This is a genomic window from Pseudomonas sp. TZ252 (genome assembly GCF_056110345.1).
On sequence record NZ_CM148566.1, the window covers coordinates 5,230,525 to 6,145,139 of the forward strand.

The following is a 914,615-nucleotide window of genomic DNA, read 5'->3' on the forward strand; positions in this document are numbered from 1 at the left end:
CGCACCGATGCCGCACCGTTCCGCGTGCTGGTCGACGGGCCGCCGGCGCTCCCCGCCGAAGCGCCGGCCAACGGGCGCCGGCCATGAGCGACGAAGCGCACGAGGGGCTGCGCAGCCCCTGGCTGCAGGCCGGACGCCTGGCGTTCCTCGCACTGTTCGGCGTAACCCTCCTGGCGGCGCTGGCCTGGGCGTTTTCCAACGTCCGCCAGATCGGCCCGGAGAACCGCGCCGTAGTGCTGCGCCTGGGCGCGCTGGAGCGCCTGGCCGGTCCCGGCCTGCTGCTGGCCTGGCCGCAGCCGCTGGAGCAGGTGGTGCTGCTGCCGTCCGCCGAACAGGTGATCGAACGCCGCGTCGAGGGCCTGCTGCGTTCCGAGCAGGCGCGTCGCGCCGATCTCGACGTCAGCCTGTCCAGCGACGCGCTGGCCGGCTCCGGCTACCTGCTGACCGGCGACGCCGGGGTGGTGCAACTGGACGTGCGGGTGTTCTACAAGGTCGACGACCCGTACGCCTACGTCCTCCAGGGCGCCCACGTGCTGCCGGCGCTGGACCGGCTGGTGGCGCGCAACGCCGTGCAGGTCTGCGCCGCGCGCGACCTGGACACCATCCTGGTGGCGCGCCCGGAGTTGCTCGGCAACGACAGCGCGGTCGCCGAGCGCCGCGAACGCCTGCGCGGCGACCTGGTGCAGGGCATCAACCACAGCCTGGCGGCGTTGGCCGCGGCCGGCAGCGGGCTGGGCATCCAGGTGGTGCGGGTCGACGTGCAGTCGAGCCTGCCGCGCAATGCGGTAAGCGCCTTCAACGCGGTGCTGACCGCCAGCCAACTGGCCGAGCAGAACGTCGCCAAGGCGCGCACCGAGGCGGAGAAACTCACCCAGGCCGCCACCGAGGGGGCCGACCGCACCCTGCAGCTCGCCCGCGCCGAGGCCGGCGAACGGCTGGCCCAGGCGCGCCGCGACACCGCCAGCATCGTTGGCCTGGCCCCGGCGCTGGGCGCGACCGATGCCGGCCTGCTCTGGCGCCTGTACCGCGAACGGGTGCCGGCGATCCTCGGCAAGGCCGGTTCGGTCGGCAGCGTCGATCCGCGCGACGATGGCCGCCTGATTCTGCAAGGTGGGCAGCCATGAGCCGCTGCCCGACGGTGCCCTTCGCGGGCTGTGAAACAATGGACGGACAAGCGAGCGTGAAACGGCTACCCTGCGTCGGCATCAACCTTCGGTACGCGCTTCCGCCAGCGGAACGCGGCGCCGAGTCGAACAACCAGGCGAACGGGACGGGCAATGACGGCAGGCGGTATTCCATTCACGGGCAACGGTGTGCGGCTATCACCCGGCAGGGCCCTGCTGTGCGGGCTGGCGCTGTTGCTGTGCGGCGGCGAGGCGCTGGCGCGGCAGTTGCCGAGCGACATGCTGGTGGGCTTCGTGGCCAGCGCGCAGTACCCGGTCATCACCCTGAAGAAGCCCAAGCAGAGCCTGCTGCGCAGCGTGCTCACCCTGGGGCTGGGGAAGAAGACCGTCAGCTATTCGGTGGCGCCATCGGTGCGCATCCGCACGGCGCAGAACCTGTTCATCGTCTATGGCCGCATGCCCCAGCTCAAGGGCAGTTTCGTCGGCCTGAAGAGCGACAACAACGGGCAGGTCAAGCAGATCTGGGAGCTCACCGAGAAGGAAGCCCTGGACTACGTACGCCGGCCGGACGCGCGCTTCCCGCAATAGCCGCCGCGGCTCGCCCCGGGAGGTGCGCATGAGCGAGCCGACCGCCCACGGCAGCCATGGCGGCTGCGCGCATCACCATCATCACCTGCCGTTCGGCGGCGGCCTGCTCAGCCGCGACGAGCAGCGCCGCGCCGCGCGCCAGCTGAGCCTGGCGATGCTCGCCCTCGGCCTGTTGCTGCTCGGCCTGGCCTGGCGCTGGCTGGCGGCGGACCAGGCCGGGGTCAGCCAGATCCTGCTCGGCGTCGCGTCGCTGCTGGTGGCGCTTCCGGTGGCCCGCTCGGCCTGGGACAGCCTGCGGCATCCGAGCCTGCACGGCGTCACCGACCAGTTGATCGCGCTGGCCATGCTCGGCGCCTGGGCCAGCGGCGACCTGCTGACCGCCGCGCTGCTGCCGATCATCATGATCTTCGGCCACGTGCTGGAGGAGCGCAGCGTGATCGGCTCCCAGGAGGCCATCGCCGCCCTCGGCGAGCTGACCCGCAGCCATGCCCGGCGGATCGAGGCCGACGGCAGCCTGAGTGAGGTGGACAACGCCAGCCTGCGGCCGGGCGACCAGGTGGAAGTGCGCGCCGGCGACCGGGTTCCGGCCGACGGGCGGGTCCTGCAGGGCCAGGCCAGTCTCGACACCGCGCCGATCACCGGCGAGTCGGTGCCGCTCGAGGTGGCGCCGGGGATGGAGGTCTACGGCGGCGCGATCAACCTCGACGGCCTGCTGCGCATCGAGATAACCCGTACCGGCGAGGCCTCGACCCTGGGCAAGGTGATCGGCCTGATGCAGCAGGCCGAGCGCGCCAAGCCGCCGATCACCCGCCTGCTGGAGCGCTACGCCGGGCAGTACATGTTGCTGGTGTTGCTGATCGCCGCGGTCACCTGGTTCGTCACCAACGATGCCCAGGCCATGCTCGCCGTGCTGGTCGCCGCCTGTCCCTGCGCCCTGGTGCTGTCCGCCCCGGCCACGGCTATCGCCGGGATCGCCGTGGCCGCCCGTCATGGCATCCTGATCCGCAGCTCGGCCTTCCTCGAGGAACTGGCGGACCTGACTTCGTTGGTGGTCGACAAGACCGGCACCCTGACCCATGGCAGCCTGCGCCTGCAGGCGCTGCGCCTGGCCGATGCCGCCGAGGAGGCGTCGGTGCTGCGCCTGGCCGCCAGCCTCGGTGCCGCCAGCAGCCATCCGGTGAGCCGAGCGCTGGCAGCCCTGGCGGCGCACGATGCCTATCATCCATTGAGCGATATCCGCGAACGCCAGGGGTTCGGCGTGGTCGCACGAACAGCGGCGGGCGAAGCCGCCCTCGGCCGGCCCGAACTGTTCCAGCAACTGGGCATCGACGCCAGCGAGGTGCCGGAGCATGAGGGACCGATCGCCGGAATCGCCCTGGACGGGCGCTTCCTCGGCTGGCTGCTGCTGGCCGACAGCGTACGCGCGGAGGCCGCCGAGGCCCTGGCCGATCTGCGCGAACTGGGTCTGGGCCGGCAACTGTTGCTGACCGGCGATCGCCGGGCGGTGGCCGACGCCGTGGCCAAGCAGGTGGGGATTCGCCAACTGGTGGCGCAGGCGTTGCCGGAGGACAAGTTGCGCCAGGTCGGCGCGGAGATCGGCAGCGGTTTCCGGCCGATGGTGGTCGGCGACGGCATCAACGATTCGCTGGCGCTGAAGGCCGGTGTGGTCGGGGTGGCAATGGGTGCCGGCGGCGCCGACATCGCCCTGGCCTCGGCGGATATCGTGCTGATCGGCAGCGACCTGCGCCGGCTCGGCACCTGCGTGCGGCTCAGCCGGCAATGCCGGCGGACCCTGCAGGTCAACGTGGCGATCGGCCTCGGCTGGACCCTGGCGATCGTCGCCGCGGCAGCCTTTGGCCTGCTCGGCGCGGCCGGGGCGATGGTCGCGGCGCTGCTGCACAACCTCAGCACCTTGCTGGTGCTGGGCAATGCCGGACGCCTGCTGCGTTTCGAGGAGCCCCTCGGGCAGCCCCGGCCGGCCGTGGAGGGACGCGAAGAGGAGGGTACACCGTGAGGCAGGCGCAAACGCGACGCAACGGCTGGCGCTGGCTGGCCCTGGCGGTCGGCACGCTGTCCGCGCTGAGCCTGGCCGAGGCGTCGATGGCGCGCTGGCCGGCGGGCTGGCAGGTCAGCGACCTGCCCGCCGCGCAGCCCGGCCAGGCCGGCGCCGGCCAGCGCCAGCGCGCGGTCAAGTTGCAGGCAGACGGCTCCCAGGTACTGGTGATGGAGGTAACGCGGATGCCCCTGCAGAGCGGGCAGGCAGTGAACCTGGAGAAAGTCCTCGGGCATATGCGCAAGCTGGTGCAGATCGAGTTCCTGCGCAACGGCCTGCAGACCGCCTGCACCTCGCCGCAACCGTCCACCACCGGCGGGCTGGCGGCGCTGGAGACCACCTGCACCATTCGCCAGCGCGGCGCCGTGGTGATGAAGCAGACCTTGCTCGCCGCGGCCGGCAAGACCTCGGCCTATTCGCTGTCCTATGCCGGCCTGGCCGAGGCCTACGACGCCAGCCAGGCAGAAATCCGTGCGGTGCGGGAAAGCCTGCGCTTCGAATGAGCGAAATCGGACGCGGTCGGGGCGGGGGCTGGAGTGTCGGCGGATAACGCCTGCGGCGCTATTCGCCCTGCGGAGGGTCGCATTGGGGTAGGGCGGATAACCGCTTGCGGTTATCCGCCTTGCGTCTGTCGCGGATCATTTCTTGCCGGTGTTCTGCAGGATCTGCAGGGCCTGGGTGGTGGCGGTGATGCAGCCCTTGGTGTCGCCGCTGGCCTGGTCCTGCCTGGCCTTGGCCTGGAGTTCCTTGACCTCGGTGACCCGCGCACCGGTGACCGAGGTCTTGCCGCGCACGGCGAGGATATCGTCCAGCTTCTGCAGGTTGGCGCCGCACAGGTCGGTGCTTTCGGCGGCTTGGGCGGTGCCGCCGAGCAGGGCGGCGGCGATGAGCAGGGTACGCACGATCATGGCAGTTCTCCTTTGTGGGCCGGGTGGCCGGACGGGGGAGAGACGACAGGCTCCTGGGAGTCTTCTCCGCATGCCCAGTATCTGACCGGAGCCTCGCGGGAATGGTTCGGTCGCTCAGCCGTTGCCCCAGGGCGGGATCGACAGCGCCTGCTGGAGATGCTGGATGAACGCCTTGACCTTCGGCGACATCGCCGCCGCCCGCGAATACATCGCGTAGATCACGTCGTCGAGTGGGCGCAGGCCGGGCGCGGCGTCCACCAGGCGGCCGTTCTTGAGGTCCTCGGCGACGATGAACAGCGGCAGCAACGCCAGTCCCTGCCCGCGCAGGGCGGCGTCGCGCATGGCCTGGCCGTTGTTGCTGCTGAAGCGTCCGCGTGGCGAGACGGCACGGGGCTTGGCGCCGGGGAACGCCGGTTCGAAGGTCCAGACCTGGCTCGGCGTGGCGTTGTTGTAGCCCAGGCACTCGTGCTGCATCAGTTGTTCGAGGGTGTCCAGCGTGCCGTGGCGTTCCGCGTAGTCGGGGCTGCAGCAGACCACCCGCTGGCTGTTGGCCAGCGGCCGGGCGATCAGCGAACTGTCGTCCAGGCGGGTAACGCGGATGCTCAGGTCGTAGCCTTCCTTCTCGAAGTCGGTGAGGCGGTCGTCCATCTGCAGGACGATCTCCAGGCGCGGGTGCTGGCTCATGAAGTCGGCGATGATCGGCGACAGCCAGAGGGTGCCGAAGCTCATCGGGGTGACGATGCGCAATTCGCCGCACAGGTCGTTCTCGCGCAGGGCGACGATCTCCGCGGCGTTGTTGAGTTCCTGCAGCGAGGCCTTGGCGGCCTTGTAGAAGAAATGCCCGGCCTCGGTCGGCTCGACGTTGCGCGTGGTGCGATAGAGCAGGCGGACGCCGAGGCGTCGTTCGAGATCGCTGACGCGCTTGCTGATCACCGACTTGGACAGGCTCATGCGCTCGGCCGCCGACGTCACGCTGTTGAGTTCGGCGACGTTGAGGAAGGCTTCGATATCGTCGAAGCGCAGGCTCATCGGTGGGCCCACGATACAGTGGCAATCGCTCGACGCATTCTCGGCTCCTCCTGGTCGTTTTCCTTGGGCTTTCTATCCGCTTGATTCGCAAGCTAAATCGATCCAGCCCTGAGCAAGCTTACCCAATCGAAAGGCGCCGCAGCGTTCGTTCTCAGCGAAAACGGTTTTCGCCTGGACGCGCTACCGGGAAGGCCGCCGGGGCTTTTACCCTGTAGTCGCGACTCGTCGCTCCGTGGCCGACCGCACCTGCCCGCCCCCGTAGGCGGCCACGGATTTCCTTGCGCCTTCTAGACTGGAAGCCAACCCGCCGCATCAACCCCGAACGAGAAACCAGCATGTCGAGTCGCTTCATCGCCGCCTGGTCCGCGGCCAACCGTTGCCTGGAGGTGCGGGGCCGGGCATGGAAGGGCTGAAACTCTACGCCCGCTTGCTCTGGCGGCCGCCGCGGGAAACCCTGCTGTTCGCCCTGCGCACCGTCGCCGCCGGGCTGCTGACCCTCTACCTGGCCTTCCTCTTCGACCTGGAGCAGCCGAAGTGGGCGCTGATGACCGTGGTCATCGTCAGCCAGCCGCTGGCCGGGATGGCTCTCAAGCGCAGCTTCGCCCAGGTCGTCGGTACCTTCGCCGGCGCCGTGGTGGCGGTGCTGATCATGGCGCTGTTCGCCCAGCAACCGTTGCCGTTCTTCGTCGCCCTGGGACTCTGGCTGGCGCTCTGCACCGCCGGCGGCACCTTGCTGCGCTACACCGATTCGCACGCCTTCGTGCTCAGCGGCTTCACCGCGGTGATCGTCGCCGTGCTGTCGATTCCCGATCCGGAAAACACCTTCATGCTCGCCGTGGTGCGGGTCACCGAGACCCTGCTGGGCGTCGCCTGCGTGGCCCTGGTCAGCCTGCTCAGCGCGCGTCCGCAGGCGGTGGCGAAGGGCTACTTCGCCCAGGTCGATGGCCTGATCCGCAGTACCGCGCGGCACGCCGCGGCGGTGATCCGCGGCGATGAGGGCGACGAGTCGTTCAACCAGCGGCAGATGCAACTGGTCGCCAGCATCACCGCGCTGGACGGCCTGCGCCGGCACCTCTATTTCGACGCGCCGAACCTGCGCCGCGCCGATGGCCTGGTGCAGTTGCTGGGCAACCTGCTGGTGCTGATGGCCTCGCGGCTGTTGCTGCTGCGCCAGCATCGCCTGCTGGTGCGGGCGCACTGGGTCGGGCCGTTGCCGGCGGATATCCAGGCGCTGCTGGATCGTGCGCTGCGGGTGCTGGACGCGCTGGCCGAGCAGGGGCGGGCGGTACCCTCCGAGGTGCTGGAGGAGTTCCAGGCGGTGCGCCAGGCCTTCGATGCCGCGGCGACGCGCGCGGAGTCCTACGACGAGGCGCTGAGCCCGGTGCTGCGCCCGCAGGTGGCGATCCTGCGCTGGGAATACGCGCGGCTGTTCCAGCGCCTGGGCGAAGTGCTCGAACTCAACGATGCGATCCAGTCCGGCCGCCAGGCCAGCAGTTTCTACCGCCATGGCCAGGCGCAGGCGCTGCACCTGGACTGGGCGCTGGCCTCGATGAACGCCGTGCGCGCTTTCGTCGCCTTGTCCTGCGCCGCCTGGCTGTGGATCACCAGCGCCTGGAACGGCGCCCTCAGCAGCCTGCTGCTGGTCGGCGTGATGTGCTCGCTGATGGCGACCTTCCCGCGTCCGCTGCTGGCGGCGCAGAACTTCCTGCGCGGGCTGCTGCTGGCGATCCTGATCTCGGCGGCGCTGCTGTTCGTGCTGTTGCCGGCATCCGCCGACTTCGAGTGGCTGGCGCTGTGGATGGCGTTGCTGCTGTACGTGGTCGCGGTCGGCCTGAGCAGCCCGCTGAGCGCCGGGATCGCCATGGGCATCGGCCTGGAGACCCTGCTGATGGTGGCGCCGCAGAATATCGCGGTCTACTACAGCAACGCTTCGCAGTGGTTCGAGTTCGTCGGCGGCTTCCTCGCCGCGGCGGTCCTCGCCGTGCTGGTGTTCGCCCTGGTCTATCCGTTCCGCGCCGACCCGCGCCTGCGCCGGCTGCTCTACCTGTCGCGCCAGGACGTCGCGGAAATGTCGCGCTGCGAGGCCAGCGAGGCGCAGCGCTTCGCCTTCGAGACGCGGATGATCGATCGCCTGGCGGTGATGGTCAGCCTGCTGCCGGCGAGCCAGGAGCCGGCTGCGGCGGAACGTTTCCAGTGCGCCCTAGGCTGCGTGGTGATGGGCGTGGCGTTGAACCGCCTGCGCGAGCCGCTGCATGACGCCGGGGTGGTGCCGCTGGAGTTGCAGCCGCTGCTGGGCGAGGCGCTGCGCGAGGTCGCCGCCTACATAGCCGGCGGCGCGGACGCCCCGCGGCAGGACCTCGCCCTGGCCGCCCTGCGGCGTTTCGGCCGGGGCCTGGAGGCCTTGCTGGCGCAGCCGTCGAAGGACCTCGGGGCGACGCGGCAGCGCTTCATCATGAATGTCGCGGTACTGATCCTGCAGCAGTCGCTGCAACGCTATCGGACGCTGCTGGAGGAGGACCGCGGCGCACCGGCGGTCGTCGAAGAACCAGAAGAGGAGGGCGGACATGCCCGCTGATGTCGAGGTCGGGGGCGCCTACCTGCCGCCGATCGCCCAGGCGCTGCTGCTGGCCTGGCTGATCCTGCTGCTGCTCAACCCGCTGTTGCGGCGCTTCGGCGTGTTGCAGCGGGTCTGGCACGAAGCGCTGTTCCAGGGCGCGTTGTACTGCGCGATCTGCGCCGGTCTGATCCTGTGGATGGGAGAGATGTCCCGATGAACCTGTTGCAAGGCAAATGGCCGCGCCTGGCCACCCTGCTGGCGGTGCTGGTGGCGGCGGCGCTGGTGTTCCTCGCCTGGGAACGCTACACCCGCACGCCGTGGACCCGTGACGCGCGGGTCCGCGCCGATGTGGTGACGCTGTCGGCGGACGTTTCCGGGCTGATCACCCGGTTGCCGCTGAGCGACAACCAGCCCGTGGAGAAGGGCGAGCTGCTGCTCAGCATCGATCCGGCGCGCTATGAACTGGCGGTGCTGCGCGCCGAGCGCGCGGTGAACGTGGCGCGGGCGGCGCTGGGCGAGTCGCGCGCGGCGATCGAGGCCAGCCAGGCCCAGTTGCGCCAGCGCCGCAGCGAGGCGCAACGGCGCTCGGCATTGCAGAAGCGCTCGATGCTATCGGTGGAAGAGAACGAAAAGGCCCAGACCGACGTCAGCCTGGCCCAGGCCGAGTTGCTGAGGAACCAGGCCAGCCTCGGCCTGGCCCAGGCCAACGTGGAGCTTGCCGAAGCCGCCTTGCAGCAGGCCCGTCTCGATCTCGAACGTACCCAGGTGCGCGCCCCGGTCAGCGGCTACGTGACCAACCTGCAGACCCGCGAGGGCGACTACGCCCACGCCGGGGTGCCATTGCTGGCGCTGGTGGACCGCGATTCGTTCTATGTCAGCGGATACTTCGAGGAGACCAAGTTGCCGGGCATCCGCGTCGGCAGCCGGGCGCGGGTGGAACTGATGAGCGGCGAGCGCTTCGACGGGCGCGTGCAGAGCATCGCCCATGCCATCACCGACCGGGAGAATGCCGAGGGCTCGCGCCTGCTGGCGAACATCAACCCGAGCTATACCTGGGTCAAGCTGGCCCAGCGAATTCCGGTGCGCATCGCCATCGATCCCGCCTATCGCCAGCGCAACACCTTGCGCGCCGGCGTGACCGCGACCATCCGGGTGCTGCCCGCGGAGGACACCGCGAAAGTCGATTCCGCGGCGCCCGGGACTGCCTTGCGGCCTTGAGTCAGGCCGAACCGGTCAGTCTGTGCCGGTCATGGCTCAGGGTTGTTCGCGGACGATTTCCGCCAGGTGCAGGATCAATCGCTCGTCAGCCTGGTTGCCGCTCTGCTGGCGGAATTGCCTGGCCTCCTCGCGGGCGCGCTGGAAGGCCGCATCGACGCTGGCCTGGCCATGGCTGTCGCGAATCCACAGGTAGAGGCCCATGACCAGGCTCTGCAGGGTGGCCAGGTCGCTGCTCTGGGCATTCAGCGCATCGATGAGTTGCTGTTTGGAAAACGCTTGCATGGTCGATCTCCGATCAATGGCGCCGCAAGGGCGCGGTTCGCCCCGGCGGTCGCCGGGGTGCGCGGAGCATGTGGAAAGTGCGGAGAGGCTGGCCAGCTTAGGCCAAGTCATTCAAATGATTAGGGAATTTTCTGACTTTCAGTGACCTTTCGACTGTTTTCGACGGCGGGCGATCGCTACGTTTTCATCGAACCGTCACCAAACCGTCATGAAGACACGCCTAGCATTCGCGGTATTTCGGCATGACGTGGAGAGCAGCGCATGGACTCCTATGGCGATACCTCGGGCCGCATCGGTCGCGACTGGCTCGATCGACACGACGAAGAGCTGGAGCAGGAACTGCTCGACGACGAGCTGAACCTGGACGAGCTGTTCGGTCCCGAGCAGGAGGATGCGCCCGGCGAATTGAGTCGGCGCCGCTATTTCCGCGAACTGTTCCGCCTGCAACGGGAACTGGTGAAACTGCAGAACTGGGTGGTGCACACCGGGCACAAGGTGGTGATTCTCTTCGAGGGACGCGACGCGGCGGGCAAGGGCGGCGTGATCAAGCGCATCACCCAGCGCCTCAACCCTCGGGTCTGCCGGGTCGCCGCGCTGCCCGCGCCGAACGACCGCGAGCAGACCCAGTGGTATTTCCAGCGCTACGTCTCGCACCTGCCGGCCGGTGGCGAGATCGTCCTGTTCGACCGCAGCTGGTACAACCGTGCCGGGGTCGAGCGGGTCATGGGTTTCTGCAACGACGAACAATACGAGGAATTCTTCCGCAGCGTGCCGGAGTTCGAAAAGATGCTGGCGCGCTCGGGCATCCAGTTGCTCAAGTACTGGTTCTCCATCTCCGACGCCGAGCAGCACCTGCGTTTCCTCAGCCGTATCCACGATCCGCTCAAGCAGTGGAAGCTCAGTCCGATGGACCTGGAGTCGCGGCGGCGCTGGGAGGCCTACACCAAGGCCAAGGAAACCATGCTCGAACGCACCCACATCCCCGAGGCGCCCTGGTGGGTGGTACAGGCCGACGACAAGAAGCGCGCGCGGCTGAACTGCATCCACCACCTGTTGCAGCAGATGCCCTACCGGGAAGTTCCGCAGCCGCCGGTACACCTGCCGGAGCGCCTGCGCCACGCCGATTACGTCAGGCATCCGACGCCCGGCGAGATCATCGTGCCGGAAGTCTATTGATGGCCGTTCGGCCGGACGCCGGGCTGGACGGGTAAATTCGCGGCGGGATGCGACGTTACTCAGGCAAGCCCCACGAGTAGCCGGCCATGCTTCCGTCTCCAGCCTCCAGCCTGTCGTTTCCGTCGCCCCTCGAGCGCCGCGAGGCCGATCCATATGCCCGCTGCGACAGGCAGCGGCCTGCGTGCAACGAGTCGCACGAACCGGCGCAGGAGTGTCCTGAACCTGTCGCGACCTGCGCATTCATCGAGGAGGAGCGCCGGCGTGGCGATCCCACGGGCTTGCTTTACGCCCTTGGGCCGCGGGAGCGGGGAGAGCCGGAGCGGGTGGCGGAGTGGTTGGCGGCGCTGGTCCACCATTTCTACCTGGACGGTCCCGTTGAGCCGCCGAGGCCAACGCTGGGAAAGGCGCGCTGCGAAACCGCGCCGGGCCTTTGCCGCTGCTGCGGCCAACCCTTCGATTTTCGCCACAAGCGCGCGGCGCTGTTGCTGCTGGGAACCCATTTCGCCGCCAGGGCCGAGGCGCAGGCGGCGTCGGTGCGCCGCTACCGGCGCTGAGGAATGCTCGCCGCCGTCAGCGGCGGGCGCTGAGATGGGTGACGTTGTCGCCCTGGCGCTCGGCGGTGACCTTGCGGCAGTGCACCAGGGCGTCGCGGATCATGAAGTTGACCAGGGTCGGCGAGACGCCCAGTTCCTTGGCGATGTCCTTCTGTGGCACGCCGTGCAGGCGGTACATCTCGAAGGCGTAGCGGGTGCGCTTGGGCAGCTCGGTGAGGGCATCCGCGATGTGTTCGAGGGTCGCGTAGTTGATGTGCGAGGTTTCCGGCGAGGCGCCCTGGATCACCACGTTCAGGCCTTCTTCCTCCGGCCCCGAGTATTTCTGTTCGAGCGCCTGCTTGCGGTAGTGATCGATGGCCAGGTTGCGGACGATCTGGAACAGGTAGCTGAGCTGTGCCTTGAACGACGAAGTGATCTGCGGCGCCGACTGGAGCCTGAAGAACGCATCCTGGACCACATCTTCGGCTCGCGAGCGGCAACCGGTAATGCGGGCGGCGATCTTCACCAGGATCGTACGGTTATCGACGAATGCCTGGAGGAGCGGGGTATCGCATCTGCGGGTAGACAGTTGTTCCGACATGGAAATCACCTTGCTGCGGAGGGGGCTGCAGAGCACTGGCGGTGGGGTAAGACCCACACATGGCGCAACAAATTATGTTGAATGATAATGATTGTCAATTACGAAGAAATAACCAATCTCACCTTTATTCGTGAATGGTCCGCATGCTGGCAAATAGCCGCTGCGAATGATGGAGGGGAGAAATTCTTCGGCGTTTCAGAAGGATGGCCGCGCCAATGTTGCAGTCATGCGTCGCAGACGAAATTTTTTTAATAATCTTTAGGAATCAGCTAGTTAGAAATCGGTATTGACCGCCTCGCCGCTCCTGCCGGCGTTCCGCGCAAGAACTGCGCTAAGGCGCTGCGACAACCGTTCCCGGCTGCTCCATGGCGTACATCGCTATCGCCGATGCGGCGATAGCGCCGGGCACAACCCATCAGAATGGATAGGGGTTGGCGTCCTTTCGCGCAATGCTCCGCGGTTGCCCGGAGATTGCGGTTACATGCGCTAATTATTTGCCGTTGTTATCCGTTCCCCTCTGTGACAGCGCGGGCAGGTGCCCGGCGCCCCGGCGTGCGCAGCAGGAGACGGAAATGCCGATCGATCATGGGAAAGCGCTCTGCCCCGGACGAGGGCCACGACAGCGGCGCAAGGAGGTCGGCAGGTGAGCCCGGCCGTTTCCCTGCAATTGTTCTGCCTGCCTTATTCGGGGGCCAGCGCCACGCTGTTCCGCCGCTGGCAGCCCAGCCTGCCGGGCTGGATCCGCTTGTTGCCCCTGGAATTGCCGGGGCGCGGCCTTCGCTTCGGCGAGGCCCTGCATACCGATGCCGCCAGCCTGGTCGCGCAATTGGCCGGCGAGCTGCACGGCACCCTCGATAGCGCTTCTCCCTACGCCTTCTTCGGCCACAGCCTGGGCGGGCTGCTGGCCTTCGAACTGGCCCATGCCATGCGTCGGCGCGGCCTCGAAGGGCCGCTGGCGCTATTCCTCTCCGGCGTATCCCCGCCCGCCGAAAACGATGTCAGCGGCTACCGGCGCGCCAAGGCCGACGCCGAACTGGTCGCCGCGTTGCGCGACTACCGGGGTACTCCGGAGGCCGTCCTCAACGATCCGTCGCTGATGCAGATGCTGTTGCCAGTGGTGCGAGCGGACTTTCTCGTCACCGGCAGCTACCGCTACCAGGCGCATGGGCCGCTGGAAGCGGCGCTGCACCTGTTCGGCGGACGCGAGGACAGCCTGCGCAGCGCCGAGTTGCTCGGCTGGCTGCATGAGGCCGGGGGCGACTTCACCCTCGACCTGCTCGACGGGCAGCACTTTTTCATCCGTGAACAGCAGGGGCAGTTGCTGCGCCTGCTGCGTCGCTACGCCGGCCAGCATCTGCTGCGCTGGCACAAGGACAAGGTCCGGGGAAGCATGCGCGCCGCCAGTTGAGGGGCGGCCGCGACGACTGTTTCCGGGACTCACTAGAACTCGATTGCAAGCCGAATTCAGGCAGGAAAACACATGATGGACGCCTTCGAACTTCCCACCACCCTGGTCCAGGCCCTGCGTCGCCGCGCTGTCCAGGAGCCCGAGCGCCTGGCGCTGCGCTTCCTCGCCGAGGACGATGGCGAAGGCGTGGTCCTCAGCTATCGCGATCTCGACCTGCGCGCGCGGAGCATCGCCGCGGCCCTGCAGGCCCATGCGCAGCTGGGCGATCGCGCGGTACTGCTGTTTCCCAGCGGCCCCGACTACGTCGCGGCGTTCTTCGGTTGCCTGTATGCCGGGGTCATCGCGGTGCCGGCCTACCCGCCGGAATCGGCGCGCCGCCATCACCAGGAACGCCTGTTGTCGATCATCGCCGACGCCGAGCCGCGCCTGGTCCTGACCACCGCTGACCTGCGCGAGCCATTGCTGCAGATGAACGCGCAACTGTCCGCCGCCAACGCCCCGCAACTGCTCTGCGTCGACCAGTTGGACCCGGCCGTTGCCGAGGCCTGGGACGAGCCGCAAGTGCGTCCCGAGCACATCGCCTTCCTCCAGTACACCTCCGGTTCAACCGCACTGCCCAAGGGCGTGCAGGTCAGCCATGGCAACCTGGTCGCCAACGAGGTGCTGATCCGCCGAGGCTTCGGCATCGGTGCCGACGACGTGATCGTCAGCTGGCTGCCGCTGTACCACGACATGGGCCTGATCGGCGGCCTGCTGCAACCGATCTTCAGCGGCGTACCCTGCGTGCTGATGTCGCCGCGCTACTTCCTCGAACGTCCGGTGCGCTGGCTGGAAGCCATCAGCCAGTACGGCGGCACCGTCAGCGGCGGTCCCGATTTCGCCTACCGGCTGTGCAGCGAGCGGGTCGCCGAGTCGGCCCTGCAGCGTCTCGACCTGAGCGGCTGGCGGGTAGCCTTCTCCGGTTCCGAGCCGATCCGCCAGGACAGCCTGGAACGCTTCGCCGAGAAATTCGCCGCCAGCCGCTTCGACGCGTCCAGTTTCTTCGCCTGCTACGGCCTCGCCGAGGCGACCCTGTTCGTCACCGGCGGCCAGCGCGGCCAGGGCATTCCCGCCCTGGCGGTGGATGGCGAGGCGCTGGCGCGCAACCGCATCGCCGAAGGCGAAGGCAGCGTGCTGATGTGCTGCGGCCGCAGCCAGCCGGAACACGCCGTGCTGATCGTCGACGCGGCGGGCGGCGAGGTCCTCGGCGACGACAACGTCGGCGAGATCTGGGCCGCCGGGCCGAGCATCGCCCACGGTTACTGGCGCAACCCGGAAGCTTCGGCGAAGACCTTCGTCGAGCGTGACGGGCGCACCTGGCTGCGCACCGGCGACCTCGGCTTCCTCCGCGACGGCGAACTGTTCGTCACCGGGCGCCTGAAGGACATGCTCATCGTCCGCGGCCACAACCTCTATCCGCAGGACATCGAACGCACCGTCGAGAGCGAGGTGCCGTCGGCGCGCAAGGGCAGGGTCGCGGCCTTCGCGGTCACGGTCGATGGCGAGGAAGGCATCGGCATCGCCGCCGAGATCGGTCGCGGCGTCCAGAAATCGGTGCCGGCCCAGGAGCTGATCGACTCGATCCGCCAGGCGGTGGCCGAGGCCTACCAGGAAGCGCCGAAGGTGGTGGCGCTGCTCAATCCCGGCGCCTTGCCGAAGACGTCCAGCGGCAAGCTGCAACGTTCCGCCTGCCGCCTGCGCCTGGAAGACGGCAGCCTGGACAGCTATGCGCTGTTTCCCGGCCTCCAGGCCGTGCAGGAGGCGCAGCCGCCGGCAGGCGACGACGAACTGCTGGCACGCATCGGCGAGATCTGGAAGGCCCGGCTGGGCGTGGCGCAGGTAGCGCCGCGCGATCACTTCTTCCTGCTTGGCGGCAATTCCATCGGCGCCGCCCAGGTGGTCGCCCAGGTGCGCGACAGTCTCGGCGTCGCCCTCGACCTGCGCCAACTGTTCGAGGCGCCGACCCTGCAGGCCTTCAGCGCCACGGTGGCCCGCCAACTGGCCGCCGGCCTGCCGGCCGAGGCACCGATGGCGCACCTGCCGCGCGGTGTCGACCTGCCGCAGTCGGCGGCGCAGCAGCGTCTCTGGCTGACCTGGCAGATCGATCCGCAGAGCGCCGCCTACAACATCCCCGGCGGCCTGCGCCTGCGCGGCGAGCTGGACGAAGCGGCGCTGCGCGCCAGCTTCCAGCGCCTGGTCGAACGCCACGAAGCGCTGCGCACGCGTTTCCTCGAGCGCGACGGCGCGGCCTTGCAGCGTATCGACGAGCGGGGCGAGTTCGCCTGGCAGTTCGTCGACCTCGCCGCGCTGGCCGAGCACGAACGCGCCGCGGCTGCCGCGCAGCGCCGCGAAGCCGAGGCGCAGCAGCCGTTCGACCTGGAAAAGGGGCCGCTGCTGCGGGTCAGCCTGGTGCGCCTGGACGAACAGGAGCACCAGCTCTGGGTCACCCTGCATCACATCGTCGCCGATGGTTGGTCGCTGAACCTGCTGCTCGACGAATTCTCGCGGCTCTACGCCGAAGCCTGCGGCGGCCAGCCGGCCGACCTGGCGCCGCTGGAACTGCACTACGCCGAGTTCGCTGCCTGGCAACGGCAGTGGCTGGACGCGGGCGAGGGCGCCCGCCAACTGGCCTACTGGCGGGAGCGCCTGGGCGACACGGCGCCGGTGCTGGAACTGGCCACCGACCATCCGCGCACGGCGCGCCAGGCGTCGCCCGCCGCGCGCTACAGCCTGCGGGTCGACGAAGCCCTGGCGCGGGCTATCCGCGAGGCCGCGCTGGACCATGAGGCGAGTGTCTTCATGTGGCTGCTGGCGGCGTTCCAGGCGCTGCTGCATCGCCACAGCGGGCAGGGCGAGATCCGCATCGGCGTGCCCAGCGCCAACCGCCAGCGCCTGGAGACCCAGGGGCTGGTCGGCTTCTTCATCAACACCCTGGTCCTGCGCGGCACGCCCCGGGCGCGCCAGCCGTTCGCCGCGTTGCTCGGCGAGGCTCGCGAGGCGACCCTCGGCGCCCAGGCCAACCAGGACCTGCCGTTCGACCAGGTGCTCGCGGCCTGCGGCCAGGGCGGCCAGTTGTTCCAGGTGCTGTTCAACCACCAGCAGCGCGACCTGTCGGCGTTGCGCCGGCTGCCCGGCCTGCTCGCCGACGAGCTGCCCTGGCACAGCCGCGAAGCCAAGTTCGACCTGCAACTGCAGAGCGAGGAGGACGCTCGCGGTCGCCTGACCCTGAATTTCGACTACGCCGCGGACCTCTTCGACGAGGCCAGCATCCGGCGTTTCGCCGCGCAATACCTGGAGCTGCTGCGCCAGGTCGCGGAAGACCCGCAGCGCTGCCTCGGCGATATCGCCCTGGTCGACGCCGAGCAGGCGGCGCGCCTCGCCGAATGGGGCAGCGCGCCCTGCGAGCCGGCGCGCGCCTGGCTGCCGGAGCTGCTGGAGCGGCAACTGGCGCAGTCCGCCGAACGCGTCGCCCTGGAGTGGGACGGCGGCAGCCTCGGCTACGCCGAACTGCACGCCCGGGCCAACCGCCTGGCCCACTACCTGCGCGACAAGGGCGTCGGCCCGGACGTGCGGGTAGCGATCTGCGCCGAGCGTTCGCCGCAACTGCTGGTCGGTATGCTGGCGATCGTCAAGGCGGGCGGCGCCTACGTGCCGCTGGACCCGGACTACCCCAGCGAACGCCTGGCCTACATGCTCGCCGACAGCGGCGTCGAGCTGCTGCTGACCCAGGCCCATCTGTTCGAGCGCCTGCCTGGCGCGGAGGGCGTCACGCCGATCTGCCTGGACAGCCTCAAACTCGACAACTGGCCGAGCCAGGCACCGGGCCTGCACCTGCACGGCGACAATCTCGCCTACGTCATCTACACCTCCGGCTCCACCGGCCAGCCGAAGGGCGTGGGCAACACCCACGCGGCGCTGGCCGAGCGCCTGCAGTGGATGCAGGCCACCTACGCCCTCGACGGCGACGACGTGCTGATGCAGAAGGCGCCGGTGAGCTTCGACGTGTCGGTGTGGGAGTGCTTCTGGCCGCTGGTCACTGGTTGCCGGCTGGTCCTCGCCGCCCCCGGCGAGCACCGCGATCCGGCGCGCCTGGTGGAACTGGTGCGGCAGTTCGGGGTGACCACGCTGCACTTCGTGCCGCCGCTGCTGCAACTGTTCATCGACGAACCCGGCGTCGCCGCCTGCGGCAGCCTGCGCCGCCTGTTCTCCGGCGGCGAGGCGCTTCCGGCGGAGCTGCGCAACCGCGTGTTGCAACGCCTGCCGGCGGTGGCCCTGCATAACCGCTACGGGCCGACCGAGACCGCCATCAACGTCACCCATTGGCAGTGCCGCGCGGAAGACGGCGAGCGTTCGCCGATCGGCCGGCCGCTGGGCAACGTGGTCTGCCGCGTGCTGGACGCCGAGTTCAACCTGCTGCCGGCCGGCGTCGCCGGCGAGTTGTGCATCGGCGGCCTGGGCCTGGCCCGTGGCTACCTGGGGCGCCCGGCGCTGAGCGCCGAGCGCTTCGTCGCCGATCCGTTCTCGGCCGACGGCGAGCGCCTGTACCGCACCGGCGACCGCGCGCGCTGGAACGCCGACGGGGTGCTGGAATACCTCGGCCGCCTCGACCAGCAGGTCAAGCTGCGTGGCTTCCGCATCGAGCCGGAGGAGATCCAGGCACGCCTGCTGGCGCAGCCGGGGGTGGCCCAGGCGGTGGTGGTGATCCGCGAAGGCGTGGCCGGCAGCCAGTTGGTCGGCTACTACACCGGCGCTGCCGGCGCCGAGGCGGAAGCCGAGCAGAACCAGCGCCTGCGCGCCGCGCTACAGGCCGAACTGCCGGAATACATGGTCCCGGCGCAGTTGATGCGCCTGGCGCAGATGCCCCTTGGCCCGAGCGGCAAGCTGGATACGCGGGCGCTGCCGGAGCCGGTCTGGCAGCAGCGCGAGCACGTCGAGCCGCGGACCGAGCTGCAACGGCGCATCGCCGCGATCTGGAGCGAAGTGCTCGGCCTGCCGCGGGTCGGCCTGCGCGACGATTTCTTCGAACTCGGCGGGCATTCCCTGCTGGCCACCCGCATCGTCTCGCGCACCCGCCAGGCCTGCGACGTCGAACTGCCGTTGCGCGCGCTGTTCGAGGCCAGCGAACTGGAGGCCTTCTGCGAACAGGTCCGCGCAGCCCAGGCTGCCGGACGTACCGACAGCCACGGCGCGATCCGCCGCATCGACCGCGAGCAGCCGGTGCCGCTGTCCTACTCGCAGCAGCGCATGTGGTTCCTCTGGCAACTGGAGCCGGACAGCCCGGCCTACAACGTCGGCGGCCTGGCGCGCCTGAGCGGGCCGCTGGACGTGGCGCGCTTCGAGGCCGCGCTACAGGCCCTGGTGCAGCGCCACGAGACCCTGCGCACCACGTTCCCCAGCGTCGACGGCGTGCCGGTACAGCGCGTACATAGCGATGGCGGCCTGCACATGGACTGGCAGGACTTCTCCGCGCTCGACCGCGACAGTCGCCAGCAGCACCTGCAGACCCTCGCCGACAGCGAGGCGCACCGGCCCTTCGACCTTGAGAGCGGGCCGTTGCTGCGGGTCTGCATGGTGAAGATGGCCGAGCGCGAGCACTACCTGGTGGTGACCCTGCACCACATCGTCACCGAAGGTTGGGCGATGGACATCTTCGCCCGCGAACTGGGCGCGCTCTACGAGGCCTTCCTCGACGACCGCGAATCGCCGCTGGAGCCGTTGCCGGTCCAGTACCTGGACTACAGCGTGTGGCAGCGCGAGTGGCTGGAGAGCGGCGAGCGCCAGCGCCAGCTCGACTACTGGAAGGCCCAGCTGGGCAACGAGCATCCGCTGCTCGAACTGCCGGGCGACCGGCCACGCCCGCCGGTGCAGAGCCACCAGGGCGACCTCTACCGCTTCGACCTGAGCCCCGAGCTGGCCGAGCGCGTGCGGCGCTTCAACGCCGCCCGCGGGCTGACCATGTTCATGACCATGACCGCCACCCTTGCGGCCTTGCTCTACCGCTACAGCGGCCAGCAGGACCTGCGTATCGGCGCGCCGGTGGCGAACCGCATCCGCCCGGAGAGCGAAGGGCTGATCGGCGCCTTCCTCAATACCCAGGTGCTGCGCTGCCGGCTCGACGGACAGATGAGCGTCGGCGAGCTGCTTGAGCAGGTGCGGCAGACCGTGATCGATGGCCAGTCGCACCAGGACCTGCCGTTCGACCACCTGGTGGAAGCCCTGCAACCGCCGCGCAGCGCCGCCTACAACCCGTTGTTCCAGGTGATGTGCAACGTCCAGCGCTGGGAGTTCCAGCAGACCCGGCAACTGGCCGGGATGACCGTCGAGTACATCGCCAACGATGCGCGGGCGACCAAGTTCGACCTCAACCTGGAGGTCACCGACCTCGACCAGCGCCTCGGCTGCTGCCTGACCTACAGCCGCGACCTGTTCGACGAACCGCGCATCGCGCGGATGGCCGGACACTGGCAGAACCTGCTGGAGGCGCTGCTGGGCGACCCGCAGCGGCGCATTGCCGAATTGCCGCTGTTCGCCGCCGAGGAGCGGAAGCAACTGCTGCTCGCCGGCACGGCCGGCGAGGCAGGGCTCCAGGACACCCTCCATGGCCTGTTCGCCGCCCGCGTGGCGGCCAGCCCCCAGGCCCCGGCGCTGACCTTCGCCGGGCAGACCCTGAGCTATGCCGAACTCGATGCCCGCTCCAACCGTCTGGCGCGCGTCCTGCGCAGTCACGGCGTCGGCCCGGAAGTGCGGGTCGGCCTGGCCCTGGAGCGTTCGCTGGAGATGGTCGTCGGCCTGCTGGCGATCCTCAAGGCCGGCGGCGCCTACGTGCCGCTGGACCCGGAATATCCGCTGGAGCGCCTGCAATACATGATCGAGGACAGCGGCGTACGCCTGCTGCTCAGCCACGCGGCGCTGTTCGAGGCCCTCGGCGAGCTGCCGGCAGGCGTGGCGCGCTGGTGCCTCGAGGAGGACGGCCCGGCGCTGGACGCCGAGGACCCCGCGCCGCTGGCAGCGCTGAGCGGGCCGCAGCACCAGGCCTACCTGATCTATACCTCCGGCTCCACCGGCAAGCCGAAGGGCGTGGCGGTCTCCCACGGCGAGATCGCCATGCACTGCGCCGCGGTGATCGAGCGCTTCGGCATGCGCGCCGAGGATTGCGAACTGCACTTCTATTCGATCAACTTCGACGCTGCCAGCGAGCGCCTGCTGGCCCCGTTGCTGTGCGGCGCCCGCGTGGTGCTGCGGGCCCAGGGCCAGTGGGGCGCGGAGGAAATCTGCGAGCTGATCCGTGCGGAGGGCGTGAGCATCCTCGGCTTCACCCCGAGCTACGGCAGCCAGCTCGCCCAGTGGCTGGAGAGCCAGGGCCGGCAGTTGCCGGTGCGCATGTGCATCACCGGCGGCGAAGCGCTGACCGGCGAGCACCTGCAACGGATTCGCCAGGCCTTCGCCCCGGCGTCGTTCTTCAATGCCTACGGACCGACCGAGACGGTGGTCATGCCGCTGGCCTGCCTGGCTCCCGAACGACTGGAGGAGGGTGCCGCCAGCGTGCCGATCGGCAGCGTGGTCGGCGCGCGGGTCGCCTACATCCTGGATGCCGACCTGGCCCTGGTGCCGCAGGGCGCGACCGGCGAACTCTACGTCGGCGGCGCCGGCCTGGCGCGCGGCTACCATGAGCGTCCGGCGCTCAGCGCCGAGCGCTTCGTGCCCGATCCCTTCGCTGCCGAGGGCGGCCGCCTGTACCGCACCGGCGACCTGGTGCGCCTGTGCGACAACGGCCAGGTGGAATATGTCGGCCGCATCGACCACCAGGTGAAGATCCGTGGCTTCCGCATCGAACTGGGCGAGATCGAGGCGCGCCTGCTGGAGCATCCGCAGGTTCGCGAAGCGCTGGTCCTGGCGCTCGACAGCCCGAGCGGCAAGCAGTTGGCCGGTTATGTCGCCAGCGCGGTGGCCGAGCAGGACGAGGACGCCCAGGCGGCGCTGCGCGAGGCGCTGAAAACGCATCTCAAGCAGCAATTGCCGGACTACATGGTGCCGGCCCACCTGCTGTTGCTCGCCAGCCTGCCGCTGACCGCCAACGGCAAGCTCGACCGCCGCGCGCTGCCGGCGCCCGACCCGGCGCTCAACCGGCAGGCCTACGAGGCCCCGCGCAGCGTGCTGGAGCAGCAACTGGCCGGGGTCTGGCGCGAGGTGCTGAACGTCGAGCGGGTAGGTCTCGGCGACAACTTCTTCGAACTGGGCGGCGATTCGATCCTGTCGATCCAGGTGGTCAGCCGCGCCCGCCAGCTCGGCATCCACTTCAGCCCCCGCGACCTGTTCCAGCACCAGACCGTGCAGAGCCTCGCCGCGGTGGCCCGGCACAGCCAGGCCAGCCAGGCCGAGCAGGGGCCGGTGCAGGGCGACAGCGCGCTGACGCCGATCCAGCACTGGTTCTTCGACCTGCCGCTGGCGCGCCGCGAACACTGGAACCAGTCGCTGCTGTTGCAGCCGCGGCAGGCCATTGACCTCGGTCTGCTGCGCAAGTCCCTGCAACGCCTGGTCGAACAGCATGATGCCCTGCGCCTGGCGTTCCGCCAGGTCGACGGCGAGTGGCTGGCGCAGCATCGTCCGCTGCGCGAACAGGAACTGCTCTGGCACGTTCCGGTGCAATCCTTCGACGAATGCGCCGAGCTGTTCGCCAAGGCCCAGCGCAGCCTCGACCTCGAACAGGGGCCGCTGCTGCGCGCGGTGCTGGTGGACGGCCCGGCCGGCGAGCAACGCTTGCTGTTGGCGATCCACCACCTGGTGGTGGACGGGGTGTCCTGGCGGGTGCTGCTGGAGGACCTGCAACAGGTCTACCGTCAGTTCGCCGAGGGCGCCGAACCGGCGCTGCCGGCCAAGACCAGCGCCTTCCGCGACTGGGCCGGACGCCTGCAGGCCTACGCCGGCAGCGAATCGCTGCGCGAGGAGCTGGGCTGGTGGCAAGCCCGGCTGGGTGGGCAGCCGGTCGAGTGGCTGTGCGACCGCCCGCAGGGCGACAACCGCGAGGCGCTGGCGGAAAGTGTCAGCCTGCGGCTCGATCCGCAACGTACCCGGCAATTGCTGCAACAGGCGCCGGCGGCCTACCGCACCCAGGTCAACGACCTGCTGCTGACCGCCCTCGCTCGCGTGCTCTGCCGCTGGAGCGGGCAGCCGTCGACGCTGGTGCAGTTGGAAGGGCATGGTCGCGAGGCGCTGTTCGACGATATCGACCTGACCCGCAGTGTCGGCTGGTTCACCAGCGCCTACCCGTTGCGCCTGACCCCGGCGCAGAGCCCGGGCGAGTCGATCAAGGCGATCAAGGAACAGCTCCGCGCGGTGCCGCACAAAGGCCTCGGCTACGGCGTGCTGCGCTACCTCGCCGATCCGGCGGTGCGCCAGGCGATGGCCGCGCTGCCGACGGCGCCGATCACCTTCAACTACCTCGGACAGTTCGACCAGAGCTTCGCCGACGCCCTGTTCCAGCCGCTGGACCAGCCCACCGGGCCGATCCACGACGAGCAGGCGCCGTTGCCCAACGAGCTGAGCGTCGATGGCCAGGTCTACGGCGGTGAGCTGGTGCTGCGCTGGACCTACAGCCGCGAGCGCTACGACGCGCAGACGGTGAACGAGCTGGCGCAGGCCTATCTCGCCGAACTGCAGGCGCTGATCGAGCATTGCCTGGAAGACGGCGCCGGCGGCCTGACCCCGTCCGACTTCCCGCTGGCGCAACTGAGCCAGGCGCAACTGGACGCCCTGGCGGTGCCGGCCGGCGAGATCGAGGACGTCTATCCGCTGACCCCGATGCAGGAAGGGTTGCTGTTGCACACCCTGCTGGAACCGGGCACCGGCATCTACTACATGCAGGACCGCTACCGGATCGACAGCCCGCTCGATCCCGAGCGCTTCGCCGCCGCCTGGCAGGCGGTGGTGGCCCGCCACGAGGCGCTGCGCGCGTCGTTCGTCTGGAATGCCGGCGAAACGATGCTGCAGGTGATCCACAAGCCCGGTCGCACCCGCATCGAGTTCCTCGACTGGAGCGAGCTGCCGGAGGACGGCCACGAGGAGCGCCTGCAAGCGCTGCACAAGCGCGAGCGCGAGGCCGGCTTCGACCTGCTCGAACAGCCGCCGTTCCACCTGCGCCTGATCCGCCTGGGCGAGGCGCGCTACTGGTTCATGATGAGCAACCACCACATCCTCATCGATGCCTGGTGCCGTGGCCTGCTGATGAACGACTTCTTCGAGATCTACGGCGCCCTCGGCGAAGGCCGCCCGGCGAACCTGCCGACGCCGCCGCGCTACCGCGACTACATCGCCTGGCTGCAACGCCAGGACCTGGAGCAATCGCGTCGCTGGTGGAGCGAGAGCCTGCGCGGCTTCGAGCGGCCGACCCTGGTACCCAGCGACCGCCCGTTCCTCCGCGAGCACGCCGGCGAAAGCGGCGGGATGATCGTCGGTGACCGCTACACGCGTCTGGACGCCGCCGACGGCGCGCGCCTGCGCGAACTGGCGCAGCGCTACCAGCTCACCGTCAACACCTTCGCCCAGGCCGCCTGGGCGCTGACCCTGCGCCGCTTCAGCGGCGAGCGCGACGTGCTGTTCGGCGTCACCGTGGCCGGGCGTCCGGTGGGCATGCCGGAAATGCAGCGCACCGTCGGCCTGTTCATCAACAGCATCCCATTGCGCGTGCAGATGCCGGCCGCCGGCCAGCGCTGCACGGTACGCGAATGGCTGAACCGGCTGTTCGAGCGCAACTTGGAGTTGCGCGAGCACGAGCACCTGCCCCTGGTGGCCATCCAGGAAAGCAGCGAGCTGCCCAAGGGCCAGCCGCTGTTCGACAGCCTGTTCGTGTTCGAGAACGCTCCGGTGGAAGTCTCGGTACTGGACCGCGCGCAGAGCCTGAACGCCAGTTCCGACTCCGGGCGTACCCACACCAACTTCCCGTTGACCGTGGTCTGCTATCCGGGCGATGACCTCGGCCTGCACCTGTCCTACGACCAGCGCTACTTCGAGGCGCCGACCGTCGAGCGCCTGCTCGGCGAGTTCAAGCGCCTGCTGCTGGCCCTGGCCGACGGTTTCCACGGCGAACTGGAGGCCTTGCCGCTGCTCGGCGAGGACGAGCGCGACTTCCTCCTCGACGGCTGCAACCGCAGCGCCCGCGACTACCCGCTGGAGCAAGGCTACGTGCGGCTGTTCGAGGCGCAGGTGGCAGCCCATCCGCAGCGCATCGCCGCCAGTTGCCTGGAACAGCGCTGGAGCTACGCCGAGCTGAACCGCCGGGCCAACCGCCTCGGCCACGCCCTGCGCGCCGCCGGCGTCGGCATCGACCAGCCGGTGGCACTGCTGGCCGAGCGCGGCCTCGACCTGCTCGGCATGATCGTCGGCAGCTTCAAGGCCGGTGCCGGCTACCTGCCGCTCGACCCCGGCCATCCGACCCAGCGCCTGACCCGGATCGTCGAGCTGAGCCGCACGCCGGTGCTGGTCTGCACCCAGGCCTGCCGCGAGCAGGCGCTGGCGCTGTTCGACGAACTCGGCTGCGTCGACCGGCCGCGCCTGCTGGTGTGGGACGAGATCCAGCAGGGCGAGGGCGCCGAGCACGATCCGCAGGTCTACAGCGGGCCGCAGAACCTCGCCTACGTGATCTACACCTCCGGCTCCACCGGACTGCCGAAGGGCGTGATGGTGGAGCAGGCGGGCATGCTCAACAACCAGTTGAGCAAGGTCCCGTACCTGGAACTGGACGAGAACGACGTGATCGCCCAGACCGCCTCGCAGAGCTTCGACATCTCGGTCTGGCAGTTCCTCGCCGCGCCGTTGTTCGGCGCCCGCGTGGCGATCGTGCCGAACGCCATCGCCCACGATCCGCAGGGCCTGCTGGCGCACGTCGGCGAACAGGGCATCACGGTGCTGGAAAGCGTGCCGTCGCTGATCCAGGGCATGCTCGCCGAAGAGCGCCAGGCCCTCGACGGCCTGCGCTGGATGCTGCCCACCGGCGAGGCGATGCCGCCGGAACTGGCGCGCCAGTGGCTCAAGCGCTACCCGCGGATCGGCCTGGTGAATGCCTACGGGCCGGCGGAATGCTCCGACGACGTGGCGTTCTTCCGCGTCGACCTGGCCTCCACCGAGAGCACCTACCTGCCGATCGGCAGTCCCACCGACAACAACCGCCTGTACCTGCTCGGCGCCGGCGCCGACGACGCCTTCGAACTGGTGCCGCTGGGCGCGGTGGGCGAGCTGTGCGTGGCCGGCACCGGCGTCGGTCGTGGCTACGTCGGCGATCCGCTGCGCACCGCCCAGGCCTTCGTCCCGCATCCGTTCGGCGCGCCGGGCGAGCGTCTGTACCGTACCGGCGACCTGGCGCGGCGGCGCGCCGACGGACTGCTGGAATATGTCGGGCGGATCGACCACCAGGTGAAGATCCGCGGCTTCCGCATCGAGCTGGGCGAGATCGAGGCACGCCTGCACGAACGCGCCGACGTCCGCGAGGCGGCGGTGGCGGTGCAGGAAGGGGCGAACGGCAAGTACCTGGTGGGCTACCTGGTTCCCGGCGAGACACCGCGTTCCAGCGCCGACTCGCCGGCCGGACTGATGGTGGAGCAGGGCGCCTGGTTCGAGCGGATCAAGCAGCAACTGCGCGCCGACCTGCCGGACTACATGGTGCCGCTGCACTGGCTGGTGCTGGACCGGATGCCGCTCAACGCCAACGGCAAGCTCGACCGCAAGGCGCTGCCGGCGTTGGACATCGGCCAGATGCAGAACCAGGCCTACCAGGCCCCGCGCAACGAACTGGAGGAAACCCTGGCACGGATCTGGGCCGAGGTGCTGAAGGTCGAGCGGGTCGGGGTGTGCGACAACTTCTTCGAACTCGGCGGGCATTCGCTGCTGGCCACCCAGATCGCCTCGCGGGTGCAGAAGGCCCTGCAACGCAACGTGCCGCTACGGGCGATGTTCGAATGCACCACGGTGGAAGAGCTGGCCAGCTACATCGAGTCCCTGGCCCCGAGCGAGATCAGCGAGCAGAAGGCCGAGCGCCTGAACGACCTGATGTCGAAGCTGGAAATGCTCTGAGGCACGCGCCCCGCCACAGGACGGATACCTGTGCGGGGCGCGTGGCGGAAAGGCATGAAAAAGGCCCGCCGAAGACGCCCGGGCGTCCTTGGCGGGCCTTTCTACAAATCCGCTCTAGGCAAACCAGCCCTCTGACCTTGAGGGAGAGGGGCGTTCGGAGCGGCGAACCCGCCCGCTAGGCGAGCGTAGCTCCTACAGGGGACGGTCCGGCCGGGAGTCGCGCAGCGTTCGCTTGCGCGGCTTCTCCTTGGTTTCACGACGCATCTTGCGAGGCTGACGGAGGCCCGTCAGGTCCTGGCTGCCCTGGTCATCCGTGTAGAGATCGTCCAGAAGGTTTCGCGTTATCTTCATGCCAGCGGTTTCGTGCTGTCCGTGGGAAAGGAGAGGCTAGGCCCGAGTCGTTGCTCTATTGTTAATGGATGGCGCCGCGCCGCTTAAGCTGGCAGATCTGACAGGCCCCGCCCAACACGACGCCAGAGCGGCGCCTAGAGCGGCCGCAACTTGCGCAACCAGCGTCGCCAACCCAGTTGCACCATGGGCTCGCCCTGGCGTTCGAGGAGGTCGGGCATCTCGCTGAAATTCACCCAGAGCTTGCCCTGCCAGTCGAGCATGTGCACCACCTGGCGCTCCCAGCGCAACTTGACGTAGCGCGGCATGCCGCTGTCGTCGGTGGCGCTGCGCAACTCCGGCACCACCTCGCCGCTGAGCCAGCGGCGCAATTCGCCGCCATCGCCGCGCTGCTGGTAGATCAGCGCGGCATACGCGCCGGACTCGCTGATCAGCCACTGCGCCTGGTCTTCGCCACGTTCGGAACGCAACGACTCCCGGCGCGCCTGGTCGTCGTCCAGGCGGGCGAGCATCTGTTCGGGCTGGCTGTGTTCGATGAGCCGGGCGAAGTCGTCGAGGACGAACCAGGCCTGGTCGTCGATCAGCAGCGCGCGCAGCAATCGCTGCTGTCGGAAGAAGTAGTGCGGGGCAAGCTGGGTATGGCCGTGCATAGGAGAAATCCTTCTCTGAGCTGTCCGCTGCCTGGCTTCTGCCGGCGCGGCAGGGAGACAGGCCGCTCGTGGGTGTTGGGCCAGCAGGCTGTGGCCTGCCGGGAACCGAAGTCGCCGGCGAAAAAAGCCTACTGACAGCGCCTGTAGGACGGCAATGGCTAAGCCTTGTACGAAGTCTCCGATGGCACAAGCCCGCTGAACAGCTAGGCCTATGAGGGTAGGCTCTTGTCCACTGTCTATATGGCGGTGAACTGCTCGCAGCCGAACCTGTTCCCTGAGCATTTCCTGGTTACCTGCGTGGCACTGGGCTGGCCCGGAAAACCTATAGCCATTTGGCGGAAAACAGGAGCGGCGGGTTTTTCCCTGCCAGAAAACCTCTTTTTTCGAGGTCTCGTAACTTGCTGATTTATAGGGGCGTAAGAAATCGTCCGAAAAAAGGGTCGGAAGCTTCGGGCAATTGGCGGCCGTTTCGCGAGGACCGGGACGGCGATCAAGCGTGCCGTTCGGGCGCGAAAGGTCCTGTGATGGGCGATGCCACAAAGCCCCCGGCCAGGCCGGGGGCGTCGCGCCGGGGAGCGGCGCTACAGGCTCGGGTGGCCCGCCTCGATTTCGGACAAGGCATCGCTGAGCAGCGACAGCAACGCACCGTTGATGTAGGCCAGGGTGCCGCCGGGCTCTTCTTTCTCATCGAGCAAACGGGTCATGGCCAGGATGTTGATTGCCGACCTCAGGCGCACTTTCGCGTTGTCGAACAAGTGCGTGGGGAGTGCATGGGTGTCCACGTACAGGGTGGCGCTACGCGGACACATGTCGGCCTGGGAGGTGGGTAGCAGCGGGACGAAGCGGGGGGACGATTCTGTTACCTCGGGGTTGGACGTATCATTCGGCTTAGCCATGGGTCAGCTCCTTTATAAGCTGGTTTGTGGTTAGCGGGTCGTAGGTGTTCCCGCACCTGCGGCCCGCGTCTTTTTTGCCCTCAGAAAATAGAGGGCAGTGCCGTTCGGTCCTGTCCCTGCGGGATGGATTTGCCGGCCCCTCCATCATCCTCCTACTGGGTTTTTATCCAATTCCCGGGCTTCTGAGAGAGCCTGCGGAAATGTCCGGGGGAGCTGTCCGGCGTTTCCAGGGCCTGTAGGGCGAATACCGCCACAGGCGGTATCCGCCGATACCCCGGATAAGCGGCGGATAACCGCGAGCGGTTATTCGCCCTACGGAGTTGGGACGCTGTCCGGCGTTTCCGGGGTGCGTAGGGCAATGAAATGGACTCCTCCCTCCTACGGCGTCAAGCGCCAGACTAATGGTGCAGCCACAAGTCCCGGAGGGGGAGTCAGCATGAACCTTAGTCGCATTGGTCTGGATCTGGCAAAACAAGTATTCCAGGTGCACGGCGTTGATCGTCACGAGCATGTGGTATGTCGTCGCCAACTCAAGCGGGCACAGGTGCGGGATTTCTTTCGCCAACTGCCGCCGTGCCTGGTGGCGATGGAGGCCTGCGGCAGTGCGCACTACTGGGCGCGCGAGTTGCGGGAGCTGGGCCACACGGTACGCCTGATCGCACCGCAGTTCGTCAAACCCTACGTCAAGGGTGACAAGCACGATGCACACGACGCCGAGGCGATCTGCGAAGCCGCCAGTCGTCCGAGCATGCGCTATGTCCCGGTGAAGAGCGCAGAGCAGCAGGCCGTGCAGTCGGTGCATCGGGTGCGCAGTCGTCTAGTGCGGGCCCGCACGGCGTTGTGCAATGAGGTGCGTGGCTTGCTGGGTGAGTTCGGGCTGATCGCGACGCGACGTGGGCGAGCGGCGACGATGGCCTTGCTCGAAACGGTCACGGCTACCGAACCGGCGCCCTTGCCGGCCCCGATGGGCGAGCTGTTGCGTGAATTGAAAGATGAATTGCAGACGCTGGAGGCGCGCATCGCTCGACTGGAGCGACAGATTCAGGCTCACGTACGTGGCGATGCCCGCATCCAGCGCCTGCTGGCGGTGGATGGCATCGGCCCGATCAGCGCCAGCGCCGTGGCGGCATCCGCCGGTGATGCACGGCAATTCCGCACGGGCCGCCAGTTTGCGGCCTGGCTGGGCCTGGTGCCACGGCAGCACTCCACGGGCGGGCAGCAGCGCTTGGGCAACATCAGCAAGCGCGGCGATACCTACTTGCGGACCTTGCTCATCCATGGCGCCCGTGCAGTCGTGCGCTGTTGCGCCAACAAGACCGATGCCCGCAGCCGCTGGCTGCAAGGTCTGCTGCAACGGCGTCCTGCCAATGTCGTCGCCGTTGCCCTGGCCAACAAGAATGCCCGGATCCTTTGGGCCTTACTCAGCCGGGAGACATGCTACCGGCCCGGTTGAGCGTTCCTGCCACACCGTAGTTGAAACATCCACCACGATTGCTCAGTGAATGACAATGATGACGAACCGGTCGAACCGGCCTGCATGAAACCTGGTTTATACGTGGGCTCCCTGCTGCAGTGAAGCAAAGCCGTTAGGGCGATCAGGTATGTAGGCGCGCATTTCATCAGGGCTCGGGAGTTGCAACACCACTCCATGAAGCCGGATATACGGATGCAGTCGTACACAGGTTTGAAATCAAGACAAACACTGGCAAACCGGGAGGAGTCCATATACGAATAACGCCATGGGCGTTATCCGCCGATGTCGCGGATAAGCGGCGGATAACCGCGAGCGGTTATTCGCCCTACGGAGTTGGGGTGCTGTTCGGCGTTTCCAGGGCCTGTAGGGCGAATACCGCCACAGGCGGTATCCGCCGACACCCCGGATAAGCGGCGGATAACCGCGAGCGGTTATTCGCCCTACGGAGCTGGGGAGGTGTCGGCGTTTCCAGGGCGTTATCCGCCGATTCAGAACGCCAGCAGGTAGCGCAGGGTCAGTTGGCTGCCTTCGCTGCGGTTGCGCGCGCCGCTTTCGGCGTAGAGGTTGGCGAACAGCGTTTGCCTGCCCTGGCTGTACATCACCCCCGGGCCTATGCCGAAGACCTGCTCGCGCGAGTCGGCCTGCCGGTGGTCGTCGATGCGGTCGGCGCTGATCTGTTTCAACTGGTAGCCGGCCAGGCCGATCCGCCAGTGCGGGTCCAGCGCGTAGGAGATCGAGAAGTTCGCGTGCAGCGCCTGTCCCGGCTGTACGTCGTTTGCGCCCAGGCGCGGCGAGGGGTCGTCGTTGCGGCTGATCCAGGCGTAGTGCAGGCGGCCGCTGAGTTCCAGGCGCTCGCCCAGTTCCCAGGTGAAGGCGTAGTGCGGGTTGAAGATCCAGGTGTTGCTGCCGGTGTTGATCGCGGCGTCCTTGTCGTAGTCGCCGGTGGGCAGGGAGAAGACGAAGTTCAGGCGCTGCCAGTAGGGGCGGCCGAACAGCGTAGCGGGCCCCCATTGCAGCATCAGCGGACTGACGATCAGGTCGCCCTGGCGGGTGCGCCGGCCGTCCGGGCCGCCGTCGATATCGAGGTCCAGGCGTACCAGCGGCAGCAGCACTTCGGCGCCGTAGTGGGCGCCGAGCAGGGTGTTCTGGCTGAGGTAGGCGAAGTGCGGCAACAGCGTGGTGCCACGAACCCGTTGCCGACCGGGAACCGAATGCCCGCCGGCGTCGCTGGCGTTGTTTGCCCGAACGTATTGCAGGGGCAGTTCGAAGAGCATGCCGGGACGGCTGACGCCGTCCATGAAGCTGGCGTTGCCGAGCGCCAGCGGCGGCAGCGCGACGGCGTCGGCGCGGGCCTCCAGGCAGAGTGCGGCGGAGAGGGCGCCGAAGGTGGGTAGCAGGGCTGCACGCATGAGGGGATTTCTCTTTTTCTGGTTCCGTGGGTTCAGAGCAACCTGATCGGGTAGTCGACCACCACCCGGTATTCGTCGGAGCTGGAGTTGCCGCGGGTGTTGCCGGGGGCGGTGTAGCCTTCGCCGGGGCGGTGGGTGGCCCAGCGCAGGGTCACGCTGAGGCCCTTGGCCGGGCCGGCGGGGAAGGCGTAGCGCAGCGACAGGTCGCGTTCCCAGTGCTGGGCGTTCTTGCCATTGGGGTTGTAGAGGTAGCCATAGCCCGCGCTGTCCGGGTCGACCCGGGTCAGGTCGGCCTGGCCACGGCCGTAGGCGGCGCCGAATTGCCAGTCCGGGGCGGCGAGGAAGGCCAGGCTGGCCTGGTACTGAATCTTCCACGAGCGCTCGCCGGGGCCGTTGAAGTCGGCGTACTGCATGGCGTTGCTTTCGTAGAGGAAGGTCCGGTCGTTCTGCGCGATGAAGTCGAACGGGGTGTCGCCATCGACCTTTTGCAGGCTGAGGCTCAGCGACTGGCCGCCGCCGGCCAGGGTCAGGCCGGCGTTGTAGAGGTCGTTGTCGATCCGGCCGAGCTGGCTGCGGCCCTGGTCGCGGGTCTTGTAGTAATGCAGCCAGGGCGTCAGGGTCAATTGGCTGGAAAGCCGCCACGGCTGGCTGAGGCCGAGGTAGTGCTGGTTCCAGATATCCTCCAGGCGGCCGCTGTAGAGCGTCGCCTGGCTGCCGCCGGGGGCGCTGTAGCTGGCGCCCAGCCAGGCGATGTGCGGGCTTTCGCGATCGGCGGCGATACCGCCCTTGGTGCCGTTGCCGTAGCCGCTGGTGAGATGACTGTGGCCGCTCTGGTTGCGCAGGCGGGTGGCTTCGACGAAGCCGGCGTCCAGTTCGAGCGCGCGGAAATGGTAGTTCTTCAGGGTCACGCCACGGTAGCTCTGCGGCACCATGCGACTGACGCCGCTGGCGATCACCGGGTTCTCCAGCAACTGGTCGCCGATCTTCAGCAGGCTGTCCAGGCCGCGCAGCTTGAGGGCCGCGCCGGCCGCCGAGAAGCTGTCGGCGGGGCGACCGGCGGAGTCCAGCGGCAGCACGCCGGCGCCGCCGCTGCCACCCCCGCCGTCCAGGCGCAGGCCGTAGAAGGCGTGTGCATCCAGGCCGATGCCTATCGGCGTGTCGGTATAGCCGGAGCGGAACGACAGCATCAGGCCCTGGGCCCATTCGCGCTGGTCGCGGCGGGACGGGGTGTCGTGGTTGTCGCGGGCGAAATAGTAGTTGCGGATGAAACCGTTCAGCGTCGAGCCTTCGACGAAGCCCGGCGGCACCTTCATTTCGGCTTTCTGCCGCTGGTTCAGGCCGGTGCTGATGTTGTCGCGATGGCCCAGGGAGTCGTCGGCGAGGGTCGAGCCCGGACCTATGGCAAGGGCAAGGCAGAGCGTAGCCCCGCGCTTCATGGAGGAATCAGGCATGGGTCCGGTCCGTAGTCGTTGCTGTCCACCAGGCTCCTGCTCGGCAAAAGAAGGGGCGTGCAGCCCCTTCCTTCCCATGGATCACTTGCGCTGCGAATCCAGTTGCTCGTGGTTGTTGACCACGGCCTGGGCCTTGGCGTAGCTCTCGATCAGCAGTTGGTAGTGCGGGAATACCGCGCTGTAGGCTTCGGCGAACTGCACGGCGTCGTCGCGGTTCCAGGTGCGCTGGATTTCCGAGCAGACCGCGGCGGTGTCCATCGGCACCACGCCGGCCTGGACCACCCGTGCCAGGGTGATTTCCTGGGCCATCTTGGAGTAGGTGCCGGAGGCGTCGATCACCGCGAACACCTGATAGCCGTCGTGTACCGCGGCGATGCTGGGGAAGGCCATGCACACGCTGGTGATGGTGCCGGCGATGATCAGTTGCTTCTTGCCGGTGGCCTTCACCGCGGCGACGAATTCCGGGTTGTCCCAGGCATTGATCTCACCCTTGCGCGCGACGTACTGGGCGTGCGGCGCGGCCTCGTGGATCTCCGGGATCAGCGGGCCGTTGGGGCCCTGCGGTACCGAGGCGGTGGTGATCACCGGGATCTTCGCCAGGGTGGCGACCTTGGCCAGGGTGGTGGCGTTGGCGCGCAGTTCGGTCATCGGCATGTCCTTGACCGTCTGGAACAGGCCGCTCTGGTGGTCGATCAGCAACATGGCGGCGTTGGCCGGATCGATCTTCGGGGTCTGGCCGTTGAAGTTGGCGGGAGCGCTCATTTCCATTTCCTCTTGCAGGGTGGTCGTCCGTGAATTTCGGGCAAAGCCCGGCCGGGCCCGCGCTTCCTGCGCGGGCCATGTCGTAGGGGGGCGGACTTCAGTGGGCGCGGATGAAGCGCCCGTTCTCGAAGTCCTCGATGGCCTGGTCGATTTCCTCGCGGCTGCTCATCACGAAGGGGCCATAGCCGATGATCGGCTCGTCCAGCGGCTCGCCGCTGAGCACCAGCAACTGCACGTCGTTGTTGGCTTCCAGTTCCAGCCGCGGGTCGTCGCGGTCGAGCAGGGCGACCTGGGCTTCGCGAACGATCTCGTCGCCGACCGCGAGGGTGCCGCGCAGGACCACCACGGCGCAGGTATGTCCCTTGGGCAGGTCGAGGGCGAGGTGCTTGCCGGCCTTCAGCTGCACGTCCCAGACCGCCAGCGGCGAGTGGGTCAGCGCCGGCCCCTGGTGGCGGCCGTAGCGTCCGGCGATCACCCGCAGTTCGCCGGCCCTGTCGGGCAGGCCGACGCGGGGAATGTCGGCATCCAGCAGGGTCTGGTAGCGCGGCGGGTTCATCTTGTCGCTGGAGGGCAGGTTGACCCATAGCTGGACCATTTCCAGCGTTCCACCTGTGCTACGGAAGCGTTCCGAGTGGTACTCCTCGTGGAGGATCCCGGAGGCCGCCGTCATCCACTGCACATCCCCCGGCCCTATGCGTCCGCCGGCGCCGGTGGAGTCGTGGTGCTCGACCTCGCCCTGGTAGACGATGGTCACCGTCTCGAAGCCGCGATGAGGATGCTGGCCTACGCCGCGGCGCTGCTGTGCGGGGGGGAAATCAGCAGGCCCGGCGTAGTCCAGCAAGAGGAACGGGCTGATATGCTGGCCCAGTGTGTTGTAGGAAAAGAGCGAACGAACGGGGAATCCGTCGCCCACCCAGTGGCGGTTGGCGTTGCCGTAGATTCCCAGGACCTTTTTCACGTCGGTGCTCCTCGATTGAGTCGATGGAGCGATACGCTAGTTCCCGGGAGTGGGAACCGGTAGTCCGCAAATCAAGTCTCAGAGTCTCGCAGGTGGAACGATGAGTGGTGAGCTGGTGTTCGATCTGAACGCGCTTTTCATCTATGCCAAGGTGGTCGAGCACGGTGGCTTCGCCCCCGCCGGGCGGGTGCTGGGGATTCCCAAGTCGACCATCAGCCGCAAGGTCGCGCAGCTCGAGGCGCGCCTGGGCGTACGCCTGGTGCAGCGCTCGACGCGGCAATTCCAGGTGACCGAGATCGGCCAGGCCTACTACCGTCATTGCGTGGCGATGACGGTGGAAGCGGAGGCTGCCGAGGACGTCATCGAACAGAACCGCTCGGAGCCGTGCGGAATGGTCCGCCTGACCTGCTCGACGCCGCTGCTGCACTTCGAACTGGCGCCGATGCTGGCGCGCTTCATGGCGCAGTATCCGAACGTCGAGCTGTACGTGAAGACCTTCAATCGCCGGGTCGACGTGATCGCCGAAGGCTACGACATCTCGCTGTCGCTGCGTTTCCCGCCGCTGGAGGACAGCGACCTGGTGATGAAGGTGCTGGCACGCAGCCCGCAGGTGCTGGTGGCCAGCCCGGAGCTGCTGGCCCGCTACCGCCCGCCGGAGCTGCCGGCCGACCTGTCGGCGATGCCCTACGTCGGCTGGGAGCGTTCGCGCCTGGACGGCAGCCTGCGGCTGGTCGGCGCGGATGGCAGCAGCGCGACCCTCAACCTGCGCCCGCAACTGCTCAGCGACGACCTCGGCACCTTGCGCCAGGCGGTGCTGGAGGGCGTCGGGATCGGCGGCCTGCCGCTCTGCGTGGTCAGTCGCGACCTGGCCGAGCGCCGGCTGGTGCGGGTGCTGCCGGAGTGGACGCCGGTGGAAGGCATGGTGGTGGCAATGTTCCCCTCGCGGCGCGGGCTGTTGCCTTCGGTCCGCGCGCTGATCGACTTTCTCGCCGCAGGCTTCGCCGACGCCGCGCAGCGCCAGTACCCGGAGCCGGGCTGAGGCTCAGCGACCGGCGCCCGGGCCGTAGAGTCGGAGCAGTTGCAGGGTCACGCCGTTGGACCAGCCGAAGCCGTCCTGCAGCGGGTACTCGCCACCGCCGCCGCCGCCCTGGTTGCCGCTGATGTCGTATTTCTCCACCAGCTTTCCTTCGCGGTCGTAGACCTGCTGCACCTGGGCGAGGAATCGCCGGCCGATGTCTTCCGCCAGGGCGTCCCGGCCGTAGGCGCGCAGGCCCTGTACGGCGACCCACTGCAAGGGTGCCCAGCCGTTCGGCTCGTCCCATTGCTGGCCGCTGGCACGGGTGGTGGTGGCCAGTCCGCCCGGGCGCAGCAGTTGGGCGGCGACGCTGTCGGCGGTACGACCGGCGCGTTCGGCGGAGGCCAGCCCGGTGAATAGCGGGAAGAGGCTGGCGGCGTTGATCCGCTCGATGGGCCGCCGGCGTTGCCAGTCGTAGTCGGCGTAGTAGCCCGCCGGGTGCCAGAGGTGATCTTCGATGGCCTGTCGTCGCTTCTCCGCGCGGGCGCCGTAGCCTTGCTCGCAGGCCTTCAGCGCGCTGCTGGCGCAGGCCTTGGCGATGGTTCGTTCGAGATGGTAGAGCAGGGCGTTGAGGTCCACCGGGACGATGGCGGTGGTGCGGATGCTGGCCAGTTCGCGGCCGTCGTCCAGCCAGCGGGAGGAGAAGTCCCAGCCGCTTTCCGCGCCGGCCCGCAGGTCGCGATAGACCTCGCCCGCGGGGCGCTGCGGGGCGCGCGCGGCGGTCGCCCGGTCCTCCAGGAAGGACTCCTGGCGCGGTGTGTCACGGTTGTCCCAGTAGCGGTTCAGCAGGCTGCCGTCGGCCAGTTTCACCACGTGCAGGCGCGCCTCGTTGGGGCGCAGCCCGGCGGAGCCTTCCATCCAGTAGGCGTATTCCTTCTGTAGCTGCGGCAGGTAGCGCCGGTAGGCGGCGTCGCCTTCGCGTCTTGCCTGGAGGTCCACCATGTAGGCGAAGAACGGCGGCTGCGAACGGCTCAGGTAGTAGCTGCGGTTACCGTTGGGAATGTGCCCGTAGGTATCGATCAGGTAGGCGAAGTTGTCGAGCATGTCGCGCACCCGCTGGTGCTGCCCGCTCTCCGCAAGGCCGAGCATGGTGAAGTAGGAGTCCCAGTAGTACACCTCGCGGAAGCGTCCGCCGGGGACCACGTAGGGTTTCGGCAGCGGCAGCAGGCTGCTGTGGGCCGGCACCTGCTCGTAGTGGCGGGTCAACGCCGGCCACAGGTCGCTGATGTGGCTGGCGAGATCGGCACCCGCTTCCGGCGGGGCGGTCTCGACGCTGCCGGACTCCTCGAAGTTGCGGCCGACGAAGGCGCGCAGGTCGAAGCCGGGCCGCTCCCTCTCGCGCAGGTAGTCGGCGCGGATCCGTGCAGGCTCGCGCAGCGGGAGCGCATCGACGAAGTGCTTCTGGTCGCTGAACAGCCGGCTTTCCTGCACCGCCTGGAACAGCTCGGGATAGGCTTCGTCGGGGGCGATCGCGCGTTCGCCGCTGGCGTCCTGCCAACCCCAGGACGCGGGCGGGGTAGGCGCCGGGCCCTGGCTGCAGGCCGCCAGCAGGAGCAGGACCCAGGCTGCGAGCATGGCGCGGGGCAGAGTGGTTCGATCAGGCATCGGCTGTCTCCTCTTCGGCAAACGCCGGGCGCGGATCGGTCGCCGGCGGGGTGCGCCTGGGGCGGCGCGGCAACCCGGCGGGAGGGCCGGGAAGGGCGCTACCCCTGTTTCGGTGAGTCGCGGCGCACGAAGTTCCATCGGAAGGATCGCCAGCGTACCTATCGCTTCCGACAGGTCCTTGCAGATGAACTCCAGCGCTTCGCGCAGGTCCGTCGCAGAAGGGGCGCGAGCCCCCCAGTCGCCGTTTCGCCGTGCCGTTCCCCGCTGCCCGCGCCTTGCGCAGGGCCTCGGCGGTTCGAATCTCCTGCCCGTTCCTTCACGTCGGGAAGCCTGCGTTTCCCGAGAGGAGTGTTTCGCAATGGCCACCGCACTACGCTTCAGACCGCTGGACGCCTTCTACAACGTCCTCAACCCGGTTCCCTTCGGTTTCTTCGTCGCCGCCCTGGTCTTCGACGCCACCTATTTCGCCACGGCGGAGGTGATGTGGGGCAAGAGCGCGGCCTGGCTGATCAGTCTCGGCCTGCTGTTCGCCATCCTGCCCTGCGTCGTCGACCTGTGCCGCGTATGGCTGCTGCGGCGCGCGGCAGTCGTCGCGGCGGCCAGGGTTTCCTCCTTGCTGAAGTTCGCCGGCATCGTCCTGGCCATCTTCAATGCCTTCGTGCACAGCCGCGACGCCTATGCGGTGATGCCGGCCGGGCTATGGCTGTCGATCGCGACGGTGCTGCTGCTGGCGCTGGGAGAGGCGCTCCTGGCGGTATCCGCGGAGGAGGTGGCGCATGGCTAGCCTCCACTCGCTGCGCCCCGTCGCGCTTGCCCTCGGCCTGGTCCTGGCCGGCTGCAACCAGGGGTCGCAGAACGATCCGCAGCAGCAGACCGGCGCCAATCCGGCGCTTCCGGAACCGAAGCACTTCCTTCTGCCGCCGATGAAGGTACCGGAAGGCGTGGGCTGGTCGGGAGAGGCCAAGCCGACGGTGGCCCAGGGCCTGAAGATCGAGAAGATCGCCGATGGCCTGCAACACCCTCGCCAGTTGCTGGTCTTGCCCAACGGCGATGTGCTGGTGGTGGAGGCCAACTCGCCCGGCACCGCGCCGGTGACCACGCCGAAGCAACTCATCGCGGGGATGGTCAAGGGGAAGTCCGGCAAGGCCGGCAAGGGCGGCAACCGCATCACCCTGCTGCGCCGAGCCGGCGCCGGAGGCCAGTGGCAGAAGTACGTGTTCCTGGAAGGGCTGGACTCGCCGTTCGGCGTGCAGCGGGTGGGGGATTACCTGTATGTCGCCAATACCGGGAACATCATGCGCTACCGCTACGTGCCGGGTGAAACCCGGGTCGCCGACCCGGGGATGGAGTTCACCGACCTGCCGGACACCATCAACCACCACTGGACCAAGGCGCTGCTCGCCAGTCCCGACGGGCGCAAGCTCTACGTGGGCGTCGGTTCGAACAGCAACATCACCGAGAACGGCGCGGCGATCGAATACCGTCGCGCGGCGATTCTCGAGGTGGACGTCGCCAGCCGCGGCAGCCGCATCTACGCCTCCGGCCTGCGCAACCCGACCGGCCTGCAGTGGGAACCGGTCTCCGGCAAGCTGTGGACCATCGTCAACGAGCGCGACGAGATCGGCAACGACCTGGTCCCGGACTACCTGACCTCGGTACGGGAGGGCGGCTTCTACGGCTGGCCCTACAGCTACTTCGGCCAGCACCTGGATTCGCGGGTGAAGCCGCAGCGTCCCGACCTGGTGGCGAAGGCCATCGTCCCCGACTACGCGCTGGGTTCCCACGTGGCCGCGCTGGGCCTGTTCTTCTACACCGGCAACGAGTTGCCCGAGCGCTATCGCAACGGCGCCTTCGTCAGCGAGCACGGCAGTTGGAACCGCTCGCCGGTCAGCGGCTTCCAGGTGGTCCATGTGCCGTTCGCCGACGGCAAGCCCGCCGGTGCGCCGCAGCCGGTGGTGACCGGGTTCGTCTCCGCGGACGAGAAGCAGTTGTTCGGCGCGCCGGTGGGGTTGGCGCAGGCGGCCGACGGCGCGTTGCTGATCGCCGACGACGTCGGCAATGCGATCTGGCGGGTGAGCGCCGCGGGCGCCGACTAGCGGCCCGCTCGACGGTGTCCGGGCCGGAGCTGGCGGTCTGGGCTCGGTGCTGCGGTCCGGCGCAGTAAATCCGTGCGTCCCTCCTGCGTCTCCTGTGCATCCGATCCGCGAATGCCGCCCCTGGCGGCCGGATCGCCGGTTGCCAGTGGAACACCACCACGCCTTGAGGGTTGAAGACATGCACGTCGCCACCAGCGTCATCGAAGACCAGCCGCTCCGCGCCACCCCGGCGGAGGGCGAAACGCTCTACGAGTTCTCCCAGTCGCCCTTGCTGGAACGGCAAAGCCGCCAGGAGTCCAACGCGCGCAGCTATCCGCGGCGGATTCCGCTGGCGCTGAAGAAGGCCAGGGGGCTGCTGGTGGAGGACGTCGAGGGGCGTACCTTCATCGATTGCCTGGCCGGCGCCGGCACCCTGGCGCTGGGGCACAACCATCCGGTGGTGATCGAGGCGATCCGCCAGGTTCTGGCCGACGAGCTGCCGCTGCACACCCTCGACCTGACCACCCCGGTGAAGGACCAGTTCGTCCAGGACCTGTTCGGCCTGCTGCCGCCGGCGCTGGCCGCCGAGGCGAAGATCCAGTTCTGCGGCCCGACCGGCACCGACGCGGTGGAAGCCGCGCTGAAACTGGTACGCACCGCCACCGGGCGCAGCACCATCCTGTCGTTCCAGGGCGGCTACCACGGCATGAGCCAGGGCGCGCTGGGGCTGATGGGCAATCTCGGACCGAAGAAGCCGCTGGGCGCGGTGCTCAGCACGGGCGTGCAGTTCCTGCCGTATCCCTACGATTACCGTTGCCCGTTCGGTCTCGGCGGCGAGGCGGGGGTCAAGGCGAACCTGCACTACCTGGAGAACCTGCTGAACGATCCGGAAGGCGGCGTGCAGTTGCCGGCGGCGGTGATCGTCGAGGTGGTCCAGGGCGAGGGCGGCGTGGTCCCGGCCGATCTCGACTGGCTGCGCGGCTTGCGGCGGATCACCGAGCAGGCCGGGGTGGCGCTGATCGTCGACGAGATCCAGAGCGGCTTCGCCCGTACCGGCAGGATGTTCGCCTTCGAGCACGCCGGCATCGTCCCCGACGTGGTGGTGCTGTCCAAGGCCATCGGCGGCAGCCTGCCGCTGGCGGTGGTGGTCTACCGCGAATGGCTGGACAAATGGCAGCCCGGCGCCCACGCCGGCACCTTCCGTGGCAACCAGATGGCCATGGCCGCCGGTTCGGCGGTGATGCGCTACCTGAAGGAACACGACCTGGCGGCCCACGCGGCGGCCATGGGCGAGCGCCTGGCCGAGCACCTGCGCATCCTCCAGCGCGACTATCCGCAACTGGGCGATATCCGCGGTCGGGGGCTGATGCTCGGGGTCGAGATCGTCGACCCGCAGGGCGAGGCGGATGCCCTCGGTCATCCGCCGACCGACGGCGCCCTGGCCTCGCGGGTCCAGCGCGAGTGCCTGAGGCGCGGCCTGATCCTCGAACTGGGCGGCCGCCACGGCAGCGTGGTGCGCTTCCTGCCGCCGCTGATCATCGGCGCCGAACAGATCGACGAGGTGGCCCGGCGTTTCGCCCGCGCCCTCGGCGCGGCGCTGGCCGGCTAATTTTCCCGCCGGGCTTTTCGTTATCCAACGCAAGGGCCGTGCTGCGCGCGGCCGTTCGATCCCATCAGGAGCAAGCAATGACTTCAGTGTTCGACCGTGACGACATCCAGTTCCAGGTAGTGGTCAACCATGAGGAGCAGTATTCCATCTGGCCGGAATACAAGGAGATTCCCCAGGGCTGGCGGGCGGCCGGCAAGAGCGGCCTGAAGAAGGACTGCCTGGCCTACATCGAGGAAGTCTGGACCGACATGCGCCCGCTGAGCCTGCGCCAGCACATGGACAAGGCGGCCGGCTGAGTGGGCGGTACGCCCGTACGGCTGTTCTGCCTGCCGTATTCCGGCGCCAGCGCCATGACCTACAGCCGCTGGCGGCGCAAGCTGCCGGCCTGGCTGGCGGTGCGTCCGGTGGAGTTGCCGGGGCGCGGGGCGCGGATGGCCGAGCCGTTGCAGACCGACCTGGCGAGCCTGGCGCAGCAACTGGCGCGCGAGCTGCACGACGAGGTCCGCCAGGGCCCCTACGCGATGCTCGGGCACAGCCTCGGCGCCTTGCTCGCCTGCGAGGTGCTGTATGCCTTGCGCGAGCTGGGTTGCCCGACGCCGCTGGGGTTCTTCGCCTGCGGCACCGCGGCGCCGTCGCGACGCGCCGAGTATGACCGCGGTTTCGCCGAACCGAAGAGCGACGCCGAGCTGATCGCCGACCTGCGCGACCTGCAAGGTACGCCGGAAGAGGTGCTGGGCAACCGCGAGCTGATGAGCCTGACCCTGCCGATCCTGCGCGCCGATTTCCTGCTCTGCGGCAGCTATCGTCACCAGCGGCGCCCGCCGCTGGCCTGTCCGATCCGAACGCTTGGCGGCAGGGAGGACAAGGCCAGCGAGGAACAGTTGCTGGCCTGGGCCGAGGAAACCCGCAGCGGTTTCGAACTGGAACTGTTCGACGGCGGGCACTTCTTCATCCATCAGCGCGAGGCCGAGGTGCTGGCGGTCGTCGAGCGCCAGGTCGAGGCCTGGCGCGCGGGGCAGGGCGCCGCGGCGTTGGCGGTGGAGTCGGCGGCGATCTGCTGATGCCCGCGAGGGCGCCATAGGCCCTGCGGCGGGTCCGATGTCGACGAAAAAAAGGCCGGGGAGCATCGCTCCCCGGCCTTTTTCGTTACGAGGCGCGGCTCAGCCTTGACCGGCCAGCAGCCCTTCGACTATCGCTTTCATGTCACTTTCCAGGCCGGCCACCGGGTCCGCCGCCTCGGTGTCCACCACTACCAGGCGTGCGCCGCTGGCGGCGATGGCATCGGCGAGGGGCTTGGGTGGCTGGCGATGGTGCAGGACCAGGGCGATATCCTCGCTCTTCAGCTCCTCGGCGAAAGCCTGGATATTGGTCTCGGTCCAGCCGTCGTCGGCCTGGATCTCCACGTCCAGCGGGTCCAGGTTGAGCCCGGCGAGCAGGTAGCCGAGGCGTTCGGAGAGGCTGATCACGCTGAGGTTGTCGGCCTTCGCCAGGCGAGTCTCGTTACTGGCGGTCGCTTCCAGCAATTGCTTCTTCAGCGTCGCCAGGTTGGCCTGGATGGTCGCTGCGGCGCCGGGCGCCAGGCGTTCCAGGTCGCTGGCAAGGACATCGGCCATGCGCCCCAGGTTGGTCGGGTTGAGCCAGGGGTAGGCATGCAGGTCGCTGCCGGGGCGCAGGGCGATGCCGGGCAGGGCGCCGTCCACCGGACGCGCGGCGTCGATCTCGACGATACGGATATTGCTACGGCGGGCCAGCGGGTAGAGCGGGTCGTCGCTCCAGATCGAGCGCAGGTCGATCACCGCGTCGGCCTGCCCGGCGGCCTTGGCCAGGCCGCCGGCGCCGCGCCCAGCAAAGAACGAGGCCTGGCGGCTGGCCGGCAGGTTGGCCGGGGCGACCCGTTGCAGTTTGACCTCGGTGTCCCGCAGCAGGCGTTCGGCGAGGGCGTGGGTGACCGGCAGGCTGGCCAGTACCGTGACTGGCGCGGACTGGGCCGCGGCCGGCGTCGCGGCGAGGGCCGGGAGCGGGCCGGCGAGTCCGGCGCAAGCCAGGGCCAGGGCGAGGCAATGGGGTTTCAGGTTCATCCGGGGGTTCCTTTCAGGTGCGGCAGGCAGCCGCGAGCGATGGCGGCGAGGCCGAAGGCCAGGCCGGCGACCAGGATGATCGCGGCGCCGGAGGGAATCGGCAGGTCGAACATGATCGGCAACAGGATACCGGCCAGCGTGCTGACGGTGGCGATCAGCACCGCCAGCCAGAAGAACCCTTTCAGCGACTGGCTGACCAGGCGCGCCGCCGCCGCCGGGATCACCAGCAGGGCTCCGACCAGGATCGCGCCGATCACTTTCACCGCGGCGACGGTGACCAGGGTCACCAGGGCCACGAACAGGTAGTCCAGGCTCTTCACCGCGACCCCGCGCACCGCCGCCAGTTGCGGGTTGAAGCTGGCCAGCATGATGCGGTTGTACAGCGGCAGGGCCAGGCACGGCACCAGCACGGCGACCGCCGCCAGCACCGCGAGGTCATGGCCGTTCACGGTCAGCACCGAGCCGAACAGCACGTTCTCGAGGATATGCACGTTGATCTTGCCCGCCAGCACCAGCAGCAGGCTGGCGCCGAGCGCCAGGGACACCGAGAGGAACACCCCGATCAGGGTGTCCGGGGCCAGGCCGGTGCGGTTGCGCAGGTAGTTGAGCAGGACGCCGAACAGCAGGCAGTAGCCGAACAGGCTGCCGTAGGGCCCGGTGTAGGGCTCGCCGAGGAGGATGCCGATGGCCACGCCGGTGAGCGCGGCGTGGCCGACCGCCTCGGAGAAGAAGGCGAAGCGCTTGACCACCACCAGGGTGCCGAGGCCGCCGAGCACCGGGCCGATCAGCAGGCCGGCGAGGAGCGCGTTGACGACGAAGCCGTAGGCCAGGGTCTCCGGCAGGTAGCCGGCGGCGGCCCAGGCCTGGACGGCCTGGCGCAGTTGTTCGTAGGCGTCGTTCATCGGCTGGCCTCCGCGTTCTTCCGGGGCTGGGTGGAGAACAGCGTGAGCAGGCGTTCCGGGGTCAGGCTGCTGGCCGCCGGACCGTCGAACAGCAGGTGGCGGTTGAGACCGCTGACCCGGTCGGCGAGGCGGCCGACGGCCTCCAGGTCGTGCTCGATCCAGAGCACGGTGACGCCGGCCTGGCGCCAGTCCAGCAGCAGCCGCTCGAAGACCTGGATGCCGCCCTCGTCGAGGGCCGACATCGGTTCGTCCAGCACCAGCAGTTGCGGCGGCGGTACCAGGCCCTGGGCCAGCAGCACGCGCTGGCGCTCGCCGCCGGAGAGGGCGCCCATGCGCCGACCGCGCTTGGCCAGCATGCCGACCCGTTCCAGGGCCGCGTCGATCGCCGGGCGCCGGCTGCGCGACAGGCCGAGGAAGGCCGGACGGCGCTGGCACATGGCGGCCATGAAATCGTCGACGGTGAGCGGCAGGCCGCGGTCGAACTCCAGCGCCTGCGGCACGTAGCCGATGCAGCCGGGCGCGCCGGGCCACTCCAGGCGCAGCTCGCCGCGATGCGGCATCTGCCCGAGCAGGGTCTTGACCAGCGAACTCTTGCCGCCGCCGTTCGGTCCGACCAGCGCGTGCACGCTGCCGGCCTCGACGCGCAGGCGCACGCCATCGAGGATGCGGCTGCCGCCGAGGCTCAGGTCGATCCCGGCGAAGTCGATGGCCGGCCCGCAAGGCGTGGCGCAAAGCCGTTCGGCCACGGTCATGCGCCGGACTCCTGGATGGCGCGGACCACGGTGTCGAGGTTGCGCGCCATTTCTTCCTCGTACTTGCCGGCGCTGTAGTCGCCATAGGAAATGTGCGACAGCGAATAGAGCTTCACCCCGGACTCGCGCTGGATGGTCTCGACGTAGGTGGAGGGGAAGTCGATCTCGGAGAAGATCACCTTCACGTCCAGCGCCTTGAGCTGGTCGATGGTCTTCTTCAACTGGCTCGGACTCGGCTCGATGCCGTGGGCCGGCTCGACCACGGCGGTGACTTCCAGGCCGAATTCGCGCAGCAGGTAGTCGTAGGCGCCGTGGATGGTGGCGACGCGGAAGTCGGCGGCCGGGGCCTTGTTCAGCCGCGCCAGGGCGTCGGCGCGCAGGGCCCGCAGGCGCTTGGCGTAGGCCCGGGCGTTGCGGGTGTAGGCCTTGGCGTTGGCCGGGTCGAGCTTGCCCAGTTCGCGGGCGATGGTGTTGACCTGGGTGATCGAGGCGCTGATGGACAGGAAGGTATGCGGGTTGACCACCTTGCCGGCGCCGCGCGCGGCCATGCCGGTGGCGGCCAGCAGCGGCACCTTGGCGTTCGCCTCGATCACCGGGATGCCGGGCTTTTCGCTGGAGGCGATCATGCGCTCGGCGAAATCGTCGTGGCCGACGCCGTTGAGCACCACCACGTCGAGCGTGCCGATGCGCTTGATGTCCTCGGCGCGCGGCTCGTAGGCATGCGGGTTGAAACCGGCGGGGATCAGCGGCACCACCTCGGCCTTGTCGCCGACGATGTTGCTCACGTAGCTGTAGTAGGGATGCAGGGTGATGCCGATGCGCAGGCGTTTGCCGTCTTCGGCCTGGGCCAGCGGGGCGAGCAGGGCCAGCAGCAGGGCGGCCAGCAGGGCACGGCCCGGGAGGAGGGCGGCGAGGCCGCGCGGACGGGATGAGCGACGGGAGAACAGCATGGAAAAACGCCTTCTGTGGAGTCGATGTGCGATCAATGACGGTGCTGACGGGTCACGCCGGCGTCGAAGCGGCTGACCACCTGGCGCCAGCCGGCGTCAGCCAGGGCGCGGGCGTCGCCCGGTACGGCGCCGGCAGCGGCCGCGGCGGGCTTCAGCCAGACTTCGGCGGGGCCGAGCAGCAGGAGGAACGAGCCGGCCACCCCGGGCTTGCCGCTGACGCCCAGGTAGCTCGGACGCCCGGCGGTTTCGCTGTAGCTCCAGCGGTGCTCGCCGCGGCTGCTCGCGGCGACGTCGGCGACGAAGGGCGGGAAGCCCTCGGCGGCCAGTTCGTCGACGGAGGGCGCGGCTTCGCCGTCGTCCAGGCGCGCCTGGATGTCTTCGGCGGCGACCTGCAGGTCGGCGTAGATGCCCTGTTCGGCGGCATTCAGGTCGAGCCGGGCGTCCACCTGGTGGGCGTCCAGGGCTTGCGCTTCATGGGACTGCTGGCGCAGCCCGACCACCGTGGCGGCGAGGGCCAGGATCAGCACACTGCCGAGCAGTACGTAGAGGGTCTCGTGGCCGGCGCCGGCCGGGCGGACGGTTTCGACGCTCATGGCGCGGCGATGTCGGCGTGGTCGATTTCCACCACGTGGCCGGGGCCGGCGTCGAACAGCACGTAGAACTCGCCGTCGGGACGCTTGAAGGTCAGGGTCGAGTCGGCGCCGAGCTTGCCGGGAACCAGGATCTGCTCGTCGTAGCCGATCACGTCGAGGGTTACGCCGGGGGCGCCGCTGCCGTCGGAGAAGCCGCCCTTGCAGCGGATCTCGCCGGCCTGCACTTCCTCGCATTCGCAGATCGGGTTGTGCGCCAGGGCCGCGCCGCTCAGGCCGAGCAACAGGGCGGCCAGGGGCAGGCGCCAGGGGCGGGTGTGGATGCTCATTGCTTACCTCGTTTGTTCAGCCAGGCCACGGTGGCGGGGGATGCCTCGGCCAGGGGAATGGAAGCCTGGTGCATGGAGCCGTCCCAACCTTCCATGGTGATCCACAGCTCGGCGTCGGGCCGGGTGCGCGGCGGGATCGGCACGCTGGTGCCCATGCGGTAGGGGCTGCCGAAGAAGATCACCCCGGCGGCACGCAGGCTGCGCGGCTTGCCGATGCGCAGGTAGGTCGCCTTGACCTGGGGAATGCAGGCCTGGCAGAGGGCGGCATTGAAGTCCTTCATGAAGCCGGCGGGGCCTTCGTCGTGCGGCGGTTCGATACGCATTTCCGCCAGGCGCAGGCTCCAGGGGCCGACCTGGATCTCGCCCGCCTCTCGTTCGCCGAGGCCGCTGGTGCCGCGGAACAGTGCGACGTCGGCGAAATAACGCGGCATGAAACCGAGCGGGATCAGGATCAGCAGAACATTCAGGTGGAAACGCCAGCGCAGCCAGAACTGGCGCAGCGGCGAAACGGGCTGGGCAACGGCGGCCTTGCTCATGGCTGTCCCTCCGCGGTCTGGTTGGCCATTACCGGCGCCGGCTTGGCCGGTTTCGGCTGGCGCGCCGGGCGCTTGCCGCGCTTGACCAGCGCGGCGGTGGCCTGTGCGGTGCGCTTGCTCCAGATCAGCAGGCCGCTGAGCACCATCATGCTCAGCAGCAGGCCGAAGACGAACCAGATCAGCTTGACCCAGATGCCGCCGAAATCGCCGGTGTGCAGGGGGCGCATGGATTCGGTGACGAACTCCAGCGGGGTGCGGTCGCCGAGCAGGCGCTTGGCTTCGATCTTGCCCGTATAGGGGTTGATCGCCGCCGATTGGTACATGAGGGGGTACCAGCCGCGGCCTTCCACGTAGATCGGGCTGTAGGCGTTGCCTGGCAGGGACACGCTTGCGGCGTCCAGGCTGGGAATGCCTTCGGTGGCGATCCGCACCGCTTCGTCGAGGCTGATCCGGGGCGCCGTGTGGCCGGTGGGTACTTCGTTGCGGGCGATGACCGGCGGTACGCCTTCGCTGGAAAGGGTGATGTGATTGTCGGCGAGAATCGCCTGGATCAGGAACCAGGTGCCCGTGATGGAAATGATGGCGATGAACCAGATCGACCAGATACCGCTCAGGCGATGGAAGTCGCCCCAGAAGATGCGGGCGCCCTGGCTGATGCGCAGGCGTGGCTTGAAGAACCCTTTCCAGAATCGTTTGTAGACCACCAGGCCGGTGACCAGCGAGGCCAGCATCGGCAGGCCGAGCAACGAAACCAGGTACCAGCCCCAACTGTAGCCATTGTTGAACGGAACCAGCCACCAGCCGTGCAAGGCACGGGTGAACTGGCGGAAATCGAAGTTCGGGCTCTTGCCCTGGATCGTTCCGGTATAGGGGTTGACGTAGAGGCTGGCGCGGGAGCCGTCCGGGTAGCTGACCCGGGCGCTGAGGGCAAAATGCTCTTCGTCGGGGAAGTTCAGCGATTCCACGCGGATCGCCGGTTGTGCCTGGTTTATCGCTTCCAGCAACTGGTCGTGGCTGAGGGGGCGGGCGTCGTCGCTGGGCTTGCCGGCACGGATTTCCGGATTGGCGAGCCAGACGATCTCCTGGCTGACCACTGCCAGGGTGCCGGTGACGCAGACGATCAGGACGAAGAACCAGATGGGCAGGGCCAGCCAGCTGTGGACGAGGAACCAGAGTCTGGAGCGGGACTTTTTCGACATGAGGCTAACGGTAGGCTTTGGGGACCACGCGTGCGGTCCATGGGTTGCAGGGCGCTGCTCGCGCTCTGTTCATCTCTATAGGACGTATGAGCCGGAGAGAACCTGAACCTGTATATGAAAGCAAATGTTTCGCAATCGTTTCCGCGTCTGGAGGAGCCGTTTGTGGCCGTTCAGGTCGATGCCTTGCCCTGGCGCCAGTAACCCATGAAGCTTGCAGTGCGGCGATCCAGACCCAACTCCCCGGTCCAATGGTGGCGAATAGCCATCACTGCTGCCGATTCACCGGCAACCCAGGCATAGAACTCTCCGTTCGTTGGCTTGGCCAGTTCCCAGAGTACCTGCCTGTCGATATCCACTTCGCTGACGCGCTGTGGCTTGCCGGCTTCCGGTAGAGTGGCCAGTTCGCTTGCTGCGCGGAGCATTTCCTGGCCGTGCTCGTGTTTCGCCACGTCGCGGGCCAGCCAGTTGAGTTGGGTTTCCGGCGCACACCGTAGGTCCAGTCGGTCCGATTCCCGGGGAATCTCGATGAAGGCCTGCACCGTCGGCCGCTGGTCGCGGTCGGCGAGTTCCTCGAGTATTCCTGCGATGGCTGGCAGGGCGGTTTCATCGCCAATCAGCAGGATATGGCGGATATCCTTCGGCGGACGCCATTCGTAGCCCCCAGGATCGCCGGAATACTCTCCATCTGGCGCCGACATTACCAGGCGCTCGCCGGGACGAGCGTGAGCGGCCCAGCGGGAGGCGGGACCGGTCTCACCATGCAGGACGAAGTCAATGTCCACTTCTCCGGCTTCGCGGCGCAGGGCGCGGATGGTATAGGTGCGCATGGGCGGGCGGCGGCGCGCCTCGAGGCTGCGCACCTGTCTGCGCCAGTCGCCCGTGGCTGGAAGTTGCGGCAGGCTGCCGTCAGCGGCGGGAAACAGCAGCTTTACTCGCTGATCGGGCGCCAGCGTGCGCACCCGAGCGATTTCCGGGCCGCCGAAGGTGAAACGAACCAGCGATGGGCTGAGGGGGCTCCGTCGCTTCAATACCAAGTCGAACAGACGATAGCTGGGGACCTTGGCTAGGCCGGCGCGAAGGGTCAGGTCGCGAAGGTTCCGTGCCAGTGTTTCGGCAAGGCTCATGGTGTTTTCCCTATGGTTGGGTTCTCGAAGTGGAACGCCTGCCGAACGGGAATATTTAGCCGGACGAGGCTTGGTGGTGCGCTAATTTTCCCTGCGGACCATCCGTTCAAGTTGAATCAGCGCCCCTCGTACGGATGATTAGAGATGAATGCCGAAATCGCCTTGAAACTCGCCCGCCGTTTCATCGAGCTGCCACAGGACAAGCGTCCCCTGTTTCTCGATGGCCTGCGCGAGGAAGGGGTGGAGTTTTCCCTGCTTCCCATTCCCGATGGCGTCGTCAGCGAGGATCGCGACGAGCTTTCCTATGCCCAGCGGCGCATGTGGTTCCTCTGGCAGCTCGACCCTCAGGGTGCGGCCTATAACCTGCCGATGGCGGTCCGCCTCAGCGGCCCGCTGGATCGTGCGGCTTTCGAGGCAGCCTTCGCCAGTCTGGTCCAGCGCCATGAAACGCTGCGCACCGTATTTCCCCAGCGTGCCGACGGCACCCCGCGCCAGGCTGCGCTGGAACGTCCGGTGCCGATTGACTTCGAGGACCTATCCCTCTTGCCTGAGGCCGAGCGGGAAACCTGCTTGCGCGAAACTGCCCAGGCCGAATCGCTGCGGCCTTTCGACTTGTGCGAGGGGCCGCTTCTGCGCGTGCGCCTGATCCGTCTGGGCGAGGAGCAGCATGTATTGCTGCTGACCCTGCATCATATCGTGTCCGACGGTTGGTCGATGAACGTGCTGATCGAGGAGTTCAGTCGTTTCTACAAGGCTTGCATGGATAACAGCGAAGCCGGACTTCCACCCCTCCCTATCCAGTATTCCGACTATGCGTTGTGGCAGCGCAGCTGGATGGAAGCGGGGGAGCAGGAACGGCAGCTTGCCTACTGGCGCGAGCGGCTTGGCGATCAGCACCCGCTTTTGGAGTTGCCCACCGATCATCCGCGTCCGGCACAGGCCAGCTACCGTGGAACGCGCTACGAATTCGAAATCGATCCGGCGCTGGTGCAAGCGCTGCGTGCCAGTGCCCGCAGCCAGGGGCTGACGTTGTTCATGCTGTTGCTTGGCGGGTTCAACATTCTTTTGCAGCGTTATAGCGGGCAGTCTGACCTGAGGGTCGGCGTGCCTATCGCCAACCGTAACCGCGCCGAAGTGGAGGGATTGATCGGCCTATTCGTCAATACCCAGGTTTTGCGCTCGGTGGTGGAAGGCCAGGCCACGGTCGCATCGTTGCTGGCTTCTCTGAAAGACAGCGTGCTCGGTGCCCAGGCTCATCAGGAGCTGCCTTTCGAGCGTCTGGTCGAGGCCTTCAAGATCGAGCGTAGCCTGAGCCACAGTCCGCTGTTCCAGGTGATGTACAACCATCAGCCTCAAGTAGCCGATATCGGCTCGCTGGATGACGTGGCCGGCCTGCGTTTCGCTCCTCTCGACTGGAAAAGCCGCACGACCCAGTTCGATCTGAGTCTGGATACCTACGAGAAGGGCGGGCGTTTGCATGCTGCGCTGACCTATGCCACCGATTTGTTCGAAGCCGAGACCATCGAGCGCATGGCGAGGCATTGGCAGAACCTGCTGCGGGCGATGCTCGTCGCTCCCGCTGCGCGCATCGATACGTTGCCGATGCTGGAGGCCGACGAACGTCGGCAGATGCTGGAGACCTGGAACGCCACGGCAGCGAACTATCCATTGGAAACCTGCGTCCATCGACTGTTCGAGCATCAGGTGCAGCGTTCACCGGAGGCGCCGGCGCTGGTGTTCGGTGAACAGCGCCTCAGTTATGGCGAGCTGAACCGCCGCGCCAATCGTCTGGCGCATGCCCTGATAGCGCGGGGTGTCGGGGCGGAATCGTTGATAGGCGTTGCGATGGAGCGCTCTGTGGAACTGGTGATCGCCCTGATGGGAATTCTCAAGGCCGGCGGCGCCTACGTGCCGTTGGATCCTGAGTATCCGCAGGAGCGTCTTTCCTACATGCTGGAGGACAGTGGTGTCCGGCTGTTGCTGACCCAGGCGCATCTGCTGGATGGCCTGCCGGTGTCGGCGGAGGTGCAGCCGCTGATGCTGGCGGCCGACAGCGAGTGGCTGGAGGGCTTCGATGCGTCCGATCCGGAGGTGGCCGTCACCGGAGAGAATCTCGCCTACGTGATCTACACCTCTGGCTCGACCGGACGACCCAAGGGCGCCGGCAACCGACATTCGGCGCTGACCAACCGGCTTTGCTGGATGCAGGATGCCTACCAACTGGATGGTAGCGATGCGGTAATGCAGAAGACGCCGTTCAGTTTCGACGTATCCGTATGGGAGTTCTTCTGGCCCCTCATGGTCGGCGCACGCCTGGTACTGGCTCAGCCAGGCGATCATCGCGATCCTTCACGGTTGATGGATCTGATCGGTCGGGAGAGCATCAGTACGTTGCACTTTGTGCCGTCCATGCTACAGGCCTTCCTGCAGGCGCCTGGGGTTTCCGCTTGCACCAGCCTCAAGCGGATTGTCTGTAGTGGCGAGGCTCTGCCGGTGGATGCGCAGCAAAGGGTGCTCGCCGAATTGCCTGGAGTACGCCTGTACAACCTCTACGGCCCGACCGAGGCGGCTATCGACGTGACCCATTGGGACTGTCGGGAGGAGGGGCGCGATACGGTTCCTATCGGACGTCCGATCGCCAATCTGCGTTGCTACGTTCTCGACGATGCCCTGGAGCCGGTGCCAGTGGGGGCGCTGGGTGAGCTGTACCTGGCTGGCGCCGGCCTTGCGCGGGGCTACCATCTTCGCCCCGCGTTGAGCGCCGAACGCTTCCTCGCCGATCCGTTCGCCACGGGCGAGCGCATGTATCGTACGGGAGACCTCGCACGTTATCGAGCGGATGGCGTCATCGAATATGCCGGACGTATCGATCATCAGGTCAAGCTGCGTGGATTGCGCATCGAGCTGGGTGAGATCGAGACGCGCCTGCTGGAGCACCACGCTGTTCGCGAGGCGGCTGTGCTGGTGGTGGATGGCAAGCAACTGGTCGGCTATGTGACGCTGGCTGCCGAGCCCGACGAATGGCGCGGGATGCTCTCTGCCCATCTGGCTGAGAGCCTGCCGGAATACATGGTGCCGATGCAGTGGGTCGCTCTGGAGCGCATGCCGCTGAGCCCCAACGGTAAATTGGATCGCAAGGCGCTGCCCAGGCCTGATGCGACCCTTGGGCAGGTGGTTTACAGCATGCCGCGCAGTCCGGCGGAACGCTGTCTGGCGGAAATCTGGGAAGCGCTGCTGGGCATCGAGCGGGTAGGGCTTGACGATAATTTCTTCGCCCTCGGTGGAGACTCGATCGTCTCTATCCAGATGGTCGGTCGGGCCCGTCAGGCCGGTTTCGGGTTGAGTCCGAGAGACCTGTTCCAACACCAGACCATCCGTGGGTTGGCGCAGGTGGCGGTGCCTTGCGACAGCGCGGTAATTCAGGCACCGGTAGGCGGGGAGGTGGCCTTGACACCAGTCCAGCACTGGTTCTTCGGGTTGGACATCCCGAATCGCAGGCACTGGAACCAATCGTTGCTTTTGAAGGCTCGCGAGTCTGTCGATGGCGAACGTCTGGAGCAGGCCTTGCTCGCTCTGATTCGCCAGCATGATGCCTTGCGCCTGCGCTTCCATGAGGAAGAAGGGTGCTGGCGGCAGGAATATTCCGGTGAGGTTGAAAGCCCGCTCTGGCGGCGCCAGGTCGCTTCGGTCGAAGAACTCTCCGCGTTGTGCGAGGAAGCCCAGCGTAGCCTCGATCTGAGCACCGGTCCTCTGCTGCGCGCTCTTCTGGTCGAGCTTCCCGAAGGTGAGCAGCGGCTCTTGCTGGTGATTCATCACCTGGTCGTGGACGGTGTGTCCTGGCGGATTCTGCTGGAAGACTTGCAGCAGTTCTACCAGAGCTCTGACTCGCCTGCGGTATTGCGCACACACTCCTACCAGGCCTGGAGCGCACATTTGCGTGAAGTGGCAGGGAAGCGGCATGACGAACTGGCGTTCTGGCAGACACACCTGGATGGCGCGCCAGCCGACCTGCCTTGCCAGAATCCTCATGCTCCTTTGGAGAACCGCCACGCCCGCAAGCTGGCCCTGACCCTCGATGCCGAGGCTACCCGACGTCTGCTCCAGGAGGCCCCGGCAGCCTATCGCACCCAGGTCATCGACTTGCTGCTGACCGCCCTGGCACGTGTGGTTTGTAACTGGAGCGGTCACGAAAGTCTGCTTTTGCAACTGGAGGGACACGGGCGCGAGGAATTGGGGGGCGAGCTGGATCTGAGCCGCACCGTTGGTTGGTTCACCAGTCTCTATCCGGTGCACCTGCATCCGGCTGTCGAGCCTGGCGCCGCGATCAAGAGCGTCAAGGAACAGCTGCGTTCGATTCCCGACCGAGGGATCGGCTATGGCCTGTTGCGCTACCTGGCAGACCCTGCTTGCGGTGAAGTTCTGGCTCGGTCGCCGCAACCACGCATAACCTTCAATTATCTCGGCCAGTTCGACCATCAGTTCGCCGACGAGGCCCTGTGGGTGCCAGCCGCGGAGCGTTCCGGCAGTGCACAGGACGAACGTGCGCCGCTTGCAAACTGGCTCTCTGTCGAAGGGCAGGTCTATCAGGGGCAACTCGGCCTGACTTGGACCTTCAGCCCCGATATGTTCTCCGACGAGACGGTGCAGGAGCTCGTCGACGCCTTCGCGGCCGATCTGAACGGATTGATCGAGCATTGTTGCGATCCTGCTTCCGGAGGAGTGACGCCGTCCGACTTCCCTCTTGCCGGATTGGATCAGGCGCAACTCGATGCGCTGTCCCTGCCTTATGGGGAAATCGAAGACATCTATCCACTGACTCCGATGCAGGAAGGTTTGCTGCTGCACACCCTGATGGAGCCGAACTCTGGCATCTATTTCATGCAGGATCGCTATGTCATCGACAGCGACATCGATATGCCGCGCTTCGAGGCAGCCTGGCGCGAGGTGGCCCGACGACACGATGCATTGCGCGCATCCTTCCATGTCGACGACTCCGGACAGATGCGGCAGATCATCCATCGCGAAGCGAAGCTCAAGGTGTTCTTCGACGATTGGAGCGGTCGTCCCGAAGAGGAGCACGAAGAGGCTCTCGCCGAGTTGTTGGCCGAAGATCGCCGGCGTGGCTTCGATCTCCTGAGGACGCCGCCGTTCTTCCTGCGGGTGATCCGCAGGGCTCCCGGACGCCACTGGTTCGTGCTGAGCAACCACCACATCCTGATCGATGCCTGGTGTCGTTCGCTGCTGTTGCAGGATTTCTTCCTTCTTTACAGTCGCAAACAGGTGTTGCCGCCGGCGCCGCGCTACCGCGATTTCATCGAGTGGCTGCAGACCCAGGGCGAACGTGCCGCGCTGGAGGCTTGGCGTAAGGAGCTGGAAGGCTTCGAGCAGCCGACTCCGTTACCGTTCGACCGACCAGTACACCGGCAGGGCGGGACCTCCATCATTGGCGACCGCTACGCTAACCTGGCGCCGGAACAAGGGCGTCGCTTGCGCGAACTGGCCCAACAGCATCATCTCACCGTCAATACCCTGGCCCAGGCGGCTTGGGCGCTCGTGCTGCGTCGCTACAGCGGCCTGCACGACGTACTGTTCGGTGTTACCGTCGCCGGGCGGCCGGTCAGTCGACCGGAAATGCAGAATACCGTCGGGCTGTTCATCAACAGTATCGCCCTGCGGGTCCGCCTGCCCGGTGGCGACTCGCGGCTGACGGTTCGCGAATGGCTGCAGGGCCTGTTCCAGCAGAATCTCGAGTTGCGTGAACACGAGCATCTGTCGCTGGTGCAGATCCAGGCGTGCAGCGCCCTGGAAAAGGGCCAGCGAATGTTCGACAGCCTGTTCGTCTACGAGAATGCTCCAGTGGAAAGCAAGCTGTTTTCCAGCGCCGAGGAGCTTCAGGCGCGCTCCGACACGGCGCGTACACACACCAACTATCCGTTGACCGTGGTGGTGTATCCGGGGGATGACCTGGGACTGCATCTATCGTACGACGAGCGCTACTTCGACGAGGAGACAGTCGACCGTCTGCTGACCGACTTCAAGCGCCTGCTACTGGCGATCGGTGATGGCTTCCACGACGCTTTCACCGAGCTGCCGCTGGTGCCGGAAGAAGAGTACGCAGCGCTGTTGCCCAGCCCCGCGGGGCGCCGCGCCTATCCTTTCGATGAAGGCTATGTACGTCTGTTCGAGGCGCAGGTGGATCGTCTGGGCGAGCGAGTAGCCGCGACCTGCCGCGACCGCGCCTGGTCCTACCGCCAGCTCGACGCAGAGGCCAACCGAGTTGCCTGGGGCCTGCTCGAGGCCGGTGTAGAACGCGATCGCGCGGTGGCCTTGCTGGCCGATCGTGGGTTGGAACTGATGGCGATGATGATCGGCACCTTCAAGGCGGGAGCAGCCTATCTGCCGCTCGATCCATCCTTGCCGCGGAGCCGGCTGGTAAATCTGCTGAAACTTGGAGGTGTGCCTGCCCTGGTCGTTGGCGAGGGCCACCAGGCCCTGGCTCGCGAGTTGCTCGAGGAATTGCCGGAGGAATCGCGGCCGGCGCTTCTCGACTGGGCCGCCCAGCAGGGGCAAGGCAAGTGCGAACAACGGCCAGGCATTGTCGCGCCGACCAATGGCCTTGCCTATGTGATCTATACCTCCGGCTCCACCGGCCATCCCAAGGGGGTGATGGTGGAACAGGCAGGCATGCTCAACAATCAGTTGAGCAAGGTGCCGTTGCTGGCTCTGGACGAGAACGACGTAATCGCCCAGACCGCTTCGCAGAGTTTCGATATCTCGGTCTGGCAGTTCCTCGCGGCACCGCTCTTCGGTGCGCAGGTGGACATCCTGCCGAACGATATTGCCCACGATCCGCTGGCACTCTCGCGGCGCGTCCGCGAGCGTGGCATCACTGTGCTGGAACTGGTGCCCTCGCTGATTCAGGAGGTGCTCGATGATCCCCAGGAAACCTTGCCTGGATTGCGCTGGATGCTCTCCACCGGCGAAGCCCTCTCCCCCGAATTGGCCCGCCGCTGGCTGACGCGTTATCCGCAGGTAGGGTTGATGAATGCCTATGGGCCGGCCGAATGCTCGGACGACGTCTCTTTCTTCCGGGTAGACACGCAAAGCACTGGCGGCACCTATCTGCCTATTGGCCAGGCCACCGACAACAACCACCTCCAGGTCCTGGACGACGATCTGCTACCGGTCCCGCTGGGCGGCATCGGTGAACTGTATGTCTCCGGCACCGGCGTAGGCCGTGGCTATCTTGCTGACCCCGGTCGTACCGCGCTCGCTTTCCTGCCCGACCCCTACGCTCAGGTACCCGGCAGTCGGATCTACCGGACCGGCGATCTGGCCTGTCGAGGCAAGGGTGATCAACTGGAATATGTCGGTCGTATCGACCATCAGGTGAAGGTGCGTGGTTTCCGCATCGAATTGGGTGAGATCGAGTCGAGGCTTCTCGAGTTGCCGATCGTCCGCGAAGCGGTTGTCCTGGCTCAGGATGGGCCGACCGGAAAATCCCTCGCTGCCTACCTGGTACCTGCGGAATCCGATACGCCATTGGTGGCCTTGCGCGACGAATGCCGGGCGGCCCTGAAAGGGCAACTGCCGGAATACATGCTGCCGAGCCTGTGGAGGTCTCTCGATAGCCTGCCCCTGAACCCGAACGGGAAAATCGATCGCAAGGCGTTACCTCCAATCGAGGACAGCCAGGATCAGTCCCATTTCGTCGCACCGCACGAAGGGCTGGAAAGGAGTCTCGCGGAAATCTGGGCCGAGGTGCTCAAGGTGGAGCGGGTCGGTCGCGACGACAACTTCTTCGAGCTCGGTGGCCATTCCCTGCTGGTGACTCAGGTGCTTTCCCGCATCCGTCGTCGGTTGGGTCTGGAGCTTCCTCTGGCAGCGCTGTTCGAACATGCCAATCTCGCCGATTTCGCCGCCTATGCGAAATCAGCAGGTGGCACTCTGCAAACGCCCCTGCGGCGCATGGATCGGGGGGCTGCATCTCCCGTGTCGTATGCCCAGCAACGCCAGTGGTTCCTCTGGCAACTGGAGCCCGACAGCGCGGCCTACCATATCCCTGCGGCCCTGCGCCTGTGTGGCGAACTGGATGTCGAGGCCTTGAAGCGCAGCTTCGCCGCATTGGTCGAGCGCCATGAAGGGCTGCGTACTACCTTCCGCCAGGAGGGCGGCGAGACACTGCAGGTGGTGCATGACCGCTTGCCGCTGGAGATCCGCGAGCAGAGCCTGGGGGTAGCGGACGAGGCCGCGCTCATGGCGCGGATCGAGGAAGAGGTGCGGGTGCCGTTCGACCTGGAACGTGGTCCGTTGCTACGGGTCCTGCTGCTGCGCCTGTCTGCCGAGGAACAGGTGCTGGTGGTGACCCTGCACCACATCGTCTCCGATGGTTGGTCGACGCCGATCATGGTGGAAGAGCTTCTGCAGTTCTACGCCGGCTACCGTGAAGGCCGCGCCGTGGAACTGGAGCCGTTGCCGATCCAGTACGCCGACTATGCCCTGTGGCAGCGCAGCTGGATGGAAGCCGGCGAGCGTGAGCGCCAACTGGCCTACTGGCGGCAGCAACTGGGCGGCGAGCAGCCGGTGCTGGAACTGCCGACCGACCGGCCGCGACCGAGCGTACAGAGTCCTGCCGGCGACAGCCTGCAGGTGGAGCTGGGCGAAGACCTGGGTCGCTCGCTGAAACAGCTGGCGCAGCAGCAGGGCGTGACCCTGTTCATGCTGTTGCTGGCCAGTTTCCAGACCTTGTTGCATCGCTACAGCGGGCAGCCGGAAATCCGCGTTGGGGTACCGATCGCCAACCGCACCCGGGTAGAGACCGAGCGCCTGATCGGCTTCTTCGTCAACACCCAGGTGTTGAAGGCCGACTTCGACCTGGAGACCCGTTTCGACGTCTTGTTGCAGCAGGTCAAACGTACCGCACTGGAAGCGCAGGCCCATCAGGACCTGCCGTTCGAGCAACTGGTGGAGGCGTTGCAGCCGCAGCGGAGCCTGAGCCACAGCCCATTGTTCCAGGTGATGTACAACCACCAGAACGCGGGTCAGGGCAAGGCTCTGGAGCTGCCGGGGCTGCGAGTGGAGGCGCTGGAGCGGGCGAGCGCGACGGCGCAGTTCGACCTGACCCTGGATACCTATGAAAGCGGTGACGCGCTGAGCGCGTCGCTGATCTACGCGACCAGCCTGTTCGAGCGATCGACGGTGGAGCGTCTGGCGGCACACTGGCGCAACCTGCTGGAGGCGATCTGTCGCGAGCCGGCGCGTCGTGTTGGCGAGTTGCCGCTATTGGATCGTTCCGAGCGGGACCTGCTACTGGCGCGCTGGGACCAGACCGGTGAGGACTATCCGAGCCGGCCGTTCGTCCACCAGTTGGTCGCGGAGCAGGCGCGTCGAGCGCCGGAGGCGATTGCGGTGCTGTTCGGCGAGCAGCGGCTGAGCTATGGCGAACTCGACAGCCAGGCCAACCGCCTGGCCCAGCGCCTGGTGGAACTGGGTGTGGGTCCGGAGGTGCGGGTGGCCATCGCCATGCGCCGTTCGGCGGAGATCATGGTGGCGTTCCTGGCCGTACTCAAGGCCGGCGGCGCCTACGTGCCGCTGGACATCGCCTATCCGGCCGAGCGCCTGCGCTACATGCTGGAGGATTGCGGCGCGGCGCTGGTGCTGACCCAGCGCGACGTGCTCGAGCGTCTGCCGTTGCCCGCCGGCTTGGCGAGCCTGGCGGTGGACGATCCGGGCGAATGGCAGGATCGTCCGGAGGGTGCGCCGGAGGTCGATCTGGCCGAGGAAAACCTGGCCTACGTGATCTACACCTCCGGTTCGACCGGCCTGCCCAAGGGCGTGGCGGTATCCCACGGACCGCTGGTGTCGCATATCCGTGCGACCGGCGAGCGCTACGAGACGAGCCCGGCGGACTGCGAGCTGCATTTCATGTCGTTCGCCTTCGACGGTGCCCATGAAGGCTGGATGCACCCGTTGATCAACGGAGCGCGGGTGCTGGTGCGCGACGACAGTATCTGGCTGCCGGAGGAGACCTATGCGCAGATGCATCGTCACGGTGTGACCATCGGGGTCTTTCCGCCGGTGTACCTGCAGCAACTGGCCGAGCATGCCGAGCGTGACGGCAACCCGCCGCCGGTGCGGGTGTACTGCTTCGGCGGTGACGCGGTGCCGCAGGCCAGCTACGAGCTGGCCTGGGAAAGCCTGCGCCCGGACTACCTGTTCAACGGCTATGGACCGACCGAGACGGTGGTCACGCCCTTGTTGTGGAAGGCGCGTCCGCAGGATCCGTGCGGTGCGGCTTACGCACCTATCGGTACCTTGCTGGGACGTCGCAGGGCCTATGTACTGGGCGCGGACCTGGACCTGCTGCCGCTGGGTCTGGCCGGTGAGCTCTACCTGGGTGGAGAAGGTGTGGCGCGGGGTTACCTGGACCGGCCGGCGCTGACGGCCGAGCGTTTCGTCCCGGATCCGTACGGCAACGGCGAGCGGGTCTATCGCAGCGGCGACCTGACCCGGGCACGTGCCGATGGGCTGGTGGACTACCTGGGGCGTGTCGACCACCAGGTGAAGATCCGGGGTTTCCGCATCGAGCTGGGTGAGATCGAAGCGCGCCTGCTGGAGCAGGAGTGCGTGCGCGAAGCGGTGGTGCTGGCCCGCGATGGCGCGAACGGCAAGCAACTGGTGGGCTACGTGGTGCCGCAGGATGTCGGTGCGCTGGAGGACGAGAAGCGCGGCGCCCTGCGTGAAGTGCTGAAGTCGGCGCTCAAGGCGAGCCTGCCGGAATACATGGTGCCGACCCAGTGGGTGTTCCTGGCGGCGTTGCCGCTGACGCCCAACGGCAAGCTGGACCGCAAGGCGCTACCGGCGCCGGACGCCAGCGACAGCCAGCAACAGTATGTGGCGCCGGTGACGGAGCTGGAGCGCACATTGGCAGCGATCTGGGCGGATGTGCTGAAGCTGGAGCGGGTCGGGATGGCCGACAACTTCTTCGAGCTCGGCGGGCATTCGTTGCTGGCGACTCAGGTCACGGCACGCATCCATGCCGAGCTGGACATGAATGCCCCCCTGGTCTTGCTGTTCCAGGCCGAGACTTTACAGGCCTATGCGACTTCGCTTGAAGGCTACAAACCTACCGACGCAGCGGACTTCGACGAGCTGCGGGAATTCATGAGCGAACTCGAGGCCGTCTGATATGAATCTCAACAACAATGCCGATCTTGCCCGACGTTTCGCCGGGCTGCCTTTGCCGCAGCGGGAATTGTTCTATCAACGGTTGTGCTCCAAGGGCATCAGCTTCCTGCAAATGCCCATTCCCCGCGTGTGCGAGCAGCCGGGCGCGCACTCGCTGTCGTATGCCCAGCAACGCCAGTGGTTCCTCTGGCAACTGGAGCCCGACAGCGCGGCCTACCATATCCCGGCGGCCCTGCGCCTGCGTGGCGAACTGGATGTCGAGGCCTTGAAGCGCAGCTTCGCCGCATTGGTCGAGCGCCATGAAGGGCTGCGTACTACCTTCCGCCAGGAGGGCGGCGAGACACTGCAGGTGGTGCATGACCGCTTGCCGCTGGAGATCCGCGAGCAGAGCCTGGGGGTAGCGGACGAGGCCGCGCTCATGGCGCGGATCGAGGAAGAGGTGCGGGTGCCGTTCGACCTGGAACGTGGTCCGTTGCTACGGGTCCTGCTGCTGCGCCTGTCCGCCGAAGAACAGGTGCTGGTGGTGACCCTGCACCACATCGTCTCCGATGGTTGGTCGACGCCGATCATGGTGGAAGAGCTTATGCAGTTCTACGCCGGCTACCGTGAAGGCCGCGCCGTGGAGCTGGAGCCGTTGCCGATCCAGTACGCCGACTATGCCCTGTGGCAGCGCAGCTGGATGGAAGCCGGCGAGCGTGAGCGCCAACTGGCCTACTGGCGGCAGCAGCTGGGCGGCGAGCAGCCGGTGCTGGAACTGCCGACCGACCGGCCGCGGCCGAGCGTACAGAGTCCTGCCGGCGACAGCCTGCAGGTGGAGCTGGGCGAAGACCTGGGTCGCTCGCTGAAACAGCTGGCGCAGCAGCAGGGCGTAACCCTGTTCATGCTGTTGCTGGCCAGTTTCCAGACCTTGTTGCATCGCTACAGCGGGCAGCCGGAAATCCGCGTTGGGGTACCGATCGCCAACCGCACCCGGGTAGAGACCGAGCGTCTGATCGGCTTCTTCGTCAATACCCAGGTGTTGAAGGCCGACTTCAACCTGGAGACCCGTTTCGACGTCTTGTTGCAGCAGGTCAAACGTACCGCACTGGAAGCGCAGGCCCATCAGGACCTGCCGTTCGAGCAACTGGTGGAGGCGTTGCAGCCGCAGCGGAGCCTGAGCCACAGCCCATTGTTCCAGGTGATGTACAACCACCAGAACGCGGGTCAGGGCAAGGCTCTGGAGCTGCCGGGGCTGCGGGTGGAGGCGTTGGAGCGGGCGAGCGCGACGGCGCAGTTCGACCTGACCCTGGATACCTATGAAAGCGGTGACGCGCTGAGCGCGTCGCTGATCTACGCGACCAGCCTGTTCGAGCGATCGACGGTGGAGCGTCTGGCGGCACACTGGCGCAACCTGCTGGAGGCGATCTGCCAGGACGCGAGTCAGCGTGTCGGCGAATTGCCGATGCTGGCTGAAGCGGAGTACGTCGAGCTTGTTCGCGGCTGCGAGTCCGCCCCTTGTGCCGAGCCTGCCTGCCTGCATCCCTTGGTCGAGGCGCAGGCGGCGCGGACCCCGGAGGCGACGGCGGTGGTGCATGGCGAGATCGAGCTGAGCTACCGGGAACTGAACCGCCGGGCCAACGTACTGGCGCACAGGCTGCGGGCCGAAGGCGTTGGTCCGGACGTACCGGTGGGTATCGCCATGCAGCGCAGCCCGGAGTTGGTCGTGGCGTTGCTGGCGGTGCTGAAAGCCGGTGGCGCCTACGTGCCGATGGATCCCGGTTATCCCGCCGAGCGCCTGGCCTTCCTGGCAGAGGACAGCGGGATTGGCCTGTTGCTGACACAGACGTTCCTGCAGGATGAACTGCCGTTCAACGCACAGCTGACGAACCTATGCCTGGACGACCCGAGCCTGTTCCAGAACGTCCCGGCGCAGTGGGACGGGAATCCGGAGCAGCGTGCCTGTCCGGAGCATCTGGCCTACGTCATCTATACCTCTGGTTCGACCGGGCGCCCGAAGGGCGTTGGCATCACCCATGGCGCGCTGGTCAATCACATGCGCTGGATGCAGGAGCGCTTCCAGTTGGCGGCGCACGAGCGGGTGTTGCAGCGGACCTCGAGTAGCTTCGACGCCTCGGTGTGGGAGTTCTGGCTGCCACTGATGTCCGGCGCTCGCTTGCACTTGGCGCCTGCGGAGCTGGGTACCTCGCTAGAGAGCTTGTGGGGGCTGGTCGAGGCACAACGGATCAATGTGCTGCAAATGCCGCCGTCGCTGTTGCAGGCGCTGCTGCCTTTCGCCGGCGACGACCAGTTGGACTCGCTGCGGCTGCTCTGCTGCGGTGGCGAAGCGCTGAGCGGCGCGCTGCTGGAACAACTGGGGCGCCGCTGGAACGGCGAGCTGGTCAACCTCTACGGGCCGACCGAAGCGACCATCGATGCCTGCTGCTTCTCGGCGCCGGTGAAGGAGGTGGGGGGGGGGATTCCCATTGGTGCACCGATCGCGGGAGTGCGCGCGCGCATCCTCGATGCGGCGGGTGGGGTCTGTCCGGTGGGTTGCCGAGGCGAACTGCTGATCGCCGGTGCCGGCCTGGCGCGCGGCTACCTGGGACGACCCGGGCTGACCGCGGAGCGCTTCGTGCCGGACCCGTACGGCGACGGCGAGCGGATCTACCGTACCGGCGACCTGGCGCGGTTGCGCAGAGACGGGCAGATCGACTATCTCGGTCGCCTGGACCACCAGGTGAAGATCCGGGGTTTCCGTATCGAACTGGGCGAGATCGAGGCGCGCCTGCTGGAGCAGGAGTGCGTGCGCGAAGCGGTGGTGCTGGCCGCCGACGGTGCGAGCGGCCAGCAGTTGCTGGGCTACGTGGTGCCGCAGGATGTCGGGGCACTGGAGGGCGAGAAGCGCGGAGCCTTGCGTGAAGCGCTGAAGTCGGCGCTCAAGGCGAGCCTGCCGGAATACATGGTGCCGACCCAGTGGGTGTTCCTGGCGGCGCTGCCGCTGCTGCCCAACGGCAAGCTGGACCGCAAGGCGCTGCCGGCGCCGGAAGCCGGCGACAGCCAGCAGGTCTACGCCGCACCGGAGACGGATCTGGAGCAGCAGCTGGCGGCGATCTGGGCGGAGGTACTGAAGCTGGAGCGGGTCGGGCTGACCGACAACTTCTTCGAGCTGGGCGGTCATTCGTTGCTGGCAACCCAGGTGCTGGTACGAGTTCGGGAACAACTCGGGCTCGAAATGGCGCTGAAGGAACTGTTCGAGTTTCCTGTCCTGACTGATCTGGCTCGCCAACTGGAAGGGCGCGGCAGCGTCAGTGCATCTCTCCAGGATGAATTGGCTAAATCCCTGGAGGCCCTTAAACGTCTTACTACGGAGGAAATAGATGCGCTGACGTCTTAAGGAGATATCCCGGTGCAAGAGCTGCTTAAGTCCGTAAGGTCACTCTCTCAGAAAGAACGCAAGGCCCTGGCGGCCTTGCTCAAGCGTCAAGGAGTGAACCTGTATGGAATAACCCCTGTACTCAAGCGCTCTCCGGAGGAGCCGTTGCAGCTGTCCTACGCCCAGCAACGGCAATGGTTCCTCTGGCAACTGGAACCGGGCAGCGCGGCCTACCACATTCCGGCGGTCCTGCGTCTGCATGGTGAACTCGACACCGAAGCCTTGAAACGTAGCTTCGCCGCACTGGTGGAGCGTCATGAGGTATTGCGCACCACCTTCCGCCAGGAAGGCGACGAGACACTGCAGGTCGTACATGACGACCTGCCTCTGGAGCTGCGCGAAGAGACCATGAGTGGGACGGATGAGTCCGCACTGTTGCTGCGGATCGAAGACGAAGTCCTGTTGCCGTTTGACCTGGAACGTGGTCCGTTGCTACGGGTCCTGCTGCTGCGCCTGTCCGCCGAAGAACAGGTGCTGGTGGTGACCCTGCACCACATCGTCTCCGATGGTTGGTCGACGCCGATCATGGTGGAAGAGCTTATGCAGTTCTACGCCGGCTACCGTGAAGGCCGCGCCGTGGAGCTGGAGCCGTTGCCGATCCAGTACGCCGACTATGCCCTGTGGCAGCGCAGCTGGATGGAAGCCGGCGAGCGTGAGCGCCAACTGGCCTACTGGCGGCAGCAGCTGGGCGGCGAGCAGCCGGTGCTGGAACTGCCGACCGACCGGCCGCGGCCGAGCGTACAGAGTCCTGCCGGCGACAGCCTGCAGGTGGAGCTGGGCGAAGACCTGGGTCGCTCGCTGAAACAGCTGGCGCAGCAGCAGGGCGTGACCCTGTTCATGCTGTTGCTGGCCAGTTTCCAGACCTTGTTGCATCGCTACAGCGGGCAGCCGGAAATCCGCGTTGGGGTACCGATCGCCAACCGCACCCGGGTAGAGACCGAGCGTCTGATCGGCTTCTTCGTCAATACCCAGGTGTTGAAGGCCGACTTCGACCTGGAGACTCGTTTCGACGCCTTGTTGCAGCAGGTCAAACGTACCGCACTGGAAGCGCAGGCCCATCAGGACCTGCCGTTCGAGCAACTGGTGGAGGCGTTGCAGCCGCAGCGGAGCCTGAGCCACAGCCCATTGTTCCAGGTGATGTACAACCACCAGAACGCGGGTCAGGGCAAGGCTCTGGAGCTGCCGGGGCTGCGAGTGGAGGCGCTGGAGCGGGCGAGCGCGACGGCGCAGTTCGACCTGACCCTGGATACCTATGAAAGCGGTGACGCGCTGAGCGCGTCGCTGATCTACGCGACCAGCCTGTTCGAGCGGTCGACGGTGGAGCGTCTGGCGGCACACTGGCGCAACCTGCTGGAGGCGATCTGCCAGGACGCGAGTCAGCGTGTCGGCGAATTGCCGATGCTGGCTGAAGCGGAGTACGTCGAGCTTGTTCGCGGCTGCGAGTCCGCCCCCTGTGCCGAGCCTGCCTGCCTGCATCCCTTGGTCGAGGCGCAGGCGGCGCGGACCCCGGAGGCGACGGCGGTGGTGCATGGCGAGATCGAGCTGAGCTACCGGGAACTGAACCGCCGGGCCAACGTACTGGCGCACAGGCTGCGGGCCGAAGGCGTTGGTCCGGACGTACCGGTGGGTATCGCCATGCAGCGCAGCCCGGAGTTGGTCGTGGCGTTGCTGGCGGTGCTGAAAGCCGGTGGCGCCTACGTGCCGATGGATCCCGGTTATCCCGCCGAGCGCCTGGCCTTCCTGGCAGAGGACAGCGGGATTGGCCTGTTGCTGACCCAGACGTTCCTGCAGGATGAACTGCCGTTCAACGCACAGCTGACGAACCTATGCCTGGACGACCCGAGCCTGTTCCAGAACGTCCCGGCGCAGTGGGACGGGAATCCGGAGCAGCGTGCCTGTCCGGAGCATCTGGCCTACGTCATCTATACCTCTGGTTCGACCGGGCGCCCGAAGGGCGTTGGCATCACCCATGGCGCGCTGGTCAATCACATGCGCTGGATGCAGGAGCGCTTCCAGTTGGCGGCGCACGAGCGGGTGTTGCAGCGGACCTCGAGTAGCTTCGACGCCTCGGTGTGGGAGTTCTGGCTGCCACTGATGTCCGGCGCTCGCCTGCACTTGGCGCCTGCGGAGCTGGGTACCTCGCTAGAGAGCTTGTGGGGGCTGGTCGAGGCACAACGGATCAATGTGCTGCAAATGCCGCCGTCGCTGTTGCAGGCGCTGCTGCCTTTCGCCGGCGACGACCAGTTGGACTCGCTGCGGCTGCTCTGCTGCGGTGGCGAAGCGCTGAGCGGCGCGCTGCTGGAACAACTGGGGCGCCGCTGGAACGGCGAGCTGGTCAACCTCTACGGGCCGACCGAAGCGACCATCGATGCCTGCTGCTTCTCGGCGCCGGTGAAGGAGGTGGGGGGGGGGATTCCCATTGGTGCACCGATCGCGGGGGTGCGCGCGCGCATCCTCGATGCGGCGGGTGGGGTCTGTCCGGTGGGTTGCCGAGGCGAACTGCTGATCGCCGGCGCCGGCCTGGCGCGTGGCTATCTGGGACGACCTGGGCTGACCGCGGAGCGCTTCGTGCCGGACCCGTACGGCGACGGCGAGCGGATCTACCGTACCGGCGACCTGGCGCGGTTGCGCAGAGACGGGCAGATCGACTATCTCGGTCGCCTGGACCACCAGGTGAAGATCCGGGGTTTCCGTATCGAACTGGGCGAGATCGAGGCGCGCCTGCTGGAGCAGGAGTGCGTGCGCGAAGCGGTGGTGCTGGCCGCCGACGGTGCGAGCGGCCAGCAGTTGCTGGGCTACGTGGTGCCGCAGGATGTCGGGGCGCTGGAGGACGAGAAGCGCGGCGCCCTGCGTGAAGTGCTGAAGTCGGCGCTCAAGGCGAGCCTGCCGGAATACATGGTGCCGACCCAGTGGGTGTTCCTGGCGGCGCTGCCGCTGCTGCCCAACGGCAAGCTGGACCGCAAGGCGCTGCCGGCGCCGGAAGCCGGCGACAGCCAGCAGGTCTACGCCGCACCGGAGACGGACCTGGAGCAGCAACTGGCGGCGATCTGGGCGGAGGTACTGAAGCTGGAGCGGGTCGGGCTGACCGACAACTTCTTCGAGCTGGGCGGAGACTCGATCATCTCCCTGCAGGTGGTGAGCCGAGCTCGCCAGGCGGGTATCCAGTTCACCCCCAAGGATCTGTTCCAGCACCAGACCGTGCAAGGCGTGGCTTCGGTCGCACGCTTCGCGCCGGCGTTAGCGGTCGACCAGGGCCCGGTCAGCGGATCGATGCCGCTGACTCCGGTGCAACGGCGCTTCTTCGCCGAGGCGATTCCCCAGCGCAATCACTGGAACCAGTCTCTGTTGCTGGCGCCGGCAGATTCTCTCGAGCCTGTTCTGTTGAGAGAAGCGTTACAGGCCGTCGTTTCCCGTCATGATGCCTTGCGATTGCGTTTCGACGGCGTGGACGAAGAGTGGCAGGCGGCGTTCGATCCTGCCGCGTGTGCGGAAGATGTGCTATGGGTGCGTCAGTTGGCTGACGGCGACCTTTCGGAGGTCGTCGAGGCGGCACAACGCAGCTTGGATCTGAAACATGGGCCTTTGCTGCGAGTGCTGCTGGCCGATTTGCCCGATGGCAGCCAGCGGCTCTTGCTGGTCGTTCATCACCTGGTGGTGGACGGCGTTTCCTGGCGAATCCTGCTGGAAGACCTGCAACAGGCCTATCAGAGCCTACAGGCTGGACAGGCGCCGAACTTGCCGGCGAAAACCAGTTCGTTCAAGGCTTGGGCCGATCGCCTGAAGGAGCATGCCAGCAGCGAAGCCGTCGAGCGTGAGCTTTGTTATTGGCGACAGGCGCTGGAGGGCGTGAGCACGGATCTGCCTTGCGAGCGTCCCGAAGGTGGCCGTCAGCAAAGGCATGTTGCCCACGCTGATACCCGGTTGCCGCGCGAGACGACCCGTCGCTTGCTGCAGGAGGCGCCAGCAGCCTACCGCACACAGGTCAACGACCTGCTGCTGACAGCGCTGGCACGGGTGGTTTGTCGCTGGAGCGGGCGGGCGGAGGTTCTGGTCCGCCTGGAGGGTCATGGGCGCGAGGACTTGTTCGAGGATATCGACCTGACCCGTACCGTTGGCTGGTTCACCAGCCTCTATCCAGTGCGCCTCAGCCCCCGGCAGAACCTGGCCGACTCGGTCAAGGCCATCAAGGAACAGCTGCGCGCAATTCCTTCCAGGGGGATCGGCTACGGCCTACTGCGCTACCTGGGAAGCGCCGAGGCCCGCAGAACGCTCGAAACGTTGCCGGAAGGCGAGATCGTCTTCAACTATCTAGGCCAGTTCGATGGCAGCTTCGATGAGCAACGCGGATTGTTCGCGCCGGCCCGGGAGGATGGTGGTGCGGTCATGGACGAGCAGGCGCCTCTGGGCGCATTGCTGAGCGTCGACGGGCGGGTCTACGACGGCGAGCTGAGCCTGGGCTGGACCTTCAGCCGGGAAGTGTTCGACGAGCAGACCATACAGGCGCTCGCGGATGAGTACGGACGGGAGCTCCAGACTCTTGTGGAACATTGCTGCCAGGAGCGCAATCGTGGCGTGACACCATCGGACTTTCCCTTGGCGAACCTCGACCAGGCCGGACTTGACGCTTTGCCAGTTCCGGCAGGCGAGATCGCCGACCTCTATCCGCTGTCGCCAATGCAGCAGGGGATGCTTTTCCACTCCCTGTACGAGCAGGGAGGAAGCGACTACGTCAACCAGATGCGAGTGGACGTGGAAGGACTGGACGTCGGGGCTTTCCACCAGGCCTGGTTGGCGACCGTCGCCAGTCACGAGGTGCTGCGGGCCAACATACTGACGGACCTGGAGCGGCCGCTGCAACTGATCCACAAGCAGGTGCGGCTGCCCTTCGAGGTTTTCGACTGGAGTGCGCGAGAGGACCTTGAGCAGGCGCTGGAGTCGTATGCGCAAGACGTGCGGCGCAAGGGGTTCGACCTGACCAGGGAGCCGTTGTTGCGGATCGCGGTTATTCGCGTGGGCGAAGGTCGACATCATCTGGTCTATACGAACCATCACATTCTGATGGACGGCTGGAGTGGCTCGCGCTTGCTCGGCGAGGTGCTGGAGCGGTATGCGGGTCGCTTGCCGGCGTCGCTGGCGGGTCGCTATCGCGACTATATCGCCTGGCTGCAACGTCAGGATCAGGATGCCGCCGGGCGTTTCTGGAAGGAGCAACTCGCCGAGCTCGATGCACCTACGCGGCTGATGCAGGCGCTTGCTGGTCAGGTCAAACCAGTGGCTGATGGTTACGGCGATCACTATCAACTGTTCGACGCGGAGCAGACCCGACGGCTGGATGCCTTTGCCCGCGCCCAACGAGTGACCCTGAACACCCTGGTGCAATCGGCCTGGCTGCTGCTTTTGCAACGCTATACCGGACAGGAAACGGTGTGCTTCGGCGCCACGGTGGCCGGCCGGCCGATGGAGCTATCCGGCATCGAGCAGCAGATCGGGTTGTTCATCAATACCCTGCCGGTCATTTGCCGTCCGCGCGCGGACCTGAGCGTGGGCGATTGGGTCGCCATGGTGCAAGAGCGCAACCTGGCCTTGCGTGAGTATGAGCACACGCCATTGTTCGAGGTGCAGCGTTGGGCCGGACAGGGTGGTGAGTCCTTGTTCGACAGTCTGCTGGTATTCGAGAACTACCCCGTATCGGAGGCCCTGGAACAAGGAGCTCCGGCAGGATTGCGCTTTGGTGAGGTGGTGAGTCGAGAACAGACCAACTACCCGCTGACCCTGGCCGTGAACATGGGCGAGACGCTGACCATCCACTATAGCTACGACCGTTTGCACCTGGATGCGGTCACCGTGGAACGGCTGGCAACCCATTGGCGTAATTTGCTGGAGGCGATCTGCCAGGACGCAAACCGGAGTCTTGGCGAGTTGCCGCTATTGGATCGTTCCGAGCGGGACCTGCTGCTGGCGCGCTGGGACCAGACCGGTGAGGACTATCCGAGCCGGCCGTTCGTCCACCAGTTGGTCGCGGAGCAGGCGCGTCGAGCGCCGGAGGCGATTGCGGTGCTGTTCGGCGAGCAGCGGCTGAGCTATGGCGAACTCGACAGCCAGGCCAACCGCCTGGCCCAGCGCCTGGTGGAGCTGGGCGTGGGGCCGGAGGTGCGGGTGGCCATCGCCATGCGCCGTTCGGCGGAGATCATGGTGGCATTCCTGGCCGTACTCAAGGCCGGCGGCGCCTACGTGCCGCTGGACATCGCCTATCCGGCCGAGCGCCTGCGCTACATGCTGGAGGATTGCGGCGCGGCGCTGGTGCTGACCCAGCGCGACGTGCTCGAGCGTCTGCCGTTGCCCGCCGGCCTGGCGAGCCTGGCGGTGGACGACCCGGGCGAATGGCAGGATCGTCCGGAGGGTGCGCCGGAGGTCGATCTGGCCGAGGAAAACCTGGCCTACGTGATCTACACCTCCGGTTCGACCGGCCTGCCCAAGGGCGTGGCGGTATCCCACGGACCGCTGGTGTCGCATATCCGTGCGACCGGCGAGCGCTACGAGACGAGCCCGGCGGACTGCGAGCTGCATTTCATGTCGTTCGCCTTCGACGGTGCCCATGAAGGCTGGATGCACCCGTTGATCAACGGAGCGCGGGTGCTGGTGCGCGACGACAGTATCTGGCTGCCGGAGGAGACCTATGCGCAGATGCATCGTCACGGTGTGACCATCGGGGTCTTTCCGCCGGTGTACCTGCAGCAACTGGCCGAGCATGCCGAGCGTGACGGCAACCCGCCGCCGGTGCGGGTGTACTGCTTCGGCGGTGACGCGGTGCCGCAGGCCAGCTACGAGCTGGCCTGGGAAAGCCTGCGCCCGGGCTACCTGTTCAACGGCTATGGACCGACCGAGACGGTGGTCACGCCCTTGTTGTGGAAGGCGTGTCCGCAGGATCCGTGCGGTGCGGCTTACGCACCTATCGGTACCTTGCTGGGACGTCGCAGGGCCTATGTACTGGGCGCGGACCTGGACCTGCTGCCGCTGGGTCTGGCCGGTGAGCTCTACCTGGGTGGAGAAGGTGTGGCGCGGGGTTACCTGGACCGGCCGGCGCTGACGGCCGAGCGTTTCGTCCCGGATCCGTACGGCAACGGCGAGCGGGTCTATCGCAGCGGCGACCTGACCCGGGCACGTGCCGATGGGCTGGTGGACTACCTGGGGCGTGTCGACCACCAGGTGAAGATCCGGGGTTTCCGCATCGAGCTGGGCGAGATCGAGGCGCGCCTGCTGGAGCAGGAGTGCGTGCGCGAAGCGGTGGTGCTGGCCCGCGATGGCGCGAGTGGCAAGCAACTGGTGGGCTACGTGGTGCCACAGGATGTCGGTGCGCTGGAGGACGAGAAGCGCGGCGCCCTGCGTGAAGTGCTGAAGTCGGCGCTCAAGGCGAGCCTGCCGGAATACATGGTGCCGACACAGTGGGTGTTCCTGGCGGCGCTGCCGCTGACGCCCAACGGCAAGCTGGACCGCAAGGCGCTACCGGCGCCGGACGCCAGTGACAGCCAGCAACAGTATGTGGCGCCGGCGACGGAGCTGGAGCGCACATTGGCAGCGATCTGGGCGGATGTGCTGAAGCTGGAGCGGGTCGGGATGGCCGACAACTTCTTCGAGCTCGGCGGGGATTCGATCATCTCGCTGCAACTGGTTAGCCGGGCTCGCCAGGCGGGAATCCGCTTTACTCCCAAGGATCTGTTCCAGTACCAGACGATACAGGGACTGGCAGGGGCTGTGCGGTTCGATACGGGGCAGCTTGTCGATCAGGGGCCTGTTCTCGGCTCGATGCCACTGATGCCGATCCAGCAACGTTTCTTCGAGGAGGATGTCCCCGAGCGCCATCACTGGAACCAGTCTTTGCTGCTGGAACCCAGCGAGGCGCTCGACCCTCAGGCGCTGCAGGGGGCCCTGGCGGCGCTGGTCGAACAGCATGATGCCCTGCGCTTGCGTTACATGCCTGGCGAAAGGGGCTGGCAGGCGGAGTTCCTGCCGCAGGAGGCGAGCGAAGAGTTGTTGTGGGAACGTACGCTGGATGCTACGGAAGAACTGGAGGAGGTGATCGAGGCCTGCCAGCGCAGCCTGGATTTGCGTCATGGCCCCCTGTTGCGGGCGTTGCTTGCGACCCTGCCGGACGGCAGCCAGCGACTGCTGCTGGTCGTACACCACTTGGTGGTGGATGGGGTGTCCTGGCGGATATTGCTGGAAGACCTGCAGCAGGCCTATCAGGCATTGGCGACCGGAGAGATGCCGCACCTGCCGGCGAAGACCAGTTCATTCAAGGCCTGGGCCGAGCGTGTGCAGGAACATGCCCGGGGGCCGGCACTCAAATCGGAGCTTGCCTACTGGCAGGCACAGCTTCAGGGCTTGTCGGATAACCTGCCCTGCGACAACCCCCATGGAAGACATCAGCTGAAGCATGCCGCCTACGTTGGCGGGCGGCTGGAGCGAGAGTGGACCCGCCGTCTGTTGCAGCAGGCTCCGGCGGCCTATCGCACGCAGATCAATGATCTGCTGTTGACGGCCCTGGCCAGGGTGGTCTGCCGCTGGAGCGGTGAGGCCGATGTGCTGGTGCGTCTCGAAGGACACGGTCGCGAAGATCTTTTCGAGGATATCGACCTGAGCCGTACCGTTGGCTGGTTCACCAGCCTCTATCCATTGCGGCTCAGTCCACGAATCGATCTGGTCGACTCGATCAAGACCATCAAGGAGCAGATACGGGCCGTGCCGAACAAGGGTATCGGCTATGGCCTGCTGCGCTATCTCGGCGACGATGAAGCTCGGACAACGCTCGGGTGCCTGCCGGAGGGCCAATTGGTCTTCAACTATCTAGGCCAGTTCGACGGCAGCTTCGACCAGGAGCAGGGGTTGTTCGTGCCCGCGCGGGAGGGAAGCGGTGCCGAGCGTAGCGACGAGGCAGTTCTCGACGGCCTGCTGGCACTGAGCGGGCAGGTCTATGACGGCGAATTGAGTCTGCAATGGACGTTCAGTCGGGAAGTGTTCGAAGAAGCCACCATCCAGCGGCTTGCGGACGAATACTTGTCAGAACTCCAGGCATTGGTTGCCCACTGTTGCGAAGAGCGGAATCGTGGGCTGACGCCTTCGGACTTTCCTCTGGCGGATATCGACCAGGCACGCCTGGATAGCCTGCCATTGCCCGTCGGCTCGATCGCCGACCTCTACCCGTTGTCTCCCATGCAGCAGGGTATGTTGTTCCACTCTTTGTACGAAGAGGGCGCTGGCGATTACATCAACCAGATGCAGGTGGAAGTGGAAGGGCTGGACGTCGCCCGCTTCCGCCTGGCCTGGGAAGCGACCCTGGAGGCGCACGATGTCCTGCGCAGCGGCTTCGTCTGGGAAGGAGAGCTGGGTCGGCCGTTGCAGGTGGTGCACAAAAGCGTTTCGCTTCCTTTTGCCGAGCACGACTGGCGCGGGCGCACCGACCTCGAGTCAGCCCTGGAGGACCTGGCAGACCAGGAGCGGCTGCGGACGTTCGATTTGCAACAGGCGCCGCTCCTGCGTTGGGTCTCGGTGCGAGTGGCCGACCATCGGCATCGCCTGATCTACACCAATCACCACATCCTGATGGATGGCTGGAGCGGCTCCCTGCTGCTCGGCGAAGTACTTGAACGCTACTCGGGGCGTCAGCCTGCTCCTCAGGCCGGCCGGTACCGCGACTACATCGCCTGGCTACAGCGACAGGACCGGGAAAGCGCCGAGCGCTACTGGAAAGAGCGGCTCGCCGAGCTCGATGCGCCAACTCGCCTGGCACAGGCTATACGTTGCGAACTGTTGCCAGCGAGCGGACATGGCCATTTCGTCCACGCCTTCGATCCGGTTTCCACCCAGCATTTCGAGGCATTTGCCCGCACCCAGCGGGTGACCTTGAACACCTTGGTGCAATCGGCCTGGCTGTTGCTGTTGCAGCGTTACACCGGGCAGGACACGGTGTGTTTCGGCGCCACGGTGGCGGGGCGACCGATGGAGTTGCCCGGCATCGAGCAACAGGTGGGATTGTTCATCAATACTCTGCCGGTGATCGCTAGCCCGAGGGCGGACCTGAGTGTTGTCGATTGGATCAGCCAGGTGCAGGACTGCAACCTGGGCCTGCGCGAGTATGAGCATACGCCACTGTACGAAGTGCAGCGCTGGGCCGGGCAGGGCGGCGAGGGATTGTTCGACAGCCTGCTGGTATTCGAGAACTATCCGGTATCGGAGGCACTGGAGCAGGGTGCCCCGTCGGGGCTGCGCTTCGGTGAGGTAGAGAACCGGGAGCAGACGAACTATCCGCTGACCTTGTCGGTCGGTCTGGGGGAGACCCTCCAGGTACAGTACAGCTACGATCGCCGTTATCTGGATTCCGAGACGGTAGAGCGGTTGGCGTCGCACTGGCGCAACTTGCTGGAGGCTATGTGCCGGGCGCCGGAAATCCGCCTTGGCGAACTGCGGATGTTGGACGAGGATGAACGGCAGCGTTACCTGGCGCTTGGCTGCGACATGGATGCGGAATATCCTCGCGGCCTTTGCCTGCATACGCTGTTCGAGGCGCAGGCAGGGCGCTTCGCGGACGCGCCTGCGGTGCTCTTCGACGGTGAGCTACTGACCTACGGTGAACTCAACCGACGCGCCAACCGCCTCGCGCACTACCTGCTCGCTGAGGGAGTGGGGACAGAGAGTCTGGTGGGAATCGCCATGGAGCGCGGGCCGGACATGCTTGTCGGCCTACTGGCGGTGCTCAAGGCAGGTGCCGCCTATGTGCCCCTGGATCCCGACTATCCTCGCGAGCGGCTTGCCTACATGCTGGAAGACAGCGGCGTACGGCTGGTACTGAGCCAGTCCTGGCTGTCCCCTGGGTTGCCCTTGGCGAAGGGCGTGGCCGCCCTCGACCTGGATCGGACTGGCTGGCTGGATGGTTATCCCTCGAATGACCCGCTGCGTCCCCTGGCTGCGGAAAACCTGGCCTATGTGATCTACACGTCAGGCTCGACCGGCAGGCCGAAAGGTGTCCAGATCGAACATCGTTCGCTGCTCAACTTCCTCGCCAGCATGGCGCGGGAGCCGGGGTGCACCTCTTCCGACCGGCTGCTGCAATTGACGTCCCTGTCCTTCGATATCGCTGGCCTGGAGCTATACCTGGGCCTGACCCGCGGTGCCTGTATCGTCATGCCTAAGGCTCAGCAGAGCAAGGATCCGCAGGCGCTGCTGGCCCTCATCGAAGAGGCTGAGGTCAGCATCATCCAGGCGACGCCGGCGACTTGGAGGATGCTGCTGGACGGCGCTCCGGAGCGCGCCGAGGTCCTGCGTGGCCGCAAGGCGCTCTGTGGTGGTGAGGCGCTGGGCGGAGGCCTGGCACGACGTCTGCTCGCGCACGTGGACTCCCTATGGAACGTCTACGGTCCCACCGAGACCACCATCTGGTCGTCCTGCCAGCGTGTGCTCGACAGCGAGGTCATCCATCTTGGCGGACCTATCGGCAACACCGCGCTACACGTCCTGGATGACGAACTCGAACCCATGCCGGCGGGGGGCGGCGGTGAACTGCTGATCGGCGGGGGCGGTCTGGCCAGGGGCTATTTCGCACGTCCCGCCCTGACAGCAGAACGCTTCGTGCCCAACCCGTTCGATGCACACGGCGGACGCCTCTACCGCACCGGAGATTTGGCCAGCCGCCGCTCCGATGGCGTTATCGACTATCTCGGCCGTGTCGACCATCAGGTGAAGATCCGCGGGTTCCGCATCGAACTGGGCGAGATCGAGGCGCGCCTGCAGGAGCAGGGCCTCGTGCGCGAGGCTGTGGTGCTGGCACAGGAGGGAGCCCATGGCGCGCAACTGGTTGGCTACGTAGTGCCCATCACGTCAGAACTGGCACCAGATTGGCGCGATGTGCTGAGGAATGCACTGAAGGGCTGCCTGCCGGAATACATGGTGCCTGCGCAATTGGTGGCGCTCGAACGGTTGCCGCTGACGCCCAACGGCAAGATCGACCGCAAGGCCTTGCCGAAGCCGGATGCCGGCGCACAGACGCAGGCATACGCGCCCCCGCAGACCGAAGCGGAAAAAGACCTGGCGCGGCTCTGGAGAGAGGTACTCGGTGTCGAGCGGGTCGGTTTGCACGACAACTTCTTCGAGCTTGGCGGCGATTCGATCCTGGCCGTCCAACTGGTGGGGAGAATCAGGCTGTGGCGTGCTCCGGGCTTGGAGATCAGCCTGCGCGACCTGATGCACAAGCCAACCATCGCCGCGTTGCTGGAGTCGCGGTCACATGCAGGGAGTCCGCTGGTGAGCTTGAACAGGGGGCTTGAGCAGGTGCCGCCGTTGTTCTGCATTCACGGAATCTTCGGCACGGCCTTCGACTACCTGCCGTTTGCGCGGCGGATGGAGGGACGACGCACGGTTATCGGTATCCAGTCGCCGTTGCTCTCCGGTTATCGCCCCGAAGGCCTGGCGATGCGGGAGCTGGCCAGGCAGTACGCCGGACTGATCAGGCAAAGACAACCTCAGGGTCCTTACAGCCTGATGGGCTGGTCGCTGGGCGCAGTCATCAGCCTCTTCGTGGCGCGGGAACTGGAGAAGCAGGGCGAGGAGGTCGTCTTCCTCGGCCTCGCGGATGCACCGCTGGTCGACGGCAGGGGAAGAAGCGATCAGGAGCTGGGCCAGGTCCTCGATGAGTTCTTGGAGATATTCCTGGGGACGCGCTCCCGGCTTCCGGCCGAGGCGTCGGTGGATGCCTCTGTCGTAGCCAGTCATATCCGTGCTCAGGTGGCGGAGAAACCTGTTCGCCATGGCCTCACGGCGGATGAGCTGATTGGTGTGTTCGAAACCGTGGCGACCTTGCGCAAGCTCTGCTGGGATGCCGCCGAACTCGCAGGGCTCGTTGCCGGGGTTCATTGCTGGTGGGTCGAAGGGCGCGAGGCGGAGGCGCGGCAGTTCCAGGCGCAGATGTCTTTCACCTTGGCGCGAGAAACCTTCTGCCAGGCCGAGCACGACACGATCATGCAGGACGAGCGCCTGTTGCAGGAGCTTGACGAGGCTAGCGAGCGGTCTTTGAAGCAACGTACGTAGCGCGTCGACAAACGAGGGCCGGGCCGGGTTTTACCTACAGGTAAACCCGGCCCGGGTATGTCCGGGGTAACGAAATACGACAGTTGAGTTTTTTTTCCGGTTTTTCCTGCTGAGACGTCTTTGTAATTGATAAGTATTCTTAAATATTTATCCATACGAAATATATGGAGAAAAACATGCCAACAGCACATGCGGTTTCCCCTCTGGCAAGGGCTTTAGGAAGTTTGGGGGCAAACAAGATGTCCAGGCTTGGCCTGGCCCTTCTGCTGGTGAGCGCCCAGGCGGTCGCGCAGGAGTACGAGTTCAACGTTCCCGCCCAGCGGCTCGACGCGGCGCTTCAGGCGCTTGGCCGCCAGGCGGGTCTGCAGGTGCTCTACAACCCGAGCGACCTGAGTGGTCTGCGTAGCCGCAGTGTCAGCGGCAAACTCGAATTGGAACAGGCGATCAGCCAACTGCTGGATGGGGCCAACGGTATCGGTTTCGAACTGCAGGGCAAAACCCTGATCCTACGCCTGCAGGACTCCTCTTCGGTGATATCCCTGGATTCAATGGTGGTCTCAGGCCTGGCGCTGAATCCCACTACTGAAAACAGCGGCTCCTATGCCTCGCCTGCGGTGTCGATCGGCAAGGGCAACAAGAGCATCAAGGAAATTCCCCAATCGGTGACGGTGGTCACCCAGAAGCGGATGCAGGACCAGAACATGTCCACCGTATCCGATGTCCTGGCCAACGCGCCGGGCGTTACCTCCATCCCGATGTTCGGTACCGGCGAGCAGTACTACTCTCGCGGTTTCTTCATCGAAAACTTCCAGTACGACGGTGTACCCCTGGAGCGCCAATCCTATGCCCGTGGTTCGGACTTCAGCGGGCAGACCGCGATCTTCGATCGGGTAGAGATTCTCCGGGGTGCGCAAGGTCTGCTGGAGGGCGGCGGCAATCCCTCGGGCTCGGTCAACTTCGTGCGCAAGCGACCGACGGCGGAGAACCAGGTCCGGCTGACTGCCAAGGCCGGCTCCTGGGATCACTATGGTACCCAGGCCGATATCTCCGGCCCGATCGACGAACAGGGAAGACTGCGAGGGCGCCTAGTTCTCGACTACGACACCAAGAACTCGTTTGTCGACCACGTAGGCGATGACCGCCAGACCATCTATGCCGCGCTCGATTACGATCTTACGGAAGCTACACGCCTCGGCTTCGGCTTCAGTCGCGAGCGGATCGACGCCAACATCGATGTCAACGGCTTGCCCAACTATACCGATGGTTCGATGCCGCATTTCAGTCGCTCGACTTTCCTCGGCGGCGACTGGTCCTACTGGGACAAGATCCAAGAGACCTTCTACTTCGATATTGCCCACCAGTTCAACGAAGACTGGTCGTTGAATGCCACGGTGGTCAATGCGCGCGAGAAGAACGACTACAAGTACCTGCTGATGGCCGGCAGCATCAATCCGGACAATACCAGTACGCTGCGGGGAGATGCCTACGTCTTCGACTTCTTTTCCGAGCACTGGGGCGGGGATGTCTATGTCAATGGTCGTACCAAGGTTGCCGATCGCCAGCTGAACCTTACATTCGGGGCGAACTATTCGGACCTGGACAGCAGCGATACCTTCGGCTGGAGGCAGCGCTACGTACCCAACTGGGATATCTTCAACTCGCCGGTCAATACCAACAAACCATCCGATGACGACATCTATTCCGTCAGGCGCAGCGACGATGGCTACGCTTCGATCCAGAAAGGCGTCTACGGCATGGGGCAATACTATCTGACCGACGACCTGTCCGTAGTGCTCGGGACTCGCATTTCGTCCTACCAGAAGGCTTATACCTCCAATGGGCCTTGGGGTTATTCGAAGGCGGTGGCCAAGGAGTCGGCGAAGGCCATTCCCTATGCCGGCATCATCTACGACCTCAATCCGGAGTGGAGTGCGTATGCCAGCTTCACCAAAATCTTCCTTCCGCAGTCGGTGCGTACCGCGAGCGGCAGCATCCTGGGACCGAAAAGCGGGAAAAGCGTCGAGACCGGTCTGAAAGGCATCCTCAACGATGGCCGCTTGAATGCCACCTTCGCGCTGTTCCGCATGGAACAGGACAACATCCCGATCCAGGACGCCAACCTGCCCGATGACGTTCAGGAAGCCAACTGCGGCGGTACCTGCTACCACGGCGGCGGCAAGGCTATCAGCCGCGGCTTCGAGACCGAGCTCAGCGGCGAGTTGTTCGACAACGTGCAGGTATATGCCGCCTACACCCTCAACCTGCTGCGTTACCAGGGCGAGGTGCCCAGCGAAGCGGATGACGTTGGCGCCAGCGTCAATACACCGAAGCACATATTCCGCTCCTGGGTCGACTACCGGTTGCCGGGCAATTGGTCGCGGGTATCCGTCGGCGGCGGCGTCAATGCACAGAGCCGGTCGGCCGGGTTCGGCTACTACGGACGGGAGCAGAGCGGCTTCGCGGTATGGAACAGTCGCCTGGCCTATCGCTTCACCGAAGAGCTGACCGGTGCGATGAACGTCAACAACATTTTCGACAGGCGCTACTTCAAGTCCGTCGACTATGGCCACAACTACTTCGGCGATCCGCGCAACGTGCTGTTCACGCTTACCTATAGTTACTGAACTGCTGACGGCTGGTCATCGGGCCTGCCGGAACGGGAAATGTACGAATGCCGGCCTTCGGGCCGGCTTTTTTCTATCCGTTCGGAATCCGGATGACGGCCAGCAGGGTTGTTGGCGATTCTCGTCGGCTGGTCCGTGACGAGCACGACGGTGCGTCATTGCCGGCAGTGCAGGCACAAAGATAGAGGCGCGCAGCTAATGTTGGGCGACTGGGCGGCGGCGATGTCTTCAGCACGCTTCGCAGTAGAAGAGAGGGAGTCGAGAGACGCAGAGACGGGCTGGCTGAGCGGGCGATACGACGTGTGGAAAGGCGGTTTGTCGGGGTGAGCTTCGCTGCTGCCTCACCGCGAGGCGGGAAGGGCGGACGGGACGCCATGGTGTCCCGTCAGGCTGATGTCTATCAGGCGGGGTGCAGCGCGGGTTCCACAATCTGGCCGGCGTGCATATGTACCAATTTGTCGGCGATGTCGAAGTAACGGTCGTCGTGGGATATGACGATGAGCGTGCGGCCCTGGCGTTTCAGTTCGGGCAGCAACTCGGTGTAGAACACGCGGCGGAATGCGGGGTCCTGGTCGGCCGCCCATTCGTCGAATACCAGCACTGGGCGGTCGTCCAGCCAGGCGTTGATCAGCGCTAGGCGTTTGCGTTGACCAGTGGAGAGGTCGGTGGTGGTGAAGCTGCCATTGCGGATACCCACCTTGTGTGCGATGTCTAGGCGCTCCAGGTATTTGTGGGCTTCCGCTGGCAATTCGGTGCGGCCGCGAAGCAATTCGTCGAACAGGTAGTAGTCGGTGAGGACGGTGGCGAACAATTGGCGGTAGTCGTCTCGTCGCGCGTCGTCCACAGTCTTGCCGTTCAGACGGATTTCGCCCTGCTGTGGGGTGTATAGACCCAGGAGCAGCTTGATCAACGTGGTTTTGCCGCAGCCGTTCTCCCCGACGACGAAGACGATTTCGCCCCGGCGAATGGTCAGGTCGAGAGGGCCGAGATGGAAAGACTGACCGCCTTCGGATTGTGGGTAGTCGTAGCGCACCTGGCGCAGTTCGATTCGCTCCAGGCTCATGTCCGCCGGAGCGGGAGTGCTTTCCAGAAGGTGTGGCTCGGAGGAGGAGAACTGTCCTGCCAGTTCGCCGATACGGCGTAGTGCGATCTTGGCGCGACTCAGGTTGGGAATGTTGATGACCAGTTGTTCCAGGGGAGCCTTCATGTACAGCATGACCAGCACGAATCCTCCCAACACGGTTCTTTCGGCAGCGGGCCAGAGTGCCAGGAAGGCGATCGCCATTCCGATCACCGCGAAGAACAGCATCGAGCCGAAGGTCTCGGCGCTTATGAATATGGCGGCGGAGCGTACGTTGGCCTTACAGATGTCTTCTGTCGTGCCATGGATCTGCCTCTCCAGCAAATCGATGCGGCGTTCGCGCTGTATGCGCAGTTCCTTGGCTCCGGCGGAAATGGCTTGGTAGTGCTTCTGCAGTTCGTCCTCGCCGTCGCGAGCTGCCTGTAGGCTATGCGTGCCGCGACGGTGGGCCAGATATTGGGCGCCACTACCGAGCACCACTGTCAGCACCGTGACCAGCAGGATCTGCCAGGATAGCAAGGCCAGGTAACTCAGGCAGCCGATGGTCACAGTGAAGGCGATGAGCATGGGCGATACGCTCAGAGCGAAGACGCTGAGTGCGCCGACGTCGTTGAGCAGTACCGGGATCAGGCGATGCGCACGATAGCGTTCCAGTTGTTCGATCGGCGCGGCGAGAATCCTGGCGGCCAAGTCTCGACGCAGGGTGGCGACCACGCGCTGGCCAACATAATTCGTCAGCAGTTTCGACAGGGTCGAGCAGACCAGGGTCATGACGCACAGGAGGGCGAAAAGCAGGGCCACGTGCAGGTTCGGGCCGCCTTCTGTATTCATTGCAGTGTTGATAGTGGCCAGCAGGGCCGTGACGCTGAGGCCGCCGGCGATTCCCAGCAGTACCGAAAGCAGGACGTGCGGCCAGAACGGCTTGAGGAGAGTCAGGGTTTCATGGGCAAGGCTTTCAGCTGTTCGGGTCATGGGGCCTTCTCGGATGCCTACGGAGAAATGGAGGTCGATGGGTAGTCGCGTCGTTGACCTCGTCTTGATCCAGTGAGACGAGAAGGAGGTCGTCCGATTTAGGCCGTGCAACTGTGGGGCGCATGCTGGAAAGGGCGTGCCATGCGCCGTGGGATACTTCTCCTAGCTGGAGGACGAAGTGGCGGGGGAAATGTTTAAGTTGCTCTGGCCCGTCCGGCAGTTGCCGATAAATTCGGCCGGGGGTCGTTCGTTGCTCTCATGGAGAGCATGCAACCGGGGCGCTCGAAGTCCCGGCGAGTGCCGCGTACACGATGTGTATTCCCATGCACGACGCCGATCCACTCCCAGGAATGAACCATATGAAGAAACGGAAACTCGCCTACATCTGGTCGCTGCGCAATGCTGCAGCGGACAAGGCCGGTCAGTATGTCCCCTACAAGGGCGAAGAGCGCTACATGAAGTCGGTGCTGGAGTCTCTCGTCGAGGGATTGAACCAGACGTCGCTGGGAGAGGCATACGAGTTGGTCGGCGTGATCTATGACGACGATGCGGGGTTGCCGCGCGACCAGGAAAAAATCAGGGACTACGGTTTCGCCTATCGTCCCGGGCAGCAATGGTTCTATCCGGCAGACCTGCAGGTGCAAGGCAAGACCCTGAACGACCTCTTGCTCAGCGTGCCTTCCACCTACCGTCGGTACCCACGGGGTACGCCCGAGCACGTGGCCGGCAAGAGCGATTTCGAGCGACGCTTGCATGACACCCTGGTGGAGCTGGGCGCCGATGTAGTGGTATTGGACGGGCTCCTGGTAATCCTCGATGAGCTGGTGCGCCCAGGCGCTCCGTTCGCACGACGGATCATGAATATCCATCCTGGCGTGACGCGCGAGGACTCGCCTTACGAGCGTCGTGGTGCCTATGCGACCCTGGATGCCCTCTATGGAGCGCGTGGCGAGAAGGTGGTGGATTGGTCGACCCTGGAAAAGGTCGCGGTCGAGCCGCTGTACTGGACCGGGGCATCCTTCCACTATGTGGACAATGGCATCGATTCCGGCGAGGTATTCCACGATGTGTTGAAGACCGAGATATCGCCCGAGGATACCATCCTCGAACTACGCTGGAACAACTTCAACAACAGTCTGTTCCCGGCGCTGCATGAGGGCCTGGCGCTGCTGGCGGAAAAAGGCTGACCGGGAGTTGCCGTAGCGTTGAGCGAAGGCCGGGAGCGAGAGCGTCCCGGCCTTTTCCATCAGAGTTCGCGGGCGACGCGAAAGCCGATCCAGTCTCCGCGGGTGTCGGGGTAGGCATTGTTGCGATTGCCCGAGCGCGAGAAGATCGGCGGCTCGCCCCAGTCGTTGCCGCGGATCTGCACCAGCTCGCACTTGTCCTCCATCCACGCGCTGCCGTCGCTCGGCGCGCCGTTGTAGTGGTCGTGCCAGCAATCGGCGACCCACTCGTAGACGTTGCCGTGCATGTCGTAGACGCCGAAGGCGTTGGGCGGGAAGCTGCCCACCGGCGAGGTGAAGTTGTAGCCATCGCTGGCGCCGTAGGTGTTGGCGTGCTTGGCGATGCTGTATTCCTTGCCTTCGTCGAACGGGAAGGGGAAGGGGCCGGCGCTGCCGGCGCGGGCGCCGTACTCGCGCTCGGCCTCGCTGAGCATGCGGTAGTGTTTGCCGGTCTTCTTTGACAGCCAGGCGGCGTAGTTCTTCACGTCGTTGTAGTCGACGCATACCGCCGGCTGGCGAGGGCCTTGCTGGTAGCGCGGCTTGCCGGCGATGCATTCGCGGCCGGGGCGGGTATCGCCGTCGGCCAGCTTGACGCCGGTGGCCTTCAGGTAGGCGTCCAGTTCGCCGGCGGTGACCTGGTAGCGGCTGATGGCGAACGGCTTGGCGAAGGTCACGTCGTGCAGCGGGCCCTCGTCGGGCTGGCGGCCGACCTCGTCGTCCGGGGTGCCCATGGTGAAGCTGCCGGCGGGCAGTACGACCATCTCCGGGCAGTCCTTGCAATCCTTGAACACCGTGCCGGGTTTCTTCGCTTCGTCGGCGAAGGCTGGGGCGGTGGCGACGATCAGTGCGGCCAGGGCCAGGGGCGGTAATGCGTGCATGGCGGTTCTCGTTGAGTGGCGAAAGGGGTCAGGCGAGTTGCGGGGCGAGGATTTCCAGCACCCGGTCGATCTCCGCCTCGTCGTTCAGCAGGCTCGGCGCCAGGCGCACCACCGGGCCGACATCGCGATCCACGGCGTCGCTGATTACCCGGTGCGCCATCAGGTGTTTGGCGACCGCCTCGCAATCGCGGCCTTCGACGCGGAAGAAGGTGAAGCCCGAAGACAGCTCGGGGCTGGTCGGCGTGACCAGGCGGACCTTGGGATGCTCGCCCAAGCGCTGCTTGAGGTAGGCGTTGAGCTGGTGGATACGCGCCTGGACCTCGGCCTTGCCCAACTGCAGGTGCAGCTCGAAGGCCGTGCCCAGGGCCAGGCGATGTTCGAAGGCGTGGTAGCCGCCAGGGGTCATCAGGGTGCCGAAGTTGTCGGCGCGGGAGAAGGTCGGGATGCTCGGCACCAGGTGCTCCTGGAGCTGTTCCGAGCGGGCGATGATGACCCCGGTGCCACGCGGGCCGAACAGCCACTTGTGGGTGCCGGCGATGAAGTAGTCGCAGTCGAAGTCGGCGAAGCTGACGTCTTCCACGCCGAAACCATGCACGCCGTCGACCACGTAGATGATCCGGTCCTGTTCGTCGCGCTTCTGGTTGAGTTCGCGCACCAGCTTGCCGATCTCGCGGATCGGCAGCTTCACGCCGCTGCCCGACTGCACCCAGGTCATGCCCAGCACCCGGGTCTGCGGGCGGATACGCGAAGCGATGCTGCCGAGTATTTCATCGGCGCTGACCTGGTGTGGATCCTTGAACAGGGGGAAGGTATGTACCTGGGTACCCATGCGTTTCTGTCGGTACTCCAGGGTGGTGTAGGTGGAGTAGTGCTCGTGGGAAGAGGTCAGGATCTCCTTGCCCGGCTGCACCAGCAGGCCGCCATAGATCGCCGCCAGGCCGTCGGTGGTGCTACCGGTGAGCGCCACCTGGCCCGGACTCACGCCGAAGTAGCGCCCCGCCCAGCTACGAGCACTGTCTTCGTGCTTCCAGATTTCCTCGCGATGCCAGTCGACGGTTTCGCCCGGGTTTTCATTGAAGCGCAGACGCAACCGGTCGATGGCCTGCTGTACCGGGCGCGGATGAGAGGCAAGCAGGAAGTTGGCGAAATGCAGGTACCGCGGATCGAGGTCGAAGAGCTGGCGCAGAGCCTGCCACTTGTCGCTGTTCGACTCGGTGGCTGCCTGGGGGAGTCGGGCCGAAGAAAGCAGTGGCAGGCCGGCGGCGATGATACCGGCCTGCTTGAGGAAGGTGCGACGGTCGGTCATGAAGAGATCCGTTACGGCTGGATGGGGGAGGAGATGGGCTTGGCGCGCTTCTGTACCTCGCCCCAGACGCGCAGGAAGTTACCTCCCCATAGCTTGGCGATGTCGGCGTCGGAGTAGCCGCGGATGATCAGCTCGGCGGTGACGTTGCGGTTCTCGCTGACATCCTTCCAGCCATCCAGCCCGCCGCCGTCGTTGAAGTCCGAGGCGATGCCGACATGGTCGATGCCTACCTTCTTCACCGTGTAGTCGATGGCGTCGACCAGTTCCTTGAGGCCTGCCTTTGGTTCTTCTTCGAGGATTCCATAAAGCGTGCTGGCGTATTCACCGAACTTCGACTCCGGCCAGATAGCGATGATCGGATCGCCCGGCATCAGGGCATAGTCCAGGCTTTCCAGGGGGGGCAGATCGAAGCGGATACGCAACGCATTGAGCTTTTCCAGGGTGGGTTTGCTGAGTGGGCGCAGATAGGCGGGGAAACCAACTACCTGGATTACACCGCCGCTGTCCTTGATCAGTTGCATCTGCCGGTCGCTGAGATTGTGTCTGATATCCACCAGGGCTCGTGGGGCCGAGTGTGACGCGACGATGGGCGCGCGACTGAGCGCGGCTACCTGTTCCAGCGCCTTGCCCGACATCTGCGAGACGTCGATGATCACACCCAGATCGTTGAGTCGTTGTACCGCCTGCTTGCCCAGCGGCGAAAGGCCGCCCAGCGGGTCCGGCGAGTCGTTGAAGAACGGCAGGGGGCGAGCTGCATCGGACCAACTGTTGTTGCCGACATAGTTGAAGCCGAACATTCGGACGCCTCGGGCTGCCCAGCGGTCCAGTTGGGAAAGGTCGTCGCCAAGCGGATAGGCATTGAGCATGCTCATGACTACGGCGAACTTGCCTTCCATGGCCAGCCGTCGGAAGTCTTCGGGCGAGTAGGCGATAGCGATCCGGTTGGGAAAATCGCGAACCATGCCGGTGAGGATCTTGTAGCGGGTTTCCTGCTGGTGGCGAGCCTCTTCGACGAACCCCAGGGTCGGTTTGTGGGGGGAATTGGGCCCGCTCCACATTTCTGGCCAGCCGAAGATCGCCAGGGCGGCGCCCGAAAGGCGGCCCCGGCCAGCCTTGATCAGATCAAGCTGGCCGGGGCCGTCTTTGTCCACTTCGTTGCCGGTCGTACCGAAATCCAGGGGAACGGTGATCTTGCTGTCGAAGGAGAGGATGCGGTCCTGCAATTCCTCTGCATGCTTCATGACTTTGCGTGGGTAGCTGGCGCTGCTCGGCCCGAAAGCTTTCCAGGCCAGCAGGCCTGCGCCGACGAGAGTAATGAAGAGGATCGGTAAGCCTAAGTAGAGGGCCTTGCTTGTACGTGGTCTGGTCATTGCCATCTCAGTCAGGGTCGAGATCGAGGAGCGCCGGCGGTTGCCTGTCGAAGCGGGCCCACCTGTCAGGGAGGAACGAGGCGGGAGAGGGAAAATTTAGCCATGGCCCCTCTCGACCATGGTGTCGAGGCTTGGTGGCGTGCCAGTAAATTTGCCGACGGACGGAACGTTCTAGCTGGATAAAGCGGGCTTCGCGGTTGACACAGGTAGGACGATGACGGTTTCTCGACGAGGTTTCATGGCCGGCTTGGCGCTGACCGGAGCGGCGGCGTTGCCGGTGGCTTACTACACCCGCCGTCACTTGGCCCGCGAAGAAGAGGAACCGCCCACGGCCGACGAGGCCGTGCTCGATCTGGCCGATACCGCGGGTATGCGCCTGGGTGGTCGCTTGCGTGGGGTGTGGGACCTGCGTCTGGTCGGTGCTGATGCTGGCTTGCCCGGCCTGCCGGCGGAAGGCTTGCAAATGGTGCTGGATGTCGCTCCCAAGGGGCGTGGCCTGATTGGCTATCTCGATACTCCTACACGACTGCTGTCGAGCGATGAGCCCAGGTTCCGTGTGAGCGGCGACCTCGTTGGAGCCAGTTCGGCGCGAATTCGCTGGCGCCTGGTCGACCAGGCTTCGGCGTCGATGGCGCCGACCCATGACTGCTCCGCAGTCTTTGATGAAGTCTGGGATAATTTCGCCAATGCCGGGGACGGCACGCTGAGCGGGCATATCTTGCGCCTGGATCGTTCTCCGGGGCTGCCGGAGGAAGATTTCCGCTTCGTAGCGGTCAAGCGACACTTTCCGCCAGCTCGCGAACGCATCGCTCTCAACGAGAAATTGCTGGGATGGTTAGTGTCGCCGCAGCACCGGTTGTTCCACCAGCTATGGCACGCCTCGCGGGACAAGTGGCATCAACTGTCGGAGAAGCAGCGCAATGCGTTGCGTGGGGTGGGCTGGCAGCCTGGCCCGCTGGACCGGGAGCGCGATGCGCGGGGGCCAAGAAAGGATCGCAACGCTTCTGGTATCGACTTCCTTTTCATGCATCGGCATATGCTGCATACCGCACGATCCATGCAAGACCTGCCATCCTGGAGGCGTTTGCCGCGCCCCGCGGTTCCGCTGGAATTCGATCGTCCCGGCTTCATCCGCTACTTCGACAATCCAGATGGTTTCTCCGTGCCGCCGGCCTGGGTAGCGGTCGGGGACGACGAATACAGCGAATGGCTGCGTGGGTTGAAAAGCGTAGAAGCGTACCATTCCAATTTCCTGGCCTGGGAGTCGCAGTACCAGGATCCGGAATATCTGGCGAAGTTGACCCTGGGACAGTTCGGCTCGGAGATGGAGCTGGGTATGCACGATTGGTTGCATATGCGCTGGGCGACCGTGACCCGCGACCCATCCAACGGGTCGCCGGTCATGGGCGACCGCGTCCCGTCGGATTTCTCGCCGCGCTGGTTCCGCCCGGAGAACGATTTCCTCGGCGATCCGTTCTCGTCCCATGTGAATCCCGTGTTCTGGTCCTTCCATGGCTGGATCGACGACCGTATCGAGGATTGGTACCGTGCCCACGAGCGTTTCCATCCCGGCGAAGTGCGGCGTCGAGAGGTGCAGGGTATTCCCTGGTTTGCGGCTGGGCGCTGGGTGGAGGTGGACGACCCTTGGCTCGGCCCGGCGACCCATGGTTGCGGCCTGTCGGATCTGCAGGCGAGCAGCAATTCGGTGGAGCTGGACGTGGAAACCATGAAGCTGGCGGTACGCATCATCTTCAGCGAAGAAGACCGGTTGAGCGGCTGGCTCAAGCGTGCGCCGCGGCGGCCCTGGTACGCGCGCAACCTGAAGCTGGCGCGCGACCAGCTCAGGCGCTGAGCGGCGAAAGAGCGAGTAAGGATGGAGGAGGCCCGCGCAACGCGGGCCTCAGTCTTTCCGCGCGAGACCCTGGCGGTCGCTCTGCCAGCCGCCGCCGAGGGCCTTGTACAGGCCGACCGAGGCCTGCAGGCGGGCCAGTCGCAGTTGCACGGCGGCATCCTGCGCCGCGTACAGCGTGCGTTGCGTTTCGAGGACCGTCAGCAGGGTTTCCGCGCCGGCCTGGTAGCGGCTGTCGGAGAGATCGAAGGCGCGCTGCGCCTGCTCCAGCTCCTGCTGCTGCCAGTGCAGCTGGCGGTCGAGGCCGTCGATGCTGTTCAGCGAGCGTTCGGTGTCGGCAAAGGCGGTGAGGATCGCCTTGCGGTAGGTTTCCAGCAGTTCTTCCTGGCGCGCCAGGCTGCGGTCGCGCTCGGCGCGCAGGCGGCCGTGGTTGAAGATCGGGGCGAGCAGGTTGGCGCCCAGGTTGTAATAGGGGTTGCGGAAAGTGTCGGCGGCGCGGTTGGCGCCGGACGACAGCGAGGCGCTCAGGGTCAGCTTGGGGAACAGCGCCGCGCGCGCCACCTGCACGTCGGCCTGGGCCGCGGCCAGTTGCGCTTCGGCGTTGGCGATATCGGGACGGCGGCTGAGCAGTTCGCTCGGCAGGCCCGCTCCGGTCTCCGGCCAGCGCAGGCTGTCGAAAGGCCGCTCGGCCACCTGTAGCGCCTGCACCGGCTCGCCGATCAGGGTGGCCAGGGTAATCAGCGCCTCATGGGCCTGCTGCTCGAGCAGCGGCAGCTGCTTGCGCTGGCTGGCGACCAGGCTGCTCTGTTGGGCGACCTCCAGGGCGGTGGCCGAGCCCGCGGCATGGCGGGTCTCCACCAGGCGCAGGACGTGCTCGGCGTTGTCCAGGTTGAGCCTGGCGATGCGCTGCTGTTCGCGCAGCGCCAATACCTGCAGGTAGCTGTTGGCGACGCCGGAGAGCAGGGTCAGCTCTACCGTGGCGCGGTCGTACTCGCTGGCCTTGAGGCTTTCCAGGGCGCTGCGGTAGGCAGCCCGGCGACCGCCCCAGAAGTCCACTTCGTAGCTGGCGCTGAGGCCGGCGGAGAAGGAGTCGACGGCATCGTTGTCGGAGGTCGCGTCGGTACCGCTGTAGCCCGAGTCGCGCAGGAGTTTCTGCCGGCTGGCGCCGAGCGTCGCATTCAGCTCCGGCAGCAACGGCGCGCCGGCGATCACCGCCGAGGCCTGGGCCTGGCGTACGCGGGCCACCGCCGCGCCGAGGTCCTGGCTGTTCAGCAGGGCGCGTTGCAGCAGGCTGTCCAGTTCCGGCGCGCCGAAGGCCTTCCACCACTGGCGGATGTCGCTGGCATCGCTGCGCCCGGCCGCCAGGTAGCGCCACTGGCTGGGCGCGGCCAGGCCGCTGTCGAGGGGCGCCGGCGTGCTGCCGCAGGCGCCGAGCAGCAGGCAGGCGGAAATCAGGGAGAGATTCTTCATGGACATATCCGTCATTGGCTGGCCAGGGCGGCCACCGGGTCCAGCTGGGCGGCCTTGCGCGCCGGCATGAAGCCGAACACCAGGCCGGTGACCAGCGCGCAACTGAAGGCGCCGACGATGGCCGACAGGGAAAAGGCCACCGCGACCTGGCCGAGCAGCAGCACGCCGCCGATGCACAGGGCCAGGGCGATCCCGGCCAGGCCGCCGACCACCGAGAGCATCGCCGCCTCGGTGAGGAACTGGCGGAGGATATCGCCCTGGCGGGCGCCGGTGGCCATGCGGATGCCGATCTCGCGGGTGCGTTCGCGCACGGTCATGAGCATGATGTTCATCACGCCGATCCCGCCCACCAGCAGGGAGATCGCGGCGATCGAGCCGAGCATCAGCGACAGGGTGTTCTGGGTCTTCGCCTCGGCCTGGATCATCGCCGCGTTGTTGGTCAGCTCGTAGTCGCGCTGGCCGCGGTGCAGGCGCAGCATCAACTGGTCGATGGCGCGTTCGGCCTGGTGCACGCGCTGGGCGTCGGCGGCGGCGATGATCACGTACTCGGGGTTGCGCGTGCCGAACAGGCGGATGCTGGCAGCGGAGTAGGGGATGGCGATGCGGTTGTCGGCATCCTTGTCGCCGGAGCTGGAGCCTTTCTCGGCGAGCACGCCGATGACCTGGAACGGCACGTTCTCGATGAGGATGTAGCGGCCGATCGGGTTGGCGCTGCCGAACAGCTTCTTGCGCACCTTGTAGCCGATCACCGCGACCGTGGTGGCGGCGTCTTCGTCGCGCTCGGTGAAGTAGCTGCCCTCGGCCACCGGCCAGTTGAGGATTTCCGGGAAGTCGGTGTTGTTGCCGCCGACGTAGGCGTGGTAGTCGATGTTGCCGTAGCGCACCACCAGCTCGCCGCCGTTCACCGGCATGACCTTCTTCACCTGGGGCAGGGTGGCGATGGCGGCGACGTCGTCGCTGCTGACGATGCCCATCGGCGCGCGCGGGTTCGGCGAGTAGCCGCTGAGATAGATGATGTTCGAGCCGAACGCGCCCATCTGCGCCATCACCTGGCGCTTGCTGCCCTCGCCGACGGCGAGCATGACCACCACCGAGGCGACGCCGATGATGATCCCGAGCAGGGTCAGCGCGGTGCGGAACCGATTGATCCACATCACCCGCCAGGCGGCGCGCACCGCCTCCAGCAGTTCGGCGCGCCAGGCCCCCGAAGGTTCGCTGCTGCCCTCGGCGAGGCGCTGGCTGAGATCGTCGGCCTGCAGGTGGCGCTCGACGCCGGCGCTCGGTTGCGCCGGGCGCTCGTCGTTGGCGCTGTCGCTGACGATCTCGCCGTCGCGCACCTCGATGATGCGCTTGGCGCGGGCGGCGACGTCGCGGTCGTGGGTGATCAGGATCACCACGTGGCCCTGGCTGGCCAGCTCGTCGAGCAGCGCCATGACTTCCGCGCCGCTGTGGCTGTCGAGGGCGCCGGTGGGTTCGTCGGCGAGGATGATATGGCCGCCGTTCATCAGCGCGCGGGCGATCGACACCCGCTGCTGCTGGCCGCCGGACAACTGGTGCGGACGGTTGGCGGTGCGCTCGGCCAGGCCCAGGCGTTCGAGCAGGGCCCGCGCTCGGGTGTGCCGCTCGCTCGCCGGGATGCCGGCGTAGATCGCCGGCATCTCGACGTTTTCCTGGGCCGAGGCGGAGGGGATCAGGTGATAGCCCTGGAACACGAAGCCGAATGCCTCGCGGCGCAGCCAGGCCTGCTCGTCGCTGTCCAGTTCGGCGACGTCGTGGCCGGCGAAGTGGTAGCTGCCGGAGCTGGGCCGGTCGAGGCAGCCGAGGATGTTCATCAGGGTCGACTTGCCGGAGCCGGAGGCGCCGACGATGGCGACGAACTCGCCGGCGTGGATCGACAGCGATACGCCCTTGAGTACCTCGACTTCCGGGGTGCCATTGCCGCCGTAGCGCTTGCGGATGTCGCGCAGTTCGATCAGGGGGACGGGGTGCGTGGCGTTTTCCATCAGCTGTCGCTGCCGTCGGGAGCGGCCATCAACAGGCGGTCGCCTTCCTCCAGGCCGGCAAGCACCTGTACCCGCAGGCGGTCGCTGATGCCGGTCCTGATCTGGCGGCTCTGCGGCTTGCCGTTGCTGCCGACCACCCAGGCGACCTGGCCGCCCTTGCCGTCGTCGTGGATGGCGGCGACCGGCGCGGTGAGGATGTTTTCCGCGGTGGCGGCGACGAAGAACACCTGGGCGGTCATTTCCGCCATCAGTTGGTGGTCGCCGTTGTCCACGTCGACCAGCACGGTATACAGCACCACCCGGCCGCTGCCGCTCTGCCCGCCGCTGCCGCTGGTGGGGCTGCCGCCGCCCTGGTTGCTCTGGTCCAGCGGCTTGGGTGGCACCGGGAGGATCTGCCGGACCTTGCCGGTCCAGCGCCGGCCTTCGCCGCTGAGGGTCGTGAAGTAGGCCGGCATGCCGGGCTTGACCCGGCCGATGTCGGCTTCCGAAACCTGGGCCCAGACGGTCATCGGCGACAATTTGGCGATCCTCAGGATCAACGGGGTCTGCTGCTGGGCATTGAGGGTCTGGCCTTCGCGCGCATCGACCGCCACCACCGTGCCGGACATCGGCGCGTAGATGCGGGTATAGCCGAGTTCGGCTTCGTCGCTGCGCAACGAGGCCTGGGCCTGGCGGATCTGCGCCTGGTACATCTCGATCCGCGCCTGGGTGGCGAGCATCTGCGCCTGGGCGCTCTGCACGTCCTCGGTACGCGTCGCGCCGCCGGCGGCCAGCCGCTGCTGGCGCTGGTACTGCTGGCGGGCGAGGGTGTACTGGGCACGTTGCTCGGCCAGCTGGGCCTTGAGCATCTCGATCGAATAGCGGCCGGCATCGACCTTGGCCTGCTGGGTGGAGGGGTCGATCTCGACCAGCAACTGGCCTTCCGTCACATCGTCCCCGGCCTCGACGTGCAACTTGCGGATCTGCCCGGAGGCCTGGGCGCCGACGTCGACGTAGCGCCGCGGTTGCAGGGTGCCGAGCGCCGAGACGCTGCTCTCGATGCTGCCGCGGCTGACGCTCACGGTGTCGAAGCTGTTGCTGCGGAACGGATAGGCCTGCCAGGCGGCCAGGGCGATCAGGGGGCTGAGGCAGACTGCGACGAGCAGTGCGCGACGAGTACTACGGGTTCGTCTCATTCGGGAATCCGGCCGGTGCGTGGAGAGACCGCCGCCGCTGGATCGGCAGGCTGGGCACTGCCAGATATACGAGGCCAGGGCGGCTAAATTTAACCTGGGTTCAGAGCTGGGCGTAACGGCTGCTGATGCGGATGCTGCCGTCCTCGCGATGTTCCAGGTCCACGGGCAGGACTTTCGGCAGGGCGTCGACCAGGCTGTGGATGTCGCGGGTGCTGTAGATCCCGCCAATGCGCAGTTTCGCAGCGCTCCTGTCGCCCAGGACCAGCGGAGCGTCGAGGTAGCGGTTGATCAGCGGCAGGGCCTTGGACAGGGGCAGGTCGTCGAGTACCAGGCGGCCCTCGCGCCAGGCTAGCGTCTGGCGGGTATCCACGGCTTCGACCAACGGTTGCAGCAGGCCCGGATAGTAGCTGGCCTGCATGCCGGGAGTCAGGCTGCTGTCGTTGCCCGAGCCTTCGCTGCGGACCTTCACCGAGCCCTCGGTGACGGTGACTACCACGTTGTCCTGGTACTTCCAGACGTTGAAGCGGGTGCCGGTGACGGTGATCGAGCCGTTGCCGGCCTTGACCACGAAGGGGTGCGCGCTGTCGTGGGTGACATGGAAGTAGGCCTCGCCCCTGTCCAGGGAAACCCGGCGGATGTCCTTGAAATTGGCGAAGCTCAGCTGCGTATTGAGGTCCAGTTCGACCTCGCTGCCGTCGGGAAGAACGGCATGCCTGACGTTGCCCTCGGCCTCGTAGCGCTGGTAGTTGGAAGGAATCCAGCCTTGCAGCCAGCCGAGGTAGCCGGCCGTCGGTAACATAAGCAGGGCGAGGGCGGCGGCGCGTGCCTGGCTCTTCCAGCCCCTGCGGCGACGGCCGAGCGGGCGGGTTGCGGCGTGGTTGCGAAGCTCGGGCGCCGGCGTTCGCGGCAGCAGTTCGCTGAGCGCCCAGATCTCCTCCATTTCTGCGTATTCGGCGGCGTGCCGGGGATCGGCTGCCAGCCAGCGCTGGAACTCGCCACGCTCTTCCTCGGAGAGGTCCTCGGCGTGCAGGCGCATGCACCAATGCGCGGCGTCCTGCACAAGGGTGTCGCTGTCGGCGGGAGAGGGTGTCTTCATCGAGGGTTCCAGTTATGCCTTCGGATTGCGCTGCGAGCGAAACAAGGCTTTAAAGCTTGATGAGAATTATTATAAATTTAATGATTTCATACTGCCAATGTCGCCGGCAGGCGATCCCGCCCTTGGAAGGACAGTGCCGTAGAGGCAGCGAGCAGGAGTCGTCTTGGAAAACCATTATCGGGAGCTGCTGCGATTCCTCAGTGCCAGGCTCGGGGATCGACACGCAGCGGCGGATGTCGCCCACGACGCGTATTTGCGCGTTCTGGAGCGCTCCAGTCAAGCGCAGATCGAGCATCCGAAGGCTTTTCTGTACCGGACGGCGCTCAACCTGGCGGTGGACGAGCACCGTCGCAGCCGGGTGCGCCGGGCGGAACCCCTGGAGGTCCTGGACGACGAGGAGGGCCTGGCCAGTCCCTCGCCGCAGACGGTGGTCGACCAGGGGCAGCGCCTGGACAACCTGCAGCGCGCGCTGGCCGAGTTGCCGGCCATCTGCCGCAGTTCCTTCCTGTTGCGCAAGCTGGACGGCCTGTCCCATTCGCAGATCGCCGAACATCTCAATATTTCCCGCAGCCTGGTGGAAAAGCACATCGTCAACGCGATGAAGCACTGTCGGGTGCGCATGCGCGAATGGGAAGCCGACTGATTTCGCTATTCGTGCTCGGCAACGCTTAAATTTCATTTCCCTGTCCTCGTTCCTAGTCAACAGATGGCCCTCCAGGGCTGCTCTCGACTTATCGCTCCCGCTTGAAAGGGGGCCAATCCAGAGGAACTGGAAATGACTCAGGCAACTGCAACCGCCGTGGTTCACGATCTCATCGGTGTCGGCTTCGGCCCTTCCAATATCGCCCTGGCGATTGCCCTCCAGGAACGGGCCCAGGCGCAGGGCGCCCTGGAAGTGCTGTTCCTGGACAAGCAGGGCGACTACCGCTGGCACGGCAACACCCTGGTGTCGCAGAGCGAGTTGCAGATCTCCTTCCTCAAGGACCTGGTGTCCCTGCGCAACCCCACCAGCCCGTATTCCTTCGTCAACTACCTGCACAAGCACGATCGTCTGGTCGACTTCATCAACCTGGGCACCTTCTATCCCTGCCGGATGGAGTTCAACGACTACCTGCGCTGGGTCGCCAGCCACTTCCAGGAGCAGAGCCGCTACGGCGAAGAGGTCCTGCGCATCGAGCCGATGCTGAGCGCCGGCCAGGTCGAGGCGCTGCGGGTGATCTCGCGCAACGCCGACGGCGAGGAGCTGGTGCGCACCACCCGCGCCCTGGTGGTCAGTCCCGGCGGCACCCCGCGTATCCCGCAGGTGTTCCGTGCGCTCAAGGGCGACGGCCGGGTGTTCCACCACAGCCAGTACCTGGAACACATGGCCAAGCAGCCCTGCAGCAGTGGCAAGCCGATGAAGATCGCCATTATCGGCGGCGGGCAGAGCGCGGCGGAGGCCTTCATCGACCTCAACGACAGCTACCCGTCGGTGCAGGCCGACATGATCCTGCGTGCCTCGGCGCTCAAGCCGGCGGACGATAGCCCGTTCGTCAACGAAGTGTTCGCGCCGAAGTTCACCGATCTCATCTACAGCCGCGAACATGCCGAACGCGAGCGTTTGCTGCGCGAATACCACAACACCAACTATTCGGTGGTGGATACCGACCTGATCGAGCGCATCTACGGCGTCTTCTACCGCCAGAAAGTCTCCGGCATCCCGCGCCACGCCTTCCGTTGCATGACCACCGTGGAGCGCGCGACCGCCACCGCCCAGGGCATCGAGCTGGCGTTGCGCGACGCCGGTAGCGGCGAGCTAAGCGTAGAGACCTACGACGCAGTGATCCTGGCCACCGGCTATGAGCGCCAGTTGCACCGCCAACTGCTCGAACCGCTGGCGGAGTACCTCGGCGACCACGAGATCGGCCGCGACTACCGCCTGCAGACCGACGAGCGCTGCAAGGTGGCGATCTACGCGCAGGGCTTCAGCCAGGCCAGCCATGGCCTCAGCGACACCCTGCTGTCGGTGCTGCCGGTACGTGCCGAGGAAATCTCCGGCTCCCTGTACCAGCACCTGAAGCCCGGCGCTCCGGCCCGCGCCCTGCACGAGCACGCCCTGGCCAGCTGATCGGCGCCACGCCGCCACGCCCTGTGTTGCCCGTTTCCCCGCCAGGGGATGCCCGGCACGCAGGGCGTTTTCGTTGCATGTCCCGGCCGTTCCGGCCACCACTTTGCAGAGAAACGACATCGATGGGGATGCGTACCGTACTGACCGGCCTGGCCGGCATGCTGTTGGGTTCGATGATGCCGGTCCAGGCCGATATGCCGCGGCCGACCGGGCTGGCCGCGGACATCCGCTGGACCGCCTATGGCGTGCCGCACATCCGGGCCAAGGATGAGCGCGGCCTGGGCTATGGCATCGGCTACGCCTACGCGCGCGACAACGCCTGCCTGCTGGCCGAGGAGATCGTCACCGCGCGCGGCGAGCGGGCGCGCTATTTCGGCAGCGAGGGCAAGTCGTCGGCCGAGCTGGACAACCTGCCGTCCGACATCTTCTACGCCTGGCTCAACCAGCCCGAGGCGCTGCAAGCCTTCTGGCAGGCGCAGACGCCCGCGGTACGCCAGTTGCTCGAAGGCTACGCCGCCGGTTTCAACCGCTTCCTCCGCGAGGCCGACGGCAAGACCACCAGTTGCCTTGGCCAGCCCTGGCTGCGGGCCATCGCGACCGATGACCTGCTGCGCCTGACCCGGCGCCTGCTGGTCGAAGGCGGGGTCGGCCAGTTCGCCGACGCGCTGGTGGCCGCCGCGCCGCCCGGAGCGGAGAAGGTCGCCTTGAGCGGCGAGCAGGCGTTCCAGGTCGCCGAGCAGCGGCGCCAGCGCTTCCGCCTGGAGCGCGGCAGCAACGCCATTGCCGTTGGCAGCGAACGTTCGGCGGACGGCAAGGGCATGCTCCTGGCCAACCCGCACTTCCCCTGGAACGGCGCGATGCGTTTCTACCAGATGCACCTGACCATTCCCGGCCGGCTCGACGTGATGGGGGCCTCGCTGCCCGGCCTGCCGGTGGTCAACATCGGCTTCAGCCGCCACCTGGCCTGGACCCACACGGTGGATACCTCCAGCCACTTCACCCTGTATCGCCTGGCGCTGGACCCGAAGGACCCGCGGCGCTACCTGGTCGACGGTCGTTCGCTGCCGCTGGAGGAGAAGTCCGTCGCGATCGAGGTGCGCGGCGCCGACGGCAAGCTGTCGCGCGTCGAGCACAAGGTCTACCAGTCGATCTACGGCCCGCTGGTGGTCTGGCCCGGCAAGCTGGACTGGAACCGCAGCGAGGCCTATGCGCTGCGTGACGCCAACCTGGAGAACACCCGGGTACTGCAACAGTGGTACTCGATCAACCAGGCCAGCGACGTCGCCGACCTGCGCCGGCGCGTCGAGGCGCTACAGGGGATCCCCTGGGTCAACACCCTGGCCGCGGACGAGCAGGGCAACGCCCTGTACATGAACCTGTCGGTGGTGCCCTACCTGAAGCCGGAACTGATTCCCGCCTGCGCCATTCCGCAACTGGTCGCCGAAGGCCTGCCGGCCCTCCAGGGGCAGGACAGCCGCTGTGCCTGGAGCCGCGACCCGGCCGCGGCCCAGGCTGGCATCACCCCGGCGGCGCAACTGCCGGTGCTGTTGCGCAGGGACTTCGTGCAGAACTCCAACGACAGCGCCTGGCTGACCAACCCGGCGAGCCCGCTGCAGGGCTTCTCGCCCCTGGTCAGCCAGGAGAAGCCCATCGGTCCGCGGGCGCGCTACGCCCTGAGCCGGCTACAGGGCAAGCAGCCGCTGGAGGCGAAGACGCTCGAGGAGATGGTCACCGCCAACCATGTCTTCAGCGCCGACCAGGTGCTGCCGGACCTGCTCCGCCTGTGCCGCGACAACCAGGGCGAGAATTCCCTTGCCCGTGCCTGCGCGGCCCTGGCGCAGTGGGACCGTGGCGCCAACCTCGACAGCGGCAGCGGCTTCGTCTACTTCCAGCGCTTCATGCAACGCTTCGCCGAACTCGACGGCGCGTGGAAGGAACCGTTCGATGCGCAACGTCCCCTGGATACGCCGCAAGGCATCGCCCTCGACCGGCCGCAGGTGGCGACCCAGGTGCGCCAGGCGCTGGCGGACGCGGCGGCGGAGGTGGAGAAGAGTGGGATTCCCGACGGCGCGCGCTGGGGCGACCTGCAAGTGAGTACCCGTGGCCAGGAACGCATCGCGATTCCCGGCGGCGATGGCCATTTCGGGGTCTACAACGCGATCCAGAGCGTCCGCAAGGGCGACCACCTGGAGGTGGTCGGCGGCACCAGCTACATCCAGCTGGTGACCTTCCCCGAGGAAGGGCCCAAGGCTCGCGGGTTGCTGGCTTTCTCCCAGTCCAGCGATCCGCGCTCGCCGCACTACCGCGACCAGACCGAGCTGTTTTCCCGCCAGCAATGGCAGACCTTGCCGTTCAGCGACAGGCAGATCGACGCCGACCCGCAACTGCAACGGCTAAGCATTCGCGAATGATAAGCAATGCCTATCAGATCTGATGGGAAAAAAACTGACGGTTTTTCCGCGCTCGTTCGTCTTTAACCATAGAGGCGGCCCACAGCCGCCCGGTTCCAGGGAACACGTGCAGGCAGCGAGCAGGGATGCTCGGCTTCGGCGGGGACCCGCTACCCACTCGTCCACGAAAGGAGCGTCACGATGACCCATTCGCCCGTCAAACAGATGTTGAAGGAGGCCGGCCTGAAGATGAGCCTGGCCCGGCTGAAAGTGATCGATGCGCTCTGGGAAGCCTCGGGGGAGCAGGGCCGGGTGCCGATCCGCACCCTGCACCGGCGTCTCTCCGAAACCGGTACGCCGCTGTCCCTGGTGAGCATCCGCCAGGTCCTCGGGCGCCTGGTGGAAAGCGGCCTGGTGACCCTCGACGAACAGGATGTCTACAGCCCCGGCAAGGCTTCCTGGGGCGGTGCCGCCGGTTCCGCGGCGCCCGAGCGCCGCGCCGCGGCCAACGAGCAGCGGCTCTGACGCGGTATCCCTGATCTCGGGCAGCGGGTAAAGTCTGCCCCATGCTCAATCCCGACGATTTCCGTTTTCCTTCCATCGAAGCGTTGCAGGCGTTCGAAGCGGCTGCCCGGCTGGGTACCTTCGAGCGCGCCGCCGAACTCCTGTCGATCACCGGCAGCGCCGCCAGCAAGCGGGTTTCCGGTCTCGAGGGGATGCTCGGGGTGAGCCTGTTGCAGCGCGACGGCCGCTCGCTGGCGCTGACCTCCCACGGCCGCGAGTACCTCGAACAGATCGCGCCGATCCTCGCCCAGCTCGCGGCGGTTCCGCTGCATCGTCGCCAGGTCCAGCGCCAGCAGCGGCTGACCCTGCGCACGCCGCCGACCTTCGCCCGGCAGATCCTGATTCCGCGCCTGGCGTCCTTCGCCGAGGCCTGTCCGGAAATCGAGCTGGAGATTCTCCTGTCGAGTCCTTCGGACGGCCAGGACCTGCCGCTGGCCGATGTCGAGGTGCGCGGCGACAGCCATGGCGTGGCGGCCGGCGAGCGGCTGCTGGAGGAGCGCGTGCTACCGATGGCCGCGCCGGGGCTGCTGCTCGGCCTGCCGCGGCCCTGGACGCCAGCCATGCTCGCCGGCCTGCCGTTGCTGCGCTCGCCGCTGGAGCCCTGGCAGCCGTGGTTCCGCGTGGCCGGGCTGGACTGGCCGGAGCCCTGCGCCGGGCCGCGCCTGCTCGATTTGGGCATGACCCTGGAAGCCGCCGCCAACGGCCAGGGCGTGGCCCTCGCGCGACCCTCGCTGGCGCGCGCCTGGCTTGCCGAGGGGCGGCTGGTGGTGCTGTTCCCGCTGCGTTCGGCGCCCACCCACCATTACCACCTGCGCAGCCACCAGGCCTCGCCGGCCAGTCAGCGTTTCGCCGCCTGGCTGGCGGCGATCTGCCGCGAGGCGGTGGCCCAGGGCAGGGAATTCCTTCCGGCGGCGGACGACTGAAACGGCGGAATTTCCTTCCGCCGATGCCGACAATTATTCCGCCTGCGGCGGTACGTCGCGCTCTACCATCCAGCCACCCCCGAAGGAGTGGACTGCATGAGCGTCATCACCGATATCGAAGACCTGCGCCGCCTGGCGCGCAAGCGCGTGCCGCGGATGTTCTACGACTACGCCGACTCCGGTTCCTGGAGCGAAGGCACCTACCGCGCCAACCAGGACGACTTCGCCGCGATCAAGCTGCGCCAGCGGGTCGCGCGGAATATCGAGAACCGCTCGCTGCGCACTCGCATGCTCGGCCAGGAGATGGCCATGCCGGTGGCCATCGCGCCCACCGGGCTGGCCGGCATGCAGCATGCCGACGGCGAGATCCTCGCCGCCCGCGCCGCCGCCGAGTTCGGCGTGCGCTACACCCTGTCGACTATGAGCATCTGTTCCCTGGAGGACATCGCCACGGAAGTCGGCCAGCCGTTCTGGTTCCAGCTCTACGTGATGCGCGACCGCGATTTCATCGAACGCCTGATCGACCGTGCCAAGGCCGCCGGCTGCGACGCGCTGGTGCTGACCCTCGACCTGCAGATCATCGGCCAGCGCCACAAGGACCTGAAGAACGGTCTCTCGGCGCCGCCGCGGCCGACCCTGGCCAACCTGCTGAACATCGCCACCAAGCCGCGCTGGGCGCTGGGCATGCTCGGCACCCGGCGTCGCGGTTTCGGCAACATCGTCGGTCACGTCAAGGGTGTCGACGACATGGGCTCGCTGTCCGAGTGGACCGCCCGCCAGTTCGACCCGCGGCTGAACTGGGGCGACGTCGAATGGATCAAGCGGCGCTGGGGCGGCAAGCTGGTACTCAAGGGCATTCTCGATGCCGAGGATGCGCGGTTGGCCGCCGACTCCGGCGCCGATGCGCTGGTCGTCAGCAACCATGGCGGACGCCAACTGGACGGCGCGCCCTCGACCATCAGCGCGCTGCCGGCGATCGTCGAGGCGGTGGGCGAGCGCATCGAGGTCTGGCTCGACAGCGGCATCCGTTCCGGGCAGGACGTGCTCAAGGCCATCGCCCTCGGTGCGCGCGGGACCATGATCGGCCGTCCCTATCTCTACGGGCTGGGCGCGCTGGGGCAGGCCGGAGTGACGCGGGCGCTGGAGATCATAGCCCGCGAGCTGGACCTGACCATGGCCTTCTGCGGCCATACCGACATCCGCGAGGTCGGCCGGGACATCCTGTTGCCGGGAAGCTATCCGCGATAGCCGCGAACAGCGAATGGAAGGGAAGGGAAGAGCGCAAGCCGCGCGGCTCGACGGCCGCGCGGCAAACAGGATCAGGCGGCGGAACTCCAGCGCAGGACGATGCTGCCGTCGCGCTGCGGGTCGAGCAGCCACTGGTTGGAACGGTCGAAGCTTTCCAGCAGGTGGGCCCAGTCGCCCTCGTCTTCGCCGGGCAATCGGGAAATGCAGGCCTGGCAGGCCTGTTGCGCGGCCGGGGCGTGGATGATGCGCTGGATGCGGGTGTTCAGCAGGTCATAGGCCGTGGGCAGGGCGGGGATCGATGCAGTGTGGTTCATGGGTGCCTCCGCTTGCTTTCTCGGTTATGGGTGGGTGGACAAAGGAACCCTCGGTTCCGGCGAGATACCTTTGTAGCGGAACTCGTGTGAAGAAAGTATTGCAACGTTGTCGCAGGGGCACGCCGCAGGGATGTACGGCTCTTGGCAACGGCTCTGGCGGTAGGCGACACTGCGTCGCGAGGAAAATCGTTGCGCATTGTTTCAATGCGCGGAAAGGCGTTTTTCCAGGGATGGGCTTTGACCGGCACCCAGTGCAAGGCAAGGTGACCGGTACTTCTCGACGGATACGACTGCATGGCGTTAGAACCTTCCGATGTTTTGCTCGAATCGGTGTTTTGTCAGCTGGATGCCGACACCCCGCGTTCCCTCCATGATCTCAAGGGCGACCCCAGGGCCAACCTGCTGGCGATCCGCCTGCTGTTCCGCCAGGGCCGCATCACCGGCGTGCTGCTGGACGACCCCAGCGGTGCCGAGGACCAGCATGGGCCGTTGATCTACCACGCCGAGCGCCTGCGCGTGCGGCGCGGCTAACGCCGTTTCCCCTGGCCGAGCCGCTCGCTTTCCGGCGAGCGGCGAGGAGCGGGCCACCGGGAATGCTGCCTCGCCCGGGCGATTCCCGCCCGGCTTGGGTGTCGTTGAATTCCATTCAACGATACGTTCAGTTCTGCCAGGTTATGCGCCGCAGTCCTCTCGCCAATAATCTCCCTTCAGTCCGATGAGAGACTCGCCGCGCCCATGGGGGGCGGCGCAGTCGCCGTGCGACTCCATAACCAGAAACCAGAAAAGGCGTGCACCGATGATTACCCTGAACCTCAATGGCAAGGATCATCAGCTCGATGTCACCGAGGATATGCCCTTGCTCTGGGCTATCCGCGACGTCGTCGGCTATACCGGGACCAAGTTCGGCTGCGGCATGGGCCTGTGCGGCTCCTGCACCATCCATATCGACGGCCAGGCCACCCGTTCCTGCATCACGCCGGTGAGCCTGGCGCAGGGCAGGAAGGTCACCACCATCGACCACCTGCACACCGACAAGGTCGGCGAAGTCGTCCAGCAGGCCTGGCTGGACATCGGCGTGGCGCAGTGCGGCTACTGCCAGGGCGGGCAGATCATGTCGGCCACGGCGTTGCTGAAGAGCAACCCCGCGCCCAGCGACGAGCAGATCGAGGCGGCCATGGCCGGCAACATCTGCCGCTGCGGCACCTACAACCGGATCAAGACGGCGATCCACAACGCCTCCGCCAAGTTGCAGGAGGCCAAGGCATGAAGCGCTCGTACCCCGACGATCTGGTCATCGGCAATCTCAGCCGCCGCGGTTTCCTCAAGGGCGTCGGCGCCACCGGCGTGCTGCTGGTGGCTGCCAACTGGGGCTGGCGCGACGCCCTGGCCGCCGAGAAGAAGGCCTTCGGCGCCGACGCCATGCCCCACGGCTGGGTGGACAACCCGAAGATCTACGTGAGCATCGACCGGGACGGCACGGTCGGCGTCGTCTGCAACCGCTCGGAAATGGGCCAGGGCGTGCGCACCAGCCTGGCGATGGTGGTGGCCGACGAGCTGGAGGCCGACTGGAGCCGGGTCAAGGTGATCCAGGCGCCCGGCGACGAAGCGCGCTACGGCAACCAGGACACGGATGGCTCGCGCAGCATGCGCCATTGGTTCGAACCCATGCGCCGCTGCGGTGCGGCGGCGCGACAGATGCTCGAACAGGCCGCGGCCAACCAGTGGAAGGTCCCGCTGGGCGAGTGCCGCGCCGAACAGAACAAGGTGCTGCATGCGCCCAGCGGCCGTTCGCTGTCCTTCGGCGAACTGGCCGAGGCCGCCGCGGGTCTCGAAGTGCCGGCGCGCGACAAGCTGCTGCTGAAGAAGCCCGAGCAGTTCCGCTACATCGGCAAGGACGTGGCGCGCGCCATCGACGGCGCCGATATCGTCAATGGCCGCGCCGGCTTCGGCTTCGACGCGCGCTTCGACGACATGCTCTACGCCGTGGTCGCCCGGCCGCCGGTCTACGGCGGCAAGCTCAAGCGCTACGACGCCGCCGCGGCGCTGAAGGTGCCGGGGGTGGTCAAGGTGATCGAGATCGAGGGCCGGCCGATCCCGTCCGAGTTCCAGCCGCTGGGCGGGGTCGCCGTGGTGGCGCAGAACACCTGGGCGGCGATCAAGGGGCGCGAGGCGCTGGTGGTCGAGTGGGACGCCGGGGTCAACGGCGGCTACGACTCGGTGGCCTACCGCAAGCAACTGGAAGAGGCAGCGCGCAAGCCGGGCAAGGTGGTGCGCGACAGCGGCGATGCCGCGGCGCTATTCGCCAAGGGCGGGGATATCGTCGAGGCCGAGTACTACCTGCCGCACCTGGCCCAGGCGCCGATGGAACCGCCGGTATCCACCGCCTGGTACAAGGACGGCGCCTGCGAGGTCTGGGCCCCGACCCAGGCGCCGCAAGTGACCCGCGAGCGCATCGCCGAGCGCCTGAAACTGCCGTTCGACAAGGTCACGGTCAACGTGACCCTGCTCGGCGGCGGTTTCGGCCGCAAGTCCAAGCCCGACTTCGTGCTGGAAGCGGCGATCCTGGCCAAGGCGTTCCCCGGTCGCCACCTGCGCGTGCAGTGGACCCGCGAGGACGACCTGCATTTCTCCTATTTCCACACGGTCTCGGTGGAGCGCCTGCAGGCCGTGCTTGGCGCCGACGGGCTGCCGCAGGCCTGGCTGCATCGCTCGGTGGCGCCGAGCATCACCGCACTGTTCGGCCCGGACAGCAAGCACCAGGGCGCCTTCGAACTGGGCATGGGCCTGACCAACCTGCCGTTCGCCATCCCCAACGTGCGCCTGGAGAACCCCGAGGCCCCGGCGCACACCCGGGTCGGCTGGTTCCGTTCGGTCTCCAACATCCCCCACGCCTTCGCCATCCAGAGCTTCGTCGGCGAACTGGCGGCGAAGGCCGGCCAGGACCCGAAGGACTACCTGCTCAAGCTGCTCGGCCCGGCGCGGCGGATCGACACCGCCGAACTCGGCGACAGCTGGAACTACGGCGAGTCGCCGGAGCGCTACCCGCTGGATGTCGGCCGCCTGCGCGGGGTGATCGAGGAGGCGGTGCGCCAGTCCGGCTGGGGCGGCGAGCTGCCCAGAGGCAGGGCGCGGGGAATCGCCGCGCACTACAGCTTCGTCACCTACGTGGCGGTGGTGATCGAGGTGGAGGTGAAGGACGACGGCGCGCTGCTGGTGCACAAGGCCACCATCGCCGCCGACTGCGGTCCGCAGATCAACCCCGAGCGCATCCGCTCGCAGCTCGAAGGCGCCTGCGTGATGGGCCTGGGCCTGGCGGCGCTGGGCGAGATCAGCTTCAAGGATGGCAAGGTCCAGCAGGACAATTTCCACCAGTACGAGCTGGCGCGCATGCCGCTGGCGCCCAAGGCGGTGTCGGTGCATCTGCTCAAGCCGGATGGCGACCTGCCGTTGGGCGGGGTCGGCGAGCCCGGCGTGCCGCCGATAGCGCCGGCGCTGTGCAACGCGATCTTCGCCGCCACCGGCAAGCGCATCCGCGAGTTGCCGATCCGCAATCAGTTGCAGGGGTGGCGGAAGGCCTAGGTCCTAGGTCCTGATCGTCGCCTGCGTGAGTTCGCGCGAGCGCAGGCGATGGATCAGGTTCTACGCGGAAGTCGTTGTCGAAGAAGAGTTTTCCGTGCCGCCGTCCCTCCCTGGCAGAGGCCTGTCGGCGGATAACGCGCGTGGCCTCGTTCGCCCTGCGCAGCGAAGGCGGCAAGCGGACGCCAGGGCGGACAACGGGTAGCGTTATGCGCCGCCTTGTCGTTTCAACTTAAAGTGAATTCTAGTATTTTATTTATCTTATTGATCAATAGGATAAATCGTTTATTAAAAGTATTTTATAAGAAGTGGGGGGCTTCCCAGCCGCTCCAGGCCGCCTGCTTGCCGTCGAAACCGGATTGGCAATTCTCCAGGATCGACGACCCCGCGTCGTCCGTGCGCGAGGCCGTCATGGCGGTTCAGTAGATCGGCAGGTCCGGTTCGGGCAGGGCGACGATGTCGTTCGCCGTCAGCCCCAGCAGGCTCATCAGCGCCGGGTCGCGCAACGGCGACTCGCCGCGTACCGGGCCGAAGATTTGCGCCATGTGCCTGCGCAGGCTGGCCACCCGTTGGCGATCGGCCATCCAGCGGGTGAAATCGTGCACGTCGACGTTCTTCAGCGACTCCAGTGGCGGCAGCCCAGGCGCTTCGCCGACGTCGGCGCGGGCGCGCCAGCCGCCGTAGCTGGACTGGAACTCGGCCGAGCCCAGGTAGGACAGCAGCAGCTTGGCCGTGGCCGGATGACGGGCGGCCTTGAAGATCGCCGCGCGCTGGTTCCAGACGATGAACGGCTCGTCGGTCGGGATGAAGTAGCCGGCCGGCGTATCGCTGTCGGTCGCATAGCCGGTCAGGTTGCCCAGCGAACCGATGGAGTCGGTGCCCACCGAGGCCGCCGGCGCCGCCGTGCCGCGCAGGAAGTTCGGCTTCTGCGCCGCCAGGGCGCGCAGGAAACCGCTGCCGTAGCGCCGTTCCAGCTTGTCGTAGACGTACAGCACCGCATCGTCGTCATGGGGATAGGTCAGCACCAGCTTGCCCTTGAAGGCCGGCTTCAGGTAATCGGCGAAGCGCGTCGGATAGCGCTCCGCTGGCAGCCGGACGGAAGCGTAGGTCGGCACGAAGGCGTTGTTGTAGGCCGTGACATAGGCGCCGTCGGGATCGGCGTAGCCTTTCTTCTGCCGGGCGAAGCCGACCGGCTTGTAGCGCAGCAGCACGTCGCGGGCCTTCCATTTGTCGAAATCGAAGGTGGTTTGCAGCATCGCCACGTCCGGCGTCAGGGTGCCGGCGGCGAGTTCCTGGTCGATGCGCAGGTCGTGGAACTTGGAGAGGTCCACCGTGACGTCCAGGGTCACGCCGGGAAAGCGGCTCTCGAAGGCCGTCTTCAACCAGTCCATCTGGTTCGGCGCGTCGCCGCCGGCCCAGAGCACCACCTTGCCGCCTTCGCCCCGTGCGCGGGCGTAGAGCGAAGCGAGCCTGTCGGTCTCGCCGGGAATGACCAGGGTCGCCCCCGCGGTTTCCGGCCCTAGAGCTGGCTTTCGTGGCAATTTTCCCGCCGTTTCGCTGGCGAACGAAGAAGATGCGAAGACCAGAACCCATGCCGCCATCAGCGGCTTCACCCTGTCGATCATGTGCCGTTCCTCTGCTGAAAACGAGCGTCGCCGCTCCCGGTGAGGCCGGCGCGCAGGCGCGCCCCTCATGGATGGGACTGGTCCGCCGCGACGGGCTTCAGCGCCGCGAGGAGACTTCGCGGAAAATCGCGGCAGACTTCTCGTTTCGGCATTCTCGGATGCTTGCGCGGGAACTCCGGGTACGGCCGCGTGGAACCTGCCTAGAAGCCGGCCTTCACCGCCAGCGCCGCGGCGGCCGTCCGCGTGTTCACTTCCAGGGCGCGCAGCAGCGAGGAAACGTGCACGCGCACGGTGAACGGCGAGATCGACAGCGCGCGGCCGATTTCCTTGTTCGACAGGCCATCGGCGATCAGCCGCAGTACCGCTTGCTGCCGTGGGGTCAGGGCGTCCAGGAGGGCGCGTTGCCGACTGCCGGCGCTCGACCCGCCGCGCAGGCGCACCACCGGTTCGCCGCTGCCGAGCGTCTGCAACGCCGTGCCGATCTCCCCGGCCCCCAGGGATTTGCCGAGGTAGCCGTCGGCGCCGGCGGCCAGCACCTCGTCCACCAGACGCGGGTCGTCGAGCATCGAGACGATGACGATTGCGCTGTGCCGATAGGCGCGACGCAAGCGCTCGATGGACTGGGAGGCGGCGAAGCCGGGAAGCAGCAGGTCGAGGACGAAGAGGGCGGGAGGTTCCGGCGAGACGCTCGAGGCCAGGCGCAGCACCTCGTCGAAGCTGCCCGCTTCGCTTACGGCGGCTTGCGGGAGGTAGCGGCGGACGACCCGTCTCAGGCCATCGCGGAACAGGGGATAGTCATCGGCGACGATGACCCGTGCGGGGAGGCTTCTTGTGCTAGGCATTGTCGTCCCGTCCTTGGGGGCGGCCAGGGTACGGCAACCCCTGCATCGACCGGCCGCGGGCCGGCCGGCGAGGGCGCTGCGGGCACCGTTCGATCCGCCGAAAATCCTTTTTCGTCGATCCCTGTCGCGGGGCTCCGCCCCGCATCACAGCGGAATTCTAGCGCCGCTGGCGACACGCATGTCGGGCATTCGTCAGAAAAACAGCAAGCCAGCCCCACGGCGAGCGCGATGGGCTGGTCTATCCTGCTACAACGCCATCGCGCTCGGGAGGACGGCATGGGCTGCCCGCAGGTCTGCGCCGGCGCCACCCTGCAATGCAGCTTCGGGGCGGCGCCGACGGTGCTCAACGTGTTGCCGCAGAACCGCACCCTGACCAGCGGGATGCCGGCGGCGAACATCATGGACCACATCCCGCTGCTGAACATTCCCACCTTCGGTCTCTGCCAGAGTCCGGCCAACCCCGTGGTGGCCGCCGCCACCGCCGCCGCCCTCGGCGTACTGACGCCGATGCCGTGCATTCCCGCCACCGCCAGCCCGTGGATCCCCGGCGGCCCGCCGACCCTGCTGCTGGGCGGGATGCCCGCGCTGGACGCCAATGGCACGCTGATCTGCACCTGGGGCGGGGTGATCAAGATCAGCGTGCCGGGACAGGTGCAGATGCTGATTCCCTGAGCGCCGCCTGGCCGATGCGCGCCTAGGGCTCCGCCAGCCTGGTCCACCACCAGCGCCAGCGCGCCATGGGCCTGCCCTCGCTGTCCAGTGGCCGGCCGTCATCGGCGAACGGCTGGGCGCCGTCCAGTAGCTGGCCGTTCAGGTAGCGTCCGTCGAAGGCCAGTTGGCCATTGCCATGGAAGCGTTGGTAGACCCCGTCGCGTACGCCGTCGCGGTAATGCTCGCGCTCGGCCACCTGGCCGTTGGCGAAATAGTTGAACGCTTCGCCGTGGAGCAGCCCGTTGCGGTAGTGCGCCTTGCGCTGCAACCAGCCTTCCGCGGCATGGAAACTCGCCGGCCCGTGCAGCTTGCCGTCGACGAAGGCGAGTTGCGCGGAGACCTTGCCGTTGGGATGGAACAGGGTGCTGGCGCCGTGCAACTGGCCCTGCCGGTAGCCGAGGCTGGCCTGCGGCCTGTCGTGCTCGTCGATGCGCAACGGGCCTTCCAGGCTGCCGTCGAGCAGGTTGCCGGCGAGATGGCTGTCGCCACGAACCAGGTCGAGCTTGCCGGATGCCGCCATGCGCTTCTCCTCAGTTGACCTTTACCAGGCCGCCCTTGATGGTCAGCATGCCGCCGCCGTCCACCGTCTGTTCGGCGCCGGCCTTGTTGGTCAGGCTGACGCCGGCATCGTTGGTCAGGCTGGTGCCGGCCTTGTTGGTGAGGGAGGTGCCGGCCTGGTTGGTCAGCGACGTCCCGGCCTTGCTGGTCAGCGAGGTGCCAGCCTGGGCGGCGAGGTCGGCGTCGCTCTTCAGGGTCAGGCTGCCGCCGCTCTGCAGGGCGAGGGTGCCGCTGACCTTGATGGTCAGGTTGCCGTCCACCGTCAGCTCGAAGTTGCCGCTGACCTTGTGGCTGTAGTTGCCGCCGGTGCTGTGGGTCTGGTCGGCGCCCACCGTCACCGTGCGCGTGTCCTTCACATCCAGGCTGTCGCTGCCGGTCTGGATGGTCACCGTGCGCTTGCCTTTCTCCAGGGTGACGGTCTCGTCGCCTTCCTTCACCGTGCGGGTGCGGGCGTTCTGCACCGTCAGGGTCTCGTCGTGGCCGATGCTGGCGGTGCTGTCGTTGAGCACGTTGACGTTGAGGTCCTTCTGCGCCTGGAGGAAGACTTCCTCGGCGTCCTTCTTGTCCTCGAAGCGCAGCTCGTTGAAACCGCCGCCGCCCTTCGACGAGTTGGTCTTGATCCCGGACTGCGTCTGGTTGTCCGGCAGCGCGTAGGGCAGGGCGTTGTCGCCGTTGTAGACGCAGCCGGTGACCAGCGGGCGGTCCGGGTCGCCGTCGATGAAGGTGACGATCACTTCCTGGCCGATGCGCGGCACGAACTGCATGCCGAAGCCCTTGCCGCTCCAGGGCAGCACCACGCGCACCCAGCAGGAGGAGGTCTCGTCGTTCTTGCCGTCGCGGTCCCAGGGGAACTGGATCTTGATCCGGCCGTACTGGTCGGTCCAGATCTCCTCACCGGCCTTGCCCACCACCAGGGCGGTCTGGGTGTGCATGCGCGGCTTGGGCGTGACCCGCGCGGGGCGGTAGGCGGTGGCCTTGGGGATCGCCTCGAAGCGGTTGCGGTAGTGCGCGTGACTGGCGTCATGGGTGACCGAGGTCAGCACCCAGTCGATATTCAGCGAATCGTCATCATGCCCGCTGAGGGTGAACCAGTGGCCGGGCACCAGCCAGCGGCAGTCGCTCTCGCCGATCAGGCGCGTCTCCTGGCTGCGCAGGCCGTCGATGCGTTGCTTGGTCAGGCTGTCGCCCTGGGCCTTGGCGGTGTAGCCGCCGGGGTGCTGGTAGACGCCGGCGGCGCCGGAAACCGCCTCGGCCTGGGAGTAAAGCGAGGTGCCCGGGGTGGTGAACTCGTAGTCGGTGGCGCTGTAGGTCCCGGATACCGCCTGGAGGCTGTACTGCGCCGAACGCACGCCCTGCAACTCGCGCACGCCGATTCCTTGGCCCAGGTAGGCCACTTGCGGGCCGTTGGGAATCGGCGGGAAGGCGTCGTTGCTGTCGGCCAGCACCAGGGTGTGCTTGCCGGCGGCATGGGTGAAGAACCAGAAGATGCCGTCTTCCTCCAGCAGCCGCGAGACGAAGGCGAGGTCGCTCTCGCCGTACTGCACGCAGTATTCGCGGGGCTGGTAGCTGCCGCTGAGTTGCAACTGGTAGTCGCTGAAGCCGTGCTGGTCGAAGACTTGGGTGACGATGTCGCTGGTGGCCAGGTTCTGGAACACCCGGTTGTTGCTGGCCAGCGTCAGCCACCAGAGCCAGGGGCGCAACAGCACCTGGTAGCGCTCGGCGCTGGCATCGCCGGGGAGTTGGCGGATCTCCGCGACCAGGCCGTCGAGCGGACGCTGGTCGGCGTCGTTGTGCAGGGTGGCGGTGAGATGGGTGGCGATTGCGCCGTCCAGGGCTAAGGGGCTGGCGCTGTAGCCCAGCAGTTCCCAACCGGGCAGTGCGTTCAGGCGTTCTTCCCCGGCCAGACGCTCCGGGAACAGGGCTGCCAGCGCCGAGGCGGTCAGGGAGAGGCTGGTATTGCTATCGGTGGGACGGGGCATCTGGGTCCCTCGTTTCTGTCGGGACAGCGGCGACGACTACATGTAACTGATGCGTTTGCCGATGGCCTTCCTGTTCTCTGGGTCGCTTCCGGGCACCTGCTGGCAGGCATAGCTCCACCATTCTTTGCGTAGGGCATTTTCCGATAATGGTGCTTCGTCCCAGGGGCCGAGGCCGACGCAGCGGTATTCGAACAGTACCGTGGAGTAGTGGTTGTCGTCGTAGCCGGGTTGTGCGCCTCGGCAACTGTAGTAGGCATGCAGCAGCTCATGAGCCAGGCCGATTGCCGGAGGACGTATCCGGTTCAGCGGGTTGGTCGCTGTGGGGTTCCATCTCACATGGGCGGAACAGCCAGCCGAAGGCGGCGAAACGTCCTTAAGGGCAACTATGGTCGCAAGCCGCGCATGGTTCTGCTGGGCATCGCTGAGGCGGTGGGGTAGCGGCTGTCCGGCAAGCCAGGCCGCCACTTCGTGGTTGGTGATGGCGATGTTGTGGGCGGAGATACCGAAATGTCCGCTGTAGCTCTGCTCATTGAAATAGCCTTCATTGCTGTCGCTCCAGCGGAAGTAGCGGTGGTCGAACAGCAGCATCCAGCGGTTGGCATACTGGCGGGCGCGCTCTAGATAGCCGTAAAGGCCACCACCGTTGCCCGGCACGCCGTCCAGGGCCCAATGCGGCGAACTGTTGATGACATAGGTCAGCCACTGGGTCTGCGCCTGCGGGGCGATGCCTGTCTGATTGAGCGCGATCTGGGTCTGGGGGCCGGGACCGGTTCCTACGATGATTTCTCTGGCGACCTGATTGAGCGCCATGGGCTGATTGGTGGACTGGACATTGTTGCCCAGCGACGAGGGGGTGATGTCGACGAAATTGTTCGTCGTGTAGAGGTTCCAGAGCAGCGATGCGCCCGTCGGCGTAGCGTTTATGTAGTTCAGCGCGCGATACACCTGTCCCTTGAAGGCGGAGGGATACGGGCTTTCCTCGTAGAAGCCGGTGGCTTCGTTGAGCACCTCCCAATCGCTGTCCTGGGTCAGCACGGCGATTCCGGGCGGGGTCGCATGATACAGGCCGTTCGTGGGGCGCCAGTATTCGATGGTTCGGGGCATGACGGCAGTCCTCGAAGGTGGGGCAGTTCGGCGGGAGTTCAGCGTCGGTAGAACACCAGCCCGGTGGGTGCGAAGAGGAAGATGGTGTTGTCGGGGGCGCCGTCGTAGCCGTCATCGCTGGAGACGACGATAGTATGTGGTCCGTTCTGGGCGAGCTGGCGGTAGCCGGCGCGGCAGCGCGTACAGGGTGCGACGCTCTGGCGCACGATGATGTTGCCAACGATGGCGTTGATGCGACCGACCAGGGCATCGTTGAACAGTGTGTTCTCGTAGCACACGGCGGAGCCGGCTTTCTGACCGACGAACTGGCTGGTGATGGTCAGAGACGCGCCACCGGGCACGTATTGGGCGATGTGGAAGGAAATACCGTCGGACACACCACCGCGCCTGGTCCTCGGGGCCTCGGTCAGACGTAGGGCGTCGGCAGCGTTCATCATGGCGGTCAGCGTCGCGCCGTTGGGCATTCCGGTCCTTCCACGTCGGTCGTGGTCGACGCCGGGACCGACCAGGGTCGGGATGTCTATGGCTTTTCCGGCTACCGTGTTTATTCCGCAAAGATCGTTCCAGTTCATGAATTCGTCCGCTGTTCTCTAGCCGATACGTTCTCCATCGGAAACGGGCGGATGCCGCGATGCCTCGGGACGCTCATTCGAGTACCCACTCCGCCAACTTCCCCGTCACCTGCGCCATCAGCACGTTCTCGATATCCCGCGCGCCCGCCGCGCTGCACTTGGCGAGCACGGCCTTGACGATGGCCGGGTCGAAGTCGAACTGTTTGCCGGTAGCGGCCTTGTAGCGTTCCCGCAGTTTTTCCAGCTTGGCCACGACGATGCCTTCCAGGGTGGCTTCCTCCAGCGGCCGGTAAGGCACCACGGTCATGCGCGCGAGGAACGCCGGGCGGAAGGTTTGCAGCAGGACTTTGCGCAGGCGCTCGTCGACGGCCGGGGTGGCGACCTGTTCGGCCGGGCTGTCCAGCAGCAGTTCGGCGCCGACGTTGCTGGTGGCGAGGATCACGGTGTTCCTGAAGTCCACCACCAGGCCGGTGCCGTCTTCCATCACGCCCTTGTCGAACACGTTGTAGAAGGCTTCCAGCACGTCCGGATGGGCTTTCTCGATCTCGTCCAGCAGCACCACCGAATAGGGCTTGCGGCGCACCGCTTCGGTGAGCACGCCACCGCTGCCGTAGCCGACGTAGCCGGGCGGGGCGCCCTTGAGCTGGCTGACGGTGTGGGCCTCCTGGTACTCGGAGAGGTTGATGCTGATCAGGTTGCGTTCGCCGCCGTAAAGGGCGTCGGCCAGGGCGTAGGCGGTCTCGGTCTTGCCCACGCCGGTGGGGCCGGGCAGGAGGAATACGCCGACCGGCTTGGCCGGGTCGCTGAGTCCGGCGCGATAGGCCTGGATGCGCTGGGCGATGGCGCCCAGGGCGGCCTCCTGGCCCATCACCCGCTGGCCCATGCGCTGGGCCAGGGAGCGGATGGCGTGGGCTTCGTCGGCGAGCATCTTGCCCACCGGGATGCCGGTCCAGCCGGCGATCACCGCGGCCACGGTACGCGAGTCCACCTGCTCGGGAACCAGCGGGTCGTCCTGGCGGATGGCTTCGAGGCCGGCCGCCAGGCGCGCCAGTTCGGCGGCCAGGTGGTCGATGCGACCGTCCAGTTCCTCGTCGGGCTTGGCCGCGTCGGCGCTTTCGCTGAGGGCCAGCAATTCGCGGCGGGTGTCGAGCAGTTCGCGCACCGCTTCGCGTTCCTCGTCCCAGCGGATCTCCAGCTCGCGGATGGTCCGGCGGTTATCGCCCGACTCGCTTTCCAGGGCGGTGATACGCGCGCTGTGGTCGAGGCCGGTGGCCTGTTCCCGGCGCAGCCGCTGCAATTCCTCTTCCAGCGCCTGCTCGCGATGGCGCAGGCTTTCCAGCGGCGGCGGCACGTCGTGCTGGCCGAGGGCGACCCGCGCGCAGGCGGTGTCGAGCACGCTGATCGCCTTGTCCGGCAACTGGCGGCCGGAGATGTAGCGATGCGACAGCTTCACCGCATCGACGATGGCCGCGTCCATGATCTGCACGCCGTGATGCAGTTCCAGCTTGCCGGCGACGCCGCGCAGCATCTCCACGGCGGTGGCCTCGTCCGGCTCCTCGACCTGGACCAGCTGGAAGCGCCGGGTCAGCGCCGGGTCCTTCTCGAAGTATTTCTTGTATTCCAGCCAGGTGGTGGCCGCCAGGGTGCGCAGTTCGCCGCGCGCCAGGGCCGGCTTGAGCAGGTTGGCGGCGTCGCTGCCGCCTTCCGCGCCGCCGGCGCCGATCAGCGTGTGCGCCTCGTCGATGAACAGGATGATCGGCTGCGCGCTGTTGCGCACGGCGTCGATCACCCCCTTGAGGCGCTGCTCGAACTCGCCCTTCATGCTGGCGCCGGCCTGCAACAGGCCGAGGTCGAGCACCCGCAGGATCACCTCCTGCAACGACGGCGGCACTTCGCCGGCGGCGATGCGCAGGGCCAGGCCCTCGACCACCGCGGTCTTGCCGACGCCCGGCGCGCCGACCAGGATCGGGTTGTTCTGCCGCCGGCGCAGGAGGATGTCGACGCACTGGCGGATTTCCCCGTCGCGCCCGACGATGGGGTCGATGCGCCCGGCGCGGGCCTCGGCGGTGAGGTCCTGGGTGTACTGGTCGAGCAGCGGGTCCGGGGCGCTTTCCGGCTTGTCGCCGCCTGCCGCCGGACGGTTCGGCGCGGGCGGCTGTTCGCGGGAGGCCTGGATCCACTCCAGCAGGTTGGCCTGCAAGGCCTCGTGGGGAATCCGCAGCAGCGACGACGCGCTGTTCAGCAACAGGGCGCGGCGCTCCTCGCGGTCGAGCAAGGCGAGCAGCAGCAGGCCGGAACGGATCTGCGCCTGGCCGAGCACGCTGGCGTGGACCACGGCGTCTTCGAGCAGGCCGATGGTGTGCGCGGACAGCGCCGGAGTGCGGGTATTGCCGGCCTTGAACAGCTCCAGCGACAGGTTGATCTCGGCGACCAGGGCGTCGCGCTCCAGGCCGAAGCGCGGCAGCAGGCAGGCGAAGTCGCCGCCGTCGATGTCCAGCAGCTCCAGCAGCAGGTGCTCGATCTCTACGTAATGATGGGTGCGTTGCAGGCAGCGTTGCGCGGCGCGCTCCAGGGCGCGGCGACAGTCCGGGTTGAGGCGGCCGATCAGGGCGGCGAGTTCCATTTCAGGCTACCTCCGGCTGCCGCAGGTCGAGATCGATGCGCTGCCGCTGGCCGTCTTCGACGCGCCGCAGGCCGGTGTTCCAGCTCAGCCTGGGCGGTGCACCGCGCTCCAGGCGCAGCGGCGCGCCGCCGCTCACCAGCAGGCTCAGGCGACAATCCAGGTCGGGGCCGAAGTACAGCGCGGCGAGGCTGGCCAACTGGCCATGGGCGTCGCCGTCGGGGAAGAAGCGGGCGGCTTCGCGGGCATCCAGCGGACCGAGACTGAGGGCGATGCCGGCGTGCTCGTCCCAGGTGCGCGTGCCGGCTATGGCGTCGCGACCCAGGCGCAGGTTGCGTCCGCCGCGTTGCAGCCGGCTGCGGCTGGCCGCGGGGATTTCCTTCCAGGCGCCCTGGTAGGCGTCCAGCCGTGCCTCCACGCCGAAATGCTGGCGCACCAGGCCGGCGAAGCCGGCCAGGGAGCGACGCCCGCCGGCGAACAGCGCGGTGCGTGCCAGTACCGCGCTGTCCGGCAGCGCCAGGCGCTCTTGCAGGGCTTTCGGCAACAGGCCGCTGAGGGCGCGTAGCTGCGCCTGCACCGGGGTCGCCGCCGGCACCGCGAAACCGAGCGCCACGCGATGCTTGCGCAGCACCCGGTAGAGCAGGCTGAGCAGGCGGTGCTGGAACAGGTCGAGGAACTCGGCGGGGGCATGGTCCTTCTGCCGGGCGCGTTGTTGCAGCCATTCCTGGTAGGCATAGGGCAACGGGCCGTCGGGTCCGCCGAGGCCGAACACCGGGGTGGACAGCACCGGTTGCTGCGGGTCGTCGAGCAGGCTTTCCACCTCGCTCGAGGCGAACAGCGGCAACAGCGGCCCGCGCAGGCGCAGGGCCTCCGCCCGCGGCGCGTTGCCGGTGCCCAGCGGCAACGCCTGGGGACGCTCGCGTTCGAGCAGCAGCAGCGCCTGCAACAGTTCGAAGCGCTGCGGCGTGCGGCGCAGCCGCTGACTCAGAGGGAGAGCGGCGAGCCGGCCTGGGGTTGCCATGTCTTCACCTCCTTGTCGGCTTCCACCAGGACCGTGCGCACGAAGCGGTTGGCGGTGGCATACAGCGAGAAGAACTGCGCCAGCACGGCGGAGAACAGCACGCCGCTGGCGCCGACGAAGTGTTGCGGATCGAGTCGCAGGCGGATTTCCAGGCCATTGCGCCAGCCGCGCCAGGCATCCTCGCCGACGTGCGCCACCACCCGCTGGCAGTCGAGTTGCCTCAGCCCTTCTATCTGCCGGCGGGCGCTGGCATCGTCGCGCAGGTTGTGCAGGGCGAGGATTTCCCGCAGGGCTTCGAGGGCGCGCGGGCCTTCCACCAGCGACAGGTGGTTGAGGGTCAGCTGCGAGACCAGTCTCCAGCGCGACTGGCCGTCCAGGCGCGGCTGGCTCTGCGCGCTGGGCGCGTTGCGCAGGCGTGCGGCGGCGACCGGCCCGGGCCGTTCGAAGCCCAGCGCGGTGCCGGCACCCAGGCGCTCGGCCAGATAGCGATTGGTGCATAGCAGCTCGGCGGTCAGGCTGAAGGCCGGGGCTTCGCGTAACGGGTCGAAGCCGGTATCCACCAGGCTCAGCAGCAGGTCGCTGCCCAGCCGGTTCGGGGTCAGCCCGGCGATGCGCCGGGCGTGCCAGTAGAGCGTGCCGAGGTGGCTGTCGTGGCGGCAGCCATAGTAGGCCGGGACTGGCTGCACGGTGCTCCCGGCCACCGAGCGCACGGCGCGGATGCTATGGATTTCCACGCTGTTCTCGCGGTGACTGTCGGCGACCAGGCGGTACTCGCTGCGGGTGCCGTCCGGGCGCAGCGGCTCCGAGGTCCGCGGAAAGAGGTTGATCGCCGGCGCGCAGCCGAGCTGGAAGTCTTCCGCCTGCAAATGCAGGCGTGCCGTCGGTGCGCGATCGAAGACCAGGTACAGGTAGAGCGTCTGTCCGTCGGCGAGCGCGCCGGACAGTGGCAGGTCGAAGAAGTGGAACTTGTCGGGGAAGGCGAAGTACTCGGCGAGCAGGCGCAGGCCCGGATGTCCGCCGTCTTCCTCCGGCAGCAGCGCCTCGTCGGCGGCGAAGCCGACGATCTCCGGCAGTCCGCGGAGCGCCGCCGGCGGCGTGCCGGGCGCCCCCGCCATGACCTGCACGGTATGCGCGGCGAGCAGGTCGTAGAGGATCGCGCAGCCCATCGGCGAAGCCGCCAGGTGGATGCGCAGGCGCTCGATCGACAGTTCGTCCCAGCGGTACTCGCCCAGGCAGCGCAGGCTCAGGCGCAACGCCGAGCGGGCGGCGCCGACTCCGGTCAGGGCTTGCGCCTCCTCGCCGCCGAGCAGGTTCGCCTCGTCGATCGCCAGCGGCCACAGGGTCGCCTCGGCGCTGCTGCGGAAATGCACGCTGTCGCCGCCACGGGTGGTGACGAACAGCGCGGTGTCGCGCGGCAGCCGGTAGCCCTCGGCGAGGCTGCCCTGGGTCGGGTCCGGTTCGAACTGGACGATCGCGCAGGACGGCAGCGGGCGCAGCGCCAGGGGGTAGAGCTGTTCGAGGAGGGCGTCGCTGAACTCTGCGTAGTCGTCGTCGAGGCGCCGTTGCAGGCGCGCGGTGAGCAGCGAGAAACCTTCCAGCAGACGCTCGACGTGCGGGTCGGGGCATTCGCCGGGAGCCAGTTGCAGGCGCCGGGCGACCTTCGGATAGCGCTCGGCGAAGGCGCCGCCGGCGTGCCGTAGCCAGGTCAGCTCGCGCTGGTAGTAGTCGAGCAGATCGGCATCAATCGAATCGCTCATGGCGCACCTCGAGGCCATCGCTGCCCTGTTCGATGACGAATAGCGCAGGCGTCAGGCGCGACCCGCTGCGCAGGCTGCCGCCGAGCTGGATACGCAGGCGCTGCGGATTGCCCGGGTCAGGTTCGACCTCGACCTCGGCCAGTTGCAGGCGCGGCTCGAAATGCTCGACCGCCGCCCGCACCTCGCGCGCCAGCTGGCGCCGGTCCTCGGCGCGCAGGCGTTGCACGGCGGTCCAGTCGGCGAGCCCGTAGGCGAGGATGCCGCTGCGCGCATTCGCCGGGCGCCGTGTGTTGAGCAGGCGCAGCAGCTCGCCGCGGACCGACTCGGCCAGCGCCCGGTCGTCGAACGCGGGACGTTCGTCGGCCTCGGCGCTGAGGCGCTCGAACAGCGGCGGCAGGGCTCCGGACATGTCGGCGCCCGGTCACTTGACCAGCTGGTTGGCGGCCAGGTCCCAGGTCGAGGCGGCCGTGCCTTCCTTGGTGCCGTCGTCCTTCTGCGCGGTCAGCTCCCACTTGATCTTGGTGAAGTTCAGCGACAGGGTCTCCACCGGCTTGCCGCCGGCGCCGCCGCTGACGCTGACGTTGGAGAGCACCACGTTGTTCAGGGTGTAGACGATGAAGGGCATGATCTGCCCGTTGCCCTCGGCGGCGTTGCGGCCGATGGTGATGGTCGCCTCGGCGATCGGCTTGCCGGCGCAGCAATACTCGTTGAGGGTCGGGGTCGAGGTGTCGATGAACTTGGTGAGGGTGAATTCGCCGACGTGGGGTTTGCCGGAGGTGCGCTCCGAGTTGCTGACGTCGTTGGTGACCTGCATCGCCACGTTGTGGCTGTAGGACATGATTTCGATCTTGTTTTCGTAGCCGACGAGCAGGCTGTCGCCTTTGATGTCGCTGCCGAAATCGAGAATGATCGCATCCATCGCATCTGACTCCTGGAGAGGGGCTGTCTGGAACGGGAAGGGCGCCCCGCCGGCGCTGCCGGCGGGGGCGGACTCACGCCGCTACCGGCGGCGGCAGGTTGGCGACCAGGCGGATCGACGCGCTGAGTTCCTCGAGCTGGAAGTGCGGCCGGAGGAACACCGTGGCGCGGTAGGCCCCCGGTTTGCCGGCCACCTCGCTGACATCCACCCGCGCCTCGCGCAGCGGGTACTGCGCCTTGATTTCCTGCGGTGCGTTGTCGTTGATCAGCACGTAGTCGGCGATCCAGTTGTTCAGGTAGGTCTGCACGTTGTCGCGGGTCATGAAGCTGCCGACCTTGTCGCGCATGATCACCTTCAGGTAGTGGGCGAAGCGCGATGCCGCCAGCACGTACGGCAGCATCGCCGACAGGCGCGCGTTGGCGTTGGCCTCGTTGGTGTTGTAGAGCCTGGCCTTGTTGGTGGTCTGGCCGCCGAAGAACACCGCCACGTCGCTGTTCTTCTTGTGGCACAGGGAAATGAAGCCGAGATCGTTGAGTTCCTTCTCGCGGCGGTCGGTGATCGCCACCTCGGTCGGGCACTTCAGCGACAGGTCGCCGGAGCTGGTGCGGAACGTGTGCGCCGGCAGGCCCTCGACCGCGCCGCCGCCTTCCGCGCCGCGGATCGCCGCGCACCAGCCGTACTTGGCGAAGGCCTCGGTGATGCGCTGCGCCAGGACCCAGGCGGCGTTGCCCCAGAGGTACTTGGAGTGGTCGGTGCCGTTGACGTCCTCGACATAGTTCATGCCTTCCACCGGTCGCGTCTCCGGGCCGTAGGGCAGGCGCAGGAGGAAGTTCGGCAGCACCAGGGACACGTAGCGCGAATCCTCGCTCTCGCGGAAGGCGCGCCACTTGATCAGCTCCAGGCTCTCGAAGATCTTGGTCAGGTCGCGCGGCACGGCCAGTTCGGTGAAGCTGTTCATGTCGAACAGGCGTGGGCTGGCGGCGGCGATGAATGGCGCGTGGGCAGCCGCGGCGACGTTCGACAGCTTCTCCAGCAGGCCGATGTCCTGCGGATGGCGGCCGAAGGTGAAGTCGCCGATCAGCAGGCTGAAGGGGTGTCCGCCGAAGGTGCCGTATTCCTCTTCGTAGATCTTCTTGAACAGTGCGCTCTGGTCGAACTCGACCGCCTTCTCCAGATCGTTCTGCAGTTCGTTCTTGCCGACGTTCAGCAGGCGCAGCTTGAGCCGCGCGCTGGTCTCGGTGTTGCTCACCAGTTGGTGCAGGCCGCGCCAGGAGGCTTCCAGCTTCTGCAACTCGGGGTGGTGGATGATCTGGTTGAGCTGGTCGCTGATCAGCGCATCGATCTGGCTGATGCGGTCGTTGATCATCGCCACGGTGTCCTTGTCGACGGCCATGCCCTCGTCGAGGACCTGGGTGGCGAATTCCGCGAGCATGTCGCGGGCATAGTCCTGCTGGCTGTCGTCGTGGGCCATGCGGCCCTTGGCGATGATCTCGTCGAGCAGGGACAGGGTCTGGGTCGAACTCTCGCCGGATTGTTCGGCGGCGGATGACTTGGGCATGGCGGCTTCTCCGGGAAGAGGGTCAGGCCGGCTGGTCGGCCGGGGGTTCGCTGTCGCCGGCCGGGGCCGCTTCGGCTTCCGGGCGGGCCGCTTTGATTTCCTGCAGGCCTTCGGTGTTGGCCACCACGTCCTGCAGCAACTGGTCGAGGTCGTCGTTGCCGTCGAGCTTGGTCAGCAGGTCGCGCAGGCGCTGGCGCGCTTCGAACAGGCGACGCAACGGGACCACCTGCTTCACCAGGTTGACCGGGTCGAAGTCCTCGATGTGGTTGAAGCGCAGCTCGACGTTCAGCTTGCTGTTGTCGCCGCTGATGGTGTTGTCGACCTGCAGGGTGGCGCGGGGAGAGATGGAGGAGAGGATCTCGTTGAAGTTGTCGCGGTCGATGTCGACGAAACGCCGTTCGACCAGCTTCGCCGGCGGGGTATCCGGCTTGCCGGAGAGGTCGGCGAGGATGCCGACCACCAGGGGCAGCTCCTTCTTCTCGATGGCGTTGCCGATCTCGACGTCGTAGGTGATCTGCACGCGCGGCGGGCGCACCCGGTCCAGCTTGTGCTGCGTACTCTCGGCCATGGCGGCTGACTCCGATGCAATGGTGGGGGAGCAATGCATCGGGGGGATGCCCTGATCATCGCAGTCCCTTGCTGGATCACAGGCATGACAGGGAAAACGGCGCAGAACCTGTCCTTGGCGATCCCTCTGGTCCGTCACTGGCGACGAACTACAAAAGACGCTAGAACAGGTCTATGGATTTGCAAAATAAAATTTTCGTTGGACTCCCATGAAGCACGGATGTTTCACCATATGTCGGAAACTCTCCCTGGCGCTGGCGATCCTGGCGCTGGCCGGCTGCTCGTATTTCTTCGCGCCGCGGGTCGAGTTGCAGCGGCTGACCCTGGATGTCGCCGCGCGCGCCAACGACGACTTGCCGATCGCCGTGGATTTCGTCGCGGTGAAGGATGCGGAGCTGTTCAAGGAACTGGCCGGACTGCCGGCCAGCCAGTGGTTCGCCAATCGCGAGCAGTACCGCCGCGACTACCGGCAGCAGTTCGCGGTATGGAGCCTGGAGCTGGTCCCGGGGCAGTTCATCGAGTCGGAGTCCTTCCCCTTGCGCGGCGACCGCGCAACTGGACTTTTGGTCTTCGCCGGCTATAACACACCCGGCGCGCACCGCTTGCGCCTCGACCAGCAGCAGCGCGTCTGGCTGCGTCTGGATACCCGGGAAATGCGACTGGTCAACGATCCCGCCACGCGTTAGCGGAGGGGCAGGCGAGCGACCGTCGTGCACGACAACGTAGGACGTCGAAGGGGAGTCGTATGAGTGTTCTGCCTGACGCGGTGTGCTGGCACGAAGGGATGCAACTGCTTCCCCAGCATTTCCAGTTGCAGGGATTGCGTGCCGAGGCGCTGGCGGCGCGCACCGGACAGGCCTGCAACCCTTGGTTCTGGGGAGTGACCGCCCTGGAACTGGACCCCTCGGCGTTGTGCGCCGGCCAAGTGCGGGTCCTGCACCTCGAAGCGATCCTGCCCGACGGCCTGCCGGTGAGCGTGCAGGCTGGTGTCGACGCGCCGCTGGAGTTCGATCTGGAGACAGCGCTGGCGGCCGCCGAAGGGCCGCTGCTGAACGTCCACCTGGCGGTCAGCCCGCTGTGGCGGGCGGGTCAGTTGCTGCCGCTGAAGGGCCGTCTGCAATCGCGGGTCGGCGCGCCGCTGCCGGACCTGGCCAGCGGCGAGCACCCCGAGCCGATCACCGTCTGGCGAGCGTCGCTGCGGCTGGTCGGCGACGACGGCAAGGCCGACTCCGTGTGCCTGCCGTTGCTGCGCGTGGCGAAGGAGGGCGGCGCCTACGTCAGCCTGCCCTACGTCCCGCCGACGCCACTGATCCTGCCGGAGTCGCCCCTGGGCAGACGCGTGCAGTCACTCTGCGCGCGGGCCCGGGAGAAGGCGCTGTTCCTCGGCGGGCGCCTGCGCCTGGCGCAGCAGGCGGGCAACCAGGACGACGCGGTGGAAATCCGTCGCCAGCTTGCCGCGCTCTGGACCCGCCTGCCGGAGGTCGAAGGCCTGCTGGCAAGTCGTGCGGCCTCGCCGCTGGCCCTGCACGGCAGCCTGCTGGGCCTGGCCGGTGCCTGGGCGGCGCTCGATCCGCTGGCCGGCGTGCCGGCCTTCGAAGCGCTCGACTTCCTCGACCTGCGGCGTGGCTACGAGCCGCTGCTGGACTGGTTGGAGCGCGCCATCGAGTCGATCCGCGCGGGCTACCGCTGCCTGCCGTTCGAGCAGGAGGAACAGGTATTTTCCGTGCGCCTGCCCGATCCGGCGCCGCGTCAGCGCCTGGTGGTCGGCCTGCGGATGCCCGCCGGCGCCGGCGAACAGGCGGCGGCTGACTGGCTGGAGCGCGCCATCGTCGCCTCCGACCCGCACCTGCCGTTGCTCGCCCGGCAACGCATGAGCGGGCTGCCGCGGCAGCCGATGAATCGCCAGGAACAGGTGGCCTACAGCGTTGGCGACGACACCCGTTTGTTCGTCGTGCAGGGTGCCGGCGACTGGTTCGATGCCGGCCAGCCGCTGCGCATCGTCGCGCCGGTCAGCGGGGTCGCCAGCAGTCCCTGGCAGATCGTGCTGTTCGTCGCCGACGGCAGCGACAACACCTAGACAGGAAGGAGCCGCCAATGCCCGAAGGGAGTGCAGGGCCTTTTTCCCAGGCGTACCAGGAGCAGCCGCTCAGCACGGCATTCCGCCAGGCCTGGCAGGAATGGCTGGAGGCCTGGGGCGCCCTCGACCGGGACGCCCAGGATGTGCCACGGATGGTCGAGCGCGCCCTCGAACTGTCCACCCGCATCACCCGGCGTCTGTGGCGCAGCGCCTTCGCCAGCGTCGGCGACGCGGCGGGCGTGCAGGTCAAGGCGATGGTCTATGCCTTCGTCGCCCTGGTCGACGAGACCCTGGTCTTCAGCGCCTGGCCGGGGCAGGGCGCCTGGCAGGACAAACCGCTGGAGTCGCATCTCTACGGCAGTCGCCAGGCGGGCGAATACCTGCCGCTGGCGATCAAGCGCCTGCTCGACGAACGCGCCCCGGCCAGTCGCGACCTGGCCAACGTCTACCTGCAATGCCTGATCCTCGGCTTCCGCGGTCGCCTGCGCGGGCCGCGCGGCGAGGCGCTGCACGAGAAGTGGCGGCAGGCGTTGTTCGCCTTCGCCTGGCAGCGCGAGGCGGACGCCGCCGACCTCGGCCGTCGCCTTGAGCAGCCCGCCGCTGCGCCGCCACGGCGTCTGCCGGTGCGCGCAGCGCTGCCGGACGGCTTCCGCCTGGGCCTGGCGGTGCTCGGGCTGGTGCTGTTGATGAGCGGTATCGGACACCTGTTCTGGCGCGACATCCAGCACGAAATGGCGGCGGTGACCCACCTGGCCGATGCGGAGCAGGCGCCATGAGCGGCGCGACGCTGTTCATGCTGGTTCTCCTCCTGGTGCTGCTGGCGCTGCTGCTGGGGGCGCTGGGCTGGTGGTGGCGAACCCGCGGTGGTACGGAGATCCGCAGCTTCTACGCGGCGGTCCGGCAGATGGAGCGCGAGCAGGGCTGGCAGGGCCGCTACGAAGCGCCCTGGCTGCTGATGCTCGGCAACGAGACCGAGGGCGAGCAGTTGTGCGCCACCTGGCGCCTGCTGCCGGTGGCGCGTCCGGCCTGGTTCGGCCGCTGGTGGTCGGACGGCGAGGGGGCGATCCTGCTGGTGCCCGAGTCGGTGTTCCTGCCCGACGAGGGCCTGCGCCGGCAAAGCGGCGCCTGGCTGCGCCTGTTGCGTCTGTTCCTGCGCCTGCGCGGCAGGCGCGCGCTGGACGGGGTGGTCTGGAACATTCCGCTGGCGCGGTTGCAGGATGGCGAGCAGGCGGCCAACCTCGGCCTCGCCGCGCGCCGTCGCTACGTGGAACTGACCCAGCGCCTTGGCCTGAGCCTGCCGGTTTACGTGGTGATCACTGGCCTGGAAGACCTGCCGGGTTTTCAGGAACTTCTCGCGGCGCTGCCCGAGGAGGCGCGCGAGCGCGCCCTCGGCTGGTCCTCGCCGTTCGCCGCCGAAGCGGCCTGGCAGTCGCGCTGGTGCGAGCAGGCGCTGGAGGAAATCACCGCCACCCTGACCGAGTCGATCGTCGAACTCGGTACCTTGCGCGGCCAGGTGGACAATGAGCTGTATTGCCTGCCGCCACGCCTGGAAAGCCTCCGCGGTTCGTTGCAGGCGCTGCTCGAACCGGTCTTCCAGGGCAACGCCAGGGGCGAGGCGCCGCGCTTTCGCGGTCTCTACCTGAGCGGCAGCGAGGCGGCGGGCGCGGCAGCCGACGAAGTCCTGCCGGCGGTCGACGCGCCGCGTCGGCGCAGCAGCTTCGCCAGCCAACTGTGGGCACGGCGGATCCTTGCCGAGGAAGGCCTGGCCCAGGCGGTGCCGCGCATCCTCCAGCTGCGTCAGCGCTGGCAGCGCGGGATCGGCCTCGCCGCGTTGTGCCTGTGCCTGCTCTGGGGCGGCCTGATGACCTGGGTCTGGCGCGACGCGCTGCGCGACGCCGGTGAACTGTCGCAACTGCTGCATGGCGCCAGTGAGCGCTACCAGCCGCTCGACGACGACACTCGGCGCGCCGCCCAGGTCCGGCAGAACGTCCAGGCCTGGTGGCAACTGGTGTCACAGGCGCCGCGCTGGCGCTTCACTTCGCTGGCGTTTCCCAGTTCCTGGTTTTCCTCCCTGGATGCACGTATCGACAACGCGTATCGCCGCGTTTCCGAGCGCCTGCTGGTGCGACCGCTGCGCAGCCTGCTGGAAGGCGAGGCGAGCGACCTGCGGGCGATCCGCAGCGATGGCCAACCCGGCCTGAAGGAGGGCGACGACCCCAGCCAGTGGAAGGACTACCTGGCGGCGAAGGACCTGGTCGCCCGCGCCATTACCCTGGAGCGCCACAATCGCTTGTTCGCCCAGGCCATCGACAACCGCAGGACGCCGCTCGACGACCTTCTGCAACTGAGTAACGATGCCTTGGGCAGCAGCTACAACGCCGGCAGCCTGGCGCGCCTGGCCTATTACAACCGCACGCTGTTCGCCGAGCGTCCGGCCGATCTCGCCGCCCTCGACCTGGGCCGGGTCGCCGCCACGGCGGCGGATAACTTCCATGACCTGATGGCACGCTGGCTGAACGCCTACTTCCTCACCGACAGCCTGGAACGCACCGGCAATGCCCTGACCCAGGAACTCGCGCAGCTCGGCCAGGAACGAGACGCCACGGCGGCCCAGTTGCTGGGGATCGGCGAATTGATCAACCACCTGCAGCAACAGGTCAACCGCATCAACCTGATCTGGGGCAATGGCGTCGGCCAGGATCTCGTCCCTGGCTACCAGAACCTGCTCAAGAGCGCCCAGCAAAGCAGCCTGCTGGGAGACCGCGTGGAGGAACTGCAGAACCTCACCGTGCAGTTGCAGCAGCAGTTTCGCAGCGAATGGATCGCGCCTCCGGAGGCTGCCGGCGACGGCCTGCTGGTGAAACAGGGGGCGACGCTCAAGCTGGCCGATGACCTGCTCGGTCTGAAACGCGCCATCGATGACCTGAAGACCAAGGACTTCGTCTCCGTGGCCCTGGCGGACAAGACACTGGCGGACCACTCCTTGCTGAGCATCGACGATATCGGCGTGACTCAGGCGTTGAGCTTCTTCAACGACTTCACCGGCTACTACGAGAGCACCCTGCCATCGCTCAACCCGCGCTATCGCTATTCGGTCCTGCACGCCGCCGCCAGCGCGGCGACCGAGGCCATGTGGCAAAGCCTCGGGCCGCGCAGTCGTAGCCTGGCCAGTCGCAATGCCTCGCGTTTCGACGTGCAGGTCAAGCAGGTCCAGGTGTTGCAGGCGGCGCTGCTGGAGTTGCAGGACCTGCAGGCCGGCGCGCGCCTGCTGCTCAGCCTCAACGCGCTGGCCGTGGCCGATATCGGCCAGGCCCTGCGCGACATCGACGAGCAGGCGGTGCTGCGCGAGCCGGTCGATTTCAGCCGCTGGTCGGGCGCGCCGAATTTCGGCCTGCAGATGTTCCGCGCCCAGGACAGTGCCGAGCTGAAGCAAAGCCTGAACAGCCAGTTCAATGCCATGGCGGCGGTCGCCGAACGCCACGCCCCGGCGCTGGAGTGGTTGCAGGCGCAGCAATCCAGCCTGGCCACCGCCGACTACAACGCGTTCGTGCGCTTCAGCGCGCTCAACGCCGAACTGCAGAAATTCAAGGCCGACAACCCGGCGAGCACCGCGGCGCAGTTGGCGAAGCTGGTGGGTAACGATTTCAACCAGATGGACATCGGCAGTTGCGCCGACATTCTCAACGGCGTGCTCCTACCGTCCAGCCGCAGCGACCTGGCGACGCGCCTGGTGGACCTGCGCCAGGGCGCGCTCGGGCGCTGCCAGTCGTTGCAACAGCAGCAGGCGGCGCAGGCCTGGAAGGACCTCGCCGACTACTTCAACCAGTACCTCGCCGGACGCTTCCCGTTCGCCTACAGCCTGGAAGCGGCCGATGCCGAGCCGGGGCGGGTGCGGCACCTGCTGCAACTGATGGAGACGCGCTTGCCGCAGGTGCGCGAAGGGCTGGCCCAGGTTCGCTCGCCGGACCTGCCGGCCGCCGAGGACTTCGTCCGCCGCCTGGAGCAGGCGCAGCGCTGGCTCGGCCCGCTGTTCGAGCGCGACAAGTCGGGCCTGCTCGGCGTCGCCCTGGACATCGACTGGCGCAGCGACCGCAGCCTGGAACGCGGCGCCGACCAGGTGATCGCCTGGAGCCTGTACTCGGGCGACCAGGAAAGCCGTTTCCCCGGCGCGCAGGACAAGGGCCTGACCTGGAATGTCGGCGATCCGCTGAAAATCATGCTGCGCTGGGCGAAGAACGGCTCGCAGCGTCCGGCAGACGACCCGCGCCAGGCCAGCCTGGCGGTGGCCGACCTCGAGGCCGGCTGGAGCTACCAGGGCTCCTGGGCGCTGTTGCGCATGATGCGCGCGCACTTCTCCCGGCAGCGCCCGCCGAACGTCGACTACACGGAGTTTCCGCTGGTCCTGCAACTGCCGGTGTATGCGCCTTACAACCCGGAAAACGAGGCGCGGATGTTCCTCCGCCTGTCGTTGATGAGCCTGGGCGGCAAGACCCCGCTGTCCATCCAGCCGCTGCCGGTGCGCGCGCCGCAATCGCCGTTCGCGACGCTGTTGCCGGCCACCGTCGCCAGCACCGGAGGTACCCCATGACCCTGCCTCTTTCCGGCAACGCCCTGTCCCTGGAAGTGCTGCTCGAACCGATCGACCCCGGACAGCCGTGCGGCCCCAGCCTGCGCTACGACCCGGACTACGACCGCCTGCGCGAGTTGCGCCGGGAGGACGACAGCAGCCTGCCGACCGGCGTCTGGCAAGCGGAGGCCAAGCGCGCCGACTGGGCCGCGGTGGAGCAGTTGGCCAGCGAACTGTTGCAGCGGCGCAGCAAGGACCTGATGCTCGCCGCCTGGCTCGGCGAGGCCTGGCTGCAACGCGGCGGGCTGGGCGGATTGCAGCGCGCGCTGGTGCTGCTGGCGGAACTCTGCGAGCGCTACCCCGAGGAGGTGCATCCGCAAGCCCAGGACGGCGACCAGTCGTGGCGGGTGCCGCCCATCGACTGGCTGTTGCGCCGCTATGCCGAGCTGCTGCACACGCGCCTGCCGCTGATGGGGCAGGGCGCGTTCGCCGAGATCACCCTCTATGCCTGGCAGAGGTTGCAGCGCCAGCAGGTCGCCAGCGGCGACAGCAAGAGCGCCAAGGCGGCGCTGGAAGCGGCGCAACTTCAGCAGAAGAAGCTAGACGAAGCGTTGCGCGCGGAGCCCCTGGTGCAATGGCAGCGCAAGCAGGCCAGCCTGCTCGCCTGCCAGCAGCAACTACTGCGCCTGGAACAGTGGTGCGACCGCTGCCTGGGCGAACTCGCCCCCAGTTGCCAGCCATTGCGCGAGGTCATCGCGCAATGGCTGGCCTTGCTCAAGGAGTTCATCGCCATGCACCCGCAAGCGCCGCTGTCCGAAGAACAGCCCCCGGTCGCGGAGGCGGATGCCAGCGAAGGCGACGCGGACGGCGAGGAAAGCGTCCCGGCGAGCGCGCCGAGCGGGCCGGCTGGCGCGCCGACCAGCCGCGAGGACGCCTACCGGCAATTGCTGCTGATCGCTGACTACCTGGCGCGCACCGAGCCGCACAGCCCGGTTCCCTACCTGATCAAGCGCGCGGTGGAGTGGGGCAACAAGCCGCTGAGCGAGTTGCTGGCGGAGCTGATCAATGCGGACTCGGAGGCGCGCCGAGTCTGGTCGCTGCTTGGCGTACTGCCCTAATGAGCGGGGTTATATTTTTTATTCGAATATATAAATACGAATTCAGAATTTTTTAATCTATGGGTTCCTGGGGCAAGATGGGCGCACATTCCCCGGCTCGGAACCCAGCATGTCCGTCATCACCCATCCCCACGCCCGCGAGCTGACCAAATCGGTGCGCGCCACCGTGCTGGTGTTCAACGACCCCCGTTCCCGCGAGCTGCTGGAGCGCATCGAGCGCCTGGCGCCCAGCGAGGCCAACGCGCTGGTCATCGGCGAGACCGGCACCGGCAAGGAGCTGGTGGCGCGCCATATCCACGCCCTCAGCGGACGCAACGGCGGCCCGTTCGTCGCGGTCAACTGCGGTGCTTTCGCCGAGAGCCTGGTGGAGAGCGAGCTGTTCGGTCACGAGAAGGGCGCCTTTACCGGTGCGTTGCAGAGCAAGGCCGGCTGGTTCGAGGCAGCCAACGGCGGCACCCTGTTCCTCGACGAGATCGGCGACCTGCCGCCGAGCATCCAGGTCAAGCTGCTGCGCGTGCTGCAGGAGCGCGAGGTGGTGCGGCTCGGTTCGCGCCGGCCGATCCCCATCGACGTGCGGCTGGTGGCGGCGACCAACGTCGACCTGGCCGACGCGGTGGTCGCCGGGCACTTCCGCGAGGACCTGTTCTACCGCCTGCACGTGGCGACCATCCAACTGCCGCCGTTGCGCGAGCGCCGCGGCGATATCCTGCCGCTGGCCGAGTACTTCATCGTCGAGCACTGCCGGCGCCTCGGCTACACCAGCGCGAGCCTGAGCCCGGAAGCCGAGCGCAAGCTGCTCGGGCATTCCTGGGCGGGCAATATCCGCGAGCTGGAGAACGCCATCCACCACGCGCTGCTGGTCTGCCGCAACCGCCTGATCCAGCCGGCCGACCTGCACCTCATCGACATGCGTGCGCGCCAGGAGCCGAGCGGCTTGCGCCGCGCTCCCGAAAGCGCCGCCGGCTCGGCGCTGGAGGCGGCGCTGCAGGCGCTGTTCGAGGAAAACCGCGAGGATCTCTACGAGCACATCGAGGAAACCGTGTTCCGCGCCGCCTATCGCTTCTGCCACGGCAACCAGTTGCAGACCGGACGCCTGCTGGGGATCAGCCGCAACATCGTGCGCGCCCGCCTGGAGAAGATCGGCGAGCTGGAAACCTCGCCACGACACAACGTGGTCTCGCTGGTGGGCAAGTGAGCGTGGCGCTTTACAGTCTTTCACAATTCCCCCACAAAACCGGCAAGAACCCGGACGGCGGCTGTTCTACAACGGAGCGGTGAATCTCGTTGGCCGGACCAGGGACGTCGCCATGCTTCGCTCCGCTCGCCTGTGTCGCTCGCTCTCGGTAGCCGCTTTCCCGGCCGCGCCGAGTCCGCCCGGTCCTCCAGTCACAGCAACCTTGGTTTCCCGACCCGGCGAAGAGGATCGCTGCATGCCGTACTGTTCGCCGGAACAACTCGCCGACCTCGGCCCGCTGCTGGATTGCGTGCGCCGCTGGCCGCGCATCCGCGAGCCGCGGCCGGGGGTGTTCTACCTGGGCGACCAGCCGTTCTGCCAGTTCCATTCGCGCAATGGCCAGCGCTGGGCCGACGTCAAGCGCCGCAAGGGACGCTTGCCGCCGTTCGTCCTGCCGCCGGGCGACCAGCATTCGGCGCGGGCATTCCAGATATTCCTGCTCCAGGCCTACAAGCTGAACTGTTGCCCGGGCAACAGTCGGACAGCAGCGCTGTTGCGTGGCTGACAGGCCGAGGCCGGAAACCCGCCGCAACTGCCCGGAAAGCGCACATTTCCCCGTTGGTACGGCCCTTGCTCCAGGGCACTGCACCTAGCGCAACAGTCCACAGGGAAATCCCATGACCAGCCCCTTCAAAGTCGTCGCCGTCTCCGGCGGCACCTATCGCCCGTCCCGCACCCTGGTGCTCACCCAGGCCCTGATCGCCGAGCTTGGCCAGTCGCTGCCGATCGACAGCCGGGTCATCGAGCTGACCGACATCGCCGCGCCGCTGGGCGCTACCCTGGCGCGCAACCAGGCGCCGGCGGAACTGCAGGCGGTGCTCGACGAGATCGAAAGCGCCGACCTGCTGCTGGTCGCCTCGCCGGTCTATCGTGGCTCCTATCCGGGCCTGCTCAAGCACCTGTTCGACCTGATCGACCTCAACGCCTTGGTCGACACCCCGGTGCTGCTCGCCGCCACTGGCGGCACCGAGCGCCACGCGCTGGTCCTCGACCACCAGTTGCGCCCGCTGTTCAGCTTCTTCCAGGCGATCACCCTGCCCATCGGGGTCTACGCCAGCGAGGCCGACTTCGACAACTACCGGATCGTCAGCGAGCCGCTGAAGGCGCGCATCCGCCTCGCCGCCGAGCGCGCCGCGCCGCTGTTCGGCGGACGCTCCGAACTGTTGAAGATCGCCTGAGGTGCGCCGATGAACGTGTTCTGGTTCCTCCCGACCCACGGCGATGGCCACTTCCTCGGCACCAGCCAGGGCGCGCGGCCGGTCTCGCTGCCTTACCTGAAGCAGGTGGCTCAGGCGGCCGACAGCCTCGGCTACCACGGCGTGCTGATCCCCACCGGACGCTCCTGCGAGGACTCCTGGGTGGTGGCCTCGGCGCTGGCGCCGCTGACCGAGCGCCTGCGCTACCTGGTGGCGATCCGTCCGGGAATCGTTTCGCCGACCGTCTCGGCGCGGATGGCGGCGACCCTCGACCGCCTGTCCGGCGGGCGCCTGCTGATCAACGTGGTCACCGGCGGCGATCCCGACGAGAACCGCGGCGACGGCATCCATCTCGGCCACGCCGAGCGCTACGAGGTCACCGACGAGTTCCTTCGGGTCTGGCGGCGCGTCCTGCAGGGCGAGGCGGTGGACTTCCACGGCAAGCACATCCACGTGGAGAACGCCAAGGCGCTCTATCCGCCGCTGCAACGGCCGTATCCGCCGCTGTACTTCGGCGGTTCCTCGGAGGCCGCCCACGAACTGGCCGGCGAACAGGTGGACGTCTACCTGACCTGGGGCGAGCCGTTGCCGGCGGTGGCGGCGAAAATCGCCGACGTGCGCCAGCGAGCGGCTCGCCATGGGCGTACGGTGAAGTTCGGCATCCGCCTGCATGTGATCGTCCGCGAAACCGCCGAAGAAGCCTGGCGCGCCGCGGACAGGCTGATCGAACACATCTCCGACGAAACCATCGCCGCCGCGCAGCAGTCCTTCGCCCGTTTCGACTCCGAAGGCCAGCGACGCATGGCCGCGCTGCACGGCGGCCGCCGCGATCGCCTGGAGATCCAGCCGAACCTCTGGGCCGGGGTCGGCCTGGTGCGCGGCGGCGCCGGCACCGCGCTGGTCGGCGATCCGCGGCAGGTGGCGGAGCGCATCGGGGAATACGCCGAGCTCGGCATCGACAGCTTCATCTTCTCCGGCTATCCGCACCTGGAAGAGGCCTACCGCTTCGCCGAACTGGTCTTCCCGCTGCTGCCCGAACCCTACGCCAGCCTGGCCGGCCGTGGGCTGACCAACCTGACCGGGCCGTTCGGCGAAATGATCGCCAACGACGTGCTGCCGGCTCGCGCCGGCGCTTGAGCGGCCGTGCCCCCGAGGAGAAACGCCCTGTGAATGCGAAGACCCGCCCCGAGGCGCAAACGCCGTTGCAGATTGCCCGGCGCCTGGCCGCCGATTTCGCCGAGAACGCCGCCGAGCGCGACGTCGCCGGCGGCACCCCGAAGGCCGAGCGCGACGCGTTGCGCCGCAGCGGCCTGTTGTCGCTGATCATCCCGCGCGAATACGGCGGCCTGGGGGCGAGCTGGAGCGAAACCCTGCAAACCGTGCGCGAACTGGCCCGGGTCGACAGCTCGATCGCCCACGTCTATGGCTTCCAGCACCTGATGCTGGCCACCGTGCGCCTGTTCTCGCGGCCCGAGCAATGGCAGCCGTGGTTCGAGCTGACCGCGCGCAACCGCTGGTTCTGGGGCAACGCGCTGAACCCGCTGGACAACCGTACCGTGGCCCGGCGCTTCGACGGCTGGCGCGAGTTCTCCGGGAAGAAGAGCTTCTGCTCCGGCGCCCGCGATTCGGAGATGCTCATCGCCTCGGCACTGGACGGCGAGGGCGGGGCGCTGCTGATTGCCGCCATTCCCACCGCGCGCAGCGGTATCAGCCTGGGCCAGGATTGGGACAACATGGGCCAGCGGCAGACCGACAGCGGCAGCGCGATCTTCGAGCGGGTGCGGGTGGAGGAGAGCGAGTTGCTGCTCGATCCCGGGCCGCTGAGCACGCCGTTCGCCTGCCTGCGGCCGCTGATCGCCCAGTTGATCTTCACCGAGGTGTTCCTCGGCATCGCCGAAGGCGCCTTCGAGGAGGCTCGCCAGTACACCCTGCGCGAAGCGCGACCGTGGTTCCGCTCCGAGGTCGCCGAGGCCAATGCCGACCCCTATGTGCTGGCGCGCTACGGCGAATTCTGGGTCGGCCTGGAAAGCACCCGGGCGCTGGTCGAGCGCGCCGCGCAGCGCCTCGACGCCGCCTGGTCCAAGGGCCCGGCGCTGGACGCCAGCGAGCGCGGCCAGTTGGCCCTGGCCATCGCCGCCGCCAAGGTCGCCGCGACGCGCAACGGCCTCGACCTGTGCAACCGCATGTTCGAAGTCACCGGCGCCCGCTCCACTCACGCCGCCCTGCGCCTGGACCGCTACTGGCGCAACCTGCGCACCCAGACCCTGCACGACCCGCTGGACTACAAGATCCGCGAGCTGGGCGACTGGGCGCTGAACCAGTCACCGCCGCAACCGACCTTCTACTCATGAACGCTTCTACCCATACTCCCGACCGGCTGCTGACGCTGCCACGTTCGCCGAACCTGGCGACCTCGATCCGCGCCACCGCCCAGGTCTTCGAGGATCCGAAGTCCCAGGCCCTGCTCGAACACCTGCGCCAGGTGGCGCCGAGCGAGGCCAGCGTGCTGGTGATCGGCGAGACCGGCACCGGCAAGGAACTGGTGGCGCGGCATATCCACAACCTCAGCGCGCGGCGCACCGGTCCGTTCGTGGCGGTCAACTGCGGGGCCTTCTCCGAGTCACTGGTGGAAGCCGAGCTGTTCGGCCACGAGAAGGGCGCCTTCACCGGCGCCCTGGCGGCCAAGGCCGGCTGGTTCGAGGAGGCCAACGGCGGCACCCTGTTCCTCGACGAGATCGGCGACCTGCCGATGCCGATCCAGGTCAAGTTGCTGCGCGTGTTGCAGGAGCGCGAGGTGGTGCGCCTGGGGTCGCGCAAGAGCATCCCCATCGACGTGCGCGTGCTGGCGGCGACCAACGTGCAACTGGAGAGGGCGATCAATGCCGGGCACTTCCGCGAGGACCTGTACTACCGGCTCAATGTCGTCAGTCTCGAACTGTCGCCGTTGCGCGAGCGACCCGGCGACATCCTGCCGCTGACCCGCCACTTCATCGCCGAATACAGCCGTCGCCTGGGCTACGGCCAGAGCCAGTTGAGCCCGGAGGCGGCGCAGAAGTTGCGTGCCTATTCCTGGCCGGGGAACATCCGCGAGCTGGAGAACGTCATCCACCATACCTTGCTGATCTGCCGCGACGGGCTGATCCGCGCGGATGACCTGCACCTGTCCAACCTGCGCCTGGAGCGTGGCGAGGAGCTGGCGCGCGGGGGCCCGGCGAGCGGCGCCGCCGAGCACTTGTTGCAGCAGGCTTTCCAGCGTCTGTTCGAAGAGCAGGGCGAGAACCTCCATGGGCGGGTCGAAGATGCCCTGCTGCGCGCGGCGTACCGTTTCTGCCACGGCAACCAGGTGCATACCGCCAACCTGCTGGGACTCAGCCGCAACGTCACGCGCACGCGGCTGATCGCCATCGGCGAACTGGTGGTGAACAAGCGCGGTGGCCAGCGGATCGATGGCGAGCGGGCGGTGCGGTTGTCGATCTGAGTTCAGGCGCTCGGGATCGCGGCGGGTAAGCGCAAGCGGTTATTCGGCCAACCTCCCGCGACTATCCGCCGTGCCGGCGCTGCGGCATTCGCCCAAACCCAGCCGGGCGCAGTAGACTCGGCGCTTTGCGGAGCGTCTGGCTCCGCGCTCTGCGCCAGGTGGAACTGCCCGATGCCCGATACCTCTCCCGATCTGCCGGCCATGTCGCCGCTCGCCGTCTATCGCCAGGCCGTGGAACAGCGCGGTTTCGCTCCCGACGAGGCGCAGCGGCGCGCCGCCGAGGCGCTGGAGCGTTGTTTCCAGGCCCTGCATGAAGCTCACCGCCACGGCGCGATCCAGGGCGTCTACCTGTGGGGACCGGTAGGACGCGGCAAGACCTGGCTGATGGATCACTTCTACCAGTGCCTGCGCGTGCCCGCGCGGCGCCAGCACTTCCACCACTTCATGCAATGGGTGCACCAGCGCCAGTTCGAACTGACCGGTACAGCCGACCCGTTGCGCGCCCTGGCCCGCGAGTTGGCGCGGGACGTGCGGGTGCTGTGCTTCGACGAGCTGTTCGTCAGCGATATCGGCGACGCCATCCTGCTCGGCAGCCTGCTGCGCATCATGTTCGAGGAGGGCGTGGTGCTGGTGGCCACTTCCAACCAGCCACCGGAGCAGTTGTACGCCGACGGTTTCAACCGCGAACGCTTCCTCCCGGCGATCGAGGCGATCCAGCGGCACATGGCGGTGGTCGCGGTGGATGGCGGCCAGGACCACCGCCTGCATCCCGGCCGGGCCGAGCAACGCTACTGGGTGGTGGAGGCGGGGCAGGCGAGCGGTTTCGCCGAACTCTTCGCGCGCCTGAGTGCCGGCGAAGCGGCATCCACGCAGCCCATCGAACTGGGGCACCGCCCGCTGGCGGTGCACCGGCACAGCGAATCGGTGCTCTGGTGCAGCTATGCGCAGCTCTGCGAGGCGCCGCTGTCGGCGCTGGACTTCATCGGCCTTTGCGACCGCTACCGGGCGATCCTGATGGACGACCTGCCGTGCCTGAGCGCCAGCCAGCGCGAAGGCCGCATAGCCCGTGGCACCGAGGACGGCGCGCAACTGGTGGAGGCGGGGGATCGCGAATTGCCGCAGTTGTCGGTGCACGACGACGGCGTGCGGCGCTTCATCGCCCTGGTGGACGAATGCTACGACCGCAAGGTGCCGCTCTACCTGGAGGCCAGGGTGCCGTTGGAGGCACTTTATACCGAGGGCTACCTGGCCTTCGCCTTCCGTCGCACCCTCAGCCGGCTGCGCGAGATGCAGCTGGCACGCTTCGGCAGCGACAGCGCCGGCTAGCGCCGCGCCGCCGAAGCGGGAACTGCGGATGGCCGCCCGCGCTCATCCGCCGGCCAGGCCGAGGCTCAGTAGCCGTGCCGGCGCAGCAGCGCGTCCATGTCTTGCGCCGCCGGGCGGCCCTGGAACTTCAGCAGTTCCGAGGTGCGGTTGGTGAAGAAACCGTCGACGCCGGCCGCGCCTAGGGCCTTGAAGTCTTCCGCCGAGTCCACCGAGTAGGCATGGATGAACAACCCGCGCGCGTGGGTCATGCGGTTCATCCAGGGTTTCACCAGGTCGGCGTAGCTCTGTTCGCCGCGTTCGCTGAGGGTCGCCGAGGGCCCGGTGCCCAGCGCGCCGTGGGCCTTGGCCCAGTCCAGCCAGGCGCCGAACTCGGCTTCGGACTTCACTTCCTGCCTGGCATAGAAGGCCGCCTTGTCGGTTTCCCCGGATTCCTTGAAGGTCACTGGCGAACGGGCTTCCAGGTAACCGTCGCCGAGCCACAGCAGGAGAATCTTCGGCACTTGCGGCATGCTTTCTTGCAGCAGTTCCAGGCTGCTCTTCTCGAAGGTCTGCAGGATCACCCGGCCATTGCCGTGGGCCACGTCGACATGCCCGGCGGCGGCGCGCTCGCGGGGTTGCAGCCAGCCGCGGCGTTCCAGCAGCTTGCGCAGGTCGTCTTCGATGCCGGGGAATTGCGCCGGTACCTTGGTCTCCAGGTACAGGCCCGGCTTGTTGGCGCCGCCCTCGGCGATGTCGAGCATCTCGTCGAGGGTGAGGATGCGCAGGCCGACGAAGCCGGGCCGGGCGCGCTCGGGGAAGGCGCGATTGAACCAGGAGCCGGCGTCCAGGCGCTTGAGTTCGGCGAGAGTGAAGCTGCTCACCGGGTCCTTGGCGCGCTCCGGGAAGACCTCGGCGACGTCGGTGGTGCGCTCCAGGGTGTCGTCGTGGAGGGCGACCAGCACGCCGTCGCGGCTGCGCTGCACGTCGGCTTCCAGGTAGTCGGCGCCGAGGTCGCGGGCCAGCAGGTAGGCCGCGGCGGTTTCCTCGGGGGCGTCGTACGAGGCGCCGCGGTGGCGATGACCGCCGGCCAGGGCACGCCGGCGGCGGCGCTGAGGGCCTTGCCGGACGGCTCCGCGGCCTGGGCGGCGAGCCCCGCCGTCAGGCCGAGGAGGCCCAGGGTCTTGAATGTTCCTTGCCAGAATCTTTGCCGCATGAGGCGCCTTTCCTTCTTTCTTTTTCACGGGATTGCCGACCAGTCTGGCGTCGCCGGATGACCGGAGGACGACAGATACAGGTCTGTCCGGCGCGGGGAAAGATGCGCTGTCGCGGCGACGCTGGTTCCTGTCGCCCTCGGCAAAGCGCCAGCCCTCCCAGGCCGGGAGGGCGGATTCTACAGGCGTTTGTTCAGCAGGCGGGCCAGGCGGTCGCCGCCGAACTGGATCAACGTGACCAGCAGCACAAGGACGATGATCACGGTGAGCATCACCTGGGTGTCGAAGCGCTGGTAGCCGTAGCGGTAGGCCAGGTCGCCCAGGCCGCCGGCACCGATCGCGCCGGCCATGGCCGAGGAATTGATCATGGTCACCAGGGTGATGGTGAAGCCGCCGACGATGCCCGGTCGCGCCTCCGGCAACAGTACGTTGCAGATGATGTGGCGGCGTTCGCAGCCCATCGCCTGGGCCGCCTCCACCAGGCCGTGGTCGACTTCGCGCAGGCTGACCTCGGCGATCCGCGCGAAGAACGGCGTGGCGGCGATGGTCAGCGGCACCACCGCGGCCCAGACTCCATAGCTGGTGCCGACGATCATCCGGGTAAAGGGAATCAGCGCCACCATCAGGATCAGGAAGGGTACCGAGCGCAGCACGTTGACCAGACCGCCCAGGATGCGATTGAGCAGGCGCGCCTCGAAGATCCCGCCCGGCCCGGTGGTGACCAGCACCAGGGCCAGCGGGATACCCACCAGCAGGACGATGGCGGAGGACGCGCCGATCATCAGCAGGGTATCGAGGAAACCTTGCCAGAGCCGTTCAAGCATGGGCGACATGGCCGAGCACCTCCACCTTGTCCGCCACCAGCGCGGCCTTGGCCAGCACGCCGGGAAGCTCGCCGGGCGGCGCGCCAACCTGTAGCAGCAGGCGCCCCAGGGCGCGGCCCTGGATACGCTCTATGCCGCCGTGGAGCAGGTCGACGCGCTGGCCGATGGCCCTGGCGATGGCCAGCAGGTCCGGCACCCGTCGGCTGGCGCCGGTGTACTGGAGATCGAGCAGCACCGGGTCGCCGGCGCCGGGAGCCTGGCGCAGGCGCGCCAGGAGGTCGGCCGGGAGGGCGGCGCGCAGGCTGCCGAGCAGGCTTCGGGTGACGGCATGGCGCGGATCGCCGAAGACTTCCCAGACTTCGCCCTGTTCGACGATGCGGCCGCATTCGAGGACCACCACGCGGTCGCAGATCTCGCGGATGACCGCCATCTCGTGGGTGATCAGGACGATGGTCAGGCCCAGCCGGCGGTTGATGTCGCGCAGCAGCGCGAGGATCGCCTGGGTGCTCTCCGGGTCCAGCGCCGAGGTGGCTTCGTCGCAGAGCAGTATCTGCGGCTGGTGCACCAGCGCGCGGGCGATGCCGACGCGCTGTTTCTGCCCGCCGGAGAGCTGCGCCGGATAGGCGTCGCGTTTTTCCTCCAGGCCGACCAGTTGCAGCAGCCCGGCGACCCGCTCCTCGATCCGTGCCCGGGGCACCCCGGCCACCCGCAGCGGCAGGGCGATGTTCTGCCGCACGGTCTTGGCCGACATCAGGTTGAACTGCTGGAAGATCATGCCGATGCGTCGGCGCAGGGCGACCAGGCGCTGGCCGTCGTAGCCGCCGATGTCTTCGTCGTCGATCAGCACCTGCCCCTCGCTGGGACGCTCCAGGCGATTGAGGGTGCGGATCAGCGAGGACTTTCCGGCGCCGCTGCGGCCGATGATGCCGAACACTTCGCCGCGGCGGATTTCCAGGTCGATCTCCCGCAGGGCCTGGACTCCACCGGGGTAGCGCTTGCCCAGGCCGTGGAGACGGATGTGCGGCGTGGAGGCGCGCGTGTCGGGCGCCGTCGGGAACGGTTCGAGGGGCAGCAGGCTCGGGGGAACGGTCATGGCCGTCACTCCCAGCCCGGCTGGTACAGCGTGCCATGGGCCTTGTCCAGCGCGGCGCGGACCACCGGTGAATGCTGGTAGATGTCGACGAAGCGCGCCAGGCGGCCATCGCGGTCCTGATAGTCGCCGCGGGTGACGAACTGGATCACGTATTCCCGGTTGTCGATCCCGTCGAACAGCAGTGCCCGGGTCGGGTCGATGGTCCCGGCCAGGCGCAGGTAGTGCGGGTAGCCCTGGGCCAGGTCGAAATCGTCGAGGGCGCGCGCCAGTTGCACCGCCTCCAGCTCGGTGATGCGGATGTCCTTCGGGTTGTCGACGATATCGTCGAGGGTCGCCTTGTAGCCGACGCCGTCCCTGAGCTTCAGCAGGCCGGCCTTCTGTAGCAGTTGCAGGCCGCGGCCGCCATTGATCGGGTCGTTGGCGATGGCCACGCTGGCGCCTTCCGGCAACTCTGCGAGGCTGGCGTAGCGCTTCGAATAGAGCCCGACGTTGTTGATGATCCCCGGCGCGAACGGCTTCAACTGGAAGCCGCCTTCGCGGTTGGCGTTTTCCAGGAAGGGCACGTGCTGGAAGTAGTTGGCGTCGATGTCGCCCTGGGCGAGGGTGATGTTGGGGGCGTTCCAGTCGCTGAACTCGACCAGTTCGACCTTCAGTCCCTGCTTGCCGGCTTCGCTCACGGCGACTTCCAGCGGCGGGGCGAAGGCGGCGGTGGTGCCGATCTTCAGCGGGGCGTCGGCGGCCTGGGCCGGGCCGCTGCCGAGGAGGACGGCCAGGCTCAGGGTTTTCAGGGTGTTCAGCATGGTGGGCTCCTGAACGAAAGGGAAAGTGGGGTCAGGCCTGGCGCTGGCGCGCGGCCGGGGGCTGGCGGAAGGCGGCGCCGGCGTGTTCCGCCTGCAGGCGCGCGCGGCCGCCGCCGAAGAGCTTCTCCCGCAGGGTGCCGGGTGCGTAGGCGGTCTTGTAGCTGCCGCGTGCCTGCAACTCGGGCACCACCAGGTCGATGAAGTCGGCGTAGCTCTCCGGCTCCACGGTGCGGGTCAGGTTGAAGCCGTCCAGGCCGGTATCGGCGATCCAGCCTTCGAGGTCGTCGGCGACCTGGCGCGGGTCGCCTACCAGGGTCACGTAGCGGCCGCCCAGGGCCAACTGGTCGAGGAGCTTGCGCACGGTGGAGTCGGTGCGCGCCACGGTGAGGTTCTTCACCACCGACTCGATGGCGTTGTTCTTCTCGTAGCGGATCGGCTCGTCGAGTCCGTAGCGCGACAGGTCGATGCCGCTGGAGCTGGCGAAGTGCGCCAGGCCGGCCTCGGGGCTGGCGTAGCGGCGGTACTCGGCATGCTTGTCGCGGGCCTCGGCCGCGGTGGCGGCGACGATCACGTTGATGCCCATGAAGATCCTGATGTCCTCGGCGCGACGGCCGGCGCCGACCACCGCCGCGCGGATGCGCTGCACCAACTGGCGGGTGGCCTCGCGGGTCTGTCCGGAGACAAACACGCATTCGGCGTGGCGCGCGGCGAAGGCCAGGCCACGCTCCGAGGAGCCGGCCTGGAACAGCACCGGGGTGCGCTGTGGAGAGGGCTCGGCGAGGTGGTAGCCCTCGACCTGGTAGAACTCGCCATGGTGGCGGATCTTGTGGATCTTCTCCGGCCGCGCGTAGACCCGTCGCTGGCGGTCGGCGAGCACCGCGTCGTCTTCCCAGCTGCCCTCCCAGAGCTTGTAGAGGACCTCCAGGTACTCGTCGGCGCGGTCGTAGCGGCGGTCGTGCTCGATCTGCGCGGACTGGCCCATGGCCTTGGCCGCGCTTTCCAGGTAGCCGGTGACGATGTTCCAGCCGATCCGCCCGTCGCTCAAATGGTCGAGGGTCGAGAGCCGCCGGGCGAACGGGTAGGGCGCCTCGTAGGTGAGGTTGGCGGTGACGCCGAAACCCAGGTGCTCGGTGACCCCGGCCATGGCCGAGACCAGCATCAGCGGGTCGTTCACCGGCAACTGGACGGCTTCGCGGGCGGTCACCTCGATGCCGCCCTGGTAGACGTCGTAGACGCCAAGGATATCGGCGATGAACAGGCCGTCGAACAGGCCGCGCTCCAGCAGCCGGGCCAGCTCGGTCCAGTGGCGCAGTTTGCGGTAGTCGCTGGAGCGGTCGCGTGGGTGGGTCCAGAGGCCGTGGTTGATATGGCCGACGCAATTCATGCTGAAGGCGTTTAGGAGAATCTGCTTCTTGCTCATGGCGGTCCCTTCGGCGTTCAGAGCGTGCCGCGGCGTGGCGGCAGGCGGCCGTTGAGGTAGTAGTCGCCGACCGCGTGGTACTTCCAGCGCACCGGGTCGTGCAGGGTGTGTACGCGGGCGTTGCGCCAGTGGCGGTCGAGACCGAGTTCGGCGAGACAGGCGCGGCTGCCGCCAAGCTCGATCAGCTTGCTGCCGGCCAGCAGGGCGACCTCGGTGGTCAGCGCGCGGGCTTCGGCGACGGCGATCGAGGCGGCCGCCACGCTTTCCGCGTCTGGCTCGGCGGTGGCCCGGTCGAGCACCCGCCCGGCACGCTCCAGCAGCGCTTCGGCGGCGTGCAGGCGGATCGCCAGGCGGCCGATCTCGTGGATGGTCAGTGGGTCGGCGCTGGCCTTGTCGACGCCGGAGTCGACCCAGGGCCGGGCGCGCTCGCGGACGAAACGCAGGGTGTCCTCGAAGGCGCCGCGGGCGATCCCGGCGTCGATCGCCGCGTGGAGGATCTGCGCCAGCGGGCCGACGGTGGTCGGGCGCTCGAAGGCGTCCTGGAACGAGACCACGTCCTCGGCGGCCACCGCTACCCGGTCGAACAGCGCCGAACCGCTGCCGGTGGTGCGTTGACCGAAGCCGGACCAGTCGTCGACGATTTCCAGCCCGGCGCTGTCGCGCGGGACGAAGGCCAGTTGCTGGCGGCCCTCGTCGTCCACCGCCAGGGTCGGCACCCGCTGCGCGTAGAGTGCGCCGGTGCAGTAGAACTTGCGCCCGTCCAGGCGGTAGCCGTCGCCGTCGGCGCGCAGGCGGGTACGGCGCTCGCTGGCGGTACGCGTGCCGATCTCGGCCAGGGCGTTGCCGAAACGCTCGCCGGCCAGGGCGGCGCCGAACAGGCGACCTTTCTGCGCCGGCGAGCCGTTCACCCGCAGCACTTCGAGGGCGTAGAAATGGTTCTGCGGAATCTGCCCCAGGGAACTGTCGGCGGCGCTGACGATCGCCACCACCTTCGCCAGGGTCACCCGCGAGACGCCGGCCCCGCCGTATTCGCGGGGCACCGCGATGCCCCACAGGCCGGAGCGGGAGAACAGTTCCAGTTCTTCCAGCGGCAGGCGCCGCTCGCGGTCGCGCTGGATGCTTTCGCGGGCGAACAGGGCGGCCAGCTCGCGGGCCGTTTCCAGGGCTTCGTCGTCGCTGCCGATGCGATGGGCAGCGGCCGTGGGATTGTCGCGCGTAGCGTGTGCGAGGCTCATCGGGCGCTCCTCAGATCCATGAGTGACGCGCCGGACGGGCGCCGTTCAGGTAGTAGTCGCCGACCGCGTGGACTTTCCAGCGCACCGGGTCGTGCAGGGTATGGGTGCGGGCGTTGCGCCAGTGCCGGTCGAGGTTGAACTCGGCGAGCGTGGCACGGCTGCCGGCCAGCTCGAAGAGCTTCTCGCTGGCGGCCAGGCTGATCTCGGTGCTCAGCACCTTGGCCTCGGCCACGGCGATCGAGGCGCGTGCCGCCGACTCGGCGTCCACCGGCCGCGCGGCCACTTCGTCGAGGACCTGGCCGGCCTTCTCCAGCAGGGCGTTGGCGGCGTGCAGCTCGATTTGCAGGCGGCCGACCTCGGCGATGCTGTAGAGCTCATCGCTGGCGCGTTCGACCTGGGCGTCGATCCAGGGCCGGCTGCGTTCGCGGACGAAAGCCTGGGCGTCGTCCAGCGCCGCCTGGGCGATGCCGGCGTCGATGGCGGCCTGGATCAGTTGCGAGACGGCGCCCTGGAGGCTCGGGATCTCGGCCAGCAGGCCGTTGTGGATCAGCATGTCGCCGGCTACCGGAACCTCGTCCAGCAGTACCGTGCCGCTGGCGGTGGTGCGCTGGCCGAAGCCGGACCAGTCGTCGACGATGCGCAGGCCGGGAGCGCCGCGCTCGACGAAGAGCATCACCGCGCGTTCTTCCTCGTCGATGGCCTTGACCGCCACCCAGTGGGCGAACAAGGCGCCGGTGGAGTAGAACTTCTCGCCGCTGACCCGGTAGCCGTCGCCGTCGCGACGGACCCGCGCCTTCAGCTCCAGGGTGTGGCGGGTATTGCGCTCCGGGCCGGCGTTGGCCAGCCGGCGGCCGTCGAGGATGCCACGGAACAGCTTGCGTTTCTGCGCCGGGCTGGCGACGTTGTCGATCACGCTGAGCAGGCCGAACTGGTTCTGCGGAATCTGTCCGAGGGCCGGGTCGGCGGCACAGATGACACGGAACACCTCGGCCAGGGTCACATGGGAAACCTGCGCGCCGCCATGGGCGCGGGGAATGCCGATGCCGCCCAGGCCGAGGCGGGTGAAGAGTTCCAGTTCCTGCCAGGGCAGGCGTCGTTCGCGGTCGCGTAGCGCCGCTTCGCGACGGGCCAGTCCGGCTACCTCGTGGGCGGCCTGCAACGCCTGGGCGTCGTTCTCGATGAGGCGTGCCGGGAGTAGCCGGGGCGCCTGGTCACGAAGATCCTTGGGTGCGGTTTCGTCGGTCATGGTTCAGCCTTGCAGCGTGGTGGTTCCGCCAGCGGCATCGGTGTGGCGCGGCTCGCGGGTTCGGTGGTGCGGGTGGAACGCCTGGAGGAGGGAGGGGAAACAGGCGGTAACGACATGCTCGCTGGGCACCTCTGGCAGTTCGGATAGGTGGCTGGCGCGATTGCCAAGCCTCTGCCGGGTCTGTTTGCACAAGCCGTGCCGTTTGCTAATCCATAGAAAAATCAAAGATTTGGAGGTTTTCTCCAACAGTTTCTGCTGGTCCGCGGGCGCTGCCTGTTGCTCCGCTGTTGCCAGGGCAACAGTTACCGGCGGATTACAGCCGGATGCCGCGCGCCGGCGCCGTGCTGCTAGGGTGATAGGGTTTCGCGCGCGGCGGCCTGGCGCGCGTCCACCCACTCGGATCGTCGAAGGAACTCCCATGCAGAGCGCTAACGCTTCAGAACTCACCACCGACATCGCCGTGATCGGCGGCGGCGCGGCCGGCATCGGCGTGATCGCCAGCCTGCTGAAACGTTCGCCGGGGTTGCGTATCAGCCTGATCGAGCCGGCGGACACCCACTACTACCAACCGGGCTGGACCCTGGTCGGTGGCGGCGCCTACGCACAGGGCGACACCGCGCGGCCGATGGCCGGGCTGGTCCCGCCCGGCGTGGAGTGGTTGCGCACCCGCGTCGAGCGGGTCGACCCCGAGGCGCGCCGACTGTTGCTGGAGGGCGGCGACAGCCTGGAATACCGCAACCTGATCGTCTGCCCCGGCCTGCGCCTGGCCTGGGAGCGCATCGAGGGCCTGGAGGAGACCCTGGGGCGCAACGGCGTCACCTCCAACTACCGCTACGACCTGGCGCCCTACACCTGGGAGCTGGTGCGCGGCCTGCGCGGCGGCAAGGCGCTGTTCACCCAGCCGGCGATGCCGATCAAGTGCGCCGGGGCGCCGCAGAAGGCCATGTACCTGTCCTGCGACCACTGGCTGCGGGAGGGCGTGCTGCAAGACATCGAGGTCGAGTTCGACCTGGCCGGCGCGGCGTTGTTCGGTGTCGCCGATTTCGTTCCGCCGCTGATGGAGTACGTGCGCAAGTATTCGGCCGAGCTGGCGTTCAATTCCAACCTGGTGAAGGTCGACGGCGCGGCGCGCAAGGCCTGGTTCGAGGTGAAGGACGCCGACGGCAACACCAATCTGGCGGAAAAGGACTTCGACCTGCTGCACGTGGTGCCGCCGCAGCTGCCGCCGACCTTCGTCGCCGCCAGCGGCCTGGGCGACGCGGCCGGCTGGTGCGAAGTCGACCCGGCGACCCTGCAACATGTCCGCCATGGCGAGATCTTCGCCCTCGGCGATGTCTGCGGCACCGCCAACGCGAAGACCGCGGCGGCGGCGCGCAAGCAGATCGTGGTGGTGGCCGAGAACCTTCTCGGCCTGCGCAGCGGCCGTGGCCTGCCGCTGCGCTACGACGGCTACGGCGGTTGTCCGCTGACCGTCGAGCGCGGCCGGGTGGTGCTGGCGGAGTTCGGCTATGCCGGCAAGCTGCTGCCGACCTTCCCGCTGGAGCCCACCGCGGCCAGCCGCTTCGCCTGGCTGCTCAAGCGCCACGTACTGCCCTGGGTGTACTGGAACGCCATGCTCAAGGGCCGGGAGTGGCTGGCGCGGCCGGGGCGCTAGACCGGGCGGCAGCCCTCGGCCTGACCCTCCGCACGGCCGGCCTCAAAGCTCGTGGGCGAACGGCAGGTCCGGCCCCACCCGCGAGCAGGTGACCGCCGCCGCGCGGATGGCGAAGGCGAGCATCGCGTCGATCGCTTCCCGCGACAGCGCGGCTAGCCCGGCCGGGCTGTCGGCGTCGAGGCGGCGGAGGTAGGCGAGGGTCGCCGCCTGGAAGGTATCGCCGGCGCCGACCGTATCACGCAGTGGCAGGGCGGTATCCGCCGGGCGACTCCAGCTGCCGTGGGTGCAGTGCACGCTGGCGCCGGCCCCGCCGTGGGTGACGAAGACCAGCCGGCAGCGCGGGTTCAGCCAGCCGCGGGCCACCTCGCCGGGGTCGCGGCCGGGGTAGAGCAGGGCCAGGTCTTCCTCGCTGGCCTTGATCAGGTGCGCATGACTGGCGAAGGCCTCGACCCGGCGCCGCCAGAGGTCGATGTCCGGCTGCGGGTCGAGGCGCACGTTGGGATCCAGGCTGACCAGGCGCCGGCCGCTCTCGCGCCGGACCAGCGCCAGCAGGGTGTCGGCCACCGGTGTCACCACCAGGGTATAGGAGCCGACGTGCAGCCCGCGTATCCGCCCATCCAGCGTCGGCAGGTGTTCCAGGCGCACCTGGCGGTCGGCGCAGCCGTCGCCGCGGAACTGGTATTGCGCCGAGCCGTTGGCGTCGAGGCCGACCATCGCCAGGGTGGTCGGGGCGTCGCTGGGCACCAGGAAGCCGCAGTCCACGCCTTCTTCTTCGAGCACCCGGCGCAGCCGCGTGCCCAGGTAGTCGCTGGACAGCCCGCCGAACAGCGCCGCCTCCACGCCCAGCCGGCGCAGGCCGACGGCGACGTTGAACGGCGAGCCGCCGGCGATCGCGGTGAAGCCCAGCTCGTTGCTGCGCGCAGCGCTTTCCAGGCTGAAGACATCGAAAAGGGCCTCGCCACACACCAGGTACATGCAGATCTCCAAAACGCCAGAAGAGGAAGGAAAGCGACCATTATCGCGGAGGCAGGTGCTCCAGGTAACGCCGGTAGGCCTGTTCGTAGGCCGCCTGTTGTCGCGCCTGGGGCTGGGTGCGGGTCGACTCGTCGAGCGCCACGCAGCGCCGGCACAGGGCTTCCAGGCTTTCACCGGCGCCGCTTTCGCGGCCCAGGCTCCAGGCCGCCTGGAGCGCCGCGCCAAGGGCGGCGGCCTCGGTCTGCCGCGGACAGACCAGCGGCAGGCCGAGCAGGTCGGCGAGCGTCCGCCGCCACAGCGGGTTCTTCGCCGCGCCGCCGACCAGGCGGATTTCCTCGCCCGGCAGGCCGCTGGCGCGCAGCAGGTCGAGGCCGTAGCGCAGGCCGAAGGCGGTGCCTTCGAGCACCGCCCGGCAAAGATTGGCGCGGCTCAGGTTGGCCGCGGTCATGCCATGCAGGCTGGCGCTGGCGTGCGGTAGCGCCGGAACCCGCTCGCCGTCGAAGAACGGCAGCATCAGCAGACCCTCGGCGCCGACCGGCGCCTGGGCGGCCAGCCGGGAGAATTCGTCGAGGTCGAGGTGCAGCAGGTCCTGTACCAGGCCGCAGGCGCCGGTGAGGTTCATCGTGCAGGCCAGCGGCAGCCAACCACCGGACGAGGCGCAGAAGGTCGCCAGCTCGCCGTGCGGACTGACCAGCGGCCGCTCGGCATAGGCGCTCAGGGTGCCGGAGGTGCCCAGGCTGGCGGTGAGCAGGCCGGGGCGGATGTTGCCGGTGCCGATGGCGGCGAGCATGTTGTCGCCGCCGCCGCCGGCGACCCGCGTGTGGGGAGCCAGGCCGAGGGCGGCGGCCGCTTCGGGGCGCAGGTTGCCGATGCAGGCGCCGGGCTCGATCAGCTCCGGCAGCGCCGCCGCCAGGCGTCCGCCCGGCTCGACCAGCTCCAGCACGTCGCTGGCCCAGGTGCGCCGGCGCACGTCGAAGTAGCCGCTGCCGGAGGCGTCGCCCGCTTCGCTGCAGACGCGGCCGGTGAGCCAGTGGTTGAGGTAGTCGTGGGGCAGGAGGATGTGCGCGACGCGGGCGAACAGCTCGGGAAAGCGGCGCCTGCTCCAGAGCAGCTTGGACAGCGTGTAGCCCGGCGCGAGCACCAGTCCCAGGCGTTCCAGCGAGCCGGCCGGGCCGCCGAGGGCTTCCAGCAGCTCGCGGTTCTCCGCCGCGCTCTCGGTGTCGCACCAGAGCTTGGCCGGGCGCAGCGCCCGGCCCTCGGCGTCGAGCAGGAGCAGCCCATGCTGCTGGGCGGAAACCGCCAGGGCGCGGACCTCGCGGCCGTCCACCGCGGCTTCTTCCAGGGCCATGCGTACCGCGCTGGCCATGGCTTCCAGCCAGTCCGCCGGGTCCTGCTCGCGGCGTCCGTCGCGGCCTTCCGGCGGCCGCTGCGCGGCGCTGCCCAGGCCCAGCGTGCGGCCGCTGCCGGCGTCGAGCAGCAGCGCCTTGCTGCCTTGGGTGCCGCAATCGATGCCGAGGAACAATCCGTGCATGCGGCCCTCCGGAGTCATTCGCCGAGTACCTGGCGCAGGGTTTCGCTGACGCCGTGTCGGCGCAGGCTGTCGTAGAGCCGCTCGAAGGCCTCGACGAAGGCCGCCGAGGCCGGGATCGCCGGGCCGAACACGGTCTCCACGCCGAGCAGGCGCCGGCCCAGGCCGTGGCGTTCGGCAACCAGCGCCTGGCATTCGGCGGCGCGCGGATCGGGAATCGGGTAGCGTTCGCCATGCTCGTCGACCCCGCCCAGGTACAGCGCCCAGGCCGCCACCACCAGGGCCACCCGTTCCAGCGGCCGGCCGGCGGCGATCAGCCGATTGGCGGTGGGGACGATGAACTTGGGAAACTTCGACGAGCCGTCCGAGCAGACCCGTTCCAGTTGGTCGGCGATGGCGCGGTTGGCGAAGCGCTCGACCAGGCTGTCCTTGTAGCGTTCCAGGTCGATCCCCGGTACCGGTGCCAGCAGCGGGGCCACGTCGCGGTCCATGAAGGCCCGCACGTAGCGGCGCAGCAGCGGGTCGCCGAGGGTCTCGTGGACGAAGCGGTAGCCGCGCAGGAAGCCCAGGTAGGTGAGCGCCAGGTGGCTGCCGTTGAGCAGGCCGATCTTCATCTCCTCGTAGGGCGTGACGTCGTCGGTGAACTGCACGCCGACCTTTTCCCAGGCCGGGCGCCCAGCGCTGAAACGATCTTCCAGCACCCATTGCACGAAGGGTTCGCAGACCACCGGCCAGGCGTCTTCCACGTCGTGCCGTTGGGCCAGTTGGCGGCGGTGGGCGGGGCTGGTCATCGGGGTGATGCGGTCGACCATGGCGTTGGGAAAGCTGACGTGCGTCGCGATCCAGCGCGCCAGCCCCGGGTCGAGCCGTTCGGCGAAGGCCAGCAGCGCCTTGCGCGCCACCTCGCCGTTATGCGGGAGGTTGTCGCAGGACATCACGGTGAACGCCGGCACGCCTGTGTCGCGGCGCCGCCGCAGAGCCTCGCAGAGAAAGCCGAAGACCCCGCGCGGGGTCCGCGGGTTGGCCAGGTCGTGGCGCACCAGCGGCAACTCGGCGAGGAACTCGCCGCTGCCATCGTCGATGCAGTAGCCGCCTTCGGTGATGGTCAGCGAGACGATGCGGATGGCCGGCTCGGCAAGTTTTTCCAGCAGCGCCTCGGCGCCGTCCTCGGCGAGCAGCATGCCGCTGATGGCGCCGATCACGCGGACCTCGGTGTCCGGTTGGTCGCCCAGCTCGTAGAGGGTGTAGAGGTAGTCCTGGGCGGCCAGGGCGTCGTGCATGGCGCGGTCGTCGCTGCGCAGGCCGGCGCCGCAGATCGCCCAGTCGAGGGCTTCGCCGCGGTTCATCAGGGCGTCGGTGTAGGCCGCCTGGTGCGCGCGGTGGAAGCCGCCGACGCCGATGTGGACGATGCCCTGGCGCAGTTGCGCGGGGTCGTAGGACGGGCGGGCGACAGCGGTCGCCAGCAGGGGGAGGTGCTGCCGGTTGAGTTTCATCGGTGGGTTCCCGCTGGCGGCTTCAGGCCGCCTGTTGCAGTCGTTTGTCGAGGGCCTGGCCGTTGCTGTCGAACAGGTGGCAGTGCTCCGGATCGAAGCCCAGCTCCAGGGGGGCGCCGTAGTCCGGTGCGAAATCGCCGCGCACGCGCAGGGTGAGCATTTCCCCCGAGTCGGCGCGGACATGGCAGAAGCTGTCGCTGCCCAGGCGCTCGCTGACGTCGGCGGCGACCCGCAGCAGGCCCTGGAAGGCATGGCCCGGGCGGGCGATGTTCAGGTGTTCCGGGCGGATGCCGAGGGTCACCGGGCTGCCGGTGGCCAGCTCGCCGGCGCATAGCGGCAGGCCGACGCGCGCGCCGCATTCGAGGGCGACCTCGCAGCGCTCGCCCTGGTTGCGGCTGAGATGGCCGCGCAGGAAGCCTATCTTCGGCGTGCCGAGGAAGCCGGCGACGAACAGGTTGGCCGGATGGTGGTAAAGCTCCAGCGGCGAGCCGACCTGCTCGACGCGCCCGCCGTTGAGCACCACGACCTTGTCCGCCAGGGTCATCGCCTCGACCTGGTCGTGGGTCACGTAGATCATGGTCGCCGCCAGTTCCTGGTGCAGCCGCGCCAGTTCCAGGCGCATCTGCACGCGCAGGGCTGCGTCGAGGTTGGACAGCGGTTCGTCGAAGAGGAATATCTTCGGGTTGCGCACGATCGCCCGGCCGATCGCCACCCTCTGCCGCTGGCCGCCGGAGAGCTGGCGCGGCTTGCGCTCCAGCAGCGCTTGCAGTTCGAGGATGCGTGCGGCGGCGTCGACCTTGGCGGCGACCTCGCGCTTGTCGACGCCGGCCAGGTCGAGGGCGAAGGAGAGGTTCCTGCGCACCGTCATGTGCGGGTACAGCGCGTAGGTCTGGAAGACCATCGCCAGGTCGCGTTTCGCCGGCGGGGTGTCGGTGATGTCCGTGCCGTCGAGGGCGATGCTGCCGCCGCTGGCCTCTTCGAGGCCGGCGATCAGGCGCAGCAGGGTCGACTTGCCGCAGCCGGAGGGGCCGACGAAGACTACGAACTCGCGGTCGCGGACGTCGAGGTCGATGCCCTTGATGATGGCCTGGCCGTCGAAGCCTTTCTGCAGGTTGCGGATCTTGAGATCAGCCATGGCGGAATACCTCCGTGGACGAAAGGATGGGGATGCGCTTCATTTCACGGCGCCGAAGGAAAGGCCGCGTACCAGCTGCTTCTGGCTGATCCAGCCGAAGACCAGGATCGGCGCGCAGGCGAGGGTGGAGACGGCCGAGAGCTTGGCCCAGAACAGTCCTTCGGGGCTGGAATAGGAGGCGACCAGGGCGGTCAGCGGGGCGGCGGCCGAGGAGGTCAGGTTGAGCGACCAGAAGGCCTCGTTCCAACACAGGATCAGCGACAGCAGCAGGGTCGAGGCGAGCCCGCCGCGGGCGATCGGCAGCAGTACGCGGACGATCTCCTGCCAGGTGCCGGCGCCGTCCAGGCGCGCTGCTTCGAGGATGTCCACGGGGATGTCCTTGAAGTAGGTGTACACCATCCAGACCACGATCGGCAGGTTGATCAGGGTGTAGACGATGATCAGCGCCAGCCGCGAATCGAGCAGGCCGAACTGCTTGGCCAGCAGGTAGATCGGCATCAGTACGCCGACCGGCGGAAGCATCTTGGTCGACAGCATCCAGAGCAGCGTGCGCTTGGTGTGGCGGGTCTCGAAGAAGGCCATGGAGTAGGCCGCCGGCACCGCGACGAGCATGCACAGGAGAGTCGCCGAGGAGGAGATCAGCAACGAGTTCCAGGCGTAGGCGAAGTAGTCGCTGCGCTCGTTGATGTGCAGGTAGTTCTCCAGGGTCGGCTGGAAGATGAACTGCGGCGGCGTGGCGAAGGCGTCGATCTCGCTCTTGAAGCTGGTCAGCAGCATCCAGAAGATCGGGAAGAACAGCAGCAGGGCGATGCCCCAGCAGAGCAGGCCGAGCAGGGCATTGCGCAGGCGGCGGGATTGCTTGAGTGTCAGCATGGCGGGTTCCTCAGCTGCGCTCGGTAAGGTTCTTGCCGATCATCCGCACCAGCACGATGGCGGCGATATTGGCGATCAGCACCGCGATCAGGCCCCCGGCCGAGGCCATGCCGACATCGAACTGCAGCAGCGCCTGGTTGTAGATCAGGTAGGCGAGGTTGGTCGATTCGTAGCCGGGGCCGCCGCTGGTGGTGGTGAAGATCTCGGCGAACACCGAGAGCAGGAAGATCGTCTCGATCATCAGCACCACCGCGATGGGCCGCGCCAGGTGCGGCAGGGTCAGGTGCCAGAAGATCGCCAGCGGACCGGCGCCGTCGAGGCGGGCAGCCTCCTTCTGCTCCTGGTCGAGGGACTGCATGGCGGTCATCAGGATCAGGATGGCGAAGGGCAGCCATTGCCAGGAGACGATGAGGATGATCGACAGCAGCGGATAGTGCGCCAGCCAATCCACCGGCTCGGCGCCGAACAGGCGCCAGACGGCGGCGAGGATGCCCGAGACCGGGTGGAAGATCAGGTTCTTCCAGAGCAGCGCGCTCACCGTCGGCATGATGAAGAACGGCGAGATCAGCAACACCCGCACCGCGCCGCGGCCGAAGAATTCGCCGGCCTCCAGCAGCGCGGCGATGAGCACGCCGAACGCCACGCTGATCGCCAGCACGCTGCCCACCAGCAGCAGGGTGTTCAGCGCGCCGGGCAGGAAGCCGGCGTCGGTGACGAAGAAGGTGAAGTTCTCCAGGCCGACGAAGGCATTCTCGCCGGGATACAGCAGGTTGTAGCGGATCAGCGAGAAATACAGGGTCATGCCCAGGGGCACGATCATCCACAACAGCAGCAGCGCCACCGAGGGGCTGACCAGGAGCCAGCCAGGGCCGCGCCGGCGGCGCTGGAGACGGCGGCGGGCGGGACGGGCCGGGAGCGGGGTATCGAGGGCCGAGGTGTTCATGGCGACTCCGTCTGGATCTTCAAGGACAAGCGCTCGAGCAGCGCCGCGCCGGGCGCGGCTGCGCCCGGCGGCGGACTACTTCGGATAGCCGGCGCGCTTCATCTCGCGGGCGGTGCTCTGCTGCGCGGCGGCGAGCGCCTGGTCGCTGCTCATCTGCCCGGTGAGGGCGGCGGAGAACAGCTTGCCGACCTGGGTGCCGATGGCCTGGAACTCGGGGATGGTGACCAACTGGATGCCGACATAGGGCACCGGCTTCAGCGTCGGATGGTTGGGATCGACGCGCTTCAGCGATTCCAGGGTGACCCGCGCGAACGGCGCGGCGGCCAGGTAGGCCTCGCTGTAGGTCGAGGCGCGGGTGCCGGGCGGCACGTTGGCCACGCCTTCCCTGTCTGCCACCAGCTTGCCGTACGCCTGCGAGGTGGCCCAGGTGGCGAAGGCCTTCGCCGCGTCCTTGGCGCGCGAGCTGGCGGGAATCGCCAGGGCCCAGGAATACAGCCAGGAGGCGCCCTTGTCGGTGACTTCCCGGGGGGCGAAGGCGAAGCCGGTGGCGTCGGCGACCTTGCTCTGGCTCTTGTCGGTGACGAACGAACCGGCGACGCTGGCGTCCACCCAGATCGCGCACTTGCCGCTGTTGAACAGCGCCAGGTTCTCGTTGAATCCGTTGCTGGAGGCGCCGGGCGGGCCGTACCGCTTGAGGGTGGAGACATAGAAGTCGAGAGCCTTCTTCCATTCGCCGCCGCTGAATTCGGGCTGCCATCGCTCGTCGAACCAGCGTGCGCCGAAGGCGTTGGCCAGGGTGCCGATCAACGCCATGTTCTCGCCCCAGCCGGCCTTGCCGCGCAGGCAGATGCCGTATTGGCCCTGGTCCGGGCGGTTGAGCCTGGCGGCGAATTCGCCGAGCTGGGTCCAGGTCGGTTGCTCGGGCATCCGCAGCCCGGCCTGCTGGAACAGGTCCTTGCGGTAGTAGGTGATCGAGGCTTCGGCGTAGAACGGCAGGGCGTACAGCGTGCCCTTGACGGAGAGACCGTCGCGCACCGAGGGCAACAGGTCGTCCAGGGCGTAGTCGGCGGGCAGCCCGCTCATCGGTTCCAGCCAGCCCTTGGCGCCCCAAAGCGCGGCTTCGTACATGCCGATGGTGAGCAGGTCGAACTGTCCGCCCTGGGTGGCGATGTCGGTGGTCAGGCGCTGGCGCAGGACGTTCTCTTCGAGCACCACCCATTTCAGCGCGATGTCCGGGTGGCTTTCCTCGAACACCTTGGACAGGCGTTGCATGCGGATCATGTCGTTGTTGTTGACCGTGGCGATGGTCAGGGTCTCGGCGCCCTGGGCCAGCAGGGGCAGGGCGAGGCAGGCGGCGGCCAGGCAGGCCTTGATCGAGTCGTTCATCGGTGAACTCCTCTTCCGGGCCGGCGGGCGGCGCGGAAGACATTATTGTTTTTGTGTCGCTCGCTGCCGATTACACAGGCGCGTCACGCAACCGACAAAGCCTCGACTGCACTTCGACCGATACTTTTTTGCACCGCCGGGGTGGGGCGCTGGAGGCTCAGAGCAGGTTCTGCTCGGTCAGCCGCTGGGTCACCAGGCGCCGGTAGCCGGTGGGCGTCATGCCCTTGAGCTGCTGGAAGCGCCGGTTGAAATTGGACAGGTTGCTGAAGCCCGACTCGAAGCACACCTCGGTCACCGGCAGCTCGCTGCGGGCCAGCAGCTCGCAGGACTTGCTGATGCGCAGGCGGTTGACGAACTCGACGAAGCCGCGCCCGGCGGCCTGCTTGAAGAAGCGCGAGAAGTAGGTGGGGGTCATGCCCAGGTGGGCGGCGACCTGCTCCTGGGTGAGGTCCTGGGCGTAGTGCTGGAAGATGTAGTCCACCGCCCGGTTGATCCGTTCGACGTTGTGCTCGTCGGCCAGTTGCGAGGAAGTGACGGTAGAGAGCAACTGGTAGTCCTCGCATTCGGCGAGCTGTTCCATGAGGATAAAAAAGTATCCCAGGCGGGTCATGCCGCCGCTGTCGGCGATGCGTTGCAACAGTCGCCGGCTTTCGCCGATCAGCGCCGGGTCGCGGAACTCGATGCCGTAGCGCGCCCGCGCCAGCAGCGGGGCCAGGCGGTTCAGCTCGGAGAATACGCCGCTGCCGTCCTCCAGCACCTCGTCGGTGAAGTTCACCAGCATGTCGCGCCGGGCCACCACCTCGTCGGGCTCAACCTGGCTGATCCAGTTGTGCGGCAGGTTGGGACCGGTGAGGAACAGGGTGTCGGGGGCGAAGTTGCCGATGTAGTCGCCGATGAATACCTTGCCGGAGCTGGCGACGATCAGGTGCAGCTCGTATTCCTTGTGGAAGTGCCAGCGCACCAGCGGGCTGGGGAAGCCGTGCTGGCGGTAGATCAGCGAATGGCCTTCGTGATCGTCCATCAGCTCGTAGGACGGATCGGTGACTTTGCTGGCTCTGGGCATGGGCGCGGGCCGACCGGGGGAACGAAGGCACATCCTAGCCCGAAGCGGCGGGGCTGTGCAGGGGACCACCCGCGAGCCTCGCTCCCCTGCGTGGCGCCGGGTGGCCGCAGGGGCGGGTAGCGGGCCGTGGCTCTATCCGCCGCCATCCGCTTCAACGCTGCGCCGTGTCCTGCGGCGTGGCGCCGGGAACCGCCAGGTTCACCGCCTTCTCCTCGCGCGGCGTACCTTCGGGCACCCAGTCGTAGGCCACCGGCAGCGCGCGGTAGACCCAGTTGCTCCGGGCGTCGCCGCGCGGCGCCTTGCCGAAGTAGGGGCTGACGTACTCCCAGACGATCTCGCCGCCGGGCGTTACCTGGAAGAAGCGTCCGTTCTGCCCTTCGTCGATCAGCGTATTGCCGTTGGGCAGGCGCCGCGCGCTGCTGATGAAGGCGCTGTAGAAGGCCCAGCCGGGCTGCTGCGAGTCCTCGGCAGTGTATTGCCAGACGATCTGCTTCTTCAGCGGGTCGATTTCCAGTACCCGCGAGCCGGAGACCAGCCCGCGCTGTACCGAGGGGTAACCGGCGTCACCCTGGTTGTCGAACACCAGCAGGTTGCCGGCGCCCGGCAGGCCCTCGGGAATGAGGTGGGCGTCGTGCTGGCCACTGATCTGGTCCACCGGGCGCGGCAGCTTACGGGCGCTCTTCGGGTCGATCGGCGGAAGGTTCGGGCCGAGGCGCCAGACCACCTTGCCGCTGGCCTTGTCGACGATCGCTATGAAGTTGGCGTTGCGTGAGTCGAGCAGCAGGTTGTCCGGGGCGAAGCGCCGGTCGCCGGCAGCGTGCCAGCGGTTCTCGCCGAGCGGGGCGAGGTTGTTGATGTGCAGGTAGTCGGGGTTCTCGCTGGCCCGTACCCGCTTCAACTGGTCGGCGGTGAATCCGAATTCGTCGAGATGCTCCGAAGCGGTCCAGCTCCAGGCCAGCTTGCCCTGCGGCGTGACCTCGTAGATCACGTCATCGATTACCCGGGGCACGGCGAAGCCCTTCACCGCGTGGACCTTGTTCGCCAGCAGCAGGGTGTTGCCGTTGGCCAGCCGGCGCTGGTCGTGGTGCTGATGGGCGGCGCCGCCCGGCGCCTGGTCACCCCAGCGCCAGACCTCCTTGCCATCCCAGTCCAGCTCGCCGAGGGCCTGGTTGGCCAGGCCGTTGCCGGGCGAGGCCAGCTTGTCCGGAGCGGCCAGGTCGGCCAGTTGCAGCAGCACATGGCCGCGCTTGCCGCCGTTCAGGGCCGGGTCGATCACGGCGGCGGGGAAGCCGGGGTAGTCCCAGCGCTTCACCTCGTTGCCGTTCATGTCGATCAGGTGGGTCTTGCGGTCTGCGCCGCTGAAGATCACGTACTGGTTGAAGGCCTTCTGCGGGTCGTAGCGGGTCACTCCGGTGGGGTAGACGCTGGGCGCGGCATGGGCGCCGGCGGCGAGCAGCGCGGCGCTGAGCAGGAGCATCGGGAATCTGGGCATGGCGGGTTCCTCGGCGATCGGTTCAGAAGTCGTAGCGGGCGGTCACGCCCAGGGTGCGCGGCGTGCCGAGCACGCCGGCGTAGCCGCCGTTGGCGGAATTCCAGAGGCTGGTGAAGTAGGTCTTGTCGAAAGCGTTCTTCAGCCACAGGGACAGGTCCCACTGGCCGTCCCCGTAGTCGCCGCGCAGGCCGGCGGAGGCGTTGACCAGGGCGTAGCTGGGGATCTGTCCGTATGCGGAATCGTCGATGGTGCCCACCGCCCTGGAGCGGAACGCGTAGCTGGCGGTGAGGTAGGGCTCCAGGCCATCGTCGAGCTTCCAGCGATACTCGCCATTGAGGTTGGCGATGTACTTCGAGGCACCGACCACCTGGTGCCCGCTGAGGTCGCAGGACGCCGGGGCGCCGGTCTGGAAGGCCACCTCGGGGGCGCACGGGGCGTTCTTGTAGGACAGGTAGCGAACGTCGTTGTAGGACGCATTGAAATTCAGGGTCAGGCCGCGGATCGGCAGGGCCGTCGCTTCGAACTCCAGGCCGCGCGAGCGCACATCGCCGGCATTGGTCAGGTACTGGGTGCGGTTGGCCTCGTCGTAGGCATTGGCCTGGTAGCCGTGGACCACGGTCCAGAACAGGTTGCCGTTGAGGATCAGGCGGTTGTCGAGGAGGGTGGTCTTCAACCCCAGCTCGGCATCGTTGGCGCGCTCGGTGCCAATCAGCAGCGAGTCGGCACCGGCGCTGGGAGCGCTGGCCACGGTCAGGTTGACGCCGCCGGATTTCTCGCCGTGGGACAGCGAGGCGTAGCCCAGAACCTGGTCGCTGAAGCGGTAGCTGAGGCTGAGCAGAGCGGACGGACTGACGCTGTGCAGGCCGATGTCGCCGCTGTCGTAGGCGCCGACCCTGCCGTTGCGCGCGGCCGCCGCCGCGCCGCTCACCGCGGCGCCGCCGAGCGGGGCGTAGCGTTCGACCCAGGCGGACTTTTCCTCGTAGGTGCCGCGCACGCCGGCGGTTAGGTCCAGGCGCTCGGTTAGGTGCCAGGTGCCCTGGGCGAACAGCGCGTAGCTGTCGGTGTCGATGTGCCCGCGACCGCGGGTGCTGACGTCGCTCAGGGCGCCGGCGGGGGTTCCGTTCCAGATGTCTGCCCTGGGCCCGTAGTCGGTGAAGGACTTGTTGTCGAGGTCCTGGCCGAAGTAGTAGGCGCCGAGCACGTAGTCGAAGAAGCCGCCGCTGGGCGAAGCCAGGCGGATTTCCTGCGACCACTGCTTGTCGCGCACCGAGACTCCGGCGTTATAGGCCGCCGGTACGTCCAGGCCGTCGTCGTTGCGCGGCGTGAAATCCCACCAGCGGTAGGCGCTGATGGAAGTGAGGGTGAAGTCGTTGGCCAGCTTCCAGTTGGCTTCCACCGAGGTTCCGCCCTGGAACACCGTGACCTGCTGGTCCGAGTCGAAGTTGACCTTGCGCCGATGGCCATCCACCAGCGTCGCGCCGGCCGCGGCGGCGCGCTGTTCGTAGCGGTTCACGCCGTTCACCGTGGGGCCGCTGCTGAACAGGGTAAGGACACCATTGTCGGAGTCTTCCTCGTTGTAGTCGCCGATCCAGCGCAGGCTGAAGTCGTCGTTCGGCTTGAACAGCAACTGCCCGCGGAAGCCCTGGCGTGCGCCGCCGTTGAGGGTGTTGCCGTCGTGGAGGTTCTTCACGTAGCCGTCGTCGCGGGTGCGGTAGGCCGACAGGCGCCCGGCGAGGGTCTCGCCGAGCGGTCCGGAAATCGTGCCCCTGGCCTGGAAGTAGCCGTCCTCGCCGCCGGATATCTCAACGCTGCGCTCCGGAGTGAAGCTCGGCGCACGGGTGCCGATGTTGATCACCCCGGCCGTGGTGTTCTTGCCGAACAGGGTGCCCTGCGGGCCGCGCAAGACCTCCAGCTGCTCGATGTCGAGAAGGTCGAACGAGGCCATGCCGGGGCGGCCGAGGTAGACGTTGTCGAGGTACAGCCCGACGCTGCCTTCCAGGCCGTCGCTGGCCGGGTTGTTGCCGAGGCCGCGGATCGACACGCTGGACTGGCGCGCGTGGACGTAGGCGACGTTGGTGCTCGGCACCAGTTGCTGCAGGTCCTGCACCCGGTAGATGCGCTGGCTCTCCAGGGTTTCGCCGCCGAGCACGCTCATCGCGGTGGGCACATCCTGGGAGTTTTCCACCCGTCGCCGCGAGGTCACCGTGACGGTCTGCAGGGTGGTGGCCGGCTGCGCCTGGCGCGCCTCTTCGGTGCCCGCGGGGGTGTCGTCGGCGCCGGCCAGTTGCGCCCCTCCGGCGCAGGCCAGGCAGATCGACAGGGGCAGCAGGCGACGGCGGAACGGTGCGCTGCGGGACGACGGGATGGAGCGGTACGCGGGTCGGCGATTCATGTGTGGGTCCTGGATGAAGGGGTGACTGCTAATTCCGTATGGTTATTTATTTATGTTTTATATTGCTTTTACGGAATAAGAGATTGCCTTTATAAAAAGCCCACGCCGTCCCCGGCAATTGCATTCGCCCGATATTTTCCATGTAGAAAATGCATATCGATCTCCGCCAGCTCCGCCACTTCATCGCCCTTCACGAGCACCGCAGCTTCGTCGCCGCGGCGCTGGCGGTTAACCTTTCGCAATCGGCCTTCAGCCGCAGCATCCAGGCGCTCGAACACAGCGCTGGCTGCCGCCTGGTGGACCGCGCTGCCAAGGACCTGCGTCCGACCAAGCAGGGCCTGATCGTCCTCGAACATGCGCGCCGGCTGGTCAGCGGCGCGCACAACCTGGCCAACGAGATCGCCCTGTTCAACGGCCTGGAGGCCGGCGAACTGCGCTTCGGCGCCGGACCGGCTCCCGCCACCTGGCTGGTGCCGCGTGCGGTGGGGCGCTTCAACGTGCGTTATCCGAAGGCGCGGGTGAGTTTCCAGGTCGAACACTGGCAGGCGCTGAACCGCCGCCTGCAGGCCGAGGAGTTCGAGTTCTTCGTCGCCGACACCCGGCATTTCGAGGCCGACCCGCAATACCGGACCTCGCGCCTGCGTCCCCGGCGCTGGCATTTCTGCTGCCGCGAGGGGCATCCGCTGGCCGCTCGCGAGAGCGTTTCCGCCGAGGAGCTGTTGAGCTTCCCGCTGGCGACCAACATCAGCCCGCCGAACATCCGCAAGGTGCTGGTGGACCTCAGCGGGCGTCCCGACTTCCGCCCGGCCATCGAGTGCGAGAACGGCCATAGCCTGCTCGGCGTGGTTCTCGCCTCGGATGCCATCGGCATCAGCAGCGGCCTCGGCGACCTGGCGCCGCCGGGACAGGGAGGCCTGCGTCCGCTGCGGGTGCGCGAGCTGCCCGACGACCTCGACGAACTGCATACCCGCTACGGCATCGTCAGCCGCGCCGGCTACAGCCTGTCGCCGCTGGCGGAGGCGATGATCGACGAACTGAAGCGGGTCGACGACGCCACCTGAATTGCGTCGCACGCATGCCAACTATGTTCCGAATGCGCTTGCCGCCGGACGCGGCGGACCGCGAAATGAAGCGTCGTTTCCTTTTCGCGAGCCGTCATGAGCCAGCCCAAGCCGATCCGCAACGTCCTCTACATCATGTGCGACCAACTGCGTCGCGATTACCTGTCCTGCTACGGCCATCCCTATCTGCACACGCCGAACATCGACCGCCTGGCCGCGGAGGGCGTGCGCTTCGCCCGTGCCTATACCCAGGGCACCATCTGCGGGCCGTCGCGGATGTCCTCGTACACCGGGCGCTACGTCAGCAGCCACCAGGTGGCCTGGAACGCGGTGCCGCTGCCGCTGGAGGAGCTGACCCTGGGCGACTACCTGCGCGCCGCGGGAGTCCGCACCGCGCTGGTCGGCAAGACACACGCCACGGCCAACCTGGAAGGCATGCGGCGGTTCGGCATCGATCCGGCCAGCGCGCGCGGCGCGGCCCTCGCCGAAGCCGGCTTCGAGCCCTACGACCGCAATGACGGGGTCTACCCGGATGACCCGGCCTTCGCCGACAAGCGCGAAAGCGCGCCCTACACCCACTACCTGCGGCGCCTCGGCTTCACCGGCGACAACCCCTGGCACGACTGGGCCAACTCCGCCGCCAGCGCCGACGGGGAAATCCTCAGCGGCTGGCGGATGCGCCATGCCGGATTGCCGACACGCTTGCCGGAGGCGCACAGCGAGACCGCCTATACCACCCGTCGCGCCATGGATTTCATCGACGAGCAGGGCGAGCGTCCCTGGTGCCTGCACCTGTCCTACATCAAGCCGCACTGGCCCTACATCGCGCCGGCGCCGTACCACGCGCTGTACCGCGCCGACCAGGTGCTCCCGGCGCTACGCGCGGCGCCCGGCGAAGAAAGCGACCACCCGGTGTACCGCGCCTTCCGCGAACATCGCGAGAGCCTCAATTTCTCCCGCGAAGACGTGCGCCGGCAGGTGATACCTACCTACATGGGGCTGATCCGCCAGGTCGACGACCAGCTCGGCCGGCTCTTCCAGCACATGCGCGCCAGCGGGCGCTGGGACGATACCCTGATCGTCTTCACCAGTGACCATGGCGATTTCCTCGGCGACCACGGCCTGGGCGAGAAGGAGTTCCTCCTCGAGTCGGCGGTGGGCGTGCCGTTGCTGATCCGCGATCCGCGCCCCGAGGCGGACGCCACCCGCGGCCGGGTGGAGGAGGCGCTGGTGCAGTCCATCGACGTACTGCCGAGCATCCTCGAAGCCTTCGCCGTCGAGCCCGCCAGCCATCGCATCGAGGGCCGTTCGCTGCTGCCCTTCGTCCATGGCGCGCCGCCGGCGGACTGGCGCCGCTACGCCATCGCCGAGTACGACTACGCCTTCCAGGCGCCGGTGCGGGAGCGCCTGGGCCGACCCATCGATGCCTGCCGCATGTACATGGTGCGCAGCGAGCGCTGGAAGTACATCGCCTACGACGGCTTCCGCGCCCAACTGTTCGACCTTGCCAGCGACCCCGGCGAATTGCGCGACCTCGGCGCCGACCCGGCGCATGCGGCGGTGCGCGAGGCCCATGCCGGGATGCTGTTCGACTGGCTGCGCGGGCTGAAGCGGCGGACTACCATCAGCAACGCGGAGATCGACCTGCGCGGCCAGGCGTTCCGCTACGGCGAGCCGGAAGGCGGGCGCCTGGTACCGATCGGTCTCTGGTGATCAGCGGCTGGCCTTGCGATAGGCCCCCGGCTGCTGCCCGGTGGCCTTGTGGAAGGCACGGGTGAAGGCGGCGGTGGACTGGTAGCCGACCGCCGCCGCGACCTCGGCGACGCTGGCGTCGGCGCGCAGCAGGGCGCAGGCGCGGTGCATGCGCAGGGCCAGCAGGACCTGCCCCGGCGACTGACCGCTGAGTTCGTTGAAGCGCTTGAAGAAGGCCGAGCGCGAGAGTCCGGTGCGTTCGGCCATCTGTTCCAGGCTCCAGGGCTGTTCGGGTGCCTCGATCAGCGCTTCCAGCAGGCCGGCGAACTGCGGCTGGCGTGCCAGTGCCACCAGGCCGCCGAGGGTCGGGTTGTCGAGCACCTGCTGGCGCAACACGTAGAGGAACAGCAGGTGGCTGAGGCGCTCCAGCAGAACCGGCGACGGCGCCGGCTGGCGGCGGCACTCGTCGACGATCAGGGCGAACAGGCGTCGCGCCGCGTCCAGCGCCGGATCGCCGGCGCGCAGGATCAGCCAGTCGGGCAGGGCGTCGACGATCAGCCCGGACAATCCCGAATGGAAGTGGAAGAACCCGCAGACCAGGCCGGCACCGTCCGCCGCGTTCCACTCCAGCGCCTGCATTTCGCCACGCGGCTGGCAGCGCGCGGCCTCGGCGGTGGCCTCGCTGGACAGGCGGAACTCGACGTCGCGCAGGAAGAACAGCGCGTCGCCGCTGTCCAGTCGCCAGCCCCGGGCGCTTCCGGCGACGTGCGCCCAGCAGTGTCCCTGCACCACCAGGTGGAAGCTGGCACGCGCCAGACCGTGGGTGGAGGCATGCCAGCCGCCGCAGTAGCGACCGACATGGAACAGGCTGGTGTCGACTTCGAGGCTGTCTAATAACCAATCGACAAGCGGGTTGGACGAATTCATCTAAGGGAAAGACTCAAGAGCAAGTGATAGCGACTTTAGAATATTGAATGGATTTCTTATTACCAAGAGACTTCTTCGACACCTCAACCACCGGAGTCGAAAGCATGTCACGCGTTCCCGTGCTCACCCTGGAAAACGCCCCCGAGGCGGCGCGTCCGTTCCTCCAGACCGCGCTAAACAACTCGGGTTATATCCCGAATCTGCTCGGCGTGCTGGCCAATGCGCCGGCCGCCCTGGAAACCTACCTCACCGTGTCCGGGCTGAACGCCAAGGCCAGCCTCGGCCTGCCCGAGCGGGAAGTGGTGCAACTGGTGGCGGCCACCACCCATGGCTGCGACTTCTGCGTTGCCGGGCACACCGCGGTGGCGCGCAACAAGGCGCGCCTGCCGGAGCCGGTGATCGAGGCCCTGCGCGCCCGCGGCGAACTGCCCGATGCCCGCTACGAAGCCCTGGCCGACTTCACCCGCGCGGTGATCGCCAGCCGCGGTGCGGTCACCGACGAGCAGTTCGAAGCCTTCCGCGCCGCCGGTTTCGACCAGGCCCAGGCCCTGGAAGTGATCCTCGGGGTGAGCCTGGCGACGCTCTGCAACTTCGCCAACGTGTTCGCCCGCACGCCGCTCAATGCCGAGCTGGAGCAATATCGCTGGACCAACCCGCAGGCCTGAGCCTGCGCTTGCCGGGCGGCATGCCGCGCCGGCGCAAGGAGTGACGACCATGCTTGACCCGACCCTGAGCGACTGGCTCGACCGCCAGGCCGACGCCCTCGACCGCGGCGACGCCGATCCCGCCGCGCTGCTGCCGCGCCTGGCCGCCGCCGGCGTGCTCGGCGTGGCGGTGGAGGAACGCCTCGGCGGCGCCGGCGGCACGCTCGCCGACGCGGTGGAGCGGGTGGCCGCAGTGGCGGCGCGCTCGCTGACCGCGGCGTTCGTCTTCTGGGGCCAGCGCGCCTTCATCGAGTACCTGTTGCAGAGTCCCAACCAGGAACTGCGCCAACGCCTGCTCGGCGACCTGCTGGCCGGCCGCCTGGCCGGCGCCACCGGGTTGTCCAACGCGATGAAGTTCCTTTCCGGGATCGAGGCGCTGCAGGTGGTGGCGCACGCGGAGGAGGCCGGCTGGCGCCTGGACGGTCGCCTGCCGTGGGTGACCAACCTGCGCAGCGGCGATTTCGTGGTGGCGGCGGCGATCGAACACGGGGAGGGCGGCAAGCCCTTCGTCCTGGCGATTCCCGAAGGCCTCGCCGGCTTGCAGCGCTCGGCGGACCTGCGCCTGCTCGGCCTGCAATGCAGCAACACCGCCGCCCTCGATCTGCGCGCGGTGGCGGTCGGGCGCGACTGGCTGTTGCACGACGACGCCCGGCAGTTCCTGCCACGGGTGCGCCCGGCCTTCCTCGGCCTGCAATGCGGCATGGCCATCGGCCTGGCGCGCCGCGCACTGGACGAAGTGCAGCGGCACCTGGGCGGCAGCCGTTCGCTCCTGGATGGCGAGCTGGCGGCACAGCGCGAAACCCTCGACGGACACGTGGCGGCGCTGCACGCCGGACTGGCCAGCGGCGAGTTCGCCAGCCAGCCGGCACGCCTGTTCCGCATCCGCATCGGGCTCGCCGAAGCCGCCGCCAATGCCGTGCAACTGGAGTTGCAGGCCAGCGGCGGCAAGGCCTACCTGAGCGAGCACGGCGCCGGTTTCGCCCGCCGCTGGCGCGAGTCGGCGTTCGTCCCGATCGTTACGCCGAGCCTGGTGCAACTGCGCGCCGAACTGCAACGCCAGGCCGAGGCCAAGGCATGAGCGAGGCGCTCCTCGACGCTCGCGGGATCGCCCTCGGCTATCCGCGCGGTGCCGGCTGGCAGGCGGTGCTCGGCGATTTCGAATTGCGCCTGGGCGCCGGCGAGGTGGTCTCGATCCTCGGTCCCAGCGGCGTCGGCAAGTCCAGCCTGCTGCGCGTGCTGGCCGGCCTGCAGGAGCCGGCCGCCGGCAGCGTGCGGGTACTCGGCGAGCCCCTGCGCGGACCGCATCCGGGCGTCGCGGTGGCGTTCCAGGACCCCAGCCTGCTGCCCTGGCTGAACCTGGAGAAGAACGTCGCCTTCGGCCTCGATTTCGCCCGCCAGCCGCACCTCGACGCGGCCACCCGCCAGGCCCGCGTCGACCAGGCGATCGCCGCGGTCGGCCTGGAGCACGCCCGTGCCCGCTACCCGGCGCAACTCTCCGGCGGCATGGCCCAGCGCACCGCGCTGGCCCGCTGCCTGGCGCGGCAGCCGAAAGTGCTGCTGCTCGACGAACCTTTCGGCGCGCTGGACGAAGTGACCCGCGCCGACATGCAGCAGCTGCTGCTGCGGGCGATCCACGAGCGCGGCACCGCCGTGGTCCTGATCACCCACGATATCGACGAGGCCCTGCTGCTCTCCGAACGCATCCTGCTACTGGGTGACAGCCCGGCGCGGACCCTCGGCGAGTGGCGCATCGACCTGCCGCAGCCACGCGCGGAGCTGGTCGAGGAACTGGGCGCGTTGCGCATCGAGATCCTGAAAACCCTACGGCGGGCGAGCCGCACCCATGCCCATCCCATCGCTCAGCCGGAGGCCTCCCATGTGCCTGGACGACCCGACCCATTCCCGACGTGACATCCTCAAGCTCGCCGCGCTGCTCAGCGCTGCCGGCGCGTTGCCGCTGCTGAGCAGCCTGCAGGCGCGTGCCGCCGCCGAACCCGACGCGCCGGTGCGCATCGGCTACCTGCCGATCACCGACGCCACGCCCTTGCTGGTGGCCCATGCCAACGGCCTGTTCGAGGCCGAGGGCATCCAGGCCGAACGGCCGGTGCTGTTGCGTAGCTGGGCGCAGGTGATCGAGGCGTTCATCTCCGGCCAGGTCAACGTCATCCACCTGCTGTCGCCGATGACCGTCTGGGCCCGCTACGGCAGCAAGGTGCCGGCCAAGGTGGTGGCCTGGAACCACGTCGGCGGCTCGGGGCTCACGGTGGCTCCGGAGATCGCCGACGTGCGCCAGCTCGGCGGCAAGAGCGTGGCGATCCCGTTCTGGTACTCGATCCACAACGTGGTGTTGCAGCAACTGCTGCGCGACAACGGCCTGCGCGCGGTGAGCCGTGCGGTGGGCGCGGCGCTGGCCGCCGACGAGGTCAACCTGGTGGTGCTGCCGCCTTCGGACATGCCACCGGCGCTGGCCAGCAAGCGCATCCACGGCTACATCGTCGCCGAGCCGTTCAACGCCCTGGCGGAGAACCTCAAGGTCGGCCGGGTACAGCGCTTCACCGGCGATGTCTGGCGCAACCACGCCTGCTGCGTGGTGTTCATGCACGAACACGACCTGGAGCGGCGGCCGCAGTGGTCGCAAAAGGTGGTCAACGCCATCGTCAAGGCCCAGCTATGGACTCGCGAGCACCGCGCCGAGGCCGCACAGTTGCTGTCCAAGGCCGGAGCCAACCGCTACACACCGCACGCACCGGAGGTCCTCGGCCGGGTGCTGGCGCCGGGCGCCGAGGAGCAGCAGGCCTATCTCGCCAGCGGCGCGATCCGCCACGCCGACTGGCAGGAGCGGCGCATCGACTTCCAGCCCTATCCCTATCCGAGCTATACCGAGGAACTGGTGCGGCGGCTGAAGGACACCCTGATCGAAGGCAATAATGCCTTCCTCGCCAGCCTCGATCCGCGCCAGGTGGCCAGTGACCTGGTGGACGACCGCTTCGTCCGCCAGGCCCTGGCAGAGGTCGGCGGGTTGCAGGCGTTCGGCCTCGCCGAGGGCTTCCAGCGCAGCGAGGAGATCAGCCCGTGAGGCAGACGCTGCGCCAGGGCGCGCTAGGCGTCGCCGGGCTGTTGACGCTGTTCGCCCTGTGGTGGCTCGGCGTGGCCCTGTTCGGCGCCGCCGACGGCCTTTCGGCACGCTTCTCGCCGCAGGCGACGTTGCTCAGCCTGGGTGAACTGCTGGAACGCCGCGAACTCTACGAGCACGTGCTGGTGAGCCTGAAACGGGTCCTGCTGGGCTTGTTCCTGGCGCTGCTGGTGGGAGTGCCGCTGGGGCTGCTGGTGGGCGCCTCGCGCAACCTGGAAGCGGCGACCACTCCGGCGTTCCAGTTCCTGCGGATGATCTCGCCGCTGTCGTGGATGCCCATCGCGGTGATGCTGATGGGCGTGGGCGACCAGCCGATCTATTTCCTGCTGGCCTTCGCCGCGCTCTGGCCGATCCTGCTGAATACCGCCGCCGGCGTGCGCCAGCTCGACCCGCGCTGGCTGCAACTGAGCCGCAGCCTCGCCGCCACGCCCTGGGAAACCCTGCGCCGGGTGATCCTGCCGGGCATCCTCGGCCATGTGCTGACCGGCGTGCGCCTGGCCATCGGCATCCTCTGGATCGTCCTGGTGCCCTGCGAGATGCTTGGCGTCAGCGCCGGGCTCGGCTACTACATCCTCGACACCCGCGACCGCCTGGCGTACTCCGAGCTGATGGCGATGGTGCTGCTGATCGGCCTGCTCGGCTACCTGCTCGACGCGGCGGCGCGCGGACTCTACCGGCGCTGGGCGCACGGGGCGCTCGGGTAGGACGAGGTACCGGTGCGCTGGCGGATAGCGCTGGGGCGCTATTCGCCCTACGGGTAATGGGGATGCTCGGGTAGGGCGAATAGCCGCTCGCGGCTATCCGCCGGGTGGGGTACCGGTGCGTTGGCGGATAGCGCCGGGGCGCTATTCGCCCTACGGGTAATGGGGATGCTCGGGTAGGGCGAATAGCCGCTCGCGGCTATCCGCCGGGCGGGGTGCCGGTGCGCTGGCGGATAGCGCCGGGGCGCTATTCGCCCTACGGGGTTCGGGGCTCGGGGCTCGGGTGGGGCGGGCGAATGTGTTGATCCACCAACACTTGCCCAGCAGTTGCGCCCGCACAGCGACAGGGGCTTGCCACCCAGGCCTTGTCCGGCGCGGCCCCGCGGCCCGGCACGGGCTGTGCACGGGGTGCCGGATGCACAGGCAAGCCAAGGAGTCCCCATGCCGCGCGAAATCCGTCTCAACGCCTTCGAAATGAACTGTGTCGGCCACCAGTCGCCCGGCCTCTGGGCGCATCCGCGCGACCGCTCCTCGCAGTACAAGGACCTGGAGTACTGGACCGACCTGGCGCGGTTGCTCGAACGCGGCCGTTTCGACGGACTGTTCATCGCCGACGTGCTGGGCATCTACGATGTGCTCGACGGCAATGGCGACGCGGCGATCCGCCAGGCCGCCCAGGTACCGGTGAACGACCCGCTGGCGCTGATCACGCCGATGGCCGCGGTGACTCGCCACCTGGGCTTCGGCCTGACCGCCTCGCTGTCCTTCGAGCATCCCTATCCCTTCGCCCGCCGACTCTCGACCCTGGACCACCTGACCAAGGGCCGGATCGGCTGGAACGTAGTGACCTCCTACCTGGAAAGCGGCGCGCGCAACCTCGGCCAGCAGGCCCAGCTCGACCACGACCGCCGCTACGACTATGCCGACGAATACCTACAGGTGCTCTACAAGCTCTTCGAAGGCAGTTGGGAGGACGGCGCGGTGCTCCGCGACCGTCGCCGAAGGATCTTCAGCGACCCGGGCAAGATTCACGAGATCCGCCATGTCGGCGAGCACTTCCAGGTACCCGGCATCCATCTCTGCGAACCGTCGCCGCAGCGCACGCCGGTGCTCTACCAGGCCGGCGCGTCGAGTCGTGGCAAGCGCTTCGCCGCCGAGCACGCCGAGTGCGTGTTCGTCGCCGCGCCATCGAAGACCGTGCTCAAGCAGGCGGTCGCCGACATCCGCCAGCGCGTCGCCGAGGCCGGCCGCGATCCGCGCAAGGTACTGGTGTTCAACCTGCAGACGGTGGTGCTGGGCGAAACCGACGCCAAGGCCAGGGCCAAGTTCGACGAATACCGCGCCTTCGTCAGCTACGAAGGGGCCCTGGCGCTGATCTCCGGCTGGACCGGGATCGACTTCGGCCAGTATCGGCCGGACCAGGTGCTGCGGCACATCCACACCAATGCGATCCAATCGGCGGTGGAAGCGTTTTCCAGCGCCGATCCGACGCGCACCTGGACGGTCCGCGAGCTGGCCGACTGGGTCGGTATCGGCGGCTTCGGCCCGCTGTTCGTCGGCAGCCCGGCGACCGTCGCCGACCTGTTGCAGGAGTGGGTGGAGGACACCGACGTGGATGGCTTCAACCTGGCCTATGCGCTGGCCCACGAAACCTTCAGCGACGTGGTCGAATTGCTGGTGCCGGAGTTGCAGAAGCGCGGGGTGTACAAGACCGAATATGCGCCGGGGACTCTGCGCGAGAAGTTGTTCGGCGACGGCCCGCGTCTGCCGGATTCCCATCCGGCGGCCGGCTATCGCGACCTGCGGGCGCTCTGGGAGAAGGAGGCCGGGCGCAACGCGCTGCCGGCCTGACCTGGGCGGACGGCGGATGACGCCAGTGGCGATATCCGCCCCAGGGCCCGGGACGGCTCCTAGAGCCAGGCGTGCCGCGGTGGCTTCACCCCATTCAACTGGTAGTTGCCGATGGCATGGTATTTCCAGCGCACCGGGTCATGCAGGGTGTGGGTGCGGGCGTTGCGCCAGTGGCGGTCGAGATTGAGTTCCTCCAGGGTCGAGCGCGTGCCGGCCAGTTCGAACAGCCGGTTGGCGGCGAGCAGGGCGGCTTCGGTGGTGAGCACCTTGGCCTCGGCCACCGCGATCGAGGCGGCGGCCACGCTCTCCTCGTCGGGGGCGGCGAGCGCCGCTTCGATGGCGTCGGCCGCCAGGTCGAGCACGGCTTCCGCGGCACGCACGCGGATGCGCAGGTCGCCGACCTGCTGGATGGTGTAGGGGTCTTCCCAGGCATGCTGCTGGTTGGCGTCTATCCATGGCCGCGCGTGGCGGCGCACCTGCTGCACGGTCTCGGCGAGGATGCCACGGGCGATGCCGGCGTCGATGGCGGCCTGGATGAACTGCGATACGGCGCCGGCGGCGGTGGGGCGGTCGAAGGCGCGGTGCACCGGGATGACGTGCTCGGCCGGCACCCGCACGTTGTCCAGGATGACGGTGCCGCTGGCGGTGGTGCGCTGGCCGAAGCCGGACCAGTCGTCGATCACCGTCAGCCCCGGCGCGTCGCGCGGGATGAACGCCAGGTGCGCGCGCTGCTCGGCGTCGAGGCCGACGGCCGGTACCCAGTGGGCGAGCAGGGCGCCGCTCGAATAGAACTTGCGGCCGTCGATGCGGAACCCGTCGCCATCCGCCAGCACTCGTGTCTGGAATTCGGCGACGGTACGGCTGTGGCGTTCGGAGAAGGCGTTGCCGAAGCGCACGCCGTCTAGCACCAGGCCGTAGAAGAAGCGTTTCTGCTCCTCGCTGCCGTCCAGGCGCAAATGGTCGAGCACCGCCAGGTGGTTCTGCGGCAACTGCGCCAGGGACGGGTCTACCGCGGCGATGGTCTTCAGTACTTCGGCCAGGGTCCGGTAGCCGACCTCGGCGCCGCCGTAGGCGCGCGGTACGCTGATGCCCCATAGGCCGCTCTGCGAGAAGGCTTCCAGTTCGGCCACCGGCAGCCGGCGCTGGCGGTCGCGCAGCGAGGCTTCCTCGGCGAACAGCCCGGCCAGTTCGCGGGCGACGCGGATCGCCTCGGCGTCGTCGGTGATGCGCCGGGCCGGGGTCCGTGGCAGCGGTTGCCGATAGGGATCGGCGGCGTTCTTTTCCAGTGCGCTCATGGCAACTCCTTGCGATGGGATGGGCGAGGTTCAGCGGGACGCCGTGGCCGGACCGCTGCCGATCTGCCAGACGTAGGGCGGCTCGCTGCCATTGATCTCCCAGTCGCCGACGATCCGTTGCTTGTAGATCAGGGGATTGTGCGAGGCGGCGGTGCGCGCATTGCGCCAGTGGCGGTCGAGCTGCTTGCCGCGGCCGACGGCGGAAGCGCCGCTGGCGTCGAACAGCTCGCTGGTGGCCTGCAACACCAGTTCGGCGACGATCGCCTGGGCCTTGGCCGATTCGATCTCGGCGGCGACATTGGCCTCCTTCTCCGCCTGCGGGTCGCCTACGAAGCGCGCCAGGTAGGCGCGCTGGGCCGCTTCGGCGGCGCGCAGGGTGGCCGCCTCGGCGGCGTAGACGCGCGCGGCGATGCGCCCGACCACCTGCTGCACCTGGGGATCCTGGCTGACTCGCGGGGCATTGCCGTGGCTGTAGATACGGGTCCGCCCGCGCACCTCGGCGGCGACGTCGCGCAAGGCGGCGCGGCCGGTGCCGGCCAGCACCGCGAGCAGGACCAACTGGTAGAACGCGGTCTGGTACTTGAAGCGGCTGGCGAAGTCGATGAGGTTCTCTTCCTCCACCTCGGCGTCCTCGAACAGCGACGTGCCGCTGCCGGTGGTGCGCTGGCCGAAGCCGTCCCAGTCGTCGCTCTGGCGCACGCCGGGCTGGTCGGTGCGGATCGCCGCGATCACGTCGGCGCCGGTGTCGTCGCGCTGGGCATACAGATCGATCCAGTCGGAGAAGAGGCTGCCGGTGCTGTAGTACTTGCTGCCGTTCACCACCCAGCGACCGTCGTCCTTGCGCGAGACGCGGGTGAGCACTTCGCCCAGCCGTACCGAACCGACCTCGGTCCAGGCGCAGCCGACCAGGTCGCCCTCGACGAAGCGCCGCAGCCAACGGTCGCGGCCAGGGCCGGGCTCGGCATTGAGACGGTCCTCGACGAAGGCGAAGTGGCCGCGCAGGGCCTGGGTGATGTTGGAGTCGGCCTCGGCCAGTTCGATCAGCAACTGAACCAACTGCGGCAGCGAGGCGCCGGCGCCGCCGTGCTCGCGCGGCACGCGCACGGCGCCGAAGCCGGCCTGCTTGAGCCAGGCGATCGCCTCGTGGGGCAGTTCGCGTTGCCGTTCGCGCTCGACGGCGCCTTCGGCGATGCGCGCGAAGATCGGTCGGAAACGCTGGGCGAGCAGTTCGTAGTCGGCGCCTTCGGAGAGACTGGCGGCGGTGGCTTCGGGATGGACGCGGGCGTTCATGCGGACTCCTGGTAGGCAGCGGGGCCGTCCGGTCGACGGCTACCCTGGAGTCCGGGCCGTTGCACAGCCTGTGCCGACCCGCGCAGGCCACTGGTTGCGCGGGTTCGCGCGAGCAGGAGGTGTTGCCGGGGCGGCAGCCTGTTGCGCGGCTGCTGCCTGGCGGACAGTGGGGGAGGTGGCGGCAGGTCCCTCTCCCGGCGGGAGAGGGACAGGCGCTTCAGAAGATGTAGTCGGTGGTGAGGAAGTTCGACGCGCGGTTGCGGATGATCTCGCTGACCAGGGTCTTGTTCGCCTCGGTGTCGCGGGTCGCCACCAGGGTGCGGATGGAGAACACCCGCAGCGCGTCATGGACCGACAGGGTGCCTTCCGCCGAATTCTTCCGGCCGTTGAACGGGTAGCTGTCCGGGCCGCGCTGGCACTGGGCGTTGACGTTGATCCTGCCGACCTGGTTGGCGAAGGCGTCGACCAGCCGGCCGATCTGCGCCGGGTCGTTGCCGAACAGGCTCAACTGCTGGCCGTAGTCGGAGCGCAGGACGTAGTCGATCACCTCGTCCAGCTCGCGATAGGGCACCACCGGCACCAGCGGACCGAACTGCTCCTCGTGGTAGAGGCGCATGTCCGGGCTCACCGGACTCAGCAGAGCGGGGTAGAAGAAACTTTGCCGATGCTCGCCGCCGCCCGCATTGACCACTCGTGCGCCCTTGGCCAGGGCGTCGTTCAGCAGGCCTTCGAGATAGTCGACCTTGCCCGGCTCCGGCAGCGGCGTCAGCGCCACTCCCGGTTCCCACGGCATGCCCGGCTTGAGGCTGGCCAGGCGCGCGCTGAACTTGTCGAGGAACGGTCGCAGCACGCTTTCGTGGACGAACAGGATCTTCAGCGCGGTGCAGCGCTGGCCGTTGAAGGACAGCGCGCCGGTGACCGCCTCGTTCACCGCGTTGTCCAGGTCGACCTGCGGCAGGACGATGCCCGGGTTCTTCGCGTCCAGGCCGAGGGCGGCGCGCAGGCGGTGCGGGCGGGGGTGCAGCTTCTTCAGGTCGCTGGCGCCGGAATGGGTGCCGATGAAGGCGAACACGTCGACCTTGCCGCTGGCCATCAGCGCCGACACGGTTTCCCGGCCGCGCCCGTAGATGACGTTGATCACTCCTGGCGGGAAGCTGTCGCGGAAGGCTTCCAGCAACGGGCGGATCAGCAGCACGCCGAACTTGGCCGGCTTGAACACCACCGTATTGCCCATGATCAGCGCCGGGATCAGGGTGGTGAAGGTTTCGTTCAGCGGGTAGTTGTACGGCCCCATGCACAGCGCCACGCCCAGCGGAACCCGGCGGATCTGGCCGAGGGTGCCCTGTTCCAGTTCGAAACGGCTGGAGCGGCGGTCGAGTTCCTTCAGCGCTTCGATGGTATCGACGATGTAGTCGCAGGTGCGGTCGAACTCTTTCTCGGAGTCCTTGAGGTTCTTGCCGATTTCCCACATCAGCAGCTTGACCACCGCCTCGCGTTGCTCGCGCATCCGCGCCAGGAAGCGTTCGACGTGCTGGATGCGCTCGGCCACCCGCAGGTTCGGCCACAGGCCCTGGCCGTGGTCGTAGGCCCGCACCGCGGCGTCGAGCGCGGCGAGCGCGGCGTCGGCGTCGAGCAGCGGGGTGCTGCCGAGGATCACCTGGCGCTCGCCGTCGGCCTCGGCGAGGAATACCGGGCTGCGTACCGGCGCCAGCGGGCCGTCCCAATGTCGCAGTTGGCCGTCGACCAGGTAGTCGCGCTGCTCGATGGGGGCGTCGGGGCGGTACTGCTCGGGAATGGCGTCGAGGCTGGGAAACAGCGAATCGAGGTGGAGCGGGGCGGTCATGGCGGGTCCTCGAATGACGTGGATGAAAGGCGTGGGACTGTTGTAGCGCGGTCCGGATCGAAGGTAAATCGTTTCAGCAGGAAAACCGTCGCGCCCTTGCCGGAAATCAGCCTTTGCTCCCGCTTCGTGGGGGCGGGAGCAAAGGCATGGCGCCGGCTGGCTTCAGGCGTCGGCGGTAGGCTCTTCGCGGGGCCGCGCCGGCGGTGGCTCAAGCAGTTCCTGCTGCTCGGCATAGCGCTGGCGGATATCGAAGTCGCGCGGCCAGCGCGAGGCTTCGTGGTCGGGGCGTTGCATTGGTTCGGTCATGGCTGAACTCCGGTCGGGCTGGTGCTCAGAGCACCAGCGACAGCAACAGGATGAAGACCAGGCCGACCACGGAGAGGATGGTCTCCATCGCGGTCCAGGTCTTGAAGGTCTCGCTGACGCTCATGTTGAAGTACTGCTTGACCAGCCAGAACCCGGCGTCGTTGACATGGGAGAGGATCAGCGAGCCGGCGCCGGTGGCGAGCACCAGCAACTCGCGGTTGACGCCGGGAATCAGGTCGATCACCGGCACCACGATGCCGGCCCCGGTGATGGTGGCGACGGTGGCCGAGCCGGTGGCGATGCGGATCACCGCGGCCACCAGCCAGGCCAGCAGGATCGGCGAGATCTGCGCGTTCACCGCGAGATGGCCGATGACGTCGCCGACCCCGCTGGCCACCAGCATCTGCTTGAAGCCGCCGCCGGCGCCGATGATCATCACGATGGCGGCGGTCGGTGCCAGGCTCTGGTCGAGCAGCCTGAGGATCTTCTTCGAGTCGAAGCCACGGGCGTAGCCGAAGGTATAGAGCGCCACCAGCAGGGCCAGGAGCAGGGCGCTGATCGGATGGCCGATCATGTCCATCCAGGCGCGGAACGCGTGGCCATCGGGGAAGGCGACGTCGGCGAAGGTCTTCAGCAGCATCAGGAACACCGGCAGCAGCACGGTCGCCAGGGTCACGCCGAAGCTGGGCAGGTCCTGGGTCTCGGGCTCGTGGGCGATCTGCTCGACCAGTTCCGCCGATGGCGTGCCGGGTATGTAGCGCGAGACCAGCGCGCCGAACAGCGGGCCGGCGATGGCGGCGGTGGGCAGGGCGACGATCAGGCCGTAGAGGATGGTCTTGCCGATGTCGGCGCCGAACACGCCGATCGCCAGCAGCGGGCCGGGATGCGGCGGCACCAGACCGTGCACCGCGGAAAGGCCGGCGAGCAACGGGATGCCGATCTTGATCAGGGACACGCCGCTGCGCCGGGCGACGATGAACACCAGCGGGATCAGCAGGATGAAGCCGATCTCGAAGAACAGCGGGATGCCCACCAGGAACGCGGCGAGCATCATCGACCAGTGCACCCGCTCCTTGCCGAAGGCGCGGATCAGGGTGCGGGCGATCTGGTCGGCGCCGCCGGAATCGGCCATCAGCTTGCCGAGCATGGTGCCCAGGGCGAGGATCACGCCGACGAAGCCGAGCACGCCGCCGAAGCCGTCCTGGAAGGATTTGACGATCTTCTCCACCGGCATCCCCGAGGTCAGGCCGAGGAAGCCGGCGGCGATGATCAGGGCGATGAAGGGATGCACCTTGAAGCGGGTGATCAGCACGATCAGGCCGATGATGGTCACCAGGGCGTCGAGGAGCAGGTAGGCATCGTGTGACATGCCGAACATGGAGGGCTCTCCTTTTGTCGTTGTTCTACCGGAGTTGCTGTTTCATTGAAGCGCTTTTTCGGGGTAGCGCTATCTTTGTCGGACAAGCGAAAGACTTCAGGCGGCGGCGTGCTCCAGCCACCAGGCGTGGGCGGCCTGCGCCAGGCATTCCACCGGCAGGGTGGCGTCCAGGCGCAGGGTCAGGGGTTCGTCGAGCGGCGGCTCGAGGGCGGCGAACTGGCTGTCGATCAGGGTCGCCGGCATGAAGTGGCCGGGGCGCTGGGCGACGCGCTCGGCGGCGACCGCCGGGGTCAGTTCCAGGTAGACGATGCCGAGGCCGGGCACCGCGCGGCGCAACCGGTCGCGGTAGGCGCGCTTGAGGGCGGAACAGGTCAGTACCGGCAGCTTGCCGGCGGCCACCGCCTGGCGCAGCTGCTCGGCGAGGGTGTCCAGCCAGCCGGCGCGGTCGTCGTCGGTGAGGGGGATGCCGGCGCTCATCTTGCGGATGTTGGCGGCGGGATGGAAGCTGTCGCCTTCGATGCCGTGGGCGCCGCTGCGCTGGCAGAGGGCCTGGCTGACGCTGGACTTGCCGCAACCGGCGACACCCATGATGACCAGGGCTTGGAGGGGTGGATGCATGGAACACCTCAAGCGTGAGACAGCGCTGTCTTTGCGACCTGGAAAAAATCGCGCGAGCCTGGCTCCGCCTTCTTGTCGTTGTGGTCTGTCGAATCCCGCGCGGGCAGTGGCGGACAGGCCGCCTCAGGCGATTGCCCAGGTCGCGAGACAGCGCTACCTTAGTGCCTGGAATTTTGTTTGGCAAGCAGGCCACGATGAGCATCACCAAGAACGACAAGAACACGCGAACCACCGGACGTCCCACCCTCAACGAAGTCGCGCGCCGTGCCGGGGTCAGCCCGATCACCGCGTCGCGCGCGTTGCGCGGCGTCGCCAGCGTCGCCGAAGAACTGGCGCAGAAGGTCCGCGACGCCGCCCGCGAACTCGGCTACGTGGCCAACCCCGCGGCGCGCGCGCTGGCCTCGGCGCAAAGCCACAGCGTGGCGGTGCTGGTGCCGTCGCTGGCCAACCTGCTGTTCATCGAGACCCTCGAGGCGATCCACGCGGTACTGCGGCCGCAGGGCCTGGAAGTGCTGATCGGCAACTTCCACTACTCGCGCAACGAGGAAGAGGACCTGATCCGCAACTACCTGGCCTACCAGCCACGCGGCCTGCTGCTGACCGGCTTCGAGCGCACCGAGAGCGCCCGGCGGATGATCGAGGCCAGCGGCATTCCCTGCGTGTACATGATGGACCTGGACTCCGGCTCCGGGCTCAATTGCGTCGGCTTCTCCCAGTTGCGCGCCGGCGAGGCCGCCGCCGAGCACCTGCTGGCACGCGGCCGCAGGCGCCTGGCCTACATCGGCGCCCAGCTCGACCAGCGCACCCTGCTGCGCGGCGAGGGGTTCCGCCGCGCCTTGCAAAAGGCCGGCTGCTACGACCCGGGGCTGGAAATCCTTACGCCGCGGCCGTCCTCGGTGGCCCTCGGCGGCGAACTCTTCGTGCAGTTGCTGGCCAGCCAGCCGCAGGTCGACGGGGTGTTCTTCTGCAACGACGACCTGGCCCAGGGCGCGCTGCTGGAGGCCCTGCGCCGTGGGGTCAAGGTGCCGGAACAGATCGCCGTGCTCGGTTTCAACGACCTGCCGGGTTCGGACTGCACGGTCCCGCGCCTGAGCAGCATCCGCACCCCGCGCGAAGCCATCGGCCGGCGCGCGGCGGAGCAGTTGCTGGCGCTGATCGCTGGCAAGGAGGTGCGCGATAGCGCGCTGGACATGGGGTTCGAGCTGATGGCGCGGGAGAGCACCTGAGCCCGCGGCCCGACGGTGCGGCCGTTCAGGGACATGTCGAGGGCTGGGCAGCGCCGCCGGGCGTAACGGCTTGCCGGGTAGGGCGAATAGCGCCGCAGGCGCTATCCGCCGTTACGCCGGGTTTCACGGCGGATAACCGCGAGCGGTTATTCGCCCTACGGGGGCGTGTCGAGGGCTGGCAGCGCCTCCGGGCGTAATGGCTCGCCGTTACGCCGGTGTCTCAAGCCACCGCGTAGTAATGCTTGACGAAGCCGCCGTCGGCAACCTCCCAGAGCACCGGGGTGCCCTTGCTGACGAACCAGCTGTCGCCGGCCTTGTAGAGCGTGCTCTGGCCGGTGGACTCGTCGGTGAGGCGGACCTCGCCGCTGACCACCGTGGCCTGTTCGCTGAACGGATAGGTCATGCGAAACTTGCCGGCGGTGGTGCCGAAGTAGGCGGCGCTGACCGGGTCGGTGGGGGCTCCTGCGGTCATCTTGCCGAAGGCTTTCACCTCGCCTTCGAGGATCTCCGAGCCGAGGTCGGCGACGCTGCCCCAGGCGTCCAGTTCGTCGAGGGTGATGCCGTGGCGGATAACGGTAATGGCCATGGGAATGCTCCTTGTAGAGTGATCGGTAGGTTTCAGCGCCGGCCGTTCCAGTAGCCGGAGAGCTGGTGCCAGGTCTTGCCTGCGCTGAGCAGCAGCGGGCGGAAGTGGTCCTTGCCGTGGATCGGGATGCGGCGCACCGAGCTGAGCAGGTCGTAGCGCGCCGAGCCTTCGCTCATGCCTTCGGCGAGGACCTTGCAGACGATGTGGCTGGGGGTCACGCCGAACCCGGAATAACCCTGGACGAAGAACGCGTTGGGCCGCCCCGAGAGGCTGCCGATCTGCGGGAACAGGTTGGCGCTGCAAGCCATCGGCCCACCCCAGGCGAGGTCGATGCGGACGTGCTCCAGGTAGGGGAAGATCTTCAGCATCAGCTTGCGGTTCCAGGCCTTGAGGTCGCCGGGGATGCGTTCGACGAAGGGCGTGGCGGCGCCGAACAGCAGGCGGTTCTCGTTGGTCACCCGGTAGTAGTCGATGACCGGGCGGATGTCGCTGTAGGCGCCGCGGATCGGGCTGATCCGCTGGATCAGTTCGTCCGGCAGCGGCTCGGTCATCATCTGGAACGCGTAGGTATTGATGGTGGTGCGGTGCAGCTCGGGTTCGAGCCGGTTGAGGAAGCTGTCGCAGGCCCAGAGCAGCTTGTTCGCGGTGACCGAGCCCTTGGCCGTGCGCACGCGGATGCGCTCGCCGTATTGCACCTCCAGCGCCGGGCTGTATTCGAATATCCGTGCGCCGAGGCCGGCCAGTGCCTTGGCTTCGCCGAGCAGCAGGTTGAGCGAGTGCACATGGCCGCCGCCCATGTGCAGCAGGGCGCTGCCGTAGGCGTCCGAGCCGATGATCTGGCGCACCTCGGCACCGTGCAGGTAACGGATCTCATGGGGCGAGCCGAGCGACCGGAATTCCTTTTCCCAGGCCTGCAGGGTCTTCGCCTGGCGTGCGTTGAAGCCCATGTAGCCGTAGCCGTGGCAGAAGTCGGCGTCGATGGCGTACTTCTCGATACGGCCCTTGATGATGTCGGCGCCGAGGTCGCTGATCTCGAAGATCGCCCGCAGGCCGTCCTCGCCGACGTCCTTGCGGATCTTCTCCAGGTCGTGGCCGATGCCGGCCATGATCTGCCCGCCGTTGCGCCCGGTACCGCCGAAGCCGAGGTGGCGGGCCTCCAGCACGACGATGTCGGTGATGCCGTGCTCGGCCAGCTCAAGCGCGGTGTTGATCCCGGAGAAGCCGCCGCCGATCACCACCACGTCGGCGTCCAGGTCGGTTTCCAGGGAGGGGAAGGACAATTCGTACTTCTTGGTCGCCGTGTAGTAGGTCGGCGTCTCGATGTTGATCATGGATGCGGCCTGGCAAGGGGTGGATGTACCTATTAGACGCTCCGTGGCCGCCGCGGTCTTGTTCCTGTCTGCCGCCGGCTTGACCGGCCCTGCCAGGCGCGCTTCAGCCCAGCGTGGCGATCACCCGTGGCGCGACGAAGTCGATGAAGGCGCGCAGCTTGGGCGAGACCTGGCGGCCGGACGGCCAGAGCAGGAAGAATTGCGCGCGGCGCTCGCAGAAGGCGTCGAGGACGCTGACCAGGCGTCCTTCGCGCAGCGCCTCGCGGATCGAGAAGTCCGGCAGGCAGGCGATGCCCTGGTCGCGCAGGGCGAAGCAGACGCGGGTCTCGATGTTGTTGCAGACCATCGACACCGGGATCTGCGGCGGGGCTTCGCCGTCCGCGCGGCGCAGCGGCCATTCCTCGAGGCGGCCGGTATTGGGGAAGCGGTAGTGCAGGCAGGTGTGCCGCAGCAGGTCTTCCGGGCAGCGCGGCGTGCCGTGGCGGGCGAAGTAGGCCGGCGAGCCGACCAGCTTCAGCTGGAACTCACCCAGTTCGCGCATGGACAGCCGCGAATCCACCGGCTGGCCGGTGCGCAGGACCACGTCGAAGCCTTCGTCGACGACATCCACCACGCGATCGCTGAAGTCGAGGTCTAGCTCGATGTCCGGATAGGCCTGCATGAAATCGGCGAGCGTCGGCAGGACCAGCCCGCTGACCAGCGGCAGGCTGACCCGCAGGCGCCCGCGCGGGGTCTCGCGGCTTTGCGACAGCTCCAGCTCGGTGGCTTCGATCTCGGCCAGGATGCGCCGGCTGCGCTCGAGGAACAGGCTGCCTTCGGCGGTCAGGGTGATGCTGCGGGTGCTGCGGTGGAACAGGCGCACGCCGAGTTTCTCTTCCAGGCGGGCGACCCGCTTGCCCACCGCCGAGGCGCTGACGCCGAGGGTCCGGGCGGCGCCGACGATGCTGCGGGTCTCGGCGACGCGGACGAAGACGGTGAAACCGCTGAGGCTGTCCATGCAAGGCTCCGATTACGGACATGACGGTCCGGATAGAACGGAACTCTATCCGTCTTTTTCCGCTTTTGCAGCGCTCTTAGCCTGTCCGCATCCTTCATCTGCGGAGAGTCCCGCATGTCCAGTTTCGAACGAGAGCCAGGCTGCGGCCTGGCGGAAAATGTCGATCAGGTGATCGAGGCGGCATTCGCCGACCAGCGCCTGGTGGGGGCGGTGGTGCTGGTGGCACACCGGGGGCAGTGGCTCTATCGACGGGCTGCTGGCCTGGCCGACCGCGAAGCCGGCCGGATAATGGGCGAGGACAGCCTGTTCCGCCTGGCCTCGGTGAGCAAGCCGATCGTCAGCGTCGCGGCCCTGAGCCTGGTGGACGAGGGCCGGCTGGCCCTCGATGAGCCGATCGCCGACTGGTTGCCGGCGTTCCGTCCGCGCCTGGCCGACGGCCGCGAGGCGCGCATCACGCCGCGGCAGTTGCTGAGCCACAGCGCCGGCCTCGGCTATCGCTTCCTCGAAGCCGACGCAGACGGCCCCTATGCCCGCGCCGGGATTTCCGATGGCATGGACCTGCCGGGTTTCGACCTGGCCGAGAATCTCCGTCGCCTGGCCTCCGTGCCCTTGCTCTACGAACCCGGCCGCGCCTGGGGCTATTCGCTGGCCACCGACGTGCTCGGCGCGCTGGTGGCGCGGGTCGACGGGCGGCCGCTGGCGGAAGCGCTGCGGCAGCGGGTGGGGATTCCGGCCGGCATGCGCGACAGCGGCTTCCTCTGCGCCGACGCGCAACGCCTGGCGGCGGTCTACGTCAGCGACCGGCCACGCCCGCGGCGGATGGCCGAGCGGGAGACCGTCACGCCGTTCGAGGACTGCGTCGGCATTCGCTTCGAGCCGCGTCGGGCCTTCGAACCGTCTGCCTATGCGTCCGGCGGGGCGGGGATGATCGGCAGCGCCGGTGACGTGCTGCGCCTTTTGGAAATCCTTCGCCAGGGCGGCGCGCCGTTGCTGACGCCTGGCCTGGCGGAGGAGATGGGCCGCGACCAGGTACCCGGCCTGGAACTGCCGGCCAATCCCGGTTTCGGCTTCGGCCTGGGTTTCTCCGTGCTGCGCGACCCGGCTATCGCGCAATCGCCGGAGGCTCCCGGCACCTGGCGCTGGGGCGGCGCCTACGGGCATTCCTGGTTCGTCGACCGGGCCCGCGAACTGTCGGTGGTGGCGCTCACCAACACCCTGTTCGAGGGCATGTCGGGACGCTTCGTCAACGACCTGCGCGACGCCGTCTACCGTTCCGCGGAGCTGCGCTGATGGGACGCCGCGAAGCATTTCCGGAGAACGCCGGGGCCGCTGCGTCGGCCGTGGCGCCGCGGCTGCCGCTGAGTGCGCTGCTGGCGATGGCGATGTCCGGCTTCGTCGCCATTCTCAGCGAAACCCTGCCGGCCGGCCTGCTGCCGCAAATCGGCGCGGGGCTGGCGGTCAGCGAGGCGCTGGCCGGGCAACTGGTCAGCGTCTACGCCCTGGGTTCGCTACTGGCCGCGCTGCCGGCGGCGAGCCTGACCCAGGGCTGGCGGCGGCGCCGGGTGCTGCTGCTGGCGCTGCTGATCTTCTTCGTCTGCAACAGCCTAACCGCCGTTTCCTCGGATTACCGCCTGACCCTGCTGGCGCGCTTCGGCAGCGGCGTCGCCGCCGGCCTCGCCTGGGGCCTGCTGGCCGGCTACGCGCGGCGCCTGGTGCCGCCGGAGCAGCAGGGGCGGGCGTTGGCGGTGGCCATGCTCGGTGCGCCGCTGGCGCTGTCGCTCGGCGTTCCGCTGGGCACCTGGCTGGGCGGCCTGCTCGGCTGGCGCTGGGCCTTCGGCCTGTTGTCGCTGACCGCGCTGCTGCTGGTCGGCTGGGTGCTGCGCAGCGTGCCGGACTTCCCTGGCCAGCCGGCCGGGCGGCGCCTGCGTCTGCTCGGGGTGCTGCGCACGCCGGGCGTGCGTCCGGTATTGCTGGTGATCGTCGCCTGGGTGCTGGCGCACAACATCCTCTACACCTATATCGCGCCGTTCCTCGCCAAGGTCGGCCTGGGCGCCTCGGTGGACCTGGCCCTGCTGGTATTCGGCAGCGCCGCGGTGGCGGGAATCTGGCTGGTCGGCGTGGTGGTCGACCGGCACCTGCGGCGGATGGTCCTGGCCAGCCTGGCGCTGTTCGCCGTGGCGGCGCTGGCGCTGTGCCTGGGCGCTCGCTGGAGCTGGCTGGCGTTCGCCGGCCTGGCCCTCTGGGGGCTGACGTTCGGTGGCGCGGCGACGCTGCTGCAGACCGCCTCGGCGGACGCCGCCGGGGAGGGCGCCGACCTGGCCCAATCGATGATCGTGGTGGCCTGGAACCTGGCCATCGCCGGCGGCGGAGCGTTGGGTGGCATGGTGTTGCAGCGCTGGGGCAGCGAGATGCTGCCCTGGACCCTGCTACCGCTGATCGGCTTGGCCGCCGTGCTGGCCTGGGGCAATGCCGCGCACGCTTTCCGCGTCGGCCCGCGCGACTTCCGCAGGGCATCGCCCGAGCACCGGAAAGCGGCGCAATAGACGGGGCTGCGCCCGGCAAGGGGAAAAAGGCTGCGGGTCTTAGAACGTTTATTCACCTGGGTTATTTGGATAGGTCCGTTTCGAATATCCATAGCGTCGAAATACCGGCCGTGACGATGCGTTCCTCCGCCATGCAGCGGAATCCGCCGTCATTGCGCCGAACATCTTCGCTGTCTCGCTGCTAGCCACCATGCAGCGCCCGGCTCGGCTGTTGCACCGGCATCTTGCCGGTGCGTCGGCGCTGCCTAGAATCGGCCCCATTCGCACCTACCCCCGCTTCGCCTACAGGAGTTACCGCCATGATGAATGCCATGCAGATGCCGATGAACATGAATGCCGCCATGCCGATGATGCCCATGATGGGCATGCCGATGATGATGGCGACCATGCAGTGCGAAACGATGGACGACGGCATGCTGTGCAAGATGATGCCGGCGATGGGCATGGACATGGGCCAGTTCCGCAACAGCGCCGAGATGATGGCGATGATGATGAACTGCGGCATGCCCATGATGATGCAGTGCGGCAACCTGGCGATGATGGGCATGTCCCAGGCCTGCATGGCGATGATGCCGACGATGGGCATGGGGATGGGCATGCCGATGATGGGCATGGCTCCGATGAAGTGCATGATGGAGTGCTCCATGCAGGGCGACGCCATGCACTGCAGGATGATGCCGATGCAGGGCATGGACATGGAGATGTTCAAGAACTGCTGCATGCTGATGGCGAAGATGATGGAGTGCGGCATGCCGATGATGATGAGTTGCAACGGCATGCCGATGATGTGCTGCACCTGCTAATCCGTCGCCAGATGGAAAAGGCCCGCCCGGGATGACCGGGCGGGCCTTTCTTCGTCCATGGCAGCAGGGCCGGGGTCAGTCCAGGCGCTCCGGGTAGGTCATCACCAGGTACGCCAGGGCTTCGCTATCGGCGGGGTTGCGGTAGCTGTGCGGCTGGTCGGCGTAGAACAGGATCGAGTCGCCGGTGGCGAGCAGGAAGCGCTCCTCGTTGACCCGCACTTCCAGTACCCCCTGCGCCACCACCAGGTTCTCCTGGGTGCCGGGGGCGTGGGCTTCGGCGTCTTCCTGGCCGAGGCCGCGCAGGCGCAGTTCGTAGAACTCCACCTGGCGCGCCACATCGAAGGGGAACAGCGCGCGGCTGGTGAAGGCGCCGTCGGCGCTGACCAGGCGCTTGCTCTGTTGCGCCGGCAGCACGGCGACACCGGCGAAGGCGCGATCGTCGAGGAAGGCTGCCACCGACACCTTGAGACCCTGGGCGATCTTGCACAGCACCTTGATCGACGGCACGCTGCGCCCGGACTCGATCTGCGCCAGCATCGCCCGGCTGACACCGGAAATCCGCGCCAGGGCGTCCAGCGAGAGATTGCGCTTGCCGCGCAGGCGCAGCAGGTTGTGGGCGACGCGCTGGCCAATCAGATCATCGGGTTCGGTATGCACGCCGGCGGCCAGTTCCAGGTGGGCGACGCCATCGCTGGCGGGCAGGTTCATCGGTCAGGCCCGGCGGCTGCGCTCGTCGTGCCTGGCTGGCGGTTGCGGCACGGCGTAGCCGGCCCGCCAGGCGTACACCGCCCACATCATTTCGCCCAGGCGGCGTGCCTGGCGGCGCGAGCGGTAGCGGGCGAAATCGATGACGTTGTCGGTGCGGTCCATGAGGCATTCCTCGGGCGGCGGGTTCGATGGCAGCCAGACTATCCCTTCGCCGCTTAGAGCCATAAATACTAAGTTTTTATTTATTAATTCATTTTTGTGCTTACAAGGAACGCCGAACCGTACCGAGCAGTATATTTATATTCTTTAAAGGTATTTAAATTAATTTTCTTATTCCAATAAATTAAAGGCTCTCGCGTACCTGCCGACCAATCGGCGCGCCGCACCGAATCCATGCCGCCTCGCGCGGTATCTCGTGCCCGGCGTGTCCGGGCTTGCGTGGGAGTCAGCGATGTCCGTTTCCCTTCCGGCGCCAGCGCGCGCCGACGTTCCCTTGCAGATCCGTGCCCTCGATGCCGCGTTCGGCGCCGAGGTGCTCGGCCTCGACCTCGGGTTGCCCCTGGCCGCCGAGGACTTCCGCCGTATCCACCGGGCGCACCTGGACCACCATGTGCTGGTGTTCCGCGAGCAGCGCATCACCCCGGCGCAGCAGATCGCCTTCAGCCGGCGCTTCGGTGAGTTGCAGATCCATGTGCTGAAGCAGTTCCTGCTCCCAGGGCATCCGGAGATCCTCATCGTTTCCAACATCGTCGAGAACGGCCAGCCCGTCGGTCTCGGCGATGCCGGCAAGTTCTGGCACTCCGACCTTTCCTATAAGGAGCTGCCGAGCCTCGGCTCGATGCTGCATGCCCAGGAGCTGCCGGAGGAGGGCGGCGATACTCTGTTCGCTGACATGCACAAGGCCTGGGACAGCCTGCCGGAGGCCCTGCGCAAGGCCATCGAGGGACGCACGGCGGCGCATTCCTATACCGCCCGCTACAGCGAACCGCGCTTCGAGGGCAACTGGCGGCCGACCCTGAGCGCTGCCCAGCTCGCCGAGGTGCGCGAAGTGGTCCATCCGATCGTGCGCACCCACCCGGAAAGCGGGCGCAAGGCGCTGTTCGTCAGCGAAGGTTTCACCACCCGCATCCTCGGCCTGCCGGCCGACGAGAGCGCCCAACTGCTCGCCGAGCTGTATGCGCACAGCGTGCGCCCCGAGCACATCTACCGGCATCGCTGGCAGGCGCATGACCTGGTGTTCTGGGACAACCGCTCGCTGATCCATCTCGCCGGCGGTTGCCCGGCACACCTGCGGCGCAAGCTCTACCGCACCACCATCCAGGGCGACGCGCCGTTCTGACGACGGCACGCGCTTCCCCCTTTTCGCCAGGAGCGTTTCCATGAACCGCATTCCCCGTTTCACCCGCCTGGTCGCCGCGCTCGGCCTGGGCCTGAGCCTCGCCACCACGCTGCTGGCCAGCCGGCCGGCGCAGGCCGAGGGCGAGATCCGCATCGCCGAGCAGTTCGGCATCGTCTACCTGCTGCTCAACGTGGTCCGCGACCAGCGCCTGATCGAAAAGCACGGCCAGGCCGAGGGCCTGCAAATCAAGGTCGACTGGACCCAACTGTCCGGCGGCGCGGCGGTCAACGATGCGCTGCTGTCCGGGGCGATCGATATCGCCGGTGCCGGCGTCGGTCCGCTGCTGACCATCTGGGACCGTACCCGCGGGCGCCAGAACGTCAAGGCGGTGGCCTCGCTGGGCAACTTCCCCTACTACCTGCTGAGCAACGACCCGCGGGTCAGGAGCATCGCCGACTTCGGCGCCGGGGATCGCATCGCCGTGCCGGCGGTGGGGGTTTCGGTGCAGTCGCGCTTCCTCCAGTACGCCGCGGCGAAGCAGTGGGGCGACAAGCAGTTCGACCGCCTCGACAAGTACACCGTGGCGCTGCCGCATCCGGACGCCACCGCCGCGCTGGTGGCCGGCGGCACCGAGCTGACCGGGCATTTCTCCAACCCGCCGTTCCAGGACCAGGCGCTGGCCAACCCGAAGGTCCACGTGGTGCTCGACAGCTACGAGCTGCTGGGGCCGAATTCGCCGACCGTGCTGTTCGCCACGGAGAAGTTCCGCCAGGACAACCCGAAGACCTACCGGGCCTTCGTCGAGGCGCTGAAGGAAGCGGCGGCCTTCGCCCAGAACGACAAGGCGGCCGCCGCCGATACCTATATCCGGGTGACCGGGGCGAAGATCGACCGAGCCGCGCTGCTGAAGATCATCGCCAATCCGCGGGTGGAGTTCAGCGTCACGCCGAAGAACACCTATCCGCTGGCGGAGTTTCTCTACCGGGTCGGTGCGATCCGCAACAAGCCGGCCTCCTGGCAGGACTATTTCTTCCAGGACGGCGCGCCGTTGCAGGGGAGTTGAGACGCCGATGAACGCCGCCTCCCGCCAACCTTCCACGCTCCCCGCCGACGCCCTGCTGGCGGTGGACGGAGTCAGCCTCGAATACCGCACCCGCTCGCGCGTGGTGCGGGCCACCCAGCGGGTCAGCTTCGAAGTCGACCCGGCCGATCGCTTCGTCCTGCTCGGCCCGTCCGGTTGCGGCAAGTCGACCCTGCTCAAGGCGGTGGCTGGCTTCATCACGCCCAGCGAGGGCGAGATCCGCCTTCAGGGACAGGCGGTCAGGGCGCCCGGCCCCGACCGTATCGTGGTGTTCCAGGAGTTCGACCAGTTGCCGCCATGGAAGACCGTACGGCAGAACGTGCTGTTCCCCTTGCGGGTGTCCGGCCAGGTGACGCGCGACGAGGCCGAGCGACGCGCCGACGAATGCCTCGAGAAGGTCGGCCTGGCGGGCTTCGCCGAGGCCTATCCGCACACGCTGTCCGGGGGCATGAAGGCGCGGGTGGCGATCGCCCGGGCGCTGGCGATGCAGCCGAAGATCCTGCTGATGGACGAGCCGTTCGCCGCGCTGGACGCGCTGACCCGGCGAAAGATGCAGGAGGAACTGCTGCGCCTGTGGGAAGAGGTGCGTTTCACCCTGCTGTTCGTCACCCATTCCATCGAGGAGGCGTTGGTGGTGGGCAATCGCATCCTGCTGCTCTCGCCGCACCCGGGGCGGGTCCGGGCCGAAGTGCACGGCCACCCGTTCGGGCTGCACAGCCTTGGCGGCGAGCCGCTGCAAGCCGCGGCGCGACGCATCCACCGCTTGCTGTTCGACGAGGGCGGCGAACCGACGGCGGCCGCGACCCTCGACTTCGCCGATATCCGGCTGGCCCATTGAGCAGAGGAATCGATCGATGAGTCGAGTCACGCGCGTTCGCGAAGAATACGAAGTCCAGCTCGAACCCCTGCTGGAGGTCTCCCTGGAGCGGCGCCTGCCCCTGAGCCAGCGTCTCTGGCAACAGGGCTGGCTGCGCAAGGGGCTGATCCTGGCGCTGCTGGCGCTGGCCTGGGAGCTGGCGGCGCGGGTCCAGGGCAACGACCTGCTGCTGCCAGGCTTCCTGCAGACGGCCAGGGCCCTCGGCGAGGGCCTGGCCAGCGGCGAACTGCCGGCCAAGGCGGGGATCTCCCTGCTGGTGCTGTTCAAGGGCTACCTGCTGGGGATCGTCCTGGCCTTCGTTCTGACCAGCCTGGCGGTCTCCACGCAGTTGGGCCGCGACCTGCTCGGGACCCTCACGGCGATGTTCAACCCGCTGCCGGCGATCGCGCTGCTGCCGCTGGCGCTGCTCTGGTTCGGCCTGGGCCAGAACAGCCTGATCTTCGTGCTGGTGCATTCGGTGCTCTGGGCGCTGGCGCTGAACACCTATGCCGGTTTCCTCGGTGTCTCGGAGACCCTGCGTATGGCAGGGCGCAACTACGGCCTGCGTGGCCTGCGCTTCGTCCTGCTGATCCTGGTGCCGGCGGCGCTGCCGTCGATTCTCGCCGGGCTGAAGATCGGCTGGGCCTTCGCCTGGCGCACGCTGATCGCCGCGGAACTGGTGTTCGGCGCGAGCAGCGGCAAGGGCGGGCTCGGCTGGTACATTTTCCAGAACCGCAACGAGCTGTACACCGACAAGGTATTCGCCGGCCTGGCCGTGGTGGTGCTGATCGGCCTGCTGGTGGAGAACCTGGTGTTCGGCAGCATCGAGCGCCTCACGGTGAAGCGCTGGGGAGTGCAACGCTAGGGCGGCGGACGGGTGGAGTGTTACGGCAACTTTCTCGGCAACTGTTGCGCTGGCGCGGCGGCAAAGCGGAGTAACGTCTTGCCCGCACCCACTTCAAAGGATGGAACGAATGTCGCTCTCCGTGGATCTGCTGCTGGCGTTCTCCCTGTTCGCCTTCGTCACCTCCGTCACGCCCGGTCCGAACAACACCATGTTGCTGGCCTCGGGGGTCAACTTCGGTTTCGTCCGCTCCATCCCGCACATCCTCGGGATCAGTTGCGGCTTCTTCATCATGGTGATGGCGGTGGGCTTCGGCCTGGGCACGGTGTTCGAGGCCTATCCGGTGCTGTACACCATCCTGCGCTACGTCGGCGCGGCGTACCTGCTGTACCTGGCCTGGAAGATCGCCACGTCCGGCCCGGCCGGCAACGACCCGGAGGGACGTGGCAAGCCGTTGAGCTACTGGGGCGCGGCGGCGTTCCAGTGGGTCAACCCGAAGGCCTGGGTGATGGCGGTCGGCGCCATAAGCACCTATACGCCGTTGCAGGGCTACTTCACCAACGTGGTGGTGATCTCGACGGTATTTGCCCTGATCAACGCGCCGACCATCGGAATCTGGGCCGGTTTCGGCAGCATGCTGCGCAACGTGCTGCGCGATCCGCGCTGGCTGAGGGTGTTCAACGTAGGGATGGCGCTGCTGTTGGTCGCGTCGCTGTACCCGATCCTCGCGGAAAGCCATTCGGCCTGACCTGTCACCACCCTATCAATTGTATTAGCTCGTAACTCGTCGCCATTTCGTGAAGAGTTTTTCGCTCGGTGCCCAGCCTCGGAAGGGGGAGAGCGATGCAGGAGCGACATGGCTTACCGTTACGCAGCTTTTCGTCGGGCAAGGCGCTGACCGCGGGACGCGCAGCGCGCCCGGAGGTTGCGCAGGAGCGGCGCTACCTGCAAGGCGCCCCGCTGGGGCTGGAGTTGCCGGGACGAATCGCCTTGCGCGACCCGCATTGCGCCTGGCAATGGTTCGAGCCGGAGGCGGCCGCGGAAGCGTTCCCGGCGACGCACTGGCTGGCGGCGTTCCTGGTACTGCTGGGACGCTACGGCAACGAAGAGATCACCCTGGGCTTTCCCGAGCCGATCACGGTTCGCGGGCGGCAGGCGCCCGCGCTGCTGCGTTCCTCCTACCGGGCGATGGAGTCGTCCGCCGAACGTAGCGCGCGGCTGGCGGAAGAACTCGATGACGCCCGGCGGCAGCTATCCGCCGACGGCCAGGAGCGCGCCGCCCTGGCCGGGCGCTGCGCGGTCCAGGTGCTGGCGGCGCGGCCGACGGCGAGCAGCCCCGGCTGGCTGGCCCTGGTGCTGGCGGCGGACGGCAGCGTCGGCCTGGCTCTGCGCGATCCCCAGTACGACGAATTGCGGCGTATCGCCGGCCATCTCGCGCGCCTGGCGCGCGGCCTGGTCGACGCCCAGGCCTGCGTCGGCCGGCTGCCCTGGCTGGACGCCGACGAAGAGCGCCGTTTGCAGGCCCTGCGCAGCGAGCCCCAGGCCGCCCCGTCGCGCGGCGTACTCCACCATCTGTTCGAGGCCCAGGCGCGGCGCACACCGCAGCGCATCGCCGTGCACGCCGCCGACCGTAGCCTCAGCTATGCCGAGCTGGAGCGCGAAAGCGCCGCGCTCGCCGTGCGCCTGCGCGCCGCCGGGGTGGCTCCGGAGCAGCGGGTCGGGGTCTGCCTGCGGCGCGACAGCGGCCTGCTGGTCGGCCTGCTTGGCGTGCTCCGCGCCGGCGGTTGCTACGTCCCGCTGGACCCGGCCTATCCGGAGGAGCGGGTGGCCTACATGCTCGACGACGCCGACTGCCTGCTGGTGCTGGTCGACGCGAGCACCCGCGAGCGGGTCGCCGCGCTGGGCCGGCCATGCCTGACGCTGGAGGAGGGCGGCGACCAGGCGAACGACCTGGCGCTGCCCGCGAGCGAGGTCGGCGCCGACCACCTCGCCTACATCATCTATACATCCGGATCCACCGGACGCCCCAAGGGCGTCGCCATCGAGCACGGCAGCGCCCATGCCTTCCTGCGCTGGGCCGGCCAGCACTATGCCGCCGAAGAATGGAGCGGGGTACTGGCGGCGACCTCGGTGTGCTTCGACCTGTCGGTCTACGAGCTGTTCGGCACCCTGGCCGAAGGCGGCACGCTGCACCTGGTGGAAAACCTGTTCAGCCTGCCGGACTACCCGCGCCGCGACGAGATCAGCCTGCTCAATACCGTGCCCTCGGTGTGTGCCGCGCTGCTCGCCCTCGGCGACCTGCCGGGCGGGGTGCGCACGCTGAACCTGGCCGGCGAACCGCTGCGCGGCCACCTGGTGCGACAGATTCGTGGCCAACCCCAGGTACGGCGCCTGGTCAATCTCTACGGGCCGACCGAGGACACCACCTATTCGACGGCGCACGAACTGGACCTGCACGCCGAAGCGCTCGACGAGCCGCCCATCGGCCGACCGCTGCCCGGCACCACGGTGGAGGTGCTCGACGGCTTCGAGGCGCCGCTGCCGCTGGGCGTGGCCGGGGAACTGTACCTCGGCGGCATCGGCCTGGCGCGTGGCTATTTCGGCAAGCCGGAGCAGACCGCCGAGCGTTTCCGCGTCGATCCGGGCAGCGGCGAGCGCCGCTATCGCACCGGCGACCGCGTACGCATGCGCGAGGACGGCGTGCTGGAACACCTCGGCCGGCTCGACGACCAGGTCAAGTTCAACGGCTTCCGCATCGAGCTGGGCGAGATCGCCTCGTGCCTGGCGAGTTTTCCCGGGGTGAGCGAAGCCTGCGCCATGCTCACCGAGGACAGCGCCGGCCTGCGTCGGCTGGTCGGCTACCTGGCGGCGCCGTTCGCCCCGCCGCTCCAGGCGCTGAACGAGCACCTTGGGCAAAGTCTGCCGCACTACATGTTGCCGTCGGCGTTCGTGGTCCTGGCGGAGCTGCCCAAGACGCTCAACGGCAAGATCGACCGCAAGGCCCTGCCGCGTCCCCAGGCGACCGGCGCCGAGCCGCAGGCGCTGCCCAGCGATCCGCTGGAGCAGGCGCTACACCAGGCCTGGCAGGCGCAGCTTGGTGCGCCGCCGCGCGCCGGACAGGGCTTCTACGCCGCCGGCGGCGATTCCCTGCGGGCGGTGCACCTGCTCGCGACGCTGCGCCAGCGACTGTCCCGACGCGTACCGTTGCAGGCGTTCGCCGGTGGCCCGGCGACCCCCGAGGCCCTGCTGGAACTGCTGCGCCAGGCCGCGCCCGAGGGCGACGAGCCGGAGCCGAGCGCCGGCGCCGCCGGGCTGAGCCTCGCCGAACGGCGCCTGTGGGTGGCCCAGCAACTGGCGCCGGAGGACACCTCCTACAACCTGCTGGCCCACCTGCGCATAGTCGGCGCCACGGCCGACGCCATCGAACAGGCCTTGCGCCAGTTGCTGGAACGGCATGTGGCGCTGCGCCGGCGTGTCGAAACGGGCGTCGACGGGCCGCAGCCGCATGCGCTGGCGGCGCATGCGGTGCCCCTGCAACGCCTGCTGGCGAGCGACGCCGTCCACGCCGAGCGGTTGCTGGAGGATGGCGTGCGCCGTGAGGGCGCGCGAGTCTTCGACCTCGCCCACGAGGCGCCGGCACGCCTGCTGCTGGTCGTCACCCGCGACAGCGCGCGCGCCGACCTCCTGCTCAGCGTCCATCACTACGCCTTCGACGATGTGTCGCTGGCGGTCTTTGCCGCGGAACTGAAGACACTGCTCGATGGCGGTCGCCTGGGCGTGCTCGCCAGCACGCCGGAACAGGTTGCCGCCCGCGAGCGCGCGGCGTTGGCCTCGGGACGCCTGGACCGTGTCGCCGAGCGCTGGGCTGAGCGTTTGTTGCCGCTGGCGAAGGCTCCCGGCGCCGCGCCGGCGCGCCCGGAGGAGAGCGGCGGGCGCGCCGGCCAACGCCTCGCCCTGCCGGTTTCCGCCGCCGTCCATGCCGCCTGCCGGGCGCTGGCCGAACGCACCTCGGTAAGCCCGTTCAGTGCTGCGCTACAGGCCTTCGCCGAAGTGCTCGGCGCCGAACTGGGCGTCGACGACCTGCTCGTCGGCGTGGCCCTGGCCGGGCGTTCGCGCCTGGAAATGCAGGGGCTGGTCGGCTGCTTCGTCAACCTCCTGCCGCTGGCGGTCGGCCTGCGTCCGGAGCAGTCCGTGGAGTGGCGCCTGCGCCAGGTCGGCCATGATCTGCTGGAACTGCTCGAACACCAGGACGTGCCCCTCGAATGCGTGACCCAGGCCCTGCGCCAGCGCGGCGCCAGCGGCCTGCCGATCCGCATCGCCTGCGGCGCGCACAACGGTCGGGCGGCCCCGGCGGTGGATGCCGGGGTGCGCGTCGAAGCCGACTTCATCCCGGTGCCTGGCGCGCGCCTCGACCTGACGCTGTGGCTGGAAGACCAGCCGCAGGGTTGGCTGGCCGTCTGGACCGGGGTCAGCGCGATCTTCGACCTGCACCGCATCGAGCGCCTGCACCAGGCCTGGGAGCGGCGCCTGCTGGCGAATGCCGGCGAACCTATCTCGAAACGCATGTCGCCGGAGGGCTGCAACGCTTCCTGACGACCCCGAGCCTCCCACGGAGAACAGCGATGGAACGAACAGCTCCCAGTCTCACCGGTCGCGGCTTCGCCCGGCCGCGCAATCTCAGCCCGCGCAGCAGCGAGGCGCTGGTGCGGCGCCCGGCGGCGGAGCGCGACGGCCTGCCGCTGCTGATCGAGGCACAGGCTCCCGGCCTGTCCCTGGCCGACTGGATTCGCGAGCAGGGCCAGTCCCTGCACGACGACCTGAACCTGGCTGGCGGCCTGTTGCTGAGAGGCTTCGAGGTCGACTCGGCAGAGCGCTTCCGCGCAGCCGCCGCTGCCTTCGCCCCGCAACTGCTCGACTACAAGGAGCGTTCCTCGCCGCGTAGCCAGGTCAGCGGCGAGGTCTACACCTCCACCGAGCATCCGGTGGACCAGCCGATCTTCCTGCATAACGAGCAGTCCTATACCGCCGACTGGCCGCTGTACATCATGTTCCATTGCCAGGTCGCGCCGCTCGAGGGCGGCGCCACCCCGGTGGCGGCCAACCGGCTGGTGCTCCGCCACCTGCCGGACGAATTGCTGGAACGCTTCGGGCGCTTGGGCATCCTCTACGTGCGCAACTACCGCGCCGGCCTCGGCCTGTCCTGGCGCGAAGCGTTCCAGACCGACAGCCGCGCCGAGGTCGAGGCGTTCTGCGCTGAGCACCGGATCGCCCATGCCTGGATCGGCGACGAGCACCTGCGCACCTGGCAGAGGCGCGCGGCGTTCCAACGCCACCCGTATACCGGCGAGCGCCTGTGGTTCAACCACGGCATGTTCTTCCATGCCACCAGTCTCGAGCCGGGCCTGCGCGATGCGCTGCTGCGCAGCGTCGCCGAGGAAGACCTGCCGTACCAGACCTACTACGGCGATGGCAGCCCGATCGAGGCGCAGACCCTGGCGACCATCCGCAGCGCCATAGACCGCGAGACGCGGCGCTTCGACTGGCGCGTGGGCGACGTGCTGATCCTCGACAACATGCTCGCCCAGCACGGCCGCGAGCCGTTCCGCGGGCCGCGACGGATCCTCACCATCATGTCCACGCCGTATTCCAGCCTGGCGCCCGCCGACGTCCCGCCGACACCTTCGCGCCTGGCGCTCGGAGGTGCCGCATGAGCGCCTCGTTCAGCGCGCCGCGCCTGCGCCCCCGGCAGCTCTCGGCCGGCGACCTGGTGGAGGAAAGCCTGCTCGACCCGGCCAACGACTACCTGCGCATCGTCCGCGCGCGCCAGCCGGGCATGGACCTGCGGCAATGGATCGCCGCCGCCGGCGCAGGGCTGCGCGACAGCCTGCTGCGGCATGGCGGCATCCTGTTTCGTGGCTTCGCGGTAGACGGAGCGGAGGGCTTCTCCCAGGCGGTACAAAGCTTTTCGCCGAACATGCTCGACTACCTGGAGCGCGCGGCGGCACGCCAGGAAGTGGCGCACCGGGTGTTCACCTCCACCGAGTTCTCGCCGGACGGCTGGATTCCGCCGCACCACGAGATGTCCTACTCGCACAACTGGCCGAGCTATATCCACTTCTACTGCCAGACACCGCCCGCCACCCAGGGCCGCACGCCCCTGGCCGACGAGCGCCGGGTCAGCGCTCGGATACCCGAGGCGATCAGGCAGCGCTTCCTCCGCCATGGGGTGTGCTACGTGCGCAACTACGGGCCGGAGATCGACCTGACCTGGCAGGAAGGCTTCCAGACCGACAGTCGCGCCGAGGTCGAGGCCTACTGCCGGCAGACCGGTACCCAATGGACCTGGCTCGACGACCAGCGCCTGAATACCCGCCAGGTACGCCAGGCGATGGTGCGCCACCCGCTCAGCGGCGAGACGCTGTGGTTCAACCACGCGCACATGTTCCATGTCTCCAACATGCCGCCGGCCCTGGCCCGGGCCTTGCTCGACGAGGTCGGCGAACAGGGCCTGCCGCGCAACGCCTACTACGGCGACGGCAGCCCGATCGAGGCGGAGGTGCTGGACACCATCCGCGCCGCCTACCGCGAGGAAACCCGCGCCTTCGCCTGGGAGCGCGGCGATGTCCTGATGCTCGACAACTTCATCAGCGTCCACGGCCGCGAGCCGTACACCGGCGAGCGCAAGGTGCTGGTGGCGATGACCGACCTGCATGTCCACCAACCCTGAACCCGTGCGAGGGATAGCCATGAGTGCGTCAGAAGACCTGCAATCCGCTGTGCAACCGGCCGCGAGCGAAGCGCTCGAAGGATTCCCGCTGTCTCCCTTGCAGACCCGCGCCTGGCGCCGCCATGCCGAGCGGCCGGAAAATACGGTTGTCGGCGTGCGCCTGCACGCCCCGGCCGATCCCGTGGCGACGCTGGAGCGGCTGCGCCGGGCGCTGGACGGCGAGGCGCAACTGCGCGTGGCCTACCGGACGATGCCGGGCATGAGCCTGCCGGTGCAGGTACTGGATGGGCGCGCGGCCGATCTGCTGGTCGAGCGCCTGCCGGGAGACGGCGACTGGGCCGGACGCTTCGCGCGCGAAAGCGCGCGTCTCGCCGCTTCGCCCCTGGGCGGGGAAGGCCAGCCGGTACTGGCGCTCGGCCTGCTGCTGGACGCCGCCGGAGAGACGCTCCAGGGGCTGTTGCTGGCGGCGCCGGCGTTCGTCGTCGATGCGGCCAGCCTGGTGGCGCTGCTGCGCCGCGGCCTGGGGCCGGCCGGCCAGGCGAGCGCGGACGAGGGAGACGAGGCGCTGCTGTTCCAGCATTTCTCCGAGTGGGCCAACGAGGCGCTGGCCGGCGAAGACGGCGAAAGCGCCAGCGGTTACTGGCGCGAGCAGGCGGCCGTTGCGGCGGAGAGTCCGCTGGCGCTGGCGGACGACCTGGGCGAAGGCGAGTGGACGGCGCGGCGCCTGCTGCCGCGCGCGCTGCTCGAACGCCTGGCAGCCAACGGCTTGCCGGAGGCGGCCGCCCTGCTGGCCTGGACCCAGGTCGCCGGGCAGTTCCAGGGCGACGAGGGACTGCCGCTGGAAATGGCGCGACTGGTCTCGGGGCGCCTGTTCAACGAGTTCGCCGAGCTGGCCGGACCGTTCGCCGGGGTCGCGCCGCTGTGCCTGGAGAATGTCCGCGCGGGCAGCGTCGGCGAGCGGCTCGACGCCCTCCAGGCGGCGATCCTCGCCCAGGAGGAGGCAGCGGCCCTGCGCGATCCCTTTGCCCCCGACTGGCCGCTCGCCGAGTTGGGCTTCGCCTGGCTGGCGGGCGAACTGGATGGCGCCGGGGTGGCCGAGCTGGATTGCCGTCAGCCGCCGCTGGGCGGGTTCCTCGAGTTGCAGGTGCTGCCCCACGGCGAAGGCCGGCTGGCCAGCCTGCGGGTCCGCCGCGACCATGACGGAACGCTGGCCGGGCGCTTGCTCGACGCCTGGGTCGAATGCCTGGAAAGCATCGCCGCCGACAGGCAACTGCCATTGGCCGGGCTGCCGTTGATCGGCGCGGCCGAGCGCGAGCGCTACCAGGCCTGGCAGGGCGAGCGCGTGGAGCCCGCGCCGGTGGAATCCCTGGTGGCCGCGTTCGATCTGCGGGCCGCCCTGCAGCCGCAGGCGCCGGCGTTGCTGGATGCCCACGGCAGCCTGGATTTCGCCACGCTGTGCGCGCGCAGCGAAGCGGTCGCCGAAGCGCTGCTGGCTGCCGGCGTGCGGCCCGGCCAGGCGGTGGCGGTGATGACCGGGCGCAACCGCGAGGCGATCGTCGCCCTGCTCGGGGTGATGCGCGCGGCGGCGGTGTACACCCCGGTCAATCCGGAGTTTCCGGCGGCGCGGGTGGAGCGGATGCGCGAAGCGGGCGGGATCGTCTTCGCTCTTGCCGATGCCGAGTGCGCCGGGCGCGCCCGCGAGGCCTTCGCCGGGGCCTGCCTGGACCTGTCGACGCTGCCGCTTGCCGGCAGCGGCATGAGCCTGCCGGCGCCGGGCGGGCGCGATGCGGCCTACATGATCTTCACCTCGGGCACCAGCGGCCAGCCCAAAGGCGTGGTGGTCGAGCACGCCAGCGCGCTCAACCTGTCCCAGGCCCTGGCGCGCACGGTATACGCGAACGTGGTGGGCGAGGGCCTGCGGGTGACGGTCAACGCGCCGTTCTCCTTCGACTCCTCGATCAAGCAGATTCTCCAGTTGCTCTCCGGCCATTGCCTGGTCCTGGTGCCGCAGGAGGTGCGCAGCGATCCGCAGCGGATGCTGGGGTTCCTCGAAGAACGGCGCATCGACGTGCTCGACTGCACCCCGTCGCTGTTCCGCCTGCTGCTCCAGGCCGGCCTCGACGATGCCCACCCGGCGCTGCCCGGGCGCATCCTGGTAGGGGGCGAGCGCTTCGACGAAGCGTCCTGGGAGGTCGCCGCCGGCTGGCGCCGCTGCCAGGTGTTCAATCTCTACGGTCCTACCGAAGCCACGGTGAACGCCAGCCTGGCGCGGGTCGCCGAGCATGCGCGGCCGACCATCGGCCGCGCCCTGGCCAACGTCGATCTGCATGTGGTCGATGGCCTCGGTCGTCGCAAGACCCGTGGCGCCAGCGGCGAACTGTGGATCGGCGGCGCCGGGGTGGCGCGCGGCTATGCCGGCGACGCCGGCGAGGCGGCCGGGCGCTTCCTCGAGGAGGGCTGGCCGGGCAGCGGCCGCCTGTACCGCAGCGGCGACCTGGTGCGCTGGCGCGCCGACGGTTGCCTGGAGTTCCTCGGGCGGATCGACGAACAGGTGAAGATCAACGGCTACCGCATCGAACTGGGCGAGATCCGCAGCGCGTTGCTGGAACACCCGGCAGTGGGCGAGGCGGCGGTACTCACCGACGAGGCCGATGCGGCCGAGCCGGGCGCGGATCGCCGGATCGTCGCCTTCGTCACCGCCGCCGGGGAGACCGCGGACGAGTCCTGGCTGGAAGTCGACCTGCCCAGCGGGCACCGGGTCGCCGGACTGAACCTCAACGAAACCGAGTACGTCTACCAGGAAATCTTCGTCGACGAGGTCTACAGCCGCGACGGCATCGTCCTGCCGCCGGACGCGGTGGTCCTCGACGTCGGTGCCAACATCGGCCTGTTCTCGCTGTACATCGCCAGCCGCGCGCCGCGCGCGCGAGTGGTCGCCTTCGAGCCGCTGGCACCGATCCGCCGGCGCCTGGAGGCCAACCTCGGACGCTACGCACCGCAGGTCGAGGTATTCGGCATCGGTCTGTCCGACGCCGAGCGCGAGGAAACCTTCACCTACTATCCGGGCTACTCGACCTTCTCCGGGATCGCCGAGTACGCCGACGCCAGCGGCGAACGCGACGTCATCCGACGCTACCTGAGCAACCAGGGCGAGGAGGGCGGGGCCAACCTGCTGCTGGACAACATCGACGAAATCCTCGACGACCGCCTGCGCGCCGAAGCCCACCGCTGCCGCCTGCGCCGCCTCGACCAGGTGATCGGCGAACTGGGCCTGGAGCGTATCGACCTGCTGAAGATCGACGTGCAGCGCGCGGAAATGGATGTGCTGCTCGGTCTCGACGATGCGGCGCTGGCCAAGGTCCGGCAGATCGTCCTGGAGGTCCATGACAAGCGCGACGGTGCCACCGCCGGCCGCGCCGATGCCTTGAGCGACCTGCTGCGCCGCCATGGCTTCGAGGTGAGCATCCGTCAGGACGCGCTGCTGGAGGGTACCGACCGTTACAACTGCTACGCGGTGCGCCCGGGCTATGCCGAGTCGCTGGCCGAGCGCATCGACTGGCGCGCGCTCGCGCCGCGCCCCGCCGCGGCCCTCGGCGGCGAGCTGAGCGAGCAGGCCCTGCGTGGCTTCCTCGAGGCGCGCCTGCCGGCCTACATGCTGCCGAGCCGGATCGCCCGGGTCGAACGCCTGCCGCTGACCGCCGAAGGCAAGCTCGACCGTCGCGCGCTGTTGGCGGCGCTGGCCGCCGAGGCGGCCGCGCAGACCCTGGAAGCGCCGGCCAATGCCACCGAGGCGGCCCTGCTGGAGATCTGGAAGAGCGTGCTGAAACGCCCGGCGATCGGCATCAGCGACAATTTCTTCCAGGTCGGCGGCGACTCCATCCGCCTGATCCAGATGCAGGTCATGGCGCGCGAGGCGGGGCTTGCCTTTACCCTGCGCGACGTGTTCAACCACCAGAGCATCCGCGAACTGGCGCGCCTGCTGGCCGCTCCGGCGAGTCCGGCGGATGCGGCCGCGAGCTCGGCGCCGCGGGCCCTGGAGCCGTTCGCCCTGTTGTCGGCGGCGGAACGCAAGCGCCTGCCGGAGGGGCTCGACGACGCCTATCCGATGACCAGCCTGCAACAGGGCATGCTCCTGCAAAGCGAGGCCAGCGGCGATCCACGGCTGTTGCACAACGTCGTCCTGCACGAGGTGCATGGACGCCTGGACAGCGAGTTGCTGGCGCGCGCCTGGGCGATCCTGATCGGCCGCCACGCGATCCTGCGTACCGGCTTCGACCTGCACGGCGGCCAGGCGCCCTTGCAATGGGTCCACCCGGCCGCTGCGGTCGCCGCCGAGGTGCCGGTGCACGACCTGTGTGGCCTCGATGGGGAAACACGGCGCCTGCGCCTGCGTGCCTGGATCGAGGAAGAGCAGGCCACCCCGTTCGACTGGAGCCGCCCACCACTGGTGCGCCTCGCCGCGCTGGCGCTGGACGAGCGGCGCTTCGCCCTGGGCGTCGCCGAACACCATAGCGTGCTGGACGGCTGGAGCCTGCAAAGCCTGGGGGACGAGCTGCTGGCGGTCTACGCCGACCTTCTCGCCGGTGTCGTCGCGCGGGAAGCGGAAGCGCCCGCGGTAGGCTTCCGCGACTACGTGGCGCTGGAGCGTGAGGCCGAGGCCAACGCCGCCTCGGCGCTGTTCTGGCTCGACTACCTGGCCGGCGCCCGCTACCGGCCGTTGCCCGGCCTGGCGGAGGAGGGACCCCGGCGCATGGCGGCGGTCCGCGTGGACGTGCCGGCCGACAGCCTGTCGCGCTTGCGCGCCCTGGCCGAACGCAGCGGCTTGCCCTTGCGTTCGTTGTTGCTGGCGGCGCATGGCCGAGCGTTGTGCCGCTTCAGCGATGCCGATGAAGTAGTCACCGGCTTCGTCAGCCACGGGCGCCCCGAGGAGCCGGGAGCGGACCGCCTGCTCGGCCTGTTCCTGAACACCCTGCCGTGCCGGCTGTCGGCTTCCGTCGATCTGCTCGACAGCGCCCGTCGCGCATTCGACTACGAGCGCGCGAGCCTGGAACATCGGCGCCATCCGCTGGCGGCGATTCGCAGGCGCAACCGCGAGTTGCGCCTGGACAGCCTGTTCAACTTCGTCGACCTCCACCAGGACGACGCCGCGCCGACGGCGGGAGTAAGGCACGGCGGCATCCTCGACCAGGTGGTGGTGGACGTCGACGTGCCGCTGGCGGTGGACTTCGAGGTGGCCGGCGAGCGCCTCGAGGTGGGCTTCCAGTACGCCGCCGGACGTTTCCCCGCCGAGCGCGCCGAGGCGCTGGCCGACGCCTACCGCGAGGCGTTGCTGGCGCTGCTCGAGGACCCGGCGCAGCCGCCCACGGCGGCCCAGGCCGAGGACAGCGTGGAGCTGCGGCGGGTGCTCAAGGTGTTGTCCCGGGTGCTCGGCCGGCCGCTGGCGGCCGACCAGGGCTTCGCCAGTGCCGGCGGGCATTCGCTGCTGGGCGTGCAGGCGATCGCCGAATTGCGCCGGCTGACCGGCAGGCAACTGAGCCTGGGGCTGTTGCAGGGCGATCCGGATGCCCGCGAAGTGGTGCGCCGCTGCCATGCCGCCGACGCGCCGCCGTTGCCGCCCGCCACCGAGCGCGCCCGGGCCCTGTGGTTGCAGCGCAGCGGGAGCGCGCAGCCGCGCCTGCGCCTGATCGCGCTGCCGCCCGCGGGCGGCAACGCCGGCACTTTCCGTGGTTGGGACGCGCGCCTGCCGGCGGACGTGGAGCTGCTGGCGATCCAGTATCCGGGGCGCCAGGAACGCCAGGACGAGCCATTCGTCACCGATGTAGAGGCCATGCTCTGTGCCATCGACGACGCGCTCCTGCCATTGCTCGACCGTCCGTTCGCCCTGGTCGGCGCCAGCCTCGGCGGCATGCTCGCCTACGAACTGGCGGCACGCCTGGAAAGCCTGCACGGCCTGCGCGCCAGGCAGTTGTTCGTGATCAGCAGCCGCGCTCCGGGGCCGGACCTGGAATACCCGCGCTTCCATGCGATGGGCGACGCCGAGTTGCTGCGAACCCTGCGCGAGTACGACGTGCTGCCGCTGGAAGTGCTCGACGACCCGGAGCTGCGCGAGATCAGCCTGGCTACCCTGCGCGCCGATTCGCGCCTGGCCGCCGACTATCGCTACCGCCCGCGCGAGCCGCTGGCCATACCGATCACCGCGATCCTCGGCGAGCAGGACCCGGGCGTCTCCAGGGCGGCCATCGACGGCTGGCGGCGGCACGCCAGCCGCTACGAGCTGGAGACCCTGGCCGGCGGCCACGGCCTGGTGGTGACGGCGGCGGAGGAGGTCTGCGCGATCCTGCGGCAGCGCCTGGCGCCCGATGTGCCTGGCGGCGTGCCGGCGAACCTGGCAACCTGAACCGCCGGCCCCTGCCACCCGCCTGGCGGCAGGGGCCGGTGCCGTCCGTCTTCATTCGAGGTTGCCCATGGTTCTGCGCGAATACACCCAACGCCACCGGCTCGACGCCGTCGCCCCGGCCGACTACCACCGCCATCTGCCGGAGCAGGTCGCGCGCGGCCTGCCTTCCGCCGAGCTGGTGGTGTTCCGCGTCGCCGACGAGCATTCCGACACCGCGGCGTTCAGCGCACGCTACGGCTTTGGCCTGGAGGACTGCGCCAACACCCTGGTCCTGCGCTACAAGCGCGACGGCGCCGAAGGCTATGCCGCGGTGGTCAACCTGGGCTCGCGGCGGCTCGACGTGAACGGCGCGGTCAAGGCGCTGCTCGGGGCCCGCCGGCTGTCCTTCGCCGCGCGCGAGGTCGCCACCGAGCTGACCGGCATGCAGTTCGGCGGCATCACCGCGTTCGGCTTGCCCGAAGGCATGCCGCTGCTGGTCGACGCGGCGGTCTTCGAACGGCCGTTGGTGGTGATGGGCGCCGGGGTCCGCGAGACCAAGCTGCTGCTGTCCCCGGCACTGCTGAAAGACCTTCCCGGAGTGGTGGTCGCCGAACTCAGCGAAGCCGGTTGAACCCGGCGCGGAGCATCGCCGCCGCGGCTCTGCCAATTGTGGTAGGTGAAGCCTTCCGCCGTCTCTGCAACCATGCCCCCGCCCTGATCGCGACAAACGCCGGAATGCCCCGTGGTAGACGCTCGCGCCTGTTTTTTCTAAGCGTTCGCGGCGGCCACGGCGCGGTTCGTCGGACAGCCCCTCCGGATGCGTTTCCTACCTTCATCCGAGGAGCGGTAAATGATCAGGATCGACTTTTCCCAGTTGCACCAGGCCCGCGAAGATGCCGCGGCGGCCATGCCGAGCATCGCCGGCAAGAAGATTCTCATGGGCTTCTGGCACAACTGGCCGGCCGGCGCCGCCGACGGCTACCAGCAGGGCTCGTTCGCCAACATCGCGCTGGAAGACGTGCCGAGCGAGTACAACGTGGTCGCCGTGGCCTTCATGAAAGGGCGCGGCATCCCGACCTTCCAGCCATACAACCTGTCCGACGCGGAGTTTCGCCGCCAGGTCGGCGTGCTCAACGCCCAGGGCCGCGCGGTGCTGATTTCGCTGGGGGGCGCCGACGCGCACATCGAGTTGCACGCCGGGCAGGAGCAGGCGCTGGCCGCCGAGATCGTCCGCCTGGTGGAAACCTACGGTTTCGACGGCCTGGACATCGACCTCGAGCAGAGCGCCATCGACCTGGCCGACAACCAGCGGGTGCTGCCGGCGGCCCTCAAGCTGGTGCGCGAGCACTACGCCGGGCAGGGCAAGCACTTCATCGTCAGCATGGCCCCGGAGTTCCCCTATCTGCACAAGAACGGCAAGTACGTGCCTTATCTGCAGGCCCTGGAAGGCGTCTACGACTTCATCGCGCCGCAGTACTACAACCAGGGCGGCGACGGCCTGTGGGTCCAGGAGGCGAACGGCGGCAAGGGCGCCTGGATCGCGCAGAACAACGACGCGATGAAAGAAGACTTCCTCTACTACCTCACCGAGAGCCTGGCCACCGGCAGCCGCGACTTCGTGCGGATCCCGGCGCAGCGCCTAGCCATCGGCCTGCCGAGCAACGTCGATGCGGCGGCTACCGGCTACGTGATCGATCCCGCCGCGGTGAGCAACGCGTTTCGCCGCCTGGAAGCCGCCGGTCACGCGATCAAGGGCCTGATGACCTGGTCGGTGAACTGGGACGATGGCCTGAACAAGCGCGGCGAGCGCTACAACTGGGAGTTCCGCAAGCGCTACGCCAGCCTCATCCATGACGGCGAGGGCGGCGACCAGCGCCCGGCGGCGCCGCAGGGCCTGCGTCTGCTGGAGCGCGGCGAGACCAGCCTGGTGCTGGCCTGGAACGCCTCCAGCGGGCAGCGTCCGATCGATTACTACAGCCTCTATCGCGACGGCGCCATGGTTGGCCAGAGCGCCGCGCTGGGTTCCACCGACAGCGGCCTGACGGCGGACACCCGCTACAGCTATTTCGTCACCGCCACCGATACCCAGGGCAACCAGTCGCTGCCCAGCGAAGGCCTGGAGGTCAGCACCAGCGGCGGGGCGGTGGATCCGCAATTCCCGCAATGGCGGGAGAACCAGGCCTATCGGGTCGACGATGGGGTGACCTACGAGGGGCTGCGCTATCTCTGCCTGCAGGCGCACACCTCCAACAGCGGCTGGACGCCGCCGGTAGCCTTCACCCTCTGGCGGCCGCTGCGCTGAGGGGGCGGGCCGGTCCGCGCTGCGGGCCGGTCCTTTGGCCGGCGAGAGCCACGCACGGGTGGCGCCATATCCATATGCGTTTTCGGTATTTCCGCTTGATCGTTCATGGCGTTTACCATCACAGCATAACTTGTTATAACAAGTGTCCGAGCCACTCCGACAAGCGAATCCGACCATGGGCAAACTGCTCCCGCTTTCTCCCGTGCCGCTGTACAGCCAGCTCAAGGAGCTGCTGCGCGGGCGCATCCTCGACGGCGTCTACCCGCCGCTCAGCCGCATGCCCTCGGAGAACGAGCTGGGCAAGGCCTTCGACGTCAGCCGCATCACCGTGCGCCAGGCGCTCGGCGACCTGCAGAAGGAAGGGCTGATCTTCAAGATCCACGGCAAGGGCACCTTCGTCGCCCGGCCGAAGGCGTTCCAGAACGTCAGCACCCTGCAAGGCCTGGGCGAGTCCATGACGCAGATGGGCTACGAGGTCATCAACCGCCTGCATGGCCTGCGCTACGTGCCGGCCGGCGCGCGGGTGGCCGAGCGCCTGCGGGTGGAAGAGGGCAGCCCTGTGTGCGAGATCAAGCGGGTGCGGCTGGTCAACCGCGAGCCGGTTTCGCTGGAAGTCACCTACCTGCCGCAGGCGCTCGGCGAGCGCCTGGAGAAGGCCGACCTGGTGACCCGCGACATCTTCCTGATCCTCGAGAACGATTGCGGCATTCCCCTCGGCCATGCCGACCTGGCCATCGACGCGGTGCTCGCCGATGCCGACCTGACCCGCGCCCTGGCGGTCGAGGAGGGCGCGCCGATCATGCGTATCGAGCGCCTGACCCATGCCGCCGACGGCGCGCCGCTGGACTTCGAATACCTCTACTACCGCGGCGACGCTTTCCAGTATCGCCTGCGCATCGATCGGCAGAAGGGAGAGCGGGCATGAACACCCTGGAGCAGGAATACGACATCGTGGTGATCGGCGGCGGCACCGCCGGGCCGATGGCGGCGATCAAGGCCAAGGAGCACGACCGCGAACTGCGCGTGCTGCTGGTGGACAAGGCCAACGTCAAGCGCAGCGGCGCCATCAGCATGGGCATGGACGGGTTGAACAACGCCATCGTCCCCGGCCACGCCACGGCCGAGCAGTACACCCGGGAAATCACCGTGGCCAACGACGGCATCGTCAACCAGGCGGCGGTATACGCCTATGCCAGCCACAGCTTCGAGACCCTGCGGCAGCTGGATCGCTGGGGCGTCAGGTTCGAAAAGGACGAGACCGGCGACTATGCGGTGAAGAAGGTCCACCACATGGGCGCCTATGTGCTGCCGATGCCGGAAGGGCACGACATCAAGAAGGTGCTCTACCGCCAGCTCAAGCGTGCGCGGATCCCCATCGCCAACCGCCTGGTCTGCACCCGCCTGCTCACCGATGCCGAGGGCGCGGTGAACGGCGTACTCGGTTTCGACTGCCGCAGCGGCGACTTCCATGTGATCCGCGCCAAGGCGGTGATCCTTTGCTGCGGCGCGGCGGGCCGCCTGGGCCTGCCGTCCTCGGGCTACCTGATGGGTACCTACGAGAACCCGACCAACGCCGGCGACGGCTACGCCATGGCCTATCATGCCGGCGCCGAGCTGGCCAACCTGGAATGCTTCCAGATCAACCCGCTGATCAAGGACTACAACGGCCCGGCCTGTGCCTACGTCACCGGCCCGCTGGGTGGCTATACCGCCAACGCCAGGGGTGAGCGCTTCATCGAATGCGACTACTGGAGCGGGCAGATGATGTGGGAGTTCCACCAGGAACTCGAAGGCGGCAATGGCCCGGTGTTCCTCAAGCTCGACCACCTGGCGGAGGAAACCATCCAGACCATCGAGGACATCCTCCATGGCAACGAACGCCCCAGTCGCGGGCAGTTCCACGCCGGGCGCGGCACCGACTACCGCCAGCAGATGGTCGAGATGCACATTTCCGAGATCGGCTTCTGCTCCGGCCACTCGGCCTCCGGCGTGTGGGTCAACGAGAAGGCCGAGACCAGCGTGAAGGGCCTCTACGCAGCCGGCGACATGGCCGCGGTGCCGCACAACTACATGCTCGGCGCCTTCACCTATGGCTGGTTCGCCGGGCGCAACGCCGCCGAATACGTCGCCGGGCGCGCCTTCAGCGCGGTCGACAGCGCCCAGGTCGAGCGCGAGCGTGCGCGGATCGAGGCGCCGCTGCTGCGCGAGCATGGCCTGCCGGCGGCGCAGGTGGAGTACAAGCTGCGCCGGCTGGTCAACGACTACCTGCAACCGCCCAAGGTGACCCGCAAGATGGAATTGGGCCTGCAACGCATCCAGGCCATCGCCGAGGATCTGGAGCGGATCAAGGCGGACAACCCCCACGAGCTGATGCGCGCCCTGGAAGTCAGCGTTATCCGCGATTGCGCGGAGATGGCCGCGCGCGCCTCGCTGTTCCGCACCGAGAGCCGCTGGGGCCTGTACCACCACCGGGTGGACTATCCGCGGCGCGACGACGCTGCCTGGTTCTGCCACGCGCACCTGAAGAAGGACGAGCAGGGACGCATGGCCAGCTTCAGGAAACCGGTCGAACCCTACCTGTTCGCCATCGACGAGGGCGAACAGCAGGCCTACCAGCGCCTGCGGCTGAGGAACGACGCCGCCTAGGGCCCCACGCCCCGGCGTAGTACCGCTAGACACCGAGCCCGCCGCCACGAAAGCGGGCCAGATCGAACCACGAGGACCGCGTGCCATGGCCTACCGACCCCAGGACATCTTCTTCCGCAGCAGCGCCCCGGTGACCATCGACGAAGACCGCTGCATCGCCGACAAGGGCTGCACCGTCTGCGTCGAGGTCTGCCCGATGGACCTGCTGGCCATCGATCCGACGACCCGCAAGGCCTACATGGCCTACGACGAGTGCTGGTACTGCATGCCTTGCGAAAAGGACTGCCCGACCGGCGCGGTGAAGGTCGAGATTCCCTACCTGCTGCGCTGACGCCCGCTCCCGGCAAGCGAGGCAGAACCCGCCATCCGGCCACTCCCGGACGCCACTCTGAAACACCCCTCGTTTCCCACCACCGTCCGGGTGGAGGAGACGATTCCCATGACCATGATTCGAGGGGAATCCCCATGCGACTGCGTGCAATCCTGGCCAGCCTGGCGCTGGCCCTGACTTCCCTGGGTGCCCAGGCGGAAACCATCCGCGTGGCCATCGGCACTCAGGACACCACCATCAACTGCGCCGCCGGCGGGCTGCTGATCCGCGAGCTGGGCCTGCTGGAGAAATACCTGCCGCGCGACGGCCGCTACAAGGATGCGGACTACCGGGTGGAGTGGAAGAACTTCACCAGTGGCGCACCGCTGACCAACGAGATGGTCGCCGGCAAGCTCGACTTCGGCGCCATGGCCGACTTTCCCGGCACCTTCAACGGTGTGGCCTTCGCCGCCGCCGGCAAGCGCAGCCTGTTCATCAGCGTGCTGTCCGGCAGCACCCGTGGCAGCGGCAACGGCATCGTGGTACCGAGCGGCTCGCCGGTGCAGTCGCTGGCCGAACTGAAAGGCCAGACCATCTCCGTACCGTTCGCCTCCACTGCCCATGGCATGCTGCTGCGCGCGGTGGCGGCGCAAGGCTGGGACCCGCAGCGCGACGTGACCATCATCGCCCAGCCGCCGGAAATCGCCGGTTCGGCCTTGCAGGCGAACAAGATTGCCGCCCATGCCGACTTCGTACCCTTCGCCGAGCTGTTCCCCAATCGCGGCTTCGCCCGCAAGATCTACGACGGTTCCCAGGCCAACGCGCCGACCTTCCATGGCGCGCTGGTGGACGCCGCCTACGCCGAGCGCTATCCGGAGGTGGTGGTGGCCTACCTGCGGGCGAGCATCGAAGCCAATCGACTGCTGGCCGCCGAACCGGAGAAATACAGCGAGCTGATCGAGAAGGTCACCGGCATCGAGGCCGAGGTCAATTACCTGTTCCACGGTCCGCTCGGCCTGCAGACCCGCGACCAGGCCTGGAAACCCGAATACCGCCAGGCTCTGGCGACCTCCATCGACACCCTGAAGCTGCTGAAGAAGGCCGACCGTGGGCTGGACGTCGAGCGTTTCGTCGACGACCGCTACGTCCGCGAGGCCTACCGTCAGGCCGGGCTGGACTACCAGGCGGCGCTGGCAGACTACGCACCGTCGCCGCTGCGCGCCAGCGACGCGCGCAGCGGCCGGCCGATCGAGGAGTTCGAACGGGTAGCGCAGATCTGGGTGAAGGGCGAGGCCAGGGTGCGCCATTACGCTTCGCCGGAGTCGGCCCTGGCCGATCTTGCCGAGCTGAAGGCGCAGGGCAAGGCGATTCGTGCGATCTACGCCCAGGATCGTGACAGCGGGATCAAGCTGCTGGCCAACCAGGCGTGGTTCGTCCGCGACGGCGAGGGTCGTCTCAACGCCTTCCTGCTCCGCGAGCAGGCCCAGGACTATGCCCGCCGCCATGGCGGCGAGGTACGCGACTTTGCCGCCGCCAGCCAGCAGGCGCTGGCGCTCCGCTGAGGCGGGCGTCTTCGGAGTCCGCCCATGAGTTCGCTTCCGATCTCCCGACCCTGGCGCTGGGCCACCCGCGCCGCTTCGCTGGCGGCCTGCCTGGCGTTCTGGCAGCTCGCCGCCGGTCTGCAACTGAATCTGGGCCTGGTGACCTTCGCCAACGTGCCGACGCCCGGCGCGGTGTTGCTGGCGGCCTGCAACCTGGCCCAGTCCAGCGTACTCCTGACGCACCTCGGCGCCAGTCTGGCGCGGGTCTTCGCCGGCTATCTGCTGGCCGCCGCGCTGGGCATCGCCCTCGGCCTGGCGATCGGCCGCTCGGCCTGGGCCGAGGCCTTGCTGCTGCCGCCGCTGGAGGTGCTGCGGCCGATCCCGGCGGTGGCCTGGATTCCCCTGGCGATCCTGATGTTCCCTTCGTCGGAGGCCTCGATGATCTTCATTACCTTCACCGGCGCGCTGTTCCCGATCCTGCTCAATACCGTGCATGGCGTGGAGGCGCTCGATCCGCGCCTGCTGGCTTCGGCGCGCAGCCTGGGGGCGGGGCGCCGGGCGCTGCTGCGCGAGGTGCTGCTGCCCGGCGCCGGACCGGGCATCTTCACCGGCCTGGCGATCGGCATGGGCACCTCCTGGTTCTGCCTGGTGACCGCCGAGATGATCTCCGGGCAATGGGGACTGGGTTACTACACCTGGGCTTCCTACAACATCCAGAACTACGACGAGGTGGTGGTCGGCATGCTGCTCATCGGCCTCTTCGGCATGGGCAGCAGTGGGTTGGTGAAGCGCGTCGGCGCGTCGCTGACGCCCTGGTACGCGGCGGGAGGCAAGGTCCGATGACGACGGCCGGCAACAGCCTGGGGCGCATCCAGATCCGCGACCTGAGCATCCGCCTGGGGCAGGGGAGCGAAGCCTTCGAGGCGGTCCGCGATCTGAACCTGGAGGCGCGGCCGGGCGAGTTCGTCTGCCTGCTCGGGCCTTCGGGATGCGGCAAGTCGACCCTGCTCGGCGCCCTGGCCGGCCACCTGCGGCCAAGCGCCGGCAGCGTGAGGGTCGACGGCCGGAGCGTGGAAGGACCTTCGCCGCAGCGTGGCATGGTATTCCAGCAGCACACCCTGTTCCCCTGGCGGCGGGTCCGCGACAACGTCGCCTTCGGCCTGAAGATGCAGGGCCTGGCCCGCGCCGAGCGCAACCGGCGCGCCATGGAGATGCTCGGACTGGTGGGGCTGGCGGACTTCGCCGGGCGCTGGCCCGGCCAACTGTCCGGGGGTATGCAGCAGCGCGTGGAGATCGCCCGGGTGCTGGTCAACCGGCCGCGCCTGCTGCTGATGGACGAGCCCTTCGGCGCCCTCGACGCGCAGACCCGGCTGAAGATGCAGACCTTGCTGCTGGACGTATGGGCGCGGGTCCGCACCACGGTGCTGTTCGTCACCCACGACATCGACGAGGCCCTGTACCTGGCGGACAGGGTGCTGGTGATGAGCCCCCGTCCGGGACGGATCATCGCCGACCTGGCGCTGGACTTCCCGCGCCCGCGCGACACCCGGCTGGTGACCAGCGCCGACTTCGTGCGCCTGAAACGCCACTGCCTGGAACTGCTCGACCACGACGACGGCCGCCAGTTGCCGCGCCTGACCCCGCTCGGCTTGCCGCTGGGCATCACCCCGGACCGACTGCGGATCGCCATATGACCTGTAAAAACGCCACCCTGCCCGAAATCCTCGAACTGTCGCCGCGCCTGGAGGACGCCGACCCCGGCGTACGCCGCCTGGCGCTGATCGAACTGGCCGACCTGGAGCTGCCGGAGGCGCTGCCGTTGCTGGTTGCGGCCCTGCGCGGCGATCCCGACCCCGGCGTGCGCGGCGAGGCCGCGCGCCTGCTGGAGGCCTGGGAGGAAGACGCAGTGGTCGATGCGCTCTGTGCGGCCCTGGCCGATCCGGTGCCGGCGGTGGCCGATGCCGCCGCGCAGAGCCTTGGCGAACTCAAGGAACCGGCCGCCGGGCGGCGCCTGCTGCCGTGGCTCGGGCATGCCGATGCCTTCGTCCGCGCCAGCGTATTGCGTGCGTTGCGCGAACTGCGCCTGGAGGAGAGCGCCGTGCCGGCCTTGGCCGCCCTCGGCGATCCGCAGGCGGCGGTGCGCCGCGAGGCGGTGGCGGTACTCGGCTGGCTCCGCCACCAGCCGGCCCTGGCCGAACTGGCCAGGCTGGCCAGCGCCGATGTCGACCCGGAGGTACGCCGGGCGGCCACCGGCGCCCTCGGCCTGAGCCGCGAGGTGACGGTGCTGCCGGCGCTCTGCGCGGCGCTGGCGGACGCTCAATGGCAGGTTCGCGAAGAGGCGGCGACGACCCTTGGCAAGCTGGGCCGGGAGGAGGCCGGCGAGCCGCTGCTGAAGGCCCTGGCGGACGACTACTGGCAGGTCCGCCTGCGCGCCGCCCGCGCACTCGGGCGCTTGCGCCACAGGCCGGCGCGGGAGGCGCTGGAAGCGTTGCTCGGCCATCCCATCGGCAACCTGCGCAAGGAGGCCGCCCTGGCCCTCGGCGAACTGGCGGACCCGGCCTCGGCCCAGGCCTTGCGGGTCGCCGAAGGCGACGGCGATCCCGAGGTGCGCAAGGCGGTGCGCATCGCCCTGGCGCAACTGCGGGTGCCGGCATGACCCAGCCGCCGCTGCGCCTGCGCAATGCCGCCAGGGACGGCTGGCTGATGCTCGAATGGGCGGACGGCGCGGTCAGCCGGATCGACCATGCGCGCCTGCGCGCCGCCTGTCCCTGTGCGCAATGCCGGGCGCAGCGCCTGCGCGGACGGATCGTCGCGGCGGAGCAGGGCGTGCGCCTGCGCGATATCCGCCTGCAGGGCTACGGCGTGCAGTTGCTGTTCGACGATGGCCACGAGCGCGGTATCTACCCCTGGTCCTATCTGCGCGACGAACTCTGAGGCGGGTATTGTTCCGCTCCCGGCAACAACGTGAAGCGCGTTCATGGGTTTCAGATTGTTGCCAATCCCTGCGTTGTCCCCGTCCCGCCACGGCCACCACCCGGGTGACCCGCTCGAAGGCCCGCCGCCTGGCTTCGTTGTCGTTTCCGTAACACTGTTTTCCAGCCTGAAACGTTTCAGCTTTACTTGCAAAGACCTTATCATTCGCAAATTAACCATTGTTCTGCTTGGCTCAGATCATGAGTCCTCTTCATAAACCCTTGCTCCTTGCAAGGTTATCGAGGAAGTAGAGCGGTCGCTGCGTGCGGCCAGTCGACCATTCGCAACGAGGAAGCGTTCGCGTGAAATCCCATCTTCTCCGCCCGGCCCTGCGCCCCTTGGCCGGCGGCCTATTGTCCGCCTCCCTGCTGGCCAACGCGGTGCACGCCGCCGAGGCGTTCTCGCCGAACTCGAAATGGATGCTCGGCGACTGGGGCGGCAAGCGCACCGAGCTGCTGGAGAAGGGCTACGACTTCAAGCTGGAGTACGTCGGCGAGGCGGCGGCCAACCTCGACGGCGGCTATGACGACGACAAGACAGGACGCTACACCGACCAGTTCGCCCTGGGCGTGCACATGGACCTGGAGAAGATCCTCGGCTGGAAGGCTACCGAGTTCCAGTTCACCGTCACCGAGCGCAACGGCAAGAACCTTTCCAACGACCGCATCGGCGACCCGCGTGCCGGGCACATCAGCTCGGTGCAGGAGGTCTGGGGCCGCGGGCAGACCTGGCGGCTGACCCAGCTGTGGCTCAAGCAGCAGTACTTCGACGGCGCGCTGGACGTGAAATTCGGCCGTTTCGGCGAGGGCGAGGACTTCAACAGCTTCCCCTGCGATTTCCAGAACCTGGCCTTCTGCGGCTCGCAGGTGGGCAACTGGGCGGGGAGCATCTGGTACAACTGGCCGGTCAGCCAGTGGGCGTTGCGGGTGAAGTACAACTTCGCGCCGGACTGGTACGTGCAGGTCGGCGCCTACGAGCAGAACCCGTCGAACCTGGAGACCGGCAACGGCTTCAAGATGAGCGGCAGCGGGACCAAGGGCGCGTTGCTGCCGGTGGAGCTGATCTGGCAGCCGAAGGTCGGCGCCGAGCAACTGCCGGGCGAGTACCGGCTGGGCTACTACTACAGCACGGCGAAGGCCGATGACGTCTACGACGACGTCGACGGCCAGCCGCAGGGGCTGACCGGCAACGACTTCAAGTCGCGCGGCAGCAAGCATGGCTGGTGGGTGGTGGCGCAGCAGCAGGTCACTTCGCACAACGGCGATGCCTCGCGCGGGTTGAGCCTGTTCGCCAACCTGACGGTCCACGACAAGGCGACCAACGTGGTGGACAACTACCAGCAGCTCGGGATGGTCTACAAGGGTCCGTTCGACGCGCGGCCGAAGGACGACATCGGCCTGGGCATCGCGCGCATCCATGTCAACGACGATGTGAAGAAGCGCCAGCGCCTGGTGAACCAGGTGAACGGCATCGACGATTACGACAACCCGCTGTACCAGCCGCTGCAGGACACCGAGTACAACGCCGAGCTGTACTACGGGGTGCATGTGACCGACTGGCTGACGGTGCGGCCGAACCTGCAATACATCAAGCAGCCGGGCGGGGTCGACGAGGTCGACAACGCGCTGGTGGCGGGGATCAAGATCCAGACGGTGTTCTAGGCTGTTGCTTCGGACAACCGCGATTCGGTCATGGCCAGCGGCCATTTCTTCAGCGCCGCCCAACGCGGCGCGGCGGGCTGAACAGCCCGGCGTGCAGAACGTAATAGGAGAGTAAGCAATGCCTGTCATCAACCCCGAAGGGAGTACCGGACGATGAGCGAAGGTAACCGCAGTCGATCGCGCCTGCTGCCGAGCCTGCTCGGCCTGTTGATCCTGCTGTCCGGCCTGGCGCTGCTGGCCGGCGGCATCAAGCTGGCGAGCCTGGGCGGCTCGCTGTACTACCTGCTGGCCGGCATCGGCCTGGCCCTGAGCGGACTGTTGCTGCTGCTGGGCAAGCGTGCGGCGCTAGGCCTGTACGCTCTGGTGCTGTTCGCCAGCACCGTCTGGGCGCTGTGGGAAGTCGGCCTGGACTGGTGGCAACTGGTGCCGCGCCTGGCTCTGTGGTTCGTCTTCGGCCTGCTGCTCTGGCTACCCTGGTTCCGCCGCCCGCTGCTGGCCGACGGTCCGGCGCCGCTGGGCACCGCGGCGCTGGGCGTGGCGGTGGTCCTGGCCGGCGCCGCCGCGGTGGGCAGCCAGTTCACCAATCCGGGGCAGATCGTCGGTCGCATCGACCGCGACAGCGGCATGACCAGCACCGCCCCGGCGATGCCGGACGGCGACTGGCAGGCCTACGGGCGCACCGAGTTCGGCGACCGCTACTCGCCGTTGAAGCAGATCACCCCGGCCAACGTCGGCCAGCTCGAGGAAGCCTGGCGCATCCGTACCGGCGACCTGCCGACCGCCGACGATCCGCTCGAACTGACCAACGAGAACACCCCGCTGAAGGTCAACGGCATGCTCTACGCCTGCACCGCGCACAGCAAGGTGCTGGCCCTCGACCCGGACACCGGCGCGGAAATCTGGCGCTTCGATCCGCAGATCCAGAGCCCGGTAGGCTTCAAGGGCTTCGCCCACATGACTTGCCGTGGCGTCTCCTACTACGACGAAGAGCAGTACGCCAGGAGCGACGTCGGCGCGCCGCCGGCCGCGCTCTCCGAGGCCGGCAAGGCGGTCGCCGCCAGTTGTCCGCGGCGCCTGTTCCTGCCCACCGCCGACGCCCGCCTGATCGCGATCAACGCCGACAACGGCAAGGTCTGCGAGGACTTCGGGGTCAAGGGCGCGGTCGACCTGACGGCCGGCATCGGTCCGTTCACCCCGGGCGGCTACTACTCCACCTCGCCGGCGGCGGTCACCCGCAATCTGGTGATCATCGGCGGCCACGTCACCGACAACGAGTCGACCAACGAGCCGTCCGGGGTGATCCGCGCCTTCGACGTGCACGACGGCAAGCTGGTGTGGAACTGGGACAGCGGCAACCCGGACGAGACCGAGCCCCTGGCTCCCGGCAAGTTCTATACCCGCAACTCGCCGAACATGTGGTCGCTGGCCAGCGTCGACGAGAAGCTCGGCCAGGTCTACCTGCCGCTGGGCAACCAGATGCCCGACCAGTGGGGCGGCAACCGCACCCCCGGTGCCGAGAAGTTCAGCGCCGGCCTGGTGGCCCTCGACCTGAACACCGGCAAGCTGCGCTGGAACTACCAGTTCACCCACCACGACCTGTGGGACATGGACGTCGGCAGCCAGCCGACCCTGCTCGACCTGAAGACCGCCGATGGCGTCAAGCCGGCGCTGATCGCGCCGACCAAGCAGGGCAGCCTGTACGTGCTGGACCGCCGCGACGGCACGCCGATCGTGCCGATCCGCGAAGTGCCGGCGCCGCAGGGCGCGGTGGAGGGCGACCATACCGCGCCGACCCAGGCGCGTTCCGACCTCAACCTGCTGCGCCCGCCGCTGACCGAGCGCGACATGTGGGGCAGCAGCCCGTTCGACCAGATGCTCTGCCGCATCCAGTTCCGCTCGCTGCGCTACGAGGGCCAGTACACCCCGCCGTCGGAGCAGGGCAGCCTGATCTATCCGGGCAACGTCGGAGTGTTCAACTGGGGCGGGGTGGCGGTCGACCCGGTGCGCCAGATCCTCTTCACCAGCCCCAACTACATGGCCTTCGTCTCGCAGATGGTGCCGCGCGACAAGGTGCCCAGCGGAAGCAAGCGCGAGGGCGAGACCAGCGGCGTGCAGCCGAACACCGGCGCGCCCTACGCGGTGATCATGCATCCGTTCATGTCGCCCATCGGCCTGCCGTGCCAGGCGCCGTCCTGGGGTGACGTGGCGGGTATCGACCTGACCACCGCCAAGGTCGTCTGGCAGCACAAGAACGGCACCAGCCGCGACAACACCCCGGTGCCGATCGGCCTCACCGTCGGCGTACCGAGCATGGGCGGCTCGATCACCACCGCCGGCGGCGTGGCCTTCCTCAGCGGCACGCTCGACCAGTACCTGCGCGCCTACGACGTGAAGGACGGCAAGCAGCTCTGGCAGGCGCGCCTGCCGGCCGGCGGCCAGGCCACGCCGATGAGCTACACCGGCAAGGACGGTCGCCAGTACGTGCTGATCGTCGCTGGCGGACACGGCTCCTTCGGTACCCGCATGGGCGACTACATCATCGCCTACGCCCTGCCCAGGCAATGACCCGCCCACCGGGAGCCCACAGCCGGCTCCCGGCCTTCCGGGCCTCGGCCCGGAAGGGGCTTTGCCAAGGGGAGGCGCGTTCCCGCCCTTGGCAAAGCCCCTTCGATACCTTGCGACCCGCGGAACCCTGCATGCCGTCCCGACCCCGACCCAGCTTCGTCTCCCACCTGTTGCCCGGCTCCCTGGCGCTCTGCGGCCTGGCCATCGCCTGCGCCGTCCAGGGCGAGGAGCGACGCAGCCTCGAACCCATGGTGGTGACCGGCAGCTACAACCCCAGCGACACCTTCGACCTGCCGTTCTCGGTGGATAGCATCGAGCGTCGGCAGATCGCCGACGGCCAGCTCGGCATCAACCTCTCCGAAGTCCTGCCGCGGGTACCTGGCCTGGTGGTGCAGAACCGCCAGAACTACGCTCAGGACCTGCAAATCTCCTCGCGCGGCTACGGCGCCCGCTCGGCCTTCGGTATCCGCGGGCTGAAGCTGCTCGCCGACGGCATCCCGGCCAGTACGCCGGATGGCCAGGGCCAGGCCGCGACCCTCAACCTCGACGTCGCCGAGCGCATCGAGGTACTGCGCGGGCCGGCCTCGACGATCTACGGCAGCAACGCCGGCGGGGTGATCCAGATGTTCTCCCGCGACGGCCAGGGCGCCCCGCGGGTCGGCGCGGAAACCTCCGTCGGCAGCGATGGCCTGAGCCGCAACCACCTGTACACGGAAGGCGAGGGCGACGGGGTCGGTTTCCTGGTGGATGCCTCGCGGATGGACACCGACGGCTACCGCGACCACAGCGCCGCGCGCCGCGACCAGACCTTCGCCAAGCTGAACTTCAGGCCCGACGCCGACAGCCGCGTGGCGCTGATCTACAGCAGCTTGGAACAGAACGACACTGAAGATCCGCTGGGGCAGACCTGGGACGCCTACAAGCACGACCCGCGCTCCGTCACCGCCAACGCCGAGCTGTACGACACGCGCAAGAGCATCGACCACCAGCAGGCCGGGATGAACTACGAGCGCTACTTCGGCGAGGCGACCTTGCAGGTCAACGCCTACGTGGGCAAGCGCAGTGTCGTGCAGTATCTGTCGATCCCCAGGGGGGTGGCCTCCAACAGTCAGCGTGGCGGCGGCGTGGTGGACTTCGACCGCGACTTCCACGGTGGCACCGTGCGCTGGCTGCAACCGGTACGCCAGGCGCCGGGCGTGCTGAACCTGACCGTCGGCCTCGACTACGACCAGAGCCGCGACGACCGTCGCGGCTACCAGAACTTCAACGGCGACCAGCTCGGCGTGAAGGGCGAGTTGCGCCGCGACGAGGTGGACACCGCCACCAGCCTCGATCCCTACCTGCAGGCGAGCTGGGCCATCGACGCCTGGACCCTGCAGGCCGGGGTGCGCCACAGCACCATGAAGATGGAGGTCGACGACCGCTACCTGAGCAACGGCGATGCCAGCGGCTCGCGGCGCTACCGGAAGAACACCCCGTCGTTCTCGGTGATGTACGCCTTCACCCCCGACCTGCACGGCTACCTCAGCGCCGGCAAGGGCTTCGAGACTCCGACCCAGGCGGAGATGGCCTATGCGCCGGTGGCGGCGAACGCGCCGGACGTCTTCAACTTCGGCCTCAAGCCAGCCACCAGCAGCCAGTACGAAGCCGGGCTGAAGGCGCGCCTGTGGGGCAATACGCGGGTCAACGCGGCGATCTTCCAGATCCGCAGCGAGGACGAGATCGTCGTCGCCAGCTCCCTCGGCGGTCGCACCAGCTACCAGAACGCCGGCAAGACCCTGCGTCGCGGCTTCGAACTGGGCCTGGAGAGCGAACTGAGCGAGCACTGGAACGCCAACCTGGCCTATACCCGGCTATCCGCCACCTACGATTCGGATTTCGAGGCCGGCGGCAAGACCATCGGCAAGGGCAAGCACCTGCCGGGCGTGCCGGAAAGCAGCCTGTTCGGCGAACTGGTGTGGAAGCCCGCGGAGGGCATCAGCATGGGCTGGGAAGGCATGTACCGCAGCCAGGTCTACGTCGAGGACAGCAACAGCGAAAAGGCCGCGCCGAGCTATGCGGTATTCAACTGGCGCACCCGCTTCGAGCAGCGCCTGGGAGCCTGGGCCTTCCACCAGCTGGTGCGCCTGGACAACCTGTTCGACCGCCAGTACGTCGGCTCGGTCATCGTCGGCGACGGCAACCGGCGTTACTACGAAGCGGCCCCCGGGCTGTCCTGGTACGCGGGAGCCGGGGTCGAATACCAATTCTGAAGTGCCGGATGCGCTTGTTCGCGCTACCCGGCCAGCCCTTGTCAGCGTCGTCAATTCCGATTACTGTATGGATGTACAGTAATCGGAAATCGCCTGCCTGCGCGACAAGGAGCACCGATCATGAGCCACAACCTTGCCGAACTGCCGCTGTCCCGACGCCGCGCCCTGGAGCGCGAGAAACAGGCCTGCCTGCGCCTCCACCTGTCCCGCAATCGTGCCAGCGAACGCCTGGAGCGCGCCGTGCGCGACGAAGTCGAGCGCCTGCTGGGTGCCCGCGAACGCCAGGGGGCCGGCTGGCCGGAGTGGGTCAGCGCGGAACTCTGCGTGGCGGACGACCCGCTCTTCGTGCGCAAGGTGGTGGCGCGCCTGAAAGCCGCGGTGGACTGGCAGCGCCAGCGCGCAGCCTGAGCGTTGCTCGCTTCAGGCCCCGCTGCCGTCGCTCCCGGGCGCGCGATGATGTTGCAGGGCGCGCTGGCGATGGCCGGCGAGGATGTACCGGTAGATCAGTCGTGCGAGCGACTCCAGCTCCATTTCCTGGCCGTCCAGCGCGGCGCCGCACAGCGCCAGCTTGACCCGCTTGCCGCCGGCCACCGCACGGGCTTCGGGGCGGGCGAAAGCCCGCGGGTCGAAACGGGCATGGCTGTCGAAGCGCGGTGCCGTGCAATCGAAGGTGGTCGCGAAGGTGAGTTCCAACCAGCGCCCACGCTCGATCTCCAGCGACTGGAAGGTGTACATCGGCACCTGCGGCGCGTTGGCGAAGGTGATGCTCTCCGGGGTCAGGGTGAGCGCGACCTGGCCGTGGCGCCGGTAGAGGAACACGCCCGCCAGGCAGGCGTACAGGCCGCCGCCCAGCAGCAGCGCGGCTGGCAGCCAGAACAGCCATTGGCCACTGGCCAGGCGCCAGGCGTTGGGCAGCGAAGCGAGCCAGAGACCGGTGGCGCCAGCCACCAGGCCAGCGAGCAGGGCAACGCAGGCGGTGCCCCGCGAGACCTCGCGGATCTCGCAGCGGGCTTCCAGCGGCGGCAGTTCGTCGAGGGTTTCGTCAGTTTCTTGCATGGGGATTCTCACAGGTCTTGCCGAGCAGGTCGGCGCTGAGCGCTCGGCTCAACGCCAGGGGGGCGCCGAACCAGACGCCCAGCGCCTGGCTCGGCGGTCGTGTCGGAACGGCCCGGCCGGCGGTCCCGGCCCAGGTGCGTTCGAAGCTCTCTCCCAGCGCCGTGCAGCGCAGGCCCAGCGGAGGGTGGGTATCCTGCGGATGGACCGGGAGTCCCTCCGCCCCGGGGGCCGGTGCTTCCAGGCCGGACTGGCCCAGGTAGACGTGGATGGCGTCCACCAGGTTGTCCGGCGCGCGCGCCGGAGCGAGCAGGCAGTGTTCGAGGAACGCCCGTATCGGCGCGCCGGCCGCCGCGCTGCGCAGCAGGGCCGAGGCCATCGCCGGCGCACCGGCCAGTTGTGCGGCGCGGCGGTCGGCGGCGAATTCGCGCAGGCGGCTCCAGTGGTTCACGGCGAGGCCGAAACGTTCGAGGAAGTACCCGGCCAACAGTCGCGCCGGTTCCAGTGCCGCACGTTCGAAGACGTTGGCTTCCTGCTCCTCGATGGCGGCCAGTTGGCTTGCGGCGCCCTGGTAGATCGGCAGGAAGTGCAGGCTGTAATGGGCGTCGCGGCCGGCGAAGTGGGCCAGTTCGTGAGCGATCACTGCACTCAGTTCGGCGCGGTCCAGCAGGCCCAGCAACGGTAGCGAGAGGTATAGGCTGCGTCCTTGCAGATGCTCGCCGGAAGGTTGCAGGCAGACGCGGTTGGCGGTCACGTAGAAGCCGTCGCAGAGACCTACCAACAGGTGCTGCGGGGCTGGCGTGTCGAGGCGCGCCGCCAGCTCGCGCAGTAGCGTCCAGAGTTCCGGTGCATCCTCTTCGCCCAGCCGGCGGCCGATGACATCCAGGGCCGGCGCCGGGCGCAGGCGCAAGCGGCTGATCTTCGCCAGCATTTGCCACGCCGACGCCAGCAGGCCGAGAAGGATCAGCGCCACGCTCAGTTGGGTGCGTCCTTCGCTGACCGGAACCTGGCCGACCCGCCACAGCCCGAGGATCTCGAACGTTCCGGCACAGGCCAGGGCCAGGGCGAGCAGGCCGATCTGGGCGAGGAGCAGGCAGGGCAGCAGGCGTCGGCCCAGCTCGAACCACAGGAGCAGGCAGCGACGCGAGCGCAGTGCGCTGCGTGCGGCGCCGGCGATGCCGGCCAGGGAGACGGCTCCCAATACGGCGACCAGCGCCGCCAGGCAGGCTCCGCTATCGGCGAGGACGGCGGCGAAGCGATTCAGGCGCTGTGCGCTTCGTGTGTCGGCGAGTCGCTCGTCGAGCCGCGCCAGGGCCAGGTCGCGCACATAGGCCCGGCCGTCCACCCGGACGCTGGCCCTCGGCGGCAGCGCCCGCGCTTCGGCGAGCGCGCGCTCGACCCGCTGCTGCGCGGCGCCCAGTCGCTCGGCCTGCTGCTCGGCGCGCCAGGACTGCCAGGCGCCGAGCCCCGCCAGCAGCGCTGGAACCAGCACCAGGCAAAGCAGCAGCCTTCGCGGATGGACCGTGCCCTTCACTCAGCCCTGGCTGCGCAGTTGTTGCAGGTAGCGCTGGGCGTGGGCGGCCTGGATGTAGGCGTCGAGGATCGCCGCCATGTCGTCGCAGTCCAGCTTCTTGCCATCGCTCTGCAGGCCGGCCGACATGATGGTGATGCGCGGGTCCTTGCCTTTGAAGGCCATGGCCTGGGAGGCGAACACCTGGCGTACGGCGCGATGGGTCGGCAGCGGCGTTTCGGGCCGCAGGTGGAGGGTCTGGGTGGTTTGCAGCATGTCGGCCTTGACGCTGAAATCGATGACGTCGGCCAGCTCGACCGGAGCCGACAGGCTGTCGGCCCAGAGCTGGGTACGGGTCAGGCGCATGAAGGGGGTCTTGCCGGAGTTGCGATGCTGGTAGCCGAGGAACAGCCCGAACAGGCCGAGCAGCAAGCCGACGACGCCGACCCCCGGCTTGCCCTGGGAGAACCACATGCCGGTCATGATGAAGGGCACGATGCTCAGCAGCGGACCCAGCACCACGTACTTGCGGGTATTGGTGAACTCGGTGGCCGGCGGTACGTTGGCGATCACCCGCTCCAGGTGGGCGATGACCTCGGCGGTCTTCGCCTGGTTCAGCTCTTCGTGTTCGGCACCGAGGGTTTCGGCGAGGTTGGAGACGAGGTCCCGGGGTTCCTGGTTGCTCATGGAAATATCCTTGGAGTTGGGAGTGAAGAGGAAGCACTGGGCGGGATCTCGCCCAGTTGGCGGAGCCGGGCCTGGGCGCGGGCGATGTCCAGGTAGAGGTCGATGACCTCCGCGGCTTCCAGTAGCGACAGGTTGCGACCGTTGAGGCGCCAGCCGGGGGACAGCAGGCGAACCCGTGGGCCGTCCCGGCATTCGCTGACGGCACGCGCGGCGAACGGATCGAGCGGGCGCGTGGATGGTGCCGGTAGCGCCTTGCCGTGCAGTTCGAGGACTATCGCGGAGAACCAGACCCCGTCCTCCAGGCGCAGGTCGGCGACCTCCAGCAGGTCCAGCGGCGCCGACAGGCTACGGGCGCGCAGGCGCCCCTGGCCGAGGACGAGGAACGGCGCGTTCCTGGCGTTGCGCTGCAGGCAGGCCAGGCACATGAGGAGGGCGGCCGCCGCCAGCAGGCACAGCGCCGCCGCCTCATGGCCGGGACCGGGGTGGTCGCGCAAGGTCCAGGCGCCGCCGAGCAGCAGCAGGCCGAGCAGGGCGGACAGCGGCGCCGCGCCACGGGCGGCGCCGATGCTTATCCGGTTGGGGACGCTGGCGACGAAGCGCCGCAACTGCGTGGCTTCGTCGCCCCTTGTCCCGGGGGGGCAGGGCGTTTGCGCGCCCGGCGGGATCACCGGCTTTCCCCGTGGCCTGCATCGAGCAGGCGGTTGAGCCACTGCGTGTCGTCGGCGCTGACGATGCGCCTTGCCTGTCGCAGCAGATCGTCGTCGAGCGCCAGGGAAAGGTCCGCGATCCGCTGGAAGGTCGGCGGGTGACTGTCGAAGGGGTGTTCCAGGCGGCGAGCGCTGTCGTGTTCGTCCAGTTCCAGGGAGTTCCCGCGCAGATGGTCGGTCAGCGCATGCACCAGGTTGCGCGTCTGCGGGCTGGCCAGCAGGCGTTCGATCAGTCCTGCAAGGGCGCAGGTGCGTAGCAGCGCGATGGCGAAGACCCGCGCGCCGGCTACCCGCGCCCCGACCTTGTCGGCGGCCAGTTCCTGGCGGCGATTCCAGTGCAGGTAGGCGCGCTCGAAGCGATCGAGGAAGTACAGCGCGGCCCACAGGCCCGGCTTGCCGAGCAGGCCGACATGCCCATCCTCGGGGGCGGCGATGCGTTCGATGCGCAGGCGCACCTGCCGCTGCAGGAGCGACAGGGATGCACCGTGGGCGGTGTCGCCGGCGGCGAAGTGGCCCAGTTCGTGGCCGATGATCGCGGCGCTTTCGGCCTCGCTCATGACCGAGGCATAGGTCAGCGGGATGTACAGGGTACGCCCCTCCAGCGGAATGCCGCGGGGCGCCAGCAGGACCTTGGCCTGGGTGACGAAGTAGCAGTGCTCGATGCCGGTGACGACATGGTCCGGTAGCGGCGCTCCGGCGCGGTCGGCGATCTGTCCCAGCCATTGCCAGAGGCCGGGCGCGGCGACCCGGTCGAGTTCGCGGCCGAGCAGGTGGAGCACCGGTTCCTCCAGCGGCAGCAGTTCGCCGCGCAGGCGCCGCAGCATGAGCAGGCCGCCGAGGAACAGCAGCCACAGCGGCAGCGAGAAGAGCAGGGCGACGAAGCCGTGGCTGTGCCGGTGGCTGTAGCTCCACAGCGCTTCGTAGAGCAACTGGCTGGCCAGGGCGGCGACCAGCAGGCCAGCGTGCAGCGGGACCAGTCGACCGAGGCGCCGCCAGGCCGGCGCGAGGTGGCCGAGCAGGTAGGCTTGCGAGCGCATCGAGCGGCGCCCGTCGTATTCCAGTCTCGCCAGCAAGGCGGCCGCGACCAGCGCCGACGCCAGCGCGCAGAGCTTGCCGATAGCGGCCAGCCAGCCGCGCAGAGCCAGCCAAGGATGGTCGCGGCGGATGGCCTCGGCGTCTTCGGCGAACTGGTGAAGATGACCTTCGACGCCATAGGCCGGACGGAACAGGTGACGGGGAATGGCGCCGGCGGTGTCCGGGTCGTTGCGCACCGAGGCGCTCCAGTCGCGCATGAACTGTTCGTCGCGCAGGGTCGAGTCGACCCGGAAGGCCTGCACGGCGGACCAGGCGTAGAGCGCCAGGGGAATCAGGAAGAGTAATGCGAGCAGCCTTACCCGCAGCGTATCGTGGCTCATCCGCGTTTATTTCTGCTCGAGGTAGTCGGTCAGGAATGCCTGGGGCTCGCCTGCGGACGACAGCGACTCGCTATAGGCGACCTGCCGCGTCTGCTGTTCGCCGGGCAGGTAGAGCTCGCCCCAGCCGTCGCGCACGATCAGGATCACATACTTGCTGCCGTTCAGTTCGGTGGAGTAGCGACTGTCCCTGGCGCTCTTTTCCACTTTTACCTTGTGGATCAGGCGGTCCCAGTCGTGGTCCAGACCTTCGACCTGCAACAGCGCTTCGCCGGCCGCCGCTTCGCCGATACGCAGGGTCCAGACCTTGAGCCCCTGCTGGCCCTGGTAGGCCACCACCTTGTCGGCGACTGGCGGCCGCGCCTCTTCTGCCTGCGCCGTGCAGGATCCCCACGCCAGTGCGCCCATCAGCAGTGCCGCAGTCCACTTTGCTATCATTCTCGCCCCCTTTGGCAACGCGATGTAAAAGGGGCGCATCTATTAATACAGGCGCGAGCCACGAACAACCGAGGCGGCCGCCGCTCACAGGAAAAGCGTCGTCGCCCACAGGTTCGGTTCGATCAGCGCACGGAACCATCCTGGAAAGCCGCTGCCTGAACCGGTTCAGATGGTTGCGTCCCACCGATACCTACGCCATGGAAAGCTGGAATCCCTACCACGACACGGAGCTCTATTTCGACGCTCCTTCACCCCTGAGCCAGTCGCAGATCCTCGACGCGCGCGAAATGCTCGGAAGCGCCACCGGTCACTACCAGGCGCGGACGGTGCGCCCGTCGATGCAGTATTTCGATTGCGACCTGAGCTTCACCGAGCCGCTGCGAACCCACAAGGTGCTGCCGGAAGGCCTGTGCATCGTGCAGATGTTCGACGGCCAGTGGCGGCACAGCGTCGACGGCGGCGAGCCTTATCTCTACAACCTGGGCGGTCCTTCGGTGCTCGGCACCGGCGAGCCGATGGAGGCCTTCGATATCCTGCCGGCGGGCAGCCGCGTGCGCCTGGGCGGGCTGCGGATCGCCGCCAGCTATCTGGAAGAGGAACTGGAAACCGGCGATGGCGCCTTGCGGCCGCTGGCGCGGCTGAAGGGCGACGGCGCGAGCTTTACCCAGTTGTCCCGTTGCGGCGCCATCACCGCCCTGTTCGAGCGCCTCTACCAGAATCCATACCGCGGCGCCCTCGGACGTCTGCACGAAGAGAGCCTGACCCTGGGCCTGCTGGTGGAGCTGGCCGCCTACCTGGGCGGCGCGGACCTTCGTCGCGCGCGCACCCCACGCGCCCAGCGCGACCTGGCCCATGAAGCGCGCCGCCTGCTGGAGGCGAACCTCGGTGAGCCGCCGGCCAGCCTCGAACTGGCGCGCCAACTGGGGGTCGGCGAAACCACCCTGCGGCGGATTTTCAAGAACGAGTTCGGTCGCTCGATGTTGCAGTACGTCCGCGACCGGCGTCTCGAGATCGGCCGGCAGATGGTCCGCGAGGGTCGCTGGCAGATCGCGCAGATAGCCTATCGCCTGGGTTACTCCAGTCCGGAAAACTTCACCCATGCCTACCGCGCGCGCTTCGGCCATCCGCCGGGGCGCGAGTGAGGCGGACGCGGTTCAGAGCGAACGCTGGTCGACCCGCGCGGAAAGCTGCTTGGCGCTTTCCTTGCGCTCCGAATAGCGGTCCACCAGGAAGTCCGTGCGCTCGCGCAGGAGCAGGGTGAACTTGAACAACTCCTCCATCACGTCGACCACCCGGTCGTAGTAGGGCGATGGCTTCATCCGGCCCGCTTCGTCGAACTCCAGGTAGGCCTTGGGAACCGAGGACTGGTTGGGGATGGTGAACATGCGCATCCAGCGACCCAGCACGCGCAACTGGTTGACCACGTTGAACGACTGCGAGCCGCCGCAGACCTGCATCACCGCCAGGGTCTTGCCCTGGGTCGGGCGCACCGCCCCGAGTGCCAGGGGAATCCAGTCGATCTGCGCCTTGAATACCGCGGACAGCGCACCGTGGCGCTCGGGCGAGCACCAGACCTGGCCTTCCGACCACTGCACCAGGTCGCGCAACTCGCGGACCTTGGGATGCTCCACCGGTGCATCATCGGGCAATGGCAGCCCGGAAGGGTCGAAAATCCGCGTTTCGGCACCGAAGCGTTCGAGCAGGCGTGCGGCCTCCAGCACCAGCAGGCGGCTGAAGGAGCGCTCGCGGGTCGAGCCGTAGAGCAGGAGGATGCGCGGCCTGTGCCCGGAGACGGGGGGCGGGTCGCCGAGCAGCGCGGGATCGAGGTTGGGTAGTTGTTCGGACATGCTTCCTCCGGTCAGAGCGAGCCGATGCGCTCCAGCTCACGCTTGAGCTGGTCGCGATCCAGGGTAGCGAAGGGCAGGCCGAGGAAGGCTCGGCAACGCTGTTCGATGCGTGCCAGGGTGGCGTGGAACGCCGCATCCCGCAGGGCTTCGTCGCCATCCAGGGCGGAGGGATCGGCCAGGCCCCAATGGGCCTTCAGCGCTGCGCCGAGATACAGCGGGCAGGCTTCCCCCGCGGCGGCGTCGCAAACGGTGATGACGATGTCCGGCGGTGCGCCTTCGAAGGCTTCGCTGCCCTTGCTGTACAGGCCGTGGGTGGCGATGCCGGCCTGTTCGAGGGTCGCCAGGCTGCGCGGATGCACCCGCCCGCTGGGCTGGCTGCCGGCGCTGCATGCCTCGAAACCCGGCGGGGCCAGGTGGTTGAACATGGCTTCGGAAAGAATGCTGCGGCAACTGTTGGCCGTGCACATGAACAGGACTCGCATGGGATGCTCCTGCCGCCGTCGCCGGCGGCCGTCAGATGGCCAGGCGCAGGGCCAGGGCCGAAAGGGTCGCCAGCAGGACCGGCAGGGTCAGCAGGGCGCCGACCCTGAAGTAGTAGCCCCAGGTGATGCGCATGCCTTTGCGCGCCAGCACGTGCAGCCAGAGCAGCGTCGCCAGGCTGCCGATAGGGGTGATCTTCGGACCCAGGTCGCAGCCGATGACGTTGGCGTAGATCATCGCTTCGCGCACCGCGCCGGCGGTGTCGCTGGCCTGGATCGACAGGGCGCCGAGCAGCACGCTGGGCATGTTGTTCATTACCGACGAGAGGGCGGCGGAAAGCAGTCCGGTACCCAGCGCGGCCGCCCATACGCCGTGCTCGGCCAGGCGGTTCAGGAGCTGCGCCAGGAGGTCGGTGAGACCGGCGTTCTTCAGGCCGTAGACCACCAGGTACATGCCCAGCGAGAAGACCACGATCTGCCAGGGCGCTTCGCGCAGCACCCGCCGGGTCGAGATCACCCGCCCGCGCCCGGCCACCGCCAGCAGCAGCGCCGCACAGGCCGCGGCCACCGCGCTGACGGGGACGCCCAGCGGCTCCAGGGCGAACAGCCCGGCGAGCAGGACCAGCAGCATCCAGCCACCGACGACGAAGGTCGCGCGGTCGCGGATCGCCGCCCGCGGCGGCTTCAATTGCTCCAGCGCATAGACCGGCGGCAGGTCGCGGCGGAAATAGAGGAACAGCACCAGCAGGGAGGTCGCGACGCTCACCAGGTTTACCGGCAGCATGACCGCGGCGTACTCGCCGAAGCCGAGCCCGAAGTAGTCGGCCGAGACGATGTTCACCAGGTTCGAGACCACCAGCGGCAGGCTGGCGCTGTCGGCGATGAAGCCCGCCGCCATGACGAAGGCCAGGGTCGCCGCCGGGCTGAAGCGCAGGGCCAGCAGCATCGACATCACGATGGGCGTGAGGATCAGCGCCGCGCCGTCGTTGGCGAACAGCGCCGAGACCGCCGCGCCGAGCAGCACGCAGAAGGCGAACAGGCGCCGGCCGTCGCCGCCAGCCCAGCGCGCGACGTGCAGCGCGGCCCATTCGAAGAAGCCGGCCTCGTCCAGCAGCAGGCTGATGACGATCACCGCGATGAAGGTGGCGGTGGCATTCCAGACGATGTTCCAGACGGTCGGGATGTCGCCCGGCGCGACGCTGCCCAGCGCCAGGGCGAGCAGGGCACCGATGCTGGCGCTCCAGCCGATGCCGAGGCCCCTGGGCTGCCAGATGACCAGGACCAGGGTGAACAGGAAGATGGCGAAGGCGATCAGCATGGGGCGGCTCGCGCTATTGGCAGCAGGCGGAGGCGCGCTGCGGGCGGCCGTCCATGTTGCGCAGGCGCGCTGCGTCGGCTTGCAGCCAGTCGCCGTTGGCCCGCAGGGTCACTTGCAGGACTTCGTGGATCCAGGCCGGCAGCGCAGGGTTCAGGCGGTAATACACCCACTGGCCCTGGCGACGGTCGAGGAGCAGCCCGGCACTGCGCAACTGGGCCAGGTGGCGGCTGATCTTCGGCTGGCTGTCGGCGAGGGCGCACATCAGTTCGCAGACGCACAGTTCGCCCTGGTCGACGATCAGCAGGGTGGCGCGAACACGCGTCTCGTCGGCCAGGCACTTGAACACTTCGGCGGGGCTGGGCATCGCTGGGCCTTCCTGGATATATGGAAAGCTGAATATACGGATATCCGTATGTATTGCAAGCGCCCCCGCTCCCGCCGGCTAGCGGCGGGCGGCCTGGACTTCCTCGCTCGGCGTGCGCCCGAAGTAGCGCTTGAACTCGCGGCTGAACTGCGAGGGACTCTCGTAGCCGACCTGGTTGGCGGCGGTACTGGCGTTCAGCCCGTCCTGCACCATCAGGCTCCAGGCCTTGTACAGGCGCACGCTCTTCAGGTACTGGAGGGGCGAGGTGAAGGTCATCGCCTTGAAGTTGTGGTGGAAGGTCGACACGCTCATGTTCGCCTCGCGAGCCAGGGTGTCGATGTCCAGCGCACTGGCGTAGTCGGTGTGGATGCGCCGCAGGGCCCTGGCCATGCGCCCGTAGCCGCTGTGCCGGCCGGCCACCGCACGCAGGGCGTTGCCCTGCTCGCTGCGCAGGGCGCGGAAGATGATCTCGCGGACCAGTTGCGGGCCGAGGATATGGCTGTCCAGCGGGCTCTGCAGGCAGCCCAGCAGGCGCATCACCGCATCGGCCATCCCCGCGTCCAGCGGTACCGAAGCCATCGGCGCGCTGGGTGCCAGCTCATTGTCGTCGTCGCTGCCGGGAGCCTCTTCCATCTGTAGCAGCAGTTCCTTCAAGGTGCCGATATCCACGTCGACGCTCACTCCCAGCAAGGGTTCGGCGGCGGAGGCGTGGGTTTCGCATTCGAACGGCAGGGGCACCGACATCACCAGGTAGCGTTCGGCGTCGTAGCGGTAGGTTTCGCCGCCGAGGAAACCGATCTTCTGGCCCTGGGCGAGGATGCAGATGCGCGGCTCATAGAACACCGGGCTGCGCGGATAGGCCTGTTCGGCGCGCATCAGGCGAACCCCGGGGATGCGGGTGGCGTCGAAACCCGGTTCGTCTTGCAGGGTGGCGATCAGCGACGCCATGTCGGTGGAAGTAGTGCTCATGCCTTGGCTGTTTCTCCAGGAGGGGAGGCAAACGTAGCAACCCCGTGCGCGCCTGGGCAGTGGCGGCACGCAACATCGGCACGAATGGGCAAGGCTTCGACAGGAATGGACATTCTGCGGCGGCGCCCATCCGGCGAACAATTGCCCCCCGAACGGACCGCCGCCAGCAAGCCGTCGCGGCCCGCCATCCTGCGAAGAGGACACACCGATGACCCTACAGATCCGCGGCTACGCCGCCCAGTCCGCCAGCACCCCGCTGACCGCCCATCGCTTCGAACGCCGCGCGCCGCGCGCCGACGACCTGGTGATCGACATCCTCTACTGCGGCGTCTGCCACTCGGACCTCCATCAGGCGCGCAACGAATGGCACAACAGCCTGTACCCGCTGGTGCCGGGCCACGAGATCATCGGCCGGGTCGCCAGCGTCGGCGAGGCGGTGAGCGGTTTCGCGGTCGGCGAACTGGTCGGCGTCGGCTGCATGGTCGACTCCTGCCGGCACTGCGCCGCCTGCTCCGAGGGCCTGGAGCAGTATTGCGCGGAATACCCGACCCTGACCTACAACGGCCGCGACCGCCACGACGGCCTGCCGACCTTCGGCGGCTACTCGGAGCGCATCGTGGTCTCGGCCAGGTTCGTCCTGCGCATTCCCCAGGGGCTCGATCCGAAGGCGGCGGCGCCGCTGCTGTGCGCCGGGATCACGTCCTACTCGCCACTGCGTCACTGGAAGGTCGGTCCCGGCAGCCGGGTGGCGGTGGTCGGCCTGGGCGGCCTCGGTCACATGGGCCTGAAGTTCGCCAGGGCGCTCGGTGCCGAGGTGGCCCTGTTCACCCGCTCGCCGGGCAAGGAAGAGGAAGCGCGGCGGCTCGGCGCCGACCAGGTGATCCTTTCCACCGACCCACAGCGGATGGCCGCCGTCGCCGGACGCTTCGACCTGATCCTGGACACCGTGCCGCACCAGCATGACCTCAATCCCTATCTGGCGACCCTCAAGCGCGACGGCACCCTCGTACTGGTCGGCCTGCTCGAGCCACTGGAGCCGGCGGTGCACGGTGCGCAACTGGTGATGGGACGCCGCTCGATCGCCGGCTCGGCCATCGGCGGCATCGCCGAGACCCAGGAAATGCTGGATTTCTGCGCGACCCACGGGATCGCCTGCGACATCGAGATGATCGAGATCCAGCAGATCAACCAGGCCTACGAGCGGATGCTGGCCAGCGACGTGAAGTATCGCTTCGTGATCGACATGGCCTCCCTGCAGAAGTCCTTCTGAGACGGGCCGTCGGCGCCGGCGGGCTCAGCAGCCCTCGGCGTCGACCAGGAAGGTCTCGAAACGCACGCTTTTCGCCCCCAGCCGCCAGACGCCCGCGCTCAGCGGGCCTTGCGCGTCCTCCCGGGCCTGCCAGGCGCGTTCGCAGTCCTCGCGTGAACGCCAGCAGGTGTAGTTCAGCACGTGCTGGCCGTCCTCGCTGGGGTGCAGGCTGGCGGACAGGTAGCCCGGGCAGTTCCTGAAGCAGCGTTCCAGGCGTTGCAGGTGCGCGTTCTGTTCCAGCGCCAGCGACAACTGGCTGGCGGGTTCCACCTCGATATCGATGAGTTGCGCGTAGCACGGCGACCGCTCGCTAGCGGCCGGGCACTGATCGTCGGTGCAGCAGTAGGAGGAGGGGATGAGCATGGCGGGTTACTCCGGGTGACTTGTGTCGAGGGCCGGCCCAGGGTAAAACCTCAAGCAAACTTGAGGTCAAGCCAATCATGAAGAATTCCTGCGCATCTCGTGAACTGAGCGTCGGCGAACTGGCCAGGCGTGCCGGCGTGGCGGTCTCCGCCCTGCATTTCTACGAAACCAAGGGGCTGATCAGCAGCCAGCGCAACGCCGGCAACCAGCGGCGCTTCAGTCGCGAGACGCTACGCCGGGTGGTGGTGATCAAGGTCGCCCAGCGGGTCGGCATTCCCCTCGCGGAGATCGCTCGCGCCCTGCAGACCCTGCCGGCGGGGCGCAGCCCTAGCGCGGCGGACTGGGCGCGCCTGTCGGCGCAGTGGAAGGAGGATCTCACCGAGCGCATCGACAAGCTGCTGCTGTTGCGCGACCAACTGGACGGCTGCATCGGTTGCGGCTGCCTGTCGCTCCAGGCCTGCCCGTTGCGCAACCCCGGCGACCAGCTTTCCGCCGAGGGGCCGGGAGCGCACTGGCTGGACGCCGAGGGCCGCGAGCACGACGGCTAGGCAGCGGTCAGCCGTGGTGCTGGCGGTCGGCGACGGCCGGGCTGTCCTGCAGGTTGTCCGGCGGGATCGCCAGGGCGCGTAGCGATCCGGCCATGATGTCGCTGAAGGTGGGCGCCGAGACCAGGCCGCCGAAGTAGCCGATCCTGGTCGGCGAATCGATCATCACCGCCAGCACCAGTTGCGGGTCGGACGCCGGCGCCATGCCGACGAACAGCGAACGGTAGGACTTGTCCGCGTAGCCCCGGCCCGAGGCCTTGCGCGCGGTGCCGCTCTTGCCCGCCACGTGGTAGCCCGGCACGCGGGCGCGGACCACGCCCTTCGGGTCTTCCACCACGGTTTGCAGCATCGCCCGGATGCGCCGTGCGATCTGCGGGTCCATCGCCTGGCGCACCTGGTTCTGCGGGTTGTCGCGGAGCAGGCTGAGCGGCACCAGCTTGCCGTCGTTGGCGAACACCGAGTAGGCCTGGGCCAGCTCGGCGGTGTTCACCGCCAGGCTGTAGCCGAACGACATGCTGGCGGTGGCGATGTTCGACCATTTCTCGTGGAACGGCAGGTAGCCCGGGTTCTCGCCGGGGAAGCCCAGCGACAGCGGCGCGCCGAAACCGACCCGGCCGAGCTGTTCGAGGATCGGCTTGGGTCCGATCTGCAGGGCGACCTTGCTCATGCCGATGTTCGAGGAGTTGATCAGCACCCCGGTCATGGTCAGTACGTCGCGCCGGGCGACGTCGTGGATGGTGTGCCCGTCGATGGTCATCCAGCCCGGTGCCACGCTGACTTGACTGTTCTCGTCGAACTTGCCGGAGGCCAGCGCCGCCGACATGCTGAACGGCTTGATCACCGAGCCCGGCTCGAAGGTATCGGTGAGGGTGCGGTTGCGCATGAAGGCCGGGGCGAAGCTGGCGCGGTTGTTCGGGTTGTAGGAGGGGAAGTTGGCCATCGCCAGGATCTGCCCGCTCTTCGGGTTCACCAGGACCGCCGAGCCGGAGTGCGCGCCGAACTTGAGCACGGCCTTTTCCAGCGCCTTGTAGGCGATGAACTGTAGTCGCAGGTCGATGCTCAGGGCCACGTCCTGGCTGGCCTTGGGCGTCTTCAGCACCTTGATGCTGTTGACCAGCGAGCCGCGCGGGTTGATCGCCACCTCGCGTACCCCGTCCTTGCCGCTCAGCCAGTCGTTGAAGCCCAGTTCGGTGCCTTCCTGGCCGCGGCCGTCGATGTTGACCAGGCCGATCAACTGCGCGGTCAGCTCGGAACTGGGGTAGAAACGCTTGTATTCCTTGATCTGGTGTACCCCCGTTATGCCCAGGGCCATCACCTCGCTGGCCTCGATCGGCGACAGGCCGCGCTCGAGGTAGAGAAAGCGCTTGTTCGGGTTGGCCTGGAGCTGGGCCAGCAGCGCCGCCGCGGGGCGGTGCAGGGCGCCGGCCAGGCGCGGCACCTCGTCGAGGTGGGCGGCCATTTCCCTGGGGTTGCACCAGATCGACGCGACTTCGGTGGATACCGCCAGCGGCTCGCCGTTGCGGTCGGTGATCATGCCGCGGGTGACCGGGATCGGCAGGTCGCGGATCGAGCGAAGGTCGCCCTGGTCGGCGAGGAATTCGTGGTCGTGGACCTGGAGATAGACCAACCGTCCGGAGACGGCCAGGGAGGCGAGGACGAACAGGGTGACGACAAGGATGAAGCGGTAGTTTCGGCGTTGACTGCTCATGCAAGGGCACACTGGGGAAGAGGGAGAGCGGAAGCCCGTCCGGGGCAGTGCTGAAACATCCTGTTGCAGTTGGCAACTGTACCGTCACCCGCCACCCGCCGGTCAAGCCCTTTGCCGCCGTCTAGAGCACCAGGCGCATCGCGCAGCGGCTGTCGGCGGCGAAGCCGATCTCCTGCTCGTGGCCGAGGATCGCGCGCAAGCGCTCGCCGGCTTCCTGCCAGGTCAGCCGCTGGAAGCCCAGGCGTGCGTAGAACGGCGCGTTCCAGGGCACGTCGCAGAAGGTCGTCAGGGTCAGCGCCCGGCAGTGGCTGGCGTGGGCGTAGGTCACCGCGCGCTCCAGCAGGCGGCGGCCCAGGCCCTGTTGCTGGTGGGCCTGGGCGATGGACAACTCGGCGATGTGCAACTCGTCGGCGCAGCGTTCGGCGGCGAGGAAACCGACCGGCTGGCCATCGGCGTCTTCCGCCAGCCAGTGGCTGCCGCGCTCGATCAGGCGGCGATGGAAGTCCACCCCGGCGACCCCGGCGTCGGCGATCCAGGCCAGCTCGGGCAGCAGGCGGAAGCTTTCCCCGGCTGAGCGCTCGATGGCCGGGAGCAGCGCGGCGTCCTCGTCGCGGCTGGTTCTGATGCGGTAGTCCATTGGCTTTTCACTCCATGAGCAGGCCGTCGAGCAGCACGTCCAGGGCCTGGCAGGCCCTGGCCAGGCTCTCCGGCGGGTGTTCGGCGTTGGCGATACGCAGGGCGGCGTCCACCAGCGCGCCGTTGAGCAGCCAGGCCAGGGCCTCGGCGTCGGTGCGGCGGACCCGCCCGCTGTCCATCAGTTCGCGCAGTTGCCCGGTCATCGAGCTTAGGCAGCGCAGTTGGCTGGCCTCACTGCTGGGGCTGCCGAGGATGGCCGGGGCATCGCGCAGGACGATGCGCTGGATTTCCGCTTCCAGGGCCATTTCCAGGTAGGCCCGGTTGTAGGCACGGAAGCCGCTCCAGAGGTCCTCGCCGGCAGCCAGGATGGCGCCGAGGCGAAGATTCATCTCGTCGTCGATCTGCTGCACCACCGCGGCCAGCAGGCCTTTCTTGTCGCCGAAGTGGTGATACAGCGCGCCGCGGGTGAGGCCGGCGCTGGCGGTCAGTTCGTCCATCGAGGCGCCGGCGTAGCCGTTGTCGGCGAACGCTCGGCGCGCGGCGTCGATCAGCTTGGCGCGGGTTTCCTCGATCATCTCGGCGCGAGGCTTGCGGGCCATGCGAGGTCTCCGGGTGGCGAAGGGGCTTCAGGATAATTGACATACGCTGCGTATGTCTCCATGATTTTTGACATACGCAGCGTATGTTAATTTCGTCTTCTCCCGTCGTCGCCGGTTCCGCTGGAGCCGGCCAGCCGAGGCTTTCCATGAGCAACCCCTATCTCGAACTGTTCGCCGCGCCCGGCGCCAAGGGCTTTTCAGCCGCCGGCCTGCTGGCGCGGATGCCCCTGTCGATGACCGGCCTGGGCATCGTCACCATGCTTTCCCAGGTGCATGCCGACTACTGGCTGGCCGGTACCGTGGCGGCCACCTTCGTGTTCTGCAATGCCTTGCTCGCGCCGCAGGTATCGCGCCTGGTGGACCGCTTCGGCCAGGGCCGGGTGCTGCTCCCGGCCGCGCTGGCCAGCGCCCTGGCGATGAGCGCGCTGTTGCTGTGTACGCACTATCGAGCGCCGAATGCCTGGCTCTACCTGTTCGCCTTGCTCGCCGGGGCGATGCCGAGCATGCCGGCCATGGTACGGGCGCGCTGGACCGAGCTGTACCGGGGCTCGCCGAAGCTGCACACGGCGTTTTCCTTCGAATCGGTGATGGACGAGGTGTGCTACATCATCGGGCCGGTGCTGGCGGTGAGCCTCAGCGTCGGCTGGTTCGCCGAGGCGGGGCCGCTGCTGGCGACGCTGTTCCTGGTCGCCGGGGTGAGCCTGTTCAGCCTGCAACGCGGCACCGAACCGCCGCTGCATGCCCATCCGCGGCGCCGCGCCGGCAGCGCGCTGGCCTATCCGGCGGTACGCGTGCTGGCGCTGGTGCTGGCCGCCATCGGGGTGATCTTCGGCGCGGTGGAAGTGGTCAGCGTGGCCTTCGCCGAGGCGCACGGCAACAAGGCTGCGGCAAGCCTGGTGTTGTCGGTCTATGCCGTCGGCTCATGTCTCGCGGGATTGCTGTTCGGGCTGCTGCGCTGGCGCCTGGCGCTTTCCCGGCAACTGCTCTGCATGGTTACGCTGATGGCCCTGAGCCTGATGCCGCTGCTAGGGGTGGAGAGCATCCTTGCGCTTGCCCTGACCGTGCTGGTGGCCGGCTTCAGCGTGGCGCCGACGATGATCCTGGCCATGGGCCTGGTCGAGCGCGCGGTGGACCCGGCGCGCCTCACCGAAGGCCTGACCTGGGCCATCACCGGGCTGGGCATCGGCATGGCCTTGGGCTCGGCGCTGGCTGGTTGGGTGGTGGAGGGCTACGGCGCCGCCAGCGGTTTCCTCGTCGCGGTCGGCGCCGGCTGGCTGGCCTGGCTGCTGGCCCTGGCCTGCTTCCGGGTGCTGGCTCAGGACGAGGCCGGAGACTGCGCGGTGTCCGGCTGAGCCGGGAAGGCGTATTCGCGTTCGACCCGGGCGATCCGCGCGCTGAAACCGGCGTACCAGTCGCGCCGGCCGCGCGCCTGGGCGTCGCGGTGCTCCGCGTGGCGGCTCCAGGCACGGATCGCCGCCTCGCTGTCCCAGTAGGAGACGGTGATGCCGAAACCGTCGCCGCCGCGGACCGACTCCACGCCGAGATGGCCCGGCTGGCGGCTGGCCAGTTCCAGCATGCGCTCGGCCGCTTCGGCGTAGCCGTCGTCGACGGCGCTGCGATGGGAGCTGAAGATCACTGCGTAATAAGGTGTCGGGCCGCGCCGGGGGTGGTCGCGGCGCTGCGTCCGGCACGCCTCGACGAATGCCTTCGGCAGTGGCGGCAGGACGCCGGCCAGGGCTGCCCGCTCGGGTTGGAACAGGGTGGCGACGAAGAACGGATGCTGTTCCAGCTCCACCGCGCGGATCGCTCCGTCGGCGCTCCAGGCGCTGGCCCGCAGTGCGCCGCCGGTAAGTTCCGCGGCGAAGCGCGGGGCGATTGCGTAGCGGCAATGGTAGTCCGCCTCGATCCAGTCGGCGGCATACGCCAGGGCCAGGCGCGAGCCGCGCAGCAGGCGGACTTCCTCGCGGGCTTCGAGCAGAGCGCAGGGCAGGGCGGCGATCACCGCCTGGTCGCTGTGCGGATGCTCCTCACCATGGGTCGCCGCCTGCCAGCCGAGGGCGTTGCGGGCGAACTCGAGGATCGTGTGCTGGAAGCCGGCGCAGGTACCGAGGAACGGCCGGCGCCGGCCCCGGGCATGGGCGATCAGGCGCAGCACCGCGTCGGCGTCGCGATAGGGGCTGCCCGGCACGCACCAGAACCCGTCATAGCGCTCCAGCGCCGGCTCGGCGGGCAGGCGGTCGCTGGCCAGCCAGTCGAATGCGATCTCCAGGCCGAGTGCCTCGCCGGCCAGGCGCAGGGCCAGGGGAATCGCCCGGTGGGCGGTGATGTGCGGGTCGTGGTCGCCGACCAGGGCAATGCGCAGCGGCGCCGCGGGAGGGGTGGACATCCGTTTTCGCTCCAGTTTCGCCACGCCGGTTGGCGGGCCCTGGCGCTCACTCTATAGTTGCGTTTCCGCACTCGATATCGGCGCCAATGCAAAAGATGAATGCACCGCTGCAATATCGCCTGGACCATGCCGATCTTGCCCTGGTCCTCGCCCTGGTTCGCGGCGGCAGCCTGGCGCGGGCCGCAGAGTTGCTCAGGGTCGATGTGTCGACGGTCTTCCGGGCCATCCGCCGGCTGGAGAAGAACCTCGGCAAGGCATTGTTCGACAAGAGCCGCAGCGGCTACCTGGCGAACCAGACCGCCCGCCGTCTGGCGCAGCAGGCGGAACTGGCGGAGCAGGCGCTGGAGGCGGCGCGCATCGGCCTCGAACTGGAGCGCGAGGTGCTCAGCGGTACCGTGCGCATGACCTGCTCCGACGCCGTCCTGCATGGCCTGCTGCTGCCGGCGCTGGCGCGCTTCATGCCTGGCTATCCGGCCCTGCAACTGGAGCTGGCGACCTCCAACGACTTTGCCAACCTCAGCCGGCGCGACGCCGACATCGCCCTGCGCATGACCCGCACGCCGCCGGAACACCTGGTCGGGCGCAACCTCGGCGAGGTGCGCTACGTGCTCTGCGCCAGCGAACGCTACCTGGAGGGCCGCGACGCGACGGAGCCCGCCATGCTGCACTGGATCGCCCCGGACGATTTTCTTCCCGACCACCCGAGCGTGGTCTGGCGTCGTCGACACTATCCCGGGGTGCTGCCGGCCTACCGCTGCAACGGCGTGCTGGCGGTCGCCGAGATGGCCCGCGCCGGCCTCGGCCTGGCGGCGATCCCTGCCTACCTGCTACGCGACGGCGACGGCCTGCGGGTACTGGACGCCGACCTCGAGGGCTGCTCCAGCGCCCTGTGGCTACTGACCCGTCCGGACTGCCGGGCGTTGCGCTCGGTGGTCGCGTTGTTCGACGAGCTGGGGCGGCATGTGCGATTGGGAGATGAGTGAAGGGGTGGCCGTGCCTGGTATGGCAACCCTCTCCCGCGAGCGGGAGAGGGGCTGGAATGGCAGGCCTGGCGCTCAGCCGCGATCCGCCGCGGCCGGTCCCGGCGGCGGAATGTCGCCCACCGCCGCCGCGCCGGTGTCCTTGCGCAGGCGCCTGACCTCGTCGACGCTGACGCTTGGCGCCTGGTTGCCCCAGCTGGTGCGGATGAAGTTGACCACGTCGGCGATCTCCTGGTCGTTCATCCGCCAGCCGAACGGCGGCATGGTGAAGCTCGACGGTGCCTGGTGGGTGGCCGGCAGGGTGCCGCCCTTGAGCACGATGTGCACCAGGGAGGTCGGGTCGCTGCCGGTCACTACCGGGTTGCCGGCCAGGGCCGGGAAGACCCGCGCATAGCCCTTGCCGTCGGTGCGGTGGCAGGCCCCGCAGTTGTCGACGTAGAGCGCCGCGCCGGTCTTGCTGTCATCGCCGTGGAACAGTGCCTGGGCCACGCTCTCGTCGTAGACGTGCGGCTGGTCGGCGGGGTCCGCCGGCGGCAGCGACTTGAGGTAGCGGGCGATGGCGGTGAGGTCGGCGTCGGTCATGTACTGCATGCTGTGCACCACCACGTCGGACATGCCGCCGAACACCGCGCTGCGCTCGCTGCGGCCGGTACGCAGGAAGCTGACCAGGTCGGCTTCGCTCCAGCTGCCCAGTCCGGTCCGGTGGTCGCCGCGCAGGCTCTTGGCGATCCAGTTCTCCAGCGGCGCGCTGCCGGACAGGTAGGCCGCGCCATCGCTCGCCGCCAGGGCCTTCTCCTGCATGCCCAGCCCACGCGGGGTATGGCAGGCGCCACAGTGGCCAAGGCCTTCGACCAGGTAGGCGCCGCGCGCCAGCACCGGGTCCTGCCCGGCGGCGGCCTGGAAGTCCTTCACCTCGGGAGCGAAGGTCCAGCGCCAGAATGCCAGCGGCCAGCGCATCGACAGCGGCCAAGGGATGTCGCTGGCCTTGTTGGGCTGCTCCACCGGCTCCACGCCATGCATGAAGTAGGCGTAGAGGGCGCGCATGTCCGCTTCGCTGACTCGCGCGTAGGACGGGTAGGGCATCGCCGGGTAGAGCGTGTCGCCGGACCTGGCCACGCCGTGGCGCACGGCACGGTCGAAGTCCTCGAAGCTGTAGTCGCCGATGCCGGTCTTGCGGTCCGGGGTGATGTTGGTCGAGTACACCGCGCCGATCGGCGTTTCCATCGGCAGGCCCCCGGCGAACGGCTTGCCGTCCCTGGCGGTGTGGCAGGCCACGCAATCGCCGGCGCGGGCCAGGTATTCACCCTGCCTGACCAGGGCCGGGTCCGGCGCTGCGGCGGCCTGGGCGATGCCGCAGGCGAGGGCGGAGAGGGCGAGGAAGGCTGTCGGTTTCATCGTTGCGCTCCTCATGCCTGCACCAGCGGACCGGGGTTCTTCAGGTATTGCTCGCGGATCGCCTTGGCCGACCAGTAGGCCAGCGCCGCCACCAGCCCAGTGGGGTTGTAGCCGGTGCCCTGGGGGAAGGCCGAGGCGCCCATGACGAAGACGTTGTGCACGTCCCAGCTCTGCAGGTAGCGGTTGAGCACACTGGTCTTCGGATCGCTGCCCATGATCGCCCCGCCGAGCAGGTGGGTGGTCTGGTAGACCCGTGTATTGAAGTGGTCGCCGAAGTTCTTGACGCTCACCGAGATGGCCTTCGGGTTCATCGCTTCGGCGATCTTGCGCATGTGCTCGGTGACGTAGCGGCTCATGCGGATCTCGTTGTCCTTCCAGTCGAAGGTCATGCGCAGCAGTGGCTGGCCGTAGGCGTCCTTGTAGGTCGGGTCGAGGTCGAGGTAGTTGTCGCGGTAGGTCATGTTGCTGCCGTGGGCGTCCATCGACACGGTGTGCGTGTAGGCGTCCTTGACCGCCTGTTTCCAGCCGCTACCCCAGCTCGGCGTGCCGGGCGGCACGGCGAGGCCGCCGATCGGCTTGGAGCCGGCCTGGTTGACCCACATCGGCGAGCCGCCGACGAAGCCCAGCGGTCCGTGGTCGAAGTTGTCGGCGTTGAAGTCGTCCACCGCCACGCCGCCACCGCCGGTGCCGACGAAGGGGTTGGTATGCACGTCCTTGTCGAAGAACGCCTTGATGGTGGCCATGTTCTGGTAGGCGAAGTTCTTTCCCACCACGCCCTCGCCGGTGCGCGGGTCGTAGGGCTTGCCGATGCCGGAGAGCAGCAGCAGGCGCACGTTGTGGAACTGGAAGGCGCTGATGATCACCAGCTTCGCCGGCTGCACGATCTCGCGCCCCTGGGCGTCGACGTAGGTCACGCCGGTGGCCTGCCTGCCGTCGCTGTCGAGGTTGATCTTGAGCACGTTGCAGTTGGCGCGCAGTTCGAACAGCGGGGTCTGGCGCAGCGCCGGCAGGATGTTCAGGTTCGGCGAGGCCTTGGAATACATGTAGCAGGCGTAGCCGCTGCAGAAGCCGCAGAAGTTGCACGGCCCCATCTGCACCCCGTAGGGGTTGGTCCAGGGCCCCGAAGCGTTGGCCGCCGGCAGGTCGTAGGGGTGCAGGCCGAGTTCCTCGGCGGCCTTGCGGAACAGTTGCGCGGAGTACACCTGGCGCAGCGCCGGCAGCGGGAAGTCGTCCGAGCGGTCGGCGGCGAACGGATTGCCCTTGCCGACCACCTGGCCCTTGACCGTATGCGCGGTGCCGGAGGTGCCGAAGACCTTCTCGGCGAAATCGAAGTGCGGCTCCAGCTCTTCGTAGCTGACCCCGTAGTCCTGGATGGTCATGCCTTCGGGGATGAATTTCTTGCCGTAGCGTTCCTCGTAATGGCTGCGCAGGCGCAGTTCCTCGGGCATGATCCGGAAATGCACGCCGGACCAGTGCAGGCCGGCGCCACCGACGCCGTCGCCGGGAAGGAAGGCGGAGAGCTGACGGTAGGGCAGCGCGGTGTCGTTGATCCCGTGGCGGATGCTCACGGTGCTCTTGGAGAGATTCTGGAACAGCTTGCCGCGTGTGTTGTAGGTCAGCTCGTCGAGGGTGTTCGGGTAGGCGCCGTCGGGATAGGTATCGCGGTTCTCGCCGCGCTCCAGCGCCACCACGTTGAGCCCGGCCTCGGTCAGCTCCTTGGCCAGGATCGCTCCGGTCCAGCCGAAGCCGACCACCACCGCGTCCACCGGTTTGAGTGTCGTCGCCATGTTCAACCCCTCTCGCCGGAAATCGCCACCGGCGGGAAGGGATACTTCTCGCCGCGGTCGGCCCAGTCCATGAAGTCGGCGCGGGCGCCGGGGAAACCGACCAGCTTCCAGCCCACCAGGCCGCGATTGCCGCCGTGCTGCGGATCGGAGAAGAAGCCTTCGTGGGTGTTTTGCAGCAACTGGCCGAAGAGCAGCTTGGCCGGCAGGTCCTGCAGGTCGATCTGGCCGGCTTCCAGGCGTTGCAGGATGTCGTCCTGCGCCGACGGCTCCAGCTCGGCGAACGGCTTGCCCTGGTTGGCCTTGCTCCAGCGTTCCAGGGCGGCGATGCCGACCCGGTAGATGTCGCGTGGCACCAGCTTCAACTGATGGCCGAACTCCGGCGCGGCGTCGGTGACGAACGGCCCCTGCATGTACCAGAGTGCGCCGTGCCCGTAGGGGGTTTCCATCTGTCGGTCGATGAACTCCGGCACCCCGGCCTCGATGGCGCCGGGGCCGTTGTCGTCGCTAGGGATCAGTCGCGCCACCGCGGCGTTGACGAAAGCCCATTCGGTGTTGGTGAAGAAGCGAGGCTGGTAGCGTTCGCGGGGTTTGTCCTGCTCGGCGGCGGGCGTCTGCATGGCATGGCCGACGCCATAGCCGGCCAGGGTCACCGCCGGGATCACGGTCAGGGTCTTGCGCAGGAAGTCGCGGCGGCCGTTGACGGCCTTGTCATCGGGCATGGTGGGGTCCTCTCTGGATCATCACGGTTTCGTCTTTCTGATAATGATTAGCAGGCTAATTATAAGTTCATGTGTCACGTTGAAAAAACGTTTCAGCAAGGATTCAGGCAGGCCAATACCGGCAAGTGAAGCAGAACGGCGCGCCGGGCGTCGGCCCGGCGCGGCCTTCAGGCGCCTCGCCGTCGCGCCCAGGCCGAAGGATTGACCAGGTTCAGCGGCCGCTCGCCGGCGAGGGCGGCCAGCAGGTTGTCTACCGCGCAGCGGGCCATGGCTTCGCGGGTTTCCTCGGTGGCCGAGCCGATGTGCGGAGTGGCCACCACGTTCGGCAGGCGCAGCAGCGGCGAGTCGGGAGACAGCGGCTCGCGCTCGAACACGTCGAGGCCGGCGGCGCGGATCCGCCGCTGGGCCAGGGCCTCGATCAGGGCCGCCTCGTCGACCACCCGGCCACGAGAGATGTTGATGAAGATCGCCTGCGGGCGCATCCGGGCGAACTGCGCGGCACCGATCAGGCCTTCGGTGGCGGCGGTCAGCGGCAGGGTCAGGCAGACGAAGTCGGATTCCTCGAGCAGCGCGTCGAGGGGGCGGTAGCTCGCTGCGTAGCGTTCTTCGACGTGGGGCTTCGGGCTATGGCTGTGGTACAGCACGCGCATGCCGAAGCCGTGGTGCCCGCGCCGGGCCAGGGCCTCGCCGATGCGGCCCATGCCGACGATACCGAGGGTCTTGCCATGCACGTCGGTACCGAACTGGGCGGCGCCGACGCTCTTCTTCCATTCCCCGGCGCGCACCCAGCCGGCCAGTTCCACTACCCGCCGGGCTGTCGCCAGGATCAGCGCGAAGCCGGTGTCGGCGGTGGTCTCGGTGAGCACGTCGGGGGTATTGCTGAGGAGGATGCCGCGGCGGTCGAGGTAGTCGATGTCATAGTTGTCGACGCCCACCGAGACGCTGGCGATGGCTTCCAGTCGCGGTGCCAGGTCGAGCAGTCCGGCGTCCAGGCGCAGGCTGGCGCCGAGCAGGCCGTGGGCCTCGGGCAGGGCGTCGCGCAGGCGGGCCAGGCCGTCGCGGCCGGGCTCCTCGACCAGGAGCACCTCGACCCGTTCGCGCAGGCGTTCCATCAGGGGCGCGGAGAGACGTTTGTAGAGAACCACTTTCTTCATCGGATGCTCCGGAGTCGGTCAGGGGTGGGCCGGCGCCGCCCGCCGCGAGGCGTGCGCGCGAGCGGCATCGGGCTCGCGCTTGTCGGCGTGCGGGTTGAGGAACACGGTGAGCAGCACCGACAGCAGCAGCGCTCCGCTCATGAACAGATAGGAAGCCCCGGGCCCGCCGGTGATGCCGTTCAGGTAGCCGACCAGCCAGGAGCCGGAGAACGAGCCCAGCGCGCCCATGCTGTTGATCAGCGCCATGGCGCCGCCGGCGACGTTGGCCGGGAGGACTTCCGGGACGATGGCGAAGAACGGTCCGTAGGGCGCGTACATGCAGGCCCCGGCCAGCACCAGCAGGGCGTAGGACAGCCAGAAGTGCTCGCTGCCGAGGGCGTAGGAACCGTAGAAGGCGATGGACGCGATGAGCAGCGGCGGCCAGACGAAACGCTTGCGTTTCTGCAACCGGTCCGAGGCCCAGGACACCCCGAGCATGGCGATCACCGCCGCCAGGTAGGGCAGCGCCGACAGCCAGCCGGCTTCTATGATGTCGATGTTGGCGCCGTGCTTGAGGATCGACGGCAGCCAGAGGACGAAGCCATAGACACCGATGCTCCAGCAGAAATACTGCAGCGAGAGGACGATGACCTTTGGCGAACGGAACGCCTCGCGGTAGTTCTTCACTGGCTTGATGCCCTGCTGCTCGGCGGCCAGGGCGTCTTCCAGGTCGCGTTTTTCCGAGCCGCTCAGCCAGGCGGCCTGGCGCGGGCGGTCATCCACCAGGCGCCACCAGATGAAGGCCCAGATCACCGCCGGCAGGCCTTCGATGATGAACATCCAGCGCCAGCTGAAATGCTCCACCAGGTAGCCGGAGACCACCGACATCCAGAGGATGGTCACCGGGTTGCCGAGGATCAGGAAGGTGTTCGCCCGCGAGCGCTCGGCGCGGGTGAACCAGTGGCAGAGGTAGACCAGCATCGCTGGCATCACCGCCGCCTCGACCACGCCGAGGAGGAAGCGGATGCCGATCAGCAGATAGACGTTGGCGACCATCCCGGTCAGGGTGGCCAGTCCGCCCCAGAGGATCAGGCTGACGAAGATCAGCTTCTTGACGCTGCGCTTTTCCGCGTAGATCGCCCCCGGCACCTGGAAGAAGAAGTAACCGAGGAAGAACAGCGCGCCCAGCAGCGAGGACAGCCCGGGAGTGATCCGCAGGTCGTCGGCCATCCCGGAGGCGGCGGCGAAGCCGTAGTTGGCGCGGTCCAGGTAGGCCAGGCTGTAGGTGACGAAAACGATCGGCATGATGTACCACCAGCGGCTGCTGGCGAGGCGAGGCATGGTCATGGTCGGGTATCTCCTGAGCTTGTCTTGTTCTTGTCGCAACAGGTGCCGCGTGGGCGGCGGGTTCAGGCGCTCCTGCGGCGCTCGCGGTCGAGCAGTTGGCTGCGTTTCGGCAGCCCCTCCATGTCGCCGCGGACCTGTACCGCGCGGCTGCCGATCCAGTTGCCGCGCGCCACCGCGTCGGGCAGCGGCAGGCCTTCCAGCAGCGCGCTGACCACCCCGACCGCGAAGCCGTCGCCGGCGCCCACGGTGTCCACCACGGTCGCCACCGGCACGCCGGGGACCAGCCCTTCGCCGTGGGCATCGCGATAGTAGGCGCCGCTCGGGCCGAGCTTGATCGCCACCGCGTCGACGCCCATGTCCAGGTAGAACGCGGCGATATCCGCGGGTTCCTGCCAGCCGCTGAGCAGGCGGCCTTCCTCCAGGCCCGGCAGGACCCAGTGGGCATGCGCGGCGAGGGCGTTGATCTCGGCGATCATGCGGCGCTCGCTGGGCCACAGCGAGGGCCGCAGGTTGGGATCGAAGGACAGGCTGGCGCCCCTGCCGCGCATGCGCCGCATCAGTTCGTGGGACAGCTCGCAGGCACTCGCCGAGAGTGCCGGCGGAATGCCGGTGGCGTGCAGGTGGCGGGCGCCGAGCATTTCTTCGCGGATATGGGCGAGGCCCAGCCGGCTGGCCGCCGAGCCGCGGCGGAAGTACTCGACCCGCGGGTCGGCACCATCGACCTCGCGGGACTTCATCTGGAACCCGGTGGGCGCTTGCGCGTCGACCTCGACGAAGCGGCAGTCGAGGCCCTCGCGGGTCAGGCTGTCGAGTACGAAGCGGCCGAGCGAGTCGTCGCCGACCCGGCTCAGCCAGGCCACCGCGAAGCCGAGGCGGGCGAGGCCGATGGCGACGTTGCTGTCGGCGCCGGCGATGCGCTTGCCGAACTGCTCGACCCGGTCCAGTTCGCCGGGCTGTTCGGCGACGAACATGGCCATGGTCTCGCCGAAGCAGAGGATCTCGAAGTCAGCCATGCTGGCGTTCCTCCTGGGGCTGGCCGAGGCGGGCGAGGGCGGCGATGTGCCGGCGGCTGAGACTGAGCAGGTCGTCGCCCTGCAGCGGGTATTCGATGGCCCGCGCCACGCCTTCCGGGAAATGCTGCAGCAGGCGCTGCCAGTACTGCAGGTCGGCGGCCGACGGCGGCACCGCGACCAGCTTGCCGTCGCGGTTGCGGATCACCGCCTTGCAGTGCACGTAGCCGACATAGCGGCCAAGGCGCAGGGCGGCTTCGTCGGCCGCCTGCTCCTGCCAGCGCCAGTTGCCGATGTCGAAGGTCATCGCCAGGTCCAGCTGCTGGCGTTCGGCGAGGCGGAAGAAGCGTTCCAGCACCTCGATCCGGCCGCCCTGGGGCGTCTGGTCGTTCTCCACCAGCAGTTGCAAGCCGTGGCGCGCCAGGCGCCGGCCGAGGGCGGCGAGATCGGGCTGTTCCGGCAGAAGGCCGAGCGAGACCTTGAGCCATCCGGCTCCGCAAGCTTCGGCGCGGCGCAGGGTCGGCTCCAGCTCGGGGTTCAACTGGCCGTCTTCGCGCCACAGCTCGAGGGGTGAGGAGAACACGCACTCCAGCCCCTGCAACTGGATGGCGGCGGTCAACGCCTCGGTATCCGGCGGGCCGGCGAAGAGTTCCTCGCGCAGTTCCACGCGCTGCGCGCCGGCCATCGCCAGCAAGGGCAGGAAGCTGGCCTGGCCGCGACTGCGAACGAGGTCCGCGCCATAGCTGGAAAGACTGATGGAGACGGGGTGAAGGGACATTGGCGATCCTCTGAAACCGGTTTCATTTCAAGCCGTGCGAAAGCCGCCGGCAACGCGCCGGCGGCGGGCCGCTAGCCGCGTGGATGGGTCGAGCCGCGAACGATCAGTTGCGCCGGGAAGGTCACCCGGCGCGCCGGCTCGCGGTCGCCTTCGAGTCGCGCCAGGAGGCGCTCGAAGGCGGTGCGGCCGATTTCGTCGGTGGGTTGGGCGAGGGCGGTGATGCCGCTGCCCACCAGTGGGTACCAGTCGAGTTCGTCCAGGGCCAGCAGGCCGACCTCATCGAACAGCCGGCAGCCGAGGTCGCGCAGTTGGCGGGTGGCGCAGAGGGTGGCGACGCCGTTGCAGGTGAACAGCGCCTTCGGCCCGGGGCCGCTGGCCGAAAGGAAGGCGCGCAGGCCGTCGCGGAAGAAGTCGTCGGTTTGCAGGACCTGGCCCTTGAGCGCCGGTCGCCGGCCGATGGAGGCATTGAAGGCCTGGACCCGCTCGATCCGCGAGCTGGTGCCGTCGAGCGGTTCGGTGACCAGCAGGATGTCGCGGAAGCCGCGGTGCTGCAGGTGGTCGAGGGCCTGTTCGACGGCGTCGGCGTTGTCCAGGCCGACCAGGTCGGTATCCAGCTCGGCCAACTGGCGGTCCACCAGCACCATCGGCAGTTCGCGGTGCAGGGCGCGCAATTCGCCGGGATGGTGGCCGAGGGTGTTCACGATCAGTCCTTCGACGTTGTAGGACTGCAGGGCGGCCAGGTGATGACGCTCCTGCTCGTCGTCGCGGTCGGTATTGCACACCACCAGGCTGTAGCCGTGTTCGCGGCAGGCGGTTTCCACGCCATGCATGACGGCCACGGAGTAGGGGTTGAGGATGTCCGCCACCAGCATTCCGATCAGCCGTGTGCGCCCGCGCTTGAGGCCTCGGGCCATCTGGTTGGGGCGGTAGTCGAGCTGGTCGATGGCGCGCTCGATGCGCCGGGCGGTGGCATCGGCGAGCAACTGGCGGTCGCCGCCGATATAGCGCGACACGCTAGCCTTGGAGACGCCGGCGGCCTCGGCCACCTGGTTGATGGTGACGCGGCCACGGCTGGGCAGTACTGAACCATTCACGGACCTGGTACCTCTTGGTGCTGTTCTTATTGGTGTGTCCGGCTGGTCTTCGCCAGCGGATGCCAGGAGTTGAAACCGGTTTCAGAAAATACCAGAAGGCCGATGCCCGTCAACGGGAAAAAAACGCCTACCGGGGCCGAGCCAGGCATGAGGCCAGGACGTTGTTCATGAAAACCGAATAATCGTTTCGAATGATGATTTGCAATTATTAATGTCGAATGGAATGAATGTGCCATATCTCCATAAATAAAAAGGAAGTTGTCCAATACTTGAGAAACTACTTTAAGAAGGTTTTGTCGGTAGAAAGCGATCAATCAGGCGAGCTTCGCTGACATGAAAAGCACCCGGCCGACCGTCTGAAGCAGTTCTCATTTATCGGAAAACGAAGGTGGCGCGCTGAAACTTATGCGCGCCTGGCGGTCTTTATCGACGACCTGACCGCCCGGTCGCGTCATCACGCTCACCGATCGTTGCGGGTCCTGTCGAATGCCGCCGTTCCGTCGCAGCAGGATTTTTCGACAAGACCCGTCCGGACCCACTTCCCGGCTAAGGAATGACAGGATGAGCGCCGCCCTGGAGCGATTGAATCATCTGAACCTGAATCACTTGTATGCCTTCGTCGCCGTCGCCGAACACAACAGCTTCACCGCCGCGGCGGAGGCCCTGGGCTTGTCGAAATCGCTACTCAGCGAGCAGTTGCGACGCCTGGAGGCCGACCTCGGGATCCAGTTGCTGACCCGTACCACCCGTCGCATGACCCTTACCGATCGCGGCGAACTGCTGTTCGGCGTGGCCCAGCGCATGCTCGGCGAGCTGGACGGCGCGCTCTCCGATGTGCGCGACCTGCAGGGCGAGCCCAGTGGCCGGTTGCGCATCACCGCGCCGCAGGACTTCGTTAAATGGCACATCAGCAGCGTTTCCGCGGCGTTCATCCGGCAGTTTCCCAAGGTCCAGGTGGAAATGCTGGCCGATGACCAGTTCAGCGATCTGGTCGGCCAGCGCATCGATCTCGCGGTACGTATCGGCTGGCCGCGCGACTCCGGCCTGCATGCCAGCAAGCTGTGCGACTTCCAGCAGGTTGCCGTGGCGACGCCGGGATACCTCGCCGGCCTGCCGCCGGTGCTCCAGCCGCACGACCTGGCGCGTTGCGAATGGATCGGCCATACCCGCCTGAGCACGCCCTGGACCTGGACCTTCGAACGCCAGCGCGAGCGTGCCACGGTACAGACCCGAGGGCGCCTGCTGGCGAACAACACCCTGGCGGTGTACCGCCTGGTGCTCGACGGTGCCGGCGTCAGCGTGCTGCCAAGCTTCCTGGTAGCCCGCGAGATCGCCCGCGGACGGCTGGTCCGGCTGCTGCCCGGTTGGCGCCTGCCGCAGGGCGGCATCTATGCCCTGTACCCCTCGGCGCGCTACATGCCGGTGCGGGTCAGGGCGTTCATCGAGTCGCTGCGCGAGCATCTCGGTCGCGAGCCGTTCCGCCTGGCGCAGAGCGAATGAGGCCGGGCATCCGTGCTGGGGGGGCTGTAGGGCGAATAACGCCACAGGCGTTATCCGCCGCCGACGTCACGGATAGGCGGCGGATAACCGCGAGCGGTTATTCGCCCTACGGATCGGGCTTCGGCAGCATCTCGGTCGCAAGCCATTCCAACTGGCGTAGGGCGAATAACGCCACAGGCGTTATCCGCCGCCGACGTCGCGGATAGGCGGCGGATAACCGCGAGCGGTTATTCGCCCTACGGCCCCAGGCTGCCCAGGTAGCCGGCGAGCGCCTGGATGTCGCTATCCTCCAGGCCGCCGGCGACCGCGCGCATGGTCGCGCTGTTGCCACGCTTGCCGTCGCGGAAGCCGTGCAACTGGGTTGCCAGGTATTCCGCCCATTGCCCGGCAAGGCGCGGCGCCTTCAGCGCCGCCAGGCCCTGGGCGGCGGGCCCGTGGCAGGTGACGCAGGGCGGTACGCCGCGCTGCGCCAGGCCGTTCTCGAAGAGCTGGCGGCCGCGTTCGCGTTGCCTCGGGTCGGCCAGGGTCTGTTCGCCGGCACTCATGCGCTGGGCGGCGAACCAGGCGGAGACGTTGACCACGTCCGCCGCGCTCAGCTCCTCGCCGCGGCCGTTGGTGGCCGGGTTGCGCCGGCGCTGGGTCTTGAGGTCGTAGATCTGCTTGTACAGGTATTCCCGGTCGAGCCCGGCGAGCTTCGGGTAGCTGCGGTTCGGCCGCGGCCCGCCGTTGCCGTCGTCGTCGTGGCAGCGCGAGCACATTTTCTGCGCCATCGCCTTGCCGCGCGCCAGGTCGGCGGGCGCGTCCGGGCCCGGCACGGCGGCGGCCAGCGGCAGGGAAAGCAGGGCCGAGAGGCAGCCGGCCAGCCAGCGTTTGCGCTCAGTCATGCTGCCAGGGCCCCCGCAGCCAGCCGTGGATGTCGTAGTCGGCCATGCAGCGCTGGACCATCGCCTCGCAGTAGGCCAGGTGCCCGCGACGGCTGGCCCAGGCCAGCGAGTCGAGGCGGATCTGCTCGGCATTGCCGGAATAATGGCTCTCATAGACCGCGTGGCGCGCGCCGAACTCGCTGCCGGTGGCGTCCCAGATCAGCTTGAACAGCTTCAGGCGCTGCTCCGGCTCCAGCTCGGCACCGCGGTAGTAGCTGTCCACCAGCCGCCGCGCCTCGCCGTCGCGCAGGTCGGCGGCGCCCGAGACGGTGACCAGCGGGGCGCCGCCGAGGGCGCTTTCCAGCAGCTCGCGGACCCGCTTCCAGATCTGCGGCACCTGGATGCGCAGGGCATTGGCGTACTCCAGGCGCGGCACCGCCGACCCGGCGGCGTTGCGCTCCGGGTCGCGGGCCATGGCGGTGGTCAGCGCCTGCAGCAGGTGCTGCAGGGCGATCAGCTCGCCGAGGGCAGCCTGTATCCCGCGGAAGCTCTGGGTGCCATTGGCGCGCACGCCGAGGGAAAGCAGGCCGATCATCAGCTCCAGCTTCACCCCGAGGCGGATGCCGGACTGGAAGTTGTACAGGTTGGCGAAGCCCGACTCGGCATAGAAGCCGGTGGCGCGGCGCAGGTCGCGGTAGACCAGGACGTCCTCCCAGGGAATCAGCGCCTTGTCGAACAGCAGCACGCTGTCGTTCTCGTCGAAGCGGCTGGACAGCGGATAGTCGAAGGGACTGCTCGCGCGCTCCTCGTAGGATGGCCGGCACATCAGGCGCAGGCCGGGGTTGTCCATGCGGGCGAAGAACACCAGGGCGAAGTCCTCGGCCTTGCCGGCTTCCATCTGCGCCGAGGCGACCGGGGCGACGAAGGTGGCGTTGGTGATGGCGCTGCCGGTGGCGAGCATCTTCGCCCCGCTGACGACGATACCCTGGTCGGTCTCGCGTTCGACGTGGACGAACACGTCGCGCATCTCGTGGATCGCCTTGCTGCGGTCCAGCGGCGGATTGATGATCGCGTGGTTGAGGAACAGCCCGCGGTCGGCGAAGGCGCGGTGCCAGGCGCAGGCGTTCTGCCGGTAGTCGCCGTAGAAGCCGGCGCCGGCCTCCAGCCCGGACATGAACGCCGCCTTGTAGTCCGGGGTACGCCCCATGAAGCCGTAGGTTATACGCGACCAGCAGCCGATCGCGTCGCGCGCGCCGAGCAGGTCCTCGGCGTTCTGCGCGGGGGTGAAGAAGCGGTGGCTGCGGCGGCCCTGGGCATCGACCCGGGTGAGGACGTCGCGCTGCTCGCCGTGGAGGCCGTCGTAGAGCCCGGCGATGCTGCGGCAGGCGTTGCGGAACGCCCTGTGCCGGGTGACGTCGGCGACCCGTTCGCCGTTGAGGTAGACCTGGCGACCGTCGCGCAGGCTGTCGAGATAGTCGGCGCCGGTCATCAGCGCGTTGGGGACGGAATGGCTCATGCTGGTTCCTTGTCGGGACGCCGGCCGTGGCGCGCACGGCCGGCGGGGCGGTCAGTCGCGCTGCAGGTGCGGGTTGCGCAGCGCCGGCTCGGCGTGGATATGCACCCGCCGCAGGTGGCGCGGCGCGCGGTGGGCGAAGGCCTCGCGACCGTGCAACAGGGTCAGGTTGTCGGCGATCACCAGGTCGTCGCTGCGCCAGCGGTGGGCGTAGTGCGCCTGTGGGTGGTACAGGCAGCGGCGCAGGCTGTCGAGCAGTTCGCCGCGCTGTTCCGGGGCGATGCCGTCGTAGTGGAACTCGGAGGGGTTGATGAAGCTGGCGTCGCCCTCGAGCGGCGGTTCGCAGAAACGCAGGATGGGGAATTCGCGGCGCGGGTGGCGCTCGACTATCGGCGCCGCCGAGCGGCTGCTGTAGTGCGCCGCGCTGCGCTGGTACCGGCCGCTGGCGCGGCGCCAGAGTTCCAGCTCGCTACTGTCGGCCAGTTGCAGCGCCGCCGGGGTCGAGCTGAAGGTGGTGCGGCCGCCGTCGCTGTCGCCGGGCGCGTCGACACAGTGGAACACCTGGAATTCCGGGACCGTCTCCAGGTACATGCCGTCCCAGTGCAGCGGCACGTAGTTGTTGGCGAAGATGTGGTCCTCGGCGCCTTCCTGTTCCACCAGCTCGAGCACCGCGCCGAACGGCCACAGCATGACTTCGCCGAAGTCGTGGCAGTAGCGGGTCAGGCTCTCGGCGTCGGCGAAGGCGGCGAAGCCGCGCAGGAGCAGCAGGTGGTGGCTGCGAGCCAGGCCCTTGAGCCACTGCGCCGGCAGTTCGCCGACGTGCATGCCGGGGCGGCCGGGCTCCAGCAGCAGGCCGAAGCGCGGCTGGTTGCCCTGTTCGTCGCGCAGCGGCGAGAGACGTACCGGTTGATCGCTGAGATAGGCGTTCATCGTCTGGCTCCTCGGGCTCAGGCCACGGCGGCGCGCCGGGCGGCCCTGGCCGGCAGGCGGTAGTGACTGGGCTGGCCGTTGATCTGCACCAGCTCGCCGCCGAGTTCCAGCACCTCGCTGCGCTTCATCAGCACGAAGCGGTCCTCGGTGTTCACCGCCACGCCGTGCCAGGGCGTCAGCCAGTCGTCGCGGGTCGGCATCATGTGGATGCCGAACTTCAGACTGTCCGCCGGCTGCGGATGGATGGACAGGCGGATCGCGCGGGGGAACTGGTCGGCCAGCAGCGCGCCCCAGGCCCAGCTGCGCTGGATCACCCCGTAGGCGCGCTCCTTGGCGTCGCGTTGCAGGGCAGTCTTCGAGCCCTGGTAGTCGGGGGTCAGGCCGTCCTCGTAGAGGAAACGGGTGATGGCGCGGTACAGCAGCAGGCCTTCTTCGCTGGCCAGCAGGGTCTCGCGGATGCTTTCCAGCGGCTCGGCGTAGCCGTCGATCAGCAACTGGCGGAGCTGCTCGTGGTTGTCGCGCTGGGCCTCGAAGGCGCGTACGTCCTCCAGGTTGAACACGCCGATATGGGTGGCGCCGATCTCCTCGATCATCAGGCGCAAGGCATCCTGGTAGGCGCTGATGTGCGCATCGCCGATCCTCACCAGGTCGCCGAACACCCGGCCGTCGGAGCAGACGGTGATCTTCGCGCCCGGTGCATAGAACAGCTGGATGCGCTGGCACAGGTGGTTGAGGAACGACAGCGACAGGCGCTCGGCCATGTCCGGACGGCTGTCGAGGACCTTGCCGGGGTTCGGCGACTTGGCCGGAAACGCCGGCAGGACGAATTCGATGGGCTCGCCGGCTTCGATGAAGGCGGCGATGCGCGGCAACTGGACCTGTTCGATGCGGCGGATCTCGTCCGCTTCGCTGGCGCTCTGGCGATGCTCGGGGTAACGGCGGCGATAGAGCAACAGTTCTTTCAATACGCGTGCGGGAAGGGTGTCTTCGGCGATGGCGTACATGCAGGTGTTTCCTCCTTGTGGGCGGATGCCGGCGGGGCCGGCAGCGGAAGGCGACATCCTGTGGACTCGCCGCCGGGGGATAAACCGGGGAAGGCCGGAAACACTGTTCGCTGAAGCTTGACGATGGGCGCCGGGCACGGGCGGGCCGCCGGCGTTGTCGCGTATCGCGGGGAGGGCTGAAGGAAGCGGCCGCCGGCGGGCGGCCGCAGGGCGGTCAGTCGGCGTTCTCGCCGCACAGGTCGAGGGCGAACCAGCGTTGCGCTTCGTCGCGTCCGAGGCCGGCGCCGAGCAGGCCGAAGAGCTTGCCCAGGGCCGCCTCGCGGGTCATTCCGCCAGCCGAGAGCAGGCCGGCGTCGCGCAGGCGGCTGCCGGCGGCGTAGACGCCGAACTCGACCTGGCCGTAGGCGCACTGGCTGACCGCGGCGAGCAGCACGCCGCGGGCGTGGGCTTCGCGCAGCAGCGCCAGCAGCTCCTCGTCGTCGGACGGGCCGGTGCCGCTGCCATAGCATTCCAGCAGCAGCGCTTCCACGCCGCTGTCGAGCAGCCCGCGCAGGTGCGCGGCGCGCAGCCCTGGATAGAGCGGCAGCACGGCGAGGTTCACTTCCCGGCGCGGCTGGCGGTAGCCGAGCGCCGCAGGCACCGGCGCATGCTCGGCGTGGCGCGGTCGCGGCAGTTCGGCGAAGGCGTCGAACGCGTCGCTGCGCAGTTTGCTGACTCGCGCGCCGTGCAGCAGGGCATCGTTGAAATAGACCTGTACGCCGCGCGCGTGGCCCTCCTGGAGGACGCGCAGGGCGCCGACCAGGTTGTCCCAGGCATCGCTGCCCGGCGCGCCGGCCGGCAGCATGGAGCCGGTCAGCAGCACCGGGACCGGCAGGTCGAGGAGCAGGAAGGACAGCGCCGCGGCGCTGTAGGCCAGGGTGTCGGTGCCGTGCAGGAGCAGCACGCCGTCGTGGCCGGCGTCGAGCGCGGCGACGATGGCGTCGCGCATCGCCAGCCAGTTGCCCTGGGTCATGTTGGCGCTGTCCAGCGGCGGTTGCAGTTCGGCGAAGCGCCAGCGCAGGTCCGGGGCGTCGCCGAGGCTTTGCAGGTGGTCGCGCATGCGCGCTTCGAAGCCACCGGCCGGAGCCAGTCCCTGAGGGGTCTGCAGCATGCCGATGGTGCCGCCGGTGTAGAGCACGAAGAGGTTCTTGACTGGGAGCATCCGTAATCCTTGTGTCGGGCCTTTTCGCGCCGGACGTGCGAAGAGGGGACACCATTGTGGCGCAGGCGCCGCTCCGGGGGGAGGGCGCCTGCGCGAGACTCAGCGATTGCCGCTCGGCAGCGGCTCGGCGTCCGCCTGCGCCGGGGGCTCGGCGCGCTGGCCGGCGGGCCAGGCTTCGCGGTCCAGGTCGAGGTCGGCGAACTGCGCCGAGTCGAACACCGGTTGCTTGATCCCGGCGCGGCGCTGCACGTCATAGTCGCGCATCACCCGCAGGCCGACCTTGAACAGCAGGGCCAGGGCCATCAGGTTGACGAAGGCCAGGCAGGTCATGGTGATGTCGGCGAAGGCGAACACGGTGGACAGGTCCTGCACCGAGCCCCAGACCACCAGGGCCAGCACCAGCGCGCGGTAGCCGATCAGCACCAGGCGGTTGCGGCTGAGGAACTGCAGGCTGTTCTCGCCCAGGTAGAAGTTGTAGAGGATGCAGGTGAAGACGAACAGCGACAGGGCCACGCTGACGAACACCCGGCCCCAGTCGCCGACCACCGCGGCCAGGGAGTTCTGGGTGAGGACGATGCCGTCGCCTTCGAAGCCCGGGGTGTAGAAGCCCGAGAGCAGGATCAGCAGGGCGGTGCAGGTGCAGATCACGAAGGTGTCGAGGAACACGCTGAAGGCCTGGACCACGCCCTGTGCCGCCGGATGGCGCACGGCGGCGACCGCGGCGACGTTCGGCGCGCTGCCCAGGCCGGCCTCGTTGGCGAAGACGCCACGCTTGACGCCCATCACGATGGCGCTGCCGAGCAGGCCGCCGAACGCCGGGTCTAGGCCGAAGGCGCTCTTGACGATGGTTTCCAGCATTGCCGGGACGTGCTCGATCTGGCTGGCGATGACGTACAGGGTGACGCCGATGTAGGCCAGGGTCTTGATCGGCACCAGCAGGTCGGAGACCGCGGCGATGCGCTTGATGCCGCCGATGAAGACCACGCCGAGCAGCACCGCCAGGGCGATCCCGGTGTGCTGCGGGGCGAAGCCGAAGGCGTTCTGCAGCGAATGGGTGACGGTGTAGGACTGCAGGCCGTTGAAGGCGAAGCCGTAGGTCACCAGCAGGAGTACCGCGAAGACCACCGCCATCGAGCGCAGCTTCAGGCCGTGCTGGATGTAGTAGGACGGGCCGCCGCGATACAGGCCGTCGCCGTCGCTGCGCTTGTAGACCTGGGCCAGGGTGCATTCGAAGAAGCTGCTGGACATGCCAACCAGCGCGGTGACCCACATCCAGAACACCGCCCCCGGACCGCCGAGGGTCACGGCGATGCCGACCCCGGCGATGTTGCCGGCGCCGACCCGGCCGGCGAGGCTCAGCATCAGGGCCTGGAAGGAACTGAGCTGGCCGGCCTGGCCGCGCAGCGATTCCCTGAATACGCCGAACATGTGGCCGAAGTGGCGGAACTGGACGAAACGCGAACGGATCGTGAAGTAGGCACCCAGGCCGACGATCAGGACGATGAGGACTTTTCCGGAAAGGAAATCGTTGAGCATTTCAAGCATGGAGGTCTACCTCGGTTCTTATTCTGGTACCGGCGTGCGCTGCGGCAGCGCCTTGGTGCGCGGCGCATGGTTGGCCATGACGCACCTGGTTACAATTTCGCGGGTTGCTCCTGCTTGATGCGACCTGATGCTAGAATCGCGTCCATAGCATCAGTTTTGGAGCCATCGATGTCCGAGCACCTGGGCGCCAATCTCAAGCTGCTTTGCAGCCATTACCGCTCGATTTCCGAGGTTTGCCGGCAATTGGCGATCAATCGCGCACAGTTCAACAAGTACCTCAGCGGCCAGAGCCAGCCGACGCCGTACAACCGCAAGCGGATCGGCGACTTCTTCGGCGTCGAGGACTACGAGCTGGGCTTGCCGCCCGAGCAGTTCGCCCGCCTGATCGGCGCCCGCACCAGCGCCCAGCCGCGCCAGCCCAGCAACGACCCGCTGTTGCGGCTGCTGCAACCGCTGCGCGCCGAGGCCGGCGACCTGGGCCGCTACTGCGGCTACTACTTCGAATATGCCAACTGCATGTCGGTGCCAGGCAGCATCCTGCTCTCCCTGGTGCATCTCTACGAGGAGGACGGCGTGTTCCTCTTCGAGCGCCAGGAACGCCAGGAGCGCACCAGCAGTACCGACGTGCAGGCGGAGGAGTGGGCGCGTTGCCGCTATCTCGGCGCGGCCTTCCAGTTGCAGGACCGGGTGTTCCTGATCGACTACGAGTCGCTGACTCTCAACGAGATGAGCCAGACCATCCTCATTCCCAGTTTCAAGAGCCGTATCACCCGCCTGAACGGCCTGAAGATGGGCGTTTCCAGCGGTGACCGGCGGACCCCGGCATGCAGCCGGGTGGTCTGGGAGTACCTCGGTGCGGAAATCAACCGGATCAACGCCTACCGCCAGGTGCGCCTGTACCGCCCGGACGATCCGCGGATCGACGAGGATATTCGCCAGCGCCTGGCGGCGGGGAGCTTGCGGCATGGGTTGCTGGAGACGGAGTGAGGGGCGGGGGATCGCGCAGGGCGGTGAGACCTGCTGACGACCCGGTTTGCGGCCACGAAAAAAGCCCCCTTGCCCGACGGGCAAGGGGGTAATGTGCGCCGGTGGTTGGCCGGCTACCGAGGTTCGCGGGAATCAGATGTGCAGGGCGTGTCCCAGCGCGCGCAGGGCGGCTTCCTGGACCGCTTCGCCGAGGGTCGGATGGGCGTGGATGGTGCCGGCGATGTCTTCCAGGCGGGCGCCCATCTCCAGCGACTGGGCGAAGGCCGTGGACAGTTCCGAGACCGCCTTGCCCACCGCCTGCCAGCCGACAACCAGGTGGTTGTCGCGACGCGCCACCACGCGGACGAAGCCTTCGTTGGCCTCCAGGGTCATGGCGCGGCCGTTGGCGGCGAACGGGAAACTCGCCACCAGGCAGTCCAGGCCGGCATCCTTCGCCTGCTCCGGGGACAACCCGGCGACCACCACTTCCGGATCGGTGAAGCACACCGCGGGGATCGCCACCGGGGCGAACTGGCGACGCTTGCCGGCGATCAGCTCGGCGACCATCTCGCCCTGGGCCATGGCCCGGTGCGCGAGCATCGGCTCGCCGGCGAGATCGCCTATGGCCCAGACATTGCGCATCGAGGTGCGGCACTGGTCGTCGACCTTCACCGCCCGGCCGTTCATGTCCAGGCCCAGGCTTTCCAGGTTCCAGCCTTCGCTGCGCGGCTTGCGGCCGACCGCCACCAGTACCTGGTCGGCGGCGATCTCGCGCTCCTCGCCGGCGCCGTCGCGGACCCGCACGCCGTTCTCGCTCGGGCCCAGCAGGCTGTGCCCGAGGTACAGCTCGACGCCCAGTTTGCGCAAGGCCTGGGCTACCGGCTTGGTCAGTTCCTCGTCGTAGCCCGGCAGGATGCGCGGTTGCGCTTCCACCACCGCTACCTCGACGCCGAGCTTGCGGTAGGCGGTACCCAGCTCCAGGCCGATGTAGCCGCCGCCGACCACCACCAGGCGCTTGGGCAGGCTGCCGGGCGCCAGCGCCTCGGTGGAGGAGATCACCTTGCCGCCCAGCGGCAGGATCGGTAGCTCGACGCTCTGCGAGCCGGCGGCCAGCAGCAGGTGCTCGCACTCGATGCGCTGGCTGCCGCCGCCGGCGAGTTCGACCGCCACGCTTTTGCCGTCGAGGATCCTCGCCCAGCCCTGGACGACATCGACCCCGTGTTTCTTCAGCAGCGCGGCGACGCCGCTGGTGAGGCGGTCGACGATGGCGTCCTTCCATTCCACGGTGCGGGCGATGTCGATGCTCGGCGCCTGTACCTGGATGCCCAGCGCCGACCGGCCGGCATAGTGGCGGGCCTTGAGGTATTCCTCGGCGGCGTGGATCAGCGCCTTCGACGGGATGCAGCCGACGTTCAGGCAGGTGCCGCCGAGGGCGGCGCCCTCCACCAGTACGGTGGGAATGCCCAGTTGCCCGGCACGGATCGCCGCGACGTAGCCGCCGGGACCGCCGCCGACGATCAGCAGGGAAGTCTTCAGGATCTGGCTCATCGCTTACTCCAGGAACAGGGTGGCAGGATGTTCGAGCAGGCCGCGCACGGCCTGGATGAAGGCCGCCGCGTCCATCCCGTCGACGACCCGGTGGTCGAAGGAGGAGGAGAGGTTCATCATCTTGCGCACGACGATGTTGCCGCCGACCACCATCGGTCGCTCGACGATGCGGTTGACGCCGACGATGGCCACCTCCGGATGGTTGATCACCGGTGTGCTGACGATCCCGCCGAGCGCGCCGAGGCTGCTCAGGGTGATGGTCGAGCCGGACAGCTCCTGGCGTTGCGCCTTGCCGCTGCGTGCGGCTTCGGCCAGGCGCGCCACTTCGCTGGCGTTGCCCCAGAGGTCGCGCGATTCGGCGTGGCGCAGCACCGGCACCATCAGGCCGTTGTCGCTCTGGGTGGCGATGCCGACGTGCACCGCGCCGTAGCGGGTGACCACCTCGGCCTCGTCGTCGTAGCGCGCGTTCAACTGCGGGAAGTCGCGCAGCGCCACGACCATGGCGCGGACCAGGAACGGCAGCAGGGTCAGCTTGCCGCGCTGGCCACCCCATTTCTGGTTGAGATGGGCGCGCAGGGCTTCCAGATCGGTGACGTCGATTTCCTCGACATAGCTGAAATGCGGGATGCGTCGCTTGGCGTCCTGCATCTTCTGGGCGATCTTGCGACGCAGGCCGATCACCGGCACCGCCTGTTCGTCGTGTCGCTCGGCATACCCCTGCGCGGCGCCGCCGCTGCGCGCGACGCTGCCATCCTGGGTCAGGTAGGCATCGAGGTCCTCGTGGAGGACGCGTCCGGCGGGACCGCTGCCCTGCACGAACTGCAACTCGATGCCCAGGTCGCGGGCGCGCTGGCGCACCGCGGGGGAGGCCAGCGGGCGTTCGCCGGGCTGGCGCCGCTGCCGTGGCGCCTCGCTGTCGCGCAAGGCGCGCGGCGCTTCGGCGGCGGCTTTCGGCGCCGCGACCGGGGCTCCCTTCGGTTTCTCCGGGGTGGCGGCGACGGGCGCGGCCGGACTCTCGGCGAGGTTGCCGGCGCCTTCCACCTCCAGGCGGATCAGTTCGCCGCCCACCGCCATCACCTGGCCCGGCTGGCCGCCGAGGGCGAGGATGCGTCCGGCCACCGGCGAGGGAATCTCCACCGTGGCCTTGTCGGTCATCACCTCGGCGAGGACCTGGTCTTCATTGACCGAGTCGCCGACCTGGACATGCCACTCCACCAGTTCGACCTCGGCGATGCCTTCCCCGATGTCCGGCATCTTGATCACATGGGTACCCATTCAGACCTCCATCACACGCTTGAATGCCGCGCCGACGCGCGCGGGGCCGGGGAAATACGCCCACTCCTGGGCATGCGGGTAGGGGGTGTCCCAACCGGTGACGCGCTCTATCGGCGCCTCCAGGTGGTGGAAGCAATGCTCCTGCACCAGCGACATCAGCTCGGCGCCGAACCCGCAGGTGCGGGTCGCCTCGTGGGCGATGACGCAGCGGCCGGTCTTCTTCACCGAGGCGACGATGGTTTCCAGGTCCAGCGGCCAGAGGCTGCGCAGGTCGATGATCTCGGCGTCCAGGCCGGTCTCGTCGGCCGCGGCCTGGGCCACGTAGACCATGGTGCCGTAGGTCAGCACGGTCAGCGCTGCGCCGGGGCGGACGATCGCCGCCTTGTCCAGCGGCACCTTGTAGTAGCCGTCCGGCACCTGGCTGGCCGGATGCTTGGACCAGGGCGTCACCGGGCGGTCGTGGTGGCCATCGAACGGGCCGTTGTAGAGGCGCTTGGGCTCGAGGAAGATCACCGGGTCGTCGTTCTCGATGCAGGCGATCAGCAGGCCCTTGGCGTCGTAGGGGTTGGACGGCATCACCGTGCGCAGGCCGCAGACCTGGGTGAACATCGCCTCCGGGCTCTGGCTGTGCGTTTGCCCGCCGTAGATGCCGCCGCCACAGGGCATGCGTACGGTCATCGGCACGATGAAGTCGCCGGCCGAGCGATAGCGCAGGCGCGCCGCCTCGGAGATCAACTGGTCGGAGGCCGGGTAGACGTAGTCGGCGAACTGGATCTCCACCACCGGGCGCAGGCCGTAGGCACCCATGCCGACCGCGGCGCCGATGATGCCGCTCTCGGAGATCGGCGCATCGAACACCCGCGAGGTGCCGTATTTCTTCTGCAGGCCTTCGGTGCAGCGGAACACGCCGCCGAAGTAGCCGACGTCCTGGCCGAATACCACCACGTCGTCGTCGCGCTCGAGCATGATGTCCATCGCCGAGCGCAGCGCCTGGATCATGGTCATGCTGGTGACCGTCTGGGCGTTCTCGTGTTGCGGGTTCATGGCATTCATACCCCGAGCTCCTGGCGTTGCCGGCGCAGGTGCTCCGGCAGTTCTGCATAGACGTCCTCGAACATGCTGGCGGCGCTCGGCACCCGGCCGTCGATCAGGGTGCCATGGCTCTCCGCCTGTTTCTGCGCGGCCAGCACTTCGGCTTCGAGGGCCTTGTGGGTGGCTTCGTGCTGTTCCTCCGACCAGATGCCGAGGCCGATCATGTGCCGCTTCAGGCGGGCGATCGGGTCGCCCAGCGGGAAGTTGGTCCAGTCGTCGGCGGGGCGGTACTTGGACGGGTCGTCCGAAGTCGAGTGCGGGCCGGCGCGGTAGGTGACCCATTCGATCAGGCTCGGCCCGAGGTTGCGCCGGGCGCGCTCGGCGGCCCACTCGGAGGCGGCGTAGACCGCCAGGAAGTCATTGCCGTCGACCCGCAGCGAGGCGATCCCGCAGCCCACGCCACGGTTGGCGAAGGTGGTGCCTTCGCCGCCGGCGATGGCCTGGAAGGTGGAGATCGCCCATTGGTTGTTGACCACGTTGAGGATTACCGGCGCGCGGTAGACATGGGCGAAGGTGAGGGCGGTGTGGAAGTCCGACTCGGCGGTAGCGCCGTCGCCGATCCAGGCCGAGGCGATGCGCGTGTCGCCCTTGATCGCCGAGGCCATGCCCCAGCCGACCGCCTGGATGAACTGGGTGGCGAGGTTGCCGGAGATGGAGAAGAAACCGGCCTCCTTGCTCGAGTACATGATCGGTAGCTGGCGGCCCTTGAGCGGGTCGGCCTCGTTGGAGAGAAGCTGGCAGATCATGTCCACCAGCGGGTATTCGCGGGTGATCAGGATGCCTTGCTGGCGATAGGTCGGAAAGCACATGTCGCCGTCGCGCAGGGCCAGGGTGTGGGCGGTGGCGATGGCTTCCTCGCCGAGGCATTGCATATAGAAGGAAAGCTTTTTCTGCCGTTGCGCGGTGAGCATGCGCGCGTCGAACAGGCGGGTCTTGAGCATCGCCCGCATGCCGCGCAGCAGTTGTTCGTTGCTGAGCTGCGGATTCCAGGGACCGACGGCGTGGCCGTCGTCGTCGAGCACACGTACCAGGCTGTAGGCCAGGTCGCTGGTCTCGGCGGGCTCGACATCCACCGGCGGCTTGCGTACCTCGCCGGCGGGGGACAGGTGCAGATAGGAAAAGTCGGTCTTGCAGCCAGGACGCCCGGTGGGCTCCGGGACATGCAGACGCAACGGCTCGTAATCACTCATGACAGGCCTCCGGCCCGGTCCGGGCCAAACGGTTGGAGAGATCAGAAACGGGCGAACGGCGCTCGAAGCGGCGGACTGGGCGGATGGCGGGTTCCCGTCCTGTGGGTGGGGGCGGGTTGCAGGCATGCCGGGGTACGGCAGGCGCGGTCGTACTGGGTGACGTCACTCATGGTGAGGCCCTCGGGTTTTGTTTTTGTAATTTCAGTATAGGCTTCGGGTGCTAGTTTTTTGCTCCAAATTGACTAAGGTATTCCGGCAGTATTGGGTTGTTTGAACTACAAGAATTGCTAACAAGAGAAACAACGCACCATGGCTGAACTCGACCGCATCGACCTGAAAATCCTCCGTGCCCTGGCCGACGACGGCCGCCTGAGCTGGCGCGATCTCGCCCAGAAGGTCGGCCTGTCGCTGACGCCGACGCTGCGCCGGGTACGCCGCCTGGAAGAGGAACACTACATCCAGGGCTACTTCGCCCGGCTCGACGAGGAGCGCCTGTCCGGGGCGATGAGCGTGTTCGTCTCGGTGTCCCTGGAAAAGCAGACCGGCGACTACCTCGCTCGCTTCGAGGAACGCATCGTCGATGCGCCGCAGGTCATGAGCTGTTTCCAGATGACCGGCGATGCGGACTACATGCTGCGGGTTGTGGTCAAGGATCTCGCCGCCTACCAGGCGTTCCTCACCAATACCCTGACCTGCATTCCCGGCGTGGCTGGCATCAAGTCGGCCTTCGCGCTGAAGTCGGTGATGCTGCGCTCGGCCCCGCCGCTCTAAGCATAGACCCTGTCTATCTGCGTAACGTTACGCTATTCTGATTGCGTAACGTTACGCAGATGGAGGCGTTCATGAAAGCCAGCAAACCCGGGCCCAAGCCGAGCGGCAAGGCCAAGTCGGCCGCCCAGCGGATGCGCGAATACCGCGCGCGCAAGGCCGAAGAGGCCCTCGGCGCCGAGCATTCCGACAAGGAGCGCGAGCGGCAGATCCGCCGTGAGGCGCGCGCCGAACTCGAACGCGTGAAGCTGGAGCAGCAGCGCCGCGAACACACCCTGCGCAAGGAATTGGAAGCCTGCCAGACCGAGATTGGCCGCCTGCTCGGCCTGCTGCGCCGGCACGGCATCGATCCGCACCCGGGCAACTGATCAGCCGGGCGTGTCGAGGAAGGCCAGCAGGGTCGCTTCCTCGGCACTCAGCCAGCGGCGCTTGCGGGCGCGCCTGAGCTGGCCCAGTTGCCCGGCCTGGTAGGCCTCGATGATCGCCGGGTGGATGTAGCATTGCCGGCAGATCGCCACGCTGTTGCCCAATTCGGCGGCGACCTCCGCCACCACCGCGCCAAGCCCGTCGGCTTCGGCACGCCGCAGGCGCTCCAGCGCCAGCGCGCTGCCGGCCCAGGTACGGTAGTCCTTGGCGCTGAAATCCTCGCCGGTATGCCGGCGCAGGTACTCATTGATGTCGTGGGAGCCGATGCGGTGCGGCTGGCCCTCCTCGTCCAGGTACTGCAACAGGTCCTGGCCGGGCAATTCCAGGCAGCGCCGCAGCACCCGCGCCAGGCGCGGATGCTCCAGGCTGACGTCATGCTCGATGCCGCTCTTGCCCTTGAAGCGGAACCGGATGCGACTGCCGTTCACGTCCACGTGCCGGGTACGCAGGGTGGTCAGGCCGTAGGAGCGGTTGTCGCGGGCGTAGCGGTGGTTGCCGACGCGGATCAGGGTGGCGTCGAGCAGCGCAACCGCCAGGGCCACCACCTTGTCGCGACCGAGGCCGGGCAGGCGCAACTGGGCGTCGATGTGCCGGCGCAGCCGCGGCAGCGCCTGGCCGAAGCGCAGCAGGCGCTCGTACTTGTCGGCATCGCGTACCTCGCGCCAGCGCGGGTGGTAACGGTACTGCTTGCGCCCACGGGCGTCGCGGCCGGTGGCCTGGAGATGGCCGTTGGGGTCGGGACAGATCCAGACCTCGCGATAGGCCGGCGGAATGGCCAGCTTGTCCAGCCGGCGGATCTCCTCGGCGTCGCCGATGCGCTGGCCGTCGGCATCGAAATAGACGAAGCGCTTGCCCTGCCGGCGTCGACGGATGCCCGGCTGGCGGTCGTCGACGTAGCAGAGGCCGGCGGGCAGGGCGGGGATATCCGGTGGCGCTGCGCTCATGCTTGGGTTCCGAAGGAAAGCTTGCCTGTTTAGGCCGCTGCGCCCGCTGGAACGTTCAACCGCGCTGCGCTTGCTCCTGCTCGTAGCCGAGGGCGCCGGCGATATGGCGGCCGGCGATGTAGCCGAAGGTCAGCGCCGGCCCCAGGTTGATGCCGCCGGAGGGATAGTGGCCGGCGAACAGGCTCGCCATGTCCGCGCCCGCCGCGTACAGGCCGGGGATCGGCTGGCCGCCGCCGTCCAGCACGCGGGCCTGGGCGTCGGTCTTCAGCCCGGCGAAGGTGCCGAAGCAGCCGGGCTCGACCTGCACCGCGTAGTACGGTCCGCGTTCGATGGGGGCGACGCAGGGATTCGGCCCCGGATACGCCGGGTCGCCCTGCTTGCGGTTGAATGCCGTGCCGCCGCGGCCGAACTCTGGGTCGCGGCCCTCGCGGGCGTGGCGGTTGTATTCGGCGACGGTGGCGGCCAGGCCGGACGGGTCGATGCCGCAGCTCCTTGCCAACTGATCCAGGCTGGTCCCGCGCTTGAGATAGCCGCTGCGCAGGTGCGCGGCGATCGGCAGCGGCGCCGGACGCACGTAGCCGAGGCCGTAGCGACGCAGGAAGCGCCGGTCGCAGACCAGCCAGGAGCGTGCCGGCTGCCCGGGCGGGGTGGCCTCGAGCAGGGCGGCGACATAGTCGTGGTAACCGTGCGCCTCATTGACGAAGCGCCTGCCGTTGGCCAGCACGCCGATCAGCCCGGGCTTGCCGCGCTCGATGATGTGCGGGAAGTGCCCGGCCTCGCCATCGCCGTGGGGAACTCGCGAGACCGGCGCCCAGGCGATCGGCGAGCGCAGGTCGTCGGCCACCCGGCCGCCGGCGCTTTCCCCCAGGCGCAAGCCGTCGCCGTTGCAGCCCGGCGGCGGCAGCGGCAGCAGGGTGTCCAGGGTGGGGGCCAGCTCGGCGCGGCGCTGCGGATCATGGGGAAAGCCGCCGCAGGCCAGGACCACGGCGCCTGCCTCGATGCGCAGGAGTCCTTCGGCGCTCTCGACCAGCGCGCCGACCACCTTGCCGTCACGCAGCAGCAATTCGCGGGCTGGCGCCGATTCGATCAGGCGCACACCCAGGGCTTCGGCGGACTTGGCCAGGCGCGCTACCAGGGCCACGCCATTGACCAGGTGCATGGCGCGACCGTAGCGCAGCAGGTGCCAGAGGTGGCTGGAAAAGCGCCGGGCGACATGCAGGAAGGCCGGCAGCGAGCGGGTCAGGTCGAGGAAGGCGGCGAGGTCGGCGCCGGCCATGATCGGCATGCCCATGAACGAGGTCTCCCGCAGGGTCTTGCGCAGGCGCGGCAGCAGCGGGCCCAGTTGCCGTGCGTCATAGGGCGCGGCGACCAACTGGTGGCCGCCCTCGGCGGCGCCCGGCGTGTCGCCATGCATGTCCGGGATGCCGTTGCCGTCGACGAACCGCAGGTGGGTGTGGCGCTCGAAGAAGGCCACCATGTGCGGGCAGGCTTCGAGGAAGGCGTCGATCCGCGCGGCGTCGTAACGCTCGCCCAGTTCGTGGCGCAGGTAGGTACGCGGTTGCTCGATGTCCTCCTCGATACCGGCGCGACGCGCCAGCGGGTTGCGCGGCAACCAGGCCCAGCCGCCGGACCAGGCGCTGGCGCCGCCGAACACCGGGTCCTTCTCCACCAGGACTACCCGGCGCCCGTGCCAGGCCGCGGTCACCGCCGCCGCCAGCCCGGCGGCGCCGGAGCCGACGACCAGCACGTCACAGGTTAGCGGGGTGGTCTCGACGGCCGCAGAGGTCATGGCTTCTCCCTTTTTCAAGATTTCGGAACGATGTTCCATATTCTAGGGAGGCAATGCCCGCGTACCAACCCGCTCAGCGAAAGGAGCGGGCGATCATCGGCCAGGTCGAAGCGAGGTCGGCCGCCCGTTAGGGAAAAGGGAGACGGGAGGGGAAAGGCCCGGCGCAGGCGCACCGGGCCGAGGGCGTCAGCGCGCTTCGCCGCCGCCCTGGACCGCGGCGGCCTTCTTGCGCACCGGGAAGGGGAAGTAGAGGGCGCGCAGCAGCGCGACGCGCTTGATCACTTCGCCGATCAGCAGCGAGACGATCACCGAGATCACCAGGGCGACGCTGGCAGCGGCCGGTTCCGACAGGCCCAGGTGGACCAGCAGGTTGAAGGTCTTGTGCTGGATCTCGCCGTGGAAGATCAGCAGGATCAGGGTCGACTGGCCGATGTAGGTCATCGCCTTGCCCAGCCAGTCGATCTTCATCATCAGCCCGGACAGCGCCCAGCACAGGTAGACGCCGCTCACTGCCTGGACGGTGGCCCAGAACCAGTGGTCGTAGCGGCGCTGCGCCATGTCCACCACCGTCGGGTAGTAGAGGAAGCTGGCAGTGGTCACGGCAAGGGCGATGCACAGGGTCAGCAACGAACTCTGGTGGCGACGCAGGACGTCGCGCAGGACATAGCCGAACATGAAGTGGGCGCTGCTGATCAGGGTGATGTCCAGGCTGAACGGCAGGCCTGGCAGCAGGTACTGTTCGCCGCCGAACTCCACCGGGATCTGCCAGAACGTCTTGAGGAACAGGATGCCCAGGCCCAGTTGCACGGCCAGCAGCACGCAACTGGCGGCGAGGGACAGGCCGAGACGCTGGATGACGCGCAGCATGAACCAGGCGAACAGAGTCGCTACCCAGAAGTGCGGCAGGTACCAGAGCGCCTGCCAGGGCAGGGTGTCGACCGAGGCGTACAGCACTCCGCCGATGTCCGGCAGCAGCGGCTGGCCGCGCAGCAGGTCGCGGAGGATGACGTAGCCGAGCATGGTCACGAAGAACGGCTTGAGGAGGGCGTCGGCCTTGCGCAGGGCCATCTCGCCGAAGGGTTGCTCGGTCCTGAAGAACACCCCGGAAATGAAGAAGAACAGTGGCAGGATGAACGGAGAGAGCAACGGATAGAGCACGGTCGGCGAACTGGCGACGAACCAGCTGTGCCCGAAGACGATGATCAGGATGCCCACGCCGCGGGTCACATCCATCTGAATCCAGCGTTTTTTCACTTTGCAACTCCCGCTTGACGCGCTAACTCACAGTGGTTGTTCGAAGGCCCCCAGGGCCAGGCTCCCTACCCGGAGCCATGGGTCAATCGGTGCGCCAGGGCCGCAGCCAGAGCGCCATGCCGAGCAGCGCCAGGCAGCCGGCGACGGTGCCCAGGCCCAATTGCAGCCAGATACCGTCGATGCGGAACAGCAGGCCGGCGGCGAGCGCCATGGCCAGGGCGTTCAGTAGCCACAGCCGGGCCCAGGGCAGGGCGCCGAGCAGGGCCTGGCGACGCATCAGCAGCAGCGCGGTGCAGAGCACCCCGCCAAGGGCCGCGAGGGGAATCCCCGGCAGTCCGAAAATCAACGGCAGGACCGCCAGCAGCGCGGCGTTCAGCGCGCTGCCGAGCAGCTCGCAGCGCAGCGGCAGGCGAGTATCGCCGGCGGCGTAGGCGTAACGCGCCAGCAAGGCATTCCAGGCGCCGAACACCAGTGGCACGGCGAACCAGGCCAGCAGCGCCGGCAACGGCGAGCCGGCGGTCTGCCGCGGCAGCAACAGGGCCACCAGGCCGGGTGCGGCAGCGACCAGCCCGACCCCGGCCGGCAGGGTCAGCAGGCTGGCGGTCTCCAGGCCGCGGCGAAGCAGGGCCAGGCGCTCGCCACCCTGGCGTCGGCTCATCATGCCGAGCAACACCTGGTTGAGGCTCATCAGGGCGATCAGCGGCAGGTTCATCAGCTTGCGCGCCAGGTTGACCCAGGTCACCGCGCCTTCGCCGAGCAGCGAGGCCACCAGCCGCTCGACCAGCGCCAGGCCCTGGCTGGCGGCGTTGCTCAGCAACAGCGGAGCGATGCGCCCGCCAAGCTCGCCCAGTTCGGTGCCGGACAGGCGCCAGTGCCAGGGCCGCCAGCCCTCGATCCATAGCGAAGGCAGCAGCACCAGCGGCATCAGCAGGCTGCCGAGCAGGCAGGCCAGGGCCAGTTGTTCGGGTTGGCTGGCCTGGCCGTGCAAGGCCAGGTAGAGCACCGGCGGCAGGTTGAACAGCAGCGAGCCGAGCCCGGCCAGGACGAAGCGCTCGGCGGCCTGCAGGGGGATGCTGAATAGCGCATGGAGCATCAGCCCCGGCACGCACCAGGCGAGGACCCGCAAGTTGGCCGCGGCCTGGGCGCTGGCCGTCTCGGCCAGGCCCGGGCCGAGCAAGCGCACCAGCCAGGGCGCCGCCGCCAGCAGCAGGAGGCTGAGCGCCACGGCGATACCGAGCAGCGCCGGGAGGATTGCCGCCAGCCAGTCGAGGCGACGTTCGCCCTGGCGTTCGAGGAACAGTGGCAGGGCCGCCGCGCTGAGCACGCCGCCGGCCAGCGACATGCGCAGGGCCTCGGGCAGGAACAGGGCGATGAGGAAGGCGTCGCTGCGCTCGCCGGCGCCCCAGGAGGCCACCAGCAGCCATTCGCGGGCGAAGCCCAGGCACAGGCCGAGCAGGGTGGCCAGGGTCAGCCAGAAGGCGGAGCCGAGCATCTCAGGCCTCGGCCCCGCGCTCGAGCTGTCGCTTGAGCTTGCGATAACCCACCGCCCGCGGTTGCGGCTGGCGTTCCGGGAACAGCCGGCGGGCTTCCAGCAGGTTGATCCCGACCAGCAGCCAGAACAGGCCGATCATCACCACGGCGAAGCTGAAGTAGTGGTCGAACAGGCCGCTGACCAGCGCCGCCAGGATGCCGCCCGTACTGCCCAGCCAGATCGCGTTGTCGCGGGTCAGGCGGATCGGGCCTTTCTCCGGACGGGCTTCGCGCCACCAGCGCCAGGTCACCGCGATGAACAGCAGCATGCCGCCGAGGCCGACCTTGTACATGAAGTTCAGCCACAGGTTGGAGATGCCCAGGAGGTCGGTACCCGGCACCGGCGGGTCGACCTTGAAGCCGATTCCCAGCGGATAGCGGGCGACGGCCTTGGGGAACATCCGGTATTCGTCGAAGCGCACCTCGGTACTGGCGTTCTGCGGCGAGAAGATGGTCGCCAGGCGTTCCTGCAACGGCGGGTAGCTGAGCACCAGGACCACCACCAGGCCGACCCCGAGCAACAGCAGGCGGCCGGTGTAGGGCACCTTGCGCAGGGACATCCAGAACAGCACCACCGCCAGGCTGAGCATCGCCCCGCGGGAACTGGCGAGGAGGATCGCGGCGGCGCCGAGGACCGCCACGGCGAGGCCCAGGCCGCGCCGCCAGCCCTGGTTGGCGACCCCGTAGCAGAACGCCAGGGGCAGCAGCAGGGCCATGATCCCGCCGGTGGCGTTGGGGTGCATCCATGGCGAGCCCATCCGCGAGGAAAGCGCCTCCAGGCCGAACTTGAGGGTGTCCAGGTTGGCGTAGTTGAACATCGCCAGGATCGGCGCCATCCCCGACGCCGAGCGGTAGCGGATGAACACCGCGATGGACATCAGCAGCATCGCCAGGGTGCCCAGCAGCAGGGCGATGACCAGTGTCTCGCGGTTCTTGCGCTCCACCAGCAGGCGTCCGGCGAGGAACACGATGGACAGGTTGAGCAGCCAGCGCAGCCAGTTCGACAGGCCGCTGGCCTCGGCCTTGATGCTGACCTGGCCGACCACGAACGGCAGCACGGTGAACAGCATCAGCCACAGCAGCATGCGCTCGGTGGAGCGGTAGCGCAGCGCCGGCGCCGGCGGCAGGCGCGAGAGGAAGATGTGCCAGAGCACCGCGCCCCAGGTCAGGGCGAGGATCGCTTCGCTGACCGTCGAACGGATCCCCACGTTGACCGTGGAGTAGGGCATGAAGGTCGCCACCAGGGCGAACAGCAGCAACCCCCAGAACGGGAAGCGCAGGATGGTGACCGCGGCCGCCAGGCCGACCATGGCGGCGCCGGCCTTGGCCGGGCTGAGCATCAGCAGCGCTCCGCCGAAGGCCAGGCCGAAGACGACAGCGACGAGGTTTCCCAACGACATTCTCAACTCAGTTCCTCGATCAGTGCGGCCAGCCGTTGCCGGTAGGCTTCGCGGTTGAAGCGCGCGGCCCAGGCGATGAGTTCTTCCGCCGAGGCTTCGCGCGGCGCATCGGCCAGGCGCAGCATCAGGCGTTCCAGGGCGGCGCCGTCGCTGGGCGAGAAGCGCGGCGCCGACGGCGGGGTGACTTCGTCCAGCGAGGTGCCGCTGGCCACCGCCACCGGCGTGCCGACGCTCAGCGCCTCGACCACCGGCAGGCCGAAGCCTTCCGCGTAGGACGGTTGCCAGAGCCGCTCGGCCTGGCGGTACAGCGCGTGCAGTTCGGCGTCGTCGAGCCCGCCGAGCGCGTGCAGGCCGGGCAAGCCGCGTTGTTCCTCGGGCAGGTGGTCGAGGCTGCCGACCAGCACCAGCGGCGGCACGCCGGGCGCCTGGGCGCGCGCCCGGGCCCAGGCGCTGACGAACCAGGGCACGTTCTTGCGCAGTTCGCGGGTACCCACCAGCAGCCAGTAGCGTGGCGGCAGGCCGCGTGCCGAGAGGTCGGCGGGTTCGCCGGCGAAGCCGTCGACCTGGTTGGGCAGCACCCGGACTTTCCCGGCGACCCCGGGAAACAGCCGCACAGCCTCGTCGGCGCTGTACTGCGAAGGGGTCCAGACACGGTCGGCGACACGCAGCGCATAGGCGATCGACAGGTAGTCGCTGATCCGATAGACCAGTGCCTTGAGGCGGTTGGCGTGGTAGTTCTTCAGGGTGATCTGGAACAGATCGTGGATCAGCAGCGCATAGCGCACGCCCGGCGGACGCGGCGGTAGCGGCAGGCCCATGTTGAAGGTGCTGATGTACAGGTCGATGTCCTGTTCGCGCAAGGCGCGTGGGAGGAACCCGGCTTCGAAGCGCAGGCGCTGGTGCGGCTGGTGCATCGCGGTGCGCGGGCAGCCCCACGGCGGGCAGACCGCCCGCTGGCGCAGCGGGTCGTCGAGAGGGGCCACGGTGAAGCGGGTCACCTGCGTGCCGGGCAGGCTTTCCAGGGCCTGCTCCATGGCATAGACCTGGCGGCTGATGCCCGAGTGCGGCGAGCTGCCGACGGTGCGGTAGTCGAGTCCTATGCGCATGCCGGCGCTCCTTCGGCGAGGCCGGCGTAGACCTGTTCCAGTTGGCTGGCGGCGACGCTCCAGTCGTGTGCGCGACGTACGTAGGCGCGGCCGTTCTCGCCCAGCGCGCGGGCCTGCGCCGGGTCCTGCAACAGGCGCACCACGGCGTTGGCGAGCTGCTCGGCGGATTCGCCGCCGAGGTAGTCCTCGCCGTCCCGCAGTTCCAGGCCGGAAACGCCCTGCGCGGTACTCGCCAGCGGCAGCCCGGCGGCCAGGGCCTCGAGCACCTTCAGCTTCGAACCGCCGCCATGGCGCAGCGCGGCGAGGAACACCGAACTGCTCGATTGCAGTTGCAGCAGGTCGGGAACGAAGCCTTGCCATTCGATGCGCGGATCGCTCCAGCGTTGCGCCCACTCCGCCGGCAGCGCATAGCCGCAGACGCTCATGCGCGCCTCGGGGCAGTGTGCCCAGACCCGCGGCAGGATCTCGTCGAGCATCCATTCCACGGCATCGACGTTCGGTGCGTATTCGTAGTTGCCGAGGAACAGCACGCGCTGCGCTTCGGGCGTCGGCCGGGCGGCGGCGAAGTGCTCGCAGTCGACCCCGTTGACCACCACTGGCACCGGGCGCCCGAGCATCGCGCCGAGCTGCCGCGCATCTTTCTCGGTCACGGCGACGACCGCTGCCGCCTGGCTCATCACCCGGCGTTCCCAGCGGCGGTAACGCCACTGGTCGTAGCGCACGAAGGGCAGCGCCCAGCCCGGCAGGCGGTCGTAGGTGGCGGCACCGAGGGACGACTCGACGTTGTGCTCGGTGAGCACGAACGGCTGGCCGGCGTCGCGCAGCGGTCGCTCGTAGGGCTGGAAGCTATAGCTGTGCTCGACCTGGACCACGTCCCAGGGCTCGCGCAGCAACTCCGTGGCGGTGCGTTGCAGCTCCGCCGACAGGCCGTTGACGCTGGCCAGCAGCGGGTAGGGCGCGAACAGCGCGGCGAGCAGCGTGGAGAGGCTGCGCAGCGGTCGGCGCGGCAGCACGACCAGGCGTTCGAGGAAGGGCTCCAGGGCCTGGCGGTCCTCGGCGCTCACCGGCTGCTTGCTGTGCAGCAGCACGGTGATCCGGTGGCCGCGTGCCGCGAGGCTGCGCAGCAGGTGGTACTGGCGGGTCTTGCCGCCGCTGGTGGTGGGCCAGGGCGAGTAGGGCAGGATCCAGAGAATACGCATGGGTGGCTTCACTCCCAGACCAGCATCTGCAGACTGGACTTCACCGGGACTTCCAGGCCGTCGCTGCCGCTCAAGGGCGTGACCTTGCCGCTGAGCGGATCGTGCAGGGTGGCCTCTTTGAGCTTCGGCAGGCGCACGTTGCCGCCGCGGGCCGACCAGAACAGCCAGACCTTGCGACCGTCCTCGCGGGTCCAGCCGATGCTGAAGGAACCGTCGGGCAGGTCCTCGGTGACCGGCGGGTCGGCCGGGCGCAGCTTCGGCCCGGTGACCTTGAGGAAGCGTTGCAGGGCCAGGTAGACCGGCTTGGGGTTGGCGTCCAGGTCGAGCAGGCCGTAGTCGCGGTCGCGCACGCTGGCGCGCTGGTCGAGATCGCTGAGGGTGAAGAGGAAGATCCGGTCGTAGTCCAGCGCACTCATCAGCGCCAGGCGACGCAGCACGTAGTCGGCCTGGCCTTCGACGCCAATGATGTCCTGCAACTCCTTCGGCCCCTTGTAGGCCGACCAGCCCCACTCGGTGCTCCAGATCGCCGGCACGCCGGCGTTGCGCAGGGCGCGGTTGATCTGGTTGGCGTGGGAGACGAAGTCCAGGTTCCACGGGTAGTTGCCTTCCGGCAACTGGGTATAGGGGTGGTAGGTGGCGATGGTGCCGAGGCTCTCCACGCCCAGGTGGCCGAGGGCGTCGAACATGGTGCGGCCGTCGGGCATCTCGCTGAAGAAGGCCATGCCGGCGGAAACCACCGGCTTCTCCGGGTCGACCATGCGCAGGGCGATGGTGCTGGCCTGGAGCAGCTTGGCGTAGCCTTCCGGATCGGCCTTGGGCCGCCAGAAGCCGATCAGGTTGGGCTCGTTCCATACCTGCCAGGCGGCCACGCTCGGGTAGCGCTGCGAGAGCATCGCCATGCGCCGGGCGAAGACTTCCGGGTCGCGCGGCGGATACTGGTCCTGGAAGGGCGAGTAGAACGGCGCGGTGGTGATGAAGCGGGCCGAGCCGACCAGGTAGAACACCGACTTCAGCTGGCGCGCCTCGAGATCCTTGACCAACTGGTCGAGGGAGGCCAGCTGGTACTGGTCCTCGGCGGTTTCCAGGCGGTCCCAGTGCAGGTCCAGGCGCACCCACTCCAGCCCCAGGTCCTGCAGGCGGTCGATCTGCTTGTTGTAACGCTCCGGGCTGAACCAGAGGAACTGCGCGTTGACCCCGAGGAAGTCTTTCCAGACCACCGCGCGAGGCGCCTTCAGTACCTGGATCTCGGCGTCGGCGGGACGCCCCCAGAACACCAGCAGCAGTACCACGGCGAGCAGCGCGCTGCCGCCCAGATAGAGTCCCTTACGTGCCATGAACGGTTCCCACCATGTCGTTGAACAGTGCCTGGAAGCGCAGCGCGGTGCGCGGCCAGGTCCGCGCATGGCCGATCGCTCCGGCGCGCTCGGCCCAGGCCTGTGCCAGGCGGGGTTCGCGAGCGAGGTTCAACAACTGTTCGGAGAGGGCTGCCACGTCTCCCTGAGGGTAGATGGCGCCGTTGCCGCTGGCGACTTCCTCGGCGAAGGCGCGAGCGTCCGAGGTGATCGCGCCGCGCCCGCAGGCTGCCGCCCAGGACAGGGCGCCGCTGGTGCCGCGCTGCTGGCCGAGCAGACCGAGTTTCTTCGACTCGCGGTACGGCAGGACCATCACGTGGTGGGCCTGGATGGTACGCGGGATGTCCGCGGCGGCCAGGTTCAGGTTCCAGTCGATGGCGTCGGCCAGGCCAAGCTCGGCGATCTGTGCCTTCAACTGGTCGAGGTAGTTGCCGCCGGCGCCGAAGGCCATTTCCGCGGCGGTGCCGCCGGCCAGGGTCAGGCGCACGCGCTGGCGCATCTCCGGCGCGCTGGCGAACAGGTCGGCGAGGGCCTCGAGCAGGTCCTCGATGCCTTTGCCGCGATAGATGAATCCGAAGTACAGCAGGCGCAGGGTGTCCAGCGACGGCAGCGGCACCGTGGCGATCTCCAGGTTGCCGTGGTTGATCACCTCGACCCGCCCGGGCGGCAGGCGCATCCGCCGGGCCAGGCACTCGCCGCCCAGGCCGGTGAGGGTCACCAGGCGCGTCAGGCCCTGGGCCACGGCACGCTCTTCGCGCAGGGTCAGCGGGTCGGCGAGCACCACGGCGGCCTGGGGCAGGGGAGAGGGCAGGCGTTCCAGCAGGTTCAGCGGCCAGGGCAGGCGCTCGCGGCGCCAGACCATGCGCTCCGGATCGTGCACCGTGGCGCTCAGCGGCAGGCGCGGGAAACGCTTGCGCAGCTCGCGCAGGGCGATGAACTCACCCAGGCGGCCGCCGCCGAGTTCGGCATGGACCAGGTCGAAGCCGTTCCAGTCGACGCTGTCCAGCCGGCTGGCGATATTCGCGCTGTCGGCCGCCACGCCGGCGAGCGGCGTGGCTACTTCGATGCCGAGACCCTGCAGGGCGTTGCGGAAATGACTGGCGTAGTCGGCGATGCCATTCTTTTCCGGCGGCAGGGGCGCGAGGAGGGCGATCCGCATCAGAACGCGCTCCGGTAGCGGGCGATGGTCTGCAGGACCTTGCTCGGCACCTCGAAGCGGCGCCGGTTGATGATGATCCCGTCGACCTTGCCGAACGCCGTGGTGAGGATGGTCAGCGCATGCTCGACCACCGGCACGGTGCTCTTCTGCGCCTCTACCACCAGGGCGATCAGGTCGGCGCGGCGCAGGGCGATGAAGGCCTCGCGGCTGTCCAGCAGGGCCGGCGCGTCGAGCAATACCACTTCACCCGGCTGGGCCGGTTCGCCGCCGATCCGCACGCGCACGCCGTTTTCCTCCAGCAGGCGGCGCAGTTGCTCGATGATGAAGGTCACGCCTTCACCGTGGCGCGCCGAGGTCAGGCCCAGGGTCAGGCCCTTTTCCTCGATGCGCGCGTAGGGCAGCAGCCCGTACAGCCGGTAGATGCTGGCGGTGAAGGCGTTGCTGCTCTCCGCGGTGCTGTTGCTCAGCTCCGGCAGGGTGGTCCACAGCGGCAGGCCGAATTTCTCCTCGACCAGGCCGCCGTCGTGGATGCGCTGGTCGAGCAGGTAGCAGAGATAGACCACCAGCAGGCCGACGGCGAGGCCGAAGGGCACGGCGAGGAACAGCATCAGCAGGGTTTTCGGGAAGATCCGCCCAGGGTTGTAGGTGGCTTCCTCGATCACCGAGATGTTGCTGATCTGGCTCTTGTCCAGTTCACGGTCGATCCGCGATTTCTCCAGGCTGTCGACGTACAGCGCGTAGTTGCGCTCGGTGGCGTTCAGCTCGCGCTGCAGGCGCGCCAGGGTCGGCTCGATGTCCAGCGCTTCGCGCCGTTGCGCCTCGAGTTCGGCGAGCTGCTTTTCCTGCTCCGCGAGCTGGGTGCGCAGGGCCGCGTTGTTGCTGGTCTCGTCCAGCAGGACCCGTTCCAGGTGAGTGGTCAGGGTGTTCGGCGCGCGGTCCTCGGAACTCTGCACGGTGGCGCCTTCGTCCTGGACTTCCTTCTCCAGGGCACGGATCGAGGCGTCCAGGGCCTTCACCGGCGGCGCGTCGTCGGTGTAGGTGCGCATCATGTCGGCGCGTTCCAGGCGCTTCTGGTTGAGCAGCCGGCGCAGGTCCTGCTGCGCCGGGTTCAGCGCGATCTGCCGCACCGTGACGATCTCCCTGGGCAGCCCCTTGAGTTGCTGGCGGGTGGATTCCAGGGCGCTGTCGGAGGAGGCGATCAGGCGGATCGAGTTGAAACGCTCGCCGCGCAGCACGTTGATCCGCTCGGACAGGTCCTGCAGGCGGTCCTCGATGCTGGATGCGCCGATCTCGTTGAGGTGCTTGAGGATCTGCGCCTTGTAGCTCTTGATCTGCGCCGCGCTGTCGGCAGTCTGCGCCTCGTAGAAGGCGTACAGGCTCTTGCGGCCGAGCGCCTGGGTGCGCTCTTCCATGTAGATCTCGATCCAGGCCTTGACCACTTCCTGGGCGACTTCCGGCTCGCTCCAGGTGAAGCTGATCTCCATCACCGTCGAGCCGGCCGCATGGGTGACCTCGAATTTCTTCTCGAGGTCCTTGGCCAGGCGCTCGACCGCGGTGGTTTCCTCGATCACGCCGAAGGTTTCCAGGGTCACGCGAATCCCGTCGAACACCGCGCCGATGGCCTTCTTCACATAGAACTTGGTGCGCTTCCACAGGCCCTCCGGCGGCGGCCGGTTGGCCAGCACCTCGAGGTAGCGCTCGGCCACCTGACGGACGATCGGCCGGCCGGTGAGCAGGCGTTCTTCGTCGACGATAGGGTCGCGCTGGGTGCTCGGCATCACCAGCGCCTGGCGGTTGCTGATCTCGATCGGCAGGGTCGAGTCACGGCCCGGCTTGACCAGCAGGCGTGCGTTGGACTCGTACTTGGCCGGCAGCAGGAAGGCGCCGAGGACGATGATCACCACCGCGCTGAGGGCCGCCAGCTTGAACTCGCGCTGGTAGATGAACAGCAGGCGCAACAGATCACGCAAGGAACGAATTTCTATCATGGCGATGTCGCTCCTCAGCGATCATTGTTGACGGTGTAGCTGACGCCGACGCCGATGGACTTGGCGAAGGGCAGCAACTGGTTCAGGTAGACGTCGACGCCCTCGATACGGTCGCCGACCATCGACTTGGGCACGAAGACGATGTCGCCACGCTGCATGGCCAGGGGCTTGCGGCCTTCCGGCCCGATCTTCATCAACTGGCTGAAGTCGAGGAAGTAGGCGTGATAGCGGCCTTCCGAGTCCTCGCGCATGAGCGCCACGCGGCGGGCGTCGCCCACCGGCAGGATGCCGCCGGCGCCGAGGATCGCCTGCTCCATGTTGTTGGCGGCGGGGATCGGCACGGCCGACGGGTTGCGCACCGCGCCGCCGACGAACACCGTATTGCCCGGCGCCTGGTTGATGTTCACCGTGACCCGCGGCTCGCGGTAGATCGGCGCGAGCTTGGTGGTCAGCTCGTTGGCGATTTCCTGCGGCGTGCGGTGCGCGGCCTGGATGCGACCGATGAACGGATAGTAGATGCTGCCGTCGTTGAGCACGGTGTACAGCGTCAGTTCATAGATGGTGGCGACGTTGAACGCCGAGAGGGTCGGCATCTCCCCGGCATCGCGGACGATCCGCAGGGTGTCCCCGACGCGCACCCGCTCCATCGCCGGCGGTAGCCTGGCGAGTTCTTCCAGGGCACGCTTGCCGCTGTCCACGGTGTCGCTGTCCGGTGCGGGAATCCGTGCGGGGGTGTTGCATGCGGCCAGGGCGAGCATGGCGAGCATGAGGAGGGTGCGTTTCATGAGGGAGCACTTCCTGTAGGTCATGATGTTCACTTCCAGTAGCCTGGAAACATGCTGATGCGGCGCTTGAGGGCGACCGGCAGGTGGCGTTCCAGCTGGCCAAGGCGGTAGCCGAGCAGCTTGAACGCGCTACGCAGCGCTATTTCAGGTACGCGATACAGGGCACCGGCGGCACGCAAGGCCTGTATCTCGGCGAGGACATAGCGCTTGCCCTCGCCACCCGCGCCGCCGAAGGCGGCACGTATCCAACGCTCGCGGCCGTAGAACACGCCGATGTCGAAATAGCGGCGGAACTCTTCCAGCAAGCGGTAATCGTGGGAATGGTAGACCTCGGCGCTGGCCGCGTAGCGCACCGCGTAGCCGGCCTGCAGCAGGCGCGCGGCGACGTAGGCGTCCTCGCTGCCGATGACGTCTTCGGGGAAGCCGCCGACGGCCGCCAGGGCGTCGCTGCGGTAGGCGGAGAACGAGTCGGAACTGAAGCAGGTCTTGATCCCCAGTTCCGAGGCGTCGGCCAGGCGCTTGCTGCGGCTTTCCGGCGGGTAGTTGAAGCGCCGCGCCTGGGCGCCGAGCAGGCCGGCGCCGGGGTGCGGCAACTGGCGGCCGTAGGCCACGCCGATGTCGGCCTCGGCATAGAGTTCGTCGAGCAGGTTGGCGAAACTGTCGGGCGAGGCGGGAATGGCGTCCTGGGTCAGGTAGATCAGCGCGTCGGCCTCGACCTGCTGGCTGGCCCAGCGCCGCGTTCCGCCGTGGTTGAAGCTGGCCGGCTCGATGACCTCGACCCGCGCGCCGAAGGCGCGGAAGCGCTCCACCGTGTCGTCGCTGGAGCGGCTGTCCACCACCAGGATGCTGTCCGGCTGCCGCCGTTGCGCGACCAGGGCCGGCAGCAGCCGGTCCAGGTGCGCGCCGGCGTTGCGCGTGGGAATGACCAGGGCGCAGCGCATCAGGCTTTCTTCTCGTCGCTGGCGGGGGCGCGACCGTAGATGTCGTTGAAGCGGACGATGTCGTCCTCGCCGAGGTACTCGCCGCTCTGTACCTCGATCATCACCAGGTCGATGATCCCTGGGTTGCTCAGGCGGTGGCTATGCCCGGCGGGGATGAAGGTGGATTCGTTGGTGTTGAGGAGAAACTCGCGCTCGCCGTTCTCCACCAGCGCCATGCCGCTGACCACGATCCAGTGCTCGCTGCGATGGTGGTGCATCTGCAACGACAGCGAAGCCTTGGGGCGCACCACGATGCGCTTGATCTTGAAGCGGCGGCCTTCCTCGAGCACGGTGTAGGTGCCCCAGGGCCGGCTGACCGTGCGGTGCAGGCGGAAGGCGTCGTGGCCGCGACGCTTGAGTTCCTGGGCGACGAACTTGACGTCCTGGCTGCGCGCCGCGTCGGCCACCAGCAGGGCGTCGGGGGTGTCGACGATGATCAGGTCGTGCACGCCGACGGCGCCGACCAGGCGCTTCGGCGAATCGATGTAGCAGTTGCTGACGTCGTGCAGCACGCTTTCGCCGCGTACCTGGTTGCCGTTCTCGTCCGCCGCGCTGAGTTCGCGCAGCGCCTGCCAGGAGCCGATGTCGCTCCAGCCGATGGAGCAGGGCACCACGGCGACCTTGTCCGAGCGCTCCATCAGCGCGTAGTCGACGGAGATGTCCGGCGCCTCGGCGAAGGCCCCGGCGGCCAGCTCGCGCTGGCGGCACTGGCCGTTCTCCAGGCTGCTGCCGTCGGCCAGGGCGGCGCGGGCGGCGATCAGCACCTCCGGCGCGTGGCGCTCCAGTTCCTGCAACACGGTGGCGGCCTGGAAGCAGAACATGCCGGCGTTCCACAGGTACTTGCCGCTGTCCAGGTAGGACTGGGCGGTGGCCTGGTCGGGTTTCTCGACGAAGCGTGCGACCCGGAAGCCGTTGCCCAGCGGGGCGCCCTGTTCGATATAGCCGAAGCCGGTCTCGGCGCGCTCCGGGGTGATGCCGAAGGTCACCAGGTAGCCTTGGGCCGCGAGTCCGCGAGCCTCGGCCACCGCCGCGGCGAAGGCCTGCTCGTCGCGGATCAGGTGGTCGGCGGGAAGGATCAGCAACTGCGCCTGGTCGCCGAAGTGCTCCTGCACATGCAGCGCGGCGGCGGCGATGGCCGGCGCGGTATTGCGTCCCACCGGCTCCAGCAGCAGGTCCTGGGCCAGGCCGCTGCGGTTGACCGCGCGGTAGTCGTCCAGGGTGCGGAACAGCAGGTCGCGGTTGGTCACCGTGAGCAGGCGGGCGACGTCCGGCAGCCCGGCGATACGCAGGAAGGTCTTCTGCAACAGGCTCTGGTCATCGGCCAGGCGCATGAAGGGTTTCGGCATGCTCTCCCGGGAAACCGGCCACAGGCGGGTCCCGGAACCGCCGGAAACGATGCAGGGGATCAGCGGGGCGACGGCGTTCATCAGTAGACTTCCTTGGTCAGGAGTACGGCTGGCACCGTACGGAACAGGATGTAGAGGTCGAACCACACCGACCACTTGGCGATGTATTCGAGGTCGTATTCCACGCGTTTCTTGATCTTGTGCAGGGTGTCGGTCTCACCGCGGTAGCCGTTGATCTGCGCCCAGCCGGTGATGCCGGGCTTGACCCGGTGGCGCGAGCTGTATTCGCTGACCGCCTCCTCGAAGGGAATGCCGGCGGCCTTGGTCGCGGTGGCGTGGGGGCGCGGGCCGACCATCGACATGCTGCCGGCGAGCACGTTGAACAGCTGCGGCAGCTCGTCGATGCTGGTCTTGCGGATGAAGCGGCCGACCCGGGTGATGCGGTCGTCGTCGCGGGTGGTCTGGCGTTCGGCGTTGGCGTCGGTCCTTTCCGTGTACATCGAGCGGAACTTGAAGACCCAGATCAGCCGGTTGTTGTAGCCGTAGCGTTTCTGCCGGAACAGCACCGGCCCCTTGGAGTCGAGCCTGATCGCCAGGGCCACCAGGGCCATCAGCGGGGCGAAGAGGACCAGCGCGATGCTCGCCAGGACCAGGTCCTCGCAGCGCTTGATCAGCGGCGACCAGCCGCGCAGCGGCAGCTCGGACGCGTTGAACATGGGGATCCCGGAGACATCGACGATGCGGTTGTGGGCATGCCGGAAGGCAGCCATGTCCGGCACCAGCAGGACGTTCACCGGCAATTGCCGCAGGCGATGGACGATGGCGCCGATGCGCCCCTCGGCGAACCAGGGCAGGGCGACCAGCACCTGGTCGACCTGTTCCTGGCGGATCAGCTTCTCCAGGTCCTTGGTGTTGCCCAGCAGCGGCAGCGAGTTGTAGTTCTCCGGGACCCGCTCGGAGCGGTCGTCGATGAAGCCGATGATGCCGGAGCGGATGTCGTGGTTGCGTACCAGGTATTCGGCCAGGTGCATGCCGCTCTCGGTGAAGCCGAGGATCACCGTCCGTTGCAGGTACATGCCGCGTTTCATCCAGGCCCGGTACAGGCGCAGCACCAGCAGGCGCTGCACGCCGAACAGCAGCAGGCTGCCGGTGAACCAGAAGATCACCAGCTTGCTGCTGAGGTAGGGAAACAGGCCCAGGCCCTGGTACATGAACAACAGCAGGCAGAACGCCGAGGCCCAGGCGAAGAACATGATGCGGAAGCGCAGGCGGTTGCTGAAGATATCGTCGGAGTAGACGTCCAGTGCCTGGAACATAATCACCGTGAGCGCGCCGAAGAACAGCAGCAGCCCGAGCATGTTGCTGCGCAGCTCCACGGGAACCAGGCCGGGGTAGTACAGCAGGAACAGCGCCGGGGCGATGGCGGTGAGCGCGTGTACCAGTTTGGTCGCGACCAGGAAGTACTCGATGAATCCAGCCCGTGTCAGCGACAGGCTTTCTACCGACTTCGAATGCATGTTGTTTGCTCTGCCGATCACGGGCAGTCCATTGAGTGGATAGGGAAGAGCAAGGCGGTGAAGCGTCAATTTAGTGACTATTTTTCATTTGCCACGCGGTTTAGTCATTTTCCCGTCGAATAGGTTCATTCGTCGATAGTGGCTTTGTGATAGCTATCTTAGCATTCCCAGGGAAATATCCGTAGTCTGGGTAAGTTTTTTTAGTCAATTTATTGACGTATTTCTGGCGCCAAACTTTTATCCAAACAGTAGACGAGGAAATCTGACGCCGCCAATCCGCGAGCGCTCTGGCCTGGGAAGCGAAACGGGGTGAAAGGTGAGGGCAGGCCGCTCGGTCAGGTGGCTAGCCGCCGGTTCGAAGACCCGCCTGTCCACTGGCGCTGCGGGCTGCCTGGGCAGGATGCGCCTGCGGTTCCATGACGCAGGTTGGCCGTTCGAGCGTGCCGGTCCGACCTGGGGGGCTTGGCGGACGTTGTCCGTTGCCCTCGTCGAAGGCGGAATAGGTTCGGGCCCGCGGCGTGCGCGGACGGCTCTACCAGAACCAGCCGCCGCGCGACAGCTCCTGCTGGCAACTGCGGTACTGGGCGCCGAACAGCGAGGCGCGGGACTGGACCTTCTGCGAGACGTTCTTCAGCCATGGCTTGGCGTCGTAGCTGCGGTTGCGGTAGCCGCCCCAGCCCTCGTGGTAGTTCAGGTACTGGCCGTAGGCGTCCCACTTGGAGACGCCGTTGACCCGCTGGCTCTTCTGGATGTACCAGCCCATGAAGTCCAGGGCGTCGGCGAAGTCGTCGCGGCTGGCGCCCCAGCCGCCGGCCTCGCGTTTGTAGTCGGCCCAGGTCTCGTCCTTGGCCTGGGCGTAGCCGTAGGCGGAGCTGACCCGGCCCCAGGGGATGAAACCGAGGAAGTAGTAGCGCGGCGGCAGGGCGTCGTGCTTGAAGGACGATTCCTGGTACATCATCGCCATCGGCACCTGGACCGGCGCGCCCCAGCGCTGCTGCATCTTCAGCGCCGCCTCGTGCCATTTCGGTTTTTCGCGGAAGATCTCGCAGAGGTTATCGGGATTGGCGGGGGGCTTGGTGGCGCAGCCGGCAAGAGCCAGGAGCAGGGCCGGCATCGAGAGCCGCAGCATGAAGGGGTCCTTTGGCAGACGTCTGGGTCGCTTAACGCTGGCGCTTTATACCCGCTTTCCGGCACTCCATGCATCCCCAGGCCGATTCGCTGCCTGCGGGCATCGGCGCTTCCTCAGGTCAGCCTGGGCGTCTCGGCCTGGCTGGGGGCTCCCTCCAGGCGCGGCCCCCAGTCCTCGACCTGGCCTTTTTCCAGGCGCCGCTCCAGGGTGCGCTGCCAGGATGGCGTCAGCGGCAGCGCCAGGCACTGGCGCAGCAGCTCGGCGTCGGCTCGCCTGTCGAACAGCACCTCGGACAGGCGCAACAACGACCAGTCCGGATGGCGCCGTTCGACCAGTTGCAGGATATCGCCAGCCGCCACCACGCCTTCCTCCAGCACCCGGTAGTACCAGCCGGTGCGCCCGGACTCCTGCACCCTCAGGGACATCCCGGCGACCTCGAAGCGGTCGTTGAGCTTCCAGCAGGGCATGCGCCCCTGGGAAACTTCCAGCAGCGCGGTCCCGGCCCGCACGCGGTCGCCGAGGCAGACGTCGGCTTCGCTCCAGCCGCTGGTGCTGAAGTTCTCGCCGAAGGCGCCCGCCTGCATCAGCAGGGGATGTTCGCCCAGTTCGGCGATCCAGGCGGCGTAGTGTTCGCGCGGATAATGGTGGATCGCCTTCTCGACGCCGCCATGGACGCGCAGGTCGCCCTGTTCGTCGCCTTCCAGGCCGACGGGGGTGACCCTGAGCGCACCGTCGCGCGGAGACTTGGCGATGCCGCTGCGCGAGCCGGGGCGGGTGAAGGGCCGGGCGCGGCCGGTGAGAAGGGCATCCAGGGGTAGGGCAGGCAGGGGCATGGGAGGGTTCTCTAAGATGCAAGATGGTATCGACTAAACACAATATAGAGTCCGCCAAGCCTTCGCCCGCTGTCAAGCCGCCAGACCCTCCGGATGCGTCGATAACCTCGGTGGGCGGGGAGACCCCAGGACCTAGCTGAGCTGGCCGTGGGATTCTGAAGCTCGTCAAGAATCTTGGCGTAATGGTCACGCTGGCTTGCACGCTACGGTGCTTACGACATTACTTTGCGTACGGAACCTAGCGCAGAAGTAACACAAGATAAGTGTTAAATCGATATCTCCAAGCATGAAATGGATTTTCGAATCTATAAATTGTAGCGAATACCTCTAGTCGACTCATCTACGATAGTTACAATCTGGACGACAAGTCATTAGTACTCTCCATGGGGTGTTTAATGAAATAAAAGCGCAGATAAGACATGGTGCCGCTAAGGACCTGCCGAAGAGGGTGTCCGAAAATATCCGGCATTTGTCCGAAGATACTCTAGCAAAAAGATGCTTCATACTGGTTTTATCAGCTTTCGGGCTAGTAGTACGCATGAGGCGGCGGATGGAAATAATGAAAAAGACTGAATCTATCCTGTTGCTGATCCTCCGGGATATGCGGCGATGTTGGGTCTTGTTTATTGCGGGCGTCTATTGATGAGTCTGCCGATTCATCCAAGGGCGATATCGATCATGCTGCAGTGTTTCGTGTTGCTAAATTGAAAGCATAGTCCAAGGGAGGCGGATACCTTCGCGACTCAGATAATAGTAGTGCATGGCATGCGTGCGGAGTAGTGTTAAGCGAGTTAAAATTAAATATCAGTAGATGGTGAAATGCCTTGATCTTCACCTTTAAGAGAAAAGTCCTTAAGGACTTAACCTTGCTCCACTACCGGATAGTCACTGGCTGTTAGCTGGGTCGAGACGAGCTAGCACAAACTGAGAGATCGACAAGAATGATAAATAAGAGAAATGCTATTTTCCTCTCAATGATTCTCATCTTTTTTAGCATCGCCTGCATTGGTAGTGCAGGTGTGAGAGTGTGGAATTTTTACACTTTGTTTGACTCGGGGAAAATTGCTGAAAATTTTCGAGCAATGCCGAGACTGTTTAACTCGGTCCCAATAAAGAAGAGCGGAGCGGCTCATTTTTTTGAAAAAAACCTCAGGGATATGCCTGGCTCATTTAGCTTTCAAGGTCACGAGATTGGCTTTAAAGACTGGTTGGCGAGCAGCAATACCACCGGCCTTATAGTTCTCAGTGACGATCGCATTGCCTTTGAGGAATACTACCTGGGCAATAGTGCGAAAAGCCTTGCTATTGGCTGGTCGCTAAGCAAATCACTAATGTCCCTCTTGATTGGAATGGCAGTTGATGAAGGATCAATACACAGTCTGCTAGATCCTGTGAACCTGTACGCCCCACAGCTTTCTGCTGGCGGATATGCGGGTGTTTCTTTGAGAGATGTGCTTGAGATGTCATCAGGAATAGCTTTCAGTGAGGACTACGGGAATTCGGACTCCGATATCAACCAGCTAGGTAGGACTATAGCGCTTGGCGGATCAGTAAATGAAAAAGTGAGTTCATTGAGAAGAGAAGATGCCCCGGGGAGAGTGCACCACTACGTTAGCGTAGATACCCAGGTGCTTGGTATGGTCTTATTGGGCGCGACTGGTATGGGCCCCTCACAGTTTATGAATCAAAGACTTTGGCCCCAACTGGGTGCCGAATGTGAAGGTGCTTGGTTAACAGACGATCGGGGCACAGAGCTAGCATTCGGTGGGGTGAACCTTTGCCTAAGAGACTTTGCACGCATTGGTCTATTATTTCTTCATGGCGGTCGCAGCCTGACTGGAAGTCAAATTGTAAGTGCTGAGTGGGTCAAGGCATCAACCAAACCTCGGAGTGCTCACTTGCGTCCTGGACGTTACATAGAGGATGGTGAGCCAAATCTTGGGTATGGTTACCAGTGGTGGATTCCAGAAGGCAAAGAAGGGGAGTTCTTGGCTATCGGAGTGTACGGGCAGTTTATTTATGTAAATCCACTTAGGCGTGTGGTGATTGCAAAGACCTCCGCGTATGTCGACTACAACGTTGACGGCATCCGTATGGAGCATGAGGCACTTGCAGCGTTCAGGGCTATATCAAGAACAGTAGGGGTGAGGTGAATATAGACATGGTGACCGAACACATATTTGATTTTGAATGGCGCCCTCTGCAGAACTATCTTCGTGATCGTGATATCGCAATACCACCCTTTGCGGCAGAACAAGAGTCAAGAAGTGACGCACTTTACAACTGGATAGTCAGCAAGGGGTATTCAGGAAAAGAAGGACTGAATCTTGGAACTTATTACCATATATCTGATTATGGCGTGATAGGATTGGCGTTGCTATGTGCCGAGAACGTAGGTGATATTTTGAAAGTCATCAGGGCCTATGTCAAGTTGTTCAATCGTGATATAGCTAATGTTGGCGTCAAGCCTAGGGAGAATTACGAAGTAGAAATCCATATTTCAGTTAACTTTAAGCCAGAGTGGAATGACGCATCCCGTCAGTTTCATGTAAATGTTATAGCCTCTGCAACCTACAAGCTCATTATGGATCTGTTAGGTAATGACTTTCCCATCTCTGCATTGACAGTGCCTGTGCACGGCGCAGATAAAACAATATATGAAGGTTTCTTTTCTTTGCCTGTGAAGCATGAAGGAAATGACATAATATTTAGCTTTCCAGCTCATCAGTTGAATAGAACACTGGCGACTGCCAATCCGGCGGTATTTCAGTCGGCCCTGACTATGGCAGGTGAGAGTTTCAATGCTCTGTTGGAAGTAGAGATGGGAGGGCTCCGTCAGCGAATCGAGTTATTCCTTGATTCCATACCAGATCAATACCCTAGCTTGGTGACTACCGCAAAGTATTTACGCATGAATGAGCGGACGGTAAGACGTCGCTTGGCGGACGAGGGCTGCACTTATCGCCAGATTGTAGATAAGGCCCGCAAAGAACGAGCAATTGCACTGCTACTGAATTCATCGATACCAGTTGATCGTATTAGCGATATTCTGGGGTACTCGGAAACAGCGAGTTTTAGACATGCATTCAGACGTTGGACCGGGCAGTCTACTACAGAATTCAGAAACAGTTTCCACTGATCTATCTAGTTTGAGATTGGGCAAGGAGCATCTTATGAATTTCAATAATCGTAATAATCAGATTCTGTCTATGATTGCCGAGACTCAGTTCGATGCTTACGTTTTGGGCTATATTGCGAAGGCGCGGACAATCTCGATTGCTGATGATTCCCTTCGCATTGAGGCCGAAGGATCAGCAATGCTTGCTGGACTAATTAGCGACTCATGCAGGAAGCGTCGAACTCAAAAGAATCCATTTCCATATCTGCTACTTCAGATTGCGCACGAAGCCTTGGATCGAATCAGGCTTAATCTCGCAAATATTCGTAATATATCTAGCGCTGATGCATTGTATAAAGAGCTGCTTAGTCAGGCTGCGTGGGACGCCTCAGTTGCTATGGATAATATATCGGAATTTGTCGAGCCAGATCAGGGTGGCGTCAGAGTAATCGAGCGACTTGTCGAGTTTGCACATAATTCGGGTATTGCAGAAGGTCAAAACCTGGCGCTGGAAGCTCTTGCAGTTCTTGGCTTAGACGTCAAGAGTCATTTTTAGATACTAAAATAAAAGACTGCCTCTTTTTCAAGGAGGAAGAGCGTTGAGGATAGTTTGCCTATTGGTATTGCTGAGTCTGATCGGCGGCTGCTCCCATTCAGTCACTTTGCAGGAGCGAGCAGAGCAAGAGGCCATTTTTATCCAGGAATTCCGCCAGGAATTCGCCAAGAGGCTTCGTTACCCGCTGTTCGCACCGGGAGATGAGATCCCCGAGGCCGATGTTATGGTGTTTTTCCGCTTCGCAAGCTCGTCGGGGCGCATAAGCAGTTGCCGGGTACAGTACGGCGCGGGGAATGATAAGAGCCGCAGTACGCTCGATGAAGTCTTCGCCAAGCGCGTGATAGCCACCTGCCGCGAGCCCGATCTACCGGTTGCTCCGCCGGCGCTGCTGGATGGTGGCGGAGGTTTCAGCTTCAAGCAGAGAGTGATGTTTCGCAAGGAAGTGGAACGCCTCAGGTGAGCAGCGTTCAGCGTCTAGGGTCGTTGCCGCAACTTTTTCCAGCTCATGCTCAATGACGTCTAAACTTTAGTGATGTTGAACATGAAGTGCTGGTAAAACAGAATGACTCTTACAAGTCTGCTTGTGTTTTTTGGGCGGACTAGCCTGCTCGACGGAACTTATAGATCAGTCGATCTGACCAGCAAAAAAACCATCCTATATGGGATCACCCAGCGCCCCACCTAGCTGCTTTCATGCAGGGCATAAACATGAAGCTCAAAAGCATTAGCATTTTTGCCATACTCACCCTTTACTACAATATCACTCTTTGTGTCGCTGAAGAACCAAAGAGCTACTTCCCTCCTGGGGATTACTATAGGACTGGAAATAGTGGGCTGCTGACGATATCTCCGTTATTCGAAGGACTTCAAAAGTTTCGGATACGAAGCACTGGACACAATGCACATGCTTGCGGATTGAATGGAACTATAGAGTCAGGTCATGTGCAGGTCGACGTCCGTGGCATCGGCGATATGTCGTGCGATGTCGTTTTCAAACTGAATGATGACAGAATTACCATAGAGAAAGGAGCCGCAAGCAGGGACTGTCAGGGCTTCTGCGGGGCGGCAGCAGGTTTTACTGGTACGTATTGGAAGCCTTCCCCAATCTGCGAGCCCGCCTCTATAAGATTCAACGACAAGCAAGTGAAGAAAGCACTGAAGAATAACGAGACAGAGAAGGCCTACTGGATTTCTCGAAAACTGATAACAGAGTGTAGGGATATGTTTGAAGGTTTTGGTTATCTCTCTCGTGTTTTTCATACGGCACATCTCTCCTTGTCTGCCAAAAACCACCAATGCAAGAAGATACTAGAGAAGGGCAGCTTCTTCAGAGACCTGAAGCGAGAGTATTTGCCGGAAAAAATGCAAAATGAATATGATAAGTATTCTACTGAGTTCAATCGTCTAGAAAGCGAGTGCGAACAGTCAATGAAATAACAAATTGGCTTCACTAAGCAGAGGAGACTAAGGTGGATAGAGAATTGGATCAGACCCTTCAGCGCAATCTGGAGCGGCTATACAATTACCTAGAAAATCCAGAACGAGAGGAGGCACAGCGTGTTCTGCTCGCAGCGGAACCAGAGCCTATCCGAATTACTCACGGAATTCCTGACCTCTATACCGACTGGCTGTCATCCCCCAGCTACTCAGCACAAGGTGGGTTGACGGGGCAACTGACGCAGGTCATAAGCCAGACTGCCGGGCGGCCCGTTCTAGTCTTCGACGACTACTTCAAGGTTCATGAGGTCACTATTCGTACGGTCGCCGAAACCGGAGGAGCCAACAGTATTTCGGTGAGCGACCTCCAGGTGCAATTGAACCAGCAGATCAATACCTTTATCCAAGACCGCATCGATGGTGACAAAGCCGATAAGGTCAGCCGCCTCCAGTCCAATATTTCCTATCTGATTGAAATGGGTATTAATATCGATTTCACCGCCCGTCATGAGCTTCCTCCTGGTGGGCGAGGCAACAGAGCTACTATTCCGACCTCTGACCCCAACGGTGAATCAGGTGTAACGATTGGCTATGGCTTCGATGTCGGCCAGCACGATGAATCCGGCATTCAGGCTCTGAACATTGCTGAATCCACGCGCAAAAAAATTCGCCCCGCCCTCGGCTTGAAAGGAGCGAACACCGCGACCTTCCAGGCATTAGCCCAACTCATCCCGGTACTCACAGATGAAGACGGGCTGTCCCTCTTTACCGCCAAGATGATCAAGGTCACTGATCGGATGAAGGTGAAGTTCCAGCAGTGGAGCACCTTACCTCCGGCGGTCAAAACCATAGTGACAGACCTGTATTACCACTATGGTGAGTATTCCTCGTTCCCAAACTTTGAGACTGCTATTTCCCAGAGCGACTGGCCAGCCGCCATTAGGGAGTTGAGGAACTGGAATGGTACTCCCAACAGTACCGATCCGAGCGATGGCATAGCCAGGCGATTGAACAATCGCGCGGACTATCTCCAACGATCCCTGGGACTCTAGAGGTGGCGACGATGGCCGAGATCAATATCTACCAGAATCCTGGTCAATCCCTGGCTAATATCTATAAGGGTTTTGCCCGTCAATGCAATCCTGGCTTTGTCTTCCCCGAAGCACAGACTATAGAGGCATGGGACATTCCGCTGAGGCTACACCCGGAATTCATTCCGGGCGGAGACATCAGCAAAGCGGACCAGCAATACTCGACGTTGCTTGCCCAGGAAATAGCCAACGGCGTAACCATTGGTTTCAGGATGGTTAATGAAAAGGAACGTGTTTGCAACGTTGAGATACTTCCTTTGCTCACCTCCATGGCGCAGAATCTTGATCGAATAAAAGCCCGTTTCGGCAGTGGATATCTTGACCGCTTCAAGGGCAGTCCGAACGTCTATCCAACCGACGTTGGTTTCTCTACGGATGCATCCGGAGGCATTTCGCAGGAATCCGGACTACTGGTTACCTACGGTGTGAATCTGAGGACACTGACTCCTGGTACTTGGCAGGCAATGACGCTCCCTGAGGATATCAAAGCGTTAGTCGGACCTGGTGTTGGTTTACGTCTGGACGCTCCCAACTTCAGCGACGTATTCAATACGATCAAATCGGGTCTCCGCTATACGACCGCAGTAGCCTTGCTGCTGGCCTATTTCGCAGCGATCTAGTGTTATCTGGCCCTCTCCTTCGATAAAGAGGGCCAGATAAAAAATTATCACGCCCGCTAAATAATATGTGGATACCATCGTCCTTAATTCCGGAACTCGGAGAAGCGTTATTCCACACTGTCAGGTGTTGGAAAAACTCAGCTGGTTGGCCCGCAGCGCTATTTGTAGCGGTTTGCAAACGAAAGTCGCTACACTTATCGAACTATTTTTCTAGAAACCTGTCGACTCCCCACATGGGGAAATTCGTGTCACAGTTATAACTCCACGCTATACGTGTGGATGCCCAAACGATTTGCGTACCGATTAAGCGAGTCCAGTGATCCAAATACGCGCACAAGTTCACGTCGAGAACGTAGCGGGTAATATTGACCGTCGGGACTGTAGCGCACTTGGAGCTGCCAACCGTGGCCGGAAGGCGCAGGAATAGCACGTAAGTCCCGCGCAGCTCCGGCAACCACTAGTATCTTCAGTGCCTCGGCGCTGATTGACTCACGCATGGCGACTTCGCCTCGATGGTGGCGTGTTATCCAGGGCAGCGGCGATATCTTCCGGCATCAGTTCTCGCTGCGCCTTCTTCGACAGCATCTTGCCTTGCGTTGACTGCCGCGGATTTCCCGGTACCGATTGCGAGCGCCGACTGTCGCGCTGCGCTTGGACGAGCTGGGCGACTTGCAGCACATGACCCAAGCGCTTGTTCTCGACGATGGCACCCTGGTCTATCTCGCAGAGTTTGTCGTAGGTGGTAAAGGGGAGGGCGGTGCCGTCCACCCTGGGCTCGATGCGGCCATCCGGGTAGTGGTAGATCTCGACATGATCACCCGCCAGGCGACGGGACTGCGGAGTGTCCGCTAGCAGATACAGCACCTTGTCGTACTGCACGGTCAACCGCTGCGAAACTCGCCGCGCTTCTCGCCAGGCGAAGATCAGATCCAAATCTTCATCACTGTGCAGCGGGCGATGGCAGTCATGCTCAGAGCGCGGCGGCTTGGCAAAACGCGCGTTGTAGCTGGCCATAAAGTGGGCTGCAAAGGCATTGGCGTCGGGCATGTTGCTGATTCCGCGAAGCCGCAGCTCCTTGACCAGGCGATCCTGCAGAGTGAGGTTCGCACGCTCCACACGACCTTTGGCCTGGCTGCTGTTGGCGCAAATGCTCTCGATGTTCAACTCGTACATCGCTCGGCCGAACTGGGTATAGCCGTCGCCGCCCTGAGGCGCCTTGTGGTTACTGCGGAACACGCTGGCTTTGTCGCTGTAGAAGGCCAGCGGCTTTCCATCATCGATCTGGATCAGTTCGCCGCAACAGGCGCGCCGGTTGCGTGGCTGATAGACCTTGGGCGGCCGTTGCTTGCGCGGTACCCACATGCCGGCATCAACCATGATCCGTCGTACCGTTTCTTTGGCCAGCTTAAGGCCGTGGCACTCGACCAGTTTTTCCTGGGCCAGAGTTGGACCAAAGTCGCTATAGTTCCGTCGAATCAAGCTAATGGCGGGATTCTCCAGACCTGGCGACAACTGCCGGTTACTCGGCTGACCACGTCGACGAGATGTTAGGCCGGCTGGGCCGTCCTCGCGATAACGCAGAACCAGCCGGTGCACCTGACGTGTCGTCAGGCGCAGACGCTGCGCCGCAGCGGCAGGTTTCAACCGACCCTCGATGATTGCCTCGATGACCTTGAGGCGATCCAGCTCCCGCATGCTCATGGTGACCCATCCGCAAGTTGCCGCAGTCATGGCGTGCCTCCTGTGATGCAGGAGGGAAACCCTAGACGCCATTACTATTTGGCCGTAACACCATGGATTCGCATAATGTATATTATGTTAAATTAAATGCTATGTTAGAAGCCAGGATGATTCAGTCCTAAAGCGTCAAGCCCGATCTGGCGCTGTGCTGTACGGTGGTCGCTAAGCTGCTACCTTCAACGCTCAGGCGTCCTCAGATGTCATTGCCGAGGGCCTGGTGGTTGCGATGATGACGTCGTCCTCTGAGGTCACCGTTGCCAAGTACCCCTCAGATCTCATCTCGTTGACTAACCTCCGGTTTGACTCGGTGTTTCTTACCTTGATCTTCTTGACCTTCGCGCTCACGGTTTTGAAGTCCTCATCGTCGAGCAACCCTAGAGCTGCGGCAACCTCCGGCCACTTCATCCCAGGAAGACATTGTGTCAGCATTTCAGAGCGCTGCTCCGAGGTTAGGCTCGCGTTGCGAACCAGATGTCGCAGCACAGGCATCAGCGGATCAGCAAACCTTTCGCCAGCTTTATTGGCCAGCATAGATACACGGCCGAGCTCTGGAACCGCTTCCGGTTTGCTTTCAATCGTCTCTAGGCTAAGCCCTGACCACATCTGAATTTTCTGTGTGAGTGGCAGCGCTTTGCTTTTGCTCAGAGTGAGCATCGAGTCGAGCTGGAGAGAACTGATATCGATCTCTGCCTTTGCTAGATCCCACCGTTCAACCAGGTACTGGCCTTCGAGATGTGGGCAAGTATTCAGTACGATCTCCCTGACTTCCGAGCTGTATGGCAGAAATGATGAGGCTACCAGCATGACCCACCGCCCTTCAGGTAGCGCTGCTTTTATCATTGATAGGTCTTGAAGCACGACGCCATCGAGCAATATTTTGAGCACGTCATTACTGATACTGGTGGAGCTCAGAAGATACTGTTGCAGCGACCAGTCTGCGCTCGTTGACTGCCACAGCTTGCCCTTGAGAGACGATGCGTTCCGAACGATGAAATCGGTGAACACCGTTTGTAGTGGTCAACCCATCCCGGACAGTGGGTTGAGTTTTTCTTCGGCCACCGCAGGTGGTACCGCTGGACTTCCTGCGCCGTCAGGTAGCCAGTCGGCGGGACCCATTCCGACTTCAGGCTGCGGAACAGACGCTCCATCGGCGAATTGTCCCAGCAGTTCCCCCGGCGGCTTATGCTCTGCTGCATCCGGTAGCGCCACAGTCGCTGCCGGAACAAGCGGCTGGCGTAACTGGCTGAATCCGAATGGAACAGCACCTATTGTGGCTTGCCGCGCTGTTCGTAGGCCATGTCCAGGGCCTTGATCACCAGCTCGGCATCCGGCTTGGCCGAGAACGCCCAGCCGATCACCCGCCGTGCCTGCAGATCCAGCACCGCCGCCAAGTAATGCCAGCGGCCTTGCGCCCAGATGTACATGATGTCGCCACACCACACCTGATTGGGACGCTGGACCGCGAACTCGCGGTTCAGCCGATTCGGGATATCCGGCCGCTCAACCATGGCCTGTCTATAGGCGTGCGAGCCCGGTTGCTTGCTGACCAGGCCCAGCTCACGCATCAACGCGGCGCGCATCGACCCGACGACGTCGAAGACGGTGGACGTAGTAGCAAGACCGCGCCACATCGAAAGCTGAACAGACCACTTCCACCGACTATCGAGTTTGTCCGACATCAAGAGAGCGGTAGCCTTTTTTAGGATCGCTTTCTCCCGCTCCAGCCGGTTGATCCGAGCCTCCAGCTCCTGGATCTTCTGCTGTTCTGGGGCGAGCGCCTTGCTCTTCGGGGTCACGCCGTCGCGCTCCTGCTGGAGCTGTTTCACCCAACGGCGCAAGGCCGACCCAGCGAACGGCAGGCGTCGATATGGCTGTAGCCTTGGTCCAACACCAGGGGCGCGGCCTCTCGCTTGAACTCGGCGGAAAACGTACGTCGTTGCTTGCTCATCAGACACCTCTCTCACGGCAAGGATTGTCGCCTAAATCGGTGTCCGGGATTACAAACTGCCCTTCAAAGCTAGCTATTGGTCGTTCTCTGCCGGTCTCAGATCCGATGCAAATGCTTAGTCCAGTCAAATGCAATCAGGTGGTCAAGTAAGCGCAATTGCGCAGCGGCGAGCGGTAGTTCAGTGCGCTGCGGATGTTCCTCGTTGTAATCCTCTCTCCCCTTCAGGGCCTGACACAAGAAGGGCATAATGGCATAATGCAGCCACCTGCATCGCTTGCTGCCAGGAAGCGATGACGTAGCGATAAGGAAGTCGCCCCGCAATGCTCTTCCCTTGCTTTCCGTCATTTCTTGATATCCGTAAATCATCACTACCCTCTCGATGCAACGACCAGAGTTGCGGGTAGTTCAAGGAGAGACCGTGCGTTCGACTCTGCCACCACTCACTGGTTTGCTGATGCTTGGTCTGGGCGGGTGTGTTTCGTTCCATCCCGCCGGTCCCATCGGCGCACCTTCAGAAACAGCGCAAAGCACCTACCCGCACGCTGTTCAGGTGGAAGAGGTACAGATCACCGACAGGAAAATTACCAATGCTGACTGGCGCCGCACCGTCAGCGCGGCCCTGACCCAACAGATCGGGCAGCATGTCGAGCGCGGTGAGTATTTCGGGCGCTTGATCAGCTTTCCAGCGAAGGTCGAAGGCAATGACGTTGTGTTGAAGTTCAGCTTCTCCTCGCTAGAAGGCAAGCGAACCCCGCATCCCGGCTATATCCCAGGTGCCCTGCTGACACTGACTGCATGGATCTGGGTGAACGGCCCAATCTACGTGGACAAGTACGATCTGGTCGGTGACCTGTTGATCGAAAACGCTGAGGGCAAGGCGCTGGCCAGCAGCCACAAAGCACTGGACGTCCAGCAGAACACAGGCCTCTGGGATCACGACTATGCCGCCTTCTCCCTGGGCAGTGTGCAACTCACTCAACTGGTGGAGTCGCTGCTGAAGGATGCCACTGCGCAGTTGCCCTGCCCTGAGGGGGAGCCTTGTGAAAGCAAGCCGGATTGACCAGGGAACGGTTGCAGTCCGCCAAACCGGTAGTTTCACCATCCAAACAGCAACAACGGCGATTCAAAGCATTAGCCACTGCAAGATCATCCAGAAGGCCGATGGCTACGCCTTTTTCTCACACCCTACCGATAGCACCCCCCAGAAGGAGGCAGCGAGAGCAGGGTCACGCTTCGCGTGACGCGCTATCCCTCCTCGCCCAAGGACGAGGTTTCTCGCGCAAGACTGATGAAGAAATACCACCTCGCGCTATTAGGCGCTCTCTGCCTGCAACTCACCGGCTGCATTTCCTATTCGCACCAGCAGCAGGCAGACGCCAGCGCTTGGCCGATTCCACTGAACTCGGCCAAGCCCACCGTCAGCCTCAAGGTCGATACCGACTATCAGTTCAACGGTACCCCCAGTCAGCGCGGATTCAATCTACCTCGCCTGGAGAGACTGCTGATCAAAGAGTACCAGAGCAGTCAAGCGTTCGAGCAAGTCGCGCTCGGACTCAATACTGCGGACGTCTACGCCAAGGTGAAGGTTAGCAACCATGAAACCGGCAGCATGCTTCTGGCGATCCTCTCAGGCGCTACTTTACTGGTGATTCCGGGAACCTTTGACAATGAGTGGATCATGGAGACTCGTTTCTTCGATGCCAATGGCAAGGAACAAGGACGCGTGGTCAAACGGGAGATAACGACTACCTGGACGCAGCTACTGCTGGTGTTCGCCCTGCCCTTCAACGAATCGACTGATGAGATCTTGGCCAAGTTGGCACGGAGCACTCTGGAAGAAGCAAGTCAGCGCAAGTTGCTCTGAATGACGTTACGGTAGGGGGCATCAGTAGGCCGACCAAAACATCTTGGCGTAAGACTGGGTAGGTGTGATGATCAAGGCAGTCAATGTGCCCGCGTTGCAGTGACCTGCCCCCAGTTTTAGTACCGCTGCCTAGTTAGTAGGCCCTGGGGTTGATATTAATTTTTCCTGCTTCAGCTGCTGCTGGCGAGTTCGCCAACTTGCAGCAAATTCTGCCGGGGTGGGATTGCCAATCGCGCTGTGCGGTCGGTGTGCGTTGTAATCCCGCCGCCAGGCCGCGATGCGGATTCTCGCTTCGGCCAGCGAACAGAACCAGTGCTCATTGAGGCATTCGTCCCGGACTTACCGTTGAACGACTCGATGAAGGCATTCTGCGTGGGCTTACCAAGCTGAATCAGCTTCAGCTTGATGTCGCGCTGATAGGGCATTTGATCCGCCGCCCGTTGCTCAGTGCATCGAAGACGAAGTCCATCGACCAGACTTGGTTTGGTGCGCTCGGCAAACTCAGGCGTTCGCGCTCCACCGCGACGCCATGGCGGCGGCGCCGCCGTTTCACCATCAAGCCGGCAGCGCGGTACAGGCGATAGATCCGCTTGTGGTTGACCTGCACGCCAGCACGCCGCAGCAGGATGTGCAGGCGGCGATAGCCAAAGCGCCGGCGCTCTTGGGCCAGTTCCACCAGTTGGGCTTGCAGCTCGGTGTTTTGCACACTGGCTCGCGGCTGGTAGCACAACACCGAGCGGGACAGCCCGATCAACTGACAGGCACGACGCTCGGAGATGCCGGTTCGCGCCTGCATCTCCTGCACCGCCTCCCGCCGTGCTGTCGGGCTTACCCTTTTCCCCGGGCGACCACTTTCAGCGACTCGATGTCGAGGTGGGCCTCGGCGAGCAATTTCTTCAATCGGCTGTTTTCCAGTTCAAGATCCTTCAACCGTTTGGCGTCCGCCACGGTCATACCGCCAAACTTGGCCCGCCAGGTGTAGAACGAGGCATCACTGAAGCCGTGTCGGCGACACAGTTCCTTCACCGGCACACCGGCCTCCGCCTGCTTGAAGAAGTCGAGAATCTGCTCTTCGATAAAACGCTTTTTCACTGCCGTCTCCTGCTCGGAAAACGGACTCTACTAAGTTTGACGTGGTACTGAAACCGGGGGGCAGGTCACCGCCTCTGCACGGAGCCCACTGCATGAAATGCTGTATCGCCGATACGGGCCCGTCATGAGCAAATACTCATCCTCACGCTGAATGTCCCACAGCCATGACGGTCCATCTATGCCGCATATTCGCAGCCTGCCGGCTGCTCTGGCACTCCGTCTGGACAATGGATTGGCAATCAACAGTCGAATGGATAGATCGACGTTGAATGCATTGGGACGACGTCCGCTGTCTTGAGTCGAAACCGGAACATGACATGAAGATGAAATTGTAGGTATGTTCCATTGACGATGACGGCGCTGCTGCGGCAAGCGCCGTCCTGCATTGAATATTCAAAAAGTGCTCTGGCGGGACTCATCTTTCTATTCGAAGATGAAACGAGCAGGCAACCATAGCAGAAGGACGACGGATGTCACCTAGCCCCTCCCCCGACGAGCGTCGGCTTGTATTCGAAGCGCGCCGACTGACCATTGAAGCACTGGTGAAAATCTATCTTGAGCAGGTTTCTTCCTCAAGGAACCTGGTGACGGTCTACCTTCGCCTCATGTTCACTTTGTCACTCGGTGCCCTCGCCGGCGTGATAACTCTATATGGGACCATGCTTCGCTTTGGCACTTCGGCCAGTATCAGCATGATCACTCCCCTGGAGGTGGTTCTTGCTATCGCAGCGCTTGCGGCCCTGGTCACTTCGGCTCTGCTTTCCGCGCGGGCGCTCCAGAAAAGTGCATTCGATGTCGCTCCGCTCTTGCATAACCCATTTCCAAGCGCGGACTCGGTGATCGATTCAATATTCGATGCAGACGATATCGATGAGCGGCAAATACTCAGAAAGCTTTATTTCGCCCTGGACAAGACTGTCGAGCATCAGCCTCCTCTCAGGCTCAGCACTCGTCTGATCACCCTCTTCCTTATTGGCGGTCTTTTCCTGACCGGGGCATCCTTTTTACTGTGAAGAGCGCGTTCGGTCTTTATGGTTATTTATCATCATCGATCAGGGGAGTACTCCAGATCACCAGTTCAAGGGCCGCGGCGATCTGAATGCGATGATCGGCAAGCCGGACGGGCAACAGGTCCTGGGCACGCTCCAGCCGGCGCAGCAATGTGTTGCGATGCGTGCCCAGCGCTTCTGCGGTCTGGGTGACATTGCAGCCATTGGCCAGGAAGGCGTGCAGCGAGCGCTGAAGCACCGAAGGCTCCGTCGCCAGCCGCCCCAGGGTGCTCAAGACGAACTGCCTGGCCGCGCGGTCGTCCTGGGTCATCAGCGACACCATCCTCACCTGGTCGATGGTGGCAACGGCGGGTGCGCCCGCCAGGCGGCCCATCAGCCTTTGCGTCGTCAGTGCCTCCAGATGCGAGCGACGGAAGCCATTGACTCCCGTGCCCGGCGAGCCGATTGCCGCGCGAATCCCTGAAAACCGCAGTGCGATGCCTTGCAGCAGGTTCAGGTCCAGCGGTTTCGCCGCATGGCTCCAGACCCACAGGGTCGCGGGGCCGGCGAATACGATCAACGGCGCCGCCGTGCCCGTGAGTTGCGCCAGGGTACGCGCCACATCCTCCAGAAGGCGGATCTCGGCGTCCGGGCTTTCGCACCAGACCAGGCCGGCGTAGTGCTTCTGGAAAAGGCTGTAGCCCAGCCGCCTGCCGAATTGCTCCGTATCCACATCCCTGCCCTCGAGCAGCCGACTGACCAGGCTTCGTTTGTCGATCGGGTCGTCATGGGCCTGGGCGCTCTTTTCTTCGAGGATGATCTGGGTCACCACACGCATGTTGCTGTCGATGAACTCCGAGATGGACCGCGACGAGACCTCCAGGAATTCCTCAAGCACCCTGGGATCCTGCGTCAGGTTGAAGGCCATCTTCATCCATAGCTCCCAGGCGGTGTTCTGTGTCGACCTCGCGACATTCATCAGCAGCTCGGACAGCCCTCTGCGGGCGAGTTCCCTGGCCGTGTCCACCATGTCGGCCGAGACGTAGGGTTGCACCGGTTCTCCGGGGCGCTGCAGATTGGCGTTCGCCCAATGCAGCAACTCTGCGCGGTTGGCGCGCCGGCACGCCGCGAGGATGACCGGGTCCTCCAGCAGCTTGGCATCTTCCGGTGAAGAGAACAGCGCCTGATTGAGGCGCTCGACCCACTCCGGCGGCAGCGTCTGAGCGAGCTCGGCGCCTTTGCGCATGAGTTCACGAACGGCTTCCGATGGGCGTGGCCAGGAGGATGGCGTACTGGTCATGGGCGGTGCAAAACACTCAAAAATCACAGAGGAAATGGTGCAGTTCGTACCTTGGCGCAAGGTTGGGGGAAACCTAGCATGAACTCACTGCCTGAACAAAAAAATACAAGGAGGCGCCGTGACGCTCCATGTTCTCTTTTTGGGGTTTAGCGCAGTGGCAAGCGGGCTTGTTCGCCGGTGCCCGTTGCCCGGGCAGCGACCCGCCTGCGCCAACCGTTCCTTCAATCCGGAGTTCTTTCAATGTCAGCCTCTCGCGATACCTTCAGCCTGCCCGTCGTAACCCGCTCGACTCCAGCGCAAGAGATTGCACTGCTGAGCGACCAGGCAGGTGCGGTGATCATCCGCAACTTCATGACCCCCGAACAAGTCGCACGGATCAACAACGAACTGGACGCTCCCCTGGCCGCGCTCGAGGCCGGCTCCAAGCACCAGCACGAGCTGATCGCCGAGTTCCATGGCCGCCAGACCAAACGGCTCACCAACCTCGTCACCCACAGCAAGACCTTTCGCGAGGAGATCCTCGATGACGACCTCTTTCACGACCTGGGGAACGTGCTCTACGCCGCGGAGTGCGGTGACTGGTGGCTGACCACGGCCCAGTTGATCGAGATCGGCCCAGGCAACAAAGCGCAAATGCTGCACCGCGACATGGCGCAGTACCAACCGTTCGTGGCCATGAATAAACATGCGCCGCGCACCATCACCAACCTGATGCTGGCGCTGACCGATTTCACCGAGGAAAACGGTGCCACGCGCTTGATCCCCGGGAGCCAGGACTGGGATGACTTCGACGATGTAGGAACCCCAGAAATGACGATCCCTGCCCTGTTGAAAGCAGGAGATGCCGTGCTGTTCGGCGGGAAAGTCGTTCATGGCGGCGGAGCCAACGTGACCGCTGACTTCTACCGTCGCGGGCTGACCATCCCGATGCAGGCTTCGATCATCACGCCTGAAGAGGCCTACCCGTTGATCGTGCCGCTCGAACTGGTCAGAACGCTTGCTCCGCGCGTTCAGAAGATCCTCGGCTTCCGCTCCCAGTACCCCAATGGCAGCCCAGGCCTGTGGCAACATAACTACGCAGACCTGGCCGACTATCTCCAGCTCTAGAAGCCTTCCACGCTGGCCGGCCTGGCCCCGAAGGCGCCAGGCCCAACCGCGTCCCCGGACAAGCAAAGAGGCCGGTGAACACTTTCATTCCTGGCGGGGCATTACTCCGCGACGTGAAAACAGCAGCGGCGTGCCGTCGGCGTTGAACAGCGCCGCCGTCAGCGAGAGGCCGTCAGCCGTCGGTGCTTCCTGGAAACTGTTTCCACCATCCCTGCTCCGTACCTTCAGTCCGTCAAGCCCGACCGCCAATACCCGCGCGCCAGCCACTGCTATGGATGTGACAGAGCCCTTGCCTTGCGTTGGCACTCTGCGAAAAGCCTTGCCATCGGCAGAGCCCTGCAACAGGGTGCCACGCTGACCACCCAGCAGCAGACGCCCATCGGCCAGCACCGCGCCAGACCACAGGGTGCCCTCATAGCCGGTATCCAGGTAACGCCAGTTGTTCCCCTGGTCGTCGGAGCGCAGCACCTGCCCATGCTCGGCCGTGGCGTACAGGGTGCCGTGGTTGTCGGCAAACAGCCCCATCAGGTTGAGGTCGGCCCGCTTGGCTCCTGGAGGCGCTTGCAACGGCTGCTCCGTCCATGTCTTGCCGCCATCCTCGGTGGTCAGCACCAACGACCAGAGCCCTACCGCAACGCCCTGCCGGGCATCGAAAAAGTGCACGGCGAACAGCGGCCGGTCTTCTTCGCTCGACAGGCGCTGGACCTGCCAGGATTCCCCGCCGTCGGCGGTGGACAGGATCGCGCCCCAGTGACCCACCGCCCAGCCGTGCCCGGCATCCACGAAGGACACACCCGTCAATGGCGTGGATAGTGGGACCGAGCGTGCCTGGCGCCACTGCCTGCCCTGGTCGTCGGACAACAACACGACACCGTGGTCGCCCACGGCAACCACCCGCTCTCCGGCCCAGCCGGCGGCCAGCATGGTGGCCTGCGTGGCATTGCCCGCCTGCACGGCCGGCACGGCCTGCAACGGCGCGGCCTGGAGAGACATCAGCGGCAATCCTGCTGCGAGCAAGGCCGCGGTGAATGAAACCCTGAACTTCATGCTTCTCTCCTCAGTGCACCAGCGCGCCGATCATGCGCACGGGACGTTTGCGCGGGAACGCCCGCTCCAGCCATACGGCGAAGGCCGGCAGCACGGTCATGGCCATGACCATGTTGACGACGAACATGAAGGCCAGCAGCTTGCCCATGTCGGCCTGGAACTTGAGCTCCGAGAAGGCCCAGGTGGCCACGCCAACGGCCAAGGTGATGGCGGTGAAAATGGTGGCGACGCCCACCTCGAGCAGCGCGTACTCCACCGCCTTGGTGATCGTCTGGCCATGGGCCAGGTGCAGTTGCAGGCGGTTGTAGATGTAGAAGGCGTAATCGACGCCAATGCCCACTGCCAGCACCATCACCGGCAAGGTGGCGATGGTCAGGCCGATCTGCAGCTCCTTCATGAACCAGTAGCCAATGAAGGTGCCGATGGTCAGCGGCAGGCAACACACCAGGACTGCCCGCAAGTCGCGATAGACCACGAACACCAGCAAGGCGATGGCGGCATAGACGTAAAGCAGCATGGGGGTTTCGCTCTTCTCCACCTCTTCGTTGATCGCTGCCAGGACGCCGGCGTTGCCGGAGGCGAGGCGAATCGAAATGCCTGACATCGGATACTCGCTGCGGAACGCCTTGGCGGCGTCCACCACTCGGTTGATGGTCGTGGCCTTGTGATCGGCCAGGTACAGGTGCACGGCCGACATGCTGCAATCGGTGCGCATCAGCCCGGGGGTTCGCGCAACCTCGGTGGCCAGCGCGGCGTAGTTCATCGGGTCGATGGGCACCGCCGCCATCTTCGGGTTGCCTTCGTTGTAGCCCTCGTTGAACTGACGCATGGTGGTGGAAAAGGACGCGACCGAGAGGACGCCGGGCACCCCCTGCATGGCCCACACGAAACGATCCTGGTACTGGCCCAGGGCAACATCCTCGCAGGCCACCTCGGAAGGAGCCTTGTCGACTTCGAACACCACGCTGAGCCAGTCCAGGCCAATGTCGTAGTTGCTGGCGATGGAGACCGCGTCGCGATTGAAGCGCGAGTCCTCGCGCAACTCCGGCGCACCCGCCTGCAGCGTGCCGACGACGCGGTCATGGCTTTGCCAGATCGCCGCCAGGAACACCGCCAAGGCCGCGCCGAGCACCCACTGCGCCTTGCGTGGCTCGGCGAGCCGGGCCAGGCCCCGCAGCCAACGGCTGCGACGCTGCCGGGAAACCTCCTGGGCGGCTGCGTACTTGTCGTCGACGCGCAGCAACGACGCCATCAACGGCAACATCACCAGGTTGGTGACGATCTTGTAGGCCACGCCAAGCGAAGCCGTGATCGCCAGTTCCCGCACCATCGGGATCGGGATCAACAGCAGCGTCACGAAGGAAACCAGCGCGGTCACCAGCGCCAGCGTCCCGGGAACCAGCAACCCGGTGAAGCTCGAGCGTGCCGCCTCTTCGGCGCTCTTGCCGATGGCGATCTCGCGCACGATGAAGTTGATTTGCTGCACGCCATGGGAAACCCCGATGGCGAACACCAGGAAGGGCACCAGCACTGCCAGCGGATCGAGCCCGTAGCCCAACAGGCGCAGGCTGCCGAACTGCCAGACCAGCGAGGCCAGCGAACAGACCAACGCCAGCAAGGTGAAACGCAGCGAGTGGCAATACCAGTACACCGCCCCCGCCGTCAGCAGCAACGCCAGCAAACAGAACTCCAGCACGGCTGAAGCTCCGTCGGCGATGTCGCCGATCTGCTTGGCGAAACCGATGATCTGGATTTCGAAATCGCCGTCTTCGAAGCGCTGGCGGATCTCTTTCTCCAGCCGATGGTTGAAGGTTACGTAGTCCAGATGGGCGCCCTGGCTATCGTACTCGTTGAGTTCCACCGTGATCATCGCGCTGCTCTGGTCCCGGGAAACCAGCGTACCGATGAAGCCGCCCTGGGCAGTGGAATTGGCGATCTTCGCGATGATCCGGTCATCCAGGTGCTCGGGAGAAACCGTTCCGGGTACCAGCGGATCAGCACGAAAACCTTCCTCGGTGATTTCGTTGACGAAGGCGTTGGGCGTCCACAGGGAGCGCACGCTGCTGCGCGATACTCCCGGGAGGAAGGTCACCGCCTGGGTGACGTCATACAGCCGCTTCAGGCCCGGGGCGCTCCAGATATCGCCCTCTCGGGCCTTGACCACGATGGTCAGTCGGTTCGCCCCCAGCAGGTCATTGCGGTAGGCCTCGAATGTCTCGATGTATTCGTGGCCTACCGGCAATTGCTTTTCGAAGCCGGCATCCATGCGCAGCTGTACGGCGAACCAGCCCATGATCAGCGTGAATACCGCCAGGCTCGCCAGCACCAGCCGGCGATGCCTGAACAACACACCTTCGACATATGACAACAGGCCACGTGTCGGGGCCTCAGGTAGCTTTACAGAACCGTTCACGGCAAGCCTCACAAGGTGCGGGAGATCGCGATGCCGACATAATCGCGGTCACGATAAAGCTGGTCGTAGGGCGTCTCACCGCCCATGAACTTCGCGTAGTTGAGGGAAATCTGCCAACTGGCCGGGTTCCGCACGAAGTTCAGGTACAGGTTCATGCTGCTCGCGTCCTCGGTGAAGGTTGCGCTGAGGTTCGGTGTCCGTCCTCCCAGCGACCGTGCATAGAAGACGCCCGGCGTGACCTGCCAGCCCGGCAACAAGGTGCCGTCATAGGTCAGGCTGAAGTCCAGGTTGATCCCTGAAGAGGTCTTGTCGCCACGGGACTTCGGCGCTCTGGCAGGATCCAGCTGCCAGGCATTGAGTCCCGCGGCGAGCGGTTCGCCATTGACCTCGTCATGCAGCCCCGGGTACTTGATGACCACCAGTTCGGTCAGCAAGCTGCCCGTGCTGGCCCCGCTGAAATCCAGAAGCGTCGGGGAATTGGACGGCGTGAAGCTGTACAGGCCGGTCAGGTGCCACTGGAATTTCTTCTCGTCCTTCCAGCATTTGCCGCCGTTGCCGGTACACAGGTCGATGACCGGGTTGAGCATGACCGAGTCCTTCGGCCGGTACGACAGCTCCGTACCGACGGCCCAGTCACCGATCGGCATGTTGGCACTGATGCCGTACATCATCCGGTCTTCCTGGTACTCCCAGGTCGGTGCCGCCGCGAAGGTGTTCGGGTCGAGAATGGCGACACGCAACGATGGCAACTTGTCGTGATAACGCATCACGTAGAAGCCATAGGCGACGTCGCTGTCCTCCGGCTGCCAGCGCAGCGAAAGGCCCCACTGGCCGCTGTCGCGGGCGTCCTTTTCGGAGAATCCGTAGTCCCCCCTGCCCTCACCCAGCGCGTTGGTGGTGGACCAGTAGCTGCCCACCGGCGGCAATTCGCTCTTGTTCCAGCGGAATTGATAGTAGGCCTCGACGTTGACACCCGAGCCCAGGCCCGACGCGACACTGAGCATCGGCGCCGGCAGCACGGCCTCCTTGAGCTGCACGCCGGGGCGCGCCAAGGCCTGGTAATCGTAGGCGTTGGTATTGTTGATGCCACCGGCCACGAACAGGCTTTCGCCCCAGTTGATCACCTGGTTGCCCAGGCGTGCGCGGACCCCCTGCCCGCCCACGTCGAAGCCTTTGCTCACCCACAGGTCCAGCAGGCGGGCCTTGAACGCGAGGTCGTCGCGAGCGTCATCGCTCAGCCCGTTGCTGCCGACGCTCTCCGGGGTGTTGAACGACAGCGTGCCGGTGGTATCGGTGGCAGCGAAGTCGCGGATCCAGGTGCCGCGCGCCATGAAGGTGATGTCCTCGGGCATCTTCAGCAATAGCTCATGGGTGCCCTTGAGGTAGTTGGTGAACATGTCGCCGCGGTCGTAGTTCAGGTCGCCCTGGTCGGCCACGCCGGAGCTCTGCGCCAGGCAGCCGGAGGGCGCGTTGTGCCCGGTCGGTCCCTGGTTGATCAGGTTGCAGCCCCGTGACTCGGTACGCAGACCCATGCCTGCGGTGATCGTGGAGTCGAAAGAGCCATTGAGGGTTTCGGTTTCGAACGTGAATCCCATTGCCAGTGGGGTTGTGCACGCGATGACAAGGCCTGAGGCTTTCGTAATTATTTTTTTCATGCTGGCTCTCGATCTGGCGTCGGTTAGCGCTCGCTGATGGCTCGCAGATTGTCGGAGGTGAAGAAGTCACGCTTCAGTCGGGGGGAGCCGTTGTCTTCGGTGAGCCAGCGAATATCGTTCTTGCCCGCCCCGATCGAGGTCATGTCGAAGAGGTAGCGGCCATCCGCCAGGTTGTACTGGACCTGGGCCTGGACGTCGCAGGCGCCTGTCTCGTACACGGGAATCGAGAACCCTTCGCGCACTTTCCAGATCTGCCCTTGCTTGTCGTAGTCCACCGCCAGCAACGGGTTCCAGCTGTCCTCGTCGATGTAGAACATGCGCTTCGGCGCCTGATGGCGCATGCCTTGACGGACATTGGCCTCGACGACCCAGACCCGATGCAGCTCATAGCGACGCGACTGCGGCGCGATCGAGTCGTTGCCGGCAAACGTCTCCACCTTGGCGCCAGTGTCGTAGGCACCGAAATCGTTGTAAGGCACCAGCAACTCCTGCTTGCCGATCAGCTTCCAGTCGAAACGGTCCATGGTGCCGAAGAAGACGTTCGCCTCGTCGACGGTGTACTGGTTATCCAGGCCGATCTGTGGCGCATCGTAGGAGTACGACGGCATTCGCCGCACGCGGCGCTGGCCGGGGAAGTAGTAGAAGGTCGTGGCCTGTTCGCCGGCCACGGCAGTCTGTACCGCGGACTGGCCGGCCAGAGCAGCCGGCTCGAGGTAGTTGAAGAAGGTCGCATTCTCCAGGCGGCCAACTGACGAGAAGAGCGCACTCCCCTTTTTCCCCCAGGGCGTGAAGAAGAAGGTATCTGTCGACTGACGTAACCATTCCCCCCCTTTGCGTGGAGAAATTCCGGAAATGGTCCGGGGAATTTCGACGCCAACGCCGCGGTAGCGCATCTTCATGTTCCACATCACCTCGGCACCGGTACTCGGCATGGGGAACGGGATGCCCGGAACGTGAGCCTCGTCCAGAGCGAGGCCGGCAGCATCGAGCTTGGCGAAACCAACGTTCTGCCGGGTGTTCTCGACCACGAAGTCCGGAGCGCTACAGGTCCGACGGGTCGGATACACATCCATGCGATAGCCGGGAATCCTCTTGAACAGCTCGACCTGTCCGGGGGACAGCTTGCTCGAGTGTTGCGCGAGATTGTTCGCGTCGATGCTGTAGAGCGGCTTGTCGCCCTTGAACTTCCAGTGCTCTCCTCGCACCTGGCCGTAGCTCCATCCCTCGTCCTGCTGTCCAGGCTGCGTCCAGGCAGGAATATCCCCGCTTGCACTCGCTGCGATCTCCCCGCCCAAGGGGGTTAGTTTCGACCCCAGCGCCTCGGGGCCCTGGGGCGCAGCCTGGACCGAACAGAGCACGGTCGATACCGCGAGGGTCATGAACAACTGCTGCTGGAAAACACGACGGGTGGGCGCTTCACCTTCCAGCCGTTCAGTTACATCTTTCATTGGATGGCTCCTCACACAGGGCATGGACCGGTTGCTCGACCTCCCAAGGGGAAGAAGTCGGCTCCTGTCGATAATGATCATTTGACCTGATCAATTGACCATGTCGGACGATCATGAGGCAAACCATATGCCAGTTCTCTTTCATGTTTTTTTAATTGTTATAAATCAGGCGGTTATGGAAAAAGTTCTGTTCCAGGCCCAGTGCCCTGTGCACCACCTTGGGAAGTAAAGAAACATGTGTTACCTGGAGATGCTTGGTAACAGGGCACAAGAGAGCTTGAGGGGAACTTTCGTAGATATCGGCTCGGGCATTTTTAATTGTCGTTTCGCCTCGGGTCAGAGGGAGCGATCGGATATGACCGGTCATGAATCGAGCAACTTTATCCGACAATGCACGCCCCGCGGCGGAGCGGGACTATAGCGGATGTAATGCCTGCAAAAAAAACCGCCCCGAAGGGCGGTAAAAGGCAGGGCCAGGGCCTGCCATGGAGTTACAGCAGAACAGTTCTGCCAGGTTATCGGGTCAGAAAGAAAAACTTGTCGCGCCGTATTGTTTATCGTGGACGAGGAAACGCTTGGCCGTATACCTTGTTCGAACGCTCCAGCGCACCATAGGCATAGTACAACTGCACCATGGAATAGGACCAAGCCAGGAAGGCCATGGTCATGAAGACCATCTTCGTGTCGTCTCCCGGAATCGGGAAGAAGTCATATCTGAGTGCTACTACCAGGCCCGCCAGCCCGCCAGCGATGGTGGCCAGAGTATGGAGGGCTTCGCCTGCACGGGCCAGTTGCAAGGTGAAGTAGCAAAGATACAAGGTATAGGCTGACCACATGAATACATAGAAATAAGGGAGGAATCCCTCGATGATTCCAGACAGGAAATAGACGCCGGTAGCGGCAAAGCCAGCTACAAAAATGAGGATGTCCTTGGCGGGCGACGGTTTGTAATCGTGGGTAACTGCCATTAGCCCGAGCGTAGCGATAACTGGCACTCCCACCCCTCGCGAAAAGGCGTCGAGAAAGATCGCGATGTTGTAGTTGGCTTGCCAGCCGGTGGCTATGAATGTAGTGAAGTTCGATGCCGAGATACCTACGATCAAGAACTCCAGGCCAAGCAAATAGTTTTTCCGCCTGATGAATGCAGCGCCATAAAACAATCCGGAAATCACCAGGAGAATACATGAGAGCAGAGCGAACAAGTCTCTCGGTTCCACGTTAACTGCCCCTTCAGATAGAGTTGTATCGATGCCTTGTGTCTAATCGGTGCAAGGGAGTACGGGCATAACCCCATTAACTCCCCGCATCGTTATCAGCCGTTCAAGGCTTTGTCTTTGCGCACTTTCTTGTCGGTCCATGCATCCAGTAGCCTGGCGGCCGCAAAGGCCGTCTTTATGGCGCACCATTGAAGTGGCTCGGGTAGCATGGATGGCGTCTTGTGTTCCAGCGCCGCTAGCAGCGGAGGCTCTCCACCGCCGATTCGCTCGGCGAAAAGCGCGCCCATGAGCGATTGAGTGGCAAGGCCATGCCCTGAACATCCCGCCGTATAGAAGATGTTCTGCCTGGCCCCTGTCACCCCGACCACGGGGAGGAAGTCGTAGGCCCCGCTGATATACCCGCTCCAGCAATGCCGAATGGCAAGGCCCTGCAAGGAAGGAAAACGCTCGCGCAACACTCTCGACAACGCGGCGTAGGCGGCGTGGTCCGGAACATTGGGTGTCTTCGAGCCGTAGGCATAACCCAATTGCTTCACGGTCAGCAGCAGGGTGTCATGGGCCGTCAGGCGATGACTTTCCATGGTGTAGTGCGGCGTAATGAGGCCTTCACGCTCTTGCCAACCCAGGGACGCCAGTTGCTCCGCCGATAGCGGCTGGGTTTCGATTGCCGAAACCCGGATCGGTGCAACCTTGTTGCGGAGCACTCCCAGCTGAGGCGTGTAGGCGTTGGTCGCCAGAACCATTACAGGGGCGGTGGCGATACCCTGGGCCGTATTGCAGGTAATCACCTGCCCTTCACAGTAGGAAAGCACCGGCGTGCGTTCGTACAATTTCACGCCAGCCTTGATTGCCGCACGACGCAGGCCGTTGACGTACTTTCCCGGATTCAAGGTGCCGCCACGCTGCTCGCTGCCAAACAGGAATGCGGGCGGTATGCCTCGCGCGCGCATCTCGGCGCTATCCACGAAGCGCGTGACAGAGCCCAGCGCGTGGCCAAGCTCCATGTTCGCTCGCAGTCGCTTTTCCTGGCTGGGATGGACGGCGGCCCGGATGATTCCCGAGGGCGTGTAATCGCAATCGATGTCCAGCGCAGCCAAACGCTCTTCCACATAGGTGACGGCCTCGTCATAGAAACCGACGAACTTACGTGCCTGCTCAAGCCCCACTCGCTTGACGAAAACCTCGCATTCTATGCCCATGCTGCCGAGCAGATAGCCGGCATTGCGCCCGCTGGCCCCGAAGCCTGCGAACTGCTGTTCCAGAACGATGACGTTCGCTCCACGCGCCCTTAGTTCCAGCGCCGTTGACAGGCCGGCGAACCCGGCGCCGACCACGACTACGTCTGCGTGCTCGTGGCCTTTCAGCGCCGGCTGCAGGTCGTCTGGCTGCTCCACCCATCCGCCAAGGCTGCGGAATCTCATGGGTTCGGCATTGTTGCGTGCCGCTCCGTTGAAGGCATTCATTCACATCACTCCCGGGTTGCCGGACATTGTTCCTCTCATGGGCCGATCCATGGCAGTGCCGCTAGAACCCCTTCCCTGCCTCGGAAAAGGAGGGCATGCCCAGCAGCTCTTGCGGGTCACGCATCTGACCATCGATCTCCACCCATCCCAGTAGCGTGGAACTGGCACTCCACCCCAGCAGACGCTGCATTTGCGCGGGGAGTTGCCGAACGCGCTCGACGGGTATGGAAAGGAAGTGGTTTTCTTCCAGGCGCAGGAAGGCCAGGTCGTAGGCCATGGTCAGGCCTGTGCGAGGAGCGTCGGATCTGTTGGCGCCACCGCCGTGATATACCGATCCCAGCCAGAGAAGCGCAGTGCCTGCCTTCATTTCTGCGCCGATGGTTTCTTCCTGGGTGGGCATCCGTTCGTCATCCCAGTGATGACTGCCAGGAATGACCCGCGTCGCGCCGTTCTCTTCGGTGAAGTCGGTAATCGCCAGCATGAGCTGCAAGCGAGCCTCGCGACCATACTGCGGATGCCGCCAGAGCGAAGTGGCATCGTCGCGATGCAGGGGTTGAAGACCTTGTCCAGGCCCGATCTGTATGGCCTGGGTCATGCTCAGTTGGATATCGGGCGTGATCTCGACACGATCGTTCCCTACCCAGACATGGGTGGGAGTCTGCAATACCTGCTTTGCCGTCTCGAGGAACAGGGGGTTCAGTGCCACTTCCACGGCGGAGTCGCTTTTCGCCAGGATCCGCGCGGTACGTCGAGTCTGGGTGCCGGCGAAGTAAGGGTCCATGCCGCAGGGGGTAACGCCCAGATAGCTGTCCAGGTCCTCGGTAAGAGACTTCAAGGTTTCTTCCGAGACGAAGTTGCAAATAGCGACAGCGCCATCACGCCTGATGATTTCCACTACCTGCTCGATCGGGGTGTCGCAGCTGACTGTCGTCAATCTTCGCGTACTCATCTGATGCCTACCTGTGTGGTGTTGTCATTGTTCTGCAGGGCTTCCGCAATCAACCTCAGCCCATGAGCGTTCACTCTCATGCGGTCAGACCGCCCTCTCCTTGCGCCTGGCGCGGAAAGGAGGTTTGATCATACGACATGATCATGTGATCAAGTCAAACGATTAATAATTCTGCGTGGCATCTCGGCGCTCAGGAAAGGCCTGCCGAATCAAGATCCGGCTCTACGCGGGTTCGCGCTGGCGATAGCGGATTGCCCAGGCTCGATCCTGTTTCGCTTCGGCTACGCATCGCCGGCGGTCGGAGCGAAACATCTGGAGAGACAAAGGGTCGCTGCCTCGGTCCTCAAGCGTGTCGACTCATGGATTGGGGGACGGCCATGCGTTAGCATTCGTCCCGGTCGACAGCGGACCAGTCGCCTGGCGGCAACACCGAAGAAGGAGAAGCTGAATGGCTCGAGTGGGCGCCGAAGTGCGCAGGCAAGACTTTATTGAGGCCGCCGTGAAGGTGATCGCGGAATATGGTGTGGCGAATGCCACTACCCGTCGCATCGCGGCCGCGGCGAATTCTCCATTGGCCTCCCTGCACTATGTCTTCCACACCAAGGACGAATTGTTCGACGCGGTCTATGAGTCCCTGATAGACAAGCCACAGCAGTCCTTGCTGCATGTTACGGCGGGAGCCACGGCGGCAGACTCGGTAGCAGAGATATTGCGCCAGTTGGTCGGGTGGTTCACCACGCATCCGGAACTGGCGACTACGCAGTTCGAGCTGTTTTTCTGGAATCTGCGTAACAACCCCGCTATGGCGAGCAAGATCTACACCGATTCCGTCGAAGCGACGAAGCAGGCCATCGAACAGGTCGCTGGCTCGGTGCTGGACCAGGAAGCGCTGGGCACTGTCAGTCGCTTGCTCATCAACCTGTTCGATGGCTTGCTTCTCGCCTGGTCCGCCCATGGTGACCAGGAGCGGCTGAATGCCGAGACCGAAGCCGCCTGCCAGGCTGTGAAGCTGTTGGTGGCCAGCTTCTGATCTTTTCGAAGGCGCATCTCTAGAGAGGGGCATGGTGACACGGTTCGCCGTGCCCCTGCTCTTCGGGCCTCTTGCCAGTTCAGGTGCGGCGCCTCTTCTAGTTCTCCTCTCCCCGCCTCCGCTTCCAGCGGAATCCTGGGCGGCTATCTCGCCGGTCCTTCCCCCTCATAGTCCTGCAAGTTGACTGTGCGCTTCTCGTCCATGCAACAGGCCTTCCGCCATGGCCTGGAGGGAACTGGCTGCGGCACCTAGGTGCAAATAAACCCAAACCGATGGAAACCTGGTGCATTTCGCACCTTGTACCAGCAACTCGCTCGCGCCTATTCTGGTCAAACGATCAAGTCAAAAGATCAAGTCTCTATAACACAACAATAGGAGGCGACATGTCCTCTCACACTGCTCTTCCAATTGAGCCGCTCGATGTTCTGATCATAGGAGCCGGTGTGTCTGGCATCGGCGCTGCGGCTTACCTTCGACGTCACCAGCCGCACAAGGTGTTTGCGATTCTCGAGTCCCGGGAGCGAATGGGCGGCACCTGGGACCTGTTCCGCTATCCCGGCATACGCTCCGACTCGGACCTGTACACCTTCGGCTTCGACTTCAAGCCTTGGACCAAGGCGAAATCTCTGGCGGATGCCGCCGACATTCTCGAATACCTGCGAGAAGCCGTCGCTGAATACCAGTTGGACCCCTTCATCCAGTACCGGCAGAAAGTGGTCTCGGCGAATTGGCAGAGCGACAAAGGGCTGTGGGCGGTATGCGTCGAGGACGGCCACACGGCAGAAACCCGCACCATCGAATGCCGCTGGCTGTTCAGCGCAGGCGGCTACTACCGTTATGACCAAGGCTTCAGCCCACGCTTCGAGGGCGCGGAGCAGTTCAAGGGGCAAATCATCCACCCGCAACACTGGCCCGAGCGCTTGGACTATCGGGGCAAGCATGTGGTGGTCATCGGCAGCGGCGCAACGGCGGTGACCCTGATTCCCGCCATGGCCGACGAGGTCGCCAGCATCACCATGTTGCAGCGGACGCCCTCCTATATCGTCAACCAGCCCGCCAACGATTCCGTTGCCGCTTTTCTTCGCAAGATTCTGCCGGCGCAAACCGCCTACTCACTGACGCGCTACAAGAATGCCAAGATCACCCTGGTCTTCTGGCGATTCTGCCAGCGCTTCCCCGGGCTCGCCCGCAAGCTGCTCATATGGCTGACCCGTAGAGAATTACCGAAGGGCTATCCGGTCGACGTTCATTTCAACCCGCCCTACAAGCCCTGGGACCAACGCTTGTGCTCGGTTCCCGAAGGCGATCTTTTCAAGGCCATCAGTGCAGGTAAAGCCTCGGTCGTTACCGACCATATCGAGCGCTTTACCGAGTCCGGTGTCTTGCTCAAGTCCGGCACGGAACTGAAGGCCGATATCATCATCACGGCCACCGGTCTGAACGTGCAGTTGTTCGGCGGTATCGCCCTGCACAAGGATGGCGAGCCGGTAGTGTTGAGCCAGACGCTGGCGTACAAGGGCACGATGCTTTCCGGCGTACCCAATTTTGCCTTTGCGGTGGGCTATACCAACTCATCCTGGACGCTGAAAGTATGCCTGCTGTGCGACCACTTCTGTCGCTTGCTGGGCTTCATGGACAGCCAGGGCCATAACGTCTGCGAGCCGAAGGCGCCGGATGGTGTCGAAACCCGTCCCCTGCTGGATTTCGGGGCCGGATATGTCCAGCGGGCATTGGATGGCATGCCGCGCCAGGGGCCTCGCGAGCCCTGGGTGATGTCGATGGATTACTTCCGTGACATCAAGCTTTTGCGCCGAGGGAAGGTCGCCGACGAATGCCTCCGGTTCAGCACGGTGCCTGACGCCTACCTGCACAGAAGCGTGGCGCTTCAGACTCAGGGCGGCGGGCGATGACTGCGGATCGCTTCTGCGAGCTACCGGGCAAGCGTAGCCTCTGCTATCGCAGCCACGGTCCGGAAACCGCGCCTGCGGTCATCCTCATCGTCGGCCTGGGGCTGCAATTGATCTACTGGCCTGAAGCGCTCATCGCCGGCCTGGTCGAGCGGGGCCTGCGCGTGATCACGCTGGACAACCGTGACTCGGGCAGGTCTTTCTTCACCGAGGTCACCCCGCCCACGACCCTGCAACAGTTCTTCCGCAAACCGACTGCGGGGTATGACCTGGGCGACATGGCCGACGATGTGATCGGCCTCATGGATGGCCTGCGCCTGGGTGCGGCGCACGTCGTAGGGATGTCGATGGGCGGCATGATCGCCCAGACACTTGCCGCTCGTTATCCGCAGCGAGTCATGAGCCTGGCGTCCATCTTCTCGACGACAGGATCGCTGCGAGTAGGCCAGCCAGCGTTCAAGACCATCTTGCAGCTTCTCCGGCGTCCTCCCCGGAACCAGCGGGAGAGCGTTCGCGACTATGTGGAGATCATGCGTTCCGTCGGTACGACGCTGGAATGGGACGAGCAGGCCCATCGCGACTACGCCATGCAAGCCTGGGAGCGAGGCGGCGGGGAAGCGAGCAACCTCGGGATGGCGAGGCAGATCGGCGCCATCATCAACTCGGGCGACCGAACGCAGGAACTCCAGCGAATTCGCTGCAACACGCTGGTCATCCATGCTGAGAAAGACCTCATGGTCGCCACCAGCGGAGGCTTCGCCACGGCGGCGGCCATTCCCAGGGCGCGCTTGGTGCTGTTGCCGGGAATGGGGCATGACTTCCCCGCCTGCCTGACAGGAACGCTGCTTTCCCTGCTCGCAGGCCAAATGCATTAGTACGGAGCATCCCTTCAGGGGCGGGTGGGTGCCGCCCCTCTTTTTACACCTCGGGACTTGCATGGGGCTTTTCGAAGTTCGTGCTTATCCAGGCCCACATAAGACAAAAAGGTTCCCGGTTGATTCTCGACCGCAGAGCCATGCATCACACGCCGGAGCCGTTGGTTCGCCCTGCGCGTGAATTCCTCCACTGCCGTTCAACAACGACAAAAATCGAGCAAGAGGTACGTATGGAATTCAAGTTCTTACTCCCCGCCAAAGTCGTGATGGGACCCGACCTGCGTGAGCGCACCGGCGAATACCTGCGGGAACTCGGCATGGCGCATGTGCTGATCGTGACGGACGCCGGGGTAAAGGCCGCAGGCCTGTTGAATGGCGTGTATGCCAGCCTGAATGAGTGGGAGATCGCGTTCGACGAGATATCGGACGTCAAGGCAAACCCTCGCAGCGAAGACATCAACCAGGCGGCGCAGCTGTATCGCGGCAAAGGTATCCAAGGCCTGCTGGCCATCGGCGGCGGCAGCGCGATGGACGCGGCCAAGGCGATCAGCCTGCTGCTGACCCACGAGGGCCGGATCGAAGACTACGAGGGCTCTTTCACCCTCAGGCACGCCATCCCGCCTATCGTCGCCATCCCGACCACCGCCGGAACCGGCAGCGAAGTGACCTGTTTCTCGGTGATCACCGATACCGCCCGGCATTTCAAGATGAGCGTCCAGGATTACCGGGTGGGCCCCGTTCTGGCATTGCTCGACTCCCGCATTCTCGACACGCTGCCTGCATCGATTGCCGCCGCAACCGGCATGGATGCCCTCACCCACGCCATCGAAGCCTACACCTGCCGTGTGTCGAATCCGATCAGCGACGGGCTGGCGCTGCATGCCATCCGCCTGATCAGCCAATACCTCAGGCCCGCCGTACTGGAGCCGGGCAACCTGCATGCACGCGAGCAAATGCTGGTGGCCAGCCTGATCGCCGGCATGGCCTTCGGTAACGCGGACGTCGGCAGCGTGCACTGCATTTCCGAAGCCATCGGTGGCATGTACGACACGCCACACGGCGTGGGCAACGCGATCTTCCTGCCCTTCGTGTTCGGCCATAACCGCGACGCCGACATCACCCGCCACGCGCAGGTCGCCTACGCATTGGGTATCGACCCCAACCTCTCGCCGGCCGAGGCCGCCGAGGCCGCCGTTGGCTACCTGTTCCAGATGAGCAAGGACCTGGGCATCCCCCGCTTCGCCGAGGTGAAAGGCGTGCGCGAGGAAGACTTCCTGAGCATCGCCGAAAAGTCGAAGAAGAATTTCTCCGACGGCAGCAATGCCAAGCAAATGACGGTGGAAACCTACCGTGAAATCGTCGCCGCCGCTTACCACTACGTAGCGTGAAGGAGGCCCGTCATGAGCGAATCAATCGCCGGCGCTTCATTGAAGCGCACGCTGGGTCCGTTTTCCGTTCTGCTGTTCGGTCTGGCGTTCCTCGCTCCGTTGATCGTGTTCGGCACCTATGGCGTGATCACGCAGGCCAGCGGCAACACCACTGCGATGGCCTACCTGATCGCGGCAATCGGCGTGGTGTTCACGGCCTTGAGCTATGGCCGGCTGGTCAGGGTGTTCCCGGTCGCCGGTTCGGCCTACACCTATACCCGCAAGATGCTGAGCGCGAACCTCGGCTTCATGGTGGGCTGGGCCGCCCTGCTCGATTACTTCTTCATCCCGATGCTGATCTGGCTGCTCGGCGCCAGCTACCTCAACATGGCCTTTCCAGAGGTGCCGCAATGGGTGTGGATCATCGGCTTCATCGTCTCCACCTCGCTGCTTAATATCCTGGGCATCCAGGTCGCCAACCGCTTCAACGTGCTGTTGATGGTCGCGCAACTGGCCATCATCGTCGTGTTCATCAGCCTGTGCGTGCACTACATCGTCGCGGCCAACGGCCCTGGCGGGCTGCTGTCGGCCAAGCCGTTCTTCAACCCGGACGTGTCTTTCGCCACCAGCATGGCCGGCGCCGCCATTGCCGCGTACTCGTTCCTGGGCTTCGACGCGCTGTCCACGCTCAGCGAGGAGACCCGCGACCCGGGCCGGACACTGCCGCGCGCGATCCTGCTGGTCGCATTGATCGGCGGTTCGGTCTACGTCGGCTCGTCGTACTTCATGTACCTGGCGCACCCCTCCCCCGCCTTCGAGCATGTGGACGGCGCCGCCTTCGAGATCGCCCGCATGATCGGCGGCGACCTGTTCTTCGCCGTGGTCCTGGCGGGGATCATCATCGCCCACTTCGCCGCAGGCATGTCGTTCCAGGCCAGCGTGGGCCGGCTGCTGTACGCCCTGGGGCGGGACAACCAACTGCCGCGCAAGCTGTTCGGTGTCCTGCATCCTCGCTACAAGACCCCGGCCTTCAACATTCTGCTCTGCGGCATTTTCGGCTGCGCGGGTTTTGCCCTGACGATCGCCACCGCGACGTCCCTGGTCAATTTCGGCGCGTTTCTCGCCTTCAGCGCAGTCAACCTTTGCGCGTTGCGGCTCTCCTTCGATACCCGCCTCGGAGACGGGGCGGGCTTGTTGCGCGGGGTGTTCTGCCCGCTCGTTGGCCTGGTCACGGCCGGGTGGATGCTGGTCAGCCTGGATAAAGACGCGCTGATCATGGGCTGTAGCTGGCTGGGCCTGGGGGCGGTCTATCTCGCTTGCCGGACCAGCTTCTTCCGCAACCCGGTGCCCGACGCGCTGGCGTAGTGACCACCCTTCTATCGAACGCTCTGACAACAACCACAAGGCCGGCTTCGAGCCTGCCCTTCAATGGCGAGAATCGATATGCAAACCAAACTTCTGATCAATGGTGCCCTGGTGGCCGGCGAAGGCGAGAGCCACGCGGTGTACAACCCGTCCCAAGGCAACGTCCTGGTGCGAATTACCGAGGCCAGCGGCGCCCAGGTCCATGCCGCGGTGCAGAGCGCGGATGCGGCCTTCGACGCCTGGTCGCAAACGCCGCCCAAGGATCGCGCGGCCCTGCTGCTCAAGCTTGCCGAGCGCATCGATGCCCAGGCGCACGTGTTCGCTCGCCTGGAGGCGGACAACTGCGGCAAGCCTTTCAACGCCGTGCTGCTGGACGAACTGCCCGCCGTATCGGACGTGTTCCGTTTCTTCGCCGGCGCCGTGCGCTGCCTGCAGGGCTCGGCGGCGGGAGAGTACGTCGCGGGGCATACCTCGATGATCCGCCGCGACGCGGTGGGCGTGGTCGCCTCCATCGCGCCGTGGAACTATCCGTTGTTGATGGCAGCGTGGAAACTCGGCCCGGCATTGGCCGGCGGAAACACCGTGGTGCTGAAACCGTCGGAGCACACGCCGCTGAGTACCTTGAAACTGGGCGAGCTGCTTGCCGAGATCTTCCCCGCCGGCGTGGTCAACATCGTCCACGGTCGAGGTGCCTCGGTGGGTGAGCCGCTGACCAGCCATGCCCAGGTGCGCATGGTGTCGCTGACCGGCTCCGTGCGCACCGGCAGCCGGATCATCGAAGGTACGGCCGAGAGCGTGAAACGCATGCACATGGAGTTGGGGGGCAAGGCTCCTGTACTGATCTTCGACGATGCCGACATCGATGCCGCCGTCGAAGGCATCCGCGCCTTCGGCTTCTACAACGCCGGCCAGGACTGTACCGCCGCGTGCCGCCTCTATGTGCAGAAAGGGGTCTACCAGGAGTTCGTTCGCAAGCTCGGCGAGGCCGTATCCAACATCCGGTGCGGGCTGCCGGACGATCCGGCGACCGAGATGGGACCGCTGATCACCAAGGAGCATCTGGAGCGTGTCGAGGGGTTCGTGAACCGGGCCAGGGAGTTGCCGCACATCGAAGTGGTCACCGGCGGCAAGCGCGCCGAGGGTGCCGGCTTCTTCTTCGAGCCAACGGTCCTGGCCGGCGCTACGCAGGAGGATGAGGTGGTGCGCCGCGAGATCTTCGGCCCGGTGGTGACCGTCTCGTCGTTCGAGGATGAAGCCCAGGCGCTGGCTTGGGCGAACGACTCCGACTACGGCCTGGCGTCTTCGGTATGGACCGCCGATGTGGGGCGCGCTCATCGCCTGGCCGCCCGCCTGCAATACGGCTGCACCTGGGTCAACACCCACTTCATGCTGGTCAGCGAAATGCCCCACGGCGGGGTCAAGCTGTCCGGCTACGGCAAGGACCTGTCGATGTACGGCCTGGAAGACTACACCGTGGTGCGCCACGTGATGTTCAAGCACTGACCGCCCACACCCCGGACTACCCAGATCATTTTTCAAGAGGTTTGCATGAACAACATCGAGACGTTCGAAAGGCTCGAGTCCAACGTGCGGATGTACTGCCGCGACTTGCCCCTGGTGTTCGATACCGCCCAAGGCAGCAGGATCCGCGGCGAAGATGGCCGCGAATACCTGGACTTCTTCGCCGGCGCCGGCGCCCTGAACTATGGCCACAACGACCCGCGCATGCGCGATGCGCTGATCGCGTATCTGTCGGCCAACGGCGTGACCCACGCCCTCGACCTGCACACCACCACCAAGCGCCAGTTCCTGGAAGCGATCGAGCGCGACCTGTTCAAGCCACGCGGCTGGGACTACAAGGTCCAGTTCACCGGCCCGACCGGTGCCGACGCCGTCGAGGCGGCGTTGAAGCTGGCGCGCAAGGCGACCGGGCGTACCAAGGTCGTATCGTTCTACGGGGCTTACCACGGCATGACCGCCGGCGCCCTGGCCGTCACCGGCAACCGCACTCGCCGTGGCCCCGGGCTTTCCACCGACGTGGTGTTCGTGCCCTACGAAGACAGCCCCTATGGCGAATTCGACAGCATTGGCTTCCTCGAGCGCCTGGCCAACGACCAGGGCAGCGGCTCGGAGCTGCCGGCGGCGGTGATCGTCGAGTCGGTGCAGATCCAGGCCGGCGTCTACCCGGCTTCCAACCAATGGCTGCAACGCTTGCGCAAGTGGACCACCGACCACGGCGTGCTGCTTATCTGCGACGAGATCCAGGCCGGTTGCGGCCGCACCGGCGACTTCTTCGGCTTCGAGCGCTCCGGGGTGGTGCCGGACCTGATCACCTGCGCCAAATCGATCGGCGGCTTCGGCCTGCCGATGGCGATCGTGTTGCTTCGTGCCGGGCTGGATGTATGGCAACCGGGCGATCACATCGGCACCTTCCGCGGCAACCAGTTGGCGTTCCTGACCGCCCGCATCGCGCTCAGCTATTGGCACGATGAGCAGTTCCTGAAATTGCTGGCCGACAACTGCGCGGCCATGGAGCGCGCAGTTGCCGGCTTTGCGGAAATTCCAGGCGTCGCGTCCGCGCGTTGTCGCGGCATGATCGCCGGCATCGATTTCGGCCGCGGCAACGTCGAGGTCGCCAAGGACGCCCAGCAGCGCGTGCTGCAAGCGGGCGTGCTGGTCGACCGCTGCGGCCCGAATGGCGAAATCATCAAGTTGATGCCACCGCTGAACACTCCGACCGACCAACTCGAAGGCGGCCTCAGGGCCTTCGGCGAATCGGTCGCGGCAGCGCTGGGAGAATAGCTGCCAGGGTCACCCTTCGGCCTGTGTTGAAGCGCAGGCCGGAGACCTGTTGGACATCAGCCAGAACAATAATCAGGAGACCTCGAGCGTGCGTGAACACAATGATGAAAGCTTCGAGTTCGAAGTGTCCGTGATCGGGCTCGGAGCCATGGGAACCATCATGGCCCAAGCGTTGCTCAGGCAAGGCAGGCGCGTGGCGATCTGGAACCGCTCGCCCGGCAAGGCCGCGGCGCTCGTCGCCGCTGGCGCTCACCTGTGCGAGAGCGCCGAAGCCGCGCTGGCTGCAAGCCCGGCCACGATCTTCGTGCTCCTGGACAACCAGGCGACCCACGAGGTGCTCGGGATGCCAGGTGTGATGCAGGCGCTGGCCAACCGTACGATCGTCGATTACACGACCAACGCCCGGGACGAGGGCCTGGCGCTTCAGAGTCTCGTCAACCGCGCGGGCGGCCATTACGTCAAAGGGATGATCGTGGCCTACCCGCGCAACGTTGGTCGTCGCGAAAGCCACAGCATTCATACCGGTGATCCTGAGGCCTTCGAACGGCATCGGGCGCTGCTTGAGGGGCTTGCCGGTCATACGACGTTCCTCCCCTGGGACGAAGCATTGGCCTTCGCCACCGTGCTCCACGCGCATGCGTTTGCCGCGATGGTGGCTTTCTTCGAGGCCGTGGGGGCTGGTGTCCACTTCGGCCTGCCGCCTTCGAAGACCGCTCGGCTCATGCTCGACACGTCGCGCTTTTTCGTCGCCGATGCACTCGAGGAAGCGGTCCGTCGGCTGGAAGCGCAGGATTTCGCAGGCGATCAGGCGAGGCTCGATGTGCATGCCCAGGCCTTCGCCCATATCGCCGGAGCCCTGCACGCACAAGGGGCCTGGACGCCGGTCTTCGACGCGCTGTGCCAGGCCGTGCAACGCGCGGCAGCCATGGGCTATGGCGACCAGGACATCGTAGCCGTCACCCGCCTGTTCGCCCGCGAATGCGACACCGCAAGCGCGGCGGGACAGTGACTGCGCTGCGCTTCTAAGGTCCTCGTGGATAGCGCCCGAAGACAACAACTATAAAAAATCGCTGGAGAATCATATGCGCCGATTCGGTTTTCTACTGGCTGTCCTTGTACTGGTCATCTTCCTGAGTGCACTGTTTTCGAAGCCTTCCGTCGTCAACCGCGGGACGGCTCAGCGCATGGAGCACTACCCCACCGTCGGTATCGGAGACATCTTCCGGGGGCACTAGCCAGGCCTCGGGCGACAGACAGCCTCAAAGCCTGCCATGCGGTCGCTGCCACCCGTTCGACAGCGACCGTGTGCGCCTCAGTGGTCTATGGCTCCGCTGGCGCCAAGGCCGGTCTGGCCTCGTACGTACTGGTCGGCGAAGGCTGCCCTTTCCGCCATGGCCCGCTTGGTCCGGTCCAGGCGGGAAACGCCATACGCCACCAGGAACGCCAACGGCATGGAGAACAGCGCAGGCTGGGTATAGGGGAACAGCGGCTCGGCGAAGTGCAACACATCCACCCACACCAGCCTGGAGAAAACCACGAAGCCCATGGCGCTGAACAACCCGACGTAGCCACCGGCCAACGCGCCACGGGTGGTCAGCCCCGACCAGAACATCGACAGGAACAGCACCGGGAAGTTGGCCGAAGCGGCGATGCCAAAGGCCAGGGCGACCATGAAGGCCACGTTGATGTTCTCGAACACGATGCCCAGGGCTATCGCCACCAAGCCAAGGCCCAGGGTCGCCAGCTTGGTTACCCGCAGCTCCTGCGCCTCGCTGGCCGCGCCCTTCATGATCACCCGCGCATACAGGTCATGGGCGATGGCGGACGCCCCGGCCAGGGCCAGGCCTGACACCACGGCCAGGATGGTGGCGAAGGTCACGGCGGAGAGGAAGCCCAGCAGCAGGTTGCCTCCCACTGCCTGGGCCAGGTGCATGACCACCATGTTGCCCCCGCCCAGCAGCTTGCCTCCCGCTTCCCCGCCCTCGAAGAACCGGGGCTGCTGGCTGACGATCACGATCGACGCCAGGCCCAGCAGGAAAATGACATTGAAGAAGTAGCCGATGAACCCGGTGGCGTAGAGCACCGACTTGCGCGCCTCCCGGGCATCGCCGACGGTGAAGAAACGCATCAGGATGTGCGGCAGCCCGGCGGTGCCGAACACCAGCCCCAGGCTCAGCGATAGCGCGGTCAACGGGTCGGCCAGCAAGCCACCAGGGGCCAGCAGGCGTTCGCCCAGGGCATGGCTATCCATCGCCTGGCTGACCAGCCTGTCATAGCTGAAGTCGAATTCGCGCATCGCCAGGAACAGCACCAGCGAGCCGCCGACCAGCAGCAGGAATGCCTTGACGATCTGCACCCAGGTGGTTGCCACCATACCGCCGAAAGTCACATACAGCATCATCAGCGCACCGACGATCACCAGGGCGATCTGGTAGTCCAGGCCGAACAGCAGCCTGATCAACTGCCCGGCCCCGACCATCTGCGCCACCAGGTAGAAACACACCACGGTCAGCGATCCGATGGCGGCCATGGTGCGCACCTTGCCCTGGTCGAGACGGTACGAGGTGATGTCGGCGAAGGTGAAGCGGCCCAGGTTGCGCAGCCGCTCGGTCATCAATAGCAGCAGTACCGGCCAGCCCGCGAAGAAGGCGATGAGATAGATGTAGCCATCCATCCCGGAGCTGTAGATGAGCGCGGTGATTCCCAGCAGCGTGGAGGCGGACATGTAGTCGCCCGCCAGCGCCAGGCCGTTCTGCCAGCCCCGGATACCGCCACCGGCGCTATAGAAATCCGCCGTCGAATGGGTCCGTCGCGCCGCCCACCAGGTGATGCACAGGGTGAACAGCACGAACACCATGAACATGCCGATGGCATGCAGGTTGAGCGGCTGGCGCTGGCCAGCGTCCAACGCGGGCGAGGCCAACAGCAGGCCGGAGTGCAGCGACAACGCCAGGGGAAGGAGCTTCTTCATGCGCCCTGCTCCTCTTCCAGCCCAGCGACCAGAGCCTGGGTCAGGCGATCGAATTCGCCGTTGGCGCGGTACACATAGAGCGCCGACAAGGCACAGAAGAACACGAACAGGAACACGCCGGCCGCGACGCCGAAGGTCATGTTCGAGCCCTGCGCCAGACGCCTGGCAATCAGCTCGGGGCAGAACGATACCAGCGCGATGTAGCCGTGGAACGTGGCCAGGATCAGCAGGAGCAGGCTCAGGGTGAAACGGTTTCGGCGCGCCACCAGTTGCTGGAACCGGGCACTGGCGCGGATACGCGCGTATAGCAGGCTGGACATGGGACACCTCGGGCAACCTAGTTATTGTTATGGAATATGCGGGTGCGGCAGCGCCATCAGCGGCCGGCGTCGCCGGCCTCCTCCTCCTGCCGGGCCCACTCGCGCAGGACGAACTTCTGGATCTTGCCGGTGGCGGTCTTGGGCAGTTCGGTAAGCGTCACATGCCGCGGTGCCTTGAAGTGCGCCAGGCGCTCGCGGCACCAGCGGACCAGATCGTCACCCGTGGTTCTGGGTAAGGCATCCGCCCGCAAGGCGACGAACGCGTGGGGTGTCTCGCCCCAGCGCGAATCCGGGCGCGCCACCACCGCGGCCTCGACCACCTCGGGGTGCTGGTAGAGCACTTCCTCGATCTCCAGCGAGCTGATGTTCTCGCCGCCGGAAATGATGATGTCCTTGGCCCGGTCCTTGATTTCCACGTAGCCGTCCGGGTGCAGCACGGCCAGGTCGCCGGTGTGCAACCAGCCGTCGGCCAACGCGGCACGGGTGGCCTCGGGGTTGTGCAGGTAGCCTTTCATCACGGTGTTGCCCCGCACTACCAGTTCGCCAAGGGTGCGGCCGTCGGCCGGGACCGGACGGCCGGTGTCGGTATCCAGCACCGTGGCCTCCTCGAGCATCGGGTGGGCGACGCCCTGGCGGCTCATGAACTGGGCCCGGGCCTCCAGCGGCAATTCGTCGACCCCCGGCTGCCACAGGCACAGGGTGCTGGGGCCGTAGCTTTCGGTCATGCCGTAGGCGTGGGTGATGCTGAAGCCGCGTGCTTCCATGGCGGCGATGACCGCGCTGGGCGGCGCGGCGCCGCCGGTGATCACCGATACCGGCACGGCAGGGACGCTGGCATGCTCGGCATGGATCAGCATCGACATCACCACCGGCGCGGCGCTCAGGTGGGTCACCGCATGCTCGGCAATGGCGGCGTGGATCGCATCTGGCTGGACCTTGCGCAGGCATACGTGCGTGCCACCGGACAGCGTCACCGCCCAGGTATGGCTCCAGCCGTTGCAGTGGAACATCGGCAAGGTCCACAGGTAGACGCTGCGCGGCCCCAACTGGAAGATCAGCGCGCCGGCGCAGGCGTTGAGGTAGGCGCCGCGGTGATGCAGGACCACGCCCTTGGGATCCCCCGTGGTGCCGGAGGTGTAGTTGATGGCGATCGACTGCCATTCGTTCTGCGGCGCACTCAGCGGCCGCCCCGGGTCGCCCTGGGCCAGAAACGCCTCATAGTCCAGGTCGTGAGCGAGGTCGGCTCGCTCGGCCTGATCATCGTCGATGCCCACCAGCAAGGGCGGCGCATCGAGCATGGCCAGCGCCTGCTGGGCCACGGCACCGAACTCACGGTCGCAGATCAGCACCCTGGCCGCGCAGTGGCGCAGGATGAAGGCGATGCTGCGTGCCTCCAGGCGAATGTTGATGCATACCAGCACCGCCCCGGCACCGGGTACGCCATAGTGGGCCTCGAGCATTTCCGGGATATTCGGCGCCAGTATCGCCACCCGCTCGCCCGCTTGTACGCCGACCCGCTCCAGGGCACTGGCCAGGGCGCAACTGCGCTCGTGCAACTGGCGGTAGCTGTAGCGCCTTGCGCCATAGACCACCGCATCGCGCTGCGGGTACACCTGCGCGGCACGCTTGAGGAACGACAGCGGCGACAGCGGGACATGGTTGGCTTCGTTGGGAGCAAGCTCGTGCTCAAGGGTCGGAACCATCATGGCAGCCACCTCATCGACACATTGCTCGGGTCTTGCACGCACATACATACCTCCTGTTCTTGTTGTTATTGCGCCAGGGCGCGCTACAGGCTGCTGCACAGATGGCCGCCATCGACCACGATCTCAGCGCCGCTCATGGCCCGCCCGGCATCGCTGGCGAGCAGCAGCAAGGCGCCGTCCAGGTCCGCCGGCACGCTGAAGCGGCGGCTGGGGATACGCGAGCGCAACTTGTCGCCGGCCTCGCTGGCCAGGAAGGCCTCGTTCAGGTCGGTCATCACGTAGCCGGGCGCCAGGGCGTTCACCCGGATGCCATGGCGCGCCAACTCCAGCGCCATGGCGCGGGTCAGGTGGGCCAGGCCGGCCTTGGCCGCCAGGTAGGGGCCGACGGCGCCGGCCACACGGCTGGCGAGGATCGAAGTGACATTGATCAGGCTGCCGCCCTTCCCCGCCGCGACCATGCGCCTGGCGCTTTCCTGGGCCACCGCCCAGGCGCCCTTGAGGTTGGTGTCGAGCACGCGGTCCCAGCTTTGATCGTCGCAGGCCAGCAAGGGCTGGCTGTCGCTCACCCCCGCATTGTTGACCAGCACATCCAGCGGGCCGGCGGCATCGAGCACCCGGCAGATATCCTCACGGCAGGTCACATCGAGGGCAAAGGCCTGCGCCCGCCCTCCCGCCACCTCGATGGCCTCCACCAGTGCCTGCAGCGGCGCCTGGCGCCTGGCAGTCACCACCACCTCGGCGCCTGCGGCGGCCAGGGTCATGGCGAAGTGGCGGCCCAGGCCGCTGGAGGCTCCGGTCACCAGGGCGCGGCGCCCGTCGAGGGCGAACAGTCGGGTCAGGTTCGGCTGCATCAGCGGGCCTCCAGGCGCTGGTCGAGCAGTTTCTTCGCCAGGCTCATGCGGTGCACCTCGCTCGGGCCGTCATAGATGCGGAACGGGCGAATGTCGCGGAAGATCCGCTCCACCACGGTGTCTCCGGTCACCCCGCGCCCGCCCAGTACCTGGACGCAACGATCGACCACCCGCCACAACGCCTCGGCGCTGATCACCTTGGCCATGCTGGAGTCGACATTGGCCCGCCGGCCCTGGTCGAGCACCCAGGCACAGTGCCACACCGCCAGGCGCACCACGTGCAGGTCCATCATGTTGTCGGCCAGCATGAAGCCCACACCCTGGTGCTCGCCCAGCGGCTTGCCGAAGGCGTCGCGGGTGCGCGCATAGTCGCAGGCGATGTCGTGGGCGCGACGCGCGGCGCCCAGCCAGCGCATGCAGTGGGTGAGCCGCGCCGGCGCCAGGCGCACCTGGGCATACCGGAACCCCTTGCCGATCTCGCCGAGCACATCGCTCGCCGGAATACGCAGGTTGTCGAAACGCAGCTGCCCGTGGCCACCGGTGAAGCAGCTGTCCAGCGAGTCCAGCTGACGCTCATGGATGATGCCGTCGCGTTTCATGTCGGTCAGGAACATGGTCGCCGTACCATCCTCCATGCGCGCCATGATGATGCCGAAGTCGGCGCCTTCTGCGCCGGTGATCAGCCACTTGCGGCCATTGATCAGGTAGTCGTCGCCATCGCGGGTGGCGGTGGTGCGCAGCATCGAGGGGTCCGAGCCGGAGCCTGGCGCAGGCTCGGTCATGGCGAAGCAGGAACGGGCATGGCCCTGGACCAGCGGGCGCAACCAGCGGTCTTTCTGCGCCTCGGTGGCGACCACGTCCATCAGGTGGATGTTGCCTTCGTCCGGGGCATGGATGTTCAGCGCCACCGGGCCCAGCGGCGAGTAGCCGGCCTCTTCGAAGACGATCGCCTTGGCCACGTGGCTCAGCGCCAGGCCACCCATTTCGCGGCTGGCGTGGGGCGTCAGCAAGCCGGCCGCGCGGGCGCGGGCCACCAGGTCCTGGCGCAGGGCGTCGCTGGGGCCGTGGCTGTCCTGGCGGGGGTCGTTCTCGAGCGGGATGACCTGTTCGGCGATGAAGTCTCGGGTCTTGGCCTGCAAGGCGAGCAGTTCGTCCGGGAGGGTGAAGTTCATGGTTGTCCTTCTGGGTGCTTGTCTGTCGGGAATGAGATGGCTGACGCCGTTCAGGGCAAGGCCTTGGGATTGCTGATGGCCAATCGGGCGAGGGTGACCTGGCGCAATGTCTCGACCAGGGTTCTATGGTTTTGCGGGGCGTCATGGCTGCCCAGGCGAATGGCCCGTGCCTGTTGGCGGCGCAGGTCGGGCAAGGCTGCGGGCGCCTCGTCGACCAAGGCGGCCAGACGTGTCCGCTCCTGGTCCTCGGCCAGAGCCCCCAGGCGGCTTTCGCGGGCTGCGATGGCCATGGCATTGGCGATCATCAGGGCCGGGTAACGCAGCTCGCCGGGCAGCGCTGGCAGCAGTTGCTCCAGAAGCGTCGAGCGAGCGATGTCGAGCAGTTCATGGGCATCGGGCTGGGTCATGGCGCTTCGGCTCCGGTCATGTGCAGGATGTCGAGCTCAAGCTCCGGCAGCAGTCGTGCGGTCAGTGCCAGCTCAATGGACGGCTCTTCGCCGGACAGATGGCGCTGGCCTTGCTGCAGGGCGATCACCGCCCAGCGCAGGGTGGCCATGACCTGCCAGTAGTGCAGTTGGCTGCGCTCGATACGCAGCGGAGACACCTCGTGGTAGCCCCCCAGGAAGTCCTCCAGTTGGCCGATACCGCCGGCCTCGAGGTCTGGGCGGGTGAAGCGCCAGCAGCGGGCGGTGAACCAGCCGAGGTCCTCGCACGGGTCGCCCCAGCCGGTGAACTCCCAGTCGAGTACGGCTTCGAGTCCCTGTTCGCTGGCCAGGTAGTTGCCGGTGCGGTAGTCACGGTGCAACAGACACAGGATGCTGTTGCGCGGTGCGTGCAGCTCGCACCAGCGCAGGCCCCACTCCAGCACCGGATAGGCATCGGCGAGGGTGTCGAGGTAGTGGCGATAGGCGTCGATGGTCGCCAAGGCCGGTGAGCGGGTTGGCATCGGCAGGAAATCCAGCGCGGCGCACGGCGGGCGAACCTGATGCAGGCGCGCCAGGTTGGCGCCAAGCTGCGCCGCCAGCTGCGCCCGGCCCTGGGTGCCGGCGCCAGCGCTGAGCAAGCGACCGGCGGCGACACCCGGCACGTACTCCATCAGGAAGAACACCCGCCCATGCACGCGCATATCGCGGCACAGCCACAGCGGGCGCGGTACTTTCACACCGGCCTGATGAACCACTTGCAGCACCGCGAACTCCTGTTCGCGGTCAAGGCTGGCGGGTAGCGCGGAAAGCGCATCGCTGCGCAGCACCCAACGCCGGGCGCCAGCCCAGGGGCCGCCTTCGATCAGCAGGTCCAGCAGCCAGTTTTCCTGGATGGCGCCGCCGCTCAGGCGCTGGCGTGCCTGGATGACCACCCGCTTCGCTGCGGCGTGCTCGCGGATGAACTCGACCAGTGGCTGGTCGTCCGGGGCCACGAATGTCTCGCCGTCCCGTACGGTCGTAGGAGGAGTGCTCATGGGGTTGTAGGGCCTGCCTGTAGTCATGTTGTCAGACAGCTTTAGCAACGCCTGGGCCAATTTTCGGGATATGCCTGTAACCCGCGCGCTCTCTGGCGCCAGGTTTTTCCATGGCGCTCGACGAAGCAATCCGGGTTTCACTTTTGCAACGAACTGATTCAGTATCGAAACAATTCAATCCTGAACAGGTCTCGACATGCGTCCTCCCCTTTCCCAGGTTGTCGTGCTGGTCAGTCACCTTCAACGACCTCGGCAGCGCAGTCGCCTCGCCAGCCTGGTGGCCGGCCTGGCGGCGGGCTACCCGGACGTCCATATCGAGGTGCTCGACACCTCGGTATCCGAAGCCCTGCAAACCGCCCGCGATCTCGAACAGCGCGGCAAGGCCGACGTGTTCGTCTGTGCTGGCGCCACTGCCGCCTACCTGCGTAGACACCTGGCACGTCCGGTTCTGACGATGCGTGTTGGCGGCGGAGACCTGTTGCGTGCGCTGGAGCAAGCTCGCGAACACTCCTCCCATGTCGCCCTGCTCAGCTACAACCGCATCGACCGGGACCTGCAAGCCATGCGAACGCTGTTCACGGTGCAGGTTCACCAGGTCGCCTACACCACCCTGGAAGAGGCTCGCCAGGCTGTCCTGGAGGTAGCCCGGCTGGGTTGCCGCAGCATCATCGGTTCGTCGACGGTGGTGGAGCTGGCGGAACAGGCAGGCCTGCACGGCGTGCTGTCGCTGAGCGAAGACACTGCGCGCAAGGCGCTCGAGGAAGCCATGGGAGTCCTCGACAGCCAGCGCCTGGAGATCGCCAAGCGGCGGCATCTGGACGCGGTGCTGCAACACATTCCAAGCGGTGTGGCAGCGGTCGACAACCAGGGTGTGGTGCAATCGCTCAACCCTGCCCTTGCCCAGTTGCTGGAGTTGCCGGTCAGCTCGGCTCTGGGTCGACCGTTACAGCAGCTATGCCCGGAGCTTGACCTGCAACAGGCGCTAGAGGATGGCGGTGGCGAGGAAAACCGGGTGATCCGGCTGGGCTCGCACGCCGTGGTCAGCAATCTCCTGCCGATCCTGGAGAATGGCGAGCGTACCGGCCTGGTGCTCACCTGCCAGGACATCACCGCCGTGCAGCGCGCGGATCAACGCATCCGCTCCACTCGCCGTCCAGGTGCCTTCACCGCGCGTTACCGGCTCGAACAACTCAACGGCGCGAGCAAGGCCAACCGTGAGATGTTGCAGCTGGCCAAGCGCTTTGCCGCCAGCCATTCGACCATCCTGATCACTGGCGAAAGCGGCACCGGCAAGGAACTGCTCGCCCAAGGGATCCATAACGAGAGCCCTCGCCGGCACGGGCCTTTCGTCGCCATCAACTGCGCGGCGTTTCCCGAGTCGCTACTGGAAAGCGAACTGTTCGGCTACGAGGAAGGCGCCTTCAGCGGTTCGCGCAAAGGCGGCAAGCCCGGCCTGTTCGAGGCGGCGCACCGTGGCACGCTGTTCCTCGACGAGATCGGCGACATGCCTGTGTCGCTGCAGACTCGCCTCCTTCGTGTATTGCAGGAGCGAGAGGTCTTGCGCCTGGGCGGCACCGAGCCGATCTCCATCGACGTGCGCATCGTCGCCGCCACCCACAAGGACCTGGGGGCCGCCATGAAGGATCGCGAGTTTCGCACCGACCTGTATTACCGGCTGAATATCCTGCGCTTGCAGACCACGCCCCTGCGCGAGCGGCCCGAGGACATCCCTCTGATTTGCCAGGGAATCAGCCAGCGCCTGCTGGTCCAGGGCCAGCCACCGGGTGCCGCAGGCATAACGACGCTCCTGCTACCCTACCTCGTCCGCCATTCCTGGCCCGGAAACGTCAGGGAACTGGAGAATGTCATCGAACGGGCGATGCTCTCCGCCAGCGAAATCTTCCATGAGCACGGCGTGGATGAGCATTACCTGGCTCGCGTGCTGCCCGAGCTATTCGAAGGCCAGCCTCAGCCCAGGTCCCGGAAAGAGCCATCGCGCACAAAGGATTTGCACGCCATCGGCAAAACCGCGCAGTTGCGCTACATACAGGAGACGCTGGACAGCTGCCAGGGCAGCCTTGACGAGGCTGCGCGTCGGCTCGGGATCAGCCGGACCACGCTGTGGCGGCGGCTTCGTTCGGCACGCTGAGCAAAACGATGCGCCTGGGCGATGCGGAACTCGCCCAGGCATGGACGCGGCCGGTGCCGTGAAACTCAATTGATCAGCGGAACCTGCTTGCCGATCTGCAACGCCTCCAGCGCGTCCAGTTGCGCTTCGATCTGCAGGAAGCGCATGGCCCGCCGAGGTGACATCTTCTCGGCCACTTCCTGCACGTACCGGTGCAGCACGGCCAGCTGTTTCTCCTGCAATCCCCGATAGAGGTCGACCATCCTCGAAGCTTCCGCGTCGGTAATGCTGCCGGAACCATAGGCGCGGGCATATTCGAGCAGGAGCTGGAATGTCTCCTTGTGCAGGCTGTCCGTCTCGCCTCGGTAGCGTGAATAGATCGGCCAGAACGTCTCGGCTTCGGTGCCGTCCAGCGCCATGTTTGCCTCGACCATCCGTTTGCGCTTGTAGTTGATGGTTTCCAGCTGGTTCCTGATCTTTTCCTTGTGCTCGTTCATCACCTGCTCGACCGATGGCAGGGGTTCGTCGGCATGAGCGGCAAGGGAAAGGGTCGCGACCAGGGTGGCCACGAAAAGCAAGCGCCTGGACATCGGCGTTCTCCTTCTGGGTTGATCGAATGGATTCATGCTGCCGCGGTGCGATGCGACATCAACGGGCCCCGCTCCTCAGGGCGATCCTGGGCGCCCACTCCAGCCATTCGTCATTGGCCGAATCGAACAGGGCGAAGGTCTGCCCCGGCTTGGCGGGCTCGCCCATCTGCGCATTGTTCGGGGTGGCGAAGGCAATGCCGCCCTCCATCAGCGCCTCCATCGACTCGGTGCGTAGCGACAGGCCTTTGAACAGGCTGGCGTCGACGCCGAAGCCGCTGGCATTCCAGAAACGGCTGCCGGTACGCACCAGCGGTACGTAGCGCGGTTCGATGAGGATGCTGATCAGCACCCGGTCGGCCTGTTCGCCCAAGGCCAGGTCGACGACCTTGCCCACCGGGATCTGCCGGTAGGTCACCAGGTTGCCCGGCTTGATCGAGCCCTTGCGCGGCGCACTGAGGGTCAGCCGCAGGCCGCTTTCCCGGCCCAGCAGGTTGGGCGCTTCGGCGAGAGTCTGGAAGCGTGCCTGGCGCTCGCCCGGCGTGCTCGACGGCAGCGCCTCGATGTAGGGGCCGCTGACCAGGGTTCCGAGGTTCTCGGTACGCAGCAGGCCGAGCGCCGGACGTACCACCCAGAAGCGGGTTCCGCTGCGGGCGACGCGCTCGCCGGCGGAAGTCAGGCGGGCCTTCATCAGTACCCCGGAGAGGTCCGGGTTCAGCTCGACGCTTTCGATCTTGCCGATGTCCAGGCCCTTGAAGCGGATCGGCGTGCCTTCGCGCAGTCCATCGGCATTGTCGATGCTCAGCTGGATCTCCACGCCACGGGCCATCGCCGCCTCCTCGCTGTCGAAGAGGGTGAAGCGCCGCACCTTGGTCACGGTCGGCGCCTTCGGATCGAGGGTGTCGAAGGAGATCCCGCCGGTGATCAGGGTCTGTAGCGACTCGCTCTTCACCTGCACGCCGCTGAGGTTGCCGGACAAGGTGATCCCGCTGGAGTTCCAGAAGCGCGTCGAGGTATTCACCAGGTGCGCGTACTCCGGCTCGATGTGCACACCCACCACCACTCGCTGGCGGTCGCGCGACAGCTGGTAGCTCTGCACGCTGCCGACGCGGACCTGGCGGTAGAGGATCGGCGCGCCGATATCGATCGAGCCGAGCTTGTCGCTGGTCAGCACCAGGTGCAGGCCGGGCGCGTCGGTGTTCAGCGGCGGCGCTTTCGGGCGGATGGTGAACTCGCGACTCGGCGCGCCGCTCTTGGCGAAGCGCACGTCGATATAGTTACCTTTCACCAGGGCCTCGAGGCCGGTGATGCCGGCCAGGGAGATGCTTGGCTTGACGGTCCAGAACTCGGTGCCTTCCAGCAGCATGTCCTCGACCCGCGGATCCATCGCCAGGTCGGCAGTGGCGCTGCTGTAGTCCTTGTCCATGTCGATCGACTTGACCAGGCCGACCTGCACGCCGTTGAACATCACCGGGGTGCGGCCCGGATCGATGCCGCTGACGTCGTTCATCTTCAGCTTCACGCGCAGACCGGCCTGGGCCGCGTCGTAGTCGTCGTACAGACGGAACGGCTTGCTCGGATCGGTCGGCGGGCTGTCGCCTCGACTATCGGAAGTAGCGAAAGCGATGCCGCCGGCCGCCAGGGTCAGCAACGATTCGCTACGCACCTTGAAGCCGGACAGGCCGCCGGAAATGGAGATGCCGCTGGCGTTCCAGAATCGCGTGTGCTTGCGCACCAGGTCGGCGTAGGCCGGCTCGATGTGCACCTTGATCTCGATGGTCCTCTGGTCATCGCCCAACTGGAAGCTCTTCACCTGGCCGACCTGGATCTGCCGGTAGAACACCGGGCTGCCCTGCTCCAGGGAGCCCAGGCGATCGGCCTTGAGGGTCAGGTGCAGGCCGGGCAGCCTGTCGGAAAGGGGGGGCGGCTGCTTCAGCGCGGTGAAGTTGCGTTCTTCCTTCTCGCCCTTCACCGGATCGACCGCGATGTAGACGCCGGATACCAGGGTTTCCAGGCCGGTGACGCCAGCCAGGGAAACCCGCGGCTTGACCAGCCAGAAGCGGGTACCCTTGCTCAGGTACTGGCGCGCCTCCTTGTCCATTTCGATGGTGGCCACCACGCCCTTGATATCTTCGCTGACATCCAGCGCGACAACCTTGCCGACCGCGATGCCCTTGTACAGCACCTCGGTCTTCTTCGCCTGGATGCCATCGCTGCTCTCGAAGCGCACCTGGATCAGCACCCCTGCCTGGTCGTAGGCGCGCCAGCCCAGCCAGGCCCCGATAGCCAGGGCCACCAGCGGCAGCACCCAGATCGCCGACCAGTTCGAGGTCTTGTGTTTCTTCGGGCTTGGCAAATCACTCATTCTCGTCGTCCAGATTGGTGTTGTCCCAGATAAGCCGGGGGTCGAACGTCACGGCGGCGAACATGGTGAGCACCACCACGCTGGCGAAGGCGGCGGCGCCGAGATTGGCCTCGATGCTCGCCAGGTTGCCGAAATTGACCAGCGCCACGAGGATGGCGATGACGAAGATATCGAGCATCGACCAGCGCCCGACCCATTCGATGAAGCGGTACATCATGATTCGCTGGCGGGCCGACATCGGCTGGTGCCGCTGCACCGAATAGAGCAGCAGGGCGATGCCGACCAGCTTGAAGGTGGGGACGACGATACTGGCGACGAACACCACCAGGGCGATGGGAAACATGTCGGCCTGGATCAGGGTCACGACCCCGCCCATGATGGTCGCCGGGGAGCCCTTGCCGAGCATGTTGACGGTCATGATCGGCAACAGGTTGGCGGGAACGTAGAGAATCATCGCCGAGATCAGCAACGCCCAGGTGCGGGCAATGCTGTTCGGCCGCCGAGGATGCAGCTTCGCGCCGCAGCGACTGCAACGCGGATGCTCGTTCCCGTCGGCGCGATTCAACTGGTGGCACTCGCCGCAGACCAGAATGCCGGCATCGATCGCACGCATTGTCGTTCTCCAGGATCTCTGCCGGGACGGTGATGGTTTGTCGTCGTCCAGCGCGGCGGCCAACCTGTGCCTTGCCCGGCAGGGAATGGGCACGGGGAAACCACCTGTCGGGGGAGGCTGCCGTCGGAAGACGATTCTGTTCGGGGCGTTACAGCGATGGCATGGGTTCGGCCACTCACGCGCATCAGTTGTCCGCTCGGCTCGATCTGGCCAGGCTGGGCCGGACTCGCTATTCATGCCGCTTGGACGACGATCGAGCGCTGGGATCGCATGATGCTTATATAGTTCACATGAGTCAATATTGTCTCATGTGTTTTTCTCCATCGCGCTATACGGAGCCAAGCGGCGATCCTGCCAGGGAGGCATCATGGCATTCGCCACGGAAGGAAGGACCCCCGGAGAGATTGTGGCGCGCCTCCTGTCTCATGCCGATGCAAGTGGCGGTATCGGCCGAGAATCCCTCGACACCGAGAAGCGGCTTTTCCGCGTCCAGGCATGGGACGATAGGAGCACTCGGGTAGCCCTGGATCGATACTCGCTTTACAGGCAGGAACACCGGCGGGCCTCTTCCGGGGCTCCTCCAGTGTCCTGCTGCACACCTCTGAGGCTCCGATATCCTCCGAACCTCGTCTTTGCCCGGTTCCTCTTTCAGTCAATCGCCGCCCGCGTCCCAACCCCGTCCACCAACCGCGCAATCCCCAATGGGTTGCCATCCTTCAGCGCTTCCGGCAGCCACGCGTCCGGGTAGTTCTGGTAGCACACCGGGCGCAGGAAACGGTCGATGGCCAGGGTGCCCACCGAGGTGCCGCGGGCGTCCGAAGTGGCCGGGTACGGGCCGCCGTGGACCATCGCGTCGCAGACTTCCACGCCGGTCGGGTAGCCGTTGAGCAGCAGGCGTCCTGCCTTCTGTTCCAGGAGCGGTACCAGGTCGGCGAAGGACGCCAGGTCTTCCGCTTCGGCGATCAGGGTCGCGGTGAGCTGCCCGTGCAGCCCATGCAGCGCGCGCTTCAGTTCGGCGTGGTCGGCGACCTCGACGACCACGCTGGCCGGGCCGAAGACTTCTTCCTGCAGCAACTCGTCGCCCTCCAGCAGCAGGCTGACGTCCGCCTGGAACAGTTGCGGCCGGGCCTGGCGGCCCTCCTGCGGTTGCCCGGCGAGATGGCGGACGCGCGGGTGGGCGTGCAGCGCCGCCAGGCCTTTTTCATAGCTGGCCAGCGTGCCGGCGTTGAGCATGGTCTGCGCCGGCTGGTCGTCCATGCGGGCGGCGAAGCGTTCGAGGAACGCCGAGAATTGCGCAGAGCGGATGCCGATGACCAGCCCGGGATTGGTACAGAACTGGCCGCAGCCGAGCACCACCGAGGCACTCAGTTCGTCGGCCACGGCCTCGCCGCGCTTCTTCAGCGCCGCCGGCAGCAGCACCACCGGGTTGATGCTGCTCATCTCGGCGAACACCGGGATCGGCTGCGCCCGGGCGGCCGCCATGTCGCAGAGGGCGCGGCCGCCCTTCAGCGAACCGGTGAAGCCGACCGCCTGGATCGCGGGGTGGCGTACCAGCCGCTCCCCTACTCCGCCGCCGTAGATCATGTTGAACACGCCCGCCGGCATGCCGGTGCGCTCGGCCGCGCGGAGGATCGCCGCGGCGACCCGTTCGGCGGTGGCCATGTGTCCGCTGTGCGCCTTGAACACCACCGGGCAGCCGGCGGCCAGGGCCGCGGCGGTATCGCCGCCGGCGGTGGAGAACGCCAGGGGGAAGTTGCTCGCGCCGAACACCGCCACCGGGCCGAGGCCGATCCGGCACTGGCGCAGGTCGACGCGTGGCAGCGGCTTGCGTTCGGGCCGGGCGCGGTCGATGCGCGCGCCATGGAAGTCGCCGCGCCGCAGGACTTCGGCGAACAGGCGCAGCTGGCCGCTGGTGCGGTTGCGTTCGCCCTGGATGCGCGTGGCCGGTAGCGCGGTTTCACGGCAGACGATGGCGACGAAATCGTCGTCCAGCGCGTCGAGTTCGGCGGCGATGGTATCGAGGAATTCCGCGCGGCGGCTGGCCGGCAGTTGCCGGTAGTGCGGGTAGGCGCTGGCGGCGGCTTCGGCGGCGGCGTCCACTTCTTCCGGGGTGGCTTGCACGAAGCGGTACGGCAGCGCCTCACCGCTGGCGGCGTCGAGGCTTTGCAGGAAGAGCGTGCCGGCCGCGCTGCGGGCGCCGCCGATGAAGTTGTGTCCGAGGATGGCTGTCATGTCGACCTCATACAGGGGAAGCCCCGCCGGGGATGGCCGGCGGGGTTGGAGCCAAGGCTCCGCAGGAATGAAGGAAACCGTGCCGCGGGTCTCTCGTGGAGCTCCGGCCTATGCACGGCGGTGGGGCTTCAGAGCGCTACCACCCGCCCCGGCGTCAGTGCGGTCTCGACGGCGGCGATGCCATTGCGCAGCGGCGCGCCGAACTCGGCCATGGCGATCTCGAAGACATCCCCCGGAGCAGCCTTGATCCCGTCGGCGAAGGACAGCGTGGCGGTACCGAAGTAATGCACGTGGACGTCGCCCGGACGGAGGAACTGCGCGTACTTGAAATGGTGGTACTCGAGGTTCTCCAGGCTGTGGCACATGTTGTCCTCGCCGGAAAGGAACGCCTGCTGCCAGAGCACTTCGCCGTCGCGCAGGATCCGGCTCTCGCCCTGCAGGTGGCGCGGCAGTTCGCCGACTCGCAGCTCCGGCCCGTAGCAGCAGGCGCGTAGCTTGGAATGCGCCAGGTACAGGTAGTTGCGGCGCTCCATCAGGTGGTCGGAGAACTCGTTGCCCAGGGCGTAGCCGAGCCGGTAAGGCCGGCGGTCATCGCCGATCAGGTAGAGCCCGACCAGCTCCGGTTCCTCGCCGGCGTCCTCGGCGAAGGCCGGTAGCGGGAAGTCCGCGCCGGGGCGCACGACGATGCCGCCGTCGCCCTTGTAGAACCATTCGGGCTGCGCGCCGACCTGGCCCGCCGGTGGCTTGCCGCCCTCCAGGCCCCACCTGAAGATGCGCATGGTGTCGGTCAGCGCGGTCTCGTCGCCCTGGTTCTGCTGGTGCATGCGGTCGCGCGTCGCGGCGCTGCCCAGGTGGGTCAGGCCGGTGCCGCTGACCAGGCAATGGGCCGGGTCGTCATGATCCAGCGGCGGCAGCACCCTTCCCTCCTCCAGCAACCCGGCATAGTCCGGGCCTGGCTCGCTGCCTCGGCGCAGCACCTCGTCGTGCAGGCCGCTGCCCGCGCGAATCGCCGCCAGCCCCAGTTCGCGCGTGCTGCGCACGCCGCGCAGCACCTGTATCCGGGCGCCTTCGACGACGCCGACCCGGCGCTGCCCTGCCCGGTCCTCGAATTGAATCAGCCGCATCTCGGCTCCTCCTGTGGGCTCCGACTATCACTCGATGATGATGAAATCCTTGAGGTGCTCTTCGGATATCTCCAGGCCCAGGCCGGGCTTGTGGTCGTCCAGCTGGATATAGCCGTCGACCGGCTGCGGCTCGCCCTTGAACACGTAGTAGAACAGCTCGTTGCCGACCTCGACGTCGAACACCGGGAAGAACTCGGCCATCGGCGAGGCGGTGCTGGCCATGGTCAGGTGATAGTTGTGCAACTGTCCGGCGTGCGGGATCACCGGCACTGACCAGGCCTCGGCCATGGCGTTGATCTTGCGCGCGGCGGTGATCCCGCCTACGCGGTTGGTGTCGTACTGGATGACGTCCACCGCGCGGCGCTCCAGCAGGTCCTTGAAGCCGTGGCCGGTGAATTCGTGCTCGCCGCCGGAGATCGGCATGATCCCCATCTTCTTCAGCTCGACGTAGCCCTCGATGTCATCGGCGATCACCGGCTCCTCCAGCCAGCGCGGTTCGAACTCGGCGAGCTTCGGCAGCATCCGCCGGGCGTATTCCAGGGTCCAGCCCATGTAGCATTCGAGCATGATGTCGATGTCCGGCCCGGCCAGTTCGCGTAGCGCGCGGACCTGCTCGATGTTCCTGCGCATGCCCGTCGGGCCGTCCTTGGGGCCATAGCCGAAGCGCATCTTCAGCGCGGTGAAGCCCTGGTTCAGGTAGCCCTGGGCCTCTTCGAGGAAGGCGTCGAGGTTGTCGTTGGCGTAGAGCTTCGAGGCGTAGGTCCAGATCTTCTCCTTGGTGCGGCCGCCGAGCAGCTTGAACACCGGCTTGTTCACCGCCTTGCCCATGATGTCCCAGATCGCCAGGTCCACCGCCGAGATGGCTGCCATGCCGATGCCCTTGCGGCCCCAGGCGTGGGTGCGGCGATACATCTTCTGCCAGATGTACTCGTTGTCGAACGGGTCTTCGCCGATGCAGATCGGCGCCAGGTAGAGGTCGACGATTTCCTTCGCCACGCGCGGCGCCAGGGCGCAGTTGCCGATGCCGACGAGGCCGTCGTCGGTCTCGATCTCCACCACCAGCCAGCCGTGGAAGCGGAACGAACCCATGGCGTCTCCCTTCTCGAACAGGATGTCGCTGGCATTGGTGCAGAAGTGCGCCTGCGGCGGGACGACCTTGCCCTTCCATTCGAAGACGCGGGTACGGACGGATTTGATTTTCATGTCGCAGCTCCTATCGGTGCGTAGTGTGGGTCAGCCGGCCTGCCGCGCTCGCAGCGGGACGGACGAGGATCCGGAAGTCTTCAGCCGGGCCAGCAGACAGGCGCCGAGCAGGCCGACGGCGGCCAGGGCGAACATGCCGGCGCGCGGGTCGGCGAACTGGCTTTCCATGAGGGTCTTGAGGTTCGGCGCGACGAAGCCGCCGAGGTTGCCCAGGGAGTTGATCAGGGCGATGCCGCTGGCCGCGGCCGCACCGCTCAGGTAGCCGGTGGGAAGGGTCCAGAACAGCGGCTGCACCGAGACGAAGCCGGACGCGGCGAAGCAGAAGGCGATCACCGCCAGGCCCAGGTTGCCGGCCAGCGCCGAGGCGGCGATACCGGCTGCGGCCATGCCCAGCATGGCCACCGCGAGCTGGCGATGCTGGCCGCTGCGGTCGGCCTGGCGGGTCACCAGGCGCGTTACCACCAGGGCGCAGACCCAGGGAATCGCGGTGATCAGGCCGACGTTCAGGCCGACCTGGCCGTCGAGGAAGCTAGCGATGCGGGTCGGCAGGTAGAACACCACGCCGTACACGCTCATCTGGATGGTGAAGTAGACCAGGCAGAACTTCAGCACCTGGCCGCTGCGCAGGGCGCTGAGGAAGCCGTGCGGGCCGCGTGCCTGTTTGCGGGTGTCTTCTTCGGCCAGCTCGCCTTCCAGCGCCCGCTTCTGCTCGTCGCTCAGCCAGCCGGCATCGCGCGGGCGGTCGACCAGGTAGAAGTAGGCGGCAATGCCGACCAGCGAGGCCAGCAGGCCCTCGGTGACGAACAGCCACTGCCAGTTGGCCAGGCCGAAGATGCCGTGGAACTCCAGCAGCCAGCCGGACAGCGGACCGCCCAGCACCAGCGCCAGCGGCAGGCCGAAATAGAACAGGCCGAGCGCCTGGGCACGGCTGCGCTGCGGGAACCAGTAGGTGAGGTAGAGGATGATGCCGGGGAAGAAGCCCGCCTCGGCGACGCCCAGCAGGAAGCGCAGGACATAGAAAGTCATGGCGTCGTCGGCGAACATCATCGCCGCCGAGACCAGGCCCCAGGTGACCATGATCCTGCACAGCCAGACCCTGGCGCCGAGGCGGTGCAGCATCAGGTTGCTGGGTACCTCGAAGCAGGCATAGCCGATGAAGAAGATGCTCGCGCCGAACGCGAAGGCGGCATCGCCGAGGCCGGTGTCGGCTTGCAGGAAGGCCCGCGCGTAACCGACGTTGGCCCGGTCGATGAAAGCCAGTACATACATCAGGACCAGGAAAGGCAGGAGCCGCAGGCGGCTGGTGGCGATCGCCGAGGACAGCAGCCTGGCGTGGTCGTTCATGGCGCTCATGGAGGGCTTCCTTCTTGTTGTTGTTCGACGCGGAGGCGGCATGGCCGCTTGCGTTGGGCCGACTGTAGCCAGGCCGCTCCCGCGCGGATAATCACTTCTGCGCATTCATCGATAACCCCAGGCAATACCTTTTAACCAATCAGCCAATCGCCGGTTATCGGGCAGCAGCGAGAACGGCCCTGCGCTCAGAGCAGCGGCAGGGAATACGAGAGGATCAGGCGGTTCTCGTCGACATCGGCGGCATGGTTGGACCGCAGCATGGCGTTGCGCCAACGCAGGCCGAGGTTCTTCAGCGGGCCGCTCTGGATCACGTAGGCGACGTCCACGTCGCGTTCCCAGGCGCGGCCGTCGTCCATCGCCTTCGTCCGGGCATGGGCGCCGCTGGCGTAGCGGGCCATGGCGGTCAGCCCGGGAATGCCCAGGGCGACGAAGTCGTAGTCGTAGCGCAGTTGCCAGGAGCGCTCGCCGGCGCTGGTGAAGTTGCGCACCTGGATGTCGTTGACCAACGGCGTGCTGGTGCCGGCGATGTAGAGCATCCCGTCGTCGCCGTACATGCGCTGGTAGCCGGCGCCGAGGCTGTGGCCGCCGCGGGTCGCGCTGAAGAAACCGGTCAGCGCGCGATTCTCCAGTTCCCCGAGCTTCGCGGCACCTTCGTCGCGCGTGTCGAAGAGCCCGACGCTGGCGCCCAGGCGCCAGCCGCCGAAGCTCTGCTTGTGGCTCAAGCTGTAGTAGTCCTGCCGGTAGATGTCTTGCAGTCGCGCCTGCCACAGCCCGACCTGGCTGCGCTCGGCATTGAAGCGGTACTCCGCGCCCAGGTAGTCGAAACGGTCGGAGAACGCCCCGCCGCGCCCATCCACCGAGAGGTCCTGGTGGTCGCTGGAGTTGCGCTGGCTGAGCGAACGCATCTGCCCGCCGTGCAGGGTCAGGCCGGCGATTTCCCTGGAGGTCAGCATGCCGCCCTGGAAGGTCTGTGGCAGCAGGCGGCCGTCGTTGCGCAGGAGGATTGGCAGTTCCGGCAGCAGTTCGCCGAGCTTCAGCTCGGTATTCGACAGCTTCAGCTTCGGCGCCACGCCCAGTCGCGCGTAGTCGTCCGCTGCGCGTCCGTCGGCGTGGCGTGGCAGCAGCCCGGAGCCAGCACGATCAGGGCTGCTGTCGAGCTTCAGGCCGAGCTGGCCGATCAGCTCGACGCCGAGGCCCAGGGTGCCCTGGGTATAGCCGGACTTCGCCTGTAGGAGAAAGCCTTGGGCCCACTCCTCCTGTTTCGACTGCGCCGCGCCGGGCTGGCGGAAGTCGCGATTGAAATAGAGATTGCGCAGGCCGAGGCTGACGCTGGCGTCTTCGATAAAGCCCTCGGCGCCGGCGAGCGACGGCAGGCCGGCCAGCAGGACCGGGGCGAGCGAGGCGGATTTCAGCAGGTTCGGAGCGGAACGGGTCATTGTTGTTTTTCCTTTTCCCAGGCCGAAGCGAGCCGTGGAGCGCTGCGGCTCCAGGCGATGTGTCTCTCGTCGAAGGTGCGACGCCTCCTGCCCCGCCGCGACGGTACAGAGAGGCGCCAGGGAGCGCGTTACGAAGGGGCGGCGCTCTGGTTGTCGCGTCGCATGCAGGCGATCAGGCTTTGCGCCTGCCCATCCGGCAGGCGATCTCGAACGCCTGGCGGGTGGCGCCGACGTCGGCCCTTCCCTGCCCGGCGATATCGAAGGCGGTACCGTGGGCCGGCGTAGCGATGGGGATCGGCAGGCCGCCCTGGACGGTCACGCCGCGGGAGAAGCCCATCAGCTTGATCGCGATCTGCCCTTGGTCGTGGTACATGGTCACCACCGCGTCGAAGGCACGGGCGTCACCCTGCACTTTGAGGAAAATGGTGTCGGCGGGATACGGGCCGTCGGCGGCGATCCCCTGTTCGCGCGCCTTCTGCACCGCCGGAGCGATGATGTCCAGCTCCTCGCGGCCGAAGCTGCCGTTGTCGCCGTTGTGCGGGTTCAGTCCGCAGACGCCGATGCGCGGCCGCGCCAGGCCGCTGCGGCGCAGCGCGTCGTCGATCAGGCGGATCGCCTCCCCTACCCGCTCCTGGCTGAGCAGGCCCGGCACCTCGGCCAGGGCTACGTGGGAGGTCACCCGCGAGGTCCAGAGGTTGTCGAGGACGTTGAACTCGCAGAACGGGCCGCCGAACCCCAGGCGCTCGGCGAACCAGTGCAACTCGTCGCTGTGGTCCATGCCGGCCATGTGCAGCGAGGTCTTGTTCAGCGGGCCGAAGAGGATCGCATCGGTCCTGCCGCTGCGGGTCAGTTCGAGGGCCAGCGCGAGGGTCTCCAGGCTGTAGCGGCCACCGACGGCGCTCGCTTCGCTGCGTGGGAACTCGTCCCCGCCCTGGCTGAGCCAGGGATGCAGCAGTGGCGTGGCGTCGGCGAAATCCAGGGTCTCCAGCGCGTCGATGCGCCGGTAGGGGAATTCGCAGCCGGCGATGCGCATGCCGCGACGCATTTCCGCTTCGTCGGCGATCAGCACGATGTGCGCCTTCTCGCGCACCTCGGTGTCGGCCAGCAGGCGGGCGATCAGTTCCGGGCCGATGCCGGCCGGATCGCCCAGGACCATGGCCAGTCGCGGTAGGGATGGAGCGTTCATGGGGAAGTCCTCGGGTCGGGCGACGCCTGCTGCAGGCGCACGGTGTCGGGTACGGTGCGGTAGATGCGCCGCGCGTTGCTATGGAAAAGCCGTTCCTGGTCGGCGTACGGCAGGTCGGCGACGATGCGTTTGAAACCGCCATAGATGTCGTCGAACGAGCCGCACAGGCTGTCCACCGGGAAGTTGCTGGCGAACATCGCCCGCTCGACGCCGAACAGGGCGATGCTTTCGCGGACGATCCAGGCGTTGTCCTCGACGCTCCAGCGCCGGCCGGCCTGGCCGATGCCGGAGATCTTCAACGCCACGTTGGGGCATTCGGCGAAGCGCGCCATGGCCCGTTGCCAGGCGGCCAGCCCCTCCTCGCTGCGATCGGACGGCAGGCCGGCGTGGTTGAGCACGATCAGCGTATCGGGGAAGTCGCGCGCCAGGCATGCGGCCTCGGCGAGGTTCCACCAGGGTGTCTGCAGGTCGAAGTGCAGGCCGTGCCGGGCCAGCTCGGCATAGCCGCGACGCCAGCGCTCGTCGCTCATCAGGCTGCGCAACTCGCCGACCTGTTGCGGGCGTTGCGGACCGCCGGGCTTGTGGCGGACGCTGCGGACCCGTGCGAAGCCCGCCTGCGCCGCCAGCACCTCGGCGGCGTCCGGCGCGTCCAGCCAGGCCTGCGCCACCACTGCGTGGGGCGCGCCATGGCGTTCGGCGAGGTGATGCACGAAGCGTGTTTCGCCGAGCGGATCGCGCGGGTCCCACTCGGTTTCCACGTAGACCGTCTCGACCACCCGGTGTGCGCCGACGTCGCCGAAGTAGTCCGCCGGCAGGTAGCGGCGCTTGATCGCGCTGTAGTCGCCGTAGCGGAACGGAATCTTGGCGTCCTCCGCGAGCCAGGGGTGGTAGTTCGCCTGCGGGTCCCAGAAATGATGATGGGCGTCGACGATCGGCCCGTCGTACAGCTCAGCCATGCTTTGCCTCGGTCTTGTCCAGGGAAATCAGCAGGGTGCCGGCGATGAAGGCTGCCGAGCAGAGGGCGAAGAAGCCCAGCACCGCGGCATATCCGCCCAGGTGTTGCAGCAGCAGCCCGACCAGGATCGGCACGGCGATGCCGCCGAGGCTGCCGGCCATGTTCATCACCCCGCCGACCAGGCCGACCCGGGCCGGAGCGGCGAGCAAGGCCGGAAAGCTCCAGTACAGGCTGCCCCACATCAGGAAGAAGGCGGTCAGCGCCAGCAGGGTCACGGCGGCATAGGCATCTTCCAGGCTCGGCAACAGCAGGAAGGCGACCAGCGCCGCGAGGCCCGAGACCGTCAGCAGGCCCTTGGCCGCCAGGCCGCGGCGCACGCCCTTGCGGATCAGCAGGTCGCAGAGGAAGCCGCCGACCAGGGAACCGACGGCGCCACAGAGGAAGATGACGAAGGTCGCGGCGCCGATACCCTTGATATCGAAGCCGCGCGCCTGCGCCAGGTAGCTAGGACCCCAGGTCAGCAGGCCGAAGAACACCATGGCCCAACTGGCGCGGCCGAGGACGATACCGACCAGGGAGCGGCCGGCGATGCCCAGTCTTCCGCCGGCCTGGCAGTCCGCTTCGGCGAGCGGGGTGGTGCGGTCGGCGTTGATCCGGTCCAGCTCGGCGGCGTTGACCCCGGGATGCTCGGCCGGGTCGTCGCGCAGGTAGTGCCAGGCCATGGCCAGGGTGGCGATGCCGGCGATGAAGAAGGCGCTGCGCCAGGAGCCGAGCACGGCGATCAGGTAGGCGATGACCAGTCCGCCGAGAGCGACGCCCAGCGGCCCTCCGCAGTCCATCAGCACGGCGCCGCGGCTGCGTTCGCTGGAGCCCAGCCACAGCGAGTTGAGCTTGCCGCCGGAGGGGAACAGCGGCGCTTCCGCCGCGCCCAGGGCGACCCGGGCGAACATCAGCGACAGGCCGCCGCTGGCGAAGGCCGCGAGGGTCTGGAAGGCTCCCCAGAGGCCGGTGGACCAGCCGATCACCCGGCGCGGGCCGTAGCGGTCGATCAGCCAGCCGCCGGGAATCTGCAACAGCGCGTAGGCCCAGAAGAAGCTGCTGAGGATCAGCCCCTGCATGCTCGGCGTGAGCTGGAATTCACCGGCGATGGTGGGCATGGCGATGGACAGCGAGACCCGGTCGACCAGGTTGATCACCGTCAGGGCGAAGACGATGGCGAAGATGCGCCAGCGGACGTTGCTGGGTTTTGCGGCAGTGGCCTTGTCCTGGGCAGGATCAGCCTGGAGCACGGCGGTCTGTGCCTGAGCCATGGGTCGTACCTCTTTTATTGTTGTTCTTGTGCTGCGGAACTGGGTTGGCAGGTCCGGCACGCCCACTATCCGGCTTTCCATCGATAACCGTCTAATCAAAGCTGCTCATACGGCCATTTCCTACGGTTATCGCTCCAGGTATCCGACATCCGCTTCCACTCATAACCCCAGGCTATCGGTGTATGCCTTATTTTGAGTGGACGCTTATCGGTGCGCTTCGCACACTCCGCTCTACCCATAACAACAATGACAACCAGAGGTCCTCCATGCGTACCGCATATGCGCGCTCCGTCCCCTCCTTCCTGGCCGCTTGCGCCCTGCTCTGCTGCACCGCCCTGCCCGCCCTGGCGGCTGCCTGGAAACCCGAAGAGAACCTGGAGATCGTCGTCGCCGGCGGTCCCGGTGGCGGCACCGACCAACTCGCCCGCCTGGTCCAGTCGGCGATCAGCCAGAACAAGCTGCTCGACGTCAACACCGTGGTGCTGAACAAGGGCGGCGGCAACGGCGCCGAAGCCTTCCTCGACCTGAAGCTGGCCAAGGGCAACGCGCACAAGCTGGTGATCGGCACCAACAATGTCTACCTGCTGCCGCTGGTGGCCCGGCTGGGCTACCAATGGACCGACCTGACGCCGGTGGCGGCGGTGGCCGAGGACGACTTCATCCTCTGGACCTACCAGGCGGCGCCGTGGGCGGACGCCGCGGCGTTCCTCGCCGATCTGAAGAAGGACGCGACAGGCATGCGCTTCGGCGGCAGCCAGTCGAAGGACGTCGACCAGACTCTAAGCCTGCTGCTCGGCAAGCAGGTCGGCGGCAAACTGACCTACATCCCCTTCAAGAGCGGCAGCGAGGCGTCCATCCAGTTGGCCGGCAGGCACATCGCCGCCAACCTCAACAACCCGGCGGAAAGCCTCAGCCAGTGGCGCGGCGGCCAGGTCCGGCCGCTCTGCGTGTTCAGCCACGAGCGCATGATCTACACCGCCAAGGTCGCTGCCGAGCAGTCCTGGGCGGACATCCCCACCTGCCACGAGCAGGGCCTGGGCATCGACCAGTACCGCTTCCCGCGCACCGTGTTCCTGCCCGGCGGAGTCAGCGACGAGCAGCGCGCCTTCTACGTCGAGTTGATGCGCAAGGTCAGCCAGACCGCCGAGTTCAGGGACTATGTCGAACGCTCGGCGCTGGCGCCGACCTTCCTCGCTGGCGAGGACCTGGTGAGCTACATCGAGAAGGACCGCCAGCGCGTCATCCCGCTGTTCCAGGAAGCCGGCTGGCTTCGCCAGTAACCCGCGTAGCGCGATCAGGAGACGAACATGTCCAGCTCATCCGATGCGCCGCTGGTCGCCACCCGCTGGGTGGAGATCGGCCTGGCGCTGTTCACCGCCGCGCTCGGCGCGATCGTCATGTACGGCAGCCAGGATATCGGCATCGGCTGGGGCGACAGCGGCCCCGAGGCCGGCTATTTCCCCTTCTACATCGGCCTGCTGCTGAGCGCCGCCAGCCTCGGCAACCTGCTCTTGGCCCTGTGCCGCTGGCGGGCGCTGGATACCTCGTTCGTCGCCCGCACGGCCTTTCGCCGGGTGCTTGCGGTGTTCCTGCCGATCGCCGCCTACGTGGCGGCCATGCCGTTCGCCGGGATCTACCTCGCCTCCGCGTTGTTCATCGCCTGGTTCATGTGGCGCGACCGTAGCCGCGACAAACCCTACGGCGTGCCGCTGATCGTCACGCTGTCCTGCGGCGCGGCGCTGGCCAGCTACCTGGTCTTCGCCGTCTGGTTCAAGGTGCCGCTGGATGCCGGAATACTGGCCGACCTCGCGGCCTTCGTCGGGAGCGCCAGGCCATGAGCGAATTCGATTCCCTGATGCAGGGCATGAGCCTGGTCCTCAGCGCCCATCACCTCGGCCTGATGGTGATCGGCGTGCTGCTCGGCATCCTGGTCGGCGTGCTGCCGGGCCTCGGTGCGCCGAACGGGGTGGCGCTGCTGCTGCCGCTGACCTTCAGCATGTCGCCGGTGTCGGCGATCATCCTGCTTTCCTGCATGTACTGGGGCGCGTTGTTCGGCGGCTCGATCACCTCGATCCTGTTCAACATCCCCGGCGAGCCGTCGTCGGTGGCCACCACCTTCGACGGCTACCCGATGGCGCGCAACGGCCAGGCCGGCGAAGCGCTGACCGCCGCCTTCACCTCGGCGCTCCTCGGGGCGCTGGTCGGCGTGCTGCTGCTGACCTTCCTGTCCACCCATATCGCTCGCTTCGCCCTGGCGTTCAGCTCGCCCGAGTTCTTCGCCGTCTACCTGCTGGCGTTCTGCACCTTCATCGGCATGAGCCGCAACCCGCCATTGAAGACCCTGGTGGCGATGACCATCGGCTTCGCCATGGCCGCCGTGGGCATGGATACCGTGTCCGGCGACCTGCGCCTGACCTTCGACCAGCCCTGGCTGCTTTCCGGGCTGAGTTTCGAGGTGGCGGTGATCGGCCTGTTCGGCATCGGCGAGATCCTCTGCATGGTGGAGGAAGGCCTGGTGTTTCGCGGCGAGCGCGCACGCATCACGCCGATGGTGATCCTGCGTACCTGGGCCAGGCTGCCGCGCTACTGGCTGACCTGGCTGCGCAGCGCGCTGGTCGGCTGCTGGATGGGCGTCACTCCGGGCGGCCCCACCGCCGCCTCGTTCATGAGCTACAGCCTGGCGCGGCGCTTCTCGAAGAACCGCGAGAACTTCGGCAAGGGCGAGGTGGAAGGCGTGATCGCTCCGGAGACAGCCGACCATAGCGCCGGCACCAGCGCCCTGCTGCCGATGCTGACGCTCGGCATCCCCGGCTCGGCGACCGCCGCGGTGATGCTCGGTGGCCTGATGATCTGGGGGCTGCATCCCGGGCCGACGCTGTTCGTCGAACAACACGACTTCGTCTGGGGCCTGATCGCCAGCATGTACCTGGGCAACGTGGTCAGCCTGATCGTGGTACTGGCGACCGTACCGCTGTTCGCCTCGATCCTGCGGATTCCGTTCGCCATCGTCGCGCCGATCATCGTCATGGTCTGCGCCATCGGCGCCTACTCGGTGCACAACGCCATGCTCGACGTGGTCCTGATGCTGCTGTTCGGCGCGCTCGGCTACCTGTTCAAGAAACTCGGCTACCCCATCGCCCCGCTGGTGCTCGCCGCGGTGCTCGGCGACAAGGCCGAGGACGCGTTCCGCCAGTCGATGCTGTTCTCCGACGGGCAACTCTCGGTGTTCTGGTCCAACCCGCTGGTGGCCAGCCTGACCGGCGCGGCGCTGGCGATGCTGCTCTGGCCGTTGCTGGCGCGGTGCGCCGGGGCGCTGTTCCGGCGTGGCCGGCGGAGTCTCCGGCATGCCGCCTGAGCCTGCGTCTGGCGGCGGGGTGGATTTCTTGTCACCCTGGGTCTCCCCGCCGCCAGCGAGATACGCCATGTCCCGGATTCCCGACGCCAGCATCATCCACAGCCGCCTGCGCCTGCGCCAGTTGCGCCTGATGCTGGCCCTGGAGGAACTCGGCTCGCTGCGCCGCGCCGCCGACGAGATTGGCATGACCCAGCCGGCGGCGACCAAGATGCTCCACGAGGCCGAAGACCTGCTCGGCGTCGAGTTGTTCGAGCGTTTGCCGCGCGGCATGCGCGCGACGCCTTTCGGCGAGACGCTGATCTATTACTCGCGGATGATCTTCGCCGAGCTGTCCGGGATGCGCGAGGAACTGGTTGCGCTGGAATCCGGCAACCTCGGCCGGGTCACCGTCGGAGCGATCCCGGCGCTGGCCTCGAGCCTGCTGACGCGCACCATCGCCACCCTGAAGCAGAGTCATCCACGGCTGTCGATGAGCATCCAGGTGGACACCAGCGACGTGCTGGTCCAGGCCCTGCAACAGGACCAGCTGGACGTGGTGCTCGGACGCATCCCCAGCGGCGCGCGCACCGACGACCTGGTGTTCGACAGCCTCGGCGAGGAAGAACTCTGCGTGGTGGTCGGCGCGCAGAACCCGTTGTCGCAGGCACGCAAGCTGGACTGGGGCGAGTTGCAGGAGCTGACCTGGGTGTTGCAGCAGCACCCCAGCCCGATGCGCGGGATCGTCAACCAGGCCTTCCACAATGCGCGCATCGACCTGCCGAGCAGTATCGTCGAGACCACCTCGATCATGACCCTGCTCTCCCTGCTGCAACAGACCGACATGATCGGCATCACTCCACGCTCGGTGATCGAGGACTACCCGGGCAAGCACCTGCTGGCGATCCTGCCGATCCAGCTGGAGCCGCGCCTGCCGCCCTACGGCCTGATCACCCGACGCAACCGGGTCCACTCCTCGGCCATGCAGACCTTCATGGCCAGCGTACATGCCGAACAGGCGCGGCACCTGGCGAAGTGAGCGGCACTAGCACAAATGAGCTAATAGCCGCGAGCCGGCTGGACCTCTAACATCCTGCGGCATTTCAACGGAGTGAATGCCATGCCCTCGATCAAGCCCTTCGGTCTCGCCCTGCTCGTCCTCGGTCTCAGCGCCTGCGCCTCCCTCGGTCAGTCGGGGAATCGCGACAACGAGGTCAAGGTCGCCGCGCAGAAGCTCATCGGCCAGCCCGCCGGCAAGGCCTTCGAACTGTTCGGCAAGCCCGACCAGGGCCTCGGCCCTTCGTCCTACGGTAGCGGCGGCTTCTACGCCTGGAACCGCGTGCGGACCCACATGGGGCCGGACAAGGTCTTCATACAGACCGGCACCGAGTACGTCGGCCAGCGCGAGACCTGGGTCGGCGTCGGTGGCCAGGGGGTCGCCGGCATGGCGCCGGTGAGTAGCGAGGCGGTCTATCGCAAGACCGGCTACTACGAGAACGAGACCATCCTCGACTATTTCTGCAGCATCACCCTGTACACCGACAGCCGGGACATCATCACCAACGCCAGTGTGATCGACTGCCGGGACAGCCGCTGACGGGGCCGCCGGGCCCCGGCCTTCCTTCTCGACGACGAACCCCCGACGCGGAAGCCCTGCGGACAATGGCGTTACGCTATCGTTTTTTATTTCCTTGAATCCTTGTTTTCATACCTCTTATTTCGTCTGGAAATAAGATAGATCGATTCATTCTTTTCTCCCGACCCTTGGCCCCTGCCAAACTCCCTTCGCCACGGGATACCCCCGCGCCGACATGGCGGCATTCCCATCCGGAATGTCCGCCCCACATTGCAAGGCCCTGATCGTCGATCGCGGCCGACAAGGAGCTGGAACTTTCATGAAGAAACTCCCCGCCATCACCGCCCTCGCTCTCGCCCTGATCTCCGGCCTGGCCCAGGCCGACCGCCTGGAGGACATCCGCAAGGCCGGCGTATTGCGCGTCGCGTCCTTCGACAGCAACCCGCCGTTCGGTTTCGTCGACGCCAAGAGCAAGCAGATCGAAGGCCTCGACGTCGACTATGCCAAGGCCCTGGCCGACAAGCTGGGCGTCCGGCTGCAAGTGCTGCCGACCAACCCGGCCAACCGCATCCCGCTGCTGACGGCGAACAAGGTCGACCTGGTCCTGGCCAACTTCACCATCACCCCGGAGCGTGCGCAGCAGGTGGACTTCAGCATCCCCTACTTCTCCTCCGGCCAGCAGTTCATCGTCAAGAAAGGCACCCTGACCTCGCCGGAAGTCCTCAACAAGTGGCGGGTCGGCGTGGACAAGGGCACGGTCAACGAAGGCGTGCTGCGCGAGAAGTTCCCCGGAGCCAAGGTCATCGCCTACGACGACACGCCCTTCGCTTTCACCGCCCTGCGCAACGGCCAGGTCCAGGCCATCACCCAGGACGGTCCGAAGCTGATCGGCCTGCTGGCCAACGTGCCCGACCGCGACAAGTACGAAGTGCCGCCCTTCACCATTTCCAACGACCTGATCGGCGTCGGTATTCCCAAGGGCGAGAAGGCCCTGACCGAGTTCGTCGACAAGAGCCTGCGCGAGCTGGAGCAGGACGGCCAGGCGCAGAAGATCTACGACACCTGGTTCGGTCCGCAGACCAAGACCCCGCTGGCGCGCCTGTACAAGATCGGCGACAAGAGCTGAGCGGCCCGCTTCGCCCGCACGACCCGCGCGCCTCACTTCGCTGAGGCGCGTTTTTCGTTCTACCCGACGGAATCCCGCACATGTTCGGCGAACTTCTCGCCCCGCAGTACCTGCGCTGGTTGCTCGACGGCTTCCTGCTGACCCTCGGTCTTGCCCTGCTCAGTTGCCTGCTCGCCACCCTGATCGGCGCCCCCCTGGCCATCGCCCGGCTGTCGCGCCGGCGCCTGCTGTCCTGGCCGGCGCGCGCCTACCTGGCGCTGTTCCGCAATACCCCGCTGCTGGTGCAGCTGTTCTTCTGGTACTTCGGCGTTCCCGCGCTGCTGCCGGAGGCGCTGGTGAGCTGGCTGAACACGCCGCACGAGACGCCCTTGCTCGACTGGCCGTCCTTCGAGTTCCTCGCCGGTGCCTGGGGGCTGACCCTCTATACCTCGGCTTTCGTCGCCGAGGAGTTCCGCGCCGGCATCGCCTCGGTACGCCCCGAGCAGCGCGCCGCCGGCCTCGCCCTGGGGCTGACCCAGCGCCAGGTATGGCGCGAGGTGGTGCTGCCGCAGGCCCTGCGCACGGCTCTGCCGCCGCTGCTCGGGCAGTACATGAATGCGCTGAAGAACTCCTCGCTGGCGATGGCCATCGGCCTGGCCGAGCTGTCCTACGCTTCGCGCCAGGTGGAAACCGAGACCTTCAAGACCTTCCAGGCCTTCGGTATCGCCACCCTTCTCTACATCGGCGCCATCGCCCTGATCGAAGCTTTCGGCCAGGCGTTGCAGCAGACCCGCCGCTACCGCCAGGGAGGTGCCTGAGATGGATTTCTCGGTCATCTCGGACAACCTGTCCTACCTGCTGCTCGGCGCCTACCCGGACGGCCCGCTCGGCGGAGCGGCGCTGACCCTGCTGCTGGCGTCGCTCTCCGGACTGGCTTCGGCGGTGCTCGGCCTGGTCCTCGGCGTGGCCCTCGCGGTGCTGCCCGGCAAGCCGCGCCTGCTGCTGGTGGCGCTGCTCGGCTTCTTCCGCGCGATCCCGGTGCTGATGCTGATCTTCTGGACCTACTTCCTGCTGCCGATCGTCTTCCATGTCGACGTACCGGCGCTGGCCACCGTGGTCTGCGCGCTGTCGCTGATCGGCGGCGCCTACCTCGCCCACTCGGTGTACGCCGGCATCCACAGCCTCCCCGCCGGGCAGTGGGCGGCCGCCCGCGCGCTCGGACTGCGGCCGTGGCAGGTATTGCGCCTGGTGATCCTGCCGCAGGCGCTGCCGGTGATGCTGCCATCCTTCCTCAACCAGTGGGTGTCGCTGATCAAGGACACTTCCCTGGCCTACGTGATCGGCGTCGGCGAGCTGTCCTTCGTCGCCACCCAGGTGAGCAACCGGGTGATGGTCCACCCGACGGAGATCTTCCTGTTCGTCGCCCTGCTCTACTTCCTGCTCTGCACCAGCCTCGACCTGGCCGCCGCGTTCCTCGCCCGCCGCCGGCGGGCCTGAGCGGCGGCCGGTGGCTCAGGCGTCGCCGCGCGCCCGCGCGTAGTCGACCAGGTCGCCGAGGTAATGCGGCGAGGCGCGCAGGACGCCATCGTCCCAGCCGTAGAGCACGCCCAGCGCCGACACCTCCATGGCCCACCAGCCCCAGGCGTAGGGGCCGGTCAGGCGGCGGGTCTTCTTCTGCGCCTTGGGGGAAAGCTGGAAGAACTCCCGGTACTGGCTTTGCAGGTAAGGCGCCAGCGCCTGGGCGTCGCTGCCGTCCGCCTCTTCGAAGAACGCCCGCAACTGCCCGAACGGCCTTGGATGGAAGGTTTCCTCGCTGGCGGAAGTCAGGCCGAGGGCGGCCGCGCCGAGATAGTCGAGCAGGCGGTCGGTATCGAACTGCAGGACCTCCTCGACCAGCGCCGGGATGAGCTCCTGGGCATCGAGCAGCACGCCCATGGCGAGCAGTTGCAGCGCGAACGGATACTGGCCTGTGCGCGGCGCCAGGGCCGGCGCCGTCTCGAAGTCGACCTCGCCCTGCTCGTGCAGGCTGTCGCGGGCGGCGCCGAGCAGCCGGCTGTAGTCCAGCCACAGCGCGGCGGTCTCCAGGTAGATGGAGCGCAGTTCGGCGCCGGCCAGGCCCCGGTCGATGGCCTTGAGCAGCAGCGTACTGGCGTTTTCCGCGGCCTGGCCCCAGGCCCAGGCGTTTTCCAGGGCTGCGTGCCCTTGCGCGGCGAACGGCTGGCGATAGCCGTGGCTCCGGGAAAACCTGTCGAGCGCGGCGATCAGTTCGCGCCAGTCGGCTTTCCAGTCGGCGAGGTCGATGTTCCTTCGCGGCGCCCGGTCGGTGCGGGCCAGGTTGCGCCATAGCGGCAGGGCTTCGGCGAGTCGGTTGTCCAGGGTGAGGGGGAATGCGTACATGGCGGCCTGTGGTGATCGCGGCCGTTTCCGGCCGTTCCGTGCGATCCGGAGTGCGGCCGTCCAGGCCGCATCCGGTATGGACGGCCGATGCTAGCGCAGCGTGGTGCCCCGCGGAAGGTCCGTTCTAGCGGCCCGCCGGCTGGTTCCGGTAGTAGTCGAGGAAGGCCTCCAGCGGCAGTGCCTTGCCGAAATGCCAGCCCTGGCCGAGGGCCTCGGGCGAGCGGCGCAGCACGTGGTCGGCCTGGGCCTGTGTCTCGATCCCTTCGACGACCACGCCGATCTCCAGGTGCTCGGCCATCGAGCAGAGCTTGTCGAAGATCAGTTCGACGGCGCTGCTGTCGCCGATGGACTGAGTGAAGACCTTGTCGATCTTGATCGCGTCTACCGGCAGGTTGGCCAGGTAGACCAGGTTCGAATGACCGGTGCCGAAATCGTCCACGTAGATCTTCAGGCCGAGTTCGCGCAGGCGGTTCATCCCGGCCAGCAGGCAGCCCTGGGCCTCGGTGGTGCGCTCGGTCAGTTCCAGCGCGACCTGTTCCGGGCGCACGCTTTCCCTGGCCATCTGGCGCATGGCGAAATCAATGAAACCGGGGTCGGCGATGTCCTTGCCGGTGACGTTGACGCTGACGTAGAAGCTCCGCTGTTCCCTCAGCAACGGCCCGAGCTGCTTCAGGGCGCGGCGGAAGACGAAACGGGTCAGCAGTTCGATGTCGCCGCTCTCCTCCAGGGCGCCGATGAAGACATCCGGGGAAACCCGCCCCAGGCTGCTATCGGTCCAGCGCGCCAGGGCCTCGACCCCGGCGCAGCGGCCGCTGGCCAGGCGCACGATGGGCTGGTAGTGCACCTCCAGGGCCTCGCGCTTCAACGCGCGCAGCAGCCTGGCCGGCAGTTTTTCGTCGTTGAGGAAGCCGAACAGGTAGCTGAGCAGCAGCATGACGCCGAACAACAGCCCGCCGCCGATCGCCGCGGCCATGGCCGCGCGTCCGGGCTCGGTGCCAAGCAGGCCGCGTTCGCGGAGAAGGGAGACCACGCAGATGTCCTGCGTCGGGTCGCACAGGCTTATCTGCCGGGCGCCGATGAAGCGCGGCCAGCCGGGCCGGTCGAGCGCCTCGAGGGGCTGATCGTCGTCCCAGGCGAAACGGTGGTAGATGTAGTCGCCGCCACTGCTGACGGCCGCCGCCGAGATGCCCGGGGCCGGGTGGTCGACATCGAAATAGGCGTGCGGGGCAATGAATACGACGGCGTTGCCGCGACTGACCAGCCCGGTGGGCAGCGCCTGCAACGGCAGGGGCATGCCCTCCGACCAGAAGCGGGTGCCGGCGGCATCTACCCGGTCGGGCGCGGACAATCCCCAGGGCGCGCGCAGCCGGCCTCGGACGCCCGTGCACATGACCCGGTCGCCGCTGATCCTGCCAACGTCGCTCATGAAGCGCGACTCGAGCACGATGGAACGCAGCATTTCCAGGTCCTGGTCGCTGCAGGCCGGCGCGCTGCCGGCGTTCATCTCGCGGAGCATCTGGTCCGCCGCGGAGGAAATCTCCAGTGCCCGCTCCAGCGCCCTCTCGGTGTACGAGCGCAGGTGCGCGCCGTCGTGCTGGCGATCCAGTTCGTTGATGACGAAGACCCCACAGACACCGCCCACCAGGGTGGTGGTGAGCAGTATCGGCAGGATGCGTCGCCAGTTGATCCGGCCTTCTGCAGCCGTTCCACGCTCGGACATACCTTCTTCCGCCTAATGAATCCATGGAAAGCACGCCAGATTGCCGAACAGCTTCACGGGCCCTGCCGGGCCGTGCGCAGAACCTTTTCAGATTTGTCCCGATCGTGACAACGCTACCTTCGCCAGCGCCGTCCAGTCCGATTCCCCGTCGCCATGGGCGATGGCTTCGAGCAACACGTCGTGCAACAGGCTGGCCAGCGGCAGCGGCACGTTGTGGCGCTTGCCGGCGGACAGCGCCAGATCGACATCCTTCAACCCGAGGACCAGGCGGAACCTGGCCGGGGTGAAACGCTGCTCGACGATCTGCGGGCCGTAGTTGCGATAGACAGGCGCATCGAAAAGCGTCGAGGACATGAGCTCCATGAACCGGCCGGGCTCGACGCCCAGGCGCTTCACCAGGGCGACGCTTTCGCCCATGCTTTCGATGGCGCTGGCGATCATGAAGTTACCAGAGATCTTCACCGCCATTGCCCCGCGCGGGTCTTTTCCGAAAAACCATGTCTTCTGTCCCATAATTTCCAGCAGCGCCTTGACTTGCTCGATGGCTTCCTCCGGACCGCCGACGACGATGTTCAGCTTGCCGGCCTCCGCCACGTCGGTGCGGCCGAACACCGGCGCGGCGACGAACGCGAGGCACTGGCGCTGGTGCGCCTGGTCGAGCGCCTCGACGCAATCGAGCGACAGGGTCGACATGCTCAGGTGGATGAGACCCGGCCTCGCCCGTTCGAGCGCGCCGCTGTCGAGCAGCACGCCGCGAATCGCCTGGTCGTCCGCCAGCATGCTGATGACCACGTCGAGGCCGAACAGCTCGCCGACCTCCTCCGCCCTGGCAGCGCCCAGCGCCACCAGGGGCTCGCAGGCCGCCGCGGAACGGTTCCACACCGTCACTTCGAGTCCCGCCTGCACCAGGCGGGTGGCCATGGCGGCGCCCATGCCGCCCAGGCCCAGAAATCCGACTTTCATCCGTTTCACTCCTCGTGGGGTCTTGTAGGTTCCGGATCTACCGGAGACAGGCTGGCCGCTGGCAGTTCCTCGAGGAGGAACACCTGGCGGTCCGCCAGGAGATCGGCGACGGCATCGGCCATCGCCCTGTAGTGCGGCATCCGTCGGTGCCGCTCGATGGCGTCGCGGTCGGCCCAGCGCTCGACGAAGACGAAGCGCCCGGCCTCGTCGAGGCTCCGGTGCAGGACATAGGACAGGCAGCCGTCCTCGGCCCGCGACGGCTGCACGCAGGCCAGCAGCAGCCGCTCGACCTCCGCCGCCCTGCCCTCGCGCGCCTGCAACAGCGCTACCACACGGACCGCCTGGTTCATGCGTCGGCTCCGACGCGCACCACCAGCTTGCCGAAATTGCGTCCCTGGAGCAGGCCGAAGAAGGCCTCGGGGGCATTCTCCAGGCCGTCGACCCGCTCTTCGCGGTACTGGATGAGGCCGTCGGCGAACCACTTCGACATGTCGCGCTGGAATTCATCGTAGCGATGGCCGTAGTCGTCGAAGATGATGAAGCCCTGCACCTTGATGCGCTTGCGCAGGATCGTGCCCATCAGCGCCGGCAAGCGGTCCGGCCCGGGTGGCAGCTCGGTGTCGTTGTAGTGGGCGACGATGCCGCAGACCGGGATCCGGGCCTTGGCGTTGAGCAGCGGGAAGACGGCGTCGAAGACCTTGCCGCCGACGTTCTCGTAATAGATGTCGATGCCGTCCGGGCAGGCCTCGGCCAGTCGTTCGGCGAAGTCCGCGGCATGGTGGTCGAGGCAGGCATCGAAGCCGAGCACCTGCACGGCGTGGCGGCATTTTTCCGCACCGCCGGCGACGCCGACCACTCGGCAGCCCTTGAGCTTGCCGATCTGTCCGACGGTGGCGCCGACCGGCCCGGTGGCGGCGGCCACCACCAGGGTCTCGCCGGCCTGGGGCTTGCCGATGTCGAGCAGACCCATGTAGGCGGTGAAGCCGGGCATGCCGAGCAGGCCCAGGGCGTAGGACGGATGCTCCGGCGACTCGCCCAGGCGCGCCAGGCCGCTGCCGTCGGAAAGCGCGTAGTCCTGCCAGCCGTTGGCCGAGAGTACCCAGTCGCCGACCTTGAACCCGGGATGGTTCGAGGCTTCCACCCGGCTGACCGTGCCGCCGACCATGACCGCGCCGAGCTCCACCGGCGGCGCGTAGGACGGCGCGTCGCTCATCCGTCCGCGCATGTAGGGATCGAGCGACAGGTAGACGGTGCGCAGCAGCACCTGGCCCGCGCCGGGCTCAGGAAGCGGAACCTGCTCGATGCGGAAGTTATCCCGGGTCGGGGCGCCGTGGGGGCGCGAGGCGAGGACGATGCGGCGGTTGACCTGCGTGGATTGGGACATTTCCAGACTCCTCTGTCTGACGAATGTGGCGAACGGCTCATACCGTGCGCCGGGCAAATTAGACCAGTCAACTACTGACGGGTCGAAAAAATACCCGCCTCTTGCGGGGCGGGTATTTCCTGGCGGTACCTCAGATTTCCAGCAGGCTGCGGGTGGTCTGCATGGCTGTCTCCAGCGGTCCCGGGCTGCGGTGCAGCTTGCTCAGCAGGCTCGCGCCGAGCCACAACTGGTACAGCGCGCTGGCCATGTGCCGGGCATCGCAGGGCGCGAGGGAGCCGTCGTCGCGGCCCTGCCCGAGGCAGCCGACCAGGCGTTCGATGATCCCGTCGGATCCGTCGCGCAGGGTGATGCGCATGCTTTCCGAAAGGTCCGCGACCTCGGCGCTGAGCTTGACCACCAGGCAGCGCTGCTCGTCGCAGGGCGGGCAGGCGTTGTCCAGCCACTTCTGCCAGTAGCTCATCAGTCGTTCGCGGGCATTCAGCCCTGGCGCGGAGAAGCGTTGGTCCATGTCCGCCAGGTAGACGCGGAAGTAGTCCTCCAGCAGGGCCTGGCCGAACTGTTCCTTGGATTTGAAGTAATGGTAGAACGAGCCCTTGGGAACGCCCGCGGTCTGCAGGATTTCGTTGAGGCCGACTCCGGAGAAGCCTTTGACCGCCATGATCCGGTATCCGATATCGAGCAGATGCTGGCGGGTGTCGTCGTAGCTGGTTTTCATGGGGCGCACGGTAGCTTGAATTAGACCAGTCGTCTAGAAATAATTCGAAGCCATGAGTATAGCGCCGACGGCAACTGCGCCGCTGTCGGGAACCGTGCGGAACGGACGCCGGTCCGGCGCCCGCCCCGCTCCGCGGATTTACCCCTCGCGGACCTAGCAGGCCGCGACCGCCACGGCGGCAGGCTCCGGCTGGAAGCGCGCGGCGAGGAACGGCGCGATGTCCAGCGGCAGCGTCTCTTCGTGGACCAGCCGGTCGATCAGCACCCCGGTGATCGCCGACGTGAGGATGCCGGTGCGGAAATGCCCGCAGGCATTCAGGTAGCCCTCCACTTCCGCCACCGGACCGAGAATCGGCAGTTCGTCCGGCGAGCCCGGGCGCAGGCCGGCCCAGGTGCGCTTGAGGTTGACCTGTTGCAGCTCCGGCACGCAACGCACCGCGCCCTGCACCAGGCCGGCGATTTCCGGGAAGGTGTTGCTGACGTCGAAGCCCTTGTCCTCGGTGGTGCTGCCGATCAGGATCTCGCCATTGTCCTTCTGCGCCATGTAGCAGTCGCTGGTGGTCAGGCAACCGTTCAGCAGTCGTGGCATGCGCTCGGTGAGGACGATCTGGCCCTTCACCGGCTTCACCGGGATGCGCCGGCCGGTGGCCATTTCGCTGAGTTCCGCGGCCCAGGCGCCGGCGGCGTTGATCAGGGTCCGGCAATGCAGCACCCCGGCATTGTCCGTGCGCACCCCGCTGATCCGCCGGCCCTGGCGCAGCACGCCGGTGACGTTGGTTCCCAGCAACAGCTCGACGCCGTTCTGGCGCGCCGCCTCCAGGTAGGCGTCGGCCAGGCGGAACGGGCTGACCTGGTGGTCGCAGAGGAATTCCAGCGCGCCGTGGGCCGCGTGGCTGACCGCCGGCTCGGCACGACGCAGTTCCTCGCGGTCCAGCCAGCGCACCTGCTCGGCCAGATGCGGGATCTGCGCCACGATGTGCTCGGCGTACTGGCGATCCTCGTCGTCCTGGATCACGTATTTCAGCCCGGTGCGCTCGAACTTGAAGTCCATTCCGTGGCGTTCGATCAGTTCTCGGTGCAGTTCCGGGTACAGCGCGTTGGATTGCAGGGCGAGGTCGAAGAACGCCGGCGGCAGGATGTGCGGCGTGCTCGCGTCCACCGCCACCGCCGCGCCCTGGGCCTCGCGCCGGTTGCGGGAGGACATCATGCGGAAGAAGATCACCCCGCAGCCCAGTCCCACCGATTCGCCGATGGCCCAGAGGCCGCCGGCCGAGGCGCGGGTGGCGTTGCCCGGTCGCTTGTCGTCGACCACGGCGATGCGCAGGTTGCCGCGCCTGGACAGTTGGTAGGCGCAGGACGCGCCGATCACGCCGCCGCCGGCAATCACGATGTCATAGGTTCTGTTCATGTTCAGGCTTCCGTACCGAGGTTCTGGAATGCGGAAAACGGGATCGGATCGATCGGGAAACGCGGCCGCAGCCAGCCGACGTCGTGGCGTCCGGTGGCGCGGCGCAGGCGATCGCTGCAGTAGCCGATGCACATCCGCCCCTGGCAGTCGCCCATGCCGGCGCGGGTGCGCATCTTCAGCCCGGCGATGTCCTGCACGCCCTGTTCGAGCGCGCGCTCGATGTCGCCACGAGTGACCTGTTCGCAGCGGCAGATCACCGTATCGGCCCGCGCCAGTTCGACCTGGCGGGCGCCGCGCTGGGTGTAGCGCTCGACCCCGGCGCGGAAGCGCTTGATCGCCTCCAGGCGGGCGAGATGGGATTCTCGGCGTTCGATGGCCTCGGCGGGCGCGATGGCCTCGCGTTGCAGGAGGATCGACAAGGCCGCGATGCGCCCGCCGATCATCGCCGCCTCGCCGCCGCGGATACCCGCCATGTCGCCGGCCAGGTGGATGTGCGGTTGGCTGCTCTGCTGCCAGACGTTGCATTCCGCGCGCAGGTATCCGTCGTCGCTGAAGCCGTGCTCCAGACCCAACTGCTGGCTGAGCTGGGTGCGCGGGATGAAGCCATAGCCGACCGCCAGGGTGCTGGCCTTCACCGGTCGCGCGTTTTCCAGGTCGGGCCGCCACTCTTCGTCGTAGGGCGCTACCGTCACTTCCGTCAGTTCCCCCTCGCCGCTGGCCTCCACCACGCCCCAGCCATAGTGCAGCGGAATGCCGTTGAGCTTGAGATAGCCGAGCATGCTCAGGCCGTCGAGGAACAGTTGCGGCTTGTTCAGCAGCGCCAGGCTTTCCCTGGCCATGCGGCCGAACGCGCAGGCCTCGTAGACCCCGGCGACACGTACCCCGGCCGCATGCAGTTGGCAGGCCACCAGTGGCAGCAGCGGGCCGCTGCCGGCGATCAGGGTATCGCCCAGGGGCTTCACCACGCCGCTCTTGATCTGCAATTGCAGGCCGCCGAGGAGCATCACCCCGGGCAGGGTCCAGCCGGGAAACGGCACGCTGCGCTCATGGCAGCCGGTGGCCAGGAGCAGGTGCGAATACTCCACCTCGTGCAGCTGTTCCGCCTCGTCGAGGACCATCAGGCGCTGGCCGTCGCCACCGACCACGCGGCTGTTCAGGCGCAGGTCGATGTGCCCGGCGCAGGCGGAGAAATCGCGCCGCAGTTTTTCCAGCATCCGGGTGTAGCGCGCGCCGAGGTAGGCCGGATCGACGCCGGCCCGCAAGGGGCCGCGATAGACCACCCCGCCGGGACGCGAGGCCTCGTCGAAGAGGACGCAGGGGACCCCGCGCCTGGCCAGCTCGATGGCTGCGGCCATGCCGGCCGAGCCGCCGCCGACGATCACCGGGCGCAGGTTCATGGCCGTTCCTCCTGGTCGAAGCGGTTGCTTTCGGTTTCCACCCGCATGCCCGGCCGGACGACGGTCTGGCAGGCGCGGCGCTTGGGCCGGCCGTCGATGGCGACCAGGCAGCAGTGGCATACGCCCATGCCGCAGAAGGCGCCGCTGGCCTGGCCATGGTCGTTGCGCGCGAGCCGGCGCAGGCCCACGGCATTGAGCACGTTGAGCACGGTCTCACCGGCAGCCGCCGCGACGGGCTGGCCATTGAGGTGGATGGTCATGTCTGCCCGCGAGAGGGGCTGGATATCGTGTTGACGTTCAAGAAGGTGCATTGCCCTTTCATCCGTGAGAGAGAGTCGGGAGCCGGCGACACTAGGAGTCGGGCCGGGCGCGGACATTGATCCATGACAGGTGGGTATCTTCCCCTGCCAATTCTGGTAGGTGGGGTGCAGGCGTTCGCGCGGAAAAGTCGAACCCGCGCCTAACCCAGGGTGCCAAGCAGCAAAGCCGGCTCACCCGTGGAGGCCCCATGCTGCAATCCTTCCAGCCGCCCTGGTGGAAACGCGCGGTGATCTACCAGGTCTACCCGCGTTCGTTCACCGACAGCGACGGCGACCTGCCCGGCCTGGTCGCGCGCCCGGACCACCTGCGCCGCCTTGGCGGCGACGCCCTCTGGCCGTCACCGGTGTATCGCTCGCCCGACCCCGGCGCTGCCGCCGCAGATCGCCACCACCCGTCGTTCCGTCATGTCCGACTCAGTGCGCGCGGGCCACGCCGCGCAAGAGGTTGGCGCTGAGCTTGTCGGCGTTGCAGGTCGCGATGTTGGCCAGCGAGACGATGCCTACCAGGCGCTTGTTGCGATCCATTACCGGCAAGCGGCGCTTCTCCAGTTGCGCCATGTTCTTCGCCACATGGTCCACTTCCTCGTCCTCGAAGCAGTAGCGCAGTTCACCGCTCATCACCTCGCGCACCGGGCGGTCGGCTCCGAGTCCATCGGCGAGGCCGCGCACCGCCAGGTCGCGGTCGGTGACCACGCCGGTCAGGCGCTCGCCCTCGTTGACCAGCAAGGCGCCGATATCGGCTTGGCGCATCAGCAGCGCCGCCTCGCCGAGGGTGGTCTGGGGGGTGACGGTACGTACTTCGCGACTCATGATTTCCCGGACTTTCATCGTTCTGTCTCCTTCTTCCGGCGCGCCGTTTTCGGCGCGGCTCTCCCTGCTTGTGAATCGCCCGCATACGGGGAGTTCGAAGTTTCTTCCCGGCGTCGCAGCCATCTACCTAGCGCTCGCGCGGGCAGCGTGCGGAAAACAAAAAATTTGCCCGCGTTTTCTGATATCTCGCCGCTGCCCGGATTCTTATTCTCGACTCCTTCTTTGGCATATGCGGGAAAACGAACCATGCGTATCGACGGTCATCGTCAGGTGGTTTCTAACGCAACGGCACAGCCCGGACCGCTACTGCGCCCTGCGGATATGCAGGCACGGGCTCTACAGGACCTGTTCGATGCGCAGGGGGTGGGGGTTCCCGTCGAACATGCCTTGCGCATGCAGGCGGTGGCCAGGCAGACGAATACCGTCTTTGGCATTCGCCCGGTTGAAAGAATCGTCACCACGCTGATCGAAGAGGGTTTCCCGACCAAGGGCTTCTCGGTGAAGGGGAAAAGCTCGAACTGGGGTCCGCAGGCGGGGTTCATCTGTGTCGACCAGCATCTCAGCAAGCGGGAAGACCGCGACACGGCGGAAATACGCAAGCTGAACCTGGCTGTGGCGAAGGGAATGGATGGCGGAGCCTATACCCAGACCGACCTGCGGATCTCTCGGCAACGCCTTGCGGAGCTGGTGCGGAATTTCGGCCTGGTGGCAGACGGTGTCGGGCCGGTTCGCCTCCTGACCGCGCAGGGCCCCAGCGGCAAACGCTATGAGTTCGAAGCCCGCCAGGAGCCGGACGGTCTCTACAGGATCAGCCGCCTGGGGCGGTCGGAAGCGGTGCAGGTACTGGCCAGCCTGGCTTGCGGGCTGGCGATGACCGCCGATTATGACCTCTTCCTGGTAGCGCCCTCGATCGAGGCGCATGGCAGTGGTGGTCTCGATGCAAGAAGGAATACCGCGGTCAGATACACCCCCCTCGGTGCAAAGGATCCCCTGAGCGAGGACGGATTCTATGGCAGGGAGGATATGGCCAGGGGAAACATCACTCCGCGCACGCGGCAACTGGTGGACGCCCTCAATGACTGCCTGGGCCGGGGGGAGCACAGGGAGATGTTTCACCACAGCGACGATGCGGGCAACCCAGGCTCCCATATGGGTGACAACTTCCCGGCCACCTTCTACCTTCCCCGGGCCATGGAGCATCGGGTCGGAGAAGAGTCCGTTCGCTTCGACGAGGTCTGCGTGGTGGCGGATCGGAAGAGCTTTTCCTTGCTGGTCGAGTGCATCAAGGGCAACGGCTATCACTTCACCGCCCATCCCGACTGGAACGTGCCGCTGCGGCCCAGCTTCCAGGAGGCGCTCGACTTTTTCCAACGTAAGGTCTGATGCGCGAAGGTCGTTGGCAAGGCCCGCTTTCCCCGGCGGCATGGGCATCCTGCCGCCTGTTCGAACGGGACTTTCCGAAGCCCCGGACCGGCTCTCTTCGGCCGATGTGAAAACGGCGCATCCCGTTGGGGATGCGCCGTACGCTTCAGCGGTTCGGCACGGTCAGGACGAGCGTCCGCCGCCGTGGCTGTGCTGGCCACCCTTGCGTCCTGCCTCGGAGGCCTTTTCCCGATCGTTGGCGAAGTTCCCGCCGCTCTGCTGGCCGCCCTTGCGGCCCGCCTCGGCGGCTCTTTCCGGGTCATTGGCGAAATTGCCTCCGCTCTGCTGGCCACCCTTGCGCCCGGCTTCGGCGGCGCGCTGCGGGTCATTGGCGAAGTTGCCGCCGCTGGCCTGGCCACCCTTGTGGCCGATCTCCTGGTAGAACTCCTTGCCGTGGCTCCTGGAGGTAGCTGCGCCGCCTTTCTGCCCGGCTTCGCTGGTGCTCATGCCTTGTCGTTTGTCGGTCATGCTCGTGTCCTCCTCTCGAGGGTTGAAAGGGATGCGGCGTTTTTCGCCGCGTGCACTTACTCCGAAGGCTTGCTCGATGGATCGTTCAAACTCTTTGCGGGCGCCCTGGGACGAAAAAATCATTAGCCGATCCAAGGCCTTCCGCTTGCCGGAATATGCTGGGCGGCGCGGGAAACTAAGAATGGATACTCCACTGGCAGGCGGCAGCGGGTATAGGCGAATCGTCCACCGTATGGATCAGTCCGCAAGCCAGGGCGTCTTCCGGACCAAGGATGCGCGGATAGGCCATCAGGTAGCGCGGGATGTCCAGGCGTTCCGGCGCATCACGGGTGTTCTCGGCGACGATCCGGGCGTAAAGCTCCAGGTCGTAGTCGAGGCTCATCGCATATTCCGCCATCCGCGCATGGTCCACCGCGCCATGCAGGGTCCAGTGGAAAGGATGGAACAGGAACTTGCTGTGGGCACTGGCGCTGCGTCGCTCGCCGGCGAGGAACAGGATGTTGCCCATCGACTCGACGGTACCCAGGTTGTGGGTATGTATCGGCACCGGCAGCGCGCGCAGGAAGTTGTACAGGGTAAAGCCGTAGCTGCATTCCCCGCCCATGGTGGCGATGTTGATCCGCAACTCCTCGGCCTCCTGTTGCAGGACCTTGGCGCAAGTGTTGATCAGATTGCCGCAGGTGGACGAATTGATCGGCCCGGTGAAATGGATGATGTGCTGCTTGGACATGCTCGCCTCTCTTTCCGTATCGGTTCCTCGACGGTCTGCAATGCTTTCCCTACAGAGGATTGCCGTACGTCCGCCGTGAGCCATCGTCGCGACGAATGGCACCCAGGGAGCGAGGGCCTGCGTTCCTCGCCGGCCTCCACGACTCAACGTGCGTGCAGTGGCCTCCGGGGGCCGGTATCGAGCGCCACCCATCCCGCCGAATGAACTCCGGTGCTGCTGCGCACGCCCCACCTGCACGACCCACAGCCAGGAGCAATGCCATGCGCGCCCTCACCTTCCACGGCAGCCACGATGTCCGTATCGATCGGGTTGCCGAACCGCGCCTGCAGGAACCCGACGACCTGCTGCTTCGCGTGACCGCCACCGCCATCTGCGGCTCCGACCTACATCTCTACCGGGGCAAGATCCCGATGGTCGAGCAGGGCGACATCCTCGGCCACGAGTTCATGGGCGTCGTCGAGGAAGTCGGCTCGGCCGTGACCGCGGTGCGTCCGGGCGACCGGGTGGTGGTGCCCTTCGTCATCGCCTGCGGCGAGTGCTTCTTCTGCCGCCTGAACCTGCACGCCGCCTGCGAGACCACCAACCCGGGGCGCGGCGCGATCCTCAACAAGAAGCAGATTCCGCCGGGCGCGGCGCTCTATGGCTACAGCCACCTGTACGGCGGCGTGCCGGGTGGCCAGGCCGAATACGTTCGGGTGCCCAAGGCCAACAGCGGGCCTTTCGTGATTCCCGACGTAATGGAAGACGAACGCGTGCTGTTCCTCAGCGACATCCTCCCCACCGGCTACCAGGCGGTGCGCAATGCCGGCGTCCGCCAGGGCAGTAGCGTGGCGATCTACGGCGCCGGCCCGGTCGGCCTGATGGCCGCCGCCTGCGCGCGGATGTTGGGCGCCGAGCGGATCTTCATCGTCGACCACCATCCCTACCGGCTGGACTTCGCCGCGCGCACCTACGGTGCGATTCCCATCGACTTCGACCAGGAGGACGATCCCGCCGCGGCGATCATCGAGCGCACCGACGGGCACCGCGGCGTCGACGCGGTGATCGACGCGGTGGGCTTCGAGGCCAAGGGCAGCGTCACCGAAACCGTGCTCACCGCGCTCAAGCTCGAAGCCAGCAGCGGCAAGGCACTACGCCAGTGCATCGCGGCTGTCCGGCGGGGTGGCACGGTGAGCGTGCCGGGCGTGTATGCCGGCTTCATCCATGGCTTCCTGTTCGGCGATGCCTTCGACAAGGGCTTGACCTTCAAGATGGGCCAGACCCATGTACAGGCACTGCTGCCGGCCTTGCTCGAACACATCGGCAACGGCGACCTGCATCCCGAGGCGATCATCAGCCACCGCCTGCGTCTGGACGACGCACCGGAGGGCTACGCCCTGTTCGACGAAAAACGCGAGGATTGCCGCAAGGTCGTCCTGCGCCCATGAGCCATCGCGGCGCGGCGGTTCAGTCGGCGCGCCGTCGCTCCTCGCCGCATCCGCACTGGCGCTCTTCCTCGGCGGCGACGCTTTCCGGCGTCTCGCCGTCCTGCTCGCCCATGTGCTGGTAGCGCTGACGCAGTTCGCGAAGGGTATCGGCGTCCAGGTCGTCCAGACCGAGCAGCGCATTGTGGGCACGTCGGGTGCTGCGCAACAGTTCGTCGATCTTGATATGCAGCGCGTCGGTATCGCGGTTCTGGGTGTTCTGGATGAGGAAGACCATGAGGAAGGTGACAATGGTGGTCGAGGTATTGATCACCAGTTGCCAGGTATCGTTGAAGTCGAAGAACGGCCCGCTGATCGCCCACAACAGGATCAATCCGAGGGCAACGACGAAGGTTGGCGGGCGGCCGGCCCAGTTGGACAGGCGTTGGGCGAAACGGGAAAAACTCATGGCGGCGGACTCCCTGCTGCATTCTCCCTACTGATGACCGCCCGCCCCGCCGGGCTTTCCAACGACCGGACGAAATGACCGGCGCCCTGCGGGCGCCGGCGACTTCATGCGGGACGACGGGCTTCGCCGGGGCCCGCTACGTCGGGATCGTCCGGGGCGAATTCCGGTTGCGCCTCGCTCGCCTGGTCGCGCTTGCCCCGCTCGGGACGTAGCGCCGGCGAGTCGGGGCTCAACGGGGTGTTTTCTGTCTCGGGTGTTTCGCGCTTGGCGGTCATCTCGAGGCTCCTCTGCCGTGCCTCCACGCTAAGGTGCCGGGCGTGGAGGCCGGGGCTCGCCCGCCGACGTCGGGCATCCGCGCTCAAGGCGCTTTGTCGGCAGCCGCGCCAGCGCCCAGGTCCGCACCTGTCAGCGGATCGGCCATGGGGTCGGAGCGGGTGCGGTCTGCCATTCGCTGCAACACCTCCTGCTCAGTCTCGGACAGGTTCACGCTGGCCGTGCCGTCGCCTCCATCCAGGGCCGGCTGTGGCGCCGCCACGTATTCCCAGCCATCACCCTCGTTCCAGGAACCGCGCGTGTCGCCCTCGCCGCGCGACATGTTCAGGTAACGCCGGACGAACTCCGGCATCCCTTGCAGCTTGCCTTGCGGGAAGTTCGGCTGGATCGAGTGCAGGGCCTTTTCGAAGGAAAGCTGGTGCGCCAGCTCGCGGGTCATGAGGAAGGTCAGCGCATCCTTGATGCCGGGATCGTCGGTGAGGTTGATCAGTCGTTCGTAAACGATCTTCGCACGCGCCTCGGCGGCGATGTTGGAACGCAGGTCCGCGGTCGGCTCGCCGATGGTATCGATGTAGGCCGCGCTCCAGGGTACGCCACCGGAGTTCACCAGGGCGGGCCCGCCGCCGTAAAGCAGCGAGGTGATATGCGAGTCGTTGCCGCCTCCGGTCAACGAACGGTACAGCTCGGCCTCCTCCTCCACCGCTTCGGCCAGACGCCCCTTGGCGCCCTTGTTGAGCATGCCGACGATCGAACCGATGATTTCCAGGTGGCTGAGTTCCTCGGTGGCGATGTCCATCAGCAGGTCCTTGCGACCGGGATCGCACTCGCCGAGGCCCTGGGTGAAATAGCGCATGGCGGCGGCCAGCTCGCCCTGCGGCCCGCCGAACTGCTCCAGCAGCAGGTTGGCCAGGCCAGGATCGGGCGCGGCGACCCTGACGGTGTACTGCAGTCGCTTGTCATGTACGAACATGGTTCGTTCCTCTGTGGGTTCGTGGACCTTCCCTCCGACGGACATTCGAACAACGGCTATTCGAAGCGGCGCTTTCATCCTGCGCACGGAAGCTCGGAATCCCGTAGCGGGCGATGGTTCAGAACTTTTCCCCAACGCGTCTCGCCTGGCGCAACGGCGCCGCTGCGCTGACTGCTACCGGTCGGAAAAGAAACTGAACGCTGCGCCCGGCGGCCACCTCTGAGCAGACACATACACACCGAGGAGAACCGCGATGACGAGCAAACAGGAAAACCTGCTGGACTGGCTGCGCGATGCCCACGCCATGGAGCAACAGGCCGAGCAGATGCTGAAAGCGCAAGCCGCGCGGCTGGAACACTATCCGCAACTGAAGACGCGGATCGAACAGCACATCGAGGAAACCCATGGCCAGCAGCGTCTGCTCGAGGAGTGTCTGAAGCGCCTGGACAGCAGTCCGTCGACGCTGAAGGACATCGGCGCCAAGCTGATGGCCTTCGGCCAGGCGGTGGCTGGCATGACAGTCAGCGACGAAGTGGTCAAGGGCGCCATGAGCGGCTATGTGTTCGAAAACATGGAGATCGCCGCCTACACCGTGCTGATCGCCGCCGCCCGCGAGGTCGGCGACGCCGAAACCCTTGCCGCGCTGGAACGCATCCTGCCCCAGGAACAAGCCATGGCGGACTGGTTGCGCGACCATCTGCCGGAACTCACCCAGGCCTTCCTTGCCCGCGACTCTCAGCCGGACACCGAGGCCAAGCGATGAACCCAAGGGTGATCGGGGCGTGCTGCGGGCGATCGGACCCGCAGGCGCCCCTGCTCAAGACCCTGACTTTCGCCATACTGCACTTCAGCATCGCCTTCGGCGTGGCCTACACGCTGACCGGCTCGGTGCTGACCGGCGGCCTGATCGCGCTGATCGAACCCAGTTGCAACACCGTGGCGTTCTATTTCCACGAGCGTGTCTGGCAGCGCTTCGGCGCCCGGCCGCGCCGGGAGAGCGGACACGGCCACGGCAATCTGGTGCCGTCGGAACGCCGCGACTGAGCCGGCGCGCTTCGAGGGCGACGAAAGCCGCCACCGGGCGCAGCAAGCCGGTGGTTCGAGGAGCGACGAGGGTCTCGCGTGTCCGTAGGCGCGTCTCCTTGGAAAGAAGATTTCCTGGCCTCACCCGCGTTTCGGCAATTCCGTCGAAATCGTCGGTTCGCGATGGAGAAAGCGAGGCCTTTGCCGTTTCGTTTCGTCTGCCTGGAAGAGGCGCCCGTCCATCGTTGCATGTTTCGCTCGCCGGTATCGTCGCGGCTAAGGTCAGAGTAACGATCCACCCTGGAGTATCAGCCATGACTACGCCCCGCATGATTGCCAACAGTTTCCGAAATTACCTGGCTGGCTACGACTGCCTGGTTTCCATCAGCGATACCCATGAAGTCACCTTGCAATTCAGCAGCCATGTCAATCCGCAAGAAAACATCACCATTCCAGGAGTCGCCCTCGATCTCCTGGCCAGTGACGAGGCGGTACGCCGGATGAGCGAAGTCCTTCACGACGAGTTCGCCCTGCTCCTCGCCGGTGCCCGCCGTACGCCGCGGATCGGGCGCGCCTGTTCCTGAGCGGCCCGGCTCAGTGATAGCCGGCATCGGCGCTCTTGCCGCGAAATACGTAGTAGCTGCAGGCGGTGTAGCCGAGGATGAAGGGAATGATGAACGGCGCGCTAGCCGGCCAAGGCCGGCTGGAGATTTTCCTCCAGCAGCTCCTCCACCAGCCGGCGCAGTGCCGGATGGCGCTCCTGGCCCGCTTCGCGCAACCTCCGGTAACGCCGCAACTGGCGGGCGGCGGAGGTCTCTTCGAGTAACCCGCAGGCATGCTGGTAGGCCCATTCGTTGCCCTGGCGGGCCTGCGGCCGGCACTGTCGCCAGGCCATTTCCAGCCAGTCCCCGGCACCTACGCAGCGGCCTTCGACGAGATAGCGGCCGGCGCAACCGTAACGCAGCGCCTGCCAGTAGTTTTCCTCCAGGCAGGCGTCGCGCGCGACCGGCAACGCACGCGGGTCCGCGCCCAGCGCTTCGCCCACCAGCGCCCTGAACAGCCCGGCCAGGCTCAGCGCGTCGGCCAGGCGCGGGCAGGCGTCGCAGATACGCAGCTCCAGGGTCGGCACATGGGATGACGGCCGGATCATCCACCAGACCTGGCCATCCTCGCGGATGCAGCCGGTCTCGCGCAGCAGCGCCAGGTGGCGGCGATAGGCGTCCTCGTCGGGCAAGGCAGGAGGAATGTTCATCCTCGGCCACTCTCCGCAGAGTGCCCGTCGATAGCTCGCCAGGCCGCTGCGCCGGCCGCCGCGGAACGGCGAGGATGCGCTCAACGCCAGCAGCAGCGGCAGCCACGGCAACACGCGCTGGAGCACAGCCATGCGGTCGTGGCTCGGCGGTATCTCCACATGCACGTGCAGGCCGCAGACCAGGCTGCGCCGGGCCACCCGCCCCTGGTCCTCGAACAGGCGGGCGAAGTGCGCCGCCGGGTTGCTTCGCGCCCGCCGCCAGTCGGCGAAGGGGTGGGTGCCGACGCAGAGCGAGCGCAGGCCGAATTCCATGGCCAGATGCGCCAGGCGTTGCCGGGCCTGACCGTGGAAGCGCGCGGCCTCGGCCAGGGTGGAGAACACCGGGCTGGCCACCTCGACCTGGCATTCGAACATCTCCTCGGCGAAATGCTCGCCGAGCGTGTCACGGCAGGCCGCGACGAATCCGGCGGGGGCGGAGCGGACGATGTCCAGGTCGGAGGCATCGAGCAGGAAGAATTCTTCCTCGATGCCGAAGCGAAGGCCGCTGGCGGCCAGGTCGTGGGTCATCGGCGCAGCTCCCGGGGATTGTCTCGGGAAGACGCCGGAGTGCCGTCGAGGTTCGTTTTTTCCGCCGTGAGGTTCCCCGGCGCGCCGCCGATCCTGCCAGTGAAACCTTTTTCCCCTGGTGTCACTCGCACCCATATGTGTGGTCGCCCCGGCCGCCCCCGCAAACCCACGACAAGGAACGCGACATGAGCCTGTCTTCGCCCCTCCCTGCCTCCAGTGCAAGCCCTTCGCCCAGGGTCCGCGACCTGTACCACGCCCTGCTCGACGAGCCCCGCGAGCACCTCGAAGCCGCCGGCGAGTTCCTCGACCAGCAATTGAGCCTGGCCGCCACCCATGACGACGACCTGCCGGAGGACCCCGCCGATTGGCCGGCCTGGCTCGACGCCGGGGCCCGGCGCACCGCCGAGGCGCATGCCGAATACCTCCGGGCACGGCGGCGCGGCGAAGGGCGACGCTACTTCCAGGTTCCCTCCCAGGCGATGCACTTCATTCGCAGCGTGGCCCCGACCAAGCTGGTCGACGGCGCCTGGCTCTATGGGCTGTTGCCGCATCATGGCGAGGAACGCCTGCGGCCGCTGCTGGAGACCTTCCTCGAAGAACTCGGCGACGGCGTCCCGGCACGCAACCACGTCCTGCTCTACCGGCGCCTGCTGGCCAGCATCGGCAGCGAGGAAGTCGAAGGCCTCAGCGATCTCCACTACCTGCAGGGCACCCAGCAACTCGCCCTCGGCCACCTCGCCGCGGACTACCTGCCCGAAGTGATCGGCTACAACCTCGGCTACGAGCAACCGCCGCTGCACCTGTTGATCACCACTCAGGAGCTGCGCGAGCTGGGCTTCGACTCCTACTATTTCCAGTTGCACGTGACCATCGACAACGCCGCCAGCGGGCATGCGCGCAAGGCCCTGCGCGCGGTCTACGACAACCTGCCGCAGCTTGGCGGGCGCGCGGCCTTCCTCGAACGGGTGAGGAACGGCTACCGCCTGAACGAGGTCGGCCTGAGCACTACGCAGGTAATCGACGGCTTCGATCTCGAGGAAGAATTGCTGGCCATGTTCGAGCGCAAGCGCCCCTACGCCGCCGGTATGCATTCGGATCGTTGCCGGATCGGCGGGCGCACGGTGAACCAGTGGCTGGCGGTGCCCGGGCGGTTCCCGGCGTTTCTCGCCTGCCTGGAGGAAGAGGGCTGGATCCGGCGCCATGCCGATCCGCGCGGCAGCCGCTTCTGGAACCTGATCGAGGGCGACCGGGCGGCAATGTTCGGAGTCTTCACTCCCTACGAGCAGCAGTTGCTGTACGACTGGATCGCTGGCGACTGGCAAGCACCCGCTCCGGCGGACAGGGACCCGCTTGCGCCGCTGGCGGAGCCGGCGACAGCGGGCGGAGACGTGGATGCCGAGCAGGTCGCGCTGCGGCGCGAGCTGCTGCGGCTATCCCCCGAGCAGGGCGTGGCACGCCTTCTCGAACTGATGGCCCCGCACCGCCACCACGGGCCCGCCGGTCTCCTTGCCACGCGGATGTTCAGCCAGCGCTGGAGGGCCGCCCATGCCCAGCCTGAATGATCCGCGCCTGGACGTCCTGGTCAGCCTCGGCAACTGGTTGCGAGGCCAGGACTACCGTTTCGTCACCGTCACCCCGGCTACCCATGAGCGCGTCAACGCCCGCCCGGAAAACCGCATGGCCCGGGACCTGGCCGGCATCTTCGGCTGGAGCCGGCCATTCGCCGGGGAAAGCCTGCCGGCCGACTGGCTGACCCTTCTTGCCGGCGCCGACCTGATCCGCCGCGAGGCGGACGGCTGGCGCAGCCAGGTGCGCGTCTCCAGCCTCGGCGAGCAACTGTTCGTCCATTCGGCCTTCCCTACCCTGGCCGCCGACGCGGTGTTCTTCGGCCCCGACACCTACCGCTTCGACCGGCTGATCCGCAGCCACCTGGCATCGTCCGATCCGGCACGCATCCGCCGTGCGGCGGATATCGGCTGCGGCGCCGGCCCCGGCGCGATCCGCATCGCCATGGCCTGCCCGGACGCCGAAGTACACGGGCTGGATATCAATCCGGCGGCGCTCGACCTGGCGCGGGTCAACGCGGCGCTGGCGGGGGTCGGTAACCTGACCCTGGCGCGTAGCGACCTGCTGAGCCAGGCGCCCGGTCGCTTCGACCTGATCGTGGCCAACCCGCCCTATCTCCTGGATGCCTCGGAGCGCGCCTACCGGCATGGTGGCGGGATGCTCGGCGCCGGGCTCTCGCTGGCAATCGTCGATGCCGCCCTCGAGCGCCTGGAAGCCGGCGGCAGCCTGCTGCTGTATACCGGCGTGGCGATGGTCGAAGGCGGTGATCCGTTCCTCGCCCGCATCCGCGAACGCCTGGCGTCTCGGGAGTGGGTCTGGGACTACCAGGAACTGGACCCGGACGTGTTCGCCGAAGAGTTGGACAGCCCCGCCTACCGCGAAGCCGAGCGGATCGCCGTGGTCGGCCTGCGGGTCACTCGTTCCGCCTGAGGCGCTCCAGGCCTTCCAGGCTCCCCACCAGATCCTCGTTCAGGCGCTGCCAGCGCTCGGCCACCTCGGCCTCGGCCGGAATCACCGCGAGGACCTCGTCATCCACCCACTCCCAGGGCAGGCACAGGCGTTCCGCTTCGGCCCGGCTGGCGGCGCGCACGGTGCGGGCGAAACGCCGCCAGCCGCGCATGTGCTGGATTTCGTAGGTGGTCATGGCTCCTCCGGAAGACAGGGACGTTTGTCTTTCGGCGCTCCCCGCGTCTTCCGGTTCAAGGCCCTGGATGGGCGGTCGCGGACCGCCCGGCACGCCACCTGAACCCCCTCGCGCCGGGCCGGTCCAGACTCCTGAACGCCACAGAAAAGAGGTGCCCGTCATGACCCGCGAAATGGCTCGGCTACTGATCAGTCCCTCCAATGCCTGGCCTCGTCTGCGCCAGGACTACGACCATCACCCTTTCGCCTTCCTCGTTCCGCTGTTGCTATTGCCGCTGCTGCCGGCGGCCTGCCTATTCATCGGCACTACCCAGGTCGGCTGGTCGCTGCCGGGCAACGACAGCGTGCAACACCTCTCCAGCGGCAGCGCCCTGCTGCTGGCGACGATGTGTTACCTGGGCTTCGTCGCCGGCGTGGTGATCATGGGCTTCTTCGTACGCTGGGTGCTGTTCCGCACGCCGTCGCGCCCCAGCGTACCGGGCAGCCTGACCTTCACCACGGCGATCGCCGTGCCCTTGATGCTCGCCGGGATCGTCGCCCTGGTGCCCTGGCGGATCCTCCTGCTGCTGGCCGCGGCGGCTGCCTGCGCCTACTCGGTACGCCTGCTGTTCACCGGCCTGCCGCTGTTCATGCGCATGCAGGAGCGGCAGACATTGTTCTACGCCTTCTGCATCCTGGGCGTCGGCTTCCTGACCCTGCTGACCACCGCCTTCATCTTCATCGAGTTCTGGGGGCAAAGCCTGGCCGGCAGCGGCGAGTACCTGCGCTGAGGCTCAGCCGGCCTTCAGCGTGCCGGTCAGGAACAGGTACAACTCTTCCTGGCCGAACGGCTTGGCCAGCTTGGGCAACTGTGCCGCCGCGCCTTCGATCTTTTCCGCGAAGCCGGTGGCCAGGGCCATCTTCAGCGGCCGGCCCTGGGCCATGACCCGCTCCACCAACTGGCTGCCGTTCATCCGTGGCATCGCCTGGTCGGTCAGGAGGATGTCCAGCTCCGGCGTCGCCGTGAGAATCTCCAGGGCCAGGCTGCCGGAGTCGGCCTTGAGTACCGAGCAACCGAGGTCCTCCAGCATCGCCGCGGTGTTGTTCAACACCAGCGGGTCGTCGTCCACCACCAGTACTCGACAGGACAAGCGCACCCGCTCGCTTTCGCTGGGCGCCTGCGGCGTCGCGCCATTGCCCGTACGGGCGCTTTCCGGGGTTCGCGGGACGGCGGGTATCCAGATGTTCGCGGTGGTGCCGACGCCCGGCTGGCTCTCCAGGGTGAGCCGGCCGCCGAGCTGCTCGGCGAGGCCGTCGACGATCGACAGGCCCAGCCCGGTGCCACGCCCAATTCCCTTGGTGGTGTAGAAGGGTTCCACCGCACGGCGCAGGGTTTCCTCGTCCATGCCGCTGCCGGTGTCGCTGATGCTCAGGCAGATATAGTTGCCCGGTGCGAGGCGATGGGGATTGTCCGCCGGCACCCGCTGGTTGCTCGCGGAAAAGACGATGCGCCCGCCGTTGGGCATGGCGTCGCGGGCGTTGGTGGCAAGGTTGATGATGGACAGTTCGAGCTGGTTGGCGTCGGTCAGGCCGAGGTCGAGATCCAGGGGAAAGCGCGTCTCGATCGATACGCTCGGTCCCAGGGAATGGATCAGCAGGTCGGTCATCCCGCGCAACAGGTCGGGGATCGCGCAGGGCTGTGGATCGAGACGTTGCTTGCGGGCGAAGGAAAGCATCCGCTGGGTCAGGTTGGCGCCGCGCTGGGCGGCCTCCAGGGCGTTCTGCAAGAGGTCGGCGGTGCGCTGGTCGCCGGGCAGGCGTTTCTTCAGCAGCCCGAGGCTGCCGATGATTACCGTCAGCAGGTTGTTGAAGTCGTGGGCCACGCCGCCGGTCAGGTGCCCCAGGGACTCCATCTTCTGGGCCTGGAACAGCTCCTGGCGGGCCCGTTCCAGTTCGCGTTCGGCTTCGATCCGGTGGGTGATGTCACGGGTTACCTTGGCGAAGCCGATCAGCCGGCCATCGCTGTCGCGGATCGGATCGATCACCACGTTGGCCCAGAAGCGACTGCCGTCCTTGCGCACCCGCCAGCCTTCCTTCTCGAAACGCCCTTCGCGTTCGGCGGCGGCCAGGCCGCGGGCCGGCTCGCCGGCCTCGCGGTCTTCGGGGGTGTAGAAGCAGGAGAAGTGCCGGCCGATCACCTCTTCCGGCAGGTAGCCCTTGATCCGCTGGGCGCCGAGGTTCCAGTTGGTGATCCGCCCGCGGTGGTCGAGCATGTAGATGGCGTAGTCGGTAACGCTCTGCACCAGCAGGCGGAACTGCTCCTGGCTGCGCCGCAGCGCCTCCTTGGCTGCGCGCCCTTCGCTGAGGTCGTGGATCAGCTGGGCGAAGCCGAGCAACTGGCCCTGGCTGTCGCGGATGGCGTCGATCACCACCTGCGCCCAGAAGCGCTTGCCGTTGCTGCGCACCCGCCAGCCCTCGGTCTCGAAGCGGCCCTCGGCATCCGCCTGGCGCAGCGCCTGTTGCGGAACGCCGGCGTCGCGGTCCTTGCGGGTATGAAAGCAGGCGTAGTCGCGGCCGAGGATCTCGCTCGCGTCGTGGCCGAACAGGCGCGCCGCGCCGGCGCTCCAGCTGGCGATACGGCCAGCGCTGTCCAGGGTGTGGATCGCGTAGTCGTCGACCGCTTCGTCGAGCAGGCGGTTGCGCGTGGCCTGGTTCAAGGGGACTTTCGGTTTTCTTGTGGTTTTCATGGACGTGTTCACTCGTCGGCTGCTCGACCCGGGCTGCAAGGCACACCCAGCAAGGTAGTACGAAGAACGTCTTCCGGCCGCTCGCTGGCTCGCCCCAGGAACTTGGCCGACCTTTCGGAAGACCCCGGCGCGGCCGGCGAATTCCATTCGCCGGAACCTTGTCCGGAGTATGGCTTTCGATATGCAGGTAGGGACATCTCCTTTCCACCGCACCGACCCCGGAGTTCCCATGCGCAATCTGGAAACCGCAACCCTGAAGCTGGGGATATTCCATCCCCACGACAGCCTGAGCCAGGCGCTGATCGCCGCCGCCCTGCAGCGGCAGATCGAAGTCAGCGCCTTGCAAGCCGACCTCAACAGCCTGCAGGCGCGCCCCGGGCTGCGCTGCAAGCCAGCCAGCCTGGCGTCGTCGATCGAGGTCAGCCAGGCGGCGGCCGGTCTCGACCTGCTGTTCGCGCCGTTGTCCGACTACGCCGCCGAAGCCTTGCCGCCGATCTGCGCCGCGCTGATCGATGGCGCCCTGCGCGCCGAGGTACCGCGCCTGTTCCTGCTTGGCCATTGGCAATGGCTGGTGGCGCCGCGCGACGCCGGCGAGGAGCAACTGGGTGCCGGGCTCGAGCGCAGCCTCACGGTCAGCGGCCTGGACTGGACGCTGGTGGAGGTCCCGAGCCTTCCCGCCGGCCTGCGCATCGACGATTTCAGCCGCGCCGGCGACGTCGCGGAAGTGGAGGCCGCCAGGGTGTTCGCCTGCGCCGAAGCGCTGCTCGACGAAGTCCGTCTCGGCCTGCACAAGCGCCAGTGCCTGCGCCTGGCGCCCTGAGGAGTACCCACCATGTCCGGACCCGATACCCTCAGCCAGGCCTTCGGCACCCTGCTGCTGGCCCTGGCCTTCAGCGCCTTCATCGTTTTCGTTCGCGGCTACCGCCCGGGCGGGGTCAGCGGCGCCTGGTACGACCTGGTGCTCGCCTTCGTCGCGGTATGGCTGGCGTTCTGGCCCGAAGCCGGCGTACTCGCACGCTCGCCGAGCCTGGCCAATGCCCTGGGGTTGGTCTTGCAGGTCGGCGCTACCCTGCTCGGCTGCCTGCTTGGCTACGGGGTGGCAAGGGGATTGCGGCGGGCGATGCGGGAAACCCGGCAAAAAAGATCGGCTTCTTCGCCAACGAGCCGGCGAGGTTCCTAGAGGAAATATCGAGAAAATCCATATAACCATATGGGCGAAAAGCTCTTTCGAATGCCCATAAGGAGCGCCGAACGGGCTTTTCGCCCGTCATGATCGCACTCCGACATGAGCGTTCTGCACGACTTCTTGCATTCTGCATCCCGCACCTCATGCGGGATACAGCTTATCCCGCAGATTCTGGATGTGGCCGGTATTTCATCGGCGCGGCGCCTATAGTTATCCCTACCGTTGTACGTATCGACGGTTTCTCTCTGATTCAGGCTAATCCCGCTCCAGGGACGGAGTGGATTTTTTTCTTGCGCTTCGCGAACTGGGGAGACCTGACCAGATGAACCTTTCCTACCTGTACCTGAAGAAGATCCTCGAGGAGGAACTGCGCGACCACGACTGCCAGTGCCAACTGAACCCCGACTTCACGGTGACCATCAGTTGCCGCGTCGACGGCCCCCACGGCGCGCTCTACATCGTGCCCAACAGCGACTTCCTGAAGAGCAGCAGCTTCAGCGATCTCAGCGCCTTCATCCTCAACCTGCGCGAGGAAATCAGGCGCTTCGGCGAGTTCGAGGCGGAACTCCAGACCGGCACCGGCTGAGCCCCTCCCCCCTTCTTTTTCCCCTCCCGCCGTCAGGGCTGCTGGTAGTGTCCCGGCGTGGTGCCCGGTTCATGGGTACGCTCCACCTTGCTGACCTGGATATCGCTGATCGCCTCGGCGTCGTGCGGTCGATGCAGTGCCTCCAAGTGGCGGCGGGCCTCCTCGCGGCTGAGGGTATCCGCCTCGCTGTGCAATTCGCAGGTCATCGGCTGGTCGTCGAGGATGTAGCTGATCAGGAACAGATGGCTGGCCATCGTCTCGCCCTCCTCTCTTCGATGGGCCCTGCGCCAGGCGCAGGGCCCATGGCTATCACGGCAGGTTCGGCGGCAGTTCGGCGTCCAGCGCAGCGTCCTGCCGCGAGTCGTCGCGCTGGCGCTCCTGCAGGCGCTGCAGGCGGCGGGTCAGGTGCTGCACCTCCTCGCGCAGCAACTGCAACTCTTCCCGCGGTTCATTGAGCAGGCCCTTGACATGGCAATGCCCACTCAACCCGCGGCTGACCAGCAGGCCGCCGGCGACCGCCTTGCAGGCGCCTGGCAAGCCACCGCGGGCCAGGCCGAAGCCGGCCAGGACCAGTCCGGCGCCGATGGAAGCGAGTCGCTCGCCGCGCTGCAGGTTGTGCGGCAGGCCATTGGCCGTCGAAGTGGGCAGGTATTCGTTCATGGAATTCTCCTTGCGTCGGTTATCGGTCAGGCTTCGTCGTCCGGCGGTTGCACGAGGAACTCGACCAGCGTCCGCCGGCAAGCCTCGATGCCCTCTTCCAGGACGATCTCGAAACCGTGGGTGTTCTCGGTCGGAATGCCGATGCAGCCGACCTGCGCGGCCTCGCCGTGGCTCAGCAGCGCGCTGGCGTCCGAGGCGAAGTCCACCAGCAGCGCCGCCTGCGGCTGGTACTGGCAGCGTTCGGCGGCGCGCAACAGGCGGTCGGTGACATGGCGGCTGTAATAACCCTTGGAGTCGCCGCTGTTGACGATCGGGTCGCGGCACAGCCGGGTGCCGTATTCGGCTACCGTTGGGCCGACTTCCACCGCGATGCTGATGTCGCCCGGCAGTCGGCGCGCGGCGAACAGCGCGCCGGCGTTACTCTCCTCCTCCATGGTGGTGAGCACCAGGTAGAGGTCGCCGTGCAACTCATCGCGGCGCCGGGCGATCTCGCGAGCCACGCCGAGCACTGCGAGCAGCGGTGCGCGGTCGTCGAGGAAGTGCGCGGCGACGCAATCCTGGAAGTACAACGGGCGCCGCCACAGACGGTTGAGCACCACGCGGGTACCCGGTCGCACGCCCAGGTTCGCCAGCTCCTCGGCGCTGCGCCGGGTGACCACGTGTACGTCGCGCCAGTGCACCGCGCCCGAGAGCACGTCGGAGCCCTGCGGCGACTCGCCGGTAGCATGCATGCTGCCGTAGGACAGCACGCCGTCGAGTACCGCCTCGCCGGCCAGGATCTGTACCGGACAGACGCCGAAGCTCACCGGCTGGGCGCCGCCGAGCGCCACTACGCGCAGGGTACCGTCGGCCTCGACGCGCTTGACGATCATGGCGATCTCGTCGAGGTGCGCGAGCAGCCGCACCGCGGCCCGCCGCGCCTGCTCGCGCGGCAGGTGCGGCGGGCTGATGCGCGCGACCAGGTTGCCGGCGGCATCGCTGCCGACCTCGTCGCAACAGCCCTCGAGTTCCCGCTGGCAGATGGCCCTGACCTCGTCTTCCTGGCCACCGGGGCCACGTGCCAGCAGGAGTTCCTCGAGCAAGGCGCGGTCTTCTTCGCGCATGCCTCAGGCCGCCCGTTTTTCCAGGCGCGCTTTCAGCTCTTTCTTGTGCTGCTGCATGGCCTGGCCGAGTTGCTTGAGGGCGGCGGCGTCGAGCAATTGCCGGGCGCGTGGGAATAGTTCGCCCTCTTCCTCCTCGATGTGGTGTTCGAGGAGTTCCTTGAGCACCTTGACCCGGCCGGCGAACTGCACGGTATCCGGGCGGGTGCGCTTGAGGTCGGGAAGGACCAGGGAATCCACCGTGCGGTGTTCCTCCTTGGCCTCGTAGTACATTTTCAGCTCTTCCTTGCCGCCGCTTTCCCTGATCGCCGGATAGAAGATGTCTTCCTCGATGGCGGTGTGCAGCACCAGTTCCAGCTCCAGCCTGCCCAGCAGCTCGCTGCGCTTCTTCAGCGCCCGTTCGGTGGTCTCGCTGAGTTCGTTGAGCAGTTTCTTCACGGTCTCGTGGTCATGGACCAGCAATTCGATGGCGTTCATGGTCGCTCCTCATCGGTTTGTTATCCGAGTGCTCCGGCACTCTCTCTGGCTGAGCGCGCGTTCCTCCGCCGAGTTCAGTCGCGAGGACGGGCGGTCGCCGCACGCGGGCCGGCGACCGCCCAGATCAGCACGCCGAGCACCGGCAGCACCGCGATCAGCAACGACCACAGGGCTTTCGAATTCACGCTGCGATCGCTGCGGAACACGCTGACGAAGGCCCACAGGTCGTAGAAACCCACCAGCGTGGCCAGGCCGATGAGCAGGAAAGCCAGGGACTGGCTCATGGCGCGCTCCTCCTCGCGGGGTCGGCTCAGGCGCGGGCGTCGCGCAGGGCTCGGACCCGGTCGTGGTGACGGAGTACGCCCTGGTATTGGCGCTCGATCACCTGGTGGATCTCCGCCGGCAGCGATTTTTCCAGCGCCGCCTGGTAGCGGTGCTTGGCGACATCCTCGCCGCGCTCGCATTCGTTGAGCACCGCCTCTTCGTCCTTGCCGGTGACCAGTGACTTCAGGTCGACCCAGCGCCGATGCAGGTCACCGGCGAAACTGGTGCTGTCCTTGGGTTTGCCACCCAGTTCCAGGACGATCCGCTCCAGCTCGTCGGCGGCCGCGGCGCAGTCGCGGCTCTGCTCCAGCATCGCCGCCTTCAACTGCGGGTCGCGCAGGTCCTCGGCGCAGGCGTGGAAACCGGCCTCGCCATCCTTGCTGGTTTGCAGCAGGTCGTTGAGTACGTCGAGGGTGTCGTCGAGGTTGGTCTGGTTCATTTCGCTCTCCTTGGCCCGGAGCTGTCCGGGATTTCTCGCGTCTGTCGGCGCCGGCGCCTGCCGGCACGGAACGTGGGCAGCAACCAGCGCCCACGGAAGGTGGGAGGCTCGCCGTCGCGGAGCGTTCAGAAAGCCGGATGGATGGTGGCGTAGGCCGGGGTGATGCTGAGACGTTCGCCGACCACCATCTCGGTGATCCAGTCCACCAGGATCGAGGTATAGGCGTCCTGCGCCGCCTCGCTGCTGAGCGCATGGTCGGCGTGGTCGATGATCCGGTGGGTCAGCGAATGGGTCTGCTGGAAGGCGGCGCGGAAACTCATGATGGTCGAGTGCGGCACATAGCTGTCGAACTCCGACTCCACCAGCAGCACATCGCCGCGGAATCCCGCGCAGGCCTGCAGGGCTCGGTTGCTGGCGGCCGGGATCAGGCTGCTGCGGTATTCGCTGAGATCCTCGCGGTCGAGCAGCAGCTTGGGCGTCAGCCAATCCTCGTCGCGGTAGATCGCCGGCACCCGCAAGGCCAGCCAGCGCACCGCGCGCAACTGGCTGAGGATCGCCGCCAGGTAGCCGCCATAGCTGGTGCCGACCACCGCGATCGCCTCGCTGTCGATGGCCGGGTGGGCCACCAGCCGGTCGTAGGCGGCGAGCAGGTCCTGCAGGTTGTCCTCGCGCGTCACCAGCGCCTGGCGCCCGCTTTCCGCGCCGTGGCCGCGCAGGTCGAAGGTCAGGCACACGCAGCCGAGCCCGGCGATGCCCTGGGCGCGCTTCAGGTCGCGCTGCTGGCTGCCGCCCCAGCCGTGCACGAAGAGCACGCCGGGAACCTTCGCCCGGGGGCTGAGGAAGGTGCCTTCGATCCGGTCGTCGCCGACCCCGATGCGGATGCGTTCGCTGTTCGCCGTCATGCCTCCCCCGTCATCGCATACTTGAGCAGGAAGTCGCCGTGTTCGTCGGGACCGCGGTAGATCACCCGGCTGTTGTCCGGCAGGCGCTTGTCTTCGTGGATCTCGAACGACGCGGCGCGCACCGCGGGCAGCCCCGGATCGGCGCGGAAGGCTTCCAGCGCGGCGATCTCGGCGCTGCTCGCGCCGCCGACCCGCCAGGACTGCTCGAGCACGCCGAAGCGCTCCCGACCGTTGCCATCCCGGCCCTGGGCAATGTCGTAGTTGCGCCGCGAGGCGAAGCAGCCGGGGAAGAAGATCGCCGCGGCGGTGTCGAAGATCCGCGCGTACTCGATGGCCAGGCTCACCTCGCGGGCCAGGTCCAGGGCCAGCAGCTCGGCGTAGCCACCGCGCGCCACCAGCAGGTCGGAGCCGGCATAGACCAGTTCGCCGCGCGCGTTGCGGGTCTGGTGCTGGTGACCGTGGTAGCTCAGCAGGAAACCGTTGACCCGGAGCTGGCCGACGCTGTGGGTGACGATGCTCTCCAGGTTGACTTCCAGTACCAGGCCCTGCGCCAACTGGCGCTCCTCCAGCCCGCCGAGCCAGCCGTCCAGTTCGTCGAGGTCGTGCGCCACGTACTGGCCGAGGCCGCCACAGGCCTCCGCCAGCTTGGCCCGCACCGGTCCTTCGGCGAGCATGCGAGCGCCGGCGCGGTGTGCGTCGGCCAGGCTGAAGACGCTGACGCCGTTGAGCACGACGTCGCGGACCTTCTCCGCGAACAGCGGGTTCCAGCCTTCCGGCGCCACGCCGCCGCGCGGCAGCGGATGGACGATGGCCTTACCGGCGATGAACGCGTGCTCGACGAAACCGCCGAGCAGATCTTCGTCACTGTTCACGCCCAGGCGCACGGCGGTCTCCCTGCCGACCAGGGTGCGGGTCGGGACCAGGTAGAGGGGGCCTCGCTGGTGCAATTCGGGTTCGTAGCGGCCGCCGAACTCCAGCTTCTGGACTTCCGCCAGCCAGCGCGCCAGGGCCAGGTTGCCCTGCACTTCGTGTTCGGCGGCCGCGGGATCGACACTATGGGCCACCACCAGTCTCTGCCGAGGGTCTGCGCTCATGTTCCGCTCCTCCTGGATGGAAACCGGGCATTCAGGGCTCCGGTATGGGCGAGAGGGGCTCTTCGTTGGGCTGTTCCATCGGAATCTCTTCCGGGAATTCCTGGGGGACGTGGCTTTCGTGGTCAGGAACCGGATATTCGTCCGGATCCCTCGAGGGGTTGCGTGGAGTGGTCGCTGTCGCGCCCGATGATGCAGAAGTGGGAAAACGCATGTCCGCCTCCATCGTAGGGATGACTTCTAGATGGAGGGGGCGAAGACGGATTTGGTTCGGACCATGCGTCGGAAGGCCGGGTCGGCGACTGACCGACCCGGAGCTGAAACAGCCTGCTCAGCGAGCCAGGCTCATGGTACGCAGCTTGCCGCCGGCGACCAGGACCTTGCGATGAGTGAGATGCTGGTTGTCGCTGTCGCGGAACGTGAGCAGGTCGATGCGCTTGCGGAAATAGTCGCTGTCGCGCGTCTGCAACGGCCCCTGGTCGATGATCAGGTCCCGGCGGATGCGTTCCAGCACCTGGTTCAGCAACAGCGGGCTGCTCTGCTCCTGGCCGGAGATCGCCCGGCTCATCAGGCGCTTGCCCTGGTTATTACGCAAGGTCACCAGCAACGCGCCGTCAGGGCGAGGTTCGCAACTGACGCGCACATCCTTGAAATGCTCTTCCAGGTACTCAACCACGTTTTCATCGGTATCTAGCATTGCTGGCCTCCTGTCTCATCAGATTCTTTGACGCCGGTAATCAGGCGCATCCCTTTCGAGCAGAAGGCGTACCAATTCTTCTTGAAAATTAATTTCTTATAAATCAATAGGTTGAAAAACAAAGCGGCGAATTGATATTTGCAATTTGCAAGAAAGCCCCTGCCGAGCCTTGCATTCGGCAACCCGTTGCGCCCGTCGTCTCGCCTGCAACCCCCTGGCGCGGCTTCTCGCAAGCCGAGCCGCCGGTAAAAAAAACTAAACTTCCGGCGCTCCCCTCCGGTCACCCCTAGCAAGGACTTCGCCCATGCCACGGCGCGACGGAGTCCGACCGACCAACGCCAAGGACAACGTACGACCGGAGGATGACATGGGACATTCTGTTGCAGGCGTTTGCCTGGAAGAACCCGCGGTACTGACCGCTTTTCCGTCGCTGCTGCACCCGCAGGACCCGCCGCAACAGAGGGATCGGATACTCTTCGTTACCGCCGAGCTCAGCGATTTCGTCAAGGTCGGCGGACTCGGCGACTTTTCCGCCGCGCTGCCGAGGGTCCTCAAGCGCGAGCATTCGGTGCGAGTCCTGCTGCCCGGCTATCGCCAGGTGCTGGAGCGCTGCCGCGACTTGCGGATCATCGGCAGCCTGCCCGGCCGGGCGGCGATCCCGCCCTGCGAGATCGGCCTGGTGACCCTCGACGACGGCCTGGAAGTCATGCTGGTGCTCTGCCCGCTGCTCTACGAGCGCGAGGGTACGCCGTACATGGACGACCAGGGCAACGACTGGCCGGACAACCACCTGCGCTTCGCCCGCCTGTGCCTGGCCGCCGCCGAGATCGCCGGTGGACGCGGCGCCCAGGGCTGGCAACCGGGCCTGGTGCACGCCAACGACTGGCCGTCGGCGCTGACGCCGGCCTACATGGCCTGGAACGGCGTGCGCACGCCGAGCCTGTTTACCATCCACAACCTCGCCTACCAGGGCCTCTGCGACCTGCAATGCAGCGCCGAACTGGGCCTCCCCGACGAAGCGCTGAGCCACGAAAGCATGGAGTTCCACGGGCGCCTGTCGTTCCTCAAGGCCGGCATCGCCCATGCCCACCACATCACCACGGTGAGCGAGACCTACGCCCAGGAAATCACTACCCCGGAATACGGCTGCGGCCTGCACGGCATCCTCAAGTACAAGGTCGAGAAGCGTCAGCTCAGCGGCATCGTCAACGGTATCGACGATAGCTGGCAACCGCACTGCGATCCGCACCTGGTGGCCTGCTTCAGCGCCCGCCAATGGGCCGGCAAGCGCGCCAACACGCGCTACGTGGAGGAGCGTTTCGGCCTGGAGCCGGGCAAGGGGCCGCTGTTCGCGGTGGTCTCGCGCCTGGTGCAGCAGAAAGGCATCGACCTGACCCTGGAGATCAGCGATGCCCTGCTCCAGGCCGGCGGCCGTCTGGTCAGCATCGGCCGTGGCGAGCCGAACCTGGAGAAGGCCATGCTCGAACTCGCCCGGCGTCATCCCGGCCAGGTCGGCGTGCACATCGGTTTCGACGAGACCGAGGCCCGCCGTATCTACGCCGGCAGCGACTTCCTGCTCATGCCCTCGCGTTATGAGCCCTGCGGGCTCAGTCAGCTCTATGCGCAATGCTTCGGCTCGCTGCCGATCGCGCGCTGCACCGGCGGCCTCGCCGATACCATCGTCGACGGGGTCACCGGCTTCCTGTTCCGTGAGGAAACCGCGCAGAGCTACCTCGATGCGGTGATGCGCGCGATCAACGTCTACCACTGTCCCTCGCTGCTCAACGCCATGCGCTGCAAGGCGATGGCCGCGCCGATGTTCTGGAGCGACTCGGTGGAGCCTTACAACCGCCTGTACCGGCGCCTGTTGAGGAATACCGCTCCGGCCCTGCGCGGGGTACGCCAGTGATGGCGATCCGGCGCCGCTTCGGCGCCCAGTTCCAAGGCAACGGCCGGACCTGCTTCGGCCTCTGGGCTCCGGACGCCCGTGAGGTCCGGGTCGAGACCGCCGACGGCCGCGACTGGCCGCTGGAAGGCAGCGACAGCGGCTGGTTCGAGGCGACCCTGCCCTGTCCGCCCGGCACCCGCTACCGTTACCGCATCGATGGTCGCCCCGGGGTGCCGGACCCGGCCTCGCAGTTCCAGCCCGACGGCGTGCATGGCCACAGCCAGGTGCTGGACCATGGCGCCTACGCCTGGCGCGTCGACGAGTGGCGCGGGCGGCCCTGGCACGAAGCGGTGATCTACGAGCTGCACGTCGGCCTGTTCGGCTCCTACGCCGAGGTCGAGCGCTTCCTTCCGCGCCTGGTGGAACTGGGCGTGACCGCCGTGGAGCTGATGCCGCTGGGCGAGTTTCCCGGTCGCCGCAACTGGGGCTACGACGGCGTGCTGCCGTTCGCCCCGGCGTCGGCCTACGGCACGCCCGAGCAACTCAAGCATCTGATCGACAGCGCTCACGGCATGGGCCTGATGGTCTTCGTCGACGTGATCTACAACCACTTCGGCCCGGACGGCAACTACCTCGCGCAGTACGCCGCCGCGTTCTTCCGCGACGACCGGCAGACGCCCTGGGGCCAGGCCATCGATTTCCGTCGCGGCGAAGTCCGCGAGTTCTTCTATGAGAACGCCCTGATGTGGCTGCTCGACTATCGCGTCGACGGCCTGCGCTTGGATGCCGTGCACGCGATTCCCGATAGCGCGTTCCTCGTCGAGATGGCCCGCCGCCTGCGCGGCGCCGCCGGCCCCGAGCGCCATGTGCACCTGGTCCTGGAGAACGACGACAACCGCGCCAGCCTGCTGCGCCAGGGCTACGACGCACAGTGGAACGACGATGGCCACCATGCGCTGCACGTCCTGCTCACCGGCGAGAACGACGGCTACTACCAGGACTACCCCGAGCCGCTGCGCTGCCTGGCGCGCTGCCTGGCCGAAGGCTTCGTCTACCAGGGCGAAGCCAACCGCCACGGCCGGCCGCGCGGCGAACCGAGTGCCGACCTGGCGCCGGACGCCTTCGTGCTGTTTCTGCAAAACCACGACCAGGTCGGCAACCGCGCCTTCGGCGAGCGTCTCAGCGTCCTCGCCGAACCCCAGGCGTTGCGCCTGGCGATAGCGCTGCAACTGCTCGCGCCGATGATTCCGCTGCTGTTCATGGGCGAGGAATGCGCCGCGCGCGAACCGTTCCTGTATTTCACCGATCACCAGGGCGAACTGGCGGACGCGGTCCGCGAGGGACGACGCAAGGAGTTCGGCGAGTTCGGCCGCTTCGGCGAGGGCGCCACCCTGGCTTCGCTCCCCGACCCAAACGCGGTGGAGACCTTCGAGCGCTCGCGTCCCGGCCTGGCCGATTGCGACCCGGCCTGGCGCGGCTTCTACCGGCAACTGCTGGAAATCCGTCATGAACACCTGATCCCGCGCCTGCGCGGCGCCCGTTCGCTGGGGGTTACCACCATCGCCGGCGCCGCGCTGTCGGCGCGCTGGCGACTCGGTGACGGCAGTGACTGGCGAATCGACTTCAACCCTTCTCCGCTCGAAGCGGAAGTCGAGCCGCCGGCGGCCTCCACCCGGGTGCTGTTCCTCGACAACCTCGCCTGTGCCGAGTATCGCCGCGGCCGCCTAAGTCCCCGCAGCATCGCGGTCAGCCTGGAGCCCGCCCATGAGTGACGCACGCCTGGCCGAACTGGCCGCCGCCGTGGGCCTGCAACTCGACTGGCAGGACGCCAACGGACGGCCGCAGCGGGTCGACCCGGAGGTCCAGCGCGGCCTGCTGGAAGCACTCGGCTATCCGGCGCAGAGTCCGCAACAGATCGAACAGAGCCTGGCCGCGCTGGCCCGGCTGCGCGAGGACAGCGCCAACCTCGGACTGCTGGTCGGCGAATGCGGCCAGCCGCTGGAGCAAGCGCTCGGCCCCGCCGGCACCCCGGGCGAGCTGGTCTACGAGGACGGCACGCGGATCGCCCTGCGCCTGGATGCCGAAGGCCGCCTGCCGGCGCAGGCCCGCAGTGGCTATGCGCAGCTGTCGCTGGAGCAGCGGGAATGGGCGGTGGCGATGGCGCCGCCGAGCTGTCCGTCCCTGGCCAGCCTCGCCCCGGGTCGCTCGCGTCGCTGGGGTCTGGCCGCCCAGGTCTATGCCCTGCGCCGCCCCGGCGACGGCGGCCTGGGCGACAGCGCCGCCCTCGAGGACCTGCTGCGCAGCGCCGCGCGGCATGGCGCCGACGCGCTGGCGATCAGCCCGCTGCACGCCCTGGCCGAGGCCAACGGACATGCCTACAGCCCCTACTCGCCGTCCAGCCGGCTGTTCTTCAATGTCCTGCACGCCGCGCCGGCGACCATTCTCGGCGCGGCGGCGGTGGAACAGGCGATCCGTCGCGCCGGCCTGGCCGCGGAGATGGCCCGCCTGGAGAGCCTGGAGCTGATCGACTGGACAGCGGCGGCGGACCTGCGCATGCGCCTGCTGCGCCAACTCCACCGCGACTTCACCGAGCGCGCCAGTCCCTTGCGCCACGACCTCGCCGAATTCCGCCGCGAAGCCGGCGAGGCCCTGCTGCACCACTGCCGCTTCGAGACCCTGCAGGCGCACCTGGGCGCCGGCCCCGACTGGAGACGCTGGCCGGAGCCGCTGCGCCGCCCCGGCGAGCCGGCGGTGGCCGCGTTCTGCGCCGATCACGCCGAGGAAGTGGACTTCCGTGCCTTCGGCCAGTGGCTGACCCAACGTTGCCTGCAACATGCCCAGCGCCAGGCGCGCGAGGCCGGGATGGCCATCGGTCTGGTCGCCGACCTGGCGGTGGGCGCCGATGGCGGCGGCAGCCAGGCCTGGTCGCGGCAGGAAGAGCTGCTCGCCGAAGTGAATGTCGGCGCGCCGCCGGACATCCTCAACCAGTCCGGACAGGACTGGGGCGTTTCCGCGTTCAATCCCGAAGGCCTGCGCCGCCACGGCTACCGGGCATTCCGCGAGATGCTGCTGGCCAACCTGGCCTGGCCCGGAGGGCTACGCATCGACCATGTGATGGGCCTGCAACGTCTCTGGCTGATCCCGCGCGGCCAGCCGCCCCACGCCGGCGCCTACCTGCGCTACCCGCAACGCGAGCTGCTGCGCCTGCTGGCGCTGGAGGCCAGTCGCGCCTCGGCGCTGGTCATCGGCGAGGACCTCGGCACCGTGCCCGAAGGCCTGCGCGAGGAACTGGCACGCCGCCAAGTGCTGGGTACCCGCGTGCTGCTCTTCGAGCGGCGCGGCGAACGCTTCGTGCCCCCGGCGCAATGGCCGGCGGACGCCATGGCCACCACCAGCACCCACGACCTGCCGAGCCTGTCCGGCTGGTGGCGGGGCCAGGACATCCACTGGCGCGGCCGCGCCGGACACCGCAGCGCCGAGGAATGCGCGGCCGACCTGGAACTGCGCGCCGAGGAGCGCCGGGCCCTGGCCGCCAGCCTCGAACCGCCGGTCGATCCCGACCCCGCCGCCGAAGTACCGCTGGACGCCTGCATCGGCTATGTCGGGGCAACCCCTGCGCCGTTGGTGCTACTGCCCCTGGAGGACGCCCTGGGCAGCCTGGAGCAGCCGAACCTGCCCGGCCCCGGCGACGCCCACCCGAACTGGCGGCGGCGCTGGCCGGAAAACGCCGCGCAGATGCTCGGAACGCCGCAGGTCGACCGGCGCCTGCGCCTGCTCGAACGCAGCCGCCGGGATGCCGAGGAGGCCGCCCATGATTGAGCCCCGCGCTACCCTGCGCCTGCAATTCCACGCCGGCTTCACCCTCGACGATGCCCTGCCCTGGCTGGACTATTTCGCCGACCTGGGCATCAGCCATCTCTACGCCTCGCCGCTGTTCCGCGCGCGGCCCGGCTCCAGCCACGGCTACGACGTGGTCGACCCGACCCGGATCAATCCGGAACTGGGCGGCGAGCCGGCGCTGCTGCGCCTGATCCAGGGGCTGCGGCAACGCGGCATGGGCCTGCTCATGGACATAGTGCCGAACCACATGGGCATCGGCGGCGGCGCCAATCCCTGGTGGCAGGACGTGCTCGAATGGGGGCGCGAGAGTCCCTACGCGAGTTTCTTCGACATTCAGTGGGAATCCCACGACGCCGCTTTGCGCGGCCAGGTGCTGCTGCCGTTCCTGCGCAGCGACTACGGCGAGGTCCTGGCTGCCGGGGAGATCGGCCTGAGCCTGGACCGCGAGGCCGGCCGCCTGCTGGCGAGCCACGGCGAGCAGCGCTTCCCCCTCTGGCCGGGCAGTTACCCGGAGCTGCTGGAAGACAGCGGCGAGCCGCGCCTGTCAGCCCTGGCCGGCGGTTTCCGCGAGTGCCGGCAGGACCGCGAGGCCTTGCGCGAGATGCAGCGTCAACTGGCGGCTGCGCTCGCCGAGAGCGCTCCGCGCGCAGCCCTCCAGCGCACGCTGGGCGAACTCCAGGAACGCCACGAGGAGGCTCGCCAACGCCTGCACCGCCTGCTCGAGGCGCAGCACTACCGCCTGGCCAGTTGGCGCACCGCGGCGGACGACATCAACTGGCGCCGTTTCTTCGACATCAGCGAACTGGTCGGCCTGCGGGTCGAGCGCGGCGAGGTGTTCGAGGCCGTGCACGGCAAGGTCTTCCAGTTGCTCGAGGACGGTCTGCTCGATGGCCTGCGCATCGATCACGTCGACGGCCTGGCCGATCCGCGCGGCTATTGCCGACGCCTGCGCCGCCGCAGCGAGCGGATCCGCGCCCGTCGCGGCGGCGCGCCGATGCTGCTGTACGTTGAGAAGATCCTCGGTGGCGAGGAGCGCCTGCCCGAGGATTGGCTGTGCGACGGCACCACCGGCTACGACTTCATGAACCAGGTCAGCCTGTTGCAGCACGATCCGCGCGGCGAACGACCGTTGCGCGAACTCTGGCAGCGGGTCAGCGGACGCCCGGAGGCGTTTCTCGACGAGGTCTACCAGGCTCGCCAACTGGTCCTGGCGGGAAGCCTCGCCGGTGACCTGGAGAACCTCGCCCAGGGTCTTTTGCGGGTGGCGCGGGCCGACCTGGCCAGCCGCGACCTGACCCTGGGCGGTATCCGCCGCGCGCTGTTCCAGTTGCTCGCGCGCTTTCCGGTCTACCGTACCTACGCCGGGGCCTGCGGTCGCTCGGTGCAGGATCGCGAGGTGTTCCGCTATGCCGCAGAGGCGGCCCGCGAGGATCTCGACGAAGCCGACCGGGCGGTCCTCGACCATCTCGAACGCTGGCTCGGCGGGCAGCCGCTGCGCGAGCTGCCGCCCGGTCCGCTGCGGCGCCTGCGCGGCGAGTTGCTGGCGCGCTTCCAGCAGTTGAGTTCGCCGACCGCAGCCAAGGCCGTGGAGGATACCGCCTGCTATCGCTCGGCGGCCCTGCTCTCGCGCAACGACGTCGGCTTCGACCCGCAGCGCTTCGCCGCTTCCGCCGAGGAATTCCATGCCGCCTGCGAAGCCAGGCGCCTGGCCAGCCCGCGCGCCCTGCTGGCCACCGCCAGCCATGACCACAAGCGCGGCGAGGACGCCCGCGCCCGTCTTGCGGCGCTCAGTGAACTGGCGCCCTGGTTCGCGCGTAACGTCGAGCACTGGCAAAGCCTGGCCACGCCGTTGCGCCGCGACCTCGCCGAGGGGCCGGCGCCGAGTCCCGGCGACGAGCTGATCCTGTTCCAGGCCCTGCTCGGCAGTTGGCCGCTCGACGCGCCTTGCGACGGCGCCGCCCTGGACCAAGCGTTCCTCGCGCGGATGCGCGAATGGCAATGCAAGGCCTTGCGCGAAGCCAAGCTGCGCACGCGCTGGACCGCGCCCGACGAAGACTACGAGCGCGCCTGCGCCGACTATCTGGAACAGCTCCTGCGCGCGCCGCTGGCCCAGGCCCTGCGCCAGTCGCTGGGCAACGCGGCGGCGCGACTGATGCCGGCCGGGGCCCTGAATGGCCTCGCCCAATGCCTGCTGCGCCTGACCTGCCCGGGTATCCCCGATCTCTACCAGGGGCGCGAGGACTGGGACTTCAGCCTGGTCGACCCGGACAACCGGAGGCCGGTGGACTTCGCCCGGCACGCCGCCGCCCTGGCCGCGCCGACGCCCTTCCCGGAACTGCTGGAGCACTGGCGCGACGGTCGCATCAAGCAGACCCTGATCGCCCGCGTGCTGGGGCTGCGGCGGATGCAGCCGGGCCTGTTCCGCGACGGCGACTACCTGCCCCTGGAGGTCAGCGGCGAGCATGCCGAGCGGGTCCTGGCCTTCGCCCGGCGCAGTCGTCACGGTTGCCTGCTGGTGGTGGTCCCGCGCCTGGCCTGCGCCCTGCTCGGCCACGCCACGCAGCCGCAGGTGCCGGCCGAGGCCTGGGGCGACACCTGCCTGCTGCTGCCGCCGAGTCTCTCCGAATGCACCTACAGCGGCCTGTTTTCCACCATGCCGCTGCCCAGCGACGGGCACCTGAGCCTGTCCGAAGTGCTCGCCGACTTTCCCGTCAACCTGCTTTACCGCCTCGCCCAGGAGGACACCCCATGAGCGCCGACGAAAAACGCATACGAGAGTTCGCCTACCAGATCTGGGAATCCGAGGGCTGCCCCGACGGCCAGGCCGAACGCCACTGGGCCATGGCCCGGCAACTGGCCGAAGCGGAAGCCGCCGCGGCGGCACCGAAGAAGACCCGCGGTCGGGCCAAGGCCGCCAAGGAAACCCCGGCCCTGCTGCAAGCGCCGGCCGCCAAGCCGCGCAAGCTGAGGGCCGCGTCCCCGGCGCGGCCCGCCAGCGAAAAACCGGCGGCGGCCAAGCCGCGCAGCCGCCGCAAGCCCGAAGCGGGCGAATGAGGAGTCCAGTGCATGAGCAGAAAGCGTAGCCCCGCTCCTTCGCGGATCAGCGAAGGGCACCCCTTCCCCCTTGGCGCCACCTGGGACGGCCTCGGCGTCAATTTCGCGCTGTTCTCGGCCCACGCGACCAAGGTCGAGCTGTGCCTGTTCGACGCGCGCGGGGAAAAGGAGATCGAGCGCATCGAATTGCCCGAGTACACCGACGAGATCTGGCACGGCTACCTGCCCGACGCCCACCCGGGGCAGATCTACGGCTACCGGGTGCACGGTCCCTACGAGCCGGATGCCGGCCACCGCTTCAATCCCAACAAATTGCTCCTCGATCCCTACGCCAAGCAGTTGGTCGGCCGCCTGCGCTGGTCCGAGGCGCTGTTCGGCTACACCATCGGCTCGGCCGACGCCGACCTCAGCTTCGACGAGCGCGACAGCGCGCCCTTCGTGCCCAAGTCGAAGGTCATCGATCCGGCCTTCACCTGGGCCGAGCGTCCGCCGGTACGCGTCCCCTGGGACCGCACGGTGATCTACGAAGCCCACCTGCGCGGCCTCAGCATGCGCCATCCGCAGGTCCCGGAGGCGGTTCGCGGGACCTTCGCCGGACTGATGAACGCCGACCTGCTGGCGCACATCCGCCGGCTCGGGGTGACCAGCGTCGAGCTGCTGCCGATCCACGGTTTCGTCGACGACAAGCACCTGCTGGAAAACGGTATGAGCAATTACTGGGGCTACAACAGCATCGCCTTCTTCGCCCCGCACCCGGCCTACCTCGCCAGCGGCCAGGTCAACGAGTTCAAGGAGATGGTCGCGCACCTCCACGACGCCGGACTGGAGCTGATCCTCGACGTGGTCTACAACCACACCGCGGAAGGCAACGAGCTGGGTCCGACCCTGTGCATGCGCGGCATCGACAACGCCTCGTACTACCGCCTGATGCCCGACCAGCGCCGCTACTACATCAACGATTCCGGCACCGGCAACACCCTCGACCTCAGCCACCCCTGCGTGTTGCAGATGGTCACCGACTCGCTGCGCTACTGGGCCACGGAGATGCGCGTGGACGGCTTCCGCTTCGACCTGGCGACCATCCTCGGCCGCCATCCGGACGGTTTCGACGAGCGCCACGGCTTCCTCGTCGCCTGCCGCCAGGACCCGGTGCTGAGCAAGTGCAAGCTGATCGCCGAACCCTGGGATTGCGGCCCCGGCGGCTACCAGGTAGGCGGCTTCCCGCCCGGCTGGGCGGAATGGAACGACCGTTTCCGCGATTGCGTGCGCGCCTACTGGCGCGGCGACGACGGCATGCTGCCGGAACTGGCGCGGCGCCTAACCGCCTCCGGCGATCTCTACGACCAGCGTGGACGGCGGCCCTACGCGTCGGTGAACTTCGTCACCGCCCACGACGGTTTCACCCTGCGCGACGTGGTTTCCTACGATCACAAGCACAACGAGGCCAACGGCGAGAACAACGCCGACGGCAGCGACCACAACCTGTCCTGGAACCACGGCTGCGAGGGCCCCACCGACGACCCGGAGATCCGCGCCCTGCGCCTGCGCCAGATGCGCAACCTGCTGTCCACCCTGCTGCTGTCCCAGGGCACCCCGATGCTGGTCGCCGGCGACGAGTTCAGCCGCACCCAGCAGGGCAACAACAATGTCTATTGCCAGGACAACGAACTGGGCTGGATCGACTGGCGGCTGGACGACGAGGGCCGTTCGCTGCTGGCCTTCACCCAGCGCCTGCTGGCCCTGCGCCAACGCTATCCGATCCTGCGCAGGGGGCGCTTCCTGGTCGGCGAGTACAACGAGGCGCTGGGTGTCAAGGACGTCACCTGGCTGGCGCCCGGCGGCGAGGAGATGACCGAGGAACACTGGCACGACGAGCACGCCCGCTGTCTCGGCGTGCTCCTCGATGGCCGCGCGCAACCCACCGGGATCCTGCGCAGCGGTGAGGATGCCACCCTGCTGCTGATCCTCAATGCCTACCACGACGCGGTGTCCTTCCGTCTTCCCGAGGTGGCCGAGGGCAGCGGCTGGACCTGCCTGCTGGATACCCAACGGCCGGAGGACCCGCTCGGCGAACGCTACCCGTTCGCCAGCGAGTTCCTGGTCGGCGGCCGCAGTTTCCTGCTGTTCGAGCTACAACCGCCGGGCGCCGGAGCGGAAGGATGAACGGCGGGGAAAAAAGCTGAACCGCCCCCGGCACCTCCAGTCGGAACCTGTAGGTGCCGCACGCGGCGCCCGCACATCCACCCTACACAGGAGGACAGCATGAAGATCAGCGACATCATGACCCGCAACGTCCAGGTCGCCGACCCGCAGCAGAGCATCCGCGAGGCGGCCGCCACCATGGCGAGGATCGACAGCGGCGCCCTGCTGGTCGGCGAAGGCGACCGCCTGGTCGGGATGATCACCGATCGCGACATCGCCATCCGCGCGGTGGCCGGCGGCCTGTCCGGGGATACCCCGCTGGGCCGCATCATGAGCGGCGACATCCACTATTGCTTCGAAGACGAAGACGTCCAGCACGTGGCCCGCAACATGGCCGACATCCAGATGCGCCGCCTGCCGGTGCTCAACCGCGAGAAGCGGCTGGTCGGCGTGGTTTCCCTGGGCAACATCGCCAGCTGCCGCGACCAGGCCTCCAGCGCCACCGTCCTGCAGGGCGTCGCCCAGGCCCACTACTGAGCCTTTCTTCCACCCGGCCCGCCTTTGCCGTACCGGCCGAGGCCGGGCCCCAACCGGGAGAACGCCATGAAAGCCGTGGTATTCCATGACATCGGCGACATCCGCCTGGAAGACGTGGCGGAGCCGCGCCTGCAGGAGCCCACCGACGCCATCGTGCGGCTGACCGCCTCGGCGATCTGCGGCACCGACCTGCACTTCGTCCGTGGCAGCGTCGGCGGCATGCGTCCGGGAACCATCCTCGGCCATGAGGGCGTGGGCATCGTCGAGGCGCTCGGCGACGAAGTGCGCAATCTGCAGGTCGGCGACCGGGTGGTGATTCCCTCGACCATCGCCTGCGGCAATTGCGTGTATTGCCGAGCCGGCTACTACGCCCAGTGCGACGTCGCCAACCCCGGCGGCAGCCAGGCCGGCACCGCGTTCTTCGGCGGCCCCCGGGCCAACGGCGGCTTCCATGGGCTGCAAGCCGAGAAAGCACGGATTCCCTATGCCAACATCGGCCTGATCCGCCTGCCCAGCAGCATCAGCGACGACCAGGCGATACTCCTGTCGGACATCTTCCCCACCGGTTACTTCGGCGCCGAACTGGCCGGTATCGCCCCCGGCAACACCGTCGCCGTGTTCGGCTGCGGTCCGGTGGGCCAGTTCGCCATCGCCAGCGCGTTGCTCCTCGGCGCCGCCAGGGTGTTCGCCATCGACCGCCACCCGGACCGCCTGCACATGGCCCGCCAGCAAGGCGCCGAAGTGATCGACTTCGAGCGCGAGGATCCGGTCCAGGCCCTGCGCTGGCTGACCGCCGGGATCGGCGTGGACCGCGCCATCGACGCCGTCGGCGTGGACGCCGAGCACAGCCATGGCACCGCCACCCCGGCGCCGCGCCAGGAGGGCACCAGCTGGAGTCCCGGCAACGCCCCCGCACAGGCCCTGGAGTGGGCGGTGCAGGGCCTGGCCAAGGCCGGCACCCTGTCGATCATCGGCGTCTACGCCGAAGACTCGCGGCAGTTTCCCATCGGCCTGGCGATGAACCGCAACCTGACCATCCGCATGGGCAACTGCCACCACCGCAAGTACATTCCGCTGCTGCTCGAACATGTGCTCAGCGGACGCATCGACCCGGCGAAGATCCTCACCCAGGTGAAGCCGATCGGCGACGCCATCGAGGCCTTCGAAGCCTTCGACCGCCGCGAGACCGGCTGGATCAAGGTCGAACTGGTGCCGCAGAAGCGCCAGGTCGAGGGCAGCGAGGAACGCCTCGACGAACGCGCGGTGGACGAACTGGCGCGCCGGCCGACGCCGGAAAGCGGCGCCCGGGGGTGATGCATGAGCGCACCGGCACGCCTGCGCATCGGCATTTCCGGCTGGCGCTATGCCCCCTGGAGAGGTGACTTCTATCCCGAGGGGCTGCGCCAGAAGGACGAACTGCGCTTCGCCTCGCGGGCGGTGAACAGCATCGAGATCAACGGCACCTTCTACGCCCTGCAGACGCCCGAGCGCTTCCGCGGCTGGGCCGAGGACACCCCCGAGGACTTCGTTTTCAGCGTCAAGGCCCCGCGTTACATCACCCACGTGCGGCGCCTGCGCGAGATCGACGAGCCGCTGGCGAACTTCTTCGCCTCCGGCCCCCTCGCCCTGCGCCAGCACCTCGGCCCGTTCCTCTGGCAGTTCCCGCCGAGCATGCGCTTCGACCGCGAGCTGTTCGCCGATTTCCTCGCCCGCCTGCCGCGCGACGGCGCCGCCGCGCAGAAGCTCGCCCGGCACAGCGCCGCGCGCCTGCACCGCGAGGGCTACCTCGACGGCGATCCGGCGCAGCGCCTGCGGCATGCCGTGGAAATCCGCCATGAGAGCTTCGTCGACCCGACGTTCATCGAGCTGCTGCGCGAATACCGGGTTGCCCTGGTGGTGGCCGATACCGCCGGCAAGTGGCCGCTGCTCGGCGACGTCTGCGCCGACTTCCTCTACCTGCGCCTGCATGGCGACAAGGAACTGTACCGCAGCGGCTACTCGGAAGCGGCCCTGGGCCAGTGGCAGGCACGGATCCGCGCCTGGGCCGGCGGCGGCCAGACCGACGACCTGCGCCGGGCCAGCCAGGACGCCCCGGCGACGGCGACGGCGCGCGACCTGTACTGCTACTTCGACAACGACGTCAAGGTGCGCGCACCCTACGACGCCCGGCGCCTCCTGCAGCTGCTGGAACTCGACGGCGGCCTGCGCACGGTGCCCGGACAGTTGCCCGATGACCTGCGGGAGAGTGCCGCATGATCCTGCCACGCCTGCAGGTGCTGACGGTGAACACCCACAAGGGTTTCAACCCGTTCAATCGGCGCTTCATCCTGCCGGAGTTGCGCGAAGCGGTGCGCAGCGTCGGTGCCGACCTGGTGTTCCTCCAGGAGGTCCTCGGCTCCCATAGCCTGCACGCCGCGCGCCTGCCATCCTGGCCGCCGGCGCCGCAATACGAGTATCTGGCCGACAGCATGTGGCCGCAGTTCGCCTACGGGCGCAACGCGGTGTATCCCGAAGGCCACCATGGCAATGCCGTGCTCTCCAAGCATCCGATCCTCGCCCACCGCAACCTCGACGTCTCGGTGGCGGGCAACGAGGAACGCGGCCTGTTGCATGCGGTGATCGACATCGGCCGTCCGCTGCACGCGGTCTGCGTGCACCTGGGATTGCGCGAGGCGCAGCGCCAGCGCCAGTTGCAACTGCTCTGCGAGCTGGTGGCGGGCCTGCCGGAGCGCGAGCCGGTGGTGGTCGCCGGCGACTTCAACGACTGGCGCCAGCGCGCCGACCGCCTGCTCGCCGGTTGCGGCCTGCGCGAAGTCTTCGTCGGCGCCCAGGGCCGGCCGGCGCGCAGCTTCCCGGCGCGCTGGCCGGTGCTGCCGCTGGACCGCATCTACCTGCGCAATGCCCGCGGGCGCCAGCCGCGCATCCTCTCGCGGCGGCCCTGGTCGCACCTGTCCGACCACCTGCCGCTGGCGGTGGAGGTGGAGCCATGAACTTCCCCTGGCGCGACGGCAACCGCGTAGAACTGCTGATCAACGGCGAAGAGTACTTTCCGCGCCTGTTCCAGTGCATCGCCGAGGCGCGCCGGGAGATCCTCCTGGAAACCTTCATCATCTTCGAGGACGAGGTCGGCCGGCAGTTGCAGGAAGCCCTCAGCGCCGCCGCCGAGCGCGGTGTCGAGGTGCAGGTCACGGTGGACGGCTACGGCACCGCCTCGCTCAGCCCGGACTACCTGGCCAGGCTGACCGCCTCCGGGGTTCGCGTGCACCTGTTCGACCCGCGCCCGCGCCTGCTCGGCATGCGCACCAACCTGTTTCGCCGGTTGCACCGCAAGCTGGTGGTGATCGATCGCCGGCAGGCCTTCGTCGGCGGCATCAATTACGGCGAGGACCACCTGGTACGTCGCGGCAACATGGCCAAGCAGGACTACGCGGTGCGCGTCGAGGGCCCGGTGGTGCGCGATATCCGCCAGGCCTGCCTGGCGCTGCTCGAACCGGACGCCGACTACCCGCCGTTGCGGCCGTCGGGCGCCGGGCAGCCGGCGCGGGTGCGCCTGGTGATCCGCGACAACGACCAGTCCAGCGACGACATCGAGCGCGAGTACCTGCAGGCGATCCGCCAGGCGCGGCGACGCCTGCTGATCGCCAACGCCTATTTCTTCCCCGGCTACCGCCTGCTTCGCGAGCTGCGCGATGCGGCGCGCCGCGGCGTGCGCGTCGACCTGGTACTACAGGGCATGCCGGACATGCCGCTGGTGCGCCTGTGCAGCCGGCTGCTCTACGACTACCTGCTGCGCGAGGGCGTGCGTATCCACGAATACTGCCAGCGTCCGCTGCACGGCAAGGTCGCGGTGATCGACGACGACTGGTCGACCATCGGTTCGAGCAATCTCGATCCCCTCAGCCTGTCGCTGAACCTGGAGGCCAACCTGGTGATCCACGACGTCGCCTTCAACGGCCAGCTCTACCAGCACCTGCGCGAGCTGGCGCGCCGCCACTGCCGGCGCATCAGCCGCCGCCACGCGAGGCGCGGCTACTGGTGGCGAGCGCCGCTGATTTTCCTCGGCTTCCACTTTTCCAGGCACTTTCCGGCTATCGCCGGTTGGGTACCCGCCCATCTGCCACGCCTGAAATCGCTGGAGCCGCGTCCGTCGCGGCGCTGGCAGGAACGCCAGGGCCAGCGGGGCAACCCATGAACGGCAGCGGTCACGAAGCCACCTCGACGCCGCCGCGCCGCTCTCACTGGCGCTGGCTGCGCAGGCTGCTGACCCTGGCGTTCTTCGTGCTGGTCCCGGTGCTGCTGTTCCTGCTGGTGAAGAATCTCGACTGGCAGGAAGTCCGCCACGCCCTCGGCGAGTATCGCCCCGCGACCCTGTTCCTCGGGCTGCTGCTGGCGGCCGCCGGCTATACGGTGTTCAGCAGCTTCGACCTGCTCAGCCGCTACTACATCGGCCACTCGCTGCCCAAGCGGCGGGTCTTCACCGTGGCGTTCGTGTGCAATGCGTTCAACCTCAACCTGAGTTCCTGGGTCGGCGCCGTGGCGCTGCGCTATCGCCTGTACAGTCGGCTCGGCCTGGACATCGCCGATATCACCCGGATCCTCACCTTCAGCCTGGTGACCAACTGGTTCGGCTACCTGCTGCTCGCCGGCATCCTGTTCAGCTGCGGCCTGCCGGCCTTGCCGCCGGGCTGGAAGCTCGGCAGCGACGGCCTGCGCCTGATCGGCGCACTGCTCCTGGCGCTGGCCGCCGGCTACCTGCTGGCCTGCCGTTTCGCCCGACGCCGCGCCTGGGGCTGGCGCGAGCATCGGCTGACCCTGCCGTCCTGGCGGCTGGCGGCCCTGCAAGGCCTGCTCGGAGCGAGCAACTGGTCGCTGATGGCGCTCCTGCTGTACAGCCTGCTGCCGCACAGCGTGGATTACCCGAGCGTCCTGGCGATCCTCCTGATCAGCAGCATCGCCGGGGTCATCACCCATATCCCGGCCGGGCTCGGGGTGCTCGAAGCGGTGTTCATCGCCCTGCTCCAGGGGCGCCTGTCCCAGGGCGTGCTGCTGGCCGCGTTGATCGGCTACCGGGTGCTGTATTTCCTCCTACCCCTGGCGCTGGCCTGCGTGGTCTACCTGCTGTTGGAGCGCCGGGCGATCCGCCTGCGCCGCAAACAGCGCCGCCTGCGCCAGGGCCAGGCGTGAATCAGCCGGCCGGACGCAGGAGCAGCGTGCCCAGCGGCGGCAGGTCGAGCACCAGCGACTGCGCCTGGCCATGGGCGCCGCACGACTCGCTGGAGACGCGGCCCTGGCTGCCTGCGCCGGAACCGGCGAACGCCTGGGCGTCGCTATTGAGCAGCACGTCCCAGTCGCCGCCTTGCGGTACGCCGATCCGATAGCCCTGGCGCGGCACCGGGGTGAAATTGTGTACCGCCAGCAGCGATGGCTCGCCGGCCGCGTGGCGCAGCCAGGCGTAGACACTGTTCGCCTGGTCGTCGCCGATCAGCCATTCGAAGCCGAGCGCCTCGCCGTCGCGCGCATGCAGTGCGGGGAGTTCGCGGTACAGCCGGTTGAGGGCCGCCACCAGGTCCTGTACGCCCTGATGCTCCGGATAGCGCAGCAGGTACCAGTCCAGTTCGCCGTCGTGGTTCCACTCGCGCCACTGGCCGAACTCGCATCCCATGAACAGCAGCTTCTTGCCCGGGTGCGACCACATGAAGCTCAGGTACAGGCGCAGGTTGGCGAACTTCTGCCAGCGGTCGCCGGGCATCTTGTCCAGTAGCGAGTGCTTGCCATGTACCACCTCGTCGTGGGAGATCGGCAGGATGAAATGCTCGGAGAAGGCGTAGAGCAGGCCGAAGGTCAACTGGTGGTGGTGATAGCGCCGGTGCAGCGGGTCTTCGCCGATGTACGCCAGGCTGTCGTGCATCCAGCCCATGTTCCACTTATGGCTGAAGCCCAGGCCGCCCTCCGCCACCGGACGGCTGACGCCGGGCCAGGCGGTGGATTCCTCGGCGATCACCAGCGCGCCGGGGGTTTCGCTGGCGACCACCTGGTTGAGGTGATGGAGGAAGTCGATGGCCTCCAGGTTCTCCCGGCCGCCATGGCGGTTCGGCAGCCATTCGCCTTCCTTGCGCGAATAGTCGCGATAGAGCATCGAGGCCACCGCATCCACCCGCAGGCCGTCGACGTGGTAGGTGCGCAGCCAGTGCAGCGCCGAGGCCAGCATGAAGCCGTGCACCTCGCTGCGGCCAAGGTTGTAGATGTAGGTATCCCAGTCCTGGTGGAAGCCTTCGAAGGGATGTTCGTACTCGTACAGCGCCGTGCCGTCGAAACGGCCCAGGCCGTGGGCGTCGGTGGGAAAATGCGCCGGCACCCAGTCGAGGATCACGCCGATGCCGGCCTGGTGGCAGGCGTCGACGAACGCGGCGAAGTCCTCCGGCGTGCCGTAGCGCGCGGTGGGGGCGAACAACCCGAGCGGCTGGTAGCCCCAGGAGCCGCCGAAGGGATGTTCCATCACCGGCATCAGCTCGATATGGGTGAAGCCGAGCTGGCGCACGTAGGGAATCAGCTCCTCCGCCAGTTCCGACCAGTGCGGCGGCCGGCCGTCGCGGTGGCGCCAGGAGCCGGCGTGGACTTCGTAGATCGACAGCGGTGCCGCATAGCCCTGGCACTCCGCGCGCCGGGCCAGCCAGTCCTGGTCGCGCCACTCGTGGCGCAACGCCGCGCAGGTCTTCGAAGCGGTTCCGGGTGGCGTCTCGCAGGCCAGCGCCAGGGGGTCGGCCTTCAGCGGCAGGAGGCCGTCGTGGCCCTGCAACTCGTACTTGTACAGTTCGCCCTCGCCGAGGCGCGGGACGAACAGTTCCCAGACGCCGGATGGATAGCGTCGTCGCATCGGGTGACGACGCCCGTCCCAGCCGTTGAAATCGCCGACCACCGAGACGCGCACGGCGTTCGGCGCCCAGACCGCGAAGCGCACGCCCTCCACGCCTTCGTGACGGGTCAGTTGCGCGCCCAGGCAGGAGGCCAGTTGGCGGTGGTTGCCTTCGGCGAACAGGTAGAGGTCGAGTTCGCCGAGCAACGGCCCGAAGGCATAGGGGTCTTCGCTTTCCTGCACGCCGTCCGGCCAGTGCACGCGCAGGCGGTAGCGCGGTGGCAGGCGCTCCAGGTGGCGCTGGAACAAGCCGCTGCCGGGGTCGCTCTGCTCCAGTTCGGCGAGCGTCGCGCCGTCTTCGTCGAGCAGCTCGACGCGCTGCGCGCCGGGCAGGTAGGCGCGCAGCACGCCGCCTTCGCCGCCGGGGTCGCGCTGCGGGCCGAGGAAGGCGAATGGATCGCCCTGCAGGCCGCGCTGCAGCTTGTCCAGCTCCAGTTGCCAGCGTTCGCGTTCGGACATCGGTTCGCTCATCGGTTCTTGCCCTTCAGGAGGTGTTCGGTGAGTTCGGCCAGACCGGCGAGAGGCACTTCCAGCCAGTCGGGGCGGTAGTCGGCTTCGTAGAGCAGTTCGTAGGCGGCCTTTTCCAGGCAGGCCAGGGCCAGCGCCGCCCCCTCGCCTTCGCGACCGTGCCAGGCGTGCATGAGACCCGCCGCGGCGGCCCGATAGCCGGCCAGGAAGGCATCGCGGGCTTCGCTGCGATAGCGCATGGCGACCTTGCGCCGGGCGCTGTCGGCCTGTTCCGAGCTATCGGTGCTCTGCGCGTTGCGCAGGACCATCGCCGCCGCGTAGTCGAACGAGCGCAGCATGCCGCCGACGTCCTTCATCGGACTGTGGCGCTGGCGGCGCTCTTCCAGGCTGCGCGCCGGCTCGCCCTCGAAGTCGATGAAGCGTGCGTCGCCCTGGACCATCAGCACCTGGCCCAGGTGCAGGTCGCCGTGAACCCTGATCAGCAGCCCGCCGGCTGCCTGCCGGGCCAGCAGCGGCAGGCGTTCGAGCAGCGCCGGCAGGCGTTCCAGCAGGCGCCGCGCCTGTTCCGCCGCCTCGCCCTGCAACGGCCGTGGCGGCTCGCTCAGGCGTTTGCCGGCTTCGCGCAACTGTTCGGCGATACGCAGCGCCCAGGCCTGGACGCTGGCTTCGTCGCTCTCGCGGCTGCCGAAGGCCGGATCGTCCGACTCGCCGGCCAGTACGCTGTGCATCTCGCCGAGCCGGGCGCCGAGGTTGGCGGCGAAGCCGCGCAGTTCGGCGAGGCTGTCGTATTGCCCTTCGAGCGCCTCGCTGGCCGCGGATATCTCGTCGCGCACGGCTCGCTCCAGGTTGTCCAGGGTCCAGTTCCAGGCGTCGCCCTGGTTGTTCAGGTAGCCCTGCAGGATCATCAGCGTGTGCGGCTCGCCATCCGCGCCGACCCGCCGTACCTCGCCGAGCAACGGGGCGATGCCGGGGTAGCCGTGGCGGGTCAGGTAGCCGCCGACCTCGATTTCCGGGTGCAGCCCCGGAAGGATCTTGCGCAGCACCTTGAGGACCATGCGCTCGCCGAAGCGGATCGAGCTGTTGGACTGCTCCACCGAGAACGGCAGGACGTCTTCGTCGGCGATGTCGTCCATTTCCGCCAGTCCCGCCGCCGGGATGAACTGGATCTCGCCGTCGCCGTGGGCGATCACCGCCTCGGCGCGGAGTTGCGCGAGGACCTTGCGGGCGAACAGCGGCAGGCTGGCGGCGTCGGTCAGCAGGCCGACCTTGCGACCGCGCCGCAGGCGCGCCAGGGCCAGCAACTGAGGCAGGCTGTCGCCGCGCTGGTCGGCGTCGAGGAAGCCCAGCGGCAACTGGTAGCGCAGCCCGTCGATCTCCACTTCGCACAATGCACAGCGCGGCTCCGCCTCGTCCAGCGGAACGATGTAGCAGAGCCGTGGCTGGCCTTTCTCGCCGGCGAACCAGCGGCGCTTCGGCAGGTAGGCCGGCAGCGTCTCGCCTTCCAGGATGTTCCGCGATGCGCCCTGCAGCAGCTCGCCGAGGCGCTGCTTGACCACCAGGGTCGGCAGTTCCGGCAGGCGCTCGTCGGCGGCCACGTGCCAGCTCGGCATCTGCGTCGCGTCGGCCAGGTAGAACCAGTAGAAGCCGTAGGGCGGCAGGGTCAGCAGGTAGGTCAGCTCGCCGATCGGCGGGAACGACATGCCGCCGATCATCTCCACCGGCACCTTGCCGGCATGGCTGGCGAGGTCCAGTTCCACCGCCTGGGCCGCGCGCGACAGGTTGGCCACGCAGAGGATGCTGTCCTGCCGTTCGCCCTCGGCGTATTCGCGCAGGTAGGCGAGGATCCGTCGGTTGCTCGGCGCGAGCATCTTCAGGCTGCCGCGGCCGAAGGCCTTCTGCTGGCTGCGCACGGCGAGCAGGCGGCGCATCCAGTTGAGCAGCGAATGCGGGTCGCGCGCCTGCGCCTCGACGTTGATCGTCTGGTAGCCGTACAGCGGGTCGAGAATCGGCGGCAGCACCAGCTTCGCCGGGTCGGCGCGGGAGAAGCCGCCGTTGCGGTCCACCGACCACTGCATCGGGGTCCGCACGCCGTCGCGGTCGCCGAGGTAGATGTTGTCGCCCATGCCGATCTCGTCGCCGTAGTACAGGGTCGGCGTGCCCGGCATCGACAACAGCAGGCTGTGCAGCAACTCGATGCGCCGCCGGTCACGCTCCACCAGCGGCGCCAGGCGCCGGCGGATGCCCAGGTTGAGGCGCGCGCGGCGGTCGGCGGCATAGTGGTTCCAGAGATAGTCGCGCTCGTCGTCGGTGACCATCTCCAGGGTCAGCTCGTCGTGGTTGCGCAGGAAGATCGCCCATTGGCAATTGGCCGGGATGTCCGGGGTCTGGCGCAGGATGTCGGTGATCGGATAGCGATCCTCCTGGGCGATGGCCATGTACATGCGCGGCATCAGCGGGAAGTGGAAGGCCATGTGGCATTCGTCGCCCTCGCCGCCATCCTCGCCGCCGAAGTACGGCCGGGTGTCTTCCGGCCACTGGTTGGCCTCGGCCAGCAGCATGCGGTCGGGATAGTGCGCGTCCAGCTCGGCGCGGATGCGCTTGAGCACCTGGTGGGTCTCCGGCAGGTTCTCGCTGCTGGTGCCGTCGCGTTCGATCAGGTAGGGAATCGCGTCCAGGCGCAGGCCGTCGACGCCCATGTCCAGCCAGTAGCGCATCACCCCGAGCACCTCGCGCAGGACCTGCGGGTTGTCGAAGTTCAGGTCCGGCTGGTGGGAATAGAAGCGGTGCCAGTAGTACTGTTGGGCTACCGGGTCCCAGGTCCAGTTGGACTGCTCGGTGTCGATGAAGATGATCCGCGTACCCTGGTATTTCTCGTCGCTGTCCGACCAGACGTAGTAGTCGCGGGCGCGCGACCCCTTCTTCGCGTGGCGGGCGCGGATGAACCAGGGATGCTGGTCGGAGGTGTGGTTGATCACCAGCTCGGTAATCACCCGCAGACCGCGTCGATGGGCCTCGGCGATGAACCGGCGGGCGTCGGCGAGGCTGCCGTAGTCGCTGTGCACGCCACGGTACTGGGCGATGTCGTAGCCGTCGTCGCGGCGTGGCGACGGGTAGAACGGCAGCAGCCAGAGAGTGTTCACGCCGAGGTCGGCGATGTAGTCGAGCTTCTCGATCAGCCCGGCGAAGTCGCCGATGCCATCGTTGTTGGCGTCGTAGAAGGATTTCACGTGGACCTGGTAGATCACCGCGTCCTTGTACCATTGCGGGTCGTTGAGAAAGACCGGTTTCTCGCGTCTGGCCATGGGTTTCTCCTTATGCGTCGACGCGCCGCACGCGCCAGATGCCGAACGGCAGGTGCCAGGGTTCGATGCGCATCCACTGGACCTTGCCGTGCCAGACCCAGCGATGCCCGTTCATCAGGTCCTCGCCCTGGAGGCTGGCGTCGTCGGGCAGGCCGAACTCCCACAGCGGCAGTTCGAAATGCGCCTCCTGGGCTTCGTGCGGGTCCAGGCAGACCGCCACCAGGACGAAGTTGGCGAGGTCCGCGGTGCGCTTGCCGAAATACAGGATGCGGTCGTTCCAGGCGTTGTAGGCCTGGAACCCGAGGTGCGTCTGCAATGCCGGGTTTTCCCGGCGGATGCGGTTGAGCCGGGCGATCTCGGCGACGATGTTGCCCGGCGCCTGGTAGTCGCGCGGACGCAACTGGTATTTCTCCGAGTCGAGGTACTCCTCCTTGCCCGGCAAGGCCGCCGCCTCGCACAGCTCGAAGCCGGAGTACATGCCCCACAGCCCCGACCCCATGGTCGCCAGGGCGGCACGGATGAGGAAGCCGGGGCGGCCGGAGCGTTGCAGGAACCAGGGATTGATGTCCGGGGTGTTGACGAAGAAGTTCGGCCGGTAGCAGTCGCGCCAGGGTGGCTGGTTGAGTTCGGCGAAGTACTCCGCCAGTTCCTGCTTGTCGTTGCGCCAGGTGAAATAGGTGTAGCTCTGGCTGAAGCCGACCTTGCCCAGGCGCGCCATCATCGCCGGGCGGGTGAACGCCTCGGAAAGGAAGATCACCTGCGGATGGCGGCCGCGCACCTCGGCGATCAGCCACTCCCAGAATGGCAGTGGCTTGGTGTGCGGGTTGTCGACGCGAAACAGCGTCACGCCCTGCTCGACCCAGCCCAGCACCACGTCGCGCAAGGCTTCCCACAGGCTCGGCAGGGCCTGTTCGGCGTAGAAGTCGACGTTGACGATGTCCTCGTACTTCTTCGGCGGGTTCTCCGCGTAGCGCAAGCTACCGTCCGGACGCCAGGCGAACCAGCCGGGATGCTCGCGCAGCCAGGGGTGGTCGGGGGAGCACTGGATGGCGAAGTCCAGCGCCAGTTCCATGCCGTGCTCGCGCACCGCAACGAGCAGCCGGCGGAAATCCTCGCGGTCGCCCAGTTCGGGATGGATCGCCTCGTGGCCGCCCTCCTCGCTGCCGATCGCATACGGGCTGCCGGGGTCGCCGGCCTCGGCACGCAAGGAATTGTTGCGGCCCTTGCGATGGGTGCGGCCGATGGGGTGGATCGGCGGGAAATAGAGAACGTCGAAGCCCATCGCGGCGATCTGCGGCAGGCGCCGGATCACGTCGTCGAAGGTACCGTGGCGTGTCGGGTCGCCGCTTTCCGAGCGAGGGAACAGCTCGTACCAACTGGCGAAGCGCGCCAGCGGTCGCTCCACCTCCACCGGGTATTCGCGGCTGCGCACCAGGTGCTCGCGCGGGCCGACCAGACGCAACAGTTCGCCGGTCTGCGCCGCCAGCCACAGCGCCACCCGCTCCTCGACGCTCTGGCAGGCCTGCAGGCGTTCGGCCAGCGGCGCACAGGCGGCGGCGATCTCCGGACCGCCGCGCTCGGCGCAGCGCTGCAGCAGTTCGTCGCCCTCGCGCAGCTCCAGGTCCAGCGGCAGGCGTGCGCCATGCTTGGCACGCAATTCGCGGCGGTAGCCGGCAAAACGGTCGATCCAGGCCTCGATACGGAAGTACAGGCGGCCGCAGGGCGGCGTGCGCAACTGCGCGCTCCAGAAATCGTTGCCTTCGGGCAGTAGCGGCAGGCGCCGCTCCGCGGTTTCCCCGACACGCCGCCAGACCACCTCGGCACCGAGTACCTCATGGCCATCGGTGAAGATTCGCGCGGCCAGGCGCAGGTCGCGGTCGCTCTCGGTCTTCGCGGGATAGGCGCCCTCTTCCACCACCGGGCTGACCGACTCGATGGCGATACGGGGCTGCTGGATGGCGATGACCAGCGGATCATCGTCGCTGTTGCGGACAATCGAACTCATCGAGGCGCGCTCCTCCGGGACGTGGGTTCGGCGATGGGTCGCGAGGCTTCCGCCGGCCTCGAATGGCCGGCGGCGCGGACGATCATTGATTCCGAGCCCGCCGGCGACCGATTGGTTCAGGTTGATTTACCCAGCGGCTCGCCTCAGGCCTTGCGCCGCGAACGCGAGGCACCGGACTTGGCGCGACCCTTCGCGTCGGCCCCGGCCTTTTCGCTGCCCTTGTCCTTGCCGCCGCCGGCGCGGGAACGCAGGCTGCGCTTGAGAAGGTCGGTGAGATCGATGATGTCGGCGCCCTTGCCGGCCACCTCCTCCTCTTCCTCCACCGCGTGCAGCTGGCCCTTGGCGGCCTTTTCCTCGACCAGCTTCATGATCTTGTCGCTGAAGCTGTCCTTGTATTCGTCCGGCTCCCAGTGGGAAGCCATGTCCTCCACCAGGCGCTTGGCCATCTCCAGCTCGCGCTTGTCGAGTTTCGCCTCGGTGACGCTTTCGTCCAGCTCCAGGCCATCCAGGCTGCGCACCTGCGACGGCCAGCGCAGGGTGATCAGCACCAGGGCGTCCTGCAGAGGCCGCAGGAGCGCCAGGTGCTGGCGGGTGTGCAGGACGACGTTGGCCAGGGCGACCTTGCCGGTGCGCTCCAGGGTCTCCCGGAGCAGCGCGTAGACCTTGCCTCCGCGCCGGTCGGGGACCAGGTAGTACGGGGTATCGAAGTGCTGCAGGGGAATTTCCTGGCTATCGACGAAAGCGAAGATCTCGATGGTCTGGGTCGACTTGGGATGCGCCGCGCGGATTTCTTCCTCGCTCAGCACCACGTAGCGGCCCTTTTCGTACTCCACGCCCTTGACGATGTTCTCGCGCTCGATCTCCTTGCCGGTGACCTTGTTCACCCGCTTGTAGCCGACCGGCTCCATGCTGCGCTGGTCGAGCCAGTCGAAATCGATGCCCTGCGACGAGGTCGCCGCCGACAGGCTCACCGGTATATGCACCAGGCCGAAGCTGATCGCGCCTTTCCAGATCGCACGCGCCATGCCGGTTTCCTCCTCTTGATGGTTACAGCGTGCCGCCGTCCGCGTAACGCACGCGGCCGTCGGCGGCGATGTCGGTGATGCGCTGGAGCAGGTTGTCGGCGGCGGTCTCGGCGTCGCTCAGGCAACTGCAACCCGGGGTCACTACCCACAGCATGCGTACCGCCGCGCCACGCCGCTTGGGCTGATAGAGGATCAGGCCGACCGGCTGGCAGCGCTCCTGCATCGCGTCGGTCCAGGCGGTACAGGCGTCGAAGTCCTTGAACATGACGGAACTCTCCTCAATGGCTATCGGAAGATGGCGGCGAACGGTTCAGGCAGGCCAGGACATGCAGCACCAGTAGCGCCAGGACCGTCCCGAGCACCGCGGTACCCTGGTGACCGAGTCCGACCGCGACGCCTATGGCGGTGCTGGCCCAGAGTCCCGCCGCGGTGGTCAGGCCCCTGACCCGGCTTTCCCGACCTGCCTTGAGAATGGTGCCGGCGCAGAGGAAGCCGATGCCGGCGACGGTGCCCTGGATCACCCGGCTCAGCGCGTCCGCCCCGCCACTCTGCAATTGCAGCGGCATGACGAACAGCGCCGCGCCGAGGGTTACCAGCATGTGCGTGCGCAGGCCGGCGGCCTTGCCGCTCTGCTCGCGCTCGTAGCCGAGTACCGCGCCGAGCGCCGCCGCCAGCAGCAGGCGCAACGCGGCGCGGGCGGTCTGCTCGAAGTCGGCGAGATCGGCGAACTCCTCGCCGAGGATCTTCCACAACGTCTCCCAGGCGCTCATCGGCGTTGTATCTCGCTGTAGCGCAGGGCACCGCAACGCAGGCAGCGCTCGCAGTCGAAGGTTTCCTCACCCAGTCGCAACGCCGGTTGCCGGCACCAGTCGCAACCGCCTATCAGGCAACGCAAGGTCATCCGGGTCCTCCCGCCGAATCGCTCGGCCAGCCGCCCTTTCCAGCTGTGACCGACGAGACGACGGGAAGGTGCGATCGGATTCGCCAGCGGCGCTCCTCAGGCGGGGATCGCCTTGGTCGCCGCCTCGCGCTGCCAGATCCGGTGCTGCATCAATGCCTGGCGCAGGCCGGGGAAGACATCGGTGGCCGTGGCGCCGAGCACCACGCCGGGGTCGCCAGGCAACGAAAGCTGGCTGGCCAGCGCCTGGGCATCGCCGGCGAAGGCCACTGGCTTCAGGTGCTTGTAGGCTTCCAGCAGGTAGTGCAGGCCGCGCCCGTCAGCGCCGATGGCCTGGCTGCTGGCCGCGCCGCCAGGCACGAAGACCGCGTCGAAGGCTACCGACGGCAGGCCGTCCCAGGTTCCCTCAGGGCTCAGTTCGGCGCCGTTTTCAGCCTGCACCGGCGAAGCGCTGGGCGCGATCAGCTTGGCGTCCGCGCCCTCCTGGCGGAGCGCGTCGCGCAGGTCGCTGACGTCGCTCTCGGCGACGCCGTCGGCGATCAGGATCGCCACCTTGCGCGAACGGATGTCGCCGGACAGCAGATTCATCTGGCTCAGCGCCGGCGACGGCTTCGGCTGCGGTGTCGGGTTGGCCGGCGCGGCGAGCTGCACACCGACGTTCGCCGCGACCCTGGCGGCCAGTTGCGGATCGATGTTGAGGAGTATCTGGTTGACTTCGCGCTCACGGATCGATTGCCGCTCGACCTTGGACAGTTCGAAGCTGTAGGCGGCGACGATATGCGCCTGCTCGGCCTCGCTCATGCTGTGCCAGAACAATGCGGCCTGGCTGAAATGATCGGCGAAGGAGTCGGCACGCTTGCGCAGCTTGCTGCCGCTGACCGGCTCGTGGTAGGTGGAGAAGCCGCCGTTGCGCGCCGCCGGCGGGGTTTCCTTCGGCCAGCCGCCGTCGATCGAGTTCGGTTCATAGGAAGCCCGGCCGCGGTTGATGGTCTGCCGGTGCGGCGCGTCGCGCTGGTTGTTGTGGAACGGACACAGCGGGCGGTTGATCGGGATTTCGTTGAAGTTCGGCCCGCTCAGGCGCAGCAGTTGGGTGTCGGTATAGGAGAACAGCCGACCCTGCAACAGCGGGTCGTTGGTGAAGTCGATTCCGGGGACCACGTGGCCGACGTGGAACGCCACCTGTTCGGTCTCGGCGAAGAAATTGTCGGGGTTGCGGTTGAGTACCATCCGCCCCACCACCCTTACCGGCACCAACTCCTCGGGCACCAGCTTGGTGGGGTCGAGCAGGTCGAAGTCGAAGCTGTCCTGCTGGTTCTCCGGGATCACCTGCAGGCCCAGCTCCCATTCGGGATAGTCGCCCTTCTCGATGTCCTCCCAGAGGGTCCGCCGGTTGAAGTCGGGGTCCTTGCCGGCGAGCTTCTGCGCCTCGTCCCAGACCAGCGAGCAGGTCCCGGACTTCGGTCGCCAGTGGAACTTGACCAGCACGCTCTCGCCGGCCGCGTTGACCAGGCGGAAGGTGTGCACGCCGAAGCCCTGCATGTTGCGGTAGGCGATCGGAATGGCGCGATCGGACATCAGCCACATGACCATGTGCGCCGACTCCGGGGTCAGCGAAACGAAGTCCCAGAAGGTGTCGTGGGCAGACGCTCCGGTGGGAATCTCGTTGTGCGGTTCGGGTTTCACCGCATGGACGAAGTCGGGGAACTTGATCGCATCCTGGATGAAGAACACCGGCATGTTGTTGCCGACCAGGTCGAAGTTGCCTTCGTCGGTATAGAACTTCACGGCGAAGCCGCGTACGTCACGCACCGTATCCGCGGACCCGCGCGGCCCCTGCACGGTGGAGAAACGCACGAAGACCGGGGTACGCTTGCCCGCCTCGGCGAGGAAGCCGGCCTTGGTCAGGTCGCTGAGGTCCTCGTAGGCCTCGAAGTAGCCATGCGCCGCCGAGCCACGAGCGTGGACCACGCGCTCGGGAATGCGCTCGTGGTCGAAGTGGGTGATCTTCTCGCGCATGATGAAGTCTTCGAGCAACGACGGTCCGCGCTCGCCGGCCTTCAGGGTGTTCTGGTTATCGGCGATGCGGGTGCCGGTATTGGTGCTCAGGGCCTCTCCGGTGGCGTCCTCGCGATAGGCCTCCAGCTGTTCCAGCTTGGCGTTGCTGTTGCCACGGTCGACGGTGTCGGTGCCGGCCGCCTGGCTGCGCTGCTCGTTGTTCTGCTCGCTCATCGGTTTCCTCTCCTCATCCTGGGCATGAAAATGGGGCGGATGCCTCCCTGCTCCGCCCCATTCACTTCACTGCGCGGTTATCAGTTCCCGCCGTGGCTGCGCTGGCCACCTTTCTTGCCAGCCTCGGAGGCCCGCTGCGGATCGTTCTTGAAGTTGCCGCCGCTGGCCTGGCCGCCCTTCTTGCCGGCCTCCGAAGCACGTTTCGGGTCTTCCGCGAAGTTGCCTTTACCACCTTGATGCTGTGCCATTTCTATTTCCTCCGAATAATCTCTTCAGAACAGATTTCATGGACGCATGCGTTGCGCATGCCCTAACTCTGAGAGGGTGTTTCGCCAGTGGTTCAGATTATTTTCAGCGAATGAAAGCGAAGCGCTTTGCCAGCATGTTTCGAGCGCAATCCATAGGGTTCAAAGATCCTTGCCTTATTCCATTGCCAGCATTGACAGGAATCCCCGAATTGCGTCAGATGAAAGCCCGCACATCTCGGAGGAGCACCATGAAACCCTACGAGCATCCGGCCTACAGCGATCCCGTGGTAAGCAACGAAGAACCCGATCGCGATTGCCATGAATGGAATTTCGAACCGGGAGACAGTGATCAGGAACCCTACCCCGAATATCATGGAGCGAATACCGAAGAATGCCCAGGCGGAGGCACTTAATTATTCTTTTCTATTGCAACCCCTGACATTCCGATAGACCCATTCAATAATTAATCGTCGAACTTTAAAACAAATGGAACTCGCCATGGAAAACAGTGACGAAGTGCGATTCCAGCACTATTTCATTTCTCTCGTGGAACAGGTGGCGAAACCGCTTTTCGTCGACTCCTGCGAAGAGGCGCGCAGCTACGGCCTGGACTGCAACGTGGACCTCGACCTCGACGAGGACGGCCATCCTCGCCTGCGCCTGGAAGTCGGCGAGCCGGGAGGCGAGAAAAGCCACTACAGCCTGCTGGCGATTCCCGGCGAGCGGGTCATCCATCGCCAGTACCTGGCCGGGGCCCAGGAATGGCACAGCCTGCCGGCCGAGCTGGCGTCGATCAACCCGATGGTGCTGGACAGCGAGCTGGCGGTATTCTTCCGCCGCGCCTTCGACCTTCGCCTGGAGGGCCCCGAACGCCGTCACCCGGCCGGCTTCTGGTAAGGCCCTTCATAGCTTCCAGATATCCCGGGCGTATTCGCTGATCGTCCGGTCGGCGCTGAACCAGCCGATCCGCGCCACGTTGAGCAACGCCGAGCGCCACCAGCGATCGGGCTCGCGCCAGACTTCCTCGACCCGGCACTGCGCATGCCAGTAGGCCTCGAAGTCGGCGCAGAGCATGAAGCGGTCGTCGTGCACCAGGCCGTCCACCAGCCCTTCGTAGCGGCTGCGGTCGTCGGCCGAGAACAGCCCGCTGCGGATCGCCTCCAGGGCTTCCTCCAGCCGCGGCGAGGCCGCGATCACCCCGCCCATCTCCAGCTCCCCGGCCTGCCGGCGCTGCTCCACCTGCTGGGCGCTGAGGCCGAAGATGAACATGTGTTCCAGGCCGATCCGCTGGCTCATCTCGACGTTGGCGCCGTCCAGGGTGCCGATGGTCAGCGCGCCGTTGAGGGCGAACTTCATGTTGCTGGTCCCGGAGGCCTCGAGCCCGGCGGTGGAAATCTGCTCGGAGAGGTCCGCCGCGGGAATGATCGCCTCGGCCAGGCTGACGTTGTAGTTGGGCAGGAACACCAGCTTGAGCAGGCCGCGCACGGTGGGGTCGTCGTTGATGGTGCGGGCGATGTCGTTGGCCAGCTTGATGATCAGCTTGGCCTGGTGGTAGCTGGCGGCAGCCTTGCCGGCGAAGATCTTCACCCGCGGCACGCGGTCGGCGGTCGGGTCGTTGCGGATCTCCTGGTACAGCGCCACGGTGTGCAGCAGGTTGAGCAACTGCCGCTTGTATTCGTGGATACGCTTGATATGCACATCGAACAGCGCTTCCGGTTCGATCGCCACGCCGAGGCTGTCCAGCACCAGGCGCGCCAGGGCGGTCTTGTTCTGCCGACGCTGCTCGGCGAAGCGTGCCCGCAGCCTGGCGTCCTCGACGTGTTCCTCGAGGTCCGGCAGGCGCCGTTCCGGGGTGTCCAGCAGGTCGGCGCCGAGGGTCTCCACCAGCAGCTCGGTCAACCCCGGGTTGGCCTGGAACAGCCAGCGGCGGAACGACACGCCGTTGGTCTTGTTGCTGATGCGCTGCGGATAGAGGCGATGCAGGTCATGGAACACGGTTTCGCGCATCAGCTCGGTGTGCAATGCCGATACCCCGTTGATCTGGTGCGAACCGAGGAACGCCAGGTTGCCCATGCGCACCCGTCGGCCGTGGCCCTCCTCGATCAGGCTGACCGAACGCAACAGGTCGAAGTCGTGGATGTCCTGGGCACGCAGCGCGTCTATATGGAAGGCATTGATCAGGTAGATGATCTGCATGTGGCGCGGCAACAGGCGCTCCATCAGCGCCACCGGCCAGGATTCCAGGGCTTCCGGGAGCAGCGTGTGGTTGGTGTAGGACAAGGTCGCCACGCTCAGCGCCCAGGCGTCCGGCCAGGCCAGTTGGTGCACGTCCACCAGTTGCCGCATCAGCTCGGCGACGGCGATCGCCGGGTGGGTGTCGTTGAGCTGGATCGCCACCTGTTCCGGCAGGCTACGCAGGTCGTGATGATGGCGCAGGTGGCGGTCGAGCAGGTCCTGCAGCGAGGCTGAGACGAAGAAGTACTCCTGGCGCAGGCGCAGTTCCTGACCGGCCTCGGTGCTGTCTGCCGGATACAGCACCCGCGAGATGCTCTCCGCCTTGACCACGTCGACCACCGCGCCGATATGGTCGCCGGCGTTGAAACGGTCCAGTTGCAGGTCTTCCTCGGCGCGAGCGCGCCACAGGCGCAGGGTATTGACGCTGGCACGCCGCCAGCCGACGATCGGCGTGTCGTAGGCGATCGCCCGGATCCGCTCGTCCGGCCGCCAGATGGCTCGGCCACTGTGCTCGCTGTCGACCTGCACGCTGCCGCCGAAGTCGATGTAGTAGCTGACCTCGGGTCGTTCGAACTCCCAGGGATTGCCGAAATCCAGCCAGGTCTCGGTCTGCTCCTGCTGCCAGCCGTCGGTCAGCACCTGGCGGAACAGGCCATGCTCGTAGCGGATGCCATAGCCATGCGCGGGAATGTCGAGGCTGGCCATGCTTTCCATGAAGCATGCCGCCAGGCGTCCGAGGCCGCCGTTGCCGAGCGCCGCGTCCGGCTCCAGGGCAACGATCCGCTGCAGGTCGACGCCCAGCTCGGCAAGGGCCTGGCGGGTTTCCTCGAGCAGCCCGAGGTTGCCGAGGTTGTCCAGCAACAGGCGACCGATGAGGAACTCCAGGGACAGGTAGTAGACCCGCTTGCGCGCGGGCGCTTCACCTTGCGGGGTGGCCTCCTCCCAGTGGTCGATGATGTGGTCGCGCACCGCCAGGGCCACCGCTTCGAACCAGTCGTGCGGGCACGCGGTGGATGGGTCGCGGCCGACGCTGTAGCGCAGTTTGGCGAGGATGCTGGCTTTCAGGGTCTGGACCGCACTTGGGGTCTGGTCTTGGCTGTCGGGCATCGCCGGGCTTCCTTCCGGCCCGCCGCTGCAGGCCGGTGCTTGCGAGGTTTTCTCAGGCGCTCTTGCGTACCGGCACGGCGGCCGCCGCGCTTTCCTGGCGCAGGCGGTCGAGCAGGTCGTGGCCGGCCAGGGTCAGGTGGTGGACCACCCATTGCTCCTGGCCGGTCCAGGAATGCTGGACGCTGCCGCAGAGCAGTTGCGCCTGGTTGAGCAACTGCAAGTGGTAGGCCACCGCCTCGCGGCAATGACCGGGTAGCTCGCGTGCTTCCCAGTGCTGGCCGAAGCCAAGGCTTTCCAGATGCTCCAGCAGATCCCTGATCAACCCCCAGTCGCGTTTCATCGGCATGCTCCTTGTCTGCGTCGCGGCCGGCCGTTCCGGCTACCTAGAAGCGGAGTCGCGGCGGCCGCGATGGTTCATTCTTTTTCGCCGGCGGCCCGCCTGTCCGCACGACGGAACCGCCGGGCGCCGGCGTCAGTCGGGAGGAATGCCGTTGCCAACGGTCGGTGTGCGGACTGGCGCGAGAGCTGGAGCGCAGCTTCACTGAGCAGTGACCTTTCCCGTATCCCGGCAGGAGCGCTCCGATGCAGGCTTTCATGGTTCATTTCTCAGACGCCGGACAACCCGGCCGGACCGTGCTCACCACTTTCGCGCCAACCCTCAGCACCAGCGAGGCGCACGTTCGCCTGCAACTCTGCTATCCCCTGCTGTTCCCGCAGCGTCTGAGCGCGGTACGGGTCTACCCCCTGCTGCCGGCGGCGGCACGCGAGTGAACGCGGCCGCCGGGGCGCCTCAGCCGTTGACTACCGTACCGCCGTTGACGTGCAGCACCTGGCCGCTGACGTAGGACGAGTCGTTACAGGCCAGGTAGACGTAGCTGGCGGCCAGCTCTTCCGGCTGGCCGGGCCGGCCCATCGGCGTATCCGCGCCGAAGTGGGCGACCTTCTCGGCGCTGAAGGTGGACGGGATCAGCGGCGTCCAGATCGGGCCCGGGGCCACGGCGTTGACGCGGATGCCGCGGTTGACCAGGTTCATCGACAGCGACCGGGTGAACGAGGTGATCGCGCCCTTGGTCGAGGAATAGTCGATCAGCTGGGGGTTGCCCTTGTAGGCGGTGATCGAGGTGGTGTTGATGATCGCCCCGCCCTTGCCCATCAGCGGCAGGGCCGCCTTGGTCAACTGGAACATGCCGAAGATGTTGGTGCGGAAGGTCTTCTCCCACTGCTCTTCGCTGATGTCCTCCAGGCGCGCCTGCGGATGCTGCTCGCCGGCGTTGTTGACCAGCACGTCGAGGCGCCCCCATTTCTGCCTTAGCGTGTCCACAACCTGGCGGCAGAAGCCGGCGTCGGCGACGTCGCCGGCGAACGCCAGGCACTGGCGGCCGAGCGACTCGATGATCTCGCGGGTCTTCGCCGCGTCTTCGTTCTCATCCAGGTAGACCAGCACCACATCCGCCTTCTCGCGGGCGAAAGCCACCGCCACCGCGCGGCCGATACCACTGTCGCCGCCGGTGACCAGGGCCACCTTACCCTCCAGCTTGGCCGCCGGACGGTAATCGGCGGAAACGAACTCCGGCTTCGGCTGCATCTCGCTTTCGTGGCCGGGACGTTGGTCCTGGTGCTGCGCCGGCAGGGTCTGTCGCTGTTCGCTCATGGTGGTTTCCTCTCTGTCGGACGCCTCAGGCGCGTTCGCCGCGCAAGGCGCGTTGATGGAATTCGGGCAGGCGCCGCAGCGCCCAGCGGGTGGCTTCCCGGCGCATCCGCGCGGGGTCGCCGTGGAAGCGCTCGCGGCGCGAGAACAGGGCGAGGCCGGCGGGCAACCGGAAGGCCCAGGCGAAGCACACGGTACCGGGCGGGATGCCGTCCTTCGGTTCACTGCCGAGCAACCCCGTGACCGCCAGCGCGGCGCTCGCCGGACTGCGTTGCAGGGCCGCCCTGGCCATGGCCTCGGCGACCTCCACGCTGGTCAGGTTGAAACGCTCCAGCCAGTTCGGGTCGAGCCCCAGCAGGGCAAGCTTGGCCGCCGGCGAATAGACGACGAAGCCGCCTTCCATCACCTTGCCGCTGCCGGCCACCGCCGACAGTTCGGCGCTGATCTGCCCGGCAGTACAGGATTCCGCGGTGATCAGGCTGAGGTCGGCGCTACGCAGGTAGGCCACCAGGCGAGAGGCCTCGTCCGCGAGTTGCAGGTCGGGCATGGCACGCTCCTCAGGGCGAGATCGGGTCGCTGGCGGGAAAGGTCTCCTTCAACGCGTCGTCCAGCTGGCGATCCTCCGCCACCTGGGGCCGGGTGGTGCCGCCACAGGGGCAATCGGCGTCGCGACACGGCTCGCCCTGGGGGTGGCCGCTGGCGCAGGCCGCGCAGCAATAGTGCTGGCCGTCGCGTTCGACGGCATCGGCGCCGGGCTGGCAGGTGCATTTGGGACAGGCACAGGTTTCGCTGTTCATGGGCAATCTCCAGTGGGGTTCACTTGCTGTGTTCCGGCGAGGTCACCGGGCGCAAGCCACGGGGGCCGGTCCAGCCCCAGAGGACCAGGCCGAGCACGGGCAGGAGCAGGATCAGCAGCGACCAGCCGAGCTTGCGACTGGCGGAGCTGTCGCTGCGGAGCACGCTGTTGATGGCCCAGGCATCCACCAGGAGCAACAGGACCAGCAGCGCGAGGATCAGGTAGGCGGTATCCATCGGGGGCCTCCTCGGCATCTCGTTGCACGGTGGAGGCCCTGTGCGCCGGGGGAGTTCCGCCTTTTTCGCGGACGGTCAGCCGCGCCCGAGCTGGCGCCGCATGGCCGCGCTGATGCGCTGGCGGGTGCCGGTGTAGTCGGCCCAGGGATCGTCGCCGGCGAGTTCGTCGAGGCGCTGCGGCAGACTGCGCAGGTTCCATTGGTTGGCGCCCTGCAGCGAGTCGAGTTCCTCGCGGAACACCGGTACCGACACCGGCAACCCTTCGCGGGCGCGCACCGAGTAGGCCGCCACGGTGCTGGCGCCGCGGCTGTTGCGCAGGTAGTCGACGAAGATCTTGCCGACCCGGTTGCGCGGCCCGGAAACCGCCGAGAAACGCTCCGGCATCAGGCGCGCCAAGTGCTGGGAGATGGCCTGGGCGAAATCCTTGACCTCGTCCCAGCCATGCCGGCGCTCCAGCGGCACCAGCAGGTGCATGCCCTTGCCGCCGCTGGTCTTGAGGAAGGCGCGCAGGCCCAGCTCGTCGAGCAACGTCAGGCTCAGCTGGGTCGCTTCGAGCATGCGCTTCCACGGCAGCGCCGGGTCCGGGTCGAGGTCGAGGACGAAACGGTCGGGCCGCTCCAGGTTGGCCAGGCTGGCGTTCCAGGTATGGAATTCGATGCTGCCCATCTGCACCGCGCCGACCAGCGCCTCGGCGCTGCGGATCTGCAACAGCGGCGGATGACCGGGATCGAGCGCCGGGTCGAGCTGGACGATGCCGGGGATCTTCAGGCGCGCCGCGTGCTTCTGGAAGAACAGTTCGCCGCCGATTCCGTCGGGGCCGCGCACCAGCGACACCGGGCGCTCGCGCAGGTCGCGCAGGAGCAGGTCGGCGTAGCGCGCATGGAACTCGGCGAGTTCCAGCTTGCTGGCCTGGATCGACGGGTCGATCAGCCGCTGCGGATGGCTGATGCGCACGCCGGCGGTGGCCGCCCGCGACGCACCGGCGCCGGCCTTGCGCGCGCCGCGCAGCGGCGGCGGGCCGGCGGGACGCTCGCCGGTCACCTCGCGCGCCGGCTTGTCTTCGCGCAAGCCGTGGAACACTGCCTGGCGGATGATCCCGCCACGGGTCATCTGCGCATAGGAAACCTCGCACAGCTGTTGCGGGCGCACCCACTGCACCGACCCGGTCTCGCGCGCCGGCGGCACCTTCGCCAATGGGCTGGAGCGGACCGCGAGGGGTTCCAGGCGCTCACGGACCTTCTTCAGGCTGGCCGCGGTGAAGCCGCTGCCGACCTTGCCGGCATAGCGCAGCCGGCGCTCCTCGTCAGGGCTGTAGAGGCCGAGCAGCAAGGCGCCGATATGCCGGCGAGAGCCCTTCGGCTCGGTATAGCCGACGATCACGAACTCCTGGCGCAACTGGCACTTCAGCTTGATCCAGTCGTTGCTGCGGCGCGAACGGTAGGCGCTGCCCAGACGCTTGCCGATCACGCCTTCGAGACCGAGCTTGCAGGCGCTGGCCAGCAGGTCGCGGGGGTCTTCCGCGAGCGTCGCGGAGAACCGCAGCGGGTCTTCGTCGCGCCCTTCCAGCAGCGCCTCCAGGCGCGCGCGGCGCTCCTCCAGGGCGACATCGCGCAGATCCTCGCCTTCGTGGTACGGCAGGTCGAAGAGGACGTACAGGATGTTCTCGCCGCGACCTTCCTCGAAGGCGTTCTGCAGGGCCTGGAAGTCCGGTCGACCCTCCTCGTCGAGGACCACCAGTTCGCCGTCCAGCCAACTGCGCTGCAGACCGAGCCCGGCCAAGGCCTTCTCCAGGTGCGGCAGGCGTTCGGTCCAGTCATGGCCGTTGCGGGTCAGCAGGCGCACGCGGCCGTCTTCGATGCGGCTCATCAGCCGATAGCCGTCCAGCTTGAGTTCGTAGGCCCACTCCCCTCGCGGAGGCTGCTCGACCAGGCTGGCCAGCTCGGGGGCGATCCATTCGGGCATCGGCGTCTTCCCCCCGCTCTTGCCGCGTCGCGCCGGCCTGGCCGCGGGCGTGGCGGCTTCGCCATGGCGGGGCAGCAGCGTACGCTCGCTGAGCACGCTGTCGGGACGCTCCTTCAGCACGTCGAAGCGATCCAGGCTGCGCGCCTCGCCGTCCTTGGCCTTGACCAGGAACCACTGGGGCTGCTTGCCGCGCAGGTTGGTGCGGATCAGGTGCCAACGCCCGGAGAGTTTCTCGCCATCCAGGGCGAAGCTGAGATGGCCCTTTTCCAGGCCCTCGCGCGGATCGTCCAGAGGCGTCCAGGCGCCTCGGTCCCAGACGATGACATCGCCGGCGCCGTAGTGCCCCTGGGGGATGCTGCCTTCGAAATCGGCATAGTCCAGCGGATGGTCCTCAACCTGCACCGCGAGCCGCTTCACCGCCGGGTCGAGGCACGGCCCCTTGGGCACCGCCCAGCTCTTCAGGGTGCCATCCAGCTCCAGGCGGAAGTCGTAGTGCAGGCGGCTGGCGTCGTGCTTCTGGACGCAATAGCGGAGCAGCCCGGTGCTGTCCTTGCGAGGCTTGCGGCCGCTGGGCTCCGGGGTCTGGCGGAAATCGCGCTTGCGGGCGTACTCGGCGAGCGGCTTGCTGCTGGGCATGGCGGGCTCCTCGGTGGTCAGACGCCGGGGCAGACCGGCGCGCTGTGCAGGACCAGTTCGATGGCTTTCCCCAGTTCTTCCAGGGTCACCGGTTTGAGCAGCACCGGATAGGGTGCCGCCGGGTCGATGCCGACGCGAGCGCTGTCGCTGAGCAGGATCACCCGCATCCGCGGGCGCACCGGCAGGCTGGTTTCGATGAGCATGCTGCCGCTCAGAGGACCTTCGAGCTGCTCGCTGAGCAGGAACAGGTCGATCACCGCGTCCGAGGCCAGGTGGTCGAGGGCTTCGTCGCGACTCGCCGCGCTGAGCACCGCGTAGCCTCGATCGAGGAGGAATTCCTCGATCCGCCAGAGCTGGTCGGCGTGTTCTTCGAGGACCAGGACGATCTTGTTTTCTCCGTTCACCATGGTTCTCCCTGTCGGATTGTCAGGAAGGCTTCGCTGCAAGGTTCGCGCCGTCCGCCCCGCTTGCGCCGGAGCAGCGTGACCACGGCGATTGGGCGCGGGCTGATCGCAAAGTGCGATCAGCAGAGTGCCCGGAAGGCGCCTGTTCATCGTGCAGATTGCCCGACCCGCGCCGACCGCTGGTAAGCCCGCCGGCACCAACCGCGTCGACCGGGGTCCAGCCTGAGAGACCGCGAGCGAAGGAGCCAGCCATGCGCCCTGCCCCAGAAGACGCCGCAGACGATGCGTTCGACCAGCGCGAGTATCCGATCCCGGAGCGCCTGGAAAGCCAGCGCCGCGCCTGGCGTTTCGAACGGGCGGGCCTGTGGGTCCTGCTCGGGGTGATCCTCCTGGCGCTGACCGGGGTGTTCGCCGGCGGGCCTCTGAGTTCGCGGACGCTGGTCAGCGACAGCGGCAGGCTGACCCTGGCCTACGAGCGTTTCGAACGCAGCGGCGCCGCCAGCCGCCTGCGCATCGATCTGCGCGGCGCGCCGGGCACCGAAGTTGGCGTGCGCCTGGGCGGCGGACTGCTACAGGCGCACAGCATCCAGAGCCTGCAACCGCAACCGCTGCGCAGTCACAGCTGGCGGGGTGGCCTGGAACTGGAGGGAAGGCTCGACGAAGACGGTCGCCTGAGCCTGTTCCTGACGTTGTTGCCGAACCAGCTCGGCGAAGTCGCCAGTCGACTGGAGTTCGCCGGCGAGAGCCTGGCCTTCGACCAGTTCATCTACCCCTGAGTCATCCGTTCCGAGGAGGCGCACGATGGATTCCGTACTGCGAGCCGCCGCGCTCTACCTGGTCCTGCTGGTACTCTTCCGCATCGCCGGGCGGCGTTCACTGACCGACATCACCACCTTCGACCTGCTGCTGCTGATGATCATCGGCGAAGCCACCCAGCAGGCGCTGCTGGGCGACGACTTCTCGCTGGTCAACGCGGTACTGGTGATCATCACCCTGATCGTCATCGACGTCGGTCTGTCCCTGCTCAAGCTGCGCCATCCGAAGCTCGACACCCTGATCGAGGGCTCGCCGACGCTCATCGTCGAGTACGGCAGGCCATTGCACGCACGCCTGGCCGAGGCCCGCCTGCGCGAGGAAGACATTCTCCTGGCCGCCCGCGAGACCCAGGGCCTGGAACGCATGGAGCAGATCCGCTTCGCCATCCTCGAGAAGAACGGCAAGATCTCGATCATTCCCGATCGCGGCGACTGACGCTGCGCGCGTGGCGCATCAGCAGCGGCTGGATGCTCAGGCCGTGCACGCAGATGCTCAGGGCGACGAGGCTCAGCACCAGGTCGCTGGCGGTATGCGCGAGCGCCGTAGGCAGCCCCTGGTTCAGCGCGTAGCTGAGGTAGTACAGGCTGCCGATGCCGCGGATGCCGAACCAGCCGAGCAGGCGCCGCTGCGCCGGGTGCATCAGCCGCCGGCCGACCAGCAGCCAGACCATCGCCGGCCGGCACACGCAGAACAGCAGCAGCGCCAGCGGCAGCGCGCGCCAGTCCCAGTGCTGGTAGAGCATGGCGCCGAGCAGGGTCACCAGCAGCACTTCCAGCGAGCGCTCCAGCAGGTTGCCGAAGGAGAGCACGTCGAGCATCACCGCGCCGGCCGCCACCTTCGGGTGTTCGCTGCGGTCGGCGCCGTACTCGATGGCGCCGCTGGCCTGCCCTGCCTCGCGCACGTCGGCGGCGGCCGCCTGCGCCTCGGCCGGTGCCGAGGCGCGCCCCAGCGTCGCCACCTCGGCGTGGCGCAGGCCGATCCCGGCGGCGAAGCTGGCGAGGAAGCCCCAGCCGCCCAGTGCGTCGGCGCCGACATAGGACAGCGCGATCAGCGCCAGGGCGAGGAAGTCGTTGGCCGACACCGAGGTGTCGGTGTGCCGCGCCCGCAGGTGGATGGCCAGGCGGCCGAGACCATGGCCCAGGCAATAGCCCACCAGCAGGCCGAGCGGAATCGCCCAGAGCACGTCGCGCAGCAGCCAGTCCAGGCCGCTGCGGTCGAACTCCCCGGGCAGGCCGCCGCCCTGACCGATCAGCAGCAGGGCGGCGATGACGAAGGGGAAGGCGATGCCGTCGTTGAGTCCCGCCTCGCCGGATACGGCGTAGCGCAGGCGGTCGTCGTCGCCGGCGTGGTTGACCTGGATGTCGCTGGCCAGCACCGGATCGGTGGGCGCGAGGATCGCCGCGACCAGCAAGGCCAGCCCCCAGTCCAGGCCGAACAGGAAATGCGCGCCCAGGGTAAGGCCGAGGATACAGCCGAGCAGGACTGGTCCGGCCAGCAGCCAGGCAGCGGTCCAGGCCGGCGAGCGCAACGGCAGGCGCAGCTTGAGGCCGCCGATGAACAGCGAGATCAGCAACGCCGCCTCGCTAAGGTGTTCGAACCAGCCGCTGATGTCCGCCAGGCCGCTGCGCCAGGCGTGCAGCCCGGCTGGGCCGATGGCCAGGCCGAACAGCAGGTAGATGAACGACGTGCTGACCGGCAGCAGGCGCAGGTAGGCCGAGGCCAGGCCGAGCGTCAGCAGGATGCAGCCCAGTACCAGCAACCACAGGCTGAAACTCATGCCTGGCCAGGCTCCGCCCGCGGGGGCGTTACTTGGATGGGTGCGCCTTGGCCAGCGCGCGGGCCATCTCCAGGTGATGCTTCAGGGCCGGCAGATGGGTCTTGGCGAATGCCTGCAGTTCCGGGTCGGTCAGGTTGTCCGCGGCCTGGGTGAACAGTTCCACGGCTTTTTCGTGAGCCGCCACCTGGTTATTGGCGTAGGCCGGGTCGAAGGAGGCGTCGCGCAGGTCGAGCAGGGTCGCCTTGGCCTTGTCGGTCAGGCTGGCGTCGTCTTCGACCTCCAGTTTCTTGCGCTCGGCCAGGCTGCGCAGTTCGGCGTTGACCTTGCCGTGGTCGTCGATCATCTGCTTGGCGAATACCTTCACATCGGCGGCGGTGCTCTTTTCCAGCGCCATCTTGCCGGCTTCGATTTCCGCTACGCCGGCCGCCGAGGCCTCGCTGACGAAGGTCTGTGGCGCGGTCTTGTTCATGTCCTGGGCGTTGGCGAAAGGCAGGGCCAGGACCAGCAGGAGCCAGGCGGCTCCCTTGAGGGGAAGGCTGATTGCTCTGTTCATGGTCGACTCCGTTGGCGTGACAGGGAAAAAATGCCGGGACTTCGGCACAACGCACCTCGGCATCGTCGCTGCTGTGACGGCGCCGCCGGCCGACCGTTCAGATTTTTCGCCGACCGTGCCAGGCCGGGCGCCCTCCCCGGTCACCCCGGGCGGCTCGCCAGCGCCTCGATCCGCGCCCGGCTCTTCGGCCGGCGTACGGACAGCGGCGGTTCGACCCGCATCGGCGGCGCGATCGCGTTGCCCTGGAGATAGACGTCCCCGGTCGGCAGCCGGGCGAACGCATCGTCCTCCTCGAGACCTTCCAGGACCACGCAGGGCGCCAGTTCGCGGCACAGGGCCAGCAGATGGCGCAGCACTTCGGCGCCCTTCGCCGAGCGACGTGCTTCGCGGGTATACCGGCAATCGATCTTGATCACATCGGGACGGGCATCGAGAACGAAGTCCAGGTTGTTGTGCGCCGCGCCGAAGTCGTCTATCGCGATGCGCACGCCATGTTCGCGCAGGCGTCGGATGAACTCCCGGGTCGCGACTCTCTCGCCCACGGCGGTCTCGGTCAGCTCCAGCGTCAGCCTCCGTGCCACCTGCGGACGGGCGGCCAGCCATCGGCAGACCGCTTCCCACCAGGCATCCATCGCCGCGCTCTGGCGCGACAGGTTGCAGGCCAGGCGCAAGGTAGGCTCGGCGTTCAGCCGGTCGAGGACCGTGCCCAGCACGCAGCGATCGAGCAGGCGTACCAGGCCGAGCCGCTCCAGCGCCAGGATCAGTTCCTGGGTCGGCAACGGCGGCTCGCCGCTGGCGGCCGTAACCCTGAGCAGGGTTTCCCGGTAGAGCGGCTCCCATTCCGGATGCCCGGCATGCCGTACGGCCTGCCAGTCCAGGCGCACCCGACCGCGCGCCAGGGCGGCCTGGAAACGCCGGGCGAGGCGCAGGTCGCCGGCCAGGGAGGCGGCAACGGCCGGTGGGTGCTCGTGCTGGCGAGCCTGTGGGGAACCGTTCACTGTAGAGCTTTCCTTTCCTGGCGGCTGACGCCGTTGTCGTCGATCCAGTCGAACGCCACCTCGCCGCGCGTCCCGCCGTCCACCCGCCGCGGCAGGCCGAGGCGTCGTTGCGAGCGCGGAGCCAGCAGCGTTCCGGGCAGATCCAGGCGCGTCTCCCCTATCTCCAGCGCCAGCCCCGCCAGGGACACGAAGTACGGCGTCGGGTTGTCCACCCGCAGGGTCTCGTCGCGCAGCGCGAAGCCCAGTTCGGCGGCCGCGTCCTCGGCGTGCGGATGCAGGCCGTGCGGGCGGTACAGCACCTTCATCTGGGTTCGCAGGGTGACCGTGAGCCGGGGCCGGCCAGCGGCCTCGGCGGTGGCTTGCGGGGGGATCTCGTAGATGTTCAGCCAGTACAGCGATTCGCGATCCCGTGCCTGGGCCTGGCCGGTAGCCAGCAGGCGCAGGCTGCGCTGGCGTCCCGGCTCCAGGCGGAATACGGGCGGCAGCGGCAGGAACGGAGCCAGCGCGGTATCCGGTTCGCCGTCGAGGGCGCCGTCATCGACCCACGCCTGCACCAGCACCGGGTAGGGATTCTGGTTGACCAGCAGCAACGAGGCCTCGCGCTGGCCCTCCACGAACACCAGGCGGGTGCGCTCCGCGGTCACTCCGGCCTCGCTCGTCGGCGCGAGGCAAAGCATGGCCAGCAGCGCGAGCGCGCGCCTACTGGACACGGATAACCACCTGCGCCGTGGCCTCGACTCGCCCCGCCGTGACGCCGGGCTGGCTGCCGAGCGCGAGTTTCTCCAGGCGCGCGCGGAAGGTTTCGCGGTACAGGTCGATGCCGCCGCTACCGCCGTTGGCCTGGGTCGCGCCACCGATGGCGGGGTACCAGCCGGTGGCCTCGGCGTTGCTGCCGCCGGCGGAGTTCTCGTTGGCCAGGAGCGTCATCGGCGTGCCGTCGCGGTAGATGCGGATGCCGACCCCACGGGCAATGCCCGGCTCCCCGTAACGGTCGGAGAGCAGGTAGGACAGTCCGCCACTGGCGTTGACCAGGCCCAGCGCCGGGCTGGCCGCCAGGGCCCCGCTGGACACGCGGATGCCCAGCGCCGTGGCGCCGGCCCCGGTGCCGTTGGTCATGCCGCTCTGGCACTTGAAGGTGAGTTCGAAGGGCGCCTCGCGCACGCCGCCGCTATCGATCTCGGCCAGGGTGATGGGCGGGAACTGCACGTGCGGGGTGACCGTCATCACCGCGCAGGTGGGATAGCGTTTCAGGGTCACGTAGCGGTACAGCCCGATGGCACCCGGCCAGTTGCTGTACCAGCCGCCCCAGTTGCCGCCCACGTGCGCCTGGCCGACGGTCGGCGCGGTCAGGCCCGGCCCCTTGATGGCGATGTAGGCCGCCGGCTGGGTGTAGGAATAGGGCTGCGAGAGGATCGTCGGCGAGTAGTAACGGATCGCCTCCAGCGGCGCGCTGTACAGCTCGGCGCGTACCGCTGCGAGGTTCTTCGCCTTGACCAGCTGGAAGCCGCGCGAGTCGATGTCCAGCCCGGAGAGCTGGCGCTCCTTCCAGATCGGCGTGATGGTTTCCCCCGTCTCGACGTTGGTCAGGCGCAGCAGCACGTTGGGCCAGGCGGTCCGGTAGGCATCCTGCAGGCCGATGTCGTTGCCCACCGTGTTGGCGCCGGTGTAGTAGCCGCTATAGAGATCGTCGCCGTTGGTAGAAAACATCTCGTAGACGGCGTCCCCGGCGCTACAGCGGAAGAACACCCGTTCGGGGTCGTAGCCGCCGGTGGCGCCGTACTGGGTCAGCGGCGCCACCGCGCTGGCGATGAGCGTCGGATAGGGCTGGAAACTCTCGTCGCTGACGTTGACCACGCTGGGCAGGCCGAGCGAGCCATTGCAGGTGTCGCAGGCGCCGGTCCAGCTGCCGGCGGTACCTTCGCCTGGGCGGATCTGGGTGTTCGAGGTGGTCGTCTCGCTGCCTACCGAGGTGACCCGGTAGCAAGTCGCCTGGCCACTGGCGGGAAGCCCCAGCAACACGCCGAGGGCCAGCGCGGGCAGCAGGGGAAGCGTGCGGTTCATCTGGCGTTCTCCAGGTTGGAGTCGGTGGTGGCTGCCCGGCAGGTGCCGCGCAGGCGGATCAGCGCCTGGTCGCGAGACACACCGGCCAGGTCGTAGGGCAACTCGCAACGCTCCTTGCGCGCCGTTCCCCATTGCACCAGCAACCTGCCCCGCTGGTTTTCCGCGCGCGCATAGACCTGGCCGCCCTGCCCGACCATGCCGATGGCCGCCCCGCCGTCGTCGACCACCACGGCGCCGAGCGGCAGCACACTGCCGTCCTCGCGCCGTGCCTGGATCAGCAGCGGATGGCCGGTCAGCGTCCTGAACGTCACGCGCACGCTGGCACCGGCGTAGGGCGCGACCTTGCGCTCGGTTTCCAGCAGTTCGGCGTCGGGATCGATGCCAACGGGATCGAGGGAGATCGGGTTGTAGCGATAGGGCGACAGCGAGGGGGCCAGCGCATAGCCGTTGCCGTCGATGCGCGCGCCCTGCCCGCCGCGTATCGCGGCACCGCTGGCGCCCTTGGCCTCGACCAGGGCGAAGGTATCGCCGACGCTGGGGCCAAGGGTCAGCCCGTCGCGGTGGGCGACCAGCGCGCCACGGATGCCGCCACTGTATTGCCGGTAGCGATCGCCCTGGGCATAGCCGGCATTCACGGTGGCCAGCGCCGCCTGCTTCTGCAACGTGCCGTTCCAGGTGGTGTCGGCGACCTCGCTGTCGCGGTTGGCGGACAGCGCGTAGCTCCAGGTACGCTCGTCGCCCAGCGTACCGTTCAGCCCGGTTTGCAGGCTGCCGCCACGGCTGTCGCCGGAGCGCCGGGTAGCCATGGCGCTGAGCGTCGGCGCCCGACTGGAAGAACCCAGCGGCATGGAGACGCTGAGGGTCAGGGTGTCGTTGCGCTGGCCGCTGCGCCGGTCGCGCCGGAGCAGCTCGACGCTAGGGTCCTGGTCGCCCTGCTCCTGGTAGTAGGTGGTGGTCTGCCGCGACCAGGCGAGGTTGTAGCTCAACTGCCCCCAGGTATTGGAGTAGCCGAACTGCAATTGGGTGTCGCGGCTCTTGCCGTCGTAGAAATCGCTGGAGGAGCCGGAAAGATAGAGGTTGCCGTAACCGCCGAGGGCCTGGCTCACCAGCAGGTTGAACTGGTTGCGCTGCTTGTAGCTGCCGGAATCCCAGGTGTCCCCGTGGCGCAGTGCGTCGCGCGAGCCGAGCACGTCGCCGAGTTCGCGGTAGCCTTCGGTGGAATAGCGGTAGCCGGCCAGGGTCAGGGTAGTGCCGGTGGGCTGGAAGGTCCGGCTGTAGTCGAGCCCGATGCGCCAGCCCTGCTTGCGCGCGCCATCCTCGACGCGTGCGCTGGAATAGGTGCTGTTCAGGCCGAAGGCGCCGAAGCGGGTGGCGAGGACGCCGCCGCCCAGCATGGCCAGGTAGTCGTCGGCGACACGCAGTCCCAGGTTGGCGGTCAGGGCGTTGCTCATGCCGCGCTGGTAGGTGAAGTCGGCGAACAGGTCGTCGCCGTCGCCGTACTGGCGCGCCTGGCCCAGGGTGAAGCTGTAGCGCGACAGGCCGGGACGCATGGACTCCGGGACCGAGGCGAACGGCACGCTGAAGCTCGATACGCTGCCATCGGCTTCGAACACCTGGACATCCAGATCGCCGGCATAGGCGCTGTCGTAGAGATCGTCGATGACGAACGGACCGGGGGCGACATTCACCTCGCGGATCTTCCTGCCGTTCTGGCTGATCACCACCCGCGCCGCGGTGGCCGCGGTGCCGCGCACCTGCGGCGCATAGCGGCGCAGGGACTCGGGCAGCATGCGGTCGTCGGTGGCCAGGCTCAGGCCGCGGTAGCCGATGCTGCCGAGCAGGTTGCCGGCGGTGTAGCTCTCCCCCGCCGTCAGTTCGCTGCGCCAGGCCGGCAAGGCGCGCTGGGCATAGGTGCGGATGCTGTTCCACTTGCGCCTGGCCTGCCCGTTGTAGCGGGAATAGGTGTAGTTGGACTGGTGGCGCAAACGCCACAGGCCGAGGTTGATGCCGCTGTTCAGGCCGACATAGGCGTAGTCCGATCGTCCCGATTCGCCGCCGCGGTATTCGGAGCGATAGAGGTTGGTGTCGTAGTTGACGAAGCCCATGCTGTCGCCGGCGTCCCACTCCTCGGGGCTGACGTAGCCGCGCGGCTTGAGGTCGAGCAAGGCTTGCGGCACCGAGAGATCCAGGCGCAGGCGGGCGACGTCCAGACTGAACCGCGAGCCGGGCAGGCGTGCACCGAGAAAGGCGCAGTGGCGCCCGTCGCCGCTCTTGCGCGGATCGTCACCAGGCTTGGCGCCGAGGCGCTGGCGCAGGAAGTCTTCGTCGAGGCAGGGCTCCACCGCGCCGCTGGCGGGGTTGGCGCGGAAACTCACTTCGCTGCGGCTGGCGAAGCGCTCGTTGAGGTAGACATCGACGTGATAGCGACCCGGATCGATCCGACCGTCCTGGTTGAAGCGCGACAGGTCGCCGCCGCCCAGGGAAGAGCCGAGCAACAGGCGATCATCGAATTCGTAGCCGGGCTGGGCATGACCGAAGGCGCTCGCCGCCAGCGCCATGCCGCCCGCCATCAGGGCCGTGCCGGTGCGGCAGCGGCGTTCATGGCGATAGGTCATGACGGATATCCATATGGGCGCCGTAGTCGTTGATCAGCAGCGCGTGCAGGCGCACGCGTCCCGGCGGCAGGGCTTCTCGGGTTTCGGCCTGCCATTCGGCATGGCTGCGCGGCTCCAGCATGCCGCTGCGCAAGCGCCAGCGGCGCTGGCCGACGCTGAGCGTGGCGCTGGCGAACGAGGCGTAGTAGCCGCTCGGGTTGTCCACCCGCACCGCCCAGCCGGCGCTGCGCCGGACCAGTGCGAAACGCAGTTGCCCGGGCAGGTCCTCGGGACGGCCCTGGATGCCCGCCGGGCGGTAGAACAGCTTCAGGCGATTGCGCAGCATCAGCAGCATCTGGTTCCGATCCGCATGGCTGCTGTTGCGTGGCGGGATCTGCAGGACGTTGAGATGGAACAGCGATTCGCGATCGCCCGGCAGGCCCTGCCCGGTGTAGACGATGCGCAGCGTCTGGCCGCTGTCCGGGGCCATGCGGAATACCGCCGGGTTGACCAGGAACGGCGCGTCCGCCTGGTCCGGCGGCGCGTCCGGGGCGTCGATGTCGACCCAGGCCTGGACGACGTTGGGAAACGCATCGCGATTGCTCAGTTGCACGGTCTTCTCCCGTGCCTCGCCGGGATAGATCACCCGGGTCCCGGTCACCACCACGCTTGCCCGCGCCTGGGCGATGCTCGCCAGCAGGACGAGCAGAAGCGCCGATGTCCTGCCGGATCGGTACGAATGTCTGGGCATGCGGCTTACCTGGCCGGGCACGGTCCAGCGACCGGGCCCGGCTTTAGTGCTGGGAAAAGGAAGGGGCGGCGCATGCGCCGCCGGCATTCACTCGTAACGCAGCGTGTAGGTCACGGCGCCGAGTACCGGACCGGGCGTCACGGTCGCCGCTTCGGAGACGTACTGCACCGCGTAGTCGTAGCTGGTGCTGGTGGCTCCGTTGGCGAGCACGATATCGCCGGCGGGCACCGCCGCGCCGCCGGCCAGGTCGACCGGGTTGCCGCCGACGCTATCGAGCAATTGCAGCGCCACGCCCGTCGCGCCGCTGGCGGCGGTGTTCACCAGGTTCCCGGCGGCGCTGGGGTTGGTGGCCTGGAACAGGGTGGTGAAATGCTCGTCGGCCGTCGGCGCGACGCAATCGGTGAGTTGCAGGGTGAAGGCGGTTTCGCCGGCGCTGCGGCCCACTGCGCCATCGAGGGCGCTCACCGGTACGCTGTCGAGGATCACCGTGGGGTCGGTGAAGCCGTTGACCGCGACCTGGCAGGTCTGGTCGGTCACTTCGCCGCTGAATGTGATAGTGTTTGCCGCCATCGCGGTTCCCGAAGCGGCAATTGCCGCAAAGGCCAATACCACTGCGCATGGGTTCGAAGTTCTGGTCATGCCTATGTTCCTTGTGTGAGGCAATAATCGTCCACCCGCCTTTTATTTCGGCCGGGAACGCGGTAAAGACTCGAACGAGTTCAAATCGATAATCAGTGGTGCGAACCACCGATATAAGTATCCCGTGCACAGGCGTCGAGGTGAACGCCGAACGGCGGACTTATAAATCCGTTCGAGTGCCCGCCATTCGGGGAATTGCCTCGTTTCGCAGGGTACCGCCGCCTCTTCGTGCTATCCGTCGACATTGCAACGCTTGTATTTCCGACTATGGAACTCTGGCATCCCGGCCTCTCTTGCTTGTCTTCGCCAGTTTGGACTTATAATAAAAACCGTCATCCGTGTAATGCATGGATGGTGCCATGCAGTTAACTTCCAAGTTGGAAGTATGCACTTCCCTTTTATTCAACGAATAATTACCGTCGACTTTTCCCGGGCAATTTCCATGTTCACCCGCAGGCGCTTCTCCTTGCGCAGCAAGCTTTTTCCGCCGCCGCTCAGAAGTCCGGTGCGCAGACGAGTGCCAACGGCGGCGTGCGCACTCTCTTTGCAAGTGGGCGCTACGCCGATGCTGTTCGGAGAATCCGTCTTGCGACAAGTCAACAACTCGAACCACGGCTTCGCCTAGCATTGAAAAAGTTCCTGCACGACAGTTGTCGGGCCTGTTGGTCGTCGCTCTGCCAAGTGCCTGGACATATTTCCGTTATCCACTGATTCGGAGTCCAACGTCGCCGAACGTGCCGGCTGCCGCGACTCTCGAAAAAATAGCCTGGAGAAACTCCGAAACAAACATTGCACATGGACCGTCGTCGCAACGGTCTCCCTCAATAGTTATTAAAAGAAGAGGTTCGCACCCATGGCAGGCAAGCATTACCAGGATGCCGATGTGCATGCCGCAACCCTATCCCGCCTCCGACTGGTATTCCGGAACTTCGAGCGCGTCTGCGTCGCCTTCTCCGGTGGCAAGGACAGCTCGGTCACCCTGCAATTGGCGCTGGACGTGGCACGCGAGTTGGGACGCAGCCCGGTGGACGTACTGTTCATCGACCTGGAGGGGCAGTACCAGGCCACCATCGATCACGTCAGCGAGATGCTCGGGCGTCCCGACGTACGCCCCTGGTGGGTCTGCCTGCCACTCAACCTGCGCAACGCCTCCAGCCTGGAGGAACCCTACTGGTGCTGCTGGGAGCCCGGCGCCGAGGCCGACTGGGTGCGCCCGCTACCGAAGCAGCGAGGGGTGATCAGCGACCCGGCGTTCTTCCCCTTCTACCGCTACCGCATGGAGTTCGAGGAGTTCGTCGCCGGCTTCAACGCCTGGCTGGCCAGGGAAGAGCCTACCGCGTTCCTGGTCGGCATCCGTTCGGACGAATCGCTCAATCGCTACCTGGCGGTCAAGCGCAGGAGCCGGGCGAAACAATGCGCCTGGACGCCGCCGGGCGGCTCCGCGCCGCTGGCCTGGAGCGCGCGCGACCGGGCCAACCCGCAGGCGGTGAGCTTCTTCCCGATCTACGACTGGCGTTTCGAGGATCTCTGGCGTTGCGTCGCCGACCACGGCTACGCCTATAACCGCCTCTACGACCAGATGTACCGCGCCGGCGTGCCGTTCTCGCAGATGCGCATCTGCCAGCCCTATGGCGACGACCAGCGCAAGGGCCTCGACCTGTTCCACCGGATCGAGCCACGCACCTGGTTCAAGGTAGTCCGGCGCGTCGCCGGCGCCAACTATGGGGCGCGCTATTGTCGCCAGCGCTTCCTCGGCTACCGTGGCGGCCTTGGCCTGCCGCCCTCCTTCGGCACCTGGCGCGAGTACAGCCAGTTCCTCCTGCGCAGCATGCCGCCGCCTCTGCGCGGCATCTACCAGCGGCGCATCGAGCGTTTCATCCTCTGGTGGAAGCAGCACGGCTATCCCCTTGCCATCTGGCCGGACGCGGGGATCCCGGCCCTGGAGAATCGTCGCAAGCAGCCGTCCTGGCGGCGTATCGCGCTATCCCTGCTGAAGCAGGACATGGCCCGCTCGCTGTCCTTCGGCTTCTCCCAGGCCGATATCGACAGACTGGTCCCCGGTCGGGAGAAGCGCTCGTGATCCGCCCGCAAGACTGCGAGATCCTGCAGTGGCGCTCGTTCGACGACGAGGCCGCCTTCTTCGCCAGCATGGGCCGCTTCTTCGCCAGCGCCCGGGTGCGCCGCGAATGCGGCGGCTACCCGCTGAGCGACGGTCCCTACCACCGCTGGTTCGTGCTCCGCCGCCAGGGGGACACGCGGATACTGGGGTTCGTCAGCCTGGAGCAACATCCCGACGTGGTTCGCCTGCGCGATGCCTACCTGCGTGCGGAAGCGCGCGGTCGCGGGCTGTTCCGCACCCTGCGCGAGCGGGTCCTCGGGCATGTCGACCAACTCGGGCTGGCCTGTACCACCCGCGCGCCCCAGGCCTGCGCGCGCCTTCTCGAACCGCACGGCTTCGCCGTGCATTCCACCCGGGGTAGCTGGGTGACGCTCATGAGGAAAGCCCATGGCACAGACAAAGACACTGACGGAGCGAGCCGAGGCGCTGTTCGGCGAACTGCACGGGTTGCCGCTTGCCGAGCGGATTGAAGCCATCAACCGGATCCGCCGGCTGCTCCACGCGCACAGTCCGTTCGCCGAAGAGCCGGTCGATTGCGTGCAGTGGGTGCGTGCCGAGCGCGTCGCCGGCAACGACTACAACCCCAATACCGTCGCGCCACCGGAGATGCGACTGCTGAGGCTGTCCATCGAGTCCGACGGATTCACCCAGCCCATCGTCGCCTATCCGCAGGCCGACGGGCGCTACGAGGTGGTCGACGGCTTTCACCGCCTGCGCGTGGGCAGCGCCAAGGGCGCGCTGCGCCAGCGTCTGCACGGCTACCTGCCGATCGCCGCGATACGCGCCGGGCGTGAAGGCGACAGCGAGCGCATCGCCGCCACCATCCGCCACAACCGAGCACGCGGCGTGCACGGCGTATTGCCGATGACGGCGATCGTGGTGACCCTGCTCAAGGCCGGCTGGAGCGAGGCCGACGTGGCCCGCGAACTGGGCATGGACAATGACGAGGTGCTGCGTTTCAAGCAGGTTTCCGGATTGCCCGAGCTGTTCCGCGAACACGTGTATTCCCGCTCCTGGGAGTAGCGGGCGGCGCCGTCGGCCGCACCGCTCGCCCAGGCTCAGGCCGCGCCGGTGGTCAGGCTGATGTGCTTGTATTCGACGAAGTCGTCCAGGGCGGCGACCCCGTTCAGCCGGCCGAGGCCGGACTGGCGGTAGCCGCCCTCCTCGAATTCGTCGTAGACCTTGGCCCAGTCGTTGATCCACACGGTGCCGGCGCGAATCTTCCGCGCCACCCGGAAGGCACGCGCGACATCGCGGGTCCAGACCCCGGCCGCCAGCCCGTACTCGCTGCGGTTGGCCAGGGCGACGCCCTCCTCCTCGTGCTCGAATACCTGCAGGGTCAGCACCGGTCCGAAGGTTTCCTGTTGCACGATGTCCAGGTCCGGATCATCGACCTCCAGCAGGGTCGGACGGTAGAAGGCGCCGGCCGCCAGCTCGCCCTCGGTTACCGGGCCGCCGCGGACCACCACCCGCGCGCCGGCGGCGATGGCCTGGCGTACGGCTCGCTCGACGCGCTCGACGTTGGCCTTGTCGATCAACGGCCCCATGTCGCTGCGCGGGTCCGCCGCCGGCCCCACGCGCAGGTTTTCCAGGCGCTGCGCCAGGCGTTCGCGTAGCCGTTCGGCAACGCCGCGCTGCACCAGCAGGCGCGAACCGGTCATGCAGAACTGCCCGGCGAACACCGTCAGCGACTTCTCCAGCACGGGCAAGGCGGCGTCCAGGTCGGCGTCGTCGAACACCAGGTGCGGTGTCTTGCCGCCCAGTTCCAGGCCGAAGCGCTTCAGGTGCCGCGCGCCGGCGGCGGAAATCGCTCGGCCGGTGGCGCTCGAGCCGGTGAAGCTGATCACCGGCACCTCGGCCGCGTCGATCAATCGCCGGGCGCCTTCGGAACCCGATTCGCTGAAGATGTTCACCGCCCCGGCAGGCAGCGACGGCGCTTCGGCGATGATCCGCGCGACCATGGCGTTGGTCTGCGCGGTCTGCCCCGGCATCTTCACCACCGTGGTGGTACCGGCGGCCAGCGCCGGCGCCAGGGAGCGGATCATCAGCACCACCGGTGAATTCCACGGCACGATGATGCCGGCGACGCCCATCGGCTCGCGCAGCACCAGCGACACCACGTCGGGGCGCGGCGTGCCGCTGGCGCCCCGTTCGCTGCGCGCCAGGCCGGCGTAGTAGCGCAGCTTGCCCGGCACCATGCCGACCTCGAAGGCAGCCTCGGGCTTGATCTTGCCGTTCTCCAGGGCAAGCAGGTCGATCAGCGCATCGGCATGCCGCTCGAAGGCCGCGGCGATTTCCTCCAGGGCTGTCGCGCGCAGCGCGTGGTCGTCCTTCCAGGGACCATCTTCGAAGGCGCGCACAGCGGCGGCGATCGCCGCGTCGGCCTCGGCCCGCCCGCCGTCGGCGTAGGTGCCGATCGGCTGGCCGCTGGCCGGGTCGAAGGATTGTCCCCGCTGCGCGGAATCGAGCCATGCGCCGTCGATCCAGTGTCTGGCGTGTCCGTTCATCTGCAAGTTCTCCTGGGTCGGTCAGGCGATGCGCTGCGCGAGGTGCTCGGCAACGGCGATGGTGGTGATGTTGGTGGCCACCGAAATGGCATCGGGGAAGATCGAGGCGTCGATCACCCGCAATCCTTGCAGGCCATGCACCCTGCCCTCCAGGTCGACCACCGCCCAGCGCTCGCCGGCGCGGCCCATCGGCGCGCTGGAGGTCGGGTGGTGGTAGGTATCGAGGGTGGCGCGGATCGCCGCTTCGATCTGCGCATCGCTGCGTGCCTCGGGCCCCGGCCCGAGTTCGGCGTGGATCAGCCCGGCGAGCGGTTCGCTGCGGCCTATCCGGCGCGCCAGCTTGACCCCTTCCAGCAACCGCGCGCGGTCTTCGGCCTCGGCGAGGAAGTTCAGGTCGATCAGCGGCGCGACGGCCGGGTCGCGGCTGGCCAGGCGCACACTGCCCAGCGATTGCGGCCGGGTCAGGGCCACGGCGAGGACGAAGCCGACCCCGGTCGGGCTCATCTCGGCGGGGAACAGGTGGGTGGCGGTGATGTGCAGGTCCAGCTCGCCGTTCTGCGCCCGCGAGCTATGGGTCCAGAGCTTGGCGCCGATCACCGGCGACTGCGCGCCGATGCGCTCCGGCCGGGCGGCATAGGCGTTGTAGTAGAACGGATGGTCCTTGAGCCGGCGGCCCACCGGCAAGTCGGCAAGCAACGGGATCGACAGCGCCTTCAGCTCGTCGGCCGGGCCGACACCGGAGCGCAGCAGGATCGCAGGGCTGCCGTAGGCGCCGGCGCTGAGGATCACTTCGCCGGCGTGGATTTCCTCGCCGGAGGCCAGGCGCACGCCCACCGCGCGCTTGCCTTCGAAGAGCACCCGGTCGACCAGCGCGTCGCCGCGGATCGACAGGTTGGCGCGAGCGCGCACGGCGTTGTCGAGGTAGGCCATGCCGGTGTTGACGCGCACACCGTTGACGACATTCATCGGGTACGGCCCGACGCCGTTGGCGTCGGCGCCGTCGAAATCGGCGATGGCCTTGAAACCGTTGGCCAGGGTGGCGTCGACGAAGGCCCTCTGCATCGGCGAGAGATCGGCGCGGCTCAGTTGCCGCACCGGCAGCGGTCCGTCCCCGCCGTGCAGGGCCGGGTCGCCGCCCTGGCGGGTCTCCAGGCGGCGGAACGCCGGCAGCAGGTCGTCGTAGGACCAGCCCGGCAGATTCCAGCGGGCGAAGTCTTCGCGCCGCGCGCGGATCGCCACCGCGCCGTTGATCGCCGAGCTGCCGCCGAGGACCTTGCCGCGGACCGCATGGATCGGGTGCCCGATCGCCCCCGGTTGGGACTGGTAGCCCCAGTCGCTGGAGGGGTCGCCGCCGACGCTGTCGCTGCTGGCGATGATCCTGGGGTAGTCCCAGGCCGGATAGGCCTGGCCGGCTTCCAGCAACAGTACCCGGCGGTCGCCGCGCTCGCTCAGGCGCCGGGCGAGGACCGCGCCGGCGGAGCCGCCGCCGACGATCAGAACATCGATCCTGCCGCCATCGAAGGCCTTGCGGGGCGTTTCCGCCGTGGCGCTGGCCACGCCGGGCGCGCCGCCGAGCAGCGAGCCCAGGGCGAGCGCGGCGGAGCCGGCGACGGTCTGCGCCAGCAAGGTGCGGCGCGCCGGGTTTTCGGGTTGGTGCATGGGGTTCTCCCGTATCCAGATCGATTGACGGGAGCAACGCTATGCCCGGCGCGCCCTCGGCGACAGACAGCGGAAGGCGAACCGCTGGTTCGGTTTTTCCGAACTCAGCCCGGCGGCAACAGGCCACGCTCGACGAGCGCGCGGTCCCAGGGTGCCGGATCGCCGATTTCCTCTTCGAGGAACTGGCCGAGGACGAGGATCTTCCGGGGCGTCCGTTGGGTCTTGCGGTAGACCACGGAAACCTGCCCGCCGTCCGGCGGGTAGCCAGGCAGGACCGGCAGCAGCTCGCCGGCCAGCAAGGCATCGGCGGCCAGGAAGCTCGGCAGGATCGCCAGGCCGAGCCCGGCGCGCGCACCTTCGAGCAACTGGTGCCCGGAGTCGGTGCGCATCCTCACCCGGATGCGGAACGAGGCCGGTTCGCCGTCCACCGGCAGACAGAGCATGCCGCCGGGCTCGCGGTTGTAGTAGACCAGCCCGTCGTGCGCCTGTAATTCCTCGGGATGCTGCGGCACGCCATGCCGCGCCAGGTAGTCGGGACTGGCGCAGAGCAGGTGGCGGTTGGCGGTGATCGGCCGCGCCACCAGGCAGGAGTCGTCCAGCCGGCCCATGCGCAGGGCCATGTCGAAGCGCGGTTCCTGGAGGTTGACGAAACGATCGTCGGCCTGCACGTCCACCCGCAATTGCGGATGGCGCTCGGCGAAGCGCGCCAGCAGCGGCGCCAGGTAGCGCGGAGTGAAGGCCAGCGGCGCGGAGAGGCGCAACTGGCCGCGCAGGTCGTCATCGGCGTCGAGCACCGAGGCTTCCGCCTGCTCCAGCTCCTGTAGCAGGCGGCAGGCATGTTCGTAGTAGGTGCGACCGGGGTCGGTGAGGCTCAGCGGCCGGGTGCGGTTCAGCAGCACCCGGCCCAGGCGCCTCTCCAGTTGCTGGATACGCTGGCTGACTTGCGACTTGGTGGTGCCCAGGCGGCGGGCGGCCTCGGAGAAGCTATGGGCGTCGACCACGCTGACGAAGGTGGTCATTTCGGCAAACTTGTTCATCGGTGTCCTTCTGCGATCCGCCCCCGCGGACCCCGATCATACGCTTTCCGCCGCCGCTATCCGCGCCTCGGCGACCCGACGCAGGCGGTGCATGGACTCCTCCGACTCGCGTTCGATGCGACGGCGCAGCAGGAACAGGTTGGCCAGGCGCATCGACCAGCCGTCGAAGCGGTATTCCAGGGTGCGCACGAAGCGGGTGCCGGCCACGCTCGGCTGGCATTCGTAGCTCAGGCGCAGGTGCAGCCCCCGGTCGCCACGGGCGTTGGCGCGCCACAGGTGTCCCGGCTGGTACTCGACCACCGTCCAGGACAAGTGCCCGGCGCGGCCGCCGGCGTGGATGTCCTCCTCGAAGCGCGCGCCGGCCGGCAGCGGGCCAGCGGCGCCGTCGACCCGCAACGACGAGGGATGCCATTCCGGCCAGAGCCCCGGGCTGGCGGCATAGGCGAGGGTCGCCTCGGGCTCGCGGGCGATCTCGATTCGGTGCTGCATGCGGGTCATGGCGTGCTCCTCGGCGGTTTCCGCTTCCCAGTGGAGGGTACCGTAGCACCAGTCCATCAACGGGAAGACCAGGTTGAAGTTGTGCGTCTGCATCAGCTCGCGACGGTGATGCAGTTCGTGCAGGCGGCGCATGTGGCGGATCCACGGCAGACGGCTGAGCGGATGCTCCGGCGGCAGGTGTTCGCAGGCGTGGAAGATCTCGTAGCTGAGGTAGCCCAGCAGCAGGGTCGCGGCGAACAGCGCGGCGAGGTTGTCGTTCAGCAGGCCGAGCAGGCTCCAGGCGAGCAGCGCGCCGAGGCTGAAGACCACCACCAGCCAGGCCGGGAACAGGATCACCCGCCAGTCTCGTGCCTGTTCGTAGCGCATCTGGCCGGCGACGAAGAAGCTGTGGTGGTCGCCGGTATGGCGCTTGTAGAACATCCGCCCCAGCGGGTGCTTGTGGTGGCCGAGGGACTTGTGGATGCGGTACTCGCCCCAGTTGAAGAACACCAGCGCGGCCGGCACCGTCAGCCATTCCAGCAGGCTCGGCTGCTCGAGCCGGGAGAGGAAGAAGACGATCCAGGCGCCGCCGTAGGCGAGGACGAAGCCGGCGTGCAGCCAGGGGTTGTAGCCGGGCCGGATGGCCGCGCGGTACTGCTGGCGAAAGGGTTGGGGATCGAAGGACATGGTCGGCATCTCGCGTGTGATTGTTATTGGCTGGGCCGCGAACCGGGCCGATCCGCCGGGGCGGAAGGGCTTGCATTCGAGTGTAGCGATGCCAGTCTTATCAGGGTAATGGATAAATAGAATGAGGATTATTCATGAAGCTGAACTTGCAGCAGCTCGACCTCAACCTGCTTCTGGTCTTCGATGCCCTGATGCGCGAACGCAACCTGTCGCGCGCGGCGATCCGCCTGCATCGCAGCCAGCCGGCGGTGAGCAACGCCCTCGCCCGCCTGCGCGAACAGCTCGACCAGCCGCTGTTCCGGCGCACCGCCAAGGGCCTGGAACCCACCGCCGCCGCCCTCGCCCTGTACGTGCCGGTGCGCCAGGCCCTGCATCTGCTGCAGGCCGGCCTTGGCTCCCAGGAAACCTTCGATCCGCACACTGCGCGGACCTTTCGCCTGACGATGAACGACTATGCCCAGTTGCGCCTGCTGCCGGGCCTGGTGACCCGCCTGAAGACCCTGGCCCCGCGGGTGACGCTGGAGGTACGTCCCGACGAAGGCGCCTCGATCCCGGCGCAACTGGCCAGCGGCGAACTCGACCTGGCGATCGACTACCTGTACTTCGACGAGCCCGAGCTGGCCTACCGGCCGGTCGGCGAGGAACGCCTGGTGGTGATCGCCCGGCAGGGCCATCCGGCCTTCCGCGGCGGCCTCGACCGCGCGGCCTACGAGGCCGCGCAGCACGTCTCGATCCTGCCGCGGGTCGGGCGCGGCAGTCCGCTGGAGATCGTCCTCGGCTCGGCCAGGGTACAGCGCCAGGTGCAATTGCTGGTGCCTCACTACCTGACCATCCCGGCCATCGTCGCCAGCACCGAGCTGCTCGGCACCGTGCCACGCCGCCTGGCCGAGCGCTTCGCCAGCAGCCATGGTTTGCAACTGGCGGACGTCCCCTTCGAGATGGCCCCGGTGCAGGTCAACCTGATCTGGCATCGCCAGCAGGAAGCGACGCCCGGCCTGCAATGGCTGCGCGAGCAGATCGTGCAGATCGAACAGGGCTGAGTCATAGGTTGCGCGCGAGGATCAGTCTTCCGTCACTTTCGATCATTGAGCGAGGCCTTTCCCGCAACCTATGGTGAGGCTCCGCCCCGCAACCGGCCCCAGGCCGCCCCGGGGATACAGTCCAGCACCCGCCAGAGGAGCCACCGTATGACCAGCCTGCCGCTCGAAGCCAACGCCGCCGCCACCCTCGCCGAATGGCACGGGCTGATCGCCCGCCGCGACCTCTCCGGGTTGCCGCGCCTGCTGCACCCCGACGCCGTGTTCCGCTCGCCGATGGCGCACAAGCCGTATGCCGGCGCACCGGTGGTCTCGATGATCCTGAATACCGTGCTCACGGTCTTCGAGGATTTCGCCTATCACCGCCAGTTGGCCAGCGCCGACGGCCGCAGCGTGGTGCTGGAATTCAGCGCACGGGTCGGCGAACGCGAACTGAAAGGCATCGACATGATCCGCTTCGACGACGACGGCCGGATCGTCGACTTCGAAGTGATGGTCCGTCCCATGAGCGGCCTCCAGGCCCTCGGCGAGGAGATGGGCCGGCGCCTGGCCTCCTATCTGGCCACGAGCAAGGCCTGAGGCGATAGCCTTTGGGCCAAGGCCCGACGCTGCCTTTGCCAAGAGCGCAGCGTCGGCCCGCCGCGGCGAACTCCCGACATGGGTGCAACGCCCCCGCCCTCCCGCGTTCAGCGTCGACCCAAGCCACAGCGAAGGGGCTTGGCTAGTTCCGCAGCGAACCGGGCGAGGACATTTCCCAGCAAAAACGCCAGGTCGGTACTTCGCGAACCCGCGTCCATCGCGGCCATGACCCATATCAAGGACATCGGACGGCAATTCCGCCACTGTCCTGGCATCCGTCCGTTCTTTCCTGCCCCGTGCCGCCCCAGGGCCTCCACCCGTGAGGATGCTCCATGAGCAAGATGATGAAAGCCGCCGTATTCATCCAGCCCGGCCGTATCGAGCTGGTCGACAAGCCGATTCCCGACGTGGGGCCGAACGATGCATTGGTGCGCATCACCACCACCACGCTCTGCGGCACCGACGTGCACATCCTCAAGGGCGAGTATCCGGTCGCGCCCGGCCTGACGGTGGGCCACGAGCCGGTCGGGATCATCGAAAAGCTCGGCAGCGCGGTGGTCGGCTACCGCGAAGGCCAACGCGTGATCGCCGGTGCCATCTGCCCCAACTTCAACTCCTATGCCGCCCAGGACGGCGTACCGTCGCAGGACGGCAGCTACCTGGTGGAATCCGGCCGTTGCGCCTGCCATGGCTACAAGGCGACCGCCGGTTGGCGCTTCGGCAACCTGATCGACGGCACCCAGGCCGAGTATGTGCTGGTTCCCGACGCTCAGGCCAACCTTGCCCCCATACCCGATGGTCTCAGCGACGAACAGGTGCTGATGTGTCCGGACATCATGTCCACGGGCTTCAAGGGCGCGGAGAACGCCAACATCCGCATCGGCGATAGCGTGGCGATCTTCGCCCAGGGTCCCATAGGCCTGTGCGCCACCGCCGGCGCCCGGCTGCTGGGCGCCAGCACGATCATCGCCATCGACGGCAACGCCCATCGCCTCGATATCGCCCGTGGAATGGGCGCCGACGTCACGCTGAACTTCAGGGAGTGCGACGTGATCGAGGAAATTCTCAAACTCACCGGCGGGCGCGGCGTGGATGCTTCGATCGAGGCACTCGGTACGCAATCGACCTTCGAGACCGCCCTGAGGGTGCTCAAGCCCGGCGGCACCCTTTCCAGCCTCGGGGTCTATTCGGAAGACCTGACGATTCCGTTGTCGGCCTTCGCCGCCGGCCTCGGCGACCACCGGATCAATACCGCGCTGTGCCCCGGCGGCAAGGAGCGCATGCGCCGACTGCTCAATATCGTGGCTTCGGGCCGGGTCAACCTCGGGCCTTTGGTCAGCCACGAATACCGCCTCGACGACATCGTCGCCGCTTACGACCTGTTCGCCAACCAGCGTGACAACGTACTGAAGGTGGCGATCAAGCCGCACTGAGACCGTCATCCTATACTGCTGGACGGAGGTGGCGAACCCGTCGCGAACGACGAAGCGGGTTCCACCCATGGCGTCGGCGGCGCCCTTGCGCCGTCGCTTCGCGGGGGAATGGAGAGAAACCGTCCATGAACCGAGCCAGGCTCTACCTCTGCTGCGTCACGCTGCTGGCGCCGGTCATCGCCGGCGCGGCGACTGCCGACTACGTCTACGGCATGCCGCTGGACGTGGCCAGGGTGCTGAGCGTCGACGAGGCGCCCAGCGATACCTGCCAGGTGGTGCGCGCCACCCTGGTATACCTGGACTCCCACGGCGAGCGCCAGGTGTTGCACTACCTGAAGCAGGCGCGTGCGTGCAGCGACGAATGAAACCACGATAGGAAAGGACGAACGGTCAGGGTTGTCGTTTCATTTCACGAAATTTTCACCCCTGACATGGATACTGGAACCAGCTGAAGGACCAGCGCCCCATTGCATAGAGCCCACCATCGAGTGGGCTTTTTGCATTCCGGGCCGCGTATCGCCTGGCCTTGGGTTCAATCCCGCTCTTCCCTGCGCAGCAGTTCGCGCTTGCGCTCCACGCCCCAGCGGTAGCCGGAAATGTCGCCGTCGCGACGTACCACCCGGTGGCAGGGAATCGCCACCGCGATCCGGTTCGCCGCGCAGGCCTGGGCCACCGCACGCACCGCTCGCGGCGCGCCGATCCGTTCGGCGATCTGCGCATAGCTCGCCGTGCTGCCCGGCGGTATTTCCCGCAGTGCCTGCCAGACCCGTTCCTGGAACGCCGTACCGCGTACGTCCAGCGGCAGGTCCAGTCCCAGTTGAGGCGACTCGACGAAGCCCACCACCTGCGCCACCAGCCGTTCGAAGTCGGCGTCGCCGCCGAGTAGCTGGGCGCGCGGGAACTGGTCCTGCAACTCGCGCAGCAATGGCTCCGGCTCCTCGCCGAGGAGGATCGCGCAGATGCCGCGCTGGCTCTGCGCCACCAGGATCGCGCCCAGCGAGCATTGGCCGATGGCGAAACGGATCGCCGCGCCGGCGCCGCCATCGCGGTAATCGCGCGGGCGCATGCCGAGGCGTTGCGACGAGGACTCGTAGAAGCGGCTGTTGGAGTTGAAACCGGAGTCGTAGATCGCCTCGGTCACCGATGCGGACGCCTGGCCCAGGCGCTCGCGCAGGCGCCGGGCACGATAGGCCGAGGCATAGGCCTTGGGCGTCAGGCCGGTTTCGGCCTTGAACAGACGATGGAAGTGGAACGGACTCATGCCCAGTCGGGCGGCCAGCGCCTCCAGTGCCGGCGGCGTCTCCGCCGTCTCGATCATCCGGCAGGCCTGCGCCACCCGCTCGGCGCGCTGCTCCGCCGCCAGGCTGCGGTCGCCGGCGGCGCGCCGGCTGGGCCGATAGCCGGCGGCCTCGGCGGCCTCGGCAGTGGCGAAGAACTCGACGTTCTCGCGCCTGGGCCGACGCGCCGAGGAACTCGGGCGGCAATAGACCCCGGTGGTCTTCACCGCATAGACGAACGCCCCGTCCGCCGCCGCGTCGCGCGCCAGCACGGCGGCCCAGCGCTGTTCGTCGGTGTGGTAGGCGTTGCAAGGATCGAGCTGCTGGCTCATGGCGTTTCCCCTGTGGGAGCGGATGATGCCCGCAGACTAATTCGCCATTCAAGCGCAAGAACTCCGGTTCTTGCGCTTGAATTCGAGCAAGGCCATGTGCCCGGCTTCGGCAGGTGCGGAAGGCCGTCGGCTTGCCTACCCATCGCCACGCGCCATAATGGCCCGCTCGAACCGGCGGAAGGATTGGGAACATGGCGTTCAAACGGATAGCACTGGCCTACTGCGTGCAACTGGATCGGGTGATCTCCATCGCCAGCGCCCGCCGCGAATACTTCTCCCAGGCCGAGCCGCGCAAACGCTTCGATTTCCTCTGCTCCAGCGAAGGGTGCCGGGCACAGGGGATCAAGGTATCGGCGAGCAACTACGACAAGCTGCCGCAGGACACCCGCAAGGCCGCGCACTTCAGCAAGTTCCCGCACTCCACCCACCTGCCGAACTGCGAGTGGTTCGTCGAGGACGACGAGGACGCTCTGCGCCCGGGCGAGTCCGCCGAGGAGGCCGGCCAGCGGCGCATCCGCGACAAGCTGGATGCCTACGTCGAGGAGTTCGACCCGGCCATTGCCGAGGAGGCCGCGCCGCCGCAAGCGGACCCGGACACCGAGGAACACCCGCCGGCCTCCGCCGCAGTGCGCACCGACGCTCCCGCCGCGCCTCGGCAGAGAACGCAACGGCCACGGCGCACCCGCGATTTCGAACTGCTCGTCGACACCTTCCGCCAGGCCCGCGCCGAGCTGCCGGCGGAAGAGTTCAAGCAACTGGACATCCGCATCAGCGGCCTCGGCCGGATACCGCTGCGCGCCTATTTCCAGCACATCGGCTATGCCACCCCGGGCAGCGCCGGCAAGGTATTCTACGGCGGCGCCGACCTGGTCCGGCGCTACGGTGCGCCGAGCCGGCCGCAGGGCTTCCGCTTCAAGTTCCGCGACCGCATCGACGGCAAGCCGGTATTCCTCTACGTCGCTCCGGAAACCTTGCAGGGCTATCCGCATCGGCGCTACCTCGAAGACATCCTCGGTTGCGCCGAAACGGTGCGCTACTTCACCCTCTACGCCCTCGGGCGGCTCATCGAAGCGCCGAGCGGCAAGAGCTACAGCCTGGAGCCGGATGCCCTGCGCCACCTGGCGATCATCCCCGGTCCGGCGAAGGACGACGCCTCTCAGAGCTCGTCGTAGAGTCGGTCGCTGACCAGCATGTGCCCCGGCGCGTGACTGATGTACAGCTCCGGCTGAACCTCGGCGAGCACCGCCTGGGGCGTGACCCCGCAGGCCCAGAAAAGCGGGATCTCGTCCGCCGCGAGCGGCACCGGGTCGCCGTAGTCGGGCCGCGCCAGATCGCGGATGCCGATCAGCGCCGGATCGCCCAGGTGCAGCGGTGCGCCATGGGTCATAGGGAAGCGGCTGGTGACCTGGATCGCCCGGATCGCCTCGGCGGCCTTCAACGGCCGCATCGATACCACCGTGGGCCCGGCCAGGCGACCGCTCGGCCGGGTAGCGATGGAGCTGCGGTACATCGTCACGTTGCGCCCCAGCTCGAGGTGGCGCAGGCCGATGCCGGCGTCGAGCAACGCCTGTTCGAAGGAGAACGAGCAGCCGATGGCGAAGGCGACGAAATCCGCCTCCCAGAAGGTGCCGATGTCGCTCACCTCGACGGGCTCCTGACCGCGTCGATGCACCCTGTAGCGCGGCAGGTCGCTGCGCACGTCGATATCCGCGCCGAGCCTGGCGAAGTGCGGCGAGCCGGGTTCGCTGACGTCGAGCAGCGGGCAGGCCCGGGGGTTCAGGGCACAGAAGCGAAGGAACTCGTCGGCCCAGGATTTCTGCAGGATCACCAGGTTGGCCTGCAAGTGGCGCTGGCCGAGGCCGCTGGTATGGCCGGTGTAGTCGCCGCGGCGGATCAGTTGGCGCAGGACCGGCGGCGGCAGTTGCGCGAGTTCGTGGAAGGTCGGTTCGGGCATGGCGGCTCCGTGCGCTGGCGGACGTCGTTGTTGGCAGGTTTGTAGAAGCGGACGGCGGTCAGCGTCCAACGAGATTTTTCCGCCAGGGGCGATCGGAAAATCCGAATCAGCGCGAACGCAGCCGCCCCACTCCTTTCTTCAGCGGCGCCAGGAGCATGCACTCCGGGCCAACGTTGGCCGCGTAGTCGGCCAGCACCGCCTTGCTCAGCTCCACCACTTCGTCCGCCAGTTCCAGGCCGGTGCCGCCGCGCCAGGACACCACCACCGGCAGGTTCGGCGGCGGCGGGCCGAGGCGCAGCAGGGTCAGTTCGCCGCGTTCCAGTTCCTGGCTGACCAGCGCCGGCGGCAAAGCGCCGACGCCGAAGCCGTCGCGCAGCAGGCGGGTCATCGCCGCCACCGAGTTCACGCAGTTCAGGCGCGGCGCCGCGACGCCGTTGGCGTGCAGCAGGCCGAGTACGTCCTGGTGCGGCCGCGAGTGCTTGGAGAAGGTCACCACCCGCTCCCGCGCCAGGTCCGCCAGCGAGGCGTAGTCGCGGTGGTAGATCGAGCCGGTGGAAACGATCCAGCGCAGCGGATAGCTGCCCAGTTCGAGGTTCAGCACCGACTCGTGGCGCAGCGAGTCGGTCTGGAAGATCAGGTCCAGGTAGCCCTTCTGCAACTGCTCGGAGAGGTTGCGCGCGGTGTCCGCCATCAGCTCGATCTCCACCGCCGGGAAGGTTTCCGTGACCCTGGCCACCAACGGGCTCAGCCAGGTGTGGATGACCGTGTCCATGGCGCCGATACGAATCCGTCCCTGGGTGCTGGCGCCGGTGTCGAGCGACTGCTTCAGCGCGTGCATGGTGTCCATCATCCGCTCGGCGTAGGCCAGTACCTTGTCGCCTTCCGGGGTCAGGGTCACGCCGCGCGAGTCGCGGACGAACAGTTTCACGCCGAGTTCGTCCTCCAGCACGGCGATCCGGCTGGAAATGGAAGCCTGGGTGCTGAACAGCTTCTCCGCGGTGAGGCGGAAGCTCTTCAGGCGCGCGACCCAGACGAAGGTCTCGAGGAATTTCAGGTTCATGTGGCGGGTACCGACGGGCAAGGGACACAAGGTGGCGGGAGCGAGCAGCTTCCATGCCAGCGCCCACCTTCCGGCGGCACATGATCGACGCATGACGGCCTGCTCCGCCATCGAAATTTCTTATCCCCGGCGGCCGCATAAATTAGTTGGACGCTCGCTGGCCAGCCTCGAAGAATGCGACCACCGGGTGCGACGGCGCCCACCGAATCTTCATAACACCAATAACGACGATCGGTGCCCCCATGGAAAAACACATGACCCTCGACGCCGGCCCGGACGCTTCCCGGGACGGTCATTTCGGCTGGTATCGCGCCCTCGACAAGCAGGAACGCCGGGCCTTCTGGAGCTGCAAGATCGGCTACGGCCTGGACGGCATGGACACCCAGATGCTCAGCTTCGTGATCCCTACCCTGATCGCCCTGTGGGGGATCGGCACCGGCGAAGCCGGCTTCATCCACACCATGACCCTGCTCGCCTCCGCCGCCGGCGGCTGGATCGCCGGGATCCTCTCCGACCGCATCGGCCGGGTGCTGACCCTGCAACTGACGGTGCTCTGGTTCGCCTTCTTCACCTTCCTCTGCGGCCTCGCGCAGAACTACGAGCAGTTGCTGGTCGCACGGACCCTGATGGGCTTCGGCTTCGGTGGCGAATGGACCGCCGGCGCGGTACTCATCGGCGAAGTGATCAAGGCCCGCGACCGCGGCAAGGCGGTCGGCCTGGTGCAGTCCGGCTGGGCCATCGGCTGGGGCCTCACCGCCATCCTCTACTCGCTGATGTTCAGCCTGCTGCCGCCGGAAGAGGCCTGGCGCGCGCTGTTCATGCTCGGCCTGTTGCCGGCGCTGTTCGTCCTGGTGGTACGCCGGCTGGTCAAGGAACCGGCGATCTACCGCGAGGCCAGGCAACGCAACCAGGGCGCCGACAAGGTCAGCTTCTACGAGATCTTCGCCCCCGGGATGCTCAGCATCACCCTGCGCGCCTCGCTGCTGACCACCGGCGCGCTCGGCGGCTACTACGCCATCACCGCCTGGCTGCCGACCTTCCTCAAGACCGAACGCGGGCTGACCGTGCTCGGCACCAGCGGCTACCTGGCGATGGTGATCCTCGGCTCCTACGTCGGCTACGTGGTCAGTGCCTTCCTCACCGACCTGATCGGGCGCAAGAAGAACTTCGTCCTGTTCGCCGTCGGCTCCTTCACCGTGGTCCTGCTCTACACCCAGTTGCCGGTGAGCAACGGCGCCATGCTCTGGCTCGGCTTCCCGCTCGGCTTCTTCGCCTCGGGCATCTTCAGCGGCATGGGCTCGTTCCTCACCGAACTGTTCCCAACCCGCATCCGCGGCTCCGGCCAGGGCTTCTGCTACAACGCCGGGCGCGCCATCGCCGCGCTGTTCCCGATGCTGATCGGCATGCTCGGCCAGAAGCTCTCGCTGGGCCTGGGGATCGGCGCCTTCGCCGCGGTCTCCTACGGCGTGGTGATCCTCGCCGCCCTCAGCCTGCCGGAAACCCGCGGCAAGCAGCTGGAACTCTGAGCCGTCGACCGAGGAAATCCCAGCATGCATCCCACTCCCCGCCTGGCTGCCGCGCTGCTCGCCGGCAGCGGGCTGGGCTGGCCGCTGCTCGCCCAGGCCGACCTGGTCGAGGACAGCCACGCCAGCCTCGAACTGCGCAACTTCTACTTCAATCGCGACTTCCGCCAGAGCGGCGCGCGCGACAACGCCGACGAATGGGCGCAGGGCTTCCTCCTGCGCCTGGAGTCCGGCTTCAGCGAAGGCACCGTCGGCTTCGGCGTCGACGCCATCGGCCTGCTCGGCTTCAAGCTCGACTCCGGCAGCGGCAGCGGAGGAACCGGGCTGCTGCCGGCCGACGGCTCCGCCGGCGGCTCCCAGGATGACTACGCCAAGCTCGGCCTGACCGCCAAGGCGCGGGTCTCCAACAGCCTGCTCAAGGTCGGCGCGCTGCACTTCAAGAGCCCGCTGGTCTCGGCCAACGACACCCGCCTGCTGCCGGAACTGTTCCGTGGCGCGCTGCTCGACGTGCAGGAGATCGACGGCCTGACCCTGCGCGGCGCGCACCTGGACCGCAACAAGCTGAACAGCTCCAGCGACTACCAGGTGTTCAGCGCCAACCGCATCGGCGGGCGCAGCGATGCCTTCGACTTCGCCGGCGGCGACTATCGCCTGACCCCGGCGCTGACCGCCAGCCTGCACCAGGGTCGGCTCAGGGACATCTACCGGCAGACCTCGGCGACTTCGGCAACGTCGACGAGCGTTCCTGGCAACTGCGCTACGACTACGATTTCGGCGCGCTCGGCCTGCCCGGCCTGAGCTTCATGAGCCGCTACGTCTCCGGCGACAACGTCGCCCGCGGCGCGGCCAACGACGGCAAGGAATGGGAACGCAACACCGACCTCGGCTACGTGGTGCAGAGCGGGCCGCTGAAGAACCTCGGGGTGAAATGGCGCAACGCCACGGTGCGTTCGAATTTCGCCAACGACCTCGACGAAAATCGCCTGATCCTCAGCTACAGCCTGACGCTGTGGTGAGGTCCGGCGAGCAATGACCTGAAGGAACCTGCATGAACAACCTGTTGTTGAACTGCGATATCGGCGAGAGCTTCGGTGCCTGGCGCATGGGCCTGGACGCCGAGGTGATGCCGCTGATCGATTGCGCCAACATCGCCTGCGGCTTCCACGCCGGCGATCCCGGCACCATGCGCCGCACCGTGGCCCTGGCGGTGGAGCATGGCGTGCGCATCGGCGCGCACCCCGGCTACCCCGACCTGGTCGGCTTCGGCCGGCGCTCGCTGGCCTGCTCGGCGCAGGAAGTGGAAGACCTGCTGCTCTACCAGATCGGCGCCCTCGACGGACTCTGCCGCGCCCAGGGCACGCGGGTACGCTACGTCAAGCCGCATGGCGCGCTGTACCAGGACATGATGCGCGACCCGGCGATCCTCGCCGCCGTGCTCCGCGCACTGGCGGCCTACGACCGCACCCTGCCGCTGATGCTGATGAGCACCCGCGACAACACCGCGGCGCGCGCGCTGGGCGAGGCCCACGGCATCGAGCTGTGGTTCGAGGCGTTCGCCGACCGCGCCTACGACGGCGCCGGCTACCTGGTCTCGCGCAGCCAGCCCGGCGCGGTACACCACGACGCCGAGACGGTGCTCGCCCAGGCCCTCCTGCTGGCCCGTGGCGCGGCGCTGCGAGCCAGCGACGGCAGCGCCCTGGCGCTGGAGGCGCAGACCCTCTGCGTACACGGCGACAACCCCGCCTCGCTGGCTGCGGTGCGGCGCATCCGCGACGCCCTGGAGGCGGCATGAGCCAACCGCAACCGCGCATCGAGGTGGCCGCCATCGACAGCTTCGTCCTGCGCCTGTTCGAGCGCATCGACGAAGCCAACATGCCCTGGCTGCTGGCGGCGGAGGAAAACCTGCGGGCGGCGTTCGGCGCCGCCCTGCTCGACCTGGTGCCGTCCTACACCACCCTGCTCCTGCAATACGACCTGCTCCAGCTCGACCCTGGCGAGGCCCGCGCGCGGATCGCCGCGGCGCTGTCCGACTTGCGCCCGAAACGCCAGGACGGCGGCCGTCTGCACATCCTGCCGACCTGGTACGACCCGCGGGTCGGCCCCGACCTGGCCCCCCTGGCGCGGCGCAAGCAGCTCGGCGTCGCCGAGCTGATCCGCCGCCACAGCCAGCGCGAGTACCGGGTCTTCGCCCTCGGTTTCAGCCCCGGCTTCGCCTTCATGGGGCTGGTCGAGGAAGCCCTGGCGGCACCCCGTCTGGCGACTCCCCGGCAACGCATCGCCGCCGGCAGCGTCGGCATCGCCGAGCGCCAGACGGCGGTCTATCCGCAGGCCTCGCCAGGCGGCTGGAACCTGCTCGGGCGCTGCCCGGTGCGCCTGTTCGACCTCACCCTGGACGGCTACAGCCTGCTGCGCGCCGGCGACCGGGTGCGTTTCGAACCCATCGGACACGCCGAATTCGTCCGCCTCGGCGGCGACGACACGCCCCTGGAGGTCCAGGCATGAACGACTCCATCCACGGCGGACTGCGGGTGTGCCAGAGCACCCCGCTGGTCCAGTTGCAGGATCGCGGCCGCTTCGGCTGCCGCCATCTCGGCGTGACCCAGGGCGGCGCCCTCGACTGGCTGTCCATGGGCTGGGCCAACTGGCTGCTGGGCAATCCCCTGGACGCCGCGGTGATCGAGATCGCCCTCGGCGGTTTCGTCGCCGAATGCCGTGCCGACGGCTGGTTGGCCCTGGCCGGCGGCGATCTCGGCGCGACCCTCGATGGCCAGCCGCTGCCGGCCTGGGGCGCGTTCGCCGTGCGCGACGGCCAGCGCCTGGCCTTCGCCCACCCGCGCCAGGGCGCCCGCGCCTACCTGGCGGCGCCCGGCGGCTTCGCCGGCGAGCGCCAGTTGGGCAGCCTGGCCACGGTGGCCCGCGAAGGCCTGGGCGGCCCCCGCGCCGACGGCAAGGCCCTGGCCGCAGGCGACAGCCTCGGCTGGCTGGCCGATGGCGCGCGACCGCGCGCGCTGCCCCTGCCCAGCGAACGGATCATGGACTGCACCGGCGAAGCGCGCCTGGAGCTGATCCTCGGCGCGCAGATCGGCGACTTCCCGGCCATGAGCCTGTTCGATGCGTTCAACGGCGACTGGCAGGTGGATACCCGCGCCGACCGCATGGGCGTACGTCTGCTCGGCCCGCGCCTGGAATGCCGGCAGCAGTCGATGATTTCCGAAGGCATCGCCCTCGGCGCGGTGCAGGTGCCGCCGGACGGTCAGCCGATCGTCCTGCTCAACGACCGCCAGACCATCGGCGGCTACCCCCGTCTCGGCGCCCTCGCCCCGCTGGCGCTGGCGCGCCTGGCGCAATGCCTGCCAGGCCAGCGGGTGCGGCTGCTGCCGACGGTGCAGGAGGCGGCGCACCGCGAGCATCGACGCCTGCTGGCGGCCTGGGACGCATAGGCGGTTTTTTTGAACGGCGCCGTATGGCGAGCGTCCACCGCACACTCGTCCCGTCCGGAGGTTCGCCATGCCCAGTCGCCTGTCACTGATCGCCGCCCTGCTGTTGCCCCTGGCCGTCCAGGCCGAACCCGCTGATACCCGCGCCCTGCTCGCCGACAGCCTGGCCGACAGCCAGGCCCAGGTGGAGGCAGCCGAGCAAGCCATGCGCCGTTCCGAAAACAAGGCGGTGCAGCTCTATGCCAAGCGCGTACTCACCGAACAGCAGGAGTTCGACCATCAGTTGCGCGCCCTGGCCGGGGAAAAGGCCTTGGCGCTGCCCTCGCCGCGCCAGACCGAACGGCAGGCCGCGGCTCCCGGCGGCTTCGACGAGCGCGGTTTCCTCGACGCGCAGATTCGCCAGCAGGACCGTCTGGTCGCACGCTTCGAGGGTATCGCCCGGGACTCCGCCGATCCCGACCTGCGCCGCTTCGCCGACGAATGGCTGGCGCGCTTCTACCACCACCGCGAACTGGCCGACCAGTTGCGTAGCGGCCGCGCCGACTGAGCGCCGCGACCGCCTTGCTCAGTGCCGCGCGAGGACCTGCCGGGCGCTCTGGCGAATCACCCCCCAGCGCTTGGGATCGTCCTGCAGCATGGCGCCAAGCAGGTGCTTGGCCTGCTCGAAACTGATGTGCGGCGGCAGCGGCGGCACGTTCGGGTCGGTGACCACCTCCAGCAGCACCGGGCGGTCGGCGGCGAAGGCCTCGGCCCAGGCGGCGTCGATGTCCTCCGGGCGATCCACGCGGATGCCCTTGAAGCCGAGCATGTCCGCATAACGCGCGTAGGGGAAATCGATCACTTCCTGCGCCGGGCTGAACTCCGGGTCGCCGGCCAGGGCACGCTGCTCCCAGGTCACCTGGTTGAGATCGCCGTTGTTCAGCACCAGCACGATGAAGGTCGGCGAGTCCCAGCGCTGCCAGTACTGCTGCACGGTGACCAGTTCGGCGTTGCCGTTCATCTGCATGGCGCCGTCGCCGACCATCGCTACCACCGGCCGCTGCGGATAGGCGAGCTTGGCGGCGATGGCGTAGGGCACGCCGCTGCCCATGGTCGCCAGCTTGCCCGACAGCGAGCCGAGCATGCCCGGGCGCATGCGGATGTCGCGGGCGTACCAGTTGGTATGCGAGCCGCTGTCGCCGCAGAGAATCGCATCGTCCGGCAGTTGCTCCGACAAGGAACGGAATACCCGCTGCGGGTTGATCGGGTCGGCGGGCTCTTCGGCCTGGCGCCGGGCTTCCTCGCGACTGGCCGTCACCGCCCGCTCGACCCGGCGCCGCCAGGCGCCGTGCTTTTTCTGCTCGAGCAGCGGCAGCAGGCGCTCCAGGGTTTCCCCTGCATCGCCGAGCAAGGCCTGGTCGATCGGATAGCGGATACCGATGTTGCGCGGATACAGGTCGATCTGCACCGCCCGCGCCTGGCCGGCCTTGGGTAGGAACTCGCTGTAGGGGAAAGTGCTGCCGACGATCAGCAGGGTGTCGCAATGCGACATCAGCATGCTGCTGGCGCGGGTGCCGAGCAGGCCGATGGAGCCGGTCACGTACGGCAGGTCGTCGGAAACCGCCGCCTTGCCCAGGAGCGCCTTGGCCACTCCGGCGGCCAGGCGCTCGGCGACCGCTTCCAGTTGCCGGTGCGCGCCCAGGGCCCCGGCACCGGCGAGGATCGCCACGCGCCGGCCGCGATTGAGGATCGCCGCGGCGGCTTCCAGGTCGGCGTCGCGCGCGTAGGGTCGCGGCTGGACGAAGCCCACCGCCGACATCACGTGGCCGTGCTCGTGGGGCTGGCGCTTCGGGGCCGCCATCTGTTGCACGTCGTTGGGCACGATCACCGTCGCCACCTGCCGCTCGCCGACCGCCACGCGCAGGGCTCGGTCCAGCACATGGAGCAGTTGTGCCGGGCTGACCACGGTCTCGACATAGGCGGAAACGTCCTTGAACAAGCTCTGCAGATCGACTTCCTGCTGGTAGTCGCTGCCCAACGCGGTAGCCGCCTGCTGGCCGACGATGGCCAGCACCGGCTGATGATCCATGCGCGCGTCGTAGAGCCCGTTCAGCAGGTGGATCGCGCCCGGCCCCGAGGTGGCCAGGCACACCCCGACCTCTCCGGTGAACTTGGCGTGGGCGCCGGCCATGAAGGCCGCCATCTCCTCGTGGCGCACGCGGATATAGTCGAATGCCTCGGCGCGCCGGCCCATGGCGCCCATGATCCCGTTGATGCCATCGCCGGGGTAGCCGAAGACGCGCTTCACCCCCCACTGGCTCAAGCGTTCGAGCAATTGATCGGCAACCGTGCTGGACATTCTCGCCTCCTGGTCGTGTCTGGGGTCGTACCAGTGAGGACTGGCGCCGCGGGCGAGGGTTCAAGGCAATCGAGCGGCGGTGCCGACGGCGAAATCGACTGAACTGTCGGCATCGTCGACCGGCCCAAGGAACAGGGCCCGCATGGGCGCAATCGCCAGGAGGTGCCGCCATGACCCGCGCCATCAACGATCCCGGAAACGAAGACCCCGGCTCCCTGCTGGAAACCGACGCCGACGCCCTGCTCGGCGGTGCCGCCGTCCAGGCGCCGGAAGAGCGCTGCCGGCTCGCGTCCCAGGACTGCATCCGCGCGTGCGAGCGCTACCTGGCGCTCTGCACCGAGTCCAGCAGGGAACAACGCCAGCACGCCGGCGACTGCGCCGACCTCTGCCGCCTCGCCGCCCTGCTGCTGGAGCGCCGCAGCCCATGGGCGCCGGCCGCCTGCGAGCTGGCGGCGCGCTATGCCCTGGCATGCGCGGAGCGTTGCGATGGCGACGAGCCGCTGGAGCGCGAATGTGCGGGTGCCTGCCGGCGCTTCGTCGAGGCCTGTCGGCCGTTGTTGCCGGCCTGAGGCCCTCTGGCATTGCATGGAGCTGCCGGGCGTGGCGAGGGTGACCTGTGGCGTAGAATGGGAAACCGACGGCCATGTCGACGGTAGTCGCTCAACTCAGTACCAGTACCACCCTACGGGTGCGCGCTGATTTCTTCTCCATCTTGGAAACGCGCACCACCCCAACTTCTTCGGTATTCGCCACATGGGTTCCACCGCAAGGCTGCAGGTCGGTGTCTTTAATACTCACCAACCGAACCTGCCCGGCGCCCATCGGAGGTTGGACACTCATGGTGCGCACCAGATCTGGCCTAGCCCGCAGTGCATCGTCGCTCATGGTGTCGATCGAAACCGGATGTGCTGCCTCGACCATTGCCGCCAAGGCGCTATCAATGGCCTCGCGGGACAGCGGTTCACTCGTCACGAAGTCCAGGCGCGCATGCTCATCAGTGATGCTGCACCCATTGACCGGATAGGGCAGGACAGCACAGAGCATGTGCGCTGCGGTATGCAGTCGCATGTGCCGGTAACGACGCACCCAATCGATCTGCGCAAGAACCACCTCGCCAGGCTTCATTGCTCGGAGAACGGTTGCCTGGCCTTCAGCTGGGATATGCAGGATGGCATCCCTGCCAGCACCTGCTTCTGTCCCCTTGCGTGTATCGGCGATCCGGAGCCGCGTGCCATCAGCCAGCGTCAGCCAACCACTGTCTCCAGCCTGGCCACCCCCCTGGGGATAGAAAACGGTCTGGTCGAGCAGCAGGCCATCTTCAACGAGATCGGTGATTCTCGCCAAACACTCTTCCCGGTAGGAGTCCTGGAGAAAAAGGGAGGCGGTCTGCGTCATGATGCCTCCATTGGTTGAATTTGGGTCTGCGTGGCTGCCGGCTGTAGTTGCTGAACAATGTGGGGGCCTCGGATGACCTGTAGTTCAGAACGCAGGGTTACGACTGAACCGACAGGGATGTCGTCCTTGATGACACAATGCGGACCGACAAACACATCGTCGCCGATAGCGATGTCACCCAGTACACGCGTGAAGGCCCCGATTTGGACGCGGCTCCCTATGGTGGGGTGACGCTTACCGGCGGGATTAGCCGATATGCCAGTTGCCCCCAATACCACACCTCCGAGGATGTAACAGTCATCACCGATTACCGCTGTCTCGCCAATGACCGTGCCATGCCCATGGTCCAGGATGAATCGACTGCCAATCTTGCATCTTGGGTGGATTTCCGCGCCCGACAGGAGCTTTCCCCGAGAGGAGACCAGGAGCGCGGTAGCCTCCAACGCTCTCTCAGGATCGCCTTCAGATGTGCTTCGCAGACACAGCATGTGGGAAAGCCGGTAGTGCAGCACTGCCTTGAACGAGCTGTAGCCAAACGCAATGTCGGATGTCCGTCCCTGTGCGGCTGGATCCTTGCTGGCGAATGCCTGCAGGTCTTCCTCGCACCAACGTCTGGCTTCTTCGAACATCGAATGAGCGACTATCCGCTCCACCAGTTGGGGTGAGCAGCACTCCATCAATGCCGCGCGCATCAGATTACCTACCAGTTTGTCCATCGCATGCGACCTCATTTCGACCATGCAAGCGTTATCGCCGTGCTCTGCTCTACAACTTCATCGAAAAGCGTCCATGTATGACTCGACGCCATCGTAGATCATCGTCAGTACACGAGCGCCTGACGGCATGGCAGATGCCATGTTCAGCACCGCGACCAGGTTGGCTGCGGAGGACAACCCCATGCTCACAGAGTCGTTTTGCAGGACTTCCCGGATCATCGACAAGCAGGCAGATTTCGACACCCCGACCATGCCAGTAACAATGCCGAGGTTGCAGACTTCCGGCACGATACCAATGGAAAGTCCCTGAATCTCATGCGGTGCGTGCCTATCGTCGAGCAAGTCGCACTGCTCTGGCTGCACGCCATAGATGGCCATATCCGGCCAGTGGTTCCTCAGCACCTCTCCAACACCCGTGATATGTCCACCAGTTCCAATGCCAGCGAAGAAGAAGTCCGGGGGTGGCTGGCCTGCAAAGTCCCTCAGGATTTCCAGGGCTGTAGCTTCGCGATGGGCTTGCGGGTTGGCTGGATTGCGCTGCTGGTTGAGCATGACGAACTCCGGATGTTCCAGCAGTATCTGGATTGCCAGCTCGCCATGCGAGTTGTTCCCTTTTCTGCTATCCGACAGCACGACGTGAGCGCCATACAGCTCGAGCAATTGTCTCTTGTCAGGGCTGTAGTTGTCGGGAACCACCAGGGTCACGCGGTACCCCAGGATGTTCCCCGCCATTGCCAGTCCAATCCCCGTATTTCCCCCGCTCGGCTCGAGAATGGTCTGCCCTTTCCCGCGCACCAGGATTCCTTTGCGTTCGGCATCCAGAATCATCCAGAGCGCGATACGCGCCTTATGACTTCCTCCTGGATTGAAGGATTCCAGCTTGGTGAATACGCTCACCCCCAGGCGAGCAGACAATTTGCTCAGCCGTATCACCGGCGTCCCGCCAATTAAATCGAGTAGCGAATCGTAGATCATGCTTTCCCTGCCTATGGTTCAGTACATCGGCATGTGCTGCTCTATCTCTTTCGCCCATCGCTTCATGCCGCCATCGAGCACTTGGACGTTGGAGAACCCTGCCCCCATGAGCTGTATGGCCGCGCGTTCGGCACGAGTGCCGGCGTAGCACACGAGGATGTAGCGCTTACTGAAGTCGAGATTGGCGAAATGGCTGGCGAGTTCGTTCAAGGGAACGTGGACGATCCCCGGCAACTGGCACACTTCGAGCTCGCCCGCGTCGCGTACATCCAGAAGGGCATAGTTTTCGCTGTTGGATTTCATCAACTGCAACAGGCAGCTGGGATCGATATAGCGATCGTCGTCGAGTCGTTGCGACGGTGCCGCGCTTGCCTGGCAGAGCAATCCCTCCCTCCAGTGGCGGGGATTCTCTGCAGCGGTTTTGCCGCAGGCCGGACAATCGTCGCGCCGATTGAACTTCACTTCATTGAAGTGCATGAGCAGCGCGTCGAATCGAAGAAGTCTGCCTGATAGGGACTTGCCCAGGCCGACGAGGGCCTTCACCGCCTCGGTTGCCTGCAGCAGGCCAATCACTCCAGGCAGCACACCAATAACTCCCCCTGCGTTACAGCTTGGAGCCACCTCAGGCGGGGGATTGTTCGGGAAGAGACATTGGTAGCAGGGGCCTCCCTCCAGATTGAAGACGCTGACCTGACCTTCGAACCGATAGATCGCGCCAAAGACGAGTGGTTTTCCGAGCTTGGCGCAAACCGCGTTGACCAAGTAACGTGTGGCGAAGTTGTCGGTGCCATCCAATACCAGGTCATAGCTCTGAATCAGTGACTGCGCATTGTCCGCGTCGATGGCGTAACGGTGGGTTACGACTTCAATGTAGGGGTTCAGGTCCTGCATCCGGCGCTGGGCGGACTCAACCTTCGGCATACCGAGCGTGCTATAGCCATGGACGACCTGGCGCTGGAGATTGCTCGACTCCACCACGTCAAAGTCAACCAGCCCGATGGTGCCCACTCCTGCTGCGGCCAGATAAAGGCAAGCGGGCGAACCCAGGCCGCCCGTTCCGATTATCAGCACCCTGGCCTGCTTCAGGCGCTGCTGGCCTTCCCTGCCAACGCCTGGCAACGTGATGTGGCGAACGTAGCGTTGAACTTCTTCGTCGCTCAACGCTTCAACGCCAGAACCGCCAGATGTCGCGAGCATGACTTCGACTTCATCTCCATCGGAAAGCTCGCCATCCAGATTGACTAGCGAACCTTTGTGGGTCAGCAGGAAGTGTTCTTTCAATTGACCGTTTTCGTAATACAGGTGCCCGAGTAATGAAGGATGCTTCCTGGCAAGGCCTGCCAGCAGCTCGCCAACCGTCAAGCCCGCTCCCTCCAGGCGCCCGCCTTCCAGTTGGGCGGCCCGTACCAGTACTTCCGGAAAAATTACCGTCTTCACTTTTCAGCTCCTTGCCAGATGTCTACTCGTCCTGGCTCGATGGCCCGAACTCTCGTGTGCATTCAAAGCGTCCGTTGCGCCAGGCAAACAGTTTTGCGCCGCGAACGTTGCCGGCGGCCACATCAACAACCAGGTAGTCGACCGGCAGCATTGGCTCCCCGGCATACAATGCCTTGTCGATATCCTCCCGGCTGAAGTAGGCACCGACGTCCGGGTGGGAGTGGTAGATGACGGATACCGGGCTGCACGTCTTGAAGCTGCTGTTGAGGAATACGGTATCCGTCACGGAAAACGTGTACCCGTTGGCGGCCGTGCGTGGGTACCTCCGGGGGTCAGCCATGTGCAGTTCATCCTGGATGTTCGTACCCTCTTTCACTTTTGCATCGGCGAGAACGAATCCGCAGCATTCCCTTGGATAGGTCCTGCAGGCGTGTCTGTAGATCACGCTCAATGCATGCTCGGTCAACACGTTCGTATTCATGTCACCTCCTGCCGAGCAGCTTCTCGATGGGAAGCTTGGTGATGGCAAATCCAGCCAATAGGAGCACGGTGAAGCCAATCAACTCGCGAGAGATGGCAACCCCTTCGTACCAGGCGCCGATGATCACGGCGAACACCGGGAAAATGATGAAGACGAACGACAGCACAACGGGACTCAAACGCTTGAGCAGGAAGAAGTACACGATGAATCCCCCGACTGATGCCACCAGACCGAGATAGATCAGGGCAGCCCAAGATCGGCTTGTGACGGCAGACAGGTTCGGGTGTTCCATCACGAGTCCGGCCATGAACAGCCCCAAGCCGGCGATGCCAATGGGCAGCGTATTGAAGGTGATCACGCCGATGTCAGCACCTTGCCTTTTGGTGATGACGTAGCTGAGTGCGTGCATGATCGCCGCGAGCAGGATGGCAAGTACGCCTAACAACTCCGTGTAGTCCAGATGCAGCCCTTGAGACCTGATGATCATGAACAGGCTGCCGAAGCCAATCGCAATACCAAGGATCTGCGACAGGTAGATGCGCTCGCGCAGGAAGATCGCGGAGAAGATCAGGATGAACACGGGCATGCTGCTGAACAGCAGCGCGGTAAGACCTGAAGCGACGTATTGCTCGCCATAGTTCAGCAGGTAGTAGGGCACGCTGAAGTAGCCGAGCGTCACGAAGACGAAGAAGGCCAGGAGTCGCCGCGGGAAAAAGATCGTCTCGTGGCGCAGCCGCGCAAAGAGCAGGAAAAGCGGAAATGCGATCAGAAAGCGCAATCCGGCGGCAGTTAGCGGCGGCACGCTCTCCACGGCGATCTTGATGCCGAGCCAGGTAGTCCCCCAGCTGATACACACCACTAGAAATAGAACAGCGGTCACCAGGCTGGCCACACGTACCTGCCGCCTGTTGATAGTCAGAGCTTGAATTGACATAAGTTGCACGTCTTTCCCCCATGTTATTCTTTGATTGACGCCCTTTATTGCTTATCAAACCTCTTTATTTGAGGTTAATTCGGAGAAAATATGCCGGTCAAAGCAAATATTGACACCGATTCAATTTTCAGATTCTTCCTACCAGAAGGGCCCGGCCTGAAGTACAAACGGCTGGCCCAGGGCATCGAAGAATCTATTCGCAATGGGGTTCTCCGGCAGGGAGTCAAGCTGCCGCCACATCGCATCCTCGCGGACAAGCTCGGTGTGACCGCGGGCACGGTGAGCCGGGCCTATGGTGAGCTGGAGCGCATGGGGCTGGTTGAGGCTCGGGTCGGCGACGGTACGTTCGTCCGCAACCGCGGTCGAGAACGTGCTCGGGAGGCGGGCTTTCGCAATTTCGTAGACAGCACCGAGATGTGCAACGACATGAGCCGGAATATGCATATTCCGGGCAATGAGACCGAACTGCTTTCCCGCAGCCTTCAGCAATTGAGTGCGGCCCCTGAGCTCCTGCAGGAGTTAATGCTCTACACACCCGACACAGGACTGCTCCGACACCGGCAAGCGGGAGCAACATGGCTGTCTCACGGTGAGTTTCAAGCGGAGCACCAGCAGATTCTGTGCGTCAATGGCAGCCAACACGGTCTGCTCGTCGTGCTTATGGCCATGCTGCGCGCCGGCGACACCCTGGTAACGGAGCAGCTCTCCTATCCTGGGCTGATCAGTGCCGCGCAACTGTTGGGCATCAAGCTGCTCGGCTTGGAAATGGATGAAGAGGGGCTACTGCCCGACGCCCTCGAAGAGGCCTGCCGCACGAACAGGATCACCGCCCTGTACTGCACACCCACCATCCAGAACCCGACCACTGCAGTGATGTCAGGCGCCAGGCGGAAGGAAATCGCGAAGATCTGCCGCGAGCACGGCTTGATCGTCATCGAGGACGAAACCCATGCTGTATTGATGGCCGAACGCCCCACCCCTCTCTGCCATCTGCTGCCTGAGCGGGGCATCCTCATCGGTGGCATGAGCAAGGCGGTCGCTGCAGGATTGCGGGTTGGATACGTTCATGCTCCTGCATCCATGGTAAGTCGCATGGCAGCAGCGCTTCGCAATTCGTGCTGGATGGCGACACCACTGGTTCTCGAGATTGCGAGCCGATGGGTCGAGGACGGTACTGCAAGCGCACTGCTCGAATACCAGAGAGGGGAAATCGCGCGTCGCCAAGCGCTGGTTGTGGACCTGCTGCAGGGCCTGACCTATCGCAGCCATCTATGCTGTCCGCATTTCTGGGTAGAAGTGCCAGCCCCCTGGCGCGCCATCGAAATAGAGCAAGGCATGCGCGGACAGCAGCATCTTGTCACCACCGCAGAGGCCTTTAGTACGGGCCGCGGTACGCTTCCCCAGGCCATTCGAATCAGCGTCAGCAATTCCCCAGGAGGGGGGAATACGTTATCTGACGGCTTCGCAGTCCTGGCAGCGCTCCTACGCGAAGGCCCCCAAGAGATGCTGACGATGCGTGCTTGATACGGGAGGCAACGGTCCCACCCGAGGAGGACTCTTGGGCTCAACGGTAGCGATAAGCACCGGCGCCTGGCTAAGGCATACCTATGGTCCGAGATCTACCATGGATTTCACTCGCCTGGGACGGCGAAACAAGAAGTCGAGGCAGCCACGAAAAGCAGCTAGACCATCCAGCGTGAAACCCACCCAAGCTTTAATCCGTTCTATCCATCCTGCGCAGAGCCTAACCCCGCGACAACCACGCCATCACCGCTCGGTTCACCCACGGCGGAGACAACTGCCCAGCCCAGTACAGCGCCGTGAACAACCCGCCCACCGGCCGGTGTACCCGCCGGCTGTGCGCCTGCCGCCAGGCCGCCTCGGCGATATCCTCGGCGTCCAGTCTCAGCCCCAGGCGACGCAACACCGGCGGCTGGTAGGCCTGCCCGGCGACCATCGGCGTGCGAACGAACGGCGGCATCAGGTCGGCCACACGAATACCGTGGCGGCGCCATTCCAGCTCCAGCGCCTCGGTAAGCCCGCGCACGGCGAACTTCGAGGCCGAGTAGACGGCCATCTCCGGTACGCCATACAGCCCCGATGCCGAGCCCATGTTGAGCACCTGCGCCTGCGGCGTCGCGCGCAGGAACGGAAAGGCCGCGTGACAGCAGTTGAGGACGCCATGCAGGTTGATCGCCAGCAACCGCGCGTGGTCCTCCAGGGCGACCTCTTCGAAGCGGCCGAAACGCAGGACGCCGGCGCAGTTGAACAGCAGGCGCAGGCGGCCATCGGCACAGAACTGCGCAAGCGCCTCGCCGACCGCGTCGGGCTCGCTGACGTCCACGGCGCGGTGCCAGGCGCCCGGCAGTTGCGCGGCCAAGCCGCGCAACGCCTCGGCATCGATGTCCAGCAAACCGACCCGCCAGCCCCGGCGGTGGAACAGACGCGCGCTGGCGGCGCCGATTCCGGAAGCGGCACCAGTGATCAGGATGTTCTGCACCTGTCGCCCTCCGCGCTGCATTCGACGACGAACGCGGCCGCCTCGTCCAACGCCCGGTCGGCGCTGGCCAACACGCCGGCATGAGCCTGGAACACGTGCCAGCAACCGGCGTAGCGCTGCAATCGCACCGCGACGCCCTGCTCACCGGCCCGTTGCGCCAGGCGCAGGCTGTCGTCGCGCAGCAGTTCGTCCTCGCCGACCTGTACCAGCAGCGGCGGCAGCCCCGCCAGGTCGGCATGCAGCGGCGACAAGGCGGCCGAGCCTGGCTCCGCGTCGGCCGGCAGCAGCAGGCGCACCGCGCTTTCCAGCCAGGCCCGCGACAGCAGCGGGTCGCCGGCCGCCGGCGTGTGCAGGCGCTGGCAGCCGAGGTCGGTCCAGGGCGAGAACAGCAGCAACCCGGCCGGCAACGGCAAGCCGCGCGCCTTCAGCTCCAGGGCCAGGGACAGCGCCAGGTGGCCGCCCGCGGAGTCGCCGGCGAGCAGCAGCCGGCGCGGCGAATGGCCGGCCTCCAGCAATGCCAGGTAGACCGCCAGGGCGTCGTCGCGGGCAGCGGGGAACGGATGTTCCGGGGCGCGCCGGTAGTCCACCGCGCAGACCTCGGCGGCGCAGCGCCGGGCCAGGTGCGTGGTGATCGCCCGGTGGGTCGCCGGCGAGCCGATCAGGTAGGCGCCGCCGTGCAGGTAGAGCACCCGGCGCCGCGCCTCCACCCCGCGCGGCCGCAACCACTCGCAGGGCACGCCGGCGAGGCTGCGGCGCTCGCGGACGACGCCGCCGGCGCCCAGCGTCGCCAGGCTCAGCCCGCGCAACACGCCGCGTTGCAGCGCCACTGGCATGGGCGGACGGACCAGCCCGCGGAACAACAGGCGCAGGCAGCCGCGCAGGAGACCGGCGCGCAGGCGTTGCGGCGGCGACATCAGGGGCGCTTCAGCGGGCCAGGTCATAGTCGGCAAGCTCCGGCCGGCGCGTACGCCAGCGATAGACGAAGGTGTAGCCCGGCCAGTTGTTGGTGTTCTTGCCGGCGGCAGTCTTGTACCAGCTGTCGCAGCCACGCTCCCAGACGGTATGGCGCAACCCCTGTTGCACCTCCAGGTTGAAGCGCCGCTGGACCTCGGGCTTCACGTCGAGGTAGCGCAAGCCCTGCTCCTGGAGCTGGCGCAGGCAGCCGAGCACGTAGGGGAACTGGCTTTCCAGCATGTAGACGATGGAGTTGTGGCCGAGGTTGGTGTTCGGCCCGTAAAGGATGAACAGGTTGGGGAAGCCGCTGACGCTGATGCCCTTGTAGGCTTCCGCGCCATCCGCCCAGGCCTGCCGCAGGTCGCGTCCGTCGAGGCCGAGGATGCGCATCGGGGCGAGGAACTCGGTGGCGGCGAAGCCGGTACCGAAGATGATCGCGTCGACCTCGTGCCGGCGGCCGTCACGGCCGACCACGGCGTCTTCGGTGACTTCGCGAATGCCCGTGTCGACCAGTTCGACATTGCTCCTGGCCAGCGCCGGGTAATAGTCGTTGCTGATCAGAATGCGCTTGCAACCCAGCGGGTAGTCGGGAACCAGCCGCGCGCGCAGTTGCGGATCGGCGATCTGCCGGTGCAGGTGACGATGGAAGCTCAGCCGCATCACCTTCATCAGCGCCGGGAAGGTCGCGAAGGCGAGCATCCGCGATTCGTGGTGCAGGTACTTGAGCCCCCGATCCAGGCGTTGCAGCCACGGCCAGCGCGCCTTCAGGCGGCGTTCCCAGTCGGCGTAGGTGCGGTCCGGCTTGGCGATCACGTAAGGCGCGCTGCGCTGGAACAGCGACAGGCGTTGCACCTGCGGGGCGATCCGCGGGACGAACTGGATGGCGCTGGCTCCGGTGCCGATCACCGCGACCCGCTTGCCGGCCAGCTCGACCTCGGCGTCCCAGTTCGCCGAGTGGAACGCCGGACCCTGGAAGCGCTCCAGGCCGGGCAGGCGCGGCAGCAGCGGCCGGCTCAACTGGCCGGTGGCGCAGACCAGGGCCCGTGCGCGCAGCGTCTGGCCATCGGCGCAGCGCACCTGCCATTCGCCGCTGCCGGCGTCGAAACGGGCCTCCTCCACCTCGCAGTGGAAACGGATCTTCTCGCGCAGACGGTACTTGTCCGCGCAATGCCGCAGGTAGTCGAGGATTTCCGCCTGCGGGGCGAACTTGCGCGACCAGTCGGCCTTCGGCTCGAAGGAAAACGAATAGAGATGCGAGGGGACGTCGCAGGCGGCGCCCGGGTAGCGGTTTTCCCGCCAGCAACCGCCGACATCGGCGGCCTTTTCCAGGACCAGATAATCGTCGATGCCTGCCTGTCGCAGGCGGATCGCCAGGCCGAGACCGGCGAAGCCGGCGCCGACCACCAGCACCCGCAAGGGGGCTTCAGGGCGGGACTCGTTGTGCATTGTTGTGCTCCCGTTTGTTGCTTGCCACGCCGTCCGGCGCGATTCCGCCCAGCGGCGGATGGCAGCATCCTAGTTCGCCGGGGCGACTGGCGTTATGGCCGGGCCGGACATAAAGTTGTGATTTTCGGTCAACCTCGGACGCCACCATGCCCACTCCGCCCTGGTCTCCCCGCCGCAGCGCCATCAGCGCGCACCTGCTGATCCAGTTCGGCATCGACCGCGGCCTCGGCCTGGAGCAGTGCCTGGCAGGTAGCGGCCTGGATATCCGCCTGCTCGGCGATCCCTCCGGGGAAATCGACGCGGCCCAGGAACTGAGCGTAGTGCGCAACCTGGTCCGGCACCTGGGCGACGCCTGCGCGCCGGGCCTGGCGGCAGGCCTGCGCTATCACCTCAACGCCTACGGCATCTGGGGCTTCGCCCTGCTCAGCAGCCCGACCTTCCTCAGCGCCGCGCAACTGGGCCTGCGCTACCTCGACCTGACCTTCGCCTTCCATGGCATCCGCCTGGAGGTACACGACGATGAAGCGCACCTGGTGCTCGACGACGCCGGCATTCCCGAGGACCTGCGGATTTTCCTCCTCGAACGCGACGCCGGTGGCGTGCTGCGCATCCAGCGCGACCTCACCGGGCAGCGCCTGCCGATCCTCCGCGCCGGCTTCCGCCGCCCACCGCCCGCCGATCCCGCGCCCTACGTGCGCGAGCTGGGCCTGTGCCCGGCGTTCGGCCAGGCGGACAACCGGGTGGTCTTCGAACGGCGCTTCCTCGACCTCCCGCTGCCCGGCGCCAATCCAGAGGTGGCGCGCGCCTGCGAGGAGCAGTGCCGCGCCCTGCTCGCCCGCCGCCAGGTGCGCGGCGGTCTGGCCGGACGCATCCGCGACCGCTTGCTGAGGACGCCCGGCCACTTGCCGGACATGCAGACCCTGGCCATGGAACTGCACCTCACCGTGCGTACCCTGCGTCGCCGCCTGGACGACGAGGGCAGCAGCTACCGCCTGTTGCTCGACGAGGTGCGCCAGGCCCTCGCCGAAGAGCTGCTGGCCACCGGCGCGATTCGCCTGGAGGAGATCGCCGAGCGCCTCGGCTACGGCGAGGTGTCCAACTTCAGCCATGCCTTCAGGCGCTGGAAAGGCATGACGCCGCGCCAGTATCGCCAGCGGCGACGACTCGACGCGATGTCCTGAGCCGCTCCGGGCTTATTCCACGAAGGCAGGACGCCAGCGCTCGATGTTCGTTTCGCCGCCGCCTGCCAGCGGCTAGATTGGCCGTTCACGCGCGGCATCCGGCGGCGCGGCAGCGGAGGCATCTCCGCTGGCAACGGGAGAACGACACATGGGTTGCCAGCAACACGCATGGCCGGCGCACGCGCCGGAGCAGGTCGAGGCCGAGGTCAACTATATCCGCGACAACGGCCAACGGCCGGTCGCCTACACCTATCCGGCCCCCGCCGGGACGCCGCAGCGCAGCGCGCTGTTGCAGCCGACCCGGGTGGCGATCCGCAATGCGCGTCTGCTGGCGCAACCGGCCAGCCTGGAGCGCGAGGGTTTCCAACTGGTGCGCGAGGCGAGCGCGGTGGGCGATTTCGAGGATGAAGCCCAGGTTCGTGAACGCTACTACCCGGAAAGCATCGCCCTGCTCCGCCGCCTGACCGGCGCCGCCGAGGCGGTGATCTTCGACCACACGCTGCGCGTCGACCAGGCCGGGCGCGAAGAACGCGGCCTGCGCGAACCGGTGCGCTACGTGCACAACGACCAGACCCTGCGCTCGGCGCCGCGCCGGGTCCGCGACCACCTGCCGGCGGAACGCGCCGAACGGCGCTTGGCCGGACGCTTCCAGATCGTCAACCTGTGGCGTCCGTTCGGCCACCCGGCGCAGCGCGCGCCGCTGGCGTTGCTGGACGCCCGCAGCCTGGCGTTCGACGACCTGGTGGCCAGTGACCTGGTGTACCGCGACAAGGTGGGCGAAACCTACTCGGTCAAGCCCAACCCGGAGCACCGCTGGTACTACTACCCGCACCTGCTGCCGGAGGAAGCGCTGCTGCTGAAGATCTACGATTCGCGGGAGGACGCGCAGACCCGCCTCGGCGCGCACACCGCCTTCGACGATCCCTGCACCCCGGCCGATGCGCCGCCGCGGCAGAGTATCGAACTGCGTTGCCTGCTGTTCTTCGACGAATGAGTCAGGCGGGGCGCAGGCTGATCCAGTAGTCGCTGTAGCGCAGCACGCGGATCGGCAGGCTGCGTCCGAGCATGTCCAGGGACGTGTGCATGTCGTCCAGCGGGAACAGACCGCTGACGCGGTTGCCGGCGATCTCCGCGTCGAGCTGGAGGATGCCTGGCAGATAGGGCCGGAAGGCCTCCGCGACCCAGGCCAGGGAGCGGTCGTGGACCTCCAGCCAGCCGCTGGCCCAGGCATCCTCTCCGGCCTGCATCGGGCCCTGTTCGAGCAGGCCGCCGGCATCGAACAGCAGACTACGTCGTGCCGCCACCGCCAGCTGGCGTCCCTCACCGGTGGTCAGCCGCGCGCTGCCGCGCAGGGTCACCAGGCGGATCGCCCCGCGCTCCTCGGCCAGCAGCAGGCTGCCGCTGGCGCAGTCCACCCGTCCGGCGGCGCAGTCGAGGGCGAAGGCGCCGCGCGGGTCCTCCTTCACTTCCAGGCGCATCGCGCCGCGCCGCAGCTCCAGGCGCCGCTGGGCGCCGTCGAGCAGCGGTCGCGCCTTGCTCCGCGCGTTCAGGCGCAGGCGGCTGCCGTCGGCCAGCAACCAGTCGCGGCGCTCGCCGGTGCCGGTCGCCAGTTCGCCGGGCAGCCCCATGCCGGCCTGGACCCAGCGCTCCAGGCCGGCGCCGCCGGCGAGCAGGACGAACAGCCCGAGGGCGCCGCCGACGAAGCGCCGGCGGCTCGACGGCTGCTCCAGGGCGCGCAGCACGGTAGCGCTCGGCTGGCCGCGCCAGGGCGAGTCCTGTAGCGGCGCGAGGCTGCCAAGCAGTTGCCGGAACACCTCGGCATGCTCGCTCGACAGCGCCTTCCAGCGTTCCAGGGCATCGCCCTCGGCGGCGCTGAAGTCGCCGGATTGCAGGCGCACCATCCATTCGATGGCCTCCTCGACGATGCGTTGCCGTTCCGGCTTCTCGCTCATTCCTGGAATCCCCGGTAGCAGCAGTGCAAGGCATCCTTCATCAACTGGTGGATGCGCCCCAGGGACAATCCGAGGCGTTCGCCGATCTGCACGTAGGTCAGGCCTTCCAGCTGGCTCATCAGGAACACTGCCCTGGCCTGCCCGGACAGGCCGTCGAGCAGGCGGTCGATGGCTTGCAGGCTCTCGATCAGCATCCACTGCTCGTGAGGCGACGGCTGCACCGCCTCCGGCGCCTCGGCGAGGATCTGCAGGTAGGCGCGCTCCAGGTCCTTGCGCCGCCAGCTCTCGTACATCAGGCGTTGCGCGATGGTCGCGAGGAACGCCCGCGGCGAGCGGATCGACGCCGGGTCGGGGAGCATCCAGACCTGCAGGAAGGCCTCGGCGGCGAGGTCTTCGGCGCTGTGGCTACAGCCGGTCTGGTAGGACAGCTTCTTGCACAGCCAGTCGTAGTTCTGCTGGAACAACTGGGCGATCAGGGTGTTCTTGATGGAGCCTTGGCTATCCATGGTAAGCGTTCGCTGCTGGCAGGCCACGCCACGGATAGCGGTAGTGAGCCTGGAGGTTGAGGAACGGCGCCCGGGGCTGTTCCCGTGGCGCGCGGTAGGGAATCAATCGAGGCGCTCCCGGCAGTCCGCCGTGCCCGCCGGCCGCTGCGCGGACAGCCAGCCGCAGGCGGCGGCACCGAGGATCAGCGCGGCGCCCCACCAGGGGAGCGCGCGCACCGCCACCTGGTCCACCAGGATCGCGCCGATGAAGGCGCCCAGGGCCACGCCGAGCTGGATCGCGCTGGTGTTGAGGCTGATCTGGATCGCCGCGGTGTCCGGGCTAAGTTCCACCAGGTATTTCTGGATCGCCGGCCCCGGCGCCATGTTGAACACGCACCAGAACACCACCGCGCCCAGCAGCAGCGGCAGGCCGTCGGTGGCGAACGGCAGCAGGACCAGGGCCAGTGCGTGCAGGAGCAGGAAGGCGACGAAGGTGACCGGCCCCGGCCAGCGGTCGGCGGCGCGTCCGCCGAGCAGCGCGCCGAGGATGCCGCCGCCCCCGTAGACCAGCAGGACCAGGCTGATGGTCGGTTTGTCGAGGGCCATGCTGCCGACCAGGAACGGCACGATGTAGGTGTAGACGGTGAACTGGCCGGTCATCTGCAACAGCGATGCCAGGTGGGCGAACGGCACCCGGCCCCGGGCCAGCGCCCGCAGTTGCTCCGCCGGGGCGATGCCGGGCGCGCCGGGGATGGCCGGCAGCAGGCGCAGGAGCAGCGGCAGGCCGAGCAACGCGACCCCGGCGAGCAGCAGGAACAGGCTACGCCAGCCCCAGAACTCGCCGATCAGGGTGCCCAGCGGTACGCCCAGCACCAGCGAGGCGACGATGCCGGCGAACACCAGACCGATCGCCCGGCCGCGCCGTTCCGGCGCGACAATGGCCACCGCCAGGGTGATCGCCACCACCACGATGACCGAGGCGCTGGCCGCCACCAGCAGCCGGCTCGCCAGCAACAGGGCGAAGCTCGGCGCGGCGGCGCTGGCCAGGTTGGCGCCGATGAACGCCAGCAGCGCGCCGGCCAGCAGGCGGCGGCGCTCGATACCGGCGCTGAGGTAGACCAGCAGCGGGCCGAGCAGCGCATAGACCAGCGCGTACAGGCTCATCAGCAACCCGGCCCGGCCCTGGCTGACGGCGAAACTGGCGGCCAGTTCGTCGAGCACCCCGGCCACCACCAGTTCCACCGTGCCGACCACGAAGGCCAGTCCGGCCAGCAGCCAGACGCCGACCTCCGCCCTGCTCCGTTCAGTCTCGCCCACGGCTGCGTGCCTCCCCGTCGATGGCGTAGCGATAGCGCCCGAGCATGACCAGCAGCCCTGCCGCCACGCCGAACGCGCCGAGCAGGACCAGCGTCGAGCCCGCGTAGGAGCCCGCGCGGTCGTAGAAGTAACCCAGCAGCCAGGACCCCAGGCTGATGGCGATGGCGAAGGTGAAGGGCTGGATCGAGCCATAGATCACGCTGAAATGGCGCAGGCCGAAGTAGCGGCTGACGAAGTACTGGGTGGTGCCGGTCTCGCCGCCGGCGCCCAGGCCGATCAGGAACACCGCGCCCCAGAGCAGCGCCGGCGGTCCGCCAAGGAGCAGGAGCAGCAGCCCGAGCGCCGCCAGCAGGGCGAACGGCAAGGCGATGCGCGGGGTGTCGTAGCGGTCCAGCAGGTAGCCCAGCGCCGGTTGCGAAACGATCATGCCGACCCACAGCGCCGCCAGCACGTCGGTGGCGACTTCCCGCGACAGGCCGCGCTCCTGCAACAGCGGCACGCCATGCACCATCACGCCAGTGACGGCGAACACGCCGAGGATCAGGTTGCCGACGATCAGCCAGAAGTCCGCCGAGCGCCAGGCCTGGCCTGGCGTCGCTCCGGGCAGCGCGTCGGCTGGCGTGCGCCGCGCCTGCGGCAGGTCGCCGGGTCGCTCGCGGAACAACGCATAGAGCAGCGGCAGCGCCAGGAGGCCTTCGAGCAGGCCATAGACGAGGAAGGTGGCGCGCCAGCCGAAGGCGTCGATGCAGGCGCTGCCCAGGTACAGCGCCAGCGGCCCGCCGACGCCGAAGCCGAGTCCGAGGATGCCGTAGGCCGCGCCGCGACGACGCTCGAACCAGCCGCCGAGAATCCGCGCATAGGGAATGTTGCCCGGCGTCAGCAGGCCGAGCAGCGCGAACAGCAGGTATAGCTGCCAGCCGCTGCGCGCCAGCGCCAGGCTGGCCAGGCACAGGGCCAGCGCGGCGGTCAGCGGCAGGACCAGGGCGCGCGCGCCCCAGCGATCCACCAGCCAGCCCTTCAGCGGGCTGCTCAGGGCTACCGCCAGGCCCAGCAGGGTCACCGGCAGCGCCGACTGGCCGCGGTCCCAGTCCAGGTCGGCGGCGATCGGCTCGATGAACAGCGAGAAGCTGCTGATCACCAGCCCGGTGGGGCCGAAGATCACCCCCACTACCGAGGCCAGCAGCACCCCACAACTGGCCACGCCGAACTCGCCGACGCCAGGCGCCGGCGCGACGTCCTCCATGGCCTCGCGGGCGACGCCGCTCATGCGTCGCGCCTCAGGCGCTCGATCAGTTGGCGGCGCAAGCGGATGTCCTCGGCGTTCTCGGTGGTGGCCTCGAGCTGGACGATCTCGATGCCGGCGCGATGAAAGGCCAGGATCTGTTCCGCCACCTCGCCGACGCTGCCCACCAGCACCCCGGCGAAGCTGCGCTGCACGGTATTCGCCACCCATTCGCGCAAGGCCTCCGGCTCCAGCCGGGCGAGCCGGTCGCGCTCGCCGTCGCGGGCGACCTGCGGCGATGCCGCCAGTTCGTCGAGGGGCCGTGCCAGAAGCAGTTCGAAAGCGGCCTGGCGGTAGTGCTCGGCGATGTCCAGGGCCGCCGCCGGACTGTCGCCGAGGATCACCTGGAAGTGCTTCCAGAACTTCAGCCGCCGTCCCTGCTCCGCCGCCTCCTCGTTCAGCCTGCGCTTGAGCTCCGCGGTCTGCGTGGGGCTGGCGAAGTGGCCGGCGTAGACGTCGGCGAAGCGCACCGCCAGGCGTTGTGCCTGCGCCGAGGAGCCGCCAACGGATAGCGGCGGGCGCGGCCGCTGGATCGGCAGGAAGCCGCTGCCGGCGTCCTCCAGCCGGTAGAACTCGCCGTGGTAGTCGAAGGGTTCGCGGCTTTCCAGGGCGCGGGTGAAGACCTCCAGGTACTCCACGGCGCGCCGGTAGCGTTCGTCCTTGTCGGCGAAGTCGCCGTCGCGGCGCACGTCGGCGTCGCTGGAGCCGATCACCAGGTGTACGCCGGCGCGCCCGTTGGACAGGCCGTCGAGAGTGGCCAGGGCGCGCGCGGCAACGGTCGGCTGGGCGCTCCCCGGTCGGTGCGCGACGGTGGCGCGCAGGCGCGGCGCCGCGGCCAAAGCCCAGCCGGCGACCAGCCAGGGGTCGGGCCAGGCAGCGGAAACGGTGAACAGCGCGCCGTCGAGGCCGTCCGCCTCTTCCAGGCGGGCCTTCTGCTGGATGTCGAAGGCGCTCACCGCGCGACTGCGGGTGTCCGGCAGGAAACGCGCGGCCTGGCGGGCGAAGGCACTGTCGCCGATGACCGCGGAGGCGCGCACGCCGCCGCGCAGTTCGATGCTCATGGTTCGTCCTCCTTAGAAGGTGTAGGCCGCGCCGAGGTAGTAGAAGGCGCCGTTGAAGCTGATCTGCGAGGCATAGGTGTCGTACTGGTTGAAGCCGAGGTAGGCGCTCTCGGCCGGCAGCTTGTCGGGCTTCACGTCGAACAGATTGTTGGCCCCGGCGCTCAGGGTCAGGTTGCGGCTCGCCGCATAGCGCAGGGCAACGTCGGTGATGTACTTGGGCGAGTTCTCGAAGCGGTTGAAGACCGTGGTCGAATAGGCATGCTCGCCGGTGTAGTAGTCCAGTTCGGAAACCGTCTTGCTGTAGCGCGTTTCGCGCAGGGTCAGGCCCCAGCGCCGGTAGCTCCAGTCGGCCTGCAGGCTGACCTGGCTGCGCGGCGTGGAGCTGGTGATCCAGGCCTGCTGCTGGTCGTTGAGCAGCGGCTGGCCGTTGCGCCCGCGATGATTCCTGACCAGCTTCGTGCGATTGACGTTGGCGCCCAGGCGCCAGTCGATCCGGCCCCACTCGCCGAGCCGGGTCAGGTAGCTGGCGGTGAGGTCGAGGCCGTGGGTACGGGTGTCGGCGCCGTTGGTCATGTAGTGGGTGCTGACCTGGGTCAGTCCGGCCGGGATGCTGATCCCTCCGGCGCGCAGCGCATCGATCGCCGGCTGTCCGGAATAGGTGGCACCGTCGACGATGCGGTCGCGGATCTCGATGCGATAGGCGTCGATGGCCAGGTTCAGGTCCGGCAAGGGATCGAGCACCAGGCCGAGGTTGTAGCTGATCGATTTTTCCGGCTCCAGGTCTTCGGCGCCGAGCAGCCTGGCCGCCGGCGAGTTGACCGCCAGCAGGCCGCTGGCGATGGTCGGCGAGACGCCCAGGCTGGTGTAGTTCTCCTGGGCCAGCGACGGCGCGCGGAAGCCGCTGCTGAGACTGGCCCGCGCCGATACCTCGGGGCTGAAGCGGTAGCGGCTGGCGAGCTTGCCGTTGGTGGTGCTGCCGAAGTCGCTGTAGTGCTCGTAGCGCGCCGCCGTCTCCAGTTGCCAGCGCTCGTCGAGGGCGATGGACAGGTCGAGATAGGCGCCGAGCACGTCGCGGCTCCACTGTCCGGCGGTGGCCGGCGCCTGCCCGGGGAGTGCCTTGGAACCGCCGTTGTAGTAGGACCAGGGATCGCCGGCCTCGACCTCGTAGAGCTCGCGGCGCTGCTCCAGGCCCCAGGAGAAATTCAGCGGCGCCGGCAGCCAGGCGAGGTCGAAGTCGCGGCGCAGGTCGAGATTGTTGGTCCACTGGGTGGCCTTGTAGCGCGCCAGGTCGAAGGAGCGCGGCGAATCGCCGGTCTCGCCGTAGAGGGCGAGGTTGATCGAATGGTCCATGCCGATCTCCGGGCGGTCGGCACCGTAGGTCGAACTGAGGTCCCAGTCCCAGGCGCCGAACAGCTCGCCGCCACGGGCGCCGAGGGTCAGCGAATAGTCGTCCTCGTCGCTGGTGATGCGCGGGGTGAAGCCGTTCGGATAGAGTCGCGGCGCCAGGGACGGCAACTGGTAGATCTGCGCCGAGGACACCGAGCGATGGGTATAGGTGGCGAAGCTGTACAGCTCGACGTTGTCGTCCAGCGCCACGCCGGCGTTGTAGGCCAGCGCCTGGCGGTGCAGCGAAGGGTCGCCGATGGACGGGTTGCCGTAGTGCCCGGTACGCTGGTCGATGCCGGCGCGGATGGTCCGCGCCTGTTCGCGGAACTGCGCGCTGAGGTTGAGGAAACCGCTCTCGCCGAAACGCAGGCCGCCATTCACCCCGCCGTTCTGGGTCAGGCCGTCGCCATCGCCGTAGCGACCGTTGTCGTAGGCGAGCCGGCCGCCGTGGTCGGCCGACTTGAGGATGACGTTGATCACCCCGGCGATGGCGTCCGAGCCGTACTGCGCCGAGGCGCCGTCGCGCAGCACCTCGATGCGCTCGATGGCGGCGAGCGGGATGGTATCCAGGTCGACCCCGGTGGAGCCGCTCTGCAGCCCGCCGCTGACATTGATGTTGGCGGTCTCGTGACGGCGCTTGCCGTTCACCAGCACCAGCACGTGGTTGGGACTCAGGCCGCGCAGCGACTGCGCGTTGGTCAGCGCCGAAGCGTTGTAGGCCTGGGCCTGGCGCGACAGCGAGGGCAGCAGGCGCACCAGGGCGTCGCGCAGGTCGCCGCTGCCACTGTCGCGCAATTGCTCGGCGCTGACCACATCGATCGGTGCCAGGCTCTCGCCGGCCTTGACATCGGCCTTGCGGGTGCCGGTGACCACCACCGTGGCTAGGGTCCCGGCGGGCTTCGCCGCCGGCAGCGCGGCATCCGGCGCCGTGGCGCGTTGCAGGCTGAGCACGCCGGCGGCGCTGCGGCTGTATTCCAGGCCGCTGCCCTGCAAGGCCCGCTGCAGCGCCTGCTCGACGCTGTAGGAGCCCTGGATCGCCGGTGCCGGCAGGCCCTCCACCAGGTGCTGGTCGAAGGCGATCGGGGTGCGACTCTGGCGGACTATGCTCAGCAGTACCTGGGCCAGTTCGCCGGCCGGGATGTCGAAGCGCTGGATCTCGGCGCTGCTGGTGGCGCGGACCTCCTCTGCCGCCGACTCGCCGGGCTGGCCAAGGCAGGCCAGGCCGACCGCGCAGAGCACGGGGACGAGTCGAAGACGTGGCGAACGCGGGTTGGACATGGTCGGTTCATCCTTGATCGGTTGCGGATGCCACCGAGTGCAATTGCCCGTACCGATTTTCAGCCGCGCGGCAGACCGATTGCGCATAAGGTTATGCCTCGCCCTCCCGAGCCCGGCAGCGCCAGACACTGACCGGGATTTCGCTGACCTGTCCGTCGGCCTGCATGCGCCGCTCGGCGATCCGCCCGAGGCGGACGAAGAATTCCTCCAGGCGCGTCGCCGGCACCAGCGGTGCGAAATAGGTGCCGAAGGTGGCGGCGTGGAAACGCTGGTATTCGGCGGAGTCGGCGACACGCAGGACCGCCGGGCGGGAGACGATGGAGTCGACCCGGAAGTGTCGTTCGACGCGTTCGCGCAACGCCTCCCGGCCACGGGTGCGGGTGCCCATCGGCAGCAGCCCGGCTTCCGCGTAGAGCGCCGCCACCCGTTCCGACGCAGCCAGGCCCATCTCGACCAGGGCCTGGGCGACCAGGTCGTCCTCGCCGCCGAGGCCATCCTCGGCGAACGGATGGTGCGAGGTGAACAGGAATACCCCCTGCGCCTCGAGGTGCCGCGCGACCCACCGGAACAGCCGCTCTTCGTCGGGATACAGCCAGTGCAGCACGGCGGTCATGCTGATCAGCTCGAAGCGTTCCGCCAGCGGCGGCAGGTCGAGCAGGTCGCCCTCCAGCAGACGCGCCTCGACGCCAGCCCCGCGCAACTGCGCGCGCGCCTGCTCCAGGCGCAGCGGCGAACGCTCGATGCCCCACAACCGTTGCAGGCCGGGCCAGCGCCGGGCGCCGCCGAGCAGCAGCGAGCCGATGCCGCAGCCGAGATCGAGCAGGCTGCGCGGCTCGATGCCGGCGCGGTCGAGCACCCAGTCCTGGTCGCGACGTTGCAGCAGTTCGCTGGAATCCTGGTAGCCGTCCAGGCTGCGCGCCTGTTCAATGATCGCGTTCATGTACGCCTGCTCCTTGGTTGAGGCTGTCCGCCGTGATGGTCCATACGCAGCCGTGGCCTTGCGGCTCTTCGTAGAGCCGCCAGTCGGCGCGGCAATCGCTGGCGGCGACGAACGCCGACAGCAGCTTGGTGCAATAGGTGCAGGCCGACTCCAGGGTGATCGGCACGCCTCGGGCGCGGGCGCGCTCGCGGTAGTCCCAGATCGCGCAGTGACGGTTGTGGAATACCGCGCGCCCGTCAGCCTCGGCCTGCACCTCGAAACGCGAACCGTAGAGCGCGGCCTGGCGTGCCAGGCGGTCGGCGGCGCTGGCCGGATCGCCCCGTCCCGCCGGTTCCAGCGCGCGATAGATCCGCGCGGTGGCGCGCGCCCAGTCGTCGAGCCGGTAATCCGCCGGGCGCGCGACGATGAACTGTTCGATCAGCGCCTGGGCGCGGAAGAACACCGCCTGCCAGGCTTCGGCGCGCAGGTCGTCGGTCGCCGGCAGATCGGCGAATATCCGCGCGCTGGTCGCCACCCAGTCCCCCAGGTCTTCACGCCGATGGCGCTCGGCGACGTAGGCGGACATCGCCGCGTGCACCTCGAACACCCGCTGTCGCCAGAGCGTCGCCTGCGCTGCCGGATCGCGTTCGACGGCGCTCATCGGAGCGCCTCCCGGTGGCTGGCGAGAAACCCCAGCAGGTGCTCCAGCACGGCGTCCGGCGCGTCCTCGGGAAGCATGTGGCTGGCGCCGATGGCGGCGCCCTCGACCTGCCCGGCCCAGGTCTTCCAGATTTCCAGCGGATGCTGCCCGGCGGCGTAGGGGCGCTCCTGCCAGAGCACCTGGACCGGGCATTGCAGGCGCCGGCCGGCGTCGCGATCGGCCTGGTCGGCGTCGGCATCGACGCCCACCGCGGCCCGGTAGTCCTCGCACATCGCATGGCGCACGGCGGGGTCGCGGAACGCCCGGCGGTAACTTTCCAGCGCCTGCGGGTGGTAGATGTCGCGGCCCTGGGCCATGCGTCGCAGGGTGTAGTCGAGGAAGTGCTCCGGATCGGCGCCGATCAGGCGCTCCGGCAGGTCGTACGGCTGGGCGAGGAGGAACCAGTGATAGGCGTTGAGGGCGAAGGCCTTGTTCACCGCGGCCCAGTTGTCGAGGATCGGCACCACGGTCAGCGAGACGAAGGCCGCGACCGCTTGCGGATGGTCCAGCGCCAGGCGATAGCCGACCCGCGCGCCGCGGTCGTGGCCGATCACCGCGAAGCGTTCGAAGCCTAGCTGGCCCATCGTTTCCAGTTGGTCGCGGGCCAGCGCGGCCTTGGAATAGTCGGCGCCCTCCTCGTCCAGCGCCCGCGATTCGCCATAGCCGCGCAGGTCGGCGAGGACCACGCTGTAGTCCTCGGCCAGGCGCGGAGCGATGCGATGCCAGGCCAGGTGGGTCTGCGGATAGCCATGCAACAGCAGCAGCGGCGGGCCGCTGCCCTTCACGGCGACGCGGAGGCGCGCGGCGGAGGTGTGCAGGGTCAGGTAGTCGAAGCCGGGCAGCAACGGATCGGTATTCATGGGCGGCGCCTCACAGGATGATGCTGATACGCCGCTGGGCGCTGATGGTCTCGTGGTCCAGGCGGATCTCCCGCGAGACGATGCGCAAGCCCCCGGGGCCGTCGCGCAGGACATGACTGGCTTCGCCGACGAAGCTCCAGGCCTCGCGGTTGCGGAACTGATGGACGACGAAGTTGCTGCGGCTGCTGACCAGTTCGCCCTCGACCCGCTTCAGCCGCACGTTGCCCACCAGGCGGCGGGTGCGCGAGCGCGGCTGCTCCATCCAGGTATGCCCGCCGAGGATGCTGTCGACCCGCTCGCGCAGGCGCACGTGGTCGTCGTCGATGATGTACAGGCTGTCCTCCGGCGCCTGGCCGGCCAGTTGCTCCTGCAAGGGCAGCACCCGGTAGCGTGCGGCGCGCTCGAACAGCGCGAACCAGGTATCCAGCAGGCGGTCGTCGAGCAGCTCGGCTTCGGCGACGAGGAAATCGCTGACCCGCGCCAGCAGGTCGCTGTCGGGACGGGACAAGGCAAGGCTCATGAGTATCCTCCGGGAAGAAAGTGCCGCTCAGAGGCTGATGTCGACCCCATGGCGGGTCAGCCAGCGGTCCAGGTTCAGCAGGTAGGCCAGGCCGGCGGTCGGGCTCGCCGAGGCACGCGGGCTGGGCAGCGGCGTGCCCTGTTCGAGAGCCTGGCGGACCCGCCCGGCGTCCACCAGTTCGAACAGCGGCGAGCGGCCGTCGTCGAGCAGGCGGCCGACCCGCTCGCGCAGCAGCGCCAGGTAACGTGGGTCGGGGTTGGCCGGGAAACCGCTCTTGCGCCGCTCCAGGATCGCCTGCGGCAGGTGCCCGCGCAGGGCCCGGCGCAGCAGGCTCTTGCTTTCCCCGGCGACGCTCTTCAGCGCCCAGGGCAGGTTCCATACGTACTCCACCAGGCGGTGGTCGCAGAACGGCACGCGCACTTCCAGGCCGACCGCCATGCTCATCCGGTCCTTGCGTTCGAGCATCGCCGGCAGCCAGCGGCTCAGCGCCAGGTAGGCGACCTCGCGCTGGCGTCGCTGGGCGGCATCCTCGCCATCCAGCCGCGGCACTTCGGCGAGGGCCTCGCGGTAGCGCGCCCGGATGTATTCCGGCGCCGCCACCCGTTCGGCGACCTCCCGCCGCAGCAGTTGCCAGGGCCCGCTCTTGCCGGCCAGCCAGGGGAAGCCGTCGTGTGCGAGGGCGCTCGGGTCGTGGAAGAACGGGTAGCCGCCGAACACCTCGTCGGCCGACTCGCCCGACAGTGCCACCGTGGTGTGCTCGCGGACCTGGCGGAACAGCAGGTAGAGCGAGGCGTCCAGCTCGCCCCAGCCGGGCAGGTCGCGGGCCTGGAGCACCGCCTCGTCCTGTTCCAGCACCTCTTCCGGGGCGACCAGCACGGTACGGTGCGGCGTACCGAGGAAGTTCGCCGCCAGCTGCGCATAGGGTTCGTCCCAGCTGCTTTGCCAGGGCGTCGGGACGAAGCCGCGGCCTTCGCCGGGGAAGTCCACGGAGAAGGTCGGCAGGCGCCGCGCGTCGCCATCCAGCGCGGCCACCGCGAAGGCACTGATGGCGCTGGAGTCGAGCCCGCCGGAAAGCAGGCTGCCCAGCGGGACGTCGGCCACCAGTTGCTCGGCCACTGCCTCGCGGAGCAACTGGCCGGCGCGTTCGGCGCTGTCCTCGGCACCCTCTTCGTGACGTTCCGCGCGCAGCGCCCAGTAGACCAACTCGCGCACACCATTGCGGTCGAAGCGCAGCGCCTGGCCCGGCCGGACCTGGCGCAGGCCCTTGTACAGGCCGTGGCCGGGAGTCGGCGCGGTGGTCAGGGCGAACAGCTCGGCGATGCCGCTGGCGTCGAGCACCGGGTTGGCCTCGGGGTTGGCGAAGATCGCCTTGGGTTCCGAGGCGAACAGCACGCCTCCGGCGGTCGGGTAGTAGTACAGCGGCTTGACCCCGAAGCGATCGCGCACCAGCCACAGGCTCTGCTCGCGCTCGTCCCACAGGGCGAAGCCGTAGATGCCGCGGAGCCGGGCGAAGGAAGCCTCGCCCCATTGCAGATAGGCGCGCAGCACCACTTCGGTGTCCGAGCGGGTGCGGAAGACCTGGCCCAGCGTCTCCAGCTCGGCGCGCAGCTCGCGGAAGTTGTAGACCTCGCCGCTGTAGGTCAGCGCCACCCGCCCGCCCGCCTCGGCAAGCATCGGCTGGGCGCCGTTCTCCAGGTCGATGATCGCCAGGCGCCGATGGCCGAGCAGCGCGTGCCGCGACAGCCACAGGCCTTCGGCGTCCGGCCCGCGCGGGGCCAGGGTACGGGTCATGCGTTCGAGGATGCTGCGCTGCTCGCCGAGGTCGCGGCTCCAGTCGGTCCAGCCGGTGATTCCACACATGGATGACGTTCCTTGCAGTGACCCTTTATTCCCCGCGTAGCCAGGGCGGCGCGCAGGGATCTGCAGGGAGCGATGGTTGAAGACGGCTCAGACGGCCACGGCGAGACGCCGCAGGGCGGCGGGCTGCTGCCCGAGCCGGCGGCTCCATTCGCGCCAGAAGCCGCGGTTCTGTTCCTCGTCGACGTGGCGGCGGGTTGCCGGTCCCATGCCGCGGGAGAAATCGCTGTAGCCGAGGGCGGCGTGGGCGTAGGCGCGCTGACAGGATTCGAGGATCTCGACGTCGTCGGGGGTGCCGAAACCGCCCGGGCCAATGAACGAGATCAACCCATTGATCCGCGCCGCCCGCTCCTCGCGGGTCTCATCGGCGAAGCCGGCGCCCCATACGGTGACGCTGACCTCATCGGCGGCAGTCGGGAAGAACGAGCGGATGTTCAGGCCGAGGATGTCGTTGATCACCAGGTTGGGAAAGATGAACAGGCTTTTGTTGGTGTGGGCGATGTCCTCCGCCCGCGCCTGCCCGAAGCGTTCCACCAGGCGTTCGAACTTGGCGGCGATGGACGGCTTGAGCGCTTCCGGGAACAGCGGGCTCCAGTAGGCGATCGGCCGTCCGGTGGACGGCGGGCCGCTGATGATCAGCGCGTGGCCGTTGCCCAGCGCCTCGCCGCGACCGTGGCGCTTGTGCGACTCCGGATCGGTGCCGAGGGTATTCAGGTATTCCAGGTAGCGCTTGTGGGCGAACGGCAGGTGGTAGGCGTCCACGCCGTTTTCCGCGAGCAGCTTCCAGTTGGCCTTGATCGAATGCTCGAAGCCGCCGGGGATGATCTCCAGTTCCGCCTCGGACTGGTCGCAGATCAGGTCGATATAGTCCTTCGCCTGGCCCAGGTAGGTTTCCAGGGACGGTTGCCGGGCGGCGTAGTGGATGAACAGGAAGTTGCGGTAGACCGCGTGTTTCACCCGTGTCAGGGACAGCTCCGGATGGCATTGCCCGGCATGCTGGTAGGCGGCCTTGTCCGGCAGGCCGATCAGGCTGCCGTGGCTGTCGTAGGTCCAGCCATGGTAGGGACAGGTGAAACGCTGGCTGTTGCCCTGGCGCTCGGCGCAGACCTTGGCCCCACGGTGCGCGCAGGCGTTCAGGTAGACCGCCGGCTCGCCATCGGCGCGACGCTGGATGATCAGGTTGCGCCCGCCGACGTCGCGGGTGATGAAGTCGCCGGGCTCGCGCAGTTCGCTGAGGTGGGCGGCATACAGCCAGCTGTCGTCGAATATCTCGTGCAGTTCGCGCCGGTGCAGTTCCGCGGAAACATAGGCCTGGCGCCTGACCCGGAAGTAACTTGCGTCGTCGGTCTCGATATATTCACTCACCGCCTAACCTCCGTGTAACGTTGACAACCCGGCAACGGGGACGGAGGAAACCTAGCACGGGGAAAATCAATTCCGGCAGACTATTTATTCATTAGCTAATAACTCGTAACCCCATGAAAAAAGACAAAATAATTATTTCCCTCGACGACTGAAAATTCCTCCCGCTCATTGCACTCATGCTTTTATGAGGGGTCGCCCCGTTCAACTCTTCAGGTTCACCAGGTCGAGCAGGTCGGCACCGGCCTTGATCTCCTGCAGGACGATTTCCGAGCGGATATCGGTGACGCCGGCGGCGCGGTTCAGTTTGTTCACGATGAAGTCCGAATAGTGCTTGAGGTTGCGCGCCCGGACCCGTAGCACATAGTTGGTGGCGCCGGTCACCACATAGGCGGTGACCACCTCCGGCCAGTCCCGGACCCTGGCGATGAACGCCTCGTGCCAACCCTCGACGTCCTGGCGCAGCGACACATGGACGATGGCTTCCAGCTCCACGCCCAGTCGCTCGGCATCCAGTTCCACCGAGTAGCCGCGGATGATCCCCTCGCTTTCCAGCAGGCGCAGCCGGCGCAGGCAGGCGGATGGCGAGAGGGAGACCTTCTCCGCCAGGTCCTGGTTGCTCATCCGCCCGTCCTGCTGCAGGTGACGGAGAATGCGCAGATCGATGGCGTCCAGGGACATGTGCAATTCCTATCAGAATGAATAGCTATCTTCGAATTTTGTGCGAATAGATTGCCATGCGACCTTGCATTTCGCACGAAAATTCTCCGAAATCTCGTTCATTATCATTCGCTGGACTTCCGGAGAAAAACAATGACTTCGCTCCGCTACTGGGACATCAGTCCCGCCCTCGACCCGAACACGCCGACCTGGCCCGGCGACACGCCGTTCCAGCAGGAATGGGCGGCGCGGCTGGACGAGCAGTGCCCGGTCAACGTCGGCCGGATCACCCTTTCGCCGCATACCGGCGCCCACGTCGACGGCCCCCTGCACTACCGCGCCGACGGCCTGCCCATCGGCCAGGTGCCGCTGGACATCTACATGGGACCGTGCCGGGTGATCCACTGTATCGGCGCTAACCCGCTGGTGACCCCCGAACACCTCGCCGGCCAGCTCGACGACCTGCCCTCGCGGGTGCTGCTACGGACCTTCGAACGGGTCCCGGCGAACTGGCCGGAAGGCTTCTGCGCTATCGCTCCGGCCACCATCGAGTGCCTCGCCGAGCGCGGCGTCAGGCTGGTCGGCATCGACACCCCGTCGCTCGACCCCCAGCACTCCAAGACCCTCGACGCCCACCACGCGGTGGGCCGCCACGGCATGGCGATCCTCGAAGGCGTGGTCCTCGACGACGTGCCCGCCGGCGACTACGAACTACTCGCCCTGCCGCTGAAATTCACCCACCTCGATGCCAGCCCGGTGCGTGCCGTGCTGCGCGCCCTGCCTACCGCGGAGTAACCGATGACCACTCGTGACGACTGCCTGGCGCTCGACGCCGGCGATCCCCTGGCCGACCTGCGCCAACTGTTCGCCCTGCCCGACGGCGTGATCTACCTCGACGGCAACTCCCTCGGCGCCCGCCCCCGGGCCGCCGTGGAGCGCGCCGCCGAAGTGGTCGCCGCGGAATGGGGCGAGGGGCTCATCCGCAGCTGGAACAGCGCCGACTGGCGCGGCCTGCCGGAGCGCCTCGGCGACAAGCTGGCGCCCCTGATCGGCGCGCGCGCCGGCGAAGTGGTGATCACCGACACCACATCGATCAACCTGTTCAAGGTGCTCAGCGCCGCCCTGCGGATCCAGGAAGAAGACGCGCCAGGGCGCAAGGTGATCGTTTCCGAATCGAGCAACTTCCCCACTGATCTGTACATCGCCGAGGGCCTTACCGACATGCTCCAGCGCGGCTACCGGCTACGCCTGATAGATGACCCGGAGCAACTGCCGGCGGCGATCGACGCGGATACCGCGGTGGTGATGCTCAGCCATGTCAACTACAAGACCGGCTACCTGCACGACATGCGCGAGGTCACCCGCCTGGTCCACGAAAACGGCGCCCTGGCGATCTGGGACCTGGCCCACTCGGCCGGCGCGCTGCCGCTGGACCTGCACGCGGCCGACGCCGACTACGCCATCGGCTGCACCTACAAGTACCTCAACGGCGGCCCCGGCTCGCCGGCCTACGTGTGGGTCGCGCCGCGCCTGCGCGAGCGTGTCTGGCAACCGCTGTCCGGCTGGTTCGGTCATTCCCGCCAGTTCGCCATGGAGCCGCGCTACCAGCCCGGCGAAGGCATCACCCGGTTCCTCTGCGGCACCCAGCCGATCACCTCGCTGGCCCTGGTCGAATGCGGCCTGGATATCTTCGCCCGGACCGACATGCAGCGCCTGCGCGACAAGTCGCTGGCCCTCGCCGATCTGTTCATCGAATTGGTGGAAAGCCGTTGCGAACGCTTCGGCCTGACCCTCGTGACCCCGCGCGAGCATGCCCGGCGCGGCAGCCATGTCAGCTTCGAGCATGCCCAGGGCTACGCCATCGTCCAGGCTCTGATCGACCGGGGGGTAATCGGCGACTACCGCGAGCCGGGCATCCTGCGCTTCGGCTTCACCCCGCTGTACACCCGCTTCGTCGAGGTCTGGGATGCGGTGCAGGCGTTGCTGGAAATCCTCCAGAGCGAAGCCTGGAAAGAGCCGCGCTACCAGGTCCGGCACAAGGTGACCTGAGTCCCGCCCGCGCGGACCGCGCCGGTATTCCCGGGGCGGCCCGCGAGCACCCACCGCTCTCGCGCACAGGAGCCCGCGACCGGCACCCGCACATCGCCACCGACGTTCCCTCGGCAATTCATAAGAACCCCAATAAGATTCCAGAGGACATCCAGATGAACGACCCCCAGGGCTTCGAGGCCATCTCGCGCCGCGAACAGGGCCTGCAACGGCGGCTCTCGGCCGCGCAGATGAGCATGATCGCCATCGGCGGCGCCATCGGCACCGGCCTGTTCATGGGCAGCGCCTTCGCCATCGGTTTCGCCGGCCCCAGCGTCCTGCTCAGCTACGCCATCGGCGCGCTGATCACCCTGCTGCTGATGGGCTGCCTGGCGGAAATGACCGTGGCCCATGCCACCCCCGGCTCGTTCGGCGCCTTCGCCGAGCACTACGTCGGCCCGCTGGCCGGGTTCCTGGTGCGCTACGCCTATTGGGCGGCCATCGTCCTGGCGGTGGGCACCGAGGTCACGGCGGTGGCCATGTACATGAAGTACTGGTTCGCCGATATCCCGGAATGGGTCTGGATCATCTCCTTCTCGACCCTGCTGATCGGCCTGAACGCCAGCAGCGTGAAAGCTTTCGGCAACTTCGAATACTGCTTCTCGACACTGAAGATCGCCGCCATCGTCGCCTTCATCCTGCTCGGCGCCTACCTGGTGTTCGGCTCCGCCAACCCGGCCTACGGCGTGCACAACTACAGCGCCCACGGCGGCTTCTTCCCGCACGGCCTGAAAGGCATGTGGATCGCCGTGGTGGTGTCGATCTTCAGTTATCTCAGCGTGGAGATGATCGCGGTCGCCGCCGCCGAGGCCGAGCATCCGGAACAGGCGGTGAAGTCGGCGTTCCGCTCGACCATCGTGCGCCTGGTGGTGTTCTACCTGCTGACCCTGGCGCTGATGCTCGCCATCGTCCCCTGGGACCAGGCCGGGCAGAGCCAGAGCCCGTTCGTCACGGTGATGCAGGCGATCGGCCTGCCCGGCGCCACCGGAGTGATGAACTTCGTGGTGCTGGTGGCCGCGCTGTCGGCGATGAACAGCCAGCTCTACATCACCACCCGGATGATGTTCAGCCTGTCGCGCGCGGGGCACGCGCCGAAGGGCCTCGGCGAACTGAGCCGCCAGGGCGTGCCGCTGAACGCGCTGCTGCTGTCGAGCGTCGGTATCGCCCTGGCGACCCTGCTCAACCTGGTCTACCCCGAGCAGTCCTTCACCCTGATGATGGCGGTGTCGATGTTCGGCGCCCTCTTCACCTGGCTGATGATCTTCTTCACCCACCTCTGCTTCCGCCGCCACCGCGCCCGCCACGGCGGCGCGCCGCTGGCCTTCCGCATGCGCCTGGCGCCCTGGTCGACATTGCTCGGCCTGGCGCTGATGGCGGCGATCCTGGTCACCACCTTCTTCACCGAGGCGTTCCGCATGACCCTGGTCTTCGGCGTGCCGTTCCTCGCGCTGCTCAGCGCACTCTACCTGGTCTTCGTCCGCAAGCCCGGCAGGGATTGTCCGATAGAACGGGCAACGCCCTAGGCGCTCTCCGCCCTGCGAACCTGGCGCGCACGGCGAAGCCCGACCGGCGCGCCCTTTCCGGACCGGGCGGTTCCGTTTCCCATACCTTTTCCGTCGCACAAAAAGCATTACCCGCCGGCCGCCGCGACTCCGTAGCGTAGTGCCCAACCGGACGTTCCGGCCCGCGGCGCGCCGCGGCCGGCGCGCTCCCGTCAGGGACGAAGTGGCGGCACGCCCAGCCATCGAGCGCACTGCATCGCTCTGCCCTGTGGGGACGCAGACGTCGTCAGCCATGAGGGGAACACGATGCATCCGACCTTTTCGCGGGTCCTGCTGGCCGCCGCACTGGCCGCCGCCGGCAGCCCTGCCGTCGCCACCGAAATCCAGCTCGAGCAAGGCTGGAACGCCGAGCAACGCGCCTCCTGGTACGACGCCTCGCTCGGTTCGCGGCTGCTGCCGCTGGCCTGGGCCCAGGCGCTGGAACGTCCGGACAGCGAGGAACGCCTGTTCTCCGAAGACAACGCCCGGCGCCTCGGCTTTCCCCTGCGCAACTGGCAAGGCGGCGAACTGCGCCTGCCGCGCGGCTTCGCCCTCGACCAGCAGGACGACAGCCAGTTCTCCGACACCCGCCTGCGCTGGAAAGCCCGCCAGTCGTCCAGCGAACCCTGGGTCGGGCTGAATTGCGCCGGCTGCCACTCCACCGACATCAGTTACCGCGGCAGCGAACTGACCGTCGACGCCGGCGCCACCCTGGCCAACGTCCAGGCGATCTTCGACGAAGTGCTCGCCGCGCTGCGCCGCACCAGCGACGACGGCGACAAGTTCGCGCGCTTCGCCGGCAACGTCCTCGGCAGCGAGGACAGCCCGGCCAACCGCGAGCTGCTGAAGGCCGCCCTGGTCAAACGCGCGGCGCTGATCGACACCCTGCTGAGCATGTCCGCGACCGACCTGCAACCCGGCCCGGGGCGCCTCGACGCCACCGGCCAGTCACTCAACCGCGCGGCAATCAACTCCGGCGCCCGCCATCTGCAAGCGAACCCGACCGACGCGCCGACCAGCTTCCCGGCACTGTGGCACACGTTGCAGATGGACAAGCTGCAATCCAGCGGATTCGTGCCCAACGTCAAGGTCCTCGACCTCAACGGCCAGGTCTTCGACCTCGGCTACCTGGCCGGCGACATCGGCGTGGTCCAGGGCGACTACGGCGACGTGGTCAGCCATCCGCTGTCCGGCCTGGAGGGCTATATATCGAGCATCCGCGTGGACAACCTGACCCGTGTCGAGGGCCTGATCCACAAGCTCAAGGCGCCGGCCTGGCCGAGCCAGCTGTTCGGCGCCCCGGACAGCGCCAGGCTGGCCCAGGGCAAGCGCCTCTACGAGGAGAACTGCGCGGCCTGCCATGCGAGCATCGGCCGCGACGACCTGCAAACCCCGATCAAGGTCCGCCAGGTGCGCCTGAAGGCCCATGGCGACGACGCGCCGATCGGCACCGACCCGTGGATGGCCTGCAACACCTTCACCTTCAGCAGCCCCAGCGGCAACTACTTCGGCCTGTTCCGACCGTCCCTCGGCACCCCCAGCGGCGTCGGCATCGTCGGGCGGACTTCGAAGATCGCCGACATGCAGGTCCCCGAGGTGTTCCAGATCATGCTCGGCAAGAAAGGCCAGCTGGCCGACGGCATCGCCGAGATCATCCACGCCATCGTCACCGGGCAGCAGACCCTGCCCGGCTCCGACAGCCTGCAAGCGGTGCCCGCCGGACAATTGCTGCTGGCCGGCGCCGCCCCTGCCGACAGCCAGGCGCAGAGCCTCGCCGCCGGCGAAGTCCCCACCGACAAGAGTGCGCGCAAGGACTACTGCCTGAATACCGAGCATCCATTCCTCGGCTACATCGCTCGCCCGCTGAACGGCATCTGGGCCACCGCACCCTACCTGCACAACGGTTCGGTGCCGTCGCTGTACGACCTGCTGCTGCCCCAGGAGCAACGGCCGGCCACCTTCTACACCGGCAGCCACGAGTTCGATCCGAGCCGGGTCGGCTACCTCACCGCGCCCGGCCCGGACAACGCCTTCCTTTTCGACACCCACCTGGAAGGCAACTCCAACGCCGGCCACGACTTCGCCCGCGAGTACGACGAAAGCCAGCGCCTGGCGCTGCTCGAATACCTCAAGACCCTGTGAGCCGGCCCCGCCCACATGCCCAATAGAGAGAACCGCCCGATGACCCTATCGCGACTCAGCCTTGCCATCCTTTCCGTCCTCGCCGGTGCCCCGGCATTCGCCGACGACAGCGGCGTCGACCTCGACCAGGGCTGGAACCAGACCCAGAAGACCGCCTGGCTGGAAGCCGGCCAGGGCTCGCGGATGCTGCCGCTGGCCTGGCTGGTGGCGCTGGAGCAGCGCGCCAGCGAAGAACCGCTGATGTCCGATGCGCTGATCCGCCAGTACGGCTATGTCCCGCACACCCTCGGCGGTTCCAGCGTGAAGGTGGTGCAGGGCTACGCGGTCGACCGCAGCGACGACAGCGACCTGACCTTCACCAAGCTGCGCTGGAAAGCCCTGCAGGGCTCCAGGGAACCCTGGGTCGGACCGACCTGCAGCATGTGCCACACTTCGCACATCAGCTACCAGGGCACCCAGCTGACCGTCTACGGCGGGCAGACCATGGGCGACCTCGCCGGCTTCCAGCTGGAGATCCTCGGCGCCCTGCAGAGCACCCGCGCCGACACCGCCAAGTTCGAGCGCTTCGCCCGCAAGGTGCTCGGCGCCGATGGCCTGGTCAGCGGCTACAACGACGCCAACAAGGCACGCCTGCAGGCAGCCCTGGACGCCACCATCGTGCGCCTGCGCGACGGCTCGCACTTCAACCTGCCGCACGATCCCGAGTTCGGCCCGGGCCGCCTGGACGCCATCGGTTCGATCTTCAACTCGGTGGGCTACGAACTGCATGCCGACGAGCAGATCTACGGCGCCGAGGACGCCCCCGTGAGCTATCCGTTCCTGTGGAACGTACCGCAGCTGGACCGCGTACAGTGGACCGGCTTCAACCCGAACCACATCAACGTGGTCGAGATCGACAACCGCAAGTTCGACGTCGGCGCCCTGGCGCGCAACGCCGGCGAGGCGGTCGGGGTATTCGCCGACGTCAAGGTGCTCAGCCCGATCCAGTCGGCGCTGCACATCGGCTACCCGTCGAGCATCAACGTCGACAACCTGATCCGCATCGAAGACCAGCTCGGCCAACTGAAGCCGCCGGCCTGGCCGAACCAGCTGTTCGGCGCCCCGGAGCCGACCAGGGTCGCCGAGGGCCGCGAGCTGTACCGGCAACATTGCTCCAGCTGCCACACGCCGCTGGACCGCAACGACCTGCGGACCCCGGTGAAGACCGTGCTCACCCACCTGCAGGCGCGCGGCGAGGTCGCGCCGATCGGCACCGACCCGTGGACCGCCTGCAACAGCATCGCCCAACTGAAGACCGGCTACGTGCGCGGCAAGCCCTACCTGTCCTTCGTCGGCACCGGCCAACGCGGTTTCTACGGCAAGCAGGCCTATGCGGTGGACGTGCTCCAGGAAGTGGTGGTCCAGGCCCTGGCCGCGCGCGGCCTGAGCGTCGCCCTGGGTGCCTTCCAGACCGCCGCCCTGGGCATCTTCGACGGGCAGTTGCCGCCGCTGATCAGTCCGGTGCCGGACAGCCCCGACGCCGACAGCGCCGAAGCGACCGCCGCGGACGCGCCAGGCGCCCTGCTCCTGGCCGAAAACGTCGCGGCCGGCAGCGACAAGGCCCGGCGCCTGGAGCAGTGCCTGGCGATGACCAGCGACCTGATGGCCTACAAGGCGCGCCCGCTGAACGGTATCTGGGCCAGCCCGCCCTACCTGCACAACGGCTCGGTGGCGACCCTCTACGACCTGCTGCTGCCGCCGGACCTGCGGCCGCGGACCTTCTATACCGGCAGCGTCGAGTTCGACCCGGTCAACGTCGGCTACATCACCGATGCCGGCGGCGCCAACCGCTTCCTCTTCGACAGCGGCAAGCCGGGCAACGCCAATGGCGGCCACGACTACGGCAACGCGCAGTTCAACGAGCAGCAGCGCCGCGCCCTGGTCGAGTACATGAAGACCCTCTGAAGCCCCTCGCGCGGCCGGCGCTCCCGGCCGCGTCCCTCAACCGGCGGCGACCCGCCGCGCGGTCTCGACGAAGCATTCGAACTGGGTGTCGCTGGCGCGAAGCCGCGAAGTCGGCGACACCGCCAGCCCCACCGGCAGGCGGAAGCCTTCGTTGACCGCCGCCGGCAGAGCGGTGAAGGCCACCCCCGGATAGGCGAACTTGGTCAGCGACAACGGCAGGAAGGCGAAGCCGTCGCCGCTGGCGACCTGGGCCAGGAGAATGCTCAGGTCGTTCGGCCGCACGCTGCGCCGGGGCGCGAAGGCAGCGGCATCCATCGCATCGTTCATGAACTGGCTGTAGGCGGGAAACAGCGAGTCCTTCGGTACCAGCAGCGGCTCGCCGATCAGGTCGTTCAGCGACCAGTCGGGCGCCAGTCGCCGGTGCAGGGTTTCCGACAGGGCGATGACGTGCTCGTAGCTGCCGATCTCCATCAACTCGTATTCACGCACCACCTTCGGCGGCGCGCCGATGATCGCCGCGTCCAGGGACGACTCGCGGACCAGGCTGAGCAGGTCCAGCGATGGCGCCCAGGATGGCGAAACGGCGCTGCACACCCGCGCTTCCTTCAGTTGCCGGGCCAGCTCGCCGGACCAGCCGGGATCGAGGTAGCGACTGAAACCGATGTGCAACTGGCGGTCGTCGCCGTCGCCGATGTCGCGGGTCAGCGCCTTGGCCTCGGCGATGATCTTCACCGCGCGGCAATGCACCACCCTGCCCACCTCGGTCAGGCTCACCCCGGCCGGACCGCGGACGAACAGCGCCTCGCCGATGTGCACTTCGAGCGCCTGGATCTGCCGCGACAGCGACGGCTGCGAAACGTGCAGCACCTCGGCGGCCTGGCCGATGCTGCCGTACTCGGCGACACAGGCGAAATACATCAGCTGGCGCAACGAAGGCATCGCCTTCGACCAGTTGATGATCGGGAAACTGGCATCGGTCACGGACATTGCGTACATACCCCTCGCTGGCAACACGGGTCGGATCGGCACGGACAGGGAAACCCCGGGACGGCGCGACGAGCGACCGCCGGCCGCCTTCATCCGAAAGCCGTTTCGCGGCAGAAGAACGAAAGATAGGTAGCGGAGATGACAGGAAGCGCGACGTTCGGGTCCGGGACGCTCTTCATGGACGGCGTCTTGTTCCCGCGCCGCCAGTATAGCCAGGCGGCATGGGAAACTGGCCATGCGGCGCGCCACCACCGCGGGCCACCCTCGCCGTTCGGATAGGTCCCCTTGCCAGGTCGGTCCGAAGCTGCCGGGGGCTATCGAAAGCGCTGCGCCGTGGGCACCGGCCACGAACGCAGGCCACCTCGTCGGCAGCGGCTGAACCGCTTCGTCTTTTCGTGAACCGCTTCCGTGTCGGCGGAGCGCCAGGGGGTCTACGCTGAGTTTTTCAGGATCAGGAGTACCGCCATGCTGGATCACGACCTGACTGTCGCCCTGCTCTGCCGTCTCAACCAGAACCAGAGTGCCCTCGGCATGGCCCTGGAGGAGCTGGCGATCTGGGCGAAGCGCCATGAAGGCGGCGAAACCTACGATGTCGTCATGAACCACCTGCAGACCCTGGAGCGCAACGCCGACTTCGTCGCCGAGGCCATCGTCGTCCTGATGGCGGATCGCTGAAGCGCGCCGGACCCGTACGAGCGGACGAGCCTGCGCGGTGCGCTGGGCACGGCACGCAGTAAAATCTTCAAGATTTTTCTTACAAGGCAATAGGACTCGTCCAAGTTACCTCGCCCATAGCTCCCGGTACCCTCGCCCGTTACACCTTCCAAGCACCAACGGGATCTCCAGGGCTTATGCTTCTTCGAACCATCAGTGTGGAAACTGCCGAGCAGACGGAACTGAATGCGGCCTTGTTGTGTGGTTTCGCCATTCCCGCCAGCGACCGCAACTTCATCGCCTACAGCCTCAACGAACAGGTCGACGAAAACGACTCGCGCGTCTACATCGCCTCCCTGTTCAAGACCGACGACGGCTTCCGCCTGGGCCGTCTCGACACCGACGAGGCCTGCGAGGCGGCCATCCAGGTGTTCCGCCAACTGGTCCGCGAAGCCACCACCGGCAACCGCCGGACCAGCGATCTGGCCTACCACCTCATCGACCTGCAGGACGCGGCCATCGCCCCCTCGCGGCGGGAAGAACACCGCTCCCTGGTGCTCGAACGCGAATGGGTGATGAAGCTCGTCACCTTCGAGTCCCCCCATGGCTACGGCCCCGCCCTGGATGGCGAGGAACCCTGCGCGGAAGTCCCACCGCTCGTCCAGGAGGCCCTTTTCGAAGACGCCGCTCCCGATGTCCTCGCCGAAGACGATGCGGACGAGACCACGGACGGGCCGGCGGAGCCCATCGACGAGCCCGAGGCGGCGGAAGACGAAACCGTCACCGAGGCCGGATGCGTCGAGCCCGAGCCGCGGCCGGAGGCGGAAACGGCAGCGCCCGAGGGTGGGGCGCCAGCCGAGTTCCCGGCGAAAGCGGAGCAGTCCGCCAAGGTAGCGGATGCCGAGGCCATCGGCGCCTTCGTCGACAACGCCAGTCATCTTCGCGAGGAGCTTGCCGACCTGGCGCAGATGCTCCACCCCGCGCTGCACGCCGCCGACGCCACGGGCAGCGCCAACCTTCCGTCTCCAGACGCCGCCGAGGAATCCTCCATGCCCCCGAGCCCCTCCCCCCTCGCCGCACCCGCGCCGGAACCGGTATCGGCCAGGGTCCCCAGCCTGTCGCTGCGCCTCCGGGTGCCGCCCGCACGCCTGGCCGGCGCCGAGGGCGGGGCCAACGCCAGAGAGGCGCCCACCCAGGCCGCCGCCGTCATTCGCCAACCCGAGGATGAAGCCCACGTGGATACGGATACCGCGCTCGATATCGGCAACGATACCGAGCATCTGCTACAGGACGTGCAGGGCACCCTGGCCGACCTCGCCGGCATGGCCCAGCAACTGAGCCAGCAGAAGCAGGAAGCGCTCAAGCAGCAGGAGTCGCTGGAGTCGCTCCAGACGCAACTGCACGAGAAGGAGCGGCAATTGCAGGAAAAGGAAAAGCAGCTCCGGCAGTGGCACAAGCGCCTGCAGGACGACCGCCAGGCGCTGGAGCGGGAAACCGAGCAGAGCAACCGTCTCCTCGCCGAGCGCAGCGCGGCCCTGCAACAACTCGCGGAAAGCGTCGAAGCCCGCGAGCGCAGCAGCGCGCGGCGAGCCGAAGTACTGCAGATCGAGCAGGAACGCCTCGAAGAGTTGCGCAGCCAGCAGAACCTGCGCCAGGCCGAACTGGAAAAGCGCGAAGCCAGCGTCCAGCAGCGCAGCCTGGAACTCGGCGAGCGCTTCAAGAAGCTGGAAAGCGCCCGCGAGAAGCTGGCGCAGATCGTCAAGGGTTTCAACGAGACCGTACAGTTCAATACCGCTCTGCACGCCATCAGTCATACCGGGTTGAAGCGCCAGGAAGAGAGCGCAGCCGAACTGGAATAAGGTTCTCCTCCGGCAAAAGGGCGCGGCGCCGATACTGGCCCGCGCCCTTTTTCATTCGCCCAGCTGCGCCTGGCCGCTCGCCCTCGGGACGCGGTGCCGCCGGCCAGTTCACCGGTGCGCAGAGCAGTTGTGCGCCGGACAGCGCCGGCAGGCGCACCCATTCGGGAAACTCCAGGTCGTAGCAGACCATCACCGCGATTCGCCCGAAGCGGGTAGCGACCACCGGCGCTGGCCCTGGCACAAGGCCATGGGAAGGACGGAGTGTCGGCAAGCGAAGACGGGAAGGGAATCAGTCAGGTCAAATAATCAGTTCAGCATTTTCTGAACCATACGCAGGGCGATCGCTGAACCGAGGGCCGCCGAGGCACCGCGTGCGCCCTTCTGACGCCCGCTCAAGGCCGGCGCGCAGCATGGCCTTCGGCGGAAACCTGGGGCGCCTGGGTCTGCCCCGCCTCGCGCTCCAGCAGATCGCGCAGGCGCTGCGCATCCAGCGGCCGGCTGAGCAGGAACCCTTGCAGTTCGTGGCATTGCTCGTCGCGCAGGATGTGCATCTGCCCTTCGGTCTCCACGCCCTCGGCGGTGACCCGCAGGTTCAGGGCGTTGCCGAGATTGATGATGGCCTGCACGATCGAACGGTCGCGCCCGGTCTTCTCCATGCTGGCGACGAAGCGCTTGTCGATCTTGATGCTGTCGAAGGGATAGGTGCGCAGGTAGCCGAGCGAGGAATAGCCGGTACCGAAGTCGTCCATGTTGAGGCGGACGCCCAGCTCCTTGAGGGCCGTCATGGTCCGCAGCGCGCCATCGACATCGTTGAGCATGACGTTCTCGGTGACTTCCAGCTCCAGCCGGCGAGCATCCAGGCGGGCCAGGCGCAGGGCCTCGCGCACCTGCCAGACGATATCGCCGGTCATGAACTGCGCCGGCGACACGTTCACCGAGACCATCACCTCGCCTGGCCAGCTGGCGGCGGTGGCGCAGGCCTCGCGCAGCACCCAGTTGCCGATCTGTACGATCAGGTCGCTTTCTTCCGCCAGGCCGATGAACTCGTCCGGGCCGATCAGCCCGCGGCGCGGATGGTTCCAGCGGATCAACGCCTCCGCCGAGGCGATCGTCTGTTCCTGCGCCAGGAAACGCGGCTGGTAGTACAACTCGAACTCGCCGTTCTGCAAGGCGGCGCGCAACTCGGTCTCGCGCAGCTTCTTCTCGGCGAGATGGGAGTCCATGGCTTCCAAGTAGAAACGCCAGGTATTGCGCCCCGCGGCCTTGGCCTCGTACATCGCCACGTCGGCGCAACGCAGCAGGCCGCGCGGATCGCCGCCGTGCTCCGGCGCCAGGGCCACGCCGATGCTGGCGCCGACATGGAAGCTGTGCCCTTCGTAGGCGACCTCGCGGTTGATCACGTCGATCAGCCGGCTACAGAACTTCTCGATTTCCAGCTTCGACGACACGTGGGTACTGACCACCACGAACTCGTCGCCGCCGAGCCGGGCAACCATGTCCTGGTCGCGGGTCGAGGCGCGCAGCCGTTCGGCGATGGCGTAGAGCACCGCATCGCCGGCGGGATGGCCGTGCTGGTCGTTGATCGGCTTGAAGCGGTCGAGGTCGAGCATCAGTACCGCTACCGGCGACTTGCCAGCCTTTTCCGCCAGCAGGCGTTCGAGGAACTGGAACAGCTTGTTGCGGTTCGGCAGGCCGGTCAGGGCATCGTGCAGGGACAGATGCTGGATCTTCGCATGGGCTTCGACCTCGTCGGTGATGTCGGCCGCCGTGCCGCGATAGCCGCTGGCGACGCCGTTGCGGATCGCGCTGGCGCTCAGCTTGCCGACCCGCGCCTGGCCCTGGCTGTCGCGGAAAGCGCAGACCAGGCTGGACGGCGCACCGGCATCGGGCAGCCCTTCCAGCCACTTGACGATGTTCACCGTATCGCTATCCAGCAACTCGTCCAGCCGCCGCCCGATCCAGGCCTCCGGCTGGTAGCCGGTGACGTCGCGGAAGCGCACGGAGAGATAGGTGAAGACGAAATGCCCGTCGACTTCCCAGATCCAGTCCGAGGCCGCCTCGGCTATCGACTTGAAACGTTCCTCGCTGGCCAGCAGGGCCTGGTTGCTGCGTTTCAGGACCTTCTGCTGGCGATCCACCGCGCGGGCGTTGAGCACGGCGCTGCGGCTCAGCCAGAACAGCAGCCCGGCGGCGAGCACGAAGATTCCCAGCAGCGGCAACGCGGTCTCCCGCAGCATGGCGCTACCCGGACGCGACGACACCCAGGCCAGGCGATGGGGAGTGCCCTCCAGGGCAAGGCTTTCCTTGTCGCCCGCCGCGCCGCCGGCCAGCAGGTGCAGGTTGGCGATGCCGTAGTCGCCGCCGAGCTTGGCCAGCTTCACCGGGGTCAGCCGGTCGACGAAGACCATCACCGAGGCCTTGGCCAGGTCGATGGGCGCATGATCGCTGGTGGGCTTGATCGCCGAGGCGACCAGGATCGCCGGTGCGCCGTCGAAGTCGACGTAGCGGCTGATCGCCGCCTCGTCCACCGCGGCGCGGCGGGCGGCGCTGAGGATGTCTCCGGCATCGGCGCCCAGCGAGTCGGCCAGCGAGCGTTCGGAAAGCTCGCCCTCGAGCATGGCGTAGCGAGTGCCACGGTCGTCGATGACGAAGACGCCGTCGTAGCCATTGGTGGTGTAGAGCACCGAGCCGAGGTTGTTCTTGGTGAAGGCCCAGTCCACGTCGACCCGGTTTCCCAGATAGACGTAGGCGTCGGTCCAGAAGGAATAGGTGGTGGAGAACTGCTCGGAATTTTCCCGGCGATTCTGCAGCGCCTTTTCCACGTAGAAATGGCTCTGCTCGATGGCGATGTCGTCCTGGTGCCTGGCGATGTGCAGGATCGCCCAGCCGCATGCACCGAGGGCGAGGAAAAGGGCGGCCAGGAACATTAGGAGATGCTTGGAGACCTGGGAGACTGCGGTACCGCTGGCAATCGCTGAAGCAAGCATCGATTCGCCATCCTTGTGACCGTATAGGTGCGGGCCTTGGTCACTGTCTTATAGTTAAGCATCCAGGGGGCGTCAAAAACCCCGCTTGGCAAGCGCATCGGCGCCGAAGATGCGGCTGCCGCTCCCGCAAAGGCGCGCGCCGCCGCTGGCCTCGGCGGCGCGCGGCGGCTCTCAGCGGCCCTGCCTGGCGACGATCGCCTCGGCCACGCTGGCCGGTACCTCGGCATAGCGAACGAACTCCATCGAGTAGCTCGCGCGCCCCTGGGACATCGAGCGCACGTCGGTGGCATAGCCGAACATTTCGCCCAGCGGGACCTCGGCACGGATCACCTTGCCCGCCGGGGTATCCTCCATGCCCTGGATCAGGCCACGCCGGCGGTTGAGGTCGCCCATCACATCGCCCATGTAGTCCTCCGGGGTCACCACCTCGACCTTCATCACCGGCTCCAGGAGCACCGCTCCGCCCTTCTGCGAGAGTTGCTTGGTGGCCATCGAGGCGGCGATCTTGAACGCCATCTCGCTGGAGTCGACGTCATGGTAGGAGCCGTCGTACACCGTCGCCTTCAGGCCGATCAGCGGGTAGCCGGCGAGCACGCCGTTCTGCATCTGGTCCTCGATGCCCTTCTGGATCGCCGGGATGAATTCGCGGGGAATCACCCCGCCGACCACCTCGTTGTGGAACTCCAGGCCTTCCTGCCCCTCATCGGCCGGAGCGAAGCGGATCCAGCAATGGCCGAACTGGCCGCGGCCGCCGGACTGGCGGACGAACTTGCCCTCGATCTCGCAGGTGTTGCGGATGGTCTCGCGATAGGCCACCTGCGGCTTGCCGATATTGGCTTCGACGCCGAACTCGCGGCGCATGCGGTCGACGATGATGTCCAGGTGCAACTCGCCCATCCCGGAAATGATGGTTTGCGCGGTCTCCTCGTCGGTCTTCACGCGGAACGACGGGTCTTCCTGGGCCAGCTTGCTCAGGGCGATGCCCATCTTCTCCTGGTCGGCCTTGGTCTTCGGTTCCACCGCCACCGAGATCACCGGATCGGGGAAGTCCATGCGTTCGAGGATGATCGGCTTGTCGATGGCGCACAGGGTGTCGCCGGTGGTCACGTCCTTCATGCCGATCAGCGCGGCGATGTCGCCGGCGCGCACTTCCTTGATCTCGTCGCGCTGGTTGGCGTGCATCTGCACCATCCGCCCGACCCGCTCCTTCTTGCCTTTCACCGAGTTGAGCACCGCGTCGCCGGAAGTCAGCACCCCGGAATACACGCGGGCGAAGGTCAGGGTGCCGACGAAGGGGTCGGTGGCGATCTTGAACGCCAGCGCCGAGAAAGGCTCGTCGTCGTCCGCATGGCGCTCGTCGTGCTTCTCTTCGTCGTCCGGGTCGGTGCCCCTGATCGCCGGGATTTCCGACGGAGCCGGGAGATAGTCGATCACCGCGTCGAGCACCAGCGGCACGCCCTTGTTCTTGAACGAGGAGCCGAGCACCGCCGGTACGATCTGGTTGGCCAGGGTCCGCTGGCGCAGCCCGGCCTTGATCTCCTCGATGCTCAGTTCCTCGCCTTCCAGATACTTGTTCATCAGTTCGTCGTTGGCCTCGGCGGCGGCCTCGACCATGTGCGCCCGCCACTCCTCGGCCAGCGCCCGCAGCTCCGCCGGGATCTCCTCCTCGCGGTAGCTGGTGCCCTGGTCGGCATCGTTCCAGTAGATGGCCTTCATCTTCACCAGGTCGATCTGCCCGCTGAAGTTTTCCTCCGCGCCGATCGCCAACTGGATCGGCACCGGGACATGGCCCAGGCGTTGCTTGATCTGCGCGACCACGCGGAGGAAATCGGCGCCCTGGCGATCCATTTTGTTGACGTAGGCCAGGCGCGGCACATGGTACTTGTTGGCCTGGCGCCAGACCGTCTCGGACTGCGGCTCGACTCCGTCGGCGCCGCTGAACACCACCACCGCGCCATCGAGCACGCGCAGCGAGCGCTCCACCTCGATGGTGAAGTCGACGTGGCCGGGGGTGTCGATGATGTTGAAGCGATAGCGGTGCGGGAACTGCTTGGTCGAGCCCTGCCAGAAGGCCGTGGTCGCCGCCGAGGTGATGGTGATGCCGCGCTCCTGCTCCTGGACCATCCAGTCCATGGTCGCCGCGCCGTCATGGACCTCGCCCATCTTGTGGTTGACGCCGGTGTAGAAGAGGATCCGCTCGGTCGTCGTGGTCTTGCCGGCGTCGACGTGGGCGACGATGCCGATGTTGCGATAAAGCTCGATGGGAGTGGTGCGAGCCATGATCTGCCCCTTGGGTGCTGCCCTGGATGATGGGAACGACTGCTGAAAGAAAAATGTAGCTGAAGAAAGGACGCCGCAGCACCGCCGCGACGCCTGCTTTTCGACCTCGGCAGAGGGGACTGGTTCTGCCGCTCCGGCCCGCCGACGAAAGGCGCGACGGCAGGGCTTGTTCCCAGCGGACATAAACTCATGGCGCAAAGGTCTAAGCCGTCCCTGGAAAATCCCCCGGCTCGACGGACATCCCTGGACACACCGGAACAAGGGATGCCCCGACCATGCACCGATCGCTCCACACCGACGCGCCGCTGGGCGCCGCCCTGCTGCTGGCCCTGCAGCTCGCTCCCGGCAGCGCCGCCGCGGCGGAGGAACAGGCGCCTGTCGACCCGCCCACGGTCCAGTTGCAACGAATCGAGGTGACCGGCAGCGCGATCCGCCGGGTCGATGCGGAAACCGCGGTGCCGATCAGCGTCCTGCGCGCCGAGGAGCTGCGCCAACAGGGCGTGACCAGCACCGAGGAACTGATCGGCCGGCTTTCCGGCAACCAGGGCGTATACAACTCCAGTCGCTCGGTCGGCAGCGCCACCGGCGGCGCCTCGTTCGCCGACCTGCGCGGAATCGGCGCGAACAAGACCCTGGTGCTGCTCAACGGCCGGCGCCTGGCGAACAATGCCATCGACGGCTCCGCGGTGGATCTCAACACCATTCCCTTCGCCGCCATCGACCGGGTCGAGGTGCTGCGCGACGGCGCCTCCGCGCTGTACGGCACCGATGCCATCGGCGGGGTGATCAACTTCATCACCCGCAAGAGCCTGAACGAAGGCCGCTTCGACAGCGGCTACGCCTCCCCCACCCACGACGGCGGCGGCAACCAGCGCAACGTCAGCGCTAGCTGGGGCTTCGGCGAGCTGGAGGAGGATCGCTTCAATGTCTTCGCGGTGGCCAACTACGACAAGCAGGAGCGCCTCGGCGCCAAGGACCGTGGCTACACCTACAACTACCAGCCGGGACGCGGCCTCGACTACAGTTCCGGAACCGCCTTCCCCGGCAACTGGAGCCAGGGCGCCAACGCCAGCAATCCGCTGGCCGCGCGCGGTTGCAAGGGCGCCGACCTGATTCCGCGCAACGGCATCTGCCGGCAGAGCCTGTGGCGCTACCTCGACCTGGTGCCGGAAACCGAGAAGACCTCGGTGTTCAGCCGCGCCACCGGCAAGCTGGCCGACGAGCACAACGTCAGCCTGGAGTACTTCTGGTCGCGCAACGACAACGCTACCCAGGTCGGCCCAGGGACCCTCACCGGCCTGCAGATCGATCCCGGCACCGCCTTCTATCCCGGCAACGGCATCACTCCCGGTCCCGGCGGCTTCGTCCTCGACCCGAGCCGGCCGGTGGAGGTCAACTGGCGGCAGAGCGTGCTCGGGCCGCGCCTGCAATCCTCGCAGAACACCGGCCAGCGCCTGCTGCTCGGCTTCGACGGCCAGTTCGCCGGCTGGGACTACGATATCGGCGCCTCGTACAACCAGAACAAGGTGGTCGACCATATCCACAGCGGCTACGTCGATGATCGCGCCGCCGCCCTCGGCATCGCCAACGGGACGCTGAACCCGTTCGGGCCGCAGACCGACGCCGGCCTCGCCTACCTCGGCAGCCATGCCCTGAGCGGCGACTTCCGTACCTCGGTCGGCCGCGTCAAGGGCCTGGACGCCCGCGCCAGCCGGGAGATCGGCGACTGGTTCGGCGCCGGGCCGGCGGCCCTGGCGCTGGGCGGCGAGTTCCGCAAGGAAGCGTTCCACCAGGACATCCAGGACTTCGCCGGCAACGTGCAGAGCCTCGGCGTCGATCCCGCCGCCACGGTCAGCGGCGAGCGCAACCTGAAGGCGCAGTACGCCGAACTCAACGTGCCGGTGCTGGACAGCCTGGAACTCAGCGCGGCGATCCGCCACGACAAGTACAGCGACTTCGGCAGCACCAGCAACCCGAAATATTCGTTCCGCTTCCAGCCGTTCCGCCAGTTGGTCCTGCGCGGCGCCTACAGCGAAGGTTTCCGTGCGCCGTCGCTGTACGAACTGTACAACCCGACCTTCACCACCTATACCAGCGCCAACTACGACGACCCGCGCCTGTGCGCCGGCGGCCAGCCGAGCCAGGGCGGCATCGCCAACCGCGACTGCGCCCAGCAGTTCTACAACGCCACCGGCGGCAATACCGACCTGCGACCGGAAACCGCGCGCAACGTTACCCTGGGCCTGGTCTACCAGCCGCTGCGCGACCTTTCCGTCGGCCTGGACTTCTGGTGGATCAGGATCGCCAACCAGATCGCCGAGTTTCCCGAAGCGGCGATCTTCGCCGACCCGCAGGCCTACGCCGGACGCATCGTGCGCAAGGCCGACGGCTCGATCGATCACGTCGTCACCGGACTGGCCAACCTCGGCAAGGTAAAGACCAGCGGCGTCGACCTGAGCCTCGATTATCGTTTCCCGGCCAGCCGCTACGGGCAGTTCGGGCTCGACCTGCAAGGCACCTACGTGTCCCGCTACGACTTCCAGCAGCAGATCGGCGGCCAGTACCTGGACAACGTCGGCGACTTCCAGGGCGTCGGCGTGATCGCCCGCTGGAAGCACGTCGCCAACGCCACCTGGAGCCGCGACGCCTGGCAGGCCACCCTGAGCAACCGCTACACCAGCGGCTACAACGACTACGACCGCGCCAGCCACGGCAAGGTCGGCTCGTGGAACCTCTGGGACCTGGCCGGCAGCTACCGCCTCAGCCACGCGCTGGGGCTGACCCTCGGGGTGAAGAACCTGTTCGACCGCGAACCGCCGTTCAGCAACCAGACCTACACCTTCCAGAGCGGCTACGACCCGCGCTACACCGATCCCTACGGGCGCATCCTGTTCGGCCGCCTCAGCTACAGCTTCTGATGCCGGCGCGGGCGCCCGGCCGGTATGGCCGGCAAGCCCGTCGACGGCTGTCCAGCTACCAGATCCGGTAGCCCTGCCAGATTTCGCAGGCGACCAGATCTGGCAGGTTGTTGGGCTCCCGGTGCCATGCAACCTATTACGCCTCTCGCCCCCCACCCGTTCGCGCAAGAGGACACCGCATGATCATTCTCGGGATCACCAACAACGACCTGGCCGGCGCCTGCCTGGTGCGCGACGGCGGGATCGTCGCCGCCGCCAGCGAGGAGCGCTTCACCCGCCAGAAGGACCACAAGGCCTGGCCGAGCCGCTCCATCGACTATGTGCTCGGCGAGGCCGGCATCGACCTGGCCGACATCGACCGCATCGCCTACGGCTGGAACGCCGGGTTCGACGCCGGGCGGCACCTCGACCTCTATCTGGACCGGGTCCTCGAGGAAGCCCGCGAGCGTCCCGAGGGCCTGCCGCACCTGCGCAAGCGGATCGCCGACGAAATGGCCAACGACAAGGCCAAGCGCGGCGAATTCGATGCCTTCGTCCGCGCCAACGGCCTGCGCGGCAAGGTCGAGTACATCGACCATCACGAATGCCACGCCCTCGGCGCGTTCGTCTGCTCGCCGTTCGACGAGGCGCTGACCCTCACCTGCGACGGCCGCGGCGACTTCCAGTCGCTCACCGTCACCCACTACCGCGCCGACGGCGGCGAGGCGGTCCTGCAACGCGAGACCAGCGTCGACAGCCTGGGCTACTTCTACGGGCGCATCACCCGCCTGCTCGGCTTCAAGCCGAACCGCCACGAAGGCAAGATCACCGGCCTGGCGGCGTTCGGCGACGCGGAAAAGCTGCTGCCGCTGATGAACGACATGATCCGCCTGGAGAACGGCCGCCTGCGCGCCCGCTGCGGCGAACTGTACCTGCCCTCCTACGACGGCTACAGCGATCCGCTGCTGCAACGCTGCGCGGCGGAACGCCCGGCGGATGTCGCCGCCGCCGCGCAACGGCACTCCGAAGACCTGCTGGTGGCCATCGCCCGGGAGCACGTGGCGCGCACCGGCTGCGCCAACCTGTGCCTGGCCGGCGGGGTGTTCGGCAACGTCAAGCTGAACCAGCGCCTGCGCGAGATCCCCGGGGTCCGCGATGTCTACGTGCTGCCCTGCATGGGCGACGGCGGCCTGGCCCTGGCCGCGGCGGTGGCGGTGGCCTATCGCGAGAACGGTACGCGCTTCCCGGCGCCGAGCATGGCCCTCGGGCCGGACGCGCGCAGCGCCGCGCAGAATGCCGAGCTGATCGCCAGCCAGTACCCGCAGCTGGCCTACAGCCGGCCGGCCAACCTGATCGAGACGCTGGTCGAAGCGCTGCGGGAAAACCAGGTGCTGGGCATGTTCAAGGGCCGCATGGAGTTCGGCCCGCGCGCCTTGTGCAACCGCAGCATCGTCTACCATCCCGGCGATGCCAGCGCCAACGACTGGCTCAATCAGCGCATGGAACGCACCGAGTTCATGCCATTCGCCCCGGTCACCGCGGTAGAACACGCCGAGGCTTGCTACGTTGGCTGGCGTGAAGACCAGGTGGCGGCCGACTACATGACCATGACCTACGACTGCCATGCGGATTTCCGCGAGCGCTGCCCGGCAGTGGTGCATGTCGACGGCACCGCCCGGCCGCAGATCATCCGGCCGCAGGCCGATCCGTTCATGCACGCCCTGCTGCATGCCTGGCATGCCCGCAGCGGCCAGCCGGCGCTGATCAACACCTCCTTCAACCGCCACGAGGAACCGATCGTCTGCGCCCCGCAGGACGCCCTCGGCGCGCTGGAGGACGGCATGGTCGACCTGGTGGTGCTGGGCGAGTCCCTGCTGGTCTGGCGCAAGGGCGAGAACGCCTTCGCCAGGGCGCGCTTCGAGTGAGGCGCAAACCGCAGCGAACCGGCACGGCGACGCGGGAACCGGCATGTACCTGATCTTTTCCGGCTACTTCGCCGCCGAGGGGCTGATCTATCCGTTCTGGCCGACCTGGCTGGCCAGCCTGGGCTTCGGCGCCAGCCAGATCGGCCTGTTGATCGCTGCGGCCTACTGGCCGCAGGTGATCGCCGGGGTGGCGCTGACCTACGTGGCCGACTGGCGCATCGACCAGTTGCGCCTGGCGACCCTGCTGGCGGCCCTGGCCGGCGCCTGCGCCCTGCTGTTCCAGCTGGCCGAGGGCCTGCCCCTGTTCATCGCCCTGAGCGTGCTCTACGGCGCATTCTGGACCAGCGTGCTGCCGCTCACCGAATCCTACCTGCTCAAGCGCGACAAGGCCGCCCTGCAGAACTACGGGCGGGTACGCGCAGTCGGTTCGCTGGCCTTCATCCTCACCGCGACCCTGGGCGGCCTGCTGCTCGGTCGGTTCGGCCAGCAACTGGTGCCCGCCCTGGTCGGCCTGACGATGCTGCTCACCGCGCTGGCCTGCCTGTTCCTCCGTCGCCGCAGCCTGCGCCGTCCGGACTCGCCGCTGCCGGGCGCCAGGCGCCGTCCCGACCTGCGCGGGATCCTCCGGCAACGCCCCCTGCTGCTGGCCATCGCCGCGGCGGGAATGATCCAGCTGAGCCACTCGCTGTACTTCACCACCGCCTCGCTGGGCTGGCAGACGCTGGGCTACTCGTCGTTCTCGGTCGGCGCCTTCTGGGGCCTGGCGGTGATCGCCGAGATCAGCTTCTTCGCCGTCTCCAACCGCATCCTGGACCGCCACCCGGCGCTCCAGGTGATGCTCTTCTCCAGCCTTTGCGCGGCGCTGCGCTGGGGCCTGCTGGCCGGCAGCGAACACCTCGCCGCGATCCTCCTCGGCCAGTGCCTGCACGCCCTCAGCTTCGCCGCCTACCACGCCGCGGTGATGCGTTACATCCGCGACCACGCGCCGGAAAGCGCGCGGGTACTGACCCAGGGGATCTACTACTCTCTGGCGGTAGCGCTGCCCATGGGCCTCGCCAGTCCGGCCGCCGGCTGGCTGTACGAAGGCCTGCCGCAGTGGTCCTATCTGATCATGGCGCTGTTCGCCCTCGGCGGCGCGGTCCTGGTCTGGCTTGCCCTACAGAGTGCCCGAGATGCATCGACTAGCGTTTTCAGCCGTTCTGTTTGACATGGACGGCGTCCTGATCAGCTCCCGCGAAGCCATCGCCGCGGCCTGGAGCCGGGTCGCCGGCGAACAGGGCGTGGCGCTCGGCCCGGACTGCCTGCGCGACCACGTGCACGGTCGCCCGGGCGGCTACACCCTGGACTATCTGTTCGGCCACCTGCCGATGGAGCGCCGGCGGATCCTCAAGCAACGGGTCGATGCGCTGGAGGAAGGCGCCGACTGTCCCCTGCTGCCCGGCGTCGCCGCGGTGATCCGCCAGCTGCGTTGGCTGGACGTGCCCTTGGCGCTGGTCACCAGCAGTTGGCCGGCACGCATCGACCACGTGCTGCGCCAGCACGACCTGCAGGCGGCGTTCCGCACCCTGGTCAGCCGCGACGACGTGGTCCACGGCAAGCCGGCTCCGGATGGCTATCGCCTGGCCGCGGCCAGGCTCGGCGTGGCACCGTCGCGCTGCCTGGTGTTCGAAGACTCCCTCAGCGGCGTGCAGGCCGCCTGTGCCGCCGGCGCGACCTGCGTGGCGATCGGCGAGGAGAGCGGCCTGCTCGCCGCCGGCGCGCGCTGGTCGGTCCGGGATTTCCGCGAGCTACGGATCTTCCGCGAAGACGACCGGCTGTACTGCCAGCATCGGCACCCCGCCACGACCGGCAGCGAGAGGAGCGTTGGCGTCCCATGAGCCCGACCCTGCAAGATGCCCGGCTGCTCTGGGACTTCCTCGGCCAGGGCCGCTGCCATGTGCCCTGCGAACTGCTGGTGGTATGCGGCTCCTACGACCTGCGGGTCTGCGACCACGCCTGCGAACTGCTCGAACGCGGCCTCGCCGAACGCCTGCTGTTCACCGGCAACACCGGGCACTGGACGCGCCATCTCTGGGTCGAGCCGGAAGCCGAGCTGTTCGCCCGCCACGCCAGGGCGCGCGGGGTAAGCGACAGCCTCATCGTGATCGAGCCGCGGGCGACCAACTTCGCCGAGAACATCGCCTTCGCCCGCGAGCTGTTCCCCGACCTGCGCCGCGCGACCTTCGTCACCAAGCCCAACTCGATCCGCCGCGTGGCGCTGACCCTGCCGGTCCGCTGGCCGGGTCTGGAGGGACACGTGGATGCGCCCGACTACGCATTTCCCGACGGCATCTCGAACCTGGTCGGCGTACTCGGGGTGATCGACGAGATGGTCGGCGACCTTGACCGCATCATGCGTTACCCGGCGCTGGGCTTCCAGGTCGCCTGCCCGATCCCGGCGCAGGTCATGGACGCCTGGGAACGCCTGGTGGCGCGCGGTTTCGACCGCCACCTGGTGAACCCGCCGCGCTGAGCTGACAGCACTGTAATCTTCCCCACAGCTTGCCGACAGGCTCGCGCCGCTAGGGTGTCCGCATCGCCGCACCGCCCTGGCGGGGCCGCGACCTCCCGGCTGCGCAGGCTCGCGCAGTCCGTCCTGCCACCTGCGTGGAAACCAGCGGATGCACAGAACTTCGCGACGCACCTTCGTCAAAGGCCTCGCCGCCACCGGTCTGCTCGGCGGACTGGGTCTCTGGCGCGCCCCGGCCTGGGCCCTGGCCGGGCCGGGCCAGCAGAACCTGCTCGCCGGCGACAGTTTCGACCTGTTCATCGGCGAGACCCCGGTGAACCTCAGCGGCTCGCCGGCCACCGCCATGACCATCAACGGTTCGCTGCCCGGCCCGACCCTGCGCTGGCGCGAAGGCGACAACGTGACCCTGCGGGTGCGCAACCGCCTCGCCGAGGACACCTCGATCCACTGGCACGGCATCATCCTGCCGGCCAACATGGATGGCGTGCCGGGCCTCAGCTTCGAGGGCATCGCTCCCGGCGGTCTCTACGAATACCGCTTCAAGGTCCGGCAGAACGGCACCTACTGGTACCACAGCCACTCGGGGCTACAGGAGCAGGCCGGGGTCTACGGCGCCCTGGTGATCGACGCCCGCGAGCCGGAACCGTTCAGCTACGACCGCGACTACGTGGTGCTGCTCAGCGACTGGTCGGACGAGAAGCCGCAGCGCATCCTCGCCAAGCTGAAGAAGCAGTCCGACTACTACAACTTCCACAAGCGCACCGTCGGCGACTTCATCGACGACGTCAGCGCCAACGGCTGGGCCGCGACCCTGGCCGACCGCAAGATGTGGGCCGAGATGAAGATGAGTCCCACCGATCTCGCCGACGTCAGCGGCTACACCTATACCTACCTGCTCAACGGACAGCCGCCGGACGGCAACTGGACCGGCCTGTTCCGCCCCGGCGAAAAGCTCCGCCTGCGCTTCGTCAACGCCTCGGCGATGAGCTATTTCGACGTCCGCATTCCCGGCCTGAAGATGACCGTGGTGGCCGCCGACGGACAGCACGTCGAGCCGGTCAGCGTCGACGAGTTGCGCATCGCCGTGGCCGAGACCTACGACGTGATCGTCGAACCGGGCGGCGAGCGCGCCTATACCCTCTTCGCCCAGTCCATGGACCGCAGCGGCTACGCCCGCGGCACCCTGGCGCTGGCCGAAGGGCTTAGCGCGCCGGTGCCGACGCCCGATCCGCGCCCGCTGATCGGCATGGACGACATGGGCATGGGCGGCATGGACCACGGCGCCATGGGGCATGGCGCGGCGACGAGGCCCGCCAGCGAGATGGACCATTCGAAGATGTCGGGCATGGACATGAACGGCATGGACCACTCCAAGATGGCCGGCATGGACATGAATGGCATGGACCATTCGAAGATGGCCGGCATGGACATGAATGGCATGGACCATTCGAAGATGGCCGGCATGGACATGAACGGCATGGACCATTCCAGGATGGGCATGGGCGCCATGCCGATGCAGTCCCATCCGGCTTCGGAGGACGGCAACCCGCTGGTCGACATGCAGACCATGACGCCGACACCGAAGCTCGCCGACCCCGGCCTCGGGCTGCGCGACAACGGGCGGCGGGTGCTGACCTACGCCGACCTGCGCAGCCGCTTCGCCGACCCGGACGGCCGCGAACCGGGGCGCACCATCGAGCTGCACCTGACCGGGCACATGGAGAAGTTCGCCTGGTCCTTCGACGGCATCAAGTTCTCCGACGCCGAGCCGCTGCGCCTGACCTACGGCGAGCGCCTGCGGATCGTCCTGGTCAACGACACCATGATGACCCACCCGATCCACCTGCACGGCATGTGGAGCGACCTGGAGGACGAGCAAGGCAATTTCCTGGTGCGCAAGCACACCATCGACATGCCGCCGGGCACCCGCCGCAGCTACCGGGTCACCGCCGACGCCCTGGGACGCTGGGCCTATCACTGCCACCTGCTGTTCCACATGGAGATGGGCATGTTCCGCGAAGTGCGGGTAGACGAAGGAGACAACGCATGAGCCGCCAGCCGAAACCCGCCCGCCTGGCCGGCGGTGCCCTCGCCCTGGGTCTGCTGCTGGGCCTGCCGAATCCCGTCGAGGCCGCGCAGGACAATGGCATGGACCACTCGGCCATGGACCACGGCGCGATGCCTGGCATGGACCACGGCCAGAGGACCTCCGCCCCGGCGAAACCCATGGACCACCAGGGGATGGGGCATGGCCGGATGCCGGGGATGGACCACGGCACCGCATCGCCCGCCCCGGCACAGCCCATGGAGCACCAGGGAATGGACCATGGCCGGATGCCGGGGATGAGCCGCGCTGCGCGGCAACCTCCGGCGCAGGCCGCGCCCAGCCAGAGCCGTACGCCGATCCCGGTGCCGACCGAGGCCGACCGCCGTGCCGCCTTTCCGCCGCTGGAGGGGCACAAGGTGCACGACAGCGCGCTGAACAGCTTCTTCCTGCTCGACCAGTTGGAATACCAGGACGCCGACGACGGCAGCGCGCTGGCCTGGGACGCCAGCGGCTGGATCGGCGGCGACATCAACCGCCTGTGGCTGCGCAGCGAAGGCGAACGGCTCGACGGCAAGACCGAGGACGCCGAGGTCCAGGCGCTGTTCGGGCACGCCATCGGTCCCTGGTGGGACCTGGTCGCCGGCGTGCGCCAGGATTTCAAGCCCGGCTCGCCGCAGACCTGGGCGGCGTTCGGCGTGCAGGGCCTGGCGCTCTACGACTTCGAGGCGGAAGTCACCGCCTTCCTCGGCGAGAACGGCCAGAGCGCGCTGCGCCTGGAGGGCGAGTACGACATCCTGTTGACCAACCGGCTGATCCTCCAGCCCAGCGCCGAGGTCAACCTGTACGGCAGGAACGATCCCGCCCGCGGCATCGGTTCGGGCCTTGCCGATAGCGAGCTGGGCCTGCGCCTGCGCTACGAGATCCGTCGCGAGTTCGCGCCCTACATCGGGGTGACCTGGAACCGCTCCTACGGCAACAGCGCCGACCTGGCCCGCGCCGAGGGCGAGGACGACGACGAGGCGCGCTTCGTCGCCGGTATCCGCATGTGGTTCTGAACGCGATCGCGGCCAGCCGCTAGCGGTAGCCGTCGAGCAACGGCGAATCGTCGATGAGGTCGCAGCGTTCCAGCGCTGGCAGGTTGCACGGCCGGTAGTCGGGGCATTCGTCCAGCCGCCGCTGCACCGAACGGTGCAGCTTGACCCGGGTTTCCTGCCCGACCGGTTCCAGCGGCCGCGAGCGCGGCCGGCCACGCGACCAGCGCCAGGCGCGGTTGCCGCTGCGGCGGTCCCAGACCAGCAGCGGCAGCCACTCGGCCAGGCGCCAGGGCCGGGTCATCACCGGCAGGATCGGCGCGGTCGGGTCCGGGCCCTGCTTCGAACGTGCGCGCAACTGGTCGCGGCTGCGCGCCGGGTCGACATGCAGGCCGGCCTCCAGCGCCTCGCCGAGCATCCAGGTAAAGGCCACCAGAGCCAGCCGCGAGTCCTTCGGCGCATAGCCACCGCCGACATCGGAGTGCATGCCGGGGAACCACACCTGCAACACGTCGGACTTGCGGTCCTTCTCGCCGAACCAGAGGTTCTGCCGGAAGAAGCAGCGGCATTCGTCGATGGCCAGGGCCTGGCGGACCACGTCGACCATTTCGTTGTTCGAGGAATACGGCACGGTCAGCGGGTCGTAGACCCAGCCCACCGAGGTCACGGTGTCGAACAGGCCGAGGAAGTGCACCTTCACCTGCCGGCCGAAGACCTTGCGGAAGCGTCCCAGCAGGCCGAAGTCCGGTCCGCGGCGACGCGTGCCGGCCCGCTTGTCTTCGTCGCGGGGCGGCATGCGGGTGGTGAGCAGGGTCCAGGCGTAGTCGAAGAGGTGCGGCTGGTGCGCATCGATCAGGCCCACCGCGCGCAGCATCGCGGCCAGCACGCGCACCGCGTAGGCCCCGCGGGAAAAGCCGAAGAGGAATATCTGGTCGCCGGGCCGGTAGTGCTCGGCGAGGAAGCGATAGGCGCCCTCGACGTTGCGCTTGAGCCCCCAGCCGAAGGCCAGGCCGGCGATCCGCGAGGGAAACTTCTGCCACTCGAACAGGGTTTCCTTCAGGCCGAAGGTGCCGACGCCCTGGTCGTAGTAGGCCAGCACCCTGCGCGGATCGCGCGACAGCGAGCGGTACAGGCGCACCACGTTGGTCGGCTGGTCGCCGAAGCGGTTCGAGGTTCCGTCGATGCAGACCACCAACTGGCGCGGCGCGTCGTTGTCCTGGGCGCTGCCGGCAGGCGGCAAGGCGGAATCGGGGGAGAGATCGTCCATTGGGCTCACGCAGGCAAAGCCTGACTTCCGTCGGCGGTGGATGGGAATGGCGACGCATGATACCCAACCTGGATGATCCGCCAAGCGCACATTGCCGGGAAATGGCGGCAAAGACGAAAAGCCCCTGGAGCCGCAGGGCGAATAACCGCTTCGCGGTTATCCGCAGCCCCTGGCTTCGGCGAGGGCGGGTCGAGCCGGCCGCTCAGCCTGCCCTGGATACCCCGAGGAACGGCTGCCACGCCGGCGCGCCACTATCCGCCGCGGCCTTGAGGGCGGCCACCGCCGCGTCGACGTCGGCCTCGCGGGTGTAGCGACCGAGGCTCAGGCGCACGCTGCGGCCAGCGCTGGCGGCATCGTGGCCGAGGGCGAGAAGCACGTGGGACGGAGCCGGCCGCGCCGAGTTGCAGGCCGAGGTGCTGGACACCGCCAGGCTGGACTCCAGTGCCTGGGGGACAAAGGCCGGGTTGTCGAAGGTCAGGTTCAGGGTATGCGCGATGCGTGCGTCGGCGCTGCCGTTCAGGCGCCAGCCGTCGATCTGCGCCAGCCCCTCCAGCAGACGCCGCTGGAGTCCGGCGATGCGCCTGCCCTCCTCCTCGAAAAGCTCGCCGGCGAGGGCGAAGGCCTCGCCCATACCGACGATCTGGTGGGTCGCCAGGGTCCCGGAACGCAGGCCCTGCTCGTGTCCGCCGCCGTGGATCTGCGCCTTCAGCCGGCGCTCGGCGCGCGGCCCGACGTACAACGCGCCGATGCCCTTGGGCCCGTAGGTCTTGTGTGCGGAGAACGACATCAGGTCCACCGCCAGGCTGCCCAGGTCGATCGCCACCTTGCCGCTGGCCTGCGCCGCGTCGACGTGGAACAGCGCGCCGCGCTCGCGCACCCGTTCGCCGATGGCGGCGATGTCGGTCAGGGTGCCGAGTTCGTTGTTGACCCGCATCAGCGACACCAGGCGGGTATCGGCGCGCCAGGCCGCCTCCACCTGTTCCGGCCGGATCAGGCCATCGGTGCCGGGCGCCAGCCAGGTCACGCTCCAGCCGTCATCGGCGAGTTGCTGCACGGTGTCCAGCACCGCCTTGTGCTCCAGGCGACTGGTGATCAGGTGGCCGGGTGCGTCCAGCGCCTGGGCCACGCCCTTGAGGGCCAGGTTGTTGGATTCGGTGGCGCCGGAAGTCCAGACGATCTGCCCGGCGCTGGCGCCGACCAGCGCGGCCACCTGCTCCCTGGCCCGCTCCACCACCCGCCGCGCCTGGCGGCCGTAGGCATGGGAGTTCGACGCGGGATTGCCAAAACACGCCTGGTAGCCGAGACACTCCACCATGGCCCGGATCACGCGCTCGTCCACGGGCGTGGTGGCGGCGTAATCGAAGTACAACGGTAACGAACTCATCGCATTCCCCCAATCGATCGGACGGACCCGGAAGCCGACATGGCTCCTTGTCCCTGACGGGCCCGCAGGACGATCTTAAGAAAAGCGCCGGGGCGTCTGGAAAGAACCTTTCGGAACATCCTTAGAGTCTGCATGGCTTCCCGCCTCAGATTCCCAACCCGGCCACCCGCAGGTGCTCTTCCAGGCGCAGCGCCGGCATCGTCCCGAGCAACTCGCGGGTATAGGGGTGGCGCGGCTGGCTGAACAGCGCAGCGGCGCTGCCCTGCTCCACCACCCGGCCGTCCTTGAGCACCAGGATGTCGTGGGCCAGGGCGCGTACCACGGCCAGGTCGTGGCTGATGAACAGGTAGCTCAGCCCGTGGCGACGCTGCAACCGACGCAGCAGCTCGACCACCTGGCACTGCACGCTGCGGTCGAGCGCCGAGGTCGGTTCGTCGAGCAGGATCAGCGCCGGCTTCAGCACCAGCGCGCGGGCGATGGCGATGCGCTGGCGCTGGCCGCCGGAAAACTCGTGGGGATAGCGTTCCAGGCAAGGCTCGTCGAGACCGACCTCGCGCAGTGCCTCCAGCACCCGCGCGCGGCGTTCGCCGGCATCGCCGATGCCATGGATACGCAGGCCTTCGCCGACGATCTGTTCCACGCTAAGGCGCGGGTTGAGGCTGCCGTAGGGGTCCTGGAACACCGCCTGGAACTGCCGGCGCAATGGCAACAGGCGCTTGCCGTGCAGCCGGTCGAGGCGCTCGCCCTGGAACAGGATCTGCCCTTCGGCCGGCAACAGGCGCAGCAGCGCCTGGCCGAGGGAGGACTTGCCCGAACCGCTTTCGCCGACGATCCCCAGGGTGCTGCCACGGCGCAGCCGCAGGCTGACCTCGTGCACCGCGCGCAGTCCCGCGCGCCGGCGCAGCCAGCCGCCGGGCGCGGGGTAGTCGAGGCTCAGCGCGCGCACCTCCAGGCAGGTCTCGCGGCACGCCACCGGCTCCGCCAGCCCACCCGGCTCGGCCTCGATCAGCAGGCGCGTGTAGGGATGCCGGGGCGAGCGGAACAGCGTCTCGCAGGCGCTCTCCTCGACGATCTGGCCATCGCGCATCACGCAGACCCGATCGGCGACCCGGCGCACCAGGTTGAGGTCGTGGCTGATCAGCAGGATCGCCATGCCCAGCCGTCGCTGCAAGCTTTGCAGCAGCTCCAGGAGGCGTTTCTGCACGGTGACGTCGAGAGCCGTGGTCGGTTCGTCGGCGATCAGCAGTTGCGGCTCGCAAGCCAGCGCCATGGCCAGCATCACTCGCTGTCGCTGGCCGCCGGAGAGCTGGTGCGGATAGGCCTCGACCAGGCGTCGCGGCTGCTCGAGGCCGGCCAGTTCGAGCAGTTCCAGTACCCGCCCGCGCAGCGCGGCGCCACGCAGGCGGCGATGCAGGCGCAGGCCCTCGCCGACCTGGCGGCCGATGCGCTGCAATGGATTGAGCGAGGTCATCGGCTCCTGGAACACCATGCCGATGCGCTGCCCACGAATCGCCAGCAATGCCTGCGGCGACAGGGCGAGCAGTTCCTCGCCGTCCAGGCGCACGCTGCCGCCCAGGCGCGCCGCGCCCGGCAGCAGGCGCAGCAGGGCGTGGGCGGTCTGCGACTTGCCGGAGCCGGACTCGCCGACCAGGGCCAGGGTCTCGCCGGCGCGCAGGCTGAAGTCGATCCCCTTCACGACCTGCGTGTCGCCATAGGCGACGCTCAGGTTTTCCACTCGCAACAGTTCCCGGTTCATCTCATTTCCTCGGATCGAAGGCGTCGCGCACCGCTTCGCCGATGAACACCAGCAGGCTGAGCAAGGTCGCCAGGACCACGAACACGGTCAGCCCGAGCCAGGGCGCCTGGAGGTTGTCGCGGCCCTGCCCGACCAGTTCGCCAAGGCTCGGCGAGCCGGGCGGCAGGCCGAAACCGAGGAAGTCCAGGGCGGTCAGGGTGGTCACCGCGCCACAGAGCAGGAACGGCAGGAAGGTCAGGGTCGCGACCATGGCGTTGGGCAGGATGTGCCGGAACATCACCCCGGCGTCGCCGAGGCCGAGGGTTCGCGCCGCCTTGACGTACTCCAGGTGACGACCGCGCAGGAACTCGGCGCGAACCACGTCGACCAGGCTGGTCCAGGAGAACAGCAGCATGATCGCCAGCAGCCAGCCGACCCCGGGCTGCACCAGGCTGGCGAGGATGATCAGCAGGTAAAGCATCGGCAGACCCGACCAGACCTCGATGAAGCGCTGGCCGAACAGGTCGATCCAGCCGCCGTAGTAGCCCTGCACCGCGCCTGCGCAGATTCCCAGCAACGACGAGGCCAGGGTCAGGCCGAGGGCGAAGAGAATCGACAGGCGCAAGCCGTAGATCACCCGCGCGAGCACGTCGCGGCCCTGGTCGTCGGTACCCAGCCAGTTCTCCGCCGAGGGCGGCGCCGGCGCCGGGCGCGCGTAGTTGATGCTGCGCGCGTCGAAGCGGATCGGCGGCCACAGCGCCCAGCCGTCGCGGGCGATGCGTTCGCTCATGAAGCGGCCGCGGTAGTCCGGCGGGAACGGCAGCTCGCCGCCGAAGGCGGTTTCCGGATAGTCCCGCAGCACCGGCAGGAACCACTGGCCACGGTATTCCAGCAGCAGCGGGCGGTCGTTGGCGATCAGCTCGGCGAACAGGCAGGTGACGAACAGCGCGAGGAACAGCAGCAGGGCCAGGCGCCCGCGGCGGTTGGCGCGGAACGCGGCGAGGCGGCGGCGGTGCAGCGGGGAAAGGACGATGGCCATCTCACTGTCTCCTCGCGGCGAAGTCGATGCGCGGGTCGACCAGGCTGTAGGCCAGGTCGCCGGCCAGCTTCACCAGCAACCCGAGCAGGGTGAAGATGAACAGGCTGCCGAACACCACCGGGTAGTCGCGGCCGAGCGCCGCTTCGTAGCCCATCAGGCCGAGGCCGTCGAGGGAGAACAGCACCTCGATCAGCAGCGACCCGGTGAAGAACACCGAGACCAGCGCCGCCGGCAGCCCGGCCACCACCAGCAACATGGCGTTGCGGAACACATGGCCGTAGAGCACCCGGCGCTCGCTGAGCCCTTTGGCGCGAGCGGTGGCGACGTACTGCCTGGATATCTCGTCGAGGAAGCTGTTCTTGGTCAGCAGGGTCAGGCTGGCGAAACCGCCGACCACCAGCGAACCCACCGGCAGCGCCAGGTGCCAGAGGTAATCGGCGAAGCGCGCCAGCGGGCCGAGGCGCTCGGCGCCCTCGGAAGCCAGGCCGCGCAGGGGGAACCAGTCCAGGTAGCTGCCGCCGGCGAACAGCACGATCAGGACGATGGCGAAGAGGAAGCCGGGCACCGCATAGCCGATCACCACCAGCGCGCTGCTCCACAGGTCGAAGGCGCTGCCGTGGCGCACCGCCTTGGCCACCCCCAGGGGAATCGACACCAGGTAGGTGATCAGTGTCGCCCACAAGCCCAGGGACAGCGAGACCGGCAGCTTCTCGGCGATCAGGTCGATGACCCGCGCGTCGCGGTAGAAGCTCTCGCCGAAATCCAGCCGGGCGTAGCTCGACAGCATCAGCCAGAGCCGTTGCAGCGGCGGCTTGTCGAAGCCGTACTGGCGCTCCAGGGCGGCCACCAGCTGCGGATCGATGCCGGTCTCGCCGTGGCGCTGCGGTTCCAGAGCGCCATGCCCACCCTCCCCGCCACGCCCCAGCGGGCCGCCGCCGTCGACGCCCTGCAGGCGCGCGATGGCCTGATCCACCGGCCCGCCGGGTGCGGCCTGGACGATGGCGAAGTTGATCAGCAGGATGCCCAGCAGGGTCGGCAGGATCAGCGCCAGGCGGCGCAACAGGTAGCCGCCCATGTCACTGCGCCTCCCGGCTCGGCGCGGCCCGCTCGCGGACTTCCCACCAGGTGTTCAGCCCCAGGCTGTAGCGCGGCGCCTGCGGCGGTCGGCCGAAGCGATTCCAGCTGGCGATCCAGACCTCGTCGGAATACCAGGTCGGGATCAGGTAGTAGCCCCATTGCAGCACCCGGTCGAGGGCGCGCACGGCGGTTTCCAGGGCGGCCCGCGAGTCGGCCTCGACCACCGCCTGGACCAGCCGGTCGATGGCCGGGTCTTTCAGGCCGATGCGGTTGTAGCCGCCGGGATCGGCGTAGCTGGAGGAATGCCAGAAGCTGTACTGCTCGTTGCCCGGCGAATTGGACTGGGAGAAGCTCGAAACGATCATGTCGTAGTCCCGCGCACGTATGCGCTCGATGTATTGCGAAGCGTCCACCTGGCGCAGGCGCATATCGATGCCGATCCGCGCCAGGTTGCGCTGGAACGGCAGCAGCGCGCGCTCCAGGCTCTTGCCCTGGAGCAGGAGGTCGAAGCGCAGCGGCCGTCCGGCGGTATCCAGCAGGCGCCCGTCGACGGCATGCCAGCCGGCCTCGCCGAGCAGGCGGTAGGCCTGCACCAGGCGCTCGTGGATATCGCCGCTGCCGTCGTTCACCGGCGGAGCGTAGGCCTGGCCGAAGACCTCCTCGGGGATCTGCCCGCGCAGCGGCTCCAGCAAGGCCAGTTCGTCGGCGCCGGGCAGGCCGCGAGCGGCCATCTCCGAGTTGTCGAAATAGCTGCGCAGGCGCTTGTAGCGACCGCCGAAGAGCTGCCGGTTGGTCCATTCGAAGTCGAACAACAGGCTCAGCGCCTGGCGTACCCGGCGGTCCTCGAACAGCGGCCGGCGCAGGTTGAACACCAGGCCCTGGAGGCTGGCCGGGTACGGGTAGGGAAAGCTCTCCTGGCGCAACCGGCCATCGCGCAGGGCCGGCGAGTCGTAGCCGCTGCTCCAGGCCTTGACGCTGGTCTCGACATTGATGTCGGCCTGCCCGGCCTTGAACGCCTGCAAGGCCACGCCGCTGTCGCGGTAGTAGTCGAAACGGATCCGCTCGAAGTTGTACAGGCCACGCCCGACCGGCAGGTCGCGAGCCCACCAGTCGGGGTTGCGCCGGTAGCTCACCGAACGCCCCGCCTCGGCCTTCTCCAGCCGGTAAGGTCCGCTGCCCAGCGGCGGCTGCATGCTGCTGCGGTTGAAGTCGCGTCCCTGCCACCAATGCCTGGGCAGCACGTAGAGCTGGGCCAGCACCAGCGGCAGCTCGCGGTTGCCGGCATGACGGAAATCGAAGCGGATGCGCAGGCGATCCTCCACCACCGGCTCGCGGACCTCCTTGTAGTAGGCGCGCCAGAACGGGCTGCCCTGCTCGACCAGGCTATCGAAGGAAAACTTCACGTCCTCGGCGGTGACCGCCACGCCGTCGCTGAAGCGCGCCCGCGGATCGATATGGAAACGCACCCAGCTGTTGTCCGGGGCTTTCTCGATGTAGCGCGCCAGGTAGCCGTATTCGGTGAACGGCTCGTCCAGTGACTGGAAGCCGAGGGTTTCGTAGATCAGCGCGGCCTGGGTCATGCTGATCGGCGTGCCGCGGTTGGCGAAGGGGTTCAGCGTGTCGAAGCTGCCGCTTTCCATCCGCCGCAGGCTGCCGCCCTTGGGCGCCTGCGGGTCGACGAAGTCGAAGTGCTGGAAACCCGGCGGATATTTCGCCGGCTCGTCGTAGAGCGTGATGGCATGGCGCGGCTCGCTGCGGGCCAGGCTGGCGAGCAGGCAGCAGGCGAAGACCAGGATGCGTCCGGGCATGGCTCAACCACCGAAGTGATAGCTGAAGTCCAGCCACCATTGGCGGCCCATGGCGTCGTAGTTGCCGGTGGGATAGTACGGCCAGCCATCGGAGTCGTCCTCCTTGATCTGGTCGAGCAGGTTGTTCACCGTCAGGCCGACGCTGGCGCGTTCGTTGAGCCGGTAGCGGGCGCTGGCGTTGAACACCGTCCACGGGCTCAGGCGCCCGCTGCCAGCGGCGTTGGTAACGCTGCCGTAGCGCACCGCGAAGAGCGTCGAGGTGAACTGTGCGTAGTCCCAGGTCAGGCTGGCGTTGAGTTTGCTGCGCCAGTCGTGGGAGTCGAGGCTGTCGCGCTGGTTCTCGCTGGGGTAGTCGTCGGACTGCTTGTAGTCGTGGGACAACACCAGGGTGTAGCCGACGGTCGAGGAGAAGGCGCCGTAGTCGCCGGCGCCCCAGCGGATGTTGCTGCGCAGGTCGATGCCGCTGGTGCGCTCCTTGGCCGCGTTGATGGCATTGACGTAGACCTTGTTCAGGCGATTCGGGTCGACGCTGGCGTCGCCGGCGTTGCGCTCGACCCGCGCCAGGGTGTCGCGGCACTGCGCCGAGTCCGGATCGAGCCCGCCGCTGCGGCAGGCCGCCTCGTCGCGCAGCAGTTTGTCCGGATCGAGGGTGGTCAGCAGGTCATCGATCTGGATGTGGTAGTAGTCGGCGGAAAAGTCGAACCTGCTCGACGGCGACCAGACGAAGCCGTAGCTCCAGTAGCGCCCGCGCTCGGACTTCAGGTCGGGCGTGCCGCTCTGCACGTAGTCGACCCGGCCGTTCTTGCAGGCGCCGTCGACGCCTTTCTCGCAACCGTAGTAGTCCTTCTGCGCCGGGTAGTAGCCGTTGGCGTCGGCCTGGTAGATGTAGTTCAGGTCCGGCGCGCGGAAGCTGGTGCCGTAGCTGCCGCGTAGCAGCAGGCTGGTCAGCGGGCGCCACTCTAGCCCCAGGTTGTAGGTGGTCTGCTCCTCGGTGCGACCGCTGAACCTGTACTGGTCCCAGCGGCCGGCGGCGGACGCCAGCAGCGTGTCGTGCAGCGGGATGCTGAATTCGCCGCCGGCGGCGTAACGGTCGCGCGAGCCGCCGGAGCTGCTGGCCTTGGAGACGTTGTAGAGAGAGCCGTCGTTGTATTGCGAGTCGGGACGGATCCTGTAGCCCTGCTTGCCCACCTCCAGCACGCCGGCGAAGGCCACCGGGCCGGCCGGCAGGTCGAACAGCTCGCCGTTGCCGGTGAAGCTGTAGGTCTGCGAGTAGGACTCGCTGTGCTGGGTCACGTTGCGCCGCAGGCTGCGCCACTCTTCCTCGCTCAGCGGACGTCCGAGGCGCGCCGGATCGGGATCGTAGACCGGGTAGCCGTCGCGTTCGCCGAGCTTGCGGCCCAGGTACAGGTCGAGGATCCCGGCCGCCGGGGTGTAGCGGGTAGTGCGGTCGCTGCGGTACTCGGAGCGGGTCGCGGCCAGTTCGTATTCCCAGGAAGTATTGGCGACGCGGTCGCTGTAGCCGAGGGTGCCGGTCCAGGACACCTCGCGCCACTTGCTGTTGTTGCTGCTCTTGCCGCCGATCTCCTCGGGCGAGAACAGCCGGTACCAGCGCTCCAGGTCGCCGCTGGAGGCATTGATGAAGTCCGGCGAGGTGAAGGACGGTCCGCGGGTATTGTTCTGCAGGTGGTCGAAGCCGAACAGCAGGTCGGCGAACAGCTTGCCGCTGTCGCTCAGGTGCCAGGTGCCGCCGGCGTAGCCGTCGTAGTTTTCCTTCTTGGTCTGCAGGGTCCAGTAGTTGTTGTAGTACTGGTCGGTCATGCAGCGATAGCCACCCCTGGCGCCCGGCACCGGCGCCACGTTGCCGCCGAACAGGCCGCCGAGGCCGGCGCAGGAGGCGTCGCCGAGGTAGCGTCCGCTCTGCGGGTTCAGCCGGTAACCGACGTTGTTGCCGTCCGGGTAGCTGTCCATGAAACCGCGCTGGTTGGCCCAGACCGGCTGGCGCTGCTCGACCTGCAGGCCGAACAGGCCTTCGAAGTCGCCCGTCGCACCGCCGCCGACCAGTTGCAGGCGCTGGTTGTCGCCGCCGCCGCGCTCGGTGGTGCCGGCGCGCAGGTTGACGTCGACGCCATCGAATTTCTTCTTCAGGACGATATTGACCACCCCGGCGATGGCATCCGAGCCGTAGATCGCCGAGGCGCCGCCGCTGAGGATCTCGATGCGGTCGATCATGACCGCCGGGATGTTCGCCAGGTTGGTGAAGTTCACCGAGCCGCCATAGGCGGTCGGGTAGTCGGCGACGCGCCGGCCGTTGATCAGCACCAGCGTGTGATTGGGGCCGAGATCGCGCAGGTTGAGGGCGTTGGCCGCCGGTTGCCAGGTGTTGCCGTAGTCCTCGCCCTGGGTCATACCGGTGTTCTGGGTCTGCGTCTGCAAGGCCTCGAAGACGTTGCGGTAGCCACGGTTCTGGATTTCCTCGCTGCTGATCACCGTGACCGGCGACGGCCCTTCCTGCTGGGCGCGGGGAATCCGCGAGCCGGTCACCACCACCCGCTCCAGGGTCTGCTCCGCTTTCGCCGCCAGCGGCTGCACCTTCGCCGCCGGTACGGCCGCGCGCAGCGGCGCGGCGGAAATCACCGCGCCGCGCTCGGAACGGCGGAACTGCAGGCCGCTACCGCGCAGGGCCTGTTCCAGGGCCTGGTCGACACTCAGCGGACCGCGCACCGCCGGCGCCTGCCGGCCGCGCACCAGCGACTGCTCGAAGGAGATCAGCAAGCCGCTCTGCCGCGAGATGCCTAGCAGCACCTGGTCCAGCGGGCCGGCGGCGACGTCGAAGGTGAGCGCCTTGGCGGCGGGCGCGGGCGTCTCCGCACGTGCCTCCGGCGGCGCGGCGTAGGCCGCCGCGAGCAGCGCGGCCAGGGCCAGGCAGGAAGGCAGGCGTGTGGATGGAGCATGGTGCGGCATCGTTCGGTTCCCCCCGAAAACATGGTTTCCAGGGGATGAGCGATGAGCGCGGGAGATTTGCAGGGCAGGCTTGGAACGCTTTGTTCTGAGCTTATAAGCGCGGGCGAATAGGCATAGCGGCGGATAACGCCTCCGGCGTTATTCGCCCTACCCGACAATCTTCCCCAGCTCCCCTACCGGCCTTGCCCCGCGTAGGGCGAATAGCCGCTTGCGGCTATCCGCCGGTTCAGGCAGGGCGTAGCGGCGGATAACGCCTCCGGCGTTATTCGCCCTACCCGACAATCTTCCCCAAGCTCCGCTACCGGCCTTGCCCCGCGTAGGGCGAATAGCCGCCTGCGGCTATCCGCCGGTTCAGGCACGGCGTATCGGCGGATAACGCCTCCGGCGTTATTCGCCCTACCCCAAAATCACCCCCAAGCTCGGCTACCGGCCTTGCCCCGTGTAGGGCGAATAGCCGCTTGCGGCTATCCGCCGGTCCGAACACGGCGTTATCCGCCCTGCCGCCCTCGGGTCAGTACGTCAGCGCCCCGCACCAGTGCGCGCTCTTCAGTTCCTCGTAGAGCGCGCCGATCTTCAGCGAGCACTGCCGCGACGGCGGGTAGATCAGCGACACCGGGCACAGCGGCGGTTCGAACGGCTGGAGGATGCGTACCAGTCGACGCCGGCGGATCGCCTCCTCGGCCATGAAGCCCATCACCTGGACGATGCCCTGGCCGACCAGCGCCGCGTCGACCAGCGCGTCGGCCACGTCCAGCACCAGGTCGCCGCGCACCGCCAGGCTCAGCGGCTGGCCGTCGCGCTGGAACTGCCATTCCAGCAGCTTGCCGGTATGCAGGTCGCGCACCGTCGGGCAGTTGTGCCCGGCGAGTTGCTCCAGGCGCTCCGGCGTGCCGTGGCTACGCAGGTATTCCGGCGACGCCACCGTGACCCAGCGCAACGCCGCCAATGGCCGGGCGATCAGGCGCACGTCGCCGACCCGACCGAGACGCACGGCGGCGTCGAAGCCTTCCTCGGTGAGGTCGACCAGGCGATCGGTCATCGCCGCCTCGATCTGCAATTGCGGGTAGCGCCGCGTCAGTTCGCGCAGCACCGGCATGATCACGATCCGCCCGAGCGCCTGCGGGGTGGTGATCTTCAGCGGACCGCTCGGCGCGCACTGGCGGTCCACCAGCAACTTCTCGACTTCCTCCAGTTCCGCCAGCAAGGGTGCGCAGCGCTCGTAGAACAGCTGGCCGTCCGGGGTCAGGCTGACGCTGCGGGTGGTGCGGTGCAGCAGACGCACGCCGAGTTCGGCTTCCAGCCGGCCGATGGCGCGCGACAGGCCGGACTGGGTCAGACCGAGAGAAACGGCGGCCTGGGTGAAGCTACGGGTCTCGGCCACGCGGGCGAGCAACTTGACGGCATTCAGGTCCATGGCGATCTCATCGATGATTATTTTCATCAGTGAAAGGACGGAGAGGCTATTTATCACGATTCCAGCATGAGAAACACTGGCCGCGCCCAACCCAGACCAGGAGTCCCACCGTGACGGACCGTGCCGCCCCTTCCAACTGGATGCTCGCCCTGCTCGCCTGCGCGCAACTGATCATCGCCCTCGACGCCACCATCGTGTTCGTCGCTCTGCCGGAAATCAGCCGGGCGCTGGATTTTTCGGCGCAACGCCTGCAATGGGTGGTGAGCGCCTATACGGTGGCCTTCGGCGGCTTCCTCCTGCTCGGCGGGCGCGCCACCGACCTGCTCGGCCGGCGCCGCATGTACGTCCTCGGGCAAAGCCTGTACGCCCTCGCCTCCCTCGCGGGCGGGCTGGCCCAGAGCGAGTTGCCGTTGATCCTCGCCCGCGCCGTGCAGGGCCTGGGTGGCGCGCTGCTGTTCCCGGCGACCCTGGCGCTGATCGGCAATCACTTCGCCGAGGGCCCGGCGCGCAATCGTGCCCTGGCGATCTGGAGCATCGCCTCGGCGTTCGGCCTGGCCCTCGGCTCGGCGCTCGGCGGCGCGCTCACCGAGCTGTTCGGCTGGGCCTCGATCTTCCTGGTCAACGTGCCGCTGGCCGGCGCCGCGGCGCTGCTCGCCCTGCGCCTGATCCCGGCCGACGCCCGGCGCCAGCGCGGTCGGCGCTTCGACCTGGCCGGCGCGCTGACGGTCACCGCCGGCGCCACCCTGCTGGTCTTCGCCCTGGTCCAGGGCCCCGAGTCGGGCTGGGATGCGCCCTCGGTACGTTTCGGACTTTACCTTTCCGTCCCGCTGCTACTGGCGTTCCTCGCCATCGAACACTACAGCCGCGACCCGCTGATGCCGCTGCGCCTGCTGGGCAACCGCAACCTGCAGGTGGCGATGCTGCTGACCGCGATCTTCATGAGCAGCTACGGCGTGCAGTACTACTTCCTGGCCATCTACTTCCAGTCGGTGTACGGCTACAGCGTGTTGCAGACCGGCCTGGCGTTCCTCCCGGCGACTCTGCTCTGCACCCTCGGTATCCGCGTCGCCGAGCGCCTGCTGGCCCGCCACGGGGCACGCGCGACGCTGGTCGCCGGCCTGCTGCTGGGCGCACTCGGGCTCGGCCTGCTGGCAGCGTGCCTGCCGCTGGGGCGCGGCTTCCTGGCGCTGCTGCCAGCCATCGTGATCCTCAGCATCGGCCAGGGCATGACCTGGACCGCCATGTGGGTGAGCGCCGCCAGCGGCGTCGATCCCGCCGAACAGGGCGTCGCCTCGGGGATGGCCTCGATGACCCAGCAGATCGGCGGCGCGCTCGGCCTGGCCCTGCTGGTGGCGCTGGCCAACGCCCAGGTGCGCGGCGCCGATGCCGCCAGCCTGCTGGCCAGCCAGGCGCGCGGCATCGAATGGGTGACCGCGCTCAGCGCCCTGCTCGCCCTGTTCGGCGCCGCCCTGGCCTTGCGGCTGCGCCGTGAGGAACCCGCGGCGTTGCAGCCGAGTCGCGGCTGATCCCGCTCAGGCGTCGCCCAGCTCGGCGCCGAGTTCCAGCGCCAGGGCCTGGAAGGCCAGGCGCGCGGCACCGGGGTGGCTGCCCTGGCGCCAGAACAGCGCTACCTGGCGGGTCGGCAACGCCGGCCGCAGCGCCACGCAGCGCAACCCGGCCTGCTGGCGCGCCACCGCCTCCGGCAGGATGCTGGCCAGTCTTCCGCGGCGAACCACGTCGACGATGGCGCTGATCGAGTTCGCCTCCAGCGCCACCCGCGCCGTCACCCCTTGCTGGCGCAGGTAAGCGTCGATGTGCCGGCGCGTGGCGAAGTCGTCGCGCAACAACGCCAACGGCAACTCCGCCAGCGCTGCGGCGGCCAGCGGCGCGTCCGCCGCCGGGTGTTCCGCCCCCAGCACCAGGCCCAGGCGCTCCAGGTAGAGCGGCTGGCTGTCGATCTCCACCGAACCCGGCTCGCTGAAGGCCACGCCAAGGTCCAGGCGATCGTCGATCAGCGCCGCCTCCAGGGCGTCCTGGGGCAACTCCTCGAGGCTCAACTCGATGCCCGGATAGCGCTGATTGAACGGATCCACCAGGGCGCCCACCAGATAGCAGGTGAAGGTCGGCGTCATGCCCAGGCGCAGGCGGCCGCGACTGAGGTCGCGCACCTCGTGGATCGCTCGTTGCGCCGCTTCCAGCTCGCGCAAGGCACGCCGCGCATGAAGCAGGTACAGCTCGCCGGCATCGGTGGGACGCACGCTCCTGCCGGAGCGGTCGAGCAATTGCACGCGCAGTTGCTCTTCCAGTTGCCGCACCTGCTGCGACAGGGTCGGCTGCGAAACGTGCAGCGCCTCGGCGGCGCGGGTGAAATTGCGATGCTCGGCGACAGCGAGCAGGTAGCGCAGGTGGCGAAGCAGCATGGAAACATCCAACTATAGACCAGACCAATGACTGGAATAATAAACCGGTCTTGGACCCTATGGCTCAATCCGCGCATCCTGGCCCCACCATTCGACGGCCAGGAGCCCAGCGCCATGCGTGACATCATCGACGGCTTTCTCCGCTTCCAGCGCGACGCCTACCCGGCGCGCTCGCAACTGTTCAAGTCCCTGGCCACCCGGCAAGCCCCCAAGGCACTGTTCATCGCCTGCTCGGACAGCCGGGTGGTCCCCGAACTGCTGACCCAGCGCGAGCCCGGCGAACTCTTCGTGATCCGTAATGCCGGCAACATCGTCCCCGGCTACGGGCCGCAGCCCGGCGGGGTCAGCGCCTCGGTGGAATACGCGGTGGCGGTGCTCGGGGTCGGCGACATCGTGGTCTGCGGCCACTCGGACTGCGGCGCGATGGGCGCCATCGCTTCCTGCGCCTGTCTCGACCACCTGCCGGCAGTGGCCGGCTGGTTGCACCACGCCGAGGCCGCACGGGCGATGAACAGCGCCCACGAACACGCCTCCGAGGCGGCGCGGCTGGACGCCCTGGTGCGGCACAACGTGATCGCCCAACTGGCCAACCTGCGCACCCACCCCTGCGTCGCCCGCGCCCTGGAGCAGGGTCGGCTGAACCTGCACGGCTGGGTCTACGACATCGAAAGCGGCCGCATCGACGCCCTCGACGGCGCCAGCCGGCGCTTCGTCTCCCTCGCCGAGCATCCCGAAGTGCGCGCGGTAGGCGGCGAACCCGGGCAGGCGGTCGCCTGAATCCCTTCCCTCACAACCACCCGCAAGGAGAGTCATCTCATGCAACACAGCCAAGTGTCCCCCAACGCGCGCCAGCAACTGGCCGAGACCGTGGTCCTGAACAAGGCCCGCCTGGGCCTGTCCTGGCAGGACCTGGCCGACGGCACCGGTCTCGCCCTGACCTTCGTCACCGCCGCCCTGCTCGGCCAGCATGCCCTGCCAGAGGCGGCGGCGCGCAAGGTCGCCGCCCAACTCGGCCTGGACGACGACGCGGTGCTCCTGCTGCAAAGCATCCCGCTGCGCGGCAGCATTCCCGGCGGCATTCCCAGCGACCCGACCATCTATCGCTTCTACGAGATGCTGCAAGTCTACGGCAGCACCCTGAAGGCGCTGGTCCACGAACAGTTCGGCGACGGCATCATCAGCGCGATCAACTTCAAGCTGGACATCAAGAAGGTCGAGGACCCGGAAGGCGGCTCGCGGGCGGTGATCACCCTCGACGGCAAGTACCTGCCGACCAAGCCGTTCTGAAGCGTCGCGCCGCCCGGCTCGCCGCCGGGCGCGCGCCTCAGCGGCTGGCGATGCTGACCCAGTAGGGCCCGTGGTAGTCGAGCCGGATCGGTAGGCTCTGCTCCAGCAATGCCAGCGCCGCGCCGCTGTCGTCCAGCGGGTAGATGCCACTGACGCGCAGCGCCGCCGCGTCGTCGGCGACGCTGATGATGCCGCGGCGATAGGCGCGCAACGCTTCCAGCACCTCCCCCAGCGGGCGGTCGCGGACCTCCAGCCGGCCATCCAGCCAGGCGCTCTCGCCGCCTTCGGCAGGACCTCGGGCGAGAATCGCCGAGGCGTCGAAACGGGCGCTCTGGCCGCGCTCCAACAGGCATTGCCGTCCGTCGGCAGTGGTGATCCGCACCCGCGACTCGAGCACCACCACTCGCGAGCTGGCGCCGTCATCGCTGACCTGGAAGCGGGTTCCCTGCGCCTCGACCTGGCCACGCCCGGTGTCGACGACGAAAGGCCGCGCCGGATCCCGTGCCACGTCAACCAGCAGGCGGCCCTCGCGTAAGCGCAGGCGACGCCGGTAGCCATCGAATTCGGGGCGTACCCGGCTGCGCGCGTCCAGCACCAGTTGGCTGCCATCCTCCAGGCGGAAGCTCTGGCGTTGTCCGGTGCCGGTGTACAGGTCGCCGGGCCAGGGGAAGCCGACGATGCCGATCCGCCCCAGCGCCAGCGTCGCCACGCCGAACGCCGCCAGGGCGAGGCTGCGCTGGAGAAACCGGCGACGGGCGGACGGCGCCTCGAGGGCTCCGATCAATTGCTCGGCGCGCAAGCCGTGCAGGGGCTCGTCGCGAAACGACTGCAAGCCCAGGCTGAGCCGGTCGAACACCGCACCGTGCTCGGCATCGGCCTGGCGCCACTGCTGGAACGCCAGGCGCTCCTCGGCGCCGGCATGGCCGGATTGCAGCAGCGCCATCCACTGCGCCGCTTCGTCGAGGATGCGTTCTCGCCTTCCCTGGCTCATTCGGCAAGCACCTGGTAGCACTGCTTGAAGCCCTCGACCATGTACTGGTGGATGCGGCTGACGGAAACCTCCAGCAAGCCGGCGATCTCCACGTAGGTCAGTCCGCCGATCTGGCTATGGATGAAGGCGGCGCGGGCCTTCGGCGACAGCCCGGCGAGCATGCGCTCCAGGCGCAGCAGGGTTTCCACCACCTGGGCCTGCTCCTCGGCGGACGGCGCGAGGGCCTCCGGAAGCCCGGCCAGGCTTTCCAGGTAGGCGCGTTCCAGGTCCTGGCGCCGCCAGCCGTCGTACATCAGCCGGCGGGCGATGGTGGTGAGCAGCGCGCGCGGCTCGCGGATGCTTGCCGGGTCCGGCAGGGCAAGGACCTTGAGGAAGGTTTCCGAGGCGATGTCCTCGGCGCTGTGGGGGCAGCCGAGGTAGCGCCGCAGGCGCCCGCTCAGCCAGGAATAGTCGTTCTGGAACATCAGGCCGACGAGGCGATTGCGTGTCTGATCCATGCCCATTCCGCACTCTCGTGCTACGGGCCTGCGCCACCGGGCGTCGGGGTGGCAGGCGAAACCTTGATCGGCGGGAGGCGGCGCCGACGTCGGATTGCACGTGTCCCTCCCGCAAACAGCGATGGCAGGCCGCCGGGCCTGCGCGGAAGGCAATATGCCGCAGAAGCCCGAACGCAAAAAAGAATATTAATTAAGGTGTACTTAACTTTTTGGCATTAGAAGATCGCCATCCCGCGACGACTGTCGTCATTCCTTACGAAATGGCAACGCCGCGATCCGCCGAAAGCGGCATACTCGTCAGCTTGTTTCGCCGCGTCGACAACGCCCGTACCAATGTCCGCCTCGCTCCCCAACGACACCCCGCCTGACGAAGCCCTGCCCCTGGTCCTGGCCGGTCCCCTGCTGCGCCGCGCAGAGCCCGGACGCCTGGTGTTCTGGCTGGCCACGTCATGCCCGACGACCATCGAACTGATCCTCGCCAGCGAAGGCGAGGCGGAGCGTCGGGTCCGCCTCGCGGAAGGAACCCACTCGGCCATCCGCATCGGCACCCATGCCTGGCTGCACCTGCTGGATGTCGCGCTCGACCCGCCGTTGCCCTGCGCCCGCCTGGTCGACTACGACCTGCGCCTCGCCGCCGACGGCCGGGAGCCTGCGGGAATCGCCGAATGGGCGCCGCATCTGCTCTACCCCGGTCGCCAGCGCGCCAGCCTGGTGCTCAAGCCACGTCTCGACCAGTTGCTCCACGGCTCCTGCCGCAAGCCGCATCACCCAGCGGCCGATGGCCTGCTGCAGGTCGACCGGCTGCTGGAGGAAAACCTGCTGCAGGCCGAAAGCCGCCCGGCGTTGCTGATGATGAGCGGCGACCAGGTCTACGCCGACGACGTCGCCGGGCCGATGCTGGTGGCCATCCATGGGTTGATCCACCGCCTCGGCCTGTACGGCGAACACCTGGAAGGCGCACTGGTGAACGACAGCGAGGCACTCTACGCGCACCCGGCCACCTACTACCGGCGCGAGGACCTGCTGCCCGCCTTCGAGTCCAACGAAGCCCTGCGCGAGCGCTTCTTCGGCGGGGTGAAGAAGCCGATCTTCACCTCGGCCAACGCCCACAACCATCTGGTCGGCCTGGCCGAGGTGCTGGCGATGTACCTGCTGGTCTGGTCGCCGGCGCCCTGGCGCCTGGTCAGGCTGGAACCGCCGCCGGGGCTGGATGCGCGGCACGCGCAGCGCTTCGCCGGCGAGCGCCGGCACATCGAAGCCTTCCGCGATGGCCTGCCCCGCGTGGCGCGGGCGCTGGCGCATATCTCGTCGCTGATGATCTTCGACGACCACGACATCACCGACGACTGGAACCTTTCAGCACGCTGGGAGCTGACCGCCTACGGCCATCCTTTCTCCCGGCGGATCATCGGCAACGCCCTGCTCGCCTACCTGCTCTGCCAGGGCTGGGGCAACGACCCGCAGCATTGCGGCGAATGGCTGGCGCCGGTCGCGGCCCTGATGGAGGGTGCCGCGGCAGACGGCCGGCTGCCCTGCGCCGAGCAGGACCGCCTGCTCGATGCCCTGCTCGACTTCCAGCACTGGCACTACCGGTTGCCTGGCAGCCCGACCCTGATCGTCCTCGACACGCGCACCCGCCGCTGGCGTAGCGAGCGCAACCTGGGCCGGCCCTCCGGGCTGATGGACTGGGAGGCACTGAGTGAATTCCAGCAGGACCTGCTCGGCGAAAAGGCGGCGATCATCGTGTCGCCGGCGCCGATGTTCGGGGTCAAGCTGATCGAGGGCGTACAGAAGCTCTTCAGTTGGATCGGCCAGCCGCTGCTGGTCGATGCGGAAAACTGGATGGCCCATCGCGGCGCGGCCTCGGTGATGATGAACATCTTCCGCCACTCGCGTACGCCGGGTAACTACCTGATCCTTTCCGGCGACGTGCATTACTCCTTCGTCTACGACATCCGGATTCGCCATCGCGAGCGCGGGCCCCGGCTCTGGCAGATCACCAGCAGCGGGATCAAGAACGAATTCCCGCGACGCCTGCTGGACTGGTTCGACCGCCTCAATCGCTGGCTCTATGCGCCCTGGTCGCCGCTGAACTGGCTGACCCAGCGGCGCAGTCTGGAAATCCGCCCGCGCGTTCCGCAGCACAGCCAGGCCGGCGAGCGCCTGTGGAACAGCGCCGGGATCGGCCAGGTATTCATTGGCGAGGACGGCCGTCCGCGCGCGGTGTTGCAGGTCAATGCCGATGGCTCGCCGGCGACCGCCTTCGAGCGACATCGCGACATCGAAGACGAACGAGCGGACCAGTCGCCGGTCACGCCGGGTCGCTGAAAGGCCAGAACAAGGGGGACGGGCGGACGCCGCGCCGCATCATCCGCCCGCCCGGTTTCAGAAAAGCCGCTCCTGCACGTCCAGGGTCGCCGCCAGCGCTTGCCAGAGCACCTCGGCGAAGACCCGCTGGGCGTCGCCGGCCAGGTACGCCTGCATGGCCGCGTCATCGCTCCACTCGCTGTGCAACAACCACAGGTCGGAGTCCCCGTCCGCCTGGCGCAGTTCGTAGCGCAGGCAACCGGGCGCGGCCTGGCCCGCCTGCGCCAGCTCTTGCAGGCGCAGGCCGAGGCGGTGCGACTGGCCGCTGCGGGCGCGAATGCTGACCAGGTGACTGGCCCGATTGAACGCTGGCATGCTCTCTGCCTCCTCGACATGGATTCGCCGCTGCGCAAGCGGCACCAGGAGTGGAAGGGCCGGCGGCGCCAAGACGCCGGCCGGCCGCTGTGGGGTGTAAGGGTGACGCATGTGCCCTGCCTCCGATTACCAGTTGCCGGGATGGGTCCGCCGCGCCAGCGTGCCGCCCGCGGCGGGGCCGGAAGGCGAACGGGAAGGCGCCTCGGGGACCAGCGCGCCGTCGCGCACCGGCCGCGAACGGAAGGCACCCGGCGCGCGCTCCGGCGACATGCCGCCCGATGACAGTCTGGCCTGTTGATTTGACATAGGTGTGTCCCCCTGCATGTGTTTCCCATCGGCATGACGGAGATTCCGCCATGCCAGCCAGATTAGGGGGATGGCGCGGGGAATCGGTAGACGGATACTGTCGGGTTCTTGCCTGAAACTGCCGCGCTCCGGTTTTTTCTCATCCGCTTGCGCCCCGTGCGACGAGCCGGCTTGCCTGTTCCTGGCGAATGCTTGCCTGATCCTGCCAACGCGCATCGCGATGAGTGCCTGCCGCCGCGGCGCGCGCTAGTCTTGGGAAGGTTTCCCCCGCGAGTCCCCGCATGAGCGAAAACACCCCGCTTCTTTCCGTCGATCTCCCCGCCGAACTGCGCCAGCGCCAGAGCGAACTGGCGCAGTTGCTGCTCAAGCACTGTCCCAGCGACGGTGTCTACGGCACCGCCGTCGACCCCCTCGCCCTGATTCGCGCCGACGGCCCCACCCTGCCGGCGCGCGGCATGCACAAACCTGCCCTGTGCATCATCGCCCAGGGCCGCAAGGAGGTGCAGTTGGCCGAGGAACGCTATATCTACGATCCGTTGCACTACCTGGTGGTCTCGGTCACCCTGCCGCTGGCCGGCCAGGTGATCGACGCCTCGCCGGACGCGCCCTACCTCTGCGTCCGGCTGGATATCGACCCTGCGGAAATCACCCAGCTGATCTCCGACGCCGGGCCCATGGAAGTGGCCAGCCGGCGCGGCGACCGCGGCCTCTACGTCGACCGTATCGACGCCAGCCTGCTGGATGCGGTGCTGCGCCTGATCCATCTGCTGGACAGCCCGCGCGACATCCCGATGCTGGCGCCGCTGATCCTCCGCGAGATTTTCTACCGGCTGCTGCGCAGCGGCCAGGGCCAGCGCCTGCACGAGATCGCCATCGCCGACAGCCAGGCCCACCGCATCACCCGCGCCATCGACTGGATCAACCAGAACTACGGCAAGCCGCTGCGCATCGAGCAACTGGCCCAGGTGGTCAACCTCAGCCCCTCGACCCTGCACCACCGCTTCAAGGCCGTGACCGCGATGAGCCCGTTGCAGTACCAGAAGCAGCTGCGCTTGCAGGAAGCGCGCCGGCTGATCTTCAGCGAGGGCCTGGAAGTGGCCGCCGCCGGCTACCGGGTCGGCTACGAAAGCCCGTCGCAGTTCAGTCGCGAGTACAGCCGGCTGTTCGGCGCCCCGCCGCTGCGCGACCTGGCGCGGGCGCGCAACACCGCCTAGGGGAACGCGGCAGCGGCCGCGAGGGTCAATCGGGAAGCGGCGGCATACCTTCGTCGCCCCGACCGACCTTGCGCAACCGTACCCGCCATGACCCGAGCCCTGCCCCTGCTCCTGCTTGCCCTGTCCCTTCCCGCCGCGGCGACGGACAGCGAGTCGTTCGCCCGCCGCTACCTGGCCTATGTCCATGCCGTCGGCCAGCACAGCGAACGACTCTGGCCCGGCTGGCGGATGGCCGACAAGGCCTTCCTCTACAGCGATGGCCGCAGTACCTGGGTCGCCGATGCCGAAGGCCGCGCGCAGCGCACCACGGCGGCGGGCGACAGCGACCCGGATCTCGACCTGAGCTATGCCTTTCCGCGTTACCGGGGCCGTCCGGCGGTGCTGCTGCAGATCAGCGCCGCGCACCTGCGGAGCAATACCGGCAATAGCGAGACGCTGGCCGCCATCGGCCCGCACGAAGCCTTCCATCGCTACGCCCAGGAAGACTGGCCGGGCCTGCGCAAGCCCGGTGGCTATCGCGGCGACCTGGCCACGCTCGACCCGCGCCCGCGGGAATACCGCTATGCCCTGTTCCAGTCGCTGCTCCAGGCCCTGCGCACGCCCGGGCAGCGCGACAGCTACCTGAGCGACGCCCAGGGCTGGCTGCGCCGCTGGCGCGAAGCGGCTCCCGAGGAAAGCCGGCTGGCGGCGCAGGTCGATCTCAGCGAAGGCACCGCGCGCTACATCGAGATGGCCGCCGCCGCGCGCTACCGCACCGATTTCGCCAAGGATCCGCAACGCTATCGGCAGGCGCTGCGGGAGTACGCCCTGGCCTTCTACGATGCCAACGAGATCGGCGTCGGCGTCGACAGCGAAGCCTACGAGATCGGCGCGCTGGCCGGAGTGCTGCTGGACCTGCGCGACGACGGGGACTGGAAGGAAGCCGCGATGGCCGGCACCTGGCCGCTGGACTACCTGCTGCGCGACCAGCCTCCGGCCTGGAGCGAACTCCCCGACGACGCGCGGGCGCGCGGCGAGCGCTACCGGCGCGAGATGGGCGCCACCCGCCAGCGCCTGGTCGAGTTGCAGGAGGCCTTCGCCGACCCACGGCGACCGCTGCTGGTGATCCCGCAACCGCGACGCACCATCGGCTTCGCCACGGCGGCCAGCGAGGTGCGCGGGGGCTTCTACGTCCTTGCCGACGGGCCGTTCCGCCAGGCCTACCTCGGCGCGCGCTGGAATGTCGGCGAGCTGACCCTGGACGGCGTCGACTATCTGGAGGGCGACGCCGAGGCGTACTGCCCGGGCTACGGCCGTTCGGCGCTGATTCCGTTGCGCGGAGGCGATTGGCGCGAAGGCACGCTGGCGCCGGAAGAACCCGGCCTGCGCGGCCGCCTGGCGACTGCTCGCAGCCTCGTCGACGGGCGGACCCTTTATTGCGCGGCGGAGAATGCTCCTTGAGGACCGACAACGGCGCTACAATGCCCGCTCGCCGCCGCAACCCCGCCGAGGGCTCGCCATGAAGTTCCTGCTGATCGGGCTGATCCGCTTCTACCAGTACGCAATCAGCCCGCTGATCGGTCCCCGCTGCCGCTTCTACCCCAGTTGCTCGCACTACACCCTGGAAGCCATCCGCGTGCATGGCGCGCTGCGAGGCGGCTACCTCGGCGCGCGCCGGCTGCTGCGCTGCCACCCCTGGCACCCCGGCGGCTACGACCCGGTTCCGGAGCGCCAGGAACAGGCGTGCGCCTGCCACAGAACGGCAAAGCCCGGCAAATGAAGCCGGCGAAAAGATCGCAACGGCGACATTCCGCACATAACCGGACCCGCCGGTCGACATGCGGAATTGATAAAACCTATCATTCAGGGTCCATCTCCCCGGCTATCGCCCGGCGCCCCCATGCGCCAGGCGACGCCTGGGAGCTCCGCTCAAACGTTTCATCCTGAGGCACCGATGCCCCGTCATCCCTTCTCCCCTTCCTTCCTCGCCGCCAGCGTCTTCTGCGCCGCCACCCCGGCCCTCGCCGCGCTGCAACCGATCGCCGAGGCGCCGCTGGCCGGCGAAACCGAGTTCCGCTGCCAGTTCAACGCCGACAACAGCACCGATTGCGTGAGCACCTACAGCTTCACCATCCTCAAGCCGAGCGGCCGCGAGATGCTCTCGCGCATCGATCGCAGCTACGCGGAGACCGACAGCCTGATCGTGGAGAAGGCCGAGCTGACCCAGCCCGGCGGCAAGCCGGTGCCGCTGGACCAGTCGCAGATCGATACGCGCACCGCGCCGAACCCGGACCAGGGCTTCCTGCGCGAACGCCAGACCTCCCTGGCGTTCCCCAACCTGCGCGTCGGCACCCGCATCAGCTACACCCTGCGCGAGCACTTCACCGCCAAGCCGCTGAGCACCCAGTTCCACTACATTCTCAGCCGCCCACCGATGCCGGTGCGCGACGACCGCTTCGTCGCCGAGTTCAAGGCCGAGCGGCCGATCTTCGTGCGCAGCGAGCTGATGGACGCCTATCGCATCGAACAGAGCGCCGACAAGAAGACCCTCAAGGTCAGCCTGAAAAAGCCGCAATACACCAACTACATCAACGAAGCCGGCAACGCCTACCTGCGCCATACCCCGCGCCTGGAGCTGGGCAGTTCGCTGGACCTGCAGGACAACTTCGGCCCGTTCGCCGCGCGCTACAACGAGATCCTCGCCGCGGAGCTGCCCAAGGGCGCCGCGGCGGCCGTCGCCGCGGTGAAGGGCAAGCCGGCCCGCGAGCAGGTCGCCGGCCTGATGCAGTACATCAACGACACCTACCGCTACCTGGGCGACTGGCGCGCCAGCGAGCGCGGCTACGTGCCCTTCTCCCTGGCGGAGATCGAGCGCAATGGCTACGGCGACTGCAAGGACCTGGCGATCCTCCTCGCCGCCATGCTCAAGGCCGCCGGGATCAAGGCCGAACCGACCCTGGTCAGCCGCGGCGACGTGGTCTGGGACCTGCTGGTGCCCGGCATGTACGCGCCGAACCATGCCATCGTCCGCGCCGAGGTGGACGGCAAGACCTGGTGGCTGGACCCGACCAACCCGGTGTTCGCTCCCGGCCGCACCATGCCCGACATCCAGCAGCGCTGGGCGCTGGTGCTGGGCGCCGACGGCAAGGTGCGGCGCGACGAGATTCCCCTGGAAGCGCCCGGCGACACCCTGCGCGTGACCCGCAGCGAGCATTACACCCATGACGGCGAAGCCCGGGTCGAGTCGCGCGTGGAGCTGTCCAATGCGCCGCTGATGCAGCTCAGCGTCGCCGATCGCCAGCGCGGCCGCACCAGCACCGACCAGGACCTGTGCCGCAACTTCGCCAAGGAAGGCAGCGACTGCGTGCTGGAGCGCGACGACAGCCAGTTCGTGCTGCCGCCCAGCTATACGATCAGTGCCAGGCTTACCGACCGCCGCGCCCTCGACCGGCTCGGCGGAGAGTATTTCTACAACCGCCAGGACCTGGCCAGCCAGTGGGATGCCTTCGCCAAGTACCGCAGCGAAGGCCAGTTGGCCGAGCTGTACCTGGGCGAACCGCAGATCACCTCCTACGACATCAGCCTGTCCGGCGGCAAGACCGACGAGCCGGCGCACAGTTGCGAGATCCGCAGCCCCTGGTTCGACATCGACCTGCAGGCCGAACCGGCCAAGGACGGCGGCTACCACTATCGCTACCGGGAAGTGCAGAAGACCAGTTGGCTCAACCACGACGAGATCAACAGCGCCGAGTTCGGCAAGCTGATCGAGCAGAGCCGCGGTTGCGTCGAGCAACTGCGCCTGGTGGTCAAGCTGGACAAGCGTCCCTGAGCGACGTGCGCCCGCTCCGGCGGGCGCGTCCAGCCGCACAGCGGGCGATCCTTCTACTCGCCCGCGCAGCCCTCCAGGCCGAGCGCCTGCTCATAGAAACGCGCCATGCGCTCCGGGTCGGCGACGTACGCCAGCATTCCGCTGGCGAGCCTGTCGCCTACACCTGCCAATCGAGCCGCAGCCCGGATTCGAACGTACGCCTCTCCCCGCTCAGCGGGTCGTCGAAGCGCAGCCCCCTGGCCAGCAGCTTGAGCGGCCGCAGGTAGTCGTCGGGGCTGCCCTCGGCGTCCAGCAGCTCGGGATAGAACCCATCGTTCTGGATACCCGCGCCGAGTGCCGCGAGGTGCACGCGCAGCTGGTGCTTCTTGCCGGTCACCGGATACAGCCGGTAGCGCCACCAGCGGCCGTTGCGCTCGACGACCTCGATGCGCGTCTCGCTGTTCGGCTCGCCCTCGCCTTCGCGCATGCGGAAGAACGGCTCGCCGGGCACCAGGCGGGTCCTGCGCAGCAACGGGAAGTCCAGTTGCGGCAAGGCCGGAGCGATCGCTTCGTAGCACTTGTCGATGCGCCGCTCGCGGAACAGCGCCTGGTAGCGCCCGCGGCTGCCGGGATTGGTCGAGAACAGCACCAGCCCGGCGGTATGCCGGTCGATCCGGTGCAGCGGCACCAGGTCTCGATTGCCGGTGCTGCGGGCCAGCCGCGCCAGGAGCGTCTGCTCGACGTAGCCGCCGGCCGGCATCACCGGCAGGAAGTGCGGCTTGTCCGCCACCAGCAGATGCTCGTCGCGGTACAGGATGCGCGCCTCGAAAGGAATCGGTGCCTCCACCGGCAACTCGCGGAAGTAGTGCACACGCAGGCCTTCGCGATATGCCGCCTGCGGGCCCAGCGCACGCCCCTCGGCGTCCAGCACCCGGCCCCGCTGCATGCGCGCCAGCCAGGTGTCGCGGTCGATGGCCGGGAAACGCGCGCAGAGACAGTCGAGCACGGTGCTCCAGGGACCGGCCGGCAGATGCAGGGTGCTGGCGCGGAGACTGGCGTCGGGCAAGGAAGGAGACGACATGCGGCAACTCGGGAAGGACGGGCGACCATTAGGCCGCAGCGCGGCGCACAGGTCAAAGCACGCCGGGGCGATACGAAGAAACCGCCCGAAGGCGGTTTCTTCCGTGACCCAGGGATCGAATCAGGCGGCGCTCGCCTTGCGCTCTTCCGCCTCGCAGGCGGCTGCGGTGAACAGCACGTCGGTCGAGGAGTTCAGCGCGGTCTCCGCGGAGTCCTGGAGGATCGCGATGATGAAGCCTACCGCCACCACCTGCATCGCCACCTCGCTGGGAATCCCGAACAGGCTGCAGGCCAGCGGGATCAGCAGCAGCGAACCGCCGGCCACGCCGGACGCGCCGCAGGCGCAGATCGACGCCACCACGCTGAGCAGGATCGCGGTCGGTACGTCCACGGCGATGCCCAGGGTATGCACCGCTGCCAGGGTCAGCACGGTGATGGTGATCGCCGCGCCAGCCATGTTGATGGTCGCGCCCAGCGGGATCGATACCGAATAGGTGTCTTCGTGCAGGCCCAGGCGCTCGCAGAGCTGCAGGTTGACCGGGATATTGGCTGCCGAGCTGCGGGTGAAGAACGCGGTCATGCCGCTTTCGCGCAGGCAGGTCAGCACCAGCGGATAGGGATTGCGGCGGATCTTCAGGAACACGATCAACGGGTTGACCACGAAGGCCACGAACAGCATGCAGCCGAGCAACACCACCAGCAGGTGGGCATAGCCTTTCAGGGCCTCGACGCCGGACTCGGCGAAGGTCGAGGCGACCAGGCCGAAGATGCCCAGCGGGGCGAAGCGAATCACCACCTTGACGATCAGCGAGACGCCGTTGGACAGCTCGGAGAGCAGGTTGCGGGTGGTATCGCTGGCGTGGCGGAAGGCGATGCCGAGGCCGATGGCCCAGGCCAGGATGCCGATGAAGTTGGCCGAGATCAGGGCGTTGACCGGGTTGTCCACCACGCTCAGCAGCAGGGACTGGAGCACCTCGGCGATGCCGCCCGGAGGCGACATCTCGCCCGGATGGCTGGCCAGCACCAGGCTCGAGGGGAAGGCGAAGCTGGCGATCACCGCCACCACCGCGGCGCTGAAGGTGCCGACCAGGTACAGCAGCAGGATCGGCCGGATATGGGTCTGCTGGCCTTGCTTGTGGTTGGCGATGGATGCCATCACCAGGACGAACACCAGTACCGGCGCGACGGCCTTCAGCGCGGAAACGAAGACCTTGCCGATGAAGCCGACCTTGAGCGCGGCGGCCGGGAAGAAGCTGGCGAGCAGCAGGCCGGCGATCAGGCCGACGATGATCTGGCCCACCAGGCTGGTACGCGTCAGCAGATGAAGCAGGGGACGTTCAGGGTATGTCATGCAGATTTCTACTCTTATAGGTGTGTCGAAGGCCGGCCCAGGCAGCTTCCATGCCGAACGACCCTGTGCCGTTCCGCCCCCGCGAAGGGATGGTTCGAGCGAGCCGGGTAGTCTAGGGAAGGACGCGCAGCACCACAGGAAACACCGACCAGCGGATACCGGGCTCCCCCGCCACGGCCATCGAACCGGATCGGGACGGCGTGGATTCTAGCCGTGTCTGCGCTTTTTGGGGGCGTCCAATTCTGTCTGGATTCGGACATGTCGTCGCAGGCGCATTGCCAGCCGGGAGGCCGGAAATCCCTGTGAAAAGGAGGGAAAACGCGAAATTCGCTGTCTGCAGATAGCCAAAGCCCGCCATGAGGCGGGCTTCAGATGGGGGGCTAGTCCGTTAGCCATGGGTCCATGATTGACCCGTCACCGTGAAAATTTCGTGAAGATTACCAATCTTTTTCCTTCACATTTCCGCTGAATCCATTCACCGCTCGCCTCACTGGGTCGGGCTCAGCTCGCTCTCCTGGAAGCGCGGCGGCGGACGGCTGAAGCTGCGAGTCAGGTAGAACAGGTAGCCGAAGCCCAGTCCGGCCCAGATCAGCCCCATCACCAGCGAGGTGCTTTCCAGGTTGAGCCAGAGCACCGCGACGATGGCCGCGCCGAGCAATGGCAGGACCAGGTAGTGGAAATGCTCCTTGAGGCTGCGGTTGCGCCCGCCGCGCACATAGAAATGCACGATCACCGAGAGATTGACGAAGGTGAAGGCCACCAGGGCGCCGAAATTGATCAGCGCGGTCGCCGTCACCAGGTCGAAGGAGATCGCCGAGAGCGCCACCATGCCCACGATGAGCACGTTGATCGACGGCGTACGCCATTTCGGATGGACGAAGCCGAAGATCCGCTCCGGCAGCACGTTGTCCCGCCCCATCACGTACAGCAGGCGCGACACGCTGGCCTGGGAGGCCAGGCCCGACGCCAGGGTATTGATGAAGGTGGCGCAGAGGAAGATCGACTGGAACAGCTTGCCGCCGACGTACAGGGCGATTTCCGGCAGCGCCGCGTCGGGTTCCTTGAAGCGTACGTTGGTCGGGAAATAGGACTGCAGGAAATACGACACGGTGATGAAGATCACCCCGCCGTACAGCGCGGTGAGGAAGATCGCCCGCGGGATCACCCTGCCGGCGTCGCGGGTTTCCTCGGACAGCGTAGTCACCGCGTCGAAACCGAGGAAGGAAAAGCAGAGGATCGTCGCCCCCGCCACCATCGCCGAGAGATGCGCGTGCTCGGAGAAGAACGGCTGGGTACTGAGCACCGTGGCGGTCCCCTCCCCGTTGTTCAGGCCGTGAATCACCAGGCCGATGAAGACCACGATGATCGCCAGTTGGACCAGCACGAAGACGGTGTTGAAATTGGCGACCAGGTTCACGCTCTTGATGTTGATGAGGGTCATGATCAGCACGAACATCACCACCCAGATCCACGGGGCGACCTCGGGGAACAATGCGGTCAGGTATATCTTCGCCAGCAGTGCGTTGATCATCGGCAGGAACAGGTAGTCCAGCAGCGACGACCAGCCGACCATGAAGCCGACATGGGGATTGATCGCTCGTTGCGCGTAGGTATAGGCCGAGCCTGCGGTGGGGAACTGGCGGACCAGCTTGCCGTAGCTGATCGCGGTGAACAGCACGCCGGCGAGGGCCAGCAGGTAGGCGGTGGGCACGTGTCCCTGGGAAATCCCGGATACGATGCCGAAGGTGTCGAAGACGGTCATCGGGGTCAGGTAGGCCAACCCGATCATGACGATCTGCCACAGCTTGAGGGACTTGCGAAGCTGGGTTCGTTCTGCGGTGGGGGGAGGATTCGACATGGGTATGCTTGCCTCGATTTCTTCTTTTTCTAATGCACAGCAAAGGAAGGCGGACGGGCGGAAACCGCAGGCTTGCCGCCGTCTACCTTCAGCAAGGGTGGGAACCTCGACGGAAGAACGGGCGGGCGGCGCCGGACCGGAGCCGCCCGCCCATGCTCACACGGTGTGCAGGTACCAGTTGTACTCGAGGTCGGAGATCGAGTACTCGAACTCCTCCAGCTCGCTTTCCTTGCAGGCGACGAAGATGTCGATGTACTTCGGATCGATGTACTTCGCCAGGATCTCGCTGTCGTCCAGTTCGCGCAGGGCGTCGCGCAGGTTGTTCGGCAGGCTCGGCTCCAACTGCTCGTAGGAGTTGCCTTCGATCGGGGCACCCGGCTCGACCTTGTTGGTCAGCCCGTGGTGCACCCCGGCAAGCACCGAGGCCAGCAGCAGGTAGGGGTTGGCGTCGGCGCCGGCGACGCGATGTTCCAGGCGTACCGCGTCCGGGCTGCCGGTGGGCACGCGCAGGGCCACGGTGCGGTTGTCCAGGCCCCAGCTCGGCGCGTTCGGCACGTAGAACTGCGAACCGAAGCGGCGGTAGGAGTTGACGTTCGGGCAGAGGAAGGCCATGGAGGCCGGCAGGGTCTCGAGCACGCCGCCGATCGCATGGCGCAATGCGGCGTTCTGCTCGGGATCCTCGCTGGTGAAGATGTTGTTGCCGTGCTTGTCGAGCAGCGAGATGTGTACGTGCAGTCCGTTCCCGGCCTGGCCCGGATAGGGCTTGGCCATGAAGGTGGTGTCCATCTCGTGGTCGTAGGCGATGTTCTTGATCAGGCGCTTGAGCAGCACCGCATAGTCGCAGGCCTTCATCGGGTCGGCGACGTGATGCAGGTTGACCTCGAACTGCGCCGGTGCGGATTCGGCGACGATGGCGTCGGCCGGGATGCCCTGGGCGCGGGCGCCGTCGATGATGTCCTGGAGGCACTCGACGTATTCGTCGAGGTCGTCGATGGAGTACACCTGCACCGACTGCGGACGCTTGCCGGAGATCGGCGAGCGCGGCGGCTGCGGCCGGCCGTTCACGTTCTCCTGGTCGATCAGGTAGAACTCCAGCTCGAAGGCGGCGACGATGGTCAGTTCCATCTCGGTGAACCTGGCCACCACCTGGCGCAGGACTTCGCGGGGGTCGGCGAAGAAGGGATCACCTTCCAGCTCATGCATGGTCATCAGCAGTTGCGCGGTCGGGCGCTTCTGCCAGGGTTCCATGGAGAGGGTGCCGGGGATCGGGTAGCAGATCCGGTCGGCGTCGCCGATGTCGAGACCCAGGCCGGTACTCTCTACGGTGGAGCCGGTGATATCGAGGGCGAACAGGGAAGCGGGAAGGTTGATACCTTTTTCGAAGACTTTGGGCAGACTGTTGCGTTCGATTCGCTTGCCGCGAACCACGCCATTCATGTCTGAAATCAGAAGGTCGACGAACTGGACCTCGGGATGTTCCTGAAGGAACAGGCTCGGCTCAGTGAGCTGAACGGCACGCAGGGGTACCGACATGATGCAACACCTTTTTTGTTAAAAATTTCAATCATGCGGGGGCTGGAGCCAGAGTCAATCGGAAAGCCAATTTGTTGTCAATAGCCCTCTCGTCGCCCTCGCGGACGGCGAAATGGCCGTAGACAGGGCCTTCCAGCGCATCGCGAAAGCGGCCAAAGCCAGGCCAGGCAAGGTGTTCAACCTGGTGCAGCAGATATTTTACAGGCTCCGTTGTACGAAAAATTGAACAAGGCTAAGCTGTGCCAACCCTACAACAGCAATAAACCGGGTGTTCCATGTCCTACCAGCCGTCCCTCGGCGCCAAGTTCCGCGGCCACAAGATCGGTCAGCATCCGCGTTAGCTCCGCTCCGGTTCTTCTCTCCCTCGATTCTTCGCAGCGCCCTCGAGCGGCCCTCGCTCGTCCGCCGCCTGCCCTGCCCGTCCTCCTTATATAAGGAAGGACACCGGCCGCTTTCGCCTGCGTGGATAACGGATACGAAGAGCAAGATCGTTCAAGCCAGCCCGATGCGCCTGCTGGCATGCTGGACCGACGTTCACCACCGCCATGCCCCCATGACTGCCCACGACCTGCCCCGCCAAGCCTTTCTCCGCGGCGCCGTCGCCATCCTCCCATTGTCCCTGGCCGTCGCGCCCTGGGGGCTGCTGGCGGGATCGATGGCCATCGAAGCCAACCTCACCCCGGCCGAGGGCCAGGGCCTGTCCGCCATCGTCTTCGCCGGCGCCGCCCAGTTGGTGGCGATCGGCATGCTCAAGGGCGGTGCCGGGTTCTTTTCGGTCATCTTCACCACCCTCCTCCTGACCTCGCAGCACCTGCTCTACGGCATGAGCTTGCGGCCGGTCCTGTCACCTCTGCCGGGACGCTGGCGGATCGGCCTGGGCTTCCTGCTCACCGACGAGTTCTTCGCCCTCGCCAGCCAGCACGACCGGCGCAACTTCAACCGCTGGTACGCCCTCGGCGTCGGCCTGACCTTCTATATCGCCTGGAACCTGTTCACCCTCGCCGGCATCCTGCTTGGCCGCAGCATTCCCGGTCTCGAACACCTGGGCCTGGATTTCTCCATCGCCGCCACCTTCATCGCGCTGGTCGCGCCGCTGGTGCGCAACGTACCGACACTGGTCTGCGTGGCCACCTCGCTGTTCTGCTCGGTGCTGTTCAGCCACTGGCAATGGAGTTCGGCGCTGGTCCTCGCCGGTCTCGCCGGGATGGCCGCCGGTTTCATCTGCAACAAGCTGTATCGGGAGGCGCCATGGTCTGGGCAGTGATCTTCGGGATGGGCGCGATCGTCTTCCTCAACCGCTACCTGTTCCTCGAACCGCGCCTGCCGATCCGTCTCGGCAGCAACCTGCGGCAGTTCCTCGGTTTCGCCGTGCCGGGAATGCTCACGGCGATCTGCGGCCCCATCGTGTTCATGCCCGAGGGCCGCATCGACCTCGGCTACGACAATCCCTACCTGGTCAGCGGCGCAGTCACCGTGGCGCTGGTGCTCTATACCCGCAATACCCTGGCGAGCATGCTGCTGGGCATGGCGTTCTTCTTCCTGTTCAAGTGGTGGCTGATTTGATCGATGTCAGTCGCTGCACGTCGGACGGCATGATTTCGGCAGACAGCCTCTTGCAGGGGGCTACAAACCAATAGCCCGTAAGAACACGTGGAAACAACTGAAGCGGCAATCGAAAATTTTTGCCTTACTTCAAACCATATCCAAGCTTCCATTCCAAGCTTCCCAAATCATCACACCTTGCATTCGATGATAGAAAATGATTTTCGCCAAGCGGAGAGTAACAGCGATAAATAGGGACCGTATTTTTTTGTGGATATTTATACACCCAACCGATAGTGGCGATTCGATCATGTCCGCTCCCGTCACATCCTCCTGCATCAGTCACGAGATAATCATCGGGATCCTGTCTATTCACACACTCCTCCACCTCAAGCGTTTCAATACCAACGACAGGACGAGTCAGGAGATATGCGATACGATTACGCTCGGTGTACTCGGATTGTCTCACCACAGGCAGAGTAGTAACTCTGTATTTCCCACTCCTGTGCTCCCAGCGGGTAAGAGCCAAACCTACGGAAGCCTGTTTAGGTTCACTAACCACCTTCATGTTAACCCCTTGAAAGACGAGATACTTTTCCTTTAGCGTTCCTCCATGCGGTATATAAGTATAGGTGATACCCCAGCCGGAATTATCAACTCGATTCCCGCCACCAAATAGATTCACGACCCCCACATATGCGATTAAGTCAGTTGACTTCCCAATTAAATTTCGATCCCAATCATTTTTAACAAACGGAACAAGAGGATCCTTAAGAGTAAAAAAATTCTTATAATCCGAGGACAATGACAGCTTTATCCCGCCAAACCATGGATCGAGATCAAGCGCAATAACTTTACGTCCAGCCCGCCAATACCCAACACTACTCCCTATAGCACCCAAACTATCTGCCATACCACCAATCGCAGGCTCACTCCAATTTCCTTTATATAATTTCCTCCAGCTTGACGGGAACATATAAGATGCCTCCGGAGCACGCGCCACGATATTATCCCATCGCCCCGGCCTGAAACAATACATATAGAGGTAGCCTTCATCGGGGGCCCGAACCAGTGAACAGTCACCCTCCCCAGATTGGGTCCCCATCTTCGGTGCCTCAGGGCTGGTCAACACAGTAATTGGATTAACCCAAGATAGACCGTCATAAGAAAACGATACTCCCATTGACTTGTGCGCCTGCCCACCATTGATGTAGTCGCACTTTTGCTCCTGATGCACGGCTGCAACATAGACATCTCCGATCTTAACCGGAGAATTTATCCATACTCCACACTCGCTGTAGGACCCTGCGGCACCTTTACTTAACACCTTATTGGCAGGCCAGCCCATAGACCAGGCCTCCGGCCCGGTTATTGCGTAAGCATCACCACCTCCGGAACTGTAGCCTCTGAATAAATTTTCAGAGAGCTTTATTACATAAAACTTAGTATCCAGGCCAGGCTCGTGAGACCCACCCCTAACTACTAGCGGGCGCTCCACCCGCACCTGTAGACAAGACTCACAAAAGACTTCCGCCGCAACTTTCGAAACCAATAAAAAGTGCAGAAGAAGCACAAAACACAAACAAGAAATCATAGACTTCTTCATGAAAATCCCTTTCATAATATTTTATTTTTCAATCAAAACCATCCAACCACTGGCCACCAACACAATATTTCCGGCTCCAGCCCCGAAATGCCGATACCAATCTAGCGCCCGTCCAGGCAGAGCAATTGACACGGAGAAATTCAGAAAGCCACCCGAAAATAATGACGATAGTCACAGTGAACGCCATCCTCCCGCTCGACGGCTTTCACCTTGAACTGCTTTGCTCCCAGCAACTCCAAGACACGAACCAGTTGATCATGACTGAATATCTGTGTATGCCCGATTGCTGGAACTCCGCGAGAGTCAGTCACCAACAGTAGCTCACCGCCCGTCCTCAACCTGCCCACACAGTCAACCAGGAACTGGATCCAGTCGGCCGTATGGTCAAGCACATTTGAGCAAACGACGAAATCGAACGCACTCTCTATATCGGCAACACCATCCCTTATATAACAAGAAGAACCTCTTTCCCCGAGAATCGAGAATGGAAGATTCTCTGCATACAGCCCCATCAATGAGTCCTGGGCAGTCACTGTCACGCCTTCGACCTTCTCGAAAAAGCCGATCGGCCCACTACCTACTTCCAAAACCTTACCTTCAAAACCTTCGTAGCGATAATGCGAGGAGCCGTACGTGAACCCCATCTTCCCAAGAAACCACATTGCATCCTTATGCCGGGCCTCTTGTAGTTCCTCGACAGACAGATGGCGATAGGGCCATTTATCCTTCCAGAAAGAAAGCTCGTACTCCTGGGAATGTATCCACTGCTCCGAATCTGCAGACGCAACGCTACGTACGTCAGGAGCAGTTTCAACCCTACGGGACACCGACGAGAATTCGCCTGCACCACTGCCACGCTCTTCGATACACACTAGAGGAGTGCCATTCGCACGACGGCGCTCCCAGAAACCGGATAAAAATTTCACCCTAAAAACCTCCCTGCTCATTGGTACCCTTGCCCATCGGACTAAAAGACAAAAAGCCGAAACTTACCGACGACCAAACAAAAACTCGTCCTTTATCTCAGCGCCCCAGCAAAAATCTTCCCCTCAGGAAGCCGCCAAACAGCACTGCTCGAGGAAAAACTAACAAAGAAAATTTATAAATAATGTAAGAACAATCCTTTTTGCTAGAGGAAATAGTTACATAGACATAATTGAGGAGAAGATGGAGAAACGAGCGGAAAACCGCGCTCTCCGATCCGCCTAGAGGAGACCCGTTGCGATGACGCTCCAGTCCCCTTCTCGTCCAGATGAAGCGCTGAAAGGGGCCTCCTCCGCAACGAAGAACGAGGGTTCATGCGCCACGGGAATGAACTCGCGAAGAAAGGTCGCTTGGCGCTGGCGCGCTTTGGGCCGAAGATCGGGGCAACCACAACGTGCGCAGCGAGGCCCTCATGTCCGACTCCCTTCCCCAGCGCAACGGCGGGCAGATCCTGGTAGAGGCATTGCGGCGCAATGCCGTCGATACCGTCTACTGCATCCCCGGGGAAAGCTACCTGCCGGTGCTCGATGCGCTGCACGACGCCAACGGCATCCGCACCATCGTCACCCGCCACGAGGGTGCCGCCTCGAACATGGCCGATGCCTACGGCAAGCTGACCGGCCGACCAGGCATCTGCTTCGTCACCCGCGGCCCCGGTGCCACCCATGCGGCGAATGGCGTGCACACGGCGCAGCAGGACTCGACGCCGATGATCCTGTTCGTCGGCCAGGTGGAAAGCGCCTTCAAGGGCCGCGAGGCGTTCCAGGAAGTCGACTACGTGCAGATGTTCTCGGGCCTGGCCAAGTGGGCCGTGGAAATCGACCGTATCGAACGCATCCCAGAGATCGTCGGCCGCGCCTTCAGCGTCGCCACCTCGGGCCGACCGGGCCCGGTCGTGGTCGCCCTGCCCGAGGAAATCCTCTTCGGTTCCGCGCAGGTCGCCGATGCGCCGGAGCCAAGGGTGCTTCCGGGGCGGCCGGGCGCCACGGCGATGGCGGAACTGCGCGAACTGCTGGCGAACGCCAGGCGCCCCCTGCTGGTACTTGGCGGCAGCGGCTGGGACAGTGCCGCCAGGAAACGGCTAGGCGCCTTCGTCGAGGCCAATGGCCTGCCGGTGGCCACCTCGTTCCGTCGCCAGGACCTGTTCGACAACCGTGACCCGCACTACGCCGGACAACTGGGCTTCGGCGCGGCGCCGGCGCTATTGGAGCGGCTGCGCCAGGCCGACCTGCTGCTGGTGGTCGGGGCGCGCCTGGGCGAAACGCCGAGCGCTGGCTACAGCCTGGTGCGTAGTCCGGCCCCCGCGCAGACGCTGATCCACGTGCATCCGGACAGCGCGGAACTGAACCGCGTCTACCTGGCGCGATTGCCGATCCAGGCCACCCCGTGTGCCTTCGCCGAGGCCCTGGCCGACCTCGCGCCGTTGCCCTCGAGCACCTGGCAGGACTGGCGCGAAGCCGCCCATGCCGATTACCTGGCCTACTCGACCCCGGCCGCGAGCGACCCCGCCGTCCAGGGCGTCGACCTGGCGTCCGTGGTCGCGTACCTCAGCGAAAACCTGCCGGACGACGCGGTGATCGCCAACGGTGCCGGCAACTATGCCGTCTGGGTGCATCGCTTCTACCGCTATCGCCAGGCCCGCACGCAGTTGGCGCCGACCAACGGCGCCATGGGCTACGGCCTGCCCGCCGCGATCGCCGCCAGCCTGCGCGATCCGCAGCGCAGCGTGGTGTGCTTCGCCGGCGACGGCTGTTTCATGATGTATCCGCAGGAGCTGGCGACCGCCGCGCAGTTCGGCGCGACGCCGGTGGTGATCGTGGTCAACAACGGCATGCTCGGCACCATCCGCATGCATCAGGAGCGCGAATATCCCGGGCGGGTATCCGCCACCCGCCTGGACAACCCCGACTTCGTCGCCCTGGCGCGAGCCTTCGGCGCCCACGCCGAACGAGTGGAATGCAGCGCCGACTTCCCCGCCGCGTTCCGCCGCGCCCGCGAAAGCGGACGCCCGGCGCTGCTGGAGCTGCTGACCGACCCACGCCAGATCACGCCGCAGGCGCGCCTCGCCTGAGGCATCCTCAGCCGGCGCGGAAGGCGATCCAGGCCTGGTAGCCCACGGCCTGGAAATAGCGGCTGGGCAGGACGAAGCCGGTGTCTTCCAGCAGTTCGCCGAGGCGCTGCTCGGACAACGGATCGAAATCCTCGCGCAAGCGTTGCAGCATGCCGTCGCTGTCCTCCGGGGAAAGCCCGGCCAAGCGGCAGGCTTCGGCCTGCACCGGACGTTCGAAGGCGTCCCGGGCTTCCATCAGGTTGGCCAGCAGCAACGGCGCCGCTGGCGCCAGACGCTCGGCGACCGCCTCGAGAAAGCGCCGCTTGGCCTGGTCGCCGCGCAGGAAATGCAGCACCAGCAGGGCCAGCGCCGCATCGCAAGGCGGCGCAGGCGGTAGCCCGGCGACGTCGCCGCAGTGCAGCTCGATCCGCTCCAGCAGGCCGAGCCTGGCGCAGCGCTGGCGGGCCAGGGCGAGCATGTCGGCCGACAGGTCCGCCGCGACGAAACGCCAGCCTGGACGCAACCCGGCCAGCTCCGCCAGTTCGCCGCCGGCGCCGCAGCCGACGCTGAGCAGGCGCGCCCGTTCCGGCAGACGGGCCAGCAACTGCGCGCGACTGAGCAGGTGCAGCAACTCGTAGCCCGGCAACAGGCGGCCGATCCGCGTCTCGTAGCCGTCCGCCTGTTTCCCGACGAAGCGGCCCATCAGTCGAACATCTTGCCCAGGCGCCAATAGCCCATCAGGGTCAGATGACGCTTGTCGATACCGCGCTCCTGCACCAGGTAGCGCCGGATCGCCATCACCGCCGCCGACTCGCCGGCGACCCAGGCGTAGAAACTGCCGCTCTCGGGGCTCGCCAGTTCCCAGAGGATCTCCTCGTCGATATCGATGTCCTCCAGCTCCTGGGCCGCCCCCCCCGCCACCTCGCGCTCCGGCAGCCGCGCCTGGCGCGCCGCCTCGATCATCCGCTCGCCGTTGCGCGAATGGATGCCGGCCTGGTGGCGCGGCAGCCAGTGCAGGCGCGCAGCGGGAATCGCCGGCAGGTCGAGGATGTCGGCTTCTCCCGGCACTTCGAGAAAGGCCTCGACCACCGGCGGCTCGGCTTCGCCGGCCAGCTCCTCGAGAATTCCCGCCACCGCGGGCAAGGCGGTTTCGTCGGCGATCAGCAGGATATGGCGGACGCCAGCCGGCGGCTTCCATTCGTAGCCGCCGGGGTCATCGCCGTATTGCCGGTTGGGCGCGGCCAGTTGCAGGCGGTCGCCGATCCGCGCGTGGGTCGCCCAGGCCGAGGCCGGGCCGTTCTCGCCGTGGAGGACGAACTCCACGTCGACCTCCTCCTGCTCGGCGCGCAGCGCACGGATGGTGTAGGTACGCATCGGCGGCCGGCGAGCCGGCTCGACGCTGCGATAGGCCTGGTACCACTCGCTGCCACCGGGCAGGCTGGGCGGCTGGCCGCTGGCATCGGGGAAGAAGATCTTGATCCGCTGGTCGGCGGCCAGGGTCTTCATCTCGGCGACCTCCGGGCCGCCGAAGACGAAGCGGGTCAGCGCCGGGCTGAGTTGCTCGCGGCGCTTGAGTTCGACATTGAACAGACGATAGGCGGGTTGCGACATGACGATGGTCTCCTGGTGACCGGCGCCCAGCGGCGCCGGCGGATGCATGCATCAGGCAACTCTAGCAAACAATGCGAATGATTAGCATTTGCTATTTGTGCAATCGTCGACTGCGTCGAAAGCACGACTGCCGCTCAGGCCTCGCAAGGCTCCAGCAGCTCGCAAGCGCTCTCCCCTACTCGCCTGACCGCCTGCTCGATGGCCGGGGTCGGCAACGCCGCGTAGTTCATCCGCAGGCAGTTCCGGTACTTGCCGGAAGCGGAGAAGATGCAGCCCACCGCGACTTGTACGCCGCGGTTGCGCAAGGCCTTGTCCAGGCGCAGGGTGTCGAACGCCTCGTCCAGTTCGACCCAGAGCAGGAAACCGCCCTGGGGCCGGCTGGCGCGGGTGCCCTCCGGGAAATAGCGCGCCACCCAGTCGATCATCAGGTCGCGTCCGCGCTGGTACTGGGCGCGCATGCGCCGCAAGTGCGGCTCGTAGTGGCCGTTGCCGATGAATTCGGCGATCGCCAGTTGCGGTTGCAGGGCGCTGGCGCCGGTACTGATGTACTTCATGTGCAGCACGCGGTCGGCGTAGCGCCCGGGTACCATCCAGCCGATCCGCAGGCCCGGCGCCAGGACCTTGGAGAACGACCCGCAGAGCAGCACCCGGCCATCGTCGTCGTACGACTTGATGGTGCGCGGGCGCGGATAGGTGTAGGCCAGGTCGCCATAGACATCGTCCTCGATGATCGCCACGTCGTAGCGCTGGGCCAGGGCCAGCAGCGCCCGCTTGCGCGACTCGGGCATGATGTAGCCGAGCGGGTTGTTGCAGTTCGGGGTCACCTGGATGGCCTTGATCGGCCACTGTTCCAGCGCCAGTTCGAGGGCTTCCAGGCTGATGCCGTTGACCGGATCGGTGGGGATCTCCAGGGCCTTCATGCCGAGGCCTTTCAGCGATTGCATGGCGCCATGGAAGCTCGGCGATTCCACCGCGACGATGTCGCCCGGTTCGCACACCGCGCGGATGCTCACCGACAGGGCCTCGTGGCAGCCGGTGGTGATCACCACGTCGCTGGCGGTGGCTCGACAGCCGGAGTCCACCAACAGGCGGGCGACTTCCTCGCGCAGCAACGGCGAGCCGTGGATCCCGTCGTAGGCCAGCGCACGGGCGTCGGCGTGGCGGTTGAGCCGGGCCAGGCTGCGGGTCAGCGGTTTCAGCGAAGGGCTGGAGATGTCCGGCATGCCGCGGCCGAGCTGGACCACGTCCGGCCGCGGTACCGTGCTGACCAGGGCCAGCACCTGCTCCCATTGCGAGATTTCCACCGGCCGCTGGGCCAGGCGGGCGATCGCCGGCAGCGGCGGCATCTGTCGCGCGACCGGTACGAAATAGCCGGACTTCGGCCGCGGCTCGGCCAGCCCGCGATCTTCCAGCAGCCTGTATGCCTGTTGCACGGTGCTCAGGCTGACGCCGTGCTCGATGCTCATGGCCCGCACCGAGGGCAGCCGGTCGCCCGGACGGTAGAGGCCCTGTTCGATGCGCGAACCGAGGGTCTCGGCGAGTTGCAGATAAAGGGTCATGAGCGGGACTCCAGGGTGAGCGAAAGCGGGACCGGTACAGATGGTGGCGAAATCCACCATTCAGGCCGGGGAGCGCTTGATCTGTATGCAGTCAACCCACCTTTTCTGGACCTGTACGGAACAGCGCGCGATGGCCATTCTATCTCCGTCGTCCAGCCGATCAATATGGAGTACGCAGCATGACGCGACTCAGTGCGAAATCCGAGCGCCGCCAACGCCTCGATGGCCCCTTCCCACTCGCCGCGATGGACAACCTGGCGCAGGCCCTGCGTCGCGGCTATCGCCTGGCCCGGCAACGCCAGCTGACCCGGCGCGCGCTGCTGGACCTGGAAGCGGCGGAACTGAAGGATATCGGCCTGAGCGCCGAGCAGGCCCGCGAGGAAGCCTCGCTGGCGTTCTGGCAGGCAGGAAAATCCGGCGGGAGGAAGGCATGATCCGCTGTCGCAACTGTGGCGAACGCCCAGCCAGCGAAGGGCATATCTGTATGGTCTGCAAGCGCCGATCCGACATCGACCCATACAAGGCGCTGATCGCCATGGCCCTGCTGGTCTACTGCGGCGTCAGCCTGGCGGCCTACCTCAAGCCGCATATGCCGGCACCGCCGCCTACCGCCGGCAGCAGCGTCCAGCCCGCCGAGGAGCTGGCCCAGCGCGCCCGCCAGGCCACCCTGGAACAGCGCGGCATCTGAAGAACGCATGCTCGGGAGGGGAGGCAGTTTGAGCCCCTCCTTCTTTTATATGCCTGTGGCCGCCAGCGCGTGGCTCATTCCGCCGGATACTCCAGCGCCGCCGCGATTCGCCGATGCTGCTCGACCACCCACTCCCGCCGTACCGCCCCCCAGTCGCGGATGACATAGCCGCCCTGGTGGTTGCGCGCACCCTCCCGCTGCTCGAACTCGCAGACGATGTCCAGTTCCTCCAGCGCGGCGATGGTGTCCTGTGCGGTACGCCGGGGCATGCCGGTGGCGGCCATGATCTCCGGCACGCTGGCGGTGCCGCTGTCGATCAGGTAGGCGACGTAGAGGCGGCGGTAGAAGCTGGACTTGGTCTTGCTGATGGTCATGGGCAGGCGTTCTCCGGGAAGGCTCAGGGAGCGAGCAGGGGCAAGGTAGTGGTGGATTTGATTTCCGACAAGGCGACGATGGAGTTCACTTCCTGGATGCCCGGCACCGCCGACAGTTTCTCGAAGAAAAAGCGTTCGTAGGATTCGATATCGCGGGTGACGATACGCAGCATGAAGTCCACCGCGCCCATCAGTACGTGGCACTCCAGCACCTCGGGAAACTGGTGCATCGCCTCGGCGAAATCGGTGAGGTTCTTGCGCCCATGGGCGTTGAGCTTGATCTGGGCGAATACCTGGGTATTCAGGCCGATCTTCTTGCGGTCGAGCAGGGTCACCTGCTTGCGGATCACCCCCTCCTCCTTCAGGCGCTGGATGCGCCGCCAGCAGGGCGACTGGGAAAGTCCGATGCGCTCGGCAATCTCGGCGGTGGAAAGCGAGGATTCCTCCTGCAGCAACGCAAGAATACGCTGATCGTAGATATCCAATGGAATGGACATAAATATTCCCTACAAAGAAAAATATAGGAATCAAGTATGCACATATAGCGCAAAATCACGCAAAAACAGGAGAAAAAATCCGGCACGCCTCTGGGAGAATTTCTCTCGTCGAAACACTGCCTGGAGCGTCACATGTCAACCCTCGCCCCCCTTTTCCTGGCCAAACACCCTGACGGCGAAGAACGCCAGGTGATCCGCCCGAACGTCTGGGAAACCTCCTGCGCAGATACCGAGACCCTGTCGATCTTCCATATCGAGGGCATGGCCGATCCGGACCTGCTGTGCCGGGTGCTCAACCTGTTCGCCGTGCAATCCTTCACCCCGGAGCGGGTTCGCGCCGACCGCGAGGACCACAAGATCCGCCTGCTGCTGACCTTCCCCGGCCTCAGCCAGCACCGCGCCAGCGTGATCGCGGAGAAGCTGCGCTCGCTGGTCACCGTGCTCGCCGTCCGCCTGGAGTTCTCTCCCCATGCCGGCAAGGTCCGTCCCAGCGTCAGCGAGCCGCTGCTGGCCAGCGTCGTCTGAGCCCCTCGGGGCGGCGCGGCGGCCGCCCTGTCCATTCGGCGTCATCGGCTGGCCTTCTGGCGTTAGCCGGTCGCCCAGCCCATGGCTACAGTGCAGGTTCGCCAGGCAGCCAGAAGACTGCCATGTGTTCCCCCGATCCTGCAGAGCGTGCCCATGTCCCGACCGCGTTTCCTTCCGGATAACTTCACCCTGGCGCTGATCGCCACCGTCCTTCTCGCCACTTTCCTGCCCTGCAGCGGCCAGACCGCCGTGGTCTTCGAATGGGTGACCAACATCGGCATCGGCCTGCTGTTCTTCCTCCACGGCGCCAAGCTGTCGCGCCAGGCGATCATCGCCGGCATGACCCACTGGCGCCTGCACCTGCTGGTGTTCGCCTGCACCTTCGTGATGTTCCCGCTGCTCGGCCTGGCGCTGAAACCGGCACTGTCGCCGATGGTCACCCCGGAGCTGTACCTCGGCATCCTGTTCCTCTGCGCCCTGCCGGCCACGGTGCAATCCTCCATCGCCTTCACCTCGCTGGCGCGCGGCAACGTGCCGGCAGCGGTATGCAGCGCTTCCGTGTCGAGCCTGCTCGGCGTATTCCTTACCCCGCTGCTGGTCAAGCTGCTGCTCGGCGCCGAAGGCGAGACCGGCAACGCGCTGGACGCCATCGGCAAGATCACCCTGCAACTGCTGGTACCCTTCATCGCTGGCCAGGTCCTGCGGCGCTGGATCGGCACCTGGGTGGAGCGCAACAAGCCGGTGCTGCGCTATGTCGACCAGGGCTCGATCCTGCTGGTGGTCTACACCGCCTTCAGCGCCGCGGTGATCCAGGGCCTGTGGCACGAAGTACCCTGGCTGGCGCTGCTCGGCCTGACCGTCGCCTGCTGCGTGATCCTCGCCCTGGCCCTGGTGCTGACCACGGTGCTGGCGCGACGCCTGGGCTTCAGCAAGGAAGACGAGATCACCATCGTCTTCTGCGGTTCGAAGAAGAGCCTGGCCACCGGCGTGCCCATGGCCAAGGTGCTGTTCGCCACCAGTGCGGTGGGACCGATGGTGTTGCCGCTGATGCTGTTCCACCAGATCCAGCTGATGGTCTGCGCGGTGCTCGCGCAACGCTACGCCAGGCGCCGCGACGACGCAGCGGCGGCGCTGGCCGAGGCCCCCTCGCGCTGAGCGCGAAAATGAAAGAAGCCGGCCCAGGGGCCGGCTTCTTCGTTCAGACGCGGCTCAGCGCGTCGGCGTGCGCAGGGTGACGAACTCTTCCGCCGCGGTCGGGTGGATGCCGATGGTCTCGTCGAACGCCTGCTTGGTCGCCCCGGCCTTCATCGCCACCGCGATACCCTGGAGGATCTCGCCGGCCTCGGCGCCGACCATGTGGCAGCCCAGCACCCTGTCGTCGTGGGCATCCACGACCAGCTTCATCAGGGTCTTTTCCTGGTCGTCGGTAAGGGTCAGCTTCATCGGCCGGAAGCGGCTCTCGAAGATCTTCACCTTGTGCCCGGCGCTCAGCGCCTCCTCCTCGGTCAGGCCGACGGTGCCGATGTTGGGCAGGCTGAACACCGCGGTGGGAATCAACTTGTAGTCCACCGGGCGATACTCCTCCGGCTTGAACAATCGCCGTGCCACCGCCATGCCCTCGGCCAGCGCCACGGGGGTCAACTGGACGCGACCGATCACGTCACCGAGGGCGAGGATCGACGGCTCGCTGGTCTGGTAGTGCTCGTCGACCGCGATGAAGCCCTTGTCGGTCAGCTTCACAGCTGTGTTTTCCAGGCCCAGGTCGTCCAGCATCGGCCGCCGCCCGGTGGCGTAGAACACGCAGTCCGCCTCCAGCACCCGGCCGTCCTTGAGGGTCGCGGCCAGGCTGCCATCGGCCTGTTTGTCGATACGGGCGATGTCGCTGTTGAACTGCAGGTCCAGGCCCTTCTTGCCCAATTCGTCGCGCAGATGCTCGCGGACGCTGCGGTCGAAGCCGCGCAGGAACAGGTCGCGACGGTAGAGCAAGGTGGTCTCGGCGCCGAGCCCGTTGAAGATCGAGGCGAACTCGACGGCGATGTAGCCGCCGCCGACCACCAGCACGCGGCGCGGCAGGCGCTCGAGGAAGAACGCTTCGTTGGAGGTGATCGCGTGTTCCTTGCCGGGAATGTCCGGCACCTGCGGCCAGCCACCGGTGGCAACGAGAATGTGCTTGGCGCTGAAGCGCTGGCCGTCCACCTCGACGCTGTGCGCATCGAGCAGACGGGCGTGACCTTCGAGCAAGGTCACCCCGCTGTTCACCAGCAGGTTGCGGTAGATCCCGTTGAGCCGCTGGATCTCGCGGTTCTTGTTGCCGATCAGGGTCGCCCAGTCGAACTGCGCCTCGCCGGCGCTCCAGCCATAGGCCCGGGCCTGCTCGAAGTCCTCGCTGAAATGCGCGCCATAGACCAGCAGCTTCTTCGGCACGCAGCCGACGTTGACGCAGGTGCCACCCAGGTAGCGACTCTCCGCCACCGCGACACGGGCACCGAAGCCGGCGGCGAAGCGGGCGGCGCGTACGCCCCCTGAGCCGGCGCCGATGACGAACAGATCGAAATCGAAAGACATGTTCCTACTCCTGGATCAGATGCGTTCCAGCATAACCCATTCACCAGCGTCGGCTCCCGCCGGATCGACGCAGAAACCTGTCGAAACGGCTCAGCACAGGGCCTGGCAGGCGATGGGCTATGCTTGTCCGTGGAGGTAAGCGCGATGTCCCCCACCCTCACCCACCTGGCGCTGCACGTCCCCGACCTCGACGCCTGCATCGCCTTCTACGAAACCTTCTGCGGCATGCGGGTGATCCACCGGCGCCCCGGCAAAGGCTCGCAGATCGTCTGGATGGCCGAACCCGGCCAGGAACAACGCTTCATCTTCGTCATCATGCCCGGCGGCCAGCCGCGCAACCTGGCCAGCGACGATTACAGTCATTTCGGCTTCGCCCTCTCCAGCCGCGCCGCGGTAGACGATCTGGCGCGCCGCGCCGAGGCCGCCGGCTGCCTGGTCTGGGCGCCGCGCGACGAGCCCTATCCGGTCGGCTACTACTGCGGCCTGCGCGATCCCGCGGGCAACTATGTGGAGTTCAGCTACGGCCAGCCGCTGGGGCCGGGTTCCGAGGCACTGCCGATTCCCTGACCGGGCGCGGAGACGCCGCGTGGCCCGGGCCAGGCTGGCGGGGTTATTCGCCCGACGCCAACAACGCCACGCCCGCCGACAGCTCAGGTAGGGCGGATACCCCCATGGCCGTTCGCCCCATACGAAAAACGCCGCGCCCCCATCGGGGACGCGGCGTTCTTCATCGGGAACGGCGAGGCTCAGTGAGCCTTGCCGGTCTTGTAGAGGTTTTCGTAGCAGAAGTTGGTCGCCTCGATGTAGCCCTCGGCGCTGCCGCAGTCGAAACGCTTGCCCTTGAACTTGTAGGCCAGCACGCAGCCGTCCTGAGCCTGCTTCATCAGGGCATCGGTGATCTGGATCTCGCCGCCCTTGCCCGGTTCAGTCTGCTCGATCAGGTCGAAGATGTCCGGGGTCAGGATGTAGCGGCCGATGATCGCCAGGTTCGACGGCGCCTCTTCCGGCTTCGGCTTCTCGACCATGGTGTTCACCCGGAAGATATCGTCGCGGATCATCTCGCCGGCGATCACGCCGTACTTGTTGGTCTCTTCCGGCGGCACTTCCTGGATCGCCACGATGGAGCAGCGGAACTGGTTGTACAGCTTGACCATCTGCTTCAGCACGCTGTCGCCTTCGAGGTTCAGGCACAGGTCGTCGGCCAGGACCACGGCGAACGGCTCGTCGCCGATCAGCGGACGACCGGTGAGGATGGCGTGGCCGAGGCCCTTCATCTCCACCTGGCGGGTGTAGGCGAAGGTGCACTCATCGATCAGCCGACGGATGCCGACCAGGTACTTTTCCTTGTCGGTGTTGCGGATCTGGTGTTCCAGCTCGTAGCTGATGTCGAAGTGGTCTTCCAGCGAACGCTTGCCGCGGCCGGTGACGATGCCGATCTCGGAAAGGCCGGCTTCCAGCGCCTCCTCCACCGCGTACTGGATCAGCGGCTTGTTCACCACCGGCAGCATTTCCTTGGGCATGGCCTTGGTGGCCGGGAGGAAACGAGTGCCGTAACCGGCGGCCGGGAAAAGACATTTCTTGATCATGAGAATCCTTCGACATGGACGAAGTATGCGGATGGCGCGCAGTCTAATCAGGCTGCGCTCGCCTTACAATGCCCGGCCCTTGGACGTCCTATGCCCTGGTAGATGAAGCCCAGTTCCGCCATCCGCGCCGGTGCGTAGAGATTCCGACCGTCGACCAACAGGGGAGTTCGCATGGATCCACGGATTTTCTGGAAGTCCGGCTGGCGGAACTGTTTCCACTCGGTCACCAGCACCAGGGCATCGGCGCCCTCGACGGCGGCGTAGGGCGAGTCGTGGAGCGTCAATCGGGCGCAGGCCACAGCTTCCGGATAGCGTGCCGCGACCCCGGCGTTGGCCACCGGATCATGGGCCCTGACCCGCACCCCGTGGCGCAGCAGCGCCTCCAGCAGGACCAGGCTCGGCGCCTCGCGCAGGTCGTCGGTACCCGGCTTGAAGGCCAGCCCCCAGAGCGCCACCGTGCGCCCTTGCCAGCGTCCCTGGAACAGCTCGCCGAGGGTCTCGAAGAGCAGCTCCTTCTGCCGCGCGTTGCGCGCTTCCACCGCGCGCAGTATCTGGCTGTCGTAGCCCTGCTGCTCGGCGCTGCGGATCAGCGCGCGGACGTCCTTGGGAAAGCACGAGCCGCCGTAGCCGCAGCCGGCGTAGATGAAATGGGTACCGATGCGCTTGTCGCTACCCATGCCGCGGCGCACGTCCTCGATGTCGACGCCGGTGAGGGCGCACAGCCCGGCCATCTCGTTCATGAAGGAAATCTTGGTGGCGAGGAAGGCATTGGCCGCGTACTTGCTGAACTCGGCCTCGCGGCGCCCCATCAGCAGGACCCGTTCGTGATTGCGCAGGAACGGCGCGTAGAGCTGGCGCAGGGTTTCCCCGGCCTGCGTCTCGGCGCTGCCGATGATGACCCGGTCCGGGCGCCTGAAGTCGTCCACCGCCGAGCCTTCCTTGAGGAACTCCGGATTGCTCGCCACCGCCACCCGGAAGCGCTTGCGCCGGCGCGCCAGGCCCAGGCGGATGATCTCTTCGACCCGTTCGGCGGTGCCCACCGGCACGGTCGACTTGTTGACCACGATGCAGGCCTGGCGCAGTTGCGCGCCAAGTTGCTCGGCGACCGCCAGCACGTGGCTGAGGTCGGCCGAGCCGTCCTCGCCGCACGGCGTGCCGACGGCGATGAACACCACTTCGGCGTCGGCCAGGCCTTCCGCCAGGCTGGCGGTGAAGGTCAGGCGGGCGGCGTCCAGCTGATCGCGCAGGATGCTTTCCAGGCCCGGTTCGTAGATCGGCATCTCGCCGCGTCTCAGCCGCGCGACCCGCTCGCGGTCACGCTCCACGCAACGCACCTGGTTGCCCATCTCGGCGAAACAGGCCGCCGTCACCAGTCCCACATAGCCCGCACCAATCACGCATAGCCGCATGGCGTCGTCCTCCGCTGGCCTCGCCCTCTCTCTGCGGACGATTGCAGCCAAGCGCGGTGGCAGGCGCGTGACGCTGGCGTGAAGCTACCGTGACAGAACCCGCGCGGATGCCCGGGGTCCACCCAAGGTAGGCGGAAAAAACAGGAGGCTCCCATGTCCATCGAAATCGATTCGGAACAAGGCGTCTGCAGCGTGGAGATCGAGGGCAGCCGGCATCGCGCGCCGGTCGACAGCCTGCGCATCGGTACCGACGCCGAGGCGCGCCTGTCGGTGCTCTACATCGACGGCAAGCGCCTGCACATCAGCGAGGAAGACGCCCAGCGGCTGGTGGTCGCCGGCGCCGAGGACCAGCGCAGGCACCTGATGGCGGACGATTGACGCCCTCAGGCGTCCGCCAGCAACAGGTAGGGAGAACTGCGCAGGCTGTCGAGGCCGGCGCGGAACATGCGTTCGGCGCGGTTCCAGGGATCGTCGCGCAGGCGCTCGGTCCAGGCCAGGGTGCCGCAGATGCCGTCCCAGAGCGATTGCAGATAGATGCTGGCCAGCTCGACGTCCAGCCGCGCCGGCAGTTCGCCGCGCTCCACCGCCCGGCGGATCTGCCGGAGGCCGAAGCGTTGCCCCTGCTTCTCGAGCAGCTCGCGGCGGCGCAACAGCGGCTCGTTCTCGTCGCTGCGTTCGCACTTGAGGTAGAGGATCTCCAGCACCCGCTGCACCGAACCGGGCTCGCAGCACTGGCGGAGAAAGCCCATGCCGGCGCGCAGGAGGATATCCAGCGCCGGCACCCTGGCGTTTTCGTCGGGTACCTCGATCTGGCCGAAGGCGCGGTCGCACATCGCCAGGCAGACCTCGATCTTGTTCTTGTAGTGGCCGTAGACCGCACCGCGAGAAACCCCGGCGGCGTCCGCCAGGTCGGCCATGGCAGTAGTGCCCACGCCCTTTTCCAGGAAAACCCGCTCGGCGGCATCGAGTATGCCGTCGCGGGTTTTCTGGGATTCCTCTTTGGTTTTCCTGGCCACTGAACGTCCTCACAAGGGAAAGGCGCCGCAGATCATAAGGATATGTTACAGAAACGCCAATTAATTAATCACTCATGATTGATTATATGCTACTGTCGCGCCGCTCGTGAGTTGCGGTGCCCTTTCCCGGGCAAGCTCGCGAGTTAACGAATCGAGGGACACCCATGCACATCCAATGGACCGGCTCGCTGCGCGGGCTGCTGGCGGCCCTGGTCGCCCTATTCCTGCTGGGCTGCGAAGAAGCAGCGGACGCCGGGAAGACTGCGGAGGCCCCCGCCGAGGTCGGCGTGATCGTCGCCAGGCCGGCGCCTATCGGCATCACCAGCGAGCTGCCCGGACGCCTGGAAGCGTACCGCCAGGCTGAAGTGCGGGCGCGCGTCGCCGGCATCGTCACCCGTCGCCTGTACGAGGAAGGCCAGGACGTCCGCGCCGGCACCGTGCTGTTCCAGATCGACCCTGCGCCCTTGAAGGCGGCCCTGGACATCAGCCGCGGCGCCCTGGCCCGGGCCGAGGCCAGCCACGCGGCGGCGGCCGACAAGCTCAAGCGCTACGCCGACCTGATCAAGGACCGCGCCATCAGCGAACGCGAGTACACCGAAGCGCAGACCGACGCGCGCCAGGCCCTGGCGCAGATCGCCTCGGCCAAGGCCGAACTGGAGCAGGCCCGCCTGCGCCTGGGCTACGCCACGGTCACCGCGCCGATCGACGGCCGCGCGCGGCGCGCGCTGGTCACCGAAGGCGCGCTGGTCGGCGAGGACTCGCCGACACCGCTGACCCGCGTCGAGCAGATCGATCCGATCTACGTGAACTTCTCCCAGCCGGCCGGCGAAGTCGCCGCCATGCAGCGGGCGATCCGCGAAGGCCAGGTGAAGGGTGTCGCCGACAAGGACATCGCCGTGCGCCTGGTCCTGGCCGACGGCAGCGAGTACCCGCTGGCCGGCGAGCTGCTGTTCTCCGACCTGGCGGTCGACCCCGGCACCGACACCATCGCCATGCGTGCCCTGTTCCGCAATCCGCATCGCGAATTGCTGCCCGGCGGCTACGTGCAGGTGCGCCTGCAGCGCGCGGTGAACCCGCAGGCGATCACCGTCCCGCGCGACGCGCTGATCCGTACCGCCCAGTCCGCCGTGGTCAAGGTGGTCAACCCACAGGGCGTGGTGGAAGACGTGGAGGTCCGCGCCGACACCCTGCAGGGCCGCGACTGGATCATCAGCCGCGGGCTCAAGGGCGGCGAGCGGGTGATCGTCGAGAACGCCGCCCAGCATGCCGCCGGCTCCAGCGTCCAGGCGGTGGTCCGCCAGCCGGCCAGCGCCGACGCCCCCTCACCGCTGGCCGCCTCGCCGGCGGGCCAGTGACGGAGAACGCTACGAATGGCTCGTTTCTTCATTGACCGGCCGGTCTTCGCCTGGGTGATCTCCCTGCTGATCGTGCTCGCCGGGGTCCTGGCGATCCGCTTCCTGCCGGTCGCCCAGTACCCGGACATCGCGCCGCCGGTGGTCAACGTCAGCGCCAGCTATCCCGGCGCCTCGGCCAAGGTGGTCGAGGAAGCGGTGACCGCGATCATCGAGCGCGAGATGAACGGCGCGCCCGGCCTGCTCTACACCAAGGCCACCAGCAGCACCGGCCAGGCCTCGCTGACCCTGACCTTCCGCCAGGGCGTGAACGCCGACCTCGCCGCGGTGGAAGTGCAGAACCGCCTGAAGATCGTCGAGTCGCGCCTGCCCGAATCGGTGCGGCGCGACGGCATCTACGTGGAGAAGGCGGCGGACAGCATCCAGCTGATCGTTACCCTTACCTCCTCCAGCGGCCGCTACGACGCCATGGAGCTGGGCGAGATCGCCTCGTCCAACGTGTTGCAGGCGCTGCGCCGGGTGGAGGGCGTGGGCAAGGTCGAGACCTGGGGCGCCGAGTACGCCATGCGCATCTGGCCCGACCCGGCCAAGCTGACCTCGATGAACCTCAGCGCCAGCGACCTGGTCAACGCCGTGCGCCGGCACAACGCCCGCCTCACCGTGGGCGACATCGGCAACCTCGGGGTCCCCGACTCGGCGCCGATCAGCGCCACGGTGAAGGTCGACGACACCCTGGTGACGCCCGAGCAGTTCGGCGAGATTCCGCTGCGCATCCGCGCCGACGGCGGCGCGATCCGCCTGCGCGACGTGGCCCGCGTCGAGTTCGGCCAGAGCGAGTACGGCTTCGTCTCGCGGGTCAACCAGATGACCGCCACCGGCCTGGCGGTGAAGATGGCGCCCGGCTCCAACGCGGTGGCCACCGCCAAGCGCATCCGCGCCACCCTCGACGAGCTGTCGCGCTACTTCCCGGAGGGCGTGAGCTACAACATCCCCTATGACACCTCGGCGTTCGTCGAGATCTCGATCAGGAAGGTGGTCAGCACCCTGCTCGAGGCGATGCTGCTGGTGTTCGCCGTGATGTACCTGTTCATGCAGAACTTCCGCGCCACCCTGATCCCGACGCTGGTGGTGCCGGTGGCCCTGCTCGGCACCTTCACGGTGATGCTCGGCCTGGGCTTCTCGATCAACGTGCTGACCATGTTCGGCATGGTCCTGGCGATCGGCATCCTGGTGGACGACGCGATCATCGTGGTGGAGAACGTCGAGCGGCTGATGGCCGAGGAAGGCCTGTCGCCGCACGACGCCACGGTCAAGGCGATGCGCCAGATCAGCGGGGCCATCGTCGGCATCACCGTGGTGCTGGTCTCGGTGTTCGTGCCGATGGCGTTCTTCAGCGGCGCGGTGGGCAACATCTACCGCCAGTTCGCGGTGACCCTGGCGGTCTCCATCGGCTTCTCGGCGTTCCTCGCGCTGTCGCTGACCCCGGCCCTGTGCGCCACCCTGCTGCGCCCGATCGACGCCGACCACCATGAGAAGCGCGGCTTCTTCGGCTGGTTCAACCGCGCCTTCCTGCGCCTGACCGGACGCTACCGCAACGCGGTGGCCGGCATCCTCGCCCGGCCGATCCGCTGGATGTTGGTCTACGCCCTGGTCATCGGCGTGGTCGCCCTGCTCTTCGTGCGCCTGCCGCAGGCGTTCCTGCCGGAAGAGGACCAGGGCGACTTCATGATCATGGTGATGCAGCCCGAAGGCACGCCGATGGCGGAGACCATGGCCAACGTCGGCGACGTCGAGCGCTACCTGGCGGAGCACGAACCGGTGGCCTACGCCTATGCGGTCGGCGGCTTCAGCCTGTACGGCGACGGCACCAGCTCGGCGATGATCTTCGCCACCCTGAAGGACTGGTCGGAACGCCGGGAGGCCAGCCAGCACGTCGGCGCCATCGTCGAGCGCATCAACCAGCGCTTCGCCGGCCTGCCCAACCGTACGGTGTATGCGATGAACTCGCCGCCGCTGCCGGACCTGGGTTCCACCAGCGGCTTCGACTTCCGCCTGCAGGACCGTGGCGGGGTTGGCTACGAGGCCCTGGTCAAGGCCCGCGACCAGTTGCTGGCGCGCGCCGCCGAGGACCCGCGTCTGGCCAACGTGATGTTCGCCGGCCAGGGCGAGGCGCCGCAGATCCGCCTGGACATCGACCGGCGCAAGGCGGAGACCCTCGGCGTGAGCATGGACGAGATCAACACCACCCTGGCGGTGATGTTCGGCTCGGACTACATCGGCGACTTCATGCACGGCAGCCAGGTGCGCAAGGTGGTGGTCCAGGCCGACGGCGCCAAGCGCCTGGGCATCGACGACATCGGCCGGCTTCACGTGCGCAACGAGCAGGGCGAGATGGTGCCGCTGGCGACGTTCGCCAAGGCCGCCTGGACCCTCGGCCCGCCGCAACTGACCCGCTACAACGGCTATCCCTCGTTCAACCTCGAGGGCCAGGCCGCGCCGGGCTACAGCAGCGGCGAAGCCATGCAGGCGATGGAGGAATTGATGCAGGGCCTGCCCGAGGGCATCGCCCACGAGTGGTCCGGCCAGTCCTTCGAAGAACGCCTGTCCGGCGCCCAGGCGCCGGCGCTGTTCGCCCTCTCGGTGTTGATCGTGTTCCTCGCCCTGGCCGCCCTCTACGAAAGCTGGTCGATCCCGCTGGCGGTGATCCTGGTGGTGCCGCTGGGCGTACTCGGCGCACTGCTCGGGGTGAGCCTGCGCGGTCTGCCCAACGACATCTACTTCAAGGTCGGCCTGATCACCATCATCGGCCTCTCGGCGAAGAACGCCATCCTCATCATCGAGGTGGCCAAGGACCATTACCAGGAAGGCATGAGCCTGCTGCAGGCGACCCTGGAGGCCGCGCGCCTGCGCCTGCGACCGATCGTCATGACCTCGCTGGCGTTCGGTTTCGGCGTGGTCCCGCTGGCGCTCTCCAGCGGCGCCGGTTCCGGCGCCCAGGTCGCCATCGGCACCGGGGTGCTCGGCGGGATCGTCACCGCCACGGTACTCGCGGTGTTCCTGGTACCGCTGTTCTTCCTGGTGGTCGGGCGCCTGTTCCGGTTGCGCAAGGCGCCGCGCACCGGCAACTCGCCCCAGATCCCCACGGAGCAAGCCTGATGCCCCTAGCGAAACTCTCGCTCCCCACCCTGGCACTGTGCGTCGGGCTGCTCGGCGCCTGCTCGCCGACGCCTCGCCAGCCGCGCGCGGCCCCCATCGTTCCGGCCAACGGCCCCGACCTTCGGGGCAAGCTGGACGACTGGCAACAGCAGTTCACCGACCCGCTGCTGCGACAGATGATCGGCTACGCGCCGGCGCTATCCGGCGCGCAAGCCTGAATTCCGCCGTCCTTTTCCCACCCTAGTCGGCCGCTGGCAGCGCTCGGCTGAAGCGGTAGAACAGGTTCGGCTCGCTGACCACGTACAGGCTGCCCCGGTCGTCCATCGCCAACCCTTCGGCCTGCGGCACGTCGTCCGTCAGGCCATGGTTGCCGCCACGCAGGGTCAGGCTGCCGAGCGGATCCCCGGCGCGATCCAGTTCGATGACCACCCGCGACTCGTCGGAAAGCACCAGCAGGTGATCGCTGGCCTTGTCGTAGTAGAGGCTCGACAGATCGGTGAGGAACAACCCGCGATCGCGCTGCGGGTCGCCGCCGACGCTCAGGTCGAGCGCCTCGCCGCGGTCGTTGAAGAAGCCGTTTACCTCGATGATGCCCACCGGCGCCTTTTCCCGGGCCACGAACAGGCGCTCGCGCAGCGGGTCGTAGGCCAACCCCTCGAAGCCCTTGTTGCGCTTGTTTGCACTGCCCAGGGAGAACTTCCGGGCGTTGCGCGGATCGTCGATGTCGATCACCCGGGTGTCGGCGTCGACATGGATCTCCACCAGGCGTTGGCGACGCTCCTCGGCGACCACGTAGACGCCGGGCCGGATGTACTCGATAGCCTCCGGATCCTGGAAACCGCGCAGGGGGATGCGTCGCAGCAATTCGCCGTCCAGCGACAGCTCGAGGAAATGCGGGTCCTGGTTGGTCACGCTGACCAGGCTGCGCCGGCTGGGGTCGAAGGACAGCGCCGACACGTTGGACTCCGCGCCCAGCACGCGGGCTTCGATATCGACCCGATAGTCGGCCAGGCGCAGGGCGTTCTCGCGCGCAACATCGCCGCCGTAGCGCTGCTCCAGCTTGAACCAGATTCGCTCGAACGCGCGCTGCTGCTGGCCCGCCACCAGCAGCGCAAGCAACGCGGCGAGCAGGCAAGCCAGCAGCGTCCTGTAGGTCATCAGCCGACTCATCGTTACGACTCCTCCGAGAAACACAGTGTTCGGCGAAGCAGAACAGAGCCATCCGCGCCCTTTCATGAGGCGCCGATTAAATCTTTCTGACAAGCATCTTTCACGGCTGTCATTTTTCCTCCGTTCCAGGCGTTGACAGGATTTCGGCGCAGCTTTACGTTAACGTAAAGGTAAACAAGCAGGTGCCAGCGTATGTCCACCACCTACACCATCTCCGATCTCGCCCGCGAACTGGACATCACCACCCGCGCCATCCGCTTCTACGAGGAGCAAGGCCTGCTCTCCCCCGAGCGACGCGGCCAGGAACGCATCTATTCGCCGCGCGACAAGGTCAGCCTGAAGCTGATCCTGCGCGGCAAGCGCATCGGTTTTTCCCTCGCCGAATGCCGCGAACTGATCGAGCTCTACGACCCGGACCCGAGCAGCGGCAACCAGAAGCAGTTGAACACCATGCTGGAGAAGATCGCCGAGCGCCGCGCCCAGCTGGAACAACAGTTGCTGGACATCGAACAGATGCAGCTGGAACTGGATACTGCCGAGGAGCGCTGTCGAGCGGCGCTTATCAAAAGCTATAACAAACAGACAGTTGAAACATAAACCTCATTCAAAGCTTTAAACCGGACAAGCACAATTACAGGTGAAAGCATGACCTATCCCAGCCTCAACTTCGCCCTCGGCGAAACCATCGACATGCTCCGCGACCAGGTGCGCGGCTTCGTCGCCGCCGAACTGCAGCCGCGCGCCGCGCAGATCGACCAGGACAACCAGTTCCCCATGGACATGTGGCGCAAGTTCGGCGAGATGGGCCTGCTCGGCATCACCGTCGACGAGGAGTACGGCGGTTCGGCGCTGGGCTACCTGGCCCACGCCGTGGTCATGGAAGAGATCAGCCGGGCCTCGGCCTCGGTGGCGCTCTCCTATGGCGCGCATTCCAACCTCTGCGTCAACCAGATCAAGCGCAACGGCAACGCCGAACAGAAGGCCCGCTACCTGCCGGCCCTGGTATCCGGCGAACACATCGGTGCGCTGGCGATGAGCGAACCCAACGCCGGCTCCGACGTGGTCTCGATGAAGCTGCGCGCGGACCGGGTCGGCGACCGCTTCGTTCTCAACGGCAGCAAGATGTGGATCACCAACGGTCCCGATGCCCATACCTATGTGATCTACGCCAAGACCGACGCGGACAAGGGCGCGCACGGGATCACCGCGTTCATCGTCGAGCGCGACTGGAAAGGCTTCAGTCGCGGGCCGAAGCTGGACAAGCTGGGCATGCGCGGCTCGAACACCTGCGAACTGATCTTCCAGGACGTCGAGGTACCCGAGGAGAACGTCCTCGGCGCGGTCAACGGCGGGGTCAAGGTACTGATGAGCGGCCTCGACTACGAGCGCGTGGTGCTTTCCGGCGGCCCGGTGGGAATCATGCAGGCGTGCATGGACGTGGTGGTGCCGTACATCCATGACCGCCGCCAGTTCGGCCAGAGCATCGGCGAATTCCAGCTGGTCCAGGGCAAGGTGGCCGACATGTACACCGCCCTCAACGCCAGCCGCGCCTACCTGTACGCCGTGGCCGCCGCCTGCGACCGCGGCGAGACGACCCGCAAGGACGCCGCCGGGGTGATCCTCTACAGCGCCGAGCGCGCCACCCAGATGGCCCTGGACGCGATCCAGATCCTCGGCGGCAACGGCTACATCAACGAGTTTCCCACCGGCCGCCTGTTGCGCGACGCCAAGCTCTACGAGATCGGCGCCGGCACCAGCGAGATCCGCCGCATGCTGATCGGCCGCGAGCTGTTCAACGAAACCCGCTGAAGCCTCGCTCTTCCCGGCCCTTTGCCGCCAGGGAGAGGGCATTCCATTGCATCGACAGGCGCATCGCCAGGTCGGGAGCGGGCGCCAACCGCTTCCGCCCACCTCGACACGGAGCCACCGCCATGGCCATCCTGCACACCCAGATCAATCCACGCTCCGCCGAGTTCGCGGCCAACGCCGCGACCATGCTGGAACAGGTCAACGCCCTGCGCACCCTCCTCGGCCGCATCCACGAAGGCGGCGGTAGCGCCGCCCAGGCCCGGCACAGCGCGCGCGGCAAGCTGCTGGTGCGCGAACGCATCAACCGCCTGCTCGACCCCGGCTCGCCGTTCCTCGAGCTTTCCGCCCTCGCCGCCCACGAAGTCTACGGCGAAGAGGTCGCCGCCGCCGGCATCGTCGCCGGGATCGGCCGGGTCGAAGGGGTGGAATGCATGATCGTCGGCAACGATGCCACGGTGAAGGGCGGCACCTACTATCCGCTGACCGTGAAGAAGCACCTGCGGGCCCAGGCCATCGCCCTGGAGAACCGCCTGCCATGCATCTACCTGGTGGACTCTGGCGGCGCCAACCTGCCGCGCCAGGACGAGGTGTTCCCCGACCGCGAGCACTTCGGCCGGATCTTCTTCAACCAGGCCAACATGAGTGCCCGCGGCATCCCGCAGATCGCCGTGGTCATGGGCTCCTGCACCGCCGGCGGGGCCTACGTGCCGGCGATGTCCGACGAAACCGTGATGGTGCGCGAACAGGCCACCATCTTCCTCGCCGGGCCGCCGCTGGTGAAGGCCGCTACCGGCGAGGTGGTCAGCGCCGAGGAACTTGGCGGCGCCGACGTGCACTGCAAGGTCTCAGGGGTCGCCGACCACTATGCCGAGGACGATGACCATGCCCTGGCCATCGCCCGCCGCTGCGTCGCCAACCTCAACTGGCGCAAGCAGGGCCAGCTGCAATGCCGTGCACCGCGCGCGCCGCTGTACCCCGCCGAGGAGCTGTACGGGGTGATTCCCGCCGACAGCAAGCAGCCCTACGACGTGCGCGAAGTGATCGCACGGCTGGTGGACGGCTCCGAGTTCGACGAATTCAAGGCGCTGTTCGGCACCACCCTGGTCTGCGGCTTCGCCCACCTGCACGGCTATCCGATCGCCATCCTGGCCAACAACGGGATCCTCTTCGCCGAGGCCGCGCAGAAAGGCGCGCACTTCATCGAGTTGGCCTGCCAGCGTGGCATCCCGCTGCTGTTCCTGCAGAACATCACCGGTTTCATGGTCGGCCAGAAGTACGAGGCTGGCGGCATCGCCAAGCACGGCGCCAAGCTGGTGACCGCGGTGGCCTGCGCGCGGGTGCCGAAGTTCACCGTGCTGATCGGCGGCAGCTTCGGCGCCGGCAACTACGGCATGTGCGGACGCGCCTACGACCCGCGCTTCCTGTGGATGTGGCCGAACGCGAGGATCGGCGTGATGGGCGGCGAACAGGCCGCCGGGGTGCTCGCCCAGGTCAAGCGCGAGCAGGCCGAGCGCGCCGGCCAGCAGCTCGGCGTCGAAGAGGAGGCGAAGATCAAGGCGCCGATCCTCGAGCAGTACGAGCACCAGGGCCATCCCTACTACTCCAGCGCGCGACTGTGGGACGACGGCGTGATCGATCCGGCGCAGACCCGCGAGGTCCTCGCCCTGGCGCTTTCCGCCGCCCTCAACGCCCCCATCGAGCCGACCGCCTTCGGCGTGTTCCGCATGTGACGAGTAGACCAGCATGAGCGAATTCCAGACCATCCAGCTTGAGATCGACCCGCGCGGCGTAGCCACCCTGTGGCTGGACCGGGCGGAAAAGAACAACGCCTTCAATGCCGTCGTGATCGACGAACTGTTGCAGGCCATCGATCGCGTCGGCAGCGACCCGCAGGTCCGCCTGCTGGTGCTGCGCGGCCGTGGCCGGCACTTCTGCGGCGGTGCCGACCTGGCCTGGATGCAGCAGTCGGTGGACCTCGACTACCAGGGCAACCTGGCCGACGCCCAGCGCATCGCCGAACTCATGACCCATCTCTACAACCTGCCCAAGCCGACCCTGGCGGTGGTCCAGGGCGCGGTGTTCGGCGGCGGGGTCGGCCTGGTCAGTTGCTGCGATATGGCCATCGGCAGCGACGACGCGACCTTCTGCCTGTCCGAGGTACGCATCGGCCTGATCCCGGCGACCATCGCCCCGTTCGTGGTCAAGGCCATCGGCCAGCGCGCCGCGCGGCGCTATTCGCTGACCGCCGAGCGCTTCGACGGACGCCGCGCCAGCGAACTGGGCCTGCTCAGCGAAAGCTGTCCCGCCGCCGAACTGGAAAGCCAGGCCGAGGCCTGGATCGCCAACCTGCTGCAAAACAGCCCGCGCGCCCTGGTCGCCTGCAAGGCGCTCTACCATGAGGTCGAGGCCGCCGAGCTGAGCCCGGCGCTGCGCCGCTACACCGAGGCGGCCATCGCCCGCATCCGCATCAGCCCGGAAGGCCAGGAAGGCCTGCGCGCCTTCCTGGAGAAACGCACGCCCGCCTGGAGAAACGACGCATGAACCCGGACTACCGCAGCATCCAGCGCCTCCTGGTCGCCAACCGCGGCGAGATCGCCTGCCGGGTGATGCGCAGCGCGCGCGCCCTCGGCATCGGCAGCGTCGCCGTGCACAGCGACATCGACCGCCACGCCCGCCACGTCGCCGAAGCCGACATCGCCGTCGACCTGGGCGGCGCCAAGCCCGTCGACAGCTACCTGCGCGGCGACAGGATCATCGCCGCCGCCCTCGCCAGCGGCGCCCAGGCGATCCACCCCGGCTACGGCTTCCTCTCGGAGAACGCCGACTTCGCCCGCGCCTGCGAGGAAGCCGGCCTGCTCTTCCTCGGACCGCCGGCGGCGGCCATCGACGCCATGGGCAGCAAGTCGGCCGCCAAGGCGCTGATGGAAGAAGCCGGCGTGCCGCTGGTGCCCGGCTATCACGGCGAAGCCCAGGACCTCGAGACTTTCCGCCGGGAAGCCGGGCGCATCGGCTACCCGGTGCTGCTCAAGGCCGCCGCTGGCGGCGGCGGCAAGGGCATGAAGGTGGTGGAGCGCGAGGCCGAGCTGGCCGAGGCCCTTTCCTCCGCCCAGCGCGAGGCCAAGGCCGCCTTCGGCGACGCGCGGATGCTGGTGGAGAAATACCTGCTGAAGCCGCGCCACGTGGAGATCCAGGTATTCGCCGATCGCCATGGCCACTGCCTGTACCTCAACGAACGCGACTGTTCGATCCAGCGCCGCCACCAGAAGGTCGTCGAGGAAGCCCCCGCCCCCGGTCTCGGCGCGGAACTGCGCCGGGCCATGGGCGAGGCCGCGGTACGCGCGGCGCAGGCGATCGGCTACGTCGGCGCCGGTACCGTCGAATTCCTCCTCGACGAACGCGGCCAGTTCTTCTTCATGGAAATGAACACCCGCCTGCAGGTGGAACACCCGGTCACCGAGGCCATCACCGGCCTCGACCTGGTCGCCTGGCAGATCCGCGTCGCTCGCGGCGAGGCGTTACCGCTGACACAGGAACAGGTGCCGCTGAACGGCCACGCCATCGAAGTGCGGCTCTACGCGGAAGACCCCGAGGGCGGCTTCCTCCCCGCCAGCGGCCGCCTGGCGCTGTACCGCGAAGCGCCCGCCGGCCCCGGCCGGCGGGTCGACAGCGGGGTACGCGAAGGCGACGAGGTCTCGCCGTTCTACGACCCGATGCTGGCCAAGCTGATCGCCTGGGGCGAAACCCGCGAGGAAGCCCGCCAACGCCTGCTGGCGATGCTGGCGGAAACCTCGGTCGGCGGCCTGCGCACCAACCTGGCGTTCCTCCGCCGCATCCTCGGCCATCCGGCGTTCGCCGCCGCCGAACTGGACACCGGTTTCATCGCGCGCCACCAAGACGACCTGCTGCCGGCGCCGCAAGCGCTGCCGGAGCATTTCTGGCAAGCCGCCGCCGAAGCCTGGCTGCAGAGCGAACCGGGCCACCGTCGCGACGACGACCCGCATTCGCCGTGGAGCCGCAACGACGGCTGGCGCAGCGCCCTGGCGCGGGAGTCCGACCTGATGCTGCGCTGCCGCGACGAACGCCGCTGCGTCCGCCTGCGCCACGCCAGCCCCAGCCAGTATCGCCTGGACGGCGACGACCTGGTCAGCCGGGTGGACGGTGTCACCCGTCGCTCGGCGGCGTTGCGCCGCGGACGCCAGTTGTTCCTCGAATGGGAGGGCGAACTGCTGGCCATCGAAGCCGTCGACCCGATCGCCGAGGCCGAGGCCGCCCATGCCCTCCAGGGTGGTTTGAGCGCGCCGATGAACGGCAGTATCGTGCGGGTCCTGGTCGAGCCCGGCCAGACGGTCGAAGCCGGCGCCACCCTGGTGGTGCTGGAGGCGATGAAGATGGAGCACAGCATCCGCGCGCCCCACGCCGGGGTAGTGAAGGCGCTGTATTGCAGCGAGGGCGAACTGGTCGAGGAAGGCACGCCGCTGGTGGAGCTGGACGAGAACCAGGCCTGACAGCCAAGACGAGGAACAGCATGAACCTGCCGAAGAAGGTCCGCCTGGTGGAAGTCGGTCCGCGCGACGGACTGCAGAACGAGAAACAGCCGATCGAGGTGGCCGACAAGATCCGCCTGGTCGATGACCTGAGCGCCGCCGGCCTGGACTACATCGAAGTGGGCAGCTTCGTCTCGCCCAAGTGGGTGCCGCAGATGGCCGGCTCGGCCGAGGTGTTCGCCGGCATCCGCCAGCGTCCCGGCGTGACCTACGCGGCGCTGGCGCCGAACCTGAAAGGCTTCGAGGCGGCGCTGGAGTCGGGGGTGAAGGAAGTGGCGGTGTTCGCCGCCGCATCGGAAGCCTTCTCCCAGCGCAACATCAACTGCTCGATCAGGGACAGCCTGGAGCGCTTCGTACCGGTGCTGGAGGCGGCGCGCCAGCACCAGGTGCGGGTGCGCGGCTACATTTCCTGCGTGCTCGGCTGTCCCTACGACGGCGATGTCGATCCGCGCCAGGTCGCCTGGGTCGCCCGCGAACTGCAGCAGATGGGCTGCTACGAGGTGTCCCTGGGCGACACCATCGGCGTCGGCACCGCCGGCGCCACCCGCCGGCTGATCGAGGCGGTGGCCAGCGAGGTTCCCCGCGAGCGCCTCGCCGGGCACTTCCACGACACCTACGGGCAAGCCCTGGCGAACATCTACGCCAGCCTGCTGGAAGGCATCGCGGTATTCGACAGCTCGGTGGCCGGCCTCGGCGGTTGTCCCTACGCCAAGGGCGCCACCGGCAACGTCGCCAGCGAAGACGTCCTCTACCTGCTGAACGGCCTGGAGATCCATACCGGGGTCGACATGCACGCCCTGGTCGACGCCGGCCAGCGTATCTGCGCGGTGCTCGGCAAGAGCAACGGGTCGCGAGCGGCGAAAGCGTTGCTGGCCAAGGCCTGAGAAGCGGCGGATAACCGCGAGCGGTTATCCGCCCTACCCGGCATCACGCCCAGGCTCGGAGACTGCGTCATCCACCCTGGGTGCCGTCATACCCCATCCGCCAACTGATAGCCCGAGTCGTCGCAAGCAGCCGTTCCGCCGCCGGCCCCTGCTCCTCGGCCTGGAAGATGCTCGCCGGGCCGACCACCGTGAGCACCGCCGCCACCCGCCCGCGGGCGTCGAACACCGGTGCCGAGAGCGCCTCCACCCCAGGCATCAGCAGCCCATGGATCGCATGCAGGCCGCGCGCGCGGATGCCCTCCAGCAGCACCGCGTAGGCCGCCGGGTCGGCCAGCGGATGGTCGGCGCGCCCGGCCAACTCTTCCTCGCGCAGCTCGGCCACCTCGCGTTCCGGCAGGAACGCGGCGAACACCAGGCCGGTGGACGAACCGAGCAGCGGCAGCACCGAGCCGACCTGGGTGACCACCGTCACCGCGCGCACCGCCTGTTCCACCTGTACCACGGTGGCGCCACGGTTGCCCCAGACGGCGAGGAAGCAGGTCTCGTTGAGCACGTCGCGCAGCTCGGCCAGCGGCGCGGCGGCGCTCTTCAGCACGTCCATGCTGTCCAGCGCCGCCAGGCCCACGCGCAGGGCCTCGCGCCCCAGCGAGTAATGATTGGTGGAGGCGTCCTGGACCGCGAAGCCGCTGGCGATCAATGCCTGCAGGTAGCGATGGACCTTGCTCGCCGGCATCCCCACATGCTCCGCCAGGCGCGACAGCGAGGTCGCCGGGGAGAGTTCGGCGAGGGCCTTGAGGATATCGGTACCGACTTCGGCGGAGCGGACCTTCTGCTTGCCGGAGGTTTCGGCGGGACTGCTGTTCTTTTCCATGGACGCGGGTTCCTGCGGGCGGGGCCGACGTTATAGCTTGACGCTGCCTTCCACTCAAATTACGTTATGCGTAATTGAATTACGATAAAAATAACGCAGCCAGCGTGCCAGGTCCCCGGCGGATCGGCGGCAAGCTGCCCCCACTCCCCGGAGGCCTCAGATGAACCTCGACTCCACTGCCCTCGCCTATCAATCGGGCTTCGGCAACGAATTCAGCAGCGAAGCGCTCCCCGGCGCCCTGCCGGTCGGCCAGAACTCCCCGCAGAAAGCGCCCTACGGCCTGTACGCCGAACTGCTCTCCGGCACCGCCTTCACCATGGCTCGCAGCGAGGCCCGGCGCACCTGGCTGTACCGCATCACGCCGTCGGCCAAGCATCCGCCGTTCCGCCGCCTGGAACGACAGATCGCCGGTGCCGAACTGGATGCGCCGACTCCCAACCGCCTGCGCTGGGACCCGCTGGCACTGCCCGAGCAGCCCACCGACTTCCTCGACGGCCTGCTGCGCATGGCCGCCAACGCGCCCGGCGACAAGCCCGCCGGCGTGAGCATCTACCAGTACCTGGCCAACCGCTCGATGGAGCGTTGCTTCTACGACGCCGACGGCGAACTGCTGCTGGTCCCGCAATTGGGCCGTCTGCGCCTGTGCACCGAACTCGGCGCGCTGCAAGTCGAACCGCTGGAGATCGCGGTGATCCCGCGCGGGATGAAGTTCCGCGTCGAGCTGCTCGACGGCGAGGCACGCGGCTATATCGCCGAGAACCACGGCGCGCCGCTGCGCCTGCCCGACCTCGGCCCGATCGGCAGCAATGGCCTGGCCAATCCGCGCGACTTCCTGACCCCGGTGGCGCGCTACGAGGACAGCCGCCAGCCGCTGCAACTGGTGCAGAAATACCTCGGCGAACTGTGGGCCTGCGAGCTTGACCACTCGCCGCTGGACGTGGTCGCCTGGCACGGCAACAACGTGCCCTACAAGTACGACCTGCGCCGCTTCAACACCATCGGCACGGTCAGCTTCGACCACCCGGACCCGTCGATCTTCACCGTGCTGACCTCCCCCACCAGCGTCCCCGGCCTGGCCAACATCGACTTCGTGATCTTCCCGCCGCGCTGGATGGTGGCCGAGAACACCTTCCGTCCGCCATGGTTCCACCGCAACCTGATGAACGAATTCATGGGCCTGATCCAGGGCGCCTATGACGCCAAGGCCGGCGGCTTCGTGCCCGGCGGCGCCTCGCTGCACAGTTGCATGAGCGCCCACGGCCCGGACGCGGAAAGCTGCGACAAGGCCATCGCCGCCGACCTCAAGCCGCACAGGATCGACCAGACCATGGCCTTCATGTTCGAGACCAGCCAGGTCCTCCGGCCGAGCCGTGCCGCCCTCGAGACGCCGGCCCTGCAGAATGACTACGATGCCTGCTGGGCGTCGCTCGTATCCACCTTCAACCCGCAACGGAGATAACCCCATGAACCAGCCAACCCCCACTCGTAGCTGGGTCGCCTCCGCCAATGGGCATGCCGACTTTCCCCTGCAAAACCTGCCGCTGGGCATCTTCAGCCGTGCCGGCCAGAGCCCGCGTTGCGGTGTGGCCATCGGCGACTCGATCCTCGACCTGGACGCGGCGCTGGCCGCCGGGCTGTTCGAGGGTGCCGCCGGCGAAGCCGCCGAAGCCACCCGCGGCGGCGCGCTGAACGCCTTCTTCGCCCTCGGCAAGCCGGCCCGCGTGGCGCTGCGCCAGCGCCTGCTGGAGCTGCTCGGCGAAGGCGCCGCGGAGCGCCCGGAACTGCTCCATCCGGCCGCCGAGTGCCAAATGCACCTACCGGCCAGGATCGGCGACTACACCGACTTCTACGTCGGCATCCGCCATGCCGAGAACGTCGGCAAGCTGTTCCGCCCGGACAACCCACTGCTGCCCAACTACAAGCACGTGCCCATCGGCTACCACGGCCGCGCCTCGACCGTGCGCGTCTCCGGCAGCGAAGTGCGCCGGCCCAACGGCCAGACCCTGCCGGCCGGCGCCAGCGAGCCGGTGTTCGGCCCCTGCGCGCGCCTGGACTACGAACTGGAGCTGGGCATCTGGATCGGCCAGGGCAACGCCCTCGGCGAAGCCATCCCGGTTTCCCGCGCCGCCGAGCACATCGCCGGCTTCTGCCTGCTCAACGACTGGTCGGCGCGCGACATCCAGGCCTGGGAATACCAACCGCTCGGCCCGTTCCTGTCGAAGAGCTTCATCACCAGCGTCTCGCCCTGGGTGGTCACCGCCGAAGCCCTGGAGCCGTTCCGCCGTGCCCAGCCAGCGCGCCCCGAAGGCGACCCGCGGCCGCTGCCGTATCTCTACGACGACAACGACCAGGCCCACGGCGCCTTCGACATCGAGCTGGAGGTCCTGCTGCTCACCGAGGGCCTGCGCGAGAAAGGCCTGCCGCCGCAGCGCCTGACCCTGAGCAACAGCCTGAGCATGTACTGGACGGTGGCGCAGATGGTCGCCCACCACAGCGTCAATGGCTGCCAGTTGCAGCCCGGCGACCTGTTCGGCTCCGGCACCCTGTCCGGCGCCGAGCCCGGCCAGTTCGGCTCGCTGCTGGAGATCACCGCTGGCGGCAAGCAGCCGGTGCAACTGGCCTCCGGCGAGACCCGGCGCTTCCTCGAGGACGGCGACGAGGTCATCCTCCGCGCTCGCTGCAAGCGCGAGGGACATGTCTCGATCGGTTTCGGCGAATGTCGCGGCAAGGTGCTCGCGGCCCTTCCGGGGGCGCGCGGATGAAGCTCTATACCTACTACCGTTCCACCTCCTCCTACCGGGTGCGCATCGCCCTGGCGCTGAAGGGGCTGGACTACCAGTCGCTGCCGGTCAACCTGGTCCGCGACGGCGGCGAACACCGCCAACCCGCCTACCTGGCGCTCAACCCGCAGGGCCGCGTACCGGCCCTGCAGGTCGACGAGGGCGAGCTGCTGATCCAGTCGCCGGCGATCATCGAGTACCTCGAGGAGCGCTACCCGCAACCCGCCCTGCTCTCCAGCGATCCGCTGCGCCGCGCCCGCGAGCGCGGAGTCGCGGCGCTGGTCGGCTGCGACATCCACCCGTTGCACAACGCCAGCGTGCTCAACCTGCTGCGTCAGTGGGGCCACGACGAAGAGCAGGTCCGGCAGTGGATCGGCCACTGGGTCGGCCAGGGTCTCGCCGCCGTCGAGCAACTGATCGGCGACCAGGGCTGGTGCTTCGGCGACCGGCCGGGCCTGGCCGACGTCTACCTGGTCCCGCAGCTCTACGCCGCCGAGCGCTTCGGCGTGGCGCTGGACGCCTGGCCACGGATCCGCCGGGTCGCCGACCTGGCCGCCGCCCATCCGGCGTTCCGCCAGGCCCATCCGGCCAACCAGCCGGACACCCCGGCCGCCTGAGGGACCGCAGAGTCCCGCTCCTGAAGATAAAGGGGGGCGTCCGCCGGACGCCCCATCACCAATAAGAACCTCAGGTACCTTGCGATGCACAACCAGATCGCCAGCTTTCGCGCGGCGCTCGACGCGCGCCCCGTGTCCCGCTACCAGTGGCTGTTGCTGCTGCTCCTCGCCCTGTTGCTGGTCACCGATGGCTACGATGCCCAGGTGCTCGGCTACGTGGTGCCGACCCTGGCCCAGGAATGGGGCCTGGACAAGGCCGCGTTCGGCCCGGTGTTCAGCGCCAACCTGTTCGGCCTGACCGTCGGTTCGCTGCTGGTGACGCCGCTGGCGGACCGCTTCGGCATCCGCCGGGTGTTGCTCTGCTGCGTGCTGATCTACGCCAGCCTGACCGTCCTGATGGTCTTCGCCGGTTCCCTGGAAAGCCTGATGCTGGCGCGCTTCGTCTGCGGCATCGGAATGGGCGGGGCGATGCCCAGTGCCATGGCGCTGATGGCCGAGTATTCGCCACCGCGCCTGCGTACCCTGATGGTCACCCTGGCGGCCTGCGGTTTCTCCTTCGGCGGCGCCGCCGGCGGTTTCGTCGCCGCCGCCTTCATGGACGGCTTCGGCTGGCAGGCGGTGTTCCTCGCCGGCGGCGTCACCCCGTTGCTGCTGTTCCCCTTCCTCCTCCTGTTCCTCCCGGAGTCGCTGCCGCGCCTGCTCCGCGACGCACCGCCCTATGCCCGCCTGCGCCAGCTCAGCGAGCGTATGGCGCCGGGCTGGCAGCCGCCGCCGGCAGAGGCCGACGCCGAGCCGGCGGCAAGCCTGACCGTGCTGGAGCTGTTCCGCCACGGTTACGCGCGGCCGACCCTACTGCTCTGGGCGACCTTCTTCGTCAGCCTGATCCTGCTCTACTTCATGGTCAGCTGGCTGCCCTCGCTGCTCCAGGAAAGCGGCCTGACACGCAATGCGGCGAACCTGGCGACCTCGATGTTCCTCTTCGCCGGCACCCTCGGCGCGATGCTCCTGGCCTGGCTCGCCGACCGCCTGCGCAGCAAGGTCCGCCTGCTGGCGGCGATTCTCGCCGGCGCCGCGCTGTTCACCCTGCTCCTCGGCCTCAACCACGACCAGCCGCGCTGGCTGCTGGCGTTCGTCTTCGCCGCCGGCTTCTGCATCATCGGCGGGCAGTTGACCCTGAACGCCTTCGCCAGCAACTTCTACCCGGCCCAGGTACGCGCCACCGGCACCGGCTGGGCGCTGGGCGTGGGCCGCTTCGGTTCGATCCTCGGCCCACTGTTCGGCAGCCTGCTGCTGGGCATGCACATATCCGTGGAGAACATCTTCATGCTTGCGGCGATTCCCGCCGGGCTCGCCGCGCTACTGATCCTCCAGGTCCGCTCGCCCGCCGCCCAGGCGCAGCGGGAAAGCGCCGCCGCGCTGGCCGTCGAGGAATCCTGAGCCTTCACCGCGAGCGGCTTCCCGGCTACAGTGGCGGGCCGTTTCGCCGTCCGCCGCAGGAGCCGCCGATGAACGACGCCGACAGCCTCCAGGATTACCAACGCGTGCGCCAGCAGGCGATCCGTTCGCTGTTCGAGATCGTCGAAGGCTCCAGCGAAGGCACGGTGATCGTCGACCGCGAGGCCCGCATCGTCTGGATCAACCAGCGCTACGCCCAGCGTTTCGGCCTCGCCGACCCGGCGCAGGCCATCGGCCGGCCCTGCGAAAGCGTGATCCCCGGTAGCCTGCTGCGCGAAGTGGTAGGCAGCGGCAAGCCGATCCTGCTGGACATGATGGACAGCGCGAAGGACCCGCTGGTGGTGATGCGCCTGCCGATCCACGACGACGCCGGCGAAGTGATCGGCGCCATCGGCTTCGCCCTGCTCGACGAACTGCGTTCGCTGTCGCCGCTGGTGACCCGCTACCTGAGCATGCAGCGCGAACTGGCCTCGACCCGCTCGCAATTGCAGGCGCGCCAGGCCAAGTACAGCTTCAGCCACTTCGTCGGCACCAGTCCGGCCAGCCTGGAAGTCAAGCGCCGCGCCCGTCGTGGCGCGGCCAGCGAAGCGCCGGTGCTGTTGCTCGGCGAGACCGGCACCGGCAAGGAACTGCTCGCCCACGCCATCCACAGCGCTTCGCCGCGGGCGCACAAGGCCTTCGTCAGCGTGAACGCCGCGGCGATCCCGGAAAGCCTGCTGGAGGCCGAATTCTTCGGTACCGCCCCGGGGGCCTTCACCGGTGCCGAGCGCAAGGGCCGGCCAGGCAAGTTGCAGGTGGCCCAGGGCGGCACGTTGTTCCTCGACGAGATCGGCGACATGCCGCTGGCCTTGCAAGGCAAGCTGTTGCGCGTGCTACAGGAGAAAGAGTTCGAAGCTGTGGGTTCCAACGAAGTGATCCGCAGCGACATCCGCCTGGTCGCCGCCACTTCCATCGACCTGCAGCAGGCGATGCGCGAAGGCCGTTTCCGCGCTGACCTCTACTACCGGCTGAACGTCCTGCCGATCGAGATCCCGCCGTTGCGCCAGCGCCTGGACGACCTCCCGGCGCTCTGCGAGTCGATCCTCGACAGCCTCGACCACGGCCGTCTCCACGAACTCGGCGACGACGCCCTGGCGCTGCTCGCCCGGCATGCCTGGCCGGGCAATGTCCGCGAATTGCGCAACGTGCTGGAACGCGCGCTGCTGCTGGCCGACCAACCGTTGCTGGACGCCGCCGCCCTCGGCGCGGCGCTGGGGCCCCTGCAACCGCTGCCGGAGCTGCCTCGAGCGGCGGACGACAGGCCGGTCGGGGATTTCCAACAGGCCCGCGAAGCCTTCGAGCGCGACCTGATCGGACGGGCCCTGGCGCAGAGTGCCGGCAATGTGGTGGAAGCGGCGAAACGCCTGGGCCTGGGTCGCTCGACCCTGTACAAGAAGATCGTGGCGCTGGGCATTCGTCTCGATAGCGGGACTCGTCTCGAAATAGAGACGAACTGAGACCTGCATAGCCACGGAACTTTCGCTCGATTACGTCTCCATTTTGAGACAACGCTATTCCCCACGCTCCCCTTCGTCTCGCCGCAGCCCGCGAAAACCGCGATTCTGGGGCCTGGCACGGTTATCGCAACGTGCCTTTCCGACGGCCCTGCCCCGTTCCAGGCCGTCACGCCGGTGCCCGCACCGTTCGACAACAAGAAACAGGCCCGGAGCGCCTTCCCCATGCGAAGCGCGCCCCGCAGCGCCGTGGAGATATGCCCGATGAGCGTGATCATCGCCCTTGCCGCCCTGGGCCTGCTGATGCTGGCCGCCTACCGGGGCTACAGCGTCATCCTGTTCGCCCCCCTCGCCGCCCTCGGCGCCGTCCTGCTCACCGATCCCAGCGCGGTCGCGCCGACCTTCACCGGGGTGTTCATGGAGAAGATGGTCGGTTTCATCAAGCTTTACTTCCCGGTATTCCTGCTTGGCGCGGTGTTCGGCAAGCTGATCGAGCTGGCCGGCTTCTCCCGTTCCATCGTCGCGGCGGCGATCCGCCTGCTCGGCACCCGCCAGGCGATGCTGGTGATCGTACTGGTCTGCGCGCTGCTCACCTACGGCGGCGTCTCGCTGTTCGTGGTGGTGTTCGCGGTCTACCCGTTCGCCGCGGAGATGTTCCGCCAGAGCGACATCCCCAAGCGGTTGATTCCGGCAACCATCGCCCTCGGCGCGTTTTCCTTCACCATGGACGCGCTGCCCGGCACCCCGCAGATCCAGAACATCATCCCCTCGACCTTCTTCGGCACCCACGCCTGGGCCGCGCCCTGGCTCGGCACCCTCGGCGCGCTGTTCGTCTTCGCCGTGGGCATGCTCTACCTGCGACGCCAGGCGAACAAGGCGCGGCGCAACGGCGAAGGCTACGGCAGCGACCTGCGCAACGAGCCGGAGACCGCCGATGACCTGCGCCTGCCGAATCCCTGGCTGGCGCTCTCGCCGCTGGTGCTGGTCGGGGTCGCCAACCTGCTGTTCACCCACTGGATCCCGCAATGGTACGGCCAGGTCCATACCCTGCAACTGGCCGGCATGGCCACGCCGTTGCAAACCGAGGTCGGCAAGCTCACCGCGATCTGGGCAGTGCAGGCGGCCCTGCTGCTGGGCATCCTGCTGGTGCTGGCGAGCGGCTTCGCGGCGATCCGCAGCCGCCTCGCCGAAGGCACCCGCAGCGCGGTGGCCGGCTCGCTGCTGGCGGCGATGAACACCGCCTCGGAATACGGCTTCGGTGCGGTGATCGCCTCGCTGCCGGGCTTCCTGGTGCTGGCCGACGCGCTCAAGAGCATTCCCAATCCGCTGGTCAACGAAGCGATCACCGTCACCCTGCTGGCTGGCATCACCGGTTCCGCGTCGGGCGGCATGAGCATCGCCCTGGCGGCGATGTCCGATACCTTCATCGCCGCCGCCAACGCCGCGCAGATCCCCCTGGAAGTCCTCCACCGGGTCGCCGCCATGGCCAGCGGCGGGATGGATACCCTGCCGCACAACGGCGCGGTGATCACCCTTCTGGCGGTCACCGGCCTGACCCATCGGGAGGCGTACAAGGACATTTTCGGTATTACCCTGATCAAGACCCTGGCGGTGTTCTTCGTCATCGGGCTGTTCTACGCCACCGGCCTGGTCTGATCCGCCCTTTTTTCATCCAGCGGGAGAAACAGCATGACCCTGAAAGGCAAGACCGCCCTGGTCACCGGTTCCACCAGCGGCATCGGCCTGGGCATCGCCCTGAGCCTGGCCGAGGCCGGCGCCGACCTGCTCCTCAACGGCTTCGGCGAGGTCGACGCGGCACTGGCGCAGGTCCGCGCCCGCGGCGTGCGCGCAGAGCACCACCCGGCCGACCTCTCCAGCCCGGAGCAGATCGGCGAACTGATGGCCTTCGCCGAGCGGACCTTCGGCGGCGCCGACATCCTCGTCAACAACGCCGGCATCCAGTACGTGGCGCCGGTGCAGGAATTCCCCACGGAACGCTGGGACGCGATCATCGCGATCAACCTGTCCTCAGTGTTCCATACCACCCGCCTGGCCCTGCCGGGCATGCTCGCGCGCGGCTGGGGGCGGATCGTCAACATCGCCTCGACCCACGGCCTGGTCGCCTCGGCCGGGAAGAGCGCCTACGTCGCCGCCAAGCATGGCGTGCTCGGCCTGACCAAGAGTGTGGCGCTGGAAACGGCGCGCACGCCGGTGACCTGCAACGCCATCTGCCCCGGCTGGGTGCTGACCCCGCTGGTGCAGAAGCAGATCGACGCGCGCACCGCCGAGGGCGTCTCGCCCGAACAGGCGGAACATGACCTGCTGGCGGAAAAGCAACCCTCGCTGGCCTTCGTCACCCCCGAGCAACTCGGCGGACTGACGCTGTTCCTTTGCAGCGAAGCCGCCGACCAGGTGCGCGGCGCGGCCTGGAACATGGATGGCGGCTGGGTGGCGCAGTAGCCGGGGCGGCCAGCCTCTCCCCAGACCCTCTCCCTGAAGGGAGAGGGAACCATCCGGAGTTCGCCCGCCCCATTGCGTAGGGCGGATAACGCCATAGGCGTTATCCGCCGATACCTCGTTTCCCGGCGCGGCTGCCCTCTCCCCAACCTTCTCCCTTCAGGGAGAGGAAGTTATCGGGGCCAGGTCGGTCCGCCGATGCGCTACGGCATCACCGGTGGGATGTACGCCAGGGTACTGCCCAGGGCCCAGAGCAGCACCAGCACCAGCGGGATGTGCACCAGCAACTGGACGAACGAGAAGCCGATCAGGTCGCGCGCCTTCAGCCCCAGCACGCCGAGCAACGGCAGCATGTAGAACGGGTTGATCAGGTTCGGCAGCGCCTCGGCGGCGTTGTAGATCTGCACCGCCCAGCCGAGGTGGTATTGCAGCTCGTTGGCCACCTGCATCACGTACGGCGCCTCGATGATCCACTTGCCGCCGCCGGAGGGAATGAAGAAGCCCAGCACCGCCGAGTACACGCCCATCAGCAGCGCGTAGGTGTCGTGGGAGGCGATCTGTACGAAGAAGGTCGAGATATGGTGGGCCAGGGTCTCGCCGTCGCTGCCGTTGACCGTGGTCATGATCGCCGCGATCGAGCCGTACAGCGGGAACTGGATCAGCACCCCGGTGGTGGTCGGCACCGCGCGCGCCACCGCGTCGAGGAAGCTGCGCGGGCGCCAGTGCAGCAACGCGCCGAGCATCAGGAACAGCAGGTTATAGGTGTTCAACCCGGAGATCGCCAGGATCGCCGGCTTGGTCGAGAACTCGTGGACCAGCCAGCCGCCGGCCAGCAGTACCAGCAGGATGATCAGCAACGGGCTGTGCTCCAGCCACTCGCCGGGCCGGGTCGGCGCCAGCCTGGCCGGAGCGGTGAAGCTCACGTCGACCCCGCAATCCTTGGCGTCGCGGGCGCTGGCGGCGCTCGGCGCGGTCATGTAGGCGATCACCAGTGAGACCAGGATCAGCGCCAGCAGCATGACCCCGGACTGCCAGAGGAAGATGGTCTCGGTGAAGGGGATCACCCCGGTGATCGCCAGGATCGACGGTGGCAGGCTGGCCGGGTTGGCCTGCAACTGCGCGGCCGACGACGACAGGCCCAGCGCCCACACCGCGCCCAGCCCGAGGTAGGCCGCGGCGCCGGCGGCGCGGTAGTCCATGCGCAGGTCGCTGCGGCGCGCCAGGGCGCGTACCAGCAGGCCGCCGAAGACCAGGCTGAGGCCCCAGTTGAGCAGCGAGGCGAGCATCGACACCAGCGCCACCCAGCAGACCGCCGAGCGGCCATTCTTCGGCACCCGCGCGAGCAGGTCGATGAGACGCGAGGCGGGGCCTGAACTGGCCACCACATAGCCGCCGATGACCACGAAGGCCATCTGCATGGTGAACGGGATCAGGCTCCAGAAACCGTCGCCGAAGGCTTTCGCCGTGGCGGTCGGTCCGGCGCCCATGGCCAGCGCGGCCAGGCTGACGATGAGGATGGCCAGGGCGGCGAACACCCAGGAGTCGGGAAACCAGCGCTCGGCCCAGTTCGAGCAACGCATGGCGAAGCGCGCGGAGCGGCTTTCTTGGATGGGAAGGATAGCGGTCATCGCGGATTCTCTCGGTTTTATTGTTATTCGGCGACTACGGGGCCGCCTGTGTGTGCTACGGCTCCCTGGGCACCCGGCCGTCCCGAGGGGCGGAACGGTACGGGGCCGGTCGGACGGTCAAGGCCGTCCGCCGCTCGTTCCCTGGACACGAGCGCGCCATGCCCCCGCGAAAGGACATGGCGCGATCACGCCGCGAGCGGCAGGTCGATGGATCAGTCGCGGGCCAGGGTCAGGGCGACGCCCTGCCCGCCGCCGATGCACAGGGTGGCGAGGCCCTTCTTCGCGTCGCGACGGATCATCTCGTGCAGCAGGGTCACCAGCACCCGGCAGCCGGACGCGCCGATCGGGTGGCCAAGGGCGATGGCGCCGCCGTTGACGTTGACCCTGGCGGCATCCCAGCCCAGTTCCCGACCCACCGCCAGGGACTGCGCGGCGAAGGCCTCGTTGGCCTCGATCAGGTCCAGTTGCTCCAGGCTCCAGCCGGCCTTGTCGAGCGCGCGACGGGTGGCGGAGACCGGGCCGATGCCCATGATCGCCGGGTCGACCCCGGCGCTGGCGTAGCTGGCGATCCGCGCCAGCACCGGCAGGCCCAGGGCCTTGGCCTTGGCTGCGCTCATCAGCAATACCGCGGCGGCGCCGTCGTTGAGGCTGGAGGCGTTGCCGGCGGTGACGCTGCCGTCCTTCCTGAAGGCCGGCTTGAGCTTGGCCAGGGCCTCGACGGTGGTGCCGGCGCGCGGCTGCTCGTCGGTATCGAAGCTCAGCGGCTCGCCCTTGCGCTGCGGGACCTGGATCGGCGTGATCTCGTCGCGGAAGCGCCCGCCCTCGATGGCGGCGATGGCCTTCTGCTGCGAAGCGGCGGCGAAGGCGTCCTGCTCCTCGCGGGTCAGGCCGTACTTCTCCGCCAGGTTCTCGGCGGTGATGCCCATGTGGTAGTCGTTGAAGGCGTCCCACAGGCCGTCCTCGATCATGCTGTCGACCAGCTTCGCATGGCCCATGCGCAGGCCGGTGCGGGCGCCGGGCATGACGTAGGGCGCCAGGCTCATGTTCTCCTGGCCGCCGGCGACGATCACCTCGGCGTCGCCGCAGCGGATCGCCTGGGCGCCCAGGTGCAGGGCCTTGAGGCCGGAGCCGCAGACCTTGTTCAGGGTCATGGCCGGCACGCCGACCGGCAGGCCGGCCTTGATCGCCGCCTGGCGCGCCGGGTTCTGCCCGGACCCGGCGGTGAGCACCTGGCCGAGGATCACTTCGTCGACCTGGCCGGCATCGAGACCGGTCTGTTCGAGCAGGCGGCGGATTACCGCGGCGCCCAGCTCGGGGGCGGGAATGCCGGCCAGCGAGCCCTGGAAGCTGCCGACGGCGGTACGGGTAGCGGCGACGATGACGACGTCTTGCATGGATGGTTCTCCTGGATTCGCCCGTGGCCGGGCCGAATCGCTGCGGGTGGACGTAGACGGTGCGACAGCCTCCTATCCTACGCCCTCTGGAAAGGACGGTCCGCGCGGCCGGCGCCTTGCGTGGAGGCGCCGGCCGCCCGGGCCGCGATTCAGAAACTCATTTCCGGCACGTGCTCGGGGACGATCAGCTTGCCGGCGGTCTTCGCCACGATCTCCTCGACGCTGACCCCGGGGGCGCGCTCGCGGAGGATGAAGGCGCAGTCCTCGATCTCCAGGTAGGCCAGGTCGGTGAGCACCTTGCGAATGCAGCCGCAACCGGTCAGCGGCAGGGTGCAGTACGGCAGCAGCTTGGACTCGCCGTCCTTGGAGGCGTGGGTCATGGTGACGATGATGTTCTCGGCGCCGGCCACCAGGTCCATGGCGCCGCCCATGCCCTTGACCAGCTTGCCGGGGATCATCCAGGAGGCGATGTTGCCGCGCACGTCCACCTCGAAGGCACCGAGCACGGTGAGGTCGACGTGGCCGCCACGGATCATGGCGAAGGACTGCGCCGAGTCGAAGATCGACGCGCCGACGCGGGCGGTCACGGTCTGCTTGCCGGCGTTGATCATGTCGGCGTCGACTTCCGCCTCGCTGGGGAACGCGCCCATGCCGAGCAGGCCGTTCTCCGACTGGAGCATGACGTCGATGCCCTCCGGTACGTAGTTGGCCACCAGGGTCGGGATGCCAATGCCGAGGTTGACGTAGTAGCCGTCCTTCAATTCGCGCGCCACGCGCTGCGCCATCTGTTCGCGGGTAAGTGCCATCTGGGGAAACCTCTTGTCGTTGTAGCGGCCGCCGTCAGGCGCGCAGCGTGCGTTTCTCGATGCGTTTCTCGAAGCGACCCTGGATGATCCGGTCGACGTAGATGCCGGGGGTGTGGATCTGCGTCGGGTCCAGTTCGCCGGGCTCGACGATCTCCTCCACCTCGACCACCGTGATGCGCCCGGCGGTGGCGACCAGCGGGTTGAAGTTCTGCGCGGTGTGGCGATAGACGACGTTGCCGAAATGGTCGGCCTTCCAGCCCTTGACGATGGCGAAGTCGCCGGTGATGGCCGGTTCGAGGATGTAGTGGCGGCCATTGAACTCGCGCGCCTCCTTGCCCTCGGCGACCGGGGTGCCGTAGCCGGTGGCGGTGAAGAAGGCCGGGATGCCGGCGCCGCCGGCGCGGATCTTCTCGGCCAGCGAGCCTTGCGGGGTCAGTTCGACTTCCAGCTCGCCACTGAGCAGTTGTTGCTCGAACAGGGCGTTCTCGCCGACATAGGAGGCGATCATCTTGCGGATCTGCCGGTCTTCCAGCAGCACGCCGAGGCCGAAACCGTCGACGCCGCAGTTGTTCGAGACCACCGTGAGGTCCCTGACCCCGCGCCGGCGGATTTCCGCGATCAGGTTCTCGGGAATCCCGCAGAGGCCGAAGCCCCCGGCGAGGACGGTCATGCCGTCGGTCAGGCCTTCGAGGGCCTCTTCGTAACTGCCTACTCGCTTGTCGAGTCCGCTCATGCTGCTGTGCCTCTTCCGGCTCTTGTGATTGTGCGTGCGGCAGTCTGACTGCCGGGTCGCACAGAGCTTCTCCGCTGCGGACTGATTTGTTAAGTTTGTTTTTCCAATCCATTGATGAGAAAAACAAATAAATGACCGTCAAGCAGTTGCGCGCCTTCCTCGCCGTGGCGCAGAGCCTCAGCTTCGCCCAGGCCGGCGAACGCCTGCACCTCTCCCAGCCGGCCCTGAGCCTGGCGATCAAGAGCCTGGAGGAAAGCCTCGGCGGTCCGCTGCTGGAACGTACCACCCGCAGCGTCAGCCTCACCCCCGAGGGCGAGACCCTGCTGCCGCTGGCGCTGCGCCTGCTGGCCGACTGGGACAATACCGAGGAATTGCTGCGCCAGCACTTCACCCTGCAACTGGGCAAGGTCTCCATCGCCGCCATGCCCTCCTTCGCCGGCAACCTGCTGCCGCTGGTCTTGAAGACCTTTCGCGAACGCCACCCGCGGGTCAACGTGGCGGTGCACGACGTGATCAACGAGCAGGTGCTGGAGATGGTCCGCAACCGACGCGTCGAGCTGGGCATCGCCTTCGAGCCGGAGTCCCTGGAAAACCTCGAGTTCACCCCGTTCTACAGCGACCGCTTCGTCGCCGTGGTGCCGGCCGGCTCGCCGCTGTCCGGGCAGGAGCGGGTCAGTTGGCGCGAACTGCTCGGCGAGCCCTTCATCACCCTGCAACGCCCCTCGGCGGTGCGCCTGCTCCTGGAAGAAAGCGTGGCCGCCGAGCACGGTCGCTTGCCGGTGGCGTTCGAGAGCCACCAACTGGTCACGGTCGGGCGGATGGTCGCCCAGGGACTCGGTGTCAGCGCCGTGCCGACCCTGTGCATCCAGCAGATGCAGGAACTCGGCGCGCGCTGCCTGCCGCTCTACGCGCCGCAGGTGCAGCGACGGGTCGGCCTGCTGCGGCTGAGCGAGCACAAGCTGTCCACCGCCGCCCAGGCCCTCAGCGACGTGCTGCTGCATGGCACCGACTGGCGCTCGCTGGCGCTGCCGCAGGACCAGTCCACGGAGTGAGGCAGGCAGCGGCGGGTCCGGTTATGCTTCCTGCATGTCCCGGAACAACAACAAGGACGGACACGCCATGCCCGCACCGCTCTGGAGCCCTTCCGCCGAACGCATCGCCGCCAGTCGCATGGAGGCCTTCCGACGCTTCGTCAACCAGCGGCACGCCCTCGGCCTGGTCGACTACCCGGCGCTGCATGCCTGGAGCGTGCAGCGGCGCGAGGCGTTCTGGCAGGCCATCGTCGACTTCTTCGAGGTGCGCTTCCAGCAACCGCCGCGTGCGGTCCTCGAGGAAGGCGCGCAGATGCCCTCGGCGCGCTGGTTCCCCGGCGCCACGCTGAATTTCGCCGAACACCTGCTGCGCCGCCGCGATGATGCCCCGGCGCTGATCGCGGTGAGCGAAGACGGTCGCCGCGAGGTGCTCAGCCACGCCGAACTGGCCCGTCACGTGGCGGGCCTGCAGAAGCGCCTCGCCGCCCTGGGCATAGGCCCCGGCGACCGGGTCGCCGCGCTGATGCCGAACACCTGGCAGACCGTGGTCGGCATGCTCGCCACCGCCAGCCTCGGCGCGACCTGGTCGAGCTGCTCGCCGGACTTCGGTACCCAGGGCGTGATCGACCGCTTCGGCCAGATCGAACCGCGCGTGCTGATCGCCTGTGCCGGCTACCGCTACGCCGGCAAGTCGCTGGACCTGACCGCCAAGCTCAACGAGGTGCTCGCCGGCCTGCCCGGCCTGGAGCAACTGCTGGTGGTGCCCTACGACCGTCCGCAGGCGCAGCCGCAGGACTACCGCTGCCAGGCGCAGGTCGCGCTGTGGGACGGGTTCTACCAGGCCGAGGGCGAGCCGGTCTTCACCCCGGTGCCTTTCGAGCAGCCGCTGTACATCCTCTATTCGTCGGGCACCACCGGAGTCCCCAAGTGCATCGTCCATGCCACCGGCGGCGTGCTCCTGCAACATCTCAAGGAGCACGGCCTGCACACCGACCTGAGCGACGGCGACCGGCTGTTCTACTACACCACCTGCGGCTGGATGATGTGGAACTGGCTGGCCTCCGGTCTGGCGGTGGGCGCCAGCCTGGTGCTCTACGACGGCTCGCCGTTCCACCCCGGCCCCGAGCGCCTGCTGGACCTCATCGACGCCGAGGACATCGCCGTGTTCGGTGCCAGCGCCAAGTACCTGGCGGCGCTCGAGAAGGCCGGCGTGCGCCCGCGCCACAGCCACCGCCTGGACAGCCTGAGGACACTGCTCTCCACCGGTTCGCCGCTGGCCCACGAAAGCTTCGACTACGTCTACCGCGAGCTGAAGAGCGACCTCTGCCTGTCGTCGATCTCCGGCGGCACCGACATCGTTTCCTGCTTCGCCATCGGCAACCCGGTGCTGCCGGTGTGGCGCGGCGAACTGCAATGCAAGGCGCTGGGCATGGCCGTGGAAATCTGGGACGACGACGGCCGCCGCCTCGCCAGCGGCAAGGGCGAGCTGGTCTGCACCCGGCATTTCCCGTCGATCCCGCTGGGCTTCTGGAACGACCCGGATGGCACCAGGTTCCACGACGCCTACTTCGCCAGCTTTCCCGGCGTCTGGGCCCATGGCGACTACGCCGAGGAAACCGTCCACGGCGGGCTGGTCATCCACGGCCGCTCCGACGCGGTGCTCAATCCCGGCGGCGTGCGCATCGGCACCGCGGAAATCTACCGCCAGGTGGAAAAGGTCGAGGAAGTCCTCGAGTCCATCGCCATCGGCCAGGACTGGCAGGGCGATGTGCGTGTGCTGCTGTTCGTCCGCCTGCGCGACGGCGTGCGACTCGACGAGCCGCTGCGCGAACGCATCCGCCAGACCATCCGCGCCAACGCCACGCCGCGCCACGTACCGGCGAAGATCATCCAGGTCGCCGATATCCCGCGCACCCTGAGCGGCAAGATCGTCGAGCTTGCGGTGCGCAACGTGATCCACGGCCGCCCGGTGAAGAACACCGACGCCCTGGCCAACCCGCAGGCGCTGGAGCTTTATCGCGACCTCGCCGAACTGCGCGACTGAAGCCGCGGCGAGCCTGGGCTAGAATGCGCGTTCCGTCCTACCGCAAAAGGTAATTCCATGCCCGTCGCCATGGCCCGCCACATCCTGGTCAAGACCGAAGCCGAGGCCGCGCAACTGAAGCAGCGCCTGGCCAAGGGCGAGGACTTCGCCACGCTGGCGAAGAAGCATTCGACCTGCCCGTCCGGCAAGCGCGGCGGCGACCTCGGCGAGGTGCGCCCGGGGCAGATGGTCAGGTCCATCGACAATGCCATCTTCAGGAAACCCGTTGGCGTGCTCCAGGGTCCGCTGAAGAGCCAGTTCGGCTACCATCTCCTGGAAGTGTATTTCCGCGACTGAACCGCCACCGGAGCGTCCATGACCGCCGACCAGATCGCCGCCTTCTGCCTGCAACTGCCCGGCGCCCGGGAAGACCTCAAGTGGGGTTCGAACCGGGTGTTCTCGGTGGCCGGCAACAAGATGTTCGCCATCCTCGACTTCGTCGACAAGGACGGCGGCCTGGCCTTCAAGGTCGGCAGCGAGCTGTTCCTCGGCTATGTCGACCGCCCCGGCATCCGTCCGGCGCCCTACCTGGCGCGCGCGCACTGGATCGTCATGGCCCGCCCCTACCCGATGAAGGCGGCGGAGTTGCGCGAGGCCCTGGTCCGTTCCCATCAGTTGGTGGTGGCGCGCCTGCCCAAGCGCCAGCGCCTCGGCCTGGTACTCGACGCATGAGTCGCGACCGTCTGTACACCTGGGCCGGCCTGTGGCGCTCGCCGTCGTCCAGCTGGGAGGCCCTGCGCCTGGAGGACGACCAGGCGGAAAGCCAGTTGCGCGCGCCGGACGAACGCAGCGGCCTGCCCTACCAATTGGACTACCGGCTGCGCTGGGACGCCGACTGGCATCTGCGTGAGGCGGTGTTCCACGTCGAAAGCGAAACCGGGGTGCGCAAGCTGCACCTGCTCGCCGATGGCCGCGGCCACTGGCAGGACGGCGACGGCGAAGCGCTACCGGCATTCGACGGTTGCCTGGACATCGATATTTGGCCAAGCCCCTTCACCAACACCTTCCCGATCCGCCGCCTGGGCCTGGCCGATGGCCAGCGCGCGGAAATCCGCGCGCTCTACATCGAGGCCCCGGCCCTGGAGCCGCGTAGCATGCGCCAGGCATACACCCGCCTGGACGCCAGCCACTACCTCTACGAGAACCTCGAAGGCAGCGCGTTCAAAGCGGTACTGCTGGTGGACGAACAGGGCCTGGTGATCGATTACCCGGGTCTCTTCCAGCGTCTCTGAACGCGCTAGCGCCGGGCACCGCGCGTCGCCGATAGCCCGGCGAATCCGTTAGCCTGCTTTCATTCGTCATCTGCAACGGTCATCATGGCGGACCGCGACAACCCACTGCGACCGCGTTTCCCACATGTCCGTCGATATCCGCCCCACCCCGCCGGCGCAGGACAGCGCCCGGCAGAACGTCACCCTGCAGATCGTCTCGGTGGTGATGTTCACCTTCATCGGCTACCTGACCATCGGCATCCCGCTGGCGGTGCTGCCCGGCTACGTGCACGACGACCTCGGCTACGGCTCGGTGCTGGCCGGCCTGGTGATCAGCCTGCAGTACCTCGCCACCCTGCTCGCCCGGCCCTACGCCGGGCGCGTCATCGACGGCCTCGGGCCGAAGCGCGCGGTGCTCTACGGCATGGCCGGCAGCGCCGCGAGCGGGCTGTTCATGCTGCTCTCGGTGGCGATCCAGGGCTGGCCGGCGCTGAGCCTGGCCAGCCTGCTGGTCGGCCGCCTGGTACTCGGCGCGGCGGAAAGCCTGGTCGGCTCGGCGGCGATCGGCTGGGGCATCGGCCGGGTCGGCGCGCCGCACACCGCCAAGGTGATTTCCTGGAACGGCATCGCCAGCTACGGCGCCATCGCCCTCGGGGCGCCGCTAGGGGTGCTGCTGGTGCAGTGGCTGGGGCTGTGGAGCATGGGCGCGTCCATCGTCCTGCTCGGGGCGCTCGGCTTCGCCCTGGCCTGGCCGAAGTTGCCGGCGCCGCTGGTGCACGGCGAGCGACTGCCGTTCCACCATGTGCTCGGCCGGGTCACCCCGCACGGTATGGGCCTGGCGCTGGGGGCGATCGGCTTCGGCACCATCGCCACCTTCATCACCCTTTACTACGCCAGCCGTGGCTGGGCCAACGCAGTGCTCTGCCTGAGTGCCTTCGGCGGTTGCTTCATCGGCGCCCGGCTGTTGTTCGCCAATAGCATCAACCGGCTCGGCGGCTTCCGCGTGGCGATCATCTGCCTCGGCGTCGAAAGCCTCGGCCTGCTGTTGCTGTGGAGCGCGCCGAATCCCTGGGTCGGCCTGGCCGGCGCGGCCCTCACCGGCTTCGGCTTCTCCCTGGTGTTCCCGGCGTTCGGCGTGGAAGCGGTGAACCTGGTACCGGCTTCCAACCGTGGCGCGGCGCTGGGCGCCTACTCGCTGTTCGTCGACCTGTCGCTGGGCATCACCGGGCCCCTGGTGGGCTTCGTCGCCAACCTGTTCGGCTTCCGCTCGATGTTCCTCTTCGCCTGCCTGGCCTCGCTCGGCGGGCTGGCCCTGGCCGTCGCACTGCACCGGCGCAGCCGCCGGCCTGGCTAGGGCGTGCACCGTCCCAGGCGGCGGTACGCGTTCTAGAGCTCGCCGAGCAAGGCGCTCAGGGCCGCGCGCAGCTTGCCGGGCTTCAGCGGCTTGTTGAGCAGCGGCACGCCCAGGCGGGCCAGCGCGCGGCGGCAATCGTCGCTGTGGTCGGCGGTGATCATCACCGCGGCGATCTCCGCGCCGTAGTCCTCGCGCAAGGCGCCCAGCAACTGGCAACCGGTAGCGCCGTGGTCCAGATGGTAGTCGACCAGGATCGCATCCGGCGCGCGGCCATCGAGCGCCTTGCGCGCGCCTTCCAGGTCGGTGGCGGTAAGCACCTCGCAGCCCCACTGGCCGAGCAGCGCGGACATGCTGAAGAGAATCTCGGTCTCGTTGTCCACCACCAGCAGCCGCCGTCCCGGCAGCGGATCACCAGCCGAAACCCGCGCAATCGCCTCGCCGGGTGTTGGCCGCGCCGGCTTGCGGACCAGCGGCACCTCGATGGCGAACAGCGAGCCTCGGCCTGGAGTCGAATGCACCTCGATGCGGTAGCCGAGGATGCCGGCGATACGGTCGACGATGGCCAGCCCGAGTCCGACGCCACGGCGCTCGGAAGCGCGCCCGGCGTCCAGTTGGTTGAACTCGAGGAAGATCGCCTGCAACTGGTCGGCGGGGATGCCCCGGCCAGTGTCCCACACCTCCAGGCGTACCTTGCCGCCACGCCGGCGCGCCCCCAGCAGCACGCTGCCGCGCTCGGTGTAGCGGCAGGCGTTGCTGAGCAAGTTGCGCAGGATCCGCGACAGCAGGCGCGCGTCGGTGCGCACTGCCAGTCGCGGGATCCGCGCACGCAGGGCCAGGCCGGCGGCACGCGCGACTTCCTCGAACTCCGAGGCCAGCGGAGCGAGCAGTTCGTCGAGGGAATAGTCGTCCAGGTCCGGACGGATCGCGCTCTGGTCGAGCCGGGCGATTTCCAGCAGGTCGGTGAGCAAGGTCTCGGCACCTTCCAGGGCCAGGTGGGTGCGCTCCACCAGTTGCAGTTCGGCGGCCGGCAGGCCCCGTTCGCGCAGGGTGTCGACTAGCAGCCGCGCCGCGTTGAGCGGTTGCAGCAGGTCGTGGCTGGCGGCGGCGAGGTACTTGTCCTTGCTGTGGTTGGCGGCTTCGGCGGCGTCGCGCGCCTGGCGCAACTGGCGGTTGAGCTCTTCCAGCTCGTGGGTGCGCTCGGCTACCCGCCGCTCCAGCTCCTCGTTCATGGTCTGCAGGCGCTGCTGGGCCTGGACCCGCTCGGTGATGTCGGCGACGAAACCTTCGACCAATTCTTCCTCGTCGTGCCTGAGCAGCAGGTTCATCAATACCTCGATGTGACTGCCGTCCCTGCGCCAGAGGCGCGTCTCGTAGCCGAACAGGCCGCCGCGCTCGCGCAGCAGCGCGCGGATCCGTCGCATCTCGGCCTCGCCGCCGACGAACAGTTGCCCGGCCATGTCCTCCAGCGACCAGAGCACCTGTTGCGGATCGTCGTAGCCGAGCATCTGCGCCAGCGCCGGATTGGCGGCGCGCAGCCCCTGGCCGAGGCTGGCCTGGAAGATGCCGTGCACCGCGTGCTCGAACAGCCATTTGTAGCGGTTGCGCTCGGCCTCCAGCTCCTCCAGGCGCGCCAGCAGCTCCGGGTAGTGGCTCTTGCGCGCGGAGTGGCTGCCCAGGCCGAGTAACCCGGCCAGGGCCTCCTGCTGCTGCTCAGAGGGCCTCGCCATAGACCACCTCGACATCGCGCTGGCTCGACTCGCGCGGGTTGGTAAGGATGCACGGGTCCTGCATCGCGTGGCGCGAGAGGAAAGGAATGTCGGAGCTGCCGACCCCGTGCAGGGCGAGGCTCTCGTGGAAACCCACGGCGTGCTTGAAGGCGATCAGGTGGTCCACCAGGCGCTGGCGGACCTGCCCCTGGGTCAGACCGCGGCAATCGATGCCGAAGGTCTCGGCGATCACCTTGAAGCGTTCCGGCGCGGCGCTGTAGTTGAACGCCACCACGTGTTCGACCAGCGCCGCGTTGCACAGGCCGTGGGGCAGGTCGAGATAGCCGCCGAGGCTGTGCGACATGGCATGCACCGCGCCGAGGATGGCGTTGGAGAAGGCCAGCCCGGCCTGCATGCTCCCGAGCATGATCTTCTCGCGCAGGGCGATGTCGCCGGGATTGGCGATCATCTGTACCAGATTGCCATCGATCAGGCGCATCGCTTCCAGCGCGTGGGGATCGGTCAGCGGCCCGTGGCCGGTGGAGACGAACGCCTCGATGGCGTGTACCAGTGCATCGATGCCGGTACAGGCCGAAAGGAAGGGATCCATGGTCAACGTGGTTTCCGGGTCGATCAGCGAGACGTCAGGCACAACCGCCTTGCTCACCACGGAGAACTTCATGCGCTCGTCCTGGTTGGAAATGATCACGAACTGCGAGACGTCCGCCGAAGTCCCGGCGGTGGTCGGGATCAGGATCAGCGGCGGACTCGGCACCCGCAGCCGGTCGACGCCTTCGAACTCGAGGATGCTGCGGCCATGGGCGGCGACGATGCCGATGCCCTTGGCGCAATCCATCGGGCTGCCGCCGCCCACCGCGACGATCACGTTGCAGCCCTCGCTGCGATAGAACTCGGCGCCGAGCATCACCTCGTCGACCCGGGGGTTGGGCGAAACGTCGGTATACAGGCAGTAGTCGATGCCCTGCCCCTCCAGGCTTGCCTGGATGTCGGCGACCCAGCCGGCGGCGAGCACGCCGGGGTCGGAGACCAGCAGGACCTTGCGCGCACCGAAGGTCTTCACGTAGTTGGCGACGCTGTGCCGGCAGCCGGCGCCGAAGATGATCTCGGGCGAGACGAATTTACGCAGTTGGCTGAGGTCGTGGCTCATCTGACAGACCATTCTTATTGTTATCGGACATTGCCGGCAGCCTACTGCATTCGTCGGTTATTGCAATGCGACCTTGGCGGCCCTTTCAATCCTCCAGCAGGCCCAGGTAGAAGCGCCATTCCGCCAGCAGCGCATGGGCGCGATTGGCCGGCTGGCGGAAACCGTGGCGCTCCTGCGGATAGCGGTGGCACTCCACGCGCACGCCGCTGCGCCGCAGGCCGGCGACCATCGCCTCGGTCTGCTCCGGCACCACCACCGCGTCGAGCCCGCCCTGGAAGAACACTACCGGCGCGCGGATACGCCCGACCTGAAGCACCGGGCTGCGCACCAGGTAGCGACGGCGCTGGCGCAGCGGGTCGCCAATCAGCCAGTCGAGGTAGTCACCCTCGAACTTGTGGGTGCAACGCGCCAGTGCCAACGGATCGCTGACCCCATAGAGACTGGCGCCGCCGCGCAGGCCATCGAGGCAAGCCAGGGCGCGCAACGCGCTGTAGCCTCCGGCGCTGGCGCCACGGACGAAGACCCGGGCGCGGTCGATCCGTCCCTCCGCGTCCAGCTGCGCCAGCGCGGCCTCGATATCGCGCAACTCCAGGCGCCCCCACTGGCCGCGCAAGCGCTGCCGATAGGCGCGGCCGTAGCCGCTGCTGCCCCGGTAGTTCAGCGCCGCCACAGCGAAACCGCGCTGGGTCCAGAACTGCAGGCCGGCATCGAACGCCGGCGAATGCATCGAGGTCGGTCCGCCATGCAGCCACACCAGCAGCGGCGCTGGTCGTCGGGGATCGACGCGGCGGCGGGCATTGCGCGGCGGATAGAAGAAACCGTGGCCGTTTTCGCCGTTGCCCAGCCCATAGACGAAGGCCTGCGGATGCGACAGGTCGTCCTCCGCCAGCGGTCGCTCGCCGCCACGCAGCACCTCGACACGCAGCTCGTCGCGATGGATCGCCAGCAGCGCCGGCAGGCGCCCGGCCGCCGCCGCGATGCAGTAGAACGCCCGGGCATCCGCGGCCAGTCCGGCGAACCGGTTCCAGTCCGCGGCCAGGCGCCGCTCGCTGCCGTCCGCTTCGCGCAGGAACAGTTGCCCGCCGCCGGCCTCGACGCGACTGAGCAGCAGCCTTCCCTCTCCCAGCGGCAGGTAGCTGCAAGCGCCCAATTGCCAGGGCGCGCCAGCGTGGTCGGCATCGGCGAAGCGGCCGGCCAACGCTACCTCGGCGCTGGGACGCCACCAGCCGTCGCGGTCGCTCAGCCAGTGAAGGCGGCCGGCGGGATCGAAGCGTGGTTGCTGGATCGACTCGCCGCCTCCGGCTCCGGCCAGGCAGCGCGTACGCCCATTCTCCGCCAGGCCCAGGCGGGTCTCGGTCCAGGGCTGGTGCGGACGGTCCCATTCGATCCAGGCCAGCCGCCGCCCCTGGCCGGCGGCACGCGGCGCGGCGTAGAAATCGGCGCCCTCGACCAGCACCCGGCGCGCGCCATCGGCGTCCAGGCGCACGATGCGATGCACGACCCCGGTCGGCCCATGGCTCTCTTCCACCGCCAGCAGGGCATCCCAGGCATCGACGTAGGCCAGGTCGCCGTAGCGACACTGCGCCCCGCCGCCCAGCACTTGGGCTGCGCGGCCCGCTCGCCAGCGGCGTACCTGCTGGTCGGTTTCGTCGACCCAGGCCAGCCCGTCGAGCGTCACGCAGCAGGCGCCGCCGCCGTACTCGTAGACCCGGCTGCGCACCGAGCCGTCCGGCGCGGTGGGCTCCTCCAGCACGCCGTCGCGCCACAGGTACAGGCGCGAGCGCGCGCTGGCCGGATCGAATTCCACCCAGGCCAGCCCACCATGGGCCGCCTTCAGCTCGCTGAAATCGCGCCCGGCGGCCACCGCGCGCTCGGCGCTCCAGTCGCTCGGCCAGCCGCCGTAGTCGACCATTGCCTCAGGCCTTGCAGATCAGGCGTGACGCGCGCTGGTTGCGCCAGGTCAGCGCGTCCAGGCCAAGCGGCGCCTCCTCGGCCTGGCGACGGGCCGCGAGGATCAGGTCGTGCCGTGCCGACTTGGCGCAGACCGGGTCGGTGGCGTCGGCATCGCCGGTGAGGAAGAACGCCTGGCAGCGGCAGCCGCCGTGGTCCCTCTCCTTCTCCTCGCAGGAACGGCAGGGTTCGGGCATCCAGGCGTCGCCGCGGTAACGGTTGAAGCCGAACGATTCGTACCAGATGTGGCGCAGGCTGTGCTCGCGCACGTTGGGAAACTGCACCGGCAATTGCCGCGCGCTGTGACACGGCAGCGCGGTGCCGTCGGGGGTGATGTCGAGGAATACGCTGGCCCAGCCGCCCATGCAGGCCTTCGGCCGTTCCTCGTAGTAGTCGGGGGTGACGAAGATCAGCTTGCACGGATTGCCTTCGGCGGCCAGCCGCTGGCGGTATTCGGCGGTGATCCGCTCGGCGCGCTCCAGTTGGGCGCGGGTCGGCAGCAGCCCGGCACGGTTCAGCGCGGCCCAGCCGTAGAACTGGCAAGTGGCGAGTTCGACGTAATCGGCTTCCAGCTCGATGCACAGCTGGATGATCCGCTCGATGTTGTCGATGTTGTGCCGGTGGGTGACGAAGTTGAGCACCATCGGATAGCCGTGCGCCTTCACCGCGCGGGCCATCGCCAGTTTCTGGGCGAAGGCCTTGCGTGAGCCGGCGAGCAGGTTGTTCACTTCTTCGTCGGCGGCCTGGAAGCTGATCTGCACGTGGTCCAGCCCGGCCTCGGCGAAGCGCGCCAGGCGTGCCTCGTCGAGGCCGATGCCGGAGGTGATCAGGTTGGTGTAGAAGCCCAGGCCGCGCCCTGCCTCGATCAGTTCGGCGAGGTCCTGGCGCAGCAGCGGCTCGCCGCCGGAGAAACCGAGCTGTGCGGCGCCCAGCTCGCGGGCCTGGCGGAACACCTCGATCCATTCCGCGGTACTCAGCTCGGCGCCCTCGCGGGCGAATTCCAGCGGGTTCGAGCAGTACGGGCACTGCAACGGACAGCGATAGGTCAGCTCGGCCAGCAGCCAGAGCGGCGGCCCCACGCTTTCACTGCAGCTCGATCCAGAATTGCGCATGGGCCACCTCGAGGAACGCCAGGATGTCTTCGTCTATGCCGGGGACTTCGGGGAAACGCTCGCGCAGCGCCGCGACGATGGCCGCCACGTCGCGGCGGCCATCGACCAGCTTGAGGATTTCCCCGGCGCTGTCGTTGAGCTTGACCATGCCTTCGGGGTAGAGCAGCACATGGCAGTCCTGGGCCGGTTCGAACTGGAAGCGGAAGCCCCGGCGCAGCATCGGCACGCTGTCGAGCGACGGCAGGCTCATGATGCCAGCCCCCGATGCCAGACCCGCTCGCGGGTCACCGTGTGGTACGGCGGGCGTTCGAGTTCGTAGGCCATGCTCATCGCGTCGAGCATGCTCCACAACACGTCCAGCTTGAATTGCAGGATATCCAGCATGCGTTCCTGTGCCTCGCGGGTCCGATAGTGCTCCAGGGTGATCCGCAGGCCGTGCTCGACGTCGCGCCGGGCCTGGGCCAGGCGACTGCGGAAATACTCGTAGCCGGCCGCCTCGATCCACGGATAGTGGCGCGGCCAGCTGTCCAGCCGCGACTGGTGGATCTGCGGGGCGAAGAGTTCGGTCAGCGAACTGCTCGCCGCCTCCTGCCAACTGGCGCGACGGGCGAAGTTGACGTAGGCGTCGACGGCGAAGCGCACGCCGGGCAGCACCCGCTCCTCGGACAGCACCTGCTCGCGCTCCAGGCCCACCGCTTCCGCCAGACGCAGCCAGGCCTCGATGCCGCCCGCCTCGCCGGGGGCGCCGTCGTGGTCGAGGATACGCTGGATCCACTCGCGGCGGACCTCGCGGTCGGGACAGTTGGCCAGGATCGCCGCGTCCTTCAGCGGGATGTTGACCTGGTAGTAGAAACGGTTCGCCACCCAGCCCTGGATCTGTTCGCGACTGGCACGGCCCTCGTACATCGCGACATGGAACGGATGGTGGATATGGTAGTAGCGTCCCTTGTCGCGCAGCGCCCGTTCGAATTCGGCGCGATCCATGGCGGCACGGCTCATGTTGGCCCCCTACAGCTGGATGTGCATGCCATCCCAGGCCACTTCGATGCCACTGGCATCCAGTTCGGCGCGTTCTGCCGAAGCGGTGTCGAGGATGGGATTGGTGTTGTTGATGTGGATGAGCACCTTGCGCGCGGCCGGCACCTTCGCCAGCACCTCGAGCATGCCGCCCGGCCCGCTCTGCGCCAGGTGCCCCATCTGCCGGCCGAGCTTGTCGCCGACCTCGCAGACCAGCATCTCGTCATCGCGCCAGAGCGTACCGTCCACCAGCAGGCAGTCGGCGCGGCGCATCCATTCGAGCAGCGCCTCGTCCACCTCACCGAGGCCCGGCGCATAGAACAGGGTACCGGCGCTATCGAGGTCCTCGACGAACAGGCCGATGTTGTCGCCCGGATGGGGGTCGCCGCGATGCGGGGAATACGGCGGCGCGCTGCTGCGCAGGGGGATCGCGGTGAAGCGCAGGCGCGGACAGGCCGGAATGGCGAAAGGCTCGCCATCGAGGGCGATCGGCCGATGGCGCAGGCCGCCGTTCCAGTGGGAAAGCATGGGGAACAGCGGGAAGCCTTCGCTGAGGTCCTGGTGGACCATCTGCGTGCACCAGACTTCGTGCGGGCAGCCTTCGCGCAGGCTGAGCAGGCCGGTGGTGTGGTCGATCTGGCTGTCGAGCAGGACGATCGCGCCGATCGCCGTATCGCGCGGCCGACGCGCCGGCTGGAGGGCCGGGAAGGCGGCGATCTGGGCACGGATGTCGGGCGAGGCGTTGCAGAGGATCCAGCGCTCGCCGTCGTCGGACAGGGCGATGGAGGATTGCGTGCGTGGCTGGGCCGCTACGCTGCCGTCGCGGACCCCGCGACAGTTGCGGCAGTTGCAGTTCCACTGGGGGAAGCCGCCGCCGGCGGCCGAACCGAGAATACGGATGTGCATGGGTCTGCCCCGCGGGCTGGAGGGAGGCCCCGGAAGACCGGGGCCGAACGGATCAGCGGTTGGCGAAGTAGAGGGTCACTTCGAAACCGAGACGCAGGTCGGTGAAGCTGGGCTTGGTCCACATGGGGTCGATCCTCTCTGGTGGGGCCGGGCGATTCCGGCAGGTCGAGTTAAACATCAGCGGGGCTCGCTCCGAATGAGACTTTCGAAGGAGTTTTCCCCCTGATTTGGTAGGGACTGCCTGTCCCGCCCAAGGTTCGCCGGGAGAACGCCGTTGCGCCCCCTGGTTCGCCCTGGTGCAGGGCAGAAGCCTAGTCCATGCAGGGGCGGCGGCGAGGCGAAAAAAAAGACGCGGCCAGGGCCGCGTCGCGCCAGAACCCGCCATGGGGAAAGCCGCGTCGGGACGCGGGACGAGCGCACCCGCAGGTGCCTTGGCGGAAAGGCCGCGGGTCGGAGCGATCCGCGGCGGCTGAGGACCGCTCAGAAGAAGCCCAGCGGGTTGATGTCGTAGCTCACCAGCAGGTTCTTGGTCTGCTGGTAGTGGTCGAGCATCATCTTGTGCGTCTCGCGACCGACGCCGGACTTCTTGTAGCCGCCGAACGCGGCGTGGGCCGGGTACAGGTGGTAGCAGTTGGTCCACACGCGACCGGCCTTGATCCCGCGGCCCATGCGGTAGGCGCGGTTGATGTCGCGGGTCCAGAGGCCGGCGCCGAGGCCGTACTCGGTGTCGTTGGCGATGGCCAGGGCCTCGGCTTCGTCCTTGAAGGTGGTGACGCCGACCACCGGGCCGAAGATTTCCTCCTGGAACACGCGCATGCCGTTGTGCCCCTTGAGCAGGGTCGGCTGGATGTAGTAGCCGCTGGCCAGGTTGCCTTCGAGCTTCTCGACGCTGCCGCCGGCGAGCAGCTCGGCGCCTTCCTGCTGGGCGATGCCGAGGTAGGAGAGGATCTTCTCGTACTGCTGCTGGGAAGCCTGGGCGCCGACCATGGTCTCGGTGTCCAGCGGGTCGCCGCGCTTGATCGCCCTGACCTTTTTCAGCACCTCTTCCATGAATGCCGGGTAGATCGACTCCTGGACCAGCGCGCGGGACGGGCAGGTGCACACCTCGCCCTGGTTGAAGAAGGCCAGCACCAGGCCCTCGGCGGCCTTCTCGATGAACGCCGGCTCGGCCTGCATGATGTCTTCGAAATAGATGTTCGGGCTCTTGCCGCCCAGCTCGACGGTGGAGGGAATGATGTTCTCCGCCGCGCACTTGAGGATGTGCGAGCCGACCGGGGTGGAACCGGTGAAGGCGATCTTGGCGATGCGCTTGCTGGTGGCCAGGGCCTCGCCGGCCTCCCTGCCGAAGCCCTGGACGACGTTGAGCACGCCCGGCGGCAGCAGGTCGCCGATGACTTCCAGCAGCACGCAGATGCCCAGCGGGGTCTGCTCGGCCGGCTTGAGCACCACGCAGTTGCCGGCGGCCAGCGCCGGGGCCAGCTTCCAGGCGGCCATCAGCAGCGGGAAGTTCCACGGGATGATCTGCCCGACCACGCCCAAGGGCTCGTGGATGTGGTAGGCCACGGTGCTGTCGTTGATCTCGGCGGCGGAGCCTTCCTGGGCGCGGATGCAGCCGGCGAAGTAGCGGAAGTGGTCGGCGGCCAGGGGGATGTCGGCGTTGAGGGTCTCGCGCACGGCCTTGCCGTTGTCCCAGGTCTCGGTGACGGCGAGCAGTTCCAGGTTCTGCTCGATGCGGTCGGCGATCTTCAGCAGGATGTTCGAGCGCTCCTGCACCGAGGTGCGGCCCCAGGCGTCGGCGGCGGCGTGGGCGGCGTCGAGGGCCTTGTCGATGTCCTCGGCGGTGGAACGGGGGAACTCGGCGATCGGCTGGCCGTTCACCGGCGAGGTGTTGGTGAAGTACTGGCCCTTGACCGGAGGCACGAACTCGCCGCCGATGTAGTTGCCGTAGCGAGGCTTGAAGGTGACGACGGCACCGGGGGTTCCGGGCGCTGCGTAGATCATGGCGAAGCTCTCCTGTGTGGTCGTTCCGCCGTGGCGCGGCGGACTCGTGCAAGGGCGCCGCGGTCGGCGGCGAAGGGTCGGGCGCGTCACTCGTCGACGTGCACGCTTTCCAGATAGCTGCGGATCGCCCAGAGGCCTTCCTGGCTGATGAAGTCGGCCATCTTCGGCATGTACACCGCGCCATCGCGCACCGCGCCGTTGATGACCCGCTCCTTGAACCATTCGTCGCCCTCGGCGCCGGTCTCCAGCAGGCGCAGGTCCGGGGCGATGCCGCCGGACTTGGCTTCCAGGCCGTGGCAGCGCGCGCAGTTCTGGTTGTAGGCGGAGGCGCCGATCTCGACGGCGAGGTCGTGCTTGGCGTAGGGCTTGCGGTAGGGGTTGGTGTCGCGCCATTCCTTGCCCAGCGGCTCGAGTCCCTTGGTGTCCACTGCCTGGGGGGTCACATCGCCGTGGGCCAGCGCCAGGCTCGAGAGGCTGAGACCGGCCAGCACCAGCAGGCCGCGCAAGGCGTTGTTCTTGTTCATCACTTCATTCCTCCGGGGAGACAGGACAAGGCACGGGCGCCAAACGGCGCTCATCGCCATCCTAGGAAGCTCCGCCGCGCGCCCGAATCCTGCTTTGGGCGTCCTCGCCTACTCCCTTCGGAGTAGAGCCTCGGAAGGCCTTACGCGGGGCTTTGGCAGCAAGTCCAAGTCATGCCCCGTCCGGGAAGTCTTCCCGGACGAATCGGGCGATCTTCCGTTCCCGTCGGCGCGCCCCGCTTCCACCATGAAGCCGCCGCGGCCCGAGCAGCGGCCTGCCGTTTCTCGACCCTCACTCCAAACGGGAACCCGATCATGACAACAAGAACCTCACCCGCCCCTGCCGGCCTCCTGCGCCCGAGCCTGCACTGCCTCGCCTTCGCCGTCGCCCTGGGCAGCGCTGGCGCCGCGCTGGCCAAGGATGTGACCTGGGAGGACATCGCCAACGACGACAAGACCACCGGCGACGTGCTGCAGTACGGCATGGGCACCCACGCCCAGCGCTGGAGCCCGCTCAAGCAGGTCAACGCCGACAACGTGTTCAAGCTGACCCCGGCCTGGTCGTACTCCTTCGGCGACGAGAAACAGCGCGGCCAGGAGTCCCAGGCCATCGTCAGCGACGGCGTGATCTACGTGACCGCCTCCTACTCGCGGCTGTTCGCCCTCGATGCGAAGACCGGCAAGCGCCTGTGGACCTACAACCACCGCCTGCCCGACGACATCCGCCCGTGCTGCGACGTGGTCAACCGCGGCGCCGCGATCTATGGCGACAAGGTGTTCTTCGGCACCCTCGACGCCTCGGTGGTGGCGCTGAACAAGAACACCGGCAAGGTGGTGTGGAAGAAGAAGTTCGCCGATCACGGCGCCGGCTACACCATGACTGGCGCGCCGACCATCGTGAAGGACGGCAAGACCGGCAAGGTCCTGCTGATCCACGGCAGTTCGGGCGACGAGTTCGGCGTGGTCGGCCGCCTGTTCGCCCGCGATCCGGATACCGGCGAGGAAATCTGGATGCGTCCCTTCGTCGAAGGCCACATGGGCCGCCTGAACGGCAAGGACAGCACGGTGACCGGCGACGTCAAGGCGCCCTCCTGGCCGGACGATCGCAACTCTCCGACCGGCAAGGTCGAGTCGTGGAGCCACGGCGGCGGCGCTCCCTGGCAGAGCGCCAGCTTCGACGCCGAGACCAACACCATCATCGTCGGCGCCGGCAACCCCGGCCCGTGGAACACCTGGGCGCGCACCGCCAAGGGCGGCAACCCGCACGACTACGACAGCCTCTACACCTCCGGCCAGGTCGGGGTGGACCCGAGCAGCGGCGAGGTGAAGTGGTTCTACCAGCACACCCCCAACGACGCCTGGGACTTCTCCGGCAACAACGAACTGGTGCTGTTCGACTACAAGGCCAAGGACGGCAAGATCGTCAAGGCCACCGCCCACGCCGACCGCAACGGCTTCTTCTATGTGGTCGACCGCAGCAACGGCAAGTTGCAGAACGCCTTCCCCTTCGTCGACAACATCACCTGGGCCAGCCACATCGACCTGAAGACCGGCCGCCCGGTGGAGCGCGAGGGCCAGCGCCCGCCGCTGCCGGAACCGGGGCAGAAGCATGGCAAGGCGGTGGAAGTATCGCCGCCGTTCCTCGGCGGCAAGAACTGGAACCCGATGGCCTACAGCCAGGACACCGGCCTGTTCTACGTGCCGGCCAACCACTGGAAGGAAGACTACTGGACCGAGGAGGTCAGCTATACGAAGGGCAGCGCCTACCTTGGCATGGGCTTCCGGATCAAGCGCATGTACGACGACCACGTCGGCAGCCTGCGCGCCATGGACCCGGTCAGCGGCAAGGTGGTCTGGGAACACAAGGAACACCTGCCGCTCTGGGCCGGGGTGCTGGCCACCGCCGGCAACCTGGTGTTCACCGGCACCGGCGACGGCTACTTCAAGGCCTTCGACGCGAAGAGCGGCAAGGAGCTGTGGAAATTCCAGACCGGCAGCGGCATCGTCTCGCCACCGATCACCTGGGAACAGGACGGCGAGCAGTACCTCGGCGTGACCGTCGGCTACGGCGGCGCCGTGCCGCTGTGGGGCGGCGACATGGCCGACCTGACCCGGCCGGTGGCCCAGGGCGGTTCCTTCTGGGTATTCAAGCTGCCCAGCTGGGACAACCGCACCGCCAGCCGCTGATCCCCGCGCCGCGCCCTGCGAGGCGCGGCTTTCCCCGCCTGCGGAGTATCCCGATGAAGACCTTCCTCCTCTGCGCCGCCCTGCTCGGCGCCGGCCTGGCCCAGGCCGCCGACGACATCGACGACGTCCGCGTCATCGCCGGCTGCCGCCTGGAGCCCGGCGCGCGCTGCGCCAAGGCCGACCTGCGCGGCGCCGACCTGCGCAACCTCGACCTCGGCCGCATCGACCTGGCCGGCGCCGATCTCTCCGGCGCCGACCTGCGTCACGCCAGGCTCGACCTGGCCAACCTGGAAAAAGCCAACCTGCGTGGTGCCGACCTCACCCGCGCCAGCCTGCAGCAAGCCAACCTGCGCGGCGCCGACCTCTCCGGCGCCAGGGCGGTGGCGATCCAGGCCTGGGGCCTGTTCGCCCAGGGCGCCCAGTGGCAAGGCGCCGACCTCACCGCCGCCTACCTGGAGTTCGCCCGTCTCAGCGGCGGCCGCCTGCACCAGGCCACGCTGCGCGCCGCCGACCTGGAGATGACCTGGCTGTCCCGCGCCGATCTCAAGGGCGCCGACCTGCGCGACGCCAACCTGCAGGAAGTCAAGCTGGCCGAGGCCAACCTGGAAGATGCCGACCTGCGCGGCAGCAAGGTGCGCTTCGGCAACTTCCAGGGCAGCAACATGCAGGGTTGCAAGGATTGCCCCGCGGGCTGGCAGTGAAGCGCCGGACAGCAGCGACGGCCCCCCCTAGCCGAGGCTGCCGCGAGCCTCCTCGGCGAGCGGCAGCGGCAGGCCCAGCCGCAGCACGCCGCTGTCGATGGCCCGGTGCACCAGTTCCGCCTGGGTACTCACCTGCAACTTCTGCTTGAGCAGGCTGACATGGTTGGACACGGTCTTGGCGCTTACCCCCAGGTGCTCGGCCACCTCGCGCAGGGCCAGGCCACGCGCGAGCAGGCGGAAGATCTCGAACTCGCGACGGGTCAGCCCGCGCAACGCTGCCCCGCCCTGCTCTTCCCACGACTGGCAGGCCAGGCGCGTGGCCAGGGGCTGCTCCAGATAGAGCTGGCCGGCGAGCACTCGCCGTATCGCCTCCAGCAGCACCGTCGGCGCCGCGCGCTTGGTCACGTAGCCGCGGGCACCGGCATCCAGCGCCTGGCGCACCAGGGCCAGTTCGTCGTGGAGGCTGAAGAACAGCACACGCAACTGCGGCAGGCGCTGGCGCAGCCGGCGAGTCAGTTCCAGGCCGCTGATGCCCGGCAGGCCGAGATCGACGATGACCAGCGAAGGAATTTCCCGCTGCACCGCCTGCAAGGCTTCTTCGCCGTCGCCGGCCTCGTTCACCTCCACGTCGGGGAGCAGCCCGCGCAACAGCGCGGCCAGCCCTTCGCGGACCACGAAATGATCGTCCACCAGCAGGATCTTCATCGTCCTCTCCTCTCAGTCGTCGCGTTCCAGCGGCATCCGCAGGCGCAACGCCAGGCCCTGTCCGGGACGGCTGCGCAGGCTCAGTTCAGCGCCCAGGCAGCGCGCGCGCTGGCGCATCGAGTCCAGGCCGAAGCCGGGTGCCGGGTCCGCCGCGCAGCCGCGACCGTCGTCGCGTACGCTCAGGTAGAGAAAGCCGCCACGGCATTGCAGGCGGATCCGCACGCGGCTGGCGCCGGCATGCCGGGCGACGTTGTTCAGCGCCTCCTGCAACAGGCGGTAGAGATGGGTCCCGGCCGCCGCATCCAGGGGCGGCAGCGGACCGCCCAGGCGCAGCTCGCAGGCGATGCCCTGACCTTCCTGCCAGTCCGCCACGCAGGCGCGCAGCGCCTCGTCCAGCGACTGGCGTTGCAGGGCCGGCGGCGGTAGACCGCGCAGCAGCGCGCGGAAGCTGTCGTCCAGCCCCTGGCAGTAGCGCTCCAGGCGTGCCAGCGCCGGCTGCCCGTCGCCTGCCGTGCAGCGCAGCAACAACAGTTGGGTGCGGATGCCCGTCAGGTACTGGCCGATATCGTCATGCACCGCCTGGGCCAGCAAGCGCCGCTCGCGCTCCTGCACGGCGAGCAGCCAGCGGTACTCCGCCGGGCCGGCGGGTCGCAGGTCATCCATGGCGTGGCTCAGGGGGCGATCCGACAGGCCTGTCCGACGGCGCAGGCGGCAGGTCTTTCCTGGCCGAGGTGGCGGGAATAGAGGAAATCGAACCCGAGCAGGCTGAGGATCAGCAGGATGGGCAACACCAGGGTGACGGCGATGCGCATGGCGGCGACTCCTGTCCATTGTCGTTGTCGAGACATGCTAGGACGCGCGGAGCCACGGCGTGCTACTACCTTGGTACTGCCGGGCCGCTACTTTTGCGCGGCCACCCGCCTCCAGCCGCCCTTGCGGGCGCCGCCAATGCAGCAGGAGCGCTGCGCAAGCGCCTGGTCCTGCTACTTTGGTACTGGTTCACCCCTCCGGACGTCGAATTTCCAAAGCAGCGCGCCTGCCCTGTAATGACGCATACAAGAAGAACCGACGAGAAGCCGCCATGCCCCGCCTTGCCTTGCCCCGCGTAGCGCCCGACTACCCTGCGGCGGTCCCGCCGCAGTACCGAGTTCGCCTTCTCCGCCTACCCGGCTGCCGACCGTCCGCGACGCGTCCCCGGCAGCGCGCGGCGGAACGCCCACCCGCTGGGCTATCGCGCCCACGACTGCTACCGTGAGCGCATTCGCATCCGCCCGCGTGCCCCGAGCCGCCACCAGCCGCCCATAACGACAATAACGAGGTGCAGGCCATGTACAAGATCCTGATCGCCGACGACCACCCGCTGTTCCGCGAGGCCATCCACAATGTCATCGCCGACGGATTCCCCGGCAGCGAAGTGATGGAAACCGCCGACCTCGACAGCGCCCTGGGCCTGACCCAGGAACACGACGACCTCGACCTGATCCTGCTCGACCTGAACATGCCCGGCATGCACGGCCTCAACGGCCTGATGAACCTGCGCAACGAGGCCCCGACCATTCCCGTGGTTATCGTCTCCGCCGAGCAGGACAAGCAGGTGGTGCTACAGGCCATCACCTACGGCGCGGTGGGCTTCATCACCAAGTCCTCGCCACGCGCGCAGATGACCGAAGCCATCGAGCAGATCCTCAACGGCAACGTCTACCTGCCCTCGGACGTGATCCGCACCCAGAAGAGTTCGCCGCGACGCAGCGGCCACGAAGAACACGGCATCTCCCCGGAACTGCTCCAGGCCCTGACCCGCAAGCAGCTGCTGGTGCTGGAGCGGATGACCAAGGGCGAGTCGAACAAGCAGATCGCCTACAACCTGGACATCGCCGAGACCACGGTGAAGGCGCACGTCTCGGCGATCCTGCGCAAGCTCAAGGTACACAACCGGGTCCAGGCGATCCTCAGCGCCGGCGACATCGACTTCGCCGCCTACCTGCGCCGCTGAGACCCGCCGATGCCCGACCGCCGTACCCTGCTGCTCACTGTCCTGGCGATGCTGGCCTTCGCCGGCAATTCGCTGCTCTGCCGCGCGGCGCTGAAGGACACCGCCATCGACGCGGTCAGTTTCACCGCCCTGCGTCTCTTCTCCGGCGCCCTCATGCTCGCCATCCTGCTGCATCTGCGCCGGCGCCCGGCCACGCCCGCGCGCGGCGGCTGGCGCGGGGCGGCGGCGCTGTTCGTCTACGCGGCCGCGTTCTCCTACGCCTACGTGCAGCTGGACGCCGGCACCGGCGCGCTGCTGCTATTCGGCGCGGTACAGGTCACCCTGCTGCTGGCCGGCCTGCTGCGCGGCGAACGGCTGGGCGGACAGGCGCTGCTCGGTTTCCTGCTGGCCCTGGGCGGCCTGCTGTTCCTGTTGCTCCCCGGAGCCAGCGCGCCGCCGCTGGGCGGTGCCCTGCTGATGCTCCTGTCCGGCCTCGCCTGGGGCCTCTATACCCTGCTCGGCCGCGGCGGCGGCGATCCGCTGGCGGTCAGCGCGGGCAACTTCCTGCGTGCCCTTGCCTTCGCCGCCCTGCTGCTCCTGGCATTCCACGGACAGTTGCGGCTGGACGGCGCCGGGCTGGCCTATGCCCTGCTTTCCGGCGCCCTCGCCTCCGGCCTCGGCTACGCCGTCTGGTACAGCGCACTGCCGGGGCTGACGGCGATCCAGGGCGCCTCGGTGCAGCTCAGCGTGCCGGTGCTCGCCGCCCTCTGCGGCGCCCTGCTGCTCGGCGAGCCGCTCGCCCCGCGATTGCCGCCGGCGACCCTGGCGGTGCTCGGCGGGATCGCCCTGATCCTCGCCCCGCGCCTGGGCCGCGCGGCGCGCGAAGGCGCCTGAATCAGACCGAGGCTTCGCGCTCCAGCAAGTGGCAGAGCGCGGTCTTCAGCTTCATCGGCCGCACCGGCTTGTGCATCAGGGTATGGCCAAGCTCGCGGACCTGCTGCTTGAGCTCGTTGCTGTAGTTGGCGGTGATCATCAGCGCCGGCAGCGGCGAGCCGCGCCGGGCGTTGATCGCGGCGACCGCGTCGACGCCGTTGCGCTGGTCGTCGAGGTGATAGTCGACGATCAGCAGGTCGGCCTCGGCATGGTAGTTGTCGACCTGTCGCGCCAGGTCTTCCTCCGACAGCGCCGTCACTACCCGGCAGCCCCAGGCTTCGAGCAACGTGCGCATGCCTGCGCAGATCGCCGCATCGTTGTCCAGCACCCACACCCGCGAACCACGCAGGCGCTCGCGCAGGTCGTCCGCGCTGGCCAGCGGCTCGGCGCGACTGCGCGGGGCATGGCGGGCCAGCGGTACCTCGATGGCGAAGCATGAGCCCTTGCCCGGCAGCGAGCCGACCCGGACCCGGTGGCCGAGCATGCGGGCGATCTTGTCGACGATCGCCAATCCCAGGCCGAGCCCGCGGTCCTGGTGACAACGCTGTGACTCGCCGCGCTTGAATTCCTGGAAAATCTCGCCGAGCTTGTCGGCGGCGATGCCCACCCCGGTGTCCCAGACCTCGATCGACAGGCGCTGCCGATGCCGGCGGCAACCCAGCAGCACGCGCCCTCGCGGGGTATAGCGGATGGCGTTGGAAAGCAGGTTGCGGAGGATTCGCGCGAGCAGTTGCTGGTCGCTGCGGACCAGCGCCCCGCAGGCCACGAAGTCCAGGCGTAGCCCTTCGCTGGCGGCTACCTGGCGGTACTCCGCGGCCAGGTTGCCGAGCAGTTCGCCAAGCTCGAACGGGGCGATGTCCGGGGTGATCACGCCGGCGTCCAGCTTGGAAATGTCCACCAGGGTGCCGAGCAGGTTCTCCACGTCCTCCAGCGAATGGCTGATGTTGTTCACCAGCGCCTCGTTGTCCCGCGCCGCGCTGCCGCGCTCCTGCAAGGCGCTGGTGAACAGCCGCGCGGCGTTCAGCGGTTGCAGCAGGTCGTGGCTGACCGCCGCGAGGAACTTGGTCTTCGACAGGTTGGCCTGTTCCGCCTCGCGCTTGGCTTCGCGCAGGCGCGCCTCGACCTGGCTGCGCTCGTGGATCTCGCGCTTGAACTGGTCGTTGAGGGTGGTCAGCTCGGCGGTCCGCTCGCGCACCCGCTGTTCGAGGTTCTGGTAGGCCTGGTGCAGCGCCTCGGCGGTCCGCCGGCGCTCGGTGATATCCCGAATCAGCACGAACAGCCCGGCGACCCGGCCGTCGGCCTGGCGGTTCGGCACGTAGGAGCGCTGCATGTAGCGCTCCTCGCCGGACAACGCGGTCTCGGCGATCTCGAAGGTCACGCTTTCGCCGGCCAGGGCCCGCTCGAAGTACGGCTCCAGGCGCCGGCAGTGCTCGGCGCCATGCACGTCGCGCAGGCAGCGGCCAAGCATCGAGCCGCTGGGCCAGCGGTACCACTCCTCGTAGACCTTGTTGGTGAATTCGTAGACCAGTTCGTCGCTGAGATAGGCGATCAGCGCCGGCACCTGGTCGGTGATCAGGCGGATCCAGCGCTCGCTGGCGCGCAACGCCTCGGCGTGGCGATAGCGTTCGGTGATGTCGGTGAAGGTGTTGACGAAGCCGCCGGTGGGCAGCGCATGGGTACGGATCTCCAGCACCCGGCCATCGAACAGGCGCTGCTCGCGGGCGCTCAGCGGACTCCCCTGGGAGTCCTGGCTGCGCGGCGTGAGCAACGGCAATTCGCTCTCCGCCATGACTTCGGCGAAGGCCCGGTGCCCGGCGATCGGGGCCAACCCGCAGAGCTCCAGGAAGCGCCGGTTCCACAACTCCAGCACGCCGTCGGCACCGACCATCGCCACGCCCTGGGAGAGATTGTCCACCGCCCGCTGCAACAGGTGCGACTTCTGCGCCAGGGCCTGCTCGCGGCGCGCGGTCTCGCTGAGCTTGATCTCGGTGACGTCGCTGTAGAGCACCGCCAGCCCGCCGTCGCGGGTCGGTCGCTCGCTCATCCGCAGCCAGCGCTCGTCGCGCAGGCGGTACAGGGTCTGCTGGTCGCCGCCGCGCTGCTCCTCGACGATCAGCCCGCCGCTACGCGCCAGCCGGTGCAGTTCGGCGCGACGCATGCCAGGACCGATCCGCGCCCGGCTGTCGATCCACAGCGCGCGGAAGCGCTCGTTGAACAACACGATGCGTTGCTGCGGATCGAACAGGACGAAGGCGTCGGAGATGCTTTCGATGGCGTCGAGCAGATGCTGGTGGGCGGTCTCGGCACGCAGGCGAGCGTCGCTGAGCAACTGGTTGCTGGCCTTCAGTTCGAGCATCGTCTGGCTCAGCGCGTCGGTGCGCTCGCGGACCTGCTCGGCCAGCACCACGGAATACTGGAAGGCGCCGTAGGCCTCGTCGCTCTGCGCAGCGCTCGACTCGATGCGTCCGATCAGCGCCTGGTTGATCCGCTGCAACTTGTGCCGCTCTTCTTCGAGGGCGACGACCCGCGCCTGCAGCTCAGCGACGGACACCTCCGCGGGGTCGGCCAATGGCGACCCCGGTGAAGGTCTGGTTGATATGCATGCCATTGAATTGCTCTCCGTAGGTGTTGAAGCCGATCACCTGCTGGCTGCGGAGAAACGCGGCGGTAGCTTGCGTGTCACCGCCGACCTCCAGCTCCAGGCGCCGCAGGAAGCAGTCGCAACCGATGGTCAGCAACGGCGGTCCGAGGCGCTCGTGGAGGCGGCGGAACTGCGCCTCCAGGTTGGGCAACAGCGGGCCGGTGCTCATCGCGGTGAGAACGATGCCGTTCTCCACCGCACAGTAGAACGTCAGGCTCAGGTCCTCGTTGGCCTGCTGGATCGAGCGCACGTAATAGCGTTCGTCGACCCGCACCGCCAGCGGATGCGCGGAGAACAGGGCGAAATCCAGCGCCTGCGGTGCCACCCCGACCAGCCGGGCGTATTCCAGCGCCGCCGGCTCGGCGTTGAGTTCGTGGACCCGCCGGCTGCCGCTGTCGGCGCGGGTCACCACCAACTTTTCGGCGCGCGGCACCACGTGATGGGTGGTGAAGACCTCGAAGTCCAGCCAGGTGTTGACCAGCACCACCACTGCCGCCCCGGTATGGAACTGGCCCTGGTGGTAGACATGGGTGTGGGTCAGGTGGCGGTCGTCGCCGGCCGAGCCACCGAAGTGCGGGATCGCGCCGAGCGCCGCGCCAAGCGCGGCGAGCACCACCTCTTCGCGGCTGGACAGGCCGTCGAGCAAGGTCAGGGCGAAGCTGTGGTCCTTGATCGGCGCCAGGCCGCCACGGCGACAGCCGGCCACCAGGGTCTCGACCATCTGCTGCGCGTCCAGCAGGCTGAAGCGCTCCATTTCGTCGATCAGCGCGCTGCTGATGGCGAAGCTGCGCACGTCGAAGCCCACCGCGCTGACGCAGCCGCGCCCGTAGCCCGCCGGAGTGATCTCGCCGGCTGTGGTGCAGCCGACCAGGTCGATACCGCCGAAGTAGCGTTCGAGCATCTCGGCAAGGGCCGGCAGGTCGTATTCCGCGGAACAGAAGAACAGCACGAAGCCCAGGTGCGGATGGATAAGCTGGCGCGCCAGGTCCTGGGCCACCACTTCGACGTCGCGCGCGCTGGACATGCCCCTGCAGACCCCTTCCCCCTGCCCTTCGTACATGCCCGCTCCCCCGTCGTTCCGCCTCGCCAGCATTCTACGAAGGGCGCCGCCGCGGCCCCTATCCTACTTGGGTCGCGGCGGGGTCCTTCGAAAGTAGCGGTATCACCAGTTCAGTACGGCGCCGAGGGCCACGGTGTCGGTGTCCTCGTCGAGCGCGGCACCGTCGCGCCCCTCGATCCGGTAGCGGTTCAGCTCGGCGACCAGCTTGAGGTTGTCGTTGATCGTGCGGAAATAGGCGATGCCGCGACTCTCGTAGTCGGCCGCGGAACCCAGGCCGTTGCCGTCGTCGACGGTCTTGCCGTAGGACAGCGCCAGGCGGTTCTTGCCCCATGAATACGAGCCCTGCAGCAATGCGCCGCGGCTGTCCACCTCGCGCAGCGCGGCTTCGCCGGCGTTGTTGGTGAAGAAGGGATTGATGCCCTTGGCGGTGAACCCCGAACCGGTCACGGAGAAGCCGCCCATCTTCACCTGCAAGCCATAGCCGACCCCCTTGGAAGTCACGCTGTCGACGCTGTCGCTGGTGTTCTTCGAAGTCTGGTAGCCGCCGTTGATCCAGCTGTAGACCTGCGCCCCGGCCAGGTCGAACTGGTAGCTGACCTCGCTCTCGTAGCGCGGGTTGTCCTGGTAGGCCTTGTCGTCGAGGCCGTCGCTGGCATCTTTGTCGATCTGGTTGGAGTCGATCGGGTCGAGGATGCCCACGGCGATGCGCAGGCCGGGCAGCAGGTTGTTGTTGCGGTAGGTGATCTGCGAGGTGGGGAACGGATACGGATAGCCGGTGCCGATGTTGCCGAAGGAGACGCCCTTGCCGTCCACCAGGCCGAGGGTGTCGCTGGGGTTGCCGAAACCGGCCAGCAGTTCGTCGAGGAAGATGTTCGAGCGCGAGAACAGGCCGAAGTCCTTGCCGATCAGCACCTCGCCCCAGTCGCCGGCGACCGTGCCGTAGAACTGACGGACGTCGATGGCGGTATCGGTGCCGTCGGTCTCGCTGTCGTTGATGGTCACCCAGAAGGAAGCGCGACCACCGAGGCTCAGCTCGTCGACCTTCCTGCCGAAGTTGAAGCCGATGTAGTTCGGCAAGAATCCCATCTTCACCCGCGACTGGCGGCGATCGTAGGTCTCGCCCTGGCGGTCGACGTCGCTGTTGACGTAGAAGGCGTTGAAGTAGCCGTCGGTGGAAAAGGTGGTCTCGTCCTTGTCGTACAGCAGGATATCGGCGGCGGCCGGTTGCAGGCCGCCCAGGGCACCCAGCGAGGCCAGGGTCAGCGGCAGGATTCGGCGAACGGCGGTGTTGTTCTTGTTCATGGCGCACTCCGCGAGGTGAAACGACCGGGCCGGTCGTGGCGGAGCCGATTATCGAAACCGGGAAAGCCCTGCCATACGCTTCCTTGGGCCTGCTTCGACGCTTCTTCATGGTGGGCGTGGGTGCCGCTGCGCAAGGCGCGGGCAGCGCTCCTCCGGCGGTAGCGCAACCTTGGTCGCGGCGGGAGCGCCACCGAAGCAGCGCGGCTTTCGACCTAACGCCGCAGTAACGCCGGCAAGGCTGTCGTCGAGTTACCGCGTGGCTCGCTTCAGCGCCGGCTGGAAAGCACCCACCAGCCGCCGCGCGCCTCCAGCAACCGGGCCTGGGCCGCGAGCAGGTCGTCGCCGCTCAGGCCGAGGGCGGCCTCGGCGAGCAGCCGGGAGCGACCGGCGCCACCGCCAAGGTGCTCCGCCCAGGCGCGCCGTGCTCGCTCGGCGAAGCTACCCGGTGCTCGGCGCAGGTCGTCGGCGAGGGCTTCGCGCAGGCCGGCCAGGCGTCGCGCCGGCAGTTGCGCGAGCGCCTCGGCGGAGCGCTGGAGGAAGGTCTCCATATGCTCCAGCAGGCGTTCCGGGCAGGCACGCGGAGATTGCGCGGCGAACAGCAGGCCGCGCCGGGCGCCGACCTCGCGGAAGCCGCAGAACAACGCGTAGCCCAGTTGCAGCTCGTCGCGCAGGCGCCGCTGGAAGGCCGGTTCGTGCAGGCGCGCCAGCAAGCGCCAGGCCGCCTCCATCGGCACCTCCTGCGTGGGCAGCGGACAGAACAGCAGCAACGCCGACTCGCCGTCCACGGCCAGTTCGCGGCGATGCCGTCCGGGCCTCGGCGGCAGAGGCTCCAGGCGCTCGCCGGCAGCCTGGCCGGGCATCCATCGGGGATCTGGCATCGCGGCCTGCATGACCAAGGCGTCCCAGCGCGTCCGCCGCCAGTCGTCGACCTCCGCCAGCGGCTCGCCGAATACGCCGGGCAAGGCGTCCAGCAATTGCCGGATCGGCAGGCCAGTGGCGCTGCGGCGCCGCTCGGCGGAGGACAGACGCTCGCCGCTCGCGCGCCAGTCGGGCGGCGCCGCGAGGAGCCGGGCCAGGGCCGGGCGCACGGCGGCCTCGAGGCGATCGCGCGGACCGAGCAGGCTCAGCGACCAGTCCTCGCCGAGCGCCTCCAGGCCCATCTCCACCCCCCCCAGGCGTGCCTGGCCGCACAGCGGACGCAACGCCTGGCGCAGCGCCAGAAAGCGTGACCGTACGGGCACGCCGGGAAAGCGCCAGCGCAGGAACAGCGCGCCCTCGGCGGCGGCACTGGGCGGCAACGGCAGTTCGAAGCGCCAGGCATGCCGCTGCGCGGTCAGCGGCGGCGCTGCGGCAACCGGCGCCACACTCAGGCGGAAGCCCGCCGACCAGCGCGCTTCGGCGCCGTCGAGTTCGCTGTCCAGGTGCAGCCGCAGGCAACGGTCGGCGCGCAGCGCGTCCAGGCAGGCCGGGCGAATCTCCGCTGGCAGGCCAAGAACGCGCTGGCGTAGTCGCTCCAGCGGTGCAGTGGGCTCCGCCAGCAACGGCCGGCGCGCCGCCAGCAGGCTGGCGGCATCGTCGCGCAGGGCGCCCAGCCAGTCGAAAAAGGCCGCCTCCAGCGCCGCCGCCGCGCTGCCGTCGAACAGTTCGAAGGTCAACGCCAGGAGCGCCTGCCGCGCATCCCGGTGAACCACCCGCAGCGCCGCCGATTCGCCCAGGCCCTGTTCGCCGAGTGCTGCCAGCAACCCGCCCGGCGAGCGATCGCCGAGCAATTCGGCGAACGCCTGCAGGGTCTGTTCGTCGGCCTCCCGCAAAGCGTCGAGGGCAAAGCCCAGCACCAGCCGCGGCGGTCCCGGCAGGCGCAGCGCCAGCGCTTCGCCGGCGAAGGGCAGCAACGGCGGCGGCGGCGGACTCGCGCCTGGCGCGCGCCCCGGCAGGTCGGCGCAGGCACGCTGCGCCAGCCTCTCCAGCTCGTCCAGTGCCTGCGGCCCTTGCAGCCATAGCTGGCAATTGCCGGCGTGATAGTGGGCGGCATGGAATTCGCGCAGGGCCCGCTGGAACGCATCGTTCTCCAGGGCCAGGCTGTCGCGGCGCCCGGCAGCGAAACGCCGCAGGGGGTGTCCGGCGGGCAGGCCGAGGGCCAGCGCTGCGTCGATCAGGGTCTGCTCGTCGGCCGAGCGCGCCAGGTATTCGGCCTCGAGTACTTCGCGCTCGCGCCGTTGCGCATCGATGTCCAGCAAGGGGCGGGCGAGCATGTCGATCAGCCGTGCCAGACCGGCGCCAAGGTGCTCCGCCGTCACCTCGAAGAAATAGTCGGTGGTCCTGCCCCGGGTGCTGGCGTTGACCTGGCCGCCGCGCACCTGCAACCACGCCATCAGGCGCTCGTCGCCGGGAAACGCCGCGCCGCCGAGAAACGACAGGTGCTCGAGGAAGTGGGCCAGGCCGGGATGCGCGCTCGGCTCGTCGTGGCTGCCCGCCGCCACCCGCAGCCAGGCAGCGGCGCGCGATGCCGCCGGATCATGCGCCAGGTGCAGGCGCAGGCCGTTGGGCAGCACGCAGGCGCGGCTCCTGGGGTGGTGTTGGGCGTGGCGATCCATGGGCGTCCTCGCGGGTTCCGAGGCTGAACCTTACCCTTCCGCGAGGCGAAGGAAATAGTCCTTTCGCCGGGTCGTATCAGGAAGCCGGCGGCTCCTGGCCAGACGCTTCCTCGGAGTACAGCGCCCGTCCGCCGTCGGCCTTGAGCGCCTGCAGGACCTCGGGCGCACGGCACGGGGCGAACAGGTCGAGGCCGGGATCGTAGGCGCCGGTGCGCACTTCCAGCAGGCCGAGCATCGAGTGGAACAGGTTGTCCTGGGACAGCTCCTCGTTGCTGCGCTGGCGCAGGCAGCCACTGTCGAGGCCGAAGGCGCTCTGGTAGCCGGGCGAGAACCAGGCCAGCATGCCGACGTGCTTCTGCTGGTCCGGCGCCAGCAGGTAAGGCGTGCCATGCAGGTAGAGGTTGTACTCGCCGAGCGACTCGCCATGGTCGGAGAGGTAGAGCATGCCGGTATCGATGCGCTCTTCGTTCTTGCGCAGCAGGTCGATCAGGCTGGCCAGCACGTGGTCGGTGTACAGCAGGGTGTTGTCGTAGCCGTTGATGATGCTGTCCCGCGAGCAGGCGCTGAAGTCGTTGCTGGCGCAGACCGGGGTGAACTTCTCGTACTCTCTGGGATAGCGCTTGAAGTAGGCCGGGCCGTGGCTGCCCATCTGGTGCAGGACCAGCACGGTGTCCTGTTGCAGCCCGTCGATGAAGGCCTGCAAGTCACGCAGGAGGATCTCGTCATGGCACTCGCCGCCGTCGCACAGGGCCGGATCCTTGCTCTCGCTCAGGTCCTGGAAGGCGACGCGGTCGCAGGTGCCCTTGCAGCCGGACTGGTTGTCCCGCCACAGGACCCGCAGGCCTGCGCGCTGCAACACATCGAGAAGGCCTTCCTGGGTGCGCGCGCGAGCGTCGCTGTAGTCCGCGCGGCCCAGGTTGGAGAACATGCAGGGCACCGACACCGCGGTCTCGGTACCGCAGGAGTGCACGTTGGAGAAGTTGATCAGGCCCTCCTCGGCCTTCAGCCGCGGGTTGGTCTCGCGAGCGTAGCCGTTGAGGCCGAAGTTCTGTGCCCGCGCGCTCTCGCCCACCACCAGCACGGTCAGCGACTTGCGCGCATGGCCCTGCCACAGGGCGGCGCGCCGGGCATCGACGGCGATCGGCCGCAGCGGCTGGCTGGCGGCCTGGGCCTGGCCCTTGGCGTAGCCGATGGCGGCGCCGACCAGGTTGCTCGGGGTGACCTGCAGGCGCAGTTCCTTGTTGTTGCGGAACAGCGAGGACAGCCCCTGGTAATTGGCCAGCGCCACCCCGGCGAGCAGGGCCAGGCAGGCGAGCGCCACCAGCAGCTTGCTCAGCAGCTCGCGTGGCCACGGCCGGTAGCGCACCGGGGTGCGCCACAGCAGCCAGACCGGCAGCGCACCAAGCAACACCAGGTAGACGGCGAGCTTCGGCGAAAGCAGGTCGGCGACCTCGGCCGGGTTGGTCTGCATGACGTTGCGCAGCATGCCGACGTCCATCAGCACGCCGTACTGGGTCATGAAGTAGGTGGTACCGGCGGCCGCCAGGATCAGCAGGGTCAGCGCCGGCTTGAGCAGCCAGCGGAACGCCAGCAGGGTCAGCGCCAGGTTGAAGATCGCGGCGATCATCAGGCCGACCGCCAGCATCATGCCGAGGCCCTGCCAGCCCCCCGGGGTGATCGCCAGCAGGCGTTGCCACAGCGGCAGGTTGTAGAACAGCAGGAAGGCGAGGCTGACCAGCAGGGTCAGCAGTTCGGGACGGACGGCGCGGGCTTTCGACATGGGCACGGATCTTCACTGACTTCCGGGTTGCCGTGCGCAGCGTTGCCCCTGGCAGCACTCGACGACGGCGGCAGTCTGCTCGGCGATCCGTCAATCTTTCGTGAAGAATACCTACAGAAAACGTAACCCTCCGAAAGCGCCGCAACCCTTGTATTCCGGGGCTTTCAGCCGGATTGCAAAAAGTTCGCGGGAAGCTTTCCGGGAGCTCTCCGGGTTCGCCGGCATCCCCCCGCATGGCGCCGCCGATGCGGGCGGAAGACAGCAAGCGGCAAGGAACGCGGAGCGCTCCGGCGCCAGTGCCTACGGACTGTTCTGATTGCGACGTCGTTTTTCAACAAAAGGACAGCCAGACCAATGTCTATCCCGCGACCCCGGCATTTTCGTTAGCATGCCAAGCTTACGGCCCGGTTCCCACAAGGACGGCGGCCGCCTCCCCTGCTCGTCCCATCCAGATGAGTGCCGTTTCCCCTACCCCCCGGGAAACCCTTCTGTGAATTTCCTCGAGCAGCGCGGTACCTCTCCAGCATGAACGCTTTGAAAGGCCGGGACATCCTGGCGCTTGGTTTTATGACCTTTGCCCTGTTCGTCGGGGCCGGCAACATCATCTTCCCGCCCATCGTCGGCTTGCAGTCCGGCCCCCATGTGTGGCTGGCGGCGCTGGGCTTCCTGATCACCGCGGTGGGGCTGCCGGTGATCACCGTGATCGCCCTGGCCAAGGTCGGCGGTTCGGTCGACGCCCTCAGCCATCCGATCGGCAGGTATGCCGGCGGCCTGCTGGCGGCGGTCTGCTACCTGGCGGTCGGCCCGCTGTTCGCCATTCCGCGCACCGCCACGGTGTCCTTCGAGGTCGGCGTGGTGCCGCTGCTCGGCGAAAGCGGCACGGCGCTGTTCGTCTACAGCCTGGCGTACTTCCTTCTGGCCCTGGCCATCTCCCTCTACCCCGGTCGCCTGCTGGACACCGTCGGACGCTTCCTCGCCCCGCTGAAGATCCTCGCCCTGGCGATTCTCGGCGTCGCCGCCTTCCTCTGGCCTGCCGGCCCGATCGGCACGGCCCAGCCGGAGTACACCCAGGCCGCGTTCTCCCAGGGTTTCGTCAACGGCTACCTGACCATGGACACCCTCGCCGCGCTGGTCTTCGGCATCGTCATCGTCAACGCCATCCGTTCCCGCGGCGTGCAGTCGCCGCGGCTGATCACCCGCTATGCCATCGTCGCCGGGCTGATCGCCGGTGTCGGCCTAGTGCTGGTCTACGTCAGCCTGTTCCGGCTCGGCGCCGGCAGCCATGCCATCGCCGCCGACGCCAGCAACGGCGCGGCGGTCCTGCATGCCTACGTGCAACATACCTTCGGCAGCCTCGGCAGCTCGTTCCTGGCGGGACTTATCGCGCTGGCCTGCCTGGTCACCGCGGTCGGCCTGACCTGCGCCTGCGCCGAGTACTTCTGCCAGCGCCTGCCGCTGTCCTACCGCAGCCTGGTGATCATCCTGGCAGGGTTCTCCTTCATCGTTTCCAACCTCGGCCTGACCAAGCTGATCCAGGTCTCGATCCCGGTGCTCACCGCGATCTATCCGCCGTGCATCGTGCTGGTGGCGCTGAGCTTCTGCATCGGCCTCTGGCATTCGGCGACGCGCATCCTCGCCCCGGTGATGCTGGTTTCCCTGGCGTTCGGCGTGCTCGATGCCCTGAAGGCGGCGGGCCTGGGCCAGGACTTCCCGCAATGGCTGCTGCACCTGCCGCTGGCCGAACAGGGCCTGGCCTGGTTGATCCCCTCGGTCGCCACTCTCGCCGCCTGCAGCCTGGTCGACCGCCTGCTGGGCAAGCCTGCGCAAGTCGCCGCCTGAGCAGGCCCCAGCGGCCTGCCGCTTGTTCTCCCGGCCGAGCGCGGGACATGCCGGCGGGCGGCGCCAATCGCGTCGTCCACCCCACGGCCCGGCTGGCGCCGCCGGCAGCGCTTCTTCCCGCGTTCAGCCGAACGAATAAGCACTATCGAGCAGGATGATTTCTAGCGCAGCGGCGCGGTTGTTAGCCTTTCGACCATTCCCCCAGGAAAGCGAATCCAGGAGCCGGTCATGGCCAAGGCACTCATCAGCGTACTGTTGTTCTCCCTCGCCCTCGCCGGCTGCGCCAGCGACTACAACCCCTCTCGCCCGTACAGCAGCGACGAGGTCAGGCAACTGGCGCTGGAGGACCTGGCCCGGCGCAGCCTGTCGTTCGAGGAATACCAGGCCAAGCGTCAGGCAATTCTCGAGGAAAAACCGCAAACCGCCGTCAGCCAGTCCAACGCCGCCCTACGCAGTACCGCCATCTGAGGCCTCGTCGAACGGCCAAGAGAAAGCCCCGCGATGCGGGGCTTCTTCGTATTCGGGGCTGGGCGGTCAGCCGCAGGACAGGCGCTTGATCACCAGCGTGTCGTCGACATCGATGTTCAGCCGGCGCGGGTTGTAGTCCATGGTCACCGCATCGTGCGGGCGCAGCGCCCGGGCGACTTCCGCTCCGGCGGCGCGGCGGGCCTCCTCGACGATGGCCGCGGAAGCCTGCTTGCCGACATAGGCCTGCACCGCGTTGGCGTCGCAACGGCCATCCGCTGCCGGGGTGGCCGCGGGCGCGCTGGCGCTGCCGGTGGCTACGCTGGCGCCTTCGGTGGACGGGCCGTCGCCGTTGCTGCTGCAACCGGCGAGCAGGACCGCGAGAACGAGTGCACTGGAAAACTGCTTCAAAGGCATACCGCCTCCTCTGATCTTCTGGGATCGCCACCTTACCAGTGGCATGGGTTTCCTGGCGAAACTGCAATCCGCGCTGACAAATTCGCCAGCTTCAGTCGCCGCTCAGGCGCTGCAGTTCGCGACGCACCATGGCCGCGTATTCCGGCGGACGCAGGAGGTAGAGCTGGCCCGCGACCCAGTCCAGCCAGCGGCCGCCCTGTTCGGCGCGGGCGTCGAGCAGGCGCCGCGCCTCTTCCTCCGCCCGTTGCCGGTGCTGCCGATGGAATGCCTGGCGCTTCGACAGACCGGAGGCATCTCCGGTTCGATCGTCGGGAGTGTCGGTCATGGCTCTCTTCGCAACCTGCTGCACAAGTCGGACATTCTAACCGCGGAACGCCGTTGCCGTTCGCGGCAAGCGCTTGCCTCCGCCCCGCCCTGCGCCATGCGCCGAGCCCTCTGGCGCGGGGTTCGGCGACCTGGCACGGCCCTTGCGACGGAGCGGCGGTCATTCATTTCCATGGAAGCAGGTCATGAACAGCATAGGTCCCGCCAGCCTTTCCGGCTGGTCTGCGCGTTACCTGAACAACCAGCGGCAAGCCAACACCGAGATCGGCAACGGCGATCTGCTGAAAGCGCGCCCCGCCCTCGGCACGCCATTGCGCAACGAGGCCGTCGATCCCGCCACGGAGTCCGCCCGCCAGGCCATGGACGAGGGTTTTGCGAAGCTGAACCTGACACTGAAGCAGAACCAGGCGAATGCCCCTGCCGGCGCCAGCGAAGGCAAGTCGGCCTATGACGAGTTCAAGGAGTACATGCAGAAATCGCCTGCCGAGCGGATGCGCGAGCAGGTCCTGAAGAGCCTCGGCCTGACCGAGGAGGAACTGGACGCGATGCCGCCGGAGAAACGCGAACAGGTGGAGAAAGGCATCGGCGAACGCATGCGCGAGATGATCGCCATGCAGAACGGCCAGGCGCCGGGACGGCAAGAGGACCCGACGCAGGCCCGCGCGACGCTGAACGCCTGGATCTGAGCCAGGCGCGCGCCAGTCTCTCAGCGCTGCCGGGCGACGACGCGCTTGGCGTAGCTGGCGCGCTCCATCTCGCGCACTTCGACGCTGACCTGCACGCCCTCCTCGCCGCCGCCCGCCACCGCTCCGGCGAGCACCTCGCAGAGCGACTCGCCCAGCGCCTGGCGGGTCGCCGCGTCGCGCCCGTCGAGGATCGACAGGCAGGCATGCAGGTAGGCGCGCTCGGCCGCCGCGGTTCCCTGCCGGTAGGCCTCCAGGGTAACGAAGCGCGACTTGATGTCCGCCTCGCCGAATTGCCCGGAAGCGAACAGCGCGGCATTGGCCTGCTCCAGCAGTTCGCCGGGGGACGTTTCGAGGCGGAGGTTGGCAGTGGCTTCGATGACGAGATGCGGCATGCTGGCGGGCCTTGCGGGGAATGGGGAGCGGGATTCTAGCGGCTCGACGAGCGATGCGACAGCCGGCCTGCGCCTGCGTGGCTCAGATCAACCCGGCGGCCGCGAAAACCCGCGCGTAGATGGCGCGGATCAGCGGCTCCTTGCACCGGTTGTAGTCCGCCACCCGTTGCTCGCCGCGCTTGGCGGCTGGCCGTCGACCCAGGGATTTTCCAGCGGGTCGCTGTCGTGATGACGGACAATATCGGCGGCACCGGGCATGGGCATTCCCTCCGGCGGGATCGTTCAGCGCGTCTCGCAGGCCTGCCGCTGGCCTTTGGCCGGCGTGTACAGGTAGCCGGGCGTGTCGCCCGCCTGGCGGTACAGGACCGAACCGTCGCTATAGGAAATCGCGCTCAGCGCCTGGCCATCGGCGAGGCTGCGGACATCGCCGCCCAGCGACTGGACGCTGCTGCCGTCGGGCAGCTTTAGACTGGCGAAACCGTCGATCACCTCGAGTTTGCCGAAGTCTCCACAGTGCAACGCCAGCGGCCCGGAAGCGGCCTTTCCGTCCGACGATGAATCCCCGCAACCGCCCAGCAGCGACAGAACCAACAACGCGGGGAGAACAGCGGGCTTCATCGGGGAGTCCTTTGCGGATGAGCGGAAGACGGGACTCTACCACCTGCCGGGCGGCGGGAAAAACCGCTTCGGCGTACGCTGTCATGCAACGGCAGGCGCACCTGTGAGACAATTCGCCGAATGCCAGGCATCACACCCCGCCTTCATCGCGCTACAGCCACGTCATGACGCTGGCTGCGGCACTCCACGAATGCCCGCAGGATCGCCCCATGCTCCAGATGGAGCGCAGCGGAAAGCCGAGACCGGTAGCAGACCGGTATCGCCATGGTCCAGGCGTGCGTAAGTCCTCTATAGGTAAAGAAGTTGATCTCCACCGCGAATATCACCATGCAGTTCGGCGCCAAGCCGCTGTTCGAGAACGTTTCCGTCAAGTTCGGCAACGGCAACCGCTACGGCCTGATCGGCGCCAACGGTTGCGGCAAGTCGACCTTCATGAAGATCCTCGGCAACGACCTGGAGCCGAGCGCCGGCCAGGTCATGCTGGAACCCAACGTGCGCCTGGGCAAGCTGCGCCAGGACCAGTTCGCCTACGAGGACTTCAGCGTCATCGATACGGTGATCATGGGCCACGAGGAACTCTGGGCGGTGAAGGCCGAACGCGACCGCATCTACTCCCTGCCGGAAATGAGCGAGGCAGATGGCATGGCGGTGGCCGAGCTGGAAGTCCAGTTCGCCGAGTTCGACGGCTACACCGCCGAGTCCCGCGCCGGCGAGCTGCTGCTCGGCCTGGGCATCCCGCTGGAGCAGCACTTCGGCCCGATGAGCGCCGTCGCTCCCGGCTGGAAGCTGCGCGTACTGCTGGCCCAGGCGCTGTTCTCGGACCCGGACGTGCTGCTGCTCGACGAACCGACCAACCACCTGGACATCAACACCATCCGCTGGCTGGAAGGCGTGCTCACCGCGCGCAACAGCACCATGATCATCATTTCCCACGATCGCCACTTCCTGAACAGCGTCTGCACCCACATGGCCGACCTGGACTACGGCGAGCTGCGCCTGTTCCCGGGCAACTACGACGAGTACATGACCGCCGCCGAACAGGCCCGCGAGCGCCTGCTGTCGGACAACGCCAAGAAGAAGGCGCAGATCGCCGAGCTGCAATCCTTCGTCAGCCGCTTCTCGGCCAACGCCTCCAAGGCCAAGCAGGCCACCAGCCGCGCCCGGCAGATCGACAAGATCCAGTTGGAAGAGGTCAAGCCGTCCAGCCGGGTCAGCCCGTTCATCCGCTTCGAGCAATACAAGAAGCTGCACCGCCAGGCGGTGACCGTGGAAAACATCAGCAAGGGCTATGACGGCAAGCCGCTGTTCAAGGGCCTGAGCCTGCAGGTCGAGGCCGGCGAGCGCGTCGCCATCATCGGCCCCAACGGCATCGGCAAGACCACCCTGTTGCGCTGCCTGGTCGGCGACCTGCCGGTGGACGGCGGCGAGGTGAAATGGACCGACAGCGCCGACGTCGGCTATTTCGCCCAGGACCATGCCGACGACTTCGCCGACGACATGAGCCTGTTCGACTGGATGGCCCAGTGGACCCAGGGCGGCGAACAACTGGTGCGCGGCACCCTCGGCCGCATGCTGTTCTCCAACGACGAGATCAAGAAGTCGGTGAAAGTGATCTCCGGCGGCGAGCAGGGCCGCATGCTGTTCGGCCGGCTGATCCTCAAGCGCCCCAACGTGCTGGTGATGGACGAGCCGACCAACCACCTGGACATGGAGTCCATCGAGGCGCTGAACCTGGCGCTGGACAACTATCCGGGCACGCTGATCTTCGTCAGCCACGACCGCGAATTCGTTTCCTCACTGGCTACCCGCATCATCGAGCTGGGCGAGAACGGCGTGACCGACTTCAGCGGCAGCTATGACGACTACCTGCGCAGCCAGGGCGTGATCGTCTGAGTCCCCGTCGCGCAACGCAAAAGCCCCGCATCCGCGGGGCTTTTTCATTCCGGCATGGACGCGCAGGGCCTATGGGGAGCGCGACTCAGTCGACGTAGCCGGCCATCATCGCCGCGCGGGTCGCCAGGCGCTGGCCCTCGGCGATCTTCTCGCGCTGTTCGGCGGTCAGCTCGCGGGGCGGGTGGTCCTTGATGTAGGCAGCCACGTTCACCCCGATGTAGACGATCAGGGCGGCGGCGATCAGGACGTTCTTCGGATTGATGTCCGAGCGCCGCTTGCAGGCTTCGCAGATGCCGTTCTCGACGAGACGGGTCGCTCGGGCGCCGCAGTTGCGGCAGTAACACGCGCTCACAGGCCGGTTCCTTGTGCTTGTAATTGTCCGGCCAATCTACACGCAGCGCGCCGCTGCGCACAACGCGAAAACCCCGCCGAAGCGGGGTTTTCCGATGACGCGGGGATCAGGCCGCGGCGAACTGCCCGGCGATCTGCCGGCGGGCGGCGGCGATGGCCTGGGCGCGGGGCTCCTCGCCATAGGCCAGGCCTTCGGCGCGAACCACTTCGATATCGGTGATGCCGAAGAAACCCAGCACGGTGCGCAGGTAGCCTTCGTGGGCCGCGCCGGTCGGCTGGCCGGCATGCACGCCACCGGCGGTGGAGACGATCACCACTTTCTTGTCGCCGGCCAGGCCAACCGGGCCGTTCTCGGTGTAGCGGAAGGTCTTGCCGGCGACCGCGATGCGATCGATCCAGGCCTTGAGCTGGCTGGAGATGGTGAAGTTGTACATCGGCGCGCCGATTACCACGACGTCGGCGGCGAGGAACTCTTCCAGCACTTCTTCACCCACCGCGACTTCATGCTTCAGCGCGGCATCGCGCAGCTCCGCCGGGGTGCTGCCGGCGGCCAGGGTCAGGGCGGAGAAATGCGCCACCGCGTCGGCGGCCAGGTCGCGGTAGGTGACGTCAAGCCCGTCTTCGTTCTGCCGCCAGGCCTGGACCAGCTCGGCGCTCAGTTGGCGGGAAGCGGAGGCGTCGCCGAGGATGCTGGAATCGATATGCAAAAGTTTCATGTCTCGCTCCTGAAAGTGGGGGATCGCAGTGTGGCGATCGAGTGGTTTGCATCCTACCGGCAAGGCCAATCGACGATTAGTCGGTAGAAACATGACTATTCGTCCCACACATAGGACAATCTGTTTTTCCCCCCAGCGGAGCGCCTGCATGCCCCACGACCTCAACGACCTCTACTACTTCGCCAAGGTGGTGGAATGCGGCGGCTTCGCCGCGGCCGGACGCGAGACGGGGATTCCCAAGTCGCGCCTGTCGCGGCGCATCGCCGAGCTGGAGGAGCGCCTTCAGGTGCGCCTGCTGCACCGCACGACACGCAAGCTGGCGCTCACGGAGGTCGGCGAACGCTACCTGCAGCACTGCCGCAACCTGCTGCTGGAAGCGGAGATGGCCGAACAGGTGATCGCCGAGCTGAGCGTCGAGCCGCGTGGCCGGCTGCGCCTTTCCGCACCGGTGGCCATGGCTTCGAGCAACCTGGCCGACCTGTTGCCGCGGTTTCTCGAACGACACCCGCAGGTCCAGCTGGAAATCCTCCTGACCAACCGCCGGGTCGACCTGCTCAACGAGGGGGTGGACGTGGCACTGCGCGTGCGCGAACTCGGCGACGAGGACCCTGCGCTGGTCTGCCGGCGCCTGGCTCCGGCGACCACGCAGATCCTCGCCGCCCCGTCGCTGATCGCCGGGCGTCGCCTGGAACATCCGGAAGACCTCGAAGACCTGCCCTTCCTCGGCGCTATTCATAACGACCGCAAGGTCCACGCGACCCTGATCGGGCCGGATGGCAGCCGCTACCAGTTGGAACGCGAACCGCGCCTGGGCGTCGACGACTTCGTCCTGCGCAAGAAAGCCGCCGTGGCCGGCCTCGGCGTCACCCTGCTGCCCGAAGGCTACTGCGACAGGGAACTGGCCGATGGCAGCCTGGTGCGCATCCTGCCGCAGTGGACCTTGCCGAAAAGCACCATGCAGGCCGCCTACCTGCCGCGCAGCAGCCAGATTCCGGCGATCCGTGCTTTGATCGACTTTCTCGTGGAAGCCCTGCAACGCCCCTCGGGCGAGACCGGCCCGGCCTACCGCCGCGCCCGCGAGTGAGCCGCGCCGTTCAGCCGATCCGCTGCAACAGCGCGGCGGACAGGCGCCCGCCGAGCAGGCTGTCGAGCCAGAACAGCTGGTGCAGCAGGACGATGCCCCAGAACACCAGTTGGAACGAGAGCTTGCGGGTCTTGTGGCGGAATACCTGCTGCGCGACCAGCGCGCCAGGCCAGCCGCCGAGCAGCTCGAACAGGTGCAGGCGGACCTCCGGGGTACGCCAGTCGCCGCGTGCGGCGCTGCGCTTGTCCCGCCAGTAGAGGGCGAATGCGAGCAGGCTGGCCAGCGGATAGGCCAGCAGCGGCCAGAGGGCCTGTCCGTCCAGGTACATCCGCCAGGCGCCAGCGGCCGGCAGCACGCAGAGGATCAGCAGGACCAGCAGCTTCGCCAACGGGCGCTGCAACGCGCTCGGCGGAGTCGGCGCCGGCCGTGCCTGGGCCCGCGTCACCGGCGCCTGGGCGCCACGGCGGACAGTCGGCGGATCGATGGTCAGCGCGTCCAGCCGCGCCCTCTCGGCGCGCAGGCGGCCCTGGGCATCCTGGCTGGCGAGAAACCACACCTGGTCGCCCTGGCGGGGACGGCGGTCGCCGCGGAACGCGGAGATATGCAGGAAGACTTCTTCCCCGCCGGTCTTCGGCAGGATGAAGCCGAAGCCCTTGTCGTCATACCAGCGGCTGATCATGCCCGGCTTTTCCATATCCACATCCACTCGCTCGCTACCCGTTTCGCGCTGCATTCTAGCCACCCGCGGCGGCCAGACGAAAAAAGGCGCGGCTCGCGCCGCGCCTCTTGCCTGTTCCCGGGCCTCACACCTCGCCGGCGGTGCTCCAGTCGATCAGGTGGAATTGCCAGGTCGCCAGGATCAGCAGGCCGAAGGCGATCCGATACCAGGCGAAAGCCGCGTAGCTGTGGTTGCCGATGAACTTCAGCAAGGCACGCACCGCCAGCATGGCGAAGACGAACGAGGTGACGAAGCCGACGGCGAACACCGGCAGGTCCTCGGGGCGGAACAGGTCGCGGTACACGTATCCGGAATAGACCGCCGCGCCGACCATGGTCGGCATCGCCAGGAAGAACGAGAACTCGGTGGCCGCCTTGCGCGAAAGGCCGAACAGCAGGCCGCCGATGATGGTCGCGCCGGACCGCGAGGTGCCGGGGATCATCGCCAGGCACTGGGCACAGCCGATCTTCAGGGCGTCCTTCCAGGTCATGTCGTCGACGTGTTCGGCGCGGATCACATGCTTCCGGCGCTCGGCCCAGAGCATGACCACCCCGCCCACCACCAGCGCCAGGGCGACGGTGATCGGATTGAACAGCCACTCGTGGATCAGGTCGGCGAACAGGACGCCGAGGACTACCGCCGGGAAGAACGCGATCAGCAGGTTGGCGGTGAAACGCTGGGCCTGGCGCTGGCTCGGCAGGTCACGGACGACTTGAAAGATCTTTCCCCGAAATTCCCAGACGACAGCGAGGATCGCCGCCAGCTGGATGATGATGTTGAACGCCTTGGCGCGTTCGCCGCCGAAGCCGATGAGGTCGGCGACGATGATCTGGTGCCCGGTGCTGGAAATCGGCAGGAACTCGGTCAGCCCCTCCACGACGCCCAGGATGAACGCCTGGAAAGCAGTCCACCACTCCATGTTTCTCCCCCTTCTACTACTGTCCCGAACGAGCTTTCGTTGTTCTCGGCGATACACTCGCCGTCTTTTATGAAGGCCTTACGACTCCGAAGAACCCGACCAGTTCCCCCACTGCCGAAGTCGAAACCGGCGGGCATGCTACCAGAGCGGCCGGCCAGGAATCTTGGAATTCTTGCCAGCCGGCGTCTGAACAAATCTGTCCGCGCCCGTCCCCTCCGCCCTGGTCTTCGCGAAGCGCCGGATACATTCGCTACAATGCGTCCTCGTCGCATGAGGGCCTTCCGTGTCACCCCTTGAACTCTTCGCCGCTTCGCTCGGCGCCATCGCCGTCTACCTGACCGTCCGCCAGAATCCCTGGTGCTGGCCTATCGGCCTGGTGATGGTGGCGCTCTACGCCTGGATATTCTTCGAGGTGAAGCTTTATTCGGACATGCTCCTGCAAATGGTCTACGCGGCGCTACAGCTCTATGGCTGGTGGCAGTGGACCCGCGGCGGGCAGGACCACGACGGCCGCTCGGTGAGCCGCCTGAACGCCGCGCAGCGCCTCTACGGGCTCGGTGCGGGCCTGGTCGGCAGCGTCGCGCTCGGTTACCTGATGGCCAACCACACCGATGCCGCCAGTCCCTGGTGGGACGCCGGATTGACCGCCTTCAGCCTGGTGGCGCAATGCTGGATGGCGCAGAAGCGCCTGGAATGCTGGGCCCTGTGGATCGCCGTGGACGTGCTGTTCGTGGCGCTCTTCGCCAGCAAGGCGCTGTACCTGACCGCCGCCCTCTACGCCCTCTTCACCCTGCTGGCGATCCACGGCTGGCGGACCTGGCGCCGCGACCCGGCATTGCGCGAGGGCGTCGCCGCATGAAGGTGCTGGTACTCACCGGGCCCGAATCCAGCGGCAAGAGCTGGCTTGCGGAGCAGCTCCAGGCCCGCTTCGGCGGCCGGGTGGTCGGCGAGTACGTCCGCCACTTCATCGACGAACAGCGCCGCGACACCTGCTACGCCGACATCCCCGCCATCGCCCGCGGGCAACTGGCCTGGGAGGACGCCGCTCGCGCGGAACGGCCGGCGCTGCTGATCCTCGATACCCACCTGCTGAGCAACATCCTCTGGAGCCGGATTCTCTTCGGCGACTGTCCGGACTGGCTCGAACCCGCCCTGCTGCGGCGGCGCTACGACCTGCACCTGCTGCTCTCGCCGGAAGGCGTGGCCTGGAGCGCCGACGGCCAGCGCTGCCAGCCGGAACTGGCGCAGCGCCAGGCCTTCCACCGCGAATGCCAAGCCTGGCTGGAGCGCCATCGGCAGCCCTACCGCGCCATCGCCGGCGACTGGGCCGAGCGCCGGCGCCAGGCTTTCGCCGCAGTGTAAGGGCTGCTCCGGGACGGCTGACGGGCCGGCCCTGTCACGCCGCCGATACACCGCCAGCGCGGTCCGGGCCTTGGCGCAGAGCGTTTCGCGACGGCGCCGCGGAAAGCTGTCTCGGCGCTGAAACAGCTCCAGGCGCGTCCCCGGCAGGCTTCGCCCCCTGGTTGGCGGGCCTGCTGTTGCACGGATGCAACACTGTCCGCCAGGTTCCCCCGGCGCTCACCTCCAAGCCCTTGATGGACAAGGAAAACGCAAAACCGGCACGCCCCATGCTCGCTCCCTGCCAACGCTGATTAGGGCTCAGCGCCAACGAAGGAAGCGCCATCATGTCGGGGAGTTCGCTACGCATCGTCGTTCCAGCGCTGCTGGTCATCGTCGGCTCCGTGCCGGTGAGCCTCCCCGCGCATGCGGCGGACGGTACGATCGTCGTCCAGCGCCAGGTCCAGCCACGGGTCGCCTACCGTCCGAGCATGGTGCCCGACCCACATCCCACCGTCGTCGACACCAACGTCTCCGCCGAGGTCAACGCCCTCGCCAACGGGGCGGCCAGCGGCAATACCGTGAGCCGCGAACTGGGCGATTCCGACTTCGCCATCGTGACCAGCGGTTCCGGGATTCGCAGCATGATTCTCCCCGGTGGCGCCCTGCCGGGTTTCGCCAGCCAGCCGGCGAACCCGGCGACGGTCCAGGCCGTCGGCAACCTCGGCACCACCCACGGCGCGGGAGGCGGCGCCGGCGCAGGCCTCGCCGGGCAGATCAACGGCAGCCTCAAGCAGGGCCTGGCACCGCTGCAGATGCTCGGGGGTGGTCAATGAAGCGCCTGTCCGCCCTCCTCCTCGCCTTCGCCTGTATCGCGTCGCTCCAGGCCGACCCGCTGGCCTCACGCAATCGCGCCAGCATCGATGACAGCGGCACCTACCGCGGCAACTTCGCCCTCAACCAGGCCGCCGGCGACGCCCAGCAACAGAGCAACGTTCGTGTCGTCGCGGTAGGCTCCGCGGCCCTCGTCGGCAGCGACCAGCGCCAGCATCTGCAACTCGACGCCAGCCAGCCGATCGCAGCCAGCGCCAGCATCTCGGGGGCGGCGCTGCGCGGCAGCGGCATCCTCGGCGTCAACCAGGGCGCCGGCCTCGGCAACCAACAGATCAACGCCTTCCGGCTGAGTCTCAGCAACGGCCCGGAAAGCCTGGATGACAGCGTTCTCGCGCAAAGCGTGGCGCTGACCAAAGTCTCCGGTTCGGCCACTCCGGTCCCGGGGGGACGCAGCGTCTCGACGGACGATCGCGCCTTCGCCGGAAGCAGCGGCGTGGTGCAGGTGAACCAGAGCGCTGGGGTGGGCAATCAGTCGATGAACACCCTCAGCGTCAGGGTCATGGAATGACTCTGCCAAGCCAACACAAGCCCAACACTAAGCACAGAAATGCAAGGAGAAACGCCATGAAAGCGACTATGGTCCTGACCCCGCTGGCCCTGGCAATGGCTGCAGTGCTGTCGGTATCGGCCTACGCCGGAGACGAAGGTGGCTGGCACCCGCCGAAACCCAACCCGCAGTCGAACAACAAGGGCGGAGCCACGGCCCTGGTGGTGGATACGCAGCAGAACTACAACAACAAGGTCAGCAACTTCGGCACGCTGAACAATGCCTCGGTGAGCGGCTCGATCAAGGATGCCTCGGGCAACGTCGGGGTCAACGTCGCCGCCGGCGACAACAACCAGCAGGCCAACGCCGCCGCGCTGGCCAGCGCCGACGCCAGCTTCGTGTTCGGCACCGCGACCGCCAGCACCAGCGTGCTGCAGAGCGGCTACGGCAATACGCTGAACAACTACTCCAACCCCAACACCGCATCGCTGAGCAACTCGGCCAACAACGTCTCGGGCAACCTGGGCGTGAACGTCGCCGCCGGCAACTTCAACCAGCAGAAGAACGACCTGGCCGCCGCCGTCTCCAACGGCCAGTACAGCACTGCCGGTAGCGCCGCGTCGCAGACCTCCACCGGCAACACCACCGTCAACAGCGCCAACTACGCCTATGGCGGCACCTACGTGTCGCTGAAGCTGAACGCCGACGGCAGCTACAAGGGCACCTCCGACCAGATCGGCGACGTCTACCTCGACACTTGGGAAGGCCAGACCCATCCGGGCGGCAGCAATACCGGCCACATCGACGTGGACAGCCAGGCCCAGGGCGCCAAGGACCTGAACCACGACGGCGGCGCGTTCGCCTTCAAGGAAAAGGGCGACGTCGACCTGAAAGGCACGGTGTCCGGCTTCATCCCGGCGATCGTCGGCTTCAAGACCCCGGTCACCAACAACGCCAGCCTGAGCAACTCGTTGCAGAACGTCTCGGGCAACGTCGGGGTGAACATCGCCGCCGGTGGCGGCAACCAGCAGAGCAACTCCCTGTCCATCGCCGCCGGTTGCAGCAGCTGCCCGGCCGGTGGCGAGAGCCTTGGCTTCTGATCCTGGCCCAGGGGTTCCGGCGCCAGCCGGAACCCTTTTCCATCCGACACAGGAACCGGCCATGCGCACGCTCATCCTTTCCCTGCTGCTGCTCGTCGACCTCACCGCCCAGGCGGCGACCCTCGGCTTTCCCGCCCTGCCCGGCGGCGGCCTGGTCTACAAGCAGGTGCAGAGCATCCGCGAGCGGCGCTTCGCCGACCTGGTCGAGCAGAAGACCGATTTCAGCTGCGGCGCCGCGGCCCTCGCGACCATCCTGGAGAAGGCCTACGGCGCCCCGCTCGACGAGCAGGCGGTGATCCAGGGCATGCTCGCCCACGCCGACCCGGAGATCGTCCGCACCCAGGGCTTCTCCATGCTCGACATGAAGCGCTACGTCGAATCCATGGGCATGCGCGCGCGCGGCTACCGGATCGAGGCGGCGCAACTGGAACAACTGAAGATCCCCGCCATCGTGCTGATGGAAATCCGCGGCTACAAGCACTTCGTCGTCCTGCAACGCACCCAGGGCGAGTACGTGTACGTGGGTGACCCGGCGCTGGGGCACAAACGCTACGCGCTGACAGAGTTCGCCAAGGGCTGGAACGGCATCGTCTTCGCCGTGATCGGCCAGGGATACGACCGCGGCAATCCGCTGCTGACGCCGCCCGAGCCGCTGACCGCGCGCAATCGCCTGGACCGCTTCAAACCGGTCAGGGACGCCGAACTGATGGAATTCGGCTTCATCCAGAGCGATTTCTTCTGATCGCAGGAGCCGGATGCTCCGGGAGCACGCCATGTACACGCACCACTGCTTCGTCCTCGCCTGCTGCCTCGGCGCTGCGCTGCCCGCCCCCGCCAGCGACCTGTTCGCCCCCGCCGAACTGAGCGACCAGGAGCTTTCCCATCTGCGCGGGCGCTATGTGCTGCCGGGGCGGATCGTCAGCTTCGGAGTGACCATGAGCAGCACCTGGCAGAACGCCAGCGGCCAGGTCCTCGGCGCGCGCGTCGACCTGCAGGTGCGGCAGAACCTGGCGCGCCCGGTCCTCAACGTCACCCTGGTCGATCGGCCAGGCGACGCCCCACCACCCGCCGCCGGCAACGGCCAGGTCCTCGGCGGCGCCGGACTGGCGCAGACCCAGGGGGTCAGCCAGAGCATCCGCACCGCCGGCGACCACAACAGCGCCAGCAATGGCGTCAGCATCGAGGTCCGCCACGGCGAGGCGCCGCCGCCACTGCCGGGCGGCACGCCGCTGGAAGGTGCGCTCGCCCTCAGCGGCGAGACCGGCACGGTCAAGGTCACGCCGAACGGCGGCGCCCTGCAACTGGCGATCCAGGCCAGCGGCCAGGGCGCCAGCCTGCAAAGCCTCGGCGCCGGCGGCCTGGTGCAGAGCGTGGCGCTCAGCGGAAACCGCAACCTGGTGCAGAACCTGGCGGCGCTCGAGGTGATGCTCAAGGACCGGCCGGGCGCCGATCCGGCACTGAATTGCGCCTGGGAGCAATTGCGCGCGCTGCGCCCCAGCGGCTACTGAAAGTTGATCTAGTCTGAAATCACTGTGCTATCGGAAGGCCATAAAAACGGAACGGCAAACATGACCCAGACACTCTCGCTGCGAGCTGTCCTCTGCGCCACCACCCTGGTTTCCCCGTTCCTGGCGCAGGCCGCGACGGAATCCGAGGTCGAGGCGCTGAAGAAGGAACTCCTGGAGCTGCGCCAACGCTACGAGGCCCAGCAGAACGCCCTGATGGTCCTCGAACAGCGCGTGCGCCAGGTCGAGGCGCAACCCCAGGCGCCGCAGCCGCAACGCCTGGTCAAGTCGATCCAGCCGCCGGCGCAGGCGCGCAACGACGCCAACGCGGTCGCCGGCACCTACGGCGCCAGCCTCAAGGACGATGGCGCGCCCGCGCCCAGCGTGGAAAACATCTACCAGGACGCCAGCGGCTTCTTCGGCGGCGGCACCTTCAGCCTGGAGACCGGCCTCACCTACAGCCACTACGACACCCGCCAGTTGTTCCTCAACGGCTTCCTGGCGCTGGACTCGATCTTCCTCGGCAACATCGGCGTGGACCAGATCGATGCCGACATCTGGACCCTCGACCTGACCGGCCGCTACAACTGGAACCAGCGCTGGCAGGTGGATATCAACGCCCCGGTGGTCTATCGCGAATCGACCTACCAGTCCGCCGGCGCCGGCGGCTCGACCTCGCAGATCACCGAGAAATCGGTGACCGGCGACCCACGCCTGGGCGACGTCAGCTTCGGCGTCGCCTACAAGTTCCTCGACGAAAGCGAGAGCACCCCGGACGCGGTGGTCAGCCTGCGGGTCAAGGCGCCCACCGGCAAGGATCCCTACGGCATCAAGCTGAAGCAGGTACCGGGCAACAACAACCTCAACGTGCCCGACGACCTGCCCACCGGCAACGGCGTCTGGTCGATCACCCCGGGCATCTCGCTGGTGAAGACGGTGGACCCGGCGGTGCTGTTCGGCAGCCTGTCGTATACCTACAACTTCGAAGAGTCGTTCGACGACATCAACCCGCAGCAAGGCGTGAAGACCGGCGGCAAGGTCAAGCTCGGCAACTGGTTCCAACTCGGCGTCGGCGTGGCCTTCGCGCTGAACGAGAAGATGAGCCTGTCGTTCTCCTTCTCCGAACTGATCAGCCAGAAGAGCAAGGTCAAGCAGGACGGCCAGAGCTGGCAGACCGTCAGCGGCAGCGACGCCAACGCCGGCTACTTCGGCCTGGGCATGACCTATGCGGTGAGCAACAGGTTCAGCATCGTGCCCAGCCTGTCCATCGGCATCACTCCGGACGCGCCGGACTTCACCTTCGGCGTGAAATTCCCCTACTACTTCTGAGGGGCATCGTGCCGTTCGAGCCTGGGCATGCCCTACCCCTCGAAGGAATGCGTGAGCCTGGGAGCGATCCTCGCCTAGCTGCGCAGGCGTTATCCGCCGGTAGCAACGGCACCGTCCCTCTCAAGCCTCGCCAGCGAGCGCCCGCTCGACTTCCTCGCGCGAGGGGATCGAGGTCTGCGCGCCAAGGCGGGTCACCGAGATCGCCGCGGCGGCTTGACCGAAGCGGATCGCCGCCGCCTCGTCGAGGCCGCGCGCAAGGGCCGCGGCGAAGCCGCCGACGAAGGTGTCGCCGGCCGCCGTGGTATCCAGCGCCTTGACCCGCGCCACCGGGAAATGCTCGACCCGCCCCTCGCCCACCAGCAGGGCGCCCTGTGCGCCGAGGGTGACGATCACCCTGCCGGCGCCCATTTCGCGCAGGCGCTCGGCGGCACGCCCGGCGCTCTCCAAGGAGTCCACCGGCAGGCGGCAGAGCAGTTCGCTTTCGGTCTCGTTGGGGACCAGGTAGTCCACCAGCGGCAGCCACTCCGCCGGCACGTCGCGGGTGGCCGGCGCCGGGTTGAGGATCACCGTCTTGCCCAGCGCATGGGCCCGGCGCAGCACATGGCCAACCGTCTCCAGCGGGCTTTCCAGCTGGCAGACCACCACCTGCGCCTGCTCCAGCATGTGTTCGTGACGCGCCAGCACGGCCGGCGACAGGTGGCCGTTGCCGCCGGCGACGATGACGATGGCGTTCTGGCTGCTGTCGTCGACCACGATCAGCGCCACTCCGCTGGACTCCCCGGCCACCCGCTCGACGCCCTGGCAGTCGATGCCCTCGGCCTGTAGCGCACGGTACAACTGGTCGCCGTAGGCATCGTCGCCAAGGCAGCCGATCATCGCCACCTCCGCGCCGAGGCGCGCCGCGGCGACCGCCTGGTTGGCTCCCTTGCCGCCGGGAACGGTGATGAAGGACTGCCCGGCGAGGGTCTCGCCGCCCCGTGGCAGGCGCGGCGCACGCACCACCAGGTCCATGTTCAGGCTGCCCACCACCAGTACTTTCGCTTGCATCGTTGCGTCCTTGTTCCAGCCTCTCTCTAGCGAGGGCGCCCCCGGCGCCCGGTTCAGACCCGCACCAGCGGCGGCGCGGTGGATTCGCGCAGGACCAGCGCCGGCGCCACCACCCGCCGCTGCATCGGCTCCTCGCGCTCGGCGATGCGTTGCAGCAGCAATTGCGCAGCGATCTCGCCAAGCAGGCGGATCGACTGGCCCACGGTGGTCAAGGCGGGAAACACGAAGCGGCTCAGCTCGATATCGTCGAAGCCGATCACCGACAGTTCGTGCGGCACCCTGATATTCAGCTCGGCCGCGGCGCGCAGCACGCCGATGCCGATCATGTCGTTGCCGGCGACGATCGCCGTCGGTCGCTCGCCCTCGCCGCCCAGCAGGCCGAGCGCCGCGTGGTAGCCGCCGGGGCTGCTGAACTCGCTTTCCAGCAGCCACTGCGGGCGCACCTCCAGGCCGGCCTTGGCCATCGCCCGCCGGTAGCCCTCGACCCGCAGCGTCGAGACCTTGGTCGACAGCGGCCCGCCGATGCAGGCGATGTCGCGATGGCCCAGTTCGAGCAGGTGGCGGGTCGCCAGGTAGGCGCCCATCTCATGGTCGATCTGCACCCGGTCGGCTTCCACGCCTTCCACCTCGCGGTCGACGATCACGGTCGGCGTGCGCATGTTCGCCAGTCCCTTGGCCAGCGCGCCGTCGCCGCCGGCGGACGCCAGGACCAGGCCGTCGATGCGTTTCTCCTGGAGCACGCGCAGGTAGTTGGCCTGCTTCTGCGGGTTGTCGTCGGAGTTGCAGAGGATCACGCAGTAGCCGTTGCGCTCGCAGCAATCCTCGATGCCGCGCGACAGCTCGGCGAAATACGGGTTGGTACTGTTCGGCACCAGCAGGCCGATGATCGAGGTGGTGCGCACCTTCAGCGAGCGCGCCACCGCGCTGGGCACGTAGTGCAGCTGCGCGATGGCGTCCTCGACCTTCTTGCGCACCGCGTCGCTGACCGGCCGCGTCCTGTTCACCACATGCGATACGGTGGTGAAGGAAACCCCCGCCATCGCCGCCACGTCCTTCATTGTCGCCATCGTTCAGCCCTGTCTGCGGGCGCGATGGCTGCGATAGGTATCCAGCACCACCGCTACCACGATCACCGCCCCGGTAATGATTCGTTTGGTCGGCTCCGACGCACCGATCTGCGCCAGCCCCGCCGCCAATACGGAAATGATCAGCACGCCGAAGAAGGTGCTGACCACCGAACCTCGCCCGCCCATCAGGCTGGTGCCGCCGATCACCACCGCGGCGATGACCTGGAGTTCCAGGCCGACCCCGGCGTTGGGATCGGCCGCTTCCAGACGCGAGATCTGGAACAGCGCGGCCAACCCGGCGAGCAGCCCCATCAGGGCGAATACTGCAATCTTATAGGGTTTCGGGTTCACACCGGCCAATCGCACCGCTTCTTCGTTGGTGCCGATGCCGATCAGGTAGCGGCCGAACACCGTGCGGGTGAGCACCGCCTGGGCAGCGAACATCACCAGCAGGGCGATCACGAAGGCCGGCGAGATGCCGAACGCCAGCGGATTGGACAGCCAGGCATAGGCGTCGCCGATATAGGCCGTGCGCGAGTCGGTCATCTGGTAGGCCAGCCCACGGGCCATCTCCAGCACCCCGAGGGACACGATGAACGAGGGAATCCGCCAGGCCACCGTGATCGAACCGGTGACGCAGCCGGCCAGGGTCGCGCAGGCCATCCCGAGCATCGCCGCCGGCAGCACGCCCCAGCCCCAGCCGAGCGTCGCCAGGCTTACCGCCGAGGCCGCCAGGGCCAGCACCGAACCTACCGAGAGATCGATGCCGCCGACGATCAGGATGAAGGTCATGCCCACCGCCAGCACCACCAGGTCGGGGATCTGGTTGGCGATGGCGAGGAAGGTGCCATAGCTGAGGAAGTGGCTACTCAGCGCCGAGAACAGCGCGATCATCGCCAGCAGCGCGCCGGCCAGGCCGAGGTAGGTGCCCAGGCCGAAATAGTTGCCGCGTCGCAGGGTTGGCGCTGCGGCGGCGGTAGCGGAAGACGTCGGGTCGCTCATTTCTGGTTCCTTGCGTTGCGTGTTCACGACGTCGCCAGCAGCGCGTCGCGTTTCTTGTAACCGGCGAAGGCCGCCGCCAGCAGCGCGTCCTGGGTCCAGGCGTCGCGCTCGAAGGTGTCCACCATACGTCCCGCCGAGAGCACGCCGATGCGATCGCAGATCAGCATCAGCTCGCGCAGGTCGCTGGACACCACCACCAGCGCCTTGCCCCGGCGGGTCAGTTCGGCGAGCAAGGCATAGATGTCGAACTTGGCGCCGACGTCGATGCCCCGGGTCGGCTCGTCGAACAGCAGCACCTGGCAGTCGCGCTCCAGCCAGCGGCCGATCACCACCTTCTGCTGGTTGCCGCCGGACAGTTCGCCCACCGCCTGCGCGGTGTCCGCGCAGCGCACCCGCAGCGCCTCCACCTGGCGCCGCGCCAGGGCTTCCTCGCGGCGCCGGTCGATCACCCCGTGGCGCGCCAGCGCCGGCAGGTTGCCCAGGGCCAGGTTGGCGCTGATCGACTGGTCCAGCAGCAGGCCCTCGCCCTTGCGGTCCTCGGTGATCAGCGCCACCCCCTGGCGCACCGAGTCGGCCGGCGAACGCAGGCTCAGGCGCTGCGGCGGATCGCCAAGCAGGACCTGCCCACCGTCGGCACGGTCGGCGCCGTAGATCAGGCGCAACAATTCGGTGCGCCCGGAGCCGATCAGTCCGGAAATGCCGAAGATCTCCCCCGCGCGCACCTCGAACGACACCTCATGCACCTTGCCGCGCCGGCTCAGCCGCTCCACCCGCAGCAGCGGCGCACCGGTCTGCCGTGGGCCTAGGTCGAAGCGCTCACCCAGGTCGCGGCCGACCATCAGGGTCACCAGTTGGTCGGCGTCGTAGCGCTCGATCGGCTCGACGCAGACCAGGCGGCCATCGCGCAACACCGCGATGCGCTGCGAAATCCGCGCCAGTTCCTCCAGTCGATGGGAGATGTAGACGATCGCCACGCCACGTTCGCGCAGCCGCTCGACCTGCTCGAAGAGCATGTCCACTTCGCGCGCGGTAAGCATCGCCGTGGGTTCGTCGAGGATCAGCAAGCGGCAGTCGCCGATCAGATTGCGGGCGATCTCGACCATCTGCTGGTGGCCGATACCGAGGTCGCCGACCAGCGTGTCGGGATCGATCGCCTCCAGGCCGACCTGGGCCATCGCCTCGCGGGCCGCCGCGCGCAGGCGCCGACGGTCGATCCAGCCGGCGCGCCGGGGCAGGTCGTGGAGGAACAGGTTCTCCGCCACCGACAGGGTCGGCAGCAGGTTCAGTTCCTGCATCACCATGCGCACGCCCAGCGCCTCGGCCTCGCGGCGGCTAGCGGGGGCGTAAGGCCGGCCGAGGAGCTCCAGGCTGCCGGCGCCGGGACGTTCCAGGCCGCCGACGATCTTCGACAAGGTGCTCTTGCCGGCACCGTTCTCGCCGGTCAGGGCCAGCACCTCGCCGCCGAACAGTTGCAGGTCGATCTCCGCCAGCACCGGCTGCGCGTAGGTCTTGCCGACCCCGCGGATGCTCAGCAGCGGCAATGCGTCGCTAGACATGGGAAGGCTCCATCGGACGGCTCAGGGCGCAGTCACCAACTCGACAGGCGTCTCGACCACGCCGTCCTTCTCATGTTCCGGGGTTTGCCCGGCGAGCAGCTTGAGCGCGGTCTGGATACCGAACACCGCCTGCTTCGCGGCGAACTGGTCGGCAGTGGCCAGCACCCGGCCATCCTTGAGCATCGGCTTGATCGCCTGGATATTGTCGTAGCCGACCACCTTCACCTGCCCGGCGCGGCCCGCCGCGCGCACCGCCGATACCGCGCCGAGGGCCATGCTGTCGTTGCCGGCGAGCAGCGCCTTGAGGTCCGGATGCTCGTTGAGCATCGCCGAAGCCACCGCGTTGCCCTTCTCGATTTCCCAGTTGCCCGACTGCAAGGAGACGATCTTCATCCCCGCCGCGTCCATCGCATCCCTGAAGCCGGCGGTGCGCTGCTGGGCATTGGTGGTCGTGGAGACCCCTTCGATGATGCCGACCTCGTCGCCGGCCTTCAGTCGCTTCGCCAGGTACTCGCCGACCAGCCGCGCACCCTTGCGGTTGTCGGGCCCGACGAAGGGCACGCCGATCTTCTTCGCCTGCAGCACCTGCGGGTCGAAGCGGTTGTCGATGTTGACCACCACGATGCCGGCGTCCAGCGCTTTCTTCACCACCGGCACCAGCGCCTTGGAATCGGCCGGCGCGATCACCAGTGCGTCGACCCCGGACACGATCATCTGCTCGACGATGCGGATCTGGCTGGAGGTATCGGTCTCGTCCTTGATGCCGTTGGAAACCAGTTCGAACCGGTCGGCATGCTCCTTCTGGTAGGCCTTGGCGCCGTCCTCCATGGTCAGGAAGAACTCGTTCGCCAGCGACTTCATCACCAGCGCGATCCTGGGCTTCTCGGGAGTTTCCGCGTGGACGGCGGACAGGGGCAGGAACGAGGAACAGGCAGTCAGCACAACGGCAGCCAACAGGCGCCGGGAAGCGACCCGCTTCATGGTGTATCCTCCAGCTTTTCTTATCGTTGTATTGAGGCTTTTCCAGGAGATTATCCAGACGCAAACGTTTGCGTTAAGTGAATATGCGTCGATCTGACAGATTCTGTCAATCGCCACGAGCAACTGTCGCGAACCGGTCGGGATCGGTTGGATTCTAGTTCGCTACGGCTGGGAAACGCAGGATATTTTGCCTGGCCGGCAGATCTCCCGCCGCCCACTCAGCGCAACCGGTGCTTGTGCAACAGGCGGTAGAAGGTCGGCCGCGACACCCCGAGCATCCGCGCGGCCACGCTGAGGTTGTCGCCGTAACGGGCCAGCGCATCACACATCGCCTGGCGCTCGGCGCAGAGCTTGTAGACCTCCAGGCTGGACAACGGCGGGCCGTCGCCGCGCGCGCATTCCAGGCCGAGGTCCTGGGCCTCGATCTGCTTTCCCTCTGCCAGGACCAACCCGCGACGTACCCGGTTGGCCAGTTCGCGGACATTGCCCGGCCAGGCGTGCATCGCCATCGCCGCCAGCGCGTCCTCGCTGAAGCGACGCGGGCGGCGGCCGGTCTCCAGGCTGTAGAGCCGGGAGAAATGATTGGCCAGCAGCGGCAGGTCCTCGCTCCGTTCGCGCAAAGGCGCGGTGCCGACCTGCAGGACGTTGAGCCGGTAGTAGAGGTCCTCGCGGAACGTCCCGGCGTCGATCGCCGCCTCCAGGTCGACATGGGTCGCCGCCAGCACCCGCACGTCCACCTCGACCGGCCGGCTACCGCCGACCCGCTCGATCTGCTGTTCCTGGAGAAAGCGCAACAGGTTGGCCTGCAACTCCAGCGGCAGGTCGCCGATCTCGTCAAGGAACAGAGTGCCGCCGTCGGCCGCCTCGATCCGTCCGACCTTGCGCTGGTGCGCGCCGGTGAAGGCGCCCTTCTCGTGGCCGAACAGCTCGGACTGGATCAGGTGCTCGGGAATCGCCCCGCAGTTGATCGCGACGAACGGCTTGTCCGCGCGCCGCGACTGCCGGTGCAGGGTACGCGCGACCAGTTCCTTGCCGGTGCCGCTCTCGCCACGGATCAGTACCGGCGAGTCGGTCGGCGCCAGCTTCGCCAGCAGCCGGCGCAGGTCGCGTACGGCCAGGCTCTCGCCGAGCAGTTCGTGCTCGCCCTCGGCATCGCCGGGCACCGTGCCGCGCCCGCGCAGGCGGGCCATGCCAAAGGCGCGGCCGAGGGTCACCTGCACCCGCGCCATGTCGAACGGCAAGGTATGGAAGTCGAAGAACCATTCGCAGACGAAATCGCCGACACCATTCAGCGGCAAGGTGTCCGGGCTGAGCACGGCGATCCACTCGGTGCCGCTGCGGCTGATCAGGTCCTTCACCGTTTCCGGCCGCTCCAGGTGGAACGGCCGCAGGCGCAGCAGGCCGACGTCGCAAGCGCGTTCGCGCGCCGTTTCCAGCGCGCAGCTGTCCACTGCCCAACCCGCCTCGCGAAGGCCCGGCAACAGGCGCCGGCAATCGTCGCACGGGTCCACCACCAGCAGACGGCGGAGGTTCGATGCATCTAACATGTGTGCTCCTTTGCGGCGCCAATTCTTTGAACCGTCATAAAAACGGCATGTTGGCGCTCTGAAAGGAAAATCTAGCAATTTTTTGACGCGCGAAAGTGAATCTTTGTTTATATCGCCAATGCCGAAATCGTCTTATCAGTCGTAGCCGCGACGCTTGACTTCCAGGCGCCGGACGAACTCCTCCAGGACCAGCTTGTAGAGGTCGTCGCCGAGGTAGACATCCTCCACCCCGCAGTCGATGTTCGGGTTGTCGTTCACCTCGATCACCACCACCTTGTCGCCGGCCTGCTTCAGGTCCACCCCGTAGAGGCCGTCGCCGATCAGGTTGGCGGTCTTCACCGCCAGCTCCACCACCTTGCGCGGCGCCTCGTGCACGGGCATGGTGCGGAAATCGCCGCTGACCTCCTCGGCGTCCGGGCTGTGGTCGTAGATCTGCCAGTGGCCCTTGGACATGAAGTACTGGCAGGCGAAGATCGGCTTGCGGTTGAGCACGCCGATACGCCAGTCGTACTCGGTATAGAAGAACTCCTGGGCAAGGATCAGCACCGAGCGCTCGAAAAGCTCGGCGCTGGCTGCCAGCAACTGCTCCTGGTCCTCCACCTTGATCACCCCGCGCGAGAAGCTGCCGTCGGGAATCTTCAGCACCAGCGGGAAGCCCAGGCGCTCGCCGACCTTCTCCAGTTCCTGCGGGTTCTCCTTGTAGAGAATCTCCGTGGCCGGCATGCCCAGCTTGTGGCTGCGCAGCAGGTCGGCCAGGTACACCTTGTTGGTGCAGCGCAGGATCGACACCGGGTCGTCCATCACCACCAACCCTTCGCTCTCGGCCTTCTTGGCGAAACGGTAGGTGTGGTCGGCGACATTGGTGGTCTCGCGGATGAACAGCGCGTCGTACTCGGCGATCCGCGAATAGTCCTTGCGCTCGATCAGGTCGACGTCGATGCCGAGGCTGCGGCCGACCCGCACGAAGTTCTTCAGCGCTTTGGCATCGGAAGGCGGGAACGCCTCGCCGGGGTCGTGGAGGATCGCCAGGTCGTAGCGGAACGGCTTGCGCGAACGCGGCTTGCGCCAGATCTGCCGGCTGAAGCTGTCCAGGGCGTTGGCGAAGAGGTCTTCCTGGTCCTCGCGCAGCTTGTGGATGGCGCCGGGCTTGATGCCCTCGATGTGCCAGGTGCGGTTGCGCTTGAACTCCACCAGCAGCAACGGGCAGGGAAACGCCTCGAACAGTTGTCGCGCCAGGTCCTGCAGCGGCTCGATATCGGTACGGCCGAAATACAGGGTCAGGGTGAAACCATCGGTGCTGCCGTAGGGGTGCGCGGCCAGGGCCTTGTCCAGGGTGCGATCCAGATCTTCCAGGACCAGGCTGTACAGCGACTTCCTGGCCAGCTCGCTGATGGTCCGCACCGAGGGGATCACCTTGTGCCCGCGCGCCTCGGCGAGCAGCGAGCAGTAGTAGCCATGGCGCAGGTACTTGTAGTGCCGGCACAGGTTGATCACCTGGACCCGCTTGCCAGTGTCGTCGTCGATGGGCAGTTCCAGGTATTCCTGGGCGGTGACCACATCCTCGCTGGGGTAATAGGACGTCCAGTCTTCCTTGCGTTCCACGATGATGAACAGCTTGCTCACGACACCTCCCGGGGTGACAGCGAAACCACGGCGCATTCGGAACCGGCTTGCCGGCGCACGCATCCCGGCCAATACTCGGCGGGAATCCCTTGCGAAACCGCTCTATGGCGCCTGCCAGCAAACCGAAGCGTACAGCACCCATTACAGCACGCCCGCGCGGAAGTTCCCGCCCGCGGCCGTGGAGACCGCTATGAACCTGACCCTCCGCCCGGCCGGTGTGGACGACCTGTCCGCCCTGGTCGAGCTGGAAAACCGCTGCTTCGACTACGATCGCCTGTCCCGCCGCAACTTCCAGTGGATGCTCACCCGCGCCCACGCCAGCCTGACGGTAGCCGAGGGCGACGGCGGCGTGCTCGGCTACGCCCTGGTGCTGTTCCACGAAGGCACCTCGCTGGCCCGCCTCTACTCCATCGCCATCGACCCGCGCGCCCGCGGCATCGGCCTCGGCCAGAAGCTGCTGGAAGCCGCCGAGCAGGCCGCGCGGGACAACGACCGCGCCTACATGCGCCTGGAAGTGCGCCCGGACAACCGTGGCGCCATCGCCCTCTACGAGCGCAACGGCTACCGTCCCTTCGCCACCGTGCGCGACTACTACGAGGACCACAGCGAAGCGCTGCGCTTCGAGAAACGCATCCGCAACCCCGGCCACGAACAGCGCCGCCACGTGCCCTTCTACCGGCAGACCACCGATTTCACCTGCGGCCCGGCCTGCCTGCTGATGGCCATGGGCGCGCTGCAACCGGAGCGCCAGTTGACCCGCCGCGAGGAACTGCGCCTGTGGCGCGAGGCGACCACCATCTACATGACCGCCGGGCACGGCGGCTGTAGCCCCCAGGGCCTGGCGCTGGCCGCCTGGCGGCGCGGCTTCCGGGTCAAGCTGGTGCTGTCCGCCAGCGGCCCGCTGTTCCTCGACGGCGTACGCAACGAAGACAAGAAGGCGGTGATGCGCCTGGTCCACGAGGACTTCTGCGAGGAACTGGACGCCTCGGGCGTCGAGCAGAAACGCTCGGCCAGGCTCGACATCCCGCGCCAGCTGGCCAGGGGCGGCCAGCCGCTGGTGCTGATCAGCAGCTACCGCCTGACCCGCTCCAAGGCCCCGCACTGGGTGCTGGTCACCCACTACGACGAGGACTTCGTCTACCTCCACGATCCCGACGTCGACCACAGCCAGCACCGCCAGCCGCTGGATTGCCAGCACATCCCGGTAAGCCACGCCGAGTTCGACAAGATGAGCCGCTTCGGCCGCAGCAAGCTGCGCGCGGCGGTGATCCTGTTCAACCCGGAATGATCCGCATCGCCCCGCCCTGCGGCGGGGAGATGTTCTCGCCTATCAATCAATTCCATCGATAGTGGCTAGTGAGACTATCCATTTTTCATTCGCCAACGCCGATGTTTACATAGTCGCCAGATCCCCGAATAACCAGAACGGAACTGGAGACGACACCATGAGCTACTCCGCCAAATCCTTCTCGGCCCTGATCAATGCCATGCGCGCCGACGGCATCACCCGCCTGGAACAACTGGCCCGCCAGCCCTTCCGCAACGCCCAGGGCTTCTGGAGCGCGGAGGCGAAGAAATGAAAGCCCTGCTCGACCGCCGTACCGATCCCACCTGGATGCTCTACGCCGCAATCATCGCCTGGCTGGCCTTCTCCGGTCTCTGACCGGCAGGCCACCGGCGCCTCGCCCTGCCGTTCCACGCCGCTCCGGCGTCCACCTTTCTCCGGTGAAATACCGAGCTTTCGTCGCCAACATCGCCAGGCGAGGCCTGCGCAAACGTTTCACCCGTTCGCTGTCAAGAAAACCTTGTCAAAAAAGCTGATAGCAGCTTGCCAATATGCCAACGCCTTGGCATAACGGTGCCAAAAAAAGGCCTACAAGGACGTTCCTGATGCGCACCGTGAAAAAGGCTCTGCTGGTTGTCGGCGTGATCGTGCTGGCGGTCGTCGGGGTGGTGGTCTACTACGTCGCCAATCCCAACCTCCCCCACTACCAGGCGCCGAGCGAGGTACGCTACCTGCCGCAATGGCAGGACGAGGCCCGCCAGCGCTTCTACTACACGCCCCAGGGCACCCTGGTGAAAGGCCTGCACTACGACTGGTTCACCGCCCTCGAACTGCCCTTCTCCGAAGAACCCTTCGCCGCCCCCGAATACCTCGCCCGCTTCGGCTTCCTCGTCGATCCGCAGCAGAAGGCCAGCGACCTCAACCCCGGCAACCTGCCGGTGGGCTTCAGCCAGCACCGCGACGAGAAGACCGGCACCCGCTACCTGGACATCACCTGCGCCGCCTGCCACACCGGCGAACTGCGCTACCAGGGCAAGTCGCTGCGCATCGACGGCGGCGCCGCCATGCACTCCATCGCCGCCACCGTGCCGACCCTGCGCGGCGGCGCCTTCGGCCAGGCGCTCGGCGCGAGCATGGCCGCCACCTACTACAACCCGTTCAAGTTCAACCGCTTCGCCAGGAAAGTCCTCGGCGAACGCTACGAACAGGACAAGTCGCAACTGCGCGCCGACTTCAAGGCCGTCCTCGACACCCTCCTGCGCACCGCCTGGAACGACACCCGCCGCCACCTCTACCCCACCGAGGAAGGCCCCGGCCGCACCGACGCCTTCGGGCGCATCGCCAACAGCGTCTTCGGCGATGCCATCGACCCGGGCAACTACCGCGTCGCCAACGCCCCGGTGAGCTATCCGCAGGTCTGGGACATCTGGAAATTCGACTGGGTGCAATGGAACGGCTCGGCCATGCAGCCGATGGCGCGCAACATCGGCGAGGCCCTCGGCGTCGGCGCGCGCCTGCAGATCTTCGACGAGCACGGCCAGCCGCTGCGGGGCGAGCAGCGCTACGCCTCCAGCGTACGCCTGCATGACCTGCACGTCCTGGAAGAAACCCTGCAACAACTGAAACCGCCGACCTGGCCGGAAGACCTCTTCGGCCGCATCGACCTGCAACGCGCCTCCCAGGGCCGCGCCCTGTTCGAAGCCAACTGCGCCTTCTGCCATGCGCCCAAGGTGCAACCGGCGGAATACGCCGCCCCCGGACGCAATCCCGAGTGGCGCATGCACATGGTGCCGACCGAGGTGATCGGCACCGACCCGACCACCGCCGACAACATCGCCGACCACCGCTACGACCTGCGCAAGCTCGGCTGGAGCGTCGACGAACTGGCGCGGATGAACGTCCAGCTGATCGGCGCCGATCCGCAGCAACTCGACCTCTCGCAACTGTCCTCGGCCAAGGGCCTGGCCTACATCACCGCCTTCGTCGAGCAGCGCGCCTACCGGGACGCCGGCATCCCGCCGGAACAGCAGAAGACCATGAACGGCTTCGACCTGCCGATCGGCGTACAGGAACTGCGCGCCTACAAGGCCCGCCCGCTGGACGGCGTCTGGGCGACCCCGCCGTTCCTGCACAACGGCTCGGTGCCCAACCTGTTCCAACTGCTCTCCCCGGCCGCCGAACGCTCGCCGCAGTTCTACGTCGGCACCTTCGAATTCGATCCGAAATTCGTTGGATTCCGCACCGAGAAATTCCCCGGCGGCTTCCTCCTCGACACCCGTCTCACCGGCAACCGCAACAGCGGCCACGAATTCCGCGACGGCTGCCGGCAGAACGGCGTGATCGGCCGCGCCCTCAGCCCGGAAGAACGCTGGGCGCTGGTGGAATACCTGAAGGTGCTCGGCAACCCCGAATTCGAGCGCCGCCTGGTCCCGGCCCAGACCCCACCCTGGACGCCCGGCCCGAAATGCCCGGCGCCGGAGCAACGGACCGCGCAACGCTGAACCTGGGAAATGGAGAAGCGCGAGGCATGGCGCCGCCGCCCCTCTCCACCCCTAGCAGCCCCTCTCCCTTCAGGGGGGACGCCTGGCCAGAGGACGGGGAGAAGCAATCGTGGCGCACTCCCCGCCCAAGAAGAATAAAAGCCCACAGCCAACGCACACCACCAAGGACACCCACTCCATGCGCGCACTCCTCACCCACGCCTGGCTGTTCCTCGGCAAATGGCTCGGCCGCCTGCTCCTCCTGCTGCTGGCCGTCGGCCTCGGCGGCTGGGCCATCGGCAGCCTCTACTACGCCTGGAAATTCTCCGGCCCGGTGTCCGCGGAAGAGCAGATCGCCCCGGACGAAGCCCGCATCACCCAGGCGATCATCCAGGACGCCATCCGCGTAGTCGAACAGCACCGCGACAACACCCGCGTCCTGCGCGATGCCCACGCCAAGGCCCACGGCTGCGTGAAGGCCGAATTCAAGGTACGCGCCGACCTCGACCCAACCCTGCGTCGCGGCGTGTTCGCCGAAGCGGGCAAGAGCTGGAATGCCTGGGTGCGATTCTCCAACGGCAACGCCTACCCGCAGTTCGACAGCAAGAACGACGCGCGCGGCATGGCCATCAAGCTGCTCGACGTACCCGGCGAAAAACTCCTGCCCGGCCGCGGCCATGACGGCGAGCAGGACTTCGTCATGTTCAACCAGCCGGTGTTCTTCATCCGCGACATCGCCGAATACCGGCAGAACTTCGCCGCCCAGGCCGACGGCAAGAAAGCCCTGGCCTTCTTCCCCAACTGGAACCCCGCCAGTTGGGAACTGCGCCACCTGCTGATCGCCCTGCGCACCCTCGCCCCCGCCCCGGACAGCCCGCTGCACGCCGGCTACAACGGCATCTCGCCGTACAAGCTGGGCGAACACAACATCAAGTTCCGCGTCGTCCCCGCCCCGGAGAAGTGCCCGGCCTACGAGCTGCCGAAGCAGAACCAGGACCTGCCCAACTTCCTCCGCGCCGCCCTGTACCAGCAACTCTCCATCGACCGCGCCCCCGCCTGCTACGCCTTCCAGGTGCAGCGCCAGGACCCGGGCAAGTACATGCCCATCGAAGACACCAGCGTCGAATGGAAGGAGTCGGACGCGCCCTTCGCTACCATAGCCGACATCATTGTGCCAGCTCAGGATTTTGATAGCCGGGAACAGAACCTGTTCTGTGACAACCTCTCGTTCAACCCCTGGCACGCACTGCCGGAGCATCGGCCGATCGGCGGGATCAACCGGTTGCGGAAGGCGGTTTACGAGGCGGTCAGTGGGTATAGGTTGGGGAGGAATGGGTGAGGGGTTGGGAAGGTGGAAGGTAGCTGTGTATGGCGTCTCCCTTGGTATTGATTTCGCCAATTTGGACTGTCAGAAAACGGCCAAAAGCGGCCTGAGGTTGGCGTCGACTTTGCGGCAGGGGTTCCAGGCCCCATCACGATTGACTGTACCTTTGGCCAGGGTCGCGGGTGGTGTCGCCCAGAGCCGCAAGGTAAATGAGCACCGCACGCGCTTAATATCACGGGATTTCCCCCTATATTATTGGCAGCGTAAACACCTGCCGTGCCGCAGTCACTAGAATGGCTCAAACTGCGGCTGAACTCGCAGAAGCTGATCTCGATTGTCTCAGTGGTTCAGCTGCCTTTCTTGGAGCTTGAGCGAGGCAAAACGGATTTCTCCAAGTCGTTGAACTCTTTGATGATGCAGGTCGCTACATGGCAGTTAGGTTGGAATTTGAAACTACAGACAGTCAAGAGATTGAGTTGGCGAAGCGGTATTGGGCCATGGACGAGGAAGGCGCGTACCTGGAACGCGTAGCCGATCTCCTCCCTTTCCGAGAAATTACCCAGGCCAGCATGGTCGCTAAATTTGTCCGGCAGATCTGCACGGCTTATGACGAAAATCAGACCTGTCCCAAGTGCGATGGGCAAATCCAGATAGGTGGCCGGACCGAGGCCAAGAAGGTAATTCAACGCTCCAATCAACCGTGCGAGGAATGTCAAAAAATTCAGGACGAGGAGAGGCAAAAGGAGGAAGCTCAGCAACGCGCTGAGTTGGAAGCTAAGCTCGCCCCTTACATCTCCCGTGCACGGGAAGCGACCATTTCCTACTCTGCGCTACCTGACGACACTGTACTCATCCTGCAAGCAATCCATGCACTGGTCGGCCCTCTGCTTACGCAAGGGACCTTTTCGCTGGACGACTGTGAAGCGATGACTCCTCAGGGAACAGGCGGCCTCATTGATCGCCTCTACAAGCAAAACATCCTGCAAGACGACCCTGCAGCAGCTAAACCGGGGACCTACTGGATCCAAGACGAGAAGCTCTGGTTCTCCAAAGCTTCAGCTCGTTACTTTCTTCCTCCGGATGCTGACCTAGGAGGAAGTCAGGCAGCGCTCAACATGCTGTTTGAGCGAGAGTTCTCAGATTCCGTAGCGCTGACCGAACTCTGGCTGGACCATGCCGTCACAGACGTGATGTGCTACTTCGAATATCAATGCGACGTGCACAACCACATCCTCTGCGCTGCAGATGTAGACAAGATCAAAGCCACCGTGCGCCATGGGATGCGCAAATACAGCGTCGCGCAGATGTGGTTCATCATGTGGAAGGTCACTCGAGATGCAGCAGCCCTTGCTAGCCGTAGCTACTACAACCGCGAGACAGCCGCCGCCACTATTCCTAATAAGATTCGTAAGCAACTGGAAAACGCCGATCAAGGTACCGAGCTTCGAAACGAATGGACCCGGCCAGAACCCCACATAACGGGCTCATTGGGAATGATGTTCTACTCACTCTTTGGGCTGGACGAATACACTAAAGGGACAGATGCGCAGGCGTTGTTTGATCGCCTAGGCGAAAAGAGTGGGGGCGAAATAAATCTTCACGCGTTAGCCGCAGCCTTCATGAAAACAGCTCTGGAAAACGAAAGCGCGCTGTTTGCTTTGGAGGACTTCGCGGAAATGGTCAGAGTGGGACTTACAACCGAGGACGCATTGAAAGAAACAATTGATCGAAATCCAGGGCTGTTCCAGTAACGCCAGCTGCGAAGTGGTCGGAGTTAGCGCCGCCCCTCCTCTGCACCTGTCTGCGCAGGAGCACCCGTGAGGCAGGTAAAGCTAGGCAGCCACTAAAGCTTGCCGCCGATCGAAATTCGCGCCGACGCGTTGAGATCACTTCTTCCAACCAGGGGCGCAGCATTGTGGTAGGTAGCGAAAGCACCAAGACTTACCACAACGCCCTGATCAGACCTCTGTGTAAAAGGGGAAAGATTTATTTATTGCACTCTAATTCTGCCTGACCGGTCAAGTTTAGAATAGGAAAAATAAATCCGTCCCCTTTTGGCCGTCCTTTTGGCCCCTTTTGGCCGTCAGGTTGTTGAGCAGGATGCCCAGGGCACTGGCATCGCCCATGACCGACACGTCCTCAGCCTGCGCCAGCCCCAGGTCGTTGCCGCTCAGATCAGATTGGCGGATGCGATCGCTGATCACCTGTTTTCACAACGCGAGCGGTAAGCGTGCCGCGAGCCGGTTAGCGAGCGTGCGCCAGTACGCGGGCGAGACGCCGACAGGCGCGATGCCCAGCGCCTCGATGGCGTCAATGCGTGCCAGCACGGCGCGCACCGGGTTCTCTCCCTCAGCGTGCAGCAGCAGGCGCGCGCCAGGCTGCACACCGGGGATGCGCTGCGCGCCATCCAAGGGCGTACGCAGCAATAATTTGCTAAAAGAAGGATCGTGGGCAGCACCGGGGAAAAGACACAATGCCAAATCCAGTTATGGATCATTTCAGGCTGCGGCCGATTTCAGAGTCTGACATTGACCAGGTTGTTGAAGATGCCAGGGGAAAACGGGCACATCCGGATGCTGATCGCCGAGAGCAAATTGGGGCTGACTATGTGCTGGGCAACTGCGTTATAGAGTTAAAGGCACTGGATGGTGAGGGCTTAGCAAAGCCAGAGAGACAAGCCAAACTTGCTGCGTTGTTCCGCCCTTTTAACGCCGACAGACCGGTTGTCGTTCTGGATCGTGGCTCTTTGCCGCCGCCTGAGCAGAGAAATTATGATCGGATTCTAGAAGGTCCAATCAAAACGGCAATCAGCAAAGCCAAAAAACAACTCAAGCAGTCCAGGCTTGAACATGAAGGAACGACGACTTCAATTATTTGGTTTGTCAACAACGGCTACACCGCGCTCGATCACGATGCATTGCTCACGCTAATAGCTCACCGAGTGCGGAATGACACCAATGAGATTGATGGGATCATTGTTTCGGGCTGCTACTTCCACAGCGATTCCTTCGACAGCTTTTTCCTGTGGCCCTTTGAATACGTCCCCATAAACCTGGATAAGGATTTTCCAGAGTTCGATGACTTGCACCGTGCCTGGAACGATCTTGCCACAAGGAGCATGACTGCTCTCATGCAAAAATTTCCCGGAAAGCAGGAGATAAAGGGGCCGGTGGTAGATACACAATTCGACATTGATAACATCACCTACGTGAAACCGGCACCGCCGATTGGAGGGAAATCAGATTTCTTCCGGCATGGCCGCCCAAGATTGAATAGCACGGGAATAACGACATCTCCTCCGGTGGGACTGGTTTTTGGCGATCTGTCGCTTGGGCAATGGACAACATTTCGTGAAAACCTGCCAAATGCACAATGGCTTCGGAAAAACTATGAGGACTGGAAGCTGAAAAGAGCAGATGCTGCCAAGCAAGCAACAAACAGACAGGTATTTATCTCAATTCCTGTAACTTGGGATGCTTGGCTCAAGTGGAATGAGGAGTCAGGAGGGAATCGGCGATTGACAACGCACCATTATGCAACCCATGTCTTTCAAGAGAAAATATCCGAACTTCTAAACGAAGCAAAAGATATAGATGGGGTAGGAATATTGCCCAACAGGTACATGCTTATCGTTACCGAAGAAATTGGGCAAGACAAATGCAACGACATTTCCCACGCCGCCATTGTTATAGAAAACCCGGACGGAACCCAGGATTTTGAAGAGATATTTTTCAATCAAAGGCTGTTCCATGAATATGCAATGACACTGGGCTGCGCACACGCGATTGCCCGAGGCATTGGAGTGGTCAGATGGCGTAAGAACAAGACTTACGCATGGCGCTAACCCAAACGGCAGACGGCTAGATGAACACTGAGCCCCGCCGCGTGTGGGCGGAGTGCAGCGGCGGTTACGCCGCATGGGGCTTGCTGCGCGACCAGATCAGGTCGTGCGTGCCGCCCTCGCCTTCGATCAGGCGGGCGTAGACCGTGGCCGGGAGCGAAGGATCGTCGAGGGTCGGCCCTGTGTTGTACGAGGTCGCTTGGTGCGAAACTGTAACGGCGCCAAAGGCTATTTGGCCGTTCCGTGTTTAGAGAGTCCCGGAAGCATCATAGCCGCCTAGTCAGTGATCATGGTTCGTCTAACCAGGACAGATCTCAGTCACACCTTAAGCCGTGGCCGACTTGCATACGGTAGGACACGGCCACATCCACATCATCGTCCAACACATCCTTAAGGATGTCATAGTTGGGCGTATCTGGTGTGACGGTTCGCCAGCGTGCTCCTGAGTGCAGGCCCCCGATAGTTAGTGACAGAAGTATCCTTTGGTGAGTGACAGCTTCTGGCCGTATACAGCCCTTCCCTCCCTAAGCCATAGCCCTTCCCCATACCTGAACGGCACACCTATTGCCACCCGCAAAACCACAACCTCCCCCGCTGCTAACCGCAATAGTCGCGGCTTGAGTGCTGCGGATTTGGTTTTTGAAATGTGGTGTTGGCGGCCCTCACCCCAACCCTCTCCCGCACGCGGGAGAGGGGGCCGGGCGTGCCTTATGGGTCGAGCGCCTCGCTCGGGCGCAGCCTGGAGCGATGTCTACCTCCCCTAGCCCCGGGCATCTGGCATCTGGCATCTGGCATCTGGCATCTGGCATCTAGAATTCGGCCCCCAGCCCAGGCAACCAGAAGCACCGGAAACGCGCCCTGAATGATTTCAGATTCGCGCCGAAACCTTCGAAAGCCGTTTCCTCGCACCCGAAAGCCGCCGAGGCTGCCCTGCGGCTTTCGCTGCGCAACGGCTATCCGCCTACTTGCACCGGTCGCTCAGCCTGACCAGCGATGCGCCGTACACCGCGTCGTCCTCGGAGGCGAAGATCGCCTCGCCTTCGACGGTGGCCCCCGGCTTGAGGGTCTCGGCGGTGAGTTCCTCGTCCACGGTATCCAGCCTGAAGGACTGGCCGGCGGCGGACTGCGCCACCAGGCAGCTGTTCTTCAGGCTGATCTCGCTCTTCGCCGCATTCACCAGGCGGACCTTGAAGGCCTGGGTGCGGAAGTGCTTGTCGCCGACGGATACGCTGCCCTTGTCGCCCTGGCGGGCGAAGACCATCACTGCGTCCGGCGCGGCGGCGAAGCCGAGGGAAGGAGCGGCCAGCAGGCCGGCCAGGGTCAGGGCCATTGCGTTCTTCATACTGATTTCCTTTGGCAAAGACTGAACGACCCAGTGATTTTCCGTGGGTCTTTTCGCCGCGATCAAGCGCAGTGCCAAGGAATGCGGGGCGCCTCGTGTTCTGCAAGTCGGAGGGTTTCCAGCGGAACTTTTCCCGCAACCGTGCTTCCAGGCGAAAACCGCTCGCTACGCGGAGCGCCGGTCTTCGGCCCCACACGATCCTCGCGCCCGCCAGGCTGCCCTCGAACGCTTGCAACCACAGGCCGGACGCTCGGTCCAGGCGATGGCCCAATGGGCGCCGGACAGGTCCGCTTCGGCGTGGCCGCGATGCAACAAGTGCGCCTGGACCGGCATCGCGGTAGCGCTCGGCGAGGGCGCCACCGAGGCTGTCGGCGGCATGTCGTGTTCGACTCCGTTGCGGGTGGCGAGCGGGGCCTGCGATCTTCCCTTGGGGGAGAGTCCAGCCCGGCGACCCGGCAGGTGGCCGCCAAGCCGCTTGCGCAGGCTGCCGGGCTCAGCCGAGCAACTTGTCGACGGTCAGCGGGAAGTCGCGCAGGCGGCGGCCGGTGGCGTGGTACACGGCATTCGCCACTGCGGCGGCGACGCCGACGATGCCTATTTCGCCGACGCCCTTGGAGCCCAGTTCGTTAACGATATCGTCGGGTTCGTCGACGAAGATCACCTCGATATCGCCAATATCGGCGTTAACCGGGATGTGGTACTCGGCGAGGTTGTGGTTCATGCAGCGGCCCAGCGCATGGTCGACCTGGGTTTCCTCCTGCAAGGCCATGCCCAGGCCCCAGACCACCCCGCCGAGTATCTGGCTGCGAGCGGTCTTCGGGTTGATCACCCGCCCCGCCGCGACCGCGCTGACCACCCGGCTCACACGCAGGGTACCGAGGGCTTCGTCGATCCGCACCTCGACGAATACCGCCGAATGGGTCGCGGTGGCGTAGCCTTTGCGCCGCGCCGAGGGTTCAGCTTCCACCTCCACCTGCAACGCGTCTTCCGGCAGCCCTTGCAGCAGGTCGGCCAGGGCGTATCGCGTATCGCCCGCTTCCAGATGGCCACGGCATATGCGGAAGCGTTCTTCGGCGGTGCCGGCCAGCTCCGGATGGCGGGCCCTGGCATGGGCGACCAGGGCCTGGCGCAGGCGCAGGCAGGCCAGGCGGACGGCGGAACCGACCGACGAGACGGTGAACGAGCCGCCCTGCAATGGAGCCTTGGGCAACGCACTGTCGCCAAGCTGGAAGCGCACCTCTTCCGGCGCCATGCCAGCGGCGTCGGCGGCGATCTGGGTCATCACCGTGTAGGTGCCGGTGCCGATATCCGTGGTCGCGCTGGCCACCCGCAGCAGGCCGTCCGCCTCCAGCCGCGCCCTCGCGCTGGCCTTGCTCTGCATGGCCTCCCAGACGCCGCCGGCCATGCCCCAGCCGAGCAACTGGCGCCCTTCGCTCATGCTCCGTGGCCGTGGGTCGCGGGCCTGCCAACCGAAGCGCCGGGCGCCCTCCTCGTAGCAGGCCAGCAGCGCCTTGCTGGAGTACGGCTTGTCCTCGTTGCCGTTGCGCTCGGCGAAGTTGAACCGGCGCAGCGCGATGGGGTCCATGCCGAGCCGCACCGCCAGTTCGTCCATCGCGCATTCCAGCCCGATCAGCCCCAGCGCCGCGCCGGGGGCGCGCATGTCCAGCGGGGTATAGACGTCCAGCGGCACCAGACGGTAGGCCAGGGAAAGGTTCTCGCAGCGATAGAGCATGCCGCTCCACTCCACCACGTGCTCGGTGAAGTCTTCGAAGCGCGAGGTCTGCGCTGTCGCCTGGTGGCCCAGCGCAAGCAGGCGCCCCTCGGCATCGGCGCCCAGTTGCAGGCGCTGCAGGGTGCGCGGCCGGTAGCCGAAGGTGAACATCTGCTGGCGGGTCAGCACTACGCGCACCGACCGCCGCAGTTGCAGCGCCGCCATCACCGCCAGGGCCAACTGGTATTGCGGACGCAGGCCGGAGCCGAAGGCGCCGCCGACGTAGGCGGCACAGACCCTTACCTTGTCGGCGGGCAGGCGGAAGACCTTTTGCAGGTAGGCCTGGCTGTTCTGCGTCCCCTGGGTCTTGTCGTGCACCAGCAGGCTGCCGTCGGGCTGGACGATGACCGTGGACGCGTGCGGTTCCATGGGATTGTGGTGCTCGATCGGCGTGCTGTAGCTGGCCTCGACCCGAATCGGCGCGGCGCGGTAGGCGGTGTAGAAATCGCCGCGCTCGGCGGGCAGTTGGGCGGGAGCCTCATGGGCCTGGTCGAGGGCGGCCAGCAGGTCGGTCTGGTGCGGCTCGGGCTCGATATCGATGCGCAGCAGCGAGCCCGCGTAGCGGGCCAGTTCCAGGCTCCGTGCCAGGACCAGGGCAAGGGGCTGGCCGCTGTACAGGACGCGGTCGTCGAACAGCGGGCGGAAGGGTTCGCCTTCGGCGGCATCAGCGTCCTTGTAGGGCTCGTCGTCGCCCGCCATCGGCGGCCGGTTCAGGTGATGCAGTACCGCGACCACCCCGGGTACCGCCAGGGCCGCCGCACAGTCGATGCCGCGCACCCGGCCGCGGGCGACGTCGCTGCTGACCACGCTGCCGTGGAGCAGGTCGGCGGCAGGATATTCGGCGGCGTAGCGAGCCTGGCCGGTGACCTTGGCTGGCCCGTCGACGCGATCCAGGGCTTGCCCGGTGCTGTGTGGCAGGCTGCTCATTGGCCGATCCCTCCCGAGTGGGCTTCTTCCAGTGCGCGAACGATGGCGTTGCGCGCCAATCCGATCTTGAAGGCGTTGTGGGCCAGCGGCCTGGCGTCACGCAGCAGCGCTTCGGCGAAGCGGACATAGCTGTCCCGGTTCGCCGGGTGGCCCCTGAAACGTTCCTCCAGCTCTGCCACGCGCCATGGCTTGTGGGCCACGCCGCCGAGCGCCAGGCGCAGTTCGCCAATGCGCTCGCCGTCCGGTTCCAGGGCCGCCGCCACCGAGACCAGGGCGAAGGCGTAGGAGGCCCGGTCGCGCACCTTCAGGTAGTGGCAATGCCGGGCGAAGCGCGGCGCTGGCAGCTCGATGGCGGTGACCAGTTCGTCGACGGCCAGGCAGTTGTCGCGCTCGGGCGTGTCCGCCGGCAGGCGATGGAAGTCGGCGAAAGCGACCCGCCGCTCGCCAGCGCGGCCGCGCACCAGTACCTGAGCCTCCAGCGCCGCCAGCGCCACGCACAGGTCGGATGGATGTACCGCCACGCAGTGTTCGCTGGCGCCGAGGATCGCATGGTTGCGGTTCAGCCCGCTGCGCGCGGGGCATCCACTGCCCGGCTCGCGCTTGTTGCATGGCGTGCCGGTGTCGTAGAAATACTGGCAGCGGGTACGCTGCAACAGGTTGCCGCCGGTGCTGGCCATGTTGCGCAACTGCGGCGAGGCGCCGGCGAGGATCGCCTGGGCTAGCAAGGGATAGTCCGCCTCCACGGCGGGATTCCAGGCCAGTTCGGCGTTGCTGACCAGGGCTCCGACCAGCAGGCCGCCGGTGGGCGTCCGGCGGATGTCGCGCAGCGGGAGGCCGGTGATGTCGATGAGTCGCCGGGGCCTGGCAACGTTTTCCTTCATCAGGTCGAGCAGGTTGGTGCCACCGGCGATGTAGCGCGACTCCGGGCCGGCGAGGCCCAGCGCCTGCTCGATGTCGGCCGGCTTGGCATAGGCGAAGGGCGTCATGCGCGCTGCCCTCCCTGCCCGTCGCGATCGAGCAGCGGCAAGGCGTCTTCCACGGCGTCGAGGATATTGCCGTAGGCGCCGCAGCGGCACAGGTTGCCGCTCATGCCCTCGCGGATCTCCGCCCGCGAGCGCGCCCGCCCCTCGCTCGCCAGGCCAAGGGCCGAACAGATCTGTCCGGGCGTGCAGTAGCCGCACTGGAAGGCATCATGGCGGATGAACGCCTGTTGCAGGGGATGCAGGCGATCACCCTCGGCCAGACCTTCGATGGTAGTCAGTGCATCGCCGTCGCACATCACCGCCAGCGTCAGGCAGGCGTTGATCCGGCGACCGTTGCGCAACACAGTGCAAGCGCCGCATTGGCCGTGGTCGCAGCCCTTCTTGCTGCCCACCAGGTCGAGCCGCTCGCGCAGCAGGTCGAGCAGCGTCAGCCACGGGGGTACTCTCAGCTCTCGGCGCTGGCCATTGATCAGCAGGCTGATCGGCAGGTCCGCCGGCTCCGGATTGGTCATGGTACAAGCCTCACGGTCGGTGCATCGGCGCGGCGGATGCCGCTTTTTCAGGTCCGACCGAACGGCTCGAAGATATGTTCAAAGTAAATGACGGCCATGGCCATGCCACAAAGGCGGGCGGATGCTCGACGCCTGCGCCGCTATCGGCCGCCGGAGCCCTGCGCCGAAGTCACTTGAACAGGCTCGACACCACCCGCGCCACGTGCTCGGCGCCCTTGCTGATCTCCTGCATGATGCCGGCCACGGTGGTGATCTGGTTGTTGTTCTCCTGGGCGCTGGACTCGATGGTCTGCATGTTGTGGTTGATCTGCTGGGTCAGCTTGACGTTCTCGGTGACCACGTTCTTGATCTCCACCGTGGCGCCGCTGGTGCGCGCCGCCAGTTGCCGCACCTCGTCGGCGACCACCGCGAAGCCGCGCCCCATGTCGCCGGCGCGAGCCGCCTCGATGGCGGCGTTGAGGGCCAGCAGGTTGGTCTGTTCGGCGACGCTCTGGATGGTGGTGACGATGTTCTCGATGTCCTTGGTCTGGTGGGTGAGCTGGGAAATCAGGCCGACGGCGATGTTGACCATCGACAGGGTCTTGGCCGACAGGGCGACGGACTGGTCGAGGGAGTCGATGCCGCGGGTGGAAATCTGCGCGGTCTCTTCCGCGGTGGAGAACGACAGCTCGGCGGCGCGCCGTACCTCCTCGTTGCGATTGACCTGCTCGGTAACGTCGATGGCGAACTTGATGACCTTGATTATCCGCCCCGAACTGTCCTTGACCGGGTTGTAGGTGGCTTCGATATGTACCCGCTCGCCGGCGGCGCTGCGGCGCTCGAAATGCCCGCGGGAGAATTCGCCGTGCCGCAGCCGAGCCCAGAAATCCGGGTTCTCCCGATAGAACTCGTCGAAGCAGAGCATGCGGTGGTGCTGGCCCTTGAGCGACTTGAGGCTGTAGCCGAAGAGACGCAGGAAGTTCTCGTTGGCATCGAGTATCTCGCCGTCCGGGGTGAACTCGATGACCGCCATGGACTGGCGTATGGCGTCGTTGATCGCGTTGAGCAGGAGCAGTTCGGAATGGTTGCGGGTCACGTCGGCGGCGATCTTCAGCACCTCGACGACCGCCCCTTCGGCATTCTTCACCGGGAAATAGGTGGCCTCCAGCCAGACCGGCGTACCATCGCGCCGCAGGCGCTTGAACACGCCGCGCTGGGGCGTGCCGCTGGCCAGTTCCTTCCAGAAGCGCACGTAGGCGGCGGAGGCCTGGAAGTCCTCTTCGCAGAAGATCCGATGGTGCTTCCCGACCAGCTCGTCCGCCGAGTAGCCGACCACCGCGAGGAACAGCGGGTTGGCGGACAGTATCTGGCCATCGGGAGTGAAACGGATGGTGGCGACGTTCTGCCCGATGGCCTCGAGTCGCCACGCCAGGTCTTCATCCTTGGCGGCGCTTTCCACCGCCCTGCTTTTTCTGCCGAAGAGCATCGCGCACGACTCCTTGATGGCACCTGTCCATCGCGAGGGAGTGGAGAACCGGAGATAGCCGTCCTACCGCTAAACGCCAGTGTAGATCGGGCTCCGGTAACTTTCCTCGGTGCCCGCATCGCCGTCCGTCCCCTAGCGGGCGGGGCCCAGCGGGGCGCGCGATGCCAGGATCGCCAGGCCGGCCAGCCCGACTACCGAGACGCTCTGGTTGAGGCAGGCATTGGTACGCCCAGACAATCGCCCCGCGCCCGCGCATCAGCCAGGCTGCGAGCCATGCCAGCGCCGGTCCGCGCTATGATCGCTGCGCCCAGACTGACCGCGCTCCGACCTCGCGCTGTCGTATCCCGAAACCCACTTCCAGGAGGAAGCACATGGCAACCGATCTCTACGCGCTGGCCGAACAGGTCGAGGACGAAGCGGGCTACCTGCGCTTCCTCGCCGCGCTAGCGGCGGACTGGGAGGAAGACCGCCGCCTTGCCGCCGCCAACCCGCCGAAGCCGTTCGGCCCCAGCCCGCTGGGTTGGGAGAACGGCAGCATCGGTGGCTTCCTCGATGCCGCCGCGACCTGGGGCGAGGACTCCCGCGACGGCCTGCCGGGCTATTCCAGGCCGGAGAATGCCTGGCGGCGCGCGGCGCAGCTGATGCTGGCGGGCAAGTTCTATGAATGACTTCAAGTCTGCCCTGGCGCCCTTCCCGCCCGGCTACCCGAGGGTCTTGCCGGGCAACCGGCGGCAGGTGCCGATATTGCATCGCGACGCGGACTTCCTCCTGCGCGCGCTGCAACCCGACGATTTCGTCCGGACCAGCCGCTACGAGAACGCCAACCGCGAGCACCTGGCGCCATGGGAGCCGCTGCGCGACCCGGGGTATTTTTCCGTGGACAACGCCCGCGCCCGCACCCTGCTACAGGTGGCGAGCATGGACGAAGGCGAGGCGCTTCTCCTGCTGTTGCTCGATCCCGACGACGGCGAGGTGCTGGGGCGCTGCAGCTACACCAATATCGTCCGCGGGGTATTCCAGGCCTGCCACCTGGGCTTTTCCCTGGCCGCTGCGGCGCAGGGCCGCGGCCTGATGGCACGAGCCCTGCGGGTAGCCAACCGGTATTGCTTCGAGCAGCTCGGCCTGCACCGGATCATGGCCAGCCACCTGCCGCGCAACGCACGCAGCGAGCGCCTGCTGGAAAGCCTCGGCTTCGAGAAGGAAGGCTACGCCCGCGCCTACCTGAAGATCGCCGGGGTCTGGGAAGACCATGTGCTACGGGCGCTGGTGGACGCTCCGCGCTGAACCGACGTGCAAATGCGGAACGGGACGCCAGGCGTCCCGTTCCGCTCACCAGGCCCGCCGGTCAACCGCGGGCGAGGTCGCCACGCAGTTCGCGGGCGGCGGCGACCATGTTCACCAGCGCTGCCTCGGTTTCCGGCCAGGCGCGGGTCTTCAGGCCGCAGTCCGGGTTGACCCAGAGCCGCTCGGCGGGTATCCGCCGGGCCGCCTTGCGCAGCAGCGCGACGATCTCTTCCCGGCTCGGCACGCGCGGCGAATGGATGTCGTAGACGCCCGGACCGATCTCGTTCGGGTAGTCGAACTGCTCGAAAGCCTCCAGCAGCTCCATGTCCGAACGCGAGGTCTCGATGGTGATCACGTCGGCGTCCATGGCGGCGATGGACTCGATCACATCGTTGAACTCGCTGTAGCACATGTGCGTATGGATCTGGGTTTCGTCGCGGACTCCGGAGGCGCACAGGCGGAAGGCCTCGGTGGCCCACTCCAGATAGTGCGGCCAGGCGTTGCGGCGCAGCGGCAGGCCTTCGCGGAAAGCCGCCTCGTCGATCTGCACGATCCTGATGCCGGCGGCCTCCAGGTCGACCACTTCGTCGCGGATCGCCAGGGCCAACTGGCGCGCCTGCACCTCGCGAGACACGTCCTCGCGCGGGAAGGACCACATCAGCATGGTCACCGGGCCGGTCAGCATGCCCTTCATCACCTTGTCGGTAAGGCTCTGGGCGTACCTGATCCACTCCACGGTCATGGCCCGCGGACGGCTCAGGTCGCCATAGATCACCGCCGGCTTCACGCAGCGCGAGCCGTAGCTCTGCACCCAGCCGAAGCGGGTGAAGACGTAGCCGTCCAGTTGCTCGGCGAAGTACTCGACCATGTCGTTGCGCTCGGCCTCGCCGTGCACCAGCACGTCCAGCCCCAGTTGCTCCTGGATCTGCACCGCATGGCGGATCTCGCTGTGCATCGCCTCGATGTACTCAGCCTCGCTCAGCTTGCCCTGCTTGAACGACTGGCGGGCCAGGCGGATCGACGAGGTCTGCGGGAAGGAGCCGATGGTGGTGGTCGGGAACGCCGGCAGGTCGAGTCCGGCGCGCTGCCTGGCGATGCGTTCGGCGAACGGCGAGCGGCGCTGGGCGTCGCTGGCCTTGATCGCGGCCAGGCGCGCCTGCACGGCCGGCTTGTGGATTCGCGGCGAAGAAGCGCGGCTGGCCTGGACCGCACGGCTCTCTTCCAGGGCGGCAAGCACCTCGGCGGCTTCCGGCTCAGTGGCGGCACGGGCCAGCACCGCGACTTCGCGGCACTTCTGCACGGCGAAAGCCAGCCAGCTCTTCAGCTCGGCGTCCAGCCCGTCTTCGCGTTCCAGGTCCACCGGGCTGTGCAGCAGCGAGCAGGACGGCGCGACCCACAGCCGCTCGCCCAGGCGCTCCCGGGCATGGCGCACCACCTCCAGGGCTTTCTCCAGGTCGCAGCGCCAGACGTTGCGCCCGTTGACCAGGCCCAGCGAGACGACCTTGTAGGCCGGCAGGCGGTCGAGGATGCTCGGATACTGTTCCGGCGCTCGCACCAGGTCGATGTGCAGGCCGTCCACCGGGAGGTTGGCGGCCAGGCCCAGGTTGTCTTCCAGGCCGCCGAAGTAGGTGGCGACCAGCTTCTTCAGCGGTTCGCCCTGTAGCAGGTTGTAGGCGCGCTCGAAGGCGTTCTTCCATGCCTGCGGCAGGTCGAGGACCAGGATCGGCTCGTCGATCTGCACCCACTCCACGCCCTGGCCGGCGAGACGACGCAAGATCTGGCCGTAGAGCGGCAGCAGGCGGTCCAGCAGGTCGAACCTGTCGAACTCGGCGCCCTTGGCCTTGCCCAGCCACAGGTAGGTCAGCGGACCGATCAGCACCGGCTTCACCTGGTGGCCGAGGGCCCTGGCCTCGTCGACCTCCTCGAACAGTTGTTCCCAGCTCAGCTGGAACTGCTGATCGGCGCTGAACTCGGGGACCAGGTAGTGATAGTTGGTGTCGAACCACTTGGTCATTTCCTGAGCATGGGCACCGCCGCAACAACTGTCGTCGCTGACGCCACGGGCCATGCCGAACAGGGTATGCAGGGTCGGCCCGGCCTCGCCGTGCGCCCGGAAGCGCTCGGGGATCACGCCGAAGGTCAGCGAATGGGTCAGCACCTGGTCATACCAGGCGAAATCGCCGACCGGCAGCAACTGGATGCCGGCATCCTTCTGTACCTGCCAGTGGGCAGCGCGCAGCTGCCGACCGACGGCCCGCAGGCCGGCCTCGTCCAGCTCACCCTTCCAGAACGCTTCCTGGGCTTTTTTCAGTTCGCGATCGCGTCCGATGCGTGGGAAGCCGAGAGTGTGGGCCAGGGCCATGGGTGTTCCTCCAGTCGAAAGGTCGATGGAGGGATTCTCGTGAGGCTCATGCCATGAGACAAACTCAATTTCTTCGTGATGAAATCAAGTTTCCCTCATGATCATCCTCGCGCCCTGACCTCGGCGCCCTCCTCACTTGCGCTTGCGGATCGCCATGCGCCGAGGCTTGAGACCGCCAGCCGCGGCAGCGCCGGCCTCGCCGTCGACCACGGGCTGCATCCTGGCTCGCGCCGCGTGCAGCTTCTTGTAGCTGTCGATCAGCCGCAGGTGCCGGTCGAGCCCTTCCAGCTTCATGCTGGTCGGCGTCAGGCCGAAGAAGCGCACGCTGCCGTCCACCGAGCCCAGCGCGGCGTCCATCCGCGCGTCGCCGAACATGCGGCGGAAATTGGCCTCGTAGTCGGCGATCTCCAGCTCGTCGTCGAGGACGACCTCCAGCACCACGTTCAGCGCCTGGTAGAACAGGCCGCGCTCGACGCTGTTGTCGTTGTACTGGAGGAACGCCTCCACGCCTTCCTTGGCGTCTTCGAAGCGCTTCAGGGCGAGGCCGATGAGCACTTTCAGCTCGAGGATGGTCAGTTGGCCCCAGACCGTGTTGTCGTCGAACTCGACGCCGATCAGCGTGGTGATGTCGGTGTAGTCGTCCACCTCGCAGTCTTCCAGGCGCTCCAGCAACGCCCCGAGCGCAGCATCGTCGAGGCGGTGCAGGTTGAGGATGTCCTCGCGGAACGCCAGGGCCTTGTTGGTGTTGTCCCAGATCAGGTCTTCCACCGGATAGATTTCCGAGTAGCCCGGCACCAGGATCCGGCAGGCCGTAGCGCCGAGGTGCTCGTACACCGCCATGTAGACCTGCTTGCCCATGGCTTCGAGGATGCCGAACAGGGTCGCGGCTTCCTCGGCGTTGGCAGCCTCGCCCTGCCGGGTGAAGTCCCACTCGACGAACGGGAAATCGGCCTTGGCGCTGAAGAAGCGCCAGGACACCACGCCGCTGGAGTCGATGAAATGCTCGACGAAGTTGTTCGGCTCGGTCAGCGCATGGCTTTCGAAGGTCGGCTGGGGCAGGTCGTTCAGGCCTTCGAAGCTGCGCCCCTGGAGCAGTTCGGTCAGGCTGCGCTCCAGGGCCACCTCGAAGCTCGGGTGGGCGCCGAAGGAAGCGAACACGCCACCGGTGCGCGGATTCATCAGGGTCACGCACATCACCGGGAATTCGCCGCCCAGCGAGGCGTCCTTGACCAGTACCGGGAAGCCCTGCTCTTCCAGGCCGCGGAGCCCGGCGAGGATGCCCGGGTACTTGGCCAGCACCTCCGGCGGCACGTCCGGCAGCGCCAGTTCGCCTTCGAGGATTTGCCGCTTGACCGCGCGCTCGAAGATCTCCGACAGGCACTGCACCTGCGCCTCGGCCAGGGTATTGCCGGCGCTCATGCCGTTGCTGAGGTAGAGGTTCTCGATCAGGTTGGAGGGGAAATACACCACCTGGCCGTCGGACTGGCGCACGAAGGGCAAGGCGCAGATACCGCGCTGCACGTTGCCCGAGTTGGTGTCGTACAGGTGCGAGCCGCGCAGCTCGCCGTCGGGGTCGTAGATCGCCAGGCAATGGCCGTCGAGCAGTCCCAGCGGCAGCGCATCGTCGCGGCCGGGCTTGAACCAGCGTTCGTCCGGGTAATGGACGAACGCCGCATTGGCGATCTCTTCTCCCCAGTACTGGTCGTTGTAGAAGAAGTTGCAGTTCAGCCGCTCGATGAATTCGCCCAGCGCCGAGGCCAGCGCGCTTTCCTTGCTCGCGCCCTTGCCGTTGGTGAAGCACATCGGCGACTGCGCATCGCGGATGTGCAGCGACCAGACGTTGGGCACGATGTTGCGCCAGGAGGCGATCTCGATCTTCATGCCGAGGCCGGCGAGGATGGCCGACAGGTTGGCGATGGTCTGCTCCAGCGGCAGGTCCTTGCCCGGGATGCGCGTGCAGCCGGCGGCATCGGTGCCGGGCATCAGCAGCGCCTGGGCGTCGGCATCGAGGTTGTCGACCTCCTCGATGACGAACTCGGGTCCGGTCTGCACCACCTTCTTCACCGTGCAACGGTCGATGGAGCGGAGGATGCCCTGGCGGTCCTTCTCCGAGATGTCGGCCGGCAGTTCCACCTGGATCTTGAAGATCTGCCGGTAGCGGTTCTCCGGGTCGACGATGTTGTTCTGCGACAGGCGTATGTTGTCGGTGGGGATGTTGCGCGTCTGGCAGTACAGCTTGACGAAGTAGGCGGCACACAGCGCCGACGACGCCAGGAAGTAGTCGAACGGCCCCGGCGCGGAGCCGTCGCCCTTGTAGCGGATCGGCTGGTCGGCGATCACCGTGAAATCATCGAACCTGGCTTCCAGTCGAAGGTTATCGAGAAAATTGACCTTTACTTCCACGGCGAGCACCAAGAGAAACGGAAACCGGCCATTATCCGGGAACTCCGGGCAAAAGTCCCAGCTCTCCGCCGTACGCGTCGCTACTTGCCGGCCTCCCCGCCGCTCTCCGGCACGTAGATCATCCGTCCGTCGGCCAAGCGGTAGGTCACTCCGGCGCGGCTGCCCTGCCCTTCGCCGATCTCGCCGCTGGCCTGGTAGCGCTTCAGCTCCTTGCCGTCCTTGACCAGCATGCGCATGTCCGCCTCGCCGGGATTCTCGACCACAACCACCTTGTCCTGGCTGAACGGGTTGAGCGGGTTCTGCACGATGACGATCAGGAGGATGCCGATCACCACCAGGAACAGGTCGATCAGGTTGACCATCGAGAGGATCGGGTCGTCCGCCTCGTCGTGTTCGAGGAAGCGCATCAGCCGGCCTCCCGCGCGCGTTCGACGGCGCGCAGTTCCTGGAGCAGCCAGCGGCGACGCACGGTAAGGATGAAGAAGGTGATGCTGGCGGCGACCAGGGCCAGGATCACCGCGGAAAACGCCACCACCAGGTTCTCGCCGATCCCCTGGGCGTCGTTGCGGGTCAGCGCCAGCAGTGCCGGTCCCATGGGGATCATGGTCGCCACCAGGCCGAGCATCGGCGCGCTGCGCGAGGTGATCCGCAGCCATTCCAGGCGCTGCATGATCCACAGTTCGAGATCGTCGCTGTTGCCGCCATGCAGCGCCTGCCAGGCCGCCAGGCGCGAGCGGTAGCGCCCGCGACGGCGCTGCCAGGCTTCCATGGCGAAGCCGCCGAGGGCGACGAAGGCGTAGGCCAGCGCGGCGAGGATCAACAGCAGCACCGGCAGCAGGAACAGGCGGGTGAGTTCGTAGAGGCTGGTTTCCAGACCATTCATGAGCGATTTTCCATCGGACGACGATTGACTACGGATTGCCGGACGGCGCCGGCGGCGAACAGCGCGAGCAGCACGGCGGCGGCCAGCCGGAGCCACGGCTGCGGCTCGCCGGACGGCGGCGGCGCGACTTCTTCGAGGACGCGGCCGCTGACCGTTTCGCCGGCACCGGACGCGGCCGCGCCCTCTGCCTGCGCCGCGGCCTCGCCGAAACCGCCGGCCATCCGTTCGATGAATTCACGGGTGGTCGCCGCGCCGACCTCGCCGGCGCCGGCGGCCGCCAGTTGCCGCCAGCGCTCGGCCAGTTCGCGGCGGGTCTGCTCGCTGGCGTCCCAGTAGCCCTTGCGGATGGCCTCGGCCATGCGCGCGATGATCTGCGCCTGGGCGGTCGGATTGTGCGTTTCGAACCACTCGGCGAGACCCAGCTCGCGGCGGTCCATGACGAAGGTGTCGTGCAACGCCTGCCACTGGTCGGCGCGGACCATGGTGCGATCCGCCGCCTGCCAGCCCCACAGGTTGTTGGCCAGGTCGAGCATTTCCAGGCTGCCGGCGTAGCCCTCGCGCTGCATCGCGGCGATCCACTGCGGGCTGAGGTAGCGCCCGCGCAGCTCGCTGGCGAGGAACTGCGCGGCGGCCGTGGTGCGCGGCTGGCGCTGGCGCAGGTCGGCGATGTACAGCGCCGGGCTGGCGCCGTCGAGGTGGCGTACCGCCAGCGACAGGCCGCCGAGGTACTCGAACGGGTGGTCGGTGGAGAGCACGCCGTTGAGCGTCGAGGAGCGCGAGAGGATCGCCGCCTGTACACCCTTCAACTGTTCGGCGAACAGGTTGCCGCCATCCAGCTTCACGCCCCAGTCGCGACTGCCATAGGCGTACTGCAAGCGCCCGAGGAACTGCTCGGCGAGCGCCGAGTCGTCGTCCCAGCGGGTGGAATCGAGGGTCAGTTGCGTGACCCCGGTGCCGTAGTCGCCCGGCGCATTGCCGAACAGCCGCAGGCGCGACAGGCGCTGCGCCAGTGGCGCTTCGACGCCGCGTTCGCGCAGGCGCCGCTCCAGCGCCTGGCTGTTGCGCGCCAGCGGGTTGCCCGGCTCGTCCAGCGCGGCGAGGCGCTCGATGGCCTCGGCGAGCAGGCGCATGAAGCCGTCGAACTGGTCGCGGTAGACACTGGTCACCTGTAGCACCACGTCCACCCGTGGACGCCCCAGTTCCGCCGCCGGCACGATGTCCAGCGCCAGCAGGCGGCCACCGGCGTCCCAGCGCGGGCGCAGGCCGAGGGCGTGCAGCGCCTGGCTTTCGACGATGCCCAGGTGGCGCATGGTTTCCGACGACCAGAGGCTGAAGGCGAGCTTTTCCGGCGCCCTGCCCTGGTGCTCGGCGCGGTAGCTTTCCAGCAGTTGGCCGAAGGCCTCGGCGCCGGCTTCGTAGGCGGCGCGGGTCGGTACCTTGTCGGCCTCGAAGGCGAACAGGTTGCGCCCGCTGGGTACCTGCGGATTGCGGATCGGATCGCCGCCCGGCCCGGGCGCGACGAAGCGCCCGGCGAGGCCGGCGAGCAGCGCCTCCAGTTCGCCGGTGTCGGCGAGCTGGCGGTCCAGTTCGCGGGCGCGCAGCAACTGCTCGCGCAGGCGCGGATCGGCCACCTTGGCGATCTCGCCACCGTCGCGCAGGTAGCGTTGCAGTGTGCGGTAGGCACGACCTTCCCGCAGCGCCCTGAAATCGGCGGCGAACAGTTCGTCGGGGTCGAGACCGAGCGCGCGGTAGTAGGGCTCGCCGAGCTGCTGCATGACGGTGCCCAGGCGCAGCTCCGGCGAGGCGGCGACACCGAAGGTGTGCAGCCCCAGCGGCATCGCCGAGCCGGCCAGTCGGTGCAGGTGGTCGTGGAGCACGCCGAGGAACGCCGGGAAATCCTCGCGCATCGCTGCCTCGCTCCAGCCCAGGTCGTCGTTCATGTGCGCCGCCCGCACCGCCGCGCGGATCTGCTCGGCGCTGCGTTCGCGCACCGCGCCCTCGTCCAGTTGCTGGTATTCGTGGATCAACTGGTGCAGGTCGCGCAGTTCGTCGTACAGCCCGGCCGGGGCGAACGACGGCGTCTGGTGGCTGACGGTGACCGCGCGCCCGCGCCGGCGCGCCTGGATCGCCTCGCCAACGTTGTCCTGGATGTACGGGTAGAACACCGGCAGGTCGCCGAGCGTCCGCAGCGGGTAGTCGCCCACCGCCAGCCCGCGGTCCTTGCCGGGTAGCCATTCCTGGGTGCCATGGGTGCCGAAATGGATCAGCGCGTCGGCGCCGAAACCCTCGCGGACGAACTGGTAGACCGCCAGGTAGAGATGGTCCGGCGGCACCGCGCTGTCGTGGTAGGCCTCGCCCGGACGGCCGGCACGCGGCGGCTGCGGCAACAGCAGCAGATTACCCAGGCGCGCCGCCGGGAACACGAAGCGTCGCTGGCCGTCGATATCGCGCAAGGCCCAATGTCGACGCGGGTCGCCCCAGCGCGCGCGCATCTCCTCGCGCAGGTCCGCCGGCAGCGCCTCGAGCCAGTGCAGGTAGGCGTCCAGCGGCAGGCTCGCGGCGAGGCCGTCGCGATACAGCGCGTCCAGGGTCTGCGGCCGGTAGTAGCCGCCGAGCAGGCGCTGGGCGGTATCGATCAGCGCGCTTTCGTCGCTCGTCGCAACCCGGTAGCCGGCCGCCCGCAGCGCTTCGCCGAGACGGGCCAGGCTGGCCGGTACATTGAGATGCGAGGCGGCGACGTTCTTCTCGCCCTCCGGGTGGTTCCAGAACATCAGCGCCAGGTGCTTGTCCGCCACCGGCAGGCGACGCAGGCGCAGCAGCCGGTCGAGCTTGTCCAGCAGGGCCTCGGCCTGCCCGGCCATCAGCTTCGGCTCGCCGTTCTCCAGGGCGCTGATGACCAGCGGATCGCTCATTCCCCAGGTTTCCGGCATGCCGAGGAAGGCCGCCACGGTACGCGGCGCCACCCCGCTGGCGGCGGCCAGCCAGTCGGCCTCGTTGCCGTCGCGGTAGCCGAGGGTCTGCAATACCGGCACGTCCAGCGCGAGGAACTCGGCACGGCGCGCCGGGCCGTTCTGCAGGTGCTGCAGGTTGACCAGCGCCTGGACATCGGCGCCAGCGAAGGACTTCCTCAACGCCTCCGGATCGCTGTCGTCGAACCACACCGCCAGCGGCGCCTGGCCGTGCCGCTCGCTACGCCGCAACAGTTCGTCGATGGCGCCGGTCTGGGCGTCGGCGATGGCGCCGCGCGGGATCAGGAAGGCGATGCGCGGAGCATCGCTGGCCCAGCGCGAGGCGCCCCAGGCCAGGTAGTCGGCGAGGCCGGCGAACGGCGCCGGTGCGTCGGGATGATAGAAGCCGGCCTGCGCCAGGGGCTGCGGCGCCGGCAACGCGTCGACGGGCAGGCCGGCATGCCAGCGTTGGACCGCCTCGAACAGCCGGCGCAGGTTGGCTTCGCCGCCGTTCGCGTAGTAGCCGACCAGGCGCCCGCCCAGCGCCGCCGGCAGGTTGCCGAAGCCCGGAGGACCGCCGCCGACGCGGATCCAGGGTTGCGTCCCGCCTTGCAAGCGCTCGCCCAGCGCCTCCTCGACCTGGGCGCGATCGGTCGGCCGCGGCGTGTCGAGGATCAGCAGGTTGCCGCCGTCCAGCCACTCGCCGGGCGGCGCCTCGCCGATGCCGAGGCGCAGGCCGCGCAACTCGACACCGGCCTCGCGCGCCCAACCGGCTAGGCGCTGGTGCTTGCCCGGGAGGACGAAATCGCTGCTGAGCAGACGCACCTGGGCCGGCTCCGCCCAGGCACAGAGACTGGCCAGCAGCGCGCCGCAGAAGAGTAGCGAACGGCGCATCAGAAGCTCGCCACCAGGCCGAGATGGAAGGTCCGCCCAGGTTCGGCATAGGTGAAGTGCGTGTCGTCGTCGGCCAGGCGCTGGTCGCCAAGGTTCTCGATGCCGCCGCGCAGCGTCAGGTTCTCGCTGAGTTTCTGGCTCAGCTCCAGGTGCCACAGGCTGTAGGCCGGCAAGGCGTAGCCGACGTTGCTGCTGTAGGCCACCTGGCTGCCGACGTATTCGGTGCGCAACTGGGCGCTGAAGCGGGCATTGGGGCTCCAGCGCAATTGGCTGTTGGCGAGGTGCCGGGAGCGATCGCCGAGGCGCTGGCCGGCGGTGCGGTTGCGCGCGTCGAGGTAGGTGTAGTTGAGTTCCCAGCGCAGGTCCGCCGGCAGGTCCACGCCGCCGCCCAGCTCGAGGCCGCGGATCCGTGCCCTATCGACGTTCTCGTAGTTGCGTATCTCGCCGCCGCGCACCCCGCAGCGCGCTACGCAGACGGTCTGGATCAGGTCGCGGACATCGTTCTCGAACACCGTGCCCTTCAGCGACCAGCCATCGCCCTGGTAGTCGGCGCCCAGTTCGTAGGACGTATTGGTCTCCGGCTTCAGGTCGGGATTGCCGTAGATGGTGAAGCGCCCGCCGCCACCGACCGCCGCATACTCCGGCGATAGCTGCTTCAGGCTCGGCGCCTTGTAGCCGCGGCCGACGCCGGCGCGCAGGGTCAGCGCATCGGAAAGGTGGTGCAGCAGGTACAGGCGCGGACTGCTTTCCCAGCCGAACGCCTCGTGCTTGTCGAAGCGGCTGCCGAGGGTCAGCGACCAGTCCGGGCCGAAGGCGATCTCGTCCTGCAGGAACAGCGCCTTGTGTCGCGCGCTGGCGTCGCCGGCGGTATTCACCGAGCGATCCTCCAGTTCTTCCTTGCGCCATTCGCCGCCGAGGGTGAAGAGATGTCGCTCGAAGGCCGGCACGCTGAGGTGGCCGTCGACCACGCTGTCGGTAAGGCGCTGCGGGTTGCTCGGCGGTTGTCCGTCGGAACGCGCGTTGTGCCGCTCCAGGCGGTTGCGGTAGGTGCGCAGCTGGCTGCTGCCCCAGTCCCACTGGCCATTGTGGGCGAGCGACCAGCGCTCGCGTTCGATCACGTCGCGCGACTCGTAGTAGCGCGAGCGCGACCCTCCGGTCTCGCTGTTGCGCCAGCGTCGTTCGCGCCCGCGCTGGTGGCCGAGGTCGATGCGCTGGGCGTCGTCCGGGGTCCAGCTGAGGTTCAGCCCACCGCTGTCGGCGTTGCCGCCTTCCAGCTCGGAGAGTCGGCGCTCATCGGCGTCCGGGGTTTCCTGCTGGCGGCGGCTCTCGCCGTTCAGGGCGAGGCCCAGCTTGCCGGGCACCAGCGGCCCGGCGAGATAGGCGCCGAGCTGGTGGCTCTGCCCGCCGAGGCCGTCCTCGCGCACGCCGCCATCGAGCAGGCCGCTGCCCGTCCAGGTATCGGTGGCGCGCCGGGTGATCACGTTCACCACCCCGCCGAGGGCTTCCGAACCGTAGAGCGAGGACATCGGTCCGCGTACCACCTCGATACGCTCGATGCTCTCCACCGGCACCCAGCCGAGGTCGAAGTCGGAATGGGCGATGGCCCCGGACGAGGTGGAGATCCGCTGGCCGTCCACCAGCACCAGGGTGTGCTCGCTGGACATGCCGCGAACGCTGATGCCCCGCCGGGACATGCCGACGCCGTTGAACTGCAGGCTTTCCGAACCGCGCAGGGCTTCCTGCAGGTCGCGCACCGGGCGCCGCCGCAGGTCCTCGGCGGCGATCAGCGAAACGCTGGCCGGGGCGTCGCGCAGCTTGCGCTCGGTAGTGGTGGCGCTGACCACGGTCGGCTCCAGGTCGACCGGCGCGGCCAGCGCCAGGCAGGGAAGCAGGTAGAGGAACGGCACGGCGCGGGCCAGCCGCAGCGGAGGAAGACGGTGCGGGGAGGAATGGGGGGTCATGGTCGGCAGGTATGAATTATGAATATTTATAAGTTATAACATAACATTTAATCGAATGAAGAATGCCCGCCGTTTCTTCTTCATCGAGGCCAGGGAACGTCTCGCTCGCCGTATCCCTCGAAGCACAGGACCCCACTCTCAACCGGGCATGCCCCCCAGGAGGAAAGATGACCGCAACCGAGCAGATCATGGCGCTCCTCGAACGCTGGGACCGCCAGCAGGAGGGCTACATCCGCCAGCGCGAGGAGCGCTACGAGGCGATGTTCCAGTTGCTCGAAGACCTCTTCGGCCGCGACGGGCGCTTCACCGCCATCGACGCCGCCTGCGGCCCGGGCTCCCTCGGCCGGCGCCTGCTCGAACGCTTCCCGGCGGCGCGGGTGGTGGCGCTGGACGCCGACGTCATGCTGCTGGAGATCGCGCGTACGGCGCTGGCCGGCTTCGCCGAACGGGTCCGCGTGGTGGAGTGCGACCTCACCGATCCAGGCTGGACCGAACGGGTCGCCGAAGCGCGCGAGTCCCTCGCCGGCGAACGGCCCGCGGCGCTGCTCTCTTCCACCGCGTTGCACTGGCTGTCGCCCGCCGAACTCGCCGGGTTCTACGCCCAGGCCGGCGAACTGCTCGCCCCCGGCGGCGTGCTGCTGAACGCCGACCACATGCGCTACGACCGACGCTGGCCGGGACTCGCGGAATTGTCCCGGAAGCACCGCGAGCGGGTCCTCCAGGCTTCCGTGGCCAGCGGCGCGGACAGTTGGGAAGACTGGTGGCAACGCGCCGCGCAGATCCCCCGGCTGGCCCCGCTGAAGGCGCAGCGCGACGCCCATTTCGCGCGGCGCCCGCTCAGGCGCGCCAGCGAAGACGAAGACTGCTCGCTCGATTTCCATCTCGCCGCCCTGCGCCAGGCGGGTTTCGCCGAGGCCGCCACGGTCTGGCAGCAGTTGGACAACTACGTGGTCTTCGCCCGCCTCGCCCAGGCCTGATACGCCGTCACCCGGGCGCGGGGAATACCTCCAATGGAACCCGGGCAATCCGCCGGACGTTGACGCAGATCAACGCCGGCTCGGCGTCGCTCGCCAGAATCCACAACATCTTGTTGTTTTGCAAAATCAAAACACATCATGTTGTGGAGAAATTGAAATGACCCAGCCCCGGAAGGCTACCTGGCCGGCCACCCTGCTCAAGCGCAACGGACGTGAAGTCCCCTTCGATCCCGGCAAGATCGAACGCGCCATCGCCGCCGCCGGCCAGGCCACCGGCGAGTTCGACCCGCAGCAGGCGCAGGCGCTCGCCGAACGCGTGGTGGAACGCCTGCCGGAGCGCGCCTGCCTGGATATCGAACGGGTCCAGGACCTGGTCGAACGGGTGCTGATGGAGGCCGGCCACTACCCCACGGCGCGCGCCTACGTGGTCTACCGCGAACGCCACGGCCGGCTGCGCCGCGAGCGCAAGACCCTGGTGGACGTCGCCGCGTCGATGAACGAATACCTGTCCCGCGAGGATTGGCGGGTGCGCGCCAACGCCAACCAGGGCTATTCCCTCGGCGGGCTGATCCTCAACGTATCCGGCAAGGTCACCGCGAACTACTGGCTGGATGAGGTCTACGATGCCGACATTGCCGCCGCCCACCGCGACGCCGACCTGCATATCCACGACCTCGACATGCTCGCCGGCTATTGCGCCGGCTGGTCGCTGCGCACCTTGCTGAACGAAGGCCTGAACGGCGTGCCGGGGCGGGTCGAGGCCGGTCCGCCGAAGCACCTGGGCAGCGCCCTGGGGCAGATGGTCAACTTCCTCGGTACCCTGCAGAACGAGTGGGCCGGGGCCCAGGCCTTCAGCTCCTTCGATACCTACCTGGCGCCCTACGTGCGCAAGGACCGCCTCGACTACGCCAGCGTGCGCCAGGCCCTCCAGGAGTTCATCTACAACCTCAACGTGCCGTCGCGCTGGGGCACCCAGACGCCCTTCACCAACCTGACCTTCGACTGGGTCTGCCCGGACGACCTGCGCGACCAGGTGCCGCGCATCGGCGGCGAGGAGATGCCCTTCGCCTACGGCGAGCTGCAGGCCGAGATGGACCTGATCAACCGCGCCTACATCGAGGTGATGCAGGCCGGCGATGCCCACGGCCGGGTATTCACCTTCCCGATCCCGACCTACAACATCACCCACGACTTCCCCTGGGACAGCGACAACGCCACGCGCCTGTTCGAGATGACCGCGCGCTACGGCCTGCCCTACTTCCAGAACTTCCTCAACTCGGACATGCAGCCCAACCAGGTGCGCTCGATGTGCTGCCGCCTGCAACTGGACGTGCGCGAACTGCTCAAGCGCGGCAACGGCCTGTTCGGCTCGGCGGAGCAGACCGGCTCGCTGGGCGTGGTGACGATCAACTGCGCGCGCCTGGGCTATCGCCACCGTGGCGACGCCGCCGGCCTCTACCGCCAGCTCGACCACCTGCTCGAACTCGCCTTCGCCAGCCTGGAGCTGAAGCGCAAGGTGATCCAGCAGCACATGGATGCCGGCCTCTATCCCTACACCCGACGCTACCTGGGTACCCTGCGCAACCATTTCTCCACCATCGGCGTGAACGGCCTGCACGAGATGGTGCGCAACTTCAGCGACGACCGCGAGGGACTGCACAGCGAAGCCGGGCGCGAGATGGCCCTGGCCCTGCTCGATCACGTGCGCGCGCGGCTGGTGGGTTTCCAGGAGGACAGCGGGCACCTCTACAACCTGGAAGCCACGCCCGCCGAGGGCACCACCTATCGCTTCGCCCGCGAGGACCGCAAGCGCTATCCGCGCATCCTCCAGGCCGGCACGCCGGAGGCGCCCTACTACACCAACTCCTCGCAACTGCCGGTGGGCTTCACCGACGACCCGTTCGAGGCGCTGGAGCTGCAGGACGCCCTGCAATGCAAGTACACCGGCGGCACCGTGCTGCATCTCTACATGGCCGAGCGGATTTCCTCCGCCGAAGCCTGCAAGACCCTGGTGCGCACCGCCCTCGGTCGCTTCCGCCTGCCGTACCTGACCGTCACCCCCACCTTCTCGATCTGCCCGCGGCACGGCTACCTGGCCGGCGAGCACGAGTTCTGCCCGAAGTGCGACGAGGAGCTGCTGCAACGCTCCACGCCCAAGAGCTGTTGCGGCGGCTGCGGCGGTTGAGTCGCCTGTCGTTCCTTTCATCCACCAGCAAGGAGTACCACCGATGAACCCCAACCAGTTGCCCGAAGGCCAGCGCCAGCGCTGCGAAGTCTGGACCCGCGTGATGGGCTACCACCGTCCCGTGGCAGCGTTCAATGCCGGCAAGCAGTCCGAGCATCGCGAACGCCGCCATTTCCGCGAGACGCGATGAGCGCCACGCTCAGGGTCGGGGGCCTGGTGCCCCTGACCACCCTCGACTACCCCGGCCTGCTCGCCTGCGTGCTGTTCTGCCAGGGCTGCGCCTGGCGCTGCCGCTACTGCCACAACCCGGAACTGATCGCGCCGCGCGGCGCGGAGGAAATCCCCTGGCCACGCCTGCTCGACTTCCTCCGCCGACGCCAGGGCCTGTTGCAGGCGGTGGTCTTCAGCGGCGGCGAGGCGACCCTGCAGGCGGCCCTCGGCGACGCCATGCGCACGGTCCGCGAACTGGGTTTCCGCGTCGGCCTGCACAGCGCCGGCATCAACCCCCGCGCCTTCGCCCGGGTGCTGGCGCAGAGCGACTGGGTGGGCTTCGACGTCAAGGCGCCGGCCGAGGACGTCGCCGCCATTACCGGCGTGGACGGCAGCGGCGCGGCCAACTGGCGCAGCCTGGAATGCCTGCTGGACAGCGGCGTGGCCTACGAATGCCGGACCACGGTGCACTGGCGCTTGTTCGATAGCGAACGCCTCTGGCGCCTGGCGACGCGCCTGCGCGAGATGGGCGTGGAGCGCTTCGCCGTACAACTGGCGCGCCCGGCCCGCCAGCTCGATCCGCAGCTTCTCGCGAAGCCCGCGCCGCAGGGCGCTGCGCAGCTATGGCGAGAACTGGAAGAGCTGTTTCCCGCCTTCGAACTGCGCGACGCCTGAGCCTCCGGTTCAGCGGCGCCGCTCGGGCCTGCCAGCTCGCTCGGACAGGGCGGGCAGTCCCGACCAGGCCTGTCCTTCACAAGACTCATACGATCGTACGAGAGCACCTCCTCGATTCCTAGTTGCGTCCAATTGTCGCGGACGGCGCCGCTCGCCACCCTTGCTCCAGATTCAGCGACCCCGGACCCGCGCCATGAAACTCACGCTCACCCCTCCCCTGACCCCCAGCCACTGGATGCGCTCGACCGACCTGGCCGACGCCACCAGCGCCCCCCTCGTCGGCACCCACTCGGCGGACGTGGCGATAGTCGGCGGCGGTTTCGTCGGGCTCTGGACCGCCATCACCCTCAAACAACTGGAGCCGGACGCACGGGTCCTGCTGCTGGAGCAGGACGTCTGCGGCGGCGGCGCTTCCGGCAGGAACGGTGGTTTCGTGATGTCCTGGTGGCCGAAGATCGGTACCTTGCTGGGCTTCTGCAGCGAGGCGCAGGCGCGCTTCCTTGGCGAAAGCGCGGAGCGGGCAATCCAGGAACTCGGGGAGTTCTGCGCGCGGCATGACATCGATGCGCACTTCCAGCAGAAGGGCTGGCTGTGGACCGCCACCACGGCGCACCACCTCGACGCCTGGAACGATACCCTCGCCGCCTGCGAACGGCTCGGCGTCAGTCCCTTCGAACGCCTCGACGCCAGCGAAGTGGCACGCCGGACCGGTTCGCCGGTGCATCTCGCCGGGGTCTTCGAGCGCAGCAATGCCACCGTGCAACCAGCCTTGCTGGTGCAAGGCATGCGCCGCGTGGCGCTGGCCCTCGGCGTGGAAATCCACGAGCGTTGTGGCGTCAGCCAGATCGTTCCCGGCCAGCCGGCACAGCTGCTGAGCGCCGGGGCCCGGGTCCAGGCCAAGGCGGTGGTTCTCGCGACCAACGCCTGGTCGGCCGCCCTGCCCAGGCTCTCCAGGCTGATCGTGCCGGTGAACAGTTCCATCGCGGTTACCGAGGCGATACCGCAACGGCTGGAGCGAATCGGCTGGACCGGCGGGGAAGCCATCACCGATTCCCAACTGATGGTGGACTACTACCGCACCACCCGCGACGGGCGCATCGCCTTCGGCAAGGGCACCGGCGCCATCAGCTACGGCTCGCGCATCGGCCGGGTATTCGACGTCGACCGGGAGAGCCTGGCCCTGACCGAGGCCGACTTCCGCCGCACCTATCCCTCGCTAGGCGACATCCCGCTGGTCGACGGCTGGTCCGGCCCCATCGACCGTACCTACGACAGCCTGCCGGTCTTCGGCCGCCTGCACGAGAACATCCACTACGGCATCGGCTGGAGCGGCAACGGCGTGGGACCGAGCCGCCTGGGCGGGCGGATCCTCGCCAGCCTCGCCCTCGGCCGCGACGACCCGTGGAGCCGTTGTCCGCTGGTAGAACGCCGCTGCCGGAGCTTCCCCCCCGAGCCGCTGCGCTACCTGGGTGGCTCCCTGGTGCGCAACGCCGTCCTGCGCAAGGAACGCGCGGAACTCGCCGGTACCGCGCCCTCGGCCACCGACCGCTTTCTCGCGCGCTTCGCCCCCGCCGGCCTTGAAGACAAATCCTGAGGAGCCCATGGCATGAACCCTTCGCTCATCCGTCTCGACGACGAAAGTCCTTTCACCTCGCCCACGCCCGTCGGCCAGCCGCTGGGCGAACCGGTAGCCCTGACCCGTACCGCGGCCCACCGCCCGCTCGCCGACGGCAACGGCGTGACCGGCATCTGGGAATGCACCCCGGGGCGCTTCCGCCGACAGGTCGAGCAGGCCGAGTACAGCTACATCGTCAGCGGTGAAGGTCGCTTCACCCCCGACGAAGGCCAGGCCGTGGAGTTTCGCGCCGGCGACGCGCTCTATTTCGCCGCTGCCACCCAGGGCACCTGGGACATCCGCCAGACCGTGCGCAAGACCTACCTGATCTTCGACTGACCCCGAAGAACCGAACTCCACCGCCCTGACAGAGGAAACAAGAAATGGGTATGCGAGAAGCGAACGACAACGCATCGGGCCTCAAGGCCCATCCCCTGGGCTCGCTCGAGACGATCGCTATCATCATCGGCACCAACATCGGCGCCGGCGTGCTGAGCATGGCCTACGCCGCCCGCAAGGTCGGCTACGTGCCGTTGCTGGTATGCCTGGCCCTGACCTGCCTCTTCTGCATCGTCACCATGCTCTACGTGACCGAAGCCTGCCTGAGAACCCGCGGCAACAACCAGCTCAGCGGCCTCTCCCGGCGTTACCTGGGCCCGCTCGGCGGCTGGCTGATCTTCATCGCGGTGGCGGCCAACAGCTACGGGGCCCTGGTCGCCTACATGACCGGCAGCGGCAACATCATGCTCGAGTTCTTCGGCCAGTACGGCCTCACGCGCGAGGTCGGCAGCCTGATCTTCTTCGTCCCCTCGGCGCTGGTGCTCTACCTGGGCCTGAAGGCGCTCGGCGTGGGCGAGAAGCTGATCAGCGCCGGCATGGTGGCCATCGTCTGCATCCTCATCGGCGCTACCCTGATGCACGACGACGCCCGTCTCGCCCACCTTTGGCAGAGCCAGTGGCAATACGTGGTTCCAGTGTTCAACCTGGCGGTCTTCGTGTTCGGCGCGCAGTTCCTGGTTCCGGAGCTGGTGCGCGGCAACCTGGCAACCCCCGGGCGCGTGCCGCGCCTGATCGTGGTCGGCATGCTGCTGACCTTCCTGCTGGTGGCGGCCATTCCTGCCTCGGTCATCGCCCTGGTCGGCCCCGACAACCTCAGCGAGGTGGCGACCTTGAGCTGGGGACGCTCCCTCGGCCAATGGGCCTACTACGTGGCGAACACCTTCGCCTTGCTGGCGATGCTGACCTCCTACTGGGGACTCGGCGGGTGCCTGTTCACCAATATCTTCGACCACTTCCGCCTGGGCAGCGAAACCAACCGGCGCAAACGCCTGGCGGTGCTCGCCGCGGTCTCGGTCCCGCCGTTCCTGCTGGCCTATGCGGGGCTCGGCGGCTTCGTGAACGCGCTGTACTTCGCCGGTACCTTCGGCGGCGTACTGATGGGCATCATCCCCATCCTCCTGCTCAACGCGGCGCGGCGCCACGGCGACCAACTGCCGGCATTCAGCTGCGGCTGGTATGCCCATCCGCTGATACAGGGGCTGATCGTCCTGGTGTTCGCCTCCAGCGGGGTCTACGCGATCGCCTCGGCACTGGGGATGCTGCCCGCCAGTTGGTGACAGGGCGCGCTGCCTGCGCCCGGGGCGATTACACTGAAGGCCCATGCCTGGAGTTTCCTGGACATGCCGCAGAGCATCCGCCACCTGATCGCCCTCCCCGAACTCCGTTCACGCCTGCTGAGCGGAGCCGGCGGCCTCGACCGCCCGGTTCGCTGGGCGCATGTCTGCGAACTCGACGACCCCACCGAATGGCTCGGCGAGGGTGACCTGCTGATGACCACCGGGCTGGGCATACCGAGCGACGCCGAGCGGCAACGGCGTTACGTCCGAAGACTGGCCGAGGCCGGCCTGGCAGGCATGATGATCGGCGAGAACATGGAAGCCCCGAGCGACCTCGATGCCCTGCGCGAGACGGCCGAGGCCTTGGGCTTCCCGTTGATTCTCACCCACTACGGCGTCCCTTTCGCCGCCGTGACCCGGGCCATCGTCGATGCGGGGCAGAAAGACGAATACGAGCGCCGCAACGCCCTGGCCCGGATATACGAAAGCGCCCGGCTGAGCATGCAGGGACTGGGCCTGCCGGCGCTGCTGCAACGCCTCGGCAAGGACGTGCGAAGCAGCCTCTACCTCATCGTTCCCGACACCCTGGCGGCCTGGCAGCCAGGCCTGCCAGGGCTGCCCGCGGAGTTGGCCGACGCGCTGCGCAACCGCCGTCGCGAGCAGGCGGAGCCGCAGCCGATGGTCCTTCGCCATCCGCTCGCGGAAGGCGAAGCGCTCAGCATCGGCATTCCTTCCGACCGGAACTGCCTGCTGATAGCCCTGGGCGAGCGGCTGCCGGACTACAGTCTCCTGCACCACCTGACGGCAGTGCTCGGCATAGAGATCGAACGGCTGCGCGTCGAAAGCGAACGCCACCTGCGCCTGGGTTCGGAATTGCTCGACGACCTGCTGCAACGACGGCTATACCGGGAACAAGCCGAGGAGCGGCTGGAGGAACTGCTGCCCGGGCTCGATCTCGACGATGCAGTCGTTTCCGTGGCAAGTTCCGAGGGGCTCGCGACCGACCCTATCGGTCTTTTCCGGGGCCACGACTCACGCCTGCTGGTTCGCGCGCAGGGCCAGGAAATCATTCTGCTGCACCAGGCCGGCCTCGCCTCGACACTGCAGGAAGCCCTGGACAGCTCGCTGGGCGTGAGCGCCCCGCTCCGTCGTGCCGAACGTTGCGCCGAGGCCTTGCGCGAAGCGCGTCTGGCCCTGGCCCACAGCCATTCCCGGCGACCGTTGTGTCGCTACGCGGAACTGGACGACGAGGCGCCCTGGCTACCCAGAAGCCTCGCCGAGGCCGAGCGGGCGTTCCGTCTGGTCCTCGGCGCCCTCCACGACTATGACGCGGCCAATGGCTCCGCACTGCTACACACGCTGCAGGTCTTTCTCGAGGAAAACAGGTCCTGGTTGAACGCCGCGCAGCGGCTACACATACACAAGCAGAGCCTGGTCTACCGGATACGCCGCATCGAGGAAATCAGCGGTCGCTCGCTGGACAGCACCGCCGATGTGGCGACCCTCTGGTTCGCCTTGCAGGCAACCCGGCTGTCGCCGGAAGCGAGGGGCAGGACGGCGAAGGGCAGCCTCCTGGAGCAGTCCGCGCACCATGGCGGCGACATGGACTGACGGCGGAGCCCCGATACCTGGCGCTTGCAGGGCGACGCCGCCGCCAACAGGCGCGGCCAGGAACGGTTGCCTGGCAGCGGCGTGGCCTGTGGATGCCGGACCACGGTGCATCGCAGCGAGCGCCGTTGCGAATGCATTAATCCCCCTTGCTAGCTAGCCACCCCGCCGCTGGAGCGGCGCGGCCCGCGCTTCTAGGCTCGAACGGTAAGACGGAAGCCCATCGGCGCGGCGCAAAGGAGGCCTGCGATGCGTAACGGAATCCACGCTGTATCCGCCCCGCTACCCACCCTGTTCGTATCTCCGCCGGCGGTCTTCACTGCCTCCCTCGAGCGACTTCCCCCACACGCTCGACAGGCCCCCGCCGCCCAGCGCCCGCCGGGGTCGCCCGGCATTCCCGGCAGCGCCCGGTTGCAGACTGGCGCCACCACGTCCCGCTGACGTCCCAACGCCGACGGCCATGCCGTCGCAAGCGCTTCATCCCCCGCGATCCGCCCGTCGCGCTCGTCCCCATCGGGACCAACCGGGCCGCCCCCGGCCCGCTCCTTCGAACCTGCGTGGAGTCCATCCCATGAACGGAAGCAGATCCATCTTTCTCTACCTTCTCGCCGCCGCCGGCCTGGCGCTGACACCCGCGGCCCAGGCCGACCGGGGCAACGACGTGGTCGCCCGGCTCAACCAGTTGTACAACGACACCCGCCAGGATTGCGGCGGACCGTCGAAGCCGGCATTCCTCTGTTCCGGCGTGCTGTTCCGCGCCACCTGGCCTTCGACCGACTACATGTTCTACAGCATCAGTCCGAAGAGCCAGAAAAGCGGCGGCGTCTCCGCCTCCTACCTGCGCAAGGACGCCAAGTACCGCAAGCTCGCCTATGGCCTGAAGAGTGGCTTCATCTTCGACACCATCTTCGGTAATCCGAAGGACCACCAGGACTATGCGGTGCTCTGTTCCTTCCCCATCGACGCCGCCACCGACGACCGCGCCCAGCAGGGTTGCACCGATTCGCGGCGCACGCCGAACAGCGTCGAGAAGTCCTGCCAGGACATCAACGTCAGCACCGCCGAGCAGTGGGCGGCGAACTACCGGCAGAACCGCGGCGACCATTCGCGGCAGTGCTCCTTCGACGTCCGCGACGAGCGCAATACCGCCGCCGGCCCGGCCTTCTACCAGAGCATCCGGGCGATGGCGCAGATCGCCGACGAATCCTTCACCACCCAGAACGAACTGCGCCTGGCCAAGTGGGAGGAAAACCCGCCGAAGTCGCCGTCGATCCTCGCCGCGTTCTACACCGAGGACGCCGGCCTGGAGGGCGCTCGGCTCAACCAGATCCAGTGGTACCAGTCGGTCCAGGCATTCCTCCCGATCATCAACATGCGACTGCCGCAGACCCGCCAGCAGGACGCGCAGTTCGCCTACGACGGGCGTAAGCAGGCGATCTACCCGACCAGCGAGAAGAATGCCTGCGAGCGCTATGTGGAAAGCGCCACCTGGGTGGAGCGCGACGATCCGGGCTTCAGGAAGAAGATCATGACCCTGGAAGTGGTACCGACCGATTGCGGGCGCAAGATCCAGGACAACCAGACCAACAATTTCTTCAACGAGCTGGTGGTCGACCACTACCTGGACAGCGAATGGAAGGACAACCCGGACAACCGCGACAGCAATATCGGCAGCATGCGCCGACAACTGGTCTGCCACTTCAACGTCGCCCGCAACAAGCCCGAGTGGAACCTGGAACCCTCGCGGCCGTACACCTCCAACGAGGACTCCATCGCCAAGGGCTGCAATAACACCTGAGGCCGCTCCGCGGGGGCGCTACGGCGTCCCCTGCGAACAGCGATATGGCCTTTTGACATCACGCGTTCTACCATGCCGTCTTTCCAAGCCGCCAGGGAACGAACGCATGGCTTTCGATGCCGCCCGCTATGTCCACCGCTACTACGCCAGCCTGGCGCCCGCCCCGGGCAACGAATACCCGCGCCTGAGGGCCTGGGAGTACCTCTGGGAGTATGTCTGGGACCCCAGTCGCAGCTGGGACGACCTGACCGCCCCCGAACAGCTCGACACCACCGCCCTGCACCTGGGTTTCTACCTGGCCAACTGGGGCATGTTCCGTGGCTCCTCGGGACTGCTGCAGAACAGCAACCTGGACCTGATGAAAGCGCTGGCCCGGCAGCTCTTCAGCGGTGCCGGACCGGAACTCTTCGAGCTGTCCCTGGTGGATTTCGCCGGCAACGGCGCGCGCCTGGCGCACAACCGCAAGCTGCTGGAAACGGTACTCGGGTCGATGGACGCCCTCAGCAGCCGGGTGAGCTGGACCGACACCCTGAAGAGCAAGATCCTGCTCGGCGTCTGGGGCGAGTTTCCCGCCCTCGACCGCCACTACGTGGCCGCCTGTCGCGCGCTGTATCCACGCCGGGGCCTGACGAGCGTCAACGGCGGGACCCTCACCGCGCTGCACCGCCTGATCGGCGAAGAAAGGCTGTCGTTCCCGCGCCTGGAGACCGCCCGCAAGGGGCTCCTCTACCCCACCGGGCGCCTGGCCGACATGGCTTTCTTCCAGTACGGCCTGGAAAACGCTTGAGGCGCTGCGCCGCCGATCCGGGGGACTTGTAGGCATGCCCTCGCTGTAAGTAGTATGAGACTCATTCTCAATTACAACAGCGATCCCCTCCATGCCGCCGGCCGACGCCTCCCTGCACGACGCTGTGAGCCATCTCTACCAGGACCACCATGGCTGGCTGCAAGGCTGGTTGCGGCGACGCCTGGGCTGCGCGGAAAACGCCGCCGACCTGGCCCAGGACACCTTCGCCCGCCTGCTCGCCTCGCGCCGGGTACTGGATGCGCGCGAACCGCGCGCCTACCTGACCACCGTCGCCAAGGGGCTGATGATCAACTGGTTCCAGCGCCAGTCGCTGGAGCGCGCCTACCTCGATGCCCTGGCCAACCTCCCGGAAGACCTCGCGCCGCCGCCGGAACAGCGGTTGATGGTGCTGGAAACCCTGCATGAAGTAGACGCCCTGCTCGGCAGCCTGCCGGACAGGGTCCGCCAGGCGTTTCTCCTGGCGCAGATCGAAGGCCTGAAGTACGAAGCCATCGCCGAGCGCCTGGGCGTGTCCCTGGGTTCGGTCAAGCGCTACATGCAGCAGGCCTTCCGCCAGTGCCTGGAGCTGATGGAATGAACGCCGCGGACGAAGGCCGGATTCCCTCGCCGATCCTCGACGAGGCCGCCGAGTGGCTGGTGCGCCTGCAGGACAGCGGCTGCACCGACGACACGCGCCAGGCCTGCGCCCAGTGGCGGCAGCGCAGCCCGCAGCACGCCCATGCCTGGGAGCGCGCCGAGCGCCTGCTGCAATGCCTCGGCCGACTGCCGCCGGCGCTGGCCCTGCCGACCCTCGGCCGCGAGCACGGGCTGGACCGGCGGCGCGCGATCAAGCACCTCGCCCTGGTCCTCGGCGGCGCCTCGCTGGGGCTCGCCACCTGGCAGGCCGAACCGTTGCGCGACTGGCTGGCCGACCAGCGCACCGGCGTCGGCGAACAGCGCCGCCTGACCCTGCCCGACGGCAGCCTGCTGACCCTGAACACCGACAGCGCCGTGGACCTGGCCTACGACGCCAGCCAGCGGCTGGTACGCCTGCTGCGCGGCGAGATCTTCGTCGATAGCCGCGCCGACCCGCGTCCGTTCCGCGTCGCCACCGCCGAAGCGCGGCTGCATGCCGGTGCCGCCCGCTTCAACGTACGCCAGGAGATGGCCGCGACCCGGGTCGCGGTACTCGCCGGGCGGGTCGAACTGAGCCCGCTCCACGGACGCGGGCGCTGGCTGGAAAGCGGCGAATCGGTGCGCCTGGGCGCCGACGGCGAAGCGCGCCGGCTGGCCTTCGACGGCCTGCCGGACGCCTGGACCCGCGGCATGCTGATGGCCGACCGGATGCCGCTGGCCGAGGTGCTCGCCGAACTCGCCCGCTACCGTCGCGGCGTACTGCGCTGCGACCCGCAACTGGCCAGGCTGGCGGTGTCGGGCGCCTATCCGCTGCTGGACCTGCGGCGCACGCTGGGCATGCTGCAGGCCACCTATCCGCTGAAGGTGCGCGGGGTGACCGACTACTGGATCAGCCTGGTGCCGGCGTGACGGCGCGGCCGCCATCCCCGTGGCAACCGCCCCCTCGCGTCCACCCCGGCAGGCCGTCCGCCGTTGCGCCGGAACAGGCGTTGCCATCGACATACCGTGCTCCGCAGAAAAATAACCGCCTCGACCTGAGACCTTTTTCCTTCTCGGCTGGCAAGTAGAGGAATCCGCCCCGACCCAAGGTCCGCAGAGACCACGAGGAACCCTGTACATGCCCGTACGCACGCTTCGTCCCCGTTCGCTGTCCCTGGCCATCCACGCCGCCGCCATGACCCTCGCCCTCGCCGGCGCGGCCCCCGCCCTGCTTGCCGCCGAGGCGCCCGCCGCCAGCTCGGCGCGCAGCTATGACATCGCCCCCGGCCCGCTCGGTCGCACCCTGTCGGCCTTCGCCAGCGACAACGGGGTATCCCTGGCGTTCGACCCGGCGCTCACCGAGGGTCGCCGCAGCGCCGCCCTGCGCGGCCGCTACGCGCCGGTCGAGGCGCTGCACCGCCTGCTGCTGGGCAGCGGCCTGGAGTTGCAGCAGCGCAGCGATGGCAGCTACACCCTGGTGCCGGCAGCCACCGATGGCGCGCTGGAACTGCAATCCTCGCTGATCACCGCCCAGGCCGCCGGTGCCGAGACCCTGCCCGCCGAGTACGCCGGCGGCCAGGTGGCCCGTGGCGCGCGCCTGGGCATGCTGGGCAACGCCGACGTGATGGATGCGCCATTCAGCATCACCAGCTACACCGCCAGGACCATCGAGCAGCAGCAGGCGCGCAGCGTCGCCGACCTGCTACAGGCCAACGATCCGTCGGTGCGGGTGGTCGGCGGGCGCGGCGACCTGGTGGACAGCTACACGATTCGCGGCTTCAGCGTGCAGAACGCCGACGTCGCCTTCAACGGCCTCTATGGCCTGCTGCCGTTCTGGCGGGTACCGATCGAATTCGCCGAGCGCGTGGAAGTGCTCAAGGGACCGAACGCCCTGCTCGGCGGGATTTCCCCCGGCGGCAGCGTCGGCGGCACCATCAACCTGGTGCCCAAGCGCGCCGACGACCAGCCGCTGACCCGCGTCAGCGTCGACTGGACCCAGCGCGGCCAGCTCGGCACTCACCTCGACATCGGCCGGCGCTTCGGCGAGAACAACGCCTTCGGCGTGCGCTTCAACGGCGTCTACCGCAACGGCGATACCGCCGTCGACCATCAGAGCCGCGAGTTTCCCATGCTCTCCCTGGGCCTGGACTTCCGTGGCGAGCGCCTGCGCCTGTCCAGCGACCTGCTGTACCAGAAGGAAAGCCTGGAAGGCGTGGTGCGCCCGCTGCTGACCGGCCCGGGAACCACCCACATCCCCCACGCCCCGGACTCGAAGACACGCTTCGGCCTGCGCGATTCCTACCTGGACCAGGAGGATTACTCCATGGTCAACCGCGGCGAGTACGACCTCGCCGACAACCTGACGGCGTTCGCCAGCATCGGCGGCCGCCAGAGCAACTACGAAACCATCGCCGCCAACAGCATCCTCGTCGGCAACCAGGGCGATATCGTCAACAGCCTGGCACGCCAGCGCGGCGACCGCCGCACCTATTCCGCCGAGGTCGGCCTGCGCGGCAACTTCGACACCGGCCCGCTCCGCCACGACTGGACGCTCAGCGTCAACCGCCTGCACGAACGGCTGGGCATGGTCTATGCCTTCACCGGGATGCAGCCGGGCAACCTCTACCAGACCTCGCCGCATACGCCGCTGCCGGACTTCTCCAGCCTCGACGGGAGCATTCCGAAGACCAATGAAACCGACCTCGGCGGCGTGGCGCTGGCCGACAGGCTGTCGTTCCTCGAGGATCGCGTGCAGGTCACCCTGGGCGTGCGCCGCCAGCAGATCGAGTCGCGCAACTACGACCAGACCAGCGGCGCGCGCACCAGCCACGACAAGCGGCACGTGTGGACGCCGATGGCCAGCGTGCTGGTCAAGCCGCTGCTGGACCTGTCGCTGTACGCCAACTACATCCAGGGCCTCAGCCAGGGCGAGGCGGCGCCGATGACCGCGGCCAACGCCGGCCAGGTGCTGGCACCGTACAAGGCCGAGCAATACGAGATCGGCGCCAAGTACGACCTGGGCGGCTTCACCACCACCCTGGCGCTGTTCGAGATCAGGAAACCGAACGCCTATACCGACGCCAGCAACGTCTTCCGCGCCGACGGCGAGCAACGCAACCGCGGCGTGGAGCTGAGCCTCTATGGCGAACCGCTGGACGGCGTACGGGTGATGGCCGGCGCCACCTACATCAAGCCCGAGCAGAACAAGACCGGCGACCCTGCCAGCGAAGGCAAGGACGCGCCCGGCGTGGCCCGCCGCCAGGCCAACCTGGGGGTCAGCTGGGACACCCCGTTCGTCGACGGACTGACCCTCGACAGCCGCTGGATCTACACCGGCTCGGCCTATGTGGACAGCGCCAACGCCCTCGCCGTGCCGCACTGGAACCGCGTCGACCTCGGCGCCGCCTACGCCTTCCAGGTCGCCGGCAAGCCGCTGGTGGCGCGCGCCAACCTGGAGAACGCACTGGGCAAGGACTACTGGACCGCAGCCAACGGCTACCTGTCGATCAGCTCGCCGCGCACCCTTTCCCTTTCCCTCACGGCGGACTTCTGAGTCCGCCCCACCATAACCAGAAACCGCCGATGACCAGCCAATGACCGCGAAAACCCTGCGCACCTGGTACCTGGTGCACAAATGGACCAGCCTGATCTCCACGATCTTCCTGCTGATGCTTTGCCTCACCGGGTTGCCGCTGATCTTCCACGAGGAGATCGAGCACTACTTCGAGCCGCATCCGCAGCTCGAGCCGCTCACCGCCGAGTCGCCGCGCATCGACTACGACGACGTGATCGCCCGCGCCCTGGCCGCCCGGCCGGGCGAAGTGGTGCGCTTCCTGGTATTCGAAAAGGACGACCCGCTGGGCCTGGTGATCAGCGCGCCGAGCCTGGTACCGCCGCCGGAGAACGGCCACATGCAGCCGTTCGACGCGCGCACCGGGGAATTCTTCGACGCGCTGCCGCCGCCGGGCGGCTTCATGTACCTGATGCTGAAGCTGCACACCGACCTGTTCCTCGGCCTGCCCGGCTACCTGTTCCTCGGCCTGATGGGCCTGCTGCTGGTGGCCTCGCTGGTGTCCGGGGTGGTGGTATACACGCCGTTCATGCGCAAGCTGGACTTCGCCACGGTACGCGCCGAACGCAGCCGTCGCCTGAAGTGGCTGGACCTGCACAACCTGCTGGGCATCGTCACCCTGTCCTGGGTACTGGTGGTCGGCGTGACCGGAGTGATCAACACCCTGGCCCTGCCAATCCTGATGCTCTGGCAAGGCGGGCAGTTGGCGGAAATGACCGCGCCCTACAAGGACGCGCCGCCGCTACAGAGCCTCGGCTCGCTCGACGCGGCCCTGGCCACGGCACGCCGGGCGGCGCCGGACATGGAGGTCAGCTTCGTCGGCTTCCCCGGCACCCAGTTCAGCAGCCAGCATCACTATGCGGTGTTCATGCGCGGCAACACGCCGCTCACCGAGCGCCTGCTGAAGCCGGCACTGATCGACGCGCAGAGCGGCGAACTCACCGACATGCGCGAGATGCCGCTGTACGTGAAGACGCTCCTGCTGTCGCAGCCGCTGCACTTCGGCGACTACGGCGGCATGCCGCTGAAGATCGTCTGGGCGCTGCTCGACCTCGTCAGCATCGTCATCCTCGCCAGCGGTCTCTACCTCTGGCTCGGCCGACGCAAGACGCCATTGGAGAAGCGCCTGGCGGAACTGCCGGACGGCAGCCTGGCGACGGAGGGCAAGGCATGAGGCGCGGTCTCTGGATGATCTTCCGCTGGCCCCTGCTACTGGCCCTGCTCGGCCTCTTCGGGCTGCTCTCGGCGCTGCTCGGCGACGGCCTCTACGACCTGCTCTCCTGGCTCGCCCTGGGCACTCCGCTGGTGCTGGTCGGCTGGGTCTGGCTGCGCCTGCCGCGAACCCGAAGGAACCCCTGAGGTGACCACCCCGCCGCCCTCCGCCAACACCCTGGACCTGCGTCCGCTGATGTTCGAGACCTTCGTCTGCACCCTCGCGGTGATGTCCTTCGTCGCCCTGGTCGGCCCGCTCGCCCGCAAGCTCGGCCTGGCGCCCTGGCAGGCCGGCGCCGCGGTGACCGTCGGCGGCATCGCCTGGATGCTCGCGGCGCGGCCCTGGGGCATCGCCAGCGACCGGCATGGGCGACGGCGGATACTGCTCGGCGGGCTGGCCGGCTTCGCCCTCTCCTACGGCTCGCTCTGCCTGTTCATCGTGCTCGCCCTGCACTGGACGTTGCCGACCCTGTTCGCCTTCGCCGGTATCGTTCTCCTGCGCGGCCTCGCCGGCGGTTTCTACGCCGCGGTGCCGGCCTGCACGGCGGCACTGGTGGCCGATCACGTCGAGGCGCAACGACGCGCCGCGGCGCTGGCCGGACTCGGCGCGGCCAGCGCGATAGGCATGGTGATCGGGCCGGGGCTGGCCGGACTCCTGGCGACTCACGGGCTGGTCCTGCCGTTGCTAGTCACCGGCGCGCTGCCCCTGGTCGCCCTGCTGGCGCTCTGGCGCTGGCTGCCGCGCGAGGAGCGTCGCCAGCCGAACCGCGGCGCCGCCCTGGCGATCGGCGACCGCCGCCTGCGGCGGCCGCTGGCGGTGGGCTTCGTGGCGATGTTCAGCGTCACCGTGGCGCAGATCACCGTGGGCTTCTTCGCCCTCGACCGGCTGCGCCTGGATTCCGCCGACGCCGCGCGGGTGGCCGGCATCGCCCTGACCGCAGTGGGCGTCGCGCTGATCCTGGCCCAGCTCCTGGTGCGCCGCCTGGACTGGCCACCGCCGCGACTGATCCGGGTCGGCGGGCTGGTCGCCGCCATCGGCTTCGCCGCCGTGTGCTTCGCCGACTCGCCGCCGCTGCTCTGGCTGGCCTTCTTCGTCGCCGCGGCGGGCATGGGTTGGGTATTCCCGGCAGTCTCGGCGCTCAACGCCAATGCCGTGCGCGCCGAGGAACAGGGTGCCGCCGCCGGCACCCTGGTGGCCGTACATGGCTTCGGCCTGATCAGCGGGCCGCTGCTCGGCACGCTGCTCCACCAATTGGACAGCCGCGCCCCCTACGCGCTGGTCGGTCTGCTGCTGGCGCTGGCGGCGTTCTGGCCGAGCCAACCGACGCGCCCCGTGGAAACGAGGAGCGAAGCACCATGACCGCTGTCGACCTGCTGCTGGTCGCGACCCTGCTGGCGGCCCTGCTCGCCTGGTGGATACCCGCCCTGCCCGGCCACCGTGGCCTGCTGGCGCTCGCCTCGACGCTGGCGCTCGGCGCCAGCCTGTACGCTGCATGGGACGACCGCTGGCAAGCCGGCGTCGGCGCCTTCGCCGGTTTCTCCCTGCTGCTCGGCGCCTGCCTGCGCCGGAAGCCCGAGCGCGGCCTGCCGTTCCGGACCGGTTCGCTGTACGGCCTGCTGGTGCTGCTGGCAATCGCCGCGCTGTACCTGTTCCCGGTCGCGCCGCTGCCGGCGCCGAGCGGCCCCTATGCGGTCGGCGTGCGCGATTTCGAACTGGATGACCCCAGCCGGCCCGGCCTGCTCGGCGCCCCGGCCGGGCAGCCGCGGCGCCTGCTGGTACGCGCCTGGTACCCGGCACGCCCGATCGCCGGCGCCGCGCCGCGTCACTATTTCGACCCAGGCGAGGCGCGCAGCACCGCGCGGGGCTTCGGTGAAATACTCGGCTTTCCGCCGTTGCTCACCTACCTCAAGCACCTGCGCACCAATTCCTATCCGGACGCCCCGCTGCGCGACGACTCCGCTCGCCTGCCGGTGGTGTTCTACAGCCATGGCTACAGCGCCTTCGCCGGCGGCAACTGGACCCTGATGGAAGAACTGGCCAGCCACGGCTACGCGGTCTACGCCATCCAGCACAGCGGCGACGCGTCGCCGACCCGCCTGCCCGATGGCACGCTGCTGCCCATGGACCCCGGGCTGGTCGAACACCTGCGCCGGGCCGCCCACGACGGCTTGCCGCAGGCCATGCGCCAGGGCTATGTCAGCGACGATCTCGACCAGCGCCTCGACGGCCAGTTGCACACCGCCCTCGACCTGCCCGCCCCGGCCAACCGCGCCATCAACCTCAGCGCGCCGGTATGGCTGGCCGACCGCCTGTTCGTCCATGACCGCCTGCAGGCCGGCGAGGTCCCGGACAGGGTCGCCGACCTGGTGGCCGCCAGCGACTTCGCGCACACCGGCGAGATGGGCATGTCCTTCGGCGGCTCGACCACCGGCGCGGTCTGCATGGTCGACCGACGCTGCGCGGCGGCCGTCAACCTCGATGGCGGCGACTTCGACTTCGCGCCCTTCGATAGCGATCTCCCGGCACCGCTGCTGATGCTGCACGCCGACCTTGGCAACTTCTACCGGCTGTTCGGCATCGAACCGCCGGCCCGCCCGAGAAGCTTCAACGACTTTTCCTACGAACGCTTCGAGCACGCCGGCCAACGCCAGGACATTCATCGCCTGGTACTGCGCGATTCGGCCCATGCCGGGCTTACCGACAATCCGCTGTTCATCCGCCGGCCGCTGCGCGACGGGCTGCTCGGCTCGGCACCGACGGAAGTCCTCATCCAGGCTCCCAACGCCCTGGTGCTGGGTTTCTTCGATCACTACCTGCGCGGCCGCGCCAACGACTTTCCGCAAGCGCAGATGGCGCGCTTCCCCGCCTGGCTGACGCGCTACGACAACTCGGCGGTGCGCGACTGGTGGCTGGCCAAGCCGGAAGCCCAGCGCCTGGCGCTGCGACAACGCATCGACGAAATGAAACGGCGCAAGACCGGGCTGGATCTTCCCTGACGACGGGTTACAGTGGGCGCCCCATCTGCGGAGCGCCGTCCATGCATATCCCGCCCGAGCTGATCATCCACCAGACCCGCCACTGGACGCTGAACCAGCGGATCGACTCGGCCCTGCCCGGCTACTGCATGCTCGGCTCGCGGCAACCGGCGACGGCCTTCCACCAGTTGCCGGAACAGGCCCTCGCCGAATTCGGGCCGCTGCTGGCCAGGGTCGAACGCGAAATGGACGCGCTGCTGCGGCCGCGACGCATCTATGTCGGCCGCTACGGCCACATGCCCGGCCTGCCGGTGCATTTCCACCTGATTCCACTGTACGACTGGGTCGAGGAACTGTTCTGGGAGGACACGCGTTACCGGACGCTCCAGCAGTTCGGCGTGCCGACCGCCGAACCCCTTACCGATGGCGCCGAGCTGACCCTGTTCGTCTGGCGCGAATTCTGCGAACGCGCCGATCCACCGGCCGGGCGCGGCATGGATCGGCAACAGGCGATCGCCGGATTGCGCCGGGCATTCGGCTACGGCGTCCAACCCCGAACATCGTCTGGGCCGGACTCCGAGTCCGCGCAGGACGCATGACCGCGTGCGGTTGGGTGGGCTTCGAGGCCGCGTAGGGCGGATAACCGCTTGCGGTTATCCGCCATGAAACGTCGGCGCAGCGGCGGATAACGCCGGTGGCGTCATTCGCCCTACGACCCGGCTCCGAGGCCGCGGTACGCATGACCGCGTGCGGTTGGATGGGCTCCGAGGCCGCGTAGGGCGAATAACCGCTTGCGGTTATCCGCCATGAGACGTCGGCGCAGCGGCGGATAACGCCGGTGGCGTTATTCGCCCTACGGCCCGACTCCGGGGCCGCGGGACGCATGACCGCGTGCGGTTGGATGGGCTCCGAGGCCGCGTAGGGCGAATAACCGCTTGCGGTTATCCGCCATGAGACGTCGGCGCAGCGGCGGATAACGCCGGTGGCGTTATTCGCCCTACGGCCCGACTCCGGGGCCGCGGGACGCATGACCGCGTGCGGTTGGGTGGGCTTCGAGGCCGCGTAGGGCGAATAACCGCTTGCGGTTATCCGCCATGAAACGCCGGCGCAGCGGTGTCGTCACGGTTGCAGGTAGCGGTGCTTCCAGCCTCCTTCGTCGCGGTCGTAGCGCAGGCGCTCGTGCAGCCGCTCGGTGCCGTTGCCCCAGAACTCCACCGACTCCAGGCACAGTTCGAACAGGCAGTAGCCCGGCGGGCGCGGCAGCGGGCCGTCGGTTTCCGCCAGGCGCCGGGCTTCGGCGCGCAGGGCGTGGATGTCGGCGAGGGTTTCGCTCTGCCGCGAGGCGATCGACATCGGGTGGGTCTGGTACGGGCGGCTCAGCCACTGGGCGTCGGCGCGCTCGTCGGGCAGGCGTTCGGCGCGGCCGTTGAGGATGATCTGCTGGCTGCTCTCGCGCCAGTACAGCACCCCCGAGGCCCAGGGGTTCTGCGCCAGTTCGCGGCCCTTCTGGCTATCGGCGTGGGTGGCGAACACCACCCCGCGCTCGCCCAGCTCGGCGATCACCACGATCCGCGTCGACGGCCGGCCCTGCCCGTCGACCGTGGCCAGGGCCAGTGCCCGCGGCTCGCGCACGCCATAGCGGCGGGCGCGTTCCAGCCAGTTGCGCAGCACCTCCATGGGGTTCGCCGGCGGCGCCTCGAACTCCGGGAAAGGGGCTTCGATGGTCCCGGTGAGGGACTCGGAAATGTTCGCGTTGACGCCCATCACGGCGTTCCTCCGTTCTGCCCGTTCACAGGTAGGCCCGGCCTTCGGCGAAGGCCGCGCCGTTGCCCGACACTTCCACCGCCGAGACCCGCTCGCCGGCGCCCTCGGCGCGGGCGTACATGCGCGACGGCCGGCCGATCTCGACGCCCTGGAGGATCTCGATCTGCTGCCCGTAGGGAATCTGCCGGTGGCGCGCCAGGTGGATCGCCAGCGGCCCGGCGGCGGAACCGGTGGCGGCGTCCTCGACCACGCCGTAGGCCGGCGAGAACATGCGGCTGCGCCAGTGCCGCCCGGCGCCGGCGAAGCAGTTCACCGCCAGGTCCGGGAAGTCGCACAGCGCGCGGTGGTCGGGGTGCAGCGCGGACAGCGCGGCGACGCTCTCCAGGCCGACGAAGACGTGGCGCGGGCCGTTGCGGTAGACCTCGATGGGAAAGGTCGAGCCCTTCAGGCCGAGGGCGGCGAGCAGCTCGGCCGGGCGGCTGAAGTGCTCCCAGGTGGGGATCGGCTGCTGCATGCTGCAGGCCACCACCTTGCCGTCCTGGCGTTCCAGGGCGAAGGGCACGGTGCCCATCCTGGTCTCCAGGAACAGCCTGTCCTTGTCGGTCTCGGCGCCCAGGGCGATGGCGGTGCCCAGCAGCGGGTGGCCGGCGAACGGCAGTTCGTTGACCGGGGTGAAGATGCGGATGCGCGCGTCGCCGTCCTGTTGCGGGCGGAGCACGAAGGTGCTCTCCGACAGGTTCATCTCCCGCGCCATGCGCTGCATGCGCTCGCCGCTGAGGTCGTCGCAGTCGAAGAACACCGCCACCGGGTTGCCTTGCAGCGGTTCGCTGGCGAAGGCGTCTATCACGACATATCTGTGCATGGGCTCTCCTGGCTCAGGGCCGCCGCTCGACCAGCGCGTGGCGCAGCAGGTCGGCGATGATGCGCGGACCCTCGCGGGTCAGCACCGATTCGGGGTGGAATTGCATGGAGGCGAAGCGCGGCCCGCGCAGGGCATGGACCTCGCCGGTCTCGCGGTCGCGGCTGATCTCGATCGGGCCGACCTCGGGAATCTCGATGCGGTCCTGCAAGGCGCGCGCGGCGAAGGTGTTGTAGAAGCCGACGCGCTCGGCGGCGCCGAACAGGTCGATCTGTTTCTGCACGCCCTGGTTGGGCTCCTGCCGGCGTTGCAGGTCCAGGCCCAGGCACAGGCTCAGCACCTGGTGGCTCAGGCACACGGCGAGGAACGGCCGGCGCTCGCTGAGCAGCGAACGGATGGCCAGGTGCAGGTGGCCGATCTTCGGCTGGCCGATCTCGGTGGGGTTGCCCGGGCCGGGGCCCATGATCACCAGGTCGTAGCCGTCGAACGAGTACGGCTCCTGGAAGCCGCGCACGGTCACCGTCAGGCCCAGCGACTTGAGCTGCTTGGCGATCATCGAGGTGAAGGTGTCCTCGGCATCGACGATCAGCACCTCGCGTCCGGACAGGTCGGCCTGCAACTGCTGGCGCTCGCTGGCGCCGCGCAGCCAGAAGTCGGCGATCGGCGCGTTGCGGCTGGCCAGCGCCGCCACCACGTGCGGGTGCGAGCCCAGGCGCTGCGGCGCCTGGCTCTTCAGCGCGGCGATCAGCCCGGAAGCCTTGGCCCGGCTTTCCGCCGCCTCGCCCAGGGGATCGGAGTGACGCACGATGGTCGAGCCGACGCCGATGCGCAGGCGGCCGTCGCCCTCGATCTCGGCGGTGCGGATCAGGATCGCCGAGTCCAGCGTGCGCCCGCCCTGGCCGTCACCGCCGATCAGCGCCGCCACCCCGCTGTAGTAGCCGCGACCCTGCGGCTCGTAGCGGCGGATCACCCGGCAGGCGCTTTCCAGCGGGCTGCCGGTGACGGTCGGGGCGAACAGCGTCTCGCGCAGCACCTCGCGCACGTCGCGGCTGGTCTGGCCCTCGATGAAGTACTCGGTGTGCGCCAGGTGCGCCATCTCCTTGAGGTAGGGACCGAGCACCCGGCCGCCGTCCTCGCAGATCCGCGCCATCATCTTCAGCTCCTCGTCCACCACCATGTACAGCTCGTCGGCTTCCTTGCGGTTGTCGAGGAATTCCATGACCTCGGCCAGGTTCGGCCCGGCCGGCGGGTAGCGGTAGGTGCCGCTGATCGGGTTCATCACCGCCAGGCCGTCGCGCACGCTGATGTGTCGCTCGGGCGAGGCGCCGACCAGGGTGCGTTCGCCGGTGTGGACGATGAAGGTCCAGTAGGCGCCCTTCTCGCGCAGCAGCAACTGGCGGAAGAAGCTCAGCGCGCTGGCCGTGGCGTAGCCGTCGATGCGCGCCTGGAAGCGCCGCTTGATCACGAAGTTGGCGCCTTCGCCGCGACCGATCTCGTCGGCGATGACCCGCCCGACCACTTCGGCGTAGGCCTCGTCGTCGAGGTCGAAACCTTCCTCGCTCAGTTCCAGCGCCTGGTTCGGCAGCAGCGCCAGGGCCTGTTCCAGCGGCAGCAGCTCCTGCTCCAGGACCTTCAGCGCCAGCAGCGGCGTGCCGTCGTCGAGCGCCTCGAAGCCGCGCTCGGCGATCTGCCGGTAGGGAATCAGCGCCAGCAGGTCATGGCGCGGCAGGCCCGGGCCGGGCTCGTCCAGCGGCAGGTCGGCCAGGCCGTGCAGTTCGAGCGCCTCGCCGCGGATCACGTCGAGCAGGCCCGGGCCATTGCTTTCCGGGCGGTAGAGCAAGGCGAACGGCGCCGGCCGTTCGAGCAGGCGCTGCAACAGCGATGTGGGCAGGGCGTTCATTCCAGCACCTCGTCGGTGGTGACCACCATCGCGCAGCGGCTGGCGGCGTATTCCAGGGCCATGCGGTGGTGCGCCTCGCTGAAGTCGGCGATGGCGTCGGCCACCAGGAACGGCTGGATGTCGTTGGAGTAGGCGTCGACCGTGGAGATCAGCACCCCGACGTGGGCGTATACGCCGCACAGCACCAACTGGTCGCGGCCGGCGGCGCGCATCCGCTGGAGCAGGTCGGAGTGGAAGAAGGCGCTGTAGCGCCACTTGGTCAGCAGCCAGTCGTCCGGCCCCGGCGCCAGCTCCTCGACCACCTCGCGGTCGGCCGGACTGGCGCGCATGCCCGGCCCCCAGAAGTCCTTGAGCAGACCGCGCTGCTCCTCGGTCATGCTGCCCGGCTGGGCGGTGTAGGCGATCTGCACGCCCTGCTCGACGCACCAGCGGCGCAGCCGCGCGGCGTTGGCCACCAGCCCGGCGCGCAGGCTCTCGGGCAGCGGGCGCAGGAAGTAGCGCTGCATGTCGTGCACCAGCAGCACCGCGCGCCGCGGCTCCAGGCTCCAGCGCGCCAGGTTGGCCGGCAACTGCTGGGCAGTCGGCAAGGGATAGGCGGTGATTTCGGGAATGCCGCTCATGCCACGGTCTCCAGGGGGAAGGTTGCGCTCGGGATCGCTTCTGCGCCGGACCAGGCCATCACCGCGCTGAGTGCCTGCCAGGGGTTCAGCCGCGGATCGCAGAGGCTGGTGTAGTGCCGGCTGACCTGGTGCAGGCCGCTGGAATCGGCGACGCACTCGGTGACGTCGTCCGGGGTGGTCTCCAGGTGCAGCCCGGCGGCCACGCCGCCGGAGCCGGACACCGCCAGGCGGAACGCCGCCACCTCCTCGGCGATGCTGCGCACCAGGCGGGTCTTGTTGCCGCAGGGCGCGACGATGGTGTTGCCGTGCATCGGGTCGCTCAGCCAGATCACCGGGTGCCCGGCCGCGCGCACCGCCTCCACCAGCGGCGGCAGGCGCTCGCCGACCTTCTGCGCGCCCATCCGCGCGATCAGCGTCAGGCGTCCCGGCTCGCGGCGCGGATCGAGGCGCTCGCAGAGCGCCAGCAACTGGTCGCGGCCGATCTCCGGACCGACCTTGCAGGCCACCGGGTTGAGCACCTCGGCCAGCAGCGCCACATGGGCGCCGTCGACCTGGCGGGTGCGCTCGCCGATCCACGGCCAGTGGGTCGAACCGAGGTAGACCCGGCGCTGCTCGTCCTCGCGCAGCATCGACAGCTCGTAGTCGAGCAGCAGCATCTCGTGGCTGGTCCAGACCGGCGAGGCATTCGCCTCCTGCCCGGACGCGGCGTCCCAGCCCAGGTGGCGCATGATGTTGCGCGCCGCCGCATAGCCCTTGAGGATCCGCTGCGGATCGGCCCGGCGCTGTTCGGCATGGGCCTCGCGGCCGTTGACCATGTCGCCGCGATAGACCGGCAGGGTCTGCTCGCCGACCTGCTCGTGCGGCTTGGAACGCGGCTTGGCGTACTGCCCGGCGATGCGCCCGACGCGGATCACCGGCCGCCGGCCGGCCAGGCGCAGGGCGCCGGCCAGCAGTTCCAGCACGGCGGCCTTGCGCGCCACGTTCTCGGCATGGTGGTCGTCCATGTCCTCGGCGCAGTCGCCGCACTGCACCACCAGCGCCTCGCCGCGGGCGACCCGCGCCAGGGTCGCGCGCAGGGCCAGGATGTCGCCGGCGCGGATCAGCGCCGGACTGCCGCGCAGGTACGCCTGCACGTCGCGCAGGCGCGACGGATCGCCCCATTCGGGTTGCTGCAGCGCTTCGCAGCGCCGTACGCGTTGCAATAGATCGTCCATAGTTCACCCCTTCCAGGATGGCCTCAGGTGGGAATGCCTTCGCGTTTGATCTGCGGGACCGGAATGCTCAGGGCGCGCAATTGCTGGAAGACGTTCATGAATTCGCGGTTGCGCTTGATCTTGCCGTCGTCCAGCTCGAAGGAATGCAGGAAGTGGTTCTCGTAGTAGCCCTCGGGATAGCCGGGGAAGAGGATCTTGCCGTGGCCGTCGCACTCGACCCAGAAGTGGTTGGGATCGTCGGTCTCGAAGACCTTGATGTTGTACCACTCCCAATCCGGGAAGCATTTCAGCGACCACACCGCGTGCTCGGCCAGCTTGTCCTTGCCACGAATGACGATGGGCGAGCCGGTATCGGTGGTCCATAAACCGCCACAGCCGTCCTCGACGAAAAGTTCATGGCGGCGCAGGCGATCCTGGCCTTTGGTGTTCATATACTTGACCACCGTCTCGCGATTCTTCCTGCGCAACTCCACGGCGTCTTCGAAACCTTGGGGAATGGCATTATCGAGCATCGTCATATCTCCTCTTGAATTGGAATAAACATTAATCAGGTGGGAATACCGTCACGTTTTATTTGTGGAACGGCTATTCCCAATGCACGCAATTTCTGCATCGGGTTCATGAACTCGCGATTGCGTTTTATCCGGCCGTTCTCGAGTTCGAAGGAATGGATGTAGTGGTTCTCGCAATAGCCCTCCGGATACCCCGGGACCAGCGCCTTGCCGCGCCCGTCGCACTCGACCCAGAAGTGGTTCGGATCCTCGGTCTCGAAGATCCGCACGTTGTGCCACTCCCAGTCGGGGAAGCAGCGCTCGAGCCACTCGGCGAGCCGCCTGAGGCTCTCATGGCCCCGGAAAACCAGGGGTTCGCCGCTTTCCGTGGTCCAGTTGCCGGCGCAGCCGTCCTCGACGAACAGGCTGTGCCGCTGTAACCGTTCGGCCCCCTTCATGCGCATGTAGTGCTCGACCGTGGCACGGTTGCGCCGACGCAATTCCAGGTTGTCGGTAAACCCTTTCAACCGTTGGTACTCTCGCATGGTGCGAATCTCCGCCAGTTCGAATCGACTGGCATCCATACCGGAAAGAAGACATCGGGATGACAGGCCGGAGAAATTGCCGTGAAGCTTTTTCCGGGCAAAAGTTGCCCGCTTCGGAGCGTCTCCAAAGTTTCAACTAATGCCGAATTGCCATGACCGAATGTTTCGCCTGAAACCCAGTTGTAACCAGATTTGACAGGGGACAAACTTATAAACGCTTTTTTGCAATAGCCATAACCCCTTAAAAATTACAGGTGTGGGGCATCGATTCCGTTCTATTCTTTGGCCGGTTTGCCAAGCGCCCGGAAAGTTGCACTAGCGTGCCGGACAACAGGAGGACGGGCGCAATGGCGAAGGGGGCAGCGGGGAAACGCTGCCGGTGGGAAGGCTGCGCTCAGGCGACCGGCGCAAACGCTATCCGGCCATTCGGTGAATGGCCGGACGCTTGCGCGGCGGCCTCGCTAGGCGACGAGGCGTCGATTCAGTTGAGCAGGCCGATGGCGTAAGCCTTCATGGTGGCCTCCGCCTTGTTGCTGGAGTTGAGCTTGCGCATCGCATTGACGATATGGAACTTCACCGTGCGCTGGTCGATCGACAGGATCAGGCCGATCTCGCCGTAGGTCTTGCCCACCGCGGTCCACTTGAGCATCTCGGTTTCCCTGGCGGTCAGGCGCACATTGCTTTCCGGGACGATGCGCGGCGCCAGCAGGTCGCCGAAGGTAGCCTGCAGCATGCTGGTGATCCAGAGCAGGAAGGATTCCTTCTCCAGGATTTCCGTGGCGGCGATGCTCTCGCTGGAACGCACCAGGGACAGCATGCTGATCAGCCCGTACTTGCCGCGGACCGGGATCGACCAGCCGTGACGGATGCCGTGATGCAGCGCTTCCTCCCAGAAGAAACGGTTCTCCTGGAAGTCTTCGCCATTCCAGATCAGCGGGGTGTATTCCAGGAGACCATGGCGCACGATCGGGTCGATGGATGTGTAGTCTTCGGAGATATATCTGCTTTTCCATTCCCCTGGGTAATTGGACAGGAAATGATATTTAGGTGCGGTCAGCGGGAAAGGCGCCCGCGCACCGAATGAAAAGAATTCGAATCCATAATTACCGCATATCTCGAGAACCAGGGAGAAGAACTCTTCCTCGGTTGTTATTCTTGACAAAATCTCGAGATATCCCTCTCTCTCATCATGCATGCCAGCTTCACCAGTCAACAATCGATCCCGGCAGGATTCGGTTCTTCAGCGTTTTTATTCTTTTTTGTTTCCGTCTTATCCACTCATGACAATTCCCTTTATCAAGCCGGACCTGGAAGTACATATCGCCACCGGCCCTGTGCGGGTGTTCCGGACGAGGTCGAGCCCATTCGCCGCCCGCCGGGCGACGACGAAACGAGGCTGAAGAGAACTTCTCGATGAGCACGGACACGAGGCGCCGCGCAGGAACTGCGCTGGGCTGGAGGGGACGGCGCCCCGGATCTTTGCGGAAACCGTAGAACGGCTCTCCGATGGGCCTCACGGCGGTCTTTCTCATTGTTCTTCTCGCACGCTCCATCGTCGTCGGGAGAGCCTCCCGACAACAAACCTTGGCCCATGGCGGGCCTCGTCGACGAGGCTCCCCGGGGACCAGAAATGGCAACTACATACTTCCCCCCCTATCTCTCCGCAGATACCTGCCCGGAAGGGCAGGTTGTCCCTGCCGGGCTGTGACAATTTAATTCGACCAGGCATTTCATTGTCCGTGCCGATTTTCACGAAGCGCATTCTGAGGCAATTAAAAAGAGCGCTCCATTCGACCATGGACAAGCTATCCACGCCTGACCGAGATCGCCTTCCGAATATAGCGAAGCGATAACCGCAGCCTGCCGAGAAGTGCTTCAGACAATAAACAGGACGCTGGCCTTTCGTATCGATGAAAGTTCCGCATGGCGTCCGCCCCTAAGGAAGAGGAGATAAATATGATTTATTACTTGATCGGAGTGGCGCTATTCATCTTCATGCTGGAACAGTTGGTTCCCGGCTGGAAATTGCCCAAGGTGAGCACCTGGGTGGCCCGGGTGATCTTCCTCAACATCGTCCAGGTGTCGATCGCCCTGCTCGCCGGCATCACCTGGAACAAATGGATGATGGGGCACAGCCTGCTGCACACCTCGGATGCCCTGCCACCACTGCTGGCCGGCTTCGCCGCCTACTTCGTCAACACCTTCGTCACCTACTGGTGGCATCGCGCGCGCCACGCCAACGACACGCTCTGGCGGCTGTTCCACCAGTTGCACCACGCGCCGCAACGCATCGAGGTATTCACCTCCTTCTACAAGCATCCGACCGAGATGGTCTTCAACTCGCTGCTGGGCAGCTTCGTCGCCTACGTGGTGATGGGCATCAGCATCGAGGCCGGCGCCTACTACATCATGTTCGCCGCGCTCGGCGAGATGTTCTACCACTCGAACCTGCGCACCCCGCACGTCCTCGGCTACCTGTTCCAGCGCCCGGAGATGCACCGCATCCACCACCAGCGCGACCGCCACGAGTGCAACTACAGCGACTTCCCGATCTGGGACATGTTGTTCGGCACCTACGAGAACCCCCGCCGCATCGACGAGCCGCAGGGCTTCGCCGGCGACAAGGAGCAGCAGTTCGTCGACATGCTGCTGTTCCGCGACGTGCACAGCCTCCCCGGAAAAACCCAGCCCGCTCCCGTCCTGGTCAAGCCCGACGTCAGGTGAACGCCATGATTCCAGACATCGATTCCCGTCTCAGCCGGAACATATTGAAATCCATCTCGTATGGCCTCCCCCTCGCCGAAGTGGTCCCCGACCATACCTATGCGCAACTGGAAACGCGCCTCGGCGAACTGAAACGCAGGTATCTGGAGCTGCGCATCTCCCACGGCGCGCGCGAGCTGCCGTTCAGCAACTACCTGTTCTACCTGATCCTCCAGTCGCGCCACCAGGAGTTCGACTTCAAGCTGCGCCAGGGCAACTCGGTGGTCACCAACATCCACCGATTCAAGAGCAAGGGACGCATCCCGTCCCTGACCACCCTGCTCCTGGCCGATGCGGTCAACGCCAAGAGCGAGCTGGAGCTCAAGCATCCGGACATCCCGCAGCTCGACCGCCACGCTCGCGACATCGAGCGCTGGCTGGCCGCCGGCAACGTCATGCCGCCCAGCGAGCGGGCCCTGCGCGGCCTGGTTGAGGCGCTGGAGCGCGCCGCTGGCGAAGGCCGTCCGTTGCACCTGGTGAGCGCGGTATGCCCGGACTACTCGCACTCCAGCGATGCCGAGGGCAAGCCGCGCTACACCTTCGAGCGAGTCGGCGACCAGCCCGGCCTGGCCGGCGCCAAGCTGGTCAGCGCCGGCCAGGCGGTGGCGGAGCTGGCCAGGGCGCGCCAGGTGGAAATCCGCCACGCGATCCTCGGCGGCGAGTTCGAGTACCTGTCGTTCAACCGCAACCCCGCCACCGGCGAGACCCGCGAGGGTTTCCTCGGCAAGGTCGAGCGCCAGCTCGAGCGGATCGCCGGGGCCCTGCCCTGCCCGGCCGCGACCTGCTCGTTCTTCGAGATGTGCGGCGGCGAGGACGGCTGGCACCGGGCCCACGGCGAGATCGTCCAGCGCCTGGAACAGGGCGACTACGGCCAGACCGGGCTGGACTACCCGGCCCTGGAATCGATCTTCCTGTCGCGCCTGCCGCTCTACGAGAAATGGTTCGCCAGCCAGTCGCGCGAGCAGATCTGGGCCAGCTTCGTCTCCCAGGCCGCCGAGTACGCATTGATGGGAAAACTCTTCGGCGAGCGCTTCGACAACTTCGTCGTGCTGGCCGTCGATCACTACCGGATGGAGCCGTTCTACTCGTTCTTCGCGACCGTCCCGACGCTCTACATCCGAACCGACTACCTGTAACGAGGGAGCGCCTGCGCCATGCAAGATGAACTGTTCAAGACCCGATACTCCAAGTACGGATACGGCATCGACGTGCGCCGTACCTACAAGGACCTGCCCTGCCAGCCGTTCTGGACCTGGGTCACCGGCAAGTCGCTGAACGACCGCCCGCCGCGACGGCCGAAAGACACCCTGCTCAAGCCCTGGCAGCTCTACCTGCACATCAGTTGGGGCTACGCGGTGTTCTTCCTCGCGGTGATCTACGGCCAGCAACTGCTCGCCTCGCAGCAGCCACTGTGGCTGAAGTGCCTGTTGGGCGCGCTGATCATGTGCCTGGTGGTCAACCGCCAGCGTGGCTTCCTCCATACCTTCCACTACACCACCCATGGCGCTAGCCTGGAGAACAAGGCGCTGGCCCGCTTCACCTGCAAGTGGATCCTGTCGATCCCGATCCTGCACACCCCGCGCGACGAGTACGTGAAGCTGCACGTGAACGAACACCACAGCGTGCGCACCTTCAATACCGAGCACGACGTCGACCTGGTCTTCATGAAACAGCACGGCTTCTACAAGGGCATGTCCGAGAGCGCCTTCTGGACCCGCCTGGTGCTCGCGCCCTTCCATCCGGCGCGGATCCTCGAGCACCTGAAGTTCCGTTTCGACGTCAGCTTCGTCTCCGCCCCGCGCCACGAGCGCGTCAGCCGGGCGCTCTACTGGGCTGCGCTGCTCGGCCTGGTGTACGCCAGCGGCTACCTGGAGGCGTTCGCGCTGTTCTACCTGTTCCCGATCTTCATCCTCACCCAGTACTCGTCGTGGATCCAGCACGTCTCCGAGCACCTCTGGTTCGCCCGCAACGAGCACGGCCTGCCGCGCTTCCTGCACTACGGCTCGCTGAGCTGGGGACGCTTCCTCGGCCGCCCCTACCCGGCCGACAAGCAGGGCCTGGCCTTCGCCCTGGCGTTCGTTCGCTGGAGCCTGGGCGTGCTGCTGATCGACATCCCGCTGCGGGTGTTCTCCTTCATGCAGGACCTGCCCAGCCACGACTTCCACCATCGCAAGCCGGGAGTGAACTTCTGGCGCATCGCGCCGGAGCGCGCGGCCAACGAGGCGCGCCCCTCGAAGTTCGGCCCGATGACCGAGACCTGGGGCATGTGGGAGAACTTCCTGATCCTGCGCGACCACCTCTGCCGCGGCCAGTCGGACCCGTTCGGAATCGTCGACTGGTACCGCGAGAACCATGCCCGGCTCGCTCCGGAGACCGATGCCGCCAACCAGCCCCACACCAACCAACCCGCATCCCAGGCTACCGCCTGATCACACAGGAAACCCCATGAATACTCAGATTGCCCAGATCACCCAGAGTCTGGCAGCCAACGGCTGCGCCTATATCACCCCCAGCGACGCGCTCTACGACGAGCAGGACTGGGAACTGATGAACCAGGTCCTGGCCAACTCGACCCTGCCGTGGGAGAAGATCCTGATCGGCGACGCCGACGAGGAGAACGACCTCTACGTGGCCCGTTTCATGACCGACCGCGACCGTCCCACGGTGGTCAACCATGCGCTGTCGGAGCTGATCATCCCGCGCGTCTGCAACGACAACGTGATGAGCCTGTTCCGCAAGCTGATGGGCGACGACGCCTTCTACGTCCGGCGCATGCAGGTGAACCGGATGAAGGCCGGCTCGTTCATCGGCCGGCACCTGGATACCGACAGCAACCCGGACTACCAGTACTCCATCGTCCTGCAGCTCGGCACCTACTTCGCCGGCGGCCAGTTCGTGGTCTACGACCGCGACGGCAACCTGCGCAACGACATCAAGCCGGAGCCGCGCTCGGTGATCATCAGCGACTGCAGCTATCCCCACGAGGTCCAGCAGGTGACCGCCGGCGAGCGCGTCTCGCTGGTGTTCTTCGTCAGTCGCCATGCGGACCGGAACCGGCGGGTCTATTGACCCGTCGGCGTGGAGACTCGAAGCGATGTCGAAGAACGCACGTTACGCCTGGCGCCTGTCCCTCGGCGGCCTGCTGCTGGGGCTACTGGCCTGCGCGGTCTACCTGCTGGCCGTCCCGCTGGGCTTCAAGTACGGCGAGATCCAGGTCGGCCATGGCCTGGAACACGAGGGGCGGATCGCCTGGGACGCCGCCGGCGTCCCGCATATCCGCGCGCAGAGCCTGGAGGACGGCTATTTCCTGCTCGGCTACAGCCACGCCAGGGATCGCCTGTGGCAGATGGAGTTCGCCCGCCGCTATGCCGGCGGGACGCTCTCCGAAGTGTTCGGCGTCAAGACCCTGCCGATGGACAGGTTCGCCCGCACCCTGGGCTTCCGACGCACCGCCGAGGGCATCTACGCCAACCTGGACGCGCCCACGCGCGTCCTGCTGCAACGCTACAGCGACGGGATCAACGCCTATCTGGAGCTGGCCCCGGCAGCGCTGCCGCTGGAATTCAGCCTGGTGCGCCACGAACGGCCGGGGCCCTGGGGGCCGGTGGACAGCCTGTCCCTGCACCTGCTCTATTCCTGGACCCTGAGCGCCAACCTGGGCATGCAGTTGCAGCGCCTGGCGCTGGCCGAGCACCTGGACCTGGCACGGATCAACGAGGTGTTCGCCCCCTATCCGGGCGAGCGGCCGCCGGCCACCCGCGACTACGCCAGCCTGTACCGCTCCCTGCACGGCACGCCGGACGCCGGCAAGCTGCTGGGGCAACTGCCCGGTTCCAACGTCGAAGGCATCGGTTCGAACAACTGGGTGGTCTCCGCCAGCCGCAGCGCCACCGGCAAGCCGCTGCTGGCCAACGATCCGCACCTGCGCCTGACCAACCCGGCGGCCTTCTACCTGGCCAGCCTGAAGATCCCCGGCCTGAGCCTCACCGGCGCCAACTTCGCCGGCGCCCCGCTGTTCGTCATCGGCCATAACCAGCGCATCGCCTGGGGCTACACCAATACCGGCTCGCACATCCAGGACGCCTACCTGGAGCGCGTCGATCCCCAGGACCCACGGCGCTACCTGACCCCGGACGGCTACCGGCCCTTCGAGACGCGCCTGGAACGCATCGCCGTGCGCGACGGCGAGACGGTCTCGCTGGAGGTCCGCAGCACCCGCCACGGCCCGGTGATCAGCGACATCTACGAACCGGCGCGGCTGCCGCAGGCGCAGCGCGACCGGCTGGTGATCGCCCTCGCCTGGACCGGCCTCGACCGTCACGACAAGACCTTCCCGAGCCTGCTGGCGATCAACCGGGCCGAAGGCTGGGAACAGTTCCTCGACGCCGCCGCCGACTTCGGCGTACCGCCGCAGAACATGGTCTATGCCGACGTCGAGGGCAACATCGGCTACGTCTCCGCCGGTCGCGTACCGCTCCGCGGCGCCGACGACGACCTCCATGGCCTGGCCCCCTCGCCCGGCTGGGAGAGCCGCTACGACTGGGTCGGCTACGTTCCGGAAAGCGCCAAGCCACGCAGCCTCAACCCCCGCGAAGGGTTCATCGCCACGGCGAACCAGCGCATCGTGCCGCCCGACAATGCCTTCGACTTCGGCCACGACTGGGTCCTGCCCTACCGCTACGAACGCATCCGCGAGTGGCTCGGCGGCCCCGGCCAGCGCACCCTGGAAGACAGCCTGGAGTTGCAGAACGACGAGTTCTCCAGCGTGATGGCGAGCCTGTTGCCGAAGATGCTGGAGCAGGTCAGCGACCCCGAACTGCGCGCCAGCGAGGCCTTCGCCCTGCTCCAGGGCTGGAACCACCAGGCCGCCGCCGACCTGGCCGCGCCACTGATCGCCGGCTACTGGGTACGCGCCTTCACCCGCGAGCTGCTGCAACCGAGGATCGGCACGCAGTTGCTGGCCAGCGGCTGGAACCAGCGCAACTACGACGGATTCCTCCGGCTGATCCTCGACGGCCAGGCCGACCTGCGCTTCTGGTGCGGCCAGGAACAAGGCTGCGACCTCAAGCTGAACCAGTCGCTGCGCCGCGCCCTCGACGAACTGCGAGCCGCCCACGGAAGCGCGCCGAGCGGCTGGAAGTGGGGCGAGGCGCACGCCGCCCTCGCCGAGCACGTGCCCTTCCACAAGACCCCGTTGCGCGCGCTGTTCGACCTGAAGAACAACAAGGGCGGCGACAACTTCAGCGTCAACGTCGGGCGCTTCGACTACAGCGACCCGGCCAACCCGCTCAACACACGGATCGCCGCGACCCTGCGGATGGTCATCGACCTGGCGGACTTCGACAACTCGCGCTACGCGCTGTCCACCCGCAATTCCGGCCTGCCGTTCGACGGCGCCACCGACCTCAACGAACTCTGGGCCCGCGGCGCGTACATCCGTATCGCCGACGACGCCCCCGACGCGACGGACCGCCAGTTGGTCCTGCGCCCTTCAGCCTCTTCCTCCGGCGAGCCACGACCATGACCAGCGATCCGCAGAAAAACGCCTTCGACCTCGACTACTCCAGCCGCGAACGGCAGTTCCCCGAGGGCTTCAAGCGCAAGATAGTCGCCGACCTGCAAGAGGGAATGCCGCAGTTCGACGTGCTGCAATACTTCGGCAACCAGCCGGATATCTTCGAGACCTACGACCACCTGGTACTGGCGACCGATCCGGAGGGCGAACGGATCATCGGCATCCTGGGCGCGAAGGACTTCGTCCGCGGCGCGACGCGTTTCCTCTACCTGTGGACAGCGATGGTGGTCGACCGCTACCACCGCACCAGCCTGTTCAAGCGGATCAACCAGTTCTTCCTGCGCCAAGTCAGCGAGCGCAACGGCGGGCTGCCGCCACTGATCGTGGCGAAGACCTACAACCCGGTGGTCTACAACATGTTCCGCGCCCTCAGCGCGCGGATCCCGGGAGCGACGCTGTACCCGGACCTGGAAGCGCCGCGCCAGAGCCCGGACATGGTCGACCTGGCCCTCGACGTGGTCGGCACGCTGTCCGCCAACCTGCGCCTGGATGCGGAAACCGGCCTGATACCCGGCGGGCAACGCAGCGTCGCCCCGGATTTCTTCCCGCGCATGGCGATGTCCAGCCACGCCAGGACCAACGACCACTTCGTCGCCCACGTCGGCAGCAGCGACCAGATCCTCTGCATGGTCCGCCTCGCGCCCGGTGCCGAACCCTACGTGCAGCAGAGGATCATCCGGTGAGCGGACTCGCGCAGCGCTCCGACGACCCGTGGCTGGCGGCGCTGCCGGCCGCGGTGCTATACGGCGCCTGGGCGGCCTATGCCAACCAGGACGGCGGCCTGGCCGGGATGGGCGTCGCCGCCCTGCTCCAGGGCGCCGCGAGTCTCCTGGCGACGCGCTTCGGCCTGTACCTGTTGCAATGTCTCGGCCGCCGCCACGGCCTTGCGCAACGCCAGGCGCCCCTGCTGGTGGTGCTCCTGCTGACCGCGCCGATGGCCGCGCTGCACTGGCTCTCGGCCACGCCGCATCCATTGGCGAGCGTGGCGCCATCGTTCGTCATCGGCTGGCTCTACTTCGCCCTCTGGGCGCGCCGCCGCCCGGGCCGTCGGCAAGCCAGCGGAGCCTAGCCGGCGCCCCCGCTCGAGCCGCTCCCCGTCGGCGGGATCGGCCCGTATACTCGGAGCCTTCCTATCCGCCCAAGGACGCGCCATCGCCATGCTGGAGATTCTCGGAAAGGCCTCTTCGATCAACGTGCGCAAGGTGCTCTGGACCTGCGCCGAACTGGACCTGCCCTACCGCCGCGAAGACTGGGGCAGCGGCTTCCGCGACACCCACGCGGCGGAATTCCTCGCCCTCAACCCGAACGCCATGGTGCCGGTGCTGCGCGACGGCGAACTGGTGCTCTGGGAATCCAACAGCATCATCCGCTACCTGGCCAACCGCTATGCCGGCGAACGCCTCTATCCGCAGCAGGCGGCGCCGCGCGCGCGGGTCGACCAGTGGCTGGACTGGCAGGCCTCCGACCTCAACCGCTCGTGGAGCTATGCCTTCATGAGCCTGGTCCGGCAGTCGCCGGCGCACCGCGACGCGGCCCAGGTGGAGGCTTCGCTGCGCGGCTGGACGGGCTTCATGGAAACCCTCGAGGGACAACTGCTACGCACCGGCGCCTATGTCGCCGGCGAGACCTTCAGCCTGGCCGACATCGCCATCGGCCTGTCGGTCAACCGCTGGTACGAGACGCCGTTCGAGCATCCGTCGCTGCCAGCGGTGCGCGCCTATTACGAGCGCCTCGGCGCCCGTCCCGGCTTCCTCGCCCACGGCCGCAACGGCGTACCCTGAGCGAGGCGCGCGATCACTGGCCGAGTGCCTTGTTCAGGCGCTGCGCCAGGGCGGTGGTGTTGGCGCCGGCGGTATCCAGCAGCAGGTAGTCGTAGTCGGACTTGGCCACCGGGGCGATGCGATATTGCAGGACGCCCTCGACCACCTGCTGGCCGGCCGGCACGCTGAGGGTGCCGACACAGGACAGCACGCCGCTGTCGGGATCCTTCTCGAGGATCGCCACGTCGCGCAGCGCGCTGTCCTTGAACTCCGGCGAGCGCTCGGTGATCGCGCCCTGGAGGAAGATCCGCATCAGTTGGTCCTTCACGTCCGGCGAGGCACAGGCCTCGGCCTCCTTCTTCGCGCAGGCGCTCAACAGCAGCGCGGCGCCCAATACAGCGAGCACGGGTAGCTTCATCATCCCCTCGGGGGTCGGTTGGTGATGCGCAGTTGGACTGCGCCGCCGGCGAATGATTCCCAGGCCCCGCGCGGCGCCTGCCGCAGCCAGCACTGGCCAGCCGGCGCGTCTGCCAGTAGTCTGTCCGCCGCGCTGGCGACGCCGGCCCCACGCCAACTGGAGCAAGACATGTACCGAGACACCGTGACCCTCACCGTCAGCGCCGAGCAACGCGGCCGCGAAAGCGAGGCCGTGGACAACCCGAACGTCGCCATCGGCCTGGAAAGCGTCGAGCCGGGCGTGCTCAAGCTGCACTTCGAAGGCCAGCTGGACGCCCCGGAGAACGCTACCCACATCTGCTTCAGCCTGACCATCGGCCTCACCTACTACGGCCCGATCCTCGACGGCGCGGCCAGCGAGAACGGCGGCTGGATGACCTTCGAGAGCGACATGCTCGACCCGGCGCAACTGGCCTGATCGACTCTCCTTCGCAGCCATCCACCATGCGGAAGGCTGCGAAGTGGCACTTTGACACCCATCCCCCGGCGGTCTATAGACAGTTGCAGAACAGACACGGAAGTGGTGGTTCAGCATGTCAACGTCTTCGACAGTTCGCCCCACGACGAGCCTTTCCGGGATATCCCAGGCCCGCTTCCAGGGGCCCCTGACACACGCCTCCCCAGCCTTTCGCGGGACGACTTCTCCGCCTGCGCTCTCCCATCCCCCATGACAGCACCCGGCCGGCGACACGGGCACCGACAGCGCCAGAGCGTACCGACCGGCCTGCGTAACGGGTAGCGACCGGTCGAGTTCTGGCGCGCCGGAAAAGAATCTCCACGCGGGAATCGTCATGAAAATACTCGCCCTTCTCGCAGCCTGCCTGCTGGCAGGCTGCGCCGCCAACGCCCCGCTGCGCGATGACAGCGAATCGACCTGCGCCGACATGCGGCCTTGCAGCGACAGCTACTACGAACGCCATCCGAACTACGAGATCGGCTTCGTCGAATACAGCGAGCGCGGCAACGACTTCGCGCCTGCCAGAACGCAACGCCTGATCGACCAGCTAAAGCGCTACTCCGCCCGGGGGGACATCGCCATGGTGGTGTTCATTCACGGTTGGAAGCACAACGCGGGACGGGACGACGGCAACGTCGCCAGCTTCAACAAGGCACTCGCCAATCTCGCCTCCTCCGGGGTGCTGGGCAAACGCAGGCTGGTCGGCCTCTATGTTGGCTGGCGGGGCAAGTCGATGCATGGCCTGTATAGCGAGAACTTGACCTACTGGGACAGGAAGGCCGTCGCCGAGGAAGTCGGCCGGGGTGGCGTCGCCGAGTTGCTCGCCCAGTTGGAACGGATCGATCGCAAGGACAGGAACTATCTGGTGATCGTCGGCCACAGCTTCGGCGGCGCAATCACCCTCGGCGCACTTCACGACCCGTTGCTCGAACGCCTGCTGGCTCTCCAGGACGGTCAGCGGATACGCGCCTTCGGCGACGCGGTAATCATGCTGAATCCGGCGATAGAGGCCAATCAGGGCCTGCTGCTTAAGGAGAACAGCCTCAAGGTCGGCGCCCTGGGAACCCAGCCGCCGCCGCTGCTGTACGTCATCAGTTCGCACGGCGACAGCGCCACCCACTTCGCCTTCCCGCTCGGCCAATGGGTCGGCGTCAACCTCACCTGGAGCCAGGTGGACCTGGACAGGACCTACAACGGAACCCGCTATCGCCTCCGGGAAGAAGACCTGGATACCACCGCCCTCGGCAACTACAGCCTGTATCGGACCGCCCTGCTGATCGACCGCGAGTGCCCGCTGCCGGATGGCAGCGACAACTGCGCGCCAAGACCGCCCGAACCACGGGTGATCGACGACACCGATATCGGCAAATGGCGCTTCAGGAGCTTCTGCAGCGCGGACGGCGGCAACGCCGATCCGGCGCTGCCGCGCATGCCCTGCTACAGCAACGAGCCGGTCAACTTCATCTACACCTCGCAGTCCTTCATCGCCGACCACAACGATATCTTCAACGACCAGGTGATCGCCTTCATGGCCACCGCCGTCAGCAAGGCCATCTACGAACGTACGGCTGGCGCCTCCTACTACCGGGAGTGCCACGACCCGGTGCGGAAGAACTTCTCGTTCGGCAAGTGCTTCGACTTCCACTACCTCAAAGCCACGGCCATGCACCGGCGGCTGCAACGGCAACTCTCGGAACCCGGCACCCGCAGCGAACAGGACGTCCTCTATGAAAACCCTCTCTAGCCTGCTCCTGATCGGCTTCGCCGTCGTTCTGCTCGCCCCGCGGATGGCGCCCGCCGCCAGCGCCGCCGAAGACAAGGCCACCTATTGCGGCTCCGGCTTCACCCAGTATCTGGTTCCGGACGACGTCGCGGGCTGCTCGCTCAGCGAGGCCTGCCGCCTGCACGATATCTGCTACGGCCGCTGCGACAAGGACGGCGACCTCTACGGCAGCGCCTACTGCGCGCAAAGCGAAAAGTCCGAAGCCCGCAACATGAGCAAGCAGCAGTGCGACGCCAGGCTGCAGGCCGACATCGCCGCACAGAACGGCAACAGCCGCCTGTGCCGCGCGGTGGGAGGCGTCTACCGGGTATTCGTGAAGCACCTGGGGCAAGGTCCGTTCAATGGCCGGGAGGCACTGGACATCTACCTGAAGGTCATGCAATCGGCGCCCAGCGCAGCCGACGCCGACGCCCGCCTCGAAGCCATCCATCAGCTACAGAAGCAGGGCCTGACCGACGCCAAGGAAATCCGTTACGACGCCGAGCGTATCGTCATCCCACTCAACAGGCCCGTGGAATCGCCGTTGACCAACGGCTCGGACACTCTCGTCCTGCCGCGCAACCTCGACCGGGAACGGCTGCGCCAGCTGGACCAGCGGCTCATCCGCCAATGAGCCTCAGAATAGTGCCATCTGCCGGTCGACCAAAGTGGCGAAATCATCGCCGACGAACGGCAGGATGGCGTCGGCCACCGGCTGCAACTGCTTGCCCACGTAGTGCTCGTAGTCGATGGCCGAACGCCGCGCCTCGAGCGGCTCGGGACCGGCGACGCTGATCACGTAGCTGATCCAGCCGCCGCTCTGGTACTGCCGCGGGCGCCCGCGCTCGAGGTTGTAGTCGTCGGCGATGCGCGCCGCGCGCACATGCGGCGGCACGTTGCGCTGGTAATCGTCGAGGCGCCGGCGCAGGCGCTTGCGGTAGACCAGCAGGTCGTCCAGCTCGCCGGCCAGGGTCCGTCGTACGTAATCGCGCACGTAGTCCTGGTAGGGCTGGCGATTGAAGATGCGCAGGTAGAGTTCCTGCTGGAAGCGCTGGGCCAGCGGCGACCAGTCGGTGCGCACGGTCTCCAGGCCCTTGAAGACCATCTCCTCGCCACCGTCGGCGCGGCGCACCAGGCCGGCGTAGCGTTTCTTGCTGCCCTCCTCGGCGCCGCGCACGGTGGGCATGAGAAAACGCCGGTAATGGGTCTCGAATTGCAGCTCGAGGGCGCTGTCGAGGCCGAATTCTTCTTTCAGGTGCTCGCGCCACCAGTCGTTGACCCGCGCCACCAGCGCCCGGCCGATGGCCGCGGCCTCCTCCTCGGCGCGGGGGCTGCCGAGCCAGACGAAGGTGGAGTCGGTATCGCCATAGATCACCGTATAGCCCTCGGCCTCGATCAGCTCGCGGGTACGGCGCATGATCCGATGCCCGCGCAGGGTGATGGACGAGGCCAGGCGCGGGTCGAAGAAGCGGCAGCCGCTGGAACCCAGCACCCCGTAGAAGGCGTTCATGATGATCTTCAACGCCTGCGAGAGCGGCTGGTTGCGTTCGCGCTTGGCCGCCTCGCGGCCCTCCCAGACCCGTGCGACGATGGCCGGCAGGCAATGCCGGGTACGCGAGAAGCGGGCGCCGCGAAAGCCTTCCACCGAGTGCTCGTCGTCCGGCTGGCGCAGGCCTTCCACCAGGCCGACCGGATCGATCAGGAAGGTACGGATGATCGACGGATACAGGCTCTTGTAGTCGAGCACCAGCACCGATTCGTAGAGGCCCGGCCGCGAGTCCATGACGAAGCCGCCGGGACTGGCTTCCGGACGCTTCTCGCCGAGGTTCGGGGCGACGAAGCCGGCGCGGTGCATCAACGGCATGTACAGGTGGGTGAAGGCCGCCACCGAGCCGCCGCTGCGGTCCGCCGGCAGGCCGGTGACGGTGGCCCGTTCGAGGAGGAAGTCGAGCAGTTCGGTACGGGCGAAGATCCGCGTCACCAATTCGCAGTCCTTCAGGTTGTAGTGCGCGAGGGCCGGCTTGTCCTCGGCGAACATGCGATCGATCTCGTCCATCCGCTGGTACGGATTGTCGATCGCCTTGCCTTCGCCGAGCAGGGTCCGGGCGACGTTCTCCAGGCTGAACGAGGGGAAGCTCCAGGTCGCCGAGCGCAGCGCCTCGATGCCATCGATGATCAGGCGGCCGGCCGCCGCGGCGAAAAAGTGGTTGTTGCGGCTGCCGTGCTCGCGCCAGCCCATTTCGTCGCCGCCACGCCCCAGGCGCAGCGGCACCTTCAGGCGCTGGGCATGCTCATGCAGGACGCGCAGGTCGAACTGCACCAGGTTCCAGCCGATGATGGCGTCGGGATCGTGCTCGGCCAGCCACTGGTTGAGGCGTTCAAGCAGCCCGGCACGGCTGTCGCAATAGTCGAGGCGGAAATCCACGGCCGCGGCATCGCCGTTGGCCGGGCCGAGCATGTATACCTGGCGCTGGCCGCAGCCTTCCAGGGCGATGGAGTAGAGATCGCCGCGGGCGTTGGTCTCGATGTCCAGCGACACCAGGCGCAGGCGCGGGCGATAGTCCGGAGCCGGCTTCAGGCGCCGGGCGAGCAGGCTGCCGTCAGCCTCGACACTCGCCTCCAGGCTGACCGGCGCGGTGATGAAGCGCTCCATCAGGTAGCGCTCCGGCGGCCGGATATCGGCCTCGAACACCTCGACGCCGGCCTGGCGCAAGCGTTTCTCCAGATTCATCAGTTGGCGATGCTGCTGGCAGTACAGGCCGAGCACCGGCCGCTGCTGGAAGTCGCGCAGCGCCAGCGGCCGCAGCTCGGCGCCAGTCTCCCCGGCGAGCAGGGACTCGACGCGCCCGCGCTGCTCGGCGAGGACGAACGCCACCGACGGCTGCGGCGGCAGCCGCACCTGCCGCGGGCCCTGCTCGGTCGCCAGCCAGAACGCGACTTCCGTGCCGGCCGGCGTATCGCGCCAGTGCCGGGTCAGGACGAACCCTTGCAGTAACTCCACCATCGACCCCGAATCTCTCGCATCCGCCGATTCTACCCGGCCTGCCTTGGGAACGCTGGCATCTTCGGTCAGCCGGCAGCAGCCAGGCGCTTGTAGAAATAGGTGGTGGGACAGGGCGTGCCGTCCGGCATCAGGGCGTAGTCCGGAATTTCCCCGACCCGTGTCCAGCCGGTCTTCAGGTACAGCCGTTCGGCGGCGCTGCCGCTGACCGTGTCCAGCACCAGCAGGGACTTGCCGCAGGCCCGGGCGAGCCGGTCCAGCTCGCCCATCAGCGCCTCGCCGATGCCGCGCCGACGCGCACGCCGGTGCACCAGCATCTTCGCCACGTCGGCGCGGTGCGGCTGGTTCGGCGGTTGGTCGAGGAGCAGTTGCACGGTACCGACGATCCGCCCCTCCGCTTCCGCCACCAGCAGCAGGCGTTCGTCGCCCGCCACGCTCTCGCCGACGCCGCGCCAGAAGGCCAGCGCCCGCTCCCGCGGCAACGGCCACATGAAGCTGACCGAAGCCCCGCCTTCCACGCAGTCCAGCAGTACCTCGGCCAGTTCGTCCAGGCGCGCCAGGATCTCCTCGCCAGCCAGGCGGCGAATCGTCGGTTCGGTCATCGCGGGCAAGCTCCAATGCAAGGTCGAATTTCCAATATATTGGACAGTGACTATCATGGACGAGAAAAATCCGCCAGGGCCACTCATGGATATCGACGAACTGATTGCCCGACGCCTAGCCGCCCTGCGCAAGGAGCGCGAGCTGACCCTCGCCCAACTGGCCGAACGCTGCGCGGTGAGCAAGGCGATGATCTCGCGCATCGAGCGCAACCAAAGCAGCCCCACCGCCAGCGTCCTCGGCCGTCTCGCCAGCGGCCTGGGGGTCGCCCTCTCCGAGCTGCTCGGCGACACGCAGGCGCCGGCAGAACCGCTCTGCCGGCGCGCGCAGCAGGAAGTGTGGGAAGACCCGGCCAGCGGCTACCGCCGCCGCCAGGTCGGCGCTCGCGATCCGCGCAGCGGCTGCGAAATGGTGGAAGTGGAGATCCCGGCGAACGCCCGCCTCGACTATCCCCGCTGGGGCGGCCGGCCCTACCGGCAGCGCCTGTGGCTGGTCGAGGGTGCGCTGCGGGTGGATTACGGCGAGCAGTCGTTCCACCTGCAACGCGGCGACCGCCTGGACTTCGGCGTCGACCGCGCGGTGACCTTCGCCACCGCCGGGCAAGCCTGCCGCTACCTGCTGGTGATCCTCCACGACTAGTCGTGCGGCTTTTTCCGCCGGCGCTCCGGCGACCAGTCGAGGGCGCCGACCCGGTGCAGGTAGAACAGTCCGACCAGCAGCAGGGAGACGAACAGTGTCGCCTCGACGAAACCCGCCCAGCCATTCTCCCGCAGCGACACCGCCCAGAGGTAGAGGAACGGCATCTCGATGCCGAAGATCACGAACAGCATGGCGACCAACGCGTACTTGACCGAGAAGCGCAAGCGCGACGAGCCGGTGGAATCCACCCCCGACTCGAACGGCAGGTTCTTCGCCCGGCCATGCGATCGGCCGCCCAGCACCCGGCCCAACCCCAGCATGAGCAGGCAAAGGGCGAGCGCGCCGAAGAGGTAGGCGAGCAAGGCCCAGGTCGCGGGAGCGAAGGATGCGTACATGATGGTCGCCCCTCAGCCCTGACGGGTCGCCAGCTTGAGAATGACGATGCCGGCCACGATCAGCCCCACCGCCAGCAGCCGCAACGGGCTCGGGCTTTCGCCGAAGAGCAGGATGCCCAGGGCGAAGGCGCCGACCGCACCGATGCCGACCCAGATGGTGTAGGCCGTGCCGAGGGGCAGGGTTTTCATGGAAACGGCCAGCAGGCCGAAGCTGAGGATCATGAACAGCAGGGTGACCAGGCTTGGCCACAGGCGGGTGAAGCCGGCCGACTCCTTCATGGCCGTGGCCCAGACGATTTCGAAGACACCGGCGAGCAAGAGATAGATCCACGCCATTTTCAGCCTCTCTGCAGGGTCGTCCCCGCGCAATGAAAGAGGGAAAACGGGTCGTCCCGCTTCCGGCTGAAAGTGCGTGCCGCCCGGGCGGGCGTCAGTCACCGACGGCAGCGATCCTAGCGCGTTGCCGATGCCGGGTGAACGCCTGCGCCGACGGAGTTGTTTCGCCGCGTTTCCGCGCCGTGCCCGCCGGGACGCTCGGCAGGATTGATCTAGACTTTCGCAGGATCGTGCAAGGCGTCCGTTTCGTCCTTCGCGCACACTTCGCCCGATGCATCCCTGCCTGATAAGAGATAACGCCCTGCCCGGGCCTTTCCGTGGAGAATCAGCATGCCCACCTCGCTCGTCCTGAACGGCAAGAACGTCACCCTCGACGTCGATCCCAACATGCCCCTGCTCTGGGCCATCCGGGAAAGCGCCGGCCTGCACGGCACCAAGTTCGGCTGCGGCATGGCCCAGTGCGGCGCCTGCACCGTGCAACTGGACGGCACCGCGGTACGTTCCTGCGTGCTGCCGGTCTCCGCGGTCGCCGGCAAGCGCGTCACCACCATCGAGGGTATCCAGAGCAAGCCCGGCAAGGCCGTGCAGGACGCCTGGGTCAAGCTCCAGGTACCGCAGTGCGGCTACTGCCAGTCCGGCCAGATCATGTCCGCCACCGCGCTGCTGGAGCAGAACGCCAGCCCCAGCGACGCCGACATCGATGCCGCGATGAACGGCAACATCTGCCGCTGCGCCGCCTATGTGCGGATCCGCGCCGCCATCCACGAAGCCGCCGACACCCTGAAGGCCTGACGCCATGAACAGCAAGATCGATCTGAGCAACGCCCTTCCCGGCTCGCGCCGCGGCTTCCTCAAAGGCGCCGCGGTGGTCGGCCTGACCATCGGCTTCCAGTGGAGCGGAGCCCGGCGTGCCCTCGCCGCGGCCCTGCCGGACGCCGGCTTCGCGCCCAACGCCTTCCTGCGGATCGCTCCGGACGACAGTGTCACGGTGATCGCCAAGCACGTGGAGATGGGCCAGGGTGCCTATACCGGTATCGCCACCATCGTCGCCGAGGAACTCGACGCGGACTGGAGCAAGGTCCGCGTGGAAAGCGCGCCCGCCGACGCCAAGCGCTACGCCAACCTGGCCTTCGGCACCATGCAGGGCACCGGCGGCAGTTCGGCGATGGCCAACTCCTGGATGCAATTGCGCGAGGCCGGGGCCAAGGCGCGCGCGATGCTGGTCGAGGCCGCCGCCCGCCAGTGGCGAGTGCCGGCCACCGAACTGCGCACCCGCGACGGCTTCGTCGAACATCCGGCCAGCCAGCGCAAGGCCAGCTACGGTTCGCTGGCCGCTGCGGCGGCGGAACTGCCGGTGCCGGAAAAAGTGCAATTGAAGGATCCCAAGGACTTCCGCCTGATCGGTCACCAGGCGCCGCGCGTCGACGTTCCCGGCAAGACCGACGGCAGTGCGCAATTCACCCTCGACGTCAGCCTGCCCGGCATGCTGGTCGCCCTGCTCCAGCGCCCGCCGCTGTTCGGCGCCACGGTGAAATCGTTCGACGCCACGGCGACCAGGGCGATTCCGGGGGTGGTCGAGGTGGTCCAGGTGCCGCACGGCGTGGCGGTGGTCGCCAAGGGCTTCTGGGCGGCGAAGCAAGGCCGCGACGCGCTCAAGGTCGAGTGGGACGAGAGCAAGGCCGAGAAGCGTGGTTCCGAGGCGCTGATGGCGGAGTACCGCAAGCTCGCCGAGCAACCCGGCAAGCCCGCGCGCAGGGACGGCGACGCCGCCAAGGCGGTGGCCGGGGCGACCCGCAGGATCGCCGCCAGCTACGAGTTCCCGTTCCTCGCCCATGCGCCGATGGAGCCGCTGGACGCGGTGGTCAGGCTGACCGCCGACAGCTGCGAGATCTGGGCCGGCGACCAGTTCCAGACCGTCGACCAGGGCAACGCGGCGCGCACCGCCGGGCTGAAGCCGGAGCAGGTGAAGATCAATACGCTCTACGCCGGCGGCAGCTTCGGCCGGCGCGCCAACGCCTGGTCGGACTATATCGTCGAGGCGGTATCGATCGCCAAGGCGCTGGGCGCCAACGGCGTGCCGGTGAAGCTGCAATGGACCCGCGAGGACGACATCCACGGCGGTTTCTACCGGCCGATGTACTACCACCGGCTCGAAGCCGGGCTCGACGCCGACGGCAAGCTGGTCGGCTGGCAACATCGCATCGTCGGCCAGTCGATCCTGGAAGGCACGCCGTTCGCCGCGGTGATGGTCAAGGACGGCATCGACGCCACCTCGGTGGAAGGCGCCGCCAACCTGCCCTATGCGGTGCCCAATGTCTCGGTCGAGCTGAGCACCACCCAGGTCGGCGTGCCGGTCCTGTGGTGGCGGGTGGTCGGCAGCTCGCACACGGTCTACGCGGTGGAGGCGTTCATCGACGAGGCGGCGCAGGCCGCCGGCAAGGACCCCTACCTGTTCCGCCGCGACCTGCTGGCAGAGCAGCCGCGCCTGCGCGGCGTGCTCGAACTGGCTGCGGAAAAGGCCGGCTGGGACCCGTCCAGGCCGCTGCCCGCCGGGCGCGGGCGCGGGATCGCGGTGACCGAGGCATTCAAGACCTTCGTCGCCCAGGTGGTCGAGGTCTCGGTGGACAAGGACGGCAAGCTGAAGGTCGAGCGGGTGGTCTGTGCGGTGGACTGTGGCATCCCGATCAACCCGGACGTGATCGCCGCGCAGATGGAGGGCGGCATCGGCTTCGGCCTCGGCGCGATCCTGCACAGCGCGATCACCCTGAAGGACGGCAAGGTCGAGCAGAACAACTTCGACGGCTACCAGGTGCTGCGGATCGCCGAGATGCCCAAGGTCGAAGTGCACATCGTGCCCTCCGGCGAAGCGCCCACCGGGGTCGGCGAACCCGGTGTGGCGCCCATCGGCCCGGCGCTGGCCAATGCGATCTTCGCCGCCACCGGGCAACGCCTGTACAACCTGCCCTTCCCCACCTCCTTCGCCAAGGCCTGAGCGAGACGCCCGCCGGCAGCTCCACGGCTGCCGGCGCGGCGCGGGCGGCCCTCCGAGGATCGCCGCCGACCATACGGGTCCCCCCGGTGTCGCGCCGATTTGCCTCCGCCCGGCGTCGGGCGCAGACTTCAGCGTCCATTCGCCCGCGTAGCCAAGCATGACCGAGCCTCTCCCTTCTTCGTCCCTGGGCCCCGCCCTGCGTCGCTGGCGCCTGCTGCACCGGGTCAAGCAAACGCATGCCGCCGAATTGCTCGGCGTGGCGCAATCGACCATCTCGCGCTGGGAGTCCGGTACCCAGGCGCTGCTGGTGGAGGAACGGGCACGCCTGGAGCGTCTGCTCGGCGCCCGCCTGGAAGCCGCCGCCGACCAGGCACTGGCCCGCCTGGTCGAGGCCAACCCGCAACCCGTGCACCTGATCTGCGACCTCACCCATCGCCTGTTGGCCTGTTCGCCGGCACGCGCCGCGCAATTCGGCGTGCCTCTCGGCGAACTGCTCGACCGTTCGCTGTGGCCCTATTGCAGCGAGGAAATCCTCCGCCAGGAAGCCACCCTCGAGGAACTCGGCTGGCGCGAACTGCTGGCACCGCCGGCGCTGGAGTTCGCCAGCGGAGCGAACGCCTCGGCCATCGTGCCGATCCGGCGCAGCCGTTGCCGCTGGACCCGCATGACCCTCTCGGACGGACGCGCGGTGCGCCTGGTGGAAACCCTCTGACGTCGCCACGGATATTTTATCCATGGACCTTCAGCACCGCCGCGCCTAGGCTTGCAGGCTCGTTTCACCGGTAGCGGAGCCCGCGCCATGTCCCTCGAACTGCTGAGCAACCGCCTCGAATTCCTCCGCGAAGCCGAACGCCTGAAAGACGTCCTGCGCTCCGCGCACACCTCCTCCGGCCGCCCGGAAAGCACCGCCGAACATAGCTGGCGGCTGTGCCTGATGGCACTGGCCTTCGAGGACCAACTGGCCGGCCTGGACCTCGGCAAGGTCCTGCGCATGTGCGTGGTCCACGACCTCGGCGAAGCGATCCACGGCGACATCCCCGCCGTCGAGCAGGCCGCGCACCCGGACAAAGGCGAACAGGAACGCGCCGACCTGTTGCAGCTGACCCGTCACCTCGACGCGCCGCTGCGCGACCGCCTGCTCGCCCTGTGGGACGAATACGAGCGCGGCGAGTCCGCCGAAGCCCTGGCAGTGAAGGCCCTGGACAAGCTGGAAACCCTGCTCCAGCACACCCAGGGCGACAATCCGGCGGACTTCGACTATGCCTTCAACCTCGACTACGGCCGTCGCTATACCGACCGCGCACCGCTGTTCAAGACCCTGCGCGAGCTACTCGACGCCAGGACCCGACAGTGCCTCGCAGCTCGGCGCGACGCCTAGCGTGCGCCCGCCCGGGCAGCGTTACCAGCGCCACCGCCTACGTAGCTCGCCATGGCTACAGGGAAGCGGCTGGCACGTTTCCACCGACCGGGGCCTGTCCTGCACGCCTCAGTAAAGGCGCGCCTTGATCAGCGGCCGCAGCAGGTAGTTGAGCACGCTGCGCTTGCCGCTGAGGATGTCCACCTCGGCGACCATCCCCGGAATGATCGGCAATACCTCCTCGCCGCGCTTCAACTGGCTGCCATCGGTCTTGATCAGCACCTGGTAGTAGGACTCCTTGCCATGCGGGGTGTCCTCCTCGATGGTGTCGGCACTGATCTGCTCCAGGGTGCCCTTGAGGTCGCCGTAGATGGTGTAGTCGTAGGCGGTGATCTTCACCTTGGCCGGCATGCCGGGAACCAGGAAGGCCACGTCGCGCGGCTTGATCTTCGCCTCCACCAGCAGACGCTCCTCTACCGGGATCACTTCCATGATCGGCTCGCCGGGCTGGATCACCCCGCCGCGGGTGTTGATCAGCACGGTGTTCACCCGCCCGCGCACTGGCGACAGGATCTCGGTGCGGCGCAACTGGTCCTGGCGCTGCTGGACGATCGGTTCCAGGGCGCTGAGATCGGCCTTGCGCTGGGCGCGCTCGGTATAGGCATCCTGGAAATAGGTGCTTTTCAGCTCGGTCAGCTTGCCGCTGAGGGTGGCGATGTCCTGGCTCAGCTTGAGCGCCTCCATCTGGCTCACCGCACGCTTGGCCACCAGCGGGCGAACCAGGTCGAGCTGGCTCTGCGCCAGGTGAATCTGCCGCTGGATCGCCTGGGTGCCCTCCACCAGTTTGTCGCGGCGCGACTTGAACAGCTCGCGTTCGGAACGCGCCAGCGGCCCCTCGGGATCGACGTCCGGCGGGAACTCGATGCTCTTCTTGCCTAGCACCTCGGCGTCGAGCCGGGCAATGGCCGCGCGCAGCACGCTGGCCTGGTTCGCCGACTCCTGGAAGTTGGTGAGGAAGCGCGTCTCGTCGAGGCGCACCAGCGGCTGGCCGACTTCCACCAGGTCGCCCTCCTTCACCAGCAGGCGGTCGAGGATGCCGCCCTCCAGGCTCTGGATCTTCTGGATGCGGCTGAACGGCACGACCCGACCGTCGCCGCGGGTCACCTCGTCCAGTTGCGCCCAGGCCGCCCAGCCGATGAACAGCAGCACGCAACCGAGCAGGGTCCAGAGCAGCGGCCGGTAGACCGGGTGGGTAGCCGCCAGCAACGGGTCGGCCAGTTGCCGGCGCAGGGCGGCGGCGTCGCGGTCAGAGTCCATGGTTGCCTCCTTCGGCGGCCTGCGGTGCCTGTACCTGGTTGCCCTGCACCACCTGCTCCAGCGGGCCGTCCATGATCACCCTGCCCTGGCGCAGGACCACCGCACGCTCGACCAGGGCGAGCATGCTTTTCTTGTGGGTGGTGATGACCAGGGTGCGCTTGCCCAACCATTGCTGCAGGTAGTCGATGACCTGTTTCTCGCTGCCCTGGTCGAAGGCCGCGGTCGGCTCGTCGAGCAGCAGGATCGGAGGGTCCTGTAGCAGCACCCGGGCCAGCCCGACGGCCTGGCGCTGGCCGCCGGACAGGCTGGCGTTGCCCTGGATCGGCATGTCCAGCCCCAGCGGGTGGCCGCGGACGAAGGCGCCCAGGCCGACCCCGTCGAGGGTCTCCAGCAGTTCCTCGTCGCCCAGCGCGGCGTTCTCCAGGTTGAGGTTGTCGCGCAGGCTGCCATGGAACAGCGCCACGTCCTGCGGCAGGTAGCCGATACCGCGCTGGCGGTCGGCCGGGTCGATCTGGGTCAGGCTGACGTCGTCCAGCAGCAGGCGTCCCGCCTGCGCGTCGAGCAGGCCGCTGAGCAGGCGCAGCAGGGTCGACTTGCCGGCGCCGTTGCCGCCGAGCAGCGCCACCCGCTCGCCGGCGCGGATGTTCAGGGCCTGCACGTCGACCACCGGCGGGCTGTCGCCGTGGGCCAGGCGCACGCCCTCCAGGCGGTAATGTCCCTGCAGGCGCTCCTTGTGCACGAAGCGCTTGCCCTGGGGTCGCTCCTGCTCGGCGCTCATCAGTTGGTCGAGGCCTTCCATCGCCACCTTGGTGTGCTGCCAGCGACCGAGGATGCCGGCCGCCTGCGACAGCGGTGCGATGGCCCGCGAGGCGAGGATCGAGCAGGCCACCAGGCCGCCGACGGTCATCGCGCCCTCGCTGATCCGATAGACGCCGAAGACCACCACGCCGACGTAGCAGAGCTGCTGGACGATGCTCGCCGAGTAGCTCAGGGTCGAGGCCAGGGTATGGGTCTTCATCGCCGTACCGGCCAGTTCGCCGGTCAGGGTTTCCCACTGGTGCAGGCAGCGGCCTTCGGCGCGGGTCGCCTTGACCGTCTCCAGGTGCTCGAAGGCTTCCAGCAGCACGCCGTTCTTCATCGCCCCTTCGCGCAGGTTCTGCCGCGACAGGTGGCCGAGCAGGCGCTGGGTCAGCAGCCCCGGCAGGATCATCAGCACGCAGGCCACCAGCGGCACCCAGACCACATGGCCGCCGATCACGGCGATGATCAGCAGGAAGATCGCCACGAACGGCAGGTCGCTGATCAGCGCCGCGCTGGACGAGGTAAAGAACTCGCGCACCGACTCGAACTCCCGCACCTGGGTACTGAAGGCGCCCATCGACGCCGGCTTGGCGGCGACCCGGGTGCTCAGCACGCGGGAGAACAGCAGGGTCGAGAGTTGCAGGTCGAGGCGCTTGCCGAGCACGTTGAGCAGGTGGCCGCGCATGATCCGCAGGACACCGTCGAGGACGATCGCCAGGGCCACGCCGCTGGCGAGGATCCACAGGGTGTCGAAGGCCGCGTTGGGCACCACGCGGTCGTAGACCTGCATGGCGAACAGTGCCGAGGCGACCGCCAGGACGTTGGCCACCAACGCTGCGGCGGCGACCTCGGCGTAGGAACGCCAGAGCCGCTTGAGCGGGCCGAAGAACCAGTGTTCGGGCAAGGCGCTGGCGTAGTCGCCGACCCGCCCGTCCGGGCGGTAGCGGCACTTGGCGAAGATCGCCGTGCCGCTGTACAGCGCTTCCAGCTCGGCCAGCGGCATCCTCTGGCTTCCGCCGTCGCTCTGCGGTACCAGCACCTCGGCATGCTCGCCGTCGTTGCCCACCAGCACCAGGGCGCGGCCGTCGTCGAGCAGCAGCAGGGCCGGCAGCAGGTAGCGATCGATCCGGCGCAACGGCTGGCGGGTGACCTGGGCGGTGATGTCGGCGCGGCGCAACGCGCGGGCCACCAGGTGCAACGGCAGGCGACCGTGCTCCAGCGGCATGCCGTCCACCAGTTCGGCGTCGCCGAGCGGTCGGCCAAGCTGCCGGCAGAGCAGCAACAAGCCCTGGCGCAACGGGTCGACGATGGGGTCGTGGTTGAGGATCACGACGTTATCCGGGGTTTTCTCAGCTTCCATGATTCAGCCGGTTCTCCAATAGCGGACCCAACAGGCCGACTTGCGCGGCCGCCCGATACTCGATGCGCTTGCGTTCGATCCGCAGGTTGATCAGTTGCCGCTCTGCCTCGAACCGCTCGCGCTGCACGTTGAGCAGGTCGATCACGTCGCGCCGGCCAACCTCGAACTGTTCGCGATACAACTCGCCGACCTGCTCCGACTCGGTCACCTGCTGGGTCAGCGACTGTTCCCGCCAGCGCAGCGTGTCGCCGTTGTCGAAGAGGTTCTGCAATTGCCGGCGGATGTCGCGCTGCATCGCGTCGGCGCTCCATTTCGCCGACTCCAGGCGCTGCTGCGCGGCGGTCGGCCGGCGGAAGTTGGAAAGCCCCTGGAAGGTGTCCATGCGGAAGCGCAGGGATACCACCGAGTCGCTTTCCGGATGCCCGCCGATCTCCCGGCGCAGCGCGCTGGCCTCCAGGTTCAGTTGCGGCAGCAGCGACGCCTTGGCCTCGCGGACCTCGGCCTCGGCGACATTGGCGTCCTCCAGGGCCTTGCGCTGCAAAGGCGATTCGCGGATCACCCGCGCCATATCGCTGGCCGCCAGGTAGCGTTGCAGCGACATCGGCTCGGGCTCCACCAGGTCGGCGGGCTCCTGGCCGACCAGGATCGCGTACTGGTTGCGCGCGTCCTGCAGGTTGCCCTTCTCCAGCGACAACTGCTCCTGGGCCCGCGACAGTTCCAGATTGGCGCGATCCAGCTCGCTGCGGTCGGCGTAGCCGTCGCCGCCGCGCGCCTGGGTCATCTCGCGGATGCCGTCGAGGCGCTGGATGTGTTCGCGCACCGCCTCCACCCGGCGCTCCGAGGCAAGCACGTCGAGGTAGGTCTCGACGATATCCAGCGCCGCATCGTCGCGCGCCACCAGCACCGCCTCGGACAGCTTGCGCTGGGTCGCGCTGGCGCTGTCGACCTTGCTCGTCACCCGACCCCAGTCGTACAGCATCTGCGACGCGGTGAGATCGTAGACGATCTCGCCGAAGTCGAACTCCTGCGGCCCCCCGGACATCGTCACGGAGGGGTAGTACCCCCCTTTGGCCATCTCCACCTCGGTGCCTGCACGGTCCGCTTCGGCCATCGCGGATCGTACTTCCGGGTGGATCGCCAGCCCTGCCCTGACCGCCTGGTCGAGGGGCATGGCCGACGCGAACATCGGCAGACCCAGGGAAAGGAGCCAGATGGCTCCCTTCCCATGCCGCCGTCCCTTGCGCGCGTACTGCCTGCGCCCGCGCATCAGACCACGACCTGTACCGTGTTGTCCTCGATCAGCAGGGTGGTACTGCCGAAGGTGTAGACGTCGTAGGTAATGCCGTTGATCAGTTGCGTGGTACCGGTATTCACCGCGCCCACCACGTTCAGGGTGTCGTTGTTCTCGCCGGTGATCTGCAACGTGTTGTTGGCATCGGTGATGGCATCCACCTCCGCCGCGGTCAGGGTCAGCACGCTACCCGAATCGCCCTTGCCGAGGTCGATGCGCTCGAGGTTGCTGAGCGTGCCGACGCCGACGGCGTTGTAGTCGAGGTCGATGCCGTTGGCCAGGACCAGGGTGTCGAACCCGGCGCCGCCATCGATGCTGACGAAATCGGTCGCGGTGATCTGGATGGTGTCGTTGCCGTTGCCGGCCACCACGTGATCGCCGGTGCCCACGTTGAAGATCAGGTCGCTGCCGTCGCCGCCGTTGATGTGCTCCGAACTGCCGTTGGCGCCGGACAGCACGTCGTCGCCGGAAGTACCGTTGACATCGATCTGGCCGATATTGAGCGACAGTCCGTTGGGGGTCAGGGTGATCCCGTAGGCGGCGCTGTCGTTGCCATTGGAGTCGGTGGACACCAGGTTGAACGAGATCTGCGAGCCGAGGTTGAGGATGTCGGTGATGTTCAGCCCCAACTGGGTGAGGATGGTCGGGCTCAGCAGGTTCAGCGAGAAGTTTCCGGACGAATCCGCCTGGATCGGCAGCAATTCGACGTTCAACGCCGGGGTGATGACCCGGATCACCACGCTGGAGTCAGGCTCGGTGGTTCCGCTGAAACCGAAACGCGGGTTCAGCGGGTTGAGGCTGACGTCGAGGCCGAAGTTGCCGATGGTCACCGGTTGCTCGATGCTGGTGCCGACGCCGATGCTCGCCGTGTTGCTCGGGTTGCCGGCCGGGTCGCGTCCGACCACCGACACCTGGGCATTGAGCAACTGGTCCCAACTGAAGTCGATGTCCAGGTCGGTGAGCAGGTTCAGCGACGCCAGCCCGCTGTTGTCGGCGGTCACCGTGGCGGTGGCGGTCACCCCGCCGACGTCGACGGTCACCGTCAACTCGGTCCCTGGCTCCGCCGAGATGGTCAGGATGTTGCCGACCAGGGACAGCACCGGGGTCGCCGGCGGAATGGTGTCGATGGTGAACGGCACCGGGGTCGACGCGGTGCCGCCGTTGATGTCGGCGGTGACGGTCGAGGCGCCCTCCGGGAACGGGCCCATGCCGCCGGGAGGCGTCAGGGTCAAGGTCAGGTTGCCGGCGGCGATGTCGCCGGCGGTGAGGGTATGGCTGACCTCGGCCTCGTAGCCGTTCTGCCCGGCGAACTTGACCGTGACCACCTGGCCGACCTGCATGGTCGGACGGACCGTCACATCGACCTGGATGCCGTCGCCGATCTCCGCGGCGTTGATCCAGGTATCGGCGGCTTCCGGCACGCTGATGGTCGGCGGCGCCAGGTCCGGCGCGTTGATGGTGGCCGGCCCGCTGACGTTGCCGGCGGCGTCCACGGCAACCCCGGCGATCAGTTCGCCGGTGATCAGCGGCGGCGCGAACGGCAGGCTGAAGTTGCCGGCGCCGTCGACGGTGACCGTGATCGGGTTGGCGGTGTCGCCGTTGACCACGATACGCACCTGACTGTTCGGCTCGGCGGTGCCGGTCAGCAGCGCGCCGTCGGCGCTGATGCTCAGCAGCGGAGCGGACGGCGCCACCGAGTCCACCGTGGTGCTGGCCGGACCGCTGGCGTTGCCCGCGGCGTCTTCGGCGACGGCGTTGATCACCGTACCGTTGGCCAGCGGCGTGCCGGGGGTGAAGGTCCAGTTGCCACTGCCGTCGGCGGTGGTCTCGCCGATCGGGTTGCCGTTGCCGTCGGTGAGGATCACTTTGGCGCCGACCTCGGCGGTGCCGGTGATCACGCTGCCGTTGCTGGCATTGATCACCGGCGTGGCCGGCGCCACCGTATCCACCGTGGTGCTGGCCGGACCGCTGGTATTGCCGGCCGGGTCCTGGGCCACGGCGTTGACCACCGTGCCGTTGGCCAGCGGCGTGCCCGGTGTGAAGGTCCAGTTGCCGCTACCGTCGGCGAGGGTCTGGCCGATCGGGTTGCCATTGCCATCGGTGAGGATCACCCGGACGCCGGGTTCGGCGGTGCCGCTGAGTTCGACACCATTGCTCGGGTCGATCACCGGGGTGGCCGGGGCCACCGCGTCCACCGTGGTGCTGACCGGACCGCTGGTGTTGCCGGCGGCGTCCTGGGCCACCGCATTGATCACCGTGCCGTTGGTCAGCGGTGTGCCCGGAGTGAAGCTCCAGTTGCCGCTGCCATCGGCGGTGGCCTGCCCTATCGGGTTGCCGCCGCCGTCGGTGAGGATCACCGTGGCCCCGGCTTCGGCGGTACCGCTGATCACCGTACCGTTGCTCGGATCGAGCACCGGGGTGGCCGGGGCTACCGAGTCCACCGTGGTGCTGGCCGGGCCGCTGGTGTTGCCGGCGGCGTCCTGGGCCAGCGCATTGATCACCGAGCCGTTGGCCAGCGGCGTGCCGGGCGTGAAGCTCCAGTTGCCGCTGCCGTCGGCGGTGACCTGCCCGATCGGGTTGCCGTTGCCGTCGGTGAGGATCACCGTGGCCCCGGCTTCCGCCGTACCGCTGATGACGACTCCGTTGCTCGGATCGATCACCGGCGCCGGCGGGGCGATGGCATCGACGGTGACGCTGGCCGGACCGCTGGTATTGCCGGCCGGGTCCTGGGCCACGGCGTTGATCACGGTGCCGTTGGCCAGCGGGGTGCTCGGGGTGAACGTCCAGTTGCCGCTGCCGTCGGCGGTGGCCTGGCCGATCGGGTTGCCGCCGCCATCGGTGAGGATCACCGTCGCGCCAGCTTCCGCGGTACCGCTTATCTCGGTGCCGTTGCTCGGATCGATCACCGGCGCCGCCGGGGCCACGCCATCCACAGTGATCACCGCCGGCGCACTGTCGACATTGCTTGGGCTGCGCGCCACCACGTTGACCACCGTGCCATCCGGCAGCGGGATGCCTGGAGTGAAGGACCAGTTGCCGCTGCCGTCGGCGGTGACCTGGCCAATCGGGTTGCCGTTGCCATCGGTGATGATGATGGTGTTGCCGGCGTCCGCGGTGCCGCTGATCACCGAACCGTTGCTCGGATCCACCTGCGGGATCGACGGCAGCGAGGAATCCACCGTCGTGGTAGCGGGAGCGCTGGTATTGCCGGCGGCGTCGCTCGCGGTCACGTTGACCACGGTGCCGTTGGGTAGTTGCGAGCCGGGCGTGAAGCTCCAGTTGCCGCTGCCATCGGCGGTGGTCTGGCCGATCGGGTTGCCGTTGCCGTCGGTCAAGGTCACGGTGCTGCCCGGCTCGGCGGTACCGTTGAGCAGGTTGCCGTTGCTCGGATTGACCACAGGCGTGTTCGGCGCCACCGCGTCCACGGTAGTGCTGCCCTGCGGGCCGGTATTGCCCGCAGGGTCCTGGGCCACGGCGTTGACCACCGTGCCGTTGGCCAGCGGCGTGGCGGGCGTGAAGGTCCAGTTGCCGCTGCCGTCGGCGGTGGTTTCGCCGATCGGGTTGCCGTTGCCGTCGGTGAGGATCACCTTGGCCCCGGCCTCCGCGGTGCCGCTGATGGTCGTGCCGTTGCTCGGATCGATCACCGGCGCCGGCGGCGCCACCGCGTCCACCGTGGTGGCGGCCTGCGGGCCGGTATTGCCGGTCGGGTCGGTGGCCGTGGCGACGATCACCGTGCCGTTGGCCAGCGGCGTGCCCGGCGTGAAGCTCCAGTTGCCGCTGCCGTCGGCGGTGACCTGCCCTATCGGGTTGCCGCCGGCATCGGTGAGGGTCACGGTGGCACCGGCCTCGGCGGTGCCGCTGATGACGACGCCGTTGCTCGGGTTGATCACCGGCGCCGGCGGCGCGCTGGAATCGACGGTCACCGTCGCCGGCGGGCTGCTGTTACCGGCGGCGTCCTGGGCCACCACGTTGACCACAGTACCGTTGGCGATCGGCGTGGACGGGGTGTAGGTCCAGTTGCCGCTGCCGTCGGCGGTGACCTCGGCGATCGGATTGCCGTTGCCGTCGGTGAGAATCACCGTGCTGCCCGGCTCGGCGGTGCCGCTGAGGCTGCTGCCATTGCTCAGGTTGACGGTCGGCGTGGCCGGCGCGATGGCGTCCACGGTGGTGCTGCCCTGGCCGCCGGTATTGCCGGCCGGGTCGGTAGCGGTGGCGTTGACCACGGTTCCATCCGCCAGCGGCGTGGACGGGGTGAAGCTCCAGTTGCCGCTGCCGTCGGCAGTGACCTGCCCGATGGGATTGCCGCTGCCATCGGTCAGGGTCACCGTGGCGCCCGGTTCGGCGGTGCCGCTGATCTCCGCGCCGTTGCTCGGATTGACCACCGGCGCGGCCGGCGCCACCGAGTCCACGGTGGTGCTGGCCGGAGCGCTGGTATTGCCGGTCGGGTCGCTGGCCGTGGCGTTGACCACGGTGCCGTTGGCCAGCGGCGTGCCCGGTGTGAAGCTCCAGTTGCCGCTGCCGTCGGCGGTGACCTGGCCAATCGGGTTGCCGTTGCCGTCGGTCAGGGTCACGGTAGCGCCCGGCTCGGCGGTGCCGCTGAGCGTAGTGCCGTTGCTCGGGTTGACCACCGGAGCCGCCGGGGCCTGCGAGTCCACGGTGACGCTGGCGCCCGGGCTGCTATTGCCGGCGGCGTCCTGGGCCACCACGTTGACCACGGTGCCGTTGGCGATCGGCGTGGACGGGGTGTAGGTCCAGTTGCCGCTGCCGTCGGCGGTGACCTGCCCTATCGGGTTACCGTTGCCGTCGGTCAGGGTCACGCTACTGCCCGGCTCGGCGGTGCCGCTGAGGGTCGTACCGTTGCTCGGATCGACGGTGGGCGTGGCCGGCGCGACGGCATCCACGGTAACGCTGGCCGGCGGACTGCTGTTGCCGGCGGCATCCCTGGCCACCACGTTGACCACGGTACCGTCCGGCAACGGGGTGGACGGCGTGAAAGACCAGTTGCCGTTGGCATCGGCGGTGGTCTGGCCGATCGGATTGCCATTGCCGTCGGTCAGGGTCACGCTGCTGCCCGGTTCGGCAGTCCCGCTGAGTTCGCTGCCGTTGCTCGGCTCGACCACCGGCGCGCTCGGCGCCACGCCGTCGACGGTGATGGAGGTCGCCGGGCTGCTGTTGCCGGCGGCGTCCCTGGCCACCACATTGACCACGGTGCCATCCGGCAGTTGGCTACCGGGGGTGAAGCTCCAGTTGCCGTTGGCATCGGCGCTGGTCTGGCCGATCGGATTGCTGTTGCCGTCGGTGATCACGATGGTCACACCCGCTTCCGCCGTACCACTGAGGACGCTGCCGTTGCTGGCATTGACCTGGGGCGCGTCGGGGAAGTCGGGGGCTTCGGCGGTGACCGGGGTGCTGCTGTTGCCGGCCGGGTCGGTAACGATCACCGTCACCGTCTCGCCATTGGTCAGCGGCGGGTTCAGCGGGACCTCGAAGTTGCCGTCGGGACCGACCACCACGGTGGTGTCCGGCTGGCCGTCGCCATCGGTGTCGACACCGACGGTGGCGCCCGGCTCTGCGTTGCCGGTGACGCTGCTGCCGTCCGGCGCCACCTGCACGTCGGTGGCCGGCGCCGGGGCGGTGGTGTCCGGTGCCTCGACGGTCACCGGGGTGCTGTTGTTGCCGGCCGGGTCGGTAACGATCACCGTCACCGTCTCGCCATTGGTCAGCGGCGGGTTCAGCGGAACCTCGAAGCTGCCGCCGGGGCCGACCACCACGGTGGTGTCCGGCTGGCCGTCGCCATCGGTATCGACGCCCACCGTCGAGCCGGGTTCGGCCTTGCCGGTGACGCTGCTGCCGTCCGGCGCCACCTGCACGTCGGTAGCCGGCGCCGGGGCGGTAGTGTCCGGAGCGGTGACCTGGGCCGGCGGGCTGGCGTTGCCAGCCGGGTCGGTGACCACCACGGTGACCGTCTGGCCATTGGTCAGCGGCGGGTTCAGCGGAGCGGTGAAATTGCCGTTGGCATCGGCGATCACGGTGAGGTCCGGCTTGCCGTCGCCATTGGTATCGATGCCGACGCTCGCGCCGGCCTCGGCCTGGCCGCTGATGCTGCTGCCGTCAGGCGCTATCTTCAGGCCGCTGGCCGCCTTCGGCGGAGTGGTGTCCGGGGGCACCGAAGAACCGCCGCCGCCACCGCCGCCGCTGCTGTTGGAAATCGCCACCCCGGCGCCGATGGCCGCCGCACCGACCAGCAGCGCAGTCCCTGCGCTCATGCCACCGAGCACACCGGCGCCGGTCAGCGACTCGAAACCGGCCAGGCTTTCCTGCGGGATGTAGCCGGCCATCAGCGGCCCGTCGGCAGCGACCGGCGGCAGATCTACCGCCACCAGCTTGTCCTTGTCGGCCAGGAACAGTTGGCTGGAAGGCTGGCCTTCCGCATAGAAGTTGGCGATGCGGACGCTTTCCCCGGTCTTCAGCTGGACGATCAGGTCCGAACCGCTCTTCGAGTATCCCGCCACCGACTCCGGTGCGACATCGAGCGCGACATTACTGCTCTGGGAGAGTTTGAGTATCCCGTTTTCCGGAACCTCGACGGCAGCCGCAGAAGAAATACTCTGATCGATAGGGGTAACTTTCGCCTGGATCGACATTTCCGACATTCCTCTTGTCAAGCAGCGACCGAACGGCCGCACCATGTAATCCAGAAATAGCAGCTTTTAAATAAAAGGCGAGTCTGACTTTATATATAACGACTAAGAAAACCCCCATGAAAAATTCAATTTAGATAACCCCTGGAAAACATGCAGCCATTTAGCCATCACACGCCTATCTAATTGATAAACAATATATAATCAAAAAGTTATAATACTTTATAAACAACCCCCATCACCTGGCACGGCAAATCGACTAAATAACCCAGCGGGCAAATATCAGAACTCTACGATGCGTATTTCATAAAAAACCGGGAGAAATGAAATAGCACTTCCCGGCACCTCGTAGTTCGTCGGCGCGAGGCGACGGCAAGACGCCCCCGACAGTTCCAACAGAAAGCATCGCCGGGCATCCCGCGAAGCGGCCTTCATCGTCCTGCAATCAAAGCGTCATCGTCACGATGCCAAGTTATCCAACCGATCCTCTCCCGCGAGCGACCATGCATCACGGTATCTCCCCACCCCAGGACGCCGACCTGTTCGGCCTGATCTACGGTTTCCGTTTCCGCCCCGGCGAAGCGGGGCGGGAAATCGACTCGGCTACCGCCCTCGCCTGCCTGCGGCAGGCTCGCGAGGAGGCGCCGGACGAGTTCCTCTGGCTGCACCTGAACCTCGCCCATGCCGCCTGCGAGCGCTGGATGAAGAAGCATCTGGAACTGCCGGATTATTTCTTCGAAAGCCTGCGCGAGGGGTCGCGCTCGACGCGCATCGAACACGTCGACTCGGCGCTGCTGGCAGTGGTCAACGACGTGGTCTTCAACTTCGGCCTGGTCTCTTCGGACGTCGCCACCCTGTGGGTCTGCGCCCGTGGCCGGCTGCTGGTCAGTGCACGAGCGCAACCGCTGCGCTCGGTGGACAAGCTGCGCTCTTCGGTGAAGCACGGCGAACCTTTCCGTTCGCCCCTGCAGTTGCTGATCCACCTGTTGCGCGACCAGGGCGACGTGCTGACCCAGATCGTCCGCGAAACCAGCGTCGCAGTGGACCGCATCGAGGACCAGCTACTGGCCCTGCGCCTCTCCGCCAACCGCGCCGACCTCGGCGCCATGCGGCGCGTGCTGGTACGCCTGCAACGCCTGCTGGCGCTGGAGCCCGGTTCGCTGCTGCGCCTGCTCAACCGACCGCCGGAATGGCTACAGGATGCCGACCTGCGTGAGTTGCGCGAAGCCACCGAGGAGTTCTCCCTGGTGATCAGCGACCTGACCGCCCTGGGCGAACGGATCAAGCTGCTGCAGGAAGAGATCGCGGCCAAGCTCAACGAACAGAACAACCGCATCCTCTTCACCCTGACCATGGTCACGGTGCTGGCCCTGCCGATCAACATCGTCGCCGGCTTCTTCGGCATGAACGTCGGCGGGATTCCCTTCGCCGACGATCCTGAAGGCTTCTGGATCATGCTCGTGCTGGTCGCCAGCTTCACCTTCCTCGCCGGCCGCTGGGCCTTCCGCAAGCGCGGCGACTATTGAGCGTGGACAACGCCGGCGGACAGTGGTTAGGTTGACCGACCACCGTCAGCCGGACCTTCCATGAGCCTTTCCCCCGCCGATCTCAAGCAACTCCAGGCCGCCAAGAACCTGCTGGAGAACCCTGGACTCACCGCGCAACTCACCAGCCTGCTGGGCACGCCGATCGAATACGGCCTGAAGAAGCTGCCACGGAAGGTCAACGAGAAGCTCGGTTCGGTGATCGAGGGAGCGCTGCTGAAAGTCGCCCGCTCGGCCACCGCCACTCTCCAGGAAAACGCCAGCGGTCAACCGGCGAACCGCCTGCATACCCTCGGCGCCGCCGTTTCCGGTGGCGTCGGCGGCTTCTTCGGGCCGCTGGCGATGCTGGTCGAGGTGCCGGTCACCACCGGCATCATCTTCCGTTCCATCGCCGACATCGCGCGCAGCGAGGGCGAGTCGATCAGGGACATGGACACCCTGATGGCCTGTATCGAAGTCTTCGCCCTCGGCGGCAAATCCGCCTCGGACGACGCGTCGGAGTCCGGCTACTACGCGGTGCGTACGGCGCTGGCCCAGCAGGTCAAGGCGGCCGCCGACTTCCTCGGCAAGGACGCCGGCAGCAAGAAGGCCGCGCCCATGCTCCTGGCCCTGGTGCGCAAGGTCGCCGAGCGCCTGGGCGTGCAGTATTCGGAAAAGCTCGCGGCGCAGATCGTGCCCATCGTCGGCGCCCTCGGCGGCGCGGCGATCAACACGGTGTTCATGAACCATTTCCAGGCCATGGCGCGCGGTCACTTCGTCGTCCGCCGCCTGGAACGCCACTACGGCAAGGATGTGGTTCGCGACGCCTACGCCCTGCTGCCCCGGCGCGGCTGAGCATGCCGGCCCACGCGGTCAGCCTGGCGCCGGGCGCGGCGGCAGCGACGCGCCAGCTGTTCAGCGCCGTTTCGCTCGCGGCGGAGCCCGGCTGGAGCCGGGCCCCGCGCCGACTCAGAGCGCCAGGCCGGGGTTGTACAACGGACGGAAAGCGCAATGGGTGGTGCCGGCGCTCTGGTTGTAGAAATAGTAGCGGCGACAGTCGTTGTCGTAGTTGCTGGTGCCGACGTTGATCCGGTACGGACCGAAGCTGGCTCCCTGCAGGGAAACGAAGGCGCCGTTGTAGAGCAGCGAGAAATGCAGGTGCGGTCCGGTGGAGCTGCCACCCTCGCAGAGCGCGGTGTTGATGTTGCCGGCATAGACGCCGAGCTTGGTGTCGGCGCTGACCTGCTGGCCGTTGCTCACCTGGATCTGGTCCATATGGTAGTAGTTGGTCGCCCAGCCGCTGGGGTGGGTCACCCGTACCTGGCAGCGCGACAGCACCCGTACCGTACCGGCGTGGGCGGCGACCACGCTGTAGGTCGCACTGCCCCAGCGCGGCCAGTCGTAGGACGCATCGAAGGACGAGTACGGATAGCCCGAGCCGGTGTTCGAATGCGCTCCGTTGGGCTGCCAGGAATAGCCCTGGCGCCAGGGCAATTGCATCAGGTTGGATGGCGGCGCCAGCGCGGCCTTCGCCTGGAGTTGCCGGGCCACGCGGTTGCGCGGCTGCAGGAGTTCCGCGGCCGGGGTGCCGAACAGGCGCTGGAAGGTCTGCGCGTAGGCGCCGAGCGGATTGCCGCCTTGCACGGCGGAGGCCTTCGCCCCCTCTCGCAACAGACCGAGCAGCGCGGCCGATGCCGCGTTCAGGCCGTCCTCGCCGACGGCCTTGCGCGCAGCCGCCTGGCGCAACTGGTATTCCTCGAAACCGTAGTAGCGCCGCGACAACTGCTGCAACACGTCGCGGACCTGGGCATCGAAGCCGCGTTTCGCCGACAGCCGTCCCAGCGGCGCCGCCAAGGCGCGCTCGTCCGGCGCCCCCAACGGCCCGGATTGCATGACCATCAGGGTCAGCAACACTTTCGGGTTGATGCTGTAGTAGCCGCTCCAGTGCTCCAGGTATTCGCTCTTGTCGCGCAGCGCCGGCGCATTCACCGCCAGGTAGGCCTCGAGGTCGAACGCCTCGGCGTCGCGACCGTAGAGGAACAGGTCGTCATTCAGCGGCAGGGCCACGCTGGGCAGTTGCAACTGGCCGAGTAACTCCGCCGAATAGCGGAAGGCCGGCAGGCCATCGTCATGGGCATTGGCCGTACCGCCCACGGCGAGCGCCAGCAAGACGAAGAGGAACGGCGAGCGCGGACTCGCCATCGCGCGGGATCTTTTGTGCTGCATGGGTAGCTCCTGGTCATCGAAGGGAAACCTTGAAAGCCAGCAGCCCGGCGACATCGCCTCCGACGGGATAGCCTGGTCCGCTCCGCCGGTATTTCGCCCAGGCCGGGTTGCACGCCGCAGGACCGTGCAACGCCGTCACCCGGGAAGACAACTATCAGCTTTTGCAGTAGATCCGGTGCCCCGCTCCGTCCGGCTGTAAAGCGTGCGGCAGCGCACTCCAACCGAGCCGAATCGATCACAGAACGCCAGGCGTCGGAAATACTTCGATACAGTCTGCGCGCTCAGCGTTCCTCGTCGGAGGAACCGTCGAGCGGATCACGACGCGCCAGCTCGGCCTCGTCGAGGCCGTGGCCGGCTCCGATCTCGTTGCCATGCACGACCCTCAGGCGCTTGTCCGCGGGCGATTCGCCGCCGCGCTCGGCCGGCGAGCGGGCGCCGCTTTCGTCGATCAGGGTTTCCGGCGCCAGATCGTCCATGCCGACGTTATCCTGGTAACCATCGTCCTCGTCCGGCTGCCCGCCAGCGTGGCCCGCCTCACGTACCCGCCGCGAGGAAAACTCGGCCTCCACCTCGGCCTCGGGCCGCTCGTCGCCGATCCGCGCCTTGCGCGCCTGGCGGCGCTCGTCGAAATCGAGCTCGCGCATCGAACCCATGCGGTCCTGGATATCATCGATTTCCTGGGGTGTTGTTTTCCGTCGTGTAGCCATGACGACCTCCGTTACGAATGGCGGGCACGCGCCGGGAATGGCACGCTGCCCTTGTTCGGTCGACCGGCGAGGCGCGGGAAGATTCAGGAAATCCAACCGACGGCGGCCGCCTCGCAATCGCGGCGGCGGGCAAAAAAAAGCCGGATCGGCCCGGGGCGGGCTGGACGATCCGGCGTAATCGAAGCGCGGGACGTCGCGCACCTTGCCGCCGGCACGGGCGGGAGGTGGCGCACAGCGTTTCGCAGGGAATGACCACGGCATCGGCCGGTGGTCCAGGGGGAGTCAGGTCGGCACGGCTTCCTCGAGATAGTCGATGGCCTGGCGCACGATCTCGATCCGTTCCGCATCGTCATCGGCGATCTCGACGCCGAACTCCGTTTCCAGGGCCATGACCAGTTCGACCACCTCGAGCGACTCGGCACCGAAGTCGTTACGGAAGTCGCTGTCCAGCCGGATGTCGCATTCCTCCACGCCGAACCGGGCGGCTACCAGTTTCCTCACTCTGGTCTCGATGTCGTCCATGCATTGCGGTCCCACTGCCCGGCCCTGGAAAAAAGTGCGGCTACTAAAGCCTCCGTCCCCGCCAGCGACAACTGCCAGATCTGGCAGTGGCGCTGCGCTGGAGCGCGGCCGCCGCAGCGCGCCGGACAATCCGGTGGACGGAGCGCGACGCGAGGATTCGAAGTCCGTCACAGGGCGCTTCCCGGCGTATGCGCAATCACCCGCGCCTTCCCTCGCGGCAGGCTTTCGGGCAGTTCCGCCAGGGCCCGGCGTGCCTGCTCCGGGTCGAGGTAGTCGCCCCGTTCCACCGCGAACAGCTCCTGGCCATCGCGCAGTTCGCGGCGCAAACGCAACGACAGGCCCGGATGCCGCTCGATCAGCGCGCGCATGAAGGCTTCGCTGCTGCCCTCGACCAATCGCACGGCATAGCGCTGGGGTGACGGCGGCTGCGGCGCGTGCGTGCCCTGGCGAACCTCCGGTACCTCGCCGCCGCGACCGTCGCCCAGGGACGCCGGGTCCGCCAGGCGCGGCTTCTCCATCAGCACCGGGGCTGGAGCCGGATAGCTGCGCGGCGAGCCAATAGGTGCCGGTGCGACCTGGGCGGCGGGACGCAGGTCGATGGCGCCGGCATCCTCGAACAGCGGGCGCGCCGGTTCGCCGGCGGCACCGCGCAGCAACTGGATGGAACGGTAACGGCCATGGCTGATGCGCTCCAGACCGGCGGCATCGCGGACGATGCTCGGGCGCAGGAAGACCATCAGGTTGCGCTTCACCCGGGTCTCGCGGGACGAGCGGAACAGCCGGCCGACGCCGGGGATGTCGCCCAGCAGCGGTACCCGCGAATCGCTGCGCAGCAGGTCGTCCTGGATCAGTCCGCCGAGGACGATGACCTGGCCGTCGTCGGCCAGTACGGTGCTCTTGATCGAGCGCTTGTTGGTCACCAGGTCCACCGCCTTCGCCGCCAGGGTGGCGGTTGGCGCGATGGAGGATATTTCCTGCTCGATCTCCAGGCGCAGCATGCGGTCCTCGCCGATGTGCGGCGTGACCTTGAGGGTCACCCCGATATCCTTGCGCTCGACAGTGGTGAACGGATTGCTCGAACCGCTGGCGCTGGTGGTGTAGCTGCCGGTCTGGAACGGCACGTTCTGGCCGACCAGGATTTCCGCCTTCTGGTTGTCCAGGGTCAGCAGGCTCGGCGTCGACAGCAGGTTGCTGCGGCTATTGCGGCTCAGCGCGGTGACCAGTGCGCCGAAATCGCGACTGCCGAGGCCGACTATCGCACCGTCGGGCAGCTCTGCCGGCGGCTTGCCGGCCTGCAACGCGCCCAGCAGGGTGCCGATGGACAACCCGCTGTCGGCGAAGCCAGCGCCGCCGGCGACATGCCCGCTACGCAGCGCCCATTGCACCCCGAGGGCGTCGCCGATCTCGCCGGACAGCTCGACGATCGCCGCCTCCACCAACAGTTGCGCACGCGGCACGTCGAGCTGGCGGACGATGTCCTCGAGCAGACCGACATCCTCCGGGTCGGCGAGGATCACCAGGGCATTCAGCGATTCGTCGGCGCGCACCAGCAGGCCGCGCTTGCCGCTTCCCCGTCCATCCTGGCCCCGCTCGCCGCGCAGCGATTCGCCGATCTCCCCGAGGGTGGCGGCAAGGGTCTTGGCGTCGCCATGGCGCAGGCGGATCACCCGGCTGTTCGCCGACCGCGACGAGGGGACGTCGAGCGACTGCGCCAGCCGCAGCAAGCGCGCTCGCGCCTGCTGCGGACCGAGCAGGACCAGGCGGTTGCTGCGGCTGTCGGCAAGGACCTGGACGGTGGCGGCGCTCTTCCCGGCGGCCGGGGTGACGCTGCGATCGAGCACCTCGGCGATTTCCGCGACCCAGGCATGGCGCATGTCGTAGATGCTGTAGTCATGTTCGCCGGCCCGGTCGAGGCTGCGCACGATCGCCTCGATGCGCTCGATGTTGGCGCGGCGGTCGCTGACGATCAGCGCGTTGGCCGACGGTACGGCGGCCAGATGGCCATGGGCCGGGACCAGCGGCCGGATCATCGGGATCAGTTCCGCCACCGAGGTCTGCTGCGCCTGGACCACCCGCGTCTCCAGGCTGCCCGGCCCATCGCGGACGGTCTTCTGCGCGGCGTCCTGGCGTGCCTCCATGTTCGGCACGATACGCGCCTGGTCGCCCTGCGGCAGCACCGCGTAGCCGTGGGTGGCGAGCACCGAAAGGAATAGTTGGTAGACCTCCGCCAGGCTGAGCCGCGCCTGGGATACCACCGTGACCCGCCCCTTCACCCGCGGATCGACGACGAAGGTCTGGCCGCTGATGCTCGATACCTGCTCGATGAAGTCGCCGATCTCGGCATCCTTCATGTTGATCGTCCACTGCTCTTCCTCTTGCGCGGCGGCAGTCTCGGCAGGTGCCGGATGGACCGGCGGCGCCAGGCCGAGGACGGCCAGCGACAGGACCAGGAACAGCGGAGACAGGCGCTGGGCGGAACGGGTACTACAACGTGGCATGGGTGGTTTCTGCCCCTTCGGCTTTGGGGAAATACAGACGTTCTTCATAACCCCGGTCGCGCAGCACCACATGGTCGCGATGAACCGCCAGCAGCACGGTGCCGGGGCGCACTTCGGCGCCCGGCAGGAAGCGCTGCGAGCGCCCGGCCACCGCGATCAGCGCCGCCGAGCGGTCCTCGCGACGCGCCAGGAAGCAGGCCAGCAGGCGCAATTGCAGACGCTCGCCCGCCGTCGCGCCGCGCGGCGACGGAGCGCCACCGAACAAGCCGGCTAGCGCCGCGCGCGGGGCCGCTGAAGGGTTGGCTGGCGGCGCCGGGGCCGCTGCGGCGGGCAATTCCGCCAGCTCGCGGCGCAGCGAGCGCGTCTGGCTGGCCAGGCTGGCGCTGAGCAACGCCAGCAGCAGCACGCAAAGCACAGCGGGCGCATGCCCGGCCAGGCTGCGCAGGGAAACGAAAGACGATGGAAGGTAACGCGACATGCAGCAGGCGGATTCCGGCAAACGGGCGCGCTGCATCGACGCGGCTCGCCCAGGGGCGGCGAGCATAAGGGATGGGGCTGCGGCCTACGGCCGCGAAAGGGCAAAACTGTTAAGGCTGCCCGCTTTGATCCTTCGTGGCGGGAACTGGCCCACAAAACGCCAGGCGCGGGAAAGGCCTCAGCGCTTGCCCATCGAACGACGGGTACCGCGCGGCGCCATGCCGGGACGCTGGCCCTTGTCGTGGATCTTCCGCTGCGGATAGAGCTGGGCCTGGTTCTTCTTCGCCAGGGCGGCCTTCAGCAACGCGCTGGCGTCGCTCGGCGCGGCCTGGGCCGGAGCGTCGTCGGAGGAAAGGGCCTGGGGAAGAGCGTCGGGAGCGGAAGCCATGGCGTATCCGGATCGGGGGAAATCGTGGGGACGCGATTATACATGGCTGTCCGGCTGTCCGGCAGCACCTGCCGGCGTATGCCACGGGTCAACGCAGTTGCCACCAGCCCGGCAGCAACCGGCGCACCTTGGCCTGGGCGAAACGGTCGTCGATCAGGTGCACCACGCCGCGATCGCTGCGGCTGCGGATCACCCTCCCGGCGGCCTGGACCACCTTCTGCAGTCCCGGATACAGGTAGGTGTAGTCGTAGCCGTCACCGAACAGGCGCTGCATGCGCAGGCGGATCTGCTCGTTCACCGGATTCACCTGGGGCAACCCGAGGGTGGCGATGAAGGCGCCGATCAGGCGCTCGCCAGGCAGGTCGATGCCTTCGCCGAAGGCACCGCCGAGCACGGCGAAGCCGATGCCCTCGCCGCCCGCGACGAAGCGCTCGAGGAAGACCCGGCGCTCCGCCTCGTCCATCCGTGGCGTCTGGCTCCAGCATGGCACCCACGGGTATGCCTGGCGGAAGACGTCCAGCGCCTGCTGCAAGTAATCGAAGCTGCTGAAGAAGGCCAGGTAGTTGCCCGGCCGCTGGCGAAACTGCTCGCCGAGAATCGCTGCGATGGGCGCCAGGGATGCCTGGCGCTGCGCATAGCGCGTGGAAACCCGACGCTGTATGTGCACCTCCAGTTGCTTGGCGCTGAATGGCGAGTCCACTTCCAGCCAGGGCGTGCCCGCCGGCAGGCCGAGCAGGTCGGCGTAATAGTCGCGCGGCCCGAGGGTAGCGGAGAACAGCACGGTGGAGCGGCTGGCGGCGAAGCGCTCGCCGAGAAACGCCGCCGGCACCACGTTGCGCAGGCACAGCCGGGCCAGGCTGCGGCCGTTGCGGCCTGGGCGCTTCTCGATGTCGAACAGCGAATGCTCGCCGAACAGCTCGGCGAGACGGCCGAACTGCAGGATCGCGAAGTAGAACTCCTGCAACGCCGGCTCCAGCGCCTGCGGTTGCTCGGCGAGCAGGTCGTTGATCGCCGCCACCGCGTTCTGCAAGGCCAGGAGCAGCTTCTGCGGAGGCTCGTCGTAGGCCTGGTAGTCGTCCGCCTGGGTCTTGGCCAGTTCGTTCCAGGCACGCTGGATGCGCTCCAGCGGTTTCCTCAGGGCCTCCGGGGCGGTTTTGCGCACACCGAGGAAATCGCCCTGGTCGAGTTCGGCGGAATACATCCGCCGGCCGCGCTCCACCAGGTTGTGCGCCTCGTCCACCAGTACCGCCACTCGCCACTGGTTGACCTGGGCCAGGCCATGGAGCATGGCGCCGAGATCGAAGTAGTAGTTGTAGTCGCCCACCGCCAGGTCGCACCAGCGCGCCAGTTCCTGGCCCAGGTAGTAGGGACAGACCCGGTGCGCCAGCGCCACCTCGCGCAACCGCGCCTGGTCCAGCCAGCGCGCCTCCACGGCGGCGGCGCGGGCCGCCGGCAGGCGTTCGTAGAAGCCCTGGGCCAGGGGACAGGACTCGCCGTGGCAGGCCTTGTCCGGGTGCTCGCAGGCCTTGTCCCGCGCCACCAGTTCCAGCACCCGCACCGGCAGTCCGCCGGTCTCCCCTTCCAGGCTGCGCAGGGCATGCAGCGCTAGGGCCCGGCCCGGGGTCTTGGCGGCCAGGAAGAACAGCCGGTCCAGGCGCTGCCCGGGCATCGCCTTGAGTTGCGGGAACAGCGTGCCGATGGTCTTGCCGATCCCGGTCGGCGCCTGGGCCATCAGGCAACAACCGGCGGAGGCGGCCTTGTACACCGCCTCCGCCAGTTGCCGCTGGCCGTGGCGGAATTCGGCGTGGGGAAAGCGTAACGCGGCCAGTTCGCGGTCGCGCCGTTGGCGGTGCGCCAGTTCCTGCTCGGCCCAGGCGAGAAACGCCTGGCACTGGCTCTCGAAGAACAGCCGCAGCTCGTCAGCCCGCACCCGCTCGACGAAGCGGGTCTCCTTCTGGCTGCCGACCTCCAGGTAGACCAGCGCCAGTTCGACTTCCTCCAGCTTCCGTTCGGCGCAGAGCAGCCAGCCGTAGACCCTGGCCTGGGCCCAGTGCAGGTGCCGGTGGTTGGCCGGTTGCAGGGCGAGGTCGCCGCGGTGGGTCTTGATTTCCTCCAGGCAGTTCGCCTGCGGATCGTAGCCATCCGCCCGGCCGCGCACCTGCAAGTGACGGTAGCGTCCGTCCAGCGCCACTTCGCGCTGGTAGTGAGCGGGGCGCCGGGAGGTCACCAGGGTATGTCCGGCGATGCCTTCCAGGGCGCTGGGCGACGGGGTGAAGCGCAGGTCGAGGTCGCCGCGCTTGGCGCTGAACTCGCAAAGCGCGCGCACCGCCACCTGGTACAGCGCCTCGCCGCCCTGCTCAGTCATCGACATGCCAGCGCACGTAGCAGACCGCCACCGGCATCTCCCGCTCGCGGCAGAATTGCAGCCAGCGCAACTGGTTGTCCTGCAGGCGGTCGCCCGGTCCCTTGACCTCGACCATCCGGTAGCGCCGCTGCGCCGGCCAGAACTGGATCAGGTCCGGCAGGCCGGCGCGGTTGCCCGGGATATCCTCCAGCAGGCGTTCGAACCAGGCGCGCAGGTGGGCCGCCGGCAGGCAATCGAGCGCCTGTTCGAGCAGTTCCTCGCCAAGCAGTTCCCAGTAGACGAAGGGCGACTGCAGGCCGAACTTGTCGCGGTAGCGACAGCGGATCGCGTCGCGGTAGCTGCCGTCCTCCAGCCGTCCCAGGCAGGCCTCGAACAGGGCGGCGCGGCGCTGGCGGAAGTCGGCGCTGTGCAGGTCCGCCGGCGCGCTGTGGAAGGGATGGAAGAACGCCCCGGGAATGGCGGCGAAGATCGCCTCCCAGCAGAGCAGCCCGAACAGCGAATTGATCAGGCCGTTCTCGACGTAGTGCACCGCGCAATCGGGCTCTTCCAGGTGCTCGCGGACCGCCCACTCGACGCTACAGGGTTCGCTCGGGTACGCCAGGCACAGGTCCAGGCGGTCGATTTCCGGAGCCGCCGCCCGCGCCTGTCGCGGCAGGCCGAGCTTGCCTTGCAGGCGCGGCAGCAATCGGGCCAGGCCCTGGCGTTCGGCGTCGCTTTCCGGCGCACAGCTGGCCTCCCGCGCCAATGCATGGGCTTCGGCGAAGCGCTCGCCGCGTTCCAGGCTGCGAATCGCCCGCAGGCGCGCGCCGGGGTGGCTGGATTGGCGATAGAGCCGCTGGGCCAGGTCGAAATCCCGCTGCTTTTCGCAGTGCTGGGCGAACTGGAACAGCAGCTTGACCCGCCGCCCTTCCAGCCAGGGATTGGCGTAGGGTTCGCCCGGCAGGCCGGCGAGCAGTTCCTCCAGCGGCTCGCCGAGGTCGAAGCGCTGGCGGCAGTCGAACAGGTGGAGATAGGCGTCGACGTCGGCGCGCAGGCGAAAGCCGCGGGAGTCGGCGGAAAACTCGACGCTTTCGTAACGATAGATACCCAGGTCGGCAAGGACGAACTCCGACCAGTCCTGCCACAGGTTGCCGAAATACATCAACCGCAAGCGGTCGCAGAGCGCCATGCAGCGCAACTCGTAGACCGGTTCGGCGAAGTCGGCCTGCCACTCGGCGAGCCGCCGCGCCTCGGGGAACAACGGCTGGAGCCGTTCCAGCAACGCATCCTTGCGCAGGTTCGCGCGCCCGAGATGGTCCCTGAACAGCTGCGACAATTCGTCCTTCTTCAGCAAGCCGAACAGTTGCGCCAGTTCCAGGGTCGGCTGCGCGTCCACCCAGCCCAATGCCAACAGCGGTTGCACGGCGGCGCGCGTGTCGCCGATCTCGGCATAGGCCAGCTTGCCTTCGCGGAACAGCGTGCCCTTGCGCATCACCATGCGCACCAGCAGGGCCTGGCTGGCCTCGGGCAGCTCGGCGAACGCGGCGATGAAGGCACGTTCCTGATCGTCGAGCAGATCGGCATAGCGTTCGCCGATCCAGGCGAGCACCGCGCGGAAGTTGTGCAGGTAGTAGAAGGGTTCGGGAAGCGCTGGGGAATTCACGGGAAGCGGAGCCTGGTACTGTTCATGCATACAGATACCAGCGCCCCCACGGCTTGGCAATGCGCATCCGATCAAGCGTCGCCGGCCTGACGACGACTATCCAGGCACAAGATGTTCGTTATATAAAAATATTAACAACGAAACCTGCCCCGTATCGGTCCCGATGAAGAAGATCCGCCAACGCAACCTGCAACTGATCCTCGACGCCGCCTGCGAAGTCTTCGCCGACTGCGGCTTCAGCGCCGCCCGGCTCAGCGACGTCGCCGAGCGCGCCGGCGTGGCGAAGGCCAACGTGCTCTATTACTACCGCTCCAAGGCGCAACTCTACGAGGCGGTGCTGGACAGCATCGTCGAGCCCCTGCTGGAAGCCTCCCGGCCATTCGCCGGCGACCAGCCGCCCGCCGAGGCGCTACGCGCCTACGTCGACAACAAGATGCGCATCGGCGCCGAGCGGCCGCACGCGGCCAGAGTCTTCTCCTGCGAGATCATGCGCGGCGCGCCGCGCATGCCGGCGCCGCTGCTGGAACGCCTCGACGCCCAGGCGGAACGCAACGCCGAGCGCATCCGCCAGTGGATCGACGAAGGCCTGCTGGCGCCGCTGGATCCGTACCACCTGCTGCTCAACCTGTGGGCGATGACCGAGTCCTATGCCCTTGGCGGCTGGCAACTGGCGCGCCTCACCGGCCAGGCCGGGCTGGACGCAAGCGACTACCGGCAGGCGGCGGAAAACATCGTCCGCCTGGTCTGCGCCGGCTGCCTGGCACTCCCCGGCGAGGCCGCGCCGCGTCGGCGTTTCCGCGCGCTGGCCGGCTGAACGACTTGCGCCGGATCAATTTCCGCGTAGCGCTATATTCCAAAAGCCATAGCGAACCCCTAAGCTTGCGCCAGCCCCGTCCGCCAACTTCGTTCGCCCCCCACAGGAGCACTCCATGACCACCCGCCTGCCCCAGCTATTGCTCGCCCTCCTCGCCAGCGCCGTATCCCTGGCCGCCAGCGCCGACGAGGTGCAGGTCGCCGTCGCGGCCAACTTCACCGCGCCGATCCAGGCCATCGCCAAGGAATTCGAGAAAGACACCGGGCACAGGCTGGTCGCCGCCTACGGCGCCACCGGCCAGTTCTATACGCAGATCAAGAACGGCGCGCCGTTCCAGGTTTTCCTCTCCGCCGACGACAGCACTCCGGCGAAACTGGAGCAGGAAGGCGAGATCGTGCCCGGCTCGCGCTTCACCTATGCCATCGGCACCCTGGCACTCTGGTCGCCCAAGGCCGGCTACGTCGACGCCAAGGGTGAGGTGCTGAAGAGTGGCAGCTTCAGGCACCTGTCCATCGCCAACCCGAAGACCGCGCCCTACGGCCTCGCCGCCACCCAGGCGATGGACAAGCTCGGCCTCGCCGCCACGCTCGGGCCGAAGCTGGTGGAAGGCCAGAACATCAGCCAGGCCTACCAGTTCGTTTCCAGCGGCAACGCCGAACTGGGCTTCGTCGCCCTGTCGCAGATCTACAAGGATGGTAAAGTCGCAACCGGCTCGGCCTGGATCGTTCCCGCCGAGCTGCACGACCCGATCCGCCAGGACGCGGTCATCCTCAACAAGGGCAAGGACAACGCCGCCGCCAAGGCCCTGGTCGACTACCTGAAGGGCGCCAAGGCCGCCGCGCTGATCAAGTCCTACGGCTACGAACTCTAAGGCGGGACCTGCATGGCGTTGCCACTCGACAGTACGGACCTGGCGGCCATCTGGCTGACCATCGAGCTGGCTTCGCTCACCACCCTCCTCCTGCTGCTGATCGGCACGCCCATCGCCTGGTGGCTGGCGCGCACCCGCTCCTGGCTGAAGGGGCCGATCGGCGCGGTGGTGGCCCTGCCGCTGGTGCTGCCGCCGACGGTGATCGGCTTCTACCTGCTGGTCAGCATGGGTCCCAACGGTTTCATCGGCCAGCTCACCCAGAGCCTCGGTCTCGGCACCCTGCCCTTCACCTTCGCCGGTCTGGTGGTCGGCTCGGTGTTCTACTCGCTGCCCTTCGTCGTGCAACCGTTGCAGAACGCCTTCGAGGCGATCGGCGAGAAACCGCTGGAGGCTGCCGCGACCCTGCGCGCGAGCCCCGTCGACCGTTTCTTCAGCGTGGTCCTGCCGCTGGCCCGGCCGGGTTTCGTCACCGCCGCGATCCTCGGCTTCGCCCATACCGTCGGCGAGTTCGGCGTGGTGCTGATGATCGGCGGCAACATCCCGGAGAAAACCCGCGTGGTCTCGGTGCAGATATTCGATCACGTCGAAGCCATGGAATACGCCCAGGCCCACTGGCTGGCCGGCGGCATGGTGGCGTTCTCCTTCGTCGTCCTCCTCGCCCTCTATTCGGGCCGGCGCCGCCGGCCGGGCTGGGCCTGAGATGGACGGCCTGCGCCTGCGCTTCCGCCGCGCCTACCCCGGCTTCGAACTGGACATCGACCTGGCTCTTCCCGGTCGTGGCGTGACCGCTCTGTTCGGCCATTCAGGCTCCGGCAAGAGCACTTGCCTGCGCTGTATCGCCGGCCTGGAAAAGGCCGCCGAGGGCGAGGTGACGATCAACGGCGAGACCTGGCAGGACAGCCGCCGCAACCTCTTCGTCGCGCCCCACCGGCGTGCCCTCGGCTACGTGTTCCAGGATGCCAACCTGTTCCGCCACCTGACGGTGCGGCGCAACCTGGCCTTCGGTCTCAAGCGCATCGCCGCCGCCGAACGCCGCGTCGAGCTGGAACAGGCCTGCGCCCTGCTGGGCATCGAGCACCTGCTGGAACGCATGCCGGAACGCCTCTCCGGCGGCGAGCAGCAACGCGTCGGCATCGCCCGGGCCCTCCTCACCAGCCCGCGCCTGCTGCTGATGGACGAGCCTCTGGCATCCCTCGACCTGAAGCGCAAGGGCGAGATCCTGCCCTATCTCGAGCGCCTGCACGAGGAACTGGACATCCCGGTGCTCTATGTCAGCCACTCGCCAGACGAAGTGGCGCGCCTGGCCGATCACCTGGTGCTGCTGGAGAACGGCAAGGTCCGCGCCAGCGGGCCGATCGGCGAAACCCTGGCGCGAGTCGACCTGCCGCTGGCGCTGGACGACGATGCCGGGGTGGTGATCGAGGGCACGGTCAGCGACCACGACCCGGCCTACGGCCTGCTGACCCTGGTCCTGCCCGGCAGCGCGCTGCAAATGCGCGTCGCCCACGCCCCGCTGGCCCCCGGCAAGCGCCTGCGCTTCAAGGTACAGGCGCGCGACGTCAGCCTGAACCTGCGCGACGACGCCCAGAGCAGCATCCTCAACCGCCTGCCGGTACGGGTCCTGGAATTGGTCGATACCGACACCGCGGCCCACGTACTGGTGCGCCTGGATGCCGGCGGCAATCCGCTGCTGGCGCGGATCACCCGCTACTCGCGGGACCAGTTGCAACTACGACCCGGCCAGCTGTTGTGGGCGCAGATCAAGTCGGTGGCGGTGCTCGCCTGACCCCGGCCTCGCCTGCGGCGCCTAGACCCTGGGCCAACGGTAGCGGATCAGCCGGCCCATCCGCCGCAGGAAGGCGAAGCCGTTGTAGATCGGCAGCATCAGCCGCGACGACTGCGGCAGCTTGGCGACGTCCTGCGGGTCATAGTCGGTGACCTCCTCGATGAAGCGCAGGGCCGGATGCCACCGCTCGAGTTCGCGCGGGTCGTCGATGCTCCAATGCACCTGCGCCCCGGTCTCGCGCAGCGGCGGATACAGGCGCAGCAGCATGATGCCGAGGCGGCCGTAGCCGTCGAACAGCAGCTCGCCGCTACCCAGGTGGTCGACCAGGCGTTCCACCAGGCGTCGCACCTGGGACTCCCGCAGGTAAGGCATCAGCCCCTCGGCCAGGACCAGGGCGGGCCGCTCGCGCGGCACCTCTTGCAGCCAGCCGTCGTCGTCCACCGAGTGGCGCAGCGCCCGATAGGCGCCGGCGCGCGGCGGGTAGAGTCGCTCGCGCAGGTCCATGACCTCCGGGTAGTCGAGGTCGAACCAAGGCAGCTCGGCCGGCGGGTCGACCCGGTAGATACGGCTGTCCAGGCCGCAACCGAGGTTGAGCACCTGCCCCTCGGGATGGCGGCCGAGGAACTCGCGGCAGGCCTGGTCGAAGTAATGCGAGCGCATGGCCAGGGCCCGTTCGTTGCCCTTGCCGAGGGCGACCCTGGAGAAGTCGAAGTCGATCTGCCGCACCGCCTCCTCGGCGAAACGGTCATGGAGGATGGAATCGTCCAGGCGGCTATCCAGCGCCTTGGCGTAGAGAGTGATCAGGAGCGTCTGCTTTTCTCCGGTGAGGGTAATGCGGTGGCCGGGCATGAAAACCTCCTGCGGGCACGCGTGCCTCTTCAGTCCTTGCCGAAAACATCGCTATGCTTCGGCAATGATTGCCCTGGAGTCACGAATGAAAGCCAACTCCGATGAACTGCAAAGCTTCGTCAGTGTAGTCGACAGCGGTTCCATCAGCGCCGCCGCGGAACAGATGGGACTGACCGCCTCGGCCGTCAGCCGGACCCTCTCGCGCCTCGAGCACAAGCTCGGCACCACCCTGCTCAACCGCACCACCCGGCGCATGGAGCTGACCGAGGAAGGCCGCTACTTCCTCGACCAGGCACGGCAGATCCTGCAGCAGATGGAGGCGCTCGAGGAACGCCTGGCCCTGCGCCGGCAGAGCCCCGCCGGGCGCCTGCGGATCAACGCCGCCTCGCCCTTCATGCTGCACGCGGTGGTGCCGCACATCGGCGAGTTCCGCCGGCTGTACCCGGACATCCAGCTCGAACTCAACACCAACGACCTGATCATCGACCTGTTGGAGCAACGCACCGACGTGGCGATCCGCATCGGCGCGCTCAGCGACTCCACCCTGCACGCGCGGCCGCTGGGCGCCAGCCGCCTGCACATCCTCGCCAGCCCGGAGTACCTGGCCCGCCACGGCACGCCGGCGAGCATCGAGGGGCTGCGAGGGCACACCCTGCTCGGCTTCACCCAGCCCGAGCACCTCAACCGCTGGCCGGTGGTGCACGCCGACGGCGATCGCCTGGAGATCCAGCCGGATATCTCTGCCTCCAGCGGCGAGACGCTCCGCCAACTGGCCCTGAGCCACCAGGGCATCGCCTGCCTGGCCAGCTTCATGACCGACCGCGATATCCAGGATGGGCGCCTGGTGCCGCTGTTCGCCGAACAGATGAGCGAATACCGGCAACCGATCCACGCCGTCTACTATCGCAACTCGCAACTGGCGCTGCGCATCCAGTGCTTCCTCGACTTCATCCAGCAGCGCCTGGGCGCCTGAGACCGACCGTGAACGAATCCCTCGATTTCTCGCCCTACCTCGAGCGCTGGGCGTTGCAACCCGACGGCGAGCCCTTCGCCACCCACAGCAGCCGCCTGCTGCCGGTGCGCCATCGCGGCGCAGCGGCGATGCTGAAGATATCCAGTGCCGAAGAAGAGCGTTTCGGCCACGTACTGCTCAACTGGTGGGACGGCCAGGGCGCGGCCAGGGTGCTGGCCTACGACCACCAGGCGCTGCTGATGGAGCGTGCCACCGGCGGGCGCTCGCTGCTGGAGATGGTCAGGCGCGGCGACGACGACGAGGCTACGCGTATCCTCTGCCAGGCCATCGAACGCATCCATGCCCCGCGCCCGGATCCGTTGCCAGAGCTGACCCCGCTGGAGCGCTGGTTCGACTCGCTGTATGCCGCCGAGCGCCGCTACGGCGGGCTCTACGTCGACTGCGCGAATGCCGCCCGCTACCTGCTGGAGACCGCTCGCGAACAGCGCCCGCTGCATGGCGACATCCACCACGGCAATGTGCTCGACTTCGGCGAGCGCGGCTGGCAAGTCATCGACCCCAAGCGGCTCTACGGCGAGCGCGGCTACGACTACGCCAACCTGTTCACCAATCCCGACGCGAAGACCGCCCAGGCGCCCGGCCGTTTCGAGCGCCAGCTGGAGATCGTAATCGCCGCCAGCGGCCTGCAGCGCCGCCGCCTGCTGCAATGGATCCTGGCCTGGACCGGACTCTCGGCGGCCTGGTTCGACGAGGACGGCAGCCGCGAGGAGACCGAAGCCGAGCTGGCCATCGCCCGCCTGGCCCTGGCAAACCTCGCTCGAACGCCTGCGCAATGAACTGTGCGGCGGCTCCCGCGCTCCAACGCGAGGCACTGTTCCGCCGCCGCGATCCGGTGTCAAATACACACCCCGCCAAGATGGCGGTGCCCACCACCCAGTAAGGAAACCCAAGATGGCCGGAGCCAGCCTCCTCACCCTCCTCGACGATATTGCCGCGGTGCTCGACGACGTCTCGCTGATGACCAAGGTCGCCGCGAAGAAGACCGCCGGTGTCCTCGGCGACGACCTGGCCCTCAACGCCCAGCAGGTCACCGGGGTCAACGCCGACCGCGAACTGCCGGTGGTCTGGGCGGTAGCCAAGGGCTCGCTGCGGAACAAGGCGATCCTCGTCCCCGCCGCGCTGTTGATCAGCGCCTTCGCGCCCTGGGCGGTGATCCCGCTGCTGATGCTCGGTGGCGCCTACCTGTGCTTCGAAGGCTTCGAGAAGATCGCCCACAAATACCTGCCCCATGACGACGAGCACGCCGACGAGGCAGCGCTGGCGGCCAATGTCGACATGGCCGCCCTGGAAAAGCAGAAGATCGGCGGCGCGATCCGTACCGACTTCATCCTCTCCGCGGAAATCATCGCCATCACCCTGGGTACCGTCGCCGAGTCCAGCTTCACCACCCAGGTACTGGTGCTGGTCGGCATCGCCCTGGTGATGACCATCGGCGTCTACGGCCTGGTCGCCGGCATCGTCAAGCTGGACGACGCCGGCCTCTACCTGTCCAGGCGCGACAGCGGCTTTGCCCAAGGGCTCGGCGGCGCCATCCTGCGCACCGCGCCATACCTGATGAAAGGCCTGTCGGTGGTCGGCATGGCGGCGATGTTCATGGTCGGCGGCGGCATCCTCACCCACGGTATCCCGGTGGTCCACCACGCCATCGAACAGGCCGCGCAGAGCGTCGCCGGCATCGCCACGCTGGGCCCGCTGCTGGCGGCGATCACCCCGACCCTGCTGAACTTCCTGTTCGGCATCGTCGCCGGCGCGGTGGTCCTGGCGGGGGTGCTGCTGGTCAAGCGCCTGCTGCCGAAGAAGAAAAAGACTGGCTGAGCCTGCCATCGCCGGCAGCGCCATCGCGGAGGGCGGATAGCCGCCCTGGCGCACATCCCACGAAGCGGTTGTGCGCCCTGCCCCGGAAGTCCTCCTCCGTTTCAATTCAATAATTTTGCACTGTAATAGCAACATTATTCGTTGGAGACGAATAAAGCTCCCCTCCTAGAATGGCCACCAGTGCCATGAGCCGTCTGTTCCGAGCCTTCCAGACGAAGATCCGACCTCCGCACTCCATCGACCCGGCAACGGGATACCCAGAAAAATACCGATAACCCAACGAGGACCCGAGGGTCGCGCCTGCTCGCCAGCCGGCCGGACCCCGGGGCCCGGCGTGCCAGCGACCATGAACGATACGGATAGCAGAAAAGATCCGGACGGCTACAACTACGACGTCGTCCGCCAGTTCACCCTGATGACCCTGGTCTGGGGCATCCTCGGCATGGGCCTCGGGGTGTTCATCGCCGCCCAACTGGTCTGGCCGGCGCTCAACCTCGACCTGCCCTGGACCAGCTTCGGCCGCATCCGCCCGATCCACACCAGCCTGGTGATCTTCGCCTTCGGCGGCAGCGCGTTGTTCGCCACCTCCTTCTACGTGGTGCAGCGCACCAGCGGCGTGCGGCTGATCTCCGATGCCCTGGCGCGCTTCGTGTTCTGGGGCTGGCAGGCGGCGATCGTGGGGATGATCGTCAGCTACCCGCTGGGCTATACCACCTCCAAGGAATACGCCGAGATGGAATGGCCGCTGGCGCTGTGGATGGCGATCGTCTGGGTGGTCTATGCCTACCTGTTCTTCGGCACCATCGCCCGTCGCAAGGTGAAGCACATCTACGTCGGCAACTGGTTCTACGGCGCCTTCATCATCGTCACCGCGATGGTCCATATGGTGAACCACGCATTGCTGCCGGTGAGCCTGGGCAAGTCCTACTCGGCCTATTCCGGCGCCACCGACGCGATGATCCAGTGGTGGTACGGGCACAGCGTGGTCGGCTTCATCCTCTCGGTCGGCTTCCTCGGCATGATGTACTACTTCGTGCCCAAGCAGGCCGGGCGACCGATCTACTCCTATCGCCTGTCCATCGTGCATTTCTGGGCGATCATCTCGATCTACATCTGGGCCGGCCCGCACCACCTGCACTACACCGCGCTACCGGACTGGGCGCAGTCGCTCGGCATGGTGATGTCGCTGATCCTCCTGGCACCGAGCTGGGGCGGCATGATCAACGGCATGATGACCCTCTCCGGGGCCTGGCATAAGTTGCGCGACGACCCGATCCTGCGCTTCCTGGTGGTGTCCCTGGCGTTCTACGGCATGTCCACCTTCGAAGGCCCGATGATGGCGATCAAGACGGTCAACTCGCTGTCCCACTACACCGACTGGACCATCGGCCATGTCCACGCCGGCGCCCTCGGCTGGGTGGCGATGATCTCCATCGGCACGCTCTACCACATGATCCCGAAACTCTGGGGCCGCGAGCGGATGCACAGCGTCGGCCTGATCAACGCGCACTTCTGGCTGGCCACCATCGGCACCGTGCTGTACATCGCCTCGATGTGGGTCAACGGCATCACCCAGGGCCTGATGTGGCGGGCGGTCAACGAGGACGGCACGCTCACCTACTCGTTCGTCGAGGCGCTGGTGGCCAGCCATCCGGGCTACGTGGTGCGCCTGCTCGGCGGCGCCACCTTCGCCAGCGGCATGCTGCTGATGGCCTACAACACCTGGCGGACCCTGCGCAGCGCGCAGGACCAGCGGCAGCCGGTCCTGGCGGCCGGCCAGGGGGCCTGAACATGCTGTTGTCCCTGCTGTGCCTCTCCACCCTGGCGCTCGGCCTCGCCCTCAGCCTCGCCGGCAGTACCCGCGAGGAACGCGAACAGGCCGCCCTGCTGCCGTTCGCCGACGATCCCGAGGCCGCCCGCCGGGTCGCCCGGGATACCGGCAAGATCTGCCGGCAGGTGGTCCGCCCCCTCAAGGAATCCCGCGAGGCCGCCGGCCCGCCGTTCCTCGCCTGAACCGACTCCATCATCCAGGGATGGATGCCTCCAGCACGAAAGTGCCTTACGGGGCCGGCAACGGCCCCTTTCTTTCGCTTCGAAGAGTTCCATGAACGACTCCCCCAGCACCGCCGTACGCACCTGGCTGAAAGGCTTCCGCCCCCTGACCCTGAACGCTCGACCGCGCGACTGCCTGCGCGCCGGACTCGGTGCCTGCATCGGCGCGCTCGCCGCGGTATTAGCCTGCCAGGCGTTGTTCGGCAGCGAACTGGCGCTGCGCCTGGCAGCGCCGCTCGGCGCATCCGCCGTACTACTGTTCGCCCTCGCCTCCAGCCCCCTGGCGCAACCCTGGTCGATGCTCGGCGGCAACCTGGTCGCCGCCCTGGCCGGCGGCCTCAGCGCCTACTGGTTCGGACACGATCTGGCCCCGGCCCTGGTCGGCATGGCCCTCGGCATGCTGCTGATGTTCGCCCTGCGCTGCCTGCATCCGCCGAGTTGCGCGCTGGCCCTGAGCGTGGCCCTCAACCCGTCCCTAAGCGAACTCGGCATCGACGTGGTCTGGCCGATCCTGCTCTCCACCCTGGTGCTGATCGGCTGCGCGCTGCTCTACAACAACCTGATGCGCTCTCCCTACCCGCGCCCCTACCAGCCGCCGCGGGCCAATCTCCATGGCACCCGCGACCTGGCGCCGAGCGCGCGAACGGACTTCTCCGCCCGGGACCTGGACCAGGCGCTGCAAGACTTCGGCGAATACGTCGACATCACCCGCGACGACCTCGAGCGACTGATCCACCATACCGAGCGCTACGCCTTGCGCCGGCGCATGGGCGAGCTGACCGCGGCACGGATCATGTCCCGCGACGTGCAGACCGCCAGCACCGAGACCTTCATCGACGACGCCTGGAAGCAGTTGCAGGAACACCGTCTGAAGGCCCTGCCGGTGCTCGACGAGCATCGGCGGCTGGCCGGCATCGTCACCCAGAGCGACCTGCTCAAGCACTTCCGCCCCGACGGCAGCCCGTTCAAGCGCCTGCGCTTCCTGCGCGGGACCAAGCTGAAGACGATCATGACCACCCCGGTGGTCTGCGTACAGGCCGACACCCACGCCGTCGAACTGGTCTCGCTGCTATCCGACGAAGGCCTGCACTGCCTGCCGGTGCTCAACGAGGCCGGCTACCTGGTCGGCATCGTCAGCCAGACCGACCTGATCGCCGCGCTCTACCGCAACTGGCTGCAGCACCTGGGCCAGGCCGATCAGATCACGTAGTCCCAGCGCTGCGACCAGTCGCTGTCCTCGCGGACCACTTCGCGCAGCAACTGGAACGCATGGCGCAGGGTCGGCGACAGGCGCTCGCGGGAGTACACCAGGTAGGTCGGGTAGGCGAACTCCGGCGCCTGCTCGACCCGTTGCAGGGTGCCGCCATCCAGGTAACTGCTCACCACCCGGGTACGGAAATAACCGCTGCCGCCGTTCTGCATGATGTACTGCAGGGCCAGCGGACCGAGGTTGCAGGCCAGCGCGGCCTTGGCCCGGTCCGGCAGCGCGGCATCGTGCTGGCTGCGGAAATCCGGGCCCCAGTCGACATACAGATAAGGCTCCGCGGATAGCACGGAACGCACCATCACCAGCTTTTCCTCCAGCAACTGCTCGACCTGCAGCCCCGGCCAGTATTCCGGCTGGTAGACCAGCGCGGCGTCCAGCGCGCCCTGCTCCAGTTGCTTGAGCAGGTCGGCACCCTGGCCGATCTCGACCCGCACGGCGTGGCCGGGAATCGCCTCGCGCAGGCGCCGCATCCAGTTCAGCAGCAGCGGATTGCACAGGCTGACCTCGCCGCCGAGGTTGAGCAGGTTGCGGAAGCCGTCCGGCAGCGGCAGGTCGCGTCGCGCCGCATCCCAGGTCTGCACCAGTTGGCTGGCGTAGCCGAGGAAGTGCTCGCCGTCGGCGGTCAGGCGCGCGCCCGCGCGGTTGCGCACGAACAGCCGGCAGCCGAGTTGCCCTTCGAGGTTCTGGATGCGCGCGGTGACGGCGGTCTGGGTCAGGTGCAGGCGTTCCGCGGCAGCGACGAAGCTACCGCTGCGGGCGATCTCCAGGAAGGTACGGGCGAGGTCGATATCCATGCGAAGCGGTCCGCTGCCACAGGTGGGCCGCCATTCTAGGCTGTGCAGGCGCGGGCGGCGAGCGCAAGGCGGCCTGGCCGCCCTCCTGGAGTTCTGCGACAAAACACCGCGCCTAGCCGCTTCGGCACGCTAAAACCCTTCGAAAAAGCGACAACCTGTTGCACAAACGCGCCACGCCGTGACTTTTTCGCTTTCGAAAGCATCAGTTAGCGTGACCGAACACGGTGGAGCCGGGAAGCGCCACCCATGTTCCACACAGACATGAACGAGAGAGACCGACTCCCATGAACGCTACGCTCCGTTTCAACGAGGCTTTGCTGATCACCGGGCGCGCCTTCCAGCCATACCAGTGCGTTGCCTGGTCCGAGCTAGGCAGTGACGGCGGCCTGAGCCTGTCCGTAGTCGATCGCACCGGCACCCGCCTGCTGGGCCGTGCGCGCATTCCGAGCTCCGCCTACTCCGATCCGGAGCAGCTTGCCGGCCTGCTGCAACAGGCACGCGAAGAACTCAGCCACAACGGCTACAACCTGCAGGACTGGAGTATGCCCAGCCAAGGCTGAGCCGCTCCATACGACGAAAGGCGCCCATGGGCGCCTTTTTCGTTTCCTCTATTCGAGGCGGTCGTGCTGCCGGAACGCCACGCGCACCGCGTTGCGCCCTGCATCCTTGGCCTCGTAGAGCGCGCGGTCGGCCTCGCGATAGAGCGCGTCCAGGCCCATGCCGGAGGTCGAATAGGCCACCCCCAGGCTGATGGTCAGGCAGGGGCCGGCGCTGGAGCCCAGGTGCTCGATGCCCAGCGCCTCCACCGCCTGCCGCAGGCGCTCGGCGATGGCCAGGGTGTTGCCCTCCTCGCTGTCGTAGAGCAACACGGCGAACTCCTCCCCGCCCAGGCGCGCGGCGATATCCAGCGGCCGCCGCGCGCCCTGCCGGAGCACGACGCCAAGCTGGCGCAGGGCGGCATCGCCGGCCGGATGCCCGTAGTGGTCGTTGTAGGCCTTGAAGTCGTCGACATCCACCAGGATCAGCGCCACTCCCTTTTCTTCGCGGGCGCCCTGCTCCAGGGCCCGCTGGGCGAGCAGCTCGTAGTAGCGCCGGTTGACCAGGCCGGTGAGGCTGTCCTGTTCGGCCATCATGCCCAGCAGCCGCCGGCCGAGGAACTGCTCGCGCTGGGCGTAGTCCTGCAGGTACAGGGCGAACGAACAGATCAGGACCACCAGGCCGTTGTAGAGCGTATTCAGCAGGTTGGTACGCAGGTTCTCTTCGCCGCCGAAAAGCAGGAATACCGCCAGGTTCAGGGCCAGGCACAGCAACGCCAGGCGCACGCAGGCCCAGAACGCCAGGCCGAGCGGGAAGAACACCGCGAGGATGCCCAGGGTCGCGCCCAGTTGGGTGAAGCGCGGCACCCCATGCCACTCGAACAGCACGTCGCAGGCCAGCACCGCCAGGTTGATCAGCAGCAGGCAGTAGGGCGCGATGGCATCGCCGACCTTGCGCAGGCTGGGCAGGAAGGCCGCCGGCCAGACCACCAGCAGTAGGCCGATCATTCCCAGGCGCACGCCCAGCAGTTGCTCGAACAGGCTGGGGTGCAGGCGGATGTCCACCATCATCCAGTCGGCCACGATGAACAGTGCCCAGATCAGGAACGCCACCCCGATGGCAGCGCGCCGCTGCATCAGCGAGTTCCAGCTGAGAAACTCGCGAAACTCGTTTTCCAGCTCCTTTTCGAACCGCAACCAACGAAAGCCGTTGCGCAACTGGCGCGCATACGGATTATCCGGCAGACCAGCCTGTACCAGGCTGTCGCGTGCAAGCATGCTGACTCCCCTACCTCGGACCGAACGCTGAAACAGGCCTGGACGACAATACCCTGGCGCCTCTGCAGCGATGAGTCAAAAAGCCATCACCCGTTACCAGACAATAGGGCATGCGGCGTGCCGAGGCGATACCAACCATCGGCGCAGCGGGACGCCCCGGGCGAGCGAATGGCAAGATCCGTGGGCCGACTGGCATTGCGGCCAGGCCCGAAGGACGCCAGACTGCCGCCATCGCCATGAGGTTGTGCCATGCCCGAACCGCGCCTGATTGCCTGCCTGATCTATCCCGACGTGATGAGCCTGGACGTGACCGGACCGCTGCAGGTATTCGCCTCGGCCAACGTCGAACGCCAGCGCCAGGGCCTGCCGCCTTTCTACCGGATACAGGTGCTCGGCGAGCGTAGCGAAGCGGTGCCCAGTTCCGCGGGCATCCGCATCTGCGCCGACCTCGCCTGGCGCGACTGTCCGCCGGAAAGCCTGGACACCCTGTTGGTGCCCGGCGGCCTCGGTGTCGAGGCGCAGACCCGCAACGCCGACCTGCTCGCCTGGCTGAAAGCCGCCGAACCGTGCATACGGCGGCTCGGCTCGGTGTGTTCGGGAGCGCTGATCCTGGCCGCCGCCGGGGTTCTCGACGGGCGCCCGGCGACCACCCACTGGGCCGACGTGGCGACGCTGCGCCAGGGGTTTCCCGGCGTCCATGTGCAAGGCGACCGCCTGCACACCTACGACCCGCGGTGCCGCGACGGCGACGCCCACATCTTCACCTCGGCCGGCGTCACGGCGGGAATCGACCTGGCCCTGGCGCTGGTCGAGGCCGACCTCGGCCGCAGCCTGGCGCTCAGCGTCGCGCGACGCCTGGTGATGTTCCTCAAGCGTCCTGGCGGCCAGGCCCAGTTCAGCGCCTGGCTGACCCCGGAACCGAGCCGCACCCCGCGTCTGGCCGCGCTGCTGGAGTGGATTCCCGCCAACCTCGCCGGCGACCTGTCCCTGGAAGCCCTCGCCGACCAGGCCTGCATGAGCCCGCGTACGCTGTCCCGGGTATTTCTCCAGGAACTGGGCGTGGCGCCCGGTCGCTACGTCGAGCGGGTTCGCCTGGAGGCCGCGCGCGCCCTGCTGCAGGACGCCCAGGCGTCGATCGCCACGGTGTCCCGGCTGTGCGGCTTCGGCCATCCGGAAAACCTCCGGCGGACGTTCCACAAGCATCTTTCGGTCAGCCCCCAGGAATACGCCGAACGCTTCGGCATGCTGGCCTGACGCTCCCACCGAGGACCTTCCCATGCTGGAACTGCGCCCCAACTGCGAGTGCTGCGACCGCGACCTGCCCGGCGACAGCGGCGACGCGCTGATCTGCACCTTCGAGTGCACCTTCTGCCGCGACTGCGCGACGGTCCGCCTGGGCGGCCAGTGCCCGAACTGCGGCGGCGAACTGCTGGCCCGGCCAAGGCGTCCGCGGGATGCGCTAGCCCGTCACCCCGCCTCCAGCCGACGCGTCGTCAGGCCCGGCGGTTGTCCGGAGTGACGCCATGCTGCTACGCAACCCGACCCTGCTCCTGCTGTTCTGCGGCCAGGCCCTGTACTGGTCCTGCTCGCTGATCGGCATAACCCTGACCGCCCTGGTCGGCGTCCAGCTGGCGCCGTTGAACAGCCTGGCCACCCTGCCCCTGGCCCTGCTGGTGCTGGGCAACCTGCTGGCGGTGCAGCCGTTGTCGCACTTCATGCAGCGCCACGGCCGACGTCCCGGGCTGATGCTCGGCGCCGGCGGCGGCGTGCTCGGCGGCCTGGTCTGCGCCGCCGGTGTCTGGACTGGCGATTTCCTCTGGTTCTGTCTCGGCGCGCTGGGCATCGGGGTCTACCAGGCCTCGGCCATGTACTACCGGTTCGCCGCGCTGGAGGCGGTGGATGCCGGGCGGAAAGGCCGCGCCAGCGCCTACGTGCTCGCCGGCGGAGTACTCGCCGCGCTGCTGGCGCCGAGCCTGGCGCTGTGGTCACGCAACGCGCTGGCCCAGCCCTTCGTCGGCGCCTATCTGCTGATCGCCGTGCTGGCCCTCGCCGGCCTGCTGCTGATGGCCCTGCTCCGCGAAGGCCAGGCGCCACGCCCGGCACGACTCGCCTGGCGCGACATAGGCGGCCTGTTGCGGCGGCCGGTGGTCCGCGCGGCCATCGCCTGCACCGCGGCCGGACACGGGTTGATGATCCTGATCATGAACGCCACGCCGCTGGCCATGAGCTTCTGCGGCCTGCCGCTGGAACAGTCGAGTCGGGTCATCCAATGGCACGTGCTGGGAATGTTCCTTCCGGCGTTCTTCGCCGGACCGCTGGTCGACCGCATCGGCAACCGTCGCGTCGCCCTGCTCGGCGCGTTCCTGCTCGCCGCAAGTGCCGGCATCGCCCTGGACGGGCAGTCGGTCACGCATTTCCTGCTCAGTTCGCTGGCCCTGGGCAGCGGCTGGAACCTGATGCTCATCGCCGGCACCACCCTGCTCGGCGAGGGCCACGCCGAAAGCGAGCGCGGCGCCGCGCAAGGATTGATGGAGCAAGGCAACAGCCTGGTGGCGGCGCTGATGTCGTTCGGCTCCGGCGCCCTGATCACCAGCCTTGGCTGGAACGCGGTGAACCTGCTGGTCTGGCCGGCGCTGCTGGTGGCGCTGGCACTGCTCTGGCCGGTACGACGAACGCGGACGCTGTCGCGCTGAAACGCCGGCAACGAAAAAGGCGACCTTGCGGTCGCCTCTTCTGCTTTACGGAAACGCCTCAGTAGTAGGCGTTCTCCTTGTTGCTGTGGTCGGTCACGTCACGCACGCCCTTCAGTTCGGGAATACGCTCGATCAGGGTCTTCTCGACGCCATCCTTGAGGGTCATGTCGACCATCCCGCAGCCCTGGCAACCGCCGCCGAAACGCAACACGGCGATGTTGTCCTCGACCACGTCGACCAGGCTCACCTGTCCGCCGTGGCTGGCCAGCCCGGGATTGATCTCGGTCTGCAGGTAGTAGTTGATGCGTTCGGTGATCGGGCTGTCCTCGTTGACCATCGGCACCTTGGCGTTCGGCGCCTTGATGGTCAACTGGCCGCCCATGCGGTCGGTGGCGTAGTCCACCACCGCATCTTCGAGGAAGGGCTCGCTGACCGCATCGATCCAGGCAGTGAAGTCCTTCAGGGCGATGGCGGTGTCCTCGACCTTTTCCTCGCCCGGCTTGCAGTAGGCGATGCAGGTTTCCGCGTACTGGGTACCCGGCTGGGTGATGAAGATACGAATGCCGATACCCGGGGTGCTCTGCTTCTCCAGCAACTCGGCCAGATACGCTTGGGCAGCTTCGGTAATGGTGATGGCGCTCATGGCAACTCCTCGCAAATATGCCGACAGTTTACGCCAATCGGTACTTGCGGATAAAGCCCTAGTAAATTAGTAGGAATAATTCGCGATAACCGACCCGCCCCTTGTGGAGCGGGTCGCGAGACTCAGAGGTTCTCGTAGCGGTTCATGTCCAGTGCGCCCGCCTCGACCGGCTCGGTTTCGCGGATGTACGCCTCGAGATCGTGGAAGTAGCTCCAGAACTGCGGATTGCTGCGGCGCACGCCCCAGCGTTCGACCACCTTGTCGAAGTCCTCGCCGCTCTTCGCCGCCTCCAGGGCGCCGACGAAGGCCTCGGCATCCGTCGCCGGCAGATCGAACATGAAGTTCGGGTAGCTGGACAGCACGCCCGGGTAGATCGTCAGGGTGTCCAGGCCCGGCTGGTAGCGCAGCGACTCGCCGAGCATGAAGGCGACATTGCTGTGCGCGCGGTTGCGCAGCACGGTATAGACCTCGCGCTTGCCGCTGGACGTACGTATCCGCAGCATGGTCGCCTCGGGGAAGCGCTCGATGACCTTGAGGCCGGCCGCCGGCCGGCTCACCAGGCGACTGAAGGCCTGCTCGGCGTCCTGCAGTTCGCGGTCGATGCCCGGTCGATAGCAGTTGCCGTCCAGGCAGCGGTTGATCGGGTCGGGACGCGCATTGAGGTCGCCGTAGCGACGCAGCAGTTCTTCGGCGAAGGCCTTCTTCGGCTGCTTCTCCGGCAATCCCAGCGCGCTCGGCGTGTCGTCGTCGAAGGCCTGGTAGTCCATCCACATCTTCAGCTTGCCGCTGTTCTGGTACCAGTCGTCGAGCAACGGCTGGCGCGCGTCGACCGGCATCAGGCGGAGGAAGTTCTGCTCGGCGCCGTTGCGGATCAGGTCGAAGTACAGCCGCGTCTGCGCCTGGTGCGAGACGTTGCCGAAGACATCGAAGTTCACCACCAGCCCGTAGTAGGTTCGCTCGAACAGCGGATAGTCCATCAGCCACAGGGTCTGCGGTACCTCGCCAAGCAGGCCCTTGCGCACCGAGGCGCTGTCGAACTGGCGGAAGATGCTCAGCAGGGCGTTGTCGTTGCCGTGCCAGAGCGTGTTCCAGGTCGGCGGCGGCGCGTCGGCGTAGACGTCCTGGCGCAGGTCTTCGTACTCGTTGCGCTTGTCCCGGTAGGCGCTCCACAGGCCGAGCAGGTTCTTCAGCTCGTCGATCTGCCCCGGCAAGGCCAGCAGCGGCTCGCTCTGCGCGCGGAAGTTGGCGTCGGTGACGAACAGGTCCTGCTCGGGGTCCTGGAATACCACCCAGAAGTTGTCGCGGATCACGTCGGTGGCGATCTGTCCACGGCACACCGGCCCGCGGATGAAGGTACGGGTGAAGTATTCGGCGTTGTCCAGCATGAACTGGTAGCGCGCCCGTGGCGGGATCGCGGCGAAGGTGGCGAACGGGTTGGCACGGCTCTGCACGCCGTAGCCGGGAACCTTGTCGGTGTTCCACTGGGTGCCGAAGAACAGCTCCTGGACGCGTTCCAGCTTCTTCGCCGTCAGCGGATAGGTGATGTGCGTCTTGTGTACGATCACGCCCTGGATCGGCCAGAGGCGGTAATAGAAGCTGTTGCCCGGATCGTCGTTGGGACGCCGGGTCGGGATCGGGTCGATCGGCTGGCCGCTGGGCGTGCGCGAACGCACCAGCTGGAAGAAGTGGCCGGGCGCGCCCTGCTCCGGGAAATACAGGTGCGCCAGGAACAGGTGCTCGTAGAGCCAGCGCGAGACCAGGCTCTGCTTGGCCCCAGGCTGGTTGAGGAAACGCTCCCAGCTGGCCACCTGGCGCGCCTCGGCGGCGGTCGGCCGCAACGGCTGCTGGTCGACCGGGGCGCCCGCGGCCAGCCACTTCTGCAAGGTGGCGTATTCGTCGTCGCTCAGCCCGGCCACCGCGAAAGGCATGCCGGAACCTGGGTTCTTGCGGATGAACGCATCGATGCTGGCCGGCGTCGGGCACTGGTTGGCGCGGTTGATCGAAATGTCCAGGCCTTCGGGGATCTTCGCATTCGGCTGCAACGGCTGGCTGTGGCCAAGCTCGAGCATCCGCGCCATCAGTGCGGCCTGGCCGTCCTGCGGTTCGAGCACCGACCAGAAGTCCTTGCGCCGCCAGGCGTCGGCACCGTGCGCATCGAGGTACAGGCGGGTGGTTTCCTGCGCCTTGGTCCGCGTGCCGTCGTAGACCGGCAGTTGGTTGGCGCCGCGCTGCGCGCCCTCGGCGCTGCTCAGGTTGAGCTGGCAGGGCGAATCGTAGCAGGCGTGGCAGGCGACGCACTTGGCGGTAAAGATCGGCTGGACGTCACGGCTATAGGAAATTTCAGCAGCGGAAACAGACTGGATAAAAGACGACAAAACGAAGGCCAACCCAACCAACGGTCTTGGCAACATGAACCACTCCTCACTCGGCGACGGGCGATTCTAGCAAACCCGCCTCTCTGCGCCGCACTTTCACAACGACGGGCGAACGCGCCCCGGGCATGAGCCGCCATTTCGCCAGCATTCCACCGGCTTCGGCCGCCACGTATGCTAGCCGGGCTCCCAGGCCCGCCCTGGCGATCAAGGACGATGACTTCGAGGAAACAGGGATATGTTTCGACTCGCCGCGCCCCATTCGCGCCCGTTCGCGTGCGCCCCACGTCCCCTCTTCGCCGCTTTCCGCCTGCTGTCGTCAGGCGGCGCTTCCGTTCGCGCCCGGCGCGGCCTGGTCCATCCTTTCGCCGCCCTGGCGGCCCAACGGAGAACCCGCCCCATGAAACTGCTCGCCGGCAGCTTCGCCGCTCTCTTCCTGAGCCTTTCGGCCCAGGCGGCGGACTGTACTTTCACCCAGCTGGAAATCGTGCCCCAGTTCGGCTCGCCGAACATGTTTGGCGGCGAGGACGAGCACGTCCGCGTGATGTTCAGCAACGAGGATCCCAACGACGACAACCCCGATGCCTTTCCCGAACCGCCGGTCTACCTGGCCGACCGCGACAGCGGCAACGATTGCCGCATAGAGGACGGCGGCATCTGGTCGCGCGGCGGCGTGTTCCTGAGCCAGGACGGTCGGCGCGTGCTGATGCATGAATTCAGCGGCTCCAGCGCCGAGCTGGTGTCCTACGACAGCGCCACCTGCAAGGTGGTGCACCGCGAGGACATCTCCGGCCAGCGCTGGGCGGTGGACAAGGACGGGCTGCGCCTGGGTCAGAAATGCTCGGGCGAATCCGTCGACAGCTGCGCGAAGGTCGTGAAGCGTTCGCTCGCGCCGTTCTGCCAGACCGCAAAGAAATGATCCGGGCCGGAGCGCCCCTTATCGACACGCATAGGTGATACATGGACAGTCTCGATCAATGCATCGTCAACGCCTGCAAGAACAGCTGGGACAAGAGCTACCTGGCCGGCACCCCGAACAAGGACAACTGTTCCGGCTTCGTCCAGTCGGTGGCCGCCGAGCTGGGCGTACCGATGCCCCGCGGCAACGCCAACGCCATGGTCGACGGCCTGGAGCAGAGCTGGACCAAGCTCGCCTCCGGCGCCGAGGCCGCGCAGAAGGCGGCCCAGGGCTTCCTGGTGATCGCCGGCCTGAAGGGCCGCACCTACGGGCACGTCGCGGTGGTCATCAGCGGTCCGCTGTATCGGCAGAAGTACCCGATGTGCTGGTGCGGCAGCATCGCCGGCGCGGTCGGCCAGAGCCAGGGCCTGAAGTCGGTCGGCCAGGTGTGGAATCGCACCGACCGCGACCGCCTCAACTACTACGTCTACTCCCTGGCCAGTTGCAGCCTGCCCAGGGCCAGTTGATTCAGGCCGTGCTGCGAATGAGCCAGACTCATTCGCAGCACGATTCCCCACGAGCATCCCGACTCCACTCGCCCGTCCCTTCGCCGCCCGCCTGCGCACTCCGACCTCCGCATTCCGCCCGTATACTGCGACAAAACGGCGCCAGGGATTTTTCCGGCCCGCGAATGAACATCCTTCAACTTGAATGAAATTCATGGTCCGACCACCCCCGGCCGGAAAGCCCCTGCCTTTGTTATGCTTTTCACCTTTCCGCCCACTGACGCCAGGTCCATCCATGTCCAGCCCGCTCACCGATCGCAGCGCCCGCCTGCAAGCCCTCCAGCACGCCCTCAGGGAACGTATCCTGATCCTCGATGGCGGCATGGGCACCATGATCCAGAGCTACAAGCTGGAAGAGGCCGACTACCGCGGCGAGCGCTTCGCCGACTGGCCGAGCGACGTGAAAGGCAACAACGACCTCTTGCTGCTGAGCCGCCCGGACGTGATCCAGGCCATCGAGAAGGCCTACCTCGACGCCGGCGCCGACATCCTCGAGACCAACACCTTCAACGCCACCCAGGTGTCCCAGGCCGACTACGGCATGCAGTCGCTGGCCTACGAACTCAACGTCGAAGGGGCGCGCCTGGCCCGCCAGGTGGCGGACGCGAAGACCGCCGAGACCCCGGACAAGCCGCGCTTCGTCGCCGGCGTGCTCGGCCCGACCAGCCGCACCTGCTCGATTTCCCCGGACGTGAACAACCCCGGCTACCGCAACGTCACCTTCGACGAGCTGGTGGAGAACTACGTCGAGGCGACCCGCGGCCTGATCGAAGGCGGCGCCGACCTGATCCTGATCGAGACCATCTTCGACACCCTCAACGCCAAGGCGGCGATCTTCGCCGTCCAGGGCGTGTTCGAGGAACTCGGCGTGGAGCTGCCGATCATGATCTCCGGAACCATCACCGACGCCTCCGGCCGCACCCTGTCGGGCCAGACCACCGAGGCCTTCTGGAACTCGGTGCGGCATGCCCGGCCGATCTCGGTAGGCCTGAACTGCGCCCTCGGCGCCAAGGAATTGCGGCCGTACATCGAGGAACTGTCGACCAAGGCCGACACTCATGTCTCGGCCCACCCCAACGCCGGCCTGCCGAACGCCTTCGGCGAATACGACGAATCGCCGGCGGAAATGGCCGTGGTGGTCGAGGAATTCGCCGCCGCCGGCTTCCTCAATATCGTCGGCGGCTGCTGCGGCACCACCCCGGCGCACATCGAGGCGATCGCCAAGGCAGTGGCCAAGTACCCGCCGCGGGCCATCCCGGAGATTCCCCGGGCCTGTCGCCTGTCCGGCCTGGAGCCGTTCACCATCGACCGCAGCTCGCTGTTCGTCAACGTCGGCGAGCGCACCAACATCACCGGTTCGGCCAAGTTCGCCCGGCTGATCCGCGAGGAAAACTACGCGGAAGCTCTCGAGGTCGCCCAGCAGCAGGTGGAAGCCGGCGCCCAGGTGATCGACATCAACATGGACGAAGGCATGCTGGACTCGAAGGCGGCCATGGTCACCTTCCTCAACCTGATCGCCTCCGAGCCCGACATCTCGCGCGTGCCGATCATGATCGACTCCTCCAAGTGGGAAGTGATCGAGGCCGGCCTGAAGTGCATCCAGGGCAAGGGCATCGTCAACTCGATCTCGATGAAGGAAGGCGTCGAGGCCTTCAAGCACCATGCCCGCCTGTGCAAGCGCTACGGCGCCGCGGTGGTGGTGATGGCCTTCGACGAGGACGGCCAGGCCGACACCCAGGCGCGCAAGGAAGAAATCTGCAAGCGCTCCTACGACATCCTGGTCGACGAAGTCGGCTTCCCACCGGAAGACATCATCTTCGATGCGAACATCTTCGCCATCGCCACCGGCATCGAGGAACACAACAACTACGCGGTCGATTTCATCAACGCCTGCGCCTACATCCGCGACCACCTGCCCTACGCCCTGAGCTCGGGCGGGGTGTCCAACGTGTCCTTCTCGTTCCGCGGCAACAACCCGGTACGCGAGGCGATCCACTCGGTGTTCCTCTACTACGCGATCCGCAACGGCCTGACCATGGGCATCGTCAACGCCGGCCAGCTGGAAATCTACGACGAGATTCCGAAAGCGCTGCGCGACCGGGTCGAGGACGTGGTGCTCAACCGCACGCCCGAGGCCACCGAGGCCCTGCTGGCGATCGCCGACGACTACAAGGGCGGCGGCGCGGTCAAGGAGGCCGAGGACGAGGAATGGCGCAGCTACAGTGTCGAGAAGCGCCTCGAGCATGCGCTGGTCAAGGGCATCACCACCTGGATCGTCGAGGACACCGAGGAATGCCGCCAGCAGTGTGCGCGTCCCATCGAGGTCATCGAAGGTCCGCTGATGTCCGGGATGAACGTGGTCGGCGACCTGTTCGGCGCCGGCAAGATGTTCCTCCCGCAGGTGGTCAAGTCCGCGCGAGTGATGAAGCAGGCGGTGGCCCACCTGATTCCCTTCATCGAGGCGGAGAAAGGCGACAAGCCGGAAGCCAAGGGCAAGATCCTGATGGCCACGGTGAAGGGCGACGTGCACGACATCGGCAAGAACATCGTCGGCGTGGTGCTCGGCTGCAACGGCTATGACGTGGTCGACCTCGGCGTGATGGTGCCGGCGGAGAAGATCCTGCAGACCGCCATCGCCGAGAAATGCGACATCATCGGCCTGTCTGGCCTGATCACGCCGTCGCTGGACGAGATGGTCCACGTCGCCAAGGAAATGCAGCGGCAGAATTTCCAGTTGCCGCTGATGATCGGCGGCGCCACTACCTCGAAGGCGCATACCGCGGTGAAGATCGATCCGCAGTACAGCAACGACGCGGTGGTCTACGTCACCGACGCCTCGCGCGCGGTAGGCGTGGCCACCAGCCTGCTGTCCAAGGAGCTGAAGGCCGACTACGTGGCCCGCACCCGCGCCGACTACGCGGTGGTCCGCGAACGCACGGCCAACCGCAGCGCCCGCACCGAGCGGCTGAGCTACGAACAGGCGATCGCCAACAAGCCGGCGTTCGACTGGGCCGGCTACCAGGCGCCGACGCCTTCCTTCACCGGCGTCAGGGTGCTCGACGAGATCGACCTCGCGGTGCTCGCCGAGTACATCGACTGGACGCCGTTCTTCATTTCCTGGGACCTGGCCGGCAAGTACCCGCGCATCCTCACCGACGAGGTGGTCGGCGAGGCCGCCACCTCGTTGTTCAACGACGCCCAGGCGATGCTGAAGAAGCTGATCGACGAGAAGCTGATCAAGGCCCGCGCGGTGTTCGGCTTCTGGCCGGCCAACCAGGTCGAGCACGACGACCTGGAGGTCTACGGCGCCGATGGCGAGACCCTCGCCACCCTGCACCACCTGCGGCAGCAGACGATCAAGCCGGACGGCAAGCCGAACCTGTCGCTGGCCGATTTCGTCGCGCCGAAGGAAAGCGGCGTGCGCGATTACATCGGCGGCTTCATCACCACCGCCGGGATCGGCGCCGAGGAAGTGGCCAAGGCGTACGAAGCCAAGGGCGACGATTACAACAGCATCATGGTCAAGGCGCTCGCCGACCGCCTCGCCGAAGCCTGCGCCGAGTGGCTGCACGAGCGGGTGCGCAAGGAGTACTGGGGCTACGCCCGCGACGAACACCTCGACAACGAGGCCTTGATCAAGGAGCAATACGTCGGCATCCGCCCGGCACCGGGCTACCCGGCCTGCCCCGACCATACCGAGAAAGGCACTCTGTTCGAACTGCTCGATCCGCAGGGCCTGTCCGGCGTCAGCCTGACCGAGCACTACGCGATGTTCCCGGCCGCGGCGGTCAGCGGTTGGTATTTCGCCCACCCGCAGGCGCAGTACTTCGCGGTCGGCAAGATCGACAAGGACCAGGTGGAACGCTACAGCCAGCGCAAGGGCCAGGAAGCCAGCGTCAGCGAGCGCTGGCTGGCGCCGAACCTTGGCTACGATGACTGACCAGGAAGGCGACGATGAAATTCCTCACTCCCGAGCAGATGGAAAAGCCGCGCAAGCGCCGCCTGCGCAAGAAACTGCGCCTGGGCGAGTTCCAGGAGTTCGGCTTCAGCTTCGAACTGACCTACGACCGCAACGCCCTCTCCCACGACGATGCGCTGGACCATCTGATCGACTTCGTCGAGGCCCAGGGCTGGGTGTTCGGCGGTGGCGGCTCGCCGGAACAGGCGGAGATCAGCGGCTACCTGTGCCTGGCGCGGGTCGGCAGCCTGGACGAGGCGGACCGGGAAAGCGCCCGCCTGTGGCTGGAAGCCCAACCCTGGTGCAAGACCTTCGAGGTCGGCCCGTTGAGCGACTGCTGGCACAACTTCTTCGAGTGAAACCGGCGCCGGCATGACCTGGCCTGGTGCCGGCAGGCGCGAAGCTGCGACCTACGCCCGGATCAGGCGCGGTTCATGCCCCGTGTGGGCGAGGAAAGCCAGCAGGTCTGCGTAGCGGATGCACTCGGTGGCGGTATTCACCAACGGGTGGAAACCGAGCAACTGGTCCTGGCGGATGGCATCGTCGAGCAACACCTCGACCCTGTGCTGCGGATCGTTGACCAGCGCGAAAGGCGTCACGCAGCCCAGTTCGACGCCGAGGTATTCGCGCAGGCGCTCGACCGAGGCGAACGACAGGCGGCTTTCGCCGATCTGTTCAGCGATGCCCGGCAGGTCGGCCTCCTTGCGCTCGTCGAGCAGCACCAGGTAGTGGCGAGTACCCTTGCGGTTGCGCAGGAACAGGTTCTTGATGCCCTGGTCGGGCAATTCGATGCCCTGCGCGTAATATTCCTCGATGGAGGCGATCGCGGGATGCTCGACCCGCTGGCTGTCGATGGCCAGCTCGCGGAGCAACGCCAGAAGCGCCTGCTCGTCCATTTTCGCACTCATGGGACGCGCGCCCTCAGGTGAACTGCGAACCGGAACGGCGCACGAACTTGATCGACCACTTGAAGTTCGGCTTGCGCGTCACGCTGATCGGGCGCCGGGTCACGGTATCGATGGTGATGTTCCAGAACCCGGTGCTGGGCACCTTGATCTTCGCCGGGAAGCGGTCGAAGGCGCCGCCATGGTAGCTATGCCGCCCGCCATTCTTGAAACTGCGGAAATTGGCGTCGTTCATCAGGCGGATATTGCATTGCTGCGAGCACTCGATGACCACGATGTCGTCTTCGTTGAGGTGTTCGCGCTGGTGGACGAATTTCATGGAACGGTTCCGTTGCTGCGGTGGAGCGGAGCGCAACGATAGCACGTCGGCGCCGGCCATACCGCCTCATGACGGGCAATGGTAGGATGCGCGCCCCATGCGTAGCCAAGACCTCCACCAGCGCCTCGCCGATCTCGGCGCCAAGCCCCTGCATTGCGGGAGGATCGTCCGCGCCTGGCTGCAGGGCCGCGCCCTCGATGCCTGCACCGCCCGCCAGCGGGCCGAGGACTTCCTGCCGCTGGGCGTACGCCATGGTCTGCCCCAGGTAGCAGCGGAACTGGAAGGCATCGCCCGCCTGCACAGCGAGCATCCGGCGAGCGACGGCTCGTCGCGCCTGCTGGTGGAACTGGCCGACCGGCAGATGGTGGAAAGCGTGCTGCTGCCGCGCGGTGGGCTGTGCGTCTCGACCCAGGTCGGCTGCGCGGTCGGCTGCGTGTTCTGCATGACCGGCCGCAGCGGCCTGCTGCGCCAGGTCGGCAGCCTGGAGATGGTCGCCCAGGTGGTCCTGGCGCGCCGTCGGCGAGCGGTGAAGAAAGTGGTGTTCATGGGCATGGGCGAGCCGGCGCACAACCTCGACAACGTCCTCGAAGCCATCGACCTGCTCGGCACCGATGGCGGCATCGGCCACAAGAACCTGGTGTTCTCCACCGTCGGCGATCCCCGCGTGTTCGAGCGCCTGCCCCGGCAACGGGTGAAGCCCGCCCTCGCCCTGTCCCTGCACAGCACCCGCGCCGAACTGCGCCGGCAACTGTTGCCCAAGGCGCCGCCGCTGAGCCCGGAAGAACTGGTGGAAGCCGGCGAGGCCTACGCCCGCCGGGTCGACTATCCGATCCAGTACCAATGGACCCTGCTCGAAGGGATCAACGACAGCCTGGAGGAAATGGACGGCATCCTGCGCCTGCTCAAGGGCCGCTTCGCGGTGATGAACCTGATCCCCTACAACAGCATGGACGGCGACGCCTACCGGCGCCCGAGCGGGGAGCGGATCGTCGAGCTGGTGCGCTACCTGCACAGCCGCGGCGTGCTGACCAAGGTGCGCAACTCGGCCGGCCAGGACATCGACGGCGGCTGCGGGCAACTGCGCGCCAGGGCCACGCAGGGCACGGTGGAACGGCGCATCCCCGCCCGCCAGGCCTGAAGCCACCCTCCTCCCGCCAAGGGTCTAGACTCTCAGGGCAGGTATGGAAAAGGGAGGACCACCGATGGGTATCGAGACGGAAGAACCGAACCAGAAGCCGCCGACCTTCTGGCAGATGCTGCATAGCGTGATGGCTGCCGCCTTCGGCGTACAGAGCGGGCGAAACCGCGCCCGCGACTTCACCCACGGCAAGCCCGTGCACTTCATCATGCTGGGCCTGCTCTTCACCCTGGTGTTCGTGCTGTTGCTGGCCGGGATCGTGAAACTGGTGCTAAGCCTCAGCGGCCTGTGACCTCTGCGCCGCCGAGGCGGGCTTTCACTGGTGGCTGACCCAGAACACCGCGGTAGCCACCACCAGCAGGATCAGGACGAAGGCCGCGCGGGCGTCGACCACGCTGTCGCGGTTTTCCTGGGTTTTGCTCGGCTCGCTCATGACTCCCCCTGTTTCTTGTGGGTATCGGGACGAAGACATCGAAAGGCACTCTCCAGTTAAGACCAGCGCCGCCCATCGCTCAAGAAAGGCGCCGTTGCGAAGCGGTTATGCTTGCCTGGCGACTTAGTCTTTTTGGTTCTTACCATATACTCAAACATCACTTTTACGCATAAATATGAACTGGTATCGTGCGCCCACTCCGCGTGGAGCGCGTAGCCGTGCGCGCTGGTTAACGCAGTAAGCCGCATAGCCTGACAGCAGGAATATTCATGTACGTATACGACGAGTACGACCAACGGATCGTCGAGGACCGCGTCAAGCAGTTCCGCGACCAGACCCGCCGTTACCTGGCGGGTGAATTGACCGGTGAGGAGTTCCGCCCGCTGCGCCTGCAGAACGGTCTCTATATCCAGCGCTATGCCCCGATGCTGCGCATCGCCGTTCCCTATGGCCTGCTCTCCTCGCGCCAACTGCGCAAGCTGGCGCAGATCGCCCGCGACTACGACAAGGGCTACGCCCACATCAGCACCCGGCAGAACGTGCAGTTCAACTGGCCGGAGCTGGAAGACGTGCCGGAAATCCTCGCCGAGCTGGCCACCGTGCAGATGCACGCGATTCAGACCAGCGGCAACTGCATCCGCAACACCACCACCGACCAGTTCGCCGGCGTCGCCCGCGACGAGCTGGTGGACCCGCGCCCCTGGTGCGAGATCATCCGCCAATGGTCGACCTTCCACCCCGAGTTCGCCCACCTGCCGCGCAAGTTCAAGATCGCGGTGAACGGCGCGGTGAGCGACCGTGCCGCCATCGAAGTGCACGACATCGGCCTGGAGGCGGTGAAGAACGAGGCCGGCGAGCTCGGCTTCCGCGTCTCGGTCGGCGGCGGCCTGGGCCGAACCCCCATCGTCGGCAGCTTCATCAATGAATTCCTGCCCTGGCAGCACCTGCTCGGCTACCTGGATGCCATCCTGCGCGTCTACAACCGCTATGGCCGGCGCGACAACAAGTACAAGGCGCGGATCAAGATCCTAGTCAAGGCGCTGACCCCGGAAGTCTTCGCCGAGCGCGTCGAGGCCGAATGGGCCAACCTCAAGGACGGACCGAGCACCCTCACCGAGGCGGAAGTCCAGCGCGTCGCCGCGCATTTCGTCGATCCGGCCTACAAGGCCCTCGACGACCTCGACGAGTCCCTCGCCCGGCTCGACGCGGAGCACCCCGGCTTCGCCCGCTGGCGCGCACGCAACACCTTCGCCCACAAGAAGCCCGGCTACGTCGCCGTGACGCTCTCGCTGAAGCCCACCGGCACCGCGCCGGGAGACGTCACCGACAAACAGCTGGAGGCCATCGCCGATCTCGCCGACCGCTACAGCTTCGGCGAGGTGCGCAACAGCCATAACCAGAACATCATTCTCGCCGACGTCGAGCAGGGCGAACTCTTCGCCCTCTGGGGCGAACTGCGCGAACTGGGCTTCGCCACCCCCAACGTCGGCCTGCTGACCGACATCATCTGCTGCCCCGGCGGCGACTTCTGCTCCCTGGCCAACGCCAAGTCGATCCCGATCGCCGAAGCCATCCAGCGCCGCTTCGACAATCTCGACTATCTATTCGACATCGGCGACATCGACCTGAACATCTCCGGTTGCATGAACGCCTGCGGCCATCACCATGTCGGCCACATCGGCATCCTCGGGGTCGACAAGAAAGGCGCGGAGTTCTACCAGGTCTCCCTCGGCGGCAGCTCGGCGCGCGACGCCAGCCTCGGGCAGATCCTCGGCCCGTCCTTCGCCCAGGAGCAGATGGCCGACGTGATCGACAAGATCATCCAGGTCTACGTGGAACGCCGGACCGAGGAAGAACCCTTCATCGACACCTTCCGCCGTATCGGTATCGACCCGTTCAAGGAGCGCGTATATGCAGCGAATCATTAAGGACCGCCAGGTGGTCGACGACCGCTGGCACTTGCTGCCCAAGGACGCGACCCTGGAAAGCGTACCCAACAGCGACGACGTGATCATCCCGCTGGCCCTGTGGCTCGAGCACGGCCCGGCCCTGCGCGGCCGCGACGGCGGCCTGGGGGTCTGGCTGGACGCGGACGAGGAGCCGGAAAGCATCGCCGGCGACCTCGACAGGTTCCAGGTGATCGCAGTGAACTTCCCCGCCTTTACCGATGGCCGCGGCTTCAGCAGCGCGCGCCTGCTGCGCGAGCGCTACGGCTACAAGGGCGAGATCCGCGCGATCGGCGACGTGCTGCGCGACCAGTTGTTCTTCATGCGCCGCTGCGGCTTCGACGCCTATGCCATCCGTGCCGACCGCAGCCCGGAAGACGCCCTGGCCAGCCTGGACGACTTCAGCGAGGTCTACCAGACCTCGGTGGAGCAGCCGCTACCGCTGTTCCGCCGCCGCGGCTGACCCCCGCCCTGACGAAAAAGCCCCGCAGCCGCGGGGCTTTTTCGTTCCCGAGGTCACGGACGCCTCAGGCCGCCCGCACGCTGTCCCAGGCCACCTGCGCCAGCAGTTCGCGACAGTCGGCCAACGCCACCCGGGTTCGCCCGGCCAGCCACTGGCGGGCAAGGTCGTGGGCCGGGCCGATCACCACCGAAGCAAAGCAGTCGTCCGGCATCTCGCGGAACAGGCCCTCGGCCCGATATCCCGCCAGCGCCGCATGGATCCGTGCGAAGTGCGCCTGGTTGTCGGCCCGCAGGCGCTCGCCCAGCTCCCCCGCCTCCACCCGCCCGCGGCTGTGCAGGATGAAGCGTGCCCAGTCGGGATTCGCCACGACCCAGTCGATGTAGCTGGTGACCAGCAACCTGACCGTTTCCTCGGCGCTGCGCGCCCTGGCGAAGCCGGCTTCGAGCAACGCCGCGTACTGGCCGATCCCGGCCAGGTAGAGTTCGCCATGGATGCGTTCCTTGTTGCCGAAATGGTGGTAGAGGCTACCGATGCTCGCTCCGGAACGGTCGCGGATCATCTCGATGGTGGTGGCGTCTACGCCATGCTCGCTGAAGCAGGCCAGGGCGGCCTGGAGAATCTCGTCTTTGCGGGAAGAACGGCCCATCTCGGTCCTTGTCGTTAATCGTCGAAACGCTGACTAGAATATTTTTCTAGAATAAATTTCTAACCTTCGTATACTGCCCCGGTGCGCACACATCTTCAATCCTGAAACGCCCGGAGTTTTCCATGAGTCAGATGATGCAGATGTACCAGCAGGTCGGCCCGGCCCAGTTCAGCGCCATGATCGGCCAGTTCGCACCCTATTTCGCCAGCATCGCCCCGCAGTTCGTCGAACTGCGTCCCGGCTATGCCGAAGTCACCTTCCCCAAGCGCCGCGAGGTGCTGAACCATATCGGCACGGTGCATGCCATCGCCCTGTGCAATGCCGCCGAACTGGCCGCCGGGACCATGACCGACGCCTCGATTCCCGCCGGCCATCGCTGGATTCCGCGCGGCATGACCGTCGAGTACCTGGCCAAGGCCACTGGCGACGTGCGCGCGGTGGCCGACGGCAGCCAGATCGACTGGCAAGCCACCGGCAACCTGGTGGTGCCGGTGGTCGCCTATGTCGACGACAAGCCGGTATTCCGCGCCGAGATCACCATGTACGTCAGCCAGGCCTGACCGCCAAGGCGCCCCGGCCGTGCTTTCGGCCGGCTGGAGGCGCCCTGGCGGCCAGCTCTATTCTCGAAGCCATGAGCAGACCACGGAGACCGGCATGAACCCTCCGCAACCACGCCTCATCGATAACGGCAACGGCCATCCGCTGGCCAGCCATTGGTACCGGCCTGCCGGGGAGCCGCGCGGCTATCTCCTGATCGTCCCGGCGATGGGAGTGGAACAGCGCTTCTACGCACCCTTCGCCGCCTGGCTGGCAGAGCGCGGCTACCTGGCCATCACCTTCGACTACCTGGGCATGGGGCAATCGCGCAACGGCTCGCTGCGCGGTCTCGAGGTCGATGTGCTGGGCTGGGCCCGTCATGACTGCAGCGCCATGCTCGCCGCCGCGCTCGCCGAGAGCGGGAGCAAGCCCCTGTACTGGATCGGCCATAGCCTGGGCGGCCAGATCCTGCCCTTCGTCGAAGGGCGCGAGCGTATCGATAGGGTCTTCAGCATCGCCAGCGGCAGTGGCTACTGGAAGGAAAACAGCCCGCGGTTGCGCAACAAGGTCTGGTTGTTCTGGTACCTCGTCGCGCCCCTGCTGACGCCGCTGCTCGGCTATTTTCCCGGGCGCCGCCTGGGCATGGTCGGCGACCTGCCGCGCGGGGTGATCGAACAATGGCGACGCTGGTGCCTGCATCCGCAGTACGCCCTCGCGGATGGCGAGGCCATCCGCCGCGCCTTCTCCGCCGTACGCACGCCCATCGTGTCGCTGTCGTTCACCGACGATGAAATGATGTCCCGACGCAGCATCGAGTCGCTGCTGGGCTTCTACCGCGAAGCGCCGAAAACCGCCTGGCGCATCGCTCCCGAGGAAATCGGCGCCCGCCACATCGGCCATTTCGGCTTCTTCCGGCCGCAGTTCGCCGAATCGCTATGGGCGGGCTACCTGTTGCCGGAGCTGGGCTCCGGCAACGCCCTCAGCCGAGGTTGACCAGCACCCGGCCGACCAGCTTGCCGGCGAGGATCTGGTTGATCGCCCCCGGCAGCTCTTCGAGGGCGATCTCGCGCGCCACCTCTTCGAGGTTGTCGAGCTTCCATTGCAGCGACAGCTTGTCCCACATGGATGCCTTGACCACCAGCGGCAGCTCCACCGAGTCCACCCCGAGCAGGTTGACCCCGCGCAGGATGAACGGCAGCACCGAGGCCTTGAAGCCGGCGCCGGCGGTCAGGCCGCAGCAGGCGACGCTGCCGCCGTACTGCAACGACTTGACCACGTTGAAGAGGATGTCGCCGCCGACGGTGTCCACCGCGCCGGCCCACTGTTCCTTGAGCAACGGCTTGTCGACGCCATCGGCCACGGTGGCGCGATCGAGGATCTGCTTGGCCCCCAGGCGGTTGAGGAACTCGGCCTGCTCCAGCTTGCCGGTGGCGGCCGCCACGGTGTAGCCGAGCTTGGCCAGCAGTTCCACGGCGATACTGCCGACCCCGCCGCTGGCGCCGGTGACCAGCACCGAGCCATGGTCGGGGCGCAGGCCGCTGCGCTCCAGCTTTTCGACGCAGAGCGCCGCGGTCAGGCCGGCGGTGCCGAGGATCATCGCCTCGCGCAGGCTCAGGCCTTGCGGGCGCTTGATCACCCAGGCCGCGGGCACGCGGATGTACTGGCCGAAACCGCCGGCGGTGTTCATGCCCAGGTCGTAGCCGGTGACGATCACCTCGTCGCCGGCCGCGAACTCGGCCACCGAGGACTCGGCGACCACACCGGCGGCATCGATGCCGGGGGTATGCGGGTACTTGCGGGTCACCCCACGGTTGCCGCTGGCGGACAGCGCATCCTTGTAGTTCAGCGAGGAATACTGCACGCGGATCAGTACGTCGCCCGCCGGCAGGTCGCCGGTATCGCGCTCGACCACCTGCGTTTCGTAAACGCCGTGGGGCGCTTCCGTCACCCACAACGCCTTGAATACAGCCATTTCGACCTCCTCTCGTGAAAACCCTGAAGACAGCGTGTTCGTCCCTGTCGGCGCCGGCCTATTGCCAGAACTTCTGCTGGTTGAGCCGCCCCCACCAGGTCACCAGCACGCGGTCGATAACCACGCTGGCGGCCAGGCCGACGCGTTCCTGCAGGCTCTTGCGCTCGACGAATTGCACCTGGTAGACATCGCGCTCCCTGGCCTGCTCGGCCAGGTACTCGTCGCTGGTCTTGAGTTCGTCCACCAGCAGCTTGCCCAGTGCGGCCTGGCCCAGCCAGACCTCGCCGGTGGCGATCTCGTCCATGTTCAGTTGCGGCCGGTAGTGGGCCACGAAGTTCTTGAACAGTTCGTGGGTCACCTCCAGGTCCTCCTGGAACTTTTCCCGGCCCTTCTCGGTGTTCTCGCCGAATACCGTCAGCGTACGCTTGTATTCGCCGGCGGTAAGCACCTCGAAGTCAATATCGTGCTTCTTCAACAGCCGGTGGACGTTGGGCAACTGCGCCACCACGCCGATCGAGCCGAGGATGGCGAAGGGCGCGGAAAGGATCCGATCGCCGATGCAGGCCATCATGTAGCCGCCGCTGGCCGCCACCTTGTCGACGCACACGGTCAGCGGCACGCCGGCCTGGCGGATGCGCGCCAGTTGCGAGGCCGCCAGACCGTAGCCATGGACCATGCCACCGCCGCTTTCCAGGCGCAGCACCACCTCGTCGTCCTTGCCCGCCATGCTCAGCACCGCAGTCACTTCGTGGCGCAGTTGCTCGGTAGCCGAGGCCTTGATGTCGCCGTCGAAATCGAGCACGTAGACCCGCGACTTCTGTTCAGGATGTTTCTTCGCCTGCTTCGCCGCCTTGCTCTCCTCCTTGCGCAAGGCCTTGAGGCTGGTCTTGTCGAGGACGCTGTGGCGGACCCGCTCGCGCAGGTCCTTGTAGAAATCGTTGAGCTTCTGCACGTCGAGGTGCCCGCCTGCGCCGCGCCGGCCGCGGCCGCGCAGGGCGACGATCACCACCAGCACCACGATGATCGCCGCCAGCACGGTCACGGTCCTGGCCAGAAAGCCCGCATATTCGGCAATGAACTCCACACAACCCCCTCTCTACTGTTGACGCACCCGTCTACGGGCGACACGATTGCGCAAGCATACCCAGGCCACCGACGGGCGGCCAGCGATGCCACTGCCTGGAGAGCCTTTGCAGGGCGCGCCCGGAGCAGCCGATAAAGGCAGCGAATGACATTCAAACAAGCGTATGTTTTTTCGTTGACAGCCCTGGGTGATCCTCATACCCTCGCGGAACTTTCACCCGCCGAGGTCCGCCCGTGGGCAGCATCTACCTGATTCGACATGGCCAGGCGTCGTTCGGTGCCGACGACTACGACGTGCTGTCGCCGACCGGCATCCGCCAGGCGGAAATCCTCGGCGACCACCTGCGGAACCTCGGCGTCCGTTTCGACCGCGTCCTCAGCGGCGGCTTGCGCCGCCAGCAGCACACCGCCCGCGCCGCCCTCGAACGCCTGGAGTCCTCCGGGCTGGCCACGCCGGAGCTGGAAGTCGATCCGGCGTTCAACGAATTCGAAGCCGACGCGGTGATCCGCGCGCACCTGCCGGACCTGCTCGATGAGCAGCCGGAAGCCTTGCACATCCTTCGCCATGCGGCCGAGCATCGGGCCGAGTTCCAGCGCCTGTTCTCCACCATCATCGCGCGCTGGGTTTCCGGCAACCATGAGAAAGATGGGCTGGAAAGCTGGCAGGAATTCCTCGATAAGGTCCATGACGGTCTTCGTCGTCTGCTGGCGCAGGCCAGCGGCAAGGACAGGGTCGCCGTGTTCACCTCCGGCGGTACCATTACCGCCCTGCTCCAACTGATCGTCGGCGTTCCGCCGCTCAAGGCCTTCGAGCTGAACTGGCAGATCGTCAATACCTCGCTGACTCGCCTGAAATTCCGCGGCGAGGAAGTGTCCCTGGCTTCCTTCAACAGTCACGTGCACCTGGAACTGTTGAAGGCGCCGGAACTCATCACCTATCGATGAGCCGGCCTACCGCGACCGTTCCGGTCGCCGAAAAAACCCTAGAAGAAAGGAATAGAACCCATGACCACCGTTGCTGACATCGTCTCCACCATGAAAAGCAAGTTCAACGCCAGCGCGGCCGCCGGCCTGGATCTGGTGTTCCAGTTCAACATCGAAGACGGCGACAACCACTACCTGGTCGTCAAGGACGGTACCTGCGAAGTGGTACAGGGCGACGCCGAGAACCCCAACGTCACCCTGATCATGGACAGCGAAACCCTGAAGGGCATCACCAGCGGCGAGACCGACGGCATGCAGGCCTTCATGGCCGGCAAGCTGCGCGCCGAAGGCGACATGATGCTGGCGATGAAGCTGGGCGAACTGTTCCCGGTCTGACCGTTTCCGGCGCCATGCCAGAAGGAAAACCGGAGTCCCTCGCGGCTCCGGTTTTTTTTCGTCCGGCATTCCTCCAGGCCGACGATCAGGGACCGTGATGGAGCGGCAACACGCTTGCCCATAACGCCCGGCGGCGGCTTGTGAGGGCCGGGACAGGGCATTAGATTAGCCAATTATCGCCGGTCACCATCATTGCGCAGCCTGATGCGCGCACCGGCTCCCGCGGCTCCGCCGTGGCACCACGAGAAGGGAACCCCATGTCGCTGACCGACCAATCCACTCGCATCCGCGCCGGCGAAGAACTCGACGCCGCCGTCATCGACCCGTACCTGAAAGCCCATATCCCCGGCCTCGAAGGCACCCCGAAGATCAGCCAGTTCCCCGGTGGCGCGTCCAACCTGACCTACCTGATCGAGTATCCGCGCCAGGAGTTCGTCCTGCGTCGCCCGCCATTCGGCCACAAGGCCAAGTCGGCCCACGACATGGGCCGCGAATACCGCATCCTGAACCAGTTGAACGCAGGCTTCCCCTACTGCCCGAAAGCCTACCTCTACTGCACCGACGAGTCGGTGATCGGCGCCGAGTTCTACGTCATGGAACGGGTCAAGGGCATCATCCTGCGCGCCGAACTGCCGCCAGAGCTGAATCTCGACGAACAACAGACCCGCAGCCTGTGCAAGAGCTTCATCGACAAGTTCGTCGAACTGCACAACGTCGACTACGCCGCCTGCGGACTGGCCGACCTGGGCCGCCCGGACGGCTACGTGCAGCGCCAGATCGCCGGCTGGACCGACCGCTACGAGAAGGCCCTGACCCCCGACGCGCCGCTCTGGGAACCGGTCAAGGCCTGGCTCAAGGACAAGCAGCCGGCCGATCACCACAAGCCGGGCATCGTGCACAACGACTACCGCTTCGACAACGTGATCCTCGACCCGGACAACCCGATGCAGATCATCGGCGTGCTGGACTGGGAACTGGCCACCCTCGGCGATCCGCTGATGGACCTCGGCAATACCCTCGCCTACTGGGTGGAAGCCGGCGACCCGGCTCCGGTGCAGCTGACCCGCCGCCAGCCCAGCCACCTGCCGGGCATGCTGACCCGCCGGGAGTTCGCCGACTACTACGCCGAGCGAGCCGGGATCCCACCGATCGACAACCTGGACTTCTACTACACCTATGGCCTGTTCCGTCTTGCCGGCATCGTCCAGCAGATCTACTACCGCTACTACCACGGGCAGACCCAGGACAAGCGTTTCGCCCAGTTCGTGCAGATGAACAAGCTGCTGGAGCAGATGAGCCTGCAGGCCATCGAGCGCTCCCGCCTGTAACCGACCACTACAAGGGGATAGCCCATGTCCAAGACCCACCTGTTCGACCTCGACGGCAAGATCGCCTTCGTTTCCGGCGCCAGCCGCGGCATCGGCGAGGCGATAGCCAAGCTGCTGGCCCAGCAAGGCGCCCACGTGATCGTCTCGAGCCGCAAGATCGATGGCTGCCAGGCGGTCGCCGACGCGATCACCGCGGAGGGCGGCAAGGCCACCGCGATCGCCTGCCACATCGGCGAGATGGAGCAGATCCAGAACGTCTTCGCACAGATCCGCGAGCAGTTCGGCCGCCTCGACATCCTGGTCAACAACGCCGCCACCAACCCGCAGTTCTGCAACGTACTGGAAACCGACCTCGGCGCCTTCCAGAAGACCGTCGACGTCAACATCCGCGGCTACTACTTCATGTCCATCGAGGGCGGCAAGCTGATGAAGGAACACGGCGGCGGCAGCATCATCAACGTGGCCTCGATCAACGGCGTATCGCCCGGCGAGTTCCAGGGCATCTACTCGGTGACCAAGGCCGCCGTGATCAGCATGACCAAGGTCTTCGCCAAGGAATGCGCGCAGTTCGGCATCCGCTGCAACGCCCTCCTGCCAGGGTTGACCGACACCAAGTTCGCTTCGGCGCTGGTGAAGAACGACGCGATCCGCAACCTCGCCCTGCAGCGCATCCCGCTCAAGCGCGTGGCCGAGCCGAGCGAAATGGCAGGCGCCGTGCTCTACCTGGCTAGCGAAGCGTCCAGCTACACCACCGGCGTGGCGCTGAACGTCGACGGCGGCTTCCTTTCCTGACGGAACGGCGAACGCGCGAAGAGGGAGCCAGGGCTCCCTCTTTTCATTTCAGGATTGCCAATGCCTCGCACCAGCGCGGGACAGGCGCCCCACGGCTATTCACCTGCGTTCTCGGGTAGCCGGACGAGTACCCCCATAGGTGTTACCCGCCGCCTCCACTTCAGTTGCCGACCCGCCAGCCACCGTTCACCGACACCACCGTTCCGGTGACGAACCCCGCCTCGGGCGAGGCCAGCCAGGCCACCGCCGCGGCGATGTCCTCGACCCGGCCGGTCCTGCCCAGCGGGGTCTCGCCGACGATGGCGGCGACCCGTTGCGGATCGAGGCCGCCGGGAAAGAACCGGGTGTCGGCGATGTAACCCGGCGCCACGCTGTTCACCGTGATCCCGCGCGAACCGAGTTCCCGCGCCAGGGCCACGCCGAAGCCATGTAGGCCGGCCTTGGCTGCCGCATAGCCCAGCGCACCGGGACTGCCGCTACCGGTCTGCGCAGCGATCGATCCGATATGGATGATCCGCCCGCCCTCTTCCGCGAAATGCGGCAACACCGCCAGCGACATGAGGAACGCGCTTTTCAGGTTGCCGTCCAGCAGCGCATCCCATTCCCGCTCGGCCTCAGCCAGCGGAGTGGTGGCGGCGATCTTTCGGGTGAACCCGGCGTTGTTCACCAGCACGTCGAGCCCCTGGAAGGTGTCGCCAACCCAGGCGGCCACCGCCTCGACAGCTTCGCGGCGGGAAAGATCGGCGGCCATCCAGGGCACACCGCCCAACTCGGCGGCAGCGCGTTGCAGGCGCTGGGAATCACGGGCCACCAGGGCGATCCGATAACCCTGTTGCCGAAGGCGCCGGGCGATGGCCAGGCCGATGCCCGACGAGCCGCCGGTGACCAGGGCGGTACGGGGGATTGGAGAATGAGTGTGCATGACGGGCTTCCTCTGTAATGGATGGAACGCCTCGTCTGGCCAGAGCGAGCGTACGGATGGATTCTCGACGGATTCGCCGCGATATATCCAATACTGTCTTTCTTAACTCACCATATCCGGGAGATATCGCAATGGCCGACTTGCGCCAGTTCCGCCAGTTCGTCGCGGTTGCCGAGGAGCTGAGCTTCCGCCGCGCCGCTGAGCGCCTGCACATGGCCCAGCCACCGCTGACCACCGCGATCCGGCGGCTGGAAGAAGAAGTCGGCGCCAGCCTGCTGGAGCGTGACAACCGTATCCATCGCCTGACGCCGGCGGGCCGCGCGTTCCTCGACGAAGCCCGGCGCACCCTGGCCCAGGCCGAACGCACCCTGGCGGCCGCGCGCAGCGCCGCCAGCGGACGCAGAACGTTGCGCCTGGCGTTCGTCGACAGCACCATCAATATTCTGCTACCGCGCATACTCCAGGCGTTCCGCCACCAGCATGGCGCGCTGGACTTCCAGCTCCAGGAAGACACCACCGCAGGGCAACTGGAGGCGTTGCGCGAAGACCGCATCGATGCCGGCCTGATCGTTCTGCCGGTCGACCGCCAGCCCGGCCTGTACACACATCTACTGGTGGACGGCGACATGCGCGTGGCATTGCCCGAAGGGCATCGGCTGGCACGCCATGCGCGCCTGCGCCTGGAACAATTGGCCGGAGAACCCTGGCTGCTGTTTCCACGGCACTATGGGCCGGGCATGCACGACCTGATCGTCGCCGCCTGCGCGGCAGCCGGCTTCGTCCCGGAGGTGGTGCAGGAGGCGCGGCAGATGCAGACCATCGCCGGGCTGGTGGCCGGCGGCATCGGCGTCGCGCTAGTGCCTTCGCTGCTACAACCGTTGCGCCCGCCGGGGGTCACCTTTCGTCCCCTGCAAGGGCGGCGGGCGCGAATTCCCTATCGGCTGGCGCTGGCCTACCGCACGCCGTCGGAACTCATCGAACGCTTTCGCGAAACCGCCCAGGCGATCGCCGCCGCCCCGGCTTTTCGCATGGCCTAGCGCCAGTCCCTGAGCGCCTCCTCGGCCGCCAGGTTCATCGGCTCGGCAAGCAGCCCGGCGACGCCGTAGTTCACCGCGAACACCGCCTTGTCCGCCATCGGCAGGAAAGTCACCCGCCCCGCCAGCGGCTCGAACAGGAACAGGTCGTGCTCGCCGGCCCGCAGCCAGCGCCAGAGATCGACCCCCAGCGGACTCTGCGACAAGCCCAGGCGGCGGCCCCGGGACTGCTGCTCGAGGGCCAGGAAGCGGCCGCTGAGCGCGTCGAGGCGATAGCCCGGCGCCAGACCGATCAACGCGGCCAGCCCCTTCCAGCGGAAAATCCGCGCGTCCAGTTGCCAGAGTTCGCCGTCCAGCACCACGCTGCGCTCGTTGGCGCCCTCCTGGATCAGCACCCGGTAGCGCTGCGGCCCTTCGGCCTGGAAGCTCAGGGTGGCCATCGGCTGCTCGGGCTTGAGCAGCGAATAGCTGCGCAGGTCCCAGGCGAGCACCAGCAGCAGCGCCGCCACGGCGACGAAGGCCAAGCCGCAGGTGCCGCGCAGCCAGCCGAGGAACCAGGTGCGTTCGAAGAGGATGCGCCCCGCGACCAGGGCGGCCAGCAAGGCCAGTAACGCGAATGCCCAGGCCAGACCGTCGTACTGCATGCAAGCGATTCCTTCTGCGTGAAATTGCGGGCATTATGCGCACCCCTCCTCCCGACGGCCAGCGAGGCCGTTTCCCGATTGGAAGCAGGTCCGGTTTTTCATGCCCTTCGAACTCGCGATAGACCCCAGCACCCTGATCATCCTGGCCGTGGTGGCCTTTCTCGCCGGCTTCATCGACGCCATCGCCGGCGGCGGCGGCCTGTTGACCATCCCTGCGCTGCTCACCGCCGGGGTCCCGCCGCACCTGGCGCTGGGTACCAACAAGCTGAGCTCGACCTTCGGTGCGGCGACCGCCAGCTACACCTTCTACCAGCGCAAGCTGTTCCATCCCGGGAAGTGGCGCAACGGTTTGCTCGCCACCGCGATCGGCGCCGCCATAGGCGCCTGGGCGGCTCACCTGCTGCCCGCCGAGTGGCTGAACCGGATGCTCCCGGTGGTGGTATTCACCTGCGGCCTCTACATGCTCTTCGGCGGCACGCCGAAGGCGCCGCTGGACGCCGATGCGCCGCTCGGACGCAAGCGCCAGTGGCCGCAGGGCCTCGCCCTGGGCTTCTACGACGGCGTGGCGGGACCGGGCACCGGAGCGTTCTGGACCGTCAGCTCGCTGCTCATGTACCCGCTGGACCTGGTCCGCGCCAGCGGTGTGGCGCGGAGCATGAACTTCGTCAGCAACATAGTGGCGCTGGCGGTGTTCATCGCCTCCGGCCAGGTGATCTGGTTGCTCGGCCTGTGCATGGGTGCGTCGCTGATGGTCGGCGCCTATTTCGGCGCGCGCACCGCCATCGGCGGCGGGGCGAAGTTCATTCGCCCGGTGTTCATCCTGGTGGTCCTGGCGCTGACCGCGCGGCTAGCCTGGCAGCACTGGTTCAGCGGCGCCTGAGCGGCGCGCCAGGTACAGGTCGATCAGGTGCCGGGCGATCGAGCGCTGCGCCGGTAGCGGCGGCAAGGCATCGAGGGAGAACCACTGGGCGTCCTCGATCTCGTCTTCCTGCGGGACGATCTCGCCGGACACGTACTCGGCGTGGAAACCGAGCATCAGCGAATGCGGGAACGGCCAGTTCTGGCTGCCGATGTATTCGAGATTGGCGACCTCCACCCCGACCTCTTCGCGCACCTCGCGGACCACGCACTGCTCCACCGACTCGCCGGCCTCGACGAAGCCGGCCAGGGTACTGTAGACCCCCGGCACGAAGCGCGGCGAACGCGCCAGCAACACCTCGTCGCCCCGGGTCACCAGGACGATCATGCTCGGCGACAGGCGCGGGTACTGGTGCAACCCGCACTGCGGACACTGCATCACCCGCTCGTGGTCCTGCGCCTGCATGCGTGTGCCGCAATTGCCGCAGAACCGGTTGTGACGTGCCCAGATGCCGATCTGGCTGGCATAGCCGAGCATGCAGAACTGATCGAAATCGCCGTGCAGCATGAACTGCCGCAACGGCGCCCAGGCCATGCCCGGCAGCTCGATCGGCTCGTCCAGTTCCAGCACGTAGACCGGCTCGCCCTGCCAATGGCCGACCCCATGTTCGGCGAGCAGCGGGAGTTCCTGGCGCTTCAGCCATTCGCGGGGGAACAGCAGGCCGTTGTCGTCCTGGAGGAAGCGCTGCTGACAGTGCGCGAGCACCCAGCCGCCGACCTGGGCGGTAGCCGGCCGACCTGCCTGCCAGCGGAACTCGCCGGCCATCAGGCGGCCACCGGCAGTCCGAGCGCCTTGACGCTGGCGCTGGCCAGGTCGAGGACGTCCGGCTGGCCCTGCGGACGCAGCACGGCACCGCCCTCGAGATAGTATTCGAGACTGGTCAGGGCGTCGGCGAGGGTTTCCAGCATCTGTTCCGAAGGCATCTGCGCGGTCTCGATCATGCGCTGCTGGATGTAGTCGGCGCAGCCGCCGACCAGCAGCGCGGCGCGCTCCTGACCGAGGAACCAGAGACCGCCCCGGACCGCCTGCAGGCTGGCCGGGACGTTGGCCAGGTTGAGCTTGTCGCCATTGGATTCCAGGTACGCGGTGATCGCACGCTTGGCCAGGGCCAGGCCGGCCTTGGCCTCCTCGATCACCACGATGCGCGCCTCGGCCAACTGGTGCACGGCGAACGCATCGGCTTCCTGCCCGGGCTCCGCCGGAGTCGGCCGGATGATGCGGCGCTCGCCGCGCTCGAGGTTGCCGACCATGCTTTCCACGTAGAGCACCGCATCGGCCAGGCGCAGCAACGCCGGCGGCGAATCGGCGACGCCGCTGGCAGCCCAGGCGGCCACGGTGGGTAGCTGGGTCTGCAGGGCGGTGCCGGCCGAGTTCAGGCCGACCATGCCGAGGGTCTTGCTCAGCTTGCCCAGTTGCGCATGCAGGTTGGTCAGGCTATCCGGCTGGGCCACGCCGCGCTCGATCAGGTCGAGCATGTCCTTGACCCCGGCGAGTTCCTCGCGGATCGCCGTGGACAGCGAACGCATCACCGACTGGCCGGGGCCGGACAGGCGCTGCGATTCCTCTTCCAGCAGGTGGTCGGTGAACGGCAGCGGCGCCAGCCCATGCAGTTCGCGGACCTCGCGCGAACGCGGGCCCTGGCCGTCGGACAGCGCCACCAGGTAAAGCAGTTCCTTGAGCAGATGGCGCGGCGCCTCGTAGGCCGGGCCGATCAGCAATTGCTTGAGCTCGCGGTCGATGCGCGAGAACAGTTGCTTGCGCGACTTGCGCGGCAACAGTTGGCCATCGACGATCGACTCGATCGCCGCGGCGCCGATCCAGCACAGCCGCGAACGGGCCACCCCGCCGTGCAGGCTGTCGAGGCGCGCCAGCGCGCGGCCCATCAGCTTGAGGCTGGGATAGAGGTTCTGTTCGCGGATCAGGCCGAGCAGGCCGATCTGGTACATGTGGCGCATCCGCCGGCTTTCCTCGCCCAGTTCGGCTTCGGAAGGCAGGTGGTCGATGGCAGTGCTCGGCGGCCGCGGGATATCCAGGCGGGCGCTGAAGAAGAAGCTTTCCGGCAGCGCCGGCTGCCCTGCGGCACAGCGCACTTCGTTGATCGCCGGCAAGAGCAGCTCGGGGATCTCCTGGCGATTGGCCTCGACGTTCTCCAGGTAGCGGCGCAGCACGTACAGGGCGTTGCCCAGGGCTGCCAGCTGGCCGTCGCGCTCCTCGCTGACGCCGGTGGGAATGTCGGTCGCCAGCTGCAGGGCTTCCTGGGCCAGCAGCTCGGCGCCGGCCAGCTCGATCAGGTTGAGGGTGCCGCGGATCTGTTGCAGGCATTCGACGGCGTGCTGCAGCAGGCTGCCGTTCTGCCGCTCGGCAATGAACTGCTCAAGACCCTGTTCGGCCTGTTCCATGGTGGCGAACAACTCGTCGCGCACCAGACTGAGGGACGTGGCTCCTGTGACCATCGGTCTAGTGCGCCTCCCGCGCAAGAATATACAACGGCATCAATCAGCGAATTCCGGCTTCTGCTTGGCCATATGCGCGGCCATCGCCACCCGCAGGTCGGCGGACTGGAGCATGGCGGCGTTCCAGGTAGCGACGTACTCGAGGCCGTCGTCGACCCGGTGGTCGCGCATATAGCGGATCATTTCCTTGGTACCACGGATGGCGATCGGCGACTTCGCGGCGATCTGCCGCGCCAGTTCGAAGACCCCATCCATCAATGCGGCCTGGTCCGCGTAGGTACGATTGACCAGGCCGATGCTCCGTGCCTCTTCGCCGTCGACCATGCGCCCGGTGTAGGCCAGCTCGCGCATCATGCCATCGCCGATGATCCGCGGCAGGCGCTGCAGGGTGCCGACGTCGGCGGCCATGCCGATGTCGATCTCCTTGATCGAGAACTGCGCGTCGGCGGTCGAGTAGCGCATGTCGCAGGCCGAGACCAGGTCGATGGCGCCGCCCAGGCAGTAGCCCTGGATCGCCGCGAGCACCGGCTTGCGGCAGTTGTCGACCGCGTTGAACGAGGCCTGCAGCTCGAGAATCTTGCGACGCAGGGCGTCGGCGTTGCGGCCGACGTCCTTGCCCAGTTGGCTGCCGACCTGGGCCAGCAGCATCAGGTCGATCCCCGAGGAAAAATGCTTGCCCGCCCCGGACAGCACGACCACCCGCACTTCGTCGGTATCGTCGACCCAGCGGAAGATCTCGATGATCTCGCGCCAGAAGTCCTGGTTCATGGCATTGATCTTGTCCGGACGGTTGATCTGGACGTGGGCGATCTTGTCTGCCAGCTCCACACGGAATGCGTTGTACTCGGTCACGGCGATAGTCCTCGGCAGAGCAACTGCGCTGTCAGAACGCAGAGATTTTTGTTGTGCGGAAAATCCCGCAACTATAACAAGGGCGAGCCAAATGTCGATGCTGCACTATGTGATGCACGGCACGCCCATTGATACCGCAATCTCTTCGATGATTGCGCTAAACGCTTGATCCAACGAAAGTCCTGCTGGCATTTTCAGTCTTTTCCTTGCCGTGGAGTCCATCGTGAGCAGTCCCCTGAGCCAGGCTTTCGCACAGAACTTCCTCGGGCATTCGCCGCGCTGGTACAAGCTGACGGTGCTCGCCTTCCTCTTGCTCAACCCCCTGCTGCTATGGCTGGCCGGGCCGGTGACAAGCGCCTGGGTGCTGGTCGGCGAGTTCATCTTCACCCTGGCCATGGCGCTGAAATGCTATCCGCTACAGCCGGGTGGCCTGTTGGTGCTGGAGGCGCTGCTGCTTGGCCTGGCTACCCCCGAGGCGCTCTATGCGGAATTGCAGCACAACTTCCCGGTGCTCCTGCTGCTGATGTTCATGGTCGCCGGCATCTACTTCATGAAGGACCTGCTGCTCCTGCTGTTTTCCCGCCTGCTGCTCGGCGTGCGCTCGAAGACCCTGCTATCGCTCCTGTTCTGCCTGCTGGCCGCCCTCCTCTCGGCCTTCCTCGACGCCCTCACCGTGACCGCCGTGGTGATCAGCGTGGCGGTGGCATTCTTCGCCGTGTATCACCGGGTCGCTTCGGGGCAGCGCGCCAGCGAGGACTACGATCCCGCCACCGACCGCCAGGTCCCCGAGCTGCACCGGGCCCATCTCGAGGAATTCCGCGCCTTCCTCCGCAGCCTGCTCATGCACGCGGCGGTCGGCACCGCGCTGGGCGGCGTCTGCACCCTGGTGGGAGAGCCGCAGAACCTGCTGATCGGCCACGAGGCCGGCTGGCATTTCGTCGAGTTCTTCCGCCAGGTCGCGCCGGTATCCATGCCGGTACTGGCGGCCGGCCTGCTGACCTGCGTGCTGCTGGAGAAGAGCCGCCGCTTCGGCTATGGCGCCCAGTTGCCGGCGGCGGTGCGCCAGGTGCTCGCCGAGTACGCCGCCAGCGAAAGCCGCAAACGCGGAGCGCAGCAGAAGGCCGCGCTGCTGGTGCAGGCCCTGGCGGCGCTGGTACTGATCGTCGGGCTGGCCCTGCATGTCGCCGAGGTCGGCCTGATCGGCCTGTTGGTGATCGTGCTGATCACTGCCTTCACCGGCGTCACCGACGAACACCAGATCGGCCGCGCCTTCCAGGAGGCCCTGCCGTTCACTGCGCTGCTGGTGGTGTTCTTCGCGGTGGTCGCGGTGATCCACCAGCAGCACCTGTTCACCCCGATCATCCAGGCGGTGCTGGCGCTGCCGGCGGAACGCCAGCCGGGCATGCTGTTCATCGCCAACGGCCTGCTCTCGGCGATCAGCGACAACGTATTCGTCGCCACCATCTACATCACCGAGGTGAAACAGGCGCTGGATGCCGGCCACATGAGCCGCGAGCATTTCGATACCCTGGCGGTGGCGATCAATACCGGCACCAACCTGCCCAGCGTAGCGACGCCCAACGGCCAGGCGGCGTTCCTCTTCCTGCTGACCTCCTCCATCGCCCCGCTGGTGCGCCTGTCGTACGGCCGCATGGTCTGGATGGCGCTACCCTACACCCTGGTGATGGGCGGCCTGGGCTGGTGGGCGGTCAGTCATTGGCTTTGAGCGTCGGCACTCCGTTGACCTGGTTGCGCCATTGCCGCCAGGTGTACATTGGGATACCGGCCATCAGCACCAGGAAGCCCCAGAAGATCGCCTGCTGGCCGGTGCCATACAGCGCCCATAGCGAGTAGGCGAAGCCCAGCGAGCCGATCACCAGCAATTGCCGGCGTGAACGCGGCGAGAACTCGTCCGGTCGCACCGCCAGCAGTTGCAACAGCGCGGCGGTGCAGAACGCGTAGGGGACCACCCCGGTCATGGTGCCGAGCAGGATGATCACGTTGAACACATCGACCAGGTCGCCATGCCCGTCGACCATCACCAGCGCCGTCACCAGCAGCCCCGAGGCCAGCAGGCCGTGGGCCGGCGCGCCGTTCTTGTTGAGCTGGCCGAGCGACTCCGGGAACAGCCCGTCGCGCGCCGGAGCCACCGGGATCTGGCCCTGCAACAGGACCCAGCCATTGAGCGCGCCCAGGCAGGCGATGACCGCCCCGGCAGCCACCAGGTAGTAGCCCCAGTCGCCCATCAGGATCCGCGCCGCGTCGGCGAACGGCGAGGTGGAGCGGGCCAGCACCTCCGGCGGCATCAGGCCCTGCACCGCAGTGATCGAGAGGATGTAGAGGGCCGCCGCGGCCAGCGTGCCGAACAGGGTCGCACGGGGAATGGTGCGGCGCGGATCCTCGACGTCGTCGGCCGGCACGGTGGCCGACTCCAGGCCGATGAACGACCACAGGGTCAGCGCCGCGGTGGTGGCGATCGCCTGGGCATAGCCCATGTTCGGCAGCTCGCTGCGCGCCGGGATCGCCAGGTGCTCGGGATTGAAGTGGAACCAGCCGAGGATACCGACCAGCAACAACGGCAGCAGCTTGAGGATGGTCAGCAGGTTCTGCACCACGCTGAAGGTGCCGATGCCTCGCAGGTTGATCAGGGTGCACAGCCAGATCGCGGCGATGGCCACGCTGACCATCAGCAGCGGATCCGCCAGCGCCGGGATGAATACCCGCAGGTAGCCGACCAGGGTCACGGCGATCGCCGCGTTGCCGATCCAGGCGGCTTTCCAGTAGGTCCAGGCGCACAGGTAGCCGGCGAAGCTGCCGAAACCGTCGCGGGTATAGGCGTAGGGGCCGCCGGCGCCGGGGTTGACCCGCGCCAGGCGGGCGAAGGTCAGCGCCAGCAGCACCGCGCCGGTGCTCGACACCAGCCAGCCGAACAGGCTGAGCCCGCCGAACGCCGCCAGGCTGGAGGGAAGCAGGAAGACTCCCGAACCGACCATGTTGCCGATCACCAGCGCGCTGCAGGTCCAGAACCCCATGCCGCGCTTGCCGGTCTTCTCTCCCCCCGCCATCGACACCCCTTAGCCTGTCGGCTTCATTCCTTTATGCATTCAACGGTATAGCAGCGCCCGGACGGTCCGTCCTGATGCTGCAGGCCATGCACATCGGAGTCGAAACCAGGGAAGGCGCGCTCGAAGGTCCGCGCGAACTCGAGATAGTCGAGGATCGAGCGGGTCGCCTCGGTGAAGCGCTCACCCGGCATGATCAGCGGGATACCCGGCGGATAGGGTACCAGCATGACGGCCGCGATGCGCCCTTCCAACCGAGCGATCGGTACCGCCTCGACCTCGCCGCGCACCAGCTTGTCGTAGGCCTCGGACGGCCGCATCGCGACCTCCGGCAGCACCGTGTACATGCGCTTCATGGCCTTCGCCGTGGCGTTGTCGCGGTAGCTGGCGTGCATGGCGTCGCTGAGGTCGCGCAGGCCCACTCCGTTGTAGCGCTTGCCGCCGGCCTGGGCCACGGAGGGCAAGACGTCGAGCAGCGGCAGGTTGGCGTCGTAACAGCGCTTGAATTCGAGCAGTTCGGTGACCAGGGTGCTCCACTTGCCCTTGGTGATGCCCATCGAGAACAGCACCAGGAAGGAGTAGAGACCGGTTTTCTCCACCACCAGCCCGCGCTCCCAGAGGAAGCGGCTGACGATGGCAGCCGGAATCCCCTGCTCGCTGAGCTTGCCGCCGGCGCTCAAGCCCGGGGTGGTCAGGGTGACCTTGATCGGATCGAGCAGCACGTAGTCTTCGGCGATATCGCCGAAGCCGTGCCAGTCGGCGCTCGGCTCCAGCACCCAATCATGGGTGCCGACCTGATCGGTGCCCTCCACCTGCTCCGGCTGCCAGACGCCGAACCACCAGTCGTTCCGGTCCAGGTTCTGCCGTACGTTGGCCAGGGCCCGGCGGAAGCTGAGGGCCTCGTCGAAGGTCTCCTGGATCAGCGAACGCCCGGCGGGCCCTTCCATCATCGCCGAAGCCACGTCCAGCGAAGCGATGATGCCGTACTGCGGCGAGGTCGAGATGTGCATCATGAAGGCTTCGTTGAAGCGCGCCACGTCCAGCTTCCGGGTCCCGCCATCCTGCACGTGGATCATCGAGGCCTGGCTGAAGGCGGCGAGCATCTTGTGCGTGGAGTGGGTGGCGAACACCAGGGGTCCCTCCTCGCTGCGCGAGGTGCCCATGCCATAGCGTCCGTCGTAGAACTCGTGGAACGCGGCATAGGCGTACCAAGCCTCGTCGAAGTGCAACACCTCGACGCTGTCGCCGAGGGTCTGCTTGATCAGCTCGGCGTTGTAGCACAGGCCGTCGTAGGTGGAGTTGGTCACCACCGCCAGCTTCACCTTCGGCTCGCGGCCGCGCGCCAGTGGGCTGGCGGCGATCTTCGCGGCGATCGACTCCTTGCTGAATTCGCTCAGAGGGATCGGCCCGATGATCCCCAGTTCGTTGCGTTCCGGAGTCAGGTAGAGCGGTATCGCCCCGGTCATGATGATCGAGTGGAGGATCGACTTGTGGCAGTTGCGGTCCACCAGCACCAGGTCTTCGCGACCGACCATGGAGTGCCAGACGATCTTGTTCGCGGTGGAAGTGCCATTGATCACGAAGAAGGTATGGTCGGCGCCGAAATTGCGCGCGGCACGGTCCTCGGCCTCGGCCAGGGGGCCGGTATGGTCGAGCAGCGATCCCAGCTCGGGGACCGAGACCGACAGGTCGGAACGCAGCGTGTTCTCCCCGAAGAACTGGTGGAACGCCTGTCCCACCGGACTCTTGCGATAGGCGACACCGCCGCCGTGGCCCGGCGTATGCCAGGAATAGTTGGACTGCGCGGTGTGCTCGACCAGCGCACGGAAGAATGGCGGCAGCAGCCCGGCCAGGTAGTTGCGCGCCGCCCGGGCGACCTGGCGGGCGAGGAACGGCACGGTGTCTTCGAACAGGTAGAGGATGCCGCGCAACTGGTGCAGGTCGGCCATGGACTCGGCCGGCGCGTTCTCGATGGTCACCTGCTCGCCGAGGGCGAAGATCGGCAATTGCGGCGCCCGCACGCGGGCCACGCGGATCAGTTCGACCACATCCTGCAGCAGGCGCTGGTTTTCCCCGGCACCTTCGGCGGCGACCAGAATGCAGGCCAGGCCGTGGTGGGTGGAAGCGACGATGCGCCCCTCGGCGGAGCTGGCGGTGGAGAGAATGCTGAAGCCGTCCTGCTCCAGTTCGTGGGCGATGCCCCGCACGCGTTCGCCGGCAACGGTGTCGGCCTTGATGTCGCGATGGACGATGAGGACGGGAAATTTGAGGTCTTTATACATTGTTGATCCCGAGCAGCAGGCGGGCGAACCCCGCCGGTCGGCTCAGGGTAGAGACTTGCCGGCACGCGCGTAACCCCCGGCGGCTTGCCCTTGTAAGAAAAGGTCGCGGCAACACAAGTCGGCGCGCCGCGCTTGCCTCCTCTCCCGCCAGCGAGGAGCATGGACCTCTCTGCCCTGCTACGGAGCGACAACGATGCGCAGCGCTTATCGGATCGTCAGCGATCACTATGCGGCCTCTAGCCGTGGGGACCTCGCCGGAATGCTGGCGGACATGGACGAACGCACCGAATGGACGGAAATGGCCGGTTTCCCGCTGGCCGGCACCTATGTCGGCGCGGCCGCCATCGGCGCCGGTGTGTTCCAGGCCTTGCAGCGGGACTGGGAGGGCTTCAGGGTCGAGATCGAGCGCCTGATCGACGGCGGCGACAGCGTGGTCGCCGTCGGTCGATATGCAGCGACCCACCGTCGCAGCGGCAAGTCGTTCGAAGCGCGCGTGGCACACGTATGGACGGTGGAGGACGGCAGGATCCGCCGTTTCGAGCAGTTCTGCGACACCTTGCTGGTGGAGCGGGCGACGCGCTGAACGCGGCGCCCGTGGTGCATGGGCAGGCTATTCGCCGACCGGCGCTTCCAGTTGCGCCCAGAGCGACGGACCACCTGCCGACTTCTCGATCACCGCCAGCCGCGCCGCATGCGCAGCCAGCTCTTCGGCGTTGGCGCGCAGCACCGGGGTGGCGACCCGCGCCGGATCGAGCCGACGGATCGGGCTGACCATCGGCCGGCCGCTGCCGTCGCCTTCCGCGCCGCTGCCGGCCAGCGACAGGCTGGTCTGGCCGCCGGTCATCGCCAGGTAGACGTCGGCGAGGATCTCGGCGTCGAGCAACGCGCCGTGCAGGTCGCGGCCGGAGTTGTCCACGCCGTAGCGCTTGCACAACGCATCGAGGTTGTTGCGCTGGCCCGGATGGCGCTCGCGGGCCATCAGCAGGGTATCCAGCACCGAGCAGTACTCGGTCACGTCCGAGCGGTCCTGCTGGCCCAGCAGGGCGAACTCGTTGTTGATGAAGCCGATATCGAACGCCGCGTTGTGGATGATCAGCTGGGCGCCGCGGATGAATTCGAAGAAATCGTTGGCGACCTCGCGGAAGCGCGGCTTGTCCTTCAGGTATTCGTTGGTGATGCCGTGGACGGCGATCGCCCCTTCGTCGACCTCGCGATCGGGTTGCAGGTAGACGTGGAAGTGGCGACCGGTCAGGCGGCGCCCCTCCAGCTCGACACAGCCGATCTCGATGATCCGGTGACCATCGGTCACCGGCATGCCGGTGGTTTCGGTATCCAGTACGACGCTACGCATCTATAGAGCCTTTCTCTGTTTCGCTGCAGCCGCGGCTGCTGAACGCTTGTTTCGGTGTGGCCGCTCAGCGCGGCAATTCGGCGACGCCACGGTTGGCCAACTGGTCGGCCCGCTCGTTGCCGGGATCGCCGGTATGCCCGCGGACCCACTGCCACTCCACCTGGTGCCGGGCGACCTGCTCATCCAGGGCCTGCCAGAGGTCGGCATTCTTGACCGGCTGCTTGCTGGCGGTCTTCCAGCCGCGCTTCTTCCAGTTCGGCAACCATTCGGTGATGCCGCGCATCACGTATTCCGAGTCGGTGATCAGACGGATCGGACAGGAACGCTTGAGTGCCGCCAGCGCCTGGATCGCCGCCATCAGTTCCATGCGGTTGTTGGTGGTGTCCGGCTCGCCGCCCCAAAGCTCTCGCTCGGCGCCCTTGTAGAGGAGCAACGCCCCCCAGCCGCCGCGCCCAGGGTTGCCCTTGCAGGCGCCGTCGGTATAGATCACTACCTGTTCTTTATCTGTCATGCCTAAATTTCGGAATCTCGCCGGCTGACTTTCGCCACCGGCATGGGCACCAGCTGACCGCGCGGTTCGCGCTTGCTCTGGCGCAACGGGCGCAACCCCACGACCAGCTTGCGTGCCACCAATAGATAGAAGCCGGCGCCCGAAGACTGCCAGGCGTCGCCCCAGCGCTCCAGGCGAGCCAGGCGCGATTGCCAGGCTGCCGACGCAAGCGGCGGACGATAGCACCCGAAGCGCCGTTTCTCCAGCGCGAAGCCCAGCAGGTTGAGCCAGTCGCAGGCCCGCGACGGAGGAATGCAGCGGGCCTGGCGCAAGGCATCCCCGGCGAAATAATGACGGATGCCCCACAGGCTCCATGGGTTGATGCCGATCAGCAGCAGGTGGCCGCCCGGACGAACGGTACGCGCGGCTTCGCGCAGGAGACGGTGAGGCGACAGGCAGAAATCCAGGCCGTGTTGCAGCAGGACCACGTCCGCGGCATGTTCGCTGAGCGGCCAGGCGCCCTCTTCGCAGGCGATGTCCACGCCCGGCAGCGGCGGCCCCAGGCGCACGCCGCGCTGAATCTGCCCGGTGCTCGGCGGCAGTTCGGCATGCGGTCCGTAGTGCACCAGGTAGCCACCGAAGTAACGGGTCAGCTCGTCGCACAACAGGCGTCGCTCCTCGGCCAGCATCAGGCTGCCCAGCGGGCCCTGGAACCAGTCGCGCGCCCGGTTGATCGATGCCAGCCACTCGGCATCGGTCTGGGCGAAGGCTTGCGGTTCGTTCATGCGTACCTCCAGCGTCTTCCCCTTCGCGGCGACGGACGCCGGCACGACGGGAAAATAAGCAATACTATGCGCCAATGACTTCTGCTTAGCGACATCGACCCATGATACAGATCGACGCCCTGTCCGCCTTCAACGACAACTACATCTGGCTGTTGCAAGATGCGACAAGCCGTCGCTGCGCGGTGGTCGACCCCGGCGATGCCAAGCCGGTGGAAGCCTGGCTGGCCGCCCATCCCGACTGGCGGTTGAGCGATATCCTGGTGACCCACCACCATCACGACCACGTCGGCGGCGTCGCGGCCCTGAAGGAACTGACCGGCGCGCGGGTTCTCGGCCCGGCCAACGAGAAGATCCCGGCCCGCGACCTGGCGCTGGAAGACGGCGAACGGGTCGAGGTGCTCGGCCTGGTCTTCGAGATCTTCCACGTGCCCGGCCATACCCTCGGCCATATCGCCTACTACCACCCGGCGGAGACGCCGCTGCTGTTCTGCGGCGACACCCTGTTCGCCGCCGGCTGCGGCCGTCTCTTCGAAGGCACCCCGGCGCAGATGCATCATTCCCTGGCGCGACTGGCCGCGCTGCCGGCCAACACCCGGGTCTACTGCACCCACGAGTACACGCTGAGCAACCTGCGCTTCGCGCTGGCGGTGGAGCCCGACAACGCAGCGCTGCGGGAACGCTTCGAGGAAGCGACCCGGCTGCGCGAACGGGACCGCATCACCCTGCCGTCGGAAATCTCGCTGGAATTGTCGACCAATCCATTTCTTCGCGTTTCGGAAAAATCTGTTAAGAAAAAAGCCGACCAGCGGAGCGGCCAGCAAAACCGCACCCCGGAGGAGGTTTTCGCCGTCCTGAGGGCCTGGAAGGACCAGTTCTGAAGGTTGGCGAAATCTTGACCACTCTTGAGGTCATTTCTAGAATCGGCTGAATTTTTGCCCGGAACAGCACTCAGCCGATGCCGCCACAGACACGTAAAACCCCCGATCTAGACGCCCTGGCTCGCGCCGTTCGGGTGTCCATCCTGCTCATCGCCGGTGCGCTCGTCGGCTGCCAGGGCAGCGGCCAGATCAAGGGGGAGGCCCAGGCCAAAGCAGCACGTCCCGGCGCCCGAGCCGTCGACGTCCAGTTCAACCCCTCCTGGCTGCATACCCAGCCCGGCCAGAACGCCGCCTACAACGACATCTGGGACCGCATGCGCGACGGTTTCCAGCTCCAGGATGCGATCAGCACCAACCCGCGCATCGAACGCCAGCGCCTCTGGTTCCTCAGCAACCAGTCGTTCCTCGAACAATCGAGCGCGCGCGGCAGCCTCTACATGCACTACGTGGTCGAGCGCCTGGAAGAACGCAACATGCCGCTCGAACTGGCGCTGCTGCCGGTCATCGAAAGCGCCTATAACCCCTTCGCCCTGTCGCGCAGCAACGCCGCCGGCCTCTGGCAGTTCATTCCCGCCACCGGCCAGCATTTCAACCTGCGCCAGACCAATTTCTACGACGGTCGCCGCGACATCACCGCCTCGACCAATGCCGCCCTGACCTATCTCGAGCGCCTGCACGACATGTTCAACGGCGACTGGATGCTCGCCCTGGCGGCCTACAACGCCGGCGAAGGCACTGTCAGCCGCGCCATCGAACGCAACGAGAAACTGGGCCTGCCGACCGACTACTGGAACCTGCCGCTGCCGCAGGAAACCCAGGACTACGTACCCAAGCTGCTCGCCCTCTCACAGATCGTCATGGCGCCGGATTCCTACGGCATCAGCCTGAACCCGATCAACAACGAGCCCTACTTCCAGGCCGTCCGGGTCAAGCGCGGGATCGACCTGTCCAGCGTCGCCGCGCTGGCGAACCTGGACGAGGACGAGCTGTACCAGCTGAACCCGGCCTACAAGCGCCGCGTGACCATGGACGGCCCCCAGCAACTGTTGGTGCCGATGGAGAAAGCGGCGTTCCTGACCGCCTCGCTGGACACCCTCAAGCCGAAGGAAGTCACCGCCTGGCAGCAATACCGGGTGCGTAGCGGCGACAGCCTGCACAGCATCGCCAACCGCTATCGGATCACCGTAGCGGAGCTCAAGAGCGCCAACCGCCTGTCCAGCAACCACCTGCGCAAGGGCCAGCAACTGAGCATCCCCGGGCAGATCGCCGGCGGCGCCGTCAAGCCGGTCTACCAGCAACTCGCCCGACAGGCTTCCACCCCGGCCAGGACCCGCTCCTATAAGGTCAAGAACGGCGACAGCCTGTGGCAGATCGCCCGCAACAACGGCGTCGACGTCAACGACCTGAAGCGCTGGAACGGCCTGGACAAGCACGCCCTGAAGGTCGGCCAGACCCTCAAGCTGCAAGGCGGCACCCAGGCCCTGGCGGCCCGCAAGGGAAACGCCGCCGGCAAGCGCGACAGCGCCACCTACTACAAGGTCAAGCAAGGCGACTCGATGTACCTGATCGCCAAGCGCTTCAATGTCGAAATGAAGCACCTGCAGCGCTGGAACCCGCGCAGCAAGCAGGCGCTCAAGCCCGGCCAGACCCTGACCCTGTACCTGGACACCGCGAGCCGCTGACAGCCCATTGCAGGCCGTCCCGAAACGCCACGCCCGCTCCTGCCGGCGTGGCGTTTTCGCAAGCGCGGCCAGAACCCCGGACCCTAGGCCGGACAGGCCCGCGCTCCCTCTTTTTTCCTGTGCGGGCAAGGTGTTACTGTTGTCTGACGATTCGTTGTCAAAAATAGCCAAGGACCCGGACACACGCCTGATGCGTCGCCTCTCCTTCCTGATCCTCGGCCTGGCCGTGAGCCTGCCCAGCTTCGCCGCGATTACCCAGAGCCATGGTTATGCCCAATTCGGCACGCTCAAGTATCCGGCCAATTTCCAGCACTTCGACTGGACCAATCCCGACGCCCCCAAAGGCGGCACCTTGCGCCTGATGGCCTCGGGCAGCTTCGACACGCTCAACCCCTACACCCTGAAAGGCACCAGCCCGATCGGCACCGGCGATTTCCTCCAGTACGGAGTCAACGAGCTGAACGAACCATTGATGGTGGGCACCGGCCTGTACGACCCGTCCGGCGACGAACCAGCCTCCAGCTATGGCCTGATCGCGAAGAGCGTGGAATACGCGGAAAACCGCAGCTGGGTGGTATTCAACCTGCGGCCGGAAGCGCGCTTCCACGACGGCAGGCCGATCACCGCCAGCGACGTGGCCTTTTCCTATCGCACCCTGGTCAAGCAGGGGCACCCGATGTACCGCACCTACCTGCAGGAGGTGAAGCGGGTCGATATCCTCACCCCCCACCGGGTGCGTTTCGTCCTGCGGCGCTCCGGCAACCCGCTGCTGATCCTGCGCCTGGGCGAGCTTCCGGTGCTGCCGCAGCATTACTGGAAGGATCGCGACTTCCGCGCCACCACCTTCACCGCGCCGCTGGGCAGCGGTCCCTATCGCATCGTCGAGGTCGATCCCGGGCGCCGCCTGGTGTTCGAACGCGTGAAGGGCTGGTGGGGCGAAAAACTGCCGGTGAACCGCGGCAAATACAATTTCGACCGGGTCGTGGTGGACTTCTACCGGGACAACGGCGTCGCCTTCGAAGCCTTCAAGGCCGGCGAGTTCGACTTCTACATCGAGCACCAGGCGAAGAACTGGCTGAACAACTATCGCTTCCCCGCGGTTCTGCGCGGCGATGTGATCCGCACGGAAATCCCGCACCAGATCCCCAGCCAGACCCAGGCGTTGTTCATGAACACCCGTCGCGCCGTGTTCAAGGAGCGCGCGCTACGCCAGGCGCTGGGCGAGATGTTCGACTTCGAATGGACCAATCGCGCCCTCTTCAGCAATTCCTACCTGCGCTCGCGCAGCTACTACCCGAACAGCGAATTCGCCGCCAGCGGCGTCCCGGAGGGCCAGGAATGGCTGTACCTGTCGCCGTACCGCAAGCAATTGCCGGCGCAGTTGTTCAAACAGCCGTTCAGCCTGCCGACCACCGAGGGGCGCGGCATTCCCCGTGAAACCCTCAGGCATGCGCTCGGTCTACTGGCCGATGCCGGCTGGAAGCTGTCCGGCGACCGACTGCTGAATAAAAAGGGCGAACCGCTGCGCTTCGAAATCCTGCTGGTCAATCCGAGCCTGGAGCGTATTCTCCAGCCCTATCGCGAAAACCTCGCCAGCATCGGCATCGACGCGCGCCTGCGCACCGTCGACCGCGCCCAATACAAGCAGCGCCTGGACCAGTTCGACTACGACATGATCCTCATGACCCTGCCGCAGACCCTCAGTCCCGGCCTGGAACAGTGGCAGTACTTCCACTCCAGCCAGGTGAAGGTCAAGGGCAGCAAGAATTACGCGGGCATCGCCAACCCGGTGGTCGACGCCATGCTCAACCGCCTGCTAGGCGCCCACAGCCGCGACGAACAGGTCGCCGCCGCGCGCGCCCTGGACCGGACCTTGCTCTGGCAGTACTACAGCATTCCCAACTGGTACCTCAATTCGCACCGTCTGGCGTACCGCAACCGCTTCGCCTTCGTCGCCACCCCGCCCTACACCCTGGGCCTGCGCGCGTGGTGGCAGAAAAACCTGGAGACGTCCCGATGATCCGTCCCCGCTTCACCCCTCTGCTGGCAGCCCTGCTGCTCGGCTGCTGCGGCCCGCTCCTCGCCGCCCCGAAACATGCACTGACGCTCTACGATGAGCCTCCGAAGTATCCCGCCGATTTCAAGCATTTCGACTACGTGAATCCGGATGCGCCAAAAGGCGGCATCCTCCGCCAGGCCGACTTCGGCGGCTTCGACAGCCTCAACCCGTTCATCGGCAAGGGCGTCTCGGCCCCTTCGCTGGGCCTGATCTACGACACCCTGGCCTTCCAGTCGCAGGACGAGCCGTTCACCGAATACGGCCTGCTCGCGGAGAAGATCGAGAAGGCACCGGACAACAGCTACGTGCGCTTCTACCTGCGCCCCCAGGCCCGTTTCAGCGATGGCACGCCGGTCACCGCCGAAGACGTGGTGTTCACCTTCGAGACGCTGGTGAGCAAGGGCGACCCGATGTACCGCAACTACTATGCGGACGTCGACAAGGTGGTCGCCGAGGACAAGCTTCGCGTGCGCTTCGACTTCAAGCACGCCGGCAACCGCGAACTGCCGCTGATCCTCGGGCAGATCGCGATCCTGCCGAAACACTGGTGGGCCGACCGCGACTTTTCCAAGACCGGCATGGAAATCCCGGTAGGCAGCGGTCCCTACCGCATCGCCAAGGTCGATCCGGGACGCTCCATCAGCTACGAGCGAGTCAAGGACTGGTGGGCCAAGGACCTTCCGGTCTCCCGCGGACTCTATAACTTCGACACCATCACCATCGACTCCTATCGCGACATGTCGGTCGCCCTGGAAGCCTTCAAGGCCGGCCAGTACGACGTCAACCTCGAATATTCGGCGAAGGACTGGGCCACCGGCTACGAGTCGCCGGCATTGCGCGACGGGCGCTTCATCAAGGCCAGCATCCACAACCACAACCCGGTGGGGATGCAGGGCTTCGCCTTCAATATCCGCCGCCCGGTGTTCCAGGACCGCCGGGTACGCCAGGCGATCAGCCTGCTGTTCGACTTCGAATGGTCGAACAAGCAGCTGTTCTTCAGCTCCTACAAGCGCACCAACAGCTATTTCGAGAACTCGGAGATGGCCGCCCACCAGTTGCCCAGCGAAGCCGAGCTGAAGATCCTCGAACCGCTGCGCGGCAAGATTCCCGACGAGGCCTTCGACCAGGTCTTCCAGAATCCGGTCAATGACGGCAGCGGGGTGATCCGCGAGCAGCGGCGCAAGGCCTACCAGTTGCTCACCGAGGCCGGCTACAGGATCGAGAACAACCGCATGGTAGGTCCCGACGGCCAACCACTGAGCTTCGAATTCATGCTGTTCCAGGCCAACATGGAACGGGTCATCCTGCCGTTCAAGCGCAACCTGGCCGAACTTGGCATCGACATGCAGATCCGTCGCGTCGACGTCTCGCAGTTCGTCAACCGCCTGCGCTCGCGGGATTTCGACATGACCTCGGCGACCTGGCCGCAATCCAACTCGCCAGGCAACGAACAGCGAGAGTTCTGGCATTCCAGCAGCGCCGACAAGGCCGGCAGCCGCAACTTCATCGGCCTCAAGGACCCGGCCATCGACAGCCTGGTGGAGAGCCTGATCCAGTCCGACTCGCGGCAAAGCCTGATCGACCATACCCGCGCCCTCGACCGCGTACTGTCGTGGGGCTACTACGTGGTTCCCAACTACTACGTCGATACCTGGCGGGTCGCCTACTGGAACCGTTTCGGCCGGCCGAAGGTGACGCCACTCTACGACTGGGGCCTGATGACCTGGTGGCAAACCAGCGACAAGGCGCTGCCGAGCAAGGCGCAAGCCGAAGCCGCGCAAGACGCCGAGCCGGAACGGGAGTAACGCCGCATGCTCTCCTATATCCTGCGGCGCCTGCTGCTGATCGTCCCTACCCTGTTCGGCATCCTGCTGATCAACTTCATCATCATCCAGGCCGCTCCCGGCGGTCCGGTGGAGCAGATGATCGCCAAGCTGGAAGGCTTCGACGCCGCTTCCGGCGGCGCCACCGGACGCATCTCCGGCGGCGGCGGCGAAGTCGCCGTGGCCGGCTCGCAATACCGCGGCGCGCAAGGCCTGGACCCGGAGCTAGTGAAAGAGATCGAGCGCATGTACGGCTTCGACAAGTCGGCCCCCGAGCGCTTCATGATCATGCTGAAGAACTACCTGCACCTGGACTTCGGGCAGAGTTTCTTCCGCGACGCCAAGGTCACCGACCTGATCATCGAGAAATTGCCGGTGTCGATCTCGCTCGGACTCTGGAGCACGCTGATCATGTACCTGGTGTCGATCCCGCTGGGGATCGCCAAGGCGGTCCGCCATGGCAGCGTCTTCGACATCTGGACCAGCTCGGCGATCATCGTCGGCTACGCCATTCCCGCCTTCCTCTTCGCCATCCTGCTGGTGGTGCTGTTCGCCGGCGGCAGCTACTGGGACTGGTTCCCCCTGCGCGGCCTGACCTCGAACAACTTCGACCAGCTCAGCCTCGGCGGCAAGGTACTCGACTATTTCTGGCACCTGGCCTTGCCGGTAACCGCCCTGGTGATCGGCAACTTCGCCACCATCACGCTGCTGACCAAGAACAGCTTCCTCGACGAGATCGGCAAGCAATACGTGGTCACCGCCCGCGCCAAGGGCCTGACCGAACGCAGCGTGCTCTACGGGCACGTATTCCGCAACGCCATGCTGCTGGTGATTGCCGGCCTGCCGGCTGCGCTGCTGGGGATCTTCTTCACCGGTTCGCTGTTGATCGAGGTGATCTTCTCCCTCGACGGCCTCGGCCTGCTCAGCTTCGAAGCGGCGATGAACCGCGACTACCCGGTGGTCTTCGGCACGCTGTTCATCTTCACCCTGTTCGGGCTGGTCATGAAGCTGATCAGCGATATCGTCTACACCCTGGTCGATCCGCGCATCGACTTCGAGAACCGGGAGTAATCCGATGCGCCTGTCTCCCATCAACCAGCGCCGCTGGGCCCGCTTCAAGAGCAACAAGCGTGGCTGGTGGTCGCTCTGGCTGTTCCTCATCCTGTTCGTCGGCAGCCTCGGCGCCGAACTGATCGCCAACGACAAACCGCTGGTCGTGCATTACGACGGCGGCTGGTATTTCCCGGTCTTCAAACGCTACCCGGAAACCACCTTCGGCGGCGAATTCCCCCTGGAAGCCAACTACAAGAGCCCCTACATCAGCCAACTGATCGCCGAGAAGGACGGCTGGGTGCTTTGGCCGCCGATCCCCTACAGCTACGACACCATCAACTACGAGCTGAAGGTTCCCGCCCCCGCCCCGCCGTCGGCGGAAAACTGGCTGGGCACCGACGACCAGGCCCGCGACGTGCTCGCCCGGGTGATCTACGGCTTCCGCGTGTCGATCCTCTTCGCCCTGACCCTGACCGTGCTCAGTTCTCTGATCGGCGTCACCGTCGGCGCCCTGCAAGGCTACTACGGCGGCTGGGTCGACCTGCTCGGCCAGCGTTTCCTGGAAGTCTGGTCGGGGCTGCCGGTGCTCTACCTGCTGATCATCCTGGCCAGCTTCGTCCAGCCGAACTTCTGGTGGCTGCTGGGCATCATGCTGCTGTTTTCCTGGATGAGCCTGGTGGACGTGGTCCGCGCCGAGTTCCTCCGCGGGCGTAACCTGGAATACGTCCGCGCCGCCCGGGCCCTCGGCATGCGCAACAGCGCCATCATGTTCCGTCACATCCTGCCGAACGCGATGATCTCGACCCTGACCTTCATGCCGTTCATCCTCACCGGCGCCATCGGCACCCTCACCTCCCTGGACTTCCTCGGCTTCGGCCTGCCGCCCGGCGCGCCGTCGCTGGGCGAGCTGGTCGCCCAGGGCAAGTCCAACCTCCAGGCGCCCTGGCTGGGCATTTCCGCCTTCGTGGTGCTGGCGGTCATGCTGAGCCTGCTGGTGTTCATCGGCGAAGCCGCCCGCGACGCTTTCGACCCGAGGAAATGAGATGAGCGAGAACATTCTGGAAATCCGCGACCTCGCCGTCGAATTCCTCTCCGGCGAGCAACGCCAGCGGGTGGTCGAAGGCGTCAGCTTCGACATCCGCCAGGGCGAGACCCTGGCCCTGGTCGGCGAAAGCGGCTCGGGCAAGTCGGTGACCGCCCACTCGATCCTGCGCCTGCTGCCCTACTCCGTCGCCAGCCACCCAGCAGGCAGCATCCACTACCAGGGCGAGGATCTGCTCAAGCTCCCGGAACGGCGCCTGCGCGGGATCCGCGGCAACCGCATCGCCATGGTCTTCCAGGAACCCATGACCTCGCTCAATCCGCTGCATACCATCGAGAAGCAGCTCGCCGAGGTCCTCGCCCTGCACAAAGGCCTGGGTGGCGCCAAGGCCAGCGCGAGAATTCTCGAACTGCTCGAGCTGGTCGGCATCCCCGAGCCAGCCAAGCGCCTGAAAGCCTATCCACACGAACTCTCCGGCGGCCAGCGGCAGCGGGTGATGATCGCCATGGCCCTGGCCTGCGAGCCGCAACTGCTGATCGCCGACGAACCGACCACCGCGCTCGACGTCACCGTCCAGTTGAAGATCCTCGATCTGCTCAAGGACCTGCAGGCACGCCTGGGCATGTCCCTGCTGCTGATCACCCACGACCTCAACCTGGTCCGGCGCATCGCCCACCGCGTCTGCGTCATGCAACAAGGGCGGATCGTCGAGCAGGCTTCCTGCCAGGAACTCTTCGCAGCCCCGCGACACCCCTATACCCGCGAGCTGCTCAACGCCGAGCCCAGCGGTGCGCCGGCAAGCAACCCGCCCGGTGAAACCCTGTTGGCGGTGGACGACCTGCGGGTCTGGTTCCCGATCCGCAAAGGCGTGTTCCGCCGCACCGTGGACCACGTCAAGGCGGTCGACGGGGTCAATTTCGAACTACCCCGCGGGCAGACGCTGGGCATCGTTGGCGAAAGCGGCTCGGGCAAGTCGACCCTTGGCCTGGCGATCCTGCGGCTGCTGGAAAGCCAGGGCGGCATCCGCTTCGAAGGCACCCGGCTGGACGGTCTCGCGCAACATGACGTGCGCCCGCTGCGCCGCGAGATGCAGGTGGTGTTCCAGGACCCGTATGGCAGCCTCAGCCCACGCATGTGTGTCGGCGAGATCGTCGGCGAAGGCCTGCGCATCCATAGGATCGGCAGCGAGGCCGAACAGGAGCAGGCGATCATCGACGCGCTGGTGGAGGTCGGGCTCGATCCGCAGACCCGCTACCGTTACCCCCACGAATTCTCCGGCGGCCAGCGCCAGCGCATCGCCATCGCCCGGGCACTGGTGCTGAAACCGGCACTGATCCTGCTCGACGAACCGACCTCGGCGCTCGACCGCACCGTGCAGCGCCAGGTCGTGGAATTGCTGCGGCAACTGCAGGGCAAGTACAACCTCACCTACCTGTTCATCAGCCACGACCTAGCGGTGGTCAAGGCGCTCAGCCACCAGCTGATGGTGGTTCGACATGGCAAGGTGGTGGAACAGGGCAGCGCCGAAGCGGTTTTCGCCTCGCCGCAACATCCCTATACGCAGCAATTGCTGGAGGCTGCCTTCATGGCCCCGGCAAGCGCGGAAAACTGAGTAGCAGACAAGGAACGGACCATGGGATTTCTCACAGGAAAACGCGCCCTGATCGTCGGAGTCGCCAGCAAGCTCTCCATCGCTTCCGGCATCGCCGCCGCCATGCACCGGGAAGGCGCCGAACTGGCCTTCACCTACCAGAACGACAAGCTCAGGGGCCGGGTGGAGGAGTTCGCCAGTGGCTGGGGCTCGCGGCCGGAGCTGTGCTTCCCCTGTGACGTGGCCGACGACAGCCAGATCGAAGCGGTGTTCGCCGCCCTGGGCAAGCACTGGGACGGCCTGGACATCATCGTCCACTCCGTCGGATTCGCTCCAGGCGATCAGCTCGACGGCGACTTCACCGCGGTGACCACCCGCGAGGGCTTCCGCATCGCCCACGACATCAGCGCCTACAGCTTCATCGCCCTGGCCAAGGCCGGACGGGAAATGATGAAGGGCCGCAACGGCAGCCTGCTGACCCTCTCCTACCTGGGCGCCGAACGGACCATGCCGAACTACAACGTAATGGGCATGGCCAAGGCCAGCCTGGAGGCCGGGGTCCGCTACCTGGCCGGCAGCCTGGGCGCGGAAGGCACCCGGGTCAATGCGGTTTCCGCCGGGCCGATCCGAACGCTCGCCGCCTCCGGGATCAAGAGTTTCCGCAAGATGCTGGCCGCCAACGAGCGGCAGACGCCGCTGCGGCGCAACGTCACCATCGAGGAAGTCGGCAATGCCGGCGCCTTCCTCTGTTCAGACCTGGCCAGCGGTATCAGTGGCGAGATCCTCTACGTCGATGGCGGCTTCAACACTACCGCCATGGGCCCGCTGGACGACGACTGATCACCCCGCCCATGAAAAATGGCCGCTTCGAGCGGCCATTTTTCATGGGAGGAATAAAGAAAAGGCCGCGTAAGCGGCCTTTTCTCTGCATCTCGGTCTCAGTATTTCTCGACTTCCGCCTTGTCCTGCAACTGACGGCGGAAGGCGGCGAAGTCTGCCTGTCCGCTGCGCGAAGCCAGGAAGCGGCGGTACATGGCCTTCTCGTCGTCGGAGATAGCCTCCTCCGGCTCGCTGACGCCATTCAGGCGGATCACCACGTAATCGCCATTGGCCAGGGTCACGCCAGAGAACGAAGGTTTGTCCTTGGCCTCCGGACGCTGCATGCGGAACACCGCCTGGAGCAGTTTCGGATCGACGCCTTCCTGGCCGCGGGAGGCCGCCTCGACCACTTTCCACGACTCACCCGCTGCGGAAGAGGTACGGCCTTCACGCAGCTCTGCGATCAGGGCCTCGCCACGCTTCTGCGCCTCCTCGGCGGCCTTTTCGGCGGCCAGGCGCTCGCGGATGTTCGCCGCGACCTGCTCCAGCGGTTGCTCCTTCGGCTTGTTGTGTTCCTTGACCCGCAGCACCACCACGGTGTCCGGATCCAGCTCGATGGCGCCACTGTTGGCCGCTTCTTCCAGCACCTCGGCGCTGAACGCGGTCTGCACGATCTGGCGGTTGGCAGCGATGCCGTCGCCCCCCGAACGTCCGAACGGCTGGCTGGTCTGGACCTTCAGGCCCATTTCCTGCGCCGGCTGGCTCAGGTCGGCGGCTTCGTAGGCGGAGCTTTCCAGGTCCTTGGTAGCCTCGACGAAGCGCTGCTCGACCATCTGTTTCTTCAGTTCGTCCTCGAGCTTCGGCTTGAGGCTTTCCAGGCTCGGTACTTCCGGCGCCTGCACGCCCAGCAGCTTGATCAGGTGGTAGCCGTACGGAGTCTTCACCGGGGCGGATACCTCACCTTGCTTCAGCGCATACAGCGCCTCCTCGAACGCGGGGTCGTACACGCCGCGACCGGCGTAGCCCAGGTCGCCGCCGGTGGCGGCCGAGCCGATATCCTGGGAGAACTCCTTGGCCAGCGCGGCGAAATCCTCGCCCTTGGCCAGGCGAGCCTTGATCTCGTCGATCTTCGCCTTGGCCTGCTCGTCGCCGACCTTGTCGTTCACCTCGATCAGGATGTGTGCGGCATCGCGCTGCTCGGAAAGGTTGGCGATTTCCTTCTGGTACAGCGCCTCGAGGTCTTCCTGCTTCACCTTGACCTGGTCGAAGAAGGAGGACTTCTTCAGCTCCACGTATTCGACGACCACCTGCTCGGGAGTCATGAACTCGCTCTTGTGGCCTTCGTAGAAGGCCTTCACCTCGTCGTCGCTCACGCTGCTCTTGGAGGCGTCGGCCTTGATCGCCAGGGTGGCGAAGTCGCGGGTCTGCTTCTCGAGGCGAGCGAAGGACTGCAATTCGTTGTCGGTGACGAAACCGGTGCCCGCCAGGCCGGCGCGAAGCTGGCCGATGAGCATTTCCTGGCCGAGCATCTGGCGGAACTGCATGCGGCTGTAGTTCATCTGGCGGATGACCTGGTCGAAGCGATCCGCGTTGAACTTGCCGTCGACCTGGAACTCGGGAGTTTGCAGGATCAACTGGTCCAGCGCCTGGTCGGAGAAGGCGAACTTGTCGTCCTTGGCGGCCTGGAGCAGCAGGGTACGCTCGATCAGCCCCTTCAGGGCCGCTTCCTTGAGCAGCTTGTCATCCAGCATGGATGGATCGAAATCCTTGCCCAGGCGTTGCAGCAGCTGGCGACGCTGCATGTCCACGGCCTGTTGGACTTCATTGAGACTGATATCATCGCCGTTGACCTTGGCGGCCACGTTGGAGTGGTCGGTGGCCCGGATGATCGCGTCGAAGCCGGTCAGCGACAGGAGAACGATGATCACGCCAATGATGGTCTTGGCGATCCAGCCCTGGGAATTATCCCTGATGTTCTGCAGCATGCAGCCCCCAAAAACTGCCACGACCAGCCGTCTTGGGCGGCGCGGCGTGGGTAAGAGATGCGGATATAAGAAAGGCGCATCCGAGGATGCGCCTTCTCGTAACTGGCGGAGCGGACGGGACTCGAACCCGCGACCCCCGGCGTGACAGGCCGGTATTCTAACCGACTGAACTACCGCTCCGCAGCCAGGCCAGCCTTGGCCGACCTGGGTAGATCGAGTCCAAAAAGACGCTTAGTTGACAGCATCCTTCAGGGCTTTACCGGCTTTGAAGCCCGGGATCTTGGCAGCGGCGATCTTGATCGGCTTGCCAGTTTGCGGGTTGCGACCGGTGCGAGCAGCGCGCTCTTTGACAGCGAAGGTGCCGAAACCAACCAGCACGACGGAGTCACCAGCCTTCAGGGCGCCAGTGACGGACTCGATCACTGCGTCCAGTGCGCGACCGGCAACAGCTTTCGGGATATCAGCAGATGCGGCAATTGCATCGATCAGTTCCGACTTGTTCACTCTAAGTCCCCTTATTTCTGTTGAGTATGTTTCTATGTGTTAGGTGTAAGGAAATTCTGCGCTGGTAGGCCAACTGACTCAGCAAGTGCCGCTTTATAACAAGGGCCCAAAAACAGTGTCAAGAATACCTACCGACTAATGCGTGCTAATTCGCTCCTTGGAATCAGGCTCGCGTTTTTCATCCTTTGCAACCATCTCCGGAGCCGCATCGGGCAAGGGCTCCGGGGCGTATTGCAGCGCAATTTGCAGGACTTCGTCAATCCATTTAACCGGTTTAATAACCAGATCACTCTTAATATTGTCCGGAATTTCCTTCAGGTCGCGAACATTTTCCTCGGGAATGATCACCGTCTTGATCCCGCCGCGGTGCGCCGCCAAAAGTTTTTCTTTCAGCCCGCCGATCGCCAGCACCTGCCCACGCAGGGTGATCTCCCCGGTCATTGCCACGTCGGCGCGCACCGGGATCTGCGTGATCGCCGAAACCAGCGCCGTGCACATGCCGATGCCTGCGCTCGGGCCATCCTTCGGCGTAGCGCCTTCCGGAACGTGGATATGGATGTCACGCTTCTCGTGGAAGTCCGCCGCGATTCCTAGGCTCTGGGCGCGGCTGCGCACCACGGTCAACGCCGCGGTGATCGATTCCGCCATCACGTCGCCCAGCGATCCGGTCTTGGTCAACTGGCCCTTGCCGGGTACCACGGCCGCCTCGATGGTAAGCAGCTCGCCGCCGACCTGGGTCCAGGCCAGCCCGGTCACCTGGCCGATCTGGTCCTGCTGTTCGGCGAGGCCATAACGGAACTTGCGCACGCCGAGGTAGTTCTCCAGCGTCTCGCTGGACACCACCGCCTGGATACGCTTGAGCTTGGCATGCTCCTTCACCGCCTTGCGGCAGACCTTGGCGATCTGCCGCTCGAGGCTGCGCACCCCGGCTTCGCGGGTGTAGTAGCGAATGATGTCGCGCAGGGCGCCTTCCTCGAAGGTCAGCTCGCCCTTCTTCAGGCCGTTGGCCTGGACCTGCTTCGGAATCAGGTACTTGGCGGCGATATTGACCTTCTCGTCCTCGGTGTAGCCCGGCAGGCGGATGACTTCCATCCGATCCAGCAGGGGCGCCGGGATGTTCATCGAGTTCGCGGTGCAGAGGAACATCACGTCGGACAGGTCGTAGTCGACTTCCAAGTAGTGATCGTTGAAGTTGTGGTTCTGCTCCGGGTCGAGCACCTCGAGCAGCGCCGAGGCGGGATCCCCGCGCATGTCGCTGCCCATCTTGTCGATTTCGTCGAGGAGGAACAGCGGGTTGCGCACGCCGACCTTGGTCATCTTCTGGATCAGGCGGCCCGGCATGGAGCCGATATAGGTACGACGGTGACCGCGGATCTCGGCCTCGTCACGCACGCCGCCGAGCGCCATGCGCACGAACTTGCGATTGGTGGCGCGAGCGATGGATTCGGCCAGGGAGGTCTTGCCCACGCCGGGCGGTCCCACCAGGCAAAGGACCGGGCCCTTGAGCTTCTTCACCCGCTTTTGCACGGCGAGATACTCGAGAATGCGCTCCTTGACCTCTTCCAGGCCATAATGGTCGGCATCGAGGATGTCTTCCGCCTTGGCGAGATCATGGCGCACCTTGCTCTCGGCCTTCCACGGCACGTTCAGCAGCCAGTCTATGTAGGAACGCACCACGGTGGCTTCCGCCGACATCGGCGACATCTGCTTGAGCTTGTTCAGCTCGGCAGTGGCCTTGGTGTGCGCCTCCTTGGTCAGGCCGGCGGCGTCGATGCGCTTCTTCAGCTCCTCGACTTCGTTGTGCCCTTCGTCGATATCGCCGAGTTCCTTCTGAATGGCCTTCATCTGCTCATTCAGGTAGTACTCGCGCTGGCTGCGCTCCATCTGCTTCTTGACCCGGCCGCGGATGCGCTTTTCCACCTGCAGCAGGTCGATCTCGGCATCCAGCAGCGCCAGGACATGCTCAACCCGCGACGACAGGTCGGTGATCTCCAGGATGTCCTGCTTCTGCTCGATCTTCAGCGCCATGTGCGCGGCCATGGTATCGACCAGCCTGCTCGGCTCGTCGATGCTGTTCAGCGAAGAAAGCACCTCGGCGGGGACTTTCTTGCCCAACTGGACGTATTGCTCGAACTGGCTCAGCAGGCTGCGAGTGAAGACCTCGGCCTCGCGCTCGCCGACATTGGCGTCGTCGATGGCCTGGACCGCGGCACGAATGTGCCCTTCCTCCTCGATGAAGCGCTCGACCTGGCCGCGCTGCTCGCCTTCGACCAGCACCTTGACGGTGCCATCCGGCAGCTTGAGCAACTGCAGCACGGTAGCGACCGTACCCATGCGGTACAGGCCATCTTCGCCCGGATCATCGTCCGCGGGGTTTTTCTGCGCCAGCAGGAGGATTTGCTTGTCGCCGGTCATCGCTGCCTCCAGGGCCTCGATGGACTTTTCCCGACCGACGAACAACGGGATGACCATGTGCGGGTACACCACCACGTCACGTAGCGGCAGCAAGGGCAATTCGACGAGTGTTTTCATAATGTCGGCTCTACAGCGGCACTTGGCCACGAAACAGATAGGAAGACCTTTCAGCCTAAGATGGGGTTAGGCCCGGGAAAAAACAAGCGTGCCAGTCGGAAAAGAAAAGGGGCCCGAAGGCCCCTGCTCTTTCATGCCTCAGGCGCAGCCTTGGCTGGCTTTTCGCTGTTCTCGTAGATCATCAGGGGTTGCGACGAGCCATCGATGACACTCTCATCGATGACCACCTTGCTGACATCCTGCTGGGAGGGAATCTCGTACATGGTATCGAGAAGGATACCTTCGAGAATTGAACGCAAGCCACGTGCACCGGTCTTGCGTTCGAGCGCCTTGCGGGCAACCGCCTTGAGTGCGTCCGGACGGAATTCGAGATCGACGCCTTCCATTTCGAACAGCTTGGCGTACTGCTTGGTGAGAGCGTTCTTCGGCTCGGTCAGGATCTGCATGAGCGCAGCCTCGTCGAGCTCATCAAGAGTCGCGATCACCGGCAAACGCCCTACAAACTCGGGAATAAGACCGAACTTGACGAGATCTTCCGGTTCGACTTCCTTGAACGCCTCGCCGACCTTCTTGCCCATCTCCTGACTGCGCACTTCGGCATTGAAACCGATGCCGCCGCGCGCGGAACGGTTCTGGATGACCCGCTCCAGACCGGCGAAAGCGCCGCCGCAGATGAACAGGATGTTGCGCGTATCGACCTGCAGGAACTCCTGCTGCGGATGCTTGCGACCGCCCTGCGGCGGTACCGAGGCAACGGTGCCCTCGATGAGCTTCAGCAGGGCCTGCTGCACACCCTCGCCGGAAACGTCGCGAGTGATGGAGGGGTTGTCCGATTTCCGGGAAATCTTGTCGATCTCGTCGATGTAGACGATGCCCATCTGGGCCTTCTCCACATCGTAATCGCACTTCTGCAAGAGTTTCTGGATGATGTTCTCGACATCCTCGCCCACGTAGCCCGCTTCCGTCAGCGTGGTCGCATCGGCGATGGTGAACGGCACGTTCAGCAGACGTGCGAGGGTCTCGGCCAGCAGGGTCTTGCCCGAGCCGGTTGGGCCGATCATCAGAATGTTGCTCTTGCCGAGCTCGATATCGTCCTTCTTGTCACGCTGGTTGAGGCGCTTGTAGTGGTTGTATACCGCTACCGCCAGAACCTTCTTGGCCCGCTCCTGCCCGATCACGTACTGATCGAGGATGGTGCGGATCTCTTTCGGCGCCGGAAGTTTGTGCCCACTACTTTCCGCCTGCGCTTCCTGCACCTCCTCGCGGATGATGTCATTGCACAGGTCGACACACTCGTCGCAGATAAAGACCGAGGGGCCGGCAATCAACTTGCGCACTTCGTGCTGGCTCTTGCCGCAGAAGGAGCAATACAGCAGCTTGCCGTTGTCCTCGCCGTTGCGGGTATCAGTCATTCGATCGATCCAATGGGTAGCTTCAAACACAAGATGAAGGCAATTGTGGGCATTTTCAAGCCCACGAGGCGGCCGAATGTCTCGACCGCCAGTATTGCGGAGCCTTAGACGGCCAGGTCGCGCTGGGTCATGACCTTGTCGATCAGGCCATACTTGACGGCTTCGTCACCGCTCATGAAGCGGTCACGATCGGTATCGCGGGCAATGACGTCCAGGGGCTGGCCGGTGTGGTGCGCCAGGATCTGGTTCAGACGCTCCTTGATGAAGAGGATTTCCTTGGCATGGATCTCGATATCCGAGGCCTGGCCCTGGAAACCGCCCAGCGGCTGGTGGATCATCATCCGCGAATGCGGCAGGCAGTAGCGCTTGCCGGCGGCACCGCCCGCAAGCAGCAGGGCACCCATGCTGCACGCCTGACCGATACAGGTGGTCGAGACGTTGGGCTTGATGAACTGCATGGTGTCGTAGATGGACATCCCGGCAGTCACCGAGCCACCCGGCGAGTTGATGTAGAGATGAATGTCCTTCTCGGGATTTTCAGCCTCCAGGAACAGCAACTGGGCAACCACCAGGTTGGCCATGTAGTCCTCGACCTGGCCGACCAGGAAGATGATCCGCTCCTTCAGCAGGCGCGAATAGATGTCGTAGGCGCGCTCGCCGCGGGCGGACTGCTCCACCACCATGGGCACCAGGCCACCGGCGGCCTGGATATCGGGAACGTGCGGAATAAAAGAGTTGCGAGACATGTCTTGCGATCACTCCCTAACAGATAGTGAAGCCTCAAAGACGCACAAGCCAGCACTAAGGCTGGCTTGTGGGATTCGAACGAGAGGAACGAATCAGGCCGCTTGCGGAGCTTCGGCCGGCTTGACCGCTTCTTCGTAGGATACCTGCTTATCGGTCACAGTGGCCTTTTGCAGGACAGTATCTACGACTTGTTCTTCCAGTACAACAGAACGGACTTCGTTCAGCTGGGGCTCGTTCTTGAAGTACCAGGCGACGACCTGCTCGGGCTCCTGGTAGGCCGAGGCCATTTCCTCGATCATTTCGCGAACGCGACCTTCGTCGGCCTTCAGCTCGTGCTGCTTGACCACTTCGGCGACGATCAGGCCCAGCACCACACGGCGCTTGGCCTGCTCTTCGAACAGCTCGGCCGGCAGTTGGTCAGGCTTGATGTTGCCACCGAACTGCTGGACGGCCTGCACGCGCAGACGGTTCACTTCGTTGCCGATCAGGGCCTTGGGCACTTCGATCGGGTTGGCCTGCAGCAGACCTTCCATGACCTGGTTCTTGACCTTGGACTTGATCGCCTGGCGCAGCTCGCGCTCCATGTTCTTCTGCACTTCGGCGCGGAAGCCATCGAGACCGGTTTCCTTCACGCCGAACAGAGCGAAGAACTCTTCGTTCAGTTCCGGCAGCTTGGGCTCGGCTACGCTATTGACGGTAACGGTGAACTCGGCAGCCTTGTTGGCCAGGTCCAGGTTCTGGTAGTCCTCGGGGAAGGTCAGGTTGAGCACACGCTCTTCACCGGCCTTCGCCCCCACCAGCCCTTCTTCGAAGCCGGCGATCATGCGACCGGAGCCCAGTACCAGCAGGGTGCCCTTGGCGGAACCGCCGGCGAAGGCTTCGCCGTCGATCTTGCCGACGAAGTCGATGTTCAACTGGTCATCGTTCTGGGCGGCACGCTCGACCACTTCGAAACGGGTGTTCTGCTTGCGCAGGACATCGAGCATGTTGTCGACATCAGCATCGGAAACTTCGGCCTGCAGGCGCTCGACCTTGATGTCTTCCAGGCCGGAAACGGTAAATTCCGGGAAGACTTCGAAGGTTGCGATGTATTCCAGGTCCTTGCCTTTCTCGAAGGACTTGGGCTCTACCGACGGCGAACCGGCCGGATTCAGCTTCTGCTCGACCACGGCTTCGTAGAAGGTTTCCTGGATCAGATCGCCCATGGCTTCCTGGCGCGCGGAAGCTTCGTAGCGCTGACGAATGACACTCATCGGCACCTTGCCGGGGCGGAAACCTGGAATCTTGGCACGACGGGCGGTCTGCTGCAGACGCTTGTTGACTTCGGTCTCGATACGCTCGGCAGGCACACCAACGGTCATGCGGCGCTCAAGAGCGGAAGTGCTTTCAACAGAAACTTGCATGGATATTCCTCGTTGCACAGACGTAAGCCGGTCCTTCCGGCTCCCAGAATCAAGGGCATGCATTCTAGTAGAGGGAAAAGCAGAAGTCACCCCGCCAGGGTGCAGGCGGATCCCCGGGGTGTTTCCGGCCGCTTCCGCCGATCGCAGCCCGATCTCGAACGAGTCGCTGGAGCTTCGCCGGAAGCGGGCGCATATAATGCCAGCCGATTCCGCTCCGACCGATGAAACCCTATGGACTGCCCTACCCTCAGCAAGGTATTGCTCGTCGAAGACGACCAGAAGCTCGCCCGCCTGATCGCCAGTTTCCTTTCCCAGCATGGTTTCGAAGTGCGCCAGGTGCATCGCGGTGATGCCGCGTTCGCCGCCTTCCTCGACTTCAAGCCGCAAGTGGTGGTTCTCGACCTCATGCTCCCCGGACAGAATGGTCTGCAGGTGTGCCGGGAGATCCGCCGGGTCGCGAACCTGCCGATCCTCATACTCACCGCCCAGGAGGACGATCTCGATCACATCCTCGGCCTGGAGTCCGGCGCCGACGACTACGTGATCAAGCCGATCGAGCCACCGGTGCTGCTCGCCCGCCTGCGCGCCCTGATGCGCCGGCACGCGCCCCTTCCCGCCTCCCCGGAAAGCCTGACATTCGGCAAGCTGAACATCGACCGACGGCGGCGCGAAGCGGAACTCGAAGGCCTCGGCATCGAACTGACCACGATGGAGTTCGAGCTGCTCTGGCTGCTGGCCAGCCAGGCAGGGGAAATACTTTCCCGCGACGAGATCCTCAACCAGATCCGCGGCATCGGTTTCGACGGCCTGAACCGCAGCGTCGACGTCTGCATCAGCAAGCTGCGCAATAAACTGAAGGACAATCCGCGCGAACCGGTCCGGATCAAGACCGTCTGGGGCAAGGGCTACCTGTTCAACCCGCTGGGCTGGGAGCTCTGAATGCTGCGCCTGTTCCTGCGCCTCTACCTGCTGCTGGCCCTGGGGTTCGCCGCCGCGATCTTCGTGGTCGACCATGTCATCGACGCGTTCTACGACAGCATCGTCGAGAACTATCACCGCGACGCCGTTCGCGGCCAGGCCTATTCGCTGGTGGAAAAGCTGGCCCCGCTGGACCAGGCCGGACGCCAGCGACAGCTCGAAGACTGGCGTCCCCACTACGGGCTCGAGCTGAGCCTGACGGATGCCAGGCAGGCGAAGCTGACGCAGGAAGAGCAGGCCCTCCTCGACAAGAACCTGCTGGTGGTACGCGAGGACTTCACGGAATTCATCAGCCGCATCGACGCGGGCCCGCAACTGCTCGACATCAAGCTGCCGCCGGAACCCTCGCTGACCCCACTATTCACCGTGCTGGCCTACATCCTGCTCGGCGTGCTGGTCGGCATCGCCCTGCTGGTATGGGTCCGCCCGCACTGGCGCGACCTCGAGACCCTGCGCCTGGCCGCGCAACGCTTCGGCGACGGCGACCTGTCATCGCGCACGCGCATTTTCCGACGCTCCGACATCCGCACCCTGGCCCAGCACTTCAACCAGATGGCCGACCGCATCGAAAGCCTGATCAGCAACCAGCGTGAACTGACCAACGCGGTATCCCACGAATTGCGCACGCCGATCTCCCGCCTGTCCTTCGAACTCGAGCAATTGAACAAGCAGGTCGACGCCGAAGTACGCCACGACCTGATAGAGGACATGCGCGCCGATCTCGGCGAACTGGAGGAAATGGTCTCCGAACTGCTGACCTACGCCCGCCTGGAGCACGGCAACGTCGGGAGCCACCGGGAAATCGTCGACGCCGCGAGCTGGCTGGATAGCGTCGTCGCCGACGTCGCCCTGGAAGCCGAAGCCGCCGGAGTCACCTGCGAGATCAGCGCCTGCCAGGTCGAACAGATCCGCATCGAGCCTCGCTTCATGGCGCGCGCAGTGATCAACCTGCTGCGCAACGCCATTCGCCACGCACACTCGCGCGTCGAAATCGCCCTCCTCGATCAAGGCGACAGCTGTCAGATACGGGTCAACGACGACGGCCCCGGGATACCGGCGGACGCCCGGCAGAAGATCTTCGAACCCTTTTCGCGCCTGGACGACAGCCGCGATCGCAGCACCGGCGGCTTCGGCCTGGGCCTGGCGATCGTCCGCCGGGTCGCGCAATGGCACGGCGGCTATGCGGAAGCGCTGGAAACGCCGCAGGGAGGCGCCTCCTTCCGCCTGACCTGGGAGCGACCCCGTTGACAGCGGAGGCTTAACAATCTTTCACAGATTGCTGACAAAGCCGTAAGGACTGCCAGCCAGGCCCGCCCTAGCATGGGACACCTCGCCTTTCCGCCAGGTGTTCCATGTTTCGTGCAATGCATCTTTCCCTTCTCGGCTGCCTGCTCGGCACCAGCGGCTGCCACGGACTGCCGGCCGCCCCGCCAGCGCCGAGCGCCGCCGTGGGCAACTACGGCGAGGTCATCGACTATCTGCAACGCCACATCCGCCGGGAAATGGAAAGGCAGGACGTGCCCGGCCTGGCCCTGGCATTGGTCGACGACCAGCAACTGGTCTGGGCCCGCGGTTTCGGCTATGCCGACCGACAGCACAGGATCAACGCCAGCGAGCACACCGCATTCCACGCCGGCGACCTGTCCAAGCTACTGATCGCCAGCGCGACCCTGCAACTGGCCGAACGCGGCCAACTCTCTCTCGACGCCCCGCTCCAGGACACCTTGCGCGAGTTCTACGTACGCTCACGCTTCCATGCCGACCAGAGCGAGGCGGATCGCGCGATCACTTTCCGCCGGCTGCTCAGCCACCAGTCCGGCCTTCCTGGCGAACACCTGCCGCCCCTGTTCGGCGAACGCCCGAGCTCACTCGGCCAACTGCCGGCGAAAGTATCCGGCGTCTGGCTGAGCAATCCGCCGGGAACCCAGGTCGCCTATTCCAACCTTGGCTACGAGCTGGTCGGCGCGGCTATCGAGCGCAACACCGGAAAGCACTTCGAGCAGCACATGCGGGAGCACCTGCTGGACCCTTTGCAGATGACTCGCTCCAGCTTCGCCAGGAACGCCCTGCCCCAGGCGCAACGCGCCCACGGCTACAGCGACGGCGGCGGCGGTCGCCCCGGCTCCGCCGCCGCCAGCGACCTCCCGGTCAACGACCTGTGGAGCAGCCCGGTCGACCTCAGCCGCTTCGTCCGCATGCTGTTCGCCAACGGGCGCCACAAGGAGCGCCAGCTTCTCCGGAAACACTCCGTCGAGGAGATGTTCCGCCAGCAGAACGCCGGCAATGCCCTGGACTTCGACTGCCAGGTGGGCCTGGCCTGGTTCCTGAGCCCGTGCGGCTCCGCGCCGCTGGAAGGGGGCATCCGTCACTATGAGTACGCCAGCGCCACCCCAGGATTCAGCGCCCATCTGATTCTGCTGCCGGAACAGCGCCTCGCCGCCATTGTCATGAGCAACGCCGATGACAGCGGGTCGCTCACTGCCTCCCTGGCCCGGCAAGCGGCGTCGCTCATGCTGCAGGTCAAACAGGGCGCTCGTCGCCCCGCCGTACAGCCCACCCCCGCGCGCGCCCCCGCACTGAAGGTGCCGAGCCCGGAGGACCGGCGACAGCTATACGGTCGCTACGCAACCCGCCAAGGCCAGATTCGCCTGTACGAGCGCAGGGGTCGCCTGTACGCGGATTTCGGCGAACAACGCGTGGAACTGTTGCGCGACACCTCGGGCTGGCTGCAGATGAGAAAAAGACTGCTGGGGTTCTGGCCTGTCGGCGTGGACAGCGCCGGACAGTTGCAACTGGACGTGGTCAGCTACGGCCAACGCCGAATCCTGGTGTCCCGCCGCCACGACCAGACCGCCTACCTCGGCGAGCGCATCGAGCCGACATCCCTGCCCCAGGCCTGGACCGAAGCCGTCGGCACCTACCGCGTCGCCAGCACGGGCCGGCACAGCTACCTGAACGGCCTGAGCATCAGGATCGAAGACGGCTTCCTGCTGGTGCGCGGGCAAGCCGGAGGAACCCGCTCCGGCGAGTTCATCCTGCAACCCATCGACAGCGCACACGCCGTCCTGGCCGGCAGCGGCCAGGGCCTGGGAGACACCTTCAGTCACGACTTCGACGGTCTGAACGCGCTCGGCTACCGCTTCGCCCAGCAAGACACCAAGGCACGTCCCTGGCTGCAACGGAAGGAGTCCCCATGAGAAGCCCCTACCTGTGCCTCGCCGGCACGCTCGCCAGCCTCTGCTCCGCCGCTGTCGCCGAAGAGTGGCATGACAGCATCGGCCCGAGCGCCCTGGTGGAATACCGTTTCTGAAACACACCGAGAGAGAATACGAACATGTTCACCGCCTTCGCCTTCCGCGGCCGCCAACCTTATACCGTTCGCCGGAACACAGCCCAGGGCGCGACCTTGCGCCCGAAACTGGCGAACCGGCCGGATGCGCCGGTTTCAGCCGGGAAGTCCTGAACTGCGGAGCGTCTACGGCCTCATTGGCAACGGATCACGCCGCTGGCGATTTCGTCGTCGATGGAGCGCAGCGCATCGGCATCCTGGTGCATCTGCTCGATCACCTCGAGCAGGCGCTGCGCCAGCTTCGGATCGTTCGCCCGCTCGACGGCGCGCATGACCTCGACCGCAGCCGATTCATGATTGTTCGCCATCTGCTTGAGAGCCTTGCGCAAGCGCTGCTCGGTCCATTTCATCGACATGTCGCTTCACCCAGACTGCATATACGGACCCGCCAGGAACGACAGGCTCGCTTAAGAGCGCCGGACCCGGAACAAGTTCAACCTGCCGTCGCGCCCATGAGGGCGGATTGGGTACCGGAAAGGCAAGCGGAGAAGAGATCGTGAAGCGCAAACGAAAACGCCAGGCACAAGGCCTGGCGCTTCGAAATATGGGGTGGACGATGGGAATCGAACCCACGACACCAGGAGCCACAATCCTGTGCTCTACCAACTGAGCTACGCCCACCATATCGTGAATCGTGCCGAACGATCCGGCTTCAACCGCAGCGGCCGGACAAGCCGAGCCTGAAGATGGTGCGGACGGAGAGACTCGAACTCTCACGCCTTGCGGCGCTGGAACCTAAATCCAGTGTGTCTACCAATTCCACCACGTCCGCGGGACACTGCTTGGAAATGAAAACGCCAGGCCTCGGGCCTGGCGCTTCGGAATATGGGGTGGACGATGGGAATCGAACCCACGACACCAGGAGCCACAATCCTGTGCTCTACCAACTGAGCTACGCCCACCATATTACGACTTGCGGTAAAACATCGCCTGCTTCTTGCCGATTCGCCGAATGGCGCACCCGGCAGGACTCGAACCTGCGACCATCCGCTTAGAAGGCGGATGCTCTATCCAGCTGAGCTACGGGCGCTTTATTCATCTGCATTCAATGCTGAGCGCAAACTTTAAGCTCTGGCAATCACAAAGTCAGCAACCGACTTGCTTTACCTCTTACCCTGCGTCCGGCTGTGCTCGGCAAGCGGGGCGCATGTTATACAGGGGGCGAAAGGCCGTCAACGGGTTTTTTAAAAAAATTCAGCTATATAAAGGAGTTACGGCAAATCCGCGGGTCGCCTCCTTTGCCCCGGGCGGCGTCCATGCGAAAATGCGCGTCCTTTTTCCACCCGATTCGATGGTTACCCTTCCGACATGACCGCACAACTGATCGACGGCAAAGCGATCGCCGCCAACCTTCGCCAGCAGATAGCCCAACGCGTGACCGAGCGCCGCCAGCAAGGCCTGCGCGTTCCCGGCCTGGCGGTGATCCTGGTCGGCACCGATCCGGCCTCTCAGGTCTATGTGGCGCACAAGCGCAAGGACTGCGAGGAAGTCGGCTTTCTCTCCCAGGCCTACGATCTTCCCGCCGAAACCAGCCAGGACGACCTGCTGGCCCTGATCGACCGCCTGAACGACGATCCCGCCATCGACGGCATCCTGGTCCAGCTACCCCTGCCCGCCCACCTGGACGCCTCCCTGCTGCTGGAGCGCATCCACCCGGACAAGGACGTGGACGGTTTCCATCCCTACAACATCGGCCGCCTGGCCCAGCGCATGCCCCTCCTGCGCCCCTGCACCCCGAAAGGCATCATGACCCTGCTCGCCAGCACCGGCGCCGACCTGTACGGCATGGATGCGGTCGTGGTCGGCGCCTCGAACATCGTCGGCCGCCCCATGGCTCTGGAGTTGCTGCTGGGTGGCTGCACCGTCACCGTGACCCACCGCTTCACCCGCGACCTGGCCGACCATGTGTCGCGTGCCGACCTGGTGGTGGTCGCTGCCGGCAAGCCGGGACTGGTCAAGGGCGAGTGGATCAAGGAAGGCGCCATCGTCATCGACGTCGGCATCAACCGCCAGGCCGACGGCCGACTGGTCGGCGACGTGGAATACGAAGTGGCAGCGCAACGCGCCAGCTGGATCACCCCGGTGCCGGGCGGCGTCGGGCCGATGACCCGCGCCTGCCTGCTGGAAAATACCCTGCACGCCGCCGAACACCTGCACGACTGAGGTCGCCGGTAATGAAAAGCCCCGCGTTCGCGGGGCTTTTCATTTATCGCTGCGGGTTCAGTCGGCCAGGCGCCAGGTAGTGCCGCCCTTGCCATCCTCCAGCACGACGCCCATGGCGGTGAGCCGATCGCGAATCCGGTCGGACTCCGCCCAGTTCTTCGCCGCCCGCGCCTCCAGGCGCGCCTGGATCAGCGCCTCGACCTCGGCCGCATCGACCTTGCCCTCGGCGCCCGCCTGCAGGAAGGCTTCCGGCTCCAGTTGCAGCACCCCCAGCAGGCCAGCCAACTGCTTCAGGCGCGCGGCCAGCGCGGCCGCCGCCGACAGGTCGCTTTCGCGCAGACGATTGACCTCCCGCGCCAGCTCGAACAGCACCGAGCAGGCACCCGCGGTATTGAAGTCGTCGTCCATCGCCGCGGCGAAGCGCTCGACATACTCCGCCGCTTCCGCCGGCGCCGCCTCGGGCAGCCCCTTGAGCGCGTTGTAGAAACGGTCCAGGGCCGCCTTGGCCTCGCGCAGGTTCTCCTCCGAGTAGTTGATCGGACTGCGGTAATGGCTGGCGATCAGCAGGTAACGCACCACTTCGGGGTGATATTTCTCCAGCACTTCGCGGATGGTGAAGAAATTGCCCAGCGACTTGGACATCTTCTCGCCGTTGATGGTGATCATCCCGCAGTGCAGCCAGGACTTGGCGTAGGGCTTGCCGGTCGCGGCCTCGCTCTGGGCGATCTCGTTCTCGTGATGAGGGAACTCCAGGTCGTTGCCACCGCCATGGATGTCGAAGGAATCGCCCAGGCAGCAGGTGGACATCACCGAGCATTCGATGTGCCAGCCCGGGCGCCCCTCGCCCCAGGGCGACGACCAGCTCGGTTCGCCAGGCTTGGCGCCCTTCCAGAGCACGAAATCGAGCGGATCCTCCTTCGCTTCGCCCGGCTCGATCCGCGCACCGATGCGCAGGTCCTCGACCCGCCGCCGCGACAACTTGCCGTAGCCAGCGAACTTGCCGACCCGGTAGTACACGTCACCGTTGCCCGGCGCGTAGGCATAGCCCTTGTCGATCAGGATCTGGATCATCGCGTGCATGCCGGCGATGTGATCGGTGGCGCGTGGCTCCTGGTCCGGCTTGAGGATGTTCAGCCGGGCCTCGTCCTCGTGCATCGCCGCGATCATGCGCTCGGTCAGCACATCGAACGGCTCGCCGTTCTCGTTGGCGCGATTGATGATCTTGTCATCGATATCGGTGATGTTGCGCACGTACGTCAGGTCGTAGCCACGGTGGCGCAACCAGCGGGTGATCACGTCGAACGCCACCATGCTGCGGCCGTGGCCCAGATGGCAGTAGTCGTACACGGTCATGCCGCACACGTACATGCGTACCTGGTTGCCGACCAGCGGCGTGAAGACTTCTTTGGTCTTGCTCAGCGTGTTGTAGATCTGCAGCACGGTCTTTCCTCAGCCCTGTCCCCAGGAGTCACGCAGGGTGACGGTACGGTTGAACACCGGCTTGCCCGGCCTGGAGTCCTTCAGGTCGGCGACGAAATAGCCTTCGCGCTCGAACTGGAAGCGATCCTCCGGGTTCGCCTGGCCCAGCGACGGCTCGGCGCGACAGCCGGCCAGTACCTGCAGGGAGTCGGCGTTGATGTTGTCGAGGAAGCTGCCGCCCTCTTCCGCCTTCTCCGGATTGGCCGAGCGGAACAGCCGATCGTACAGGCGCACTTCGCACTCGACGCTGCCCTCGGCCGGCACCCAGTGGATCACGCCCTTGACCTTGCGGCCTTCCGGGTTCTTGCCCAGGGTGTCCGGATCGTAGCTGCAGCGCAGTTCGACGATATTGCCGTCGGCATCCTTGATCGCTTCGTCGGCACGGATCACGTAGCTGCCGCGCAGACGCACCTCGCCACCGGGGATCAGGCGCTTGTAGCCGGCCGGCGGGACTTCCTCGAAGTCACCGGCATCGATGAACAGCTCGCGACCGAACGGCAGTACGCGCACTCCCATGTCTTCCTTCGGATGACGCGGCAACTCGAGGTTCTCCACCTGCCCTTCGGGGTAGTTGGTGATCACCACCTTGAGCGGTTTCAGCACGCACATGGCACGCGGCGCGGTGGCGTCCAGGTGGTCGCGGATGCTGAACTCGAGCATGCCGATGTCGACCACGCCGCTGGCACGGTTCACCCCGATCATCTCGCAGAAGTTGCGGATCGACTCCGGGGTGTAGCCGCGGCGGCGATAGCCGGACAGGGTCGACATGCGCGGATCGTCCCAGCCGCTGACATGGCCTTCGTCGACCAATTGCTTGAGCTTGCGCTTGCTGGTCACGGTGTAGTTCAGGTTGAGCCGGGAGAATTCGTACTGGCGCGGTTGCGCAGGTACCGGCAGGTTGGCCAGGAACCACTCGTAGAGCGGACGATGGTCTTCGAATTCCAGGGTGCAGATCGAATGGGTGATGCCCTCGATGGCGTCCGACTGACCGTGGGTGAAGTCGTAGCTCGGGTAGATGCACCACTTGTCGCCGGTCTGGTGGTGATGCGCATGGCGGATGCGGTACAGGATCGGATCGCGCAGGTTCATGTTCGGCGAACCCATGTCGATCTTCGCCCGCAGCGAACGGGCGCCGTCGGGGAACTCACCGGCCTTCATGCGGGCGAACAGGTCGAGGTTCTCCTCCACCGAACGGTCACGGTAAGGGCTGTTGCGGCCCGGCTCGGTGAGGGTGCCGCGGTATTCGCGCATTTCCTCGGGACCGAGGTCGCAGACGAACGCCTTGCCGGCCTTGATCAGCTCGATGGCCCAGGCATGCAACTGGTCGAAATAGTTGGAGGCATAGCAGACCTCGCCGGACCACTGGAAGCCCAGCCACTTGATGTCGGCCTCGATGGCATCGATGTACTCCTGGTCTTCCTTGGCCGGGTTGGTGTCATCGAAGCGCAGATGGCAATCGCCAGCGAATTCCTGGGCCAGGCCGAAGTTCAGGCAGATCGACTTGGCGTGGCCGATGTGCAGGTAACCGTTGGGCTCCGGGGGGAAACGGGTGACGATCTTCGCGTGCTTGCCGGCATCCAGGTCGGCTTGAACGATCTGGCGCAGGAAGTTCGGGGCGGCGGTGGTCTCTGGCTTGCTCATGGGATCCTTGGTCATGCTCTCGCCCGACCAGGGTAGGCCGGGCAAATCAAAGCGCTTATCATAGCCGAAGCTGTCAACCCCCTGACAGGCCTTCGATTTTCACGACAAAGCGGATTACCCACATGATCAAGCTGCATACCAACCATGGCGTCATCACCCTGAAGCTCGATGAAGAGAAAGCCCCGGAAACCGCGGCGAACTTCAAGGAGTACGTGAAAAGCGGCCACTACGACAACACCGTCTTCCACCGCGTGATCAACAACTTCATGATCCAGGGCGGCGGTTTCGAGCCGGGCATGAAGCAGAAGCCCACCCGCGCGCCGATCAAGAACGAAGCTAACAACGGCCTGACCAACAAGGTCGGCAGCATCGCCATGGCCCGTACCATGGACCCGCATTCGGCCAGCGCGCAGTTCTTCATCAACGTCGCCGACAACGATTTCCTCAACCATACCGCCCCCACCACCCAGGGCTGGGGCTATGCCGTCTTCGGCGAAGTGGTCGAGGGCATGGACGTGGTCAACAAGATCAAGGGCGTGGCCACCACCATGCGCAGCGGCCACCAGGACGTGCCGGCCGAGGACGTGATCATCGAGAAGGCCGAAATCGTCGAAGAATGAAGCGATGAGCGTCCTGTTCATCTCGGACCTGCATCTCGAAGCGGAACGCCCGGACATCACCCGGGCGTTTCTGTCTTTCCTCGATGAGCGCGCCCGTCGGGCCGAGGCCCTGTACATCCTCGGCGACTTCTTCGAAGCCTGGATCGGCGACGACGGCATGGACGCCTTCCAGCGCTCCATCGCCCAGTCCCTGCGCCAGGTGGCCGACGGCGGTACGCGCATCTACCTGATGCACGGCAATCGCGACTTCCTCATTGGCAAGGCGTTCTGCCGCGAGGCCGGATGCACGCTGCTGCCCGACCCGAGCGTTATCGACCTGTACGGCGAGCCGGTATTGCTGATGCACGGGGACAGCCTGTGCACCCGAGACGAGGCCTACATGCGCCTGCGCCGCTGGCTGCGCAACCCGCTCACGCTCTGGGTACTGCGCCACCTGCCGCTGGCCACCCGGCACAAGCTGGCACGCAAGCTGCGCAAGGAAAGCCGCGCGCAGACCCGCATGAAAGCCGTCGACATCATCGATGTCACGCCCGAAGAAGTGCCCCGGGTCATGCGCGGGCATGGCGTGCGTACCCTGATCCACGGCCACACTCATCGGCCGGCCGAACACCCGCTGGACATCGACGGCCAGCCCGCCCGGCGCATCGTGCTCGGCGACTGGGACCGCCAGGGCTGGGCCCTGGAGATCGACGCCAACGGCCATCGCCAGGCGCCCTTCCCGCTCTGACCCACCCCAGGCCCGCCATGCGGGCCTTTCAGCGAAGCATTATGCGATTCGCATTTTTTCCGCCGTCCATCTTGACGTCGCGGGCCACCTTTCAGCAGGATCGCGCTCCCCCACCCCGCATCAAGGAATGATCGTGATCATCTCGAAGGGAAACCTGATCAAGTTCGTCGCCGCCCCCCTCGGCGTGCTCGCCCTCGGCTTCGGCCTGTTCAACGGCGTGTTCTTCTATAACGAAGCCGGCTTCATGACCCACGTAAGGACCATCTTCGGCGACGAGAAGATCGTCGATGACGTCGGCTACGCGACCAAGTGGTTCGGTCGCGCCACCACCTGGAAGAAGGCCATCAGCGTGCAGTCCGTGCTGGTCATGGACGATAACGACACCAATCCGGACAACGACGGCCTCGGCGCCACCATCGAGGCTTTCCCGATCGTGTTCCTCGGCAACGTCGACGCCAAGGTCGAATCTTCCGCGCGCTTTCGCCTGCCCGGCGGCGAGCCGTTCCTGAAGATGGCCCAGGAATACCGCAACCCGGACAATTTCATCCGCACCGCACTGGTGCCGGCGATCAAGGAAACCCTCCAGGCCACCGCTTCGCTGATGAGCGCCGACGACTACTACGCCGGAGCCCGCAGCGAATTCGCCGCCGAGTTCGAGAACCAGCTCAACGACGGCCTGTACCTGATCAAGCGCAAGGAAGTCCGCGGGCCGCGCGGCGCCATTCCGCACCAGACCGCGATCCTCCAGGCCGGCACCGAGCAGGGAGCGTTCGGCGACAACAACGCCAGCCAGTTCGTCACCGAGAAGGTCACCGATGCCAAGGGCATCCCGGTACGCAAGCAACAGCAGTTCCGCAAGTTCGGCGTCGAGGTGGTGGAAGCGCGGATCACCAACGTCGATCCCAACCCGCAGTACAAGCAGCGCATGGTCAAGGTCCAGCAGGCGCTCGCCGAGCTGGCGGTGGCGCGGCAGAACCGCCTGAAGGAAGAAGAGGAAAAGCTGCTGGTCACCGCCCGCGGCGAGAAGGAAGTCGAGGCCAAGCGCCAGGAAACCCTGCGCGACCAGATCGAACGCACCACCCAGGCGGAAACCGACAAGCAATTGGCGGTGATCAACGCCGAGCGCGAGAAGCAGCGCGCCGAGATCGAGAAGCAGACCGCCGAACTGCTGCGCGACAAGGCCACGGTGACCGCCCAGGCCACCAAGATCACCGCCGACGCCGAGGCTTACGCCCGCGAAGCGGTGATCAAGGCGGACGGCGCGTTGCAGCCGAAGCTCGACGCGCTGATCGCGATCAACAAGGTCTGGGCCGAAGCCGCCGCCCAGGCCCCCGTCCCCAGCGTAATGATGGGCGCCGGCGCCAACGGCGCGGCGAGCCGCCAGGACGAGATCGGCCAGCTGATGGGCGTTCTGGCGACCAAGGCCGCCCGCGACCTGGCCCTCGACCTCAAGGTCAAGGACTGATCCAGGCAGCAAAAAAAAGCGCCCCGCGGGGCGCTTTCTTGTTTCCGGCTCAGGCCACCAGGTCCACCGGGTGGCCGCTGTGGAAACGGAATTCGTTGTCCGGACTGCTGATCAGCTCGGCCTCCTTGGCCCGCACCACCTCGATCGTCCGCTCCACGTCGGCCTCGTCGCCGTACTGGTAGGCCAGCTTCAGGTAGTCCTGGAAATGCCGCGACTCGGACTTCAGCAAACCGCCGTAGAATTTCGCCAGCTCCGCGTCCAGATGCGGCACCAGGGCGGCGAAGCGCTCGCAGGAACGCGCCTCGATGAAGGCGCCGACCACCAGCGTATCGGTCAGCCGCTGCGGCTCCTGCTTGCGCACCAGGTCGCGCAGCGCCGAGGCGTAGCGGGAGGCGCTGACATTGACCACCGGGATGCCGCGTTTCTTCAGGATCGCCAGCACCTGCTCGAAGTGGCGCAGCTCCTCGCGCGCCAGGCGGCTCATCTTGTTCACCAGGTCCAGGCGGCCGGAGTACTTGCCGATCAGTTGCATCGCCGTCGCCGCGGCCTTCATCTCGCAGGCCTTGTGGTCCAGCAGCATGACGTCCTGGCGCTCCAGGGCCGCCTCGACCCAGGCGGCGGGAGTGGAACAGGCGAGGAATTGGTCGATCTCGGGCAACATGGTGCAGGTCACTCATTCTGGAAAGGGCCTGCCACGACGCTGGTCGGGGCAGGAAAGGCGGAGCATTATACGGAAGCTGCGGCGGTCGGGCAGGCCGACCCGTTTGATATGCATCAAGAGCAGCGGCTGGATTGCGTCTAGAGTTGTTTCAGCGATAACCACAAGCACTCAGGGAGACGATCATGCAAGCCATTCGCAGCATCCTCGTGGTGATTGAACCGGACCAGTTGGAAGGTCTCGCCCTGAAACGGGCACAACTGATCGCCGGCGTGACCCAGTCGCACCTGCACCTGCTGGTCTGCGAGAAGCGCCGCGACCACAGCGCCGCCCTCAACGACCTGGCCCAGGAACTGCGCGAGGAAGGCTACAGCGTCTCGACCAACCAGGCCTGGAAGGACTCCCTGCACCAGACCATCATCGCCGAGCAACAGGCCGAAGGCTGCGGGCTGATCATCAAGCAGCACTTTCCCGACAACCCGCTGAAAAAGGCCATCCTCACCCCGGACGACTGGAAACTGCTGCGCTTCGCGCCCTGCCCGGTACTGATGACCAAGACCGCCCGGCCCTGGACGGGCGGAAAGATCCTCGCCGCGGTCGACGTCGGCAACAACGACGGCGAGCACCGCTCCCTGCACGCCGGGATCATCAGCCATGCCTACGACATCGCCGGCCTGGCCAAGGCCACGCTGCACGTGATCAGCGCCCACCCCTCGCCGATGCTCTCCTCCGCCGACCCGACCTTCCAGCTCAGCGAAACCATCGAGGCCCGCTATCGCGAGGCCTGCCGCACCTTCCAGGCCGAGTACGGTTTCAGCGACGAACAATTGCACATCGAGGAAGGTCCGGCCGACGTGCTGATCCCGCGCACCGCGCAGAAGCTCGACGCGGTGGTCACCGTGATCGGCACCGTGGCGCGCACAGGGTTGTCCGGCGCGCTGATCGGCAATACCGCGGAAGTGGTGCTGGATACCCTGGAAAGCGACGTGCTGGTGTTGAAGCCGGACGACATCATCGCCCACCTGGAGGAGCTGGCCAGCAAGGAGTGACCGCTGGTCGGACGAAAAAGCCGCCCAAGGGCGGCTTTTTCGCTGGAGACACCGCCTATCTGTCGATCGCCTGCAGGAACGAGGGCGCGATGTAGCGCTGGTAATGCGCTTCCGACAGCAGGAAGAATTCCCGGTCGATGGCATCGCGCAGGTCCGGCAGGCTCCAGTCGCGGAATTCCGGCAGCAGTGCCACGCCGTAGGCTTCGATCTGGTTGATCAGCCGGGAACCGCGGGCGATCAACTGGTAGGCCCAGCAATAGGGGGACTGCTCGGGGACGAAACGGATCTGCCGCTGCTCCAGTTGCAGGCGCAGGCGCGCGGCGTCGAAGACTTCCAGCTTGGCGGCCATCACCTGGGCCAGCAACTGCTCAAGGCGACTCCAGACAGCCCGCTTTTCCTCGGCGTCGTAGAGGTTCCAGTTGACCACCTCATGGTGGAAACGCTTGCAGCCACGGCATACCAGGTCGCCGTATACCGTGGAGCAAAGCCCTACGCAGGGGGTTTTGATTCTTTGCGAAGACATGGCCGGGACAACGAAAACAAAGCGGCATCTTAGCCCTTTGTCTAATCAAGTTCACCCCGTGGTTCCTAGGGTTTCCGACTTAACTTTGCGTCGAGTTTCCAGTAACATTGGCCCGCCTTTTTAGGCGCCAATGTCCGTTAGAAGCTGTTTTCAAAGCGTCACGAGCACAGTTTCCGGCAGGTACGCTGGCGACGGCGCCTCCCTCAAGCGTCTCGCCAGCCCCACCCCAGCCCGCCGGCGTAAAACTTTGAAAACAGCTTCTGTCTGGAACCTGCCGATGCCCTCGTAGGTTGGTGGATTACCGTCCACCTGGGCCTGACGAGCGGATCTGCGTCGGTTCCTGGATACGTGTCCCCCGGGACCACTGATGAGGGAAATACTGTGCTTGAAGCCTACCGCAAACACGTAGAAGAGCGTGCCGCCCAGGGTGTCGTGCCCCAACCGCTGAACGCCGAACAGACCGCAGGCCTGGTCGAGCTGCTGAAGAACCCGCCGGCCGGCGAAGAAGAATTCCTCCTTGACCTGATCACCAACCGCGTACCGCCGGGCGTCGACGAAGCCGCCTACGTCAAGGCCGGTTTCCTTTCCGCCATCGTCAAGGGCGAAGCCACCTCCCCCCTTATCGACAAGCAACGTGCCGCCGAGCTGCTGGGCACCATGCAGGGCGGCTACAACATCGCCACCCTGGTCGAGCTGCTGGACGACGCCGAACTGGCCAACACCGCCGCCGAACAGCTGAAGCACACCCTGCTGATGTTCGACGCCTTCCACGACGTCGCCGAGCGCGCCAAGAAGGGCAATGCCGCGGCCAAGTCCGTGCTGCAATCCTGGGCCGATGGCGAGTGGTTCAAGGCCAAGCCGGAAGTCCCGGAAAAGCTGACTCTCACCGTATTCAAGGTCCCCGGCGAAACCAACACCGACGACCTCTCCCCGGCCCCCGACGCCTGGTCGCGCCCGGACATCCCGCTGCACGCCCTGGCCATGCTGAAGATGGCCCGCGACGGCATCGAGCCGGTCCAGCCGGGTTCGGTCGGTCCGCTGAAGCAGATCGAAGCGGTCAAGGCCAAGGGCTTCCCGGTCGCCTACGTCGGCGACGTGGTCGGCACCGGTTCCTCGCGCAAATCCGCCACCAACTCGGTGCTGTGGTTCTTCGGCGACGACATTCCGTTCGTGCCGAACAAGCGTGCCGGCGGCTTCTGCTTCGGCACCAAGATCGCACCGATCTTCTACAACACCATGGAAGATGCCGGCGCCCTGCCGATCGAGTTCGACTGCACCAACCTGGCCATGGGCGACGTCATCGACGTATACCCCTATGAAGGCAAGGTCGTTCGCCACGACAGCGGCGAAGTGGTCACCACCTTCGAGCTGAAGACCCCGGTCCTGCTCGACGAAGTCCGCGCCGGCGGCCGTATCCCGCTGATCGTCGGCCGTGGCCTGACCGAGAAGGCCCGCGCCGAGCTGGGCCTGGGCGCCTCCGACCTGTTCCGCAAGCCGGAAGCACCGGCCGATAGCGGCAAGGGCTTCACCCTGGCGCAGAAAATGGTCGGCCGCGCCTGCGGTCTGCCGGAAGGCCAGGGCGTGCGCCCGGGCACCTACTGCGAACCGAAGATGACCACCGTCGGTTCCCAGGACACCACCGGCCCGATGACCCGCGACGAACTGAAGGACCTCGCCTGCCTCGGCTTCTCCGCCGACCTGGTGATGCAGTCCTTCTGCCACACCGCGGCCTATCCGAAGCCGATCGACGTCAAGACCCACCACACCCTGCCCGACTTCATCATGACCCGTGGCGGCGTGTCGCTGCGCCCGGGCGACGGCATCATCCACAGCTGGCTGAACCGCATGCTGCTGCCCGATACCGTTGGTACCGGCGGCGACTCGCACACCCGCTTCCCGATCGGCATCTCGTTCCCGGCCGGCTCCGGCCTGGTGGCCTTCGCCGCCGCCACCGGCGTGATGCCGCTGGACATGCCGGAGTCGGTGCTGGTGCGCTTCAAGGGCAAGCTGCAACCGGGCATCACCCTGCGTGACCTGGTCCATGCGATCCCTTACTACGCGATCCAGCAGGGCCTGCTGACCGTCGAGAAGAAAGGCAAGAAGAACATCTTCTCCGGCCGCATCCTCGAGATCGAAGGCCTCAACGACCTGACCGTGGAGCAGGCCTTCGAGCTGTCCGACGCCTCGGCCGAGCGTTCCGCCGCCGGCTGCACCATCAAGCTGCCGGAACAGGCGATCGCCGAGTACCTGAAGTCCAACATCACCCTGCTGCGCTGGATGATCGGCGAAGGCTACGGCGACCCGCGCACCCTGGAGCGTCGCGCCCAGGCGATGGAAGCCTGGCTGGCCAAGCCGGAGCTGCTGGAAGCCGACAAGGACGCTGAGTACGCCGCGGTGATCGAGATCGACCTGGCCGACGTCAAGGAGCCGGTGCTCTGCGCGCCGAACGATCCGGACGACGCGCGTCTGCTGTCGAGCGTACAGGGCCGCAAGATCGATGAAGTGTTCATCGGCTCCTGCATGACCAACATCGGTCACTTCCGCGCCGCCGGCAAGCTGCTGGACAAGGTCAAGGGCGGCATCCCGACCCGTCTGTGGCTGGCTCCGCCGACCAAGATGGACGCCCACCAGCTGACCGAGGAAGGCTACTACGGCATCTACGGCAAGGCTGGCGCGCGCATGGAAATGCCGGGCTGCTCGCTGTGCATGGGCAACCAGGCTCGCGTCCAGACCGGTTCCACCGTGGTCTCCACTTCGACCCGTAACTTCCCGAACCGTCTGGGCGATGCCACCGATGTGTTCCTGGCATCGGCCGAGCTGGCGGCGGTCTCCTCGATCCTCGGCAAACTGCCGACCGTGGAGGAGTACATGGCCTACGCGAAGGACATCGACAGCATGGCTGCCGACGTCTACCGCTACCTGAGCTTCGACCAGATCGCCGAGTTCCGCGAAGCGGCTGCGAACGCCAAGATCCCGGTCGTCCAGGCCTGATCCAGCGACGCGTCGAACAAGCCCCGCCCCGTGCGGGGCTTTTTCTTGCCCGGCGAAAACCCCCGCGCCGCCTGGCATAGCGCTTGCTGTGGCAGCTATGGAAAAGCGCGCCGACGACGGCGCCTGCGCACTGGAAAACGGGACGGCCCGCGCCGCCCTCCCGCACTCGAGGTGGTGATGACAGACAGAGCGATACGCAGCCAGGCCTGGGCCGGCGGTTCCGACGCACCGGAAAAGAGCGCCCTGGACATCGGTTTCATGGCGCTGACCGATTCGGCCTCGCTGATCGTGGCCGCCACCCAGGGCTTCGCCCAGCCCTACGGCCTCACGCTCAATCTCAGGCGCCAACCGTCCTGGGCCACCTTGCGCGACAAGCTGCTCAGCGGCGAGCTGGATGCCGCGCAGTGCCTGTACGGGCTGGTCTACGGCGTCCAGCTCGGCCTCGGCGGCAGCGCGGCAAGCGAGATGGCGGTGCTCATGGGACTGTGCCAGAACGGCCAGGCGATCAATCTTTCCGAACCGCTGAAGCAGGCTGGCGTGACCAGTGCGGAGGCACTGCTCCGGCATCGGCGCCAGAATGGTGCACGCCTGACCCTGGCGCAGACCTTTCCCACCGGTACCCACGCGCTCTGGCTGAACTACTGGCTGGCGAGCATCGGTCTGCATCCGCTGCACGACGTGCACAGCGTGGTGGTTCCACCGGCGCAGATGGTCGGCCATCTCCAGGCCGGGCGCATCGACGGGTTCTGCGCCGGCGGACCCTGGGGCGCCCTGGCCGTGGACCAGGGCCAGGGCTTCACCATCGCCACCAGCCAGGCGATCTGGCCGGACCACCCGGAAAAGGTCCTCGGCACTACCCGCGCCTTCGTCGACGCCTACCCGAACACCGCCCGCGCGCTGGTCATGGCGGTCCTCGACGCCAGCCGCTTCATCGAACAGAACGCCGAGAACCGCCTGGGCACCGCGCAACTGATCAGCGGCCGCGACTATGTCGACGCTCCGCTCGGCGCGATCCAGCCGCGCTTCTTCGGCCGCTACCAGGACGGCCTCGGCAACGCCTGGCAGGACCCGCATCCGCTGCGTTTCTATGCCGACGGCGAAGTCAACCGGCCCTGGCTCTCGGATGGCATGTGGTTCATGACCCAATTCCGCCGCTGGGGCCTGCTGCGCGAAGACCCGGACTACCTGGGCATCGCCCGCAGGGTCCAGCAGACCGCGCTGTACCGCGATGCCGCGACGGCCCTTGGCCTGTGCCTGGACGGCGCCGACATGCGCCGCTCGACACTGATCGACGGGCGCACCTGGGACGGCAGCGACCCCGCCGGCTACGCCCGCAGCTTCCCGATCCACGCCCTGGCCGAAACCGGCCAGGGCATCGCCCCCTGACCCTGGTGCGCTCGCCATGCTGCGTATCCTGCTGATCGACGACACGCCGAAGAAAGTCGGACGCCTCAGGGCCGCCCTGCTCGAGAGCGGTTTCGAAGTGGTGGACGAGTCGGGGCTGACCATCGACCTGCCGGCGCGCGTCGAAGCGCTGCGTCCCGACGTGATCCTGATCGACACGGAGTCTCCCGGCCGCGACGTGATGGAGCAGGTCTGCCTGGTCAGCCGCGACCAGCCGCGCCCGATCGTGATGTTCACCGACGAGCACGATCCGGGAGTGATGCGCCGCGCCATCCAGTCCGGGGTCAGCGCCTACATCGTCGAAGGCATCCAGGCCAGCCGCCTGCAACCGATCCTCGACGTGGCCATGGCGCGCTTCGAGAGCGACCAGGCGCTGCGCGCTCAACTGCAGGCGCGCGAGGCGCAGCTGGCCGAGCGCAAGCGCATCGAGTTGGCCAAGGGCCTGCTGATGAAGATGAAGCATTGCGGCGAGGAGGAGGCCTACACGCTGATACGGCGCCAGGCCATGAGCCGCCAGCAGAAGCTGATCCAGGTCGCCGAGCAGATCATCGCCATGCACGACATGCTCGGCGGCTGAATCCGGCTGGGCAGCTGGCGATCATATCGCCAGCCACCCTGCTGGCCCCCGGCGCAGAGCGGCGCGGCTATGCTCGTGCGCCCGGAACGGCCCTATCCGTTCTGGGAGCTACCCCCTCGCCACCCTCGACTAGCATGACCAGGGAGGCCCGCAGTGGACGCCCAGGGCTAGGAGCCGCAGGCGTCCGCCCGAACCGCACCGCCGACTCAGCGGTCAGGAGATGCTCAGCATGATCGATCTCAGCACCTGGAACCTTACCATTCCCACCGAACCCACCCCGCAGGTGATCACCACCCAGCAACTCAACAACGGCTACCAGAGCCAGTACTTCCAGCAAGGCAACGATGGCGGCCTGGTCTTCTGGGTGCCCATCGACGGCTCGCACACCGAGGACAGCACCTATCCCCGCACCGAACTGCGCGAAACCCAGGCCGACGGCAGCCTCGACAACTGGTACTACTGGCAGGCCGACAACGAATTGCGGGTGACCATGAGCGTCGAAAAGGTCCCCTCGAAGAACAAGGTGATCATCGGCCAGATCCACAGCAAGTCGCCACAGACCGACGACGGCGAACCTCTGGTGAAGCTGCAGTACTACTACAAGCCCGAGGAAGGCCTCGGCCGGGTCGAGGCGCTGGTACGCAACCACCCGGACGATTCCTATAGCCGCAACGTGTCGATCCTCGAGCAGGTACGCCTGGGCGAGCGTTTCAACTACAGCCTGCGCGTCACCTCCAGCGGCGAGTTGGCGGTGCGCGCACGCAGCCAGGACGGCGAAGAGGACGCTTACTACCAGACCCTCGGCAGCGCCTGGAACGACCAGTTGCTCTATTTCAAGGCCGGCGCCTACGTGAACGACAACGCCGGCGACAGCGGCGAAGGCAGCCGCGTGACCATCTACCACCTGAACACCGCCCATCGCTGAACCGCCGACGGCGCACGGACGCGCCGCCCCAGCCCTGTGCAAGCCCCCGACGCCTGCCACCGCGGCGTGCACGCCCGACGCCATGGTTGTCCCTGCAACCGCTCTACGCCGCGCTTTCGACAACTTGGCAAAGAGCTTGCTACGTCCTGCCTGACGGTAGCCAACGGCGGTTACCCATCCCCGACAAAGACGTCGCGCGGCCTCTCCTTCCCGGCAGAGGCCCGTGGCGTCTTCGTCGTTTCGCCCCAGCGTCGGGGCGGGTGGGTGGTCCGCTGTCGGACGCTCACCTTGTAGCGATGCAACTTCCGCCGGGCGGCCGTTCCGCCCCGATTCCGCTGGATACGAGGTGTTCGATGAACAACAGCTTCTGGAAGGCCGGCCATGCGCCGACCCTGTTCGCGGCGTTTCTCTATTTCGACCTGAGCTTCATGGTCTGGTACGTGCTCGGCCCGCTGGGGGTGCAGATTGCCGGCGACCTGCAACTGAGCACCCAGCAGCGCGCGATGATGGTCGCCACGCCGATCCTCGCCGGCGCCGTACTGCGCTTCCTGCTCGGCCTGCTGGCCGATCGCTGGTCGCCGAAGAGCGCCGGCATCCTCGCCCAGGTCATCGTCATCGCCGCCCTCGCGGCCGCCTGGCTGCTGGGCGTGAACAGCTATGCGCAGGCACTGCTGCTGGGGTTGTTCCTCGGCTTCGCCGGGGCATCCTTCGCCGTGGCCCTGCCGCTCGCATCGCAATGGTACCCGCCGCAACACCAGGGCAAGGCCATGGGCATCGCCGGCGCGGGCAACTCCGGCACCGTGCTCGCCGCCCTCTTCGCCCCCGGCCTGGCCGCCGCGTTCGGCTGGAACAACGTGTTCGGCTTCGCCCTGCTGCCGCTCGTCCTGACCCTCCTGGTGTTCGCCATGGTCGCGCGCAACGCCCCGCAGCGGCCGGCGCCCAAGGCCATGGGCGATTACCTGAAAGCCCTCGGCGACCGCGACAGCTGGTGGTTCATGTTCTTCTACAGCGTCACCTTCGGCGGCTTCCTCGGCCTGGCCAGCACCCTGCCCGGCTATTTCCACGACCAGTACGGCCTGAACCCGGTGACCGCCGGCTACTACACCGCCGCCTGCGTCTTCGCCGGCAGCCTGATGCGCCCGCTCGGTGGCGCCCTCGCCGATCGCATCGGCGGCATCCGCAGCCTGCTGATGGTGTACACCCTGGCCGCCATCTGCATCGCCGCGGTCGGTTTCCACTTGTCCAGCGCGATGGCCGCCCTCGGCCTGTTCGTGGTCGCCATGCTCAGTCTCGGTGCCGGCAATGGCGCGGTGTTCCAGTTGGTACCGCAGCGCTTCCACAAGGAAATCGGCGTGATGACCGGGCTGATCGGCATGGCCGGCGGCATCGGCGGCTTCTGCCTGACTGCCGGCCTTGGCGCGATCAAGCAAAGCACCGGCGACTACCAGCTCGGCCTGTGGCTGTTCGCCAGTCTCGGCGTGCTGGCCTGGTTCGGCCTCCACGGGGTGAAGCGGCGCTGGCGCACCACCTGGGGCTCGGCCGCGGTCACCGCCGCGCGGGTCTGAGCGTGGGGCTGCGACTGAGCATCGGCGAGGCCAGCGCCTGCGGGCCTCGCACGGAAAACCAGGACGCGCTGCGGGTGGTCACCCCGGCGCCGGCCCTGGCCGCCAGCAAGGGACACCTGCTGGCCATCGCCGACGGTGTCAGCCAGTGCGCCGATGGCGGCCTGGCGGCGCGCAGCAGCCTGCAAGCGCTGGCCCTGGATTACTATGCGACTCCGGAAACCTGGGCCATCGTGCAGTCCCTGGACCGCCTGCTGCTGGCGCAGAACCGCTGGCTACAGGCCAACGGCGGCGGCCAGCCGCTGCTCACCACCCTCACCGCCCTGGTGCTGCGCGGCACCCGCTACACCCTGGCCCACGTCGGCGATTGCCGGGCCTACCTGTGGCGCGACGGCGAGTTGCTCCGGCAGACCAGCGACCACGTCTGGGAACAGCCGCACATGCAACACGTGCTGACCCGCGCCCTGGGACTGGACCAGCATCTGGTGGTCGACTATCTGGAAGGCGATCTGGAGCCCGGCAGCCAGTGGCTACTGGTCAGCGACGGCGTCTGGGCGACGCTGGGCGACAGCGGCATCCGCAGCATCCTGCGCAACGCCGAAGAGCCGCAGCGCAGCGCCGAGGCTCTGGTTCGCGCCGCCCACCTGGCAGGCAGCCAGGACAACGCCAGCGCCCTGCTGGTGCGCGTGGAAGCCGTGCCCGCAGGCAGCCTCGGCGACGCCCTCGCGCAACTGGGCCACTGGCCACTGCCGCCACCGCTGAAGCCCGACCAGCTCTTCGAAGGCTGGCGGGTCCGGCAGTTGCTAGGCGAATCCCGCCAGTCCCTGCTCTACCGGGTCGAAGATGGCCAGGGCCAACCCTGGCTGCTGAAGACCCTTCCCGCCGCACGTGCCGACGATCCGCTGGCAACCCAGGCCCTGCTGCTCGAGGAATGGTTCCTGCGCCGCGTCCAGGGCCGGCATTTCCCCGAGCTGCACGGATTGGCGCAACGCCAGCATCTGTATTACCTGATGCGCGAGCACCCCGGAGAGACTCTCGCCGAGCGCTTGCGCAACCATGGCCCGCTGTCGCTGCCGGAGTGGCTGGGGCTGGCCAACCAGCTGCTGCGCGGGCTTGGCCAGTTGCATCGACGCAACCTGCTGCACCGCGACCTCAAGCCGGAAAATCTCCACCTCGGCCGTGACGGCGAGCTGCGCCTGCTGGATTTCGGCCTGGCCTGGTGTCCGGGATTGTCGCGCGAAGACCCCCATCTGCTACCGGGTACGCCCAGCTACCTGGCGCCGGAATGCTTCTCCGGCACCTCGCCCTCGGTGCGCCAGGATCTCTACGCCACCGGCGTCTGCCTCTACCAGGCGCTGACCGGGCGCTATCCCTATGGCGAGATCGAAGCCTTCCAGCACCCGCGCTTCGGTCGCCCCGTCCCGCCCAGCCGCTATCGCCCCGACCTGCCGGCCTGGATCGACGACCTGCTGCTGCGCGCCGTCGCCTGCGACCCCGCACAGCGCTTCGAGACCGCCGAGGAATGGCTGCTCTCGCTGCAACAGGGAGAAGCGTTGCCGGCCGCGGCAACCCGCCCATTGCTGGAGCGCGAACCGCTGCAGACCTGGCGCGCCATCGCCCTGCTGTCCCTGGCCGCCAACCTGGCGCTACTCCTGATCTGGCTGAAGGGCTGAGAGGCACCAGCCCGGTGCGATACGCCCCGGCACGGGGCAGAAAGACCGCGGGGAGGCCCCGCGTTATCCCTGCAAGGCCATGGAGATAGGCAATAGCGCAAGTTGGCACGGCGCCTGCTTGGGTTCTCCCGACAATCGACAACAAAGCGCCTGCCTCAACGACGAGGCGGCGTTTCCCGACCGAACGGGACCTGGACAAAGGCGTCCTGCTGGCAACAGCGGGACGCCTTTTTTGTTTGCGCCAACCTTATGCAGGAGCTACTCCGCATGAAGAAGATCAAGCTGGTGATGGTCGGCAACGGCATGGCCGGGGTCCGTACCCTGGAAGAACTGCTCAAGCTCAACTCGGACTTCTACGACATCACGGTGTTCGGCGCCGAGCCCCATCCCAACTACAACCGCATCCTGCTGTCCCCGGTGCTGGCCGGCGAGCAGACCTTCGAGGAAATCGTCCTCAACGACCTCAACTGGTATGCGGAAAACGGCATCAAGCTCCTCCTCGACCGCAAGGTGGTGCAGATCGACCGGGTCCGCCGCAGGGTGGTCGCCGCGGACGGCAGCGAGGCCGAGTACGACCGCCTGCTGCTGGCCACCGGCTCGGTCCCCTTCATCCTGCCGATACCCGGCAATCGCCTGCAGGGCGTGATCGGCTACCGCGACATCGCCGACACCCAGGCCATGATCGACTGCGCCCGGACCCACAGCCACGCGGTGGTGATCGGCGGCGGCCTGCTCGGCCTGGAGGCGGCCAACGGCCTCAAGCAACGCGGCATGGACGTGACCGTCGTGCACCTCTCCGACTGGCTGCTGGAACGCCAACTGGACCGCACCGCCGGCAAACTCCTGCAAGGCGCGCTGGAAGCCCGCGGCATCCGCTTCCGCCTGAACACCCAGACCCAGGAACTGATGGACAACGGCAGCGGCCGGGTCTGTGCCGTGCAGTTCAACGACGGCGACGTGATTCCCGCCGACCTGGTGGTAATGGCCGCCGGCATCCGCCCCAATACCGAGCTGGCCGAAAGCGCGGGCATCCCCTGCAACCGCGGCATCCTGGTCAACGACACCCTGCAGACCTACGACCCACGCATCTATGCGGTCGGCGAATGCGCCAACCACCGTGGCATCGCCTACGGCCTGGTTGCGCCGCTGTTCGAGCAGGCCAAGGTCTGCGCCAACCACCTGGCTCATCTCGGCTACGCCCGCTACCAGGGCTCGGTGACCTCGACCAAGCTCAAGGTGACCGGTATCGACCTGTTCTCCGCCGGCGACTTCATCGGCGGCGAAGGCAGCGAGACCATCACCCTTTCCGACCCCATCGGCGGCGTCTACAAGAAGCTGGTGATCAAGGACGATGTACTGGTCGGCGCCTGTCTCTACGGCGACACCGCCGACGGCGGCTGGTACTTCCGGCAGATCCGCGAGAACCACAACGTCGCGCAGATCCGCGACCACCTGATGTTCGGCGAGAACGCCCTCGGCGATGTCGGCCACCAGGGCCAGAACAGCGCCGCGAGCATGCCCGACACGGCCGAAGTATGCGGCTGCAACGGCGTCTGCAAGGGCACCATCGTCAAGGCCATACAAGAACACGGCCTGTTCAGCGTCGACGAAGTCAAGAAACACACCAAGGCCGCCAGCTCCTGTGGCTCCTGCGCGGGATTGGTGGAACAGATCCTGATCAGCACCGTCGGCGGCGCCGCCGACGTCAAGCCGAAGAGCGAGAAGGCCATCTGCGGCTGCAGCGACCTCAACCACGGGCAGATCCGCAAGGCCATTCGCGAACACCGGCTGACCAGTCTCGACGCCGCCATGCGCTTCATGGACTGGAAGACCCCGAACGGCTGTGCCACCTGCCGCCCGGCCCTGAACTACTACCTGATCTCGACCTGGCCGGGAGAAGCCAAGGACGATCCGCAGTCGCGCCTGATCAACGAACGCGCCCACGCCAACATCCAGAAGGACGGCACCTACTCGGTGGTACCGCGGATGTGGGGCGGCGTGACCCACGCCGCCGAGTTGCGGCGCATCGCCGACGTCGCCGACAAGTACCAGGTGCCGATGGTCAAGGTCACCGGCGGCCAGCGCATCGACCTGCTGGGGGTGAAGAAGGACGACCTGCCGGCCATCTGGAAAGACCTCGACATGCCCTCCGGACATGCCTACGGCAAATCCATCCGCACCGTGAAGACCTGTGTCGGCAGCGAATTCTGCCGCTTCGGCACGCAGAACTCGACGCAGCTGGGCATCGATCTGGAACACGACCTGTTCAACATGTGGTCGCCGCACAAGGTCAAGCTGGCGGTCTCCGGCTGCCCGCGCAATTGCGCCGAGGCCGGGATCAAGGACGTCGGCATCATCGGCGTGGACTCCGGCTGGGAGATGTACATCGGCGGCAACGGCGGGATCAAGACCGAGGTCGCGGAGTTCTTCGTCAAGCTCAAGACCGCCGAAGAGGTGCGCGAATACAACGGCGCCTTCCTCCAGCTCTACCGCGAGGAAGCCTTCTACCTGGAGCGCACGGTGCATTATCTGCAGCGGGTCGGCATGGAGCACATCCGCAAGGCGGTGGTCGAGGACGCGGAAAACCGCAAGGCGCTCAACGACCGCCTGCAATTCGCCCTGTCCTTCGAGCAGGACCCATGGAAGCAGCGCATCGAACAGCCGCAATTGAAGAAGGAGTTCGAACGGATTTCGCTCAAGCAACTGGAAAACGTCTGAATCCCTTGCCCGGGCCCTCCCACGGCGGCCCTCCCCCTACCGGAGTGAACCGATGAACTGGCTGGATATCTGCTCCCTCGATGAAATCAACCCGCTGGGCTCGCGCGTGGTCGCCGGCCCGAAAGGCGACATCGCCATCTTCCGCGCCGCCGACGACCAGGTCTTCGCCCTCGATGACCGCTGCCCGCACAAGGGCGGCCCGCTGTCCCAGGGCCTGATCTACGGCAAGCGAGTGGCCTGTCCGTTGCACAACTGGCAGATCGAACTGGAGAGCGGCGAAGCCGTGGCCCCGGACCAGGGCTGCGCCCATCGCCACCCGGTGCGGGTGGAGAACGGACGGGTGCTGCTCGGCCTGGACAGCGTGGCGCTGTGCGCCTGATCTCTCGCCGATAACAGGAGCCGAGCATGTCGACAGATTCCCCGCTGCGCACCACCGCTTCGACCTGCTGCTACTGCGGCGTGGGTTGTGGCGTCCTGATCGAACACGACGGCGAACGCATCCTCGGCGTGCAAGGCGACCCGCGGCACCCAGCCAACTTCGGCAGACTGTGCAGCAAAGGCGCCAGCCTGCACCTGACCGGCGACCTCCAGGCCCGCGCGCTGTACCCCCAACTGCGCCTCGGCAAGCAACTGGCGCGGGCCCGCAGCGACTGGGAGAGTGCCCTGGAACATGCCGCCGGGCGTTTCGCCGAGACCATTCGCGAACACGGGCCGGACAGCGTGGCCTTCTATATATCCGGCCAGTTGCTGACCGAGGACTACTACGCCTTCAACAAGCTGGCGCGGGCCCTGGTCGGCACCAACAACATCGACAGCAATTCGCGCCTGTGCATGTCCTCGGCGGTGGTTGGCTACAAGCGCAGCCTGGGCGCCGACGCACCGCCCTGCAGCTACGAAGACCTCGACTGCGCCGATTGCGTGCTGATCGCCGGCAGCAACATGGCCTTCGCCCACCCGGTCCTGTTCCGTCGCCTGGAAGCCGCCAAGGCCGCTCGGCCGGAGATGCGCATCGTGGTGATCGACCCGCGGCGCACCGACACCTGCGAGCTGGCCGACCTGCACCTGGCGCTGCTGCCCGGCACCGACGTCGCACTGTTCCACGGCATCCTGCATATCCTGCTCTGGGAGGACTGGATCGACCGTTCGTTCATCGCCGAGCATACCGAGGGTTTCGCCGACCTGAAGGAACTGGTGCGCGACTACACCCCGGCCGCCGTCGCCGACATCTGCGGCATCGACCGCGCCGACCTGCAGCGCTGCGCCGAATGGATCGGCCATTCGCCGCGCTTCCTTTCGCTCTGGTGCATGGGGCTCAACCAGTCCAGCGCCGGCAGCGCCAAGAACAGCGCGCTGATCAACCTGCACCTGGCTACCGGCAAGATCGGCCGCGCCGGATGCGGGCCGTTTTCCCTCACCGGCCAGCCGAACGCCATGGGCGGTCGCGAGACCGGCAGCCTGGCCAACCTGCTGCCCGGCCACCGCGAAGCCGCCGATCCCGGCCATCGCGCCGAGGTGGCGCACTACTGGGGTGTGGAACAGTTGCCCACGTCCCCCGGTCTCAGCGCCATCGAGCTGTTCGATGCGGTCCACGACGGCCGGATCAAGGCGCTCTGGATCGCCTGTACCAACCCCGCGCAATCGCTGCCGGACCAGCGCAAGATCCACGAGGCCCTTGCCCGCTGTCCCTTCGTGGTGGTCCAGGAAGCCTTCGCCGGCACGGAAACCTGCCAATACGCCGACCTTTTGCTTCCAGCCGCATCCTGGGGAGAAAAGGAAGGCTCCGTGACCAATTCGGAACGGCGGATCAGTCATGTCCGTCGGGCCGTTCCGCCCCCCGGTGAAGCGCGCCAGGACTGGAACATCGTCTGCGACTTCGCGCGCCGCCTGGAAGGGCACCTGCGTCCCGCTAAACCCGGCCTGTTCGCCTTTGCCGACAGCCGCAGCCTGTTCGACGAATACAAGCTGCTTACCGCCGGCCGCGACCTCGATCTTTCCGGCCTCAGCTACGCACTGCTCGACCGCCTGGGGCCGCAGCAATGGCCATTTCCCACTGGCGCGGAGCAAGGCACCGCACGGCTCTATGCAGACGGCCGCTTCCCTACCGCCTCGGGACGCGCGCAACTGGTCGCCGAACCCTACCGCGCCGCCCAGGAAAAACGTGACGCGCGCTACCCGCTGACCCTCAATACCGGACGCTTGCGCGACCAGTGGCACGGCATGAGCCGGACCGGCACCTGCGCACGCCTGTTCGGCCATGAAGAGGAGGCCCTGGTGCACCTGCATCCCGAGGAACTGCGCCGCCGCCAACTGCTGGACGGGCAGCTCGTGCGCCTGAAGAGCCGGCGTGGCGCCCTGGTCCTGCCGGTGAGCGCAGACGACTCGGTGCGCCCCGGCCAGGCCTTCCTGCCGATGCACTGGGGCGATCGCTTCCTCAAGGGCCTGGGCTGCAATGTCCTGACCCTGCCGGCGTTCGACCCCCTGTCGAAACAACCCGAACTCAAGCACGCCGGGGTTCAGGTCGAATCCGTCGAACTGCCCTGGCGCCTGTTCGCGCTGGTGGAAACCGATATCCAGGCGCGTTTCGAGGCCCTCCGTGCGCTGTGCGAAGTCTTCGACCACGCCAGCTTCAGTCTCGCCGGACGCGAGCGCCCCGCCCTGCTGGTCAGCGCCGCACACCATGAGGCACCTGGCGCAGACCTGCTGGAGCGGATAGATCGCCAACTCGAATTGCTCGACGGGCCGATCCTCGCCTACGACGACCCCCGGCGCGCCATCGGCAAGCGCGTGCGCCTCGAAGACGGGCGCATCGTCGCCGTCCGGCTCGCCGGCGAAACCCTCGCCCGCGACTGGTTGAAAGAGCTCTGGCTTACCGGCCGGGCCGATAGCGAGCTACGCCGCTGGCTGCTCGCCCCACTCGGCGCGGCACCGGGACGACCCAGCCAGGGTGCGGGCGGCAAGACCCTGTGCAGTTGCCAGAACGTCAGCCAGCAAACGGTGCTCGGCGGCATCGCCCGCGGATTGGACCTGGACGGATTGAAGCGCGAGTTCGGCTGCGGCACCGGCTGCGGCTCCTGCGTACCGGAAATCAAGAGACTGCTGGCGGCCCCCCGGCCCATGGCGGCGAATGCCTGAGGAGAACGACGATGAGCGGTAAGGTCTGGCTGGTGGGTGCGGGTCCCGGCGATCCGGAACTGTTGACCCTGAAGGCAGTTCGCGCCCTGCAGGACGCGGATGTGGTGATGGTCGACGATCTGGTCAACCCGAGCATACTGGAGCACTGTCCGTCCGCCCGGCTGGTCCGGGTCGGCAAACGCGGCGGCTGCCGCTCCACACCGCAGGACTTCATCCAGCGCCTGATGCTGCGGCATGCCCGCCAGGGACGCAGCGTGGTGCGCCTGAAAGGCGGCGATCCATGCATCTTCGGCCGCGCCGGCGAAGAAGCCGAATGGCTGGCCCGGCACGGGATAGACAGCGAGATAGTGAACGGCATCACCGCCGGGCTGGCTGGCGCCACTGCCTGCGGCATACCGCTGACCTACCGCGGCATCAGCCGCGGCGTGACCCTGGTGACCGCGCATACCCAGGACGACAGCCCGCTGGCCTGGGAAGCCCTGGCACGCAGCGGTACCACGCTGGTGGTTTACATGGGCGTCGCCCGACTCGCGGAGATCCAGGCCGGGCTGCTGGCTGGAGGCATGGCCGAGGATACGCCGCTGGCGATGATCGAGAACGCCACCCTGGGCAACCAGCGCGAATGCCGCAGCAACCTCGGCGAGCTACTGCGGGACGCCGGACGTTTCGCCTTGAAAAGCCCGGCGATCCTGGTGATCGGCGAAGTAACCCGCGACATCGTGTCGCAACCGATTTCCCTGAGCGCCTGACGAGCGGTCTTTTTCCAGGCAAAGAAAAACCCGGCCTGAGCCGGGTTTTTCCTTAGAGGCTCAGCCGATTACTTGGCTTCAGCTTCTACTTCGGCTTCAACGCGACGGTTGATAGCGCGGCCTTCAGCGGTGGCGTTGTCGGCAACCGGGCGGGACTCGCCGTAACCAACAGCGTTCACGCGACCGCCTTCTACACCGTACTCGTTGACCAGTACGTCACGAACGGCGTTGGCACGACGCTCGGACAGCTTCTGGTTGTAAGCGTCGGTGCCGACGGAGTCGGTGTGACCTTCAACGGTGGTGGAAGTGGACGGGTACTGCTTCATGAAGTCAGCCAGGTTCTTGATGTCAGCGTAGCTGTTCTCTTTGACCTTGGACTTGTCGAAGTCGAACTTCACGTCCAGCTGTACGCGTACGACTTCGGCGACAGCCGGGCAGCCGTTGGCGTCAACGGTGACGTTGGCCGGGGTATCCGGGCACTTGTCGACGTTGTCGCAAACGCCGTCGTTGTCGGAGTCGGAGCAAACGTCGGCAACCGGTTCCGGAGCCGGAGCGGCTTTCGAACCACCGAAGTTGAAGCCGACGCCCAGGCCAGCCATCCACTCGCCCTGGTGACCGTTGTCACGCTTCTCCAGACCGTACTGGCCGTCGAGGCTGGCCTTGGCGAAGAAGTTCTCGGTGAAGTAGTACTTCAGACCAGCGCCGATGTTGGCCATGGTCATCTGCTGACGGCCTTGGCTGTCGCTGTTGATGTTGGTGATGTTCTGGTGAGCCAGACCAGCCGACACGTACGGACGCAGACCTACGCCCGGGGTACCGAAGTGGTAGATGGCGTCCAGGGAGGTCAGGTTGCCGTGGACCTTCTTGTTGCCGGTTTCGTAGGTGCCACGAACGTCATGGTACTCACCGTAGGACAGCGCCAGCTCGACGTCGTCGGTCAGGAAGTAACCGATCGAGCCGCCGTACAGGTCCGCGTTCTTCATGTTGCGAACGCTGTCGGTGAAGTAGCGCTTGCCGAAGGCTTCGATCTCTACCGAGTTCTGGCCCTGGGCAAAGGCGTTCATTGCCGAAGCGGCAACCAGCGAGCCGATGACAACGCCTAAGGTGTTCTTCAGTTTCATCCGTTAAATCCCCATCTTGATGGTCAGTTAGTTGTCCAACAATCAGCCGCACAACTTGGGTGGCAAGTTTATCAGAACTTCCCGCATAGAGAGACAATATTTACCCAACTATGTTTCGGTCGCATCTGAAAACTTTTCGCGCAGGCGGTCCAGTGCCCGCTTGTAGCGCATTTTCGTCGCACTCAGACCCATGTGCATGATATCCGCTATCTCCTGAAACTCCAGTTCCGCGACGAAGCGAAGAACCAGAATCTCCCGATCTATCGGATTGACATGGACGAGCCAACGATCCAATCCGCCCCGCTCCTCAACCTTCGGCGACTTCTCCTCGGAAGCCTCCTCCAGCGGGTCGAGGCTGAGCGCATCCATCAATCGGCGCTTGCGGCGCTCCTTGCGGTACTGCGTGATGCACTCGTTGTACGTGATGCTATATAGCCACGTTTTGAACTTCGACTTGCCCTCAAAGTTCTTCAACCCGTACAAGACTTTCAGCATCACCTCCTGGCACACGTCGTCCGCGTCGCGGTCGTTGCCCAGGTAGCGGGCACAGACGTTGAACAGCGTGCGCTGGTAACGCCGCATCAATTCTTCATAGGCGCGCGTCACGTGGAACAGCTCCGAGTGCGCACGCTCGACCAGCTCTTCATCGGAAAGCTGGCGTGGGTCATACCGCTGTGACAGGGGGTGAGGCTTATTCAAGTGAGATCAGGCCAGTCATATCGTAAGCCGGGCCGCCCTGCAGAGCAGCCACGTCCATTATCTCTCCCGGATCAGCGGCTGGTAACTCGCTGATCGAGCAGTAGACGGTTGGCCAGCGACACAAGCTCTCCCTCTTCCGTCAGCAGGATGGTCTTGACCGTACCTATCTCTTCAATAGTGCCTTCAACGTCACCCACTTTCACCTGTTGTCCGACCTGATACAGCTCGCGGACGTAGATTCCTGCAATGATCTGCCCGGCGACCTCGCGGCTGCCCAGGCCCAGGGCCAGCGCAGCGGCCAGGCCGACGGTGATCAGGACGATGGCGATGATGTAGTTGAGCAGGTCGGTCTTGACCTCGAGCTGCCCCACCGCCACCGAGATGCTGATGATGATGACCAGCCACTGGGCGATCCGCCCCAGGCCGTTCGCGTATTCGAGGCCGACGCCGTCCGCCGCGCCGCGCACGACGCTGTTCACCAGTTGCGCCAGGAGCACGCCGACGATCAGCACCAGGGCCGCGCCGAACACCTTGGGCAGGTACAGGGCGAGGACGTCCAGCGTGGCGGATACCCGCTGCAGGCCGAGCGACTCGGCGGCGGATACGAGGAAGACGAGCAGTACGAACCAGTAGACGATCTTGCCGACCAGCGTCGAGACCGGAACCTGGATGCCGACCCGGGCCAGCAGCTTGGTCAGGCCGGTGCCACCCATCAGCCGGTCCAGGCCCAGCTTGGCCAGCAGCTTGGAAAGCAGCGCATCGAGCAGCTTGGCGATGACGAAGCCGAGCAGAACGACCACCAGGGCGCCGAGCAGGTTGGGGATGAAGCCTGCCAGCTTGCCCCACAGGGTGTTCATCGCGGTCAGCAAGCTCTGGGTCCAGATATCGAATTGCATGTTCACTCAGCCTTGTCAGCAGAAGATGCGTTTTTCGCGGAAATACGGGAAACCGGCGCCAGATGCGGCGAACCGTTGTTGATGCCGATCATCAGCGCCTGCAGCCAGTGCCCCATGAGGCTGAACAGGTCACCGGCGCCGACCTGGCGATTGGCCGTCTTCAGCACCCGTCCCAGACGCGCGTCGTCGTCCGGCTGGGGAGCCGAAGCCTTGAGCAGGTCCCGCAGGGACTCTTCGAACGGATCGTGCATGCGCACCTCATGTCTGTACGAGGGAGTGACGCCCTCTCTTTACTCCAGGTCACGTCAGAGCCAGCGCAGCCGACGAAATACCCACCACTGGAAGGTGGCGACGCCGCCGATCAGCAGGCAGGCCAGCCAGAACCCATGCGGTGCATCCGCCCCTGGAATGCCGCCGACATTGATTCCCAGCAGGCCGGTGACGAAGCTCATCGGCAGGAAAAAGCCGGTGATTATACCAAGGAGATACATGGTGCGGTTCATCCGTTCGGTGATTCGCCGCGACTCGGCTTCCTGCAGGACGCTGATGCGCTCCCGTATCAACTCGAGTTCTTCGAGATTCCGCGTCAGCCGGTTGTTCAGCTCGTTCCAGTAATCGGCGTCGTCCTCGACGAACCAGGACAGCTTGTAGCGCGCCAGTTGCGAGTAGATGTCCCGCTGCGGCGCCAGGTAGCGCCGCAACCCCGCCGACCGGCGGCGCAGGGTACGCAACTGGTGCTGGTCGGGACTGGCGCGCTCGTCCGCCTCGACCAGCTCCTCGACAGCATCGAGCTGGTCGGCTATCCCGCTGATCAGCGTGTCGACGCGATCGGTCAGGTAGTGCGCGAGGTAGTACACGACCTCGGATGCTGTCTTCGGCCCTTTCCCCGCCTCCAGGTCCTCGAGCAGATCGGCCACCGCCTTCAGCGGCCGCAGGCGCAGCGAGATCACCCGGCGCGCGTCGGCGAATACCCGCAGCGAAACCATGTCTTCCGGCTCCGCGCCCGGATTCAGGTTCACTCCACGGAGGAACACCAGCAGGCTTTCGGCCCCGAGATCGAGCAAACGGGGGCGGGTCGCCTCCTCCAGCAGCAGATCGCAGGCGAACTCGCTGAGCCCCGCGGAATCCCGCAGCCAGGCCTGTGCCTCCGGTACGCCGCGGTCCCAGTGCAGCCAAAGGCTTTCCTCCGGCAGCAGGTCGAGCACCGCTATCTGGTTGCGTCCGACACGGCGTCCGCCGCCGCGCCCGTTGAGGACGTAGCCATAGATCAGGCCGCGCTCGTCACCCGACTCGTACGCTTGCATTGCGCTTCCCTTGGTAAAACGACCATTTCGACAGTAAAAACACAAGTCCGGTACCAGTCAATTCATGGACTTGCGGCACAACCTTAAAGCCAGTCCTGAGACCCGTATGCGCACCCCGGGTTCATTCCAGCAAAAAGCCCCGGGACGCTGCCTGCGTCACCGGGGCCGGAACGGCTGTTAAAAAGCCCTATTCGGGCATCTTCAAGGCCTGCGGAGAAACGATGATGCCGTTGTTGTCGGCATACACGAACTCGCCGGGGCGGAAGGTGACGCCGCCGAAGGTCACGGCGACGTTCAGATCGCCGATGCCGCGCTTGTCGGTCTTCAGCGGATGACTGGCCAGGGCCTGGACGCCGAGGTCGGTCTGGGCGATCACGTCGACGTCACGGATGCAGCCATACACGACGATCCCTTCCCAGCCGTTCTTCGCCGCTTTCTCGGCCAGCATGTCGCCCAGCAGGGCGCGGCGCAGCGAACCACCGCCATCGACGACCAGGACCTTGCCCTTGCCGTCCTTGTCGACCTGCTCCTTGACCAACGAGTTGTCTTCGAAGCACTTGATGGTGACGATCTCGCCGCCGAAGGAGTCGCGGCCGCCGAAGTTGCTGAACATGGGTTCGACGACCTGGACCAGCTCAGGATAGGCATCGCACAGATCGGGAGTGACGTAATGCATGGGAAGCTCCTGTGGGTGAAGGGATCGGCTCGGGCAGCTCCGGAGGAACATCGGCCGCCCGCCCCGGCGGCGCCGGCGTGACCGGAGCCGCCATTTGCGTCACATGTTAGCCGCTGATTCCGGCTTCCGATACGTCTAGCGCCTCGCTCCACGCGGATTCGTCGCCCGCCGGCGATCGCTGGCGCAGCCAGCGCTCCACCAAGGGCCAGACCTCTAGCTGGGCCGCCTTGCCGATCAGCATCTCGATATGCCCGTAGTCCTCGGCGTAGCCAGCCTCGTGTCCGAGCAACAGGTATTCGCGCTCGGACGAGGCGAACTGCTCGAACAACTTGCGACAGGCCCAGGACGGGTCCTGCCGGTCCCCAGCCCCGGCGACCGCCAATAGCGGTACGTCGACTGCGGCGAGCCCCTTCCACCAGTCGTTGCCCGGCTCGCCGAAGCGGCCGAACAGCCCATGCCAACGCAGGACCTCCAGCGCCAGGCCGACCGGCTCGTCTTCCGGCCCCTGCCGCCAACGGCTTCCGGACAGCGCATCGACGCGGCGCAGCAGCAGGCGCGCGAGGATGCCTGCCATGGGCAACCTGAACAGCCAGTGCGCGGTGCTGACCTGGCTACCGAACAACGCCACGGAAGCGATCCGCGCCTGGTCCAGGTAGCCCCCGCCCAGTCCCGCCGCCAGCACCACCCCACCGAGGGAGTGGCCAATCCAGTGCGCCGGCTGCCCGCACTGCTCGTGGATGAAGGAGGCCAGCGCCGGCAGGTCGTAGCGCGCGTAGTCGGCGACCCGGTTGTCCCGGTAACCATCGTTGCGAATCGACAGGCCATGGCCGCGCATTTCCGGCAGCCAGACATCGAACCCCGCCCGCGCCAGGTAAGGACCTAGTCCGAGCGCACGCGGCGAGTACCAGAAGCGGCGGTTGGAAAAACTCCCGTGCAGGAGGATCACAGGCGGTCCGCGCCGCTCGCCGGCGGCCTGCTGTCCAAGCCGGGTTACGACCAGCTCGACGCTGGCATCGGGGCTGTTGCCGGGCTTCAGGCGGTAGATGTCTTCGGTAAGGTCGGCGCGCAACTCGGCGCTGACCAGGGCGACAGGAAAGAGGCGACTACTGCTTTGCATGCTTGTCTTGTACAGGAGGCACGAAAAAGGGCGGTGTTACCCGCCCTTTCCGGATACAGCGAGGACCGATCAGGCCTGGTCTTGCCCCTCGGCAAGGAAGAACCAGGTATCCAGCACCGAGTCGGGGTTCAGCGAGACGCTCTCGATGCCCTGCTCCATCAGCCAGCGGGCCAGGTCCGGGTGGTCCGACGGACCCTGGCCGCAGATGCCGATGTACTTGCCGGCCTTGTTGCAGGCAGCGATGGCGTTGGCCAGCAGCTTCTTCACCGCCGGATTGCGCTCGTCAAACAGGTGGGCAACGATGCCGGAATCGCGATCCAGGCCCAGGGTCAGCTGGGTCAGGTCGTTGGAACCGATGGAGAAGCCATCGAAGAACTCGAGGAACTCGTCGGCCAGCAGGGCGTTCGACGGCAGTTCGCACATCATGATGACCTTAAGGCCGTTCTCGCCGCGCTTCAGGCCGTTCCCGGCCAGCAGCTCGACCACCTGGCTCGCCTCGCCCAGGGTGCGCACGAAGGGCACCATGATCTCGACGTTGGTCAGGCCCATTTCGTTGCGGACCTTCTTCAGCGCACGGCACTCCAGCTCGAAGCAGTCGCGGAACGACTCGCTGATGTAGCGCGAGGCGCCACGGAAGCCGAGCATCGGGTTCTCTTCTTCCGGCTCGTAGAGCTTGCCGCCGATCAGGTTGGCGTACTCATTGGACTTGAAGTCGGACAGGCGCACGATGACCTTCTTCGGCCAGAACGCCGCGGCCAGGGTGCTGATGCCCTCCACCAGCTTCTCGACGTAGAAGCCGACCGGATCGGGATAGCCGGCGATGCGCTTCTCCACGCTTTCCTTGATGTCCGCCGGCAGGCCGGCGAAGTTCAGCAACGCCTTGGGATGCACGCCGATCATGCGGTTGATGATGAATTCGAGGCGGGCCAGGCCCACGCCTTCGTTCGGCAACTGGGCGAAATCGAAAGCGCGATCGGGATTGCCGACGTTCATCATGATCTTGAACGGAAGGTCGGGCATGGCGTCGACCGAGTTCTTGCGCACATCGAAACCGAGTTCGCCTTCGAAGATGAAGCCGGTATCGCCTTCGGCACAGGAAACGGTCACCCCCTGGCCATCCTGCAGGATCTGGGTGGCGTTGCCGCAACCGACCACCGCCGGGATGCCCAGTTCGCGAGCGATGATCGCCGCGTGGCAGGTGCGCCCGCCGCGGTTGGTGACGATGGCGCTGGCGCGCTTCATCACCGGCTCCCAGTCCGGGTCGGTCATGTCGGAGACCAGGACGTCACCCGGTTGGACCTTGTCCATTTCCGACACGTCGTTGATCACCTTGACCGGACCGGCACCGATGCGCTGGCCGATGGCACGCCCTTCCACCAGGACGGTCCCCTTCTCTTTCAGCAGGTAGCGCTCCATGACCGTGGCGCTGGCGCGGCTCTTCACGGTTTCCGGGCGTGCCTGGACGATGTACAGCTTGCCGTCGTCACCGTCCTTGGCCCATTCGATGTCCATCGGGCGGCCATAGTGCTTCTCGATGATCATGGCCTGCTTGGCCAGCTCGGTGACCTCGGCGTCGCTCAGGGCGAAGCGGGCGCGATCGGCACGATCGACGTCCACCACCTTGACCGAGCGACCGGCCTTGGCTTCGTCGCCGTAGATCATCTTGATCGCCTTGCTACCCAGGTTGCGGCGCAGGATGGCCGGACGCCCGGCTTCCAGGGTCGGCTTGTGGACGTAGAACTCGTCGGGGTTCACCGCGCCCTGAACCACGGTCTCGCCCAGGCCGTAGGCACCGGTGATGAAGACCACGTCGCGGAAGCCGGATTCGGTGTCCAGGGTGAACATCACCCCAGCGGTGCCGGTTTCCGAGCGGACCATGCGCTGCACGCCGGCGGACAAGGCGACCAGCTTGTGATCGAAGCCCTGGTGCACGCGGTAGGCGATGGCGCGGTCGTTGAACAGGGAGGCGAAGACCTCTTTTGCTGCGCGGATCACATTGTCCACGCCGCGGATATTGAGGAAGGTTTCCTGCTGGCCGGCGAACGAGGCGTCCGGAAGGTCTTCGGCGGTAGCGGAGGAACGCACTGCCACGGCGAGGTTGTCGTTGCCGTTGGCCAGGGCGGCGAAGGCCTGGCGGATCTCGCTGTCGAGACGGGCCGGGAACTCGGCTTCCATCACCCACTGGCGGATCTGCGCGCCGGTCTTGGCCAGGGCGTTGACGTCGTCGACGTCCAGGGCGTCCAGGGCCGCGTGGATACGGTCGTTGAGGCCACTCTGCTCGAGGAAGTCACGGTAGGCCTGGGCGGTGGTGGCAAATCCGCCGGGTACGGAAACGCCGGCACCGGCCAGGTTGCTGATCATCTCGCCGAGGGATGCGTTCTTGCCCCCCACATGCTCTACATCATGGACGCCGAGCTTATCGAGGGAAACTACGTACTCTACCAAGGTGATCTCTCCACTATTGAATTGGAAAAGCTCAAGCGGGGCCAGGAGCAGCTCCGCTGGATTCTGGCCTGGCCCTTAGAAATAAGTGACAATGCTGCGACAGAAAGGCCTCTGACAACGCGCGGCCTATCATAGCCAAGAATCGTTCCTACCTTAAGGCTTTCGGTGCAAATGAAACGAACCGCATTCTTCATCTCGGACGGCACCGGTATCACCGCCGAAACCCTGGGCCAAAGCCTTCTGGCACAGTTCGAGAACATCAGCTTCGTCAAACTGACGAGACCGTACATCGATACCGAAGAAAAAGCGCGCGCCATGGTACAGCAAATCAATAATGCTGCCGAGTCGGACGGGGCCCGCCCGATCATCTTCGATACCATCGTGAACCGCGACATCCGGGCGGTCCTGGCGCAATCCAACGGTTTCATGATCGATATCTTCGCCACCTTTCTTTCGCCTCTGGAACAGGAGCTTTCGGCCGACTCGTCCTATTCGGTCGGCAAGTCCCACTCCATCGGCCACAACTCCAACTACATGGATCGCATCGAGGCGGTGAACTTCGCCCTCGACAACGACGACGGCGCCCGCACCCACTACTACGACAAGGCCGACCTGATCCTGGTCGGCGTCTCGCGCTGCGGCAAGACGCCCACCTGCCTGTACATGGCCCTGCAGTATGGCATCCGCGCCGCCAACTACCCGTTGACGGAAGAGGACATGGAGCGCCTGCAACTGCCGAACGCCCTCAAGCAGTACAAGCACAAGCTGTTCGGCCTGACCATCGACCCCGATCGCCTCACCGCGATTCGCAACGAGCGCAAGCCCAACAGTCGCTACGCCAGCTTCGCCCAGTGCGAATTCGAGGTACGCGAGGTCGAAAGCCTGTTCCGCCGCGAAAACATCGCCTACATCAACTCCACGCATTTCTCGGTGGAGGAGATTTCCGCAAAGATCCTCGTCGAAAAAGGCGTGGAACGGCGCTTCAAATAACCGCTCCGGGGCCAGCGGCTCGGCACCGCCAAGGTCCCTTGCCCGCTTCCGGTAACGCTTCGAGCCCCTGGATGGAATTTCGTTTCATCCCAGGGGCAAAACCCCGACCAAGTGGTATAAGCGGCTGTCGCTGCCGAAAAACCGCGTGATAGAATGCGGCCCGCATGCGCCTGGCGGGGCGCCCGGCATGCCCGGCCTGCCGAGCGCAGGTCGATGACGCAGGGTTTTCCGTCACGGACTGGACAGCGATCGCAAGATCGACCCGCCGAACGCGACACCAACCAGGACTTATGAAACTCAAGCCCTTAGCTCCCCTGCTCTGCCTATTCATCGCCGTACCAGGCCTGAGCGTAGCCGCCGAAAAGACGGTCTACGGCCTGAACGAATACGCGCGCATCAACGACCCGGACATCCAGCTGGCCGCCAAGCTCGACACCGGCGCCAAGACCGCCTCCCTCAGCGCCCGCGACATCAAGCGTTTCAAGCGCGACGGCGAAACCTGGGTGCGCTTCTACCTGGCCACCGACAACGCCGACGACACCCCGATCGAGAAGCCCCTGGCGCGGATCAGCAAGATCAAGCGCCGCCACGGCGACTTCAACCCCGACGAGGGCAAGGCCTATACCGCCCGTCCGGTGATCGAGCTGCAGGTCTGCATGGGCAAGGCGATTCGCACCATCGAAGTGAACCTGACCGACCGAAGTGCATTCCAATACCCGCTTTTGATCGGCTCGGAGGCCTTGAAGAAATTCGACGCACTGGTCGATCCGAGCTTGAAATACTCGGCCGGGAAACCCGGCTGCAAACCTGATGCAAAACCTGCTGAGTAAACGACATGCGCTCTCTCAACCTGCATCTGAAAGTCCTGATCGCCATCCTGCTGACCCTGGGTGTGGCGATCACCGCCTATCAGATTTTCGTCCAGGGTATTCCCGTTACCGAAGCCGAAACCGATGACCTCTGGAACATCGATGCCAAGGTCGACTTCGTCGCCACGCCGAAAACCCCGGTCAAGGTGCAGATGTTCGTTCCGCCGTTGAGCCAGGACTACGTCAGCCTCAACGAAAGCTTCGTCTCCAACAATTACGGCGTCAGCATCAATCGCGCCGACGGCAATCGCAAGGTGACCTGGTCCGCCCGCCGCGCCAACGGCAAGCAAACCCTGTACTACCGCCTGGTGCTGACCAAGCGCTACACCGGCGAGAAGACCAAGGAGAAAGGCCCGATCTTCCGCGACAGCCTGCCCCTGGAAGGCCCGGAGAAGATCGCCGCAGAAGCCCTGCTGGCCCCCATTCGCCAGCACTCGGCCGACGTCGAGACCTTCGTCAGCGAAGCCATCAAGCGCGCCAACAACGGCAACGACGACAACGTCAAGCTGCTGATGGCCGGCGACACCAGCCTGGAAAAGAAAGCGCATATCGTCGAAACCCTGCTGTCCATCGCCCACGTGCCGATGGAGCGGGTCCATACCATCCGCCTGGTCGCCGACCTGCAACAGAGCCCGGAACTGTGGCTGCGCAGCTTCAACGGCGAGAACTGGCTGTATTTCAACGTGGTCACCGGCGAACAGGGCCTGCCCTCCGATCGCCTGATCTGGTGGCTTGGCGATGAGCCGCTGATGACCATCGACGGCGGCAAGAAGGCCCAGGTCAGCTTCAGCCTGAACAGCAGCGAGATGAACGCCATCCGCCTGGCCAAGCTGTCCGACGAGAACACCGAGGCGGCCTTCCTCGAGTACTCCCTGTACGGCCTGCCGCTGTCCACCCAGCAGACCTTCCAGATCATGATCATGATCCCGATCGGCGTGCTGGTGATCCTGATCCTGCGCAACCTGATCGGCCTGCAGACCCTCGGCACCTTCACCCCCGTGCTGATCGCCCTGGCCTTCCGCGAGACCGGCCTGCAATGGGGTATCGCCCTGTTCACCGTGATCACCGCCCTGGGCCTGTCGCTGCGCTCCTATCTCGAGCACCTGAAGCTGCAGATGCTGCCGCGCCTCTCGGTGGTGCTGACCTTCGTGGTGGTGATGATCGCGGTGATCAGCCTGTTCAGCCACAAGCTCGGCTTCGAGAGCGGCCTGTCGATCGCCCTGTTCCCGATGGTGATCCTGACCATGACCATCGAACGCCTGTCGATCACCTGGGAAGAGCGCGGCGGCGGCCATGCGATGAAGGTGGCCATCGGCACCCTGTTCGCGGCATCGCTGGCGCACATCCTCATGCGCATCCCGGAACTGGTGTACTTCATCTTCACCTTCCCGGCCGTGCTGCTGATCCTGGTCGCCTTCATGCTCGCCATGGGCCGCTACCGCGGCTACCGCCTGACCGAGCTGTTCCGCTTCAAGGCCCTGCTCAAGGACTGAACCATGTCGATCTGGAAGACCTGGAAAGACCTGACCGCGAAAGGCGTGATGGGCATCAACCGACGCAATGCCGATTACGTCCTGAAGTACAACAAGCGGCACCTGTATCCGGTGGTGGACGACAAGATCATCACCAAGGAACGCGCGCTCGAGGCCGGCATCCACGTGCCGGAGATGTACGGCATCATCGAGACCGAGAAAGGCATCGACAAGCTCAACGAGATCATCGGCGAGCACAACGATTTCGTCATCAAGCCGGCGCAGGGCGCCGGCGGCGACGGCATCATGGTGATCGCCGACCGCTTCGAGGGCCGCTACAAGACCGTGTCGGGGAAGATCGTCAGCCACGAGGAGATCGAGCACCACATCTCGAGCATCCTCTCCGGCCTCTACTCCCTCGGCGGTCATCGCGACCGCGTACTGATCGAGTACCGGGTGACCCCCGACCAGATCTTCAAGAGCATCAGCTACGAAGGTGTGCCGGACATCCGCATCATCGTGCTGATGGGCTACCCGGTGATGGCCATGCTGCGCCTGCCGACCCGGCAGTCGGGCGGCAAGGCCAACCTGCACCAGGGCGCCATCGGCGTGGGCGTCGACCTGGCCACCGGCGTCACCCTGCGCGGCACCTGGCTGAACAACAAGATCGCCAAGCACCCGGACACCACCAACGCGGTGGACGGTGTGCAACTGCCGAACTGGGACGGCTTCATGAAGCTGGCGGCCGGTTGCTACGAGTTGTCGGGCCTCGGCTACATCGGCGTGGACATGGTTCTCGACCAGGAGAAAGGCCCGCTGATCCTAGAACTCAACGCCCGCCCGGGCCTGAACATCCAGATCGCCAACGACAGCGGCCTGGTGCACCGCTGCCACGCCGTCGAGGCGCGACTGGAAGAACTCAAGGCGAAAGGCATCGAAGAGTCCGCGGAAGAGCGCGTACGCTTCTCCCAGCAGCTGTTCGGCCACGTCCAGCAGCAACAGGGCTGACGTGCTTCCGGTATGAAGAAGCCCGGCTCCGGCCGGGCTTTTTCATGTCTCGGATTTCAACGCACCACGGCCAGCTCGAAGCCGCCCTGCCGGGCGTGCTCATGCACCTGCATACCCGCCTCGTTCACCGCCAGGCCCTGTAGCGGACGCTTGAACGGCTTGTTGTCGAGGGTTTGCAGCGAGCGGTCCTCGTCGGTGGTCAGCAGCAGCACGTAGCGCTCGCCGCGATTGGCCCGCACCGGCACCGTACCCTCGATGAAAGCGTAGCGATACCAGGTTTCCGGGTTCAGCTTGTACACCGCGTCGCTGACCAGCCGGGTCGGCCGCTTGTGCTCGTCGAGGAACAGCAGCGACGGGTAGACCACCTGGCGATTGGCGAAACTGCGGATGCGCAGGCCGTAGACCCCCTGGGAGCGCGGCAGCCGGATCGCCGCGTAGAAGCTCCTGCCCATGGGAAAGTCGAAGCTCGGCGAGAAGCGGTTCAACTCCTCGTAGCGCGGTTCGTCGGCATCCAGTTCGGTGAAGTCGCTCTCGGCGATCTGCTCGCAGCAGCGCCGTTGCAGGTCCTGGTAGAGATCGTCGATGGTCATCTCGGTGCCCTTGAGCAAAGCCTTCAGCGCATCGCTCTGCTGGCCGGCGCCATCCAGCCCAGGCAACGCCGCCGGACGCTGCTTGAACTCGATCTGCCGGCCCTCGGTGAAGGCGATCTGCGACGAAGGCGCGGCCTCCCGCTTGAAGCGCGCCGCGCGCTCCTCGGGCGGGATCTGCGAGTTGTGCATGCGGCCCTTCTCGTCCACCCAGGTGTAGTAGGGACTGCCGTTCTCGCTGCGAACGAAACCCTTGCCCTCGAAGGCCTCGGCGTCGATGTATTCGGCGGAGTGCTCGCCGTTGGGCAGGACGTAGTCGGCGCGCTGGCCGGCGACCTGGGCGCCGGCATAGAAGCTGTTCTGCACGTTGCCGTTGGCATCGATCCAGGTGTAGTAGCGACGCTTGCTCTCCCCTCCGCTGCTGTTCCCCGGCCACTGCGTGGCGTTGTCCGCCTTGTTCAGCACCCGCGCCTGGTCGCTCTGGCCGATGCGCTGCCGTGCCTGGCGCTGCTGGCGGTCGAACTGGCCGTCGACGAAGGTGTTGTGCACCCCGCCATTGTCGTCCACCCAGGTCAGGTAGCGCCCGCCGGAGGCCCAGCCCGGCGAAGATGCCGGCAGCGCCAGGGAGAAGACGCAAAGTACGATGGATGCGCGCATCATGCTCCAGCCCTCAGAAGGTCGTACGGTAGGTCATGGCGAAAATATAGGCCTTCACCGTGGTGTCCACGTCCAGTCCCGCGTAGGGGTTGTACACCAGGTTGTCGAGCCCGGTGCAGTTCAGGTTGCAGCTGGTATCGGCCTTGACGCTCTGCTTGGTGACGAAGTAGTTGAAACCGACATCGATCACCGTGTCCTTGTCCCACTGGTAGCCCAGCCCCAGGCCGTAGAGATTGGCATCGCCGATCGGCACCAGGATGTCCGCCTGGCCCTTGGGGATCGCCGAAGGCCGGTATTCGTAGCCGGCGCGTAGCTGCAAACGGTCGTTGACGTCGTACTGCACGCCCATGGCCCAGCTCCAGGTATCGCGGTAGCCGCGGTCGAGGGTGATGCTGTGGCTGGTGGCGTCCTTCGAATCGAGGTACTTGGCGATGCGCAGCAGGTCAAGCTCGCGGTCGAACTCGATCTTGAACTCGTTCCAGTCGCTGTAGCCGTTCCATTTCAGGTCGAAGTTGAATTGCCACTTCTTGAACGGGCGCAGCTTCACGCCGGTGGAGAAGGCATCCGGGTAGACCATGTTCATCGTGGCGTTGCCATGCTCTTCATCGACGTTCCCGTAGGGGAACATCTGGCCGAGGATCGCACCACCGAGCGACTTGTGCACCCCGGTCCAGAAACCCTGCCAGCCTTGGCCGTAGTCGACCCGGTACTTGCCCTTGAGCCTCATCCGCGACTCGCTCTGGTAGGTCGCGCCCCAGGCGAACCAGTCGGTGGGCTCCCAGAGCACGCCGAGGTTGAAGCTGGGCGACAGCGACTGCTGCATGTCCAGGTCGATATTGGCCAGGTTCTGGAACGGACCGATGTTGCCGCCGCAGACGTTGAAGAACACCTCGAGGATCTCCTGCATTCCCGGCAGGCAACCGATCTCCTTGGTCTGCTGCAACAGCCCGAGCAACTGGTTCGGCGCCCGGAAATCCTCGTTCAACGCTACTGCCTGGTGGGAAAAACCCACCGACAGGCCGACCGACAGCTCGTCGTTGACCTGGTAGGCCAGGGTCGGCGAGAAGTAGGTGAGCCGCTGCAACGACACCTCGCGTCCCTGGTAGCGCGCCGGATCGCTATCGGAATCGCGGCTGTAGCCCAGCGCTTGCGGGGTGTAGACGTTGGTGGCGAAGGTGAACTTGGAACCCGGCGGGTTGATCGAGATCCCGGCCAGCGGCGCCACCAGCAACGGCACGTCGGTCATGCCGCCGAGGCCGGGCAGGTACATGGTCGGGGTCAGGGTCCGGCTGTGGCTGTTGGCGACCGGGTCGTCGCGCAGGCCGAAGGTGCCTTCGCCGTAGTTCGGCGGCGCCTTGAAGCCGGCGCGGATGTCCATTACCCCGGTGAGCAGCTTCACGGTCGCCTGGCGGCCCTTCATCTTGGTCAGCGCCGCCGGGTTGTAGTGCACCGAATCGATGCCGGTCTCGTCGGCGGTCACGGCGTTGCCGAGGGCCATGGCTTTCGGGTTGCCGATGGTCAGGTCGTTGGCCATCTGCGCGCCGGCCGGCGGAATCCAGGCCAGGCACACCCCTGCCAGCGCCAGCCAGAGCGGCGCAATGCGCATCTTCATAACAGGCCTCGCTCGCGGGTTACTGGGCCTTCAGCCCTTTGATATCGAGGGGTACGGATAACCCCAGCAGTACATCCGGCGAGTCTTCCGTGAGGCCGAAACCGGCGTTGACGTTGACGATGTAGTCCGGTGACGTCCGCAAGCCGAGCGAGAAGTTCATGATGCTACTGGTCTGTTCGGACGACTCGAACGTACCGGCAGTGGTGTGGTAGCGGTTCTTCAGCGTGTAGGCCATCTGGTACGAGGTCGCCAGCGAGACGTCGTAGGACAGCGCGTAGGCCATGCCCATGTTGAAGTTGATCGTGTTGCCGGGCGAGACCTTCTCCAGCTGGGAGTTGTCGGCCAGGGTCTGGTGCACGTCGTCCACCGGCAGGTTCCAGGTGTAGCCGAGCGAGCCGTAGAGGACCACCGGGTCGATCACATAGGACATGTTCGCGCCGAAGCCCAGGCTGTAGTAGCCGTTGCCGGTGGAGATGTCCTTGTCCAGGTTGGTCTTGTAGGGACTGTCGCCGGTCGGCAGGCCGATGGTGGTATACAGCGTGGTGACCGGCCGCCCGCGCACCGCCGCCCAGGGCTGCCAGCGCAAGGTCGCGGAAACGTCGCCGAGGCTGTAGGCGTGGGTATCCATCTCGGTGTCGTACTTGGCTACCAGCGGCAGGCGGAAACTGAAGGTGAGGTTGTCCCAGATCCCGTAGTCGAAGGTGAAGGAGTTGGTGAAGGTGTGCTGGGACTGGCTCTGCCGGCCGGCGAGGCCGTAGATCTGCGTGCCGCCGCTGGTCTTGGTCAGCGGCACCAGGGTCAGCCGCTGGTCGCGCACCAGCGCGTAGTCGAAACCGTAGGTCAGGGTCCGCTCGCCCTTCTTGAGCAAGGTGTAGCTCTTCTCGGCGGCCTGGAAGACCTCCTCCAGCGCCTTGGCGCTGTCGGCATCGTCATTCTTCTTGGCCAGCGCGTCACGGGCCTGGTCGACCGAGGCTTCCTCGGCAACGGACAAACCGCTGATAGACAGCATCAGCGCCGCCGCGCATGTGTACCCCCTGATTCTCATGGCGCTATCCCCAGAGATTGTTCTTGTTTTTGGGTATCTGCTACTTGGTGCGCAGGTGTATGACGTCGCCACCAGTGCCCAGCTCACGGACCTGGTTTTCAGTGATCTTGTTGATCTGCGGAAACTCGCGGAACGCCAGCAGGCTGACGGTGCGGTCGTCCACCAGGCGCATGTCGCGATCGTTCAGCGCCAGCGCGTTGCGGGGCTCCTGCCCACTCGGGAAGATCACGAACAGGACGTTCTGGTCCCAGATTTCCTCGAAGCGCGTCCGGGTGAAGCTGATGTTGCCCAAGGCCGGATCGGCGACGAAGACGTGATCGTTGTAGACATCGCGCACCACCACGAAATGCTTGAAGCCGGCATAGTGGATGGGGACCAGCGCCGGATGCTCGAGAGCGTCCAGGTCGCTGAACTCGGCGCGAAAACCACCGCTCTTGTAGCCCAGCGCAGCGGCGTAGCGCTTCATGTCGAGCAGCGAGAAACCGCGGCGCTGCACGATCTTATCGGCCTCGCCATAGCGCAGCAGCCCTTCCATGACCTGGCGTTCCTCGAGGTTGCGCCCGAGGTAGTAGTCCAGCAGCGTGGTAAGCGCCGCCGAGCCGCAGCTGTAGTCATAGGCCTGGCGGATGACGTTGCGGAACTGCAACTGGCTCATCGGCTCCAGCTGCACCGATTCGCGGTAGGGTCCATTGGGGGTCAGAGGCTGGCTGAGGTTGACCGTGCCCTGCGGTTGCGGCTTGGTATCGACCGTCTGGGTGAACCCGAACAGCCCGATCAGACTTCCCAGCAAAATCTCGAACATCGCCCCGTCGTACCTCTTTCGGAGAAAGACCCCGCCGATGCCTCGGCGAGGTCTTCGCGTCTCGACTCGGTTCCTGGATCAGTGACCCCAGACCTTGATGGTGGAACCGGCCATGTTCAGCCCGGAGACGGTCAGCGAGCCGATGCTGGCGGCGCTGGTGTCGCCCACCTTGATGGCGCCAACGGTCACGTCGCCGGTGATGGCCGGCAGGCCAATGGCCAGTTGCTGGGTCGACTTGCCGCCGATATCGGTGGTGACGACGTCGATGGTCAGCGGCTTGGTATCGTCGATGGTCAGCGCCGGCAGGCTGATGTTCTCCAGCCGCAGGGAGCCGCCGTTGGTGTCGGTATCGGTGTAGGTCACGGCCCCGACGGAGCCCTGGAAAGTACCGGAAATGCTGATGCCTGCCTGGCCGGTCACGTCGGACAGCGCGCCATCGTCCATGGCTTTCAGGTCGGCATGCGCCAGCAAGGGAGCAGCCAGAACAGCAGTTGCAAGGAACAGGTGCTTTTTCATTGTTATTTCTCCAGTGTTCAGGTGTGGTTTGCCCCAGGGCACTGCCGTTTGCATCCTGTCCCCGGCAGATCGACCGGCATCTCGCCGGTCTCCAGGTCCGGTACTGCTTCCCTAGGTGTCCCGGACATGGATTCGGTAGAGCCTCATGCTCTCTCGTCCTGGATTCCAAGCTACTGGGCCACCCCTTCCGCCGCCAGCCCATCCAAGGGATGGAGCGATGGCGGCTGCCGCTCACGCCTCGCTCAGCAGTCCCAGGCTTTTACCCTTTAGTACGGCTTGCGTTCTGCTCTTCACACCCAGCTTGGCGAACAGGTTGTGCAGGTGCCACTTGATGGTGGCTTCCGACAGGTGCACCGCCTGCGCGATATCGCGGTTCGACAAGCCCGCCGCCACCAGCCGCAGGATTTCCCGTTCGCGATGGCTAACATCCTGATTTTCATCGAAACTTTCCGGGTCCACGGAGAGCTTCCGGCACTGCTCGCGGAGCAGGTCGGCCAGCCCCTGCCAGGCCGCGGCACGCTTGGGCTCCGCTTCCCTCCAGCTTTCCCACATCGGCAACAGCCACAACGCGTCGTCCTGGAACAGCCGGCGGTAGCCGAGATTCCAGGCTTCCTCGAGCGTGGCGAGGAACAGGCCGATGGCTTTTTCGCTGTTACCTTTCTGCCAATACGCCACAGAAAGTAACAAGGACAAACGCAGCCGCCGATCCCTCTGGTAAGCGGAAGAGTAGCCGGCCAGACAGCTTTCCAGCTTGCTCTGCGCGCGTTCCGCGTGACGCTCGGACAATGCCAGCCGAGCCTCCGCCAGGACCAGGGCGGTCTGTGCGTCGGCATGCCGCTCGCCGGAGAGCCCGGCAAGATGCCGCTCCAGTTGCAGGCAGACCCGTTCGGCTTCGTTCGGACGGCGCAGCCACAGCAGGAACTGCACCTTGCAGCTCATGGCGTGAGCATAGACACGCTCGTAGCCGGGCGAGAGCAGACCGCTCAGCCATTCGTCGAGTTGCGCCAGCCCCTGCTCGGCGGCGCCGGAGAAGAAGCGCGCCTTGGCCATGACCAACTGGCCGCGACTGAGCAGTTCCACCGGCGTCGCGACATCCCGCCAGACCGTCGCCAGCGGTAGTTCGGCGAGCACGCCGGCATGCCGGTCCTGCTCGTAGAGCAGGTCGGCATAGGCCAGCGACAAGGGTCCGCCGACCCGGCTGCGCCGGCCGAATACCTGCTCGACCCGGTTGCGCGCCGACTCGGCGATCGCCCTGCCCCGCTCCAGGTCGCCACTCTCCTTGCAGATCAGGGATTCGATCAGGCTGGTCACCACCTGCAGGTACTCGCTGTCGGCGACTTTCAGGTCCTCCCGCGCGGAACCGATGGCGCCGGCGGCCTCGGCGTAGTCGCCGAGCAGCGCATGCGCCGAAGCCTGCACGCAGAGCAGGCTGGCGCGGAACACCGGCTGGTTGCTCGGGACCATGGACAGCCAGTGACGGGCGACCTTCAGGCAGGCTTCGAGCTTGTCCTGGTAGAGCAACACCAGGGCCTTGAGCACCTGGGCGGCGGCGAGCAACTCGCCGAGCCCGAAGTGCATGACCTTGCCGCGCCCCTGCAAGAGGCGGTGGCTGACCTCCTCGATCAACGCCTCGGCCTCGGCGAAGCGTTGCTCGAACGCCAGTTGCCAGGCGTAGAAGATCTGGAACACCGGATGCTCGCGGATCACCTCGGCGGGAATGCCGTTGAGCATGCCGAGGATGCCGTACACCCGGTTACCGGCGATCAGGCGCGCGCCCTGGCGCTCCAGCAACTCGGCGGCGAACAGGTAGTCGCGGGCGCGAAGGGCGTACTTGATCGCCCGGTCGGCCAGGTCGCGCCCCTCGCACCAGCGCGCCGCCGCATGCAGCAACGGGGTCGGATCGGCATGCCGGGACAGCCGCCCCTGGAGGAACTCGGCGAACAGATGGTGGTAGCGGAACCATTCGCGCTGGTCGTCCAGGGCGATGACGAACAACTGCTCGTTCTGCAGGCGCATGAGCATGTCCAGGCCGTCGCGACGCCCGGTCAGCGCATTGCACAGTTCCGCATTGAACTCATCGAGCACCGAGGTCTGGTCGAGGAACAGCTGCAGGTCGGCGGGCAGGCTGGCCAGCACGTCTTCCGCCAGGTAGTCGGCGATGTTCCGTTCGGTCCCGGAGAGCCCGCGGAGGAAACCTTCCCGGTCGGTATTGCGACTGAGGGCCAGGGCCGCCAGGTGCAACGCCGTGATCCAGCCTTCGGTGCGCTTGAACAGCAGCTTCAGCTCGCGTTCGCCCAGCTCCAGCCCCTTGAGGTCGAGGAGAAACGCATCGCTCTCCTCGCGCGATAGCCGCAGGTCTTCCGCGCTCAGGCAGAAGGTCCAGGGCTTGAGGGTCGGCTCGTCGACCAGGAAGCGCGGGCGGAAGCGGGTCGAGGCCACCACCCGCACGTGATCGGGCAGGTTCTCGATCAGGTAGCGAACCCCATGCGGCAAGGCGGCGTGGCGGATGCGGTGGAAATCGTCGAGGAACAGGTACAAGGGGCCTTCCAGGCGACGCAGGTCGGCGAGGAAGGCATCCAGGATGCCCTCCAGCGGCACCGCGACGTCGGTGCCGAGCAGATTGGCGGTATTGCCGCCGAATGCCGGGACCACTCGCTGGATGCTCGCCAGCAGGTACTGGATCAGACGCTGCGGTTCGCTGTCGGTCTCGTCGCAGGACAACCATGCCACCGCCGCGCCCTGCTCCAGCAGGCGCAGGCGCAACTGGCAGAGGATGGTGCTCTTGCCGAAGCCGGCCGGCGCGCTGAGCACCATCGCGCGTCGCCCGCGGGCCTCGTACAGGCGGTCGATCAGCGCCTGGCGGGGCAGCAGCGGCAGCCCTCCGGCGCCTGGCGGGAACAGCTTGGTCTGCAACAGCGGAATGGTGCTGGCGGGAACACCGTCGCGATGGCCCATGGTCAGAGCAGGCTCAGCTCGCGGGCTCGCCGGATCGCCTGGGTGCGATTGCGCACCTTGAGCTTTTCGTAGATGTTGTGCAGATGCCATTTGACGGTCCCCAGGGCCAGCGACAGGCGCTGGCCGATTTCTTCGTTGGATAGGCCCTGTGCGGCCAGGCAGACCACTTCGCGCTCGCGCTCCGTCAGGCCTTCCTCGAGCGCATCCTGGGGCTTGCGCACGCCCTGCCCGGGCCAGATGCCGAGCAGGCCGCGAATGAAGGTCTGTAGCGCCGGCTGGCGCTCGGTGGATTCGAGTTGCTGGAGCAACTGGCGAATGCCGTCGCCTTCCTCGATGAAGAGGCTGCGCACCCCTTCCCGTTCGGCATTGATCAGGCATTCGCCGAGCAGGCTGTTGGCCCGTTCCTGGTAGCCCAGGCGCTGATAGCTGAGCGCCGCCAGGATATCCAGGCGCAGGCGCTGCAGGCCGTGCCAGCCGGGCTGCAAGGTGCCGCGCAACTGAGTGATCTCGTGCAGCGCCTCGCTGAAATGTCCTCGCCCCTGCAACAGGCGCACGCGGCTCACGCCCAGCGACCAGTTGACCGGGTTGAAGGCCATGTTGCGGTAGTGTGCCGCCATCTTGTTCCAGTCCACGCTCTTCAACCGCTGCTCGGCGCGCTTCAGGCGGTCGGGGCCGCTGTCCTGGAGGATCAGGTTGATCTCTTCGGCCATGGCCTGGGCGAAGAAGCGCCACGACTGATTGCGCGAGGCCAGGGCCTGCATCGCCGCCAGGCTGGCCAGCGCCTCCTTCGGCCGTCCCAGCAGGCGCTGGGTGCGCGCCAGGCAGATCTGCCCCTGGGCATAGAAATCGATCGGATTGATCACATCCACATGCCCGAGCGCCCAGCCCAGGCGCTCTTCCAGCCCGTCCAGCTCGATCCTGTAGTAGGCGGTCAGGGCCTCGGTGATGGTCGGCAGCGCCAGCGCGCTCCTGGACTTCTCGAACAGCGGCCGGGCGCGCTGGCGGAGCCGCTCGATGAGCAGTTGCGCCTGTTTCACCTGGCCCTGCTCGAGTGCGAGGATCACCTCGACGTTGGCCAGTTGCATGTCCAGGTAGCGCCCTTCGAGGAAATGATTGCGCTGCTGCGCCAGCCCCAGCAGGCGCCGCGCCTGGTCGCCCTGGCCACGGACCACCTGGGCCAGCGCGGCAGTGATCAACACCGCCACTTCGAGGAAGGCAGCGTTCTGCCCGAGCTGGACTTCGACCCGGCGAGCCAGGGCGATGCACAGTTCCAGATCGTCCTTCTGCAATGCCACCACCGCCTTCACCGCCAGCGCGGAGAGGTACTGGTCGCCCATCGGCCCGTCGCCGCGGCTCTCCCCCCAGCGCGCCAGCAGTTCGTCGATGATCCGGTTGGCCTCGCCCAGGCTGAGGTCGCTGGCCCGCGACCAGACATCGGTAAGGACCAGGATCGGATAGCGCTCGGCGATTTCGTCCGGCACATGCTTGCGCCAACGGTAGATCAGGCTGAGCTGGCCGCGGTTGATCAATTCCAGTCCGCATCCGTCGACCAGCGCGGCGATCATCTCCGGGTCTTCCGCCGCACAGGCATGCTCGATGGCGAACGTCGGCATGTGGTGGTTGGTGAACCACAGGCTGGCGTTGAAATGCAGTTGCTTGAAACGGTCCGGATCGGAGTCGCGCAGGCGGTTGCGGAGGAAATCGGCGAACAGCAGGTGGAAGCGATACCACTGGCGTTCGCGATCCAGCGGCAGGAGGAACAATTGCATGGACTCCAGGCGCTCCAGCAGCGCCTGGCCGTCCTGGCGCCCGGTCAGGGCGTTGGCCAGGTCGCCGCTCAATTGGCTGGCAACGCCAAGGGCCAGCAGCGCTTCCTGCAGGTCGCCAGGCAAGCGTTCGAAGACCGCCGCCAGCAGATAGGCGCTGACCGCCTGCTTGTCGCCGTCGAGCAGGGCCATTTCCTGCACCTGCGGTTGCTGGCGCAGCCACAGGCTGACGAGATGCACGCCCACCACCCAGCCTTCGGTCTGGCCATAGAGCGCCTTCAGGCAGGGCTCGTCCAGATAGAGACCGCTGCGCTCGAGGTATTCGCGGGTTTCCTCGAAGCCGAGGCGCAGCTCCTCGAGGCCGATTTCCAGCAACAGCCCCTTGGCCCGCCAGGTAGCCAGGCTCAGCGCCGGCTGCGAACGCGTGCCCAGGGCCAGGACCAGCCCGGGCGGCGCGTACTGCACCAGGCGGTTGAGGCCGGTGAAGATGTCCGGGTTGCTAACCAGGTGCAGGTCGTCGAGCACCAGCAGCAACGGCCGCGCATAGCGATCGAGATCGCCGAGCAGGCTTTCGATCACCGCCACCACCGGGACCCGCATGGTGTTCTGCAGGTAGGTCTGGGCGTCGTCGCCAAGCTGCGGCACGGCTTCGCCCAGCGCCTCGATCAGCTGCCGGCAGAAACGGGCGGGGTCGTCGTCTTCTTCGGCCAGCGACAGCCAGGCCACCGCCTGGTCTGCTACAGTGCGCTCCCTGGCCAGGGCGGCGAGCGCGCAGGTCTTGCCGAAGCCGGCAGGTGCGGAAAACATCAGAACGCGTGAATGGGGATTGCGATCCAGCAGGTTGCGGATCGCGGGGCGAAGAGAATATTCGGCTGGCACCTGAGGCGGCACTATTCTGGAGCGCGAAAGGCTGCCGGCTGCTGGATCCTGTACTGCATCCACGGCCTGTATCCCTGTGTCATTATCATTGTGGTACGGAGCCAAATCTCCGTGGGATATTTCCATAATTAGCAGATCACCCTTCTTACGTAAACTGAAGAAATGGCTCTAGGATCGACGATTCCGGCGAACTAGAATTCCTGACTGTCCCACTACCCCCACTTTCCATGCCCAGTTGTCATGTTCACCCCCTGCCCTACCATAGCGACCCAAGCTGTCTCTTTGCCATCATCCATGAGGCGCCCGGTGCGGTGATGCTCGATTCGGGTCGCCCCATCGCTACCCGTGGACGCTATGACCTTATGAGCGCCTGGCCATTGGCAGAACTGGCGCCGCTGCCCGACGAATCGGCCAACCGCTTCTTCGCCCGCCTACGCGAAGCGGCCGGAAGCCTGGGCCCCGCGCAGCTGCCAGCGCCGTACGAACTGCCCTTCGCCGGCGGTCTGCTGGGCTATTTATCCTACGACCTGGGTCGGCGCATCGAGCGCATCGGCGAACACGCCCGCGATGACCTGGGCCTGCCGCTGGCCTCCGTCGGCCTGTATGCCTGGGCGCTGATCAGCGACCACCAGGCCGGCACCAGCCAACTGGTATTCCACCCGCGATTGGACGAGCGCGAACGCCAGCGCCTGATCGCCCTGTTCAGCGAGGAAGCGCAAGGCACGGCCGGCAACTTCAAGCTTCTGGGAAAATTCCGACGGAGCATCAGCGCATCCGACTATCGGCAGGCGATCCGCCGCATCCAGGACTACATCCAGGCAGGCGACTGCTACCAGGTGAACTATAGCCAGCGCTTCCAGGCCGCTTGCAGCGGCTCGCCGTGGCCGGCCTATCGCGCCCTGCGCGAGGCCTGCCCGACGCCGTTCTCCGGCTACCTGCGACTGGCCGACGGCGCGATCCTCAGCCTGTCGCCGGAGCGCTTCCTCAAGCTCGGCAAGGGCAAGGTGGAAACCCGGCCGATCAAGGGCACCCGCCCGCGCGGCAAGACCCCCGAGGAGGACATGGCGCTGGCGGCGTCGCTGCTGGCCAGCCCCAAGGACCGCGCGGAAAACCTGATGATCGTCGACCTGCTGCGCAACGACATCGGACGCAGTTGCCAACCTGGCAGCGTACGGGTACCGGAGCTGTTTGCCCTGGAAAGCTATCCCAACGTGCATCACCTGGTGAGCAGCGTCACCGGCGAACTGGCGCCGGGCAAGGACGCCCTCGACCTGCTGGAAGGCAGCTTCCCCGGCGGCTCGATCACCGGCGCGCCGAAGATTCGCGCCATGCAGATCATCGACGAGCTGGAACCGAGCCGACGCGGCATCTACTGCGGCAGCCTGTTCTACCTCGACGTGCGCGGCGAGATGGACAGCTCGATCGCCATCCGCACCCTGCTGGTCAGGGACGGCCAGGTCAGTTGCTGGGGCGGCGGCGGCATCGTCGCCGACTCGCACTGGGAGGACGAGTACCAGGAAACCCTGGACAAGGTCCGGGTGCTGCTGGAAACCCTGGAAGGAATGGCCGGGACAGCGTCCCCGGAATAGAAAAGAGCCCGCGTTCCGCGGGCTCTTTCATCGGCGGCGCGGCTACAGGCTCAGCGAACGGCTGGAAGCCTTGAGGAACTCGCGCTTGAGGTCTTCGTAGGTATGCACCGCGGGGAACTGGGGAAACTCGCGGATCACGTTTTCCGGGGCATGGAACAGGATGCCGGCGTGGGCCTCGGAAAGCATGGTGGTGTCGTTGTAGGAATCGCCGGCGGCGATCACCCGATAGTAGAGGCTCTTGAAGGCGATCACCGACTGCCGCTTGGGATCCTTCTGGCGCAATTGATAGCCGACCACGCGGTCGCTGTCGTCGATCTCCAGCTTGTGGCACAACAGGGTCGGGAAGCCCAGCTGGCGCATCAGCGGCTGGGAGAACTCGTAGAAGGTGTCGGAGAGAATCACCACCTGGAAGCGCTCGCGCAGCCAGTCGACGAATTCCACCGCCCCCTCCAGCGGCTTCAGGGTAGCGATCACCTCCTGGATGTCGCCCAGCTTCAGACCATGTTCGTCGAGGATGCGCAGGCGCTGCTTCATCAGCACGTCGTAGTCCGGAATGTCCCGGGTGGTCGCCTTCAAGGCGTCGATACCGGTTTTTTCCGCGAACGCGATCCAGATTTCCGGAACCAGCACGCCTTCCAGGTCAAGACAGGCAATTTCCACAGGACTCTCCTCGAAATTCTCTGAACGATGGGGTGACGACGGACGCGGCACTCTAGCCCCTCGCCGAGGGCAAGGCAACGCCGGCTTATTCCTGGAATCAAGGTCGACAGGGGTAAATGGTTATTTAGGGCCATATGCCGCCCTTTGCTACCATTCCCGCCACAGAGCGCAACAGCGCCGCCCAGCACCAGGACCCCAGCCCGATGAGCCAGCCTTTCGACCTTCCCGCCCTCGCCTCCAGCCTTGCCGACAAATCCCCCCAGGACATCCTGAAAGCCGCCTTCGAGCACTTCGGCGACGAGCTGTGGATCTCCTTCAGCGGCGCCGAGGACGTCGTCCTGGTAGACATGGCCTGGAAGCTCAACCGCAACGTGAAGGTGTTCAGCCTCGACACCGGTCGCCTGCACCCGGAAACCTATCGTTTCATCGACCAGGTCCGCGAACACTACGGCATCGCCATCGACGTGCTTTCCCCCGACCCGCGCCTGCTCGAACCCCTGGTGAAGGAAAAGGGCCTGTTCAGCTTCTACCGGGACGGCCACGGCGAGTGCTGCGGCATCCGCAAGATCGAACCGCTCAAGCGCAAGCTCGCCGGCGTGCGCGCCTGGGCCACCGGCCAACGCCGCGACCAGAGCCCCGGCACGCGCAGCCAGGTGGCGGTGCTGGAAATCGACGGTGCCTTTTCCACGCCGGAAAAGCCGCTGTACAAATTCAACCCGCTGTCGTCCATGACCAGCGAGGAGGTCTGGGGCTATATCCGCATGCTCGAACTGCCCTACAACAGCCTGCACGAACGCGGCTATATCAGCATCGGCTGCGAACCCTGCACCCGTCCGGTGCTGCCCAACCAGCACGAGCGCGAGGGCCGCTGGTGGTGGGAGGAAGCCACCCACAAGGAGTGCGGGCTGCACGCCGGCAACCTGATCAGCAAGGCCTGAAACCGTCGATAGAGCGTATGCAATCGGGGTAAAGTGCGGGTCGAACCCCGAGCGGAGACCCAGCATGCGCATCACCATGGTCAAGAAAGTCCTCGCCAACGGCGAGGACTGCCGCAAGTGCAAGGAAGTCCGGCAACGCCTGGAACAAGGCGGCTACCTGCCGCGCATCCATCGCACCCTGGTGGCCGACGAACGCGACCCGAACAGCGCAGGCTGGATGGTCGCCGCCCAATATGGCGTAGAGACCGCGCCGTTCTTCGTGGTTCGCCACGACGACGGGCGCGAACAGGTCTACACCGTGTTCATGAGCTTCCTCCATGAAGTCCTCGAACCGCGAGCCGAGCAGTCCGCGGACGCTGATCGCGAAGCGCTGGCCAGGCTGGCCGGTCGCGACAATCTCGACATGCTCTGAGGGCCAGCCATGAAAAAGCCCGGCACCAGGCCGGGCTTTTTCATGGGCCGAGGCGATCAGTAGACCGGCAGTTCGATGCCGTCGAACAACTCGTCCAGCTCGGCCTTGTTGTGGCATTGCACGGCCTTGGCCAGCAGCTCGCGGGTCAGGTGCGGAGCGAATTTCTCGATGAAGTCGCACATGAAGCCGCGCAGGAAGGTGCCGCGGCGGAAGCCGATCTTGGTCACGCTGGACTCGAACAGGTGGCTGGCGTCGAGGATCACCAGGTCGTTGTCGAGCTTCGGATCGACCGCCATGTGCGCCACGATGCCGACCCCCAGGCCCAACCGCACGTAGGTCTTGATCACGTCGGCATCGGCCGCGGTGAATACCACCTTGGGCACCAGGCCGCGCTGGCTGAAGGCTTCGTCGAGCTTGGAGCGGCCGGTGAAGCCGAACACGTAGGTGACGATCGGCTGCTCGGCCAGGGCTTCCAGGGTCAGTTTCGGCAGCTTGGTCAGCGGATGCCCGTGGGGCACGATGACGCAGCGATTCCAGCGGTAGCAGGGCATCATGATCAGGTCGCCGAACAACTCCAGCGCCTCGGTGGCGATGGCGAAGTCGACGGTGCCGTCGGCGGCCATTTCGGCGATCTGCATCGGCGTGCCCTGGTGCATGTGCAGGGAGACGTCCGGGTACTGCTTGATGAAGCCGCTGATCACGTTGGGCAGCGCATAGCGCGCCTGGGTGTGGGTAGTGGCGATGGACAGCGTGCCCTTCTTCTCGTTGGAGAATTCCTGGGCGATCTGCTTGATGCTCTCGACCTTGCGCAGGATCTCGCCGGCGGTATGGATGATCCGCTCCCCCGCCGGCGTCACACGGGTCAGGTGCTTGCCGCTGCGAGCGAACACCTCGACGCCCAGTTCGTCCTCCAGCAGGCGGATCTGCTTGCTGATGCCCGGCTGCGAAGTATAGAGGCTCTGCGCCGTGGCGGAGACGTTGAGGTCGTGGTGCGCAACCTCCCAGATATAGCGCAATTGCTGAAGCTTCATGGAGATTCCTCGAAAAGGTTGTCGCGACCGGCGATCAAGAACCGAAGGTATATAACCATATTAATGGTTTGAGGAATAAAATTAGACGTTTTTTTTGATTTTGCACGCTTTTTCACCAGCCGACCGCTGGCCTACAGGTCGCGACTACGGTGCTGCAACATCGGCACCAGGTACACCGGTACCTCCGCCAGTTGCACCAGACGCGCGGCAGTCCGGCCCAGCGGCGTGTCGAGCTGGGTGCCGTGGCTATGGCTGCCGGCGACGATCAGGTCCACGGCCAGCTTTTCCGCCTCATCGAGGATCATCTGCGGCGGGTCGCCCTGCACCACCCGCACGCTCTTGACCAGCGCCGCATCCTGGGGCAACTCGCCGAGTTCATCGCGAAACCCTTCCAGGACCCGCTTCTCGATGCTTTCCATGACGTTGTCCAGCCCTTGCGCCCGCAGGTCCTGGAGACGCTCGGTGTCAAGGTAGGTCTGCAGGACCGACTCGGCGAACAGCCCGAGGGGCTCCACCACATGGACGACATAGAGCTCGGCGTTGTAGGCGCGGGTCAGCGACAGGGCGTGTTGCAGGACATAGGGAGCATAGAGCCCCAGATCGGTGGCGTAGAGAATCGAACGAATCATGCGGCCTCCTCGACAGCCTGCGCGGCGGGCCTCATTAGCAGATTAGCAGCAAGCATCCATTCTCCTAGCGTTCCCTGCTGTTTCGGGCTTTTTCCGGCCCGTTGGGGTAAATCCCTTTTCTCCCTGCGAGCGCGGCGCCGGCTGGTCGCCGCGCTCGGCCCTTCAGCGCGGTTGTGCTTCGAGGAAGCGCAACGCCTGGTACAGCGCCTCGACCCTGGGCATCCGGTAGCCCGCAGCAGCAGCGCGGGCCAGGGGCGCGGCATAGATCGCCGCCAGCTCCAATGGCCGCCCATGGGCGAAGTCGTGGTACATGCTCGGCCGATAGTCGGGCATCCGCTCGGTCGCCGCCAGCAGTTGGTCCGCATAGCCCTCAGGCAGGATGAAGCCGCAGGCGCCGGCAGCACCGATGACTTCCTCCATGATCGCCTCGATCAGCGACCGACTGTCCGCGTTGGCCATCAGCGGCGCGGTGCTGCTCTTCAGCAATACCGACAGCCCGTTGTAGGGGATGTTCCAGACCAGCTTCTGCCAGCGCGCCTGCTCCAGGTCGGGCATCGCCGTGGACTCCAGCCCGGACTCGCGGAACAGCGCGGCACCCTCCTCGACGATCTCGCGCCGGCGTCGCTCGTCGGCCGGTCCGGAATGATAGCCGAGATTCACTCCGCCGTAGGCCTGGTGCTCGATCACGCCCGGTTCGCCGCGATGCACACAGATGAAGCAGAGGCCGCCCAGCAGATGCAGGCTTTCCGGCAGCAGCGGCCGCAGCCGCTCCTCCACGCCCAGACCGTTCTGCAGCAGCAGAACCTTGGCTCCCGGCGCCGCCGCTGCGCGGATCAGGGGTGCCAGTTCGTGATTGCCGGTGGTCTTGGCGCCCACCAGCAACCAGTCGCAGGGCGGCATGTCCTGCGCCGAATGGTAGGCCTGGACCGGCGCCAGGCGCCGGAAGCCATGCACCGCACTATTCAGGCTGAGTCCGGCGCGATTGACCGCCTCGAACTCGCTGCGCAGGAGAAAATGCACGTCGTGACCGGCATGCGCCAGCATCAATCCATAGAAGCCGCCGATGGCTCCCGTACCGATGACGCCGATCCGTTGCTGCTTTGAATCCATCAGGGCAACTCCTCAGGTAAAGCGGTCGACCCCGCCAGCACCGCACCCCGCAAGGCTTCCTGGTGCAGCGGAACGTTCAGTGCGCCATGGAAGCGGCCGTCGCGGACCATGAACAGGGCCGGCAGGTGAAAGACGCCGTAGCGTTCCACCAGGCCGCCATTGCGGCCGGCGTCCACCCAGCACAGGCGCTCGATGGGCAGGTCCATCGCGGGGAGATGGCGCCGGGCCCAGCGGCACGACGCGCAGCCTTCGCTGGTGAATACCAACAGCGAAACCCCTTCCAGGGCAAGCAACTGCCGGTCGGCGTCCAGATCGGTGAGTTCCAGGGACGGCACGCTGCTGACCTCGATAGAAAGGAAGAAATGGGGCCCGACCATCATCCGTAGGCTTCGGCTCCTGCGATAGCGCTGGCGCCCTCCTCGGCCAGCGGATACGCGCAAGGCGCGCCCCTCCGCAGCACCTGCACAATATCGTCCGCGGCGGCCTCACCTGCAACTCCGCTGGCAGCCTTGGCCCGGAGCAACGAAGAAAACGTGCGCAGAGCGGGGAAAACACCGGCGAACCGCGTCCCGCCCATTGTCTAGGCCCGGCCCGACACGTTAAGGTTCGTCTCCCCGTTTGCGAACTTCATGCCTGCGCCCTTTCGCAGGGGGCCTCCCGGCGGCCGGCGCCCGTGACCTGATTGAGTACCACGATGGCTGATTTACAGATCGACGACCTTAACGTTGCCTCCAACGAGACCCTGATCACGCCGGAGCAGCTCAAGCGTGAAATTCCCCTGACCGACAAGGCCCTGCAGACCGTGGCCCATGGTCGCCAGGTGGTGCGCGACATCCTGGATGGCAAGGACCACCGTCTGTTCGTGGTGATCGGCCCCTGCTCCATCCACGACATCAAGGCCGCCCACGAATACGCCGACCGCCTCAAGGCGCTCGCGGCCGAAGTGGCGGATACGCTGTTCCTGGTGATGCGCGTGTACTTCGAGAAGCCGCGTACCACGGTGGGCTGGAAAGGCCTGATCAACGATCCGTACCTGGACGACTCGTTCAAGATCCAGGATGGCCTGCACATCGGTCGCCAACTGCTCCGCGACCTCGCCGAGAAAGGCTTGCCCACCGCCACCGAAGCGCTCGACCCGATTTCCCCGCAGTACCTGCAGGACCTGATCAGCTGGTCGGCGATCGGCGCCCGTACCACCGAATCGCAGACCCACCGCGAGATGGCCTCCGGCCTGTCTTCCGCGGTCGGCTTCAAGAACGGCACCGATGGCAGCCTGACCGTGGCGATCAATGCCCTGCAGTCGGTCTCCAGCCCGCATCGCTTCCTCGGCATCAACCAGCAGGGCGGCGTATCCATCGTCACCACCAAGGGCAACCGCTATGGTCACGTGGTGTTGCGCGGCGGCAACGGCAAGCCGAACTACGATTCGGTCAGCGTCGCGCTCTGCGAGCAGGACCTGAACAAGGCGAAAATCCCGCTGAACATCATGGTCGACTGCAGCCACGCCAACTCCAACAAGGACCCGGCCCTGCAACCGCTGGTGATGGACAACGTCAGCAACCAGATCGTCGAAGGCAACAACTCGATCGTCGGCCTGATGGTGGAAAGCCACCTGGGCTGGGGCAGCCAGCCGATTCCGAAGGATCTCGACCAACTTCAGTACGGCGTCTCCATCACCGATGCATGCATCGACTGGGCGACCACCGAGAAGAGCATCCGCAGCATGCACGCCAAGCTCAAGGACGTGCTGCCGAAACGCCAGCGCGGCTGAGCGAGGCGGAAACGAAAACGCCGGGCTGATGCCCGGCGTTTTTCATTGCGCACCTGCTCAGGCGGCCGGATCGGCCTGACGCTGGCGACGCTCGATGTAACGCTCCACGTAGGAGCAGGACGGGATCACGCTGTAGCCCATGCGGTCGGCGTACTGCAGGGCGTGTTCGGTCAGCGCGGCGGCGATACCGCGACCCCGCAGCGAATCCGGTACGAAGGTCCGGTAGATGTCCAGCGTCTGCTTGCCCAGGTCCATATACGCCAGATAGGCACGATGGCCATCCACCGTCGTCTCGAACTGATGGCCGCCCACGTCATGATGGATGGACAGGGACTCGCTCACTTTGGATCTCCTCAACGGGTTCGTAACCCGACCCGCGCCTGATTGATAGGGTTCCTCGCGAGGATGCCCCCGCGTACCGGCCTTCAGCAGGCCGCCGGATAACTTCGTCCGTTCTCGTCCCGGCGGCTGAGCGCGCCTGGCGGACATCCTCGAAACGGGTTACCTGCACCGCATGCAAGGCCGGACTAACGATAGGGCCCATATTGCTGTCTTCCCCGGCCAGACTCAACCGTTTCTTCTGCCAGGAACGCGCAGGCGTCACTGGAGCCCTGCTCGGGAGGCCCGCGCAAGCACAATCGCGCATGACCCGCGGGTCAGCCAAAGCGCTTTACGCCGACGACGCCCATCAGTAAGGTCTGCGCCACTCCACCAAAAGGAATCCTGCCATGAGCGAGTTGATCAGCTACCAGTTCGAAGACGGCATCGCCACCCTGACCCTCAACAACGGCAAGGTGAACGCCATCTCCCCGGCGGTGATCGACGCCTTCAACCAGGCTCTCGACCAGGCCCTGCAGGACAAGGCCGTGGTCATCGTCACCGGCCAGCCGGGCATCCTCTCCGGTGGCTACGACCTGAAGGTCATGACCTCCGGCCCGGAGAATGCCGTCAACCTGGTCGCCGCCGGCTCGACCCTGGCTCGCCGCCTGCTCTCCCATCCCTATCCGGTGATCGTCGCCTGCCCCGGGCACGCGGTAGCCAAGGGCGCCTTCCTGCTGCTCTCGGCCGACTACCGGATCGGCGTCGACGGGCCGTTCCAGATCGGCCTGAACGAAGTCGCCATCGGCATGACCATGCACCATGTCGGCATCGAACTGGCCCGTGATCGCCTGCGCAAGTCGGCGTTCACCCGCTCGGTCATCAATGCCGAGATGTTCAGTCCGGCCGCTGCGGTGGATGCCGGCTTCCTCGACACCCTGGTCAGCGCCGACCAGTTGCAGGAAAGCGCGCGTGCAGCGGCCCAGCAGTTGAAGAAACTCAACATGACCGCGCATCGCAATACCAAGCTCAAGGTGCGCAAGGCACTGCTGGAAACCCTCGACCAGGCGATCGAGCTGGACAAGAAGCACCTGGGCTAAGGCCCGCGCCAGCGAAAGCCCGGTTGGTACCGGGCTTTTTTGCGCCCAATAATTACTTATTACGCAAAGGTAACTCTCCCTAACTGCTATTTTTAAAAAATTATTACGGATTATCCTGGTGACATTCCCAAGGAAAACCGGAGGTCATCATGAAACGCAACGTCTTCGCCGCCATTCTCCTCGGCATGGCTACCACCCTCGCAGTGCAAGCCAGCTTCGCCGACGAATCCAGCCTGATGGAAAACCGCATGGTCCAACTGAACCAGCACGCCATCGAGCAGGCCCAGCAGCAACAGGCCACGGCGCCAACCGCGAGCGACACCGATGCGCAGGGTTGAACGCCGCCTGCCAGGAACGTTTTTCTTTTCCCCGCAACCCTGAAAAGCCCGGCTCACGCCGGGCTTCTCGTTCAGGCCAGCTTTTCCTCGGCCGCCACGCCCTTGCGATAGACCTCGTAGAGAATCACCGGGATCTCCAGGTCGCCCAGGTGGCGAACCACCAGCGGCTTGACCTCGGACCAGTCCAGCCCGCCCACTCCCGTCGCCACGCAGGGCAGAGCCAGGCTGCTCACCCCTTCGCTGCGCACATAGCGGGCCAGCTCGCGCAGGGCATGGCCGACATCCTCCAGGCTCGCCTTGCCCGGCTTGGCGCTGCGACCGCTGTGCAGCATGCCCTGGGTGATCAGGTTGACGATGCACTGGGTCTTGCCCTGCTCGTCGACCCCGGCCCAGACCCAGATGCCGCCCGGCTCGGGCGCCCTGGCATGGGCGGCATGCCGGTAGTCGCGAACCATCGACGGCCAGCGTTCGCGCAAGGCGAGGGCCAGGCCGCTGTCGAAATGGTCCTGGGGCGCGATGCCGTGGGCGATCACCTGGGCCCCGGAAAGCAGAATGTCACCTTCAACTTCACGAATCATGAGCGTTTCCTTCTTGGCTTCGGGACAGGCGCTTCGTGCGCCGCCCTGCATCTTTCACCGTACGCCTTGCCCGCCGGCGCCAGTTGATGCGTATCAAAGACGGCCGGTCCCATCCGCTACGGGCCGACTAGACTGCATGCGAGGGAACCTTGGAGGCGCCTCGCCTCTCCATTGGATTCCAGCCTCGTGCCGTCTCATCCATGACAAGGAAACAACCGCCATGCCGAAATGGATTGCACTTTGCCTGATCCCGCTGTTGGCAAGCTGCGCCACCTGCCGCCAGGACAGCGACAGGGAAAAACTGCTGTACGAGAACGACATGCTTCAGGCGAAACTGATCATCGTCGCCAACGACCGCGATCGCCTGCCGCTGGCCCAGGCCCTGCTGGAGCGCGCGGCGCGCGACGACCGCAGCGGCGAGGCGGACTTCTACCAGGCCGTGCTGATCGCTCGCCGCGACGGCCAGGCCAGCGATTGCGAGCGCATCACCCGCCTCCTCGAACGTTCCGCCGAGCGACGCTACCCGCTGGCCAACGCGATGCTCTACAAGATCTACGCCGAGCCCTTCCTGTTGCCGCGCGCCGACATTCCCAAGGCCGAGACCTATCGCCAGGCCTACGCCGAGCTGCCGGTCGCGCGCAGCGGCTACCCCTCCTTCGAGCGAGCCCGGCAGGTGGTCGATCGCCTGCTCGCGCCGACTTCGTCCTGATCCATCGGGCCCGAACCCGGGCCCCGCAACCCGTACCGGTCGTTCGGCCAAAGCATCATTTCTGTCGATAGTTAATAGCGCGACAATTCGTTATCCAATCGAATTCTTCTCCGCGATCCTATGCCCATCCGAGGTATCGATCACGGAAGCCGCCATGAAACGTCGCAGCCCACGCCATTACGCCCGCAACACCGCCCTGGCCACCCTGGGTCTGTACGCCATCCTCATGCTGGTCGTGTTGAGCCTCGTCGCCGGCGCCGAAAGCGCCAGGAACGCCACACCGGACAACGACACCGCCACGACCTTCTCCAACCAGATCGGCCAGGCCCTGCCAGGCCTGCTCTCGGGGTTGAACAGTCGACGCGCCGGTTGAACGCCGGCTTCTTTCCCGGGAAACAGCATGAGAAGGCAAACACGGAAATTCTGGATCGTCGCCGCCCTGGCGATATTGACCAATGGCTACTCGCTACTCGGCCTCGCCCAAGGCTCGGCAGGCGCACTGGCGCGCACCATCGAATGCAACCAGGCGATGGTCCGCGCGCTGGCGGCCAACCTGGCGCTGAAGCTGCAGAGCGGCACCCCGCCGGCACGCCCGCAGCGCTGGATCCCGGAGCGCTTCATCCTCGACTGCCCGGCCTGAAACGAAAACGCCGCCAACCCCGGGAGGCTGGCGGCGCTCGCATGGCGCGGGGCCGGCTCAGGCGCCGGTCGGCTGGCGCGCGACGAAACGCATCATCCATTCGGCGACGACGGTGCCCTGGTGGTCCCCCGCCAGGCTATCGACCCCCTTGCGATAGAGTTCCTCGCCCAGGTGCTGCTGGCGCAGTTCGAGCAGTTCGCGGGAGTAGTCGTGGACGAACTCGGGATGCCCCTGGAAGCACAGCACCTGGTCGCCGATGGCGTAGGCGGCATAGGGACAGAAGTCGCTGGAAGCGATCACCCGCGCGTTTTCCGGCAGCCGGGTGACCTGGTCCTGGTGGCTGATCAACAGGGTCAGGTCCGGCAGCGCCGGGCTCATCCAGTCGGCCCGTTCGTTCAACTGGTACTGGTGGATGCCCATGCCCCAGCCCTGGCTGGCGCGCTCGGCCTTGCCACCGAGCAGCAGGGCCAGCAACTGGTGGCCGAAACACACGCCGAGGAGCTTGTCGCCGCGCTCGTAGCGGTCCAGGAGGAAGGTCTTCAGGGTCTGGATCCACGGGTCGGGACCGAAGGAGTCGGCCTTGCTGCCGGTCACCAGGTAGGCGTCGAAGCGCTCGTCGTCCGCCGGATAGCGCCCCTCCACCACGTTGTAGATGACGAATTCGGCGGCGATCGGTTGCTTGGCGAACAGTTGCTGGAACATCCGGCCGTAGCCTTCGTAGCGCTCGATCAGCTCGGGACGAAGGATATCGGTTTCCAGGATACAGATGCGGAGCGACATAAAGACTCTCTGAAGAAGTGGGGTTATTGTCGTTTTCGTTTGATTTAATTAACACAGGAGCGCGGGCAAGGGAACCGCCGCCCTGCCCTCGAAAGGAATATCCGGACGATTCGCCAAAAAACAAGCAGCCGGCAGAAAGATTCCCGAGACGCCCAGCCGTAAAGAAATCTGCACAGGAGACGGAAGGACTCCCCATGCCCGGAACCGCCACGTAAACTGGCGGTTTTCCCGCGAGGCACACGCCATGTTGCTCAAGGCAGTACGTAACGGACTGGGTCAGGCGATTATCCTCGCCGACTTCGTCAGCCGCCCCCGCAAGCTGCAGCGCAGCGCCGAGGCCCAGGCCGAGGTCGAGCGGGCGCTGCGGAACCTGTCGCTCTACCAGTTCCGCGCCTGTCCGTTCTGCGTGAAGACACGCCGCGCCATGCACCGGCTGAACCTGCCGATGCAACTCAAGGACGCCATGAACGATCCGCAGGCCCGCCAGGCTTTGCTGGAAGGCGGCGGGAAGGTCAAGGTGCCGTGTCTGCGCATCGAGGAAAACGGCCAGGTGCGCTGGATGTACGAATCCAGCGAGATCATCGCCTATCTGGAAGGTCGTTTCGCCAACGCCTGAGCGGCCGATCAACGGCCCCCGGCCGCGTCCAGGGGCAGCCGGTGGATCAGGAAACGCGCCGGCACCTCGCCCTCGCGCCCCGGCAACAGGCGGTGGCGAATGCGGGACTCGCTGACATAGGCGCAACCCTGTCCGGTGACGATCAGGTTGACCGGCGACTCCAGGCCGTCGCGTATCACTTCGATGCCGCGCCGCCCTGGAGCGAGCGGCTCGGCGATCCGCAGCACCTTGCCGGCGCCGCTGCGGATGGCGTTCTCCAGCACGATCAGCGAGCCGTCCGGAGCCAGCGCCATGCCGTCCGGATTCTCCAGCGTTCGGGGCAGCTCCATCTCGCGCAGCCGCGGACGCGAGGCGACCCCTTCGACGACATGGATCGCCCCGCTACCGAAGTTGCCGACCAGCAGGGTGTCGTCGTCCACCCGGACGATGCCCGCCGCGCCCAGGCCGCCGGGGCCGGCCAGGCGGCTGTCGCGCAGCAACACCTGGAACGCCGGTTCCCCGGGCCGCAACCGCATCAGGCTGCCATCCCGGGTTTCGCTCAGGTAGACCGTTCCGTCCGGCGCCACCGCGAGATCGTTGCCCATCCCGTCGCCGGGCAGGGTCAGATATCGGCGCACGGCACCGGTCGCGAGATCCAGGGCGAACACCCCATGCGGCCGGCGCCGGCCAGCGGGTAGGAAGTCCGGCGAATTGCCCCAGAGCAGGCCACGCGGCTCGTCCAGCCGCAGCGCGGTGGCAGCGAAGATCGCCAGGCTGCCGGCGAAGAAGGTTTCCCACTCGCCCCCGGGAGGCTTGCGCAGGATGCGCCCGCTGGTGACCAGGCCGACGTACAGCGTTCCATCGGCGGCATGGGCGATGCCGTTGGGATACCGGGCCCCCGCTGGCAGGAGGATGCTCGTCGCGGCGCAGGACGGCTCGCGCTCGCCCGGCGCACGGGCGAAAACCGGCAAGACGGTCGCCGATACCATGGATACCAGCAGCAACACGGAAGCCTGTCGTCTCATCATGCTTTCTCCGTCGATGTGCGCCCTACCAGCGCGGGGTCCGGGCGCGCACCGTGAGCGGCGCCTCCAGCGTGGCGCACTCCTCTTCGGCGAGGTCCAGCGTCAGCGCCGCGAGGGCATCCTCGAGGTGATGCGGCCTGGACAGGCCGACGATCGGCGCGGCGACACCGTTCCGGCCAAGCAGCCAGGCCAGGGCGAGTTGCGCCGGTGGAAGCCCGCGGGCAGCGGCGAGTTTCTCCAACGCGCCGAGGGTCGACTCGACTTCCTCCCTGCCGCCGTACCAGCGCGGGGCCTGTTCGTCCGTCCGGGTCCGCAGCGTGCCGGCGCTTCGCGCTCCGGCCAGCAGCCCACGCGCCAGCGGCGACCAGGGCGTCAACGCGATCCCCTCTTCCCGGCACAGCGGCACGAGGTCCTCCTCGTCCTCGCGAACGATCAGGTTGTACTGGCTCTGCATCGAGATGAATTGCGCCAGGCCGTGGTGGCGCTGGAAGGCGAGCATCTTCATGAAGCGCCAGGCCGGCATCGACGAGGCGCCGAGGTAACGGACCTTGCCGGCACGCACCAGGCTGTCGAGGGTTTCGCAGGTTTCCTCGATCGGGGTTTCCGGATCGAAGCGATGGATCACGAAGAGATCCAGGTAGTCCGTACCCAACCGCCGCAGCGAGGCATCCACGCTGGCAAGCAGATGCTTGCGCGACAAGCCGCAGGCGTTGGGCCTGTCGCTCATGGGAAAGAACGCCTTGGTGGCGATTACCAGGTCCTCGCGCTGCGCGAAGTCCCTGAGCGCGCGTCCGAGGATTCGCTCACTCTCGCCGGTGGAATAGATATCGGCACTGTCGAAGAAGTCGATCCCGGCTTCCAGCGCCTCGCGAATGAACGGACGCGCCCGTTCCTCGTCCAGCACCCATGGACGCCACGCCGGATCGCCATAGGTCATGCACCCCAGGCAGAGTCGGGAGACTTTCAGGCCGCTGTTGCCAAGACGGACATGCTGCATCGTACGACCTCGTCGGAAGGCTCTGAAAAGAGCGGTTTCCCCGGCCCCACCCTGTTCATGAGCCAGGTTTCCCGACGATGCTATATTGCTGCCGAATAGCTAACTATCCTGGAAAAATCTCTTTCACTGATCGAATTATTTTAATAATCCAATGAAAAAGCCCGATCTCGCCGGTCTCGCCGCCTTCGTCGCCATCGCTCGCGAACGCAGTTTCCGCCGCGCCGCCGCCACCCTCGGCGTAACCCCGCCGACGCTCAGCCACACCCTGCGCGAACTGGAAACCCAGCTCGGTATCCGCCTGCTCAACCGCACCACTCGCAACGTCTCGCCGACCGAGGCCGGCGAGCACCTGCTGGCACACCTGGACCCGGCGTTCGAAGACATCGCCGCCGCGCTGGACAGCCTTAACCGCTTTCGCGAAACGCCTCACGGCCTGGTACGAATCAACGCACCGCGAAACGCCATCGGTCTCGTCCTCGCGCCACGTTTCGGCGAACTGGCCCGCGACTATCCCGGCATCACCCTGGAAGTGTTGGCGGACGAGGGTTTCGCCAATATCGTCGAAGCCGGTTTCGACGCCGGCATCCGCCTCGGCGAAGACCTCCAGCACGGCATGCGCGCCGTGCGGGTCGGCCCGGACCTGCGCTTGGCCATCGTCGCGACCCCGGCCTACTTCCGACGGCAAGGCAGGCCGGGTAGCCCGGAGGAATTGCTCGGCCACCGTTGCATCGGCTGGCGCAAGGTGTCTTCCGGAGAGCTGTACAAATGGCAATTCAGCAAGGGTGCGAAAACGCTTTCGGTGGCCGTGAGCGGACCGCTGGTCCTCGACGACCCGCGCCTGATGCTACAGGCGGCGCTGGCCGATGTCGGGATTGCCTTCGCCATCGAGGAGGAAGTCGCCGAGCACCTCGCCGCCGGCCGCCTGGAACGGGTCCTGGCGGATTGGTGCGCCCCCTTTCCCGGTTTCCATCTCTATTATCCGAACCGCCGCAACCACCCGGCGGCGTTGAGCGCCGTGATCGACCTGCTGCGCTACCCCGGCGAGGAACACCCAGGTCCCGCGTAGGCACATCGGCGGAAGCGCCCGTGGCGGCCTGGAGGCAAGCATGGAGGCTGGCCTGTATCGACGCACGGCGTAGGGCGGATAACCGCATCGCGGTTATCTCGGTATATCGGCGGATAGCGCCTGTGGCGCTATTCGCCCTACCAATGGCGGCTGGAGGCAAGGGCCTGTACCGCCGCGCGGCGTAGGGCGCATAACCGCATCGCGGTTATCCGCCGAACCTCGGCATATCGGCGGATAGCGCCCATGGCGCTATTCGCCCTACCCGTGGCGGCCTGGCTGGCAAGAACCAGGGGATACCGGGGTGGCGTCATCCGCCGCGGTACGCAACCACGAGAAAGCCGGCCCGAAGGCCGGCTCTCCATGCGACGCCAGGACTCAGAACAGCTCGCCCTTCGCCGCCTTCTCCAGCAACAGCGCCGGCGGCTCGAAGCGCTCGCCGTACTGTTCGACCAGGTATTGGGCGCGGGCGATGAAGTCCTTCAGGCCGTACTGGTTGATGAACTGCAAGGCGCCCCCGCTCCAGGCGGCGAAACCGATACCGAAGATCGAGCCGATGTTCGCGTCGGCGGTGGAGTGCAATACCCCCTCCTCCACGCAACGCACGGTCTCGATAGCCTGGATGAACAGCAGGCGGTCGCGTACGTCCTCGGCGGATATTTGCGCATCGGGCTTCTCGAAGCGGCTCTTGAGTTCCGCCCAGAGATGTTTCCTGCCGTTCGCCGGGTAGTCGTAGAAGCCGGCGCCTGCCGCCTTGCCCGGGCGCTTGTACTCATTGACCATCAGGTCGATCACGGCGAACGCGGGGTGCGTCGGCAGAGCCTTGCCCTCGGCCTCGAGGTCGCGGGCGGTCTGGTTGCGGATGTGGGTCATCAGGCTCAGCGAGACTTCGTCGGAAATCGCCAGCGGCCCCACCGGCATACCGGCCTGGCGCGCCTGGTTGTCGATCATCGCGGCGCTCACGCCTTCGCCGAGCATGGCGATGCCTTCGTTGGTGAAGGTGCCGAATACCCGCGAGGTGAAGAAGCCGCGGCTGTCGTTGACCACGATCGGCGTTTTCTTGATCTGCAGCACGTAGTCGAAACCGCGTGCCAGGGTTTCGTCGCTGGTCTTTTCGCCACGGATGATCTCCACCAGCGGCATCTTGTCCACCGGGCTGAAGAAGTGCAGGCCGATGAACTTCTCCGGCCGCGCCACCGCCTGGGCCAGACCGGTGATCGGCAGGGTCGAGGTATTGGACGCCACCACCGCATCGGCCAGGGCATGTTTCTCGGCCTCGGCGGTGACCTTGCCTTTCAGCGCGCGGTCCTCGAAGACCGCCTCGATGATCAGGTCGCAGCCTTCGAAGTCGGCTTCGCTGACGCTCGGCACGATCCGCGCGAGGAAGGCGTCGCGCTTCTCGGCGGACAGGTGCCCGCGCGCAACCTTCTTGTCCAGCAGCCTGGCCGAATAAGCCTTGCCCTTCTCCGCCGCTTCCAGCGAGACGTCCTTGAGCACCACCTCGATGCCGGCCGCCGCCGATACGTAGGCGATGCCCGCGCCCATCATCCCGGCGCCGAGCACGCCGACCTTTTTCGTCGCCCGCACCGGATACCCCTGCGGCCGCGACTTGCCGGCGTTGATCTCGTTGAGCTGGAACCAGAAGGTGCCGATCATGTTCTTCGCCACCTGGCCGGTGGTCAGCTCGGTGAAATAGCGCGCCTCGATCAGTTGCGCGGTGTCGAAATCGACCTGGGCGCCCTCCACCGCCGCGCACATGATCTTCTCGGGCGCCGGGAAGCAACCCTTGGTCTTGTCGCGCAGCACCGACGGTGCGATGGCCAGCATCTGCGCCACGTTGGGACTGGCAGGCGTACCGCCGGGAATCTTGTAGCCGGCGCTGTCCCAGGGCTGCTTCGCCGCCGGGTTGGCGAGGATCCAGGCGCGGGCCTTCTCCAGCATTTCCTCGGGGCTGTCGGCCAGTTCGTGGATCAGCCCGGCCTTGAGCGCTTCCGCCGGACGCACCTTCTTGCCTTCGGCGAGGTACGGCAGGGCTTTCTCCAGGCCAAGCAGGCGCACCATACGTACCACCCCGCCGCCGCCCGGCAACAGGCCGAGAGTCACCTCCGGCAGGCCGAGCTGCACGCCGGGATTGTCCAGGGCGATGCGGTGGTGGCAGGCCAGGCAGATCTCCCAGCCGCCGCCCAGCGCAGCGCCGTTGATCGCGGCGACCACCGGCTTGCCGAGGGTCTCCAGGCGCCGCAGTTGCCCCTTGAGTTCGAGGATGCCCTGGTAGAAGGCCGGGGCGTCGGCCTTGGTGACCTTGATCAGCTCGTTGAGATCGCCGCCGGCGAAGAAGGTCTTCTTCGCCGAGGTCAGCACCACGCCGGCGATCCCCTCTTTCTCCGCCTCCAGCCGCGCGATGGTCTTCGCCATCGCCTCGCGGTAGACACCATTCATGGTGTTGGCGCTCTGCCCGGGCATGTCCATGGTCAGGACGACGACGTTGTCCTGGCCTTTTTCGTAACGGATAGCGTCAGTCATTCCGGTTCTCCCTTCACACGCGCTCGATGATGGTGGCGATGCCCATGCCGCCGCCTACGCAGAGGGTGGCCAGGCCGTAGCGCAGGTTGCGCCGCTCCAGTTCGTCGAGCAGCGTGCCGAGGATGATGCAGCCGGTGGCGCCGAGCGGGTGGCCCATGGCGATGGCGCCGCCGTTGACGTTGACCTTGCTTTCCGCCACGCCCATGTCCTTCATGAACTTCATCACCACCGAAGCGAACGCCTCGTTGACTTCGAACAGGTCGATGTCTTCCACCTTCAGGCCGGCCTTGGCCAGGGCCTTGCGGGTCGCCGGCGCGGGGCCGGTAAGCATGATGGTGGGGTCGGTGGAGGTCACCGCGGTAGCGACGATCCGCGCCCGCGCCTTCAGGCCCAGTTCGCGGCCCTTGGCCTCGGAGCCGATGAGCATGGCGCTGGCGCCGTCGACGATCCCCGAGCTGTTGCCCGGCGTATGCACGTGCTCGATGCGCTCGACCTGGCTGTACTTGCGCAGCGCGGTGGCGTCGAAGCCCATCTGCCCCATCATCTCGAAACTCGGTTTGAGCGCGGCGAGCCCTTCCAGGGTGGAGTCGGCGCGAATGAACTCATCGTGGTCGAGCAGGACGATGCCATTCTGGTCGGCGACCGGCACCAGCGACTTGCCGAACAGCCCTTCGGCGCGGGCCTTGGCGGCCTTCTGCTGGGAGCGCAGGGCGAAGGCATCGACATCGGCGCGACTGAAGCCTTCCAGGGTGGCGATCAGGTCGGCGCCGATCCCTTGCGGGACGAAGCTGGTGTGCAGGTTGGTTTCCGGATCCAGTGCCCAGGCGCCGCCGTCGGAGCCCATCGGCACGCGTGACATGGACTCGACGCCACCGACCAGGACCAGGTCCTCGAAGCCGGAGCGTACCTTCATCGCCCCCAGGTTCACCGCCTCCAGGCCGGAGGCGCAGAAACGGTTGATCTGCACGCCGGCAACCTGTTCGTCCCAGTCGGCCACCAGCGCCGCGGTCTTGGCGATATCGGCGCCCTGGTCGCCCACCGGCGTCACGCAGCCGAGCACGATATCGTCGACCTGGGCGGTATCCAGGTCGTTGCGCCGCTGGACCGCGCGCAACAGCCCGGCCATCAGGTTCACCGGCTTGACGCTGTGCAGCGCGCCATCCTTCTTGCCCTTGCCGCGGGGAGTACGCACGGCGTCGTAAATGAATGCGTCGGTCATGGCGGTCTCTCTTATCCTGTTCTCGTCCGGCCGAGCGGGCCTCCGCCTACCTTAAACAGGCTCGCCGGCGGGACAATGACCGAACCGCTCAGGCTGATTGACCGCCCAGCTCAGCCTGCAACGCCGGGAAGATAGCACCGTGCCATCTTTCGACCGGAAACCCGGACACCGGACGAACGGTCGAGACGCACGCCAGAGCCGTCACCACGCTGTCATATAGAGGGAATATGTCTAGACCGCAGCAGCTTGTATCCAAGTGGTCTAAGCCCGCGCAGGCCGGGGCTTAGACTGATTCATGCAAGCGTTCGAAAGGGAGGTCGACGCCGGGGATGCCGGGCCGACCGAAGAGTACGCCACTGCGTGGCAAGCCGTTCCGCCGGGCCGTAGCGCGGAGCAGGCAGCCACCCGACAACAAGAAAGGCAGACAGGCCATGTTGAACGAGCAGCCAAAAAGATGGCGGCAAGCGAGCCTCATCGTCTTCGCCACCACAGTCATCCTGATCCTTCCCAACCTTAACAGTCTGATCCGCTAGGGCAGCTGCTGCCTGCACGCTGCGCACCGCCTCGCGGTCAGCGCAGCGCAGGCAGCCACCAGGTCAGCAGCAGCGGAATGAAGGCGAACGACAGCAGGGTCGAACACAGCACCAGGCTGGCGACCTGATCCGGCGAACGATTGCCGCGCAAGGCGTAGAGATAGTTGAACACCGCCACCGGCATCGACGACTGCACCACCAGCACCCCCTGCGCCAGCGGCGGCAATTGCAACGCCAGCGCCACCGACCAGCCCACCAGCGCCCCCAGCAGAAGACGCAGGCCGCCATAGAAGAAGCCATTGCCCAGTTGCCGCGGGCGGATGCTGGCCAGGGACACGCCGAGGGTGATCAGCATCAGCGGAATGGTCAGCCCGGCCATCAGGTCGACGGTATTCGCCATCCAGCGTGGCAGTTGCAGGTCGAGCCCCATCAACAACAAGGCCAGCAGCACGCTGAGCAGGATCGGATTGCCCAGCAGCGAGCGCCAGGAGCGCTCGCCGCTCATCCAGAACACGCCGAGGCTGAAGTTGCCGATCGACATGATCAGGTAGAACGCCACCGCCAGGGTCATCCCCGCCTCGCCGAACGCATACAGGCACACCGGCAGGCCCATGTTGCCGACATTCGGGAAGCTGTAGGCCGGCACCAGCACCTGCCACTCCTGGCGCCCGAGGCGCGCCGCCGCCCAGCCCAGCGCAGCCATGCAGACGCAGATCAGCGCGCTGGCCAGGGCCATCCGGCCGAAACTGTGCAGGTCCACCCGGGTATGCGCCAGGGTGGCGAGGATCAGGCATGGCGAACCGATGTTGAACACGATGCGCGAAACGAACTCGGTCGGATAGGCGTGTCCGAGACGGACCCAGACGTAACCGACACCGGCGCCGAACAGCACGGGCGCCATCACGGCGAACAACTCGGCGAGCACGGGAACCCCTTGGTTAGCCAGCTATGCAATGGCCCGCATGCTACCGCGAGGCCCCCGTTCCGTGCCAATCTCTCGCTCCATGCCATAACCGGCGGATGCACGAGGAACCCGCATGCCTGTCACTCTCCCGCGCCTGGCGTTGCTAGGTGCCCTGCTCTTCCCTGTGGCTGCCGCCTGGGCCGCCGAGCTCCGCCTGGAACTGCCGGGGGGCACGCAGACCTGGAGCAGCGAAGAACTGCTCAGGCATCCGCAGGCCCGCGACCTGGACATCCCGGCCGACGTCGCCTACCGCCGGAACATGCGCTACCGCGCCGTGCCACTGGCGGCCTTGTTGAAAGGCGTGCATCCCGAAGACCATTTGCAGGCCGTGGCCAGCGACGGCTTCGCCGCCGAGTTGCCGGCCGCCCCGCTGCTCGCCGAACAGGGCTCGCAAGCCTGGCTGGCGATAGAGGATCCGCAGCGCCCCTGGCCGCCGCTGGGCGCGGGCAAGCCGTCCGCCGGGCCGTTCTATCTGGTCTGGAGCAAACCCGAGGAAAAACGCATCGGTCCGGAGCAATGGCCCTTCCAGGTCGTCCGCATCCGCTACCAGTCCCCTCTGGCCGAACGCTTCCCGGCCCTGCTGCCGGCCGCTGACGCCAGCGCGGAGGTGCGCGCCGGCTTCGCCGTGTTCCAGAAGAACTGCCTGGCCTGCCACCGTCTCAACGGTGCCGGCGACGCCCAGTTCGGCCCGGACCTGAACCTGCCGTACAACCCCACCGAGTACTTCCAGCCGCAATTCCTCGCCCGCTACATCCGCGACCCGCAGGCGCTGCGGCAATGGCCGCAGGCGAAGATGCCGGCGTTCCCGGAACGGGTGATCGACGACCAGGAGTTGCGCCAGTTGATCGGCTACCTGCGCCACATGGCCGGCCGCAAGGCGGGCGCGGCCGGCTGAAGCGGCGTCAGATGTTGTACGCCGAGGGCGGCGACGGCAGGCGCTCCAGCAAGTCGTGCAGGCCGGCGCTCCACTGGCGGCGGATGGCGCTGAAATAGGCGTCGTCCTCGGTGACCCGGTAGCCCTCCGGCAGGATCAGGCTGTCGCGGTGGTAGACCAGCAGGTCCAGCGGCATGCCCACCGAGAGGTTGCTGCGGATGGTCGAGTCGAACGACACCAGCGCGCAGCGCAGGGCCTGCTCCAGCGGCGTGTCGAAAGTCAGATTGCGGTCGAGGATCGGCTTGCCGTACTTGCTTTCGCCCAGTTGCAGGAAAGGCGTGTCCGGCGTGGCCTGGATGAAGTTGCCCTGGGGGTAGATGCTGTACAGCGCCGGCGGTCCGCCGGCGATCTGCCCGCCGACCAGGAAGGAACAGCTCAGGTCGGTATTGCCGGCCAGATTGCCGCCGTCGCGGGCCATCACCTCGCGGGTGGTCTCGGCGATCAGCGCCGTGGCGTCGTAGACCGAGGGCACGTTGAGCAGGCTGGCGCCGTCCCGGCGGATGCGCTGCTGCAGCAGGTTGATCACCGATTGCGAGGTCGCCAGGTTGCCGGCCGTCTGCACCACCAGCAGGCGCTCGCCGGGCGTGCCGAAGGTGAACAGCTTGCGGAAGGTGGCGATATGGTCGATCCCGGCGTTGGTCCGCGAATCGGAGGCGAACACCAAGCCGTCGGCCAGGTGCATCGCGACACAGTAGGTCATCTCGAATCTTCCTTATTCCGTCCGTCCCCGCCCCTCAAGCGTAAAGGCAATCGCCGATAACGCCAGGCGCGCAATGGATCGTCACTGTTGCTGCACCTGCAGCAGCGGCGCGCTGACCAGCACCCGCGCATGCATCTGCTCGCAACCGCCGCCACGGCGCAAGCCGCGCACCGGGCAGGCATCCAGGTAGTCGAGGCCGACGGCCAGCTTGAGATGGCGCTCCGGACGGCCGAGCCGGTTGGTCACGTCGAAGCTGTACCAGCCGTCGCCGAGCCAGGCCTCGGCCCAGGCATGGCTGGCCAGGTGCGTGTCGTCCTCGGTGTAGAGGTAGCCGGAGACATAGCGCCCCGGCACACCCTGGCTGCGGATGCAGGCGAGGAAGGCATGGGCATGGTCCTGGCAGACCCCGGCGCGTGCGCCGAAGGCCTCGATGGCGGTGCTGTCGACGCGGGTCGCCCCCGGCTGGTAGAGGATATGCTCGTGCAGCGCATGCATCAGGTCGAGCAGGCCGCCGCGATCCTTGCGGCCGCCCATGGCGCGTTCGGCGAAGGCGCGCATCTCGGCATCGGCGCCGGTCAGGCGGGTGCTGCGCAGGAACGGCAACGGCGACTGGCGATCGTGCTCCACCTCGCGCTCCTCGTCGATCTCGACCAGGCCGTGGGCGGCGATCAGGACCGACTCATGCGGTTCGTCCAGGGTCAGGACGTGCAGGATGTTGCCGTACGGATCGCGCAGCGGCCGCGCCGGGCGCGGCAGGTCCAGGCGCCAATCGACCACGTGCTGGCGCTCGCTGTCCTGCGGGGTCAGGCGCAGGTACTGGATGCTGGCGCGCACCCGGTCTTCGTAGCGATAGGTGGTGTCGTGGGTGATCGAGAGTCTCATGCGGCCTCCAGGTAGGAGCTGTGAATGGCGTTGGCCAACTGGCGAACCAGCAGGATGTAGTCGGTGATCCAGGTATGCAGGCCCTGCTCCAGCACCTCGTCGATGCCGGTGTAGCGCACCCGCGCCTCCAGCTCGGCGGCCAGGCGCTGCGCCGGCCGGCCGTTGACACCGGGCAGGCCGGAAAGGATCTCGCTCAGTTCCTCGATGCAGGACAGCAGCGAACGCGGCACGTCCTCGCGCAACAGCAGCAATTCGGCGATGTTGCGCGCGTTGGGCGAGGCGCGGTACAGCTCGGTGTAGCCCTCGAAGGCGGATAGCGCCCGCAGCAGCGCGCTCCACTGGTAGTAGCCGCGCGCGGTGCCCTCGTCCGCCCCGGCGAGCGCCGCTTCGCCCTGGGTCTGGTAGCGCGCATCGAGCAGGCGCAAGGTATTGTCGGCGCGTTCGATGAAGGTTCCGAGACGGATGAAGCGGAACGCATCGTTGCGCATGCTGGTGGCGAAGGTCGCGCCGCGGAACAGGTGCGAGCGGTCCTTCACCCATTCGCAGAAACGACTGATGCCATAGCGCAGGATGCCCTCGGCGGCGATGCCGCGCATTTCCAGCCAGGTGGCGTTGATGTTCTCCCACATGTCCAGGGTGATCCGCCCGCGTACCGCATGGGCACTGGCGCGCGCTGCAGCCAGGCAGCTGTAGATGCTCGCCGGGTTGTCCGGGTCGAGGGCGAAGAAACTCAGCAGGCGCTCGGCGGCCAGTTCGCCGTGGCGCTCCAGGTAGGCGTCGAGGGTGCCGGTGATCAGCAGCGGCATGGCCAGTTCGTCCAGGCCGCCGCCGTTGCGGTCCTGCGGCAACAGCGACAGCGAGTAGCTGACGTCGAGCATGCGGGCGAGGTTCTCCGCGCGTTCCAGGTAGCGCGACATCCAGTACAGGTCGGAAGCGGTCCGGCTGAGCATGCTTATTCCTCCACCACCCAGGTGTCCTTGGTGCCGCCGCCCTGGGACGAGTTGACCACCAGCGAGCCTTCGCGCAACGCCACCCGGGTCAGCCCGCCAGGCACCAGGCGAACCCGATCCGGCGCCGACAGGACGAACGGCCGCAGGTCGATATGGCGTGGCGCGACGCCGCTCTCGACGAAGGTCGGACAGGTCGACAGGGACAGCGTCGGTTGCGCGATATAGGCCTCCGGGCGAGCCTTCAGGCGCTCGCGGAACAGCTCGATTTCCTCCCGGCTGGCCGCCGGTCCGACCAGCATGCCGTAGCCGCCGGAACCCTGGGTCTCCTTCACCACCAGCTCCGGCAGGTGCGCCAGGACGTGCGCCAGTTCCTTCGGCTTGCGACATTGCCAGGTCGGCACGTTGTGCAGTAGCGGGTCTTCGCCGAGGTAGAAGCGGATCATGTCCGGCACGTAGGGGTAGATCGACTTGTCGTCGGCCACCCCGGTACCGATCGCGTTGGCCAGCACCAGGTTGCCGGCCCGGTAGGCGGCCAGCAGGCCGGGCACGCCGAGCAGCGAATCCGGGTTGAACGCCAGCGGGTCGAGGAAGGCGTCGTCGATCCTTCGGTAGATCACGTCCACCGGTTGCGGTCCGGCCGTCGTGCGCATGTAGACCCGCTCGTCGCGGACGAACAGATCGGCGCCTTCGACCAGTTCCACGCCCATCTCGCGGGCGAGGAAGGCGTGTTCGAAGTAGGCGCTGTTGAAACGTCCCGGCGTCAATACCACCACGCTCGGCGATTCGACGTCACTGGCCCGCTTTAGGGTGTCGAGCAGCAGGTCCGGGTAGTGGTCGATCGGCGCCACGCGCTGGCGGACGAACAGCTCGGGGAACAGGCGCATCATCATCTTGCGGTTTTCCAGCATGTAGGAAACACCGCTGGGCGTGCGCAGGTTGTCCTCCAGCACGTAATAGTTGCCGCTGCCGTCGCGGACCAGGTCGACCCCGGCAATGTGCGCGTAGACGTTGCCCGGCAGGTCCAGTCCCTGCATCGCCAGTTGGTACTGGTCGTTGGCCAGGACCTGCTCGGCAGGAATCACCCCGGCCTTGAGGATGCGCTGTTCGTGGTAGAGGTCGGCGAGGAACAGGTTCAGCGCCTGGACGCGCTGGATGCAGCCGGCCTCGATGTGCGCCCACTCCGCCGCGGGAATGCTGCGCGGGATGGTGTCGAAGGGGATCAGGCGCTCGGTGCCCTGCTCGTCGCCGTACAGGGTGAAGGTGATGCCGGCGCGGTGGAACAGCAGGTCGGCTTCACGCCGGCGTTGCAGCAGTTGCTCTTCAGGGGTGTCGGCCAGCCAGCGAGCGAATTCCCGATAATGCGAGCGGCATTCGCCGCCAGCATCGTGCATCTCGTCGTAAAACATGCGTGCCATGCCGGACTCCTTGTCGTCACGAACGATGGGGAACTCGCAAAGCCCGTGCCAGCGCGCGGATCACGGCTCGTCGGCGATTCGCAGGGTCGGCGCGGCGGGTTCGCCCCAGTCTGGTGCATCCTGCCCACAGGGAGAGGAAGGGCGCCCCGTTCGACGGCATGCGCGCCCCGCGGCCACGGACCGGCATCGACCTGCCGATCGCGAAGCGACCTGTGGGACCGATAAGTCTAGAACAGACCCGGAAGGGAGACGGCTTATCCCCTCCCTTCCATGCAGACAGCCGTCTCGCTCGAACGAGCGATAAAGCGGACCGGCGGTAGTGCCAGGGGGGCGCCCGCGGCCGGGAAGGTCAATCGATCAGCGACAGCCAATGACGGTAGAAACCCTCGGCCACCCGATTCAGCCCGGCAATCCTGGCAGGCAACCCGGCCAGCATGTCCTCGGCGGATTGCTGGCTGGGCTGGGAGGGATCGAGCAGGTGCGGCCAGCCGGCGATCCAGCGCCGCACCAGTTCCTCGGTCATTTCCGGATGGCCTTGCAGGCCGAGTACGTGACCACCCCAGGAAAACCCCTGGTTCTCGCACCAGGGGCTGGACAGCAGGCGCTCGGCGCCCTGCGGCAGGTCGAAGGCATCGCCGTGCCACTGGAAGATCGAGAAGCGCTCCGGCAGCCCGGCCAGCCATGGACTGTCGCGGCTTTCCCGCTGCATGGGCTGCCAGCCCATTTCGGTGTAGGGCTGTTGCCGCACCGTCGCGCCCAGGGCGCGGGCCAGCAACTGGCCGCCGAGGCAATGGCCGATCAGCGGGATGCGCCGCTCGATGAAGCGACGCAGCAGCGCCAGTTCGTCGCGCAACCAGGGCAGGTCGTCGTTGACGCTCATCGGCCCACCCATGATCGCCACCGCTCGCGGGCGTTCGGCGTCGAGACCGGCGAGTTCGCCGAGATCGGCGCGGATCACGCGGAAGTCCAGGCCGCGCTCCGCCAGCACGGCACCCAGATGGCCTGGCGGACAGAACTCGGCATGGGTCAGGATCAGAATATCGCTCATGGCTTACCTCCTTCCCCAGTCTGAAGGAAAGCCTTCGAGGAAGGAAAGCCCGACGCAGGAGCCCCGGCCCGGGATCGCGGCCGGGGTCCCGCCGCCGTCACGGACGCAGCGAAGTGACCTCCTGGGTCACGCCCCACCCGTCCAGCACGCCGCCCAGCGGCACCACGACTTCCTCCAGGTCGTGTTCGAAGGCACCGATGGCGGCATGGGTGGCGTACATCACCTTGCTGACCTGCAGGTTCCAGGAGCCATCGTCGCGAGCGACGACCTGGGCCCTGAGCGACTCGCCGCGAAACTGGCCCGCGGCCTGGCGGGCCTCCCGCTCACTGGGAAAGATGGCGAAGAAGTCGATGGGATGGATGCGCGCGAAGTCGAAGCCGCCTTCTTTCATGCGACGCAGGACATTCACGCTGACATCATCCGAGAAGGGCTTTTCCATGAGACGCACCTCCTGTCGAGACATTCAGAAAGTTCACCGATTCCCCATTCAGCTGAAGCCATCGTCGGCGATCATGAGAGTTTTTTGATCAAGCCAGAGGAAGATCGGACGACCATGGCTTCTTTCAGGGTAGCGTCAACCTGCCAGCGCTGCCGAGCTTTCCGCCGCCTGCCCCGGCGGGCGGCGACCGGCGGCAGACAAAGCGCTGTACAAAAGGCCCGGCCGTTGAGCAAGATTCCGCCTGCGCCGGCGACCGTTGGTCCTGCCCGATGGCATTGGCGAAAGCGACTCGTGCAATAATATCAGGTTGATATCAACCACTTCTCTCCCGCTATCCCGTTCGGACGCTTTCATGCTTATCAGCAGCTACAACCAGGTTCTTGTCGCCTTTTCCCTGATTGTGGCCATCCTGGCGTCCTACACCGCTCTCGACATGGCCGGCCGGGTGACCCTGGCGAAAGGCCGCGAGGCGCTCTCCTGGCTGATCGGCGGCGCTTTCGCCATGGGCTTCGGCATCTGGTCGATGCATTTCGTCGGAATGCTCGCCTTCAGCCTGCCGATCCCGCTCGGCTACGACCTGGGCCTGACCCTGCTGTCGCTGCTGCTGGCCGTCGGCAGTTCGGCCTTCGCCCTCTGGCTGGTGTGCCAGGCGGAACTCCCCTGGCAACGCCTGGCACTGGGCGCCCTGCTGATGGGCAGCGGCATCGCCGCCATGCACTACACCGGGATGGCCGCCCTGCTGATGATGCCGGGGATCGTCTACGACCCGCTGTGGCTCGGCCTCTCCATCCTGATCGCGGTGATCGCCTCCGGCGCCGCGCTGTGGATCGCCTTCCGCCTGCGCCATGGCAGCCGGCGCATCGTCCTGGTCCGCGCCGGCGCCGCCCTGGTGATGGGCTGCGCCATCGTCGGCATGCACTACACCGGGATGGCCGCCGCGCAGTTCCCCCTGGGCAGCTTCTGCGGCGCCGCCGGCCGAGGCATCGACAACGGCTGGCTGGCGGTGCTGGTCATCGTGATCACCCTGGCGGTGATCGCCATCGCCCTGATCGTCTCGGTGCTGGACTCGCGCCTCGAGGCACGTACCTCGGTGCTCGCCACCTCCCTCGCACGAGCCAACCGCGAGCTGATCCAGTTGGCCCTGCACGACAACCTGACCAAGCTGCCCAACCGCATGCTCCTCGACGACCGCCTGGAGCAGGCGATCCAGCAGGCGATCCGCGACGATCGCCGGTTCGCCGTGCTGTTCATGGACCTGGACGGCTTCAAGGCGGTCAACGATGCCTACGGCCATCACCTCGGCGACCTGTTGCTGATCGAAGTCGCCGAGCGTATCCGCGCCAACGTCCGCGCCCAGGACACCATCGCCCGCCTCGGCGGCGACGAGTTCGTCCTGCTGATCGAGGCCCGAGAGCCCGCCGACGCCGCGACCCTGGCCGAGAAGCTGGTGAAGCGGATCAGCCAGCCGTACCAGATATCCCGCCACGAGGTGCGGATCTCGGCGAGCATCGGCATCGCGCTCTACCCCGGCGACGGGCAGACCCGCCACGAACTGATGATCAATGCCGACGCGGCGATGTATCACGCCAAGGACCAGGGACGGAACGGCTACTGCTTCTTCGAGAGTTCGATGAACGCCAACGCCCAGGAACAGTTGCAACTACTGCATGACCTGCGCCAGGCCCTGGAGCGCCGGCAACTGGTCTTGCACTACCAGCCCAAGGTACTGGCGCCGAACGGACCGATGATCGGCGTGGAAGCGCTGCTGCGCTGGGAGCATCCGCAACACGGGCTGATCACCCCCGGCCAGTTCCTGCCGCTGGCGGAAAAGACCGGCCTGATCGTGCAGATCGGCGAGTGGGTGCTCGACGAAGCCTGTCGGCAGATGCGCCTCTGGCTGGACGGCGGACATGCGGACTGGAACATCGCGGTGAACCTTTCGGCCCTGCAGTTCGCCCATGCCGGCCTGGTCGACTCGGTACGCAACGCACTCCTGCGCCACAGCCTGGAGCCCAGCCACCTGATCCTCGAGGTGACCGAATCGACCGCCATGCGCGATGCCGATGCCAGCCTGGTGATCCTCGAGCAGTTGTCGGCGATGGGCGTCGGCATCTCCATCGACGACTTCGGCACCGGCTACTCCAGCCTGCTGTATCTCAAACGCCTGCCGGCGAGCGAACTGAAGATCGACCGTGGCTTCATCAACGAGCTGGCCCACGACAGCGACGACGCCGCGATCGTCTCGGCGATCGTCGCCCTCGGCCGCACGCTGAACCTGAAGATCGTCGCCGAGGGCGTGGAAACCGAGGCCCAGCAGGAGTTCCTGACCCGCCTCGGCTGCAATTCGCTGCAAGGCTTCCTGCTCGGCAGGCCGATGCCGGCCGAGCAGTTGCTCCCCAGCGTCGCCTGAGCGCCGCCAGCGGCGCGCCACGGGACCTGTCAGAACCGGCAGATTCGCCCATCGCCGTCTCGTTGACTTCCGCCCGCGCTGCGAACACCTTATGTCGCGCCCGCCGGGCGGCATGCCGCGACATGTCACGCCGCCACGACGAGCGTCTATCCAATAACGAGAAAACATGCATGAACAGGCTGTGTGTACTGGGGCTTCTCATCGGGCTGAGCGGGAGCCCGGCACTGGCGGCTGGCCAGGGCGAATCCGGCAATCCACCGGCTACCGACAAGGAGCGTTTCATCGCCAGCCTGATGGCTCGCATGAGCAACGCGGAAAAGATCGGCCAGCTACGCCTGGTCAGCGTCGGCGCCGACCATCCCAAGGAAGCGCTGATGGCGGACATCCGCGCCGGCAAGGTCGGCGCCATCTTCAATACCGTGACCCGCCCGGACATTCGCGCCATGCAGGACCAGGTCCGCCATAGCCGCCTGAAGATCCCGCTGTTCCATGCCTACGACGTGGCCCACGGGCACCGCACCATCTTTCCCATCAGCCTCGGCCTGGCCGCCAGCTGGGACCCCGAGGTGGTCGCCCGCAGCGCGCGGATCTCCGCCCTGGAAGCCAGCGCCGACGGGCTCGACATGAGCTTCTCGCCGATGGTCGACATCACCCGCGACGCGCGCTGGGGGCGGGTCTCGGAAGGCTTCGGCGAAGACACCTACCTGACCTCGCTGCTGTCCGGCGTGATGGTCCGTGCCTACCAGGGCTCCAACCTGGCCGCCCCGGACAGCATCATGGCGGCGGTCAAGCACTTCGCCCTGTACGGCGCGGCCGAAGGCGGCCGCGACTACAACACCGTGGACATGAGCCTGCCGCGCATGTTCCAGGACTACCTGCCGCCCTACAAGGCCGCGGTGGACGCCGGCGCCGGCGCGGTGATGGTCTCGCTGAACACCATCAACGGCGTGCCCGCCACCGCCAACCGCTGGCTGCTGACCGACCTGTTGCGCCAGCAGTGGGGCTTCAAGGGGCTGACCATCAGTGACCACGGCGCGGTGAAGGAACTGATCAAGCACGGCCTCGCCGGCAACGAGCGGGACGCCACGCGCCTGGCGATCCAGGCCGGTGTCGACATGAACATGAACGACGATCTCTACTCGACCTGGCTACCGAAGCTGCTGGCGGCCGGCGAGATCGACCAGGCCGACATCGATCGCGCCTGCCGCGACGTGCTGGCGGCGAAGTACGACCTCGGCCTGTTCGCCGATCCCTACCGGCGCCTGGGCAAGCCGGACGACCCGCCGTTCGACACCAACGCCGAGAGCCGCCTGCACCGCCAGGCCGCCCGCGAGGTGGCTCGCGAAGGACTGGTCCTGCTGAAGAACCGCGACGGTCTGCTGCCGCTGAAGAAACAGGGGCGGATCGCCGTGATCGGCCCCCTGGCCAAGAGCCAGCGCGACGTCATCGGCAGTTGGTCGGCAGCCGGCGTGCCACGCCAGGCGGTAACCGTCTACCAGGGCCTGGCCAATGCCGTCGGCGAGCGTGCCACCCTGCTCTACGCCAAGGGTGCCAACGTCAGTGGCGACCAGGCGATCCTCGACTACCTGAACAGCTACAACCCGGAAGTCGAGGTCGATCCGCGCTCCGCCGAGGCGATGCTCGAGGAGGCCTTGCGCACCGCGCGCGACGCCGACCTGGTGGTCGCCGTGGTCGGCGAATCGCAGGGCATGGCCCACGAGGCCTCCAGTCGCACCGACCTGCGCATCCCGGCCAGCCAGCGGCGGCTGCTGAAGGCACTGAAGGCCACCGGCAAGCCGCTGGTGCTGGTGCTGATGAACGGCCGACCGCTGTCGCTGGGCTGGGAGCAGGAAAACGCCGACGCGATCCTGGAAACCTGGTTCAGTGGCACCGAAGGCGGCAACGCCATCGCCGACGTGCTGTTCGGCGAGCACAACCCCAGCGGCAAGCTGACCATGTCCTTCCCCCGCTCGGTGGGCCAGGTACCGGTCTACTACAACCACCTGAACACCGGCCGGCCGATGGACCACGACAACCCCGGCAAATACACCTCGCGCTATTTCGACGAAGCCAACGGCCCGCTCTACCCGTTCGGCTACGGCCTCAGCTACACCGAGTTCAGTCTCTCGCCCCTGCGCCTGTCCAGCGAACGGCTGGCCCGCGGCGCTACCCTGGAAGCGCGGGTCACGCTCAGCAACAGCGGCAAGCGCGCCGGCGCCACGGTGGTCCAGCTTTATCTGCAGGACCCGGTCGCCAGCCTCAGCCGTCCGGTGAAGGAACTGCGCGGGTTCCGCAAGGTGATGCTGGAGCCCGGCGAATCGCGGGAGATCGTCTTCCGCCTCGGCGAGGCAGACCTGAAGTTCTACGACAGCCAGCTCAGGCACACGGCCGAGCCGGGCGAGTTCAAGGTCTTCGTCGGCCTGGATTCGGCGCAAACCGAAAGCCGCAGCTTCACCCTGCTCTGAAGGCGCCGACCGCACCGCCAGCGTCGCCGCCGCGGGCGAACGGCAGCGTCTCAGCCCTCGGCCCGGAGCCAACGCCCGGGCCGGGGGCGGCGCCTGGTTCCCTCAACCGGCGTCCCCTTCCTCCTCGCCGCTCCGCGCCACGCTCTCCGTCAATGCGGCCTGCAACGCCGCCAACTGGCTGTCGAGCGAAGCGTCGATGATCCCGATCTCGGTTTCCAGGATGCAACCACCCTGGTCCAGCCGGGCATCGCCGACCACTTCCAGGTAGCCCACCTCGGGGAAATCCTTGAGCACCCGGGCGACCTGCTCGCGCACCGCGACCAGTTGTTCCGGCTGGACGTGCAGGATCACCTGCTTCTGGTTGCTCACCAATGCCAGTGCCTCGCGCGTGGCCGCCAGGGTCAGCTCGACAGCGTCGTAGTGGCGCAACACCTTGCGCACCGCCTGCAGCACCACCTCGCCAAGCTGGCGATCAACCTGCCGGTAGTAGCGATTGCAGCGCAGTAGCGTTTCCTGGATCAGCCCGGCCTGGCGCAGACGCGCCTCCTCCAATCCGGCCTCCCAGCCCAGGCGCTTCTGCTCCTGGTAAACCTCGTGGGCCTCGCGCTCGATTTCGGCGGCACGCTCGCGTGCCGCTTCCACCAGGCGGTTGGCGCTGAGGTAGTCCTGGTAGTCGCGGGCGCGCAACAGGGCCTGCCCGGGGGCCAGCCGTACGCGACTGGCGTCTAGTTCAACAAATGGAAGCATTCATCGCTCGCTTGTCGGGCGACCTTCAGGCACAGGGTCCGCGCCAGGGATCGCCGTTGTTCGTCGAAGGTCCAGTCCGCCGGGGCCGGCATGGCCTCCAGACGCAGGCGCAGGCGCCGCGAGAAACCGCAGTCGGCATCGCTACAGGCGGCCAGCCAGAAAGCCAGGCCGCAGCGCCGGAAATAGCCGTCTTCCGGGTTTTCCGGCAAGGCCCGCTGCCAGCCGGGCGGCCAGCGACCGATGAGCAGGTCGAGCTGTTCCAGGCAGAAACGCTGGCCCTGTTCGCCGATCTGCGCGCGGATGCGCCGTACCCGCGCACCGTCCAGCACCTGCCGCAAGGCCTGGCCGTGCAGCAGCGCACCGAGCCAGCCCAGGGTCCGTTCCAGCGCCGCCTGCGGGTAAAGGGCCAGCCCGCCCAGTTGCGCGGGCATGCGGAACGCGCAGTCCAGTTCCAGTTGCTCCAGCAGCCAGGCGTTGAGAACGCTCTGTCGCCGCCAGTCCGGCAGCGCCGGCAGCAACCGCAGCAATACCGCGGGCAGGTGCGACTCGTGGATGTAGCGGGCCGGGCAGAAGCGCAACTGGTAGGCCGTCAATGGCATCGCGCCGCTCAGCCCCGTTGCCGGTGCCAGAAGAACTGCGCCAGGTTGCTCGCCAGCAGCAACGCCAGCAGCAGGCCGAACAGACCGAGCAGGCGTCCGCGCGAGTGCTCCGCCACCTGGATCGAGAAGACACTCTCGAAGCGTGGCGCCAGCGGGACCTGGCGGACCCCGGCCGACGGCACCAGCACCACGCTGATGCGGTCGTAGCTGAGGCCTTCGATGCCGTTGTTCACCAGTTGCTTGATCTGCGGCACGTAGGCATCCAGTTGCACGTCGGCGGCGTGCTTGATGAACACCGAGGCCGATGCCGGCGAGGACTTCCTGCCCAGTCCGTCGCGCTCCTCGGGCAGCACCACATGGACCCGCGCCACCAGCACGCCATCGATCTCGGAAAGGGTATGGGAAATCTCCTGGGCCTTGGCGTAGTTGAGCCGCGCGCGCTCTTCGATGGGCGAGGAAATCAGCCCGTCCTTGGGAAACACATCCTTCAGCGTGGAGAAGTTCTCCCGCGGATAGCCCTTGCGCTTGAGCACCTCCACCGCCTCGGCGATATCCGATTCCTCCACCAGCAGGCGCACGGTGCCATCCTTGTCCGCCTGCTTGTCCGCGGAAACGCCCTCCGAACGCAACAGCGCCAGCATCTCGTTGCCTTCCTTCTGGCTGATCCCGGTATAGAGTTCGACCTTGCACCCGCCCAACGCCAGGACCAGCGCCAGGAGCGCCATGCGCGACAGATCTTTCACCGTTCGCCTCATTGGGTCTTCATCAGGGTTTCGACGTTCTGGCTCATGCGCCCGACGGTCTTGGCGATCAGCTCTTCCTGCATGGTGATGCGCATCAGCGACCACTGCATCTGCATCAGGCTGTTGGGATCGTCGCCGGGCGTCGACAGCTCCACCTGCAACTCCTGCTTGGCCTGGCTGAAACGCTCCCTGATCTGCCCCAGTTCGCTGAGCAGGTCGCCGCCCAGGCTGCCGGCACCGCCCATCGCCCGTTCGAACTCGGCGACGTGGGCCGCGCCGGCCGGGCCGCCGGAGAGTTCTTCGAGACTGGTGATCTGCGCCTGGGCGCCCATCCGAGAGATATCCATCATGACTCCAGGTCGAGTTTGTGGCTGTTGCGCACGAGGTTGTCGAGCATGCCGTTGAGCGGGATCAGCACCTGCAATTCGCGACGCGCCAGTTGCGCCAGGTATTCGCCGCCCGGCGCATGCTCGACTGCACCGAGCAACTGGAGGAGAAAGGTTTGCTGCTGGCGCCCCAGCGGCAGTTCCGCACGGAGCATCGCCTTCAGCTCCAGGCGGTCCGCCTCCAACCCTTGCAGCGGCTGGGCAAAGCGCTGCAGCAGGCGCTCGCTGAGAGCGCCGTTCTCCAACCCGGCCAGGCGGCGTCCGGCCGCCGGCGGCTCGCCGCCGAGGGCCTGCTCGAAAGCCAGCACCTGATCGACAGCCGGCAGGTTCGCCGCCTTTGGACTGGCCGACGGATAGACGGCGAATCCCGGCGGCGTGTCGATGCGGCTCATGTCCGCACCTGGGCGCGCATGCCGGCGGCGAAGTCGGCCAGGGCAGGATCGCTGCTGCCGCCCAGCCCGGCCAGCCTGCGGTCCAGCGCGGCGCCCAGCCCCAGGTGCCACTCGCACAAGGCGAACCAGGGCTCCAGCGCCGGCCAGGGATTGCCATGGGCGAAGGCCAGGGCTTCCTGATAGCGCCCCTGGTTGGCCAGGCTGGAAATCCGGATCAGCCGCGCCGCTTCGTCCTGTCCGAGGCGCTCCAGCCACTCGGCGATGCACAGCGCCTCTTCGTGGCAGTGCTGCCCGCTGCCGGCCAGCGCCAGTTCCGCCAATTCGCGTATCAGTGAAGTGTCCATGTTCAGATCTTCTGCAGGATGCCTTGCATCAGGTCGCGCAGCGCACGGGTCACCGTCGAGTTGATGTTGTAGATGACCGACCACTTGTTGATCTTGTGTTGCAGCTCGGCCAGCAGCGCCGGGTTGTCGGCATTGTCGGTCCCCTGCAAGGCCTTGATCGCGTCGTTGACGTCCTTGTTCGCTGCGTTGGCCTGCTCCTTCAGGGCATTGGCCACGGTATCGAGGGTATTCCCCGGGTTGGGGTTGAATATCTGCGCCATGCTTAGTCCTCTGTGAGCTGCGAAAGAATGCCGAGACCGCCTTCGAGGGCCCGGGCCTGCTGTTGCAGGAACTGGAAGTGCTCCGGGCAGGCGCCTCTGGCCAGTTCCCGGCGACACTCCGCCAGCGCCGCCTGCAGACGCTGCCGGAGCGCTGCGGCATGCGTGCCGTCAGCGACCGACAGTCGCGTTTCCAAGGCTGTCATCATGGAGCACCTCCCCTTTGAGATTGATGATGAAACGCTGCTTGCCGCGGGCCACCAGGATCGACTCCGGCTCGATGGCGAGGATTCGCACACCGCGGGATGTCGAGGCGCCCACCGGGTATTTCTGGCCGTCGCCGAGCACTACATAGGGCACCCGCCCCAGCGACACCGAGCGAATCGTGAACTCCAGTTCGTCGCCGCTGGCGCGCTTGCCGCGACTGAGCAGCACCAGGCTCGGGCGGTTGCCGAATTCCTGCTGGAACTCGCGCTGCAGGCGGTAGAAGGCGCTGAGCTGGACCTCGTCGAGCGTGCCGCTCAACTCGATGCGCTCGCCGCGCTCGCGGAAACTCAGTTGCCGGTCGAGGCCGGCGTCCGCCAGCAGGCGCTCGAGGCGGCGCAGGTGCGAGCCGGCCACCCGGACCTGGTTTTCCACCCCGAGCAGGCCCGGCACCTCGGACTCCAGCAATGCGTCGATCCGCGCCCAGCGTTCGTCCTGTTCCGCCAGTTCGCCGTTGAGCCGGACCCAGCCAGGCTTGTCCGCGTTGCTGCTGAGGATCTGCCGATAGCCGAATTTCTGCAGGATGAAATCCACGCCCTGGCGAATGTCTTCCATGCTCCGTGCTTCCAGTCGGTAGTCCACGCCGCTGCCATCGAGGTAGCGCTGTAGCGCCAGGCGCCGGGCGTTGTCCTCCAGGTAGCCGCCGAGCAGGAGACTGTCGCCCTGGCGCTGCACATCCACCTCGCTCATGCCCTGCTCGCGCAGGTAGGCGCGCACCTTCGCCAGGGGCTCCTCGCCGGCCATGCCGTGCTGGCGGGCCGACCAGGGTTCGACGAGCATGCCCAGCAGACACAGCGCCAGCGCCAGGCTGACGCCGAGCAGCCAGGCCCCGCCGGCACGGGCGGACGACTTGCGGCGCACTGGCGCGGTCTGCACCTCGGCTTCGGGGAAACGCTCGGGAAAACTCCGCTGCGGGTCGCAGAATGCCCAGCGCAGCGGGCCGCAGGTCTGCCCGGCAAGCGCCTGCAGGATCGCTCCGGCGACTTGCGCCTGGCCGTCCTGGCGAGGCTCGCAGCCCTCCGCCCACTCCAGCAGGCGCACGCCCTGGGCATCGACCTCGAGCACCAGGTGGACTGCCGCGATGCCCTCGTCGAGCAACACCAGGTCGGCCTGCAACGGATCGCTGCCAAGCGCCACCCGGCCCTCTCCGAGCGAGACTTCGGCGCCCTGGTTCAGCCCGCTGTAGAAGCGGATCTTCCAGGCCATGCTAATTCCCGCGCTCCGCGCCGACGCACCAGGCGCCGTCTTTGGGACAGGCGCCGTCGGTCACCCGCCAGCCCTCCTGCGCACCCATCCGGCAGGGCGTGAGGAACGAACCCTGGCCGGCCTGGCGCAAGCGCTCCTGTTCGGCCCTGGCCGGCGCCAGCGCCTGGCAGCGGGCGCTACCGAGCAGCTTGCGCAACGACAGGCTCTGGTTCGACAACTCGTCGATTTCAAGCAGGCCGCCGCGCAGGTCGCGACGGTTGTTCAGCGCCAGGTAATGGCCGACGCCATCGTCGATCAGCCGCGGCTCGATGAGGAACAGCCGCACCGAGCGGCGCACGGTGTCCGCGGTAGTGCGGAACAGCGCGCCGAGATAGGGAATGTCGCCGAGCCAGGGTACCTTGCGCTGGCTCTGGCTCAGTTCGTCGCGGTAGATGCCGCCGATCAGCAGGCTCTGGCCATGGCCCACGCGGGCGATGGTATCGATCACCGTGCGGTTGATCGTGGGGATCTTGTCCAGGCCGGCGCTATTGGGTTTCTGGCTGCCGTCCTCGATGTGCAGGCTGAGGCTGATCTCCGGCGTATCGCCGAGAGTCACCACTCGCGGCGTCATTTTCAGCATGGTGCCGTAGGTGATCGCCTTCAGCTCGGCCACCCGCTCGCCCGTGACCCGCACATAGTAGGTTTCGCTCTGGTCGAGCACCGCCTGGGTATTCTCCTGGGTCAGCAGGGTCGGCCGGGATCCGATCTGCGCCTGTCCCTGGCTCTGCAACAGGGTGACCTTGGCCAGCAGGAAATCCAGCCCGCGACTGTCCACCAGGCTGCCGACCGCCCCGTTACCGGCGCCGCCGCCCTCCTCGCTATCCTGGCCGGTGGTGCGGATCTGGATCGACTTGTTGTTGCCCAGGCGAATCCCGGCGCTCCAGTCGACGCCCAGCTGGGCGAGGTTCTCGGCATTGATGTCGATGATCGACAAGCCGACCTCGATCCGCGCCGAGGGCCGGTCGAGGGCTTCGATCAGGCGGCGATACATGGGCAACCGGTCCTTGTGGTCGCGCACCACCACCGCGTTCAGCGACGGTTCCGCCTGGACCACCGCATGGCTCGATTGCGGTCCCGGGCGCAGCTTGCCCGGCTCGTCGCCCACCGCAACCACGTTGGCATCGCTGAGCACCCGCGAGAGGATGCTGGCGATGCCCGGCGCCTCGATCTCGTCGTCGCGGTACTCGATCTTGCGGTCCTCGGCGACCGCATAGCGCAGCGGGAAGATCTCCACGCTGAGGTCGCCGGTCTTTTCGCTGCGCAGGGTGTATTGCTGCTCCAGCACCTGGGCGGTCTGCTCGACCAGTTCGAGATAGCGCCCCGGACCGGACACGTGCACCAGCCGCCCGGAAGGGTCGGCACGCCAGCCGAAGCGCGGCTCCCAGATGCCGGCGGCGGTCAGCGCGCGCTTCAGCTCGGCCTCGCCGACCTGCTCCAGCCTCACCAGCCGCGATTGCATCTCGGTGGTCTTGAATACGTACAGCACGGTGCCGTCGTAGTACCAGCCGAGGTTGTAGAGGGAGGCCATCAACTGCAGGAAGGCCTGCGGGCTTTCCAGGTCGAAGCGACCGCTGACCTGGTCGTTGACCTTGTCGCTGACGATCACCGAGGCATCGTAGTTGGCGCCGAAGTTGGCCAGCACGTCGCGCAGGCTTTCGCCCTGCGCCACATAGTCGTAAGGCAGGCTGGGCCAGTCCAGCGGCTGCGCGCGCAAGACCGCGCCAGGCAGCAGCGCCAGCAGTCCGCCGATCAGCAGGCGGCGCATCAGGGACGCCACACCGGAGCCTGCGGCGGCAACCCGCGGGGCAGCGGTTCCAGCTCCGGCGCCAGCGCCTCGAGCAGCCCCACCTGGGCGGCCAGGGCCCGTTCGAGTCGCTCGGGATCGAGGCCGTCGAGGCCCAGCCGCGCCTGCAACAGCAGGCGCCCGTCCGCGTCCAGGACGATGGCCTGGGGATAGCGCCGGCTCCAACTGGCGACCCGCGACAACAGCGCCCGCAGCAACCCCAGCTGGTCGCGCTGCGGATCCAGGGGGGCGTGCTCCAGCGGGCTTTCCAGCAGCAGGTCGTCGCCCTGGCGCAGCAACAGGACGCTCTGTCCGTCGATGCGCAGGTGGTACGAACCCGTCCGATCGGCAACAAAGGGCCCTTGGCCCAGGCGAGTGGCCAATCCGCTCAACAGATGATCCATGATTCCTCGGTAGGGCCGGCTTTCGCCGGCCGCTCAGCTCTGCCAGTAGAAGTGATCCTGTGCCTGGCACAGGTTGCGTTCGTGCAGCCAGGCCTGGACGGCGTCCGCCGCGCCGACGTCGTCGTCCAGCCGGCAGAGAGGTTGCCAGAGGCATTCGAGGACCTCGGGGATCGGCTCGAAGCCGGCCAGCCCGCCGCTGGCGAGCAGCGTCGCCATGCCCCGCTGCCAGTTCGGCCAGGCGCTCTTCGCCAGTGCCGAAGCCGTCTCCAGCTTGCCGGCCAGTTCGGCCACCTGTTCCTGGGTGCGCGCCTGGCACTTGGCGACCCTGGCCAGTTCCTCGCGGGCCTGCTCCGGCTCCAGCTCGGCCACGCGGGACCAGAATTCGGACTTGACTCGCAGTTGCCGGGACTGGGTCTCCAGCTCCACCAGCGACAGGCGCCAGCCGGGGATCGCCTGGTCGAGCAGGCTTTCCCACCAGCCATAGACCGGCAGCAGGACCCAATCGATCATCGACTGCGGCACGGCGAGGTTGACCCGGTCGCCCAGTTCGGCGCACCAGCCGTCGTCGTCCTGCGCCGCGCAGAGGAGAATCTGCCGCACCTCTTCGCGCCCCAGCGCCAGGCCGCGCGCCAGGCGCTGCTGCAACCACTCGCAGCGGAACAGTTGCTCCAGCCGCAGGCGCGGCAGCATCCGCTGCAGCAACGCCAGTTGCCGCGCACTGATGATTCCGGACTCACGATACAAACTGCTCGATGCGTAACCCGGCACCCGACCCCGCGAGCGGGCGTCCGAGCCCACCACGGATACCCGCCTGCCAGCGAACACCGCTTCTCGGGAGTACTGCTTATCGTCTTCCTGCTCCATTCTCTGCCTTGGCTTCCTCACTACATTGCGCGCTCGTCAGAGCCTGCAATTTGGGCCGATTCTACTCATGCAGCCGCTACCGGGCTTTCAAAAAACGTCAGTTATTTTTAGCCCGGCATTCGTCCTTCCCCTGCCGCGAGCGGCTCGGTGTGCAGCCGAAACGGCGGCGATAGCTCTGGGTGAAATAGGACTGGCTGGAAAAGCCCGCCTCCATGGCGATGTCGACGATGCTCATGTCGCTGTTGAGCAGCAACTGATGGGCATAGAGGATTCTCCGCTCGCTGATCCAGGCGCGCGGCGAAACCCCGTAGACACTGCCGAACAGCTCCTTGAAGGTGGTCAGCCCCATGCCGAACTCGCGGGAGAAGTCGGACAGCTTCCACTCGTTGAGGTAGTGCTTCTCCATGAATAGCTGCAGACGCTCGACATGCCGGTTGCTCAGTTGCCGCAGGACCGACATCAGCAGCGGCCCCTGCGGACTGAACGCGAAGAGCATCAGCAACTCCTCGATCTTCAGGCAGGCGAGCATCGGCGGATGCTCATGCACAAGCAATTCCTTCAACCCCTTGACGCAACCGGCCAGCAGAGGCGTGGCAGCGAACGCGATGATGCCCGGCACGGGCTCGTCGCAACGCTCGACTTCACTCAACAGCGCGCCGAAGCGCTGGACGAAGCCTTGTAGAAACTGGGCAGATAATGGAATCCAGAGTATTCGGCTGTCCTTTCCCTTGGTACTTACGACATAGCTTCCGCGGCGGACGAAAAGCAACTCGCCAGGCGCCAGGCAAAAAGTGGAATCGATGTCCTGGACGGTCAGTTCGCCCTCGAGCAGAACATATACGCCCTCTTCCTTGTTTACCCTGTATTCGAAAGTTGGAATGTTCCAATGACAAGACGTTATCTGCTTTCGGCCAAGAGATTTGGCTCCTTGCATATTATAAGAACCCCAACACTTCCCGTCGTACCTTGAATGCCCCGCCTAGCGGAGAGGCATGAATACGCTCCGTTTTATTGATTTTCAAAGCCATGAGCACGGAGTCGATTTTATAATAATCAGGATTATCCGACGTGCGCTGATTCGCAGAGCGAGTCGGCTTCCGCCAATTAATCCAGACTTCTTTAGAAGCGGAACAAAAGTACCAGTTTTATTATTCGAGGCCTTCCCTGAAAACGAACGAGACTTGCACTTCTTTAATCTCCATACGCACTTTCCGAAACAGCAGGCAATGTATCAATCGTTGCCAGATCTTTCTTCCGGGCGAGCGGCCGTACAATTCGGAAAACAGTCGCGCCGAACCAGCCGGACCCGCTCATCGACGCCCGCCGCCACCTGTTGCCAGGCACTCGCCTGGACCGCCGCGACGCCCACCCAGGAAAGCTCGGTACGCAGGTACAATGCCTCGCCCTCCAACCTGTCGACCTCCAGATCGAAGGCATAGCGCAACGGCAACCCGGACACCCGGTAGCGCCGCTCGGCAATCGTTTGCATCCTTCCCTGAACGACGGCATACAGGCGCAGCCTGAGTTGCGCCTGGCGCGCCTGCAGGGAAACGCCGCCCACCGAACCACCCACCGTCACCTTCGGCGACATCGGCGCGGGCTGGCTGACGCAACCGCCGAGCAGCAACGCCAGCGGCAACAGCATCCAGCACCTCACCTGCGCCGGACCGTGCGCGCCTCCAGCGGCGTGCCGTCGCCGTCGGCGAGGCGCTGCAAGGCCTGCTCGCTGCGCGGATCGCCAGCCAGGTTGCGCGCCAGCCAGCGCGCCAGCCCGGCCACGCTGGAACGGTCCTCGCCGCGAACGGCCGCGCGGGTCACCGAACGCCCCTCGAAATGCCCCACCGCCTCGGCTCCAGCGTCTTGGGACGGCTGCACCGGCGAAATCGATTCGATTTTCATGGGGCCGCTCAAACCCTCATGCCGACCGCAGCGACCGCCTCGCGATCACTGTCGCACGGCAGCAGGCGCTGCCAGAACTCGGCGTGATCGAGCAGGTTGGCCAAGGTCGCCTCGAAGCATTCGAGGGTCAGTTGCGCTGCGAGAATCTGCGCATACAACTGGACCTTGCCGGTCAGCTCGTCGAAGCCGAAATGCAGATCGAAACGGTGCCAATGGCGGTTGAAGCTGGCGAGCTGGCGAAAGATCCCCTCGCCCAGCACATCGATGCCCGCCACATCGGCCTCCAGCAACAGACGCTCGCGCTCGGCGAGCAGCAACAGGGTGACGCCCACCTGTTCGTCGAACAGGAGGCTCGCCATGCCCTCCTCGTCAAGGGACAGGGAAGGCAAACCGATACGGCCTGCGAACTCGGCAAGCAGTCGGTTGACCTTGCTCGTTAAATCCATGGGGGCGCCTCCTAAAGCTCAGCGCATGCTAGCACCGGGCTATGCATCGCTTTTGTCACTGAGAGACTTTTCTTTTAAGAAAAAAGCCACATCGCTGTGGCCTTTTCCTCCCGCGCGGAGACGGCTCAGACCACTCCGGCCGCCGCACGCCAGGCCTGGTTATGGCTCTGGGTGTACTGCTGGATGAGCTGCAGGACGTCCTTCATGAAGCCGGCATCGAAGCTCATCTGGTCCTCGACCTTCTGCTTCTGGCTCTGCCCGATGGTGGCGTTGACCTCTCCTTCCCGGGCGCTCGCCTGCGATTCGCCCTGGCGCACCTGGACCGAGGCGTTGGCCATCTGGACGAAGGACTGGATCACCGTGTTGGCCACCTGCAGGGCGCCGTTGCGGCTCTCGAAGGCACGGCCCGCCGCACGCAACGCCACACTGTCCTGCACCTGGTCCGCCGCCCAGACCTTGCCGACGATCTTGCGATCCTCGTCGGAGGTCTTGCCAAGCGCCTGCATCTTCGCGTCGATCAGTTCGTTGCGCCCATCGATGTTCTTCTGCAGGGTCTTCTCCTGACTGATGGCCTTGCCGTTCTTCAACGCGCCGAGGCTGCCGACCACCGCCGAGGCCAATGCGCCGACGCCAGCGATCACCGCCATGGCGATCATCAGCGTGGCGCCGCTGCGCATCTCGTCCACCTGCGCCTTCTGCGCGTGGATGATCGACTGGTTCTCGTTGTCGCGCTGGAGCACGCCCAGCTCGCGCGCTTTCTGCGCGATGCGGAAGAGAATCAGCAGAAGCTCGACGCTGCTGTCCAGCTCGCTGCCGGCCGCTTCCATGCGCACCGGGTCGAGCACCTGGCGCGGAGCGTTCAGTTCGACCCGGTCGGCCCGCGCGGCCGGCACCTGCGGCAGGTCCGCAGCCGCTTGCGGCGTGCCGACGGAACGCCCGGCGGCGCCGGGAGCGATCGGCTCGGAGGGGATCGCGGCCTGGGTAGCCGCCAGGGAATATTGCGTGTCGATCATGTGACGTCTCCTCAGATCGCTGCCGGTCGGCTGGACAGGTTGTGCAGGGTTTCACCCTTGGCCTGGAGCATGGCGAAGATCCGCTCCATGATTTCCTGGAATGCTTCCAGCATGCGGCTCAGCTCTTCCTTCAGGCGCTCGATCACGCCCTGCAGGGTGGTCAGGTCGGCACGCGATTCCTGCACGTCGGCCTGGCGGTTCGCGGCCTTCGCCTGGAATCCCGAATGAGTGGCCTGGGCCGCGCCGTTGGCGACGTCCAGGGTCAGGTCGGAAACCTGCACGCCGAGTTTCAGCGAGTGCGACAGCGATTGGCCGGCCAAACTGCCGAACTTGCCGCCCAGGTCGGCGACCTTGCTCGCCAGGCTGGCGGTCATCTCGGCCGCCTTGCCGCCGATCTTCGCGCCCAGCCTGGCCAGCCCGCCGACCGCTGAGCCGCCGAAGCTGACCACCGCCGCCAGCAGCGCGACGGCGATCTCGATACCCATCAGTGCCGGGCCGAGCTTTTCCATCACTTCCTTGCTGATCAATCCGTCCGCGGCTGCCTGCTGTACCGACTGGGAGACCACTCCCATGACACCGCCCGCGATCATCAGTGCACCCGCGGCCGCGCCGACGCCGGTTGCCACCATGATTGCGCCGACGATGATCGAAGCTATTGCACTGATCCAACCAAAGATTTTGGCTGCCAGACCGGACTTCTGGGCTTCTTTCGCGGCTTCTTCCGACTCCCTGATCTTCTGCTGGTTGTCCTCCATCTTCTGCAGGTTCTGCTTTCGCGCCTGCTCGATTTCGGTCAGCTTGAGTTTCTTCTGCTGGTTCTCGACTTCGCCGGTGATTTTCGCCAGCTCGATCTCGAACGCCTGCGGCGACATCAGGCCGGCGGACAACAGCGTCGAAGCGCCGGCCAGCACAACCTGCCGCGCCAGTCCGACATCCTCGCCCACTGCTTGCACCAGGCTGGCGATCTCCGCACGATTGGCGACCTCCAGGCGCTGCTGGCTGGCTGCGGACGGCGGCGTCAGCGCCACCCCCGTGCCGCTCGCGGAAGCCGCGGCCGGCGCCGCCAGGCGCTCCACCCGCAGACTCTCGACATCCCTCGCGACCGGCCTGCCGAGCGCCGG

General features: G+C 66.9%; 771 protein-coding genes, 5 tRNA genes and 12 pseudogenes (2 of these 788 only partly in view). 356 read left to right on the forward strand and 432 right to left on the reverse strand.

Features of this window, described 5'->3' with window-relative positions; all coding sequences use genetic code 11:
- The 5 genes from hflC to ACYAF3_RS24410 form a co-directional block, all read left to right on the forward strand.
- On the forward strand, positions 1–87 hold the 3' end of the coding sequence (hflC, locus tag ACYAF3_RS24390; protein ID WP_031690510.1) for a protease modulator HflC. 921 nt of this gene lie to the left of the window's left edge; 87 of the gene's 1,008 nt are visible here — the last part of the coding sequence; the start codon falls outside the window, past its left edge; its stop codon occupies positions 85–87.
- A complete protein-coding gene (locus ACYAF3_RS24395) occupies positions 84–1,124 on the forward strand; it encodes an SPFH domain-containing protein (protein WP_016561932.1) in 1,041 nt (346 codons plus the stop codon). The genes hflC and ACYAF3_RS24395 overlap by 4 nt, the downstream gene beginning before the upstream one ends.
- 153 nt (positions 1,125–1,277) lie before the next feature.
- Positions 1,278–1,712 (forward strand): hypothetical protein, encoded by a 435-nt coding sequence (locus tag ACYAF3_RS24400; protein WP_023130649.1) that lies wholly within the window; start codon positions 1,278–1,280, stop codon positions 1,710–1,712.
- Positions 1,713–1,740: 28 nt separating this feature from the next.
- A complete protein-coding gene (locus tag ACYAF3_RS24405; RefSeq protein WP_003113075.1) occupies positions 1,741–3,726 on the forward strand; it encodes a cation-translocating P-type ATPase in 1,986 nt (661 codons plus the stop codon).
- Positions 3,723–4,268, forward strand: a complete 546-nt coding sequence (locus ACYAF3_RS24410; protein WP_033876800.1) for a DUF4946 domain-containing protein — start codon at positions 3,723–3,725, stop codon at positions 4,266–4,268. The genes ACYAF3_RS24405 and ACYAF3_RS24410 overlap by 4 nt, the downstream gene beginning before the upstream one ends.
- A 135-nt stretch (positions 4,269–4,403) precedes the next feature.
- Here ACYAF3_RS24410 and ACYAF3_RS24415 read toward each other — a convergent pair whose 3' ends face one another.
- Both ACYAF3_RS24415 and ACYAF3_RS24420 read right to left on the reverse strand, forming a co-directional pair.
- Positions 4,404–4,673, reverse strand: coding sequence for a hypothetical protein (locus ACYAF3_RS24415; RefSeq protein WP_003102968.1), 270 nt, complete (start codon positions 4,671–4,673; stop codon positions 4,404–4,406).
- A gap of 114 nt (positions 4,674–4,787) precedes the next feature.
- Positions 4,788–5,702, reverse strand: a complete 915-nt coding sequence (locus ACYAF3_RS24420) for a LysR family transcriptional regulator (RefSeq protein WP_003089677.1) — start codon at positions 5,700–5,702, stop codon at positions 4,788–4,790.
- Positions 5,703–6,102: 400 nt separating this feature from the next.
- Here ACYAF3_RS24420 and ACYAF3_RS24425 point away from each other — a divergent pair, with 400 nt between their 5' ends.
- The 3 genes from ACYAF3_RS24425 to ACYAF3_RS24435 are packed head-to-tail and all read left to right on the forward strand — an operon-like array spanning position 6,103 to position 9,477.
- Positions 6,103–8,277, forward strand: coding sequence for an FUSC family protein (locus ACYAF3_RS24425; RefSeq protein WP_105579353.1), 2,175 nt, complete (start codon positions 6,103–6,105; stop codon positions 8,275–8,277).
- A complete protein-coding gene (locus tag ACYAF3_RS24430; protein ID WP_003116901.1) occupies positions 8,267–8,476 on the forward strand; it encodes a DUF1656 domain-containing protein in 210 nt (69 codons plus the stop codon). Before ACYAF3_RS24425 ends, ACYAF3_RS24430 begins: the two co-directional genes overlap by 11 nt.
- Positions 8,473–9,477 carry an HlyD family secretion protein gene (locus tag ACYAF3_RS24435; protein WP_003116902.1) on the forward strand — a complete coding sequence of 335 codons (1,005 nt, stop codon included), beginning with the start codon at positions 8,473–8,475 and terminating at the stop codon, positions 9,475–9,477. Before ACYAF3_RS24430 ends, ACYAF3_RS24435 begins: the two co-directional genes overlap by 4 nt.
- 36 nt (positions 9,478–9,513) lie before the next feature.
- Here the strand turns inward: ACYAF3_RS24435 and ACYAF3_RS24440 are convergent, their stop codons facing one another.
- Positions 9,514–9,759 (reverse strand): hypothetical protein, encoded by a 246-nt coding sequence (locus ACYAF3_RS24440; RefSeq protein ID WP_003113070.1) that lies wholly within the window; start codon positions 9,757–9,759, stop codon positions 9,514–9,516.
- A 261-nt stretch (positions 9,760–10,020) separates the two neighbouring features.
- On the opposite strand from ACYAF3_RS24440, the gene ppk2 reads away from it, so the two are divergent.
- Both ppk2 and ACYAF3_RS24450 read left to right on the forward strand, forming a co-directional pair.
- Positions 10,021–10,935 carry a polyphosphate kinase 2 gene (ppk2, locus tag ACYAF3_RS24445; RefSeq protein WP_003089666.1) on the forward strand — a complete coding sequence of 305 codons (915 nt, stop codon included), beginning with the start codon at positions 10,021–10,023 and terminating at the stop codon, positions 10,933–10,935.
- Positions 10,936–11,021: 86 nt separating this feature from the next.
- On the forward strand, positions 11,022–11,489 hold the full coding sequence (locus tag ACYAF3_RS24450; protein ID WP_031756288.1) for a hypothetical protein: 468 nt from the start codon (positions 11,022–11,024) through the stop codon (positions 11,487–11,489).
- Positions 11,490–11,505: 16 nt separating this feature from the next.
- Here ACYAF3_RS24450 and pvdS read toward each other — a convergent pair whose 3' ends face one another.
- Complete coding sequence (pvdS, locus tag ACYAF3_RS24455) at positions 11,506–12,069, reverse strand: pyoverdine signaling pathway sigma factor PvdS (protein ID WP_003113068.1); 564 nt, start codon at positions 12,067–12,069, stop codon at positions 11,506–11,508.
- A gap of 643 nt (positions 12,070–12,712) precedes the next feature.
- Between pvdS and pvdG the strand changes: the two genes are divergently transcribed.
- Positions 12,713–13,477, forward strand: a complete 765-nt coding sequence (gene pvdG, locus ACYAF3_RS24460; protein ID WP_003102981.1) for a pyoverdine biosynthesis thioesterase PvdG — start codon at positions 12,713–12,715, stop codon at positions 13,475–13,477.
- 72 nt (positions 13,478–13,549) lie between these two features.
- Positions 13,550–26,578 carry a pyoverdine non-ribosomal peptide synthetase/polyketide synthase PvdL gene (gene pvdL / locus ACYAF3_RS24465; RefSeq protein WP_073658786.1) on the forward strand — a complete coding sequence of 4,343 codons (13,029 nt, stop codon included), beginning with the start codon at positions 13,550–13,552 and terminating at the stop codon, positions 26,576–26,578.
- A 485-nt stretch (positions 26,579–27,063) separates the two neighbouring features.
- Here pvdL and ACYAF3_RS24470 read toward each other — a convergent pair whose 3' ends face one another.
- A complete protein-coding gene (locus ACYAF3_RS24470; protein ID WP_003089651.1) occupies positions 27,064–27,576 on the reverse strand; it encodes a BRO-N domain-containing protein in 513 nt (170 codons plus the stop codon).
- 581 nt (positions 27,577–28,157) lie between these two features.
- Complete coding sequence (locus tag ACYAF3_RS24475) at positions 28,158–28,472, reverse strand: hypothetical protein (RefSeq protein ID WP_003113065.1); 315 nt, start codon at positions 28,470–28,472, stop codon at positions 28,158–28,160.
- 436 nt (positions 28,473–28,908) lie between these two features.
- Between ACYAF3_RS24475 and ACYAF3_RS24480 the strand changes: the two genes are divergently transcribed.
- Entirely contained in the window at positions 28,909–29,925 is a 1,017-nt protein-coding gene (locus tag ACYAF3_RS24480) for an IS110-like element ISPa11 family transposase (protein ID WP_128570011.1), read from the forward strand.
- Between the two features lie 509 nt (positions 29,926–30,434).
- Here ACYAF3_RS24480 and ACYAF3_RS24485 read toward each other — a convergent pair.
- The 4 genes from ACYAF3_RS24485 to ACYAF3_RS24500 all read right to left on the reverse strand — a co-directional run bounded on the left by ACYAF3_RS24485 (position 30,435) and on the right by ACYAF3_RS24500 (position 34,526).
- Entirely contained in the window at positions 30,435–31,355 is a 921-nt protein-coding gene (locus tag ACYAF3_RS24485; RefSeq protein WP_023130644.1) for a SphA family protein, read from the reverse strand.
- Positions 31,356–31,387: 32 nt separating this feature from the next.
- A complete protein-coding gene (locus ACYAF3_RS24490) occupies positions 31,388–32,806 on the reverse strand; it encodes an OprD family porin (RefSeq protein ID WP_003122368.1) in 1,419 nt (472 codons plus the stop codon).
- A gap of 81 nt (positions 32,807–32,887) precedes the next feature.
- The gene (locus tag ACYAF3_RS24495; RefSeq protein WP_003111283.1) at positions 32,888–33,568 is read right to left on the reverse strand and encodes a hydrolase; all 681 of its coding nucleotides are present in this window, start codon (positions 33,566–33,568) and stop codon (positions 32,888–32,890) included.
- Positions 33,569–33,665: 97 nt separating this feature from the next.
- Positions 33,666–34,526: a pirin family protein gene (locus ACYAF3_RS24500; RefSeq protein ID WP_003089646.1), complete on the reverse strand. Its 861-nt coding sequence runs from the start codon at positions 34,524–34,526 to the stop codon at positions 33,666–33,668.
- 100 nt (positions 34,527–34,626) lie between these two features.
- Here ACYAF3_RS24500 and ACYAF3_RS24505 point away from each other — a divergent pair, with 100 nt between their 5' ends.
- On the forward strand, positions 34,627–35,565 hold the full coding sequence (locus ACYAF3_RS24505; protein ID WP_003162909.1) for a LysR substrate-binding domain-containing protein: 939 nt from the start codon (positions 34,627–34,629) through the stop codon (positions 35,563–35,565).
- A 3-nt stretch (positions 35,566–35,568) separates the two neighbouring features.
- On the opposite strand, the gene treA is transcribed toward ACYAF3_RS24505, so the two are convergent.
- Positions 35,569–37,206: an alpha,alpha-trehalase TreA gene (treA, locus tag ACYAF3_RS24510; RefSeq protein WP_121377875.1), complete on the reverse strand. Its 1,638-nt coding sequence runs from the start codon at positions 37,204–37,206 to the stop codon at positions 35,569–35,571.
- A 358-nt stretch (positions 37,207–37,564) separates the two neighbouring features.
- Here treA and ACYAF3_RS24515 point away from each other — a divergent pair, with 358 nt between their 5' ends.
- The 5 genes from ACYAF3_RS24515 (at position 37,565) to ACYAF3_RS24535 (ending at position 41,951) form a co-directional block, all read left to right on the forward strand.
- Positions 37,565–37,990 (forward strand): DUF2231 domain-containing protein, encoded by a 426-nt coding sequence (locus ACYAF3_RS24515; protein ID WP_003111287.1) that lies wholly within the window; start codon positions 37,565–37,567, stop codon positions 37,988–37,990.
- On the forward strand, positions 37,983–39,302 hold the full coding sequence (locus ACYAF3_RS24520; protein WP_023091741.1) for a PQQ-dependent sugar dehydrogenase: 1,320 nt from the start codon (positions 37,983–37,985) through the stop codon (positions 39,300–39,302). The genes ACYAF3_RS24515 and ACYAF3_RS24520 overlap by 8 nt, the downstream gene beginning before the upstream one ends.
- Before the next feature lie 178 nt (positions 39,303–39,480).
- Positions 39,481–40,890, forward strand: a complete 1,410-nt coding sequence (locus ACYAF3_RS24525; protein WP_003089638.1) for an aspartate aminotransferase family protein — start codon at positions 39,481–39,483, stop codon at positions 40,888–40,890.
- 77 nt (positions 40,891–40,967) lie between these two features.
- The gene (locus ACYAF3_RS24530) at positions 40,968–41,186 is read left to right on the forward strand and encodes an MbtH family protein (protein WP_003089636.1); all 219 of its coding nucleotides are present in this window, start codon (positions 40,968–40,970) and stop codon (positions 41,184–41,186) included.
- Entirely contained in the window at positions 41,187–41,951 is a 765-nt protein-coding gene (locus tag ACYAF3_RS24535; protein WP_003105945.1) for a thioesterase II family protein, read from the forward strand.
- Positions 41,952–42,050: 99 nt separating this feature from the next.
- Here the strand turns inward: ACYAF3_RS24535 and ACYAF3_RS24540 are convergent, their stop codons facing one another.
- From ACYAF3_RS24540 to ACYAF3_RS24580, 9 genes are all read right to left on the reverse strand, one after another.
- Positions 42,051–42,968: a metal ABC transporter solute-binding protein, Zn/Mn family gene (locus ACYAF3_RS24540; RefSeq protein WP_003116922.1), complete on the reverse strand. Its 918-nt coding sequence runs from the start codon at positions 42,966–42,968 to the stop codon at positions 42,051–42,053.
- Positions 42,965–43,870: a metal ABC transporter permease gene (locus tag ACYAF3_RS24545; protein WP_003106903.1), complete on the reverse strand. Its 906-nt coding sequence runs from the start codon at positions 43,868–43,870 to the stop codon at positions 42,965–42,967. The genes ACYAF3_RS24540 and ACYAF3_RS24545 overlap by 4 nt, the downstream gene beginning before the upstream one ends.
- A complete protein-coding gene (locus ACYAF3_RS24550) occupies positions 43,867–44,622 on the reverse strand; it encodes a metal ABC transporter ATP-binding protein (RefSeq protein WP_003116923.1) in 756 nt (251 codons plus the stop codon). The genes ACYAF3_RS24545 and ACYAF3_RS24550 overlap by 4 nt, the downstream gene beginning before the upstream one ends.
- Entirely contained in the window at positions 44,619–45,572 is a 954-nt protein-coding gene (locus tag ACYAF3_RS24555; RefSeq protein ID WP_003113055.1) for a metal ABC transporter substrate-binding protein, read from the reverse strand. The genes ACYAF3_RS24550 and ACYAF3_RS24555 overlap by 4 nt, the downstream gene beginning before the upstream one ends.
- Positions 45,573–45,604: 32 nt before the next feature.
- Positions 45,605–46,165, reverse strand: coding sequence for a DUF6162 family protein (locus ACYAF3_RS24560; protein ID WP_023117339.1), 561 nt, complete (start codon positions 46,163–46,165; stop codon positions 45,605–45,607).
- Positions 46,162–46,491 carry a hypothetical protein gene (locus ACYAF3_RS24565; protein ID WP_003089624.1) on the reverse strand — a complete coding sequence of 110 codons (330 nt, stop codon included), beginning with the start codon at positions 46,489–46,491 and terminating at the stop codon, positions 46,162–46,164. Before ACYAF3_RS24565 ends, ACYAF3_RS24560 begins: the two co-directional genes overlap by 4 nt.
- Positions 46,488–47,027, reverse strand: a complete 540-nt coding sequence (locus ACYAF3_RS24570; RefSeq protein ID WP_003089621.1) for a hypothetical protein — start codon at positions 47,025–47,027, stop codon at positions 46,488–46,490. Before ACYAF3_RS24570 ends, ACYAF3_RS24565 begins: the two co-directional genes overlap by 4 nt.
- Positions 47,024–48,226: a PepSY-associated TM helix domain-containing protein gene (locus ACYAF3_RS24575; protein WP_019726231.1), complete on the reverse strand. Its 1,203-nt coding sequence runs from the start codon at positions 48,224–48,226 to the stop codon at positions 47,024–47,026. Before ACYAF3_RS24575 ends, ACYAF3_RS24570 begins: the two co-directional genes overlap by 4 nt.
- A 170-nt stretch (positions 48,227–48,396) precedes the next feature.
- Positions 48,397–49,350, reverse strand: coding sequence for a siderophore-interacting protein (locus tag ACYAF3_RS24580; protein WP_031756295.1), 954 nt, complete (start codon positions 49,348–49,350; stop codon positions 48,397–48,399).
- A 144-nt stretch (positions 49,351–49,494) separates the two neighbouring features.
- Here ACYAF3_RS24580 and ACYAF3_RS24585 point away from each other — a divergent pair, with 144 nt between their 5' ends.
- The 4 genes from ACYAF3_RS24585 to ACYAF3_RS24600 all read left to right on the forward strand — a co-directional run bounded on the left by ACYAF3_RS24585 (position 49,495) and on the right by ACYAF3_RS24600 (position 79,650).
- On the forward strand, positions 49,495–60,537 hold the full coding sequence (locus tag ACYAF3_RS24585) for a non-ribosomal peptide synthase/polyketide synthase (RefSeq protein ID WP_329033413.1): 11,043 nt from the start codon (positions 49,495–49,497) through the stop codon (positions 60,535–60,537).
- Between the two features lie 82 nt (positions 60,538–60,619).
- Entirely contained in the window at positions 60,620–63,910 is a 3,291-nt protein-coding gene (locus ACYAF3_RS24590; RefSeq protein ID WP_474727916.1) for an amino acid adenylation domain-containing protein, read from the forward strand.
- Between the two features lie 6 nt (positions 63,911–63,916).
- Positions 63,917–77,026, forward strand: coding sequence for a non-ribosomal peptide synthetase (locus ACYAF3_RS24595; RefSeq protein ID WP_474727917.1), 13,110 nt, complete (start codon positions 63,917–63,919; stop codon positions 77,024–77,026).
- A 176-nt stretch (positions 77,027–77,202) separates the two neighbouring features.
- Entirely contained in the window at positions 77,203–79,650 is a 2,448-nt protein-coding gene (locus ACYAF3_RS24600; protein WP_023082193.1) for a TonB-dependent siderophore receptor, read from the forward strand.
- A 400-nt stretch (positions 79,651–80,050) separates the two neighbouring features.
- Here ACYAF3_RS24600 and ACYAF3_RS24605 read toward each other — a convergent pair whose 3' ends face one another.
- A complete protein-coding gene (locus ACYAF3_RS24605) occupies positions 80,051–81,703 on the reverse strand; it encodes a cyclic peptide export ABC transporter (protein ID WP_012614134.1) in 1,653 nt (550 codons plus the stop codon).
- Positions 81,704–82,062: 359 nt separating this feature from the next.
- Between ACYAF3_RS24605 and pvdF the strand changes: the two genes are divergently transcribed.
- The gene (gene pvdF / locus ACYAF3_RS24610; RefSeq protein ID WP_012614135.1) at positions 82,063–82,890 is read left to right on the forward strand and encodes a pyoverdine biosynthesis hydroxyornithine transformylase PvdF; all 828 of its coding nucleotides are present in this window, start codon (positions 82,063–82,065) and stop codon (positions 82,888–82,890) included.
- Between the two features lie 59 nt (positions 82,891–82,949).
- Here pvdF and pvdO read toward each other — a convergent pair whose 3' ends face one another.
- Genes pvdO through pvdM form a run of 3 tightly spaced genes read right to left on the reverse strand, consistent with a single transcriptional unit; the run spans position 82,950 to position 86,480 of the window.
- A complete protein-coding gene (gene pvdO, locus ACYAF3_RS24615; protein ID WP_012614136.1) occupies positions 82,950–83,804 on the reverse strand; it encodes a dihydropyoverdine dehydrogenase in 855 nt (284 codons plus the stop codon).
- A gap of 28 nt (positions 83,805–83,832) precedes the next feature.
- Positions 83,833–85,110: a pyoverdine-tailoring periplasmic protein PvdN gene (gene pvdN / locus ACYAF3_RS24620; RefSeq protein ID WP_023084238.1), complete on the reverse strand. Its 1,278-nt coding sequence runs from the start codon at positions 85,108–85,110 to the stop codon at positions 83,833–83,835.
- Between the two features lie 11 nt (positions 85,111–85,121).
- A complete protein-coding gene (pvdM, locus tag ACYAF3_RS24625) occupies positions 85,122–86,480 on the reverse strand; it encodes a pyoverdine-tailoring dipeptidase-like protein PvdM (RefSeq protein ID WP_012614138.1) in 1,359 nt (452 codons plus the stop codon).
- Positions 86,481–86,694: 214 nt separating this feature from the next.
- On the opposite strand from pvdM, the gene pvdP reads away from it, so the two are divergent.
- A complete protein-coding gene (gene pvdP, locus ACYAF3_RS24630) occupies positions 86,695–88,332 on the forward strand; it encodes a pyoverdine maturation tyrosinase PvdP (RefSeq protein WP_031755553.1) in 1,638 nt (545 codons plus the stop codon).
- 48 nt (positions 88,333–88,380) lie between these two features.
- Here pvdP and ompQ read toward each other — a convergent pair whose 3' ends face one another.
- The 4 genes from ompQ to fpvR all read right to left on the reverse strand — a co-directional run bounded on the left by ompQ (position 88,381) and on the right by fpvR (position 94,073).
- Positions 88,381–89,805: a pyoverdine export/recycling transporter outer membrane subunit OmpQ gene (gene ompQ / locus ACYAF3_RS24635; RefSeq protein WP_003120134.1), complete on the reverse strand. Its 1,425-nt coding sequence runs from the start codon at positions 89,803–89,805 to the stop codon at positions 88,381–88,383.
- A gap of 5 nt (positions 89,806–89,810) precedes the next feature.
- Positions 89,811–91,802 carry a pyoverdine export/recycling transporter ATP-binding/permease subunit PvdT gene (pvdT, locus tag ACYAF3_RS24640; protein ID WP_003139295.1) on the reverse strand — a complete coding sequence of 664 codons (1,992 nt, stop codon included), beginning with the start codon at positions 91,800–91,802 and terminating at the stop codon, positions 89,811–89,813.
- Positions 91,802–92,977 (reverse strand): pyoverdine export/recycling transporter periplasmic adaptor subunit PvdR, encoded by a 1,176-nt coding sequence (pvdR, locus tag ACYAF3_RS24645; protein ID WP_003089547.1) that lies wholly within the window; start codon positions 92,975–92,977, stop codon positions 91,802–91,804. The genes pvdT and pvdR overlap by 1 nt, the downstream gene beginning before the upstream one ends.
- 100 nt (positions 92,978–93,077) lie before the next feature.
- Positions 93,078–94,073, reverse strand: a complete 996-nt coding sequence (gene fpvR, locus ACYAF3_RS24650; RefSeq protein WP_116350004.1) for a pyoverdine signaling pathway anti-sigma factor FpvR — start codon at positions 94,071–94,073, stop codon at positions 93,078–93,080.
- A gap of 163 nt (positions 94,074–94,236) precedes the next feature.
- Between fpvR and fpvI the strand changes: the two genes are divergently transcribed.
- The 6 genes from fpvI (at position 94,237) to lldA (ending at position 101,305) form a co-directional block, all read left to right on the forward strand.
- Complete coding sequence (fpvI, locus tag ACYAF3_RS24655) at positions 94,237–94,716, forward strand: pyoverdine signaling pathway sigma factor FpvI (protein WP_003103620.1); 480 nt, start codon at positions 94,237–94,239, stop codon at positions 94,714–94,716.
- Between the two features lie 132 nt (positions 94,717–94,848).
- Positions 94,849–96,180, forward strand: a complete 1,332-nt coding sequence (gene pvdA, locus ACYAF3_RS24660) for an L-ornithine N(5)-monooxygenase PvdA (RefSeq protein WP_003103622.1) — start codon at positions 94,849–94,851, stop codon at positions 96,178–96,180.
- Between the two features lie 122 nt (positions 96,181–96,302).
- Positions 96,303–98,591, forward strand: a complete 2,289-nt coding sequence (pvdQ, locus tag ACYAF3_RS24665; protein WP_003103624.1) for a bifunctional acylase PvdQ — start codon at positions 96,303–96,305, stop codon at positions 98,589–98,591.
- 180 nt (positions 98,592–98,771) lie between these two features.
- Positions 98,772–99,095 (forward strand): transcriptional repressor, encoded by a 324-nt coding sequence (locus ACYAF3_RS24670; RefSeq protein ID WP_003089535.1) that lies wholly within the window; start codon positions 98,772–98,774, stop codon positions 99,093–99,095.
- Between the two features lie 41 nt (positions 99,096–99,136).
- On the forward strand, positions 99,137–100,057 hold the full coding sequence (locus ACYAF3_RS24675; RefSeq protein ID WP_003124571.1) for a LysR substrate-binding domain-containing protein: 921 nt from the start codon (positions 99,137–99,139) through the stop codon (positions 100,055–100,057).
- A gap of 96 nt (positions 100,058–100,153) precedes the next feature.
- Positions 100,154–101,305, forward strand: coding sequence for an L-lactate dehydrogenase LldA (gene lldA / locus ACYAF3_RS24680; protein WP_003104946.1), 1,152 nt, complete (start codon positions 100,154–100,156; stop codon positions 101,303–101,305).
- A gap of 71 nt (positions 101,306–101,376) precedes the next feature.
- On the opposite strand, the gene ACYAF3_RS24685 is transcribed toward lldA, so the two are convergent.
- On the reverse strand, positions 101,377–101,619 hold the full coding sequence (locus tag ACYAF3_RS24685) for a DUF1654 domain-containing protein (protein ID WP_003089526.1): 243 nt from the start codon (positions 101,617–101,619) through the stop codon (positions 101,377–101,379).
- A gap of 294 nt (positions 101,620–101,913) precedes the next feature.
- On the opposite strand from ACYAF3_RS24685, the gene ACYAF3_RS24690 reads away from it, so the two are divergent.
- From ACYAF3_RS24690 to ACYAF3_RS24700, 3 genes are all read left to right on the forward strand, one after another.
- Positions 101,914–102,150 (forward strand): hypothetical protein, encoded by a 237-nt coding sequence (locus ACYAF3_RS24690; RefSeq protein ID WP_003104944.1) that lies wholly within the window; start codon positions 101,914–101,916, stop codon positions 102,148–102,150.
- A gap of 265 nt (positions 102,151–102,415) precedes the next feature.
- Positions 102,416–102,886 carry a (2Fe-2S)-binding protein gene (locus tag ACYAF3_RS24695; protein ID WP_003089521.1) on the forward strand — a complete coding sequence of 157 codons (471 nt, stop codon included), beginning with the start codon at positions 102,416–102,418 and terminating at the stop codon, positions 102,884–102,886.
- Entirely contained in the window at positions 102,883–105,198 is a 2,316-nt protein-coding gene (locus tag ACYAF3_RS24700; RefSeq protein ID WP_128669698.1) for a xanthine dehydrogenase family protein molybdopterin-binding subunit, read from the forward strand. Before ACYAF3_RS24695 ends, ACYAF3_RS24700 begins: the two co-directional genes overlap by 4 nt.
- A 416-nt stretch (positions 105,199–105,614) precedes the next feature.
- Here the strand turns inward: ACYAF3_RS24700 and ACYAF3_RS24705 are convergent, their stop codons facing one another.
- Positions 105,615–106,820 (reverse strand): ABC transporter substrate-binding protein, encoded by a 1,206-nt coding sequence (locus tag ACYAF3_RS24705; protein ID WP_003104937.1) that lies wholly within the window; start codon positions 106,818–106,820, stop codon positions 105,615–105,617.
- 200 nt (positions 106,821–107,020) lie between these two features.
- Positions 107,021–107,662, reverse strand: coding sequence for a LuxR C-terminal-related transcriptional regulator (locus tag ACYAF3_RS24710; RefSeq protein WP_003104935.1), 642 nt, complete (start codon positions 107,660–107,662; stop codon positions 107,021–107,023).
- Positions 107,663–107,938: 276 nt separating this feature from the next.
- Here ACYAF3_RS24710 and ACYAF3_RS24715 point away from each other — a divergent pair, with 276 nt between their 5' ends.
- The gene (locus tag ACYAF3_RS24715; RefSeq protein ID WP_003089513.1) at positions 107,939–108,334 is read left to right on the forward strand and encodes a DUF4280 domain-containing protein; all 396 of its coding nucleotides are present in this window, start codon (positions 107,939–107,941) and stop codon (positions 108,332–108,334) included.
- Between the two features lie 22 nt (positions 108,335–108,356).
- On the opposite strand, the gene ACYAF3_RS24720 is transcribed toward ACYAF3_RS24715, so the two are convergent.
- The 11 genes from ACYAF3_RS24720 to tssB form a co-directional block, all read right to left on the reverse strand.
- Complete coding sequence (locus ACYAF3_RS24720) at positions 108,357–108,893, reverse strand: toxin-antitoxin system YwqK family antitoxin (protein WP_003104933.1); 537 nt, start codon at positions 108,891–108,893, stop codon at positions 108,357–108,359.
- A 10-nt stretch (positions 108,894–108,903) separates the two neighbouring features.
- Positions 108,904–110,910 carry a type VI secretion system Vgr family protein gene (locus ACYAF3_RS24725; RefSeq protein ID WP_009316136.1) on the reverse strand — a complete coding sequence of 669 codons (2,007 nt, stop codon included), beginning with the start codon at positions 110,908–110,910 and terminating at the stop codon, positions 108,904–108,906.
- A 36-nt stretch (positions 110,911–110,946) separates the two neighbouring features.
- Positions 110,947–112,014: a type III secretion system effector protein gene (locus tag ACYAF3_RS24730; protein ID WP_003124577.1), complete on the reverse strand. Its 1,068-nt coding sequence runs from the start codon at positions 112,012–112,014 to the stop codon at positions 110,947–110,949.
- 38 nt (positions 112,015–112,052) lie between these two features.
- Positions 112,053–112,586: a hypothetical protein gene (locus ACYAF3_RS24735; protein ID WP_003089506.1), complete on the reverse strand. Its 534-nt coding sequence runs from the start codon at positions 112,584–112,586 to the stop codon at positions 112,053–112,055.
- Between the two features lie 73 nt (positions 112,587–112,659).
- Positions 112,660–115,209, reverse strand: a complete 2,550-nt coding sequence (gene tssH / locus ACYAF3_RS24740) for a type VI secretion system ATPase TssH (protein WP_116680122.1) — start codon at positions 115,207–115,209, stop codon at positions 112,660–112,662.
- A 1-nt stretch (position 115,210) separates the two neighbouring features.
- On the reverse strand, positions 115,211–116,227 hold the full coding sequence (gene tssG / locus ACYAF3_RS24745; RefSeq protein ID WP_003114517.1) for a type VI secretion system baseplate subunit TssG: 1,017 nt from the start codon (positions 116,225–116,227) through the stop codon (positions 115,211–115,213).
- The gene (gene tssF / locus ACYAF3_RS24750; protein WP_003160312.1) at positions 116,191–117,984 is read right to left on the reverse strand and encodes a type VI secretion system baseplate subunit TssF; all 1,794 of its coding nucleotides are present in this window, start codon (positions 117,982–117,984) and stop codon (positions 116,191–116,193) included. The genes tssG and tssF overlap by 37 nt, the downstream gene beginning before the upstream one ends.
- Positions 117,968–118,393, reverse strand: a complete 426-nt coding sequence (gene tssE, locus ACYAF3_RS24755) for a type VI secretion system baseplate subunit TssE (protein ID WP_003122696.1) — start codon at positions 118,391–118,393, stop codon at positions 117,968–117,970. Before tssE ends, tssF begins: the two co-directional genes overlap by 17 nt.
- Before the next feature lie 12 nt (positions 118,394–118,405).
- Positions 118,406–118,903 (reverse strand): Hcp family type VI secretion system effector, encoded by a 498-nt coding sequence (locus tag ACYAF3_RS24760; protein WP_003089495.1) that lies wholly within the window; start codon positions 118,901–118,903, stop codon positions 118,406–118,408.
- A gap of 73 nt (positions 118,904–118,976) precedes the next feature.
- Positions 118,977–120,461: a type VI secretion system contractile sheath large subunit gene (gene tssC, locus ACYAF3_RS24765; protein WP_003089494.1), complete on the reverse strand. Its 1,485-nt coding sequence runs from the start codon at positions 120,459–120,461 to the stop codon at positions 118,977–118,979.
- A 22-nt stretch (positions 120,462–120,483) separates the two neighbouring features.
- Positions 120,484–121,029, reverse strand: a complete 546-nt coding sequence (tssB, locus tag ACYAF3_RS24770) for a type VI secretion system contractile sheath small subunit (protein WP_105579300.1) — start codon at positions 121,027–121,029, stop codon at positions 120,484–120,486.
- Between the two features lie 208 nt (positions 121,030–121,237).
- Here tssB and ACYAF3_RS24775 point away from each other — a divergent pair, with 208 nt between their 5' ends.
- The 12 genes from ACYAF3_RS24775 (at position 121,238) to zapE (ending at position 136,024) form a co-directional block, all read left to right on the forward strand.
- Positions 121,238–121,714 carry a type VI secretion protein gene (locus tag ACYAF3_RS24775; protein ID WP_105579299.1) on the forward strand — a complete coding sequence of 159 codons (477 nt, stop codon included), beginning with the start codon at positions 121,238–121,240 and terminating at the stop codon, positions 121,712–121,714.
- A gap of 59 nt (positions 121,715–121,773) precedes the next feature.
- Positions 121,774–123,105 (forward strand): type VI secretion system baseplate subunit TssK, encoded by a 1,332-nt coding sequence (tssK, locus tag ACYAF3_RS24780; protein WP_016253423.1) that lies wholly within the window; start codon positions 121,774–121,776, stop codon positions 123,103–123,105.
- A 17-nt stretch (positions 123,106–123,122) separates the two neighbouring features.
- On the forward strand, positions 123,123–123,881 hold the full coding sequence (locus tag ACYAF3_RS24785) for a DotU family type IV/VI secretion system protein (protein WP_003104706.1): 759 nt from the start codon (positions 123,123–123,125) through the stop codon (positions 123,879–123,881).
- A complete protein-coding gene (locus tag ACYAF3_RS24790) occupies positions 123,878–127,693 on the forward strand; it encodes a type VI secretion system protein (protein WP_105579298.1) in 3,816 nt (1,271 codons plus the stop codon). The genes ACYAF3_RS24785 and ACYAF3_RS24790 overlap by 4 nt, the downstream gene beginning before the upstream one ends.
- A complete protein-coding gene (tssA, locus tag ACYAF3_RS24795; RefSeq protein WP_017149049.1) occupies positions 127,690–128,790 on the forward strand; it encodes a type VI secretion system protein TssA in 1,101 nt (366 codons plus the stop codon). Before ACYAF3_RS24790 ends, tssA begins: the two co-directional genes overlap by 4 nt.
- Before the next feature lie 109 nt (positions 128,791–128,899).
- Entirely contained in the window at positions 128,900–129,985 is a 1,086-nt protein-coding gene (locus ACYAF3_RS24800; protein ID WP_012614153.1) for a sigma-54 interaction domain-containing protein, read from the forward strand.
- A gap of 235 nt (positions 129,986–130,220) precedes the next feature.
- Complete coding sequence (locus tag ACYAF3_RS24805) at positions 130,221–130,529, forward strand: hypothetical protein (RefSeq protein WP_024917437.1); 309 nt, start codon at positions 130,221–130,223, stop codon at positions 130,527–130,529.
- 112 nt (positions 130,530–130,641) lie between these two features.
- Positions 130,642–131,202: an FMN reductase gene (gene msuE / locus ACYAF3_RS24810; RefSeq protein WP_058139664.1), complete on the forward strand. Its 561-nt coding sequence runs from the start codon at positions 130,642–130,644 to the stop codon at positions 131,200–131,202.
- A 9-nt stretch (positions 131,203–131,211) separates the two neighbouring features.
- Positions 131,212–132,357: an FMNH2-dependent alkanesulfonate monooxygenase gene (gene ssuD / locus ACYAF3_RS24815; protein ID WP_023110017.1), complete on the forward strand. Its 1,146-nt coding sequence runs from the start codon at positions 131,212–131,214 to the stop codon at positions 132,355–132,357.
- A gap of 29 nt (positions 132,358–132,386) precedes the next feature.
- Complete coding sequence (locus ACYAF3_RS24820; RefSeq protein ID WP_003104714.1) at positions 132,387–133,571, forward strand: acyl-CoA dehydrogenase family protein; 1,185 nt, start codon at positions 132,387–132,389, stop codon at positions 133,569–133,571.
- The gene (locus ACYAF3_RS24825) at positions 133,568–134,698 is read left to right on the forward strand and encodes a sigma-54 interaction domain-containing protein (protein ID WP_003115336.1); all 1,131 of its coding nucleotides are present in this window, start codon (positions 133,568–133,570) and stop codon (positions 134,696–134,698) included. The genes ACYAF3_RS24820 and ACYAF3_RS24825 overlap by 4 nt, the downstream gene beginning before the upstream one ends.
- A 171-nt stretch (positions 134,699–134,869) precedes the next feature.
- A complete protein-coding gene (gene zapE / locus ACYAF3_RS24830; protein WP_003111446.1) occupies positions 134,870–136,024 on the forward strand; it encodes a cell division protein ZapE in 1,155 nt (384 codons plus the stop codon).
- Between the two features lie 65 nt (positions 136,025–136,089).
- Here zapE and ACYAF3_RS24835 read toward each other — a convergent pair.
- The 7 genes and pseudogenes from ACYAF3_RS24835 to ACYAF3_RS24865 all read right to left on the reverse strand — a co-directional run bounded on the left by ACYAF3_RS24835 (position 136,090) and on the right by ACYAF3_RS24865 (position 143,832).
- Positions 136,090–137,216 (reverse strand): annotated as a pseudogene (locus ACYAF3_RS24835) (glycerophosphodiester phosphodiesterase).
- Positions 137,217–137,393: 177 nt separating this feature from the next.
- Positions 137,394–138,047, reverse strand: coding sequence for a methionine ABC transporter permease (locus ACYAF3_RS24840; protein WP_003111646.1), 654 nt, complete (start codon positions 138,045–138,047; stop codon positions 137,394–137,396).
- Complete coding sequence (locus ACYAF3_RS24845; RefSeq protein ID WP_121377799.1) at positions 138,031–139,140, reverse strand: methionine ABC transporter ATP-binding protein; 1,110 nt, start codon at positions 139,138–139,140, stop codon at positions 138,031–138,033. Before ACYAF3_RS24845 ends, ACYAF3_RS24840 begins: the two co-directional genes overlap by 17 nt.
- Complete coding sequence (locus tag ACYAF3_RS24850; RefSeq protein WP_003115004.1) at positions 139,137–139,931, reverse strand: MetQ/NlpA family ABC transporter substrate-binding protein; 795 nt, start codon at positions 139,929–139,931, stop codon at positions 139,137–139,139. Before ACYAF3_RS24850 ends, ACYAF3_RS24845 begins: the two co-directional genes overlap by 4 nt.
- Before the next feature lie 31 nt (positions 139,932–139,962).
- Complete coding sequence (locus ACYAF3_RS24855) at positions 139,963–141,351, reverse strand: LLM class flavin-dependent oxidoreductase (protein WP_003106871.1); 1,389 nt, start codon at positions 141,349–141,351, stop codon at positions 139,963–139,965.
- Between the two features lie 17 nt (positions 141,352–141,368).
- Positions 141,369–142,586: an SfnB family sulfur acquisition oxidoreductase gene (locus tag ACYAF3_RS24860; protein ID WP_012614156.1), complete on the reverse strand. Its 1,218-nt coding sequence runs from the start codon at positions 142,584–142,586 to the stop codon at positions 141,369–141,371.
- 10 nt (positions 142,587–142,596) lie between these two features.
- Entirely contained in the window at positions 142,597–143,832 is a 1,236-nt protein-coding gene (locus tag ACYAF3_RS24865; protein ID WP_003106870.1) for an SfnB family sulfur acquisition oxidoreductase, read from the reverse strand.
- Positions 143,833–144,250: 418 nt separating this feature from the next.
- Between ACYAF3_RS24865 and ACYAF3_RS24870 the strand changes: the two genes are divergently transcribed.
- Entirely contained in the window at positions 144,251–145,486 is a 1,236-nt protein-coding gene (locus ACYAF3_RS24870) for an NAD(P)/FAD-dependent oxidoreductase (RefSeq protein WP_003106867.1), read from the forward strand.
- A gap of 42 nt (positions 145,487–145,528) precedes the next feature.
- Here ACYAF3_RS24870 and ACYAF3_RS24875 read toward each other — a convergent pair whose 3' ends face one another.
- The 10 genes from ACYAF3_RS24875 to ACYAF3_RS24920 form a co-directional block, all read right to left on the reverse strand.
- Positions 145,529–146,461, reverse strand: a complete 933-nt coding sequence (locus ACYAF3_RS24875) for a carbohydrate kinase family protein (RefSeq protein WP_031684605.1) — start codon at positions 146,459–146,461, stop codon at positions 145,529–145,531.
- 40 nt (positions 146,462–146,501) lie between these two features.
- Entirely contained in the window at positions 146,502–148,010 is a 1,509-nt protein-coding gene (xylB, locus tag ACYAF3_RS24880) for a xylulokinase (RefSeq protein ID WP_003122708.1), read from the reverse strand.
- Complete coding sequence (locus ACYAF3_RS24885) at positions 148,007–149,482, reverse strand: mannitol dehydrogenase family protein (RefSeq protein WP_003105368.1); 1,476 nt, start codon at positions 149,480–149,482, stop codon at positions 148,007–148,009. Before ACYAF3_RS24885 ends, xylB begins: the two co-directional genes overlap by 4 nt.
- A gap of 22 nt (positions 149,483–149,504) precedes the next feature.
- Positions 149,505–150,617 carry an ABC transporter ATP-binding protein gene (locus tag ACYAF3_RS24890; protein WP_116349805.1) on the reverse strand — a complete coding sequence of 371 codons (1,113 nt, stop codon included), beginning with the start codon at positions 150,615–150,617 and terminating at the stop codon, positions 149,505–149,507.
- Positions 150,618–150,656: 39 nt separating this feature from the next.
- On the reverse strand, positions 150,657–151,490 hold the full coding sequence (locus ACYAF3_RS24895) for a carbohydrate ABC transporter permease (protein WP_003105365.1): 834 nt from the start codon (positions 151,488–151,490) through the stop codon (positions 150,657–150,659).
- Between the two features lie 10 nt (positions 151,491–151,500).
- Positions 151,501–152,433, reverse strand: coding sequence for a carbohydrate ABC transporter permease (locus ACYAF3_RS24900; RefSeq protein ID WP_003105364.1), 933 nt, complete (start codon positions 152,431–152,433; stop codon positions 151,501–151,503).
- Between the two features lie 75 nt (positions 152,434–152,508).
- Positions 152,509–153,819 (reverse strand): ABC transporter substrate-binding protein, encoded by a 1,311-nt coding sequence (locus tag ACYAF3_RS24905; protein ID WP_003105362.1) that lies wholly within the window; start codon positions 153,817–153,819, stop codon positions 152,509–152,511.
- Between the two features lie 157 nt (positions 153,820–153,976).
- Positions 153,977–154,882, reverse strand: a complete 906-nt coding sequence (locus tag ACYAF3_RS24910) for an AraC family transcriptional regulator (protein WP_003089438.1) — start codon at positions 154,880–154,882, stop codon at positions 153,977–153,979.
- A gap of 151 nt (positions 154,883–155,033) precedes the next feature.
- Positions 155,034–156,374 carry an aryl-sulfate sulfotransferase gene (locus ACYAF3_RS24915; RefSeq protein ID WP_023086228.1) on the reverse strand — a complete coding sequence of 447 codons (1,341 nt, stop codon included), beginning with the start codon at positions 156,372–156,374 and terminating at the stop codon, positions 155,034–155,036.
- A 22-nt stretch (positions 156,375–156,396) separates the two neighbouring features.
- Positions 156,397–158,766 (reverse strand): TonB-dependent receptor, encoded by a 2,370-nt coding sequence (locus tag ACYAF3_RS24920; RefSeq protein ID WP_003117849.1) that lies wholly within the window; start codon positions 158,764–158,766, stop codon positions 156,397–156,399.
- A 149-nt stretch (positions 158,767–158,915) separates the two neighbouring features.
- Between ACYAF3_RS24920 and ACYAF3_RS24925 the strand changes: the two genes are divergently transcribed.
- Together ACYAF3_RS24925 and ACYAF3_RS24930 are read left to right on the forward strand one after the other, a co-directional pair.
- Positions 158,916–159,827, forward strand: a complete 912-nt coding sequence (locus ACYAF3_RS24925) for a LysR family transcriptional regulator (protein ID WP_003105356.1) — start codon at positions 158,916–158,918, stop codon at positions 159,825–159,827.
- A gap of 96 nt (positions 159,828–159,923) precedes the next feature.
- On the forward strand, positions 159,924–161,540 hold the full coding sequence (locus ACYAF3_RS24930) for an alkaline phosphatase family protein (protein WP_094009705.1): 1,617 nt from the start codon (positions 159,924–159,926) through the stop codon (positions 161,538–161,540).
- Here the strand turns inward: ACYAF3_RS24930 and ACYAF3_RS24935 are convergent, their stop codons facing one another.
- Positions 161,541–162,446, reverse strand: coding sequence for an AraC family transcriptional regulator (locus ACYAF3_RS24935; protein ID WP_003089436.1), 906 nt, complete (start codon positions 162,444–162,446; stop codon positions 161,541–161,543).
- Between the two features lie 104 nt (positions 162,447–162,550).
- Here ACYAF3_RS24935 and ACYAF3_RS24940 point away from each other — a divergent pair, with 104 nt between their 5' ends.
- From ACYAF3_RS24940 to ACYAF3_RS24965, 6 genes are all read left to right on the forward strand, one after another.
- Positions 162,551–163,111, forward strand: coding sequence for a carboxymuconolactone decarboxylase family protein (locus tag ACYAF3_RS24940; protein ID WP_003089433.1), 561 nt, complete (start codon positions 162,551–162,553; stop codon positions 163,109–163,111).
- A 49-nt stretch (positions 163,112–163,160) separates the two neighbouring features.
- The gene (locus ACYAF3_RS24945) at positions 163,161–164,228 is read left to right on the forward strand and encodes an acyl-CoA dehydrogenase family protein (RefSeq protein WP_003117847.1); all 1,068 of its coding nucleotides are present in this window, start codon (positions 163,161–163,163) and stop codon (positions 164,226–164,228) included.
- Positions 164,225–165,061, forward strand: a complete 837-nt coding sequence (locus ACYAF3_RS24950) for an ABC transporter ATP-binding protein (protein ID WP_003115101.1) — start codon at positions 164,225–164,227, stop codon at positions 165,059–165,061. The genes ACYAF3_RS24945 and ACYAF3_RS24950 overlap by 4 nt, the downstream gene beginning before the upstream one ends.
- Complete coding sequence (locus ACYAF3_RS24955; protein ID WP_003107732.1) at positions 165,027–166,226, forward strand: ABC transporter substrate-binding protein; 1,200 nt, start codon at positions 165,027–165,029, stop codon at positions 166,224–166,226. The genes ACYAF3_RS24950 and ACYAF3_RS24955 overlap by 35 nt, the downstream gene beginning before the upstream one ends.
- Positions 166,223–166,987 (forward strand): ABC transporter permease, encoded by a 765-nt coding sequence (locus ACYAF3_RS24960; RefSeq protein WP_003107734.1) that lies wholly within the window; start codon positions 166,223–166,225, stop codon positions 166,985–166,987. The genes ACYAF3_RS24955 and ACYAF3_RS24960 overlap by 4 nt, the downstream gene beginning before the upstream one ends.
- Positions 166,988–167,425: 438 nt before the next feature.
- A complete protein-coding gene (locus ACYAF3_RS24965) occupies positions 167,426–168,835 on the forward strand; it encodes an LLM class flavin-dependent oxidoreductase (protein WP_003107490.1) in 1,410 nt (469 codons plus the stop codon).
- A 59-nt stretch (positions 168,836–168,894) separates the two neighbouring features.
- Here ACYAF3_RS24965 and ACYAF3_RS24970 read toward each other — a convergent pair whose 3' ends face one another.
- The 6 genes from ACYAF3_RS24970 to ACYAF3_RS24995 all read right to left on the reverse strand — a co-directional run bounded on the left by ACYAF3_RS24970 (position 168,895) and on the right by ACYAF3_RS24995 (position 175,565).
- Positions 168,895–170,130 carry an SfnB family sulfur acquisition oxidoreductase gene (locus ACYAF3_RS24970; protein ID WP_003111381.1) on the reverse strand — a complete coding sequence of 412 codons (1,236 nt, stop codon included), beginning with the start codon at positions 170,128–170,130 and terminating at the stop codon, positions 168,895–168,897.
- A gap of 30 nt (positions 170,131–170,160) precedes the next feature.
- The gene (locus ACYAF3_RS24975; protein ID WP_003144055.1) at positions 170,161–171,420 is read right to left on the reverse strand and encodes an acyl-CoA dehydrogenase family protein; all 1,260 of its coding nucleotides are present in this window, start codon (positions 171,418–171,420) and stop codon (positions 170,161–170,163) included.
- A 217-nt stretch (positions 171,421–171,637) separates the two neighbouring features.
- The gene (locus tag ACYAF3_RS24980) at positions 171,638–173,263 is read right to left on the reverse strand and encodes an NADP-dependent glyceraldehyde-3-phosphate dehydrogenase (protein WP_003117844.1); all 1,626 of its coding nucleotides are present in this window, start codon (positions 173,261–173,263) and stop codon (positions 171,638–171,640) included.
- A gap of 162 nt (positions 173,264–173,425) precedes the next feature.
- Positions 173,426–173,569 carry a hypothetical protein gene (locus tag ACYAF3_RS24985; protein WP_003089416.1) on the reverse strand — a complete coding sequence of 48 codons (144 nt, stop codon included), beginning with the start codon at positions 173,567–173,569 and terminating at the stop codon, positions 173,426–173,428.
- Positions 173,570–173,594: 25 nt separating this feature from the next.
- On the reverse strand, positions 173,595–174,947 hold the full coding sequence (locus ACYAF3_RS24990; RefSeq protein ID WP_003107128.1) for a GntP family permease: 1,353 nt from the start codon (positions 174,945–174,947) through the stop codon (positions 173,595–173,597).
- Positions 174,948–175,043: 96 nt separating this feature from the next.
- Positions 175,044–175,565 carry a gluconokinase, GntK/IdnK-type gene (locus ACYAF3_RS24995; RefSeq protein ID WP_003107130.1) on the reverse strand — a complete coding sequence of 174 codons (522 nt, stop codon included), beginning with the start codon at positions 175,563–175,565 and terminating at the stop codon, positions 175,044–175,046.
- Between the two features lie 194 nt (positions 175,566–175,759).
- Here ACYAF3_RS24995 and gntR point away from each other — a divergent pair, with 194 nt between their 5' ends.
- The gene (gene gntR, locus ACYAF3_RS25000) at positions 175,760–176,791 is read left to right on the forward strand and encodes an HTH-type transcriptional regulator GntR (protein ID WP_003107131.1); all 1,032 of its coding nucleotides are present in this window, start codon (positions 175,760–175,762) and stop codon (positions 176,789–176,791) included.
- A gap of 220 nt (positions 176,792–177,011) precedes the next feature.
- Here gntR and ACYAF3_RS25005 read toward each other — a convergent pair whose 3' ends face one another.
- The 3 genes from ACYAF3_RS25005 to ACYAF3_RS25015 all read right to left on the reverse strand — a co-directional run bounded on the left by ACYAF3_RS25005 (position 177,012) and on the right by ACYAF3_RS25015 (position 179,705).
- Entirely contained in the window at positions 177,012–177,377 is a 366-nt protein-coding gene (locus ACYAF3_RS25005; RefSeq protein WP_003089408.1) for a cupin domain-containing protein, read from the reverse strand.
- Positions 177,378–177,409: 32 nt separating this feature from the next.
- Positions 177,410–178,708, reverse strand: coding sequence for an NAD(P)/FAD-dependent oxidoreductase (locus ACYAF3_RS25010; RefSeq protein WP_003089406.1), 1,299 nt, complete (start codon positions 178,706–178,708; stop codon positions 177,410–177,412).
- 103 nt (positions 178,709–178,811) lie between these two features.
- Entirely contained in the window at positions 178,812–179,705 is an 894-nt protein-coding gene (locus tag ACYAF3_RS25015) for a LysR family transcriptional regulator (protein WP_003113086.1), read from the reverse strand.
- A gap of 114 nt (positions 179,706–179,819) precedes the next feature.
- On the opposite strand from ACYAF3_RS25015, the gene ACYAF3_RS25020 reads away from it, so the two are divergent.
- The 3 genes from ACYAF3_RS25020 to ACYAF3_RS25030 all read left to right on the forward strand — a co-directional run bounded on the left by ACYAF3_RS25020 (position 179,820) and on the right by ACYAF3_RS25030 (position 183,051).
- Complete coding sequence (locus ACYAF3_RS25020) at positions 179,820–180,995, forward strand: serine hydrolase domain-containing protein (RefSeq protein WP_017002452.1); 1,176 nt, start codon at positions 179,820–179,822, stop codon at positions 180,993–180,995.
- Positions 180,995–182,248 (forward strand): MFS transporter, encoded by a 1,254-nt coding sequence (locus tag ACYAF3_RS25025; RefSeq protein WP_023088811.1) that lies wholly within the window; start codon positions 180,995–180,997, stop codon positions 182,246–182,248. Before ACYAF3_RS25020 ends, ACYAF3_RS25025 begins: the two co-directional genes overlap by 1 nt.
- Positions 182,249–182,547: 299 nt before the next feature.
- On the forward strand, positions 182,548–183,051 hold the full coding sequence (locus tag ACYAF3_RS25030) for a hypothetical protein (protein ID WP_003113089.1): 504 nt from the start codon (positions 182,548–182,550) through the stop codon (positions 183,049–183,051).
- Between the two features lie 75 nt (positions 183,052–183,126).
- Here the strand turns inward: ACYAF3_RS25030 and ACYAF3_RS25035 are convergent, their stop codons facing one another.
- Positions 183,127–183,708: a helix-turn-helix domain-containing protein gene (locus ACYAF3_RS25035; protein ID WP_003122724.1), complete on the reverse strand. Its 582-nt coding sequence runs from the start codon at positions 183,706–183,708 to the stop codon at positions 183,127–183,129.
- A 54-nt stretch (positions 183,709–183,762) separates the two neighbouring features.
- Complete coding sequence (locus ACYAF3_RS25040; protein ID WP_003089396.1) at positions 183,763–183,921, reverse strand: hypothetical protein; 159 nt, start codon at positions 183,919–183,921, stop codon at positions 183,763–183,765.
- A gap of 289 nt (positions 183,922–184,210) precedes the next feature.
- On the opposite strand from ACYAF3_RS25040, the gene ACYAF3_RS25045 reads away from it, so the two are divergent.
- From ACYAF3_RS25045 to ACYAF3_RS25155, 23 genes are all read left to right on the forward strand, one after another.
- Complete coding sequence (locus tag ACYAF3_RS25045; protein WP_003139374.1) at positions 184,211–185,098, forward strand: TauD/TfdA dioxygenase family protein; 888 nt, start codon at positions 184,211–184,213, stop codon at positions 185,096–185,098.
- 40 nt (positions 185,099–185,138) lie between these two features.
- Positions 185,139–186,161, forward strand: a complete 1,023-nt coding sequence (locus ACYAF3_RS25050; RefSeq protein ID WP_003117836.1) for an ABC transporter substrate-binding protein — start codon at positions 185,139–185,141, stop codon at positions 186,159–186,161.
- Positions 186,162–186,168: 7 nt separating this feature from the next.
- A complete protein-coding gene (locus ACYAF3_RS25055; RefSeq protein WP_003113091.1) occupies positions 186,169–187,017 on the forward strand; it encodes an ABC transporter ATP-binding protein in 849 nt (282 codons plus the stop codon).
- A gap of 16 nt (positions 187,018–187,033) precedes the next feature.
- Positions 187,034–187,900 carry an ABC transporter permease gene (locus tag ACYAF3_RS25060; RefSeq protein WP_003117834.1) on the forward strand — a complete coding sequence of 289 codons (867 nt, stop codon included), beginning with the start codon at positions 187,034–187,036 and terminating at the stop codon, positions 187,898–187,900.
- Between the two features lie 109 nt (positions 187,901–188,009).
- Positions 188,010–188,627, forward strand: coding sequence for a LysE family translocator (locus ACYAF3_RS25065; protein WP_003113093.1), 618 nt, complete (start codon positions 188,010–188,012; stop codon positions 188,625–188,627).
- 95 nt (positions 188,628–188,722) lie between these two features.
- Positions 188,723–192,472, forward strand: a complete 3,750-nt coding sequence (locus ACYAF3_RS25070) for a non-ribosomal peptide synthetase (protein WP_093945258.1) — start codon at positions 188,723–188,725, stop codon at positions 192,470–192,472.
- A 29-nt stretch (positions 192,473–192,501) separates the two neighbouring features.
- Entirely contained in the window at positions 192,502–193,590 is a 1,089-nt protein-coding gene (locus ACYAF3_RS25075; protein ID WP_003160283.1) for a TauD/TfdA family dioxygenase, read from the forward strand.
- Positions 193,587–194,606 carry a TauD/TfdA family dioxygenase gene (locus ACYAF3_RS25080; protein ID WP_003113096.1) on the forward strand — a complete coding sequence of 340 codons (1,020 nt, stop codon included), beginning with the start codon at positions 193,587–193,589 and terminating at the stop codon, positions 194,604–194,606. Before ACYAF3_RS25075 ends, ACYAF3_RS25080 begins: the two co-directional genes overlap by 4 nt.
- Before the next feature lie 19 nt (positions 194,607–194,625).
- On the forward strand, positions 194,626–201,003 hold the full coding sequence (locus tag ACYAF3_RS25085) for a non-ribosomal peptide synthetase (protein WP_023088813.1): 6,378 nt from the start codon (positions 194,626–194,628) through the stop codon (positions 201,001–201,003).
- A 67-nt stretch (positions 201,004–201,070) separates the two neighbouring features.
- The gene (locus tag ACYAF3_RS25090) at positions 201,071–201,613 is read left to right on the forward strand and encodes a YbaK/EbsC family protein (RefSeq protein WP_003089366.1); all 543 of its coding nucleotides are present in this window, start codon (positions 201,071–201,073) and stop codon (positions 201,611–201,613) included.
- A 219-nt stretch (positions 201,614–201,832) separates the two neighbouring features.
- The gene (locus tag ACYAF3_RS25095) at positions 201,833–203,284 is read left to right on the forward strand and encodes a carbohydrate-binding protein (protein WP_003089363.1); all 1,452 of its coding nucleotides are present in this window, start codon (positions 201,833–201,835) and stop codon (positions 203,282–203,284) included.
- A gap of 175 nt (positions 203,285–203,459) precedes the next feature.
- Positions 203,460–204,209 (forward strand): GntR family transcriptional regulator, encoded by a 750-nt coding sequence (locus ACYAF3_RS25100; RefSeq protein ID WP_003113099.1) that lies wholly within the window; start codon positions 203,460–203,462, stop codon positions 204,207–204,209.
- Positions 204,206–205,930, forward strand: a complete 1,725-nt coding sequence (locus ACYAF3_RS25105; protein WP_004343632.1) for a fumarate reductase/succinate dehydrogenase flavoprotein subunit — start codon at positions 204,206–204,208, stop codon at positions 205,928–205,930. The genes ACYAF3_RS25100 and ACYAF3_RS25105 overlap by 4 nt, the downstream gene beginning before the upstream one ends.
- A gap of 85 nt (positions 205,931–206,015) precedes the next feature.
- Positions 206,016–206,261 (forward strand): 4Fe-4S dicluster domain-containing protein, encoded by a 246-nt coding sequence (locus ACYAF3_RS25110; RefSeq protein ID WP_003089354.1) that lies wholly within the window; start codon positions 206,016–206,018, stop codon positions 206,259–206,261.
- Between the two features lie 134 nt (positions 206,262–206,395).
- The gene (locus ACYAF3_RS25115) at positions 206,396–207,802 is read left to right on the forward strand and encodes an ABC transporter substrate-binding protein (protein WP_004343625.1); all 1,407 of its coding nucleotides are present in this window, start codon (positions 206,396–206,398) and stop codon (positions 207,800–207,802) included.
- A gap of 24 nt (positions 207,803–207,826) precedes the next feature.
- On the forward strand, positions 207,827–208,624 hold the full coding sequence (locus ACYAF3_RS25120; RefSeq protein ID WP_004343624.1) for an ABC transporter permease: 798 nt from the start codon (positions 207,827–207,829) through the stop codon (positions 208,622–208,624).
- On the forward strand, positions 208,621–209,475 hold the full coding sequence (locus ACYAF3_RS25125) for an ABC transporter ATP-binding protein (RefSeq protein ID WP_033999270.1): 855 nt from the start codon (positions 208,621–208,623) through the stop codon (positions 209,473–209,475). Before ACYAF3_RS25120 ends, ACYAF3_RS25125 begins: the two co-directional genes overlap by 4 nt.
- Positions 209,472–210,437: a HEAT repeat domain-containing protein gene (locus ACYAF3_RS25130; RefSeq protein WP_004343623.1), complete on the forward strand. Its 966-nt coding sequence runs from the start codon at positions 209,472–209,474 to the stop codon at positions 210,435–210,437. Before ACYAF3_RS25125 ends, ACYAF3_RS25130 begins: the two co-directional genes overlap by 4 nt.
- Positions 210,434–210,715, forward strand: a complete 282-nt coding sequence (locus ACYAF3_RS25135) for a DUF971 domain-containing protein (RefSeq protein ID WP_004343622.1) — start codon at positions 210,434–210,436, stop codon at positions 210,713–210,715. The genes ACYAF3_RS25130 and ACYAF3_RS25135 overlap by 4 nt, the downstream gene beginning before the upstream one ends.
- A gap of 341 nt (positions 210,716–211,056) precedes the next feature.
- A complete protein-coding gene (gene oprB, locus ACYAF3_RS25140) occupies positions 211,057–212,415 on the forward strand; it encodes a carbohydrate porin OprB (protein WP_254856957.1) in 1,359 nt (452 codons plus the stop codon).
- Between the two features lie 153 nt (positions 212,416–212,568).
- Positions 212,569–214,980: a glucose/quinate/shikimate family membrane-bound PQQ-dependent dehydrogenase gene (locus tag ACYAF3_RS25145; protein WP_003158923.1), complete on the forward strand. Its 2,412-nt coding sequence runs from the start codon at positions 212,569–212,571 to the stop codon at positions 214,978–214,980.
- A gap of 131 nt (positions 214,981–215,111) precedes the next feature.
- Complete coding sequence (locus tag ACYAF3_RS25150) at positions 215,112–217,232, forward strand: TonB-dependent receptor family protein (protein ID WP_023088815.1); 2,121 nt, start codon at positions 215,112–215,114, stop codon at positions 217,230–217,232.
- Between the two features lie 120 nt (positions 217,233–217,352).
- The gene (locus ACYAF3_RS25155; RefSeq protein ID WP_003089338.1) at positions 217,353–217,640 is read left to right on the forward strand and encodes a hypothetical protein; all 288 of its coding nucleotides are present in this window, start codon (positions 217,353–217,355) and stop codon (positions 217,638–217,640) included.
- A 12-nt stretch (positions 217,641–217,652) separates the two neighbouring features.
- On the opposite strand, the gene ACYAF3_RS25160 is transcribed toward ACYAF3_RS25155, so the two are convergent.
- From ACYAF3_RS25160 to ACYAF3_RS25185, 6 genes are read right to left on the reverse strand one after another with little or no spacing between them, the layout of a single operon-like run.
- Positions 217,653–218,288, reverse strand: a complete 636-nt coding sequence (locus tag ACYAF3_RS25160; RefSeq protein WP_023089133.1) for a hypothetical protein — start codon at positions 218,286–218,288, stop codon at positions 217,653–217,655.
- Positions 218,275–219,819 (reverse strand): M48 family metallopeptidase, encoded by a 1,545-nt coding sequence (locus ACYAF3_RS25165; RefSeq protein ID WP_116349833.1) that lies wholly within the window; start codon positions 219,817–219,819, stop codon positions 218,275–218,277. Before ACYAF3_RS25165 ends, ACYAF3_RS25160 begins: the two co-directional genes overlap by 14 nt.
- Positions 219,820–220,482 carry a hypothetical protein gene (locus ACYAF3_RS25170; protein WP_003089328.1) on the reverse strand — a complete coding sequence of 221 codons (663 nt, stop codon included), beginning with the start codon at positions 220,480–220,482 and terminating at the stop codon, positions 219,820–219,822.
- The gene (locus ACYAF3_RS25175) at positions 220,479–221,150 is read right to left on the reverse strand and encodes a hypothetical protein (RefSeq protein ID WP_003144110.1); all 672 of its coding nucleotides are present in this window, start codon (positions 221,148–221,150) and stop codon (positions 220,479–220,481) included. The genes ACYAF3_RS25170 and ACYAF3_RS25175 overlap by 4 nt, the downstream gene beginning before the upstream one ends.
- On the reverse strand, positions 221,147–222,604 hold the full coding sequence (locus ACYAF3_RS25180; RefSeq protein WP_121377735.1) for a M48 family metalloprotease: 1,458 nt from the start codon (positions 222,602–222,604) through the stop codon (positions 221,147–221,149). Before ACYAF3_RS25180 ends, ACYAF3_RS25175 begins: the two co-directional genes overlap by 4 nt.
- A 6-nt stretch (positions 222,605–222,610) precedes the next feature.
- A complete protein-coding gene (locus ACYAF3_RS25185) occupies positions 222,611–223,039 on the reverse strand; it encodes a hypothetical protein (protein ID WP_003089323.1) in 429 nt (142 codons plus the stop codon).
- Between the two features lie 287 nt (positions 223,040–223,326).
- Here ACYAF3_RS25185 and ACYAF3_RS25190 point away from each other — a divergent pair, with 287 nt between their 5' ends.
- Positions 223,327–224,181, forward strand: a complete 855-nt coding sequence (locus ACYAF3_RS25190) for a helix-turn-helix transcriptional regulator (RefSeq protein ID WP_003122741.1) — start codon at positions 223,327–223,329, stop codon at positions 224,179–224,181.
- Positions 224,182–224,193: 12 nt separating this feature from the next.
- On the opposite strand, the gene arsH is transcribed toward ACYAF3_RS25190, so the two are convergent.
- The 5 genes from arsH to ACYAF3_RS25215 form a co-directional block, all read right to left on the reverse strand.
- Positions 224,194–224,886, reverse strand: a complete 693-nt coding sequence (arsH, locus tag ACYAF3_RS25195) for an arsenical resistance protein ArsH (RefSeq protein WP_128669686.1) — start codon at positions 224,884–224,886, stop codon at positions 224,194–224,196.
- An 11-nt stretch (positions 224,887–224,897) separates the two neighbouring features.
- Complete coding sequence (locus ACYAF3_RS25200) at positions 224,898–225,368, reverse strand: arsenate reductase ArsC (RefSeq protein ID WP_003112098.1); 471 nt, start codon at positions 225,366–225,368, stop codon at positions 224,898–224,900.
- 31 nt (positions 225,369–225,399) lie between these two features.
- Complete coding sequence (locus ACYAF3_RS25205) at positions 225,400–226,683, reverse strand: arsenic transporter (RefSeq protein ID WP_003122742.1); 1,284 nt, start codon at positions 226,681–226,683, stop codon at positions 225,400–225,402.
- Between the two features lie 13 nt (positions 226,684–226,696).
- Positions 226,697–227,047, reverse strand: a complete 351-nt coding sequence (locus ACYAF3_RS25210; RefSeq protein ID WP_031805314.1) for a metalloregulator ArsR/SmtB family transcription factor — start codon at positions 227,045–227,047, stop codon at positions 226,697–226,699.
- 78 nt (positions 227,048–227,125) lie between these two features.
- Positions 227,126–228,016 (reverse strand): AraC family transcriptional regulator, encoded by an 891-nt coding sequence (locus tag ACYAF3_RS25215; RefSeq protein ID WP_003113750.1) that lies wholly within the window; start codon positions 228,014–228,016, stop codon positions 227,126–227,128.
- Positions 228,017–228,224: 208 nt separating this feature from the next.
- Here ACYAF3_RS25215 and ACYAF3_RS25220 point away from each other — a divergent pair, with 208 nt between their 5' ends.
- Positions 228,225–229,286, forward strand: coding sequence for an NAD(P)-dependent alcohol dehydrogenase (locus ACYAF3_RS25220; RefSeq protein WP_016852901.1), 1,062 nt, complete (start codon positions 228,225–228,227; stop codon positions 229,284–229,286).
- A gap of 24 nt (positions 229,287–229,310) precedes the next feature.
- On the opposite strand, the gene pumA is transcribed toward ACYAF3_RS25220, so the two are convergent.
- On the reverse strand, positions 229,311–229,688 hold the full coding sequence (pumA, locus tag ACYAF3_RS25225) for a monooxygenase PumA (protein ID WP_003089304.1): 378 nt from the start codon (positions 229,686–229,688) through the stop codon (positions 229,311–229,313).
- 77 nt (positions 229,689–229,765) lie between these two features.
- Here pumA and soxR point away from each other — a divergent pair, with 77 nt between their 5' ends.
- The gene (gene soxR, locus ACYAF3_RS25230; protein ID WP_003089301.1) at positions 229,766–230,236 is read left to right on the forward strand and encodes a redox-sensitive transcriptional activator SoxR; all 471 of its coding nucleotides are present in this window, start codon (positions 229,766–229,768) and stop codon (positions 230,234–230,236) included.
- A gap of 7 nt (positions 230,237–230,243) precedes the next feature.
- Here soxR and ACYAF3_RS25235 read toward each other — a convergent pair whose 3' ends face one another.
- The 3 genes from ACYAF3_RS25235 to ACYAF3_RS25245 form a co-directional block, all read right to left on the reverse strand.
- Entirely contained in the window at positions 230,244–231,941 is a 1,698-nt protein-coding gene (locus tag ACYAF3_RS25235; protein ID WP_003113747.1) for a peptidoglycan D,D-transpeptidase FtsI family protein, read from the reverse strand.
- 121 nt (positions 231,942–232,062) lie between these two features.
- Positions 232,063–232,578, reverse strand: coding sequence for a GNAT family N-acetyltransferase (locus ACYAF3_RS25240; RefSeq protein WP_003089295.1), 516 nt, complete (start codon positions 232,576–232,578; stop codon positions 232,063–232,065).
- Positions 232,579–232,585: 7 nt separating this feature from the next.
- Positions 232,586–233,176, reverse strand: coding sequence for a TetR/AcrR family transcriptional regulator (locus ACYAF3_RS25245; protein ID WP_003113746.1), 591 nt, complete (start codon positions 233,174–233,176; stop codon positions 232,586–232,588).
- A gap of 146 nt (positions 233,177–233,322) precedes the next feature.
- On the opposite strand from ACYAF3_RS25245, the gene ACYAF3_RS25250 reads away from it, so the two are divergent.
- On the forward strand, positions 233,323–234,528 hold the full coding sequence (locus tag ACYAF3_RS25250) for an MFS transporter (protein WP_003117816.1): 1,206 nt from the start codon (positions 233,323–233,325) through the stop codon (positions 234,526–234,528).
- Here the strand turns inward: ACYAF3_RS25250 and ACYAF3_RS25255 are convergent.
- Positions 234,492–235,562: a CTP synthase C-terminal region-related (seleno)protein gene (locus tag ACYAF3_RS25255; RefSeq protein WP_116680124.1), complete on the reverse strand. Its 1,071-nt coding sequence runs from the start codon at positions 235,560–235,562 to the stop codon at positions 234,492–234,494. The two genes, ACYAF3_RS25250 and ACYAF3_RS25255, sit on opposite strands and share 37 nt — an antisense overlap.
- Positions 235,563–235,648: 86 nt before the next feature.
- Here ACYAF3_RS25255 and ACYAF3_RS25260 point away from each other — a divergent pair, with 86 nt between their 5' ends.
- Positions 235,649–236,545 carry a LysR family transcriptional regulator gene (locus tag ACYAF3_RS25260; RefSeq protein WP_019371787.1) on the forward strand — a complete coding sequence of 299 codons (897 nt, stop codon included), beginning with the start codon at positions 235,649–235,651 and terminating at the stop codon, positions 236,543–236,545.
- Positions 236,546–236,617: 72 nt separating this feature from the next.
- Here ACYAF3_RS25260 and ACYAF3_RS25265 read toward each other — a convergent pair whose 3' ends face one another.
- From ACYAF3_RS25265 to ptxS, 8 genes are all read right to left on the reverse strand, one after another.
- Positions 236,618–237,937 carry a cytochrome c gene (locus ACYAF3_RS25265; protein ID WP_003120138.1) on the reverse strand — a complete coding sequence of 440 codons (1,320 nt, stop codon included), beginning with the start codon at positions 237,935–237,937 and terminating at the stop codon, positions 236,618–236,620.
- Positions 237,938–237,948: 11 nt separating this feature from the next.
- Positions 237,949–239,724, reverse strand: coding sequence for a GMC family oxidoreductase (locus ACYAF3_RS25270; protein ID WP_033982877.1), 1,776 nt, complete (start codon positions 239,722–239,724; stop codon positions 237,949–237,951).
- A 2-nt stretch (positions 239,725–239,726) separates the two neighbouring features.
- Complete coding sequence (locus ACYAF3_RS25275) at positions 239,727–240,443, reverse strand: gluconate 2-dehydrogenase subunit 3 family protein (protein ID WP_003110746.1); 717 nt, start codon at positions 240,441–240,443, stop codon at positions 239,727–239,729.
- A 167-nt stretch (positions 240,444–240,610) separates the two neighbouring features.
- The gene (locus tag ACYAF3_RS25280; protein WP_003120140.1) at positions 240,611–241,597 is read right to left on the reverse strand and encodes a 2-hydroxyacid dehydrogenase; all 987 of its coding nucleotides are present in this window, start codon (positions 241,595–241,597) and stop codon (positions 240,611–240,613) included.
- 18 nt (positions 241,598–241,615) lie between these two features.
- The gene (locus tag ACYAF3_RS25285) at positions 241,616–242,923 is read right to left on the reverse strand and encodes an MFS transporter (RefSeq protein ID WP_003113740.1); all 1,308 of its coding nucleotides are present in this window, start codon (positions 242,921–242,923) and stop codon (positions 241,616–241,618) included.
- 62 nt (positions 242,924–242,985) lie between these two features.
- Entirely contained in the window at positions 242,986–243,936 is a 951-nt protein-coding gene (locus tag ACYAF3_RS25290; protein WP_003158932.1) for a sugar kinase, read from the reverse strand.
- Positions 243,929–244,711: a sugar phosphate isomerase/epimerase family protein gene (locus ACYAF3_RS25295; protein ID WP_003113739.1), complete on the reverse strand. Its 783-nt coding sequence runs from the start codon at positions 244,709–244,711 to the stop codon at positions 243,929–243,931. Before ACYAF3_RS25295 ends, ACYAF3_RS25290 begins: the two co-directional genes overlap by 8 nt.
- Positions 244,712–244,782: 71 nt before the next feature.
- The gene (gene ptxS / locus ACYAF3_RS25300) at positions 244,783–245,805 is read right to left on the reverse strand and encodes a transcriptional regulator PtxS (RefSeq protein WP_003113738.1); all 1,023 of its coding nucleotides are present in this window, start codon (positions 245,803–245,805) and stop codon (positions 244,783–244,785) included.
- A 561-nt stretch (positions 245,806–246,366) separates the two neighbouring features.
- Between ptxS and ptxR the strand changes: the two genes are divergently transcribed.
- Positions 246,367–247,305 carry an HTH-type transcriptional regulator PtxR gene (gene ptxR, locus ACYAF3_RS25305; protein ID WP_003089264.1) on the forward strand — a complete coding sequence of 313 codons (939 nt, stop codon included), beginning with the start codon at positions 246,367–246,369 and terminating at the stop codon, positions 247,303–247,305.
- 236 nt (positions 247,306–247,541) lie between these two features.
- Here the strand turns inward: ptxR and pvcD are convergent, their stop codons facing one another.
- The 6 genes from pvcD to ACYAF3_RS25335 all read right to left on the reverse strand — a co-directional run bounded on the left by pvcD (position 247,542) and on the right by ACYAF3_RS25335 (position 254,361).
- Entirely contained in the window at positions 247,542–248,189 is a 648-nt protein-coding gene (gene pvcD, locus ACYAF3_RS25310) for a paerucumarin biosynthesis heme-binding protein PvcD (protein ID WP_003122751.1), read from the reverse strand.
- Positions 248,182–249,684, reverse strand: a complete 1,503-nt coding sequence (pvcC, locus tag ACYAF3_RS25315) for a paerucumarin biosynthesis protein PvcC (RefSeq protein WP_128669735.1) — start codon at positions 249,682–249,684, stop codon at positions 248,182–248,184. The genes pvcD and pvcC overlap by 8 nt, the downstream gene beginning before the upstream one ends.
- Before the next feature lie 51 nt (positions 249,685–249,735).
- Positions 249,736–250,611: a paerucumarin biosynthesis oxygenase PvcB gene (gene pvcB, locus ACYAF3_RS25320; protein WP_023115339.1), complete on the reverse strand. Its 876-nt coding sequence runs from the start codon at positions 250,609–250,611 to the stop codon at positions 249,736–249,738.
- Positions 250,612–250,628: 17 nt separating this feature from the next.
- Positions 250,629–251,615, reverse strand: a complete 987-nt coding sequence (gene pvcA, locus ACYAF3_RS25325) for a paerucumarin biosynthesis protein PvcA (RefSeq protein ID WP_003089256.1) — start codon at positions 251,613–251,615, stop codon at positions 250,629–250,631.
- Positions 251,616–251,829: 214 nt separating this feature from the next.
- A complete protein-coding gene (locus ACYAF3_RS25330) occupies positions 251,830–252,816 on the reverse strand; it encodes an asparaginase (protein WP_003117810.1) in 987 nt (328 codons plus the stop codon).
- Between the two features lie 99 nt (positions 252,817–252,915).
- A complete protein-coding gene (locus tag ACYAF3_RS25335; RefSeq protein WP_003113731.1) occupies positions 252,916–254,361 on the reverse strand; it encodes an alanine/glycine:cation symporter family protein in 1,446 nt (481 codons plus the stop codon).
- 168 nt (positions 254,362–254,529) lie between these two features.
- Here ACYAF3_RS25335 and ACYAF3_RS25340 point away from each other — a divergent pair, with 168 nt between their 5' ends.
- A complete protein-coding gene (locus ACYAF3_RS25340; protein ID WP_003117809.1) occupies positions 254,530–255,348 on the forward strand; it encodes a transcriptional regulator in 819 nt (272 codons plus the stop codon).
- Between the two features lie 132 nt (positions 255,349–255,480).
- Here ACYAF3_RS25340 and lpdA read toward each other — a convergent pair whose 3' ends face one another.
- From lpdA to ACYAF3_RS25360, 4 genes are read right to left on the reverse strand one after another with little or no spacing between them, the layout of a single operon-like run.
- Positions 255,481–256,875: a dihydrolipoyl dehydrogenase gene (gene lpdA, locus ACYAF3_RS25345; RefSeq protein WP_003120146.1), complete on the reverse strand. Its 1,395-nt coding sequence runs from the start codon at positions 256,873–256,875 to the stop codon at positions 255,481–255,483.
- 3 nt (positions 256,876–256,878) lie between these two features.
- Positions 256,879–258,150, reverse strand: coding sequence for a dihydrolipoamide acetyltransferase family protein (locus ACYAF3_RS25350; protein ID WP_003144147.1), 1,272 nt, complete (start codon positions 258,148–258,150; stop codon positions 256,879–256,881).
- Entirely contained in the window at positions 258,151–259,203 is a 1,053-nt protein-coding gene (locus ACYAF3_RS25355; RefSeq protein WP_003089248.1) for an alpha-ketoacid dehydrogenase subunit beta, read from the reverse strand. It abuts the gene before it with no gap.
- Entirely contained in the window at positions 259,200–260,432 is a 1,233-nt protein-coding gene (locus ACYAF3_RS25360) for a 3-methyl-2-oxobutanoate dehydrogenase (2-methylpropanoyl-transferring) subunit alpha (protein WP_003111886.1), read from the reverse strand. Before ACYAF3_RS25360 ends, ACYAF3_RS25355 begins: the two co-directional genes overlap by 4 nt.
- 309 nt (positions 260,433–260,741) lie before the next feature.
- Here ACYAF3_RS25360 and ACYAF3_RS25365 point away from each other — a divergent pair, with 309 nt between their 5' ends.
- Positions 260,742–261,203, forward strand: coding sequence for an Lrp/AsnC family transcriptional regulator (locus ACYAF3_RS25365; protein ID WP_003089245.1), 462 nt, complete (start codon positions 260,742–260,744; stop codon positions 261,201–261,203).
- A gap of 71 nt (positions 261,204–261,274) precedes the next feature.
- Positions 261,275–261,568 (forward strand): inner centromere protein, encoded by a 294-nt coding sequence (locus tag ACYAF3_RS25370; RefSeq protein ID WP_003113727.1) that lies wholly within the window; start codon positions 261,275–261,277, stop codon positions 261,566–261,568.
- On the opposite strand, the gene ACYAF3_RS25375 is transcribed toward ACYAF3_RS25370, so the two are convergent.
- The 16 genes from ACYAF3_RS25375 to ACYAF3_RS25450 all read right to left on the reverse strand — a co-directional run bounded on the left by ACYAF3_RS25375 (position 261,569) and on the right by ACYAF3_RS25450 (position 281,937).
- Positions 261,569–262,570 (reverse strand): DNA topoisomerase IB, encoded by a 1,002-nt coding sequence (locus ACYAF3_RS25375; protein WP_128669731.1) that lies wholly within the window; start codon positions 262,568–262,570, stop codon positions 261,569–261,571.
- A 55-nt stretch (positions 262,571–262,625) separates the two neighbouring features.
- Positions 262,626–264,359, reverse strand: coding sequence for an FAD-dependent oxidoreductase (locus ACYAF3_RS25380; protein ID WP_023118487.1), 1,734 nt, complete (start codon positions 264,357–264,359; stop codon positions 262,626–262,628).
- Positions 264,360–264,545: 186 nt separating this feature from the next.
- Positions 264,546–265,613 carry an acyltransferase family protein gene (locus tag ACYAF3_RS25385; protein ID WP_003089238.1) on the reverse strand — a complete coding sequence of 356 codons (1,068 nt, stop codon included), beginning with the start codon at positions 265,611–265,613 and terminating at the stop codon, positions 264,546–264,548.
- A gap of 82 nt (positions 265,614–265,695) precedes the next feature.
- Positions 265,696–267,105: a lipid II flippase MurJ gene (locus ACYAF3_RS25390; protein ID WP_003122758.1), complete on the reverse strand. Its 1,410-nt coding sequence runs from the start codon at positions 267,103–267,105 to the stop codon at positions 265,696–265,698.
- Position 267,106: 1 nt separating this feature from the next.
- Positions 267,107–268,543 carry a biofilm formation protein PslJ gene (locus ACYAF3_RS25395; protein WP_003089234.1) on the reverse strand — a complete coding sequence of 479 codons (1,437 nt, stop codon included), beginning with the start codon at positions 268,541–268,543 and terminating at the stop codon, positions 267,107–267,109.
- 2 nt (positions 268,544–268,545) lie between these two features.
- Positions 268,546–269,649, reverse strand: coding sequence for a glycosyltransferase family 4 protein (locus ACYAF3_RS25400; RefSeq protein WP_003120152.1), 1,104 nt, complete (start codon positions 269,647–269,649; stop codon positions 268,546–268,548).
- Positions 269,640–270,848, reverse strand: a complete 1,209-nt coding sequence (locus ACYAF3_RS25405) for a glycosyltransferase family 4 protein (protein ID WP_003158940.1) — start codon at positions 270,846–270,848, stop codon at positions 269,640–269,642. The genes ACYAF3_RS25400 and ACYAF3_RS25405 overlap by 10 nt, the downstream gene beginning before the upstream one ends.
- An 8-nt stretch (positions 270,849–270,856) precedes the next feature.
- Entirely contained in the window at positions 270,857–272,182 is a 1,326-nt protein-coding gene (locus ACYAF3_RS25410) for a glycoside hydrolase 5 family protein (protein ID WP_073658275.1), read from the reverse strand.
- Positions 272,172–273,359 (reverse strand): glycosyltransferase family 4 protein, encoded by a 1,188-nt coding sequence (locus tag ACYAF3_RS25415; RefSeq protein ID WP_003158941.1) that lies wholly within the window; start codon positions 273,357–273,359, stop codon positions 272,172–272,174. The genes ACYAF3_RS25410 and ACYAF3_RS25415 overlap by 11 nt, the downstream gene beginning before the upstream one ends.
- Entirely contained in the window at positions 273,359–275,347 is a 1,989-nt protein-coding gene (locus tag ACYAF3_RS25420; protein ID WP_003113719.1) for a GumC family protein, read from the reverse strand. The genes ACYAF3_RS25415 and ACYAF3_RS25420 overlap by 1 nt, the downstream gene beginning before the upstream one ends.
- Before the next feature lie 14 nt (positions 275,348–275,361).
- A complete protein-coding gene (locus ACYAF3_RS25425; RefSeq protein ID WP_003089227.1) occupies positions 275,362–276,132 on the reverse strand; it encodes a polysaccharide biosynthesis/export family protein in 771 nt (256 codons plus the stop codon).
- Between the two features lie 29 nt (positions 276,133–276,161).
- Positions 276,162–277,073 carry a glycosyltransferase family 2 protein gene (locus ACYAF3_RS25430; RefSeq protein ID WP_003120154.1) on the reverse strand — a complete coding sequence of 304 codons (912 nt, stop codon included), beginning with the start codon at positions 277,071–277,073 and terminating at the stop codon, positions 276,162–276,164.
- On the reverse strand, positions 277,073–278,539 hold the full coding sequence (locus ACYAF3_RS25435) for a mannose-1-phosphate guanylyltransferase/mannose-6-phosphate isomerase (RefSeq protein WP_003113717.1): 1,467 nt from the start codon (positions 278,537–278,539) through the stop codon (positions 277,073–277,075). The genes ACYAF3_RS25430 and ACYAF3_RS25435 overlap by 1 nt, the downstream gene beginning before the upstream one ends.
- Positions 278,539–279,975: an undecaprenyl-phosphate glucose phosphotransferase gene (locus tag ACYAF3_RS25440; RefSeq protein ID WP_009876423.1), complete on the reverse strand. Its 1,437-nt coding sequence runs from the start codon at positions 279,973–279,975 to the stop codon at positions 278,539–278,541. Before ACYAF3_RS25440 ends, ACYAF3_RS25435 begins: the two co-directional genes overlap by 1 nt.
- Before the next feature lie 532 nt (positions 279,976–280,507).
- The gene (locus tag ACYAF3_RS25445; protein WP_003089218.1) at positions 280,508–281,104 is read right to left on the reverse strand and encodes a transglycosylase SLT domain-containing protein; all 597 of its coding nucleotides are present in this window, start codon (positions 281,102–281,104) and stop codon (positions 280,508–280,510) included.
- A 113-nt stretch (positions 281,105–281,217) separates the two neighbouring features.
- A complete protein-coding gene (locus tag ACYAF3_RS25450; RefSeq protein ID WP_105579346.1) occupies positions 281,218–281,937 on the reverse strand; it encodes an MOSC domain-containing protein in 720 nt (239 codons plus the stop codon).
- 941 nt (positions 281,938–282,878) lie between these two features.
- Here ACYAF3_RS25450 and ACYAF3_RS25455 point away from each other — a divergent pair.
- From ACYAF3_RS25455 to ACYAF3_RS25485, 7 genes are all read left to right on the forward strand, one after another.
- Complete coding sequence (locus tag ACYAF3_RS25455) at positions 282,879–284,090, forward strand: serine hydrolase domain-containing protein (RefSeq protein WP_003113715.1); 1,212 nt, start codon at positions 282,879–282,881, stop codon at positions 284,088–284,090.
- 8 nt (positions 284,091–284,098) lie between these two features.
- The gene (gene vqsM / locus ACYAF3_RS25460) at positions 284,099–285,076 is read left to right on the forward strand and encodes an HTH-type transcriptional regulator VqsM (RefSeq protein ID WP_003113714.1); all 978 of its coding nucleotides are present in this window, start codon (positions 284,099–284,101) and stop codon (positions 285,074–285,076) included.
- Positions 285,077–285,110: 34 nt separating this feature from the next.
- Complete coding sequence (locus ACYAF3_RS25465; protein WP_003124674.1) at positions 285,111–285,611, forward strand: hypothetical protein; 501 nt, start codon at positions 285,111–285,113, stop codon at positions 285,609–285,611.
- A gap of 43 nt (positions 285,612–285,654) precedes the next feature.
- Positions 285,655–286,071: a hypothetical protein gene (locus ACYAF3_RS25470; protein ID WP_003115932.1), complete on the forward strand. Its 417-nt coding sequence runs from the start codon at positions 285,655–285,657 to the stop codon at positions 286,069–286,071.
- Between the two features lie 248 nt (positions 286,072–286,319).
- Positions 286,320–287,048, forward strand: a complete 729-nt coding sequence (locus ACYAF3_RS25475; protein ID WP_010895605.1) for a hypothetical protein — start codon at positions 286,320–286,322, stop codon at positions 287,046–287,048.
- A gap of 32 nt (positions 287,049–287,080) precedes the next feature.
- Complete coding sequence (locus ACYAF3_RS25480) at positions 287,081–288,100, forward strand: pesticin C-terminus-like muramidase (protein WP_019485419.1); 1,020 nt, start codon at positions 287,081–287,083, stop codon at positions 288,098–288,100.
- A gap of 11 nt (positions 288,101–288,111) precedes the next feature.
- A complete protein-coding gene (locus ACYAF3_RS25485; RefSeq protein ID WP_023088818.1) occupies positions 288,112–288,759 on the forward strand; it encodes a DUF3218 family protein in 648 nt (215 codons plus the stop codon).
- 489 nt (positions 288,760–289,248) lie between these two features.
- Here the strand turns inward: ACYAF3_RS25485 and ACYAF3_RS25490 are convergent, their stop codons facing one another.
- The 3 genes and pseudogenes from ACYAF3_RS25490 to ACYAF3_RS25500 all read right to left on the reverse strand — a co-directional run.
- Complete coding sequence (locus tag ACYAF3_RS25490) at positions 289,249–290,490, reverse strand: helix-turn-helix domain-containing protein (RefSeq protein WP_031756555.1); 1,242 nt, start codon at positions 290,488–290,490, stop codon at positions 289,249–289,251.
- Between the two features lie 192 nt (positions 290,491–290,682).
- Positions 290,683–291,507, reverse strand: a pseudogene (locus ACYAF3_RS25495) (YobI family P-loop NTPase); the annotation flags it as partial.
- 62 nt (positions 291,508–291,569) lie between these two features.
- Positions 291,570–292,447 (reverse strand): annotated as a pseudogene (locus tag ACYAF3_RS25500) (IS3 family transposase); the annotation flags it as partial.
- Between the two features lie 418 nt (positions 292,448–292,865).
- On the opposite strand from ACYAF3_RS25500, the gene ACYAF3_RS25505 reads away from it, so the two are divergent.
- A complete protein-coding gene (locus ACYAF3_RS25505) occupies positions 292,866–293,507 on the forward strand; it encodes a hypothetical protein (protein WP_023087971.1) in 642 nt (213 codons plus the stop codon).
- A gap of 177 nt (positions 293,508–293,684) precedes the next feature.
- Entirely contained in the window at positions 293,685–294,311 is a 627-nt protein-coding gene (locus tag ACYAF3_RS25510) for a hypothetical protein (protein WP_169311264.1), read from the forward strand.
- Positions 294,312–294,440: 129 nt separating this feature from the next.
- On the opposite strand, the pseudogene ACYAF3_RS25515 reads toward ACYAF3_RS25510, so the two are convergent.
- A pseudogene (locus tag ACYAF3_RS25515) lies at positions 294,441–295,403 on the reverse strand (IS3 family transposase).
- Between the two features lie 470 nt (positions 295,404–295,873).
- Between ACYAF3_RS25515 and ACYAF3_RS25520 the strand changes: the two are divergent.
- Entirely contained in the window at positions 295,874–296,416 is a 543-nt protein-coding gene (locus ACYAF3_RS25520; RefSeq protein ID WP_003122765.1) for a hypothetical protein, read from the forward strand.
- 22 nt (positions 296,417–296,438) lie between these two features.
- Here ACYAF3_RS25520 and ACYAF3_RS25525 read toward each other — a convergent pair whose 3' ends face one another.
- Entirely contained in the window at positions 296,439–297,638 is a 1,200-nt protein-coding gene (locus tag ACYAF3_RS25525) for a PucR family transcriptional regulator (RefSeq protein ID WP_003160255.1), read from the reverse strand.
- Positions 297,639–297,932: 294 nt separating this feature from the next.
- Here ACYAF3_RS25525 and ACYAF3_RS25530 point away from each other — a divergent pair, with 294 nt between their 5' ends.
- A complete protein-coding gene (locus tag ACYAF3_RS25530; RefSeq protein ID WP_003089190.1) occupies positions 297,933–298,799 on the forward strand; it encodes a phytanoyl-CoA dioxygenase family protein in 867 nt (288 codons plus the stop codon).
- An 84-nt stretch (positions 298,800–298,883) separates the two neighbouring features.
- Here ACYAF3_RS25530 and ACYAF3_RS25535 read toward each other — a convergent pair whose 3' ends face one another.
- From ACYAF3_RS25535 to ACYAF3_RS25565, 7 genes are all read right to left on the reverse strand, one after another.
- Complete coding sequence (locus ACYAF3_RS25535) at positions 298,884–299,846, reverse strand: WD40/YVTN/BNR-like repeat-containing protein (protein ID WP_033999351.1); 963 nt, start codon at positions 299,844–299,846, stop codon at positions 298,884–298,886.
- Positions 299,847–299,856: 10 nt separating this feature from the next.
- Positions 299,857–302,259 carry an efflux RND transporter permease subunit gene (locus ACYAF3_RS25540; protein ID WP_023082917.1) on the reverse strand — a complete coding sequence of 801 codons (2,403 nt, stop codon included), beginning with the start codon at positions 302,257–302,259 and terminating at the stop codon, positions 299,857–299,859.
- Positions 302,260–302,267: 8 nt separating this feature from the next.
- Complete coding sequence (locus ACYAF3_RS25545; protein ID WP_105579372.1) at positions 302,268–303,854, reverse strand: DUF1302 domain-containing protein; 1,587 nt, start codon at positions 303,852–303,854, stop codon at positions 302,268–302,270.
- Positions 303,855–303,937: 83 nt separating this feature from the next.
- The gene (locus ACYAF3_RS25550) at positions 303,938–305,362 is read right to left on the reverse strand and encodes a DUF1329 domain-containing protein (protein ID WP_003089182.1); all 1,425 of its coding nucleotides are present in this window, start codon (positions 305,360–305,362) and stop codon (positions 303,938–303,940) included.
- Between the two features lie 554 nt (positions 305,363–305,916).
- A complete protein-coding gene (locus ACYAF3_RS25555; protein WP_003122770.1) occupies positions 305,917–306,564 on the reverse strand; it encodes a hypothetical protein in 648 nt (215 codons plus the stop codon).
- Between the two features lie 110 nt (positions 306,565–306,674).
- Positions 306,675–308,042 (reverse strand): NAD(P)/FAD-dependent oxidoreductase, encoded by a 1,368-nt coding sequence (locus tag ACYAF3_RS25560; protein WP_003122771.1) that lies wholly within the window; start codon positions 308,040–308,042, stop codon positions 306,675–306,677.
- Positions 308,043–308,103: 61 nt separating this feature from the next.
- Positions 308,104–308,991: a phytanoyl-CoA dioxygenase family protein gene (locus tag ACYAF3_RS25565; RefSeq protein ID WP_105579374.1), complete on the reverse strand. Its 888-nt coding sequence runs from the start codon at positions 308,989–308,991 to the stop codon at positions 308,104–308,106.
- A gap of 448 nt (positions 308,992–309,439) precedes the next feature.
- Between ACYAF3_RS25565 and ACYAF3_RS25570 the strand changes: the two genes are divergently transcribed.
- From ACYAF3_RS25570 to ACYAF3_RS25605, 8 genes are all read left to right on the forward strand, one after another.
- A complete protein-coding gene (locus ACYAF3_RS25570) occupies positions 309,440–310,021 on the forward strand; it encodes a TetR/AcrR family transcriptional regulator (RefSeq protein WP_034030517.1) in 582 nt (193 codons plus the stop codon).
- A gap of 383 nt (positions 310,022–310,404) precedes the next feature.
- The gene (locus ACYAF3_RS25575) at positions 310,405–311,931 is read left to right on the forward strand and encodes a flavin-containing monooxygenase (protein WP_010794177.1); all 1,527 of its coding nucleotides are present in this window, start codon (positions 310,405–310,407) and stop codon (positions 311,929–311,931) included.
- A complete protein-coding gene (locus ACYAF3_RS25580; RefSeq protein WP_003144183.1) occupies positions 311,928–312,803 on the forward strand; it encodes an alpha/beta fold hydrolase in 876 nt (291 codons plus the stop codon). Before ACYAF3_RS25575 ends, ACYAF3_RS25580 begins: the two co-directional genes overlap by 4 nt.
- A 230-nt stretch (positions 312,804–313,033) precedes the next feature.
- Entirely contained in the window at positions 313,034–314,191 is a 1,158-nt protein-coding gene (locus tag ACYAF3_RS25585) for an iron-containing alcohol dehydrogenase (RefSeq protein ID WP_003158800.1), read from the forward strand.
- Between the two features lie 12 nt (positions 314,192–314,203).
- A complete protein-coding gene (locus ACYAF3_RS25590; protein ID WP_034038954.1) occupies positions 314,204–315,535 on the forward strand; it encodes an APC family permease in 1,332 nt (443 codons plus the stop codon).
- 78 nt (positions 315,536–315,613) lie between these two features.
- Complete coding sequence (locus ACYAF3_RS25595) at positions 315,614–317,038, forward strand: gamma-aminobutyraldehyde dehydrogenase (protein WP_021205588.1); 1,425 nt, start codon at positions 315,614–315,616, stop codon at positions 317,036–317,038.
- A gap of 45 nt (positions 317,039–317,083) precedes the next feature.
- The gene (locus ACYAF3_RS25600; RefSeq protein ID WP_012614185.1) at positions 317,084–318,337 is read left to right on the forward strand and encodes an aspartate aminotransferase family protein; all 1,254 of its coding nucleotides are present in this window, start codon (positions 317,084–317,086) and stop codon (positions 318,335–318,337) included.
- An 88-nt stretch (positions 318,338–318,425) separates the two neighbouring features.
- Positions 318,426–319,346, forward strand: a complete 921-nt coding sequence (locus tag ACYAF3_RS25605; RefSeq protein ID WP_003122778.1) for an NAD(P)-dependent oxidoreductase — start codon at positions 318,426–318,428, stop codon at positions 319,344–319,346.
- 303 nt (positions 319,347–319,649) lie between these two features.
- On the opposite strand, the gene ACYAF3_RS25610 is transcribed toward ACYAF3_RS25605, so the two are convergent.
- The 7 genes from ACYAF3_RS25610 to ACYAF3_RS25640 form a co-directional block, all read right to left on the reverse strand.
- Positions 319,650–321,308: a cation acetate symporter gene (locus ACYAF3_RS25610; protein WP_003158805.1), complete on the reverse strand. Its 1,659-nt coding sequence runs from the start codon at positions 321,306–321,308 to the stop codon at positions 319,650–319,652.
- Positions 321,305–321,628, reverse strand: a complete 324-nt coding sequence (locus ACYAF3_RS25615) for a DUF485 domain-containing protein (RefSeq protein ID WP_003089157.1) — start codon at positions 321,626–321,628, stop codon at positions 321,305–321,307. The genes ACYAF3_RS25610 and ACYAF3_RS25615 overlap by 4 nt, the downstream gene beginning before the upstream one ends.
- Before the next feature lie 56 nt (positions 321,629–321,684).
- A complete protein-coding gene (locus tag ACYAF3_RS25620) occupies positions 321,685–323,331 on the reverse strand; it encodes an acyl-CoA synthetase (protein WP_011666659.1) in 1,647 nt (548 codons plus the stop codon).
- 86 nt (positions 323,332–323,417) lie between these two features.
- Entirely contained in the window at positions 323,418–324,185 is a 768-nt protein-coding gene (locus ACYAF3_RS25625; RefSeq protein ID WP_003123438.1) for an SDR family NAD(P)-dependent oxidoreductase, read from the reverse strand.
- Positions 324,185–325,357, reverse strand: a complete 1,173-nt coding sequence (locus tag ACYAF3_RS25630) for an acyl-CoA dehydrogenase family protein (RefSeq protein ID WP_010794173.1) — start codon at positions 325,355–325,357, stop codon at positions 324,185–324,187. Before ACYAF3_RS25630 ends, ACYAF3_RS25625 begins: the two co-directional genes overlap by 1 nt.
- A 50-nt stretch (positions 325,358–325,407) precedes the next feature.
- Positions 325,408–325,764: a DUF6285 domain-containing protein gene (locus ACYAF3_RS25635; RefSeq protein ID WP_033957400.1), complete on the reverse strand. Its 357-nt coding sequence runs from the start codon at positions 325,762–325,764 to the stop codon at positions 325,408–325,410.
- Positions 325,761–326,816, reverse strand: a complete 1,056-nt coding sequence (locus ACYAF3_RS25640) for a phosphotransferase family protein (protein ID WP_016253453.1) — start codon at positions 326,814–326,816, stop codon at positions 325,761–325,763. The genes ACYAF3_RS25635 and ACYAF3_RS25640 overlap by 4 nt, the downstream gene beginning before the upstream one ends.
- Before the next feature lie 196 nt (positions 326,817–327,012).
- Here ACYAF3_RS25640 and ACYAF3_RS25645 point away from each other — a divergent pair, with 196 nt between their 5' ends.
- The gene (locus ACYAF3_RS25645) at positions 327,013–328,965 is read left to right on the forward strand and encodes a sigma-54-dependent Fis family transcriptional regulator (protein WP_003144202.1); all 1,953 of its coding nucleotides are present in this window, start codon (positions 327,013–327,015) and stop codon (positions 328,963–328,965) included.
- 65 nt (positions 328,966–329,030) lie between these two features.
- Here the strand turns inward: ACYAF3_RS25645 and ACYAF3_RS25650 are convergent, their stop codons facing one another.
- From ACYAF3_RS25650 to ACYAF3_RS25700, 11 genes are all read right to left on the reverse strand, one after another.
- Positions 329,031–329,534 (reverse strand): hypothetical protein, encoded by a 504-nt coding sequence (locus tag ACYAF3_RS25650; protein WP_003089145.1) that lies wholly within the window; start codon positions 329,532–329,534, stop codon positions 329,031–329,033.
- A gap of 58 nt (positions 329,535–329,592) precedes the next feature.
- Positions 329,593–331,896 (reverse strand): PqiB family protein, encoded by a 2,304-nt coding sequence (locus ACYAF3_RS25655; protein ID WP_023115351.1) that lies wholly within the window; start codon positions 331,894–331,896, stop codon positions 329,593–329,595.
- Positions 331,889–332,509: a paraquat-inducible protein A gene (locus tag ACYAF3_RS25660; protein ID WP_023115352.1), complete on the reverse strand. Its 621-nt coding sequence runs from the start codon at positions 332,507–332,509 to the stop codon at positions 331,889–331,891. The genes ACYAF3_RS25655 and ACYAF3_RS25660 overlap by 8 nt, the downstream gene beginning before the upstream one ends.
- A 648-nt stretch (positions 332,510–333,157) precedes the next feature.
- Positions 333,158–334,741: an aldehyde dehydrogenase (NADP(+)) gene (locus ACYAF3_RS25665; RefSeq protein ID WP_009876401.1), complete on the reverse strand. Its 1,584-nt coding sequence runs from the start codon at positions 334,739–334,741 to the stop codon at positions 333,158–333,160.
- A gap of 128 nt (positions 334,742–334,869) precedes the next feature.
- Complete coding sequence (araD1, locus tag ACYAF3_RS25670; protein WP_023087527.1) at positions 334,870–335,865, reverse strand: AraD1 family protein; 996 nt, start codon at positions 335,863–335,865, stop codon at positions 334,870–334,872.
- 27 nt (positions 335,866–335,892) lie between these two features.
- Positions 335,893–337,068 (reverse strand): L-lyxonate dehydratase, encoded by a 1,176-nt coding sequence (locus ACYAF3_RS25675; protein WP_003113703.1) that lies wholly within the window; start codon positions 337,066–337,068, stop codon positions 335,893–335,895.
- A gap of 30 nt (positions 337,069–337,098) precedes the next feature.
- Positions 337,099–338,421 carry an MFS transporter gene (locus ACYAF3_RS25680; protein WP_003113702.1) on the reverse strand — a complete coding sequence of 441 codons (1,323 nt, stop codon included), beginning with the start codon at positions 338,419–338,421 and terminating at the stop codon, positions 337,099–337,101.
- Positions 338,422–338,606: 185 nt separating this feature from the next.
- Complete coding sequence (locus ACYAF3_RS25685; protein ID WP_003115516.1) at positions 338,607–339,857, reverse strand: OprD family porin; 1,251 nt, start codon at positions 339,855–339,857, stop codon at positions 338,607–338,609.
- 172 nt (positions 339,858–340,029) lie between these two features.
- Positions 340,030–341,043 carry a 4-hydroxythreonine-4-phosphate dehydrogenase PdxA gene (locus tag ACYAF3_RS25690; RefSeq protein ID WP_003117327.1) on the reverse strand — a complete coding sequence of 338 codons (1,014 nt, stop codon included), beginning with the start codon at positions 341,041–341,043 and terminating at the stop codon, positions 340,030–340,032.
- Positions 341,040–341,999 carry an amidohydrolase family protein gene (locus ACYAF3_RS25695; protein ID WP_003113699.1) on the reverse strand — a complete coding sequence of 320 codons (960 nt, stop codon included), beginning with the start codon at positions 341,997–341,999 and terminating at the stop codon, positions 341,040–341,042. Before ACYAF3_RS25695 ends, ACYAF3_RS25690 begins: the two co-directional genes overlap by 4 nt.
- Positions 341,992–343,308 carry an MFS transporter gene (locus ACYAF3_RS25700; protein ID WP_474726657.1) on the reverse strand — a complete coding sequence of 439 codons (1,317 nt, stop codon included), beginning with the start codon at positions 343,306–343,308 and terminating at the stop codon, positions 341,992–341,994. The genes ACYAF3_RS25695 and ACYAF3_RS25700 overlap by 8 nt, the downstream gene beginning before the upstream one ends.
- 266 nt (positions 343,309–343,574) lie before the next feature.
- Here ACYAF3_RS25700 and ACYAF3_RS25705 point away from each other — a divergent pair, with 266 nt between their 5' ends.
- From ACYAF3_RS25705 to ACYAF3_RS25740, 8 genes are all read left to right on the forward strand, one after another.
- Positions 343,575–344,588, forward strand: coding sequence for a Bug family tripartite tricarboxylate transporter substrate binding protein (locus tag ACYAF3_RS25705; protein WP_003089055.1), 1,014 nt, complete (start codon positions 343,575–343,577; stop codon positions 344,586–344,588).
- 27 nt (positions 344,589–344,615) lie between these two features.
- Entirely contained in the window at positions 344,616–345,146 is a 531-nt protein-coding gene (locus ACYAF3_RS25710) for a tripartite tricarboxylate transporter TctB family protein (RefSeq protein ID WP_003089052.1), read from the forward strand.
- Complete coding sequence (locus tag ACYAF3_RS25715; RefSeq protein WP_023115354.1) at positions 345,143–346,663, forward strand: tripartite tricarboxylate transporter permease; 1,521 nt, start codon at positions 345,143–345,145, stop codon at positions 346,661–346,663. Before ACYAF3_RS25710 ends, ACYAF3_RS25715 begins: the two co-directional genes overlap by 4 nt.
- Positions 346,664–346,730: 67 nt before the next feature.
- Positions 346,731–347,678, forward strand: a complete 948-nt coding sequence (locus ACYAF3_RS25720; RefSeq protein WP_003089050.1) for a LysR family transcriptional regulator — start codon at positions 346,731–346,733, stop codon at positions 347,676–347,678.
- A gap of 81 nt (positions 347,679–347,759) precedes the next feature.
- Positions 347,760–348,236 carry a hypothetical protein gene (locus tag ACYAF3_RS25725; RefSeq protein WP_003089049.1) on the forward strand — a complete coding sequence of 159 codons (477 nt, stop codon included), beginning with the start codon at positions 347,760–347,762 and terminating at the stop codon, positions 348,234–348,236.
- A gap of 298 nt (positions 348,237–348,534) precedes the next feature.
- On the forward strand, positions 348,535–349,341 hold the full coding sequence (locus tag ACYAF3_RS25730; RefSeq protein ID WP_003089047.1) for an ABC transporter substrate-binding protein: 807 nt from the start codon (positions 348,535–348,537) through the stop codon (positions 349,339–349,341).
- A gap of 80 nt (positions 349,342–349,421) precedes the next feature.
- The gene (locus ACYAF3_RS25735; protein ID WP_016851652.1) at positions 349,422–350,138 is read left to right on the forward strand and encodes an amino acid ABC transporter permease; all 717 of its coding nucleotides are present in this window, start codon (positions 349,422–349,424) and stop codon (positions 350,136–350,138) included.
- 1 nt (position 350,139) lies between these two features.
- Positions 350,140–350,817 (forward strand): amino acid ABC transporter permease, encoded by a 678-nt coding sequence (locus ACYAF3_RS25740; protein WP_003113694.1) that lies wholly within the window; start codon positions 350,140–350,142, stop codon positions 350,815–350,817.
- 15 nt (positions 350,818–350,832) lie between these two features.
- On the opposite strand, the gene ACYAF3_RS25745 is transcribed toward ACYAF3_RS25740, so the two are convergent.
- The 9 genes from ACYAF3_RS25745 to hcnA all read right to left on the reverse strand — a co-directional run bounded on the left by ACYAF3_RS25745 (position 350,833) and on the right by hcnA (position 359,614).
- Complete coding sequence (locus ACYAF3_RS25745; protein WP_058197971.1) at positions 350,833–351,717, reverse strand: DUF1911 domain-containing protein; 885 nt, start codon at positions 351,715–351,717, stop codon at positions 350,833–350,835.
- Between the two features lie 124 nt (positions 351,718–351,841).
- On the reverse strand, positions 351,842–353,437 hold the full coding sequence (locus ACYAF3_RS25750) for an EAL domain-containing protein (protein ID WP_019396794.1): 1,596 nt from the start codon (positions 353,435–353,437) through the stop codon (positions 351,842–351,844).
- A gap of 87 nt (positions 353,438–353,524) precedes the next feature.
- Positions 353,525–354,400 carry an NAD(P)-dependent oxidoreductase gene (locus ACYAF3_RS25755; protein ID WP_128669647.1) on the reverse strand — a complete coding sequence of 292 codons (876 nt, stop codon included), beginning with the start codon at positions 354,398–354,400 and terminating at the stop codon, positions 353,525–353,527.
- 5 nt (positions 354,401–354,405) lie between these two features.
- Complete coding sequence (locus tag ACYAF3_RS25760) at positions 354,406–354,750, reverse strand: putative quinol monooxygenase (protein WP_003113690.1); 345 nt, start codon at positions 354,748–354,750, stop codon at positions 354,406–354,408.
- Positions 354,747–355,784, reverse strand: a complete 1,038-nt coding sequence (locus ACYAF3_RS25765) for an NADP-dependent oxidoreductase (RefSeq protein ID WP_003113689.1) — start codon at positions 355,782–355,784, stop codon at positions 354,747–354,749. The genes ACYAF3_RS25760 and ACYAF3_RS25765 overlap by 4 nt, the downstream gene beginning before the upstream one ends.
- 130 nt (positions 355,785–355,914) lie before the next feature.
- Positions 355,915–356,499, reverse strand: coding sequence for a TetR/AcrR family transcriptional regulator (locus ACYAF3_RS25770; protein WP_023105338.1), 585 nt, complete (start codon positions 356,497–356,499; stop codon positions 355,915–355,917).
- 153 nt (positions 356,500–356,652) lie between these two features.
- A complete protein-coding gene (gene hcnC, locus ACYAF3_RS25775; protein ID WP_023115355.1) occupies positions 356,653–357,906 on the reverse strand; it encodes a cyanide-forming glycine dehydrogenase subunit HcnC in 1,254 nt (417 codons plus the stop codon).
- A 2-nt stretch (positions 357,907–357,908) separates the two neighbouring features.
- On the reverse strand, positions 357,909–359,303 hold the full coding sequence (gene hcnB, locus ACYAF3_RS25780) for a cyanide-forming glycine dehydrogenase subunit HcnB (protein WP_003144254.1): 1,395 nt from the start codon (positions 359,301–359,303) through the stop codon (positions 357,909–357,911).
- A complete protein-coding gene (gene hcnA, locus ACYAF3_RS25785; protein ID WP_003113684.1) occupies positions 359,300–359,614 on the reverse strand; it encodes a cyanide-forming glycine dehydrogenase subunit HcnA in 315 nt (104 codons plus the stop codon). The genes hcnB and hcnA overlap by 4 nt, the downstream gene beginning before the upstream one ends.
- 197 nt (positions 359,615–359,811) lie before the next feature.
- On the opposite strand from hcnA, the gene ACYAF3_RS25790 reads away from it, so the two are divergent.
- Positions 359,812–360,078: an alpha-amylase family glycosyl hydrolase gene (locus ACYAF3_RS25790; RefSeq protein WP_003162802.1), complete on the forward strand. Its 267-nt coding sequence runs from the start codon at positions 359,812–359,814 to the stop codon at positions 360,076–360,078.
- On the opposite strand, the gene ACYAF3_RS25795 is transcribed toward ACYAF3_RS25790, so the two are convergent.
- The gene (locus ACYAF3_RS25795) at positions 360,038–360,451 is read right to left on the reverse strand and encodes a CBS domain-containing protein (RefSeq protein WP_003089022.1); all 414 of its coding nucleotides are present in this window, start codon (positions 360,449–360,451) and stop codon (positions 360,038–360,040) included. The genes ACYAF3_RS25790 and ACYAF3_RS25795 overlap by 41 nt on opposite strands.
- 228 nt (positions 360,452–360,679) lie before the next feature.
- Between ACYAF3_RS25795 and exoY the strand changes: the two genes are divergently transcribed.
- Complete coding sequence (gene exoY, locus ACYAF3_RS25800; protein WP_023115356.1) at positions 360,680–361,816, forward strand: type III secretion system adenylate cyclase effector ExoY; 1,137 nt, start codon at positions 360,680–360,682, stop codon at positions 361,814–361,816.
- Positions 361,817–361,978: 162 nt separating this feature from the next.
- On the opposite strand, the gene ACYAF3_RS25805 is transcribed toward exoY, so the two are convergent.
- Complete coding sequence (locus ACYAF3_RS25805; protein ID WP_003113680.1) at positions 361,979–362,323, reverse strand: con-10 family general stress protein; 345 nt, start codon at positions 362,321–362,323, stop codon at positions 361,979–361,981.
- 175 nt (positions 362,324–362,498) lie between these two features.
- Complete coding sequence (locus tag ACYAF3_RS25810; protein ID WP_003113679.1) at positions 362,499–363,053, reverse strand: ClpP family protease; 555 nt, start codon at positions 363,051–363,053, stop codon at positions 362,499–362,501.
- Positions 363,054–363,313: 260 nt separating this feature from the next.
- Between ACYAF3_RS25810 and ACYAF3_RS25815 the strand changes: the two genes are divergently transcribed.
- Positions 363,314–364,480 carry a zinc-dependent alcohol dehydrogenase gene (locus ACYAF3_RS25815; RefSeq protein ID WP_003120175.1) on the forward strand — a complete coding sequence of 389 codons (1,167 nt, stop codon included), beginning with the start codon at positions 363,314–363,316 and terminating at the stop codon, positions 364,478–364,480.
- 19 nt (positions 364,481–364,499) lie between these two features.
- On the opposite strand, the gene ACYAF3_RS25820 is transcribed toward ACYAF3_RS25815, so the two are convergent.
- The 3 genes from ACYAF3_RS25820 to ACYAF3_RS25830 form a co-directional block, all read right to left on the reverse strand.
- Positions 364,500–364,925, reverse strand: a complete 426-nt coding sequence (locus ACYAF3_RS25820; protein ID WP_003116972.1) for a low affinity iron permease family protein — start codon at positions 364,923–364,925, stop codon at positions 364,500–364,502.
- A 104-nt stretch (positions 364,926–365,029) separates the two neighbouring features.
- Positions 365,030–365,200, reverse strand: coding sequence for a hypothetical protein (locus ACYAF3_RS25825; protein WP_023115357.1), 171 nt, complete (start codon positions 365,198–365,200; stop codon positions 365,030–365,032).
- Between the two features lie 83 nt (positions 365,201–365,283).
- On the reverse strand, positions 365,284–366,168 hold the full coding sequence (locus ACYAF3_RS25830; protein WP_023115358.1) for a manganese catalase family protein: 885 nt from the start codon (positions 366,166–366,168) through the stop codon (positions 365,284–365,286).
- Between the two features lie 253 nt (positions 366,169–366,421).
- On the opposite strand from ACYAF3_RS25830, the gene ACYAF3_RS25835 reads away from it, so the two are divergent.
- The 3 genes from ACYAF3_RS25835 (at position 366,422) to ACYAF3_RS25845 (ending at position 367,775) form a co-directional block, all read left to right on the forward strand.
- Positions 366,422–366,931, forward strand: a complete 510-nt coding sequence (locus ACYAF3_RS25835; protein ID WP_003113674.1) for a ferritin-like domain-containing protein — start codon at positions 366,422–366,424, stop codon at positions 366,929–366,931.
- Complete coding sequence (locus tag ACYAF3_RS25840) at positions 366,928–367,212, forward strand: DUF2061 domain-containing protein (protein ID WP_003115518.1); 285 nt, start codon at positions 366,928–366,930, stop codon at positions 367,210–367,212. Before ACYAF3_RS25835 ends, ACYAF3_RS25840 begins: the two co-directional genes overlap by 4 nt.
- Before the next feature lie 293 nt (positions 367,213–367,505).
- Positions 367,506–367,775, forward strand: coding sequence for a hypothetical protein (locus ACYAF3_RS25845; RefSeq protein ID WP_003116974.1), 270 nt, complete (start codon positions 367,506–367,508; stop codon positions 367,773–367,775).
- Positions 367,776–367,785: 10 nt separating this feature from the next.
- Here the strand turns inward: ACYAF3_RS25845 and ACYAF3_RS25850 are convergent.
- A pseudogene (locus ACYAF3_RS25850) lies at positions 367,786–367,887 on the reverse strand (hypothetical protein); the annotation flags it as partial.
- Positions 367,877–369,010 (reverse strand): carboxylate-amine ligase, encoded by a 1,134-nt coding sequence (locus ACYAF3_RS25855; RefSeq protein WP_031643366.1) that lies wholly within the window; start codon positions 369,008–369,010, stop codon positions 367,877–367,879. The gene ACYAF3_RS25855 and the pseudogene ACYAF3_RS25850, both read right to left, overlap by 11 nt.
- A 185-nt stretch (positions 369,011–369,195) precedes the next feature.
- On the opposite strand from ACYAF3_RS25855, the gene ACYAF3_RS25860 reads away from it, so the two are divergent.
- Together ACYAF3_RS25860 and ACYAF3_RS25865 are read left to right on the forward strand one after the other, a co-directional pair.
- On the forward strand, positions 369,196–370,572 hold the full coding sequence (locus ACYAF3_RS25860; protein WP_025324921.1) for an iron-containing redox enzyme family protein: 1,377 nt from the start codon (positions 369,196–369,198) through the stop codon (positions 370,570–370,572).
- A complete protein-coding gene (locus tag ACYAF3_RS25865; protein ID WP_031653230.1) occupies positions 370,556–371,506 on the forward strand; it encodes a methyltransferase in 951 nt (316 codons plus the stop codon). Before ACYAF3_RS25860 ends, ACYAF3_RS25865 begins: the two co-directional genes overlap by 17 nt.
- On the opposite strand, the gene ACYAF3_RS25870 is transcribed toward ACYAF3_RS25865, so the two are convergent.
- The gene (locus tag ACYAF3_RS25870; protein WP_003113668.1) at positions 371,490–371,720 is read right to left on the reverse strand and encodes a hypothetical protein; all 231 of its coding nucleotides are present in this window, start codon (positions 371,718–371,720) and stop codon (positions 371,490–371,492) included. The two genes, ACYAF3_RS25865 and ACYAF3_RS25870, sit on opposite strands and share 17 nt — an antisense overlap.
- Positions 371,721–371,880: 160 nt before the next feature.
- On the opposite strand from ACYAF3_RS25870, the gene ACYAF3_RS25875 reads away from it, so the two are divergent.
- The gene (locus ACYAF3_RS25875; RefSeq protein WP_003123473.1) at positions 371,881–372,489 is read left to right on the forward strand and encodes a Yip1 family protein; all 609 of its coding nucleotides are present in this window, start codon (positions 371,881–371,883) and stop codon (positions 372,487–372,489) included.
- A gap of 3 nt (positions 372,490–372,492) precedes the next feature.
- Here ACYAF3_RS25875 and ACYAF3_RS25880 read toward each other — a convergent pair whose 3' ends face one another.
- Positions 372,493–374,445 carry a hybrid sensor histidine kinase/response regulator gene (locus ACYAF3_RS25880; RefSeq protein ID WP_010794153.1) on the reverse strand — a complete coding sequence of 651 codons (1,953 nt, stop codon included), beginning with the start codon at positions 374,443–374,445 and terminating at the stop codon, positions 372,493–372,495.
- Positions 374,446–374,674: 229 nt separating this feature from the next.
- On the opposite strand from ACYAF3_RS25880, the gene ACYAF3_RS25885 reads away from it, so the two are divergent.
- The 3 genes from ACYAF3_RS25885 (at position 374,675) to ACYAF3_RS25895 (ending at position 376,217) form a co-directional block, all read left to right on the forward strand.
- Positions 374,675–375,265 carry an NAD(P)-dependent oxidoreductase gene (locus tag ACYAF3_RS25885; RefSeq protein WP_003088985.1) on the forward strand — a complete coding sequence of 197 codons (591 nt, stop codon included), beginning with the start codon at positions 374,675–374,677 and terminating at the stop codon, positions 375,263–375,265.
- A 12-nt stretch (positions 375,266–375,277) separates the two neighbouring features.
- On the forward strand, positions 375,278–375,625 hold the full coding sequence (locus ACYAF3_RS25890) for a hypothetical protein (RefSeq protein ID WP_003088982.1): 348 nt from the start codon (positions 375,278–375,280) through the stop codon (positions 375,623–375,625).
- Positions 375,626–375,908: 283 nt separating this feature from the next.
- Entirely contained in the window at positions 375,909–376,217 is a 309-nt protein-coding gene (locus ACYAF3_RS25895; protein WP_017149012.1) for a hypothetical protein, read from the forward strand.
- A 32-nt stretch (positions 376,218–376,249) separates the two neighbouring features.
- Here the strand turns inward: ACYAF3_RS25895 and ACYAF3_RS25900 are convergent, their stop codons facing one another.
- From ACYAF3_RS25900 to ACYAF3_RS25940, 9 genes are all read right to left on the reverse strand, one after another.
- Positions 376,250–376,471 (reverse strand): hypothetical protein, encoded by a 222-nt coding sequence (locus tag ACYAF3_RS25900; protein WP_003113664.1) that lies wholly within the window; start codon positions 376,469–376,471, stop codon positions 376,250–376,252.
- 55 nt (positions 376,472–376,526) lie between these two features.
- The gene (locus ACYAF3_RS25905; RefSeq protein ID WP_003088973.1) at positions 376,527–376,877 is read right to left on the reverse strand and encodes a YgaP family membrane protein; all 351 of its coding nucleotides are present in this window, start codon (positions 376,875–376,877) and stop codon (positions 376,527–376,529) included.
- Between the two features lie 26 nt (positions 376,878–376,903).
- The gene (locus tag ACYAF3_RS25910) at positions 376,904–377,980 is read right to left on the reverse strand and encodes a M42 family metallopeptidase (protein ID WP_003088971.1); all 1,077 of its coding nucleotides are present in this window, start codon (positions 377,978–377,980) and stop codon (positions 376,904–376,906) included.
- A 3-nt stretch (positions 377,981–377,983) separates the two neighbouring features.
- A complete protein-coding gene (locus ACYAF3_RS25915; RefSeq protein ID WP_003113663.1) occupies positions 377,984–378,454 on the reverse strand; it encodes a hemerythrin domain-containing protein in 471 nt (156 codons plus the stop codon).
- Between the two features lie 74 nt (positions 378,455–378,528).
- Positions 378,529–378,738 carry a PLD nuclease N-terminal domain-containing protein gene (locus ACYAF3_RS25920; protein WP_003113662.1) on the reverse strand — a complete coding sequence of 70 codons (210 nt, stop codon included), beginning with the start codon at positions 378,736–378,738 and terminating at the stop codon, positions 378,529–378,531.
- A gap of 26 nt (positions 378,739–378,764) precedes the next feature.
- Positions 378,765–379,217 carry a PA2169 family four-helix-bundle protein gene (locus tag ACYAF3_RS25925; RefSeq protein ID WP_003113661.1) on the reverse strand — a complete coding sequence of 151 codons (453 nt, stop codon included), beginning with the start codon at positions 379,215–379,217 and terminating at the stop codon, positions 378,765–378,767.
- 125 nt (positions 379,218–379,342) lie between these two features.
- Positions 379,343–380,119 carry an alpha/beta hydrolase family protein gene (locus tag ACYAF3_RS25930; protein WP_003113660.1) on the reverse strand — a complete coding sequence of 259 codons (777 nt, stop codon included), beginning with the start codon at positions 380,117–380,119 and terminating at the stop codon, positions 379,343–379,345.
- The gene (locus ACYAF3_RS25935) at positions 380,116–381,213 is read right to left on the reverse strand and encodes a DUF3182 family protein (protein WP_023082922.1); all 1,098 of its coding nucleotides are present in this window, start codon (positions 381,211–381,213) and stop codon (positions 380,116–380,118) included. The genes ACYAF3_RS25930 and ACYAF3_RS25935 overlap by 4 nt, the downstream gene beginning before the upstream one ends.
- Before the next feature lie 328 nt (positions 381,214–381,541).
- Positions 381,542–381,907, reverse strand: coding sequence for a DUF3509 domain-containing protein (locus ACYAF3_RS25940; RefSeq protein WP_003113659.1), 366 nt, complete (start codon positions 381,905–381,907; stop codon positions 381,542–381,544).
- A 367-nt stretch (positions 381,908–382,274) separates the two neighbouring features.
- Here ACYAF3_RS25940 and glgA point away from each other — a divergent pair, with 367 nt between their 5' ends.
- From glgA to ACYAF3_RS26000, 12 genes are all read left to right on the forward strand, one after another.
- The gene (gene glgA, locus ACYAF3_RS25945) at positions 382,275–383,816 is read left to right on the forward strand and encodes a glycogen synthase GlgA (RefSeq protein WP_003115521.1); all 1,542 of its coding nucleotides are present in this window, start codon (positions 382,275–382,277) and stop codon (positions 383,814–383,816) included.
- The gene (gene treZ / locus ACYAF3_RS25950) at positions 383,816–385,567 is read left to right on the forward strand and encodes a malto-oligosyltrehalose trehalohydrolase (protein ID WP_121377921.1); all 1,752 of its coding nucleotides are present in this window, start codon (positions 383,816–383,818) and stop codon (positions 385,565–385,567) included. The genes glgA and treZ overlap by 1 nt, the downstream gene beginning before the upstream one ends.
- On the forward strand, positions 385,560–387,614 hold the full coding sequence (gene malQ, locus ACYAF3_RS25955) for a 4-alpha-glucanotransferase (RefSeq protein WP_121377922.1): 2,055 nt from the start codon (positions 385,560–385,562) through the stop codon (positions 387,612–387,614). Before treZ ends, malQ begins: the two co-directional genes overlap by 8 nt.
- Positions 387,607–390,387, forward strand: coding sequence for a malto-oligosyltrehalose synthase (locus tag ACYAF3_RS25960; protein ID WP_003144285.1), 2,781 nt, complete (start codon positions 387,607–387,609; stop codon positions 390,385–390,387). Before malQ ends, ACYAF3_RS25960 begins: the two co-directional genes overlap by 8 nt.
- The gene (locus ACYAF3_RS25965; protein ID WP_105579248.1) at positions 390,384–390,689 is read left to right on the forward strand and encodes a DUF2934 domain-containing protein; all 306 of its coding nucleotides are present in this window, start codon (positions 390,384–390,386) and stop codon (positions 390,687–390,689) included. The genes ACYAF3_RS25960 and ACYAF3_RS25965 overlap by 4 nt, the downstream gene beginning before the upstream one ends.
- Positions 390,690–390,701: 12 nt before the next feature.
- Complete coding sequence (gene glgX, locus ACYAF3_RS25970) at positions 390,702–392,852, forward strand: glycogen debranching protein GlgX (RefSeq protein ID WP_003113651.1); 2,151 nt, start codon at positions 390,702–390,704, stop codon at positions 392,850–392,852.
- Positions 392,853–392,951: 99 nt separating this feature from the next.
- A complete protein-coding gene (locus ACYAF3_RS25975; protein ID WP_003088942.1) occupies positions 392,952–393,368 on the forward strand; it encodes a CBS domain-containing protein in 417 nt (138 codons plus the stop codon).
- 66 nt (positions 393,369–393,434) lie between these two features.
- On the forward strand, positions 393,435–394,682 hold the full coding sequence (locus ACYAF3_RS25980; protein ID WP_003088939.1) for a zinc-dependent alcohol dehydrogenase: 1,248 nt from the start codon (positions 393,435–393,437) through the stop codon (positions 394,680–394,682).
- Positions 394,683–394,685: 3 nt separating this feature from the next.
- Positions 394,686–395,624, forward strand: a complete 939-nt coding sequence (locus ACYAF3_RS25985; RefSeq protein ID WP_003158700.1) for a DUF72 domain-containing protein — start codon at positions 394,686–394,688, stop codon at positions 395,622–395,624.
- Complete coding sequence (locus ACYAF3_RS25990; protein WP_003113649.1) at positions 395,621–396,358, forward strand: endonuclease/exonuclease/phosphatase family protein; 738 nt, start codon at positions 395,621–395,623, stop codon at positions 396,356–396,358. Before ACYAF3_RS25985 ends, ACYAF3_RS25990 begins: the two co-directional genes overlap by 4 nt.
- Entirely contained in the window at positions 396,355–397,560 is a 1,206-nt protein-coding gene (gene clsB / locus ACYAF3_RS25995) for a cardiolipin synthase ClsB (protein ID WP_012614202.1), read from the forward strand. The genes ACYAF3_RS25990 and clsB overlap by 4 nt, the downstream gene beginning before the upstream one ends.
- On the forward strand, positions 397,557–398,552 hold the full coding sequence (locus ACYAF3_RS26000; RefSeq protein WP_003113647.1) for a lysylphosphatidylglycerol synthase domain-containing protein: 996 nt from the start codon (positions 397,557–397,559) through the stop codon (positions 398,550–398,552). The genes clsB and ACYAF3_RS26000 overlap by 4 nt, the downstream gene beginning before the upstream one ends.
- A 1-nt stretch (position 398,553) precedes the next feature.
- Here ACYAF3_RS26000 and glgB read toward each other — a convergent pair whose 3' ends face one another.
- The 9 genes from glgB to ACYAF3_RS26045 form a co-directional block, all read right to left on the reverse strand.
- Positions 398,554–400,752: a 1,4-alpha-glucan branching protein GlgB gene (glgB, locus tag ACYAF3_RS26005; RefSeq protein ID WP_025297399.1), complete on the reverse strand. Its 2,199-nt coding sequence runs from the start codon at positions 400,750–400,752 to the stop codon at positions 398,554–398,556.
- Positions 400,749–404,051 (reverse strand): maltose alpha-D-glucosyltransferase, encoded by a 3,303-nt coding sequence (treS, locus tag ACYAF3_RS26010; RefSeq protein WP_003088929.1) that lies wholly within the window; start codon positions 404,049–404,051, stop codon positions 400,749–400,751. The genes glgB and treS overlap by 4 nt, the downstream gene beginning before the upstream one ends.
- Before the next feature lie 10 nt (positions 404,052–404,061).
- Positions 404,062–406,056 (reverse strand): alpha-1,4-glucan--maltose-1-phosphate maltosyltransferase, encoded by a 1,995-nt coding sequence (locus tag ACYAF3_RS26015; protein ID WP_105579249.1) that lies wholly within the window; start codon positions 406,054–406,056, stop codon positions 404,062–404,064.
- A 143-nt stretch (positions 406,057–406,199) separates the two neighbouring features.
- The gene (gene ku / locus ACYAF3_RS26020) at positions 406,200–407,081 is read right to left on the reverse strand and encodes a non-homologous end joining protein Ku (protein ID WP_003113644.1); all 882 of its coding nucleotides are present in this window, start codon (positions 407,079–407,081) and stop codon (positions 406,200–406,202) included.
- Between the two features lie 22 nt (positions 407,082–407,103).
- Positions 407,104–407,346 carry a hypothetical protein gene (locus tag ACYAF3_RS26025; protein ID WP_003088922.1) on the reverse strand — a complete coding sequence of 81 codons (243 nt, stop codon included), beginning with the start codon at positions 407,344–407,346 and terminating at the stop codon, positions 407,104–407,106.
- A 13-nt stretch (positions 407,347–407,359) separates the two neighbouring features.
- Complete coding sequence (locus tag ACYAF3_RS26030) at positions 407,360–407,851, reverse strand: MgtC/SapB family protein (RefSeq protein ID WP_003100824.1); 492 nt, start codon at positions 407,849–407,851, stop codon at positions 407,360–407,362.
- Complete coding sequence (locus ACYAF3_RS26035) at positions 407,848–407,982, reverse strand: PSPA7_2676 family Cys-rich small protein (protein ID WP_003160215.1); 135 nt, start codon at positions 407,980–407,982, stop codon at positions 407,848–407,850. The genes ACYAF3_RS26030 and ACYAF3_RS26035 overlap by 4 nt, the downstream gene beginning before the upstream one ends.
- 96 nt (positions 407,983–408,078) lie before the next feature.
- Positions 408,079–410,208, reverse strand: coding sequence for a catalase HPII (katE, locus tag ACYAF3_RS26040; RefSeq protein WP_003113643.1), 2,130 nt, complete (start codon positions 410,206–410,208; stop codon positions 408,079–408,081).
- Between the two features lie 80 nt (positions 410,209–410,288).
- Positions 410,289–410,456: a con-10 family general stress protein gene (locus ACYAF3_RS26045; protein ID WP_003088912.1), complete on the reverse strand. Its 168-nt coding sequence runs from the start codon at positions 410,454–410,456 to the stop codon at positions 410,289–410,291.
- A 498-nt stretch (positions 410,457–410,954) separates the two neighbouring features.
- On the opposite strand from ACYAF3_RS26045, the gene ACYAF3_RS26050 reads away from it, so the two are divergent.
- Entirely contained in the window at positions 410,955–411,353 is a 399-nt protein-coding gene (locus ACYAF3_RS26050; protein WP_003100818.1) for a hypothetical protein, read from the forward strand.
- Between the two features lie 6 nt (positions 411,354–411,359).
- Here the strand turns inward: ACYAF3_RS26050 and ACYAF3_RS26055 are convergent, their stop codons facing one another.
- Together ACYAF3_RS26055 and ACYAF3_RS26060 are read right to left on the reverse strand one after the other, a co-directional pair.
- A complete protein-coding gene (locus ACYAF3_RS26055) occupies positions 411,360–413,798 on the reverse strand; it encodes a glycogen/starch/alpha-glucan phosphorylase (protein WP_003100816.1) in 2,439 nt (812 codons plus the stop codon).
- Positions 413,799–413,850: 52 nt separating this feature from the next.
- Positions 413,851–414,138: a DUF2513 domain-containing protein gene (locus ACYAF3_RS26060; protein ID WP_003100808.1), complete on the reverse strand. Its 288-nt coding sequence runs from the start codon at positions 414,136–414,138 to the stop codon at positions 413,851–413,853.
- A 242-nt stretch (positions 414,139–414,380) separates the two neighbouring features.
- Here ACYAF3_RS26060 and ACYAF3_RS26065 point away from each other — a divergent pair, with 242 nt between their 5' ends.
- Positions 414,381–414,569, forward strand: coding sequence for a hypothetical protein (locus ACYAF3_RS26065; RefSeq protein WP_003088902.1), 189 nt, complete (start codon positions 414,381–414,383; stop codon positions 414,567–414,569).
- A gap of 19 nt (positions 414,570–414,588) precedes the next feature.
- On the opposite strand, the gene ACYAF3_RS26070 is transcribed toward ACYAF3_RS26065, so the two are convergent.
- From ACYAF3_RS26070 to ACYAF3_RS26095, 6 genes and pseudogenes are all read right to left on the reverse strand, one after another.
- The gene (locus tag ACYAF3_RS26070) at positions 414,589–415,449 is read right to left on the reverse strand and encodes an SDR family oxidoreductase (RefSeq protein ID WP_003100806.1); all 861 of its coding nucleotides are present in this window, start codon (positions 415,447–415,449) and stop codon (positions 414,589–414,591) included.
- Positions 415,446–415,993, reverse strand: a pseudogene (locus tag ACYAF3_RS26075) (CinA family protein). The gene ACYAF3_RS26070 and the pseudogene ACYAF3_RS26075 overlap by 4 nt, the downstream one beginning before the upstream one ends.
- A gap of 10 nt (positions 415,994–416,003) precedes the next feature.
- Positions 416,004–416,243 (reverse strand): metallothionein, encoded by a 240-nt coding sequence (locus ACYAF3_RS26080; protein WP_003100805.1) that lies wholly within the window; start codon positions 416,241–416,243, stop codon positions 416,004–416,006.
- A 19-nt stretch (positions 416,244–416,262) separates the two neighbouring features.
- Positions 416,263–416,478 carry a PLDc N-terminal domain-containing protein gene (locus tag ACYAF3_RS26085; RefSeq protein ID WP_003088893.1) on the reverse strand — a complete coding sequence of 72 codons (216 nt, stop codon included), beginning with the start codon at positions 416,476–416,478 and terminating at the stop codon, positions 416,263–416,265.
- 75 nt (positions 416,479–416,553) lie between these two features.
- Positions 416,554–419,076, reverse strand: coding sequence for a DNA ligase D (gene ligD / locus ACYAF3_RS26090; protein WP_033975905.1), 2,523 nt, complete (start codon positions 419,074–419,076; stop codon positions 416,554–416,556).
- Between the two features lie 17 nt (positions 419,077–419,093).
- Positions 419,094–419,483 carry a response regulator gene (locus tag ACYAF3_RS26095; RefSeq protein WP_033975907.1) on the reverse strand — a complete coding sequence of 130 codons (390 nt, stop codon included), beginning with the start codon at positions 419,481–419,483 and terminating at the stop codon, positions 419,094–419,096.
- Between the two features lie 248 nt (positions 419,484–419,731).
- Here ACYAF3_RS26095 and ACYAF3_RS26100 point away from each other — a divergent pair, with 248 nt between their 5' ends.
- Together ACYAF3_RS26100 and ACYAF3_RS26105 are read left to right on the forward strand one after the other, a co-directional pair.
- Positions 419,732–420,256: a hypothetical protein gene (locus tag ACYAF3_RS26100; protein WP_003088874.1), complete on the forward strand. Its 525-nt coding sequence runs from the start codon at positions 419,732–419,734 to the stop codon at positions 420,254–420,256.
- A 25-nt stretch (positions 420,257–420,281) separates the two neighbouring features.
- Positions 420,282–420,731, forward strand: a complete 450-nt coding sequence (locus tag ACYAF3_RS26105) for a DUF421 domain-containing protein (RefSeq protein ID WP_003088873.1) — start codon at positions 420,282–420,284, stop codon at positions 420,729–420,731.
- Here the strand turns inward: ACYAF3_RS26105 and ACYAF3_RS26110 are convergent.
- From ACYAF3_RS26110 to ACYAF3_RS26145, 8 genes are all read right to left on the reverse strand, one after another.
- On the reverse strand, positions 420,709–422,073 hold the full coding sequence (locus tag ACYAF3_RS26110) for a cation:proton antiporter (protein WP_003113638.1): 1,365 nt from the start codon (positions 422,071–422,073) through the stop codon (positions 420,709–420,711). The two genes, ACYAF3_RS26105 and ACYAF3_RS26110, sit on opposite strands and share 23 nt — an antisense overlap.
- A 28-nt stretch (positions 422,074–422,101) precedes the next feature.
- On the reverse strand, positions 422,102–422,626 hold the full coding sequence (locus ACYAF3_RS26115; protein ID WP_003088871.1) for a DUF4142 domain-containing protein: 525 nt from the start codon (positions 422,624–422,626) through the stop codon (positions 422,102–422,104).
- Positions 422,627–422,766: 140 nt separating this feature from the next.
- Positions 422,767–423,624, reverse strand: a complete 858-nt coding sequence (locus ACYAF3_RS26120) for an EAL domain-containing protein (protein WP_003122782.1) — start codon at positions 423,622–423,624, stop codon at positions 422,767–422,769.
- On the reverse strand, positions 423,621–424,334 hold the full coding sequence (locus ACYAF3_RS26125) for a fimbrial biogenesis chaperone (RefSeq protein WP_003113635.1): 714 nt from the start codon (positions 424,332–424,334) through the stop codon (positions 423,621–423,623). The genes ACYAF3_RS26120 and ACYAF3_RS26125 overlap by 4 nt, the downstream gene beginning before the upstream one ends.
- The gene (locus tag ACYAF3_RS26130; RefSeq protein ID WP_058137921.1) at positions 424,324–425,685 is read right to left on the reverse strand and encodes a fimbrial protein; all 1,362 of its coding nucleotides are present in this window, start codon (positions 425,683–425,685) and stop codon (positions 424,324–424,326) included. The genes ACYAF3_RS26125 and ACYAF3_RS26130 overlap by 11 nt, the downstream gene beginning before the upstream one ends.
- Positions 425,682–428,300, reverse strand: coding sequence for a fimbria/pilus outer membrane usher protein (locus ACYAF3_RS26135; RefSeq protein ID WP_105579251.1), 2,619 nt, complete (start codon positions 428,298–428,300; stop codon positions 425,682–425,684). The genes ACYAF3_RS26130 and ACYAF3_RS26135 overlap by 4 nt, the downstream gene beginning before the upstream one ends.
- Positions 428,284–429,030, reverse strand: a complete 747-nt coding sequence (locus ACYAF3_RS26140; RefSeq protein ID WP_003088863.1) for a fimbrial biogenesis chaperone — start codon at positions 429,028–429,030, stop codon at positions 428,284–428,286. The genes ACYAF3_RS26135 and ACYAF3_RS26140 overlap by 17 nt, the downstream gene beginning before the upstream one ends.
- A gap of 87 nt (positions 429,031–429,117) precedes the next feature.
- Entirely contained in the window at positions 429,118–429,669 is a 552-nt protein-coding gene (locus ACYAF3_RS26145) for a fimbrial protein (RefSeq protein ID WP_003120281.1), read from the reverse strand.
- Positions 429,670–430,522: 853 nt separating this feature from the next.
- On the opposite strand from ACYAF3_RS26145, the gene ACYAF3_RS26150 reads away from it, so the two are divergent.
- The 3 genes from ACYAF3_RS26150 to ACYAF3_RS26160 are packed head-to-tail and all read left to right on the forward strand — an operon-like array spanning position 430,523 to position 432,811.
- On the forward strand, positions 430,523–431,749 hold the full coding sequence (locus ACYAF3_RS26150; RefSeq protein WP_105579252.1) for a phosphoadenosine phosphosulfate reductase: 1,227 nt from the start codon (positions 430,523–430,525) through the stop codon (positions 431,747–431,749).
- Entirely contained in the window at positions 431,746–432,258 is a 513-nt protein-coding gene (locus ACYAF3_RS26155; RefSeq protein WP_003102153.1) for a GNAT family N-acetyltransferase, read from the forward strand. Before ACYAF3_RS26150 ends, ACYAF3_RS26155 begins: the two co-directional genes overlap by 4 nt.
- Complete coding sequence (locus ACYAF3_RS26160) at positions 432,176–432,811, forward strand: IbrB-like domain-containing protein (protein WP_003088853.1); 636 nt, start codon at positions 432,176–432,178, stop codon at positions 432,809–432,811. The genes ACYAF3_RS26155 and ACYAF3_RS26160 overlap by 83 nt, the downstream gene beginning before the upstream one ends.
- A 35-nt stretch (positions 432,812–432,846) precedes the next feature.
- On the opposite strand, the gene ACYAF3_RS26165 is transcribed toward ACYAF3_RS26160, so the two are convergent.
- The 4 genes from ACYAF3_RS26165 to ACYAF3_RS26180 all read right to left on the reverse strand — a co-directional run bounded on the left by ACYAF3_RS26165 (position 432,847) and on the right by ACYAF3_RS26180 (position 438,164).
- Positions 432,847–434,295, reverse strand: a complete 1,449-nt coding sequence (locus tag ACYAF3_RS26165; protein WP_003160203.1) for an aldehyde dehydrogenase family protein — start codon at positions 434,293–434,295, stop codon at positions 432,847–432,849.
- 21 nt (positions 434,296–434,316) lie between these two features.
- The gene (locus ACYAF3_RS26170) at positions 434,317–435,954 is read right to left on the reverse strand and encodes a GMC family oxidoreductase (RefSeq protein WP_009876367.1); all 1,638 of its coding nucleotides are present in this window, start codon (positions 435,952–435,954) and stop codon (positions 434,317–434,319) included.
- Positions 435,955–436,058: 104 nt separating this feature from the next.
- On the reverse strand, positions 436,059–436,991 hold the full coding sequence (locus tag ACYAF3_RS26175; protein ID WP_105579253.1) for a LysR family transcriptional regulator: 933 nt from the start codon (positions 436,989–436,991) through the stop codon (positions 436,059–436,061).
- Between the two features lie 36 nt (positions 436,992–437,027).
- Positions 437,028–438,164: an SRPBCC family protein gene (locus tag ACYAF3_RS26180; RefSeq protein ID WP_016851676.1), complete on the reverse strand. Its 1,137-nt coding sequence runs from the start codon at positions 438,162–438,164 to the stop codon at positions 437,028–437,030.
- A 125-nt stretch (positions 438,165–438,289) separates the two neighbouring features.
- Here ACYAF3_RS26180 and bsrA point away from each other — a divergent pair, with 125 nt between their 5' ends.
- From bsrA to ACYAF3_RS26200, 4 genes are all read left to right on the forward strand, one after another.
- Entirely contained in the window at positions 438,290–439,195 is a 906-nt protein-coding gene (gene bsrA, locus ACYAF3_RS26185) for a LysR family transcriptional regulator BsrA (RefSeq protein ID WP_016561855.1), read from the forward strand.
- 147 nt (positions 439,196–439,342) lie between these two features.
- On the forward strand, positions 439,343–439,771 hold the full coding sequence (locus ACYAF3_RS26190) for a nuclear transport factor 2 family protein (protein WP_016851677.1): 429 nt from the start codon (positions 439,343–439,345) through the stop codon (positions 439,769–439,771).
- Between the two features lie 332 nt (positions 439,772–440,103).
- Positions 440,104–441,204, forward strand: coding sequence for an NAD(P)-dependent alcohol dehydrogenase (locus ACYAF3_RS26195; protein WP_003113628.1), 1,101 nt, complete (start codon positions 440,104–440,106; stop codon positions 441,202–441,204).
- 125 nt (positions 441,205–441,329) lie between these two features.
- Positions 441,330–441,569: a DUF2790 domain-containing protein gene (locus tag ACYAF3_RS26200; RefSeq protein ID WP_016561852.1), complete on the forward strand. Its 240-nt coding sequence runs from the start codon at positions 441,330–441,332 to the stop codon at positions 441,567–441,569.
- Between the two features lie 167 nt (positions 441,570–441,736).
- Here the strand turns inward: ACYAF3_RS26200 and ada are convergent, their stop codons facing one another.
- Positions 441,737–442,813, reverse strand: a complete 1,077-nt coding sequence (gene ada / locus ACYAF3_RS26205) for a bifunctional DNA-binding transcriptional regulator/O6-methylguanine-DNA methyltransferase Ada (RefSeq protein WP_003122790.1) — start codon at positions 442,811–442,813, stop codon at positions 441,737–441,739.
- A gap of 191 nt (positions 442,814–443,004) precedes the next feature.
- Here ada and ACYAF3_RS26210 point away from each other — a divergent pair, with 191 nt between their 5' ends.
- The gene (locus ACYAF3_RS26210) at positions 443,005–443,985 is read left to right on the forward strand and encodes a hypothetical protein (protein ID WP_019395728.1); all 981 of its coding nucleotides are present in this window, start codon (positions 443,005–443,007) and stop codon (positions 443,983–443,985) included.
- Here ACYAF3_RS26210 and ACYAF3_RS26215 read toward each other — a convergent pair.
- A complete protein-coding gene (locus ACYAF3_RS26215; protein ID WP_003113625.1) occupies positions 443,970–444,767 on the reverse strand; it encodes a putative hydro-lyase in 798 nt (265 codons plus the stop codon). The two genes, ACYAF3_RS26210 and ACYAF3_RS26215, sit on opposite strands and share 16 nt — an antisense overlap.
- A 106-nt stretch (positions 444,768–444,873) precedes the next feature.
- The gene (locus ACYAF3_RS26220; protein ID WP_105579260.1) at positions 444,874–445,827 is read right to left on the reverse strand and encodes a LysR family transcriptional regulator; all 954 of its coding nucleotides are present in this window, start codon (positions 445,825–445,827) and stop codon (positions 444,874–444,876) included.
- A gap of 254 nt (positions 445,828–446,081) precedes the next feature.
- Here ACYAF3_RS26220 and ACYAF3_RS26225 point away from each other — a divergent pair, with 254 nt between their 5' ends.
- The 6 genes and pseudogenes from ACYAF3_RS26225 (at position 446,082) to ACYAF3_RS26250 (ending at position 451,334) form a co-directional block, all read left to right on the forward strand.
- Positions 446,082–447,353 (forward strand): MFS transporter, encoded by a 1,272-nt coding sequence (locus ACYAF3_RS26225; protein WP_003122793.1) that lies wholly within the window; start codon positions 446,082–446,084, stop codon positions 447,351–447,353.
- Positions 447,354–447,377: 24 nt separating this feature from the next.
- Positions 447,378–448,366 (forward strand): annotated as a pseudogene (locus ACYAF3_RS26230) (OprD family outer membrane porin).
- Between the two features lie 32 nt (positions 448,367–448,398).
- Entirely contained in the window at positions 448,399–449,142 is a 744-nt protein-coding gene (locus tag ACYAF3_RS26235; protein WP_003113623.1) for a 5-oxoprolinase subunit PxpA, read from the forward strand.
- Positions 449,139–449,852, forward strand: coding sequence for a 5-oxoprolinase subunit B family protein (locus tag ACYAF3_RS26240; RefSeq protein WP_003113622.1), 714 nt, complete (start codon positions 449,139–449,141; stop codon positions 449,850–449,852). Before ACYAF3_RS26235 ends, ACYAF3_RS26240 begins: the two co-directional genes overlap by 4 nt.
- On the forward strand, positions 449,849–450,790 hold the full coding sequence (locus ACYAF3_RS26245) for a 5-oxoprolinase subunit C family protein (RefSeq protein ID WP_023094076.1): 942 nt from the start codon (positions 449,849–449,851) through the stop codon (positions 450,788–450,790). Before ACYAF3_RS26240 ends, ACYAF3_RS26245 begins: the two co-directional genes overlap by 4 nt.
- A 67-nt stretch (positions 450,791–450,857) precedes the next feature.
- The gene (locus ACYAF3_RS26250; protein ID WP_003106158.1) at positions 450,858–451,334 is read left to right on the forward strand and encodes a DUF4142 domain-containing protein; all 477 of its coding nucleotides are present in this window, start codon (positions 450,858–450,860) and stop codon (positions 451,332–451,334) included.
- An 18-nt stretch (positions 451,335–451,352) separates the two neighbouring features.
- On the opposite strand, the gene ACYAF3_RS26255 is transcribed toward ACYAF3_RS26250, so the two are convergent.
- Positions 451,353–453,125 carry a thiamine pyrophosphate-requiring protein gene (locus ACYAF3_RS26255; RefSeq protein ID WP_010794132.1) on the reverse strand — a complete coding sequence of 591 codons (1,773 nt, stop codon included), beginning with the start codon at positions 453,123–453,125 and terminating at the stop codon, positions 451,353–451,355.
- 170 nt (positions 453,126–453,295) lie between these two features.
- Between ACYAF3_RS26255 and ACYAF3_RS26260 the strand changes: the two genes are divergently transcribed.
- Complete coding sequence (locus ACYAF3_RS26260) at positions 453,296–453,694, forward strand: four-helix bundle copper-binding protein (protein WP_003106156.1); 399 nt, start codon at positions 453,296–453,298, stop codon at positions 453,692–453,694.
- Between the two features lie 91 nt (positions 453,695–453,785).
- On the opposite strand, the gene ACYAF3_RS26265 is transcribed toward ACYAF3_RS26260, so the two are convergent.
- The 6 genes from ACYAF3_RS26265 to ACYAF3_RS26290 form a co-directional block, all read right to left on the reverse strand.
- A complete protein-coding gene (locus ACYAF3_RS26265; protein ID WP_105579254.1) occupies positions 453,786–454,520 on the reverse strand; it encodes an alanyl-tRNA editing protein in 735 nt (244 codons plus the stop codon).
- Positions 454,517–455,212, reverse strand: a complete 696-nt coding sequence (locus tag ACYAF3_RS26270; RefSeq protein WP_003120270.1) for a serine O-acetyltransferase — start codon at positions 455,210–455,212, stop codon at positions 454,517–454,519. Before ACYAF3_RS26270 ends, ACYAF3_RS26265 begins: the two co-directional genes overlap by 4 nt.
- Positions 455,213–455,293: 81 nt before the next feature.
- Positions 455,294–456,211 (reverse strand): PLP-dependent cysteine synthase family protein, encoded by a 918-nt coding sequence (locus ACYAF3_RS26275; RefSeq protein WP_003106153.1) that lies wholly within the window; start codon positions 456,209–456,211, stop codon positions 455,294–455,296.
- A gap of 18 nt (positions 456,212–456,229) precedes the next feature.
- The gene (gene moeB, locus ACYAF3_RS26280) at positions 456,230–457,648 is read right to left on the reverse strand and encodes a molybdopterin-synthase adenylyltransferase MoeB (protein WP_023116577.1); all 1,419 of its coding nucleotides are present in this window, start codon (positions 457,646–457,648) and stop codon (positions 456,230–456,232) included.
- A 22-nt stretch (positions 457,649–457,670) separates the two neighbouring features.
- On the reverse strand, positions 457,671–458,129 hold the full coding sequence (locus tag ACYAF3_RS26285) for a M67 family metallopeptidase (RefSeq protein WP_003106151.1): 459 nt from the start codon (positions 458,127–458,129) through the stop codon (positions 457,671–457,673).
- A 1-nt stretch (position 458,130) separates the two neighbouring features.
- A complete protein-coding gene (locus tag ACYAF3_RS26290; protein WP_003120268.1) occupies positions 458,131–459,021 on the reverse strand; it encodes a DMT family transporter in 891 nt (296 codons plus the stop codon).
- Positions 459,022–459,153: 132 nt separating this feature from the next.
- On the opposite strand from ACYAF3_RS26290, the gene mdrR2 reads away from it, so the two are divergent.
- Positions 459,154–460,587, forward strand: a complete 1,434-nt coding sequence (gene mdrR2 / locus ACYAF3_RS26295) for an efflux pump transcriptional regulator MdrR2 (RefSeq protein ID WP_095558217.1) — start codon at positions 459,154–459,156, stop codon at positions 460,585–460,587.
- A gap of 220 nt (positions 460,588–460,807) precedes the next feature.
- On the opposite strand, the gene ACYAF3_RS26300 is transcribed toward mdrR2, so the two are convergent.
- The 3 genes from ACYAF3_RS26300 to ACYAF3_RS26310 are packed head-to-tail and all read right to left on the reverse strand — an operon-like array spanning position 460,808 to position 463,963.
- Positions 460,808–461,563 carry an SDR family oxidoreductase gene (locus ACYAF3_RS26300; RefSeq protein ID WP_073660756.1) on the reverse strand — a complete coding sequence of 252 codons (756 nt, stop codon included), beginning with the start codon at positions 461,561–461,563 and terminating at the stop codon, positions 460,808–460,810.
- Complete coding sequence (locus tag ACYAF3_RS26305) at positions 461,548–462,477, reverse strand: alpha/beta hydrolase (RefSeq protein ID WP_003142502.1); 930 nt, start codon at positions 462,475–462,477, stop codon at positions 461,548–461,550. Before ACYAF3_RS26305 ends, ACYAF3_RS26300 begins: the two co-directional genes overlap by 16 nt.
- Before the next feature lie 10 nt (positions 462,478–462,487).
- Positions 462,488–463,963, reverse strand: a complete 1,476-nt coding sequence (locus ACYAF3_RS26310; protein WP_003107859.1) for a flavin-containing monooxygenase — start codon at positions 463,961–463,963, stop codon at positions 462,488–462,490.
- A 146-nt stretch (positions 463,964–464,109) separates the two neighbouring features.
- Between ACYAF3_RS26310 and ACYAF3_RS26315 the strand changes: the two genes are divergently transcribed.
- Complete coding sequence (locus tag ACYAF3_RS26315; protein WP_003114843.1) at positions 464,110–465,144, forward strand: AraC family transcriptional regulator; 1,035 nt, start codon at positions 464,110–464,112, stop codon at positions 465,142–465,144.
- 148 nt (positions 465,145–465,292) lie between these two features.
- A complete protein-coding gene (locus ACYAF3_RS26320) occupies positions 465,293–466,138 on the forward strand; it encodes a CmcJ/NvfI family oxidoreductase (RefSeq protein WP_023089856.1) in 846 nt (281 codons plus the stop codon).
- A 1-nt stretch (position 466,139) separates the two neighbouring features.
- On the opposite strand, the gene ACYAF3_RS26325 is transcribed toward ACYAF3_RS26320, so the two are convergent.
- The 13 genes from ACYAF3_RS26325 to kynR all read right to left on the reverse strand — a co-directional run bounded on the left by ACYAF3_RS26325 (position 466,140) and on the right by kynR (position 480,804).
- Positions 466,140–467,096, reverse strand: a complete 957-nt coding sequence (locus ACYAF3_RS26325; protein ID WP_003118512.1) for a FecR family protein — start codon at positions 467,094–467,096, stop codon at positions 466,140–466,142.
- Positions 467,093–467,602 (reverse strand): sigma-70 family RNA polymerase sigma factor, encoded by a 510-nt coding sequence (locus ACYAF3_RS26330; RefSeq protein ID WP_003107976.1) that lies wholly within the window; start codon positions 467,600–467,602, stop codon positions 467,093–467,095. The genes ACYAF3_RS26325 and ACYAF3_RS26330 overlap by 4 nt, the downstream gene beginning before the upstream one ends.
- Before the next feature lie 102 nt (positions 467,603–467,704).
- The gene (locus ACYAF3_RS26335) at positions 467,705–468,898 is read right to left on the reverse strand and encodes an MFS transporter (protein ID WP_105579255.1); all 1,194 of its coding nucleotides are present in this window, start codon (positions 468,896–468,898) and stop codon (positions 467,705–467,707) included.
- Positions 468,885–470,165: an MFS transporter gene (locus ACYAF3_RS26340; protein ID WP_105579256.1), complete on the reverse strand. Its 1,281-nt coding sequence runs from the start codon at positions 470,163–470,165 to the stop codon at positions 468,885–468,887. Before ACYAF3_RS26340 ends, ACYAF3_RS26335 begins: the two co-directional genes overlap by 14 nt.
- On the reverse strand, positions 470,162–471,241 hold the full coding sequence (locus ACYAF3_RS26345) for an LLM class flavin-dependent oxidoreductase (RefSeq protein ID WP_003120261.1): 1,080 nt from the start codon (positions 471,239–471,241) through the stop codon (positions 470,162–470,164). The genes ACYAF3_RS26340 and ACYAF3_RS26345 overlap by 4 nt, the downstream gene beginning before the upstream one ends.
- Positions 471,242–471,253: 12 nt before the next feature.
- Positions 471,254–473,905, reverse strand: a complete 2,652-nt coding sequence (locus tag ACYAF3_RS26350; RefSeq protein WP_003114848.1) for a TonB-dependent receptor — start codon at positions 473,903–473,905, stop codon at positions 471,254–471,256.
- Positions 473,906–473,996: 91 nt separating this feature from the next.
- On the reverse strand, positions 473,997–474,845 hold the full coding sequence (locus ACYAF3_RS26355) for a class I SAM-dependent methyltransferase (RefSeq protein ID WP_009876352.1): 849 nt from the start codon (positions 474,843–474,845) through the stop codon (positions 473,997–473,999).
- Entirely contained in the window at positions 474,829–475,485 is a 657-nt protein-coding gene (locus tag ACYAF3_RS26360; RefSeq protein WP_003118518.1) for a hypothetical protein, read from the reverse strand. Before ACYAF3_RS26360 ends, ACYAF3_RS26355 begins: the two co-directional genes overlap by 17 nt.
- Positions 475,482–476,384, reverse strand: a complete 903-nt coding sequence (locus ACYAF3_RS26365) for an alpha/beta fold hydrolase (protein ID WP_003105331.1) — start codon at positions 476,382–476,384, stop codon at positions 475,482–475,484. Before ACYAF3_RS26365 ends, ACYAF3_RS26360 begins: the two co-directional genes overlap by 4 nt.
- Positions 476,385–476,394: 10 nt before the next feature.
- Positions 476,395–476,904, reverse strand: coding sequence for an aromatic-ring-hydroxylating dioxygenase subunit beta (locus tag ACYAF3_RS26370; RefSeq protein WP_003105327.1), 510 nt, complete (start codon positions 476,902–476,904; stop codon positions 476,395–476,397).
- 27 nt (positions 476,905–476,931) lie between these two features.
- Positions 476,932–478,764 (reverse strand): asparagine synthase (glutamine-hydrolyzing), encoded by a 1,833-nt coding sequence (gene asnB / locus ACYAF3_RS26375; RefSeq protein ID WP_003105325.1) that lies wholly within the window; start codon positions 478,762–478,764, stop codon positions 476,932–476,934.
- Positions 478,765–478,851: 87 nt separating this feature from the next.
- Complete coding sequence (locus ACYAF3_RS26380; RefSeq protein ID WP_003142518.1) at positions 478,852–480,126, reverse strand: aromatic ring-hydroxylating oxygenase subunit alpha; 1,275 nt, start codon at positions 480,124–480,126, stop codon at positions 478,852–478,854.
- A gap of 201 nt (positions 480,127–480,327) precedes the next feature.
- Complete coding sequence (kynR, locus tag ACYAF3_RS26385; RefSeq protein WP_003088777.1) at positions 480,328–480,804, reverse strand: kynurenine pathway transcriptional regulator KynR; 477 nt, start codon at positions 480,802–480,804, stop codon at positions 480,328–480,330.
- A gap of 132 nt (positions 480,805–480,936) precedes the next feature.
- On the opposite strand from kynR, the gene kynB reads away from it, so the two are divergent.
- From kynB to ACYAF3_RS26410, 5 genes are all read left to right on the forward strand, one after another.
- Positions 480,937–481,578 carry a kynurenine formamidase KynB gene (gene kynB / locus ACYAF3_RS26390; protein ID WP_003114853.1) on the forward strand — a complete coding sequence of 214 codons (642 nt, stop codon included), beginning with the start codon at positions 480,937–480,939 and terminating at the stop codon, positions 481,576–481,578.
- 3 nt (positions 481,579–481,581) lie between these two features.
- Positions 481,582–482,832 (forward strand): kynureninase, encoded by a 1,251-nt coding sequence (gene kynU / locus ACYAF3_RS26395; protein WP_017002113.1) that lies wholly within the window; start codon positions 481,582–481,584, stop codon positions 482,830–482,832.
- A gap of 155 nt (positions 482,833–482,987) precedes the next feature.
- Positions 482,988–484,394 (forward strand): amino acid permease, encoded by a 1,407-nt coding sequence (locus ACYAF3_RS26400; RefSeq protein ID WP_023131113.1) that lies wholly within the window; start codon positions 482,988–482,990, stop codon positions 484,392–484,394.
- Positions 484,395–484,679: 285 nt separating this feature from the next.
- Positions 484,680–486,554 carry a (7S,10S)-hydroperoxide diol synthase gene (locus tag ACYAF3_RS26405; RefSeq protein WP_003114856.1) on the forward strand — a complete coding sequence of 625 codons (1,875 nt, stop codon included), beginning with the start codon at positions 484,680–484,682 and terminating at the stop codon, positions 486,552–486,554.
- A gap of 39 nt (positions 486,555–486,593) precedes the next feature.
- Positions 486,594–488,498: a 10S-dioxygenase gene (locus ACYAF3_RS26410; protein WP_016253490.1), complete on the forward strand. Its 1,905-nt coding sequence runs from the start codon at positions 486,594–486,596 to the stop codon at positions 488,496–488,498.
- Positions 488,499–488,534: 36 nt separating this feature from the next.
- On the opposite strand, the gene ACYAF3_RS26415 is transcribed toward ACYAF3_RS26410, so the two are convergent.
- Positions 488,535–489,437, reverse strand: a complete 903-nt coding sequence (locus tag ACYAF3_RS26415) for a LysR family transcriptional regulator (protein WP_003139628.1) — start codon at positions 489,435–489,437, stop codon at positions 488,535–488,537.
- Positions 489,438–489,950: 513 nt separating this feature from the next.
- Here ACYAF3_RS26415 and ACYAF3_RS26420 point away from each other — a divergent pair.
- Positions 489,951–490,160, forward strand: coding sequence for a hypothetical protein (locus ACYAF3_RS26420; RefSeq protein WP_003088759.1), 210 nt, complete (start codon positions 489,951–489,953; stop codon positions 490,158–490,160).
- A 176-nt stretch (positions 490,161–490,336) separates the two neighbouring features.
- Positions 490,337–491,998 carry a hypothetical protein gene (locus ACYAF3_RS26425; RefSeq protein ID WP_023129894.1) on the forward strand — a complete coding sequence of 554 codons (1,662 nt, stop codon included), beginning with the start codon at positions 490,337–490,339 and terminating at the stop codon, positions 491,996–491,998.
- A 28-nt stretch (positions 491,999–492,026) separates the two neighbouring features.
- On the opposite strand, the pseudogene ACYAF3_RS26430 reads toward ACYAF3_RS26425, so the two are convergent.
- The 3 genes and pseudogenes from ACYAF3_RS26430 to fusA form a co-directional block, all read right to left on the reverse strand.
- Positions 492,027–492,230: pseudogene (locus tag ACYAF3_RS26430) on the reverse strand (nitrilase-related carbon-nitrogen hydrolase); the annotation flags it as partial.
- Between the two features lie 160 nt (positions 492,231–492,390).
- Entirely contained in the window at positions 492,391–494,985 is a 2,595-nt protein-coding gene (locus ACYAF3_RS26435; protein WP_023112977.1) for a bifunctional diguanylate cyclase/phosphodiesterase, read from the reverse strand.
- A gap of 171 nt (positions 494,986–495,156) precedes the next feature.
- Positions 495,157–497,265 (reverse strand): elongation factor G, encoded by a 2,109-nt coding sequence (gene fusA, locus ACYAF3_RS26440; RefSeq protein WP_003118529.1) that lies wholly within the window; start codon positions 497,263–497,265, stop codon positions 495,157–495,159.
- 275 nt (positions 497,266–497,540) lie between these two features.
- Here fusA and ACYAF3_RS26445 point away from each other — a divergent pair, with 275 nt between their 5' ends.
- The 7 genes from ACYAF3_RS26445 (at position 497,541) to ACYAF3_RS26475 (ending at position 507,698) form a co-directional block, all read left to right on the forward strand.
- Entirely contained in the window at positions 497,541–500,183 is a 2,643-nt protein-coding gene (locus tag ACYAF3_RS26445) for a TonB-dependent receptor (RefSeq protein ID WP_105579258.1), read from the forward strand.
- Positions 500,184–500,362: 179 nt separating this feature from the next.
- Positions 500,363–502,087 carry a carbamoyltransferase family protein gene (locus ACYAF3_RS26450; RefSeq protein ID WP_003103653.1) on the forward strand — a complete coding sequence of 575 codons (1,725 nt, stop codon included), beginning with the start codon at positions 500,363–500,365 and terminating at the stop codon, positions 502,085–502,087.
- Positions 502,088–502,130: 43 nt separating this feature from the next.
- Positions 502,131–503,294 carry an MFS transporter gene (locus ACYAF3_RS26455; protein WP_003114866.1) on the forward strand — a complete coding sequence of 388 codons (1,164 nt, stop codon included), beginning with the start codon at positions 502,131–502,133 and terminating at the stop codon, positions 503,292–503,294.
- Position 503,295: 1 nt separating this feature from the next.
- Positions 503,296–503,964: an HAD family hydrolase gene (locus ACYAF3_RS26460; protein WP_010794115.1), complete on the forward strand. Its 669-nt coding sequence runs from the start codon at positions 503,296–503,298 to the stop codon at positions 503,962–503,964.
- Positions 503,961–504,599, forward strand: a complete 639-nt coding sequence (locus ACYAF3_RS26465; protein WP_003088740.1) for a YdcF family protein — start codon at positions 503,961–503,963, stop codon at positions 504,597–504,599. The genes ACYAF3_RS26460 and ACYAF3_RS26465 overlap by 4 nt, the downstream gene beginning before the upstream one ends.
- A 148-nt stretch (positions 504,600–504,747) precedes the next feature.
- Positions 504,748–506,646 (forward strand): copper resistance system multicopper oxidase, encoded by a 1,899-nt coding sequence (locus tag ACYAF3_RS26470; RefSeq protein ID WP_019726143.1) that lies wholly within the window; start codon positions 504,748–504,750, stop codon positions 506,644–506,646.
- Positions 506,643–507,698 (forward strand): copper resistance protein B, encoded by a 1,056-nt coding sequence (locus ACYAF3_RS26475; protein ID WP_003088738.1) that lies wholly within the window; start codon positions 506,643–506,645, stop codon positions 507,696–507,698. The genes ACYAF3_RS26470 and ACYAF3_RS26475 overlap by 4 nt, the downstream gene beginning before the upstream one ends.
- Before the next feature lie 19 nt (positions 507,699–507,717).
- On the opposite strand, the gene ACYAF3_RS26480 is transcribed toward ACYAF3_RS26475, so the two are convergent.
- The 8 genes from ACYAF3_RS26480 to ACYAF3_RS26515 all read right to left on the reverse strand — a co-directional run bounded on the left by ACYAF3_RS26480 (position 507,718) and on the right by ACYAF3_RS26515 (position 520,359).
- Positions 507,718–508,941 (reverse strand): DUF2235 domain-containing protein, encoded by a 1,224-nt coding sequence (locus tag ACYAF3_RS26480; protein ID WP_003088736.1) that lies wholly within the window; start codon positions 508,939–508,941, stop codon positions 507,718–507,720.
- 202 nt (positions 508,942–509,143) lie between these two features.
- Positions 509,144–510,325 carry an aminotransferase class V-fold PLP-dependent enzyme gene (locus tag ACYAF3_RS26485; RefSeq protein WP_034056724.1) on the reverse strand — a complete coding sequence of 394 codons (1,182 nt, stop codon included), beginning with the start codon at positions 510,323–510,325 and terminating at the stop codon, positions 509,144–509,146.
- 145 nt (positions 510,326–510,470) lie between these two features.
- Entirely contained in the window at positions 510,471–512,081 is a 1,611-nt protein-coding gene (locus ACYAF3_RS26490) for an ABC transporter ATP-binding protein (RefSeq protein WP_034056723.1), read from the reverse strand.
- 1 nt (position 512,082) lies between these two features.
- The gene (locus ACYAF3_RS26495; RefSeq protein WP_078452246.1) at positions 512,083–513,099 is read right to left on the reverse strand and encodes an ABC transporter permease; all 1,017 of its coding nucleotides are present in this window, start codon (positions 513,097–513,099) and stop codon (positions 512,083–512,085) included.
- A 1-nt stretch (position 513,100) separates the two neighbouring features.
- Positions 513,101–514,174, reverse strand: a complete 1,074-nt coding sequence (locus ACYAF3_RS26500; RefSeq protein ID WP_003114870.1) for a microcin C ABC transporter permease YejB — start codon at positions 514,172–514,174, stop codon at positions 513,101–513,103.
- A gap of 1 nt (position 514,175) precedes the next feature.
- On the reverse strand, positions 514,176–515,984 hold the full coding sequence (locus ACYAF3_RS26505) for an extracellular solute-binding protein (protein ID WP_003103635.1): 1,809 nt from the start codon (positions 515,982–515,984) through the stop codon (positions 514,176–514,178).
- Between the two features lie 3 nt (positions 515,985–515,987).
- The gene (locus ACYAF3_RS26510) at positions 515,988–518,945 is read right to left on the reverse strand and encodes a TonB-dependent receptor (protein ID WP_043096472.1); all 2,958 of its coding nucleotides are present in this window, start codon (positions 518,943–518,945) and stop codon (positions 515,988–515,990) included.
- A gap of 511 nt (positions 518,946–519,456) precedes the next feature.
- The gene (locus tag ACYAF3_RS26515; RefSeq protein ID WP_003107805.1) at positions 519,457–520,359 is read right to left on the reverse strand and encodes a LysR family transcriptional regulator; all 903 of its coding nucleotides are present in this window, start codon (positions 520,357–520,359) and stop codon (positions 519,457–519,459) included.
- A 140-nt stretch (positions 520,360–520,499) separates the two neighbouring features.
- On the opposite strand from ACYAF3_RS26515, the gene ACYAF3_RS26520 reads away from it, so the two are divergent.
- A complete protein-coding gene (locus ACYAF3_RS26520; RefSeq protein WP_043884908.1) occupies positions 520,500–521,885 on the forward strand; it encodes an MFS transporter in 1,386 nt (461 codons plus the stop codon).
- A 6-nt stretch (positions 521,886–521,891) separates the two neighbouring features.
- On the opposite strand, the gene cynR is transcribed toward ACYAF3_RS26520, so the two are convergent.
- Positions 521,892–522,779 carry a transcriptional regulator CynR gene (gene cynR, locus ACYAF3_RS26525; RefSeq protein WP_003114874.1) on the reverse strand — a complete coding sequence of 296 codons (888 nt, stop codon included), beginning with the start codon at positions 522,777–522,779 and terminating at the stop codon, positions 521,892–521,894.
- A gap of 114 nt (positions 522,780–522,893) precedes the next feature.
- On the opposite strand from cynR, the gene cynT reads away from it, so the two are divergent.
- Together cynT and cynS are read left to right on the forward strand one after the other, a co-directional pair.
- Positions 522,894–523,556: a carbonic anhydrase CynT gene (cynT, locus tag ACYAF3_RS26530; protein ID WP_003142561.1), complete on the forward strand. Its 663-nt coding sequence runs from the start codon at positions 522,894–522,896 to the stop codon at positions 523,554–523,556.
- Between the two features lie 39 nt (positions 523,557–523,595).
- On the forward strand, positions 523,596–524,066 hold the full coding sequence (gene cynS / locus ACYAF3_RS26535) for a cyanase (RefSeq protein WP_003088707.1): 471 nt from the start codon (positions 523,596–523,598) through the stop codon (positions 524,064–524,066).
- Between the two features lie 37 nt (positions 524,067–524,103).
- Here cynS and ACYAF3_RS26540 read toward each other — a convergent pair whose 3' ends face one another.
- Both ACYAF3_RS26540 and ACYAF3_RS26545 read right to left on the reverse strand, forming a co-directional pair.
- Positions 524,104–525,057: a FecR family protein gene (locus tag ACYAF3_RS26540; RefSeq protein WP_003107078.1), complete on the reverse strand. Its 954-nt coding sequence runs from the start codon at positions 525,055–525,057 to the stop codon at positions 524,104–524,106.
- The gene (locus ACYAF3_RS26545) at positions 525,054–525,560 is read right to left on the reverse strand and encodes a sigma-70 family RNA polymerase sigma factor (protein ID WP_003088700.1); all 507 of its coding nucleotides are present in this window, start codon (positions 525,558–525,560) and stop codon (positions 525,054–525,056) included. Before ACYAF3_RS26545 ends, ACYAF3_RS26540 begins: the two co-directional genes overlap by 4 nt.
- 327 nt (positions 525,561–525,887) lie before the next feature.
- Here ACYAF3_RS26545 and ACYAF3_RS26550 point away from each other — a divergent pair, with 327 nt between their 5' ends.
- Positions 525,888–527,882, forward strand: coding sequence for an alkaline phosphatase D family protein (locus tag ACYAF3_RS26550; protein WP_003107076.1), 1,995 nt, complete (start codon positions 525,888–525,890; stop codon positions 527,880–527,882).
- 57 nt (positions 527,883–527,939) lie between these two features.
- Here ACYAF3_RS26550 and ACYAF3_RS26555 read toward each other — a convergent pair whose 3' ends face one another.
- Positions 527,940–528,236 (reverse strand): antibiotic biosynthesis monooxygenase family protein, encoded by a 297-nt coding sequence (locus tag ACYAF3_RS26555; protein WP_474726735.1) that lies wholly within the window; start codon positions 528,234–528,236, stop codon positions 527,940–527,942.
- 587 nt (positions 528,237–528,823) lie between these two features.
- Here ACYAF3_RS26555 and cmrA point away from each other — a divergent pair.
- From cmrA to ACYAF3_RS26575, 4 genes are all read left to right on the forward strand, one after another.
- Positions 528,824–529,756 carry an AraC family transcriptional regulator CmrA gene (gene cmrA, locus ACYAF3_RS26560; RefSeq protein WP_003118542.1) on the forward strand — a complete coding sequence of 311 codons (933 nt, stop codon included), beginning with the start codon at positions 528,824–528,826 and terminating at the stop codon, positions 529,754–529,756.
- Positions 529,757–529,843: 87 nt separating this feature from the next.
- On the forward strand, positions 529,844–531,196 hold the full coding sequence (locus ACYAF3_RS26565; RefSeq protein ID WP_105579259.1) for a hypothetical protein: 1,353 nt from the start codon (positions 529,844–529,846) through the stop codon (positions 531,194–531,196).
- Between the two features lie 58 nt (positions 531,197–531,254).
- Positions 531,255–531,515 carry a membrane protein insertion efficiency factor YidD gene (gene yidD / locus ACYAF3_RS26570; RefSeq protein ID WP_003106504.1) on the forward strand — a complete coding sequence of 87 codons (261 nt, stop codon included), beginning with the start codon at positions 531,255–531,257 and terminating at the stop codon, positions 531,513–531,515.
- 174 nt (positions 531,516–531,689) lie between these two features.
- Entirely contained in the window at positions 531,690–533,564 is a 1,875-nt protein-coding gene (locus ACYAF3_RS26575) for a DUF3857 domain-containing transglutaminase family protein (protein ID WP_003088690.1), read from the forward strand.
- A gap of 157 nt (positions 533,565–533,721) precedes the next feature.
- Here ACYAF3_RS26575 and ACYAF3_RS26580 read toward each other — a convergent pair whose 3' ends face one another.
- The 4 genes from ACYAF3_RS26580 to ACYAF3_RS26595 all read right to left on the reverse strand — a co-directional run bounded on the left by ACYAF3_RS26580 (position 533,722) and on the right by ACYAF3_RS26595 (position 539,365).
- Positions 533,722–534,624, reverse strand: a complete 903-nt coding sequence (locus tag ACYAF3_RS26580) for an RluA family pseudouridine synthase (RefSeq protein ID WP_003106501.1) — start codon at positions 534,622–534,624, stop codon at positions 533,722–533,724.
- A 120-nt stretch (positions 534,625–534,744) separates the two neighbouring features.
- Positions 534,745–535,974: a serine/threonine transporter SstT gene (sstT, locus tag ACYAF3_RS26585; RefSeq protein WP_003114881.1), complete on the reverse strand. Its 1,230-nt coding sequence runs from the start codon at positions 535,972–535,974 to the stop codon at positions 534,745–534,747.
- 487 nt (positions 535,975–536,461) lie between these two features.
- Entirely contained in the window at positions 536,462–537,832 is a 1,371-nt protein-coding gene (locus ACYAF3_RS26590) for an APC family permease (RefSeq protein WP_003106497.1), read from the reverse strand.
- Positions 537,833–537,988: 156 nt separating this feature from the next.
- Positions 537,989–539,365 carry a glutamine synthetase family protein gene (locus tag ACYAF3_RS26595; protein WP_003118546.1) on the reverse strand — a complete coding sequence of 459 codons (1,377 nt, stop codon included), beginning with the start codon at positions 539,363–539,365 and terminating at the stop codon, positions 537,989–537,991.
- A gap of 553 nt (positions 539,366–539,918) precedes the next feature.
- Between ACYAF3_RS26595 and ACYAF3_RS26600 the strand changes: the two genes are divergently transcribed.
- Together ACYAF3_RS26600 and ACYAF3_RS26605 are read left to right on the forward strand one after the other, a co-directional pair.
- Positions 539,919–540,629 carry an AzlC family ABC transporter permease gene (locus ACYAF3_RS26600; RefSeq protein WP_023102099.1) on the forward strand — a complete coding sequence of 237 codons (711 nt, stop codon included), beginning with the start codon at positions 539,919–539,921 and terminating at the stop codon, positions 540,627–540,629.
- Positions 540,614–540,928: an AzlD domain-containing protein gene (locus ACYAF3_RS26605; RefSeq protein ID WP_003088669.1), complete on the forward strand. Its 315-nt coding sequence runs from the start codon at positions 540,614–540,616 to the stop codon at positions 540,926–540,928. The genes ACYAF3_RS26600 and ACYAF3_RS26605 overlap by 16 nt, the downstream gene beginning before the upstream one ends.
- Before the next feature lie 124 nt (positions 540,929–541,052).
- Here ACYAF3_RS26605 and ACYAF3_RS26610 read toward each other — a convergent pair whose 3' ends face one another.
- Positions 541,053–542,513, reverse strand: coding sequence for a hypothetical protein (locus ACYAF3_RS26610; protein WP_031756577.1), 1,461 nt, complete (start codon positions 542,511–542,513; stop codon positions 541,053–541,055).
- Positions 542,514–542,653: 140 nt separating this feature from the next.
- Entirely contained in the window at positions 542,654–543,175 is a 522-nt protein-coding gene (locus tag ACYAF3_RS26615; RefSeq protein ID WP_128669650.1) for a class I SAM-dependent methyltransferase, read from the reverse strand.
- A gap of 734 nt (positions 543,176–543,909) precedes the next feature.
- On the opposite strand from ACYAF3_RS26615, the gene ACYAF3_RS26620 reads away from it, so the two are divergent.
- Positions 543,910–545,568 (forward strand): thiamine pyrophosphate-binding protein, encoded by a 1,659-nt coding sequence (locus ACYAF3_RS26620; RefSeq protein WP_031634576.1) that lies wholly within the window; start codon positions 543,910–543,912, stop codon positions 545,566–545,568.
- A gap of 7 nt (positions 545,569–545,575) precedes the next feature.
- Here ACYAF3_RS26620 and ACYAF3_RS26625 read toward each other — a convergent pair whose 3' ends face one another.
- From ACYAF3_RS26625 to ACYAF3_RS26635, 3 genes are all read right to left on the reverse strand, one after another.
- On the reverse strand, positions 545,576–546,250 hold the full coding sequence (locus tag ACYAF3_RS26625; protein ID WP_474726743.1) for a class I SAM-dependent methyltransferase: 675 nt from the start codon (positions 546,248–546,250) through the stop codon (positions 545,576–545,578).
- The gene (locus ACYAF3_RS26630) at positions 546,250–547,158 is read right to left on the reverse strand and encodes a siderophore-interacting protein (protein ID WP_105579358.1); all 909 of its coding nucleotides are present in this window, start codon (positions 547,156–547,158) and stop codon (positions 546,250–546,252) included. The genes ACYAF3_RS26625 and ACYAF3_RS26630 overlap by 1 nt, the downstream gene beginning before the upstream one ends.
- A gap of 134 nt (positions 547,159–547,292) precedes the next feature.
- A complete protein-coding gene (locus ACYAF3_RS26635) occupies positions 547,293–548,717 on the reverse strand; it encodes an aminotransferase-like domain-containing protein (RefSeq protein WP_003100354.1) in 1,425 nt (474 codons plus the stop codon).
- Positions 548,718–548,896: 179 nt separating this feature from the next.
- On the opposite strand from ACYAF3_RS26635, the gene ACYAF3_RS26640 reads away from it, so the two are divergent.
- Complete coding sequence (locus tag ACYAF3_RS26640) at positions 548,897–549,151, forward strand: DUF1127 domain-containing protein (protein ID WP_003100355.1); 255 nt, start codon at positions 548,897–548,899, stop codon at positions 549,149–549,151.
- Positions 549,148–549,405, forward strand: a complete 258-nt coding sequence (locus ACYAF3_RS26645) for a hypothetical protein (protein WP_003100357.1) — start codon at positions 549,148–549,150, stop codon at positions 549,403–549,405. Before ACYAF3_RS26640 ends, ACYAF3_RS26645 begins: the two co-directional genes overlap by 4 nt.
- A gap of 74 nt (positions 549,406–549,479) precedes the next feature.
- On the opposite strand, the gene ACYAF3_RS26650 is transcribed toward ACYAF3_RS26645, so the two are convergent.
- Both ACYAF3_RS26650 and ACYAF3_RS26655 read right to left on the reverse strand, forming a co-directional pair.
- Positions 549,480–549,779, reverse strand: coding sequence for a winged helix-turn-helix domain-containing protein (locus ACYAF3_RS26650; protein ID WP_003118549.1), 300 nt, complete (start codon positions 549,777–549,779; stop codon positions 549,480–549,482).
- A gap of 23 nt (positions 549,780–549,802) precedes the next feature.
- On the reverse strand, positions 549,803–550,276 hold the full coding sequence (locus ACYAF3_RS26655) for an Lrp/AsnC family transcriptional regulator (RefSeq protein WP_003100361.1): 474 nt from the start codon (positions 550,274–550,276) through the stop codon (positions 549,803–549,805).
- A 132-nt stretch (positions 550,277–550,408) separates the two neighbouring features.
- Here ACYAF3_RS26655 and ACYAF3_RS26660 point away from each other — a divergent pair, with 132 nt between their 5' ends.
- Complete coding sequence (locus ACYAF3_RS26660; protein WP_003088646.1) at positions 550,409–550,801, forward strand: hypothetical protein; 393 nt, start codon at positions 550,409–550,411, stop codon at positions 550,799–550,801.
- Between the two features lie 153 nt (positions 550,802–550,954).
- Positions 550,955–551,956, forward strand: coding sequence for a bile acid:sodium symporter family protein (locus ACYAF3_RS26665; protein WP_003121709.1), 1,002 nt, complete (start codon positions 550,955–550,957; stop codon positions 551,954–551,956).
- A 54-nt stretch (positions 551,957–552,010) separates the two neighbouring features.
- Here the strand turns inward: ACYAF3_RS26665 and gorA are convergent, their stop codons facing one another.
- Positions 552,011–553,366 (reverse strand): glutathione-disulfide reductase, encoded by a 1,356-nt coding sequence (gorA, locus tag ACYAF3_RS26670; protein WP_003100366.1) that lies wholly within the window; start codon positions 553,364–553,366, stop codon positions 552,011–552,013.
- Between the two features lie 144 nt (positions 553,367–553,510).
- Between gorA and ACYAF3_RS26675 the strand changes: the two genes are divergently transcribed.
- Positions 553,511–553,933, forward strand: coding sequence for a VOC family protein (locus tag ACYAF3_RS26675; RefSeq protein WP_003100368.1), 423 nt, complete (start codon positions 553,511–553,513; stop codon positions 553,931–553,933).
- Positions 553,934–554,112: 179 nt separating this feature from the next.
- On the opposite strand, the gene galU is transcribed toward ACYAF3_RS26675, so the two are convergent.
- The gene (gene galU / locus ACYAF3_RS26680) at positions 554,113–554,952 is read right to left on the reverse strand and encodes a UTP--glucose-1-phosphate uridylyltransferase GalU (RefSeq protein ID WP_003088639.1); all 840 of its coding nucleotides are present in this window, start codon (positions 554,950–554,952) and stop codon (positions 554,113–554,115) included.
- 47 nt (positions 554,953–554,999) lie between these two features.
- Positions 555,000–556,361 carry a UDP-glucose 6-dehydrogenase gene (locus tag ACYAF3_RS26685; RefSeq protein WP_003113510.1) on the reverse strand — a complete coding sequence of 454 codons (1,362 nt, stop codon included), beginning with the start codon at positions 556,359–556,361 and terminating at the stop codon, positions 555,000–555,002.
- Positions 556,362–556,514: 153 nt separating this feature from the next.
- On the opposite strand from ACYAF3_RS26685, the gene ACYAF3_RS26690 reads away from it, so the two are divergent.
- On the forward strand, positions 556,515–556,739 hold the full coding sequence (locus tag ACYAF3_RS26690) for a DUF3203 family protein (RefSeq protein ID WP_003100372.1): 225 nt from the start codon (positions 556,515–556,517) through the stop codon (positions 556,737–556,739).
- Positions 556,740–556,744: 5 nt separating this feature from the next.
- Here ACYAF3_RS26690 and mexZ read toward each other — a convergent pair whose 3' ends face one another.
- On the reverse strand, positions 556,745–557,377 hold the full coding sequence (mexZ, locus tag ACYAF3_RS26695) for an efflux pump transcriptional repressor MexZ (RefSeq protein ID WP_003088626.1): 633 nt from the start codon (positions 557,375–557,377) through the stop codon (positions 556,745–556,747).
- A gap of 164 nt (positions 557,378–557,541) precedes the next feature.
- Between mexZ and mexX the strand changes: the two genes are divergently transcribed.
- The 3 genes from mexX to ACYAF3_RS26710 are packed head-to-tail and all read left to right on the forward strand — an operon-like array spanning position 557,542 to position 562,103.
- Entirely contained in the window at positions 557,542–558,732 is a 1,191-nt protein-coding gene (mexX, locus tag ACYAF3_RS26700; protein ID WP_003118551.1) for a multidrug efflux RND transporter periplasmic adaptor subunit MexX, read from the forward strand.
- A gap of 15 nt (positions 558,733–558,747) precedes the next feature.
- Positions 558,748–561,885, forward strand: coding sequence for a multidrug efflux RND transporter permease subunit MexY (gene mexY, locus ACYAF3_RS26705; protein WP_003144329.1), 3,138 nt, complete (start codon positions 558,748–558,750; stop codon positions 561,883–561,885).
- Positions 561,885–562,103 carry a hypothetical protein gene (locus ACYAF3_RS26710; RefSeq protein ID WP_003100379.1) on the forward strand — a complete coding sequence of 73 codons (219 nt, stop codon included), beginning with the start codon at positions 561,885–561,887 and terminating at the stop codon, positions 562,101–562,103. Before mexY ends, ACYAF3_RS26710 begins: the two co-directional genes overlap by 1 nt.
- A 22-nt stretch (positions 562,104–562,125) precedes the next feature.
- On the opposite strand, the gene ACYAF3_RS26715 is transcribed toward ACYAF3_RS26710, so the two are convergent.
- The gene (locus ACYAF3_RS26715) at positions 562,126–563,055 is read right to left on the reverse strand and encodes an SdiA-regulated domain-containing protein (RefSeq protein WP_003088602.1); all 930 of its coding nucleotides are present in this window, start codon (positions 563,053–563,055) and stop codon (positions 562,126–562,128) included.
- A 192-nt stretch (positions 563,056–563,247) separates the two neighbouring features.
- Here ACYAF3_RS26715 and liuR point away from each other — a divergent pair, with 192 nt between their 5' ends.
- The 6 genes from liuR to liuE all read left to right on the forward strand — a co-directional run bounded on the left by liuR (position 563,248) and on the right by liuE (position 570,292).
- The gene (gene liuR, locus ACYAF3_RS26720; RefSeq protein ID WP_023109174.1) at positions 563,248–563,652 is read left to right on the forward strand and encodes a liu genes transcriptional regulator LiuR; all 405 of its coding nucleotides are present in this window, start codon (positions 563,248–563,250) and stop codon (positions 563,650–563,652) included.
- A 48-nt stretch (positions 563,653–563,700) separates the two neighbouring features.
- Entirely contained in the window at positions 563,701–564,864 is a 1,164-nt protein-coding gene (gene liuA, locus ACYAF3_RS26725; protein WP_003100385.1) for an isovaleryl-CoA dehydrogenase, read from the forward strand.
- A 122-nt stretch (positions 564,865–564,986) separates the two neighbouring features.
- Positions 564,987–566,594, forward strand: a complete 1,608-nt coding sequence (gene liuB / locus ACYAF3_RS26730) for a methylcrotonyl-CoA carboxylase subunit beta (RefSeq protein ID WP_003100387.1) — start codon at positions 564,987–564,989, stop codon at positions 566,592–566,594.
- 13 nt (positions 566,595–566,607) lie between these two features.
- Positions 566,608–567,405: a gamma-carboxygeranoyl-CoA hydratase gene (locus ACYAF3_RS26735; protein WP_003088598.1), complete on the forward strand. Its 798-nt coding sequence runs from the start codon at positions 566,608–566,610 to the stop codon at positions 567,403–567,405.
- On the forward strand, positions 567,402–569,369 hold the full coding sequence (gene liuD, locus ACYAF3_RS26740) for a methylcrotonyl-CoA carboxylase subunit alpha (RefSeq protein ID WP_023109175.1): 1,968 nt from the start codon (positions 567,402–567,404) through the stop codon (positions 569,367–569,369). The genes ACYAF3_RS26735 and liuD overlap by 4 nt, the downstream gene beginning before the upstream one ends.
- Positions 569,370–569,389: 20 nt before the next feature.
- On the forward strand, positions 569,390–570,292 hold the full coding sequence (liuE, locus tag ACYAF3_RS26745; RefSeq protein WP_017148978.1) for a bifunctional 3-hydroxy-3-isohexenylglutaryl-CoA lyase/hydroxymethylglutaryl-CoA lyase: 903 nt from the start codon (positions 569,390–569,392) through the stop codon (positions 570,290–570,292).
- Positions 570,293–570,359: 67 nt separating this feature from the next.
- On the opposite strand, the gene ACYAF3_RS26750 is transcribed toward liuE, so the two are convergent.
- Positions 570,360–571,163, reverse strand: a complete 804-nt coding sequence (locus ACYAF3_RS26750; protein WP_003111362.1) for an IclR family transcriptional regulator — start codon at positions 571,161–571,163, stop codon at positions 570,360–570,362.
- Between the two features lie 160 nt (positions 571,164–571,323).
- On the opposite strand from ACYAF3_RS26750, the gene hmgA reads away from it, so the two are divergent.
- The 7 genes from hmgA (at position 571,324) to bdhA (ending at position 579,968) form a co-directional block, all read left to right on the forward strand.
- A complete protein-coding gene (gene hmgA, locus ACYAF3_RS26755) occupies positions 571,324–572,622 on the forward strand; it encodes a homogentisate 1,2-dioxygenase (protein WP_003100397.1) in 1,299 nt (432 codons plus the stop codon).
- A gap of 4 nt (positions 572,623–572,626) precedes the next feature.
- Positions 572,627–573,925, forward strand: a complete 1,299-nt coding sequence (fahA, locus tag ACYAF3_RS26760; protein WP_012614230.1) for a fumarylacetoacetase — start codon at positions 572,627–572,629, stop codon at positions 573,923–573,925.
- On the forward strand, positions 573,922–574,560 hold the full coding sequence (gene maiA / locus ACYAF3_RS26765; protein WP_003100402.1) for a maleylacetoacetate isomerase: 639 nt from the start codon (positions 573,922–573,924) through the stop codon (positions 574,558–574,560). Before fahA ends, maiA begins: the two co-directional genes overlap by 4 nt.
- A gap of 84 nt (positions 574,561–574,644) precedes the next feature.
- A complete protein-coding gene (locus tag ACYAF3_RS26770; RefSeq protein WP_003113504.1) occupies positions 574,645–575,997 on the forward strand; it encodes an MFS transporter in 1,353 nt (450 codons plus the stop codon).
- 68 nt (positions 575,998–576,065) lie between these two features.
- The gene (hbcR, locus tag ACYAF3_RS26775) at positions 576,066–577,511 is read left to right on the forward strand and encodes a sigma-54-dependent transcriptional regulator HbcR (RefSeq protein ID WP_016263553.1); all 1,446 of its coding nucleotides are present in this window, start codon (positions 576,066–576,068) and stop codon (positions 577,509–577,511) included.
- A gap of 261 nt (positions 577,512–577,772) precedes the next feature.
- The gene (locus ACYAF3_RS26780; protein WP_003088575.1) at positions 577,773–579,164 is read left to right on the forward strand and encodes a GntP family permease; all 1,392 of its coding nucleotides are present in this window, start codon (positions 577,773–577,775) and stop codon (positions 579,162–579,164) included.
- A 33-nt stretch (positions 579,165–579,197) separates the two neighbouring features.
- On the forward strand, positions 579,198–579,968 hold the full coding sequence (bdhA, locus tag ACYAF3_RS26785) for a 3-hydroxybutyrate dehydrogenase (protein WP_003144351.1): 771 nt from the start codon (positions 579,198–579,200) through the stop codon (positions 579,966–579,968).
- A gap of 200 nt (positions 579,969–580,168) precedes the next feature.
- On the opposite strand, the gene ACYAF3_RS26790 is transcribed toward bdhA, so the two are convergent.
- From ACYAF3_RS26790 to ACYAF3_RS26805, 4 genes are all read right to left on the reverse strand, one after another.
- Positions 580,169–581,593, reverse strand: coding sequence for a short-chain fatty acid transporter (locus ACYAF3_RS26790; protein WP_003088572.1), 1,425 nt, complete (start codon positions 581,591–581,593; stop codon positions 580,169–580,171).
- Positions 581,594–581,805: 212 nt separating this feature from the next.
- Positions 581,806–582,987, reverse strand: coding sequence for an acetyl-CoA C-acetyltransferase (locus ACYAF3_RS26795; protein ID WP_003121716.1), 1,182 nt, complete (start codon positions 582,985–582,987; stop codon positions 581,806–581,808).
- 149 nt (positions 582,988–583,136) lie between these two features.
- Positions 583,137–583,793, reverse strand: coding sequence for a CoA transferase subunit B (locus ACYAF3_RS26800; RefSeq protein WP_128669641.1), 657 nt, complete (start codon positions 583,791–583,793; stop codon positions 583,137–583,139).
- 34 nt (positions 583,794–583,827) lie between these two features.
- Positions 583,828–584,526 carry a CoA transferase subunit A gene (locus ACYAF3_RS26805; protein ID WP_003088566.1) on the reverse strand — a complete coding sequence of 233 codons (699 nt, stop codon included), beginning with the start codon at positions 584,524–584,526 and terminating at the stop codon, positions 583,828–583,830.
- A gap of 131 nt (positions 584,527–584,657) precedes the next feature.
- Here ACYAF3_RS26805 and ACYAF3_RS26810 point away from each other — a divergent pair, with 131 nt between their 5' ends.
- The 6 genes from ACYAF3_RS26810 (at position 584,658) to ACYAF3_RS26835 (ending at position 590,205) form a co-directional block, all read left to right on the forward strand.
- Positions 584,658–585,578 carry a LysR family transcriptional regulator gene (locus tag ACYAF3_RS26810; RefSeq protein WP_003120214.1) on the forward strand — a complete coding sequence of 307 codons (921 nt, stop codon included), beginning with the start codon at positions 584,658–584,660 and terminating at the stop codon, positions 585,576–585,578.
- A gap of 67 nt (positions 585,579–585,645) precedes the next feature.
- Positions 585,646–587,601 carry an acetoacetate--CoA ligase gene (locus ACYAF3_RS26815; RefSeq protein WP_016253514.1) on the forward strand — a complete coding sequence of 652 codons (1,956 nt, stop codon included), beginning with the start codon at positions 585,646–585,648 and terminating at the stop codon, positions 587,599–587,601.
- A 57-nt stretch (positions 587,602–587,658) separates the two neighbouring features.
- On the forward strand, positions 587,659–587,937 hold the full coding sequence (locus ACYAF3_RS26820) for a peptidylprolyl isomerase (protein WP_003088559.1): 279 nt from the start codon (positions 587,659–587,661) through the stop codon (positions 587,935–587,937).
- Positions 587,938–587,955: 18 nt separating this feature from the next.
- Positions 587,956–588,312, forward strand: a complete 357-nt coding sequence (locus ACYAF3_RS26825; protein ID WP_003111913.1) for an MmcQ/YjbR family DNA-binding protein — start codon at positions 587,956–587,958, stop codon at positions 588,310–588,312.
- A complete protein-coding gene (locus ACYAF3_RS26830; RefSeq protein ID WP_003088555.1) occupies positions 588,309–588,872 on the forward strand; it encodes a putative glycolipid-binding domain-containing protein in 564 nt (187 codons plus the stop codon). The genes ACYAF3_RS26825 and ACYAF3_RS26830 overlap by 4 nt, the downstream gene beginning before the upstream one ends.
- Before the next feature lie 124 nt (positions 588,873–588,996).
- Positions 588,997–590,205, forward strand: a complete 1,209-nt coding sequence (locus ACYAF3_RS26835; RefSeq protein ID WP_003113497.1) for an MFS transporter — start codon at positions 588,997–588,999, stop codon at positions 590,203–590,205.
- A 32-nt stretch (positions 590,206–590,237) separates the two neighbouring features.
- Here the strand turns inward: ACYAF3_RS26835 and ACYAF3_RS26840 are convergent, their stop codons facing one another.
- From ACYAF3_RS26840 to pedF, 10 genes are all read right to left on the reverse strand, one after another.
- A complete protein-coding gene (locus tag ACYAF3_RS26840) occupies positions 590,238–591,932 on the reverse strand; it encodes a hybrid sensor histidine kinase/response regulator (protein ID WP_474726769.1) in 1,695 nt (564 codons plus the stop codon).
- Positions 591,916–593,079 (reverse strand): alcohol dehydrogenase-like regulatory protein ErcA, encoded by a 1,164-nt coding sequence (gene ercA / locus ACYAF3_RS26845; RefSeq protein WP_003088548.1) that lies wholly within the window; start codon positions 593,077–593,079, stop codon positions 591,916–591,918. The genes ACYAF3_RS26840 and ercA overlap by 17 nt, the downstream gene beginning before the upstream one ends.
- Positions 593,080–593,164: 85 nt before the next feature.
- On the reverse strand, positions 593,165–594,991 hold the full coding sequence (locus ACYAF3_RS26850) for an alpha/beta hydrolase family protein (protein WP_128669639.1): 1,827 nt from the start codon (positions 594,989–594,991) through the stop codon (positions 593,165–593,167).
- A 4-nt stretch (positions 594,992–594,995) separates the two neighbouring features.
- Entirely contained in the window at positions 594,996–596,141 is a 1,146-nt protein-coding gene (gene pqqE / locus ACYAF3_RS26855) for a pyrroloquinoline quinone biosynthesis protein PqqE (protein WP_023115384.1), read from the reverse strand.
- Complete coding sequence (gene pqqD / locus ACYAF3_RS26860) at positions 596,113–596,391, reverse strand: pyrroloquinoline quinone biosynthesis peptide chaperone PqqD (RefSeq protein WP_003088542.1); 279 nt, start codon at positions 596,389–596,391, stop codon at positions 596,113–596,115. The genes pqqE and pqqD overlap by 29 nt, the downstream gene beginning before the upstream one ends.
- The gene (pqqC, locus tag ACYAF3_RS26865; RefSeq protein ID WP_003111679.1) at positions 596,388–597,140 is read right to left on the reverse strand and encodes a pyrroloquinoline-quinone synthase PqqC; all 753 of its coding nucleotides are present in this window, start codon (positions 597,138–597,140) and stop codon (positions 596,388–596,390) included. The genes pqqD and pqqC overlap by 4 nt, the downstream gene beginning before the upstream one ends.
- Before the next feature lie 9 nt (positions 597,141–597,149).
- Positions 597,150–598,064: a pyrroloquinoline quinone biosynthesis protein PqqB gene (gene pqqB, locus ACYAF3_RS26870; RefSeq protein WP_003106464.1), complete on the reverse strand. Its 915-nt coding sequence runs from the start codon at positions 598,062–598,064 to the stop codon at positions 597,150–597,152.
- 52 nt (positions 598,065–598,116) lie between these two features.
- Complete coding sequence (gene pqqA, locus ACYAF3_RS26875) at positions 598,117–598,188, reverse strand: pyrroloquinoline quinone precursor peptide PqqA (RefSeq protein ID WP_003106462.1); 72 nt, start codon at positions 598,186–598,188, stop codon at positions 598,117–598,119.
- Between the two features lie 356 nt (positions 598,189–598,544).
- On the reverse strand, positions 598,545–600,065 hold the full coding sequence (exaC, locus tag ACYAF3_RS26880) for an acetaldehyde dehydrogenase ExaC (RefSeq protein ID WP_474726775.1): 1,521 nt from the start codon (positions 600,063–600,065) through the stop codon (positions 598,545–598,547).
- An 86-nt stretch (positions 600,066–600,151) separates the two neighbouring features.
- A complete protein-coding gene (pedF, locus tag ACYAF3_RS26885) occupies positions 600,152–600,589 on the reverse strand; it encodes a cytochrome c-550 PedF (protein ID WP_003107652.1) in 438 nt (145 codons plus the stop codon).
- Positions 600,590–600,901: 312 nt separating this feature from the next.
- Here pedF and exaA point away from each other — a divergent pair, with 312 nt between their 5' ends.
- On the forward strand, positions 600,902–602,773 hold the full coding sequence (exaA, locus tag ACYAF3_RS26890) for a quinoprotein ethanol dehydrogenase (protein WP_003088524.1): 1,872 nt from the start codon (positions 600,902–600,904) through the stop codon (positions 602,771–602,773).
- A gap of 53 nt (positions 602,774–602,826) precedes the next feature.
- The gene (locus tag ACYAF3_RS26895) at positions 602,827–603,474 is read left to right on the forward strand and encodes a pentapeptide repeat-containing protein (protein ID WP_003088520.1); all 648 of its coding nucleotides are present in this window, start codon (positions 602,827–602,829) and stop codon (positions 603,472–603,474) included.
- A 27-nt stretch (positions 603,475–603,501) separates the two neighbouring features.
- On the opposite strand, the gene ACYAF3_RS26900 is transcribed toward ACYAF3_RS26895, so the two are convergent.
- Genes ACYAF3_RS26900 through ACYAF3_RS26910 form a run of 3 tightly spaced genes read right to left on the reverse strand, consistent with a single transcriptional unit; the run spans position 603,502 to position 604,991 of the window.
- Complete coding sequence (locus ACYAF3_RS26900) at positions 603,502–604,179, reverse strand: response regulator transcription factor (protein ID WP_003124732.1); 678 nt, start codon at positions 604,177–604,179, stop codon at positions 603,502–603,504.
- Positions 604,180–604,191: 12 nt separating this feature from the next.
- Positions 604,192–604,842 (reverse strand): sensor histidine kinase, encoded by a 651-nt coding sequence (locus ACYAF3_RS26905; protein ID WP_003107757.1) that lies wholly within the window; start codon positions 604,840–604,842, stop codon positions 604,192–604,194.
- Positions 604,843–604,850: 8 nt separating this feature from the next.
- A complete protein-coding gene (locus tag ACYAF3_RS26910) occupies positions 604,851–604,991 on the reverse strand; it encodes a hypothetical protein (protein WP_003088510.1) in 141 nt (46 codons plus the stop codon).
- Positions 604,992–605,506: 515 nt separating this feature from the next.
- Here ACYAF3_RS26910 and agmR point away from each other — a divergent pair.
- Positions 605,507–606,172 carry a response regulator AgmR gene (gene agmR, locus ACYAF3_RS26915; RefSeq protein ID WP_003107754.1) on the forward strand — a complete coding sequence of 222 codons (666 nt, stop codon included), beginning with the start codon at positions 605,507–605,509 and terminating at the stop codon, positions 606,170–606,172.
- A gap of 9 nt (positions 606,173–606,181) precedes the next feature.
- Positions 606,182–607,045 (forward strand): DMT family transporter, encoded by an 864-nt coding sequence (locus ACYAF3_RS26920; RefSeq protein ID WP_012614237.1) that lies wholly within the window; start codon positions 606,182–606,184, stop codon positions 607,043–607,045.
- A gap of 1 nt (position 607,046) precedes the next feature.
- Here ACYAF3_RS26920 and nahK read toward each other — a convergent pair whose 3' ends face one another.
- From nahK to ACYAF3_RS26945, 5 genes are all read right to left on the reverse strand, one after another.
- Positions 607,047–609,692 (reverse strand): hybrid sensor histidine kinase/response regulator NahK/ErcS', encoded by a 2,646-nt coding sequence (nahK, locus tag ACYAF3_RS26925; protein WP_003119141.1) that lies wholly within the window; start codon positions 609,690–609,692, stop codon positions 607,047–607,049.
- Positions 609,622–610,785 carry a nitric oxide-sensing protein NosP gene (gene nosP, locus ACYAF3_RS26930; RefSeq protein ID WP_003106998.1) on the reverse strand — a complete coding sequence of 388 codons (1,164 nt, stop codon included), beginning with the start codon at positions 610,783–610,785 and terminating at the stop codon, positions 609,622–609,624. The genes nahK and nosP overlap by 71 nt, the downstream gene beginning before the upstream one ends.
- A 102-nt stretch (positions 610,786–610,887) precedes the next feature.
- Positions 610,888–612,087 (reverse strand): porin, encoded by a 1,200-nt coding sequence (locus ACYAF3_RS26935; RefSeq protein ID WP_023086329.1) that lies wholly within the window; start codon positions 612,085–612,087, stop codon positions 610,888–610,890.
- Between the two features lie 266 nt (positions 612,088–612,353).
- The gene (pqqF, locus tag ACYAF3_RS26940; RefSeq protein ID WP_042173153.1) at positions 612,354–614,681 is read right to left on the reverse strand and encodes a pyrroloquinoline quinone biosynthesis protein PqqF; all 2,328 of its coding nucleotides are present in this window, start codon (positions 614,679–614,681) and stop codon (positions 612,354–612,356) included.
- 76 nt (positions 614,682–614,757) lie between these two features.
- Entirely contained in the window at positions 614,758–616,461 is a 1,704-nt protein-coding gene (locus tag ACYAF3_RS26945) for a phosphoethanolamine transferase (RefSeq protein ID WP_009876318.1), read from the reverse strand.
- 525 nt (positions 616,462–616,986) lie between these two features.
- Between ACYAF3_RS26945 and brnQ the strand changes: the two genes are divergently transcribed.
- Both brnQ and ACYAF3_RS26955 read left to right on the forward strand, forming a co-directional pair.
- On the forward strand, positions 616,987–618,300 hold the full coding sequence (gene brnQ, locus ACYAF3_RS26950; RefSeq protein ID WP_003113469.1) for a branched-chain amino acid transport system II carrier protein: 1,314 nt from the start codon (positions 616,987–616,989) through the stop codon (positions 618,298–618,300).
- A gap of 228 nt (positions 618,301–618,528) precedes the next feature.
- A complete protein-coding gene (locus ACYAF3_RS26955) occupies positions 618,529–618,768 on the forward strand; it encodes a hypothetical protein (protein WP_003088496.1) in 240 nt (79 codons plus the stop codon).
- A 66-nt stretch (positions 618,769–618,834) separates the two neighbouring features.
- Here the strand turns inward: ACYAF3_RS26955 and ACYAF3_RS26960 are convergent, their stop codons facing one another.
- Both ACYAF3_RS26960 and ACYAF3_RS26965 read right to left on the reverse strand, forming a co-directional pair.
- Positions 618,835–619,182 carry an I78 family peptidase inhibitor gene (locus ACYAF3_RS26960; protein WP_023089886.1) on the reverse strand — a complete coding sequence of 116 codons (348 nt, stop codon included), beginning with the start codon at positions 619,180–619,182 and terminating at the stop codon, positions 618,835–618,837.
- 91 nt (positions 619,183–619,273) lie between these two features.
- Complete coding sequence (locus ACYAF3_RS26965) at positions 619,274–619,507, reverse strand: hypothetical protein (RefSeq protein ID WP_003111311.1); 234 nt, start codon at positions 619,505–619,507, stop codon at positions 619,274–619,276.
- Between the two features lie 184 nt (positions 619,508–619,691).
- Between ACYAF3_RS26965 and ACYAF3_RS26970 the strand changes: the two genes are divergently transcribed.
- Positions 619,692–620,192 (forward strand): hypothetical protein, encoded by a 501-nt coding sequence (locus tag ACYAF3_RS26970; RefSeq protein ID WP_023109181.1) that lies wholly within the window; start codon positions 619,692–619,694, stop codon positions 620,190–620,192.
- A 20-nt stretch (positions 620,193–620,212) separates the two neighbouring features.
- Here ACYAF3_RS26970 and ACYAF3_RS26975 read toward each other — a convergent pair whose 3' ends face one another.
- Both ACYAF3_RS26975 and ACYAF3_RS26980 read right to left on the reverse strand, forming a co-directional pair.
- Complete coding sequence (locus ACYAF3_RS26975) at positions 620,213–620,584, reverse strand: 5-carboxymethyl-2-hydroxymuconate Delta-isomerase (protein WP_003119149.1); 372 nt, start codon at positions 620,582–620,584, stop codon at positions 620,213–620,215.
- Between the two features lie 282 nt (positions 620,585–620,866).
- On the reverse strand, positions 620,867–621,202 hold the full coding sequence (locus tag ACYAF3_RS26980) for a hypothetical protein (protein WP_003119150.1): 336 nt from the start codon (positions 621,200–621,202) through the stop codon (positions 620,867–620,869).
- A gap of 303 nt (positions 621,203–621,505) precedes the next feature.
- On the opposite strand from ACYAF3_RS26980, the gene ACYAF3_RS26985 reads away from it, so the two are divergent.
- Positions 621,506–623,095: an ABC-F family ATPase gene (locus ACYAF3_RS26985; protein ID WP_003111315.1), complete on the forward strand. Its 1,590-nt coding sequence runs from the start codon at positions 621,506–621,508 to the stop codon at positions 623,093–623,095.
- A gap of 85 nt (positions 623,096–623,180) precedes the next feature.
- Here ACYAF3_RS26985 and ACYAF3_RS26990 read toward each other — a convergent pair whose 3' ends face one another.
- Both ACYAF3_RS26990 and azoR2 read right to left on the reverse strand, forming a co-directional pair.
- The gene (locus ACYAF3_RS26990; protein WP_003088334.1) at positions 623,181–623,447 is read right to left on the reverse strand and encodes a hypothetical protein; all 267 of its coding nucleotides are present in this window, start codon (positions 623,445–623,447) and stop codon (positions 623,181–623,183) included.
- 106 nt (positions 623,448–623,553) lie between these two features.
- Positions 623,554–624,162 (reverse strand): FMN-dependent NADH-azoreductase AzoR2, encoded by a 609-nt coding sequence (azoR2, locus tag ACYAF3_RS26995; protein WP_003088332.1) that lies wholly within the window; start codon positions 624,160–624,162, stop codon positions 623,554–623,556.
- A gap of 148 nt (positions 624,163–624,310) precedes the next feature.
- On the opposite strand from azoR2, the gene ACYAF3_RS27000 reads away from it, so the two are divergent.
- Positions 624,311–625,246, forward strand: coding sequence for a LysR substrate-binding domain-containing protein (locus ACYAF3_RS27000; RefSeq protein ID WP_003119152.1), 936 nt, complete (start codon positions 624,311–624,313; stop codon positions 625,244–625,246).
- Between the two features lie 10 nt (positions 625,247–625,256).
- Here the strand turns inward: ACYAF3_RS27000 and ACYAF3_RS27005 are convergent, their stop codons facing one another.
- Both ACYAF3_RS27005 and ACYAF3_RS27010 read right to left on the reverse strand, forming a co-directional pair.
- Positions 625,257–625,979 (reverse strand): DUF1294 domain-containing protein, encoded by a 723-nt coding sequence (locus tag ACYAF3_RS27005; protein WP_003119153.1) that lies wholly within the window; start codon positions 625,977–625,979, stop codon positions 625,257–625,259.
- A 70-nt stretch (positions 625,980–626,049) separates the two neighbouring features.
- Entirely contained in the window at positions 626,050–626,883 is an 834-nt protein-coding gene (locus ACYAF3_RS27010; protein ID WP_003113476.1) for an undecaprenyl-diphosphate phosphatase, read from the reverse strand.
- Positions 626,884–627,166: 283 nt separating this feature from the next.
- On the opposite strand from ACYAF3_RS27010, the gene pnuC reads away from it, so the two are divergent.
- The 8 genes from pnuC to ACYAF3_RS27050 all read left to right on the forward strand — a co-directional run bounded on the left by pnuC (position 627,167) and on the right by ACYAF3_RS27050 (position 633,536).
- Positions 627,167–627,742, forward strand: a complete 576-nt coding sequence (gene pnuC, locus ACYAF3_RS27015; protein ID WP_003088324.1) for a nicotinamide riboside transporter PnuC — start codon at positions 627,167–627,169, stop codon at positions 627,740–627,742.
- Positions 627,739–628,245, forward strand: coding sequence for an AAA family ATPase (locus tag ACYAF3_RS27020; RefSeq protein WP_121494099.1), 507 nt, complete (start codon positions 627,739–627,741; stop codon positions 628,243–628,245). Before pnuC ends, ACYAF3_RS27020 begins: the two co-directional genes overlap by 4 nt.
- Positions 628,246–628,568: 323 nt before the next feature.
- Positions 628,569–629,057, forward strand: coding sequence for a hypothetical protein (locus ACYAF3_RS27025; RefSeq protein ID WP_121494098.1), 489 nt, complete (start codon positions 628,569–628,571; stop codon positions 629,055–629,057).
- Positions 629,054–629,623: a hypothetical protein gene (locus tag ACYAF3_RS27030; RefSeq protein WP_003113479.1), complete on the forward strand. Its 570-nt coding sequence runs from the start codon at positions 629,054–629,056 to the stop codon at positions 629,621–629,623. The genes ACYAF3_RS27025 and ACYAF3_RS27030 overlap by 4 nt, the downstream gene beginning before the upstream one ends.
- A 56-nt stretch (positions 629,624–629,679) precedes the next feature.
- Complete coding sequence (locus ACYAF3_RS27035) at positions 629,680–630,702, forward strand: hypothetical protein (RefSeq protein ID WP_128669633.1); 1,023 nt, start codon at positions 629,680–629,682, stop codon at positions 630,700–630,702.
- Between the two features lie 61 nt (positions 630,703–630,763).
- Entirely contained in the window at positions 630,764–631,444 is a 681-nt protein-coding gene (locus tag ACYAF3_RS27040) for a C39 family peptidase (protein ID WP_003117395.1), read from the forward strand.
- Positions 631,445–631,457: 13 nt separating this feature from the next.
- Positions 631,458–632,210, forward strand: a complete 753-nt coding sequence (locus tag ACYAF3_RS27045) for a hypothetical protein (protein ID WP_023120669.1) — start codon at positions 631,458–631,460, stop codon at positions 632,208–632,210.
- A gap of 60 nt (positions 632,211–632,270) precedes the next feature.
- Complete coding sequence (locus tag ACYAF3_RS27050) at positions 632,271–633,536, forward strand: transporter (protein ID WP_003121982.1); 1,266 nt, start codon at positions 632,271–632,273, stop codon at positions 633,534–633,536.
- 120 nt (positions 633,537–633,656) lie between these two features.
- Here ACYAF3_RS27050 and rbsK read toward each other — a convergent pair whose 3' ends face one another.
- The 7 genes from rbsK to ACYAF3_RS27085 all read right to left on the reverse strand — a co-directional run bounded on the left by rbsK (position 633,657) and on the right by ACYAF3_RS27085 (position 642,359).
- On the reverse strand, positions 633,657–634,583 hold the full coding sequence (gene rbsK / locus ACYAF3_RS27055; RefSeq protein ID WP_003144433.1) for a ribokinase: 927 nt from the start codon (positions 634,581–634,583) through the stop codon (positions 633,657–633,659).
- Between the two features lie 53 nt (positions 634,584–634,636).
- Complete coding sequence (locus ACYAF3_RS27060) at positions 634,637–635,650, reverse strand: LacI family DNA-binding transcriptional regulator (RefSeq protein WP_003119158.1); 1,014 nt, start codon at positions 635,648–635,650, stop codon at positions 634,637–634,639.
- 3 nt (positions 635,651–635,653) lie between these two features.
- Positions 635,654–636,652 (reverse strand): ABC transporter permease, encoded by a 999-nt coding sequence (locus ACYAF3_RS27065; RefSeq protein ID WP_003088303.1) that lies wholly within the window; start codon positions 636,650–636,652, stop codon positions 635,654–635,656.
- Between the two features lie 23 nt (positions 636,653–636,675).
- Positions 636,676–638,208: a sugar ABC transporter ATP-binding protein gene (locus ACYAF3_RS27070; RefSeq protein WP_003111272.1), complete on the reverse strand. Its 1,533-nt coding sequence runs from the start codon at positions 638,206–638,208 to the stop codon at positions 636,676–636,678.
- 21 nt (positions 638,209–638,229) lie between these two features.
- Positions 638,230–639,189, reverse strand: a complete 960-nt coding sequence (locus ACYAF3_RS27075; protein ID WP_003088297.1) for a sugar ABC transporter substrate-binding protein — start codon at positions 639,187–639,189, stop codon at positions 638,230–638,232.
- A gap of 218 nt (positions 639,190–639,407) precedes the next feature.
- Entirely contained in the window at positions 639,408–640,736 is a 1,329-nt protein-coding gene (locus tag ACYAF3_RS27080; protein ID WP_003450268.1) for a sigma-54 dependent transcriptional regulator, read from the reverse strand.
- Positions 640,737–640,871: 135 nt separating this feature from the next.
- A complete protein-coding gene (locus tag ACYAF3_RS27085) occupies positions 640,872–642,359 on the reverse strand; it encodes a RimK family protein (RefSeq protein WP_003088294.1) in 1,488 nt (495 codons plus the stop codon).
- Between the two features lie 190 nt (positions 642,360–642,549).
- Between ACYAF3_RS27085 and ACYAF3_RS27090 the strand changes: the two genes are divergently transcribed.
- The 5 genes from ACYAF3_RS27090 (at position 642,550) to ACYAF3_RS27110 (ending at position 649,199) form a co-directional block, all read left to right on the forward strand.
- Positions 642,550–643,647, forward strand: coding sequence for a GNAT family N-acetyltransferase/peptidase C39 family protein (locus tag ACYAF3_RS27090; RefSeq protein WP_003450267.1), 1,098 nt, complete (start codon positions 642,550–642,552; stop codon positions 643,645–643,647).
- 157 nt (positions 643,648–643,804) lie between these two features.
- The gene (locus ACYAF3_RS27095) at positions 643,805–643,939 is read left to right on the forward strand and encodes a hypothetical protein (RefSeq protein WP_003088290.1); all 135 of its coding nucleotides are present in this window, start codon (positions 643,805–643,807) and stop codon (positions 643,937–643,939) included.
- 310 nt (positions 643,940–644,249) lie between these two features.
- Complete coding sequence (locus ACYAF3_RS27100) at positions 644,250–646,145, forward strand: di-heme-cytochrome C peroxidase (protein ID WP_003450262.1); 1,896 nt, start codon at positions 644,250–644,252, stop codon at positions 646,143–646,145.
- 178 nt (positions 646,146–646,323) lie between these two features.
- A complete protein-coding gene (locus tag ACYAF3_RS27105) occupies positions 646,324–647,463 on the forward strand; it encodes a catalase family protein (RefSeq protein ID WP_003119166.1) in 1,140 nt (379 codons plus the stop codon).
- Positions 647,464–647,945: 482 nt separating this feature from the next.
- A complete protein-coding gene (locus ACYAF3_RS27110) occupies positions 647,946–649,199 on the forward strand; it encodes a hypothetical protein (protein ID WP_170869670.1) in 1,254 nt (417 codons plus the stop codon).
- A gap of 273 nt (positions 649,200–649,472) precedes the next feature.
- Here ACYAF3_RS27110 and ACYAF3_RS27115 read toward each other — a convergent pair whose 3' ends face one another.
- Together ACYAF3_RS27115 and ACYAF3_RS27120 are read right to left on the reverse strand one after the other, a co-directional pair.
- Entirely contained in the window at positions 649,473–649,652 is a 180-nt protein-coding gene (locus ACYAF3_RS27115) for a hypothetical protein (RefSeq protein WP_016851718.1), read from the reverse strand.
- A 6-nt stretch (positions 649,653–649,658) separates the two neighbouring features.
- Positions 649,659–649,865: pseudogene (locus ACYAF3_RS27120) on the reverse strand (DUF2840 domain-containing protein); the annotation flags it as partial.
- Between the two features lie 56 nt (positions 649,866–649,921).
- On the opposite strand from ACYAF3_RS27120, the gene ACYAF3_RS27125 reads away from it, so the two are divergent.
- Positions 649,922–651,292, forward strand: a complete 1,371-nt coding sequence (locus ACYAF3_RS27125) for a hypothetical protein (RefSeq protein ID WP_073658686.1) — start codon at positions 649,922–649,924, stop codon at positions 651,290–651,292.
- Positions 651,293–651,356: 64 nt separating this feature from the next.
- On the opposite strand, the pseudogene ACYAF3_RS27130 reads toward ACYAF3_RS27125, so the two are convergent.
- From ACYAF3_RS27130 to ACYAF3_RS27160, 7 genes and pseudogenes are all read right to left on the reverse strand, one after another.
- Positions 651,357–651,464: pseudogene (locus ACYAF3_RS27130) on the reverse strand (DUF736 family protein); the annotation flags it as partial.
- 786 nt (positions 651,465–652,250) lie between these two features.
- Entirely contained in the window at positions 652,251–652,631 is a 381-nt protein-coding gene (locus tag ACYAF3_RS27135; RefSeq protein ID WP_003111130.1) for a DUF4354 family protein, read from the reverse strand.
- A gap of 493 nt (positions 652,632–653,124) precedes the next feature.
- On the reverse strand, positions 653,125–655,329 hold the full coding sequence (locus ACYAF3_RS27140; protein WP_003450244.1) for a xanthine dehydrogenase family protein molybdopterin-binding subunit: 2,205 nt from the start codon (positions 655,327–655,329) through the stop codon (positions 653,125–653,127).
- The gene (locus ACYAF3_RS27145) at positions 655,326–656,315 is read right to left on the reverse strand and encodes an FAD binding domain-containing protein (protein ID WP_003102358.1); all 990 of its coding nucleotides are present in this window, start codon (positions 656,313–656,315) and stop codon (positions 655,326–655,328) included. Before ACYAF3_RS27145 ends, ACYAF3_RS27140 begins: the two co-directional genes overlap by 4 nt.
- Positions 656,312–656,824, reverse strand: a complete 513-nt coding sequence (locus ACYAF3_RS27150; RefSeq protein WP_003088271.1) for a (2Fe-2S)-binding protein — start codon at positions 656,822–656,824, stop codon at positions 656,312–656,314. Before ACYAF3_RS27150 ends, ACYAF3_RS27145 begins: the two co-directional genes overlap by 4 nt.
- Before the next feature lie 169 nt (positions 656,825–656,993).
- Positions 656,994–657,335, reverse strand: a pseudogene (locus tag ACYAF3_RS27155) (methyl-accepting chemotaxis protein); the annotation flags it as partial.
- Between the two features lie 234 nt (positions 657,336–657,569).
- A pseudogene (locus ACYAF3_RS27160) lies at positions 657,570–658,289 on the reverse strand (PAS domain-containing protein); the annotation flags it as partial.
- 371 nt (positions 658,290–658,660) lie between these two features.
- Here ACYAF3_RS27160 and ACYAF3_RS27165 point away from each other — a divergent pair.
- Positions 658,661–658,957: a DUF7660 family protein gene (locus ACYAF3_RS27165; protein ID WP_003088248.1), complete on the forward strand. Its 297-nt coding sequence runs from the start codon at positions 658,661–658,663 to the stop codon at positions 658,955–658,957.
- Positions 658,958–659,003: 46 nt separating this feature from the next.
- Positions 659,004–659,573, forward strand: coding sequence for a GNAT family N-acetyltransferase (locus ACYAF3_RS27170; protein ID WP_003119171.1), 570 nt, complete (start codon positions 659,004–659,006; stop codon positions 659,571–659,573).
- 61 nt (positions 659,574–659,634) lie between these two features.
- On the opposite strand, the gene metE is transcribed toward ACYAF3_RS27170, so the two are convergent.
- The 6 genes from metE to ACYAF3_RS27200 form a co-directional block, all read right to left on the reverse strand.
- Positions 659,635–661,935, reverse strand: coding sequence for a 5-methyltetrahydropteroyltriglutamate--homocysteine S-methyltransferase (gene metE / locus ACYAF3_RS27175; RefSeq protein ID WP_116349922.1), 2,301 nt, complete (start codon positions 661,933–661,935; stop codon positions 659,635–659,637).
- Positions 661,936–662,067: 132 nt separating this feature from the next.
- The gene (locus tag ACYAF3_RS27180; protein ID WP_031632880.1) at positions 662,068–664,338 is read right to left on the reverse strand and encodes an OsmC domain/YcaO domain-containing protein; all 2,271 of its coding nucleotides are present in this window, start codon (positions 664,336–664,338) and stop codon (positions 662,068–662,070) included.
- Positions 664,339–664,418: 80 nt separating this feature from the next.
- Positions 664,419–664,745, reverse strand: a complete 327-nt coding sequence (locus ACYAF3_RS27185) for a DUF2149 domain-containing protein (protein ID WP_003088238.1) — start codon at positions 664,743–664,745, stop codon at positions 664,419–664,421.
- The gene (locus ACYAF3_RS27190; protein ID WP_003088234.1) at positions 664,745–665,221 is read right to left on the reverse strand and encodes a MotA/TolQ/ExbB proton channel family protein; all 477 of its coding nucleotides are present in this window, start codon (positions 665,219–665,221) and stop codon (positions 664,745–664,747) included. Before ACYAF3_RS27190 ends, ACYAF3_RS27185 begins: the two co-directional genes overlap by 1 nt.
- Entirely contained in the window at positions 665,218–669,063 is a 3,846-nt protein-coding gene (gene cobN, locus ACYAF3_RS27195) for a cobaltochelatase subunit CobN (RefSeq protein ID WP_003124738.1), read from the reverse strand. The genes ACYAF3_RS27190 and cobN overlap by 4 nt, the downstream gene beginning before the upstream one ends.
- Positions 669,063–671,024, reverse strand: a complete 1,962-nt coding sequence (locus ACYAF3_RS27200) for a TonB-dependent receptor domain-containing protein (protein ID WP_023102109.1) — start codon at positions 671,022–671,024, stop codon at positions 669,063–669,065. Before ACYAF3_RS27200 ends, cobN begins: the two co-directional genes overlap by 1 nt.
- Positions 671,025–671,191: 167 nt before the next feature.
- On the opposite strand from ACYAF3_RS27200, the gene ACYAF3_RS27205 reads away from it, so the two are divergent.
- From ACYAF3_RS27205 to ACYAF3_RS27290, 18 genes are all read left to right on the forward strand, one after another.
- The gene (locus ACYAF3_RS27205; RefSeq protein ID WP_003088221.1) at positions 671,192–672,001 is read left to right on the forward strand and encodes a class I SAM-dependent methyltransferase; all 810 of its coding nucleotides are present in this window, start codon (positions 671,192–671,194) and stop codon (positions 671,999–672,001) included.
- 157 nt (positions 672,002–672,158) lie between these two features.
- Entirely contained in the window at positions 672,159–674,186 is a 2,028-nt protein-coding gene (locus tag ACYAF3_RS27210) for a ribonucleoside triphosphate reductase (RefSeq protein WP_003111559.1), read from the forward strand.
- 43 nt (positions 674,187–674,229) lie between these two features.
- Positions 674,230–674,376 (forward strand): anaerobic ribonucleoside-triphosphate reductase, encoded by a 147-nt coding sequence (gene nrdD / locus ACYAF3_RS27215; RefSeq protein ID WP_003088212.1) that lies wholly within the window; start codon positions 674,230–674,232, stop codon positions 674,374–674,376.
- Positions 674,373–675,071, forward strand: a complete 699-nt coding sequence (locus ACYAF3_RS27220; RefSeq protein ID WP_003117379.1) for an anaerobic ribonucleoside-triphosphate reductase activating protein — start codon at positions 674,373–674,375, stop codon at positions 675,069–675,071. Before nrdD ends, ACYAF3_RS27220 begins: the two co-directional genes overlap by 4 nt.
- Positions 675,072–675,264: 193 nt before the next feature.
- A complete protein-coding gene (locus ACYAF3_RS27225) occupies positions 675,265–676,665 on the forward strand; it encodes an NAD(P)/FAD-dependent oxidoreductase (RefSeq protein WP_003117378.1) in 1,401 nt (466 codons plus the stop codon).
- Positions 676,666–676,677: 12 nt separating this feature from the next.
- Entirely contained in the window at positions 676,678–677,025 is a 348-nt protein-coding gene (locus ACYAF3_RS27230) for a cupin domain-containing protein (protein ID WP_003088200.1), read from the forward strand.
- Positions 677,026–677,069: 44 nt separating this feature from the next.
- A complete protein-coding gene (locus ACYAF3_RS27235; protein ID WP_003088197.1) occupies positions 677,070–678,302 on the forward strand; it encodes an aromatic amino acid transport family protein in 1,233 nt (410 codons plus the stop codon).
- A 63-nt stretch (positions 678,303–678,365) separates the two neighbouring features.
- Positions 678,366–679,913 (forward strand): PucR family transcriptional regulator, encoded by a 1,548-nt coding sequence (locus tag ACYAF3_RS27240; RefSeq protein WP_003119177.1) that lies wholly within the window; start codon positions 678,366–678,368, stop codon positions 679,911–679,913.
- 568 nt (positions 679,914–680,481) lie between these two features.
- A complete protein-coding gene (locus ACYAF3_RS27245) occupies positions 680,482–681,708 on the forward strand; it encodes a DUF2599 domain-containing protein (RefSeq protein WP_003161731.1) in 1,227 nt (408 codons plus the stop codon).
- Positions 681,709–681,814: 106 nt separating this feature from the next.
- Complete coding sequence (locus ACYAF3_RS27250; RefSeq protein WP_003114933.1) at positions 681,815–682,495, forward strand: hypothetical protein; 681 nt, start codon at positions 681,815–681,817, stop codon at positions 682,493–682,495.
- 91 nt (positions 682,496–682,586) lie between these two features.
- Positions 682,587–683,093, forward strand: a complete 507-nt coding sequence (locus tag ACYAF3_RS27255; RefSeq protein WP_003088185.1) for a sigma-70 family RNA polymerase sigma factor — start codon at positions 682,587–682,589, stop codon at positions 683,091–683,093.
- Positions 683,090–684,040, forward strand: a complete 951-nt coding sequence (locus tag ACYAF3_RS27260) for a FecR domain-containing protein (protein WP_031756261.1) — start codon at positions 683,090–683,092, stop codon at positions 684,038–684,040. Before ACYAF3_RS27255 ends, ACYAF3_RS27260 begins: the two co-directional genes overlap by 4 nt.
- Positions 684,041–684,248: 208 nt before the next feature.
- On the forward strand, positions 684,249–686,663 hold the full coding sequence (locus ACYAF3_RS27265; RefSeq protein ID WP_031756259.1) for a TonB-dependent receptor: 2,415 nt from the start codon (positions 684,249–684,251) through the stop codon (positions 686,661–686,663).
- Positions 686,664–686,703: 40 nt separating this feature from the next.
- Complete coding sequence (locus ACYAF3_RS27270; protein WP_031756257.1) at positions 686,704–687,855, forward strand: PepSY-associated TM helix domain-containing protein; 1,152 nt, start codon at positions 686,704–686,706, stop codon at positions 687,853–687,855.
- On the forward strand, positions 687,852–688,040 hold the full coding sequence (locus ACYAF3_RS27275) for a hypothetical protein (protein ID WP_003088166.1): 189 nt from the start codon (positions 687,852–687,854) through the stop codon (positions 688,038–688,040). Before ACYAF3_RS27270 ends, ACYAF3_RS27275 begins: the two co-directional genes overlap by 4 nt.
- Position 688,041: 1 nt before the next feature.
- Positions 688,042–689,253 carry an MFS transporter gene (locus ACYAF3_RS27280; RefSeq protein WP_004349335.1) on the forward strand — a complete coding sequence of 404 codons (1,212 nt, stop codon included), beginning with the start codon at positions 688,042–688,044 and terminating at the stop codon, positions 689,251–689,253.
- Positions 689,250–690,890 (forward strand): alpha/beta hydrolase family protein, encoded by a 1,641-nt coding sequence (locus ACYAF3_RS27285; RefSeq protein ID WP_073658683.1) that lies wholly within the window; start codon positions 689,250–689,252, stop codon positions 690,888–690,890. The genes ACYAF3_RS27280 and ACYAF3_RS27285 overlap by 4 nt, the downstream gene beginning before the upstream one ends.
- 41 nt (positions 690,891–690,931) lie before the next feature.
- Complete coding sequence (locus ACYAF3_RS27290) at positions 690,932–691,468, forward strand: HIT family protein (RefSeq protein ID WP_023114306.1); 537 nt, start codon at positions 690,932–690,934, stop codon at positions 691,466–691,468.
- Positions 691,469–691,988: 520 nt separating this feature from the next.
- Here the strand turns inward: ACYAF3_RS27290 and phzG are convergent.
- From phzG to qscR, 8 genes are all read right to left on the reverse strand, one after another.
- On the reverse strand, positions 691,989–692,633 hold the full coding sequence (phzG, locus tag ACYAF3_RS27295) for a phenazine biosynthesis FMN-dependent oxidase PhzG (protein ID WP_003112073.1): 645 nt from the start codon (positions 692,631–692,633) through the stop codon (positions 691,989–691,991).
- 25 nt (positions 692,634–692,658) lie between these two features.
- Positions 692,659–693,495, reverse strand: coding sequence for a phenazine biosynthesis protein PhzF (phzF, locus tag ACYAF3_RS27300; protein ID WP_003093628.1), 837 nt, complete (start codon positions 693,493–693,495; stop codon positions 692,659–692,661).
- 13 nt (positions 693,496–693,508) lie between these two features.
- Positions 693,509–695,392 (reverse strand): phenazine biosynthesis protein PhzE, encoded by a 1,884-nt coding sequence (gene phzE / locus ACYAF3_RS27305; RefSeq protein WP_003118954.1) that lies wholly within the window; start codon positions 695,390–695,392, stop codon positions 693,509–693,511.
- On the reverse strand, positions 695,389–696,012 hold the full coding sequence (gene phzD / locus ACYAF3_RS27310) for a phenazine biosynthesis protein PhzD (RefSeq protein ID WP_003093625.1): 624 nt from the start codon (positions 696,010–696,012) through the stop codon (positions 695,389–695,391). Before phzD ends, phzE begins: the two co-directional genes overlap by 4 nt.
- Entirely contained in the window at positions 696,009–697,226 is a 1,218-nt protein-coding gene (gene phzC, locus ACYAF3_RS27315) for a phenazine biosynthesis protein PhzC (RefSeq protein WP_003093621.1), read from the reverse strand. The genes phzD and phzC overlap by 4 nt, the downstream gene beginning before the upstream one ends.
- Before the next feature lie 23 nt (positions 697,227–697,249).
- Positions 697,250–697,738 carry a phenazine biosynthesis protein PhzB gene (gene phzB / locus ACYAF3_RS27320; protein ID WP_003115119.1) on the reverse strand — a complete coding sequence of 163 codons (489 nt, stop codon included), beginning with the start codon at positions 697,736–697,738 and terminating at the stop codon, positions 697,250–697,252.
- 35 nt (positions 697,739–697,773) lie between these two features.
- Positions 697,774–698,262 (reverse strand): phenazine biosynthesis protein PhzA, encoded by a 489-nt coding sequence (phzA, locus tag ACYAF3_RS27325; RefSeq protein WP_003450170.1) that lies wholly within the window; start codon positions 698,260–698,262, stop codon positions 697,774–697,776.
- A 481-nt stretch (positions 698,263–698,743) separates the two neighbouring features.
- Positions 698,744–699,457, reverse strand: a complete 714-nt coding sequence (qscR, locus tag ACYAF3_RS27330) for a quorum-sensing transcriptional repressor QscR (protein WP_003118960.1) — start codon at positions 699,455–699,457, stop codon at positions 698,744–698,746.
- Between the two features lie 761 nt (positions 699,458–700,218).
- Between qscR and ACYAF3_RS27335 the strand changes: the two genes are divergently transcribed.
- The 8 genes from ACYAF3_RS27335 (at position 700,219) to ACYAF3_RS27370 (ending at position 708,381) form a co-directional block, all read left to right on the forward strand.
- Entirely contained in the window at positions 700,219–700,986 is a 768-nt protein-coding gene (locus ACYAF3_RS27335) for a sterol desaturase family protein (RefSeq protein WP_003102692.1), read from the forward strand.
- Between the two features lie 5 nt (positions 700,987–700,991).
- Positions 700,992–702,161 (forward strand): hypothetical protein, encoded by a 1,170-nt coding sequence (locus tag ACYAF3_RS27340; RefSeq protein WP_003088150.1) that lies wholly within the window; start codon positions 700,992–700,994, stop codon positions 702,159–702,161.
- Positions 702,162–702,179: 18 nt separating this feature from the next.
- A complete protein-coding gene (locus ACYAF3_RS27345; protein WP_003102695.1) occupies positions 702,180–703,454 on the forward strand; it encodes a fatty acid desaturase in 1,275 nt (424 codons plus the stop codon).
- Between the two features lie 16 nt (positions 703,455–703,470).
- Positions 703,471–704,094: a 2OG-Fe(II) oxygenase gene (locus ACYAF3_RS27350; protein ID WP_310511125.1), complete on the forward strand. Its 624-nt coding sequence runs from the start codon at positions 703,471–703,473 to the stop codon at positions 704,092–704,094.
- Between the two features lie 25 nt (positions 704,095–704,119).
- Complete coding sequence (locus ACYAF3_RS27355; RefSeq protein ID WP_116680147.1) at positions 704,120–706,549, forward strand: penicillin acylase family protein; 2,430 nt, start codon at positions 704,120–704,122, stop codon at positions 706,547–706,549.
- Entirely contained in the window at positions 706,546–707,283 is a 738-nt protein-coding gene (locus tag ACYAF3_RS27360; protein WP_004349323.1) for a hypothetical protein, read from the forward strand. Before ACYAF3_RS27355 ends, ACYAF3_RS27360 begins: the two co-directional genes overlap by 4 nt.
- Positions 707,280–707,669, forward strand: coding sequence for a hypothetical protein (locus ACYAF3_RS27365; RefSeq protein WP_073654097.1), 390 nt, complete (start codon positions 707,280–707,282; stop codon positions 707,667–707,669). Before ACYAF3_RS27360 ends, ACYAF3_RS27365 begins: the two co-directional genes overlap by 4 nt.
- A gap of 88 nt (positions 707,670–707,757) precedes the next feature.
- Positions 707,758–708,381, forward strand: coding sequence for a glutathione S-transferase family protein (locus tag ACYAF3_RS27370; RefSeq protein WP_003117660.1), 624 nt, complete (start codon positions 707,758–707,760; stop codon positions 708,379–708,381).
- A 13-nt stretch (positions 708,382–708,394) separates the two neighbouring features.
- On the opposite strand, the gene ACYAF3_RS27375 is transcribed toward ACYAF3_RS27370, so the two are convergent.
- Positions 708,395–708,781, reverse strand: coding sequence for a hypothetical protein (locus tag ACYAF3_RS27375; protein ID WP_003115740.1), 387 nt, complete (start codon positions 708,779–708,781; stop codon positions 708,395–708,397).
- 165 nt (positions 708,782–708,946) lie between these two features.
- Between ACYAF3_RS27375 and ACYAF3_RS27380 the strand changes: the two genes are divergently transcribed.
- The 3 genes from ACYAF3_RS27380 (at position 708,947) to ACYAF3_RS27390 (ending at position 711,669) form a co-directional block, all read left to right on the forward strand.
- The gene (locus ACYAF3_RS27380; protein WP_003088136.1) at positions 708,947–709,234 is read left to right on the forward strand and encodes a hypothetical protein; all 288 of its coding nucleotides are present in this window, start codon (positions 708,947–708,949) and stop codon (positions 709,232–709,234) included.
- Positions 709,235–709,607: 373 nt separating this feature from the next.
- Positions 709,608–711,017: an alpha/beta fold hydrolase gene (locus ACYAF3_RS27385; protein ID WP_003132715.1), complete on the forward strand. Its 1,410-nt coding sequence runs from the start codon at positions 709,608–709,610 to the stop codon at positions 711,015–711,017.
- Positions 711,001–711,669 carry a hypothetical protein gene (locus ACYAF3_RS27390; RefSeq protein WP_003102715.1) on the forward strand — a complete coding sequence of 223 codons (669 nt, stop codon included), beginning with the start codon at positions 711,001–711,003 and terminating at the stop codon, positions 711,667–711,669. The genes ACYAF3_RS27385 and ACYAF3_RS27390 overlap by 17 nt, the downstream gene beginning before the upstream one ends.
- 3 nt (positions 711,670–711,672) lie before the next feature.
- Here ACYAF3_RS27390 and ACYAF3_RS27395 read toward each other — a convergent pair whose 3' ends face one another.
- Both ACYAF3_RS27395 and ACYAF3_RS27400 read right to left on the reverse strand, forming a co-directional pair.
- Positions 711,673–714,036: a DNA polymerase II gene (locus ACYAF3_RS27395; protein WP_003122806.1), complete on the reverse strand. Its 2,364-nt coding sequence runs from the start codon at positions 714,034–714,036 to the stop codon at positions 711,673–711,675.
- 68 nt (positions 714,037–714,104) lie between these two features.
- Positions 714,105–714,638, reverse strand: coding sequence for a GNAT family N-acetyltransferase (locus ACYAF3_RS27400; protein ID WP_003102722.1), 534 nt, complete (start codon positions 714,636–714,638; stop codon positions 714,105–714,107).
- Between the two features lie 85 nt (positions 714,639–714,723).
- Between ACYAF3_RS27400 and ACYAF3_RS27405 the strand changes: the two genes are divergently transcribed.
- Positions 714,724–715,275, forward strand: a complete 552-nt coding sequence (locus ACYAF3_RS27405; RefSeq protein WP_003132721.1) for a helix-turn-helix domain-containing protein — start codon at positions 714,724–714,726, stop codon at positions 715,273–715,275.
- Here ACYAF3_RS27405 and ndhC read toward each other — a convergent pair.
- Both ndhC and ACYAF3_RS27415 read right to left on the reverse strand, forming a co-directional pair.
- Positions 715,272–715,670: an NADH-quinone oxidoreductase subunit A gene (gene ndhC, locus ACYAF3_RS27410; RefSeq protein WP_003088123.1), complete on the reverse strand. Its 399-nt coding sequence runs from the start codon at positions 715,668–715,670 to the stop codon at positions 715,272–715,274. The genes ACYAF3_RS27405 and ndhC overlap by 4 nt on opposite strands.
- 12 nt (positions 715,671–715,682) lie before the next feature.
- Positions 715,683–716,006, reverse strand: a complete 324-nt coding sequence (locus ACYAF3_RS27415) for a DMT family transporter (RefSeq protein WP_003102734.1) — start codon at positions 716,004–716,006, stop codon at positions 715,683–715,685.
- A gap of 330 nt (positions 716,007–716,336) precedes the next feature.
- On the opposite strand from ACYAF3_RS27415, the gene ACYAF3_RS27420 reads away from it, so the two are divergent.
- From ACYAF3_RS27420 to ACYAF3_RS27435, 4 genes are all read left to right on the forward strand, one after another.
- Complete coding sequence (locus tag ACYAF3_RS27420; protein ID WP_003102736.1) at positions 716,337–716,798, forward strand: (2Fe-2S)-binding protein; 462 nt, start codon at positions 716,337–716,339, stop codon at positions 716,796–716,798.
- A gap of 4 nt (positions 716,799–716,802) precedes the next feature.
- Positions 716,803–718,998 (forward strand): xanthine dehydrogenase family protein molybdopterin-binding subunit, encoded by a 2,196-nt coding sequence (locus ACYAF3_RS27425; RefSeq protein ID WP_004349295.1) that lies wholly within the window; start codon positions 716,803–716,805, stop codon positions 718,996–718,998.
- 157 nt (positions 718,999–719,155) lie between these two features.
- Complete coding sequence (locus tag ACYAF3_RS27430) at positions 719,156–719,710, forward strand: helix-turn-helix domain-containing protein (protein ID WP_003088112.1); 555 nt, start codon at positions 719,156–719,158, stop codon at positions 719,708–719,710.
- An 87-nt stretch (positions 719,711–719,797) separates the two neighbouring features.
- A complete protein-coding gene (locus tag ACYAF3_RS27435; protein ID WP_003160088.1) occupies positions 719,798–720,376 on the forward strand; it encodes an HD domain-containing protein in 579 nt (192 codons plus the stop codon).
- 108 nt (positions 720,377–720,484) lie between these two features.
- Here ACYAF3_RS27435 and ACYAF3_RS27440 read toward each other — a convergent pair whose 3' ends face one another.
- Genes ACYAF3_RS27440 through ACYAF3_RS27455 form a run of 4 tightly spaced genes read right to left on the reverse strand, consistent with a single transcriptional unit; the run spans position 720,485 to position 731,768 of the window.
- Positions 720,485–721,672, reverse strand: a complete 1,188-nt coding sequence (locus ACYAF3_RS27440; RefSeq protein WP_003102741.1) for a beta-barrel domain-containing protein — start codon at positions 721,670–721,672, stop codon at positions 720,485–720,487.
- Complete coding sequence (locus ACYAF3_RS27445; RefSeq protein ID WP_009876279.1) at positions 721,662–723,833, reverse strand: type I secretion system permease/ATPase; 2,172 nt, start codon at positions 723,831–723,833, stop codon at positions 721,662–721,664. Before ACYAF3_RS27445 ends, ACYAF3_RS27440 begins: the two co-directional genes overlap by 11 nt.
- The gene (locus ACYAF3_RS27450; RefSeq protein WP_003102743.1) at positions 723,823–725,100 is read right to left on the reverse strand and encodes a TolC family protein; all 1,278 of its coding nucleotides are present in this window, start codon (positions 725,098–725,100) and stop codon (positions 723,823–723,825) included. The genes ACYAF3_RS27445 and ACYAF3_RS27450 overlap by 11 nt, the downstream gene beginning before the upstream one ends.
- On the reverse strand, positions 725,100–731,768 hold the full coding sequence (locus tag ACYAF3_RS27455; protein ID WP_128669373.1) for an Ig-like domain-containing protein: 6,669 nt from the start codon (positions 731,766–731,768) through the stop codon (positions 725,100–725,102). Before ACYAF3_RS27455 ends, ACYAF3_RS27450 begins: the two co-directional genes overlap by 1 nt.
- A 500-nt stretch (positions 731,769–732,268) precedes the next feature.
- Between ACYAF3_RS27455 and ACYAF3_RS27460 the strand changes: the two genes are divergently transcribed.
- Both ACYAF3_RS27460 and ACYAF3_RS27465 read left to right on the forward strand, forming a co-directional pair.
- Positions 732,269–733,291, forward strand: coding sequence for a transporter (locus ACYAF3_RS27460; protein ID WP_003106674.1), 1,023 nt, complete (start codon positions 732,269–732,271; stop codon positions 733,289–733,291).
- A 60-nt stretch (positions 733,292–733,351) separates the two neighbouring features.
- Positions 733,352–734,143, forward strand: a complete 792-nt coding sequence (locus tag ACYAF3_RS27465) for an EcsC family protein (protein ID WP_003106675.1) — start codon at positions 733,352–733,354, stop codon at positions 734,141–734,143.
- A 114-nt stretch (positions 734,144–734,257) separates the two neighbouring features.
- On the opposite strand, the gene lasA is transcribed toward ACYAF3_RS27465, so the two are convergent.
- The 8 genes from lasA to fan1 form a co-directional block, all read right to left on the reverse strand.
- Positions 734,258–735,514 (reverse strand): elastinolytic metalloprotease LasA, encoded by a 1,257-nt coding sequence (lasA, locus tag ACYAF3_RS27470; RefSeq protein WP_003120216.1) that lies wholly within the window; start codon positions 735,512–735,514, stop codon positions 734,258–734,260.
- Positions 735,515–735,795: 281 nt separating this feature from the next.
- Positions 735,796–736,221, reverse strand: coding sequence for a hypothetical protein (locus ACYAF3_RS27475; protein WP_003120217.1), 426 nt, complete (start codon positions 736,219–736,221; stop codon positions 735,796–735,798).
- Between the two features lie 282 nt (positions 736,222–736,503).
- Positions 736,504–736,743: an acyl carrier protein gene (gene acpP / locus ACYAF3_RS27480; protein ID WP_031755307.1), complete on the reverse strand. Its 240-nt coding sequence runs from the start codon at positions 736,741–736,743 to the stop codon at positions 736,504–736,506.
- Positions 736,744–736,910: 167 nt separating this feature from the next.
- Complete coding sequence (gspD, locus tag ACYAF3_RS27485; protein ID WP_025271011.1) at positions 736,911–739,241, reverse strand: type II secretion system secretin GspD; 2,331 nt, start codon at positions 739,239–739,241, stop codon at positions 736,911–736,913.
- Entirely contained in the window at positions 739,228–739,755 is a 528-nt protein-coding gene (locus tag ACYAF3_RS27490) for a type II secretion system protein N (protein ID WP_003144679.1), read from the reverse strand. The genes gspD and ACYAF3_RS27490 overlap by 14 nt, the downstream gene beginning before the upstream one ends.
- Before the next feature lie 141 nt (positions 739,756–739,896).
- Positions 739,897–740,106, reverse strand: coding sequence for a hypothetical protein (locus ACYAF3_RS27495; RefSeq protein ID WP_003088087.1), 210 nt, complete (start codon positions 740,104–740,106; stop codon positions 739,897–739,899).
- Between the two features lie 88 nt (positions 740,107–740,194).
- The gene (locus tag ACYAF3_RS27500) at positions 740,195–742,471 is read right to left on the reverse strand and encodes an ATP-dependent DNA helicase (protein WP_023119956.1); all 2,277 of its coding nucleotides are present in this window, start codon (positions 742,469–742,471) and stop codon (positions 740,195–740,197) included.
- Positions 742,464–744,143 carry a nuclease Fan1 gene (gene fan1, locus ACYAF3_RS27505; RefSeq protein WP_004349278.1) on the reverse strand — a complete coding sequence of 560 codons (1,680 nt, stop codon included), beginning with the start codon at positions 744,141–744,143 and terminating at the stop codon, positions 742,464–742,466. The genes ACYAF3_RS27500 and fan1 overlap by 8 nt, the downstream gene beginning before the upstream one ends.
- 133 nt (positions 744,144–744,276) lie before the next feature.
- On the opposite strand from fan1, the gene ACYAF3_RS27510 reads away from it, so the two are divergent.
- The 4 genes from ACYAF3_RS27510 (at position 744,277) to modC (ending at position 747,584) form a co-directional block, all read left to right on the forward strand.
- Complete coding sequence (locus ACYAF3_RS27510) at positions 744,277–744,927, forward strand: TetR/AcrR family transcriptional regulator (RefSeq protein WP_003098214.1); 651 nt, start codon at positions 744,277–744,279, stop codon at positions 744,925–744,927.
- 115 nt (positions 744,928–745,042) lie between these two features.
- Positions 745,043–745,798: a molybdate ABC transporter substrate-binding protein gene (gene modA, locus ACYAF3_RS27515; RefSeq protein WP_003117674.1), complete on the forward strand. Its 756-nt coding sequence runs from the start codon at positions 745,043–745,045 to the stop codon at positions 745,796–745,798.
- Positions 745,799–745,810: 12 nt separating this feature from the next.
- Positions 745,811–746,497: a molybdate ABC transporter permease subunit gene (gene modB, locus ACYAF3_RS27520; RefSeq protein ID WP_003088068.1), complete on the forward strand. Its 687-nt coding sequence runs from the start codon at positions 745,811–745,813 to the stop codon at positions 746,495–746,497.
- 1 nt (position 746,498) lies between these two features.
- Positions 746,499–747,584 carry a molybdenum ABC transporter ATP-binding protein gene (gene modC / locus ACYAF3_RS27525; protein ID WP_003098212.1) on the forward strand — a complete coding sequence of 362 codons (1,086 nt, stop codon included), beginning with the start codon at positions 746,499–746,501 and terminating at the stop codon, positions 747,582–747,584.
- A 21-nt stretch (positions 747,585–747,605) separates the two neighbouring features.
- Here modC and ACYAF3_RS27530 read toward each other — a convergent pair whose 3' ends face one another.
- Positions 747,606–748,433, reverse strand: coding sequence for a class I SAM-dependent methyltransferase (locus tag ACYAF3_RS27530; protein WP_016263586.1), 828 nt, complete (start codon positions 748,431–748,433; stop codon positions 747,606–747,608).
- Positions 748,434–748,518: 85 nt separating this feature from the next.
- Between ACYAF3_RS27530 and ACYAF3_RS27535 the strand changes: the two genes are divergently transcribed.
- The 6 genes from ACYAF3_RS27535 to ACYAF3_RS27560 all read left to right on the forward strand — a co-directional run bounded on the left by ACYAF3_RS27535 (position 748,519) and on the right by ACYAF3_RS27560 (position 754,543).
- On the forward strand, positions 748,519–749,406 hold the full coding sequence (locus tag ACYAF3_RS27535) for a LysR family transcriptional regulator (RefSeq protein WP_003098210.1): 888 nt from the start codon (positions 748,519–748,521) through the stop codon (positions 749,404–749,406).
- A gap of 8 nt (positions 749,407–749,414) precedes the next feature.
- Positions 749,415–750,242, forward strand: a complete 828-nt coding sequence (locus ACYAF3_RS27540) for an aminoglycoside phosphotransferase family protein (RefSeq protein ID WP_019726099.1) — start codon at positions 749,415–749,417, stop codon at positions 750,240–750,242.
- 115 nt (positions 750,243–750,357) lie between these two features.
- Complete coding sequence (locus ACYAF3_RS27545; protein WP_019726098.1) at positions 750,358–751,281, forward strand: DUF808 domain-containing protein; 924 nt, start codon at positions 750,358–750,360, stop codon at positions 751,279–751,281.
- A 346-nt stretch (positions 751,282–751,627) separates the two neighbouring features.
- On the forward strand, positions 751,628–753,070 hold the full coding sequence (gene ccoN, locus ACYAF3_RS27550; RefSeq protein ID WP_003144684.1) for a cytochrome-c oxidase, cbb3-type subunit I: 1,443 nt from the start codon (positions 751,628–751,630) through the stop codon (positions 753,068–753,070).
- A gap of 2 nt (positions 753,071–753,072) precedes the next feature.
- Positions 753,073–753,294 carry a hypothetical protein gene (locus tag ACYAF3_RS27555; RefSeq protein WP_019726097.1) on the forward strand — a complete coding sequence of 74 codons (222 nt, stop codon included), beginning with the start codon at positions 753,073–753,075 and terminating at the stop codon, positions 753,292–753,294.
- A 91-nt stretch (positions 753,295–753,385) separates the two neighbouring features.
- A complete protein-coding gene (locus tag ACYAF3_RS27560; RefSeq protein WP_034022196.1) occupies positions 753,386–754,543 on the forward strand; it encodes a CBS domain-containing protein in 1,158 nt (385 codons plus the stop codon).
- On the opposite strand, the gene ACYAF3_RS27565 is transcribed toward ACYAF3_RS27560, so the two are convergent.
- The gene (locus ACYAF3_RS27565; protein ID WP_003098205.1) at positions 754,531–755,394 is read right to left on the reverse strand and encodes a LysR family transcriptional regulator; all 864 of its coding nucleotides are present in this window, start codon (positions 755,392–755,394) and stop codon (positions 754,531–754,533) included. The two genes, ACYAF3_RS27560 and ACYAF3_RS27565, sit on opposite strands and share 13 nt — an antisense overlap.
- A gap of 284 nt (positions 755,395–755,678) precedes the next feature.
- Here ACYAF3_RS27565 and ACYAF3_RS27570 point away from each other — a divergent pair, with 284 nt between their 5' ends.
- Entirely contained in the window at positions 755,679–755,954 is a 276-nt protein-coding gene (locus tag ACYAF3_RS27570; RefSeq protein ID WP_003098204.1) for a hypothetical protein, read from the forward strand.
- A 48-nt stretch (positions 755,955–756,002) separates the two neighbouring features.
- Here the strand turns inward: ACYAF3_RS27570 and ACYAF3_RS27575 are convergent, their stop codons facing one another.
- On the reverse strand, positions 756,003–757,208 hold the full coding sequence (locus ACYAF3_RS27575) for a GGDEF domain-containing protein (protein ID WP_003098203.1): 1,206 nt from the start codon (positions 757,206–757,208) through the stop codon (positions 756,003–756,005).
- Positions 757,209–757,457: 249 nt separating this feature from the next.
- On the opposite strand from ACYAF3_RS27575, the gene ACYAF3_RS27580 reads away from it, so the two are divergent.
- From ACYAF3_RS27580 to ACYAF3_RS27590, 3 genes are read left to right on the forward strand one after another with little or no spacing between them, the layout of a single operon-like run.
- Positions 757,458–758,462: a GlxA family transcriptional regulator gene (locus ACYAF3_RS27580; RefSeq protein ID WP_003113607.1), complete on the forward strand. Its 1,005-nt coding sequence runs from the start codon at positions 757,458–757,460 to the stop codon at positions 758,460–758,462.
- Positions 758,463–758,484: 22 nt separating this feature from the next.
- Complete coding sequence (locus ACYAF3_RS27585; protein ID WP_003113606.1) at positions 758,485–758,727, forward strand: DUF1272 domain-containing protein; 243 nt, start codon at positions 758,485–758,487, stop codon at positions 758,725–758,727.
- A gap of 4 nt (positions 758,728–758,731) precedes the next feature.
- Positions 758,732–759,901 (forward strand): MFS transporter, encoded by a 1,170-nt coding sequence (locus ACYAF3_RS27590; RefSeq protein ID WP_009876266.1) that lies wholly within the window; start codon positions 758,732–758,734, stop codon positions 759,899–759,901.
- Between the two features lie 58 nt (positions 759,902–759,959).
- On the opposite strand, the gene nfuA is transcribed toward ACYAF3_RS27590, so the two are convergent.
- Together nfuA and ACYAF3_RS27600 are read right to left on the reverse strand one after the other, a co-directional pair.
- On the reverse strand, positions 759,960–760,544 hold the full coding sequence (gene nfuA, locus ACYAF3_RS27595; RefSeq protein WP_003088034.1) for a Fe-S biogenesis protein NfuA: 585 nt from the start codon (positions 760,542–760,544) through the stop codon (positions 759,960–759,962).
- 122 nt (positions 760,545–760,666) lie between these two features.
- The gene (locus tag ACYAF3_RS27600) at positions 760,667–762,955 is read right to left on the reverse strand and encodes a fatty acid cis/trans isomerase (RefSeq protein ID WP_019726096.1); all 2,289 of its coding nucleotides are present in this window, start codon (positions 762,953–762,955) and stop codon (positions 760,667–760,669) included.
- 361 nt (positions 762,956–763,316) lie between these two features.
- Between ACYAF3_RS27600 and tsi1 the strand changes: the two genes are divergently transcribed.
- The 4 genes from tsi1 (at position 763,317) to ACYAF3_RS27620 (ending at position 768,697) form a co-directional block, all read left to right on the forward strand.
- Entirely contained in the window at positions 763,317–763,835 is a 519-nt protein-coding gene (gene tsi1 / locus ACYAF3_RS27605) for a type IV secretion system immunity protein Tsi1 (RefSeq protein WP_003120232.1), read from the forward strand.
- Between the two features lie 41 nt (positions 763,836–763,876).
- On the forward strand, positions 763,877–764,341 hold the full coding sequence (gene tse1, locus ACYAF3_RS27610) for a type VI secretion system effector peptidoglycanhydrolase Tse1 (protein ID WP_003088027.1): 465 nt from the start codon (positions 763,877–763,879) through the stop codon (positions 764,339–764,341).
- A gap of 274 nt (positions 764,342–764,615) precedes the next feature.
- The gene (gene metH / locus ACYAF3_RS27615; RefSeq protein WP_003088025.1) at positions 764,616–768,320 is read left to right on the forward strand and encodes a methionine synthase; all 3,705 of its coding nucleotides are present in this window, start codon (positions 764,616–764,618) and stop codon (positions 768,318–768,320) included.
- A 14-nt stretch (positions 768,321–768,334) separates the two neighbouring features.
- A complete protein-coding gene (locus ACYAF3_RS27620; RefSeq protein ID WP_003098191.1) occupies positions 768,335–768,697 on the forward strand; it encodes a YggL 50S ribosome-binding family protein in 363 nt (120 codons plus the stop codon).
- Between the two features lie 51 nt (positions 768,698–768,748).
- Here ACYAF3_RS27620 and ACYAF3_RS27625 read toward each other — a convergent pair whose 3' ends face one another.
- Together ACYAF3_RS27625 and ACYAF3_RS27630 are read right to left on the reverse strand one after the other, a co-directional pair.
- Positions 768,749–769,246, reverse strand: a complete 498-nt coding sequence (locus ACYAF3_RS27625) for a prolyl-tRNA synthetase associated domain-containing protein (protein WP_003144704.1) — start codon at positions 769,244–769,246, stop codon at positions 768,749–768,751.
- A gap of 13 nt (positions 769,247–769,259) precedes the next feature.
- The gene (locus ACYAF3_RS27630; protein WP_003088019.1) at positions 769,260–769,562 is read right to left on the reverse strand and encodes a DUF1883 domain-containing protein; all 303 of its coding nucleotides are present in this window, start codon (positions 769,560–769,562) and stop codon (positions 769,260–769,262) included.
- Positions 769,563–769,659: 97 nt separating this feature from the next.
- On the opposite strand from ACYAF3_RS27630, the gene ACYAF3_RS27635 reads away from it, so the two are divergent.
- The 4 genes from ACYAF3_RS27635 to ACYAF3_RS27650 all read left to right on the forward strand — a co-directional run bounded on the left by ACYAF3_RS27635 (position 769,660) and on the right by ACYAF3_RS27650 (position 773,542).
- Positions 769,660–770,700 carry an RNA methyltransferase gene (locus tag ACYAF3_RS27635; protein ID WP_003122825.1) on the forward strand — a complete coding sequence of 347 codons (1,041 nt, stop codon included), beginning with the start codon at positions 769,660–769,662 and terminating at the stop codon, positions 770,698–770,700.
- Positions 770,701–770,764: 64 nt separating this feature from the next.
- Positions 770,765–770,992, forward strand: a complete 228-nt coding sequence (locus ACYAF3_RS27640; RefSeq protein ID WP_003098182.1) for a DUF2970 domain-containing protein — start codon at positions 770,765–770,767, stop codon at positions 770,990–770,992.
- A gap of 410 nt (positions 770,993–771,402) precedes the next feature.
- Positions 771,403–773,061, forward strand: coding sequence for a nitrite/sulfite reductase (locus tag ACYAF3_RS27645; RefSeq protein WP_003098180.1), 1,659 nt, complete (start codon positions 771,403–771,405; stop codon positions 773,059–773,061).
- Positions 773,045–773,542 carry a DUF934 domain-containing protein gene (locus tag ACYAF3_RS27650; RefSeq protein ID WP_003088003.1) on the forward strand — a complete coding sequence of 166 codons (498 nt, stop codon included), beginning with the start codon at positions 773,045–773,047 and terminating at the stop codon, positions 773,540–773,542. The genes ACYAF3_RS27645 and ACYAF3_RS27650 overlap by 17 nt, the downstream gene beginning before the upstream one ends.
- A gap of 64 nt (positions 773,543–773,606) precedes the next feature.
- On the opposite strand, the gene ACYAF3_RS27655 is transcribed toward ACYAF3_RS27650, so the two are convergent.
- Positions 773,607–774,188 (reverse strand): TetR/AcrR family transcriptional regulator, encoded by a 582-nt coding sequence (locus tag ACYAF3_RS27655; protein ID WP_003098179.1) that lies wholly within the window; start codon positions 774,186–774,188, stop codon positions 773,607–773,609.
- A gap of 122 nt (positions 774,189–774,310) precedes the next feature.
- Here ACYAF3_RS27655 and ACYAF3_RS27660 point away from each other — a divergent pair, with 122 nt between their 5' ends.
- Together ACYAF3_RS27660 and ACYAF3_RS27665 are read left to right on the forward strand one after the other, a co-directional pair.
- Entirely contained in the window at positions 774,311–774,748 is a 438-nt protein-coding gene (locus ACYAF3_RS27660; RefSeq protein WP_003098177.1) for a hotdog fold domain-containing protein, read from the forward strand.
- Positions 774,749–774,842: 94 nt separating this feature from the next.
- Positions 774,843–775,718, forward strand: coding sequence for an alpha/beta hydrolase family protein (locus tag ACYAF3_RS27665; RefSeq protein ID WP_003117684.1), 876 nt, complete (start codon positions 774,843–774,845; stop codon positions 775,716–775,718).
- Here the strand turns inward: ACYAF3_RS27665 and ACYAF3_RS27670 are convergent.
- Positions 775,705–776,697 carry a YhdH/YhfP family quinone oxidoreductase gene (locus ACYAF3_RS27670; protein WP_003087998.1) on the reverse strand — a complete coding sequence of 331 codons (993 nt, stop codon included), beginning with the start codon at positions 776,695–776,697 and terminating at the stop codon, positions 775,705–775,707. The genes ACYAF3_RS27665 and ACYAF3_RS27670 overlap by 14 nt on opposite strands.
- 58 nt (positions 776,698–776,755) lie before the next feature.
- A complete protein-coding gene (gene sohB, locus ACYAF3_RS27675; protein WP_003098174.1) occupies positions 776,756–777,781 on the reverse strand; it encodes a protease SohB in 1,026 nt (341 codons plus the stop codon).
- Between the two features lie 233 nt (positions 777,782–778,014).
- Here sohB and ACYAF3_RS27680 point away from each other — a divergent pair, with 233 nt between their 5' ends.
- The 4 genes from ACYAF3_RS27680 (at position 778,015) to ACYAF3_RS27695 (ending at position 781,220) form a co-directional block, all read left to right on the forward strand.
- Positions 778,015–778,725: a histidine phosphatase family protein gene (locus ACYAF3_RS27680; protein ID WP_003122826.1), complete on the forward strand. Its 711-nt coding sequence runs from the start codon at positions 778,015–778,017 to the stop codon at positions 778,723–778,725.
- A 60-nt stretch (positions 778,726–778,785) separates the two neighbouring features.
- On the forward strand, positions 778,786–779,100 hold the full coding sequence (locus ACYAF3_RS27685) for an SCP2 sterol-binding domain-containing protein (RefSeq protein WP_003087993.1): 315 nt from the start codon (positions 778,786–778,788) through the stop codon (positions 779,098–779,100).
- Between the two features lie 257 nt (positions 779,101–779,357).
- Entirely contained in the window at positions 779,358–780,428 is a 1,071-nt protein-coding gene (locus ACYAF3_RS27690; protein ID WP_003087989.1) for a phosphotransferase family protein, read from the forward strand.
- Positions 780,429–780,452: 24 nt separating this feature from the next.
- On the forward strand, positions 780,453–781,220 hold the full coding sequence (locus ACYAF3_RS27695) for an SDR family oxidoreductase (protein WP_003087987.1): 768 nt from the start codon (positions 780,453–780,455) through the stop codon (positions 781,218–781,220).
- Between the two features lie 160 nt (positions 781,221–781,380).
- On the opposite strand, the gene ACYAF3_RS27700 is transcribed toward ACYAF3_RS27695, so the two are convergent.
- The gene (locus ACYAF3_RS27700; protein WP_003113599.1) at positions 781,381–782,142 is read right to left on the reverse strand and encodes an SDR family NAD(P)-dependent oxidoreductase; all 762 of its coding nucleotides are present in this window, start codon (positions 782,140–782,142) and stop codon (positions 781,381–781,383) included.
- 131 nt (positions 782,143–782,273) lie between these two features.
- Here ACYAF3_RS27700 and ACYAF3_RS27705 point away from each other — a divergent pair, with 131 nt between their 5' ends.
- Complete coding sequence (locus tag ACYAF3_RS27705; RefSeq protein WP_003117685.1) at positions 782,274–783,179, forward strand: LysR family transcriptional regulator; 906 nt, start codon at positions 782,274–782,276, stop codon at positions 783,177–783,179.
- Here the strand turns inward: ACYAF3_RS27705 and ACYAF3_RS27710 are convergent.
- A complete protein-coding gene (locus ACYAF3_RS27710) occupies positions 783,176–783,820 on the reverse strand; it encodes a hypothetical protein (RefSeq protein WP_003113597.1) in 645 nt (214 codons plus the stop codon). The two genes, ACYAF3_RS27705 and ACYAF3_RS27710, sit on opposite strands and share 4 nt — an antisense overlap.
- 100 nt (positions 783,821–783,920) lie before the next feature.
- Here ACYAF3_RS27710 and ACYAF3_RS27715 point away from each other — a divergent pair, with 100 nt between their 5' ends.
- Positions 783,921–784,700 carry a TSUP family transporter gene (locus ACYAF3_RS27715; RefSeq protein WP_019726093.1) on the forward strand — a complete coding sequence of 260 codons (780 nt, stop codon included), beginning with the start codon at positions 783,921–783,923 and terminating at the stop codon, positions 784,698–784,700.
- Here ACYAF3_RS27715 and nudC read toward each other — a convergent pair.
- From nudC to ACYAF3_RS27730, 3 genes are read right to left on the reverse strand one after another with little or no spacing between them, the layout of a single operon-like run.
- On the reverse strand, positions 784,668–785,504 hold the full coding sequence (nudC, locus tag ACYAF3_RS27720) for an NAD(+) diphosphatase (RefSeq protein WP_003113595.1): 837 nt from the start codon (positions 785,502–785,504) through the stop codon (positions 784,668–784,670). The two genes, ACYAF3_RS27715 and nudC, sit on opposite strands and share 33 nt — an antisense overlap.
- Positions 785,504–787,192 (reverse strand): type IV pilus/biofilm regulator FimL, encoded by a 1,689-nt coding sequence (gene fimL, locus ACYAF3_RS27725; RefSeq protein ID WP_003098159.1) that lies wholly within the window; start codon positions 787,190–787,192, stop codon positions 785,504–785,506. Before fimL ends, nudC begins: the two co-directional genes overlap by 1 nt.
- A 39-nt stretch (positions 787,193–787,231) precedes the next feature.
- Positions 787,232–788,044, reverse strand: a complete 813-nt coding sequence (locus ACYAF3_RS27730; RefSeq protein WP_003087972.1) for a crotonase/enoyl-CoA hydratase family protein — start codon at positions 788,042–788,044, stop codon at positions 787,232–787,234.
- A 223-nt stretch (positions 788,045–788,267) separates the two neighbouring features.
- On the opposite strand from ACYAF3_RS27730, the gene nhaB reads away from it, so the two are divergent.
- Entirely contained in the window at positions 788,268–789,770 is a 1,503-nt protein-coding gene (gene nhaB, locus ACYAF3_RS27735) for a sodium/proton antiporter NhaB (RefSeq protein WP_003113594.1), read from the forward strand.
- Here the strand turns inward: nhaB and ACYAF3_RS27740 are convergent.
- On the reverse strand, positions 789,754–791,109 hold the full coding sequence (locus ACYAF3_RS27740) for an amino acid permease (protein WP_088002575.1): 1,356 nt from the start codon (positions 791,107–791,109) through the stop codon (positions 789,754–789,756). The genes nhaB and ACYAF3_RS27740 overlap by 17 nt on opposite strands.
- A 23-nt stretch (positions 791,110–791,132) precedes the next feature.
- Positions 791,133–793,388: a lysine-specific pyridoxal 5'-phosphate-dependent carboxylase LdcA gene (ldcA, locus tag ACYAF3_RS27745; RefSeq protein WP_003087961.1), complete on the reverse strand. Its 2,256-nt coding sequence runs from the start codon at positions 793,386–793,388 to the stop codon at positions 791,133–791,135.
- 193 nt (positions 793,389–793,581) lie between these two features.
- Between ldcA and ACYAF3_RS27750 the strand changes: the two genes are divergently transcribed.
- Positions 793,582–793,971: a nuclear transport factor 2 family protein gene (locus tag ACYAF3_RS27750; RefSeq protein WP_003132809.1), complete on the forward strand. Its 390-nt coding sequence runs from the start codon at positions 793,582–793,584 to the stop codon at positions 793,969–793,971.
- Between the two features lie 27 nt (positions 793,972–793,998).
- Here the strand turns inward: ACYAF3_RS27750 and dnaQ are convergent, their stop codons facing one another.
- From dnaQ to ACYAF3_RS27765, 3 genes are all read right to left on the reverse strand, one after another.
- Positions 793,999–794,739 carry a DNA polymerase III subunit epsilon gene (gene dnaQ, locus ACYAF3_RS27755; protein ID WP_003087958.1) on the reverse strand — a complete coding sequence of 247 codons (741 nt, stop codon included), beginning with the start codon at positions 794,737–794,739 and terminating at the stop codon, positions 793,999–794,001.
- Between the two features lie 64 nt (positions 794,740–794,803).
- The gene (gene rnhA / locus ACYAF3_RS27760; protein ID WP_003087954.1) at positions 794,804–795,250 is read right to left on the reverse strand and encodes a ribonuclease HI; all 447 of its coding nucleotides are present in this window, start codon (positions 795,248–795,250) and stop codon (positions 794,804–794,806) included.
- A gap of 2 nt (positions 795,251–795,252) precedes the next feature.
- The gene (locus tag ACYAF3_RS27765) at positions 795,253–796,014 is read right to left on the reverse strand and encodes a methyltransferase domain-containing protein (protein ID WP_003087952.1); all 762 of its coding nucleotides are present in this window, start codon (positions 796,012–796,014) and stop codon (positions 795,253–795,255) included.
- 101 nt (positions 796,015–796,115) lie between these two features.
- Here ACYAF3_RS27765 and gloB point away from each other — a divergent pair, with 101 nt between their 5' ends.
- The 8 genes from gloB (at position 796,116) to fabI (ending at position 806,982) form a co-directional block, all read left to right on the forward strand.
- On the forward strand, positions 796,116–796,892 hold the full coding sequence (gene gloB / locus ACYAF3_RS27770) for a hydroxyacylglutathione hydrolase (protein ID WP_003120243.1): 777 nt from the start codon (positions 796,116–796,118) through the stop codon (positions 796,890–796,892).
- 77 nt (positions 796,893–796,969) lie between these two features.
- A complete protein-coding gene (locus ACYAF3_RS27775) occupies positions 796,970–798,574 on the forward strand; it encodes a lytic transglycosylase domain-containing protein (protein ID WP_016851748.1) in 1,605 nt (534 codons plus the stop codon).
- A 190-nt stretch (positions 798,575–798,764) separates the two neighbouring features.
- Entirely contained in the window at positions 798,765–800,594 is a 1,830-nt protein-coding gene (locus tag ACYAF3_RS27780; protein WP_003113590.1) for an extracellular solute-binding protein, read from the forward strand.
- A complete protein-coding gene (locus tag ACYAF3_RS27785; protein WP_003087944.1) occupies positions 800,591–802,438 on the forward strand; it encodes an extracellular solute-binding protein in 1,848 nt (615 codons plus the stop codon). The genes ACYAF3_RS27780 and ACYAF3_RS27785 overlap by 4 nt, the downstream gene beginning before the upstream one ends.
- A 6-nt stretch (positions 802,439–802,444) precedes the next feature.
- On the forward strand, positions 802,445–803,527 hold the full coding sequence (locus ACYAF3_RS27790) for a microcin C ABC transporter permease YejB (protein WP_016851749.1): 1,083 nt from the start codon (positions 802,445–802,447) through the stop codon (positions 803,525–803,527).
- Positions 803,528–803,531: 4 nt separating this feature from the next.
- The gene (locus ACYAF3_RS27795; protein WP_003087942.1) at positions 803,532–804,551 is read left to right on the forward strand and encodes an ABC transporter permease; all 1,020 of its coding nucleotides are present in this window, start codon (positions 803,532–803,534) and stop codon (positions 804,549–804,551) included.
- Between the two features lies 1 nt (position 804,552).
- A complete protein-coding gene (locus tag ACYAF3_RS27800) occupies positions 804,553–806,163 on the forward strand; it encodes an ABC transporter ATP-binding protein (RefSeq protein WP_003087940.1) in 1,611 nt (536 codons plus the stop codon).
- Between the two features lie 21 nt (positions 806,164–806,184).
- The gene (gene fabI, locus ACYAF3_RS27805) at positions 806,185–806,982 is read left to right on the forward strand and encodes an enoyl-ACP reductase FabI (protein WP_003087936.1); all 798 of its coding nucleotides are present in this window, start codon (positions 806,185–806,187) and stop codon (positions 806,980–806,982) included.
- A 98-nt stretch (positions 806,983–807,080) separates the two neighbouring features.
- Here the strand turns inward: fabI and ACYAF3_RS27810 are convergent, their stop codons facing one another.
- The 7 genes from ACYAF3_RS27810 to tig all read right to left on the reverse strand — a co-directional run bounded on the left by ACYAF3_RS27810 (position 807,081) and on the right by tig (position 815,544).
- A complete protein-coding gene (locus ACYAF3_RS27810) occupies positions 807,081–808,946 on the reverse strand; it encodes a SurA N-terminal domain-containing protein (protein ID WP_031756927.1) in 1,866 nt (621 codons plus the stop codon).
- A gap of 103 nt (positions 808,947–809,049) precedes the next feature.
- Positions 809,050–809,126: transfer RNA gene (locus tag ACYAF3_RS27815), tRNA-Asp, on the reverse strand.
- A gap of 51 nt (positions 809,127–809,177) precedes the next feature.
- Complete coding sequence (hupB, locus tag ACYAF3_RS27820; RefSeq protein ID WP_003087931.1) at positions 809,178–809,450, reverse strand: nucleoid-associated protein HU-beta; 273 nt, start codon at positions 809,448–809,450, stop codon at positions 809,178–809,180.
- 135 nt (positions 809,451–809,585) lie between these two features.
- On the reverse strand, positions 809,586–811,982 hold the full coding sequence (lon, locus tag ACYAF3_RS27825; protein WP_003087926.1) for an endopeptidase La: 2,397 nt from the start codon (positions 811,980–811,982) through the stop codon (positions 809,586–809,588).
- Positions 811,983–812,113: 131 nt separating this feature from the next.
- A complete protein-coding gene (gene clpX, locus ACYAF3_RS27830; protein ID WP_003087924.1) occupies positions 812,114–813,394 on the reverse strand; it encodes an ATP-dependent Clp protease ATP-binding subunit ClpX in 1,281 nt (426 codons plus the stop codon).
- 104 nt (positions 813,395–813,498) lie between these two features.
- On the reverse strand, positions 813,499–814,140 hold the full coding sequence (gene clpP / locus ACYAF3_RS27835) for an ATP-dependent Clp endopeptidase proteolytic subunit ClpP (RefSeq protein ID WP_003098129.1): 642 nt from the start codon (positions 814,138–814,140) through the stop codon (positions 813,499–813,501).
- A 93-nt stretch (positions 814,141–814,233) separates the two neighbouring features.
- Positions 814,234–815,544, reverse strand: a complete 1,311-nt coding sequence (tig, locus tag ACYAF3_RS27840; protein WP_003087920.1) for a trigger factor — start codon at positions 815,542–815,544, stop codon at positions 814,234–814,236.
- A gap of 231 nt (positions 815,545–815,775) precedes the next feature.
- Here tig and parR point away from each other — a divergent pair, with 231 nt between their 5' ends.
- From parR to ACYAF3_RS27855, 3 genes are all read left to right on the forward strand, one after another.
- Positions 815,776–816,483 carry a response regulator transcription factor ParR gene (parR, locus tag ACYAF3_RS27845; protein ID WP_003098126.1) on the forward strand — a complete coding sequence of 236 codons (708 nt, stop codon included), beginning with the start codon at positions 815,776–815,778 and terminating at the stop codon, positions 816,481–816,483.
- A complete protein-coding gene (gene parS, locus ACYAF3_RS27850; RefSeq protein WP_003087912.1) occupies positions 816,484–817,770 on the forward strand; it encodes a sensor histidine kinase ParS in 1,287 nt (428 codons plus the stop codon).
- Positions 817,771–817,874: 104 nt separating this feature from the next.
- Positions 817,875–819,719, forward strand: a complete 1,845-nt coding sequence (locus ACYAF3_RS27855; RefSeq protein ID WP_128669374.1) for a serine hydrolase domain-containing protein — start codon at positions 817,875–817,877, stop codon at positions 819,717–819,719.
- Positions 819,720–820,005: 286 nt separating this feature from the next.
- Here the strand turns inward: ACYAF3_RS27855 and ACYAF3_RS27860 are convergent, their stop codons facing one another.
- From ACYAF3_RS27860 to ACYAF3_RS27880, 5 genes are all read right to left on the reverse strand, one after another.
- Positions 820,006–820,227: a hypothetical protein gene (locus tag ACYAF3_RS27860; protein ID WP_003087901.1), complete on the reverse strand. Its 222-nt coding sequence runs from the start codon at positions 820,225–820,227 to the stop codon at positions 820,006–820,008.
- Positions 820,228–820,416: 189 nt separating this feature from the next.
- Positions 820,417–820,492, reverse strand: a tRNA-His gene (locus tag ACYAF3_RS27865).
- Positions 820,493–820,558: 66 nt separating this feature from the next.
- Positions 820,559–820,643, reverse strand: a tRNA-Leu gene (locus tag ACYAF3_RS27870).
- A gap of 54 nt (positions 820,644–820,697) precedes the next feature.
- Positions 820,698–820,773 (reverse strand) — tRNA-His (locus ACYAF3_RS27875).
- Positions 820,774–820,824: 51 nt separating this feature from the next.
- Positions 820,825–820,901, reverse strand: a tRNA-Arg gene (locus ACYAF3_RS27880).
- A 278-nt stretch (positions 820,902–821,179) separates the two neighbouring features.
- On the opposite strand from ACYAF3_RS27880, the gene folD reads away from it, so the two are divergent.
- Positions 821,180–822,034, forward strand: coding sequence for a bifunctional methylenetetrahydrofolate dehydrogenase/methenyltetrahydrofolate cyclohydrolase FolD (gene folD, locus ACYAF3_RS27885; protein ID WP_003087898.1), 855 nt, complete (start codon positions 821,180–821,182; stop codon positions 822,032–822,034).
- Between the two features lie 57 nt (positions 822,035–822,091).
- Here folD and cysS read toward each other — a convergent pair whose 3' ends face one another.
- Together cysS and ACYAF3_RS27895 are read right to left on the reverse strand one after the other, a co-directional pair.
- Positions 822,092–823,474, reverse strand: coding sequence for a cysteine--tRNA ligase (gene cysS, locus ACYAF3_RS27890; protein ID WP_003098030.1), 1,383 nt, complete (start codon positions 823,472–823,474; stop codon positions 822,092–822,094).
- Positions 823,475–823,483: 9 nt separating this feature from the next.
- Positions 823,484–825,154, reverse strand: a complete 1,671-nt coding sequence (locus ACYAF3_RS27895; protein ID WP_003098032.1) for a glutamine--tRNA ligase/YqeY domain fusion protein — start codon at positions 825,152–825,154, stop codon at positions 823,484–823,486.
- Between the two features lie 122 nt (positions 825,155–825,276).
- Between ACYAF3_RS27895 and ACYAF3_RS27900 the strand changes: the two genes are divergently transcribed.
- The 3 genes from ACYAF3_RS27900 (at position 825,277) to ACYAF3_RS27910 (ending at position 827,966) form a co-directional block, all read left to right on the forward strand.
- A complete protein-coding gene (locus ACYAF3_RS27900; protein WP_003087890.1) occupies positions 825,277–825,774 on the forward strand; it encodes a peptidylprolyl isomerase in 498 nt (165 codons plus the stop codon).
- 4 nt (positions 825,775–825,778) lie between these two features.
- Positions 825,779–826,501: a UDP-2,3-diacylglucosamine diphosphatase gene (gene lpxH, locus ACYAF3_RS27905; RefSeq protein WP_003113585.1), complete on the forward strand. Its 723-nt coding sequence runs from the start codon at positions 825,779–825,781 to the stop codon at positions 826,499–826,501.
- Positions 826,502–826,634: 133 nt separating this feature from the next.
- Positions 826,635–827,966: an SPFH domain-containing protein gene (locus tag ACYAF3_RS27910; RefSeq protein WP_003087885.1), complete on the forward strand. Its 1,332-nt coding sequence runs from the start codon at positions 826,635–826,637 to the stop codon at positions 827,964–827,966.
- 49 nt (positions 827,967–828,015) lie between these two features.
- On the opposite strand, the gene ACYAF3_RS27915 is transcribed toward ACYAF3_RS27910, so the two are convergent.
- On the reverse strand, positions 828,016–828,639 hold the full coding sequence (locus ACYAF3_RS27915; protein WP_073651551.1) for a tRNA isopentenyl-2-thiomethyl-A-37 hydroxylase MiaE: 624 nt from the start codon (positions 828,637–828,639) through the stop codon (positions 828,016–828,018).
- 170 nt (positions 828,640–828,809) lie between these two features.
- Here ACYAF3_RS27915 and ACYAF3_RS27920 point away from each other — a divergent pair, with 170 nt between their 5' ends.
- Positions 828,810–829,673 (forward strand): universal stress protein, encoded by an 864-nt coding sequence (locus ACYAF3_RS27920; RefSeq protein ID WP_003087881.1) that lies wholly within the window; start codon positions 828,810–828,812, stop codon positions 829,671–829,673.
- Between the two features lie 55 nt (positions 829,674–829,728).
- Here the strand turns inward: ACYAF3_RS27920 and ACYAF3_RS27925 are convergent, their stop codons facing one another.
- The gene (locus ACYAF3_RS27925) at positions 829,729–830,196 is read right to left on the reverse strand and encodes a DUF1289 domain-containing protein (protein WP_003098041.1); all 468 of its coding nucleotides are present in this window, start codon (positions 830,194–830,196) and stop codon (positions 829,729–829,731) included.
- Positions 830,197–830,577: 381 nt separating this feature from the next.
- Here ACYAF3_RS27925 and acnB point away from each other — a divergent pair, with 381 nt between their 5' ends.
- The 10 genes from acnB (at position 830,578) to cobA (ending at position 845,927) form a co-directional block, all read left to right on the forward strand.
- Positions 830,578–833,187: a bifunctional aconitate hydratase 2/2-methylisocitrate dehydratase gene (gene acnB / locus ACYAF3_RS27930; RefSeq protein WP_003087875.1), complete on the forward strand. Its 2,610-nt coding sequence runs from the start codon at positions 830,578–830,580 to the stop codon at positions 833,185–833,187.
- Between the two features lie 177 nt (positions 833,188–833,364).
- The gene (locus tag ACYAF3_RS27935) at positions 833,365–834,573 is read left to right on the forward strand and encodes a CmpA/NrtA family ABC transporter substrate-binding protein (RefSeq protein WP_014603053.1); all 1,209 of its coding nucleotides are present in this window, start codon (positions 833,365–833,367) and stop codon (positions 834,571–834,573) included.
- Positions 834,574–834,589: 16 nt separating this feature from the next.
- On the forward strand, positions 834,590–835,168 hold the full coding sequence (locus ACYAF3_RS27940) for an ANTAR domain-containing response regulator (RefSeq protein ID WP_105579200.1): 579 nt from the start codon (positions 834,590–834,592) through the stop codon (positions 835,166–835,168).
- A gap of 229 nt (positions 835,169–835,397) precedes the next feature.
- Complete coding sequence (locus ACYAF3_RS27945) at positions 835,398–836,093, forward strand: polysaccharide lyase family 7 protein (protein WP_003098044.1); 696 nt, start codon at positions 835,398–835,400, stop codon at positions 836,091–836,093.
- A 353-nt stretch (positions 836,094–836,446) separates the two neighbouring features.
- A complete protein-coding gene (locus tag ACYAF3_RS27950; RefSeq protein WP_003450070.1) occupies positions 836,447–837,658 on the forward strand; it encodes a NarK family nitrate/nitrite MFS transporter in 1,212 nt (403 codons plus the stop codon).
- Positions 837,659–837,732: 74 nt separating this feature from the next.
- A complete protein-coding gene (locus ACYAF3_RS27955) occupies positions 837,733–839,328 on the forward strand; it encodes a bifunctional protein-serine/threonine kinase/phosphatase (RefSeq protein ID WP_023089036.1) in 1,596 nt (531 codons plus the stop codon).
- Positions 839,329–839,595: 267 nt separating this feature from the next.
- On the forward strand, positions 839,596–842,046 hold the full coding sequence (gene nirB, locus ACYAF3_RS27960) for a nitrite reductase large subunit NirB (RefSeq protein ID WP_128669376.1): 2,451 nt from the start codon (positions 839,596–839,598) through the stop codon (positions 842,044–842,046).
- A gap of 52 nt (positions 842,047–842,098) precedes the next feature.
- The gene (nirD, locus tag ACYAF3_RS27965; RefSeq protein ID WP_003087853.1) at positions 842,099–842,425 is read left to right on the forward strand and encodes a nitrite reductase small subunit NirD; all 327 of its coding nucleotides are present in this window, start codon (positions 842,099–842,101) and stop codon (positions 842,423–842,425) included.
- A 26-nt stretch (positions 842,426–842,451) separates the two neighbouring features.
- Positions 842,452–845,178 carry a nitrate reductase gene (locus ACYAF3_RS27970; RefSeq protein WP_116349932.1) on the forward strand — a complete coding sequence of 909 codons (2,727 nt, stop codon included), beginning with the start codon at positions 842,452–842,454 and terminating at the stop codon, positions 845,176–845,178.
- 11 nt (positions 845,179–845,189) lie between these two features.
- On the forward strand, positions 845,190–845,927 hold the full coding sequence (cobA, locus tag ACYAF3_RS27975) for a uroporphyrinogen-III C-methyltransferase (protein ID WP_003087845.1): 738 nt from the start codon (positions 845,190–845,192) through the stop codon (positions 845,925–845,927).
- Between the two features lie 68 nt (positions 845,928–845,995).
- Here cobA and oprF read toward each other — a convergent pair whose 3' ends face one another.
- From oprF to ppsA, 8 genes are all read right to left on the reverse strand, one after another.
- The gene (gene oprF / locus ACYAF3_RS27980) at positions 845,996–847,048 is read right to left on the reverse strand and encodes an outer membrane porin OprF (protein WP_003087843.1); all 1,053 of its coding nucleotides are present in this window, start codon (positions 847,046–847,048) and stop codon (positions 845,996–845,998) included.
- 108 nt (positions 847,049–847,156) lie between these two features.
- Complete coding sequence (gene sigX, locus ACYAF3_RS27985; RefSeq protein ID WP_003098059.1) at positions 847,157–847,747, reverse strand: RNA polymerase sigma factor SigX; 591 nt, start codon at positions 847,745–847,747, stop codon at positions 847,157–847,159.
- Between the two features lie 71 nt (positions 847,748–847,818).
- On the reverse strand, positions 847,819–848,643 hold the full coding sequence (locus tag ACYAF3_RS27990; RefSeq protein WP_003087830.1) for a mechanosensitive ion channel family protein: 825 nt from the start codon (positions 848,641–848,643) through the stop codon (positions 847,819–847,821).
- A gap of 2 nt (positions 848,644–848,645) precedes the next feature.
- Positions 848,646–848,900, reverse strand: a complete 255-nt coding sequence (locus tag ACYAF3_RS27995) for a hypothetical protein (RefSeq protein ID WP_003120308.1) — start codon at positions 848,898–848,900, stop codon at positions 848,646–848,648.
- Positions 848,901–848,948: 48 nt separating this feature from the next.
- Positions 848,949–849,947 carry a zinc transporter ZntB gene (locus ACYAF3_RS28000; protein ID WP_003098062.1) on the reverse strand — a complete coding sequence of 333 codons (999 nt, stop codon included), beginning with the start codon at positions 849,945–849,947 and terminating at the stop codon, positions 848,949–848,951.
- A 187-nt stretch (positions 849,948–850,134) separates the two neighbouring features.
- The gene (gene rraA / locus ACYAF3_RS28005; RefSeq protein ID WP_003087823.1) at positions 850,135–850,623 is read right to left on the reverse strand and encodes a ribonuclease E activity regulator RraA; all 489 of its coding nucleotides are present in this window, start codon (positions 850,621–850,623) and stop codon (positions 850,135–850,137) included.
- Positions 850,624–850,729: 106 nt separating this feature from the next.
- Positions 850,730–851,740, reverse strand: coding sequence for an alpha/beta fold hydrolase (locus ACYAF3_RS28010; protein WP_003113577.1), 1,011 nt, complete (start codon positions 851,738–851,740; stop codon positions 850,730–850,732).
- Positions 851,741–851,809: 69 nt separating this feature from the next.
- Positions 851,810–854,185 (reverse strand): phosphoenolpyruvate synthase, encoded by a 2,376-nt coding sequence (gene ppsA, locus ACYAF3_RS28015; protein WP_003098065.1) that lies wholly within the window; start codon positions 854,183–854,185, stop codon positions 851,810–851,812.
- A 171-nt stretch (positions 854,186–854,356) separates the two neighbouring features.
- Between ppsA and ppsR the strand changes: the two genes are divergently transcribed.
- From ppsR to ACYAF3_RS28035, 4 genes are all read left to right on the forward strand, one after another.
- Positions 854,357–855,175 (forward strand): posphoenolpyruvate synthetase regulatory kinase/phosphorylase PpsR, encoded by an 819-nt coding sequence (gene ppsR, locus ACYAF3_RS28020; RefSeq protein ID WP_003087813.1) that lies wholly within the window; start codon positions 854,357–854,359, stop codon positions 855,173–855,175.
- Between the two features lie 290 nt (positions 855,176–855,465).
- On the forward strand, positions 855,466–856,005 hold the full coding sequence (gene rloA / locus ACYAF3_RS28025) for a retropepsin-like aspartic peptidase RloA (RefSeq protein ID WP_003087811.1): 540 nt from the start codon (positions 855,466–855,468) through the stop codon (positions 856,003–856,005).
- Positions 856,006–856,010: 5 nt separating this feature from the next.
- Positions 856,011–857,537, forward strand: a complete 1,527-nt coding sequence (rloB, locus tag ACYAF3_RS28030) for an osmotic stress tolerance membrane protein RloB (protein WP_003087809.1) — start codon at positions 856,011–856,013, stop codon at positions 857,535–857,537.
- A 3-nt stretch (positions 857,538–857,540) separates the two neighbouring features.
- Positions 857,541–858,524 carry an alpha-L-glutamate ligase-like protein gene (locus ACYAF3_RS28035; protein ID WP_003120311.1) on the forward strand — a complete coding sequence of 328 codons (984 nt, stop codon included), beginning with the start codon at positions 857,541–857,543 and terminating at the stop codon, positions 858,522–858,524.
- Positions 858,525–858,580: 56 nt separating this feature from the next.
- On the opposite strand, the gene ACYAF3_RS28040 is transcribed toward ACYAF3_RS28035, so the two are convergent.
- The 7 genes from ACYAF3_RS28040 to ACYAF3_RS28070 all read right to left on the reverse strand — a co-directional run bounded on the left by ACYAF3_RS28040 (position 858,581) and on the right by ACYAF3_RS28070 (position 869,406).
- Positions 858,581–859,768 carry a MalM family protein gene (locus tag ACYAF3_RS28040; protein WP_003122846.1) on the reverse strand — a complete coding sequence of 396 codons (1,188 nt, stop codon included), beginning with the start codon at positions 859,766–859,768 and terminating at the stop codon, positions 858,581–858,583.
- A gap of 13 nt (positions 859,769–859,781) precedes the next feature.
- A complete protein-coding gene (locus tag ACYAF3_RS28045) occupies positions 859,782–861,380 on the reverse strand; it encodes an outer membrane protein transport protein (protein WP_003132834.1) in 1,599 nt (532 codons plus the stop codon).
- A 19-nt stretch (positions 861,381–861,399) separates the two neighbouring features.
- A complete protein-coding gene (locus tag ACYAF3_RS28050; RefSeq protein ID WP_003120313.1) occupies positions 861,400–862,425 on the reverse strand; it encodes a transporter in 1,026 nt (341 codons plus the stop codon).
- 40 nt (positions 862,426–862,465) lie between these two features.
- Complete coding sequence (locus ACYAF3_RS28055) at positions 862,466–863,227, reverse strand: C39 family peptidase (protein ID WP_003098072.1); 762 nt, start codon at positions 863,225–863,227, stop codon at positions 862,466–862,468.
- Positions 863,228–863,305: 78 nt separating this feature from the next.
- A complete protein-coding gene (locus ACYAF3_RS28060; RefSeq protein WP_003098074.1) occupies positions 863,306–863,743 on the reverse strand; it encodes a DUF6160 family protein in 438 nt (145 codons plus the stop codon).
- 231 nt (positions 863,744–863,974) lie between these two features.
- Positions 863,975–866,698 carry a winged helix-turn-helix domain-containing protein gene (locus tag ACYAF3_RS28065; protein ID WP_003087788.1) on the reverse strand — a complete coding sequence of 908 codons (2,724 nt, stop codon included), beginning with the start codon at positions 866,696–866,698 and terminating at the stop codon, positions 863,975–863,977.
- 2 nt (positions 866,699–866,700) lie between these two features.
- On the reverse strand, positions 866,701–869,406 hold the full coding sequence (locus ACYAF3_RS28070) for a winged helix-turn-helix domain-containing protein (RefSeq protein ID WP_003120314.1): 2,706 nt from the start codon (positions 869,404–869,406) through the stop codon (positions 866,701–866,703).
- A 164-nt stretch (positions 869,407–869,570) separates the two neighbouring features.
- Between ACYAF3_RS28070 and pabB the strand changes: the two genes are divergently transcribed.
- Positions 869,571–870,932: an aminodeoxychorismate synthase component I gene (gene pabB, locus ACYAF3_RS28075; RefSeq protein WP_009314634.1), complete on the forward strand. Its 1,362-nt coding sequence runs from the start codon at positions 869,571–869,573 to the stop codon at positions 870,930–870,932.
- A 42-nt stretch (positions 870,933–870,974) separates the two neighbouring features.
- Here pabB and thrH read toward each other — a convergent pair whose 3' ends face one another.
- Entirely contained in the window at positions 870,975–871,592 is a 618-nt protein-coding gene (gene thrH / locus ACYAF3_RS28080) for a bifunctional phosphoserine phosphatase/homoserine phosphotransferase ThrH (RefSeq protein WP_003098078.1), read from the reverse strand.
- A 203-nt stretch (positions 871,593–871,795) separates the two neighbouring features.
- On the opposite strand from thrH, the gene ACYAF3_RS28085 reads away from it, so the two are divergent.
- Positions 871,796–872,530, forward strand: a complete 735-nt coding sequence (locus tag ACYAF3_RS28085; protein ID WP_003087779.1) for a phosphoadenylyl-sulfate reductase — start codon at positions 871,796–871,798, stop codon at positions 872,528–872,530.
- A 64-nt stretch (positions 872,531–872,594) separates the two neighbouring features.
- Positions 872,595–872,942 carry a hypothetical protein gene (locus ACYAF3_RS28090; protein WP_003098081.1) on the forward strand — a complete coding sequence of 116 codons (348 nt, stop codon included), beginning with the start codon at positions 872,595–872,597 and terminating at the stop codon, positions 872,940–872,942.
- A gap of 56 nt (positions 872,943–872,998) precedes the next feature.
- On the opposite strand, the gene cysB is transcribed toward ACYAF3_RS28090, so the two are convergent.
- The 4 genes from cysB to ACYAF3_RS28110 form a co-directional block, all read right to left on the reverse strand.
- Positions 872,999–873,973, reverse strand: coding sequence for an HTH-type transcriptional regulator CysB (cysB, locus tag ACYAF3_RS28095; RefSeq protein WP_003087775.1), 975 nt, complete (start codon positions 873,971–873,973; stop codon positions 872,999–873,001).
- Positions 873,974–874,104: 131 nt separating this feature from the next.
- Positions 874,105–874,602, reverse strand: a complete 498-nt coding sequence (locus ACYAF3_RS28100; RefSeq protein ID WP_003087770.1) for a universal stress protein — start codon at positions 874,600–874,602, stop codon at positions 874,105–874,107.
- Positions 874,603–874,764: 162 nt separating this feature from the next.
- A complete protein-coding gene (locus ACYAF3_RS28105) occupies positions 874,765–875,712 on the reverse strand; it encodes a putative 2-dehydropantoate 2-reductase (RefSeq protein ID WP_003117707.1) in 948 nt (315 codons plus the stop codon).
- Positions 875,712–876,089 carry a thioredoxin family protein gene (locus ACYAF3_RS28110; protein ID WP_003120319.1) on the reverse strand — a complete coding sequence of 126 codons (378 nt, stop codon included), beginning with the start codon at positions 876,087–876,089 and terminating at the stop codon, positions 875,712–875,714. The genes ACYAF3_RS28105 and ACYAF3_RS28110 overlap by 1 nt, the downstream gene beginning before the upstream one ends.
- Before the next feature lie 317 nt (positions 876,090–876,406).
- On the opposite strand from ACYAF3_RS28110, the gene ACYAF3_RS28115 reads away from it, so the two are divergent.
- Complete coding sequence (locus ACYAF3_RS28115; protein WP_003087765.1) at positions 876,407–877,483, forward strand: 3-deoxy-7-phosphoheptulonate synthase; 1,077 nt, start codon at positions 876,407–876,409, stop codon at positions 877,481–877,483.
- A 57-nt stretch (positions 877,484–877,540) separates the two neighbouring features.
- Here the strand turns inward: ACYAF3_RS28115 and ACYAF3_RS28120 are convergent, their stop codons facing one another.
- Positions 877,541–877,825, reverse strand: coding sequence for a GNAT family N-acetyltransferase (locus ACYAF3_RS28120; RefSeq protein WP_003087762.1), 285 nt, complete (start codon positions 877,823–877,825; stop codon positions 877,541–877,543).
- Between the two features lie 386 nt (positions 877,826–878,211).
- On the opposite strand from ACYAF3_RS28120, the gene ACYAF3_RS28125 reads away from it, so the two are divergent.
- Together ACYAF3_RS28125 and ACYAF3_RS28130 are read left to right on the forward strand one after the other, a co-directional pair.
- A complete protein-coding gene (locus ACYAF3_RS28125; RefSeq protein WP_003087759.1) occupies positions 878,212–878,901 on the forward strand; it encodes a crotonase/enoyl-CoA hydratase family protein in 690 nt (229 codons plus the stop codon).
- 149 nt (positions 878,902–879,050) lie between these two features.
- A complete protein-coding gene (locus tag ACYAF3_RS28130; RefSeq protein ID WP_003087758.1) occupies positions 879,051–879,239 on the forward strand; it encodes a hypothetical protein in 189 nt (62 codons plus the stop codon).
- Between the two features lie 71 nt (positions 879,240–879,310).
- Here ACYAF3_RS28130 and ACYAF3_RS28135 read toward each other — a convergent pair whose 3' ends face one another.
- Positions 879,311–879,817 carry a macro domain-containing protein gene (locus tag ACYAF3_RS28135; protein ID WP_003087757.1) on the reverse strand — a complete coding sequence of 169 codons (507 nt, stop codon included), beginning with the start codon at positions 879,815–879,817 and terminating at the stop codon, positions 879,311–879,313.
- A 220-nt stretch (positions 879,818–880,037) separates the two neighbouring features.
- Here ACYAF3_RS28135 and ACYAF3_RS28140 point away from each other — a divergent pair, with 220 nt between their 5' ends.
- From ACYAF3_RS28140 to ACYAF3_RS28150, 3 genes are all read left to right on the forward strand, one after another.
- The gene (locus ACYAF3_RS28140; protein ID WP_003087756.1) at positions 880,038–880,526 is read left to right on the forward strand and encodes a hypothetical protein; all 489 of its coding nucleotides are present in this window, start codon (positions 880,038–880,040) and stop codon (positions 880,524–880,526) included.
- Between the two features lie 154 nt (positions 880,527–880,680).
- Positions 880,681–880,899, forward strand: a complete 219-nt coding sequence (locus ACYAF3_RS28145) for a hypothetical protein (protein ID WP_003098091.1) — start codon at positions 880,681–880,683, stop codon at positions 880,897–880,899.
- A 27-nt stretch (positions 880,900–880,926) separates the two neighbouring features.
- The gene (locus ACYAF3_RS28150) at positions 880,927–881,166 is read left to right on the forward strand and encodes a hypothetical protein (RefSeq protein WP_003087754.1); all 240 of its coding nucleotides are present in this window, start codon (positions 880,927–880,929) and stop codon (positions 881,164–881,166) included.
- 57 nt (positions 881,167–881,223) lie between these two features.
- Here the strand turns inward: ACYAF3_RS28150 and ACYAF3_RS28155 are convergent, their stop codons facing one another.
- Positions 881,224–881,946, reverse strand: coding sequence for an amidotransferase (locus tag ACYAF3_RS28155; protein WP_003098093.1), 723 nt, complete (start codon positions 881,944–881,946; stop codon positions 881,224–881,226).
- Between the two features lie 244 nt (positions 881,947–882,190).
- On the opposite strand from ACYAF3_RS28155, the gene ACYAF3_RS28160 reads away from it, so the two are divergent.
- Positions 882,191–882,562, forward strand: a complete 372-nt coding sequence (locus tag ACYAF3_RS28160; protein ID WP_003087752.1) for a glutaredoxin family protein — start codon at positions 882,191–882,193, stop codon at positions 882,560–882,562.
- A gap of 8 nt (positions 882,563–882,570) precedes the next feature.
- On the opposite strand, the gene ACYAF3_RS28165 is transcribed toward ACYAF3_RS28160, so the two are convergent.
- The gene (locus ACYAF3_RS28165; RefSeq protein WP_105579202.1) at positions 882,571–883,569 is read right to left on the reverse strand and encodes a Vgb family protein; all 999 of its coding nucleotides are present in this window, start codon (positions 883,567–883,569) and stop codon (positions 882,571–882,573) included.
- A gap of 22 nt (positions 883,570–883,591) precedes the next feature.
- Positions 883,592–884,563, reverse strand: coding sequence for an aldo/keto reductase (locus ACYAF3_RS28170; protein ID WP_003117709.1), 972 nt, complete (start codon positions 884,561–884,563; stop codon positions 883,592–883,594).
- 151 nt (positions 884,564–884,714) lie between these two features.
- Between ACYAF3_RS28170 and ACYAF3_RS28175 the strand changes: the two genes are divergently transcribed.
- A complete protein-coding gene (locus ACYAF3_RS28175) occupies positions 884,715–885,629 on the forward strand; it encodes a LysR family transcriptional regulator (protein ID WP_105579203.1) in 915 nt (304 codons plus the stop codon).
- A 375-nt stretch (positions 885,630–886,004) separates the two neighbouring features.
- Here the strand turns inward: ACYAF3_RS28175 and ACYAF3_RS28180 are convergent, their stop codons facing one another.
- The 3 genes from ACYAF3_RS28180 to ACYAF3_RS28190 form a co-directional block, all read right to left on the reverse strand.
- Positions 886,005–888,149 (reverse strand): 3-hydroxyacyl-CoA dehydrogenase NAD-binding domain-containing protein, encoded by a 2,145-nt coding sequence (locus tag ACYAF3_RS28180; protein ID WP_003140029.1) that lies wholly within the window; start codon positions 888,147–888,149, stop codon positions 886,005–886,007.
- A 13-nt stretch (positions 888,150–888,162) separates the two neighbouring features.
- Positions 888,163–889,368: an acetyl-CoA C-acetyltransferase gene (locus ACYAF3_RS28185; protein ID WP_003087747.1), complete on the reverse strand. Its 1,206-nt coding sequence runs from the start codon at positions 889,366–889,368 to the stop codon at positions 888,163–888,165.
- Positions 889,369–889,938: 570 nt separating this feature from the next.
- Positions 889,939–890,826, reverse strand: a complete 888-nt coding sequence (locus ACYAF3_RS28190; protein WP_003087746.1) for an AEC family transporter — start codon at positions 890,824–890,826, stop codon at positions 889,939–889,941.
- A 112-nt stretch (positions 890,827–890,938) separates the two neighbouring features.
- On the opposite strand from ACYAF3_RS28190, the gene ACYAF3_RS28195 reads away from it, so the two are divergent.
- Positions 890,939–891,760: a cytochrome c gene (locus tag ACYAF3_RS28195; protein WP_003100707.1), complete on the forward strand. Its 822-nt coding sequence runs from the start codon at positions 890,939–890,941 to the stop codon at positions 891,758–891,760.
- A gap of 7 nt (positions 891,761–891,767) precedes the next feature.
- On the opposite strand, the gene ACYAF3_RS28200 is transcribed toward ACYAF3_RS28195, so the two are convergent.
- The 6 genes from ACYAF3_RS28200 to ACYAF3_RS28225 form a co-directional block, all read right to left on the reverse strand.
- On the reverse strand, positions 891,768–892,499 hold the full coding sequence (locus ACYAF3_RS28200) for a proteasome-type protease (RefSeq protein WP_003100716.1): 732 nt from the start codon (positions 892,497–892,499) through the stop codon (positions 891,768–891,770).
- Positions 892,500–892,580: 81 nt separating this feature from the next.
- On the reverse strand, positions 892,581–893,381 hold the full coding sequence (locus ACYAF3_RS28205) for a transglutaminase family protein (RefSeq protein ID WP_003087743.1): 801 nt from the start codon (positions 893,379–893,381) through the stop codon (positions 892,581–892,583).
- Positions 893,378–894,331 (reverse strand): alpha-E domain-containing protein, encoded by a 954-nt coding sequence (locus ACYAF3_RS28210; protein WP_003087742.1) that lies wholly within the window; start codon positions 894,329–894,331, stop codon positions 893,378–893,380. Before ACYAF3_RS28210 ends, ACYAF3_RS28205 begins: the two co-directional genes overlap by 4 nt.
- A gap of 2 nt (positions 894,332–894,333) precedes the next feature.
- Entirely contained in the window at positions 894,334–895,746 is a 1,413-nt protein-coding gene (locus tag ACYAF3_RS28215) for a circularly permuted type 2 ATP-grasp protein (protein WP_003087741.1), read from the reverse strand.
- A 349-nt stretch (positions 895,747–896,095) separates the two neighbouring features.
- A complete protein-coding gene (locus tag ACYAF3_RS28220) occupies positions 896,096–896,794 on the reverse strand; it encodes a type 1 glutamine amidotransferase (RefSeq protein ID WP_003100718.1) in 699 nt (232 codons plus the stop codon).
- Between the two features lie 97 nt (positions 896,795–896,891).
- A complete protein-coding gene (locus tag ACYAF3_RS28225) occupies positions 896,892–897,233 on the reverse strand; it encodes a ribonuclease E inhibitor RraB (RefSeq protein ID WP_003087738.1) in 342 nt (113 codons plus the stop codon).
- Between the two features lie 352 nt (positions 897,234–897,585).
- Between ACYAF3_RS28225 and ACYAF3_RS28230 the strand changes: the two genes are divergently transcribed.
- Positions 897,586–899,643 (forward strand): putative bifunctional diguanylate cyclase/phosphodiesterase, encoded by a 2,058-nt coding sequence (locus tag ACYAF3_RS28230; RefSeq protein WP_023114226.1) that lies wholly within the window; start codon positions 897,586–897,588, stop codon positions 899,641–899,643.
- A gap of 170 nt (positions 899,644–899,813) precedes the next feature.
- Positions 899,814–902,108, forward strand: a complete 2,295-nt coding sequence (bglX, locus tag ACYAF3_RS28235; RefSeq protein ID WP_003113557.1) for a beta-glucosidase BglX — start codon at positions 899,814–899,816, stop codon at positions 902,106–902,108.
- Between the two features lie 102 nt (positions 902,109–902,210).
- On the opposite strand, the gene pscL is transcribed toward bglX, so the two are convergent.
- The 18 genes from pscL to popB all read right to left on the reverse strand — a co-directional run.
- Positions 902,211–902,855, reverse strand: coding sequence for a SctL family type III secretion system stator protein PscL (gene pscL, locus ACYAF3_RS28240; RefSeq protein WP_023084393.1), 645 nt, complete (start codon positions 902,853–902,855; stop codon positions 902,211–902,213).
- Positions 902,834–903,454, reverse strand: a complete 621-nt coding sequence (gene pscK, locus ACYAF3_RS28245; protein WP_003087734.1) for a SctK family type III secretion system sorting platform protein PscK — start codon at positions 903,452–903,454, stop codon at positions 902,834–902,836. The genes pscL and pscK overlap by 22 nt, the downstream gene beginning before the upstream one ends.
- Positions 903,455–903,462: 8 nt before the next feature.
- Entirely contained in the window at positions 903,463–904,209 is a 747-nt protein-coding gene (gene pscJ / locus ACYAF3_RS28250) for a SctJ family type III secretion inner membrane ring lipoprotein Psc (protein ID WP_004342903.1), read from the reverse strand.
- The gene (gene pscI, locus ACYAF3_RS28255) at positions 904,206–904,544 is read right to left on the reverse strand and encodes a SctI family type III secretion system inner rod subunit PscI (RefSeq protein ID WP_003120330.1); all 339 of its coding nucleotides are present in this window, start codon (positions 904,542–904,544) and stop codon (positions 904,206–904,208) included. The genes pscJ and pscI overlap by 4 nt, the downstream gene beginning before the upstream one ends.
- On the reverse strand, positions 904,544–904,975 hold the full coding sequence (gene pscH / locus ACYAF3_RS28260) for a YopR family T3SS polymerization control protein PscH (RefSeq protein ID WP_003122856.1): 432 nt from the start codon (positions 904,973–904,975) through the stop codon (positions 904,544–904,546). Before pscH ends, pscI begins: the two co-directional genes overlap by 1 nt.
- The gene (gene pscG, locus ACYAF3_RS28265; protein ID WP_003100735.1) at positions 904,972–905,319 is read right to left on the reverse strand and encodes a YscG family type III secretion system chaperone PscG; all 348 of its coding nucleotides are present in this window, start codon (positions 905,317–905,319) and stop codon (positions 904,972–904,974) included. The genes pscH and pscG overlap by 4 nt, the downstream gene beginning before the upstream one ends.
- Before the next feature lie 2 nt (positions 905,320–905,321).
- Complete coding sequence (gene pscF, locus ACYAF3_RS28270; RefSeq protein ID WP_003087729.1) at positions 905,322–905,579, reverse strand: type III secretion system needle filament protein PscF; 258 nt, start codon at positions 905,577–905,579, stop codon at positions 905,322–905,324.
- A gap of 2 nt (positions 905,580–905,581) precedes the next feature.
- Positions 905,582–905,785, reverse strand: a complete 204-nt coding sequence (gene pscE, locus ACYAF3_RS28275) for a YscE family type III secretion system co-chaperone PscE (protein WP_003115377.1) — start codon at positions 905,783–905,785, stop codon at positions 905,582–905,584.
- Complete coding sequence (gene pscD / locus ACYAF3_RS28280) at positions 905,748–907,046, reverse strand: SctD family type III secretion system inner membrane ring subunit PscD (RefSeq protein ID WP_003113552.1); 1,299 nt, start codon at positions 907,044–907,046, stop codon at positions 905,748–905,750. The genes pscE and pscD overlap by 38 nt, the downstream gene beginning before the upstream one ends.
- Position 907,047: 1 nt before the next feature.
- Positions 907,048–908,850, reverse strand: coding sequence for a SctC family type III secretion system outer membrane ring subunit PscC (gene pscC / locus ACYAF3_RS28285; RefSeq protein WP_003109511.1), 1,803 nt, complete (start codon positions 908,848–908,850; stop codon positions 907,048–907,050).
- The gene (pscB, locus tag ACYAF3_RS28290; RefSeq protein ID WP_003100754.1) at positions 908,850–909,272 is read right to left on the reverse strand and encodes a YscB family type III secretion system chaperone PscB; all 423 of its coding nucleotides are present in this window, start codon (positions 909,270–909,272) and stop codon (positions 908,850–908,852) included. The genes pscC and pscB overlap by 1 nt, the downstream gene beginning before the upstream one ends.
- Before the next feature lie 33 nt (positions 909,273–909,305).
- Positions 909,306–910,136 (reverse strand): T3SS regulon anti-activator ExsD, encoded by an 831-nt coding sequence (gene exsD, locus ACYAF3_RS28295; protein ID WP_003124833.1) that lies wholly within the window; start codon positions 910,134–910,136, stop codon positions 909,306–909,308.
- A 97-nt stretch (positions 910,137–910,233) separates the two neighbouring features.
- A complete protein-coding gene (gene exsA, locus ACYAF3_RS28300) occupies positions 910,234–911,070 on the reverse strand; it encodes a T3SS regulon transcriptional activator ExsA (protein WP_003120334.1) in 837 nt (278 codons plus the stop codon).
- A 297-nt stretch (positions 911,071–911,367) separates the two neighbouring features.
- Positions 911,368–911,781, reverse strand: a complete 414-nt coding sequence (gene exsB, locus ACYAF3_RS28305) for a YscW family type III secretion system pilotin ExsB (protein WP_003100765.1) — start codon at positions 911,779–911,781, stop codon at positions 911,368–911,370.
- Positions 911,782–911,789: 8 nt separating this feature from the next.
- On the reverse strand, positions 911,790–912,035 hold the full coding sequence (exsE, locus tag ACYAF3_RS28310) for a T3SS regulon translocated regulator ExsE (RefSeq protein WP_033888249.1): 246 nt from the start codon (positions 912,033–912,035) through the stop codon (positions 911,790–911,792).
- 8 nt (positions 912,036–912,043) lie between these two features.
- Positions 912,044–912,481, reverse strand: coding sequence for a type III secretion system regulatory chaperone ExsC (gene exsC / locus ACYAF3_RS28315; RefSeq protein ID WP_003100769.1), 438 nt, complete (start codon positions 912,479–912,481; stop codon positions 912,044–912,046).
- Between the two features lie 125 nt (positions 912,482–912,606).
- Complete coding sequence (popD, locus tag ACYAF3_RS28320) at positions 912,607–913,494, reverse strand: type III secretion system translocon subunit PopD (protein WP_003113550.1); 888 nt, start codon at positions 913,492–913,494, stop codon at positions 912,607–912,609.
- An 11-nt stretch (positions 913,495–913,505) separates the two neighbouring features.
- Positions 913,506–914,615: the 3' portion of a type III secretion system translocon subunit PopB gene (popB, locus tag ACYAF3_RS28325; RefSeq protein ID WP_004342870.1), read on the reverse strand. It continues 63 nt past the right edge of the window; the window shows 1,110 of its 1,173 coding nt (coding positions 64–1,173); its start codon lies beyond the right edge, outside the window — the gene reads right to left on this strand; it ends in the stop codon at positions 913,506–913,508.

Bases quoted from the DNA above. Each gene is read 5' to 3' on its own strand.
- ACYAF3_RS26225 (WP_003122793.1), top strand. From the start codon at position 446,082: ATGACCCTCGACGCCGGCCCGGACGCTTCCCGGGACGGTCATTTCGGC.
- ACYAF3_RS28085 (WP_003087779.1), top strand. From the start codon at position 871,796: ATGAGCCAGCCTTTCGACCTTCCCGCCCTCGCCTCCAGCCTTGCCGAC.
- ACYAF3_RS26195 (WP_003113628.1), top strand. From the start codon at position 440,104: ATGAGCAAGATGATGAAAGCCGCCGTATTCATCCAGCCCGGCCGTATC.
- ACYAF3_RS27800 (WP_003087940.1), top strand. From the start codon at position 804,553: ATGAGCGAGAACATTCTGGAAATCCGCGACCTCGCCGTCGAATTCCTC.
- brnQ (WP_003113469.1), top strand. From the start codon at position 616,987: ATGAACGCTTTGAAAGGCCGGGACATCCTGGCGCTTGGTTTTATGACC.
- ACYAF3_RS26750 (WP_003111362.1), bottom strand. From the start codon at position 571,163: ATGGAAAAGAACAGCAGTCCCGCCGAAACCTCCGGCAAGCAGAAGGTC.
- ACYAF3_RS26050 (WP_003100818.1), top strand. From the start codon at position 410,955: ATGGAAAACAGTGACGAAGTGCGATTCCAGCACTATTTCATTTCTCTC.
- glgB (WP_025297399.1), bottom strand. From the start codon at position 400,752: ATGAGCGAACCGATGTCCGAACGCGAACGCTGGCAACTGGAGCTGGAC.
- ACYAF3_RS26580 (WP_003106501.1), bottom strand. From the start codon at position 534,624: ATGTCGTCTCCTTCCTTGCCCGACGCCAGTCTCCGCGCCAGCACCCTG.
- ACYAF3_RS27500 (WP_023119956.1), bottom strand. From the start codon at position 742,471: ATGACTGAGCAGGGCGGCGAGGCGCTGTACCAGGTGGCGGTGCGCGCG.
- ACYAF3_RS26210 (WP_019395728.1), top strand. From the start codon at position 443,005: ATGGCGTTCAAACGGATAGCACTGGCCTACTGCGTGCAACTGGATCGG.
- ACYAF3_RS24730 (WP_003124577.1), bottom strand. From the start codon at position 112,014: ATGCCCCGAACCATCGAATACTGGCGCCCCACGAACGGCCTGTATCAT.
- ACYAF3_RS25010 (WP_003089406.1), bottom strand. From the start codon at position 178,708: ATGATCAACATCGAGACGCCGACCTACTACACGGCGACCAAGAAGTAC.
- ACYAF3_RS28130 (WP_003087758.1), top strand. From the start codon at position 879,051: ATGAAACGCAACGTCTTCGCCGCCATTCTCCTCGGCATGGCTACCACC.
- ACYAF3_RS26305 (WP_003142502.1), bottom strand. From the start codon at position 462,477: ATGTCGCCGCCGCAACGCCTGCGCGCCGGTCTCCTGCGCGGCTGCCTG.
- ACYAF3_RS26405 (WP_003114856.1), top strand. From the start codon at position 484,680: ATGCATCCGACCTTTTCGCGGGTCCTGCTGGCCGCCGCACTGGCCGCC.
- ompQ (WP_003120134.1), bottom strand. From the start codon at position 89,805: ATGTCCATGAAGAATCTCTCCCTGATTTCCGCCTGCCTGCTGCTCGGC.
- ACYAF3_RS26805 (WP_003088566.1), bottom strand. From the start codon at position 584,526: ATGAGCGGACTCGACAAGCGAGTAGGCAGTTACGAAGAGGCCCTCGAA.
- cobN (WP_003124738.1), bottom strand. From the start codon at position 669,063: ATGCGCCGTTCGCTACTCTTCTGCGGCGCGCTGCTGGCCAGTCTCTGT.
- ACYAF3_RS25810 (WP_003113679.1), bottom strand. From the start codon at position 363,053: ATGTCCAAGCAGCACATCATCCATTTCACCGGGCCGATCAATTCGTCC.
- ACYAF3_RS25525 (WP_003160255.1), bottom strand. From the start codon at position 297,638: ATGCGCAAAGGCGCCGAGCTCGCTCAGACGCTGCCGCCGGAGTGGGTC.
- ACYAF3_RS25825 (WP_023115357.1), bottom strand. From the start codon at position 365,200: ATGACCGCCAAGCGCGAAACACCCGAGACAGAAAACACCCCGTTGAGC.
- ACYAF3_RS26840 (WP_474726769.1), bottom strand. From the start codon at position 591,932: ATGGCGAGGCCCTCTGAGCAGCAGCAGGAGGCCCTGGCCGGGTTACTC.
- ACYAF3_RS25265 (WP_003120138.1), bottom strand. From the start codon at position 237,937: ATGAAACCGACAGCCTTCCTCGCCCTCTCCGCCCTCGCCTGCGGCATC.
- ACYAF3_RS26590 (WP_003106497.1), bottom strand. From the start codon at position 537,832: ATGTCGAATCCTCCCCCCACCGCAGAACGAACCCAGCTTCGCAAGTCC.
- ACYAF3_RS27070 (WP_003111272.1), bottom strand. From the start codon at position 638,208: ATGTCTAGCGACGCATTGCCGCTGCTGAGCATCCGCGGGGTCGGCAAG.
- ACYAF3_RS25565 (WP_105579374.1), bottom strand. From the start codon at position 308,991: ATGAGTACGCGAAGATTGACGACAGTCAGCTGCGACACCCCGATCGAG.
- cynT (WP_003142561.1), top strand. From the start codon at position 522,894: ATGCGTGACATCATCGACGGCTTTCTCCGCTTCCAGCGCGACGCCTAC.
- ACYAF3_RS24985 (WP_003089416.1), bottom strand. From the start codon at position 173,569: ATGACCGAACCAATGCAACGCCCCGACCACGAAGCCTCGCGCTGGCCG.
- ACYAF3_RS27575 (WP_003098203.1), bottom strand. From the start codon at position 757,208: ATGCTTGCACGCGACAGCCTGGTACAGGCTGGTCTGCCGGATAATCCG.
- ACYAF3_RS27345 (WP_003102695.1), top strand. From the start codon at position 702,180: ATGCAAGATGAACTGTTCAAGACCCGATACTCCAAGTACGGATACGGC.
- ACYAF3_RS27205 (WP_003088221.1), top strand. From the start codon at position 671,192: ATGACCGCAACCGAGCAGATCATGGCGCTCCTCGAACGCTGGGACCGC.
- ppsR (WP_003087813.1), top strand. From the start codon at position 854,357: ATGAAACGAACCGCATTCTTCATCTCGGACGGCACCGGTATCACCGCC.
- ACYAF3_RS25145 (WP_003158923.1), top strand. From the start codon at position 212,569: ATGAGCGAAGGTAACCGCAGTCGATCGCGCCTGCTGCCGAGCCTGCTC.
- ACYAF3_RS25975 (WP_003088942.1), top strand. From the start codon at position 392,952: ATGAAGATCAGCGACATCATGACCCGCAACGTCCAGGTCGCCGACCCG.
- ACYAF3_RS27590 (WP_009876266.1), top strand. From the start codon at position 758,732: ATGCTGCTACGCAACCCGACCCTGCTCCTGCTGTTCTGCGGCCAGGCC.
- ACYAF3_RS25965 (WP_105579248.1), top strand. From the start codon at position 390,384: ATGAGCGCCGACGAAAAACGCATACGAGAGTTCGCCTACCAGATCTGG.
- ACYAF3_RS25155 (WP_003089338.1), top strand. From the start codon at position 217,353: ATGAGCCACAACCTTGCCGAACTGCCGCTGTCCCGACGCCGCGCCCTG.
- ACYAF3_RS25425 (WP_003089227.1), bottom strand. From the start codon at position 276,132: ATGAAACGCACCCTCCTCATGCTCGCCATGCTCGCCCTGGCCGCATGC.
- ACYAF3_RS25215 (WP_003113750.1), bottom strand. From the start codon at position 228,016: ATGAGCACTACTTCCACCGACATGGCGTCGCTGATCGCCACCCTGCAA.
- pabB (WP_009314634.1), top strand. From the start codon at position 869,571: ATGCCCAGTTGTCATGTTCACCCCCTGCCCTACCATAGCGACCCAAGC.
- ACYAF3_RS26015 (WP_105579249.1), bottom strand. From the start codon at position 406,056: ATGAGTTCGATTGTCCGCAACAGCGACGATGATCCGCTGGTCATCGCC.
- ACYAF3_RS27940 (WP_105579200.1), top strand. From the start codon at position 834,590: ATGCTGCGTATCCTGCTGATCGACGACACGCCGAAGAAAGTCGGACGC.
- ACYAF3_RS26245 (WP_023094076.1), top strand. From the start codon at position 449,849: ATGAACGACTCCATCCACGGCGGACTGCGGGTGTGCCAGAGCACCCCG.
- ACYAF3_RS25905 (WP_003088973.1), bottom strand. From the start codon at position 376,877: ATGAACGAATACCTGCCCACTTCGACGGCCAATGGCCTGCCGCACAAC.
- ACYAF3_RS25125 (WP_033999270.1), top strand. From the start codon at position 208,621: ATGACGACGGCCGGCAACAGCCTGGGGCGCATCCAGATCCGCGACCTG.
- ACYAF3_RS26595 (WP_003118546.1), bottom strand. From the start codon at position 539,365: ATGTCGGTACCCCTGCGTGCCGTTCAGCTCACTGAGCCGAGCCTGTTC.
- ACYAF3_RS27220 (WP_003117379.1), top strand. From the start codon at position 674,373: ATGAGCGCCACGCTCAGGGTCGGGGGCCTGGTGCCCCTGACCACCCTC.
- acpP (WP_031755307.1), bottom strand. From the start codon at position 736,743: ATGGACGACATCGAGACCAGAGTGAGGAAACTGGTAGCCGCCCGGTTC.
- fimL (WP_003098159.1), bottom strand. From the start codon at position 787,192: ATGGTCACAGGAGCCACGTCCCTCAGTCTGGTGCGCGACGAGTTGTTC.
- ACYAF3_RS26980 (WP_003119150.1), bottom strand. From the start codon at position 621,202: ATGAAGCCCGCTGTTCTCCCCGCGTTGTTGGTTCTGTCGCTGCTGGGC.
- exaC (WP_474726775.1), bottom strand. From the start codon at position 600,065: ATGATCTACGCAGCGCCCGGAACCCCCGGTGCCGTCGTCACCTTCAAG.
- ACYAF3_RS25120 (WP_004343624.1), top strand. From the start codon at position 207,827: ATGAGTTCGCTTCCGATCTCCCGACCCTGGCGCTGGGCCACCCGCGCC.
- ACYAF3_RS28230 (WP_023114226.1), top strand. From the start codon at position 897,586: ATGCTTATCAGCAGCTACAACCAGGTTCTTGTCGCCTTTTCCCTGATT.
- kynR (WP_003088777.1), bottom strand. From the start codon at position 480,804: ATGTCCCTGGACGCCATCGATCTGCGCATTCTCCGTCACCTGCAGCAG.
- ACYAF3_RS26960 (WP_023089886.1), bottom strand. From the start codon at position 619,182: ATGCCTTTGAAGCAGTTTTCCAGTGCACTCGTTCTCGCGGTCCTGCTC.
- ACYAF3_RS26240 (WP_003113622.1), top strand. From the start codon at position 449,139: ATGAGCCAACCGCAACCGCGCATCGAGGTGGCCGCCATCGACAGCTTC.
- ACYAF3_RS26685 (WP_003113510.1), bottom strand. From the start codon at position 556,361: ATGCGGCTATGCGTGATTGGTGCGGGCTATGTGGGACTGGTGACGGCG.
- ACYAF3_RS27210 (WP_003111559.1), top strand. From the start codon at position 672,159: ATGACCCAGCCCCGGAAGGCTACCTGGCCGGCCACCCTGCTCAAGCGC.
- ACYAF3_RS27530 (WP_016263586.1), bottom strand. From the start codon at position 748,433: ATGCCCGGCCACCGCATTACCCTCACCGGAGAAAAGCAGACGCTCCTG.
- ACYAF3_RS25835 (WP_003113674.1), top strand. From the start codon at position 366,422: ATGACGAGCAAACAGGAAAACCTGCTGGACTGGCTGCGCGATGCCCAC.
- ACYAF3_RS28065 (WP_003087788.1), bottom strand. From the start codon at position 866,698: ATGGGCCATCGCGACGGTGTTCCCGCCAGCACCATTCCGCTGTTGCAG.
- nirB (WP_128669376.1), top strand. From the start codon at position 839,596: ATGAAGAAGATCAAGCTGGTGATGGTCGGCAACGGCATGGCCGGGGTC.
- ACYAF3_RS25815 (WP_003120175.1), top strand. From the start codon at position 363,314: ATGCGCGCCCTCACCTTCCACGGCAGCCACGATGTCCGTATCGATCGG.
- ACYAF3_RS27005 (WP_003119153.1), bottom strand. From the start codon at position 625,979: ATGCAGCGCGAAACGGGTAGCGAGCGAGTGGATGTGGATATGGAAAAG.
- treA (WP_121377875.1), bottom strand. From the start codon at position 37,206: ATGCCTGATCGAACCACTCTGCCCCGCGCCATGCTCGCAGCCTGGGTC.
- ACYAF3_RS25435 (WP_003113717.1), bottom strand. From the start codon at position 278,539: ATGAACGCCGTCGCCCCGCTGATCCCCTGCATCGTTTCCGGCGGTTCC.
- ACYAF3_RS25685 (WP_003115516.1), bottom strand. From the start codon at position 339,857: ATGACCCGTTCCGCTCCGAACCTGCTGAAATCCGCCTCGCTCGCCCCG.
- ACYAF3_RS27020 (WP_121494099.1), top strand. From the start codon at position 627,739: ATGAAGGTGCTGGTACTCACCGGGCCCGAATCCAGCGGCAAGAGCTGG.
- ACYAF3_RS25005 (WP_003089408.1), bottom strand. From the start codon at position 177,377: ATGGCCATTACCGTTATCCGCCACGGCATCACCCTCGACGAACTGGAC.
- phzD (WP_003093625.1), bottom strand. From the start codon at position 696,012: ATGAGCGGCATTCCCGAAATCACCGCCTATCCCTTGCCGACTGCCCAG.
- ACYAF3_RS25360 (WP_003111886.1), bottom strand. From the start codon at position 260,432: ATGAGTGATTACGAGCCGTTGCGTCTGCATGTCCCGGAGCCCACCGGG.
- ACYAF3_RS26365 (WP_003105331.1), bottom strand. From the start codon at position 476,384: ATGAATACCGATCCGTTGCTGCCCGGCTTCGACTACCTGACCCTGCAC.
- ACYAF3_RS26435 (WP_023112977.1), bottom strand. From the start codon at position 494,985: ATGCTTGCTTCAGCGATTGCCAGCGGTACCGCAGTCTCCCAGGTCTCC.
- pscK (WP_003087734.1), bottom strand. From the start codon at position 903,454: ATGCCATTGACGGCCTACCAGTTGCGCTTCTGCCCGGCCCGCTACATC.
- ACYAF3_RS26355 (WP_009876352.1), bottom strand. From the start codon at position 474,845: ATGAACGCGATCATTGAACAGGCGCGCAGCCTGGACGGCTACCAGGAT.
- tig (WP_003087920.1), bottom strand. From the start codon at position 815,544: ATGCAAGTTTCTGTTGAAAGCACTTCCGCTCTTGAGCGCCGCATGACC.
- ACYAF3_RS25655 (WP_023115351.1), bottom strand. From the start codon at position 331,896: ATGAGTGATTTGCCAAGCCCGAAGAAACACAAGACCTCGAACTGGTCG.
- lpdA (WP_003120146.1), bottom strand. From the start codon at position 256,875: ATGAGCCAGATCCTGAAGACTTCCCTGCTGATCGTCGGCGGCGGTCCC.
- ACYAF3_RS26620 (WP_031634576.1), top strand. From the start codon at position 543,910: ATGTCCGACTCCCTTCCCCAGCGCAACGGCGGGCAGATCCTGGTAGAG.
- ACYAF3_RS24855 (WP_003106871.1), bottom strand. From the start codon at position 141,351: ATGAGCAAGAAGCAGATTCTCCTAAACGCCTTCAGCATGAATTGCGTC.
- gntR (WP_003107131.1), top strand. From the start codon at position 175,760: ATGAGCATCACCAAGAACGACAAGAACACGCGAACCACCGGACGTCCC.
- ACYAF3_RS27495 (WP_003088087.1), bottom strand. From the start codon at position 740,106: ATGGCTTCCGCTCCCGACGCTCTTCCCCAGGCCCTTTCCTCCGACGAC.
- ACYAF3_RS25070 (WP_093945258.1), top strand. From the start codon at position 188,723: ATGCAGGAGCGACATGGCTTACCGTTACGCAGCTTTTCGTCGGGCAAG.
- ACYAF3_RS26900 (WP_003124732.1), bottom strand. From the start codon at position 604,179: ATGAAGATCCTGCTGGTGGACGATCATTTCGTGGTCCGCGAAGGGCTG.
- ACYAF3_RS25445 (WP_003089218.1), bottom strand. From the start codon at position 281,104: ATGCTGCGGCTCTCGATGCCGGCCCTGCTCCTGGCTCTTGCCGGCTGC.
- ACYAF3_RS25255 (WP_116680124.1), bottom strand. From the start codon at position 235,562: ATGTCCACCCCTCCCGCGGCGCCGCTGCGCATTGCCCTGGTCGGCGAC.
- ACYAF3_RS26665 (WP_003121709.1), top strand. From the start codon at position 550,955: ATGTCCCGACCGCGTTTCCTTCCGGATAACTTCACCCTGGCGCTGATC.
- azoR2 (WP_003088332.1), bottom strand. From the start codon at position 624,162: ATGAAACTTTTGCATATCGATTCCAGCATCCTCGGCGACGCCTCCGCT.
- tssE (WP_003122696.1), bottom strand. From the start codon at position 118,393: ATGTCCGGAGCCCTGCCGCCGCTGTTCGAGCGCCTCAGCGCCGAGGCC.
- ACYAF3_RS24895 (WP_003105365.1), bottom strand. From the start codon at position 151,490: ATGCTGACACTCAAGCAATCCCGCCGCCTGCGCAATGCCCTGCTCGGC.
- ACYAF3_RS25350 (WP_003144147.1), bottom strand. From the start codon at position 258,150: ATGGGTACCCATGTGATCAAGATGCCGGACATCGGGGAAGGCATCGCC.
- ACYAF3_RS24850 (WP_003115004.1), bottom strand. From the start codon at position 139,931: ATGCTGAACACCCTGAAAACCCTGAGCCTGGCCGTCCTCCTCGGCAGC.
- tssH (WP_116680122.1), bottom strand. From the start codon at position 115,209: ATGGAACTCGCCGCCCTGATCGGCCGCCTCAACCCGGACTGTCGCCGC.
- ACYAF3_RS24440 (WP_003113070.1), bottom strand. From the start codon at position 9,759: ATGCAAGCGTTTTCCAAACAGCAACTCATCGATGCGCTGAATGCCCAG.
- ACYAF3_RS26550 (WP_003107076.1), top strand. From the start codon at position 525,888: ATGTCCGCCTCGCTCCCCAACGACACCCCGCCTGACGAAGCCCTGCCC.
- ACYAF3_RS25415 (WP_003158941.1), bottom strand. From the start codon at position 273,359: ATGCGGATCGCCCTCCTCGCGCCCCTGCCGCCGGAAAAGAATGGCATC.
- fpvR (WP_116350004.1), bottom strand. From the start codon at position 94,073: ATGAAGACACCCTCTCCCGCCGACAGCGACACCCTTGTGCAGGACGCC.
- ligD (WP_033975905.1), bottom strand. From the start codon at position 419,076: ATGCCCAGCAGCAAGCCGCTCGCCGAGTACGCCCGCAAGCGCGATTTC.
- ACYAF3_RS25440 (WP_009876423.1), bottom strand. From the start codon at position 279,975: ATGCATTCGAAGTCGGTAGAAAGCCTGTCGCTGACACGGGCTGGATTC.
- ACYAF3_RS25935 (WP_023082922.1), bottom strand. From the start codon at position 381,213: ATGAGCGCAGACCCTCGGCAGAGACTGGTGGTGGCCCATAGTGTCGAT.
- arsH (WP_128669686.1), bottom strand. From the start codon at position 224,886: ATGTCCGAACAACTACCCAACCTCGATCCCGCGCTGCTCGGCGACCCG.
- ACYAF3_RS26345 (WP_003120261.1), bottom strand. From the start codon at position 471,241: ATGAGCATCGAACTGCGCGGCGGCGTGCGCGCCTCCGCGGTCATCGGC.
- qscR (WP_003118960.1), bottom strand. From the start codon at position 699,457: ATGCATGATGAGAGAGAGGGATATCTCGAGATTTTGTCAAGAATAACA.
- ACYAF3_RS25590 (WP_034038954.1), top strand. From the start codon at position 314,204: ATGAGCGAATCAATCGCCGGCGCTTCATTGAAGCGCACGCTGGGTCCG.
- ACYAF3_RS25925 (WP_003113661.1), bottom strand. From the start codon at position 379,217: ATGAACCAGACCAACCTCGACGACACCCTCGACGTACTCAACGACCTG.
- ACYAF3_RS26170 (WP_009876367.1), bottom strand. From the start codon at position 435,954: ATGCACCAACCCGAAAACCCGGCGCGCCGCACCTTGCTGGCGCAGACC.
- ACYAF3_RS28050 (WP_003120313.1), bottom strand. From the start codon at position 862,425: ATGAGAATCAGGGGGTACACATGCGCGGCGGCGCTGATGCTGTCTATC.
- rnhA (WP_003087954.1), bottom strand. From the start codon at position 795,250: ATGACAGATAAAGAACAGGTAGTGATCTATACCGACGGCGCCTGCAAG.
- ACYAF3_RS26350 (WP_003114848.1), bottom strand. From the start codon at position 473,905: ATGTCCAACCCGCGTTCGCCACGTCTTCGACTCGTCCCCGTGCTCTGC.
- ACYAF3_RS27585 (WP_003113606.1), top strand. From the start codon at position 758,485: ATGCTGGAACTGCGCCCCAACTGCGAGTGCTGCGACCGCGACCTGCCC.
- ACYAF3_RS26370 (WP_003105327.1), bottom strand. From the start codon at position 476,904: ATGAGCCTTGCCTTGTCCCGTCCCGACAGCGACCTGCTGGCGCGGGTC.
- cobA (WP_003087845.1), top strand. From the start codon at position 845,190: ATGAGCGGTAAGGTCTGGCTGGTGGGTGCGGGTCCCGGCGATCCGGAA.
- ACYAF3_RS27780 (WP_003113590.1), top strand. From the start codon at position 798,765: ATGCGTCGCCTCTCCTTCCTGATCCTCGGCCTGGCCGTGAGCCTGCCC.
- ACYAF3_RS26610 (WP_031756577.1), bottom strand. From the start codon at position 542,513: ATGAAGAAGTCTATGATTTCTTGTTTGTGTTTTGTGCTTCTTCTGCAC.
- ACYAF3_RS26780 (WP_003088575.1), top strand. From the start codon at position 577,773: ATGAGCGTGATCATCGCCCTTGCCGCCCTGGGCCTGCTGATGCTGGCC.
- ACYAF3_RS27415 (WP_003102734.1), bottom strand. From the start codon at position 716,006: ATGGCGTGGATCTATCTCTTGCTCGCCGGTGTCTTCGAAATCGTCTGG.
- ku (WP_003113644.1), bottom strand. From the start codon at position 407,081: ATGGCGCGTGCGATCTGGAAAGGCGCGATCAGCTTCGGCCTGGTGCAT.
- ACYAF3_RS26220 (WP_105579260.1), bottom strand. From the start codon at position 445,827: ATGAACCTGAAATTCCTCGAGACCTTCGTCTGGGTCGCGCGCCTGAAG.
- ACYAF3_RS28045 (WP_003132834.1), bottom strand. From the start codon at position 861,380: ATGAAGATGCGCATTGCGCCGCTCTGGCTGGCGCTGGCAGGGGTGTGC.
- ACYAF3_RS24705 (WP_003104937.1), bottom strand. From the start codon at position 106,820: ATGATCGACAGGGTGAAGCCGCTGATGGCGGCATGGGTTCTGGTCTTC.
- ACYAF3_RS24710 (WP_003104935.1), bottom strand. From the start codon at position 107,662: ATGCCTAGCACAAGAAGCCTCCCCGCACGGGTCATCGTCGCCGATGAC.
- ACYAF3_RS27925 (WP_003098041.1), bottom strand. From the start codon at position 830,196: ATGTCTTCGCAAAGAATCAAAACCCCCTGCGTAGGGCTTTGCTCCACG.
- ACYAF3_RS27795 (WP_003087942.1), top strand. From the start codon at position 803,532: ATGCGCCTGTCTCCCATCAACCAGCGCCGCTGGGCCCGCTTCAAGAGC.
- glgX (WP_003113651.1), top strand. From the start codon at position 390,702: ATGAGCAGAAAGCGTAGCCCCGCTCCTTCGCGGATCAGCGAAGGGCAC.
- ACYAF3_RS27900 (WP_003087890.1), top strand. From the start codon at position 825,277: ATGATCAAGCTGCATACCAACCATGGCGTCATCACCCTGAAGCTCGAT.
- ACYAF3_RS26165 (WP_003160203.1), bottom strand. From the start codon at position 434,295: ATGAACGGACACGCCAGACACTGGATCGACGGCGCATGGCTCGATTCC.
- ACYAF3_RS25170 (WP_003089328.1), bottom strand. From the start codon at position 220,482: ATGAGCAACCAGGAACCCCGGGACCTCGTCTCCAACCTCGCCGAAACC.
- ACYAF3_RS26485 (WP_034056724.1), bottom strand. From the start codon at position 510,325: ATGAGTTCGTTACCGTTGTACTTCGATTACGCCGCCACCACGCCCGTG.
- phzB (WP_003115119.1), bottom strand. From the start codon at position 697,738: ATGCTCGATAATGCCATTCCCCAAGGTTTCGAAGACGCCGTGGAGTTG.
- agmR (WP_003107754.1), top strand. From the start codon at position 605,507: ATGTACAAGATCCTGATCGCCGACGACCACCCGCTGTTCCGCGAGGCC.
- ACYAF3_RS25055 (WP_003113091.1), top strand. From the start codon at position 186,169: ATGAACGCCGCCTCCCGCCAACCTTCCACGCTCCCCGCCGACGCCCTG.
- ACYAF3_RS26315 (WP_003114843.1), top strand. From the start codon at position 464,110: ATGCCCACTCCGCCCTGGTCTCCCCGCCGCAGCGCCATCAGCGCGCAC.
- ACYAF3_RS27630 (WP_003088019.1), bottom strand. From the start codon at position 769,562: ATGAAATTCGTCCACCAGCGCGAACACCTCAACGAAGACGACATCGTG.
- ACYAF3_RS25755 (WP_128669647.1), bottom strand. From the start codon at position 354,400: ATGAAAGTCGGATTTCTGGGCCTGGGCGGCATGGGCGCCGCCATGGCC.
- ACYAF3_RS26655 (WP_003100361.1), bottom strand. From the start codon at position 550,276: ATGTCCATTCCATTGGATATCTACGATCAGCGTATTCTTGCGTTGCTG.
- ACYAF3_RS25960 (WP_003144285.1), top strand. From the start codon at position 387,607: ATGATTGAGCCCCGCGCTACCCTGCGCCTGCAATTCCACGCCGGCTTC.
- ACYAF3_RS26490 (WP_034056723.1), bottom strand. From the start codon at position 512,081: ATGAACCGGGAACTGTTGCGAGTGGAAAACCTGAGCGTCGCCTATGGC.
- ACYAF3_RS24950 (WP_003115101.1), top strand. From the start codon at position 164,225: ATGAGCGAGGCGCTCCTCGACGCTCGCGGGATCGCCCTCGGCTATCCG.
- ACYAF3_RS27620 (WP_003098191.1), top strand. From the start codon at position 768,335: ATGAAATTCCTCACTCCCGAGCAGATGGAAAAGCCGCGCAAGCGCCGC.
- ACYAF3_RS27355 (WP_116680147.1), top strand. From the start codon at position 704,120: ATGTCGAAGAACGCACGTTACGCCTGGCGCCTGTCCCTCGGCGGCCTG.
- ACYAF3_RS28195 (WP_003100707.1), top strand. From the start codon at position 890,939: ATGCCTGTCACTCTCCCGCGCCTGGCGTTGCTAGGTGCCCTGCTCTTC.
- phzF (WP_003093628.1), bottom strand. From the start codon at position 693,495: ATGCACAGATATGTCGTGATAGACGCCTTCGCCAGCGAACCGCTGCAA.
- ACYAF3_RS27095 (WP_003088290.1), top strand. From the start codon at position 643,805: ATGAGCTACTCCGCCAAATCCTTCTCGGCCCTGATCAATGCCATGCGC.
- ACYAF3_RS24400 (WP_023130649.1), top strand. From the start codon at position 1,278: ATGACGGCAGGCGGTATTCCATTCACGGGCAACGGTGTGCGGCTATCA.
- ACYAF3_RS24520 (WP_023091741.1), top strand. From the start codon at position 37,983: ATGGCTAGCCTCCACTCGCTGCGCCCCGTCGCGCTTGCCCTCGGCCTG.
- ACYAF3_RS28160 (WP_003087752.1), top strand. From the start codon at position 882,191: ATGTTGCTCAAGGCAGTACGTAACGGACTGGGTCAGGCGATTATCCTC.
- ACYAF3_RS25680 (WP_003113702.1), bottom strand. From the start codon at position 338,421: ATGAGCGCCATGAACGACCACGCCAGGCTGCTGTCCTCGGCGATCGCC.
- ACYAF3_RS24775 (WP_105579299.1), top strand. From the start codon at position 121,238: ATGAAGCACGGATGTTTCACCATATGTCGGAAACTCTCCCTGGCGCTG.
- ACYAF3_RS26445 (WP_105579258.1), top strand. From the start codon at position 497,541: ATGCACCGATCGCTCCACACCGACGCGCCGCTGGGCGCCGCCCTGCTG.
- ACYAF3_RS26690 (WP_003100372.1), top strand. From the start codon at position 556,515: ATGTCCATCGAAATCGATTCGGAACAAGGCGTCTGCAGCGTGGAGATC.
- ACYAF3_RS24790 (WP_105579298.1), top strand. From the start codon at position 123,878: ATGAGCGGCGCGACGCTGTTCATGCTGGTTCTCCTCCTGGTGCTGCTG.
- ACYAF3_RS25115 (WP_004343625.1), top strand. From the start codon at position 206,396: ATGCGACTGCGTGCAATCCTGGCCAGCCTGGCGCTGGCCCTGACTTCC.
- ACYAF3_RS26565 (WP_105579259.1), top strand. From the start codon at position 529,844: ATGACCCGAGCCCTGCCCCTGCTCCTGCTTGCCCTGTCCCTTCCCGCC.
- ACYAF3_RS25645 (WP_003144202.1), top strand. From the start codon at position 327,013: ATGCGTCCTCCCCTTTCCCAGGTTGTCGTGCTGGTCAGTCACCTTCAA.
- ACYAF3_RS25260 (WP_019371787.1), top strand. From the start codon at position 235,649: ATGCAAAAGATGAATGCACCGCTGCAATATCGCCTGGACCATGCCGAT.
- ACYAF3_RS26030 (WP_003100824.1), bottom strand. From the start codon at position 407,851: ATGAGCGCCTGGGAGACGTTGTGGAAGATCCTCGGCGAGGAGTTCGCC.
- fan1 (WP_004349278.1), bottom strand. From the start codon at position 744,143: ATGCATGAACAGTACCAGGCTCCGCTTCCCGTGAATTCCCCAGCGCTT.
- ACYAF3_RS25770 (WP_023105338.1), bottom strand. From the start codon at position 356,499: ATGAAAACCAGCTACGACGACACCCGCCAGCATCTGCTCGATATCGGA.
- bsrA (WP_016561855.1), top strand. From the start codon at position 438,290: ATGAAGCTGAACTTGCAGCAGCTCGACCTCAACCTGCTTCTGGTCTTC.
- ACYAF3_RS24940 (WP_003089433.1), top strand. From the start codon at position 162,551: ATGTCACGCGTTCCCGTGCTCACCCTGGAAAACGCCCCCGAGGCGGCG.
- ACYAF3_RS25550 (WP_003089182.1), bottom strand. From the start codon at position 305,362: ATGAAAGATGTAACTGAACGGCTGGAAGGTGAAGCGCCCACCCGTCGT.
- nosP (WP_003106998.1), bottom strand. From the start codon at position 610,785: ATGTACGAAGGGCAGGGGGAAGGGGTCTGCAGGGGCATGTCCAGCGCG.
- ACYAF3_RS26450 (WP_003103653.1), top strand. From the start codon at position 500,363: ATGATCATTCTCGGGATCACCAACAACGACCTGGCCGGCGCCTGCCTG.
- ACYAF3_RS26810 (WP_003120214.1), top strand. From the start codon at position 584,658: ATGACCGTCAAGCAGTTGCGCGCCTTCCTCGCCGTGGCGCAGAGCCTC.
- liuR (WP_023109174.1), top strand. From the start codon at position 563,248: ATGTCCACCACCTACACCATCTCCGATCTCGCCCGCGAACTGGACATC.
- ACYAF3_RS25890 (WP_003088982.1), top strand. From the start codon at position 375,278: ATGTCCGGACCCGATACCCTCAGCCAGGCCTTCGGCACCCTGCTGCTG.
- mexX (WP_003118551.1), top strand. From the start codon at position 557,542: ATGCACATCCAATGGACCGGCTCGCTGCGCGGGCTGCTGGCGGCCCTG.
- ACYAF3_RS25270 (WP_033982877.1), bottom strand. From the start codon at position 239,724: ATGGCGACGACACTCAAACCGGTGGACGCGGTGGTGGTCGGCTTCGGC.
- ACYAF3_RS26325 (WP_003118512.1), bottom strand. From the start codon at position 467,096: ATGAGCGAGAAGCCGGAACGGCAACGCATCGTCGAGGAGGCCATCGAA.
- liuB (WP_003100387.1), top strand. From the start codon at position 564,987: ATGGCCATCCTGCACACCCAGATCAATCCACGCTCCGCCGAGTTCGCG.
- ACYAF3_RS25380 (WP_023118487.1), bottom strand. From the start codon at position 264,359: ATGACCTCTGCGGCCGTCGAGACCACCCCGCTAACCTGTGACGTGCTG.
- ACYAF3_RS26330 (WP_003107976.1), bottom strand. From the start codon at position 467,602: ATGGATAGCCAAGGCTCCATCAAGAACACCCTGATCGCCCAGTTGTTC.
- mdrR2 (WP_095558217.1), top strand. From the start codon at position 459,154: ATGCCGGTCAAAGCAAATATTGACACCGATTCAATTTTCAGATTCTTC.
- ACYAF3_RS27700 (WP_003113599.1), bottom strand. From the start codon at position 782,142: ATGCACACTCATTCTCCAATCCCCCGTACCGCCCTGGTCACCGGCGGC.
- liuA (WP_003100385.1), top strand. From the start codon at position 563,701: ATGACCTATCCCAGCCTCAACTTCGCCCTCGGCGAAACCATCGACATG.
- ACYAF3_RS25330 (WP_003117810.1), bottom strand. From the start codon at position 252,816: ATGCTCCCAGTCAAGAACCTCTTCGTGCTCTACACCGGCGGCACCATC.
- ACYAF3_RS25830 (WP_023115358.1), bottom strand. From the start codon at position 366,168: ATGTTCGTACATGACAAGCGACTGCAGTACACCGTCAGGGTCGCCGCG.
- asnB (WP_003105325.1), bottom strand. From the start codon at position 478,764: ATGTGTGGAATCACCGGCTGGACCGACTGGAGCCGCGACCTCGGCGAG.
- ACYAF3_RS27375 (WP_003115740.1), bottom strand. From the start codon at position 708,781: ATGATGAAGCTACCCGTGCTCGCTGTATTGGGCGCCGCGCTGCTGTTG.
- ACYAF3_RS24405 (WP_003113075.1), top strand. From the start codon at position 1,741: ATGAGCGAGCCGACCGCCCACGGCAGCCATGGCGGCTGCGCGCATCAC.
- ACYAF3_RS27010 (WP_003113476.1), bottom strand. From the start codon at position 626,883: ATGGAGTGGTGGACTGCTTTCCAGGCGTTCATCCTGGGCGTCGTGGAG.
- ACYAF3_RS25050 (WP_003117836.1), top strand. From the start codon at position 185,139: ATGAACCGCATTCCCCGTTTCACCCGCCTGGTCGCCGCGCTCGGCCTG.
- ACYAF3_RS25760 (WP_003113690.1), bottom strand. From the start codon at position 354,750: ATGAACCAGGCGGTCCGTGTGGTAGCGCTGTTGCAGGCGCGCGAGGGC.
- ACYAF3_RS25100 (WP_003113099.1), top strand. From the start codon at position 203,460: ATGGGCAAACTGCTCCCGCTTTCTCCCGTGCCGCTGTACAGCCAGCTC.
- ACYAF3_RS26085 (WP_003088893.1), bottom strand. From the start codon at position 416,478: ATGGATACCGCCTACCTGATCCTCGCGCTGCTGGTCCTGTTGCTCCTG.
- ACYAF3_RS25455 (WP_003113715.1), top strand. From the start codon at position 282,879: ATGATAAATAAGAGAAATGCTATTTTCCTCTCAATGATTCTCATCTTT.
- ACYAF3_RS25560 (WP_003122771.1), bottom strand. From the start codon at position 308,042: ATGAATGCCTTCAACGGAGCGGCACGCAACAATGCCGAACCCATGAGA.
- ACYAF3_RS26710 (WP_003100379.1), top strand. From the start codon at position 561,885: ATGCCCCTAGCGAAACTCTCGCTCCCCACCCTGGCACTGTGCGTCGGG.
- galU (WP_003088639.1), bottom strand. From the start codon at position 554,952: ATGATCAAGAAATGTCTTTTCCCGGCCGCCGGTTACGGCACTCGTTTC.
- ada (WP_003122790.1), bottom strand. From the start codon at position 442,813: ATGAGCCAGCAGCTCGATCCTTGCAACGCCTACCACACCGACGAACAG.
- ACYAF3_RS25160 (WP_023089133.1), bottom strand. From the start codon at position 218,288: ATGCAAGAAACTGACGAAACCCTCGACGAACTGCCGCCGCTGGAAGCC.
- ACYAF3_RS25045 (WP_003139374.1), top strand. From the start codon at position 184,211: ATGTCCGTTTCCCTTCCGGCGCCAGCGCGCGCCGACGTTCCCTTGCAG.
- parR (WP_003098126.1), top strand. From the start codon at position 815,776: ATGGACTGCCCTACCCTCAGCAAGGTATTGCTCGTCGAAGACGACCAG.
- rraA (WP_003087823.1), bottom strand. From the start codon at position 850,623: ATGCATTACGTCACTCCCGATCTGTGCGATGCCTATCCTGAGCTGGTC.
- ACYAF3_RS26065 (WP_003088902.1), top strand. From the start codon at position 414,381: ATGCAGGCTTTCATGGTTCATTTCTCAGACGCCGGACAACCCGGCCGG.
- ACYAF3_RS27110 (WP_170869670.1), top strand. From the start codon at position 647,946: ATGGACGAGGAAGGCGCGTACCTGGAACGCGTAGCCGATCTCCTCCCT.
- ACYAF3_RS26800 (WP_128669641.1), bottom strand. From the start codon at position 583,793: ATGGCACTTACCCGCGAACAGATGGCGCAGCGCGTGGCGCGCGAATTG.
- ACYAF3_RS25570 (WP_034030517.1), top strand. From the start codon at position 309,440: ATGGCTCGAGTGGGCGCCGAAGTGCGCAGGCAAGACTTTATTGAGGCC.
- lasA (WP_003120216.1), bottom strand. From the start codon at position 735,514: ATGCAGCACAAAAGATCCCGCGCGATGGCGAGTCCGCGCTCGCCGTTC.
- ACYAF3_RS27655 (WP_003098179.1), bottom strand. From the start codon at position 774,188: ATGGGCCGTTCTTCCCGCAAAGACGAGATTCTCCAGGCCGCCCTGGCC.
- ACYAF3_RS27065 (WP_003088303.1), bottom strand. From the start codon at position 636,652: ATGAGCGACCCGACGTCTTCCGCTACCGCCGCCGCAGCGCCAACCCTG.
- pvdA (WP_003103622.1), top strand. From the start codon at position 94,849: ATGACTCAGGCAACTGCAACCGCCGTGGTTCACGATCTCATCGGTGTC.
- ACYAF3_RS24515 (WP_003111287.1), top strand. From the start codon at position 37,565: ATGGCCACCGCACTACGCTTCAGACCGCTGGACGCCTTCTACAACGTC.
- ACYAF3_RS28185 (WP_003087747.1), bottom strand. From the start codon at position 889,368: ATGACCGACGCATTCATTTACGACGCCGTGCGTACTCCCCGCGGCAAG.
- ACYAF3_RS28170 (WP_003117709.1), bottom strand. From the start codon at position 884,563: ATGCAGCATGTCCGTCTTGGCAACAGCGGCCTGAAAGTCTCCCGACTC.
- hcnB (WP_003144254.1), bottom strand. From the start codon at position 359,303: ATGAACCTGCGCCCGGTGATCGTCGGCGGCGGCTCGGCCGGCATGGCC.
- ACYAF3_RS24935 (WP_003089436.1), bottom strand. From the start codon at position 162,446: ATGAATTCGTCCAACCCGCTTGTCGATTGGTTATTAGACAGCCTCGAA.
- ACYAF3_RS24945 (WP_003117847.1), top strand. From the start codon at position 163,161: ATGCTTGACCCGACCCTGAGCGACTGGCTCGACCGCCAGGCCGACGCC.
- pqqC (WP_003111679.1), bottom strand. From the start codon at position 597,140: ATGAGCCGTGCCGCCATGGATCGCGCCGAATTCGAACGGGCGCTGCGC.
- ACYAF3_RS25930 (WP_003113660.1), bottom strand. From the start codon at position 380,119: ATGACGGCGAACAGCGAACGCATCCGCATCGGGGTCGGCGACGACCGG.
- ACYAF3_RS25085 (WP_023088813.1), top strand. From the start codon at position 194,626: ATGAGTGCGTCAGAAGACCTGCAATCCGCTGTGCAACCGGCCGCGAGC.
- ACYAF3_RS27060 (WP_003119158.1), bottom strand. From the start codon at position 635,650: ATGGCGACAATGAAGGACGTGGCGGCGATGGCGGGGGTTTCCTTCACC.
- ACYAF3_RS24840 (WP_003111646.1), bottom strand. From the start codon at position 138,047: ATGTCGCCCATGCTTGAACGGCTCTGGCAAGGTTTCCTCGATACCCTG.
- ACYAF3_RS24435 (WP_003116902.1), top strand. From the start codon at position 8,473: ATGAACCTGTTGCAAGGCAAATGGCCGCGCCTGGCCACCCTGCTGGCG.
- ACYAF3_RS25860 (WP_025324921.1), top strand. From the start codon at position 369,196: ATGAGCCTGTCTTCGCCCCTCCCTGCCTCCAGTGCAAGCCCTTCGCCC.
- exsB (WP_003100765.1), bottom strand. From the start codon at position 911,781: ATGCTGTTGCCGCTGGCGTTGCTGCTCGGCGGTTGCGTCAGCCAGCCC.
- ACYAF3_RS26715 (WP_003088602.1), bottom strand. From the start codon at position 563,055: ATGAGTCGGCTGATGACCTACAGGACGCTGCTGGCTTGCCTGCTCGCC.
- ACYAF3_RS27030 (WP_003113479.1), top strand. From the start codon at position 629,054: ATGAAGCGCCTGTCCGCCCTCCTCCTCGCCTTCGCCTGTATCGCGTCG.
- pvdO (WP_012614136.1), bottom strand. From the start codon at position 83,804: ATGCACGCATTACCGCCCCTGGCCCTGGCCGCACTGATCGTCGCCACC.
- ACYAF3_RS26850 (WP_128669639.1), bottom strand. From the start codon at position 594,991: ATGGTCGACTACGGCGGCTGGCCGAGCGACTGGAGCGCCGAGCGCGCG.
- ACYAF3_RS25600 (WP_012614185.1), top strand. From the start codon at position 317,084: ATGAACAACATCGAGACGTTCGAAAGGCTCGAGTCCAACGTGCGGATG.
- ACYAF3_RS25040 (WP_003089396.1), bottom strand. From the start codon at position 183,921: ATGGACCGCACCGACAACGTCATCGATTTCGCCCGCTACCGCTCGCGC.
- ACYAF3_RS25450 (WP_105579346.1), bottom strand. From the start codon at position 281,937: ATGCCCCTGCCTGCCCTACCCCTGGATGCCCTTCTCACCGGCCGCGCC.
- ACYAF3_RS27165 (WP_003088248.1), top strand. From the start codon at position 658,661: ATGGCAACCGATCTCTACGCGCTGGCCGAACAGGTCGAGGACGAAGCG.
- ACYAF3_RS27650 (WP_003088003.1), top strand. From the start codon at position 773,045: ATGCAGCGAATCATTAAGGACCGCCAGGTGGTCGACGACCGCTGGCAC.
- ACYAF3_RS24475 (WP_003113065.1), bottom strand. From the start codon at position 28,472: ATGGCTAAGCCGAATGATACGTCCAACCCCGAGGTAACAGAATCGTCC.
- ACYAF3_RS26600 (WP_023102099.1), top strand. From the start codon at position 539,919: ATGACTGCCCACGACCTGCCCCGCCAAGCCTTTCTCCGCGGCGCCGTC.
- ACYAF3_RS24720 (WP_003104933.1), bottom strand. From the start codon at position 108,893: ATGGCGGCATCCGGCAAGCTCGACCTGGTTCGTGGCGACAGCCATCTC.
- pvcC (WP_128669735.1), bottom strand. From the start codon at position 249,684: ATGAGCCATTCCGTCCCCAACGCGCTGATGACCGGCGCCGACTATCTC.
- pvdS (WP_003113068.1), bottom strand. From the start codon at position 12,069: ATGTCGGAACAACTGTCTACCCGCAGATGCGATACCCCGCTCCTCCAG.
- ACYAF3_RS25075 (WP_003160283.1), top strand. From the start codon at position 192,502: ATGGAACGAACAGCTCCCAGTCTCACCGGTCGCGGCTTCGCCCGGCCG.
- kynU (WP_017002113.1), top strand. From the start codon at position 481,582: ATGACCACTCGTGACGACTGCCTGGCGCTCGACGCCGGCGATCCCCTG.
- ACYAF3_RS28105 (WP_003117707.1), bottom strand. From the start codon at position 875,712: ATGGATTCAAAGCAGCAACGGATCGGCGTCATCGGTACGGGAGCCATC.
- ACYAF3_RS24505 (WP_003162909.1), top strand. From the start codon at position 34,627: ATGAGTGGTGAGCTGGTGTTCGATCTGAACGCGCTTTTCATCTATGCC.
- ACYAF3_RS26615 (WP_128669650.1), bottom strand. From the start codon at position 543,175: ATGTGGTTTCTTGGGAAGATGGGGTTCACGTACGGCTCCTCGCATTAT.
- ACYAF3_RS26795 (WP_003121716.1), bottom strand. From the start codon at position 582,987: ATGCAAGACGTCGTCATCGTCGCCGCTACCCGTACCGCCGTCGGCAGC.
- ACYAF3_RS26360 (WP_003118518.1), bottom strand. From the start codon at position 475,485: ATGAGCGCCGTCGAACGCGATCCGGCAGCGCAGGCGACGCTCTGGCGA.
- ACYAF3_RS24805 (WP_024917437.1), top strand. From the start codon at position 130,221: ATGCCGTACTGTTCGCCGGAACAACTCGCCGACCTCGGCCCGCTGCTG.
- ACYAF3_RS27370 (WP_003117660.1), top strand. From the start codon at position 707,758: ATGCTGGAGATTCTCGGAAAGGCCTCTTCGATCAACGTGCGCAAGGTG.
- phzE (WP_003118954.1), bottom strand. From the start codon at position 695,392: ATGAACGCCCTGCCCACATCGCTGTTGCAGCGCCTGCTCGAACGGCCG.
- ACYAF3_RS26975 (WP_003119149.1), bottom strand. From the start codon at position 620,584: ATGCCGCATCTCGTCATCGAAGCCACTGCCAACCTCCGCCTCGAAACG.
- pscE (WP_003115377.1), bottom strand. From the start codon at position 905,785: ATGATGACAGCCTTGGAAACGCGACTGTCGGTCGCTGACGGCACGCAT.
- ACYAF3_RS26095 (WP_033975907.1), bottom strand. From the start codon at position 419,483: ATGGTGAACGGAGAAAACAAGATCGTCCTGGTCCTCGAAGAACACGCC.
- ACYAF3_RS25660 (WP_023115352.1), bottom strand. From the start codon at position 332,509: ATGCGTGCGATCGATGCCGGCATTCTGGTCTGCGGCGAGTGCCACCAG.
- ACYAF3_RS24865 (WP_003106870.1), bottom strand. From the start codon at position 143,832: ATGACCGACGAAACCGCACCCAAGGATCTTCGTGACCAGGCGCCCCGG.
- nrdD (WP_003088212.1), top strand. From the start codon at position 674,230: ATGAACCCCAACCAGTTGCCCGAAGGCCAGCGCCAGCGCTGCGAAGTC.
- ACYAF3_RS26180 (WP_016851676.1), bottom strand. From the start codon at position 438,164: ATGCCGACCATGTCCTTCGATCCCCAACCCTTTCGCCAGCAGTACCGC.
- exsC (WP_003100769.1), bottom strand. From the start codon at position 912,481: ATGGATTTAACGAGCAAGGTCAACCGACTGCTTGCCGAGTTCGCAGGC.
- ACYAF3_RS28220 (WP_003100718.1), bottom strand. From the start codon at position 896,794: ATGAGCGATATTCTGATCCTGACCCATGCCGAGTTCTGTCCGCCAGGC.
- ACYAF3_RS24695 (WP_003089521.1), top strand. From the start codon at position 102,416: ATGATTACCCTGAACCTCAATGGCAAGGATCATCAGCTCGATGTCACC.
- gorA (WP_003100366.1), bottom strand. From the start codon at position 553,366: ATGTCTTTCGATTTCGATCTGTTCGTCATCGGCGCCGGCTCAGGGGGC.
- ACYAF3_RS25845 (WP_003116974.1), top strand. From the start codon at position 367,506: ATGACTACGCCCCGCATGATTGCCAACAGTTTCCGAAATTACCTGGCT.
- ACYAF3_RS24480 (WP_128570011.1), top strand. From the start codon at position 28,909: ATGAACCTTAGTCGCATTGGTCTGGATCTGGCAAAACAAGTATTCCAG.
- ACYAF3_RS24430 (WP_003116901.1), top strand. From the start codon at position 8,267: ATGCCCGCTGATGTCGAGGTCGGGGGCGCCTACCTGCCGCCGATCGCC.
- ACYAF3_RS26635 (WP_003100354.1), bottom strand. From the start codon at position 548,717: ATGACCCTTTATCTGCAACTCGCCGAGACCCTCGGTTCGCGCATCGAA.
- ACYAF3_RS25595 (WP_021205588.1), top strand. From the start codon at position 315,614: ATGCAAACCAAACTTCTGATCAATGGTGCCCTGGTGGCCGGCGAAGGC.
- ACYAF3_RS25695 (WP_003113699.1), bottom strand. From the start codon at position 341,999: ATGGCTGAGCTGTACGACGGGCCGATCGTCGACGCCCATCATCATTTC.
- ACYAF3_RS27100 (WP_003450262.1), top strand. From the start codon at position 644,250: ATGCGCACCGTGAAAAAGGCTCTGCTGGTTGTCGGCGTGATCGTGCTG.
- ACYAF3_RS26100 (WP_003088874.1), top strand. From the start codon at position 419,732: ATGCGCCCTGCCCCAGAAGACGCCGCAGACGATGCGTTCGACCAGCGC.
- ACYAF3_RS25430 (WP_003120154.1), bottom strand. From the start codon at position 277,073: ATGCGCTGCGCCCTGGTCATTCCCACGCGCAACGCCGGCGCGCACCTG.
- ACYAF3_RS27705 (WP_003117685.1), top strand. From the start codon at position 782,274: ATGGCCGACTTGCGCCAGTTCCGCCAGTTCGTCGCGGTTGCCGAGGAG.
- pqqB (WP_003106464.1), bottom strand. From the start codon at position 598,064: ATGCACATCCGTATTCTCGGTTCGGCCGCCGGCGGCGGCTTCCCCCAG.
- pvdL (WP_073658786.1), top strand. From the start codon at position 13,550: ATGATGGACGCCTTCGAACTTCCCACCACCCTGGTCCAGGCCCTGCGT.
- ACYAF3_RS24525 (WP_003089638.1), top strand. From the start codon at position 39,481: ATGCACGTCGCCACCAGCGTCATCGAAGACCAGCCGCTCCGCGCCACC.
- ACYAF3_RS25105 (WP_004343632.1), top strand. From the start codon at position 204,206: ATGAACACCCTGGAGCAGGAATACGACATCGTGGTGATCGGCGGCGGC.
- ACYAF3_RS27580 (WP_003113607.1), top strand. From the start codon at position 757,458: ATGCCCGAACCGCGCCTGATTGCCTGCCTGATCTATCCCGACGTGATG.
- ACYAF3_RS27970 (WP_116349932.1), top strand. From the start codon at position 842,452: ATGTCGACAGATTCCCCGCTGCGCACCACCGCTTCGACCTGCTGCTAC.
- ACYAF3_RS24470 (WP_003089651.1), bottom strand. From the start codon at position 27,576: ATGCACGGCCATACCCAGCTTGCCCCGCACTACTTCTTCCGACAGCAG.
- tsi1 (WP_003120232.1), top strand. From the start codon at position 763,317: ATGAAACTGCTCGCCGGCAGCTTCGCCGCTCTCTTCCTGAGCCTTTCG.
- ACYAF3_RS27750 (WP_003132809.1), top strand. From the start codon at position 793,582: ATGCGCAGCGCTTATCGGATCGTCAGCGATCACTATGCGGCCTCTAGC.
- ACYAF3_RS24910 (WP_003089438.1), bottom strand. From the start codon at position 154,882: ATGCCCAGAGCCAGCAAAGTCACCGATCCGTCCTACGAGCTGATGGAC.
- ACYAF3_RS27400 (WP_003102722.1), bottom strand. From the start codon at position 714,638: ATGACCGAACCGACGATTCGCCGCCTGGCTGGCGAGGAGATCCTGGCG.
- ACYAF3_RS26965 (WP_003111311.1), bottom strand. From the start codon at position 619,507: ATGACCGACACTCCCGACGATCGAACCGGAGATGCCTCCGGTCTGTCG.
- ACYAF3_RS26190 (WP_016851677.1), top strand. From the start codon at position 439,343: ATGACCAGCCTGCCGCTCGAAGCCAACGCCGCCGCCACCCTCGCCGAA.
- ACYAF3_RS27445 (WP_009876279.1), bottom strand. From the start codon at position 723,833: ATGGAAGCTGAGAAAACCCCGGATAACGTCGTGATCCTCAACCACGAC.
- ACYAF3_RS24585 (WP_329033413.1), top strand. From the start codon at position 49,495: ATGAATGCCGAAATCGCCTTGAAACTCGCCCGCCGTTTCATCGAGCTG.
- ACYAF3_RS27855 (WP_128669374.1), top strand. From the start codon at position 817,875: ATGTTTCGTGCAATGCATCTTTCCCTTCTCGGCTGCCTGCTCGGCACC.
- ACYAF3_RS25910 (WP_003088971.1), bottom strand. From the start codon at position 377,980: ATGCGCGAAGAAGACCGCGCCTTGCTCGAGGAACTCCTGCTGGCACGT.
- ACYAF3_RS25025 (WP_023088811.1), top strand. From the start codon at position 180,995: ATGGGACGCCGCGAAGCATTTCCGGAGAACGCCGGGGCCGCTGCGTCG.
- tssG (WP_003114517.1), bottom strand. From the start codon at position 116,227: ATGGCAACCCCAGGCCGGCTCGCCGCTCTCCCTCTGAGTCAGCGGCTG.
- ACYAF3_RS27640 (WP_003098182.1), top strand. From the start codon at position 770,765: ATGGGTATCGAGACGGAAGAACCGAACCAGAAGCCGCCGACCTTCTGG.
- ACYAF3_RS27430 (WP_003088112.1), top strand. From the start codon at position 719,156: ATGACCGAGCCTCTCCCTTCTTCGTCCCTGGGCCCCGCCCTGCGTCGC.
- ACYAF3_RS27465 (WP_003106675.1), top strand. From the start codon at position 733,352: ATGAGCCTTTCCCCCGCCGATCTCAAGCAACTCCAGGCCGCCAAGAAC.
- pvdM (WP_012614138.1), bottom strand. From the start codon at position 86,480: ATGACCAGACCACGTACAAGCAAGGCCCTCTACTTAGGCTTACCGATC.
- ACYAF3_RS25700 (WP_474726657.1), bottom strand. From the start codon at position 343,308: ATGGCTCAGGCACAGACCGCCGTGCTCCAGGCTGATCCTGCCCAGGAC.
- ACYAF3_RS24485 (WP_023130644.1), bottom strand. From the start codon at position 31,355: ATGCGTGCAGCCCTGCTACCCACCTTCGGCGCCCTCTCCGCCGCACTC.
- ACYAF3_RS26955 (WP_003088496.1), top strand. From the start codon at position 618,529: ATGGCCAAGGCACTCATCAGCGTACTGTTGTTCTCCCTCGCCCTCGCC.
- pqqF (WP_042173153.1), bottom strand. From the start codon at position 614,681: ATGGATCGCCACGCCCAACACCACCCCAGGAGCCGCGCCTGCGTGCTG.
- fusA (WP_003118529.1), bottom strand. From the start codon at position 497,265: ATGGCTCGCACCACTCCCATCGAGCTTTATCGCAACATCGGCATCGTC.
- ACYAF3_RS25640 (WP_016253453.1), bottom strand. From the start codon at position 326,816: ATGAGCACTCCTCCTACGACCGTACGGGACGGCGAGACATTCGTGGCC.
- ACYAF3_RS25235 (WP_003113747.1), bottom strand. From the start codon at position 231,941: ATGAGCAGTCAACGCCGAAACTACCGCTTCATCCTTGTCGTCACCCTG.
- ACYAF3_RS24875 (WP_031684605.1), bottom strand. From the start codon at position 146,461: ATGTACCTGGTGTGTGGCGAGGCCCTTTTCGATGTCTTCAGCCTGGAA.
- ACYAF3_RS28200 (WP_003100716.1), bottom strand. From the start codon at position 892,499: ATGACCTACTGTGTCGCGATGCACCTGGCCGACGGCTTGGTGTTCGCC.
- ACYAF3_RS24860 (WP_012614156.1), bottom strand. From the start codon at position 142,586: ATGAGCCTCGCACACGCTACGCGCGACAATCCCACGGCCGCTGCCCAT.
- katE (WP_003113643.1), bottom strand. From the start codon at position 410,208: ATGAGCGAGCAGAACAACGAGCAGCGCAGCCAGGCGGCCGGCACCGAC.
- ACYAF3_RS26495 (WP_078452246.1), bottom strand. From the start codon at position 513,099: ATGGCCATCGTCCTTTCCCCGCTGCACCGCCGCCGCCTCGCCGCGTTC.
- ACYAF3_RS27385 (WP_003132715.1), top strand. From the start codon at position 709,608: ATGAAAATACTCGCCCTTCTCGCAGCCTGCCTGCTGGCAGGCTGCGCC.
- ACYAF3_RS25545 (WP_105579372.1), bottom strand. From the start codon at position 303,854: ATGGGATTCACGTTCGAAACCGAAACCCTCAATGGCTCTTTCGACTCC.
- ACYAF3_RS26420 (WP_003088759.1), top strand. From the start codon at position 489,951: ATGCTGGATCACGACCTGACTGTCGCCCTGCTCTGCCGTCTCAACCAG.
- ACYAF3_RS25335 (WP_003113731.1), bottom strand. From the start codon at position 254,361: ATGCTTGAAATGCTCAACGATTTCCTTTCCGGAAAAGTCCTCATCGTC.
- ACYAF3_RS27555 (WP_019726097.1), top strand. From the start codon at position 753,073: ATGCTGTTGTCCCTGCTGTGCCTCTCCACCCTGGCGCTCGGCCTCGCC.
- ACYAF3_RS25675 (WP_003113703.1), bottom strand. From the start codon at position 337,068: ATGAAAATCAAATCCGTCCGTACCCGCGTCTTCGAATGGAAGGGCAAG.
- ACYAF3_RS24955 (WP_003107732.1), top strand. From the start codon at position 165,027: ATGTGCCTGGACGACCCGACCCATTCCCGACGTGACATCCTCAAGCTC.
- ACYAF3_RS25405 (WP_003158940.1), bottom strand. From the start codon at position 270,848: ATGCGTATTCTCTGGATCCTGCCCTACTCGCCCTGGCCCACCACCAGC.
- ACYAF3_RS26645 (WP_003100357.1), top strand. From the start codon at position 549,148: ATGATCCGCTGTCGCAACTGTGGCGAACGCCCAGCCAGCGAAGGGCAT.
- ACYAF3_RS28115 (WP_003087765.1), top strand. From the start codon at position 876,407: ATGGCTGATTTACAGATCGACGACCTTAACGTTGCCTCCAACGAGACC.
- exsD (WP_003124833.1), bottom strand. From the start codon at position 910,136: ATGGAGCAGGAAGACGATAAGCAGTACTCCCGAGAAGCGGTGTTCGCT.
- ldcA (WP_003087961.1), bottom strand. From the start codon at position 793,388: ATGTATAAAGACCTCAAATTTCCCGTCCTCATCGTCCATCGCGACATC.
- ACYAF3_RS24555 (WP_003113055.1), bottom strand. From the start codon at position 45,572: ATGCTGTTCTCCCGTCGCTCATCCCGTCCGCGCGGCCTCGCCGCCCTC.
- ACYAF3_RS27150 (WP_003088271.1), bottom strand. From the start codon at position 656,824: ATGACCAATCCGGAGCCGGCGGACCTGCCGATCAGCCTGCTGATCAAT.
- treZ (WP_121377921.1), top strand. From the start codon at position 383,816: ATGGCGATCCGGCGCCGCTTCGGCGCCCAGTTCCAAGGCAACGGCCGG.
- ACYAF3_RS26815 (WP_016253514.1), top strand. From the start codon at position 585,646: ATGCCCGCACCGCTCTGGAGCCCTTCCGCCGAACGCATCGCCGCCAGT.
- ACYAF3_RS26515 (WP_003107805.1), bottom strand. From the start codon at position 520,359: ATGGACCTGAATGCCGTCAAGTTGCTCGCCCGCGTGGCCGAGACCCGT.
- mexY (WP_003144329.1), top strand. From the start codon at position 558,748: ATGGCTCGTTTCTTCATTGACCGGCCGGTCTTCGCCTGGGTGATCTCC.
- exsE (WP_033888249.1), bottom strand. From the start codon at position 912,035: ATGAAAATCGAATCGATTTCGCCGGTGCAGCCGTCCCAAGACGCTGGA.
- ACYAF3_RS27190 (WP_003088234.1), bottom strand. From the start codon at position 665,221: ATGAATGGTCTGGAAACCAGCCTCTACGAACTCACCCGCCTGTTCCTG.
- ACYAF3_RS26935 (WP_023086329.1), bottom strand. From the start codon at position 612,087: ATGAACAAGAACAACACCGCCGTTCGCCGAATCCTGCCGCTGACCCTG.
- ACYAF3_RS25915 (WP_003113663.1), bottom strand. From the start codon at position 378,454: ATGAACGCCATCGAATTGCTGGTCCATGACCACGAGACCGTGAAGAAA.
- ACYAF3_RS25420 (WP_003113719.1), bottom strand. From the start codon at position 275,347: ATGATAGAAATTCGTTCCTTGCGTGATCTGTTGCGCCTGCTGTTCATC.
- ACYAF3_RS25980 (WP_003088939.1), top strand. From the start codon at position 393,435: ATGAAAGCCGTGGTATTCCATGACATCGGCGACATCCGCCTGGAAGAC.
- ACYAF3_RS25410 (WP_073658275.1), bottom strand. From the start codon at position 272,182: ATGGCACGTAAGGGACTCTATCTGGGCGGCAGCGCGCTGCTCGCCGTG.
- ACYAF3_RS24495 (WP_003111283.1), bottom strand. From the start codon at position 33,568: ATGAGCGCTCCCGCCAACTTCAACGGCCAGACCCCGAAGATCGATCCG.
- ACYAF3_RS26790 (WP_003088572.1), bottom strand. From the start codon at position 581,593: ATGACCGCTATCCTTCCCATCCAAGAAAGCCGCTCCGCGCGCTTCGCC.
- ACYAF3_RS26640 (WP_003100355.1), top strand. From the start codon at position 548,897: ATGACGCGACTCAGTGCGAAATCCGAGCGCCGCCAACGCCTCGATGGC.
- ACYAF3_RS25720 (WP_003089050.1), top strand. From the start codon at position 346,731: ATGTCCCGGATTCCCGACGCCAGCATCATCCACAGCCGCCTGCGCCTG.
- ACYAF3_RS26200 (WP_016561852.1), top strand. From the start codon at position 441,330: ATGAACCGAGCCAGGCTCTACCTCTGCTGCGTCACGCTGCTGGCGCCG.
- ACYAF3_RS27050 (WP_003121982.1), top strand. From the start codon at position 632,271: ATGACCCAGACACTCTCGCTGCGAGCTGTCCTCTGCGCCACCACCCTG.
- ACYAF3_RS25520 (WP_003122765.1), top strand. From the start codon at position 295,874: ATGTCACCTAGCCCCTCCCCCGACGAGCGTCGGCTTGTATTCGAAGCG.
- ACYAF3_RS27270 (WP_031756257.1), top strand. From the start codon at position 686,704: ATGACCGCGAAAACCCTGCGCACCTGGTACCTGGTGCACAAATGGACC.
- ACYAF3_RS26235 (WP_003113623.1), top strand. From the start codon at position 448,399: ATGAACAACCTGTTGTTGAACTGCGATATCGGCGAGAGCTTCGGTGCC.
- ACYAF3_RS25750 (WP_019396794.1), bottom strand. From the start codon at position 353,437: ATGTCCGAGCGTGGAACGGCTGCAGAAGGCCGGATCAACTGGCGACGC.
- glgA (WP_003115521.1), top strand. From the start codon at position 382,275: ATGGGACATTCTGTTGCAGGCGTTTGCCTGGAAGAACCCGCGGTACTG.
- ACYAF3_RS24785 (WP_003104706.1), top strand. From the start codon at position 123,123: ATGCCCGAAGGGAGTGCAGGGCCTTTTTCCCAGGCGTACCAGGAGCAG.
- ACYAF3_RS24395 (WP_016561932.1), top strand. From the start codon at position 84: ATGAGCGACGAAGCGCACGAGGGGCTGCGCAGCCCCTGGCTGCAGGCC.
- ACYAF3_RS25180 (WP_121377735.1), bottom strand. From the start codon at position 222,604: ATGAGCCACGATACGCTGCGGGTAAGGCTGCTCGCATTACTCTTCCTG.
- ACYAF3_RS24885 (WP_003105368.1), bottom strand. From the start codon at position 149,482: ATGAAACTCAACCGGCAGCACCTCCCCCTGCTGGCGACCGCTGTCGCC.
- ACYAF3_RS25735 (WP_016851652.1), top strand. From the start codon at position 349,422: ATGTTCGGCGAACTTCTCGCCCCGCAGTACCTGCGCTGGTTGCTCGAC.
- ACYAF3_RS24600 (WP_023082193.1), top strand. From the start codon at position 77,203: ATGCCAACAGCACATGCGGTTTCCCCTCTGGCAAGGGCTTTAGGAAGT.
- ACYAF3_RS25705 (WP_003089055.1), top strand. From the start codon at position 343,575: ATGCGTACCGCATATGCGCGCTCCGTCCCCTCCTTCCTGGCCGCTTGC.
- popD (WP_003113550.1), bottom strand. From the start codon at position 913,494: ATGATCGACACGCAATATTCCCTGGCGGCTACCCAGGCCGCGATCCCC.
- malQ (WP_121377922.1), top strand. From the start codon at position 385,560: ATGAGTGACGCACGCCTGGCCGAACTGGCCGCCGCCGTGGGCCTGCAA.
- modB (WP_003088068.1), top strand. From the start codon at position 745,811: ATGGCGTTGCCACTCGACAGTACGGACCTGGCGGCCATCTGGCTGACC.
- ACYAF3_RS27350 (WP_310511125.1), top strand. From the start codon at position 703,471: ATGAATACTCAGATTGCCCAGATCACCCAGAGTCTGGCAGCCAACGGC.
- pscG (WP_003100735.1), bottom strand. From the start codon at position 905,319: ATGGACACTTCACTGATACGCGAATTGGCGGAACTGGCGCTGGCCGGC.
- ACYAF3_RS26340 (WP_105579256.1), bottom strand. From the start codon at position 470,165: ATGAGCGGCGTCGCCCGCGAGGCCATGGAGGACGTCGCGCCGGCGCCT.
- ACYAF3_RS28035 (WP_003120311.1), top strand. From the start codon at position 857,541: ATGTCGATCTGGAAGACCTGGAAAGACCTGACCGCGAAAGGCGTGATG.
- ndhC (WP_003088123.1), bottom strand. From the start codon at position 715,670: ATGTACGCATCCTTCGCTCCCGCGACCTGGGCCTTGCTCGCCTACCTC.
- ACYAF3_RS27250 (WP_003114933.1), top strand. From the start codon at position 681,815: ATGGCTTTCGATGCCGCCCGCTATGTCCACCGCTACTACGCCAGCCTG.
- ACYAF3_RS26835 (WP_003113497.1), top strand. From the start codon at position 588,997: ATGTCCGTCGATATCCGCCCCACCCCGCCGGCGCAGGACAGCGCCCGG.
- ACYAF3_RS28125 (WP_003087759.1), top strand. From the start codon at position 878,212: ATGAGCGAGTTGATCAGCTACCAGTTCGAAGACGGCATCGCCACCCTG.
- ACYAF3_RS25280 (WP_003120140.1), bottom strand. From the start codon at position 241,597: ATGAAGAAAGTGGTTCTCTACAAACGTCTCTCCGCGCCCCTGATGGAA.
- ACYAF3_RS26115 (WP_003088871.1), bottom strand. From the start codon at position 422,626: ATGAACAGAGCAATCAGCCTTCCCCTCAAGGGAGCCGCCTGGCTCCTG.
- ACYAF3_RS27740 (WP_088002575.1), bottom strand. From the start codon at position 791,109: ATGGCGGGGGGAGAGAAGACCGGCAAGCGCGGCATGGGGTTCTGGACC.
- ACYAF3_RS26540 (WP_003107078.1), bottom strand. From the start codon at position 525,057: ATGAGCCAGGGAAGGCGAGAACGCATCCTCGACGAAGCGGCGCAGTGG.
- ACYAF3_RS27860 (WP_003087901.1), bottom strand. From the start codon at position 820,227: ATGTCGATGAAATGGACCGAGCAGCGCTTGCGCAAGGCTCTCAAGCAG.
- ACYAF3_RS27645 (WP_003098180.1), top strand. From the start codon at position 771,403: ATGTACGTATACGACGAGTACGACCAACGGATCGTCGAGGACCGCGTC.
- clpP (WP_003098129.1), bottom strand. From the start codon at position 814,140: ATGTCTCGCAACTCTTTTATTCCGCACGTTCCCGATATCCAGGCCGCC.
- ACYAF3_RS25730 (WP_003089047.1), top strand. From the start codon at position 348,535: ATGAAGAAACTCCCCGCCATCACCGCCCTCGCTCTCGCCCTGATCTCC.
- ACYAF3_RS27080 (WP_003450268.1), bottom strand. From the start codon at position 640,736: ATGTTAGATGCATCGAACCTCCGCCGTCTGCTGGTGGTGGACCCGTGC.
- ACYAF3_RS27255 (WP_003088185.1), top strand. From the start codon at position 682,587: ATGCCGCCGGCCGACGCCTCCCTGCACGACGCTGTGAGCCATCTCTAC.
- lon (WP_003087926.1), bottom strand. From the start codon at position 811,982: ATGAAAACACTCGTCGAATTGCCCTTGCTGCCGCTACGTGACGTGGTG.
- rbsK (WP_003144433.1), bottom strand. From the start codon at position 634,583: ATGCAAGCGAAAGTACTGGTGGTGGGCAGCCTGAACATGGACCTGGTG.
- ACYAF3_RS27380 (WP_003088136.1), top strand. From the start codon at position 708,947: ATGTACCGAGACACCGTGACCCTCACCGTCAGCGCCGAGCAACGCGGC.
- ACYAF3_RS25920 (WP_003113662.1), bottom strand. From the start codon at position 378,738: ATGAGCCAGTCCCTGGCTTTCCTGCTCATCGGCCTGGCCACGCTGGTG.
- ACYAF3_RS26650 (WP_003118549.1), bottom strand. From the start codon at position 549,779: ATGACCATCAGCAAGACCAAGTCCAGCTTCTACCGCCGCCTCTACGTC.
- ACYAF3_RS25485 (WP_023088818.1), top strand. From the start codon at position 288,112: ATGGCCGAGATCAATATCTACCAGAATCCTGGTCAATCCCTGGCTAAT.
- ACYAF3_RS27635 (WP_003122825.1), top strand. From the start codon at position 769,660: ATGCGTAGCCAAGACCTCCACCAGCGCCTCGCCGATCTCGGCGCCAAG.
- ACYAF3_RS25885 (WP_003088985.1), top strand. From the start codon at position 374,675: ATGCGCAATCTGGAAACCGCAACCCTGAAGCTGGGGATATTCCATCCC.
- ACYAF3_RS25220 (WP_016852901.1), top strand. From the start codon at position 228,225: ATGACCCTACAGATCCGCGGCTACGCCGCCCAGTCCGCCAGCACCCCG.
- ACYAF3_RS25880 (WP_010794153.1), bottom strand. From the start codon at position 374,445: ATGAAAACCACAAGAAAACCGAAAGTCCCCTTGAACCAGGCCACGCGC.
- ACYAF3_RS25535 (WP_033999351.1), bottom strand. From the start codon at position 299,846: ATGAAGTTCAGGGTTTCATTCACCGCGGCCTTGCTCGCAGCAGGATTG.
- ACYAF3_RS27685 (WP_003087993.1), top strand. From the start codon at position 778,786: ATGACCACCGTTGCTGACATCGTCTCCACCATGAAAAGCAAGTTCAAC.
- ACYAF3_RS25625 (WP_003123438.1), bottom strand. From the start codon at position 324,185: ATGCAGCCGAACCTGACCCGACTGTTCGCCCTCGACGGGCGCCGCGCC.
- ACYAF3_RS27665 (WP_003117684.1), top strand. From the start codon at position 774,843: ATGAACCCTCCGCAACCACGCCTCATCGATAACGGCAACGGCCATCCG.
- vqsM (WP_003113714.1), top strand. From the start codon at position 284,099: ATGGTGACCGAACACATATTTGATTTTGAATGGCGCCCTCTGCAGAAC.
- ACYAF3_RS27260 (WP_031756261.1), top strand. From the start codon at position 683,090: ATGAACGCCGCGGACGAAGGCCGGATTCCCTCGCCGATCCTCGACGAG.
- ACYAF3_RS26625 (WP_474726743.1), bottom strand. From the start codon at position 546,250: ATGGGCCGCTTCGTCGGGAAACAGGCGGACGGCTACGAGACGCGGATC.
- ACYAF3_RS26675 (WP_003100368.1), top strand. From the start codon at position 553,511: ATGTCCCCCACCCTCACCCACCTGGCGCTGCACGTCCCCGACCTCGAC.
- ACYAF3_RS27565 (WP_003098205.1), bottom strand. From the start codon at position 755,394: ATGGATATCGACCTCGCCCGTACCTTCCTGGAGATCGCCCGCAGCGGT.
- ACYAF3_RS28215 (WP_003087741.1), bottom strand. From the start codon at position 895,746: ATGGCACGCATGTTTTACGACGAGATGCACGATGCTGGCGGCGAATGC.
- ACYAF3_RS25205 (WP_003122742.1), bottom strand. From the start codon at position 226,683: ATGCTGATCGCCTTCGCCATCTTCCTGTTCACCCTGGTCCTGGTCATC.
- ACYAF3_RS25840 (WP_003115518.1), top strand. From the start codon at position 366,928: ATGAACCCAAGGGTGATCGGGGCGTGCTGCGGGCGATCGGACCCGCAG.
- ACYAF3_RS24540 (WP_003116922.1), bottom strand. From the start codon at position 42,968: ATGAACCTGAAACCCCATTGCCTCGCCCTGGCCCTGGCTTGCGCCGGA.
- pqqE (WP_023115384.1), bottom strand. From the start codon at position 596,141: ATGCGCAATTCTGGATCGAGCTGCAGTGAAAGCGTGGGGCCGCCGCTC.
- ACYAF3_RS26770 (WP_003113504.1), top strand. From the start codon at position 574,645: ATGCACAACCAGATCGCCAGCTTTCGCGCGGCGCTCGACGCGCGCCCC.
- phzG (WP_003112073.1), bottom strand. From the start codon at position 692,633: ATGGGCGTCAACGCGAACATTTCCGAGTCCCTCACCGGGACCATCGAA.
- lpxH (WP_003113585.1), top strand. From the start codon at position 825,779: ATGAGCGTCCTGTTCATCTCGGACCTGCATCTCGAAGCGGAACGCCCG.
- oprF (WP_003087843.1), bottom strand. From the start codon at position 847,048: ATGAAACTGAAGAACACCTTAGGCGTTGTCATCGGCTCGCTGGTTGCC.
- ACYAF3_RS27785 (WP_003087944.1), top strand. From the start codon at position 800,591: ATGATCCGTCCCCGCTTCACCCCTCTGCTGGCAGCCCTGCTGCTCGGC.
- ACYAF3_RS26310 (WP_003107859.1), bottom strand. From the start codon at position 463,963: ATGCACAACGAGTCCCGCCCTGAAGCCCCCTTGCGGGTGCTGGTGGTC.
- bglX (WP_003113557.1), top strand. From the start codon at position 899,814: ATGAACAGGCTGTGTGTACTGGGGCTTCTCATCGGGCTGAGCGGGAGC.
- ACYAF3_RS28100 (WP_003087770.1), bottom strand. From the start codon at position 874,602: ATGATTCGTTCGATTCTCTACGCCACCGATCTGGGGCTCTATGCTCCC.
- ACYAF3_RS26510 (WP_043096472.1), bottom strand. From the start codon at position 518,945: ATGCCGCACCATGCTCCATCCACACGCCTGCCTTCCTGCCTGGCCCTG.
- ACYAF3_RS26945 (WP_009876318.1), bottom strand. From the start codon at position 616,461: ATGTCGAAAGCCCGCGCCGTCCGTCCCGAACTGCTGACCCTGCTGGTC.
- ACYAF3_RS27185 (WP_003088238.1), bottom strand. From the start codon at position 664,745: ATGCGCTTCCTCGAACACGACGAGGCGGACGACCCGATCCTCTCGATG.
- ACYAF3_RS26130 (WP_058137921.1), bottom strand. From the start codon at position 425,685: ATGAACCGCACGCTTCCCCTGCTGCCCGCGCTGGCCCTCGGCGTGTTG.
- ACYAF3_RS26025 (WP_003088922.1), bottom strand. From the start codon at position 407,346: ATGTTCAAGGACTTCGACGCCTGTACCGCCTGGACCGACGCGATGCAG.
- ACYAF3_RS27920 (WP_003087881.1), top strand. From the start codon at position 828,810: ATGCAAGCCATTCGCAGCATCCTCGTGGTGATTGAACCGGACCAGTTG.
- hcnC (WP_023115355.1), bottom strand. From the start codon at position 357,906: ATGAACAGAACCTATGACATCGTGATTGCCGGCGGCGGCGTGATCGGC.
- pumA (WP_003089304.1), bottom strand. From the start codon at position 229,688: ATGCTCATCCCCTCCTCCTACTGCTGCACCGACGATCAGTGCCCGGCC.
- pvdQ (WP_003103624.1), top strand. From the start codon at position 96,303: ATGGGGATGCGTACCGTACTGACCGGCCTGGCCGGCATGCTGTTGGGT.
- ACYAF3_RS28090 (WP_003098081.1), top strand. From the start codon at position 872,595: ATGCGCATCACCATGGTCAAGAAAGTCCTCGCCAACGGCGAGGACTGC.
- ACYAF3_RS25575 (WP_010794177.1), top strand. From the start codon at position 310,405: ATGTCCTCTCACACTGCTCTTCCAATTGAGCCGCTCGATGTTCTGATC.
- bdhA (WP_003144351.1), top strand. From the start codon at position 579,198: ATGACCCTGAAAGGCAAGACCGCCCTGGTCACCGGTTCCACCAGCGGC.
- ACYAF3_RS26575 (WP_003088690.1), top strand. From the start codon at position 531,690: ATGCCCCGTCATCCCTTCTCCCCTTCCTTCCTCGCCGCCAGCGTCTTC.
- ACYAF3_RS26820 (WP_003088559.1), top strand. From the start codon at position 587,659: ATGCCCGTCGCCATGGCCCGCCACATCCTGGTCAAGACCGAAGCCGAG.
- ercA (WP_003088548.1), bottom strand. From the start codon at position 593,079: ATGAGCCACGACCTCAGCCAACTGCGTAAATTCGTCTCGCCCGAGATC.
- parS (WP_003087912.1), top strand. From the start codon at position 816,484: ATGCTGCGCCTGTTCCTGCGCCTCTACCTGCTGCTGGCCCTGGGGTTC.
- cynR (WP_003114874.1), bottom strand. From the start codon at position 522,779: ATGCTGCTTCGCCACCTGCGCTACCTGCTCGCTGTCGCCGAGCATCGC.
- ACYAF3_RS25210 (WP_031805314.1), bottom strand. From the start codon at position 227,047: ATGCCCAGCCCCGCCGAAGTGTTCAAGTGCCTGGCCGACGAGACGCGT.
- ACYAF3_RS25250 (WP_003117816.1), top strand. From the start codon at position 233,323: ATGAGCAACCCCTATCTCGAACTGTTCGCCGCGCCCGGCGCCAAGGGC.
- rloB (WP_003087809.1), top strand. From the start codon at position 856,011: ATGCGCTCTCTCAACCTGCATCTGAAAGTCCTGATCGCCATCCTGCTG.
- ACYAF3_RS25795 (WP_003089022.1), bottom strand. From the start codon at position 360,451: ATGAAAGTCCGGGAAATCATGAGTCGCGAAGTACGTACCGTCACCCCC.
- pvdF (WP_012614135.1), top strand. From the start codon at position 82,063: ATGAAGAAACGGAAACTCGCCTACATCTGGTCGCTGCGCAATGCTGCA.
- ACYAF3_RS27200 (WP_023102109.1), bottom strand. From the start codon at position 671,024: ATGACCCCCCATTCCTCCCCGCACCGTCTTCCTCCGCTGCGGCTGGCC.
- msuE (WP_058139664.1), top strand. From the start codon at position 130,642: ATGACCAGCCCCTTCAAAGTCGTCGCCGTCTCCGGCGGCACCTATCGC.
- ACYAF3_RS25870 (WP_003113668.1), bottom strand. From the start codon at position 371,720: ATGACCACCTACGAAATCCAGCACATGCGCGGCTGGCGGCGTTTCGCC.
- ACYAF3_RS25765 (WP_003113689.1), bottom strand. From the start codon at position 355,784: ATGTCCCAATCCACGCAGGTCAACCGCCGCATCGTCCTCGCCTCGCGC.
- ACYAF3_RS26140 (WP_003088863.1), bottom strand. From the start codon at position 429,030: ATGCCCAGACATTCGTACCGATCCGGCAGGACATCGGCGCTTCTGCTC.
- gspD (WP_025271011.1), bottom strand. From the start codon at position 739,241: ATGCCACGTTGTAGTACCCGTTCCGCCCAGCGCCTGTCTCCGCTGTTC.
- ACYAF3_RS26970 (WP_023109181.1), top strand. From the start codon at position 619,692: ATGAACAGCATAGGTCCCGCCAGCCTTTCCGGCTGGTCTGCGCGTTAC.
- ACYAF3_RS25365 (WP_003089245.1), top strand. From the start codon at position 260,742: ATGGCTGAACTCGACCGCATCGACCTGAAAATCCTCCGTGCCCTGGCC.
- ACYAF3_RS26410 (WP_016253490.1), top strand. From the start codon at position 486,594: ATGACCCTATCGCGACTCAGCCTTGCCATCCTTTCCGTCCTCGCCGGT.
- ACYAF3_RS24870 (WP_003106867.1), top strand. From the start codon at position 144,251: ATGCAGAGCGCTAACGCTTCAGAACTCACCACCGACATCGCCGTGATC.
- ACYAF3_RS28165 (WP_105579202.1), bottom strand. From the start codon at position 883,569: ATGATGAGACGACAGGCTTCCGTGTTGCTGCTGGTATCCATGGTATCG.
- ACYAF3_RS24415 (WP_003102968.1), bottom strand. From the start codon at position 4,673: ATGATCGTGCGTACCCTGCTCATCGCCGCCGCCCTGCTCGGCGGCACC.
- ACYAF3_RS25245 (WP_003113746.1), bottom strand. From the start codon at position 233,176: ATGGCCCGCAAGCCTCGCGCCGAGATGATCGAGGAAACCCGCGCCAAG.
- ACYAF3_RS27105 (WP_003119166.1), top strand. From the start codon at position 646,324: ATGCGCGCACTCCTCACCCACGCCTGGCTGTTCCTCGGCAAATGGCTC.
- ACYAF3_RS27225 (WP_003117378.1), top strand. From the start codon at position 675,265: ATGAAACTCACGCTCACCCCTCCCCTGACCCCCAGCCACTGGATGCGC.
- ACYAF3_RS24420 (WP_003089677.1), bottom strand. From the start codon at position 5,702: ATGAGCCTGCGCTTCGACGATATCGAAGCCTTCCTCAACGTCGCCGAA.
- ACYAF3_RS26475 (WP_003088738.1), top strand. From the start codon at position 506,643: ATGAGCCGCCAGCCGAAACCCGCCCGCCTGGCCGGCGGTGCCCTCGCC.
- phzA (WP_003450170.1), bottom strand. From the start codon at position 698,262: ATGCGAGAGTACCAACGGTTGAAAGGGTTTACCGACAACCTGGAATTG.
- ACYAF3_RS28000 (WP_003098062.1), bottom strand. From the start codon at position 849,947: ATGCAAGCGTACGAGTCGGGTGACGAGCGCGGCCTGATCTATGGCTAC.
- ACYAF3_RS24545 (WP_003106903.1), bottom strand. From the start codon at position 43,870: ATGAACGACGCCTACGAACAACTGCGCCAGGCCGTCCAGGCCTGGGCC.
- ACYAF3_RS26905 (WP_003107757.1), bottom strand. From the start codon at position 604,842: ATGGATGACCTGCGACCCGCCGGCCCGGCGGAGTACCGCTGGCTGCTC.
- rloA (WP_003087811.1), top strand. From the start codon at position 855,466: ATGAAACTCAAGCCCTTAGCTCCCCTGCTCTGCCTATTCATCGCCGTA.
- ACYAF3_RS25150 (WP_023088815.1), top strand. From the start codon at position 215,112: ATGCCGTCCCGACCCCGACCCAGCTTCGTCTCCCACCTGTTGCCCGGC.
- exoY (WP_023115356.1), top strand. From the start codon at position 360,680: ATGCGTATCGACGGTCATCGTCAGGTGGTTTCTAACGCAACGGCACAG.
- ACYAF3_RS25820 (WP_003116972.1), bottom strand. From the start codon at position 364,925: ATGAGTTTTTCCCGTTTCGCCCAACGCCTGTCCAACTGGGCCGGCCGC.
- ACYAF3_RS25030 (WP_003113089.1), top strand. From the start codon at position 182,548: ATGATGAATGCCATGCAGATGCCGATGAACATGAATGCCGCCATGCCG.
- ACYAF3_RS25390 (WP_003122758.1), bottom strand. From the start codon at position 267,105: ATGCTCGGCTCCGCCTTCTGGCTGACCCTGGCCACCCTGCTCGGCCTG.
- cmrA (WP_003118542.1), top strand. From the start codon at position 528,824: ATGAGCGAAAACACCCCGCTTCTTTCCGTCGATCTCCCCGCCGAACTG.
- ACYAF3_RS25400 (WP_003120152.1), bottom strand. From the start codon at position 269,649: ATGCGCATAGGACTCGACTACCGCACCGTCGGCAGCTCGCCGCACTCG.
- ACYAF3_RS25090 (WP_003089366.1), top strand. From the start codon at position 201,071: ATGGTTCTGCGCGAATACACCCAACGCCACCGGCTCGACGCCGTCGCC.
- ACYAF3_RS24995 (WP_003107130.1), bottom strand. From the start codon at position 175,565: ATGCATCCACCCCTCCAAGCCCTGGTCATCATGGGTGTCGCCGGTTGC.
- ACYAF3_RS24990 (WP_003107128.1), bottom strand. From the start codon at position 174,947: ATGTTCGGCATGTCACACGATGCCTACCTGCTCCTCGACGCCCTGGTG.
- ACYAF3_RS24700 (WP_128669698.1), top strand. From the start codon at position 102,883: ATGAAGCGCTCGTACCCCGACGATCTGGTCATCGGCAATCTCAGCCGC.
- ACYAF3_RS25865 (WP_031653230.1), top strand. From the start codon at position 370,556: ATGCCCAGCCTGAATGATCCGCGCCTGGACGTCCTGGTCAGCCTCGGC.
- ACYAF3_RS27600 (WP_019726096.1), bottom strand. From the start codon at position 762,955: ATGTTGCCAAGACCGTTGGTTGGGTTGGCCTTCGTTTTGTCGTCTTTT.
- ACYAF3_RS24915 (WP_023086228.1), bottom strand. From the start codon at position 156,374: ATGCCCAGATTCCCGATGCTCCTGCTCAGCGCCGCGCTGCTCGCCGCC.
- ACYAF3_RS27490 (WP_003144679.1), bottom strand. From the start codon at position 739,755: ATGCAGCGCGCCCGTTTGCCGGAATCCGCCTGCTGCATGTCGCGTTAC.
- ACYAF3_RS24685 (WP_003089526.1), bottom strand. From the start codon at position 101,619: ATGAACCACACTGCATCGATCCCCGCCCTGCCCACGGCCTATGACCTG.
- ACYAF3_RS28155 (WP_003098093.1), bottom strand. From the start codon at position 881,946: ATGTCGCTCCGCATCTGTATCCTGGAAACCGATATCCTTCGTCCCGAG.
- ACYAF3_RS28205 (WP_003087743.1), bottom strand. From the start codon at position 893,381: ATGAGACTCTCGATCACCCACGACACCACCTATCGCTACGAAGACCGG.
- ACYAF3_RS26520 (WP_043884908.1), top strand. From the start codon at position 520,500: ATGCTCGCCCTGCTCGCCTGCGCGCAACTGATCATCGCCCTCGACGCC.
- ACYAF3_RS24575 (WP_019726231.1), bottom strand. From the start codon at position 48,226: ATGTCGAAAAAGTCCCGCTCCAGACTCTGGTTCCTCGTCCACAGCTGG.
- ACYAF3_RS27460 (WP_003106674.1), top strand. From the start codon at position 732,269: ATGCATCACGGTATCTCCCCACCCCAGGACGCCGACCTGTTCGGCCTG.
- exaA (WP_003088524.1), top strand. From the start codon at position 600,902: ATGACAACAAGAACCTCACCCGCCCCTGCCGGCCTCCTGCGCCCGAGC.
- ACYAF3_RS26145 (WP_003120281.1), bottom strand. From the start codon at position 429,669: ATGACCAGAACTTCGAACCCATGCGCAGTGGTATTGGCCTTTGCGGCA.
- ACYAF3_RS26605 (WP_003088669.1), top strand. From the start codon at position 540,614: ATGGTCTGGGCAGTGATCTTCGGGATGGGCGCGATCGTCTTCCTCAAC.
- ACYAF3_RS25285 (WP_003113740.1), bottom strand. From the start codon at position 242,923: ATGACCATGCCTCGCCTCGCCAGCAGCCGCTGGTGGTACATCATGCCG.
- ACYAF3_RS26255 (WP_010794132.1), bottom strand. From the start codon at position 453,125: ATGTCCAGCACGGTTGCCGATCAATTGCTCGAACGCTTGAGCCAGTGG.
- ACYAF3_RS25665 (WP_009876401.1), bottom strand. From the start codon at position 334,741: ATGACAGCCATCCTCGGACACAACTTCATCGGCGGCGCCCGCAGCGCG.
- ACYAF3_RS27335 (WP_003102692.1), top strand. From the start codon at position 700,219: ATGATTTATTACTTGATCGGAGTGGCGCTATTCATCTTCATGCTGGAA.
- ACYAF3_RS26545 (WP_003088700.1), bottom strand. From the start codon at position 525,560: ATGGGCATGGATCAGACACGCAATCGCCTCGTCGGCCTGATGTTCCAG.
- ACYAF3_RS24550 (WP_003116923.1), bottom strand. From the start codon at position 44,622: ATGACCGTGGCCGAACGGCTTTGCGCCACGCCTTGCGGGCCGGCCATC.
- ACYAF3_RS27945 (WP_003098044.1), top strand. From the start codon at position 835,398: ATGATCGATCTCAGCACCTGGAACCTTACCATTCCCACCGAACCCACC.
- ACYAF3_RS26320 (WP_023089856.1), top strand. From the start codon at position 465,293: ATGGGTTGCCAGCAACACGCATGGCCGGCGCACGCGCCGGAGCAGGTC.
- soxR (WP_003089301.1), top strand. From the start codon at position 229,766: ATGAAGAATTCCTGCGCATCTCGTGAACTGAGCGTCGGCGAACTGGCC.
- ACYAF3_RS26080 (WP_003100805.1), bottom strand. From the start codon at position 416,243: ATGAACAGCGAAACCTGTGCCTGTCCCAAATGCACCTGCCAGCCCGGC.
- ppk2 (WP_003089666.1), top strand. From the start codon at position 10,021: ATGGACTCCTATGGCGATACCTCGGGCCGCATCGGTCGCGACTGGCTC.
- ACYAF3_RS27560 (WP_034022196.1), top strand. From the start codon at position 753,386: ATGAACGACTCCCCCAGCACCGCCGTACGCACCTGGCTGAAAGGCTTC.
- exsA (WP_003120334.1), bottom strand. From the start codon at position 911,070: ATGCAAGGAGCCAAATCTCTTGGCCGAAAGCAGATAACGTCTTGTCAT.
- ACYAF3_RS27040 (WP_003117395.1), top strand. From the start codon at position 630,764: ATGCGCACGCTCATCCTTTCCCTGCTGCTGCTCGTCGACCTCACCGCC.
- liuE (WP_017148978.1), top strand. From the start codon at position 569,390: ATGAACCTGCCGAAGAAGGTCCGCCTGGTGGAAGTCGGTCCGCGCGAC.
- sstT (WP_003114881.1), bottom strand. From the start codon at position 535,974: ATGACATACCCTGAACGTCCCCTGCTTCATCTGCTGACGCGTACCAGC.
- ptxR (WP_003089264.1), top strand. From the start codon at position 246,367: ATGAGCGCCGCCCTGGAGCGATTGAATCATCTGAACCTGAATCACTTG.
- zapE (WP_003111446.1), top strand. From the start codon at position 134,870: ATGCCCGATACCTCTCCCGATCTGCCGGCCATGTCGCCGCTCGCCGTC.
- ACYAF3_RS25375 (WP_128669731.1), bottom strand. From the start codon at position 262,570: ATGAGCGCAGCGCCACCGGATATCCCCGCCCTGCCCGCCGGCCTCTGC.
- pvcB (WP_023115339.1), bottom strand. From the start codon at position 250,611: ATGAACGCCTATCTCAGCGATCAACCGGTACGTCTCTCGCCGCTGCGC.
- ACYAF3_RS24570 (WP_003089621.1), bottom strand. From the start codon at position 47,027: ATGAGCAAGGCCGCCGTTGCCCAGCCCGTTTCGCCGCTGCGCCAGTTC.
- ACYAF3_RS26660 (WP_003088646.1), top strand. From the start codon at position 550,409: ATGTCAACCCTCGCCCCCCTTTTCCTGGCCAAACACCCTGACGGCGAA.
- ACYAF3_RS26035 (WP_003160215.1), bottom strand. From the start codon at position 407,982: ATGACCTTGCGTTGCCTGATAGGCGGTTGCGACTGGTGCCGGCAACCG.
- ACYAF3_RS27290 (WP_023114306.1), top strand. From the start codon at position 690,932: ATGCATATCCCGCCCGAGCTGATCATCCACCAGACCCGCCACTGGACG.
- ACYAF3_RS25725 (WP_003089049.1), top strand. From the start codon at position 347,760: ATGCCCTCGATCAAGCCCTTCGGTCTCGCCCTGCTCGTCCTCGGTCTC.
- ACYAF3_RS25580 (WP_003144183.1), top strand. From the start codon at position 311,928: ATGACTGCGGATCGCTTCTGCGAGCTACCGGGCAAGCGTAGCCTCTGC.
- ACYAF3_RS25710 (WP_003089052.1), top strand. From the start codon at position 344,616: ATGTCCAGCTCATCCGATGCGCCGCTGGTCGCCACCCGCTGGGTGGAG.
- ACYAF3_RS27425 (WP_004349295.1), top strand. From the start codon at position 716,803: ATGAACAGCAAGATCGATCTGAGCAACGCCCTTCCCGGCTCGCGCCGC.
- kynB (WP_003114853.1), top strand. From the start codon at position 480,937: ATGACTTCGCTCCGCTACTGGGACATCAGTCCCGCCCTCGACCCGAAC.
- ACYAF3_RS25340 (WP_003117809.1), top strand. From the start codon at position 254,530: ATGTCCGAGCACCTGGGCGCCAATCTCAAGCTGCTTTGCAGCCATTAC.
- ACYAF3_RS25900 (WP_003113664.1), bottom strand. From the start codon at position 376,471: ATGGCCAGCCATCTGTTCCTGATCAGCTACATCCTCGACGACCAGCCG.
- ACYAF3_RS28225 (WP_003087738.1), bottom strand. From the start codon at position 897,233: ATGGAAAAGCCCTTCTCGGATGATGTCAGCGTGAATGTCCTGCGTCGC.
- nfuA (WP_003088034.1), bottom strand. From the start codon at position 760,544: ATGAGCGCCATCACCATTACCGAAGCTGCCCAAGCGTATCTGGCCGAG.
- ACYAF3_RS24560 (WP_023117339.1), bottom strand. From the start codon at position 46,165: ATGAGCGTCGAAACCGTCCGCCCGGCCGGCGCCGGCCACGAGACCCTC.
- ACYAF3_RS25355 (WP_003089248.1), bottom strand. From the start codon at position 259,203: ATGAATGCCATGAACCCGCAACACGAGAACGCCCAGACGGTCACCAGC.
- ACYAF3_RS26825 (WP_003111913.1), top strand. From the start codon at position 587,956: ATGACCGCCGACCAGATCGCCGCCTTCTGCCTGCAACTGCCCGGCGCC.
- ACYAF3_RS26920 (WP_012614237.1), top strand. From the start codon at position 606,182: ATGCCCGACCGCCGTACCCTGCTGCTCACTGTCCTGGCGATGCTGGCC.
- araD1 (WP_023087527.1), bottom strand. From the start codon at position 335,865: ATGCGGCTGATTCAATTCGAGGACCGGGCAGGGCAGCGCCGGGTCGGC.
- ACYAF3_RS25610 (WP_003158805.1), bottom strand. From the start codon at position 321,308: ATGAAGAAGCTCCTTCCCCTGGCGTTGTCGCTGCACTCCGGCCTGCTG.
- ACYAF3_RS27990 (WP_003087830.1), bottom strand. From the start codon at position 848,643: ATGCAATTCGATATCTGGACCCAGAGCTTGCTGACCGCGATGAACACC.
- ACYAF3_RS24980 (WP_003117844.1), bottom strand. From the start codon at position 173,263: ATGACCGCCCCGCTCCACCTCGATTCGCTGTTTCCCAGCCTCGACGCC.
- ACYAF3_RS28040 (WP_003122846.1), bottom strand. From the start codon at position 859,768: ATGCGCGCATCCATCGTACTTTGCGTCTTCTCCCTGGCGCTGCCGGCA.
- ACYAF3_RS28140 (WP_003087756.1), top strand. From the start codon at position 880,038: ATGCCGAAATGGATTGCACTTTGCCTGATCCCGCTGTTGGCAAGCTGC.
- hmgA (WP_003100397.1), top strand. From the start codon at position 571,324: ATGAACCTCGACTCCACTGCCCTCGCCTATCAATCGGGCTTCGGCAAC.
- tse1 (WP_003088027.1), top strand. From the start codon at position 763,877: ATGGACAGTCTCGATCAATGCATCGTCAACGCCTGCAAGAACAGCTGG.
- pedF (WP_003107652.1), bottom strand. From the start codon at position 600,589: ATGAACAAGAACAACGCCTTGCGCGGCCTGCTGGTGCTGGCCGGTCTC.
- ACYAF3_RS28010 (WP_003113577.1), bottom strand. From the start codon at position 851,740: ATGCAAAGCAGTAGTCGCCTCTTTCCTGTCGCCCTGGTCAGCGCCGAG.
- ACYAF3_RS24900 (WP_003105364.1), bottom strand. From the start codon at position 152,433: ATGAACACCTCGGCCCTCGATACCCCGCTCCCGGCCCGTCCCGCCCGC.
- ACYAF3_RS26150 (WP_105579252.1), top strand. From the start codon at position 430,523: ATGGCAGGCAAGCATTACCAGGATGCCGATGTGCATGCCGCAACCCTA.
- ACYAF3_RS27570 (WP_003098204.1), top strand. From the start codon at position 755,679: ATGAACGCTACGCTCCGTTTCAACGAGGCTTTGCTGATCACCGGGCGC.
- tssK (WP_016253423.1), top strand. From the start codon at position 121,774: ATGAGTGTTCTGCCTGACGCGGTGTGCTGGCACGAAGGGATGCAACTG.
- ACYAF3_RS26105 (WP_003088873.1), top strand. From the start codon at position 420,282: ATGGATTCCGTACTGCGAGCCGCCGCGCTCTACCTGGTCCTGCTGGTA.
- ACYAF3_RS25095 (WP_003089363.1), top strand. From the start codon at position 201,833: ATGATCAGGATCGACTTTTCCCAGTTGCACCAGGCCCGCGAAGATGCC.
- nirD (WP_003087853.1), top strand. From the start codon at position 842,099: ATGAACTGGCTGGATATCTGCTCCCTCGATGAAATCAACCCGCTGGGC.
- ACYAF3_RS25135 (WP_004343622.1), top strand. From the start codon at position 210,434: ATGACCCAGCCGCCGCTGCGCCTGCGCAATGCCGCCAGGGACGGCTGG.
- ACYAF3_RS25715 (WP_023115354.1), top strand. From the start codon at position 345,143: ATGAGCGAATTCGATTCCCTGATGCAGGGCATGAGCCTGGTCCTCAGC.
- ACYAF3_RS27125 (WP_073658686.1), top strand. From the start codon at position 649,922: ATGCCAAATCCAGTTATGGATCATTTCAGGCTGCGGCCGATTTCAGAG.
- ACYAF3_RS27435 (WP_003160088.1), top strand. From the start codon at position 719,798: ATGTCCCTCGAACTGCTGAGCAACCGCCTCGAATTCCTCCGCGAAGCC.
- ACYAF3_RS26110 (WP_003113638.1), bottom strand. From the start codon at position 422,073: ATGAGTTTCAGCCTGTGGTTGCTGGTACTGGGCTGCATCCTGCTGACG.
- ACYAF3_RS25990 (WP_003113649.1), top strand. From the start codon at position 395,621: ATGATCCTGCCACGCCTGCAGGTGCTGACGGTGAACACCCACAAGGGT.
- ACYAF3_RS27625 (WP_003144704.1), bottom strand. From the start codon at position 769,246: ATGAGTGCGAAAATGGACGAGCAGGCGCTTCTGGCGTTGCTCCGCGAG.
- ACYAF3_RS27935 (WP_014603053.1), top strand. From the start codon at position 833,365: ATGACAGACAGAGCGATACGCAGCCAGGCCTGGGCCGGCGGTTCCGAC.
- hbcR (WP_016263553.1), top strand. From the start codon at position 576,066: ATGAACGACGCCGACAGCCTCCAGGATTACCAACGCGTGCGCCAGCAG.
- ACYAF3_RS26470 (WP_019726143.1), top strand. From the start codon at position 504,748: ATGCACAGAACTTCGCGACGCACCTTCGTCAAAGGCCTCGCCGCCACC.
- ACYAF3_RS24725 (WP_009316136.1), bottom strand. From the start codon at position 110,910: ATGCCCCGTCCCACCGATAGCAATACCAGCCTCTCCCTGACCGCCTCG.
- ACYAF3_RS27245 (WP_003161731.1), top strand. From the start codon at position 680,482: ATGAACGGAAGCAGATCCATCTTTCTCTACCTTCTCGCCGCCGCCGGC.
- ACYAF3_RS26215 (WP_003113625.1), bottom strand. From the start codon at position 444,767: ATGCCCGAACCGACCTTCCACGAACTCGCGCAACTGCCGCCGCCGGTC.
- ACYAF3_RS24920 (WP_003117849.1), bottom strand. From the start codon at position 158,766: ATGAATCGCCGACCCGCGTACCGCTCCATCCCGTCGTCCCGCAGCGCA.
- ACYAF3_RS25190 (WP_003122741.1), top strand. From the start codon at position 223,327: ATGCTCGGAAGCGCCACCGGTCACTACCAGGCGCGGACGGTGCGCCCG.
- pscF (WP_003087729.1), bottom strand. From the start codon at position 905,579: ATGGCGCAGATATTCAACCCCAACCCGGGGAATACCCTCGATACCGTG.
- ACYAF3_RS26505 (WP_003103635.1), bottom strand. From the start codon at position 515,984: ATGCCCGGACGCATCCTGGTCTTCGCCTGCTGCCTGCTCGCCAGCCTG.
- ACYAF3_RS28180 (WP_003140029.1), bottom strand. From the start codon at position 888,149: ATGACTGACGCTATCCGTTACGAAAAAGGCCAGGACAACGTCGTCGTC.
- nudC (WP_003113595.1), bottom strand. From the start codon at position 785,504: ATGGCCGGCGAGTTCCGCTGGCAGGCAGGTCGGCCGGCTACCGCCCAG.
- ACYAF3_RS25065 (WP_003113093.1), top strand. From the start codon at position 188,010: ATGTCGCTCTCCGTGGATCTGCTGCTGGCGTTCTCCCTGTTCGCCTTC.
- ACYAF3_RS27275 (WP_003088166.1), top strand. From the start codon at position 687,852: ATGAGGCGCGGTCTCTGGATGATCTTCCGCTGGCCCCTGCTACTGGCC.
- ACYAF3_RS27235 (WP_003088197.1), top strand. From the start codon at position 677,070: ATGGGTATGCGAGAAGCGAACGACAACGCATCGGGCCTCAAGGCCCAT.
- ACYAF3_RS27895 (WP_003098032.1), bottom strand. From the start codon at position 825,154: ATGAGCAAGCCAGAGACCACCGCCGCCCCGAACTTCCTGCGCCAGATC.
- pscB (WP_003100754.1), bottom strand. From the start codon at position 909,272: ATGGATCATCTGTTGAGCGGATTGGCCACTCGCCTGGGCCAAGGGCCC.
- ACYAF3_RS26265 (WP_105579254.1), bottom strand. From the start codon at position 454,520: ATGACGCAGACCGCCTCCCTTTTTCTCCAGGACTCCTACCGGGAAGAG.
- ACYAF3_RS27405 (WP_003132721.1), top strand. From the start codon at position 714,724: ATGGATATCGACGAACTGATTGCCCGACGCCTAGCCGCCCTGCGCAAG.
- ACYAF3_RS27035 (WP_128669633.1), top strand. From the start codon at position 629,680: ATGAAAGCGACTATGGTCCTGACCCCGCTGGCCCTGGCAATGGCTGCA.
- ACYAF3_RS27950 (WP_003450070.1), top strand. From the start codon at position 836,447: ATGAACAACAGCTTCTGGAAGGCCGGCCATGCGCCGACCCTGTTCGCG.
- ACYAF3_RS25490 (WP_031756555.1), bottom strand. From the start codon at position 290,490: ATGACTGCGGCAACTTGCGGATGGGTCACCATGAGCATGCGGGAGCTG.
- ACYAF3_RS28150 (WP_003087754.1), top strand. From the start codon at position 880,927: ATGAGAAGGCAAACACGGAAATTCTGGATCGTCGCCGCCCTGGCGATA.
- ACYAF3_RS25395 (WP_003089234.1), bottom strand. From the start codon at position 268,543: ATGTCGTTGGGAAACCTCGTCGCTGTCGTCTTCGGCCTGGCCTTCGGC.
- ACYAF3_RS25200 (WP_003112098.1), bottom strand. From the start codon at position 225,368: ATGCGAGTCCTGTTCATGTGCACGGCCAACAGTTGCCGCAGCATTCTT.
- tssF (WP_003160312.1), bottom strand. From the start codon at position 117,984: ATGAGCGATTCGATTGATGCCGATCTGCTCGACTACTACCAGCGCGAG.
- ACYAF3_RS28060 (WP_003098074.1), bottom strand. From the start codon at position 863,743: ATGAAAAAGCACCTGTTCCTTGCAACTGCTGTTCTGGCTGCTCCCTTG.
- ACYAF3_RS24975 (WP_003144055.1), bottom strand. From the start codon at position 171,420: ATGAACGCCCGCGTCCATCCCGAAGCCACCGCCGCCAGTCTCTCCGAA.
- ACYAF3_RS27475 (WP_003120217.1), bottom strand. From the start codon at position 736,221: ATGGCTACACGACGGAAAACAACACCCCAGGAAATCGATGATATCCAG.
- ACYAF3_RS27265 (WP_031756259.1), top strand. From the start codon at position 684,249: ATGCCCGTACGCACGCTTCGTCCCCGTTCGCTGTCCCTGGCCATCCAC.
- pvcD (WP_003122751.1), bottom strand. From the start codon at position 248,189: ATGACTGAGCGCAAACGCTGGCTGGCCGGCTGCCTCTCGGCCCTGCTT.
- ACYAF3_RS26400 (WP_023131113.1), top strand. From the start codon at position 482,988: ATGAACGACCCCCAGGGCTTCGAGGCCATCTCGCGCCGCGAACAGGGC.
- ACYAF3_RS28135 (WP_003087757.1), bottom strand. From the start codon at position 879,817: ATGATTCGTGAAGTTGAAGGTGACATTCTGCTTTCCGGGGCCCAGGTG.
- yidD (WP_003106504.1), top strand. From the start codon at position 531,255: ATGAAGTTCCTGCTGATCGGGCTGATCCGCTTCTACCAGTACGCAATC.
- ccoN (WP_003144684.1), top strand. From the start codon at position 751,628: ATGAACGATACGGATAGCAGAAAAGATCCGGACGGCTACAACTACGAC.
- ACYAF3_RS27670 (WP_003087998.1), bottom strand. From the start codon at position 776,697: ATGGCTGTATTCAAGGCGTTGTGGGTGACGGAAGCGCCCCACGGCGTT.
- ACYAF3_RS24970 (WP_003111381.1), bottom strand. From the start codon at position 170,130: ATGAGCGCACTGGAAAAGAACGCCGCCGATCCCTATCGGCAACCGCTG.
- ACYAF3_RS24925 (WP_003105356.1), top strand. From the start codon at position 158,916: ATGCATATCGATCTCCGCCAGCTCCGCCACTTCATCGCCCTTCACGAG.
- ACYAF3_RS27090 (WP_003450267.1), top strand. From the start codon at position 642,550: ATGAACCTGACCCTCCGCCCGGCCGGTGTGGACGACCTGTCCGCCCTG.
- ACYAF3_RS26000 (WP_003113647.1), top strand. From the start codon at position 397,557: ATGAACGGCAGCGGTCACGAAGCCACCTCGACGCCGCCGCGCCGCTCT.
- ACYAF3_RS27690 (WP_003087989.1), top strand. From the start codon at position 779,358: ATGTCGCTGACCGACCAATCCACTCGCATCCGCGCCGGCGAAGAACTC.
- ACYAF3_RS26175 (WP_105579253.1), bottom strand. From the start codon at position 436,991: ATGAACAAGTTTGCCGAAATGACCACCTTCGTCAGCGTGGTCGACGCC.
- ACYAF3_RS24565 (WP_003089624.1), bottom strand. From the start codon at position 46,491: ATGAGCATCCACACCCGCCCCTGGCGCCTGCCCCTGGCCGCCCTGTTG.
- ACYAF3_RS24965 (WP_003107490.1), top strand. From the start codon at position 167,426: ATGCCGCGCGAAATCCGTCTCAACGCCTTCGAAATGAACTGTGTCGGC.
- metH (WP_003088025.1), top strand. From the start codon at position 764,616: ATGTCCAGCCCGCTCACCGATCGCAGCGCCCGCCTGCAAGCCCTCCAG.
- ACYAF3_RS25635 (WP_033957400.1), bottom strand. From the start codon at position 325,764: ATGACCCAGCCCGATGCCCATGAACTGCTCGACATCGCTCGCTCGACG.
- ACYAF3_RS24905 (WP_003105362.1), bottom strand. From the start codon at position 153,819: ATGAACGACTCGATCAAGGCCTGCCTGGCCGCCGCCTGCCTCGCCCTG.
- ACYAF3_RS24675 (WP_003124571.1), top strand. From the start codon at position 99,137: ATGCTCAATCCCGACGATTTCCGTTTTCCTTCCATCGAAGCGTTGCAG.
- ACYAF3_RS26160 (WP_003088853.1), top strand. From the start codon at position 432,176: ATGGCACAGACAAAGACACTGACGGAGCGAGCCGAGGCGCTGTTCGGC.
- ACYAF3_RS24605 (WP_012614134.1), bottom strand. From the start codon at position 81,703: ATGACCCGAACAGCTGAAAGCCTTGCCCATGAAACCCTGACTCTCCTC.
- ACYAF3_RS27510 (WP_003098214.1), top strand. From the start codon at position 744,277: ATGAAGAAGATCCGCCAACGCAACCTGCAACTGATCCTCGACGCCGCC.
- ACYAF3_RS28145 (WP_003098091.1), top strand. From the start codon at position 880,681: ATGAAACGTCGCAGCCCACGCCATTACGCCCGCAACACCGCCCTGGCC.
- pscH (WP_003122856.1), bottom strand. From the start codon at position 904,975: ATGAGCCGCATCGACACGCCGCCGGGATTCGCCGTCTATCCGTCGGCC.
- ACYAF3_RS27360 (WP_004349323.1), top strand. From the start codon at position 706,546: ATGACCAGCGATCCGCAGAAAAACGCCTTCGACCTCGACTACTCCAGC.
- ACYAF3_RS24580 (WP_031756295.1), bottom strand. From the start codon at position 49,350: ATGAGCCTTGCCGAAACACTGGCACGGAACCTTCGCGACCTGACCCTT.
- ACYAF3_RS26055 (WP_003100816.1), bottom strand. From the start codon at position 413,798: ATGCCCGACAGCCAAGACCAGACCCCAAGTGCGGTCCAGACCCTGAAA.
- pscC (WP_003109511.1), bottom strand. From the start codon at position 908,850: ATGCGCCGCCTGCTGATCGGCGGACTGCTGGCGCTGCTGCCTGGCGCG.
- tssC (WP_003089494.1), bottom strand. From the start codon at position 120,461: ATGCCCAAGTCATCCGCCGCCGAACAATCCGGCGAGAGTTCGACCCAG.
- ACYAF3_RS27140 (WP_003450244.1), bottom strand. From the start codon at position 655,329: ATGAGCAGCCTGCCACACAGCACCGGGCAAGCCCTGGATCGCGTCGAC.
- ACYAF3_RS24530 (WP_003089636.1), top strand. From the start codon at position 40,968: ATGACTTCAGTGTTCGACCGTGACGACATCCAGTTCCAGGTAGTGGTC.
- ACYAF3_RS25110 (WP_003089354.1), top strand. From the start codon at position 206,016: ATGGCCTACCGACCCCAGGACATCTTCTTCCGCAGCAGCGCCCCGGTG.
- pvdN (WP_023084238.1), bottom strand. From the start codon at position 85,110: ATGACCGACCGTCGCACCTTCCTCAAGCAGGCCGGTATCATCGCCGCC.
- ACYAF3_RS24825 (WP_003115336.1), top strand. From the start codon at position 133,568: ATGAACGCTTCTACCCATACTCCCGACCGGCTGCTGACGCTGCCACGT.
- ACYAF3_RS27810 (WP_031756927.1), bottom strand. From the start codon at position 808,946: ATGCTGCAGAACATCAGGGATAATTCCCAGGGCTGGATCGCCAAGACC.
- ACYAF3_RS27000 (WP_003119152.1), top strand. From the start codon at position 624,311: ATGCCCCACGACCTCAACGACCTCTACTACTTCGCCAAGGTGGTGGAA.
- ACYAF3_RS27450 (WP_003102743.1), bottom strand. From the start codon at position 725,100: ATGCGCGGGCGCAGGCAGTACGCGCGCAAGGGACGGCGGCATGGGAAG.
- ACYAF3_RS25015 (WP_003113086.1), bottom strand. From the start codon at position 179,705: ATGGACAGCCTCAGCGGTTTCACCGTCTTCGTCCGCGTCGCCGAGACC.
- ACYAF3_RS26250 (WP_003106158.1), top strand. From the start codon at position 450,858: ATGCCCAGTCGCCTGTCACTGATCGCCGCCCTGCTGTTGCCCCTGGCC.
- hcnA (WP_003113684.1), bottom strand. From the start codon at position 359,614: ATGCACCTTCTTGAACGTCAACACGATATCCAGCCCCTCTCGCGGGCA.
- ACYAF3_RS27390 (WP_003102715.1), top strand. From the start codon at position 711,001: ATGAAAACCCTCTCTAGCCTGCTCCTGATCGGCTTCGCCGTCGTTCTG.
- ACYAF3_RS27765 (WP_003087952.1), bottom strand. From the start codon at position 796,014: ATGAACGAACCGCAAGCCTTCGCCCAGACCGATGCCGAGTGGCTGGCA.
- cysB (WP_003087775.1), bottom strand. From the start codon at position 873,973: ATGAAGCTTCAGCAATTGCGCTATATCTGGGAGGTTGCGCACCACGAC.
- pscJ (WP_004342903.1), bottom strand. From the start codon at position 904,209: ATGAGGCGAACGGTGAAAGATCTGTCGCGCATGGCGCTCCTGGCGCTG.
- pscD (WP_003113552.1), bottom strand. From the start codon at position 907,046: ATGGCCTGGAAGATCCGCTTCTACAGCGGGCTGAACCAGGGCGCCGAA.
- ACYAF3_RS24490 (WP_003122368.1), bottom strand. From the start codon at position 32,806: ATGCCTGATTCCTCCATGAAGCGCGGGGCTACGCTCTGCCTTGCCCTT.
- ACYAF3_RS26270 (WP_003120270.1), bottom strand. From the start codon at position 455,212: ATGCGCGCGGCATTGATGGAGTGCTGCTCACCCCAACTGGTGGAGCGG.
- ACYAF3_RS28210 (WP_003087742.1), bottom strand. From the start codon at position 894,331: ATGCTCAGCCGGACCGCTTCCGACCTGTACTGGATGTCGCGCTACCTG.
- ACYAF3_RS26285 (WP_003106151.1), bottom strand. From the start codon at position 458,129: ATGAATACGAACGTGTTGACCGAGCATGCATTGAGCGTGATCTACAGA.
- folD (WP_003087898.1), top strand. From the start codon at position 821,180: ATGACCGCACAACTGATCGACGGCAAAGCGATCGCCGCCAACCTTCGC.
- pvdT (WP_003139295.1), bottom strand. From the start codon at position 91,802: ATGGAAAACGCCACGCACCCCGTCCCCCTGATCGAACTGCGCGACATC.
- ACYAF3_RS27715 (WP_019726093.1), top strand. From the start codon at position 783,921: ATGCCCTTCGAACTCGCGATAGACCCCAGCACCCTGATCATCCTGGCC.
- ACYAF3_RS27075 (WP_003088297.1), bottom strand. From the start codon at position 639,189: ATGAAGCGGGTCGCTTCCCGGCGCCTGTTGGCTGCCGTTGTGCTGACT.
- ACYAF3_RS25855 (WP_031643366.1), bottom strand. From the start codon at position 369,010: ATGACCCACGACCTGGCCGCCAGCGGCCTTCGCTTCGGCATCGAGGAA.
- cynS (WP_003088707.1), top strand. From the start codon at position 523,596: ATGCAACACAGCCAAGTGTCCCCCAACGCGCGCCAGCAACTGGCCGAG.
- clsB (WP_012614202.1), top strand. From the start codon at position 396,355: ATGAACTTCCCCTGGCGCGACGGCAACCGCGTAGAACTGCTGATCAAC.
- ACYAF3_RS26830 (WP_003088555.1), top strand. From the start codon at position 588,309: ATGAGTCGCGACCGTCTGTACACCTGGGCCGGCCTGTGGCGCTCGCCG.
- ACYAF3_RS25745 (WP_058197971.1), bottom strand. From the start codon at position 351,717: ATGTACGCATTCCCCCTCACCCTGGACAACCGACTCGCCGAAGCCCTG.
- ACYAF3_RS26500 (WP_003114870.1), bottom strand. From the start codon at position 514,174: ATGGGCGGCTACCTGTTGCGCCGCCTGGCGCTGATCCTGCCGACCCTG.
- ACYAF3_RS26895 (WP_003088520.1), top strand. From the start codon at position 602,827: ATGAAGACCTTCCTCCTCTGCGCCGCCCTGCTCGGCGCCGGCCTGGCC.
- pqqD (WP_003088542.1), bottom strand. From the start codon at position 596,391: ATGAGCCTGCCGTCGCTCGACAGCGTGCCGATGCTGCGCCGGGGCTTC.
- ACYAF3_RS25585 (WP_003158800.1), top strand. From the start codon at position 313,034: ATGGAATTCAAGTTCTTACTCCCCGCCAAAGTCGTGATGGGACCCGAC.
- ACYAF3_RS27420 (WP_003102736.1), top strand. From the start codon at position 716,337: ATGCCCACCTCGCTCGTCCTGAACGGCAAGAACGTCACCCTCGACGTC.
- ACYAF3_RS26060 (WP_003100808.1), bottom strand. From the start codon at position 414,138: ATGAAACGCGACTGGGGGTTGATCAGGGATCTGCTGGAGCATCTGGAA.
- ACYAF3_RS27455 (WP_128669373.1), bottom strand. From the start codon at position 731,768: ATGTCGATCCAGGCGAAAGTTACCCCTATCGATCAGAGTATTTCTTCT.
- ACYAF3_RS26260 (WP_003106156.1), top strand. From the start codon at position 453,296: ATGACCCGCGCCATCAACGATCCCGGAAACGAAGACCCCGGCTCCCTG.
- ACYAF3_RS25290 (WP_003158932.1), bottom strand. From the start codon at position 243,936: ATGGCTGACTTCGAGATCCTCTGCTTCGGCGAGACCATGGCCATGTTC.
- ACYAF3_RS24735 (WP_003089506.1), bottom strand. From the start codon at position 112,586: ATGAACTGGAACGATCTTTGCGGAATAAACACGGTAGCCGGAAAAGCC.
- ACYAF3_RS25020 (WP_017002452.1), top strand. From the start codon at position 179,820: ATGTCCAGTTTCGAACGAGAGCCAGGCTGCGGCCTGGCGGAAAATGTC.
- ACYAF3_RS24670 (WP_003089535.1), top strand. From the start codon at position 98,772: ATGACCCATTCGCCCGTCAAACAGATGTTGAAGGAGGCCGGCCTGAAG.
- ACYAF3_RS24760 (WP_003089495.1), bottom strand. From the start codon at position 118,903: ATGGATGCGATCATTCTCGATTTCGGCAGCGACATCAAAGGCGACAGC.
- ACYAF3_RS24450 (WP_031756288.1), top strand. From the start codon at position 11,022: ATGCTTCCGTCTCCAGCCTCCAGCCTGTCGTTTCCGTCGCCCCTCGAG.
- ACYAF3_RS27710 (WP_003113597.1), bottom strand. From the start codon at position 783,820: ATGCAGTACGACGGTCTGGCCTGGGCATTCGCGTTACTGGCCTTGCTG.
- ACYAF3_RS26045 (WP_003088912.1), bottom strand. From the start codon at position 410,456: ATGGCACAGCATCAAGGTGGTAAAGGCAACTTCGCGGAAGACCCGAAA.
- ACYAF3_RS26135 (WP_105579251.1), bottom strand. From the start codon at position 428,300: ATGACCTATCGCCATGAACGCCGCTGCCGCACCGGCACGGCCCTGATG.
- ACYAF3_RS27775 (WP_016851748.1), top strand. From the start codon at position 796,970: ATGCCGCCACAGACACGTAAAACCCCCGATCTAGACGCCCTGGCTCGC.
- ACYAF3_RS27545 (WP_019726098.1), top strand. From the start codon at position 750,358: ATGGCCGGAGCCAGCCTCCTCACCCTCCTCGACGATATTGCCGCGGTG.
- ACYAF3_RS28175 (WP_105579203.1), top strand. From the start codon at position 884,715: ATGAAAAAGCCCGATCTCGCCGGTCTCGCCGCCTTCGTCGCCATCGCT.
- ACYAF3_RS25740 (WP_003113694.1), top strand. From the start codon at position 350,140: ATGGATTTCTCGGTCATCTCGGACAACCTGTCCTACCTGCTGCTCGGC.
- ACYAF3_RS26460 (WP_010794115.1), top strand. From the start codon at position 503,296: ATGGACGGCGTCCTGATCAGCTCCCGCGAAGCCATCGCCGCGGCCTGG.
- gloB (WP_003120243.1), top strand. From the start codon at position 796,116: ATGATACAGATCGACGCCCTGTCCGCCTTCAACGACAACTACATCTGG.
- clpX (WP_003087924.1), bottom strand. From the start codon at position 813,394: ATGACTGATACCCGCAACGGCGAGGACAACGGCAAGCTGCTGTATTGC.
- treS (WP_003088929.1), bottom strand. From the start codon at position 404,051: ATGGCCAGACGCGAGAAACCGGTCTTTCTCAACGACCCGCAATGGTAC.
- ACYAF3_RS25240 (WP_003089295.1), bottom strand. From the start codon at position 232,578: ATGGACTACCGCATCAGAACCAGCCGCGACGAGGACGCCGCGCTGCTC.
- ACYAF3_RS25805 (WP_003113680.1), bottom strand. From the start codon at position 362,323: ATGACCGACAAACGACAAGGCATGAGCACCAGCGAAGCCGGGCAGAAA.
- ACYAF3_RS25630 (WP_010794173.1), bottom strand. From the start codon at position 325,357: ATGAACTTCACCCTCCCGGACGAACTGCTCGCCTTGCAGGCCAAGACC.
- ACYAF3_RS25275 (WP_003110746.1), bottom strand. From the start codon at position 240,443: ATGCCCGATGACAAGGCCGTCAACGGCCGCCGCGACTTCCTGCGCAAG.
- fahA (WP_012614230.1), top strand. From the start codon at position 572,627: ATGAACCAGCCAACCCCCACTCGTAGCTGGGTCGCCTCCGCCAATGGG.
- maiA (WP_003100402.1), top strand. From the start codon at position 573,922: ATGAAGCTCTATACCTACTACCGTTCCACCTCCTCCTACCGGGTGCGC.
- ACYAF3_RS25530 (WP_003089190.1), top strand. From the start codon at position 297,933: ATGTCAGCCTCTCGCGATACCTTCAGCCTGCCCGTCGTAACCCGCTCG.
- pvdP (WP_031755553.1), top strand. From the start codon at position 86,695: ATGACGGTTTCTCGACGAGGTTTCATGGCCGGCTTGGCGCTGACCGGA.
- ACYAF3_RS27695 (WP_003087987.1), top strand. From the start codon at position 780,453: ATGTCCAAGACCCACCTGTTCGACCTCGACGGCAAGATCGCCTTCGTT.
- ACYAF3_RS26070 (WP_003100806.1), bottom strand. From the start codon at position 415,449: ATGAGCGAACAGCGACAGACCCTGCCGGCGCAGCACCAGGACCAACGT.
- ACYAF3_RS25475 (WP_010895605.1), top strand. From the start codon at position 286,320: ATGAAGCTCAAAAGCATTAGCATTTTTGCCATACTCACCCTTTACTAC.
- pvcA (WP_003089256.1), bottom strand. From the start codon at position 251,615: ATGTACGCCATCGCCGAAGACACCCTTCCCGCACGCGTATTGAAAGAA.
- phzC (WP_003093621.1), bottom strand. From the start codon at position 697,226: ATGGACGATCTATTGCAACGCGTACGGCGCTGCGAAGCGCTGCAGCAA.
- ACYAF3_RS26630 (WP_105579358.1), bottom strand. From the start codon at position 547,158: ATGTCGCAACCCGCCTATCGTCTGTTCAATGTCGAACTCAAGCGCCGC.
- lldA (WP_003104946.1), top strand. From the start codon at position 100,154: ATGAGCGTCATCACCGATATCGAAGACCTGCGCCGCCTGGCGCGCAAG.
- ACYAF3_RS27135 (WP_003111130.1), bottom strand. From the start codon at position 652,631: ATGAAGAACGCAATGGCCCTGACCCTGGCCGGCCTGCTGGCCGCTCCT.
- ACYAF3_RS24715 (WP_003089513.1), top strand. From the start codon at position 107,939: ATGGGCTGCCCGCAGGTCTGCGCCGGCGCCACCCTGCAATGCAGCTTC.
- tssA (WP_017149049.1), top strand. From the start codon at position 127,690: ATGACCCTGCCTCTTTCCGGCAACGCCCTGTCCCTGGAAGTGCTGCTC.
- ACYAF3_RS25465 (WP_003124674.1), top strand. From the start codon at position 285,111: ATGAATTTCAATAATCGTAATAATCAGATTCTGTCTATGATTGCCGAG.
- liuD (WP_023109175.1), top strand. From the start codon at position 567,402: ATGAACCCGGACTACCGCAGCATCCAGCGCCTCCTGGTCGCCAACCGC.
- ACYAF3_RS27145 (WP_003102358.1), bottom strand. From the start codon at position 656,315: ATGACGCCCTTCGCCTATGCCAAGCCGGCCGACATCGAGCAGGCGCTG.
- ACYAF3_RS25650 (WP_003089145.1), bottom strand. From the start codon at position 329,534: ATGTCCAGGCGCTTGCTTTTCGTGGCCACCCTGGTCGCGACCCTTTCC.
- ACYAF3_RS27440 (WP_003102741.1), bottom strand. From the start codon at position 721,672: ATGGACTCTGACCGCGACGCCGCCGCCCTGCGCCGGCAACTGGCCGAC.
- ACYAF3_RS25790 (WP_003162802.1), top strand. From the start codon at position 359,812: ATGCTGCAATCCTTCCAGCCGCCCTGGTGGAAACGCGCGGTGATCTAC.
- ACYAF3_RS26465 (WP_003088740.1), top strand. From the start codon at position 503,961: ATGAGCCCGACCCTGCAAGATGCCCGGCTGCTCTGGGACTTCCTCGGC.
- ACYAF3_RS25875 (WP_003123473.1), top strand. From the start codon at position 371,881: ATGACCCGCGAAATGGCTCGGCTACTGATCAGTCCCTCCAATGCCTGG.
- modA (WP_003117674.1), top strand. From the start codon at position 745,043: ATGACCACCCGCCTGCCCCAGCTATTGCTCGCCCTCCTCGCCAGCGCC.
- ACYAF3_RS24930 (WP_094009705.1), top strand. From the start codon at position 159,924: ATGAGCCAGCCCAAGCCGATCCGCAACGTCCTCTACATCATGTGCGAC.
- ACYAF3_RS26910 (WP_003088510.1), bottom strand. From the start codon at position 604,991: ATGCGCATCGCCGTCACCCTGGTGTTGCCCATCCTGCTGATCCTCAGC.
- ACYAF3_RS26425 (WP_023129894.1), top strand. From the start codon at position 490,337: ATGCTTCTTCGAACCATCAGTGTGGAAACTGCCGAGCAGACGGAACTG.
- ACYAF3_RS26275 (WP_003106153.1), bottom strand. From the start codon at position 456,211: ATGATCTACGATTCGCTACTCGATTTAATTGGCGGGACGCCGGTGATA.
- modC (WP_003098212.1), top strand. From the start codon at position 746,499: ATGGACGGCCTGCGCCTGCGCTTCCGCCGCGCCTACCCCGGCTTCGAA.
- nahK (WP_003119141.1), bottom strand. From the start codon at position 609,692: ATGGCATGCATATCAACCAGACCTTCACCGGGGTCGCCATTGGCCGAC.
- pscI (WP_003120330.1), bottom strand. From the start codon at position 904,544: ATGGATATCTCTCGGATGGGCGCCCAGGCGCAGATCACCAGTCTCGAA.
- ACYAF3_RS26555 (WP_474726735.1), bottom strand. From the start codon at position 528,236: ATGCCAGCGTTCAATCGGGCCAGTCACCTGGTCAGCATTCGCGCCCGC.
- ACYAF3_RS25985 (WP_003158700.1), top strand. From the start codon at position 394,686: ATGAGCGCACCGGCACGCCTGCGCATCGGCATTTCCGGCTGGCGCTAT.
- ACYAF3_RS25370 (WP_003113727.1), top strand. From the start codon at position 261,275: ATGAAAGCCAGCAAACCCGGGCCCAAGCCGAGCGGCAAGGCCAAGTCG.
- ACYAF3_RS27240 (WP_003119177.1), top strand. From the start codon at position 678,366: ATGCCGCAGAGCATCCGCCACCTGATCGCCCTCCCCGAACTCCGTTCA.
- ACYAF3_RS27025 (WP_121494098.1), top strand. From the start codon at position 628,569: ATGTCGGGGAGTTCGCTACGCATCGTCGTTCCAGCGCTGCTGGTCATC.
- fabI (WP_003087936.1), top strand. From the start codon at position 806,185: ATGGGATTTCTCACAGGAAAACGCGCCCTGATCGTCGGAGTCGCCAGC.
- dnaQ (WP_003087958.1), bottom strand. From the start codon at position 794,739: ATGCGTAGCGTCGTACTGGATACCGAAACCACCGGCATGCCGGTGACC.
- ACYAF3_RS25295 (WP_003113739.1), bottom strand. From the start codon at position 244,711: ATGTCCCTTCACCCCGTCTCCATCAGTCTTTCCAGCTATGGCGCGGAC.
- ACYAF3_RS28110 (WP_003120319.1), bottom strand. From the start codon at position 876,089: ATGGTCGGGCCCCATTTCTTCCTTTCTATCGAGGTCAGCAGCGTGCCG.
- ACYAF3_RS25185 (WP_003089323.1), bottom strand. From the start codon at position 223,039: ATGATAGCAAAGTGGACTGCGGCACTGCTGATGGGCGCACTGGCGTGG.
- ACYAF3_RS25615 (WP_003089157.1), bottom strand. From the start codon at position 321,628: ATGTCCAGCCTGCTATACGCGCGTATCCGCGCCAGTGCCCGGTTCCAG.
- ACYAF3_RS26455 (WP_003114866.1), top strand. From the start codon at position 502,131: ATGTACCTGATCTTTTCCGGCTACTTCGCCGCCGAGGGGCTGATCTAT.
- tssB (WP_105579300.1), bottom strand. From the start codon at position 121,029: ATGGCCGAGAGTACGCAGCACAAGCTGGACCGGGTGCGCCCGCCGCGC.
- ACYAF3_RS24800 (WP_012614153.1), top strand. From the start codon at position 128,900: ATGTCCGTCATCACCCATCCCCACGCCCGCGAGCTGACCAAATCGGTG.
- ACYAF3_RS27535 (WP_003098210.1), top strand. From the start codon at position 748,519: ATGAAAGCCAACTCCGATGAACTGCAAAGCTTCGTCAGTGTAGTCGAC.
- ACYAF3_RS26735 (WP_003088598.1), top strand. From the start codon at position 566,608: ATGAGCGAATTCCAGACCATCCAGCTTGAGATCGACCCGCGCGGCGTA.
- ACYAF3_RS28055 (WP_003098072.1), bottom strand. From the start codon at position 863,227: ATGTTCGAGATTTTGCTGGGAAGTCTGATCGGGCTGTTCGGGTTCACC.
- ACYAF3_RS25080 (WP_003113096.1), top strand. From the start codon at position 193,587: ATGAGCGCCTCGTTCAGCGCGCCGCGCCTGCGCCCCCGGCAGCTCTCG.
- ACYAF3_RS27340 (WP_003088150.1), top strand. From the start codon at position 700,992: ATGATTCCAGACATCGATTCCCGTCTCAGCCGGAACATATTGAAATCC.
- ACYAF3_RS27045 (WP_023120669.1), top strand. From the start codon at position 631,458: ATGCTCCGGGAGCACGCCATGTACACGCACCACTGCTTCGTCCTCGCC.
- ACYAF3_RS25940 (WP_003113659.1), bottom strand. From the start codon at position 381,907: ATGCTAGATACCGATGAAAACGTGGTTGAGTACCTGGAAGAGCATTTC.
- ACYAF3_RS25130 (WP_004343623.1), top strand. From the start codon at position 209,472: ATGACCTGTAAAAACGCCACCCTGCCCGAAATCCTCGAACTGTCGCCG.
- ACYAF3_RS24425 (WP_105579353.1), top strand. From the start codon at position 6,103: ATGGAAGGGCTGAAACTCTACGCCCGCTTGCTCTGGCGGCCGCCGCGG.
- ACYAF3_RS27230 (WP_003088200.1), top strand. From the start codon at position 676,678: ATGAACCCTTCGCTCATCCGTCTCGACGACGAAAGTCCTTTCACCTCG.
- ACYAF3_RS25690 (WP_003117327.1), bottom strand. From the start codon at position 341,043: ATGAACGCTCCATCCCTACCGCGACTGGCCATGGTCCTGGGCGATCCG.
- ACYAF3_RS25620 (WP_011666659.1), bottom strand. From the start codon at position 323,331: ATGGTTCCGACCCTTGAGCACGAGCTTGCTCCCAACGAAGCCAACCAT.
- ACYAF3_RS26415 (WP_003139628.1), bottom strand. From the start codon at position 489,437: ATGCCTTCGTTGCGCCAGCTGATGTATTTCGCCTGTGTCGCCGAGTAC.
- ACYAF3_RS27790 (WP_016851749.1), top strand. From the start codon at position 802,445: ATGCTCTCCTATATCCTGCGGCGCCTGCTGCTGATCGTCCCTACCCTG.
- ACYAF3_RS24690 (WP_003104944.1), top strand. From the start codon at position 101,914: ATGGCGTTAGAACCTTCCGATGTTTTGCTCGAATCGGTGTTTTGTCAG.
- ssuD (WP_023110017.1), top strand. From the start codon at position 131,212: ATGAACGTGTTCTGGTTCCTCCCGACCCACGGCGATGGCCACTTCCTC.
- ACYAF3_RS27660 (WP_003098177.1), top strand. From the start codon at position 774,311: ATGAGTCAGATGATGCAGATGTACCAGCAGGTCGGCCCGGCCCAGTTC.
- ACYAF3_RS25060 (WP_003117834.1), top strand. From the start codon at position 187,034: ATGAGTCGAGTCACGCGCGTTCGCGAAGAATACGAAGTCCAGCTCGAA.
- ACYAF3_RS26480 (WP_003088736.1), bottom strand. From the start codon at position 508,941: ATGGACGATCTCTCCCCCGATTCCGCCTTGCCGCCTGCCGGCAGCGCC.
- xylB (WP_003122708.1), bottom strand. From the start codon at position 148,010: ATGACTCCGGAGGGCCGCATGCACGGATTGTTCCTCGGCATCGATTGC.
- ACYAF3_RS27285 (WP_073658683.1), top strand. From the start codon at position 689,250: ATGACCGCTGTCGACCTGCTGCTGGTCGCGACCCTGCTGGCGGCCCTG.
- ACYAF3_RS24890 (WP_116349805.1), bottom strand. From the start codon at position 150,617: ATGGCTGATCTCAAGATCCGCAACCTGCAGAAAGGCTTCGACGGCCAG.
- pvdR (WP_003089547.1), bottom strand. From the start codon at position 92,977: ATGAGACGAACCCGTAGTACTCGTCGCGCACTGCTCGTCGCAGTCTGC.
- metE (WP_116349922.1), bottom strand. From the start codon at position 661,935: ATGGCCCTGGCCCACACTCTCGGCTTCCCACGCATCGGACGCGATCGC.
- pscL (WP_023084393.1), bottom strand. From the start codon at position 902,855: ATGCTTCCATTTGTTGAACTAGACGCCAGTCGCGTACGGCTGGCCCCC.